Origin of the sequence: Aminipila luticellarii (assembly GCF_004103735.1) — a bacterium.
Lineage (GTDB): Bacteria > Bacillota > Clostridia > Peptostreptococcales > Anaerovoracaceae > Aminipila > Aminipila luticellarii.
The window spans coordinates 1,038,089-1,960,834 of record NZ_CP035281.1 but is presented as its reverse complement, the minus strand read 5'-3'; the positions used below and the strand labels follow the sequence as shown (position 1 = coordinate 1,960,834).

Genomic DNA, 922,746 nt, shown 5'->3' with positions numbered 1-922,746 from the left:
GCAGGAGACGGGCTTCAAGCGATGGATATTTTAAGTAAAACGGATATTGATTTAGCGGTATTAGATATCATGATGCCAAAGCTGAACGGATATGAGGTGACCAAAAAGATCCGGGCTGTAAGTCATATACCCATTCTCATCCTGTCCGCAAAAAACTTGGACAGCGATAAAATTATCGGATTGGATCTGGGTGCGGATGACTATATGACGAAGCCCTTTAATCCGCTGGAAATCATTGCAAGAGTCAAGGCCGCTTTAAGAAGGTATTATAAACTGAACGACAGGACCGGGCAGCCCTTCGTTCTGGGAACGAAAATGATCGTAGGCGAGCTGGAGCTGGATCCGGAGAAGCTGGAACTGACCAAATGCGGAAAAGAGATTTCTCTGACGCCTACGGAATATAAAATCATTCTATTGCTCATGAAAGCTCCCGGAAGGGTCTATACGAAAGCACAGATTTATGAAACCATAAGCGGCGAATATTTTGAGAGCGATGATAACACTATGATGGTGCATATTTCAAAGCTTCGTGAAAAAATTGAAAGAGATCCCAAAAATCCGGAATATATAAAAACAATCAGGGGGCTTGGATATAAAATTGAAAAAAGATAAACGCAAAAAAGGAAGCTTCTTTTCGCTTCTGATAAAAAATTATATTGCATTTACTGTGGTAAATGTTATTTTAGTCCTATCCATTTTTTCGCTGGGAACTTTAGCACTGGGGGCGCATTTAAAAATGGCAAAAGGGGATATAAGCTCATCGGTGAAATTGTTGGAAAAAGGCCAGTATGAACGGGTAAAACCCTATACACTGGTAGGCCCCAAGGGGTATTTTGAAATTCTGGACAAGAACAATAAGGTGGTCTATACCAGTGATCAAAAGAGAAGCAGAGGGGTCTATACCAAGGGCGAACTGGAATGCATCCAGGATTATACGGGAAATGTGTACAGATTTTGCTCTCGATATAAGGACCCGGATGACCAGCCGCTTGTGGTGGTACAATCAGAACACTATGAGGAAAATCACCGCAGATCCGATTATTTTCAGATTTTTGATCAGAATCGGGATGTGGTGATGGCCAGTACCAATGCACCGGAGAAAAGGCACTATACCAAAAGAGAATTTACCTATTTGACCAATGACCTGGATGATGATCTGGAAATCAGCAAATATACATTTGAGGGCAACGACGGCAAGGATTATAAGCTCATCATGAATATGACATTCTCCGATCAGAGAAGCCTTGCAGCGTACTCTCACGGACTGATTGTCATAGATATCGGCATTATCCTGTGTTATATTTTATCTATATTTGGCTTTGTCCTGTGGCTTTCGAGAAAGATAAAAAAGCCGCTGTATACTTTAAGCAATGCCATGCAGGCTTTTGCGGACGGGGACAGAAATCAGGAGGTAAAATACAAAGGTTCAGCCGAGTTCGTTCAAATTTGTGACAGTTTTAATAATATGTCCGAACAGCTTAGAGAAAGCGAACAGGCCAAAATAAAAATGGAGGAACAGAGGCAGAAGATGCTGGCGGATATATCTCACGATTTAAAAACGCCCATTACTACCATACAGGGTTATGCAAAGGCTTTAGCGGATGAAATGATCGCTCCGGAGAATCAAAAAAAGTATTTGAATAAAATTTATGGAAAGTCTGTTGAACTGACCGATCTGATCAATACCTTTTATGAATACAGCAAGCTGGAGCATCCGGATTTTTCCTTCAGCCTTCAGCCTATTGAAATATATGAATTTCTGAGGGAATACTTAGCAGGCAGATATGAGGAGATCAGTGACAAGGGCTTTGAATTGGAGCTGGACATACCTGAAAAGCATGCTCTTTGCAAAATTGACGCCCCTCAATTAAAGCGCGGGTTCGATAATATCGTAAACAACTCCATCAAACACAATCCCAAAGGAACTAAACTGTTTGTACACGTTTCCGAGGAGCATGATCAGACCGGAAAAGCAGCCGTTCAAATTATTTTCGCAGATAATGGCGTAGGCATCCCAGAAGACATTGCCCTGTCCATATTTGATCCCTTTGTAGTGGGGGATGATTCAAGAAACAGCGCGCAGGGCTCCGGATTAGGCTTGTCCATCAGCAAAAAAATTATCGAAGGACACGGAGGGCGTATCACCCTTGAGAGGAATCAGACCCGAGAACATAAAACCGTATTTAAAATATGGATTCCTCAGGAGGAATAAGAAAAAACTTTAATTCATCATATTTTCAACACAAAAGGGATTTAAAATGATAAAATGTATATGAAATTTTTATTATAACCATTTTATGGTAGAAACGGAGATTAATTTTTATGACGATCAAAAACAAAGAGGGTTACGGAAAATCAAAGAAATTTTCTATTTCAAAGCTATTATACGTGATTGCTGCAATTGTAGCACTTCTTGGAATCGCTATACTGGCAGATGATATTTTTCTATTTAGAACAACGGTCGCTCAATATGCAATGCAGGGCTATCCGGCTGCAGAAGTAATGAAGCAGCTGGTACCGGCACAGCTGCTGCCGGGTATTTTTGAAGCACTGGCTTTATATGGCGGTATGGCATTTGCTTTGGTAGGTATCGGTACAGCCAATAAAAAGCTTTCAGACCATATGGCGGCTGTGAATTTTGAATTTGAGGAAGGCGAAGAGATTTACTGGCCGGAAGAGGAAGAACTCATAGAAGCAGAATCCGAAAAGGAAGAGGAAGAAGCACAGGAAGAAAATCAGAACCTTAAAGAAGAAACCGAAGTAAAAGAGTTCTAAAGGGAATATAAGCGGGTATCGACCCGACATTATAGGACAATAGAAAAGAGAATCATTTTGGTTCCGGTATGTTCCGGAGCCTGAATGATTCTCTTTTTTGTTCAATAGGACATATCATTTTCTATTGAATATCAGACGAGGAAATCAGATTGATTTGACAAAAGAGCCTTCCTTCATGATTACGCTCATATTCTCTGCGGAAAGATCTCTTATTCTTACCAACGGATTTCCCTTTATAACGATCAAATCAGCAAACTTTCCTTTCTCCAACGTTCCGGTTATGTGTCCGACCTTCAGCATATCCGCTCCGGTTTTCGTGGCGGAAACAATGGCGTCCATGGGAGCAATACCAGCCTTTTCAACAAAGGAGTAGATTTCTCCGATAGCGGTTGTGCCGTACGGGGTTAATGCAGAGCAGAAGGAATCGGAGCCGATGGTCAGCCCAATCCCTTTTGAGCGGGCCTTCCGAAGATTTTCATATACTCGATTCAATTCTTTTTCTGCCACCGTCTCCCCCTCATACTGATCATGAATCTGATCATGAATCTCGGGAATGTATGTGGGAGCATAGGTCTTGAACCATTCGTGAAGAAACTGGATGGTCGGACAAAAATAAATGCCCTTTTCGGCCATCCGATCTAAACATTCCTCGTTCAAAGTCTGACCGTGAATAATCAGATGGACGCCTGCCCGGACAGAATCCAGAGCACCGCTGTATCCCTCCGCATGGGACCAGACCGGGATGCCCACCATGTCGCATTCTTCTACGACCGCTTTTATTTCCTCAAAGGTGTAATGCTGATCCAGCTTTTGATCCCAACGCCAGATTCCGCCTCCGGTACTCCATATTTTAATCGCATCCGGATTTTCACGAAGCCTTCTTCTTACCGCTTTCCGAAGCTCCCAAGGGCCATCCACCCGTTCCGCCCACGGATGGGACAGGTCATTATATCCGGATGGGAGCCTGTGGCTGTCTCCATGACCTCCGGTACGGCAAAATCCCAGGCCGGTGCCGACAATGCGGGGACCCTGCATAACGCCGGCTTCTACCATGTTTCGGATATGAAGGCCTGAACGGGAGATTTCGCCCACTGTTGTCAGCCCACGCTCTAAACACTCGTGAGCCTGCTGTACCGCCACCACTGTTTTTTGTATGGGATCTTCCAGAATCCAATCATTGTCGTTATCTGTGAGATTACCCGAAAAATGTAAATGCGTATCGATCAGGCCGGGCATGACGGTCTGACCCGTTATGTCAATTTGCTCATAATCTTCGCCAAAATTTTTTAAAATGCCGGCATATTCAATTTTTTTATCCGATACGAGTACTAACGAATTTTCAATGGGATTTTTACCGGTTCCGTTGATCAGCAGGCCGCCGGTAAACGCTATTTTACGCATGTTCATGACATCCTTCCTTCTGCATTGAAATTAAAGTTATAAAAATTATAACTTTAGTATAGCATATTTCACAAAAATATTTTACAATTATAGGAAGGAAACTCAAAGTAAGAAGGGGTGTATCATTGTGGCAATCAGACAATCTCCATACGACAGTTTAATGTCCAATATAAATAAGAATGAAGATTTCAGCGACGCATTCGGGATGATTATTAACAATCCCTATAGAATTCTGGGAGCTTCCACCTATTGCGATGAAGCAGAACTGAGGGCAATTTATGAACACTGGAAGAGTGCTCCTGAAAAATATAAATCCAAATTTGACAAGACAAAATTGGGAGCCCCTCATCGAACCTCTGAAAACATGGAATGGGCATTGGAAAATGCGGACAGCTACGTCTATAAGATTTTTTGGTTCTCCGATGCGGATATCGCCTCCCGGCTTGGAAACAAGGGGGATTTCCTGGAATTTTTCAGTAAGAAACGCAGTGTAAATACGACGGATTATAATTCGTTTCTGGTTCAGTATATTTTTCTGTGCGTATTCGACAGAAATTTCACGTTAACAGAACAGTGGAAAATCTTATTAAATTTGATCAATGAACTTTTAAATGTTTCCGTAGGAAGGTTTTGGGGGTTTTTCAGCGGAAACAAAATTGAGGCCATCGACAACAACAAAATGGCATTTTTATATAACGAATTTAAGGATAATATTTTAAACCCCATTAAGGAAATGATCAACCGGCAAAACGGGAAGGTCAATCCGGAAGAAGTCATTCACATACATAGGATATTAAGCAGTGTGGAAAAACCGCAGCTCCCGTTTTCTCGAATACAAAATATATTATACGAGAAATTGGAACGGTGGTTCGTTAAAGAAGCGGATTATGTAAACAATGTTCTTTTAGCTAAGGTGACTGGCGTCAATGCTACTTCCATGGAAGAAAAGCTGGCGATTACCAACGCATATAACTATATTCTGAGTGAAATCGCACCTCAGTTCAAGAACATCGTCACCAATATCATACCGCCGGAGCATTCCATGAATACCAGAATGCGGATGATGTTTTCGGGAAAGTTCATCGTGGTCTCTAAAATTCTCAGCAATGCAGGTCTTTACAATGAAAGCTTGAAGCTTTACCAGCTGTTCAACGAGCTGTTTGAGGAAGAGTATATTGCAGGGGAAATCACCAATCTAAGCAAGCTCATCAAACAGGACGAACAGACAAGAATGGCACCTCACGCCGCATCTACTTCCATAGCGAACCCTGCTTTGGATGAGAAGAGCGGGCTGGCTCCCCCGGCAGAGCTTGGAGAGCTGGAAGCCTTGGAAAAAGAGCGTAAAAAAGAATTTTTTAAAAGAAATGCGAGAACCGGAATCGACTATAAAGAAGTCATTCAGGGTGTGCTCAACAACGAGCTGCGTCTGGTAAAGGCCGAAGAAGAACAGGGTCCTCTGATCGATAAGGTATTGGAGGAGGCTGCTGCGGAGGCGGAAGCCGAAGCCTTAAAGATGAGAACGGCCATGGAGGAGATGCAGAGAAAGCATGAACAGGAATTAAAAGACAAAATCGATGAATTAAATCGCGAATATAAAGCTAGCATGAAAAAATGGATCGCTGCTATTTTTGTCATATTAGTATTGACCGTTTCTTCCGTAGGAATGATGATTTATGAGTTTTCTAGGCCGGATGTCCGAGGGGATCTAAAGAGCGCAGTTCCCGTTTCTTCGGAAGCCATGGATTTGGAGAAAACGCTTAAGAGCGAAAAAGGACAAATTGAGGAAATGGAATCCAGATTAAATGAAATCAATACATCTATCGGGGAAATAAGCCGTCTGTATGATGAAAGCGGCGAAGAACAGTATGCAGAACAGATGGCGGATAAGCAGGAAGAATACAATAAGCTTCGGACTCAATATACGGACAAGGTAACGGAATATAATCAGCATTTAAAGGATTATAAGGCCTTGACAGAGTAAAAACATGTAGGTTTGTCAAACATATGTTACACCGTGCTTCAAAAAATTAAATAGAGTTTCTCTTGGGGAAACCCAGCCCAAAGGGCGCATAGGAAAGTTATTGTACTTTGCATTATGCTTTTTTAGTTGTAATTTAAAATCATTGAATGAGTAGAACTTTGCTATCGCATAAAAATATTCATTATCCTTACGATGTGAGCGTTCCACTTTACCATTATGTCTTGGAGTATAAGGTCTTATCATTTTATGGATAATACCTTGTTCCTTAAGAGTTCGTTGGAATAGCGTTAACGTTGGATTTTTAGAAGTACCAAGACGTTTTGTAAATTCCTGCCCATTATCGGTCTGAACACATTCGATCTTAAATGGGAAAGCTTTAACAACTTGTTTAAGGAATTCAGAAGCAGAATAAGAGCTGTGTTCCTCAAAAGCAGCAAGATATCTAAAACGAGAGAATTCATCAATAGCAGTATATTGATAGAATTTCTTATCAGAAGCTTCGCCAACAAGGCAAGAGGATGGAACAAATTTAACATCAATTTGTACTCTTTGACCTGGATACTCCATTTGCTCATATTTTTTAGCAATATATTTAGGATTCTGAGGTTTCTTAGGGATCAAAGATTGCTTGATTAGTACTCTATAGAGCCCAGTAATGGATCTGGAATATCCCCGCTGTCGCAGTTTGACCCAAAAGACAACAAGACCTGCATTTGGATTCCTACGACGCATATCATGAATGAGTTTAAGCTCATTTGCAGTATGCTGATTTTTATGGGAATGAGGCTTACGAGAAAGTTCTCTCAGGGACTCAATAGAGCCATCATATCTACGCAACCAACGATAAATATATTGCCTGTTGTGATGATATCTGATAGCAGCTTTTGTAACGCCAAATCTTTGAGCATATTTAATTAAGGATAGACGATATTTCATATCTTGTGTTATACTTGCCATACGGGAGACCTCCAATTTGTGATGTTTTGGTTTGTGGTGAATTAAGCATAACATAATTTTAGCGTTTCCCGTATTTATTTTTTGTCTTAATGTAACACATGTATTGTAATCCTACATATAAGGCCTTGACAGAGTAAAAACATCTCTTGTTTTCTGCATGGATTTGTGATACTATTCTAGTGTATGTTTACAAGTTAGATAAGGAAAGAGTATGTATGAAAGAAAGAAGTGTTGCTTTTTATAAGCGTTTGATTGTTTTTACGGCTCTTTCAGCTATCATTGTCATCGCTTGTTTATTGACCTTTCTGATAGGCAATAAGCTGGATTTTTGGAGTGAAGAGCCTGCGGCGGAGAAAAACGTACCGGCTGCAAGCAAGACCATAGAGCATCAGATTGTTACATCTGCTGCGGGAGAGAAGGAAAACCCTGAAGAACCTGTTCCGGACAAGATAGCGGGAGAGGTTCAGAAGACGGTTTATTTGACCTTTGACGACGGCTCCTCTTCAAATACTCCCCAAATATTGGATATATTAGCGGAGAACCATATTCAGGCAACGTTTTTTTTTAATACCAGCGAAAGTCAGACCGCAGACAACATTATTCAGGAGGCCTATGACGGCGGACATGCTATAGGGGTACTGACCTCAACTGACGGCGGCTATCATGCCCTGTATTCCTCTGTAGGCAGTTATTTGCAGGATTTTGAGCAATCCTACGGAAGAATTCTCCGAATTACAGGAGAACCTCCGACGATACTTCGGTTTCCCGGAGGGAGTATTAACGGGTATGATAAGAACCGCTATCCGGATTTGATAAAAGCGGTAGCTCACAAGGGAATGGTATATTTTGATTGGAATGTCTGTGCTGATGACGGTTCAGGAAATATGTCAAAAGAAGCTATGATTGCAAATGCGACAAAACTTCCTGAAAAATCGGAGGAGTGCATCCTTCTGATGCACGACAACGGAAATGACGATACCTGTGAAGCTTTGCAGGAGATTATCCGGTTTTACAAGGAGCATGGATATGAATTTAAAAAGCTGACAGCAGATGTGAAACCAATTACCTTTTAAAGGGTAATGAAATATTACAGTGAATTAATTGGAGGCGCCAAAATGAGTAACAAAGGAAATTTTAGCCAGGCAATGAGAGAAATACTGGGGATCGATTCTTCACAGGATAAAGGGAAAGTGAATGAGGAGAACGTCTCAGCATCAGAAAACAACACAGGTTATACTGCTGAGAATCAAATTCCGATAGAGCCGGCTGGTAATGACCGATTAAATCAGGATTTTAGTCAGGCCTTTAAACAGAGCGCACAAAATACACAAAATACGGGAAACTATTCCGGTCCGAATCTGAACAATGATACATATAATCAGCAGCGGATGCATACAAATAATGAAGAACCAGCATTCTTCGACAAACCCGGATTTGGCCAGTCTTCACAAAATAATTTCTCAGGCAGTTTTGCTGCTGATTCGACAAAATTTAATAATGGTTTTGGCGGCGGCGGTGACTCGGGAAATAATGGCACGGGCTCCAATGAACCATACCACGACAGCGAGGGCGAAGTAGGCACAACGATTATCACTAGAAACACAATCGTTGAAGGAAATATAAAATCTTTCGAAAACATTGAATTAAATGGTAAGGTTAAGGGCAAAATTGATACTACAAAGAATGTAGGTGTGTCAGGGTTTGTTCAAGGCGATATTGAAGCTACTGATATTCTGCTGGAAGGGGCTCAGATTAAGGGAAATATTAATTCTAAGGGCGCTTTGCTGATGGATAAGGATACTTTACTCGTAGGAGATGTTGCAGCCCAGAATACCCGTGTGGATGGCAAGATAAAGGGCGAAGTAAATATTGGGGGCAACGGAGAATTCTTGTCGAATTCCGTTGTTGTCGGAAATATTACAGTCTCTAACTTTTATGTACAGTATGGTGCGAGAATGCAGGGCTACATCAATACCAATTTCTCTAAAAATGAAGAAGACAGCATTTTTGGGCAAATCGTAGGTAGCTGAGATGTATGTATTACATAAAACAAAGACTATTTGCGCTGCTCTTTAGTGAAATGACTTAAAGAGCAGTTTTAAATTGAAAGGAGAAATCAAGTGGGATTTTCATCAGAAGTTGGGATTGACCTTGGGACGGCCAATGTTTTAGTTTATATTAAAGGGAAAGGTGTCGTTTTAAATGAACCTTCCGTTGTAGCGATTAATCAAGATAATAATGAAATTTTAGCGGTAGGAGAGCAGGCCAGACAGATGCTGGGAAGGACTCCCGCCAATATTGTGGCGGTAAGACCGCTGCGGGACGGCGTCATTTCGGATTACGATGTGACGGAACGAATGCTGAAATATTTTATAAAGAAAACCTGTGGAAACAGCCGGTTTTTCAGACCCAGAATCATGGTATGTGTGCCCAGCGGCGTTACAGAGGTGGAAAAAAGAGCTGTAAGAGAGGCTGCCACTCAGGCGGGCGGAAAGGATGTCTACCTGATGGAAGAGCCGATTGCGGCTGCTATTGGCGCAGGTCTCGACATTTCAAAGCCGGATGGAGTACTGGTCATAGACATCGGCGGCGGAACTACCGATATAGCGGTTATTTCTCTCGGCGGTATTGTGGCAAGCTCTTCCGTAAAAATTGCCGGGGATAAATTTGATGAATATATCGTTAAATACATGCGTAAAGTGCACAAGCTATATATCGGTGAAAGAACAGCGGAAGAATTAAAGATGACCATTGGAACCGCCTATCAGCGAGAAGAACCTCTTTCCATGGAATGCAGAGGAAGAGACCTGGTCAGCGGGCTTCCTAAATCCATAGAGGTTTCCTCCGCAGAAATGATGGAGGCTCTTGAAGAACCTTTGCAGACCATTGCAGAAGCGGTTCATTCCGTACTGGAGAGAACACCTCCTGAACTGGCAGCAGATATCAGCAATTCAGGTATTGTTATTACAGGCGGCGGAGCTCTGTTATATGGAATCGACAAACGAATTCAGGACAGAACAGGCATCGAAGTACGGATCGCAGAAGATCCTAAATCCTGTGTGGCCATAGGAACTGGTGAGGCATTGGATTCCATTGAATTTATGGAGACCAATCAACTAAATAGAAAAAGATCAAATTTTTAAAGTGTAAGTACGGCAAAAAGCTCTCTCTGGAAGAGCTTTTTTGTTATCACCCCAGAAAAAAGAAAGTAGAGGAAAACATGAAGCTTGAACTAATTGCAACATCCACCTTTGGGCTTGAAGCGGTAGTCAAAAGAGAGATAGAAGGATTGGGATATAAAATTATCCGGTCTGAGGATGCCAAGATCACGTATATGGGCGATGAAAGAGCTATCGTACGGTCCAATCTTTGGCTGAGGTGTGCAGACCGTGTGCTGGTCAAAATGGCTGAATTCGAAGCCTTGGAATTTGAAGACCTGTTTCAGACCATGAAAGGCATTGCATGGGAAGAGTGGATTCCTGTGGACGGAAATTTTAAAGTAAACTGTTCATCGGTAAAATCCAAATTATTCAGTATACGAAGCTGTCAAAGTGTCTCCGAGAAAGCAATTGTTGAAAGGCTGAAGGAAACGTATGGGGTGGGACATTTTGAAAAAAGCGGGGCAGATTATATCGTAAAGGTCACGCTCTTGAAGGACCGGGTGACCGTTACTTTGGACACCACAGGCGTAGGACTGCATAAGAGAGGGTATCGGCAAAGTGCGGTGGCAGCACCTATAAAGGAAACCTTAGCTGCGGCCATGGTACAGCTTTCTTTCTGGAGGATGGGCAGGCTGCTGGTGGATCCCTGCTGCGGTTCGGGAACCATTCCTATTGAAGCGGCCATGATCGCAAAGAATATCGCACCGGGATTGAATCGGCATTTTGCTGCGGAGGAGTGGGGCATTATCCCGGAAAAACTGTGGAAGGAAGAACGAAAAAAAGCTTTCGGTGAGATACAGCATGATAAGGATATTCGAATCGAAGCCTATGATGTAAACCCGGAGGCGATTGAAGCATCCAAAGAGAATGCCGCAGAAGCCGGAGTGGAGGACTGCATTCACTTTAAAAGAATGAATGTATCCGACATGGAGGCCGGTGAAATGAGCGGCGTCATTATTACCAATCCGCCGTATGGAGAACGAATTGGTGAGAAAGAAGAAATCAAGAAAATTTACAATAAATTTAAAAACTTTTTAAAGCAAAATCCTTCTTGGTCGCTGTTCATGATCACGGCGGACAAGACCGTGGAAAAGCAGGTCTTTGGAAGGATGGCAGACCGCAGACGAAAACTGTATAACGGAAATATTGAAGTCTGTTATTATCAATTTCACGGGGTAAAAGTGAAAAGCTAATTTAACACCGATTTAACAGGTAATTAACATTTTTTAGATTGAAAGTCAGAATAGAATAAGACAGAATAAGCATACTAATATTTAACATATCAATAAAGGATGGAGTGCACAACATGTTCTATAAAATGAATGCAACAGAAGTACTTAATGCTTTGAATTCTTCAAAAAACGGATTGAGTGAAGAGCAGGTAAGAGAAAGTGAAAACCAGTATGGTAAAAATCAGCTGGCCGAAGAAAAAAAGCAGGGGGTATTAAAAGTATTTTTTTCCCAATTTAAGGATTTACTGGTCATCATCCTGATCATAGCGGCAGTTATTTCCATATTTACGGGAGATCCGGAGAGTACGCTTGTAATCTTGGTGGTCATCGTGCTGAATGCTGTGTTGGGAACGGTACAGCATTTTAAAGCAGAAAAATCTTTAAACAGCCTGAAAAAATTGGCCTCTCCGCTGGCAAAGGTCATACGGGACGGAAAAAGACGGGGCATAGAAGCGGCGAATATTGTTGTGGGCGATATATTGGTACTGGAGGCAGGGGATGTAGTTCCTGCGGACGGAAGAATTTTAGAGAGCTACTCTCTTCAGGTAAATGAAAGCTCTCTGACCGGAGAAACCGAGAGCATTAATAAGATTTCCGGAGAAATATCCGGAGACAAAACTCTGGCAGATCAGGATAATATGGTGTTTTCCGGTACTCAGGTGACCTACGGAAGAGGGCTGGCGGTGGTAACCAGCGTAGGTATGAATACCGAGCTTGGAAAAATCGCGCAGCTGATGAATGAAACGCAGGAAAGAAAAACACCGTTGCAGGTCAGTCTGGATGACTTTGGAAAAAAGCTGTCGCTGCTCATCATGGTTATTTGCGCTTGTATTTTGGGACTATGTGTCTACAGGGGAATGGATCTTTTAGACTCCCTGATGTTTGCGGTGGCTTTAGCCGTAGCGGCGATCCCAGAAGCGTTGTCTTCTATCGTTACCATATCTCTGGCGTTGGGCACCTCTAAAATGGCGAAAGAAAATGCCATCATGAAAAACCTGAAAGCTGTTGAAAGTCTGGGCTGTGTATCCATCATTTGCTCGGACAAGACTGGTACGCTGACCAAGAATAAAATGACAGTAAAGGATCTTTATCCGGCAGAAAACGGAGAAGCATCAAAAGAACGCCTGCTGCTGGGAGCGTTGCTGTGCAACGACAGCTCCGTAGCAGAAGGCAAGGTGCTGGGAGATCCGACGGAAACCGCTCTTATAGAGTATTACATGAACACGGAAAACGACTATGGGCAAGTGGTGGCAGACTATCCCAGATTGGCGGAGCTTCCTTTTGACTCAGACAGAAAGCTGATGAGCACATTACACAAGATAGACGGCTCTTATGCCATGCTGACAAAGGGAGCGGCAGACGTCCTGCTGTATCGAGCAACACAGATCTATAATAATGGGCAGGAAAGGGCTATTACAGAGGAAGACTTGAACCGGATCAAAGAACAGAATACGGCGTATTCAAAAAAAGGTCTTAGGGTGCTGGCTTTTTCTCAGAAAAAAATGGACAAAGAAAGTCTGGATTTTGCCGATGAAGATCAGTTTACCTTTATTGGATTGATCGCTATGCAGGATCCGCCGAGAGAGGAATCAAAGGGAGCTGTGGCACATTGCATGAGTGCGGGAATCAAGCCGGTCATGATAACAGGAGACCATAAGATAACCGCTTCGGCCATTGCAGAAGAAATCGGTATTTTAAGTCCCGGACAGCGGGCTATTACCGGTATGGAGCTGGACGAGCTTTCCGATGAAAAACTGGATCAGGAGATTTCGGAGATCTCTGTTTATGCCAGAGTTACGCCGGCTCATAAAATCCGAATTGTAGATGCCTGGCAGAAAAAGGGTAATATTGTGGCGATGACCGGAGATGGTGTCAACGATGCCCCTGCCCTTAAAAAAGCGGATATCGGCATTGCCATGGGCATAACCGGAACCGATGTATCCAAGGATGCGGCTTCTATGATTTTGACGGATGATAATTTTGCCACTATTGTTAAATCTGTGGCGAACGGAAGGAACATTTATACCAATATCAAAAACTCCATCAAGTTTTTGCTTTCGGGAAATACTTCCGGAATTTTGGCGGTAGTGTACACTTCTCTGATGGCGCTGCCGATTCCGTTTATGGCAGTGCATCTGCTGTTTATCAATTTAATAACAGATAGTCTCCCGGCTATTGCTATCAGCATGGAAAAGCCAAGGGCAGATTTGCTTAAGGAACCCCCGAGAAGGAGCGATGAACCAATACTGACGAAACCATATCTGATGGAAATCGGTATTCAAGGCCTGCTGATTGCCGCATTCACGCTGGCAGCATATTATCACGGGCTATTGGTGGGAGCTGCAACCGCTTCTACCATGGCCTTTGCGACCCTTTGCTTTGCCAGACTGTGGCACGGATTCAATTCAAGAGGAAAGCAATCCCTGTTTAAGCTGGGGCTATTCACCAATATGTACAGCTTGGGAGCATTTGCACTGGGAACCTTCCTGTTGTTTTCTGTGCTGATGATTGCTCCGCTCCAGAGGCTGTTCCAAGTGACGCCGTTATCCGGAGCAAATCTGATCTATATTATAGTCTGTGCCGTGGCACCGACTATATTGATACAGCTGGCAAGAGTTCTAAAAGAACTCCTGCATAAAAATTAAATAGAAGATTCGGAAAAAAGAAATTTGTCATGTTATATAGTGACAAATTTTTTTTATTGTGTTATGCTGTTGGGTTGGAAAATTAAAAAATAAAAATAATTATAAAGATAGGAGTTGCATAAAAATAAGTTTGAGCGTATAATTATTTGAAATGTCGAGCTAAGAAAAATCCGCCTTGTACGGATCAATCAGGAAAGGGAAGGTCACAACATGGAAGCGCTGCTATATTTAGAAGACGGAACGGTCATAACAGGCAAAGGTTTCGGATATAAGACGACTGGGGTAGGCGAACTGGTTTTTAATACCGGAATGACCGGTTATCAGAAAACGCTTACGGATCCTTCATATATGGGTCAGATCATTACGATGACGTATCCGCTTATAGGAAACTACGGAATCAGTAAGGAAGATAATGAATCAGATAAAATTTATGCCTTTGGACTGGTAGCCAAGGATATTTGTTTCACGCCGTCGAATTCGAATTGTGTGATGAACATGGATCAGTGGCTGAAGGACATGAAAGTTCCGGGTATCTGGAAGGTGGATACAAGAAAGATCACACGAAAGATCCGAAAGGAAGGCACCATCAAATGTGTCATCAGCAATGAGGGCATTACGGTATCGGAAGCCCAGGAGCTTTGCAAGGAAACGGATTTAAGAAGTGATTATATGAAAGACGCGGCAACGAAAGAAAAGAAAGTGATAGCCGCTCCGCCGGGCATGGCAGTAAAAAAGGTGGCTGTGCTGGATTTCGGCGTCAAAAAGAGCATTTTGAACGGGCTTCACCAACGGGGCTGCGAATTACATATTTTTCCCTATGGAACTGGTGCCGAAGAGATTATGAGTATCCATCCGGAGGGCATATTTTTAACAAACGGACCGGGAGACCCGGAAGCGGCTACGGAAGCCATTGCCGTTACAAAAGAGATCATGGGCGTGGTGCCCACCTTCGGAATCTGCATGGGTCATCAGATCTTAGCCCTGGCAGCCGGAGGAAAAACTTACAAATTAAAATACGGACACAGAGGCGCCAATCACGGCGTGTACGACAAGGACACCAATCGTTCTTATATCACCTCTCAAAATCACGGCTATGCCGTAGATTCTAACAGTATTATTCTAAAGGGTATGGAAGTGACCCACATCAACCTAAACGATGGAACGGTGGAGGGAATGAAGCACCGAAATCTGCCGATTTTCTCCGTACAATATCATCCCGAGGCTTCACCGGGACCCAACGACAATCAGTATTTATTTGACAAGTTTATGAATATGATGAAAGGCGGTGTTTTATAGTGCCCAAGAAGAATTACCTGAAAAAAGTGCTGATCATCGGATCAGGCCCCATTGTCATCGGACAGGCTGCCGAATTTGATTATGCGGGAACGCAGGCTTGTAAAGCCATTAAAGAAGAAGGAATCAAGACCATTCTTGTCAACAGCAACCCGGCAACGATCATGACCGACCAGGGCATTGCAGACACTGTATACATGGAACCCCTTACAGAAGAAGCGCTAGAGCAGATTTTAGAAAAAGAAAAACCAGACGGAATACTGGCAGGATTCGGCGGACAGACCGGATTGAATCTGGCTATGGCGTTGGAAGAAAAAGGCGTGTTGAAGGCCCTTGGAATTGAACTTCTGGGCGTAAATAAGGAGAGCATTCAAAAAGCAGAGGACAGGGAGGAATTCAGAGATTTAATGCTGGAAATCGGCGAACCCATTCCTAAAAGTATTATTGCCACTGATTTAGAGGAGTGCAAGGCCTTTGTGAAGGAAACGGGATATCCGGTCATTATTCGTCCCGCCTTTACGTTGGGAGGCACAGGAGGCGGTATTGCCAACACGGATGCAGAGCTGGCGCTCTATTGCCAGAGAGGACTTGAAAACAGCGCAATCGGACAGATCCTGCTGGAGAAATCCGTAGCCGGATGGAAGGAAATTGAGTACGAGGTCATGCGGGATGCGAAGGATAACTGCATCATCATTTGCAGTATGGAAAACTTGGATCCGGTGGGGGTACATACAGGAGACAGTATTGTGGTGGCTCCGACTCAGACCCTGAGAGACGAAGAATATCAGATGCTGAGAGACTCTTCGCTGAAAATCATTCGAAGTCTTAAGATAGAAGGAGGGTGCAATGTCCAGTTCGCACTGAACCCGGATAACGGAGAGTATATCGTAATCGAAGTGAATCCGAGGGTAAGCCGTTCCTCCGCCTTGGCTTCAAAGGCAGCCGGATATCCCATTGCGAAGATTGCGGCTAAAATTTCTCTGGGCTATTACTTAGATGAGCTGAAGAACTATGTGACAGAAAGCACCAGTGCCTGCTTTGAACCGACTCTCGACTACTGTGTGGTTAAATTTCCCAAATGGCCGTTCGACAAGTTCAGCAATGCGTCAAGAAAGCTGGGGACTCAGATGAAAGCCACCGGAGAGGTGATGTCCATATGCAGGACCTTTGAAAGTGCGTTGCTGAAAGCCGTAACGTCTTTGGAAGTAAAATGCAACGGACTTCGGGTGCCCTTTGTTGCGAAGCTGGAAAATGAGCGGCTGATCAAGAAACTGGAAGCCTGCGATGATGAACGAATTTTCTGTGTGGCAGAAGCCATGCGAAGAGGCTTTGGAATAGAAGAAATCTTTGAAAAGACTAAAATTGACCGATGGTTCTTAAATAAGATCAAAAATATTATCGATATGGAAACCACGCTGAAAGCTGAGGAGCTGAATGCAGACTTGCTGCTGGAAGCAGAGACCATGGGCTTTACCGATGCAGAAATTCTTGAACTGACCGGAACTGCCCGGGAGGTTCTGCAGGACATGCGGGTCTATAACGATATTTATCCGGTGTATAAGGTGGTAGATACCTGCGGCGGCGAGTTTGACGCGGTAACTCCATACTATTATTCCTGCTATGACGGAGAAGATGAAAGCAGGATTTCCGACCATAAGAAAATTTTGGTAATTGGTTCGGGACCAATCCGGATCGGTCAGGGGATCGAATTCGACTACTGCTGCGTTCAGGGTGTATGGGCCATTAAGGCTATGGGATATGAGGCCATCCTGATGAATAACAATCCGGAAACGGTGAGTACGGATTTTGATACCTCAGATAAGTTGTATTTTGAGTCCTTGCACGTGGACAATGTGATGAACGTCATTAAAAAGGAGCGGCCTTATGGTGTGGTTCTCCAGTTTGGAGGGCAGACTTCCTTAAATCTGGCAGAACAGCTGCATAAAAGGAGCATCAAGCTTTTGGGGACAAGCTTCAAATCCATTGATCTAGCGGAAGACAGGGAAAAGTTCATTGCGCTTTTGCAGGAGCTGGATATTCCTACACCAAAGGGCTGTGCCGTCACAGAGGAGCATAGCGCTTTTAAAGCAGTGGCGGAGTTAGGCTATCCGGTGGTGGTAAGACCTTCTTATGTCATCGGCGGCAGAGCTATGCAGGTCGTGTACAGTGACGAAGAGCTTCAAAAATATCTGAGAGAGGCTGTCTCCCTTACTTCCGAACATCCGGTGCTGATCGACAAGTACATTCAGGGAAAGGAAATGGAAGTGGATGCGATCTGCGACGGAGAAAACATTTTGGTTCCGGGGATCATGGAGCATATTGAAAGAACCGGGGTTCATTCCGGAGACAGTATGACCGTATATCCGCCCCACACCCTGCAGGAGGATACGATCCATACGATTCTGGATTATACGGAAAGAATTTCAAAAGCCTTGAAGGTGTTGGGATTGGTCAATATCCAATATGCTTTTGACGGGAAGCAGGTATACGTTATTGAGGTAAATCCGAGAGCCTCCAGGACGGTGCCTATTTTGAGCAAGGTTACCGGCGTTCCCATGATTCGGCTGGCCGTTTCAGTTATGCTGGGAAAGAAGCTGACGGAATTTGAATACGGAACAGGACTTTATAAGCGTGCGGAAAAATATGCTGTCAAAGTACCTGTATTTTCAGGAGCAAAGCTGACGGACGTGGATGTAACGCTGGGACCTGAAATGAAGTCTACGGGAGAGGTTCTGGGCATAGACCCCGATTTGCAAAAAGCAATTTATAAGGGCTTCTTGGCAGCCAATATAAAAATACCGGTTCAGGGAGGGGTGTATTTTGCTCTGCGGGATACGGAAAGGACTGCTCACACCCTTGAAGTGGTCAAAATGTACCGGGATCAGGGATACCAAATGTATTGCTCGGAGTGGACACAGGATTATTTTACCGAGAATGGTATTCCTGCGGTTCAGCTGAGCTTTGAAGAGGCAAAGAAGATGATCGGGGAAGAGATCGACATTTTCATTAATGTGCCGAGCATTGCAAACCGACCGGAGAGAGAGGATTTTATGCTGAGAAGAAAAGCCATAGAAAGAGGGCTGCCGGTTCTGACCTGTATGGATACGGCGGAAGCGTTCATGACTGCCATTAAACTGAAAAAAGCAGGAACAAAATTAGATTACTGTGCACTGGGAATTCAATAAAAGACCGAAATAAAGAGTATAAGAGGCGGCTGTCCATCAGTTGGACAGCCCGCCTGTGACGGTATAAAGAAGGCTCCATATCTGCACTGGAGCTTTCTTTGTTATATTAAACGGAATTATTCACCAGAACTTTTAAAATAAATACAGATGCTGATATATTCATCGTCTGTAAAAATCTTAAATTCACCTTTGTATTTTGCTACGATTTGCTTCACGTTGTAAAGTCCGTATCCGCGTACGGAGCCGGTTTTAGTTGTGAAACCCTTTTGAGCAAAACACTCTGTTTCAGAATCGGATACGTAGTAAGAGTTTTTTATTTTGATGAAAGCTTTGCCCTGTTTACACCCAATGTCCAAATAAATCTCCCTCACCTTATGTTCAGGCTGCTCTTTTAAGTACTCCAAAGCATTGTCGAGGAGATTGCCCAGAAGTTCAATCAATTCATAACTGAGGCAAGGAAAGGCGGGAGCTTTGCTCCAACCGGCAAGAGCCAGTTTTATATGATTGTCCTCTGCCTCTTTGACTTTCGCATAAATCAATCCGTTTATCAGTCCGTTTCCTGTATGAAAACAAGGGGGTGGAGTTGTTTCTTCTTCTTTGTCCTTTTCTATTTCCATAATATATGTCATAATTTCAGTTTTTGTTGTGTCCTCTGTTTCACACATCCTCAAAATGGTCTGCAGGTGTCTTTTATACTCGTGCTTATCAGAGTACAGGCAATCCAGAAGGTTTTCGGTGGCCCTTTCATATTGTCTGTATGCTGCGACCAGGGCCTTTTTTCGTTCATCTGCAATTAGTACTTTCAGCAAATAAAAATTCAGACCCAGCCACATCAGTGCGAATGAGCAAACAAGCCCCATATTCTCATATAGGCTGTACCGTGCCGTATCCCAAATAAAAAGTTCCAGAAAAAGCGCAATAAAAACGCTTATTGTTACAAAATAAAAGCTCTGACGGTACGTTTCGTAAAAGGCTTGGAATCTTGCGGCTGTGCGGGAAAAACGGGTACAGCCCATACAAATACTGAGCAGAATGCCAAGATGCACAAAGCTTTGCCAGACTTCAAGACGGCCGGGCCAAAAAAAGTTCTGCAGTGCGACCAGTAAAAATTCAATTCCTATGCCTATGCCCATGGCAAACAGAAATTCAAAAAAAGTATATTGTAACTTGCGGCGAAAAAGCATGGAGTAAAAAAACACGGTAAACCCATAATTTATAATAAACCTCGCCAGAACAGGTAGCTGCATATATTCTCCGAAAGTAACAACAAAAGCTGCAGCAGAAATAGCTGTGATGAATTTTCCTTTGGATTTGGTATATATCGGATTAAGAATGCTCATAAGAAACAAGGAAGCAGAATTTTCTATTAGAGTCCCAATACAAGATTGCCAGAGGGTCATCTTATTGATCCCCCCCTATGCTTGCAGCCAGCCTTTTCATAGCACTTTGTACAGCGCCATAATATTTGAGGCCGATGTCTGCGGTTTTTTCTGTGTGCTCGAACGAGGCCGCCCACAATCGATAGTTTATGGAATGAATAGATTGAATCCTGCGGATATTAAGAGCAAATGATTTGTGGCACCGAAGGACAAATTCATCATTAAAATCTTCCAGCACGCCTAAAAGACTTACTCCGGATATCTTAATTATTTTGTCAGACAAATAAAAAATAGCATTTCCGTTTTGTATTTCAACAAATAAAAATTTGTCTTTATTTAGATAAAAATCACCGTTCCGTGAAGAGATGCAAACCATTTCCTGCTTGGAATGTGTGGGTTCATTTTTTTGATAAGCAATAGACAGGATCAGCTCGGAAAGCTTGTCATATAACTCCTTCTGACGAAAGGGCTTTTCGATATAATCATAACAATGGTATTTTTTGAACGCCTCTAAGGGGCTTCTATCAGAGCCTGTGACAAATAAAATGGGGGTAAGCTGATATTCTATTTGGCTGCGAATTTGATTCGCCAAAGAAAAGCCGTCGGCACCGGGAAGCTGCACATCTAAAATGAACAGATCAAATTTCTCTGTTTGCAGTAATGCTAAAGCATCTTCGGCAGTACCGCACCAAGTCCCTTCCGTCTTTTGAACTTTAGCGACAATCTTTTCTATAGCTTCCCCTTCTTTTTTTTGGTCCTCTACAATTAAAGCTCTCATATTTCCCCCGTATTCCCTAATATTCCCCTTACTTTTATAAGTAGTATATCATGAGGGAAAGACGATTTCAATAAACCTAAAGATAACATTTTGGATTTACAGACCACATTTCAACCCCCAAAAACCACATTTCAGCGTACGGGCATTTACAATAGCAAAAAGATATGGTAGTTTGTAGGCGATGCTAGCAGAGAAAAATTATCAACAGGTGAAAGGTAAAAAGGAGTATTTTACCTTGGAGAAAGGAGAGAAAAGTGAAAAAACAAGTGATAGCTCTTTCGTCGGCTATGATAGTAGCCTTGGCGTCTTTTTCTACAGCATTTGCGATGGATGCTTATAAAATTAATAACGATGGCAGTACCGTTATTAATTATGCATATAATGATGCCCAGAGAGAAGGAATGCAATCGAGAGCATCCAAAGATGGTAAGCTGAAGGATTCCTACCGGGAAACTCGGACGAAGAAAGATCCTTCCGCCCCGACCGGAAAGCTATATTCCGGATATGGATGGACGAATGTAGTCAATTCCAAGGGAAAAGAAATAGTGCACACTACGACTACTAGGTTAGAGTTCAGAAGCGGTTCGGGTCAAGGTGAAGTTTATGCAGAGGCTTCCGAAAGCGGTGTAGGAAAAATAGCTGCTCAAACAGACTATATTGAAACACCGAGCACAGCCTACGTCTATTATAAGTTTTAAAGAAAAAGTATTTTGCCGCTGGTATCAGCGGCAGAATACCTTGAAGAGGTAGAAAGGAAATGAAATCAAGATATTGGAGAATATTCATATCATGCATACTGCTGATCGCATTATTCTGTGTTAGCACTGTCGGAGTAGCGGCATCTTTTTCCTATGAACGATATACGGAAAATGAGATTGTATCCTATAAACGTGATTTAATAGACGCACAATATGCAGAGGTTTTTGATTTGTATGGTGGGGATGGAACTTCCAAAGAATCAGAATTATTTAGGCAAAAAGACAGTTTAGAAAGATTGAAAGGGTTCAACCGAGATTTGAATACATACTTTAATTTTTATGAAGTGTATGATCAGTTCGTGGAGTATTGTTCCTATTATTACGGAGAAGCAAAATTTGTGTGCAGCTATGACCTTGGATATGCAGACCAGTTTATAAATCAAGAGCTACATAATGATAACAATGATTTATATTACGTAACGCCCCTTGAAGCCGTGCAGATCGGCTTAAACGCCATGGTTCATTTTCATCTGGCAGATAAAGTGGAGAGCGGGAGATGTTTTACATCCGAAGAATATGTGGTAACAAAGAAACTAAAAGAGATTCCCGTATTGTTGGGGTATGAATATGAGGAATACCATGATATAGGAGATCAATTAAAAGTACTGCACATGGGCTATCCGGTGAATCTCAAGGTTGTTGGTTTCCTGAAAAAAGGATCGTATTATCCTTATGGAAGTGATGTCATATCGTTAGATCGAATGATCGTTATGCCCTCATTCGATTTTAAAGATAAGCCTACGGGAGCATATGCTGAATTTCAAAAATATCATTACAGCGAAAAAAATTGGGGCAGGATTGGTTTTAATAAAGGTGACGAAGCTAAAATAGCGGAAACCTTTAACGCATTGTGTCAAAAGTACGATCTGATTTATCAGATTCAATTTCCTAAAGATTTTGGTAAGGCGATTAAAAAAAGTCAGCTTATGGTGATGAAGGAAACTAAACAAAAAGTAAAGATATTATCCACGCTGTTTTTTTCGATTGTTTCCCTGGCATTGGCAGGTCTTATCATAAAGAACATAGAGCTGAATAAAAAGCGGTATGCTGTTTTTATGATCTGCGGCTCCAGCCTGACCCGGCTGAAAATGAAAATATGTGGTGGGATAGCCGCCGTTTATGGATTGGGATACCTTTTATCGTTTATTTTGATTTGGCGATTAATGAGCAAGCTAATGATACAGCCGGAATTTTTAAAGAGCCTATTCCTGCCGATTGGCAGCATATATGCAGTTGGATTTCTGGTTCTAGTAGGAATTGTAAACTGGTATATCAGTAAAATAAACTTTTCAAATGCTTTACGGCAAGGATAGGAGCTGAGAAATGATACGTGCAAATAAAACAAAAGGATTTTTCATTGTCCTTTTTGCGGTTCTTTTAACAATCCATTTAATATCGCTTCAAATGGATAACTTACAATTTGAAAGCAGTCAGTTAGCTAATTTTTTAATTTCAAAGAACGCGATAAAATGTATAGAAGGGGATCGTGTTTCTCTAACGAAAGAAGAATTGGAAGACATCATGCGGGAGAATCCCCATGTGGTTATCCTGACACTTCAAAATAGAGCAAGTTTCCGCTGTCTGGGGTTTTACTCAAAAAATGTGAATTACTTTGACAAATATCTCGTTGAGGGGAGATTCTTTCGCCCGGAGGAAGTGAACGAAAAATCCAATAAAATAGTAGCAGGAAAAAACATTTTAAATTCTTCCGTGAACACTGTGAGCATAACGAAAAAGGGATCTAAGACATACGCGGAAATTGATGAAGTGGTCTATGAAATAATAGGGGTAATTGGGAGTGAAATTTCTTCCAGTTTAGATAATCTGGTGATCTTTAGCAGTCCAAACGGTCATTTCATGTATTACCTAGATAGTGAGAATCCAAGAGCCAACCAAAAGGCTTTCCAATATGTACAGGAGAAGTACGGTGCAGAAGAGCTGGAAGAACAAAGCAGCTTAATGGATAGTGTTATAAAGACGGACATTCAATTTGAAATTTTGGGCTGGATACAATTTGGTATCAAAATGCTTTTAATAATTGTGCTGGCATATTTATCGTATAAAATGAATCAATCCATGCTTCGCGCACAATATTTAATGGGTTTGCCTTTAAGCTTTGCTGTAAGTGAAGCTTCTAAAAATATTTTTGCGGCCAGCCTCGCAGCTTTAGCAGTCATTTTTATTGTAATGGGGGTACAGCAGGTCTCGATAAAAGAAGCACTGGATATAGTTTATAGATATGTGATGGTTACAGCATTCCTGTTGCTGATTCAGCTATTGAGCTGTGTAATAACTTATTGTGGATGGAATTTTAACCAAATATTATCAAAGGATAGAGGGGATAAAAATGATAATGCTTAAAGACATAAGGAAAGAATATAAAATAAACGCCAAGAATAAGAAAAAAGTTTTTGAGAACTTTAATTTAGAGATTAGCCGGGGGGATTTTGTTGCAGTGGTCGGAAAGAGCGGTGTAGGTAAATCCACATTATTAAATATTTTAAGCGGATTGGATACACCAACTTCAGGCGAGTACTATTTTGATGGGGAAAAGGTTCCCAAAACCAATCTGGCACTTGCGGAGTTCCGTCGAAAGAATATTGGGATGATTGTTCAAAATTTTGCCTTGATAGAGGAGTGGAATGTTTTTGAAAATATTGCACTGCCATTGAAATATCGGAAAGTCCCCAAAAGGGAAATAGAGAAGCAGGTGCAAGAGATCGCCGGGAAATTGGGAATACAGGAGCTTTTGCGTAAATATCCCCAAACCTTATCGGGAGGGGAGAATCAAAGAGTGGCTATTGCAAGAGCCGTCATCGTAAAACCCTCTATACTAATTGCTGACGAACCTACGGCTTCTCTGGATAGTGAGAATAAGATGAATGTATTTGAAATCTTAGAAAACTTGAATGAAGAGGGGATAAGCATTATCCTAGCGACTCATGACAAAGAAATTTATGAAAAATGTAAACGAACGATTCCGCTGGCAGAATTACAACATGCTTAGGCGGCAGTTTTCAAGAAAATTATCTAATAAAGGAGGCGGCCTAAAAAGGCCGCCGTTCATTTTGCAATAAAAAATATTTTACATGTACTGCTAGAAAGGCTGAATCGTTTTGTTATAAATCATCACGATAGAAAGAACAAAAGCGGATAAAAGGACAACCAGACTGACCTTATCGATCACAGCCGGCAATAAGGCTTTCCCTTGCTGTTTTCTAGTATAGATGTAGAGCAGTGTACCCGGCCCGTACAGCAAGGCAGAAAGCAGAATGTAGGTTCCGCCGCTGGCATAAAGCATCCAAGCTCCGTAAATAGAGCCGATGATCGCAAATGTCCATGCCTTTACTTTTTCACCTGCTCCGGCCTGTTCAAGTCCGTCCCCTCTAATTGTAATTTGCAGGCAGTATAAAGCTGAAAAAATATAAGGAAACATGATGGCGCTTGTAGATAACGTATAGCAGACCTGATAGGAGGACTCATTAAAATAGACGATGATCAAAAATGCCTGAACAATGAGAGTTGTAATAATGACAGAAACAGCGGGAGAATTATTCTTGTTTAATTTCGTAAATACCTTAGGAAAGCACTGCTGAGAGGCAGGACCGTACGCACTGTCGATGCTGAGTATGGAATAGGTGAACATCGCTCCGCCTAAAGAGACGATAACCGCAATGTTTACAAGCGCGGCACCCCAAGGACCAACAACAGCTCCGAGAACGCCCGCCATAGGAGGGTTGCCAAGAGCAGCCAGTTCTTCCTGAGAGAGTACGCCCATACTCAATAGAGAGATCATAAGGTATAAAATAAGAAGAGAAAAAAAGGATATGGCGGTTGCACGTCCGGCTATGGCAGTACTTTTAGCTCTTCCTGAGATAACCACAGCTCCTTCTATTCCGATGAAAATCCATACGGTAACATAAACAGTAGATTTGACTTGCTCCAGAAGGCTCATGCCGCCTTCGACCCCTTTGAAATTCTCCATAAAAATATGGATATCAAAGGCTCTTGCAAAAACGATGGCTACCACCATGACCACAATCGGTAAAATTTTCGCGCAGACTACGATCACGTTAACGGATACGGCCTCGTTCACGCCTTTTAAGATAAGTAATGCCAGCAGCCAAATGAAGACAGAGCCGCAGGCGATGGAGAGCAGATTGCTTCCTGAACCGAAAACAGGGAAAAAGTAACTCAGTGCGGAAAAGAACAGGGTCACAAAGGATATTTGTGCTAGAATCGCACTGATCCAGTATCCCCAGGCGGCATTAAACCCGATATATTCACCGAAGCCAGTTTTTGCATAGTTGTATATGCCGCTGGTCAGTTCAGGCTTTACGTAGCTGAGCCTAAAGAAACACATGCACAGGCCAAACATACCGACGCCGCAAATAAGCCATCCGATTAATACTGCCAGTGTGTGAGCACCCCCAGCAGCGAAGTCTCCGGATAAACTGAATATTCCACTCGCTAAAGTAGTGCCTATTGCAAACATTGTTAATTTCATGGTGCCGAGATTTCTAGTCTGATCTGAAGAATTATTGTTCATAGAATAATCTCCTTTCCTGAGTAGAAATAAACCATTAGGGGATGCTGTAAAAAACACCCCCGGATAATTATACTATTTAGACTTATTTAATTTGTACATAAAAAGGTTCTTTTGACTGATGCGGCTAGAATCGTAAGGATAAGCAGCTCAGTCCGCCGTCAAGCTTTCTGTATTCTGAAGTATCCACAAGAATGATGTCATAGCCGGCGTCTTTTACAGCCTTTTCAACAGCTGGATATCCTTCAGGAATGATAACGGTTCCGTTCATCCAGATGCAGTTTGCAGCATAAGCTTCTTCCTCCGGAATAACGATCTTGTTATATTTTGCAAACTCAGGCTTATCGATGAATTCACCGGAGACAAGCATGTTGTTGTTTTCGATATAGTTTATGCCTGTTTTTAGGTGAAGCACTTTTTCAAGAGGAACTTCCGATCCGGTCAAGCCATGCTTTTCAAGGATAGCAATAAATTGCTTGATGCCTTCCTCGTTTGTTCTGGCAGAACGGCCAACGTAAAAATGATCGCCTACCATCATAACATCTCCGCCTTCCAGTGTTCCCGGGGCTTTAATATATTCAATCTGGTCATCACGGAAGAACTTTTTAACAGCCGGTAAAATTTCTGCTTTTTCACCGTTTCTGGTTCCGGCACCGGGATTGGTGATAATAGCACACTTGCTCGTAATAACCGCAGGATCTTCTACGAAGCAGGAATCCGGATACTGTTCAAGAGCATCGAGTACTGTAACTTCAACGCCGCATTTCTTCAAGGCTTCAATATATGAATCATGCTGTTTCAGAGCTAATTCATAATCTGGTTTTCCTAATTCAGGAGCAGATGTAATACCTTCTACCATTGCTTTGCACGGTCTTCTTACGATACAATTTTTAAACATTTTTCTTTACCTCCATTACTTGATTGAATTTTTAAATATTTCTTACAAATATAATATATTGTATACATAAACTTGTCAAGCTAAATATGAATGTTATATATAATATATTATATATTGTATTATATATTATGATCTGTGCCGTTATTTCTTGATTTTGAATAGTGAGGATGATATGATAAACTTTGTGATAAATATTCTTTCAATATAAATTAAAAATCAATGTCCTTGAAGAAAGGTTTGCAGATGTATAAGTTTCAATCACTAAAAGATCACGTATATGATTATATCGCCGAGCAGATATCACAAGGTAACTTGCTGCCGGATGAAAAAATAAACGAAAACAAAATATGTCAGGAATTAAATATCAGCCGTACTCCGGTCAGAGAGGCGCTGATACAGCTTTCCAGTGAAAATGTCTTGGAAAATGTACCGAGAAAAGGGTTTGTAGTCAAAGATTTGAATCCCAAAGAGGCGGCTGAGATTTATGAGGTGGTCGGTGTTCTTGACGGATATGCCGCTACGCTGGCATGCGGCAGGCTCACCGCAAAGACGTTAAAGGACATGGAATTTTATATCAATAGTATGGATTTGGCGATTGATTCCGGCAATTATGAGATGTATTACAAGCAGCAGGAGATTTTTCATCAGCTTTATCTGGTGGAGTGCGGTAATGATACACTGGTAGACTCTCTTTTAAAGCTGAAAAAGAAGTTTGTGGCTAAGAAGTATGACTTGAACTGTATGGAAGATGTAAAAGCGATTTTATTTGAAACAAATAATGAGCATAAAGAAATGCTGAAACTGTTTAAGACGAATAAGACGGATGAGCTGGAGCATTATATCCGGCAGGTGCATTGGGATCCGTCAAAATCCGCAACAGAAGTGACAACTCCGTGAGGAGGCTCCGCGAGCTTTTATTTTGGCTGCGGAGCTTTTAACGAAGAGAAAACAAGGGTTAAAGGCCAACGCCTTTAACCCTGCTCGATTTTATCTGAGAATATTAACTTATCGGCAGATAACGCTATTTATTCTGTCTATTCCTTCTTTGATATCGGCTATTCCGTTTACCAGATCTTCTTCAATCTGGCATCCGCATTGTCGGCGAAGATCTTCCCATACATCACAAATATCCTGAATTCCATTGCGTATCTTGCATATGCCTTCACGGATAGTTCTTATTTCCTGACGATCTAAGTCGTCGTTCAGATTCCTCAACCCTCTTTCGCACTGGCACAGCCCTTTTTCGCTCTGGCAGATTCCTTTAAGTAGGCAGTTGTCTGCTTCGCATATTTTATAGCAGCGAAGAGCGTCCAAAGCATTACAGAGATACTTTACTCCCTGTTGGAGATTGCAGAGGCCCTCTTTGAGGTCTTTTATACCATTTAATCGGTTACAATCACAATTACAACTCATGTTTTATACCCTCATTCATTTAATATTACCCTCATATAGATAGGGATATTACATTATATGAAGAGAAAGATTTTATGTTAATATATAAGCCTCTAAATATGCATCAATCCATTATTTATTCTTTTGAATTTCTGGGAAAGGCTTGCTTTTCCATTTCTGCCGCCTGTTTCACTTCTTCTGCATGGACCCATTTCAAGATAAAGGTCTGAACGATACCGGCAAGAGGGACGGCGAGAATCATTCCGAGGATACCGCCGTAATACCCTGCTACGGACACGGCCAGCAGGACGAAAAGCGGATGCAGCCCTGTAGTAGAGCCGACAATTTTAGGATAGATCAAATTGCAGTCGATCTGCTGAACGATCAGCAGCACCACCACTGCGGTAATGCCCTGCGTAATACCATCGGTAAAGGTTCCCACGATAAAAGCAGGAATCATGCCGAGAACCGGGCCAAAATACGGTATAACATTGGATATACCGGCAAAACAGCCTATAAATACAGCAAAATCCAATCCCAGAATAGAAAGTCCTACAGAGGACAGAATGGCGATGATCAGAGCGTCTAGCATAGCCCCGCGTATAAATGCAGAGAGTACACCGTTGATATCGCTCAGAGTCTCCGTTAATACGGCATTGGCCTTTTGAGGCAATACCAGATGCAGGAATTTGCGCCAAAGGTGAGCAAAAAAGTCTTTGTCCATTAGGATATAGATACTTATAATAGCCCCGATCGCAAAATTCACAATGCTTCCGCTGATTCCGGTGATCCAGTTGATGGCAGAAGTAGCGTTAAAGTGGGAGGATAGCCAGAGCATTGCCCGATTTGCGAATTGGTGAACATATTCGGCAAGCCCCATTTCAGGCAGTCCAGCGACCCAGCTCTTTATGCTGGCTTCATATGTGGAGACATAAGCAACAACTGCGTTTACCATGCTGTCAATCCCTGAGAAAATGAACTGTCCCAATATGAGAACAGCAAAGGCATATATAATCACGACTATGAGGGCAATAATCAGGATATAGGTCAAAAGAACACTGATAAGCCTTTTGTTCTTTTCCAGCTTTTCCAATTTAGCCGGATCCTTGGTATGGGTAAAAATGATTTTACTCATTAATTTTTTATTGATGATATCTACCAGCGGACTGAGCAGATAGGTCAAAATCAACCCTATAAAAAGCGGCATCAATGCAGAGCAGATGCTTGAAAGCGCATTGAATGCGACCACTGTAATGGTATCAAAGTTTTTAATGATGAAAAACAGGGCGTATAGTATAGCCGCCGTACAGGCTATAAAGATGCTGTATTTCCACCAATGCTTCTCCGGAAAATATTCTTTAAACTTTATCATGCTTGCACCTTTCAATTTTAGATAGTATGATATAATTCAATACAGATTAAAAGAAATAACGGAAGAATGATAATCTTCATTAAAAATTATATCCATTATTATATAGTTTAACACAATGACAAACAAGGAGAAAATAATTAATTATGACAAGTGTAAGGGGAAAGCTTCATTCTTTCGAGACCTTTGGAGCAGTAGATGGGCCTGGCATTAGAACGGTAGTATTCCTGCAAGGATGCCCCGCCAGATGCTCTTACTGTCACAATCCTGACACATGGGATATTCATGGAGGAAGCGAAATTGAAACCAAACAGATCGTTGATCGGGCTAAGAGAGGAATGAGCTATTACGGAGAAGAAGGCGGAGTGACCTTTTCCGGCGGCGAACCTCTTTTTCAGGGAGAATTCCTCGTACAAACCATGCGGGCTCTTAAAAAAATAGGGATTCGTTCTATTATAGATACGAGCGGAACTTATATGGATGAATTTACGGAGCCGGCCGTTGAAGAATGTGAAATGGTCTTACTGGATGTCAAACATTCCGATCCCGAGAAATTTCGGAATATCACGGGAAGGAAGCAGGAGACGCTTCTAAAGCTGATAGAACTTATTAATAAGCATGAGAAACCTGTATGGGTACGTCAGGTAATCGTTCCGGGTATCAATGATACGGAAAAGAATATAGAGGACTTAAATGAATTTATAAGAAAGATTAATCGCATAGATAAGGTTGAATTGCTGGGTTATCATAGTCTGGGAACAGAAAAATATGAAAAGCTTGGAATCAAGTATAAATTGAAGGACATCAAACCGATGGATAGCAGGGTACTGAACCAATTAAGCTCGATGGTGAAAATACCTCAGAGTAACAGCCTTTAAAATTGCTTTGGGAGAAAAAATTTAGATTTTATGTGTCATGTGTTGAAATAAAAATGTAAAAAAACAGTGGAATGCTGTAATTTTAAAGAAAAATACGTATAATATGACGTAATTTAAAAAACTTAAAAAAAAGCATTGACAATTTATCTAAGTTTTGGTATTCTAATATAGCTGTCGCAAGTGAGCAACGAAAACTTGCAGAAGCACAGGCGATGAAAAGCTGCAAATTGTAAATTTGTGATTTTCTAGTCTGGCACCTACTAAGATTTACGCTGTAAATCAGTTAGGTGCGCATGAACCTTGAAAACTTCATAGTGTAAAAGAATTAGTCAAGAGAACATTAGCTTGTTCTCAAAACTAAGTACAACACACTTAAAGCTATAATTTGAATGTAAATTCGGTTAAGGCTTTAATTGGTAAGACGAATTCAAAGTTGAATGAGTCAACGTACAATTCTAAAAAACAACAATAATTCTAGGATTTATGCTTTGCATAAATTAAAGAATCAGCAAAACGCAAATGCGTTTAGCTTGAGTTAGAGACTCGATTTTATCTCGTTCAATTCTAAGTCGATCTGTAAAGGTGAGATGCAGAGGAAAGACGAGTAAGATACCATTTAATAAAGAGTTTGATCCTGGCTCAGGATGAACGCTGGCGGCGTGCCTAACACATGCAAGTCGAGCGAGAAATCTATAAGCGAATCTTCGGAAGAGCGAGTAGATGGAAAGCGGCGGACGGGTGAGTAACGCGTAGGCAACCTGCCTCATGCAGAGGGATAGCCTCGGGAAACCGGGATTAAGACCTCATGACGCTGGAGGAACACATGTTCTTCTGGTCAAAGATTTATCGGCATGAGATGGGCCTGCGTCTGATTAGCTAGTTGGTAGGGTAACGGCCTACCAAGGCAACGATCAGTAGCCGACCTGAGAGGGTAATCGGCCACATTGGAACTGAGACACGGTCCAAACTCCTACGGGAGGCAGCAGTGGGGAATATTGCACAATGGGCGAAAGCCTGATGCAGCAACGCCGCGTGAGCGAAGAAGGCCTTTGGGTCGTAAAGCTCTGTTGGAAGGGAAGAAAGAAATGACGGTACCTTCTGAGGAAGCCCCGGCTAACTACGTGCCAGCAGCCGCGGTAATACGTAGGGGGCGAGCGTTATCCGGAATTATTGGGCGTAAAGAGTGCGTAGGTGGCCAGGTAAGCGTGGGGTGAAAGGCAATAGCTTAACTATTGTAAGCCTTGCGAACTGTCTGGCTTGAGTGCAGGAGAGGAAAGCGGAATTCCTAGTGTAGCGGTGAAATGCGTAGATATTAGGAGGAACACCAGTGGCGAAGGCGGCTTTCTGGACTGTAACTGACACTGAGGCACGAAAGCGTGGGGAGCAAACAGGATTAGATACCCTGGTAGTCCACGCCGTAAACGATGAGCACTAGGTGTCGGGGCCGCAAGGCTTCGGTGCCGCAGTTAACGCATTAAGTGCTCCGCCTGGGGAGTACGCACGCAAGTGTGAAACTCAAAGGAATTGACGGGGACCCGCACAAGCAGCGGAGCATGTGGTTTAATTCGAAGCAACGCGAAGAACCTTACCAGGACTTGACATCCTACTGACAGGCCCGTAACGGGGTCCTTCTTCGGACAGTAGAGACAGGTGGTGCATGGTTGTCGTCAGCTCGTGTCGTGAGATGTTGGGTTAAGTCCCGCAACGAGCGCAACCCTTGTCAATAGTTGCCAGCAGTAAGATGGGCACTCTATTGAGACTGCCGTGGATAACACGGAGGAAGGTGGGGATGACGTCAAATCATCATGCCCCTTATGTTCTGGGCTACACACGTGCTACAATGGCTGGAACAGAGAGAAGCGAGACTGTGAAGTGGAGCAAATCTTAGAAAACCAGTCCCAGTTCGGATTGCAGGCTGCAACTCGCCTGCATGAAGTTGGAGTTGCTAGTAATCGCAGATCAGAATGCTGCGGTGAATGCGTTCCCGGGTCTTGTACACACCGCCCGTCACACCATGGAAGTTGGGGGTGCCCGAAGTCGGCTAGTAAATAGGCTGCCTAAGGCAAAACCAATGACTGGGGTGAAGTCGTAACAAGGTAGCCGTATCGGAAGGTGCGGCTGGATCACCTCCTTTCTAAGGAGACTAAAGTCTTTTGCACTATGAGTTTTATACATGGGGAATTAGCTCAGCTGGGAGAGCACCTGCCTTGCACGCAGGGGGTCAAGAGTTCGATCCTCTTATTCTCCACCACCAGAACTTTGAAAGAAGTTCGGGAATGTACTTTGAAAACTGGATAATATGCAATAAATATCAGAAATCAAAAGTATGTGATATGAAAATATCTTCATACAAATTGACAACGAAATCGAGGTTATCTATGAGAATAGATAGCAAACAGTTATATAAAAACAAGACAGAGTCTTTTCGAGCCGAGAGGCAAGGAAGAATGATGTCGGGTGTAAAATATGACTACGATTTCAACCGAGAAACCAGAAGAAATGCAAGCTTTTTTACTAAAGCGAAGTTTCTTAACAAATACAAATCCTGTTTAACGCTAAACAGGTAAAATGCTGGTCAAGCAATAAAGAGCATAAGGTGAATGCCTTGGCACTAGGAGCCGACGAAGGACGTGGCAAGCTGCGAAAAGCTGCGGTGAGGAGCAAACATCCGTGAACCCGCAGATGTCCGAATGGGGGAACCCACCTATGGTAATGCGTAGGTATCCTATGATGAATATATAGTCATAGAGAAGGTAACCCGGGGAACTGAAACATCTAAGTACCCGGAGGAAGAGAAAGAAACATCGATTTCCTAAGTAGCGGCGAGCGAAAGGGAAAGAGGCCAAACCATAGTTTACTATGGGGTTGAGGACACTCATCATGTATGGCGTGTATAGTCGAAGCTGTTTGGAAAGGCAGACCGAAGAGGGTAAAAGTCCCGTAGACGAAATGCACAAGATGCAGAGTGGATCCAGAGTACCACCGGACACGTGAAACCCGGTGGGAAGCCGGGGGGCCCACCCCCCAAGCCTAAATACTACCTAGTGACCGATAGAGAATAGTACCGTGAGGGAAAGGTGAAAAGAACCCCGGGAGGGGAGTGAAAGAGAACCTGAAACCTTATGCTTACAAGCAAAGGGAGCGCAAGTGACCTTGTACTTTTTGTAGAACGGGCCAACGAGTTATGGTGTGTAGCGAGGTTAAGGTGCTGGAGCACCGGAGCCGAAGCGAAAGCGAGTCTTAAAAGGGCGAGTTAGTTATATGCTGTAGACCCGAAACCGGGTGACCTATCCATGTGCAGGTTGAAGCGAGAGTAAAATCTCGTGGAGGACCGAACTCATGTCTGTTGAAAAAGGCTGGGATGACGTGTGGATAGCGGTGAAATTCCAATCGAACCCGGATATAGCTGGTTCTCCTCGAAATAGCTTTAGGGCTAGCCTCAAGGAATGTGATACTCGGAGGTAGAGCACTGAATGTTCTAGGGGCCTTCACCGGTTACCGAAAACTATCAAACTCCGAATGCCGAAGTATTAAACTTGGGAGTCAGACTATGTGAGATAAGTTTCATAGTCGAAAGGGAAACAGCCCAGACCAACAGCTAAGGTCCCAAAATGTAAGTTAAGTGGAAAAGGATGTGGAGCTGCATAAACAGCTAGGATGTTGGCTTAGAAGCAGCCACTCATTTAAAGAGTGCGTAATAGCTCACTAGTCGAGTGGCTCTGCGCCGAAGATAAACGGGGCTAAAACTTACTACCGAAGCTTTGGAATATCAGTAATGATGTTGGTAGAGGAGCATCGTATACGGGCAGAAGCAGAGATGGAAGTCTATGTGGACTGTATACGAGAGAGAATGTTGGCATGAGTAGCGTAAGGCAGGTGAGAATCCTGTCCACCGAAAATCTAAGGTTTCCTGAGGAAGGTTCGTCCACTCAGGGTTAGTCGGGGCCTAAGCCGAGAGCGAGAGCTGTAGGCGATGGACAACTGGTTGAGATTCCAGTACCACCGAAATTCGTTTGAGCGAAGTGGGGACACAGAAGGATAAGTTGAGCGCGCCGTTGGTAGAGCGCGTCTAAGCATTAAGGGAGATAGAGTAGGCAAATCCGCTGTATCAATTCTGAGATGTGATGGGGAGGGAAATAAAAGTACCGAAGCAACTGATTTCACACTGTCAAGAAAAGCCGCTAGTGAGAATGTAGGTGCCCGTACCGCAAACCGACACAGGTAGATGAGGAGAGAATCCTAAGGTGAGCGAGAGAACTATTGTTAAGGAACTCGGCAAAATAACCCCGTAACTTCGGGAGAAGGGGTGCCTGCGAAAGCAGGCCGCAGTGAAAAGGCCCAGGCGACTGTTTACCAAAAACACAGGTCTCTGCGAAAGCGAAAGCTGAAGTATAGGGGCTGACGCCTGCCCGGTGCTGGAAGGTTAAGGGGAAGTGTAAGGGCAACCGAAGCACAGAACTTAAGCCCCAGTAAACGGCGGCCGTAACTATAACGGTCCTAAGGTAGCGAAATTCCTTGTCGGGTAAGTTCCGACCCGCACGAAAGGCGTAACGATCTGGGCACTGTCTCAACAATAGACTCGGTGAAATTGTAGTACCGGTAAAGATGCCGGTTACCCGCAGCAGGACGGAAAGACCCCATGGAGCTTTACTGCAGCTTGATATTGGATTTCGGCGTTGCATGTACAGGATAGGTGGGAGGCAAAGAAGCTAGTACGCCAGTATTAGCGGAGCCACCGTTGGGATACCACTCTTGTAACGTTGAAGTTCTAACTTAGTACCGTAAACCGGTATGAGGACAGTGTCAGGCGGGCAGTTTGACTGGGGCGGTCGCCTCCTAAAGAGTAACGGAGGCGCCCAAAGGTTCCCTCAGCGCGGTCGGAAATCGCGCGAAGAGTGTAAAGGCAGAAGGGAGCTTGACTGCGAGACAGACAGGTCGAGCAGGGACGAAAGTCGGGCTTAGTGATCCGGTGGTACCGAGTGGAAGGGCCATCGCTCAACGGATAAAAGCTACCCTGGGGATAACAGGCTGATACCGCCCAAGAGTCCACATCGACGGCGGTGTTTGGCACCTCGATGTCGGCTCGTCTCATCCTGGGGCTGAAGTAGGTCCCAAGGGTTGGGCTGTTCGCCCATTAAAGAGGTACGCGAGCTGGGTTCAGAACGTCGTGAGACAGTTCGGTCCCTATCCGCTGTGGGCGTTGGAAATTTGAGTGGAGCTGTCCTTAGTACGAGAGGACCGGGATGGACATACCTCTGGTGCACCAGTTGTCTTGCCAAAGGCATAGCTGGGTAGCCACGTATGGAAGGGATAAGCGCTGAAAGCATCTAAGTGCGAAGCCCCCCACAAGAAGAGATTTCCTCCAGAAATGGTAAGACCCGTGAGAGACGATCACGTAGATAGGTCGGAGGTGGAAGTGCAGTAATGTATGGAGCTGACCGATACTAATAGGTCGAGCGCTTGACCAAGAGAAGGTTTCAAGGGAAGAGGACTGATAGGAAGGTATGTTATCCAGTTTTGAGAGTATGCTCTCAAGAGGAAACAAGTGAATAAGCAGATAGCGAGTAGGAATACAAGCTAAATCCGGTGACAATAGCGAGGAGGAACCACCTGTACCCATCTCGAACACAGAAGTTAAGCTCCTTAGCGCCGATGATACTTGGCGGGCAGCTGCCTGGGAAAGTAGGACGTTGCCGGTTTTTAAAAAAAAGTGATTATCCAAAAGGATAGTCACTTTTTTTATGTATACCGTTTTTTGAAGGAAGAGTAACAGAAGAGTAACAATAGTAAAATCTGCTTCTGGATGGAATTTCTAAGCAGGGATTTTCAAATAAGGCATAAAACTAAATTGTTTTGTAAAAGCCTTATAAAATATGCTATAATAGTACACGTGAATATCAAAAATATTTGATATAAAAAATAAAGAGTAAGGGGGAAGGTCCATGACATTTTTAAAAATTATTTTTATTGTATTACTGAGCTTTCCTATCCTTTACATATCTATTGTACTTGCATCTAAACTGATGTTGGAGATTACCAGAAAAAAATAATTTAGGAGTTTTGCATGATGAAAAGGGCACTGTTTATTTCAATCGAAGGACCGGATGGATCGGGAAAAACCACTCAGATTAGATTATTGAAAGAGTTTTTAGATAAGAATGGGGTAGAATCCATATTGACCAGAGAACCCGGAGGAACGGTCATCGGTGAAAAAATCAGACAGATTATTTTGGACAAGAAACACATTGAAATGAATCCTATGACAGAAGCTCTTTTATATGCAGCGGCTAGAGCACAGCATGTAGCCGAAGTCATTAAGCCGGCATTGGAAGCGGGAAAAACGGTTATCTGTGATCGGTTTGTTGATTCGAGCATAGCTTATCAAGGGTATGGAAGAAGGCTTGGAGAGTCTGTAAGGATCATAAATGAATATGCAGTTGCGGGATGCATGCCTGATCTTACCTTCTTATTGAAGGTGGATCCCTGTATAGGAAAAGAGCGTATTCGAGAGGAAGAACAGGATCGATTGGAAAAAGAAAAAATGGAATTTCATAATACAGTTTTTAAGGGATACTTAGATCTTGAAAAATTGCATAAAGATAGAATTATAGGCATAGATGCCGCAAAAACTATTGATGAGATCAGCAGTGAAATCCTGGTACATGTACAACCCTTTTTAGAAGGCTGAGAATTGAGGAAAAATGATTTTAGGAGAAATAGACAATAACGATAAGCTCATAGAGCGATTGCGATATTTATCCGCATCAGAAAATTTATTCCACGCCTATATCTTTGAAGGAGATTCTTGTGTAGATAAAGCTTTACTGGCGGATTGCTTCATAAAAGCGATTCTCTGTGAGAATGATAAGGGAGAGGGATGCGAGACCTGCATTTCCTGTAATAAGATAAATCATGGCAATCATGAGGATATCATATATGTAGAGACAGATGGGAAAAGTATTAAGGATGATGCGGTAGAAGAGCTTCAGAACAGGCTTAAGAAAAAACCGTTTTTTGGAGACCGAAATATTGCTGTTATCAAGCAGGCAGATACCATGACTGTCAGGGCGCAGAACCGTTTGCTTAAGACATTGGAAGAGCCGCCTCAGGGAACTATTATTATTTTGTTATCTGAAAATATTGAAAATCTCATCCCTACTATTTTATCAAGAGCTGTGGTGTTCAGGGTTAATCCTTTTCAAACCCCTGAATACGGCGAAATTAAAGAACATGCGCAGCAGTTGGTCAGAATGCTTTTAAACAAAGAACCCTTTTATCTGGTGAAAAGTAAACTGAACGACTGGATCGAAGATAAGGAGAATGCGATGAAATTGCTGGATGCTATGGAACTGATTTATAGAGATGTGTCCATTACAAGTACAAAGGAGAATAAAAATTACACAAAGGATTACATTTTTAGGGCAGTAGAACTGATTGAAGAAGCTAGAAGAGATTTACAGCGAGGGATCAATACAGGCTACGCCATGAAAAATTTAATCATAAAAATTGGAGGATAAATAATGGTAAAAGTGGCGGGAGTACGTTTTAAAAGAGCGGGTAAGGTATATTACTTTGACCCCGGCGATTTGGACGTCAAGCAGGATACAAATGTAATCGTTGAGACAGCTCGGGGAATGGAGTACGGAACGGTTACGTCTGATATAAAAAGTGTGGGCGAAAAGGAAATAGTGGCCCCCCTTAAAAAAATTATGCGAATTGCCAATGCGCAGGATACAGAACAGCACATAGAAAACCTGAAGAAAAAAGAAAAGGCTATGTTGCTTTGTCAGGAAAAGGTGGATAAGCACAAGCTGGATATGAAATTGATTGATGTAGAATACACCTTTGATAACAGTAAAATTATCTTTTATTTTACAGCAGACGGACGAGTTGACTTTAGAGAATTGGTAAAGGATTTGGCCGGCGTATTTAAAATGAGGATAGAACTGCGGCAGATTGGTGTAAGAGATGAGGCAAAGATGGTGGGCGGAATCGGAAGCTGCGGCAGAGGTCTTTGCTGTAATACCTGGCTGCCTGAATTTGAACCGGTGTCGATTAAAATGGCAAAGGTGCAGAATTTATCGTTGAATCCTACAAAAATTTCGGGTATATGCGGAAGATTAATGTGCTGCTTAAAATATGAAAATGATATTTATATGGAACTCAGAAAGGGAATGCCGGAAATCGGAGAACGGATTAAAACGGACGATGGCATTGGTGTTGTTTTCGATACCAACATATTGGAAAACAAGATTAAAGTACGTCTAGTCCTAGAGGAAAAAACAGAAGATAAGCCGGAGAAGCTCAGCGTTGACTTCTACACGTATAAGAAATCAGAAATAAAGAGACTGGAACATCACCGCAAGAAGGAAAGCAGTAAGGATATTTTAGAGGAGCTGGATGATGATCTATTAGATGAAATAAAGAACTTGCTGAAGGAGTAATGCTTATATGAAAGACAATTTCCTGATGCAGGGGGAGAGACTGGATGAAATTGGATTTGGTGAACTAAAGCTGATACAGAAACCGGAAGAATTTTGCTACGGAGTCGATGCGGTAATCCTCGCAGCTTTTGCATCAAAAGCCGTGTTGCAAAGCAGCAGAAAATTTACAAGAGCCATTGATTTGGGAACCGGGACCGGAATCATTCCGATTATTTTAAGCCATAAGACCTTGCTGAAGGAAATCGTTGCCGTGGAGATACAGCACGATTCCTTTGACAGAGCCTGCCGAAATGTGGAACTCAATATGCTGAAAGAAAGGATTTCCGTTATACATGAGGATGTTTCCAGGCTGGAGGCCACTTTGCCTGACTTAAAAGGTTCTTTTGATCTGGTTACTGCAAATCCACCGTATATGGCCGGAGGCGGCGGGATGATCAATGAAAATTCCGCTAAAAGAATTGCAAGGCATGAAACCACGGCTGATTTGCAAATGTTTATAAAAATCTCCGCTGCGTTGCTCAGAGAAAAAGGCGAATTGTTTATGGTTCACAGACCCAGCAGACTGGTGGACATTTGCGAAGCATGCCGTAAGTATAAGGTAGAGCCTAAAGAATTAAGATTTGTTTCACCGAATAAAAGCGCCAAGCCGAACATTTTATTAATCCGATGTGTAAAATCAGGAAACCCTGAATTGAAAATGCTCGATCCCTTGTATATATACGATGAGACTAGGCAAGACTATACAGATGAGTTAATGAAAATATATGAACGATAGTACCTGAAAATTCTGCCAGAAAAATGGCAGAATTTTTTTATTCAATCGGAAATATTGTTTCCTATTGAATAAAAAGAGCAGTGCAGAGGGCTGTCCTCGCAGGCAAAGGAGGGGGCTCAGGCGGCTTGCAGCCGCCGAAGGGAACCATGGGTTCCCCAGCGGAAGTGGCGAAGCCACTTTCTAATATATTGTATATAATTGAAGGCTACATAAGCCTGCATATATAAACAGAGGCCAATACGCTGACTATATATCCGATCAGACCCGCGGCGAAAGCATGGCGCATTTTTTTGACGGCTGTAACACCAAAATATAAAGCCAACACATAAAAAATAGTTTCACAGGTTCCCACCATAATGGCAGCACATTTTCCGATATAGGTATCGACTCCATTATCCGCCATGACCCGTTCCATAAGGACCAGTGAACCGCTGCCTGAAACTGGACGCAGAAGAATCAGGGAGATCAATTCCTTTGGTATGTGTAAAAGTGCGAATATGGGCGAAAAAAGGGACTCAAAAACGCCCATGGCTCCCGAAGAAACCAGCGCTTCAATTCCGACAAAAATCGCTATGATAAACGGCATGATTTCCACTGCGGATTTCAATCCATCTTTTGCCCCTTCGATAAAGCAGTCATAAATGGATACATGCTTATATAATCCGTAAAGAATGACTATACTGAGTATACCGGGGATAAAAAAATAGGAGACAGAGCTTAATAGCTGCGACATGTTAATCCCTCCCGTTTCTGAAATTTATGATTGCTTTTTTTCAAAATATTTACATGCTATAATAGATGCGGCCATTGAAATAAGACCAGCAATAATAGAGGGAACAATGATAGAAGCAGAATCGGTTGAACCTAATTGAGAGCGTATTTTTATTACCGTAATAGGGACAAGCTGAATCATGGACATGTTAAGAGCCAGAAACATACACATGGTATCGCTTGCCGTATCGCTGCGGTGGTTTTCAATATCAAGCCTTTCCATAGCCTTGAGAGAAAAAGCGGTGGCACTGTTGCCTGCACCGAATATGTTGGCCATAAAACTCATGAGCATCATGGCTATTGTATCGGGATCTTTTTCTTTCGGAAAAAGGAACCGAATGAGAGGCATGGTTTTACGGGCAGCTAAATCGATCAGGCCGGATTTTTCCGCAATTTTCATGATGCCGCACCAGACAGCCATGATTCCCGATAGACCGATGACAAATTCAACTGCTCTGCTGCAGCTGTTCAAAAGACCGTCTGTAAAAGCGGGAAGTGTATTGTTTATAATGGAAAAGACAATACCAATGCAGATCATCCCCGCCCATATATAGTTCATCAATGTTTATCACCCCAGTTATTATAATATTCATTAATTTAAAATAAATGTTGAAATTTTACAAATTTAGGTGGATAATATACATACTGGAATAGGAGGTGAAAGCTGTGGAGATAACGTTGACCTTGAAAGACTTAGGGTTGATTTTAATAGGTACCGGCATTATTGTACTGCTGATATACTGTATAGGCCTTGTGAAGAACTTAACAGTGACTATTAAGCATACGAATAAAATTTTAGAGGACACGCAGGTAATAACGGCTATAGCTGCTGAGCGTGCTCAGGATATCGATCACGCGGTAGAAGATGTTACCGAGACTGTAAGCAATATTTCAGAAGCCCTGAAGGGGAATCAAAGTACCATTGCTGCTCTATCCTCGATTGTCAATTCACTGATATCCCTGAAAAATATTTGTACAAGGAAAGAAAAACGGGCTGAATAATTATTGATTCTAACGTTGACATTGTATAACTTGAATGTTAAAATTAGGAAGTATAAAAGGAGATGCAAGGGCCAAATGCTTTGCATAGAGAGGAGGATTGGAAAATGAAAGCTACGGGTATTGTAAGAAAAGTCGATGAGTTGGGGCGTATCGTTCTGCCTATCGAGTTAAGAAGAACACTCAATATAGAAATTAAAGATCCAATTGAAATATTTGTTGAAGGGGAATACATTTTGCTTAAGAAGTATGAACCGGCTTGTGTTTTTTGCGGAAATGCAAAAAATGTTAGGCATATTAAGGACAAGAATATTTGTGAGGATTGCATCAAGAAAATTAAAGAATTGTAGTTAATAATTGAACCGATTAAATCGCATCTTATGATTAGAATATAGTTGTAAGATGCTTTTTTATTATGTAGGAAATATCGCTTGCGATATGATGGAATATCATAAAAAGCCATCATTAAAATGCGAGCGGATGCGGACTAAAAACGGCCTATTTACCACAAAATTGTAACATAATCCTATAAAACAAAAGCAAAATCTTACAGTTGTGTTACAAATTCCTTTTTTCTAACAAAGAGCGGATGGAATATGGTATGATCATAACAGTAAAGAATTAAATATATTTTGTGTTAAGTATTGCTAAAAAGAAGGGGATTAAAATGAAGACAACTAGAACAATTATGTGTGTTGGATTGGTTTTTGTTTTGACTTTTGCAACGCTTCTTACAGGATGCGGTAAGAAGAATCAGAGCGGCTCAACGGTTGACGAGCCTGAAATTACCGCCGAATATCTGGAAGGGGATTATGTAAAGCAATTGTTGCGTGACGGAGCTGAGCATGTGTTTGGGAGCATTGCGCTCTCTAATGGAGAAGATGGCTCAGTAATAGTAAATATTGAAGCAAAGGAATACGTAGAGGATGCCGAGCAGCCCAATGGCTTTTACATCGAAGATAAAAACTACGGCTTGTCCTCCGTGCTCGCGCCGGAAGCAAGATGCACATTTTTGACGGGAGGAGTTACGCTGCCTCAGATCATGACAACGGAGCAATTTGTAGAGGCATATAAAAAAGATGTGGCAGAATACAGTAAGAATAATCCCGATTATCAGAGCCATAAATTATACGACATATATATTATGGGGGATCAAATAGAGCTTATTCTTGAAAAATATATTCCATAGTATATAAGCGATAGCCGATATAGGCGCCTGAAATAAATTTTTATAGATAATTATGTAAAAAAGTGTGGCGGATGCTGCACTTTTTTGTATATAATATAGTATTAGTGGACAAAAGTACATTTACCGTTTTGTGAATTTCATGATTTACGATTACGTTTTCATACGGATGAATCAGAGGGAATAAGGAGGAAATGAAATGCCGATTCCAAATCCAATTGCATTTACAATTTTTAACATAGATATAAGGTGGTATGGCATTTTAATTGCTTTAGGTATCATCCTCGGAACATTACTGATCTATAAGAGGGCTCCCCGGCATGGGATAGACTCCGAACGTTCTCTGGATTTTATTTTAATTTGCGTTCCGATTGGGATAATCGGTGCAAGACTATATTATGTGCTGTTCAACTGGGGGTACTATGCGGGTGATTTTTTTAAGATTATTAATCTCAGAGCAGGAGGTTTGGCCATCCATGGGGGCTTGATATTTGGTTTGCTGACAGCAGTAATACTTAGTAAGATATGGAACTATAGGCCGCTGGATCTTCTGGACTTGGCTATGCCGGCGGTAGCATTAGCTCAAGCTATAGGACGATGGGGAAATTATTTCAATTCCGAAGCACATGGCGGACCTACGAATCTGCCTTGGGGGATTATTGTGGACGGGCAGAAAGTCCATCCGACCTTTTTGTATGAATCCATATGGTGCCTGATGCTGTTTGCCCTTTTGATGATTTTGGATAATCATAAAAAGTTTGCCGGTCAGATATTCTTAGTGTATGGAATACTATATTCTTTGGAACGTTTTTTTGTGGAATCTCTGAGAACGGATAGCTTAATGCTGTTTGGAATCGTCAAACAGGCGATGCTTTTTAGTGCGATTGTTTTCGTTGCGTGTATTACGGCATATATTTTTCTGAACAGGCATTCAAATCGAGCCGGAAAAATCTTTTACGGCAGACACAGTAAATATACAGGAAAGTTCAAACAATAGATTTTTTGGCATAGGGCCTGTCAGCAGAGTGGAATAGTGGACAGGAAGTTAAAGGAGAAAAAACATGAAATTAGGAATTGTCGGATTACCGAATGTAGGAAAAAGCACATTATTTAACGCAATAACCAAGGCTGGTGCTGAAGCAGCTAATTATCCTTTTTGTACAATAGAACCCAACGTAGGTGTGGTAGCCGTTCCAGATGAACGGCTGAGGGTTCTTACGGAAATGTATAAGGCTAAAAAGACTGTTCATACAACCATTGAATTCTACGATATAGCGGGTCTTGTAAAAGGCGCATCCAAAGGAGAAGGGCTGGGAAACAAGTTCCTGGGGCATATTCGTGAGGTGGCTGCAATCGTTCATGTAGTGCGTTGCTTTGATGATCCTAATGTGGTTCATGTAGATGGTAAAGTAAATCCCCTGTCGGATATTGAGACGATTAATATGGAACTGATCTTATCCGACATGGAAGTGGTGGAAAGACGGATTCAACGAACACAAAAGAATTTAAAGGGGGATAAATCCCTTCAAGGGGAGCTGGATATCCTGCATAAAGTGATGGAAACCTTAGAAAAGGGGTTGTCTGCGAGAACCATGGAAATGAATGATGAGGAAGAGGCTTATGTGAGATCCCTGGATCTGCTCTCCTATAAACCGATTATATATGCAGCCAATGTGTCAGAACAGGAAATTGCAAGCGGAAGTGAAAATGAATATGTGAAACAGGTGAAAGAGTTTGCGGAAACAGAAGGCTCCGAGGTCGTTGTAATCTGCGCTAAGGTGGAAGCAGAAATTTCAGAGCTGGAAGAGGATGAAAAGGCGATGTTCCTCGAGGAGCTTGGCATTAATGAATCCGGATTGGATAAGCTGATAAAATCTTCCTATCATTTATTGGATCTGATTTCCTACCTGACAGCGGGAGAGCCGGAAGTACGGGCGTGGACTATAAAAAGAGGAACGAAAGCTCCCGGAGCAGCAGGAAAAATTCATACCGATTTTGAAAAAGGTTTTATTCGAGCCGAAACCATTGCTTATGATAAGCTGATTGAATGCGGTGGAAATCTGGCTACGGCAAAGGAAAAGGGGCTGATCCGCTCAGAGGGAAAAGAATACGAAGTGAAGGATGGGGATGTGATCCACTTCCTGTTCAATGTGTAGGTTTAATGTATAAATAAAATAAAGATAAAAAAACGGGTTGAGAAAACCCGTTTTTGCTTGGAAAAGAAAATTATCAGACAAAAGTTGACACAAACTGACAATAATTGTATAATGTCCGTTATGTAAAGTTTAGGGAAAAAGACTGATATAAGAGGTGCAAAATGAAAAACTGGAAAATAAGTATAAAACTGGCGGTACTGGTAGGGAGCTTGATGCTGCTCATGGTTCTGCTGTCCTTTACCACCATACGGGCAATGAATTCAATAAACAATGACTTTCATGAATTTCTGGATCATTCCTATGAAGCGGATAAAGCAGTGAAGCTGTGCCGAATTGAAATGAATATAGCCGCCCGCACAATCGATGAAATGGTGTTGACTCAGGATCCAAGTACAACAGAAAAGTATAAAACGGCTATAACAGAAAATGAAAAGATGGTGGAAAAAAACCTCGACATACTGCAAAAATCTTATTCGGGGGATTCGTCTCTTACAACATCCTACACAGAGGCCGTGAACCAATGGATAGAAATAGGAAATCGTATCCTTGAAAAAATAGACGTACAGGATTATGAGGGAGCCAAGCAGATTTTACTTACCGAATGTACGCCTGCACTGGATAAGGTGTCAGATCAGGCAGCAGCTTTAGATAAGCAATTATCGGAGAACGTATCCGATTCCTCGGAAAAGAGCTTGAAAAATGTTAGGTATTCCACAATTGCCATCCTTGTAATAACACTTATTGCGGGTATATTTGGAATAGCTTTTGCTCTGAGAGCTATAAAAGCTATCGTGAAACCTTTAGAAGAGGTAGAAAAAACAGCCGTTGAAATAGCAAAAGGAAATCTAAAAACAACCATTCTTTATGAATCAAAGGATGAGGTGGGCAGAACAGCAGCCGCTCTAAGGAGTTCGATCAAAACCTTATCCGCATATATTTCCGATATTGACAGAGTGATGGGAGAGTTGGCAAAAGGGCATTTGAATGTACAGGTCAGACAAAAATTTATAGGGGATTTTGAAAATATTGAACATTCTATTATGCTCATGGCAAATAATATAAATGATTCCATGGGGGCCATTCATCAATCTTCCGGTCAAGTGGCTACCAGTGCGGAGCAAGTGGCATCTGCGGCGCAGATACTTGCTCAGGGGGCTACAGAGCAGTCCAGCTCCATTGAAGAATTGGCTTCGGCAATACATCAGATAGAGAATCAGCTGAAAGAAAATGCGAAGAACGCTAACGAGGCCAATCAGGCTTCGGCAGATGTGGAGGAGAAATTAAGCCTGAGCAATGAACGTATGCACGCGATGACAGAAGCGATGTCCGATATTGCATCAAAATCCGATGAAATCAGTAAGATCATTAAAACCATTGAAGACATAGCCTTTCAGACCAATATATTGGCGTTAAATGCAGCTGTTGAAGCCGCCAGAGCCGGAGAAGCCGGAAAAGGCTTTGCCGTTGTGGCGGATGAGGTCAGAAATTTAGCCGGAAGATCGGCAGAAGCAGTGAAAGATACGACGATTCTGATTGAAGGCACTGTAGGATCCGTAAAACGCGGTGCGGATATTGCGGAGGAAACGGCGCAGGCAATCGACACAGTGGTTCAGGGAACGGAAGCAATCATTCGTGCCGTGAATGAGATTGCGGGAGCTGCCATTGATGAAGCTCATAACTTAAACCAGATTACTGTCAGCCTGGATAATATTGCGGATGTAGTTCAGACTACAACGGCTACAGCGGAGGAAAGTGCTGCGGCCAGTGAAGAGCTGGCAGGACAGTCGGAGGTTCTGACAAAAGAAGTAAATAAGTTTACATTGTAGTATCCGGTTATTGTTTTATTCCTTAAGTTGTGTAATACTTATAATAGAATCGGTCGCAGTCGCAATCGATGATTTTATTTAATGCATGATATGAAGGAAAATCGGATAGGAAACCATAAGGAGGACAATATGGGAGATGTAAAAAATTTAAACAAATATTTTGACCATACACTTTTAAGACCGGAAGCAAGCTCAGCAGATATCAAACAGCTTTGTACGGAAGCAAAGGAATATGACTTTTATTCTGTTTGCGTGAACAGCTGCTATGTACCTTTGGCTGCATCAGAACTAAAGGGGACGGATGTGAAAGTGGCGGCAGTAGTAGGTTTTCCTTTAGGAGCAATGAGCACAGAAGCAAAGGCTTTCGAAACAGATTGGGCCTGTGAAGCCGGTGCGGATGAAGTGGACATGGTCATCAATGTAGGCGCATTAAAAGAAGGCAGATATGAATATGTGCGGGATGAGATCTGCACCGTAGAAGCCATGGCTTATGAGCATGACGCCATCGTCAAAGTGATTTTGGAAACCTGTCTGCTGACGGATGAAGAAATTGTTAAAGCCTGTGAATTAGCCGTAGAAGCCGGTGCGGAATTTGTGAAGACTTCTACTGGATTTTCAACTGGAGGCACCACGGAGCATCACGTAGCCCTGATGAAAAAAACGGTGGGCGAAGAGGCTAAGGTGAAAGCCTCCGGAGGTATTCGAGATCTGCAAAATACTTTGAAGATGATCGAAGCCGGAGCAGATCGGATAGGGGCGAGCGCTTCCGTAGCCATCATGCAGGATTATCAGAAAAAGTAAGAAAAGGAAAGATTAAAATATGTTAGATCAGTTTTCAAGAACTCAGCTGCTCTTGGGGCAGGAGGGAATGGATAAATTAAAGCAGGCCAGAGTGGCCGTATTCGGAATCGGAGGAGTAGGAGGATACGCAGTAGAAGCTTTGGTCAGGAGCGGAGTAGGTTCCTTTGACTTAATTGATGACGATAAAGTCTGTCTCACCAATTTGAACCGTCAGATCATTGCAACCCGAAAGACAGTAGGGCAGTACAAAGTGGATGTGATGAAGGAGAGAATATTGGATATTAATCCGGATGCAGAGGTCACTGTACGAAAATGCTTTTATTTGCCGGAGACCTCTGATGAATTTGATTTCTCGGAATATTCTTATGTGATCGACGCAATCGATACGGTTACCGCTAAAATTGACATTATTATGAAAGCGCAGGAAGCGGGCGTTCCGATCATCAGCTGCATGGGAGCGGGGAACAAGCTGGATCCCACCAAACTAAGGGTGGATGATATTCATAAGACTTCAATGTGTCCGCTTGCAAAGGTCATGCGGCAGGAACTAAAAAAACGCCGGGTAAAACATCTAAAGGTGGTATACTCTACCGAAAAACCCAAAAGACCAATGGAGGATATGGCAATCAGCTGCAGGCAACACTGCATATGTCCTCCCGGCGCTCAGCATAAATGTACAGAAAGAAGAGACATTCCGGGAAGTGTATCCTTTGTTCCGTCCGTAGCCGGGCTGATGCTTGCAGGAGAAGTAATAAAGGATTTGGCAGATATAGATAGAACGGAGGCGTAAGGCTCCAACGGGTGAAACTCCATCCGGTTATAGGCATAGCTTATAACCGGATGGAGTTTTTTGTCGTTATGGGTCTATTTTCTTTCTTTATAAAAATATAAAAGAGTATTGACAACTGTGCAGAGACGTACTATAATTCAATACATAGAAAACCTATCGGATAAGTAGGTAATAAGTATTAAACAAAAGGGCATGATTGTCCATGTATAGAGGTATTAAAACAGGAGGTAAATAAAATGTCGGAAATTAGAGAAAGTTCAGTAGAGCTAATAGGAAAAACACCTGTCCTTAAGTTGAACAGGTATAGTGAACATGTGGGAATAAAAGACGTAACGGTTCTTGCAAAATTGGAATATTTAAACCCTGCCGGATCGGTAAAAGACAGAATTGCTCTTGCAATGATTGAAGATGCGGAGGAAAAGGGACTTTTAAAAGAAGGAGCTACCATCATTGAACCAACCTCAGGGAACACGGGAATCGGCCTTGCTGCCGTGGCAGCGGCAAAAGGATATAAAGCAATCCTGACTCTTCCGGAGACTATGAGCGTAGAGAGAAGAAATCTTTTAAAAGCCTATGGCGCGGAACTGGTTCTGACAGACGGCGCAAAGGGTATGAAAGGTGCCATTGCAAAAGCAGAGGAATTAAAGGGAAGCATCCCGGATTCCGTTATTTTAGGTCAATTCAACAATCCGGCCAATCCGGAAGTTCATAAGGCGACTACCGGACCGGAAATCTGGGCTCAGACAGACGGAAAAGTAGATATCTTTATTGCAGGTGTAGGAACGGGCGGCACGATTACCGGAGTGGGAGAGTATCTCAGAGAAAAAAATCCGGATGTGAAGATTGTTGCCGTTGAACCGGCGGCCAGTCCCGTATTGTCGGGAGGAACACCGGGATCCCATAAAATTCAGGGTATCGGTGCCGGATTTGTTCCGGACGTATTAAATACGGCAATTTATGATGAAGTTCTTCCCATCGAAAATGAAGATTCTTTTGCGGAAGGAAAAGCATTTGCGGTCAGTGAAGGAATTCTGGTGGGCATTTCCTCCGGTGCTGCATTAAAGGCAGCGAGAATTTTGGCGGAAAGACCTGAGAACAAGGGAAAGACCATCGTTGTACTGCTGCCGGATTCCGGAGACAGGTATCTATCGACTCCATTGTTTGGCAATTAAAGCGGGGATGAGAAAAATAACTGCAAGTAAAAATAACTGCAAGTAAAAAATGCGGGCTATAGTCTTACAAGACTATAGCCCTTTCTTCATTTTTGCTGATTTACAAATCCGTATTTAGGCTGTAAATATTTTTTGTTTGTTTTTTATCGAATCGCTTGATTCTGGACTTAGAATCCTCTGAAACAGCTGGAACAGAATGAATTTGTTCCGCGGACTGCTGAATTGTTTCTGCACCCGCAGCCTGAATTATTGGTTGATTCACCGCCAACTGAATTTCCGGTGCCGCATTGGCACTCTTCATCGATATCTTCTTCTTCGCTTTCAACCTCGCTTTCCGTTCCTTCGCATGGGAACAGAGCTTCACAGCCATTCAGGCATAAAAGAGCCTGCTTCAGGACCTGAACGTCTACAGTAGGTTCTACTACAACGGACGTGTTCAATGTCAGAACTGTGGAGCCGTTTTCCGGATTGCATACTGCGGTAATAGTCGGATTGAGAAGATTCATATTTGCATCAAAGCTGAACATGATTCTAGGAGACATACCGCCGGAAGCACAAGGAATACTGATCTTATTGACAGCAATGTTGGTGACCGGAATGTTAGCACATATAGGTGAAGTGGAACATGTTTTAAAGGTCGCTCTGAAGCAGTACACATTACCGCTTATGGTAACCGTTCCTTCTACGATAAATTCTGCCTGATATACCCAAGGCCCTACACAGGAAATCAAGAAGAATGATTTAGTAGGAAGGCCTCTTTCGGTGCAAGGATCTTTGACGATCTCCGGCAGATTTGAATTCAATACAGCTTCATAGGAGCCGTCAAAATTGAATAGACTGTCAACCGGATACCCATCTACAGTAACCTGATGCGGGTTCAGACATGCCGGATTTTCCAGCTCAAAAGCTGTTACGTTCACTCGGCTTCTCAACACTTCAAAGTCTGAATTTTCATCCAGCTGACAGGTAGAGGTTCCCAGTACGGCATTGCAGTTACAGTTGCAATTGCAATTATAATTATTGTAATTATAACCGCCGACACGATTGTCACAACTATCTTGTACATCTCTTATATCTCTGTGATTGCAGCCGCAGTTCGCTCCTAAAATTTCCTCGCAAAGAGTGTCCGCTTCCATCGTAGATAGAGGGGACAGCAGCAACTGAGTCTGGAATGTAGCTGGTGAAGTTGTCAGATCGAAAACTAAAGGGCTCGCTGTGCCCTGACCTTTGGAATATACTTTATTGACATATAACAAATGGTTTCTGGACTGTGCAAAATCCAGATCCTCAAGATTTATAGAGGTGCCGCAAACACTTGCAAGACCATTTGTACATCCTGTATGACAAGAATGGTTTTTCATAATATATACCTCACTATTTTTTTTTGTTTATAGCAAAATTTATAATATTTTGCTATGTATATTTGGAACTGGTCACGATATAGACTGCCATATTCCACTATATGAGAAGGGTTTCGGAAAAGTTACATATAGCCTTGCATTGTTCATGCTTTTATTTTAGAAATGTCCATGGACAACATATGGCTTGTTTTAGTTATTGAAATACAAGATGTTGTTACATCATGAAAAATCCTGTCACAATGTTTTAATAATTTGTGAAGAAGTGGATGCATATAACCAATTTTTGTGACGATTTTGTTGCCAAGTGGAGCGTTGTGGAGTATAGTGGAAGAAACTATAAAATAGGTGGAAAAGATTTTTGGGGTGTCAGTCGCAGGTGTGCATATGTTGATGGGAAAATATCAAAACTCAATAGATGCGAAAAGCAGAATGATCGTTCCCTCTAAGTACAGAGAGGAGCTGGGCTATCGTTGTGTGCTCACAAGAGGGATTGATAAATGCTTATACATTTATCCGATGGCTCAGTGGGAAAAATTTATGGAGAAGCTGGCCGCACTGCCGACAACGGATCCCAATGCCAGAGCCTTTGTCCGCCACTTTTATGCAAATGCAGTAGAATGTGATATTGATAAACAGGGCAGAATGGGTATACCGCAGGAACTCAGAGCCTATGCAAACATAGAAAAAGAATTAGTAACGGTAGGATTATTAGACAAAATAGAAATATGGAGCAAGGAAGAATGGACAGAAGCTGAAACCATTGCAGAATTGACTCCTAATGATTTTGCAGCCAAGATGGCTGAATACGGTATTTAATGGAGGAGGACAGGTCATGGAATTTAAACATGTGTCTGTCCTGTACGATGAATGCATCCATGGTCTTAAAATCAAACCGGACGGGATTTATGCAGACGGAACCTTAGGCGGCGGCGGACATGCTGCCGGAATTTGCGGTCTGTTACAAGAAGAGGGTATGCTGATCGGAATTGACCGGGACCGGGATGCGCTGGCGGCAGCAGAAAACCGGCTGCGGGAATTCAGTTGCAAAAAACAGTTCGTACAGGACAATTATTCAAATATTGAAGAGGTGTTGGACAGGCTTGGCATTTCGGGAATAGACGGAGCTTTATTGGATTTGGGTGTTTCGTCTTTTCAGCTGGATAACTGGGAAAGAGGTTTCTCCTATATGCAGACAGCACCGTTGGATATGAGAATGAATGCGGAAGAGTCTCTCACGGCTGAAAAGGTAGTCAATACCTATTCCGGCGAGGAACTGACGGAGGTCATACGAAAATACGGAGAAGAGCGGTGGGCTTCCAGAATCAGTGAATTCATAGTCAAAGCCAGAAAAAATAAACCTATAAAAAATACCACAGAGCTGGTGGATATTATTAAAGCCGCCATACCGGCGTCCGCCCGAAGAGACGGTCCTCATCCGGCTAAAAGGACCTTTCAGGCCATAAGGATTGAGGTAAACGATGAATTGGGACATCTTGAAAGAGCGGTAGAAGCTTTTTGCAATGTTCTGAATCCCGGGGGAAGGCTTTGTATCATCACGTTCCATTCGCTTGAGGATCGGATTGTCAAAGAGTACTTCAACCGAAGATTAAATCCGTGTACATGTCCAAAGGAATTTCCGATCTGCACCTGCGGAAAGGTCACCGATATGGTCAAAGTAACGGGAAAACCGATTATTTCAACAAAAGAGGAACTGGAGGAAAATCCCAGAGCCAGAAGCGCAAAGCTTAGAATCATAGAGAAAAAGAGGTAAAGAAGTATGATGCCTGCTGAACAATGGTATGAATATCAGGATAATTATAAAAAATACGGTTTCGATATGAAACCCAAAAAGGTACATAAGGTAAAACAGAAAAAGAAATCAAACGTAACGCCTAAAGACCGGATTGCGATCATGTTCCTTACAATAGTTATCGGAGCTCTTTGCGTAGCTGTTATTATTACAACAGCGTACTCTGCCAGTATAAAATATCATATCAACAACGTGATCAGAGAAAATGAAGTCATTACCGGAGAAATTGAAAATTTGACCGTGCAGCTGAATAAGGCTAATAATATTCAGGCCATAGAATATAAAGCCACCACGGAGCTGGGTATGGTCTATCCTAATCCCAACGATTTTATCTATATTACACCGGAGGAAAAGCCGGTCAAAGATTTTGCATTACTTCTTAAAGAAGAAGCATATAATTAGCTTAAAATGGAATAATAATTTTTAATACGAAATATAATAAATGGAAGTCTTTTAACTGCATATTGAAAAGAACCGGACAATTAAATTAACAAAAATTTTTGAGTCCGGTTCAGTTTTTTATGAAAAGGATACGGAAGAAATAAATGAATAACCCAACACCAAACAGTGTGAAAAAAAGAATAATCATGGGATTTTTAATCATCTGTCTCGCTACCGCGGGCTTGTCTTTCAGAGTGGGCTGGGTTCAAATCGTGGATGGAGCAGAGCTTTCAAAGAAAGCTATCGAATCCCAGACAAGAGATGTGCCTATTCCGGCAAAAAGGGGGGCGATCTATGACAGAAACGGCAAGGAACTTGCAGTGAGTGCCGTTACTTTTTCTGTATGGGCCAGACCGGATAAAGTCAGATACGGCAATAAAAAACTTAAACCGGATGAGAATATAGATAAAACGGCTGATTTTCTAGCGAAACAGCTCAACATGGAACAAGGGGACGTAAAAAAGATTATCAGTGAAAACAAGGCATTGGTAAAGGTTGCCAAATATGTGGAGAAAAGCGTGGCGGATACCATTCGGCAGGAAGGAATGCCCGGTGTGGAAATTGCGGAAGACGTAAAAAGGTACTATCCTTTGGGTGCATTCGCATCACAGGTATTAGGAAGCGTAACGGATGACAATAACGGTCTTGCCGGTCTGGAACTGAAATACAATCAATATCTGAGCGGAGTTCCGGGCAGATGGATAAAAAACACGGATGTAAACGGAAACGGATTAGCCTATGGAATGGAAAAATACTATAAGGCGGAAGATGGTCTGAATCTGGTTTTAACTATAGATGAAGTCATACAGCATTATGTAGAAAAAGCATTGGATACCGTGCAGAAGAACACGGAAGCAGATCGCGTCATGTGTATTATGATGGATCCTAAAACAGGAGATATTCTGGCTATGGCCATGACACCTGACTATGATCCAAATAATCCAAGGGTGCCTACCGATCCGGCAAAAGCAGCTTACGTAGAGACCTTATCCGACAGCGAAAAGCTGGAATACTGGAACGCTATGTGGAGGAATCCCATGGTGAGTGACACTTACGAACCGGGTTCTACTTTCAAGCTGCTGACCACGTCTATGGCCTTGGAGGAACAGCTGACCACCCTGACAGAAACCTTTGTATGTCACGGAACGTACTCGGTTGCCGGTACGCCTTTAAAATGCTGGCGTTACTACAATCCTCACGGAGTAGAGACTCTTGTGGAGGCGGTAGGAAATTCATGCAATCCGGTGTTTGCCGGATTGGCAGGAAGATTGGGAATCGATAAATATTATCAATATTTGGAGTTGTTTGGAATCAAGGATAAAACCGGAATCGATTTTCCGGGAGAAGGCATGGCCATTTTGCAGAACAAGGATACCGCAGGACCGGTAGGACTTGCGACCATGGGATACGGGCAAGGAATTGCCGTGACGCCGATTCAGCTGATAACAGCCGTGTCCAGCTTTGGAAATGACGGCAAACTGATGCAGCCGAGATTTGTAAAAGAATTGACGGACAGTGACGGAAACGTGGTAGAGAAATTTGACACAAAAGTAGTAAGACAGGTCGTTTCCAAAAAAACAGCCGAAGAAATGCGCTTGATCATGGAAAGCGTCGTTTCAGAAGGGGGCGGAGGAACCGCTAAGGTTCCGGGCTACAGAGTAGGCGGAAAAACAGGTACCGCAAATAAAGCAAAGAATGGCGGATACAGCCAGGAAACCTATTCTTCCTTTATCGGAATGGCTCCGATGGATGATCCCAAGGTCGCCATCCTGCTGGTCGTCGACAATCCTAAAGGCGTTAAATTCGGAAGTCAGACGGCAGCCCCGGGTGTTAAATTAATTTTAGAAGATACGCTCAGATATTTAAATATACAGCCTTCTTATACGCAGGAGGAAGAAGCCCAGATGAACAGCGGAAAAACGATTGTACCGGATGTGACAGGCAAGAATTTTGATGAAGCCATCGGTATATTGGGAGGAGTGTCACTGACGTATACCATATCACCTGCTTTGAAGGAAGGCGATTCACTGGATGAAGTCGCTGTGGTAGACCAATATCCAAAGGCCGGTGAAAAGATAAGCGCAGGAGGAAAAGTATATTTATATAGGGAGTGATAATGGGTGACCATAGAAGTTTTCGGAATAACGGGAACGAACGGAAAAACCACAGTATCATACATGCTGAAAAGCATATTAGAGGAAGCCGGCAGAGAATGCGGGTTAATCGGAACTATAACTCATGTAATCGGGCAAAAACAGTATGATGCCCTAAATACCACACCATCCGGAGAGGTTTTGGAAAAATACTTTCATGAGATGGAACAGCAGCATATAGGAACTTGTATTATGGAAGTCTCTTCTCATGGCTTAGATCAGGGGAGAGTAGACAACATCGATATTCATTATTCCGGTTTTACAAATTTGACGCGGGATCATCTGGATTACCATGTGACCATGGATAACTATTTTAATGCAAAAGCAAAATTATTTTATAAAACAAAAAAAGGAATGTGCATCAATATCGATGACGTATATGGAAAAAGGCTTTATGATAAAATGAAGCAAGAACAGTCCGAAGGAGGATTGGATCCAGACGTAAAGGTAGAGTCTATTTCTTTTATGGAGAAGAATGCCGACTATTTCGGAAAGCTTCTGGAAAACTCCATACACGGAATTGTACTGGAGCCTTTTGAAGCCGGAGCCTCGTGGGGAACCATCAAAATTGAGCTGCCGGGCAGAACTACTGCGTACAATGGATTGCTGGCATTGAGCATGGCAAGGCAGGCGGGTATGGATAAGGAAGTCATCATAGAGGGACTGAGAAAATTAAAGGGTGTACCGGGAAGATTTCAGAAGGTCGAAAACAGCCGGGGAATCGATGCGGTCATTGACTTTGCCCATACACCGGATGCCCTTGAGAATCTGTTGAAAACAGCCGGAGAATTGCATGAGGGAAGGCTGATCTGCGTATTCGGCTGCGGAGGGAACCGCGACCGGGAAAAAAGGAGCATGATGGGGAAGATCGCAGGCAATAACAGTGATCTCTGTATCATAACCTCTGATAATCCGAGATTTGAAGAACCGGCGCTGATTACGGAGGAAATCGAAAAGGGCATAGTTGAAACAGCTTGTGAATATGTTATTGAAATTGACAGGCGTGAAGCGATCAGGAAAGCGGTCGCTAGGTATCAGCAAGGGGATTTAATTGTAATCGCCGGAAAGGGTCATGAAAAATATCAACTTGTTAATGGGAAAAAACTGCCATTTGATGACTATATGACAGTTCAGGAAATAATCAATATGAGAGAGTGATGAGATGAAAATACTAAGGATGAGAGAAATTTGCCAAGCTGTAAAAGGCGAGGTCATTTCGGGAAGTGAAGAAAGTTCTGTTGAAAGAATCTGTACGGATTCGAGAAAAGCTGAAGAGGGAGATTTATTCTTCCCTCTTATCGGTGAAATGCATGATGCGCATAAATTTATTCCCATGGCCATTGATCGGGGATGCAGGAATTTTATTGTCTCCAATCCGGAGGAAATTTTGAACCATCCGCTCAAGGCGCAGCTGCATGTCATTGAAGTGGAGGATACGACCCGGGCATTGCAAGCTCTTGCATCCTATTACCTTTCTGCTTTTCAGATGAAAAAAATTGGGGTCACGGGAAGTACAGGCAAAACGACAACAAAAGACATGCTGTATTATATATGCAGTGAAAAATATAAAACGGCGAGAAATGTGGGAAATTTTAATAACCATATTGGGTTGCCCCTTACGGTTTTAGGCTTTGAAGAAGGCACAGAGGTGGGCATTCTAGAAATGGGAATGAGTGAGCCCGGTGAAATTCATGTACTTGCGGATATTGTAAGACCGGATATTGGAATTATAACAAACATAGGAACCTCCCACATAGAAAATCTGGGAAGCAGAGAGGGTATCCTGAAAGCAAAGCTGGAGATAACCCACTTTTTTGATGAACACAATGTACTTGTGGTGAATGAAATAAACGATTTGCTTACAAAAGAAAATACAGAAGGTGTATACAAAAGATTATCAGTTGGCTATAATGGTAAAAGTGATTTTATTATATCAGACATCACGGATAGAGGCGAAGAAGGAATTGCCTTTACAGTAGAGCACAATTTGGATACGCAGAAATTTGAGCTGACTATTCCGGGCAGGCACAATGCGATTAACGGAACTCTTGCAGTGGCGGCAGCCGCAGAATTGGGAATCACCATGGAAGAAGCTGCAAGAGGACTGAAAAAAATGGAATTGACAGAAAAAAGGCTGAACATTAAAGGGAAAGACGGCGTAAAGGTCATCGATGATACGTATAACGCCAGTCCTGACTCCATGAAAGCGGGCATTGATGTTCTCATGAGCACCAAAGGTATGAGAAAAATAGCCATATTGGCAGATATGCTGGAAATGGGAAAGGAAAGCCCCAAATACCACAGAGAAGTTGGAAGATATGCAGCGGAACAAAAAGTGGATGTGCTGATCGCGGTAGGAGATCACGCAAAATATATAGCAGAAGAAGCTAAAAAAATTATGGGAGAAGAGAATGTCATTTATTACAGTGAAAAAGAAAAACTAATGAATGAAATAAAAACAATGGTACGGCTTGGAGATATTATTCTGGTAAAAGGTTCGAGGGGGATGGCTATGGATCAGGTAGTTAAAAAAATCATGGAATAGTTTTAGGAGTAGTTATGAGTTATTTACAAATTGGAATTTTAATCATAGTGGCATTTTTCATAAGTTTAGTACTGACCTATGTGGAAATACCTATTTTGCAGAATTTAAAAGCGGGACAGAATATCCGGGAGGAAGGGCCAAAAGCTCATCAGGCAAAAGCGGGAACTCCTTCTATGGGCGGTCTGGCAATCATTGCTGCCACCGTGATAACCTGCCTTACATCGGGGGGCATGTCCAGAGATATGGGTGTGATTCTCGCCGCTTTTGTCCTCTTTGGTCTGCTTGGATTTCTGGATGATTACCTGAAAGTGGCCAAAAAGCAGAATCTGGGATTGAGGGCGTGGCAAAAGCTGGTGCTTCAGATCATCATTGCAGCTGCGGTAGCGGCATACCAATCCAGCGTTTCTGTTTATGGGACCTCGGTGTACATACCAATCATCGACCAGCATTGGGATTTTGGTATTTGGTATATTCCTTTTGTAGCCTTTGTAGTGGTGGCCATGGTAAACAGCGTAAACCTGACGGACGGTCTGGACGGGCTTGCATCGGGAGTCACTACTCTGGTAGCTTTATTTTTTGCCATAGTAGCCGTAAATTTTGGCATCAATGCCGGCGGAATTTTCAACTCGGCTTTAGCCGGCGGATGCATGGGATTTTTAATGTTCAATAAGTATCCGGCAAAGGTCTTTATGGGGGATACCGGCTCTTTAGCCTTGGGAGGCGGCTTAGCTGCCGCGGCAATCATCATGAACATGGAGCTGATGCTCCCCATCGCGGGAATGCTGTTTGTAGTGGAAGCCCTTTCCGTAATGATACAGGTGGTCAGCTTTCAGACAACAGGAAAAAGAGTTTTTAAAATGGCGCCTTTACACCATCACTTTGAACTATGCGGTTTAAAGGAAACGCATGTGGTGGCGCTCTTTTGGGCATTTACACTGATTTGCTGTGTAATTGGGCTGCTCATTCTATAGAGGTAGAGGTGAAAGCATGAAAGATAATATGAAAGATAAAAAAGTATTGATTGTAGGAATGGGGAAATCAGGAATTGCAGCAGCGCAGGCTCTGTTATACCTTGGAGCAAAGGTCTATGTACAGGATTCAAAACCTGCTTTCGATATAGAACCTCAATTGGTGAACTTCTTAGCGGGCAGAGACGTAACCTGCTATTTCGGAGAAGTACCCGCCTGCCTGGATGAAATTGATATGATGGTATTAAGCCCCGGTGTTCCCCCTGAACTGAATTTTGTACAGGAGGCTGTGGCAAAGGGCGTTGAAGTGATAGGCGAACTGGAGATTGCGTACAGGGTGGGAAACGGAAATTATGTGGCCATTACAGGGACCAACGGAAAAACCACCACCACCACGCTTGTGGGAGAAATCTTTAAGAACGCCAAGCGAAAAACGTATGTGGTCGGAAATATTGGTGTTGCGGTTATATCCATGGCAGTCAATGCCGAACCGGATTCATGGCTCATAACGGAAACCAGCAGCTTTCAGCTGGAAACCACAAAATATTTTAAGCCTAAAATTTCTGCGATTTTAAACTTGACACCGGATCATTTAAACCGGCATCATACCATGGAAAACTACGGAGCTGCAAAAGCTAAGGTGTTTCAAAATCAAGATAAAGACGGTTATTACATCGCAAATTATGATGACCCCGGCAGCTTTGAACTGAGTAAACAGTGCAAAACCGCAAAGGTTGTTCCGTTCAGCATAAAGAAAAAGCTGTCGTATGGAGCTTTTGTAGAGGGTGGGCGCATCGTGATCCTTAATGATGACGGAAAGAAAATTACTCTATGCCGGGCAGATGAATTAAAGATTCCGGGGAACCACAATCTGGAGAATGCCCTGGCGGCAGCGGCCATTTCTTATTTTGCGGGAATTGAACCTGCTGTCATTTCAGATACGCTGAAAAGCTTCGGCGGAGTAGAGCACCGGCTGGAATACTGCGGTCAGGTGGACGGCGTTAAATTTGTGAACGACTCGAAAGGCACCAATCCGGATGCTTCTATGAAAGCCATTGATGCCATGAAAGAGAACATTATTTTAATTGCGGGGGGCTATGATAAGGGCTCTGATTTTACGGACTTTATAAAATCCTTCCACGGAAGGGTAAAACATATGGTGCTGCTGGGAAAAACGGCTCCTAAAATTAAAGAACAGGCTGAGGCGGCAGGCTTTACACACATAACCATGGCTAAAAACATGGAAGAGTGCGTGACGGCAGCCTTTAAACTGGCTGAACCGGGAGATACGGTCTTGCTTTCTCCGGCCTGTGCAAGCTGGGATATGTATACTTGTTTTGAACAGAGAGGTGAACATTTTAAACATTGTGTTCACGGTCTGGAAAAATAATTTTCTGAGGTTGGAAATGTAAATGGCAAAAAGAAAAAGAAGAATGAAATCCGGAGATTTTGTTCTGGTGCTGATCACATTGGCATTGGTCATCTTCGGAATAATAATGGTGTTTAGTGCCAGTTATTACACTTCAATAAACAAGAGCGGCAATCCATACTCTTATCTGGTCAAGGATACGATTTGGGCTGTTCTGGGGCTGGGTGCAATGCTGGTCACCGCATCGGTGGATTACAGGATTTATGGCAAGGTGGCAAAGCCCATCATGATTATAAGTATCGTACTTCTGGCCCTTCTTTTTACGCCGCTGGGGGTAGAACGAAACTATGCTACGAGGTGGCTTGGAGTGGGGGGAATTACCATCATGCCCGGAGAATTGGCAAAGCCTGCGGCGATCATATTTACGTCCTGGTTTTTAAGCAGAGATCCGAAAATTATAAAATCATTGACCAAGGGCGTGGTTCCGCTGTTCCTGCTCTGCGGTGTATATGCAGGGCTAATCGTTCTGCAGCCCAATCTGTCCACAGCCATTACGGTCTGCATCATTATCATAGGGATCATGTTTGCGGCGGGACTGAACTACATTTATTTGGGCGGACTGATCGGCGTAGGGGCTTTGGGCATATGTACACTGATTATTACCAATCCTGAAAGCCATTGGATGAAGCGTCTGACCAGCTTTATGGATCCCTTCGCAGATCCGCTGAACACCGGGTATCAGGTGGTTCAATCTTTGCTGGCTTTAGGCTCGGGAGGATTATTTGGATTAGGTCTAGGAAAGAGCATACAAAAAAATTTATATCTGCCTGAACCGCAGAATGATTTCATCTTTGCGATCATAGGGGAAGAGCTGGGATATGTGGGATGCCTGATTTTAATCGCAGCTTATATTATTCTAGTCTGGCGGGGCATTCATATCGCCATTAATGCGGCGGATTTATTTGGAACCTTGCTTGCATCGGGAATTTCCATCATGATAGGTATTCAGGTGATATTGAATATAGCGGTAGTGACTTCGTCCATGCCGCCTACAGGAGTTACGCTGCCTTTTGTCAGCTACGGGGGCAACGCCCTGATGATTTTTATGGCCTCAGTGGGAATACTCCTCAATATATCAAGGCATACGGTTGCAGTGGAATAAGGAAACAGATTCCTATATCATTTGAAGAAAGGTAGTACGTTATGAAAGTTATTATGACAGGCGGGGGAACCGGAGGACATATTTATCCTGCTATTGCCATAGCAGAAAAAATAAAAGAGAAGAGACCGGATGCCGATATTCTTTTCGTGGGAACCAAAAGAGGTTTGGAAAAGGATCTGGTACCTCAAAACGGATATCCCATTAAATTTGTGACGGTCAGCGGCTTTAACCGAAAACATATCATGAAGAATGTAAAGGTCGTAAAGGATCTTTTGAAAGGCAGCAGGGAAGCAAAAAAAATTCTGAAGGAATTCAAGCCGGATATTGTCATTGGGACAGGCGGCTATGTGTGCGGTCCGGTGGTAAGAGCAGCCCATAAGCTGGGTATAAGGACCTTTATACATGAGCAGAATGCGTTTCCGGGCATGACCAATAAAATGCTTGAAAAATATGTGGAAAATGTATTCATCAGCTTTGCAGACGCAGAGAAATATTTTAAGCATAAAGAGAAATTGATCTTATCCGGAAATCCGGTCAGACGTGCTTTTTTTGACGCAGTCAAGACGGATTCAAGGCGATTCATAAAAGAACAGGAAGAGAACTTTATGCTTCTATGCTTTGGAGGAAGTCAGGGCGCAGGAAAAATAAACGATGTCATGATAGAAGTAGCAGAAAATTTGAATGGCATTCAGAATATTTCACTGTACTTTGTAACAGGTAATGCATATTATGATAGTATATTAAAGACCATGGAAGACAGGGGCTTTGTTAATAAAGGCAACATACACATAAAAAAATATATAAGCAACATGCAGGATTACTTAAGCGCCGCAGACCTGGTCATAAGCCGATCGGGTGCATTGACGGTTTCGGAAATTACAGTTTGCGGCAAGGCGTCTGTTTTGATTCCTTCACCGAATGTAACCGGGAACCATCAGTACTATAATGCAAAAGCGGTGGCAGATAAAGGAGGAGCTGTTCTTATGGAAGAAAAGGAACTGAGTTCCGAAGCTCTTTTGAAAATTGTTTCACACTTTAAATTAAATCCACAGAAACTAAAGGACATGGAACGTGCCAGCCAAAAATCAGCTCCTTGCGAGGCAACAAAAATTATTTATGAGCATTTGGGAATATAAACAGTAACAAAAACCGGTACCTTTTCATATTATGTATTAATAATAGTGGAGGTGTATCTGTTTTGGAATCATATCATATACGGGGCGGCAACAGGATCAGCGGTGAGTATAACGTAAAGGGAGCTAAAAACGCTGCACTGCCGATTTTGGCGGCCACCATATTGAGTGGGGCTGAATGTCAACTTTCCAATATTCCGCAAATAACCGATGTTTGTAGCATGAAAAAAATATTGAATGAATTGGGATGTAAGACAGACACAAGCGACGAAACGATAATCGTGGATTCAAGGGAGCTGGTGGCTGATACCATTTCCTTGAAGCGGATGCGAGAGATGCGGTCATCCGTTTTTTTGTTGGGCGCATTGCTCGGCAGATGCGGAAGTGCGGTGATCAGTCAGCCCGGAGGTTGTAATATAGGCAGCAGACCAATTGATTTACACTTATATGCTTTAAGAAGATTGGGTGCTGAAATAATAGAAAAGGATGATGTGATTATCTGTAAAGCAAGTAAACTTCGAGGAGCGGTAATTGACTTTTCTTTTCCCAGCGTCGGAGCTACAGAAAACGCAATTATGGCAGCAACCACGGCTGAAGGGCATACGGTGTTGAATAATTGTGCCATGGAACCTGAAATCGGGGATTTGCAGGATTTCCTAAATGCCTGCGGAGCAGATATTAAGGGCGCCGGAACAAAAACCATATATATTAACGGATGCTCTGTCCTGCACGGCGGAAATCACCAAATTATACCGGACAGAATAGAGTGCGGCACGTATTTGGCTGCTGCGGCTGCCACAGGAGGAGAATTAATCCTGCACCACGCTCAAAGCCGGCATTTAAAAAGTATTTTAGAAAAGCTTATAGAAACAGGTTGCGAAGTAGGGGTAAAAAGAGATAAAATATATTTTAAAGCACCTGCCAAATTAAAGGCACCGAGCAAAATTATAACCGGCCCTTATCCTGAATTCCCCACAGACCTGCAATCTCCTTTCTTATCCATGTTGACCTTGGCGGAAGGAAGCAGTTATGTGGACGAAACGATTTTTGAGAATCGCTTCGCCTTTACCGAGGAACTGAAAAGGATGGGAGCAGATATTTCGGTTGAAGAGAACCACGCTTTTATAAACGGCGTGAAGGAACTGAAAGGATGTCGTTTATCGGCAACGGATCTAAGGGGAGGAGCTTCTCTGGTGATTGCCGGGCTTATGGCACAGGGAAAAACGGTTATTGAGGGTATAGAACACATAGAGAGAGGATATGCAGACTTTTCTCAGACATTGAGAAGTCTTGGAGCAGATATTAGGAAAACAAATGACTGATAAACTTAGAAAGAAGAAAAAACGAAAGAAAAAGAACTATCTCCTAAGGTTATTAGTAATAATAGCAGTAGGAGCTGGTTTATATTTTTTGATGACCTCTGAGTGGTTCGATATTGATTCAGTGAAAGTCGAAAACAACAATTATTACACAGTGGAGCAGGTAAAGGACAAGGCGGGAATACAAGTCGGCAAAAATATTTTCAGCTTGAAAAAGAGTGGGATAAAAGACAAGCTTTTAAAAGATCCTTATTTTAAAAACGTCAAGATTAAAAGAAAACTGCCATCCACCGTAGTCATTGATGTGACGGAACGATCAGAGAAGGCCGCCGTACTTTATAATGGTACATATATTATCATAGATTCGGACGGGCTGGTACTCAGAAAGGCAAAGACAGAGCCTAAAATCACTGTGATTGAAGGGCTGACTGTAAAGAAGGCAAAAGAAGGAAAACCTCTTGAGGCAGAAGAAAATTCCATACTGACAGATACGCTCAGCATGCTGGCATCTATGGAGGACTCGGATTTATTTTTTAAAAAAATCAATACCTCAAGTGTGATTATCAAGGCACATATTTACGATGAGCTGGTCTGTGAGGGCACCCCTGAGAACTTGAAGGAAAGCTTGAAGAACGGGAAGCTGGAGACGACGCTTTATGAAATGTACAGTAAAGGTATTAAAAGAGGCACGATAAAGATCGGATCGGATAATTATTGTTCTTTTGATCCAAATGTGGAGTAGGAGAGATGAGATGAAGAAGTACAGTGGGCTGATTGTTCTGGGAATACTGGCACTGTTTATAGGGCTGATTTTGTCCATTCAATTACGAATGACTGCCGGCGGGGATCAGGGCGGTCTGGTTCCTTTGGCAAAAGTAAGAGGCTATGAAGCACAGCTTAAGACGGTAAAGGATGAAAAGGAAATCGTGGTACAGCAGCTGATGGAACTGGAAGAGCGGATGAACTCCATAGAAGGAGATAAAGCCAAAGAGGATGATTTCATAAACGGTCTGGTGTCTGATCTGGAAAAATATAAAATGTCCTCCGGTGTTTTGGACGTGCAGGGCCCAGGGGTTCTGGTCACTATAAAAGACCCGGTGGTAACGGATGAATATGAGCAGGATTTCAGTACGATTATGTACAACTATGAGCTGCTTTTAAGCCTGGTAAACAAATTAAAGGAAGCCGGAGCGGAAGCGGTCTCTATCAATGAACAGAGAATTGTGGGAACAACGGAGATCAGCATGGCAGGCAGCAATGTAAACATCAACGGAACGCCTACGGCACCTCCGTACTATGTCAAGGCCATTGGAAACCCAGATACCATCCACGACGCAATTAATATAAGAAGCGGTATTATCGACACGATGAAGCTGAAATACAATCTGATCGTCACCACTGAAAAGAAGCAGAGCATGGTGATACCTAGATATACGGGAACCATCAACTTTAAATATGCGAAGCCTGTTGCCGAAGAAAAGTCCGAATAATGGGCAGAGGTGCAGGATGAAGAAAAACATGATTTGGATCACATTTGTGATATGCATGATAATTGGAATCGGTTTTGCCTGTCAGATGAAAATCAGCGATGGAGAACGGTTATATGTATCGCCTAAAACCATTGAGGATTATGAGACGACAATCTGCAGTGAGAAGGAAGAGATCGGGAAACTTCAGCTTATGATCGAAGAGACGAAAACAAAGCTTGCTGCTTATGAAAAGGCGGATCCCTCCGACGGGAAATCCGATGAGGACATGAAGCAGAATCTGGAACGGGATGTGGAAAAGTATAAAATGGCCAGCGGACAGCAAAAAGTGAAAGGAGCCGGTGTGGAGGTTCTGATCGACGACGGGACACGGGAACTTTTTGCCGGAGAAGATATCAATAATCTGTTGGTGCACGATTCGGACATTCTTATGATCATAAATGAACTCAACCGCTGCGGGGCAGAAGCTGTCTCGGTAAATGGACAACGGATCACAGCAAACACGGCAATCTATTGCTCCGGATATACGGTGAGAATAAACGGGGAGGTCTATGCAAGGCCTTTTAGGATTAAAGCTATCGGAGACGGCAAAAGAATGGCGGCCGCTCTTGTAGATCCGGATGGGTATGGTACATCACTGAAAAACTGGGGGGTGCAGTTTGAAGTCCGCTTAAAGGACGACATCACCATTGACGCAGTTTCAAGGGAATATAACTATAAATATATGAACAAGCTTCAAAAGGAGGGAACGAATTGATTTTTGCGATTATAATAGGTCTGGCACTCGGACTGGCATTAGGGTTTGGCCTGGATATTTCGTATCCGGCGGAATATTCCTTTTATATTACTATGGGGCTTCTGGCAGCAATGGACTCTATTGTGGGTGCGGCCCGTTCCATGATGGAGGAAAAGTATAACAGCCTGATTTTCATATCCGGTTTTGTTACCAATGCCTTGCTGGCAATGGTCCTAACTTATGTGGGAGATAAGCTGGGAGTACCTCTTTATTTTGCGGCTATCTTTGTTTTCGGAGGCAGATTATTTAACAATCTGGCGGTTTTAAGAAGGCTTGCTATAGACAAGTACTTTGAAAGAAAAAATCGAAAAAGCGAGTTAAAAAATGAACAAAATATTGAGGAATAATAGTGCAAACATACATTATTTATGGTATAATAAAGCATTAATATGTATTTTAATTTTGTGCTATAGTGACAGGAGGTTACTTGATAATGCTGCAGTTTGAAGTAAATGAACAAAATACTGCCCAAATAAAGGTAATAGGTGTTGGTGGCGGTGGCTGCAATGCTGTAAATCGAATGATTGAAAAAGGCCTGAAGGGCGTTACTTATATGGCTGTTAATACGGACAAGCAGGCATTAGCCGGAAGCTTGGCGGAAACAAAGATCCAGATTGGCGAAAAGCTTACGAAGGGACTTGGGGCAGGAGCGAATCCGGAGATAGGACAAAAGGCCGCGGAAGAAAATATTGAAGATATTTCTAAATTTATTCAAGGTTCCGATATGGTTTTCATTACCGCCGGAATGGGAGGCGGCACCGGTACCGGGGCGGCACCGGTCATTGCGAAGATTGCCAAGGACATGGACATCCTTACGGTGGGCGTTGTTACAAAACCGTTTACCTTTGAAGGAAAAAGGAGAAGGCAGCACGCTGAACTGGGTATCAGCTTATTAAAAAAATATGTGGATTCCCTCGTGGTGGTTCCCAACGACAGATTGCTTCAAGTGGCGGAAAAAAACACCTCGATGCTGCAGGCGTTCAGTATGGCAGATGAAGTTTTAAAACAGGGTGTTCAAGGCATTTCAGACTTGATAGCGGAAGCCGGTTTGATCAATCTGGACTTCGCGGATGTGAAGACCGTTATGAGCGATAGAGGCATTGCGCACATGGGTGTCGGCAGAGCCTCCGGCGACAGCAGAGTGGAAGAAGCTGTTAAGAATGCTATTGAAAGTCCGCTTCTGGAAACCTCCATTGATGGAGCGAAAGCCATTATCCTCAACATCATGGGCGGTTATGACATGGGTATGCTTGAAGTCAGTCAGGCGGCGGCTCAGATTGAAGATGCTGCTGGTGAAGATGCTATTGTTATCTTCGGTGCTTCCATTAAAGAAGATCTTCAAGATGAAATTTTGGTCACAGTTATCGCTACGGGTTTTGAAGCGAGACCCAGTGAAGCGGCTGCCGGCATATTTAAACCTGTTGGAAAGACAGAAGAACAGGTTCCGGCAGAAAAAGCTGCGGAAACAGAGAGCAGAGACGACGACCTGCTTTCAGGTGAAGATTCAGACTTTGTAATACCGTCTTTTTTGAATAGAGAAAGAAAGGGTTTTTAGAATATTTAACAAAAAAGCCGGTACCATAACCGGCTTTTTCTTTTAATATTCTGTCCGGCGCTGTAGCACGGCGGACAGAATAGGTTGACTGGTGATTTATGAAAAAAATTACTTCCCATGAAAATAAAATATATAAAATGTGCTTGCAGCTTGAAAGCCGAAAATACAGAGAAAAATGGGGGCGGTACATCATCGAAGGCCCTAACTTGATAGAAGAAGCCTTAAAAAATAACATCGTACCGGATTTTCTGATCCTGGATGAAACGGCAGGCAGGCGAGCCGAAATAACAGGACTTTGCGAGCGTTATGCGGCGGAGCTTGGAAAAGCAGGAGAGGAAAACATTCTGATTTTTGAGGAGCAGCTGTTTGCAAGCTGTGCAAAAACTGAAAATTCTCAAGGTGTCATGGGAATCGTTCAAAAAAATTCTGTGGCAGAGGACAGCTTCTTTGAGGCAGAGAGACAGGGGAACGGTAATATTTTGGTTTTAGACCGGCTGCAGGATCCGGGAAATGCAGGCACTATGATACGAACGGCTGATGCGGCAGGATATGCCGGCATTATCATTTTAAAGGGCACCGTGGATATTTTTTCCCCTAAAGTCGTGCGGGCTTGTACAGGTTCTCTTTTCAGAATGCCCCTACTGTTTTCGGATTCACCGGAGCAGACGATTCAGCTCTTAAAAAAGCATGGCAAGCGGGTGGTGAGCACAGGCTTTGAAACGGATAAATATTACTACGAAACAGACTTAAAGAACCATATAGGCCTTGTGATAGGAAATGAGGGAAACGGCATTTGTGAAGTGTTTAAGAAACATTCCGATGAGGTAGTCAAGATTCCTATGTCCGGATCTATCGAATCGTTAAATGCGTCGGTGGCAGCGGCTATACTCATGTATGAAGCAATGCGGCACGGATGAGAGAGACAGAGCGAATGATATAAATTTTAAGATATAGAGAGGATTATAAAATGCAGACTCAATTAAGTAGGATTTTGCAGGAAGCCAAAGATCAGATAAAAAAGGCTTCCTCACAAGTTGAAACAGAAGAAATCAGAGTGAAGATTCTTGGAAAGAAAGGTGAATTGACTGACATTCTTAAATCCATGGGAAAACTTGCCCCGGAAGAGAGAAAGAGCCTTGGAGCAGCAGCAAACAGCGTGAGAGCAGAGATAGAAGGACTGCTGGAGGAAAAATTTGCGATGGTCAAGGAAGCAGCAAAACAGGAAAAGTTCAAGCTGGAAACCATCGACGTAACGGAACCCGGTGTGAAATATGAGCTGGGAGTCAAACATCCGCTGACGATTACCATAGAAGAAATATCAAGAGTGTTCATGTCCATGGGATTTTCCATTGCGGAAGGCCCCGAGGTGGAAACGGTATTCAATAACTTTGATGCCCTCAATGCAGGACCGAATCACCCAGCCAGAGATTTTTCCGATACTTTCTATATTTCAGAAGATATATTGCTCCGAACCCAGACGTCGCCGGTACAGGCCAGAACGCTGATGAAGCAGAAACCCCCGATTAAGATTATTTCTCCGGGAAGATGTTTCCGCTGTGATACGCCGGATGCAACCCATTCGCCGATGTTCCATCAGGTAGAAGGCCTTGTAGTAGATGAGGGAATCACCATGGCGGACTTAAAAGGAACTCTGGACAGCTTTGCAAAACAGTTGTTTGGTTCGGACTCAAAGACAAAATTCAGACCGCACCATTTCCCGTTTACGGAGCCCAGTGCGGAAATGGATGTTTCCTGTTTCAAATGCGGCGGTAAAGGCTGCAATGTCTGCAAAGGAAGCGGCTGGATCGAAATTTTGGGATGTGGCATGGTACATCCAAATGTGCTGAAAGTCGGCAAGATTGATACGGAAAAGTATACCGGTTTTGCCTTTGGCATGGGTGTGGAAAGAATTGCAATGCTTAAATATGGAGTTGATGACATCCGAAATTTCTATGAAAATGATATGAGATTCATCAACCAGTTCAAATAGGAGGTACCGCCATGTTAGTTCCAGTAGAGTGGCTAAAAGATTATACAGATGTAAATGTAAGCGTAGATGAATTCTGCGATAAAATGATTATGTCAGGCTCAAACCTTGAGACTGTTGAATATTTCGGTGAAAACACCGACAAAGTTGTCGTGGGAAAGATCTTAAAGATCGAGAAACATCCCGACGCGGATAAGCTGGTTGTTTGTCAGGTGGATGCAGGACAGGAAGGCCCCGTTCAGATCGTTACCGGAGCGGCTAATGTATTTGAGGGAGCCTGTGTTCCGGTAGCTCTTCACGGGAGCACGATACCCGGACCGATTCACGGACAGCCGAAGCAGGAAGGCGGAGTAAAGATCACGAAGGGAAAGCTTCGAGGGGTTGAATCCTTTGGAATGCTTTGCTCGGCGGCAGAGCTTGGATTGGGAGATAAGGTGATTCCGGTGGCTCATAAAGAAGGAATCTGGATTCTTGGTGAAGAATATCCCATCGGGCAGGAGCTTACAGAAGCCTTGGGCCTGAAAATGGCTGTAGTGGACTTTGAAATTACGCCGAACCGCCCGGACTGCCTGTCCATGATTGGTATGGCCAGAGAAGCGGCGGCTACTTTTAAAGAAAAGCTGTGCTATCCGGATACGGTTTGTACCAACGAAAAGGGAAACGCCGAAGAACATATCCGTGTTGAGGTGAAAAGGCCGGAACTATGTAAGAGATATGTGGCAAGAATTGTAACAGATGTAAAAATAGAGCAGTCTCCCTGGTGGCTTCAAAAGAGATTGATTGCAGCCGGCATGAGGCCGATCAATAACATTGTTGATATTACAAACTTTGTTATGCTGGAGTACGGCCAGCCTTTACATGCTTTCGACATCCGAAGAGTGGAAGAGAACCGGATCGTAGTCGATACGGCGGAAGAAGGAGAACTTTTCACAACGCTGGACGGAACAGAACGAAAGCTTACGAGGGATATGCTGCTCATTAAGGATGGCAAAAAAGCAGTTGCTATTGCCGGTGTCATGGGAGGAATGAACTCCGAAATCGAACCGGATACTGCTACGATTATGATAGAATCTGCCAATTTTAGCGGCGACAGTGTTCGGGCAACTTCAAAAAAGCTGGGGCTTCGTACGGAAGCTTCCGCTCGATTTGAGAAGGGGATCGATCCGAATCTCTGTGAAGCGGCAGCGGACAGAGTGTGCAGGCTGATTGAACTTCTGGGAGCCGGAACGGTATGCAAGGGCAGCGTGGATGTGTATCCTGCGGTTGAAAGAGCTAAAACTTTAGATGTGAGAGTAGACCGCATCAATAAGGTGCTGGGCATAAAGCTTAGCCGGGAAGTCATGGAAGAATTTCTTGAAAGACTTGAGATGAAAGTGGCGGGAGAAGGAAACATTCTGACCGTTACCCCGCCGACAATTCGTCAGGACTTAGAAATTGAAGAGGATTACGTAGAAGAAATCGCGAGAATGTATGGTTATGATAAGCTTCCGACCACCCTGCCAAAGAGCGATACGGAAGCTTGCAAATCCAAAGCAAGAACATTAAAGGATCTGGCCAGAGACACCATGTGCGCACTGGGAGCCAATGAGGTTCAGACGTATTCCTTCTGCAGCCCGAAGAGCGTGGACAATGTGAGAATCGACGAGGACTCGTGGGAAAGAAGCTTTGTCAGACTGTTGAATCCTTTGGGAGAAGAAACCTCTGTTATGCGTACCATACTGACTCCAAATATGATGGAAGTACTGGGGACCAACTACAGAAGAAATATAGAAGCGGTAAGAGCCTTTGAATTGGGCAATACCTTTATGGCCAACTTGTCAGACCCGCATCAGCTTCCGGAAGAATCGGATTCCATGTGTATCGGGCTATACGGCCGGGATGAATCCTTCTATACGCTGAAAGGTATGGTCACAGAGCTTTTAAACGTACTTGGAATAACCGACGTGGCCTTTGAGCGGGAGAGCGAGTATGGTGTATACCATCCGGGCAGATGTGCAAGAATAGTACTGGAGGATATGGAACTGGGAATCATGGGCGAGGTTCATCCGGATGTTACAGAGAAATATGGCATTGCAGCCCGCTGCTATGTTTGTGAGCTATTCTTCGACAATGTACTGAGCAAATCGGATCGGGAAGTCGTTTATAAGCCGCTGCCAAAATATCCTTCTACATCAAGAGACATTGCTCTCCTTGTGGACGAAGCGGTTCCGGTAGGAAAAATCAGAGAAATCATCAAAGCTAACGGCGGAAAAATTTTGGAAAAGGTCGAACTGTTTGACGTATATAGAGGCAAACAAGTGGCGGAAGGAAAGAAGAGTGCCGCATTTAATCTGACCTACCGTTCGGAAGAAATGACTTTGACGGATGATGATGTGGCGAAGGTTCACAACAAGGTATTAGAAGCGCTGAAAAATGAACTGGATGCTGTACTGAGAGACATGTAGTTGTGGTTGCAAGGGGGAAAGAAAAATGGATAATAATAAAGTAACCGTAAAGATTTTTGGTCAGGAATATACGATTATGGGAAGTAAAGCCAGAGAGCACATTATAAAGGTTGCGGACTATGTCGACGTTAAGATGAAGGAAATCTCGCAGGCATTAAATTCCGGTCCATTATCCTCCATAGCGGTGCTTTCTGCGGTAAATATAGCGGATGACTATTTTAGTGCGCTGGAAAGATTTCAACACTTAGAAGTAACCAATGCTCAGGCTGAAAAAGATACGGAGCATTATGTTCAGCTCTGGGAAGAGGCGAAAAAGAGCCATATACAACAGCAGGAAGAAATCAAAGAGCTAAATAATCAAAAATCAGAATTAAAAGACAGCTTTGAAAATCAGCTGACAGATCTGCAGCAGCTTATGGAAGAAAAGGATGCGGAGATAAAGAAACTAAAAGAAGATTCCGCTAAAGCCGAAGTACAGCTCATGGAATCCTCCAGTGATATGGTGAATGAGCTGGAAGCGAAATACAAGGATTTGGAAAGCAGTTTCTTTGATATTCAGATGGAAAATATTCAGTTAAAGGGAGAACTTGATCGCTATAAAAAGAAGATGGAATAAAAACCGATGAATGAAAAAACATACAGAGTACTTGAATATAATAAAATAATTGAGAAGCTGAAAGCGGAGGCTGCCTCGGAAATGACGAAAAAAATTATTTCCGAGTTAAGGCCTTTAGTTGATGTGTGCTTAATTGAAGAACTATTAGCGGAAACCACGGAAGCGGTTTCCGTTATTGTGCGTAAAGGAGCATTGCCCTTGGGCAGCTTTTATGACATTGAAAACAGCCTTCATTTGGCGCGAAAAGGCGGTACGCTGACCATGAAGCAGCTGCTGGAGGTTCTTTATAATCTCCATGTGGCTCGAAATGTTGTAACCTTTTTAAAGACCGACTTGCCAAGGCTTCCCATTATTCATGAAATGTCCGACGTTCTTTCTGTTCAGAAGGGATTGGAAGAAAACATTGATCGGTGTATAATATCGGAAGATGAGATGTCGGATAATGCCAGTCCGGAGCTGAAACAAATACGAAGAAATATTATGAGGCAGAACGAAGCGGTGAAGGTAAAGCTGAATCATATACTGACCTCCGCTGATAACAAGGTGCTCCTGCAGGACGCCATTGTAACCATGAGGCAGGGCAGATATGTGATTCCGGTGAAGCAGGAGCATAAGAACCGGTTTCCGGGCATTGTTCACGATCAGTCCGCAACCGGCGCCACCTTATTCATAGAGCCTCAGGTAATCGTTACCCTGAACAACGAGCTTCGGGAACTGGAGCTGGCGGAAAAAAAGGAAATCCAGCGAATTCTGGCAGAGCTTTCGGCAAATGTGGCGGAACATTTCCATGAACTGCTGAATAACCAGAGCTTACTGGTAAAATTGGATTTTATCTTTGCTAAAGGCAGATTAAGTGTACAGTATCAGGGAACCGATGCTCAAGTCAGTCAGGAGGGTATTCTTGACATAAAGAAGGGAAGACATCCTCTGCTGAATGCGAAAAAGGTAGTACCCATCAACGTTTCTCTGGGAAAGGATTACGATACGCTGATCATCACAGGACCCAATACGGGAGGAAAGACGGTTACATTGAAAACCGTAGGTTTACTCGCGATGATGACTCAGAGCGGCCTGCATATTCCCGCCGGATCGGGCACCGTAATGCCCGTATTTGAAAAGATTTATGCGGATATAGGCGACGAACAGAGCATTGAACAAAGTTTGAGTACCTTTTCGTCCCATATGAATAATATTGTAGATATTGTTGCCGGTGCCGACCAGAATACCCTGGTACTGGTAGACGAACTGGGGGCTGGAACAGACCCTACGGAGGGAGCAGCCTTAGCCATTGCGGTACTGGACGATTTATATAAAAAGGGAGCGCATACCATCGCCACCACCCATTATACAGAGCTGAAAAAATACGCCATCGAAACGACCGGTGTACAGAATGCTTCCATGGAATTTAATGTGGAGACCTTGAGTCCTACTTACAAATTGACCATTGGCATACCAGGAAAGTCCAATGCTTTTGAGATATCGGAAAAACTGGGTCTTCCGGAAAGAATCATAGAAAAGGCGAGAACCTTACTGGATACAAAGGACATCCAGTTTGAAAATGTTATAAGTTCCATTGAAGAGGATAAGAAAAAAGCAGAGTCCGAAAGAGATGAAGCCATTTATATAAACCTGGAAATGAAGCGGCAGAAGGAAGAGCTGGATAAAAGACTTAAAAAATTAGAAGAACAAAAGGAAAAAATTCTTACGAAAGCAAGGGAAGAAGCAAGAGATATTCTGAAAGCTGCGAAAGAAGTGGCAGAAGAGACCCAGAAGCAGCTGAAAGATATCGACAAGATGGATTCCATGACCGAGCGGCATGCCCGGCTTTCTGAAAGCAAGCGGCGGATCAAGGAAGCGGACAGCCGATACCGGGAAACCATACAGGTTCCGGAAAATTACAATCCGGTTACCATTGATCAGTTAAAAATCGGGGACAGGGTCAAGATCCTGACTCTGGGGCAGAATGGAGAGATCCTTTCCCTGCCGGACGACAAGGGCGATTTGCTGGTGCAGATAGGCATGCTGAAAGCCAATGTCAACGTAAAGAATTTAATGCTGATTCATGACGGTGCGAAAAAGAAAAAGATTCCGATAGGAAAGACGAAATATGGAAGCCTGTATCAATCAAAAGCTCAGAATATTTCACTATCCATTAATGTCCGGGGGCGAAATCTGGAAGATGCCCTGATGGATGTGGATAAATATCTGGATGATGCTTATATGGCAGGACTGAAAGAAGTAACCGTCATACACGGCCGGGGAGAGGGCATTCTACGAGGGGGACTGCAGGATATGTTTAAAAAACATAAGCATGTGGAGTCCTTTAGAAAAGGAGCTTTCAATGAAGGCGGTGACGGAGTGACGGTAGTCACCCTAAAGTGACCATTATTTCAAGCAGTAAGAAGGAGCAAGGATATGTATATAATAAGTGGATGCTTACTGGGAGAGAATTGCAAATATAACGGCGGAAATAACTTGACAGACTGGGTCGTAGCATTTTCAAAGAGGCATCATTACATTTCAGTTTGTCCCGAGGTAGAAGGAGGCCTGGCGACTCCAAGGCCGCCGGTAGAGATTATAGACGGCAGAGCTGTGAACTGCAAAGGTCTGGACGTTACGGAAGCCTTTCGGCGAGGCTGCGAAGCAGTTTGGCAGGCCAGCTGCCTGAAAGCCCGGGAACTGGGCGAAGAAATAGAAGGCGCCATCCTAAAAGCCAAAAGCCCTTCCTGCGGAAATGGGAAGATTTATGACGGAACATTTTCACATCAGGTAACGGAGGGAGATGGATTTTTGGCGGCATATTTAAAAGAAAAAGGGCTAAAGGTCATAAGTGAATTAGAAATAAATCTGGAGGAGTAAAAAATGATAAATTATAAGAAAAAGATCGCAGAAATAATCTGTGAAGCGGTAGAGGGGCTTACCGTTGAAGAAATTATGTCCATGATAGAGATCCCTACGGATACGAAAATGGGGGATTATGCTTTCCCATGTTTTAAATTAGCAAAGACTCTTAGAAAGGCACCGCCTTTAATCGCAAAAGACATTGCAGGAAAGCTTGCGGGCGAAGAGGCATTTGAAAAAGTAGAACCGGTCAATGCGTATGTGAACCTGTTCCTTTCCCGAAAAGGCTTTATGGAGGACGTGGTAAAGGAAGCAGTAAAGGAAGGAGATAATTACGGCAGAAGCACTCTGGGAAAAGATAAGACGGTCATCGTAGAATTTTCCTCACCTAATATCGCCAAGCCGTTCCATATCGGACATATCCGAAGTACGGTTATCGGAAATTCCATTTATAAAATCTATGATTTCCTTGGATATGACACGGTTCGAATCAACCATTTAGGGGACTATGGAACGCAGTTCGGTAAAATGATTGTCGCCTATCGAAAATGGGGAAACAAAGAGGATGTTATACAATCGCCGATTAAAACCTTACTGGGGTATTACACAAAGTTCCATGAGGAAGTGGAGAACGATCCGAGCTTGGATGATGATGCCAGAGCTGCATTTGCCAAACTGGAGAACGGCTCACCGGAAGAGGTGGAATTATGGCAGTGGTTCAGAGACGAGAGCTTAAAAGAGTTTCACCGTGTTTACGATATGCTCGGCATATCCTTTGACTCTTATGCGGGAGAAAGTTTTTATTCCGATAAGATGGACAGAATTGTTGACTGGCTGAAAGAGAAGAACCTATTGATCGAATCTGAGGGAGCACAGATTGTAGACCTTGAAAAATATGGAATGTCACCGGCTCTCATCACAAAGAAAGACGGCTCGACATTATATATCACAAGAGATATTGCGGCTGCGGTATATCGAAAGGAACATTACAATTTCTACAAGAATTTATATATTGTGGCATCTCAGCAGAATCTCCATTTCCAGCAGTGGTTCAAGATCGTTGAACTGATGGGCTGTGAATGGGCGAAGGACTGCGTTCACATTCCATTTGGTCTGGTAAGTCTGGAAGAAGGAACCATGTCCACCAGACACGGAAGAGTCGTATTCCTTGAAGAAGTTTTGAACAGAGCGGTTGACCAGACCAAAGAAATCATTAAAGAAAAGAATGTAGCGACGGATAATATTGACGAGACGGCAAAGATGGTAGGCATTGGTGCAGTTATGTTCCAGGAGCTGTCCAACAACCGAATTAAGGACTATGTTTTCTCATGGGATAAGGTTCTAAATTTTGAGGGTGAGACCGGACCATACGTTCAGTATACCCATGCAAGAGCAGCAAGCGTCCTTAGAAAAGCAGGAGATGCGGTTGTTGAAAAGGCAAAGCAGGTGTCTGTACTGGATATGGCGTATGTCCTTTCAGACAGCGCCTACGATCTGGCAAAACTGATCTATCAGTTCCCGCAGGTCATTGCAGAGGCAGGAGATAAGTATGAACCTTCCGTTGTGACAAGACATATTGTGGATATTGCGCAGAGCTTTAACCGATTCTATCACGACGAGTATATCTTGGTAGATGACGAAGCAGAGAAATTAGCCAAGCTGGCTCTTGTCATCGCGGCGAAGAATACGCTTAAGAATGGACTGTATCTGCTTGGAATTCAGGCACCGGAAAAAATGTAATACGCTTTGAAACGAGGAGGTTTTTATGCGTTACGAAGGAAATATATTCAGGCCCCCTAGTGAAGCGTACAGCCTGATTGTTCAGGTCACAATCGGCTGCACGCACAATACATGTACATTTTGCAGCATGTTTAAGGATAAAGAGTTTAGGGTTCGGGATGTGCGGGAAGTTTTGGAAGATCTGGATATGGCCAGAACATATTACAAGCATGTCGAAAAGATCTTTCTGGCAGACGGAGATGCTCTCTGCCTGTCGAATAATAAATTGATGGTGATTCTGGAGCATATCCGAAAGATGTTTCCGGAATGTAAAAGAGTGGGAGCATACGGCACGCCGCAGGATGTCCTTGTAAAGACCCCCGATGAATTGGTACAGCTCCGCGAAAATGGACTGGGGATTATCTACATCGGTGCGGAATCAGGCAGTCAGAAGGTGCTGGATGCCGTCAACAAGGGCGTTACCAGAGAGCAGATCATTGAAGCGGTGAAAAAGATCCAAAAAGCTGGTATTAAAGCCTCCGTAACCTTTATTTCCGGGCTGGCAGGGCCGGATGATATGGAGGAGCATGCACTGGAAACAGCCAGTATGATTTCAGAAATGGAACCGTCCTACGTGGGATTGCTGACTTTAATGGTAGAACCGGCAGCCCCGATCTATAAAGATATTCGGGAGGGCCGCTTCAAGGTGCTGACTGCGGAAGAGGTGCTGGGGGAAACGGCATTGATGCTGAAAAACATTCACGTAACCAAAAAGTGTGTGTTCAGGAGCAATCACGCGTCCAATTACGTTTCCCTAAAGGGCGATTTACCTCAGGATAAGGAAAAGATGATGAATCAGCTGAAAAGGGCTATGGAAAACACGAATCTGATCAAAGATGAACGGTTCAGAGCGCTATAAAATAGATTATGATGAGTAGGGGAAACCTTGTATGAAAATATTACTGACAACATTAAATGCTAAATACATTCATTCAAATCTGGCTCTAAAGTATTTGTATATGTCTGCTGTTGAAAATAGACGATCCATGGATATAAGAGAATTTACCATCAACAACGATGACGATTATATATATACGGAGATGATCAGAGGAGATTATAGTGCAATATGTTTTTCCTGCTATATTTGGAATATTACAAGAACGGTACGTTTGGCTGAGAACATAAAAAAGGCCAGCCCGGATATAAAAATCTTAATGGGCGGCCCTGAGGTAAGTTATGATTCAATTGAATTTTTAAGAAAGCATAAATGTGTGGATTATATCATCGTTGGAGAGGGAGAGGAAGTCTTTAAAGAATTTGTTCAAGCCTTTCTTCGCAGGGATCATTCTTTTGACAGAATCAAAGGGTTGATATACAGGTCTGATGGGAAAATTTACGTGAATCCCCCGGCAGATTTACAGGACTTTGATCTTGTTCCATTTCCATACAGCTTTCTGCTTCCCAAGGACGACCGGATCGTGTACTACGAATCGGTTCGCGGATGTCCGTTCCGATGCAGCTATTGCCTGTCATCTATTGAAAAGCATGTGAGGCCGCTGCCTCTGGAGCGGGTGCAAAAAGAGCTGGGCTTTTTTCTGTTCAAGCATGTGAAACAGGTCAAATTTATCGACAGAACCTTTAACTACGACCGGGACAGATGCAATCAGATCGTAAAATATATTCTTGATAATGATAATGGTGTTACAAATTTCCATTTTGAAATCTGCGGTGATCTGATAGATGATGAATTCCTATATTTGCTTGGGAAGGCCAGAAAAGGACTGTTTCAAGTGGAAATAGGCATTCAGAGCTTGAATCCATTGACCTTAGAGGCGGTGAACAGAAACAAAAACACGGATTATCTGCTGACCAATATAAGAAAAATAATAGAGCTGGGCAATGTACATACCCATGTGGATCTAATTGCAGGGCTGCCTTTTGAAGACTATTTATCCTTTATGGATTCGTTTAACGGCGTATACCAACTGGGAGCAGATCAGTTTCAATTAGGCTTCTTAAAATTGCTGAAGGGTACGAAAATCCGAGAAGAAAAGAATGTATACGAGTATGTCTTTCGGGATACGGCTCCCTATGAGGTCATAGCCAATCAGTTTATTTCCGCAGAAGGGATAACGAGGCTGAAAATGGTGGAGAACCTCTTGGATTTGTATTACAACAGAGGCGGTTTTTTCAGGACTCTGGAATATGCCATAGCCAGATTTCAAATAACTGCGTTTGATTTTTATGAAGAACTGGCCTACTTCTTTTACTTAAAAGGATATCAAAATCGATCTCACAAAAAAGAAGATCTGTACCGTATTTTTTTTGAATATGCCTGCTGGAAAGACAGAAGCCTTCCGGGCTCCGCGGTGGAAATTCAGAAACTGCTCATGCAGGATATGAGCGATACTTTAAATCCGGAAGCGGTTAAAAAGTTTAATAAAAAAGGCTGGAGCATGATATAGGAGAAAGTGATGAGTAAAAAAATAGAGCAGGTGCAGGCTGTAAACAGAGGAGATACAGAACCGGATATCACGAAAAGATCTGACCGTGTAGAAAAATATTTAAAAAGCTATTTAAAGGATTTTGTGTTTGATGAACTGTCTGACGCTTTCCTGGATAAAGCGGGGGCAAAGGAGTTTATGGCCGGAGTACCTATTCCCCTTAGAAGATCCTGTATAGAACAGTTTCAAGATGGGGAAGGGCTTAAGACCACGGAAATTGCTGAAAACATGATATGGATCATAGGAATTAATCCAACGTTCAGATATGCGGAGCATTATATCACTTTTTTAGTAAGCTTGTACCATGCGGACGTATTGGAAGGACTTCTTTTAGAGGGCCGAGATGCAGCAGAAAAAGGAGAATTTGATAAAGCCTGTATTTATTTTAGAGCCTGCCTGCGTATGAAACCGGATTATTTAGATGGTATGTACAGTTATGCCAGAGTTTGCCGGGATATGTATTTAGAAGGCGGAGATGAAGACTATATAGGAAATTTAAAGGCAGAAGCCATTGACTATTTTGAGCTTGTTACAGAAAAGGAGCCGGAGTTCGCAGAGGCGTACTATTATTTAGGATATGCTTATGCCAATCTGGGGCTTTATATAAAGGCCGATATCACGTGGAAGCAGTTCCTGGATAAGACTATGGATCTAAAACAAAAAAGCGAAATAAAGGAAAGGATGCAGCAGTTGGAAGGGCCGGTAAAGATAGAAGCAGGCTGCAATGATATTTTGTCGGGCAGATATGAGGACGGCATTATTAAATTACAACATTACCGCGATAGTTCCTTTAAGACGTGGTGGCCGCTGTTTTATTATCTGGGCGTAGCTTATTCAAGAGTTGGGGACTTAAAGGAGGCTGAGCAGTGCTTCAAGACCGTACTTACTCTTCAGCCGAGCCATGTGGATACGATGGAAGAGCTGGCCGCGATTTATGAAATAACGGACGATCAGGAAAATAAAGAGAAATATCTCCAAAAGATAGAACTTATCCGGTCACAGATCACTCAGCATTGAGGTTGCTAGGTGCAGAATAATCTGCATCCAGTTCTTTGCGAATAGATAGTATCGGCATAAATAGGATTTTATAATCCTTGATAAGCAGAAAAAATTACGAAATTTCAACACATTTCCAATTCTTTGCCAACTCTTATGAAAAAGATAAAAAAAGATGTTGACAAACCCAGTCGATTTGGCTTATAATTAATCTTGTCGTCAGCGAGAACTGATAGAGAAAGAATGTTCCAAGGTAGCTCAATGGTGGAGCACTCGGCTGTTAACCGATAGGCTGTGGGTTCGAGCCCCACCCTTGGAGCCATTACATTTCTTCTGATGATTAAGGTGCGCCGGAGTGGCGGAATTGGCAGACGCACAGGACTTAAAATCCTGCGATCCTTACCGATCGTACCGGTTCGACCCCGGTCTCCGGCACCAACACAAAATTAAAAAAGAGTGTACAGTGAAAGCTTTACACATCTACACATCGCGGGATAGAGCAGTTGGTAGCTCGTCGGGCTCATAACCCGGAGGCCGTAGGTTCAAGTCCTACTCCCGCAACCATGTAAACTACTTGCAATTTCAACAGTTGCAAGTTTTTTTATTTTTTGGATTTTGGGGACAGAAATAGGAATTGGGAACAGTTTGGGGACAGTACAAGAATTGGCCTTTAGAATTAGTTGAAATTTGTTTTTAAGGACTGTAGACTAAGATAAAAAGAACTATTTAAAGTGGTAGTAATGTTTCTAGAATAAACGTAAAAGAGGGTGAGCATATGGAAGAAGAAAAGACTAATGAGGCTCTTAAAGATGTTCTAACTAACCAAGAGGATGGTGACCGGAAGCAAGATGATGCTAGTAATCAAGAACCAATTGAAGAGACTTTTTATAAGGACAATAAAAGAGAAGCAGACCCTAAATCTAACTCACTTGATGCATTTCAAGATCAAGGAAAGATTCAGCTCGCAGAAGATGAAAAAAGAATATATGAAGGGTTATTATAACTATATAAAAGAGTTATACTTAAAAGATTTTATAATTGCAAGCATTGTGACCAATTTATATGGGGGAGAGATAAGATATAACCATGAGGCAGATACGGGAGAGATAACGAAGGAAGCCGGTTAAAAGCCTTGTAAATAAAACCAAAGGCTTTATTTTACAACTGAATAAATAAATTTATATACCCTGTGAATATTGAAATATCGTCAGAAATGGCGATATTTTGTTTATAACTTTTTTCTTTGAACTTTTAAATGAAGAGGAGATAATAATGAATGTTGTCTACAAAACATGATCCCCTAATTTGCTTAGACAAATGCATAGTTTTGTTGTAGAAATAAAAATTTTATAATATGCATAGAACCATAGCAAATAAAAATATTTTGAGGCAGGGGTTTGAATCTAAGTGTGTTTATAGTATAATTTAAAAATAAGGAATTGTAATATACGAAAAGGGGGAGGATATATGTCTAAGGTGTTAAAGAACCAGATAAATTATATTGTGGCATGTGTAAATGAATTTGCACGAAAAAAGAGCATGCACCCCCGAGAAGCATTTTTGTATTTATATACACATAAGGGGATTTCGTTTTTACAGGAGAACTATGATATTGAACATACACTTTCATTAGATGATGCACTGGATGATTTAGAGATAATTTGCAGAAATAATGGGGGGGATTTGCATTGAAATTATATCATGGCTCAAATATGGAAATTATAGATATTGACTTTACAAAATGTAGGCCTTATAAAGATTTTGGACAGGGATTTTATCTTACAACTATAAAAGAGCAAGCTGCTAAAATGGCAGTCCGAGTGGCTCGTATTTATGGTGGAAGCCCCTGTATAATAGAATATGATTTTAATGATGCAGCTTTAACAAAATCTAATGTTAGGAGTAGGGTATTTGAAAAACCAAATAAAGAATGGGCCTTATTTGTAATGAATAATCGCAGTAGAGAATTTAAGGATATTACAAGCTCAGAATGCAACCATGATAAAAAATATGATTTGGTGGCAGGCCCTATTGCTGATGACGATTTGGCATTGCTATTTCGCCAGTTCTCTAATGATATGATTACAATAGATATTTTAGTAAAAGAAATGGAGTTTAAGCAATTAACCAATCAGTATTCTTTCCATACTAAAAAGGCAATTAAATACCTTAAGAAGGTAGGGATTCAATATGAATAAAAAAGAACAATTGATGGAATATATCACACAGGATATAGTTGCTTTTTTGATTGAAGATTATGATTTGAGCATGGATGAGGCTATGCATAAAGTTTACACCTCTGAGATATATGGAAAGCTTACAGATGAAGAAACGGGACTTTATTTGCAAGGATCAGCTTATATCTATGATATGTTTAAAGAAGAATTAAGTAATGGACAAATAGTACAAGCGGAATATTAATTGGGGACAGTTCGGGGGCAGTAGGACAAATTGAAATATAAATAAAAATATTTTTATTTAAGGTACGCTTATAGTATAATTTAAACATAAGAAATTGTAATATACGAAAAAGGGAGAATATATGTCTAAGGTGAGATGCAAATGAAGACTTTTCATACTAATTCCAAGTGTTAAGGGACCTTTGTAGGAGGGTATTTATGGTTTCAAAATTGAAAAGGCTATTCATCGTTTCTTTAATTGCAATCTTGTTAATAGTAATAGTTGCGGGAATTGCCAATGAATATACTCGTAATTACACTTTAGGAGGAATATATGTATGTAAACTAATGCCTTTTGACTTTATATCCTTTGACATTATGAATGGTTCTGACAAATTTACATACTATCAAGGAAATGAACAAGCAGCAGATTATGGGACTTTTTCCAAAGTGTCGGATGGTGTTTATATATTGAATAGTTCTATATTTAAAAATGAGAAGCTTTTATGTTACAAGAAGTTTCCAAGAGAGAGTGGCTTTTACGTAAAAATTAATGGGGTGGAGGTCAAATTTATTCAGAGCAGTAATATACCCGGTGAGATTGCAAAACCTGATCAATGAACATTTAAACCTTGGGTTATATATCGACCTGGCAAATATCTGCCATCTTTTATTGACACAGAACTTAGTTAAAACTAAGTTCGCAGATAATTTTATACAGTATATATATAAACAAAGAGGCAAGCCCGGCATTTATGGACTTGCCCTTCTTTTAGTTTAGATAAATTAAAGGGCTTTTTTAATGCTGCTAAGCGTGAATACACAAGGAAACAATGGCTACAATAATTAAATATTTTTTTGTTAAAGCAGGAGTGCTGTGGTCAAGCATTTTTGTAACATTACGACTGTTGTAGCCAAGTGTAACCTATGTATTGTAATCCTACAATATAAATATAAATAAAAATATTTTGTGAAAGTATATTTGAAGCTAGATGTGTTTATAGTATAATTTAAGGATAAGGAATTGCAATATACGGAAAGGGGAAACGGTATGTATTTGAATCCATATACTCCGGGAGCAGGATTAGTACCAGGATACCTAGCAGGTAGAGAAAGTACATTGAATGAAGCAAAAGAAATTTTAGCTTATTTATCAAAGGGAAAGCCAACTCGCTCTGTAATTTATTATGGACTCAGAGGAGTAGGAAAGACCGTATTATTGAATCGAATAGAATATTATGCAGACGAAAACGATGATATTCTTTATGAGCATATAGAGGTTTCCGAGAATGGGTCATTTAAAAGTGCTATATCCCTTCACTGTCAGAAGTTAATACGGCAGATGAGCAGCGTGGCTTCTGCCAAAGAACTGGCTAAAAAGGCACTATCTGTTTTGAAAGCATTTTCCATAACGTATTCTAATGACGGAACCGATATAACGCTTTCTCTGCATGATGACATTGAGGCCGCAGTAGGTATTTCCGATACAGGAAATTTCCAAAATGATTTGACTGAGCTTTTTATTTCAATGGGCATGCTTGCAAGCAAAAATGAACGTGCGATTTGTTTATTTTTAGACGAAATTCAATACATGAAAGACGATGAGTTTGAGGCTTTGATTGGAGCCATTCATAGGGTGAATCAAAAGGCTTTTCCTGTAATGCTCTTTGGAGCAGGGCTGCCCAAAGTAACAAAGCTCGCAGGAGATATAAAATCCTATGCAGAGCGTTTGTTCCAATTCGTTGAAATTGGTTCTTTGGGAAGAGAAGCAGCCAGAGCTGCCCTAATCGAGCCAGCCAAAGAAGAGGGCGTATCATTTGAGAGTAAAGCGGTAGCAGAAATTCTAAAGCAGACAGAAGGATATCCGTATTTTATACAAGAATATGGGAAACAAGTTTGGGAATATATTGAAAATGGTGTAATAACCTTAGCTTCCGTGAAAGCAGCTCAGACTGATTTTATATTTAGCTTGGACAAGAGCTTTTTTAAAGTTCGCTTTGATCGAGCAACCCCAAGAGAGAAAGAATTTATGGTTGCAATGGTTAGATGTGATGATTTGCCTTGTACGATAGCACAAATAGCTAAGATAATGGATACAAGCACAGCTAAAATCGGACCGATAAGAGGCCAGTTGATTCACAAAGGATTTATCTATTCTACCGGACATGCAGAGGTGGATTTTACGGTTCCACAATTTGACCAGTATTTAAAAAGGATTAACGAAATATAGATCTTGATTGATAAGGCAGGAATAATTTTTAAGATTATTACATTAGAACGGCTGATATAAATAAAAAATCAATGAGAATGGGGCTCAAAATTTGCATCCGATTCTGTTAGCTGCTTATGCCCATAAAAGGCTTGTAGACATACATCCCTTTACTGACGGGAATGGGAGAACAGCAAGATTGCTCATGAATTTAATTTTGATTAATAAAGGATATTGTGCAGTATCTATACCACCGGTTCTAAGGCATGAATATATTGAAGCTTTGCAGATAGCGCAAAGCAAAGTTAAGCCATCCGTAGAGCTGTTTAATCAACTTATCGCCGAATGTGAATTAGAAGCGCAGAAGGATTATCTGAGAATGTTTAGAATTTCATAGGGCATTGTAGCATATCACTCTACCCGAATTTGCACCATCGTAACGAATTCAGAGTCATCTCCGGAAAAATACTCGTCGATCAGACAAAATTCAATGGGATCGCCGACCACCTTCAGGTGGTTGTTTTCAGCGTACTCAAACATTTTCGGAAGAATGTTCGGCGTATTTGCAGTAGAATTCTGATAGGACAGGCAGAGGTATTTCCCTGCGGGAAGATAGTAGTTCGGAGGATATTCGGGTTCAGGCGAATAAAGAAAAATGTTTTTGGACTTATATGCTCCGTATTCATTTTTATCCCTTACGTCTACCGTGTAGCAGTCGCACAGATTAGCCAAATCCAGCTTTATATTCCTTTCTTGCATGTATTTAATGATGGTCGTATCAATGCTTAAATAGGATACGTCATGATCGCTGATCAGGAGGCAGGGCCTTTCTTCAAACTCTTCCACATATACCGCTTGAGATTTGCTGGCGTGAAGGGCATTGAGCGCCCCTGTCAGTTGAAGCGATATCTGATTTTTGACCTTATTCAAGCGGTCGATTTCCTTGTTCAGGGCATTCATTTCATCGTTTAAGAGTTTTAAGGTGCTAGCGACTGTACTTTGCTTAAAATATTGCTGGATTTGGGTCAATGAAAAGTTCAAATGCAGTAAGTCTCTTACAATGATAAGGTTATGTATGTCCCACAGGGAATATTTCCGGTATTGATTCGTTTCGTCCCGTTCGGGAACCACAATCCCCAGTTTTTCATAATAATAGAGCTTTTGTAGTGAAAAGCCCAGCAATTCAGATACTTCCGAGATTAAGTAATAGGATTTTTCCTTACTCATGGCGACCCTTCTTTCTGCAATTCTTAAAAAATATTAATCTAATTATAGTATATAAGTTCCAATTTACAAGGATGTTTTTCAAAAAATACAAAAAATTTAAAAAAAAGGTATTGACCCTATTATAATAATAGGGTTTATATTTTGGTTGAAAGAAATTTGCGCAACAATCTTTCCATAAGTAAATGTATTTTTTTATGTACTAGTTTTCATCGCTGATTATAACGAAAGGATTTAAGAAAAAATGGAAGAAAACTTAAATACAAACAAATTAGCTAGAAATTTTACTATTGGAAGCTTGTTCCTGTTTGGATTGCCTAGTATCGGGCTTCAGCTTTGGACAGGAATCTATACGATAATTGACAGCGTATTTGCAGCCCTGTATAACTCAACGGATGCGCTTTCCGCAATTAATATCTCCTATCCTATTTTATGCGTGGAGGAAGCTATCGGAGGAATGCTTGCCACAGGTGCGTCTGCTATAATCGCTAAGAAGCTCGGCGAAGGTAAGGCCGAAGAGGGTGGCAGGAATTTATCCATGATCTGCATTCTTGCCGCATTACTGGGACTTATATGGGGTGTAGTGGTATGCATCATTGGAGAACCTTTGTACCGGCTGCTTGGAGCGGATGATACCCTTCTTCCGCTTGTCACAAGATTTGTATCCGTGCATCGATTCTTTGCTCCGTTCTACACGCTGCAGATTGCCTTCCAGGCCTTGCTGTTCCTGGCGGGCAAACCGACAAAAGCCATGGTTATTACCGTTGGAGCCGGAATCATAAACATTGTTGGGGATGTATTCTTCATGGGATTCCTTCACATGGATATAGGCGGAGCGGCTTTAGGCGGCGGTTCCGGTATGGTATTTGCAGCGATTGCTTCGTTGATCTGCGTAGCAAATCATAACGATGAATTGCATTTACGCCGTCCTTCTGTGGATGCAGGACTTGCTGTCCGCAGCTGTGCCGGTGGTGCCGGCGACTTGATGTGGTCCATAGCCATGGCGACCATGACCGCTTTATTTAATATTAATACCATGAAGTATTTTGGACCGGATGGTTGTGCGGCAGGTGCAATCCTGTTATATGCTCAATTTTTATTTATTGCTCCATTTTACGGTTTCGGAAAAGGAACCTCTCCGATTATCGCATATCGCTATGGTACAGGCATAAAGGAGAAGCTGCATGATATTTTCAGTAAATATGCCAAGCTGTTTATAGGAGTCATCCTTGTAACGGGTATCGCTTCTTTCTTTCTTGCAACTCCGGTTCTGTCTCTTTATGCGAAACCAGAGGAACCAGTATTTCAAATCGCAAAATCAGCATGGTTCATTTTCTCCGCACAGTATATTTTTGCCGGTGTAAATTATATGACCCAGTACCTGTTCACTGCATTTGAAGATGGTAAACGTGCCGGATTCATTTCAGCGTTGCATGGCATTATTTTACCAAACGTCATGCTGCTGATTTTACCAAATGTATTACACGGAATCGGCGTATGGTTATCGATTCCGGTTGCAGAAATAATATCTGCACTTGTGGGCGTAATCATGATTATCAGCGGAAATAAAGTATACAATTACTATCCCGCCAAAAGGATAACGGAATAATAGTGGATTAAAAGAAAGGAATGAGTATAAAGTATGAACAATGTAACGATAGAAACAAAATATGCAAAGCTGGAAGGTTTCCTATCTGAGAACAAGGTCAATTCGTTTTTAGGAATTCCATATGCAAAACCGCCGGTAGGGGAAGGACGCTGGAGAGCACCTGAAAAACTGGATTATTCAGATAAGACAATTTCTGTAACGGAATACGGATTATCGGCAATGCAGCATTATGACCAGTGGGAACTGGCATCCGTACGTGAAAAAGGAGAAGACTGCCTGACTCTCAACGTATGGGTAAAGGATATGGAAAAAAGGAATCAGCCTGTCATGGTATATATTCATGGGGGCGGATATTATTCCGGCGGGTCTTCGGATCCTCTTTATGACGGTGAAAAGCTGGCTATGAATAATGATGTGGTAATCGTCTCTATAAATTACAGAATTAATTTTTACGGCTTTATGAATTTTGCTTCCATAGATCCAACCTATAAGGAATCTGGATATTGCGGGATTCTTGACCAGGTGGCGGCCTTAAAGTGGGTTCAGGAAAACATCGAATTATTTGGGGGCGATAAAAATAATGTTACACTTTTTGGAGAATCAGCCGGTTCGGGAAGTGTATGCCTGTTATCCGTAACGCCGGCAGCAAAAGGATTGTTCCATAAAGCTATTGCGGAAAGCGGCCCTATAAGCTTATACAGCACACCGGAGCATTCCGCCATGATAGCAAAAGATTTTATGGAAATGAACGGATGCAGCTCCATGGCAGAGATGGCGGCAAAGAGCGTTGAAGAACTGAATGTGGTGTACGAACAGCTGCGTGAAAAGTATTATTATGACATAGAATTAATGTTTGCCCCGACCTGTGACGGCGAATTTATGCCTGCTCAGCCATTTAAGGCTTTAAAGGACGGTGCGGCCAAAGATATCAAGTTTATGACAGGAACGACGAAAAATGAATATAATTACTGGTCCCTGTATTATGATGATCTGGCTAACGAAATGCCGGTTTTTCATAAATGCGTCATTCCGATTATGTTCGACGGAAAGCTTGATGTGGATCAATATGCAGAGGAATTTAAGCAAAAGAATCCGGATATGGATCCCGGCGAACGGTATCTGGAGTTTATGACACAGATGGATTTCCGTGTGGGCACCGAGTTAATGGCGGAGTATCAGTCTAAATATAATGATACGTACATGTATTTCTTTACCTATAAATCCACCATTCCAAAGTTGGATTCCTGCCATGCCATAGAGGTTCCGTTTGTAACGGGAAATCTGGATTCTGAAAGCGGACTCAGCTTCACAGGAGAGAATCCGCCGGAACACCTATCCGTTGAAGCACAGGCTGCGTGGGTAAATTTTGCGGCAACAGGAAATCCTAACGGCGGTAAGGTGCCGGCTGCTTGGGACAAGTTCACTCCGGAAGTACATGCTATCATGGAAATTAATGATAAGGAATGGAAAATGCACCATCATTTAAATGATGAGAATGTAAAAATGCTGCGACCGGCATTTGAAAACAGTCTTGTAAAATAGTTTCTCCTTCATTACCATCTGATACGAAAGGAGTAGTATCAGGTGGTATTTTTATCGGGAAAGGCGGTCTTTATAAATGAATAATAAAAAAGGCGATTTTGTATGGGGAGGGGTACTGCTCATTTGGATATTCATCTTAGCCGTACCGTTTTCACGTACTATTTTTTTATCCGGTACGGAGCTACATCCGTATGCCGGCGGGTTTTTGAAATTCAGCATACTTGCCACTATGGGAGACTTGCTTGGCGTAAGAATTTTGAAAGGCAGGTGGATTATACCCAAAGGTCTTGTTTTTAGAGCAATACTATGGGGAGTCATAGGTATGGCCATTGCCCTTTTATTTACTGTTTTTTCAGGCGGTACAGCGGCTGCACAGACAGCAGGAAAACTTCCGTTTGCCGGATCGAAAATAGCCCAGGCATTTTTCGCCAGTACAATCATGAATGTGACCTTCGGGCCCATGATGTATATTTATCATAAGTTCGGCGATTTAATCATCGACTTAAGATACGAAGAAAAGGGCGGACAACGCAGTCTTACAGACTTAGTAGATAAAGTGGATTGGCATACGATGGTTGGTTTTTCATGGCTTAAGACTTGCCCGTTCGTCTGGATCCCTTGTCACACCATTGTATTCTTGCTTCCGGAACAATACCGGGTACTGGCCTCAGCATTTTTATCCATAGTACTGGGGATTTTAGTAGCTGTCTCGAAAAAGGGCGGCCTTCGTTCCGAAGCTGAATGAAATGGAACAGCAGCCTATGCCATAACTCTCAGGGCTTGGGATTTTGCTTCACAAAATAGAAATAAAAAATTTGATAGCGTCGATCTTTTGCTAGGATTGACGCTATTTTTCTATCCTTTTATTTAGGAAAAGATTAAAGTTGTTATCTATATTTTTCTTATAATAAAAAAATTGATGTCATACAACAAATACAACTTGACAACGGGTATAACAAAAACTATAATAAAAGAAAATTAAGAATTCTCAGGCACTAGGATGGTAGACTGTATCTTTATCGTGATGAGGAGGTAATAATATGCGGCATGTAATTACAGTGGATTTTGGCAGTACCTTTACCAAAATTGTTGTAATAGATGTGGAAAAGAGGAAAATATTATTAAGCGGAAAAGTCCCTTCCAGCGTTGGGACGGATGCATCGATCGGGTTAGAACACTGCTTTGAGCTGGCGAAAACAGTCATCAGCGAGAAAGAGTTTGAAAATGCGTTAAAATTAGCGTCCTCCAGTGCGGCCGGAGGGCTACGAATGTCCGTTATCGGATTGACCAATTCCTTAAGCACCCTTGCCGGAGGGTCTGCTGCCCTTTCCGCCGGTGCAAAGATCATTGCCAATTACAGCGGCTTATTAACCGAAAAAGAGCTGACAGAATTAGAGAAAAGCGATACGGAAATTATACTTCTATGCGGAGGCTATGAACATGGCAACACGTCTCTGGTATGGGAGAACGCCAATATGCTTGCCCAGTCCAAGGTGAATGTCCCCATTATATATTCCGGTAATTCTGTTTTAGATAAAGAGATACGCAGAATAATGGAAACCCACAAAAAACAATGCTTCATTATAGAAAATATTATACCAAAGCTGGGAATGCTCAACGTGAAGCCCACTCAAAACGTCATAAGAAATTTATTTTTAGACCATATAACGGACATGAAGGGATTCAACGTGGTCAAGAAGGAATTTAACAATCCATTAGTTCCAACACCGGTTGCAGTATTGGCGGCAGGCGAGCTGTTAAACAGGGGCACTGGAAGTCAGGAAGGGCTTGGCCCTTTGTTAATCATAGATGTAGGCGGTGCAACAACAGACGTCTATTCCTTTAACGAAAACAAAAGCTACCAAGGGGCGAAAGTGATAGGCTGTGAAGAGCCTTTTGGAAAGCGTACAGTAGAAGGCGATTTAGGCATGCGGGAGTCTTCAAGCGGCGTCATGAAGGAAAGCTATTTAAGCGCAGCCGCAGAAGAGCTGCAAATAGCAGAAGACCTGCTAAGAAGCTCCATTAGAACCAGAACGCAGCATATCGATTATCTGCCCGACAGTGAAATGGAGGCAAGAATAGATGATAGGATTGCAAAAACAGCGGTTTATGTGGCAACAAGGCGACATGCGGGAACAATATCACCCTCATATAGTAAAAAATGTCAGAATATTCAATCGGGAAAAAACCTCACGGAGGTTTCTACGGTCATTGGAACCGGTGGGATATTGGTACATAATCAACACCCCATAGAAATTTTACAGTCGGCAGAAAAAAACAGCAGGGATGAGGATGCCTTACTGCCAGAGAAAGTTAATATATATTTAGATACGGAATATGTTCTGTTTTCAGCAGGGCTGCTGAAAGAAATCGATGAAGATATTGCTTTTGAAATCATGATGAAAAGCATCAGACGTTGTGAATAGTAGGAGGTTGTGATGGACTTAAAATTCAAGTGGAAATTTAACATTAAAGACTTGCCTGATATGGGAACTTTAAACCAGGACGTATATAACATAGCTAAGGATGTTACCATTGGTAAGACCTTGTTTATGGAGGAACATGGTGTTTCATCAGAAAAAGAATATAAAGAAAAGATGATGAAAGAAAAAAAGATCATGAAGCATTCTGCAATAGGTTGGAATTCCTGGCAGAAGCAGGAAGAGGGGATTCGGAGAATTTATGCTGAATTGAACGAATCCGGTTCCTACATTGACCGCTACGGTGCTTGCATGGATTGGGTAATGGGCGTACCCGAAGAATACAAGAGCAAGCTGCAGGCCGGTTCGGGCTTGATCCTGAAAAATGAAGAGGAATGGGCGCGCCTCGGTCAGGTGGAACCCATTCAGCCCCATTTAGGCGACCACATGATCGGTTCTTTGAACTCCTTAAATAATACCATCTTGGGTTTAAAAGCAGGGGTCACAACGATTGGAAATATATCTCATTATTATACATACGAATATCCGGGCCTGGATATGGAAGAGTACAGGACCATAGATATGGTCAAAGCAATCGGACTGATGGCAAAGCTGAGAGATAAAGGCACGATTATCCACTCCAATCTGGACGACGGTTTTGGCGCACAGTTCCATGACTTGGCGAACCTGGTGGGGTATGCAAAACTGGAACGATACATTTGTGAAGAGCTTTTGGGAGCCAGAATGTCTCACTGCTTTGGTAATTTATTTAACGACCCGATGGTGAGAATTGTCTTTAACAGCGCTATGGGAAAAATCAATACGTATCATACACCGGGCACGATGATCTATGGAAATACCATTGATTTCACCTACAATATGCCTAAAAACTATGCAGCCGTAACCTCTTATGCGATGGCAGATGCCATTGGCCAGATGATATGTCCGAGCGGGCACGCCATTACACCGATTCCTGTTACGGAAGCCATAAGAATTCCGGCAGTGGACGAAATCATTGATGCGCACCATACGGTAGATATGGCTATAGAGGCTGCCGCTTACTACAAGGATTATATAGATGTACAAAAAATAGAGGCAGAAGCAGATATTCTGGTGGCTTGCGGTAATATTTTCTTTGAAAGAGTCCTGAACGGATTAGACGATCAGAATATCGATATTACCCATCCGGGAGAAGTATTGGCAGCCCTTAAAGCTATCGGAGTAACGCAGCTGGAGACTTGCTTTGGCGTAGGGAAGAAGGATTCGGAGGCCATGAGAGGCAGAGTCCCTGTAAGACCTACCTCTATCGTGCAGGAAATTGCCAAGCAGCAGGCTAAAATTATGAGTGGTATTTCCGGCTTGAACAAAAAACCGTTAAGCGGAGTGAATGTCATTGTGGCTTCTACGGATGTTCATGAATTCGGTAAAGAAATCAGCAAAAATGTACTGGTAAAAGCCGGTGCGGAGGTTTTCGACCTCGGTGCAACGGTGGCGGTGGAAGAGCTTGCGGATACCATTATCGAAACAGAAAGCAAGGCGGTGCTGATCAGTACCTATAACGGGATTGCCTATAGCTTTGCCAGTGAAATGTCCAGGAAGTTTAAAGAACTGAATATAAATGTGCCTGTTGTAATGGGAGGCAGACTGAATGAGCCGATGGATGGAAGTGATTTGCCTGTTGACGTCGCAGACAAATTAGAAGCCATGGGAATAAATGTCGATAATGATATCGACAAAATTATAAGTTATTTGGTAGGGGTTCTAAAACTCTCATAAAGGAGAAAGGAGCAAACTATGTCAGGAATTACAATCGTCATGCTAGTAATATATGCAGTAGTATTTGGTGGCGGAAGTATTTATTTCGTTAACAAATCATTATCCAAGAAAGGACAGACTGAAGCAGCCGGACTGGAAGATAATCAAACGGAAGGCTTCGGATCAAGAATGGGATTCATTTTATCCACAATCGGCATGGCTGTCGGTGTTGGGGCAATGTGGCGCTTCCCAATGATGTGTGCTAAGTGGGGAGGCGGAGCATTCGTACTTGCCTTTATACTTATTTGTGTTTTCATTGTAATCCCAGCCGGATGGGCTGAAATCTCCTATGGAAGACATTTCAGAAAAGGGACTGTTGGATGCGGTACAGATGCTGCCGGTCTGCCGGGCAAGATCCTCGGCTGGGCGATGAGTCTTGTTTCCTTAGGTGTGTGGTCTTACTATCCTGCAATAATGGCACTTGTTATTTTATATTTCTTTAAAAGCTTTAAGGGACTGGACTATGCGGCAAATGCGGAGGCTGTGTTTGAAACGACCAATGATAGCAGAATCGTTATTTATTTGCTCGTATTAGCCGTTCTCCTTCTGGCAGCGGTCGTCGGTGTCCGAGGGATTCAAAATGGAATCGAAAAGGTCTGCAAATGGATGATTCCGTCCCTGTTTGTTATCTTGGTGATTCTTGTGGTTCGTGTATGTATGATCCCGGGAATCGCAGAGGGTATTGAATACTACGTAAAACCGGATTGGGCACAGCTTTTAAACCCTGAGATGTGGGCGCAAGCAGCGGGGATGGCTTTATTTGCAGTAGGTCTTGGGCCGGGATGCCTGTTGGTATATGGCAGATTTGTAGATAAAAATCAAGACATCACAATGGATTTCATCACAGTAAATGTGGTGCAGCTCTTCATCTGCTTACTGTCAGGCTTTGTTATTATTCCGGCAGTCGTGGCATTTGGATTGGATCCGTTAATGGGAAAAGGTATCATGTTCGTTGCCTTACCTAAAGTATTTGCCTCCATGCCTGGTGGAGCATTCTTCATGATTTTGTTCTTCATTGCCCTGTTCTTTGCCGGGATTTCATCCTCCTTTAATCAGGTTGAAATTGCAACAGCCGGCTTTATGGATAAGGAAGGCTTTGGTATGACGCGAAAAAAGGCGACCATTGTTTGCTTCATACTTGCTGCAATTATTGCGTTCCCGTGTGTTACCAATGACTCCTTCTTTGCCCTCTTTGATAATCTGATCGGTAACATTGGATATACCGCTACCGCCTTCTTCCTGGCTCTCATCTTAGCCTGGAAGGTCGGCGCAAAGAAAGTCAGAGAGGAATGGTATCTTCCTAGTTCAGAAATTAAGTGGGGACCGGCAGTGGACTACTTATACAAGTATGGTGTAGTAATCGCTTTAGGATACTTCACAGTTACTTCTATTTTAACCTTGTTCTAATGAGGTAATGATGGTAGAAGAATGAAAAGAGGAAGGTCTTGAAATACGCAATTCTATTGGATTTTGGAAGTACATATACAAAAGTCGTCTGTGTGAATTTAGTTCAGCAGCAGGTGGTCTTGTCCGATAAATTTCCATCTACGGTACATACAGATGCCGGTATAGGACTTTGCCGTTGTTTTGAAGCGGCAAAGCACGCAATCGGAGAAGAAAATTTTAAATCTGCCCTCAAGCTTTCCACAAGCAGTGCTGCAGGCGGTCTTAGAATGGCAGTATCGGGGCTTACACAATCACTGAGCATCGAAGCTGGCAGAAATGCCAGCTTTGGCGCAGGTGGTAAAATCGTATATACGACATCTGGTTTGATTTCTGAAGAAGATATGGAAAATATAAAGGAATCCGGGGCGGAAATTCTGCTCCTGTGCGGCGGATATGAAGAAGGAAATCGAAGACATATTCTTCGTAACGCAGAAGCTCTGAGCAGCGCTAAGCTGAACATTCCTGTTATATATGCAGGGAATTCTCATATTTCAGGAGAAGTGAGGAGGATGTTCAGCAGCAGGGGAATGGAATGCTTCACGGCTGAAAACATCATTCCCAATGTGGGGATTCTGAATATGGAGTCCACGATTAGTATTATTAGAAATTTGTTTATGAACCGGATAACCAACATGAAAGGTGTTGGTGTCGTGAGGGAAATGGTAGACGGGCCGATTATACCGACACCGGCATCCGTGCTGTCCGCCGGAGAGCTGCTCTGTAATGGAACGGAGCGTGAGGCCGGAATCGGGCCGTACATGATGGCAGATATTGGCGGAGCGACTACGGATATCTATTCCTTTGCGGAAAACAGAAGCTATGAGGGTGCCAAACAAATTGGCTCGCCTGAACCCTTTGCCAAAAGAACGGTAGAAGGGGATATGGGGATGCGGGAATCCTCCGTCTGTCTCCTGAAAGAGGTTGGAAAAGAACGATTTGCAATGAAATGCAAGGTGTCTCAAAAGGTGATGGAACAGGCCGTTCAAAAACGTATATCTTCAAGAGCGTATATTGCGGATACGGATTTTGAGAAGATTATTGATCATGAGCTTGCATGCAGTGTAGTACACATTTCTGCCAGACGGCATGCGGGTACTGTAAAAAAGGAATTTTATGACGGATACCGGCTGGTGCAGCGCGGTAAAAATCTCTTAGAAATAAAGACTGTAATCGGAACCGGTGGTATACTGGTAAACAGTCAACGAGAAGAGGCCGCCGATATATTGGAAAATGTGAAAATAGGTGCATCTGAGAAAGGAAACATATTGCTTCCGGAAGACGTTCATGTCATGATAGACAAGGACTACGTGTTCTTTGCGGCAGGACTTTTGAGGAGCTATGATGAAAATGCGGCGTTAGCGATCATGAAGAAGAGTCTCAGATTGAAATAAGAGGAGAGCACTTAGATGAATATTCAAATAAAAAGAAGATTTAACGAAAAAGAATTACCAGACATGAAAACGATTAAGTCCGATGCCAAAAAAATCGCATCGGGCATTACAATCGGTGAGACGCTGTTTATGAAGAAGCACGGCGTAAAATCTGAAATTGAATATAAAAGAAAGATGATGAAGTCCGGAAAAATCATGAAGCATTCGGTCATCGGATGGAATTCATGGTCTGTTACGGAAGAAGGAATAAAAAAGGTATATAATGGATTGAAAGAAGCAGGTTCCTCTATCGACCGTTTCGGCATCTGCTGCGATTGGATCATGGGTGTCCCTGAGCAATATAGACATAAATTTCAGGCCAGCGGAAGCTTGATTTTAAATACGATGGAAGAATGGAAGAAGATCGGGCAGGTGGTTCCTGTACATCCGCACTTGGGGGATCACATGATCGGTTCTTTGAATGGGGTTGAAAATGTAGTGAATGCCCTCAATGCAGGGGTTACCTCTATCGGCAACCTTGCCCAGTATTTCACTTATGAATATCCCGGACTTGAAATGGAAGCTTATCGTACGGAGGATTACATTAAAGCCATGGCGGTCATGGGGGAGTTTCAGGAACAGAACGTCTGCATACATTGCAATCTGGACGACGGGTATGGTGCGCAGTTCCATGATGTGGCAAACCTTTTGGGCTGGGCTAAGCTGGAGAGGTATGTTGCGGAAGAGCTGCTGGGGGGAAGGCTGGCTCATTGCTACGGTAATTTGTTCAGCGACTCTTTCCTGAGAATTGTGTTTAACAGAGCTTTAAGCATGATCGATAAGTATCATACACCGGGCACCTTTGTAAATGGCAATACCATCGATTACGGTTTCAGCATGCCGAGAAACTACGCGGCTCTTTGCTCCTATGCACTGCCTGATGTGGCATGCCAGCTGACCTATCCCACCGGATATGCCGTTGCTCCGGTACCTTTTACGGAGGCGATCCGGATTCCGGAACCAAAAGAAATCATAGAAGCACACCTTACCATGGATATGATCATTGAAAAGGCACCATACTATGCAAGATACATTGACTGGGATAAGGTAAATTCGGATGCGGAGGTTCTCGTCACCGGGGCAAATGTGTTCTTTGAACGAGTGGTCAATGCGCTGGATTCTCTTGGTGTTGATATTGAGCATGCAGGGGAAGTCGTATCGGTGCTTAAGGCAATCGGGCCGGAACAGCTTGAAATAGCTTTTGGTGCAGGCCGAAAGGAAAAGGATGCCATGAGAGGCAGAGTTCCTGTCAGACCGACAAGTATCGTTCAGACCATTGATAAGATTCAAGAGGATGCTCTGGCAAAACAGAACTTCGAAGGGGCGGAACCCCTTTCCGGAGTGAATGTGGTTCTGGGTTCCACAGATGTACATGAATTTGGAAAAGAAGTCATCCGAAACTATTTAAGAAAGGCAGGTGCCAACGTATTTGATTTGGGAACCTCTGTTTCAATCAGTGAAATTGCAGATACCCTTATCGAAACGGGAAGCAATATCGTATGCATGAGCACCTATAACGGGATGGCTTACAGCTTTGCAAAGGATCTTATACAGGATCTTGAAGTCTCCGGTCTTAAGGATACACACATTTTGATGGGAGGACGCTTGAACGAAGCAATGGATGGAAGTGACGTCCCGATTGATGTGACGGATAAACTGGTGAAGATGGGAGTAAATGCCGACAATAATATTGATACGATTATAGCTACGGTAGCAGCTTACAGCAGCAGGTAGAGGAGGAAAAATGAACAAGAAGATAGTATTCTGTGGTGGCGGAAACATGGCAGAAGGTATGATAAAAGGGCTGATTAAAGACGGCGTATCTGAAAAAAATATAACAGTAAGCGAGCTTTTGGCGGCACGCTGTGAGTATCTGACAAAGACTTATGGCATTACAGCCGTTACTGAGGCGGAGGATGCCATTCAAGCAGCCGATATGGTGATCATAGCGGTACTTCCGTTGCATGTATCCAGTGTGGCAAGCACCATTGCCCCTTTGATAAACCAGGATACCATCGTTATATCCATTGCGGCGGGAGTGACTATCAGTACCCTTGCAAACCAGATAGGAAGAGATAAAAAGATTGCGAGGGTCATGCCGAATACGCTCAGCTTATCCGGAAATGGATTCAGTGCGGTATGTCTGAATGATAAAGTCAGCCCGGAAGAAAAAGAACTTGTTACAAGTGTTGTGAATGCCTTGGGTAAAACCATGTACATAAATGAAGACATGTTTGATACCTTTACGGCTTTCAGCTGTTCCGGTCCCATGTGGCTCTACAAAATGGCGGATGCTTTTATTAATGCCGGGGTGTATGAAGGCTTCAGCCGCAGTGATGCACGCAATATGGTCCTTGAAAATATGCTGGGTGTTGCAAAGCTTTTACAGATGACCGGAGAGGATCCTTCGTCCAGAGTGAATGAAATGTGCTCTGCGGGAGGAGTCACGATTGAAGGCTTTAAATCGCTTCAAGAAGAAGGGTTTGATTCAGCAATCATGACGTCTGTAGACAAGGCGGTAAAAAAAGCAAAGGCATTATAAATTTAAAAACACCTTTAGAGAAAAGAAAGTTGATGCATGACATGAATAGACCTGATAATAAGAATATTTTTACACAGCCAGCCGCCATTGTGCTTCTGGCTTTATTGACTTGCTGCCTGTGGGGAAGTGCATTCCCCGCAATAAAGAAGGGGTTTATCCTTTTTCATATCGAAGATACGGGAAGCCAGATACTCTTTGCCGGATACCGTTTTTTTCTTGCCGGAATGCTGACGCTTTTTATCGTCAGCGTGCTTGAAAAAAAGCTTGTCACAATAAAAACCTCCTCCATTCCGTCCATATTCATGCAGGGAATACTTCAGACGACCATACAATATGTCTGCTTTTATATAGGACTTTCCAATACAACAGGGGCGAAGGGCTCGGTTATCAATGGATCCAATGCCTTTTTCTCCATCATTGCCGCTCATTTTATGACAAAAAACGAGAAGATGTCGTTAAAAGAAGTTCTTGGGTGCATGATAGGGTTTACCGGCGTAATCGTTGTAAATCTTAACGGGGAGGGTTTGGCAGACGGTTTCAGCTTTATGGGCGAGGGTCTGATATTGCTATGCTCTATTTCGTATGGAATCAGTTCCGTAACCCTCAAGAAGATTTCGGACAAAGAAACGCCAAATGCCATCACGGCGTACCAGCTCCTATTTGGAGGTGCGGTTCTGATCCTGATCGGAGGCATGACAGGGGGGCATGTGGGTGGATTTACTTTTGTTTCCTCTCTGCTGCTGCTATATTTGTCCTTGATTTCTACTATTACTTTCTGTCTGTGGGCCAATTTATTAAAATATAATCCCATAGGCAAAATCAGTATATTTGGATTCAGTATTCCTGTTTTTGGAGTCTTGATGTCAGCTATTTTTCTCGGTGAAAATGCCATTACGGCGACTACCGTTAGTGCTCTTTTCTTTGTAAGTATAGGAATCATCATTGTTAATAAGAATCAAAAGGCAGATATAGATTAGCTAAGACTGCGTACTGCAAAATGAATTCTTCGTGCTTTCCATTGATTATATATAGCTGTATGTTATATAATAGATGGGAATAAAAAGAGAGGTACGTATGGAAAAGGAAAAACTATTTGATAAATTAGTGATTAATGAAATTAAAACACAATCAGACTTTTTAGCGGATAAAATAAAGGAAATGATCGTCTCCAGAGAACTGGATGATGGATTCGTATTTCCCAATGAAAACGAGTTTTGCAAAAAATTGAATGTCAGCCGCAGTACCTTGAGAGAGGCGTATAAGATTCTTGATACCCAGGGCTTTATACGCCGGACAAAGCATGGGACTTATATAAAATGCAGAGAAGATATTGCAAAACAGGGAAATTTTATGGCGAGCTTAGAGCTGGCTGATAACCGTGAGCTGATAGAATTTGTCTGCGCTTTAGAACCCGAAGCGGTGTTCCTTGCGGCAAAGAATATTGATGAAGAAGGAATAACAAGGCTCGAAGCCTTAATGAACGAGTGTGAAGAGGTTGCGGACAACTGGAGAGAGCTTTTAGTAAAAAATTACGAATTCCATGCCTACATTAGAAGTCTGGCGAACAATAACCTGATTACAAGTGCTTTAACGGCTTATTATGATATTTTTAATCAGCAAATAATAGAAAACATTTATTCGCGGAGCACGGACACCAGTGCGTTCAGGAAAGAATCCCTGCAACAGCATAGGGAACTGTTTCATGCCATCAAAAATCATGAAGCAGAAAAGGCAAAAAATATCGCCTATGATCATTTAAGCTATGACATTTACGAATTACAGTTCAAAACCAGTAAGAACTAGAGAAAGCAGCCTGATTTCAAATGCAGACAGCCCTTTTAATTGGAATGGATTTTAGTTAGGAGGAAAAGCAGTTGGATCTTATAAAATATGAAATTTTTCTGAGTATAGCAGACCGCGGCAGTTACAGTAAGGTCTGTGAAGAATTTGGCTATACACAATCGGGCATCTCTAAGATGATGAACAGTATGGAAAATGAAATCGGATTTCCGCTTATTGTTCGGAATAATAAGGGAATCTCCCTGACAGCTGAGGGAAAAAGGATGCTTCCCCTTGTTCGGCAGCTGATCAAGGATAAAGGCACCCTAGAGGAGGAGTTTTCAAGCATACGCGGCGTTGAGACCGGGATGGTTCGCATCGGAAGCTTTCCTACAGCAGCCTATGTGTGGATGCCGGGTATTTTGCGAGCCTTCCACCAACGATTTCCGGGAATACAGGTGGAGGTCATAGAAGATAATAACATCAATTTATTGGAGCAATGGTTAAATCAGGGATTTATTGATCTGGGAATTTTCAGCAAGCAGGCTCCGTTTCATTTTGATTGGACCAGCATCAAACAAGATCCCTTTGTGGCATTGCTGCCGAAAAATCACCCGCTGGGTGAAAAGCAAATCATTCCTATCGATGAGCTGTTTGAAGAGAATGTTGTATTATTTCGGTCTCATGAGGGAGAAGATCCGGACACCTATTGTTGGATGAAGCATGTTCATGGAGAGATACATCCAGTCTTTACGACTAATTCAGATTTTACGACCATACGCGTTGTAGAACAAAATGGTTTTGTTACGATCCTTCCGGAGCTGATAGCAAAATATGCAGTGGATTCCTATGATGTGATTTATCGCCCGCTGGATATACAAGAAACGAGAGAGATCGGTATAGCGGTTCGCACCAAGGAACGAATTTCTCCGGCAGCAAAAAAATTTATTCAATATGCAAAAGACAATATGTTATAGGATACATGTTTACGGTATTTCCTTTCCGATTTGTCACAGCCGCCATGTTATTTAGTCGCTTTTCAAAGAGCTTCTTTCTATAGTATGATTCAGATATAAAATCGTACGAAAAAAGAAAGGAGCTATTTTTATGGACAGAAAAAGGTTAGATCGAATGAATCTGAGGATGAAGGAAACGAAACCGCAGTTGGACGCAGAACGGGCCCGATTAGTGACAGAGGCCTATGATATTTATTCCAATTATCCGCCGGTGCTCCGCAGGGCGTATGCTTTTGCTTATATATTGGATCACATGAAGCCCAATATGCAGCCCGAGGAACTCCTGGTAGGAAGTCTCACCCAGCGAGTTCGTGGCATTTCTGTTTTCCCGGAATTCGGCGCAAAATGGGTTCTTGATGAGATGGATTTGTTCCCGGTACGCGGCACGGATCCGATTGTTGTGGACCCGGAGGATAAAAAAGAATTAGTCGCAATCCTTGAAAAGTGGGGCGAAAATACCTTTGACGTTCAGTCCACCAGGGTTCTTGACGACTATGTATTAAAGGCGCAGGAGTGCGGCGTATTATCCGTCGGAGCGAGAACCACCGGTATGGGCCATATCTCTCCGGACTATCCAAGAATACTGCCGTTAGGGTTAAGAGGATTAATAGACCGGTCCAAAGAGATGATCAAAAATACAACCGTACATACACCGGAAGATATGAAAAAAGTAGATTTTTGGAATGCAAATATTATTTCCTGTGAAGCAGTCATTCGATTTGCCCATACATATGCAAGAAAGGCTGCAGAGCAGGCTGAGACAGAAACGGATAAAGCAAGAAAAGCAGAATTGTTAAAAATAGCAGATGTATGTTCCCATGTTCCGGAGAATGAACCAAGAGATTTCTGGGAAGCACTACAGTTCGTATGGTTTTTACAGATGACCATACAAATTGAGGATAACGGGCATTCCATTGCTATTGCACGTTTAGATCAGAATCTGTATAAGTATTATAAAAAATCGGTTCTTGAGGGAGATATGCCGGCGGAAGACGCAGAGGAACTGTTGGCCGCTCTGTATATTAAATGTACGGAAGTACTCAAAGTTAGGGACAGCTTTGACTCCCGTGCTTTCGCCGCATATCCTATGTGGCAGCAGATGGCAATCGGCGGATTGAAAAAGGATGGTACGGACGCGACCAATGAATTGACTTATGCAGTACTGCGCGCCTGGGATCTCGTAAAAACCGTTCAGCCGACGATGGCTTTACGTGTGAATAAAAATACGCCGGATGACCTGATGAAGCTGGCTCTTTCCTACGTTCAAGACGGATACTCTATACCGGCCTTCTATAATGATGATCTGGTTACCAGATTAATTCAAAATAAGGGCGCGACAGTGGAGGATTCCAGAGATTGGACTGTTCATGGCTGTGTAGAGCCTTATGTACAGGGAAAATCCGATGGACGTCCGAATGTAGGATATGTAAATGCAGCAAAGTGCATTGAACTGGTCATGAATAATGGATGGGACCCTGTTGCTAAATGCGAGATGGGATTAAAAACAGGAGATCCGAATACTTTCGTCGGTATTAAAGATTTTGAAAATGCACTTCACCAGCAAATTCAGCATTTTGTTAAAATCATGTGTGAAAGCTACACAAAGGTATGTGCCATGCATGCGATCTATGTGCCGAAAGGATATGCTTCCGCCCTTGTAACGGATTGCATCAGCAGAGGAAAATCTTTGGAAGAAGGCGGCGCATTATATAATTCTTCCGGCGTATTCTTAGTAGCCATGGCAAATGGAGCGGATTGTTTGGAGGCAATAGATTATGTGGTCTTTAAGGAGAAACTTTTAAATGCTAAAGCCTTTAATGAGGTGCTGCTTAACAACTATGAAGGCAATGAGCGATTGCGTCAGATTATTTTAAACAAAGTACCGAAATATGGAAACGATGTGGAAGAAGTGGACGCCTATGCCAACCGTATGATTCGCGCTTACAATCAGGAAATGGTCAAGTATCGCGACAGCCGGGGCGGAACGTATGAGAACTCGATTCTGTCTACCTCCTTCAACGTACTTCAAGGGAAATGTATCGGAGCCACTCCGGACGGCAGACTGGCCGGGGAGGCTGTTTCCGATAACGCATCTCCGATGGTCGGCAGGGATACCGTCAGTCCGACTGCAACCTTTAAATCGGTGGCATCCATTGACCAGACTGATATTAACAACGGCTCCCTGCTGAATATGAAATTTAGTCCAAGTGTGGTCAAAGGCGAAAAAGGCGAAGAGATTCTGAAAGACTGTATTACTTCCTACTTTGCCCTGGACGGAGAACATGTTCAGATCAATGTGGTCGATGCAGAGACCTTAAAGGACGCCCAGAGGAATCCGGAGGAGTACCGCAATCTGCTGGTAAGAGTTGCCGGATATTCGGCTTACTTTATCGAGTTGGACCGAGAAGTACAGAACAATATCATAGGAAGGACTGCACATACCAATGTAAGCTGCTGCGGATGAAAATATGGAGGGAATCGTATTTAATGTTCAAAAAATGTCGATTCATGACGGTCCGGGTATTCGCTCAACGGTATTCTTAAAAGGATGCCCGTTACGTTGTCTGTGGTGCTCTAATCCCGAAAGTCAACGTATGGAGCTGGAAATCGCCAGCTTTGCCAATCGATGCATGAAATGCGGATATTGTGCGGAGGTATGCCCGAAGCAAATCATAGAGAAAGGGAATACGTATTCTATTGTGGATCGTTCCCGATGCGATCAATGCCTGATATGCGTGAAGGAATGCTGTACCAATGCAAAACAATTAATCGGGCAGAGCTACAGTGCAGAAGAGCTGTATCAGGAGATTGTCAAGGATAAAACCTTTTATGATTCCTCAGGGGGCGGCGTGACCTTTTCCGGCGGAGAGCCGTTTATGCAGGCGGATTTTCTGATTGAAATGCTTAAACGATGCAAAAGCGGCGGAATCCATACGGCAATCGAGACAACGGGCATGGCCGACACCCGGAAGCTGTTGGAGGCTTTGGAATATTCGGATCTGATATTTTTTGATGTAAAGCACATGGACGATAGGGAGCATAAAAAGCTTACAGGTGTATCCAACCAAGCAATTTTGGATAATCTGGCTGCTCTTTCTAAGCGGCATTCCAATATCATCGTACGGATCCCGGTCATTCCGGGGCTGAATGACAGCGCTGAGAATATAAGAAAGACGGCGGATTACACAGCGGAGCTTTCCATATCCGCATTAGAATTGCTGCAATATCACAATCTTGGAGAAAGCAAGTATGCACAACTGGGGCGAGAGTATACCTTATCTGAAATGGAAGTGCCGACTCAGGAGCATATGGAGGCTCTCGCAGGGCAGGCAGCCGACATTATTGGTGACAGACCAACTCAGGTGCACATTATGCTTTCCTTGTAATACAAAAGGGAACAGCCTTAAAAGTTCTAGCTTTTGCATATAAAACAAAAAGCACCGGCCTATAAAAAGTCTGGTGCTTTTGTTGGATTTAACAGTATTTTTCGATCATTCGATAAAAGGTCTTTCGCGATACCCCAAGGAGATCCGCAGCCTGCTTTTTATTTCCTTTGGTGATTTCAAGCGCTTCATTTATGAGATTGGCATAGGAATGATCTACATCCATCCGCCGCTTATTTAATCTCACTTCCGGTGTTTCATTGCTTTCAGGTTTTAACCGGTAGCCCTTGGAATATATCGCTGCCTCAAGGATATCCTTGGACACCACATTTATTTTGGACAGCAGCGTGATTCGATGGATCACATTTCGAAGTTCCCGGACATTGCCCGGCCATTCATATTCCATCAAGCATTTTTGTGCATCGGAGTCTAAGACCTTTGGTTCGTCTCCATTGGCATCGGCGGCCTCTTTTAAAAAGGTTTCCGTTAGTAATAATAAATCTTCACGGCGTTTTCTCAAAGGAGGAATGTCAATGTTCAATACTTGCAAACGATAGTATAGATCCTGCCGGAACAGGCCTTCCGATATCATCTGTTCTAAATCCCGATTGGTTGCCGCGACGACCCGTACATTGACCGGAGTTTCATTGGAACTGCCGATTCTTGTGATCTTGCGGGTTTCGAGAACTCGGAGAAGCTTGGATTGAAAATGATAGGGCAGTTCACCAATTTCATCTAAGAACAGAGTACCTCCGTCGGCTAATTCAAATTTACCGATCTGTCCGGTCTTAGACGCGCCCGTAAACGCACCGCCCACATAACCAAATAATTCACTCTCTATGAGGTTTTCAGGAAAGCTGGCGCAGTTTAATGCCACAAAGGGTTCTTGTCTTCTTTCGCTGTAATTGTGAATAGACTGTGCGAACAGTTCCTTTCCCACACCGCTTTCCCCTACGATAAGTAAATTGTAGGGGCTGCTTGCATATTCCTTTGCCTGCTGAATTTTTTCTGTGATGGCAGGGCTGGAGCCGACGATGGAATCAAAGGTGTACTCCGCCGTTAACCCCATAATTTTCTTTGTTTTATTTAAGCTCAGCTGATGGGAGTAAGCGATTTCTACCATTCCCTCCACTTGGCCGCTTTTATTTTTGATAGGATACATATTGTTCGAAACGAACTGGGCTTTGTTGGTAAAGGTTTGGGATTCAATCATGACCTCCCAATCTAAGGTCTTTTTGCCGCTTTTTAATACATCCATCATTTTTAAACTGTCAGAGCCGTTTTTGGTAGCATGGATTTTTATTCCGGATTGCTTTGTTATATCCAAAATGTTCATGCCAATGGCGGCCTCTTTATCAAATATGTGAAGATTTTCACAGTGGGCCTTGTTCGCATAAAGTAAATTCGCATCCTTATCATAGATACAAATGGCGTTTTCTACAGCATCTAAACAATCTAACAAATATTGTTCCCGGCCTTTGTTGACATCGTATATTCCAAGCAGCATTTTCAGATTGCTCTGCAGTTGGTTGGCAAGCGGTGCAAACTCTTCCGGAAGGGACGAAATAAGAAGGAACTCTTCTAAGCTGTCGTTGAATATAAAATGCTCTTGCTGAGCGTAGAAAACATCAGGGGAAATGGTGTAACCGGAAAGATCACGATCCAGCTCCGGAGAAAAGCAATCGAGGAGCAGCCCCTTTTTCGTACATAAGACCAGCAGGTCATACTTTAGATTTGCCCGTTTAAAAACGAACTCAAACAAATCCTTTACCAGGGCGTTTTTTCCTGTGATTTTACGCCGGCTACTGCGAGAGGACACTTCCCTGATTTCATTTATAAATTGCTGTATGTCTGCCATTGAATACGCTCCTCACTTCCATTTATTCTGCAGGTTCCTGTTTTTCGGATATATTTGATTTTTATCATATCGTAAAAAAGAAAAATTTTCAATAGAAGAACGTCCTAAAGGAAGGCGGATAAAATACCTAGTCCAGCAAGAATCCTTCAGGAAAAGGATCTTTTGGATCCAGAATCCAAGTCGCAAAGCCCATGATACAGGCATTACCCGTTATCTTTGGATAAACAGCCCGGATTCTTCCCACCGTCGTTTCCTCCACCACTTCACACTTAAAAAGAGAGCCGATGATACTTTCATGAACAAAACTGTCTCCTGCCTTTAGCTTGCCTTCTTCAAAGAGCAGAGCCGCTTTAGCAGAGGTGCCGGTGCCGCAGGGAGAACGGTCTACCACCTTAGGCAGGGCGACCACACAGTTTTGAATGTCTGCCTCCGGATTTTTCGGCGGACCTGAGAACTCCACATGAGTCACGCAGTTCACAAAGGGAAGCTCCGGATGGCGGATGGTCACTTGACTGTTTATATCCCGTGCAATGGATTGCGCCGCTTCGACCAGCTTGCTGCTGTTATGGGGTTCAATGGTCAGGCCGATCCTGTCCGCAGGGAGAATGGCATACACATTGCCTCCCCAGGAAATATCCAGAGTCAGCTTTCCAAAATCCCTTGTATCCACTTCCACATTGCGGTTCAGAACCAGTGCCGGTGCATTTAGGAAAGAGACTTCTTCCACCGTACCGTTTTCTACTCGGGCTTCCACCGTAATCACCCCTGCAGCCGTATCCAATTTGATTGTGGTCATCGGTTCCTTTACATCTACCAGACCGGCTTCAATCAAAGCTACGGCAACGCCCATGGTATCGTGACCGCACATAGGCAGCCAGCAGCTTGCTTCAAAATATAAGACCCCTACATCGGTTCCCGGTGTGCACGGCTCTGTGATCAACGTGCAGGACATGATCTCGCTGCCACGAGGTTCATACGCCAGTACTTTGCGGAACCAATCCTCATTTTCCTTCATATAAGTAAATTTTTCAGCCATGGTTTTCCCGGGGATGTGGCGAAAACCGCTTACAACGTTGCGCGTAGGGTGCCCTAAGGTATGTGTTTCGATTGTTCTGAACATCTTTCTTGCTTTCATTTCGATCCTCCATTTTTTATTTCGTTCTGACAATTAAATAAGACGTGCTTTTAAGCAAGCACCTTTATATAACAATAAGACTACATAAATACTAATGCAAAAATTGAACCAATCTGAAATCTACGTATTTATAAGCCTTTTTATGAAAACTGTATAAAAAATAAATGAAACTGTAGCATTTTTGATACAAATTCTTTATTTTAATGTATCATTTTTGTCACATTTATTCTACCCTTTTTTCTTTTATTTTAATAATTATTGAAATTTGTGTATTTCCAAAGCGTTTGACCCCTAAAGGAATGCGGAGCATAGTATATGTGTATCAAATAAGACACATCTGCTGCGAAAATTCTTAATAAGTCTGCTTTTTCTCCCTATGTTTTGGAAATAAATGTAAAGTAAAAGAGCAAAATTCATTTGTTTTTTACATTTATATCCAGTTTCATCCTATATTTTATTTATTTTTTAGAAATAAAGTTGGCATGTGTTTTGCTTTTTATTGTTGCAAGATATTGCTACAGCTACAAATTTAAATACGATAGGTATTTAATCTTACCCAACCTTTGGAGGTATACGTAATGATTTTTAATATTCAGAAATGTTCGATTCACGATGGGCATGGATTAAGGACACTGGTATTTTTTAAGGGATGTCCATTGCGATGTCCATGGTGCGCCAATCCAGAATCTCAAGCATATGGACCTGAAATCATGGAGTCCCAGGGCAAGTGTATCGGATGCGGGGCTTGTGTCAAGGTCTGTCCTCAACATGCGATTGCCCCACAGGCAGATGGATTTCGAATAAACAGGGACCTTTGTACGAATTGCTTTAGGTGTACAGACCGCTGTTATGCAGCGTCAAAGTATCCCATTGGAAAAGATTATGAGATTGAGGAACTTTATAAAGAGATTGAAAAGGATCGTGTGTTTTATTCCATCAAGGGCGGCGGCGTTACGTTTTCTGGAGGAGAACCCTTGACCCATCCGGAATATCTGACGGAGATTGCAAAGGTCTGCCACGAGAGAGGAATTGATGTGGCAGTTGAAAGCTGCGGCTGGGGGTACTACGATCAGTTCAAAACTGCCTTACCGTATATAAACAGTATGTTCCTCGATATTAAACATATTGATTCTGATAAACATAAGGAGCTGACCGGCAGCGGAAATGAGTTGATTCTGGAAAATATCCGGCGGATTGCAAAGTTCGGCATTCCTGTCACCATTAGGACCCCTGTCGTACCGGGCTATAACAATTCCAAGGAAAACATTATCGGTATTGCAGAATTTTTGACAACCATACCTGAGATCAAGGACTATGAACTTCTGCCGTACCATGAGTTTGGAAAAAATAAGTACTATGCTTTGGGGCGGGAATATCCGCTGGAGGGTGTTGAACCTCCGGAAGACGAAGAGATGAGAGAATTGGTCAAGTGCGCGAACCATGTTTTTAAAGACTCTGATCAAACATGTTTTTACACAAAAGATAATCAAAAAATAATAGTGAAGTAAGAGCCTTTCCATATGCTCAGGCAGAAAGGAAGGAGCCGATACCCGTTCATCCGTATTTTTTAATGTATTAGATATTCATTTTTCAATATGAAAGAAAAAGAGAGGAGAAAATGAAATGATATCAAAAAGAATTGAAAGACTCAGCGACAAGGTGCGTAACACACAGCCTACGATTTGTATAGATCGTGCGAGATTGGCAACAGAGTTTTATAAAAAACCTTCTATTGAACCTTTTATCCTTAGGAGAGCAAAACTATTTAAGTACGTTCTGGAAAATAAAAAAATCTTCATTGATGCAGATTCAATTTTAGCAGGTCACATGGCCTCCCGTATGCATGCAGTTCCGGTGTTCCCTGAAATGTCCGCATGGCTCAGAGAGGATTTGGAAACGCTGGATACAAGAAAGTACGACAACTTTCAGTTCCTTCCCGGAGAAAAGGATGAACTGAGAAAAATGGTTGCCGAATGGGAGGGCGGAACCTTTGGCGACTTGACGAATGCACAAGTGACAGAAGAAGAGTGGACGCTGTTAAAGGTCGGCGTATTCACAAAGGGCATTTCTCAGCTTTCTACCATGAACCTGGCGCCGGATTATGACGAAATGGTTAAAAAAGGATACCGTTACTACATTAATCAGTGCAAGGAAAAACTGGCGGCATTAGAGGATATGGATCTTGAAACCATGGGAAAGAAGATCACGTGGGAAGCTATGATCATCACCATGGAAGCCATTATTGGATTTGCTCACCGTTATGCGGATCTGGCTGAAGAAATGGCTGCGGACTGTGATGACCCTGAAAGAAAGGAACAGCTGCTGACACTGGCAGGAGACTGCCGCGTGGTTCCTGAAAATCCGCCGCAGACCTTTAAGCAGGCAGCACAGCTCGTGTGGTTCACCCATCTTGCTTTCATGATGGAGAACAATGGATCCGACCATTCCCTGGGACGTTTCGATCAGTATATGTATGATTTTTATAAAAACGATCTGGCTCATGGGATAAGCGAAGAATACATTGCCGATGTGATCCATGAATTTAAATTGAAGTTCGAGGAAATGTGGTATCTGCGTAATGAGTTTGAATCAGAGGCTTATCCCGGCTGTGCCCTTTATATTCACATGATGCTGGGCGGCATGCTGGCAGATGGCTCGGACGGATGCAATGAACTGACCGATTTAATTCTGCATTGCATGGAAGACTTGCAGACAAAGGAACCTTGCGTATCCTTCCGTTACCATGACAACATCAGTGAGGATACTTTCCGTTTGGCTATGCAGGTAGCTTTAAAAGGCGGAAGCCATCCGGCATTCTTTAATGACAGCACCTGTATCTCCTATTTGACACGTTTGGGCTTTACGAAGGAAGAAGCAGTAAATTGGGCTGTATGCGGATGTACGGAAACAGTTTCACAGGGCAAATCAGACTTCCAGTCTCAGATGGGATACTACAATGCAATTAAAGTCTTTGAAATCACCCTTTATGACGGTATGGATCCGATCAGTAAAAAACAGGTCGGCCCGCATACGGGAGACATTAAGAACTTTACCTCTATCGAGCAGCTGAAAGAAGCGTACTTGAAGCAGCAGGAATTTTTCCTGAGAAAGTTCATTGTACTGTTCAACAAAATGGTTTCCTGTCATGCCTATGCCGTACCGACTATTACCGGCTCTTGCTTTACGGAAGGGTGCATTGAAAACGGCAGAGTGCTTCAGCAAAAGGGCTGCGATAACCGCTGGTCTGCGATTGCTGTTACTGGTCTTGCCAATATTGCAGACTCCTTCGCAGCGATTGAAGAATGCGTATTTAATAAGAACTATCTGACCATGACCGAGCTGGTCGATCTTCTGGAAACAGACTTTGAAGGCAAAGAGGATATGCGTCAGCTTCTGATTAACAGAGCGCCTAAATTCGGCAATGACCTTGAAGCGGTGGATAAATATGCACACTTTGTAGTGAAAACCCTGGACGATGAAGGCAAAAAGTATAAGGATGGCAGAGGCGGCGAGCTTACTACGGTTTGGGCGACCCAGTCTTATAATGTGGTACTCGGAAGAATGATCGGTGCGACCCCGGACGGACGACATGCCTTCACTGCAATGGCAGATAATGTTTCCCCGATGATCGGTATGGACGTAAACGGACCGACCGCTGTTGTAAATTCGGTCAATGCCGTGGACTCCACCATTCCTCAGAGCGGAATGCTGCTGAATCAGCGTTTTGACCCGGCTATTGTAAAAGGCGAAAAAGGAAAAGATATTTTAGAGGCTGTTCTGCGCGCTCACTTTAAAAAGAACGGAGACCACTTACAGTTGAACGTGGTAGATGATGAAACTCTTCGTGCCGCTCAGAAAGAACCGGAGAAATATCGCAATATGCTGGTTCGTGTAGCAGGCTATTCTGCTTTCTTCGTTGATCTGGATAAAAATATTCAGGAAAATATTATTCAAAGAACCGTACAGAGAACCGTTTAATGCTTGAATAAATAAAGAGGAACATCTATTTCCTTAGATGTTCCTTTAAAATTTACTGTTTATACAAGGAAAGGAGCGTACTTTATGAGTATGGCGAAAAAAGGAGACTGGGTGCAGATTGAAAACACCGTGCTTAAAGCCGGCAACAGAGCCCCGCAGGTTCCGGAAGATACGCAAAAATGCGATTTGAAGCTTTGGGTAAAGGGAATCGCCCAGCATGAGGGAAATTTGGGAGAGAACATGGACATTATCACCGTCACAGGAAGAAAGACCAGCGGAACTCTGGTAGATATCAATCCGAGATATATTCATGATTATGGGGATTTTCAGCCGGAACTGCTTCAAGTGGAGCTGCAGCTGAAAGAAATTATGGAAGGAGCTGAGAAATAGTGAAGAACGATAAAACCTATGAAGCCATCATGGCTCGCAAAAATGAAATCATTAAGAATGCCATGCAGATCGACTACACGAAATTTGAGCTCCCAGGTATCGGCTTTGACTATGAGGCCATGATGAGGGAAGTGGGCTATTCCCTTGAAGAAATGAGGGAAATTCAATTAGCTCACGGCGTTGGGAATACCCCGCTGATCGAACTGCGCAATCTTACTGCTTTGGCGAGAAAATATGCTCCAAAGGGAAAGGGCGCCAGAATAGTAGTGAAGGATGAAGCGGCCAATGCGTCAGGAAGTTTTAAAGCAAGGAGAGCGGCCGTTGCGGTATATCACGCAAAGAAGCTTGGATACAAAGGTGTTATAGCGGCCACCTCCGGCAATTACGGAGCAGCCGTCGCTTCTCAAGCGGCTATGCAGGGCCTGAAATGTATCGTCGTACAGGAGTGCTATGACAATAATAAGGTGGGACAGCCTGAGATACTTGAGAAACAGAGAGTTTGCGAAGCATACGGCGCAGAAGTGGTTCAGCTGTCGGTAGGCCCGGAATTGTTTTCGACTCATCTGAGTCTCCTTGAGGAAACGGGTTATTTTAACGCGTCCCTGTATACGCCTTTTGGTATTGCCGGGGTAGAGACTTTAGGGTATGAGCTGGCTGAACAGTGCAGAGAAAAATTCGGAAAGGATCCGGAGGCGGTCGTATGCACAAATGCTGGGGGCGGTAACCTGACAGGGACGGCCAGAGGCCTGATTAAAGCCGGGGCGGAAAATACAAGGGTCATCGGAGCCTGCATTGATTTAAAAGGACTCCACATGGCATCGGAACAGGATTTTAACCGAAAGTCCTGCACCACAGGACATACCGGATTCAGTTTGCCGTTCACCACATGGCCGGATCGGTCAGATTGTCCGAGAAATGCGGCGAGAGTTCTCAGATACATGGATGAAATGGTCACCATAAAACAGGGAGAGCTGTTTTATATGACACAGGCGCTTGCTATATTGGAGGGGTATGAAAGGGGACCTGCCGGGAATACCTCTTTAACGGCGGCGTTTGCTTTGGCCCAGCAGATGGATGAGGATGCCATACTGGTGGTTCAGGAAACGGAATATACAAGTGCGGGAAAGCATCCAATGCCGCAGCTGACCTTTGCAAAAAAGAATGGGGTTCAAGTGTTGTTCGGTGATCCGGAAGATGAAATACCGGGAAAAAATCTGGTATTTCCAAAAGATCCATCCTTCATTAAGGCAAGACAATATGATATGACTCACGCACGCAAGTCCTATATTAAGAATTGTGTAAAAAATTGCGGGATGACCTCTGCAACAGAGGAAGATGTAAGCTTTATTATGGATGAAATAAAATCAGATAAAGAATTTGTGCTTTCTGAATTGGAAGCAAAAGGAGTAAAAGTTCAGTAACGTTTATAAAGTTGAGTTGAGTTTATAAAAATGCTGGGGAAACGAAATATCATTTCCCCAGCATTTTCGGTTTATATTTATATTATGTAGAGTTGCTTAAAATTACTATTCTATGGAGTTTGCCTTATCGATACCGGCAATAACAGAATTCATTAAAGCCGAAGAAAAATTCCCTTGCTGTAATACTTTCAGCGCTTCTATGCTCACTCCACCGGGAGAAGTCATCTGATCTACTTTTACGGCCGGATGTTCGCCGGTCTCTTCCAGAACAACAGCGGTGCCCAGCATATTCTTAATCACCATATTGCGCGCATCTGTGCGGCTAAATCCTACATACACTCCAGCATCCGTTAATGCTTCCACCATTTTATAGAGCCAAAGGGGACCTACGTTGCTGAATCCTGAAAAACTATTGAACAGATCTTCCTTAAGATACATGATCTGCCCTAATGCGTCCAGAACGTGAGTAATAAGGGACTTGTCCTGATCATCACAGCACCCGTTCATACACACGGCACTATAACCGCTGCCCGCCTGAATGAGCGTATTGGGTACAACGCGTACTATTTTTCTGTCGCTGCCCAGCTGGTTTTCTAAGGTTTTAATGGGGATACCGGCGGCAATAGACAGTACGATGGTCTTTTCGTTGATAAGTGGGTTCAGTACTTTTGTAACAGGCGGAACCTGCAATGGATTTACGGCGATAATCACTAGGCCGGCTCTTTTGATTGCGTCATCTGCATTTGTAACTGCTGTTATACCATAAGTCTTGGACAGATATTCGCAACGGGCCGGAAGCAATTCGTTGACCGTAACATTTTCAGGCAGAACGACTTTTTTATAAAGCAGCCCTTTTATAATATTCTCTGCCATGTTTCCACCACCGCAGAAAACAATGTCTTTGCTCATTTCTCTTCCTCCTCTTTTAATTCCATTTTCTTCATTATAGCTTTTGTTATACCCGTTGTCAAGATGTGCTTGTTGTATGACAACAATTTTTTTACTGCACCACGGAATCAAAAAAGTAGTGCATAATCGAACCATTTCGTTTATTATAGATAAGGAACTTTTAAAAAGTCCAACGAATTTGTTTTAATGGCTCTATGATGTGTAAAGCAAACGGGGACAGGGCAGCCTAACGACAGATAAAATGAATGGAGGAAGCATACATGCCTAAAGAAAAACTTTTAAATCGACCCAGCCATATCAATCGTTTTTTTAAACTGGATGAATATGGTACAACTGTAAAGACTGAAATTATATCCGGTATTACTACATTTATTGCCTCGGTGTATCTTCTGGCGGTGGTTCCGGGGATGCTCAGCGATGCGGGGATGCCTCACAGCAGTGCTTTAGCTGCCGTCATTATAGCCACAGCCTTTTCGACCATATTGATGGGGCTATATGCAAACTTTCCGGTTGTTGTGGCTCCGGGATTGGGGTTGAGCGCTTTCTTTGCATACACCATCTGCGGACCTATGGGCTTGTCCTGGCAGACCGCCTTGGGAGCAGTTTTTGTTTCCGGTATTGTTTTTATGATTTTGACCGTAACGAGAGTAAGGCAGCTCATCATCGACAGCGTGCCGGAATGCCTGAAAATATCTATTGGTGTGGGAATCGGCCTTTTCATTGCCTTTATCGGTTTTAAAAATGCCGGAGTCATTGTATCCGACCCTTCGAATTTTGTGGGGTTGGGAAATTTAAAGAGTCCGGAGGTCGCCCTGTTTTTTATCGGACTGGTCTTATCCAGCCTGCTTTTTTCAAAGCAGATAAAAGGAGGACTCTTGATCAGCATATTGGTGACCACCGTAATAGGCATGTTCATGGGGATTACCAAGGTTCCTGCGGGATTAGGAGATATTGTTGGCCTAGTGCCGCCTATTCCGAAGGAAACCTTTGGACAGCTTGACATCAAGGGTGTTTTTGAATATGGCATTTTTGCGGTCATTTTTACAATAACGATTGTTGATATGTTCGATAATATCGGAACGCTGATCGGTGTTTCCAGAAAAGCCAAGCTGATTGGAGCAGATGGGAAGATCAAGAATCTGGATAAGGCTTTAATCTGTGATTCGATAGCTACTACGGTAGGGGCTGTTCTGGGTACATCTACTGCGACCACGTATATCGAGAGTGCCACAGGCGTGTCAGAAGGAGGTCGAACAGGGCTTAGTGCCGTAACTACAGGGCTTCTTTATTTGATTACGTTATTCTTTGCCCCATTCTTCTTAATGATACCGACTCAAGCTACAGCTCCGGTTTTAGTTATAGTTGGTATATTAATGCTGAGCGATGTGGCTATGATTAACTTTGCAGACTTTACAGAGGCGCTTCCGTCCTTTTTAACTATTCTGTTAATGCCGCTGACTTTCAGCATAGCACAGGGAATCGCTTTCGGCTTTATCAGCTATTCTGTTATAAAGGTTCTCACCGGAAAAGGAAAAGAGGTGCATCCTGTCATGTATCTTTTAACGGTTTGTTTCATTATCCATTTTCTGGTTTAGAAAAAGAATGAAAAAAGCAGAGCTTCCGGATTCAATTAAATAAATCCGGAAGTTCTGCCCTGAATAAAAGACCTTTATAAATTCATTTCTCGATTATTCTTATTCAAATGTACAATCTCTGCGGAACCGCCTAAATACTTGTCGGTCAGTTCTGCCAGTTTGGATACAGCTGCTTTCAAATCCTCACTTCTGCTTGGATCTACGGATTCGATAATCAGAAAGGCATTGACGGTATCGTTGGTAAGCATGGTTCGTTGTCCGTCACGCCAGTTCCAGCAACGGCATACGGCTCCCGCATCATCTTTATAAATAATTTCACCGGGAAGAGCATTGCTTGCTTCTTCGTCGCCGAGGGCAAGGAACGGTTCGTCTCCGTTTGCTTTTGTTAAAAGTAAATCCCCTTCAAATGTGTCAATATCTTCACCGCCGCAAGGAAGCCCATAAGTCAGAGAAACTGAATTATAGATATCGACCAGCGGGTTGATCGGAGAAACGCCGATTTCCTTGTCTATTCGCTTTAATAACGCTTCAATAGAGCATCGGACGCCCTTTTTTGTTTTGAACTGCTGATAAGCTTCCCGCCACACAGAAATTACTTTATTTTGGCTGAATACACCTGCGGACAGAAATTTCTCTGCTTCCTTGCTGCTCTGCTTTAGCAGTTCGTTGATTTCCTTTCTTACATCTGCAACCTGCGCTTCTGTGTTTTGGATTCCTTTTGCTACGACTATAGCGATTTCTGCTTCCGGAAAGAGTTCCCAGAATTCATTTGTAATGATAAATTTTGACATGTTCCATCTTCTCCTTTGTTTTATATTTATTAAGTTTGTCTAAAAATCTGGTTTTTATTTGCTCCTTCTTTTAGATAAAGCCGGAGCAGTAAAAATGTTTATAAAAATAATAAGCAATATATATGCCAACTGCCATGATATAAAAATAAATACAGAAAGGTATTGAAAATCTCCCACTTAGTAGATATTAAAAAGTATTTGAGGGACAGGATTCGAATTGATATTGAATCAATATTCGCTTAATTGATACGAAACCAATTCAAAAAGCGCAGCTTGCATGGTATAATGATTCTATTGATTGGAATCGGCGTTGCCGTAAGGAAGGAATCATTGAATCATGCGGCGACGCAGCTTGCATGATATAATAAAGAAGAAATCGTAGAATTGGGGGAGGATAAGAATGGAAATCATACAAGACACGTTCGGAGTCAGCCGGGTAATAGAGCCAAAGGGGACTGTTCCGGTTACCGCATGGAAGGTTGATAATAGCAGAGAACTATCCCCTTCCGAATGTAGGATATGTTTACAGCTGATCCATTTGGAGAGAGATTGCTTTCAACAGCTTTGCAGTGAATGCGGTTTTGATGAAGCAAAGATTATTGCAAAAATTTTAGATTTGATTCATCGCAGAGGAAAGCTGCACAACCCTTTTACCAATACGGCCGGACAATTTTACGGTACGATTGAGGCTATGGGGAGTGAGTTCGAGAAGAATTCTCCCTATCATATAGGAGATCCTATCTTTTGTTTGACCACCATGACCGCCCACCCGATTTATATTGATAAAATCCATAAAATCGACTATAACTATGGGGAGCTTACTGTATCCGGCTATGGCATTGCTTTTATCGGTTCCCCTTTAACAAAAATTCCGCCTGTCTTGCAGCTGAATTATACGATGGCTACCTTTGATGAAGCCGCCAGCCTGTACAGCATTTATCATGTATCCGACAAAGGAAAACGCTATCTTGTTATCGGAAAAGATTTGGTATCCAGTATCACTTACGTTTGGGCTATCCGAAAAGCTGTAGGGGAGGACTGTTATATTACAGTAATCCTTGATGAGGACGGAATAGGAACTCTTACCCCTGAGCAGGTCAAACAGGAACTGGCTCATTGGGTTCATTCCTCTTATATTCTCAATGTTGCTCAACCGATTCCCGCATCCGAGACGATTCTGGGACAAGAAAAGAAGCCTTACGATATGACGATTAACTGTGAAGATCTTTTGGGCTCAGAGGTTCTAAGCGTTATCCTTACACGGCAGAAGGGAAGACTATATTTTACGAGCCTTAAAAATGGTTATACTCAATCCATCCTGATTGCGGAGAGTATGAGCAAAGAAATTGAAGCGTATGTGCTGGGACAATTTATTATTGGATATGAGAAATTCACCTTTGATTTACTGATTTCTATTGCGGAAGACCTAAATCGAATTAATAAGCTTTATGAATCCCAGTCCATTGCTTTTCGTCAGGTGGCTAAAAAGGCGGTTGCGGCGTCTATAGAGAAAAGTGGAAAACTGGAGGATTTCATTTTCAGCAGTTCTGAAACAAAAGCTGTAGTAGATGAAGTTTTAAATATCGCCCAATATGATTGCAGTGTCATTCTCCAAGGAGAAACGGGCGTCGGTAAGGAAAAGATCCTCGACTTGATACACAAAAACAGTATCCGGAAGAATAAGCCGTGTGTAAAAATTAATTGTGCGACTATTCAGGAAAGTCTTGCCGAGAGTGAATTCTTTGGGTATGAGGCCGGTGCTTTTACCGGAGCACAGCCAGCGGGGAAAAAGGGATATTTTGAACTGGCCAATGGGGGAATCCTGTTTTTGGATGAAGTGGGAACGCTCCCGTTAAATTTGCAGTCAAAGCTTCTGCGGGTCCTTCAAGAAAGTGAATTTTATAAGGTGGGAGGAATTTCTCCCATCCGCATTAATGTGCGGGTGATCTGCGCCAGCAATATCCCTCTTCGGCAGCTTGTAGAACAGGGAAGGTTCAGAGAGGATTTGTATTATAGGCTGAATATCTGTACGATCACAGTCCCGCCGCTCCGGGAACGCCGGGATGATATTGCAGCGCTGGCAGATTCCTTTCTCCGAAACTATTGTAAGAAGTATGGTATCGATAAAGAGCTTGCGCCTACTGCCCTTATGGAGCTTGCAAAGTATAATTGGCCCGGAAATGTCCGGGAACTGGAAAATCTGATTCACCGGGCAGTAATCAGCGTAAAGGATCATGTGATAACGGGAGATGACGTGCAGGAAGTCTTACGTGAAAATGTATATGAAGACTTAGTCATGAATTTAAAACATCATATGAAATATTCCTCCTCCTTGGATTTTGAGAAAATTATGGAGCAGCAGGAAAAGCAGCTTATTGAATATGCTTTAAAGAAATTTGGCACTACCAGAAAAGCAGCAGAATTTCTACAGATGACTCAGCCTAAGCTGATGAGGAAAAAGCAGAAATATCATATTCTATCATAAGAAAATGAAGATAGAGATGCTCCCAACTGAGCAGACAAGTGACAAAGTGAAGCTTGCTACTCAGTTGGGAGCTTTTCATTTTTACCGATTAATCGAATTTAAGGCAGATATTTTTTAATAAGCTCGATGGTATCATCTGTACTGAGAACGTCGCAGTAAATGAGGTTCATGATCTTAAGCTCTGCGTCATGTAATTCCTGACTTCCGGCAGCACAGGCATCCTCTACACAGATTACTTTTAAGCCTTCATCTGCAAGACCTCTGATGGTGGAAGCCACGCACTGGTCTGTAACGATTCCTGTCACCACCACCGTCTCTATGCCCATAAATCTCAGGAGCTGAAGGTAATTGGTTCCGGTAGTAACACTATCCGTGGTTTTGTTGACAATGATTTCATTTGCCTTTGGTGTCAGGGGCTCCACCATTTGAGCGGCAAAGCTGTCCACATGAAGAAGCATGTTGTTCCAGCCTTCTGTTTTTTGTACAGGAGACCGATCTTCCCCATCCTCCCTCTGACAGGCAATTCTGCCGAAGCTGACTGTCATATTATTCGCACGGAAGAAATCCAACAGTCTCTTGTTATTGGGGATAACCATTTGATCTAATCTGTCATGAAAAGGAATCCACTTTTCCCACTCTCCCGCTTCTTTAAAAGCAAGAGCTTCTCCAAAATCTCTTAAAACAAATTCATTTTGAAGGTCTACGAGACAAAGTGCCGTTTTCTTAGGATCCAGTTTTATTTCCGGGAATTCTTCAGTGGTGTCATAATAAAAAGATACATATTTTCTATCGCGTTTCATGATAGAACCTCCTCACTGTTTTTACTTCATATATAACGAATGGCTTGACAACTGTAATAGCATAATCTGTGCCAATAAAAGCTACAGTTCTTTTAACGGCGAAAAAGGATGAACCATTAAATTCATTGAAATTTGGAGGTTACTTAAATTTATTTATTTTTTTTATGAAGAAAAGGTACTGCTTTAAGAATCAGGTGGGAGAGGATTGTTACTAAAAAGTAACAAAAGAACGATAAGGTAACAAAAGAAAGGACGGAACGGAGGGCATTTTGTTACGAAAAGGTAAAGCTATAAGGGGGAGAGGAACGTCTCACAACGAAAAAACACGACATTTTAGGAAAAATCAAATTGGTACATTATTTGCAGAATATTTAGATATCGGAATAAGTTCTAAAATAATGTAAAAGAAAGAGAGGAAACAAAAATGTCTCAGCAAAATGAAAGCACTGCTCATACTTTAGAGGATTTTGGGTATAAGCAGGAACTGAAAAGAAGTTTAAAACCTTGGCAAATGGCTATATTTGGTCTGGTATTCATGATTCCTATCGCTCCGTTCGGCATTTATGGATTTCTGGCAGAAGCCTCTGATAATATGGTACCTTTAGTGTATGCCATTGGGATGTTTGCCATGATTTTTACAGCATTTAGTTATGGCAGAATGGCGGAGGCCTTTCCAATCGCCGGTTCAGTATATGCCTATACCTCAAGGGGGATCAACAAACATCTGGGATTTATGACAGGGTGGGCTATTTTACTGGATTATATCCTAATGCCTACTTTGATTTATGTCGTATGCGGAGCGTCCATGAACGCTATTTTCCCAGAAGTACCGATCCTGATATGGGCTTTCCTTTTCCTTGTAGTGGTTACTTTTTTTAATATTAAAGGCATTGAAGCTTCTGCTAAACTAAGTGTTGTTGCACTGGCTTTTGAATTAGTTGTTTATGTCATTTTTGTTATTTTTGCTGTTATTGCGATTTTAAAGGGAACAAACGGCGTACATTTTACAGTAGATCCCATTTTCAATGCAAAAAACTTTAGCCTCGCTATGGTCATGAATGGGGTATCCATTGCTGTTTTAAGTTTTCTTGGATTTGATGCCATCAGCACTCTGGCAGAAGAAACAAAAGGCGGGGGAAAGGCTGTCGGAAGAGCCACCATATCCGCCCTTCTTATCTTAGGCGGCCTTTTTATCTTTCTGACTTGGGTGGCAGGCTGTTTGTGGCCGGATTACAGAGCATTTAATAATATAGACACTGCCTTTTATGAAATTGCCAATCTGGCCGGAGGGAGGACACTGCTGACCCTATGTTCAACGGCAACCGCCCTTTCCTGGGGATTTGCCGCTTTAACGGCACAGGTCGCCGTATCTCGTGTACTGTTCAGCATGTCCCGTGACGGAAATTTCCCAAAGGCTTTTTCCAAGGTACATGCAAAATATCAGACTCCATATGTGGCGACCTGGTTCATTGCAATCGTTTCATTGGTGATGTGTATCTTTTTCCAAAATAAAATTGATGAGCTTACCATATTAGTTAATTTTGGCGCACTGACCTCCTTCTTTATTCTTAATTTGTCTGTCATTTACTACTATAAGGTTAAAATCAAGGCGGAGGGAACCCTTAAATATGTTGTCGCTCCGCTGATTGGAGCTATTATTATCGGATTTGTTTGGTTCAGCTTGAGCAGCCAGGCGAAAGTACTCGGATTGATCTGGCTGGCCTGCGGATTGATTTATTATCTCATTTTAATCAAGGTTTTCAAGAAAAATGCAGATTTGGAGCTGTAAAAGATTTTCTACATAGAGCTGATGTGGCATTATCCATAAAATGTCACAGCAGCACTTTAACAGATTACTGGAATTCTTCCCTGAATAATGATAAAGTTATAATAAAAATGAAATAAGGGATTTTGGGATAGGTCAAGAAGGTTGCTGCTGGATAAATCATGCTGTGCCGTTTGCATGGTATAAGGAAGGCTTTACAGATGATTTGGATTAGGAAAATACTGGATAGAAAGTCCCTGGTATCGCAGATACTGCTTATATTTTTGTTGTTTAACATCGTCGTGGTCACAGTTTTTACCGCCTATATCACGGAGCAGGATCGAAAAGCCACAGTAAAAAATGTAAAGGATTCTATACAGACGATTGCTTCAGAAAAGGCAAATATTTTGTCCTTAGTGATTGGGCAAATCCAAAAAGAGACGGAAGGTCTGGCAGCTTTTGCCACCGATTATATGCTGGAGGAGACTAATACGGAACTGCCTGCTTCTTATCTTAAAGAAAAAGATAATACCCTTTACAGGGACTTGGGGAAAAGTGCAGCGTCTCAGCATTCCTCCATATTCTTCCCAGCTGTTGAGAGGTTAAGTCCGGACACGGTGAAGAACATTAATGCGACAGAGAAGCTGGATCGTTTGATGAAAAACATGATTGAGCGAAATCCCTATATTGAGTGGGCTTATATCGCTACGGAGGATGGATTTTTAAGATTGTTTCCTTCCTGTCCGATTGATATCTATGACCCGAATCATCTGCAAAAAAACGATCCTTTTTATTTGGCGGCGAATCCTCAAAACAATCCGGAAAGAAAAACGGTGTGGACCAATCCTTACGTGGATTATTTGGGAAAAGGGTGGGTCATTACCTGCTCGGTCCCGTTATATGAGGGGAACCGTTTTGTAGGAGTGGCTTGTGTGGATGTGTGCCTTGACACGCTGAACAATCAGTTTCTTAAAGACTTTCGCCTGGGAGAGGATGGAATTGTTTATTTGCTTCAAGATAACGGCAATGTCATCTACCATCCCGGTATTGTACCACCGGATGGCATCAGAGGGCAGACATTTTTGACTAATATCGTAACGGAAAAGAATTTACTGCCCCAGTATAAATACGCTCTGGAAAGAATACTGGGCGGAAACAGGGGAGTCATATCCTATCAGGATAAAGCTTCTAAAAATCATATGATCGCCCATGCGGAAGTAGTGGGGCAGCCGTGGGTCGTAGGCGTGGAAATTATCCAAAATCAGTATTTGCAGCTTAATAATCTGGAGAAAAATAATCTGTGGCATTTCACGCTCATCCTTTTGCTGGTCTATGTTATCATTGCCATATTTTTATATCGCCAATATTCCAGGCCGTTTGACAAGCTGGTAAACCGTGCGAAGATTATATCCGAAGGAAATTTTGATTATGAAGAGCCGATTTATAATTATACGGAGATTCAGATTCTTTCGGAAGCCTTCAATACCATGAGTGCCGAAATGAAAGAGTACACCGAAAGCTTGATTCAAAAAAACAGAGAAATACAAAGTGTGATCGACAGCATCGGAGGTATGCTGATGTTTCTAAGTCCAGCCTTGAATATAACCAATATGAATGAAAAGGGAATTGCGGCACTGGGTAAAGATCAAGAAAAAATGCGGGGGAAAAAGTGCTATGAAGCTTTGATGGGCGGCTGTGAAATATGTAAAGGGTGTGCTATACAGGAGGCTCTACGAACAAAATCAGCACAATTTTCCAGAATTGTACGGGGGGATGATATCCTGCAGAATATGTATTATCCCATTATCGATTCGAACGGGCAGATCAATGAAATAATTGTCCAGAGCCAAAAGATCACCAAGCAGGTCATGTTAGAAAAAGAGATGGCTCAAAAGGAAAAGATGTCGGAAATAGGAGGTCTTACAGCGGCAATTGCTCATGAGTTGAAGAACCCGCTGGCTGTTATTAAGGGCTCCTCGTATCTCCTAGCTGCCTATACGAAGCAATATCAAGACGAAGGCTTGCGTGAAAGCATTGATACCATCATGCAATCCACCCAGAACGCAGAGGATGTCATCTATAATTTGCTGGATTTTTCCAGCCCATCATTAAGAGAGGCTTCTCACGGCAATATCACAAAAATTGTGGAGCAGGTGATTTTGCTGACCAAAAGAAACAGCATTGCTAAAAATATTAAATTTGTAACGGAATTTAATCCGAATCCGCTTATTTATGAAGGGAATGCGGAGCCGTTCAAAAACATCACCATGAACCTTGTGTCCAACGCTATTCATGCCATCTCGGATGGCGGAACCATTACCATACGGGGATATTCTGATGAAGAGCAGATGATTTTATCGGTGAAAGACGATGGAAGAGGTGTCGAGGAACCCTTTCAGAAGAAGATCTTCGAACCGTTTGTGACGGCAGATCCGTCGGGGCTGGGAACGGGTATGGGGCTTTGGATCACCAAAACAATGGTTGAAAAAATGCACGGAACAATCCATTTAGACAGTAAAGCAGGAAAGGAAACGGAATTTACGATTTCAATCCCGTTAAAACAGGTGAAAGGAAGATGACAGATGGGAGAGTTCATGGATCAGCTGCTTGTTGTGGATGATGATAAGGATTTGCTGAAGGTTTATGAAAAAATATTTAAGCTGAATCATTTTGATGTCTTAACCGCATGGGATGGCCCGGATGCTTTAGAATTAATTAAAAGAAAGCGAATAGGCGTTGTCGTTGCGGACATTATCATGCCTAAGATGAACGGAATCGTTTTATTGGAGAGGATTAAGGAAATCAATTCGGCCATTCAGGTTATCATGCTGACGGCAGAAGGATCGGTTTCAGGTGCGGTGGATGCCGTAAAATCAGGAGCATTTACCTATATATTGAAGCCTGCTGACATTGATAATTTACTCTTAAACATCCAGAAAGCATTTGAAATTTATAGGCTGAGTGAACAGAACAGTGCCTTTAAGGATCAAATGCTTGAAAAGGCGGGAATGATGCAGCTAGTGGGGCAGAACTACCGGATAGAAGAAATACGTCAAAAAATTGATGTTTTTGCGGATTCAGACGCACCTGTTCTGATTACAGGAGAAAGCGGCACAGGAAAGGAGATTATTGCCAGCCAGATTCATTATAAAAGCAATCGAGCGGAGCAGGTTTTTATCAAGGTGAACTGTGCGGCCTTGTCGGAAAATTTATTGGAAAGTGAACTGTTCGGCCATGAGAAGGGGTCGTTTACCGGAGCGGATAAAATGCACCGGGGAAAATTTGAAGTGGCCAATCAGGGAACGATTTTGCTGGATGAGATCGGCGAATTATCTCTCGGCACGCAGGCGAAGCTTTTAAGAGTGCTGCAGGAGAGAGAATTTGAAAGGGTGGGCGGTAATGGAACCATTCGGACGAATTTCAGACTGATTACATCCACCAATAAAAACCTAAAGGAAGAGGTAGAGAAGGGGAGGTTTCGAAAGGATCTGTATTATCGAATCCATGTCCTGCCCATTCATCTGCCGCCGCTCCGTGAGAGAAAGGATGATATTCCAATCCTTGCAAACTACTTTACCCGGCAGATCTCTAAAGAAACGAGCAAGTGCATCTCGCCCTTATCGCCTGAAATCATACAAGCGTTAGAGCGGTACAGCTGGCCCGGAAATGTCCGGGAGCTTCGCAACATCATTGAAAGGCTGGTGGTCATGACAAGTGATTCGGAAATCAAATGGTCGAATCTGCCGGATGAATTGAAACAGGGAAGCGATTCGTGCGCCGTGAGAGACGATTCTCTGGGCGTAGACGTTCCGTTGCTGGATGCAAAAAAGGCATTTGAAAAGCAGTATATCATAAAGGCTCTTTCGTGCAATCAAGGGAATGTGGGCAAAACAGCCATGAAGCTGCAGCTGGCCAGAAAGAATTTGTATAAAAAGATAAAAGAATATGATATTCATTTGTAATGATGGCAGCTTTTTACGATACTCCGCCGTATCATAAGCAATATTTCCTTTGTAATAAAATAGCTGTTTCAAAATAGAGGCGGCACTTTTCGCACTGCGGTCAGTTTTGAAACAGCTGACTGATGAATGGTTACGGTTTATTTGCCTGATGGGAAATAAGGACGTAGTGAATCGGCAACAGAGTTTACAGGAAGAGTCTGGAGTATAATCTTACCCGGACCTTTTACAACTGTGTTGAAAATACCTTCTCCGCCGAATAGCATATTTTTTACTCCCGGCACGGTTACAATGTCCAGGGAACAGGTATCGCTCATTGCTGCCAGATATCCTGTATCGATTACCATGGATTCATTAGCTCCCAGATTGTATTCAACCGTATGTCCGTCTATCTCGATAAAGGCTTTTCCGTTCCCGGAAAGACGCTGCATGATAAAGCCTTCTCCGCCAAAAAAGCCTGCTCCGATTTTCTTCTGGAAAAAGACAGATAAATCTACGGTAGATTCAGCTGCCAGAAAACCAGATTTCTGTACAATGACAGAATTTTGCGGGGTAATATCAAATTCCATTATAGAGCCGGGAAAGCTGGAAGCAAATGCGATCAATCCCTTTCCGCTCTGAGCGGTATAACGGTTCTGGAACAGGGATTCTCCGGCAAACATTCTGCCCAGAGCGCGTCCCACTCCTCCATTGCTGCCGGTCTCCATTTTCATATTAGGTGACATCCAGCTCATAGAGCCTTTTTCAGTAATCATAGCTTCTCCCTGATCTAATGTACAGATGAGTACAGGAAGAGGCGTCCCTTCAATTTTATATTCCATAATCCCTCCATTTTTATTGTTTTTTGTTCTGTTAATGGTATAATGATTCTATTCATTGACATGAGGCATTGCCTCAAGGAAAGAATCAGTGAATCCTGCAGCGTTGCTGCTAATAGATATGTCAATCATATAAGGACGATTTTAGAAAGTCAAGGGCAGATCAAAAAATAAAAGTCCAGTAAACTTTACAGAAAGTTGCAGGCAGAGCCAACCAATATTTGAGCTTAAAGTGTTATAAATTATTGGAAAGTGGACATTCTATAGAAAGCAAAAAAAGAATAATAATATGTAAAAAAATGTGTTGACATAGCGAGTTGGAAATGGTAATATAATTAATGTTGACGGCGGAAAACGTTGAAAAAATCAACATGGCGGTGTAGCTTAGTTGGCTAGAGCGTCCGGTTCATACCCGGAAGGTCGGTGGTTCGACTCCACTCGCCGCTACCATTAAAAATGGGCGTTTAGCTCAGCTGGGAGAGCATCTGCCTTACAAGCAGAGGGTCATAGGTTCGAGCCCTATAACGCCCACCATTTTTAATAAGTTGGCCTGGTAGTTCAGTTGGTTAGAATGCCAGCCTGTCACGCTGGAGGTCGTCGGTTCGAGCCCGATCCAGGTCGCCATTTTTATTGAAAGTGAAATATAAAAAAGCCTATATGGTGGGTATCGTCAAGTGGTTAAGACCCAGGGTTGTGGCTCCTGTATACGTGGGTTCGACTCCCACTACCCACCCCATATAACATGTATTGTTGGGGTATCGCCAAGCGGTAAGGCAATGGATTCTGATTCCATCATGCGCAGGTTCGAATCCTGCTACCCTAGCCAATTTAATTGCTGGTCGTGAGACTGGCTTGCGGCGACATAGCCAAGTGGTAAGGCAGAGGTCTGCAAAACCTTTATCCCCAGTTCAAATCTGGGTGTCGCCTCCAAATCAAGAGCTTGTAATTTCAATAGTTACAAGCTTTTTTATTGTCTTCTGTGAGGTTCTATATTCGTAATCATATCGGCAGTTTTTGATGGGAAGTGTGGTCAAATCTCCGTCAGACTTTAGAAACAAAAATACCCTTGTATAAACATGGTGCTTTTTTTGTATGGTTGTGCTAAAATATAAAAGGTGCTACCCGAGACACGGTAGGCGGTTAGCCCTCTTCGGAGGGGGGTGATACGATGAATATAACATTAACGGAACTGATAGCCTTTACTGGCCTGATATTCGTTATTGTCGATATTACATATAAAATCACAAAAAAGAAATAATCGCCTCGGTCTTGGAAAACTAGGCGATTATTTTTTTAATCTAATTTTTTTCTAGGGCTAACCGTTTACCGGTAGCACCATTCTTTATAATTATAATAGCACTTAAAGATGATTATGTCAAATTCTTATATTTCACAGGGATGATGTTGTTAAGTTGAAACTCTAAACACATTGAATTTAATGGGCTTAGAGTTTTTTAGATAAAATTTTTTAGAAAAGAGGATAACAAAGATGATTCAAGTAGAAAAACTTTCCTACGGTTTTCCTGCAAAAGATTTATATAACGAGGTTTCATTTACATTGGAAATGGGGCAGCATTGCGCTTTTATCGGAAGCAATGGGGCTGGAAAATCAACCCTTGTTGATATGATGATTCATCCGGACAAGTATTTGTATGATGGAAAGATCATCAAAGATGAACGCTGCCGTATTGGTTATGCCAGCCAGTTTGTGGTGAGAGATAAGGAGCAGGAATGCACTGTTTTTGAATATTTAAGTGAACGATTCGTGGAAAATCAGCAAGCGACAGCTGCCGTATGTGAAGAGATGGCAGCCGCTGAGGATGCGGAGCCGTTATTTGAGAAATATCAGGCACTCTTAGATGCCTTTGAGGCCATGGATGGAGAGCATTATGAAAACAATATTCGGAAGCAGTTATATTCAGCCGGTATGCGTGAGTTAGAAGAAACAAGGGTCTCACAACTTAGCGGCGGTGAATATAAATTGCTTCAGATTATGAGAGAAATGTTACTATCTCCAAATCTTCTTGTGTTAGACGAGCCGGATGTATTTCTTGATTTTGAAAACTTGAATCGGCTTTGTCAGTTGATTAATGGGTATGATGGTACATTATTAGTGGTTACCCATAACCGATATTTATTGAATCACTGTTTTAACAAGATCTTACATTTGGAGAACGGGGATATTCAGGAATATGATGGAAGTTATACCGAATACCGTTCAGCCCAGTTAAAGGAAAAATTAAAATGTAAACGGCAGAGCATGGAAGATCAGGAAGAAATTGAGCGTACAGAGAAAATGGTTGATATTCTGCGCAAAAGAGCTACGATCCTTGTTAATCCGGTTATTGGAAGTGCTGTAAATGCAAAGCAGACACAACTGGATCGTTTACGTGCAAGACAAATTAAGGCACCTTTTGTTGAACTTTGTGAGCCGATGATTGAATTGCCGGCAGTAGAAGTGGAAACTGGGCAACCGATTTTAAGCATTACCGATTACCATGCTTCATTTGATGAAAATTTATTGGAACAGATCCATTTTGAGTTACTGGCCGGCGAAAAAGTAGCCATCGTTGGGGCAAATGGTACAGGAAAAACCACGTTAATGCGAGACATCTTAAAGAATAACCATCCTTCCATCCATATCCGTGAGAATACAAGCTATGGGTGCTTGTCTCAGCTTCAAGGCGAGAATATAGATGAAACAAAAACCGTATATCAGGTGATGGAAAACGTAGGGTTTGAGACAAGGGAAAGTATTCGTGCGTATCTCGGGAGCTATTGTTTGGAAGGGGATACCTTAAAGCAGAAAGTCAGTCAGTTATCTGGCGGAGAAAAGAACTTACTTCAAATTGCCATGATTGCACATACCAACGCAGAACTTCTTATACTGGATGAGCCCACCAGCCATTTGGATATTTATGCACAAATGGCTCTGGAAAGAGCCATTTCCGACTATAAAGGGGCGGTACTCATGGTCAGCCACGATTTCTATCTTGTGGCGAATTGTGCGGACTACGTTTTACTGATAGAAGACAATACCATTCGGCGTATGCGTACACGTTCTTTTCGTAAAATGGTATATGATAAATATTTCGATCAGAAGTATTTAGAAATAGACAAGAAAAAACAAGAGCTGGAAGCCAATATTACAGCGGCTTTTAAAAAGAATGAGCTGAATACGGTAGAAAAACTTTGCGACCGGTTAGAAGCACTTAGCGCAGAATAGTGCGTAGTATGGAGGAAAAAATGACGGAATTATTAGCGCCGGCAGGAAATATGGAAGCTTTAAAAGCTGCTATTTCCAATGGCTGTGATGCGATATACTTAGGAATGCAAAAATTTGGTGCTCGGGCATACTCCTCTAATTTTGATGTGGAATCGTTAAAAGAGGCGATTGGATATGCACACCTGAGGAATGTTAAAATCTATGTAACCATGAATACCATCGTTTTTCAAAACGAAGTGGAAGAGATGAAAGAGCAGATGAACGAATTAAATGAAATCGGCGTGGATGGAATTATCGTTCAGGATCTGGCGGCCTTCGATTACATGGTTAAAAACTTTCTTGATATGGAAGCCCATTGTTCCACTCAAATGGGAATAGACGATTTAGACGGAACATTATTATTGAAAGAACTTGGTGCGAAAAGAATTGTTCTGGCCCGTGAGACTCCCATTGAAAAAGTAAAAGAGATTAAAAGAATCGCAAAAATTCCTATAGAAATTTTTGCCCATGGTGCGTTATGTATCTCGTACTCCGGAAACTGTCTCATGTCCGGATTAATCGGCTATCGAAGCGGAAATCGAGGAAGGTGTGTAGGATCCTGCCGTAAAGAGTATGAACTGATCGATCAGACAACAGGTACTTCTTTAGGGAAAAACTACATGTTATCCACGAAGGATTTAAACACCATCGATTATATCCATGATTTAAAAGAAATTGATTCTTTAAAAATAGAAGGCCGAATGAAAGAGCCGGCGTATGTTGCAAATGTTGTATCAACCTATCGTAAGGCCTTAGATCATAAAATAACCGAAGAGGAAAAAGGAAATCTGAACAAAACCTTCAATAGGACCTTTACGAAAGGTTATTTATTTCACGAAGATCCGAAAGATATTACAAACATTTTAAGACCCAATAATTTTGGCTATGAAATTGGCAGAGTCAGCAAGATGGTTAAGGATATGGTTGAAATAACACTTACGAAGACTTTACATCAAAACGATATCATTCGAATAAGTCATAACAAGGAAGATGTTAATTTAACGGTTGTAAAACTGTACGACAAGGACGACAATTTAATCAACAAAGCAGAGGATGTCTGCTATATCAAAATCAAAGAAAAGCTGTCTAAGGGTGACATAGTATATATAACGAAGGATTATTCCTATTACAAAGAGTTAGAATCATCACTGGAGAAAGAATATAAGCGTTTTAACCTGGATATTAGCGTGTATGCCTATCCAGATTCAAAGCTTATCATAGATGGGTCGGGCCTGGGCTTTCACTATTTATATGAAAGCGAGGAAATACTTGGGGCCGCAATGAATAATCCAACCACAAAAGACCAGGTAATCAAGCAATTTTCCAGATTAAAGGATACCATATTTGAGCTGAATCAGGTGGATTTTGAGGAATGTAATGCTTTTATTCCGGCAAAATTGTTGAATGCAGCAAGAAGAGAACTTGTACAGGGCTTATATGACTTAAAGCTGAACAGCCAAAAGAAAAGAACCAAGGTGTTGAAAGCAAAAGAGAAAATAAGCTTTACCCCTGAAAAACCGTACCTTACAGCTTCTGTAACGACTAAGGAACAAGTTGATGCTTGCGTGAGCTGCGGAATAAAGGAAGTTTATTTTGAAAACGTGGTTCGGAGAAATCAGAACGATTATAGGGAAAAGAAAGGACTGCTGCTGATCGGAGGATATGGCGGAATTTATCATTACAGAAAAACCAATCCTTTTGTGACGGACTATTCTCTCAATGTGGTTAATTCCGCCAGCTGCTATGAATTATATCGATTAGGTGCGAAACGGGTAACCTTATCCTATGAATTGAACAAGAGACAAATGGAGGATTTAATGGATGCCTATTATGAAGAAAATGACGGCTATCCTGCGCTGGAAATGATTGTATATGGCAAGGCGCCTTTGATGTTTACAAAATATTGTCCGATGAAAAAAATGAATCAATGCGGTGTTTGCAAAACCAGGAGCTATGAGCTAAAAGATGAGCACGGAACCTTCCCTATCCTTTCTCATGGAGATTGTACAACGACGATCCTGAATGGGAAGACCTTGAATCTTTTAGACGAGCTGCCAACCATAAAAGGAATCGAGGCATTTCGGTTAAACTTTACGGTGGAATCAAAAGAGCAGGTGGTGAAAATCATTCATCAGGCTTTGAGCAAATTAAATGGTTCTATGGATAAGCCTGTCTTTAATCAGGAAACAGATACAAGAGGACATTTTAATAAAGAGATTTTGTAGGGAAATCCCAGATGAAATCTGGGTACGGCCTCCAGAAATTGAAGTTTCAATATCCTTAGAATGTTGGAGCTTCTTTTTTATTCAATAAGAAATATTTTCCTATTGAATAAAAGGGGGAGTGCAGAGGGGGTACCCCTCGCCGATAAAGGAGGGGGCTCAGGCCGCTTAACGAATTTCCGTTATAAGAAAATTTCGTGATAAAATTTGATTTTTTAAGCAAAAATAAAGCCTATATTGTAATTTTTGAGCAAATCCACTTTCCGAACCGATTTGAGTGCGGTATTTGTTGAAATTCCCCAGGGTTTATAGTAAAATTAGTGCTGATCCACAAAATGAGATAATGCCATCCGGTGAGTGCTGCCGGATAGGGAGAAATAAAAGATAACAGGCAAGGGGTAAAATAACAGGGATTTATAGAGTAATAGTAAAGATGTTTAGGAGGTATTTTATATGCCATACATATTACAGCAGGAGAAGGATCATCACACCTTTGAATGGGAGAGCTTGGGAGATATCCGCAAAGGCCGGGGAGAATTGGGAGAAGAGATGCCTGTAATGGTATACCGTTTGATGCAGTATACCATGCTGGATGTATTAAGCAAGGCTTGCGGGAATGAAAGAGCAAATGAATGTTTTCGTCAGGCAGGATATTTGGCCGGCACAGAATTTGCCCAAAATGTACTGGACTTAAAGGCTGAATGGAATGTATTTCTATCAGACCTTCAAAGGAAGTTAAAAGAATTGAAAATCGGTATTTTAAGGATGGAAGCTCTTAATGAAGTAACGGGAGAGTTGGTTCTCACGGTTGGAGAAGATCTGGACTGCAGCGGAATTCCCGTTACAAATGAAACCGTATGCTATTATGACGAAGGCTTTATTGCCGGAATCCTGGAAGCTTATACCGGTAAAAAATACAGCGTGAGAGAAATTGACTGCTGGGCAAACGGGGATCGGGTATGCCGGTTCCGCGGGACGATTAAAGAGGTGAACGATATATGAAATCTGTTGCAGAGCTTTTGCAGGGCTACCTTCATCATGTAATCTATGACCCTGAGCATGCTTTCTTGGATGTAGAGCAGCTTCCGAAGGAGTTTCAGGAGCTTGGGAGTGAGCTTGTCTATTTTTGCAAGTGTCTCATGGAAACGACGGCATTAGCCCAAAATATAGCAAAAGGAAATCTGGAGGTTGACCTGCCGCCGCCTGAAAATGAAATGGCTGGTCCGCTGAAGGCTCTGCATGCTTCTTTGAAACATTTGACCTGGCGGGCACAGCAGGTGGCAAAAGGAGACTATCAACAGCACCTTGATTTTATGGGTGAATTTGCCGAAGCGTTCAACGCGATGAAGGAACAGTTGGAGTATCAGAGAAGGAATCTTTTAAAGGAAATAGAGGATGGACACGAGAAAACACAAGCCTTGGAGCAGAGCAACAGTCTGCTTCAAATAATTACCAATCAGATTTCTCAATGGATTATTGTGATGGATGTTACAACCTCTGATTGGTTGTATGTAAATCAGCAGGCGGCTCAGATCTTGAAAGATCCGGATTATGAATCAAAATGGAAACGTTGGATGAAATGGCAGGCTGATGCTCTGGAAAAGAATGGACAACCTTATTTCACCGAAATGAAAATAAGCCAGGGCGATAAGGTCCAATACTTTTCAGTGGACATCCATCCGTTATCATGGTATGGCAACAAGGCGCTTGTTTTTATGTTTACAGATGTAAGCTATGAAAAAGAACAGCTCTATGATTTGCAAAATGCCGCGTATACGGATATAATGACCCAAGCCTTTAACCGCCGGTACGGCATGAAAATATTGCATGAATGGCTGGTTGGAAGCAGGTCTTTTGTTCTTTGTTTTATAGATATAGATCGGCTTAAATCTGTAAACGATACGTTCGGTCATTCGGAGGGCGATCGGTATATTTTAGAAGTCACAGGAATACTGCACAACTTTTCCCTGGAATCCGTTCTTTGCCGTATGGGCGGGGATGAATTCATGATCTTGGCTCAGGACTGGAATGCTGCTAAAGCTAAGGAACGGATGGAAGTACTGAGGAACAGGCTGATAAACGGTGATTTCGCACGTAATCATTCCTATGAACGCAGCATCAGTTACGGCGTGGTGGAGGTTCGTGCAGATAATCTTTTATCGGAAAGTGCTTTGCTAAGCATTGCCGATGAGAGGATGTATGAATATAAGAAAGCGTATAGAATGAAACATAAAAAAATCAATAGAATTTTATTTGAATAAACGGTATATCTCTATTGGCTCAAATAACTATTTTTCTTGCCTTCCTTTTTGGAAGGCTATTTTTTTCTGTCTTGCCGTTAAATTTGGACAGTTATTTTTTTCTGCCTTTCCTTCTAGCTTAAAATAAGCCAATCTTGAGGAGCAAATTAGTGATATAGAATGTTAAATCATTTTTATGAATTTTCATGCTAAATGTGCAGACAAATGCGCATTTTTCAATAGAAAGAGCAAGTAAAGATGTCCCTAAAAATGAAATTTAAACATAAACTGTTTCCTTAGGTATTGCATTTTCTTGATACAGTGCTATAATTTAATTGAATTTACAGAATACTTCGTAAAATCGATATATTTAAGGACATTTGTATTGCTTTTATGTTGTGATTTTGGATGCAGGATTCGGAGGTGGTAACGAAAGTTTATAAGAGAGGCTTTTAGAAATGGGTAAGTCAAGCCGGTGTGTAGGCTTGATAACAATGGTTGGTTGTGCAGCATGAGAATTCTTTTCTGCCGAGTCGGCGCTTGGGCAGGTGAAGAGGGATCTGTCTGCGTTTAAGCAGCGGCCATTTTGTAATTATTTTGCTTTTTTGAGGTAAGGAGGATTTATTATGGGTTCAGAAAAACATGGCGAAGATACTAAGCTAAGTCGTGGAATAAGATCTAGACAGCTTACTATGATAGCCATCGGCGGAGCTATTGGAACAGGACTATTTTTTGCAAGTGGAAGTGCAATCTCATCTTCCGGTCCGGGAGGTGCAATGGTTGCCTATGGATTAATGGGTCTTATAGTATTTTTTATGATGTCTTCACTCGGTGAAATGGCAACTCAGTTACCACTTGTCGGCTCCTTTGAGGCCTATGCCAACCGGTTTATCGATCCGGCTTTCGGTTTCGCAGTTGGTTGGAACTATTGGTTCTCTTGGGCCATTACTGTTGCGGCAGAATTCGTTGCAGCAGGTCTGATTGTTAAATTCTGGCTTCCGCAGGTACCCGGAACGTTGGTTGCGGTGCTGGCCTTTACATTATTAATGAGCTTAAATCTTATTTCCACAAAATCATATGCTGAGGCTGAGTACTGGTTTGCAGGAATTAAGGTTGTAGCTGTTATTATTTTCTTAATTACAGGAGTTCTTTGTATCTTTGGTATTATGGGATCTCATACCACAGGTTTCCAAAACTGGACACTAGATGCCGGTGATGCGGGAAAAGCACCGTTTGTAGGCGGATTTGCCGCTATGATGGGCGTGTTTGCCGTAGCAGGTTTCTCGTTCCAGGGAACAGAAATCGTTGGTCTTGCCGCTGCTGAAACAGCAGATCCTGAAAAGAATGTGCCAAAAGCAATTAAAACTGTATTTTGGCGAATTTTGCTTTTCTACATAGGAAGTATTTTCGTAATTGGTACATTGATTCCGTTCACAGAACCGGATCTATTAAATGGAAGTGCTGAAAACGTTGCAGCATCCCCGTTTGTTCTTGTATTTAAGAATGTAGGCTTCGCAGCCGCCGCGTCTCTTTTAAATGCGGTTATTCTGACGTCGGTATTGTCCTGTGGTAATTCAGGTCTGTACACATCTTCCAGAATGCTGCACGCAATGGCAGTAAGAGGAAATGCACCAAAGCTTTTCTCCAGAACGAATAAGCACGGTGTCCCTGTTTATGCAGTATGGGCAACAGGTTGTATTGCTGCTCTTTCCTTCTTTGCATCTCTGGTTGGCGAAGGTAAGATCTATACCATTTTCTACAATGCGTCAGCATTAAGCGGATTCTTCATTTGGCTTGGAATCTCTGTTTGTCATTTTAGATTCAGAAAAGCGTGGATCGCACAGGGTCATACTGTTTCCGAATTGAAATACAAAGCTTTCCTATATCCATTTGGACCGATCTTTGCCGGAGTTATGATTACTATAATCATATTCTTAGCAAATATGTGGGTATTTGAGCCGGGTGCATTCACATGGTTCGACTTTATTACAAACTATGCGTTGATTCCGGTATTCCCACTGTTGATCATAGGATATAAGCTTAAGAAGAAGTCAAAGGTGGTTCCTTTAACGGAATGTGACTTTACTATTCCGGATGAAACAAAAGAGGATCCGACTATAGCAAAAGCGGCCAACAATTAAAGAGCATGGAATTAAAATAAAAAAAGAATAACAAAAAAGCAGTGAGCAGTATCTGTTCGCTGCTTTTTTGCTCAATTTTTATATTTTTTTGCTAAAAATGATAATTTTTATTGGACTTATTTGGTAACGTGGTATAAAATATTTAGCGAGCCTTCCGTTTGATTCTACTGATTTTTTCCGAAAATTTAGATTTTAATAGAGAATAATATGAATTGATCCAAGAGGAAAAGGGTAGAATTGTTATGAATACGGTATAAGTATGCAATGCTAAATTAGTAATGAAAATTTTTCTTCATTATTAATGCGGCAAATTTTTAAATTTAAGGGGAGATACTAAAATGACTAATCTTATTGTGGCAGCATCTATTTTAGCATTAATATTTGCGGCCTACTTATCCAGATCAGTTCTTAAAGAAGATATGGGAACTGATAAAATGATTGAGATCTCAGAATCAATCCAACAGGGTGCAATGGCCTTTTTAAACAGGCAATATAAGACCTTGCTTCCAATCGCAATTATAATTTTTATTATTCTGGGACTTTTAACGGAGCACAAGTGGGCTTCTGCCGTAGCTTTCGGCGTAGGCGCACTGTTCTCTGCATGTGCAGGTTACTTAGGTATGTACATTGCAACCAGAGCAAATGCCAGAACAACACATGCCGCAAAGGGCAGCCTGAAAAAAGCGCTTGGTATTGCTTTTAAAGGCGGTTCCGTAATGGGTATGGGCGTAGTAGGACTTGGCTTGCTGGGTGTATCCTTGTTATACATCTTCGTTGCGAAACAAAATCCGGACTCCATTGCAGCAATCGACAGCTTTGCTTTCGGGGCTTCCTTGATCGCTCTTTTTGCACGTATCGGCGGCGGTATATTTACGAAGGCAGCTGACGTAGGAGCAGACCTAGTAGGTAAGGTAGAAGCCGGTATTCCGGAGGACGATCCTAGAAATCCTGCGGTTATTGCAGATAACGTAGGAGATAATGTGGGAGACGTTGCAGGTATGGGAGCAGACCTATTTGAATCCTATGCCGCTACATCTGTTGCAGCCATGTTATTAGGTACATGTATGCCGGGACAGATCGGCGTAATTCTTCCATTATTACTGGGTGCGGCAGGAATTGTGGCATCTATTATCGGAACACTCTTTATTTATACAGGAGATGACAGCAATCCGCAGTCCGGACTGAACAGAAGTCTTTATACTTCCTTTGTCCTGTCTGCAATAGCAGCATTTTTCTTAACAAGATACTTATTGCCCGATCATCAGATCCAATTTTTCATTGCAATCATGGGAGGCTTAATTGCAAATATTTTAATCGGATTAGTGACTGAATACTTTACAGCACAGGCGTATTCACCTGTTCAGAGCATTGCGAAGTCTTCTGAGACAGGCGCGGCTACAAACGTTATTTACGGTTTCTCCGTAGGCCTTGAAAGTACTGCTATTCCAATTATTATTATTATTGCAACGGTAGCAGTTGCTTATGTGGTTCCGGGCGGCGGCGTTTATGGCTTCTACGGCATCGCGTTAGCTGCAATGGGTATGCTTTCCATGGCCGGAACGATTGTAGCTATTGACGCTTATGGCCCAATCGCAGACAATGCCGGTGGTATTGCTGAAATGGCTGGTCTTGAACCGGAAGTTCGTCAGATTACGGACAAGCTGGACTCTGTTGGAAATACTACGGCAGCTGTTGCAAAGGGATTTGCAATCGGTTCTGCTGCAATCACTGCGATCGCTTTGTTCTCAGCCTTTGCTCAGAGAGCGGGTTTAGCATCACTGGATATTTTAAATCCAATGATCATGCTTGGATTACTGTTCGGAGCAATGATTCCGTTCCTGTTCTGTGCATATGCTATGAGAGCAGTTGGAACAGCGGCCTTTGAAATGATTGAAGAAGTGCGAAGACAGTTCAGAGAAATCCCGGGTCTGCTGGAAGGAAAAGCAAAGGCAGATTACAAGAAATGCGTAGATATTTCTACGAAAGCTGCTATCAAGAGAATGATTAAGCCGGGTCTGCTGGCTCCTTTAAGCATCATCGTTATAGGCTTTGGTATTGCCATATTCAATCCGGAGGTAGCTTTGAATGTTCTGGGAGGCATGCTGGTAGGCGGCACTGCAAGTGGTGTGCTTCTTGCACTTACTATGTCCAATGCAGGTGGTGCATGGGATAATGCAAAGAAATACATTGAAGCAGGCGCACTGGGCGGTAAAGGCTCAGAAGCTCATAAAGCAGCTGTTGTAGGAGATACAATCGGCGATCCGTTCAAGGATACAGCTGGACCTTCTTTGAACGCTGTAATCAAGGTTATGGGTACTATTTCACTGATCGTTGCTCCTATTATCGCAAACATGATGTAGGAGAGTAATCCATATACAATTTTACTATGAAAATGACCGGAGACTGTATCTGAAGCTTATTTGGATACAGTCTCTGTTGTTATAAACGCATATTCTGTGGTATAATAAACCTTGAAGAGCTTTTAAGTGATAGAATAAAAACTAAAGCTAAATAACAGCGTTGCTGTAAAATAAAAAGAAAGAGATGAAGAAGAACATGGATATAAGAGATTTATTACCGGAAGATTCCGAAGGGAGACTGAGAATCATACAGGAAAGTGTCCCGGGAAAGCAGATTTCGCTGGCACATATCATAGGCGGTCCAAGGCCTATTGTCTATAAAAAATTAGGTCTAAATCCGGATATCGATTTTGATAATTCAGCCATTGGCATTTTAAATGTAACTCCGCCGGAATCAGCAGTTATTGCAAGCGATTTAGCTATTAAAGCAGGGGATGTGTACCTGGGGTTCGTGGATCGATTCAGCGGAACCCTGATCATAACAGGCAGACTGTCAGAGGTGGAAACCGCCATACAGGAAATCGTTTCTTATTTTAAAAATGAGCTGGAATTTGCAGTGTGCAGGATAACAAGAAGGTAAATAATTATGAGGAAAATTATGCTTCTTGGACGCAGTGAGGCTGGAAAGACTACGCTGACTCAGGCTTTAAAGGGAGAAAAGATTACGTACCATAAAACCCAGTATGTCAATTATTATGATGTGATTATAGATACCCCTGGCGAATATGCGGAAACGGCTACATTAGGCGGTGCTTTGGCGATTTATTCCTATGAGGCGGATGTAATCGGTATGCTGCTCAGCGCCATTGAGCCATACTCCCTGTACCCGCCGTGTGTATGTGCCATTGCAACGAGAGAAGTAATCGGCATTGTCACCAAAATCGACCATAAAGATGCCAATGTGGAACAGGCTAAGGAATGGCTTAGGCTGGCAGGCTGCGAAAAAATATTTTGTATCAGCTCTTATACAGGAGAAGGTGTTTCTGATATTTTAGAATATTTAAAAGAAGACGGAGACGTTCTTCCATGGGAGGAAGCAAAAGCAAAAGACGACATTTTAATATAGCAAATTCCATACTTATATAGGTGAAATCACGATGAATTGATGTATATTTTGGTTACAAAAACAGATTTTAAATAATTCAACATATTTTTCCTAAAAACCATTGAACATATCCTTAAAAATGTATAAAATACTAATGCACTAGCTATAAAATTATGTAGAACTTTTAAGGAGAGAAAAAATGGAGGAAAAAAATGTAACGGAGCAGGGAACTCCGGCGAAGAAAAAACGCCAATTCCCATCGGCCTTTACGGTATTATTCATTATCTTGATTATCGCGGCTATTGGAACAAATTTTATGCCGACAGGGTCTTATTCAAAATTACTTTATAACGCAGACTCGAATAAGTTTGATATCACAGCACCGGACGGAAGTGTCACATCTATGGATGCGAACCAGAAGTCTCTGGATGAGCTGGATATTAAAGCGAAGCTGGACTTGTTCCTGGACGGAAGCCTTTACAAGCCAATCGGTATTCCGGGAAGTTATGAAGCAATCGATCCGAATCCGCAGGGCTTTACGGATTGCGTACTAGCTTTGGTAAACGGTGTGTACGAAACGATCGACATCAGTTTATTCATCTTCGTATTAGGTGGTATGCTTGCTTATTTAAATAAGTCGGGCGCCTTTGCTGCCGGTATGGGAGCACTGTCCAGAGTGACAAAGGGTAAGGAGTACATATTAATTGTTCTTATTACCATATTGATTGCTCTTGGAGGAACTACTTTTGGTATGTGCGAAGAAACCGTTGCACTATATGCCGTAGTCATTCCGATTTTCGTTATTGCAGGGTATGATGCGCTGGTAGGTATAGCAGCGGTTTATCTGGGCTCATCCATCGGTACGATGTGCTCTACTGTTAATCCGTTCTCCGTTGTAATCGCATCAAATGCTGCCGGTATCAACTTTATGGAAGGATTCGGAATCAGAATCACAGCACTTGTTGTAGGAACTTTTATTTGTATATTATATGTTATTAAATATGGCAGCATGGTTCGAAAGAATCCTGAAAAATCACTGATTCTGGAAAGCAAAGCGTACATTGACGAAAAATATTGCAGCGAAGCAGAAGTACCTGAACTGACTTTACGATTTAAAGTTATATTAATTCAATTTTTCCTGACTTTCGTCATCATGGTTTACGGTGTTGTTAAACTTGGATGGTGGTTCGGTGAAATGACCGGTCTATTCTTAGTTTCCGCTATCATCATGGGAATTATCCTACGCATGAGCGAAACTGAAATGGTCAGCGAATTTCTGGCCGGCGCAGGAGATATGATCGGGGTTGCTCTGATTTGCGGTGTTGCAAGGTCTATTAACGTGATTTTGGAAAACGGATTAGTATCGGATGCCCTTTTGAACACCATGTCCGGATGGGTAAACGGCATGAGTCCTTATGTATTTGCTATTGTGATGTATTTCATTTATATCATTTTAGGATTTTTCATCAACTCATCCTCCGGCCTTGCCGTACTTTCTATTCCAATTATGGCACCGCTGGCAGATGCTGTTGGACTTCCAAGAGAAGTTGTTATTACAGCATACATGTTCGGTCAGGGAACGATGGGATTCATCACGCCGACAGGCTTGGTACTTGTAGTTCTTCAGCTTGTTCATGTAAATTATGATAAATATATAAAATTTATCTTACCGCTTATGGGGATTTTAGCAATCTTCTCCATAACCTTCCTCTGCGCTGAGGTGGCAATGGTATAGGATTGCCGTAAAATGAAAACCGTCCTTTGCTCTAAGGAAAGATCGGTTTTACGAATATGGAAAAAGAAAAAGACTCTTTCAAGGCGAACCTTGAGGGAGTCTTTTGATGTCGTGCGCCCAGCATGGGTGCAATCTAACGGGTGAAAGTCCCAAACACGCCCTAGTAGTGGGAAGTGTATAGCTTAAGGCAAGGGTGTCCATCGTGAGATGGAATCTGAAGGAAGCCAGCGGCAAATCTCCGATCTGACGAACAGAAATCACATTAGGCAATAACTAAGGATAAGACTGCGATTCAAGTTGAAGTCCAATAACTACTCGGAATTAGATATTGTAAATATGGCAGATAGATGGAGAGAAAGATTGCAAACTTACCTGGGGAGGTCTCATGGACGTAATAAACATAATAAAATATTTGTAATTACGGTTGAAACAAGATTTATCGTGAGAAGTCAGCAGAGGTCATAGTACCAATACGGCTTAAGACGTATCGGGAAGGACTGAACTTTAGGAGATGTGAGTAAATGAATGTAACCAAAGATGGAAGCAAGGACAGACAACTTCATAATGAAGGCTATCTACAAAGGGTATCTGCGGAACAGAAAGAGTATGCGGAAGCGTTCGCCCATCAAAGGATTGCTGAAAACAACCACACCATCACAAACTTTCAGACGGACAATCTGATGGAGAAGATTTTACACAGGGACAATCTAAACGAGGCATATAGGAAAGTAAAATCCAATAAAGGAGCAGGAGGAATTGATGGGATGAGAGTAGATGAACTTCTACCGTATCTCAAAGAAAACCGAGAGCAACTAATCCAAAAGATAAAGGACGGGAAATACAAACCAAATCCAGTTCGCAGGGTAGAAATACCCAAAGAAGAAAGAGGAAAGGTCAGAAAACTAGGGATACCAACGGTAGTTGACAGGGTAATACAACAAGCGATTACCCAAGTACTTAACCCAATCTTTGAAGAACAGTTTTCTGATAACAGTTTTGGTTTCAGACCGAAAAGGGGAGCACACGATGCCCTAAAACAATGCCAAAAGAATGTAAATGATGGATATGTATACGTGGTAGATATGGACTTAGAAAAGTTCTTTGATACAGTATGTCAGAGTAAGCTAATAGAAATATTATCGCGAACCATCAAAGATGGCAGAGTAATCTCGTTGATACATAAATATCTAAATGCGGGAGTAGTTCGAAATGGGCTCTTTGAAAGAACAGAAGTGGGAGTACCTCAAGGAGGACCATTAAGTCCGCTTCTTAGTAACATCATGCTAAATGAATTAGATAAGGAACTAATGAGCAGAGGGCATAGGTTCGTCCGCTATGCGGACGATTGTATGATTTTCTGCAGAAGCAGAAAAAGTGCATATAGAACCTTAGAGAAAATCGTGCCGTTTATCGAAGGGAGACTTTTTCTAAAAGTAAACAAAGATAAGACGGAAGTAGCTCATATCAGCAAAGTGAAATACCTTGGATATAGCTTTTACAGGAACAATGGAAAGTGCAAACTCAGAGTGCATCCAAAATCCATAGAAAAGATGAAAAACCGATTAAGGGAAATAACATCAAGAAGCAACGGATGGGGCAACGAATATAGGGCAAAGAAACTTGCACAGTTCATAAAAGGTTGGGTAAATTACTTTGCATTATCAGATATGAAGCAGTTACTAAAAGAAACAGACGAGTGGCTTAGACGTAAAATCCGAGCAGTATACTGGAAACAGTGGAAGAGAATCAAAACTAGGTACAAAATGATAAAGAAATATAATGTGCCAGAATGGAAAGTACATGAATTAGCAAACTGCCGAAAAGGAATATGGCGGTCAGCCATAATGTTAAACAGTGTACTAACCAATAAAGAAATAGCCAGTCTCGGATATATATCCATGACTGGCTATTACCTGAAAGTTTGTGAAAACTAAGGAACCGCCGTGTACCGAACGGTACGCACGGTGGTGTGAGAGGTCGGCTAATCAACTAATGGTTAGCCTCCTACTCGATTGTCGCAATATGGGATAAATTTGGGAACGCAAGCCGTTGAATTGCATGGGACATGTACTTCATAATAATAAGTGGGCTTTTAATAACGGGCAGAGAAATAGTTAGGGGGTACGACTGTGACGAAGATATCTGAGAAAAAATCTCAAGGAATGTGCTTGGCTATGGCAGTGGTCATATGCATTCTTTTTACCGGTGCAGGACGAAGGTATGTGGTCTCGGAGGAAAGGTTTGACAAAGCTTTGAGTCCGGCTCTGCTCGCAGCGGTGAAGGAAATTCCATTAAAGGATTTGAGCTTTCAGGACTGGACGCTGAAAATGGATAGAGGTCTGAAAGAAAAGAACAGCAGAGACTTAAATCTCCTGATGGAATACAGGGGAGCGGCATACCGTTTGGCACTGACTGACAAGGAATAATCAAAGAATTCTTGACCAATAAATGTAAATGTGATATATTATAACGTAGTTAGCTATAGCTAACTACGTTATAATATATCATGCGCTTGGTGGGAGGTCTTTATGCCGTTATCGTTAGCAGAAATAGGTGTTCCATATATCATTGCCCGAATTGCAGGCGGGGAAAAGGAAAGACACTTTTTGGAAGGATTGGGACTTGTGCCGGATGCGGTTGTTGTGGTCGTGTCTAGGTTTAATTATTATATTCTGCTAAATGTAAAGGGCTCTCGAATTGGCATAGGAGAAGAATTTGGAAGAAAGATTATTTTAAAATAAAGGACTGAGTATGAGAAACAGATACACCGTTGTATTACCATATATCAACATAATAATTATAGCATTCATATGTATGGTTCAAATTTATATTTTATCGAAAGACTCTTTATCTTTCCATGCATTTATTCGAAAAGATAAGGTCTGCTATTATGGCCAAATTATCACCCTTTTTCTCGGGACCTCGGCGATGGCCGCAGCCTTTCTTAAAGAAAGCATGGATCATGCACAGAAGAGGAATGCTTATACGGATATCACGGGAATTATGAATAAACATGCTTGTGTGGAACAAATGAATAGCCTGGATTGCCGCGAGAGTACACTGGATATTGGGCTTGCTATGTTTGATCTGAACAATCTGAAAAAAGTCAATGATTTTTATGGGCACGAAGAGGGAGACAGACTTATTCAGGAGTTTGTTGTTTTACTTCGTCAAGCAGCCGAAAAGAAGTACTTTCTGGGCCGCTTCGGCGGAGATGAATTTATTGTGATCATACAGAGCTGTGAAGAGAAAGATATGTTGAAATTTTTCGAACGTCTCAGCAGAGAGACGGAAAAAAACAATAAAACCAGTATGATACGTATCAGCTATGCGTGTGGCTATGCAATCAGTACCAGAGAGCACTATTATTTAATGGACGAGCTTCTTAAAGAAGCAGATAAACGAATGTATGAAAATAAAAAAATGATTAAGTCCGGAGAGTTTATGGAAACAAAGCAAATCAGCAAAATACTGGACGCAAATCGAGTGAATGCCGCAGAAAAAAATGATTTGACCGGTACATTTGGTCATGATACCTTTGTTTCTACTGTCGAAAAGGTATTGCAGATCTACAATGGCAATTCGCATTTGGCTATTGTTTGCTCTGACGTTCATAATTTTCGTTACTTCAATGACTTGTACGGTCATAAGGAAGGGGACAATATTCTTCGCCAATTTGCGATTGAATTAAATCGGCAGCCATTTTGTTTATGCTCTTATCGGCTATATTCCGATAATTTTGCATTTTTGGCTGACTTTTCCCAGCTTTCAGAGGAAGAAGCTGTGAAGCTGATTCGCAGCTGGAATATGCGGTTTTCTTCCATGGTCGATAACACTTATCGGGGAAGCCGTTTTATCATAAAAAGCGGAATTTATTTTATTTCCGATTTGCATGAATCGGTGGAATCCATGTTGAACAATGCAGATTGTGCACGTAAAAATTCAAAATCGGCTTTTAATAATATGGTTGTTTATTCTGAGGAGCTGAATCAAGAGATGAAGCTGCACAGCGACATTGTCAATTCCTTTCAAAGGGCATTGGAAAATCAGGAATTTCAGATTTATGTCCAGCCTAAAATATCCTGCTGTAATAAACAAATTTGCGGAGCGGAGGCACTTGTCCGCTGGCAGAGGAGAGACGGGCTGTTTCTCTCCCCAGATACATTTGTGCCCATATTGGAACAATCAGGTGATGTCATCGGCATGGATTTCTACGTTTATGAGAAAGTGTTTGAATATCTCTATAACCGGCAACTAAATAAAAAAGCAGTTCTGCCAATTTCCATAAATGTGTCCCGGGTACATCTTCTGATGCAGGAGAATTTTATCGAACGGGTAAATCGTATACACGCTCGATATCCCATACCGACCTCTCTGGTTACCTTTGAGCTGACTGAAAGTGCATACATAAAAGAAATCTATTCTGCGGAGCGGTTCATTGACCGATTGCACGCGCAGGGATATCGAGTTTCTATGGATGATTTCGGCAGTGGATATTCTTCGTTAAAGGCACTTTACCCAATGAAGTTTGATGAAGTCAAGTTCGACCGGGCTTTTATGAAAAAAGATCCAGAGGAAGAGGAAGAGAACCTGCTGGTCGGTCTGATAAAGCTGGTGAAGGGTCTGCATACGACCATTGTTTGTGAAGGGGTTGAGACGGTAGAGAATGTTGATTTATTAGAAGCTTCAGGGTGTGATGTTTTTCAGGGATTCTATTATTACAGGCCGCTGCCGCTGGAAAGTCTAAACACCTTAGTTGATTGAATTAAGAACTAAAAAGGCCTCCCAGAGTCTTTTTTTTATGCAGAGAATGTGGTAAAATATATAAATTAAGGACAATTTAAAGAAGGAGAAAAAAATGGCATTTACACATCTTCATGTACATACGGAATACAGCCTGCTGGACGGAGCTGCGAGAATAAAAGATTTAATAGCAAGAGCAAAAGAACTCGGCATGGATTCCATAGCTATAACCGATCATGGGGTGATGTTTGGTGTTATTGATTTCTATAGAGAAGCTTTAAAGAACGGTATTAAACCAATTATTGGCTGTGAGGTCTATACGGCGGCGCGCACCATGCTGGATAAGGATGCGGACAAGGATAAATATCAAGGGCATCTGGTTCTTCTGGCTAAAAATCAGGAAGGGTATCAAAACCTTATAAAAATCGTTTCGGAGGGATTTACAAAGGGATACTACTACAAGCCCAGAATCGATAAAAATGTTCTTAGAAAGCACAATAAGGGCATTATAGCCTTATCTGCATGCCTGGCAGGAAATATTCAGAGGAAACTGCTTAATCGGGATTATAGCGGTGCGAAGGAAGAAGCCTTAGAGCTGTTAGATATTTTTGGAGAAGGAAATTTTTATTTGGAATTGCAGGATCAGGGCTTGGAAGAAGAGTATGCTATTCTGGACGATATGAAGAGAATTCATACTGAAACGGGGATTCCTTTGGTTGCCACCAATGATGTTCATTACGTAAGGCAGGAGGACGCGGTAGCTCATGATATTTTACTGTGCATACAGACAGCGACCAATGTGGATGATGAAAAGCGCATGCGTTTTCCCAACGATCAGTTTTATTTGAAGTCCGAACAGGAAATGCGGGTGATTTTTTCAGGAATTCCAGAAGCCATAGAAAACACGAAGATCATTGCGGACCAGTGCAATGTGGACTTTACCTTCGGAGAGCTTCACCTGCCTGAGTTCAAGGCTCCTGATGGCAAAGACAATACCCTATATCTCCGGGAACTTTGTGAGGAAGGTTTAAAGGATCGATACGGAGAAGGAACTCCTGAAATTCGAGAACGGTTTGAATATGAGCTCTCCGTCATTATATCGATGGGCTATGTGGAATACTTCCTCATTGTCTGGGATTTTATAAACTATGCGAAGAAAAATAAGATCATGGTGGGACCGGGAAGAGGTTCGGCAGCTGGGAGTATTGTAGCCTATGCCCTTAAAATTACGGATATAGATCCCATCAAATATTCTCTGATTTTTGAACGTTTTTTAAATCCGGAAAGAGTCAGTATGCCGGATATCGATATTGATTTCTGCTATGAAAGAAGGCAGGAGGTCATCAATTACGTTATAGAAAAATATGGAGAAGATAAGGTCGCTCAGATTATAACCTTTGGAACCATGAAGGCAAAGGCCGCCGTCCGGGATGTGGGGCGGGCTTTAAATATGAGTTATGCGGAGACCGACGCCATAGCCAAAGCGATTCCTTTTGATTTAAAGATGACCATTGGTAAGGCGCTGGAACTGAATCCCGAATTAAAAGCCGCCTATGACCGGGACAAACGGGTGGCGCAGGTCATTGATATGGCAAAAGCCCTGGAAGGCATGCCGAGACATGCCTCCACCCATGCGGCGGGGGTGGTGATTTCCAAGAAGAGCATCGACGAGTATGTTCCGCTCTATTTGGCAGATAAAGGTATTTCCACGCAGTTTACCATGACTACAATTGAGGAATTGGGGCTGTTGAAAATGGACTTTTTAGGGCTTCGAACGCTGACGGTCATCCGGGATGCCCTTGAAATGATTGAAGCAAATCACGGGGTTCAAATTGATTTTTCCAGAATGGCGTATGATGATCCAAAGCCGTATGACATGATATCCGGCGGAAACACGCAAGGTGTGTTCCAGCTTGAAAGCGGCGGAATGACCCAGTTTATGAAAAACCTGAGACCCGATTGCTTTGAAGATATTGTAGCGGGTATTTCCCTGTACAGACCGGGACCTATGGCTTCCATTCCCAATTATATAGCCAACAAGAAAAATCCGGAAGAAATCCTATATCTTCATGAAAGTCTGGAGCCCATTCTGTCGGTAACCTATGGCTGTCTGGTATATCAGGAACAGGTCATGCAAATCGTGCGGGATCTGGCGGGCTATACCTACGGCAGAAGTGACCTTGTCCGCCGTGCCATGAGTAAAAAGAAGATGGATGTCATGCTTCAAGAAAAGGAATATTTTATTCATGGAAAAGAGGATGAACAGGGAAATATTGAAATCATGGGGTGCGTGAGAAATGGTATTCCTGAAAATATTGCCGAGGAAATATTTAATCAGATGGTCAGCTTTGCGGAATATGCCTTTAACAAATCTCATGCGGCGGCATATGCTGTTGTAGCGTATGAAACCGCCTATTTAAAGGCGTATTACCCCGTGGAATTTATGGCTGCCCTCATGACCAGTGTTATCGGTGATGGTGTTCAGATTGCAAAGTATATACGGAACTGCAATGAAATGGGCATTGAGGTGTTACCGCCCAGCGTGCTGGAAAGCAGTAAAAAATTCACGGTGGTGGACAGCAAGATCCGTTTTGGACTGTTAGGTGTAAAAAATGTCGGTGCCGGAGTGATTGATGAGATTATAAAGTCCCGGGAAGAGAAAGGGATGCCGAAAGACATTTTTCAATTTATTTCCAATGCAAACATTCATGAAATCAATAAAAAAGCCATTGAAAGCCTTATAAAGGCCGGAGCCTTCGACTGTTTGAACGAGAACCGAGCGCAGCATCTTGCCGTGTACGAGGGACTGCTGGAATCCGCACAGAACAATTCAAAGAAAAACATTGAAGGGCAGTTGTCCTTATTCCAGCTGAACAGTGATGAAATGGAGCTGAAATCCATTTCAGGAAAGCTTCCGGATGTGGCAAATTTTCAACAGTCTCTTTTAATTACCATGGAAAAAGAAATGCTGGGTGTCTATCTGACCGGACATCCCCTGAAGGATTATGAAGAGCAGATCGAAAAGCTCGTTACGATAACGGCTGAAGATCTGGCGCATGCGGATACCAATGATCAGATAACCGATGGCATGAAGGCTACTATTGCGGGGATTGTCAGCGGAAAGAAGATATTGGTCACCAAGAACAACAAACAAATGGCTTTTCTGGATATAGAAGATTTATATGGGGAAATAGAAGTGGTGGTATTTCCTAATGTGTATGAAAAATATCTGCAATTCATTAAAGAAGAAAGCATCCTTGCTATAAAAGGCACCATTAATTTTAAAGAGGATGAAGCCCCTAAGATACTGGCAGATAAAATTATCAATCTCGAAGCTTCCAATAATGCTGAACAGGAAGGTCTGGTAAAAATAAAGGTTCCCAAGGAGTTGGAGGAAGAAAAGTGCTTCAATATTATCAAGGAACTTATTTTGGCCAACAAGGGGACGAAGCCTGTCCTGATTTTTCTGGAGAAGTCCGGAAAAAAATTTAAAACCAATCGAGATTTATGGGTGAATCCAAGCGAAGCTTTTATCCGCGCGGCAGAAGTACTGGTGGGAAAAGACAATGTAAAGCCGTGATCTATTAAAAAATAGGAAACAAATAAATGGCTATACTATATAGAGTTGGAGGAGATTGTTATGAAGAAAATCGGTGTATTGACAAGCGGCGGAGACTCTCCGGGCATGAATGCAGCTATTCGAGCGGCAGTCAGAGGAGCTATTTACTTAGGGATGGACGTATATGGAATTGAAAAGGGATATGAGGGCTTGATTGACGGAGATATTAAGCAAATGAATATTTCCTCTGTTTCAGATATTCTTCACAAAGGCGGTACAATTTTAAGAACGGCGAGAAGTGAACGGTTTATGACCAGTGAGGGTCAAAAAAGAGCGATCCAGATGCTGGACAGCTTTGGGATAGATGGACTTGTCATCATTGGGGGAGATGGATCTTTAAAAGGCGGATTGGATCTGTCCAAGCAGGGCATTACGGTTATGGGGCTTCCGGGCACGATTGATAATGATTTAGGCTATACCGATTATACCATAGGCTTTGATACCTCCGTGAATACGGTACTTTCTGCTATCAGTAATATTCGCGATACCTCCTCTTCTCATGAACGGACTACCGTGATCGAGGTCATGGGCCGGCATTGCGGAGATATTGCTCTTTATGCAGGCCTTACAGGCGGAGCCGAGACGATTTTAATTCCTGAGGTGGGGGTAGACATTAATGCCATATGCCGGAAGATGGTTCAAGGCAGAAATAGAGGAAAGCTGCACAACATTATCATAAAAGCTGAAGGAATTGATCTGTCCACACAGGACTTGGCAGACACACTGACGGAAAGAACCGGGATGGAAACCAAAATAGTTGTTCTGGGATATATCCAAAGGGGCGGTTCCCCTACCGCCCGGGATAGAATGCTGGCAAGCCGTACGGCATATAAAGCGGTGGAGCTGCTTCAAGAAGGCAGTGAAAGCAGAGCTATTGGTATCAATGGTAGTGAAATCGTGCATTACGAATTGGAGGATGCATTGAAAATGAAACGGGATTACGATAAGCAGGTCATGGAGCTTGCAGACATATTATCCATTTAGGAGATGCTTTTATGACAGAAAAAACGATCATTCCTGAGCTTCCACCCAATATGGTCTTTCGGCCCAGATTGCAGAAAATCTTTGAGGAGCCTTTTAAAAAGAGAAGGATTCTATATATTTCCGCATACATGGGATGGGGAAAAACGACGGCTGTGGCAGAGTGGTTGATACAGTATAAGCATAAGGCTGTATGGTTTTGTTTGGAAGAAAGAAAAAAACAGAAGCAGGATATCTTCCACAGTTTACTGAACGAAATGAATGAAAAATCCGGGGAAAAGCTTATTGTAATCGATCATTATGACTTACTGGATAAAGAAGAACTGGGCTATATGAACCTGATGCTCATGAAGTCTACTCGCCGGTTCGTGATTATTTCAAGGGCGGAGCTGCCAGAATCTTTATCCATTTATGTGGGCTTGTCCGTGCATTTGATCGGCATAGATCAGCTGAAATTTACGGAGTCCGAAACTGTGGAATACTTTGAAACTTGGAACATATCTCTGAGCGATCAAGAAGTTTCTCAGCTGACTGTCAGGCAAAGGGGCTGTGCATTAAGCTATCGATATACGGCGTGCCTCATGCAGGCATCGGGCGAGACGTATACAAAAAATATCCGTTTAAAGGTATTGGAATGTCTGTACCGGTACCTTGACGCAGAGCTGTTGGACAAGTTGGATCAGACGGAGAGAGAGGTCCTTTTAAAAATAGGCTGCTTTGATAGTGTGACAGCAGATCAGGCGGATTTATTTTTAGGCTCCTCCGGTAATTTTAAAATTTTAGACGATTTTAGAAGAAGGGGATTCTTTTTAACTTTTTTCCTTCCGGATGTTTACGTGTTGGATCCCTTTTTTAAAGAATATCTGACATATGTGAGAAAGAAGAGTATACCCACCGAAGAAAGCAATGCAATTTACAAGCTGGCAGGAAGTTATTTTGAAAAAAACAACGATATCTCGCAGGCTCTTGAGTGCTATGGGAATGCTAAAGACTATGAGAGCATCATGAGAATTCTGATCCGGCTTTCAACCTCCGAATCGGGACAGGCGGATTTGTGGAAAAACAGAAAATACTATTACGACTTGCCGGAGGAAAGGGTCAAAGAAGAGCCGGCTCTGTGCTGCGGTATGGCAATGCTGGGAATCTTGAGCTTTCATTTGGAAGAAGCGGACGCATGGCGGGAATATTTGGAAGACCGGTTGAAGGGCTTGCCGGAAGGGGATAAAAAAACAGAAATCGGGAATAAATTGGCCTATTTGGCTATGGCTATGTCAGGCAGCGGCAGCACGAATGATCTTTTAAATATCTTCCTATATGGAGATGTGGGAATTGGAGCAGCTGATGTAGCGGCGGCGGAGTGCTGTTATCAGCAGGATAAAATTCAAGAGGCATTCGTGCAGATTGCAGGAGCCATCTCTTTGATCGAACAAAAGGGAAGCATTCTTATTTTGTTTGCGGCTATGACTGTACAGATGAGGATTATGATGCTGCTGGGTGAAACGGCCACAGCAAAATCCATATTGAACCGCATGGGAGATAAAATTAGAGAAGCAAATGCTGATTTTTTATATCCCCATTTGGAAGCGGTATGCGTCTTTGCAGCCCTGTATCAAAACGATTATGAACGGATTGACTACTGGCTGAAAAACGAAGCACCGGACGAAAATGCCGCCTTCTGCGCTCTGGATATATTCGGATATAATGTAAAATTAAGGGCGTATATTTTACAGGAGAAATACTATCCGGCCATAGGGCTGGCGGAAAAACTCAGGCCCATCTATACCGCTTTCCATAAAAATATAGATTTGGCTCAATTAGATATGCTGTTAGCTATTGTTTATCATAGACTGGGTCAAAAAGAAAAAGCAGAAGATTATCTTTGTCAAGCTCTTGAAAAGGGGGAGAAGTACGGGTACATTCGCCTTTTCGCAGATCAGGGAGAATCCTTATATAAAATGCTCAAAAATATGGGTGAACGATGCAGCATTTCAAAAAATTATTTAAAGCGGGTAAAAGAAGCGGCTAAAAAGGTAGCCGTAATGTATCCTTCTTATATGATTCTTCCAAGCAAACAAGACCGATTATCCGCTTCCGAAACAGAGGTGCTGAATTTGATCGCACAGGGAAAGGCAAATCCTGAAATTGCCGACTATCTGAGTATTTCTTTAAATACAGTCAAGTTCCATGTAAAAAACATATACAGTAAACTGGGAGTCAATAATCGGTTTCAGGCAGTACATACAGCTAAGCTGAAAGGGTTGATACCGTAAAGGGGTGAGTGGGAGGAGCCGCTCACTCCGTCATTTTTTCCTGTTTAATTTTGTGATCGATCACATGGCGTGAAGCCAGCTCCTTCTGAATATCTTCCGGAGAAATGCCCATTTCGACCATGAGTACCAAAAGGTGGTAAGTCAGATCGGCAATTTCATAGACGGTTTCCTTTTTATCATCAGCTTTTGCTGCAATAATTACCTCTGTAGCTTCTTCTCCCACCTTTTTTAATATTTTATCAATTCCCTTTTCAAAGAGGTAAGTCGTATAGGAACCTTCTTTTTTCTCTGATTTCCTGTTTTCAAGGAGTAGGAAAAGCTGCCTTAAATGGAAAGGGGACGTCTCCTGTTGGTTTATATATACGGCATCGTTAAAACAAGAATCCGTTCCCAAGTGACAGGCAGGTCCGTCTTTCTTGACATAGACAGCAAGAGCATCTCTGTCACAATCCGTTTCAATGCGCATAATGTGCTGAAAATTTTTGGAGGTTTCTCCTTTTACCCAGAGCTTGTTTCTGGAACGGCTCCAAAAACAAGTTAGACCTCTTTCTATAGATATTTCCAAGCTGGCTCGATTCATATAGGCTACCGTCAGTATTTTTTTCGTTTCTTCCTCTATTACAACGGCAGGAATTAAACCTTTTTCATCAAATTTCAATTCATTTATGTTTATCATGAAAATTCTCCTTTATTATAGCAGCTGTAACTGCCAAACCTGTACTTATTAGCGGACGATAATGCCATTTTTATGAAGCTCTGACTTCAAACCGCTGATGGTCACGTCGCCAAAATGAAAAACAGAAGCGGCAAGACCGGCATCAACTTGAGGCAGCATTTTAAAAAGCCGGACGAAATCTTTCGTACTGCCCGCACCACCGGAAGCAACCACGGGTACGGAAACCACGCGGCAGACAGCGCTCAGCAGCTCCAGGTCAAAGCCGTTTTTTACGCCGTCCGTATCGATACTGTTCACCACGACTTCTCCCGCCCCTAAGCGGACGCCTTCTTGAATCCATTCTATAGCGTCCATTCCGGCGCTTTTGCGTCCTCCCTCTGAAAAGATGGTAAACTTTCCATTCACCCGTTTCACATCCGCAGAAAGGACAACGCACTGGTTTCCGTATTTAAGAGAAGCCTGACGGATCAGCTGCGGATTTCTTATAGCCCCGGTATTGACACTTACCTTATCGGCGCCGCATTTTAAAACCCGGTCAAAATCCTCTATAGCACTGATGCCGCCGCCTACAGTCAGCGGAATAAAAATGCATGCTGCCACTTGACAAAGAACTTCTGTAAAGAGCTTCCGATTTTCTGAAGAGGCCGTTATGTCATAAAAGACCAGTTCATCAGCACCGTTGTCAGAATAGTATTTGGCCAGTTCTATCGGAGAGGATACATCTGCCAGTCCGGTAAAGTTCATCCCCTTGACGACCCGGCCGTTTCGTACGTCAAGACAGGGAATAATTCGTTTGGTAATCATTTTAACAGCTCCTTTCCTTTGGCTGCTTCTATGGCTTCGGGCAGGTAAAGAGCTTCGGTATATAAGGCCTTTCCCAGGATGGCTCCGTGAAGCTGCATATCGGAAAGCGCCCGGATATCTTCCAGGGTCGATACCCCTCCGGACGCGATAATATCTATGGAACAGATATGGGAAAGCTGCCGGTACAGTTCCCGATTGGTTCCTCTCATGGCGCCGTCTTTTGAGACATCTGTGCAGATGATCGTTTGAACGCCCATAGCCTGCATTTGGCGGCAGAAGTCCTCGCAGCTGTACGGGGAAAGCTCTGTCCAGCCTTTTATGGCTACTTTTCTGTCTTTGATGTCTACGCCTACAGCAATTTGTGCTCCGTAATTTTTTACGGCTTCCTTCAAAAATCCTTTTTCTGTGATAGCAGCCGTGCCGAGAATCACGCGGTCAACGCCCATAGAGAGGTACGTTTCCGCAGTTTTCATGCAGCGGATTCCACCGCCCAGCTGTATAAAAAGGTTCGTCTTTTCAACAATTTCTTTTATGGTATCCAGATTGGCGGGTACCCCATTTTTTGCACCTTCTAAATCTACCAGGTGAAGAAAGGAACTGCCTTGGGATTGAAATTTTAGAGCAGTATGAAGGGGATTTTTATCGTAAAGCGTCATTTTATCGTAATTGCCTTTGAATAAACGTACGGCGGTGCCCTCATATAAATCAATAGCGGGATATATATTCATGTTCAATCTCCAATCTCACAAAATGCTTTTAAAATATTCAGACCTGTTAGACCGCTTTTTTCCGGGTGGAATTGACAGCCGTACACCTGATGATACCCCACAGCAGCGGTCAGCTCGCTTCCATATTCGGTAGTAGCTGTTACGGTTTCCTTGCAGCCGACAGCGTGATAGGAATGGACGAAATATACACAATCCTGTTCCTTTATATACTTAAAAATGGGGCTTTTTTCTTTATCTTCGGGGAAATGCAGGGCATTCCAGCCAATATGAGGAATTTTTAAATGAGCAGGGACAGTTTCGGCAATGGGCTTTATTTGTCCCTCGATCAGCCCTAAGCCGGTATGACAGCCGTGCTCTTCACTGCTTTCAAAGAGAAGCTGCATACCCAGACATATTCCCAGTAAGGGCTTCCCTTTGCTTACTTCTTCCTTAATGAGGCCATCTAAAGCCCTTTCTCTTAGTTTTAAAGCTGCATCGCCAAAGGCACCCACACCGGGCAGCAGAATCCGGTCGGCTCTTCGGATGATGTCCTTTTCTCCGCTTATGACGGCTTGTTCCCCGATGGAGGCAAAAGCACTCTTTAAGGAAAAGAGGTTGCCCAGACCATAATCTATAATTACAATCATATCAATACTCCTTTGGTAGAAGGAATGTCGTCTTTATGTTCCTCATCGATTCGGACAGCCTGCGCCAGAACCCGTGCGAAAGCTTTAAAGCTTCCTTCTATAATATGGTGGGAATTCTTTCCTGAAAGCTGTTTTATATGCAGAGTCACGTTGGCTGCCCGCACAAAAGCAAGAAAAAATTCCTCGGTCAATTCCGTATCAAATGTTCCCACTTTCTCTGAGGGAATTTGAAGCTCGCAAGAGAGAAAGCTTCTTCCGGATAAATCCGCCGCACAGAGGAGGAGCGCCTCATCCATAGGAAGGAGGATGTGACCGTATCTGCGGATACCGCACTTGTTTCCGAGAGCTTTTGAAAAAGCGGTTCCGAGACAGATGCCGATATCCTCCACGGTGTGGTGATCATCAACATATGTGTCACCCGCGCATGCTATGGCGACGTCAAAGTTCCCATGATGGGCAAATAGGGTGAGCATGTGATCTAAAAAACCGCATCCGGTTGAAATCGTACTTTCCCCGGATCCGTCCAGATTAATGGTAAGCCGGATGTCGGTTTCCGTTGTTTTTCGGTTACATTCGCTGATTCTCATGGCAGATTTCCTTTACTTTCTATTTATAATAATTCTTAATTGATTTAATAAGATATTCATTTCTTCCAGGGTACCAATGGTAATGCGGTTGTAATTCTCAATTCGCGGGGCTGTAAAGTGGCGGATCAGAATACCCCTTTTCTTCAATTCCTCGTAGATATAGGAACCTTTTATATCTTTCCGTTCAGCAAAGATAAAGTTGGCTTTGGAAGGAAGCACGGTAAAGCCCATACCTTTCAGTTCCTTTGAAGTATAGCTTCTGATTTCAGTAATTTTGCGGCATCGATCCCTATAATATTCGTCAGAATCCACGGAGGCTTCTCCGGCAAGGAGCGTCAAACGGTTCACATTATAGGGATTGGTGGAATATTTGATTTTATTCAGGTCGTCAATCAGCTCTTCGGAACCCAAAGCAAAGCCCAGACGTGCGCCCGCCATGGAGCGGGATTTGGAAAAGGTCTGCACGACTAAAAGATTCGGATACCGATTGATCAATGGATAACAGGACTCTGCTCCAAAATCCACATACGCTTCGTCAACAACTACTACATGAGCCGGATTGGTCTTGACGATCTCCTCTATTTCAGAAACGGATAAGGTCAGGCCGGTAGGGGCATTGGGATTCGCCAGAACAATTAATTTATGGAGATGGCAGTAATCCCGATAATCGATAGAGAAGTCCGCTTTTACAGGAATTTCAGTATATCGGATACCATGGAGAGCGGCAAAGACCTTGTAAAATCCATAGCTGATATCCGGAAAAGCGGCTTCAACGTCCTTTCCTCCAAAGGCCATAAAAGCAAAATTTAAGATTTCATCCGAGCCGTTGGAAACGTATAGCTGCTGCGGCAGAACCCCGTATAGCTCAGCAAGCCTATTGATCAGTGATGTACATGCAGGGTCTGAATACAATCGAAGCTTTTCTATTTCACGACGGCTTAGAATATCCAGTACCTTTGGAGCCGGAGGAAAAGGGGATTCATTGGTGTTCAGCTTGATATACGGAACATCCTGAGGCTGTTCGCCGGGGGTATAGACTTCAAGCCCCCGATATTTTTTATTCAGAAATCGGCTCATCCCATCCCATCCTTTCCGTCTTCCAGATCTTCCGCAAGCCGGACGGAAACGCTTCTTGCGTGAGCAGACAGACCTTCCTGCTCGGCGAAGTAAATAATATCGTCTGCTGCGGCGGAAAGAGCCGCTTTTGTGTAGTATGTGTATTGATATTTCTTCACAAAATCATCTACGGAAAGAGGGCTTGAAAATCTGGCAGTACCGCTTGTGGGAAGGGTATGGTTCGGGCCTGCCATATAATCCCCAAGAGCCTCAGGGCAATTTTTCCCTAAGAAAACAGAACCTGCGTGGCGGATACGGTCTAAATAGTCGAAGGGATTGTCTACACAAAGCTCCAAATGCTCCGGAGCGATTTCATTGGCAATGTCTATAGCCGTTTCAAGGTTCGGAGCGACGATAATTTTGCCGTTATTTTCAATAGAGGAACGAGCGATTTCCTCTCGAGGAAGAACTGAAAGCTGCCGTTCAAGCTCCGATCGGACCGATTCAGCCAGCCTTGGACTGTCGGTCACTAAAACAGCACTGGCCATTTTGTCATGCTCTGCCTGAGAAAGCATGTCGGCCGCCACCTGTCCGGCCTGACAGGATTGATCTGCTATAATCAAAATTTCACTGGGCCCGGCAATCATATCAATGTCCACGCTGCCAAATACTTGTTTTTTTGCTTCGGCTACAAAGGCATTGCCCGGACCCACTATTTTATCCACTTTAGGAATAGTCTCTGTGCCATAGGCTAAAGCTGCGACCGCCTGGGCGCCCCCTACTTTGAAGATGCGGTGGACACCGGCTATTTTAGCCGCAGATAGAATAGCCGGAGGAACCGTTCCGTTTTTACCGGGCGTTACCATAATAATTTCTTTTACGCCGGCTATTTTGGCAGGAATACAGTTCATGAGCACAGAGGAAGGATACGCAGCCGTACCGCCGGGTACGTAAAGTCCGACCCTGTCTAAAGGAACAATTTTCTGACCTACAACAATGCCGCTGCTTTTGTTCTGGATAAAGCTGTTCCGAATCTGACAGCTGTGGAAGGAAGTAATGTTGTCAGAAGCTTTTTTTAAGACTTTAATAAACTGGGGATCCGTCGATTCAAACGCTTGACGGATTTCTTCCTCGGAAACCTCCAGCCTTTCAGGAGCACCTCCGTCAAATTGTGTACAATAGTCCAGCAGGGCGGAATCCTTCTGTTCTTTCACCTGCTGAATGATGCGGGAAACGGTATCTTCCACGCCTGTAGGAACGGTGCTTCGCTGAAAAATATCTGCACGGTTCATCTCGTTGTATGATAAAATTCTAATCATATGTCCTTTCTCCTTCGCTTGATGCGGAACATTGCAGCTTCATATGGCTGCAAATATCTTCTATCCGGCTGCTTTTAAATTTAAAATTGGCTTTGTTTGCTATCAGTCTGGCGCTGATCGGGAGGATCGTTTCCACTACCTCCAAGTTATTTTCCCTTAAGGTGGTTCCTGTTTCCACAATATCAACGATCACATCTGAAAGATTTAAAATAGGAGCCAGTTCAATGGAACCGTTTAATTTGATGATGTCAATATCCCGGCAATGGCTTCGGTAATATTGCTGGGTAATATTTTTAAATTTTGTGGCGACCCGAAGGGTTTTATCTGTATTATCTCGAAATCCTTTTTTAGCCGCTACTGACAAACGGCATTTTCCGATATTTAAATCCAGAAGCTCGTAGACCTCCGGCGTATATTCCATCAAAATATCTTTTCCGGCAACTCCGATGTCGGCAGCGCCCCGTTCTACATAGATGGCTACATCAGAAGGCTTGACCCAGAAATACCGAATACCGGACTCCGGATTCTCAAAGATTAGCTTCCGGTTGGTATCGCTTATAGAAGGGCAGGGGTATCCCGCTGCCGCAAACATATCATAGACTTTCTTTCCAAGCCTGCCTTTGGGCAGTGCTATATTAATGATCTGATCCAAAGCTGGTAATCCTCCCGTCCTTTATTTGAATTAATTTTCTGTACCGGAGCTTTTCAGGAATTTGTTTTTGTACCTGAGCGCTCCGTCCGTTTTTGTTCAGCTCTTCTACTGTTTCTGTTACAGCTTGTATATCCTTGTCCGAGGAATAAAGCACCAGTACATCCACATCATAAGCCCTTTGTGTATCCGGTAAATATTCCAGACGATTCAGGTAAAGGGCAAAACCAATAGCACCTGCCTGTTTGTCCATTCTTTGCAAGAGCTTGTCATATCGGCCTCCGGAAAGGACCGCAGCTGGGATTCCGTCTATAAATCCTTGAAAAACGATTCCGTTGTAATAGTTCATCCCATTGATAACGGAAAAGTCCATTTGTACATGCTCACAGCCGTTTAATTTTAAGATTTCACCTATACTTTTTAACTCTTCTATAAAACAGTCCATTTTTTCATTGGTACTGATATGCTGTAGTTTCTTTAACACCGAATCTATGGAGCCGTAGGTTGAAATCAACGCCATCAGCTTTTTATAAATTTCCTGATTCATACCAGTCTGTTCGCACATTTTTTCTATACCATGTGCATTTTTTTCATTGATGAATTGAAAGATTATTTTTTCCTGCTCTCCGTTCAAATGCAATTCCTCCAGAAGTGAGGAGACGATGCCCATATGAGAAAGAGTAAGAATGGAGCGGCTGCTGATGAGCTCAAGGCTTTTATAGGCCAGCAGAAGCACTTCACACATGTGATAGAGATCAATGTCTCCTATACATTCAAGCCCGGTCTGCATAAACTCTTTATATGTATGGGTATCCTTGGAAACCCGGTAAACATTTTCACTGTAATATAATTTTTGTATGGAATCGCTTTTCTTCTTTGCATTTTTTATAATGGAAAGGGTTACATCCGGCTTCAATGCCATCAGCCGGCCGTTGGTATCGGTGAAGGTTATAATCTGATCACTGAGCAGGAAATCCTTGTTGCGGGCATACAGATCATATTCTTCAAATTTTGCCATCTTAAATGGGGCATAGCCATAATTTTTATAGAGCCTGCGCAGGTTTAGGATGGTTTTTTCTTCTTCTTTTAAAAAGCTTTCTTTTTGATTCATTCTAAAGTCTCCTGATGATTGAATTCCGTATCAATTTATGGGAAATACAGCTGTTTGATTTAACACGATAATAATATAACACGTTAATGTGATAAAGTAAAGAGAAAAAAGAAAAATTTGTGTAAAAACACAAAAAATCGATGCAACATTGTGAAATGTCCCATCGATTTCAACGTTTTGTATTTATAGAAGAGCAGATATATGCTTCATGGTTCGGATCAGCTGGCAGACATAGCTGCTTTCGTTGTCATACCAGGCAACGACTCGAACCTCGAATACGCCGGTTCCGCTGCGGGCAACAAGGGTTTGCGTAGCGTCGAAAAGGGAGCCGTATTCCATTCCGATAATGTCGCTGGAGACCAGTTGTTCTTCGGTATAGCCGAAGGAAGCAGAAGCCTCTTTTCTCATGGCCTCATGGATTCCTTCCAGCGTGACGGTTTCTGAAGAATCCTTCAAAACGGCATCCAGAATGGTAAGAGAGCCGCTTGCTACAGGAACTCGCTGGGCTGAACCGATCAGCTTGCCGTCAAGCTCCGGGATGACTAATCCGATGGCTTTTGCCGCACCGGTACTGTTTGGAACAATATTGATGGCGCCCGCTCTGGCACGGCGGAAGTCATTTTTCCGATGGGGGGCATCCAGAATCATTTGATCACCTGTATAAGCGTGAATGGTCGTCATAAATCCGGTTCGGATTTCCCTGTAATCGTTCAGAGCCTTTGCCATCGGAGCAAGGCAGTTGGTGGTGCAGGAAGCAGCTGAAATAATGTTGTCCTCTTTTTTCAGTGTATTCTCGTTTACGCCGTAAACAATGGTGGGTAGATCTTTTCCGGCAGGAGCGGAAATCAGGACTTTTTTTGCACCGGCCTTCACGTGTGCCTGAGCTTTTTCTCTGGACGTAAAGAATCCGGTACATTCCAGAACGATATCTACGTCCAGGGCCTTCCATGGAAGGTTGGCAGGATCGGACTCTTTATAGAGCCGGATTCTCTTTCCTCCTACGGTTATGGAGTCGTCATCACTTTCAATGGTATATTTGGTATATTGACCCTGTACGCTGTCGTGCTTGAGCAGATAGGCGAGCATATCCGGTTTTGCCAGATCATTAATAGCGACCACTTCAAAATCCGCTTCTTCAAAGATGTGTCTGAAGGTCAGTCTTCCGATTCTACCAAATCCATTAATTGCAATCTTTCTTTTCATATTGCAGGTTCCTCCTTTAAACATTCGCAGTATTATTTTGTCTGATTCAAATTGAAGCTATACATGTTTCAGTATTACTGTTTTGAACGGGACATGGATTTTTCCATGTGTATTCGCATGGCCAGGGTCCCCGCCTCAATATCCTTGTTCTTAAATGCTTCAAATATTGCCCGGTGTTCTTCTAAAACCTCTGCCAGATAATTCTCTGGGTACGAGGAAGGCTTTCGGCTGTGCTTGATATAGATCTGATAAGAAGAAAGCACATGCTGCAGCATTCTGTTGTGGGAAGCCGTATAAATCAGCTGATGAAAACCGGTATTAATGTTTAACATTTTATCAATGTCATTTTTTTGTGTGTAAAATTCCATGAATTCAAATGTTTCTTCCAAATCTTCCATTTCCTCATCCGTAATGCGTTCAATCGCCCATTTTACGGCTTGGACTTCATAAGCTTTACGAAGTTCGTACATATCAGCCATATCCTGAGCGGAAAAGCCTATGACAAAGGCTCCCCGATTGGGAATCGTTTCAATAAGACCTTCCATTTCCAACTGTCTCAAAGCTTCTCTTACCGGGGTTCTGCTGACCTTATACTTATCACAGATGCTCTGTTCGGTAAGCTTTTCCCCTGCACGCATTTTCCCTTGAAGAATATCTTTTTGCAGTTTAGAAAAAAGACTGTTGGAAATAGGGAGGTTCTGGGATTTCGCATGTTCGTTATGTTGATAAAGTACCATTTCTTAAGCCTCCAATTTGATATTAAAGCTGGGAGAGGACGCAGTGTGCAAAAGCAGCCGCCGTTTCTCCTGATGCGTCACCGGTCATATGTGTATGATCCTTGGCAAAGTTCAGTGCAGCGGAAAGCTCATCTGCTTTATCCGCATACCCGATATGACGGAGCATCATCTCGGAAGCTTTCAGGATGCTGGAAGGATTGGCATAATCAGCGATGCCTTCTGCGACCATTCTCGGAGCACTTCCGTGAATGGCTTCAAACATAGCGTATCGTGCGCCCACGTTGGCACTTCCTGCTGTACCCACGCCGCCTTGGATCTGAGCGGCTTCATCCGTTATAATATCTCCGTATAGGTTGGGTAATATAAATACATTGAAGCCGGAGCGGATTTGCTCGTTCACCAGATTTGCGGCCATAATATCCACATACCAATCATCTACTTTGATATCCGGATAATCCTTTGCTACTTGATAGCATAAATCTAAGAATTTGCCGTCTGTCTTTTTCATGATATTGGCTTTTGTGACAATAGAAACGTTCTTATTGCCGTTTGCTTTCGCATATTCAAAGGCAGCTTTGGCGATTCTTTCCGTTCCGCCTGTAGTAGTGACTTTAAAATCGATGGAAATGTCTTTGCTGATTTCTACCCCTCGACTGCCGAGAGCATATTCCCCTTCCGTATTTTCTCTGTAAAATACCCAGTCGATATTTTTCTCCGGAATAGAAACAGGACGTACATTAGCAAATAAATCCAGTTCACGTCTCAGTGTAACATTCGCACTTTCGATGTTAGGCAGATTATCTGCTTTGCTGGGGGTCGTGGTAGGACCTTTTAAAAGAATGTGGCATTTCTTTATTTCAGCCAGTACATCCTCCGGTACCGTAGCATTTTTTGCAATCCTGTTTTCGATGGTCAGGCCGTCAATCGTGCGTAATTCAATTTTACATGAAGCGAGCTCATCTTTCAATAATTCCTGTAAAACTCTTTTGGCTTCCGCTACAATGACCGGTCCGATTCCGTCCCCGTCAATAATGCCGATAATGATCTTATCTATGGCTTTAAAGTCCACGAATTCATTGGAAGCCTTCATCCTTTCCACTCTCGCGAGCTGCTCTTCAATAATTTTTTCGAACTCTTTTATATATTCCATGCCGATGCTCCTTTATTTTGCTCCATTTATTGAATTGATCTTTCCGCCGCATAAGATCATTTGGATCTCCAGCTCAGAAAAGTTCGTAAGGGTCTTATATTCTTTTCCGTTATCTAAATTGTTCACCACAACAACGCCTTCCTGAATCTGCTTTTTTGCCTGCCGGATAACAAGCTGCTGTCCGATAGCAAAATCATCATAATCTGCCGGGTTTTCAAACACAAGAGGCATGATACCGCTGTTGATCAGATTGGAACGATGAATTCTGGCAAAGGATTTTGCCAGAACAAATTTTACGCCCAGATAAAGGGGCACAAGTGCCGCATGCTCTCTGCTGCTGCCCTGACCGTAATTTTCACCGCCAATAATAGCACAGCTTCCCAATTCCTTACATCGGGCGGCAAACTGGCTGTCAATCTTTTCAAAGCAATAGTTTGAAAGGTGAGGAATATTGGAACGGTAAGGCAGGAGCCTTGAATCAGACGGCATGATGTCGTCCGTCGTAATGTTGTTGCCTGCATGAAGAGCTACGGCTGCCCGTACTTCATCAGTCAGAGCCGTATTCCTTGGGAAAGGCTTAATGTTCGGACCCATTTCCACTTCGGTATTCTGTTTATCTGCTCCTTCCGGATAAATGATAAAGTGATCGTTAAAGCTAAAGCTTACGGAAGGAATATCCGGAAGTTCTCTGCCGCAGCTCATGCCGTCCGTGAGAACACCGGTAATGGCGGAAATGGCCGCAGTCTCAGGACTTACAAGGTAAACATCCGCATCTAAGGTGCCGCTCCTTCCTTTAAAGTTTCGATTAAAGGTCCGGAGGGAAACCGCACCGGATTTCGGAGATTGTCCCATACCGATGCAAGGGCCGCAGGCATTTTCAATGATTCGTGCTCCCGCATTGATCATATCTGCCAAAGCTCCGTTCTCCGCAAGCTTGGATAATATTTTACTGGAGCCCGGCGAGATCACAAGACTGACGTCTTTATGAATTTTGTTGCCTTTTAAAATAGCGGCCACCTTCATTAAATCGGTATAAGAAGAATTCGTACAGCTGCCGATGGCTACCTGATCAATTTTTATAGAGCCTATATTTTTTACAGAATCTACATTATCCGGGCTGTGGGGCATCGCAGCTAAAGGCGTAAGCTCTGACAGATTTACTTTCAGTATTTCGTCATAGACAGCATCTGCATCCGCAGCTAATGGGGTGAAATCCTCCGGCCTGCCTTGCTCTGTCAAGTACTTTAATGTATTTTCATCACTGGGGAAGATGGAGGTGGTAGCGCCAAGCTCTGCCCCCATATTGGTAATGGTGGCTCGGTCTGTAACGGAAAGGGATTTTACTCCTTCGCCGGTGTATTCTACGATTTTACCTACGCCGCCCTTTACCGTGAGCTTTTGAAGTACATATAAAATGACGTCTTTAGCGGAGACCCAAGGCCTTAAGCTTCCGGTAAGCTCTACCTTGATAACCTTGGGAACGGTCAGGCTGTACGTACCTTTTGCCATGGCCATGGCTACGTCCAGTCCGCCTGCACCGATGGCGATCATACCCAATCCGCCGCCGGTAGGTGTGTGACTGTCCGAACCCAGCAAGGTCTTTCCCGGTTTCCCGTAATTTTCTAAATGTAATTGGTGGCAGATGCCGTTTCCGGGCTTAGAAAAAAGAACGCCGTGTCTTTGAGCCACGCTTTTGATAAAGGCGTGGTCGTCCGCATTTTCAAAACCTGTTTGAAGGGTATTGTGGTCTATATATGCAACAGAAAGCTCTGTTTGAATTTTATCCACATTCATGGCTTCGAGCTGGAGATAAACCATCGTTCCGGTTGAATCCTGAGTTAAAGTCTGATCCATTTTTATGGTGATTTCATTTCCGGGGGAAAGTGTGCCATCCAGAAGGTGGCTTTGTAAAATTTTGTAGGCTAAAGTATTTCCCATTTAAGTCCTCCTATGTTAAAACTAAAACATTGTATTTATGTATACAATTATACAAATGTAGAACAGTTTTGTCAAGAAGAGGATGGATATTCCTCCGATACTTTAGCATAGTTTGAAGACTAGGAGTGAAAGGCCTCACAGAATGCGGAAATTCCGCAGGTTTCACATTTCGGCTTTTTTGCGTCACAGCAGTATCTGCCGTGAAAAATCAGGCTATGGTGCGTTCTGGACCACCTTTCCTCGGGGATGGCCTTCATCAGAGCCAGCTCTGTTTTTAATACATCCTTTTCATGGACTAGGCCGATTCGATTAGAAACTCGAAATACATGCGTGTCTACCGCGATTCTCTGGTGACCAAAACCCACGGAAAGAACTACATTAGCGGTTTTTCTTCCGACACCGGGCAGTTCGACCAGTTTGTCATAGTCGTCCGGAACCTGTCCGTCATACTTTTCCGTTAAAGCTTTACATAGGGCGATAATGTTTTTCGATTTGGTCTTATACAGTCCGATCCTTTTTATAAGAGCCTGAACGTCTTCTTCACTGGCCTCCGCCAAAGAAGCGGCATCGGGATAGGCTGAAAATAAGTTTCCCGTGACCTGATTCACGCTTTTATCGGTGGTCTGCGCTGAAAGAACCACCGATATTAAAAGCTGAAATACAGACTGGTGATCCAGAGCGCAATCTGCTTCCGGATACATCTCTTCCAATTTATCTAAAAGTTCATTTATTTTTTGTTTAGTAAATCTCATCGTTTTATAACCTCCAATTTTTATTATTATATACCCTTTGAGCTGAGAATGTAACAAGGACTTACCACCGTACCGGGGGATAGGGAACAAAAAAAGCAGCTGGAAATCCAACCGCTTTTATAATAGCTTTTATTTATTTGCTCCGCAGCATTTCTTATATTTTTTGCCGCTGCCGCAAGGGCATGGATCATTTCTGCCGGGCTCTTTTTCTTTCACCACGGTTTTTGATTTTTTAAATTCTTTTACAATTTGTTCCCGTTTTTCAATAGGAAGGACTTTGTCCCAGGCAGGAATGGAATACAGATAATCTGCTTCCGCGCCAAGCATATTGAAGAATAGCTTTTCAAAGTCGATGTCCAGCTTGATATCCGAATTTTCATCGCATTTTTCGATGTCCAGTTCCTTCTTTAAGCTGCTGTTGATTCCGTCAAGAAACCCCATAAAGATCACAGGATCCGCATCATATTTGGCCTGCATTTCCTGAAAAGTACCGCTGAGGGTTTTTTCATGATTTTCCAGAATATCGGTATAAATCGCTGTCTCCGTATCACTGTATTTTTTCCAGAAATCAGGGAATGTTTCATCGGTCTGGTTATTGATTAAATCTTGCCACTGTTCATATAAACTCATGTGTTCACCTCTATTATTTATTATATAATTTTTTTGCTATTTCAAGAACGTCTCCCATAACGGCACTTCCGGTAGGAAGCGGGCCGGCGCCTTTGCCGTAGAACATTACCTCACCCACGGCATTTCCCGTTACATACACCGCATTAAACTCATTGCTGACAGATGCCAGCGGATGAGAATTTTTTAATACCATCGGCTTTACGCTATATTCCAAGTGGGAACCATTTTTATGGGCATAAGCGAGGAGCTTGATCTTGCTGTCTTCCGCTTTTGCTGCTTCGATATCCTGCTGTGTAATGCTGCTGATCCCTTTTGTGGGAATATTCTTTGGCGCAACGTACTTCTTAAACATAATGGAGATCAGAATAGAAAGCTTATTTGCTACATCGATGCCTTCCACATCAGCTGTGGGATCCGCTTCTGCAAAACCTAATTCCTGCGCCTTTTTAAGCACATCCTCATACTGCAGACCGAACTCGGTCATTTGCGTAAGAATATAATTGGTGGTTCCGTTTAAAATCCCCTGAATTTCCACAAATTCATTGGCTTGCAGAACCGTAGTAAGAGCATTTATAATAGGAATTCCGCCGCCGACGCTGGCCTCATATCGAAATTCCACCTGATTGGCCTTTGCGGTTTCAGTCAGCTTTTCAAAATTGGCGGCAACGGCAGCTTTGTTGGCTGTTACCACACTTTTTTTATGTTTCATGGCATCGAGCATGAAGGTCGTTGCAGGTTCTATTCCGCCTAGAAGCTCAATGACGATGTCTATCTCAGGATCTTTAAATATATCGTCGGGATCTTGTGTAAACTGTTCCTGACAAACAGCAATATCTCTTTTCTTCGTGGTATCCCGTTCGAGAATCTTGCTGATTTCAAAATTGAGACCGGTTGCCTCCACCATATGCACTTTATTCATTTCAAGAGTCTTGTAAGTGCCAGTTCCAATGTTACCTAAGCCCAGTAGTCCGATTTTGACTGTTTTCATTTCTATACCTCCTACTAGATAATTACAGATTATTATATACTATTTAAAGGGGTTTGTCTTTAACTTTTTAGAAAGAGCATTGTGCATGGTGTTTTTTTCGGCAGGATGTGATACTATAGAATAAGACTTATAATTTTTAGAATGGAAGGTGAACATATGGCAATTCACATCGTTTTTGTAGAACCGGAGATTCCGCCTAACACAGGGAACATTGCGAGAACCTGTGCGGCCACAGACAGTGTTCTTCATCTGGTAGAACCTCTGGGCTTTTCTATAGATGATAAAAGTGTTAAAAGAGCAGGTCTGGATTACTGGCCCTTTGTAAAGCTTGAAGTACATGAGAGTCTGGACGCTTTTATGAAAAAATATGGGAACAGGCAGCTGTATCTGGCAACCACCAAGGGAGGCCGAAAATATGCGGATGTAAAGTTTAAGGATGAAGATATGATTCTGTTTGGACGGGAGACGGCGGGACTTCCGAGGGATTTTATTGAAGCACATCAGGAGAAGGCGATCCGTATTCCTATGAGCAGGGATACGAGACTGAGATCCTTCAACTTGTCCAATTCTGCCAATATTATTCTTTTCGAGGCGTTGAGACAGTTAGGATTTCCCGGATTGGAGTAAAATTTCTAATTCTTGTTAGTTTGGGGTGGAAATATTACCGTTTTGTAGTATAATTATTTTGAGTAAGTTTGCTTATGCTGTAGTTTGAGGTAAAACATGAAACTTGGGTACGATCTGACAATTGAACAAACACAGAAACTTGTAATGACGCCTGAATTAATTCAGGCGATTCAAATATTGCAGTTCAATACACAGGAATTGGACAACTATGTACAGGAACAGCTTCTGGTCAATCCCGTACTGGAGCAGGCCAGTCCGTCTGACCCGGTCGAAGTGGGTGAAAATACAGAAATCAGTAAAGAATCAAGCGAAAGAACCAGGGAACTGGATAGTGATCGATTGGGCAGCAATGAACTTAGCAGTAATGAATGGGCGGAACATATAAAAGAAAGAGAATACGATGATATCAGCTATAAACAGGGAGAATATGTAAAAGATGGCAAAGAATATTCTTTTGAACAGTTTGTTACATCAGATGTGACCTTACCGGAACATCTGATGTTTCAGTTACAGTTTGCACCAATAAAGCCAAACTATAGAAACATTGGTAAATACATTATAGAATCCTTGGATGATAACGGTTATATGACACTGACCGTAGAAGAAATCGCACGGGCATTAAAGGTTTCTGAAAAAAAAGTCCATACCGTGCTTTGTGCGATTCACGGATTTGAACCGGCGGGCGTGGCTGCCCGTGATCTGAAAGAATGCTTGTTGATTCAGCTTGAGAATCGGGGCGAACTGACCGAGCTTGCAGAACGTGTCATTCAGGATTATCTGGAAGATATCGCGGCCAACCGACTGGCAGTCATTGCCAGAGAGCTTGGCATCACGGTGCAGGAAGCACAGGAAATCAGTGATCTGATACGAAGCCTGGAGCCGAAGCCCGGCAGACAGTTTGCATCGCAGGCAACGACCAGATACATTGTCCCGGATATTATTGTAGAAAAAGTGAACGAAGAATATATCGTTACGATAAATGAAAGCAGTGCGCCTAAACTGATGGTCAGTTCCTATTACGAAAAAGTGCTGCGAGAATCTCACAACGACACCAATCTGACAAAATTCCTGTCCGGCCGGCTCAATTCAGCCGTATGGCTTATCAGGAGCATCGAACAGCGGAAACAGACCATTTATAATGTAGTAAGCGCTGTGGTAAAATACCAGCAGGAATTTTTTGATAAGGGTCCGAAACATTTAAAAACGCTGACCTTGAAGCAGATTGCAGAGGAGGTAGGCATCCATGAGTCTACAGTAAGCCGGTCTATAAATGGGAAATACATGCAGAGCCCAAGAGGAGTGTTTGAAATCAAATATTTCTTTACCAGCGGCGTGGCAGGAAATCAGGGAGAAGGAATTTCTTCCGAAAGTATCAAAACGTTCATCAAGGAAATTGTGGCCGGAGAGAATCCGAAGGCTCCTTACAGCGATCAGGACATGGTAAAGCTCCTGAGCGACAAGGGAATCGAGATTTCCAGACGCACGGTCGCAAAATATCGGGATGAATTAAATATTCTTTCGTCATCAAAGCGAAAAAGGTATTGATTATTAATAACAGTTAATAATATAAAAGAATCGAATTGCAAGGTTAAGCAAAGGTTGAAAGTTTAAAAAAATGTTAAGAGCAGAGAATGCTAGGAGGAGAGAAAATGGCGATTAAAGTTGGCATTAGTGGGTTCGGTCGTATCGGACGAGTTGTAATACGTGCAGCGATGGACTTTGAGGACATCGAAATATGCGGAATCAATGTACGTAATGCAGATTTAGAGTATATGGTATATATGCTTAGGTACGATACTATTTTTGGAAGATTTCCAAAGAGCCTGGATGTATACGATAAGGGACTGATTATCGACGGTAAAAAAGTTCCTGTATACAGCGAAAGTGATGCCGAGAACATTCCTTGGGCGGAATGCGGAGCAGAATACATAGTAGAAGCTACGGGTGCGTATGTTACGACAGAAGCATCCATGAAGCATATCAAAGCGGGTGCGAAAAAAGTCATCATATCGGCACCGGCAAAAGATAAGGTCACGCCTACTTATGTAATGGGGGTGAACCATGAAGCTTACAACAAAGATATTCATGTGGTTTCCAATGCATCCTGTACAACAAACTGTCTGGCTCCGCTGGTAAAGGTACTGGAGGATAACTGGGGAATTGAACAGGGACTGATGTCTACCATTCATGCGGCTACGGCCAAGCAAAAGGTGGTTGACGCCCGTTCCATGAAAGACTGGAGAACCGGACGATCTTCTTTCGGCAATATTATTCCTTCCTCGACGGGAGCTGCTAAAGCTGTTGGCCTTGTCATTCCTTCCGTGCAGGGAAAGATGACCGGTATTTCATACAGAGTTCCGGTGGCGGATGTTTCTGTAATCGATTTGAATGTACAGCTGAAAAACCCTGCTTCCTACGAAGATATCTGCCGTAAGGTAAAAGAGGCTTCCGAAGGAGCTATGAAGGATGTCATCGAATATGTGGATGATGAGGTCGTGTCCAGTGATTTTATCGGGGATCCGCATACTTCCATCTTTGATGCCAGAGAAGGCATCATGCTGAATGAAAAATTTGTAAAGCTTATCGCCTTTTATGATAATGAGTACGGTTATTCCAGTAAGATTCTTATGCTGATTCAGCATATGTATAAGGTAGACAGAGCATAATAAAAAACTATGATTTGGGGAGATCAGAATATGAAAAAAACCGTAAGGGATATTGAAGTTTCGGGAAGAACGGTGATTGTCAGATGTGATTTTAATGTGCCCATGCAGGATGGCGCCATTACAGATGATATTCGAATTACTTCTGCCATGCCTACAATTAAATATTTGATTGAAAAGGGGGCGAAGGTAATCCTGATGTCTCATTTGGGGCGGCCTGAGGGAACAGCAGACATGAAATATACGCTGAATCCTGTTGCGGAAAGGCTTGGCCAGCTCTTGAACAAGGACATTTGCTTTATCAGTACGCCTGAGGTGGTAAATGAAGAGGTGAAAGAAAAAGCGGGCAGCCTGAAAGCCGGTGAAGTGATGCTTCTTGAAAATGTTCGCTTTAGAAAAGAAGAAACCAAAAATGGTACGGAATTTTCAAAGGAGCTGGCAGGACTGGCAGACATTTTTGTAAACGATGCCTTTGGAACGGCACACAGGGCTCATTCCTCCACGGCAGGCATAGCGGATTATCTTCCGGCTGTTTCAGGCTTTTTAATTGAAAAAGAAGTTCAGTTCCTGGGCAATGCTGTGGAGAATCCGGAAAGACCGTTCGTGGCTATTATGGGCGGTGCCAAGGTAGGAGATAAGATTCTGGTCATAGAGAATCTTTTGAAGAAGGTGGATACCCTCATTATCGGAGGAGGTATGGCCTATACCTTCTTTAAGGCCAAAGGCTACGAAATCGGAACCTCCATTCTGGATGCCGAGAATGTGGGACTGGCGGCAGAGCTTCTTAAAAAGGCAGACTCCATGGGTGTTAAGCTGCTTTTGCCAGTTGATATAAAAGTAGCAAAAGAATTTGCAAACGACTCTGTGGCCGCTTATTGCGACATGGATCAAATTCCGGCGGGGATGATGGGACTGGATATCGGTCCTAAAACCCAAAAGCTTTTTGCGGAGGAAGTCAGAAGTGCGAAGACGGTTGTATGGAATGGACCGGTAGGTGTATTTGAAATGCCTAATTTCGCGGAGGGCACCATTGCGGTGGCCAGAGCTCTTTCGGAATGCGGCGGCATCACCGTTATAGGCGGCGGGGATTCTGCGGCAGCGGTAGAGCAGTTTGGTCTGGCGGATAAAATGACTCATATTTCAACAGGCGGCGGGGCTTCTCTCGAATTTCTGGAGGGAAAAATCCTTCCGGGTATTGCCTGTTTGCAGGAGAAATAGAAATCAGATCCATTGAGATTTTTATTGATCATGCGGAAGCGAAAAAAGGAGGAGCTCATGATTAGAAAACCCCTGATAGCAGGAAATTGGAAAATGTTTAAAACGACTGAGGAAGCAAAAGCTTTTGCGGCGTCTTTTAAAAAAATATATGAAAGCTCAGATATTCAGGTTGCCATATGTGCGCCTTTTACTCAATTAGGAGCTTTAAAGGAAGCTTTTAAAGGAACGGATATTAAAGTGGGAGCTCAGAATATGCATTTTGCAGAGGAAGGAGCTTTTACAGGAGAAATATCGGCGGCTATGCTTCAAGAAATTGGCGTGGACTATTGCATTATCGGTCACTCTGAAAGAAGACAGCTTTTCGCCGAAACGGATGAAACCGTAAATAAGAAACTGCACAAGGCTTTTTTGGCAGGTATTACGCCGATTCTCTGTGTGGGAGAGAGTCTGGAGGAGAGAGATGCAGACCGAGCCTTTGATGTGGTGAAATCACAGCTGGTCAAAGGGTTGGAAGAAATCACAGCAGCTCAGGCAGAGGTTCTAGTAATCGCTTATGAGCCTATCTGGGCCATAGGAACCGGAAGGACTGCCTCACCAGAACAGGCCAATGAAATGTGCGGGTTTATCCGAGACGTCATAGACGGACTATATGGTGAGATTGTGGCAGATAAGACCATTATTCAATATGGGGGAAGTGTAAAACCTTCCAATGCTACAGAAATCATGAATATGGAAGAAATCGACGGAGCTTTGGTAGGCGGTGCCAGTCTGGTGCCGGAAGAGTTTATTCAAATTGTAAATTTTTAGATATATGGGAGGTAACTAGATGCCATTTATAGAAGATGTAATTGCACGTGAGGTGCTTGATTCCAGAGGAAATCCAACGGTGGAGGTAGAAATCTATCTTGAAGACGGAAGTATGGGACGCGCCATTGTGCCTTCCGGTGCTTCGACCGGCATACACGAAGCTGTAGAGCTTAGAGACGGCGACAAAGAACGGTATTTGGGAAAGGGAACCTTAAAGGCTGTTGAAAATGTTAATGATATTATTGCGGAGGAAATAATCGGATACAATGTTTTAGATCAGGTGGGACTGGATAAGCTGTTGATTGATCTGGACGGAACACCCAATAAAGGAAAGCTTGGAGCAAATGCTATTCTGGCCGTATCCATGGCTGCCGCCGATGCGGCAGCGGACAGCTTAGGTCTTCCGTTGTTTCAGTATCTTGGCGGTGTGAACGGAAAGACACTTCCTACGCCTATGATGAATATTTTGAACGGCGGTTCCCATGCGGACAACACGGTAGATATTCAGGAATTCATGATTATGCCGGTAGGGGCTCCTACTTTCAGAGAAGCCCTGCGAATGGGTGCGGAGGTATTTCATAATTTAAAGTCGGTTCTCAAAGGAAAGGGGCTCAATACATCCGTTGGGGATGAAGGCGGATTCGCGCCAAATCTTGCAACCAACGAAGAAGCCATTCAGGTTATTATTGAAGCAATCGAAAAAGCCGGATATGAACCGGGTAAGGATATTATGCTTGCATTGGACGCCGCCGCAAGTGAATTCTATGATGAAAAGACAAAGTCTTATAACTTAACAGGAGAAGGCGTGACCAGAACAGCGGAGGAAATGGTAGCTTATTATGAAATGCTTGTTTCCAAATATCCGATTATTTCTATTGAGGACGGTCTTGCCGAAGACGACTGGGATGGCTGGAAGCTGTTGACAGATAAACTCGGAAAAAAGATTCAGCTGGTGGGCGACGATCTGTTCGTAACAAATACGGAAAGGCTGGCGGATGGAATTAAGAAGGGCGTAGCAAACTCCATTCTGATTAAGGTAAACCAGATCGGTACGCTGACCGAAACCTTTGATGCCATTGAAATGGCTAAGAGAGCAGGGTATACGGCCGTAGTTTCCCATAGAAGCGGAGAAACAGAGGATGTGACCATCGCCGATATCGTAGTAGGTTTAAATGCGGGACAAATAAAAACAGGCTCCCTGTCAAGAACCGACCGAATCGCAAAATACAATCAGCTGCTTCGAATCGAAGAACTGCTGGATACCTCCGGTCAGTATGCCGGGATGTCCGCGTTCTACAATTTGCGAGGGTAGTCGAGCAAATTATTAAACAGGCTTTTTTCAGCTTGACTGGAAAAAGCCTTGATTTTTTAGGGGACTTGTGGTAGACTTTAGAAGTTAATCATGTATAGGAGGTGCAGAGATGAAAACATTTCTTATGATCGTGCTTGCAGTTGCCAGTATTGTTTTGATTGCAAGTATTTTGTTGCAATCCGGAAACAGTGCAGGACTGTCCGGTTCAATCGGAGGCGGTGCGGAGCAGCTGTTCGGCAAGAAGAAGAGTAAGGGATACGAAGCTATTTTGAACAAAATTACTACAGTGGCAGCCGTTTGTTTTATTGTTGTTTCGTTAGCATTAGTTACTATTGAATAATTGATCGTTAAGATCCTTATTATAGACTGAAAATTGAATATATTATTTTGCTTTAAGAGGTGTCTGGGACGCCTCTTAAATGTTGTTAAGGAGGGAGAACGTATTATGAGTATTTTTGCTCTGACGGCCATTGCTGCGGCAATTATTGCTCTGGTATTTGCTTATGCCCTTACAGCATGGATCAACAGAGTTCATGAAGGCAATGAACGAATGAAGAAGGTGTCCGGCTACATCAGAGAAGGAGCAATGACCTTTCTGAAGCGGGAATACAAGACGATGACTATCGTACTTGTAGTGCTCGCCTTGCTGATCGGAATTCTGATCAACTGGATTTCCGGCATCCTTTATGTAATTGGAGCTCTGCTTTCCCTGCTTGCCGGATACTGCGGCATGAACATTGTCACAAAGGGTAATGTGAGAACAGCCAACGCAGCACTGGAATCGGGAATGAGCAAAGCGCTTAAGGTTGCTTTCAGATCCGGTTCTGTGATGGGACTTTGTGTAACCGGATTGGGACTTCTTGGATTAAGTGCCATCTTTGTTACATTAGAGATGGCAACAGTAGTGCAGTGCATTACGGGGTTCGGCTTAGGTGCATCTACCATAGCGCTGTTCGGACGCGTAGGCGGAGGTATTTATACGAAGGCTGCAGACGTGGGTGCAGATCTGGTGGGCAAAGTAGAGGTCGGTATTCCGGAGAATGATTATAGAAATCCGGCGGTTATAGCCGATAATGTAGGAGATAATGTGGGGGATGTCATTGGTATGGGTTCGGATCTTTTCGAGTCCTATGTCAGCTCGATTATTGCAGCCATTATTCTGGCGGCAGTGGCAGCGGCCAATTCTCATGGAGCCTTTAATGAAACGGCAGCCGCTTTATTTCCGCTTGTTATGGGTGCTGTAGGCATCTTTGCTTCCCTCATTGGTATTATGGGCGTGAGAAGCAAGGAAAGAGGAAATCCTTCACAGGCTCTCAATATGGGAATATACCTTTCAAGTCTGGTAGTTTTTATTGCTTCCTTTCTCGTCTCAAGACTCATGTTGGGCAGCTGCAGGTATGCGGTTGCAATTGTTGCAGGACTGATTTGCGGGGTGATAATAGAGAAGATTACGGAAGTATATACCTCTGGTGATTACAGGTATGTGAAAAACATTGCAGAACAATCTAAAACCGGTGCGGCTACTACAATTATTTCAGGGTTAGGCGTCGGTATGATGTCTACCGTATGGCCGATTTTATTTATTGCAGCCGGAATTTATACGGCATTTCAATTTGCCGGGTTGTATGGAATTGCGCTCTTTGCCGTTGGTATGCTTTCCACGACCGCAATGGCTGTAGCAATGGCCGTGTACGGACCTGTATCGGATAATGCCGGGGGGATTGCAGAAATGAGCGAACTTCCTGAGGAAGTCAGAAAAATCACAGATAGGTTAGATGCCGCAGGAAATAAAGCAGCGGCTGTGGGAGAAGGATTTGCCAATGCATCTGCGGCACTTACTTCCCTTGCCTTGTTCATATCCTATGTAAAGGTTTCAGGGATTAAAGAACTCAGCTTGCTTGATCCAATGGTCATTATCGGAATCTTTATCGGTGCTATGCTTCCTTTCTTATTTACTTCTCTGACGATGAATTCTGTAGGAAAGGCGGCCAATCTGATTATTGAAGAAGTGCGAAGGCAGTTCAGTTCAGATAAGGGCATTATGGAGGGAATATCCAGTCCAGATTATGCGACCTGTGTGGATATTTCGGCTAAGGCTGCCCTAAAAGAAATGGTAGCACCGGGTTTACTGGCTATCATCGCTCCTCTGGCAGTGGGCATTATTTTTGGCTCGGAAGCCTTGGGAGGCATGCTTGTCGGAGTTCTTCCGGCAGGCGTCCTGCTTTCTATCATGATGGCCAACGCCGGAAGTGCATTGAACAATGCGAAAAAGTATATTGAGGAAGGTCATTTCGGCGGTAAGGGTTCGGATATCCATAAGGCGGCAGTTGTAGGGGATACGGTGGGAGACCCGTTAAAAGATACTGCCGGGCCGTCCATTAATATTTTGATTAAATTCATGACGATTGTAGCTATTGTCTTTTCCCCTTTATTTGCAGCGATAGGTGGATTGATTTAATCGGTTATAGGGTGATTAGGATACCGCTTCGAAAGAGGCGGTATTTTTAGTGCGGAACGACAGAAGAGTTCTGCCCGCAATGGCTGTAGATAACAAAAAAATGTTGAAAATATCTGAAAAATACTCACTTTTATTATGATATAAAACAATTATAATTGTAATTAAAAACAAATAATATAAAAATATATTGTTAAAAATAACAAAAAATTATTGACTATCCAACAAATAAGTATTATTATAGTAAAGAACAAAGCAAATCTAAACGATTTAAATATATAGCGACAAGAGAGGAAGGATAGTCATGAAATACAATTTTCCAGTAATAAAAACAACGCATCCGAAAGAGAAACCAGATCCGGATACCTTGCGTTTTGGACAGATTTTTACCGATCATATGTTTATGATGGAGTATAGTCCGGAGCAAGGCTGGCATAACGGAAGAATTCAACCCTATGCTCCGCTTCAGCTCGACCCTGCTGCTGCGGTTTTTCATTATGCTCAGGAGATGTTCGAAGGCTTGAAAGCATATAAATCAAAGGATGGAAGAGTTCTTTTATTCAGACCGGATATGAACGCGAGGAGAACGACAAACACCAATGAAAGAATGTGTATTCCCCACATAGACGAAGAATTATTTGTGGAAGCGATAAAAGCCGTTGTAGGCGTTGACAGAGAATGGATTCCAAGTAAGAAAGGCACTTCCCTATACGTGCGTCCGTTTATCATTGCTGATGAACCTTTTCTAGGGGTGAGACCGGCAGACCATTTCTTATTTATGATTATCTTAAGTCCGGTGGGACCTTATTATGAAGGGGGTCTGGCGCCGACAAAGATTTATGTAGAGAATGAATTTGTAAGAGCTACACCGGGGGGGACTGGTGCCGCTAAAATAGGCGGGAACTATGCCGCCAGCCTTAAGTCTCAGGAGAAAGCCCATGAAAGCGGGTATGAGCAGGTTCTGTGGCTGGACGGTGTGGAAAGAAAATATGTAGAAGAGATTGGGACCTCTAACGCTTTCTTTAAGATAGGAGACGAAGTTGTCACTGCACCGCTTACCGGAACTATTCTGCCGGGTATTACAAGAGATTCTGTTATAAATCTTTTAAAGCAGTGGGGAATGAAGGTTTCTGAAAGAAGAATGACCATTGATGAAGTTTTTGAAGCAGGAAAGTCCGGAAAGCTGGTTGAAATGTTTGCAACGGGTACAGCAGCGGTTATATCGCCTGTAGGAGAGCTTTCATGGAAGGGTGAAAAGGTTACGATAAATAATGGGGAGATTGGTGAATTATCCCAGAAACTTTACGATGAACTTTATGGACTTCAAATTGGCGAAGTGGAAGATAAACTGGGATGGACCGTTGAAGTGTAAAACCTCTTGGCGCATTTAATAAAAATATATACAGCATGGAAGCAAAGTCTTGTTATGGGGCTTTGCTTTTTTTAATGTAAAAAATTTTTTTAAAATTATTACATTAAAAAACAGGAATTAGCGAATTTAGTTTTGAATTTTATATTTTAGCAGGAGTAAAAAACTATATTTTGACCATACTAAGACTGAGAAAAAAGAGAGGAGTTTGAAGCAATGAAGAAAAGACGAATTTTTCTGGGACTTTTATTGGTTATCGCTCTAATGGTCTTTGCCGCATGCAGCAATAATGATGACGGAACAACGACAGATCCCAATACACCGAATACCGTAACAGATGATAATGGCACAACAAATGGCACAAACGACGACGCAAATAAAAATTTAAATGAAGCTGGTGACGATATTAAAGATGCTGCGGATAATGCCGGTGATGCGGCTAAAGATCTGGTAACAACAGACGGCGCTGTGGATAATAACAACAATAATAATCTATAATCAATAAAAGGATAAAGGGTGGCTGTTTGCCATCCTTTATATTTAAGAGATAATAAGGATTTTTTCTCTATACCGTTTTCAGTATTTCCTACATATAAAAAATGCTTTTTAAAATGAAATTGTGGTATACTGAACATATGAGTAAAATAATAATGGATAAAAAGAAAAAAGAAAAACAAAAATCCGGTGTACCGTTTATAAAGAGGCGCAGCAGTTCTCATAAAAAAGAAGAAACGGTGCAGGGAATCTTATTAAAGAATAAAAAAGGATTTGGCTTTGTCACGCCTGAACCCAGTGAGGAAAGTCCTGAAAGTGAAAAAGAAAAACAGGATATTTTTATTGCGGGAAAAAATTTAAATGGAGCGATGAACGGTGATCTGGTGTCTGTTGTCTTGTCTGCAAAAGAAAAGGACAACCGATCGAGAGAAGGTGTTATCGATAAAATCATTTCGCACGGGGTAAAAGAAATCGTAGGAACCTTCGAAAAAAATAAACGGTTTGGATTTGTAGTACCGGATGATAAGCATTTTACCAATGAGGACGTATTTGTTAAAAAAAGCGATTGGAAAAATGCGGAGACCGGTGATAAGGTAGTTGTGCAAATTACGAAATATCCGGAAGAAGGAAACAATGCAGAGGGAAAAATTACTGAAATAATCAGTCGGTTTGGAGAAACAGGAGGAGACATTAAAGCGCTGATCAGACAGTACAATTTATTCCAGACCTTTCCAAGCAGAGTAAATGCCGAGGCAAAGGCTGTTTCTAAGGTAAAGCAGCAAGGAGAAGAAGGCTTCGAGGCTATAAGGGAAGAAGAACGCAAGGGAAGAACAGATCTTAGACAAAAGAAAATTATTACCATAGACGGGGCAGACGCCAAAGATTTGGATGATGCCATTTCTATTGAAAAGTTAAGTAACGGCAACTATTTGTTAGGAGTACACATAGCCGATGTAAGCCACTATGTGGCAGAGGACGGACCTATGGATAAGGAGGCTCTGAAGCGGGGGACCAGTGTTTATCTGGTAGATCAGGTCATTCCTATGCTGCCAAAAGCTCTTTCCAATGGCATATGCAGTCTGAATGAAGGTGTGGACCGATTGACTCTTTCTATTTCCATGGAAATAGACTCTACGGGAGAAGTGGTACGCCACGATATTTTTAAGAGTATTATCCATTCGGCTCACCGCATGGTTTATGATGATGTTTCGGATATGCTTGAAAAAAATGCGGTAGATCTGATTTCCAAATACGACGATATCTATAAAGACATTTTGTCCATGAAAGAACTGGCAGATATTCTTCATAAGAGGAGAGATCTGAGAGGAAGTCTGGATTTTGATTTTGACGAAGCCTATATCACACTGGATGATGCCGGCATTCCGGTTACGGTGGAAACGGCGGAAAGGCGTATCGCAAATCAGATTATTGAAGAATTTATGTTGATTGCCAACGAGACGATCGCTGAGCATTTCTATTGGATGGAGGTTCCGTTTGTTTATCGTGTGCATGAAAAGCCTGCACCGGACCGAATGGATGAATTTAAAAATTTTGTCAGAGGTTTTGGTATCGCCATAAAGGGCAATACTGAAAATATTCATCCGAAAATTCTCAGTGACATACTGAAAGAAGTAAAGGGACAGTCTTATGAAAATGTAGTGAATACGGTTATGCTCCGGTCTATGAAAAAGGCATTCTATGATGTCTCCTGTGACGGCCATTTTGGACTGGGCGTTAAATATTATTGTCATTTTACTTCTCCTATCAGGCGTTATCCGGATTTAATCATACACCGGATCATAAAAGAAATCATTGATGGCGGTGTAAGTGAGAAAAGAAACAAGCAGCTTCGGAAAAAAGCAGATATGGCCTCAGATCTTTCCTCAAAGGCAGAACGGCATGCTCAAGAATTGGAACGGGAAGTGGAAAAGCTTAAAAAGACGGAGTATATGTCATACCATATCGGGGAGTGCTTTGAAGGTGTGATCAGCGGAATTACCACATATGGTTTTTATGTGGAGCTGCCCAATACCATAGAAGGTCTGGTCAGGATAGAAAGCTTGAAGGATGACTACTATGATTATGAGCAGGCTAAATATCGATTTATAGGCCAACGGACCAATAAAATTTTTACGTTGGGAGATAAGGTAAAGATACAGGTATTAAGAGCGAATGTAGAGGACAGAGAGATCGATTTTGCGATGGCAGAGGAAAAATAAGGAGGAAACTGAAAGTTTCTGGTAGATAAAGCTGTTGAATTTATGTATGAGATTTGCAAGCCACATTTATGATGGCTTGCAAATCTTCAAAACGGGGAGATCAACTCAGGCCGTTTGGTTTTGATATAGCGGAGAGAGCATCTCCTGCTTCATCCACTAAAATATTTTTTTGTGCGATATCACCTAAAGCGACAATGCCTACCAGTCTGTCGTTAGATACTACAGGTAATCGCCTGATCTGGTGATTAGAGAGCAGCAGAGCAGCGTCGTGAGCATTCATGCTCGGTGTGGCACAGGTAATATTTTGCGACATAACATCCTGAGCTTTCAGATTCTGATTTCCTTCAGCAACAGCCCGAAGGACGATGTCTCTGTCTGTAATAATTCCCAGGACACGGCCGGAATCATTGCAGACGGGAATAGAGCCGATGTTTTCCTGTTTCATTTGTTTTGCGACTTGTGAAATGGGACTGTCTGCCCGAACACAGCTGACACATGAGGTCATAATGTCTTTTACCAACATAAAAAAAACTCCTTTCGTAAACAGTAAATGGACTGGAAAGTATGCAAAAAGCAAACTACTTTAGTAGTTTGCTTTTTTTCTGTTTTTTTATGCCATGGGAAAGCACATTTCCATTAATAGTTTCTATACTTGTCGGGCCGCCAAAAGGATGGCATGAATAAGGTAATTACCGTGAACAGTTCCAATCTGCCGATAATCATGAGCAGACATAAAACCAGACGCAAGGGTTCACAGTAGATGCTGAAATTTCCCGTAGCCACATCGCCAAAGCCAATTCCTACATTGGAAATCATAGCTATGGCGGTGGAGAGCGTAGTCAGCAGATCCAGGTTTTGCAGGGACAAAAGAATACTTGCAAAAACGATTAAAATAAAATAGACCATAATAAACACGGTAGTATAGGATACTCTGAGGGCTGACACCGCATTACTGCCGACTTTTACGGCAACCACGGAGCGGGGATGAATCCTTCTGGTAAATCCTCTGGCAATCAATTTACACATGACAAGAAAACGGATGACCTTTATTCCGCTGGCTGTGGAAAAGGAACAGCCGCCGATTAGCATCAGAATAGTCAGTATGACCAAACTGAAAGACGGCCAATCAGCATAGCCCGTAATGGAAAAGCCGGCGGTGGTGGCCATGGAAATCACCTGAAATACGCCGTATCTGATGGATTCTGTAAAGTCGTAGGTCTTGGTCCAGTACAGGTTCAGCGTGACAAGAACAGCGCCTAAAACGATGAGAAACAGAAAGGTCCTCAGTTCGATGTTTGTCAGAACAGCTTTCCAGCTTCCGTGGATTATAAGAAAATACAGGGTAAAATTTAAAGATGCCAGTAAGGTAAAGGTTCCGATGACTACATCATTATAAAAGCTGCCGTAATGGGAGAAGGTCTGGTTTATATCGCCTAAGCTGCTGGTGCTTACGCTGCTCAGCGTGTTGACCAGTGCGTCAAAAATATTCATCGGTCCCATCCAAAGAAGAAGAAATTCTGCTGCTGTAAACGCAATATATATAATATAGAGGTATTTTGCTGAATCAGAGGTCCGATTGGTTATTTTGCCTAAAATCTGACCGGGAACCTCGGATTGAGCCAAGGTTTTCCCCTCCATACCAAAAGCCGGCAGGACAGAGACGCACAGAATCAGAAAGCCTATGCCGCCCAGCCAGTTGCAGACCATTTTCCATAGAAGAAGACTTTTGGGCAGGACGCCCAAGTCAAAAAGAGTCGCGCCGGTGGTAGTCAAAGAGGATATGGATTCAAAGAGGCAATCAATAACGGAGATCGTGTGATCGCAGGCCAGATACGGGAGCGCACCCAACAGGCAGGCAGTGAGTCCGCCTGTGAAAACGATCAGATATCCGTCCCGCATTCGTATAATTCCCCTTGCCGAACGCAAAAAATAAAAGACTGCATAAGCAATAAAAACCATTGTGACAGCCAATGCCATGAATACCTTAAATTCCTCCCACTCCCCGTAATATAAAGCGGTAACGGCAGGTACGAGCATAGAAAGCCCCATAATGATCGGTATAATGCTGATAAATTTTAAAATCATGCGATAGTTAAACGACATAATAAAACCTCTCTATTTGTTCTGCTGCCAGAATCTAGGCATAAAAAGTACAATAAAAGCATAAAGCTCAAGACGCCCGGCAAGCATCACAAAGGACAATAAGAATTTTACGGCATTTGAAAAAATGCTGAAATTCATGGAAGGCCCCACCAGATTAAATCCGGGGCCTATATTGCCGATACAGGTCAGAACGGCGCTGAAATTCGTTATGATATCGTATCCGTCCAAGCTTACTATGAGTGTGGAGACCGCCACCACTAATATATGAAGAAACATAAAATTGGCGATTTCAGACACCGTGTCAATGCTCAGTTTTTTATCGTTGATCTTTATGGAAATAATGGCGTTGGGATGCAATCTCACTTGAATGCTTCTGATGATCAGCTTGAAGATCACCAAAAACCGGACCACCTTGACTCCGCCTGCCGTTGAAGAGGAACAGCCTCCGATGAACATAAGGGTAAAAATCAGCATTTTGCTGAAAGTGGGCCAAAAATCATAATCAGCTGATACAGAGCCTGTCGTCGTCAATATGGATGCCGTTTGAAAGATGGAAAACCGAAAGGCTTGTCCCCAGCTTTGGTAAGTGTGGGAGAGCCACAGATTGACACTGATCAGAGCCGAAACTACAGCGATAATGATGATATACACCTTGAATTCTTCATCTGCAAGAAGATTGCGGATACCGCCCTGCCGTTTAAAGCTGTAAAAATACAGATTAAAATTTACACCGGATAAGATCATAAAAGCCGTTATGATCATTTCTATGGGAGCGCTGTTAAAATGTGCGATGCTGTTGTTATAGTTTGAGAAACCGCCGGTACCCACAGAACCAAAAGTGTGGGTGGCCGCGTCGAAAATATTCATACCCGCCAGCATCAGGAGTATGATTTCTGCCACCGTAAATATGGTATAAATAATGTACAGGTTTTTGGCGGAGTCCGAAATCTTTGGCTTGATTTTGTCCATAGTAGGACCCGGGGCTTCTGTAGCAGCGAGAATGTTGGCGTTGATTCCCAGAGAAGGAAGAACGGCAGCCGCAAAGACCAAAATGCCCATCCCCCCAAGCCAGTTGGTAAAAGCACGCCAGAAAAGGATGCCCTGGGGCAGGCTTTCTACATCGGATAACGCAGAGGCTCCGGTAGTGGTCAAGCTGGAAGAGCATTCAAAAAATGCATCAAAAATATTTGGAATAGCTCCGGATAACACAAAGGGTATCGCGCTTATAAGCGATGCCAGTATCCAGCAGACGGATACCGTAAGATAGCCGTCGCGAACGGTCATAGCGTTTTGGGCAGGAATCACTTTACGGTACAGGATCAATCCAATGGCAGATGTGGGGATAATGGTGCCTATAAAGGATAAAGCCGTGTGGGATTCATGATACATCACAGAAACAATAAGGGGCAATACCATGGTTGCCCCCATAATCATCATAAGAACTCCTAAGGCTCTGATAAATGCTTTCATATTTAAATTCATAAGAAATTATCTCCTGCTTAAAAATCCTATTCTGGTGCTGCTTAAAAACTTTTCCAAATCCGGGAGCTCCGATAAAAGGCAAAGAATGATGACTTTATCATCTTCCTGAATCCTCGTCTCCCCCGTAGGAATAACCACCTGAATTCCCCGGTGAATGGCAGCAATAATAACGCCCTCCGGAAGCTTTAAATTTTTTATCGGAATGCCGATAAGAGCCATCTGTTTGCTGGCAATAATTTCCATGATTTCTGCCTGCCCTTGAATGAGCTGAGAGGAAAGCACCCGTTTGGATCCCTGAATGAATCTCAAAATACTTGCCGACGTAATATTTAACGGATTTAGCGCCATATCAATACCCATCTTTTCAATGAGTCCGATGTAGCTTTCCCGGCTGACCTTTGCGATGACATCTTCGATATTGTGCTGCTTGGCTGTCAGTGCAAGCAGAAGGTTTTCTTCGTCAAAACCGGTAGCTGTAACCACAGCATCCATATCATTCAGATTTTCCTCTTCCAGAAGATTGATATCGGTCGCATCCCCGTGAAGGATCATGACATCGTCCAGATGGGTCGACAGGTAATGGCAGCGGGATTTATTCCGCTCAATAATTTTTACACTGATACCAAAATCCGAAAGCTTTTGAGCCAGATAAAGCCCAGTTTTACCGCCTCCGATAATCATGACTTTTTGCAGATTGGTATATTTGCCTTTTTCATGTACCTTGGACGCCAGCTTCTGGATAGGCTGCCTTTCTCCGATAATATACAGTCCGTCCCCTTTTTGAATGGCCGTGTTCCCATGGGGAATAATGACTTTTCCGCTTCTGGATATGGCGACCATGAGCATGCCCGGAAAAAGCTTTCCCATGTCGCTCATAGATGTTCCGATAATTTGAGGCATTTTTTTTACCGGAAATTCCAGCAGGGAAACTTTTCCGCTTGAAAAAATACCGTTGCTGAGAGTATATTTCTCTACGAGATACTTATAAATCTCCAGCGTAATGGCAAGATCCGGATTCACGATATAATCAATGCCCATGGTTTCCTTGATAAAATCCAGCTGGTTCATATGTTCCGGATCCCGGACTCTTGCGATCACCTTTGGACAGCCCAGTTTTTTTGCAAAACTGGCGATTACGATATTTTTCTCGTCCCGGTCTGTGGCAGCAAGAAAATAATCATATGTATCGATATTCAGCTCCTGTAAAATGCTGATCTGTTTTGCATTTGCAGTAACGGTCAATATATCCATATGGCTGTTTAATTTACGTGTTATTTCTTCATCCTTATCAATAATGGTGATGGAATGATTCCCTACCAGCAGGGATTCGGCAATTTTCAGACCCAATTTCCCTGCACCAGCTATAGCTATTTTCATTTGGTTTCCTCTTTTTTTATCTATTCTAACTTGAATAATCAAGCTGCTTATGGCATATAAAGTACTACTGCTTGCACAGTAGTAAGAACTATTGTATCACTTCTTTTTATTTTGGCAACATTTATTTGCAAGAACCATTAAAATAGTCTAAAATTAAAGGTGTTTTCAGTATTAGTATGCATAGAAAGAGGTATAAGTATGAAAATAAAAAGAATTGTCGGCGGGAATTTGGAAAGCAACGGATATATTCTCTTTCAAAGAGAAGGCGGAAGCTGCTTTGTAATAGACCCCGGCTATAATGCCGATCAATTTGTAAAACAGATTAAGGAACTTCATTTAAAAACAAAGGGAATCTTATTGACCCATCATCACTATGATCATACCGGGGCTGTAGAACGTTTGAGAGAGCTTGAAGGGTGCCCTGTATATATGCATTGGGGCGATTTGGATATGTATAAGGCTCATGTGGATACGGTTCTGGAGCATGGCATGAAGCTGGATCTGGACGGGGAAGAAATTATGGTCCTCCATACTCCGGGGCATACGGAGGGAGGCGTTTGTTTTTATTCGGAAAAGAGCCGGCTGGTCTTTACCGGCGATACGATATTTAACGTGGATCTGGGCAGAACGGATTTGAAAGATGGTTCGGAGCATAAAATGAAGGAATCTATAAAGAATGTTGTAAATAAATGGGAAAATGATATTCAGATTTATCCGGGACATGGAGATTCGTGCAATATGAAATTTGTAAGAAAATATAACCGGGAATTTTTAGATATAATAGGGTGATGTATGATGATTAAACTGATTGCACTGGATCTGGACGGAACTACTCTGAACAGTCAGGGAAAGCTGACCTCCACAACGGAAGAAACCCTGAATAAAGCGGCTGAAAGCGGGATTCATGTAGTCATCGCTACCGGGAGAGCCCGCTGCTCTCTGCCGGAGGAAGTGGTGAGCCTTCCGGGCATTGAATATGCCATTACTTCTAATGGGGCTGCTATCACGGATTTGAGAAGCGAGGAATTGATATATGAGGACTGTATTGATCCTCAAGTTCTTGAACAATTATATTTGCTGTTAAAGAAACAGGATTTCATGATAGAGGTTTTTATAAAGGGAAAGGCTTATGTAGAAAAATATTTCTTTGAAAATCTGGAGGCGGTGGGCATGTCGGAACACCATATGAATTATGTAAAAAGAACGAGACAGCCCTTTACCGATGTGTTGAATTTGATGATAAGCAATAAAGAACATATCGAAAACATCAATATTAATTTTTCCAATCAGCAGGATCGGAGAAGAATGGGAGAAAAATTGATCAGGTTCCCTAATATTACGGTGACCAGTTCCTCAGAGCATAACATTGAGATTGGAGGGGCAACCACCAATAAGGCTTCCGCCCTAAGGGAACTGTGCGGTAAATTGGGTGTTCATACAGAACATATTATGGCCTGCGGAGACAGCCCCAACGACGAAGAGATGATGAGAGTCGCGGGAATGCCGGTGGCTATGGGAAATGCCAAGGAATCCATTAAAAGAATGGCAAAATACATAACCTCTACAAATGATGAAGATGGTGTGGCAGCTGCCATAAAAAAGCTTGCACTGAAATAGCCTGATTTTCAGTTGAATCCGATACATAGCGTGTCGGATTTTTTTTGTCGTTTATGGCGTCGGATTTTTTGATTTCGTTCCTTCACTTTTTAAATTTAATTGACAAATTATTACAATAAATATAAAATATAGTAAAAATAACGTGAAAACAGGAGGAATAAGAAATGAGTTTGGGATTACAAGGAGAGGAAGTTGCCGCTAACTATTTGCAAAACAAAGGCTATCAGGTGCTGGAACGCAATTTTAGATGTAAAATGGGGGAAATCGATATTATCGCATGCATTGACCGAACTTTGGTTTTTGTAGAGGTCAAAACCAGAAGGAGCCTGAATTATGGGCTGCCCTGTGAAGCGGTTACTAAAACAAAAAAGCTTCATATCCGAAAAGTTGCCGCCTTTTATGTGATGAAAAACAAGATAGGAAATATCAACAGAAGGATTGACGTGGTGGAAATTTTGTATCAGGGTGAAAAAGCCTATATCCGTCATACGGAAAATGCATTTTAAGGGGGGATTGCCATGCTGTCAACAGTATATACGGGTACGCTCCACGGATTAGAATCTCAGTTGGTTTCAGTGGAGACGGATCTGGCTCCGGGTCTTCCGTTTCTTGCCATGGTAGGGTTGCCGGATATAACCGTGCGAGAAGCAAAAGAGCGGATTCGAAGTGCCATTATAAATTCGGGTTATATGTTCCCGGCTAAAAGAATTACAGTGAATTTATCCCCGGCCAATACTAAAAAAGAAGGAAGCCATTTTGATCTGCCTATTGCTGTAGGACTTTTGGTTTCCATAGGCGTCATCAAGGAATATGCCGTAAAAGACTATGCGTTTATAGGGGAGCTGTCTTTAACAGGCTGTATACATAGAGTAGACGGTGCCCTGCCATTAGTTATTGGTCTGAAAAAATGCGGAATCCATAAAATTATCCTGCCGGCAGATAATGCGGCGGAAGCCTCTCCGGTAAAAGGAGTGGAGCTATATCCCGCAGAAAATCTGAATATGTTGGTGGAACATTTTGACAGGACAAAAGAGATTTTCCTGTACAGGAAAAGGAATGAAATGGGATACAATAAAAAAGAAAGAAACCATGTCCTGGATTACTCGGATGTGGCAGGACAAGAACAAGTAAAACGGGCTGTTATGATCTGCTGTGCCGGTGGTCACGGCATGCTTTTAATGGGACCGCCGGGATCCGGAAAGTCCATGATCGCGAAGCGGATTCCCACAGTCATGCCGGAAATGACCTACGAGGAGTGTCTGGAGGTGACAAAAATATACAGTATCGGAGGCAGGCTGTCAAAAGCTTTGCCCATGATAACGGACCGGCCTTTTCGTGCCCCTCACCATACTGTGACAGGAGCAGCCCTGATAGGAGGCGGGAACAAGCCTATGCCGGGAGAATTGTCTTTGGCTCATCTGGGCGTTCTATTTTTGGATGAATTTCCTGAGTTCAATAAAAATGTTTTAGAAATGCTCCGACAGCCCTTAGAGGATAGTTGGGTGACGATAGCCAGATCAGGAGGAAATTTCAGTTTTCCGTGTCAGGTCATGCTGGTAGCAGCCAGTAATCCCTGCCCCTGCGGATATTTGGGAAGCCGGATGCATCCTTGCACCTGTTCACAGTCTCAGATTCATCGCTATAAAAGTAAAATTTCAGGGCCGTTATTGGATCGAATCGATTTACACGTTCCGGTACTTCCTGTAAACTATACGGATTTATCTCAAAAGGAAAAAGCCTCCTTTATCAGTTCTTCCGACATGCGAAGAGAAGTAGAGAAGGCTCGGGAAAGGCAGCTGGAGAGGTACAGAAAACATTCGATTTTATTCAATGCGCAGCTTACCTCTTCTTTAATGAAACAGTATTGTAAACTGGATGAGAAGAGTGAAGAACTGATGAAATCTGCTTTTAAAACATTATCTTTAAGTGCCAGAGCCTACAGCAGGGTCATTAAAATATCCCGCACCATTGCAGATTTGGAAAACAGTGAGAACATCCAGCCGGTTCACGTAGCAGAAGCATTGAGCTATCGCGTACCGGATCGGAATACAAAAGAATTTGGTGAATAAATATGGATATAACAAAGGATATTAAAACAGTCGAGAAGAATTCTGAAAAATACCCCATCCTGTTAAGAGAGATAAAGGATCCGCCGGAGCGGCTTTATTATATCGGAAATCTTGAACTTGCCTCCTGTTCATCGGTATCGGTGGTGGGATCAAGAAAGGCGTCTGCTTATGGAAAATGGGCGGCACATGAAATCGGAAAGCGCCTGGCTGACAATGACGTGGTCACCGTCAGCGGTATGGCGGCAGGGATTGATTCCATGAGCCATAAGGGAGCTCTTTCCGTAAACGGGAACACGATTGCGGTGCTGGGATGCGGAATCGACATTTGTTTTCCGGCTTTTAACCGGGCTTTACGGGATGAAATTGTGGAAAAAGGTCTTTTACTATCCGAATATCCTCCCGGATACCCCGGAAGCAAATTTACGTTTCCGCACAGAAACCGGATTATAAGCGGGTTATCCATGGCTACGGTAGTGGTAGAGGCAGGCGTTTCCAGCGGTTCGCTGATTACCGCAGAAAGAGCGGCGGAGCAGGGCAGGAATGTTTTTTCAGTTCCGGGAAATATAAACAGTTTTGGTTCGATAGGAACGAATAAGCTTATTCAAGACGGTGCTTATCCATTGGCATTAATTGATGATATCTTTGATATTTTAGGAATAAATAAAAAAAATACAGCAAATATTATAAGACAACTTGGAAGAGAAGAACAGACCCTGGTGAAAATTATTCAGCGGGAGGGTGAAGTGTCAGCAGATTACCTGTGCAGAGAGGTAAATATGAAGGTTTCTGATGTGAATGCGATCCTTACGATTTTAGAAATGAAGGGGGTCGTTTATTCGGCCCTCGGTAAAATTTTTATTGCAAACTGATGAAAATAGAAATATAATCAGTTTTTGTATAGAGATAATAAAATTCATTAGTAGAGAAGAGTTCCCTTAGGAGGATTAATATATGGCAAGCTCTAAAAATTTGGTGATTGTGGAATCTCCATCTAAAGCAAAAACAATAGGAAAATTTTTGGGAAGTAAATACAAGGTGATTGCTTCGGTTGGTCATGTCAGAGATCTGCCAAAGAGTAAATTGGGCATTGACTTAGAAAATAACTTTGAACCTCAGTACATAGCTATAAGGGGAAAAGGTGATGTAATCAAAGCTATGAGGCGGGAAGCCAAAAATGCCGACAAAATTTATCTGGCAACTGACCCGGACCGTGAAGGAGAAGCTATTTCCTGGCATATTGCTCATCTTTTGGGAATTGATCCTACAAAAGCCTGCAGAATCGTTTTTAATGAAATCACTAAAAATGCCATTCAGACTGCAGTAAAAAATCCGAGAAACATCGATACAAAATTAGTAGATGCCCAGCAGGCCAGACGAGTATTAGACAGGCTGGTGGGATATGAGATCAGTCCGCTTTTATGGAGAAAAATAAGGCGGGGACTGAGTGCGGGACGCGTACAATCGGCCGCTCTTAAATTGATCTGTGACAGAGAAAACCGGATTAAAGACTTTAAGCCGGAAGAGTACTGGAATATTGCGGCTATGTTGTCAGAGGGTTTAGAAGAAAAAGGAAAATCTGCTGAGAAAAAAAAGTTTATTGCCAGATTGATCGAATATATGGGCAAAAAAATTACGGTTGAAAATAAGGAAACTGCTGATATTGTTGTTGACGCATTAAAAAAACATGATTTTTTTGTTAAAAAAGTTGAAAAGAAAGAAAGAAAGAAGAGAGCGTATGCTCCTTTTACGACCAGCAGTCTGCAGCAGGATGCTGCAAATAAGCTGGGCTTTTCCACAAAAAAGACCATGATGGTTGCCCAGCAGTTATACGAGGGTGTAGAAGTCAAAGGGCATGGTACCATCGGTCTGGTAACTTACATCAGAACAGATTCCGTAAGAATTTCCGAAGAAGCAAAGACTGCGGCAAAGGAATTTATTCTGGAGAGATATGGAAACCCGTATCATGCCAATAATATTTTTTCAAATAAGAAAAAGGATGTGCAGGATGCACATGAAGCGATCCGTCCCAGCTATATGGATTTAGTTCCGGATGAAATCAAGGAATCCTTGACAAAGGATCAATACAACCTGTATAAATTGATCTGGTCCAGATTTATGGCAAGCCAGATGTCTGCGGCAGTGTATGACTCGATGGCTGTTGAAATAGAAAATGGGGATTATACGCTAAAAGCCAACGGCTCAAAGCTTAAATTTGACGGATATTTAAAGGTATATCAGGAGGCGGGTGAAGAAAAGGATGAAAAGATGCTGCCGGAGCTTCAAGTGGGACATAAACTGAATCTGCTTGATTTGCAATGCGATCAAAACTTTACGCAGCCCCCTGCAAGATATACGGAAGCAAGCTTGGTAAAAGATCTGGAAGAAAAAAATATCGGAAGACCGAGCACCTATTCACCGATCATAGCTACGCTTATGGACAGAAAATATGTGTCCAGAGAAAAGAAATCTCTGCTTCCGACCGATTTAGGTTTTATTGTCACCGAACTGATGGAAAAATATTTTAAAGAGATTGTCGATGTAGGTTTTACCGCAGAGCTGGAGGATCGTCTGGATGATATTGAGGTAAAAAATCTGAATTGGAAAAATATTGTCAGTGATTTTTATGAGGTTCTGAAAGTGGAACTGGATATTGCGGATAAAGAGATAGAAAAAGTCAAATTGGAAGATGAGCTGACGGGAGAATTATGCGAGCTATGTGGCAGGCCTATGGCTAAAAAAAGCGGAAGATTTGGTGATTTTATAGCTTGTACCGGGTATCCGGAGTGCAAGAATACAAAACCGATTGTTACAAAGATCGATGCCAAATGTCCAAAATGTGGCAAAGACATTGTAGCGAGAAGGGGAAAAAACGGCAGAATGTTTTATGGATGCAGCGGATATCCGGAGTGCAATCAAGTTTTTTGGAACAAGCCGACGAACAAAAAGTGTCCGGAATGCGGTTCCGTATTAGTGGAGAAAAAAACAAAAAACAGTTCTTTAGCGTGTTCAAACAGCGAATGTGGGTATAAAGAATAAATATGTGAAAGAGAGGTAATGTTAGATGATAGAATTTCATGCAACTACTATAGTAGCAGTAAGAAGAGGGGAAAACGACATTTGTATCGGGGGAGACGGACAAGTTACCATGGGTGAGACGGCCATCATGAAGCATAAAGCAAAAAAAGTTAAGAAAATTTATAAGAACTCAGTAGTAACAGGGTTTGCCGGTTCTGTTTCAGATGCCTTTTCGCTGACGGAAAAATTTGAGAAAAAATTGGAAGAACATTCAGGAAACTTGAAGAAAGCAGCAGTTGCTCTGGCGCAGATGTGGAGATCCGACAAAGGCATGAGAAATCTGGAGGCTTTAATGATTGCTGCCGATAAAGAAAATATGCTCTTGATTTCCGGAAACGGTGAAGTAATCGAACCCGACGAGGATTTTGTAGCAATCGGATCGGGTGGGAATTATGCGTATGCCGCGGCAAATGCGCTGTTTAACCACACAGAAATGGATGCCGAACAGATTGTCAGAGAATCCTTAAAAATAGCATCTTCTATTTGCGTTTATACGAACGATAACATTTCTGTTGAAAAACTGTAGGAGGTATTAAAAAATGGGAGAATTATACAATATGACGCCAAAACAGATCGTGGCGGAACTTGATAAATATATTATTGGACAAGATGAAGCAAAGAAGTCTGTGGCTATTGCTCTGAGAAACCGATACAGAAGAAATCTTCTGCCTGAAGAAATGAAGGAGGAGATCATCCCGAAAAATATTTTGATGATCGGACCTACCGGCTGCGGTAAGACTGAGATTGCCAGACGGCTGGCAAAGCTGATGGATGCGCCATTTGTGAAGGTAGAGGCTACAAAATTTACGGAAGTCGGTTACGTTGGAAGAGACGTAGATTCCATGGTAAGGGATTTAGTGGAAGCTTCCATTCGGATAACCAAGCAGAAACGGCTACAAGAAAAATATTCCATAGCCGAAGAAATCGCGGAAGAAAAGATTATTGAAGCAATCATTCCGGGGAAAAAGAAGACAGCAGCTTCCGGTGCAAGTAACTTGAAAACACCTTTTGACTTCATTTTGGGCGGCGGATATCAGCAGACGCAGAGACCGCAGCTTGAACAGGAGGATAAAGACGCAGACAATGCCGACAAAAGCGATGTTGAGCTTGCCAGAGAACAGGTGAGACAGCAGCTCCGGGATGGTATGCTGGAAGAACAATATATTGAAATTCAGGTGAATGAAACACCCAAAGGCAATACCTTGGATATGGGAAATGAAGGCATGAGCATTGCTATCGGGAATATTTTCGGTGATATGATGCCTCCGAAAAAGAAGAAGAAAAAAGTTCGAGTAAAGGACGCAAGAAAAATTTTGAGGGAACAGGAAGCCCAAAATTTAATTGATATGGATCAGGTAACAGAAGAAGCTTTGGAAATTGCGGAACAGAACGGGATTATCTTCATCGATGAAATTGATAAAATCGCATCCGGTTCCAGCTATCGATCCGGGGCTGATGTTTCCAGAGAAGGTGTTCAAAGAGATATCCTTCCAATCGTAGAAGGCAGCGTTGTGAATACGAAATACGGACCGGTGAAAACCGATCATGTACTGTTTATCGGAGCGGGAGCCTTCCATACGTCTAAGCCTACGGATCTGATTCCTGAATTGCAGGGAAGATTTCCAATCCGGGTTGAATTGGAGAATCTGACAAAGGATTCCTTTGTTAAGATTCTTACCATTCCGAAAAATGCTTTATTGAAACAGCACAAAATGCTGCTGGAAACAGAAGGCATAAAGATTACGTTTACAGAGGATTCCGTAGAAGAGATTGCCACCATGGCTTTTCTTATGAACGAACAGACTGAAAACATTGGAGCCAGAAGGCTTCACACGATTATGGAGAAGCTCCTTGAGGATATTTCTTTTAACATTCCTGAGATGGAGCAAGAGGAAATCATCATAGACCGGGCATACGTAAAAGAAAAATTTGTAGAAAAGATACACGAAGATGATATAGACAAGTTTATTCTTTAATCTTGACAAAAATGAGCAGATTGGTATATATTTGGTATTACCAATCTGTTTTTTCGTAAAAAGTGACAAATTTTAGCGTAATTGTTTGCAAAATAAAAAGTTTTTAGAAAAATCAAAATAATAGCTTGATTGTTTTTAAAAAAAGAGATAATATATATTAACGTGGGAAATAGGACAAATTAGTCTTGAATTATAAATAAAGGAGAAAAAGATAGTTATGGGAAAAGATCTTTTAAGTAAAATCAGAAAACTGAATTGGGTTCTGCAAGAGAGTGCGACAGGAGCCTTTTCTTTTGATGAGCTTTGTAATATATTGAGTGATATGATGGATGCGAATGTATATATTGCAAATCTGAGAGGTAAAGTAATCGGTGTACACTATAAAATTAAATCGGATAGTTCGACCATTACAGATCCTGAAACAGGCATTGAAAAGTTTCCGAACGAATACAATGAAGCCTTATTGAAGGTTACTTCTACGGAAGCTAATCTGAAAGCGGAGGATGCACTTGAGATTTTTAAATATGATTATGATACGTATGACAAGCTGCACACGATCATCCCTATTTTAGGAGGCGGACAGAGATGGGGCACCCTGATCTGCACAAGATACGAGCCCGAATTCAGCAATGAAGATTTAGTGCTGGGCGAATACGGCGCTACCGTAGTGGGTCTTGAGATACAGAGAAGAAAAACTTTAGAGTTTGAAGAAGAAGAAAGAATGCGGTCTATCGTTCAAATGGCTATCGGTACTTTATCGTATTCCGAAATAGAAGCCGTGCAGCAGATTTTTGCCGAACTGAACGGAAATGAAGGTCTGCTGGTCGCCAGTAAGATCGCGGACAGATCCGGCATCACCCGATCTGTTATTGTGAACGCCCTTCGCAAGTTAGAAAGTGCGGGTGTTATTGAGTCCCGTTCTCTTGGGATGAAAGGAACCCATATTAAAATTTTAAACCCTAAATTCTATGAGGAACTTGAAAAATTGGATATGTAGCCAATTAATTTGACACGGTCTGCCCCCGTTCAGCATATAATGATATATCTGTTCGGGGGTGTTTTTATGCTGGGGCTATGGACTACTAAACGGTTTAAAGCTTGTGAAACTAAAAAAAGCAGATGGATAAAAGTTCTGATTGCTATTATAATAATTACAATGCTGGCAAGCTTGATCGGATGGAAAATGGTGAAAGTGGTACGGCCTTCCATAGACTCTCTAGCCGCTATAAAAGCAAAGGAAATGGTCACATATGCCATCAATGAAGCCACCTGTAAACAATTCTTTAAGGAAGCTACGAAGCTGGAAGATTTGCTTATCATAAATACGGATAAGGAGGGAAGCATAGAGTTAGTACAGTCCAATACCGTGGCTATGAACATTTTGGCAGCAGAGCTTGGTAAAGAAATAAAACAGAGATATCGAGATATGAAGCCTACGGTAATAAAGGTACCTTTAGGAACGATTCTAGGCAGTCAATTGATGTCGCAGGCAGATATTAATGTCAATATGAAGGTTTTACCTATCAGTGTGGCAAATATAGAGTTCTTAAGTGAATTTGAGTCTCAGGGAATTAACCAGACAAAATATAAGGTGTATTTGTCTTTGACCAGTAAGGTCAGAATTATGTCCCCTTTTTCGTCTAATACGTTGGAAATACATAATGTGGTTCTGGTTTCCGAGGCTGTCATACTGGGGAAAGTACCGAACAGCTATGTCAATGTACCGAAAGAAGATCTGTTGGACGGCATGAATTCGGGGAATTAATGGGTAATGGAAGAAAAGGTGTGGTAAAATACAATTATGTTAAGATTTAGTGAAAATAATGATGTCATACAAAACGAAGAATATAAAGCCATCCTGGTCGGGCTTCAGCTCAAGGAGGATATCAGCTATTCTATGGAAGAGCTGGAGGGGCTGGCAGAGGCCGCGGAAGTAGAGGTGCTCGGGACGATGGTTCAAAGCTTGGAAAGACCCAACGGTGCCACCTTTATCGGAAAAGGAAAGGTAGAAGAACTGGCTGAACTGTGCAGAAACATGGAAGCCGATATGGTGATCTTTAACGATGAGCTTTCCGGAATGCAGCTTAGAAATTTGGAGGATACGGTTGGAATCCGGGTTATTGACAGAACCATATTAATTTTGGATATTTTTGCGGCAAGGGCTGTATCCCGGGAGGGAAAGCTGCAAGTTGAGTTGGCTCAGCTTCAATACAGGATGCCGCGACTGCTGGGCTTTGGAAAAAGCTTGTCAAGACTGGGAGGCGGAATTGGAACAAGAGGCCCGGGAGAAAAAAAGCTGGAAACGGACAGGAGACACGTTCAGCGAAGGATGGACGATATCAAAGCAGAGCTTGTTGAAATAAAGGGAAACCGAAATGTTCAGCGGGCAAAAAGAGTAAAGGCAGGCCTGCCTATCGTGGCTCTTGTAGGCTATACCAATGCAGGAAAGTCCGCTATTATGAACAGGCTTTTGGAGAGTGTATACAGAGAAGAAAAGGCGGTTTTAGAGAAGGACATGCTTTTTGCTACGCTGGATACGTCACAAAGGAACATTAAGCTGGATACCAACGATGAATTTATCTTAATTGATACGGTCGGCTTTGTCAGTAAACTGCCCCATTCTCTGGTCAATGCTTTTAAAGCCACTTTGGAAGAAGTGACCTATGCGGATCTACTTCTGCATGTGGTGGATGCTTCTTATGCGGCAAATGAGTTCCATATTGATGTGACAAATAAGGTCCTAAGGGAAATTGGAGCAGGGAATAAAGAGAGAGTGCTGGTGTATAATAAAATAGATTTACTGGAAAATGAAGCAATGCCTGTCACAGAGGAAGAATATATCTGTATTTCGGCAAAACGGGGGGACAATTTTGACCAGATTATAAATGTGATCAAAACGAAACTGTTTTCGGATCGAGTTACAGCGAAATTGCTTATTCCCTATGACAGGGGAGACATTTCTTCTTATCTTTGTGAAAATGCCAGAGTCCTGTCCACAGAATATGTCGAATCCGGCACCGCATTTGAGGTAGAATTGGCGCAGGCAGATTATAATAGGTTAAAAGAGTATGATACGATATAATACCGTGCAAAAATTGGAATATGCGGAGCAAACGATTGATAAGTCAAGATTTATAGCCTATGTTTGCCCCGTGGAAACGAGAGAAGAGGCAGAAGCCTTTATTTCTGAAATCAAGATAAAGCATAAGGATGCCACACATAACGTACCCGCCATGGTCATAGGAGACAAGTATCAGATTCAATGGGCAAGCGATGACGGAGAGCCTCAGGGGACCTCCGGTGCGCCTATTGTTCAGATGCTCGTACGGGAAGGGCTTACCAATCTGGCGGTGGTGGTCACTCGATATTTTGGTGGAATTAAATTGGGGACAGGCGGTCTGGTAAGAGCTTATACGAGTTCGGTGAAGCTGGCCTTACAGGAGGCAGGGATCTGTGCCGTAAAGGACATGTATGTGGCGGTGGTGAACTTAGAGTATACATACTTAAATAAATTACAGAATCTGTCTCAAGCCGGCGAATTTAGCATAAATCAAATAATTTATGAGGATTCAGTTCAAGTTATTTTGTCCGCGGAACCGGAAAAGAAAGAGAATTTGAAACAAATTATAGCAAACCTGACTAGTGGGACAGGAATTTTACGGGAAGAGCGGATGGAACAAATTCGGGTTCCAGTTTGCGATTTTTTCAAATAATTGAATTTGTAAGGATTTCCAGAAAAACGAATAAAAAATAAAAGAAATTGTAAAAAAGTGTTTGACATATTAAAGGTGCTATGCTAAGATAAATATCGTCGCTAATGCGTGTGGTCGCACGAGCAGAATTGTTCCAAGGTAGCTCAATGGTGGAGCACTCGGCTGTTAACCGATAGGCTGTGGGTTCGAGCCCCACCCTTGGAGCCATTTATAAAATGAAAAAGCGATTTTGTCGGTCAAATAAAAGTATTGACAAACAATGACAAATAGTGTAACATAAATAACTGTGTCAAGTAGATAAAACACTAGAACAGCAAGTGATTTGGGCGTTTAGCTCAGCTGGGAGAGCATCTGCCTTACAAGCAGAGGGTCATAGGTTCGAGCCCTATAACGCCCACCAAATTACAAATGGCCTGGTAGTTCAGTTGGTTAGAATGCCAGCCTGTCACGCTGGAGGTCGTCGGTTCGAGCCCGATCCAGGTCGCCAATTTTATTGAAGATACAAAGCGCGCTGGTGTGGCTCAACGGTAGAGCAGCTGATTTGTAATCAGCAGGTTGGGGGTTCGATTCCCTCCACCAGCTCCAAACTATAAGAATAAGAAGGGAATCGAACCCGAAAGGGCTCGAGCGTAAACGAGAAAGTCTAAATGACTTTTGAGTAGCGAGAGGTTCAAGCTGATTGAAAAGGAAGCGCAGAACGGCAGATGCGGAGCAACTGCAAATTCCCTCCACCAGCTCCAAACTATAAGAAATAAGAAGGGAATCGAACCCGAAAGGGCTCGAGCGTAAACGAGAAAGTCTAAATGACTTTTGAGTAGCGAGAGGTTCAAGCTGATTGAAAAGGAAGCGTAGAACGGCAGATGCGGAGCAACTGCAAATTCCCTCCACCAGCTCCAAACTATAAGAAATAAGAAGGGAATCGAACCCGAAAGGGCTCGTTGCCAATATAAAATTTTCGAGGGTTTCCCGAGTGGCCAAAGGGGGCGGACTGTAAATCCGTTAGCTGAGCTTTCGGTGGTTCGAATCCACCACCCTCGACCAATAAAATATGCGGAAGTGGCTCAGGGGTAGAGCATCGCCTTGCCAAGGCGAGGGTCGCGAGTTCGAATCTCGTCTTCCGCTCCAAATCATGCGGGTGTAGTTCAATGGTAGAACCTCAGCCTTCCAAGCTGATGGCGTGAGTTCGATTCTCATCACCCGCTCCATGTACTTTTGTGATGTGGGCTCATAGCTCAGCTGGATAGAGCAACGGCCTTCTAAGCCGTGTGTCCGGGGTTCGAATCCCTGTGGGCTCGCCATTTTTAATTGTATAGGATATATATGACCCATTAGCTCAGTCGGCAGAGCACTTGACTTTTAATCAAGGTGTCCGGGGTTCGAGTCTCCGATGGGTCACCAATTTATAAGATATATACATTCTGTAGGCAGTGTTTTGATACTGGGCGGAATGTTTATTTAAATAAAGTAGTAGAGCTCATAGATGGAGAGGTGTCCGAGTGGTTTAAGGAGCTGGTCTTGAAAACCAGTGATTCCGAAAGGGACCGTGGGTTCGAATCCCACCCTCTCCGCCATAAATTGTGTATATGGAGAAGTACTCAAGTAGGCTGAAGAGGACGGTTTGCTAAACCGTTAGGGTTCGTAAGGGCCGCATGGGTTCGAATCCCATCTTCTCCGCCATATATCTGTAGGGGTATAGCTCAGTTGGTAGAGCGATAGTCTCCAAAACTATGCGCCGTGGGTTCAAGTCCTACTACCCCTGCCAATTTAGTTGAATATTTTTCGGGGTGTAGCGCAGCTTGGTAGCGCAACTGGTTTGGGACCAGTGGGCCGCGGGTTCAAATCCTGCCACCCCGACCATTAAACGACAGGGGCCATTAGCTCAGTTGGTCAGAGCGTCCGGCTCATAACCGGCAGGTCCGGGGTTCAAGTCCCTGATGGCCCACCATCATTATAAACCTATAAAATTTGCCCAGATAGCTCAGTAGGTAGAGCAGAGGACTGAAAATCCTCGTGTCCTTGGTTCGATTCCGAGTCTGGGCACCATTGAAAAGTAGTTTCTTGCAGACTTTGTCCGAGGGGCTATTTTTTTTCTGAAAAGGTCGTGTTATTATAAGTTTTTGACTTTGATAGCATTAAAAATATATAAAAAGTATTGACAAACAATGACAAATAGTATAACATAAATAACTGTGTCAAGTAGATAAAACACTAGAACAGCAAGTGATTTGGGCGTTTAGCTCAGCTGGGAGAGCATCTGCCTTACAAGCAGAGGGTCATAGGTTCGAGCCCTATAACGCCCACCAAATTACAAATGGCCTGGTAGTTCAGTTGGTTAGAATGCCAGCCTGTCACGCTGGAGGTCGTCGGTTCGAGCCCGATCCAGGTCGCCAATTTTATTGAAGATACAAAGCGCGCTGGTGTGGCTCAACGGTAGAGCAGCTGATTTGTAATCAGCAGGTTGGGGGTTCGATTCCCTCCACCAGCTCCAAACTATAAGAAATAAGAAGGGAATCGAACCCGAAAGGGCTCGAGCGTAAACGAGAAAGTCTAAATGACTTTTGAGCAGCGAGAGGTTCAAGCTGACTGAAAAGGAAGCGCAGAACGGCAGATGCGGAGCAACTGCAAATTCCCTCCACCAGCTCCAAACTATAAGAAATAAGAAGGGGATCGAACCCGAAAGGGCTCGAGCGTAAACGAGAAAGTCTAAATGACTTTTGAGCAGCGAGAGGTTCAAGCTGACTGAAAAGGAAGCGCAGAACGGCAGATGCGGAGCAACTGCAAATTCCCTCCACCAGCTCCAAACTATAAGAAATAAGAAGGGAATCGAACCCGAAAGGGCTCGAGCGTAAACGAGAAAGTCTAAATGACTTTTGAGCAGCGAGAGGTTCAAGCTGACTGAAAAGGAAGCGCAGAACGGCAGATGCGGAGCAACTGCAAATTCCTTCCACCAGCTCCAAATTATAAGAAATAAGAAGGGAATCGAACCCGAAAGGGCTCGTTGCCAATATAAAATTTTCGAGGGTTTCCCGAGTGGCCAAAGGGGGCGGACTGTAAATCCGTTAGCTGAGCTTTCGGTGGTTCGAATCCACCACCCTCGACCAATAAAATATGCGGAAGTGGCTCAGGGGTAGAGCATCGCCTTGCCAAGGCGAGGGTCGCGAGTTCGAATCTCGTCTTCCGCTCCAAATCATGCGGGTGTAGTTCAATGGTAGAACCTCAGCCTTCCAAGCTGATGGCGTGAGTTCGATTCTCATCACCCGCTCCATGTACTTTTGTGATGTGGGCTCATAGCTCAGCTGGATAGAGCAACGGCCTTCTAAGCCGTGTGTCTAGGGTTCAAATCCCTATGGGCTCACCATTTTTTTTAAACTCTGCCGTGATTCAATAACAGATTGGGTTAGGGCCTTGTAAGATTGGGGTATAGCCAAGCGGTAAGGCAACGGACTTTGACTCCGTCATTCGTAGGTTCGAGTCCTGCTACCCCAGCCATATGACCCATTAGCTCAGTCGGCAGAGCACTTGACTTTTAATCAAGGTGTCCGGGGTTCGAGTCTCCGATGGGTCACCAATTTATAGAATATATACATTCTGCTGACGGTATTCCCATACCGCCCGGAATGGTTTTTTTAAATAAGGAACCGTGAGTTTGAAGCTCACCTTTTCTGCCATAAAATTGAACAGTTTGTTTTGTATCGGGGTGTAGCGCAGCTTGGTAGCGCAACTGGTTTGGGACCAGTGGGCCGCGGGTTCAAATCCTGCCACCCCGACCATTTTTTTCTAAAGAGGAAAAAAGAACTTTATAAACAACAGTATGCCCAGATAGCTCAGTAGGTAGAGCAGAGGACTGAAAATCCTCGTGTCCTTGGTTCGATTCCGAGTCTGGGCACCAAAAAAACGCTTCTTTTGAAGCGTTTTTTTATTACGTAGGGAATATCGCTTGCGATATTGACGGAGTATCATAAAAGCTACTGATAAAATGCGAGCGACTATGAGCTAAAAGCACCGCGCAGAGACGTTTAAATTTTTACATTAAAGGATATGTACACTATTAAAAAATAAAATGGTGATTAAATAGGACAGTCCGGAGATGATGCATGAAAACGTAATGATTTTAGATTTGTTCCGCGCTTCTTTTTCAAAAACGGCTATGGACGAAATAAAGGCTATGACCAGACCGACTAATGCAATAAGAGTCATAGTATTTATGAGCGTATTATAGCTCCTGAAAAAGTAACATAGGGCGGCGATGATGCATACTGCCAGAATATATTTAAAGGCTCCTCCGCTATTAAAAAATGTGGGAATGAAAAGCGCAGCCCATATGATTCCGATCAGAACACATTTCGCAATTAACCATAATAATACCATATCAAATTTTGATCCTTCCTCTAAAACAATTTGTTCTTTATAATTATATTTGATTTTAGATGGAATTTCAATTACAATGATAGAAGTATTCAAGTTATACATAAGATAATAGGAGGACGAAAAGTGGCACAGCTTTATTATAGATACAGTACGATGAATGCAGGAAAGTCTATTGAACTGATAAAAGTAGCATATAATTATGAAGAAAGAGGAAAGCGGGTCTTGACGCTGGTTCCAAGTGTGGATGACCGCTACGGAGCAGGCGTTATTACGTCAAGGATAGGAATACAGAGAGAGGCTATAATGGTGGCAGACGATACAAATATTCTGGAATTGTTTCTGTCTGAAAATACAAAGCAAAAAGTAGATTGTGTGCTGGTAGATGAATGTCAGTTTTTAAAGAAGCACCACGTTCAGGAATTGGTGGAGATTGTAGACAGCTGTGATGTCCCGGTGTTAGCTTATGGGCTAAAAAACGATTTTAGGAATGAATTATTTGAAGGCTCCTATTACATGCTGGTGTATGCGGATAAGATAGAAGAAATAAAAACCATATGCTGGTGCGGGCGAAAAGCTACCATGGTGGCCAGAATTGTGGATGGAAAATTTGTAAAGCAAGGGGAGCAGGTCGTTGTAGGCGGAAACGACATGTACGTCTCCCTCTGCCGGAAACATTATAACGACGGAAGATTAGAGCCTTAGAGCTGGCATTTTTTTCCCTGCCAGCTGTTTCTGTTTCTTAGTTCCTGATGTATGCCGTTGAGAATGGTGCGTTTTCGATAGCTCCATTCCGGGGAGATGAGAATGGGTCTTGGTGCGTCTGCGCTCATTCGGTGGATTGTAATATCCGGAGGGATGATTTCCAAGGCATCTACGACTAAATGGACGTATTCTTCGATACTGCCAAAGGAGACATAGCTTGGATATAGCTTTTCCATTTGTGAACCCTTAACCACGTTAAGCATATGCATTTTTAAGCCAAATATTTCATCGTTGCAGACATATCTTACGGAATCCAGCATATCTTGTTTTGACTCGCCCGGAAGTCCAAAAATGAGATGCACGACTGTCCTTATATTCAGTTCCCTAAGTCTTTTCACAGCTTGATCGTACACGCTCAGCGGATAACAGCGGTTAATCCGCTCCGATGTCTGTTCGTGAATGGTCTGTAGTCCTAATTCTACCCACAAAAATGTTTTTTGATTGATTTCCTCCAACAATTCATATACTTCGTCAGACAGACAGTCCGGCCGTGTGGCGATGGCGATACCGGAAATGCCCGGTTCATTCAAAACGGAAGTATATTTTTCGCGAAGCTCCCATACGGGCGCATAGGTATTGGTATGATTTTGAAAATAGGCTAAATGATTGCTGTCAGGCCATTTTTTAGATAAAAGCCGGATCTGATCAGGAATCGTACTTGCAAAATCGCCTGAGCCGTCAGCAGAACAAAATATGCAGCCCCCCCAGCCCTTGCTGCCGTCTCTGTTGGGGCAGGTGAACCCACCGTCTAAAGAAAGCTTGATTGTTTTTTTCCCAAAATATTTTTTTAAATATAAGCCAATGCTGTTTATTGGATTTTCGGCATCGCAAGTAATTGTTTTCATGGAAACTCCTTTTATTGTATTTGTTGTATTCTGTGATTAACGTTTATTATACCATAAATTCCATTTGAGATTTCTGCCCGTAAACCAGGTAAGGTGATTTATGGTGCAATAACCTGAGTCCGTTTTGAAAGCTCGTCAGGGGTTATTATACCATAAATTCCATTTGAGATTTCTGCCCGTAAACCAGGTAAGGTGATTTATGGTGCAATAACCTGAGTCCGTTTTGAAAGCTCGTCAGGGGTTATTATAACACACGAGCTGCGTCGAAGTATGATTGAAGGAATATAAAATTTTTATTACAAAATAATCTAATGAATTAATTTATGGTATAATGATTCCATTGATTGAAGTCGGCTTTGCCGCAGGGAAGAAATCATTGCATCATGCGGCGACATGCTTGCATGGTATAATGATTCCATTGAAGTGAACAAATATTATGATATATTTTGGAGGAAAGGATGAACGATAAAAAACAGAGCAGTCCCATAGGACAAATGGCAGAATCCTATTTTCGCGGGGATAAGATTATAATATTAGATGATATAAAGGATCGAATGAAAGAAAAACCGAAACTGTTGCTTCACAGCTGCTGCGGACCTTGCAGCACGTCTGTGATCGAAAGATTAGCGGGCAGTTACGATGTGACTATATTTTTCTATAACCCGAATATTACGGATCAAGAGGAATACGAAAAAAGAAGGACAACCCAGCTGGAATTTATTGAAGCGTATAATCAAAACGCCATGGAAGATGAGAAGGTGGATTTTATAGAAGGTGAGTTCTTTCCGGAGGAGTTTTTCCGCATGGTCAAGGGCTTGGAAGAAGAACCGGAGGGAGGAAAGCGCTGTACCCAATGCTTTAAGCTAAGGCTGGAAAGAACAGCCGCAGAAGCCAAATTAAAAGGCTTTGAGCTATTCGGAACCACGTTGACCGTAAGCCCTCATAAAAATTATCTGCTGATATCAAAAATCGGAAAAGACTTAGCGTTAAGCTACGGTCTTTCATTTCTCGATATGGATTTTAAAAAGAAGGCCGGATATCAGAGGAGTGTGGAGCTGTCTAAAGAATACGGACTGTATCGTCAGAATTACTGCGGCTGCTGCTTCTCTAAATGGGAGTAACCTCGAATTGGAGACTTATGAAATACGTAAATGTAGCTATTGATAACAACAACGATAATACGGATAATTTATATACCTATGGCTCCGATGCGGACAATATTGCGGTTGGAAACAAGGTCTTGGTACCGTTTGCCCGAGGAAACCGTTTCAAAACGGGATATGTTTTTGAGGTCATGGATTCTCTCGGGGAAGAAATAAAAGGGTTGAAATATATAGAAAGCGTGGATGAGGAAATCAGCCTTTCGGCAGAAATGATGGATACTTGCCGATGGATGAGAAAAAGATACCTGTGCAGATATATAGATGGAATTAACTGTTTCACACCGGTAGGAAATGCTTCTAAGCGGGGCAAAAAAAGGGTGCCCTATAAAAATATGGAGGGGGATAAAAGCCCCATAAAAGAATTGACCGCAGAACAGACTGCTGCTCTTGAGGTCATGGATCCATACATAAAAAAGCAGCAGCACGACATTTTCTTGATACATGGTGTGACCGGAAGCGGAAAGACCGAAATCTATATAAGGTTGATTGATTCCGTGCTGGAAAGCGGCAGAAATGCTATTGTAATGGTTCCTGAAATTTCTCTGACAACTCAGGTGATTGAGAGGTTTATCGGGCGGTTCGGTCAGGAAAAAATAGCGGTTCTTCATAGCAGACTTTCCCAAGGAGAGCGGTATGATGAATGGGTACGGATCCGAACGGGCCAGGTGAGAATTGTAATAGGTGCCAGGTCGGCGGTATTTGCACCGCTGGATCATATCGGTATTATTATCATGGATGAAGAACATGAATCTACTTATAAATCAGACATGTCACCCAAATACGATACCTTGGAAGTGGCCATTAAAAGAGCCAAAAATTTCAACGGACTGGTGGTACTGGGAAGTGCCACCCCTTCGGTGGTATCCACATACAGGGCAGAACAGGGAATCTATAAGAAGGTCGTGCTAAAGGAACGATACAATCAGGTCGCTCTTCCCCAGATAGAAATTGTGGATATGCGAGAGGAGCTGAAATCGGGGAATAAATCGATTTTCAGCAGGCTGCTGTATAACGAGATGCAGGCGTGCCTGAAAGAAAATCAACAGGTGATTTTATTCCTCAATAGGCGGGGCTATTCGACTTTTATTTCTTGCAGGGAATGCGGATATGTAATGAAATGTCCGGAATGCGGAATTTCTCTCACGTATCATAAGGCAGAAAATGCTGCGGTATGTCACTACTGCGGAAAAACGGAACCGCTTCCGGCTGTATGTCCGGAGTGCGGCAGCAAATATATACGGCATTTCGGAACGGGGACGGAAAAGGTGGAGGAGATCACCGCCGAGATGTTCCCGGATTACCCCATAGCAAGGCTGGATTTGGATACTATAAAGCGAAAAGGCAGTGTAGATAAAATCATAAATGATTTCAGAAGGGGTAAAACTAAGATTTTGATAGGAACTCAGCTTGTAGCGAAGGGACTGGATTTTAAAAACGTAGGTCTGGTGGGCATTATCTCGGCAGATGTCATGTTGAATATTCCGGATTACCGGGCAGCAGAGACAACCTTTCAACTGGTAACACAGGCTGCCGGAAGGGCAGGACGGGGAGATAAGAAAGGAAGGGTCGTGATCCAGACGTACAGCTCCGAGCATTATAGTATCCTGGCTGCCGCGGAACAGGATTATAAAGCCTTTTATGATACGGAGCTTTTATTGAGAAAGAGTATGCTGTATCCGCCTTTCAGCGACATTGTACAAGTTGTGGTGACGGCTAAGAAGGAACAGATCTGTATGGCAGGAGCCCAAGAAATATGGAACCGGGTAAAAGCGGGTTTAGGCGAAGAGTTCAAATATCATATCTTTGATCCGCAACCGCTGATGATTAATAATCAAAAAGAACATTACCGCTATCACATTTTGATTAAATGCCCGAAAGGCAGGCGGGGCAAGTGCTTATCGGCAATAAATAGGATAAAAAAACAGATTAATACGGGAAAAAAACAACAGTTCACTGTTTCGGTGGATATAAACCCTTATTAGGTTTTATGAAGGAATACAGAAAATATTGGTTAACCTGTTTATACAAAACGGTTTTTATGATATAATTTAATGCTATTGTATGAAATATTGGAGGTTTAAAATGGCTTTAAGAAATATTGTAGTAGAGGGCGATGAAATTTTAAGGAAAAAATGCCGGGAGGTTACGGAAATAGATGATCGCATCCGAATTATTTTAGATGATATGATTGATACGATGCGGGCATATAATGGGGTAGGTATCGCAGCACCTCAGGTAGGAATTATGAAAAGGATGTTTGTTATTGAAGTCGAAGAGGGCGATGTAATAGAATTGATAAATCCTGAGATAATAGAAACAAAGGGATCTGCCTGGGAAGATGAAGGCTGTCTGAGCATACCGGGGATGATCGGTACCGTTGAGCGACCCGAATATGTAAAGATAAAAGGACTGGATCGTTTCGGAAACGAAGTCGTTTATGAAGCGGAGGGGTATAAGGCTGTTGCTTTTTGTCATGAAAACGACCATTTAGATGGTATTTTATATATTGATAAAGCAAAGGATATAAGAGATGCAGAGGAAGAGTAAATTAAAAACGGTTTATATGGGAACCCCGGAATTTGCGGTGCCCGGCTTGGAAGCTCTCTATAACAGCGGGCATGAAATAGGCTATGCGGTGACTCAGCCGGACAAGGCCAGGGACAGAGGTAAAAAAATACAGTTTACACCTGTGAAGGAAAAAGCCCTGGAGTTTGGAATTCAGGTCCTGCAGCCGGAGAAGGTCAAGCAGAACAAGGAATTCTTCGAAATTTTGCAAAACTATGAACCAGATTTGATCGTGGTAGCCGCTTATGGGAAGATCCTACCTCCGGAAATCATTCATCTGCCAAGGCTTGGATGTATCAACATACATGCTTCCCTTCTTCCCAGATGGAGAGGGGCAGCCCCTATGCAGAGGGCTGTTATGGCAGGAGATGAATACACGGGTGTTACGCTCATGTACATGGAGGAAGGTCTGGATACCGGAGATATGATTGCTAAGAAATCAGTTCCGATTCTCCGAAAGACTGCTGCTGAGCTTCACGACGAGCTTTCAGAACTGGGAGGCGTGCTGCTTTCAGAGCAGCTCCCAAATCTGGAATCCGGTCACATTATCCGGGAGAAGCAAGAGGAAAGTCTGGCTACTTATGCGGCTATGATTTTTAAGAAGGATGGGAAAATTGACTTTTCCAAAAATCCGGAAGAAATAGAAAGACTGATTCGTGGATTGGACTCATGGCCCGGTGCATATAGCTTTTATAGAGGACAAATGATAAAGGTATGGGGAGCAGAGGCTCTGGAGAAACCCTGTGAAGCTGCGTACGGAACGATTGTAAACGTTTCAGACGGAGGAATAGAGGTTTCGGCAGGAGGAAAGACTCTGCTGATAACGGTTATTCAGGTACCGGGAAAAAAGAGAGTGAAGGTCTCTGATTATTTAAAGGGAAATAACGTGAACATTGGGGAATTATTTGAACAAGCAGATTAGAGGTGTATATTATGTGGTATTTTGATCCGACTGTCATGTTGCTTATACCGGCTATGATCTTTGCATTTTATGCCCAAGGCAGAGTAAGATCCGCCTATAGGAAATATGCAAGTGTCAGGAACAGAAGGGGTATAACAGGTGCACAAGCGGCACGAATGATTTTAGATAATAATGGGCTTCGGGATGTACGGATTGAGATGGTAAACGGAACTCTTTCAGATCATTATGATCCGAGAACGAGAGTGATGAGGCTGTCTCCCAGAGTATATAACGAGCCGTCCATTGCTTCGGTAAGCATCGCGGCTCATGAGTCCGGCCATGCGATTCAGCATGCGGAGCTTTACGTGCCCCTTAAGCTTCGAAACGGGATTGTCCCTATAGCGAATGTTGCTTCTATGCTGTCTTGGCCGCTTATGATTATCGGTATCTTGGTGGCTAATGCAGGTAATTATGCGAAGGGCAATCTTATAATGGATATAGGCATTTTGTTTTTTGCTTCCGTTGTTTTATTTCACGCTGTAACGCTGCCGGTTGAATTCAATGCCAGCAGCAGAGCTGTAAAACAATTGGAACATCTGGGCATTGTGTATGAAGAGGAAAGATCCGGTGCCAGAAGAGTATTGTCTGCTGCTGCGATGACTTACGTTGCCGCTCTTGCTACTGCAGTTGCAAACTTATTACGATTACTTGTGTTAAGAGAAAGGAATCAATAAGATGGATGCAAACAGAAAGACTGCTTATTATGCGCTGATGGATGTGGAGACTAAAAGCTCCTATTCAAACCTTGCGCTGAATCATCAGATTATCTTGGGAAAACCGAGTTCTCCTTCCTTTGTCAGGGGACTGGTCTATGGAGTGCTGGAAAATAAGATATTGCTGGATCATATTATTGAACATTTTATTACCAGCGATATAGATAAACTGAAAACCAGCGATTTGGTTATTCTTAGAATGGGTATATATCAGCTTGGTTATATGAATTCGGTTCCGGAATATGCGGCGGTCAACGAAAGCGTCGTGCTGGCAAAAAAATTCTGCAAGGGGAGAGAGGGCTTTATAAACGGTGTTTTGCGTTCTTATATCCGAAACAGGCATGCCGTACCGATGCCTGACCGCAGTGAGGATCAGATCAAATATTTATCCATTAAGTATTCTTGTCTGGAATGGATCGTTGAAATGTGGATCGATCAATACGGAGTGGAAACTACGGAGCAAATATTGAAATATTCTCAGGGCAATCCGGGATTGTGTATTCGAGTCAACACGTTGAAAACCGGAAAAGAAGACTTGATGCGCAGACTGACAGAAAAAGGATTTGAAGTAAAGGAAAGCCAGATTTGTGACAGCGCACTACTGGTCACAAAAGGAAACCGTCTTTTAGAAGATTCCCTGTATAAAAGCGGACTGTTTTCCGTTCAGGACGAGAGTTCGATGAAAACCGTAGAAATGATGGATCCGAAGCCCGGGGAAATGGTGGTGGACGTTTGTGCGGCACCGGGAGGAAAAACCTTGGCGGCAGCAGAACGAATGAGCAATCGGGGGCAGATTATTGCTACGGATATTTATTTGAGAAAACTGACCCTCATCAATAAAGAAGCCGATAGGCTGGGGGTTTCTATTGTAAAGACATGGCCATGGGATGCGACAAAGGTAGATTCCGAGCTGCTGGAAAAAGCAGACAGGGTTCTTGCAGATGTACCGTGTTCCGGACTTGGAGTCATCCGACGAAAGCCGGAAATAAAATATAAAAAGAGACTGAATGAATTTGACAGTTTACCGATAAAACAATTAGAAATTCTTAAAGTGGCTTCCAAGTATGTAAAAAGAGGGGGAATCCTTCAATACAGTACCTGCACCATTAATAAGCAGGAAAATGAAGAGGTCATCAAAGAATTTTTAAAGAAGAATAAGAGTTTCAGTATTGTTGAAGAGCGCCAGTTTATGCCGCATATAGACCGTACAGATGGATTTTATGTGTGTAAAATGGTCAGAAGTGACAGCTTAATTTAGCTTAATTGGAGAAATAATGGTTCAAGTAGGTTTTAAAAGTGACCGAGGCCTGAAAAGAAAAAATAACGAGGATTCCTGTTTTGTCATACCGGAGGATAAGATTTATATTGTTGCCGACGGTGTGGGCGGAAACAATTCAGGTGAAGTTGCAAGCCGCAGTGCGGTCAGTTTTGTAGCGGACTACATCAAAAAGAATCCCGTTAAATTGGCAAAGGGCCGGGAAGAAATTAAAAATTATTTTATAAAATGTATAGACGAGGCGAATTCCTTAATCTGCAGCCTGTCCCGTGACAATGCAGAAAATCAAGGAATGGCTACTACTTTAGTTTTGGCGTATGTGATCAGGAGAAAGGCTTATATTGTCAATATAGGCGACAGCAGAGCTTATTTAATGAGAAACGGTAATCTGATACAGATTACCGAGGATCATACATACGTTAATACTTTAATTAAGTCTGGAGCCCTTACGGAGGACGCAGCTAGGAATCATTCCAAAAGGCATATCATAACAAGAGCCCTTGGAGGAGAAGATGCAGTAGAACCAGATATTTTTGAAGTAAAACTTATGAAGGACGACATTTTGCTGTTGTGCACCGATGGACTGCACGGAGAGGTAGAGGATAGCAAGATCTGCGAAATCCTTGCTTCCGGGCAGCAAATGTCTGAATTATGCAATCAACTCATAACAAGAGCAAACCGCTCAGGCGGAAATGATAATATCACAGTAGTCTGTGTAAAGATGTAAGGGGGAAAATTCATATGAGCAGAGTATTAGCGGGCAGATATGAATTGCTGGAGCAGATCGGCGAAGGCGGTATGGCCGTTGTATATAAATCGAGAGATAAGCTTTTAAATAGATATGTAGCAATTAAAATTTTAAAACCGGAATTTACAAAGGATCTAAAGCTGGTCGACAGCTTTAAGAAAGAATCACAGGCAGCCGCCAGTCTGGTTCATCCGAATATAGTGGGAGTCTACGATGTAGGAAGAGAGGGCAATATCAACTATATCGTAATGGAACTGGTAGAAGGAAAAATTCTGAGCGATATTATCAAGGAAGAAGGTCCTCTGGATTATAAGAGGGCAATCAATATCGGGCAGCAGATTGCTGCCGGACTTTCCTGCGCCCATAAAAACCATATTATACATAAAGATGTGAAACCACACAATGTATTGGTAACAAACGACGGGGTAGCTAAGATCACGGATTTTGGAATCGCAAAGTTTGTGGACAATGCTACAATTGTAGGCAATGCCGATACGGTGATGGGTTCTGTGCACTATTTCTCACCGGAACAGGCGAGAGGCGGGTATGTGGACGAAAAATCCGACATCTATTCTCTGGGTATTGTCATGTACGAAATGGTTACCGGAAAAGTGCCTTTTGACGGAGATAATCCCGTGACGGTAGCACTGATGCACATGAACAACGAGATGGTTCCTCCTTCTCAAATTGTTAGCGGGATACCGCCTGTTTTAGAACAGATTATCATGAAAGCGACGGATAAGATTCAGGTAAACCGGTTCAAATCTGCCGATGAAATGATGGAAGCTTTAAAAAATGTAGACTTGATATCGAGCATAGTGGGAGATTCTGTTTATCTGCACCGGGGAAACGGCGGTAACAGCAGGCCGAATAATCCTTTGGAAAAGGTGGAGGATAGAGAGATTATTCCTGCAGAAGGGGAAATAGTAGACATGGGAAAAAAGAATAAAAACGGTAAGAAGAAGGTTCGCCTGAATAAGGTGAAGATCACAGCCATTGTGATTGCACTGATCTGTGCCATTCCTGTCAGCGGACTGATCTACCATTTGATTTCTTCCTCGGGAGGAGAGATTACGGTTCCGGATTTGTCGGGAAAAACGGTTACGGAAGCAACAGAAGAATTAGAAAAATTAGGACTGAATCTGGAAGAGGGCGATAAGGTATATGACAGCGAGTATGATGAAGGTCAAATCGTATCGCAGGATCCGGATGCGGATTCCAAGGTGAAAAAAGGAAAAGTGGTCACTGTCAGCATCAGCAAAGGCGCCAAGGAGGGAACGGTGCCGAATATCGTAGGAAAGAGCTATGATGATGCGGTATATCTGATTAAAAAGTATGGCTACGAAGTGGGTGATGTGACCATTGGTGAAAGTGATCTGCCAAAGGATACCGTAATCACTCAGACTCCGGAGGCAGGAGATGAAGTCAAGCCGGGTCGTTCTATCGATTTTGTTGTCAGCGCGGGAGAAGATGAAAGCAAGGTAACTATGCCTAAATTATTGGGACTCACCCTTGAAAAGGCAAAGGAAGAGCTGAAGGAGGCAGGGCTTACGGTAGGAGCAACAGATGAGGGTACCAGTGATGTATACAGTGCGGGACAAATCATGTGGCAGCAGATCGGTGCCGGAGAATCTGTGGAGAAAGGAGCCTCCGTCAATTTAAAAATCAGTTCGGGAACGGAAGCCTCTGGACCGAAAACGGTAGCCTTGAATATTGATTTCAGTGACGCGAAGAACCTGGTCTTTTTCTTAACCGTCACGGTTTCCGATGAATCGGGAACCCGAAATATATTTACAAGAGATCAGAGATTGAAAGAACAGGGCAGTGAAGAACTTTCTCTGACGGGAACCGGACAGGGAACGGTTACAGTTTTATTTGATAATGAGGTGGCCTTGAAGAAAAATGTGAACTTCAATACCGGAGAAATTTATTAATGGAAGGAATAATCATAAAAGGGATTGCCGGCTTTTACTATGTAAAGGCCGGAGATGCTGTTTATCAATGTAAGGGCAGAGGTCTGTTCAAAAAAGACGGCAGGAAGCTTGCTGTGGGAGATGTGGTTCAAATCCAGTTAAATGAGGGCAGTGATGCCCTCATTACTGAAATCAGAGAACGAAAGAATTCTTTCGTGCGGCCTCCTATCGTGAACGTGGATTGCTTTGCCGTTGTTTTTTCCGTCACGCAGCCAGAACCTAATTTTTCTATTATTGATCGGTTTTTAGTCATGGCGGAGAAGAGCAACATGGACATCATCCTGTGTGCGAATAAGGTAGATCTGGCAAAAGAAGCAGAACTCCATAAACTGGAATCCATCTATGGGAAAATTTATCCCATAGTATTTCTCAGCGGCAGAACGGGACAGGGCATTGAGGAACTAAAAACGCTTCTGACCGGTAAAAAATGTGCGCTGGCAGGACCTTCCGGTGTGGGAAAGTCCACTATTTTAAATGCACTGGAGCCTAGAGTTTCTGTGGAAACAGGAGAAATCAGCGAAAAAACAAAGAGAGGGAAGCATACCACTCGGCATGTGGAAATCTTTGATACAGCTTTTGGAGCGATGATTTTCGATACGCCGGGTTTTACTTCGTTTGAAGTTCTTGAAGCGGAGGAAGAAGAACTGGCGCAGCTGTATCCGGAGATGCAGGAATATTTGGGACAATGCAGATATGATAATTGCAGGCACCTCAAAGAACCGGACTGCCGAATAAGAGAAGCCGTAGCGGAAGGAAAAATAAGCCAAAGCAGATACAGCTCTTATGTGGAGCAGATAAAAGAAATAAGGGAGAAAAGTAAAAAATGGTAAGATTAGCCCCTTCAATATTATCCGCAGATTTTTCGAAGCTGGGAGAGCAGGTAAGCCTGATCGAAAAGGCAGGCGCTCAAGTAATTCATGTAGATGTCATGGACGGACATTTTGTTCCGAACATCAGCTATGGAGCAACCGTCATGAAAAGCCTCTGCGGGAAAACAAAGCTGCCTTTTGATGTTCATCTGATGATTGAACATCCGGATCAATATGCGGAGGATTTTGTCACAGATCAGACGGAGTTCATCGTGGTTCATCAGGAAGCCTGTCCGCATCTTCATCGAACCATTCAACATATAAGATCACTGGGCGTAAAAGCTGGTGTGGCCATTAATCCGGCAACCTCCTTGAGCACCTTGGATTTTATACTGGAGGAGGTGGATCTGGTTCTTGTCATGTCCGTAAATCCAGGATTTGGCGGACAAAAGTTCATTCCCTCGGCATTGGCTAAGGTGGAAGCATTGAAACAAATAAAAGAGATGCACGGCTTAGGCTATGAAATTGAAATAGATGGGGGGATCGGGCTGGATAATGTGGAAGAAGTGATTCAGGCCGGTGTGGAACTGGTGGTGGCCGGTTCAGCAGTATTTGGCGCGCCGAATATAGATGCTCGAGTTAAAGAGTTTTTGAATATTTTTAATAGGTCATGATGTATGGTAAAAAAAGAGAGATCAGACTGCTTGCAGTCTGATCTCTCTTTTTTTACCGCTCGTAGGTGCAGGAAAAGTTATCCATTATACGATTTTTAATGTCCAATCCTCCACATTCCATACGTCGGTCACCCAATCCTCATAAAACAGGGGCTCATGACAGACCAGAAGGATCGAGCCTTTATATTCCATTAAAGCCTTTTTCAGCTCCTCCTTGGCTTCCACATCTAAATGATTTGTCGGCTCATCCAAAATTAACCAGTTGGCTTCCTTTTGCATGAGTTCGCAGAGACGTACTTTGGCATTTTCTCCGCCGCTCAGGACTCGCATCTGACTAGTGATGTGCTCTGTGGTCAATCCGCATTTTGCCAGAGCAGCACGGACTTCTCCGTTTGTATAGGAAGGAAACTTGCTCCAGATATAGTCCAGAGCGGTGATTTCACTGTCTCTTCCCGCTTCCTGCTCAAAATAGCCGGGAGCAAGGTAATCACCCAGCTCAGCGGTTCCTCCCAATGCCTTGATCTTACCTAAAATCGTTTTCAAGAGCGTGGTCTTTCCAAGGCCGTTTGTTCCGGTAATAGCCAGCTTCATACCCCGTTCTATTTCAAAGTTCAGAGGCTTGGTAAGAGGCTCGCTGTAACCAAGGATAAGATCTTTTGTCTGAACCAGATATCTGCTGGGGGTTCTGGCTTCCCTGAACTGAAAAGACGGCTTCGGTTTTTCCCGGGGCTTTTCAATCACTTCGATTCGATCCAGCATTTTCTGACGGCTGTTTGCCATGCCTCTGGTGGCAACCCGAGCCTTGTTTCTGGCGATAAAATCCTCCATTCGTTCAATTTCAGCCTGTTGACGTTCGTATGCCCGCTCCTGCTGTTTTTGCTTGATCTCATGCATGTGAAGGAAATTATCGTAGTCACCGGTATATCGGGTCAATTCCCCGTTATTGACGTGATAAATCACATTTACCACAGAATTCAGGAATTCCACATCGTGAGAAATCAAAATAAAGGCATTTTCATATTCCTGAAGGTATCTTTTCAGCCATTCGATATGTTCAAAATCTAAATAGTTGGTGGGTTCGTCCAGCAGGAGAATAGAAGGGTCTTCTAATAAAAGCTTTGTTAGCAGAACCTTGGTCCTCTGCCCACCGGAGAGCTCGGAGACATCCTTGTCCAATCCGATGGAAGCCAGACCCAGGCCTCCGGCTATTTCGTTGATTTTAGCATCGATGGTGTAAAAACCGCTGTGGTCTAAAATTTGCTGTATTTCCCCTGCTTCTTCCATCAAGGCATCTACGTCGGCATTTTCATCCGCCATCTGATCGTACATGGAAAGCATCTTTTTCTCCAGCTCGAACATATTTTTGAAAGCCTCCCGAAGGACATCCCGGATCGTCATGCCTGATTTCAGCGAAGAGTGCTGATCCAGATAGCCCACTGTAACGTTTTTTGACCATTCCACTTTTCCTTCATCCGGCTGTATATTTCCAATGATAATGTTTAGAAAGGTGGACTTTCCCTCTCCGTTAGCTCCGATTAGACCGACGTGCTCTCCTTTCAGCAGGCGAAAAGAAGCATCTTCTAATATGGTTCTGCCGCCAAAGCCGTGGGATACATTTTCTACTATTAATAAACTCATAATGAACTCCATTCTTTTTAAGATTCAGCCATGAACAACATGGCGAACTCATATTATTTTATGGGCAAAACAGCTAAAAGTCAATGCTAATAATTCTATTTATGTGATATACTATAAATGAATATGAATTGAAGGAGGGGATAAGAAATGAAGTCGACCTTACAAGATCTAAAAACCAGAAGAAGCTGCAGAAAATACCGGGTAGAGCAGATAAAAGAGGAAGAACTGAATGAAATACTGGAGGCCGGTACGTATGCACCCAGTGGTATGGGCGCCCAGTCACCGGTCATAGTGGCAGTACAAAACCGGGAGATCATCCGGAAACTTTCTAAAATGAACGCACAAATTGCAGGTGTGGATATGGATCCTTTTTATGGAGCCCCTACGGTGATCATTGTCCTTGCAGACAGAAAAACGGTAACCTATGTGGAGGATGGAAGCCTTGTACTTGGAAATCTGATGAATGCCGCACATGCAATCGGTATCGGCTCCTGTTGGATACACCGTGCTAAAGAAGAATTTGAAAGCCCGGAGGGAAAAGAACTGCTAAAAGTCTGGGGACTAGGAGAAGACTATGTCGGCATAGGGCATTGTATCTTGGGGTATGAACAAGATACGGGTTCAGCAAAACCAAGAAAGAGCGATTTTGTTATAAGAGTGTAAAAAATAGAAATGACAGAATCATAAAGAACAATATTTCGGTATCAAAGGACCTAAAATGGAGTTACAAGTGCTTTTGTACAAAGGTAACTTTATTTTAGGTCTTTTTTTTAAGCAATAAATATAAAATATGTAATTTATGTAAAAAAATGGTTGACAAAAGCCGCTAAACATATATAATAAAGATAAATCGAATGTAAAAAAATGTAAATTATAAATCAGGAGGAGTCCATGAAGCGAAAGATTATTCGGCCCTTATTGGGAATTATGTTAATTATACTGTCTATACTGGCCATGATATGGTGGGAAAAGTCCGGAAGGGAGCAGATGGTCATGGACAGCGTAATGGTTGCAAAAGAAAGCATTGAAAGGGGAACCGTTATACGGGCAAAGGATTTTATGGAAATAAAAAACATTCCGGAGAGTACCGTTCCCGGAGCCATAACTCCACAGGATTTTTACAGAATAAAAGGATTGGTAGCCCATCAAGATATTCCAAAGCTGGCTCAGGTTATTCCGGATATGTTCATTAAAAGAAATAAGCTGTTATTGGAAGGAGCTTCAATTTTTTCCATTAAGGATAGTTGGATTGACAGCAGGAGCAGTTCTCTTAGAAAAGGCGACGTGATAGATATGTTTGATGACACCGGACGACTATACGTTGGAACCTTTCAGGTTGCTTATGTGAAGGATTCCAATGAACAGGAGGTCATTGGTACGGAAGAAAATATCAGTGATGAGATTTTACAGCGAAATTTCAGCAGCTCGGTCATATCCCACGTAGAAATTATTGCTTCTCTGAAAGACTATCAAAAGATCCGGGAACTGGCAGAAGGGCAGGGAATGAAATTTTTGATTATACAGAAAGGAGAAAATGTGATATGAAGAACCTGTTTGTTTTTCACGGTGCAGATCATAAATCAGGTGTGACAATGATAGCCCAGTCTACAGCACAGCTGATTGCTTCCCAAAACCGCGACATCAATGTTTTATTTATCGCCTTAAACGGAAGAAAAAGCAGTGAGTTTATAAAGGGAGAAGTTAAAACTATCGATGAGTTTAAACTACAGTTGGACAGCAAATTGCTTATGAGCAGAGATTTTGTGAGAGACTGCAAACATGAAAGAAATTTGCATATACTGGCAGGCCCTGTTCACGAGCAGGAAGAGCGGTACTACTTTCCGGACTCGGCAACGTATTTATTGGAATCGGTGGCGGACAGCTTTGAAATCATCATAGCAGATACGGGGAATGAACTGGATAACGGGCTGGCTTTGGGGGGAATGTCCGCTGCTGCGAAGCGGTATTTGATCCTGGATCAACTGGAATCCAATTTGAGCCGGTATGAAAAAATGAGCCCTTTGTTTGAGAAGGCCGGAATCAGGTTCGATGGGTTCATTATAAACAAGTTTTATGCAGATGATCCCTATACGCTCCCCTACATTTTAGAAAGGCTCCGTTTACAGAGAGAGAAGGCTTATACGGTTCAAGCAGCGTCCTCTGAGCGGCAGGCGGAACGGGAGCATAAAACGCTGATGGAATGTAAGACCCCATGCTATCAGGCGGATATTTCCGCTGTCGCGAACGATATATCTGAGGCGGTAGGGCTGCCCTCCATAAAAATACAAAGGAAACATAAGCGATGGAAAAATTTTATTTAGATCAGTTCCTAGTCCAAGAGGCAGAGAGGAAATTTAAGAGCCTGTTCCATTTTGATACCTTATGCAAGCTTATCAATTTAGAATTTCAGCAGGAATGGGAGGAGGATAACAAAGATATACAGCGGATGCTTTCCATACAGAAAAATGCCATTATAGGTTTTGAAAAAGAGGTGCTGTATTTCAAAAATAAAATAAAATATTATGTAAAGAAGCATCACGCGGAGGAAACGGAATATCCCCCATGGTACAAGAGCCTTGAAGAAGCCGTATATCATGAAAATTGGGGACTGGCAGGGATTGCCGAATGGTTTTCGGCAGAGTATGCCCAAAGCAGTTCCTGCAAGGTCATCGGGGAACGGATTTATTTTCAGGAAAGTGGGAAAATGATATTGAAGCCTCAGACCATTTCACAGGAACGGCGGGAACAGCTGATTAGAGCTTTTCTCCTTTTGACGCCCGAAGAGCGCCCAGATAAGGATTTTCACGAGCTGTATACGCTGGACGGAACCAGAATAACCGTATTCAGAGGAACCTCCGTAAAGGCAGGGCAGGATGTGATTATTTTCAGAAGATATATCATACCGGAGTATACCTTTGAAGAGCAGGCAAAGCGGGGAACCATTCCGTGGGACAGTATTCCGCTTTTTAAGGAGATTGTCCGGCTAGGCTATTCGGTAGCCGTTACGGGAGCTATGAAAAGCGGAAAAACATCTTTTCTGGCAACATTACAGAGTTATGAAGATGAAAGCCTGGAAGGGGTCATGCTGGAAACGGATCCGGAGATCAGTCTGCATCAATTAATTCCGAAGGCACCGATTGTTCAAATACTGGCAAAAGAGGATAAGCTAAAAACGGTCATAAAGCATCTGCTCCGAAGCGATGCCGATTATCTGATCATGGCGGAGGCCAGAGACGGGCTTGCACTGGATACGGTGCTCCGCATCGCCAGTAAGGGGACAAGACGGCTAAAAGTGACCTTTCACGAAAGAAACCCCATGAATTTTCCGTATGACGTAGCCGCTGAAATTGTGCTGAGCCTGGGAGGTGATATGAAGCTCATTGCAAAAAGAACAGCAGACAGCTTTGATTACATTTTCCACTTTGTTCAATTAAGAGATAAAAGCCAGAAACGGCTGAAAGGCATTTATGAAATAGCTTTGGATAAGGAGACGGATGAAATCACCATAACGCAGATTTGTGCCTATCATTACGCTACAGATAGTTGGAGCTGGCGGTATAAAATCGGAAAGGGCAAAGCCGCAGCGGGGGAAGAAGAAAATCTGGAAAGCTTTCAGCGCTTTTCACAGATTTTAGAAGGGCTGGCTCGCAAAAATCCTTGGGGGACAGGAGGGACGCATTGTGAAACAAATCATAAACAGTTTAATTGAGACCGGTATATCTCTTGTATTTGCGGCAGGGATTCTGGTTGCTTATAAAACAGATTTTCTGAATTTCATGGAAAAATTAAAGATGAGACACCGGCTCAGGGAAAGAAAAAGACAGCTAAAGGAGCCTTCCGCCCTGGAAAAGCACATAGACTGTATGGTAAAAACGACATTAAATATCAAGGGAATCTATCTGATGGTATTCATGGCTGTCCTTTATGTGACCGTAACCTGCGTAGCCAGCCGTAATCTCCCCATATTCAGTGCAATGGCTCTGGCCGCAGCTGTGGCATTGGCACCTTATTTGATCTTGCGGATACGATTTGAAGGAATCCGAAGAAAAAGCAGCTTTGAGGGGGAGATGCTCATCGGCAATTTTTTAAATCAATACCGGATTGCTAATTTTAATGTATATGAGGCTCTGGAAAAGCTTCTTCAGGAAAGTAAGAATACAAGATCCAGCAATTCTTTTGTATTAAAAATGCTGTTAGAGCTCAGAAATGCCGGAAATCAAAAAGAAATAAAACAGGCCAGTGATAAATTTGCCAAGGTCATCAACACGAATTGGAGCAGAATGTTTGCTTATAACATCCGTCTGGCGGCGGAAAAAGGTATAGATGTTTCTGTAGCCATAGAGGATATTTTGGTTCAGCTGCGGGATGCGAGAGTTCTTTTAGAAGAGAGGAAAAGATTGAACTCGGAAGCCATCCGAATTGTGGTCTATATGATTCCGCTCCTATATGTTTTTACAGTAGTTATATCTCTCAAATATATAGGAATCAGCATGAAAAATTATTTGCAGAATCAGCTGTTTACAAAAGAAGGCTTTCTATTCTTCACGCTGAGCAGCATGATGTTTCTGATGAATATTGCAATAATTGAGATAATCAGCAGACAAAAATTTGATTATTAGAGCAAAACCATGTGGAAAATGGAGGGAGTGAGTGATTCAATATGCATTTTACGCACTGATCATAGCTTTGTTCAGTGCAGGAGGTTATTTCATGTTATACCGGGAAAAAACTTATTTGAAAAGGGGAACAATAAGAGATCTGCGAAAATCGGTTCAGGAATGGAGCCTAAACGGGAACTGGAATCGCAGACTGGGAGCATGGAAGCGAAGAAGGAAGGAACAGCTTGCAGATAAGGAGATTTATGAGGCCATATCTTTTTTAAGAAATATTATTTCCATAGACAGGGGGAAACAGGTAGGTACGGATTTTATAATAGAGCAGCTTGCGGACAGAGATGGGGTTCTACAGGAAGTTTATATTAGGATGTTGAGTCTTTTAAGAGTGAATAAAAGAGAGGAAGCTCAGAAAATCATGGCAGATCATTTGGAAACTCCCGTAGGAAAAGAATTTGCGGGACTGTTACTGCGGTGGGACGAGGTGAATCCCCTTGAACTCTCTGAAATCCTGTTGTCGCATCAGAGAAGTATAAAGGAAATAAGAATGACGCAGCAGCGGAAAAAGGATGAAATCATCAGCGATATGTTATATTTTCCGGTAATCATCAATGTGGTTTTCATTTTTATTAACTTTATTTATGTGGGGTATTTTATTAATCAAAAAGAAGTGTTACAAATGCTTTTTTAAGGAGGATATTGAATGAAACAAATTATAGTTTTAGCCGCATTTATTGCGCTTGGAATTTTTATTGCGGGAATTGTTATGGGGTTTCAGGATGACGTAGAAGGAATCGGAGAAAAAACCAGTAAAGCCATTACCAACATATCAAACAACATGACCTCTGTCAGCAATGGACAAAGCAGACAACCATGAAACAGTATGTGGTTTTGATCAGCATGGTCATGCTGGGGATCTATATTTTTAACATGATAGCGGGAAATGGGCAGGAAAGTATTTATTCGGCGCTGCAAGAGGTTTGGGTACAGGGTGCGGAAATCAGAACCTATTCCCCTTAGAAAAAAGCGGGAAAATAGCGTATTGGGGAAAGTGATATACTATGAAACAATTTATCGTATTGATGGGTGTACTGCCCATATTGATCCTCTTTATGCTGCAAATGGGATTGGATCAAAAAAACAGTCAGGTCACATCCATTATTCAGGCCTCTGTCTATGCAGCAAAAGAGGAGGCCAAGCAGGAAGGATACTTCACCAAAGGAATCAAGGAAAAACTAAAAGAGGATATTACAAGGCTTACAGGAATTACTCCGGATAAAATACGTATTGAAACGGGGGATCAGGTAAAGTATCGGTACAGCAGCGGAGAAGGGCGGCTCATTTATTATAAGGTTACTGTAAAGATGGATGAATTGATGGCGGCGCATAAGGTGTATGGTATTTCCGATAAAGACAATAGCTATGACTATGTTATAGAAAGCTATACCGCCAGTGAAAAAGTTTAATAGAAGTTTTTTAGGTGGGTAAAATATGAAAGTGTTTATTGTGTTTCTGGGAATCTTGCTGGTGAGTGTTTCCGCCATTGTATTTCAGGGTGACTTGGGAGCCTATGGGCAGGAACAGCTGCTTCTAAAGGAAGCCGCCGAAGAATGTGCGGCGGGAGCGTCCTTGTTCTTGCAGGAAGAAGCCTATTCCAGGGGAACAGTTGTGTTCGATTATGAGCAGGCAGACGGATATATTAAAAGTTATCTGGCATACATAAAAAGAAATTCAAAAGCTTTGTCACAGGGAAGGGCCTTTTATACGGCGGTATTCGAAGATGATGAGATGGGATATTCCCCAGACAACACGGATAAAATACCGGCGGTCACAGTACAAATTCATGTGGATACGGCGGATTTATTCCGGGTACCTTTTATAGAGGTGATGAGCTTGGAAAGAAGAGCACGATATGAATTGCCAGAGGGAAAATAGAACGCACGCTTTTATGCGGACGGCAGTCGGTGCGATGGCCGTCCTTTTTATTTTTTGGAGTGCCGCTTGGGCAGTGGAGCGGCATCCTGTCTATAAACCGGATTATAAAAGAGTTACACTGGATGACATTTTTGAGGTCATAAGAACAACGGGAAAGTTTGGGGAAGAACAGGAAGAAAAGCCGGAATTGACTGAAACCGAGTATGAGGAAATTTTTAAACAGACAGGGCTGGGAAAGCCGGCGGTGGATTATCTGATTGAAAACAGTAAGGATTATGAAAGCGAAATTAAAGCTTATCAAAAAATATTTTTTGACGGTTATCCTTATACCTGTGCTAAAATAGGATTGTTGACATACAATGAGCGGATGCGGGATAAAAATGGGCATCTCCTAAAGGGACTTGAGCTTGTGGATTTAGAACCGGGAGATATTCTTATAAATTTCTCAGCCCATACGTTGGGATATCGGCATGGACACTGTGCCATTGTGGTGAGTAAGCCGGCGAAAGGCGAAGAAGCTGAAACTATAGAGGCTCTTTATCTGGGGGAACCGACAGAATATCAGACCACGGGTAAATGGCGTTCCTGCCCGACCCTTGTTCACTTGCGGATATCGAAGGAAGCTGCTGAATCAAAAGGGTATACTCAGGCAGAACTGGGCAGATTGATGTCTGAATATGCTGAAGGAAACTGTTTGAATATTGATTATGGACTCTTCCCATCCATGTCGAATATACAGGATAGAAAAATTCACAAGACCCACTGCTCGCATTTGATCTGGTATATATTTAAACAATTCGGCTATGATGTGGACAGCAATGGAGGTATTGTCGTAACTCCGGCGGATATTGCCGAAAGTGACGTCTTTGAAGTGGTACAGATATACGGAATTGATCCGGATCTTAAGGAGGAAAGCAGATGAAAACATTAGATGAAGTTTTAAAAGGAATAAAGGGAGCAGATCAGGAAGCTTTAGAAGAAGCACAGAAGCACATGGACGGTCTGATCAAGCCTTTGGGCAGTCTGGGGAAGCTGGAGACCATGGCTGTTAAAATGGCAGGAATCACAGGGAAGGTCAAGAATCAAGTAGAGAAAAAATGTTCCATTGTCATGGTAGCCGACAACGGGATATGTGAGGAAGGGGTGGCGGGTTCACCGCAGGATATCACGCTGATTCAGGGAATGAATATGACAAAGGGAATTTGCGGCATGGGCGTCTTATCCGCACATGCAGGCGCTGATATAAAAGTTGTGGATATAGGTATTATGTCTGATTACAATAACGACAAGGTCTACAATAGAAAAATCAAATATGGAACGGATAATTTCGCAAAAGGACCGGCGATGAGCCGTGAGGAAGCCATAAAAGCTATGGAGGTAGGAATTGAAATGGTGGAGTTGGCTGTTTCAGAAGGGTATCAGCTTATCGGAACAGGAGAAATGGGCATTGGGAACACCAGTTCTACCAGTGCCGTATTTATGGCTATGACAGGAGAATCTGCCGAGAATGCGGTGGGTAAGGGCGGCGGACTTACAGATGAAGCTCTTGTACATAAAAAACAGGTAATTTCCCATGCGCTCCAGTTAAATCATCCCAATTCGAAGGATCCGATTGATGTAGTGGCGAAGGTCGGCGGGCTGGATATTGCCGGCATGGCCGGGTGCTTTTTAGGCGCAGCATATTTCAGAGCTCCGATTGTTATCGACGGGGTCATATCGGCGTTGTCCGCCTATGTGGCAGCCCAGATGAATCCTCTGGTGAAGGACTTTATTTTTTCCAGTCATAAATCGCAGGAGCCGGTTTACGATTTGATTTTTAAAGAGCTTGGAATGGAACCCATCCTGGAAATGGACATGAGGCTGGGTGAAGGCACGGGATGTGCGCTGGCTTTTCATATTATATCGGCAGCCTGTGCGGTCATGAACAACATGGCCACCTTTGATGATATAAAATATGATGATTCCTATCGAATTGATATTAGAAAATAAATTTAATTTAGTGTAGGATTACAATACATGTGTTACATTAAGACAAAAAATAAATACGGGAAACGCTAAAATTGTGTTATGCTTAATTCCTCACAAACCAAAACATCACAAATTGGAGGTCTCCCGTATGGCAAGTATAACACAAGATATGAAATATCGTCTATCCTTAATTAAATATGCTCAAAGATTTGGCGTTACAAAAGCTGCTATCAGATATCATCACAACAGGCAATATATTTATCGTTGGTTGCGTAGATATGATGGTTCTATTGAGTCCCTGAGAGAACTTTCTCGTAAGCCTCATTCCCATAAAAATCAGCATACTGCAAATGAGCTTAAACTCATTCATGATATGCGTCGTAGGAATCCAAATGCAGGTCTTGTTGTCTTTTGGGTCAAACTGCGACAGCGTGGGTATTCCAGATCCATTACTGGGCTTTATCGAGTACTAATCAAGCAATCTTTGATCCCTAAGAAACCTCAGAATCCTAAATATATTGCTAAAAAATATGAGCAAATGGAGTATCCAGGTCAAAGAGTACAAATTGATGTTAAATTTGTTCCATCCTCTTGCCTTGTTGGCGAAGCTTCTGATAAGAAATTCTATCAATATACTGCTATTGATGAATTCTCTCGTTTTAGATATCTTGCTGCTTTTGAGGAACACAGCTCTTATTCTGCTTCTGAATTCCTTAAACAAGTTATTAAAGCTTTCCCATTTAAGATCGAATGTGTTCAGACCGATAATGGACAGGAATTTACAAAACGTCTTGGTACTTCTAAAAATCCAACGTTAACGCTATTCCAACGGACTCTTAAGGAACAAGGTATTATCCATAAAATGATAAGGCCTTATACTCCAAGACATAATGGTAAAGTGGAACGCTCACATCGTAAGGATAATGAATATTTTTATGCGATAGCAAAGTTCTACTCATTCAATGATTTTAAATTACAACTAAAAAAGCATAATGCAAACTACAATAACTTTCCTATGCGCCCTTTGGGCTGGGTTTCCCCAAGAGAAACTCTATTTAATTTTTTGAAGCACGGTGTAACATATGTTTGACAAACCTACAATATTAGAAAATAAATTTAATTTAGGGGTTGAAAAAAGGAAACGCAGTGATATAATGAAATATAATATAATATTTTAACACGTTGATGAGAAGAGTAAAGTAGGAAATATTTACAGAGAGAAGCCGTCTGCTGAAAGGCTTTAATAGGAACTATTTGAAAACTACCTCGGAGTGGCCCCAATCCGGTCCGGTGATTCCGTTATAATCAAGAAGAGTGGTTTTGTAAATCTTATGACATGTACTGGAGGCATTCGCCGTTAGAGATATGCATAAGAAATTACTTAGCAATTAGGGTGGAACCGCGAGAACAGATAACTCGTCCCTTTCTGCATTCATGCAGGAAGGGATTTTTTTATTGCCTGCTGGATGAAAAAATTGGAACAGGAGGAATTAGTTCAATGAAGATTACGTTAAAAGATGGCTCTGTAAAAGAGTACAATGAAGCAAAGGCTATTATTGACATAGCCGCAGATATTAGTGACGGGCTTGCCAGAATGGCTTGTGCAGGAGAGGTCAACGGTGAAGTAAAAGACTTACGAACCGTTATAGACAAAGACTGTGAATTAAACATTTTGACTGCTAATGATCCGAAAGGACTTGCTGCTTACAGACATACTTGTTCTCACGTACTGGCTGAAGCAGTAAAGAGATTATATCCCGAGGCAAAGCTTGCTATTGGGCCTTCTATTGACACCGGGTATTATTACGACTTTGAGCACGAACCTTTTTCAAGAGAAGACTTAGATAAAATAGAAGCAGAAATGAAGAAGATCATCAAAGAGGGGAAGCCTCTTGAAATGTTTACCCTGCCAAGGGAAGAAGCCATCAAGCTGATGGAGGAGAAGGGCGAGCCGTATAAGGTGGAGCTGATTCAGGATTTACCGGAGGATGCTGTGATTTCCTTCTATAAACAGGGAGAGTTCGTAGATTTATGTGCAGGACCTCATCTGATGACCACAAAACCAATTAAGGCGTTTAAGCTGACATCTTCTTCCGGTGCATACTGGAGAGGCAGTGAAAAGAACAAAATGCTTACCAGAATTTACGGCACGGCATTTACAAAGAAAGAAGAGCTCCAAGAATATTTAGTTTATCTGGAAAACATTAAAAAACGTGACCACAATAAGCTGGGCAGGGAAATGGAACTGTTTGCGACAGTAGATGTTATCGGACAGGGACTTCCTTTGTTATTGCCAAAGGGCGCAAAGATGATTCAGACATTACAGAGATGGATTGAAGACGAGGAAGAAAAAAGAGGATACCTCAGAACAAAGACCCCGCTAATGGCCAAGAGAGAATTATATATTATTTCAGACCATTGGGCACATTATAAAGAAGGTATGTTTGTCCTCGGGGATGATGAAGATGAAGATGCAGAAGTGTTTGCTCTTCGTCCGATGACTTGTCCGTTCCAGTATTATGTGTATAAACAGAGTCCGAAATCCTATAGGGATTTACCGCTTCGTTACGGTGAAACGTCAACCTTATTCCGAAATGAAGATTCCGGTGAAATGCACGGATTGACCCGTGTTCGTCAGTTCACCATTTCGGAGGGGCATCTGATAGTCAGGCCGGATCAGATTGAAGAAGAATTCAAAGGCTGTGTGGATTTGGCAAAATATTGTTTGACAACCTTGGGGCTGGAAAAGGATGTAACCTATCGTATGTCCAAATGGGATCCGAATAATCAGGAGAAATATCTTGGTAACGAGAAGATGTGGAATGAAGTGCAGGATATGATGAGAGATATTTTAAACCATATCGGCATCGAATTTACGGAAGAAGAAGGAGAGGCTGCCTTCTACGGACCTAAACTGGACATTCAGGCGAAGAATGTTTACGGTAAAGAAGATACGATGATTACCATTCAGATTGATATGTTCTTAGCGGAACGATTTGATATGACGTATGTGGATAAAGACGGCGAAAAGAAAAGACCATATATTATTCACAGAACTTCTTTAGGCTGCTATGAAAGAACTCTTGCATGGCTGATTGAGAAATATGCGGGTAAGTTCCCAACCTGGCTGTGCCCTGAGCAGGTTCGTATCCTTCCGATTTCTGAGAAATATCACGAATATGCTCAAAAGGTTCGAGATGAGCTTCAAAAGCATGGTGTTCTTGTAACCGTTGACGAGAGAAGTGAAAAGATTGGATATAAGATTCGTGAAACCAGACTGGCACGAGTTCCTTATATGCTGGTGGTAGGTCAGAAGGAAGAGGAAGAGGGCGTTGTTTCTGTGAGAAGCCGATTTGACGGAGATGAAGGACAGAAGCCGCTTCAGCAGTTCATAGATGAAATTTGTGAAGAAATCAGGACAAAGGAAATCAAACCCATTAACGTGGAGGAAGAGGAAAAATAATATCACAATCCTTATATGAAAAGGGAGGAGACACAGATGTTTAAAAAAAAGGAAAAGAAAGAATGGCGCAGCGGAGTCTATTTATGTACGGCAAAAGATAGTTTTGACGCAGATTTATTGGAATCCAAGCTCCGAAGTGAAGATATTCCCTGTGAAAGACGGTATCAGGGGGCAGGCAATTTTTTAGAGATTGCTCTGGGCGCAAACAGTACTTTTCCCATAGACATCTATGTACCGGAAGAGACTCTTGAGGATGCGAAAAATATTATCGTGGCTGTACCTCTGGAAGAGTCCGATATATAAGTGTGTAGGTTTGTCAAACATATGTTACACCGTGCTTCAAAAAATTAAATAGAGTTTCTCTTGGGGAAACCCAGCCCAAAGGGCGCATAGGAAAGTTATTGTAGTTTGCATTATGCTTTTTTAGTTGTAATTTAAAATCATTGAATGAGTAGAACTTTGCTATCGCATAAAAATATTCATTATCCTTACGATGTGAGCGTTCCACTTTACCATTATGTCTTGGAGTATAAGGCCTTATCATTTTATGGATAATACCTTGTTCCTTAAGAGTCCGTTGGAATAGCGTTAACGTTGGATTTTTAGAAGTACCAAGACGTTTTGTAAATTCCTGTCCATTATCGGTCTGAACACATTCGATCTTAAATGGGAAAGCTTTAATAACTTGTTTAAGGAATTCAGAAGCAGAATAAGAGCTGTGTTCCTCAAAAGCAGCAAGATATCTAAAACGAGAGAATTCATCAATAGCAGTATATTGATAGAATTTCTTATCAGAAGCTTCGCCAACAAGGCAAGAGGATGGAACAAATTTAACATCAATTTGTACTCTTTGACCTGGATACTCCATTTGCTCATATTTTTTAGCAATATATTTAGGATTCTGAGGTTTCTTAGGGATCAAAGATTGCTTGATTAGTACTCGATAAAGCCCAGTAATGGATCTGGAATACCCACGCTGTCGCAGTTTGACCCAAAAGACAACAAGACCTGCATTTGGATTCCTACGACGCATATCATGAATGAGTTTAAGCTCATTTGCAGTATGCTGATTTTTATGGGAATGAGGCTTACGAGAAAGTTCTCTCAGGGACTCAATAGAACCATCATATCTACGCAACCAACGATAAATATATTGCCTGTTGTGATGATATCTGATAGCAGCTTTTGTAACGCCAAATCTTTGAGCATATTTAATTAAGGATAGACGATATTTCATATCTTGTGTTATACTTGCCATACGGGAGACCTCCAATTTGTGATGTTTTGGTTTGTGAGGAATTAAGCATAACACAATTTTAGCGTTTCCCGTATTTATTTTTTGTCTTAATGTAACACATGTATTGTAATCCTACACTCTGGAAGAGTCCGATATATAAGTGAATGTTGATTTTAAATGAAAACCAGTATATGATATAAGCAGATAAATAAATTCGTATCATAGATGCAGAATTAGATTGGTGATGGAGCGGCTACATAAAAAGAATTTTTAATTCTCATATGCAGCCGCTTTTCAGTTAAGAGGGAGATCCATGAAAGCAATTATCCCTGAATTTGATGAAAATTCAGCAAGACCACTTTATTTACAGTTATATGATTATATAAAAAGGGAAATATTATCCGGTGAAATGGATCCGAATGAAAAGCTTCCGTCTCTCCGAAATCTGTCAGAAAAGCTAAAGCTTAGTATTACCACTATAAATCTTGCCTACAGTCAGCTGAATGTAGAAGGATATATATACAGCAGACCGCAGTCCGGATATTATGTGAGTAACATCCTGCACAGAGGAAAAGTGAAGGTAGAGGAGAAGAAGAAGGCCGGCTCTTTCCATGAAACAGAATACTCTTTATTTCCTGTAGACGTGGAGAAAACGGATGAATCTTCCATTTTTCAGTATGACTTGTCCTGCTTTGACTTTAATAAATGGAAAAAGTGTATGAACAAGGTCTTGACGGAATATCCGCAGCTGCTGATGTTTGAAAGCGATCCTCAGGGAGAGCTGGCGTTAAGGTATGAGATTTCTAAATATATTTACCGGGCCAGAGGCGTCATATGCAATCCGGAACAGATTGTTATCGGAGCAGGAACCCAGCAGATTACCAGCCATTTATGCCTGATTCTTTCCAAACTGGGCATTAACCATGTGGCGGTGGAAGAACCGGGATATCTGCCGGTAAAGAATATGTTCAGAGATCGAGGTTTTGTTATGACCCCTGTGGATGTGGATAAAGAAGGAATCAGAATCGGTAAGCTTCCCGCAAACATAAGGTCTGCGGTATATGTGAGCCCTTCCAATCAATTTCCCACGGGGGCGGTCATACCTATTTCTAAAAGGTATCAGCTGCTGGAATGGGCCAATCATAACAACAGTATTATTATTGAAGATGATTATGACAGTGAGCTCAGATATTTTGGAAAGCCGGTATCCGCATTACAGGGACTTGACCACAACCAAAGAGTGGTCTATTTGGGTTCTTTTTCGTCTACTCTGTTTTCTTCCATAAAGATCAGTTATATGGTGCTTCCCGCGGGGATGGCAGACCTCTTTAAAGAGATCGGTCATGGATACACGCAGACTTGTTCTAAAACGGAACAGCTGACATTGGCGTTGTTTATGGAGCAGGGCTTATATCAGACTCATATCAAAAAGCTGAGGCATCTGTATTCACAGAAGCTGCAAAAAGTCATAAGTTCGATCAACAAATATGGGAAAGGAATCATAAGTCCTACTAACACCTCTTCAGGAATCAACATGATCATGAATGTGCAAAGCAGGAAAAATGCAGAAAAGCTCTGCTGCGAAGCAAAAACGCTGGGGGTATCGGCCACGCCAGTCTCTATTTATGCGGATGATCCGGAGGGGCAGCAGTCTACGGCTCTGGTTTTCTATTATAATCAGATTCCTATTCAAAAAATAGAGGGTACGATCAAAGCATTAATAGAAAAGTGGACAGAAGATAAAGGAAAGGATTGTTTCAGTGAATGATAAAAATAAGTACGATGTAATCATCATAGGCGGAGGAGCTTCCGGCCTTTTTTGTGCCGCTTCCTATGGAAAACTTGTCAAAGGACTGATCTTAGAAAGGTCAGATTCCGCAGGCAAGAAGCTCCTTATGTCTGGAAACGGGCAGTGCAATGTGACGCATGGGGGCGATATAAAAGAATTTATAAAACATTATGGGGAGAACGGCAAGAAAATCCGCAGCGTTTTATATCCATTCAATAATCAGCGCACCGTGGATTTTTTTGAGGCAAGGGGCATCTCTCTTTTTGAGCGGCAAGACGGCAAGGTCTTTCCTACCTCCTTAGACGCTCAGGATATTTTAAGCATGCTTAAGGATTGCAGCAGCGGGAATGGATTTGAGGTAAGTTATGGCCGTTGTGTTTGTAAAATAGAATATTCCGGCGGAAAATACGAGGTTTTGTGCAGCGATTTGAAGCATGAGAGACTAATAAAATATAGTGCCGATAAGGTAGTGGTGGCGGCAGGCGGATGCTCCTATCCGTCTACAGGATCGGATGGCAGTATTTTTCAGGTTTTAGAGGAATTAGGATTGGAGATCATAAGCGTAAGGCCTTCACTGGTTCCTATTTTTGTGCAGGATTATCCTTATAGTTCTCTGTCGGGAACCTCTTTCTCTCCTGCCTCTGTTACAGTAAACGGAAGAGAGAATCGGGACGACCTGCTGATCACTCATACAAATTTTTCAGGTCCTGCTGTAATCAATATTTCCCGATACGTAAAAGCGGGGGACAAAATGCTGATCAATTATTTCCCGGGAAAAAGCTTTGAGGAAATACTTTCCGAATTCAAGAAAAATGTTCCAAAAAGTAGTAAACAGACAGCGGGTTTTCTGTTAGAATATTTAGGGACGGGAGTATCAAAGCGTTTTATTGAAAAAATTTGTGAGCGTGCTGAAATTGCAGAAAACCAAAAAGCTTCCGCTTTGACCGGCAGTCAGCTGAAAAAGCTGGCTGAGCTTCTGACACGAGATACCTTCTCTGTCAGCGGGACAGGCGGTTTCAATACGGCTATGGCAACAGCAGGCGGAGTAGCCTTAACAGAGGTGAACTTAAAAAACATGGAATGTAAAAAATATCCGGGGCTTTTCTTTATTGGGGAAGTGCTGGACGTGGACGGGGATACAGGCGGATACAATCTGCAGTTTGCCTGGTCCAGCGGATATTTAGCAGGAAATGTGAGCGGTTAAAACTTTTTATGAGATTTGGGGAGGAGAAAAAATGAAACCTATTCTACAACGATTTATTGAGTACGTAAAGATTGATACGGAATCTGCCGAAGATGCAGGTAAGGTACCAAGTACCGAGGGTCAGTTCGATCTGGCAAATAAGCTTGCTGAAGAGTTAAAATCCTTAGGCGCATCCAATATTAAAGTCGACGAGCATGCATGTGTTACCGCCAAAATACTGAGCAATATGGAAAATGCAAAGCAGGTACCGAGCATCGGATTTATTGCACATTTAGATACGGCACCAGATTGCTCCGGTAAAAATGTCAAACCGCAAATATTTGACCATTATGACGGCGGTAAAATTATTATTAACAAGGAAAAGAATGTGGTGCTAAGTCCTGACACCAATCCGGAGCTTCTGGATTATGTGGGAAATACCATTGTAACTTCAGACGGAACCACTCTTCTGGGAGCGGATAACAAGGCCGGGATTGCCATTATTATGGATTCCCTTGTATATATCAAGGAACATCCAGAGCTTAAACACGGTAATATATGCGTGGCATTCACGCCGGATGAAGAGGTGCATGGCGGTGCCGAGCTGTTCGATATTGAAGGCTTTGGAGCGGACTTTGCTTTTACTATAGATGGAGAAGGAATTGGGGAATTTAATTACGAAACCTTCAACGCAGCAGATGTGCAGGTGGAATTTAAAGGGGTGTGCATACATCCGGGATCCGCTAAGGGTAAAATGATTAATCCAATCGTTCTGGCAAATGAGTTCCTGTCTGCACTTCCGAGAACGGAAGCTCCGGAAACTACGGAAGGACGAGAAGGCTTTTATTACGTCTATGAAATCTCAGGGGATACCGACGTGGCAAAGATCGGGCTTCTTTTAAGGGATTTTGATAGAGACAGCATGGAAAGCCGAATGAAATTCCTCAGAGAAACCGTGGCTCAAATTAATAAGAAATGGGGAAAAGAGTACGGAAGCCTTGAGATAGAGATCGAATATTACAATATGAACGACTTCCTGAAAGGACAGGAGCATATTATTAATACGGCGTTAGAAGCGTATAAACAGTGTGGAATGGAGCCAAAGATCGTAGCGGTGAGAGGCGGTACGGACGGTTCGACCCTGTCCAGAAGAGGGCTTCCTACTCCGAACATGTTCGTAGGCGGACATAATTATCACAGCGTTTCCGAATTTGCTTCTATAGAGGCGATGGAAAAGGCCAGAGACGTGGTGATTAAAATAGCGGAGCTGTATGCCGCAAAAGCCTAAAAAGGAGCTTTGATAGGTAGCATGAATAATCAAAATGGAATAAATGGAATAACAAGCTTTTTGCTGAAGCATAGAGAAAGCCGCCCGGTTTCCTTTCATATGCCGGGGCATAAAGGAGCGGATATTTATAAAAGATTTGGCTATCATGCGTTTCTTGAACACATGATGGACTGCGATATTACAGAGCTGGAAGGGGCGGACAACTTATTTCAGGCAGAAGGCATTATAAAGAGCACCATGGAAAAGTATAAAGAGCTTTACGAAGTGAGGAAGTCTTATTTACTTGTAAATGGAACCAGCTGCGGTCTGATAGGGGCGATTCTGGCTTCTGTCAGACCGGAGGGCAGGCTGATCATGGCGAGGAATTGTCATAAGTCTGTTTTTAATGCACTGAATCTGGGAAATATTTCACCGGTCTATGCGCATCCAGTGCTGCTGGAAGAGTTCGGAATCAGCGGAGAAGTGCTGCCTGAGGAAATAGAGAACTTGCTGGAACAGCATCCGGATGCAGAGGCGGTAATCATACCCAGTCCGAATTATTATGGAATTTGCAGTGACATCAAAGCAATTTCTGAAATTGTGCACAGCGCAGGGAAAATACTGATTGTCGATCAGGCTCACGGTGCTCATTTAAAGTTTTTCAGCAGATTTATGAAGGACGGAGGGGATGGAAAAAGCGGTCGTCAAGCCTTGCCAAAGCCGGCAGAGGAATGCGGTGCAGATATTGTTGTAAACAGTATTCATAAAACACTGGCGTCTTTTACCCAGAGTGCGGTGATGAATGTGGTCACGGAACGAGTGGATCTGGACATACTGGAAGATAAATTACAGCTGATGGAAAGCACCAGCCCGTCTTATCTGCTGATGGGCTCCTTAGATACGAATGCCGATTTGATGAAAGCGAACGGCTCGGAGCTGATTAAAGAATGGTGGGGCAGCCTTACAAGGTTCTATAGAGAAGCAGAGCAGATTCAAGGGCTAAGGCTGATCAATACAGGAGCGAACATGGACTGGACAAAGATCAATCTGGATATGAGTTCATGCGGTATATCCGGACATGAACTGGAGCAGCTCCTAATCAAAGAACATATTTTTCCCGAACTGGTCACCGGAAACATCGTCATGTGCATGACCGGAATCGGAAATGTACGGGAAGATTTTGAACAGCTCCTTGGGGTACTAAGAGATATTAGCAATGCCAATTTTTACAGACCCAAGAAAGAACATGGGGCTTTGAAGGATGATCTGGCAGAGATGGCAAGAGCCATACCAACGCAAGACCGATTGTATCCACTGCCCAAGAAGAAACAGTATGTCAGTCTGGACGATGCAAAGGGAAAGATCTGCGCCAGCTCCATCATCCCATATCCGCCGGGGATCCCGCTTATCTGCCCGGGCGAAAGGATCAGCGGAGAAGCTATAGAATATGTAAAGGCTCTGAGAAAAGCAGGCGAAAAGGTGATAGGGGTCAATGAAGCACATCAGGTAGCAGTAGAAAAATAACAGCAAAAAAATGATAAGCAGTCTCATGGATGTTGGACTGCCCGATTGTATCAAAAAACCATGCTTAAAACGCATGGTTTTTTGATGTATAGCGTTAATGAAAGTAGCCTGATATAAAATCTGGAGCAGTATCTAAATCATAATAGATGTTATCGGAGTAGGTTGCGGTTGCTCCGTCTATCTGTTTGTAAACAATGTGACCTTGATAATAGGTATCAAAATTGTTTTGAGAGGTACAGTAGGTGCTCAGAATTTGCCGGATCTGATCTGGATCTGTAATAATAAGCTGTCTCTTATTTTCTTCCTCTGTCATATCTTTGGAAGCAATGGTCTGATCCTTACTTGTTATATCCTCTTGGGAATCTTGCTTGGTGAAAACTATTTTGCTGATTTTATCTGCACTGCATTCCAGATAGTTCGAATAACCATTATCTTTCAACCAATTTATCGTATGAGTATCCGTTAATAGAACATTTACATCTAACGTGTCTTTTTCAATTTTTCCGCGATTATTCAGATAGTCAAAATCAAGATATAAATTGCAGTACGGGTGTATGAGGCTTAAATAGTTCTCATATGTCCGAGCCTGAAAATCTTGCTCCATAGCAGCCAGCAGTTCGGTAATTTTGTTTTCCTCCGTTATGATAAGCCGGGAAGCTACGTTTTCATCATAATAATACAAGTTGTTTAGAGTAACGCGTGTCATTTTTTCACAATTTAAATGTTTAAAAGAAAAATGCCTTTTAAATTCCTGAGATTCATAGAGCTGCTTAAAGTATTTATTATGAAGCATTTCCTTATAGGTCAGTGTATAAGATCTTTGCAGGCCCAAAGGAGTGGAATTGTCATAATAAAGATCCACCGGATAGGTTTGTACGTTTAATTCCTGCTCTTTTTCGATCCGCTGTTTTTGGCTTACGATGTCTTGATGCAGTGCAATTAATGCCTTTATATTTTTAGGGTCTGAATAATAAAAATCACTGTTTTCTGACTCAAAATCTGACGGGTTAAAGAAATCGGCGTTATATCTTCCGTTGTTATCTGCATAATTAAAGGCTGTTGACAGAACACCGTGAACCTCGCCTGAATGAGGAACTCTTTTTTCAAACCCGGTCAGATCCAATGTGATGGAGCAGATAAAAAGTATGGCTATGAGAGCAAAGATACCAAAGCTTTTCAGTGTCTGCCTGTTAAAAATACGAGGTGTTTTCAGAACAATCATTCGTCCTAAAATAAAGGAAATGATTGCACCGGCAGCAAGCCCGGCATAAAAATAGATATCCTTAGTCTGCGCATCAAAATTATTGTTATTACTGCCAAGGGAGGTAAAGTAATAGGCCATCAGAGACATTCCAAAATAGGCGATTAAATAGCAAATGGCCGGAACCATAAATTTAAAAACAATGGAATCTCCCGACTTCTCCATTTGACGTTTCTGGTATAAAATGCTTGAAACGATCATGACTAAAATCGTTAATATTATGTAATAAATCTGCAATGGTACAGCAAAGCCTTTATCGCTGTTAAATGACTGTATGAAAGGGGATAAGCCCGTCAGTATTTTCATATGGATACCTTCTGAAGCAAACCCAAACAGATAACTGGAGCAATAGGTTATAAATGTCAGATATAAAGCCGGGGCAAGAAAGTTAAAACCAAGAGCCAGCGACAGATGCATAACGGTATTGCCCGTTACCATTCCGGCAAAGATCGAAATCGCATAGATAACCAGTACGATTAAAAGGGATTGCCAGAACCACTCCAGTACATTGCTTCTGGTGAAAATATCTACGGCATTGTCCATAAGGCCTATCATTTTCTTATAATCTTCGTACATATAATAATCGTAGGTGGGCTTTGCAATAAGCTGAAATATAAGCTCATTTCCCAAAAGCGGAAGCAGGATGAGAATGAGTCCGGAAAGCAGTCCGCTGTTAAAAAGCTGAGCTCTGGTGAACGGCATAGCGTGCATGGAAGTTACCGAGCTTGGACTTTGAAGGTACCTGTAAACGATTACAGCAGTGATGATAGGAAGCATTAAATGAATTGCCATAAAAAAAGGCTGTTTATTTGTCAGACACATTTCTATGTAGTAATACATATTATTTATATTGCTGTAGCTCATCAGTATGGGAAATACGCCGGACAGGAAGTATGCTAAAAAGCCGATAGCGGGTATAGCCCAGAACCTTCTGAGATTTTCTTTTATTAAAGGAATGGAAATACTAAAATATGATGCTCTGAATTTCATGGTCGGCACCTCCTAACTCGTAAATAAATATTTCTTCGAGGGAAAGCGGAAGCAGGTCGAACAACACCGGATTATTTTTCCATATGGTCTGTTCCACGAGCTCTTTTTTATCTTTCACAATAAGCAGATCTACAGTTCCGCGGGTTTCCAGATGAAGAACGTTCAAATTTTTATAAGGGTTTTCAGGTTTCTTTTTATACGCTACTTGGATTTTATGTACATCTGATTTTAATTCGTCCAGATCACGCTCCATAATCATATGCCCTTTCGCGATAATGCCGATTGAATCGCAGATTCCTTCCAGCTCCTTGAGGTTATGAGAGGATACCAGAACGGTCATTTCTCGTTCAGCTACATCTTCTACAATATATTTCCAGACAAGCTTCCTCACGATAGGATCCAGTCCGTCGATGGGCTCATCCAGAATGAGATAATCGGGCATAGATGACATGATCAGAACAAACGCAGCCTGTTTTTGCATACCCTTTGAAAATTTGGACAGCTTATTTCCTTCGTCCAGATCAAACTGCGTCACCATGTGAGCATACCTTTGCTGATTCCAGTTCGGGTATAAGGCCTTATAAAACTTAGACATTTCTTTCAGATTATAAGTCGAGAAAAAGAATAGATCGTCCGGAATGAAGCCCATTTTCTGCTTTACGTTTCTGTTATCAAAAACGTCTTCGCCGCCAATGGTTATCTGACCGGAGTCGGGACGTATGATCCCGGTAATATGCTTTATAATTGTAGTTTTACCGGCACCGTTGGTACCCACCAGACCGTAAATAGATCCTTTGTTTACATTAATATTTAAATCATCCAAGGCCTTGAACCGGTCAAAGTTCTTATTTACATGGTCAACTTTAATCATTTATTTTCACCTCTTTCCTCAACGAACGGAAGAATTATTTTTTTTATCTCTTCAACGTTCAGACCAAGAAAATATAATTCTTTGATATCGTTTTCTATTCTGGCAGTAATTTCTTCCAGTTGAATCGGATTAATTGCTGTTTCTCTCGGTTCTGCTACGAAAGTACCCAGACCAGTCACGGTATAGATATATCCTTGATATTCAAGCTCCCGATATGCTTTCTGAATTGTATTTGGATTTACAGTCAGAGTTTTGGATAATTCTCTGACTGAAGGTAATTTCTCTTCTGGCTGTAATACTTCGGCAATAATTAATTCTTTGAGGTTATCCACAACTTGTTCGTATATCGTTTTTCGGCTCTTTAAATCTAGCTGGAACATACAAAGCACCCCCCTTTTTCATAATATTACAAGTGTACTACGCAGAATAGTACAGTGTCAATGGAAAAACATATTAAAAATACATTTGATTGAAATTGGAAAAGGTATGTGGTATAGATAATTCAGATTCCCTATAACCTTAATTGCAGCGACTTTAAACGATGTATATCGTATGGAGCAAAAGTTGAACATTAACAAAAGTTGTATTTAAGTGTTGTTTAATTTTATGTCGGATTTTAAAATGGCATATAAACCAATTATTAGAAATTAGGTCGTGCGCACAATTTTTTCTTGCTTTTATCGTCGTAAAGTAATAAAATATAAAAATAAGTTTTTGGAGTCTAAAGCAAAACATGGCTGCAAAACAAAATACAATTAACGTCAAAGGAGGAGAGTTTATGTCAAAGCTAATAATTCCTGAGGGATACACCCCAGTTATTGATTACATGGAGAGTCAAAGAGCCATCAAGAAGATCAAGGATTTCTTTCAGCAGGAACTTGCTTACGGGCTTAGCCTGAGAAGAGTTTCCGCACCGCTTTTTGTTACCCCGGAAAGTGGGTTGAATGATAATTTGAACGGAGTGGAAAGAACAGTAGATTTTACGTTAATGGATATGGATGAAGCTGAGGTTCAAGTAGTTCAGTCCTTGGCTAAATGGAAGAGAATGGCTCTGGGAAAATACAATATTGCACCGGGTCATGGTATCTATACCGATATGAATGCCATAAGAAGGGATGAAGAGCTGGACAATCTTCACTCTATATACGTGGATCAATGGGATTGGGAAAAGGTCATCACAAAAGATCAGAGAACAGAGCAATACCTTGAAGAAACAGTGGTCATTATCTATAATGCACTTAAGAATTTAGGAGACTATGTAAATCGGTTGTACAGAGGTCTTCAAACGGAGCTTCCGAATGAAATAACATTTGTTACGACTCAAGAATTAGAGGATAGATGGCCGGATAAGACACCAAAGGAAAGAGAAAACCTGATTGCAGAAGAGCATAGAGCCGTTTTTATCAAAAAAATTGGTGGAGCTCTTAAGTCCGGAGAAAAGCATGACGGAAGAGCACCGGACTATGATGATTGGGAATTGAACGGAGATATTATTCTTTGGGACGAAGTTTTAAACATGGCTTTTGAAATTTCTTCCATGGGAATCCGAGTAGATGAGGAAGCCATGGAAAGACAGCTAAAGCTGGCCAATGCAGAAGACCGGAAGAAATTAGCTTTTCATAAGGCTATTTTAAACAAGGAAATACCGTATTCCATAGGAGGCGGTATTGGGCAGAGCCGATTGTGCATGTACTTTTTGAGAAAGGCTCATATCGGCGAGGTACAAGTATCGGTATGGCCTGAAGATATGATTGAAAAATGTAAAGAAAACAATATCTTCTTATTATAAAGGCAGTCTTGAAGGACCTAGAGCAACTGAGACGAACATCATAAAATCCAAAAGACAATACAGACAATATCATATAAAAATAACTTTTTACAACTGTGTTTTAGGACAGTATCTGTTCCTACGGCGCAGTTGTTTTTTTCTCAATAAGGAATATCGTTTCCTATTGGAAATATATTCAAGATGTATATTTTGTCAGAATATGCTACAATTAAGGAGATTATACAAAATAAAGAAAGGGCGAAAAAGATATGAAGATTAGGGGAAAAAGAACAGCGGCAGTGTGCACAGCAATCGTTTTAGGCATCAATATGATTCCATATGCCGCACACGCCACAGACGATATAAACGACATGAACGTGGTACAGGCGTCGGAGGATATGAATGGGGTAAATACAGCTGATATGGGCGAAAACACTGCTTCATCGGCGTATAAGAATCCGCAGGATATTATTATATCCCAGCCGAATAACGGATACACGACAACCAGCAGCCGGGTAAGCATATTAGGAGCAGCGGACTACAGATATCCGGTCTATATGAATGGAAATGAAATCGGCATAACGGAGCATGGCTTTTTTGCAGTATATGTCAATTTAAATATAGGAAATAATACGTTTACTTTTACGAATAATGGTAAGAGTAAAAGCATAACCATTACGAGAAAAAGTTCGGGAAGTAGTGGCAGCAGTTCGTCCGGTAACGGCATTACCTATTGGTCTAAAAGCCATGCACCCAAATATGCCGTGGTAAAAGGACAAAATATTTCAAGGATGAGTGTGCCCGGAGGAGACAGCAAAAGTTTGATGATGCCGCTGGCCACCGGAACTATGGCACAGATTATCGGTGAAACCGGGAGCTTGTATTGCCTGTCGGACTATTCTTTCGTGTACAAAAGTAATGTTACGGTGCATGATGGAGTTTTAGGCAGGGATGCGATTACCTCCATGGACTTGGTAGACGATAATGGGTATGATTGTACGGAACTCCAGCTCTCTATGGGGCAGAAGGCTCTGTACAATCTGGAAATGGGAGCACAAAGTGCAATCCTGACCATTTATAATACAGATCAGCTGGCGTGGAATATCATTCCGCAGAACCGCATTATAAAAGATATTCAAGTTCTTGAAAATAGAAATGAGGGATATGTGAAATATCAAATTACCTTTCAGAAGGATGCTCCCATCAATGGGTATTATGTGGAATTTGGGGAAGGGAAAATGCTCGTAGGCTTTAAAACGATACCGACCATCACAGATGACAGCCTGGAAGGAATCCGCATTCATATTGATGCCGGGCACGGCGGAACGGATACCGGTGCAAAGGGGCCGATGGACGTATATGGACCTTTGGAAAAAGATATTAATTTACAGATTGCCTTATATGCCAAGCAGTATTTAGAAAGTAAAGGAGCAACTGTCATTATGACCAGAACCGACGATTCGGATACAGCACTTGCTGACCGTGCAGCAAAGGTAGCCGCAGTTAAACCGGATTTTTCCTTATCTATTCACTGCAATTCCATGCCTGTGACGGCAGATTACAACAATGCCAAAGGATTTCTTACCTTTTATTCCTTTGATAATCATAGTGCGGCAGAATACATAAATTCTTATATTACAAGCAAAGTGGGAATAAATAAATCCAGTGCAAGATACAGCAATTTAGCGATGACCCGTATGACAGGATATCCGGCAGTTTTATTTGAAACATCCTTTATGTCCAATCCTTCAGATTATGAAAAGATGATTGACCCGGAGACGCAGAAGCAATTCGGAGAGGCCGCAGGAGAAGCGGTTGAAAGCTTCATAAAGCAGTTGGCTGAGAAAAACGTGAATTCCTATGCGTAAGCGAGGTTGAGTAATATTGGAATATATGATATACTAAACCGTATTTATTTATTGACAGAGTTTTCCAATACAAACTATGGATAAAGAATAAAAACCAGAAAGGGGAATGGAATGAATGGATGAAGAAAAGGTTGGAGCAAATGGGACGGTTTTTAGTGAACCGGATCAAGATGGTGTAAGATTTTATTCAATGGATACAAAAGTACCTAATAAAAAGGCAAGATTAAAAAAAGCATTGATCATTTTTGGAATTATTATAGCTGTAATAGTGGTTCTTGGTATCATGCTCAGTCGGTTTGATACGGATTCATCGAGTGCCAGCGGCGGAAACATCTATCCTGATGATCCATATATTGCAAAATTAAATGTAGAAGGAACGATTGGAGAGGGAAACAGTGATTATTTTGGAACGCCGGTAGGATATCAGCATCAGTGGACTTTGGACACGATAGATGACTTGATAAAGGATGATAACAATAAAGGGATCATTCTATTTATAAACAGTCCGGGGGGCGGCGTATATGAGAGCGACGAGCTTTATTTCAAGATAAAAGAGTATCAGAAGAAGACCGGAAGGCCAGTATATTCAGCTATGGGAACTATGGCAGCCTCCGGCGGATATTATATTTCAACTCCATGTGATAAAATTATTGCAAACAGGAATTGCTGGACTGGTTCCATCGGCGTTACGCTTGGAACGATTTATGACTTTTCAGGACTTTTGGAAAAATATGGTGTCAAAACCAATACGATAACCTCTGGCGCCAATAAAGCCATGGGAAATCCCGTGGATCCTATGACGGATGAACAGAAAAAGATTTTTCAATCTCTGGTAGATGAAGCGTATGACCAGTTTGTAAATCTGGTAGCGGAAGGCCGTCATATGGATGTTCAAAAAGTCAGAACTCTAGCCGACGGCAGGATTTATACAGCAAAGCAAGCCTTAGCGTTAGGTCTGATTGACAAGATCGGTACGTATGACGAAGCTGTGGCAGATATGAAGACGACTTATAAAATGGGAGACTGCCAGGTAGTAGAACTGGACGACGAACAGACATCTTTGCTTGGAATGTTATTTGGTAAGGTGAACCTTCCGGCTCTATCTTCTAAAAGCGACGTTGCTTCTATCGTGGAATTAATGAAAGACGAAACTGAATTTCCGATAAGCTATATGTGTGAGACCCTGAAAAAATAAAAGTAAAAATAAAGGGTGGTGTCAAGAAAATATACTTGACACCACTTTTTATTTGTGGTAAATTTATAGAGGTGTCAAGTCAAATTACTTGGCAGGATGGGAAGAAAGAGGAATGAATCATGTTTGATAAAATTGCAGAGGTGAGCTTATTATATGATTTTTATGGTGAGCTGCTCACACACAGGCAGAGGGATGCCATGCAGCTTTATCACGAAGAAAACCTTTCCCTTTCGGAAATTGCGCAGGAATTTTCTATCAGCAGGCAGGGCGTTCACGACGCGTTGAAAAATGCAGAAAAGGCACTGTACGAATATGAACAGAAGCTTGGATTGGTCAGCAAATTTGCAAAGACCCGTGATGCGGTATTGCAGATTGACAGCAAGCTGGACAGGCTCATAAAAGAAAATCATGAAGATAAAGATTTAATCAATAAATTAGAGGACATCAAAGGAATCATCGACGAGCTTGATGAATAATGGAAATCGGAGGTCCAAATGGCATTTGAAAGTTTATCGGATAAGCTGCAGGGTGTATTTAAAAAGTTAAAAGGAAAAGGGGTTCTTACGGAAGCAGATATCAATGAAGCGATGCGAGAAGTCAAGCTGGCGCTTTTAGAAGCAGACGTAAACTTTAAAGTCGTTAAGGATTTTGTTTCCTCCGTTAAGGAAAAATCACTGGGAAGTGATGTACTGGAAAGCTTGACCCCCGGACAACAGGTCATAAAAATAGTAAATGATGAATTAGTGACTCTCATGGGCGGAGCAAACAGTAAACTGACTTATTCCCCAAGAGGGTTTACCATATTTCTCATGGTAGGTCTGCAAGGTACCGGTAAGACAACAACCTGCGGTAAGCTTGCCAATTATCTTAAGAAGAACGGCAAGAAGCCTATGCTGTGTGCCTGTGATATATATAGGCCCGCTGCCATAGACCAGCTGGAGGTCGTAGGAAAAAGCGTAGATGTTCCGGTGTTCACGATGCGGGAATGCAGAGAACCGGAAATTATTGCTGAAAAGGCTGTAAAAGAAGCGGAAATGAAAGGGTATGATGTACTGATCGTCGATACCGCCGGAAGACTTCAAATAGATGAAGCCCTTATGGATGAGCTGGTTCGAGTGAAAAAGGCTATCAAGCCCCATGAAATACTTTTAGTAGTGGATGCCATGACCGGTCAAGATGCGGTAAATGCCGCAGCCGGTTTTGATGAAAAGCTGGGAATTGACGGAGTCATTATGACGAAGCTGGATGGCGATGCCCGAGGCGGTGCGGCATTGTCTGTTAAACAGGTGACAGGCAAGCCGATCAAATTCATCGGTCTCGGCGAAAAGTTCGATGCTCTTGAGCCTTTCCATCCGGAAAGAATGGCCAGCCGGATTTTAGGCATGGGGGACATGCTGAGCCTGATTGAAAAAGCACAGGAAAATTTTGATGAATCCAAAGCTGAAGAGCTGGAGAAAAAAATAAAGAAGAATGAATTTTCCCTGGATGATTTTCTGGAACAGATGGGTCAGATCAAGAAAATGGGCGGAATTGCCAAGATTCTGGATATGATTCCCGGAGTGAATTCTACGGCGATGAAAAATGTAGATTTAGATGAAAGCCAAAAAGAATTTGCTCAAATGGAAGCAATTATTCTGTCCATGACAAAGGCTGAGAGAAAGGATCCGTCCCTATTGAACGCCAGCCGAAGAAAAAGAATTGCAGCCGGCTCAGGACAGCCCGTGAGCAAGATCAATACGCTTATCAAGAGATATGACGAAGCAAGAAAAATGATGAAACAGTTTACGAATGCTTCGGGAGGCAAAAAGAAAAGAATGTTCAGAGGTTTTTAAATTCAGCAAATCGGCCTGAGTTTAGATATATATTTTAAAATGCATATTTTAGGAGGAATAATAAAAATGGTAAAAATCAGATTAAAGAGAATGGGCGCAAATAAAAAGCCTTTTTACAGAGTAGTAGTTGCAGATTCAAGAGCGCCGAGAGACGGTAAGTTCATTGAAGAAGTTGGAACATACAATCCACTGACAGATCCTGCTACAATTAATATTGACGGAGAAAAGGTAAAGACATGGTTAGGAAACGGAGCACAGCCTACAGAAACTGTAAGAGCTCTGTTAAAAAAATCAGGAATCATTGAATAAGAAAGCGGTGAACTTTAATGGTAAAACTCGTTGAAACAATTGCAAAGTCACTTGTAGACGACCCAGATGCCGTTGAGGTCAAAGAGGTTGAAGGCAAGCAGGCGGTTGTAATAGAACTGAGAGTTGCACCCAATGATATGGGAAAGGTGATTGGCAAACAGGGACGAATTGCAAAGGCTCTTCGTACAGTTGTCAAGGCTGCCGCAACAAAAGCAAATAAGAAAGTCGTTGTAGAAATTGTACAGTAAACATTCTGCGATAAGAAAAGTAAGAGGGTATTTCAACACGTGAAATTCCCTCTTCTTTGAATTTAAATGCGAATAAAATGAAATGATTTGAGGAATAGTCAAATATGGAAAAAATTAAAATAGGCCAGATTGTAAATGTGGTTGCCCTTAAAGGAGAGGTAAAACTCTATCATTATTCTGATTATAAAGAGCGGTTCGAGGAGCTCCAATATATTTACGTGGAAGATCAGAAGGTAAAGATCGAAAAGGTACGCTACATGAAGGAGATGGTCATCCTAAAACTGGAAGGTGTCAATGACAGAGATGCAGCGGAGGCTTTAAAAGGGAAAGAAGTATATATCGGAGAGAATCAGCTAAGGGAGCTTCCGGAAGGAACGTATTATATACGAGATTTAATCGGACTTGAAGTCCGGGATCAGGAAAATCATAAAATTGGAACCTTAAAAAATGTGATACAGAACAGTGCACAGGACTTGTATGAAATTGAACTTGAAAATAAAAAGACAACTCTGATCCCGGCAGTGGAAGAGTTTCTTTTGGATATAAATGTAGAAGAGAAGTATATAAAAGTTAAACTGATAGAAGGTATATTAGACTTATAGTTATAGGAAAAAGAATGAAGATAAACGTATTGACGCTTTTCCCGGAAATGTTCGAACCTGTTGTGGGGGGCAGCATTCTGGGAAGAGCCAAAAAAAAAGGAATATTGGACATCAATCTGATCAATATCAGGGATTTCAGTCAGGACAAGCATAAAAAAGCGGATGATTATCCTTTTGGCGGTGGAGTGGGTATGGTCATGCTGGCGGATCCGGTTTTTCGCGCTCTGGAATCCATCTCCGGGCAAGGGAAAAAGGCTTTATACATGTCTCCCCGGGGCGAGGTTCTCAATCACGAAAAAATACGGCAGATTTCCAAGGAAGAGGAGCTGATTATTCTCTGCGGGCATTACGAAGGCATTGACGAAAGAATTTTGGAATATTGGAACATGGAGGAAGTCTCCATAGGCGATTATGTCCTTACAGGCGGAGAGCTTCCGGCAATGGTTCTGATCGATTCCGTTGCCAGACTGATTCCGGAAGTTTTAGCCGGTGAAGAATCCGCAGAAGAAGAGTCCATTTATTCCGGATTGCTGGAGTATCCCCAATACACAAAGCCCAGAGAATACAGAGGTATGATGGTTCCCGAAGTCCTTTTTAATGGAAACCACAAGCTCATAGCTTTATGGAAATATGAGAAATCTCTGGAGCTGACGAGGGACAGGAGACCGGACTTGTTTCAACGATATTTAAAGGGACATGGAGAGTTATCTAAAGAACAACTTAAAATACTAAAGAAAGTTGAAAGTGCAGTGGAAAAGGTGTAAAATAACAAGGGTGAGTATTTTGACAAAAGGAAAAAAAAGAGGCCTGCTGTTTTATATGATAGCACTCATATCTCTGGGCATAATAACACAGTTAGTGCCTGAAGTGACAGGGGCACTTACGAAAACAGAGATTCTTCAATATGAGAATATGCAGATAACCGATGAAGTGACCTGTTATTTTGTTAGGAATGAGACGGTTCATCTGGCGGCAAATGCCGGAGCAATTAATTATTATATTGAAAATGGTGTCAAGGTAAGAAAGAATACAAAGATTCTGGATATCACTCCGCATTCTGCGGGCAGTGACACTTCTGAGTATGCGGATATGATTACCAGACTGGGCAAAACGGATGTTACCCTTACCCAGATGAACAGCGCACGAACCGGAATCGTCAGTTACTATGTGGACGGATATGAAGGATATTTTACTCCTGAGAAAATGAGCCGTTTAAAGTATAAAGACGTGGAAGGCGTGAAATATAAGCCGGTGAATCTTACGAGAAAGACAACCTTGGCAGGGGAGCCGCTGTTTAAAATATGTGAAAATAATTACTGGTACATGATTGCATGGGTCGATCCCAGCAATATTGCCAAGTACGAGGTGGGCAACACGGTTAAAGTGGATCTGCCCATGGGTCAGGTAAAGGCCAGCGTTGAGCAGATGGTCGATCAGGGTGAAAAGTGGCTCGTGATTATGAAAACGACCATGTATTACGAAGATTTTACAAAGATAAGAAGTGCAAAAGCCACAGTCATTACTCAAGATTATTCGGGAATTAAAGTCAGAAACTCCAGTATTACTACCGAGAAAGGCATTATAGGAGTGTACATAAAATCCAAAAATGGAGATTTTGTTTTTAAGCCTGTAAAAATTATCACAAGTGATGGGGATTATTCGCTGGTTTCTGTTTCCAGCTTTTATGATAAGGATGGGAAAGAAGTCAGCACGGTAGAAATTTATGATGAGATATTAAAAAATCCAAAACAGGATTATAAAGCAGATGGAAAAAATATAAAAGAATAACGGCCATAAAAAGAAAAAGAGGTGAATTCTCCATGTCTATTAAAGAAAATATTGATCAGATCAACAAAATAAAAAATGAGGCGGCTGTTAAAGCCGGAAGAAACGGAGAGGATATTCTTCTCGTTGCGGTAACAAAGACAAGGCCTCCGGAAGATCTGAACGCAGCCATAGATGCAGGAATTACAGATATTGGTGAAAATAAAGTGCAGGAAATCATGGACAAGTATGATTTTGTAAAACCTGTAAGATGGCATTTGATTGGACACCTGCAGACCAATAAGGTAAAATATATTATTGATAAGGTATCCATGATTCATTCCGTAGATTCCATAAAACTAGCCGATGAAATAAATAAACGAGCAGAACAGCATAACCTGACTATGGACATCCTGATTCAGGTAAATGCCGCACAGGAAGAGAGCAAATTTGGGATCACCACCGATGAGACAGAAGAGATGATCCATTATATTTTAGAAAATTGTCCCAATATAAGGCTGAGAGGCTTGATGTGTATAGCACCTTTTGAAGAGAACCCTGATGATGCAAGGGTATTCTTTGCTCAGGTAAAAGAGCAATATGACCGGTTCTCAAAAATACAGCACGAAAGATTGGATTTTAAGTATTTGTCAATGGGCATGTCACATGATTTTGAAGTTGCTATTGCAGAAGGTTCAAACCTTATCAGAGTAGGAACTGCGATCTTTGGGGCACGAAACTACAATAAAACCGTATAGGAGGTTAACATGGGACTTTTTGGAGTGTTTAAAGATTTGGTTGGTATAGAAGATGTAGAGGATGACATTCAGGAAGAAGAAACTCAGGCCGCTGAGCTTGAAAGAAAGTCTATCGAAACCAGAAACTCGTTCACGGCACCAAGACCGGAGATCAGGGAACCCAAGGTAGTAGCTATGCAAGGCAAACCGATGTCAGCAAATACCGTTCCGTTTAAAATGGTGGTCATAGAACCCAAGGGATTCGACGAATGCCCTAAACTGGTAGATAATTTAAAATCAAAAAAACCGATTATTATCAATCTTGAAAAGATTGAATCGGATACTGCAAGAAAAATCTTTGATTTTTTAAGCGGTGCTACATATGCTGTGAATGGAAATGTGCAGAAGATTGCAAATAATATTTTTGTGTTTGCACCTGAAAATGTAGATATTTTAGCTAATGTTGACCATAAGGGCATTGACTTTAATGGAAATGCAAAAAGCCCCTGGAGGTAACTAAAAATGAAGTTTTTATTAATTAATGCAATAAGTTGGTTTGCCGATATACTAATATTTTTGCTTTTAGCCAGAGCTGTTCTAAGCTGGTTCATTACAGGACAGTATAACAGCCTATATAAAATGTATGGAGTTATATGCAATCTGACGGAACCGATCGTCGCTCCATGCAGAAAACTTTCTATGAAATTAAATACAGGTATGTTGGATTTATCCGTATTCTTTGCATTTTTTCTCGTATCGATTGCCCGAAAGCTTATCATAACACTATTGCTAATCATTATGTAGGGAAGTACTAATATAAAATTTGGGAAGGACTTAAAATATGATTACTCCATTAGATATACAGAACAAAGAATTTTCTAAAGGCGTCAGGGGCTATAAAGAAGAAGAAGTAGATAGCTTCTTAGACATTTTGACGATTGATCTGGAAAAGATAATTGGTGAAAACGCTGTTTTGAAGGAAGAAGTAAAGCATTTAGGCAGTGAGCTTGAAAAATACCGAAGCTCCGAAACAGCTGTGGTGGAAACTCTGGAGGCAGCCAAAGCTCTCATGAGAGATATTGCTGTAAGCTCAGAGAAAAGAGCAGAAATCTTATTAAAAAATGCAGAGCTGGATGCGCAGCTGATTACCAGAGAAGCAAAAGAATCTGTAGAAAGATTGACGGAAGAAAGTGCAAATTTGAAAAATCGGTTTGTTACGTTTAAATCAAAATATAAAAATTTATTGGAATCAGAATTGGAACGGTTTGACGCGCTGAGCAATGAAATATTTACGGAATTTGGCGGCTTGGAATCCAAAAACAGCGATATGCTGCAGCAATCTGAGACTAAAAGGACAAAAAATAGTGACAGAGATCAAAAAACAAAAATTATTTCAGAAATTGAATCAGGAATGGATGATTTAAAAAAGACCATGATAAATTTGAGGGTAGGAGATGGAGCTCAAGAATAGCTCCATATATTTTATATGTACTATATCGTAATTATTGCCGCCGTAATGCTGGATCAGCTGGTCAAGTATGCCGTCCGGTCGAATATGGATTTATATGAGACGATTCCCGTCATTGACGGCATATTTCATATAACCTATATACAAAACACAGGAGCGGCATTCAGTATGTTCAGTGGGCATACAGGGGTGCTGGCGCTCATAACAGCCATCATTACCATAGGTATACTTGTATATCTGCATAAGCTGAAAAAAACCACACATTGGCTGATGCTGATGTCCTTGTCACTGATTGTGGCCGGCGGGGTAGGCAATATTGCAGACAGAATCTTTTTAAAATATGTTGTAGATTTTTTGGATCTAAGAATCTGGCCTATTTTTAATCTGGCTGATGTATATGTGTGCTGTGGGTGCGGGCTTTTAATCCTGTATATTTTTTTCGTAGAACCAAAACTAAAGGGGCAAAAGGACGTCTGACTATGTGTGAAAAAAATTCTTTTGAAATAATAATGGATGAAAAGTTGGAAGGGACCAGAATTGATTTGGCCCTTTCTTTAGCATATGAGGAAAAATCCAGAAGTTTTTTTCAAAAGCTTTTGGAGACAGGAAATATAAACATAAATGGGCAGCCGGCGGATTCTAAAAAATACAAGGTCAAATCAGGTGATGTGATTTGCGTGATGATGCCGGAACCTAAACTGCTCACTGTGGAGCCGGAAAATATACCGCTGGATATTTATTATGAAGATCAGGATGTTCTGGTGGTCAACAAGCCCAAAGGAATGGTGGTGCATCCGGCTAACGGCAATGAATCAGGGACGCTGGTCAATGCTGTCCTATATCACTGCGGAGACAGTTTGTCTTCCATAAATGGGGTGATCCGGCCCGGCATTGTGCACAGAATCGATAAGGATACCAGCGGTCTTTTGATGGTTGCTAAAAATGATAAGGCTCATAACTGTCTGGCGAAGCAGTTGGCGGAGCACAGCATTACAAGGGCTTATAGAGCTATTGTATACCATAACTTTTCAGAAGATCAAGGCATCGTGGACAAGCCGATCGGAAGGGATCCGCGAGATCGGATGAAGCAAGCGGTTACGGATATAAACAGTAAACAGGCGATAACACATTATCGGGTACTGGAACGTTTTGGCCGCTTTACACTGATTGAGGCGAGACTAGAGACCGGAAGGACCCATCAGATACGGGTTCATATGGCTTATATCAAGCATCCCCTTCTCGGTGATATGGTGTATGGTCCGAAGAAAAAAATATTAGGAGCGGATACTCAAATGCTGCATGCAAAAATTTTAGGCTTTAAGCATCCGGCTACCGGAGAATATATGGAGTTCGAAAGTCCTCTGCCCGATGAATTTGAGGCTGTATTACAAAAGTTGAGGAAGGAAAAAAATGGATAAAGTTTCATTTAAACCGGGAACCATGCTGAATCCGGTTCCGGTGGTCATGGTTTCCTGCGGGAACGAACCGTCACAATACAATATCATTACGATTGCATGGACAGGCATTATCAATTCAGAACCGCCCATGACGTATATATCCGTGCGAAAATCCAGACATTCTCATAAAATTATAGAGAAAAACAGAGAATTTGTTATTAATTTATGTAATGAAGAGCTGACTTTTTCCACCGATTATTGCGGAGTGAAATCCGGAAGAGATGTGGATAAATTTAAAGAACAGCATTTAACTCCAGTGAAAGGAGAAATGGTTGGCTGTCCGATGATTGGAGAATCCCCGGTGAATTTGGAGTGCAGGGTCACCCAGATTATCGAGCTTCCTACTCACGATATGTTTATGGCGGAAATCGTTAAGGTCCATGCGGATAAATCTATCATGGATGAGAAGGGCAAAATTCTTTTGGAAAATGCAGCTCTGATCTGCTATAATCACGGAGAGTATTTTGGAATAAAGCGAAAGCCCATCGGAAAGTTTGGGTATTCTGTTATGAAGCCCAAAACGAAGAAACGGATAAACAGAGAAAGTCTGGAACAACGAAAGAAACAAAATAAGAGTAAAGATAAAAAATACCGAGGGAAATAACTCGGTATTTTTATGTAAATAAAGCTTCAATCGTTTTCGAATATTGGGATTAAAAATAGTGGCACAATATTATATTAAAAATAATTTTATATGGTGTTAAATTCAAATCATATTTGCTGCTTTATACTTTAGGAGAATGGATGTACCCTATACATTCCTCACAAATATATCCCCCCATAAATGCAATATTATTGTAGTTCTTTCCGCAAATAGTACATTTGTTTTTGTTCATACTCTCTTTCCTCCTATAAATTTCCTTTTTGTTTAAACACACCTGAAATGACAATGTAATATAAATAATGAGCTTTATTTACAATGTCAGTGTACTAAATTGCATGAAAAATATCAAGAAAAAAATAGATAAGTGTAATAAATAATACTAAAAATGTAATATTTTGGACAAATACTGCTTTTTATCGTCTGAAAATATGTTTTGAGGCCAAGTATTTCCATATTGTTTTCTGTCATATCTTGATTTAATATGGAAATTTGTGTATGATTAATTCCTAGATAGATAATATCATGCTTGGATATAGGAGAGTAGGACGGATGAAACGTTTTTTAACAGGTTTATTAATAACGGCCTTGATTGGGTCTGCCGCATGTGTCTCTTATGCGGAAACGGAATACAGCCCGGCGGCGGCAAAAAATATTACCGACAGAATGGAGGAATATGTAGAACCATATTTGGGAACGGATACCCTGAATAATTATGATAACGGGAGAGCCCTGCAGTGCCATGCTTTTACCAATTACGTATGGCGAAATGTTTTTGGGTACGATGTGTACAGCAGCAAATGCCACAGAACCGAAGCCAGCAACGACTATGATAAGCTGGGCGAATACATAAACGAGTATGCAAGACCGGGAGATATGCTTCGGGTAGACGGCAAGCATTCCATGGTCATAACCAGCTTTGATGAGGATACGGTAAGCGGCTTTGACTGGCTGGTCAACAAGAAAGAACGGGCCTGTACCTATACTTGGGAAGGTGTGAAAGAATGGGGAGACGGTACGCAGAACTATTGGCTGTATCAGATTGACGACAGCGTATATGAACTCTTTGAAGACCCGGACTACAAGGTGGACAAGCTGTTTGGACCAAAGCCCGGTGAAAAGGCGGATTCCGATGTCAATTCCGATACCGATGAAGAAGAGGACACTGCCGGCAGCTCGCAGCCAGATCAAGAAGTTCAGACACCGAATCGCGGCGGAGCAGACCGAACCGCTTATGGAAAGATCGTGGTTCAAATCAACAATCCGGTCATGACGGCTAACGGCGCCTATCAAAATATAGATGCGGCGGGAACCGTGCCTGTGATCGTGAACGAACGAACCCTGTTGCCGGTCAGAGCCATTGTGGAGGCTATGGGCGGAACAGTAGGCTGGGACAATGATACAAGAACCATTCAATTGACCTATAAGAATACGAATTTGGAAATGACCGTTGACAGCACGATGATGAAGGTGAATGGAAAAGAAGTAAACATGGATGTAGCTCCGACGATTATTAACGACAGAACCATGCTTCCAATCCGATATATTACAGAAAATCTGGGCGGTCAGGTGGAATGGTATGACACCATTCAGGCAGTAGCTATTACATACGAAATGTAGAGAACATTTCGTTTTATAGGATAAAAATAAAGACCTGTCAGAGAAGAAGCCTTAGGGCTTGATTTCTGACAGGTCTTTATTAACATTTATACTTGCACCTGGGGCAGTTTTGGATTCACGTATACCGTTCGGTTATTTGTAAATATGACCATACCGGGTTTTGCCCCTGCCGGTTTTTTCACATATTTGACTTGCACATAATCCACGGGTACATTTTCTGAATCTCTTCCCTTGCTGTGATAAGCAGCGATTGCCGCACCTTCAAAAATCGCCGTTTCCGTGATGTCCTTTCCCTCTGTAAAAAGGATGACATGGGAGCCGGGGATGTCTTTTGTATGGAACCACATATCTTTAGAAGAGGCTAATTTAAAGGTGAGATGATCATTTTCTTTGTTATTCCTTCCAACCAGAACCCTAAAACCATCGCTGGTGGTATAAGGCTTTGGAGCAGGTTTGGTTTTAGCCGGTTTTCCATATACCTTGCGTTTCTTTAAGTAACCTGCTTCGATCAGCTCACTTCGGATTTCTTCTACTTCCTCAAGGCCGTCGGCGTTTTTGATGAAGACGGAAATCGATTCCAGATAGTTCAGATCTTCCGCTGTTTCTTCCAGCTGGATTGCCTTTTCTTTTATAGCCGTTTTAGATTTTCCGTATTTTTTAAAATAATGCTGTGCATTTTTAGAAGGAGAAATTTTTTTGTCCAGAGGAATCGTTAATTCCTTTCCGTCGTAATAGTTTATGACGGTCACCTGGCTGTCTCCCGCCTTGAATAAATGAAGATTGGCCGTGAGGAGTTCTCCGAATAACCGATAATCTTCCGAATTCTCTGCTTTTAGAAGTTCCTCTGAAAGACGCTGCTTCTTTAGATATAGCTTGTCCAGATGCGTTTTGACCGCTTTTTCCAAATCAGTACTTTTTTGCCGGATTCGATTGGAGGACGCCCTGTGAGAATAGAAAAATTCAATGGCGCCGGATACCTCTTCGAAAGGTCTGGTTTCATAAACACCCTCCAAAGCTTGAATGGGCATGACATGGAAGTCAACAGGATTCCCTTCCGTATTGAGATACACTCTGGGACATACATTCCCGATCTTCAGATTGCTCAATATTTTGCATAAATTAGTATAGACTATTTGTGCGGTCCTTTTTACTTCCTCCGGAGTATACGGAATTTCAGATGAAATTGAAAGTCCGTATGTCAGCTGTTCCGCCATGATGGGGCTGATGCCTTGGATTCCATTCAGCAGTGCCTTTGGAAGCTTGTTGGGTGTACAAAGGCAAAGTGTCTCTATTTCCTGTAACGTTACGGTATCAAAAGGAATTTTGTTCTGAACGGGCGGATATTCGTAGAGCTTACCGGGTAGAATCTGTCGGATTCGATTTACATCAATGGATATTCTCTTGATGCTGTCGATAATTTTATTGCTTTCCAGATCTACCAGAATAATATTGCTGTGTTTGCCCATGATTTCAATGATCAGTTTTTTGCTTACGCTGAAACCCAGTTCATTGACCGTCTCAAAGGGTATTTCCACGATTCGCTCGCATTCCTTTTGTGTAATCTCAGTAATGCGTCCTCCTTGAATATGTTTCCGCAAAAGCATGCAGAAGGTCATCGGAGCCGGCGGATTGGGAACGGATTCTGTGATCAGATTGATTCTGGCACTGCTGCTGTTACAGGAAAGGTACAGTTTAAAATTTCCCTCCTTGGAGTGGATATGAAAAATTAACTCGTCGTTTTCCGGTTGATATACTTTTTCCAGTTTTCCGCCGGAAAGTTTTTTATTTAATTCCTGCGTTACCGCACGGACTGCTATGCCGTCAAAAGCCATGATTTTTACCTCGTTTTCTTATTGGTACGGAAAATATTGTTTAGCAATATGACCGGTTTTATTGTATAATCGAATAGGAACCTGTTGCCTAAAAAGTAATGTGGTTCTCTCATGTAGTATAAAGTATGTAAACAGATAAATCAACTGAGGAGAAAAATACCTATGATAAAAAGTATGACAGGCTTCGGAAGAAGCGAATATAGTGATGGAAAAAGGAACATAATCGTAGAGATAAAATCTGTCAATCATAGATACGGGGATATTAATGTCAAGATGCCCAGACGTTATTCTTTTGCAGAGGATAAAATAAAGAATACCGTAAAGGACATTGCCCGACGCGGAAAAATCGATGTATCTATTATGGTTGAAAATGTTACGGAGGACGATACTACTGTTAAACTGAACAGCATGGTAGCCAGACAATACTATGACAATTTAAAAGAATTGCAATCCGAATTTAATGTGAGCGGCGACATCACGCTGCAGTTTCTGGCGACTCTTCCGGATGTAATGAAGTCTGTTCCCGATGTGGAGGATGAAGAAGAAATTTGTAAGAGCCTGTTGGTGCCGGTAAGGAACGCCGCACAGAAATTAGATGAAATGCGCATCGCGGAAGGAAACAAGCTGGCGGAAGATCTGATCATGCGAGGCGGTCTGATTCGGGAACTGGTGAGGAAAATTGAGGAACGTTCTCCGGAGGTCACAGCGGCTTATACAGAAAAACTGAGAGAAAGAATCAAGGAATTGATCGGAAGCAATGTGACCATTCCCGAAGACCGAATTTTAGTGGAGGCAGCTATCTTTGCGGATAAGTGCAATATTACGGAGGAAATGGTAAGGTTGGATAGTCATACGATTCAGCTTTCCAATATTATTGCCAACAGCAACCAGCCGGATGGAAAGAAGCTGGATTTCCTCGTGCAGGAAATGAACCGGGAAGCAAATACCATCGGCTCTAAAGCAAACGATATAGAGATCACCAATCTGATGCTGGAAATAAAGAGTGAGATTGAGAAAATCAGAGAACAAGTACAAAATATTGAATAATTCATGAATTTGTAGGTTTGTCAAACATATGTTACACCGTGCTTCAAAAAATTAAATAGAGTTTCTCTTGGGGAAACCCAGCCCAAAGGGCGCATAGGAAAGTTATTGTAGTTTGCATTATGCTTTTTTAGTTGTAATTTAAAATCATTGAATGAGTAGAACTTTGCTATCGCATAAAAATATTCATTATCCTTACGATGTGAGCGTTCCACTTTACCATTATGTCTTGGAGTATAAGGTCTTATCATTTTATGGATAATACCTTGTTCCTTAAGAGTTCGTTGGAATAGCGTTAACGTTGGATTTTTAGAAGTACCAAGACGTTTTGTAAATTCCTGCCCATTATCGGTCTGAACACATTCGATCTTAAATGGGAAAGCTTTAACAACTTGTTTAAGGAATTCAGAAGCAGAATAAGAGCTGTGTTCCTCAAAAGCAGCAAGATATCTAAAACGAGAGAATTCATCAATAGCAGTATATTGATAGAATTTCTTATCAGAAGCTTCGCCAACAAGGCAAGAGGATGGAACAAATTTAACATCAATTTGTACTCTTTGACCTGGATACTCCATTTGCTCATATTTTTTAGCAATATATTTAGGATTCTGAGGTTTCTTAGGGATCAAAGATTGCTTGATTAGTACTCTATAGAGCCCAGTAATGGATCTGGAATACCCACGCTGTCGCAGTTTGACCCAAAAGACAACAAGACCTGCATTTGGATTCCTACGACGCATATCATGAATGAGTTTAAGCTCATTTGCAGTATGCTGATTTTTATGGGAATGAGGCTTACGAGAAAGTTCTCTCAGGGACTCAATAGAACCATCATATCTACGCAACCAACGATAAATATATTGCCTGTTGTGATGATATCTGATAGCAGCTTTTGTAACGCCAAATCTTTGAGCATATTTAATTAAGGATAGACGATATTTCATATCTTGTGTTATACTTGCCATACGGGAGACCTCCAATTTGTGATGTTTTGGTTTGTGGTGAATTAAGCATAACATAATTTTAGCGTTTCCCGTATTTATTTTTTGTCTTAATGTAACACATGTATTGTAATCCTACACAAAATATTGAATAATTCATGAATTTATGTTGAAAGTATAGCCTGCTTATGGTAAAATATTTATTCCAATACAAATGATAAGGAAAGGAAGCTAAATGGATAAAGGACAATTATTTGTTGTTTCCGGGCCATCTGGAGCAGGAAAAGGTACGATATGCCAAAAGTTAGTGGAAGACACAAATATTGAACTGTCTGTGTCCATGACCACTAGAAAACCGAGACCGTTTGAAAAAGACGGTATAAATTATTATTTCGTCACTGAAGAAGAATTTAAGGAATATATGAATGAGGACGGACTGCTGGAGTATGCGGAGGTCTATGGCAACTATTACGGGACCCCGAAGGAAATGGTCATGCAAAAGCTCAACGAAGGCAAGGACGTTGTTCTGGAAATCGACATTCAGGGAGCCATGAAGATAAAGCAGGCCTATTCAAAGGGTATATTTATTTTTATATTGCCGCCGTCTATGGCGGAGCTTCGTAAAAGAATTACGGGAAGAGGCTCTGAAACAGAGGACGCGATCAATATGCGATTAGGGGAAACGTTAAAAGAAGTCTCCTACATAGATAAATATGATTACTGTGTTGTTAATGGAGAGCTTTCAGAGGCTGTAGAACGGGTCAGAGCAATTGTAAAGGCTGAACATTCCAGAGTTTCCGAAAGTATTTTTCAGTTGATAAAAATGTATGAGGAGGAGATATAAATGTTATATCCATCAATTAATGAAATCAGAAAGAAAGCGGACAGCAGATATACATTGGTTATTTTAGCGGCGAAGAGAGCCAGAGATATTATTGACGGAAAGCCGAAGCTTACGCAGAACCCGACAGAAAAACCGGTATCCATAGCGGCCAACGAAATAGCAGAGGATTTGATTACTTATACAAGAAATAATTAACAAATGAAAGCGAGTGTTAACTCGCTTTTTTTAACGATTAATTGCACCGTCTCTTCAAATTAAGATAGAGGAGGGTACATGAAAAAAGATTTTATTATTTTAAAATTTAAGGGCGAAGTCAGAAAAATACTTCCTCAGGATATTATTTTTGTCGAACAGGATCTGCGTAAGGTCCTGTTTCACTTAAATTCTGAGATTTACGGCACCTACGGAAAAATTGAAACTTATATGCAGCACTTACCGCAGGAGTTTTATCAATGTAATAAGAGCTTTGTTATTAATCTGGATAAAGTGATTAAAATGAGAGATCAAATCATATATTTTTCGGATGGAAAGGATATAAGAATAGGCAGACAGAGTTTTCACGGTGCAAAAAAAGCATTTTTAAAGTTCGCATCAGAATCTGAATGATAAAACACTAAAGATATATTTTAACTTGAAGAGCAGGCGGTGAATTAATATATCGCAACAAAAAACTTTACAACTGTTAAAGTTTTTTGTTGCAAAGACTATGGATTTATAGTATAATGTCTGATGGTTATCTGTGTGAGTTTGCTCTTATCCAAGATCAGGCTCGCCGATATGCCCATTATTATTTTGCACACCGGATGACTTGGAAGCAGGTGCCGTCATGGTCGTTTTCAAAGGGAAATCGCGGTGGAAGAAAAACCAAGGAGGAAAAAAATATGGCAGTAATTTCAATGAAACAATTACTAGAAGCAGGTGTACATTTCGGACACCAGACAAGAAGATGGAACCCTAAGATGGCTCCTTATATCTTTACAGAAAGAAATGGAATTTATATCATCGACCTTCAGAAGACTGTAAGAAAAATAGATGAAGCCTATGAATTCATGAAGGAAGTCGGAGCATCCGGAAAGCCGATTCTGTTCGTAGGAACCAAGAAACAGGCTCAGGCCGCCATCGCTGATGAAGCGAAGAGATGCGGTATGTATTTTGTAAATGAAAGATGGCTGGGCGGTATGCTTACAAACCATAAGACCATAGCCGGAAGAATCAAAAGATTATATGAAATCCAGGAGATGGAAGCAGACGGAACTTTTGAGAAGCTTTCCAAGAAGGAAGTCGGCAAGCTAAAGCTTGAATTAGAGAAGCTTGAAAAATTCTTAGGCGGCATTAAGGAAATGAAGGGAATGCCGGGGGCATTATTCATTGTGGATCCGAAGAAGGAAAGAATTGCTGTTAAGGAAGCAAGAATTCTTGGAATTCCTATTATCGGTATCGTAGATACAAACTGTGACCCGGACGATGTAGACTATATTATCCCTGCAAATGATGATGCAATCAGAGCTGTAAAATTGATCGCAGGAAGAATGGCAGATGCCATTATCGAAGCCAATCAGGGCGAAAGCTTTGACGAAGGCGTAACAGCGGCAGAAGAAGAAACAGCTCCGGCTTCTATTGAAGAAGTAGTCGCTGCAGAAGAAGCATAAGCTTACAGATAAATATAAATTGTGAATTAGATTCGTGCAGGTTTTTCCGCACGAATCTGTCATCCGTTTTGAGGAGGAAATATAGATGGCTGTAACAGCACAAATGGTAAAAGAACTGCGTGAAATGACAGGCGCAGGCATGATGGATTGTAAAAAGGTTTTAGTAGAAGCTGACGGGGATATGGACAAAGCCGTAGATCTTTTAAGAGAAAAGGGACTTGCTAAGGCTGCTAAAAAGGCTGGCAGAGTGGCCGCAGAAGGCCTTGTAAAATTTGCTTTCTCACAGGATGCCAGAAAAGCTGCTATCATCGAAGTCAATTCTGAAACAGATTTTGTTGCAAAGAATGAGGAGTTCGTGGATTTTGTGTCCAAGCTGGCTGGCATGGCTTTAACAGCCGGAGATGATTCTTTAGAAAACTTTATGGCACTTTCCTATGAAAACGAGGGAACGGTTCAGGACGCTTTGAACAGCAAGATCGCAAAGATTGGTGAGAACATGAACGTAAGAAGATTCCACAAGATGGAAGCTCCGGGATGCGTTTATGTAGGATACAGCCACGGCGGCGGTAAAATCGGCGTAGTGGTTGGTCTTGAAACAGAAGCTTCCGCAGAAGAAGTGGCGGTTGTCGGTAAAGACGTAGCTATGCAGGTCGCTTCTATGAACCCTCAGTTTGTCGATGAAACAGCGATCAGTGAAGAGCATTTGGAGCATGAAAAGAATATTTTAGTTCAGCAGGCTCTTGCAGAAGGCAAATCGGCAGACATCGTGGATAAGATGGTCGTTGGAAGATTGAAGAAAGAGCTGAAGGAAACTTGTCTGGTAGAACAGAAGTTTGTAAAGAATGGAGATCTTTCAGTAAAACAATATGTAGATGGAGTCGCTAAGGAAATCGGCAAATCCATCAAGGTGGTTTCTATGGTAAGATACGAAGTAGGCGAAGGCATCGAAAAGAAAGAAGAAGATTTTGCCGCAGAAGTTGCAGCACAGTTGGGAAACTAATTGAAATAAAAATATGGGAAATGACTATGGGCTGTCAGGTATTCTGGCAGCCTTTTATAGTGTGAGGCTTCCTTTTGTTTACAAATATTTTCCAAGGGGTATATAGTAAAAGACAGAAAGAGAAAGGAAAGAGAGCACAAATGAAGCTAAGTTTTAATGATATCTTATATGCTTTTTCTTATGCGTTAGATCGTGTAGAACATGAACTTATAGGGGTCACCACTCATCATGGAAAACGGGTGGCCTGGTTATGTATCTTAATGGGACGGTATTTAAAAATGCCGGAATCCCAATTAATGGATTTATCGGCCTGTGCCGTATTGCACGACAACGCACTGACAGAGTATATACAGTCTGAATACCGGAAGGGAATTGATATTTATAAGGAAAAGCAGCATTTGAATCTGGGTGTGCACTGCATCATGGGCGAAAAGAATATAAAAAAAATTTCCCTTTGCCCGGAAGCTGAAAATGCCATTTTATATCATCATGAAAATGCAGACGGAAGCGGATCCTTTGGAAAAACAGCAGAGGAGACTCCTCTATTCGCTCAGTTGATTCACATGGCGGATCAAATTGATGCAAACTGGGATTTAAGTGTGATCGATGAACAGAAATATGAACAGCTTCTGAAATTTATCGACGAAAATAAGGGAATCCTGTTCTCCGATCAATGTGTGGAAGTTTTTCACGGAGCCATTCATTATCAGGAATTGGTTTGCCTGAAAAGTGAAAACCTGGACGGTATCCTGGGATCCTGTCTTAAGGATACGGAGCGGGAGTATACCGGGGAGCAAATAATAGATTTTGCGGGAATGTTTGCCAATATTATCGATTATAAATCTCGATTTACAAGAAATCATTCTCTGGGGATTGCGGAAAAAGCAGCCCATATGGCCAGATATTACGGATATAAAGAAGAACTCGTGGCTGAAATGTTCTTGACCGGAGCAGTTCATGATATTGGTAAATTAGTTATTGATAAAGACATTCTGGAAAAACCGGACAAGCTTACAGACAGGGAATACAAACAAATTCAGAATCACGCCTACTATACTTATGAAATTTTAAGAAAAATTAAGGGATTTGAAGAGATCACAAAATGGGCCTCTCATCACCACGAAAAATTAAATGGGAAGGGGTATCCTTTTGGAAAAACAGCGGATGAGTTGGGCTTTAATGAGCGCCTTATGGCCTGCCTAGACATCTATCAGGCTTTAACAGAAAAACGTCCTTATAAAGAAGGATTTTCCCATGAACGCTCTATGAGCATTTTGAGAAAGCTTGTGAAAGATGGAAGCTTAGATGGCAGTATTGTGGAAGATATCGAAAAAGTTTATGGGAATTGACCTATAAAAAATTGTTAAAACAGGTGAACCATAAAATAGTTTATGGTATAATGTTGAAGATATCGTTAAGGTATCCTCAATTTTTATACAAGGAGAAAAATATGGAGCCTAAATATAAAAGAGTTCTTATAAAAGTAAGCGGTGAGGCTCTTGCAGGACCGGATAAATTTGGTATATCGGATGAGATGCTGCTGGGCGTTGCCGCACAAGTGAAAGAAATTTATGATCTGGGCGTACAGATTGCTGTTGTAGTAGGAGGCGGAAACTTCTGGAGAGGCAGAACCGGTCAGAGCATAGACCGGGCAACAGCCGATTATATGGGAATGCTTGCAACGACTATGAATGCTATGGCACTTCAGGACGCTTTTGAAAAGCAGGGATTGCCTGTCGTTTTACAGACAGCTATCGCCATGACACAAATAGCCGAGCCTTACAACCGAAAAAAAGCCATTAAATATTTAGAAGAAAACAATGTCGTTATTTTTGGAACAGGTACCGGCAGCCCATTTTTTTCCACGGATACCACATCTGCTCTGAGAGCTGCTGAAATCGACGCAGACGTCATTCTTTTGGCAAAGAGCGTGGATGCCGTATATTCTGCCGATCCGGAAAAAGATCCGAATGCAGTGAAATATGAACGATTGACCCATAAAGAGGTGATTGAAAAACAGCTTGGCGTTATGGACATTACAGCGGCGACCCTGTGCATGGAAAACAATATTGCAATTCATGTATTTGGTGTGGCAGAAAAGGGAAACATGTTAAAAGCCGTAAATGGTGAAAAAATAGGCACGATTGTAATGTAAAGTTTGAGAGAGTGTAGGAGGAGAATGAAATTATGAGTATGAATGTGCAGGAAATTCTTGAACAGAAAATGACCAAAACGATTTCTGTGTTAAAGGAAGAATTAAACACAGTGAGAGCAGGAAGAGCAAATCCGTCCTTATTGGATAAGGTCGCGGTGGATTATTACGGAAGCCCAACACCGCTTAAGAATTTAGCAAATATCTCTGCTCCGGAGCCAAGAACTTTATTGATTGCACCTTTTGATCCAAAATCCATTGCGGATATCGAAAAAGCTATTAATAATGCCAATCTGGGTATGGCACCCTCCAATGACGGAAAAGTAGTACGGCTGTCGATCCCGCAGCTGACAGAAGAAAGAAGAAAAGAGCTTTCCAAGTCGGTGAAGAAATATGGGGAAGAGGCGAAGGTCGCTGTGCGAAATGAGAGAAGAGATGCCAACGAAGAACTCAAGAAGCAGGAAAAGGCAGGCGAGATAACGGAAGACGATTTAAAGAAACAGCTGGATCAGATTCAGAAGAAAACAGATAAGGCGGTAAAGGACATTGATGATGTAATCGCTGCTAAGGAAAGAGAAATTTTAGAGGTATAATAGGATTTTGCGGCGGATGTGGCTGATATCAGCCATGTCCGTTTTTAAAGAAAAGGATTAATCGAATGTTAGATATGGATAGACTCCCAAAACATGTGGCTATCGTGATGGATGGGAATGGCCGGTGGGCTGAGAAGCATAGGGTACCCAGAATGGCCGGTCATAATGCGGGCATGAAAGCAATGAAGGAGATTGTAAAAAGATCCTCTGCTCTCGGTATAGAATATCTCACCGTTTATGCATTCTCTACGGAAAACTGGAAACGCTCCTTTGAAGAAGTAAACGGTATTTTTAAGCTGATTGTCATCTATGTGGATAAGGAGCTGAAAGAGCTTCATAAAAACAATGTAAAAGTGAAAATATTGGGAGAATATTTGAAATTACCCATGGACTCCGTGGAACAGTTAAATAAAGCTTTAATGACTACGGAAAACAATACGGGCCTGCGGTTCAATATTGCATTGAACTATGGCAGCCGGGATGAAATAACAAGGGCGGCTGTTTTAATAGGAGAGAAAATAAAGGCGGGAGAAATGGAGCCTCAGGACATTACAGAGGACACCATCAGCCGCTATTTATATACAGGGAAGTTTTTTAACGATATTCCTGATCCCGATTTAGTCATACGGACCAGCGGAGAAAAAAGACTGTCCAATTATTTGCTTTGGCAGAGTGCATACAGCGAATTTGTATATACGGATGTACTTTGGCCAGATTTTTCACCAGAAGTGTACGAAATGTGTATAGAAGAATACCAAAGCAGGCAAAGGCGCTTTGGCGGGAGGTAAATTGTGAAAACAAGAATCATATCGGGGCTGCTCATGCTGCCATTTGCTATCGTGGTATTTTGGGGCGGGAAGGTGCTTATGCTCGGGTGTTTTGCCATAGGTATCATGAGTGTCCGCGAGTTCTTTAACGGCTTTGGAGCCATGGGCATCAGACCGGCTTATAAGATTGCTTATGTCAGTACGTTAGCCCTATATGGAATAAATTTATTTACTACGGAACCCAGATGGTATATGCTGTGGTTTTTTGGAGTAGTTCTGGCAAGCCTTTTATATTTATTTAAAATGGAGGAAAGAAAGCTGGAAGACGGTATGGCCACCATTACCGGCATCTTCTATACAGTTTTTTTCTCATTTCACGTGACTTTAGTGGAGCAGACCGGAGAGTATGGCCTCTTGGTGTGGCTGATTTTCCTAACCGCCTTTGGAACAGACATCATGGCTTATTTTACAGGCTATTTCTTAGGAAAACACAAGCTATGTCCGACCATCAGCCCGAAGAAAACCATAGAAGGCTCGGTGGGAGGAATCTTGGGCAGCGTGATCCTATGCGGTCTATTCGGTTATTTTTTGATTCCAAGGCTTTTGATGCACTGTATCATTCTGGGAATCTTGGGAGGTGTGGTTTCGCAGTTCGGAGATTTGACCGCATCCATTTTTAAAAGAAAAATGGGCATTAAGGACTATGGCAATTTGATACCCGGACATGGCGGCATATTAGATCGGTTCGACAGTGTATTGTTCACAGCACCCATGGTATATTACTATATCGCGTTGGTTTTATAGAGGAAAAAATATGAAAAAAATTGCAATTTTGGGAAGTACTGGCTCTATTGGTGCGCAGGCACTGGATATTATCGATGGGCACAGCGATCAGCTGAAAGTGACCGTGCTGGCCTGTGCGAAAAATATTCGGAAGCTTTGCGGTCAGATTGAAAAATATAAGCCGGAGATCGTAGTGGTTCATCAGGAAAAGGATGCCCGGCAGTTATCTGAGAAATATCCAGGCGTGGAAGTTCTATATGGGACAGAAGGCCTTATTGCGGCTGCCGAATCTTCATACGATCTGCTGCTGAATTCTCTGGTAGGCATACTGGGGCTGATTCCCACATATCATGCGGTCTGCAAGGGAAGAGATATTGCGCTGGCCAATAAGGAAACGCTGGTGGCAGGCGGCCAGATCATCATGGATCAGGTGAAAAAAAATCAGGTGAAGATGCTGCCGGTGGACAGTGAGCACAGTGCGATTTTTCAGTCTCTTCAGGGAAATAAGCACCAACAGCTGGAAAGGATTTATCTGACTGCTTCGGGGGGACCTTTCAGAGGATATACGCCGGAGCAGCTTGAAGAGGTTACGGTAGAGCAGGCCTTAAGGCATCCAAACTGGCATATGGGAAGCAAGGTCACCATAGATTCTGCTAGTATGATGAATAAAGGGCTGGAGGTCATAGAGGCCAAATGGCTGTTCAACGTACCGGTGTCCAAAATACAAATAGCAGTGCATCCTCAGAGCGTGGTGCATTCCATGGTGGAATATATCGATCATTCCATCATAGCTCAGCTGGGTGCTCCGGATATGAGGGTTCCCATCAGCTATGCGTTTGGGTATCCGGACAGAATGGAAAATAATGCAGAAGCCTTGGATCTGTTTGGAGCAGGAGCTGAGCTGACCTTCGAAAGGCCGGATACGAATGTATTTAAAACCATAGCCATAGCTTATGAAGCAGCAGAAAAGGGCGGAACCTATCCGGCTGTGATGAATGGGGCGAACGAGGCTCTGGTTCAACTATTTTTAGAAAAAAAGATTAAATTTACAGATATTCAGAATACTATAGAAAGAATAATGAACGCCCATGTGCCGACATATAATTTGGGGTTGGAAGAAATTTTAGAAGCGGACAGAGCTTCGCGAAAAATGGTATATGAGCTGTTGAAATAAGGGGGTAAGTGATGACGATTATTTATGCATTGATTATGTTCTGCATATTAGTACTGGTACATGAAGGCGGACATTTTATCGCAGCCAAATCGGTAGGCGTTAAAGTAAACGAGTTTTCCATCGGGATGGGGCCGCTTCTGTTCAAAAAAGTCAAGGGAGATACGCAGTATTCCATTCGGCTCTTTCCTATAGGCGGATTTTGTGCCATGGAAGGAGAAGACGATGAATCCGATGACGAACACTCTTTTGGAAAACAGCCGACTTGGGCGAAGGCGATCGTTATGGCCGCCGGTTCTTTTATGAATGTAGTTCTGGCCATCGTCATACTGGCGTGTATCGTATTTTATATCGGTATACCCACCACGACCGTAGATGGATTCAGTGACGTCAGTCCAGCAAAGGAAGCCGGGCTTCTGGCAGGAGATCGGATCGTGAGCGTCCAGCAGCATGAAATAAAGGATTGGACAGATATAACCGATGTCATTTCGGCGGAGAAGGGCGAAAATGTAACCATTGGTGTAGAACGAGGAGGACAGGATGTAAGCTTTACCGTGGATTTGGTAAAGGAAGAAGGAACCGGCCGGAAAATTGTAGGAATCCTGCCGGAGGTTTCGAGAAATCCCTTTACGGCACTGGCCAAAGGGGCGGAATCCACTTGGGTGATGACCGTCAAAATGGTCGAGGTAATAGGGCAGCTGGTAACGGGGCAGGTCTCTACGAAAGAACTGACAGGCCCTATTGGTATCACGGTAGCCGTGAGCGATTCGGTTCGGTATGGGTTCATATATGTGGCCAATCTGGCAGCATTGATCAGCTTGAACCTGGCAATTGTAAATATGCTTCCGTTCCCGGCGCTGGATGGAGGACGTCTGGTATTTTTGATCATTCGTAAAGTAACGGGAAAGGCGATCACGGATGATGTGGAGGCAAAAGTTCATTTTGTAGGCATTATGCTGCTCTTTGCACTGATGATCTACGTAACTTGGCAGGACATCGGCCGGTTTATATTGAAGTAAGAGCAGAAAGTAAAAGGCAGAGAAACAATTCTCTGTCTTTTGAATAGGGGGAGGAACTATGAGGAAACGTGTAAGGTGCGGCGATGTGGTCATAGGCGGCGGTGCGCCCGTATCCATCCAGTCTATGACTAATGTGGATACCCGGGATGTAAAAAAAGTAACCGAACAGATCCGGAAGTTAGAAGAAGCCGGCTGTGAAATCGTCAGATTGGCTGTCCCCGACAGGCAAGCCGCAGAAGCCTTTTCGCAGATAAAAAAGAGCGTAAAAATTCCGCTGGTAGCCGATATACATTTTGACTACAGGCTTGCCATAGCGGCTATAGAAAACGGCGCGGATAAAGTGAGAATTAATCCAGGCAATATCGGAAGCATGGAACGAGTTCGAGCCGTAGCAGAAGCGGCAAAGGAACGAAGTATCCCTATCCGTGTAGGCGTCAATTCGGGTTCTTTGGAAAAGGATATTTTAGAGAGGAACGGCGGTGTTACAGCGGAAGGTTTGGCAGAAAGTGCTTTGCGCAATGTCAGGTTACTGGAGCAAATGGATTTTGATGACCTTGTTATTTCATTGAAGGCGTCGGACGTCCGCCTGAACTATGAAGCACATAAATTGATTGCTGAAAAGACAGATCATCCGATTCATATCGGCATAACCGAATCCGGAACCGTCAACGGCGGGAAATTAAAATCAGCCATCGGCATCGGAAGTCTTTTACTGGCAGGCATCGGAGACACCATGCGGGTTTCTCTGACCGGAGATCCGGTCAAGGAAGTTCTGTTTGCAAAGGAAATATTAAAATCCATCGGTATAAGGCCTTCCGGTATCAATCTGGTATCCTGTCCTACCTGCGGAAGAACCCAGGTGGATCTGGAGCACATTTCACTTCAAATAGAAGAGGCTGTTGCGAAAATAGAGCCAAGAAGAGAGGCGAAAGGTCTGCCGCCCATTACCGTAGCGGTGATGGGCTGTGCCGTCAATGGACCGGGAGAAGCCAAAGAAGCCGATTTCGGTGTAGCCGGCGGGGACGGAAAGGGACTGTTATTTGCAAAAGGTGAAATCCTTAAAACCGTTCCAGAAGATAAGATCGTGGAAGAACTGATTAAATTGATAGAGGTTTCCTGATCAGATGAATAGTGGCTGAGGAAAAAATAATCGGAGGAAGAGAAGATGAAAACATATAAAGCAATGCACATGGTTAAGATGGAAGATTTGAATCCTCATCAGACCTTATATGCCGGAAGGGCTATTGAATGGATGGTAGAGGCCTCTTTTACAGCGGCAGCCCTCGAATATGGGGATGGAAGCGGCGTTGTTTACAAAAATACGCACCAGTTCAATTTTGAGAAACCCGTTGAACTGGGAGAAATCATTGGATATTACAGCACCGTGGTACGAGCGGGAAGAACCAGTCTTACCGTAAGGACTGCACTCCTTTCAGAGGAGACGCAGGAGCTTCGGGCGGAAGGATATGTGACGTTTGTAACGGTAAAACCTCATACTCATGAAAAGACAGAGCATAACGTACAGTTAGATGAGACCAGGGAGACTTTCGAATTGGCCTGGAGAGCCAAGGCAGAGCTCTTTTTCCGCAGTCCCCAATAAGGCTCCGGCTCACGTTCCTAAAGAACCAAAACCGGGTGTACAAAGGTACGGATTGGGGTTATAATAGATAGAGTAAATTTACGGTTTTATACGGTATAGAATGAATTACGAACGAGGAAGACAGTACATAATGGAAAATTTGATAGAAGGGATCATAAACTGGAATAAGCTTGGAGATCATCCAAGAGACCAATATAAATTTTCGCTTGGAAGAGCTCAGATGTCACAGGAAAGTGCTGCACTTCTCCTGGATATCGAGCTCAATTTTGTTATGCCCTTTGAAGATACGGAAAAGATAAGAGCTATTATTTTAAATCAGATATCGGGGCTAAAGGACGTAAAGCTGCATTTTAAATATGCAGATATGGTTCAGACTCCGGAAGAAATTATAAGGCTCTGCATAGAGCATATGATTGATGAAGTGAATGGGGAATACGCCCGAAGCACCAAGACGATTTTTCCCGAAGAATCGGTTTTAGAAGGGAATATTCTTACCGTATATGCGCTGGGAGCATTTGTAGTCAAAGATTTAAACACCAGAGTAGCTGCGCTGTTTGAACGAATTTTAAAACGGGATTTTGATATGAACGTTCGAGTGATTTTTGAGAATCACAGGGACGAATATAAAAAAGTGGCTCATCAGAAAAAAGCTATGGAGGAGTTGGAGGAAAAACAGCTGCTGGAAGAGCAGAAAAGAGCGGCTCATTTGGCCGCTGCAAGGCCTGCACCCGCTGCAGCTTCCCATAACGGAAGCAGTTCCTACGGGGATAATAATGCCGGCGGAGGAAATAAATGGAGCAAGCGCCGAAAAGAAGAACCCGTGGAAGGAAACCGGATTCTTGGAAGTTCCATTAACACCATGTCTGTAAAGCTGTCCGGCGTAACACAGGACAGTGGCACGGTAACCGTAGAGGGAATTCTTTTCAGAAAAGATAACCGGACCATTAAAAATGAGAAAAAATTGGTCACACTGCTGATAACAGATAAAACCACCTCACTTTGTGTGAAGGCCTTTACCTCCGAAAACAAGTGGAATGAAATCGACGAGCATTTAAAAAACGGTGATTTCGTGAAAATTCGGGGAAACGCAGAGTGGGACACGTATGAAAATATTGTGGTGGTCATGGCACGGGACATTGAAAAGGGGCAGATTAAAAAGCGGGAAGATCACTGCCAGCGAAAGCGGGTCGAGCTTCACGCCCACTCTAAGATGAGCGCCATGGACGGACTCAATGAAATAAAGGATATGGTTCGGACTCATGAGGAATGGGGGCACAAAGCCATGGCTCTTACAGATCATGGTGTCGTTCAGGGCTTCCCTGAAGCGTCTCATTCCTTAAGTAAGGGCTCTCAAATGAAAATCATTTATGGGATGGAGGGGTATGTCTTTGACGACAGAGACTGCATCAATCCGGATGGGACGATTGATTACAAGAAAAAAGCCACCAATCATATTATTATTCTGGTAAGGACGCAGGAAGGCCTAAAAAATTTATATAAGTTAGTGTCCATTTCGCATTTGAACTATTTTTATAAGAGACCGAGAATTCCGAAGTCTGTTTTAACCGCCCATAGAGAGGGTCTGATTATCGGCTCGGCATGTGAAGCGGGAGAAGTTTTCCGAGCTGTTCTGGAAAAGAAAAGCGAGGAAGAAATCGAGTATTTGGTAAACTATTATGATTATCTTGAAATACAGCCTATCATCAACAATCAGTTCATGGTGGACAAGGGAATGGTCAAAGATAAAGAAGGGCTTCGGGATTTGAACAGGGAGATCGTTGCTCTGGGCAAAAAATATAATAAACCCGTTGTAGCGACCACAGACGCACACTATCCGGAACCGGAAGCCGCCTTATACCGAAATATTCTGATGGCGGGGCAGGGCTATAAGGACAGTGGGAGCCAAGGCCTGTATTTGAGGACGACTCAGGAAATGCTGGATGAATTTGAATACTTGGGAAAAGAAATGGCAGAACAGGTCGTGGTGGAAAATACCAACCTGATTGCGGATATGATCGACGTGATCAGCCCGGTCCCCAAAGAAAAGTATCCGCCGAAAATTGAACATGCAGAAGAGACCTTAAAGACGAAGTGCTATGAGAAAGCCTGGAGTATCTATGGGAAACCCCTTCCGCCGGAAATTCAGGAAAGGCTGGATGCGGAGCTGGTGCCGATTATCCGGGAGGGGTATGCGGTCATGTATATCGCCGCTGAAATGTTGGTGCAGAAATCCTTAAGCGACGGGTATCTGGTAGGCTCCCGAGGCTCCGTAGGTTCCTCCTTCGCCGCTACCATGGCAGGTATTACAGAAGTAAATCCGCTTCCGCCTCATTACATATGCCCCAACTGCAAGTATTTAGAGTGGGGGGACAATAAGGAATACGACTGCGGTGTGGACATGGAGGACAAGGATTGTCCGAAATGCGGAACGCCCTTAAAAAAAGATGGTTTTTCCATACCCTTTCAGACATTTTTGGGCTTTGAAGCCGATAAAGAACCGGATATTGACTTGAATTTCGCGGGAGAATATCAGCCGGTGGCCCATCGGTATGTGGATGAGATATTTGGAGCGAAAAATGTGTTCAAAGCGGGTACGATTGGTACAGTGGCCACAAAGACCGCTTACGGCTTTGTCATGAAGTATTTTGAAGAACGCCAGATACCGATTAATAAATACGAAGTGGAGCGGCTGTCTGAATGCTGTACCGGGGTACGAAGAACAACGGGCCAGCATCCGGGAGGAATTATTATCGTACCGGATGACCATGAAATCTATGAGTTCTGTCCGGTTCAACATCCGGCAAACGATGTGAATTCAGATTTTATTACTACGCATTTTGATTATCACTCCATCGATCAGAACCTGTTAAAGCTGGATATACTGGGGCACGATGTGCCGTCCATGATCCGTCATCTTCAGGATATGACTGGCCTGGACCCCTTGACTCAGGTTCCTTTATCCGATCCGAAGGTCAACAGTATATTTAATGGAATAGAGGGTCTTGACATCAAAGACCTGGATTATCGGTTCGTTCACGGGAGCTATGGAATCCCTGAATTCGGAACGAAATTTACCCGGCAGATGCTGGATGATACACATCCCACCCGATTTGCGGATTATGTGCGGATCTCCGGATTCTCACACGGCACAGATGTTTGGATCAATAATGCGCAGGAGTGGATCAAATCTGGACAGACTACCATTAAAGACGCCATTTCCACCCGTGACGACATCATGAACTATCTGATTTTAAAAGGACTGCCAAAGAAAAGTGCGTTTACCATTATGGAAAAGGTAAGAAAAGGAAAAGGTGTAACGGATGAGGATGTATCTTTAATGCAGGAGCACGATGTACCGGAATGGTATATCGAATCCTGCAGGCGTATCAAGTATATGTTCCCGAGGGCTCATGCAGTAGCCTATGTCATGATGTCTTACCGAATTGCGTATTTTAAGGTGTATTATCCGGTGGAATTTTATGCGACCTACTTTACCACAAAGGTCAGCGAATTTGACGCAGATACCATTTTAAAAGGTTCCTCCGCCGTTTTGGAAAAGATGGATGGTATTCTGGCTAAAGGCAAAAACGCCACGAAGAAGGAAGAGGATGAGGTCATTGTACTGGAGGTAGCCTATGAAATGTATGCGAGGGGGTACGAATTTATGCAGGCACAGCTTGGTCTGTCCCATGCCACAAAGTTCTATGCAAAGGACGGGAAAGTTCTGCTTCCATTCGTGGCACTAGGCGGAGTAGGAGAAAATGCGGCGAAAGCCATTGTAGAAGAGTACGAAAAGCAGCCGTTTGAAACCATAGACGAAATCAGAGAACGAGCGAAAGCGAATAAAACGGCCATAGAAGCCCTGCGTGATCACGGTGTATTGAAAGGACTTCCGGAATCCGATCAATTATGCTTATTTTAGTTTTAATAGGCAATCGTGCCGTGCTGGACTAAAATATTTTTGCAGATAAATTTGTTGACAGTAACAAAAAAATAATGTAAAATTAGTGAAACAAAATAAATTTATACAAAGGCAATGATAGGGTAAAGTAAATTGCGGCAACGCCGGCAGAGAGTCGGGGAAGCTGGAAACCGATGACGGTGCTGTAGTTGAAGTTCCCCCTTGAGCCGGCATGCAGAACAAGCTGATTTTTATAAAGTCAGACAGTAGGTGTGCCCGGGTTCTCCCGTAACAGAGATAAGGATGCTTGTCCTGAGTGGCCTTTTCAGGCAATAAGAGTGGTACCGCGGATCTTCCGTCTCTTAGGAGAAGGAAGGTCTTTTTTGTTACGTAGGAAATATGGCACGGCCTCTCCCCACATCAGGAAAAAACAAGGAAAGATAAAATATAGGATGAAAAAGGAGAATGAAAAAATGATTTGGAATGAAACTGCTGAATGTATGGATGCGGAACAGAGACGTGAGATGCAGAGCCGACGACTGCGAGATACGGTGGCCAGAGTGTATCAGAATGTAGAATTTTACCGAAAGAAAATGCAGGAATTGGGTATAGAACCCGGTGATGTAAAAACCATTGAAGACATTGTAAAACTGCCTTTTACGACCAAAAAAGATTTGAGAGAGAATTATCCTTTTGGGCTTTGTGCAGCACCGGAAAGTCAATTTGTAAGGATTCATGCGTCCTCTGGTACAACAGGAAAACCTACGGCAGTTCCCTATACGAGAAAAGACCTGGATAACTTTTCAGAATGCGTAGCCAGAGCGATCTGCTGTACGGGAGGAACCAACAAAGACGTGATCCAGATTGCCTATGGGTATGGCCTGTTCACCGGCGGCCTGGGTCTGCACGACGGAGCAACAAAGCTCGGTGCGGGAGTTATCCCCAGTTCCGGAGGAAATACCAGGAACCAGCTGACGCTGATGAAGGATTTTAAATCTACCATATTGGCATGTACACCTTCTTATGCTATGTTTTTAGCGGAATCCTTGCAGGAAGCCGGAATCAGAAAAGAAGAGCTGTCCCTTAAGATCGGCATATTTGGTGCGGAGCCGTGGAGCAATGAGATGCGGAAAAAAATCCAAGAAGGTCTGGGACTGACCGCGTATGACATATATGGATTAAGTGAAATCATGGGACCGGGGGTCGCTGCAAGCTGTGCAGTACAGGACGGACTTCATGTGGCAGAGGATCATTTCTATCCGGAGATTTTGAATCCGGACACCTTGGAGCCTGTTGCGGATGGAACAGTGGGAGAATTGGTTTTTACCCATTTGACAAAAGAAGCGATGCCTCTGCTGCGATACAGAACACGCGATCTGAGCAGCATTGAGCACGGAAGCTGTGCGTGCGGCAGAACTACTGCAAAGATGGGAAGGATTCTGGGCAGAAGCGATGATATGCTCATCATCAGAGGAGTCAATGTATTTCCTTCTCAGGTGGAGAGCGTCCTTCTGGAGGTTGCAGAGGTTTCACCGAATTATGTCATTATTGTTGACCGTCAGGGAACTATGGATACAATAGAGGTAAAGGTAGAATTGGATGAAAGGTACGTACCGGATGACCTGGGCGATCTGGAGCGGATCAAAGAGACGATAAAGCACAAATTGAACAGTGTGCTTCGTATTGGTGTAAGAGTCACTCTGGCTGAGCATAAAACGATTGAACGAAGTGAGGGAAAAGCGAAAAGGGTTGTTGACAGGCGTCATATATAAGAACAGAAGGGAGCATGAAAAATGAAAATTATAAAGCAAGTAACCGTTTTTTTACAGAATGAAGCGGGCAGATTGGAAGAATTGACGGAGATACTCGGAAAAAATGATATCAATATTTCTGCGATAAGTGTTGCGGAGGCAGCGGAGTTTGGAATTGCCCGAATGATTGTGGAAGACTATGAAAAGGCAGTTCGTGTCCTTAAGGAACGGGAGCTTTCCGTCAATTTGGTGGAGGTTCTTTGTGTGGAGACACCCGATACGTCGGGAGCATTATATGAGGTGCTGAAAAGGCTCTCTTCCGCAGGAATCAATGTATCCTACATGTACGGGTATTCTAATAACGGAACGGCACCGATGATTATGAAGGTGAATGATCCGCACAGAGCGCTTACTATTTTAAATATGTAGATTTCAGGGGTTTAAATGAAAATAAAGGGCTTGCTTTTGCAGGCCTTTTATGTTATCCTTAAATAAGTTGTTAATTTTAGACTTATTTTTAGAAGAGTGGGCATTGTCCACTCTTCTACTTTTGTAGAAATTAAATCGAAGACGAAAATAGAGAGAATGTGAAGGGAACGAGATGGCTAAGATAAAAATAAAAGACTTAGTTGAAGAAATATTAACCCCATTTTTAAAGGAAAATAGTTTGGAACTTTATAATGTGGAATTTGTAAAGGAAGCAAAAGATTGGTTTTTGAGAGTTTATATTGATAAAGCCGAAGGCACTGAGGAAGAATATATCAGTACAGATGATTGTGAGATGGTAAGCAGGTTCTTAAGCGAAAAACTGGATGCATCGGATCCGATTGAACAAAATTATTATCTGGAGATTTCATCTCCAGGAATGGATAGAGAGCTGCTTAAGGAAAAAGACTTTATAAGATATGCGGGAAAACAGGTGGATGTCAATTTGTATCAGGCGGTTGATGGAAAGAAAAAGATCACAGGAGAGCTTGTGGGAATTATAGAGGAGCATCTTGTTCTTATAGATGAAAATACGAAACGTGTAGAAATTCCTATGAGCAAAGTAGCTAAAACAAAATTAGCCGTAATATTTTAGAAGGAGGTTTTGCGGAAAAATGAACAGAGAATTTATAAAGGCCATCGAAGAACTTGAGAAAGAAAAAGAAATTTCTAAAGATGTCCTTATTGAAGCAATTGAATCTGCATTGGTATCAGCTTATAAAAAGAACTATGGAACTTCTCAGAATGTGAGAGTCAATATCGACAGAGAAACAGGCGACATCGATGTTTTTATGAAAAAGGATGTGGTAGAAGAGGTCTGGGAAGATCTCATAGAAATATCGCTGGAGGATGCACTGGAAATTGATCCGAGGTATAAAATCGGAGATGCCATCGAATATCAGGTGACCCCAAAGGATTTTGGAAGAATCGCCGCACAGACAGCGAAACAGGTAGTTGTTCAGAGAATCAGAGAAGCAGAGCGGGGAATGATTTTTGACGATTACATCAACAGACAGGGTGAAATCATTACAGGGCAGGTCCATAGGATAAGTAACGACACTATTTTTATAAATATGGGAAAAACCGAGGGCATTTTGGCCGCAACAGAGCAGGTGCCGGGAGAAACCTATGAAATTAACGGAAGAATCAAAGTGTACATCATGGATGTGAAAAAGACCACCAAGGGGCCTCAGGTATATCTTTCCAGGTCCCATCCGGGGCTTGTTAAGCGGTTATTCGAGCTGGAAGTGCCGGAAATACAGGATGGTGTTATTGAAATAAAAAGTATTTCCAGAGAAGCAGGCTCTAGGACAAAAATGGCCGTGTATGCTCTTGATGAAAACGTAGATGCGGTAGGAGCATGCGTGGGACCGAGAGGAAGCAGGGTTCAGGTGATCGTTGACGAGCTGTTTGGCGAAAAGATAGACATTATTAATTGGAGCGACGATCCGGAAAAACTTATCAGTAGTGCTTTAAGTCCGGCTAAAGTGGAAAAGGTCATTGTGAATGAAGAGGAAAAGACTGCGGTGGCAATTGTTCCGGATTATCAGCTGTCTCTTGCCATTGGCAAAGAAGGGCAGAATGTCCGGCTTGCGGCAAAGCTGTGCGGTTGGAAAATTGATATTAAGAGTCATTCTCAGTATTTTTCAGACCCTGTGGAAATCGTTGAATACGATGAACCGGAGGAAGCACTGGATGATTTCGAGGATGAAGAATAAGAATTGGGGTGAATGCCTTGAAAGCTAAAAAAATACCGATGAGGCGCTGTGTGGGATGCATGGAATCTAAACCGAAAAATCAGCTGATTCGAATCGCCGGATATGGAGGAGAGGTTTCTATTGATGTAACAGGAAAAGCAAAAGGAAGGGGCGTGTATTTGTGCCCGAATACCCAATGCTTTGAAAAAGCACAGAAAAGGAAGGCCATAGGTCGGAATCTGGAGATGGAACTCCATTCGGAACAGCTGGAAAAGTTGTTTGAGGAATTAAAAAAATATGAGAAAAAAGATTGATAGTTACTTGGGATTTGCTAAACGCTCAAGAAATTTGATTATGGGCTATAACACATGCCTGTTGGCTATGAATAAAAAAAAGTTAAAACTTTTAATTATAGCGGGTGATGTTTCTGAAAACACAGTGAAAAAGCTTATTCATTCTGCAAATGAAAGCAATATCGTGTATCGCATATACAGCACCTGTGATGAGCTGTCACAAGCTTGCGGAACTACGGGAAGGGGAGTATTTGGAATAACGGATCAAAATTTTGCAAACGTCATTTTAAAAGAGATTGATGAAGATCGGTCTATATAGAAGGAGGTGTTCTAATGACAATAAAAATCCATGAATTGGCAAAGGAATTGAATATGAACAGCAAAGAATTGCTGGAGAAAATCAATGCGATGGGGATTGAAGCAAAAAGTCATATGAGCGGACTATCTGATATTGATGCAATTTCAGTGAGAAATACAATAAATAAGAGCAGGTCCAGTGCGGAGACAAAGATTGTTAAAGCCGCACCGAAGAAAGTAGAGAAAGAAGAAATAGAGGAGGAACCGAGAATCGTAGTGAAGGCAGCAGCAAAATTGACAGTAAGTCCTGCATCTAAAACGGCAAAGGCGCAGCATCCAACAAAAAATCAGGGGAAAAGTGCACCGGTACAAAAACCGCCTGTGGGAAAACCGGTACCAAAGGATATGGAAACGGCAAAATCGAAACCTCCGGTGGGAAAACCAGTGGTGCCGAAAGAGTTTGAAGAGAAACAGGCACAGCATCCAGTAGAGAAAGCAAAGGTGTCCGAGATAAAAAAGGAAGAAGTCAAGGAGCAGAAAAAGCAGGAACCGGAAAAGCCTGAACCGATTCAGGAGGGACCTCAGAAACTGAAGATTCTTAAGAAGTTTGATCCTGAAGCGGAAAGAATCGAGAAGGAAAAGGCTGAAGCAAAGCGAAAGGCCGAAGCCCAGAGAAGAGAACAGGGAAAAACGGAAGAGAACAGACAGAACGGTTCCAGAAATGACTATCAGAGACGGGACGGAAGAAATGATAACCATAACGGACCAAGAAGAGACAATCGAAGCGATAACGGACCGAGAAGAGATAATCGGGACGGTAAAAATGATAATGGACCGAGAAGAGATTACCGAAACGACGGCAGGGGAAATTATCCGAGAAATAATGACAGCAGACCGCCGAGAGCAGCGGGAGACAGGCCTTATTATAATAAAGATAAGGATTCGGACTCAAGGGATCATAGAAACAATGATAAAAAGCCATTCCAGAGAAACGACCGGGCTCACGACAAGGGAAGCGATATTCCGGCACCTATTGTTTCAAAGCCTACTATAAAGAGAGACGAGAAAGAAAAGGATAAGGAAAGAGACAAATTTGCTAAATTAGAGAAGGGCGGAAAGCCAAAGCAGGGGACAAAAACAAGATCCCTTGAAAAGGCACCGAAGCCAAAAAGACACCAACAGAGACCAAAGGTAGTAGAGGAGCCAGAAGTAAGCATGGAAGAGCTTCCAGTAGGAACAAAGGTAATCAATGTGCCGATAACCGTAGCCGGTTTTTGTGAGCAGCTTGAAATATCTACTTCAACCGTAATCATGAAGCTGATGAAGCTGGGCATTATGGCAAATATAAACCAGAATATTGACGAAGATACGGTTCTGGTATTGGCTGATGAACTGGGTGTGAACATTGTAATCGGCAACGTGGAGGAAGAAACCATTGAAGAAGGCCTGGAGACCTTTGAAGATAAGCCGGAAGATCTAAAGCCGAGACCGCCGATTGTGACGGTTATGGGTCACGTAGACCACGGGAAGACTTCCCTGCTGGATGCCATCCGAAAGACCAATGTGACTGCCTCCGAATCCGGTGGAATTACTCAGCACATCGGTGCCTCAGAGGTTATGATAAACGGACAGAAAATTGTATTCTTAGATACACCGGGACATGAAGCCTTTACTGCCATGAGAGCCAGAGGGGCTCACGGTGCGGATATTGCCATTTTGGTCGTTGCGGCAGATGACAGTGTTAAACCGCAGACTATAGAGTCGATCAGCCATGCTAAGGCGGCAGGTGTTCCGATTATCGTAGCAATCAATAAAATTGATAAGCCGGGAGCAAATCCAGATAAGGTCATGCAGGATTTGACGGAGTACGGCATACTGGTTGAAGCTTGGGGCGGGGATACCATTGCGGTTCCTGTTTCCGCAAAATCAGGTGAAGGTATTGTAAATCTGCTGGAAATGGTACTGCTTCAAGCAGAAGTTATGGAACTTAAGGCAAATCCGAACAGACTTGCTATGGGTTCGGTTATCGAAGCGAGACTGGACAAATCAAAGGGTCCGGTTGCTACCCTGCTTGTAACCAACGGGACTCTTCAGTCCGGTATGAGCGTAGTTGCGGGAACCAGCAGCGGAAGAATCAGGCTGATGACCAACTTTAAGGGAGATACCATCAAAAAGGCCGGCCCGGCTACAGCTGTTGAGATTTTAGGTCTGACAGATGTTCCGGAAGCCGGAGATGTGTTCCATGCCGTTCAGGAAGATAAAGTGGCGAGAGAAATTGCCGAGTCCAGAAAGGTGAAACTGAGAGAAGAAGTTCTTGCCAGAAATTCCAGTACCACACTGGAGCAGTTATTCTCACAGATTCAGGAGGGTGAAATAAAAGAACTGAACCTGATCATCAAAGGGGATGTACAGGGCTCCGTGGGAGCATTGGAATCCTCCCTTGAAAAACTTAAAAACGAAAATGTTCGGGTTAAGATCATCCATTCCGGCGTAGGAACGATAACAGAGTCCGATGTAATGCTGGCGGGCACTTCCGGAGCGGTCATTATTGGATTTAATGTAAGGCCAAGTACGGCAGTTTCCACTATGGCAGAGCGGGAAGGCGTTGAAATCAGAACGTACAGAGTTATCTACAATGTGATAGATGATGTGGAAGCCGCTATGAAGGGTATGCTGGATCCTGAATTTAAAGAGGAGCTTTTGGGTAAAGTAGAAGTGAGAACCACCTTTAAAGTACCGGGAGTCGGTACGGTTGCCGGAGCGTATGTAACGGAAGGTAAGGTCGTAAGAAATGCGGATATCCGTTTGGTTCGTGATGGTATCGTTTACCACGAAGGCAAGATTTCATCTTTGAAGAGATTTAAGGATGATGCAAGAGAAGTACAGCATGGATTTGAATGCGGTATTGGTTTTGAAAATTACAATGACCTGAAGGAAGGGGACATTATCGAATGCTTCCAGATGGTAGAGGTAGAAAGAAAATAGGAAGGTAATTGGTAATGGGTAAAGGGTATAGACAAGGCCGTCTCGGTGAAGAAATTAAAAAATTGATTGGAGAATTACTTCTGCGAGAAATTAAAGACCCAAGATTATCAGGATTTGTTAGCATATCTGCTGTGGAGGTCACCTCTGACGGCAGTTATGCTACGGTATACGTTACCGTACTGAACAGCAGTAACGATGAAGAAAAGGCACAGAAGGAAAGAGAAGAGGTCCTTGCCGCTTTTAAAAGTGCAAAAGGTCTGATAAAAAGGGAAATTGGTAAGAGTATTAAATTAAGACATGTTCCTGAACTGATTTTTAAGATGGATACTTCCATGGAGTATGGAAGGCATATTTCAGAATTGATAAGCAGTCTGGGAATAGAGAATTATAAAGAAGAAGAACCGGATGAAGAAGATGAATAAAGCAAATAATACATTAAAAGAAATTGCAGAGATTTTGATGGCTTCAAGAAGTGTGTTGCTGTTTACCCATATCAATATGGACGGCGACACGCTGGGGTCTTCCGTGGCTCTGTGTATAGCACTCCGAAAACTTGGAAAGCAGGCGCATATCCTTATTGAAGATGATGTGGCGGCTTTTTTGCGGTTTTTGGACAAAGGCTATTGTACCTACGATAATCATATTATAGAGAATCCTGATATTTGTCTGTGCATTGACTGTGGTGATGTGGATCGGTTCAGGGAAAGAAAAGAAAAGTTTTTTGAAGGAAAGCAAAAGGGGTGTATTGATCATCATGTTACAACGGAACCTTTTGCTGATTTTAATTTTATAGACCCGACAGCTTCCGCCACAGGTGAAATCATATATGAATTGCTAAAGGAATTGCCTGTAGAGGTGGATAAAGACATTGCTTCGGCTATATTTGCCGCAATTACTACGGATACAGGTAATTTCCAGTACTCCAATACCACGAAAAGAACGCACCTGATTGCAGCCGAATTGTGGGATTATGGGGTCGATTATAATGAAATCAGTGTGGAGCTTTATCAAAACAACCGGCTGGAAAAACTGCTTCTTCAAACAAAAATATTAGAACAGATAACCGTATTTGCCGGCGGAGAAGCTGCTATTTGCGGTGTGACACAGGAAATGCTGGAGGAAACGGAAGGCAGGATGGAAGAAACAGAAGGCATGGTTGAAACCTTACGCGATATTTCAGGGATAGAACTCGCTATTTTTGTAAAAGAAGTGAGCCGGGAGAAGTGCAAGGTCAGCATGCGTTCCAAGAAATATATTAATGTAGCGGAAATAAGTCAGAAGCTGAATGGGGGCGGCCATGCCAGAGCGGCAGGCTGCACGGTGATGAAAAGCTATGAAGACACAAAGCAGGAAATGATGCGGTTAGCAGAAGAATATCTGAAAGGGTAGCAAATGATAGAACAGGGAATTATTAATATTAATAAGCCAAAGAATTACACTTCCCACGATTGTGTCAATATTGTAAGAAGTTTGACCGGGATAAAGCGTGTCGGTCATACAGGAACGCTGGATCCAATGGCTACGGGGGTTCTGCCTGTCTGCATAGGAAGTGCCGCAAGGATAACCGAATATCTCGATTTGGACTTGAAAAAATATACTTGTGAAATCCTTCTTGGAATAGAAACAGATACGCTTGATGTATGGGGAGAAACGGTCTCAGAAAATATAGCCGGGACCGAAGAATTGATCCAGAATGGAAATATCTCGGAGGAAACGGTAAAGCGTACGTTGGAAACCTTTAAGGGGTTGATAGAGCAGATACCGCCTAAATATTCCGCCCTGAAAGTAAACGGACGCAAGCTCTACGAATATGCCAGAGCAGGGGAAACAGTTGAAATCGTTTCAAGGCGGGTGTATATTAAAGATATAAGCTTAAAGGAACTCTCCCTGGATGAGAAAAAATTTACCTTTGAGGTCACATGCTCAAAGGGAACCTATATTCGTTCCATGTGCAGAGATATCGGTGCAGCCTTAAAATGCGGGGCATGCATGAGCGGCCTGATCAGAACGGCCAGCGGAGCCTTTACGGTGGAAAAATCGGTGGATCTGGAGAGCTTAAAAGCACTGAAACAGGGGCAGGATAAAAGAGATCCGGATACAGGCAGAATTGTAGAATATGCCAGAGCACTACCGGAAGAGCTGAACCGCTTTATTGTGCCTGTGGATTTTCCATTGACCCATTTTGGCAAAATCATAGTAGATGAAGATCGAGTAAAATGGTTTTGCGATGGGGGCTATGTCAATGAAAAACAGGTAACCGTCAAAAGCTATCCCCAATTCATGGAGGAAAAGCCCCCGATTGAAGTCAGAAATGAATTCAGGCAGGCGTATAACGCTTATATGGACATAAACGGCAGAGAAGCCTTTCTCGGAGTGGCTTTTTTTAATGAACATACGAAGAATTTTAAAGCAGATAAGGTATTTGGCAGAGGATAAAAAATGATCATTTTCAACAGGTTAGACGAAATTAAGAATATAGAAAATACTGTAGTTGCCCTAGGAAATTTTGATGGGGTGCATAAAGGGCATCAGGCTCTTATTGCAAGGACTGTAAAAACAGCAGAAGCAGCTAACTTAAAAAGTGCTGTTTTTACTTTTTCAAATCATCCCAAGAATGTGAACTGCGGTGAGCTTATTGTTAAAAATATTTTATATTTTGATGAAAAGGCAAAGATTATTGAAAATTTAGGAGTAGACTATTTATTTAATATTCCTTTTGATGAACAGATACGCCAGATGAAGCCCATTGATTTTATAGATCACGTTTTGATTGGAAAGTTCAATATGAAGCAGGCTTATTGCGGCTTTAATTACAAATTTGGGTACAAGGCAGAAGGCACACCGGAAGTTTTAATGCACGAGGGGATACAAAAGGGTTTTGGCATTCACGTATTGGAACCGTTTCAAATCGACGGCAATTTAGTGAGCAGCACCTTTATCAGGAATCTGATAGCAGAAGGAAGAGTAGATCAGTGCATGAAATATATGGGCAGGAATTATGCCATAGGTGGTGAGGTGGTGGTTGGCAATAAAATCGGACGAACCATCGGATTTCCCACCTCAAACCTGATTATTGACGAAAGTATGGTGACTCCTCCAAACGGTGTATATGTTACGTATTGCACCTATAACGGCAAGAGATATCCAAGCGTAACCAATGTAGGTGTGAAACCGACAATCGGGAACTATAAAAAAAATGTGGAAACTCATATCTTTAATTTTAATAAAGAGTTATACGGCAAGACGATTCGTGTCGAATTTCTGGAAAAGACCAGAGATGAAAGAAAGTTTGCAAGTGTAGAGGAATTATCTAAGCAGATTACAAGCGATTGTATTATGGCAAAAGATTATCATAGAAGAACTAGATAGCGGTGGGGTATATGATAAAAGATTGGAGCGGGCTGATCATCATTTTTTTAGCCATATTACTTCTGGTCATCGAGACAAGTAACAGAAAGCTCAAAGCTTTTTTGTACGTTGACAGCAATACAGGGAAGGCGTCCCCAGCCAGATTTCAAGTGGATGCCAGAGCTTTGCTGGATAATGCAAAACCGGATGAGTTTATGCTGGTGAGTATTGACGTAAATAATTTTAAATATATTAATGATATTTATGGATATGATGCAGGCAATAAGGTGCTCAAGCTTTTGGCAGAGCATATAGAAAGGCTTCTGCCGGGAGAAATCACGCTGAATGCCAGAAGAACAGCAGATAATTTTGTGTTTATCAGCAGAACCTGCAATAAAGAAAGAATATTTGAATCCCTGTCAGATGATCAGGAATTAAAGTGGTATGTGAAACAGCTTTTGGGGTCGGATTATGATTTGACCTTGAGCATTGGAGCTTACGTTATTCATCAGCCCACGAAAAATATATCGGTCATGCTGGATTATGCGAATATAGCAAAGAAAACGGTAAAGGGAAAAGTCGGAAACCCTATTGCGGAATATACGCCGGAAATGGATCGGAATATGGAACTGAAAAAGAAGATTACGATTGGGATGGAGGCAGGACTTCTGCACGGTGAATTTGTTCTTTGTATGCAGCCGAAATACTCCTTGTCGGACGAATCTATGAGCGGTGCTGAAGTTTTGGTAAGATGGCATCATCCGGAGATGGGACTGCTGTCCCCGATGATGTTCATTCCCTTGTTCGAAGAAAATGGGTTTATTGAAAAACTGGATATGTACATATTTGAAGCGACCTGTCAGGAGCTGCAAAAGTGGAAACGGGCCGGAATATTAAATATCCCCAGAATTTCTGTCAATATTTCAAGAGTGACTTTGGGCAGGAAAAATATCGTGAAAGAGCTGATCGCAATCGCCGAAAGATATAACCTTGAAACAGACAGCCTGGAGGTTGAAATAACGGAAGGAACATTGGAACGGAGCACAGAAAGGATTATAAAAATAATCAACGATCTAAAATCTGCGGGGTTCTATGTATCCATAGATGATTTTGGCAGCGGATACTCGTCGCTTAGTATTTTAAAGGATATGCCGGCTGACATTATAAAGATAGACAAAGAGTTCCTGTCTGAGACTTTTGACAGCCAGAAGGGCAAAAAGATCATCAACAGTGTGATTCAGATGTCCAAAGAATTAAATCTGGAAATCGTTGCAGAGGGAATCGAAACAAAGGAGCAGGCTGAATCCTTAAAATCTATGAATTGTGATGTGGCTCAGGGATATTATTTTGCCAAGCCTATGCCGCTGGAAGCTTTTAAGAAGCTGATAAAAATTACTAGACAATAACATCCGATCATGGTATGATTAATTGTCAACGTATAATTGCCTTTTGCTTAGTTTCTCGAAACTCCGACGAAGACCCGGCAAAGGTGAATGAAGAAAAGGAGAATAAAACATGATTGATCAGACAAAGAAAGCAGAAATTATTAAAGAATATCAGTTAAAAGAAGGAGACACCGGCTCCCCTGAAGTGCAGATTGCAGTTCTCACTTACAGAATTAACGATTTAAATGAGCATTTGAAGATTCATAAGAAAGACCATCACTCAAGAAGAGGTCTTTTAAAGATGGTTGGACAGAGAAGAAACCTTCTTAATTACCTAAAGGATAAGGATATTGAGAGATATAGAAGTCTTATTGCACGTTTAGGATTAAGAAAGTAATCAGAAATACAAGCGGGGCATATAGCTCCGCTTTTATTTTATATAACGAAGGACATATCCTTTACGATATGGACAGCATTTCATAAAGGGCTGCCATTGAGGTGACCGAATGGGAGCTAAAGCGCCTCACAGAGGCTTTTTTAATCATGCATAATACGATGCAGATTGGAAAAAATAGAGCAAGGATTAACAGGAGGTAGTTGTTAATATGGCGAGATTTGAAGATTACAGGACGTTTAGAACAGCGTTAGGCGGAAGATTGCTGCAAGTGGAGATCGGTAAGGTTTGTGAACAGGCCAATGGACAGGCTATGCTTAGATATGGTGATACAGTGGTAAATGTAACCTGCTGTACATCAAAAGAGCCAAGACCGGACATTGACTTTTTCCCGCTTAGTGTTGATTATGAAGAAAGAATGTATGCCGCCGGAAAGATTCCGGGCGGTTTTATAAAAAGAGAAGGAAGGCCAAGCGAAAAGGCTATTTTGAATTCCAGACTGATAGACCGGCCGATCAGGCCCCTTTTCCCGAAAGGATATTATAATGATGTAGTCGTTGTGGCTACCGTTATGTGTGTGGATCCGGACTGCTCACCGGAAATCGTAGGAATGCTGGGATCTTCTATTGCACTTTCTATTTCGGATATTCCGTGGGAAGGTCCGACAGCTTCCGTTCTTGTGGGAATGATCGATGGGGAATTCATCGTGAACCCTACCTTGGAGCAGCGGGAAAAATCCGAGATGCATTTAGTTGTTTCCGGTACGAAAGAGGCTATTATGATGGTGGAAGCCGGGGCAAAAGAAGTTCCGGAAGAAACCATGCTGGACGCCATCATGTTTGCGCATGAGGAAATTAAAAAATTAGTAGATTTTATTGAAGAAATTATTGCAGAGGTAGGCAAACCAAAGCTGGAAGTAGAGCTTTATAAAATTCCGGAGGAAATCGATCAGGCTGTAAGAGCCTTTGCCATTGACAAAATGAAAGCGGCTATTAAAACAGTGGATAAGCTTGAGAGACTGGACAATATGGATGCGGTCGAAGTAGAAACAAAGGAACATTTTGCAGAGGTTTATCCGGAAAACGGAAAAGATATTGCTGGTGTACTTTATAATATTACCAAGGAAAATGTTCGTTCCATGATTTTGGATGAAGGGATCCGACCGGATAACAGAAAGACTACGGAAATAAGACCGATCTGGTGTGAGACAGGCATCTTACCGAGAACGCATGGTACAGGCCTGTTCAAGAGAGGGCAGACTCAGGTCCTTTCTGTTTGCACGCTGGCACCGGCCTCGGAAGCTCAGGTCATTGACGGCATTACAGAGGATACAGAAAAGAGATATATGCATCATTACAATTTCCCGGCATATTCTGTAGGAGAAGCCAGAACCTCCAGAAGCCCGGGAAGAAGAGAAATCGGACATGGTGCATTAGCGGAAAGGGCATTAATTCCGGTACTGCCAAGCGTAGAAGAATTCCCGTATGCGATTCGTGTCGTATCGGAAGTACTGTCCTCAAACGGTTCGACTTCTATGGGCTCGACTTGTGGTTCATGCCTTGCGCTGATGGATGCGGGAGTTCCGATTAAGAGACCGGTCTCCGGTATCGCAATGGGTCTTATCGAAAGAGTGGAAGAGGATGGCAGCAGTAAGATTGCGATTCTTTCCGATATACAGGGTATGGAAGATTTCTTAGGCGATATGGACTTTAAGGTAACCGGTACGGAAGTGGGAGTTACAGCGATTCAAATGGATATCAAAGTGCATGGACTCTCCAGAGAGATTTTGCAGGATGCTTTAAAACAGGCAAAAGAAGGAAGAATGCACATCATGAAGGAAATGCTGGATGAAATCCCGGCTCCAAGAGAAGAAATGTCCGCTTATGCGCCGAGAGCTATTACCTTAAATATTGATCCGGACAAGACCAGAATCGTTATCGGTCCCGGAGGAAAGACCATTAACAGGATCATCGACGAAACAGGGGTCAAGATCGACATTTCGGATGACATTCCGGGGCTGATCAGCATCTACAGCCCGAATATGGAAGGAGCGGAAGCTGCTAAAAAGCAGATTGAGCTTCTTACTAAGGACGTAGAAGTAGGAGAAATCTATGAAGGTACGGTTACAAGAATTATGAACTTTGGTGCTTTCATTGAAATATTACCGGGCAAGGAAGGACTTCTTCACATTTCAAAGATGGCCAAGGAAAGAGTAGAAAAGGTGGAAGATGTGATGAATATCGGAGATACTGTAACGGTGAAGGTTACTGAAATCGACAGTCAGAACAGAATCAACCTTTCCCGAAAAGAATTGCTTTAAAATCAGTTGAAACGATTATGATAATAAAGGCAGAGAATCTTGTGATTCTCTGCCTTTTGACATATATTGCACGGTGAAGTATAATGATTCTATTATTTCAGGATAAAGAGGTAACTGAGCATGGAATTAAGCTTGGATATAATTTGGATAGTCATTTGTGGTTGTTTTGTTTTTTTTATGCAGGCGGGTTTAACCTGCTTAGAAGTAGGTTTTATCCAAAGTAAGAATGTCATCTTTGTATCCATTGAGAATCTGCTTACCTTTATGGTCACTACGATTTGTTTCTGCTTGGTGGGATTTCCGCTCATGTTTGGAAAAACCTTTCACGGAATGGTAGGCGTGAGTCTCTGGGGGTTGAAGCATATTACTTCACAGAATCCTCTGGGATTTGCTTTCGTTTTCATAGAATTAATGTTTGCAGGGGTCGCGGTAACTATTTTTGCGGGAGCCATGTCGGAACGAACAAAGATCATTCCCTTGCAGATCGCGGCCTTTGTAAGCAGCATACTGATCTATCCCGTATATGGACATTGGGTATGGGGCGGAAATTTTCTCGATCAAAATACATGGCTGCAGAAAATGGGCTATATCGATTGTGCAGGGGCTTCTGTCGTACATGTTACGGCCGGATTTATCGCCCTGGCAGGAATATCAGCAGTGGGAGGCCGTAAAAAAGCTACTTCGGGAAGGTCTAATATTCCAATTGCGACTTTAGGCGTCTTCATATTATGGTTCGGCTGGATGGGGTTTAACGGCGGCAGCACATTCCGGTTTTCGGAAGAAGTGGGGCTCGCGGTTTTAAATACCAATTTATCTGCTGCGTCGGGCATGGCGGGAGCTTTGATTTTGAATTTTATAATGAAAAGAAACGGAGGATATCTGGTTTCGTTATTTAACGGAGTTTTAGGAGGCCTTGTCGCGATTACAGCGGCAGCTTTTTACTGCACACCAATAGCTGCTGTAGAAATCGGTTTTATTACGGGAATCATCGTGGATACTTCAAGATATCTACTGGAAAGATGGAAATTGGATGATGCAGTAAATGCCATTCCGGCTCACCTGGTGGGAGGTATCGCGGGGTGCCTGCTGTTGCCCTTTTTTATTGAGGAACAATATCTGAATCTGCCGGACAGGATTTCACAGTTTGGCGTTCAGGTTATTGGAATTCTGGCAAATTTCGTATGGGTGTTCGGACTGTCTTATATCATGTTCCTGATATTGAATAAAACGATTGGTCTCAGAGTTACCCCGGAGGAAGAGGAAAAAGGACTGAACATCGTAGAATTTGAAGACTATTATTCGTGGGAAAAATATATAGAAATATCTGGATTTGAAGCAGAAATAAAAGAAAAGAATAACCTGCTGAGAAAGCAGGCAAGGCTCCTTGTGGTCACAGAGGAACAGGAGAGAAAAAAATTGGCAAGAGATCTGCACGATGGTGTGGGCCAGAGTCTGGCTGCTTTAAAATTAATGCTTGGATTAACCAAAAAACAAATAAAAGAAGAAGAAAATGAGCACCTTTCCTTAATTATGGGAAAAGCATTAAAGCTGGCAGAAACCTCTATAGAGGAAATGCGCGAGGTATTAAATAATTTAGGCCCTAAGATACTGGAAGAAAAAGGACTGACCGAAGCCGTCAGAGCGCTGGTTGAGAAAGTAAATGAATTAGATGGCATCACCTGCAGGCTAAAAATTGAAAATGAATTGCCTTCCCTTGATAATACCATAGCATTGAACATTTATCGGGTCCTGCAGGAGGCTTTGACAAATGTAATAAAACATTCAAAAGCCAGGAATGTTTCCATGACGATTTCTTTTCATGCTGAAAAAAACCTGTATGTGTTTAAAGTTACAGATGATGGAATAGGCTTTCAGGTTAATGAAAATGAACTGGGACTGGGCATTCTATCCATGGGAGACAGGGTGAAAATGTTAGGAGGCAATTTCCAGGTTTCAAGCAGAATTAAAGGCGGAACAACCGTAATGATGGAGGTGCCTGTTCATGACGGAAAATAAGATAAAAATATTTTTGGCGGATGACCATAAGATGTTGAGAGAATCTTTGGAGATCCTGTTATCTCAGGAAGATGACATTGAGGTAGTAGGAGAGGCAGATGACGGAATTGAAGCAGAGACACTTTGCTTACAGAGAAAAGCAGATGTCTTGCTTTTAGACATATCCATGCCAAGGAAAAGCGGACTGGATGTATGTAAAAATTTAAGCTATTCTTATCCGGAATTAAAAGTCATTTTTTTGACTATGCACAAAAACGAGGAAATGCTGGCAGAAGCTTTTAACAATGGAGCGAAAGGGTATGTTCTGAAAGAAAATGCCTTTGAAGAGCTGATCACGGCAGTACGGAAGGTCATGGACGGGGAGATATATGTTTCTTCTGTTCTTGCCCCTGTCATGCTGAATGGATTTCTTCAGAACGAAAAATCAAATAAAGAGTTATCGGGACGGGAGCGGGAAGTGCTCAAGCTTCTTGCGGAAGGATTCAGCAATAAAGAAATTGCGGACTTCCTGATGATATCGGTTAAAACGGTAGAAACTCACAGAGCGAATATTATGAGAAAACACAACTTTAAAAATATTACGGAGCTGGTGCTGTATGCAGCGCGAAACCATCTGATCGAGCTTTAAAGGTTTTTCCTGACGAGATTAAGGGTTTTATGGTATTTAAACTGTATCTCAATTTGTATACACTTTACTTGTTAGATTTATTATTTATTTTTATTGAAGGGAAGTGTAAGAATGATTAATTCAGGAGATACAGCATTTGTCATCGTGTGTGCTGCTCTGGTTTGTCTGATGACACCTGGGCTGGCGTTTTTTTATGGTGGTCTGGTATCGAGAAAAAATGTATTGACGATTATGATGCAGAGCTTTGTATCTATGGGAGTCGTTACGATTATTTGGTTCTTATTTGGTTTTTCACTGACATTTGGACCAGATGTTCATGGAATTATTGGAGGTCTTAAATATTTATGCCTAAATGGGGTAGGGATGACTCCAAATCCGCGCTACGGTGCTACGATTCCGTTTATAACCTTTTTCAGTTATCAGCAGATGTTCGCGATTATTACGCCTGCTCTGATTACAGGGGCTTTTGCGGACAGAGTGAATTTTAAAAGTTACTTGGTATTTTTAATTGCATGGAGCATTTTAATTTATATTCCGTTGGCTCACTGGGTATGGGGCGGAGGATTCCTGCAGCAGATGGGAGTTGTTGATTTCGCGGGAGGCATCGTTGTTCATGCCAGTGCAGGACTAGCTGCTCTAGCTTCGGTATTCTTTGTAGGAAAAAGAAAACTGATCAGCAAAGCCGATCTCGAGCCTCATAATATAACCCATGTGGCATTAGGTACAGCATTGCTGTGGTTTGGATGGTTCGGATTTAATGCAGGGGGAGGTCTTGCTGCTGATTCATTAGCTTCCATTGCATTTATTAATACAGATATAAGCGCTTCTGTTGCTATGGTTACATGGCTTGTTATCTCGTGGATCAAAGAAAAAAAACCAAGCTTTGTGGGAATTTTGACCGGTTCTGTAGCAGGGCTTGCAACGATCACTCCGGCGGCGGGGTTTGTAGAACCTTGGGCCGCAGCTTTAATCGGTCTCGCTGCTGGTGCCGTATGTTATTATGCGGTACAGTTCAGACAGAAAGTGGATTGGGATGATGCCTTGGATGTATGGGGGGTACACGGTGTCGGCGGTATCCTTGGAAGCATTTTGGTAGGTGTCTTTGCGGTTAAATCGGTAAACGGTGTAGATGGCCTGATTTACGGGGATTTCCATCAGTTTGGCATTCAATTATTTGCAACAATCTTCGCATCTGTCTATGCTTTTGTCGTAACTTATATGATATTGAAGGTGATCAACTGCTTCATGCCTGTTCGCGTAAGTGAAGAAGAGGAAAAGATGGGGCTTGATATTTCCATCCACAGAGAGGAAGCGTATCATATTTAATTGCCGTAAAATTTAACGAAATTATTAAAAACAGGTCGTTCTCAGCGGCCTGTTTTTTGTGTTCCTCTATTTTGTCATCGCACATGAAAAGTGCTTAAAAAGAGTCGCAGTTTAGTTGAAACTACGCCCTTTTTCATTATATATTGACACAGTAATAATTGTCAAATTAAAAAAAATAATGACAAAAATGGTATTTTTGGTATATTTATAAAGGTAATATACGGAAAATATGGAGTTTTTCTCTCCTATTATCATGTATTCGCCGTCAATTATAACGTCATTTGAAAGGAGAAAAAAGCTAATGGCACGCAGAGGAGAAAATGTTTATAAACGTAAGGATGGACGATGGGAAGGACGTATCTTGAAATCGGATGGAAAATATCACTCGATTTATGCGAAAACCTATAAAGAAATAAAGGAGAAGAAAAATAACTATCAAGAGAAGGGAGTATATCAGGAAGAGGTAAACCATTCTTCAAAAAATTCGGCAGAGTTATTTGAGGTGTGGCTTGAAACGGAGATTGCTGGAAGGGTAAAACCTTCTACTTACGGGAGCTACTATTTCGTCATGCAGAATTACGTCATTCCTTTTTTTAACCGGAATGGTCATGAACGCATTACAGAGCTTTCTGCTTCCCAATTTGTAAAATCTATTAAGGATAATCTTTCTTTAGCCGAATCCTATAAGCGAAAAATTATTTCCGTTTTTAAGCTGGCATTGAAAGAAATTTTAAAAGATTCAAAGGAGTATTCCCTTATAGAGCGAAATATTAAATTGCCCAAGAGCGAATGTGACGCGGTTCAGGTCTTTTCCATTATGGAGCAGCGAAAAATTGAAAGCACGATCCTCGATTGGGAGGATCAACGGGCTATGGGAATTTTGTTGTGTTTTTATACAGGCATAAGGCTTGGAGAGCTTTGTGGGCTCAGATGGGGGGATATGGATCTGGAAGCTGGAACCATGGTCATTATGAGAACCGTATCGCGTATAAAAAATTTTCAGCCTGGCGGGAAGAAGACCATGCTATTTATCGGCAGACCAAAGAGCCAAAAATCTATACGAAAAATTCCGCTTCCCGATTTTTTATTAAAATTAATTGCACCGTTTAAGATGCAGTCACTAAACGAAGAGGATTATGTTTTTTCTGGTACGGATATACCCATGGATCCCAGAACTTATCAGAAAATGTACAAAAGAATATTGTCTAAAGCAGGCGTGCAGGACCGTAAATTTCATGCGATTCGGCACACTTTTGCCACAAGAGCTTTGGAACTAGGCATTGATATTAAGACACTCAGTGAAATACTGGGGCATTCCAATGTTTCTATTACACTTAATATTTATGCCCATTCGCTCATGGAGCAAAAAAAATTAGCCATTGACCGTTTTAATGTAATGCATATGAAGCACATGCATTCACCGTCAATTACTCCGTCAGGCCGGTATGAAACCCAATCATTTAAATAACTCTTGGAAAAGTTTCGTAGTTTCAACTAAACTGCGAATGAGTGCGGTAAATTTCTGAGTATTAGATTCTCCCAAAGGATTGTTTTTTATTCATTATTTGTGATTTCACGGAAGCTGTGGTTTTATTTTACTAAGTTTAGGTAGGAAAGGATATAACAAGATGAAAAAGTGGTTTGAGAACATCAATATTGCAAGAAAGCTGAGGACAGGATTTCTGTTTATCACCTTTTTGAGTATAGTTATTGGTCTTATTGGCGTTGCGAACATTATTAATATCGGAGGTCATCAGCAGAAAACATATGATCAATGCACCTTGGGTATTAAATATTCTGCAAACGCAAATGTCTATTTTCTGAAAGCCAGAACAGCGGTAAGAGATTTATATATGAACTATGGCATGGATAATAAAACATATTCTGCGGACGTTTCAACTCAGTTGGATACGGCAGAGGAAAATCTAACCCTTTACAGTAAGACCATAAGCAGTGATGAAGATCAAAAAGCATTTGATCAGCTCAAAACGGTTTATGCAGAATATACGGAAAATGTCAATAAGGCACTGGAAGCCGCTGATTCAGGAAAAACAAAGGAGGAGCTGCTGCAGATCATCAACGAATCAAAAGAAACATCGCAACAGGCAGAGCAGGCCTTTAAAGAAATTCGAGAATATAATGACACGTTGGCTTTCAATCAAATAAAAGCGGATAGCCGTTCCTCAAAGATCGCTATAGCTGCCATGCTTGTTTCTATGGCCATTGCATTTATTCTGTCCATGCTTTTGAGCGGGTATATATCAAAGCTGATCAGCCAGCCCATGCAGACCTTTGCGGATTTTGCCGGGCTTCTTGCGGCCGGGGACATTGATGCAGGCAAGGTCATTGATGAGGAGGGGAAGGAAGCCCTTGGTTCGAGAAAGGATGAAGTGGGAAAACTGGCGCAGGCTTTTAACGAAGTCATTGCAAGCACCATGGAGCAGGCACAGCAGACAAAACGGGTATCAGAAGGAGATTTGACCGTCGTTGTTCCCATTCGATCCGAGGAGGATGTACTGGGGAAAGCTCTGTCAAGTCTGGTGGAAAAGTTCAATACCCTTGCCACTTCTATCGTTTCTTCCGCAAACCAGGTGGATTCCGGGGCAAGACTTGTATCGGATTCCAGTATTTCACTTTCTCAGGGAGCCACGGAGCAGGCCAGTTCTGTAGAAGAATTGACCGCATCCTTAGAAGAGCTGATGGCCCGAACGGAAGAAAATGCTAAAACAGCGAAGGATACGGATAATCTTGCAAAAGAAATTAAAACGGAAGCCGAATCCGGAAATGTCCAGATGCTGAACATGCTGCATGCAATGGAAGAAATCAATGCCTCATCAGACAATATCGGAAAAATCATAAAAGTAATTGAAGATATTGCTTTCCAGACCAATATTTTGGCACTCAATGCTGCGGTGGAAGCAGCTAGAGCCGGTCAGCACGGAAGAGGCTTTGCGGTTGTCGCGGATGAAGTCAGAAGCCTTGCCGGACAGTCGGCTAAGGCTGCGAAGGAAACGTCTGAACTGATCCGAAGCTCCATTAGTAAGGTGGAGGAAGGGACCAGGACAGCCGGTGAAACTGCAGAAGAACTGAATAAAATCGTAACCGGCATTACAAAAGTGACCGGACTTATCGATAATATTGCTTCTGCTTCAAATGAGCAGGCGGCTGCCATGGAACAGATCAATCAAGGGATTTTGCAGATTTCACAGGCGACGCAAAGTACGGCTGCCGCTTCGGAAGAAAGTGCCGCAGCCAGTGAGGAACTGTCAGGACAGGCCGATCTATTAAAAGAATGCGTCAGCGTGTTTAAACTAAAGAACAGCGGCATATAAAATTCAGAGCAGTAAAAATATGGTCAGAAATGGAAGAACAGAGTTTAAAAAAATATGCCCATGGTATAAATATACTGAATAGGGTGTGCGGGGATAAAGAAAAAATAAACAGAAAGGACACTATAAGATGATTTGGAAGGAAAAGTATAAAGTGGGTGTAGAACTGATTGATCAGCAGCACGAAGAACTTTTTAAACGGGTGACAGAATTTGTGGAAACCTTGCGTTCACCAGTGGAGTGGAATGAAAAGGTGGATCAGGTGAATCAGACCCTTGAATTTATGAAAAACTATGTGGTGACGCATTTTCGAGATGAGGAAGCTTATCAGAAGAAAATTGGATATGAGGAATTGGAAAATCACACTAAAATACATAATGACATGGTTCAATATGTGTCGGATGTGGCAGAGGAGTACGCAGTAAAGGGATTTGACGAACAGTTAATGCAGCAGTTTGCAGGGAAATTATTGGCGTGGCTGATCAATCATGTAACGGTGGAAGATCAAAAAATTGCCGATTACGCTGAAAAAAGGCAGGTGAAAGGCAATGAATGAAAAAATTATGACGGGCTTCACGGATGCGGCGCAGGATGTGTTAAAGGCCATGCTGGATCTGGAAGTGGAAGTAGAAGCTCCTGAAAAGCCGGAATCGTCTGCTGCAAAAAACAAGGTTATTGTTGCGGTCGGATTGATCGGAGATATATCCGGTGAGACGTGTTTTTGTTTTCCCGAAAAAACGGCCTTGGAAATTGTCAAAAATATGTGCGGAATGGAGATCGAAAAGGTAGATGATTTTGTAACGTCCGCATTGGGCGAAATATCGAATATTATTTGCGGGAACGCTGCAACAGGGCTTTCCCAGCAGCAGATTGCCTGTGATATCCTTCCCCCTAAAATATCCGTGAAGGACGGAAAGACTCCTTATGAAGACGAAGAAAGCTCACAAGTGATTAATTCTACCATTCACACCGAAGCAGGGAATATGGGTGTGGCTATAAAAATTGAGGAATAATAAATAAAATGATGGATCATACCGGTATGATCGGTGTAATATTTGGAGAGGCTGTCTCAAGATGAGAGGGCCTCTTTTTTTATTCCATAGGAAATGGCATAGCCGATTTTTGTGAGGGTTTGGTGAAAAAAAATACAGCGATTGAATGACAAGTAAATTTATGGTATAGTAATCAAGTCAGATTAATGAACTTGGAGATAAAAATGGATAAAATAAATAATTATATAGATAGAATAAAACAATTTGCAGCGGAATTTAGAAATCAATATGGCATAGTGGGATGTACAGCGGTATTTTTAGTAATAATGAAATTCATTATTTTTTATTCGTTGATGTCTGTAAAGTCCAATTTTATATGGATATGCATTATTTCCTGGGTAATAACCTATTGCCTGTTCAAGTCGTTCAAGAATAAATATATTCCGGCGGTCATTTATTTGTTGCTGTCCGTGCTGATGTTTGCAGATGTAACGTATTGCAGCTTCTTTAATAAATATCTTTCTGTGGCAATGCTGGGGTCGGCTGGGATGCTGGGGGATGTGACCGCCAGTATCAAACAGATCATGAGACCCATCAACTTCTTTATGCTTCTGGATGCGGCAGCTATTTTTGCAGCGGTGGTCTTGCATCAGTGCAGGGAAAACGGAAAAAAGTGCGGCAGCTTTTTAAACGGAAAAAAACCAGAAAACATATTAAGCGGGCAGCAGGAAAAGGAGAAACCTGTCCGAGATATTCTGGCTGAACTGGATGCCATGGCATTAGAAGAATCAGAAGGCATGAATTACGATGAAAATGAACTTTCGGAAGAAATGCCGGGATTGGATGTTCAAGCAGCGGGACTGACAGAAGTCAAGCCAAAAGATACCAGGGATGGAAAAGAACAGTATCTGGGAAGAGTCTACAGAAAAAGAGCGGAACGGAAAAGAAAAAGAGAAAGCACAAAACACTTTAAGGGACATAGAACTCAGATAATACCTATTGCTATCATTGTGGTTCTTATTATTACGAGCACTTTTTCGCCTTTTATGCAGTCCATGGCTAAACAAGAGTTTTACACCTATCATATAGGGGATATCACCGCCAATGTATTTGGGCTGTCCGGACAGAAACATATCATGGCGTTTGAGGACTCCTATGAAACTGAAAAAAATGGTCCGCTATTCGGTGCCGCAAAAGGAAAAAATTTAGTGGTCATACAGGTTGAATCCCTGCAGAACTTTGCTATAGGTATGGAATATAACGGGCAGGAAGTGACACCGTTTTTAAACAGCCTTATTAAGGATAAAACGGTTTATTTTGATAATTATTATCAGCAGGTAGGTACAGGAAATACCTCCGATGCAGAATTTGCCACCAATAATTCCATCATGGGCTCCATAGAAGCGTTTACATATCAGCTTTATGAGAAAAATTATTTCAGAGGGCTGCCGTGGCTGCTCAAGGATCAAGGCTACGAGACCGCAGTCCTTCATGCTCATGAAAACAGGGATTTCTGGAATAGGGATGATATCTATCCTCAGCTGGGTTTTGACCATTATTATGGGGGCTTAATCGGTGATACCGCTCGTCCGGGAGGCAATTTTAAGATGACCGAATGGATGGGATGGGGCTTGACGGATTCGGAGTTCTATCCTCAGGCCATGAACTATATAAAGGAGCTTCAGGAGCCGTTCTATAGCTTCATCATAACCCTTTCGAACCATCATCCTTTTGAAATGCTGGACAAATATAAATTTATCAAGCTTAAGCCGGAGGATCAGGGGACTTTGGTAGGGAATTATCTTAACAGTGTGGCCTATACGGATTATGCTCTTTCCGAGTTATTTCACGAATTTAAAAAGGCAGGTCTTTATAAGGACTCGATCTTTGCCATTTATGGAGATCACATGGGGCTTCCGGCCTCTGATGAAACGAATGAAGTAATGGGAAGATTACTGGGGCATGAATATGACTGGGATGACAGAATGAATATTCCTTTGATTATCCATATGCCGGATTCGGATGAAAACATTACGGAGACGATTCACAATACCGGCGGCCAGATTGATTTTCTTCCAACTATAGCCTATCTGTTGGGGCTGGATCATTTAGATACAATTTATCTGGGGCATAATCTGTTTACTTACGACAAGGGGGTTGTTGCAGAGCATGCGTATCTGCCTTACGGATCCTTTTTTATAAACGGTTATGGCTTTGAAATGGCTCGAGACGGCGTCTTTAAAGACAGCAGAGCATGGGATTTGAATACAAGAAAAGCTGTGGACATCAATCCACTCTATGATTATTATATCCGTTCTATGGAAATTTCAGATACCTCAGTTTATATTTTACAAAATGATATACTTCGAAAGGTGTATCAGGATGGGAAGAGCAGAGAAGAGGTTCTTAATTAATAAGTTTTGTTAAATTGTTATAAAATTGACATATCTGTGTCAATTTTATAACAATTTTTTTGTCCGGATTTAAATCACCCTAAATCTTTGGAACGAAGGATGAGGAGACACCCGTTTCCTACAGAGATTTCACATTGATCTGTCAGGAATTCATTGCTTATTCCCAGCGGGAAAGAATTGGTCAGATGAGCATTTATCAGCTTCCATTTGAGAGATTTGGCGGTAACATTCATACAGGCATCGGAATAGCTGATCAACGAAATTTTTTCACCGGGAGTGCCGGAAAGCTGGAGCGTATCATTTTTCAGCATCATTACTTCATTCTGACAATCCAACATTCTTATGGTCCTTCCCTTCATATGTCTGGAATGCCAAAACTCCGTCGCCCACGCCATACTTTGCAGATTGGATAGGGTGTGATCTAATCTGCCGCCCATACCTCCGATCAGGCATATTTCATGAATGCCCTTTTCTACCGCATATTTGATGCATAACATTGTATCCGTATCGTCTTTCTCTATGGGGTGCGTGATCGTATGCACATGGTCAGGAGGGCCTTCTGTAAAGGAGTCAAAGTCACCGATAAGGAGATCCGGTTCAATACCTTCCCGGATGGCAAATCGGTATCCGCCGTCGGCACAGATGATATAATCTTCTTTGGATATATGGGCAATATTTTTGATATTACCGTTGATAAAGCCTGTGATAATAAAGCACTTATTCATGTATTTACCTCTTTATTTTTTCTGCACTGTATTTTTAAAATAAGTATATCATATTCTGAAATAATTATCTTGAAAAGTGTGCTTTTAAAGTCTATACTATAAGGAAATTGAGAAATTTTTAACAGCTAGTTGAGATGAGCTGCCCGGTTTTCCGGTGCGGCTTTTTTAAAAAACGGCATTTCTTAGGGAGGGATCAACTATGAAGTGTGGAGTTCGATTTTGCGGCGGCTGTAACCCCAGATATGACAGAGGTAAAGCCCTGAAAGCTTTAGAGGAAAAGTGCAAAGGGAAAACAGACTTTGTTATAGCGGAGGAAGAGGTTTTATATGATTTGCTTCTCATAATTGGCGGCTGCTCAAGCTGCTGTGCCTCTTATGAACAATTTATAACAACAGGCGGCGTCATAAAAATGTGGGACGAAATCCATATAGCCGAGATTGCCGAAAGGATTAAAAAGATGTAAAAAATAAAAAAAGATGGAGGATTTGAACATGGATTGGAAAGAAATTTATGAAAGCAGAAAATGTACGGCAGAGGAAGCAGTGCAGCGGATTAAAAATGGAGACAGAGTTGTGCTTGCCCATTGTGCAGCAGAACCTATAGCACTGGTAGATGCAATGGTAGCAGGTGCAGAAAATTATAAAAATGTAACGGTATCTCAAATGGTCACGTTGGGGAAGTCTGAATATACGAAGCCTGAATACAAAGAACACTTCCGGTTTGAAGGCTGGTTCGTCAGTGCCAGTACCAGAAACTCATTGGCAGAGGGTCACGGACAGTTCGTGCCTGTGTATTTTCATGAAGTACCCAGCTATATACGAAAAGGTATTTTTCCTGTAGATGTGGCGATGATTATGGTATCCACTCCGGATCGCAATGGGTTTTGCTCTGTAGGCGTATCTTGTGATTTTACCATGCAGGCAGTGAAATCCGCTAAGGTCGTATTGGCGGAAATAAATGATCAGGTGCCGGTAGTTTATGGCGAGACTTTTGTACATATCAGCGAAATCGATGCGTTTGTGGAAACGTCACACCCGCTTCCCGAAATGAAGCTTCCCAATATTGGTGAGGCTGAAATCGCTATTGGAAAATATTGTGCCTCGTTGATTGAGGACGGCTCTACATTACAGCTGGGTATAGGGGCTATTCCGGATGCGGTATTATCCCAGCTTAAAGATAAAAAACACTTAGGCATACATTCCGAAATGATTTCCGACGGAGTAGTAGACCTTTATGAAGCAGGCGTAATAGACGGATCACAAAAATCCATCGATCCGGGTAAAATCATTGTTACCTTTCTAATGGGAACCAAGAAGCTCTATGACTTTGTGGCAAATAATCCAATCGTTGAAATGAAGCCGGTGGATTATGTAAACAATCCTGTTACTATAGCGCAATGTTCTAAGATGGTTTGCATCAATTCCTGCCTTCAGATCGATTTCATGGGGCAGGTGGTATCCGACACCATAGGGACAAAACAATTCTCCGGAGTAGGGGGACAAGTAGACTTTGTGAGGGGGGCAGCCATGTCTACCGATGGGAAAGGAAAATCCATCATGGCCATGCCTTCTGTTGTGATGAAAAAAGATGGAACACTGATTTCTAAGATCGTTCCCTTTATTGAACATGGATCAGCCGTTACCACAAACAGGCAGGATGTGGATTACGTGATAACCGAATACGGGATCGCGGAGATGAAAGGAAAGACCCTTCATGACAGAGCCAGAGCACTTATTAAAATTGCGCACCCAGAGTTTAGGGAAGGTCTGAAAGAAGAATTTGAAAAGAGATTTAATGCACAGTTCTGAGCGGAAGCAACAGGTCATGATTGTCCTAAATACGGAGCCCCTTTGGAAAACCCTTGAAATTTCCCCAATTAAAAGTTATAATAAAAAACTAAGGGTATAAAAGAGAACCAATAAAAAGGGAAGGAAAGAGAACATGAATCAAAATATTGTATTAGAAACTTGTAAAAATATCAGGGCTTTAGCACGTGTATCCCTGCAGGGGAAATGGAAACTGGCGGTTGCCGCCACCGCAGTGTATATGGTGGCGCTTATGCTGCCTGCTGCTATCTTGGAGATTATTTTCAGCGGGAAAGAAAACGCAGCTTTATTATCCGGTCTGTATACTTTTCTGGTTGCGGCACCGTTTACCATAGGATATGACATTTTTTGCTTAAACCTGTTCCGAAGAAAAGAATGTGAAATCGCACAGGTATTTTATGGATTTGAAAGATTTTTTAAAGCCGTGGGACTTTATTTCGTCATGGGTCTGTTTATATGCTTATGGTTTCTGGTATTCATCATTCCGGGGTTTATAGCTGCCTATAGGTACAGTCAGGCATTTTTAATCATGATAGACCACCCTGAGTATGGGATCCTGCAGTGCTTAGCGGAAAGTAAGCGGTTAATGACCGGCAACAAGATGAAGCTTTTCAGTTTAGAAGTCAGTTTTATCGGATGGGCAATTTTAGCCAGCATTCCGATGGCCGCCATATCTTCGTTCTTTACGTTCAATGCGGTAGCTTTGGCCAGCCTTGGATCTTTATTAGGGAGCATCGCCTATTTTTGGCTGTCACCTTACTTATGTGTGGCCAGCGTAGCGTTTTATGAGATCGCTAATGGAAATTTAAGGCCGGGAGTAATCGAAGCAGAGGCAACTGTTATGGGAGAAGAAAATTAATCTTGACACGTATATGAACCTGTGTTAGTATGAACGAGAAAATTGAATAGATTCTTCAGGGCAGGGTGTGATTCCCTACCGGTGGTAAAGCCCACGAGCCGCAAGGCAGATTCGGTGTGATTCCGAAGCCGACAGTATAGTCTGGATGAAAGAAGATGTGTGCAAAGCTTATATTGCATTTAGTTATTATGCTCTGAAATGATTTCATTTCAGAGTTTTTTATTGACGTAGGACATATGGCGCAAGCGATATGGACGGATACCGCCTTTTTATCTTAATAAAAATGGCAGTATAAATACGCAAGCCAATGGCAGCTGAAATCAAGGCACAAGTAAAATAATACTCTGGAGATCTATCCGGAGTATTTTTTTATTCAATAGGAAATAGGAAGGTGGCTGTAATGACGGATGAAGAATATATGCAGATAGCTGTAGAGCTGGCAAAAAATGCAGAGGGGTGGACTAATCCGAACCCTATGGTGGGTGCGATACTTGTAAAGGACGGTATCATTATCGGACAGGGATTTCATGCAAAATGGGGACAGCCCCATGCGGAGCGGAATGCGATTACAGCTTGCAGTGAAAATCCGGAGGGTGCTACTTTGTATGTTACATTAGAACCTTGCTGTCATTATGGGAAGACGCCCCCCTGTACGGACGCTATTCTTGAAAATAGAATAGCCCGCGTAGTAGTAGGGGTACAGGATCCGAATCCGCTTATATCGGGTATGGGAATTGATCTGTTAAGGAAGGCAGGGGTTCAAGTTACCGTTGGAATTTTAGAAAAAGAATGCAGAGAGTTGAATGCTGTTTTTTTTCATTATATAAAAGAGAAAAAACCGTACGTAGCAATGAAATACGCTATGACCATGGACGGAAAAATTGCAGCTTATACAGGAAATTCAATGTGGATCACGGGAGAAATTGCAAGAGAGCATGTACATCGGCTGCGGCATAAATACATGGGGATTATGGTCGGAGCAGGCACGGTACTAAAAGACGATCCCAGATTGGACTGCCGGCTGCCGGAAACTAAAAATCCCATAAGGATCATCTGTGATACCAACTTGAGAATTCCTATAGATTCCCAGATCGTAACCACCGCAAAGGAGATACAGACTTATATAGCAACAGCTTCCGCAGACAGGGAAGCAATCGAAAGGCTTAGAGAAAAAGGCTGTATGATAGTAAAGGTTCCTAAATTGGGCCGGCATATTGATTTAAATGGCCTTATGGAGTTGTTGGGCCAAAGAGGAATAGACAGTATCCTTCTTGAAGGAGGGGGTACATTGAACTGGGCAGCTTTGGAGCAGGGAATAGTAGAACATGTATATGCTTATATCGCACCTAAAATCTTTGGAGGGCGGAATGCAGTAACAGCTGTAGAGGGGCGGGGCATAGAGAGGCCCGAAGAAGCATTTTTGCTTAAAGAAAGAAAAGTTACACAGCTGGGAGAAGATCTGCTGGTTGAGTATAATGTGGTGAAAAATCCGTCACTAAAGAAACCCAATCCCTGAAAGGAGAAAAGACATGTTTACCGGAATTATAGAAGAAACAGGAAGGGTAAAGAATATCTCCCAAGGAGAAAATTCTTCTCGTCTAGTGATTGAGGGAAATAAGATCTTTCAGCAGATTCAGCTTGGAGACAGTGTGGCTGTAAACGGTGTTTGTCTGACGGTCTGCAATTTAAGCAACACTGTCTTTGAAGCAGATGTAATGAGAGAGACGCTTTCCCGAAGCTCTTTGGGAAACTTAAAACAGGGGAGCATCGTCAATTTGGAGCGGGCGATGGAAGCAGAGGGACAATTCGGCGGACATATCGTATCCGGACACATTGACGGAACAGGAACCATTGTGCGTATGCGTTCGGAGGGAATAGCTATGTGGATAAGGATATCAACGAGTCCCGGCATTATGAAATATATCGTAGAAAAAGGCTCTATAGCAATGGATGGGGTGAGCCTGACTGTAGCAAGGGTACAACCCGACAGCTTTGAGATTTCACTGATTCCGCATACATGGAAAGGAACTGCGCTGCGGACAAAAACAGTGGGGGATGTTGTAAATCTGGAAAATGATATCATTGGAAAATACGTTGAAAAATTGCTTCATCTAAAAGATACGGCACAGGAGAACAAAAACAGTATAAGTATGGAATTCCTTATACAAAACGGATTTTAAAGGATTGTAATTATGGAGGACTTGACAGATGTTTAAATATAATAGAATTGAAGAGGCGTTGGAAGCGTTGAGGCAGGGGAAAATAATTGTCGTAACGGATGCTGAGAACAGAGAAAATGAAGGAGACCTCATTTGTGCTGCTGAATTCGCCAATGCAGAAAATGTAAACTTTATGGCAACTTATGGGAAAGGTTTGATTTGTATGCCCATGAGCAGAAAACTGGCCGATCGATTAGGCTTGGGTCCAATGGTTCATAAGAATACAGATAATCATGAGACTGCGTTTACCGTATCCATTGATCATAAGGATACAACGACAGGAATTTCGGCAATCGAGAGGTCCATAACTGCTATGAAATCCGTGGAGGATAGTGTAAGCCCCGAAGATTTCAGAAAACCGGGACATATGTTTCCGCTGGCCGCCAAGGACTTTGGGGTACTGGAAAGAGAGGGGCATACGGAGGCAACAGTGGATTTGGTCAGACTGGCCGGGCTTAAGGAATGCGGGTTATGTTGTGAAATAATGCGGGCGGACGGAACGATGATGCGCACTTCCGAATTAAAAAGCTTCGCCCAGGAGCACGGACTGGTTTTTATAACAATTGAAGCGTTGAAAGAGTACAGAAAGCGTACAGAAAAATTGGTGGAACAGGTGGTAAGGACTAAGCTTCCTACTATTTATGGGGAATTTACAGCCTATGGGTATATCAATAAGATAAACGGAGAACACCACGTGGCACTGGTCAAAGGTAAGATAGAAAAGGAAAGTCCGACCCTTTGCAGAGTTCATTCCGAATGCCTGACAGGAGATGCTTTGGGTTCGGTCAAATGTGACTGCGGAGAACAGTATAAGGCAGCTATGAAGAAAATACAAAAGGAAAGCCGGGGAGTAATGCTTTATATGAGGCAGGAGGGCCGCGGAATCGGCCTTGTAAATAAGCTGAGGGCTTATGCCCTTCAAGATCAAGGTCTTGACACGGTGGAAGCAAATTTGGCTCTGGGATTTGAAGAGGATTTGAGAGAGTATTCCATAGCTGCTCAGATCCTGAAAGATTTAGGCGTGCAGGATGTGAGGCTGATGACCAATAATCCCGATAAGGTACAGCAGCTTTCAAGGTATGGAGTCCATATTTCCCAACGAGTTCCTCTTGAAGTGGAAGCAAATCCATATGACATGGTTTACTTAAAAACAAAACAAACTAAAATGGGGCATCTTCTAAGTTGTGATTAAAAGATTTGTTCCATGAGATTATATAAGTCCAGTGGTGTGATGTCAAGTGAGAAATGAAATAAAAATCATATATTCTTGACCAGTTTCTCAAAAAACAAAAAACGACCACCTAAGCCCTGTCGATCACTTTTAAAAAATGAGCAGGGCGTAGCTCATCAGCAGAGAGATTCCTCTATTCTGCTGAGCGATATAGGCGATTGTCTTTAAGCAGCGTAAAGACTAACCGCACAAATTTACGGGCAGTTAATGCGAGTGCACGTTTGTGTTGATATCTGTTCACCTCGTTGTACTTTTGGTGATAGAAAGCTTTGTACTCCTTGTCGCATCTTACAAGAGAGAATGCAGCTTCACACAGATAATACTTTAAAAATCGGTTGCCAGATCGGATGAGTCTTGTGTTTTGTGCTTCAAAATCACCAGACTGGTGCTGAGTCCAGGCAAGACCTGCATATTTCGCAAGCTGCGCCTGATTATTAAAACGATTGATATCTCCAAGCTCTGATAGAATACCAGCAGAATAAACAGGACCAATGCCTGGAATGGATATCAATACGTTAGGCAAGAGTTCCATTTGGGCTGAAATCGCTTTATCGAACTCTTTGATTTGAGCTTCCAATGCCTTCATTGAGGTTATGGATATAGAGAGCACCTGATTCACAGAGTCATTTACCGTCTTAGGTAAACGGTAAGAACTCCGGGCAGCTTTCTGAATGGCTTTGGCTACCGTATCTGGATCAGGAAAGCGGTTCTTTCCTTTCTCCATGATAAAAGCGGTTAGCTCTTGTAAGTCCATATATGCCAGTGCTTCTGCGGATTCAAATTCATCGTAGACAGCAAGAGCTGTAGTGCTGAAGGTATCGGAAAATACCTTCTCCTGTGTCATGGATGAATACTTCTTGAACAGCACATTCATAAAGCGTTGCTTTTCCTTGGTAAGATTGCAAACGGCGAAATAACGTGCTCGTGTGAGGTTTTGGAGAGCTTTGTAGTGATAGTCTCCGACATATACCTCTTTGTTGATTCTTCCAAAACGCAGGCAGTCAGCAATGACAAAAGAGTCCACATAATCATTTTTTGGCAGGTCATTATAAGCATCTTTGAACTTTTTAACCTGCTTTGGATTGAGGACATGAATCTTTCTGTGAAAGGATGCTAAAGATGCATCTTCCCTTAGAAAATACACGAGATTGTCACCATAGACAGATGTAGATTCGAGACCTATGAGTACGGTGTCAAGGGACCTGGAATTTAAAGCAGAACAGATTCTTTTTACCAACTGAATAGAACCATCATGTGAGTTAGCAACTGCGAAGTTACTGTGCTTGTTACCATTAGGAAGCATAAGATAAACGACATTGGATTTGCTACTTACATCAATTCCGACGTAAAGTGGGTTCATAAAATCACCTTCTTTCGTAGTTAGATTTGAGTATTCAATCGGCTTGGTAAAACCCATGAACATGGAGCATCGACACCCTCGCATATAAGAATCCAGCTTAAGATGGACAGATGCGAAACCACACTGCTAGATGGTCGTCCATAAACTTAAGCAAACAGCCAGCCGGTTTGAAGCTAACTTCCATGTCAGGGGAACAGACTTACTATGAAGCAACCATTACTGGTTCAACAGGAGAAAAAAGAACTATTACCTGATTGACACTAAGACAATTATATCATGGGCTTAACTAAGCCTATTGAACAAATATTAATTAAGTTATCAAGGTACATTTATGTATCTAAAAAGTATTATACGAGGAGAAGATTAATATGAAAGTATTTGAGGGAAAGCTGGTCGCAAAAGGAATAAGAGTTGGAATTGTGGCATCAAGATTTAATGAGTTGATTGTTTCTAAATTGCTTTTAGGTGCGGTTGATGGACTTACAAGACATGATGTGGAGGAAGAGCATATCGAGGTCGCATGGGTACCGGGAGCTTTTGAAATACCTCTTATGGCATCAAAAATGGCGAGGTCGGGTAAATACGACGCGGTGATCTGTCTGGGCGCAGTAATCAGAGGAAGTACGACTCATTACGACTACGTGTGCAATGAAGTTTCAAAGGGAATCGCCCATGTTGGAGCGGAGGCGGGAATACCGGTGATGTTTGGTGTGCTCACTACGGAAAACATTGAGCAGGCCATAGAACGTGCCGGTACAAAAGCGGGAAACAAGGGATATGACTGTGCATTGGGAGCGATTGAAATGGTCAACCTGCTGCGCCAATTCTAACAGTAGATATTCTTAAAATAAGGAACAACCAGAGCCCATACAATTTCGGAACGTTTAAACCGTTTCTTTCATATTATAGCGAGAGTAGTAATTTGAAAGGGGCGGTTTTTGTGGCTTTGGAGAGACATATTTATCCGGGCAATAATACGACAGAAGGTTTTTATTCTTACTATAATTACATATTGGGACAACGTGAGGCGAATCGAATCATCTGTATAAAGGGAGGACCGGGAGTCGGCAAATCGACATTTATGCGAAAAATAGGAGAGACTTATTTGGAAAGAGGAGAAGATGTGGATTTCATGCATTGCTCCTCCGATAATAATTCGTTGGATGGTGTGGTTTTAAAAAATAAACGGATTGCGCTGATAGACGCGACAAGTCCGCATGTGGTCGATCCCATAAACCCGGGAGCGGTGGATCAGATTATCCATTTAGGGGATTATTGGAATGAAAGAGGTATTCGGGAAAACAAGCTTGCTGTTATTGAAACCAATGAAAGGATCAAAAGTTTATTCCAATATGCCTATAACTATTTTGCCGCAGCCGGAAAGCTTTACGATAATATGGCGGCTATGTACGACACAGCCATAGAAAGAGCTGAAATTTATAAGCTTACGGCGGCAGTTGTAGGCAATGAGCTGGCACATAAGGAGCTTTGTTTGAATCCGGGAAGTGTGAAAAAGTATTTTGCCAGTGCTATTACTCCCATGGGGATTACAAATTACATAAAAAGTCTGATTAATGGATATAAAAAGGTATATATCATAAGCAATCCGGTAGGACTTTGTGCTACCAGTCTGCTCAATATATTCTCAGAAAGCGTTATATACAGGGGATTTGATATCGAATTATATTATTGCCCGATGAAACCTGAAAGCAAAATTGAACATTTGTTAGTTCCTGAACTGGGAATCGCCTTTATAAGCGTAAACAAATATCACGATCTGGAGCCGTGGGAGATTGCAACGGATGAAGAAGGAAAGCATAATCCGGAAATTGTTCATATTGATATGAACGATATGCTGGACAGAAGAAAGCTGGAAAAATTAGAGAACCTGATAGAAAGTAATTGTGACAGTATGGATAAACTGATCTGTGATGGCATCGGATATTTAAAACGGGCAAAACAGGAACATGATTATCTCGAAAGCTTTTATATACCAAATATGGATTTTAAAAAAATAGATGAATTGAGAGATGAAATTATTGCTAAAATTGGCTAATAAGAGGTATAATTTAAGATAACCTATTTTTCAGATATATGAACGACTAAGGAGAACAGAAGATGAAGAAGAACTTTATTCCATTGCTTTTTGCAGGGGATATTAATGTATATAGTGTAGCCAGAGCTTTTCATGAGGAATATGGAATAAAACCGGTCGTGTATGGGAAATATCCGACCGGACCATGCTATAAGAGTAAAATCATGGATTACAATGCAAATCCAAAAGCAGATGAACAGGATACTTTTCTGTCACTTGTTCTTGGGTTTGCAAATAAACATCACAGCACGACCATTCTTTTAATCGGCTGCGGGGACAGCTATGTACAGCTGATCAGTGCCAACAAGGACAGGCTGCCTGAAAATGTCATCGCACCTTATATTTCTGTAGACTTGATGAACGAATTGATCCATAAAGAAAAATTTTATGATATGTGTGAAAAGATCGGCGTAGATTATCCAAATACCTTTGTGCATAAGAAAGAGATGGCGCACAACTTTGATCTCCCATTTGAACCGCCTTTTATTTTAAAGCCTTCCAATGGAATTGAATACTGGCGGCATCCTTTTGCTGCTCAGAAAAAGGTATATAAGGCAGATTCAAGGGAAGAGCTGGATACCATATTAGACGATATTTATGGGGCGGGCTATGAAGATTCCCTGATTATTCAGGACTTTATTCCGGGTGACGATACCTTTATGCGAGTGCTTACAAACTATTCGGACAAGCATGGACAGGTAAAGATGATGTGTCTGGGTCATGTCCTTTTAGAGGAACATACACCTCACGGTATAGGAAATCATGCGGTGATCATAACAGAGCACAACGATACCGTAGAAGCGCAGTTCAAGCAGCTGTTAGAAAGCATGCACTATATTGGATTTTCCAATTTCGACATTAAATACGATACGAGAGACGGAAAATATAAGGTATTTGAAATAAATACGAGACAGGGAAGAAGTAATTTTTATGTGACCGGGGCAGGAGCCAATGTGGCAAAATGCTTAGTGGAGGACTATATTGAGGACAAGCCGCTGGAAGAAAAGTTTGTAAAGAATAAGAATTTGTGGCTGGTCGTTCCCAAAAGAGTAGCTTTTACGTACATTAAGCCTGCGGAGTACAAAAAAGAAATGCGAGAGCTGTTTGCGGCAGGAAAATGGGTAAATCCTTTGTTTTATGCACCGGATAATGGCTTAGGCAGAAAACTGAAATTGATTAAATCACAGCTTGGACATTATGTTAAATTTAGAAAATATCTTGGGAAATGAAGCAGATAGACACTTTAGGAGAACAGATATATGAGAGAAAAAGGACAGAAGGTATTAGGAATAATAGGCGGAATGGGACCTCGTGCAACACAGCTTTTTTATAAAATGATTGTGGATAAAACAGAAGCCCACAGCGATCAGGAGCATCTGAACATGATTGTTCTGAATCATGCAAGTATGCCGGACCGGACAGCGGCCATTAAAAGCGGGGATGTGGAAGAGCTGTATCATAAGCTTTTACACGACGCAAAATTCTTAGAAGTAGGCGGAGCGGATTATATAGCCATCCCCTGCAACACCTCTCATCTTTTGGTGGACAGGCTGCAAAAAAATTTGAAGATTCCTATCATCAATATGGTAAAAGAGGCGGCCATGTCTATATATTGCAGATATGGTGAAAATTTTAAGCTGGGAATTTTAGCTTCAGACGGGACGATTAAAACCAAGCTTTATCAAAATGAATGCAAGGCCTTGGGCATAAAGACAGTGGTACCTTCCGAAAAGAATCAGGCAAGAGTCATGAAAATAATCTATGAGGGCGTGAAGGCCGAGAAATCTGTGGATATGAGGGAATTGTATGAAATCGAAAAAGAAATGAAAGAAGCCGGGTGTAAATGTGTGCTCTTGGCAAGCGGCGAGCTCTCCTGTTTTAAAGAGATTAACCGGCTTTCTGATTTTTACATAGACGCCATGGAGGTCTTAGCGGAGAGAGCGATCGTGTTGTGCGAAAAAACTTTAAAATAAGATGAAAAATAGAGGTGGACAAGTGTCAAATAAAATACAAAGTTTAGGAGAATATGTAGGACTGCTGAAAGATAATGGACTGTTGGTGGAGACCAGTGCAGAAGGGTCAGAGCTGGAGGAACTGGTAAAATATATATCCTACAATTCTATGGATGTGAAATATGGAACCTTATTTATTTGTAAGGGGACTCATTTTACGGTGGAATATTTGAAGAGTGCCGTAAAAGAAGGAGCTTTTGCCTATATAAGTGAACAAAAGTATGATTTGTCTGAATTGAAAACGGAGCGGCACATCCCTTATATTATAGTGAACGATATGAGAAAGGCAATGGCATATATATCGGATCGATACTACAATCAGGTTTGGAAAAAACTGAATTTGATCGGGATAACCGGAACAAAGGGGAAATCTACAACGACTTATTTTATGAAGGCTGTTTTGGACGATTACTTAAAGGATATGAAGAAACCAAAAAGTGCCGTTCTTTCGGGAATCGATAATTATGACGGCGTCATCAATGAAGAGTCTCATTTGACCACGCCCGAAACGCTGGATCTGCACAGGCATTTTAATAATGCGGTAAAATCAGATATTGAATATCTCTCCATGGAGGTTTCAAGCCAGGCGTTAAAATACCATAGAACGCTGGGCGTTCATTATACGGTGGGATGTTTTTTGAACATTGGAGAAGATCATATCAGTGAAGCGGAGCATCGCGACTTTGAAGATTATTTTCAATCCAAACTGAAATTATTTGATCAGTGTGAAACAGCCTGTGTCAATCTGGACAGTGATCATGAGGAACGTATTCTCCAGGAAGCAAGTAAATGCAAGAGGGTCGTGACCTTTGGACTCCAAGAAAGAGCGGATATTTATGGCTATAATGTTGCAACCAGCGGAAACAGTATCACCTTTCAGGTGCGTTCGGACAGCTTTGATGAAGAATTTCGGATTAATATGCCCGGTTTATTTAATGTCTCCAATGCGCTGGCGGCCATTGCTATCTCGTACGCTTTGAATATTCCGCTGAAAAACATCCGTGCAGGCTTGAAAAAAGCTCAGGTAAGCGGAAGAATGGAAGTTTATACGAATCGCAGCAACGATTTGTACGTAATCGTGGATTACGCACACAATAAAATGAGCTTTGAATCTTTATTTACTTCTATGAAGAGAGAATTTCCCAATAAAAAAATCACGATAGTCTTTGGCTGTCCCGGGAAAAAGGCTCTTGCCAGAAGACGTGAACTGGGGGATATAGCAGGGAGATATTCAGACCATGTATTTATTACGGAGGAGGATGCCGGTGAAGAGCCGCTTATGAAAATTTGCGAGGAAATAGCAAAACACGTGGAGGAACACGCTTGTAAGTGTTCCATCATTCCGGATAGAAAAGAAGCGATCAGACAGGCTATTGCGGATGCGGATAGAGATACTGTGGTGCTGGTAACGGGAAAAGGACGAGAAACACGTCAAAAGAGAGGAACCAGATATATTGATACGCCTTCGGATGTGGAATATGTTCAGGAATTTTTAAAAGACAAGTAAAGGAAGCAAGTTCAATTTTTATCTCGGGCGGGCATCATGGTTACCCGCCCTTTGTCATAGGAATAATTACAGAGGGCAGATGTTCAATAGATAATTTAAACAGGAGGAAGGAATATGGACTATGGGCAATGGAAACCCGATGCCGTACAAGAAATTTTAGACAGCCAACGCGCCTATTTTGATACCGGTGTGACAAAGAGTCTTGATTTTCGAGTAAACCAGCTGAAAAATTTAAAGCGCGGAATAAAGAAATATGAGAAAGATATTATGCTGGCACTATATAAAGATTTAGGAAAGCACAAAAATGAGTCCTATATCACGGAGATCGGATTTATATATTCAAGCATCTCCTATATGATAAAAAATCTGGGGAAATGGGCAAAACCAGAGAAAAAGCATACGCCTGTTTATTTATGGCCGGCCAAAAGCTATGTGATGAGCGAGCCTTACGGAACCGTTCTGATTCTGGGCGCATACAATTATCCGGTTCAGCTGCTGCTGGAACCTCTGATCGGAGCTATCGCGGCCGGCAACACCGCCCTTGTAAAAACCTCAGAAATGGCGGTTCATACATCTTCTGCCATCAGAGCCATGCTGGAGGATACCTTTGAAAGCCGGTATATAAAATGTGTGGAAGGAAATGAAGAAACAGGGAATGTGCTGATCCATGCCAAAGTGGATTATATCTTCTTTACGGGAAGCCCTGCTGTAGGAAAGCTTGTTATGGAAGCCGCCGCCCAAAATTTGGTGCCGGTCACGCTGGAGTTGGGAGGGAAGAGTCCGGCTATAGTCGATAAAAGTGCGAACCTTAAAGAAGCTGCCCGCAGAATCATTTGGGGAAAGACCTTAAACGCCGGACAGACCTGTGTTGCTCCGGATTACGTGCTCGTTCAGGAGGAGGCTTTCGAGCAGCTGACTGTACAAATGAAAAAAGCAGTACAGAAATATTATGGCAAAGACATCGAAAAAAGTTCAGATTACGGCCGTATTATTCATGAAAAGCATTTTAACCGAATAAGGGCTTTAATAGAAGAAGACGGGGAAAATATCCTTTTCGGCGGGCATTATAATGCAGAAACCAGATATATAGAGCCGACTGTTTTAAGAGCCGATGATTGGGAGGATCCGGCCATGCAGGAAGAAATCTTTGGCCCGATTTTGCCCGTGATAAAATATAAGGATTTGGATACTGTCATAAGAACACTTAGAGGACGTCCGAAACCGTTGGCTCTATATTTATTTACTGGAAAGAGGAAGATAGAAAAAAGAGTGTTGAGAGAGCTTTCTTCCGGAAATGCCTGTATTAACGATACCATCATGCACATTGCCAATCACTGGCTGCCTTTCGGAGGGGTGGGAAATTCCGGCATGGGCAGCTATCACGGACAGCAGAGCTTTATCACCTTCTCCCACAAAAAAGGTGTGTTAAAAAAGTCTGCCCGCTTTAATAATACGCTCATATATCCGCCGTTCAGCAAAAATAAACTGCGGCTGATCAAAAAGTTCTTGAAATAAGGAATAAAGAGGATATCTATGAAAAAAATAAAGCGGGCCCTGCTGACGGCAGGCTGCGTGTCCATTGGATCTCAATTATATATTAATGTTTTTTCCGATGATTTTATTATTGCGCTGGCGGTGGTTATTTTTGGTGTATGTCTCCACTTTTTTCCGGAATTGAACCCGATCAAATTATCCTTTTTAACCGGAATATGCTCGCCCAATTTTCGTTTTTTAGTGCTGTGGACAGCCTCTGGTGAATGGAATAAATCGGCGGCTGCGGCCTTGCCGGACATGATTTTTTATTTTGTTTTCGGCATCCTTTATTTCCTGCTGTACTATAAGAACCCTAATAAAAATTATACGCTGTTTTGGACGACTTTAGTTCTTTGTGATGCACTGTCCAATACTGCAGAACTCTCTTTTATGAATGGGCTGTCTTATATGAATCCCACGGTAATCGGAACCCTCTTTACGATTGCCATGGTTCGGTCTACCATGATATTGACTGTTTGCTTGAGTGTGGATCACTATAAATCCTTATTAAAGAGAGAAGAGCATGAATTGCGGTATAAAAAGCTGATGGTCATGGCCGCTGTGTTCGACAGTGAAGTTTATTTCATGAAAAAGGGCATTGTTGAAATAGAAGATGTGATGAAGAAAGCATATTTGCTTCACCAAAAAATGAATAATGATTCTTTTCCGAAGGAGTTTCAGGTTTTAACATTAGATATTGCTAAAGACGTTCACGAGATTAAAAAAGGGTATATTCGTGTGATCAAAGGGCTTCAGGATAACTTTTTAACGGATATAGAAATTACAAGCTTAAACATACGTGATCTGGTCAATATATTGGCTACGGATATAGCTGAGTTGATAAAGCATCAAAATAAGCATGTCGAATTTATTACGAGGATTTACAGTAATTTTATAGTCAGGGAACATTATTTTCTGATGTCCATATTGAGAAATATTGTGGTTAATGCCGTAGATGCTATTTCCTACGAAAAAGAAGGGACTATTTCCTTAGAATTATTTAAATTGGAAGGAAAACTCTATGATTTCAGGATTACGGACAATGGAACAGGCATCAGAAAAGATGACATGGATATTATTTTTGCCTCCGGATATTCCACCAAATTTGATGGAGCGACGGGAGATATTAACAGGGGGTTGGGTCTTACCTTAGTAAAGGATCTGGTAGAAGAGCAATTTAAAGGCAGTATTACAGTTGAATCACAGGAGGGTATGTATACGAGATTTGATGTATTCATTCCTGTAGCTTGCTTTGAGGAGAATTAAATGAAGTATTATATTGTGGATGATTCTTTAAGCGTCGTTAAAATATTGAATCGAATCGTGGAAGAGCAGGGACTAGGAGAAGTAACCGGTATTTCTACTGATCCGGAAAAAGCCTTGAAGGAAATTATTTTGGAAGAACCGGATATCGTTCTGATCGATTATCTTATGCCGCAGATGGATGGTATTTCTCTGGTACGTCAAATTCGTGAAGTAAAGCCGAAAGTTAATTTTATCATGATCTCTCAGGTCTCAGATAAAGAAATGGTGGCGGAAGCTTATCAGGTGGGGGTTCATTTCTTTATTAATAAACCCATAAATCTGATCGAAGTAATCAGTGTGCTTCAACATATCAACGAAAAGGTAAATCTGGAAAACGCGCTGGGCGGGATACGGGAAATCATTCAGGTAAAGAATGTATCGGAGAAAAAAAGATCTGCCGATACCAATAAAAAAGGCAGCGGGAGCCGAGTAAAGGAAATCAAATATCTGCTTGGCATATTGGGTATGCTGGGAGAGTCGGGAACCGCCGATATTCTTGCCATATGTGAAGAGAGGCTTCAAAGCCATACAACAAATGTGAAAGAAGGAATCGCTCTGTACTGCGGTAAGAAGGCAGAAGATCCAAAGATGGTGAAGCAGAGGATACGGAGAGCTGTAAAAAGGGGGCTGACGAACATCGCCGCTATGGGTGTAGAAGATTATTATAATGAAATTTTTCAAAATTATCATTATGTTGTTTTTGATTTTGAAAGTATTCGTGCAGAAATGGATTACATAAGAGGCAAGCGAAAAGATGGAGGCAAAACGAACATTGATAAATTTATTGAAGGCCTGCTTGTTTTCAGTGAAGTGAAATAACCCGGTAAAAAGGTCCGCTTATAAGTTGAACGATGAACTTATGAGCGGACCATACTATTTATATTTTGTTAGTGCCTATAGTAACAGGATCGACAACATTGATTACGGCTGCAATTCTTATATAAAAAATATAGGGCGAGCCAGCAACAAGGATGACACATAACAGCACCCCCTTTTCTGGTAATTATATAGTATGCAGAAATTTAAAAAAAGGTGCATAATAATCCGTATAAAGAGAAAAGCTAAAATCTGCATTTGTACATTTCGACACAAGATGTAAAAAAATTTGTAATTTTTACAAAAATCAATATCTGGGAACAATTTCAAGTAAAGTATGCTATAATATACTTTGTATTTTTAAAGTTTAAAATTTATAAAAAGGAGGGACGAGTTTTAGTTTTTATCTAGTTAATTTTATCAAAAATATTTTCGAAGCATAGAAAAGGGAGGCCTTTAAATGAGTGAAGAAAAAGAAGAAGGTTTAAAAAGATCGTTAAAAGCCAGACATTTGAACATGATCGCAATCGGCGGTGCAATTGGTACTGGTTTATTTGTAGCTTCCGGAGCATCTATTAGTACAGCTGGTCCCGGCGGCGCACTTGTAGCTTACGGTTTAATCGGTATTATGGTTTATTTCCTTATGACAAGCTTGGGTGAAATGGCTACTTTCATGCCAGTTTCCGGTTCTTTTGAAACATATGCGACCAGATTTGTTGACCCGGCTCTTGGGTTTGCACTTGGTTGGAACTACTGGTACAACTGGGCTATTACAGTTGCCTGCGAATTAGTTGCAGGAGCAATTGTAATGAAGTTCTGGTTCCCGGATACACCGGGCATCATTTGGAGTGCATTATTCTTAGTAATATTGTTTACTCTTAATATGATTTCTGCTCGTATGTATGGCGAAGCTGAATTCTGGTTCGCTGGCATTAAGGTAGCTACCATCGGTATTTTCTTAGTTGTAGGTGTTCTGATGATCTTTGGTATCATGGGCGGAAAAGCTCCTGGATTCCACAACTGGACTGTTGGAAACGCACCATTCAACGGCGGATTCGGCGGAATCTTCGCCATCGCAATGGTAGCAGGATTCTCTTTCCAGGGAACAGAACTTGTTGGTGTAGCTGCCGGTGAATCAGAAGATCCTCAGAAAAATGTACCAAAGGCTATCAACACTGTATTCTGGAGAATTTTGATTTTCTATATTGGAGCATTGACTATCGTTGGATTTGTTCTTCCTTATACAGATCCAAACTTATTGAAAGCAGGAGAAGACAACGTAGCAATGAGTCCATTTACTTTAATCTTTGAAAGAGCTGGACTTGGAATGGCTGCCGCTGTTATGAACGCTGTAATTCTTACATCCGTACTTTCCTGTGGTAACTCAGGACTTTATGCATCCACTAGAATGCTGTATGCTATGGCTCAGGAAGGCAAAGCACCTAAGTTCCTGAAGAAGGTTAGTAAATCAGGTGTTCCAATCAACTGCTTATACTTTACTACAGCAGTATCCGTTATCGCATTTGTAGGATATCTGATTGGTGAAAACAGTATTTATCTGTGGCTTGTAAGTGCTTCCGGTATGGCTGGATTTATTGCATGGTTAGGAATTGCTATCAGCCATTACAGATTCAGAAAAGCATATGTCCTTCAGGGTAAAGATTTGAACGACTTGAAGTATAAGTCAAAGCTATTCCCGTTGGGACCAATTATTGCACTGGTTCTTTGTACAGTCGTTATCATCGGGCAGGATTTCGGTGCAATCATGTCAGGACACTTCCTTGCAGCACTCCCGACGTACATTGGTTTAATCTTATTCCTTGTACTGTATATCGGTTATAAGATTGTAAAGAAGACAAAGCTTGTAAATCTTGCTGAAGCAGATTTCTCAGGTGAATACAAAGAAGAAGCATAAAAAGAACTGCTTATGCAAATTTAATCGTACTGATTAGAATTTTTATAAAGCAATTTAAAAGGCTGGATTTGAATGAATAATCAAATCCAGCCTTTTTATTACGTAGGAAATATTACTTGCGATATTGACGGAATGTCATAAAAAGAAACGCGAGTGAATGCGGGCTAAAAGCACCTCGCGGAGGCTTTTTTTATACAAAAAAGGCACTCTATGCAAATTGTCATAGAATGCCTAATTCATTGTTGAACTAATGCAATTTTAAACTATTTCTTATATCCGCATTTAGGGCATACGCCATTTTTGTCTAAGGCAATACCACATAACGGACATCGTTCTACGGACTTTTGTGGCTCGTATTCTTCCGTAGCCCCATTTACCCCGCTTGTAAATGTGATTTTAACTATATTTAGTTTATCTTTTAATAAATCGTAAACGATTTTTATCATGCCTTCCACTGTCATGGTTTCTTTCGTAACTACTAAACGACATTCCGGATATGCTGTTGCAAGTTCCGTTTTGAAAGCCGGTCCTTTTTGCTTATTGGTCGGGGCACCGTTCTTAATGCCTTGTGCTTCATAAACATCAAGAATAGCCGGAAGCAATGGATCGTCTTCTCTTAAGATCAGAGCATGGTCAAAGTTTTGTAAAACTTCCCAGGCGGTTTTCTTAATTTCATTACAAGGGAATACCATATTGACTCCCATGTTGACCGTATCTTCCACTTCAAGTGTGAGTATTCCCGTATGTCCGTGTAAGTATTGTGCTTCACCCTTAAAACCGTAGAACCTGTGTGCATATTGCAGATCTAATGTAGTAAAACTTCTCATAATCATTCTCCTCATTTTATATATTTACGGGTGTATTTATGCTCCCGTATGCGCACATAAACGATGTCTTTTGTTTGTGTTGATGATATTAGTATTTGATGAACTTATCTCCTGGAACACCACAAATGCTGCATTTATCTGGGCGAACCTTTTCGATATTGCCGCAAACAGGGCATAGATAATAAAAAACTTCTTCTGTCTGTTCAAGATTCTCTAATGCTTCCTGATAAAGCTTGGCATGAACCTCTTCCGCCTTCATAGCAAAGGTAAAGGACATAAGCGCAGCCTTGTTGCCTGTGGCTTCGGCTTCCTTCACAAAGTCAGGATACATCTCCGTATACTCGTGGGTTTCACCCGCAACAGCATCTTTAAGATTGTCAGCTGTTGATCCGATTTTCCCTGCAACTTCAAAGTGCTTTAATGCATGAAGGGTTTCAGCATCAGATGCTGCTTTAAAAAGTTTAGCAGCATTAAGATTTCCATCTTTTTCAGCCTTCTTGGAATATGCTAAATACTTTCTGTTTGCTTGGGATTCTCCGGCAAATGCTTCCATCAGGTTATCAAGCGTTTTGTTTTCACTCATTTCTTTCTCCTCCTTTTTGTTTTATATTTGTAAGACATCTTTGACAGATACCTTTAAAATATACGTTTTTATCATTGATTTGAAAATGGCTCAAATCGTTACAGGTCAGCGAATCCATGTCCACATTAAAGTCGTATATCCTTCCACAGACTTCACATTTAAAATGTCCATGATTTTTGGTTATGATATCATATCTGGTTTCATTATCTTCAATGGCAACTACCTTGACTAAACCTGCTTCTACTAACATTTTCAACGTGTTATAGACTGTTGTTTTTGATAGGGTCGATATATCTTTTTGAAGATCTGTAAAAATCTGGTCTACAGTAGGATGATCTTGATTTTTAGTAAGGTATTCTAAAACTTTCAGCCTTTGATATGACAGAGTTATATTTTTTATCTTTAATTCTTGCTTTAAATCTTCAAATGAAGGTCCCATGAACTCACCACCGGTATCATATAATGTTGTAATGATTATAAAGTAATAACTATTACAACATTATTATAACACAATAAAATTGAAATGCAACAATGATTGAAGTTTATTTTTTAACATAATGTAGGATTACAATACATGTGTTACATTAAGACAAAAAATAAATACGGGAAACGCTAAAATTGTGTTATGCTTAATTCCTCACAAACCAAAACATCACAAATTGGAGGTCTCCCGTATGGCAAGTATAACACAAGATATGAAATATCGTCTATCCTTAATTAAATATGCTCAAAGATTTGGCGTTACAAAAGCTGCTATCAGATATCATCACAACAGGCAATATATTTATCGTTGGTTGCGTAGATATGATGGTTCTATTGAGTCCCTGAGAGAACTTTCTCGTAAGCCTCATTCCCATAAAAATCAGCATACTGCAAATGAGCTTAAACTCATTCATGATATGCGTCGTAGGAATCCAAATGCAGGTCTTGTTGTCTTTTGGGTCAAACTGCGACAGCGTGGGTATTCCAGATCCATTACTGGGCTTTATCGAGTACTAATCAAGCAATCTTTGATCCCTAAGAAACCTCAGAATCCTAAATATATTGCTAAAAAATATGAGCAAATGGAGTATCCAGGTCAAAGAGTACAAATTGATGTTAAATTTGTTCCATCCTCTTGCCTTGTTGGCGAAGCTTCTGATAAGAAATTCTATCAATATACTGCTATTGATGAATTCTCTCGTTTTAGATATCTTGCTGCTTTTGAGGAACACAGCTCTTATTCTGCTTCTGAATTCCTTAAACAAGTTATTAAAGCTTTCCCATTTAAGATCGAATGTGTTCAGACCGATAATGGACAGGAATTTACAAAACGTCTTGGTACTTCTAAAAATCCAACGTTAACGCTATTCCAACGGACTCTTAAGGAACAAGGTATTATCCATAAAATGATAAGGCCTTATACTCCAAGACATAATGGTAAAGTGGAACGCTCACATCGTAAGGATAATGAATATTTTTATGCGATAGCAAAGTTCTACTCATTCAATGATTTTAAATTACAACTAAAAAAGCATAATGCAAACTACAATAACTTTCCTATGCGCCCTTTGGGCTGGGTTTCCCCAAGAGAAACTCTATTTAATTTTTTGAAGCACGGTGTAACATATGTTTGACAAACCTACAGATTGAAGTTTATTTTTTAACATAATCACTTTTTAAACAGGATCTATCAGATTTATGGGGAAACCAAAGGTAACAAAATAACATTTCGGATAATATCTTATTACTATAGCAAGTTATCATATCAAGGCAAAGGAGGGCCAATTATTGAAAGCTGTCAAAGTACTCCAGGGTTCTTGTATTCCGGAAAGCACGATGAATTTAATATTTCAATCAAGAACAGCGTGGAGAGATATGGCTATTTGGCTTAATTTTTACATAAACAGTAAGCATGGAGAAATAGGAGATAAAGGAATCATAAGAGAAAAAATTGAGGGATTTTTAATACAAAATCCTAATGTTTTTTATCAAGTATTTGGAATCGCAAATATGGATGAATTTGTTAAGCTTTTGCTTTCATTCCTTGATTATGTGGATTTATTAATAGAGGCTCAGATCACAGGGGATGATGCCCAGGTGACAGACTATACGAGGAACGTACAGGGTAATGCGGATCAGATTGCTGTTTTTTTAGCATCCATCAATCCATATTGGCAGCAAGCGGAATGGGAGGAACTATTGGGTCAGTTCAATCAGCTAGTGATTCAGTTGTCAACAACACGCTTGGCCGAACAATATGAAGAGAACATAGAGATTTTGAATAAAATGCTGAATCTTACCATACGAATAGGGGACTATTATTCACAGGGAATATTGGATTATTTGGTATTCTCTAACCGGGCAACCATGAATCGTTGTCCAATATTTCAAGCATGTATTGAATAAAAAGGAGGCCGCTTAATGAGAAGGGCTAAAAGATGTCAAAATGTTTGTGTTCCAATAAGCCAGGTAAATCTTATCTTTGATTCGAGGACGGTGTGGAGGGATCTTACGATTTGGCTCAGATCCTATGTAAATATGAAGCATGGAGGATTAGGAGATGAGGAGGCGATTAAAGAAAAAATAAATAAGGTACTGAGGCAATCTATCCACATATTTAGCACAGTATTTGGAGAAGAATATGCAGATGAGTATGTAAATTTAATCAATGAGATTGTTCGTTATTTGGGTCTGTTGATTCAAGCGCAAATCATCAGAAATGCAAATATGGAGAAGGAATCCAAGGAGAAGCTCCAAGAGATCCCAGAGGAAACAGGAACACTTTTAGCACGTGTCAATCCGTATTGGGAAAAAGAACAGTGGATAGAACTGTTTTCCTTATATAATCAGAGGATCATTGAACAATCGACTGCCCTCTTAAATAGAGACGATAAAGAAGACATCTACGTATTCGACAGATTATTGAGCTTGTCTTCCAGAATCGGAGATTATTATTCTCGGGGAATTTTGGATTACTTGATGTATACAGGCAGAAGCATAGACGGTAAGTAGAATTAGAAACGGAAAAGATACAAGGGGAGTTTGGAGGGTATACCCCTCTTTTTTTGCGAATAAAAAGGAATGTGTTTACAAATAATGGAATATATATTATAGTATAGGAGCGATACCAGAGACACGGTAGGCGGTTAGCCACTATCCGTTATTACTGCATTAGGCTGAGAAATGCCAATAGCAGAATAAGGAGGTGGTATTTTATCAGTACATATGAGGAACTATCAATTATTGTTGCAGTGGCGACGCTAATTGCTTTAATAATAAATATGGAACGTAATAAAAAATAATCGCCTCAGTCCTGAGAAAACTGGCGATTATTTTTCGTTCATAGCCTTAGGCTAACCGTCTATCGGTAGCACTTTTTATGTCTTGATTATAACATACTCTAAATAAAAATCATATAGAATAATTAAAAAAGTAATATATAAATTAATATATAAAATAATGCGTAAAAATATTAAATAATTTACACCTAAAACAAGTGCATGTTTTTTTATATACTTTAAAATTTCCCCACAAAAGTTATTAAATGAGGTAAAAATATAACAAAAAGTGCAAAATGGTAAAAAATATAGAAAATATCAAACAATCTTATAAACGCTGATATTTCAAGGAAAATAGAAAGACCACTGCGTTTGCAGTGGTCTTTGGTGAGGCACGAGGGACTCGAACCCCCAACCGACAGATTCGAAGTCTGCGACTCTATCCATTGAGCTAGTGCCCCATATCTAATCAACAAAATGTATTATACACCATCATTTGGTTAAAATCAAATGTTTTTTTATTACGTAGGAAACATTGAGGCTTTTTTTATTAATCCTGTGTATTTTATAGAGTGCAAATTTATACATATAGATACTCCATATGGAAACGGGCTGGTAATTGTAATAATTAGCCAAATATGATACGATCCCTTATAGGGGTACGTAATCATATATTAAAAATGTTGGTTAAAGAAAGGAAAAGAGATTCGATGAATAGCATCAAGAAAAAAATTTTAGCAATAACCCTAGTATTGTTGTTACTATCCTTATCCGTAGTTTCAATAGTTTTTACTGCCATGAGTCTTAATGGAACGTTAAATACTATTCAGGCGATAATGGGTGAAACAGCGGTTACGGCCGCTAAAGCCGTAGACAATAAATTGATCTCCACAGAAAACGTCATCCAGGAATTAGGGACGCTTGCTCGGCTGTCCAATGCGGAAAGCACCCTTGAAAGTAAACAGGAAATATTGGACAGCAAGGTAAAAAAATATAATTTTGTGGATTTGACCGCTACTGATTTAGCCGGAGTATCCTTAGACCGGAATAATTATTCAGACAAGGAATACTATCGAAAAGCGTCAGAAGGAAAGGTTGTTGTGACCAGCCCTGAGATTGCCGCAGACGGTAATGTCACCATTCATATTGCAGCACCTTTATGGAAGGATGGCCTATATGATACCGAAATTGTGGGAACTATTATTGCAACGCTAGATGGGACTTACTTATCTGATATTACCAACAGCATAAAAGTTGGAAAGACAGGACAATGCTACCTGATAAATAAACAGGGAACTACCATTGCAGATCCTGATTTTGAAACAGTCAAAGCACAGGATAACAGCTCTCAAAACGCTAAAACAGATTCCACCTTAAAGGAACTGGCAGAGCTGGAGCAGCGGGGTATAAAGGGCGAAAATTGTTTCGGCAGCATGGAGTTCGGAGGAATTAAAAAGCTTGTCTTTTTAACACCGGTTCCGGATACGGACGGATGGGTGCTGGGTGTAACCGTTGAGAAAAGCGAATTTATGAAATCTATTTATGCAGCGGTTGCTCTGTGCATAGGAATTTCAGCAGCAGCATTGATTCTTGCGATTATTATTATGATTTCATTTGCAACAAAGCTGGTAAGGCCAATACAGGAAATGGAGCACGTGGTCTATGAAATATCAAAGGGAAATTTTGATGTGGATGTAAGCTATCAGTCCAGTGATGAAGTGGGAAAAATGGCGGATAGTATGCGAACAATGATTTCTTCCACAAAAAATATTATTATGGATACCTCCAAGGCACTTGGAGAAATGGCGCAGGGAAATTTCGACGTACATTCTGAGGTGGAGTATGTAGGAATCTATCAGAACATAAAGTCAGCTGTTCACAAAATTGTCAGTGAATTAAGTCAGACGCTTTATAATATAAAGGTATCTGCAGAGCAGGTCAATTTAGGAGCGGAACAAGTCTCTTCCGGGTCGCAGTCTTTGGCTCAAGGCTCGGTTGAACAGGCCAGTTCCATAGAAGAATTGCTGGCCGCTGTCAATTTAATTTCCAATGACATTAAAGAGAGTGCGCAGAATGCGGATCATGCAAACAGCCAGTCCTCCCGTGTGAAAAAGGAGCTGGAGCACAGCAAAGAACAAATGGATAAAATGACGGCTTCCATGGGAGAGATTTCAGAAAAGTCTACGGAAATAAGCAAGATCATTAAAACGATTGAGGACATAGCCTTTCAGACCAATATTTTAGCCTTGAACGCTGCTGTGGAAGCAGCCAGAGCCGGTACTGCGGGTAAAGGCTTCGCTGTTGTTGCAGATGAGGTACGAAACCTTGCAGGAAAGTCTGCGGAAGCAGCACAAAATACCACGGCTCTGATCGAAGATACCGTCAGGGCAGTGGAAGATGGAAACAGCATAGCTGCTGAAACAGCAGAAGTCATCCATACGGTTGTGGAGAATACCAAACAGGTGGTGGCCTCCGTTACCCAGATTGCCAAAGCTTCTGCAAAGCAGGCAGATTCTATTACGCAGATTACCATGGGATTGGATCAGATTTCCTCTGTAGTGCAGTCGAACTCTGCCACAGCAGAGCAAAGTGCGGCTGCCAGTGAAGAATTATCCGGTCAGGCCAGCCTGCTTCAAAGTGAGGTCAGCAAATTTACCTTGCAATAGGCAGGATGAATGTATTACAGTAGAAACGAAATCGTTATAGAAATTACATGGAATAAAAATCAAACAACGAGTAAAGATCAAAAAAATACGAAAAGATGGAGTTCAATCCATCTTTTCATTTTTTATAATAAGTTCTTATTGGCGGCTGTTTGACAAGTATCCTATCGCATAAAGCCCACACCTGTTATCAAAAGGTAGGTGTATAAATATCTTTGGATAATTCATCTATATATGTATTCCATAAATCTGGGCTGAAATCCAGCATTTTTATGTTTCCGTTTGTTATTTCATGTTCTAAGATCTGATTGATCTCGTCCGTTTCAAAATAGTGAATTTTTTCAGAGGAATACTCGCTGTCAATCAGATATATGATAGTCAGCCCCTGCAAACAGAGCAAGGCGACTTTAGGCAGCTCAGAATTTATAAGTTTCATTTTACTAGAATCTTTTTTGCCAATGAAGGAATTAAATCGCTGGAGATAGGGGATACGCTGATCCGGGCTCATATCAATGGCACCAAATAACGGCACAATGGCTTTACCTGTGGCACAAAAATTCATCATGGCATCAAGGGTAACAAAAAATGTAGTTTGTTTTGTCAGAATTTCATTAAACAGTTTCAATATGGCCTTTTTTATTGCTTCTTTGTTCTTTATTTCTTTCAATTCTTCTTTTTCAATCATATAACCGATGGATATAAAATTATATACCGCATTGATACGCCGGTTAATGAGGCTGTCAATGAATGACGGATCTGCCTCTAAAGCTGCAATGGCTTCACTTTTGTTATAACTTATTTTGACAGCCTCTTTTCTCATAAGGGCATTAAAGAACACATCCAGATGGCTTTTGAGCGTGATAAATGTCATAAGCGGGGTTCCGCTTATTTGTGTGCTAAAAATTAAAAGACATTGGCCCTTCAATAACAAGAAGGTAGAACCAATTGCTTCCTTTACCTTCCATAAATTTAAATCCACATGTTTCTGTAGATTCGAGATGGAAAAGAGAAGTCCCATATTGTATTCATGACAGGATGCCTCAAAAGAGGCCATATCAAAAAAATAATTTAATGAAACCCCTCCCATCTTGGGAGAAGAAAGCATTTTAGCTCGGCCTAAAATCCCGGAATTACGCCGGTTGAACAAAGGCAGTGTGCTGTAAACTTCCAAAAGAGCGTCCTTATTGCTTATGATGTAATCCGATACAATGATGCAGAACATGTTTAAAGTGGTCTTTTCCCCTAAAAAACTGGCCGCTTCTCTGGTGGGATAATCTAAATATTCGTCGTTTTCTTCCGCATGATCCTTTTCCAATGTATATTCGATAGCATAGGCTAAGAACATTTCCAGTTCATATTTTGAGTTGAAATCATACAAGATAGGAAATAGCTTTTCAAATTGCCGATAGCAATCGTGACGATATATGATCTCAGAAAAATAATTGGCAGCTTGTCTGCTGAACATTCTTTTTTCCCGCCAAAGCGGCAGTCTTTTTCCCGTCAGAATTTTGCTCAATCCACTTGGCGTCATACGCATACTAAGTGCAAAGTCTGTCTTAGGTGTTCGTGCTATGTTAATTAATTCTTCTAATAGTACACCGGTTCTCATTGTTTTCCCCCAATTCGCGTCTAATATTCTGTGGTCTATGCCCTAGCTGCTCCACAAGCTTGCAGTGAGTTCCTACGGATGCATATAAAGCCTAAAGTCTATATTTATCGTATGCTATATTATACCCCAGCTGTTTATGTCTACGCTTTCCTATTGAATCAATTTTTAATTAGATATTTTCATTTTTTGCCAAGTTGTTCCATGCTTCTTTGCAGAACTTTCAAGAAGACATTTGAAGAATCTTGTACAATAGGTGTAGTAACTATTTGCTTATATTTGCCTAATGAGAGCGGCAGGCTGTGCCGGTTGTATGGAGCTGCGGTCTTTCATATGGGAAGTAGAGGGGGTTACTATGTTCACGAGTTATGGTGTTCAAATCACCGCTGACAACCACATGAACAAAAATGTACAAAAGGAGGAAATAAAATGATGGCAAAAAATAAGAAACGGCGTGTGATAAGTTGGACGATGATGCTGATGCTACTGTTGAACGTTTTTACGTTCAGCCCAGTATACGCTGACTCAAGTGGCCACGATAATTTAACGAATGTTAATGCAAAAGTCATGCAAGGGGGAAAAGAGATCACCGACGGAAAGCTGACCAGCACAAAGGAGATTTCTGTGGAAGTCTCTTTTGACGTGCCGGTTGAAGGGGATGATCCTACTCCGGCCAATCCGGTTCGAAAAGGAGATACCGCTGTTTTCGAACTGAGTAATGCCTTTCACTTAGTGTCTGGCAGCAGTGCCGACTTATCCATGAAGGATGAGGAGGGAACAGTAATCAAGGTTGGCCGTGTTGAATTTACAACCAACTCTTCCAACAAGATGGTTATTGCGACAGTTACTTTTGATGGAGATGCTGCGGTTTTTGACGGAACATATGATTCAGTGGCTTGTAAATTTACGGCCAGTCTGAAATACGACGACAGCGGCGCTTCTGATGAAGGAGGCGAGGTGCAGGTTACGATTCTTGACAAAACCTTTACAGTCAACGTACCTCCCGCTGAAAAGGTTTATAAGGTGACCAAAGATGGAACAGCCAACTTAGCTGAGAAGACTGTCGAATGGACGGTTCAGGTGACCGGTACTCAGGGCAGTACAGCTCTTGACTTGAAGGGGTATCAGTTTGTTGACGATCTCGCTTCCGTCGGTGACTATAAAGAGGGTTCTTTTAAGGTGGGTTCAGTTTCCAAGGTTCCAAATTGGAGCGATACAACCAAAGAACTCAGCTACACCTTCTCCGAAGGAGATAAAAGTCCCCAGACCGTTACGTTTAAGACCATCATACCGGATGAAGAGTATTACGGCACAGGAGTACAGAGCCTGACCAACACGGCGAAGCTCATGGATCAGGATGTTGAACTGGGTAAGGCAGATAAAACAGTGACCTTTGCTGCGATATGGATTACCAAGGAAGGTAAGGCAGGAGGAGAAGGCAGCAGCGGAGTATATAATCCGAAAGATCGTACCATTACCTGGACGATTACGGCCAATCAGATGGGCACTTCTTTAGAGAATGTGGTCATCACGGATCTATTGCCGGCAGGATTGACTCTGAACTCTGCCACTTGGCAGAAATGGAACGGATCTGACTGGGTGGAGGAAAAAGGCATTACTCCTAATGAAAAAGGAGAGTATGAAATCGGAACTATTAATTCTAAGATCGTACTCACCGTCGTGACGAATGTGCCGGATACGGCAGATGGCACATTCGTTACAGGAGTAACAAACTACCAGAATACAGCAAAAATTAAATGGGACGGGTTGTCAGGTGACGGATATGGGGCAAGCTCTGGCTATGTAGGTATTGGTTATAATGCTATAGCTAAAACAGGTGTGGCAGATCCTAAAACCGGAAAGGTTGCGTGGACAGTAACGGTCGATACGAAAAAACAGAGTATTCCGGATTTGAAGGTGTATGACCTTTTGGTCTACGGAGATAAATCCAGCGGATTCGATATCAGTAAGGTGACCGGGCTTCCTATCGGAGTCGATACCAAGGATTTAACGCCCCAGTATAATCAAAAATATGCCGGAAATTTTGTAAATGTCAGCGGGCCAGCTTTCACTGTATCAGTCACTTCGATTGAAAGAGACGGCAAACGTGTGGCAGATCTGCTTACGATCACCGGACTTTCTGACAGCGAAATAAACAAGTTTACCTTTGATACACAGGTGTTGAATCCGGACATTTATGCCGGAAATAAGAATCAGCAGAACGTGTATAATACCGCCAGTCTTTTCAGTGCAACCAAAAATCTGAATGGGGCCACGGCCACGGTGAAGTATGACAGCCACATGATGGCAAAGGAGATGCTCAAGCGTGAAGCCATGGCAGATCCGGCTGCCGGTGTGAATACTCAGAAGACGACAGATGCCAAAGCCGGGTTCGATTATCAGGAAAAATCGGTTATTTTCCGATTGAGCGTTAATGCGGACGGACTGAATCTGACGAATATGCTCCAGGCGGACGGAACAACGAAGCTGGGAACGGCCACCCTGACGGATACGCTTCCGGAAGGCTGGGAGTTTATGCCGTTCGAGAACGGAAAGGATTATTTGATCTTTGACGGAAAGACCGGAGCCGGCACTTCCGTTACAGCAGCCAATACCACGCCGCTGAGCAGCGTGGCTGTACTTTCTCATGAAATTGGAACAACCGTCAACAGTTCGGGGAAAGAGGTTGCCGCCATATCCTTTACCTTTACAAAACTGGATCAACCATATGTGATTTTGGTAAAGGCAAAATTGACGGAGGAAGCGGCAGAAAAATATTTTGCTTCCAACAAGACGACCACGGCGACAAACAATCTTTCCTTAAAGACTGAAAATTGGACGCCGGGAATCAGTACCACACGAGATGTAATCATTGAAAGCAAGATACTGGATAAGACGCATGAGCTTCAATCTGCCGGCGGTGCGTTGAAATGGACGGTGGAATACAGGCCGTATGATTTGAATCAGCCCGGTGACAAGCTGAAAGATGTACTGCCTGTGGGACTTGACTTACGTACGGATGCCAGCGGAAAGCTGCTGCTGGACGGAAATATTACCGTCCGTGAGATGACGCTCAACGCAAACGGAACGTATACCGAAGGGAATTTGGTTCCGTTGGAACTGGATAAGAACGTACGTTATGATAACGCACTTAGAACCTTGACTTTTGCTATTCCGGATAGCCAGAAAGCGTATCAATTTACGTATATTACGGATATTACAGGGGAGCCGGGGAGTGTTTCCAATAAGGTCTCTCTGATGAGCAGCAATTCCACCACGGAAAATACCGAGAAAAGCTACACAGTTACTGCGGCAGACGGAGAAGCGACCATGAAGAAGGGCGGCTCGATTCTTATAACAAAGACAGACGGAACAGGTGCAGCTTTGGCGGGTGCTGCCTTTACCCTTTATGCGTCGGACGGCACGACCGTTATTCGGCAGGGAACCACCGGAAGTGACGGAACCGTCAAGTTAAAGGCTCTTCCGGACGGCGAATACCTCCTTCGTGAAACGGCTGCCCCGGCAGGGTATGTGAAGGAGATTAGAAGCCATACCATAACGGTTGCCACGATCAACTCTAAGGTGGTGGTCTCTGTTGACGGGAAAGATGGCTCCAATGCCATTACGATTAAAAATAACCAAGAGGGTACGGTCGGACAGCTGACCATCAGCAAAACAGTCGCAGGAAACGCAGCCGACAGTACAAAGGCCTTTGATTTTACTGTGACCTTTGAGGGAGCATCCGGAACGTACAGCTATATAGGAAACGGTGTGCCGAATGGAACCATCAAGAGCGGGGATACCATTTCTCTTGCTCACGGACAAAGCATTACCGTTACCGGACTGCCGAAGGACGCTTCCTATGCGGTGACGGAATCGGATTATTCAGGTTCCGGATACACGACGGCCAAAACCGGCGAAAAGGGTGTTATTGAAGCTGATAACACGATGACGGCAGCTTTCACTAATACGAAGAATCATTCCGGCGGCGGTGGCGGCGGTAATCCTAAGGATCCGGTCAAGGACAACAAAACCGGTGATCTGACTATCCGTAAAACGGTTGACGGAAACGGTGCCGATATTTACAAAAAATTTGACTTTACCGTAACCTTCAGCGGAGCCTCCGGTTCCTATTCCTACACAGGACAGGGCGTTTCCGGAGGGAAAATCAAGAGCGGTGACACCATTTCTCTTGCCCACGGGCAGAGCATTACCATCAGCGGACTGCCGGATGGCACGACCTACAACGTGACAGAAGCGGATTATACAAAGGATGGGTACGCGGTTTCCGGCAAGGGAGCTTCCGGCATTATCGCCGGGGATGCGATCAAGTCGGCTTCCTTTACGAACCATTACGGCGGTAATCCGGGGAACCCCGGTACGGATCCGAAAGATCCAACAAATGAAATCGGAGATGGAAAGGTTCCTCAGGGCGGTGCTGACGGCTCCGGTCACTCCGGAATGATTACGGATGAAATCGGGGACGGAAGAGTTCCTCAGGGCGGAATGGATGGATCTGTCAACGGAATGCCTAAGACGGGAGAGGATCAGGCGGAAAGTGTTGGAAAGCTTGGAATACTTTTTTCTTCCATAGCTTTCACAGCGTTGGCCGGTGTTGATTTTGTCCTTCGCAGAAAGCGTTCCGATGCAGGAATTCAAAAATAATCAACCAGTAGAATTTATGTGAGAAATTGGCAGCGGAAAGTTTTTTTCCGCTGCCAATTCTTTATCCAATGGCAGTAGAAAGGGAAGGAGCGAATGAAAAGTCTGAAAAGAACAGAGGTGCGGAAGATATTGCATATTTTGATGCTGTTTTGTGTAGCATGCACGGTGTGCTCCGCCTGTATTCTCCTATGGAATCAGTGGCAGTATCATCAGGGAGATGTCAGCTATCGGAAAATCAGTCAGGCGCACCAGTCGTCAAAAGCTGCCGGAACCGAGCCAAAAGAACAGAAGGAACCTATTGATTTTACCGCTCTGAGAAAAATAAATCCGGAGGTAGTGGGATGGATTGCCGCTCCCGGTACGGAGATCGATTATCCCGTGGTGCAGGGGAAGGACAATGCGTATTATCTCAGACGTTTATTCAGCGGAGAATGGAACAAATTGGGCTCGATTTTTATGGACTATCGTAATACCAGCAATTTTTCAGATAGAAATACCATTATTTACGGCCACAATATGAAAAACACGTCCATGTTTTCCTCTCTGTCAAGGTATAAAGAACAAGGCTTTTATGACAGCTATCCGTCTATGATGATTTATACGCCGGAGGGGGACTTCAAAGTGGAACTGTTTGCCGGTACGGTGGTGGACGGAAGCTATGAAGCTGTCCGGCGCAGTTTCAGGGATGACCGGGACTTTCAAGACTATATTGAATCCCTTGAGAAAAAATCTACATTTAAAGCCGCTGTGACAGTTGAGAAGGGAGAACGGATCGTGACCTTATGTACTTGCTCCTATGAATTCAGTAATGCCAGATATGCCCTGTTTGGAAAGTTGACGCCGATGCCCCATTTATAGATACCCATAGCAGATTTTTCAATTCTGTTACGTTTTTGTTTCTACTATTTTCAAACGCTGTGTAAGAGAGTATAATCAAAGATAATGTCGATTATTGACTGCGGATAAGAAAAAAGCGAGAAAAAGGGGAACAACATGAAAAGAATACTCATTACAGTAACCATGATCCTAATGCTCATGGCAATCATGTCCGGGATGGCGTACGCCGGAACCGGCATTACACAATCTGATATAAAGGAAGGACTGAAATTCTGTGAAGAATATCCGGTCGGTCTATCTTTGGACGGGCAGCGGATTGCTTTTTCTCAGAGCGACGTTCCTCCGGTCATTGTGAAAGAAAGAACGTTGATACCGGCAAGAGCATTATTTGAAAAAATGGGCGGAAAGGTTACCTGGCAGAACGATACACAAAAAGTGTATGTGACCTATGACGACACAGAAGTGGTCCTTACCATTGGATCCAATAAGGCCCTGGTCAATGGAAAAACACAAAATTTAGAGGTTCCTGCACTTATTATTGATAATGACGGGGATTATTATGGAAGCACCATGATTCCTGTCCGGTTTACCGCAGAAGCACTGGGGTGTGAAGTAGGCTGGCAGGATTCAACTCGAAGTGTCCTCATTTCCTCACCGGTAAAAGGGGAAGAACCGGTTGTTACCGAGCCAAATGAAAATAACAGTACAGGAAGTGATTCCAATACGGTCGGAAGCTGGCAGTTTGATCAGCTCCACGAAGCTGCAAAGGGAAAGATTGTTGCAATTGATATGGGGCATGGCGGAAAAGACAGCGGTTCTATAGGTCATAAGGGACAGGCGGATGAATTGCAGGAAAAGGATGTAAATCTTGCAGTGGGTCTGAAATTAAATGAATATCTTAAAAGTGCAGGGGTCAGTACCTGTATGATTCGGGATTCCGATGTGTATTACACCCTGTTAGAACGGGCTCAAAAAGCGAATAATATTGGTGCAACGATTTTCATTTCTGTCCACAACAATTCCAGCACCGCTGCCTCAGCTCACGGTACGGAGGTCTTATATAACAGTAAGGTCAATGGGGATGGTGAGAATGAACAACAGCTTTATGGGATCGACAGTAAGACGATTGCAACCAATATTGAAAATGAAATGGTCAGCATTTTGGGTACGACCAAAAGGGGCATAAAAAACAGTCCGGAAATGGCTGTGCTGAACAAGACCTCCATGCCGGCCATTATTGTGGAAGGAGCATTTCTTTCCAATGAAAATGATCTTCAGATGATGCAGAAAGAGGAGTTTGCAGATCATTATGCGTTGGCTGCCGCAAAGGGCATCGTTAAATCTCTAAATGACGCGTACAAATAATAAGAGAAAAAGATGGAATTAAAACAGGCTGTACGTACTCCCTGCAAATGCAGAGGCAGTATTACAGCCTATTTTTGTGCGGCGGAGGAAAAGATATTAGAACATAATTTCGGAACACATGTTTACAAAAAGACACGCCTATGTTATACTATACCAAGAATTGGTTAAAATCCCGCTACGGGCTTTTAAGAAATTGTGATGAGAGTCTATTGCAGAGTCTTTTAATAGATATAAATGGAGGCGGAAAATGGAAAAACTAAAAGAGCGAGAACAGCGCATACTGGATTATATGAAAAAAGAAATCAGCCAAAAAGGATATCCACCTACCGTAAGAGAAATCTGCACCGCTTTAAATATTAAATCTACATCTACCGTTCACAAGGACATTGAAAATCTGGAGTTGAAAGGTTTCATAAAAAAAGATCCTTCAAAGCCCCGTGCCTTGATGATCGTGGATCCCGAATCTCATGAGCGGGCTGCCGATCCGTCCCGAAACCTGAATGGAGATGCCTATTCCAATGCAGAGCGCATTGACGTGATCGATATCCCGGTAGTGGGAAGAATTGCGGCGGGAACGCCCATACTGGCGGAACAGAATATTGAAGAATCTTTTCCTATCCCGGCAAGGTTTGCAGGCAGGGGAACAAATTTCATGCTGACCGTGAAAGGGGAAAGCATGATTGAAGCCGGTATTTTCGATGGGGATTATATATTGGTAGAACAGCAGAACACGGCGAAGAACGGAGAAATCGTTGTCGCCATGATAGACGGCTTTGAAAGTGAAGCCACCGTCAAGACTTTTTATAAAGAAGCAGATCATATTCGGCTGCAGCCGGAGAATTCGACTATGAGCCCCATTATCGTCAAGGAAGTCAAGATATTGGGAAAGGTCAAAGGTGTATTTCGATATTTTTAGTATTTTAAAGATATTGCTTGACATGCTTTGATATAAATGGTATAGTGTCTGAGTGATAAAGAAGAAGTTATCCGCTTCTCACCTTATTGGCTTTGCTGGTAGGGTCAATAAAGCAATGATGGCACATATGTGTTTTGTGGAGCGGGTACTGAAGTATCCGCTTATTTTATTATTATTTGCAGGAGGTGCAAGAACATTAGCAAGGAAAATCTAATCAACGAAGAAATTCGTGACAAGGAATTGAGAGTTATTGACAATGATGGAACGCAGCTTGGAATCATGAGTCTTGAAGATGCATTAGCGCTGGCTAATGAAAAAAAGCTTGACTTAGTGAATATTTCGCCAAATGCTAACCCGCCAGTTTGTAAGATCCTTGATTACGGCAAGTACCGTTATGAACTTCAAAAAAGAGAAAAAGAAGCAAAGAAAAAGCAAAAAGTTACTTCAGTGAAGGAAATTCGTTTAAGTACATTTATTGAGGTGCATGACATTCAAGTGAAGGCTAATACTGCAATAAAGTTTTTAAAGGACGGAGACAGGGTCAAAGTTAGCTTGAGGTTTAAAGGAAGAGAAAAGGATTATGCGAATAAAGGGCTGGATGTCATGAAATTGTTTGCAGAATCAGTCGCTTCCGTAGGTACAATAGAAAAAAAGCCTGAATTTGAAGGCAGAAGTTTGATTATGATTGTTGCACCTAAGGCAGATAAATAGATAGTAGATAACAGAAACAAATTTACGTAGGAGGAACATTACCATGGCTAAGAATAAAATGAAGTCTCATAGAGGCGCAAGCAAGAGATTTAAATTAACAGGTACAGGAAAAGTAAAGAGAAACAAGGCATATAAGAGCCATATTCTTACTAAAAAGTGTGCAAAGAGAAAAAGAGGATTGAGAAAATCCACGATTCTTGGTAGTGCAGATCACAAGAGAATTAAAGCTGTATTAGATAAATAGTATTAGGAGGTTTGAATAATGGCAAGAGTAAAAAAGGGCGTTAACGCTCATAAAAGACATAAGAAGATTTTAAAGTTAGCAAAAGGTTTCTACGGACAGAAGAGCAAGGTGTTCAGAGCCGCTAATCCGGCAGTGATGCGTTCCCTTCGTTCCGCATATGTAGGAAGAAAAAATAAGAAGAGAGAATATAGAAGACTGTGGATCGCCAGAATTAATGCCGGCGCAAGAATGAATGATATTTCATACAGCAGACTAATGGACGGTCTAAGAAAGTCAGGTATTGAAATCAACAGAAAAATGCTTTCTGAAATGGCTATCTACGACACTGCTGCATTTGCACAGCTATGCGATACTGCAAAGAAGGCCGTAAAATAATTTAGATTAAATTTATTATTCGACATTTGAATATGACAATTTTTCCCCCTTGTGAGGTCTATAATCATCTTTATGATATAGCTTGTGAGGGGGTTTTTTATGTGGAGGTTTATGCGGAATACTTATTTCTTGAGAATTTTCTTATGGGAATTCTTATTTTATACCTGTCAGGTAAAATAGCCGGATTAACAACCAGTAAAAAGAGACTGATTCTGGGCGGAATCCTTTGCGGATTATTTTCCTTTATTATATTTGTCCGGAATATGGGCATGCTGCTGGGGGTTCTGGTCAAGATCGCCTTTTCTTTGCTGCTGGCTCATGTGGCCTTTGATAAGAAGATCCTGAAAGGGACCATACTGATTTATATCGTATCGGTCTTCATGGGCGGCATGACAATTTTGCTGCTTTACCTGATCAGAATCCGGGGACTTACCAATAATGCTGTTTTATATGTGGGAGATATAACCTATATGAATGTTGTTTTTGGAGCAGTAGTTTCCTATGTTACGATCATAGCATTTTCAAAGGTCATGGAAGCAAAGCAGCTGAAGGAGCGGGTCTTTACCACTATTACCATCGAGATAGAAGGACATACCGTAATCCACAGAGCTCTCATCGATTCAGGAAATTTTCTAAGAGATCCTCTATCGGGAAAAGCGGTCGCCATCATCAGCCAATCTGCCGCGGTGCAGTTCAAGAATATGGATCACGTTGATTTCAGCAGCAGATACTGCTTGATCCCGTACCATGCCATTGGAACTAAAAATGGCATGCTGGAGGGATATAGAGTGGATAATGCCTGGGTGAACGGCAGAGCCTTGGGGAGTATTATAGTGGCGGTATACGATACAGAATTTTGTAAGCTGGGAGAGGAAGAGGAATATCAGATTCTTTTGAGTAAAGACTTTTTAATGGGAGGGGTCGCATAATGAATTGGATGGTCAGACAATGGATGTTAAAGCAAATTTCACGGGTATTTAAATGGGTGAAACATACCGAGCCTAATGAAATTTTCTATATTGGAGGAAATGAAGTATTACCGCCGCCGCTCAACAGCGATGAGGAAAAGCATCTGCTGGAGGAGTTTGCGAAAGGGAGTGAAGCGGCTCGAGCCATATTGATTGAAAGAAATTTAAGATTAGTGGTCTACATTGCAAAGAAATTTGAGGGATCGAAAATAAACATTGAAGACCTGATTTCTATCGGGACAATCGGTCTGATAAAGGCTGTCAATACGTTTAATGCGGAAAAAAACATAAAATTGGCTACATATGCTTCCAGATGTATTGAAAATGAAATACTTATGTATATCAGAAGAAATAATAAAATTAAGAGCGAGGTCTCCTTTGACGAGCCTTTAAATGTAGACTGGGATGGAAATGAATTGCTTTTATCGGACATCTTAGGAACTGAAAACGATGTGGTCTATGGACATATAGAAGAAGAGGTGAATCGAAAGCTGCTGGTATATGCTTTAAAAAAGCTGAATAACCGGGAGAAACAAATTATGGAAATGCGTTTTGGGTTAATAAGCGGAAGGGAAATGACACAAAAAGAAGTGGCGGATAAAATGGGAATTTCTCAATCTTATATCTCCCGATTGGAGAAGAAGATCATTAACCGATTGAGAAGAGAAATAAAAAAGCTGGGGTAGAGGTGCAGATGCTTTGTGACAAACGCTTCCCGATTGGAGATTCATGCTGCTTGCAGCCGCCGAAGGGAACCCTATGGTTCCCTAGCGGAAGTGGCGAAGCCACTTTTTTTATCCAATGTCAGCGTTCATACATGGAAAGTATTTTTTCCGCAATTTTTTTCTTGGACATGCGCCGTTCCATGGATTGCTGCTCGATGTATTTGTGCGCCTGTTCCTCAGACATGTTCAGATATTGGATCAGAACCCATTTTGCTCGGTTTACCAGCTTGATCTGGGTAATTTTATCCTGTAATTTTAAATTTTCTTCATTTAAGGTGAGTACCCTGTTTTTCGAAAGCTCCGCAAATTTTATGGCCTGATTGAGCACGACTTTTAAAATCGGCTTATTGATGACAATGATTCCATATTTTTCAAGCCGTTCAGACAGGGCGTCGATCTCTTTGCTTTTTAAGAGGGCGATAACACCGGCAGATGTGTTCTGTGCGCAATAGATAGAGAAAGAAGCGTCCGTATTGGAATCCAGAGGATAATTTACTATAATTAAATCAAAGGACGTTTCAGACAGCTTTTGGGTTCCGGACTCTACACTGTCCGCCGTCTCCACCATTCGGTTCAAATCGTTTTTTAAATAGTTTAATAGAGCATCCTTACTTTTTGTATTTCTTGTCACAAGTAATATGGTCTGCAATACTGTCACCACCCCTCTAGTCGTAGTGTTTGAAAAAAATTATTTTAGCATACATGTCAGCCTATTGCAATTTAATTTTAAAAGTCAAAAGGAAAAAATCCATATGTTGACAGATTCTTTCCTTTTTCATCCGCTGTATTATTTATTTAAGTAAAGAGAAGGGAACCATATGTTGGCATAGGCCAGTACTTGGCCGCTGTGATGGTTTCCAGTTCATCTGCTATGGCACGCAATTCGTTCATGGCAGGAAGCACTTTACCGCAGAAATAATCAGCGGCATCCCGGATTTTTTCCAGGGCATTGACTTCAAGCAGGCACTGATCCAGAGCTGCGGCTTTTGCATATAAGATGTCACAAGCTGAGGACAGGCTGTGAATCAGGTTCTTTTCCATTTCGCACGGAATATTCTCCGAAATGGATTGTTTACTCAGTACCACATCGGATAAGTCTTTTACATAAGCGGATACGGAAGGAAGGATGTCCTTATGGATCATATCCAGCATAGTAAGTGCTTCGATATTAATTAGCTTACAATACTCTTCATACAGGATTTCCTGTCGGGCGGTCACCTCGATCTCATTAAATATGTGGTGCTTTTCAAATAAATCCAGATTCTTTTTATCTGTAAAGTGAGGGAAAGCTTCCACAGCAGATTTTAAATTCAGCAGGCCTCTTTTTTCTGCTTCCCTGACCCATTCCTCTGAATAATTGTTCCCATTGAAAACAATCCGTTTATGCTGGGTATAAATATCTTTTACAAGGCTGACCGCATCTGCTTTTATATCGGAAGAAGCTTCCAGACGGTCGGCTATTTCCATCAGAGAGTCGGCCACAATGGTGTTGATCATGTAGGTCGGACACGCAACGGAAGTGGTGGAGCCGGGCATACGGAACTCAAAACGGCTGCCGGTAAACGCAAAGGGAGAGGTCCTGTTTCGGTCTGTGGTGTCTTTTTTAAAGTCGGGAAGGATTTGAACGCCAATGCCCATCCGTCTGTTTCGAACAGGGACCTCGCATTTACCTTCCGTAATGGCATCCAGCACTTCTTGCAGGTCGTCTCCGAGAAATATGGAAATGATAGCCGGAGGGGCTTCGTTTCCGCCGAGACGGTGGTCGTTGCTTGGGCTGGCAACGGAAATTCGGAGCAAATCCTGATGTTCATCCACCGCCTTGATGACAGCGCTTAGGAACAGTAGGAACTGGATGTTCTGAATCGGATTTTTCCCCGGTTTCAGCAGGTTTTCTCCCGTGTCTGTGGCAAGGGACCAGTTAATATGCTTTCCGCTTCCGTTGATTCCGGCAAAGGGTTTTTCGTGTAACAAACAGACGAGTCCGTGTTTTCCCGCAATTTTTTTCATCATTTCCATGGTCAGCTGGTTATGGTCAGCGGCAACATTGGAGCTGGAGAAGATCGGAGCCAGTTCGTGCTGGGCAGGAGCCACTTCGTTATGCTCCGTGTTTGCCAAAACTCCAAGCTTCCAGAGCTCTTCATCCAGCTCTTCCATAAATTCGTTTACCTTTGGCTTAATGGCTCCAAAGTAATGGTCTTCCAGTTCCTGTCTCTTTGGAGGCTTTGCACCGAGCAATGTACGCCCGCAGTAAATCAAATCCTTCCGTTTTTCGTACAGCTCTTTGGAAATCAGGAAATATTCCTGCTCCGGGCCTACTGTGGTAAGCACCCTTTGCGACGATTTATTTCCAAGGAGTTTCAAAATTCTTAGTGCTTGCGTTTCAATGGCTTCCATGGAACGGAGCAAAGGGGTCTTTTTGTCTAAGGCTTCTCCGCCGTAGGAACAGAATGCAGTGGGTATGCAGAGTGTATTTTCTTTAATGAAGGCACAGGAGCTTGGATCCCAGTTGGTATAACCTCTTGCCTCAAAGGTCGCACGAATACCGCCGGACGGGAAACTGGAGGCGTCCGGTTCTCCTTTGATCAGTTCCTTTCCTGAAAAGTTCATCACAATACCGCCCCCTTCCGTAGGGGAAATAAAGCTGTCGTGTTTCTCAGCAGTTATACCGGTCATCGGCTGGAACCAGTGGGTAAAATGTGTTGCCCCGTGCTCCAGAGCCCAGTCTTTCATGGCACTGGCAATCACATTTGCTGTTTCTAAGGATAGAGGTGTCCCTTTATCGATATGGGATCGAAGTGCTTTATAGGTGTCCTTTGGTAATTTTTCTCTCATAACGGCATCGTTAAAGACCCTGCTTCCAAATAGTTCCGAAATCTTGTTCATAGGTATGTACCTCGGCCTTTCTTTTATCTGTATCCATCCATACTATTCTGTAGTATGTTTCTGTAAAAGCTTACGAAAAAAGGCACCACGAGTAAGAACTCATAGCGCCTTTGCTAATTAATGATGTGAGTATACTAAAAAAAAAGACAGGTGTCAACAACTTTTTTTGAAAAAATCATGGACAGAAAATTTTCCAGTACCGAAAAGCCCTTTCACGTGGTATAATTTAAAAATTGTTATGCAAAAACAAAAATACTTGACTAAATTGGTTATAGGGTATAAAATATCAAAGTGTTTTAAGAATTGTCTGAAAATTATATATATATTGTAATGAATATGCAATGTAAACAAAGAAAAGGATGCACGGCAGGGAGGACTTAAATAAAAATGAAACAGATACATCAATCACAAACGAAAATAACGGGAAGCTTATACGATAAAAATTTTGAGCATGATAACTGCGGGATTGGAGCGGTTGTAAACATAAAAGGGGTGAAATCTCATAAAACGGTGGAAGATGCGTTGACCATCGTTGAAAAACTGGAACATCGGGCCGGGAAGGATGCAGCGGGAGAAACCGGAGACGGAGTAGGCATATTGATGCAGATTCCCCACAATTTTTTTGTGAAGCATGTAAAAAATATTGAATTTCCATCCAATGGAGATTTTGCAGTGGGCATGTTTTTTCTGCCTCAGCAGGAATTGCTCCGAAACCAGACCAAAAAGCGGTTTGAAGTGATCGTCGAGAAGGAAGGACTGAATTTCCTCGGCTGGAGGGAAGTTCCCACTCGCAATGAGGTTCTGGGAAACAGAGCGCTGGAATGTAAGCCGGCCATTTATCAAGCCTTTGTGGGAAGACCAAGACATTTGAAACCGGGTATTGAATTTGACAGAAAATTATATGTGGCCAGAAGAATATTTGAGAACAGCAATGATAACGAATCAAACGATACGTATGTCTGTTCCCTGTCCAGCAGAACCGTTGTGTATAAGGGCATGTTTCTGGTAAATCAGCTGAGATTATTCTATTTGGATTTGCAGGAAAAGGATTTTATTTCGGCTATTGCCATCGTTCATTCCAGATTTTCTACGAATACCATGCCTTCGTGGGAAAAAGCCCATCCAAACCGCTATATGGTACATAACGGAGAAATCAATACCATACGGGGCAATGTAAATAAAATGCTGTCCAGAGAAGAAAATATGTATTCCGACGCATTGGGACAAGATTTTTACAGAGTCCTTCCGGTGGTTCCCAAATGGGGCTCCGATTCAGCTATGCTGGACAACACCTTAGAATTTTTATACATGTCCGGAATGGACTTTCCAAAGGCGGTCATGCTGTGCATTCCTGAGCCGTGGTGCAATGACAGGAATATGAGCCGGAAGAAGAAAGACTTTTATCTGTATCACGGAACGATGATGGAGCCTTGGGACGGTCCTGCTTCCATCGTGTTCAGCGATGGGGATATCGTCGGTGCTGTGCTGGACAGAAATGGGCTGCGGCCTTCCAGATACTATATAACCAAAGACGGCAATCTGATTTTATCTTCCGAAGTGGGTGTCTTGGATATACCGCCGGAAGAAATAGAGGTCAAAGAACGGCTGCGGCCCGGCCGGATGCTTCTGGTGGATACCAAATCGGGAAAATTGATCAACGATAAGGATTTAAAAGAGTACTATGCAGGCAGCCAGCCTTACGGAGAATGGCTGGAAAACAATTTAGTCCATTTAAAAGAATTGCAGATTCCAAATCAGAGAGTTCCGTTCTACAAGGATCAGGAGCTGACCAGAATGCAAAAAGCGTTTGGGTATTCCTATGAGGATGTAATCGATTATTTAAAGCCCATGGCATTGAACGGAAATGAACCGGTCATCGCCATGGGGGCAGATACACCGTTGGCGGCATTATCGGAAAAGCATCCGCCGCTTTTTAACTATTTCAAACAGCTTTTCGCACAGGTGACCAATCCGCCTATCGACGCCATACGGGAGGAGATCGTGACCTCGACTTACAGCTATTTGGGGAAGGATGGGAATTTGCTCAACGATGTGCCTGAAAACTGCCGGTTGCTTTCTGTCAGAAATCCGATCCTGACCAACACCGATTTCATGAAAATCAAGAATATGAAGGCAGATGGCTTTAAGGTCGCTACGGTGTCTATTAACTATTACAAAGGGACTTCTTTAGAGAAGGCCATTAACAATGTTTTCATACAAATTGACAGGGCTTTGAAGGATGGGGCGAATATCATTATTTTATCCGATCGGGATGTGGACGAGTACAGTGTGCCGATTCCGTCTCTTCTGGCTGTTTCCGCCGTTCAGCAGTATCTGGTAAGAAATCGGAAGCGCATGTCTCTGTCTCTGGTGCTGGAAAGCGGAGAGCCGAGAGAGGTTCACCACTTTGCAACGCTTCTTGGCTATGGAGCAAGTGCGGTGAACCCGTATTTAGCGCAGGATACGATTAAGCAGATGATTGAAGATACTATTTTGGAAAAGGACTATTACGCCGCAGTCAATGATTATACCGAGGGTATTTTGCACGGCATTGTAAAAATTGCTTCCAAGATGGGCATTTCTACGATTCAATCCTATCAGGGCTCACAGATTTTTGAAGCGGTCGGCATCAGTAAAGAGGTTGTTGATAAATATTTCACCAATACCGTGAGCAGAGTAGGAGGAATTACTCTAAAGGAAATAGAAGAGCAGGTCAATGAAAGACATTCCGGAGCCTTTGATCCGCTGGGACTGAATCAGGATTATGTTTTAGACAGTGTGGGGGGACATAAGGTTCGAAGCGGGGAAGAGGAGCATCTCTACAATCCAAAGACCATTCATCTTCTGCAAATGGCTACCAGAACAGGGGATTATAAGCTGTTCAAAAAATATACAGAAATGATCAATGAAGAGATGGGTGCCGCTCACTTGAGGAACTTAATGGACTTTGATATAAAAAATAAGCCAATTCCCATAGAGCAGGTGGAAAGCGTGGATTCCATTGTCAAACGGTTCAAAACAGGTGCCATGTCCTATGGATCGATTTCCAAAGAAGCCCATGAAACCATGGCTATTGCCATGAATAAGCTGCAAGGAAAATCTAACAGCGGAGAAGGCGGAGAGGATTCAGAACGGTTTAAGCCCGATGCGGATGGCGTAAGCAGGTGCAGTAAAATCAAACAGGTAGCATCGGGACGGTTTGGCGTGACATCGGAATATCTGGTGAGTGCCGAGGAAATCCAGATCAAGCTGGCACAGGGAGCGAAACCGGGGGAAGGAGGACAGCTGCCTGCGGATAAGGTATATCCGTGGATTGCCAGAACGAGGCACAGCACCACAGGCGTCGGGCTGATTTCACCTCCGCCGCACCATGACATTTATTCCATTGAAGATTTGGCTCAGCTGATTTATGACTGCAAATGTGCCAATTCAGACGCCAGAATTTCGGTCAAGCTGGTGTCGGAAGCAGGTGTGGGAACCATTGCGGCAGGAGTTGCAAAAGCGGGAGCACAGGTGATTCTGATCTCCGGATATGATGGAGGTACGGGAGCAGCCCCTAAAAATTCCGTATACAACGCGGGACTTCCATGGGAGCTGGGACTGGCAGAAGCCCATCAGACCCTGTTGATGAACGGTCTGCGAAGCAGAGTGATTCTGGAAACAGACGGAAAACTGATGACCGGCAGAGAAGTGGCCATTGCTGCCCTGCTGGGAGCAGAAGAATTCGGTTTTGCCACAGCTCCGCTGATTTCCATGGGCTGTGTGATGATGAGAGTCTGCAATCTGGATACGTGTCCGGTGGGAATTGCCACACAGAACCCCGAGCTGCGAAAGAGATTTTCGGGAAAACCGGAATATGTGATGAACTTTATGCGGTTCATTGCAGAGGAATTGAGAGAGTATATGGCCTTGCTGGGCTTTAAAACGGTAGATGAAATGGTGGGCAGAACGGATAAGCTGAAACCAAAGAATACAATCCGCACAGAAAAGGCCCGTCTGGATGTTCGATCGATTTTAAGCAGCGGGATTTCAAAGGACTTACTGAACAGCATTCACCAGAAAGGCAATGATTTTGATTTTAAATTGAGCGAAAGTAAAGATATGACTGTTTTATACAAGAATCTGAAGGCTTCTATAGAAAAAGGCGAAAGAAAGTCTATAGAAGTTCAGGTGGATAATCAGGCCAGGGCCTTTGGGACGGTGCTGGGTTCTATTTTGACCAGAAAATTGGGGAGCGAGCTGATGGAGGACACGTATCACATCAAATGTACCGGATACGGCGGTCAGAGCTTCGGTGCCTTTATACCGAAGGGACTGACCTTAGAGCTGGAAGGAGACAGCAATGATTATATCGGGAAAGGTCTATCCGGCGGTCAAATCATGGTTTATCCCAATAAAAAGTCCACCTTTAAGCATGATGAAAATATTATCATAGGAAATGTGGCTCTATATGGGGCTACCTCCGGAAAGGCGTTTTTCAGCGGCGTGGCAGGAGAACGGTTCTGTGTCAGAAACTCCGGTGCAGATGCTGTAGTGGAAGGAGTAGGAGATCACGGTCTGGAATATATGACAGGAGGCAGAGTGGTCATTCTGGGACCTACAGGAAACAATCTGGCTGCCGGGATGTCCGGTGGTGTGGCTTATGTCCTGGATGAGAGCGGAGATTTATATTCCAAATTAAACAAAGATGTTATTTCTCTGGAAACCGTCAGCAGAAGCGAGGATGTACTGGAATTAAACGACCTGATAAGGGAGCATGTCCAAGCGACCCATTCGGTCAAGGGAAAGGATATTTTAAAAAGGTTTACAGAATATCTGCCAATGTTCAAGAAAATCATGCCGTATGATTATAAGAATGTGCTTCATTTAATCCGAAAATATGAGGAAATGGGCGTAGATGAAAAAACGGCACAAATAAAAGCTTTCTATGAGATAAAAGGAGGGATGCAGTAATGGGAATGTCAACAGGCTTTTTAAAATATGAAAAGCGTACAAGTGAGGCACTGGAACCTTTAGAACGAATTAAAAACTTTAATGAATTTCATATCGCTTTATCCAAAGAGGAGCAGATGGAGCAGGGAGCACGCTGTATGGATTGCGGCGTTCCATTCTGTCAGTCCGGGATGGTGATCGGCAGCATGGTATCCGGCTGCCCGTTAAATAATTTAGTGCCGGAATGGAACGATCTGGTTTACCACGGAAACTATAAGGCTGCGCTGAAAAGGCTGTTAAAAAGAGATAACTTTCCCGAGTTCACGGCAAGGGTATGTCCTGCTCTCTGTGAAAAAGCATGTACCTGTTCTTTAAACGGCGACAGCGTATCCATCCGGGAAAATGAGCTGGCCATTATTGAAGAAGCTTTTGATAACCGGTTCATGCAGCCAAGAAAAATCGTAAACCGGTCCGGCAAGCGAATTGCGGTAGTCGGCTCCGGCCCGGCCGGGCTTGCTGCCGCTGACCAGCTGAACATCAGGGGACACCAGGTGGAGGTTTTTGAAAAAAATGACCGGGCCGGCGGACTTCTGATGTACGGGATACCGAATATGAAACTGGAAAAGCATATTATCAAAAGACGGATTGACTTAATGACAGCAGAAGGGGTTCAGTTCAAAATGAACAAAGGCATATCCGGGAAAAAACAGGCGGAGGAATTGATGCGGGATTACGATGCGGTGATTCTCGCCTGCGGAGCATCTCAACCCCGAGATATAAAAGTGCCGGGCCGGGAGGGAAAGGGCATCTATTTTGCAGTAGACTTTCTGACCTCCACGACAAAATCTCTTTTGGATCATTTTCTGGAAGAAGGCACTTATATATCGGCTAAGGATAAAAATGTTCTGGTGATCGGCGGCGGAGATACGGGAAATGATTGCGTAGGCACCGCTGTACGGCATGGGGCTAAATCAGTGATACAGCTTGAAATGATGCCGAAGCTGCCTGAGGAAAGGCTGGAAAACAATCCATGGCCGGAATGGCCTGTTATCCTGAAAACCGACTATGGTCAGGAGGAAGCTGCTGCTGTCTTTGGAAAGGATCCGAGGGAATATCAGACCACGGTAAAAGAATTTATCTGTGACAAGGAAGGTCATGTGAAACAGGCTGTATTGGTCAAGCTGGAGGCGAAGACCGATGAAAAGACCGGACGGACAAGGATGGAAGAGGTACCCGGTTCAGAGAAAACGATTGCGGCAGATCTGGTTCTTATCGCAGCCGGATTTTTAGGCTGTGAAACGGAACTTGCGAGATCTTTTGGGGTGGAGACGGATGAGCGGACTAATGTGAAGACCCACCGAACACCGGAGTATTTGTATAAGACCAGCCGGGATAAGGTGTTTGCGGCGGGAGATATGAGAAGAGGTCAGTCCTTGGTGGTATGGGCTATCCGGGAAGGCAGAGAAGCGGCGAGGGAAGTAGATCAGTATTTGATGGGTTATACGAATCTATAGAAGAAATCCGATTAAAAATAACATACGGATTTTTCAATTAAAACAAGTCGAGAGCTTTAAGCACAGACATGTGCAAAGAGGCTCTCGACTTTGTTTATTTCGTCATTCATTTCCGAGCTTGCTATGTATGGCAGCGGATTTTTATAGTGCGGAAACACTGCCCGTACTATTTATGCCTGTTTATAGCAGCTCTGCGCGAAGTTTTTCGATGGGTTGAAGGGATAAGTAAGCAGGCGGGATTTCCAAAACGGTTTTAGCACCATATAGGCCTTCCGAAAACAGTTTATAAACGGCTCGGGCATAACAGACTAAAATATTGGAAGTAAACTCCGGATTGGAATCAAGCGTCAGAGAAAATTCGTATATGTGATTATTTTCCTGTTTTGCGCCGGTCGTTCCGCTTCTTTGAACAAAGCCGCCATGAGGCATAGCACTGTGATTTTTCATAAATTCTTCATCGCTGATAAAATGAACAGAGGTATCGTAATCGGAAAAATAATTTGGCATATTTACGATTTCAGCATATACCTTATCCATGTCGGCACCCGGTTTTAGGGAGACGTAACATTCTCTGGTATGCATCTCTCTGGCGGTATATTGGGGGTGAGTCCCTTTTCGGACTTCCTTTACAGCAGATTCAATGGGAATGGTATATTGAATGGCATGGGAGACGCCTTCTATGCGCCTTAACGCATCGGAATGGCCCTGACTGACTCCTTTTCCCCAGAAGGTATAACTGTTTCCTAAGGGGAGTACGGACTCAGCATAAAGTCTGTTTACGGAAAATAATCCGGGATCCCATCCCGCAGATATGGCGGCGGTATGTTTACTTAGGAGAGCAGAGGTGTTGACTGATTTGAAATGCTGCGAAATTTTTGCGTGGGTATCGAAACTGTCCACAACATTGAAGTGTGAAGCAAAGGCGGGACTTTGACTGCTCAGATCGGTAGAGCTTCCTCCACATAGGATCATGACGTCAATTTCATCCTTGTGATTCAAGGCTTCTTTCACATTATACACCTTTGCATGATCTGTAAGGGGACGAAGAACAGAAGGGTCTCGTCGTGTAAATATGGCGGCCAGTTCAAGATCCGGATTCTGGGCGATGGACAATTCCACTCCCCGTCCCAAATTACCGTATCCTAAAATACCTATTCTTATTTTTTTCATTTTCTTTCTCCTATCAAATATAATTTAAATGATATACGCAGCAACATTTTCGAATCCTACATTATATTAAAATTGCCGTTGAGAATAGAACTGTATTTTGCCGGACAATCCAACAATTTTTTTTTAGAACCCGTATAAATTTAACCAGTTTTGCACATAAATAATGATAGGTCACAGAACGTCCTTTTGGGACAGTAAACCAAATTGCTAAAGGGGAGCAAGCAGGGATTCGGAGGACCTTATTTATGACGAACAAGGTTGAAATCTGTGGTGTGAACACAGCTAAGCTGCCTGTTTACAAGGATGCAGAAATGATGAAAATGATAGAGGCTGTCAAAGGGGGAGATAAAGAGGTTAGAGAAGAATTCATCAAGGGAAATCTCAGATTAGTGCTCAGCGTTATTCAGAGATTCAATAACCGGGGAGAGAACCCCGATGATTTATTTCAAGTGGGATGTATCGGATTAATTAAAGCATTGGAAAATTTCGATACCTCGCACGGCGTAAAATTTTCCACATATGCAGTGCCGATGATCATCGGTGAAATCAGGAGATATCTTAGAGATAATAATCCGATCCGAGTTTCAAGATCGCTGAGGGACACAGCGTACAAAGCATTGCAGGCCAGAGAAAAGCTTTCCAGAGAGCTGCAAAGAGAGCCTACCATGGCCGAAATTGCCAAGGAAACAGAAATGGAGAGAGAAGATGTGGTGCTGGCACTGGAATCTATTCAGGAGCCGATCTCATTGTTTGAGCCGGTATTTCACGACGACGGAGATGCCATCTATGTCATGGATCAGGTAAAGGACATGAAAAATACAGATGCAAGATGGATTGAAAACTTATCTCTTTCCGAAGCCATGAAAAAATTGACACCGAGAGAACGGCATATTTTGACCATGCGGTTCTTTGAGGGAAAGACACAAATGGAAGTGGCAGAAGAAATTTCTATCAGTCAGGCTCAGGTGAGCAGGCTGGAAAAAAACGCTCTGAAGTATATGCGGAAATATGTTTAAAGAGTTGAAATGCAGGTCCTATTTGAACAGTTAAAAATAGGAATTTTACCACAGCCCGGTGAATATACCGGGCTTTTGAATGAAAAGCCTTTTATTTTACTACATAATGTAATATAATGACTAAATACGGGCTGTGACAATATAGTCAAAATGAAAAAGAAGAAAGGCATGGATGAAATGATTAAAAAAAACAACGGTAAAACAAAATGGATGGCTTTACTGCTCATATCATGTTTAACTCTATCGCTGGCAGCATGCGGCGACAAATACGTTATGCCGTATTCGGACTACGATTTATCAGAATATGTAAAACTGGGGGATTACAAGGGTATTGAGGCGACAGAAACAAAAGTCAGTGTAACGGATGACGAAGTTCAGGCTGAGATTCAAAGCAGAGTGAAGGCTGCTGCTAAACAGGTGGAAAAGAAAGAAGGAACAGCAGTAAAGGGAGACAGTGTCAAAATTGCCTATAGCGGCAAGCTGAACGGAAAGGCCTTTGAAGGCGGGAGCACGGGAGCAGACGGAACGACCATAACCTTGGGAAGCAGCGGATATATTCCCGGTTTCGATGACGGTGTCATCGGTATGAAGGTAGGAGAAATGAAAACACTGAACCTGCAATTCCCGCAGGATTACGGAAAAGAGGAGCTCAACGGAAAGAATGTTGATTTTGATGTGACCCTAAGTGCAATCATGGTGACGGAAACGCCTAAATATGATGTTGATTTCGTAAAGGCGCACAGTAAGGAAACCACCATAGCCGGGTATGAAAAGAGCGTAAAAAAAGAATTATATGCGAAAAAGAAATCGGCAGCTGAGGAAGAAATGAGAAATCAAATCTGGGGAAAGATCATGGACAATGCTAAAATACTGAAATACCCGGAAAAGGAAATTGCGGCCTGCAAGGAAACCAATAAACAGTATTATGAATCCTATGCAAAGCAGTACGGTATGGAACTGAAGGATTTTGTAAAGCAATATGCAGGCATGGACGAAAAAGCATATCAGGAGTATTTACAGAAATATGCAGAAGCCATTGTATCACAAGAAATGGTCATGTACTCCATTGCCAAGGCTGAGAACATTACCATATCCGATGAAGAATATAAGCAGAAGATGGAAGATTTTAAGAAGGATCAGGGCGTTACAGATGAAAAAGCGTTTAAGCAGCAGTATGGCAAATCCTTCGAGGAATATGTGGGTAAGGATAATCTCATGAAGAGCTTTTTGCTTGAAGAAGTGATCCAGTTTGCTGTGGATCATGCCAAAATTGTACCGGCAGCGGATACCGCAGAAAAAAAGGCATAAGCCGGCACGTAATAAGAAAATATCATCAAAATGCTATGGAATAATTCCATAGCATTTTTCATATATTGTAAAAGTACAGGCTTAAGGATGAATTTACATGGTAGAAGGAGGAAATGAGAGTGACAAGTACGGAAGACATCAAAAATAAGGAAGTAATAAATATCTTCGATGGCAGAAGTATGGGTTATGTAAGCGATATAGAGATAAACCTTGAAGAGGGGACAATTGAAGGGATTGTCATTCCTTCGCCCAGAAACTTTTTTAATATTTTTGGCAGGAGCGAAGAGGATTATGTGATCCGGTGGGAAAATATTAAAACCATAGGAGATGATGTGATTCTGGTCAACATTGAAACCCTGATCGAATAAAACTTGTATGAAATCCCGGTTTAATACAATAATTTCTTTGCAAAGTACACAATATATAGTAAAATATAAGGCAGGGCTATGTTGATTTGGCAGCAGGAAGAATAAATGCATGAGTTTTTATATTGATGGGGGTGACATAATGAGATGTCCATTTTGTGAAAATCCAGATACGAAAGTTATTGACTCACGGCCTACAGAAGAAGGACATGCTATTCGAAGAAGAAGAGAGTGTGAAAATTGCAATAAAAGATTTACGACGTATGAAAAAGTGGAAGAAATGCTTCTTATGGTGGTTAAGAAGGATGGGAGACGAGAAGTATTTGACAGAAACAAGGTGCTGAACGGCATCATCAAGGCCTGTGAAAAGCGGCCTGTTCCCATGGTGGAAATTGAAAAGGTCGTCAGTGAAATCGAACGGGGACTGAATAATCTGATGGAAAAGGAAGTTCAAAGCGAATTTATCGGGGAACTCATCATGGAGCAGCTGAAAAAGCTGGACGAGGTAGCCTATGTACGATTCGCGTCTGTATACAGGCAGTTCACAGATGTCAAGACATTTGTTTCGGAGATAGAAAAATTACTGGAAAACGGGAAGAGGCATAAATAATACGAATGAAAGATATGAATAATACCAATGAAAAGTTTAACATTGCAATAGACGGTCCCAGCGGGGCAGGCAAAAGTACGATTGCAAAAGAAGTGGCAAAGATTTTATCGATTGATTATATAGACACAGGGGCTATGTACAGAGCTATCGGATATAAGCTGGGGCAGAATCAGGTGGATCTGACGGATAAAAACGCCCTTCGGCAGCTTCTGGAGGAAACAGAGGTTGATTTTGAAAAGGGGGATACCCTTTTAGACGGAGAGGTCGTTAATGATAAAATTCGCACACCGGAAGCTTCCAAAATGGCTTCCGTCTGTTCCGCACTGCCGGAAGTCCGAACGAAATTGGTTGCTCTTCAACGAAAAATGGCACAGAAAAAAAGCGTTGTGATGGATGGAAGGGATATTGGAACCAATGTTCTGCCGGAAGCTGAATTTAAGATTTTTTTGACGGCTTCATCGGAGGAAAGGGCCGAGCGAAGATTCAAAGAGCTTCAGGAAAAAGGTCAGCAGAGCACATTCCAGCAGGTATTAGAGGATATTGAACAAAGAGACTATCACGACACAACGAGGAAATTAAACCCTCTCAGAAAAGCAAAGGACGCTGTAGAATTGGATACGACGGGCATGAGCATTTCAGAGGTAACCAGGAAGATCATTGATTTGGTAAGGTGTGGAAGGTAATTTCACACTTTAATTATACAGAAAAGAGGAGGTAAAAAATCGTGGCAATTATTAAACCATTTAAAGCAATAAGACCAGATAAAAAATACGCAGATAAGGTCATATCCTTACCATATGATGTCATGAACAGAGAAGAAGCTGCCAGTATGGCGGATGGAAATCCATACAGCTTCCTGCATATATGCCGGTCAGAAATCGATATGCCGGAGCAGGAAAATCCCTATGACACTTGTGTGTATGAAAGAGCAAAGGCAAATATTGCACAGAATTTAGAGGATGGGATCTTCGTGCAAGAAGAAAAGCCCGTTTTATATTTATATAAACAGGTGATGGACGGAAGAGCCCAGGTGGGCATTGTTGGGTGCGTCGCTGTAGACGACTACATGAACAATGTGATTAAAAAGCACGAATTCACCAGAGTAGAAAAAGAATTGGACCGAATTCATCATTTTGATATATGCAACGCCAACACAGAACCGGTTTTCCTGACGTACAGAGACAATAAAAAGATCAGAAGCCTTGTGGAGGGATGGATATCCCGCCATGACCCCCTTTACGAGATTAAAACGGCGGATGGGATAGAGCATGTACTTTGGACAGTGAATGAGCAAAAGACGATTCAGGCTCTGACTGAAATCTTTGGAGAAATCCCTGCACTGTATATTGCAGACGGCCATCACAGGAGTGCATCGGCATGCAAGGTGGGGCTAAAGAGAAGAGAGGAAAATCCGGATTATACCGGCGAGGAAGAATTTAATTTCTTTATGGCGGTTCTGTTCCCAGATAACGATTTAAAGATTTTTGACTACAACAGAGTGGTAAAAGACTTAAACGGAAGCTCTGCGGAGCAGTTCCTGAAACAGGTGGAAAAAGCGGGCTTTGAAGTGGGAAAAATGGGACAGGCTGTATACAGGCCGGAGAAAAAACATATCTTTGGGATGTATTTGGAGGACACCTGGTACAAGGTTACGGCGAAACCGGAGATCATACCGGATCATGTGATTGATTCTCTGGATGTTTCTATTCTTCAAAACCATCTTCTTGGGCCGATCCTCGGAATTAAAGATCCCAGAACGGACAAGCGAATCGATTTCGTAGGAGGCATCAGAGGTCTGGAGGAATTGGAGAGAAGAGTTCGAACGGATATGACGGTGGCTTTTGCCGTGCATCCGGTAGATATTTCAGATCTGCTTGCCGTATCGGATAACGATATGGTCATGCCGCCTAAATCCACCTGGTTCGAGCCGAAGCTGGGAAGCGGTCTGTTTATGCACAGACTGTAGATTTTTATCGTTAGGAACAAAATAAGCGCTCCTCCCCAAGGAAAGAAGCTTTTGGAGGGGTGCTTTTATTTCAGGAGACAAGAAAACATGAATTATATAACGCATTCTTTGGGAGGGGTTGCTGCCGGCCTTGTTGTAATTGCTGCGGGTAATATAACGGAACCTGCTCAACAGGCTACGGTTATGGCAGGAGCGGTACTCGGCTCTCTGTTTCCGGATATTGACCACAGACAAAGCTGGATCGCGCATAAGGCTCCGGTGGCAGCAAATATTACTGCCGGATTGTTTAAACACAGAGGAGCCATACATACGCCTGTTTTTGTTTTGATCGCCGGCATTCTTTTAAGCCTGCTCAATCAGTTCTGGCTGCAGAATAGGGCATATCCTGCCGGGATTTTTATACAGGGATTTATACCGGGCATGATTTCCCATTTGATTTTAGATACCCTTAATGTTCAGGGAATTATGTGGCTATGGCCGCTTTCCCGCAAAAGATTCCATCTGCTCAGTATTCGGACGAACAGCGTGATGGAAACGGTCGTATGCATGGTATTGGGAGCATGCTTATATGGTCAATATACTAAGATATTTTGAAGGATTTTATGTAAAAATGAAAAATCATATTGACATCGTTTTTTTTATATGATAATATATCATATAATTTCAGTATGAAATATATGAAAAGGAGAAACGTCATGTACACCAGTGTTAAGCAGACAATAAATGAAATGATGATGTCTGGATGTGGTTGTTGTTGTATGAGCAACCATTATTTCCTGTGCATCTGATTTGTCTGATTTCTAGTCTGTGTGGCAGACGGCAATATGAAATGATAGAAGGCAAGTGCAGAAATGCACTTGCCTTTTTTAAGCTCAGGAGAATTAGAATATGGATTTTGAATTTATTGTAGAACATATACCGCTTTATGTGGAAGCGGCAGAACTTACCTTAAAGGTTGCATTTATCGGGATTGGCTTATCTATTCTGGTAGGGTTCCTATGCAGCTTGATTAAATATACGAGGATACCGATTTTGAGTCAAATCGTCAGTGCGTATATTGAATTATCCAGAAATACGCCTTTATTGATTCAGCTGTTTTTTCTGTACTTCGGCCTGCCCAAGCTGGGAATCGCCATCAGCTCTTTAGGTTGTGCGATCATTGGGCTGACCTTTCAGGGAGGAAGTTATATGGAAGAGGCATTCAGGGCTGGATTGGAAAGTGTGCCTAAGATTCAGACGGAGTCGGGAACCAGTTTGGGACTCACAGGATTTCAGGTATTTCGGTATGTGGTGCTGCCTCAGGCAATATCCACCTGTGTCCCGGCTTTTTGCGCCAACATCATCTTCCTTATAAAGGAAACCTCTGTATTTAGTGCGGTAGCATTGGCAGATTTAATGTTTGTGGCGAAGGACCTGATCGGTATTTATTATAAAACAGATGAAGCATTACTGATGCTGGTGGCGGCTTATTTGATCATATTGCTGCCGATATCCGTGCTGTGCTCCATTTTGGAAAGGAGGGTTCGATATGCAGGATTTGGGAATTAGTGTACTTTTTCAGGGAAATAATTTTTTACGGCTTTGCGCCGGTTTGTGGGTCACCTTGCGAATTGCTCTGATTTCAATGGGACTGTCGATCCCCCTCGGCCTTTTGTTCGGCATGCTGATGAATATGCACCAAAAAATAATTAAGGGGCTGTGCAGAATCTATCTGGAGTTTGTTCGAATCATGCCACAGCTGGTTCTGCTGTTCCTCGTATATTTTGGAGCAGCGAAAACTTTTGGAATCAACATGTCCGGTGAGATGGCGGCAGTGATCGTCTTTACATTCTGGGGAACAGCAGAAATAGGAGATCTGATCAGAAGTGCCTTGATCTCCATACCGAAGCACCAGTATGAAAGCGGCTACGGGCTTGGACTTACGAAGATGCAGGTATATTTTTATGTCATTATTCCGCAGATTGTACGCAGGCTGATTCCGCTGGCCATTAATTTGTTGACCAGAATGATCAAGACGACCTCCTTAGTGGTGCTGATTGGTGTTGTGGAAGTAGTAAAGGTGGGCAAGCAAATTATTGACGCTTCCCGATATACGACTCCGACGGCAGCGCTTTGGGTTTACGGTGTTATTTTTATCATGTATTTTGTTATCTGTTATTTCTTTTCATTCATGGCAGGTAAATTGGAGAAAAATTTAAAGTATTAAGGTAGGGCAATATGAAACAGGATATTTTATTGCAGACGGAGCATCTGCATAAATCTTTTGATAATCAGGAAGTTTTAAAGGATATTTCCTTTTCTCTGACAGGAGGGGAAGTGGTAGTCATAATCGGACCTTCCGGCTGCGGAAAAAGTACATTTCTTCGCTGTCTGAACGGACTGGAGGACATTGACGGGGGCAGGGTTATTTTTCACGGCGAAGAAATTTCGGCGCAGAAGAAAAAAATGCATTTAATCCGTCAGAAAATTGGAATGGTGTTTCAGAGCTATGATTTATTTCCGCATCTGACCATCATGGAAAACATTCTTCTGGCGCCAATGAAGGCTCAGGGCAGGCAGAAGCAGGAGATTGAAAAAGAAGCGGAAGAGCTTTTAAAACGAGTGGGACTTTTTGAAAAGAAGAACGCTTATCCCAGACAGTTGTCCGGAGGGCAGAAGCAGAGAGTGGCTATTGTCCGGTCGCTGATCATGCATCCGGATGTCATGCTGTTTGATGAAGTGACAGCTGCACTGGATCCGGAAATGGTTCGGGAGGTGCTGCAGGTCCTATTGGAATTGGCAAAATCCGGGATGACGATGCTGATCGTTACCCACGAAATGGAGTTTGCCAGAGCCGTGGCAGATCGAATTCTCTTTATGGATAAAGGGATCATCGTGGAAGAAAATACACCGCAGGAGTTCTTTGAGTCTCCGCAGACGGAAAGAGCAAAACAGTTTTTAAATATGTTTCATTACGAGGCATAGGTGAAATAGAATTTATAATCATGATAAGGAGTGAAAAAGATGAAAAAGAAAATAGGACTGATTTTATTGACCCTGATTTTGGCAGCTGGTCTGTTGGCAGGGTGCGGACAACAATCAACGGGAGATGAAGGAAATGCAGCGGATAACGGATCCGGAAAGGCTGCGGCAAGAAGCCTGGAGGACATTAAAAAAGATGGAAAAATCCGAATTGGTGTGTTCAGCGACAAGAATCCGTTTGGGTATGTGGATGCAAACGGAGAAGTACAGGGATATGATGTGTATTTTGCTAAACGAATTGCAAAGGATCTGCTTGGAAGTGAAGATGCGGTAGAGTTCGTATATGTGGAAGCTGCCAGTCGTGTGGAATATTTACAGTCCGGTAAAGTAGATATTACACTGGCAAACTTTACCGTTACCGATGAGAGAAAAGAGCAGGTAGATTTTGCTCTTCCGTATATGAAGGTCGCTTTGGGCGTTGTATCTCCTGAATCAAAATTGATTACAGATGTTTCACAGCTAAAAGGACGCACGCTGATCGTTGTAAAAGGCACGACAGCAGAAACGTATTTTTCAGAAAATCATCCGGAGATCAACCTATTGAAATTCGACGAATATCAGGAAGCGTATGACGCACTGCTGGACGGCAGAGGAGATGCCTTCTCCACGGATAATACAGAAGTGCTGGCATGGGCAATCAACAATAAGGGCTTTAAAGTAGGAATCGAATCCTTAGGGGCTACGGATGCCATAGCTCCGGCTGTTCAGAAAGGCAACACAGCGTTATTGAACTGGCTGAACGAAGAAATTAAGACCTTGGGGAAAGAGCAGTTCTTCCATGCGGACTATGAAAAGACGCTGAAACCGGTATATGGCAACAGTGCCGATCCGGAAAGCCTGGTGGTAGAAGGCGGAGAGATGTAATTACATTTAAAATAAAAAATGACTTCTTATTTTAGAAGTCATTTTTTATTTTAAAACGAATATGGAAATACTGTATGTAGGTGCTGGTCAGGGCTTTAGATAATCTCGGAGCTTACCCACCGCCTTTTTTTCGATACGGCTGACATAGGAACGGCTTATACCTAGTTCTTTGGCAAGCTCCCTCTGGGTAAGAGGCTCTTCACCTGATATACCATACCGCTTCATGACGATTAACCGTTCACGGTTTGTTAATATGTGCGAGATCGCACCATAGAGAGATTTAATCTGCAGCTTCAGATGGATATCGTTTAGAACGGCGTCCGGATCCGAGCCCAGTATATCATTAAAATTGATTTCATTTCCGTCTTTATCCGTACCGATCGGTTCGTTGAGCGAAATTTCCAGTTTACGTTTCTTTTCTGAACGGATGGACATCAGTATTTCATTTTCAATACATTTTGCCGCATACGTAGCCAGTCTGGTGGCCCGTTTGCTGCTGTATGTATTGATGGCCTTGATGAGTCCTATGGTACCAATGGAAATCAGATCATCCGGATTGGTATTTCCACCGGAATATTTTTTGACTATATGCGCAACTAAACGGAGGTTACGCACAATTAATGTATTTTTTGCTTCTAAATCGCCTTCTTCAAAACGTTTAAGGTAATATTCCTCTTCCTTGCATGTAAGTGGTTTTGGAAAGGAACTGCCCATTTATGTAACCCCCCTCTGTAGACTTTTACTATATGCAGAAAAGGGGCTTAAAGTGCATGACCTTATAAAATAGGCATGAACCTATTTCACTTCAAAGGATTTACAATCTGTACATTGATCCATGGTCGGATTGTTTTCGTGTGTTCCAACCATTATAGAATTAAGAGAGCAGTAGTTCTGGCTCTGTGCGTGATGTTTACACTGATCTACAGTACATTTGATGCATTCGTTGACAAAATTCATTTTTCTACCTCCTAAGTTTAAGATTCGATTTTAGTATGTCTAACTTCTTAAATTTTATTAATAAATTTTAGAGCTTTTTTCTCTTGTATAAGCTTCATTAAAATGCTAAAATATAAGATACGAATAATTGGGGGATTAGAAAATAGGGAGGCGAGATGCAGCACCTTTTTAGGTGCAGGGGGAAAAATACATGATAATAAGGGAGCTTCCAATAGATGAGAGACCTCGGGAAAAACTGATGATTTATGGCACTTCTGCTCTGTCAAATGCAGAGCTTCTGTCTGTTATTATCCGAACGGGTACAAACAACAAGTCAGCAGTAGCGCTTGCAAATGAGGTATTGACCTATAGAGAAAATGGTATTGCTTTTTTGATGGAATGTCTGCCGGAAGAATTAGCCGAAATACAAGGCATCGGACAGGCAAAGGCCTGCCAGATCGTAGCGGCTGTCGAACTGGGCAAAAGAATTGCCACCAAACCAAAAGAAATGAGAATCCATGTAAACAATCCGGAAGTAATCGCAGACCTTTTTATGGAAAAAATGAGATACTATAAAAAGGAATTTTTTAATGTTGTAATACTTAACACAAAGGGTGAAGTAATCGCTGTAGAAAATGTCGCAATTGGTGACTTGAACTGCACGATTATCCATCCGAGAGAAATATTTTGCAAAGCAGTTAGAAAAAGTGCATCAGCTGTCATCTTTGTACATAATCATCCCAGCGGTAATCCTGCTCCAAGCAGAGAGGATATTGATATTACGCAGAGACTTGTTAAAGCTGGCGAAATATTGGGAATCAAGGTTCTCGATCATATTATAATTGGTGACGGTACTTTTTTGAGCTTTAGAAATAAAAATCTAATGTAAATGTCCAAGCTTTTTCAAGGACAGTAGAACAATACGTAGTGGAGGATTCAGTATGTTTTTTAGAAATGATATGGGTATAGATTTAGGTACGGCTAATACTTTAATATATATGAAAGAAAAGGGAATAGTATTAAATGAGCCATCCGTAATCGCCATGGATAAGATTACCAATACTGTTATGGCAACAGGAACACAAGCAAAGAGAATGATCGGAAAGACACCGGCAACGATTGATGTGGTAAGACCTTTAAGAGAGGGCGTCATCTCGGATTTCGATATGACTGCCGAAATGATCAAAGTCTTTATAAGAAGGGCTTTGGGAAATAAAAATTCAAACAATTTACGTATTTCCATCGGTGTACCAAGTGGGGTCACGGAAGTGGAAAAAAGAGCAGTAGAGGAAATCGTTCGCCAGATGGGCGCTAAAGAGGTTTATATTTTAGAAGAGCCTATGGCTGCGGCCATCGGTTCCAATCTGGATATTGACGATGCGGAAGGATGCATGATCTGCGATATCGGCGGCGGTACGACGGATATTGCGATTATAGCTTTGGGCGGAATTGTAACGAGCATTTCGCTGAGATATGCGGGAGATAAGCTGAACGATGCGATTGTGGCTTATATGAGGAAAAACTTTAATCTGGCTATCGGAGATAAGACAGCGGAAGAATTGAAAATTAAGGTAGGCTGTGCTATGATGGAGACCGATGAACAGGGGAATGAAGTCATCATTACGGAACAGGCCAGAGGCCGAGATATCATATCCGGTCTGCCGACTACGGTCGAGGTAACCAATCGGGATATGCTGCTGGCTTTGGAGGAATCGGTAGAAATCATTATTGACGGGATTAAGTCCACTCTGGAAAAAGCACCTCCCGAAATTGCAGCAGACATTGTAAATAATGGATTGGTATTATCCGGCGGCGGCGGTATGCTGTCTCATCTGGATAAGTTAATTTCCATAAAAACGGGCATGAGTGTAACCGTTGAAGAGAATGCTTTTGAAGCCGTTGCTTTAGGAACGGGAAAAAGTCTGGACAATTTAGACAAATTAAAGAGATACGCTTGCACTTCGAGAAGATAGGAAAACATTTAAAATGAGGTTTATTAGAGAACACAAATTATTTAGTCTTTTAATAACGGTTGTGCTCATATTGAGCATCACAATGATTATTTCGTATAAAACGGGCGGAAGACATGGGTTCTTTGGTGATATGTTACAGACGGGAACCACCACGATTCAAAAACCCTTATCAAATGGCAGTACTTCCGTTAAAAATAACGTAAGAAGTATTTTTAAGTTTAAGCAGGTGGCAGCGGAAAATGAAGAATTAAAGAACGAAGTAAATGAATTACAGCAGCAGGTGATAAAGCTTACCTTGAAGAAAAATGAACTGCGTCAGTTACAGGAGCTGTCCAATGCTTTGAATTATGAGAGCGTTAATGACAGTCAGAATGTGGTTTCGGCAAATATCATCTCGTTGGACGGCTCGAACTGGTTTAACCTGTTTACGATTGACCGAGGCTCGGAAAGCGGTATCAAAAAAGACTGTATCGTAGTGAACGGAGACGGTCTGGTGGGTAAAATCACTGAGACCGGCAAGGGGTGGTCAAAGGTTGCTTCTATTATTGATGAATCAAACAGCGTGAGTTTTATGGTGCTCCGGGATATGAGCTTGATCGGCATCGTATCTGGAGACAGTCAGGGCTCCCTGTCGGGATTTATGCTGGACAATAAGGCAAGCGTCATGGAAGGAGATTCTTTAGTTACTTCTAATATGGGATTATATCCGGCAGGGATTAAGATCGGTAAAATTCGATCCGTAGAATATAACAGTGATACACAACTTAAAACGGTAAAGATTGAACCGAGTGTTTCCTTTAAAAGCTTACAGAAGGTGGCGGTTATCATATGAAAATGAGATTTGCTGCCATCATTTTTTTCATTGCTTTTTTATTACAGGGAACCGTGTTGAATCTGTTTTCAATCCATGGAGCTACTCCAAATTTAATTTTGTGTCTGGTGGTGATTTTTTCTTTTTTATATGAGGATTTCAACGGACTTATTTTGGGAGTAGTTTTTGGTCTGCTTATGGATTTATGTATGGCACAGTATGTGGGTGTAGCAGCATTTTCTTACTTAATAGTCAGCTTGATAGCGATCAACATGAGGGAAAATATTAACAAAGAAAATATTGCTTCGATTATAATTGTTTCGGTAGGGTCAACGTTGATATATAATTTTTTGTATTTCATAATAAGTGCAGGCTTTGGCAGCATTTATTCCCTGACTTATTGGCTGAAGCTGCAGCCGATATATATCCTCTACAATTCGGCAATTGTATTCATATTGTACTTAATTTTTATAAAGCGAGTAGTTAAATATAGAAATGACAGGTATTTAATATGGAAAAAGCGTTAAAATCAAGATACGGTCAGATCGTCTTGGTGATCATCATACTCATGATCGTCCTGTTTTGCCGATTGTTTATTTTGACAGTCATGCAGAATGAGGAATGGAAAGAGCAGGCAACCAGTATCAGTACCAAGAGTATTTATACAAAGGCACCGAGAGGCGAAATCCTTGACCGGTACGGGAGAGTCATCGCCGGAAATAAACAGGCTTTTACATTGCAGATCAACGCAGGGGAATCTACCGATAAGGAATTGAACCGGGTCTGCAGTGAGGTCGTTCGGATATTAGAAAAAAATAATGAACAATACTTTGATAACCTGCCCATTATCATCAATGGAAATAAATTTTCTTATACGTATGATAATGATATAAAGGAATGGTTGTCAGAGCAGGAAATGCCCACGAACTTTACGGCACGGAAGGCCTTTAATGAACTGCGAATTCGATATGAGGTGGATGAATCTTTAGATCGATACGAGGCGCAGACTGAATTGCAGAACGTATATAAAATTTATCCGCCTATTTCTGTAAAGAATATGGAATTTACCAAGGAGCAGGATAAACAGAGCTTTCTTGGAAGATATAAGCTGGACCAAAAGACCCTGACAGAAAAAAAGGCAAAGAAGACAGATCTTTCAGCAAAGGAAGCTTTTTACCAATTACGGACCTATTTTAATATTGATCCGATGCTTTCCAACGAACAGGCCAGGAAAATCATGGTCATCAGAAATGAGATCAAAGCTATGGGCTTTAGAAAGTATCTGCCGGCGGACATTGCAAAAGGTATTTCGGACAACACGATTGTTGAAGTGGAAGAGAGAAGCGCAGAGCTTCCGCAGGTAAAGGTCGTTTCGGAAACCATGAGGTACTATCCAAATGCCAATGCGGCATCCCATATCATTGGGTATCTGGGACAAATTTCGGAAAGCGATAAAGAATATTACGTAGATAAATTAGGCTATAACTCCAACGACCTGATAGGCAAAGAGGGAATAGAAAGTGCTTATGAAACCACCTTGAAAGGAAAAGATGGTTCTAAAAACGTTCAGGTAAATGCGGTGGGTGAACTGGTGCGGACCATCAGCGAGACAGAACCGGAAAAGGGAAAGGATGTTTATCTGACTGTTGATCTGGAATTGCAGAAAACTGCCGAGGACGCATTGAAACAAGCGTTGAAACAGATTCAAGTGGGAGGGACCTTCCAAAGTCAGTACGGCAATTATCATTATTCCAAAGCCTATAGAAACGCAAACGTAGGAGCGGTTGTTGCCATTGAAGTAGAGACCGGAGATGTACTGGCTATGGCCAGTGAACCGGATTTCGACCCGAATCTCTTTGCGGCGGGAATCAGCAAGGAAGACTGGAATGCGCTTCAGAGTCAGAATCCAAGAGATTATATGGCACCTGCCCCTTTATATAATGTAGCGACCATGACGCCGGTACAGCCGGGCTCCACTTTTAAAATGGTCACTGCTACAGCCGCTTTGGAAAGCGGCTTGGATCCTTATAGAAAACTTCATGACGGCGGCCGCATCATGGTGGGAAACAGACCGTATGCCTGCCTGATCTGGCATAAGAACGGAGGCTCTCACGGAAACATTAATCTGGCCGAAGCCTTGGAGGTATCCTGTAACTACTATTTTTATGACATCGCCACGGGGAAGGATTATTATAAGGGCGTCAGCCTGGGGTACCGCACACCTATAAGTATTGATGTGATTACTTCTTATGCGGAGCAGTATGGACTGGGGAAGCCCACCGGAATTGAGATCCCGGAGCGGGTGGTAGGCGTTCCGACTGCTGAAAAGAAAATGGAACAGATGAAAACCAGCCTGAAACTCGATTTGAAAAGCAAGGCTGAAAAATATTTCCGGGGAAATGTGGTAAAGGACGAAGACAAGCTGGCGAAAAGCATTGATACGATTGTCGGCTGGACAGAAGAAAATCCTACCAAGAATCAGATCGTCGACAGGCTTACCAAGATGAATCTGGGCGTAAAAGAGAATATGATCGATTCTCTGGCAGATTTATGTAAATATACCTATTTTAATTATGCGGATTGGACTTTGGGTGATGAATTCAACATCGCTATCGGCCAGGGTGAAAACTCTTATACACCGCTTCAAATGGCTAATTATGTGGCCACTATAGGAAATGAAGGGGTGCACAATAAGGTCAGCCTGATTAAAGCGATTGAAGGACAGAAGCCTATTGAAAAGGAGCCGGGAACGAAGGTCAAGCTGACGGATGACAGGCATTTAGATCAGATCATTGAGGGAATGAAGCTGGTGGCAAACGGGCCAAAGGGAAGCTTAAAGGGCATTTTTGGCAATTTCCCTGTTGAAGTGGCCGGAAAGTCCGGTACGGCGGAGCGCTCCGGCAAAATGCATCCACCGGATGAGGTGGCCTATATTAAACAGCATTTAAGGCAGATCAATCCGAAGCTGTCCTTTGATCAAGTAGAGAATGAAATGAACCGTTTGATGAAAAAAGAACCGGATACCTACAGAACGAAAGACGGAGCAATCAGACAGGCTGTGATCAATCTAAGCAATGGTACTGTGAATTATGAAAAAATAGATGCGTATAAGAGCAATTATGATAACTTTGCCTGGGTATTGACCATGGCACCTGCGGATCATCCTAAAATAGCCGTGGCGGTCATGATTGTTCAGGGCGGTACGGCAGGATATGCCGGCCCTGTGGCTCGTGAAGTAATAGGCAAATATTTGCAGTTAGATAAGACTTACGAGGATTTTGACTTAAATACAACAATACAATAAACTAGGAGGCAATAAAACATGGGCAAAGTTATTTTGATAGCATCAGGAAAGGGCGGTGTAGGAAAAACTGTTTTTACTACCAACGCCGGTGCCGCATTAGCGCAAAAGGGATATAAAGTCGTGCTCATTGATATGGACATGGGACTGCGCAATCTGGACTTGTGTCTGGGCCTTGAAAATAAAGTTGTCTATGATATAGCAGATGCCTTGACAGGATTATGCCGAATTAAACAGGCTCTTATACGGGATCGGCGGTTTGAAGAACTCTATTTAATTTCGGCAGCTCATCATAAGGACAAGGGGGATTTGACCCCTTTACATATGAAAATACTCTGTGAGAAGCTGAAAGAACGGTTTGACTATATCTTGGTGGATGCTCCTGCCGGTATCGGGGATGGTCTGAAGCTGGCCGCTGCCGGTGCGGATATGGGGCTCATCATTACCACGCCGGAGCATGTAGCGGTGCGAGATGCGGACACGCTTGACCGGGTGCTGCACGAGCTTGGAATACGGGAAAGAATGTATGTTGTAAACAAGGTAAAAGCAGATTTAATGACGCTGGGGGTCGTGCCGAATATCAGTGAAATCAACGACATATTAAAGCCGCCGATGGCTGGGATCATCCAGTATGACGATAATATCCACATTGCCGCCAATAATGGTATACCGGTCGTATTGAAAAAAGGAACTTACATAGAAGAAAACTTTAAACACATTGTGGAAAGGATCATCGGTTCCGAACAGTGTGAATAATAAAAATAAAAAGGTAAAAATGCAGAATAAAAAAATACAGGAGGTAAAGAACCGCCTGTATTTTTTTGCACATTAGCACATTATTTAAAAGTTAATAATTTTACTTCGGATCCCTACATTCAGAATCAGGCCCAGAGCAATCATATTTGCCAGCACCGAGGAACCGCCGTAGCTGATAAACGGAAGCGTGATGCCGGTAACCGGCATGAGCCCCATGGTCATGGCTATGTTCTCAAAGATCTGAAAACCAAACATCCCGATAAAACCTACCGCGATGAGCGCTCCCAAGTGATCTTTGGCATTATAGGCAATCTTTGCAATCCTGTATAAAAACAGCGTATACAGACCGATAATAACAGCACCTCCGATCATACCCAGCTCCTCAACAATTACGGAAAAAATAAAATCAGATTTTTGTACGGGTAAAAATTTCAGCTCCTTTTGAGTTCCCTGAAATAATCCCTTGCCGAAAAAACCGCCTGAACCAATGGCGACCTTGGACTGCCATACTTGATAATTTCCTCCCAGTTCCAGATTGGAAGGATGAAGAAAAGCATCAATTCTTTCCTTTTGATGAGACGCCATAAAACGGTATACGAGGGGAAGACAAAGGGTAAATATAACGGCGAACTTTCCCAGTATCCTGTAGTCGATTCCCGCATAAAAGACCATGGCAAGCCAAATAAAACAGAGTACGATGGCGCCGCCCAAATCTTCTTTTAAAACGATCAGGATAAACGGGGAGGCATAAAGCGCCGACATAATGACTCCCTTATAGCTCCATAACGTGTCGTGATTGCGGCAGAAATACAGCGCCAAAAGAATCACGAAGGTAATTTTGACAATTTCAGACGGCTGGAAATACATAATTCCAAGATTGATCCACGCCCGGGAACCGTATTGCTCCACGCCCAGTCCGGGAATATATACGGTGAGCAGAAGCAGCACGGATACGATATATAGAGGTTTTTCCCAATTCTCAAAAATCTTATAGTCGATAAGGAGGATAAACCCTACAGCGATAAATCCTAAAAAGTAGGCTACCAGCTGCATGGTCACATACTTGTCGAACACAAAATGCCCCTGCGATGCGGTACTGCTGATCATCATGATGCTGATCGCCGCAAAACACAAGGGTAAAAACACTAAAATTTTATCTATATTCTTAAATAAATTCCAAAAATACTTCATAGTTTGCCTTTCATTAATCTTGACATTGAGCCACTTTAAACATTATAATAGTATTGTGTAATTATATCAATAATTAATTAATAGTAATGCAAAGATTTATTTCGCTGTTGGCATTGCCGCAGCATAATTTTTTGTAAAATCCGAGTTATTTATTCGGATTGTGTTTTTACCCTAATATTGTGTAAATTTACAAAAATGGGGACAAGTTGAAGTTGTGTATGAAAAGACATAGGATAAAAGGAGGTGTTTTATATTACAGACATACTGATTTATGTATTAGTTGGGTTTATTGCCTTAGCCCTTGGGTTATTGGTTGGATATATAGTCAGAAAAACTGTTGGAGAGAAAGCCATAGGAAGTGCTGAACAGAAAGCAAGAAATCTGATTCTTGATGCCGAGAACAAATCGGAGACCATTAAGAAGGAAATCACTATAGAAGCCAAAGAAGAAGCTCACAAAATGAGAAATGAGATCGAACGTGAGGTTCGGGAACGAAGAGCAGAAATCCAGAGATCAGAAAAAAGACTGATCCAAAAGGAAGAAACTCTGGATAAGAAGATTGATAATCTGGAGAGAAAAGAAGAAGGTATTACCAAAAAAGAACAATCCTTAGTAGACAAACAGCAAGAGCTGGATGGATTTATTGAAAAACAGATGCAGGAGCTTGAAAGAATTTCCGGATATACTGCAGATGATGCCAAGCAGATATTGCTTGCCAATGTGGAAAAAGACATTCGGGTCGAAGCATCCGTGATGATTAAGGACATCGAGTCAAAAGCCAAAGAAGAAGCGGACAAGAAAGCAAAAGAAATCATTACCGGAGCCATTCAAAGATGTGCTGCCGACCATGTGGCCGAAAGTACGGTTTCCGTAGTTGCTCTGCCAAACGATGAAATGAAGGGAAGAATCATCGGCAGAGAGGGAAGAAATATCCGGGCTATTGAAACCTTGACCGGAATTGATCTAATTATTGATGATACACCAGAAGCAGTTATTTTGTCAGGTTTTGACCCGGTTAAGCGAGAAATTGCAAGAATTGCATTAGAAAAATTAATTGTAGATGGAAGAATACATCCGGCAAGGATTGAAGAAATGGTGGAGAAGGCTGAAAAAGAAGTCAATGCGACCATAAAGGAAGCGGGAGAACAGGCATGCTTTGAAGTCGGCATTCACAATTTCCATCCGGAGCTTATCAAACTGTTGGGCAGATTAAAATATAGGACCTCTTACGGTCAGAATGTTTTAAATCACTCCATTGAGGTGGCGCATTTAGCCGGATTGATGGCAAGTGAACTGGGGCTGGATCCTAAGCTTGCAAAGAGAGCCGGTTTGCTGCACGATATCGGCAAAGCTCTCGACCATGAAGTGGAAGGCACCCACGTTGACATCGGTATTGATGTCTTGAGAAAGTATAAGGAATCAGAAGCGGTTGTAAACGGCATGGCAGCTCACCACGGAGACTATGAAGCAAAAAGTCTGGAAGCTGTACTGATTGCAGCGGCAGATGCCCTTTCAGCAGCGAGACCCGGAGCAAGGAGAGAGACTCTTGAATCTTATATCAAGAGACTTCAGAAGCTTGAAGAAATTGCTACAACGACTCCTGGAGTGGATAAGGCTTATGCAATACAGGCAGGACGTGAAATCAGAATTGTAGCGAAACCAGATGAGATTAAGGATGAAGAAATCGTATTCTTAGCACGAGAAATATCAAAGAAGATTGAAAGTGAACTGGAATATCCCGGACAGATCAAAGTCAATGTTGTCCGAGAGACCAGAGCCATTGATTACGCAAAATAATGATTGATTACGACTTAAGACCCTGCAGATTTCCTGCGGGGTCTTTTGACATCAATAAAATGATAATGATAAGGTGATGGAGTGGATAAGAACTTTTTTTATAAAAAAATGTGGGTGATTGCAGTACCCGTTGTCATTCAGAATGTAATCAGTATCGGATTGAACTTAGTGGATATTTTAATGATCGGCAGGCTGGGCGAAAAGGAGTTGGCAGCGGTGGGCTCTGCGACCCAACTCTTTTTTATTTTTAGTATGGTCTGCTTTGGGTTATACAGTGGTGCGGCAGTGTATGTGGCACAATATTTTGGAGCAAAAAATGAGGCTGGAATAAAAAAGATCATCGGAATAGATCTGGCGGCAGGCATTACGCTGTCTTCTCTTGCTTTTGTTCTGGCCATGCTGATGGCACCTAAGCTGATATGGATCTTCTCGAGAGATGAGGAAGTCATAGCACTGGGAGCGCAATTCCTCAGAACCGTTTGCTTCTCCTATATTTTGACCAGTATTACCTTTGCAATCGTGTATAATTCCAGGGCGGTTCAACGGCTAAAAGCAGCGACCATTATCAACGGAAGTGCGATTATCATAAATACTGTTCTAAATTACTGTCTGATTTACGGGAAATGGGGAATGCCGGCTATGGGGGTAAGAGGCTCCGCTTTAGCTACGGTCATAGCAAGGACCATAGAACTGACCTGTTTTGTGATCTATATTTTTGTTAATAAACAGCATCCGTTTCATGGAACCTTTAAAGAGTTCTTTTCCTTTGACAGCGTTCTGTTTAAAAATGTCATGAAAACAGCAGTACCCGTTGTCTTTACAGAGGGCGGCTGGGCAACTGTGACCTCGTTGACCTTTGTGGCCTATGGTATGCTGGGGGCTTCGGCTTTGGCGGTCATACAGATAGCGGAAGTGGTGGCAGATTTATCTCAAGCCGTTTATTTTGGACTGGGCAATGCCACCGCAGTTATTATCGGTGAGTCCCTTGGACGGAAAGAAACGGAAGCCGCTTTTCAGTACGGCGGTATGGCCATGAAAATAACCTGGGGAATGAACCTTTTTGTAACCGTGCTGTTGATTCTTATCAGCAGACCGATAGCAGCCGTGTATCAATTTAACGGCGAGACCACCCATATGCTCGTATTGGTTCTGATTGCCTGGGCCTTTACTACGACGCCTAAAATGCTTGCTTATGTTTTGATATGCGGTATTTTAAGGGCCGGGGGCGACACACTTTACAGCTTGGCGGTGGATTTATCCTGTAATGTGGTAATCCAGCTTTCCATTGCATTTTTCAGTGTACTGGTTCTGCACCTGCCGATTTACTGTGTGGTCGTTTTGGTTTCCATAAGCGATATAACAAAAACGATCCTTTGTTATAAGAGATATTACAGTAAAAAGTGGATGAACATAGTAACCTGATGTGATATACTGATACGAATGCAAAATTTTAGATTTTTGAGAGGATTATAGAACATGTTTGTATATTTGGATAACAGCGCAACCACCAAGCAGTACGACGCTGTAACCGATAAAATGATAGAATATATGAGAGAGGATTTTGGAAATCCTTCTTCCCTGCACAAACTCGGTTTAACGGCCGAAAAGGCTGTGAGGGCTGCAAGAAAAAATGTGGCAGAGGCTCTAAATGCCCGTGAGGAGGAGATTATCTTCACGTCGGGGGGGACCGAATCGGATAACACCGCCCTGCTTGGAGCCGCATCTGCAAGGAAGAGACGCGGAAAAAAGATCATCACGACGGCGATTGAACATCCCGCCATTTTAGAAGCGGCCGGGAGGCTGGAGAACTTAGGCTTTACCATAGAATATATCGGGGTTGATGAGAAGGGCACTGTAGATATGGAGTCATTCCGACAATCCATAACAGAAGATACAATTCTGATTTCGGCTATGGGGGTTAACAATGAAGTCGGCACCATGGAGCCGATTCATGAAATGGTTCAGATTAAAAACGAATATAATAAAAAGCATGGTACGGAGGTCTTGTTTCACACAGATGCCGTGCAGGCATTCGGAAAATTGCCGGTTCAATCAAGCGGTATCGATATGATTTCCGTCAGCGGGCATAAAATACACGGACCGAAAGGAATCGGGGCATTATATATCCGGAAAGGACTGACCATAGAACCTTACTTAATCGGCGGGGGACAGGAAAAGCATATGAGATCCGGAACGGAAAATGTACCGGCTATAGCCGGGTTTGGTCAGGCAGCTCAGACAGCCGGCAGAAATTTGGAAAACCGGGTAAGAAAGATGTCTGCCGCAAGAGACTATCTGCTGGAAGGCATCCAAACAGAAATAAAGGATATCAAGATTAACAGTGCGGAAAAGGACAGCCCGATCTGGGAGCAGGGACTGTGCTGCCCGTCTGTGTTGAACATATCCTTTTTAGGCACTCGGGGAGAGGTGCTGCTTCATACGCTGGAACAGGCGGATATTTATGTTTCCACCGGGTCGGCATGCTCCTCCAATAAAAAGGGCCAGAGCCATGTACTAAAGGCCATGGGTCTGAAAGACAAAGAAATTGAAGGAGCCATTCGGTTCAGCTTCAGTGAATTTAATACCACCGAAGAAATGGACTATGTGTTAGAGCATCTAAAACAGGCCGTTACCAAATTCAGAAAGCTGGGCAGTTTCAGATAGCTCAAGCAAAAATTAGTTGCATAGAAAGGGATCATTATATGACGGATGATAGAAATATATTTATTGTAAGATGCGGTGAAGTAGCTCTGAAAGGAATGAACAAGCCTTATTTTGAAAGAATGCTTGTAGAACGAATCAAGAAAATGCTAAAGCGGTACGAAGGGGTGGAAGTAAAGAGGCATGAAGGACTAATCTTCGTTAGAGCAGATAAGCTTATTCCAAAGGAAGACATCATCAAGCAAATTTCCAAGGTTTTTGGCGTGGCTTCGATCAGCCCTGCCGTGGAAGTAGAAACTGACATGGATAAAATCAATGAAGCGGCCGTGCAGGTCATGCTCGAACTGATGCAGGAAAAGGAAATCCACACGTTTAAAGTAGAGGCAAAGCGGGCAGACAAGACCTTTCCGATCACCTCGCCAGAGGTGGGAAGAATTGTGGGCGCGAAAATCCTGATTGGCTGTAAAGTGCTGAAAGTAGATGTGCATCATCCGGATTGCTTATTATTTGTAGATGTCAGAAGAGAGAAGTCTTATATCTACGAACAGAAGATATCCGGGTTTGGCGGACTGCCGTTGGGGACAAACGGAAAAGGCTTGGTTCTGCTGTCGGGCGGAATCGATTCGCCGGTAGCGGCCTGGATGATGGCCAAGAGGGGGATGCTGATCGAAGCGGTTCATTTCCACTCTTATCCGTATACCAGTGAGAGAGCCCAGGAAAAGGTAGAACAGCTGGCAAGCATTGTAGCGACCTACTGCGGAAGATTTAAAATGCATGTGATCAACCTCTTGCCGATTCAGGAGGAAATCGTACAGCATTGCCCGGAGGAAGAGACCACAATTTTAGTACGGCGTTTTATGATGCGGATTGCGGAACGCGTGGCAGAGGAAACCGGCTGCATGATGCTCATAACCGGTGAAAATTTAGGGCAGGTGGCAAGCCAGACCGCAGAAGCTCTGGTCGTGACAGACGCTTCTGTGAAGCTGCCAGTCATGAGACCCCTGATTGCTATGGATAAAGTAGACATTATGGATAAGGCGCAGGAAATCGGCACCTTTGAAACCTCTATCCAGCCGTACGAGGATTGCTGCACCGTATTCCTGCCAAAGCACCCCACAACAAAGCCTAAGCTTGAAAAGATATTGGAATCAGAGAGCCGTCTGGATGCGGAAGCACTGATTGAGAAAGCTATAGCCTCAAAAGAAACTGTCCGCATCTTTCCTCAGGATTGATTTCGACAAAAATAGAATGAAACCCCCTTATTCTCTTAAGGACAAGCCCTTCCACAAGTACTATAATGAAATTGTTGGAAATGCTTGCAAGAGTATGAGGGGGTTTTGTAATGCAGACATATTTGGATTTTCAAATGAAAGATGATGTTCTAATAGTAAATATTGTGGGCGATCTGGATCATCACCAGGCAACACAGGCCAGAGAGGAAATAGACAGAACCATAGAGGCGTTTAAAAGTAAAAATCTTATTCTGGATTTTTCAAAGGTGGAATTCATGGACAGCTCCGGTATAGGAGTGGTCATGGGAAGATACAATAAGGTAAAAGAAAAGGGCGGAGAAATCTTGATAATCGGATGCTCTAAATATGTGAAATTAATATTAGAAATGGCAGGAATCTTTACTATTATAAGATATTGTGAAAGCTTAAATGAAGCGCTGGAAAAGTTTCAAGCAATGGAAGAACAGAGGGAGGTGTCAGGCAATGATAAATAAGATAAAAGTAGAGTTTTTGAGCCTGTCTGTAAATGAAAGTTTTGCAAGGACTGCGGTAGCGGGCTTCTTCTCAGAGCTGGATCCCACGATCGAGGAGATTGCAGAAATAAAGACCAGTGTATCAGAGGCAGTCAGCAATGCTATCATACACGGATATAAAAACCAGCCCACGGGAATCGTTACGGTGGAATGCAGCTACGATGAAAACAGAAAACTCGTCATATCGGTGGCAGACAACGGCGTAGGAATTGAGAATATAGAAAAGGCCAGAGAACCGCTGTTTACTACCGGAAGCTCTGAGGAGCGTGCGGGGATGGGGTTCACTGTGATGGAAAGCTTTACCGATCATGTGGAAGTGACATCAAAGCTTGGAGAAGGAACAAGGGTCTTGATGATCAAGAGGTTGGATGCAGGGTATGAGTTATAATTATACTGCAATAAAAAAAGAAGATACATATGCCTTGATAGAAAAGGCTAAATTGGGAGATGAAGAGGCGAGGGAACTTCTGGTCTCTCAAAATACCGGCCTGGTAAAAAGCCTGGCTTTAAAGTATGTCGGTACAGGCTATGAGCTGGAGGATCTGATTCAGATCGGATATATGGGATTGCTCAAATCCATTGAACGTTTTGATCCCAGCTATGGCGTCATGTTTTCTACGTATGCGGTGCCGATGATTTTGGGCGAAATCAAAAGATACATAAGAGATGATGGAAGAATCAAAATCAGCAGGCAGATGAAAATGGATATTAAAAGGCTGAAACAGGCCAGAGAAGAGCTTTATTACAGAAGCGGAAGCTCTCCCAAATTAAGTGAGCTGGCGGCAGAAATGGATCTGCCCGTGGAGCGGGTCTTAGAGATCATGGAAGCGGACGACGCCCTGTGCAATCTTCAAAGCATCGATGACCCGGAAAGTACCAGACAGTATAGTTCAGAAGGAAATAATCCTTTTGAGTCCGCAGAGGAAACGATGATAGACGTCATTTGTTTAAAAAATATCATAGGAAAGCTGGAGGACAAGGAACGAAAAATCATTGTACTTCGATATTTCAGGGATATGACGCAGCAGCAAATTGCCAACTTATTGGGAATATCTCAAGTGCAGGTATCCCGCATAGAAAAGCGGGTATTGGAAAACATTCGGATGGTTTGTGAAAAGTAAAGGATATAAGGCAGGGTAAAGATTTTTTACTCTGTTTTTTCTTTTAAGTTATCAGAACTTTTCGATTATTACCGGAAAACAAATGATTTTCTATAAATGCCGTGAAATGTACTAAAAAGTGCTTGCAAATATAGAAGAAGTGGTGTTAAATATATAGTATATGCTGTTATATATTTAACTAACATTAGCTTATGAAAATTAAAGGTTGAAACACAAATACATAAGCGAAAGAAAGGTCACTTTTTCATATTAAAGTGCGCCATTATTATAATTTAAGGAGGCATTTACACATGAACTTTCAACTAACGAAAGAACAAGAATTTGTAAGAAAAATGGTAAGAGAGTTTGCTGTTAATGAAGTTGAACCGTTAGCTGCTGAAATTGATCAGGAGCATAGATTCCCGGTTGAAACTGCTGAGAAAATGGCAAATTACGGTCTGCTTGGCATTCCGTTCCCTACTGAATACGGCGGAGCTGGCGGAGATCACATCTCATACGCTATTACAGTAGAAGAATTATCAAGAGTATGCGCATCAACAGGCGTTATCTGCTCTGCTCATACTTCATTATGCTGCTGGCCTATCTTTGCATGGGGCACAGAAGAGCAGAAGAAAAAGTATTTACCAGACCTGTTATCCGGAAAGAAATTAGGCGCATTCGGTCTGACTGAACCAAATGCAGGTACAGATGCTGCCGGTCAGCAGACAAGAGCCGTAAAAGACGGTGACGACTATATCTTGAATGGAGCTAAGGTATTTATTACAAACGGCGGTTATGCTGAAACATTTGTAATAATGGCTATGACAGATAAATCAAAAGGAACAAGAGGCATTTCTGCATTTATCGTAGAGAAAAGTGATGAAGGCTTCTCCATTGGTAAGACAGAAGACAAGATGGGTATCTGTGCATCTTCCACTACAGAGCTTATCTTCCAGAATTGCAGAATCCCTGCTGACAGAATGCTGGGCAATGTTGGCGAAGGCTTTAAAGTAGCCATGTCTACTCTGGACGGAGGCCGTATCGGTATTGCTTCTCAGGCTTTAGGTATTGCACAGGGAGCATTCGATGTAACAGTTGAATATATGAAAGCTAGAAAACAGTTCGGTAAGAAATTATCTCAGATGGAAGCTCTTCAGTTCGAAATTGCGGACATGAAGACTCGTATTGAAGCTTCCAGACTTCTGATTTACCAGGCAGCAGACATGAAGGACAAACATCTTGCTTATGGCCCTAAATCGGCTATGGCTAAATTATTTGCTGCGGAAACGGCTATGTACGTAACAACAAAGGCTGTTCAGTTACACGGCGGTTATGGTTACACGAAGGATTACCCGGTTGAAAGAATGATGAGAGACGCTAAGATCACTGAAATCTACGAAGGAACATCAGAAGTTCAGAAGATCGTAATCGCAGCATCAGTATTTGGTAAATAAGGAAGAGGGAGGAAATAGAAATGGCATTTAAGATTATCGTATGCGCAAAACAGGTTCCTGATACAAACGTTATTAAGATTAACCCTAAGACAGGAACTCTTATCAGAGACGGCGTGCCTAGCATTTTGAATCACGACGATGCTAACGCTTTAGAAGAGGCTTTAAAGATCAAGGATCAGTATCCTGACACACATATTACAGTTATCACTATGGGACCTCCGCAGGCTAAAGATCTTTTATTTGAATGTTTAGCTAAAGGAGCTGACGAAGGTATTTTAGTTTCCGACAGAGCTGTTGGCGGTTCCGATACTTGGGCAACTTCCAATACGCTTGAAGCTGCTGTGAAAAAGGTCGGTCCTTTCGACCTTATGTTCGCAGGACGTCAGGCTATCGACGGAGATACTGCTCAGGTTGGACCTCAGCTTGCTGAAAAACTGGGAATTCCTCAGGTAACTTACGTAGAAGAATTTAAAATGGACAAGAACATGAAGGACATCACTGTTAAGAGACAGTTAGAAGATGGTTATGAAATGATTAAGCTTCAGACTCCTTGCATGCTTACAACGATTAAGGAATTAAACAATCCTAGATACATGTCAATGAAGGGCATCTTCGGTGAAAAGGAAATAAAGGTTTGGAACGCAAGGGATATAGAAGTAGATTTAACTACGGTTGGTCTGGAAGCTTCTCCTACAAACGTATTCCGTTCATTTACTCCTGCTCCAAAGGGTAAGGGTATTACCATTGAAGGTGATACAGTAAATGATGTTGCAAAGAAGCTTTTAGTTAATCTAAAAGGTAAGCATGTAATCTAGAAAAGGAGGAGGAATTAAACAATGGCTATTCAAGTAATTAAAGATAAATGTAAAGGCTGTAAACTTTGTATCAAAGCATGTCCGTTCGATGCAATCGATATGGATGGAAAATTAGCTGTAATCAATGAAAAGTGTACGGCATGTAAAGTTTGTATATCAAAATGCCCGTTCGATGCTATTGAAAATACAGGCGGAGATGAAGTTGTTGACTTAAGCGCTTATAAAAATATCTGGGTATTTGCTGAACAGAGAGACGGAAAGTTAATGAACGTTGCTCTTGAATTGATCGGAGAAGGTTACAGACTTGCTAAAGAAATCAGCGACGATACGAAAGTATGCGCAGTTGTTGTTGGCGACGGTGTTGCACACCTAACTGAAGAATGCTATGCATATGGTGCAGATGAAGTAATTCTGATCGAAGATCCGCTTTTGAAGCAGTATACAACAGATGCTTATGCAAAGGCTATCACTGACGCTATTCAGGTATACAAGCCGGAAATCGTTCTTTACGGTGCTACTCACATCGGAAGAGACTTAGCTCCAAGAATTGCGGCCAGATGCAACACCGGTCTTACAGCGGACTGTACCAGACTGGATGTTAAAGTATCAAGCTACATCGAATATGCGAAGAAGAATACGACATTAGATACATCCACATTGGATCCTACGGATCCTTCCACAGGAATCAAGCAGACTCGTCCTGCTTTCGGCGGTAACTTAATGGCTACTATCATCTGCCCAAGAACCAGACCTCAGATGTCCACTGTAAGACCTGGCGTAATGCAGAAGAGAGATAAGGTTGAAGGAGCAAAGGGTACTTTAATTGTATTCAAGCCTGAGATTTCTAAGGATGATATCCATGTTCAGATCTTAGAAGTTGTTAAATCAGCCAAAGAAATGGTATCCTTGACAGATGCTGATATCATCTGTTCCGGCGGAAGAGGATTAGGAGACGCTTCCGGTTTTGAACTGATCAAGAAGTTCGCCGATAAGGTCGGCGGTGTTGTCGGTTCTTCCAGAGCAGCTGTTGATGCTGGATGGATTGATCATTCTCACCAGGTTGGACAGACTGGTACTACTGTAAAGCCTAAGATTTACTTCGCTTGCGGTATTTCCGGAGCAATTCAGCATTTAGCTGGTATGCAGACTTCAGACATCATTGTTGCTATCAACAAAGATCCAGACGCTCCTATGATGGAAATTGCTGACTATGCAATTTGCGGAGACCTGTATAAGGTCATTCCTGAAATCATTGCTGAGTGGGATAATGCAGAAGCTCTTTACGATGCATCAACCAAATAAAAACAGTTAAAAACCAAAATAAAATAATGACTCAAAACTGCTCTGTTTACAGGGCAGTTTTTTTGCTTCGTTATTTCCATTTTTTTATTACTTTTTATGAACCGATTCTAAATGAAAAGCCTCTTATATATGTGTACACGGAAAGGAGATCAGAATGGTAGACAATAGTGCAGAGCTTGTTACAAGACTGCAAAAAGGGGATACGTCTTCTTTTGAGGAATTATTTAATCTGTACAAAGATAGAGCAGTAAGAACGGCCTACTTAATTACAAACAACAGGTCATTGGCAGATGATATTGCACAAGAGGCTTTTATACAATGCTATTTTAAAATTATGACATTGAGGGATCCCGAAAGCTTTAAAACCTGGTTTTTCAGAACGTTGACAAGGCTTGCATGGAAAATGTCTGCGAAAGAAAAAACAGCTGTACCGGTCGAAAATATATTTGAGTTTGGGAAAACAGAACATACCAATTTAGTAGAAGGAGAGATTATGGATAAGGAAGAATCCAGACAGTTGATGGAAGCGGTAAAGCAGCTGGATATAAAGCAAAAGACCACCGTACTTCTCTATTACTATAATAATTTTTCCGTATCTGAAATTGCCAAAATCATGGGGTGTTTTGAAGGAACAGTAAAATCAAGACTCCATACAGCCAGAAAAAATCTAAAAAAGAGCATCGAGTTTAACGAAATCTATAAAATGGAGGGAAAACATCATGAAGTCATTGGAAAAGTTTGAGGATAGGCTGAGAATAGCGCTATATGCAGAGACGGATAAAATTGCTTCTTCAGAGGATATGTTTCTGCAGATTAGCAGAAAGATAAAAAGTAGAAAAATGGGGGTAAATAATATGAATATCAAAGCAACTAAAAGAACCAGAGGAATGTTGATCGCATGTCTGATATTAGTGTTGACGACAGCCACTTGTTTTGCGGCAGTAAAGATTACCAGCTATACCGGACACGGCACGAACAGTACCTTTACAACCTTTCCGACTGAGAATCAGGTAAAAAATAAAGCCGGATTTGTTCCAAAGTATGTAAGTGAACTGCCAGGCGGATATGTGTTTGAAAAGGGCGGAATCGGAGAAGTTACGGCAAACGGTGAAGACGGAAGTAAAGTAAAGACAGTGAAGAGCGTAAGTCTGTATTATAAAAATGAAGATTCAAGTATAAGCCTTTATGTAGAAAATGGTATATTGCCGGAATCCGAGGAAGGAAAGGAAGCTGGGAAAGCCGTAAAGATTACTTCAGCAGTAGAAGGAACATATTATAGTGATATGTATAAATTTGTTCCGGCCGATTATACTATGACGGAGCAGGATAAGGCTGACGAAGCCAGCGGGAAATACATCTTCACAACATATGGTTCGGATAAAGTGGAGATCAATCCCATGCAGCAGCTTGCATGGAGTGAAGATGGCATGTGCTACCGACTTCTCAGCTCCGATGGTATGGTAGATGAAACCATACTCGTTAAGATGGCTGCTGAAATTGTTCATAAATAATAGATTGTTTTTCCATCCGCAGGGTATATAATATAACATAATACATACGGAAAGGAAAAGATGGGTATGAACGAGACAGGTGGAAGATATGTTGCAAATATAGACGGAACAAAATGTATAGGCTGCGGCGGATGCAAACGAAATTGTAAATTCGGAGCCATATCCAGAGGAAAAGAATACTATATTGTGGATGGTGAAAAATGTACCGGATGCAGAGTATGCGTGGAAGTCTGTCCGGCCGAAGCCATTTCCTATGAACCAAGATAATTGAAAGAAAAAGTGACCCCTCGGCTAAGCTGATAGGTACCCCCTTTACTGGACAATAGCAGTAAAGGGGGTTTTTATGTTCTCTGTGCCTGCACGGCGAGATCAAAAGCTTTTGGAAAGCTTTATCCTAGAATACGGTCAAACTCAAGCTGTATCCGATCCCAAGGGAAACCGATCACATTGTTCAAGTCTCCTTCAATATGATCCACGTATTGGGCGAAGGCTCCCTGAATGGCATAAGCTCCCGCTTTATCATAGGGTTCCGGCGTATCTAAATACGCGTTTAATTCTTCTTCTGTAAAATCTTTGAAAAAAACCTTTGTAATTTCACAAAAACAGTGCCGGATGGTCGTTCCGGCTTGTAAAATACATACACCAGTGGCTACCTCATGCATTTTTCCTTTTAAACTCCACAGAATTTCAAAAGCATCCTGTCTGTCTTTTGGTTTGCCAATGATTCGGTCTTTATATACCACCGTATCCGCTGCGATAATTACTGAATTTTTATCTTGTTCCTTTTCTTCCGTTCGAATTTTTTCTTCTACAAACAGCGCTTTTTTTAAGGCGAGATACATCACCGCATCCTCCATATCCGCTCCTTCCGGAATGCTTTCATCCACGTTAGCAGGTATAATCACCGGATGAATGCCATGCTGATGCATGATATCAATACGCCGTGGGGAGGAAGATGCCAAAATTATGTGATTTTTGTTCATTTTTCAAGTTCTCCTTTATCGACTCCAATCTTTGGAATCATTATACCACAAAAGCTGAAAGTTTCGTTTATGTGTAAATTAAAAAATCCGGGAAATACTATAACAGAACAGTGAGAATGTGGAGGAAAAACAGATGGAAAACAAGGATCAGCAGAAAAAAAAGGCCACAGCAAAAGCATATGAAAAGTATGCGGATCAATTTACACCGAAACCAAAATATTTTGCAAATTGTGTAAAAGCTTTTTTTTCAGGGGGAGCGATTTGTGTTGTTGCCCTTCTTATAAATAATTCTTTTGAGGGAAGTGGTATGGATAAGCAGGCGGCAGGAAGCTTCGTGACGATTATACTGATCTGTACAGCGCAGCTTTTAACCGGAATAGGCATTTTTGATACCATCGCTAAATTTGCCGGAGCGGGCGTGATCGTGCCGATTACCGGATTTGCAAACTCCATGGTGGCACCGGCGATTGAATATAAAAAGGAAGGTCTGGTATTGGGCGTAGGCTCCAAGCTTTTCAGCTTGGCAGGACCTGTACTGGTATGCGGCATCAGTGCGGCAACTATCATTGGAATGATTTATTGGGCAGTCTATAGATTTTTTTAAGGAGATATAAAGGAATGACATGTAATAAAGCGAAGAATAAATTGGGGAAACAGACTTTAGCCTTTTTAAACAAGCCTGTTATTGCAAGCGGAGGTTCCATAGTAGGGGTAAAAGAAGGTCAAGGCCCTCTTGGAAAATGGTTCGACATGGTTTTAGAAGAGGATACCTTTGGAGAAAAAACGTGGGAAAAATCCGAAAGTAAGATGTTGAAAGAAGCCGTAAAAATGGCCATAAACAGAGGAGGGAAAAATCCGAAGGAAATCGACGCCATCTTGACCGGAGACCTGTTAAATCAATTAATGTCCTCCGCTTTTATGGCGCGTGACATGCAGATTCCTTTTATCGGCCTTTATGGAGCCTGCTCTACCATGGCAGAAAGTCTGTTAATGGGAAGCGTTCTAATTGACGGAGGGTATGCAAGCAATATTATCGCCGGAGCTTCCAGCCACTATTGCACCGCAGAGCGACAGTTCAGAATGCCTCTTGAGCATGGAAATCAAAGACCTCCTTCCGCCCAGTGGACAGCAACCGCAGCCGGATCTATTCTTCTTTCCGCCGATGAACAGCAAATAGAGGAGCAAAAACCGCTGATTATAGATAACAGAAACAGTGGTCCGGTTACGGAAAAGAAAATCTGCATCACCCATGGCACCTTGGGCAAAATCATTGATACGGGAATGAAGGATTCCAATCAAATGGGGGCGGCTATGGCACCTGCCTTTGTGGATACCGTGCTGAATCATTTGGAGGATACCAAAAGACAGCTTTCCGATTATGATATGATTTTAAGCGGGGATTTGGGGCATATCGGAAAACAAATTGCTGTGGATTTACTTTCGGATGCCGGAATACCGGCAAAGGATCTGGTGAATTGCTACGATGACTGCGGTGCCATGATTTACGAAAAGGAGCAGGATACCCATGCGGGCGGAAGCGGATGCGGCTGTTCGGCAAGTGTGTTTACCGGATATGTGTACAAGAGAATGAAAAAAGGAGAACTGAACCGAGTGCTTTTAATTTCTACAGGCGCATTGCTTTCTACTATCAGCCCGGGGCAAGGGGAGTCCATACCGGGAATTGCTCATGCTGTATGCATTGAAACCTGCAAGGAGGGAGAGTAGTATGGATTATTTTTATTGCTTTTTAATAGGCGGAATTATATGTGTGATCGGTCAGGTGTTGCTGGATACGACGAAGCTGACCGCTCCACGAGTATTAGTTATTTTTGTTGTTTCAGGAGCGGTACTTCAAGCATTGAATTTATATCAGCCTTTGGTCGATTTAGCGGGTAACGGTGCGACGGTGCCGCTGCCGGGATTCGGTTATGCTTTGGCTAAGGGAGCAATGGAGGGGGCAAAGGACGGATTTCTTGCGGCTGTAACGGGAGCGGTAAAGGATACGGCGGCCGGGGTTACTGTTGCCATTGTGTTCGGATATATCATAGCCGTTCTGTTTAATCCGAAGTCAATCCGGTAACGATACTTTTGCCTTTTCTGCCTTTGATAAAAAACTATGAGTCGTTGATTCATAGTTTTTTATGATACTGATTTTATTAAAATATAACGCCCTTAAAATTATTGTAGTTACAAAATTAACATATGGTGGTAAGATATAACTAAGTAAAAAGATTTTGAATTGAGGGAATAAAATGTTTGGATTTAAAGATGAGGAAGAAAGATTAAAAGCGGTTGAAGACATTATACAGAAGGAATGGGACATGTTTCAGAAGGTTCATAACATAGGCGGAAGAGCTGGCTGTCAGGATGATTGGAACACCTTTCATATTATGCGGTTCAGCCAGTATAGCGCATGGAACGATTTCATGATAAAAAGCTATGCAAACGATACGGAAGAAGCCATCAGCCATGGCAGAAATCTGGTTATGGAAAAGTATGCGTTCATGATGGAATTTACGGATCCCCTATATTACAAACGGGAGCTGGAATCCCATATGCCGGTACTGGATTTAGAGGCTATGAACATGGTGGAGGAAATTTCGTGGTATATGGTGGACTGTGAAAAGGAGCTGGCGGATCAATATCCAAAACTGGCCCGTGCAGGAAGGCCCATTGAAGCCGGAGGAGATGCATCCGGGTTTACCTCAGTGGAAACCTATGCCAAAGGGGAATTAAAGACCTATTCAAAAAACACCTTGAAGCTTTATTTGGATTATGTACGGGAAAATAGAGCGGCAGGAAAGAATCTGGCTCTGATGGTGCGGGACACCATGGTAAAAATGTACGGTTATCGTTCCATAGAGGATGCAGAAAACAAATTATAAGGTAAACACTCGGTTGATAAATAGATTGGATGAAGATATGGATTTAAATGTATTTTTTAAAGAATTGGATTTGATTTTTAAAAAGGGTAACATCAAAGAAGCGGAGGATTTTGTTCTGGAATGGATGCAGAAGGCTCAGGAAGAAGGTAATGTCCCGGCACTTTTGGCGATTGCCAATGAACTGGGAGGAATCTATCGGGTAACGAGCCGATTTGAGGAAGCCAAAAATGCCTATTCGATAGCCGCTCAGGCTGTTAAGCTGCTAAACCTGGAAAATACGGAGCAGTACGGAACCACGTTGCTAAATCTGGCCAGTGTATATGCCGCCTCAAAAAGTAACAGAGAAGCTTTAAAGCTCTATGAGCAAGCTGCTGAAATTTTTGAAAAATGCGGGTTGAGTAATGATTACAGGCTGGCTGCTTTATATAATAATATAAGCCATGTATACGATGAATTAAATGAACTGACTCAGGCAGAATTCAACGCAGAGAAGTCCTTAAGGATTATTGAGACACTGCCGGATTTTCCCATAGAGATGGCTACCAGCTGTACCTCTCTCGCTTGTATTTACTTGAAGCAGAAAAGGTATCACGAGGCGGAACGCAATCTCTTTACAGCAGAGAAGATCTTTAAAAATCAGGAGGGCAGGCTGAACCCACACTATGCCGCGACCCTAAGCGCTTTGGGGGAATTGTATTACCATACGGGTAATTACACGTTATCCATTCAATATTTTGAGCAGGCTTTGGATCTGGTCAGAGAACATTATGGAGAAAACATATCCTATGCGTCCATTTGCAGAAATTTGGCACAGGTATATGATAAGGCGGAGATCCCGTCTAAAAGAGACGAGTGCAATGCTATGGCGGATAAAGTGGAAGAAAGGATCAGTAAAATATGAGGATGACAGGATTGGAATTGTCAAAAGCATACTATGAAGCCTACGGAAGAAGTATGATACATAATCAGTTCCCCGAATATGAAAAATATGCGGCGGTCGGATTGGTAGGAGAGGGGTCGGAGTGCCTTGGCTTTGACGATGAGATTTCAGAGGATCACGATTTCGGACCGGGGTTCTGCATTTGGCTGCCGGAAGAAATTTATAGAGCGATCGGGTCTCAGATGCATCAGGCTTATGAGAACCTTCCTAAAACCTTTGAAGGAAAGCACCGCATGGAGACCTTCGAAGGACAGGGCAGGGTCGGTGTATTCAATCTCAACGAGTTTTATAAAAAATATATCGGATGCCCGGGTGTCCCGAAAACGAACGTGCAGTGGATGCTGATTCCCGAAAGCAGTTTATGTACGGCGCTCAATGGAAAGGTATTCGAAGATCCCCTGGGTGAATTTACAGAAATCAGAAATGAATTACTGAAATTTTATCCAAAGGATATTTTTTTAAAGAAGCTGGTCGCCAGAATGGCTGTGATGTCACAAGCCGGACAGTATAATTATGAGCGCTGCATGAAACGGGGAGAGTTTGCTGCCGCGTATATGGCCTGTGGTGAATTTGTACAGTCTGCTTCTTCAGCAGTATACCTGCTTAACCGAAAATACATGCCGTTTTATAAATGGATGTTCAGAGGTATGAACGAGCTGCCGCTCCTGGGACGCAGCGTAAAAGAAAGATTAGAGAGGCTGATACTGCTTTCCGACATTCCGGAAAATACGGCTCAAAAAGTAAATTTGATTGAGGATATATGCATTGAGATCAGGCAGGAATTAAATCGGCAGGAAATCGTCAGAGGTACGGATAATTTCCTGCAAAACCACTGCTATGAGGTGATGAATTCTATCTCGGATGTTCAGATCAGAAATCTGCCCATTATCTATGACTGCAAATAAAAATGCAGCTACAAAAGAGTATAAAAAAACCGGTTCGTAAGAGCCGGTTTTTTTATGTCATAATTTCTATATAGGAAAGGTTGAATGAAACCCATTTTAATGCGGAATCAGCCAGTCTGGCACCGTACTGTTTCCGTTTTGATCCGTATTGCCATTTCCGCTCCCATTCCCGTTATTGTTTCCGTTTCCGGAAGAGTTATTATTATTGGGAGACGTAGTCCCGTTTCCGGTTCCGTTTGAATTGCCGGTGCCCGTATTGTTATTGGACGGCATTTCACCGTTTGTTTCCGTGTCATCGCCCTGAGACGGAATGCCGGTAAAGTTTGATTTGCTGCCGGAACCTACCGGATACCTGCTCGGATCCGGATTGTGGATATTACAATAGCCGTGAGGTACTTCGTACCCAATATCACCCACAATCGGATTGACTGTATAAGGCCGCTTTACGCCTACTACCTTTCTGGTAGAAGGACAGGATGGTGTTGCCAAATATCCTGTTTCGGAGCAGACGGTCACGTAGGTGTGAACGTTATCTGTAGTCGTTGGTTCCGTTCCTTTGATGAAATACTCCGTGCGCAGCGTTCCTCTTGGATCCAGCGCGCTTAGAGAGGAAGGAAGTTTTCCGCTTTTCGTGTCAATAGTCAGGCTGATAACATTGCTCGGTTTGGCATGATACGTTGCAGTTGGGATTTTCGCACATACCTGACTCATAATATTGCTCCAGAGCCTTGCCGCGGCCGTACTGCCCTGGCTCAGTTCGATATTGACGTCGTTACCGATCCAAAGTGCGGCGGAATACTGCGGGGTAAATCCCACAAACCAGGCATCGTAGTTATCTGTAGTAGTACCGGTCTTACCGGCAACCGGCTGATTGGAAATGGCAGCCTTCGAGCCGATTCCGTGGGTGACGACGCTTCGGAGCAGATCCCTCATAATAAAGGCTACGCCCGGATCCATCACCTGCTTTGTCTGCGGAGAATTTTCTATCAGAAGCTCTCCCTTATTATTGGTTACCTTTGTAAAGGCCATTGGTTCGGAATATTTACCGTCATTGACAAAGGTGCTGTAAGCAGCGGACATTTCAAGAGGAGAAATTCCCTTTGTCATACCGCCCAAAGCAAGTGCGGCTATATTCATGTCATTGGCATTGCCCGATTCAATAATAGTGGAAACCCCAACCTCCTTCAAGAAGGACACACTCTTTGGTATGCCTAATTGCTGGAGTATTCTTACCGCATTGACATTGATGGACTGTTCAATCGATGTTCTTAAGGTACATAAGCCTTTATAACCGGAATACCAGTTCTTCGGCCATTGTTTTCCCTGAATCGTAAGAGGGGAGTCGTCGATCACACTGGCTGCCGTAAAATAATCGCCAAACAGTTTTGAAACACCCACGCTGTCGCTGAATTTCATGGTAGTTCCGCTGGCGGCCGCATCTGCGGAAGCCTGCAAAGCAGGGCCATAAACCGATATGGGTTTAATAGAGGAGCCCGGCTGTCTGGTGCTGGTCGCCCTGTTGAACAGAAGTCTTCCGATGGTATTTCTGCCGCCCACCATGGCCTTGATGGAGCCGTCTGACGGGTCGGAAATGACCATGGCAGATTGAGGCTGTACGACCTTCTGTCCAAGAGTGTTGTAGTCGCTGGATATGACTAAGCCTTTGGATGTAGACTTAAACACCTTTGGCATATCCGTAAAGAGTTCACTGGATAAGATCAAATTGCCGTCCGCATCTCTGGTCTTGTACTTCGCGGGGATGGAGACAAATCCGCCGTCTATACTGTAGAATATGCCGTCATCCACCGTATACATTTTTTTATAATCCAGATTGTAGTCTGTCTTTCCCTGAAACTCCACTTTGCTGATATTTAATCTTTTTCCTTTAAAGATTGTAAGGGAACCGTCCGAATTCTTTTCATATTCGTTGGAATTCAGAATGAAACTGCCGTCCGGTTCAAAATAATTAGCATAGTTGTACAGCAGGATACTGCCTGAGTCGCTGACAATGTTTCCGCTCTTATCCTTTTTTAGGTGAGCCACGCCGGGGAAATTCTTGTTCTTTGAGAATTCATTCTCGGCGATTCGCTGCATATCGGAATTCATCGTGGTATAAATCTGCAATCCGCCTGTATAAATCATCTGGTTCGCTTCCTCTTCGGATTTGCCGGATTCTTCAACCAGTGCGTTTACCACCTGCTGAACCACATAGTCTGCAAAGTAAGAGGATATCTCTGATCCCGAACTTGGATTTGGTTTCAAATGATCCTTCAGATTGTCTGCCAAAGCATCGGAAAGCTCTGAATCTGAAATAAAGCCTTGCTTGTTCATGAATTCCAGACAGGTCTCTCTTCGGTTTTCAGAGATATTATTGTATACATAATAGAAAACATCGCCTTTTAGCAGAATATTTTTATCGTTGGGATTCGCAATGTTTTCAGGATAAATCTTTTTAATCAGTGCATAAGAGTCCGGTGCCTGCGGAAGAGCTGCCAGCGATGCACATTCCAGCAGATCTAAGTCATTGACATCCTTTCCGAAATAGGCTTGAGAAGCCGCCTGAACTCCGTATGAATTGTAACCGAGGTAGATGGTGTTGAGGTATGCTTCTAAAATTTCTTCTTTGGTCAAATGTCTTTCCAATAATACGGTATAATAAGCCTCTTTAATTTTTCGCGTCAGAGTACGGTCTGATTTCGTTTCCGACAGGTATAAGTTTCGGGCGAGCTGCTGGGTAATCGTACTGGTTCCGCTTATTTTTCCGGTAGTAAAGCTGTCCTTTATCGCACCGATTATACGCACAAAATTAAAGCCGTGGTGATCCCAGAACGTTTTATCTTCCAGAGCCACAAAGCCATCCACCAGATTTTGCGGTAGGTCACTGTATTTTACATTGGTCCGGGTTCCCTCAGCAGAAAATGAGGTCAAATTATCGATCACATTTCCTTCATCATCGTATAAGGTTGAACTTTCACTCAGAAGCGAATAAATGTTGTTCGGATTAATTTTAGGTGCATCCGCAATAATGGTGATGGTTAAAATACCCATAACGATACCACCCAATACACATAGCCCGGCTAAAAACAAAAAAAACTTCTTTAGATTTAGCCTGTGCTTGTGTTTCTTCTTTGTACTGTCTGTAGTTTTTCCCATAATGTTTTCCTCGTTCGCAGAATCAGATGGGGCTTTGCGGCCGAACGAAAAGTCTTTTTTCTTTTTGGTTTTCTTTTCATTGAGCCTGTCCATACGAGTCTGCCGTCTGATCTCCATTTCAGCTTTATTTTCTTGTTCCTGCTTTTCTATTTCGTTAAATTTTGAAAGAAATTCTTCAATGTTTGAAGAAGAATTATCATTGGTCTTTTCTTCAAATTGATTGAAGAATTCATCTATTTTTCGTAATTTATCTTCATTTGTTTCATTCGTATCCTTGAACTTGTCTGACAAAATATCACCTGCCTCACCATACAAAAACTCTATTTTATTATAGCATAGATGGAATAAAAGGCAAAAGAATTTATAAAATTATGGATAATTTTAAGAAATAAGGTGGATTAAATGTAAAAATATGGTAAAATAAGTTTGGGATTATAAATAATGGCCTTTTAGGAGGTTTACGTTGAGGAGGCCGACAGCTTTTCTTTGCGGTTCCTATATATTGGGAATGGCCGCAGAATTTTTTTTAAAACCAAATCCTTTGATTCTCTGCACAGTGGCAGCCTGTATAGCAGGGGTGGGGATTGCGGCTCTATACGGGTACAAAAAGGGCAGGCTTAGATGGAGCAAGAAAAATTTCTGCCTGTATTTGATTGCAATCTTATTGAGTCTTCTTGGAGCAGCGCAGTACGGCTGGCAGGAGCAGAAAACGGGGACTTTAGAACAACATCAGGGAGAATTTGTGACGCTGTGCGGAAAGGTGGTTTCAGCCGCAGAAAAAAAGGAAGAAGACCACAAGCTGACCCTGGTCGTGCAGGAACTGGAAGGAGCAGGAACTCTAAAGAAGGAAGAACGGGTGCTGGTCAGTGTATATGGCCCCTGCCCGCAATATTATACATTTCAAGGTCAAAAGGTGCAGATTTCGGGCTTTATACAGCTTCCGGCTCCCAGAAGGAATCCCAAGACCTTTGATTACAGGATGTATCTAAAAACCAGAAACATTTCAGTCATCCTTGCCGTAAAGCCGGAAAACATTCAGGTATCAAATCAGGTATACCATTCCTATCTGTACGGCATATCCAAAATCAAGCACACCTTTAAGGCTAATTTACAAAGTCTGTTTGACGACGAAACTACAGGACTGTTAATGGGGTTAATATTTGGCGATAACGGGGGGATAGACGACGAGCTGTATGAGACCTTTCAGAAAAATGGCATTTGCCATGTATTATCGGTAAGCGGTCTGCATGTGGGCTGTCTTTATATGTGCATCCATGCCCTGTTTGGACGAAAACGAAATAGAAGGGTCTATGGGCTCATTATTTTCGTGCTGTTTTTTTATGCGTCTCTATCCAATTTTTCTCCTACGGTGATGAGAGCCTTCTTCATGATTCTTTTGAATATGCTTTCGAAATATATGTACTGCCGGTATGATATGCTCACCTCGGGAGCCGTTACCATGGCAGGGATGCTGTTTGTAAATCCTATGAACCTTTTAAATCTGGGTTTTCAGTTATCTTTTTTAGCTATTTTTTCACTGGCTGTTCTGACTCCCGCTGCCATGCGGATATGGAGTAAATCGGTTGCGGCTGTTCTGTCCATTCAGGCGGGAATGGTTCCTGTGTCGGCTTATGTATTCAATTATTTTTCCCTTAGTTCTTTTCTGGTCAATATACCGGTGGCCTTTCTATCCGGATGGTTGATTCCATTGGGTATGCTGCTGCTGCTTTTTTCCATGCTGGGCTCGCTGGTGCCGGATACCGGACTCCTTTTGGAGGCCTTGAATGCATTGTTTCAAATAACAGGGATTTTAACTGAATTCTTTTGTAAACTTCTGATTTTTATAAATAATATATTTTTTATAAATAAAATTTCGTATAGATACATGGTGAGCCCTCCCTTGTGGTCTGTCTTTTTATATTACGGCGTTCTATTTTTTATATCCTCTGAAATATACCGGATTTTGTGGCAAAGAAAAAAGTATAAATATATTGAAAGGCTTCTGGTGCTTGTCATTTGCACCGCACTTATTTTTGGAAATTCGTTAAAGGACGGATTTGAACGGGTACAGATGACTTTTGTGGATGTGGGGCAGGGAGATTGTCTGTTGATCAAAACCCCGGAAGGGAAAGCTGTACTGATCGACAGCGGAGGCAGCAGCCAATATGATGTGGGTAAAAAAACACTTCTGCCTTATCTTTTAAAAAACGGCGTGAAGAAAATTGATCTGGCTCTTATAACCCATTTCCACACCGATCACGCAGGCGGACTTTATACATTAGCCAGAGAAATTCCTGTAAAAAAGATAGGAATGTATGAAGGAAATCAACTCCTTGCGGATCAGATAGAACAAAGAACCGGCGTCTCGCCAGAGAATTTTATGTATCTGACAAAGGGTCAAACGTTTAAAGTAGGGAAAGAGCTGGAAATAGAGGTGCTGTATCCCCGTAAACAAACGAAAGAACAATATGTCGAACTGATGGGGGATGAAAAAGATGAAAATGCTTCCTGTCTGGTCATGAAAGTAACCTTGGAGGGGGTTTCGGTAATCATGACGGGTGATATGGATACCAATGGAGAAAGGCTTCTACTAGAAGACAGTTCGGAGAATGAATTGAAAGCAGACATCTTGAAGGTAGCTCACCACGGCAGCAGATACGGAAGCTCAGAAGAGTTTCTGGAAGCGGTCAGACCTGAGATTTCCGTGATACAGGTAGGCAAAAACACCTATGGACATCCTCATGAAACAACGGTGGAGCGATTGGAAAGCATGTGTAAAAAGGTCTATAGAAATGACCGGCAAGGTGCTGTCGGAATCGAGATCGAGAAGGGCTCCAATATTAAAATACATACTATGATTTAACACAAAAAAATGGTATAATGATTCCATTCACTAACAAAAACCAAATTGATTCCGGGAGTTCTAAAATGGCATATCCATATAAACAGACAGAAAAAGAACATGCATTTCAAACCATAGCGAAAGATTTAAAGTCGGACCAAGTGGGGCCTGTGGCCGCACTTTTTGGCAGGGAACAATATCTGGTACACTGGTCTTGTGAACAGATCGTTGATCAATATATTAATCCCGCCTGTAAGGAATTGGATCTGTCCGTTCTGGAGGATGAAAAAATCACGTTAGACGATATTAAAGAGGCCTGTGAGACCTTTACCATGATGTCGGAGAAAAGAGTCGTCATCGTGAGAGATTTTGCCTTGCTGGAAGGCTCTAAAATGAAAGGGTTCACGGAAGGAGGGGAAAATGACCTGGCCGAGTATGTAAAGCATCTGCCGGAAGGCTGTTTATTGATTTTTACGGCGAACGGTGCCGATAAGAGAAAGAAGCTTTTTAAGGCAATCCATGAACGGGGGCAGATCTATGATTTTACAGCGCTGAGTGAGCGGGCATTAAAATCCTTTGTAGAAAAACGATTTAGATCGGCGGGTAAAACAATAAAGCCTTCTATTGTAAGCCAATTCGTACAAAACAGCGGATATTTTCATAAAGAGGCGGATTATACCCTATACAATCTGGAGAACGATATTCGCAAAATCATTGCTTATAGTGAGGGATCGGAGATTTTACTGTCGGATGTGGCGGCGACCGTTTCAGGAAACCTTGAAACCAGTGTATTTGCTATGCTCGATGCGATCAGCATCGGAAGAAAGGATGAAGCGTATCTTCTGCTTCACTCTCTATTGGGTGCAGGAGAAAATCTGTATATGATCCTTTCTTTGATTGCCTCTCAGTTCGAGACGATTTTGGAGGTAAAGGAGATGCTGGAGGAAGGAAAGAACCAGAAGCAGATGCAGGGCATACTCAAAATTCATGAGTTCAGAATAAAAAAAGCCATGTCTTTTGCCGGAAAATATTCAGTAGGCCGCCTGAAAAAAATATTGACTAAGGTCTATGAGATCGATCGAAATATAAAGACGGGCATACTGGAACAAAATTTGGCTCTCGAACTTTTTATAGCACAGATTTAGGAGGAATGATGCAGATGTCCAAGCAGGTAAAAGCAGATTTAATGTTATTAATAGTAACCCTGTGCTGGGGTGTGTCTTATTTACTGATGGCGGTTTGTTTGAAGGAAATCGGTCCGCTTACGCTAAATGCGTACCGGTTCTTGATCGCATTTTTTGCGGCCATGCTTCTGGCTTTTCCAAAGCTGAGGCATGTAAATAAACCGACGCTTCAATACAGTGCGCTGATTGGCGCAACCTTGGTACTGGTATATATAGGGGCTACTTACGGCGTTATGTACACCAGCTTATCTAATGCGGGGTTCTTATGCGCCTTGACCGTAGTTATTACACCAATACTGACGTTTATCCTCAAGAAAGAGGCTCCGGGGAAAAAATTGATTCTTGTTCTGATTCTGTGTTTGATAGGTATCGGATTAATGACCTTGGATGGAAACTTTAAACCGGCTCTGGGAGATATCCTCTGCATTATGGGTGCTTTTGCCTATGCAGTGGATTTGATCCTGGCGGATAAAGCGGTGCATCATGAGGAAGTTCAGGCTTTTCAGTTGGGCGTGTATCAGTTGGGTTTCACAGGAGCCTATATGCTGGTCTTATCTGTTGTTCTGGAAACACCGGTTCTGCCAGGCAGTCCGGGGGTATGGGCCGCCATGCTTTTTCTGGCGATATTTTGTACAGGTGTTGCCTTTATTGTACAGGTGGTGGCACAGCAATACACCTCAGCGACCCATGTGGGCGTTATTTTTGCATTGGAACCGGTATTCGCAGCCATAGCAGCTTTCTTTTTTGCAGGAGAGCGGTTATTGCCGAGAGGTTATTGGGGTGCGGCGCTGATGCTTGTGGGTATTTTTATTATGGAAGTAGATTTCAAAAAGTTTTTTGCAGAAAAAGAATCTTCGGAAAAGTTTAGTCTGGAAGAAGATAAAAAGTGAATAGGTCTTGATATAAAGCCTGTTTTTAATTATAATTAGTGTATTTACAATGCAATAATAAATAGGAGGATTATTATGTGTGAAAATTGTGGCTTACACGAACCAAGCGGTACTGCCGACTTTAAGGAACTGGCACCGGTCTTGGAAAAGTATGGGAAAGTGCCGGGAAGCTTGATTACGATCTTGCAGAAGGCACAGGACATTTATGGATATTTATCCATAGACGCAATCAATTATATTTCACAGCAGACCGGAATAAAGCCGGCTAAAATTTATGGAGTTGCGACTTTCTATGCACAGTTCAGGCTGCAGCCGATCGGCAAGTATTTGATCATGCTGTGCAAGGGTACGGCCTGTCATGTAAACGGCGCAGATCTGATAGAAGAAGCAGTTTGTGAATATCTGAATATTCACGATGGAGAAACAACGGAAGACGGCCTTTTCACTTTAAACAATGTGGCATGTCTGGGTTGCTGCTCACTTGCACCTGTTATGATGATTCAGAGTGCCGAGGGGGATGAAACCTTTGGAAATCTGACAAAAGACAGCGTAAAGAAAGTTCTTGCGGACATTCAGGCAAGGGCATAGGAGGAAAATAAAGGATGAAGGTAATAGTAGGACAGGGAAGCTGTGGCGTAGCGACAGGAGCTAAAAAAACAGCGGATGAATTCGAAAGGCAGATTGCCGAGAAGAATTTGAATATTAAAGTAGGAATCACAGGATGTGTTGGTACTTGCTATTTAGAACCGATTGTTGACGTCTATGATGACGAGGGCGGTATGACCAGATATGTAAAGGTTCAACCAGAAATCGTAGCTGAGATTGTAGAAAAACACTTGCTCGGAGGAAAGCCTGCTGTAGAGTATGTAATTTCAGAGGTGGACAGTCAGTTCGTTGGAAAACAGAAAAGAGTTGTTTTAAGAAATTGCGGATTAATTGATCCCGAGAATATAGAAGAATATTTGGCAGTCGGCGGATATGAGGCAACGAAAAAGGTCGTTACATCTATGAAGCCGGAAGAAGTCATTGAAGAAATAAAAGTAGCAGGGCTGCGAGGAAGAGGCGGCGCAGGATTCCCCACATGGTTCAAATGGAATGCGGCTAAGGGTAATCCTGGAAAAAATAAATATATTGTATGCAATGCAGACGAGGGAGATCCGGGCGCATTTATGGACAGATCTGTTCTGGAGGGAGATCCGCATTCGCTGATTGAAGGGATGATTATTGGTGGATTCGCCATGGGTGCTACGGAAGGTATCATCTATTGTCGTGCAGAATATCCACTTGCTATACATAGATTGGAAATCGCTATGGCACAGGCCAGAGAAAAGGGATATCTGGGTAAGGATATCTTTGGAAGCGGTTTTGATTTTGATTTAAGAATTAAGGCTGGTGCCGGTGCTTTTGTATGCGGTGAAGAAACGGCGCTGATCGCTTCTCTGGAAGGTGAGAGAGGTATGCCGAGGCTGAAACCTCCTTTCCCTGCCGAAAAGGGATACTGGCAGCAGCCGACGAATATTAACAATGTAGAAACTTTTGCAAATGTTGCATGGATCATTGCAAACGGCGGAGCCGCTTTCGGAGCTATGGGAACACAACAGAGCAAGGGAACAAAAGTATTTGCTCTTGCGGGCAAAATTAAAAAGGGCGGACTGGTCGAAGTTCCGATGGGGCTTCCGCTTAAGGATGTTATCTATGGAATCGGAGACGGCATCAAAAAAGATAAAAAGTTTAAGGCGGTTCAAATGGGCGGACCATCCGGCGGATGTATTCCGGCAGAATTGATAGAGACGCCCGTAACCTATGAAGACATCAATAAAACAGGAGCTATTGTCGGATCCGGCGGTATGATCGTCATGGATGAAGAGACTTGTATGGTGGATATGGCCAGATATTTTCTCGACTTTACCAGAAAAGAATCCTGCGGGAAGTGCAACTACTGTCGTGTGGGCACCAAGCGGATGCTGGAGATCCTAGAAAGGATTACAAGAGGAGAAGGAGAAGACGGAGATATTGAGCTTCTGGAAGAGTTGGCCTATAAGATTAAAGACGGCTCTTTATGCGGTCTTGGGCAGACTGCCCCAAATCCGGTACTCACCACGATCCGATATTTCAGAAATGAGTACGAAGACCATATTTACAAGAAGAAATGTACAGCGAAATCCTGCAAGGCACTGCTGACTTTCACCATTACCGACGCTTGCAAGGGATGTACGCTGTGTGCCAAGAAATGTCCTGTAGGTGCTATTTCAGGGACAGTGAAAAAACAACACGTTATTGATCAGGATCTCTGCATTAAATGCGGAAAATGTCTGGAAACTTGCAACTTCGGCGCAATAGAGAAAAACTAAGAGAGGGGAAGAAGAATATGAAAAAGTTTAGGCTGAACATGGATGGAAAAGAAGTGTATGCAGTTCCCGGGCAGACAATTTTAGAGGTTGCCAGAGAAAATGATATTTTTATTCCAACTCTATGCTTTGATGAAAGAACGGAAATTTATGGCTCATGCGGACTATGCGTCTGCGAGGTAGAAGGAAACCCGAAGCTGGTAAAGGCTTGTGCAACGGAAATTGCTCCGAATATGGTGATAAAGACCCATACGGAAAGGGTAACAGAGTCGAGAAAAACGAATCTGGAGCTGCTTCTTTCAAATCATGTGGGAGATTGCAGACCGCCGTGTGTACTGGGCTGCCCTGCGGGAACAGACTGTCAGGGATATGTGGGACTGATCGCAAACGGGGAGTTTGAAGCAGCGATCGAGCTGATTAAAAATAAGATTCCGCTGCCGGGTGCTATCGGAAGAGTCTGTCCGCACCCTTGCGAAGATAAGTGCAGAAGAAAACTGATCGACGGACCGGACAACGCAATTTCCATTCAGTGGCTGAAACGGTTTGCCGCAGATCAGGATATGTTTTCAGAAGATCCGTTTATGCCGGAAATTGCTCCGGAAACAGGAAAGAGCGTAGCCGTTATCGGCGGCGGCCCTATGGGCTTATCCGCTGCTTACTTCCTCAGACAGCAGGGACATGAGGTGACTATTTATGAAGCCATGCCGAAATTAGGCGGGATGCTTCGTTATGGTATCCCGGAATACAGGCTTCCTAAGGAAATACTGGATGAAGAAATTTTCATGATCGAAAAGATGGGCGTGGAAATGATTCCGGACACAAAAGTCGGTGTAGACATTCCATTTGAAACCATCCGGGCCGATTATGATGCGGTGCTTCTCGGAATCGGCGCATGGATTTCAACAGGAGTCGGCTGTGACGGCGAAGATTTGCCGGGCGTGATCGGCGGTATTGACTTCTTAAGAAAAGTAGTCAGAAATGAAGAGATCAAGCTGGGAGACAAGGTGGCTATCGTAGGCGGAGGAAACACGGCTATGGATGCTTGCCGAACGGCTGTAAGACTGGGAGCAAAAAAGGTCTATAACATCTATAGAAGAACAAAGGATGAAATGCCTGCGGATCAGATCGAAATTATTGAGGGAGAAGAAGAAGGCGTCATCTTTAAGAACCTGACCAACCCGATTGAATTTATAGCCGGAGAGGACGGAAGAGTAAAACAGGTGGTTCTTCAGGTCATGGAGCTGGGCGAACCGGATGCTTCCGGACGAAGAGCACCAAAACCGGTGGAAGGTAAAACGGAAACCCTTGATATCGATACGGCTATTCTGGCAATCGGCCAGGCGGTAGATGCTGCTCCGTTCGAGGTGGATAAGACGAGAAAGAAAGCCATTGCTTACGATAAGGATACTTTCATGACCAGCATGGAGGGTGTTTTTGCAGGCGGTGACTGCGGTAATGATAAAATTTCTATCGCGGTAGAGGCCATTGCAGATGCAAGGAAGGCGGCGTCTGTAATCGATGCGTATCTGAACGGAGAAGACGTTCAGTATGTGAAGCCTTACGTTGTTGAAAGAAATGATATAGACGAAAAGACCTTTGAAGACAGAGAAAGAATGTGCAGACCGGTCATGGAACAGCTGGAAGCCGATGAAAGAAAAGACAATTTTACAGAGGTCGTTCTGGGATATGACGAAGAACAGGCGATTGCAGATGCTTCCAGATGCCTTGAATGCGGATGCCATGACTACTTTGAATGCAAGCTGATCGACTTTGCCAATCAGTATGATGTACATCCGGAACGATTTGCGGGAGAAAAGAATCAAATTGAGTTTGAAGATGACCATCCGTTTATTGTCAGAGATCCGAACAAGTGCATTCTTTGCGGTCTTTGTGTAAGAGCCTGTGATGAAGTGATGGGAATCGGCGCCCTTGGCCTGGTACACAGAGGGTTTGACACGGTGGTCAAACCGACCCTTGAAAAGCCGCTTGTGGAATCCGGCTGTGTATCCTGCGGTCAGTGTGTAAGCGTCTGCCCGACCGGAGCCTTACAGGAAAGAACAACTATAACGAAGGCCGTTCCTCTCGATACCGAATGCACGGAAACAACTTGTGCATACTGTTCCGTTGGATGTACTTTGGATCTGGAAACGTATGGCGACTTGCTGATCAAGGCCAATCCATCCAAAGAGGGCATCGTAAACGAAGGACTTGCCTGCGGTAAGGGTAAATGGGGCTTTGACTGCACCATGCTGGAAGATAAGCTTCTGGAACCGATGATCAGAGACGGCGAAGGTTTTGTTGAGACAGATTATCATGAGGCCATGGTTCTCATTGCGAAAAAAACACAGGCCATAGCGGCAAGGTATGGCAGTGATGCAGTGGCAGTAGCCATTTCCGATAGATATACCAATGAAGAAGCGTATACCATTAAAAAAATGGCGAAAGCGATAGGGGCTAAAACACTGTGCTTTAACAACAGAGCCAGCGGCATTGCGCCGGTGCTGGGACAGAATGCTTCTCCAAATACGATCAATGAACTGCTTTCTACGGAGGTTATCCTGGTGGTCGGCTTTGATACGGTGCTGAACCCTGTTATCCAGCTAAAGATCCGACAGGCTGCGAAGAACGGAGCAAAGGTGGTCTTGATTAATCCGGCAGAATATGAACAGCACGGTTTTGATTTTGCTGAAAAGGTTCTTTATACGGAAAATAATACGGATATTCTGAAAGAGATCGCAAAGGCGCTGCTGGATATGGGCAAGAATTCTAAGCTGGACGGATTTGATGCTTTTGCGGCAGATTTAAAGAATGTTAAGGTTTCGGAGGAAGCAGCTTCTATTGCCGCTCTGTATGGCAGTGCAAAGAAAGCGATGATTGTTTTCCAGCAGAATCTGGTAACCACAGAAGCTGCGGCATTAATAGCAGATCTGGCATTGCTTTCAGGCCATATCGGTACCCCTAGAGACGGCATTCTTCAAATTAAAGCGAAGAACAATTCACAGGGTCTGGTGGATCTTGGAATCAAAGCGGGAGCAGAAGCTCTGGAAGGAGTCAAAGCTTTACTGATCTTTGGAGAAGACCCGAAGGCTGATTTGAGCGGCATTGAATTCCTAATGGTCAGTGACATTTATATGACGCCTACTGCTGCAAAAGCAGATGTGATTATTCCGGGAACAGGATTTACCAGTGTAGACGGAACCTTCACCAATACGGAAAGAAGGATGATGCCGGTTGCCGCTACTGCTTTTGAAGGTGTAGAATTGACTAACTGGGAGATTGCTGCCGAAATTGCGCATATATATGAAGTGGAATTCGGCTTCGATGATACCGTTGATATTTCAACCGAGATGGAAGATGTTCTTCCAAAATACAAGTATGCGGAGGTTGGAGAAGTATTTGGCGGAGTACTGGAACCGGTTGATCCGAAGTTTGTGGTAGTTCAAGATGCGGCCTTTGCCGATCTGCTTCCTTGCACGGATGATTTGATGAATATCATCTCGGAAAGACTGCCAAAGCCAATATATTAAACAAAAATTTATCTTTATAGGAATAAAAAGTGGAAATAGGAATCTTTGATTCCTATTTCCACTTTTTTTGACATCTGACGACAACTTCACTTAAGGTTTTCAGGGAGGTAGAAAAATCTTCCGGTCTTGCATAGGCGTAAGACAGGCGCAAGGCGTTATTGTCGGAGAAATCATAAATATTTCCGGGATTTAATAAAATATTGTTTTCCAGAGCCATTTGAAACAGCTTATCCATGAGGACTGGCTTTTTAAATCGAAGCCAGATATAAAAGCCTCCTTCGGGAACATTCCAATCTGCTAAATCTTTAAAATATTTGCCGAGCAGGGAGAGAACCAGATCACGGCGGGCTTTTAATTCCTTTCTCAAAAAAATTAAATAATCATCATAGTATCCGCTGTCAAAAAATTCTGTCAGCGCCCATTGGGATACAGAGCTGGCTCCATAATCTACCTGCATTTTTACATCTCCGATTCGATAGACAACCGATTCCGGTCCCACCAGCCAGCCGATTCGCAGTCCGGGAGCCAGTGTTTTGGAGACGGTTCCCAAATACAGGATCATGCCGTTTTTATCCAGGGACTTAATGGGTTTTGGCGGCATTTTATCAAGCCATAAATCTCCATAAGCGTCATCTTCAATAACCGGCAGTCTGTTACCGCTGCAAAAATGAAACAGCTCTTTCCTGCGTTCCTCTGACATAATAAGGCCTGTCGGATTGTGATGGGTGGGAATGGTGTACAGCAGGGATTGACTGATTTCTTTATTGATCTGCCAATACAGGATCCCATTTTTATCCATGGGAATTCCCGACAAATGCATTCCGGCCGATTGAAAGACTTGAAGAGATTTCAAATACGTAGGAGCCTCTGTAAAGACAGTAGAACCGGGTTTTAACATGCATACCGAAAGCAACTGCAAGCCTTGCAGGGAGCCGGAGGTAATCACAATAGAAGAATCGGGTGCTTCTATTCCTTTTAAGGCCATGCGTTCCGTTAAGCTTCGGCGAAGCTCCGGCAGTCCTAGAGGTCCTAAATAATTCAAAGAGGGAATTTTGGAAGGCAGTTTTTTAAAGACCTTATTCATCAGTTCGTGAGGAAACAGATCCGGGCACAGCTCTCCCGTTCCCAAACGTATATATTTATCCTCAAATTCTAATTTATTAATGATCTGGATGGTCTGCATATTGGATTTAAACGGACCCGAATGGATATATTTATTCCAGTCGGGAGGTGTAGACAGAAAAAGAGACCAGGTGTTACTGGCGATTTTGGTGCCTCCCCCATGTTCACTTTCCAGCAGACCGTAAGCGGTCAACTCCTCCACCGCAGTGACAATTGTACTCCGGTTGACCTGAAAGATTTCGGAAAGCTGCCGCTGGGAGGGAAGCTTACTACCCACCAGCCAGTCGCCGCAGGAGACTTTCCCGCTTATATATTCTGAGATTTGTTTATAAAGAGGAACAGCAGATGTTTTATCCGGTTTCCAGTCGATATTTACATATTGTGACATGATCGTCTCCCTTCACAGCACGCAAAAAATCTTTTAGCGTACACATACATACTGTAAACTTGGTTGGGTAAAAAGTCAATAGTTGGATGGTTACAATTCAATAAAATCATGATATATTACTGTTACAAAACACAATTTGGTTGGGAATCCAGCCAAAATAAAGGAGTAATTATGATGTATTATTTACAAGGATTAACCATGGGGCTGGCCTATGTAGCACCCATCGGATTGCAAAATCTGTTTGTCATCAACACAGCACTGACCCAGAAAAAACAGCGCGTCTTTCTGACCGCTCTTATCGTCATATTTTTTGACGTCACATTAGCCTTAGCCTGTTTCTTTGGTATAGGAGCAGTTATGGAGCGGTCTAAAATATTGGAAATGGCTGTACTGCTGATAGGGAGCATCATTGTGATGCTGATTGGTTTTGGTCTGATTCGGTCTAAGGATACCATGGATCATAGTACAAATGTCAACATACCTATTTTAAAGGTCATATCCACAGCTTGTGTTGTAACTTGGTTTAATCCGCAGGCGCTAATCGATGGAAGTATGATGCTGGGGGCATTTAAAGCCACCCTGCCGGCAGGACAGGAGCTTCACTTTATTTTAGGAGTTGCATCCGCTTCCTTTAGCTGGTTTCTCGGAATATCCGCCGTTATATCTCTGTTCAGTGCTAAGCTGACAGACAAGGTTTTAAGAGTCATCAATATCGTATGCGGCGTGGTGGTCATGATATATGGTGTGAAGCTGGCCTATAGTTTTATAACCATGCTTTTATGACCCGTTTTTTTCTTGCGGTTTCTGTTTTATTTTTTACAAAAATGTGGTATGATATATTGTAAAATTTAAAAGAGGAGTATACGAGGCAAGAGCATGTTTGACGCAAATATTGACAGAAGTTATGTGACAACGTACTATAAGAGAAAATTTAATCCTACCAGAGCGGCGGAAAAAGATATTACCATTGGGGATGTGGCACATGCACTATCTTTGATATGCAGAGCCAATGGACATTTAAAAATATTCTTTTCTGTGGCGCAGCATTCTATAAATTGCGCATTGGAGGCCAGAGAAAGAGGGCTTTCCCAAAAGATTCAGCTGGACTGTCTGTTGCATGACGCATCAGAAGCCTATATAGGAGATGTGATCACACCGCTTAAAATTCAGCTGAGCGCATATAAGGATTATGAAAGGGAGCTGCAGGCTACCGTGCTGAATGCTTTGGATGTGGAACCGCCCAATGAGACGGAAGAAAAGGCAATCAAGGAAATTGACAGCTGCATGCTCTATCATGAGTTTAAGCTGCTGCATGGTGACCTGTTGTTTAAAACGGAACCGGAAATCCACATTTCCATATGTGAAAGCGAAGTGCCTCATGCTCAAGTGGAGGCGCAGTTCATTCAGCTCTATAGAGAATTAAAGACCTATTAAAGCTGTAAGGTATTCTGTAATAAATAAAGTATAATAATAAAAGAGGGGTTTAGGAAATGGTTAAAGAAAGAAATGTGGCATTAAGTGCAATTTTTACGGTGATTACATTTGGAATTTATGGAATTTACTGGTTTGTCTGCATGACAGATGAAGCACTGGGGCTTTCCGAGGAAAAGGGTGCCGGGGGTATTTTAGCGTTTATTTTCAATCTGATTACGTTTGGCTTATATGGATGGTATTGGGCTTATAAGATGGGCGACCGACTAGAAACAGCGAAACGAAAGAGAAATATAGAGGATGGTTCTGCCAATAATGGCGTTCTGTATTTAATTTTGAATATTATCGGATTGAGTTTAGTGACATACATACTGATACAGATTGAATTAAATAAGTTTTCTGCTAAAAGACTGACTCATTAATTTTTAATGAATTGAATAATAGATGATAAAAAGAATTACTTATAGTATAATAAAGATTTGTAAGTAATTTTTTTTATGGAAGCAAAGGGAAAAACAGAATGAATGTATATGATAAGTTTGGAAAGAAAGAAGCGGACCGAAACAGGCTTTCAGATCGAAATGCTTTAAGACTGATTGACTTATATTCTCATAGAAATCTGATAGATGCGGAGACTTCCGTGGATCAGAAAAACCCTGTCGACTTGATTCCAAAACTTACGATAGGAAGAAATCAAGTGGAATTGTCTCTTACCGTAGGAAGAAAAAGGCTGTACGTTGTTAAAAATATAAAGAATTTTTGTGAGAACATGCAGTGGGAAGAAACCGTATCGTATGGGAAAGAGCTCACCTTGACTCATCATCCGTCTATGTTCAGTGAAACTTCAAAAGGATTGGTTTCTTACGTCATGGATCGGTATAATGAAATAGAAAGCTATCGAAATGATAATTATTATGAGAATAATTACGGATACGACAATACGAAGCGATACATGAAGATCGGGCCTAAAAATTTAGACATCCTGATGAATATTTTCAAGGATCGGGAAATAAGCATAGTGGGCTATGAATATATGAGGGGCTGGTATGCTTACAGCGAAGAGAAGGACAGGTGGAAGAACAAACAGGAAGCCTCCTACCGGATTATGGAGCATACCCCTAAGATCCAGATTTTTGTAGAGCAGTCCTCTGTAGAGGAATATATCATACAAAGCGCGGAATTTGATTTTATTCTCGGAAAAGAGCACCTCTATATTGCCAGTGGCCGTGAGCTTTGGCAGACCAGTAAAGATTTTACGGAAAAAATGAAGGATTTTATAGAGATTCTCCATGCAAGCGACGGTAAAATCTGTTTGGCAGAAAAAGATATGAATGCCTTTTTTTCCAATGTCATGGCTCAGGTTCAGGAATATGTGGAGGTCTGTTCCGGAGCAGAAATCCTGAAAAAATTCATGCCGGACAAGGGGCGGATAAAAATTTATCTGGACTGTCCAAGCAATGATACCATCACCTCGAAGCTGCTGTGTGAATATGGTGAAGGAGTGGTCTTTGACGTCATGTCCAATGAACAGGTGTTTGAAGCCTGGACCGGCGGCCAGACGGAAAAAGCACTGGAGGGTGCCGGAACGGTTCGGGATCTGATCTTAGAAGAACGGGCTAAAATCCTGCTGAGTAAATATTTTGACGGGTATGAAAGGAATTCAGGAATTTTATATTTCGCCGGCAGTGATGAACGGATTTATGAATTTGTAAATGTGGTAGCCAGAGGCCTTACGAAGATAGGAAGTGTATTTACAACAGAAAAGTATCGGAGAATAGGAAATGCTGTCCTTCCAAAGGCTTCTGTAGGGGTCAAGCTTGAAAGTGATTTATTGAAATTGGACTTTGATCTGGATCAATTCCCGATAGCAGAGCTCATGAGCGCCTTGGAGCAATATCGGCATAAAAAAAAATATTACCGGATGAAGGACGGCGGCTTTATTGATCTTTCCAATCATGAGCTGGCAGAGCTGCTTTCCTTTGTCGATGACTTCGGACTATCCAAAAATGATCTGGAAAAGGGCAGCTTTGAAATACCCAAATACAAGTCCTTATTATTAAATAGTATGCTGAAGAATTCCCAAAGCATCAAGTTTGACCGAGACGGACATTTTAAAAGCCTGATACGGGGAATGAGTGCTATAGAAGACAGGGATCACACCATTCCGAGGGGACTGGATCCTGTTCTGCGGGACTATCAAAAGGAAGGGTTCCAGTGGCTTAAGACCATGACAGAGTATGGTTTTTGCGGAATATTAGCGGATGAAATGGGACTGGGCAAAACATTGCAGATTATTTCTCTTTTGGAGGATGCCCGTGAACTTCTCACCGAAGAGGAGAGCAGCGGTATTTCTGATGAGAAGGCTTCGAAAAAAAGCAGGAGCCTGGCTTTGATTATATCGCCGGCATCGCTGGTTTTGAACTGGGAAAAAGAAATTCAAAAATTTGCACCGGATATTTGTACCTTGCCGATCATAGGAACGGCCGGCGAACGAAAAAAGTTGATAAAAAAAGCAGAAAGAGAGACAGTAATATTGACCTCTTATGATTTGTTCAGAAGAGATTTGGAGCAGTATCAGGCCATAGAATTTGATTTTTGCATTATTGACGAAGCCCAATACATTAAAAATCCGTCTACGCAAAATGCGAAAGCGGTAAAGCTGGTAAAGAGCAAACAGCGGTTCGCACTGACCGGAACTCCTATTGAGAACCGATTGAGCGAATTATGGAGTATATTTGATTTTCTGATGCCTCAGTACTTGTTCTCTTACAACAAGTTTAAGGAAAAATACGAGACGGCCATCGTTCGGGATCATGACGAGGAAAAGACAGAATCCTTAAGAAGGCAGGTCGCTCCGTTTATGCTGAGACGTCTAAAGAAAAATGTATTAAAAGAACTGCCCGAAAAAATAGAAACCGTCATATATGCCAAGTTGGCAGGAGAACAACAAAAATTATATAAGGCGAACCTTGCAAAGGCTAAACTCGAAATTGGTAAGGAGATAAAAGAGGGCGGCTTTGAGTCGAATAAAATTGCCATTCTGGCACTGCTTACCAGATTAAGACAGCTTTGCTGCCATCCCTCTTTATGTTATGAGGATTATAAGCAGGGAAGCGGGAAGCTGGATGCCTGTATGGAGCTTATAGAAGAAGCGGTGTCCGGGGAGCATAAGGTATTAGTATTTTCTCAATTTACCTCCATGCTGGAAATCATTGAGAATGAATTAAAAAAGGCAGACATTCCGTATTATAAGCTGACCGGAAGCACACCAAAGGAAAAGCGTGCCCAGTTAGTGGAGGCTTTTAACGATGAATCCGGTGAAATGCAGGAAATAGGAGAGGATGCCCATGTATTTCTGATTTCTTTGAAAGCAGGCGGAACCGGATTAAATTTAACAGCGGCTGATGTAGTCATTCACTATGATCCGTGGTGGAACTTTGCCGCTCAGAATCAGGCCACCGATCGGGCGCACCGGATTGGGCAGAAAAAGAACCTTCAAGTATATAAAATTATTGCAGAGGGAACCATAGAAGAGAAAATCTTAAAGCTTCAGGAGAGCAAAAAGGATTTGGCAGAGGCGGTCATTACGGAGAATCAAGCGGGAATAAACCATTTATCCGGGAAATATCTGATGGAGTTATTGGAATAATCATGATATACTAAAAGAAAATGCTGTATCGAAAGGGGAGGATCTGCGTTATGGTTGAAGTGGCATTTATTGTGGGAAATTGGCCTGTCATATGGGTAATCGCAGCTGTAGTGTTTGGAATTATTGAAGCTTTGACGATGGGGCTTACGACGATTTGGTTTTGCGGCGGGGCTGTGGCGGCGGCACTTGTGGCCATGATCGGAGCTCCGCTGGGCGTACAGTTTGCGCTGTTCTTTATTATTTCAATCGTGCTCTTGTATTTTACAAGGCCCATTGTACAGAAGAAGCTGAAGGTTGGAGGAGAAAAGACCAATTCGGATGCTTTGATTGGGAAAATCGGATTTGTTACAAAACAAATAGAGGCCTTTTCCGCCGGGCAGGTAAAGCTGGAAGGAAAAGAATGGACCGCTATTGCAGAGAACAGAGAGCTGATCATTTATCAAGACACGCGGGTCATGGTGAGTCGGATTGAAGGCGTAAAGCTGGTAGTAAAGCCTGTAGAGCAGCATGAGGAAAGCCGTTAAAAATCTAATAAAGGGTAAAATTAGGGAGGAAAGTTATGTTTGGTTATATTGCAGGATTTTTATTAATCGTTATTCTCATCTTTTTATTGGTCACTAATATCCGGGTCGTACCTCAGGCAAAGGCCTATGTAGTGGAAAGGCTGGGAGCATACAGTGGTACTTGGCAGGTAGGACTTCACTTTAAAATACCTCTGATCGATAAGATCTCCAGAAAAATATCGCTCAAGGAGCATGTGATTGATTTCCCGCCTCAGCCGGTCATTACAAAGGACAATGTTACGATGGAAATCGATACGGTAATATATTTTCAGGTTACAGATCCGAAGCTTTATACCTACGGTGTTGAAAATCCAATGGCTGCTATTGAAAACCTTACGGCGACCACTCTCCGAAACATCATCGGTGAATTGGAGTTGGACGGAACGCTGACCAGCCGGGAGCATATCAACGGAAAAATCAGAGTGGTACTGGATGAAGCCACAGACGCATGGGGAATAAAAATTAACCGCGTAGAGGTAAAAAATATCACGCCGCCGAAAGATATTCAGGTAGCCATGGAAAAACAGATGAGAGCAGAAAGAGAAAGAAGAGAAGCCATTCTTCGTGCAGAGGGTGAAAAGAAGTCTGCCGTTCTTATTGCGGAAGGGCACAAGGAATCTGTTATTTTGGAGGCAGAAGCTCAAAAACGGGCGGTCATTCTGGATGCGGAAGCCAGAAAAGAAGCAGCAGTTCGGGAAGCAGAGGGTGAAGCAGAAGCAATCCGTATGGTTCAGCAGGCGACAGCGGATGGAATTAAAATGTTGGTAGAATCTGCTCCAAGTAAAGAGGTGCTGGCAATCAAGAGCATGGATGCCTTTGCGGCAGCGGCGGATGGAAAAGCAACGAAAATCATTATTCCTTCGGATATTCAGGGAGTCGCAGGACTGGCTACTTCTTTTGCGGAGTTAGTTAAAGAAGAAAAGAACAGCGGGCAGGATAAAAGGTCATAAAAGTATAAAAAAATAATCCTATAAAGGATAAAAGTTAAAGGATACAGAAAAAACCGGTAGATGAAAAAATCACCTACCGGTTCCTGATCCTATTTTTTTTGGAATTTAGTTTGTCTTTTTTCAAGAAAAGCGGTCATGCCTTCCGTTTTATCCTGCGATGCAAAAGGTGCCGTAAAGGCTTCGATTTCCATGACACTGGCCGTTTTCATATCCAGTCCGTAGCCGTTGTTGATGACCGTCTTTGCAGCGGCAACAGCAATCGGGGCTTTTGACATAATCGTTTTGGCGATTTTTTCTGCGGTAGCCAGCAATTCTTCCGGTGGAACCATTTTTTCAACCAGTCCGATTCGATAGGCTTCATCCGCTGTAATCATTTCTGCGGTCATGATCAAATACTTACCCATGCTTTTGCCGACCAGCCTTGGAAGTCTTTGCGTTCCGCCAAAGCCCGGAATAATACCAAGATTTACTTCCGGCTGACCGAACTTCGCTTTTTCTGATGCAATTCGGATATCGCAAGCCATGGCAAGCTCACATCCGCCTCCAAGAGCAAACCCATTTACTGCGGCAATAATTGGTTTTTCAATGGATTCCATGTAGTTCATAAGGCGGTGGCCTGTAATCATCATGTTTCTGCCTTCGATTGCATCAAATGAATTCATCTCAGCAATATCGGCTCCGGCCACGAAAGCTTTTCCTTCTCCTGTTAAAATAGCAGAACGAATCTCCTCATTTGTTTCCACTTCGGTGAATGCGGCGTATAACTCGTTTAAAACGTCCATATTTAATGCATTCATGGCTTGAGGGCGGCTGATGGTGATCAATGCAATTTTATTTTTTACTTCAAATTTCAAGTTTTCATACATAGTCAGAACTTCCTTTCATCCTAAGAAATATTTTATAAATATCATAACACTTTGCCTGCATTATGGCAATATTAACAAGATACATAATACTTTGCCAATCATTATGGAAAGAAGCAGGCATAAAATCCAAATAACCATAGCAATCCACTTGCGTTCATGTTTCCATAAAATGATCATGGAAGCAAGGCAGGGGACGAATAAAGTAAGCATGACCGTACAGATAAAAATCTGTGCTTCTGTAAAATTGCCGTTTGAAAAAAGAGCTAAAAGGCTGGCAGCTCCCAAATCCTTCTTTATGATACTCAAAATGAATATGGCAGCCGCATCTTCCGGCAGCTTCAAGAAATTGCAGAACAAGGGTGCAGTAAACATGCAGAGCTTATGTATCAGGCCGCAGTAGGAGAGAATGGAAACAATCACGTTACCCACAGCAAAAGGAACAGCAGTTTCCGCTAAAAAAGCCATGCTGCTGCCAACGGACCTACAAAGGAGAGGCCAAATCTTAGGAAACATAAAATGGTAGCGGCGCTTATAGGTCTGGATGGACCCCTTCGGAGGAGGAGAGCTGCCGGGAAAGCATCGGTTCAGCAGGTAGCCCGATATTAAAAAAAGGAAAGAAATCACGAGAATATAGGCCATGAGATACGATTTGCCGGTCTGAAAGATCAGTACGGTATTGATGACCAGTTGAGCCGAACAGGGAATGATCATACAAAGAAGAATCTGTGCAATTCTTCTTTCCCGTTTGTTTTCAGTCAGTTGCAAGGTGCCTAAGGCTACGGTAACACAGCCAAAACCCAAAAGAAGCGGTAACAGTGTATTAGAGGACAGGCCAAATTTGTTCAAGCCTTTGTCCAGCTTAAAGGATAAAATTTTCAATAAATCAGATTCTAACAGAAATAGCTGCAGCAGATAAAAAGATGTTATGATTGGAAACAGAATTTTGAATAAAAAGTAAGGGACAATGGTAAGCAGTCCAAAATCACCGTACAAGATGTATAAAATCAGAGTGTGCAGATTATTCGTCATATTCATTTTAGGTTTTTAAACCTCCCATTTTGTGGTATACTTATATAGAAAATATGCACGATTGGTTCATTGCAGAATAAGAAGGGCGGATATATTTATGAGTTCGATGATAATTTTCATGTGTGCGGCAGGAATGAGCTTATTGTTTGTAATAATAGGCCTCCTTCTATATATCCTTGTAAAAAGGCAGTTGGTACATATAAAAGAGACATCCGAAAAGGGCATCAATCAGGTCAGAATGGAGCTGATCCATGAAATAAAGACCTCCAGGCAGGAGACGCTGCAGTTTATTCAGGGAAGCTTTAAAGCCATGGGAGACATGGTGGCGGGAAACCAGAAGGAATCCGCTGAATCACAGGATATGCGGCTGGCACAGCTCAACAGGCAATTCAGCGACATGACTATGCTGAACGAGCATAAATTGGAAAATATTCGGAAAACCGTGGAAACAAGGCTGAGCGCTTTGCAGGAAGAAAACAGTAAACAGTTGGAACAGATGCGAAATACAGTGGATGAAAAGCTGCAAAAAACCCTGGAGGATAGGATAAGCCAATCCTTTAAACTGGTGAGCGAGCGGCTGGAACAGGTCTATAAAGGGTTAGGAGAAATGCAGACCTTGGCTGCCGGGGTCGGTGACTTAAAAAAGGTTCTGTCCAATGTTAAGACCAGAGGAATTCTCGGAGAAATACAGCTTGGAGCCATATTGGAACAGATTTTATCTAAGGAGCAGTATGAAGAAAATATTCGCACAAAGAGCAGCGGAACAGAGCGCGTAGAATTTGCCATAAAGCTGCCGGGAGATCAGGATGGGGTAGTCTATCTGCCCATTGATGCTAAATTTCCGGCAGATGCATATAATAAGCTTACGGAAGCCTACGATTCAGGAAACACCGCAGAAATAGATGAAGCAGGAAAGAATCTGGAAAGGACCATTAAGAAGGCAGCAAAGGATATTCACGAGAAATATGTGGAACCGCCTTCAACTACGGATTTTGCTATTATGTTCCTGCCTTTTGAAGGACTTTATGCGGAAGTGGTGCGAAGAGGACTGGTGGAAGTCCTTCAACGGGAATACAAAATTAATATCGCAGGGCCGACGACGATGGCGGCACTTCTGAACAGCCTGCAAATGGGTTTTAAGACCCTGGCTATACAAAAGCATTCCAGTCAGGTCTGGGACATTTTGGGAGCTGTTAAGACGGAGTTCGATAAGTTTGGTACGGTACTGGAAGCCACGCAGCAGCGGATTAACCAGGCCAATGCGGAACTGGACAAATTGATTGGCACAAGAACGAGAAGCATTCAGAGAAAGCTCAGAGGGATTACCGGATTGAGCGAATTGGAGAGCACTTCTATATTGGATTTGGAATCCGATCATGTAGTCGGATACCTAAAGGATGAAGAAGAGGAATAAGCGCAGATGAAGATTTTTGCTATTGCGGATTTGCATTTATCCTTTGACGAACGGGTGAAAAAGCCCATGGACATCTACGGAGGTCAGTGGGTGAATCACACCGGCAGGGTAAAGGAAAATTGGGAAGAAACAATTACAAAGGATGATATAGTATTGATACCGGGAGATATTTCCTGGGCGTTAAAAAAGGAAGAGGCCATGGCAGATTTGGAGTGGATTCATAAGCTGCCGGGGCGAAAGGTCATCACAAAGGGAAACCACGATCTTTGGTGGACCGGCATAGGAAAGCTCAATAAGCTTTATGAAGACATGACGTTCCTGCAAAATGATTTTTATAATGCCGGAGGAATTGCTGTCTGCGGGAGCCGAGGATGGATTTGTCCGGGAAGCGATGAATTTGGGCTTCACGATCGTAAGATTTACGAAAGAGAGCTGATGAGACTGGAGTTCTCCCTGTCAGCCGCCCAAAGGGCAGGCTTCAAAAGAATCATCGGAATGCTGCATTATCCGCCCACCAATGACAAAATGCAAAAATCCGGATTTACGGAATTGTTCTCAAGGTATGGTGCAGAAAAGGTCGTATATGGGCATCTGCACGGGCAAGAGGGTCATAAAAACGGATATAAGGGTGTGATGAATGGGGTGGAATATAGTCTGGTATCACTGGATTATCTGAAGTGCAGACCGCTTCAAATCGCATTAATAGAGGAGGAAAAGAAATGAAGAGAGTCACATTAATTGTTTTAGATAGCCTGGGAATAGGTGAGCTTGCCGATGCGGAGAGCTATGGGGATAAAGGCGCCGATACCCTGGGGCATATCGCGGATCATATGGAAAGCTTTCACATACCAAATTTAAAAAAACTCGGATTCGGAAACATTCAGGGGGCGGCAGGCGGCCGTTTCGCTGTAGAATCACCGGCAGGTGCTTTTGGAAAGCTGAAAGAAAAATCAAAGGGGAAGGATACGATTACCGGACATTGGGAAATTGCAGGACTTTATACAGAAATCCCTTTCAAGACCTATCCGGACGGTTTCCCGGCAAAATTTATGAAAGCGTATGAGCAGGCTATCGGGATGGAGACACTGGGAAATTATGCCGCATCCGGTACGGAGATCATTGAAGAATTAGGCCCTGAGCATGAGGCTACAGGAAAACCTATTGTATATACCTCTGCTGACAGTGTGTTTCAAATTGCCGCAAATACAGCGGTGATTCCGCTGGAAAAATTGTACGAGATCTGTGAGACCGCAAGAAAAATGCTGGTGGGCGATGTGGCTTGCGGAAGAGTCATCGCAAGGCCGTATATCATAGATGAAAACGGAAAGAGAGTCCGTACCTCAGAAAGAAGAGATTATGCGGTCTCCCCAAGCGGAAAGACGGTTTTGGACAAGGTAGAGGCAACGGGAAAAACCGTTTATGCTGTTGGAAAGATCAGTGACATCTTTAATGGAAAAGGCGTGACAGAGTCCGTTCATACGGAAAGTAACATGGACGGAGTGAACAAGACCATAGACGCATTAAATCAAAACTTCGAGGGCTTTATTTTTACGAATCTGGTAGACTTCGATTCAAAATTCGGTCACCGGAGAGATCCCATCGGCTACGGAAAAGCCATCGAAGAATTTGACGCAAGACTTCCGGAAATAATCTCCGCTATGGGAGAGGAAGATATATTAATGCTTTGTGCGGATCATGGGAATGATCCGGTTCATTCGGGATGGGATCACACCAGAGAACATATACCGGTTGTTATTTATGGAAAAGAGATTAAAGCGGGAGTAGATTTAGGCGTAAGAGAATCCTTTGCCGATATTGGAGCAACAATTTGTGACATGCTGGGAGCGGAAAAAACCGAAATTGGTGAGAGCTTCTTATCTTTAATCAAAGCATAAATAGCGGAATAAAGGGGGAACCTATCATGAATATGAACGATATAATCGGTAAAAAGAGAGACGGCGGAAAGCTCAGTCCGGAAGAAATAGAGTATGTGGTAAACGGCTATACGGAAGGCAGCATTCCAGACTATCAGATGTCGGCACTGCTGATGGCGATTTATCTGAAGCAGATGGATAAGGAAGAAACCTTTCATCTGACCCGTGCGATGAAATATTCCGGGGATGTCATTGATTTATCCCAAATAGAAGGCATCAAGGTGGACAAGCACAGTACCGGAGGGGTGGGAGATAAAACCACCTTAGTGGTGGCGCCGCTGGCGGCAGCCTGCGGAGTGCCCATTGCCAAAATGAGCGGAAGAGGTCTGGGCTTTACCGGAGGCACGGTTGACAAAATGGAATCCATTCCCGGTTTTCAAACCTCTATTCCGGCAGAAAGCTTTATGGAGCAGGTGAATCGGATTGGGCTTTCAGTCATTGGACAGACTGCTCACATCGCACCGGCCGATAAAAAAATTTACGCTTTAAGGGATGTTACGGCCACCGTGGGAAACATGAGCCTGATTGCTTCGAGTATTATGAGCAAAAAACTGGCATCCGGAAGCGACGCGATTGTTTTAGATGTGAAATGCGGAGACGGAGCTTTTATGGAAAGCTTTGAGGATGCATGCACGCTGGGAGAAATGATGGTAGAGATCGGAACGGCGGACCGCAAAAAAACCATTGCCATCATAACCGATATGAATCAGCCTTTGGGTCAGGCTGTAGGAAACAGTCTGGAGGTCATAGAAGCCATTGATACATTAAAAGGCAGAGGCCCCGGTGACATAACAGAGCTTTCCCTAATACTGGCAGGTATTATGATTTATGCGGGAGATAAAGCGGAAAGCAGGCAGCAGGGTTATGATATGGCCAAGGAAGCGCTGGAAAGCGGAGGGGCTTTGAATAAGCTGGCAGAGTTTATTCAAGGGCAGGGAGGCGACCCGGCGGTTATAAAGGATTACAGCTTGTTCCCGCAGCACACCTGCACCCAAGAAATTGTTTGTCATCGTTCAGGTTATGTCTATAAAATTGCCGCCAAATCCATCGGCTTGGCTTCTCAGCACTCCGGTGCAGGCAGAGCCACGAAAGAGGATTCCATCGATCTCTCTGCGGGGATCTATCTTCACAAAAAGGTGGGAGATACCGTTGCAGAAGGCGATGTTTTAGCTGTTATCTATGGAACGGACGCAGAGAAGGTGGCAAGAAGTGCTGAAGAAGCAGAAAAAGCTTTTGTATTTTCAAAAGAAAAACCAAAAAAAGAAGAATTGATCAAAAAAATCATTCTTTAATCTATAAAATTTATTAGTAGAGGAAGAAGGCTGATTATGAATACGATTTTTAATGACTTCCCGGACCATGATCGATTTAAATTTCCCGAAGGCTTATGGAGGGTAACCGCCGGAAAGGGCGGAGAAGCTATTCTGGTTTTTGGCAGTAAAAAGACCTTTTTAGTAGACTGCGGTATGGCCTATTGCGGTGACAGAGTTGTGAGGAATATTGAATTTGCACTGGCCATGCACGATCGAACTTCTCTGGACGGGATTCTCTTGTCTCACTCTCATTACGATCATATAGGCGCCTTGCCTTATATGAAAAAAAGATGGCCGGAGGCAGTAGTTTATGGAGCGGCTAAGGCGAAGAGCGTATTTGCAAGGCCCGGAGCCAGAGCTTTGATGAAAGAGCTGGGAACGGTTGCGAGAGATTTATATTCCGAATCGAAGAACGAAATTCTGGTGGATGGTCTTGCGGTAGATGTGGTCGTAAGCGAAGGGGATGAAATCTCCATCGGAGATGAGTACTTTAAGGTGCTTGAGACAAAAGGCCACACGGATTGTTCTTTAACGTACATTTTAGAACCGAGAAAAATCATGTTTGCCAGTGAAAGCACAGGGGTCTTGGAAAACCCGCAGTTCGTGCATACCTCCATTTTAAAAAGCTATAAAGACAGTATAGAGTCTGCATTAAAGTGTAAAGCGTATCAGCCTAAATACATCATATGTCCGCATTTTGGGATTTTACCCGAGTATTTCACCGATGAGTATTTTGACCTGTATATTAAAAGTGCGGAATATAAGAAGGATTTTCTGCTGGACTTGCATCGAAAGGGTCTGGATAAGGAGCAGATTTTAGCTGAATATGTAAAATATCACTGGTCAGAGCGAAGAGCTCAGGAACAGCCGAAGGAAGCGTTCACCATTAATGGGGGACACATGATTGATGTGATTCTGAAAGAATTCAGTTAGAGAATTCTTTCAGAATCTATAAGAGGGGTTGGGGAGTATTATCTCTATTTTACTCTATTATACGCCCATCTGTTGAGATGGTCACAACCTGCCAGGGAATCATTTTACCGCTGTTGATCAGGGCTTGCTTTACGGCGTTTTCAATACCGCCGCAGCAAGGAACTTCCATGCGTACCACCTTTACACTTTTAATATCGTTGTTTTTTATGATTTCTGTAAGCTTTTCACTATAATCGACAGAATCCAGTTTAGGGCATCCGACGATTGTTACGTGATTTCTGATAAATTCCTGATGAAAGTTGCCGTAGGCAAAGGCAGTACAGTCCGCAGCTACCAGCAGGTTTGCCCCGTCAAAGTAAGGAGCATGAACCGGCACCAGTTTGATCTGAATCGGCCACTGGGAGAGCTGGGAATCCATAGGTGTACTATTCTCTGCTATTGGTGCATGGTGTGATGCGCCGGGGGTTCTGCTGATAGACTTGGATCGCGTTCCGGGACAGCCGCAAGGAGCAGCCTGGTCTTCGGATTTTTTAGCCATTACAGCCTGTTCGTCATAGGCGGATGCTTCACGTTCTTCAAAACGAATGGCATTGGTAGGACATACTGGCAGACAGTCTCCCAGTCCGTCGCAATAATCGTCACGGATTAACTGAGCCTTTCCGTTGATCATAGCGATCGCCCCTTCGTGGCAGGCCTCTGCGCACAACCCACATCCATTACACTTTTCTGTATCAATCTTTATTATTTTTCTAATCATAATTTGATCCTCCTAATTTTTTATAAAACTCATTATATTGATGATTTAAGTTCTTCTCATTGACTTTATGTGAATATACTACTATACTACAAGAATAGAATCTGTTGTTTTTACAACAAAGAGGTGAAAAATGAAAAAATATTTGAGTATTTTAAAAAATAATCCCTTGTTTGCAAAAATTGACGAAAGAGATCTGGAAACAATGCTGGATTGCCTTTCTGCAAAAGTGAAGAGCTTTGATAAAAATGGAATCATTCTCATGGCGGGAGACCACATCGATAAGGTGGGCATTGTAGTGGATGGAAGCGTGCACATTGTGAAGGAAGACCTTTTAGGAAATCGTACGATTATTGCACAAATTGAACCGGGGCAGATTTTTGCAGAAGCTTTTTCCTGTGCTGCTATAGAAAAGCTTCCTGTAAGCGTGATTGCTAACGTGAACAGTACCGTTCTGTTCATTGATTACAATAAAATTGTGTATACCTGTGATAATTCTTGTACATTTCACCACAGACTGCTTGAAAATATGCTGGGAATATTGGCCAGAAAAAATATTCTCTTGAATAATAAAATTGAACATATATCCAAAAGAACGATTAAGGAGAAGGTGTTGTCTTACTTGTCTTCACAGGCACAGCAACAGGAAAAGAGAAGGTTTTCAATTCCTTTTAACAGACAGGAGCTGGCGGATTATCTTTGTGTGGACAGAAGTGCCTTATCCAACGAACTGGGTAAGCTTCGGGATGAAGGAATCATTGAATTTAACAAAAACGAGTTTAGGCTTTTGGCTGAGGACATGAATGAATTTTAGGAGAGATGAAATGGAACGAGCTAAAAACATAAAAAATATTTGCGTTTACCGTGTTTTGATCATCTTTATTATGATATTTGTGGCTTCCCTAATCGGATATGTATTTCAGTATGTAGGATTATCAGAACCCAATATTGTTCTTGTGTATATATTGGCTGTTCTTCTGATAACCTGGGCCGCATCGGGATATATTACCGGAATTGCAGCTTCTGTCATAGCGACCTTTACCTTCAACTATTTTTTTACTAAACCGTATTTTTCGTTTGTCGAACATAATCTCAGCTATATCATGACGTTTGTTATCATGATCATTACGGCATTTATAACGACCTCGCTGACGTCCAGAATGAAGAATAATGCTTTTGAAGCAAGGCAAAAGGAAGCGGAGGCTACAGCCTTGTACAGCCTCAACACCAGATTGACCGGTGCCAGCGATATCAATGACATGGCCCAGATTTCTGCCAGTGCTGTCAGCCTGAGCTTTGATTGTGAAGCGGAATGCCTGTGCTTCTACAAGTCGGATAAATATGAAAAAATCAGAAATAGAATAGAAAATTTAGAGACGATGTGTGATGAAGGAGATAAATTTTGGGATTGGCCCATCTATGGAAATGAAAGTCCGCTGGGCGTCATACGCATCCCATCAGATAAGGCCAGAGAGATGGACGAGGATCAAAAAAGCTTATTGCAGGTCATGATTGAAAGCATTGCTCTGGCCATGGACCGCTGGCAGGCTTCTCAAAAACAAATGGAGGCGGATGCGGAGATCGTGCAGGAAAGATATCGGACGAATCTGCTTCGATCCATATCCCACGATTTGAGAACCCCGTTATCCGGTATCATAGGAACGTCTGAAATGCTTTTGGATATGGTCGACGAATCCGATGAAAAGTATCCGATGATAAAAGGGATTTATAATGAAGCGGACTGGCTTCATGGGCTGATGGAAAATATATTGAGCCTGACCCAGTTAGACGACGGCCGGCTGACCATAGAAAAGGAACTGGAGGCTGCGGAAGAGATCGTAGGGGGAGCCGTATCCCATATAAGCAGAAGATTTCCCGAATATGAGATCAAAGTGAAGGTCCCGGAGGAACTGCTTCTGGTTCCGATGGATGCAAAGCTGATTCAGCAGGTGCTGATGAATTTGCTTGACAACGCTGTAAAACATACGCCTAAAGAAAAAGAAATCAGCGTTTCTGTTACAGAGGATCAAAAGAATAATCAGGCTGTTTTTGCAGTAAAAGACCAGGGTGATGGAATAAAAAACGAAGATGTATCCATTCTTTTTAAACCGTTTTATACGTCCAGAGAAATGTCGGCAGATGCTCACCGGGGAACCGGATTAGGACTGACCATCTGTGAGGCGATTGTTAAAGCACACGGCGGACAGATAGAAGCACGAAACAGTACGGATGGAAAGGGAGCGGAATTTACTTTTACACTGCCAATGGAGGTGAAAAAACGTGAAAAAAACAGATATAAATATTCTGATAGTGGAAGATGATGCACAGATCAGAAATTTTATCACGTATGCATTAAAGGGAGAAGGTTTTTCCTATCAGGCCGCAGACCATGGAACGTACGCTTTGGACTTATTGGAATCAGAAAAGTTTGATTTGCTTTTGCTGGATTTAGGGCTTCCTGATATGGACGGAACTCAGATTATAGAAAGGGTGAGGAATTGGTCAGATATGCCGATCATTGTGGTATCGGCTAGAGATCAGGATCGGGAAAAGGTTTCGGCTTTAGATCTGGGCGCGGATGATTACTTGACCAAACCTTTTTCTTCGGCAGAGCTTATGGCACGAATCCGAGTATCCCTTCGGCATGCCAGCAAGTGGAATAAGGAGAAAGAAAATGCGGTATTTCAGGTAGGAGAATTAAAGATAGATATGGACAAACGAATCGTAGAGCTGGAAGGCTCCCAGATACATATAACCCCTATGGAATACAGTCTGCTGGCTCTGTTTTTTAAAAATATCGGGAAGGTGCTTACCACCGGCTATATTTTAAAAGAAGTCTGGGGAGTGGATTATAGCAGCGATACGCAGGCTCTTCGCGCATTGATGGCAGCACTGCGGAGGAAAATTGAAAAAAATCCGGCAAAACCAAGGTATATTACGACGGAAGTAGGCGTAGGATACCGGCTTATGGATGAGTAGAAATATAAGAAAGATTAAAGGAGAGTAGAATATGGCTAAAAGACCAAAGATTATTTTGAGAATGATAGACAAAAAAGAAAATGGAGTGTGCCATTACGGACATAAAATCGGCGATACTTTTGATTTTGATAAAGACAGAAATCGTATGTGTCCTATGATGGTTCACACTGCTTTTCCGTACATCGACATCCTGAGATACGGGGGAAGCGTACCTGGCGGTGCAAACCCGGATACCTGTAAATTTTGCTGCCCGGATGCAGATGTCATTAATGTATTTGAGATTGAAAGGGTAAAAAGTTAATAGGTTATGAAACTATACCGGTAATAACCAAGAATTAATCTATTTTTCTGTCAGAATATAAGAATAATAATAAGTCATTAAAAATATCATAATAATAGTGTAACGGACTGGAACATATGAGCAGGGCAGGGAGGGAAATTATGAATATTTTTAATAGAAGTTCTGATAAAAGAAGAGTTGGAAAAAGGATCGACAGGTTAAAAAAGCGGGCGATCGTGGCCAAAACCATGCACAAAGTTACCGTAATAAGGGTTATGTCTATATTTATGATCGGTTTGCTTGTAATCGGCGGCGGAGCTGTCGGTATCAGCAGCATTATTCCGGATAATTTAAACAAAGCAGCTGATACAAAAGACAACGAAATGATGTCGGTGGACAAAGCTGTCAATACGAGTGCCAGTCAAAGTACTGTTACGGGCGGAGCCGCAACAGTGAACCCAAAATCAGGAGATTCAGGTGATGTGAACAGCGCAGGTCTGGTAGTGGATGCAAAAGCCGCTGTGCTGATGGATGTGGGAAGCGGCACGGTTCTGTTTTCACAAAATGGTGCAGACCGTCTCCCGCCGGCTTCTGTTACAAAGGTCATGACCATGCTGCTCGCCATGGAAGCAATAGACCGGGGACAGGTCAAGCTGACCGATATGGTAACCATTTCGGAAAAATCCGCCTCTATGGGAGGTTCGCAAATGTATATGGAGCCCGGAGAACAGCATCCTCTGGAGGATTTAATGAAAGGGATTTCTATGGTATCTGCCAACGACGCATGTGTGGCAGTTGCGGAATATTTATCGGGCAGTGTAGATATCTTTGTAGAGAATATGAATGCCAGAGCAAAAGAGCTGGGCATGGAAAATACGCATTTTGTCAATACAAATGGGCTTCCTGTAGCGGATCATTATACCAGTGCACATGATATTGCCATCATGTCCTGTGAACTGATTAAGCATAAAAAAACTCACGATTGGTTTACTAAATGGCAGGACACCATGCTTGTAGGACTGCCGGGGAAACAGACTGAATTTGGTTTGACGAATACCAATCGGCTAATCAAGCAATATACAGGTGCAAATGGAATAAAGACCGGGTTTACCCAGGAAGCCGGTTACTGTCTATCCGGTTCGGCAACTCGGGATGACATGACATTAATTGCCGTCGTACTCGGATGTCCCAGCTCAAAAGTTCGCTTTGCTGAGGCCGCAAAGCTTCTCGACTACGGCTTTGCCACTTATGATACAGTTAAACTGGCAGACAAGGGGGAACCTCATGGACTTATTGAAATTGAAAAGGGCGAACCTAATTATATAAATGCTGTAGCGGGGGAAGATATTTCGATTTTAGTTAAAAAAGGTGAAAAGGATGCCGTTACTTTTGAGGTAGAGCAGGATAAAAAAGTCAAGGCACCTGTTAAGAAGGGCGATAAAGTAGGCGATATCGTGGTTTATCAGAATAAAAAAGAGATCGGCAGGTATCCTTTAGTCGCAGAAGAAAATTCTAAAAAAGCAAGCCTGGTACAGTTGTATAAGCGACTGGTTAAGAATATGGTAGAGTAATAAATAAAAGATAAAAGAGCAGATAGAAACAGCGGTGGATTCAGATGATTTATAACAATATAAAACCGGCAACATTTATTTCAAGACCGAATCGATTTATAGCTAATATTGAGATTGGCGGAAAAAGAGAAATTTGTCATGTAAAGAATACCGGGCGGTGCAGAGAATTTTTAACAGAAGGTGCCCGTGTGTTTGTGCAGGAATCGGATAATATGGCCCGTAAGACCAAGTATGATCTGATCTCCGTTTATAAAGGAGACCGCTTGATCAATATGGATAGTCAGGTCACCAATAAGGTGGTACAGGAATGGCTCGAAGGGGGCCTGCTGTTTGAAGATATTGTGCTGATAAAGCCTGAAAGCAGATATAAAAATTCACGATTTGATTTTTATGTAGAGACAGAAAAACAAAAAATCTATATAGAGGTAAAAGGTGTAACTCTGGAGGAAAACGGCGTGGTCCTGTTTCCGGATGCTCCGACCGAAAGAGGAGTGAAGCACCTTCGGGAGCTGGCAGAATGTCTGAAAGAAGGATTCGAGGCTTATGTGATCTTTGTAGTACAAATGGCTGATGTAAAGGTATTTAAAGCCAATGCAAGAACCCATAAAGCATTTGATGAGACGCTCCGTCAGGCTTATGAGGAGGGCGTGAAGGTTATGGCCTATGAATGTTCGGTGACGCCGGGCAGCATAACTATGACGAAACCGGTACCCGTTCTCATCGGATGTGAAACAAACTTGGAAAAATAATTCGTCTAAAACGGTTTCAGGTATTATTGTACTTGGAACCGTTTTGTTATATAATAAAATATAATAAATAAAATCAGTATTTAATGAACGTTAGCTGAGAGGGAGGACAGAAAAATGAAAAAATTTTTAAGCGTTGCGGTTCTGTTACTATTGACGGTAACTGTTTTAGCAGGGTGCGGCTCAAAAAACGATGAAGAACAGGTCAAGACGAACCCAAAACCTTTGGTGGTGTCCATGGATCTTGCTCATCCTCCTTTTGAGATGAAGGATGAAAAGGAAAATCCTACGGGAGTTAGCGTTGATTTTATAAAAGCATTCGGTGAGTATGTGGGCAGAGAAGTGAAAATACAGCCGGTATCCGAGGATCAGCTGATCCCTTCTCTTCAACAGGAAAAAGCAGATCTGGTCATGTCATCTTTATTTGTTACAGAGGATGGAAAACAGCTCGTGGATTTTTCCGAGCCGTATGCTCAGATTGAGCTTGCTGTTTTAGTAAAGAAGAATGAGGGGTTTTCTTCTGCGGAAAGCTTGAATCAAAAAGAGAAAAAGGTTGCAGTCATTGCCGGTTCTGCCGGAGAGCTTTATGCCGGAAAAAATTTAAGCGATGCGGAGATTACAGTTCTTGCCGATGAAAATGCCTGCGTTTCCCAGGTCTTGCAGGGAAAGGCGGATGCCTTTATTTCAGATCAGCTGATGATATATAGTGACTGGAAAAATTATGCAGATCAAACCGATCTATTATCCGTCGGAAATCAGGAGGTCGGAAAATGGGCGATTGCAGTGCAGAAAGGAGACACAGCACTGCTTGCACAGGTGAATGAGTTTATTGAAACGTATCGAATCAACGGAGGTTTTAACAAATTAACCAGTAAATATTTAGTAGAAGAAAAAGAGGATTTTGATCGATTCGGGTTAAATTGGATCTTCAATATGGATGAATAATTGTGATTTCTGCTCTGATTTGATGTCTGAGCCAGGTATAATATAGGAATGAAAGATAAAGATAATATAATGTACAGAAAAAGCATCTGAAACGATGCTTTTTTGTTAAAAGTGAGTCCAGTGGTGTGATGTCAAGTGAGAAATGAAATAAAAATCATATATTCTTGACCAGTTTCTCAAAAAACAAAAAACGACCACCTAAGCCCTGTCGATCACTTTTAAAAAATGAGCAGGGCGTAGCTCATCAGCAGAGAGATTCCTCTATTCTGCTGAGCGATATAGGCGATTGTCTTTAAGCAGCGTAAAGACTAACCGCACAAATTTACGGGCAGTTAATGCGAGTGCACGTTTGTGTTGATATCTGTTCACCTCGTTGTACTTTTGGTGATAGAAAGCTTTGTACTCCTTGTCGCATCTTACAAGAGAGAATGCAGCTTCACACAGATAATACTTTAAAAATCGGTTGCCAGATCGGATGAGTCTTGTGTTTTGTGCTTCAAAATCACCAGACTGGTGCTGAGTCCAGGCAAGACCTGCATATTTCGCAAGCTGCGCCTGATTATTAAAACGATTGATATCTCCAAGCTCTGATAGAATACCAGCAGAATAAACAGGACCAATGCCTGGAATGGATATCAATACGTTAGGCAAGAGTTCCATTTGGGCTGAAATCGCTTTATCGAACTCTTTGATTTGAGCTTCCAATGCCTTCATTGAGGTTATGGATATAGAGAGCACCTGATTCACAGAGTCATTTACCGTCTTAGGTAAACGGTAAGAACTCCGGGCAGCTTTCTGAATGGCTTTGGCTACCGTATCTGGATCAGGAAAGCGGTTCTTTCCTTTCTCCATGATAAAAGCGGTTAGCTCTTGTAAGTCCATATATGCCAGTGCTTCTGCGGATTCAAATTCATCGTAGACAGCAAGAGCTGTAGTGCTGAAGGTATCGGAAAATACCTTCTCCTGTGTCATGGATGAATACTTCTTGAACAGCACATTCATAAAGCGTTGCTTTTCCTTGGTAAGATTGCAAACGGCGAAATAACGTGCTCGTGTGAGGTTTTGGAGAGCTTTGTAGTGATAGTCTCCGACATATACCTCTTTGTTGATTCTTCCAAAACGCAGGCAGTCAGCAATGACAAAAGAGTCCACATAATCATTTTTTGGCAGGTCATTATAAGCATCTTTGAACTTTTTAACCTGCTTTGGATTGAGGACATGAATCTTTCTGTGAAAGGATGCTAAAGATGCATCTTCCCTTAGAAAATACACGAGATTGTCACCATAGACAGATGTAGATTCGAGACCTATGAGTACGGTGTCAAGGGACCTGGAATTTAAAGCAGAACAGATTCTTTTTACCAACTGAATAGAACCATCATGTGAGTTAGCAACTGCGAAGTTACTGTGCTTGTTACCATTAGGAAGCATAAGATAAACGACATTGGATTTGCTACTTACATCAATTCCGACGTAAAGTGGGTTCATAAAATCACCTTCTTTCGTAGTTAGATTTGAGTATTCAATCGGCTTGGTAAAACCCATGAACATGGAGCATCGACACCCTCGCATATAAGAATCCAGCTTAAGATGGACAGATGCGAAACCACACTGCTAGATGGTCGTCCATAAACTTAAGCAAACAGCCAGCCGGTTTGAAGCTAACTTCCATGTCAGGGGAACAGACTTACTATGAAGCAACCATTACTGGTTCAACAGGAGAAAAAAGAACTATTACCTGATTGACACTAAGACAATTATATCATGGGCTTAACTAAGCCTATTGAACAAATATTAATTAAGTTATCAAGGTACATTTATGTATCTAAAAAGTATTATACGAGGAGAAACTGTTATGAAAAAAACAGTAATATTTTTAGGCGCCGGGGCTTCAAAAGCAGATGGCGCACCTTTACAGCGGGAGTTGTTCAAATCCTATTTTAAAGCGTGCGAGGATGAAAAACTAAACGAAAATTTCGATATAAAACACAGCAAGGTCAAGGAACTGGTGGATCGCTATTTTAAAAATTTTTTTGATTTCAGTGAAGATTTTGATTATAGAAAAGCTGTATTTCCAACCTTTGAAGAAGCCCTGGGTATTTTGGATCTGGCCATTGAACGCAATGAAAAATATCGAAGCGAATTGGGGAACCTCTATAAATACAGGACTGCATTAATTTTTTCCATGGCTCAGGCAATTCAATATAAGATCGAAGCCTCTCAAAGCGGAATACAGGGTGAAAGCCATACTAAGCTGATTCATAATCTGGAAGGAGATATTCAAAAGGGAAACATTTCCTTTATCTCCACGAACTATGATATTATTCTGGATAATGCATTGGGAAATAAGTTTGAGGTTGATTATGGATTTTATCCTTCCGGTGACTTGAATAATATAAAAAGCGGTGTAAAACTCCTAAAAATCCATGGCTCTTTAAATTGGAAGTACTGTCCGGTCTGCAAACATATAGACGCGAAACTGGAGCCGCAGGGAAGCTTATCCATCGTGGATAATCCGGGTTCTGTCAAATGTGACCACTGCCATGCAGACGCACAATATATCATTGTCCCGCCCACATATTATAAAGATATGAGCAATGTATATCTGGCCAATATATGGAATAATGCGGAGAAGCTCTTAAGGGAGGCAGAACACATTATATTTTCGGGATATTCCCTGCCCAGCGCAGACATGCATATTAAATATTTACTCAAAAGAGCCGAATTGAACAGAGATAAAGACAGCCGGTTCAAAGCTACGGTCATTAATTATTTTCCCAATAAGATAGTAGGAGCGATTGAAAAAGAACAGAATCGATACAGCCGTTTTTTCAAAAATACCAGCGATATAAATTATATAAAGGAGATGTCCTTTCAGGATTTTGCTGAAAATCCTTTTAAGGTCCTGGAATAATTCATTTTCAATAACCGAAAAGTGATGCTTCGCATATTATAGATATATACCATAAGTCTCATAAGATGGGAGGCATACAATATGAAAAAGGAGTATTTGCTTACTTTCTCATCATTTTATAAAGCAAAATACGCTCAAGAAAAGATAACAGAATTAGGAGTAAGATGCACAGTGAAAAGAGCACCCTCAGAGATTGTTACATCCTGTGGATATGCTATTTATTTAAAAACAGAAGATATAAACAGAGTGTTAAGTATATTTGACGGAGAAATACTGACTGTAAAAGGTGTATTTATGATAGATAGCTCTTCAGGCAGTACCCAATATAGAAAAATCTCTTTTTAGTTCTATAAAGATTTAAGAAAAAGGCTTATTTGAAGTCTTTTACATTTCAAATAAGCCTATTAATTGTTTATTTTCACAACTAATTTTAAAATTATTTGTGAAAAAATATAAAAACATCTTGACAATCTATATTTTTTATACTAAAATTCAACTATGCTTAATAAAGATAAAGCAGTCAATTAAATACGTTTAAAGACTAAGACGGAGAGAGTAAGAGTTCAAATGAAAGTCGGAGCGAGTCAAGGATGGTGAGAGCTTGATACAAGTAATAGAAAGTCTGAAAATCACTCCTGAGTTGCAGGCTGAAATTGGATAGAATCAAAAGTAAGCTTTGACGGTTTTCCCCCGTGACAGGGAACGCGTATGTTAGTATGTTGTATAAGGTGGTATAGCAAAATGCTTTAGGCTTTTGTCCTTTTACAAGGATAAAAGTCTTTTTTTTATTCAAATAGGAAACAGGATTTTCTATTTGTACATATGAGAAAATGAAGACATTGATGGAGGTATGAGAAGATGGAAAAAAATACTGTAGAAATTCGTTGGCACGGACGCGGCGGTCAGGGTGCAAAGACTGCTTGCTTATTACTTGCAGATGTTGCTTTCAGTTCAGGAAAACATGTACAGGGATTCCCGGAATACGGCCCGGAGAGAATGGGAGCACCCATTACCGCATACAATCGAATTACTGACAAACGATGCACGGTTCACTCCAACATTTATACCCCCGATTATGTAATCGTAGTAGATGAAACCCTGCTTGGAAGCGTAGATGTAACAAGCGGGCTGAAAGAGGATGGGGCTATCATTGTAAACAGTGAAAAAGAGCCGGCGGAACTGCGGCGCATGCTGGGAGGCTTTAAAGGAAAAGTCTGCTCTATAGATGCGAGAAGAATTTCGGAAGAAACTATAGGAAGGAATATGCCGAATACCCCTATGCTGGCAGCCGCCGTAAAAATCAGCAAGGTGGTGGAACAGGAACAGTTTATACGAGATATGGAAAGCTCCTTGAGGCATAAGTTCGCCGCGAAGCCTCAGGTAATATCCGGAAACATGGAGGCCCTCAAAAAGTCTATGGAGGAGGTCAAGGTAGGATAATGAAGAAAGCAGCAGAAATAAACGAACATACACCTTGGCAGGAACTGACGCCGGGGGCGGAGATCTATGAACCCGCTACCTCTAAACTGGTCAATACGGGAGACTGGCGAACGATGACCCCGGTCTTTTTAAAGGATAAGTGCAAACAATGTTTGCTTTGCGTACCATTTTGTCCGGACAGCTCTATACCGGTTCAGGATGGTAAAAGAGGTGAATTTGATTTTATGCACTGCAAGGGATGCGGTATATGCTATAAGGTATGTCCCTTTGGTGCAATTCAATTTAAAAGGGAGGAAAAGTAATGGCTATCAAAGACAGATTATCCGGGAATGAAGCAGTGGCAACAGCCATGAGGCAGATCAATCCCGATGTGATGGGAGCATTTCCGATTACTCCTTCCACAGAAATCCCTCAATATTTTTCCTCCTATGTGGCAAATGGACTGGTAGATACCGAGTTCGTAGCAGTAGAGTCGGAGCACAGTGCGATGTCTACCTGTATTGCGGCAGAGGCTGCGGGCGCCAGAGCGATTACAGCGACCTCTTCCTGTGGTATGGCATTGATGTGGGAGCTTTTATATGTGGCGTCTTCTTTCAGGCTTCCGGTGACTATGGCTCTTGTAAACAGAGCCTTGACCGGTCCTATAAACATTAACAATGATCATTCCGACTCCATGGGAGCACGAGATTCGGGGTGGATTCAGATTTATTCGGAAACAAATCAAGAGGCGTACGACAATTTTATTCAGGCCATGCCTATAGGCGAGAATAAGTCCGTGCGGCTGCCCGTCATGGTCTGTCAGGATGGCTTTATTACCAGTCATGCGGTAGAAAATATGGAATTGATCGAGGATGAAAAGGTCCAAGAGTTTGTAGGAGAATATGAACCTGAAAATTATCTGCTGAAAAAAGAAAATCCTTTGGCTGTAGGACCTTACGGAATCTCCGCATATTATATGGAGTTTAAGAAGCAGCAGGCAGAGGCTATGAAACAGGCAAAGAAAGTTATTTTGGAAGTAGCCGAAGATTTTGAAAAGCTAACGGGGCGAAAGTATGGATTCTTTGAAGAATTTATGATGGAAGATGCGGAAACAGCTGTGGTTATAATCGGTTCCAGCGCAGGGACCGGCAAGGCAGCAGTCGATCTGCTGAGACAGCAGGGGAAAAAGGCAGGGTTAATTAAAATCCGCGTTTTCAGACCTTTCCCCATGGAAGAACTGGCGGAAGCCTTAGCTCACGTTAAGGCAGTGGCCGTAATGGATAAAGCGGAAAGCTTTTCAGCGGCAGGAGGCCCGTTGTTTGCGGAAACCCGATCTGCCCTTTACGATCTGTCGGAACGGCCTAAAATGATAAATTATGTGTACGGGCTGGGAGGCAGAGACATTACAGTAGAGGATTTCGATTCCATATATGCGGAGCTGTCTCAGATAGCAGAATCCGGAGAAACCGGCGAAGTATACAGACACATCGGGCAAAGAGAAGCAGATGAAACCCAGAAGGCTGTAACGTATAAAACATATCAACTGGAGAACAATAACTGGAGGTGGCAGAGCAATGGCCTATAATTTTAAAAAGGAAATGGAAAAGCCTGAAAGGCTTGCGGGAGGCCACAGATTATGTGCGGGCTGCGGGGCTTCTGTCGCCGTCAGAGGTGTGCTGAGAGCCTTGGAACCGGAAGACAGAGCTGTAGTAACAAATGCCACCAGTTGTCTGGAGGTCTCGACCTATTTATATCCTTATACCGCATATGAAGACAGCTATATTCATAGTGCCTTTGAAAATGCGGCAGCAACCTGCGGAGGGGTGGAAACCGCTTACCGCGTATTAAAAAAACGGGGCAAGATCAACGAAAATTTTAAATTTATTACCTTTGGTGGGGATGGAGGAACCTATGACATAGGGCTGCAATCCTTGTCAGGTGCCATGGAACGCGGTCACGACATGGTCTATGTCTGTTATGACAATGAAGCCTATATGAATACCGGCATTCAGCGCTCATCTGCAACTCCGAGATTTGCAGATGCGACGACTACCCCGGTAGGAACACGTTCCTATGGTAAAGTTCAAAATAAAAAAAATCTTACGGAAATCGTTGCTGCTCACCATATTCCCTATGCCGCCCAGACTACTTTTATTGGAAACTTTAAGGATCTTCACGAGAAAGCCCACAAGGCTATTTATACGGAAGGCCCTTGCTTTCTTAACATTTTATCCCCATGTCCGAGAGGCTGGCGATATAATATGGAAGATTTGGCAGAAATCTGCAGGCTGGCAGTGGATACCTGCGTATGGCCCTTATATGAGATAGAAGAGGGCACGTGGAAGCTTACCTATGAACCAAAGAAAAAAATCCCGGTGGAAGAATTTTTAAAGAAGCAGGGACGATTTAAACATATGTTTGCCAAAGGCAATGAATGGATGATAGAAGAAGCACAGCAGTATGTGGATGACCAGTGGGAACAGCTGCTTGCAACATGTCAAAAATAAACCTTTAAATTCAGTAATTTTTAAAAGGACCCCAATAAGTTAGAAGTGAAATCTAATGTATTGGGGTCACTTTATTTTTGTTATTTTAGTGCGTCGGGATTTAAGCACTGAAGCTCAGGAAGAACAAACAAGCCGTCTTTTCGAATCAGCACATCATCAAAATAGATTTCTCCGCCGCCGTATTCAGGACGCTGAATCATGACAAGATCCCAGTGTACGGCAGAGCCGTTTCCGTTGGGAGCATCTTCATAAGACTGTCCCGGAGTCAGGTGGAAGGAACCGGCTATTTTTTCATCAAACAAAGTATCCTTCATCGGATTGAGAACGTATGGATTTACGCCGAGAGCAAATTCTCCGAAATATCTTGCTCCTTCATCCGTATCGAGTATTTCATTAATTTTTTTATCACTGTTTGAAGTAGCCTTGACAATCTTTCCGTCTTTTACTTCAAATACGATGTTTTCGTAGGTAAAGCCCATTTCTTCCGATGGGGTGTTGTACGAAATAATTCCATTCATAGAATCCTTTACAGGAGCAGTGTACACTTCACCGTCCGGTATATTTCTCTCCCCGGAGCACTTGATAGCAGGGATTCCCTTAATGGAAAAGGTCAGATCTGTTCCGGGACCGACAATATGAACCTTATCGGTTCGATTCATCAGTTCAACCAGCGGAGTCATTGCATCTGCCATTTTTTTATAGTCTAAGGTGCACACATCAAAATAGAAATCTTCAAAAGCTTCCAAGCTGGTGGTTGCTAATTGTGCCATGCTATGGTTTGGATAGCGGAGAACGACCCATTTGGTATGGTTCACCCTTTGTTCCAATACGGGATGAAGAATACGGTTGTACATATTCATTTTTTCAGAAGGTACATCGGATAGTTCCGAAGTGTTCAGTCCGGCCCGGACAGAAATATAAGCATCCATACCCTCCATCTGTTTCATCTGGTAGGCTTCCATGAACTTGATCTGCTCTTCTGTGCAGCCGAGCAGAATTTCTCGGTTTACTTCGGCATCTCTGATCTCAAAGTAAGGAAGTCCGCCTTTTGCATAAATATCTTTAATCAGTTGCTTTACTAAGGGTTTTGTGCATTCTCCCTCATAGTGTATGAAGACCTTTTCACCCGGCTTCACATCACAGGAATAATCTACTAAGACATTTGATAATTTTTTTACGCGTGGATCCATGTATTCAATCTCCTTTTCTTTTTAGGTGGTTATTTCCAATTCTTATTATACCCCAAATGATGAGATTATAAAAGCCGCTGAAATTTTATTGCATTAAATTCAGTTCTATGATATAATTTTTTTCGTTGTAAACTTATCAAAGAGAGCAATTTATAGAACAATCAGGAGATGTACCCAAGTGGTTGAAGGGTCCGCACTCGAAATGCGGTAGGTCGGGTAACCGGCGCGAGAGTTCGAATCTCTCCATCTCCGCCAAATTAAAAAACTGGAAAATCTTGGAACGTAGGTTTCTCAGTCATATGGTTAAATTGGAAACGCACATTCTCCGGAATGATTAACGAACAACACATATTTGTTGTTTCATTATCATGTAAAGGAGATTTTTTTATGCCTAAAACAAAGTTTCAAGGAATAGTTTTTACGATTATGATGGTGGCTGTTATGGTCTATACCATGATTTGCTACAATATTTCATTGAGTGCAGGAGGATTGACTAATCAAGTGTTTTTGACCGCTTTTCACGAATTAATTATTATGGGGCCTATTGCATTTATATTAGAAATATTTGTAGTAGGAAAAGTATCGCACTTTCTTGCGTTTCGGCTTGTAAAGCCCAATGACCGCCCTATTTTTATTCTGTTGGCCATATCCTCTATGACGGTATGTTTAATGTGTCCGGCCATGAGTTTCATTGCAACACTTTTGTTCAAAAATGCTGGTTCTGAATTGATTGCTGTATGGCTTCAAACTTCTGCAATGAACTTTCCAATGGCTCTTTTTTGGCAGTTATTTTTCGCAGGGCCAATAGTAAGACTGGTTTTCAGAACAATCTTTAAAAAGTCGCTTATAATAGCTGAAAGGGCTTAAATAAGAATCCTATCTGAACACACCTTCATTAGGAACTCTTTGAATAATTTCTTTTTCAATTTATCACGAGTATGGATTCAGGAAAATATACACACGAAACTGTATTATTTATTTTGTATTCAAGAGATAATTTTGATATATTAATTTTGTATATTATCCGTCGATAGGGAGAGTAAATTTATGGCTCTTGAAAACAAACTAGGTATTACAGATTCAGTAGAACTTGCCCGTGACCTAGGAGGATTTACAATGGCTGTCAGTTATAAAAAACTCTGGAAGCTGCTTATTGATAAGGATATGAAGAAGAAAGACCTACGAAAGGCTGCGATGAGAATCATATAAATAAAAAGATAGAGCTATCTCTCTTTTGCTACCTCTATTATATCATATTTACCGAATAAATATAAGGCTTGTTTGTATAGGATAATAGTGTTACTTTTATTAGATACTAGAATTATATTAAATAAATTCGGTTTATGATAAGTCATCAGGAGGGATTGTATGGAAACTTATGAAGTGGAGCTTGATTTGGAAACCAAACATCTAAATCAGGTCATTGCCATTGCAGAAGAGCAATGGCAGGATATACGGAAGAAGAACGGGGAGCAGCAGTCGGATTTTATGGAAGCCAAAAGGGAGCTGTGGGAGAACTCCAGTCATTCCATCTCTAATCTTTGGTCTAAGGATCGGTTTTATGAATTAGTCGCTTTAAATCAATACGGAAGCGCTGTGTCCAGCCAATTATCTGTGTTGGAGCAGGATGAAAACAAAATGCGGGCTCTGGAAAAAATGATGGATTCTCCTTACTTTGCCCGAATTGATTTCCAGTTTCAGGGGGAAACGGAAAGTGAGCCTATCTATATTGGAAGGGCTTCCCTTATCGATGAAAAAGATGTCACCATCTATGTGTACGATTGGCGGTCGCCGTTAGCCAGTGTTTTTTATCGCTTTGGGATTGGAGAAGCGTTCTATGATGCCCCCAAGGGCAGGATTTCAGGAAAAGTCCATCTGAAACGACAATTTGAAATTCATCGAGGGACATTGGACTATTTTTTTGATGCGGATGTACAGATCATGGATGAATTCCTAAGAAGGCTTCTCTCTCAAAATGCCTCCACTAAAATGAAAGCAATCGTTGAAACCATACAGAAAGATCAAGATCTTATCATTCGAGATATGGAAAATGATCTCATGATGGTGCAGGGGGTGGCCGGAAGCGGAAAAACTTCAGTGGCTCTCCACCGAGTAGCCTATCTCATGTACCAAGGGCTATCAGCTAAGCTATCTGCTCATAACATCATCATTATCTCTCCCAATTCCCTGTTTGAGCAATACATCTCCAATGTCCTGCCGGAACTGGGGGAGGATCACGTGGAATCGGTCAACTTTGATGATGTGCTCCAGACCATCCTGCCATCTTTGCTTATTCAAAAAAGGCATCAGCTATTAGAGGGCCTATTAACTTGCGATGATCCGGACAAGTTCAGATTGATGAAAAAAAGCGTGGCATTCAAGGCTTCCCCTGAATTCAAGGAAATTCTGGAGCGTTTCATAGAGGATATTCCAAGGAAATGGCTGGAGTTCAGTGATATTGATTACGATGGAACATGTATCGCAAGCCGAGACTTATTGAAGATGACAGTTTTACAGCAGAAAAAGGCAATGCCTTTGGGTCTGCGTTTGCAAAGACTGGAAGAATCCATATTTAAGGACATACAAAAAATGCGAAAAGCTCGCATGAAGAAGTTAAAGGAATTTGTGAGGACCTACCCACAACATGTCTATGAGGTGGAAGAATTCGCAAGGCTTTTATCCATCGATGAAAGCACGGAACTGGCTCACCGGATCCAGCAATTTACTAAGTTGGATGTCTATGCTTATTATAAAAAACTCTTTAGCAATTTGAATTATTTCTGCCGTTTAGCAGAGGGCATTTCCCTGCCGGAAGATATGGATCTTATTTTTAAGAACACTCAGGAGAACTTGAAAGGGGATCAAATTCCGCTTGAAGATGGGTTGGCGCTGGCATTTTTGCAGCTAAGGCTGTATGGCTTCCAGTATGGTAAATTTATTAAGCAAGTGGTGGTCGATGAAGCCCAGGATTATTATCCGCTCCACTTTGAACTGCTACAGATGCTTTTTCCCCAAGCGAGGTATACGATCTTAGGGGATATCTATCAGACCATAGAAAAACCGGAGGCAATGGATTTCTTTGATGAAATCAACAAAATTTTAGATAAGAAACGGTCTGTCTTGATAACTATGAATAAAAGCTTCCGGTGTACCAATGAAATTTTGGATTTCAGCAAGAGGTTTCTTCAAAAAGAATCAGAAATCCAAAGCTTCAGCCGGTCAGGAAGAGTACCGGAAATTTACGAGGCTCGAAATCAGGAAGGGCTGGATGAGCTGCTCATTAAAGAAATACAACTGTGCCGGGAGGAAAATTATCAATCCGTCGGGTTATTGTGTAAAACAGAAAGGGATGCGATGGCTGTATATCAACGATTAAAAGATCGGTTGGAAATTCGCTGTATCAACAGCGATGCTATTGCTGATATCCGAGGTGTTTGCATACTGCCGCTCTATATGGCAAAAGGGCTGGAGTTCGATGCGGTATTGCTTTGTGACACGGATGGAGAGCATTACACTACAGAAGCAGATCAACAGCTTTTGTATATTGGATGTACCAGAGCGCTTCATCGGCTCAACCTATTTTATACAGGGCAAAAAAGTCCTCTATTAGGGTAAAGGAGGGATTTCATTTGATTTTTGGTAAAGTGGCCAGAATACTGGCGGATATTTTAGATTTGGATTTCGAGCTGGAAGAGGAGCAGATTACTTTAGATATGGCATTGACGCCGGAGTTTGATATGGAGAAAATTCAGATGGTCAAGCTAGTCATGGAATGTGAGAAAAAATTTAAAATCTCCATACAAGATGAAAAGGTTCATACTTTTCATACCCTTGGGGAATTTGTGAAATATATCGAAAATGCCGTATCCGAAAATGAGGGAAATATCGCTGAAAGCTCGGAAGAGGAACGTATGTGGTGGCATTATTCCTGATGCAGACGCATGAAGTCTATAGTTACTGTTCGGCTTGACTTTGGAAAGCTTCGGATTTCCTTTAGAGAGTTTTCGGAGCTGTATCATACCGTTTTCCCTGACGCCGATTCGAGAATGATGTTTACTCAATACCGCAAAAGCTTTATGTACAGGTGGCTTATCTGCTGGCATCCGAGGAAACGATTCAGCGTGAATTTGGAGCATATGATACGATCAGGGATAATTTTCCCAAATATGTTGTGTCGTATGATGAATTTGATATGAGTAGAGACGGGCTAAAGCATGTGAATATCCGTGAGTTCTTGTTGTCTGAGCAATGGAATTGAGTTTCTGTTATTTCTTTTTAAAAAGAGCTGTTGATAAGAACTATCCCCGCGTCAAACGCGGGGTTTTTTATTACGTAGGAAATATTGCTTGAGATATAACGGAGTATTATAAAAAGCTACTATTAAAATACGAACTAAAAGTGCCTCGTAGAGGCTTTTTTATATCTAAATTTCGTATTGACACATTAATACTACTGATGTAGTATTAATGTGTCAGATAAATTAGTGAATGGTGAATTAAAATAGAAGGAGGATATGAAATGAAACATTTACCAGCAGCTCAGCTTGAAGTTATGCTTGCAGTTTGGGAGGCAGATGAGCCAATAACGAGAAATGAAATTCAAAGAAAACTGCCAGATAGTCAATGGAAGATAACCACACTTAACACGTTATTGAATAGGTTGACTCAAAATGGGTTTTTAAATTTTGGGCACAGGGGTAAGGAGTATGTATACAGTCCGCTGGTCACAAAGGACGAATACGTGGCTTTTGAGGGCAAAAGCATTTTAAAAAACTTATACGATAATTCCATAAAAAAATTTGTCGCATCAGTATGCAACAGTAGCGATCTGACGGAGCAAGAAATAAGCAGCTTGCAGACGCTCCTTTCGAAGTTGAAGGAAGGTGATACCTGTGATTGACACATTGTTTTACAATACCGTATTGACCGGCGGGATTATAGCTGTTCTGATTCTATTCGTATTTCTAATTTCACCAGCACTGAACAGACGCTACCACGCAGCATGGCGCTTTAATGTATGGAAAGTATTCGCACTGTTTTTGATTATACCGGTAGGGCTTATTCTGCGTTTGGTGGTCAGCAGTGAAAGAATTCAGTCTGGGGTCACGGTAATAAAGAATAATGCCGTGACTCCCGCAGTCCCAATTTCCACAGAGCCGGTCAGCTTTCAAATGATTGCAGAGAATCATCAGGTTTCGATTTGGTCAAAACTAATTGATGTAGGACCGCAGTGGATTCCAATAATATGGATTATGGGAGTTTGCATTGTAGCAGTTTATTTGTTAGGCGTCTATCTTCATTTTATCCATACTATAAAAAATAGCAGCAGATCTATCCAAAGTGAGAATACGGATCAAATTCAAGCTGAGATTTTATCAAGGAATAAAAGAAAGTCCCCTCTTTCAATGTATCAGTGTCCTAAGATTGTATCACCCATGATCGCTGGCATCATTAGACCGGCTATTTTTATTCCTGAAAGGGATTATAGTGAGGCAGACCTGAAAATCATTTTAACTCACGAACTGACTCATTATATGCGGAATGATCTGAAATTTAAAGGAATGTTTATATTTGCACTTATTCTACATTGGTATAACCCTGTTGTTTATATGATGACGAAAGCTGCGGACAAGGATATGGAACTGTGCTGTGATCAGGATGTGATTAAGGCAAAGAATCAGAAATTCAAGGCAGACTATAGTGAGGTAATCATGAGGGAAATTATAAGCCGTAGGCAGATAAAAGGTGCACTGTTTGCATGCATGGGCAGTGATAAAAAATCAATGGAAGAAAGGTTTAAAAATATTTTCAGTATAAACAAAAGAAAGGGGAAAATCTGCTTTTTATTGGCATTAATCCTTGTAACTACCGTCAGTGGCTTTGTATATGCGAGTGATAAAGATACTCCTGATTTTCATAGCCAGCAATATAAGAAATTGTTGGAAAAGATTGTTGCTGATAAAGAAGTTGACCGAAAGGCACACCTTGTAGAATCCAAATCTAAAAATGTTCCATACAAAGATATTGATAATTTTGAGGAACTAGCTGCCCGTGTTATGGATAAAGATGGAAACTATGATATCTACGAGGTCTATGCATTGGCAGGAATGGAACCGCCAGAGCAGGTTTTGCCAGATTTTGATTTGTCACAATTTGAATCTTACTTTGCCGAGGTAAACAGCTGCATCCAGCCACATATTCTTGGAAACGGTGAAAGGGCAATTTATTCGACCAACTCGGGAGAACCGTGGAAATTAAAAAAGGGCGACATCGTAAAGCTGCATATATTTGTGGATATAGATAGACTTGGGCCAGAGAGAAATATAGATGGAAAAAAATATGCGAATAGAGGAATTATGTTTTTCGGTTATATAAAGGATGATGAGAGGGTTGATATTCAGAATCTGGATTTTACGATAAACGAGGAAAAGCAGATAGAGCTGGAAATTCCCGAGGATGGAGAGTACAATTTTTATTTATTCTGTCCGGGATCATTAGATATTATCGTAAAATGGATTTCTATAGATATTAAATAAATATTACTTTTCTGTTGACAGATTAATACTACAAGTATAATATATATTACATAAGTAGTAAGTGCGTTGTTTTCAAAAGGAGGAAGGAAAGTAAATAAACAATAAGAAATTTTTAATGATTTTGCTTGCTTTAGTTTTGGTATTAACTTGTATGCCTATTTCAGCTATGGCCTCTGAGTCCCAAGGAAAAGTAATAGACTTTTTAAATGAGGGATATTACATCACTGACCCTGATGGCAATGTGGTTCCAACACCTTTTGGGTACGTCATTGATGAGGGCGTTGTATTGAAGCCTGGGTATTCGCTTAATGCAGCAAATAATATTTGGTACACTGGTAATATAATGATATTTAATGCAGCTGTAAGTAATGCTAAAGTTTCAAAACTTAAGTTGAGTGCACAGGTCGTAGGTAGTTCTGGTGGCTTTACCAGTCTTGGAAATTTTAAACCAACACCGTCTGGTGGAGATTGGTATGGTTACCTTCAATCTGACAAGATGCTAGGTTCATATTATTGTTACTATAGGCTGCAATTCACCAATACGGGGACTACAACAATGACTATTGATTCATTAACAGGAGAAGAGACTATGCCGTGATCGTGGTATAAAGCAATTGCGTAAACGTATTTATATGATGAAATGTAAGATTGAAATGAATGTGGATAAAACCGTAACTCAAAGACGTACTTACAGAATATAAAAGTAAAATACTGGCAGATAGGGGAAGGCCTTTATTTGCCAGTATTTTTATGGTCAATAAACAATGATTTTAAAATGTGAATTATAAATATCTCGCTATAGTTTGTACCAGCCGAACTGGAAGCAGAAGTAGTTCTGATTCTCATATAAGCTGATAACTAGAAGTTGGGAATCATTCAGCGTAAACTCTAGCTGATGTTTCTTGCAGTGCCTCCAGAAAATTTTCTATATAGGAACAAACGAAGCGATTGCATTATATTGCCCAAATCGGCACAATCAAATTCTGGCTGTCAAATGCGGATAATCTATCTGTGGTGAACCTGACAAAGTACTTATACAACAAGAGAGCGGGTATTGGAAAACTGCTCATATTCCTTGTTAATAGTCAATTCTTCCAGAATGTCTGCAAACCTATGAATATCTTCATAGGATACATATAGAGCTACAGGAGCCAGTCGGACTACATTCGGTTCTCTGAAATCTGGTATGACCCCGTGTTTCTTCAAGGCCTGGCATATCCTATATGCTTCATCATGCTCTAAGGATACATGGCCGCCGCGCTTCATATCTTCACGAGGATTCCCGATACGGTAGCCCAGCTTGACTAGGCGTTCATCTATCAAATACATCAGATAAGCGGTAAGCTTCAATGATTTTTCACGAATTTTATCCATGCCGACCTCCTCGTAGATATCCAATACGCCATCGATGGCAGCCATGGATAAAATAGGGGGAGTTCCCGTCAGCCAACCATCTGCATCGTTAGAATGTTCATACTGATGCTTTAGCTGGAACTGTGTGGCTTTTACATTTCCATGCCATCCTGCTAATCCCGGATTCTTGTCAAAATGCTTTTTATTGATATAAAGACCTGCGGTTGTTCCAGGGCCTCCGGAAATGTATTTGTAATTGCACCAGACGGCAAAGTCCGGATCAATTTTCTGGAAGTCATGGTAAACAGCCCCTATGGAATGGCAAAGATCCCAGCCTATTATAATATCTCTTTTATGAGCTTCAGCAGTTATTCTTTCCATATCAAGCAATTGGGCGCTTCGATAAAGCAGAGAAGGAAGCACAATCAGTGCCACATCCTTTGTCATTGCGTCAATAATGGCATCCTCTGAAAGCATTCTTCCGTCTTGGCTTTCTACCACTTTGACCGCATCTGCAGGTTCATATCCATGTAATCGGACCTGACTGTCTACAGCATATCGATCGGTTGGGAAATTTAGATTATCCACCAATATTTTATATCGGTCTTTTGTTGGTTTATAAAAGGTGGAAATCCCTTGATGAATATTGATGGTAACGCTGTTTGTTATAGTCACCTCATCTGGTTCGGCATGGATCAGGGAAGCCATACGTTTCCCAATGTAGGAAGGGTAAAGAAAGTACTTGCTGTCCTCCACATTCCATATACCGATGCCATGCTCTTTCCACACATCTAAAGCTTTTAAGACTGCTTTTTCTGCATCTTTTGAACAAAGACCAAGAGAGTTGCCATCCATATAGATTTCATTTTCCTTTACATAAAAACGGTGGCGGATTTCTCTCAACGGATCCTGTTTGTCTAATTCTTTTGCATAATCCATACCTGGATGAAATTGATATTCCATGATTTTTCTCCTTTTCTTTTAATATTTAAGATGCATCCTTTCGGATGTTAATTATCTTCATAGCTGATATCCATTTTTACTTTTCCGGTTTTATATCTTAAAAATGAATAGATAAAACCAGCGGCCAGTAAGGTAATATTAGCGATTAGCAGCCCCGGTGTCAAGGAAGAAGCGTTATAATACACCTGGATGATCAAAACGACAGTCGACAAGATACAACAGGCCCACAGTACACCCTTGCTGACGTGGAAAGGAGATTTTGCCCATTGCTCCGGAAATAATTCAGGAAGCCGAGTCGTTGCCAATGAGGTAATCATCATGAATACATACATGATGACCAGAACGCTATTCGTGATTAAGGCCATATCTATCTTTAGGATAATAGGGATGATTGTAACGAGATAGAAAATGCCAAGCAGTAATACGGGAGTTTTGTATTTTGGATGCAGATAAGCCAGCTTTTTAGGGAACCATCCATCTTCACAGGCTTGAATCAACGGTTTAGTGACCCAGGCAATCGTAGCGTTCAGGCTGGTGGCAAGCGCACCTAGTGCACCACCGACGATAAAGAACAGGTAAAGCGGTCTTGAAAGTATAGTTTGAGCTACCTTGGCAAGATTTTCATTGGCGACCTGATCAACAGGAAGGACGCCAGCGGCTACCGTGGCTACAAAGGCATATAAAACAGCTACAGTTAAAGTGGCAAGGATAAGAACAAAGGGAATATCTTTTTTAGGATTTTTACATTCACCGCTAAGCTGAAATATGGAATTGGCACCGAAGGTTGCAAATGTCAGAAAAGCAGATGCGGCGATAAGTCCAGTGAATCCATGGGTTATGAATCCGGGTTGCGAAAAGTATCCGGACTGTACTTTAGGCAGACCGAAAACGATAAAGGCAGATAAAGCGGCAATTAAAAAAATAACCATTATATTTTGAATTTTGGCCATAAATTTTGTAGGGAAAATATTAAGAGCAAAAAAGAACGTTGCAACAATTAAGGATACAATCATTCCATTTGCTCCGGAACCAGAGAAATAAAGTAGCTTGTAAAGCCTAAGGTATAAATCGTCATCTGCAAATTACGAAATATGTAGATAAAAATATACATACCGGCAAAACGATCACCGACAAGGACGGCAGCCTGAGTATATTCGCCGCCTCTCAAGCGTATGCAGCTGCTGATAAATATCCAGGGAATACTGAGCAGGACGACCCACACTGCGGATAATACAAATGCAAGACTGACAGAACGGCCTGTCATCTGAATGCCCATGCCTACAAGAACCATGATTCCGGCTCCGATTACTTGGCCTGTGGCAATGCCAAATAGTTCTTTACGTCCCAGATCTCTTCTCAAGTCTTTCGTTGACATAGCGTTTCCTCCTTTTAAATAAATAATATATCATATTAAATATAGGGAATTTTCTGACAAATGTAAACGCATATGCCCATATTCAAAAACAATTAAGAAATATGTGGAAAAATTGCTTTTCAAAGCTTATAATTTTAGATAAAATTAGGGTATCGCCTAATGATTTTAAGTAAATATTACACCGCACGGACAAGGAGGCCTAAAATGGATGAAATTGATGTTAGAATTCTGGAATTGCTACAGGAAAATAGCAGAAAACCCTTGTCCGAAATCAGCGCAGAAGTCCATCTGTCCATACCGGCAGTCAGTGAACGATTAAAAAAGCTTGAAAATTCCGGAGCCATCAAGTCATACACGGCTATATTAAATCCGGATAGCTTTGGGAAGGCACTTTTTGCATACTGCTTTACTGTTTTAAAAAATAAAGACCCGGAGAAAGAATTGAAATTTAAAAGATTTATTGAAAATGAACCAGATATTTTGGAATGTTATTGTCTGACAGGGGAATATGAATACCTGCTGAAAATTAGAACAGATTCAACCAGTTCTTTGGAAAGTCTACTTGTACGGATGAGAAAGGAAGCACCAATAATCAAAACCAGCACTTCTATAGTGCTGTCTACAAAAAAAGAGGAGCCCTCCATACCGCCCTGTATTACTAAATGTAAAAATCCGGCTCCGCAGAGGAGAACATAGAGAACCACGCAGTAGATTTGAAGTTGTAAGCTCAATGGAGACAGCTTCATCTACCGCGTGGTTGTTTTTTTGGCAAAATCATGTGGTAGCCTGACATTTTGTGCACAGAATCCCGCAGGAAGTATCTTCTTGCATCGCACCAATAGCCCATTCTCCCAGCTTCTCGAGAGCCGGTAAGACACTGATGCCTTTTTCAGTCAGTGTATATTCTACTCGCGGCGGCACTTCGTTGAACTGTTCTCTGTGGACAATACCTGCCGCTTCCAAGTCCTTAAGTGACTGTGACAGCATGACGTTTGTAATATCGCCTAATCTTCTTTTAATCGTGCTGTACCTTAAGGGGGTATCTCCCGAAAGCATACATACAATCGGTAATTTCCATTTACCGCTGAATATACTCATGATGTAACGAATAGGACAGAGCAAATCTTCATCCTGCCGTACGGCTTCCTGTTTCTTTTGGGTGGACATTTTGTTATTCCTCAATTCTGATAGTTAGTTTTTTATTACTTAATTAGTTTTTTCTGCGTACTTGAAACTATCTTATTTTATACTATAATCGTATCATAAGGCAAATCAAAACGCAAGATTTTTGATCAGCCTAATGAGATGAAAAAGGAATTAGGTGTTATGTTAGATTTAAATGAATTTATGAACAATGGAATAAAAAATATTTCAGATACTGCCAAACGGTTTTATCTCGGTAATTTCCGGGGTCAGGCCTTTACTCTGCGCACCGTATCCGCTTTGCACAAGAGTGCAAAAATTAGAGAGCGTCATGAGCGGAAGGGTATACATATCCCACCATTCCTGATTGCAAGCGTTGCGACTGAGTGCAATCTGAGATGTGCGGGTTGTTATGCACGGGCAAACGGAAGCTGCGGTGACGGCGAGGTGAGGGAACAACTCAGCGCCTCTGATTGGCGAAGGGTATTTGCGGAGGCATCAGACATCGGGGTATCTTTTATCCTTATTGCCGGAGGCGAGCCTCTTTTAAGGCGGGACGTGATTGATTCAGCGGCAGAGTTTGAAAATATTCTGTTTCCCGTTTTCACTAACGGAACCATGATAAACGAGGATTATATGAATCTGTTTGATGGGCACCGCAATTTGATTCCGGTACTCAGCATTGAGGGCGACGCCGAAAAAACGGATTCCCGCCGAGGGCGTGGGGTGTCTGAGAAGGTCGGTCAGGTGATTGAGGGGCTGAAAGACCGCGGTATACTGTTTGGTGCATCCATTACGGTAACCACAGAGAATCAAAAGGCGGTAACGGATCCCAACTTTGTTGATACCCTGCGCGAAAGTGGCTGCGGCCTTATTTTCTATGTAGAGTATGTTCCTGTGGAAAAAGGCACAGAGCATTTGGCTTTGAATGAAGAGGCTCTGCATGTCCTTACGGCACAGCTTGACAGTCTGAGGGAGAATCAGAAGAAAGGAATGATTATCCTGTCCTTTCCCGGTGACGAAGAGAAAATGGGCGGATGCCTTGCTGCCGGGCGAGGGTTCTTTCACATCAACGCTGCAGGCGGAGCCGAGCCTTGCCCTTTCTCTCCTTATTCGGAAATGAATTTGAAAGAACAATCCCTTTTAACCGTTTTGCAATCCTCCTTTTTTAAAAAAGTCCGTGTAATAAGTGCGGCAGAAGCAGGGAAGCATAAAGGTGGATGTACTTTGTTTCAATATGAACGGGAAGTCAATCAGGCATTGAGCTAAAAACAAGGATGTGTATATAAGTCAATTTTAAAAATGAGATAAAATTTTAAATTAAAATGAAGGAGTGTATGAATATGAAAACAACTGTACGTTATTATACCCGCAGCGGTAATACAAAAAAGCTGGCTGAAGCTATTGCGAAAGAGGCTGGTGCAGAAGCCAAAGAATGCTCCGCACCTCTCACTGAACCGGTTGATCTGCTATTTTTAGGAGGCTCTGTTTATTGGGGCGGAATAGATAAAAACTTAAGACAGTTTATTGCACAGCTTGATAAGGAAAAGGTAAAATGTGTTGCTGTGTTTGGCACATCAGCTCTTAAAAAAGAGCCGGATCTTGAGCTTGAAAAGCTGGTCCGGGAAAAAGGAATCCCTGTATCCAGGCACAGCTTTCATTGCTGGGGAGCGTTTGCTGCCATGCATAAAGGACATCCGGACAGCGATGATTTGAAACAAGCGGCGAATTTTGTACAGGCGGCATTAAATGAAGTAAAATAATCTTACGCAAAAGTATAAGAAGTTTGGAAATTAGATAAATTTGTGATAAAATTCACCTTAAAGGAATGAATTTATGAACCATTATGATAAAATAGAAGAACTACTAAACGCAAGCTGTTATGTGATTGATATATTGCCTCAACGAGTGAAAAAGGAAAGCGAGGGGCAATATTTTGCAATAGAGGAATTCTTTTTTCAACCGGCAGAACTGGACAGACTCAATCGAAGGTTCGCACATATTTTATTAAAGTTAAATTGCTATTATGATTTTCAAGTGAGCTATCATGATCAGTGGAATAAAAATCCGTCCCCTCAGGAACTGGTTGATTGGATTTTTCAATGTATGGAAGACAAAAAGAAGTGTATGAATATCCTTATAGAAAAAGAAAATACACTGATCATGGTAAATGGGGATGACCTTTACATGAGCCTGTATAATCCAAGCCATGAACTTCTGACTTTGATTGAAAAGCTCACCGGAGCAGAAGGACTTTTTATATGGCGGGCAAATTGACGGTCTTCATTCCTGTAATGAAATGGATGTTAGAATGCGGATACCTGCTTTAATCTGACTAAAACTTTGGAGGATACATATGATACGACTTGCAAAATACGAAGATTTAGATACCATTATGGATGTATATGAAATTGCCAGAAAATATATGGCAGACACCGGCAATGCCACCCAATGGGCAGATTCCTACCCTGAGCGTGAAATGCTGGAAAAGGATATTCGGCACGAACAGTTATTTGTATATATAGACAATGATAAAATACATGGAGTCTTTGCCTTTATAATCGGACCGGATGAAACCTATTCTTATATAGAAGATGGGTCATGGAAGAATGAAGAACTTTATGGGACGATACACCGCATTGCCAGTGATGGAACGGTAAAGGGGCTGTTCGGACGGTGCTTAGACTTCTGCACTCAAAAAATATCCAATTTACGGATCGATACGCATCACGATAATCATACGATGCAGCATTTGATAGAAACGAATGGATTTGAAAGATGCGGCATTATATATGTTCAGGATGGAAGCCCCCGGATTGCATACCAATATGTAAAATAATAAGCGGAAAGAAAAATTTAAGTCTTTCTTTCTGCGAAAAAAGTGGTATAATTATGAGCAGATGTCAAAATACATAAACAAGTAAATAAGGGGCATTAGCTCAGCTGGGAGAGCGCATGGTTCGCAATCATGAGGTCAGGGGTTCGATCCCCCTATGCTCCACCAAAAAATTCACAATACGAACCCTTTTGGGGTTCGTATTTTTAATGATTTACACTAAGCACGGCAGATTCAAGCAACCCTGCATCCCGAAATTCAGGAGAGCCCGGAGCGGTTGTTGTAGAGCTTCACAAATTCTGGGTAAATTGTCACAGCTTCGAAAAAGCCCGTATTTCCCAAGATCTCGATAACTAAAAGGTCAAAGGGTGATATCTGGGTGGACTCCTTAAAAATCGAAAGTACACTTTTTTTGGTAAATTGAATAGATCTGATTGGTAATATATGTTAAAATAAAAGAATATAAAAAAGGAAGTATTCCAGATGGAGATAAGATTTATTTCTGAGGCTGGCGATTACAGTTATTGATAGAAAAAGTATAAAATCCAGCAGAGATTTATTTATTCACCAAAGCGGGGCTCAGATTAAAAGAAAAGTCAAATTGGGAATAGGATAAATTGCGAACGCACGGGTTCGTAATTTAAAATTGAGCAGATTGCGAACGCATGCGTTCGCAATTGGAAGGGGTCACAATGGGCGAATTGCAAAACACAAAGTCTAGCTTTTTAACTGATATGAGAAATATTATCATTAGTGCTCAGAACGATGCTACGAGAAGCGTGGAATTTGCACGGATGACGAATTTTTCGCAGACTTGGTATTCTATAACCGGATTCTCCGATGTTTTGTGGTGATTGAAATTAAGACGCATAAACTCACACATGAGGACTTGGGGCAGTTACAAATGTATGTCAACTACTATGACCGATTTGAGAAGCTTTCCGATGAAAACTCAACAGTCGGTATATTGCTCTGTACAGCAAAAAACGATTTGCTGGCGAAAATCACTCTGCCAGAGAATAATACAAATATATTGACGAGCAAATATGAGCTTTATCTGCCGTCAGAACGTGAGTTGATTGAGGAAATCAAAGAGGTTATCAGCCTTTCGGATGACAAGGAGAAAGAGTAGGCAACGCAATATTTTATGACCTTTCAACAATACAATACCATATAACGAAATGGAGGAAAAACACATGCTCTACATAGCTTATGGAAGCAATATATCAAAGAATCGCATGAGGGAACGCTGCCCAGGCGCCAGATTTATCACTAAAGGTATAGTGGATAATTGCACTTTGCAATTTCATTACAAAGCAGATATCATACCAGTACACGATTACGAATTGCCGGTCGTGGTATGGGATATCCCGGAAAGCGAAGTACCCAATCTTGACCGAGCCGAAGGTTATCCGAAGCACTATAGCAAAGAGCAATTAGAAGTTTCTCCAGTTCCACCATTAAATTTTGAGCAGCTAGTTGAACTTGTTGGCGTCGAAAATGTCAGGAAAGCCGATGATTATGGAGTTGCTGAAATCATCGGTACAGCATATGCTATGACAGACTGGAAGAAGACAGAGTGGAAAGAACATAGCAAACAAACAACGATTGAATATGCGGAACATATCATAACTGGATATAAGGAACAAGGGTTTGATGGATGGCATTTGCATGATTTGTGGTATGCGTTGTGTCGGGGAGAAAAAAGCCCTGAGAGCAGGTCGTAGGAAATACGATAGGTGAATTATGAGCCTGCGTAGCACCTAACTCGGGAGAGCGCATGATTCGCAATCATGAGGTCAGGGGTTCGATCCCCCTATGCTCCACCCAAAAATTAGAGTTTTTAGAACTCTAATTTTTTTTGCAAAAAGGGATGGAACCCGAAAGGGCGCGACCGTCAGGAGAAAGTCCGGTGAACTTTCGAGCAGGGAGCGGTTCAAGCCGATCGAACGAAGAGGCGTAGTGCTTTTTACTGCCACAGAAATTTTTATATTGTAGCATTTAGTATATGCAAAAATGCAAGTATAAGCCAAAACTGTATTTGAATTTATGAATTCAGCTAAATATATCGCTCAGGTTGATTTATTCAACCATTATCAACTGCAAATCCATTGATTTTCTTCTGTTTGCCAACTACAATGGAATCAGAGGTGATTCATATGAAGGAAATCAATATTGCAAAAGTCCTTGTTAATAAGCGTAAGGAAAAGGGCATCACTCAGGTTGAGCTTGCCAATTACGTTGGAGTTTCAAAAGCATCGGTCTCCAAATGGGAGACGGGGCAAAGTTATCCCGATATTACCTTTCTTCCGCAGCTGGCCGCGTACTTTAACATCAGCGTGGACGAATTGATAAATTATAAGCCACAGATGACAAAAGAGGATATTCGAAAGCTGTACCAAAGCCTGTCGGATGATTTTACGTCAAAACCATTTGATTCTGTGATGGAAGGCTGCCGGGAGACCATTAAAAAGTACTATTCATGCTTTCCGTTGCTGCTGCAAATGGGAATACTGATGATCAATCATCTGGAATTGCTGAAGGATCCACAAAAATCGGCATCCTTGACGGAGGAGGCCAGGAATCTTTTTACCCGGATCAGAGAAGAATGCGGCGATGTATCCATTATCAGGCAGGCTCTGTATATGGAGGCTTTGTGCTGCCTCATTTCAGGTGATCCACATGCCGCGCTGGAGTTGCTGGACGGAACGGTGCTGCCGGTGCTGCCCCCAGAATCCATTTTGGCTTCTGCTTATCAAATGACTGGGCGTACCGATGAGGCCAAATCCGTTTTGCAGATTGGGATTTTTCAAAATATCGTCGCCCTGTTTAATTTCTTTCCCGCTTATCTCATGCTGTGTGTGAAGGATCCGGGTAAATTTGAAGAGGTGTTGCGGCGCTCACTTGTTGTAGCAGAAACGTTTGACATGAGCCACCTGCATCCCGGTGTCCTGATCGGCCTTTATATTTCAGCGGCACAGGGATATATTGCACAGGAAAATCATGATAAGGCTCTTGAAATGCTAGAAAAATATACTGAGATCGTAACAAGCGACATTTATCCATTGTGCTTGCATGGTGATGCCTTTTTTGACCTTTTGGACGGCTGGCTGGCAGAACTGGATCTGGGAACAGATCTTCCACGGGACGAAAAAACGATTCGAAAAAGCATGTGTGACGCGATTGTTAATCACCCGGCGTTTTTAGCTCTCTCAGGTGAACAGCGTTTTCAGAGCATCGCTGAACAGCTTCAAAACAATTGTAAATGATTTGATCAGGAAGGCGAGGTTAGTTGTCCTTGAAACTATAGAAGGCTGACGGAGATTACTATTTCAATGAGGAAAAGATTAGGGCATTGCCTTGGAAGCATTCGATTATAAAATATCGACTGCTTCCATTTTTTATAGTAGAATAGAGTTGTTTCTTTAGAAAAAATCCAGTATGATGGATACAAGTTTTAATATATGGTGCGGACAAATGAGAATGAAGGGGAACAGCAAAAATTATAAATATATTGTAACAGAAAGGTGGTGACGCTGTGGCATCTTACCCCCGACTAAATGATATTTTTATCACGGAACGATTAAAAGAGCGGCTTTCTGAAATTGGCAACCATCCGATTACCACTGTTATTGCCCCCATGGGCTTTGGAAAGACAACGGCGGTGAACTGGTGGGCGAAGCGGCTTGCGAAAAGCCGAGGGGAAGCGGTCGTTCTGCGCCAGATGATCGTTACGGACAGTGTGACTGATTTTTGGAGCGGATTTTGCCGTGCCTTTAAGGGATATCCCCAACTGCTTGAAGAGATGAAAGCACTGGGATATCCTAAGGACGTACCCGCCACGGCTTTGCTGTCGGAGCTGCTGCATGAGACTTTATCTGCCAGTTCCTCTCCGCTCTATTTTATCATGGATGACCTGCACCTTCTGGAAAAGAACACCGTTACCGCACTGCTCCTGCTGCTCTCCCGAAATCTGCCCGACTGCGTGCATCTTATTCTCTTATCTCGAAATCAGATTTTTAGTGAAGAAGAGCGGATGCGCCTTGGACATCTGCTCTGCGAAATCGGAGCAGACGATCTCCGGCTCAATGCTCGGGAATTAAAAGCATACGCCGATCGCTGCGGTCTTGCGGCTTCCCCGGAAGAACTGGACACTCTTGTACTGCAAAGTGAGGGATGGATTTCCATGATTTATCTGAACTTCAAATCCTATGCACAGAACGGCCACTGGCTGTCCAGCTCGTCGGATATTTTCGACCTCATCCATCAGGTATTGCTGGTGCCATTGGAATCACGGCAGAGGGAATTCCTTATTCTTATCGGCATGACAGACGAATTTACCGCAGGGCAGGCGGCATACTTGTGGCAGCACGGCGATGCACAAAGCCTTTTGGATTCTCTCACCAAAAACAACGCCTTTATTACAAGAAGCGAGCAGGGGATTTATCGCTATCACCACATGCTGAGACACTGCGTCCGGCTGATGTTTGCCGAAAAGCCGGAAGGCTACCGGCAAGAAAGCTATTCCAGGCTTGGGAAATGGCACTTAAAAGAACAAGAGTACATAGCCGCCTATTTTGCCTTTGCCGCCGCCTATGATTGGGTCGGTTTGCTGGCAACTCTGACGGAGGACAATGCGAAGAGCCTCAACAGCGAGCATAGCCGAGCTTTTGTTGAATGGAGCGAGAACTGCCCGAAAGAAATCTTGCTACAGAACCCTGCCGCTATTGTGGTCTTTATGCTCAAACTGTTTTCTTTCCATTGTATTTCTGAAATAAAGCAAATGAAGAAATTACTTCTCGTATCCTTAGAGCAGAATACCTCCCTGACAGAGGAGGAGCGCAACAATATTTTGGGGGATGCGGAGGTAGCAGAAAGTCTCCTTGCTTATAATGACATCTCCGCTATGAGCGTCTATCACCGCAGAGCCTGCCTGCTTCTTAGGCGAAGCACTGTAAGCGTAGACTCGAAGGGAACGTGGACCTTTTCCTCTCCGTCGATTTTCATGTCGTATCATCGCAGGGTGAGCTATGCGGACAGTGAAAGTGCCGAGATGAAGGAGTGCATGCCATATTACTATCAAGTGTCGAACGGTCATGGCAACGGTGCGGAGCACAGCTTTGCTGCGGATTTATTCTATGAGAGAGGCGAAGTGACCGACGCCGATATTTCGAATCGCATGGCTCGATCGGCGGCAAGACGGAAGAACCAGTACAGCGTTTTGATGTGCTGTGAGTTTCTTGACCTGCGCATGGCAATTTTTCAAGGCAATTATGATAGGGTAAAGCAGAAGAGCCATGAGCTGCGGGAATGGCTTTATAAGGAGCGGCAGTATGCCCTTTTAAATACCTTAGATATGTGCCTTGGCTTTCTTTATAGCTTATTAGGTTTTCCTGAATATGCACCGAAATGGTTCGCTGAGGGGAAACTGTCCGAAGCCTTGATTATGTTTCCCGCTACGCCGATGCTGCACACCTTCTATAATCAGCTCCTGCTGGCACAGGAGGAATGGACGGAAGTGATCGCAAGGCAGGAGGAGTGTAAGGCACTCTACGGCATTTATCACAATGTCCTCTGTGAAATCCGGCTTCATATTCAGCTTTCGGCTGCTCTTGAACAGCTGGGCAGACGCAAGGAAGCTCTGGATGAACTGAAACTGGCATTGGATTCGGCTCTTCCCGATGGTATTGTCATGCCTTTTGCCGAGAGCGGAGCATATCTTCTTGAGTTGTTGAAGGAGCTGAAAGGCAGGGAATTGTACACCGAGGAAATCGAAAAAATCTGCTCTTTGTCGGAACAATTTCATGCTTCAAGAGAACAAATCCGCCGGGAGCATTTTGGAGAAAATGAAAGCTATGGTCTATCGGAACGGGAACTTATAATAGCTCGGCTGGCCGCTCAGCGCAAGACCAATCGGGAGATTGCGGAAGAGCTTCATCTTGCCGAGGGGACGGTGAGAAATCAGCTGTCACGGATTTTCGATAAGTTGGGATTGGCAGGGGACGGTAAGAATAAACGTATCCTGCTTGAAAATTTACTGAAAAATAAAAAACAGTGACAAATGGTCACACTACAAAAAGAGAACGCTGCTGTACAATAAAGCTGTACGGTAGCGTTCTTTTGCTGTAAAGAGGAGGTGGAGCATGGAGGGTCGGCCTATTACCAAAGTAGAGCCTATGGAAAACGGCATGTTGCAAGTGACCTTTGATACCGGGAACTTTGTAACGGTGGATATGAAGCCCCGATTTACCGGGTTTCGGTTCGGTGCGTTGCAGCACTCGGATATTTGGAATTCAGCGGATACCGACGGCAGTTTTGTTCACTGGTACAAAAGCGGATGTCCTGCACCCGTGGCGGAGCTTGCCTATGATGAAATCATGAAAATGACCCTTGGAAAGTCCTATTAAAACAGGAAAGTGTCAAAAATAGTTTGTAAAAAATTTAGAAGGAGGAAATATTTATATGAAACAAACCTTAAAAAAACGGCTGGGCAGCCTGATAGTATCCCTGTGTATGGTACTCACCATGATGCCGGCGGTGGCCTTTGCAGAAGAGGGCAGTATTTGTTCCATCGGAGATCAGAACTTCACCTCTTTGAGCACCGCTCTGGATACGGTGAAGGATGGAGAGACCATCAAACTCTTGCAGCCGATCGATTATGATAAAAGCATTCAGATCCAAGGCATTCATGTAACCTTTGATTTGAACGGATTTAACCTGAATGTTACAGCACCTAATAGTGATCAAGGACAGGGTATAATCCCCGGATTATATGTTACCGGAAAACAAGGAAAACCCGGACAGGTCGAACTTACAGGTAATGGTGCATTTAACGTAAGCGGAGGCACTGGTGTGCAAGCTGATGATGGCAGTACAGCCACGGTTAACAATGCGAAAGGAATCATTTCTTCAATGGGAAATCAGGGTATTGGTGCTCTGGCTGCAGGAGACGGCAGTGTTGTTACGGTGCTTAACCGTGCCGAAGGGGAGCGCATAGGTGCAAGGAGTGATCGTGGAGGCACTGTTACTGTATATGGTGACGCCATTGGGGGATATTGCGGTGCTTATGCTACCGGTGAAAGGTCTTTAATTAAAATAAAAGGTGACGCAATGGCAACCGGAGACGATATTGATACAAGCTACTCCTATATCGTTATGGGCGTATACGCAGAAGACGGCGGCGAGGTGAGCGTTCAAGGAAACGCTGAAGCCAGTACAGTGAAGGAGGGCATATCTCCATATGGCGTACTTGCAAATTTCAACGGTACGGTTACGGTCAAGGGAAATGCAACTGCGGCGGGAAAATCGGGCAGCGGAGCATGTGCTCAAAATGGAATGGCTGCAGACGATCCAAATATCAGCAAGCCTGGCGGCAGTGTTACCGTAGGGAAAGATGCCATCGGCGAGAAACGCGGTGCAACTGCGGCAAATTCGGGAAGTTCTTTGCTTGTGAAGGGCGATGCGGTGGCTACTGGTACAGATGGAATCGGTGCACGTGCCAATTCCCAATCGAAGGTTACGGTCGAAGGGAATGCTACAGGCGTTCAATATGGAGTTCTGGCACTGAATAACGGTGAAGTCGTTATCAACGGAAATGTTGAAGCTGCGGAAACCGGCGCAGGCGCAGTGACCGACGATGACGGCTCCGGAACCGTTACAATAGACGGAAGGATTACCGTAACAGATCCTTCAAAGTATATTGCCGTTGGTGCTTCTGCCGCACCGGAATATAAGGCGATTACCGACATGTCTGCATCCACGACAAAACCGGATTACGATACCTATTCGTCCGGTTCCAACTATGTGTGGGTCAAAATTCCGGCAATACCGGCAGTAACTTATCTTATTACATTTAATATCAACGACGGTTCGGCTTCTCCGGATACTTCTATGCAAACGAACGGTGATGGAAAGCTGTCGGCTCTGCCTAATCCCAACCGAAACAATTACTATTTTGACGGCTGGTTCACGGAGAGGAGCAATGGCATAAAAGTTACTGAAAGTACTGTGTTCGATGCCGATACGACCCTCTATGCCCACTGGACACCTACCAACAACAATAACGGTGGCAATTCAGGCGGCGGTGGCGGTTCATCCGCAGTGACCGCCGGACTGACAGTGAAAGATCTAGCCGACGGAAAGAAATCTGATGTTGCGATAAAGAGTACTGCCGGTACTGTGACCCTTCCGTCCGATATGCTCAGCAATCTGAATGTGGCAAAGACCGCAAAGGCGGAGGTCAAGATGACCACTGTGAATCCAAGCAATCTAACCAAAGAAGTACAGACCATCCTTGCGGGACGTCCGATTGTTTCCCTTAGCCTGTTGATTGATGGCAAGGTTACGGAATGGAACAATTCCAAAGCACCGGTTACAGTAAGCATTCCGTATGTACCGACTGCTGAGGAACTTCAAAATCCGAGCGGCATCACCGCTTATTACATCGATAGCAAGGGAAATCTTACCGAGATGGCAGGGGCGAAATACGATCCGGCAACAAAATCGGTTGTGTTTAAAACCATCCATTTCAGTTACTATGCGGTAGGCTACAAAGCGGCAGCTGCTCCTAAAGTGCGTTTTAGCGATGTTCTGACAAATGCGTGGTATTATGAAGCAGTGAATTTCTGTGCTGAAAAGGGCATTACCAGCGGCACATCGGATACTACGTTCAGTCCAAATGCAGAATTGACAAGAGGCCAGTTCCTTACCATGCTGATGAAAGCCTATAGTATTGAGCCGGTTTCAAATCCAACCGACAACTTTGCGGATGCAGGAAATACCTACTACACCGGTTATCTTGCAGCAGCAAAAGCAAAAGGAATCTCCAATGGCATTGGAAATAACAGCTTTGCTCCAAACCAAGCTATCACTCGTCAGGAAATGTTTACTTTGCTTTACAACGCATTGAAGGGACTTGACAAACTTCCTGCGGCTGATAACGGTAAGAGCCTTGCAGATTTTAACGATAACAGAAAAGTTGCAAGCTGGGCGACAGATGCCATGGACCTGTTGGTGAAATCAGGAACAGTCTCCGGCAGCGGCGGCAAGCTGGATCCGACAGGCGGCACGACCCGTGCACAAATGGCACAGGTACTGCACAATCTGGTGAAGAAGTAGAACAGCATAACATAATAGTCATAAGTCAATAAGGTTCGAGTAAACAGCAAGCCCACAAGCTAAAATGCTTGTGGGCTTATTTTTTTAGCGTAACGCCGTCTTTTATTCCGAACAGATTGATTAATACATTAGTATCAGGATAGTAATATTGAAAATAAATCAAATGCATACTTTGGAACGAAAGAACAACAAAAGCAAGGCAAGAAGCGGGAATAAGGTTGAAATCAGCCGGATATTGACGTACAATAGAAAGAGCGAATAAGAAACCGGAAGGAGAACAGGATGAGTAAATTGATTGGCATAATAGGTGGTATGGGGCCTATGGCTTCCCAGCTGTTTTATAAAATGGTAACGGATATGACGGAAGCCGGTCGTGATCAGGAACATTTGAATATGATTATATATAGTGATGCGTCCATGCCGGACAGAACATCGGCCATATTAAAAGGGGACTATAAGCAGGTTCATGACCAGCTGCTGGCGGATGCCAGAGTTTTGGAACAAAGCGGGTGTGAGGCTATTGGAATTACCTGTAATACGGCACATTTCTTTGCAGATATGATCAAGGATGAAATTCATATTCCGATCATACATATGATTCAGGAAACGGCTGAAAAGGTAGCGGAGAAAGCAAAAGGGGAGAAGGTGGCTGTACTGGCTACGGACGGAACGATCAAAACAGAGCTGTATCAGAAGAGATTGGAGCAGGCAGGAGTAATTCCGTTTATTTTGCCGGAAGATATGCAGAAGCTTGTCATGTATGAAATTTATGACAGAGTGAAGAACGGGCAGCCCTGTGATGAAGAAAAGTGGAATGAAATTGATCAGTTCATAAGAAATGCCGGCTGTAAAAAGGCCATTTTAGCTTGTACGGAACTCTCTGTCATAAAAGAAGAAATTCATTTAGATGATTTTTATATCGATCCCATGAGCGTATTAGCGGCTAAGGTCATTGAATTCAGCGGCAAGAAATTAAAGTAAAATTAAAATAAATGAGAATATAAAGGGCCAGATGCAAATGTTGTATCTGGCTCTTTTGATAGGAAAGTTTGGTTAATCCTATTTTAACCAATTTAGTTGCATTATTTCTCGAATGCGGTACAATAAATCCATAGACTGATTATAGTGTGGATTGGTATAGTAAATGATTATTAGGGAGGTCTGATGGATGAAAAAGGTAGCGCTTCTCTTTAAAAATAAAGAGAATCAGGGAGTTATCACGTATTTGCGGGATACCTTATACCATATATTTGAAGGGTATATAGAAGTAAAGGATTATTTTATCAGTGAACTGCGAACCGATGAACAGATCGAAGCGGATGCGTATCTCATGGTCTATGAGGATATGATTTACCAGTTAAAAAATCACATATCGAATTTTTATAAGTTAATCCTGCTCGGGCGAAGCATACGAAAGGAATTTCTGCACGCCATGCTGGAGATTCCAAAGGACACGGAAGTGCTGATCGTAAATGATACGTATGAAACGGCTATCCAGACCACCTATACGTTTTATGAGCTTGGTATCAGCCATTTAAATCTGATTCCATACGATAAGGAGCTGGCAGCAGGCGGGGCATATGATCACATTGAATATGCCATTACGCCTAATGAAGAGGATTTAGTGCCTGAAACGATTGGGAAGATCGTCAATATCGGGTATCGTGAAATCAGCTTTGATACGCTGCTGAAATTGATGAGAAAGCTGGACTTGGACAATGATGTGGTCAACCGGAATTTAATCCGGCACTTGCACACCATCATAGAACCCAATCCGGATTATCACGATAACTATTATAACAGTTATTTAAAGGGAAAATTGCTGAATCGTGTGGTAGACAATTCCTTGGCGGCTATTATCATGCTGAACGACAATCTGGAGGTGGTCTATTTTAATGATAAGGCGGATTCCATCTTTGAGACAAATATGAATGCTCCGTTTACCTATATTGATGAGTCGCTTATCCGCGGGGAGGATTTAAAGAATTATCCGTTAGTCCTTGAGGATGAAAATTATATATTTGAAAAAACAACGATTAAGCTGATGGATGAAGCGATCGGTTATTTACTGAATTTACAGAGTGAAAAAATTTTACACGATATAGAAATTAATTTAAAAAATTATAATGCAAAGAAAGGGCTGGTGGCGAAGCATACTTTTCAGGATATTATTTATAGGTCGGATTCCATGGCAGAATGTATCGCTGTGGCAAAGCAGGTGGCAAAGACGGATTACACCATACTGATAAGGGGAGCGACCGGAACCGGAAAGGAACTGATGGCTCAGTCCATACATAATTATTCCAACAGAAGCCGTGCCCCTTTTGTAGCTGTAAATTGTGCGGCCATACCTGAGACCCTTCTTGAGAGTGAATTGTTCGGATATGAAGGGGGGGCGTTTACAGGGGCGCAAAAAAACGGAAAGCTCGGCTTTTTTGAAAAAGCACATACCGGGACTTTATTTTTAGATGAAATAGGGGATCTTTCCGTCAACCTTCAGACCAGACTGCTGCGTGCGATTCAGGAAAAGCAAATTATGCGTATCGGCAGTGATAAGGTCATTGATGTGGATATTCGGATTATTGCGGCTACGAATTCACAATTGGAGGAAGCAGTGGCAAAAGGGAAATTCCGTGCGGACTTATTTTATCGGTTAAATGTGGTTCCTGTATTTTTGAAACCGATCAGCCAAAGAAAGGATGATATTTTACCGCTGTTAAAGTTTTTTCTTGGGAGAGATTACAGCAAAGTGGCTGAGGATGAAAAAAGGCTGCTGGAGGAATACCAATGGCCGGGAAATATCAGACAGCTGCAAAGTGCCGGCTTGTACTATAAAACGTTGGGCAAATTTCCGGAATATCTGTATGAAAAAAATAGCAGAATGCCTGCCGATTCTTTAGAATCGACAGCTTCTGCTAAAGAGAGAAAAAATGCTGATGAAAGAATACCCATGGATATAAAAACTGTTTCCCAAAGGGTATTAAGAGAGATTTATGAGGCAACACAGGCGTACCATGGAATCGGACGCAGTGCTATGCTTGGAAATCTGACCATGCAAGGCATTAAAATCAGTGACGGCAAGCTGCGAACCATTCTGGCTGAGCTGGAAGCTCAAGGTCTGGTATCCATAAAGTGCGGACGCTGCGGTACGCAAATTACGGAAAAAGGTATTCAATTCATCAGACAGTTATGAGAGTTGGCTTTTTTAGCAAGGTGGAAGATATCTTCTATTTTTTAAGAAAGACGATGTCGTCCACCAATGGCTCAAAGCGAGCTTTTAAGCCGATACTTTTCTGATTTTCATCACAGATGAACGTCAGAGGAATAGACAGGGTCAATATATCTTCTTTTACGTTGTTTATCATAAAATTGCCGGACCAATACGGCTCCAGAGGCAGGGACATATCCCGATATTCCATGTACAACTGATCTTTTTGAGCGATGATGGTCAGCGGACCGTATCCGGCATTGAAATAGGTGCCTTCGTACGCGTGAGCTTTGTAGCCTTCCATAAGCTTCTTCGGCGGCATTGTATTTGGAATAGCATCCGGATAAACAGAATGGAATACATCGATGTGACAATCCTTGTAGTCCTCTGCCGTTGGTTTCTTATCATCTCTGAATTTCCAGGTCCAGTCTATAGCCGGAAGCTCTAACAGCGAGTCAATAATGCTGTACAGAACCGTGTGCATGATAGCAACGGTAGGGGAATGAAGGTTCATCATTACTGATATGCCAACACCGTCCTCCGGTAAAAATGCCTGAATGGTACTGTATCCCTCTATTTTGCCCGTGTGCCTGCGCATGGCCTTTCCTCTGTATTCACCAGTTTTCCAGCCCATCGCATATCCGTCTGTAGGATATAAGCTTTTATCCGGTCCTAAGCAATCATCATACTCCACTTGCTTGGTGATCATCGTTTCAAAAATATCTTCCGGGATCAAAGAAATCCCCTCCGCTGTTCGACCTTTGCGAATCAAGAAATTCAGCCATTTACACATATCGATCGCCGTACAGTTGACGGAGGCTGCCGGAGCCACTGAATCCACATCCCAAACAGGAAGCTTTGTGAGCACGCCGTCCAGCACTTGATAGGGATGGGCAAAGTTATCCGAATCGGTCATGCTCTTGGCTTGGCAATTCGTCTGAGTCATACCTAATGGATCAAATAAGTAATGGTGCATGAGCTCGGTCCAGGTTTGACCGGTTACCGCTTCCGCCGCATAACCGATTACAGCGTAGATAATGTTGCTGTACTGCGTCAGGCTTCTGAACGGAGCACTGGGCTGCAAATATGGAAATGCTTGAGCAAATTCCTTTAATGTCTTTGGCACAGGCCATATAGCATCGTGTCCGCCCAGACCGGTTCGATGGCACAGCATATCCCGAAGCGTGGTGTTCTTAGAAGCTTCTTCGTCCATCAGTGCAAAGTCGGGAATATAGGTCGTGACGGGAACATCGTAGTCCAGTTTCCCTTCTGCCACCAGCATGGCGATAACAGCAGAGGTCATCGCTTTGGAGCAGGAGGCTATGCCGAAAAGTGTAGTATCTGTTACTTTCTGCTGGTTTTCTTTATCTCTCCATCCAAAGGATTTTGTATAAGGCTCTTGACCTTCTTTTACAATACTTACAGACAATCCCGGTACATTCCAAAAATCCATTTCCCGTTGAATAAGCTGCTCGTCCACAGTGATCATTTTTTTCATGTCATTCGTCCCTCCTATATAATCATCATAATTATAGTATTGCAATTATTATACCAATAAAAAGGGAGAATATGAAAGGACTGGACATATATCCGACTGGATTTGGGATACTATGAATAAGTTTATCCCAATGAAAAAGGTTCCAAAAGACAGATTTATACGATTGGAATCCCTTTAAATTTCTGAAATAAAAGGGTATAAATGGGATTAAATAGGATTAATAGAGATGGATATTTTTGCGAAATCTTTAAAAACTCTTATTTTTCAATAATTATAAATTGGCACTATTTTTGCTTATTACTATTAATATAGTCATAGACTAAAATCAATTCATGGTCACAGACTAAATTCATTTTTAAGGAGGAATAATTATGAGTTCAAAAGGTAATTCAGGTGCGCCTGCTGAAGTTGGTTTCAAAAAAGAAATCGGTCTGTTCGGCGGTGTGAGCATCATTGGCGGAATCATGATTGGTTCAGGAATTTTTTATTTAGGTTCATATGTATTGGAACGAACTCACATGAGCATGGGCTTAGCGCTGTTATGCTGGATTGTTGGAGGTATCGTATCCTTACTTGGCGGACTGTGCTTTGCGGAATTAGGCGCATCCAGTCCGAAATCAGGTGGTATGGTTGTTTATTTGGATGAAGCGTATCATCCGGTCGTTGGGTATATGTTTGGTTTTACAAGCTGGCTGCTGAGCGGTGCAGGTTCTATTGCCGCATTGGCGATTGCACTGCCGACTGCCTTGAGAGGCTATCTGGATTTGTCCGATGCTTCCATCAAGATAATCGCGATTGCATTGATTATTCTGCTGACTTTGTATAATTCCATGGGAATTAAACGGGGAACCATCTTACAGAATGTATCTATGGTTGCAAAAATCATCCCAATTGTTATCATTATTTGCGGGGCACTTTTCTTAGGCCAGCAGCATCCAGATCTGACTTTGGCTCCTGCGGATGGCACAGAAGCAGGGTTTAGTGCCATCATCGGTATGATCGCATTTGCTACGGTAGCCACCTTATGGGCATATGAAGGCTGGACCAACTTGAATTCCCTTGCGGAAGAAATGAAAAATCCGGCTAAGAACCTGCCAAGAGCATTACTGCTTGGTATCGGTGCTATCACAATCATCTATACTTTATTCAACTTTGCGATCTATAAGGTTCTTCCGCATACGGAAATCGTAAACATGATCGGAGACGGAAATCTATATCTGGGAACAGAGGTAGCAAAACGTGTATTCGGCGGCATAGGCGGAGGTCTGGTACTGGCGACCATGCTGATTGCCATGTTCAGTTCCTTAAACGGAATGATCATTGCCTTCCCTCGTAACTACTATGCCATGGCAAAAGAAGGACATTTCTTCAAGAGCTATGGAAAGCTGCACCCGAAGTACAATGTTCCTACAACAGCTTTAATCGGTCAGGCGATCATCTCCAGCATATTGGTTCTTTTAAGAAATCTGGATCAGCTGACCTCTTTGGTCGTATTTGCGGGAATGCTGTTCAACGTACTTTGCGTAGTGGCTGTTATTGTTTACAGAAAGAGATATCCAAACTTGGCACGTCCGTACAAAGCTTGGGGCTATCCGGTCACAGTTATCATTTCCATTCTTCTGTTCTTTGGCTTAATGCTGAACACCCTGATGGAAGATACCGTTACCGCTTTAATTGGTTTAGTAGTACCGGTTGCAGGTGCTATCGTTTACTTTATATTCGATAAGAAAATAAAAGCAGAAAAAAATAAAGCATAAAAAAGCATAAGAAAGCATAAATACGAGGAGGCGTAAAATGGGTTTACCTAAAGACTGCGAAGTGAGCATTCGCTGCAAATTTAAAAAAGGTGAAAGAAATCTTATTACAGATGTACCCGGTGTAAAGGTAGGGCATGTCACTCTAATTGATCAGGAAAAAGATATTCATACGGGGGTTACGGCTATTCTGCCCCATACGGGAAATCTTTTTAAAAACAAGGTGCTGGCCGCTACTTCTGTTATAAACGGCTTCGGCAAAAGTACCGGTCTGGTGCAGATTGATGAACTGGGAAATATTGAGACGCCGATCATCATGACCAATACCTTTGGTGTAGGAACAGCCTTAAATGCCGTAACAAAATATATGATGAAGGAAAACGAAGATATCGGAACGACTACAGGCACTGTAAACTGTGTTGTTACAGAATGCAATGACGGAGAACTGAACGATATCAGAGGTATGCATGTTACGGAAGAAGATGTATTGCAGGCCATTGAAAATTGCGGTGATGTGTTTGAAGAAGGCGTTGCAGGTTCCGGAAGCGGCATGATCTGTATGGGCATTAAAGGCGGAATCGGGTCAGCTTCCCGAATCGTACCTTGTGACGGGAAGGATTATACGATTGGTGCGATTCTGATGTCGAACTTCGGTATGTCCGGAAATCTGATGATAGACGGCAGAAGAATTGACACGGAGAAGGTACCAAAGAGCAAAGCGGAAAAGGGATCGGTCATCATTATTATCGGAACGGATCTGCCGCTTAATGAAAGACAGCTCAGACGTGTGGCAAAAAGAGCGACTGTTGCTTTATGCAGAACCGGTTCATTCCTTGGAAATGGCAGCGGAGATATTGCGGTTGCGTTCTCTAATACAAATATTATGCCTCATTACAGCGAAAAAAATATTATCGAAACGAAGATGTTCCATGACGACGCTATAGACAAAATTTTTGAAGCAACGGCAGAAGTGGTGGAGGAAGCTGTTGTCAGCTCCATCTATCATGCGGAGAATGTAAAAGGTATTCGAGGAAAAGAAGTTTTTGCTTTAAAAGAATTCTTATAGGATGGATAGGGTATAAAAATGAAAGTATTTATCAGTGCCGATATTGAAGGCGTGACTGGGGTTACCAGTTGGGGTGAAACGAGATACGGCGGTCAAGGATATGAAGCTGCCTGTCGGCAAATGACCTTGGAGGTAGCGGCAGCGTGCAGAGCCGCCATGAAGCTGGGATATGAAGTCGTAGTAAAGGATGGACACGAGGATGCATTGAACATTGATATGACAGAACTGCCGAAAGGTGTTCAGTTGATCAGAGGCTGGATGTCCTCTCCGGCGTCTATGATGGGCGGTCTGGACGAGAGCTTTGACGCAGTGGTCTATATCGGGTATCATTCTCCGGAAGGAACGGATACCAGTTCGCTGGCTCATACGGGTGAGCATGAATGGTTCAACTATATAAAAATTAACGGAGAATTGGCCTCGGAATTTTTATATAATGCACTTTTGGCTACAGATTATAAAGTTCCTTCTGTTTTCCTTTCGGGAGACGAGGGAATGTGTCAGTTGGCGAAAAAAAGTCATCCGGAAATTATCACCGTGGCTACGAAAAAAGGAATTGGTAACGCTTCATGGAATATTCATCCGGAAGAAGCCATCGAAAATATTGAAGCGGGCGTTGAAAAAGCATTAAAAGCGAACGTTGGATTAAGGCCTGTTGAAAAAGAGTATCATATGGTTATTAATTTTAAGGAACATCAACATGCCAGGAGAGCATCGTGGTATCCGGGAGCCAAACAAACGGACAGCAATACAGTGGAATATACGGCAAAAACAATTTGGGAACTAACCGTTGCCCGTATGTTCCTGTCAGAATGATAAAAGCTTCCAGATAGAACTAAAGGTACATCCTGCTGCAAAAGCATCGGGATGTACTTTCTTAAGTTATAAAAAGAGGTGAAAAAGTTTGAAATATCCGAAAACATTAAAAAAAGGTGCGATGATCGGTCTGGTGGCACCGAGTTCTCCGGTCTCTCCGGAGCAGGTCGCACAGTGTCAGAAGGTCTTGCAGGACCTTGGTTATCGGGTAAAATCTGCTGATAACCTATCCGCTTCCAAAGGCGGATACATGGCAGGCGAGGAAGAAGTTCGGGGAAACTGGATCAATAGGATGTTTGCCGATGATGAAGTGGACGCTATATTCTGCATTCGCGGCGGCGATGGAGGAAATCGCATCATGGAATATGTAGATCCAGATATCGTAAAAGCCAACCCTAAAATTTTTGTCGGTTACAGCGATGTGACGAGCCTGCATTTGCTGTTCAATCAGCAATGCGGTCTGGTGACCTTTCACGGTCCTATGGTGAGATCCAATATGATCGAGCATTTTGATAAGGAAAGTGAAAAAGCCTTTTTTGATGCGCTGACGGCTGAAAAAGAATATGTGTATCAGCCGCCCAAGGACTTTGAGATCAAAACGGCTAAAGCAGGAAAAGCATGTGGAATTCTGACAGGCGGGAACCTGACGGTCATGTGCACATCCATCGGAACCCCCTATGAGATGGAGACAGAAGGTAAAATTCTGTTCGTAGAAGAGGTAGGAGAACACATTGGCAATATGGACAGAAATATCTATCAGCTTCGCAATGCAGGTAAGCTGAAAGGTGTTTCCGGCATTCTGCTGGGACAATTCTCAAACTGTGATACGGATCAGGAAAACTATACCATCGTTGACATCGTTAAAGATGCTGTAAAAGATCTGAATATCCCGGTAATGTACAATATTCAGTCCGGTCATGGCTTTCCCATGGTCACTCTCCCTATGGGAGCTGAATGTACCATGGATACAGACAATAAATCCATTGTTTTTTCAGTAGAACGATAAGAAGAGTATACATATCAGAGAAAGGACAACATGAAAAGAAATTATACGAATTTGGATCATTATATAGAAAAACTGTTTTACGAAAAAGCGTATCCGGGCATAGCCGTTTCTATTCGTGGGCCGGAAGGAATCTTATTTCAAAAGGGATACGGATACCGGGATGTTGAAAAAAAAATAGAAGTAGACGAGAACACGGTGTTTGGAATTGCTTCCATGAGCAAGTCCATGACAGCTCTCGCCTGCTGTATCTTGCAGACAGAAGGGAAATTGGATTTATCTGATCCGATTACGAAGTATTTTCCGTCTCTTCACCTGCCGGGTACACCGGATGAATGTGTCACCTTAAGAACCATTGCCATGCACCGGGCAGGCCTGCCGCCTCTTCCGCCGCTGGAATGGTCCATCGCCATGAACAGCAACGAAAGGGACAGCCCGTGGTATCGTCATATGCTCAAAACAGCACCGAATAAGATGGACAAGATCGAACAGGTCGTGGACTATTTGGCAGCAGGAAACTATAAGCTGCTGGGTGCTCCGGGAGAATATATGAGCTATTCTAATGATGGATATGCTCTGCTGTCCTATGTGGTGGATATGGCATCCGGAATCACGCTGGAGGATTTTTTGTCGGAACGAATATTTGCACCGCTGGGCATGACCCGATCGGTGCTGGATTTAGATGCTGAAAAGGCAAAAGCTATGGCTGGAGACAACATGACTAGCCTTTTTGAACGGACGGAGGACGGGAAACTGATACAGGATGATAATTGGTCCGTCCTGCCGCCGTTTCGGGGCTGTGCCTGTGTCAAGTCGACAGCCAGTGACCTGACCCGGTATTATAAGATGTTGTCGGATTTTGGTCTGTGGGAAGGAAAGCAGGTCGTGCCCAAGGAAGCCGTCGAGCTTCTGATCGGAAAGAGCTTTCCGTTAGGGAAACAGCCGTATTATTGCCTTGGCCTGACGAAAAGCTTAGTGGATGGGCAGATTATATGCGAACATACCGGCGGTCTGCACGGCGTTTCTTCCATAGGCGGATTTACGGACAGCGGATATTCCGCAACCGTATTGTGCAATGAAAGTGAAGTAGATGTAGAGGAATTCCAGTGGGTCTGCTACAATTATATTTTGGGCTTGCCCTTAGAGAAAAGCCATGAATGGGCAGTTCCCATCGAAAAAAGCTTTTCTATGCCGGAAATCCTGTGCGGGGACTTTCTAGCTGAGGAGGGGCTTCCCGTGCATGCGGTTGTTACACAAGATCACGGCATATTGAAAGCCGATTACGGCGGCACAAAGACCCTGCTGAAGTATTGCGGCGGTACAGTTTTCGCTGCCGTTTCCGAAAAAGATCCCAAAAAGCGAGTCAGCACATTGGAATTTTTTATCCGAGACGGAAAGGCCTGGGCTGTAAGGTGCTATAATAGAATGTATCAGCGAGTCTGTTAAAAAATGAAGCAGAATGTGCTTGATAGAAGGGAGATGTAATTATCAGAGATTATATTATAAAACGAATTGCTCTTGGAGTGCTTCTGGTTATATCTGTTTCGTTTCTGGTGTTCAGTTTGATGTATATGATGCCCGGAAATCCTGTAGATATGGTGGTTGACCGTAAGGTGTCAGCAGAAAAGAAAGCCGAAATTGCCCATGAGCTCGGTTATGACCAACCATTCCTAACACAATATAAAAACTGGGTGGGCAACGCGATTCATGGAGATTTTGGACAATCCACCCGATATAAAAGCGATGTATGGGAAATCATGAGGGAAAGAATACCCTACAGCCTCAAGCTGTGCACCTGGGCTCTTATTCTCGAAATTGTTATTGCGCTGCCCCTTGGGCTGCTTTGCGCCATGAAAAAGGACAGCTGGTTCGACCGATTCACAGTGAATTTTTCGCTGCTGATGACGGTGGTTCCGTCTTTTTGGCTGGGTGCATTGTTTATTCTTTTCTTTGGAGTTCAGCTGAGAATATTGCCGATCAGTGGGTATTCCACTCCGCAGAACTATATTTTACCGGTAGCCACCATTGTGCTGGCCGGCATGGGAGGTACCCTGCGTATTACAAAAACAGAGGTCTTGGAAGTATTAAATGAAAAATACGTAACGACCGCATATGCGAAGGGGCTTTCCAAAAAGACCGTTATGATTAAGCATGTGCTTCGCAATGCGTTAATATTGGTAACGACTCTTGTGTTCATGTCCATTCCGTGGTTGATTTCAGGAGCCGTTGTTATCGAAAAGGTATTTGCTCTTCCTGGTATGGGAAACTTACTGCTGAACTCTATCATCGTGCAGGATATGCCGGTGGTACAGGCAGTACTACTGTTGATTGCAATCCTTACTGTCATATGCAACCTGCTGAGTGACATCATCATAGGTATGCTGGATCCGAGAATCCGGGCATCTTTAAGCGGGGGGGAAAATTAACGTGAGCAAAAAAGGAAAAGATACACTTTATGAATGCTGGAAGAACAAAAATTTTATGATTGGTTTTGTGATTCTCCTCAGCGCAATTTTGGTAGCAATATTTGCAAACGTGATTGCTCCTTATGATTATACACAGCAGAACGTAGCCGATCGGCTTACCGCACCTTGTGCAAAGTACTGGTTCGGTACGGATGATCTGGGGCGGGATCTGTTTTCCAAGGTCATATACGGAACTCGTATCGCTCTGTGGGTGGCCTTTCTGGGCGGTATCCTGCAGCTGGTCATCGGTGTAGTAGTGGGACTGGTCTGCGGATTTTTCGGCAAATGGGTGGACAGAGTTCTATCCTTTATGACAGATCTGACTTGGTGCATTCCGGGAACGATTCTGGCTTTGGCAGTAGTAACGATGCTGGGAAAGGGACTGACCAATACGGTCATCGCCATATCTTTGGTCGCTTGGGCCAGCTATGCCCGGGCGGTGAGATCCAAGACGCTTTCCCTGCGAAATATGGCCTTTGTGGAAACAGGGAAGGCCTTCGGCGAAACCAATGCGGCGCTGATGATACGATACATCCTGCCCAATATCATACCATCCCTGATCGTCATGGTATCCTTGAATCTGCCTGCAACGATCCTGTCCACGACGACCCTGTCCTTTCTGGGGCTGGGTTCACAGCCGCCTTCACCGGATTGGGGACTTGCCATTTCCATGGGGCTGGATTACATTACTACGGCACCATGGCTCAGCTTATTCCCGGGCATTGCCCTTGTGTATATCACCTTTGGATTTAATCTGATGGGCGAAGGTCTCAGGGACCTCCTTGATCCGCATATGAAATCACAGTAGAAACGGAGGCAGTGATGAGTAAAGAACTATTAAAGCTGGAGCATCTATCCATAGACTATCGGGTAAAGGACGGTTATCTTTCTGCTGTCAATGATGTGAGCTGCACAATTAACAAAGGAGAGATTTTCGCTATTGTAGGTGAATCGGGCTGTGGTAAATCCACGGTAGCCCATAGCATTATGAATTTGCTTCCCGGTGGAAATGAAGAAATTACCGGAAAAATTATATTTAAGGGAAAAGATCTGCGTACGTGCAGTGAAAAACAGATGGAAGCGATACGAGGCAAGGAAATAGGCATGATATTTCAGAATCCACTGGACTCTCTTAATCCGGTCTATACGGTGGGCAGTCAGGTGTCTGAGGCGATTATGCTGGACAAGGTGGACAAGAGAGAAGCCTGGAACCGTGTGGTCAATCTGTTCCGGGATGTAAAGATGCCGGATGCGGATGAGCGGGTGAACAGCTTCCCCCATGAACTCTCCGGCGGTATGCGTCAGCGTGTTATGATCGCCATGATGCTGTCCCGCAATCCGGAACTGTTGATTGCAGATGAACCGACCACAGCGCTGGACGTGACCATTGAAGCACAGATTCTGGACATTATGAAAGGCTTAAAAGAAAAATATAACACAGCGATTATGTTGATTACCCACAATTTTGGTCTGGTAGCAGAAATCGCTGACCGAATCGGCGTCATGTATGCCGGTGAAATGGTGGAAAGCGGAGATGTATTTGAAATATTTGAAAATCCAGTACATCCTTATACAAGGCTTTTGATGCAGGCTCTGCCAAGAAAAACAAAGGCAGAAATACGGCTCCAAACCATAGATGGGTCTGTGCCGCGTATCACAGAGAAAAAACCGGGATGCAGATTTGCGAACCGGTGTCCGTATGCTTTGGAAAAATGCTTTCAGGAGGATCCTCCTGTAGTGAATATTCAAGGGGATCACTTCTGCCGTTGTTATCTTGCCGGAAAGGACGAAAAAAAGTAGTATGGAACAGAACGTAATGATTAAACTGGACGGCCTGAAAAAATACTTTCGTATTGAAAAAGGTCTTATAAAAAAACAGACCACCTATGTCAAGGCGGTAGATGATATTACACTGGATATCCATGAGGGAGAAATCGTCGGTCTGGTGGGAGAATCCGGCAGCGGCAAGACCACATTGGCCAGAGTGATTCTCAGCCTGTCCAAAATGACGGGAGGCAGTATCCTTGTGGACGGCATCAATCTATCCTCTGCCACCTCAAAGGACATGAGAAAGCTCCACAGTGAAGTCGCTGTCGTCTTTCAGGATCCTGCTTCTAATCTGAATCCGAGACAGACAGTAGAGAGCTCCATTATGCGGCCCATGATCATCCACGGCGTATCCAAAGCGGAAGCAAGAAAAAAAGCCAGGGATGTTTTAGATATGGTAAAGATGGATCAACGGTATTTGGACAGCTATCCCCACCAGCTTTCGGGAGGACAGCTTCAACGAATAGCCATTGCCAGAGCACTGGCATTAAATCCTAAAGTCATGATACTGGATGAACCTACCAGCGCTCTTGATGTATCCGTACAGGCACAGATCCTGAACCTGCTTCTGGACCTGCAGGAACAGCTGCACCTGACCTATCTGATCATTGCCCATGATTTGAATGTCATCAAGTATATAAGCGACCGAATTGCCGTGATGTATCTGGGAAAGCTGGTGGAGTGCGGCCCCACCAAAGAAATTGCCAAGCACCCTTATACAAAGGCTCTTCTGGATGCGTCGCCTATCCTGGACCCGAAACAGCGCAACAACAAGAAGGAGGTCATTAAGGGAGATCCGGGCAGTCTGATCAACCTTGGCGGGGGATGCAGATTCAGCGACAGATGCAAGTATGCCACCGAAGAATGCAAAAATGAAGAACCGGAAACGGTTCTGGTAAATAAGAACCATCAGATTGCATGTTTTCATCCATTGGATCTGTAATAACCGTTTTCACTAAAGTAATTTGCCTTTTGGCGAGGAGGGAAAAAATGAAGAAAAAGTTATTGGCATTAAGTTTGATTGCTGCCTTGGTAGTCAGCATGACTGCCTGCGGCGGCAACGGCAGCGGAAATGACAAAGCACAAAAGGACGGACTGTCTATTGTGGACAGCGAGTGGTATGGTCTGGATGTTTTCCAGCTTGACAGTACTGCCTCGGTTCAGAGTCTTGCTGCGGAAGCTCTTTTTCAGTGGGATGCTGAAACAAACACGGTGGTAGATAATGTCTGCACAGACTGGCAGGTAAGCGAGGACGGGAAAACAGCCACCTTCAACGTGCCGGAAGGCATGAAGTTCTCTACAGGAAAGCAGGTAGAGCCGGAAGACGTAGTGGCTTCTATTGAGCATGGTCTTAAGGTAAGTCCGTATGCAGAAGGGTATGATAACATCCAGTCCATGGATGTAAACGGCAGACAGGTAACGCTGCATTTGAGTTCATTTAAATCTGATATGCTGTATTATCTGTGTTCAGGATTTATTGTAGTTATACCAAAAGACGAGCTGGATTCCATGAACGACAAAAAGCTGATGTGGGGATGTCATCCTTATGGGCTGTATAGTCTGGCTGAAAACGGTTATATCTCAGGGTCCGAAGTAAAATTGGTAAGGAACGACGGCTATAAGTGTGCCAATCCGCTGGTAGAGAATAAAGGCCCTGCAAAATTCAAGACTGTTTCCGTTCATTTCAATGAGGAAAAATTCACGGCAACAGAAGAGTTAAAGAATGGTACGACGGACATCATCGCCTCATTAAGCACAGATGATCAGAGAAAAGATCTGGAAAAGAGCGATTCTGTTGTAATCAAAAAGACTTCTTATCCGAATATCGACTACTTCGAAATGAATACGGATTCTCCTGTGTTTTCGGACATCAATGTGCGTAAAGCATTGGCTCTGTCCCTTGACCGAGAGTCTCTGGCAAAAGCAATGAACGGCATCATCAGTCCGGCATACTCCATCATTTATGATTCCGTGCAGAACTTCTCACCGGATGCGAAGGACTGGTTCAAGACAAATCTTTCCAACGATCCTGAGAAGGCAAAGAAGCTGTTAGACGAAGCAGGCTGGAAAGATACCAATGGGGATGGAATCCGTGAAAAGAACGGAAAAGACCTGGCCTTTACCTGGTATGCTTGGACAAATTCCACCACTATTCCGGAAATCCTTGCGGAACAGCTGAAAACAGTAGGCTTTAAAATGAATATTGAAGCCATCGACTGGAACTATGTCAATCAGAAAATTGGAGATAATAAATATGACACAGGTATTGAATGGCTGTCTTGGGCTGAACCGATATTAGTGCTCAACAATTGCTATCGTGATCCGAATGCTCCGGGAAATACGGAAGCGTATAAGAGTATGGTAAAGGATATTGCATCCACTATTGATACCAATGAAAGAACGAAAAAAATTGGAGATGCGCAGATGCATATCTTTGAAAATGTAAACCTGATTCCTTTATATTCTGAAGAAAGCTTTACAGCATACAATAAAAACTTAAAGGGCATGAAGATATTAACCGACGGTGTTATGCTGCTCAATGACATAACGTACTAAAATCTTATAAAAAGAATTTGACAAGCAGGGCTTACTGAAATTTCAGCAGACCCTGCTTTGCTTTTCCATAGAAGGTCTTGGAATGGACTGTGTTTTTTATTCCGCAGAGCTGGACAGGGGGCTGTATTCTTTGCTGATTTTGATAAATTCCTCCATGGCTTTTGTCACATACCTGTTCTTCTTAGAATGAAAGAATACGTTTCGTTTCGTATCGGGATCGTCGATCTGGTAGAAGTATAATTGATCCTGCATGGCGGGGGAGCGCTTTATCAGAGTATCGCTGATAAAGGATATGCCAAGCCCTATGGAAATAAGATTGTATACGGTGGCTAATTGATTGAGCTCGAAAAGAATCTTGGGCTTGACAGCCTGTCTTAAGAAAATATTGTCTGCCCGGGTTCTGGTATCATTTCCCTCGTGCATCAGTACGAAAGGAAGATCCGCAAAGCAGGATAAAGGCGTGGGCAGAATCTGTTCATTATGGATATGCTTGTTATGCTGGATATCCTCATAGGTCAGTTGATACGGTTTCAGGCGGTCGTTTACTTCTAACTTTCTGGGAACAGCCAGCAGCAAAAATTCTGTTCCCAGAAAGAATTTTTCATACATGTCCGAGCTGAGCTCTTTGTTATCGATGATCAGATCCAGATCCCCCTCCAGCAGCTTTTTCTCCAGATCGTGGCTGTGTGAATCTATCAGGTTCAAGGTGATAAGCGGGTATCGGTTTACAAAGATCTGGATCAGCTTCGGAAGGACGTGAGCCATAAATAGATGATTGCTGCCCAGAGACAGGGAGCCTGTTTTAAGCTCGTGGGTATCGTTTAAATAGTTCAGAAACGCTTCTTCTGTTTTTTTGATATTTTCACAGCACGCCATATATTTTTTCCCTGTTTCGGTGAGCTGAATGGGATTGGTGCTGCGGTCGAAGATCGGTTCTCCGATTTTGGCTTCGACTTTTTTGACCATGGCGCTCAGGGAAGGCTGAGAAATATACAGAGCCTCGGCAGCTTTAGAAAAGCTTTTTTCTTTATAAATAGTATAGATTAAATCTTTTTTAGCAAACATAAGGAAAGACCTCCTCGTATTATAACTAAAAAGTTATAATACATATAATAATATAAGTATTTGAATATGTCATAATCGTATTGTAGAATACAAATAAAGATAAGTCAACCGGTTAAGAGGATAAATATCTTAACTCGTATAAATTTAAATATGCTATAATAAGCAATGTACAAGGAATGTGGGGGAAAAATTATGGACTATCGTTTTGAAACAGACTCAGTGGGTGAGAAGAAAGTGCCTGCGGAAGCATATTATGGTGTGCAGACCTTGCGCGCAAAGGAAAATTTCAATATTACAGGGAAGAAAACTCCTGAAGTACAGATTAGGACTTTAGCGGAAATAAAGAAAGCTTGTGCCATGGCCAACGAAAAGGCAGGAACCTTGGATAAAACTATTGCAGAAGCCATCATAAAGGCATGCGATGAAATTTTAAACGGCAAATTTCACGACCAGTTCATTTTAGATCAGATTCAGGGTGGAGCCGGAACTTCTACTAATATGAATGCCAATGAGGTCATTGCAAATATTGCCCTGGAAATTCTGGGAAAACAAAAAGGTGAATATCAGTATTGTCATCCAAATGACCATGTAAATGAATCTCAGTCTACAAATGACGTATATCCTACCTCTATAAAGATGTCTTTGTATAGAACAGGTCTGCTGCTTGCAGAGAAACTGGACGAATTATATCGTGGGCTGATAGATAAGAGCGAGGAATTTTATGATGTGGTAAAGATCGGAAGAACCCAGCTGATGGATGCTGTACCGATTACATTGGGTCAGGAATTCCATGCGTACGCATCGGCTGTTGAGAGAGACAAAATCCGTATTCAAGAAGCTATAAAAGAAATGCTTACCATCAATATGGGAGCAACCGCTATCGGAACCGGAATCAATACCACCGAATATTACGCAGAGCATATTGTACCGACCTTGAGTGAAGTAAGCGGACTGCCTCTTAAACGCTGTGAAGACATGGTGGACGGAACACAAAATATTGAGGGATTTTCCGTGGTATCTTCTTCTCTTAAGACCTGTGCAATCGGTCTGTCTAAGATGGCAAACGATATTCGGCTGATGAACTCAGGTCCGAGAGCAGGGCTGGGTGAAATCACCATTCCTGCAAAACAGAACGGATCCTCGATCATGCCGGGAAAAATCAACCCGGTTATTCCGGAAGTGCTCAACCAGTGTGCCTTTGGGGTGATGGGAAATGATTTTACAGTGACAATGGCTTGTGAAGCCGGACAATTAGAGCTGAACGCATTTGAACCGGTGGTATTTAACCGAATCTTTGATTCGATGACTCTGTTGATCAACGGAGTAGATACCTTTATTCATAACTGCCTGGAAGGAATCGCAGCGAATAAGGAAAGATGTGAGGATCTGCTGAATCATTCCACGGGATATGTCACGGCTCTCAGCCCGCTGATCGGTTATAAAAAGGCGGCTAAAATCGCGAAGGATTTTCTAAAGGACGGTACGCCGATCATGGAGAGCGCCTTAGCGTACGGTATTACCAAGAGTCAGCTGGAGCAGGTTCTGAATGTGAATCGGTTTACACCGAAGTTTGATAAGAAATAATAGATATAAAGGAGAAAGAGTATGGATAACAGGGAATATGCACTGAAAGCACACAAGGAATGGGGCGGAAAAATAGAGGTGATAGCCCGGTCGAAAATTAAAACGAAAGAAGATCTTGCTGTAGCCTATACACCTGGGGTCGCCGTACCGTGCCTGGAAATTGAAAAGGACGAAAATAAGGCCTATGATTACACGCGAAAATCGAATCTGGTCGCCGTTATAACAAACGGAACGGCCGTCCTTGGACTTGGGGATATCGGACCCAGTGCAGGAATGCCGGTCATGGAAGGAAAGTGCGTTCTCTTCAAGGAGTTTGGCGGCGTGGATGCTTTTCCTCTGTGCGTGGATACGAAGGACGTGGATGACCTTGTCAATGTCATTTACAAAATATCCAAGAGCTTTGGCGGTATTAATCTGGAGGATATAGGTGCTCCGGCATGCTTTGAGGTGGAAAGACGCTTGAAAGAAATGTGCGATATTCCCGTATTTCACGACGATCAGCACGGAACGGCCATTGTAGTTACTGCCGCCCTTATCAATGCGGCAAAATTAAAAGGTCAAAAGCCGGAAGAATTAAAGATTGTTATGAACGGAGCCGGAGCTGCCGGAATCTCCATAACCAAATTACTGCTGGACGCAGGTTTTAAAGACATTGTTGTTTGCGACAGCAAAGGAATTTTGTGTGAAGGAGTTACGACTGCCGAAGGGGCTAAAGGTGAAATCGCAAGGATGACCAACCGGGAGAAAAAAACAGGCAGCTTAGCGGATGCCATGAAGGGCTCGGACATCTTTGTGGGGGTTTCCAAGGGAAATCTGGTCAGTGAAGAAATGGTTCAATCCATGAACGAAAAACCGATTATTCTGGCGATGGCCAATCCTACGCCGGAAATCATGCCGGACAAGGCTCTTCATGCAGGTGCGTATATCGTAGGAACCGGAAGAAGTGATTTTCCGAATCAAATCAATAATGTGCTGGTATTCCCCGGCGTGTTTAAAGGTGCTCTTGCCGTGAGAGCCACAGAAATTACAGACAGTATGAAAATGGCAGCTGCTAAGGCTATAGCCAGTGTGGTTTCAGAGGGAGAGCTGAAACCGGAATATATTATTCCGGATCCATTCAACCCAAGAGTAGCACAGGTGGTGGCAGATGCGGTTGCAGCGGAAGCCAAAAGAATTGGCATCAATAGAATATAGGAGAAAGAACATGGAGTATCGTATAGAAAAAGACACCATGGGCGAGGTTCAAGTACCGGCAGACAGACTCTGGGCAGCGCAGACCCAAAGAAGCTTTGATAACTTTAAAATCGGTACGGAAAAAATGCCGAGGAGCATCATCAGAGCTTTTGCGGTCTTAAAAAAAAGTGCCGCCCGTGTAAATGCGGAGCTGGGTCTGTTGGAGCAGGAAGTGGCGGATGAAATCGCTAAAGCATGTGATGAAATTCTAAAGGGAACCATGTATGAGGAATTTCCGCTTGCCGTATGGCAGACCGGTTCCGGAACCCAGAGCAATATGAATGTAAATGAAGTGATTGCAGGGATCGTGAACCGGGAGGGAAGGGTTCGGAAAATCCATCCCAACGATGACGTCAACAAAGGTCAGAGCTCCAATGATACTTTTCCGACTGCTATGCATATGGCCGCTGTTATTGAAATAGAAGGGCGATTGTTACCTGCCCTGGAGGGGCTGCAGAAAACCTTTGAGAAGCTTTCTCATGAATATGGGAGCGTGATTAAGATCGGAAGAACCCATTTACAGGATGCAACGCCTTTGACCTTAGGACAGGAAATCAGCGGATGGGCTTATATGCTGGAAAACACCAGCGAAATGATCAAAGCCAGTGAAAAACATCTTTTCCAGCTGGCACTGGGCGGGACAGCGGTGGGAACCGGATTGAACACCCATCAGGACTTCCCTGTTATGGTGGCGAAAACAATAGCAGAGGAAACCGGTTATGCTTTTATGACCGCACCGAATAAATTCCATGCCTTGACCAGCAAGGACGCTTTGGTTCACGCCCATGGGGCTTTAAAAGCTTTGGGAGCAAATCTGATGAAAATAGCCAATGATGTACGAATGCTTTCAAGCGGACCCAGATGCGGGATCGGCGAATTGATTATTCCGGCAAATGAACCGGGATCTTCTATCATGCCGGGAAAAGTCAATCCGACTCAGTGTGAGGCGGTCACCATGGTTTCTGTACAGGTGATGGGAAACGACGCCTGCATCGGCTTTGCCGCATCTCAGGGAAATTTTGAACTGAATGTATTTATGCCGGTCATCATCTATAACTTTTTACAGTCCGTAAGGCTTTTATCAGATGTCATGGTAAGCTTTAATAAAAACTGTGCGTCGGGAATCAAACCAAATCCGGACAAGATAAAATATAACCTGGAAAATTCATTGATGCTGGTGACCAGTCTCAATCCGTATATCGGGTATGAAAATGCGGCTAAAATAGCAAAGAACGCCTATGAGAAAGGGCTGACCTTGAAAGAATCCGCTCTGGAATTAAAACTGCTGACAGAAAAAGAATTTGATGAATATGTGAAACCTGAAAAAATGATTTCGAACTTAAAATAATGAAATACCTGTTGAAAAACAATAAGCTTTTGCAGTCTTATGACCTGCGGAAGCTTATTGCTTTTTTGCTTTTTGTTGGCGAGAGCTCCCTGAACCCTTCGAATCTTAATAAATCTTAAGAATTATTAAAGAATATGTTAATAATGCTGCTTTAGAATAGAGACAAAGAAGGTCGATGGAGGAGCAGATATGAATATTTTAATTTTAACAGGACATTTTGGGCTGGGCCATTGTTCGGCAGCAGAAGCATTGAAGCAGGAAATCCTTTCAAAAGATCCTGAAGCACAAGTGGATGTGGTGGATATTCTGGCTTATATGCTGCCGAATTTCAGCCGCATTATTTACGGAACCTTTAACTTTATGGTAAGCAAATGTTCCAAGGTATACAATTTTCTTTATGAAGAATCTGCCAAATACAGCAAAGCTCCCTTTCAAAGAGCCTTTATTAAAAAAATAGATCGATTGCTGAATCAATATGAACCGGAGCTGATTCTTTCCACTCTGCCGATATGCTCTCAGTACATTTCCGCATACAAAAGCATGAAATACTGCAACATACCTCTTCACACGTATATCACCGATATAAAGGCTCATGAGGAATGGATCGCCCAAAATACGGATATGTATTTCGTAGGCAATAAAAGCACAAAGAATATGCTTGCTTCCAGAGGAATACCAGCTGAAAATATTGTGGTTTCAGGGATTCCGGTCAAGCTTGCCTTTAAGGGAAATAAGGGGCGTAAAAATACAGAACCTGTAAAAGAAGTGCTGATCATGGGCGGGGGACTTGGTTTGATTCCTTCTTCGGAAAGACTGTTGAAGAGACTCCACAACAATCCATCCATGCACATTACCGTGATTACTGGAAAAAATGAAAAGTTATATGCAAAGATGAAAAAAAGGTTTCCCTATATGAATATTATCGGATATACAGACCGGGTACATGAATATATGAGAAAAGCGGATATTATTATAACAAAATCCGGCGGAATTACCCTTTTTGAAGCGATCAACTGTGAAACACCCCTGTATGTCATAAAACCTTTTCTGTCACAAGAGCTGGGAAACGCGGAGTTTATTGAAAGCTTGAACATAGGGAGGGTCTTATGGTCTTCTGATACGGATGCTGCCGAGGATCTGTTGTCTTTAATAGAAAACGAGCCTCTTTTATGCCGGATGCAGGAGAATATGAAAAGGGTAAAGAAGCATTTGGACGGCCGCTCGCCTTTGGCTTTTTATTGCCTGAAAGGAGAGGAATCATGTTCCTGAAAAGTTTGACTATTTTTCTTTTCTGTATCCTCATAAGCTATAGTATTTTACCTACTTGTGTTTATAAAATAAAACAGAGAGCAGAAAGAATCCATACACAACATAAGAAGCTGTACCTTACTTTCGATGACGGACCGGATGAAAGATTTACAGAAAATCTTTTGGACTTATTAAAGCGGCACGAAATAAGGGCTACCTTTTTTTCTGTAGCGGAATTTGCTGAAAATAATCCGCATATCATGGAAAGAATGGAACGGGAGGGGCATCTGATCGGATTGCATTCCTCCCGACATCAGAATGGATTATGGCAGACTCCGGGGCACACGAGAGCAGACTTTGAACGAAGTGAAGAGATATTCAGAAGGCTGGGAATCAGAACGAAGCTTTTCAGACCTCCTTGGGGACATATCAATGCCCAGACGTTAGCCTGTGTGAAACAATACGGGTATAAGATCGTTCTGTGGGATATCATGGCAGAAGATTGGAGAGGCGGCACCACGTGGCAGCAGATCGCCGAAAAGCTGCTGCGAAGGACCCAAAACGGAGATATTATATGCCTGCATGACGGAAGAGGCAAAAAGGACGCACCCGGCAGGACCATCAAGGCTTTGGAGGAAGTATTGCCGGTCTGGATTTCTCAGGGGTATACCTTTGCCAGAATGGATGAAAAGTATGAGTAAGAAAAAAGGGTTGTGGAACCTCTTCAAAAATGGCGGATTCTTTATTTTACTGCTGCTCGTGACGTTCTATTTTATATTTCGCAGTCAGGATATGGGCTCCGTATTGCGTACGGTAACGGAAGTCAATCCGATTTATATAGGAATTGCAATAGGCTGTATGTGCCTGTTCATCTGCTGTGAGGCGATCAATATTGAACGTACGCTTACCCTGTACCGCTGTGATACTTCTTTCGCCAAATGCGTTAAATATGCCCTGACCGGCTTCTTTTTCAGTTCTATTACGCCGATGGCTTCAGGGGGACAGCCGGCGCAGATGTATTACATGTACCGGGATCATTTGGAAATTTCCTATTCGGCTCTTGCGATTATGATGGAGCTGGCAAGCTTTCAGTTTATTACGGTGATGATGGCAATTTTCGGTTATATGGTAAACTTTTCATTTTTCAATGAAATGGGTTATCATATCCAATACATCCTTCTGGCGGGGGTTTTGCTGAATACTGTGATTCTTGGATTGATCCTAATGGCTTTTTTCTCCAAAACGATTTTGGAGAAATGCATCAATGGGCTGTTTGCACTGTTGAAGCTGTTTCGTGTAAAGAAAATAGAAGAAATCAGAATAAAGGTTCAGTACCAGATCGATCTGTACCGCAGAGGTGCTGCCGCATTTCAGAAAAATAAGGGCACGGTCGCAAAGATTTTGCTGACAACTCTTGTACAGATCACAGCATTTCACAGCATTCCATTTTGGATATACAGAGCGTTTGGATATGAGGAGTATTCCTTTATGACCGTATTGCTCATACAGGCCGTGTTATATATTACAGTATCCGCTATTCCGCTGCCCGGCTCTGTGGGAGCTAGTGAAAGCGGATTTATATTGATTTTCCGTACTTTATTTCCGGCACAGGTGATTCAATCCGCCATGCTACTCAGCCGGGGAATCAGTTTTTATCTCTTCTTATGCATCAGCGGCATTTTCCTGCTGGTGATTCATGCCTTATATAGGGGTAAAACAAGAGAATGCACACAACCTATGAAGATACGCAAAATCCATTAAAAAACTGTTTGAGGCAGGAACATGAGCTGCTTCAAACAGTTTTTTAATAGCTCTCATTTTTTATGCTTATTTTACGCACATTTCCAGTGCAAGCTTCATCATATCTGTGAAGGAATGCTGTCTCTCCTGGCTGGTGGAATGCTCTCCGGTAATGAAGTGGTCGCTGATCGTCATCATGGCAAGAGCATTTACTCGGTTATAGGCGGCATTCATGTAAAGGGCGGCAGCTTCCATTTCTACGGCAAGAACGTCCATCCTGGCCCACTTTTTCCACCAGTCTCCGAATTCATAAAAAACGTCGCAGGAAACAATATTTCCAGCTTTTAGGGATACTCCCAGCTCCTTATTTGCTTCCTGTGCTTTTAACAGCAGCTCCCAGCTGGCAGTGGGAGAATAATTTCCCGGAACGTCAAAGGCGTGAATGTAATTGGAATCGGTGGAAGCGGAAATCCCGAGAACCACATCGCCTATTTTTACATCCTCGTGAAAGGAACCGGCCGTACCGATCCGAATCAGGTTCTGAACCCCATACTCCGTGATTAATTCCCAGGAATAAATCCCCATGGAAGGCATGCCCATACCGGTGCCCTGTACCGAAACCGGTACGCCCTTATAGGTCCCTGTATAGCCGTACATGCCCCGGATTTCGTTATAAAGCTTTGGACTTTCTAAAAAGTTTTCAGCGATAAATTTTGCCCGCAGAGGATCGCCCGGAAGTAAAATGGATTCGGCAATATCCCCTTTTTTGGCAGCATTAATGTGTGTACTCATAATAAAAATTTCCTTTCCTTTTTTTCTCAAAAACAGTATGATGTAATTTTGAAAATTATATCATGTAATGTTGAAATAAATATCGATTTTACGCCTTATCTGTGGTATACTGACATCGATGAGTTCATTATAACATACAAATTTAATCAAGAAAATAAACAATTGGAGGACCCGGAATGATATATGAAAATATATATAAAGACAGGCTTTATACGGTTAGAGAAATCGATACGCTGAAAGAGATGCTGACCAGCTGCAAAGAGCTATTTGGGAAAAAGCCGGCGTTTTTATATAAGGAAGAAAAGGGCGGAGATTATAAGGAAATAAATTTTATTACATTAAAAGACGATGTAGATGCACTGGGAACAAAATTAATCGATATGGGGCTGGAAGGCGAAAATATCGCCGTGATCGGAGAAAACTGCTATGCCTGGATGGTATCGTATTTTGCTATTGTAAACGGAGTCGGCAAGGTGGTTCCCTTGGATAAAGAATTGAGCAAAGGGGAAATCATCAATCTTCTGACTACCGCAGAGTGCAAGGCAGTATTTTACACCTCCTCTTATAAAAACATTTTTAGAGATATAGATATTCCGCACAAGTTTCAAATGGAGGTGTATTCCAAAAAAGTACAGCCGGAACAGGAGAATACTTGGGATCATCTACTGGAGGAAGGCAGGAAGATGCTGGGAAAGGGAGACAGGCGCTTTACCGATATGGCGCTTGACCCTATGGAGGTACGGATGCTGTTATTTACCTCCGGAACAACAGATGTGCCGAAAGCCGTGATGCTTTGCCATAAAAACATTGTGAGCAATGTTCAGGACATCAGCAGATTTGTCAGGCTGAAGGAAGATGACAGAGCCTTATCCATCCTGCCGATTCATCATACCTTTGAATCTTCAATAGGTATCATGGTGGTACTGTTTCAAGGGTGCTCGGTGGCTTTTTACGAGGGACTGAAATATGTGGTCAAAAATCTGGCGGAAGCACAGGCGACTTTGCTGGTAGGTGTGCCGCTGATCTTTGAGTCTATGTACAGTAAAATCTGGAAACAGGCCGAGAAGTCAGATATGACAAAAGCGCTGAAGATGGCCATTAAGCTTCACAAGACCTTGAAAAAATTTGGTATTGATGCCCGCAAAAAGATTTTCAAATCTGTTTATTCCAATTTCGGTGGGAAACTGAGAATGCTGGTTACAGGAGCTGCCGCCATAAATCCGAATGTGGTTCGGGGCTTTCAGGATCTTGGCATTGACATTGTAATGGGGTATGGACTGACAGAAGCTTCTCCGCTGGTTTCCGGAACCCCGGATTTTTCCGACCGATACGGAAAAGCCGGTTCGTCGGGGCAGGTAGTTCCCAGCGGCCAGCTTCAAATTATGGATCAAAATGAAGACGGTATCGGTGAGATTCTTTTTAAGGGACCTAATGTGATGCTGGGGTATTATAATATGCCTGAAAAGACCGCAGAGGTCATACAGGACGGCTGGTTTCATACGGGGGATCTGGGCTTTGTAGATGAGAATGGATGGCTGTATCTGACCGGAAGGAAAAAGAACGTGATCGTTACGAAAACCGGTAAAAACATTTATCCGGAAGAAATCGAAGAATATCTGAGCAAAATACCATATATTGAAGAATGCATGGTATATGGAACAGACAATGAAGAGACAGGTGAAACGACCGTAAGTGTTCAGATCCGTCCGGCGTATGAAACCATCAAAGGGGAATTTGGATATGCTGACGATCCGGAGCAGGTCTATAAGCTGTTAAAGGATAAAATTGCGGATATCAATCTGCAGCTGCCAAATTATAAACGGGTAAGACATATTGTTATAAGATCCACTGAATTTATAAAAACAACAACTCAGAAGATCAAACGACAGGAAAATATGATACAATAAAAGAAGGGTTCATTTTCAGGAAACCTCACTTCCTTGAAGTCCATATGGATTTTAAGGAACGGTTCCGAGAAAATGAACCTTTTTTAATAGTTATTTTTTATGGTATAGCTTATTCTCCGGGCCGCATAGACAAAAGGCGTATCGGAAACAGAAGTCACGATAAAAATGATATAGCTGGAGCCCATGATACTGAATAAGGTGTGCAAAGGGTAGGTTCCCCAGAATGCGCCGAGGGTGAACAGAACCGTATTTAAAAGCTGTGAAAGAAGGGTAGAGGCATTGTTTCGCAGCCACAAATATTTCTTTTTATCGTTGCACAGGTTATGGGTCCATGCCCAGACTTTGTTATAGAGAAATACGTCAAATCGCTGGACGATAGCATATACGCCCAGACTGACAAGCATCAGCCGGGGAGTATTGGAAAAAATGGCCCGGATACTGGGAAAGGCCCAATCGTTGGCGGACGGCGTATATAAAAGCCATACCTGACTGACTAAAATAAAAGTGATGGAAGTGAGAATACCCACATGAACCGCTTTTTTTGCCACTGGTTTTCCTTCGGTTTCACTAAGAATATCGGTTACCATAAAAGTGGTGGCAAACATCACATTGCCCAGGGTCTGCTCAACGCCGAAGGCATCCACTAAAATGAGCACCTCAATATTAGCGGAAATGGTGGCCAGTACAATCCAGCAGAAAAGGCCGGTTCGGCCGAAAAGCTTATACCATAAAAGCACCACGGAATATAAAACGACTAGAGTGGCTATTAATATAAATTCATTATTCATCTGTTCCTCCTACTCCAAAATCAGTATTGCTGACAAGAATATCTACTCTGGGATTTCCCTTATACCTTGGATAAAGGGTACTCATAAAAGAGGAAAGGACCTCTTTATCGGGGGTTATAGCGGTACTGTTCTTGGACATGAGATTGACGCAGACTCGTTTAAAATAAGTGAGACCGATTTCTAAATCCCTTTCCATAGAGTCTTGTGTCTGGCCTGTTATTCCAAATAAAAGACAAATCTGATCATAATACTCGGCGATCTCTTTGGGGTCATCCGTATCGATTCCTTTACAAAGAACCGACTCCCGGTATTTCCGGTCAAAAGTCTCTACGCCGCCTTTTATTTCGAGGCGGATGCCCAGCGCACCGAATGCTTCTCTGGCAGCGGCAATATGGAGCCTGTCCATCCAGTGGCATTCAAAATACAGAGTAGTAATGCCTTTGCCGATGCACAGCTTTTTTATCAAATTCATGGTATCCTGATCCAAATCGGAAAAACTGCCTGAATTGATTACCTCAAGGCGTTTGAACTGTCCGGTGACTTTGGCCAGCACTTTGGCATTCAGCTGATAATTCAGCTTGGGATTTAAGTTAAAATCCAGATGATAATCACAAAAACTGCAACGCCGCCATTTACAGCCATTTCCGCGAAGCAGTACGATTTCCCGGGGATTTTTTTCTGTGATCACAGAATATCTTATAAGATGATTTGTGTCTGACATAAGCTTTCCTTTCTGCAGAAAATCGCAAAGCTTTGCTTGGCAGATTTTCATCGTACATGATATATGGAAAGTCCGAACCAGTCACAATCAAAGAAGGACACAAAAAACAAAAGGGTGCCTATAGCACCACAAATAATCCTGCTTCAAACCGAGCAGGCGGGTCCTAGTTTTATTTAACGACAGGATGGTTACGAACTGTCCTATTCACTTTATCCATTTATTTTATTAAAAAAATGGGATTGCTTACAAAAGCAACCCCGTTATATTAGCATATGTTTGTCCGTTTGTCTAGGCTTTCTCTAAAACTTCCTTTACATAATTGGGAAGGGCAAAAGCTCCGGTGTGTATGTCCGTATTATAATATTTGGTTCTGAGTCCGAACTTTTCCCATTCCTCCGCCTTTAAATCCGTGATGGGATCATACTTTTTGGAAGCAAATCCAAAGTACCAGTATCCGGTGGAGTACGTGGGAATATTAAAACCATAGACCTTGGCGATAGGAAACACTTTTTTTATTTTGCTGTGAGCTTTTTGCATCTGTTCTGCATCAAGGGGGTGGAAGGCGCATTCGTGCTGGTTGATCAATATACCATCCTCTTTTAAAGCCCGGTAACAGTTTTCATAGAACTGAACTGTGAAAAGTCCTTCTCCCGGACCGGCAGGATCCGTAGAGTCCACTAAAATTAAATCATAACTGCCGTCTGCCGCTTCCTCCACAAATTTAAGGCCGTCTCCGATAATCAGGTTTAATCTAGGCTCCTTTGAGAAAACGCCGGCTGTAGAGGGCATATACTTTTTGCAGGCCTCTACGACAGCTCCGTCAATTTCTACCATATCGATGGTCTCAATATGCGGGTATCTGGCCACCTCTCTGGCCGTACCGCCGTCTCCGCCGCCAATGATCAATACTTTTTTTATGCTTGGATTGACCGCAAGAGCGGGGTGGCAAATCATATCGTGATATACGAATTCATCCTTTTCAGTAACCTGAATGAAGCCGTCTAAAGTCATAAATACGCCAAACGTGTCATTCCTGTACATTTCAAGCTTTTGGAAAGGCGTTTCTTCCGTATGAAGAATCTCTTTTATATTTAATCCTAATTTAACTGAATTTATAACGTGGTATTCGCTGAACCACAGGTCTGCCATTTCATGCATCATAATAAGGGTTCTCCTTTAAATTGTTCATTCATTAATACAGGGTAGGTAAGTTCCTTCCGTAAAATATTTCATCAATTTCATTTTTTAACCGGTTAGTTATTTTTTTCCGGTCTTTTTCATTTAAATTTTCTTCTTTTAAATTGAACAGGTAATCATCTAACTGAAAGTTTCTTACTTTACATTTTGTATGGAAAGTATTTTCCTGATATACATTTACATCGATCATTTGATACACATTTAACCACTCCGGTTCAATGTAATTCTGTATGGAGGTAATATCGTGATCGATGAACAGCTTATTGCCTTTGATATCACGGGTGAAGCCTCTCACCTTATAATCTATAGTCATAATGTCAGCATCAAAGCTGTCAATTAAGTAATTAAGCGCCATCAACGGAGAAATCTCGCCGCAGGTGGATACGTCAATGTCGGCTCTGAATGTGCATACCCCGTTATCCGGATGATATTCGGGATAGGTGTGAACTGTTATGTGGCTCTTGTCCAGATGACCTACCACAGAGGGATTTAAAGTGTATGGATGGTGAGAAGGCGGTGCGCTTTCTTCACAAATTAAAATAGTAACACTGGCACCCTGAGGATCGTAATCCTGTACGGCGATATTCAAAATATTTGCACCGATGATCTGCGTCACATTTTCAAGGATGCTGGTCAGCTTCGGTGCATTATATTCTTCATCAATATACTCAATATAAGCTTTTCTGTCACATACTGTTTTAGTATAGCTTACATCGTATAAATTGAAACTTAAAGTTTTTGTCAGATTATTGAATCCGTGTAATTTGATTTTTTCCAACTAAATTGTCACAACCCTTCTTTGTGTAATATATGAGGAAACTAAAAAACAGAAATGACGGAATCAAAGATTCCGCCATACCGCAAGCGATATTTCCTACATAATAAGATAACACAAACTAGAATAATTTCAATAGATTTTTGTATGTGAAAAAGAATTTCCAAACAATTTATTGTAAAATATTCGGTCCTTTTAAATGGCATAAATATAGATGGCACTATATTGGAATACTGTTCCTAAAATCACAAAAATATGAAATATTTCGTGAAAACCAAACAGGCTGCTGAAATTTGGTTTTTTCGCAATATAGAAACCGGCGCCGATGGAATACATGACACCGCCCAGCCCAATCAGAAAAAGAGCATTCATAGGAATCTGTTTCAGCGAGTCTAAATCAAAGATGATAGCCCAGCCCATTAGGAGATAAAGGGAGGTATAAAGCCATCTGGGCGCATTCAGCCAGCAGACCTTTATGAGGATTCCTACCAATGCGACCGTCCAGATTGCTGACATAAAAACAACTGCATGCTTTGGTTCCATAAAACCAATAACAATTGGCGTGTAGGTTCCCGCAATCAATACATAGATCATGGAGTGATCTAATTTTCTTATGCGTACAAGAATATTTGAAGGCACCTTTACAAAGTGATAAATGGAGCTGGTGCTGTAAAGAGCAATCATGGATAAGCCAAAAATAACGGCACTGGCAATGGTCAGACCGCTGGTCCCTTCCAGATACAGGCATTTTCCCACAAGCAGGAAGGTAGCCAGTATTGCCAGACACGCACCGATAAAATGCGTATAGCTGCTAAGCGGATCTCTTGCATTCATAAATTGTTTGTATATAAACATATTCTCTCTCCTTTATAATAATTAATACAATGTAATGTAATATCGAAAACTATATATTATAATTATTATAACAATTTTTAAAAATTATGCAACTAAAAATTTAACTTTATAAAATAAATTTTAAAAGAAGGCAGCAGGAACCGTTGGACAGGAATGTACGGACGAGCCGTTTGTGTGGTATACTATTTATAATATTAAATTTTATTAGGAGAAAATATGTCAATAGAAAAAATTTTTAAAGAGCAGAAGCTGGAACAAGATATTAAAAAAGTGATAGAAAAAACAAAAGAACAGCCTGGCAGAATGAATGACCTGATGAACGTCAAGCTTGTAGGGTGCAATGAAACGGAGCGAACCGCCTCCTTTGAGTTTCCCATATCAGAATGGCAAATGAATCCGCAGGACATGCTTCACGGCGGTATTACCGCAACCATGATGGATTTGGCATTGGGGTTGTTTGCAAACTGTATCTGCTTAAAGTTGGGTGGATTTTTTTCACCTACGGTAAACATGAGCATCAATTATTTACAGCCTGTTTATTTAAACGATAAGGTGACGATAACAGCACAGTTAGTATCCACCGGACGTTCCCTGCTGACCCTTTCCGGAGAGGCAAAAATAACAGAAAGAAATTGTATGGCAGCTACAGCCTCTGCGACGTATAAAGTGATACGAAAATGAAAAAATGTGATATACTAGGAGTATACCAATTTTAAAAAGATAAACTAATCCTATAAGGGAGGGAGATAATATGTTAGAACAGATTAAAAATGAAGCAAAAACGGCAGCAGAGCAGTTATGCGAAGGTGCTCATTTGCAGAAGGGCTCCATCGTAGTAATCGGTTGTTCTTCCAGCGAGGTGGAAGGCTGTAAAATTGGGAGCAATTCAAATCCGGAGGTAGCAAAGGCCATCTTTAATGGAATATATGAGGTGTTGCATTCAAAGGGAATTTACCTGGCAGCTCAATGCTGCGAGCACTTGAACAGAGCCATTATCGTGGAACGGGAGATTGCAGCTGACGATGCCATTGTAAATGTAATCCCTCAGCCGAAGGCCGGCGGTTCCTTTGCAACAGCGGCTTATAATGGGTTTAAGGATCCGGTAGCAGTGGAAGAGATAAAGGCCGATGCCGGACTGGATATAGGCGGTACCCTGATAGGAATGCATCTGAAAAAAGTAGCGGTACCTCTTCGAATCGAAACAAAGCATATTGGAGAAGCCATTGTGCTGGCAGCCAGAACAAGGCGGAAGTTTGTGGGCGGTCAAAGGGCCGTATATGACGAAAAGCTACTATAGGCTTGTAGAAGCAAAAAGATAAAGGCAGTAAAATAACTGCCTTTATTTTTGTATCATAAAAAACATTCTTTTATGCGATATAAATGGGGGACAGAAAAGAAAGCAAATTTTTAACTGGACCTGTGAAAAAGAACAAAACCGGCACTTCTAATGGAGACGGTTTTCTTATATAATATGTACAAAGATTTCTTATTGAAGGAAGAATGTAGGAGGAAAGAGTTCTATGGATACAAAATATGTCCTGATTATTCAGTGTGATATCGCACGGCAGAGATGCAGCGGATTTGCATGTACAAATACGTTTTACAACCGGGAGGATGCTTTCAAGGAGTATGGCGACGATGTAAAATATATTTCATTGACCTGCGGCGGATGCTGCGGAGCCAGTCTGGCGGTCAAACTGGAACATTTTTCGAAGAGACTGGAAAAGAAAACGGATCTAACGAGGAAGGATGTGGTGGTACACCTGTCTTCTTGTATGGTAACAGATAATTATCACCACGACCGATGTCCGCACATGGATTATATCAAAGCGCTGATTAAGAAGAAAGGGTATGAACGAATTGTAGAAGGTACATATATCAGTAAGGTCGCCCAGAAAAAAAGAGAAACGGGGGAATATCATTCATACCAGGAAGTAAAAGTTTGATTGTAATCGACGGCGAAAAGAAAGAACCGATCTATTTGTAGATTTATAGCTATTTTAAATCTCAAATTGTGACGGGAGCTCTGGCGGAGGGGAATTTTCTTCCTTCTACCAGAGGATTGGCACAGTCCTTGAAAGTCAGTAGAAATACTGTGGCATCTGCCTATTCGCAGCTCTGTGCAGAAGGGTATATTACCGGAAAGAACGGAAGCGGGTATGTGGTACTGCCATTCGATGTGAGCCTCTTCAAAGCAATATCCGGTGAAAAGACCGGGGAAACTCTTGAGCCGGGCAAACGGAAAAGCACAGAAAAAGACATAAAATTTGATTTTCAATACGACAAGCTGAATATGGGGGATTTTCCCATGGGAGCATGGAAAAAGTCGTTACATACGGCATTGAGTTCTTGCGAGGCGGAGTATTTGAGTTCTTATAACGACAAATTTGGCGAATGGGAGCTGAGAAAAGAAATCATGCAGTATCTGAACTTTTCCAGAGGAGTGGTCTGCCGTCCAGAACAAATTCTGCTGGCGGCAGGGATGGGGGCTTCCCTAAGCCTGATATGTCAGCTGCTTAGGAATGAATGTGATCAGGCGGCGGTGGAAGAACCGTGTTACGGAAACACCCGAGAGGTTCTTAAAAATCATGGCATGAAAGTGGTTCCGATTCCTCTGGAGGAGGATGGAATGGATCTCAACATTCTGGCTGGCTCCGGGGCAAAGCTTGTGTTTACCACCCCTTCCCACCAATTTCCCATGGGATGCATTATGGGAATCAATAAAAGACTCAACTTAATTAAATGGGCCGAGGAGAATCATGCCTATATCATCGAAGATGATTATGACAGCGAGCTGAGATATAACAGCAGACCGATTCCGTCCATGCAGTCTATGGACAGCAACGGCCGCATCATTTATTTCAATACATTTTCAAAGGCTTTTGCACCGGGAATCCGAATGAGCTTTATCGTTTTGCCCAATGCCTTAATGGAAAAGTACACACAGAACTTCTCCACGTACAACTGTCAGGTCGCCTGGACCGAACAGAAAGCCATGCAGCTTTTCATGCAGGAGGGCAGCTGGAACCGCCACATGCGAAAAATATGCACGGTAAATAAGAAAAAGCATGATACCCTGTTATCGGCTCTTCATCATTATATGAAGGACAGAGTAATCGTTTATGGAAATAATGCGGGGCTGCATATTGTGCTTGAAGTGAAAAACGGTATGGATGAAGGGGAGCTGATAAAAAGTGCGGAGCAGGTTGGGGTTCGTATCTACCCAGTCTCTGTTTATTGGGAAAATACAGAGAATTATAGGAATCCTATGGTACTGATCGGTTACAGCAGTCTGACGGAGCAAGAAATTGAAGAGGGCATTTGCTTGCTGCAGTCTGCTTGGTTTTGATTTCAGCCCTATGTAAAAAGCGGAAATGATGAAAATAAGAAAAAAGCTAATGTCTCTGATGGTTTAAGAGCATTAGCTTTTTTGTTATCTGTTTTAACTTTGCTTAAAAGAAGAACATTCCGTACCGGAATATCCATAATTAATAGCAACCGATTCTGCGGAGCATTTCTGATCTTTATTATAGACACATCTATGTGCATCGCAATCAACGCTTAGGGATTGATTTGGAGAATGGTATTGGACTCCGCTGATCATTTGGTTCTGTGTCTTCTCTGCGAAGGACTGACAAGCCGTATCTGTGCTGACGTGAGCTGTTTGTCCTTTGACTTGAATGGAAGGTCTGCAGCAGCACCCTTTCTCATTATAGGAACATGGAACAACTGTACATTGTAGTGCAGGCATAATCTTTACCACCTTTCTTTTTTCTTTATTGTATTCAAGGCTCGGCCAAATTATTCAGCAAAGAAAATAAATTCCTATAGAACTGATGTTCTCCAGGAAAAATATACTAAATATTTGTTGGAAAATGTAGTAAAATAGCGAATAATGTACTATAATTATATAAAAATTCAGAAAAATTAGAATTTAAAGCGGTAGGTACAAAGTATAAATTTACAAAGGATTTAGTCTGGGGGTAGATTTATGAGCTGGATGAAAAAAAGTATCATTAGAATAATAGGTGTGACTATTTCATTGTTTATATTTCTGCTGTTCTTTGTTTATCTTAATTTCTTAGATGTACAATTAAGGAATTATTTTGAGCAGCAGGCGAAGGAAGAGCTTGTAAAGGACTCTCAAAATATTTCCGCGCAGATTGAAATCTTTTTACAAAAGTATGTGGTCATAGCAGATCAGGCAAAAAATAATCCGGACTTTATCCGGTTTGCCAGAGAAGTTAAGACCCGGGAGACCAAGCGGAAAAATCCTTTATATGATCAGGTGACAAAGGAGCTGGAAGATATATCCGATATGGATAAAAATATTGATTTATCCTACATCGCCTTACCGGATACAAAAGGGCTGATCAGCAGTGCGTACGGCTATGACGCGCCCGCAGATGTTATTTTGTCCGAACGGGAATGGTATATAAAGACCATGGGAGAAAAAAAGACTACGGTGACCGCACCGTATCAGGATCTGTTTTCGGGGAAGCTGGCATTGACGGTGGCTGTACCTTTACAGGATAACGGAAACATTTTAGGTGCTTTCAGCTTAGATATTTTAATAGAAGACATTCATGAAATGATGCGGGATTACAGAATAGGAGAAAAGGGGTATGCGGTACTGATCTATGATACCGGACAGATCATAGATCACCCGGATATGGATACAACCAATTTATCTGAAAAGGTTTTTGTTCAGGATTGGCTGGGAGGCTTATCGCACAAAATACTTTCCGGTAAGAATGGGATCGCAAGCTATACCGATCAGGGGGAAAAACAGTTTATAGCGTATCTGCCGATTCCCAATACTCACATGACGGTACTGACGATCATACCGGAATCCGAAGTATTTTCCCGGTTAAACAGATTCTTGAATACGAATTTGTGTATTGTAATCGGATTAATTGTCATCATGATTTTTCTTTTACTGTTCTTTAAGCATTATATTTCAACACCTGTAGTCAGAATTTGCCGGGAAATTGAAAACTTCAGCAACCATAACAAGATTATATCTCTGCCTCCGGAATATTTGTTCCGGGAAGATGAGATCGGAATTTTATCAAATGGTCTGACGTTCATGCTAAAAAAAATCACGGATAATTTTTATGAGATCGAGCAGAAAAACAGGGAGCTTTCTGAGGCAAAAGAAAAAATAAGCAGGGAACGGTCTCTTTTCAAGACCACCCTGCAATCCTTGGGAGATGGCGTCATTTCCACGGACAAATACGGCCGGATCTCGCTCATGAATAGGGCAGCAGAAGAGCTTACCGGCTGGAGCGTAGAAGAAGCACGGGGAGAAATCTTTCAAAAAGTATTTCCTTTGGTTCATGAGCTGTCCGGAAAAGAATGTGACTGTCCTGCTGCTCAGGTGCTCCGGCTCGGAAGGGCGGTTGAACTGGAGGAATATACGCTCCTCATTCAGAAAACGGGGCATCGGCTTGCTATCGAAGACAGCGCAGCACCCGTAAAGGATGAACACGGCAATCTTATCGGGGCAGTCATTGTATTCAGGGACTTTACGGAAAAAAAGCAAAAACAGGAACAGATATTATATTTGAGTTATCACGACCAGTTGACCGGATTATACAACAGAAGATTCTTTGAAGAAGAATTGCAGCGTCTGGATAAGGACTCCAATATACCTTTTTCCATTGCTATGATTGACGTGAACGGATTAAAGCTGACCAACGATGCCTTTGGGCATACCATGGGAGATAAGCTTTTAAAAAGAGTTGCAAGAGTACTGAAAGAAGGATGCCGGGGAGAGGACGTGGTTGCACGAATCGGCGGAGATGAATTTATTATTTTACTTCCGCATACGGAACAGGAGGAAACCGAGGAACGCGTCAAGCAGATTTACAAGACGATAGAGCAGGAAAAACTGGGGGACATCATTATTTCTGTTTCCATCGGCTGTGCTGTGAAATCAAACGCAGACATGTCGCTTGACGAGGTCATCATCAAAGCAGAAGAACAGATGTATATGAAGAAGATTACAGAAAGCCAGAGCATGCGCCATAAGACCATACAGGCCATCGTTAATACGCTGAATGAAAAAAACGAAAGGGAAAGGATTCATTCTGAAAAAGTGAGCGAAATCAGCAAGGAAATCGGACAGAAGATGAACCTTGACGGGGAGACTGTCAAAGAATTGGAAACAGCCGGTTTGATGCACGACATCGGCAAAATTATTATTTCCGAAGAGATTTTAAACAAGCCCGGAAAGCTGACGGAATCGGAATATCAGGAGATGAAGAGGCACCCGGAATGCGGGTATCAGATTTTAAGATCGGTGAACGCATATTCTTCTCTGGCAGAGAATGTGCTTTATCATCATGAACGCTGGGATGGAAACGGATATCCGCGCGGACTGAAAGGGGAGGAAATCCCACTGCTTTCACGCATTATTGCCATAGCGGATTCCTTTGAAGCTATGACGGCAAAAAGACCTTATAAGGAAGCTATGACGGTAGAGGCCTCTGTTCATGAACTGATAAAGAATTCCGGAACGCAGTTCGATCCGCAGATCGTTCAGGTCTTTGTAGAAAAAGTACTGACCTATCCGGCAGATCTTAAATAAAATAGCTTAACAAAGAAGGAGAAAGCATGTAGAATAGATATATCAGAATTGTTGGAGGTAAATTTCATGGACACAATATCCTGTATCAAAGGAAGACGAAGCATAAGAAAATATGAAGATAAGAAAATTCCCCATGAATTAATGGAGGAAATTGTAGAGGCAGCTTCTTATGCACCGTCTTGGAAAAATACGCAAATTGTTCGATATATCATCGTTGAGGGGAAAGAAACCATTCAAGAGATTGCACAGAACTGCGTATTGGGGTTTGAGTATAACACAAAAACCATGACGAATGCAGCCGCATTAGTTCTTATTACAATAGTAGAAGGCCGAAGCGGGTTTGAAAGGGATGGATCTTTTTCTACTTCGAAGGGGGATCGGTGGGAGATGTTCGATGCCGGCATCGCTTCTCAGACTTTTTGCTTAGCCGCTCATGATAAAGGAGTCGGTTCTGTTATACTGGGTATCTTTGATGACAAGAAAACCGGCGAAGCGGTTTCCCTTCCGGAGGGTCAGAAGGTGGCGGCGATTATCGCTGTTGGATATCCGGAGATTGTTCCGGAAGCACCGAAGCGTAAAACACCGGCAGAATTGATTTCTTACAGATAAAAAGGAGAAAGAACATGATAATCAGAAGAGTTGAAAAGGAAGATCTAGACGAACTTGTCAGGGTGGAGAACCTTTGCTTTCCAAAAGAAGAGGCAGCTACAAGGGCGTCCTTTGAATATCGGATTGCTGCGTTCCCCGAGAGCTTTTATGTGGCGGTAGAAGGAGATGAAATCATTGGAATCGTAAACGGATGTGTTTCGGATAAGGAGGCTATCAGCGATGAGCTCTTTGAGCCGGAAGGCGGACACGACCCTAATGGCAAAAATCAGATGATTTTTGGATTGCTGGTAGATCCCCGGTATCAGAGAAAGGGGATTGCGGCTCAATTAATGAATCACTTTATGGAGGTCGCAAGACAGGCAGGCCGCAAAAAAATGGTTTTAACCTGTAAAGAGCGACTGATCCACTATTATGAGAAATTTGGCTATGTGAATCAGGGCGTTTCGAAATCCACTCACGGCGGTGCTGTTTGGTATGATATGGTGGCAGATCTATAACCCAGTTGAATATACAGCTTTTTGAAAATAATGTCATGAATAAAAAAATCCATCATAGTATAATCTTGAGGTGATTATATTGAATGGGAAAGTGATAGATGTTAAAAAGCTTGTGATTCAAAATGAGATGAAATATAACGGAGAGGTTGTGGTAACTTATAAAATAGAGTATCCGCAGTTCAGCTCCAGATATTATCAAAAATCCTTAAAAGCAATGAATAAATATTATTATAATAAAGCCATGGACTTTCAGAAATTCTATAGGAAAGAGCTTTATAAGCCGGCGGTTGAACAGTATATCTATTCTAAGAAAAATAATTTTCCGATCAGAGTGTATGAAGGACTGGCTACATACCGGGTGACTTATAATATGGCCTGTATAGCAAGCCTTTTCTATGACAATTACATTTACCTGGGCGGTGCGCACGGAAGCACTATAAGAACTTCCGAAACCTGGAATGTACAGAAAGCCAGAAGAATGGAGCTCTACGAAATGTATGAATGCGAATTGGACTTTAAGACCTATCTGCTGGAGCAGGTAAAGAGTGAAATTCTAAAGGATCCAAGCATATACTTTGAGGACTATGATGAACTCATCATAGAAAACTTTAACAGCCAAAATTACTATTGCACATCAAAAGGAGTGATCCTGTACTATCAGCAATACGATATAGCACCATATTCCAGCGGGATCAGAGAATTTTTGATACCGTATGGTGATTGCATAACGGAGCCTTATAAAAAGTGCTTTTTTGCGTGTGATTGATTTAAAAGTACCAGCCCAATTATATACCATATATGTATGAAGGGAGAAAAAAGTATGTTGGAAACAGGAGTAAAAGCACCGGATTTCAAATTGATGGACAAGGATAGCCGGGAAGTTTCCCTGTCGGACTTTAAGGGAAAGAAGGTTGTTCTGTATTTTTATTCTAAAGATAATACTGCAGGCTGTACAAAACAAGCCTGCGGGTTTGCTGAGCTGTATCCGCACTTTCGGGAAAAGGGAGCGGAGGTCATTGGAATCAGCAAAGATTCGGTAGCATCTCATATAAAATTCGCGGAAAAATATCAGCTTCCTTTTATCTTACTGGCGGATCCGGATTTAGAGGCGATAAAGGCCTATGATGTATGGCAGGAAAAGAATAATTATGGGAAAAAGACCATGGGCGTGGTCAGAACCACCTATCTTATTGATGAAGAAGGGATCATAGAAAAAGCTTTTACGAGGGTAAGGGCGGCAGAAAATCCGGCAAAGATGCTGGAAGCCTTATAGTCGATCGTAATCCGTATTAACCTTCTTGATATGGGAGAGCCCCTGCTTTGTTACTAAAATGTAACCTGATTTTAAAGTGGCAAGCCTTGCATATTATGGTATAATTATGTTTGGAAAGACAAAGCTATTGTGACATAATATGGGGGAAAATTGAATGATGAATGAGAAAGGACTTTATTTCAGTCGATGGAAAGGGGAAAAACTACCGATAGCAGCTTTTCTTCTAATGGTGGTTTTAGCTATTTTTATTTTAGGCATGTCCGCAGAACCCGCCTATGCGGATTCTGATGTGGGTGTGACGATTGATGATAAAACTGTCGTGTTTGATGGAAATCTGGGCGCACCATTTATTGATGCGAACAGCAGGACATTGGTTCCTTTCCGGGGTGTCTTAGAACAGTTCGGAGGTACCGTGTCATGGGATAATGACGCTCGAATAGCCAGTGTGGTCAAAAATGGCGTGATGGTTCAGGTACCCATTGACCAGCCCTATATTCTGGTGGACGGACAGAAAAAAGAAAACGATACAGCGGCTGTAATAAAGGATGAACGTACCTATTTGCCGATCAGAGCCGTATTGGAAGCGTTCGGAGCAGGAGTTGCATGGGATAACACGAACCGGATCGTGGTCATTCATACGGATGGCACGGTTCCGCAGTTCAATGATTCCACCAATCAGAGCGTTCCGGCAGACGGAGAATTAAACGCCATGTGGATTTCCTATCTGGAATATATGAGCATGCCGAAAAATGAAGCCGGCTTTAAAGCTGCTGTGGATAAGATGTTTGACCGATGCAAGGATCTGGGTATGAATGCGGTGATCGTACATGTCCGCTCTCATTGTGATGCCATGTATCCTTCCAAATATTATCCGTGGTCTATTTTTGCCAGCGGAACGCAGGGCGTTGATCCGGGATATGATCCGTTAGAATATATGGTTGAGGCGGCGCACAGCAGAGGCCTTCAATTCCACGCATGGCTGAATCCATATCGGGTAACCGGTTACGGGACGTACTGGAATCAGGTGGCGGCAAATAATCCGGTGAAAATATGGCAGTCAGACGGAGACCCGGCCAATGACCGATGGGCGCTTCTGCATAAGGGAGAATATTATTTAAATCCGGCTGTACCTGAAATACGGGATATGGTCATAAACGGTGTGAAGGAAATTGTTGAAAACTATGATGTGGACGGCATTCATTTTGATGACTATTTTTATCCGTCTGTTAATGACAGCGATCCTTCTCTGTGGTTCGACAAACCAGAATACGATAAATCCGGAAGCACTTTAAGCATTGCCGACTGGCGCAGAAATAATGTGAATATGCTGGTAAAGGGCGTATATGAGGCCATTAAATCAGAGAAACCAAAGGTTGTATTCGGAATCAGTCCTGCCGGAAATTTGGCAAATTTACGAAGCAACAGCGCATATTTTGTTGATATAAACAGATGGCTTTCAGAGGACGGTTACATGGATTATATCATGCCGCAGCTCTATTGGGGCTTTGAAACAAAAGATTCCTCCGGAAATCTTGCTTCTTATGCTTATACGAACAATTTAAATGCATGGATAAACCTTGCTTCAAAGGGTTCTGTCAATTTATATGTGGGTCTGGATATGGCCAATGCCGGAAGCAATGTGCCGGATAAAAATGCTACGTCTGAATGGCTCCGGTATAATGACATCATAGCCAGACAGGTGATGACGGGAAGAACCACCGGAAAGGTTGGAGGATATGCATATTTCAGATATGAATTCTTCAATAAAACGGTTACTCAAGACGAGGTAAACAATTTAACGAAAGTACTGAAACAGTAAACAACATGTTAAACCCACACCAAACAAGTGTGGGTTTTGTGATAGTATATAAATGACACAATAAAGTCTAAATTTATTTTCGAAAGGCAGCAGAGAAATTTATGAAGTTGATTCATCTTTCAGACCTGCACATAGGAAAGCGGGTAAATGAATTTTCCATGTTGGAAGATCAGGCATATATCCTGACGGAAATCATGAAACAGATCGATGAGGAAAGACCGGATGCGGTCATCATTGCAGGCGATGTTTATGATAAATCCGTACCGCCGGCGGAAGCCGTGCAGTTATTTGACGATTTTCTGGTACAGCTTTCAGAAAGAAAACCATACATATTTATCATAAGCGGAAATCACGATTCGGCAGAGCGCATGGCTTTTGGCGGCAGGCTGATGAAGAACAGCAGGGTTTACATATCCCCTGTGTTTAACGGAAGTGTGGAATCCATAGCGCTTCAGGATTCCTTTGGAACGGTGTCCGTTTATATGATGCCGTTTTTAAAGCCGGCCTATGTGAGAAAGTATTATCCGGATGCTGAGATCAGCTCGTATAACGATGCAGTGAAAACCGTTATGAACCGTGTAAAGGTGGATACGAGCCATCGAAATATTTTGATCTGTCACCAATTTGTGACGGGGGCAGTGTGCTGTGACTCTGAGGAATTATCTGTGGGCGGTCTGGATAATGTGGACGCAGGCCTGTTTGATGCTTTTGATTATGTAGCCTTGGGACATCTTCACGGACCCCAGAAGATCATCAAGGAGACGGTCCGATATGCCGGAACTCCTTTAAAATATTCTTTTTCAGAGGTTCATCATAAAAAGTCCATGACTGTGGTGGAGCTGACGGAAAAAGGCAGGGTAGGAGTTCGCACAAGAGAGCTGATTCCCAGGCGGGATATGCGGGAGATCAAGGGCAGCTATATGGAAATCACGGCAAGAGAGTATTATAAGGATATGAACCGGGAGGATTACATGCATATCACCCTTACGGATGAGGAGGACATTCCAGATGCGGTGGGTAAGCTGCGCAGTATCTATCCTAACATCATGAAGCTGGACTATGACAATGTGCGTACCCGAAGCACCTTTTCTATAGATAGAGCAGAGAGCGCGGAGAGAAAATCTCCTCTGGAGATTTTTGAAGAGCTGTATAAAAAACAGAATAACCAGCCTATGTCTGGGGAGCAGAGAGCATTCAGTGCACAACTGATTGAAAAAATTTGGGAGGAAGAGCTATGAAGCCGGTGAATTTAATTATATCCGCATTTGGGCCTTATGCGGACAAGCTAGAGCTCCCTTTATCCAAGCTGGGGGCCAGCGGCTTATATTTAATAACAGGGGATACCGGTGCCGGAAAAACAACCATCTTTGATGCTATCACCTTTGCTTTGTATGGGGAGGCCAGCGGAAATAATCGGGAAGCCAGTATGTTTCGCAGTAAATACGCCGAAGAAAATACTCCTACATTTGTAGAAATGGTTTTCTTGTATGGTGACAAGGAATATAAAATCAGGCGTAATCCCGAATATCTGCGCCCTGTAAAGCGGGGAGAAGGGGTCACTGCGGAAAAGGCGGAAGCAGAGCTGACTTATCCGGACGGAAAAGTACTAACAAATGCTAAAAGGGTTACAGAGGCCGTGGAACAACTGATTGGTCTGGATCGGGAACAGTTTAAACAGATTGCAATGATTGCTCAGGGAGATTTTTTGCGGTTGCTTTTAGCTTCGACAAAAGAACGAAGTGAGATTTTTCGGGATATTTTCAGCACGAAATGTTATCAGGTCTTGCAGGATCGTTTAAAGAGCGAAGCCAGTACCCTAAAGAACGAACAGGATCGTTTGAAGCAGAGCATCCTGCAGTATATAGACGGAGTTCTATGCGATCCCGGCAGTGAATTAAATGGGGAGCTGTCTAAAATAAAAACAGCAGAAAGCGTGGCTGCTCCCGAAGAAACCAATCAAGTCATCAAGGCTATTATAGCCGAAGATGAACTGGAAGAGGCTTCTTGTCGGAAAAGACTTTTCGAACTGGAAAAAAATCTGGAAGAAGTAAACAGAACACTGGAAAAGGCGGAAAAGGATCGTAAAGCGTTTAAGGATCTGTCGCTGGAGAAAGAAAAAAAAGGTCAAAAGTTACGATTAATGACACAGAACCAACAAACTGTAGAGGCGGAGAGCGAAAGACAGCCGGAAATGGAGAAACTGGTAGGCAGGATTCAGACAGCCACAGATCAATTGCCCCAATATGATGAGCTGCAGAGCGTAAACAAGGCGGTTTTGAAAAGAGAAGAACTATTAAGTAAACATAAAAATGATTTAGTAAACATTACTGAACAGATTGAAAAATCAACGGTTTTATTAAATGATCTGCAAAAGGAATGGGAGTTGATAAAGGATACCGGACTCTATAGGGAAAAGCTTAAGAGTCAGGAAAAGGATATGCTGGAAAAGCAAAAGAGAGTGCAGATACTCCTGGAAGCTCTCTCAGATTTTGAACAATTGAGCGAAAAGCTTGTAACAGTTCAGAAAAAATATCAAGAGTATTCTCAACGTTCAGAAACGGTAAAAAAACGATGGAATGCGATGGAAAAAGCATTTCTGGATGAACAGGCCGGTCTGTTAGCATCTAGACTGGAGGAAGGAAAAAGATGTCCGGTCTGCGGCTCCCTTGAGCATCCGCTAAAGGCTGAGCTTTCCCGGAAGGCTCCTACCGAGTCCGAATTGCAGAAAGCGAAAGAGGAAAGTGAAAAGCTTCAATCTGAAGCTGCAACATACAGTGCGGAAGCAGGCAACTTAATGGGAAAAGCAGAAGCTTTCAGGGCAGAGATTTTAAGGCAGAGCTCCGACCTATTAATACTTTGTGCCTTTGAGGATATAAAGGGACAAGTGCAGCGAGAGGAAATCGAAAGGAGAAAAGCCCTTTCAGAAATGGCGGAAAGGATTCGATACGAAGAAAACAAAATTAAGAGAAAAGAACAGCTGGAACGAGATATACCGCTGATGGAGAAAACTCTTAAAGACTGTGACAGTACGGCATCCGGTTTGAATCGAGAGATTGCATCCCTTGATTCGGAGAGAAAAGCCCTTGTGGAATCAAAGCAAAAGATCGCATCGGTTTTAGAATTCAGTACAAAGGATGAAGCCGAGAAGAATATAAAGACGTTGGTAGACAGAAAGGTTAAAATGCAGGAAGCCTTTGAAAAAGCAAAGAAGGATTTTGAAAAATGCAAGATAGAGATCGCTGAATGTTCCGCCAGAATAAAAACGTTGAATGAACAGCTGAAAGATGCGGAACCAGTTGATTTAGATAAAGTATATACTCAAAAAAATGCACTGGTGCAGGAAAAATCAGAATTGGACAGCAAGCGGATGCAGATTGCCTCCCGATTGGACAGAAATCAGGCGGCATGGAGCAGCATCCAGACAAAGAACGAATCTTTATCTGAAATCGAAAAACGCTGGATGTGGGTAAAAGCTCTTTCTGATACAGCAAATGGGAGCATGGCCGGAAAAGAGAAGATCATGCTGGAAACATACATTCAGATGAACTATTTTGATCAGATCATTGCTCGAGCCAATACAAGACTGATGGTCATGACAGGAGGTCAGTATGAACTAAAGCGAAGAACGGATATGGGAAACAAGCAGAGCCAGAGCGGTCTGGAACTGGATGTGATAGATCACTATAACGGATCAGAGAGAAGTGTAAAAACCCTTTCAGGCGGAGAATCCTTTAAAGCATCCTTATGTTTAGCTTTGGGTCTATCAGACGAAATTCAGTCGTCGGCGGGAGGAATCCGGCTGGATGCCATGTTTGTGGATGAAGGTTTCGGTTCTCTGGATGAGGAATCTCTGAATCAGGCAATCAGAGCTTTGGCAGAGCTGACAGAGGGAAACAGGCTGGTAGGAATTATTTCTCATGTGACGGAGCTAAAAGAGAAAATTGACAAGCAGATCGTTATTACTAAAGAAAAAGCAGGGGGCAGCAGAGCAACCATTTACTGCTAATGATGGAGCGTGATTCGATTGAACAAAAATAATTTTTTATTATGGTTATTTTCAGCAGCTTTTATATCCAGTTCTCTTTTACCGATTCAGGCAGATTCGGTTTTCGCCGGAACAGACAAGCTTCTGACACCTCAATGTGTTTATTATGCGGCGGCAGACAAGAAATCGTCGGTACTGACAAATGATAAGATGAGTTCGGAGCAATGGGCTTTATATAATAACGGCAGTTTTAAGATTGAGGAAGAAAGAAATCCGTTTCCGGTATATGAGCATACGTTTAAACAACCAATGAATCCCGGAAAATGGCATAAAAATGCCATACACAGAAATCATTCGGAGAAAGCATCCGCTGTCTCTGCTGAAGCCGGGATTGATATAAATATATCAGAAGCCTGGGATCTATATAAAAGCCGAAGAAATGTAATTATAGCAATGATTGATACCGGCATTGACTATAATCATGAGGACTTATCTGATGTCATGTGGATAAATCCGGATGAAATACCGGGCAACGGCGTGGATGACGATGGAAACGGCTATATTGACGATATCTATGGGTGGAATTTTTATAATGGCACCAATGTGATATATACAGGAGAAGAGGACGATCACGGAACGCATGGAGCGGGAACGATTACGGCCACTAAGAATAATTCCGTAGGAATTTCCGGAATTGCAGATGAGGATGCGGTATCCCTTATGAGCTTGAAGGTTCTGGGCGGGGAAGAAGGCAGCGGTACAACAGATTCCATCATAAGAGCGATTCAATACGCAGAAGAGAATGGGGCATCCATTTGTAATTTAAGCCTTGGTACAACCACGTATGACCGAAAATTGTATGATGTGATGGCCGATTCCAATATGCTGTTTGTTGTAGCAGCAGGAAACGGAGATTCTGATGCCGGAGCAGACCTTGATTACACCCCCACATATCCGGCAGCTTTTGATTTGAATAATATTATTTCCGTAGCTAATATTTCCTATGACGGCAAACTGGCTGACAACTCCAATTATGGAGGAAGCTCTGTGGACATTGCCGCACCCGGAAGCTATATATTAAGCCTGACTGGGGATAACGGGTATGCTTATATGTCGGGAACCTCCATGGCAGCACCCATGGTAACGGCTGCCGCCGCATTAGTATATACGGCGAATGAAGATTTAAGTCTTACAGATGTTAAAAACGTGATTTTAGCCAACGTCACTTCGTTGGACAGTCTGTCCGGAAAAGTAAGCTCAGGCGGCATGCTGAATGTTGGCTCAGCCCTGCGGTACAGTATGAAAAAAGTGTAAATAACGGAATAACAAAGAAATAATAAAAAAATAAAGGATTTAGCTGCTTGAAAACAGTCTAAATCCTTTATTTTAATCAGCTTACCATTTTGACGATATGAATCTCAGGTGTCACGGATAAATCTAAAAATTCTCCTCCGTCCATTTTTACAAGCGGTCTGGATTTTATGTTTTTGTTTATCATAATTACGGTTGCTTCTTTGCCATTGCTTAAAAGCACTTTTGTATGCAGATAAGAATTCACCATTTTGTTGATGAATTTTAATACATACTTTGTTTCAAATTTATGTAATCCTTCTTTTTCAAAATAATCAACAACGGTAAAAGGGCATATGGGACCTCGATAAGGCCTTTCAGCGGTCATCGCTTCGTATACATCGGCAATCGCTATAATCTTGGAATACTTGTCCAGTTCATCTCCCATAAAATGCATGGGATACCCGCTTCCGTCACACCTTTCATGGTGCAGAAGAGCTACCCGCTTTACTCTGTAATCAATGTCATCGAACTGATCTAAAAGCTCAAATCCTTTTGTTGTATGGGAATACATGATTTTATATTCTTCCGGTGTGAGGGGGGCTGATTTTTCTAAAATTTCTTTTGGGATAAGGAGCTTGCCAATATCGTGAAAGAGCCCGCAGGTGACCAGAAGCTTTATATCATCGTCTGGCAGACCCAGCCAATGTCCTAAATGACTGGCGATCATACCTACATTTACAGAGTGGGTATAGATAGCATCTGAATATTCGTGCATGTTATAGACCATGTCGATAAGGTTCAGGTTGCTTTTATTGTTTTCATATAATAAAGTACTTAAATTATTGATCATATCGATGTGAACCGTGTCGGGACTTTTATGTGAAATACTGTCCAGTGAGGAGGTCAGGCTTTCCGCCGCTTCCGAGGTTTCGCTCTGAAAAGATTTAAAGCCCGGCGTATTCCTTATATCAAAGATATCGGGAATATCTTCCACATGGTCTGTAGTGTTCGGATTGTCATCCGGAGCGGCAGGGCTCATTTCAATCCACTTTATTTTAAATTTTTTCAGCTTTGCCAGCAGCTCTGGCGTAACGAAGGTATTGTTTGGCGTGATAAGCTGCCCGCTTTCCGTGTACAGATCCTGCCCTACGCACATGCCGATTTTGATGTTTTCTAATGACATTTTCATTTGTGTTTACACCTCTGTCTTAAAATTAAAAAAACATGGAATTTTCTATTTATTTACTACTCATTCATTATACCATACTTTTCGTATTTGACAATTTATTTCAGCAGATGCATTAAAATTCTGGCTGACTCTATAAAGCCGTAAACCTGTGGATAACTTTCTATTGACAAATATTAAATAGAATCAATAGCTTGAAAATAGTAAAGTACAGAGATTAAGGTTGTCCACAGCCCATGAGGGATAAAATTGTATACAATTTTAAGGAAAGGTGTGGAAAAGTGTATTGATGGCTAAAAATACGTCAATGGAGGGGTGTGGAAAAGAACCTACACAAAATGTTTTAGTTGACATAATGTTGGCAGATATAAGAGGCCATTAAAGTTTTAATTTTCTGATAAATACTATAAATGCCGCACTTTGGTGCGGCATTTTCTGCGATTTCTTTCTATTTTAAAGTGCTGTTTACGTGGAGGGCTTCAATCAACTCAATATCCTTATATCTTTCAACAAAGTAATTTAATGTAAACTGATTGGCAAAGAGAACAAGCGGGCGTTCAAAGTGGTCGAATACCAGCATACATCTGGAATCCAAACAACTTTTCACATAATTGAGATCCGTTGTATTCAGCCAGCGGACTACATTGAAATCCAAACTTTCCATTAGAATATCCGAATTATATTCATTCTTCAAACGATACTCAAAGACTTCAAATTGTAAGGCACCTACCGCCCCGATAATGATTTCATTATACTGGTTGTGATACACCTGAATGGCTCCCTCCTGCGCAAGTTGTTCCACTCCTTTTTGAAAATGCTTGGCTTTCAAGGAATTCGTAGGCGTCACACGGGCAAACAGTTCGGGAGGAAAGGTAGGAAGCGGTTCAAAGAACAAAGGCTCCTTTTTGGTTGTCAGGGTATCGCCGATCTGATAGGTTCCTGTGTCATATATACCGATCACATCACCGGCGTAAGCCGTATCAATGGTTTCTCTTTCATTGGCCATAAGCTGCGTAGACTGACTTAACTTAATCGGCTTTCCGGTTCTGGAGAGGGTGACGGTCATTCCGCGTTCAAAAGTGCCCGAGCAAATTCGTAGAAAGGCAATACGGTCTCTGTGAGCCGGATTCATATTTGCCTGAATTTTAAATATAAATCCGCTGAAATCCTCTTCTGCCGGATCAATGATCCCATCTGTTGTTTTTCGTGGACCCGGAGCAGGTGACATGTCCAAGAAATGATCGAGAAATGGAGTAACACCAAAGTCTGCCAGAGCAGAACCGAAAAAGACCGGGGAAAGTTTCCCGTTTTTTATTTCCTGTAAGTTAAATTCGTTGCCGGCTCCTTCAATTAATTCAATTTCAGCACGAAGATTGGTGAGATTGTTCTGGGTCAGACAATCCTCCAGTTCGGGACCAAATACGCCGGATTTACCAAGCTCTATGGTTTTTCCTATCTTGTAAAGATAAACCACATTTTTCAATCTGTCGTAAATACCTTGAAAGTTCAGACCGCATCCGATGGGCCAGGTGACTGCCACGGAAGGCATTCCAAGAACTTCTTCCAGTTCCTCCATAGATTCCAGCGGATCCATGGCTTCCCGGTCCATTTTGTTTATAAATGTAAAAATGGGGATTCCCCGCATACTGCATACTTTGAAAAGTTTTTTCGTCTGCGCTTCGATTCCTTTGGCTCCATCGATAACCATGACTGCACTGTCTACGGAAGTTAAAATACGGTAGGTGTCTTCACCAAAGTCGTTATGACCCGGTGTATCCATAATAGAAATAACCTTTCCGCTGTATTCAAACTGCATGACCGATGAGGTCACGGAAATACCCCTCTGTTTTTCAATTTCCATCCAGTCCGAGGTAGAGAATTTAGCATTATGACGTCCTTTAACAGCTCCGGCTTCCCGGATCGCTCCGCCGTGCAGCAAAAGTTTTTCCGTCAACGTGGTCTTTCCCGCATCCGGGTGAGAAATAATACCGAAAATACGGCGCTTTTGGATTTCTTCAGTTAATTGCTTATTCGCCATGAAATAGCATCCTTTCTGTATGTTTATATATCTTTAAAAGAAAATTCGTGTATAAAAATTGTGCTATAATTGTACTATATTTAATGAAGCACAAAAACATTAATTATCATAACACATTTTAAGCAAAATTAACAGATTTTTAAAAATATGCCGGAATAAATTTTAACAGTCTTACTTTGCAGGTCCGTATATCGCAATTTGCTCGAAAAGTATCGATCAGCGGTCTATAACTGAAATCTGCTGAGTGTTGAGCTACAAAAATGTCCTCCATGGAATTTGCTATATTCTGTTTTGTGTTGGATACGACTAAGGCCGAGTGCGCATATCTTTGGACATCGTCGTGATAAAATTGAAGAACATCTCCCTGTTCCACATCGATGTCTAATTCACTCCAGTGCTTTCCATTATTATAACCGAGAGCTCTCGGACCGATGCTGTCGTTGTTAATGACATAATTCCAGAATGCTTCAACCCGAATGAAAGAAAGAGAACCGAATTCTTGAGACGACCGGAAGGGAAGTCCATACCAAAGGGAGGTCAGCCGATATTTGTTCTCCACTCTGCTTTTCAGCACACGAATATCTTCCGGCTGGGATAAGGAATAACCATCGGTGCCGCCATATCCGGCCCAGACACATTGACAAATAAAATTTGTGCAGTCGTCCGTCATTCGTTTAAAAATTCGATTTTCGAATTTATCCCCGAATTGAACTCCATACCGGGCTGCACTCAGTTTGTTATATTCTATCATAGTTATGTACCCCCATCATCTTGGAAAGAATCTGGTATATATATATTCGGATGGCCGGCGATATGTGAGAGCTTGCGGCAGATCAGGTTTTTATTAAGAGGGACATACGGTAGTGCACGGCGGATAAATATGGTACAATATAGGAGATATAAAAGTTTTTAGGATTACAGGAGCAGCAACATATGAATACATTTAAGATCGAATTTTTCAGGCTGTACGATCGGAAGATCGCATCCGGCGAATTGAAGTTCAGTGACTTGGGCATATCAAAGGAGGAGTTTACGAGGCTGTGTACGGAGCAGCAGTTTTTGTTTACAGAAGAAAAGGTGATGGATTTATGTAAAAAAATGAATCTAACAAAAGAGGAAACTAAAAAATTAACAGAAGCTTGTAAAAAATGACAGGGTTGGGAGGAAATAAAAGGATGGAAGAAAGAATTAAAAAAAGAAGTAAAAAGGCTGTTGTGGATTTTAAAAGGTATGGCATCCATGCATTGCTTTTGACGAAGGAAGCAGATATTCAGTATATGACAGGCATTCCGGGGGAGGATTGCATGGTCCTGCTCACAGAAAATAAACGCTATATTATCACGGATTTTCGTTATGTAGAAGCCGTATCCGTGTTACAACCTGAATTTGAAGTGGTGGTTACAAAAAAAGGATATGAATGGATTGATTTTCTCCGGGATATGAGCCTTGAAAATATAGGGGTTCAGGACGAACATCTCACCTTGAGTTCCTATAACGAATTATGTATGGTACTGCCAAAAGAAAAAATTATTTCGGCAACGGGATTAGTAGAATCGATTCGATTGATCAAGGATGAAGTTGAAATCGGATGGATCAGGCAGGCGGAAGAGATTGGAGATCTGGCATTTAAGCATATCTTAGAATTTTTAAGACCGGGAATTTCCGAAAAGAGAGTCGCTCTTGAAATTGAGCATGAAATGAAGTTAAACGGGGCGGATGGTTTTTCTTTCAGCACAATTTGTGTTTCCGGAATCAATTCCTCTCGGCCCCATGGCATTCCAAGCGATAAGCTTTTGGAAGACGGTGATTTTTTAACAATGGATTACGGCTGTATTTATAATGGCTATTGCAGTGATATGACCCGAACGGTTGCCATAGGTCATGCAAATGATGAAATGGTTCAGATTTATAATACTGTTTTAAAAGCGCAGCTGTATGCCTGTGAACACTTAAAAGCCGGTATGCATGTAAAAGAAGGAGATGCTCTCGCCAGAAGGATTATTGAGGAGGCTGGATTCGGAGAATATTTCGGACATGGATTAGGGCATGGTGTCGGGTTGGAAATCCATGAAGAGCCGTTTCTGAGCTTCCGAGGTCAGCATGTTCTTGAAGAGAATATGACCGTTACTATTGAACCGGGGATCTATCTGCCGGGAAGGTTTGGTGTACGAATTGAAGATTTGGCCGTCATCACTTCTTCCGGCATAGAAAATCTTACCCATTCCGGTAAAGAATTGATGATTATTAAATAAACCTCTATCTTTCGGCATATGGTATATGGAATCACAAAAATAGTACCGTATATCATATGGAATGGAAGAGGGGATGGAGCGGTTGAATCATAATAAATCGACAAAGCAGTGGATTTTTGCCATTACGAGCATGGCCAATCTAAGTGCCACCTTTGCCATGAATAGTGTAAACCTGGCTCTCCCTGTTATTGCGAAGGAATTCGGAGCATCCCAGGGAGATGTCAGCTGGCTTACTTTGATCTATTCCTTGATTCCCTGTTGCATGCTTTTAATATGCGGTAAAATTGGGGATTTATATGGGTATAAAAGACAATATAAAATCGGGTTCAGCTTTTTCGCTTTATCTTCTGCGCTGGCACCGATTTTTTCCCATACGCTTCCGACCTTATTTTTTTTCAGAGCATTACAGGGCTTGGGATACAGCTTGCTGATTTCAATTACTCAGGCAACTATTTCACAAACCTTCGACGATACGGAACGGGGAAAAGCACTTGGAATTAATTCTGTTTTCGTTTCAGTGGGATTTGCTTCCGGGCCGACCATAGGAGGACTCCTGCTCCTTCACTTTTCATGGCACTCTATTTTTTATTTTTCCATACCATTTTGTGCAGCCGGATTAATCGCAACGATTTTTATCATGCCGGAGGAGGAAGAAATCAGACAGAAGCATGAGGTGAACCTAGATTGGCAGGGCGGTGTTTTATTTGCCGTCTCTGTGGGAACGCTGGCAGTAGGATTGAATTTCAGCGATGATTGGGGGATAGGGTCGGCTCCTTTTCTTTCTTGCTTGGCCGTATTCGCCCTGATGATGGGCTTTTTTATATGGAGGGAAAAATCTGTCGAAGAACCCCTGATCCCGTTAAAACTATTTAGAAATAAGACCTTTTCACTGGCAAATGTCACATGTGCGCTATCCTATATGACACAACAGCTTACCGCATATCTTTTTCCTTTTTTCCTTATCAATGTTTTGCTGCTGGAGCCAGACAAGGCGGGGCTTGTATTGCTGGCTTCTCCGATTGCCATGATGGCGGCATCTCCGGTAGGAGGAGCACTTTCAGATAAATACGGAACTCGAAGACCCGCTGCTGCGGGGCTTGTATTAATCGCATTGAACTGCATTCTGGTGGGCTTTTTTAAAGAAAAGATGAGCGTTTTTATTGTCCTGCTGGTGTTGATGATGGTGGGAGCGGGAAATGGGTTGAGCGTATCGGCTATCAATTCGGCCATTCTGGGCTCTGTTCCCAAATCCTATGCAGGTGTGGCGTCGGGAACGCTGGCAACTATGAGGAATATAGGAAATACCTTTGGCACAGCGATCGGAAGTGTTCTGTTGATTACCAGACAGGCTCATTATAGTGCTTTGGAGCCTGAGCTGAGCAGCAGGACCTTATATCTTTATGCTCAGAGAGACACGTTTCTTGCAGGTTTGGGCATGATCCTTCTGGCTATTGTGCTTGTGGTGAATCTGCCGCATAAGAATTCAGATCTGGAGTAGGGGAGCAGGAATCACCATAGCATTTATTGTGCAATTCTGACAGCACCGCAGTAGTGAAGGCTACTGGAAGAAAAACTGCTGATTTTAACCCGGTCACCGGCTTGCGGAGAGTGGATGAATTGACCGCCGCCTGCATAAATTCCCACATGGCTGATTCGGGAGGAATTGGAAAAGAAAACCAGATCACCGGGCTGAAGCTGTGATTTAGATACAGCCATTCCGTATCCATACTGGCTGGCAGAGGAATGCGGCAATGACGCTCCAAACTTTTCATACACATACCGGGTAAATCCGGAGCAGTCAAAGCCATTGGGGCTTGAACCGCCGGAGGTATAGGGAACCCCAAGGAATTTCTTAGCATATGCGAGAATGTCACTTCCGCCCGCAGAAACAGAAAGGGATCTGTTTTGACCACGGCTTGCCACATACGGCGAGCCGGATTTGGTGCCCTTTAATGCAACTTGAGATTGAGGTTCTACTGTGGTGACGGATTTTATTACTTGTAAAGCGGTAACTGTACCGTTTTCTTTTGTTACTTCTGAAGTGACCTGTTTCGAACCGCATACACCGGCTGTTTTTATTTTGAATTCACCTTTGTAAAGGGTATTGGTGTCCTCGTATACGGTGTCAAAATCAATTTTTTCTGTGGAGGAAACCAATTCTTTTGTTTCGACTGTCAAATAAGGCTTTATGGTAAAAAGCTGGAGCTTTTGACCGATCTTTATCTGATTTGGATCAAATCCGGGGTTGGCATTGGCAAGCTCTGCTGCTGTCATTCCATTTGAAGCGGCAATATTCCACAGTGTATCTCCGTCTTTGACCGTATAAATCTCAGGGTCTTTGCCTCCTGAAATAATCGTATGGACAGCTTCCTCAGGCTTTACCAGCTCTGACAGTCTGACTGCAGCCTGTGTGACAAGAACCTCTTCTTTGAAATCTGTGCCGATTACCGTACTGTCTTTATCCAAATACTGATTTTTTATATCGGAAAGAATTTGATTGGCGGCTTTTTTAGATGAAACTGCGGCAATATTTTTCCCGTCGGCACGGATAATCCAGCCTTTTAACGTACAAAGGTCTGAATCGGCTATTTTTTTCTCCAGCTCTTTCACTGTCAAAGGGGTTATCTCATCTTTCTGCAGATCAAGCCGTTTGCAGACGATGGCATCTTCATCCAGGGCAATGTGAATATTCTTTTTTTCATAGTGTGCTTTGACCTTTTTAACCGCTTGATGAAGCGTGGATTTATTTGTGATATATCCGGTCTTTTGTCCGGCAAGAGAAATTTGATATACGCCGTTTTCAGAAAGGGTGATAAAAACCGCAGAAAAAATGATGCATAAAAGAATACCTGTAAGAATACCGTTTTTTGTACGCCGATCCAGCAGGGCTGTTTTGCGTATCACACAGGATTTATAGTTGCTTATCACTTGTTTTATATTCATAAAAAAACCTCATTCATTTAATAGCTTTAATGATAATACTATATTGTTATGGAAAAATCAATATATTATTAAAAAAGTTTACCAAAACGATAAGGCAAACAAGTGTAAACACATTGAAAATCCAATGAAAATGAATATATATTTAAAAAATTTAATAACAAGCTGATTTTTAAAATTATAATTAATTTGCTGTTTATAAAACAAAAAAACAATTTTATAAGTTTTATAAGTAAATGAGCAGAAGTTTTTAAGATGGAATGTGGGAAAAGATTCTTTGACAAATTCGTTGTAATCTTTTAAACTGTATTAGTCATAAATAGGACACAAGAGATATGAGACCCGCAGATTTTGAGCGAGGCTTTAACAGAATATAGGCCGACTGGGAGAATGGAATGAAAAAAAAGCAAAAAAAGAACAAGTTTATGATATTTTTAGTAATTATTTTTATATTATTTGCCGCGAAAGGAATTGTTTATGACCTTTCCTATCCAATCCTGTACAAGGACTATGTAGTAAAATATTCTAAAGAATATAATGTGGATCCATACTTTTTGCTGGCAGTAATTAAAACAGAAAGCAGGTTCGATAAGAACGCCAAGTCGCATAAGGGAGCGGTAGGTCTGATGCAGCTGACTGAATCAACTGCTGAATGGATAGCGGAATCCATAGGTATGGAAAATTTTACTGCCGATGACCTGTACAATCCCGAAATCAATATTAAAATGGGCTCTTGGTATATTGACAACCTGAGAAAAGAATTTGGCACCACGGAATTAATCCTTGCCGCATACAATGCCGGCAGGGGAAATGTAAAAAAGTGGACAGAAAATTCACTTATAGCAGAGAATGGAGAAGACTTTCACAATATGCCCTACGATGAAACGGTAAAATATATAAAAAAGGTGAAATTTAATGAAAAAATGTACCGAATTTTGTACCGGATAGATGGATAAACCAGAATTTTGAGGAAGGAGGCCGACAGTATGCAAAGCAGACCCTATCATTTACAAAAACAAAAATTAACAGCGCTTTTAATTGCTGTATGCCTGCTTGCCGTTCTTTGTCTGTCTGTTGCATTTCTTGTTAAATATACAGATCATGCTTGCAGCGGTGAAGGCTGTACCGTATGTACGGAGCTTCAGGCCTGTACTCAGTTCCTGCTTCATACAGGTATTCCCGCCCTTGCTGTGATCTGTGTCTCTTCTGCGTTTTTTGTTTTGGCAAAAAACTCCATACAAACTTATTTTATTATTCTTTTTGATACCCCTATTACACGCAAGGTACGTATGAACGATTAAAGTGCCTCCGCTTATTTATGAACTTTTTTGTAAAAAATCCATTATTTGCTAGATTTTTACAAACTCAAAATAATTTCGGAGGTTTATTTATGAAAAAATTGAATAAGGTATTTTTAATTGTGCTCATTATTGCTTTGGCAGCGGGGCTTATGTCTTCATGCTCTTTTTTAAAATCCAATGATTCTTCGCAAAATTCTGCAGATGCTAAAAAACTGAATGTGGTTGCAACGATTTTTCCTGAATACGATTTTCTGCGTCAGATCGGCGGGGATTACCTGAATCTGACTATGCTGTTGTCCCCGGGAGCGGAAAGCCACAGTTTTGAGCCCACTCCTCAGGATATCAAAGATATACAGAAATCGGACATGTTCGTTTATGTAGGCGGGGATTCGGATGAATGGGTGGCGAATATAATGGATTCAGTGGACAGCAGCAAAACGAAGATCGTAACCCTTATGGATTGTGTAGATTTAGCAGAGGAAGAGGTAGTTGAGGGAATGACGCCGGAAGAGGAGGAAGAACCTCAGGTCGGTGAAGCAGAACCGGAATATGATGAACATGTATGGACTTCTCCGAAGAATACCATGAAAATAGTACAAAAGCTCTGCGACAATTTATGTGAATTGGATCCGGAACATGCAGAGGCCTATAAACAGAATACAAAACAGTATCTTTCAGAATTAGAGCAGCTGGACGGTGAGTTTCAGGACGTAGTAGATCAGGCAAAGCGTAAAGAAATTATTGTTGCTGATCGTTTCCCATTCCGTTATTTTGCGGATGAATACGGTCTTACTTATTATGCTGCTTTCCCGGGATGCTCTACGGATACGGAGGCAAATGCTGCAACGATCGCTTTTCTGACGAATAAAGTGAAACAGGATAAGATTCCGGTAGTTTTCCACATAGAGCTGTCCAATGAAAAAATATGTGATTCTATTTGTGAAACTACAGGAGCAAAAAGTGAGCTGCTGAATGCGGTTCATAATGTCAGCAGGGATGATTTTGAATCGGGAGTGACTTATATCGATCTGATGAAGCACAATGTAGAGGCATTGAAGGAGGCATTGAATTAAATGAGTCTATTAACCTGCCAGAATGTTTCTTTTGCCTATGAAGGAAATGTAATTTTGTCTGATATTGATTTTTCAGTGAACCAGGGAGATTATCTCTGTATTGTGGGAGAAAATGGAGCCGGAAAAAGCACCTTGATAAAAGGAATATTGAATCTTAAAAAAACTTTCTCCGGCAATATCATAACCGGAGAGGGACTTGCTCAGAATGAGATCGGATACCTTCCACAGCAGACTCCGGTACAGAAAGATTTCCCGGCAAGCGTGTATGAAGTGGTTTTGTCTGGAAGACTGAACAGCTGCGGGAAAAAGCTGTTTTACAGCAAGAAGGACAAGGAAGCTGCCATAGAGAATATGAAAAAATTAGAGCTTCTTTCTTTAAAAAACCAGTGCTACCGAGAACTTTCAGGCGGACAGCAGCAGAGAGTTCTGCTGGCAAGGGCGTTATGTGCCGCCAAAAAGTTGATTTTATTGGATGAACCGATTACCGGTCTGGACCCTATCATGTCTATGGAATTTTACAATATGGTAAAAGAGTTGAATGTAAAAGAGAAGATGACGGTTATTATGGTTTCCCATGACGTAAAAGGTGCGGTGGATTTTGCCAGCCACATTTTGCATTTGGGAAAGAAGCAGCTTTTCTTCGGGACAAAGGAGGAATATTGCAGGAGTGTTATTGGTATACGATTTTTAGGAGGGACTGCTTTATGATACAGATTATCACAGAGATGTTTTCTTATCCGTTTATGCTGAGGGCAGTGATCGTAGGCGTGTTGGTCTCCCTGTGCGCAGCACTTCTTGGAACCAGTCTGGTTTTGAAGCGCTATTCCATGATTGGAGATGGATTATCCCATGTAGGCTTTGCCGCATTGGCTGTGGCTTATGTAACGAATCTGGCACCGCTTACCGTAGCTATTCCAATCTGTGTATTCTCTGCTTTCCTCCTGCTGAGAATGAATGAAAACAGTAAGATCAAAGGAGATGCGGCAACCGCATTAATGTGCAGCGGAGCCCTGGCAGTGGGTGTTATGACTGTGTCTGTTACGACAGGTATGAATACGGATGTATGTAACTATATGTTTGGAAGTATTCTTGCTATGAGCCCTGCAGATGTAAAAATATCCGTTATATTATCAGCTGCTGTAATCATTTTGTTTGTCGCCTTTTATCCGAGAATATTTGCGGTGACCTTTGATGAAAATTTTGCAAAGGCAACCGGCACGAACAGCAATCTGTATAATATGATCATCGCTCTGTTGACCGCCGTGACAGTTGTTTTGGGCATGCGGATGATGGGAACCTTACTGATTTCCAGCTTAATTGTTTTCCCTTCCTTGAGCTCCATGAGAATATGCAAAAAATTTAAGACGGTTATCATCAGTTCGGTATTCGTTTCCATTGTTTGTTTTTTAACGGGAATTTTTATTTCTTATGAATATTCCACCCCCACAGGAGCCAGTATTGTGATTATCAATATTATTGTATTCCTTGTCTTTTCACTAATAGAAAGGGGGCGGGAGCATGTTCAAAATGAAAAATAAAAGGAAGCTTATGCTCTTTGTATCGCTGGTGCTAAGCATCGGGCTTTTTACCGGATGCACAAACAGCCAGAGTGCAGCTTCAAATAAAAAAATAAACAGCCCTGACATTACTTCGTCACAGGCAATATCAAAAAAGACAGCGGAAAACAATAAGGCTGTCGTAAAAGAAAATTCTACATACGATTGTGATATTGAAGCGGATAAAAAAGCTTTTGACAAAAAAATAGATATTATGGTTGGGGACAATTATTATGCCACACAGATAAATGACTGGTATATGAATTTCGGACAATATAAAGACAAGACTGTGGAAATAGAAGGCTTTTATATCGGAGACTACCAGCCATACGATTTAATAGGACGGTTTGGGCCTTCGTGCCCTTATTGCAGCGGGGGTTATGTTTCCTTCGAAATTTTGTCAGATGAAGATATGACCCAGTATAAGTCCGGAAAGGACTGGATTCGGGTCCGGGGAATTCTGCGAGCAGGGGACGACAGTGTAGACGGCCCGTTTTACTATATTGAAGCTTTAGAAATTCAAAAAATGGATACCGCCGGAAAAACTACTGTAACCAATTAAACGATATTATTTTTGCAGTTATTGACAACTCCTATTAGTTAGTATATGCTAACTAATAGGAGTTGGACGAAGGGATAAAGGAAGCGGAGAATAGCGGGAGGTGATTTCTGTGAAGCCGACCTTGGAGGAAAAATCCTTGTACGGAGAAGGTGTTCAGGTTTTAAACAGAAGAGCCGATCGGTCCGTCTATCAGATCACAGATGAAACGGGAAACGCCAAGATGATCAGCTATGAAGTGTTTGAGGGAATTACTGTCGTATATAATGAGGTACACATGCAGGAATTCTCTGTTGATATCAACCCATCGGAGGAAGTTTTCGAGATCAATCACTGCAGAGAAGGAAGGATTGAATGCGAGTTTCAGAATGGAGATTATCTCTATATGGCAGACGGAGATTTTTCTGTGAACCGAAAAGAAGGGACGCGTCACCATTCGTATTTCCCCATATCCCATTATCACGGGGTGTCTATTACGGTTGTTCCGAAATTGGCACAAAGGGAGCTGGATCATCATTTTGGGACAGGTCAGATTAACCTAGAACAGATTTGCAGAGCTTTATGCGGCAGAAGAGGATTCTTCCTCATCCGTGAACCGGAATGGGCCGAGCACATCTTTTTTGAGCTCTATTGCCTGCCGGAGCAGATCAGAAAGGATTATTTTAAGTTGAAGGTACTGGAGGTACTTTTATTTTTAAGCACCATAGGAGGGGAAACCAATCAACCAAGCGTTTATTTTCCCAGAGGTCAGGTAGAAAAGATTAAGATAATACAAAAACAGATTACAGAGCATATGGATAAAAAATATACGCTGGAGCAGCTGGCGGCGGAGCATGAGATGGCTCTTACCGCCATGAAAAGCTGCTTTAAAGGGGTGTTCGGCAGCGGGATTTATTCATACATAAAAAGGTACCGTATGAGTGCGGCGGCTAAAATGCTTCTTGAAACAGAACATACGATTTTGCATATAGCAAACTGCGTCGGTTATGAGAATGGAAGCAAATTTGCGGCGGCGTTCAAAGATGTTATGGGGATGACCCCCAGAGAGTTCAGACAGAACAGGGAAGGCAAGCAATATTTCCTGCACGATAAAATGTCCGAATGGAGCTAAAACTACTTTTTTGGAGTAGATAATGCGTCTTTATACGAATAAAATAGAGAACAGATAAGAAAACAAGCACCTGATTAGGTGCTTTTAAAAAGGTTGATGGTTAGCTATAGCTAACCGATGGAGGTAATATAGTGAAAGAAAAAAAAAAAGGAATACTGGACTTTGCGGGAATGCATAAATATCTGACTTATCTTGGCTGTATATTGTCAGGTATCAGTTCCATACTGGTGTTGGTGCCGTTTCTGTGCATATGGAAGGTTGCATATGAAATTCTTAAGGTGCTGCCGAATGCTGCAGCAGCAAGAAACTTGGAGCAGTATGGATGGATTGCTGTGGGGTTCTCTGTTGTGGGAATCGTGGTATACTTCGCTGCTTTGATGTGTACGCATATTGCCGCATTTCGTACGGCAAGAAATATGAGAAGTGAGGCCCTGCATCACATTCTCAGACTTCCTCTCGGATATTTTGATGCCAATGGAACGGGTAAGCTGAGAAGGATTATTGATGAAAGCTCCGGGCAGACGGAAACGTTTCTGGCTCATATGCTTCCGGATCTTACCGGTGCTTTGGTGACCCCTGTCGCCATGCTGGTTCTGCTGATGGTATTTGACTTTAGAATGGGGCTGATCAGTCTGATTCCTATTGTAATCGGCGCATTCTTTTTGAACGCCATGATGGGAGCTAACATGGTGGAATCCATGAGAGAGTATCAAAATGCTTTAGAAGATATGAATAATGAAGCGGTAGAATACATAAGGGGAATACCGGTGGTCAAAACCTTTGGACAGACTGTTTTTTCATTTAAAAATTTTCATGAGGCCATCCTTCGGTATAAAAAATGGGCGGTCAATTATACGATCAGCTTGCGCATCCCCATGTGCAACTTTACAGTGGCCATTAATAGTGTTTTTGCACTGCTGATTCCTGCGGGCATACTGCTGATAGCCTCAGCGGCAAATCCGCAGAAATTTCTTTCAGATTTTATTTTTTATTGTATCTTTACGCCGATTATTACCGTGGTCATGAATAAAATCATGTTTACAAGTGAAAATCTTATGCTCGCCAGAGATGCGGCGGCTAGGATCAACAGCATTTTAGAAGAACAGATTTTAGAACAGCCTGTAGGGAATGCCGGAAGGTTTTGTACAGGTTCGGATATAGAATTTCACGATGTGACCTTTTCGTATCCGGGGACAGAGCGGATCGCAGTGGAACACGTATCTCTCCGTATAAAAGAAGGGAGCACGGCAGCATTGGTAGGTCCGTCGGGTGGAGGAAAAACTACGGCGGCTTCTCTCATCCCGCGTTTTTTTGATATAGATCAAGGAAGCATTACCATAGGAGGAATCGATGTGAGAACCATTCCAACGGAAGAGCTGATGAATAAAATATCCTTTGTATTTCAAAATACAAAGCTTTTTAAAATGAGTCTGTTTGAAAATATTCGTTTTTCCAGACCGGAGGCCACGAGAGAGCAGGTCATGAAAGCTGCAAAAGCGGCTCAGTGTGAGGAGATTTTTGAAAAAATGCCCGATGGCATCGATACGGTGGTGGGGAGTAAGGGAACTTATTTGTCCGGAGGCGAGGCGCAGCGAATCGCTTTGGCCAGGGCTATCTTAAAGGACGCGCCGATTGTTTTACTGGACGAAGCTACAGCTTTTGCAGACCCTGAAAACGAATACAAGATTCAGCAGGCTTTTGAAGTCCTTACCAAGGATAAAACCGTACTGATGATTGCGCACAGACTTTCCACGATTCAGCATGCAGATCAGATTCTGGTGATGGAAAATGGTAAAATTCAGGAAAAAGGCACCCATGCAGAGCTGCTGGAAAAGGCCGGGCTGTATCACAGAATGTGGAACGAGTATCAGATGTCTGTTGCTTGGAAGGTAAAAGAAGGGAAAGGGAAGGTAAAATGATTCAATTTTTTAGAAATAAATTTGCATTGAGTGAAAAGGGGGCAAAGGATTTGATGAAGGCCGCTGTGGCATGCACCTTGACCGACCTCAGTTTCATGCTTCCGGTAGGCCTTTTATATCTGGTCTTGAAAGCATTGACCGTAAAATATACGGGCGGCTCTGATGAGGTTCTGCCGGTTTATGTTTATGTTGCTGTTTCCGTTCTGCTCCTTGCTATTATTTGGATATTTCAACGAATACAGTATAATGCCACATTTCTTGCTTCTTACGAAGAAAGTGCAGACCAGCGAATTTCTATAGCGGAAAAATTGCGAAAAATTCCGCTTTCCTTTTTTGGAAAAAAGGATTTATCCGATCTGACTACAACGATTATGGCAGATTGTGCCGGGATGGAGACAGCCTTTTCCCATTTTATACCGGAACTGCTTGGGGCGGTATTCTCATTGATTTTTATAAGCATCGGGCTCTTTTTGTGCGGATGGGAGCTGGCGTTATCCTTGCTGTGGGTCATTCCGGTAGCTTTTGCCGTTACGATGGCAGGGAAAAAACAACAGGATAAGATGAATAAACTATATGAGGAATCTAAATTGGAGCGTGCGGACAGTATTCAGGAGTGTCTGGAAATGGTGCGGGAAATCAAGGCAAATAATCAATCAGAATCTTATCTGGTCAAGATGGATGTCCTGTTACAGGAATCGGAAAAGATCAACATTAAAACGGAACTGGTCACTGCGATTTTTGTAGTGTCTTCTCAGATGCTGCTCCGGGTAGGCGTGGCGACGCTGGTTCTGGTGGGAGCAAAGCAAATCGCTTCCGGTAAAGTGGATTTTCTGACCTTTCTTCTTTTCCTGATCGGGGCATCGCGGGTCTTTGATCCGCTGGCCATCGCATTACAAAATCTGGCAGCTATTTTTTCTACGGAAGTAAAGATTGACCGAATGAAAGAAATTAATAACCAAAAAATACAGAAAGGCGAAGATCCGGCTGATTTTAAATCGTATGATATTCAGTTTGAACAGGTGTGCTTTTCTTATGATGCTCAGGAGAAAGACAGAAAAAATAAGGTTTTGGAGGGCATTAGCTTTATTGCCAGGCAAGGGGAAGTGACGGCACTGGTGGGACCGTCCGGAGGAGGAAAAAGCACGGTATCCAAACTGGCGGCTCGCTTCTGGGATATACAATCCGGACGGATTACTGTTGGCGGAAACGATATAGCCCAGATAGAGCCGGAGGAACTGCTGAAAAATTATGCCATTGTATTTCAGGATGTAGTTTTATTCAATAATACGGTTCTGGAAAATATCCGTCTGGGAAGGAGAGGAGCAACGGATCAGGAAGTCATGCAAGCCGCTAAGCTGGCCATGTGTGACGAGTTTGTCGGAAAAATGCCGCAGGGATATCATACAATTATCGGAGAGAACGGATCCACGCTTTCCGGAGGGGAAAGACAGCGAATTTCCATCGCCAGAGCACTCCTCAAGAATGCACCTATTATTCTTTTGGATGAAGCGACGGCCTCTCTTGACGTGGAAAATGAATCAAAAGTCCAACAGGCCATATCCAGACTGGTCCAGAATAAGACCGTACTGGTCATTGCACATAGGATGAGAACCATAGCGGGAGCAGATCATATTGTGGTGCTTTCCGAAGGAAAAATAGCGGAAGAAGGAACCCATGAGGAACTGCTGAACCAAGGCGGATTATATCAGAGGCTGTGGAGCTTACAGACCAAGTCGGCGGAGTGGACTGTATAGCTGCATAGTTGAATAAAAAAGGAATACCGCTCTGTTTATTCTTGAGCAGTATTCCTTTTATAATTGAATTCCTGTTTACTTAATAAGGCTTTATCCGATCCATGAGAAATACGCAAGGACCGCAATTCCCAGTAGGATTCGATACCAGCCGAACACTTTAAAATCATGCTTTTTAATATAGCCCATCAGGAATTTGATGGCCAGTATAGACACGAAGAAGGCCACGATCGTACCGGTTGCAAGAACCGTTATCTCCATACTGGTAAAAGTAAAACCAAACTTCAGCATTTTCAGCAGACTGGCTCCGAACATAACGGGAATGGCCAGATAAAACGTAAATTCAGCAGCAACTGTTCTGGAGGTTCCAATTAGGATCGCACCAAGAATGGTGGCTCCGGAACGGGAGGTGCCGGGTATCAGTGAAAGCAGCTGAAATATTCCGATAATCAATGCTGTTTTGTATGTAATTTGTGAAATCTCATTGACTTGCGGAAATCTGTTGTGATTTCTTGATTCGATAACAATAAATAAAATACCATAGACAATCAATGTAACAGCAACGGTTTTATAATTAAAGAACAGCTCTTCGATCAGATCGTCGTATAAAAATCCAATAATTGCCGCCGGAACACAGGCAACCAAAATTTTCATCCAAATCGATACCACATCCCATCGAACCGTTAGTCTGCTGTACTTTTTAGTGATAGGCCAGAGCTTTCTCCAGTACAAGACCACGACAGCCATGATGGCTCCAAGCTGTATCACGACCAAAAACATTTCCTTAAAGGCCGGTGACATATTCAGCTTTAAAAATTCGTCCACCAGAATCATGTGTCCGGTACTGCTGATCGGAAGCCATTCTGTGATGCCTTCTACAATCCCTAAAATAATCGCTTTTAATATTTCAATAAATTCCATGTTTTTTCTTTCCTCCTAATTCCAATTTATTGCTAAAATTATTTGATTGCTGTATAGAACCCCTTCTAAAACATGCTTTTTCATTTTACCATATAATCCTGTATAATCAAAGAATATATTGGAATAAAATTTTAAGCGGCATTGCTGTGGACGCTAAAAAATAGGACAGTTTGTTTTATTGAAATATGATGTCCAATATTATATACTTTAAACAATATAGGATGAAGAGGAGGAGAGAAATGAAATATAATTTTGATGAAATTATAGACAGAAGAAATACCAATTCACAGAATGTTGAAGGGTTTAGATCATACCTTTTCAATGAATATCCGGACATAGAGTTTCCCTTTGCTGATGACGAATTTATTCGTATGTGGGTAGCGGATATGGAGTTTGCCACCCCGCCGGAAATTTGTGATGCAATCAAAAAAAGAGTAGATCAAAGAATTTTTGGGTATACCAAGATTTATGATCCGGGCTACTACAATGCTTTAAACGACTGGTGCAAAAGACTTTATGACTGGAGCTTCCCCAAGGAAGAATTGGTTTTCTCTCCGGGAATCATTCCGGCTCTATATGGGTTGGTGAAGGAAACCGTGGCGGCGGATGAAAAAATGCTGATTACGACTCCCGCTTATGGCTTTTTTAAACATGCTGCCGACTTCAACAACAGAGAACTGGTATGCTCTGATTTAAAATATGAAAAGGGATACTTTACCGTTGACTTTGATGATTTTGAAAAAAAGGCGGCTGATCCAAAGGTAAAAATGGTTCTGTGGTGCAATCCGCACAATCCTACAGGAAGAATGTGGACAGAAGAAGAATTGGGCAAAGTGGCAGCTATTATCGAAACGTATGATCTCTGGGTCATTTCAGATGAAATACACTGTGATCTGATAAGGCAGGGGAAGAAGCATATACCGCTGGGCAAAGTCATGCCGGAATATAAGAAATTAGTGACCTGCATGGCTGCAAGTAAGACCTTTAATATGGCAGGGATGAATTTTTCCAATATCATTATAAGAGATTCGGCACTAAGAAGAGCCTTTCGCCGTAACAGCAGTGCCGGCGGAGATATTAATCCTCTTTCCCTGACAGCTAACCAGACGGCGTATGAGAAAGGGGCAGACTGGCTGGAACAGCTGAAAGATTATCTGGACGGAAATTTCAACTACTGTGCGGAATTTTTTAAACAGAATGTTCCGGAAGCCGTTTGCTGTGTTCCGGAAGCTACTTATCTGGCTTGGGTGGATCTGAATGCTTGTCTGCCGGATATTGAAAATCTGCCCTTGTTTTTTGCACAGAAAGCGGGTGTGCTGCTGGAAGGGGGAGATGCGCTGTTCGTGAATAACGCCAAGGGTTTTGTAAGGCTGAATCTGGCCATGCCCCGCGCTCTTCTTAAGGAAGGGCTTAAACGAATAGCCCATGCTATTCATGAACAAAATCAAAATAAGTAAACAGAATGGAGGCGGATAAAACATGAAAAAGAAATATGTATTTTTGCTGATGGGAAGCCATTACGATCCGGAGGAGCATAAAGCCTGCTTTGAAACAGAAAAACAGATCACCTATATTTTGACAGTTCGGAGCTTTGAGGAAGCGTGCGATAAAGTTTCTATATTAGAAAAAGAAGGCGTCGGTGCCATTGAATTGTGCGGAGCCTTTGGAAAAGAAAAGGCGCAGCAGCTGATAGAAAGAACGCACAATAAAATTGCGATTGGTTATGTAACGAATGAAGCTTCTCAGAATGACTTATTTGCCAAATTCTTTTCAAATTTTGGATGAGATCAACAGTGTCAAATTTAACCTCCGGATAATATGCTATAAGAAGTAGAAGGAGAGGAGTGCATTCAATGAAATCGCCCAAAAGACTTGAAGGTTCTTATATTCCGGAAAACCAGATGAACCTGATCTTTGAATCCAGAATGGTCTGGAGAGATTTGGCTACTTGGATCCATGCTTATTTAATAAGTGTTTATTCCAATTTTGACAATAAATCAGCGGTAGAAGAGAAAATAGATGCTATGGTATCAAAAAACGGGTATATTATCGGATTAATATTCGGACAACAAAATGAGGAGCAGTACGTTCAACTGTTGTCGGAGTACGTCAGCCTTTTTAAAGAATTGGTGGACGCACAGATCAACGGGGAGGATGTAGACGAATATATAGAACGTTTATATGAAAACGGAAATCAGGGAGCTGCTTTTTTCTCACGAGTCAATCCTTTTTGGCTGGAGAGTGAATGGAAGACCTTAATCCATCAGTTTATTCAAATGAATATAGATGAATCAACTGCTTTTTTAAACAAAGACTACGTAAAAAATATTGAGATCTATGATAGAAATTTGAAACAGGCTTTAAAAATGGGAGATTGTTATTCTAAAGGGTTAATAGAATATTTGACGTATGCAAGAAAATAAAAATTATAGCTATGAGTTGAGAAGATGTTAGGGAGGATTATTTTATGAAAAAACAAATTGAATTATTTGATTATGCGAATGAAATTATGAAGGCTGTTCAGACAGGCGTTCTACTGACTACGAAAGCAGGGGAAAAGGTAAATTCCATGACTATTTCATGGGGAACTTTAGGCATTGAGTGGGGAAAGCCGATTTTTACTGTTTTTGTACGAGAAAATCGTTTTACCAAAGCTCAGCTGGAAAAAAATCCTGAATTTACAATAAATATACCATATGGTGCTTACAATAAAAATATATTGGGACTTTGCGGTACAAAGTCTGGCAGAGACATCGATAAAATTAAAGAGCTTGGTTTGACTCTGGAAACACCGGAGCAAATTTCCGTTCCGGCGATTCGGGAGCTCCCCTTAACGCTGGAATGCAAAGTGGTATATAAACAAAAACAAGAGGAAGAGGCAATAACCGAAGAAAATAGGAGAGAATTTTATCCCCCGGATGTTGACAGCTCCTTCCATGGGTCTAATAAAGACTTCCATACAGCTTATTACGGAGAAATCGTGAGTGCGTATATTATTGAGTAAGATAAAATTATAAGACGTTTGTTTTTATGAGACAAATGTGGGTATAATAAATAAAGACTGTTCCGGATAAGGACAAGATCCTATTTATACGATAGGGGATAACGCAACTATTAAAATTATGGAGGTTATGATGATGACAATAACAAAAGATATGACAATTGGAGAAGTCGTAAGAAATCATGCAAAATCCGTTCAGATATTGGGCGAATTTGGTATGGGCTGTTTGGGCTGCCCTTCTGCGCAGGCAGAAACGCTGGAGGAAGCTGCAATGGTTCATGGAATTGATGTGGATAAGCTTTTGGAGAACTTGAATAAAGAAGCTTAGGTCTTCTTAAATTTTAAAAGGCACCGATCGGTGCCTTTTTGTTGATTCTATTCCTGTTTTCAATATATCCATTAAAGAAAAAACAATGTCGAATTATAAAGTTTTTTCTGGTTTGAGAAAAAACTTTGACTCCTATACGTTGAAATGATATACTTTGATAAAAGCGAGGTGTTATGAATGATTCAAAGAAAAGAATATTTGCAACAACTAATTATTAATCGAGAAAAACAAATTATCAAAGTGGTTACAGGAGTCAGACGATGTGGTAAGTCCACTCTTTTTTCATTATATATCAACTATTTAAAATCTGTAGGTGTATCTGATGAGCAAATTATATCAATCAACTTAGAGGACATCGATTATGAGGAACTTTTGAACTATAAGAGTCTTTATCAATATATAAAAGAAAAGCTTTGTAAAGATAAATACAGCTATGTGTTCATTGATGAGGTACAAAATTGTCAGCAGTTTGAAAAAGCTGTGGACAGCCTATTTATTAAGGAGAATGTTGATGTCTATATTACGGGCTCTAATGCGTATATGCTGTCGGGAGAACTTGCAACTCTTTTGTCTGGCAGGTATATTACCATTGATATGCTTCCGTTTTCTTTCTATGAATACTGTGAAGCAGACCCAAGGGCAACTCTGACGGTAAGAGAAAAATTCAATCAATATCTTAGATATGGTTCTTTTCCATATGTTGCAAGTATGCAACAAAGCGATGCGACCGTACGTGCCTACATTGACGGTATTTATAACACAATTTTGATAAAAGATGTGGCAAAGAGGGAGGGGATTACTGATATTGCATTGTTGGAAAATATAGTAAAGTCCATAGCAAGCAGTATAGGCAGTCCTATTTCAATTAAAAAAATAAGCGATACCATAAATTCAGCCGGAAGAAAGATATCAGTCAATACTGTTGATCATTATGTTCGCGCACTTACCGACAGCTATATTTTTTATAAAGCGGATCGATATGATATCAGGGGAAGACAATATTTAAAAACTTTGAGTAAATATTATTTGGTAGACACGGGGATTCGCAATATATTGCTGTCATCTGCTGCTTCGGATATAGGTCACTTGATTGAAAATATCGTATATTTGGAATTGATTCATCGTGGGTACAAGGTGAACATTGGAAAGCTTGCGGAAAAAGAAGTGGATTTTGTTGCAAGCAATATGGATGGTATCACATATTATCAAGTCTCTGCCACGGTATTAGATGAAAAAACATTGGCACGAGAATTAGAGCCATTACGCAGGATACCCGACCATTACCCTAAAATACTGCTGACTTTAGATGAAATAGGTGCAGGTGTAAATTATGAAGGAATTCGGCAAATCAACTTAATTGAATGGCTTTTAAATAAATAATCAAAGGAAATTTTAAAAGGCACCGATCGGTGCCTTTTTTTGCTGATTTTATTCCTATAGATCTTATAAAATAGAGGTTATCTTCTATTCTGACTGCGGTTTGACCTATTTGGTCTGCATTGATTGTTACTAAAATCATTACAGCCATCGTCATCATCATCATAATAGTTATTGCAGCTGTTGTTATAGTTCCTATTCGAGTTGCTATTCCTGGATCCATAAGGATTGCAAGGATCACAAGTTTCTTCTTCCCCGCTGACTTCTTCACAGTTCTCCTCTGTATCACTTTCCTTGATCTGATTCGGGAAAAGGGAAGGGAAGGTAGAGCATACTGCATTTACCTGAGGGCTGATCTGTGCAAAACCAGTTGAAAGAACACAGAGCTGAACTGGAACGATTATCTTCTTTTCACAGGTTATACAGATTGCTATGATAAGGTTCGCAGAGACCTCTCCATTTTGACCGATTGCTAAATCTCTTCCGCAGTTATTTGTGGCGAGTCTCGTTTCACATGCGGCATTGCAAAATTCGGTAAATCTTGGGAGAAATGCTGTATCGATCGTAGATGGCATACAGATTTCGAAGAAGTTTGTAAGTACTAATGGTTGGGCGCTGGTAGCTATGTTTACATCTGCGCAAACTGTAAAGACTACTTCGTTGTTATTTCTATCACATAACAGTAAGTCAATGAATACCTGGACATTTCCAGTTACATCAATCGTCTGTGTGCCGAAAACCGGTGTTCCCATACACTGTTCGTCACATTCGCTTGTATCTGCATATAATATTTTTTCTGAGAAAGTTCCGTCAGGTCCTACTACCTCAATAGGGTTGCCCTGACCATTGTGTAAAAAAGTAGCACCGGAAATAGTGGTATTTAGATTTAAGCTTAGATTTTTTGAATCGTCTATGTTACCTGGGTTAAAGAACCTCTTACAGCGTATGTCTAAAACTCTTTTAACTCTGTGGCCTCTTGGTAAGTTTGGTGAAAAATTCTGATTCTGAACAGTTTTCATTCCTTGAAGATTAAATAATACGGCATCGTATACTTTTTGAACATACAATGGTTCCGTTACTACATCTTCCATATTACCGCTAAACTCACAGAGAGTATTTGCGTTGCAGCAATTCTGATAGAGGTCCGGCGATACTTTGTTGCCGAAACAACTCATATATTTCCCTCCTTCATGTGGCATGATAGTCTTTATGAGTTAGTATATGAAAGTTAGAAATAGTGTGTTACTGCAATTTGCATTTTCAGCTTCTTTCATATATAATTATAGATTATGAATTAGGAGAGAAAATCATGGCAGTAGGTGTACGAAAGACTACTTTCGACGAATTCTTTGACAATAGAAAGGCGTTGATCTATAAATATCAGAAAGGGGATTTGACCAAAAAGGAGTTTATAGAAGAACATTATTACTTCATTACAAGGCTGAATTTAAAACCTTTCCAGCGAATAGACTCCTTTGAAAAGGGCATTTACAATTATCAATATTATAATGCGGTGGCCAAATATAATACCTTACGGGTTCGGGATAAAAAACTGATAGAAAAACATCCGGATCTGGTCCGGGAGATAGAAAATAAAATAAAATATCATTATCATAAAAAAGATGAATCGATTATAAAGCTTTTAAGATATTTGAATTATGAGGATATAGAGGCTTATTATATTAAGTCAAAATCAGAATATCTGAACAACAAATTAATTGAAATAGTACTTTTGGATTACGACGATGTGATTTTGCACACGATCAATACCGGGATTGTGGATGAACTGAAGCGTGAAGGTGTATTCAAAGACGTACGAAAACGATCTAAGATAGACAATTATGTCAACAAAAAATATTAGAAAATTACGGAGATATAACATATGCTGTTTTCATCAATCATTTTTATAAGCTGTTTCTTGCCCATAGTATTATTTCTATACTATACCATATTCCGATTCAGCCGGAGCGTGCAGAATATATTTTTATTGATTATAAGCTTGGGATTTTATGCCTGGGGAGCACCTAAATTTGTCTTTTTATTGATCCTTTCTGTTTTGGCAAATTGGATGTTCGGACTTATTTTATCCAAGGTCAGAGCGGACAAAATCAAATCAAGAATAATCATTATCCTCATGCTTATTTATAATTTAAGCATTATTTTCGTGTTCAAATATCTGATGTTTACGATGAAAAACATTCAGTATATTACCGGTCTGGATTTCACCATTCCTAAGATCGCATTGCCCATAGGCATTTCCTTTTTTACATTTAAAGCCATCTCTTATGTCATAGATGTATATAAAGAAAAGGGACCGGCTCAGAAAAATCCTCTTCATGTAGGGCTCTATATTACATTTTTCCCTCAGCTTCTGGCAGGGCCTATCGAAAGATACGAGAACTTTGCAGACCAAATTGAAAACAGAAAAGAAAGCTTTGACGATGTGTCGGCAGGGGTCTGCAGATTTTTAGTAGGACTGTCCAAAAAAGTTCTTCTGGCTAACAATTTGGCTCTGGTAGCGGACAAGGCCTTTAAACTCCTTGGGACAGATGATTTATCTCTGGCAATGGCATGGCTGGGGGCTATATGCTATACTTTACAGATTTACTATGATTTTTCAGGCTATTCGGATATGGCTATAGGACTTGGAAGAATGTTTGGTTTCCATACGAAGGAGAACTTTAACTATCCGTACATATCAAAATCTACCACAGAATTCTGGAGAAGGTGGCATATTTCTTTAGGCTCCTGGTTCAGAGACTATGTTTATATCCCATTAGGAGGTAACCGGGTAAAAACCAAGCAGCAGTTATTTTTCAATGTATTTGCGGTATGGGCGTTGACCGGCCTGTGGCATGGAGCGAACTGGACTTTTATTTGCTGGGGATTGCTGTATTTCGTATCTATTTCCGCAGAAAAGGCGGTGGGATTGGACAAAATGGAGTCTCATTCCGTACTTCGGCATATTTATACGATGCTTCTGGTCATGTTCGGCTGGGTCCTTTTCAGAGCAGACAATATCGTAGATGCCCTTGTTTATCTGAAGACCATGTTCGTGCCGGGGGGCGGCGGATTTATTGATGCGGACGCCATCGTATGCACCAAAGAATACATCGTATTCCTGTTCTTTGGTATATTATTTTCCAGACCCTTTGCAAAGAAACTGGCCAAGACGAAACCGGCTCAGTCAAAGCCGGCTCAGATCCTATATGTTATCGCTTTAATGGTATTATTTTTTGCATGTATTTCTTATATGTTAAAGAGTGCTTATAATCCATTCATCTACTTTAACTTTTAAGGAGGGAACGCTGTGAAGATTAAAAAAGAGTATGTTGCGGCCGTCCTTTTCTTTGGCATTATTACAGGGATGCTCATAGGACTGCTGACATATAAAGATAACGACCCTGTAAACGACTTTCTCACCGAGTATAGAACAGAGGTACGGCCGGGAACTCCCATACTGGATCGAGTAACAAAGGCAATTCATATTGCAGAAGACACCGTATATAACGAGACTTGCTTTGAAGAACAGTACAATTCTTATTATGGATTGATACAGAGAGTTCTGGGAAAGCACATTGTAAGTGATGCGGGATATGGAGAAATCTACAAAACAAAATATAATCAAATTATTTTCAAAGTGGATAAGAAAAATTTCAGAGTCATGCGTTCTTTGGATGCCGTAGAAGAATTAAAGTCTAAATTGGACGAAGCCGGCATACCATTTTTATATGTACAGGCACCTTTTAAGTTATCGGATGACGAACAACAGCTCCCGATCAACAAAAAGGATTATGCGGATTACAATGTGAACTTATTTTTAAAGGGGTTGGATGAAAGAGGCATTGCGTATCTGGATTTGAGACCACTTTTAAGAGATGGAGAAAAAACGCAGAACCAATTATTTTTTGACACCGACCACCACTGGCGGATCGAAACGGCATTTGAAGCCACAGGCCACATTATGGACGAACTGAATAAGGATTACGGGTTTACCATTGACAGCAAATACAAGGATTTAAAGAACTATAAAGTAACCACTCTAAAAAAATGCTATCTGGGTTCTATGGGCAGGCGTACGGGAAGATTTTATTCCGGTCTGGACGACTTTACGCTGATAACTCCTGCCTTCAAAACAAACTATACGTTGTATGAACACGATTACGGGGCGGAAAAAATTTATACAGGTTCCTTTTATAACGCCATATTGGATAAAAAATATTTAGTAAAGGAAGCGCCAGTTGACCTTAATAGATATGCTGTATACCATGGTGATAATGAGGAACTGATTTTTGAAAATAACTTAGTAAATACTGGAAAGGTTATGATGATAAAGGATTCTTTTGGCGTACCTGTTTATTCCTTCCTTTCTTTGGGCGTACATGAAGTAAGAGCCTTGGATTTGCGGCTCTTTAATGATTCGGTTGCAAAATATGCCAAGGAGAACAGACCGGATGTGGTGATTCTTTTATATAATGGGGACACCTTTAATGAGGAAATGTTTGACTTTTCGTAATGTAACCGTAACTTGAAGTTTCAAGACCGCATGTTACAATAAGAATGTCGGACTTAGTGGAAAAAATAAGTTTTATGGCATAATTGTTACATAAAGGGGGAAAAAATGAAAAAAAGTACGAAATTTTTAGCTGTTTTTTTGGCCATTTCAGTAATAATCGCAAGCTTTTCAGGTTTTACATATTATGATGGCTTAGGCAATGTTTACTTGGATTCGGAAAAGAAGATTTTTGACGGCGTTACGTATCATGAACAAATCGGAATAAATAGTTCAAACGGACTGGAGCACGCCTTTTTTGTCGAGGCGGATACCGCTTCGGGAACAGTCAAGCCGATGATTTTCAATGGTGAGGTCCGAAGCATGGCAACGGTCGGCACCATGGCAAATTATGCGGAACAGCAGGGGTACAAAGTTCTGGCAGCCGTCAACGGAGATCTCTTTGACACGGCAACGGGCACCCCAAAAGGGCTTGTTATACATAACGGAAATATCGTGACCTCGGGATATGCGCCGGACAGGGTCATTGCCTTTGACAGCACGGGCAGAGCTTCTCTGCAATATGTGAACGTAAGCTATGGGCTAAAAGGGACACTGGCTTACGATGATGCGTCCACCGGCACCGTACAAAAAGTACAGGCACCTTTTTCCGCACAGATAAACTATTATAATGTTCCTCATGGGGCAGCCAAGGGCTTGCATCTGTTCAACAGGCATTATGCTTCCAGCACCAAGACCGCCGGAAGCTGTATCGAAGTGGTTGTAGACTGCGGAAGTCAGGATAATATGCAGCTTCAGATCGGGAAAACCATAAAGGGCACGGTAAAATCTGTAAATGTGGATACACATAACACCCCAATCGGAGAAAATGAAGTGGTCTTATCTACGGTTTCCGGTTCGGCGACTGCTTCTCAGCTGTATTGCATGGTGGTAGGAAGCGAAGTAGAAATCAGCGTGGCGGATAATGCAAACACCGGTCTTGCCAATGCCACGGAAGCCATGGGAATTTACTATTCCCTGGTAGAAAACGGAAATGTCGTGACTTCCGGTACCGGCTTGAATCCGAGAACTGCGGTGGGCATCAAAAGTGACGGAACGGTGATTCTCTACGTAGTGGACGGAAGACAGACCAATTCAAAGGGCCTGAATCTGGTTCAACTGGCAAACCACATGAAATCATTGGGCTGCACCTATGCCTTTAACATGGATGGCGGCGGATCCACGGCTCTGTATTCCAGAATGCCCGGTCTGGAAAATACGGCAGGCCGAAAAAATACGCCGTCAGACGGAGCAGAGAGAAAGGTATCCAATGCACTGCTCTTCGTATATCAGGCAGGCAGCAGTGACAATACCGCTCGAAATCTGAATCTTTATCCTTCGCTGACATTGGCCATGCCGGGAGCTGACGTACAAATAAACAGCTATGCTTCCAACGGTCTGTTTGAAAAAGTATCCCTTCCGGGTGCGGTCAGCTATGAAGTGGAAGGCGGTAATGGCAGTATCACCGGCAATGGATTATATACAGCAGGAGATACGGAAGGAAAGGTAAATATTATCGGAACTGCCGGAGACATATCCGGCACGACTCAGGTGGAAGTAGTAAAAAACAATCTGACGATTCTGCCTTCTGTTTCCGCGTTATATTTGGATGCCGGTCAGAGCTCGGATATTAATCTGTCTGTTAAAAGCGGGCCGATTTCTGTGGTCTCCAGTGATAAGACCTTTACTTGGACCTGTGACCAGAACATCGGTACGATTGATGAAAACGGGCTGTTCAAAGCAGGAAGTAAAAATGCGGAAACCGGAAACATATATGCGGTATATGACGGCTATAAGATTACCATACCGGTTCAGGTAGGAGCTTTGACCGTAGACTTCAAGGATACGGCTAATCACTGGGCTAAAACCTATATCGGTTCTCTTGCGGCAAGAGGTATCGCAAACGGTATGGGCAACAATTTATATCTGCCGGACGCACAGCTGACAAGGGCACAATTCCTTGCATTGCTGGCTAAAACAGTGGATAATGTGGACGTAAGCAAATCAAATCCGGCAGGGTTTACCGATGTGCCGGCCAATGAATGGTATTATGGCTATGTAAATTGGGGATATGAAAACGGTATTGTAAGCGGTATGACAGATACCACCTTCGAACCAAATGCTAATATTACCAGAGAACAGATGGCTATTATGCTCTGCAAATTTGCAACGAGTCAAAATCTGACTTTACCTCAAACCTCAGCCGGCATAAAATTTACGGATCAGTCCGCTATCAGTCCATGGGCGTCTGATTATGTAAGTACGGTTGTTGGTGCAGGAATTATTAACGGTCAGCCGGAAGGTGATTTCCAGCCGCAGGGCTTGGCAACAAGGGCACAGGCAGCTAAAGTGATGTACGTTTATTTGAACGTACGGGATGGCGTGAACAAGTAGTTCCGCAAAATAAAAGTATAAAACAAACACTCCCACGCATAGGTTTAGTGGGGGTGTTTTTTTATGAAAAATAAAAACTGGAGCGTGCTTGGAATCGCCCTGTTCGCTGTTTTGGCAGCAGCTTTTCAGGGGTTTAGCAATTTGGATAAGATTCTGGCAGATCAAACGGCTCAAACCTGGAATACGATTTATGAAAAACAGGAAGGAAACAATGCGGTAGCAACGGCAGCAGACCCAAAAGAATATGAAAGCAGGATCATAAGAAACGGGGCGCAAGGAAACAATCTATGCACCTTTGCCTGCAATGTGGACTGGGGAGAGGATGTCATCCCCGATATGTTAAAGGTATTTAAGGAAAAAGATATTCAGGTGACTTTTTTTGTAACAGGAAGATGGGCAGAAAATCATAAGGATTTATTAAAACAGATGCACGATGCAGGCCATGAAATTCAGAGCCATGGCTACAGTCATGCATTATGCAGCGACATTTCCTCTGAAAAGGTAGAGGAAGAAATCGAAAAGACGGAAACCGCTATTATTGACGCAGTTTGTATAAAGCCGAACTATTTTGCTCCTGCTGCCGGAGATTATGATGCCAGAACGGTGGAAATAGCAGAAAAGCTGGGATATAAAGTCGTTCTCTGGAGTTCGGACACCATTGACTGGCGGGAAGGCTCTTCGGCTCCGGTCATTATACAGAGAATCCTGTCTAAACCTCTTGACGGAGCCATCATATTAATGCATCCAAAGCCGGAAACTTTAAAAGCATTGCCGGAATTAATAGAACAAATCAATGCACAAGGGTATAGAATTGTCCCACTTTACAGAATGCCCGTATAATTGTATAATAAATGAATATGACTATTAACAAATTGAATTATAGAAAGAAAAGCGGTGAGGGTATGATTGAAACAAGAAAATTAGATTGCGGCACGCGCATTGTTATGGAACAAATCCCTTATGTTCAATCTGTTGCAATCGGTATTTGGGTAAAAACCGGTGCGGTTGATGAAATAAAGAATATTTCCGGTATTTCCCACTTTATTGAGCACATGATGTTTAAAGGAACCGAAAAGCGGAGTGCAAAGAAAATAGCGGAGGATGTGGATCGCATAGGCGGACAGATCAACGCATTTACAGGAAGAGAAGCCACCTGTTATTATATGAAAACGTTGAACTCAAATGCAGAACAGGCAGCTGAAATTCTTCTGGATATGTTTTTAAATTCCACCTTTGACAAAACGGAAATGTCCAGAGAAAAACAGGTGATCTACGAAGAAATGAAAATGATTGAGGATACTCCGGACGATTATGCTCATGAAGAAATAAGCGACTTGATTTTTAAAGGGTGTCCCTATGAAAAATCCATCATCGGAACACAATCCTCGTTAAAAAGCATTTCTCAGGCGACCTTAAAGAAGTATATTGAGGATGAATATACCAGAGACAGCCTTGTTATCTCCATAGTCGGAAATGTGGATATGGATTCGCTGTGCAGAATTTTTGACGGAAAGTTAAGCCAGTTAAAAGCTGAAAAGCTGGCTAAAAAGTTTTATAATGAAGAGTATGAACCTCATTTTAAAGTAAAGGTGAAGGATATAGAGCAATCTCATCTTTGCATGGGAACAAGAGGAATTTCACTGGAAGATGACCGATATTATGCGCTGTCTCTTTTAAATAATATTATGGGCGGCAGCATGAGCTCCAGACTTTTTCAAAATATAAGAGAACAAAAAGGACTGGCTTATTCCGTATATTCTCATGCCAGCTCCTTCGCAAATGCGGGATATTACAATATTTATGCGGGGGTAAGCCACGATAAGATTTCCGATGCTATTCACGGCATTAAGGAAGAACTGGAGTCTCTGAAAAAAGACGGCATTACAGAGGATGAACTGCATGTGGCAAAAGAGCAGCTAAAGGCAAGCTATATCTTTGGACAGGAAAATGTAAACGGCAGAATGTTCTCTAATGGGAAAAATACGATTTTATTAAACAGGATTTATACGCCGGAAGAGGTCATCGGTGAAATTGATGCCGTTACTATGGAGGACATCCGAAAAGCTTCCGCACTGATTGACGATATTGAACAATATTCGGCAGTGATCGTTACCAATAAAAAGTGTGATCTGAAAAAAATAGTACGGTCTTAAACAAGAGGAAGAGGTAGGATTTATGCCGGAGAAATCAATAGTAATTAATATGTGAAATGAAGAGAAGTCCAGAAATAAATTCAGGGCTTCTTGTTTTAATTGAAAAGCTATTTACAGAATAATGGATTAAAACAATTTGGGAGAGATAAGATGATTATTAATATTAAAAAATTGACCGATACAGCGACTATACCAACAAGGGGCAGTTCCTATGCGGCGGGATATGATTTATATGCTGATTTACAAGAATCTGTAGAATTAAATGCTCATGAAACAAAAGTCATTCCGACCGGTATTGCAGTTGAAATACCAGCTGGCTATTTTGGCGGGGTATTTGCCAGAAGCGGTTTGTCTTTAAAAGAAATGCTTAGGCCAGGAAATTGTACAGGAGTAATTGATGAGGATTATACAGGAGAAATTGGCTGTATCATGCATAATGACAGCGAGGAAAAACGCATCATTACACCACAGGAAAGAATTGCACAATTGGTTATTATTCCATATCTGTCAGTTGAATTTAATGAAGTAGACGAACTCAATCAGACAGAACGAGGCACAGATGGATTTGGTTCGACCGATGCTTGCCGATAGTTACGATAGGACTTTTCAATAGAGCAATAAACTATTTAAGTATTGTGAGCATTATGTTATAATTTGAAGTATCGTAAATGAATTCATTTTATTGCAGTAGTACGGGTGGATTCGAAAGCAGCGATTAGTAGGAGGACTTATGAGGATTGCATTGATTTCTTTTACGTTAAAGGGCGGCAATACCTGTAAATCTATAGCGGATAAGCTGTCTCTCCGGGGAGAGATGTGTCTGGCGTATGGAATGAAAGATACCGCTTCGGATATTGGCTTGATTCCCATGGAAAAAAGCCTTAGCAAGTGGACAAAAGAAGCGTTTGACAACAATGACGCGATTGTCTTTATAGGGGCTACGGGAATAGCTGTCCGAGCCGTCGCACCGTATCTGAAAAGCAAGGATCAGGATCCTGCCATTGTAGCCGTTGATGAAAGGGGACAGTATGTCATATCTCTTTTATCCGGACATCTTGGAGGAGCCAATAAATTGGCTTCCCGTATAGCAGAGGACATAGATGGTATACCGGTCATAACCACGGCAACCGACATCAACAAACGGTTTGCGGTGGACGTGTGGGCAAAGAGCCAGAATCTGAGTATTGTCAACTTAAAAGCGGCAAAACAGATTTCCGCAGACATTTTAAAGGGAAAAACCGTTTATTTATATTATGGCGGCCGGATAGAAGGAGAAGTTCCTGAAGGAATTCAGCCGGTGGATGCAGTGACCTTAAAAGAGAAAATTCACGAAGGAAACGCCTGCATTATCATCACAGAGAAGGTCTTAAATTCTTTGAAGGGCGGGGATAAGACCGTACTCCAGTTGGTACCTAAAAACATTTCTGTGGGAATGGGCTGTAAAAAGGATATTTCATATAAATCGGTTCTTGAACTGTTTGAAAAAGCAGTTTCAGAAGCACATATAAGAACCGAAGCGATTCAGGGTATCGCCTCGATCGATTTGAAAAAATCAGAAAAGGCGTTGCTTAAGCTTGGAGAAAAATTTGACATTCCGTTTAGAACCTTTACAGGGGAGGAATTGATGAATATAGAGGGAGATTTTACGCCCTCCGCTTTTGTAAGGAGCATCACAGGACTGGAAAATGTTTGCGAGAGGGCGGCTGTCGCTTCAAATGAAGGCAGTACTCTATTTTTAAGAAAACAATCGCTGAATGGTGTAACCATCGCCATGGCGAAGAGTGATACAGCATTAAGCTTTGCGGAGAAGGATGAATGAGAAAGATTTATATAGTAGGAATAGGTATGGGCAATCCCGATACGCTTACGGTGAAAGGGAGAAATGTCATTGCCGCCAGTCCGGTCTTAATCGGAGCCAGAAGAATGGTGGACAGCTTAAAAGGTGCAGATCAGCAAACGGTATATGCCATCACACCGCAGGATATTCTGAGCTGGCTGGAGGAGCATGAGAACATTCAGCAAGCTTCTGTTTTAATGTCCGGAGACTTGGGTTTTTTCAGCGGAGCAAGGAAGCTTCGGGATTTAATCCGGGACAAATATGCTTCCATATTTGGAAATGAACGGATAAGATTTGAATATGTACCGGGAATCAGCTCCCTTTCTTATTTTTCCTGTGCCATAGGAATAGCTTGGGAGGATGCAGAGATCGTCAGCCTGCACGGCCGAAAGGACAAGGATGTGCCGGCTGTTTTAAACCATGGGAAAACCTTTTTCCTGACGGACGGAGCTGACAATACCGTAAAAAAGATCTGCGGCAGGCTGGTGGAAGCCGGACTGGGAGCGGTTTCTGTGTTCGTAGGGGAAAAGCTCTCCTATGAAGATGAAAGAATTACTGCGGGGACGGCGTCGGAGCTTTATGAGAAAGATTTTGAACCTTTAAGTGTCATGATGATTTTGAACGATCCGCTTCCATATCGGGAGAAGGACACGCTGGGAATTCCGGATGAAGCGTTTATCCGGGGAAGTGTTCCTATGACCAAGGAAGAAGTGCGCACTGTCACGGTTTCGAAATTAAGCCTAAAAAAAGGGGATGTGGTGTATGACATCGGTGCGGGAACGGGTTCCGTATCTGTAGAAATGGCCTTAGCCTGCCCTTATGGAGAGGTCTATGCGGTTGAAATAAACTCAGAGGGCATTGATTTGATCCAGAAAAATAAAGAGCGATTCGGCGTAAAAAATTTACATATAATTGAGGGCATGGCACCGGAAATTCTGGAAAGTCTGCCCATACCGGATAAAGCCTTTATAGGCGGTTCAAAAGGAAACTTGCAGGAAATTGTTCAAAAACTTCTTACCAAAAATCCGGACATTCGAATGGTAATGAATGCCGTATCTCTTGAAGCATTAGGAGAAATTACTTCTTGCATGAAAAGGTATGGATTCCGAGAAACGGACGTGACCCAGCTCAACGTTTCCAAAGCGAAGGCTTTGGGAGACTATCATCTGATGATGGGTCAAAATCCGATATATATTATAACTGTACAGGGAACGTCACAGGTGGTTTAAATGGAAACAAAAAATTTACCGAGAATCTTAATCGGAGCACCGAGCAGCGGCAGCGGTAAAACTACGGTGGTCTGCGCTATTCTTCAGGCGCTTATCAACAGGGGCTGTCCGATTGCGTCCTTTAAATGCGGTCCGGATTATATTGATCCCATGTTTCATAAAGAGGCATTAGGCCTGGCATCCAGAAATTTGGACTTATTTTTTAATGATGCGGATACGATTCAATACCTTCTCGCCAAAAATTCTCGACATGCGGACATAGCTATTATAGAGGGTGTCATGGGATATTATGACGGTATAACGGGAAAGTCTTATGAAGCCAGTTCCTATGATCTGGCCAGAAAAACAAAGACCCCCTCTGTTTTAATCATAGACTGCAAGGCAAAGGCTGTCTCCATATTGGCTGAAATTAAAGGCTTTAAAGAATTGGAGAGCGACAGCAACATAAAAGGTGTGATTTTAAATCGAATTTCGCCCCAGATTTATGAGGAAATCAAACCCCTTATTGAAGAAAAGTTAGGGATAACTGTTTTAGGATATATGCCCTTCTTGAAAGAATGCTCGCTGGAAAGCAGGCATTTAGGACTGGTGACAGCTCAGGAAGTAGGCAACTTGAAGAAAATTTTGGATAGATTAGCAGCTCAGGCGGCTGAGTCCATCGATCTGGATAAACTGGTAAAGCTGGCACAGACCGCACCGGAAATAGGTTTTACGAAGCCGGAAATCGTCTGCGGCAAAAAAGTACGAATTGGTGTGGCAAAGGATAAGGCATTTTGCTTCTATTATCAGGATAATTTGGATCTTCTTACGGAACTTGGAGCAGATCTCTGCTATTTTAGTCCCTTAGAGGATCAAAAGCTGCCGGAGGACTTGCAGGGCTTGTATTTTGGAGGCGGTTATCCCGAACTGTATCTGAAAGAACTGGAAGCAAACCGCTCCATGAGACAGAGCATTAAAAAAGCTTTAGAAGAGAATGTACCATGCCTGGCAGAATGCGGCGGATTTATGTATCTTCACGAAACGGTGCAGGACAAGCTGGGGCATTCTTATAAAATGGTAGGTGCTGTCCGGGGAGAATGTACGTATGCAGGTAAACTGGTACGGTTCGGATATATTGATATGCGGGCGGAGAAGGCAAATCTTCTCTGCACAGAAGGCATGCATATCAAGGGCCATGAATTTCATTACTGGGACAGTAATAATTCAGGAGAATGCTTTCATGCCCAAAAACCCTACCGGTCAAAAAGTTGGAAATGCGTGATTGGAAATGAACAGTTGTATGCGGGGTATCCTCATATACATTTCTATTCAAACATCAAAGCGGCGGAAAGGTTTGTAAATATATGCGGTCAGAAAAAAACAGGGAATTGAACCCAAGGGAAGGCCAGCTGCGCAGAGGCTACACTACCGGAACCTGTGCGGCAGCGGCGGCAAAGGCTGCTGCCATGCTTGCCTTGGGAGAAGAAATAAAAGAAATAGTCGTAGACACTCCAAAGGGGATTCCTTTGGTTTTAGATCTGCTGGATTGCCGGACAAGCCCCAAAAGGGCTTCCTGTGCCGTTCAAAAAGACAGCGGGGATGACCCGGACATTACAAATGGGATTCTCGTTTATGCGGAAGTGGAGCTGATGGAGAGCGAATGTGCTGAAATCCTGCTGGAGGGCGGGAAAGGAGTCGGCAGAGTGACTCTGCCCGGACTGGCGTGTCCGGTGGGTCAGGCAGCAATTAATCCGGTTCCCCAAAAAATGATACGACAGATGGTGTCGCAGGCTTTTGCAAAGCTTGGATATGAGGGCGGTGCCAGGGTAACAATTTCCATACCGGAAGGAGAGAACTTGGCAAAGCGGACGTATAATCCCAGACTGGGCATAGAGGGCGGACTGTCGGTGCTTGGAACCAGCGGAATCGTGGAACCCATGAGCGAGCAGGCTCTGATCGATACCATTAAAGTAGAGATGGATGTCAGAAAAGCTCTGGGGGCAGAATATCTGGTCCTTACTCCGGGAAACTACGGAGAAACCTTTTTAAAAGAACATTTTGCGGATAAAGATTTTTATTCTGTGAAATGCAGTAATTTTATCGGAGAAAGCTTAGATTATGCGGAAGGGCAGGACTTTAAAGGAATCTTATTTGTCGGACACATCGGAAAGCTGGTCAAGGTAGCCGGCGGAATCATGAATACCCATTCCAAGTATGCGGATGCCCGAATGGAGATTTTATCCGCCCATGCAGCTAGATTCGGAGCAGAACCGGAGCTGATAGAAGCCCTTTTAAATTCGGTAACGACGGATAATGCGTATGAAGTGCTGGAGACTTACAGTACGGAATTAAAGGAGCAGGTGATAAAATCTCTGATGGATAAAATAGAATTCCATTTAAAGAGCAGAACACATCAACACATGGAAATCGGAGCAATCATGTTTTCCAATAAGCATGGGTATCTTGGAAAAACTTCGGAAGTCGATCATATCCTGGAGAAACTTTAAAAGATACAGGTCAGATTAATAAATATAGAAAGGTATTGTTTGAAATGATTAATTTTGTTGGAGCAGGTCCGGGAGCACCTGATTTGATTACGGTTAGAGGACAGAAATTGCTGCAGGAGGCAGATGTCATTATTTATGCAGGCTCGCTGGTCAATCCGGAGCTGCTGAAGCTTGCCAGACCGGAATGCGATATTTATAACAGTGCAGGCATGACGCTGGAAGAAGTGATTGCCGTGATGGAAAAAGCAGAGGCTGACGGAAAGATGACCGTCCGGTTACATACGGGAGATCCGAGCTTGTATGGCGCTATTCGAGAGCAGATGGATTTGTTGGAACCAAAGAATATTTCCTTTCAGGTGACGCCGGGCGTGAGTTCTTTCTGCGGTGTTGCAGCTGCGTTAAATGCAGAATACACTTTGCCGAATGTATCCCAGTCTGTGATCATTACGAGAATGGAGGGCCGTACTCCGGTTCCGGAAAAAGAAGAAATGTCTCTGATGGCTTCTCACGGAGCCACCATGGCCATATTTTTATCCACCGGACTGTTAGAACCTTTAAAAGAAAAGCTGCTGGCCGGAGGCTATACGGAGGAAACCCCTGCCGCTATCGTCTATAAGGCGACCTGGCCGGAAGAACGGGTATTTCGATGTACCGTAGGAACCCTGCCGGAGACAGCAAGAGAGAACAACATTACCAAGACTGCTATGATTGTGGTCGGCGGATTCCTTGGAAACAGCTATGAACGTTCAAAGCTTTATGATCCGGGCTTTACACATGAATTCAGGGAGGCGTCTAAGTAATGAAAAAAATATTTGTGGTAGGATTAGGACCGGGCAATCTCAGCCAGATGACGAACCGGGCTCTCGAAGCGTTGGAAAAAAGTGATGTAATTGCAGGATATACGGTTTATATTGACTTAATAAAAGACCGTTTCAAGGGAACTCAAATGATTTCCACCGCTATGAAAAAAGAAGCAGATCGATGCAATCTGGCGGTGGATGAGGCAGTGAAAGGAAAAACAGTGTCCATGGTGTGCAGCGGAGATGCCGGAGTCTATGGCATGGCGGGACTTATGTACGAGATTGTTCATGCTAGAGGGCTGGATGAAGACGTGGAAATAGAAGTCATACCGGGTATTACAGCGGCATGCAGCGGAGCTGCCGTTTTGGGAGCACCCTTAATTCATGACTTTACGGTTATCAGTTTAAGCGATCTGCTTACCCCTTGGGAGCTGATTGAGAAAAGACTGGAATGTGCGGCTGTAGGTGATTTTTCCATCTGCCTGTATAACCCGTCCAGTATAAAACGGTATGATTATTTACAAAAAGCCTGTGATATTCTTTTAAAGCACAGAGAACCTGAAAATGTGGCAGGCTATGTTCAGAATATCGGAAGAGAAGGAGAAACGGGGATTATAACCGATCTGAAAACCTTGAGGGATACAAAGGTAGACATGTTTACTACCGTATTTATCGGAAATTCCAAGACGAAAAACATAAATGGGAAAATGGTCACTCCCAGAGGATATAAGGAAGTTGAGGGCAGTAAATGAATCCTATTTTAATTGCTGTTCTGCCTTTATTTCTTGGATTTATTTTAGACCTGTTGATAGGCGATCCGCATAACTGGCCCCATCCAATCCGGCTTATAGGAAATACTATTGATAAATTTGAACAATTTTTCAGGCACTTTTCATCTAAAACCAGGGGCGGAGAGTTCCGTGCAGGAATGCTGATGGCGTTCTGTATTCTGGTGCTGTCCTTTTTTGTTCCGGCTGTTCTTTTAGGTATAGCCTACAAGATTCATTGGATAGCGGGTGTTGTGATCGAAACGGTCATGTGCTATCAGATTTTAGCGGTCAAGGCTCTTAAAACGGAAAGCATGAACGTGTATAAAGAGCTGGAGAAGAATGACCTGGAAGGAGCGAGACAGAAGGTATCCATGATTGTTGGAAGAGATACAGAAAATCTGACAGAGGAAGGCATTATTAAAGCCGCCGTAGAAACCGTGGCGGAAAATACGTCTGACGGAACGGTGGCACCGATGATCTTTATGGCGATCGGGGGAGCGCCGCTGGGATTTTTGTATAAGGCTGTTAATACGATGGATTCCATGATCGGGTATAAAAATGATAAATATCTGTATTTTGGCAGATTTGCCGCCAAGCTGGATGATGTACTGAACTTTATACCGGCCAGATTATCCGGTATGTTTATGATCATAGCAGCTTTGTTCTGCGGTCTGGATTTTAAAAATGCTGCCAGAATTTACAGAAGGGACAGATTGAATCATGCAAGCCCTAACAGTGCCCATACGGAGGCTGTGTGCGCGGGGGCGTTACGGATTCAGCTGGCGGGAAACGCGTATTATTTCGGTAAGCTTTATGAAAAAAAGACGATAGGAGATGATACGAGACCTGTCAACAAAGAAGATATTATTCTCTCAAACAGGCTGCTTTACGGAACAGCTTGGATTGCATTGATAGTTTGTATGTTAGGAATGGTAGTGGTTCGATGGTTAATTTAGTTCACGGTGGAGATATATACAGTGTAAAAGAAAAAGGAATGGAAGACATTTTGGACTTCTCGGCGAACATTAATCCGAAGGGTCTTCCGGAGAAGGTAAAAAAGGCGATTATAGACGGTCTGGATTCCTGTGTACATTATCCGGATCCGCTTTGCAGACGGCTGATTGCCGCCATTTCAGAATTTGAAGGGGTGGATAAGGAATGTATTTTATGCGGAAATGGTGCGGCGGATATTGTTTTCCGGCTTGCACTGGCTCTAAAGCCTAAAAAGGCTTTGGTGCTGGCACCTACTTTTGCAGAATATGAAACTGCGCTAAACACGGTGGACTGTCACACGAAGCATTATGAGCTGTCTGCAGAACAAGATTTTGCATTGAATGAGGACTATTTAAATGCACTGGATTCGTCTTATGATGTTGTTTTTTTATGTAATCCCAATAATCCAACAGGACAACTGATGACGAAAGAGCTTTTGGAAAAAATACTTCTTAAATGTACGGAACACCATATTATGATGGTTCTCGACGAATGCTTTATTGAATTTGTGGAGGCGTATGAAAAATACACCATGAAATCCCATGTGGAGTCTTGTGAAAACTTATTTATTCTAAAAGCGTTTACCAAAAGCTATGCGATGCCGGGACTGAGGTTGGGATATGGATTATCCGGCAATAAAGAGCTGCTAAAGAAGATCACCGATATGGGGCAGCCCTGGTCCGTTTCTGTGCCGGCACAGCTCGCCGGAGTTCAGGCATTAAAAGAAACAGAATATCTGGAAGAATCCATGAGGGAAATCCGGGAAGAAAAGACTTATTTAGTATCAGAACTTGATAAGTTAGGAATAAAATTTTATAACCCTTCTGCAAATTATATTTTTTTAAAGATTGAGAACAACGGCCGGTATGACCCATCCGATTTCAAGGAAAAGCTTTTAGAAAAGGGAATTATTATAAGAGATTGCAGTAATTACGTGGGATTGGAAAAAGGATATTACCGGATTGCGGTCAAATCACACCGTGCAAATGAGCGGCTGATAAATGTGTTAAAATCAATATAGGGAAGATGGAGGTTTTTATGGCAAAGGCAATAATGGTTCAGGGAACCATGTCAAATGCGGGCAAGAGTTTACTTGTTGCAGGATTATGTAGACTATTTAAGCAGGATGGATATTCAGTAGCCCCTTTTAAATCTCAGAATATGGCGCTCAATTCCTTTATTACGAAGGAAGGGCTGGAAATGGGCAGGGCTCAGGTGGTGCAGGCTGAAGCAGCAGGGATAGAACCATCTGTGCTGATGAATCCCATTCTTTTAAAGCCCACCAACGACATGGCTTCTCAGGTAATTGTAAACGGTGAAGTGTACAGCAACATGGATGCAAAGGAATATTACAGCCATAAGCGTGATATGGTGCCGGAAATAAAAAAGGCATACGATAAGCTGGCCTCCCAATATGACATTATTGTTCTGGAGGGAGCCGGAAGTCCTGCGGAAATCAATCTTCAGGAAAACGATATCGTCAATATGTATATGGCGAAGATGGCGAAGGCTCCCGTGCTTTTGGCGGGAGATATAGACCGGGGAGGCGTTTTTGCTTCTTTGGTAGGAACGATGGCTCTTTTCAATGAAGAAGACAGAGCTATGGTAAAGGGGACGATTATCAACAAGTTCAGAGGAGATAAGACGATTCTTCAGCCGGGGCTTTCCATGCTGGAAAAAATCATCCATGTACCTACGGTGGGTGTAGTTCCTTATCTTCACGTGGATATTGATGACGAAGACAGCCTGACCGAAAAATTCAGCCGAAAGGGAAAGGTGGCACTGATTGATATTGCGGTGATCCGGCTTCCCCGAATTTCGAATTTCACAGACTTTAACGTATTTGAATACTCCGATGCTGTAGGGCTTCGATATGTGGATTCGGTGGGACAGCTCGGCAATCCGGATCTGATTATTATTCCGGGTACGAAGAACACCATGGAAGACTTATTGTGGATGAGACAGTGCGGTCTGGAAGCGGCTATTATAAAATATGCGGCAGCCGGAAAGCCTTTGATCGGTATTTGCGGCGGGTTTCAAATGCTGGGAAGAGAGCTGAAAGATTCGGATCATGTGGAACATGGCGGCAATATGAAAGGAATGGGACTGTTACCGTGTACCACGGTATTTGAAAAGAAAAAAACTAGAACGCAGGTAAAGGGTCATTTCATTACGGAGGGGAACGGATATTTTTCGGCACTTCACGGAATAGAGATTGAAGGCTATGAAATACATATGGGACAGTCTACAGTAGAAGAATCCGAGGAGAGCAGCGTGAATTTCCTGACTCAAATCACAGAAATTTCTTCAAAAAAAACAGACCAGTCGGCCGGACTTTTCAAAGATAACATTTACGGCTCCTATATTCATGGGATATTTGATAAAGAGGATGTGGTAAAAACCATCGTTTCTGTTCTGCTGAAAAAGAAGGGACTGGATGAGTCTGCCGTCTCCGGGCTGGATGTAAAAGCCTATAAGGAAGAGCAGTATAATTTGCTTGCGAAAGGGCTTCGGGAAAACATGGACATGGAAGCTGTTTATAGAATATTGAACGAAGGAGTGTAAGATGAAGATCGATTTACAAAAAGTATTACCGGCTGATATTGAAAAAAGAAGCTTTGAAATTATTACAGAAGAACTTGGGGAACGAAATATACCGGAAGAATTGGCTCCGATCGTAAAAAGAGTCATTCATACTTCTGCAGATTTTGATTACTATGATAATATGAAATTCTCGGAAGGCGTGGTGCATAAAATCTCAAAAGCCCTGAGAAATGGTGCTTGCATTGTGACCGATACACAAATGGCGAAATCCGGAATTAATAAAAGATTTTTAGAAACCTTGGGAGGAGAAGTGTTCTGTTTTATATCGGATGAGGATGTGGCTAAGGCGGCAAAGGAAAATGGAACCACCAGAGCGACTGCCGCTATGGATAAGGCGGCTCGATTAGACAGGCCGGTGATTTTTGCCATTGGCAATGCGCCCACCGCTTTAGTGCGTATTTACGAACTGTTCAGTGAGGGAAAGCTGAAACCAGAAGCGGTCATCGGTGTTCCCGTTGGCTTTGTCAATGTGGTGGAATCCAAGAACTTGATTTTGTCGTCAGATATGCCCCACATTGTGGCAGCCGGAAGAAAAGGCGGAAGCAATGTAGCGGCAGCGATCTGCAATGCGATTCTCTACATGATGCGCGACGGCAAGCTGTAATTTGTTTCGCAAATCGGGATAGGTCATAATCAACAAATATAATCTGCTGCATATACTATTACATAATGGGGTGGTATTGTGACAGATTTTCTTTTATTCAATAAACTGGCTGAACTGAACAGAGAAATGACGCCAGAACGATTATTTCACGAGAAGGGTGTAGGTGCTTACGGTGAATTTTATCTTTACATGCCGTTTTCTGATTACACCAAAGCAGATTTTTTAAATAATCCGGAAGAATCCACGGAAGTTTTTGTTCGGTTCTCCAGAGCACTGGGACGAAGGGGTTCGGCAGAAACGGCCAGAGATGTCAGAGGCATGTGCACGAAATTTTTTACCGCAGGCGGCGACTATGACCTGATGTGTCAGAATATGCCTGTGTTTTTTATAAAGGAAGCTAAAAAATTTCCGGATTTATATGATGCCCTGCGTCCTCAGAATGGGCTGTCCTTTGACCGGGAAAAATTTTGGAAGTTTATGTCTGATAATCCGGAAGCTTTTCATTTGATTCTGTGGTTATTTTCCAACAAGGGAACCATAAAGAGTTATCGTCATATGGAGTCATTCAGTGTGAATACGTATATATGGCGAAATCAAAAAAATAAAATTTTCTATGTTCGGTATCAATGGATGCCTTTAGCCGGCATCCAAAATATTCCGTCACAGGAAGCTGAATTTCTGGCGGGATATGATCCGGATGCCTTGACAAACGATTTATATAACGCTATAGAGGATGGTATATATCCAGAATATGAGCTGTCAGTGCAAATTATTCCTGAAAATGCCGCTAAAGAGTTTCCTTTTGATATTTTTGATAAGACTTTGACCTGGCCTGAACGTGCCTGTCCGCACATTAAGGTGGGCAAACTGATTTTGAACCGGCTGCCGTCCAGTTTTCATGATGAGGTAGAGCTGTGCTATTTCAGTCCGTCCCATGTTGTGCCGGGAATTGAAATACCGGAGGACGAAATGTTAGCGCTGATGTGTTTTTCTCACGATGAGGAATGGCGAAACAGGAGGAGGTAGAAACATGGAACTGGTGTATCAGCAGGCCAACGACAGCCTGAAAGCTTTTAGTACGGCGGACAAGGAAGCCTTGGTGTATAATCTGGTGGAAAGTCTAATGTTTATCAGTGATGAAGTGCAGGAAAAGGTTGTAGAGTGTTTAAAATTTGTCAATGAAGAACTTGGAGATACTATTCAGAGACAGTTGTAAAAAGACGTTTTCTTGAAATATTCTGTAAATAGGGTCTGATTAGGCCTAATTTACATGCATTTTACAGTTATTTAACATTTTCTTAACAGAAACGACACTTTTTAGCGTATAATTAATATAGAGTGCAATGTTAATATATTGGCAACAAATTTTAATGAATGAGAATGAAAGAGAGGACGCCATGCTTAGCGCAAAAAAGAAAGAAGACATTTTTTATAGTTTATTTATAGAATATGCTGATAAAATTGTAAAAGCTGGAGAAGCTTTTGTGGATCTGGTAAAAAATTATGAGGAAGTTGAGGACAAGGTTGCTGCAATCAAAGTTTTAGAAACAGAATGTGATATGGAAGCTCATAAAATCCTGAAAGCTTTAAATGGTTCATTTGTTACTCCTTTTGACCGAGAGGATATTTATTCCGTTACGAGAGAAATGGATGACATCGTAGATTCATTGGAGGAGGTTGCCAATCGATTTTTAGTTTTTAATGTACATGCCGTGAAGCCGGAAGCCGTATCCATGGCAGATTTGATTATGCAGAGCATTCGGGAGCTGCATGTTCTATTCAAACATCTTTCTGAAATGAAGAAAAACCAAATTGTAAGAGATCAGATCATTGAAGTCAACCGAATAGAAAACGAAGGGGATGTCATTTATAGAAAAGCGTTGTCCAAGCTGTTCAGAGAAGAAAAGGATCCCATTGAACTGATCAAGTGGAAGCATCTGTTTGAAGAGCTGGAGGCCAGTCTGGACTCCTGCGAAAATGTAGCAAATATTCTGGAAGGCGTGGTAATGAAATATGTTTAGTACGATACTGATATTAGTAATCGTCGTCTCCCTGTTGTTTGAATTTATAAATGGATTTCATGATACGGCGAATGCGATTGCAACTTCTGTATATACAAGAGCTCTGACGGCCAAACAGGCGATCCTGCTGGCAGCAATTATGAATTTCTGCGGTGCATTGGTCAGTGAAAAGGTCGCCATGACCATATCTACGGGATTAGTGGACATTCAGCTGAAGCAGTATGTTATTCTGTCTGCTTTAATAGCAGCTATTATCTGGAATCTCATTACCTGGTGGAAGGGAATCCCCAGCAGTTCCTCCCATGCATTGATCGGCGGATTGATTGGGGCAACGATTGTTTATACATGGTCCTTTGAACATATTGTCTGGTCCGGTGTTTTGGAAAAAGTAGTGATTCCCCTGTTCACTTCACCGATTATCGGTTTTATCTGCGGCTTCTTTTTTATGAAGCTGATTTTTATCGCTTTTGCGGGCTGGTCTCAGGGAAAAGTCAATAAATTATTTTTAAAGCTGCAAATTTTCTCTGCCGCGCTTATTGCGTATTCCCACGGAAATAACGATGCGCAGAAGACTATGGGCATCATGACCCTCGCTTTGATAACGGGAGGCGTTTTAGAGAGCGGCAGCGGTATTCCGCTGTGGATCAAAGTAGCGTGTGCAGTCACTATGGCAACCGGTACCTCCATCGGTGGATGGAAAATCATGAAGACCATGGGAGGCGGCGTTACAAAGCTGCAGCCGGCCAGCGGATTTGCCGCACAGACAGGGGCTGCTTTAGTAATTGAGTCCATGTCGTTCTTCGGCGCTCCTGTGAGCACTACGCATGTTATTACGACTGCGATTATGGGAGCAGGCAGTGTGAAAAGACTTTCCGCAGTGAAGTGGGCTATCGCCGAAAGCATTGTGACAGCGTGGGTCATCACGTTGCCTATAACAATGTGCTTAGGCGGAATAGCGGCTTTTATCATAGGCAGATTGATTATGTTTTTGTAAGGAAATAATGAAGCGTTGTTTAAATGAGAAGGTGTAAACATGGTTACAAGAGAAGATTTAGAAAAAAAGGAATATGTGAACTTATCCTCCTTTGCTGCGAAGTCAGCAGAATCGAAGGGCAGGGCAATGCCGGAAGAAAAATGTCAGGTACGGACGGAATTTCAGCGGGATAGAGATCGAATCATTCATTCTAAGTCTTTCAGAAGGCTGATGCATAAAACGCAGGTCTTTCTGGCTCCTGAGGGAGATCATTTCAGAACCAGGCTGACGCATACCATAGAGGTTTCTCAAATTGCCAGAACCATTGCCAGAGGATTATCTTTAAATGAAGATTTGACCGAAGCCATCGCGCTGGGCCATGATCTGGGACATACTCCTTTCGGGCATAGCGGAGAGACCATCTTAAACAACATACATCCGGGCGGTTTTAAGCATAATGTTCAGAGCCTGAGAGTGGTGGAAGTCCTTGAAGGCAGTAAGGGGAAGTTTGGAATGAACCTGACGGCAGAGGTAAAGGACGGCATTGTCAATCATACAGGTCCGGTCAGACCGTTTACTCTGGAAGGTCAAATTGTGAAATTCAGTGACCGGATTGCTTATATTAATCACGATATTGATGACGCCCTAAGAAGCGGCGTCATTCAGCTTGGTGACTTGCCAGGGGATTGTCTGGATGCTTTGGGAAATACCCACAGTGAGCGAATCAACACCCTGGTCATGGACTTGATCGTTCATAGCGATGAGCAGGATCAGATTACTATGAGCAGCAGATGTCAAAAATATATGGATAAGCTGAGAGAATATATGTTCGAGAATGTATATCACAACGAGAAAGTCAAACGGCATGAAGATCTGCACCGGGTGGAAATCATCATCAATTCTTTATATGACTATTATCTGGATCATCCTGAATATCTTCCAAAGGAAAGACAGGAGCTTATTGAAGAATATGGAATTGCAGAGATCGTGAAGGACCATATCGCGGGGATGACCGACCGATATGCATTGAATCTGTACAATGAAATCTTCATTCCCAAGGGATGGAAATAAAGGATAAATCAAAAAAATAGCAAGAAAATTAAAAAATAAAAAAGGATTTGCTTAAATATGTCGTATATAAGAATGTATACTATTTAAAATCTCGCTCATAGCTTTACGTGGCTGTGGGGGACAGTTCATACGGAAATTTTCAGTTCAATAAGCGGTGATAAATTTGAGTGGATCTTTTAATGATAATGTAACAGAAGAAATAAAAAGTAGGTGTAACATCGTTGATGTCATCGGACAAGTTGTCTCTCTGAAACGAATGGGAAGCAATTTTAAAGGAATTTGTCCGTTTCACAATGAAAAGACGCCTTCTTTTGTTGTTTCTGAAACAAAACAGATTTTTACCTGCTTTGGATGCGGTGCTACCGGGGATGTTTTTGAATTTGTAAAAAAATATTACAATTTGGATTTTCCCGGTGCAGTGGAAAAGCTTGCCAAAGAGTATGGGGTGGAGTATACAAATAATCACAGGGAGGACAGCAGAAAAGAGCTTTATTACCAGATAAACAGGGAGGCTGCGACCTATTACCTGAAATCCTTCTGCCAGAAAGCAAATCCCGGGCTGACTTATATGCTGAAAAGAGGAATTCAGCCTGTCACGCTGAAAAAGTTTGGCATAGGGTATGCAGACGGGGAATGGGACAGCCTGTATCGATATTTTATGTCAAAGAATGTCGATGTTAAAGTGTTGAAAGAACTCGGATTGATTTCGGAATCAAAGGGCAGGTTCTATGATAAATTTAGAAACAGGGTGATGTTTCCCATCATTAATACCAGAGGGAAGGTGATCGGATTTGGTGGAAGAGCTATAGACGATTCCATGCCAAAGTATCTAAATTCACCGGAAAGTCCCGTATTCATGAAAAAAAATAATTTATATGGTTTAAATCTCAGCAGACAGGATATAAGTAAAGAGAACTGTGCGATTTTAGTGGAAGGTTATATGGATGTTATCTCCTTATACCAAAGCGGAATTCGAAATGTGGGAGCCTCTCTGGGGACTGCTTTGACAGAAAATCAAGCCAAAGTTCTCAGGCGGTATACAAAAAATATTGTCTTATCCTACGATTCGGATAGCGCCGGTCAGGCAGCAGCTCTCAGAGGGATAGATATCCTGTTCAAAGAGGATTGCAGACCAAGAGTATTACATGTATCAGACGGCAAGGATCCGGATGAATTTGTAAAAAAGCACGGACGAGACGCGTTTAAAAAGCTTGTGGATAATTCTCTGAATTTTGTAGATTATAAAATTTCCGTACTTCGGAGAAAATATAATTTGGATTCCTATGAAGAGAGCATCGACTTTTTAAAGGAAGCGGCAGTGATTTTTAGGAATTTAAGCCCGATAGAAGCAGATGTTTACATAAAAAAGCTGGCGAATGAAATTAAAATATCAGAAAATGCAATAAGACTAGAAATTAATGGCAATAATACACAGGAAGAGTTTGTAACGCATCATTATGAAGACGAGAAGCAGGATAAATCGATTTCTTCTCCCATGTTATTGGTGGAGAAGAATCTTATTAAGCTGATGATTACCGATTATGAATACTTTAAAATGATTTCACAATATGAAGATGCTTTTAAATCGAGCTATGGAGAAAAGATTTTCTCCGCAGCTGCTTTACTTTACAAAGAGGGAAAAGAACTTGATATTATGAAGCTGCAGGATGCTTTGGAACCGGAAGAAGTGCATATACTGACGGATATTATGGATAACGTACAGTTTGCAGATAAGGAAGAACAGGTGCTGCAGGAATGTTTAAATAAAATTGAAGTAGAAAATTTAAAGGAAAAAGAAAACTCATTATTGATGAGACTTTCTATGGCAGATGAAGAAGAAAATCGAGAGACTATAAAAATATTAACAGAAGAACTAATGGATTTGCAGAGAAAGAAAATGGAAAGGGGTAAATAAATGAGCTTTGAGGAAGGAAACGCTATGGAAAAAAGGGACTATGTTCAGGATCTCGCGGAGAAAGCAAAAGCTAAAGGATCCATATCCTTTAGAGAAGTAGCTGATTATTTGGAAGGTGTAGACTTAAATAAGGATCAGATGGATGAAATTTATGATTCACTGACCGCTATGGGAATAGAAATTGTATCGGAGGTGGATCCGGATGACTTTGAACTTCTTTCTATAGAACAGGATGAAAATGATGATGTGGATGTGGATATCATTTCAACGTCTGATGATTCCAATGAAATCGATTTAGAAGCGACGCTGCCCAAGGGCATTGCGGTAGATGACCCCGTAAGAATGTACCTGAAAGAAATCGGAAAAGTACCTCTGCTTTCAGCGGATGAAGAAATAGAGCTTGCCAAGAGAATGGAAATGGGCGATGAGGAAGCCAAGAAAAGGCTCTGCGAAGCAAATCTAAGGCTTGTTGTAAGCATCGCAAAACGTTACGTGGGAAGGGGTATGCTGTTTCTGGATCTGATTCAGGAGGGAAATCTGGGTCTGATCAAAGCAGTAGATAAATTTGACTGGAGAAAAGGATATAAATTCAGTACCTATGCCACATGGTGGATCAGACAGGCCATTACCAGATCCATTGCCGATCAGGCAAGGACAATCCGTATACCGGTTCACATGGTGGAGACAATCAATAAGTTGATCCGTATATCCAGGCAGCTGCTTCAGGAATATGGCAGAGAGCCTTCTCCGGAGGAAATCGCCAAAGAAATGGATATTTCCGAGGAAAAGGTTCGGGAGATCTTGAAGATCGCTCAGGAGCCGGTTTCCCTTGAAACGCCTATTGGAGAGGAAGAGGACAGTCATCTGGGAGATTTCATTCCGGACGAAGATGTTCCTGCGCCTGCTGAGGCTGCGGCTTTTTCCATGCTGAAAGAACAACTGGTGGAAGTACTGGATACCTTGACCGAAAGAGAGCAGAAGGTCTTAAAGCTGCGATTCGGGCTGGAGGATGGCAGAGCAAGGACCCTTGAGGAAGTAGGAAAACGATTTGATGTAACAAGAGAACGAATCAGACAAATTGAAGCAAAAGCGCTGAGAAAGCTCAGACACCCTTCCAGGAGTAAAAAGCTTAAGGATTATTTAGAATAAAATTAAATCAAAGAAAAGGCAAATAGAGGTAACAGATGATGAAACTATCAGACAGATTACAGATGATTGCCGACCTTATAGAAAATGGACAAACCGTGGCTGATATTGGTACCGACCACGGTTTTTTGCCTATTTATCTATGGGAAAGCAAAAAAAGCCCGAAACTGATTCTGGCGGATATAAGCTCCGGATCTCTCCAAAAAGCAATTGATAATGTGGAAAAGCAAGGGTATGGCAAGGAAATTCTCAGAGAACATTTTGATTTCAGGCTCGGAAACGGCATAGAGGTTCTAGCAGACGGAGAAGCGGACACCGTTGTTATCGCCGGTATGGGCGGCATATTGATGACAGAAATATTGGGAAAAGACCTAAAAAAAACGGGCAGTATGAAACGATTTATTTTGCAGCCCAGAACCGGACAGGGAAAGCTCCGATGGTGGCTGGAGCATAACGGATTTATTATAAAAAAGGAGAAAATTGTCAGAGAGGGGAAGTTCCTCTGTGAAATTATATTGACCGAAGCTAGGATTGCGGATTCTTCGCTTATAGAGGTATCACAGGAAGAAGAGGAAGAGCAGAATCCGTCAGAAGACATAAAATATGAAGTTCCGGAATCAATACTTATAGGTAATGGAGCTATTGCTTTCGAATTTGTGGAACAAAAGTTGAAAAATGAACAGAAGATACTTGAAAATAAAAAGAAAGCGGTCTGTTTGGATGAGGAAGAAATTCACCACACAGAGTCCCGAATTGGATATTTACAACAGCTTTTAAAAAATAGAACGGAAAGAGGTGAATAATATGGCTATTTCAAAATTGGAACTGATCCATGCACTGAAAAAAATAGCACCGGCAGAATTGGCGGAGCCCTGGGATAACTCCGGGATGCAGATCGATCTTGCTCAAGATGAGGTGAAGAAAATCCTCGTATCCCTTGAAATTACTAAGGAGGTCGTACAAGAGGCGGTTACTCTTGGCGCAGATCTGATCGTTACACATCATCCCCTTTATTTTTCTCCCTTAAAGAGAATTGACTATAAAAATATTATCGGAAACTATACGGTAGAGCTTATAAAAAATGGAATTTCTGTTTATTCTGCCCATACGAATTTTGATAAGGCTGACCGGGGTAACAATTTTTATCTGGCAAAGCTGCTGGGTTTGGAGAACTTAAACTCCTTTGAACCGTTCGGTAAAGAATTTATTGGATTGTTCGGGGATGTTTCAGAGAAAAAGCCTTTGAAGGAGCTGGTAAAGGAAGTGGAATGCCGGTTGAATTTAAGCCCAAAGGAGCTTCAGGTCGTCGGCGAGCCGGATCAAGAAATCAGCAGGATCGGACTTTGTACCGGTGCCGGAGCCGAGATGCTGGATATCGCGTCGCGAACCGGATGCGAGCTCTTTATAACAGGGGATGTGAAATACCATGACGCGATGAGAGCAAAAGAGACCGGAATGAACGTGATAGATGCGGGGCATTACGGAACCGAAAAAATATTTGTAAGGAATATGGCGGAACAGCTGAAAGAGCTGTTAAAGGGTCAGGCTGAAATTTTTGAATCTCAAGTCAATATAAATCCGTTTGACTTTTTATAAACATATGGTATAATACTAGAGCATGTTTTGGGTAAGTCAGACAGTCGCGTGCAGCTGCACGAGGAAAGTCCGGGCTCCGCAGGGCAAGGGTGCCAGATAACGTCTGGCGTAGGTAACTATAGGGAAAGTGCAACAGAAACATTCCGCCGAAACAGTTTGGCTGTGGTAAGGTTGAAATGGTGAGGTAAGAGCTCACCGGCGCTGTGGAGACACAGCGGCCGTGTAAACCCCACCCGGAGCAAGACCAAATAGGGCATAAAAAGCGGCGGCCCGTCGCTGCCCGGTAGGTAGGTCGCTTGAGCGCATTAGCAATGATGCGCCTAGATAGATGATTGTCTAATACAGAACCCGGCTTACAGACTTGCCCAAAATATATTTTATAGACTCTATGAAAAAGGGTCTTTTTTATTGGCATAGAACGTATAAAAATCCGATGACGATTTTTAGAAAAACTTGACAAAAATTCGGTGTATGAGATAAGATAGAATAACTAAGCTGATAAAAATAGGGAACGATATATCGTTCCCTATCGTTCATATTGCACTGAAAATAATTTTGACTACAAAAAAAGAAAAGGATGAGGGGTAGATTTATGACAGAAGAAAATAAAATGGGCACGATGCCAATTGGAAAGCTGATGATGGGTATGGCATGGCCCGCCATGTTTTCCATGATGATTCAGGCATTATATAATGTAATAGACAGTATTTTTGTGTCCAGAATAAGCGAGGAATCTCTGACAGCCGTTACACTGGTATATCCCATACAGATGCTGCTTATTTCCGTAGCGGTAGGTACCGGGGTAGGGGTGAATTCTCTGATTGCGAGAAGATTGGGTGCAAAACGGTTTGAAGAAGCGGATCAGGCCGCCAGTCATGGTTTTCGGATTGCCTTTATAAACTGGGCGGTCTTCGCCGTATTGGGACTGCTTTTGGCAAGAAAATATGTATCGGCTTATTCGGATTCTGCGTATATCGTAGAAAATGGTTCGATATTTCTGATGATTACCATGGCGTTTTCCCTGTTTGTATTTGTAGAGGTAAACACAGAAAAGGTATTGCAGGCGACGGGAAGTATGCTGCTGCCTATGCTATGCAGTCTGTCCGGAGCCATCATCAATATCGCACTGGATCCATTTCTGATATTGGGAGCCTGTGGGTTCCCCAGAATGGGCGTAGTCGGTGCGGCGATTGCGACTACTATCGGACAATTTATATCCATGTGTCTGGGATTGACGCTGTTATTTGGCCGTAAGCACCAGGTTACCGTTAAGCTAAAAGGCTTTAAATTCGATTGGAGTACCGTTAAGGACATATATAATGTAGGCTTTCCGGCCATGCTCATGCAGTCCATCGGTTCTGTGATGCTTTTCTTCATCAACGGGCTTTTAGCCTTTTCCGGAACCGCTGTTGCTGTACTCGGAACCTATTTCAGATTGCAGTCCTTCATTTTTATGCCGGTCTTTGGATTGAACCAGGGGGCTCTGCCCATCATGGGGTACAATTATGGAGCGCGCAACAAGGAAAGGCTTATGCAGGCCTACAAATTCGGTATTGCGGTTGCAGCTATCATCATGACGTTGGGAACTATTCTATTTTTGACGTTCCCGAAGCAGCTTTTAGGGATGTTTGACGCATCGGAGAATATGTTAGAAATAGGTGTACCGGCACTTCGCACCATTTGTTTATGTTTTATACCGGCCGCCTTTGGCATTTTGACCTCCACCATATTTCAGGCTACAGGGCATGGAATGCTGAGCATGTGGCAGGCTTTGATCCGGCAGTTGATTGGAATTGTGCCGCTTGCATGGCTGCTATTGAAAATGGGAGGTCTGACTCTGGTTTGGTGGGCATGGCCATTGGCAGAGATATTAGGACTGCTATATTCTGTAATATTTGTTAAAAAATTATACAAAAATGAAATTGCCTTCTTAGGGCGTGAAGATGAAAAGTAGAATGGGGATGGGAGGTAACTTACCAGATTTCAGTATAATTTTATAAAATTTGTTTGTGTTTATGGAATGGAATGTGTGGTATATTTACTATAAAGAATAAACAAATACCTGAGGAGGGGATTGCTTATATGAAATTAGGTATTGATGTTGGCTCAACTACAGTGAAGGTTGTGCTCATGAATAAAAACAATGATATATTATTTAAAAGATACGAGCGGCACATGTCTAATATCTTCGAAAAAGTTACACATTTGATGGAAGAATTGTACGATCAATTTGGAAATGAACAGGTACATATGACCATTACAGGCTCGGGAGGGTTAGCCTTATCCCAGCTTTTAGATATTCCGTTCGAACAGGAAGTGGTGGCTTGCAGTAAAGCCGTGGAGACTATCGTTCCTGAAACCGATGTAGCGATTGAACTGGGCGGCGAAGACGCCAAGATCACGTTCTATGGTGCTACTGTTGAACAGCGGATGAATGGAAGCTGTGCAGGCGGAACCGGTGCGTTCATCGATCAGATGGCCGTCCTGCTCAACACGGACGCAGGGGGTCTGAATGAAGCGGCTAAAAGTCATAAGCTGATTTATCCGATTGCCGCCAGGTGCGGTGTTTTTGCCAAAACAGATATACAGCCGCTTATCAACGAGGGTGCCAGCATTTCAGATTTAGCAGCGTCTATCTTTCAGGCAGTGGTGAATCAGACGATCAGCGGACTGGCGTGCGGAAGACCGATCAAAGGTCATGTGGCGTTTTTAGGAGGCCCGCTTTTCTTCTTGTCGGAGCTGCGAACCCGATTTATAGAAACGTTGAAGCTGGAACCTGAAAATATTATTTTCCCTGAGGATTCACAATACTTTGTGGCCATAGGGGCAGCACTGACCTCTCAAAAATATGAAGCAAAAAATATAAATGACATTTTTCAAGCATTAAAAAATGCTGATTCTTCTGCACTGTCTGAGACAAAGCATACCAATCCTCTTTTCAAAGATTTCAATGAATACAGTGAATTTAAGCAGAGACACGACAAAAACAAAATCAAGCGTAAGGACATCAGAAAGGCCAAGGGGAAAGTCTTTTTAGGAATTGATGCCGGATCTACCACGACCAAGGCGGCTCTGATAGACTCCGAAAACAATCTATTGTATTCCTTTTACAGAAATAATGAAGGAAAACCTTTGGAAGCAACCATGGCCATGCTGAAAGAGCTGTACAGCCAGCTTCCGGAAAATGTGCAGATTTCCAATGCTACCGCTACCGGTTACGGCGAAGGACTGATCCGTTCCGCCTTTAAAGTAGATCTGGGTGAAATTGAAACCATTGCCCATTATAAAGCGGCGGATTCCTTTTTACCGGGGGTGGAATTTATTTTGGACATCGGCGGACAGGATATGAAATGCATGAAGGTAAGAGACGGCGCCATTTATAATATCATGCTCAATGAAGCGTGCTCTTCCGGCTGCGGTTCGTTTATCGAAACCTATGCAAAATCTGTGAATATGGATGTACAAAACTTTGCAAGGGAGGCTCTTTTTGCAAAAGCACCGGTAGATTTAGGAACCAGATGTACTGTTTTTATGAATTCCAAGGTAAAGCAGTCTCAGAAGGAAGGAGCGACCATCGGAGATATTTCTGCAGGCCTTTCTTTCTCCGTGATTAAAAATGCTCTGTATAAAGTAATTAAGCTTAGGAACACAGATGAAGCCGGGGAGAAGATCGTCGTGCAGGGCGGAACCTTCCTGAATGACGCAATCCTTCGAAGTATAGAGCTTATTTTGGGAAAACATGTCGTAAGGCCGGATATCTCCGGGATCATGGGTGCGTATGGAGCCGCATTGATTGCGAAGGAACGTTATGTGGAAGGAACGGAATCCTCTATTTTAAAACCGGAGGATATGGAACTGTTTACGGTAATGAATTCTCATGCAAGATGTAAAAAATGCGAAAACCAGTGCTTACTGACGATTAATAAATTTAACACCGGCGAAAAGTTCGTAACCGGTAACAGGTGTGATAAGGGGGCAGGGAAGGAAAAGGACCAGGATGAGCTTCCAAATATGTATGAATATAAGTATAAAAGGCTTTTCTCCTATGAACCGACTGCGGAAGTATATGCAAAACGCGGCGTGGTGGGTATACCGAGAGTGCTTAACATGTATGAAAATTATCCATTCTGGTTTGCTTTTTTCACAAGTTTGGGCTTTAGAGTGATCCTTTCTCCGCCGTCTTCAAAGGCTTTGTATGAGCAGGGAATGGAGACCATTTCTTCTGATACGGCCTGCTATCCGGCAAAGATGGTTCACGGTCACATCAAGTGGTTAGTGGAGCAGGGAATCAAATGGATTTTTTATCCGAGCATCAATTATGAGGTGAATGAGGATGAAGGTGCACCGAATCACTATAATTGTCCGATCGTTGCCACCTATCCGGAGGTCATAGGCAATAATATGGATGAACTCTTTGAAGAAGAGAGTGTTACGTTTACGCATCCATTTTTACCTTATGACAATGACCTCAGCTTAGTTAATGAACTTTACAGCGTTCTCAAAGGTTTAGGAATTTCCTATGCCGAAGTGGCAAAAGCTGTTAAAAAGGGCCGAATAGAAAACAAGCGGTTCAAGGATGATGTAAAAAAACAGGGAGCAAATGCAATCCGGTATGCAAAGAAAAACAACAAGAAATGCATTATATTATCCGGCAGACCATACCACTTAGATCCGGAAGTAAACCATGGAATAGACAAATTGATCAATTCTTTTGATATGGTGGTATTAACAGAGGACTCTGTGACACATTTGGCAAAGCTGAATCGGCCTATCCGCGTGCTGGATCAGTGGGTATACCACTCAAGGCTGTATAAGGCTGCAGTAGTGGCCAGCAAGGATGATGATATGGAACTGATCCAATTAAATTCTTTCGGATGCGGACTGGATGCTGTGACGACGGATCAGGTAGAAGAGATCATGAAAAGCAGCAATAAAATGTATACGGTTTTGAAAATTGATGAAGGCTCTAATTTAGGAGCGGCTAAAATACGAATCCGCTCGCTGAAAGCAGCCATCGAAGAACGGGATAAAAATAATGTCAAACATACCGACGGGGACAGTAAGTTCGTGCGAAAATTCTTTACAAAGGAAATGAGGAAGGATTATACCATTTTGGTTCCTCAAATGTCGCCAATCCATTTCCAATTTATTGCACCGGCCATGGAAAAGTGCGGATATCAGGTTCGACTGCTTCCTTCGGTGGATAAGCATGCGGTGGATGAAGGACTGAGATATATTAATAATGATGCCTGCTATCCGACGATTGTAACGCTGGGTCAGATTATCTCCGAATTGAAATCCGGTAAGTATGATTTAAATAAAACAGCGGTGTTCATGTCCCAGACAGGCGGAGGCTGCCGTGCCAGCAACTATGTATCCTTGCTGCGTAAAGCTTTAATTGATTTAAAAATGGAGCAAGTTCCAGTGATCTCCTTTAATCTGGTAGGACTGGAGAAAAATAGCGGCTTTAAGCTTACTGTACCGATGATAAAAAGGATTCTCATAGGAGCTGTGTATGGAGACACGTTAATGCGTGTACTGTATGCAACCAGACCGTATGAAAAGGTGCCCGGATCAGCAGATCAGCTTTATGAAAAATGGTCTCGGATCATCTGCAAAAATATGAAAAACGGCAGTGTTGTGCAGTATAAGCATCTGATCAAACAAATGGTTCACGAGTTTGATAATCTACCGCTCAACGACATTGAAAAGCCTAAAATAGGTGTAGTGGGAGAAATTTTGGTTAAATATCACCCAACCGCAAATAATGATATTGTAAAAATCATTGAAGATGAAGGCGGAGAAGCAGTGGTCTTGGATCTGATGGATTTCTTCCTATATGGAATGTATAGCAAGGAGTTTAATTTTAAACATTTAGCAGGGCGATACAGCACGATGGTGATGAATAAGGTGGCTATCAAATTCATCGAATGGGTCAGACAGCCTGCAAGGCAGGCTCTCGATGAAAGTAAACGGTTCACCAGCCCGCACTTTATCGAGGATACCGCAAAGAAGGCCCAGCAGTTGATTTCTTTAGGAAATCAGTGCGGAGAAGGATGGCTTCTTACCGGTGAAATGCTGGAGCTTATCGACAGCGGTGTGAATAATATTGCTTGTCTGCAGCCCTTCGGATGCCTTCCGAACCATGTGACCGGAAAAGGAATGATGAAAGCGCTGAGAAAGTATAATGCCTATGCAAATATTGTTGCTATCGATTATGATCCGGGAGCCAGCGATGTGAACCAGCTTAACAGAATTAAATTGATGATGGCTACTGCTTATAAAAACATGGAAAAGTCAGATTGCAATCAAGAAGAAAAAGTAGTATAATATTTAAGTTGAAATTTAAAGAAGTTAGGAGGTGTCTCCATGGGAAGACACGGTACAATCGCAGGACGTAAAGCAGCACAGGATTCAAAAAGAGCTGCAGTATTTACAAAATACTCTAGAGCTATCACGGTAGCTGCTAAGAACGGTGGAGATCCGGAATACAATGCGTCACTTAAGGTGGCAATCGAAAAAGCTAAGAGCATTAATTTGCCAAACGATAATATTAACAGAGCCATAAAAAAGGGAACCGGCGAACTGGAAGGCGAGACATATGAAGAATTGAACTTTGAAGGCTACGGCGTAGGCGGAGTTGCCGTTATTGTGGAAGCTCTGACGGACAATAAGAACCGAACTACGGCGGCGGTACGATCGACTTTTGACAAGTTCGGCGGAAACCTTGGAGCACCGGGATGCGTATCCTATATGTTTGCCAGAAAGGGTGTTCTGATTATTGAAAAAACGGATCGTGTAGATGAAGATGTCCTGATGGAAGCAGCCCTTGAAGCGGGAGCGGAAGATATGATCGTTCATGAAGATTCTTTTGAAATACAAACAGAACCTGCCGTCTACACCGATGTACACAGTGCATTGACCGCAGCCGGATATGAACTGCTCGAATCGGATATTGAATATGTTCCGTCCATGGAGTCTGCACCGTCCGACGAACACGATATCAAGAAGCTGAAGAAGATGATCGATATACTGGAAGATAACGATGATGTTCAGAAGGTTCACCATAACTGTTCATTGGATCTGGAAGAGTTTGAATAAATCTTTTTCCAGAACATACTATGCTGTTCCTATTGCAAAATCTGAATGAAATAGTATAATAGTCATATAATATAAATGCAAGAAATCCTGAAGTGTTCGTTAAGGTAGTATAATTCAACCTACACTGTGACCTTGGGAATCCGAGTCTTTGCAGCCTATGTCAAGCCTCCTTTGCAGTGGAAGGCAGAAGCGGAAGCAGGGTACCCCCCTATCTACTGATAGGGTGTGAATTATCACCTGACGGCATGTCGGGATTTTTGTTAGAAAAAAACTTTGTATACAGTATATTACATAACATAAGACAATTCTTACTCTGGGTATTGAATTGTCTTTTTATTTGTGTTATATTGACTAACGTGGACAGTATAAAGCTTTTAACTGTACCACCTTCGTTATTTCTTATTTAATTTATATCAAAGAAGCCTATATCCTAAGGAATGGGACTGACATACCAAGAAAAATGCAAAAAATCTTTTATTTTTTGTGTTTTCAGTTTCAGAAATATGGGCAGCTTATTTAATGAGGCTGCTTTTTTAGTTCACTCAAGTGAGAAAGAACTTTTACAAGGAGAGGCGGACATTTCTTATTACAAGGAGGAAAAAATGTCTTCACAAAACACGAAAGTAAAGTACGCGAGTTCTTTTAGAGAACAATTAACCCCAAGAAGCTTGATTATCGGCAGCCTTGGGGCCGTTATTCTGACCATGAGCTCTATGTTTGTAGCGTTAAAGCTGAGCTCTTTACCATGGCCGATTATGTTTGTTGCCCTTGTCTCCATGTTTGCACTCAAAGCGTGCGGTCATACCAACATAAATGAAATCAATGTGACCCATACTGCCATGTCGGCAGGCGCAATGGTAGCAGGCGGTCTGGCTTTTACTCTGCCGGGAATTTGGATGTTGAACAAGCAGGCAGAAATCAACCCGATGACCCTTATTGTAATAACCGTGGGCGGTGTATTGCTGGGATTGATTTTTACTGCCATGATTCGAAAATATTTTGTTGTGACCAAGGCCTTGCCTTATCCTATGGGACAGGCAGCAGCAGAGGCCCTGCTCGTCGGGGATGCTGGCGGAAAAAAAGCGGTCGTACTGTTTTCATCGATGGGTCTTGCAGCTGTTTTTACGTTGTTAAGAGATGTTTTTCATAAAATTCCGGCAACCTTTATGAACTCTAAAATGCTTTCCTATGGCTCCGGAGGAGGAATCTGGCTTTCTCCGATGCTTATTTCGGTGGGCTACATAATCGGCCCGGTCTTTATCGGCATTTGGTTTCTGGGTGCTGTAATAGGAGATTTCGGTATATTGATAGGCGGACAGCATTTTGGCATATGGGATGCAGCCACGGCTTCTTCCATAAAAGCATCTTTGGGAATCGGTTTAATGGTGGGAACTGGTTTGGGAATTATCCTAAAGGGAATATTACCTCAATCCAAAGAAATATTTGGTGCCATGTTTAAAAAAGACAGCATAGGGGACAGTATCATACCTCTTCGATGGGCTCCGATCGTTATGGTCCTGTTAGCTTTTCTTTTCACTGTATGGGCTCATATGGGCGTGGCAGCTTCTATCGTGACCATACTGGGCGTGTGGGTAGCCACAGCTATGTCAGCACAATGTGTTGGGCAGTCCGGTATTAACCCTATGGAGATTTTTGGAATCATTGTATTGATTGCCGCCAAAGCGGTTTCCTCTATCGGGCAGACGGAGGCATTTTTCGTAGCGGCAGCGGTAGCCGTAGCCTGCGGCCTTGTAGGGGACATCATGAACGACTTTAAGGCGGGCTATATATTAAAGACCGATCCGAAAGCCCAGTGGATCGCAGAGGCTGTTGGCTCCATTATAGGTGCGGTGGTGTCCGTAGCCGTATTGCTTGTTATAGTAGATGCATACGGGGCGGATGTGTTCGGTACGGAAGTATTTCCGGCAGCTCAGGCCAGTGCAGTGGCAGCTATGGTAGGGGGGATATCAAATGTTCCGGCCTTTGTGATCGGACTTGTTGCCGCCACCATATTATACTGCGTCAATTTCCCGGTCATGACCTTGGGATTAGGCGTTTACCTGCCTTTTTATCTGTCTGCTACCGCATTCATAGGTGGGATGCTCCGATTCTTTGCAGATAAAGCCTTTCCTGACTTTGAAAAAAAGGGTACGGGTTCCATTATTGCGTCAGGTCTGCTTGGCGGGGAAGCAATCGTGGGTGTCATACAGGCATTAGTTCTTGCCATTCGAATTATAGCGTAATAGAATAAAGTTAAAAGGAAAAATCAGGAGGATTATTTCTATGAAGGAGATCAATATAAATGAAATAAAAGGGATCCGGGTGGGGCATGCGCAGTCTGCCGAAGGAGGCACGGGCTGTACAGCCATTATATGTGAAAAGGGAGCATGGGCAGGTGCTGATGTTCGGGGAGGAGGCCCCGCTACCAGAGAAACCGATCTTTTAAAATCTGAAAATATGGTTCAGCAGATCCATTGTGTCATGCTGAGCGGGGGCAGTGCCTACGGTTTGGATGCCTGTTCCGGAGCTATGGCGTATCTGGAGGAGAAGAATATCGGATTTGATGTGGGGGTAGGAGTCGTACCTATTGTATGCGGAGCATCCCTATTTGATTTGGTCGTGGGGAACCGAACCTGCAGACCGGATAAAGAGATGGGGTATGCAGCCTGTGCGGCTTCGGAAAAAAATATGCCGGAGCAGGGCAATGTGGGAGCCGGCACCGGAGCTACTGTCGGAAAATATCTGGGAATCGAACGGCTGATGAAGAGCGGTCTTGGCATCTATGCCGTACAGGCAGGAGACGTGCAGTGTGCGGCTGTAGTAGCTGTAAATGCATTGGGAGATGTTCTGGACGTAGATACCGGTAAAAGGCTTGCGGGAATTTTAAGTGAGGATAAAACGGAAATTGTAAGTACAGAGGAAATCATGTTCTCTGAAATATCCGCATCCAGAAATGTATTCAGCGGAAATACCACTATCGGATGTATCATCACCAATGCGAAGCTGACGAAGCCTCAGGCCAATAAGCTGGCTTCTATTTCTCATAATGGATATGCCAGAGCCATTCGACCCGTTCATACTTCCGCCGACGGAGACTCCATCTTTGTGATGGCTACCGGGGAAGTAGAAGTGGCACCGGATTCTTTGGGAGCTTTGGCGGCCAACGTGATGGCCAAAGCCATCAACAACGCAGTCCTCCATGCCAAACCGGCGTATGGCTTAAAAGCGGCCTCCGATTTTTATCGACTTTAAAAAAATGGAAACAGGAACAACTCTTATACAAAAAATCCGCCGGATTTTATTTCGGCGGATTGCGGATTATGGGAGTTGTTTTTTTATCCATATTTGTTTGATTCTTCTCTGATCACAGCTCAATATGGTAAATTCATAATTTTGATACAGTATTTTATCATTGGGCTGCGGAGCGGAGCTTAGCTGTGAATAAATCCAGCCTCCGATGGTATCAATATTTTCTTCTTCAATATCCATCTCCAGCCGTTCACTGATTTCCTCCAGATGAACCTTTCCGTCTACGATATAGCTCCCGTCTTCATTTGTAATGATATCGGGTGTTTCCGCATTGAATTCATCCTGAAGTTCGCCGACGATTTCTTCTAAAATATCTTCCACGGTCACTAATCCGCTTGTCCCGCCATATTCGTCAATAATGACAGCAAGCTGGGTCTTTTCCTTCTTGAATATTTTGAGCAGTTCGCTGATGGACATGGACTCCGGAACAAAATTCACTTCTCGGATAATAGGTTCTATTTTTTGATCTGAACCAATGATCTTCTGTTTGTACAAATCTTTGATGTGGATGAACCCCAGTACGTGATCTTTATCCTTTTGGCAGACCGGGTATCTGGTCAACTGTTTTTCCATGGCAAAGGCTAAAACCTCATCAAAAGAATTCTCGGTGAAGATACATTCCATATCGGTTCGGGGTATCATCACATCGGTTACCGTTTTCTCAGAAAAATCAAAGATATTATCGATGAGAGACAATTCGGTCTTGTCTACCAGTCCATGCTTATAGCTTTCTTCGACCAACAGCTTGATTTCTTCATCTGTATGTGCTTCCTCATGCTCGTTTGCCTGTGAAAGTCCGAACAGCTTTAAAACAAAACTTGTGGTATGGTTAAAGGCCCACATAATAGGGTAGGTGGCCTTATAGAACAGAATTAAAGGAAGAGCGGTATATAGCGCAATTCTTTCTGTGTTGACGATGGCTAAAGATTTCGGAACCAGCTCTCCAAGCACGATATGAAAGGCTGTTATCAAGGAGAATCCCACGATAAAGGAAATGGAATGAACTAAACTGTCCGATAGGTGAAACAATGAAAACAACGGCTCCATCATTTTTGCCACAGCCGGTTCTCCCACCCAGCCCAGTCCTAAAGACGCTAAGGTGATTCCCAGCTGACATGCAGACAAATAAGAATTTAAGCCGTTCACAATGGTCAGCGTATGTCTGGCGCTGCTATTCCCATCATTGACTAAAGTTTCTATTCGAGATTTTCTTACCTTTACCATGGCAAATTCCGTAGCAACAAAAAAGGCATTAAAAAAGACAAGAATCAGCACAATAATAATATTTATCAAATAAGTCATAAATTCGTTATTCTCCTTATTTATAGGTCGTTATAAACCTCTCTTAAGCTTGAATACTGTATATCATACCAAATATTTCAAATTTTAATCTCAGATACGGACAAAATGAACCTCTCTATTCTCAAAAGTTGAAATATAATGAAATCCAATGGATTTAAGGAGCTCCATGACCTCATTATAATGATCGGCAATACAGGCGGGATCATGTGAATCCGATCCAAAAGTGATAATTTCTCCGCCCAGCTTCCTGTATAGAGACAGGATTTCCAAAGTAGGGGTGGTTCGTCCATTTTTAAGATATCTGTAACAGGAAGAATTAAATTCAATTCCTTTTCCATTTTCGATAAGCCTTTTTAAAATATCATGGATCATATCCATATACGGTTTATATTTTGGAATTTGATCAAAAGGAACATATCGGTCGACTACGTTGATGTGTCCCATTACATCAAAATCAGTATAACTTTTTAAACATTCATACGCGTATTCATAATAGCGTTCAAAGGCCTTGGGAATATCCACTCCTTCCGTAAAATATCCTGTATACAGGTCTTTGTGATCCGTACAGTGGAAAGAGCCGATGAGAAAGTCATAGGGAAACGCTTTTGCGGCCGTCTTACATTTTTCTAAAGTCTCACCGTGCTGAATGCCTATTTCCAGTCCTTTAATAATCTTAATTTGATTTTTATATGTTTTTTCTACTTTCAATAAAGTGTCATGATATTTGTTAAAATCGATAACGAAAGGGTACTGGGGGTCCGGATAGTCCGGGTCGTAATGATCTGTTATGGCTAACTCCTTTACTCCTTTTTGTATGGCGGCCTGAATCATATCTTCGGCGGGTATGACGCAGTCATCCGAGAAAGAAGAATGGGTATGATAATCGTACATATTGATAATCTCCTTGTGTTATATACATGAATTTTGTTATAATAAAATATATTTGTCTTTAACAGGTTGTTTAAATACGAACTGTTTAAAGAACAAATAGTATATTAACTTTGTATTTTATCATAAAACGCACAGATTGAAAAGAGCATGACACCATGATTTCGGAAGAAGAACGAGCATTAATCAAACGGGCGAAAGAAGGAGACGAGGGTAGCTTTGAGACCCTCCTTTTGTCGTGCAAAGGAAAGGCTTATAATATCGCATTGCGGTATGTCAAGGATGAGAATGATGCCATGGATGTATTACAGGAAAGCTTCATAAAAATATTCCGGCATTTAAAAAACTTTAATGAAGAAAGCAAGTTTGAGACCTGGGTATATCGGATTGTTGTCAATGCCTGTTATGACTTCTTAAGGAAAAAGAAAAAGAAATACAGGGAAGTATCCATGGAATCGGAAGATCATCCGGCAGGAGCAGAGCTGGATATTCCGGATGGCGCACCTCCGCCGGAGGAAATGATGCTGAACAGGGAAGAGAGTGCATATATCCTAACGTGTCTTGACAAAATACCGGAAGAACACAAAAAAATAATTATTTTAAGGGATATAACGGGACTTTCCTATGAACAAATTTCAGAGATACTGGAATGCTCCATAGGAACGGTCAAGTCTCGTATATCGAGAGCCAGAAAAAACTTAAAAGAAATCTATTTGAACAATCTGAAAATCCGGGATTCGTGATTTTGAAGGAGAATATTACATAAGGTAAAAGGATGCATGGAACAAAAATCATTTCGATGGTGTCTAAAATAAAGAAAATAATTTTAAGGGAAGGAGATATCATATGACTTGTCCGGAAGCAGAAGACTTATTATCTGCATTTATAGATCACGAACTAGATGAGGAAAAAATGGAAGAAATGCGGGAGCATATAGAAAAATGTCCGCATTGTAAACAAACCGCAGAAGAATTGCAGCATATGATGGCTGATTTATCAAGTCTAAAGGATGTCCCTGTCCCTGAACGGTTCAACCAAAGACTTCACGAAGCACTGGCTGCTGAGGGGAGGCAGATCAGAGCTTCTAAAATGCCTCATGCGGATGGCAGGAAAAAAATACATTGGAAAAGAATCTATTCTCTGGCAGCAGTTTTTCTGGTTGGTTTATTCTCGGTTATATTGTATAATAATAATTTAGATGACTTTAATAAACAAGATGTATCCTATAGCAATCAAGCGGAGAAGGATGTCCAGCAGAAGGGGGAGTCCAAAGATACTGCTGAGGTTTCGGATAAAAAGGCACAAAACGCCAGTGATTCGTTAAATAAGGCGTACATCCCCTCTGAAAAGGCTACAGGCAATCACGACTCAGCAGTTGAAAAGAAAGCAGTAGCAGCTTCTCAAACAGAACAGGCAGCTAAAGCGGACCGGACGGACTTGAATACTGAGAAAGCAGGAGAGGCTCAAAAAGAGAATGTTCCTGTACAAAGGGATCCAATAGAAAGCCAGGCGGATGAAGGCCAAAATACGGCAGAAAATCCTCAACTGTTTAAATCGATAACCTTACAGGCAGAGGATAAAGAACTGAACGGTTATTTAGAGCAGCTTCATCAAGTTTTGGCTGAAAGCCGCTACGAAGTGAATTCTTGTACTCAGAATGAAGAAGGAAGCATGTGGATCATTGAGATCACCATTATCACGACGAATTCGGATGGACAAGAAATAAAAGAAAACGCCGTATATTGCGGCCAGGATGGTAGGTTATGGAAAAAAGAATCATAATTATAGATGGGAACAGTTTAATAAATAGGGCATATTATGCCATGCAGAGGCCTATGATGACGAAAGACGGACTGTATACTCAAGGAGTGTACGGTTTTCTTAATATGCTCACAAAAATAGAAAACGATTACGAACCGGCTTATATGGTCGTGACCTTTGATAAAAAGGCGCCTACTTTCAGACATCTGGAGTATGAGGACTATAAAGCAGGAAGAAAAAAAATGCCCCCTGAGCTGGCCATGCAGCTCCCGCTTTTAAAGGAAGTACTGAGTGCCATGAACATTAAAATGGTCGAACTGGAAGGCTATGAAGCGGACGATTTGATTGGAACGATTGCGAGAACGGCAGAAGAGGAAGATCTGGAGCCTTTGATCATCACCGGCGATAAGGATGCGCTGCAGCTTGCTACGGACAGGACAAATGTTTTAATCACCCGAAAGGGCATATCAGAGTTTGAACTCTATGACCAGAACGCTTTTATGGATAAATACGGCTTTACTCCCACACAATTTATTGATTGTAAAGGTTTGATGGGCGATCAGTCGGACAATATTCCGGGAATCCCCGGTGTGGGTGAAAAAACGGCTCAAAAACTGATTTTGGAATATGGTTCTGTAGAGAATCTTCTGAACCAGGTGGAAAAGATGCCGAAAGGGAAGCTTAAAGAAAGAATTGAAGAAAATGCACAGCTGGCTGTTATGAGCAAGAGGCTGGCAACGATCAATACCCATGTACCCATCGATATGGATTTCTCAGAGTATCGGATGGAAGAACCGGATTATGAAAAGCTGGTGGAGCTGTATGTGAAACTGGAGTTCAACAGTTTCTTAAAGCGATTAAAAGCAACCGACCTTAAAGCAGCCAACGAAAAACTGGCTGAATTGAATGGAGAGGATAAGAAATTTGAGAGGAAAGAGAGAAAACAGGTCAAAATTTCTTCCTTGCAGGAATTAGAACAGTTTTTTGCAGAATTAAAGTCTCAGGAAGAGGTTGCCCTAAAAGTATATTCGGATAAAAACCATAAATCTGCGCCAACTGTTTACGGAATTGGAATTATGTCAACAGAAAAGACTGCTTTTATAAAATGTGATGAAAATAATAAAATACTCCAGTCTTTTGCCGCTCAAGCAGTAGAAAAAAGATTAAAAATATATGGGTATTATTTAATAAACGACTACTATGTGCTCTTAACAGCCCTGATTCATGAAAATCTTATAAAAAATGTGGCTGAGCAGGGATATTTCTTTAACACTATTTTCGATTGTGCCATAGCACAATATGTTTTGGATCCATCCAAAAGCAATTATGAATTAAAGACCGTAGCTTTTGAATTGCTTCATACAGAGATTGAAAATGAAGAAGAATTTATGGCGGCCAACGGCCAATTAAATCTTTTCACAGATGCAAGCCAAAGCTATTTGGAATATACTGCAAAATGGGCTGAAACTCTTGAAGAAATGCGGTTTATTCAGGAAGCCATGCTGAAGCGGGAAGAGTTAGAGAACGTATACTACAAGGTAGAGCTTCCATTGATTGAACCGATGGCTTCTATGGAATGTTATGGATTTAAGCTGGATAAGGAAGAACTGATAACAGCTGGAAAATCTATCTCAGAGCAGCTGGAGGTGCTTACCCATAAAATTTATGAATATGCCGGAGAAGAATTCAATATTAATTCGCCGGTACAGCTTGGAACGATTTTATTTGAAAAAATGGGGCTGCCTGCGGGAAAGAAAACCAAACGGGGTTATTCGACCAGTGCAGAAATTTTGGAGAAAATAAAAGACGAACACGATATTATTCCATGTATCCTGGAATACAGGACTCTGTCCAAGCTAAAGGGAACGTACATTGACGGTCTGCTTCCTTTGGTTCATGAGGATGGAAGAATTCATGCCCATTTCCAACAGACAGTAACAGCTACAGGAAGAATAAGCTGTACCGAACCAAACCTTCAAAATATTCCGATTAAACAGGAGCTTGGAAGAAAGCTCAGAAAAGCATTTATATCAGAAGATCATTTTACCTTAGTCGGTGCGGATTATTCTCAAATCGAGCTTAGGGTTCTGGCTCATATGTCGGAAGAGCAGCATTTGATCGACGCCTTTAATCACGGAGACGATATTCACAGAATTACCGCCGCCAGAGTTTTTAAAGTACCGGAGGAGGATGTCACGGCACTCCAGCGAAGCAATGCCAAGGCGGTAAACTTTGGCGTTATATATGGCATGAGCGGCTTTGGACTTTCAGAAGAGCTGCACATTACGCGAAAAGAAGCTGAAAGATATATTGACGAATACTTTAAGACCAATACAAATGTAAAGCTCTTTATGGACGAACAGATTCAATTTTGCCGAGAAAAAGGCTATGCGACGACTATTATGGGCAGAAAAAGAACCATTCATGAAATCAACGCGAGTAATTATATGGTTCGGCAATTAGGGGAAAGGCTGGCTATGAATACGCCTATTCAGGGAAGTGCTGCGGATATTATCAAGCTGGCAATGATACATGTGTATCGGGAGCTGAATAAACGAAAGGTAAAATCCAGATTAATTTTACAGGTGCATGACGAATTGATTCTTGAAACGGCAGAGGAAGAACAGGAGGAAATCAAAGTTCTCTTGAGAGACTGCATGGAGCAGGCCATGGATCTGAAAATAAAGCTGGCCGTGGAATTGAATCAGGGGCATAACTGGTATAATCTAAAATAGAAAAGGTGTACGGTGATGAAAATAATAGGGCTAACGGGCGGTATTGGAAGCGGAAAATCCACTGTTTCAAGATATTTATCACAAAAGGGCTATTCGATTATTGATGCGGATGAAATAGCAAGGCAGATTGTAAAACCGGATTCAACAGTGCTAAAAAAGTTGGTGGGAAGTTTTGGCAGCAGCATTTTGAACGGTGACGGCAGTTTAAACCGAAGCAGATTAGCAGAGCTCGCGTTTACCCATAAAGAAGAAAAAGCCAAGCTGGATCAAATCATGCTGCAAGAAATTGTCCGGGTGATTCTGGAAAAAATCCAAACCTATGAAAAGAGCGGCAAAGAAATAATTTTTATTGATGCACCCCTGCTTTTTGAAGCCGGATTAGATAAAGAATCCAATGAAATTTGGGTGGTGGATGCAGCGGATGAAGTCAGGGTAGAGCGGGTGATAAAAAGGGATGATTCGACGAGAGAGGCTGTACTGGCACGGATAGAAAATCAAATGAACAGGCAGGAGCAGTATCAGAGAGCCAATCATATTTTAAACAACTCTACCACACAGAAGGCTTTATATGAGCAAATTGATAAATTATTGAAAAATTAAACGGGGAAAATAAAAAAATGATCAAAAAAGTGTTAATTATAGGGTTGACGTGCGTTCTTTTAATCGGAATAATCGTCTATAGCCAGCATGGTCAGGTATATCACTTATTAAATAAATCAAATGAAGAAAAGGTGGTCTACACGGAATCTCAGACGGTTAAGCTGCCTATGGAAAAGGTCAGGACCTTAAATCCGGTCACTTCAAAAGATTCTGATACGTATCAGATCAGCAAGCTGCTTTTTGAGAGCCTGTTTTCTTTGGATGATCACTTATCTCTGACCAATCAACTGGCGGAAAGCTATGAATATGCGTCCGATAAAGAGTCTGTAACCATTCGTATAAGACCCGACTCGTATTTCAGCAACGGAACGAATGTAACGGGTGAGGATGTAAAATACTCCATCGACAATTATATAGCGGCGGCAGCTTCTAACAATACCATTTACGGCAGCTATGTTTCTAATATTAAATCGGTCTCCGCAGGAAAATCGGATCGGTATTCCGTGGTCGTGTACTTTAAAAATAAAAGTGATGTTTCCATGGAAAACTTTGTGTTTCCTATTGTCTCCGAAAAAAACTTCGGAAAATATCAGGCTTCCAAAGTGGTTTCGACCGATTTTGTGCCAATAGGTTCCGGACCCTATGCGGTTAAAAGCTATAACGACATTTCCCAGCTGGATTTGATTCCAAACGAGTATTATGATGGTACCGAACCGAAGAATACTTTATCCTTTACTGTCTTGCCGGAAAAGGATGACGTGCTTCCTCTGCTAGAGGTCAGCAATCTTTCCATGGGCTGTCTGCAGGAGCTTTCCAGAGATACGCTGATTGCAGATAAAAAGGTTTCTTGTCAAAACTTTGTTTCAAATGAAGCGGAGGTCATTGGGTTTAATTTTTCAAGAGAATCCATGGCCGACAAGAAGGTCAGAAAGGCCATCGCCTATGCGGTGGATATAAAGGCCTTAAACGAAAGCGCTTATTATAAAAATGGCGTTGCCTGTGACACGATATATTTCCCGGGGTATTTGGGCATTAAAAATACCGGTGATCCGTATAAGTATGACTTAAAGAAGGCGGCAAAGCTGCTGGCCGAGGCAAAGTATGCGGATCGGGATGAAAACGGATATCTGGAAGATGAAAATGAAAAGGAGCTTACGGTAAATATTTTGGTGAACGGCGGGGATTTAAGCAGAAAAACAGTGGCAGAAGCTATTAAGACCTCGATGGATAAATTATCTGTTTCAAGCCGGATCATTTATGCCGCGGATCAAGAGGATTTTAATAATAAACTGCATGCAAAGGATTATGATTTATTTGTAGGCGGAATGAAAATCAATGAGACCTATGATTTGAGAACTCTTTTACATTCCAATTACAATAACCTCATCGGATATTCCAATAAAAAAGCAGACAGACTTCTGGATAAAATGAAATCCGGAATAACACCGGAACAGAAAATAGAAGATATGAAGTCTCTGAAAGCCATCTTAATAGATGAAGTGCCATATTACTGTATCGTGTATAAAACCTACGGAGCATTGACGGCACAAAGCTTGAGCGGAAATAGCAACCGATATATGTTCAATAATTTCTATGAAGATTGTGAAAATTGGTATTGCAGATATCCTGTGACAGAAACACCTAAAGTCGTAGATTCAGCAGAGAATAATAATTCTGAAAATCAATAACATTCTCTTTACTTTCTTTCGTAACTATGCTATTATAATCTTCGTGATTTGTGGTTTGCGCCCGTGGCGGAATGGCAGACGCGCACGTTTGAGGGGCGTGTGAGCAATCGTACCAGTTCGAGTCTGGTCGGGCGCACCATTTAATAGTATAAATAAATATATTTGTACTTGAAATCAGACAAAGATTATGATATATTAATAATAATGCGCCGGCGTGATGGAATTGGCAGACGTGCGGGACTCAAAATCCCGTGGTGGCAACACCGTATGGGTTCGACCCCCATCGCCGGCACCATTTTTATGGAACAAGTCAAATCGATTTTTGATTCGAGATATTACCAAGGAGGATGTACGAAATGGGATCTTTATACCAAAATTTATTGCCGTTGGTTCTTTTAATTGTAATCATGTACTTTTTACTAATCCGACCGCAAAAGAAGAAAGAAAAAGCCATTAACGAGATGAGAAACGGTATCAAAGCAGGTGATGAGATTATCACGATCGGCGGCCTTTGCGGAAAAGTGGTTAAAGTCAAAGAGGAGACCATTGTTATCCAAGTCGGAGCCGAAAAGCTTAAATTTGAAATGATGAAATGGTCCGTTTCCAAAGTCATAAGCAGTAATAGTGATTCAAAAGCTTCTTCAAAGAAGGCAAAGCCTGTTGAGGAAAGTCAGGAGGCTTCTAAAAAGTCACTGCCGAAGAAATTGAAGAAGACGGTTGCTGAAGAAGAAAAACCAGTTCCTGTTGAGGAAGAAAAAGTGATTACAGAAAATGTACCGGCTGAACAAGAAGCTGAAGAAAAATAAAAAAGTTTACTTACCCTGCAAATCTTGCAGGGTTTTTTTTTATACAATCAGAAATATCTTTTTAATTGCATAAAAGGTTTAGTTCTGATTCTCCTTAAAAATCAATATACTTATATAAATCTCTGCGTAAATTTGTATATAGTAGGAGGGAAGAATATGAACTATATTTATAAATTATTGAAGGGCTACTTAATCGCCTTTATTATATTTTTTGTTTTAACGATTCTTGTCACATGTTTGATTAAATTTACATCCGTGCCTGAACAGTTTTCCATGCAGTATCTGATGGCAGCCATGTGTGCTGCGACCTTGTTTCTGGGTATATTCTCGGGAAGGCTCATCGGAAAAAGAGGACTTTTATCCGCGGTAGGGCTGTCGGCTGTGTTTGTGTTTCTAATTGTATTCGGCATAAACTGCACGTACTTTCAGGATTTATCTCTGAACAGTTTTCATGCACCGTATTTATTTCCGGTAGCCCTTGGAGGTATCGGCGGTATAATTGGTGTAAATGCGAAAAAATAGCGACTTTCAAGTAGGATTATGCTTGTAGAAATACACAAAAAGTAGTAAAATGGTATGAAGTACTTTTCATGCGGCCGTGCAGCCTGTACGGTACAAATTTACAAAATAGAGGGGAAAATTAAAATGAGTGCACAAATGAAAAAAGCTTTAGCAGTCTTTACAATTATTATTATTGTGCTGGGATGGGCAATAACTATATGGGGTGCCGGACCTGTTCCGGCCATTAAAGATAAAATAAAGCTGGGACTTGACATCGAGGGCGGTGTTTATGTAGTAATGGAAGCAAAGACAGACGCCACCGGTGATAACTTGAGAAAATTAATGGAACAAACGCAGGCAGTTATTGAGCAGCGAGTAAACCAGATGGGGCTGTCTGAACCGATTGTAACCATTGAAGGTCAGAAGAGAATTCGAGTTGAACTGCCGGGAGCGGATGATGCCGATGAAGCGATTAAGCAGATCGGCAGAACGGCTCAGCTGCAATTCTTTTTAGCAGACGGAACCAAAGTGCTTGACGGAAGCATGGTCAAGGATGCCGGTATCACAACGGACAAGGAAAACGGCGGATACGCTGTTTCTTTAGAATTTAATAAGGCCGGTACGGAAGCCTTTGCACAGGCCACACAGAAAGCCATGTCCGGAGCGGTACAACCTCAGATGGAAGGCGTGAACGCAAGAGCTATTGCCATCGTTTTGGACAATCAGATCATTTCTGCCCCGGTTGTAAACTCGGTCATTCAGAACGGACAGGCTATCATTACGGGAGGAACCGGCGGTTTCCCTCAGGACGAAGCAACAAACCTTTCCGCATTGATCAGAGGAGGATCTCTTCCGGTGGCATTGGAAGAGGTGAACACGTCCACACAATCTGCAACGATCGGTTATAACGCTTTTGAAGAAAGTGTTATCGCAGGTATTATTGCTATTTTCTTGATTTTATTTATTATGCTTGCATTTTATGGAATTATGGGTGTTGCAGCAGATATCGCTTTACTTTTATATGTAATCCTTGTTCTTTGGGCAATGGGTCTGATGGGTACGGTTCTGACCCTGCCGGGTATCGGAGGTTTCATTATTTCAGTCGGTATGGCGGTTGATGCAAACGTTATTATTTTCACCAGAATCCGAGAAGAAATTGCAACCGGAAAAACTGTAAGAGTAGCGGTACATTCCGGATTCAGACGAGCCTTAAATACGATTATCGATTCGCACTGTACGACGATCATTGCGTCTATCGTGCTGTACCAGCTTGGTACAGGTCCGGTTAAAGGCTTTGCCATTACCCTGCTTCTTGGTATCATTGCCAGCTTGTTCACAGCTACTCTCGTAACGCAGCTGTTCTTAACACTGACCAGTGAATCAAAACGTTGGAGTGCTAAAAAGTACTATGGCATGAATGAAGATAATACACCAAAGCACTATATCAAAAAACAATTTCACTTTATTAAACACAGAAAAATATACTATATTGTTGCTGCATGTATTATCCTATCCGGTCTTATTGTAGGCGGCATCCGAGGATATAACTACGGTATTGACTTCACAGGCGGTACCATGATGCAATTCAATATGGAAAAACAGGTCGACCTTTCTAAGGTGGAGAGTTCTCTAAAGACTGTTGGAATTGACGCATCTGAGCTGATTTATTCCGGTGCGAACAATTCGGAGATCATCATCAAGACAACAGCTTCACTGGACAATGCCGACCGAAATAAAGTAATCACACAGTTCAATAAGGACTTTGGCATTACAGAAAAGAATGTGGTATCCGTGGAACAGTTCGGGCCTTCTGTGGGCAAGGATCTTCGCGCTAATGCAGTGAAAGCAGTGGTTATTTCCTGTATCGCCATGTTGATTTATATTAATTTCAGATTTGAATGGAAATTTGGTGTTGCCGCTATCGCAGGTGTACTGCACGATGTCCTTACGGTTATTGCCTTATACGGCATGTTCCACGTGACCATAAACAATCCGTTCATCGCGGGTGTTCTGACGGTCTTAGGATATTCCACCAATGATACGATTGTAATATTTGATAGAATCCGGGAAAATTTGGGTATAATGAAGAAAAAACAGTTGGAAGAACTGATCGACTACAGTATTAATGAGACGCTGGGACGTTCTATTATGACATCGTCTACTGTATTGATCGTTTTGATTCCAATGTTCATTCTGGCTTCAAATTCCATCAGAGAATTCATGCTGCCGCTGTTCATAGGTGTTATAGTGGGAACACTTTCCTCTATTTTCATGTGCAGTCCAATTTACTATGAATTAGCTAAGGGTTCGGACGGCAGTAAATATAAGGGAAAGAAATCAAAAAAATCATATTAATAGGAAGGTTATATGTTAAGTATGGAACAATTTTTAAACGACCTTTTAGCTATTAACCCTCATTACGATGTAGAGTTGATAAGCAAGGCTTATAAAAAAGCAGAAGAAATGCATGAAGGGCAACTAAGAAAATCTGGAGAACCGTATTTGATTCATCCGGTTGCAGTCGCAAAAATATTGGCTGAGCTTGGTATGGATGAAAATACGATTGTTGCAGGTCTGCTTCATGATGTCGTTGAGGATACTCCATACACAAAAGAAGAACTAAAAGAAGAGTTTGGTGAAGAAGTCCTGCTGTTGGTAGACGGAGTAACCAAACTGAGTTCTATTGTTTTTGAAAGCAAGGAAGAAAGACAGGCTGAAAACCTCAGAAAGATGTTTCTGGCCATGTCTAAAGATATCCGGGTTCTGATTATCAAATTAGCGGACAGACTTCATAATCTCCGAACCATTAACTATATGAACGAGAGTAAAATCATCGATAAATGCAAGGAAACTTTAGAGATCTATGCGCCGCTGGCCAGCAGGCTCGGTATCTATGCCATGAAATTTGAGCTGGAAGACATTGCACTTAAATGTCTTGACAAGGATGCCTATTATGAACTGGTGGATGCCGTAAAAGCGAAAAAAGAAGAACGAGAAGAGGTCATCAATCAGGTCATTGAGGAAATCAGAAAAAGCCTGGACGATCTTAAAATCCACTATGATATTACCGGAAGGTCGAAACATTTCTACAGCATTTATAAAAAAATGAAATATCAGCACAAACAAATCGATGAGATATTTGATTTGACCGCTGTTCGAATTATAGTGGATACCATAAAGGATTGTTATGCCGTCCTCGGTGTGGTCCATACCATGTGGAAACCCATACCGGGACGGTTCAAGGACTATATTGCCATGCCCAAGCCAAACATGTATCAATCCCTGCATACGACGGTGATAGGCGATAATGGCGATCCCTTTGAAATCCAAATACGGACCTATGATATGCACCGGGTGGCAGAGCTGGGTATTGCAGCTCATTGGAAATATAAAGAAGGAATTTCTTCCAAGCAGATGAACGGGGAAGAAGTAAAACTGGCCTGGCTGCGGCAGACCCTGGAATGGCAGAAAGAAATGAACGATCCGAAAGAGTTCATGGAGACCTTGAAGGTAGACTTATTTGCCAGTCAGGTATTTGTATTTACTCCTGCAGGCGACGTAATCGAATTGCCGGCAGGCTCCACACCACTGGATTTTGCTTTCAAAATCCATTCTGCCGTAGGGTATAAATGCGTTGGTGCTAAGGTAAACGGCAAGATGGTTCCCATCGATCACCGGCTTGAGAACGGTAATATTGTTGAAATCGTTACGTCTTCAAACTCCAAAGGGCCAAGTGCAGACTGGCTTAAAATTGCAAAGAGCAGCCACGCAAGAAATAAAATCCGAAGCTTTTTAAAGAAAGAAAATAAATCGGACAGCATAGAAAAAGGCAAAGAGCTTTTAGAAAGATATTTGAAGAAAAAAGGATATGATCCGGTTCAGGTCATGAAAAATTCTTATATCAACCGGCTGATAAAGAGCTTTAATCTTACCTCCCACGATGATCTGTTCACACAGCTCAGCTACGGCGGTGCCTTTTTGGGAAGAGCAGCCATCAATCTGATCGGCTATTTCCATGAGGAAAAACAGGAAGAGCTGAAAAAAAATGAAAATGACATTAGCAATATTACGGTAAATGAAAAGAAGAAAAAAACGCATAAAGAAAAGAACCAGACCGGCGTTTCCGTAAAAGGCGTCGATAATCTCCTGATCCGTTTTTCAAAATGCTGCAATCCTGTACCGGGAGATGAAATTGTCGGCTTTATCACAAAAGGCCGCGGGATTTCGGTACATAGGAGGGACTGCGTTAATGTGTTGAAGATGCCGGAAATGGAGCGAAACAGACTGATTGAAGTGGAATGGGATGCCAATGAGGCCAGCCAGTCCTACAATGCAGATATCTGTATTCTTTCCGAGGATCGAAAAGGGCTCTTTTCAGATTTATCGAGAGTCTGTGAGGACATGGATGTTCACATTACAGGTGTAAATGCCAAGAGTGCAAAGGATCAGATCATTAATATCACCATGACTCTTTCTATTTCAAATACAAATCAAATGGAAAAGGTCTTACGTTCCTTACGGAGCGTACCGGGTGTGGCGGATGTATACAGAGCAGTTACCTAATTTTGTTTACTATAAAAATATTATATAAACTATTGCGTTGGGAGGCGGCATGAGAGCAGTTGTGCAAAGAGTAACGGATGCTGATGTAACGGTGGACGGAGAGATCACAGGTTCTATAAAAAAAGGATTTGTGGTATTGTTAGGCGTGGAGGAAGCAGATGACATCGCCGATGTTCGCTATATTGCAGACAAGGTTTCCGGTTTACGTATTTTTGAGGATGAACATGAAAAAATGAACCTTTCTCTAATGGATGTGGGAGGTCAGGTGCTTGCGGTTTCTCAGTTTACTTTGCTGGGGGATGCCAGAAAAGGGAAACGACCCAGCTTTATAAAAGCCGCAAGACCGGAAAAAGCAAAAGAACTTTATGACGAATTTGTTCGCCAGATAAAAGAAAAAGGAATTTTTACAGGAGAGGGAGTCTTTCAGGCAGACATGCTTGTGAGAATCAACAACGACGGGCCTGTAACCATATTACTGGATAGTAAAAAGTTATTTTAAAAGGTGGAGAGTATATGCAGATTAATTGTATTCCCAGTGGTGCATTAGGAGCAAACACATATTATGTACGGGATGAAAACACAAATAAAGGATTTATCGTAGACCCCGGCGGATTTAGTCCGAGGATGGCAGACCTGATAAAAAAGGATGGCTGTGACGTTCAATACGTCATCCTGACTCACGGACATGGTGATCATATTGGGGGAGTAAAAGAATACCTGTCTTTATTTCCGGGTGCAGAGCTGGTGGCGTGTATTCACGAAAAAGATCTTCTTGCAGATTCTGCATTTAATATGTCGGAGGATTGCTGCGGGAGAAAAATCGAGTTAAAAGCAGATTTATGGGTAGAGGATAAGGATACGCTGGAAATTGGCGGCATGACCCTTACCTTTCTTCACACACCGGGGCATACTCCCGGAGGTATGTGCATTTTAGTGGGCAATGTACTGTTCAGCGGAGACACGTTATTTCAGCAGTCTATCGGCCGAACAGATTTTCCGGGGGGCTCTTTCCCTCAACTGAAGAATTCCATTCATACGAAATTGTTCACTCTTCCCGATGACACGGTTGTTTATCCGGGTCATATGGGATCCACCAATATCGGACTGGAAAAGAGGAGCAATCCATTTGTATAAAATAATATTAAACGGGATAACAAATAAATACGAATATGATGAACTGATTAAAGTTTTTCTCAGGCCGGAAGATTATATTTTGCTTTGTGATTCTGACAAGAAAGATGTTGCAGATGAAAGCGAAAAAGCAGAACGACTGCTGGAATTTGATGAAACAGAAAAAAATGCACTGAAACAAGCCTTGTACCGAACCTTATCCGAGCTGACCGGAAAGAGCCCCGAATGGGGGATACACACCGGGGTAAGGCCGGTAAAGCTTGTGGGTGAACTGTTGAATAAGCTGGGTTCTATGGATAAGGTCCTAGACACTCTTAAAAATTTTTACCTTTTTAATGATGAAAAGATTTCCTTGATATGCAATACATACCGCATTCAACGGGAAATTTTGGACACACCAGTGCCCAATGAGGTCGGACTTTATATAGGCATTCCTTTCTGCCCGACCAGATGCTTATATTGCTCGTTCACGTCAAACCAGTCAAAGCCTGATAAAATTCAAGAATATCTGGATGCCTTACACAAAGAAATCCGGTATACCGGCGAAAAAATGAAAAGAACTGGCATGTATCCGGAATCAGTATACATAGGAGGGGGTACTCCTACAACTCTTACGGCGGAGCAGCTTAATGCCTTATTAGGCGAGATAAGAAAAGCTTATGACTGGACGAGGGTCAAAGAATTTACCGTAGAAGCAGGCCGGCCGGATACAATCACTCCGGAAAAGCTTCACGTGTTAAAAGAAAATGGAGTAGGCCGTATCAGCATCAATCCTCAGACAATGAAAGATAAAACCTTAGAGCTGATCGGACGTTCCCACAGCAGCAGTGACTTTATAAACGCTTTTGAAATGGCAAGAAATGCGGGAATTCCCATTATTAATACGGATATTATCGCCGGACTTCCGGAAGAAACACTTCAGGACTTTGAAAATACGGTGGATACTATGATTGGACTGGGAGCAGAAAATATTACAGTACATACCTTAGCTGTAAAAAGAGCTTCCAGATTAATAGATTTGGATAAAGAGTTTCATTATAAGCAGGCTCTTAATGTGAAGGACATGCTTGCCCTGTCCAAGGACAAGCTCTATAAACAGAATTACAAGCCGTATTATCTTTACAGACAGAAACATATGGCCGGCAGTCTGGAGAATGTGGGTTATGCCAGACCGGGCTGCGAAGGCATTTATAATATACGAATCATGGAAGAACATCAGACCATCGTTGCACTGGGTGCCGGCGGAATATCAAAAGTATATTATCCGACGGAAAACCGGTTGGAACGGGTTCCGAATGTATCAAATTTTGAAATATACATATCGAGATTAGAGGAAATGCTTCGGAGAAAAGATGACAATTTATTTAGGAGGTAATTTGAATGTTGACCAATGCGCCAAAGGGCACAAAAGATATTTTGCCGAATCAGGTGTACAAATGGCATTTTGTTGAAAAAGCCTTTGCCGATATATGTCAGAGATATGGATTTAAAGAAATAAGAACTCCTATTTTTGAGCATACTGAATTATTTAAAAGAGGTGTTGGGGATACTACGGATATCGTAGAAAAACAGATGTATAGCTTTGAAGATTATGCAAAGAGAAGCATTACGCTAAAGCCTGAGGGTACATCCCCTGTTGTAAGAGCTTTTGTGGAACACAAACTCTTTGCTGAGGTTCAGCCGACTAAAATGTATTATGACATTCCCTGTTTTAGATATGAAAAGCCACAATCCGGAAGGCTTAGAGAATTCCACCAGTTAGGTATTGAAGTTTTCGGAACAGACAACATGATGGCAGATGCAGAAGTCATTTGTCTTGCTTCTGATTTTTTAAGTTCCCTTGGAATCAGGGATTTGGAACTGCGAATTAACAGTATCGGCTGCCCAAAATGCAGAGAAAAGCACAGGACGGCTTTAAGAGAATTTCTAAAACCTAAATATGATCAGCTTTGCGATACCTGTAAGGGACGTTATGACAGAAATCCTATGAGAATACTGGATTGCAAGTCAGAAACCTGTCAGGAGCTTGTAAAGGGAGCGCCTGTCATGCTGGATTATTTATGTGATGATTGCAAGGAAGCTTTTAAGACGCTGCAAAAGGATCTGACGGCTATGGGCATTGACTTCATCGTGGATCCCGGCATCGTCAGGGGACTTGATTACTATACGAAGACTGCTTTTGAGTTCGTATCCAATAAAATCGGAGCACAGGGAACTGTGTGCGGCGGAGGCCGTTACGATCATCTAATCGAGCAGCTGGGCGGACCAGCGACACCCGGTGTCGGTTTCGGTCTTGGCATCGAAAGGCTGCTCCTTACCATGGAAGCCAATGAAATCATGATTCCGGAGCCGGAATCTGTCGATGTATTTATTGCCGTAATGGGGGAACCCGCTAAAGAATACGGCCTTTCCCTTCTTCGAAAAATCAGGCAGGAGGGAATTAAAGCTGAAATGGATCTGCTGGCTCGAAATTTTAAGGGACAATTTAAATATGCGGATAGAATTCATGCCAAATATACGGTCGTAATCGGGGATAATGAGCTTCAAGAGGGAATGCTGTCCATTAAGACCATGGCTACGTCGGAGCAGCGGGTCGTTGCGATCGATAAGATTATTGAGGAATTAAAAAAATAAGATAGGAGATATAAAATGAGCAATGTTTTTAAAAGGACACATATGTGCGGCGTTTTGAATTCAGGCAATATTCATGAAAATGTTGTATTAAATGGATGGATTCAGAAAAGAAGAAATCTGGGAGGCCTTATTTTCTGTGATTTAAGAGACAAAACTGGAATTGTTCAGGTTGTCTTTGATGACAAGATTCCTCAGGATATTTTTGAAAAAGCGGACAGCCTTAGAAGTGAATATGTTGTAGGCATAAAGGGTATGGTAAAAGAAAGACAGTCCAAAAATCCGGAGATTTCTACCGGAGATATCGAAGTCTTTGCCAATGATCTGGTGATTTATTCCGAAGCAGATACTCCGCCGATTTATATTAAAGATGATGATAATGTAGATGAGAATTTGAGGCTAAAGTATCGATATTTGGATTTAAGAAAAGTAAAGATGCAGAAGAATTTAACTTTCAGACATAATATTACGAAGCTTGCCAGAGATTATTTTGACAGTCAGGGCTTTACGGAAATCGAAACGCCGATTCTCAACAAGCCGACCCCGGAAGGCGCAAGAGACTATCTGGTACCAAGCCGGGTAAATCCGGGGAAATTTTATGCCCTGCCCCAATCCCCGCAGCTGTTTAAACAGCTTTTAATGGTAGGCGGCTCCGATCGATATATGCAGATCGCCAGGTGTTTCAGAGATGAAGACCTGAGAGCAGACAGACAGCCTGAATTTACACAGATCGATCTGGAGATGTCCTTTGTGGATGTGGATGACGTCATTGAAATTCAGGAAGGTTTTTTGAAAAAGCTGATGAAGGAGATCATGCATGTGGACATTCAGACTCCATTTCTGAGACTTCCTTACGATGAAGCTATGGAGAGATACGGAAGTGATAAACCGGATACCAGATTTGGATTTGAGCTGAAAAAGCTGAATGAGGTGGTAGCTGGCACTGAATTTAAGGTATTTGCTGATGCACTGGAGAAGAAAGGCGACGTAAGAGGAATCAATATCAACGGCGGTTCGGAGCATTTCAGCAGAAAGGATCTGGATAAGCTGACAGACGCTTCCAAGCATTATGGTGCCAAGGGTCTGGTATGGATGAGAATAGGGGACGGAGAAATCAATTCTTCTGTTAATAAATTTTTTACACAGGAACAGCTTTCAGAAATTGCCGCTGTATTTGATGCCAAACCGGGTGACTTAATTCTTATTGCCGCAGATAAGCCTAAAATCGTATTTGACACCCTTGGCTTCCTCAGAAGAGAGATTGCGGGAAGACTGGGACTTCTGAACGATAAGCAGTTCAACTTCCTCTGGGTCGTGGATTTCCCTCTGTTTGAATACGATGATGAAACCGATTCTTATTCGGCTATGCACCACCCGTTTACCTGTCCTAAGCCGGAGGATGTTCCCATGCTGGATTCTCAGCCGGGAAAGGTCAAGGCACTGGCTTATGACATCGTTTTAAACGGTGTGGAACTGGGAGGCGGCAGTATCCGAATCCACGATAAAAAGCTTCAATCTAAAATGTTTGAAGTGCTGGGATTGAGTAAAGAGGTCTGTGAAACCAAGTTCGGTTTCTTACTGGAGGCCTTTAAATACGGTACTCCTCCTCACGGCGGCCTGGCTTATGGGCTGGACAGACTGGTGATGCTCCTATCCGGCGAACACAGCATCAGAGAAGTGATGGCGTTCCCTAAGAATCAGGCGGCACAATGCATGGTCAGTGACGCTCCTACCGGCGTGCCGGAGGATCAACTGGAAGAACTTAGTATCAATATCAGGGAATAGATTTCATCCCTGTATAAACGGAGAGGTTATGAGAAAAATAGGAATCTTTGGGGGAAGCTTTGATCCGGTTCATTTCGGACATATGGGGCTGGCTTTACAGGCAAAAAAGGAATTAAATCTGGACAAAGTGATCTTTATTCCTGCAAAATACCAGCCTTTTAAATTGAACAGAAAGGTTACCTCCGAAAAGCACAGAGTAAAGATGCTGGAACTGGCGCTGCGCGGGATGAATGATGTTGAAATTTCCTATGCGGAGCTGGAAAGTGATGAAATTTCATACACGGCCAACACCTTAAATCAGGTCAAAGCCCTCTATGATAACACAGAAGTTTTTTTCATTTTAGGCACAGACTCTTTTTTAAGCATTGAGCTCTGGCATAAAGCGGAAGAATTACTGACAGAATCCAGTTTTGCTGTTGGCAGCAGGCCGGGTTATAAAGAAGAAGAATTAAAATGCTGTATAGACAGGATAAGAGCAGTCTATAATACTAATGTTGTATTATTGAACAATAAAGAATTGCCGATCTCTTCAACGGAGATCAAGAGTGCTGTAAAAGCAGGCAAAAGTATTAAAAATCTTGTTCCGGAGTCTGTAGAAAGGTATATCCATGAAAACGGACTATATAAGTGATTACATTGAAAAAAATTTATCAGAAAAAAGAAAACGCCACATTTACGCTGTAAAAGAAACCGCTTTAAAATTAGCATTACGATATGGGGCAGATCTTGAAAAAACGGAACTGGCCGCTTTGTTTCACGATATGTTCCGGGAATTATCCGAACAGGATATGAACCGCTATGTGGAGCAGTTTCATTTAGATCCCAGATATTTAAATAACAGAAATCTGGCTCACGGCAAAGTGACTGCTGCGATCATGGAAAAAGAGTATGGTATCAAGGATAAAGATATTTTAAATGCTGTCCGTTACCATACGACCGGAAGAGCCCGTATGTCGCAGCTTGAAAAAATCATCTATTTGGCGGATGCCATAGAACCCAACCGGGACTATCCCGGAGTAGAAGAGTTGAGAAAAGCAGCATTTGAGAACTTAGATGAAGCTTGTATGTTATCGCTGACCAGAACAATTGATTATGTCCGGTCACAGCATTCCTATTTAGATGAAGATACTATAAAAGCAAGAGATTATTTGAAAGAATTAAAAATTTAAAGGAGATTTTAGATGAACGGTAAAGAAATTGCATTACTGGCAGCTAAGGTTTTAGACCAGAAAAAAGCACAGGATATCGCATGTATTGATATTAGCGTCAAATCCTCATTTGCTGACTTTTTCGTGTTGGCCTCCGGAAGCAGCGAAAGACAGATAAAGTCCCTAAGTGATGATATTGACGATGAATTTGCAAAAAACGGCATTATTGCAAAGAATATAGAAGGACAGCCCAGTTCGGGATGGATTCTCATGGACTATGGGGATGTCATTGTAAATGTTTTAACCACTGAAATGCGCCAGAGATACAATATTGAAAAGGTCTGGGGTGATTGCGAATTTTTAGAACTTGATTTGGAGGATTAATGGATGTTAGAAAAGTACAACTTCAGAGAAATTGAAAAAAAATGGCAGAAGTACTGGGAAGAAAATAAAGTTTTTGCTACTTCTGAAGATGAAAGCAAAGAAAAATATTATGTGCTGGAAATGTTTCCGTATCCGTCCGGAAAATTACATATGGGACATGTGAGAAACTACTCCATAGGTGACGTTATTGCCAGATATAAGACCATGGCCGGATTTAATGTCCTGCATCCCATGGGATATGATTCCTTTGGCCTGCCTGCGGAAAATGCTGCCATTAAGCACGGAATTGCTCCTGCAAAATGGACGACAGACAACATTGCGGAGATGACACAGCAGTTAAAGGCACTGGGCTTTTCTTATGATTGGGATAGAGAAGTGGCTACTTGCCGCCCCGAATATTATAAGTGGATGCAGTGGATATTTATCCAATTTTATAACAAAGGCTTGGCTTATAAAAAAGAAAATCCGGTAAACTGGTGTCCAAGCTGCCAGACAGTACTGGCAAATGAGCAGGTAGTCAATGGCTGCTGTGAACGCTGCGGTACCGTGGTAGGCAAAAAAGAACTATCCCAATGGTATTTGAAAATTACAGACTATGCAGATCGGCTTCTCAATAATCTGGATAAGATGGAGGGCTGGCCCAGCAAAGTCAAGATCATGCAGAAAAACTGGATTGGAAAGAGTGTCGGTGCTGAAGTCGATTTTCATATTGACGGATTTGATGAAAAACTCACCATTTTTACCACCAGACCGGATACGCTGTATGGAGTGACCTACATGGTACTTGCACCGGAACACCCATATGTAAAGAAGCTTGCAGAGGGTAGCGGAAAAGAGGCGGAGGTTGAAAAATATCTGGATGAAATCCAGCATAAGTCTGATATTGAAAGAACCTCCACTACCAATGAAAAAACGGGTGTATTTATCGGCAGATATGCCATCAATCCGTTAAACGGAAAGAAGGTTCCGATCTTTATTTCTGATTATGTTCTGATGGACTACGGAACAGGGGCTATTATGGCCGTACCTGCTCACGATCAGAGAGACTTTGAATTTGCCAAGAAATTTGACTGTGAAATCATTCCGGTAGTAGAATCCGAGGATCCTTCTATAGACATTCATCACCTGACCGAAGCCTTTGTAGCGGAAGGTAAAATGATTAATTCAGAGATGTTCACCGGTATGAACAATAAAGAAGCCATTTCCAAGGTCGTTGATTATCTGGAAGAAAAGGGAATCGGCAAGAAGTCCATTAATTACAGACTTCGAGATTGGCTGATTTCAAGACAGAGATATTGGGGTGCTCCTATTCCTATGATTTATTGCGACGACTGCGGATGGGTTCCGGAAAAAGAAGAGAACCTGCCTGTCTTACTGCCCACGGATGTGGAGTTTACGGGAAAAGGAGAATCTCCTCTTACAACAAGTAAAACCTTTGCAAAGGCCGTATGCCCTAAATGTGGAAAACCTGCCAGAAGAGAAATGGACACCATGGATACTTTCTTGGATTCTTCCTGGTATTTTTTAAGATACACAGACGCAAAAAATGATAAAGAAGCTTTTTCAAAGGAAAAGCAAAAATACTGGATGAATGTGGATCAATATATTGGCGGAGTAGAGCATGCGATCCTGCACTTAATGTATGCAAGATTCTTCCAAATGGCTCTTTATGATTTGGGATACACGACCAATGAAGAACCTTTTGAGAACTTACTGACTCAGGGCATGGTCATCAAGGATGGTAAAAAAATGTCAAAATCCATCGGAAATGTGGTAAGCCCTGCAGAAATTATTGAAAAATACGGAGCAGATACAGCAAGACTCTTTATTTTATTTGCTGCACCGCCTGAAAGAGAGCTGGATTGGTCCGATGCTGGTGTAGAAGGAAGCTACAGGTTCCTGAACAGAGTATACAGATTGGTTTATGAACTGACGGATGTTATAAAACATGCCCCGAATTCATATATTTTAGAAACAGAAGAAGATAAATCTTTAGCTTTTGAAATGAATACAACTATAAAAAAGGTTTCAGAAGATGTTGGCGGCCGATTTAGCTTTAATACGGCAATCAGTTCCATTATGGAAATGGTAAATGAAATGTATCGATACAAGGAAAACGAAAATATCAACTTGGGGCTTCTAAAAGCTGCGGTTGAAAACTTGGTGTTGATCTTATCTCCATTTACCCCTCATGTCTGCGAAGAAATGTGGCAGAGCTTGGGACATAATGAATCGGTTCACAAAATCAGCTGGCCAAAGTATGATGAAGCGGCCATGATAAAAGATACTGTAGAAATCGTTATCCAAATAAATGGAAAAGTTAAAGAAAAGATGAACGTTACAAATAACTTGGATAAGTCAGCTTTTGAAAAGGCTGCGATGGAGAACGAAAAAGTTAAAGCTTTAATAGAAGGAAAAAACATTGTTAAAGTTGTTGCAGTACCAAATAAGCTACTAAATATCGTTGTAAAGTAAATTTCATAGCAAAGTAGAACGGAGAAAGAATGAGAAAAAGAACTAACAGAAAGAACGGCAGTCCACTTCGCGTTATTCCAATTGGCGGATTAAATGAGATCGGAAAAAACATGACCGTATTGGAGTACAAGGATGATATTATTATTATTGACTGTGGAATGTCCTTTCCGGAAGACGAAATGTACGGAATTGATATCGTAATCCCTGATTTTGCCTATGTTGTAAAAAACAAGGAAAAGGTCAGAGGTGTGATATTGACACATGGTCATGAAGACCACATCGGAGCGATTCCTTATCTGCTTAAGCAGATCAATGTTCCTATTTATGGAACCAGACTCACTTTAGGATTGGTAGAAAATAAACTGAAGGAGCACGGAATTAAAGGGAATCTCAACACGGTGGCTCACGGCGACAAGGTTCAGCTGGGTGTTTTTAACGCGGAAGCCATTCGAAGCACCCATTCGGTAGCGGATGCTATCTGCTGGTGCATCGAAACGCCGGTGGGAAGGGTTTTCCATACCGGTGACTTTAAAATTGACTACACCCCTATAGGCGGAGCACCCATGGATTTCGCCAGACTGGCAGAGCTGGGATCTAAGGGAGTTCAGCTCATGCTTTGTGACAGCACGAATGCCACAAGACCCGGTTACTCCATGTCGGAACAGACCGTAGGTATTACCCTTGAAAATATTTTCAGAAATTCTGAAGCGAGAATTATTATTGCGACCTTCTCTTCCAATGTGCACAGGGTGCAGAGAATTATTGACAATGCCGTTAAGGTGGGCCGTAAGGTGGCCATATCGGGCAGAAGCATGGTAAACGTCGTTAATATCGCCATGGAGCTGGGATATCTCAATGTACCTGCAAATGTACTAGTGGATATTAATAAAACAAAAAATATTCCGGACAAGGAGCTGGTAATCATCACCACCGGAAGTCAGGGCGAGCCTATGTCTGCACTTGCAAGAATGGCATCCAATGACCATAAGGCAGTGACCATAAAAAAAGGAGACATGGTGATTTTATCCTCCAGTCCGGTACCGGGAAATGAAAAAACCGTTTCCAATGTGGTCAATAAGCTCTTTGAAAAAGGGGCGGAAGTAATCTATTCGGATATAGCGGATATCCACGTTTCGGGACACGCCTGCGAAGAAGAATTGAAATTAATGCATTCGTTGATCAAGCCAAAGTTCTTCATGCCTGTACACGGGGAATACCGTCATCTGAAGCGTCACGCACAAATTGCTGAAAGCCTGGGAGAAGATCCGGATAATATCTTTATATTAGAAAATGGCAATGTGCTTAACGTAACAGCCAATAAAGCCGAAATCCTTAAAGAAGAGGTTCCTTCACAGGCGGTATATGTGGACGGCCTTGGTGTAGGAGATGTGGGAAATATCGTACTCCGCGACAGAAAGCTTCTTTCAGAATCCGGGCTCATCATCGTAGTTGCTGCGATTGACAGGTCATCCGGTACCATATGCTCCGGTCCTGACATTATTTCCAGAGGCTTTGTATATGTGAGAGAAAATGAAAACCTGATCGAACAGGCCAGAAATCTGGTGGCCAATACGCTGAATAAATGCTGTGACGAAAACATTAAGGATTGGAATGCTCTTAAATCAGCAGTAAGGGATGATCTCAGAAGCTTTATCTATAAGCAGACAAAGAGAAGCCCTGTCATACTGCCTATATTCTTGGAGGTATAATGAATGAACGTATATGATGCGGCCAGAGCACTGGCTACAGAAATTAAGAATTCAGAAGAGTTAAAACAGTATGAGGCCATCAAGGCCACGGTTTCCCAAAACAGTGAAATAACTGAAATGATCAATGACTTTCAGGCAAAGCAGATGGAAATGCAGACAAAACAAATATTGGGCCAAGAAATAGACGAAGAATTTACGGGTCAGGTACAGCAGCTCTATGGGATCATGATGAGTGATCCCCTTGCCGCACAATATCTGCAGGCGGAGCTTCGATTTTCCCTAATGATGAATGATATCTATAAGATCCTGGGAGAAGTAATCAATCTGGGAAATAATCAGTAGGAGAGGTAGCCCCCTGAACTCTTCTTATGAAATATTGAGGACTTGGCAATTGTTACAACTTTTGGTATAATAAATACCGTAAAATCTATAAAAAGACTTAAAATTCTCTAAAAACCATGGTTTTTAGTTAGTTGACACGAAATTATAAAGGAGTAAAATATGTTATACGCAAGTGATTTTAGAAAAGGTATTACTTTTGAATTAAATGGTGAGCCGCATGTTGTTTTAGACTTTCAGCATGTAAAGCCGGGTAAAGGTGCTGCCTTTGTAAGAACAAAATATAAAAATATTCTTACGGGTGCTACCAGAGAAGAGGCTTTTAACCCGAATGATAAATTCCCTAAGGCTCATATTGAGACAAAACAGATGCAATACTTATATAATGACGGTGAACTTTATTACTTCATGGATCAGGAAACATTTGAACAGGTTCCGCTAATGCAAGAACAGGTCGAGGATGCCATTAAATATTTAAGAGAAAACGATGACGCCACCATCAAATTCTACAAGGGTGCCGCATTTATGGTGGAAGCTCCTAACTTTGTAAACTTGAAGGTTATTGAAACAGAACCGGGCGTAAAAGGGGATACGGCTACGAACGTAACAAAAGCAGCTACGGTTGAAACCGGTGCAGTTGTTCAAGTTCCAATTTTTATCGAAGAAGGCGAAGTTATTCAGATAGACACGAGAACAGGCGAATATTTAGGAAGAGCTAAATAAAGCACAAACTGAATAAATGAAAAAGGAGGGGCGTTCTTACACGCTCCTTTCTAGTAAAGAGGAAGTATTTATGGGAAAAAGAAATCCAAGCAGAACCACAGGCAAGACGTATATAGCTGTCATTTTAGTATTCATCCTCCTTTTCATTGGGAGCTTTGTGCATTATATGCAGAATCTGGGAAAACCTTTTGATAAAAATAATACCAAAGCCATAGCAGTAAATATACCTCAAGGATCTGGAACCAGTACAATCGGACAAATACTGGAAGAGAAAAAAGTCATTTCCAGTACAAATAAATTTAAATTGCTGTCAAAAATAGATGGGAACGATGGAAAATATAAAGCGGGAGAATATTCCCTGTCTCCCTCCATGCCGCTGGAACAGATCATGGAAATCATCATATCGGGGGATTCCAACACCAGCAGATTTACGATTCCGGAGGGTCTTACCATAAAAGAGACCGCAGACAGGCTTGCTGCCAAAAACTTGATCAACAAGGATGCCTTCCTGTCAGAAGTAAAATCCGGTACGTTTGATTATAGGTTTATATCCCTTTTACCAAATACTGAAAATCGGCTGGAAGGGTTTCTATACCCTGAAACCTATGATATTTATACAACGGCCAGCGAACACGAGATTATTGGTAAAATGCTGGATCAATTTGATAAGCTTGTACCGGAGGAATATTATACCAGAGCATCTGAAATGGGCTATGATATGTACAAAATCATAACGATCGCTTCTTTGATCGAAAAAGAAACGCTTGTTTCCTCCGAAAAACCGGTAGTGGCCAGTGTAATCTATAACAGACTAGCCGTTAATATGCCCCTGCAGATTGATGCAACGGTGCAGTATGCACTGCCTGAACATAAGGAACGGTTGAACTATAAGGATCTGGAAGTGGATTCTCCCTACAACACCTATCAGAATACCGGGCTGCCTCAAGGGCCGATCTGTTCTCCGGGAATTGATTCCATCAAAGCCGCTCTATATCCTGCGAATACCAACTACTATTACTATGTATTAAGTGCTGAAAAGAACGGTTCACATAAGTTTTCCAATACGTATGAAGAATTCTTAAAAAATAAGAACGCATATGTTCATTCACTTTAACGGAGAAGGATATGAATATTACAAATAATAAAGTAACCCAATATATTGATGAATTGTACAAGCCTTTAAATATTTCTCTGGGGCTGCTGCGCAAACAGGCAGAGGCGGCCAGAGTCCCCATTATCCTCAGAGATACGGAAACCTTGATCCTGAACCTGATTCGTATGAAGCAGCCTCAAAGAATCCTGGAAATCGGCACGGCGGTAGGATACTCGTCTTCCTGCTTTGCGGCCGCTTACGAGGAAACAAAAATCGTAACAATCGAATATAATGAAGAAACCTGCCAAACAGCACGTGATAATATAGAACTTCTCGGATTATCTGATCGAATAACAGTTTATCTCGGAGATGGGGAAAAGGTCATAGAGCAGCTCTACGAAAAGGGCATTGAGCCCTTTGATATGGTTTTTATCGATGCATCCAAAAGCCACTATAAGCGATTTTGGGATGCCGCCATCAGATTGGTTCAGAAGGATGCAGTGATCCTGTCAGATAATGTCCTGATGAAAGCCATGACTGTCTCTGATGAATACGATGTAAATGGACGACATAAAACCAATATCCGTAAAATGAGGGAATATGTGCAGTATATCAATGCATTGGATTATTGCCACACTTCTGTTGTTCCGGTGGGAGATGGATTAGCAATCAGTATGTTACACCTATAAATTTACAGTAAATATATTATGTATATAGAGGAAGAAATGAAAAAAATAGAACTTTTAGCCCCGGCCGGGGATTTGGAAAAATTGAAAATAGCAATCGATTACGGTGCGGATGCCGTATACTTTGGCGGTGAAATGTTCAGCCTAAGGGCAGGAGCCGGCAATCTGACAGCAGAAGAAATCAGGGAAGGAGTGGAATATGCCCATGAGAGAGGGAAAAAGGCCTACCTGACCATCAACATCTATGCCCATAACGAGGATATTAAACCCTTGGAAGAATATCTGAACCGAATAAAAGGTCTGAACCTCGATGCTTTTTTAGTTTCAGATCCCGGCATCTTGCTTTTACTCAAGGAAGCCATACCCAATGCAGAGATTCACTTGAGCACTCAGGCAAACATGACGAATTTTAAAGCGGCAGAGTTCTGGCACCAGCAGGGAATAAAACGTATTGTACTGGCCAGGGAATTGACCTTTAAAGAAATTCGGGAGCTTCGCAGCAACATACCCGATGAAATGGAAATCGAAGCCTTTGTTCAGGGTGCTATGTGCATTTCCTATTCGGGGCGATGTCTTTTAAGCAACTTCATGATCGAACGGGATGCCAACCGGGGGCAGTGCGCTCATCCTTGCAGATGGAAATACAGTCTCATGGAAGAACAAAGACCCAATGAATATTTTCCCATTGAAGAAGATGAACGGGGAACCTATATTTTAAATTCCAGAGATTTATGTATGATCGATCACATTCCTGAGTTGATTGATGCAGGAATCGCATCGGCGAAAATAGAAGGGCGTATGAAAAGCATTTTCTACGTGGCAACTGTAGTGAGCGTTTATAGAAAGGCTATTGATGCGTATTATGCAGATCCGGAAAACTACAGCTTTAAAGAGGAATGGTTGACCGAATTGAAAAAGGTCAGTCATCGGCAGTTTACTACGGGATTCTATTTTGACAGGCCCACCAATAAAGATCAGGACTATCAGACCAGTGCTTATACCAGAGATTATTCCTTTATCGGTCTGGTGAAGGATTATGACCCGAAAACCGGCTTAGCTCTGGTGGAGCAACGAAATAAGATGAGCATCGGCGAAGAAATCGAGATCTTTGGACCGAATACAAAGTTCTTTACGCAGATTCTTGAAGTCATGCTGGATGAAAGCGGAAAACCGGTAGAATCTGCGCCGCATCCGCAGCAGCTTTTACAGATTCAGGTGAAGCAGCCTGTAGCCGCCGGATTTATGTTGCGTAAAAGAAAATAAGATGATATAATTCATCACATATATGAACTTGTCCGATTCGTAAAGCGAATTGCGGACAAAAATTTTTCAATTAAATGTTTAAAAAGGAGAGAAAAAGAATGTCTTCGGACCCCAGTATGCCAGTAATGGCACAAATAATATTTCTAGCATTTTTGATCTTTATCAATGCTTTTTTTGCAGCGGCAGAAATGTCGATCGTATCGGTCAACAAGAATCGGATTAAAATTCTTGCTCAGGATGGAAATAAGAAAGCTGCAATGGTACGCGATTTATTAGACAATCCCAATATATTTTTATCCACGATTCAGGTGGCCATTACGTTGGCAGGGTTTCTTGCCAGTGCATCGGCAGCGGTAGGGATGTCGGATCACTTAAGTAAAGTATTTACAAACATAGGGATACCATACGGTCACTATATATCTGTTCTGGTCGTCACCATCATTTTATCTTATGTTACACTTGTTTTGGGAGAGCTTTACCCGAAAAGAATAGCGCTTCAACATGCGGAAGGTATGGCGATGCTAGTCGTACGGCCGATAGTCGCCCTGTCTAAGGTGGCAAAGCCGTTTGTGTGGATCTTATCTTTTTCAGTCAATATCATTTTAAAGCTGACAAGGCAGAAAACCAACACCAACGATGAAGAATTCTCGGAAGATGAGGTCATGTCCATGCTGGAGGTCGGTCAGGAGACTGGTGTTCTTAAAGAAAACGGCAAAAAAATGATCAACAGCATCTTTGCCTTTGATGATAAGCTGGCTTACGAAGTCATGACCCCGCGAACGGATGTTTTTTATATCGATATAAATGATCCGACAGAGGAATATATTGATGAACTGATGGAACTCCGGTATTCCAGAATTCCGGTATATGAAGATGACAGTGATAACATTATCGGTATCCTGCATATCAAAGATTATTTGATCAAGGCCAGAGAAGACGGCTTTGAAAATGTGGATATCCGATCCATTTTAAGAAAACCTTATTTCGTACCTGAAACGAAAAATATTGATTCCTTGTTTTTTGATCTGCAAAGCTCGAAACAGCATATTGCCATACTCATCGACGAATACGGCGGATTCTCTGGTATTGTGACCATGGAGGACATCATCGAAGAAGTCATGGGAAACATTGACGATGAATATGATGAGGAAGAGCTTCCTATCGAAAAAATTGACGAAAGTACGTATATAGTAGACGGCTTTATTAATTTAAATGATTTGGATGAACAGCTTCATTTAAATCTTCAATCGGAAAACAGCGAAACGCTGGGAGGTCTTCTGATCGATCTTCTCGGAGAGATACCGGATGAAGATGAGCAGGGAAAACGGGTGATTGAATATGAAAACTGTGTATTCAAAATAGAATCTGTAAAAGAACGCAGAATTGAAAAAGTAAAATTGTATATTGTTCCGGATCCCAGCAAGGAGGACGATCAGAAAAAGGAAGAATAATGAAATATCAACACATTCTCATATGAGAATGTGTCTTTTTTTTGACTCCTCTAAAATTTTTATCATAATTTTTTGTCCAAGCAATATCTTTAAGATATGGAGGTGTTACATATGGAAAAAAATATTGAGAGTATACTGATAAAGATGCCACAGGATCTGGAAAAAACTTTTCGGGCTTTACCCGATGCCATTATTAATAATGCAGAAGAATTCCGCTTTAGAATCGGACAGCCCATTTCTATCCTTTCGAAAAATGAAGAATATCATATATCCTATGCCGTGGATTATGAAATGCTCAATAATCTGATAAACCGAATGCTGAATTATTCCTTTTATGCTTACGAAACCGAATTGGCAAATGGTTATATAACCATTGAAGGCGGTCATCGAGCCGGAGTATGCGGAAAGGTCGTTCTTGAAAAGGGTACGGTAAAACTTATTAAAGACATATCTTCTTTGAATATAAGGTGCAGCAGAGAAATCATAGGTGCTTCGGATGAATGCATCAAAAGCATTCTGAAACCGGATGGGAGCGTTCATAATACCCTGATTGTTTCACCGCCTAAATGCGGAAAAACAACACTGCTCAGAGATTTAATAAGGAATCTGAGCTGTAAGGGATATCGAGTTGGCGTATGTGATGAGCGGTCGGAAATAGCGGGCAGTTATAGGGGCAATACTAGTTATGATTTGGGCCCGCGTACGGACATATTGGACGGCTGTCCAAAAGAGCAGGGAATCATCATGCTGATACGAGCCATGTCCCCCAATATTATTGCCACAGACGAAATCGGTAAAAGTGCCGACATTTATGCCATAGAAACAGCCATGTGTGCAGGAGTTAATTTAATTACTACCATACACGGAAACTCCTATGAAGATGTTTTAAATTCAGCTATAGGGAGTCTCGTGAAAAGAGGAATCTTCTCCTGTATCATTTTCTTGTCCAATATACCTACAACCGGCTCCATCCGGGAAATCATTTATTCCAGTCCGCATAAAAGCGGAAATGAAAACGATAACGATTTTATGTAAATTTCCAGAAAGGAAGAGCTGCTTTGATTAATATCATTTTAAACACGCTGGTTTTTATAATCTGCAGTGCCATCGGATATGTTAAGGCACGGGATTATCAGTGCAGAGTCACCAATCTGCAAAGCTTTCTGGACGGACTGAAAAATTTGGAGGATGAAATCTTATACCGCAAGACGCCTCTTCCGGAAGCTTTGGAAATCGTTTCGGATGAAAAGGCCAACCACGCCGCCAAAGATTTATTTTCTAAAGTATCGGCAGATTTAAAAGGGAAAAACAATTGCAGCTTTCTTGAAAGCTGGATAAGGTATTCCAAAGAGCTGGGAGATACATGTTCTTTTACGGAAGAAGACATACACACCATCGTTGAGCTTGGAAAGGGGCTGGGCGGTACGGATGTCTATGGACAGAGCGCGGTAATACAACGGTCTTATAAACGAATTGAAAATCAGCTGAAAGAAGCTTCGGAAGAAAATAATAAAAAGGGTAAAATGTACAAAAGTCTTGGAATTGCTATCGGTTTAACACTTGTTATTATCCTAATATAAGAAGGTGGAGGACACAAAAGATGATGGATGTTGACATCATATTTAAAATAGCCGGAATAGGTATTGCAATCGCAGTAATCAATCAAATACTTGCAAAGGCTGGGCGGGAGGATTATGCTCTCATGACTACTTTAGCCGGAATTGTGGTGGTACTTTTCTTTATTATCCGTATGATCAGCGAATTCTTCGAAACGGTAAAAACCTTATTTCAATTATAGGCGGTGTACCTATGGATATCATAAAAATTGCGCTCATAGCCCTTGTAGGAGTCATCTGTTCTCAGATCGTGAAGGGTTTCAAGCCGGAATTTGCCATTTATGTGGTGCTCACAACGGTTATCATCATATTTACACTGGCATTGCAGAAACTCATGTCCGTATTTACCTTTCTGCAAAGTATATACGGAAATATTACATACGGAAAAACCTTTTTCCCGATTATCATTAAAGTGCTTGTCGTAGCTTATATTGCGGATTTTACTTCTCAGTTGTGCAAGGATTCGGGGGAGGGTGCTATCGCAGGAAAGGTAGAATTGGCAGGGAAAATCATTATATTTTATCTGGCGATTCCTATTTTGATTGCCATACTGCAACTAATCAATTCCGTATTAAAATGAAAAGGTATTGCAGGCATATGGCTTCGCCATATGCCGTTATTTGTCCTATAGGAAATATCACTGAAAACCATATATCCAATCTACTTTTCATTCTTAAAACAAAAGGATAGCCCGCACAGGGCAGACCGGCGCACAATAACCGCAGGTCAGGCAGATTGAATGATCGACTTCCGCTATCCCTCTAGGATTCAAGAAAATGGCACGGTTGGGACAACGTTCAATACAACTGCCGCAGCCTTCGCAGTCTCCTTCATCAATGTGAATTTTTTTCTTTGTCATGTCGGGAATATACGTTCTGTCTATAGTTCCTCCCACATATTCAAGCATTCGGTCTATTTCCCGCTTCTGTCCAAAACCCACCATCATGGAGGATACCCCCGGAAGGGTGCTGACGTAATCAAGTGCCTCCAGATAATGTCCGGTCAAATTTCCTCCGCCAAAGACCTTCATGGTAAACACGCCTTTTTCTTGAGCAGCATTTTTCTCAATAGCGGCCGCCATTTCCTCCTTAGTTCCGAATTCGTTTCCTTTTCTGATACCAAGACTTCTAAAGTTGATCAGCGGGAAGAGCACATCCAGTTCAGGAACCTCCGCAGCCTGTTCCGCCACATCTACATGGTGTGTAGAAATCCCGATCGCCTTTATAAGCCCTTTGGACTTAGCCTCTTGAAGATATTCCCATGCTCCGGATCGATTTTTCCAATCTGCACCGCTCCTGACCTCATGGAGCAGAAATATGTCGATGACATCTCTGCTCATTTCCATTCTGGCCTGCTCCACGGCATATTTCATCTGACTGTAAGACGGATCCAGACATTTTGATGTGATGATCGGCTCATAATTGGTGCCTTTTAACGCCCGCTTAATGTAGTGATACGTATCGTAATACTGTGCCGTATCTAAAAAGTTTATACCGCATTCCAGTGCGTATCTCAATACCGCTGCTCCCTCTGATTCCGGCATATTTAATTGTGTTTTTCCGATAGTCAGTACGCCAAATCCCACCGGAGTAACTTCTAATCCCGTGCTTCCGAGAAGATTTTTCCGCATAGTCCCTCCAATTCCTGTTTAAATTCTGTATACTTTAGTGTTTTATTCATTATTTTCTTTAATTGTAACACAAAACATGGTATAATAATTGGGTTATACGATAAAAATCATTAAAATGAATTTCATGATACTGTTTCACGGGAGGAATAAATATATATGGAAAAACTGGGATTAAATCAAATCAGAGAGACATTTCAAAACTTTTATGTCAGCAAAGATCACTATAAGAGAAAAAGCTTTTCGCTTGTTCCTGAAAAGGACAAGAGTCTGCTCATCATAAATTCCGGTATGGCACCGTTAAAGCCTTATTTTGCAGGATTGGAGACTCCGCCAAGCAAAAGGATGACCACTTGCCAGAAATGTATTCGAACCGGCGATATCGATAATGTGGGCATGACAGCAAGACATGGTACGTTCTTTGAAATGCTGGGAAGCTTCTCTTTCGGGGATTATTTTAAGACAGAGTCTCTGACTTGGGGATGGGAATTCATCACTCAAGTCTTAAAATTGCCTGAAGATAAAATTTGGGCCACCATTTATGAAGATGATGAAGAAGCCTTCGGAATCTGGAAAAATGTGATCGGAATGCCTGAGGAAAGAATCGTAAGACTTGGAAAAGAAGATAATTTCTGGGAAATAGGGACAGGTCCATGCGGCCCTTGTTCGGAAATTTACTTTGACAGAGGGGAAGAATACGGCTGCGGCAGTCCCGACTGTAAACCGGGATGCGATTGCGACCGATATGTTGAATTCTGGAATCATGTATTTACCCAATTCTCCAGAGATGAGGAAGGCAACTATACCAATCTGGCACATCCGAATATTGATACCGGTATGGGTCTGGAGCGTCTTGCCTGCATTATGCAGGGGGTAGACTCCATATTTGATGTGGATACCATCAAATATATTCTGGATGCCGTTGTGGAAAAATCCGGCGTGACATACGGCAATGGCAAATATAAGACGGATGTATCCATCCGAATCATTACGGATCATATACGTTCCGTAACCTTCATGATTGCCGATGGAATCATACCGAGCAATGAAGGCAGGGGATATGTTCTTAGACGGCTCCTGCGAAGGGCGGCAAGGCATGGAAAGCTTCTGAACATTAAGGGAGCCTTCTTAGCTGAATTGTCCAAGAAGGTAATTGAAGTATCCGGCGGGGCTTATCCGGAGCTGGAGGAAAAACGAGAATATATTTATAAGATCATTACCATAGAGGAAGAGAAGTTCAGTTCAACCATCGATCAGGGTACGGCTATTATCGCCGAATATGTGGAAGCATTGAAAAAAGAAGGCAAGACAGAGCTTTCCGGTGAAAATGTATTTAAACTTTATGATACGTATGGGTTCCCGCTGGAATTAACACAGGAAATTTTATCTGAAAATGGATGTACCGCCGATATTGACGGATTCAATGCCAACATGCTCCATCAGAAGGAAACGGCAAGAGCAGCCAGAAAATCCGTTGATGATGACGGCTGGGCCGAAGAAAATTTAGATTTTGGCTCAGGCAGTAAAACGGAATTTACCGGATATGAAAAAACAGAAGATGAAGGAACTGTAATCGGCATTTTCTGCAATAAAACTATCTCTCAAACGGCTAAAGTCGGAGAAGATGCAAGGATCCTTCTGGACAGAACACCTTTTTATGCGGAGAGCGGCGGTCAGATTTACGATCACGGCATAGTCTGCAACGAGCATTTTACTGCAGAAGTGATAGAAGTGACTAAATCTCAAGGAAATTTTGCTCACAAGCTGAACATTGTAAACGGCGAATTGAAAGTAGGGGATAAGCTGAAGTTATTTGTCGATGTTCCTGTCAGAAATCATATTTCAAGGAATCATACGGCGACGCATTTACTCCAGCAGGCTCTTAGAGAGGTTGTGGGCAGCCACGTACATCAGGCCGGTTCCAGTGTGAACGCAGAAGGACTGCGCTTTGATTTCAACCATTACGAGGCTGTGACGAAAGAACAGCTTATCGCGGTAGAAAAGATCGTTAATGACAAAATCATGCACTTCCTGCCGGTTACCACAGAAGAAATGTCCATGCAGGATGCCGTTCAATCCGGTGCGACTGCCTTATTTGGCGAAAAATATGGTGATAAGGTACGAGTGGTATCCGTAGGAGATTTCAGTAAAGAGCTTTGCGGCGGTACCCATGTGGCTAATTCCGGATTAATTGGTGCATTTAAAATTGTAAGTGAATCCGGAGTTGCCGCAGGTGTCAGAAGAATTGAAGCAATTACAGGACTGGCAATTGTAAATAAGCTGAAGGAAGCAGAAGAGGTTATAGACCAGGCGGCTGATGTTTTAAAAACCAATGCCAGCGGTTTGCTTGCAAAGATTTCAAGTTTATCCGAGGAAGCCAGGGTCTTAAGGAAAGAGCTGGAGGAAATCAAGAAGAATGCTATCAGCTCTTCACTGGATTCCATCCTGAATGAAGCCAAAACAATCGGAGATGTCAAGCTGTTGACAAAAGAATTTATCGATTATGATATTAATGACCTCCGTCAGATTTCCGACGATATAAAGAAATCCAACAAGGGTTATATACTGGTCTTTGCTGCACAAAACGGCGGAAAGGTAACGTTTATGGTGTCCATTACAGATGATCTTCTGGAAAAGGGGTACCATGCAGGCAATATGATCAAGCAGATTGCGGCGGCAGCCGGTGGCGGCGGCGGCGGAAAAGCTGATATGGCGCAGGCAGGTGCAAAGGATCCTTCTAAAATTCAGGAGGCATTTAAGGTTGCGGAATCCTTAATTCAATAAATTTTAGTAAATTTTAATATTTTTTATTATTTTTATAAATTTTCATAATAATTTTGTGTAAATATTACAACAATATTAAATATAAAATTTAGGGTTGTTTTGGTTATGGAAATATGTGTATAATAAGAAGCAAGGAAAGAGGGTGAGTAGGATTGGATAGGAACACGATTATGTTTAACAGTTCAGAAAAAAGTGACCAAAAAACAACAGAAGATATTTTAAAAACCGTTTATGATGCTTTAGAAGAAAAAGGGTATAATGCAATCGACCAAATGGTAGGTTATATTCTTTCAGGAGATCCTTCCTACATAACTGGGCATAACAACGCTAGAAATATCATTAGACACATTGAGAGAGATGACTTGGTCGAAGAATTGCTGCGGGCATTTCTGAAAAAATAACACACAATCTAAGAAAAGGGCGGACACATGTCCGTCTTATTTTTTTATAGTGAATATTACAAGAAAGAAAGGAATGAATATATGAGAAAAATTGCTCTGGATGTGGGCGATAAGACCATAGGAGTCGCAGTTAGTGACGAATTATTGCTTACGGCCAACGGGATTACTACCATAAGCCGGGTGGGTATCCGAAAAGATGCCGGGAAAATCATGGATTATATAAAGGAGTATAACTGCGATACAGTAGTGATCGGCCTTCCTAAAAAATTAGACGGCACAGACAGCATTCAGACTGAAAAGGTCTATGAATTTAAAACCATGCTTGAAAACAAGCTAAGAAGCTCCGGTATGGCGGATATCGCTGTGGTCTTTCAGGATGAGCGCCTGACTACGGTCATGGCCGAAAGAATATTGATCGAAGCTGACTTAAGCCGGAAAAAAAGGAAAGATGTTATTGATAAGCAGGCTGCTGTTCTGATTCTCCAAGGCTACCTGGATAAGCTTGCTTTTGAAAGAAAACAGCAAAATTAATGTTAAATCTTTTATGATACCATAAATTTTAAAAAAATCAACAACTTTTACTTACTTTTTGTAGTATTTTTGTGATAAAATGAATATAGAGATATATTTTCAAAAAGGTATACCATGAGCATTTTATTTCATATATTAAAAAAGGAGGTATTTATGTATAAAATTGGAGACTTTATTATTTATGGGAACCAAGGTGTCTGCAGGGTTGATGAAATTGGCATTCCTGATGTCGGCGGCATCCTGGAAGATAAATTATATTATACGCTATCTCCTGTATACAGTGACGGCAAAATATTTATTCCGGTAGACACCTCAATCTATATGCGACCAATTGTTTCTGAATCTGAAGCAAAGGAAATCATCCGACAAATTCCCAACATTGAAGCCAATATTATTGAAAGCCAAAATTATAAGACTACGGAAGACTACTATAAAAGATTGTTGTCTTCACATAAATGTACCGATTTAATCCATATCATGAAATCCGTGTATGCCAAACGTCAAGCTGTTAAACTCCAAGGCAAAAACCTGGGGCATACGGATGAAAAGTTTAAAAAAATTGCAGAAGAATTGTTGAACAGCGAATTCTCAATGGCACTGGATATTCCCAGAGAGGAAGTACACCAATATATAGAAGAGTCCATAAAGAAATTGAAAAGAGAAGATGATCGCAGCTAGTTTAGGGTATCCGTAACTATTCCTAAAATATTCATTTTCGGAATAGTTATCACTTGGAACAGCCATGCTGCTATAATTGTGTTATATATTTCTAATTTTATTTCGTTTAAATGCCTATTTTTATGAAATACTAACTGTAGTCTCCTGTATATCTAATTTCACTTAATACTATACGGATGACAAAGAAAATTTTAAATAAATGAAAATAAAGGAGAAATGAAATGAAAAAATTAGCTTCACTGTTACTGGTCAGTATGCTTGCTCTATCCGTGTTTACCGGATGTTCTCAAACAAATTCAATGGATTTGGATAAAAATAAAGATGACGACACTACTCTGGGGGCTCAGGACACTATACAGCCTGTTGCTTCAAAGACAGCTGCTGTCGGCGATTTTAAAGCACAGGACTTAAAAGGAAATCAGGTAACAAAAGATATTTTCAGCAATTACGATCTGACTCTCGTAAATCTCTTCACAACCTGGTGCTCCCCTTGTATTCAGGAAATCCCTGAATTAAATGATGTTTATAAGGAAATGGCTGATAAAAAAGTCAATGTTATCGGAATTGTACTGGATGTCAACGAAAACGGAAAAATCGATAAAGATAAAATGGACAAATTAAATCAGATCATAGATTCCACAAAAGCGCAATATACCGTTTTATTACCGGATGAAGTGCTGCGATCCGGTCCGTTAAAGGGTGTGAATGCCGTTCCCGAAACCTTTTTTGTAGATAAAAACGGCAATATTGTGGGAAAAACGTATTCGGGATCACACACAAAAAGCGAATGGATTGACATTATTCAAGACGAACTGGCAAACCTTAACAAATAAACAGATAAAAGAAAGGATTCTATATCATGCCAAGAATAAAGCACGTAAAATTATTTCCGCTGCTGCTTATTTTGATTGGAATTTGTTCCATGGCTTTTGGGGTTTTCCGGGGTGAAACGCCGGTCATGTTTGAAAAAGCCGTTAATATATGTCTGGAGTGTATCGGAATTGGATAAAAAAATAAGATATAAGGATCGCTTTAGATTGAAGGTTCAATTGCTGTGGGCTTTTATAACAAACTGTTATATTATAGGCTTTATTCAGGGCAAGATCTATCAGGGCAAAATAAAAAATGTCTGTGTCCCCGGGCTAAATTGTTATTCCTGCCCCGGAGCCATTGGTTCCTGCCCTATTGGCTCCCTGCAAGCAGTCATGGGAAGCTATGAATTTAAATTTTCTTTTTATGTGGCAGGCTTTCTAATTTTCATAGGAGCCTTAATGGGACGTTTCGCATGTGGCTGGTTGTGCCCTTTTGGACTGCTGCAAGAATTATTATATAAAATTCCTTTTTTTAGAAAAATAAGAACCTTTAGAGGAGATCGGGCTTTGCGATACCTTAAATATGTGATTCTCGTGGTGTTCGTTATCCTAATGCCTTTGTTTATAGTAGATATTATTGGTCAGGGTGCTCCATACTTTTGCAAGCTGATCTGCCCTGCCGGTACATTAGAGGGCGGAATTCCTCTGGTACTCATGAATAAAAGCCTGCAAGAAACTGTGGGCTGGCTTTATGCGTGGAAAAACTTTCTGCTGATTCTTACGATCATCGCTTGTTTAGCTATTTATCGGCCTTTTTGTAAGTATATCTGCCCTTTGGGTGCAATCTATTCTTTATTTAATCCGATTTCTATTTTCGGATATCAGATAAATGAAGAAAAATGTACAAATTGCAATGCTTGCCAAAAGGTTTGTAAAATGAATGTGGATCCCGTTAAAGGCGTTCGTGATATCGAGTGCATACGATGCGGAAAATGTAAGAACATATGCCCTTCCGAAGCCCTTGAACACAAACATTTCAAAAAGAAATAAATCATGGATAAAGTTCTTGTTATTTTGAAGGAAAAACTCAATAATGCTTGAATTTTACCGGAACTAGTATAGACTAGAGGTATAGGATTATTTTTTATTATGTTGTTGACGATCACCTATTTCTCAGGAACGGACCTTATAAAATTTATCATGTTTATTTTTATGAGGTAATGTAAAGGAGGCCAATAAATATGAAAGATGCAGCAATAATAAAAATTGAAAAAAGAGATCAATGTGGCAGCAATGCAAACAGACGTTTGCGTAAGACAGGGTATCTGCCGGGTAATATTTTTAGTAAAGGAACAGAATCTATTGCCATTCAAGTTAATAAGAGCGAGCTTAGAAAAAAAATAAGTGAATTGGGGAGAAACGCAGTTTTTACACTTGATATGTCTGGGGAAAAGAACAACCTTTCCGCAATTATTAAAGAAATTCAAATATCACCACGAGGAGAGGTCTTGCATGTAGATTTTCAGCAAGTATCCCTTTCTCAGGAAATTAAAACAGATGTTATCGTTAAAATTGTGGGAGAAGAAGCTTTAGAAGCTCAAAAGCTCATTTTAACGCATCAAATGGATTCCGTTTCCGTAAAAGGATTACCACAGGACATTCCTGAATCTATCGATATTGATGTTTCAAAATTACACGCCGGTTCAGTTATCACTGTTGGAGACATAACGCTACCAAAGGGAATTATCTCTGAAAACAGTCCGGAGCATATTATTCTAACCATTAATCAGTCGAAGATAAGAACAACGGATGATGAAGGCGATGAAGATATTGCTTAAAATCAGAAATGAATTTAAAAAATAATCCTAAAAAATAAAAGGCGATCTAGCAAAATATATTTTAGCCGGCTGAATAGCCGGCTTTTTTATGCAATAAATACAATAAAACTGTGACCGCTCCTCTACCCTATGCAGAAATTACTTAGCGTAATCCGGAATAAGTATTCGCTGCCCCGGATAGAGGCTGTCCGCAGTAATTTCATTGAGACTGCAAATTTCATCCACCGTTTTTCTGATATCTGTATGCTCAGGTCCATATTTACCTGCTATATTCCACAAAGAGTCACCGGATTCGATTTGAATCTCTATCGGCTCCGATTTTGTCAAACTGCTGACATTGTCCATTCCCAGAAGATTATTCGCCATGAATACCAGAAGAATAAGAGCCAGTGTAATAGATGTTGTAAATCTAAACTTTGATTTAATCCGATAAGATTTCTTTCTATTTTTCATGATTTATTCCTCCTGTTTTCCTTCGAACTTATGTTTATATTTTTATAATAACTGAATGTATGTTCTTTGTCAATTACTTTTTTAAAACATTTGTTCTTTTATTTTGTCACATATCAAAAAAGTGGCTTCTCCACTTTCGCTAGAAAAAAAGAACCTTAATCCATAATGGATCAAAGTTCTTACAAGAATTTAAAATATTTTATTGCTTTTATTACATATGAATTAGCTTATTATACCATTTATCTATCAGTACAGTAAGCTTTTCATGCTTCTTGGCACCCCATATAAATAAAATGACCATAATGACCGTCAGTATAACAATGCCCGCATAGCTTCCTTTATTAAACATGCTGCCGATCATAATAGAAGCCATCATAGCCGGACTTCTTGCAATCAGGCTGATGATCAAAAATGGCTTTAACTTCATTTCTGAAACTCCTGCCGCATAGGTAAACAAATCCTTCGGAAGGCCCGGAATTAAAAATATAACGAGCACGATGATAAACGCACGTTTACTGTTCAATTTTTTTATAAATTTTGCGACCTGCTTTTCATCAAAAATAAGATGAATGGCATCCTTTCCCAGCAACCTGGCAAGATAAAAGGTTATGACCGTGCCGATGGCCGCCCCTATGATGGAATATAAATAGCCGAACCAAAAGGTATATACATAGCCTGCAGCGAACTGCATGGCCTGGCCGGGAATGATACATATAATAATCTGCATGATCTGAATGCCTACATAAGCCAGCACACTGGCGGCTTCATATTTGTGCAGATAGGCATTAACGGCTTCTAAACTATTAAACTGACTGATAAATTCTCTCTGATAAAATACTATATATAAAGGCAATCCGACCACGACAAAAAGCAATAGAAGCAGCTTCACGATCGTAATGATCTTTTTTATCCGAACCTTCGCTTTATTCTTTTTCTCTGTCATACTACTTTTCATAGCTTTATTCCCCTGCTACCAACCTTCCATAGAAAATTATAATCCTTTGCTTATATCATGTATAGAATGCCGTCGTATTATTTATTTTTCAGTAAATTTTTATCGTGAAGGGATTGAAGTGCTTTAATGACTCCAAATTTTGAATGTTCATAAGTCAAACCTCCCTGAAAATAAATGATATAAGGATCCCTAAGAGGTCCGTCTGCGCTGAGTTCAATGGAAGAGCCTTGAACAAATGCTCCGGCCGCCATAATCACCGGACTGTCATAGCCCGGCATAGCCCATGGAACCGGATTTACGTGGGAATCGACAGGAGCAGCAGCCTGAATTCCTTCGGCAAAAGCGCACATGGCTTCTGGGGTGTATAATTTCACCGCCTCAATAATATCGCTTCTTTTTTCAAAGGGCTTCGGACAAACCTCATATCCCAGGCTCTCAAATGCCTGAGCACAAAGAATAGCGCCTTTCACCGCTGCATTGACAGCCTTTGGTGCCAGAAACAACCCTTGCATCATAGTTCTTGTCTGTCCGAACATCAGTCCGCATTCCCCGCCGATCCCGGGAGACGTCATTCTATATGCAATTTTTTCAACCAAATCCGCTTTACCCGTAATATATCCTCCGGAAAGGGCTAATCCGCCCCCCGGATTTTTAATGAGTGAACCTGCTATAATATCTGCTCCTACTTCTGTAGGCTCTTTTGTATCTAAAAATTCACCGTAACAATTATCTACCATACACACAATATGGGGATTGATATGATGCACAAAGTCTGCCCATTTGGCAATCTCAGCAATACTGATCGCCTTTCGCCACCCGTAGCCGGTAGCTCTCTGAACCGTCACCATTTTTGTGTTCTTATTTATGGCTTTTTTCAAAGCCCCCAAATCTATATTTCCTTCAGGAGTCAATTCTACTTGATTATAGCTGACCCCAAATTCCTTTAAAGATCCTTTTCCCTCTCCTCTTAAACCGATGACCTCTTCCAGCGTATCATATGGAGCACCTGTACAATAAATCAGTTCATCTCCGGGCCTTAAAATCCCCGTTAAGGTCAGAGTAAGAGCATGGGTTCCATTGACAATGATCGGTCTGACGAGTGCTGCCTCTGTTTTAAAAATATCACAATAAACCTTTTCAATGGCCTCTCTTCCCGGATCGTCATATCCATAACCGGTGTTCCAGCTAAAATGCATGTCACTGATTTTATTTTTTTGAAAAGCCTCCAGCACCTTATATTGATTGAAAGCCATGATATCATCCAACTCTTCGAATAAATCTGATACCTTATTCTCAGCTCTGTCAATGATCTTCATGATTTCGGGAGAAATACCCATTCTGTTTGTTAATAATTCGTATGTATTCTTTTGCATTTAAAACTTTAAACCCTTTCTTCTTTTATTCACATAATATTTTTACGGTACACTAAGTACTTATTTTCACTTTTTATATATGTAGGAAATATCGCTTGCTTTATTTTTTTGATTGATTGGTGCGTTCCAATTCCCATTCCATATTATTTACCAAATCCCGTTTAACATTCTCTTTATGTTTGGCATAGAGCTGAGTGGTCGTTACATTTTCATGGTCCAGTAAAATTTGAACGTCGTAGATATCTTCCCCTCTTCCTATTAAGCTGGTAGCAGCGGTAGCTCGGAGCTTATGGGGACTATATCCGCTTTTTTGAGAGGTTTTCAGTGCATAGGCCGTATATTTTTTCACCAATTCACGAATTTGTCTTTCTGTCATTCGCCTTCCCTGCAAGGAAAGAAATAATGCTCCCTTATTCTCTTCGTCCAGCGTATCATCCGAAGCCCGTTCCTGCTCTAAATATTCTTTAATAACCAGTTCACAGGATCGATTGATAGGCATAATGGATTCTTTTCCGCGTTTTCTGTAAATTTTAAACTCTCCCCTGTCAAAATTGAAGGAATCTACATTGAGCTGCTGCAGTTCAGAGAGTCTTAACCCATAAGTTATGAATAAAACCAGCACGGCCTTATCTCGTTTTTTCGTTTTCTGCCAAAATTCAAGCTGCTTTTTTGTCATACCATCTCCGTCCGAAACGGTTTTCAGCATGAGTCTGACCTCGTCATCGGTCAGCGCCTTTATTTCTCGTTCACCCGGTTTAGGAACCCGGATGGGATCTAATCCATCTGTAATATTTTTAGACAGTACTTCATCCCGGAACAAATATTTAAAAAGAACGGATAAGGAGGATTTTTTTCTGGCAAGAGACCGGTTGTCATTCTCATAAATATAAATACTGTTTTCCCTTTCTCTTTGATATCTTCTGGCAAAGTCTAAAAATGTGTTAATATCCTTAGCCCGTATCGTTTCAAAATCTGCCGGAGTAAGTTCGCTGACCTCATCTGCTTTAAACATAGCCGATTCAATCAAATAATGGCAAAAGAACTTAATATCGTTCAAGTATGCCAGTCTGGTCATGGGAAGTACGCTTCCCCTTAAATATGCAAAAAAACCGTTCATAAAAGCAGGGAGCTCTTGTTCGATCGCTTTGCATTGATCATAAATGTCCTGCTCCTTTTTTAATATATTTTCCGGTTTTCCGGTCTTACTTTGAATTTTTACCTGTTTTTTTTCAGCCATGAGATAATCTCCTTTACCGCCTCATCATCATTCCCATATTCTGAAAGATTGAACCATTTTATGTCTTCATACCGCTTAAACCATGTCATCTGCCTTTTAGCATAATGTCTGGTATTGCGCTTCACCAAATAGACCGCTTGCTCCAGATCGTATTCTCCGTTAAGATAGCCTATTATTTCTTTATATCCAATGCCCTTCATCGAAATATTATCTATAGTCAGCCCCATATGGAGAAGATTCTTTATTTCCTCCACCAGCCCCATATGGAGAAGCATGTCCACTCTCTGATTGATGCGTTCATAGAGTTCTTCCCTATCCCGGCTGAGACCGATTAATGTATAAGAATAATCCGTCGTCTTGACAAAAGACTGTTCAAATGGCTTTATCCCTGTCTCTGAGTTTTCGGCTACCTCCAGCGCACGAATGACCTTTTTCAAATTGTTTGGGTGAATACGTGCCGCCGCCTCCGGATCCTTTTCCTGGAGCAATTTGTGAATGTATTCCCGGCCTTGTTCGGAAGCCAGCTCCTCAAGCTTTATTCTATAGTCACTGCCTGAAGGCGGAGCTGAAAAATCCATATCATAAATCAGAGAATTCACATAAAGCCCTGTTCCTCCGGAAACAACAGGTGTTTTTCCGCTTAAAAAAATATGCTCCATAGCATTTTTCGCCCGTTTTTGATACGCCGCTACAGAAAAAGGCTCTCTCGGATCAATTTCGTTCACCAGATAATGCTTTACCTGCGCCTGTTCTTCCGGGGTAGGCTTCGCGCTTCCGATGTCCATGAATTGATAGAGCTGCATGGAATCTGAGGAAACAATTTCTCCGTTAAAAGCTTTGGCTATTTCAATAGCATATTTTGTTTTTCCTACCGCAGTTGGACCTGCAACAATTATTATTTCTCTATTCATTCTTCATTCCATTTATTAAATATTAAAAAATAATGATTTAAACTCGTTTAAACATTTTTTCTATTTCATACTTTGTCATTTTTATAAAAGTAGGCCTGCCATGGGGACACGAATACGGATTTTCACATTGAGCCAAATCCTCTATTAATTGTCTGCATTCCGCCATGGAAAGAACATCGTTAGCCTTTACAGCCGACTTACAGGACCGGGTTATAATTTTGCTTACCTTGGCTTCATTTTCTATATCCACATCTTCCCCGATATTTTCAAGGAAATAATTCACCATATTTTGAGCTTCAGATAACTCCATAAACATGGGAATTTCTTTGATAATATAGGTCTTGATACCAAACGGTTCGATTTCAAACCCCATATTTCTGAGGATTTGTACCCAAGACTTCTCTGCCGATTTAATCGCATAAGGTACTTCTGCCATAATGGGCGTCAAAATGATCTGGTGAAGCTTTTCCTCAGTCTTATATTGCTTCATCAGCTTTTCATAAAAGGTTCGTTCATGAGCCGCATGTTGATCAATTAAATAAAAGCAGTTATCCAATACAGCTGTAATATATGTGTTAAAAATGGTTCCTGTCACTTGAAGCTCTCTGAAAAAAGAATCTGCCGGAGCCGGTTGTTCCAATTCATTCTTTTGAATTGGGTCTGAGTTATAATCCAATTTTTCCTGCTCTTTGACCAGGGTTGACAATATATTTTTTATATCAACCTGCTCCTGAGTCTTTTCACTTTCTTTTATCTCCTGTTTCTTCTCATTTAATACACGGACAACCTGCTCATTTACTTCTGCTTCCTGCACTGTTTGTCGGAAATTCGTGTCCTTTTCTTTTGAATCAGATGAAACGAATGGTTCTAAGATCCCTTTGGAATTCAAGGAATTTGAAGTCATATTTCCCGTATTTTTGATGTGGCTGCTTGTGACCGGCGGTATGGCCTGCTGAGAAAGCAGTCCTGTTTTGATGGTCTGCGCAATAAAATTTTTCACTTCCATGTCCTGATGAAAACGAACTTCTTTCTTATTGGGATGAATATTTACATCTACCAGCTCCGGTTTAATCTTAAAAAACAAGTAGGCTACCGGATATCTTCCCTCAAACAGCCGTTCTGTATATCCTTCTTGAACCGCCATATCCATGATGCGATTTGAGACAGAACGTCCGTTGACAAAGAAAATCTGTTGTTTTCTGTTGGTTTTGCTGAAATCAGGTCTTGAAATATAACCCTCCAGGCTCATGTTTTCACGTTCACCGGTAATATGGATAAGGCCTTCTCCCACCGTTTTACTGTATACGGTAATGATATTGCTGTATTTATCTCCCTTGCCGTTGGTGGAAAACAAAATAGTTCCGTTATTGATCAGTCTGATTTTAATTTGCTCATAAGCCAAAGCAATTTTTGAAATAAATTCAATAATCAACGTGCTTTCCGTAGAATCCGTCTTCATGAACTTTAGTCTGGCCGGTGTATTGTAAAACAGGTCGGACACAATAATAGTCGTTCCGTCCGGGCAGCCGGTAGCGGATTTTTCAAAGAATTCTCCTCCGTGGATCTTTAAAGAAACACCGGTTTTGGCCTCCGCTGTTTTCGTAATGAGTTCCACCCGTGAAACAGCGGCTATACTGGATAAAGCTTCTCCTCTGAACCCAAGGGTACATATTTTGTTTAAATCTTCGTCCGTAGCAATTTTACTGGTGGCATGGCGTAAAAAGGCAAGCTCCGTCTCTTCTTCCGGAATACCGCAGCCATTATCCGTCACCCGAATATAAGTCTTACCGCCATTGCGTATTTCCACGGTAATATTGGCAGCTCCTGCATCAATGGCATTTTCCACTAATTCTTTTACGATAGAAAGCGGTCTGTCCACCACTTCTCCGGCAGCGATTTTATCCGCCACATTTTTGCTAAGAATTTTAATCATTGGCAGCCTCCTGCAATTCTCCCAGTATTTTCAGTGCTTCCCAAGGGGCAAGCTTCATTAGATCAATACTTTTTAACCGTTCAATCACTGGATTCGGCGCAAAGCTGAACAGAGATAATTGTTCTCCTTGGGATGCATCCTCTTTTTTAATGTGCTTGCTGCTTTCCGCAAAGTCCTGTGTATCTCCAGATTCCTCAGTCAATCCATTCCTTCCGAAATCCAAGACGCCTTCCTGCTCAAATTGACCAGATTCAAGACCTGCCAGCTTGTTTTCTGCAGCCTCCAGTACCTTTTTCGGAACACCGGCAATTTTTGCCACATGAATTCCGTAACTTTTGCTGGCACTGCCGGCTACGATCTTATGAAGGAAAACAATATTTCCATTTTCCTCTGCCACATCTACGTTTAAATTTCGAACGCCCGGAACCAGTTCTTCTAATGCCGTAAGCTCGTGATAATGTGTGGCAAATAAGGTACGGATCTTATTCTTTTCGTTGCAAAGATATTCTACAACAGCCCATGCAATAGAAAGACCGTCATAGGTGCTGGTTCCTCTTCCGATTTCATCAAGGATGATCAGGCTTTTGGAGGTGGCTGTATTTAAGATGTAGGCCAGCTCGCTCATTTCCACGAAAAATGTGCTCTGACCTTGAGCCAGATTATCCGAAGCACCAATTCTTGTATAAATTCTGTCCACCACACCAATAGAAGCGCTCTCGCAAGGCACAAAACAGCCGGCCTGAGCCATTAAAACGATTAAGGCGGTCTGTCTCATGTATGTAGACTTACCGGCCATGTTTGGGCCTGTTATGAGCAGCATACTGGAATCCTTATCATTTACATAAACATCATTGGATACAAAAATTCCGTCCTTGATGGTCTGTTCAATCACCGGATGGCGTCCTTTTGTGATGACAAGATTTCCGCTCTCATTTACCTCCGGCTTGACATATCCCAAGCTGGAAGATACGTGAGCGAAAGAAGTCAGGACATCAATGGAAGCAATCGCCGAAGAAGCTTTCTGTATGATTCCTATGTATTCTTGAATTTTATTTCTGGTATCTGAAAAAATCTCATATTCCATCTGGTTGATCTTTGATTCCGCATTGAGTACCAGGCTTTCCATTTCTTTCAGCTCCGGGGTGATAAACCGCTCACAGTTGACAAGAGTCTGCTTTCGGATATAATTTTCCGGTGCCATATCTAAATTAGATTTGGTTATCTCGATATAATATCCAAAGACTTTATTAAATCGAACCTTCAGGTTTTTAATTCCGGTTCGCTCCCGTTCCTTTCCTTCTAATTCAGCAATCCAGGCTTGTCCGTCTTTAATGGAGAATCTTAAATCGTCCAACTCTTTAGAAAATCCCGATTTAATCAGACCGCCCTCCTTGACCGTAAAAGGGGGTTCTTCCATAATGGCCTGTTCTATCAAGTCGTGAACCTCCATTAACGAACCGTCTATTTCATCATTTAAACGGCTGAACAGTGCGTTCTCTACGGAGTATAGCTCGGCCTTGAGCTCCGGAAGAATAAACAGGGAATTCCTTAGTGCGATCAGGTCTTTGCCGTTAGCATTTCCGCAGGCGATTCGTCCGGCCAGTCTCTCTAAATCATAGACTTTTTTCAAGCACTCTTTTATGTTGTTTCTTATAATGATTTCATCGCTGAGAACTTCCACCGCATCCAGCCTTTCATTGATCTGACTGCTGTGATTAAGCGGTTCTCTGAGCCACTGCTTCATCTTTCTGGACCCCATAGCCGTATGAGTTTTATCCAGCACGCCCAGCAGAGAGCCTTGAACCCGTTTTTCATATAAGGTCTCCGTTATTTCAAGATTACGCAAGGTTGCCTTATCCAAGGACATATGGGAGCCGATATCATAGACTGTGACCTGTGTAATGTGGCTTAAATTATGCTTTCTCGTTTCAAATAAATAGCTTAACAGGGCTCCAAGCGAAAGACGCGCAGCTTCAGAGTTTTCCAGACCTAATCCGGTAAGGGATTTTGTCTGAAACTGTTTTAATATGACATCATTTGCTGTAATTATATTATGGTAACTCTCTGAGAGCGGAGTAAAATAAGCATCCGTATTTTTTTTCATTTCCTCTATGGAAACAATACTTTCTGCCGATTCATTAATCAGCACTTCTCTTGCTTTTATTTTAACCAGCTCATTCAATAAGATTTCTATCCGGCCGGCACCGTCAATATTCGTTGTATACAGTTCACCGGTAGAAATATCGCAATATGAAATTCCTGCTCCATCTTCATTGAGATAAATAGATGCAAGATAATTATTTTCTTTTTCATTCAGCATGGTCTGATTAACAATAGTTCCCGGCGTGATAATCTGTATTACCTCACGCTTCACTATACCCTTTGCAGTGGCAGGGTCCTCTACTTGTTCGCAAATCGCAACCTTATAGCCTTTTTCCACTAACTTTGCAATATAAGTGTCTGCGGAATGAAAAGGGACTCCGCACATGGGAGCCCTTTCCTCTTGACCGCAGTTTTTTCCCGTCAAGGTTATTTCCATTTCTCTGGAAGCCGTAATGGCATCCTCAAAAAACATCTCATAAAAATCGCCGAGCCTAAAGAACAAAATACAGTCCTGATGATTTTGTTTAATTTCCATATACTGTTGCATCATAGGTGTTAATTGCATATATTCTTTATACTCCTTTTACTTCAATTTATTTATATCCCAATTCTTTATACTTTTCAAGGCCCAATCGCATCAATTCAACACCGCGAACCAAATCCTCTTTTTTAAGTACATAGGCAATTCTCAGTTCATCCCTGCCTAGTCCCTCTGTACCGTAGAAGCCTTGAATCGGAGCATACATAACCGTTTCGCCTCCGTCATCAAATTCTGTCAGAAGCCATACCAGAAAGTCTTCTGAGCTTTCTACCGGAAGCTTGACCATTATGTAAAATGCCCCGCCGGGTTTTTGGCACACGACTCCAGGGATTTTCATAATCTCTTCATAAACTGCATCTCTCCTGGCTTCATATTCCGTTCTTACCTCGTTAAAATAAGAAGGATCCAATTCATATAATGCCGTAGCACCTATCATATCAAGAGTCGGGCAGCATAAGCGTCCCTGAGCCAGCTTCATGGCGTTAGACATCAATTCCTGGTTTTTGGATACGATACAGCCGATTCTTGCACCGCAGGCTGAGAATCTCTTTGAAACAGAGTCCACAATAATAACCCGTTCCTTGATATCTTCCAGTTGTCCGAAGGAAGTCATTTCTCTTCCGTCATAAGCAAATTCCCGGTACACTTCATCCGCAATAATCCAAAGATCATGTTTTTTAGCCACATCCGCAATGACTCGCATCTCATCCCTTGTCAGAATAGTACCGGTGGGATTGCCCGGATTTACTAAAGAGATCGCTCTGGTCTTATCCGTTATGACCTTTTCGATTCGATCCGCATACGCATAACGATATCCCTCTTCTGCTTTTGTAGTTACAGGAACCACCTTGCCGCCTGCGGCAGAGATAAAGGTCTGATAGTTTGTATAAAACGGTTCAGGAATAAGGACTTCATCCCCATAATCCAGCAGGCAGGTATAAATCATGCTTAAAGCTTCAGAACCGCCGTTTGTGATCAGCACATCTTTCCGTTCTATGTCCATGCCGAAACGCTTAAAATAGTTTGCAATGGCATCCTGCAGTTGTACCAGTCCGCCCGATTCCGCATACGCAAGGACATGGGAGTCAAAGTTCTTTACAGCTTCCATAAATGCTTTTGGAGTTTTGATATCCGGCTGTCCGATATTCAGGTGATAAACTTTTTTGCCCTTTTCCTTTGCTTCAATGGCGTATACATTGAATTTCCTGATCGGCGAAAATTGCATGGCCTGTACTTTTTGTGATAATTTCATTTTAAATTCTCCTTTTTACTTTTAAATAAAATGGTCTTAAAAATTATTTGAAAAAATTTGAAAACTAATCTAAAGTTTCGTGAGATATATCGGCGATCTGTTCAATCATTTCATCGCTGAAAATTTGACTTTCCTGTTTCTTTAAATGCAGCAGATACTCAATATTCCCTTTGGCACCGGTGACCGGCGAAAAAGTAAGCCCCTGCGGATACAACCCGCAGCTTTTAGCATAGCCTATCACGTTTCGCAGGACTTCCTTATGAACCTTTATATCTCTTACAATTCCCTTTTTCCCTACCTGTTCTTTTCCGGCTTCAAATTGAGGTTTGACGAGACATACAATACTTCCCGTATCCCCCAGCAATTTACCGGCTACCGGGAATACCAGTTTTAGTGAAATAAAAGAGACATCTATACTGATAAAATCTATGTCTTTATCTACCCTATCAAAGTCCAAATACCGAATATTTGTTTTTTCCATATTGACGACTCTGGGATCATTTCTGAGCTTCCAATCCAACTGTCCGTATCCTACATCTATAGCAAATACTTTCGACGCTCCATTTTTAAGCATGCAGTCCGTAAACCCGCCGGTAGATGCTCCGATATCCGTGCAAACTGCGTGCTCCAGATGAAAGTCAAATATTTCTAATGCTTTTTCCAGTTTCAGCCCTCCGCGGCTGACATAAGGGCAAAGATCTTCCTTTACAAAAAATTCAGAGGCATCATTTACTGGGGTTCCTGCTTTATCAACCCTTTGACCATCCACATAAACGATTCCTGCCATAATGGCACTTTTAGCTTTTTCTCTCGATGGAAAAAATCCCTTGTCAACCAGTATTACATCCAGCCTATCTTTCAATAAAGTCACGCACCCTTTCCGCTATCCCCTTTGCATCCAATTTGTATTTTATAAAAAGCTCTTCATCATTTCCATGTTCAACAAAACAATCTGGCCATCCGATATTTCTGCATGGGATGTTGATATCCTTATTGACGAGCAGAGCTATGACCTGCTGTCCAAAGCCGCCGGTTATTACATTATCTTCCAGCGTCATGATTTTCTTTGCTTTTTTAGCTGTACTGACGATGGATTCTTCGTCCAGAGGGTGAATACTTCTGGCGTTTATCAAGCCTATGTCCACACCCTTTTCACGCAGATCAAGACATACCTCATATGCAATGGATACCATTTTTCCTACGGCAAAGATAACGAGCTCTTCTCCGTCAAAAATACTTTTATTTTTTTCTATAGATCCATAATCGCCGCGATATACTGATCCAAAATCCGGAGCCTCCCCTCGGGGATACCTTATCGCACACGGTCCGTTAAGTGTCAGAGCGAATTCAAGCATTTCTGCCAGTTCTCTTCCGTCTGCCGGAGCCAGTACCGTCATGTTCGGCATATGACTTAAATAGGATAAATCAAATACTCCGTGATGAGTCTCACCGTCTTCGCCCACATTTCCCGCTCTGTCAATGGCAAAAATAACCGGCAGCTTCTGCATACAGACATCAATCATCATCTGGTCATACGATCTTTGTAAAAAGGTGGAATAAATAGCTACAATGGGCCGGTATCCCGCCACGGCAAATCCCGCCGCAAAGGAAACCGCATGACCTTCCGCAATTCCTACGTCAAATACTCTATCCGGATATCGAACTGCAAACTTATCTAATCCGGTTCCATGGATCATGGCAGCACAAATTGCTACCACTTTTTTATTCCTGCCCGCCAGCTGAATCATCTTATTTCCGAAAATCTGAGAATAAGAGAACCCATCCACTGCTTTCAGGGGTAACCCCGTTGTCGGATTAAACGGTGCAACTCCATGAAATTTATCCGGACTGTTTTCTGAATTTCTATAGCCTTTTCCTTTTTTGGTAAGGACGTGCAGTACCACCGGTCCTTCTACGTTTTGGGCCAGTATAAGGGCTGTTGTCAGATCCTCTATATTGTGTCCGTCGAAGGGACCCATATACTTAAAGCCCAGTTCTTCAAACAATGCACCTTCCACCACCGCATATTTAATGGAATCCCTAAGGTGCTCAATGCCAGCATAGAGACTTTCCCCAACTCTGGGGATACCCTTCAAGGTTTTTTTGACCTGCTTTTTAAAATCCAAATAAGCGGAGGACATCCTTAAATTACTCAAATACTGGGATAACCCCCCAATATTTTTAGATATGGACATTCCGTTATCATTTATAATAATGATCATTTTGGACTTGGATGCTCCGGCATTGTTTAACGCTTCAAAGGCCAGACCTCCGGTCAGCGCTCCGTCTCCGATTACCGCAATGACTGCAAAGTCCTCACCGTTTAAATCTCGGGCGGCAGCTATACCGGCAGCTGCTGAAATGGAGTTACTGCTGTGTCCCGTATCAAAACAATCATGGGGGCTTTCTTCTCTTTTAGGGAATCCGCTCATTCCGCCGTATTGCCGGAGAGAACAAAATTTTTCTGCTCTTCCTGTCAATATTTTATGTACATAGGATTGATGCCCCACGTCCCAGATAATTTTATCTCTGGGACTGTTAAAAACGGTGTGCAATGCAATAGTAAGCTCTACAACACCCAGATTGGAAGCCAGATGACCTCCCGTTTTCGATACATTTTCAATTAAAAAATCTCTTATTTCATACGTAAGCAGATCCAATTCATCATTGGACATATATTTTAAATCTTCGGGGAAATTTCCCGTCAAAAGGTCTATTTTACTTTTCTCTCCCATTATACCTTTCTCAAAAGTGAGCTCCTTTACAAATTAAAATCTTTCCCGCATCTGTAATGTGAACTGCAGGGTTCATACCAATTATTTACCACGTGCAACCATTTCTTCAGCAAAAGTATTAAAGAACTCAGCTTCATCATAATAGCATTCCAAAAAGGACATGGCCGTTTCAGTCAGATCTTTTAAGTACGCTTTACACTCTTCCAATGAATATAGGCAAGGATACGTTGCTTTGTGTTTTTTTTCATCATTTCCGGCTTTTTTGCCCATTTCCTGCTCATCGCCGCAAACATCCAGTATATCATCTGCGATTTGAAAGGCTAATCCCAAATTTTCCGCATAACCGGTCAAATCCCGGAGCTGTTTTTCGGTTGCTCCGCCCAAATACGCTCCCGCTCTTACGGAAGCAGCAATCAAGGCCGCGGTTTTGTTAAAATGAATATAGTCCAGCATTTCTTTGGAGCACTGTTTGTTCTCCGCTTCCATATCCGCTACCTGCCCGGCGACCATTCCCCGGCAGCCGGCTCCTTTAGATATTTCATAAATGGCTCGGATTCTTCGTTTCAGCTTAACGGAATCGTCCAAATATAAAAGCATATCCTTATTCATCGCTTCAAAAGCGGAAGTGAGCAGTCCGTCTCCTGCCAGAATTGCCATCGCTTCGCCGTATACCATATGGTTCGTCGGCAGGCCTCTTCTCAGTTCATCATCGTCCATCGCCGGCAGATCGTCATGTATCAGCGAATAGGTATGAATATATTCCATGGCGCAGGCATAGGGAATAGCCGTCCCAATGTCGCCGCCTACGAATTCACAGGAAGCCAGCAGCAGAATAGGTCTTAATCTTTTCCCGCCGGCAGTTAAGCTGTATTTCATGGCATCGTATAACGTAATGCTTTTATGGTCAATTTCAGGCAAAAAGTCTAAAATATGTTCATCTATTAAATTTTTGTATGTCTTATATGAAATATCGTCCATAGCACATTCCTCCTTATTGCTTGGAATAGACCTCAATTTTCTGCTTTGCAGTGTTTAATATCGTATTGCATTTATTATAATACTCTATACCCTGTTCAAAGCTTTTTAAAGCATCCTCAAGAGATACCTTTTCACTTTTCAATGATTCGGCTGAAAGCTCTAATTTTTCGAGAGCTTCCTCAAATGACAGTTCTTTTTTCGCAGCCATGCTCATTCATCCTTCCTTATCTTTGTTACAGTTCCTTCAAAGCTTCCGTCTTTCAATACAGCTGTAAAGGCAGCTTCAATCTTCAAGGTCTCTACGGAACGAATCAGCCTTCCGCTGCTGTCCGTGATCGCACTATAGCCTCTGTCCATAATACTTCGTGGATTTAAAGCCTCAAGCTGAGCTTTGGCTGAATCCATCCTGATTTTATTATTATATATCAAATTGTTTACAAGAGTAACCAATTCTTTGCGCTGGTTATCAACATGATTCTTTTGAAGATCGATTCTATTTTCCAATTTTGAAGTCAACGCCTCAAGATTACAACGCTGAAGCTGAAGTTCCTTACTTTTCACCAGAGAAGAAAGGTGATGCTGCAGATTGTTCTTGAGCTGCAAGACCGTATTCTTGAGCTCAAGAATATCTGGAACAGCCATTTGCGCTGCTGCCGTTGGTGTTTCGGCTCTTTTATCCGCCACAAAATCTGCAATGGTAAAATCAATTTCATGCCCAACAGCTGAAATAATCGGTATCTTGGATTCAAATATACTCCTTGCAACCATTTCCTCATTAAAGGCCCAAAGTTCTTCCATGGAACCGCCGCCGCGGCCCGCAATAATGGTATCCGTTTCAGGGAAAAGCAGGTTTACCTGCCGGATGGCTTCTGCGATCTCCGGTGCGGCATTCGGCCCCTGAACCAATACCGGATACACCAATACGTCTACTATATTATTCCTCTGTTTTATGATTTTTATAATATCCCGGACAGCAGCTCCGGTTTCGGAAGTAATAACCGCAATTTTATTCGGAAAAAAAGGAATTGGCTTTTTATATTTTTCATCAAAAAGGCCTTGCTTGGCAAGCTTTTCTTTCAACTGTTCAAATGCCACTCTTAAATTACCTAATCCTGCTACCTGAATATCCCGTATATTTAAGGAATATGTGCCGCCTTTTTCATATAAATAAATATATCCTTCGGCAGTGATTTCCATGCCGTCCGCCAGTTCAAAACGTAAAAAGCGGAAATTCTCCGCAGATAAAAAGCAGTTTATTTTACTGTTTTGATCTTTTAGCGTAAAATATACATGTCCTGTTCCGTGAAACTTTAAATTAGAAATTTCACCGATTACAGAAACGCTTCCTAAAAGCGGGTCGGACTGCAATACTCTTTTTATATATGCATTTAACTGTGAAACTCTGATCGGCTTTATGGCCATAAGCTTTTCCTCCCCAGCAGGGCTATCCCTACAGCATTGTCTCCGGACAGCTCCGACCTGCCAAATTCTGCCTGAATGGCATTACCCTCTGCGCTGTTTTTTATTTTATCACGGATAAATCGGCTGGAGGATACTCCTCCGGCAAAAAGTATATGCTTTATACCGAATTGTTCCGCTGCTCTTAATGAAACATTTAGAATTGTTTCCGCAATCCGGTCAAACAGCTCCCGGATTAAAAAATTTTCATTCAGTTCGTGATTCTTCTGCTCACTACTCTGTAAAAGTCTGCTGCATTGCGTTTCTATACCGGACAAATTAAAGGTCAATCCGTCCAGCCTGATTGGGCTGAGCAGTTTTCTGCCCGGATCGGCAGAAAGTTTCCCTTGCAAAGCCCGCTGATCCATTTCTTCTCCTGCGGGAAAGTTCATACCCAAAAGGACGCCCACCCGATCTATGACTTGTCCGAAAGAAATATCCTTACTGCCTCCCACGATTTCGATTTCTCTGTCTTGTACGCGAAGCAGCTCACAGGTTCCTCCGGATAGATGCCAGACTAACAGGGAATCCTCTTGGTCCATGCTGCTAAAGTGCTTGACAGCTTCCACATGCCCCTCTTGATGGGAAAATACAAAAAAAGGCACATGAAATGTGTTTGCAATAGCCTTTCCGAATCCGTACCCTGCTTTAAAACAAGGCATATAAGAACCTTCTATTGGCCTGGGTTTATTGGATGCAGCCACTGCTGAAAGCTGAAACGTTTCGCCTGCCAGCACTTCAAATAGCTCCGGAAGGTTTTCAACATGCTGAAAAAGGGCTTCAGATTGTCTTAAACCCCTTTCCCCTTTCTTCACCTTTAACAGCGTTCTTTGATCGATTACAATGCTTCCGTCTGTATCGACCACTGCAATGGAGGTTCTGTAATTACTTGTATCCAAGCCTAAAATATAACCCCTATTATCCATTTTATTGCGTTTCTGCCCCATTTTGAGCGATATGACCTAAAATACCATTTATAAATTTACCGGAATCCTCCGTGCCAAATTTTTTAGCCAGAAGGATCGCCTCATTGATGGATACGGAAGTGGGAATATCCTCCATATAAAGCAGCTCCGCAACAGACAGCCTTAATATGGCCAGATCTACCTTGTTGATTCTGTTAATTTTCCAATTTGCACTGGATTCTTCTATTTTATGGTCAATTTCTTCTTTGTGCTGTAGGATGTTATCGAACACTTGATCTACATACTTTCGTTGAACCTTTAAATCTTCTATGTCTTTAAAAAACTTTTCTTTCATCTGTATATTGTATTCATTTTGTACTTCTACTTGAAATAAAAGCTGCATCATCAATTCTCTCGCTTCACTGCGATTCATATTTTATTCCTCCTGCTTTTCCTGTTCTGCAAAGTGCACACCCTGAACATGTATGTTTATTGCCTTTATAGGAATGTCAACCATATTTTCTACTTCTTTTTTTACATTTTTTTGAATATTCCATGCAACTTCCGGTATTTTTACACCATAATGAACGATCACATAAATATCTATATTGATTTCATCATCCTCTTTGGATATTTTGATACCTTTTTTCAGAGGTTCTTTACCAAGTATATTTTTAGAAATCGTGTCCGTCAGTCCTCCGCTTAATCCGGCCACCCCTTTTGTGGCTAATGCCGAATTGATGACACAAATTGCGATCACATCTTCGGATATTTTAACGGCTCCCAGCTTTTCTTCCTGTTCAATACTCATCATCCATCACCTCAGCAAGTTTATCTCTGCCTATTATAGCAGAGATTTCGAGTTAAAACAAGACCCTCAAGGCGTCTCTGCATAAGTCAAATCCTATGCTTTTGACAGGTTGAGGGTCTTGAAGAATATTACACTTTACTCTGGATGATGATTTGATTTGCCGGACGGCCCGTTTCCCGAATCACAATATCGAAAACTTTTGCTACATCCGCCTGTTCCAGCTGATCTTTGTTTACCGTTACATTAACGGCATTGTCTGTCAGAAGAACCAGACATTCCGGAAGTCCTTTTGCAGAAATCAGGCCTTCTATGGTTTTTTCCTTTTCCATATAGCCTATTATTTTAAGCTTTTGCTGCGTTGCATTTTCTTTTTCCACGGCATTGTCGGTTTCTGCTGCCACGTCGGTCAGCATGGATATTACTTGATTCCTATCCGAATCAATGGTGTTTCTTATTTCCCCAAAATATGTATCCGTATTTTCCAGTTCAGCCACATCATCCGAGGTTACCACCTTTGAGGCGATACCGCTTTTGCTGGTGTTATTCACCGCGGCTTTGCTGGTCGCTTCATTTCCGGATACTGCTTTAATATTTAAACTATCAACTAATACATCCCCGTCATGTTCCAGCATTTCCTGTTTTTCATAATCCGTATATTCCGCTGAAGTTTTTAAAGTCTGCTCTTGATTTAGTGATTGATTTACAACAGCCAAACATAATACTACCGCTAGTAAACCAAATAGAGCTAATTTTTTCTTTTTAGAAACCTTATTCATTGTACAGATCCCCCATTCTCCTCATCCTCGGATAAAATAATCGGCATGCTCACTTCAACTCCGCCGTCTTCATCTACAATCTGCCTTCTTCCATCTTTGTTGTTCGTAACAACCTTAAATGTTAAAAACATCAAGCAGAGGACGATTATGACGGTTATAAGCCTGTATATTATTCTCTTGGCAGAAATATTTCCTTTTCTTTTTTTCACAAGAAAATCCTCCACAGTAATATATATTTCATATTTTGGTTCTTATTCCAGAAAAATTAACAGCGGTGATAAAATTGTAGCCATAATAATCAAAGAAAAAATAAACTTGATATAGTTCTGCATTTCACTTGATGGCAATAAAGTTTCAATAAAAGATAAAGCTACCACTATAACAAATATATTCCGAACCCACTCTTTTATAATCTCCATTTTTTATTTTCCCCTCTATCTAAGCAGGCTTCCTCCTCCGATTCCAATAATAATAGTTAAAAATACCAGAAACATTAATGCCGCAAGAAACAGAACCACTGCCATCGTTATAACCGAATTTCCCATCTCGTTCATACAGCCTGAAACCTGTTTATTTCCGATAGGCTCAATAATAATAGCTGTTACTTTATAGATGATCGCAATAGCCATAAGTTTAATCAATGGGATGGCTAACAGAAATATGACAAGAATCACGCCAAAAATGCTGATACCGTTTTTTATGACACCAATACAAGACAAGACCATATCAATAGAATCTGCGGCAAAGCCTCCCACTATGGGTACAAAGTTATTGACGGAATAGCGGGCCGTATTGATCAATACGCCGTCAGCCGTTTCAGAAACAAACCCCTGTATTGCCGTCAGCCCCGCAAAGAAAGTAACGCATAGGCCCGTGGCAAATGTAGCCGCTCCCCTCAGGAAAACCCCCAGTTTATTGACATAATCTCTCTCTGTCAGACTGTTCACCAAAATAAATATGGAAGAGATAAAAATAGCCGGCAGAATAAAGGTCTGAAGTATCGTATTAAACATGGTGATGGCACCCACAATAATAGGGTTCAATATACTTCCGCTGGTTATTCCTCCTAAGCTGACAAGCAGGGGAATCAATATAGGCAGCAGGATCTGCATGGTTCTGGTCATCGTGTTAAGCGTATCCGAGCACATATTAAAGGTCTGTGAAAAATTATTCAAACAGAGCCCTATAACAAAACAACTGCACACAATAATACCTAATCTGGATACCGCCTTATTTCCAAAAGAATTTGAAAGATTTGTCAAAAGGCCTATTACAATGCATATGGTGACCAGTTGAACCCCTAAGATTAAACTGCTTTTTATTTCATACAAAAATAAGTCTATAAAATTGTGAATGATCACCTGTGAATCAAATATAGGCTGGCCGTTGATGGCTCTGTCTATGATCTCCTGAATGCTTAAATCAGGAACCCGCCCACCGCTTTGAAGTGCCGTATCATCCATGATTTGTTCCAGTTCATTGAGATTTAAATTAGCCAGCTGCTCCTGTATAATGCTTTTGTAATCCATATGTACCTACCTCACCTTTGTCCATATTTCATGTATATGGACATCCTATAAATTTATGCACATTTTTTGGAGTATAAAAGCATCACAAAAATACCCGTTAAAGAATCCATCTTTAACGGGTATTACACTTTTTGTCTATTTTGTTTTTATTCTACACCGCAGCTTTCATGGTCATCTTCATCTGCATTTGGATCGAACCCTTCAAGCCCTTTATAAGTCTTGCCGTTTTTCTGCGCATAATCATAAATAGCAGATTTAATCGCGTGATCCGCAAGAACGGAGCAGTGGATCTTAACAGCAGGAAGTCCGCCTAATTCATTAATGATCTGCTTATTCGTTACTGCCAGTGCCTCGTCAATTGTCAACCCGATAATCATATCGGTAGCAACACTGGAAGAAGCTATTGCAGAGCCGCAGCCGAAGGTTTTGAATTTGGCATCCTTGATGACATCATCTTTTACCTTGATGTCTATTTTCATCATATCACCGCAGACAGGGCTTCCATATGTACCGGAACCATCTGCATTTTCAATTTCTCCAACATTGTGAGGATTCATAAAGTGATCCATTACCTTGTCATTATACATTGCCATAATATATTACCACCCTTTCGCTTGAGAAACGGAAGAAATGCTTCTCAATTTATTTACTACTTCTATTAACTCTTCTACAACATAATCCAGATCTTCTTTCGTCGTCGGATCTCCAATCGTAAATCTTAAGGAACCGTGTATTCTTTCCACCGGAATACCTAGTGCAGAAAGAACGTGAGACGGTACAAGCGATGCCGAAGAGCACGCAGATCCGGTAGATACTGCAATTCCTCTCATATCCAGATAAAGGAGCATCGCTTCCCCTTCGATATATTCAAAGGTAAGGTTTGCATTGCCCGGATGTCTGAATTCTTTGCTTCCGTTCAGCGTAACATTTTCTATCTTAGACATGACCTGATCCACGAAATAGTCTCTCAGCTCACTGATCTTCTTGATATGTGCATCCAGATTTTCGTAAGCCAGCTCTGCCGCCTTACCAAATCCTACAATACCCGGAAGATTTTCAGTCCCTGCTCTCCTTTTACTCTCCTGAGCTCCCCCGTGCATAAAGTTTGAAAGCTGTACGCCCTTTCGGATATACAATGCTCCCACACCCTTTGGTCCGTAAATCTTATGGGACGATACAGACATCAGATCCACCCCTAAGTCTTTCACATCAATGGGAACGTTTCCAAGAGCCTGTACTGCATCTGTGTGAAAAACAATTCCGTGCTCCTTCGCGATAGCCGCCAATTCTTTTATCGGTTGAATCGTCCCCACTTCGTTGTTTACAAACATAATGCTTATCAAAATTGTTTTATCTGTAATAGCTGCTTTCAACGTTTCCGGGTTTACCCGTCCATCCGGCTCCACGTCCAGATACGTCACGTCATATCCATGCTTTTCTAAAAAGTCACAGGTGTGAAGCAGGGCATGGTGCTCAATTTTCGTTGTAATAATGTGATTTCCCTTGTTCTTTAATGCGTCCACAATGCCAAAGACGGCCCAGTTGTCCGCTTCGGTACCTGTCGATGTAAAAAAGATTTCTTTTTCCTGTGCATGAATCAGCTTGGCAACCTGTCCTCTTGCTTTTTCGATGGCTTCTCTGGAAGCTGCACCAATTGTATATAAACTGGATGGATTTCCAAACTTTTCTGTGAAATACGGAATCATTTCTTTCAATACGTCTTCCTTAACAGGAGTCGTAGCTGAATAATCTAGATATACCTGTCGCATAATTTGCTCCTTTTGTTTATATTTATTATTTCTACTTAGATTTATTTTCTATACAATATTATACCAACATTTTCAAAAATATAAACACTTTTTTTAAATTTCCTACTAAATAAATATGATTTATAGTCAATAAAGGGATTCCACAAAAAACAACTCCTTATATCCTTGCAATTTCGTAAATATCGTCAGATTGGATTAAAGCAGGACAGCTTATACTGATTGTTCACTTTCTTAAAAACGACATGATAACTGCCTTCCATAAAGTAATCCTCACTGAGTCCGCTCATTTCCCATATGATATCTACCCTGTATGTCATATATTCTAACAAATTTTTTTCCGGATCCACATGAGTAATACTCATTTTTTTTACGGTATCTATATCTGTGTTATCCCATTGTCTCAACTGTTTGATGTCTTCGGTAATAATAGGATAGGTTTCAATCCTTTCCAGCCCAGCCTCGGCTTTTTCCTTTGTTATCTGATTATAAAAAGCCTTCTGCATGATGCTTGTCCTCTGTTCCAGCATATCTTTGACAATATCTTCTTCCACAGGGTTGCTGAATCCTGAAAAAATGCTGATGATAATAATAATAACTGCACCAAAGGTCAATAAGTGATAGTATTTCTTCATAACGCATATACCTCCAGAAATACTATATAAAGAATACAGCGAGAAATTTGTTACTTCCCGCTGTATTCTAAAAAAATTTTAATTCACTTTTACTTCAATTTCGACTTCTTCTTCAACATCTTCAACAAATTCTATGTTTTCCAGCTGTTTCCGGAAATTCTCTCTGAATTGAACCAAGTACTCTTTTCTAAGCGTTTGCTGTTCTTCCCTTTCCGGTTCAGTCAATCCGACACTTTTTGATTTTTTCGCCAATTCATTGATTCTGTCGATCTTTTCTTTTGAAAGCATTCTCTTTATTCCTCTCTTGTTAAACTTCTATACTATGATTATACACGGCTCTGACAGAACCCTATGCTCTTTTAGCCCGTATCAAAGTGCTTTTACTGATGCCCGTTTTTTCTTCTACTGTTTTATAGCTATTATTTTTTAAAAGGGTAAGAGCCTCGTCTATTTCATCCTTCGTAAACTTTTTAGGTCTTCCCTCTTTAAAGCCTTCTTTTGTCTTTGCAATAGCTTTTCCGACCTGTGTTCTTTCTACAATCATAGCTTTATCAAATTCAGCCAAAGCATTCATGATATTTAAGACCATTCGACCCGAATGGGTTCCGTCAATCATACCAAGATTTATTATATTAATTCGGATGTTTTTGCTTAACGCATCTTCAATGAAGGAAATCCCTTCTTTTATTGTACCGCAAAGCCTGTCCAATTTTGAAACGACTAAAGTATCACCCCCGTACATATTTGCGATACATTCCTGCAACACGGGTCTTTCTTTTAGATCGTCGTATTTTTCTATAATCATTTCCGCACTGGGATATCTTTGCTTGATCAGCTTCGTTTGTTCCTCTATGGAATTTGCTTCAAACGGACCCCTAACAGAAACACTTGCATATCCATATATCATCTATATCAACCTTTCCCATTTTTGAACATAAGTTTTGACACATACTTATCCCCTAAATTATATAATGGGATGCTAGGGATGTCAACCGCTTTCTAAATTTTACCAAATTATTTATGTTTTGGATTCATTTAGCAGATTTTAAGAAAATGTGTCTGGCCATTTACGGATTTTAAGAGTAAAAATAAAATAATTGAAGAACCTTTATTGGTTTAAAACCATATAATGATAATTTGTAGACATAAAAAGATTACCGCTTCGACAATGGTGGCTAATCCGAACAACGTCATAAGCCATCTAAATTGCTTTAGGCGGCTTCGCTATTTTTTGAAACGGTAATCCTTTTCTATTATAACTTCGAACAATATTTACTTGTTAAGAAATTTTTCGTTCCAGTCGTAACTTATCTGCTATAATTGCGATGAATTCCGAATTCGTAGGTTTCCCTTTATCATTATGTACGGTATATCCAAATAAGTTATTAATTGTTTCAATTTTACCCCGGTTCCATGCTACCTCTATCGCATGGCGGATTGCTCTTTCCACCCTGCTCGGCGTCGTATTGTTGAGCTTAGCTATAGCCGGATAAAGCTCTTTCGTAACCGCACCCAATAAATCCATATCTTCCACCACCATAGTAATGGCATCTCTCAAGTACTGATATCCTTTGATATGAGCCGGTACATCCACTTCGTGAATGATATTTGTAATATCGACCTCCAAATCATTATTTGTTTTTTCCGTATTATTATTTACTACGGTTCTGATACTGGTAAGCTTCCCGGCGCTTTCTTGCATTTCTTCGCCAAAGAGCTGATTGATCCTTTTGGACAAAACTCCCAAATTAAATGGTTTGACCAAATAGTACTCTGCACCCAGTTTCGTTGCTTTTTGAGTAATCGATTCCTGTCCTACTGCAGAAAGCATGATGGTTTTCGGATATTTTGGCAGATCCATATTATTGATATTCTCCAAAACGCCAAGGCCGTCCAGATGCGGCATAATCATGTCCAGGATCAGAACATCCGGTAAAAACTTTTTCACACAATCTACAGTCTGTATTCCGTCATTTGCTACAAAGGTAATGTCAATATTTTCCTGCTCGGTAAAATAATCACTTAGAATTTCACAAAAATCCTTGTTATCATCTGCAATTCCGATACTAATTTTTGTCATTACATGTCCCCCTTAAATTCATAATAATCTGCATAGATTATTATATTTTTTAGCAATACTCCAGCATCTATTAATTTATACTTTTTCCATGGCTTATGCAACATAAATTATCAGAAAATATACATAAGTTTTGTCATGATTCGACACTATTCGACATTTGCTCTTGAAGCATCCACTCTATAAATATGCCATATCCCTTTTGAGGATTATTGACAAACACGTGAGTTACAGCACCTATAAGCCTTCCGTTCTGGATAATAGGACTTCCGCTCATGCCCTGTACAATACCGCCGCTTTTCTTCAAAAGTCTTTCATCTGTCACTTTTATTGTCATACTTTTTGTATCTGGCTTATTCTGTTTATTTACTTTTTCTATCTCTATTTCGTAGCATTCTACTTTATTATTATCCAAGGTAGTCAGAATATATGCCGGTCCCTCTACGACAGAATCTTGATACCCGATCGGTAATGGTTTACTATAATACGGATTCGTTATTTCCCCGTACAGCTTACCAAAAATTCCAAATTCCGTATTCTTATTCAAGCTGCCCAGAGGGTCGTCTGCTTCATAGAATATACCTCGGATTTCCCCGGGGTTCCCGGCCTTTCCCTGTTTGACAGATTCCACCTTCGAATGAACCAGTTCTCCTTCTGCTACCGGAAGAATGGCAGAAGTTTCAGGATCTGTTATCGCGTGGCCCAGTGCTCCATAAAAATTACTCTGCGGATCGTAATACGTCAATGTTCCGATTCCTGCGGTCTTATCCTTCACCCAGATACCTAATTTGTACATATTGTCCGACTTAGCAATCACCGGTGTCAGGGTAATCTCTATGATATCATCCTTTCGTTGAAGCTTTAAAAGCACTTCTCCCCTTATTTTATTTACAATCGATTGTACTTCTGCCGCACGATACACTTTTTGTCCGTTTATCTCCAGTATGGTATCACCAATCTGCAATCCGGATAATAAGCCGGGGTTGACAACTTCTCCGGTGACGGTTTCGATTTCTTGAAGTCCTACGATCAGAACCCCCTTTACGTCCATTTTGACCCCTATGGACTGTCCTCCCGGCATCAGCGTTTTTTCCGTCACCACATTCATAGCTGCCGGTGCAGGCTGTTCCACCTGTTTGATGGCAAATGAAATCCCTGTAACAGCAGCCACTAATAAAACAAATACACATAAACCTTTCGCAATTCCATGTACTCTCTTTTTTTCCATAAAGCAAATAACTCCTAGCTTTCAAAATCTTGTAATAATTCTAACAATTCATCATCTGTCTGTACGACGACTCCTTTGGAGAATAATTCCTGATCTTCCTCGCTGAGAAGCGAGAAAAGAATATCTGTTTTTTTCAGTAAACTTTCTTCTCCGTTTTCGTCATACCGATATACTTTGATCACTCCGTCCGATTCCTTCACTAAATAATATTCGCCGGATTGATTTTCTTGAACACTATTATCAGAATTTATATCACTATTTTCTGAAACCTCATCGGAATTCATATCTCTGTTCTCGGATATGTTGTCTGCTTTATCCTGATTCTGCTTGACCGTCTGACTGACCTTGGCACTAACATTGTCCTTTTGATCCGTATCCTCCGGAGACAGAAAAAGGTTCCCCATTAAATATCCAACGCCCAATATAGCCACTAAAGCGATGTAAAACTCTTTTCGCTCTACTAATCTCTTTTTTCTTGTAAACATAAAACCACCTCTTACTAGGATAGTTTTAACAAAATTGCCTATTTTAAACCGTAATTTTGCTTTTTAGTTTATCAAAAGTTTTTTGACCGATACCGCTGACGTTCATCAGGTCTTCTATTTTTTTAAAAGAACCGTGCTCTTGCCGATAAGAAATAATTTTTTCTGCTGTAGAAGGACCGATTCCCGTAATGGTCTGTAATGCATCGGAACCGGCTGTGTTGATGTTGATCAGCCCCTGTGAAGAGTCCGTATCGAACTGTCTTGAGGTATTTCCACCGGCTATCTGAGAGACTTTATTATTTTTTATGGAATCTTCCATGCTTCCCTCTTCCATCTGTTTTTTTGTGTAAATCATGATCTTGTCTTCATCCTTTAGCACCTGTGCCAAATTCAGGCTGCTCACATCGGCCTCCGCCGTTAATCCTCCTGCCAGTTCTATGGCCTCATATACTCTGGCACCTTCCTGCATTTCATATACATACGGCTTATGAACAGCTCCGCCGATATCAATGTAAATTTTACTTTTTACAGCCGTCGCTTTTTCCTCTGTCTGGGAATCCGAAGCTTCTTCCGCTCCCGCCGAATCCGCTTTCTGCTGTTGTACTTCCGAACCGTTCATTAAATGAAATTCTTTAGTCGGTCCCTCATGATCCCGAATACAAAAAACAAAAAAAGCAGCCGCAAATAATAGGATTCCTGCCGCCACTTTTATAATCGTCTTTTTGTGATACCGGATAAAATTTTCTACATAATCCCTGTTTAAAAAACATTTCATAAAATACCCCCTCAATAGATACATATCATGTATTATTTTCCTTTATTTTACATTGGTAATTTATGGATGTCAATACCGTTTTAAATTATATAGAAAAATGATTACTAAATAAAAGTTTCTTTCGCATGACCTCTATATCATATCTGGAAACCTCCGCTCTTAAAAAGAGCAGAACCGCATGGATCAAAAGTTCAGGACTTAAATTGGACTCACTTCCGGCATCTAAGGTTGTAACTAAAATCAGCTGGTCATCCCCATGAGAAAAATTCAATGCCATAATTTTAGGCTTTATATCCAGATCTATGAATTCTTTTGATTTTTTTTGCTTCTTTTTTACAAAAATATGCTCTTGAGAAAGGAACTGATCCCGTAGTTCTTCGCAGCTTTTTCCGCCTAAGGCTTCTCTTGCAAGAGGAATTCCTATTACATATTCCGCAGCTTCGGTAAGAGCCGCCAAGGATTTTCCTTCCTGTTTATATTCCGCACAGTCCAATATAGCCAAACCTTCAGGCATTAAGGGCTTTAATTTATCCTTGATCTCATCTGTTAAAATCTCTTGAATTGTTTCAAATTCCAGCAATTCGTAGATACTGGAATATCCCAGCGAAAGAGGTTGGGCAAATCCCATTTTGGGGTGAGGATTGAACCCGTGGGAATAATCTAACTTGATGCCCGCCCGCTTGAAGCTTCTTTTAAAAAATCTCAGCAGGTCTAAATGGGATGTATATTTAAAATACCCTTCCTTGGAGAATTTTAATACATATTTAGCCATTTATGCCCTCCATTCTGCATGTTACATGTTGATTCATGCCACAGCCAACACAACCCTTTCTACAGTCTTGTGTCGTTTCCTCTTTTTTCGCTTTTTCATTTTCTTTCTTTAAAAATTCTTTGGTTACACCGCAGTCAATAATATCCCAAGGCAGAATTTCATCATAGTTTCTTTCCCTTGTGGTATAAAACCCTTTATCTACGCCGGTTTCTTCAAAAGCCTGCATCCAGGCATCATATTTAAAGTGCTCCGTCCAGCCGTCAAATTTACATCCCAGTTCAAATGCCTTTATAAGCACCTTTGACACCCTCCGGTCTCCCCGTGCAAATACCGCCTCCAGAATGCTTGTCTCCGTTCCATGGTAATTAAAAGTCACGCCCTTTATCGGTCGTAATTTATCTTTCAAATAATAGTGCTTCTCGCTGAACTGTTCTGCCGAATCCTGAGCCATCCACTGAAAAGGCGTATGAGCCTTCGGAACAAAATTAGAAACACTGACAGTTACATTAAATCTGCCTTTTCCATTAATTTTTTTATTTAAATCTACAATATTGGAAGCAATTTCATAAATACCGTCCAGATCCTCAAAGGTTTCCGTAGGCAGGCCATTCATAAAATACAGCTTGATGTTCTTCCATCCCAATTCGAGAGCCTGTTCTACTGAACTGTAAATGTTTTCCTCCGTAATGCCTTTATTGATCACATCCCGAAGCCGCTGTGAACCCGCTTCAGGAGCAAAGGTCAGCCCGGACTTTTTATATCCCTGTATTTCCTCAAGCACCTTAAATGAAAAAGAATCCAACCGAAGGGAAGGCAGGGATAAGGAAATATTATTCTTTTTGCACATATTCATCAAATTGGTTGCTAATTCCTCAAATTGAGAATAATCACTAGTCGATAAAGATAGCAGCGAAAGTTCCTCATGACCTGTGTTTTCAAGCTGTTTTTTAGCCAATTCTTCTATTAGATCTGTCCGTCTTTCTCTGACTGGTCTGTAAATAATCCCTGCCTGGCAGAATCGGCAGCCCCTGGTACAGCCTCTGAACGTTTCCACAACGGCTCTGTCGTGTACTGTCTCAATAAAGGGTACGATGGGATTCACCGGGAAATCAACGGAATCCAAATCTGAAATAATAGCTCTTAAAACGCTGTCCGGAGCCTCCTCATACAGCTTGTCCACACGCTCTATCAACCCATTTTCGCCATATACGGGATTGTAGAACTTGGGGACATATACGCCTTGCAATTTCACAGCTCTCTTGTAAAAGTCTTCTCTGCTTTCTCCTGCATGTCTGGACTTCTGATATTCATGGAACAGCTGAATTAAATTTTCTTCCCCATCTCCAATTAAAAATATATCCACGATGTCTGCCAAAGGCTCCGGATTGTAGGCACACGGTCCTCCCCCAATAATAATGGGACAGCTTTCATCTCTCTCCTCCCGCTTCAACGGGATTCCACTAAGATCTAAGATGTTGAGAATATTTGTGAAGGAAAGTTCGTATTGAAGGGTAAAACCGACAAAGTCCATATCGCAAATAGGAGTTTTCGTCTCCAGTGTAAAAAGCGGGATTTCTTCGTCTCGCAAAATCTGCTCCATATCCAGTCCCGGAGAAAATACTCGCTCGCAAAAAATATCTTCTTCTTTATTTAAAATATGATATAAGATCTGCATACCCAGATAAGACATCCCGATTTCATAGGTATCCGGAAATGCAAAACAAAATCGAGTCATTCCTTCAGTCATTTCTTTTTTAGCAGAATTCAATTCACCTCCAATGTATCTGGCCGGTTTTTCTACTCTTTTAAGTATGTTATCTATATTTAAGCTCATTCAAAATTTACCTTTCCTTATCCATTAATTCATCCATGGTCCGCCCCAATCTACTTTCTATTTTTAATAGCAGAGCTTCTGTTTCCACCTGTTTTCTTTTAATTCGTTCTACGGCGTCAGGGTAATCTTTCACCTTATCTAAAATGTAGGCCATCCGTTCCGATAAGCCTACATATTGATCTTCTTTTACCATTCTGTCACCCAGGCATACCATATCAATCTCGGTAAGCTCCTCCACCTCTTTTTTCAGTTCATATGTCATATGAGCATGAATAATTTCAGCTTCATCCTCATACCCCAGTGACTGGGCAATCTGTGCTCCCTTTTCTTCGTGATGCTCCTGTGTTCTGGCTATATCATGAATTAAGGCCGCTCCTCTGATCAATTCAATATCTAAATGACCTCCCTTTTCATTCAGTGCCGAGGCCAATCTCACTGCTGTGTCTGCCACAGCTTGACAGTGCCGGATAACATGCGGGGGAGTGTTATATTTTTTCAGTAATTCAAAGCATTCTTCGACCGTTAGATGTTTATGTGACATAAAATAACCGAACCTTTCTTATGATGCAATAGCCTGAGCCCGTTTGAAAGCTCGTGAATAGACTTATTATACCACATTTTTTCTATAGTCAGACATAGTTTCCTCTGTATATTCAATAGCATTTTTCGTTTTGTCCTTTAATTCTCTGGCTCCTTCAATCGTATTCAAGCAGGTTCTTTTCATATCCGAAATCGTATAATCCTTGCAGATGATCGTTTCCATTTTATCCCCTATACGAGAAAAATATTTATTGTCGGAAGCTTGACATGACATAAAAACAAAACCGATCAGAATACAGATAACCACTTGCTTTATTATTTGCATACTTTCTGTCCTCCTTTATATTTATTAATACGTTGAGAACCTGCAAATAATGCCAATAGCAATCATTTTGTCCGAACTGCATATTAAATTAACAGGCAGTCCCCACGGAACTGCCTGTTAATCCCCTAATATTCTTCAAAATATTCAAATTCATAATCAAAGATCCGAACAGTATCCCCTTCTTCGAGACCCATTTCCTTTAATTGCTCCAAAGCACCTTTCTTTTCCAGATATTTATATAGATATCTTAAAGAACCGCTGTCATTGAAATTCGTGGAATCAAAGATTTTTCTCAGCTGTTTTCCGGTAACCTCATACGCCCCATCATCGGCAACTGATGTATACACCTCTTTAAAATCCTCTTCCACATCGTCTTTTTCAAAGTCAAAGAATTCGTATTCTTCTTCTTCCGGCTGTTCCAAAGCCAACTTGTCCAGCATAGCAGCCGCTTCCGCTAACAGCTCATGGATTCCCACATGGATCGGTGCGGAAACCGGGAAAACCTTGATGCCCTTAGATTCCACATATTCCTTAAAGGCAAGATATCCGGGATCCTCCTCATCTACCATATCCATTTTGTTTGCCGCAACAATTTGCGGTTTTAAAGCCAGTTTTTCATCATAGAGTCTGAGTTCATTGTTGATCTTATCAAAGTCTTCGATGGGGTCTCTTCCCTCAGAACCGGATACATCTACCACATGAATCAGAACCTTTGTTCTTTCAATGTGTTTTAGAAATTCATGCCCTAAGCCGGCTCCCTCATGCGCACCTTCAATAATCCCGGCAATATCTGCCATAACAAATCCGTCTCCAAAAATGGAAACCACCCCTAAATTGGGAGTAATCGTTGTAAAATGATAGTTTGCAATCTTCGGATTTGAATTGGTGGATACGGATAATATCGTGGACTTACCTACATTTGGAAATCCGATCAATCCCACATCTGCAATTAGTTTTAATTCTAAAATGACATTTCGTTCCTTGGAAAATCCGCCGGCTTCCGCAAAATTAGGAGCCTGACGCACGGAATTTTTAAAGTTCACATTTCCTTTTCCGCCCTTTCCTCCTCTTGTGGCTACAAAATGATCTCCTGATTTTACAAGATCTTTCATGACCAATCCGGTTTCTTCATCTATTACTACAGTTCCCGGCGGTACTTTAATGATCAGGTCTTCCCCTTTTTTTCCGAACCTTTTCTTTTTCATACCGTCCTGTCCATTTTCAGCTTCATATTTTCTTTTGTATCTAAAATCCATAAGAGTTCTAAGGCTTGCATCGGCCATAAAGATCACGTCTCCGCCTTTACCGCCGTCACCACCATCTGGGCCGCCTTCCGGAACGAATGGTTCTCTTCTGAACGTTACCGCACCATTCCCACCTTTACCTGATTTAATTGTTATTTTGGCTCTATCAACAAACATATTTGAGCCTCTCCTTCCTTCTTACAGAAATTTCTTCACCCATTATTTTAAAAAAGCCCCTATAAAAAATAGGGGCTTTACAATCAAATTAAGCTTCTTTAGGATAAACGCTTACTTGCTTTCTTGTTTTGTCATATCGTTCGAACTTTACAGCTCCGTCAATCTTAGCAAATAAAGTATCGTCTCCGCCAATGCCTACGTTATTGCCAGGATGAAACTTTGTTCCTCTCTGTCTAACCAGGATACTGCCAGCACTTACATACTGACCGTCGCCTCTTTTAACGCCTAAACGTTTCGATTCACTGTCACGACCGTTCTTGGAGCTACCTACTCCCTTCTTACTTGCCATAAGACTACACCTCCTTTTTTCCTGTGCTGTCTTGCTAATTTCTTAGCTATTATGATAAGCGAACTTACCAATGATTATAAAGACCACTATTCAGCTGCTTCTTCAGCTTCAACTGCCGCTTTAGTCTTTCTTGCTTTTCTAGCAGAAACCTTTTCGATCTTAATCATTGTGTAAGGCTGTCTGTGTCCCTGCTTCTTTCTGTAGTCTTTTTTGGACTTATACTTGAAGATGATGACCTTCTGTCCTTTACCGTGTTCCACTACAGTTCCGGCTACATTGCAGCTTTCTACGTAAGGAGCTCCAACTTTAATGGTTTCTCCGTCACTTAATAAAAGTACTTTATCAAATGTAATCTTTTCTCCAGCTTCAACATCTAGCTTTTCAACTGTGATTACATCGCCTTCCTGCACTCTATACTGCTTTCCGCCTGTTTCAATTACTGCGTACATATTGTTTCTTACCTCCTCTATCCAGTCTCGCCATCTAAGGGTAGCAACCTAAAATGCTGCTTTTATAAAAACCCATTCTGAGCGGCTTACAATAAAGTATAATACCATATCGGACATACCGTGTCAAATGTTTTTTATGTAAACATCCGATTTATTTGGACAGATCTTATTCAATTACGACACCGTCTTCATCCACCTGCATCCCGTCGTCTGCCGCTTCCTGAGGACTTTGAGGCTTCAAATTTTCTTTCAGCAGGGCTTCTATCTTGTTCAGGATCTCTGGGTTTTCCAGCAGATATTTCTTTACGTTTTCTCTTCCCTGACCGATACGGTTTCCGTCAAAGCTATACCAGGAGCCCGCCTTTTCTACGATTTTCGCTTCCACAGCACAATCCAGTACATCGCCCTCTCTGGAAATGCCGGTTCCGTACATAATATCAAATTCGGCCTGCTTAAACGGCGGTGCCACCTTGTTCTTGACAATCTTTACTCTGGTTCGGTTCCCCAGAACCGCATCCCCCACCTTTATGCTTTCAATCTTTCTTACATCAAAACGCATGGTCGAATAAAACTTAAGAGCTCGTCCTCCTGTAGTGGTTTCAGGATTTCCAAACATGACTCCGACCTTCTCACGAAGTTGATTTATAAAAACCACGGCGGTATTAGACCGGTTGATACTTCCGGTAAGCTTTCTAAGCGCCTGAGACATCAGTCTTGCCTGCAGACCTACGTGGCTGTCTCCCATCTCCCCCTGAATCTCCGCTCTGGGGACCAGGGCTGCCACCGAGTCTACTACTACCACATCCAAAGCGCCGCTTCGAACCAGCATTTCACATATTTCCAAAGCCTGTTCACCGGTGTCAGGCTGAGATACCAACAGTTCATCGACGTCGACTCCCAGATTTTTCGCATATTCGGGATCGAGGGCGTGCTCTGCGTCAATAAATGCAGCCTTGCCTCCGGCCTTCTGCGCTTCTGCAATGACATGAAGGGTAAGCGTTGTTTTACCAGAAGATTCAGGACCGTAAATTTCAATAATCCTTCCCCGTGGAATACCGCCTATACCGGTAGCAATGTCAAGGCTTGCTGACCCTGTAGAAATCGATTCAATATTCATTCTTGCCGAATCATCTCCCAGTTTCATGATAGCTCCCTGTCCAAACTGTTTTTGAATATGAGCCATAGCCTCTTTTAAAGCTTTTTCTTTTTCACTGTCATTTGTACATCTATTAACTTCTTTAGTATTAGCATTATTAGCTGCCATTGATTTTCCTCCTAACCGTAGTGAACATTTGTTCTTTATTAATGATACCCCACCCTTGTCATTTGGTCAATACTTTTTTTGATTTCATTATAGAATAAAAAATCAAATAATGAAATATTATCAATTGTAAAATATTGGATGTTTATATATTAATATACATTTTTGTTTGAGTCAACCTTTTTTCGGATACTTTTCAGGTATCGGTCCGAAGTTTATTCAAAACGGCTTCGCCACTTCCGCTTATACTGGCAAGTTCATTGGATCAGCTCTCCGATCATGTCGAACATGTTCAGCATGGATTCATTTCTATTGGCGCTTCTATCTCCATGCAGCCTTAATTCCCTGCACATTTTCTGCCCGTCGAACACGGCACAGACGTATACCAGACCTACCGGCTTTTCTGCTGTTCCGCCGCCGGGGCCCGCCACACCGGTGACCGATACGCCGATTCTGGTTGCCGCCTTTTTCTGTATTCCCACCGCCATTTCCACCGCCGTCTGTTCACTGACCGCACCATATTTCTCCAAGGTTTCCTTTTGCACTCCCAATTCTTCCATTTTCGCCTGATTGCTGTACGTAACAATCCCTCTGTCAAAAACGGCAGAAATGCCGGGAATATCTGTTAAGGTCTGAGAAAACATTCCGCCGGTACAAGATTCTGCACAGGAAATGGAAAGGTTCTGTTCTATCAGCCTTTTCCCTACAAGCATCGGTAAATTTTTATTCAAAACAGCGGTATTCTTTTCGGTCTTTTTACTCATTGTCAAACCCTTCTTTTGTATTACATGGAAAATACGGATTTATTTTTAAGGATGTATTCTGTTCCGGAATACACCGTCATAATTAGAGATGCCCATAAAAACCCATTGGCAAGCATAGCAATCACAGACATTACGGAATAGGACATCGGAACATCTACAAGAAGCAGAAGAGGTACTGCGATCATCTGCAATACGGTTTTGATCTTCCCGCTCATTCCGGCGGCTATAACCAGTCCTTCGGAAGCAACTACCGTTCTCATACCCGCTATGGCAAATTCTCTTGCCAATATGATGATCAGCATCCAGCCCGGTACCAGCCCCTTGTCTACCATCAGGCAAAAAGCGGAGTAGACTAAGATCTTGTCGGCGAGAGGATCCATGATTTTTCCAAAGTTTGTAACCAGATTATGCTTTCTTGCAATCTTCCCATCCAGCATATCTGTCAATGACGCTGCAATAAAGAGAATAAAAGCGATCAGATTATACCCCATCATATATAACACAACAAAAAATGGAACCGCAATGATTCTTCCCACGGTTAATTTATTAGGTAAATTCATCTCTATACCTCCACTCCTACTAAATCATAATCAAATGCATCTGTTATCTGAACCTGCACCATGTCTCCGGGTTTTAAAACTTTATCGGAATTGAATATCACTGAGTTGTCAATTTCGGGAGCATCATACTGAGATCGTCCAATGTAAGCGCCTTCCTCATCCTGCTCTTCTACAAGTACCTGCAGAACCTGTCCAATTTTTTTCTGATTGGAAGCCAGAGAAATCTCCAGTTGAAGTCTCATGACGGCATCCTTGCGTTTCTCCTTCACATCGGAACGGACCTGACCTTTCATATCCGCTGCCGGTGTACCCTCTTCTTTGGAATAGGCAAATACACCAAGCCGTTCAAATTTTGTGGTTTCTACAAATTCATACAGTTCATCGAACTCTGTTTGAGTTTCCCCCGGAAATCCGGTGATCAACGTGGTTCGTATGTGAATATCCGGCATGGCATTTCTGAGCTTTTGAATTTTATTTACAATGCTTTCATGGGTAGACCGTCTGTTCATCAGCTGAAGAATTTTATCGCTGCTGTGCTGAATAGGTATGTCAATGTAATGACAGACCTTCTCCTCCGTTGCCATGACCTGAATCAGCTCATCGGTAATCCGGTCTTCATAGCAATACATCAGCCTGATCCATTGCAATCCGTCGATTCTGCACAGCTTTTTAACCAGAGCGGCCAATCTGAACTCCCCATACAGATCAATTCCGTAAGCAGTTACATCCTGAGCGATCAGTATCAGTTCCCTGCATCCCTTTTGTGCCAGCATTTCGGCTTCCCGCAGGATGTCTTCTTCCTTTCGGCTCCTGTAACGTCCCCGAATATGAGGAATGATGCAGTATGCGCATACATTATCGCAGCCCTCGGCAATTTTTATTGTCGCCGTATAGGGATTTTCCGCCAGCTTTCTGTTCTGTACCTCCTGAAATTTCTGATTGGAGTCATAAATGTACAGTTCTCGTTCCGCCTGATGCTTTTCCAAAATATCAGGCAGCTCCTGATATTCGTTGACCCCTATAAAAATATCGACCTCCGGCATTTCTTTAAACAGCTCGTCTCCATATCGCTTGGACAGACAGCCGGATACAATGAGCAGACGCTTTCTGCTTTCTTCTTCTTTCAAGTCTGCCATTTCCAAGATCTTATTAATGGATTCTTTTTTCGCATCATTGATAAATCCGCATGTGTTGACTATAATAGCATCACTGTCAATCGGATTATCTACGATGCAATGTCCTCTTTCTTCCAGTATTCCTGCTGCCATTTCAGAATCATTGACATTTTTAGGGCAACCTAATGTTTCAAAATAAATATTCATTCACTCTTTTCCTTTTATCTCTTATTTTTGCAGTCTGCGGTTTATAAAATTTCCTCCGCCGCTCCTTCGGCCTCCAGCACAGCTTCTCCTTCCGACTTCATACTCGTCAGTTCATCTAACGTCATCAGTACCTGCCTTGGTCTGCTGCCGTCAGCAGGCCCGATGATACCTCTGGCTTCCATCATGTCTACAATTCGTGCCGCCCTGTTATAACCGATACGAAATCTTCTTTGAAGCATGGATACCGAAGCCTGCTCTGCACGGACTACCGTTTCAATAGCCTCCGCCAGCAGTTCATCGCCATCGTCTGACACCTCCGACGTATTGGACTTTTCAATGCTGGATATCACATCATTGGCATACTCCGTTTCGATGCACTGGCTCTTTAAATGCTCTATCACGTTATGTACTTCGGAGTCTGAAATAAAGTTTCCCTGTACTCGAACCGGCTTTCCGGCTCCCAGTGGGTTGAACAGCATATCGCCCTTCCCCACCAGCTTCTCGGCACCTGCCATATCCAAAATCGTTCGGGAATCGAATTGAGAGGATACAGCAAAAGCGATTCTGGACGGAATATTTGCTTTGATGACTCCTGTAATAATGTCCACAGACGGTCTTTGAGTGGCAACGATCAGATGCATCCCTGCTGCTCTGGCCATCTGAGCCAGCCGGCAGATCGATTCTTCCACCTGAGAGGGTGCCGCCATCATTAAATCTGCCAATTCGTCGATAATAATGACGATCTGAGGCATGACCCTGTCGGTTTCGCCTTTTTCTTTCACCTGGTCATTGAAACCCGCTAAATCCCGGACACCTTCCTCTGCGAATTTTTTATAACGATCCGTCATCTCTGCCACGGCCCAGTTCAGAGCCGCAGCCGCCTTGCTCGGTTCCGTCACTACCGGAATCAGCATATGCGGTATGCCGTTATAGTTTCCAAGCTCCACCACTTTTGGGTCGATCAGCACAAATTTTACTTCATCCGGTTTTGCTTTATATAAAATGCTTACGATAATACTGTTGATGCACACACTTTTTCCGGAACCGGTAGAACCGGCTATGAGCAAATGCGGCATAGTCTTTAAATCTGCCACAATGGCCTTTCCCGCTATGTCCTTTCCTACCGCAAAAGTAATCTTCGAAGCAGATTCACTGAACTCTTTGGAATCAATAATTTCACGAACCGTAACCATATTGATCTTCTCATTTTCTACTTCGATTCCTACAGCGGCTTTTCCGGGAATAGGTGCTTCTATTCGTATGCTCTTCGCTTCTAAATTAAGTGCAATATCATCTGCCAGCCGTACAATGCTGCTGACCTTGACGCCGGTATTGGGATGAATTTCATATCGGGTGACGGCCGGTCCCTGAGTAACCTGTACCACCTTTGCATCCACTTTAAAATCCTGTAATGTTTTTTCAAGCTTTGCCGCTTTTGCCTTTAAATTGCTGGTCAACGCTGCATCATTTTTGTTTTGCGTATTTTTCTTTAAAAGTTCGATAGGCGGGAATTGGTAATGAGCCATTGCTTCGTTTGGCTTATTTAAATTTAGCTCAGATGGATCCAGCTTTGCACTGGCAGCTTCCTGTTTGCTCAGCTTCATCTGCATCTGCTGTCCGCTTTCCGCTTCCGTCTTGTTTAAGGGTTCTGACGAAAAATGTGTCTGATCTTTTTCCGGTTCCGCGGCATTTTCCTGATGTCTTTCTGCTGTCGGCTGATTGTATTCCTTAATAGGCAGCCTTGATGTATCTGAAGTTTTTTTCGGCAAATCAGCTGCCGGAGCAGCTGCGGAAAAGCCGATCTCGTCAGAAAGTCCGAATCCGGCCGGTACAGAAACAGATTCTTCCAATCCATAACTGATTTTGACCTCTGGCTCTGCCGGGACAGGACTCTCTGCTGAGGCTTCCTGTTCCTTATTTTTCTTAAACAGTTTATCGTCTTTCATATAATCCAAAATATTTTTTTTCTTTTCACTGGACTTTGCCTGATTCACCACGGATGGAACTTCTGTCTGAGCTGCCGGCACATAGTTTTTCTTTAAATCAAGCTCAAGCTGTTTCTGCCGCTCCGCCATGGCTTCGGCTTCTTCCGAAGCCGCCTGCTCTGCCATCTCCCTTTTGATCTGTTTCTTGAGCTTATAGTCATCAATGAACTGAGAAATCGGTGTATTGATAATCAGCATCATACAAACAAGAATCACAAGGGTGGCAAAAATATAAAGACCGGTGGTACCTACGGCAACCACAACGATAGAAGCCAAAAGCATTCCTACCGCACCGCCGTTTGTCATCTGTACCCCTGCCTTAAACCAGCCTAACAAATCAATATAACCGAAAGAAAGCTTTGCTGTTCCTACATATCTTCCGCTGAAAATAAGCGAAAACATCAAGAAAGTAATCAGCAATAAAATCACGGATCGTTTATTGATATGTCTTGTCTTCTTAAAAAGAAGCAAAAGGCCGTATAAAATCAGATAATATGGTAAAATAACCGCAATCTCGCCGAAGCAGCCCAGAAAAAATTTTCGTATGACCGCACCGAACTCGCCCGCTGCTTTTGTTTGAATAGATATTGCAAAAAAAACACCTATAGCAATAATTATTATAGCCCAAATCTCGTCCTTCACTCTGCTACCTGTTATATTTTTGGTCTGTTCCTCTTTTTTAGGTGTACTCTTCTTCGTACTTTTTTTCGTCCCAGACGTTTTATTTTTAGACCCGGGAGGTCTTCCAGGCTTTCTTTTCTCTTCTGCCATCCTATTATAATACCTCGCTAACGTAATATTTTTCGTTTTATATCCTTTAACTCATAAAAATTCAATTTATATTGTACCATAATAAAAGAGGATTTTCAAAGAAAACCCTCTCAGAATATGCCAATTCCTTTACTATTTACCTGCGATATATCCCTTTGCAGCCAGGCTTTCCGCACAGAGAACCGCACCTCCTGCGGCTCCGCGAACGGTATTGTGGGACAGACCCACAAATTTAAAGTCATATAGACTGTCTTCACGGATACGCCCGATGGAAATTCCCATACCTTTTTCATAATCTACATCTGCTTTGACTTGAGGCCTGTTATCCTCCTCCATATACTGGATAAATTGTTTGGGAGCACTCGGAAGCTTCAGCTCCTGAGGAAGGCCCTTGAAAGCTTTCAGCTTTTCGATCAGCTGCTCTTTGGTCGGTTTCTTTCTAAACTTGACAAAGACTGCTGCCGTATGCCCATTCAACACAGGAACTCGGATGCACTGACAGGTAATGACCGGTTCCGCTGCCTTTTCAATCACGCCGTCCTTTACTCTTCCCCAAACTCGAAGAGGTTCCTGTTCACTCTTTTCTTCCTCTCCTCCGATATAAGGAATAATATTTTCTACCATTTCAGGCCAATCCTTAAACGTTTTTCCCGCTCCGGAAATTGCCTGATAAGTAGTGACCACTACCTCATACGGCTCAAATTCCATCCAGGCGGTAAGTGCCGGAACGTAACTCTGAATAGAGCAATTCGGTTTTACCGCAATAAATCCCCTTGTGGTTCCCAGCCGTTTTTTCTGATGTTCGATCACATCAAAATGCTCCGGATTAATTTCCGGAATGACCATAGGAACATCCGGCGTCCAGCGGTGGGCGCTGTTATTGGAAACCACCGGTGTCTCCGTTTTCGCATACGCTTCTTCGATCGCCTTGATTTCTTCTTTAGTCATATCCACAGCGCTGAAAACAAAATCTACCGTAGCTGCCACCCTCTCCACTTCATTGACATTCATCACCACCAGTTTTTTTACTGCCTCCGGAATCGGTGTCGTCATCTTCCATCTGCCGCTTACCGCACTTTCATAGGTTTGACCCGCACTTCTTTCACTGGCAGCTATAGTCACTACCTCAAACCACGGATGATTTTCCAGCAGAGAAATAAAACGCTGTCCCACCATCCCTGTTCCGCCAAGAATGCCTACTTTTAATTTCTTTTCCATTTTTACTCTCCTATATCTTCTACACCCATTATTTTTTATTGTAATATCACTATTTTTTGTTGTTAATTTATTATTTTACCACAAATTTTCTTGCATTCAATATATTTTAGATATTATCTTTATTTTTTATTCTATTTAAAAACTTTTAGATTGCCATTGAATATATTAAAGAAGTAAGAGTATATTTTATAAAGGTTAAATGAAAGGATGATTCGTATATGGCACTTTTCACAGGTGCTGCCGTAGCACTTGTAACCCCTTTTAAAGAAGGAAACATAGCCTTTGACACATTGGAAAAGCTGATCGACTGGCAGATCGCTGAGGGAATCGACGGAATTGTCAGCTGCGGAACGACTGGAGAAGCTTCCACCTTAAGCGACGAAGAGCATATTGAAATGGTTCGTTTTACAGTGGAGCATACTCATGGCAGAGTACCTGTCCTTGGAGGCGCAGGAAGCAATGACACCAAGCATGCCATTTGGATGTCGCAGCAGCTTGAAAAAGCCGGTGCGGATGGATTATTACTGGTGACACCTTATTATAATAAATGCACACAAAAAGGGTTGGTCAGCCATTATAAAGCCATCGCCGATTCCGTCAACATTCCGTGTATCCTCTATTCTGTGGCCAGCCGTACCGGAGTTAATATAAGTCCCGCCGCAGTTTCGGAGCTTTGCACCCATCCCAACATCGCCGGAATCAAAGAAGCCAGCGGAGACATTTCGCAGGTGGTGGAAATAGCCCGATATGTTTCTCCGGACTTTGCACTTTATTCCGGAAACGATGACATGGTTGTTCCGGTCCTCTCCATGGGCGGTTCAGGAACCATATCCACCGTTGCCAACGTCATTCCTAAGGATACCCATGAAATGGTCACAGCCTATTTGCAAGGTCATTTCAATAAAGCAAAGGAAATGCAGATCCGAATGAAATCCCTTATTGATTCGCTGTTCCTAGAGGTGAACCCTATCCCGGTAAAGGCTGCTTTGAACATGATGGGCCTGATCGAAAAAGAATATCGAATGCCTCTGTGTGATCCGGACAACAAAACATTGTACAAAATAGCAAACGAACTGAAAAATTATGGACTGATCAATAATACAATTTAATACACCTTTTATTACGTCCTGTCACAAGCAATATTTTCTGCGTAATAACAAATAACACCGGATAGCTATCCGGTGTTAAGGTTTTGTTTTAATTATTTACTTTCCTACGCTTCAGAAGCAACAACTTCCTTACCGTCGTAATAATTGCAATTCGGGCAAACTCTATGTGGAAGTTTTGGCTCGTGGCACTGAGGACAAATTGAAAGTCCAGGTAATGCCTTCTTCATGTTTGGTGATCTTCTCTTGTCTCTTCTTGCTTTAGATGTTTTCCTCTTTGGAACTGCCATTCTCTACACCTCCTTTTGCTCGTGTCTCTTTGTATTTATCTCATCACAAACAACTTTGTGATAAATGCAACTTCTAAAGTATACCTTTATCGGACACATCTGTCAATAATTATTTTAAATTCTTTGTAATATCATATGTGTCTCTGGCAATCATCAGTTCTTCGTTCGTAGGGATCAGAATAATTTTTACTCTGGAATCATCTCTGCTGATGATGGTTTCTTTTCCTCTTACCTTATTCTTAACAAGGTCAAGCTTGATGCCTAAATTTCCAAGATCGTTACAGATGATGTCTCTCATCTCGATGTCATTTTCACCAACGCCGGCAGTAAATACAATGGCATCCACGCCGTTCATTTCCGCAATATAAGCACCGATATAGAATCGTACCTTATGAGCAAATACCTTTAATGCAAGCTGTGCTCTTTCATTTCCTTCCGCAGCCGCTTCTTCAATATCCCTAAAGTCGCTGGATATACCGGAAATTCCAAGAACACCGGATTTCTTATTTAAGATGTCATTAGCAACACCGGCCTCTAAATTTTCTTTGTCTCGGATATACGTAACGATAGCAGGGTCGATGTCTCCCGAACGAGTACCCATAACCAGACCCTCCAGCGGAGTGAAGCCCATGGAAGTATCGATACACTTGCCTCTCTTAATAGCGGAAACAGATGCGCCGTTTCCTAAATGGCAGGTAATGATCTTCAAATCATCCAGTGCACAGTTCATGATATCAGCTGCTCTTTCGGCTACATATTTATGGCTTGTTCCGTGGAAACCATATCTTCTGATTCCATGCTTCTGATAATATTCATAAGGAATCGCATAAATGTATGATTCAGGAGGCATGGTCTGATGAAAGGCTGTATCGAATACGGCTACCATCGGCGTCTTTGGCATTAATGCCTGACACGCTGCAATACCTGCCAGATTAGGCGGATTGTGAAGAGGAGCCAATTCCACGCATTCTTCCAGGGCTTTTAGAACCTCTTCTGTGATCAGTACTGAGTGAGCATATTTTTCACCTGCGTGTACGACTCTGTGTCCAACAGCTCCGATTTCATCCATGGACTTCACAACACCATGATTTTCATCCTGTACAGCTTCCAATACATGTCCAATCGCTTCTTTATGGTCCTTCATAGGAACTACGAGCTTAAACTTGTCCATACCGATTTTCTCGTGTGTGATGACTGCACCTTCCATGCCGATTCTTTCTACAAGACCTTTGCATAAAAGAACTTCATTTGTCATATCAAGAACCTGATATTTTAATGATGAACTTCCACAGTTGATTACTAATACTTTCATCTTACTTCCTCCGTAATATATATAATTTTAAAATTATTAACTGAAAAATTTCGGGCAGGTAAAACTGCTGAAATTTCTGCAGCGCTTCAAAAGCACTCATAATATTATACTTCATTTCCATGTTTTTTCAAGTATGTTCAACAGTTTTTGCAATATATATACATAATACTACAATAGGCTTTTATTATAGTATTGCCTAAAATGAACTTTCTCAAATGAAATTTATTTATAATTACACGCAGATGTGATAGGATATCATTATGAAAGTTTTAGGAATCATAGCAGAATACAATCCATTTCATAACGGCCATCTATATCAGCTGAACCAATCGGCTGCTATGACGGAGGCCGATTTTGTCGTTGCCATAATCAGCGGCAATTTTACACAGCGGGGCGAAGCCGCTGTTCTTTCCAAATGGGCCAGAGCGGAAATGGCCGTTCGGTGCGGGATTGACCTGGTCATTGAGCTACCCTTTGCTTTTGCCTGCAACAATGCGGAATATTTTGCAAAAGGTGCCATTGAAATATTAAACAGGCTCCGCTGCGTCACCCACCTTTCCTTTGGCAGTGAATCCGGCGATCTGGAACGTTTAAAAGAAGTGGCCTGCTTTCTTTCCCATGAAACCGAAGAATTTAAAGATCAGCTCAAGTCCAATTTATCCAAAGGTTTCTCCTATCCCAAGGCTCGATCCGAAGCAGTCAAAGAATGTCTTGGTGAAGAAGCCTCTGAAAATATGCTTCAGCCAAACAACATTCTGGCGATCGAATACTTAAAGCAGCTTTATTTGACACATAGTGACATAATTCCCGTTACAGTAAAACGATATGCTTCCAATTATCACGACCAGGAACTTCGGGGAAACATCGCGTCTGCCTCGGCCATACGAAAAGCCCTGCATTCCAATGATTGGAATACTCAGCTTCTGGAAAGCGCTGTGCCTGCGGAAGTCTTGGCCATACTTCAAAAAGAGTTGCCGAAAGCCCCTTCCTCGGATTCAGAAGAGCTTTATTTCAAGCTGGCAGCATCTAAAATATTAACGGAAAAAAATTCCTGTCTGAAAGAAATTTTTTCTGTGACGGAAGGTCTTGAAAATAAACTGAAAGCATCTATACGAATTTCAGACACGCTGGGTGACCTGAAAAATTCCCTAAAATCCAAACGTTATACCTCCACCAGAATCAGCCGATTACTGACCCACATTCTAATAGGCCTGACAAAATCCGATTTTAACACGATCGTGGAAACGCAGCAATACTACGCCCATATTTTAGGTTTCAATAAAAAAGGAGCCCATTTGCTTAAGCTCCTAAAACAGGAGGAAAAAGCTACACTCCCATTGATTACCAATATAAATAAACAGGCCGACGCTCTGAATCATTGCCAATTATTACTAAGTTATGATTTGATTGCCTCTGATTTTTACAATCTTTTATCCAATCAGAATATTTATGAACATTCTGATCGACTCTATAAGCCTTATATGCAGCTATAAACATCCGTTTATAATAAAAGCTCCGTCAATATCAGTGCAAGAATCCCTGCAAAAATGCTGTGGAAGATCTTCACCAGCAGTAAGTAGGAAAAGCTGACCTTTGTTCCCTGCAGCATGCTCATGGACTGTCCTATGATGGACAGTCCCCCAAAAGAGATCAGAATACTGCATCCAATGGTTTTATAGGCCAGAGGAATGGCCATCGTACCGCTGATGGAGGAACACCCTACAGTCATTTCAAAAATCCCCTTAATCATTCCCACATAGTATACATGGGTTATTCCCTTCAAAAGCCCCAATAATTGAATCATATCCGTTATCATCATGAACATGACGATATAAGCCAAAATAATTCCCAAAGATTTAAGAGACGTAATAATAGAATTGGTAAAGGCCTCCAGATAATTATTGTTGAAATCTGTCTTCACCACAGTCTGCCTTTTTTTAGATTTCTTTGATTTATAGGTTCTATAGTCCTTGCTGAACACATCTGCCAGCATGGAAAATAAAAGCCCGTTCAGCAGGGCTCCGCCAAAATGAGCGATGGCGATGATACTCCCGCTGGTATTGCTTCCAATCATAGAAGCCCCCACTGCACCCACTATAAAAGCAGGGCCGGAAGTACTGCAAAAGCTGATCAGCCTGCGGCACTCCACACTTGGTATATACCCGCTCCTTCCCATATCTCCGATGATCTTCGCACCCATGGGATAACCTGATAAAACGCTCAGCGAAAAGGCAAAGCAAGAGGGATTCAAATATCGGGTCACACCGATCCCGTTCATGAAATTAGCACAAATAAAAAACGGCAGCATGGCAGGTAAAATATTGTTCGCCCATATGGCGATTCCCTTTTGTGCCGAAAGTAAAGTGACTTCAGGGAAAATGACCATGACCAGACACGCAGCCCCAGCTGAAAATACAGCTATGATATATCTGAATTTTAATTTTAATGCTTTTACAGCCCAATTAATAATATCCATGATAAATAATATGAATTTACCATGGATATTATACGCTCATATAATCGTTTTACTCTTCCTTATCCAGCTGAGTTTTATAGGCCAAATCCTTTATTTCATTTCGGTTGGAGGCAAGAGTTGCATTGACATTTTGGAAGGTGGTTTCCATTTGATTGAACATGTCCGCAAAATGAGTTGCGTTCAACTGCTCCATTTTGTCCTGAAAATTAAATAAAATACTGTCTATGTAATCAAAGGTATTCAATTTAAGCTGTTTGCAGTTTTCTTCGGCAATGCGCATGATCTCATCCGCTCTCATCTTGGATTTTACTACAATATCATCATTTTCCGTGAGAACCTCTGCCTGTCTTTTGGCATCATTAATAACGGTCTCATATTCTTTTTTGGCTTCTTCAAGAATTCTCTGGCGTTCATCCTTGATCCACTGCGCCTGTTGAATTTCATCAGGAAGTTCTACTCGAATTTCTTTCACGATTTCTAAAATTTCTTCCGCATCCACCATGATTTTCCCCGTTAATGGAAAGCTTGTGCTCGTATCAACAATCTCTTCTATCTCATCTAATAATTCCAATACTTTCATTGAAATATCCTCCTGTGTGTTTTTCTCTTGTAAAGTACATTATTTATACTTTTCTATCATGTAGCTCAATACTACATCAGGAACTAAACCTTCAATTTCTCCGTGAAGCATAAAGACTTCCTTGACCATACTTGAACTTAAAAAGGAAAATTCCGGACTGGTCATCAGAAAAACTGTTTCCACATTCTCATTATACAGTCTTGCATTCATTTGAGCCATCTGTATCTCCGATTCAAAATCTGAGGCTGCCCGAAGTCCTCTTACCACTACATCAAACTGCTGTTCATTTACATAGGAAGCAAGCAGTCCTGTAAAATCATCTATCTCCACATTCTTAAGGTGTGAAGTCGCTTCTCGGATGAGCATCTTCCGTTCCTCCGCACTGAACAGCGGATTCTTAGAAGGATTGGCTATAACTCCCACTACCAAACTATCATAAAGCTTTGACGCTCTGTTTATTAAATCTAAATGTCCATTTGTAATCGGATCAAAAGATCCTGCATATAATGCCTTTTGTTTCATCCATGTGCCCCTAACATTTTTGTTACCAAACATTGTAGCATATTTATCCATAAATTGAAACTGCTATTTTGCCATACCTTTTTTCCTTTATCCTCTGATATGAGCCAATGTTCTCCGGTAATTTTTCTAAAAAGCTATGTTCCGCAACGATGTAACCGCCTTCTGCCAGAAGGTCCAAATCCCGTATTAATTCCATGCAGGAAATCATCAGTCCATCCCTATACGGCGGATCTAAAAAAATAACTTGTGCCTTCTGAGGAACACGCTTGAGTACCAGTTCATAATCACCCGCGATAATGGTGGATTTATCCTGAACTCCGCAGGCATTCACATTTTCTCTGATCAAAGCCAAGCTCTCCTTCGACTTATCTCCAAAATAGCAATGTCTGGCACCACGGCTGATCGCTTCGATTCCCAGATTTCCCGTACCTGCAAATAAATCGATCACTGTTTTGTCATAACAGGAATCGAAAATCATACTGAAAACTGCTTCCTTTACTTTATCTGATGTGGGCCTTACTCTTTCATCTTTTGGGCTTGCCAGCCTTCTGCCCTTTAAATCACCTGCTATTATCCGCAAACATCTATCCTCGCTCGTTTTAAAATTCTTCCTGTAGGTTCTTTGATTTCTACCTACAACTCATTATTTTATCATCAAAAACAGAAAATATCTACTGTATATTCAGTAGATATTTTCCGTTTCTAACAAAATGTTATTAAATGAAATGTTGTTTTACAGTTATTTTCCTGATAACTGCTGTTCAGCCATGTCAACCAGCTTCTTTGTCATATATCCGCCTACATAGCCGTTCTGTCTTGCTGTAAGGTTACCCTTATCCATGCTGTCATAGTTAGCCATTCCCAGTTCAGAAGCAACTTCTGTCTTCATGTTCTTTAATGCTGGCTTATAACTCTTATTCATCTTGTCCTGTAATGTCATTTTTTTACCTCCATCTCGGCTTTGTGAATGTTTCACCTTGCCGTTTGAAAATTTACAGCCAGATGTCTTTCTTGAAAAACCTTTTCAATGATCCATCTGCTGTTTACGTTATTAATTTAACCCGAGGAGGTTTTTATATTCGATGTAATAATTTCATATCATGGTTGCATTTGGATTAAATACTTAAAACTGCATTTTCGCCGAACAGCTCTATAGTTTTTTGCTTAATTCCCGCCATTTCAACAGATAAAAGCTTGGGATCTCTCTCTAAAATTTTTTTTGCTTCTTCCTTTGTCTGATTCAGAATACCCATATGACGGCCCAGATCTGCCAGCTTTAAGTCGGGAAGTCCATGCTGTCTGAGTCCGAAAAATTCACCGGGGCCGCGGAGCTTCAAATCCTTTTCTGCAATCACGAACCCATCCGATGTGGAAACCATGATCTCTATTCGTTCTTTCGATACGGAAGATTCGCTTCCCGAGATCAAAAGACAATAAGACTGATCTTTTCCTCTTCCCACTCGTCCTCGGAGCTGATGCAGCTGAGCCAATCCAAACCGTTCTGCATTTTCTATCACCATGATCGTCGCATTGGGAACATTAATGCCCACTTCAATCACAACCGTTGAAACCAGCATCTCGATTTCCCCGGTATAAAATTTTTCCATAACGGCATCCTTCTCCGCCTGTTTCATTTCTCCATGAAGAAGAGCCGTCCTCACCTCCGGAAAACTTTTTCTTAACTGCCTGTAAAGCTCTTCTGCAGATATGACATTTTCAAGGGTCTCCGATTCCTCAATCAACGGTGCTACTACATACGCCTGCCTTCCCTGCCGGATCTGCTGTCTTACAAAGGAATAAGCCTGCTCCCGTTTTTCCTTCTTAAATGCGTTCGTAATAATTTTTTGCCTTCCCGGAGGAAGCTCATCTATGACAGATATATCTAAATCCCCGTAAAGAATAACGGCCAGTGTTCGCGGTATGGGAGTGGCTGTCATCACTAATACATCTGGATTTTTCCCCTTTTCCGTCAATAAATTTCGCTGATTTACGCCAAATCGATGCTGTTCGTCCGTTATGACAAGACCTAAATTTTTAAACAGGACAGAGGGCTGAATGAGTGCGTGCGTCCCCACCAGGACCTGAATATTTCCATTCGCCAGCCGTTCCAGCGTTTCTTTCTTATTTTTAGCAGACATACTCCCCGAAAGGAATCCCACCTCTATGCCATAGCCGCCAAATTCCTCTCTAAGGCTTTCAAAATGTTGTCTGGCAAGTAATTCCGTCGGTGCCATTAAAACTCCCTGAAATCCACTTTTTACCGCCTTATACAGGGCGGCTTCTGCGACCACCGTTTTTCCGGATCCCACATCACCCTGCACCAGCCGATTCATGACCTTATCAGATTCCATATCCCCGTTGATTTCAGCAAGAACTTTTTTCTGCGCCCCGGTCAGTGAATAGGATAACCCTGTGACAAACTCTTCCATCTTTACATCCGAATGAAAAGCAGTTCCTTTTTCTTTTGCAGTTATCCTATTTTTAACAGATTGCAGCCCGATTTGTAAAAAAAGCAATTCATCAAACACCAATCTATATTTTGCTGCCTTTAGATGGTTTTTATCCGGTGGAAAATGAATATTGTCCAGCGCATACTGTAAATCGCACAATTTATTTCGCTGAACGATATCTTCTGTCAAATATTCCTGTAAATCGCTCAGCAGACCATTGGCTAGGTTTTGCCATTTATACATATCAGACTGAGAGACGCCGGCAGTCAATGGATAGATGGGGATAATTCCACGCCCATCCTTTTCATCCTTTTTTAAAAATTCCGGATGAATCATTTTCGTTTTTCCGTATTCTATAGCTACTCTGCCATAAAAAGTAAATTCCTCTTCGATCTCAAATTTATGAATCAGGAACCGAGCATTAAAAAATACAATCTCCGCACTGCCGCTGTCATCGGACACCAGCAGCTTCAAGGTCTGTTTTTTCCCATACCCACCCTTGACTTTTAATTTGATTTTTCCCTGAATTAAAGCAAGAGAGCCGTTTTCCAGCTCTCCGATTTTCGTGATCTGCCTTCTGTCTTGATACCCTCTGGGATAGAAATACAAAAAGTCTTGGATTGTATGGATGCCCATTCGATTTAAAGCTTCTGCTTTTTTAGGCCCGATGCCTTTAACAGAAGAAACATGATCCTTTACATTCATCCTTCATTCCCTCTCCTGACTTCAATATTTCTCTTGGCAATATTTTTTGAAATCATACCAGTCACCACAACGGCCACACTGTTGGGCTCTATGGACGTATATTCATACACCTTATCATGAATATCATTGATCAGCCGATTCGTCACCAAACCGATACTTGTCCCAAATTTAACTACAATATACAGCTTTATATCCAGTCCTTTTTCTCCCATGGTGATATCCATATTGTTGATATCTTCCGTTACGCCAATCTTCGCCGCAAAAGTTACCGCCTTGTTTTTGTAATTGGAAATCAGCACCTTCCCATGAAATTGAGAGACTGTTTCCGCCACGATTTTGGCGATCACAGCCTTTCCTATGGTAATGCTTCCGTTTTCAGTTTCCTCTTTATACAGCAAATCTCATTCCCCCTGTAAATTTTTACTGATATTTTATCACATTACTATATCAATGAAAACAAATAACCGAGATATTTTCTTGACACGGTTTTCTTTTTTCCTGCATATACTATATGGGGTGTAACAGAATGGGAAACAAGCAATATGGCTGCAATAGGCCTGCAAAACCGAATAAATGTAAGCGGAACGATTTTAAGAATCTGGCTTTTATTATGATCGTTTTTGGTCTTGTATCCGTCTGTGCTTTTTTTCTTCCGATAAAAGCCTGGATATTGCTTCTTGGCGGGCTCTTGATCTATTGCGGTTATCAGCTGAGATAATGCGATAAAAAAAGACCTGCACAAGCAGGTCTAATTTATATCGCATGATTAGATGGCACGGTTTATTTTGTTTGATCGGATGCATCTTGTGCATACGTTAGCTCTTCTGACAGTTCCGTTGTCATTAATTCTTACTGTCTGAATGTTAGCATTCCACTTTCTTCTTGAATGTCTGTTAGAATGGGATACCTTGTTTCCAGAAACCTGACCCTTACCACAAACTTCACACTTTCTTGACATCTTGCCGCACCTCCTTTAAATATCTTAAGCAATTAAGCATTTTTTCAATACTTCGAGCAAACTCGAACAAACGCTATTATAGCACACGTTACCTGTTCTGTACAATACTTTTTTACAAATTTCGTAAATTATTTTATTGGGCTGACACGATATGCCCCGCCTCTCTGGTCAAATTCATATCGATATATCTTTGATTGCCGCTTCCCCTGAACTGCAGAGTCAGATCTCTTTCCTCCCGTACGAATCTGCCGTCGATCAGATAGTCCGTAAACAGAAGCAGTTCCCCTATAGATGGATTTTCATCCGCCATAGACTGCAATTCCTCTAAAGTATAGCCGGTGAATATAACGATATTCAGCTCTCTTTTTTTAATCTCCCGAGCCAGCGTTAAAAAGGCTTCCGGCTGGCACATGGGTTCTCCGCCGCTGAAAGTAACTCCTGAAAGCAGTGGATCTTTGTCGATTTCATGCAGAAGTTTTTCAATAGAGCAATCATATCCCCCCTTAAAGTCGTGGGTCTCCGGGTTATGACAGCCTTTGCAGCCATGGGGACAGCCCTGACAAAATACGGTAAACCGGATGCCGGGTCCATCCACAATGGACTCTCTGACGATCCCTGCAATCCGAATACTAGACTGCTTCCATTTTTCCGTCTGACACATCGTGCTTCACTCTTTCTTTTTCCTCCGCTCTCTTAGCGTTATTAAAGCGGTCTACCGTTCCTACCAGATAGCCTGTAATTCTTCGTATTCTTTCAAATCCCGTATCTCCGTCCTCTTCTTTTCGGTGGCACAGAGGGCATTCGTTGTCAATAATGCCCGTATACCCGCACACCGGATCCCGGTCTACCGGATGATTGATGGAACCGTACCCAATGCCGCTCTCTTTCATATACCGTACCACTTTTTCAAACGCGTCTAAATTCTTACATGGATCCCCGTCCAATTCCACATAGGAGATATGTCCTCCGTTGGTCAGTGCGTGATAAGGAGCCTCCAGCTTAATCTTGTCAAAAGCGGAAATAGGATAATACACCGGAATGTGGAAGGAATTTGTGTAATATTCCCGGTCTGTTACGCCTTCAATAATACCGTAGCGTTCTTTATCCATCCTTACAAAGCGTCCGGACAGACCTTCCGCCGGCGTTGCAATGAGAGAATAGTTAAATCCCGTTTTCTTCGTTTCTTCATCCATTCTCTTTCTCATATAGCCAATGATATTTAAGCCTAAATTCTGCGCCTCTGTTGTCTCTCCGTGGTGACTTCCGATCAGTGCCTTCAAGCATTCTGCCAGTCCGATGAATCCGACAGTTAACGTTCCGTGTTTCAAAACTTCTCCCACACTGTCATTCGGTTTCAGCTTTTCGGAATCCAGCCAGATGCCCTGTCCCATTAAGAACGGATAATTCTTTACCTTCTTGGACGCCTGAATATAATATCTTTCCATCAGCTGATCGATGACCAGCTGCAGCTTTCTTTCCAGATCTTCAAAGAAAAGATCCACATCTCCATTGGCTTTTATAGCCAGTCTCGGCAGATTAATGGAGGTAAAGCTTAAGTTTCCCCGGCCGCCTACGACCTCTCTGGTCGGATCATAAGCATTTCCGATTACCCTTGTACGGCATCCCATATAGGCTACCTCTGTGTCCGGATCACCCGGCTTATAGTATTGCAAATTAAACGGTGCGTCAATAAAGGAAAAATTCGGGAACAGTCTTTTCGCGGAAACTCTGCATGCCAGCTTAAATAAATCATAATTGGGTTCTCCCGGATTATAGTTGATGCCCTCTTTCACCTTAAATATGTGAATCGGGAAAATGGCAGTCTCTCCGTTTCCCAGTCCTGCTTCCGTAGAGAGCAAAATATTTTCAATGACCAAACGGCCTTCCGGAGTTGTATCCGTTCCGTAGTTGATTGAGCTGAACGGAATCTGCGCTCCCGCACGGGAATGCATGGTATTTAAATTGTGTACAAAAGCCTCCATAGCCTGATAAGTAGCCCGCTTTATTTCTTGATCCGCATACTTTTTTGCCCGTTCCTGAAGTTTTGGCACGTCCTCTGCATTTATTTTTTCTGCCAGCAACACGGCCTCTTTTTCCTTGTATGAATTGTCATCTGCCATAGTCGGACATACATGATCTTTTTCTTCGATTTCCTGTCCGATACGTTTGGCCAGTTCAACACCTTCGTCAATATCGTAAAGGATATTCATAAGCTTGCCCAGATTACTCCAGTATAACTTCTTATAGGTTTTTCGCACGCCGTCGGCCATTCCATAATCAAAGTTCGGAATACTCTGTCCGCCGTGCTGGTCATTTTGATTGGACTGAATAGCGATACAGGCCAATGCCGCATAGCTCTGAATATCGTTTGGCTCCCTTAAGAAACCATGTCCCGTGGAGAATCCGCCTTTGAAAAGACGTATTAAATCAATCTGGCAGCAGGTAGTCGTTAAGGTCAGAAAATCTAAATCGTGGATGTGTATATCGCCTTCTATATGAGCTTTGGAATGAACCGGATTCAACACATACATCTCATAAAACTGCTTGGCTCCTTCGGAACCGTATTTCAGCATGGTTCCCATAGCTGTATCACCGTCAATATTGGCATTTTCCCGCTTAATATCATTTTCTTTAGCTTCTTTAAAGGTCAGATCCTCGTAGATCTTCATCAGCCTTGTATTCATTTCCCTTATTCTGGTTCTTTCTGCACGATAAAGGATATATTCCTTTGCTGTTCTGGCATGTCCGTTTTCTATTAGGATCTTTTCTACAGCATCTTGTATTTCTTCCACAGTCGGAGCTTCGGTATGTTTGATTTCAATCAGGTACAATTCTGCCTGTTTTGCCAGGTATCTTGCCATCTCATAATCATTCCCGCCTAAAACCTGTGCGGCCTTATAAATTGCGTCAGCAATTTTGTCTATGTCAAATTCGACTGTACGACCGTCACGTTTTTTAATAAATTGTATTACATCCATTTTCGTCTCCTTCTGTTATCTTTTCAAAAGCAATAAAATCTAAGGTTTACAAGATTTATTGCATATTTATGTATAATTAGTTCAGACTGTACCATATCTAGTACCGTCACAATAAAATTATACCTATTGAGTTTTTAAAGTCAATAAGAAAAAGCATCAAAAATCTCAAATATTTTGTCGATTTTTCTGCAAGCCTTTATATGACTGATTTTAAGCGGCTAAAAAATTTTACCATAAAAATAACACAGAGCAGATTCCGTCTTTTTAGAAAACGAACTTGTTATTTGCTCTGTGTACCCTTTATTTTTATTTGAACTGGAAAATGCCGGTTCACCCGTCATGTCTTTTTCCGTAATACTCTGAACGAAGCAGCGATAGTAAGTATAGATTGTAATACTTCCCGTTCTTTTTGCATGCGTTGCGGGCAATTCCTTCCTGTTTAAAGCCCAGCTTCTCATACAGGGAGGCTGCTATGCGGTTGCCCTCAAAATGATCCAGCGTCACTCTTTCCATATGTAAATTCATAAAGCAGTACTCTAAGATCAGCCTCAGAGCCTCTTCTCCATACCCTTTTCCTCTGTTTTCCCGATCCCCTATATAAATTCGGGTGATGTCGAGCGAATCGCTCTCCTCCTCTATTCTGCTGATGTAGATGCGGCCAATAGGGACTTCATCCTCCGTACATATAGTGTACTGTAATTTTGTTCTGTCAAGCTCTCTGGCAACAAACTCCCGTACAATGTCTTCATAAGTTCGATCGGCATTCATACTGAAAAACTCGGTAACAGATGGGTCTGTCTCCCATCCCGCAAACAGCTCACAATCGCTGAAAATGGTTGGTCGTATTAATATATTCCTAGATTTCATCCGTATCTCCTCCTAAGCTCTTCCAACTTCGCATTAATTATGAAGATTTTATTAAATGACTGTAATTTCATTTAACATTGTGATATTATATTGAAGCATATTATTATTATACTGTAAAATACATAAAATAGAAAGAGTTTAATGCAATATAGGAGTAGTTTATGAAAAAAATAATATCATTATTTCTTGTGATTCTATTCGTTTCATTATCTTTTACAGGATGTTTCTTTAATAAAAATGAAACGGAATTTGAAGAACAGATGGCATCTCAGTTAGATGTTATTTATAAAGACCTATCGAAAAAACTTCCGGATACATCCGATACGGAAGCACAAAAAGAATATCTGATCCAGTGGGCAGGAACCCACAAGGTGCCGGTTTCTTACGACAAACAAAATAATATTATTATGTCAAAGAAGGCAACAGCAGGCTATGAAAATGCTCAAGCGACGACCCTTCAATGTGCCATCGGTACAGGGGAGCCTGCCGAGCAGTATCAGGCCATGGCAACCGCCTTATACTTAATGGATAAAGTAGAAAAGCATGGGTTCATAAGAGTTTTATTTACCGCTGCAGGCGGCAATGAGCTCTCTGGTGCGCAGAAAATCAGTGCAAATTATCTGAAAGGAAACAATTTGATCAATCTGACCTGGGCAGAAAAAACCACTTTCACCATAGGAAGTGCCGGAACTGCCGAATATGATTTTTCAAAACCATTGCAATGGATTACACCTACGTATCCCAACGCCTACGAAATTTCCATCAAGAATTTAAACGGCGGGAGCTCAGGGATTACCTCCGGCAGCCATCCAAATCCAATAAAAATAATCGGAGACTTTCTGGCTTCTGCTAAGAGCAAAGGAGTCCTCATTGAGCTTGCCTCCTTTAACGGCGGCGAAGATGCGGCGAAATACCCTTCCGGAGCTACGGCTGTTGTACTGATCAACGATAACGATGTGGCCCGATTTGAAAAGTGGTTTGAAAATGAAGCTTCAAAATTTGAAGATAACTATGGGGATATAGAAGAAAATTATACGTATACGATGACACCTGTATCCGCTCCTTCCTACGTGATTTCCAAGGATGACAGTACAAAGGTCTTCAGCTTGCTTTATACGATGATCAATGGGATTTATTTAAAATCCGATGAAGGAAATATTGTTGCAACTTCCAATATCGGAACCATTCGGACGAGTACCGGCAATCTTGATGTGACCATTTGTGCAAGAAGCTTAAATGAAGATACCCTGAGGGAAATTTCATCCACCTTCGAGGTCATCTGCGGATTAAATGATGTATCCTACAAGGTGACCGACCAGTTCCCTATTTGGGATGAAAATCAGGATAGTCCGCTTCTGCTCCGGTTAACAGATGTATTCAAAACGGATTTTGATAAAAAAATAAAAAACAAATCCATCATGCAAAATACGGAATGCGCTCTGTTTAAAACCCGAAATCCGGACTTAGATATTCTTTCCATGAGTGTTAATTTTGAAAATGGAATTACTGAAGTGGAAGCACTTCAACACTTCCTTGAATCATTAAATGTGGCTTGGGAGCCTGCGTCAGAGGATTCGGAAGAAGAATAAGAAATTAAACAATCACAAAAAAACAGAGAGCTTGAAACTCAACCATGGATTTTCAGGCTTTCTGTTTTTTTATCCTCTGCTATTTTCGTCCCTGTGCTGTTCTGAGATTGAAATATAACCGTCCGATAAAGTCATCGGGTTCATCCTCTCTCTCTAGGGCTGCCGTACCATATTCAAAGCTTATATGTACTGTGCCTTCCTGTATTTCTAATGGATTTTCTCTGATTTCTTCCTGTACCTTTTTACAGAGTTCTTCCATTTCCGCCGGTGTTCTGTTGATAGAAAATATCCCCATCTCATCCGGCCCTAAACGCCCTGCCAGACCGCCTATAGAAGCGGCATACTTTTCTAAAATTCCGGCCACGTACTGCAAGACTTCATTTCCCACAGCATAACCGTATTGGGCATTGATCTGACTGTACTGATCAATATCTATTGCCGCACCTGTCAGCCTATTAAACACAATTTCCTTTTGCAGGAAGTTATCCAGATAATTTTTTATGTAATCCAAATTATAGAGGCCGGTCAAAATATCTCTGACGGCTAATTCATTGAACTGTGAAACAATATGCTCCACATTCTTATGCTCCGCACGGTAATAATTCAACCCCACCATACTGAAGGTTATATCCTTTATCAGTTCCAAAGCCAGCATCCTGTCCTGTATTTTAACCGGCTTTGAAATGATCAGAAGAATTTTTCCATGCACAAATTCCAGTTTCACATACTGTCTTTGCTTCACATAGGAATGCCTTGCAATGCAGTTGAAGCAAGCTTCTTTTTTGCCCCAGTATTCATAGCAATATTCTTTCTGTGCTTTTAAATGATTGTCCTGATCATATTCAAATACTTCATGGGTCTTGGGATTAACGATCCTGTAAAAATCAAAGATGCTCTCTCCCGTACAATACGATTTAAGGGATTCATTCATCTGTTTAAATTCAAACATGGCAATCTCCTTTTTCATCTTCTATCCAATACCTAATCCTAAATAGATTCTATCATATCCGCCAAACAAATTCCTAAAAAGTTTGAAAAATTTTGAATAATTTGCAGTAATAATCTGTAAATATACTGTTTTTTCTCCATATAAACGTCATATCGTGCTGAATATTTAAATCCTTCAAATGAACTTTCCGAAGGGTTTTAGCTTTCAATTCATCTTTGACCGCCGCCTCATATAAGAAGGTTATGCCGCAGTCCTCCTTTGTCAGAAACTTTATAACATTCATATTGCTGACTTCTACTTTATTTTTAAAATCGCTTAACGCATAGTTTTTTCCTTCCAATGCTCTTTCCAAAATTTCTCTCGTGCCGGAGCCATCCTCTCGAAGGATGATTGTTTCAGAAAATAAGTCTTCCATTTGTTCCGGCTCTTTTTTAAAAAAATGGTTCGCCGCGCAGACGGCAATATAATCTTCTCTGCTGTATAATCTGTGATCATACTGGCTTTTGGTAAAATATCCTTCCACTACCGCAAAATCAATCTCGCCCTTGTCCAGCTTCTCCAGCAGTTCACTGGTATTGGCCACCAGCATTTTCAAGGAGACCTGAGGATTTGTTTTCAGATACTGGCAAATCTGCCGGGGAATTAAAAATTCACCTATGGTCAGGGTCGCCCCAAAATGAATGGTTTTACTTTCACGGAACCCTTCTTTTATCTGTTCCTTTAAGTGAATTTCATCATGCTTCATCGTGATAAAGGTATTTAACAAAAGCTTCCCTGAATCCGTCAGCTTCATTTTTTTCCCCGTAAATTCGAACAGCTTCGTCCCATACACGTCCTCCATATAACGTATATGCTGAGAAACAGCCGGTTGTGTAATATTCAACCTTTCCGCAGCCTTTGTAAAATTCATATATTCACATACCGTTATAAAGGTTTCCACCCTAAAATCCAGCATATTGTTCCCTCTCACTTCTATTTTTCTTTCCTCTATTTTATCACGGAGCCTGTATTTATAACAATAAATTATGCAAATATAATTTATTATAATTTTACATTATGGTATATCTCTGTTAGACTCAAAACATCAAATTTTATCTAGCGAGGTGACTTATGAACTTTATTCGTACAAATTTTAAGGGAATCGCATTGTGTATAGCAATCGCTATTCCTTCCTGGCTCCTTGGAAAAGAATTTCCCATCATCGGCGGCCCGGTATTCGGAATTCTTGCAGGCATGCTTCTGACTGTATTTTTTAAAACAAAAGGCAGCTTTCAATCCGGTATCGCATTTACTTCCAAAAAAATATTGCAATATGCCGTTATCCTATTGGGATTTGGTTTAAATCTATCCGTTATTTGGGAAACAGGAAAACAGTCGCTGCCGATTATTGTCTCTACGATTTCTACTTCCCTGATTATTGCTTTTCTCCTTCACAAGAGCATGCATATCCCCTCTAAGATTTCTACGCTGATCGGTGTAGGTTCCTCTATCTGCGGGGGGTCTGCCATCGCAGCGACCGCCCCGGTCATAGATGCCAGTGATGAAGAGGTGGCGCAATCCATTTCGGTCATCTTTTTATTCAATGTAATCGCTGCTTTAATATTTCCTACGTTGGGCGGAATTCTTGGCATGTCCTCCGAAGGCTTCGGCTTATTCGCCGGCACAGCTATTAACGACACCTCCTCCGTAACGGCGGCAGCAGCGGCCTGGGATGAACTTCATCCCGGAGACCATGCACTGGAAATAGCGACAATTGTCAAATTGACAAGAACGCTGGCTATTATTCCTATCACATTGACCTTGGCTTTTCTTAGAACAAAAAGAGAAAAAGCCCAGCAAGTGAACGTAAGCATAAAAAAGATTTTTCCTTTTTTTATCTTATATTTTTTGCTGGCTTCGCTCATTACAACTCTCTTTGATCTTCCGGCTGTCATAACTGACCCAATTAAGGCGTGCAGCAAATTCTTTATCATTATGGCCATGTCAGCTATCGGCTTGAACACAGACATCGTTAAACTGATAAAAAGCGGCGGCAAGCCAATTTTTATGGGCATATGCTGCTGGTCTGGGATTGCTCTGGTAAGTCTGCTCATGCAGCTGATACTGGGGATCATGTAATCAGATCATTTTAAGTTCTGGCACATAAAGGTCACAATGCGGTCTGTCATTTCGGGGGTTACCTGGTGTTTCGTTCCTGCGATCATCACCAGCCGTACCCTTGGATTGATCGGGGTCAATGCTGTATTTAACTTATGGACTCCGTCACTGTTTACATAACGGTCCAGTTCACCGTTCTGCATGAGAACAGCCACATCCTTTAAATTTTTATAGTCTTTATAGGGAGAATGAGAAAGAATATACTGGTCGATATACTGAATTGCAGCTGCATCCTGAGCCACTGAAAGCCCCTCCCGTGAACTGTAAATGCTGCGGCTGAGCCTGCTCCCGATCAGCTGCTCAAAATAAGGGGTCGAAATAGTGGGTGCGATAGCTTCCGGATGATGTTTACCATAAATTGCATAATGGAAAGTAATACACCCTCCCATGGAGAACCCGGCAATTCCCAACTTGTGAATATTAACCCTATCATCTTTTTTATAAGCGTCTATTAGTCCATCATACTCTTCCGACGTATGCACAATGATTTCTGTTAAACTCAAAGGAGCCTCGGTTCTGTCTCCATGAGCGTAAGCATCCGGTGACACGACAAAAAATCCCTTCTCAGCCAGTTTATCCGCTAAGCCTATCGTGGATTCCTTTCGATTTTTAAATCCATGCTGGACAATAATCATAGGTTTTTGTTTCCCGTCATCTATATACGTTTCGATAACAGGAATATTTTCCACCTGCACATTTATAGTGGTTACTTTTAATGCTTCCCGCTTAGAATGGCTCACATCTGCTATCACCGCAAAAACGATTACTGCGATAAACATGCCTATTACAGCGATTTTTCTTTTGTTCATTTCGTTCACCCAAAATATCTTATCTAAAAAGTGGCCATGCCACAAAAAAACAGGCTTACACTGTGATCATATCACGGTGCAAGCCTGCCGTCTACATGTTATATAACAGAAATACGACCTCCGATTTTACTCCGGCAAATCGCTCGCTGCACTCTATCGAACCTGGAATCTGGCAATTTGATCTTTCAATAGCTGTGCCTGTGCCGACAATTCCTGACTGGTAGCTGCACTCTCTTCGGCAGTCGCCGCATTGGTCTGAACAACGTTTGAAATTTGTTCAATTCCCGCGGTAACCTCTTCCAAGGACAAGGATTGAACTTCCGTCTTCTCGGAAATTTCCGCGATGGCTGAAAGGATTTCTTTCGTACCCATTACGACAGTTTCCAAAGAGGTAGCGGTGATTTCCGCAAAGCGTCCGCCTTCTTGTACGGAATGAAGTGAGCTTTCAATAAGAACTGTGGTATTTTTTGCAGCTTCCGCACTTTTTGACGCCAAATTTCTTACTTCATCTGCAACCACTGCAAAGCCTTTTCCTGCCGCACCGGCTCTGGCCGCCTCAACGGCTGCATTTAAGGCCAATATATTGGTCTGGAATGCAATATCTTCAATCGTTTTAATGATGTTTCCAATCTGATTGGAGGAGGTTGTAATATCATCCATCGCTTTTAGCAGTTCATGCATCTGTTTGTTACTGTTTTCCAGCTCTGTACCGACCTCTTCTGCCTTATCGTTGGCCTTGCTGGCATGCATGGCATTTTCTTTCACCTGTCCGCTTATTTCCAGGATCTTGGCGGACAACTGTTCTACAGAGCTTGCCTGTTCAATGGCTCCCTGACTCATCGACTGAGAACCGTCCGAAAACTGCTCCGCACCAGTAGCCACTTGTTCCGCAGCGGTTCTCATCTCACTGAACGTCACATTTAAGGAATTTAAAATACCGGTCAAAGCTAACTTGATCTCATTAAAATCTCCTACAAACTCTCTTTTAATCGCTACGTCCAAATTTCCGGAAGCTACATTTTCCAGAACGTGTGAAATTTCTTGAATATATCCGCTTAATACCTCAGAGGTTTCCATAAAGATCCTAGACAATAAACCCAGCTCATCCGTTCCGTAGGATTTTTCTCCATCTTCAAAAGAGAAATCCCCTTTTTCCATTTTTTCCGCCATACCGATTACGTCATCTACCGGTTTCAAACTCCTTTTAATCGTTTTGATACTGACAGCAATCAAAACGATCAGTCCGACCACGCCAATACCTGCCAAGGCCAGAACCATTTTAGAAACGCTGCTCATGGCCTCGCTCTTGTTGATGACGAAGGCACTGGACCATTTTACATCAGTTCCGTCTAATGTAACCGGCTTATGTATAACGTATGCCGTTTTTTCATTGGAATACGGATTCTTAATTTCGTCCGTTACCGACTTTCCATTCTTTACTGCAGATTGGATCTTGCTGTATTCGGAAATATTTTTCGGTATACTGCCTACTGCTTTTTGATCTAATGTATGAGCCATACAGGTCCCAAGGCTGGTGACAATATAGCTGTAAGAAGATTTATATCCTCCGTTGGCAAAATGAAGATCAGATATGCTGGACATATCAATATCACAGTTGGCAACGCCTAAAAATTCACCCTTTTCGTTGATAATGGGAGAACTCAGTGTAATCAGCCACACCTTTTCCCCCGTAGTCAGCTCATATTCATAAGGTTCCGTAACATGAGTGGATAAGTTCTCCTTTGTAGGCAAATAGTAGTCGTCTTTTCCGTATGTATCAAAGTTGTTTAAAATATCAAGTCTTGTACTGTCCCCATCGCGGTATACATAATAAGACAGGCCATCTGGTGTATCGGCCATATATTTGTTGGGTTCAAACGCATAGTATGCTGAAAATATTTTATCGTTATTTTTTAATACGCCCTGCAAAGATTCGATAAGCAGCTTATTGGCACTTTCCTTATCTAAGCTTTGGAATCGTTGCACCTCTAAGGATAATTCCTGAGAAAAAATCTTCATACTGTCCAGATAGGATAATACTTCTTTGGCATTCTCGTCGGCGATATAGTTCAGTTCTTTTTCCATCATGTTGCTCACGGTATTGCTTGTTAAGAAGCTTAAACAAGAACACATGGCTACAATGACGATTAATATGACAAGAGCTATCATCATCGGTATTTTTACCGATAATCTGTTCTTCCATAAAATTTTTCCTTCATCCATCTTAAATTCTCCTCTTTCAATTTATTAAATAAATGCTCTTCATCTTATTCCATTCGTTCCAAATCTGTAGAGTCCTGAAGAAATTAAAGAAAAAACTCTTTATTAGTGAATATTGGCAATAAGATTAAGTCAATCTTAGCATTTTTTGGCAGTAAAAGCAATAAATTGGACAAAAAAAGGCAAAACTTAGCGGTATTTGCGCTAAGTTTTGCCTTTTATAAAGATGAAATTGTTAAGGAATCTATGTTTTTGATTGAAAGCCTATATATTTTCATGGCGTAATTTAAAATTTTCTATGTATCCTTTCAGTATCTGCGCCTGTCTGGACAGTTCTTCGCTGGCCGCCGCACTTTCTTCTGCGGTGGCCGCATTATTTTGTACCACCATTGAAATTTGTTCCACACCTAAATTAATTTGTGCAATGGAATCCGCCTGTTCCTTGGAAGCATTGGCAATCTTATCGATTAAGCCGACCGCTTCACTGGTTACCCTGGAGCTTTCTTCCATAGACAGGGCTGTTCTGGTTGAAATCGCAGAACCGTTTTGAACAGCTTCCAGAGTTTCTTCAATCAAAGCCGTGGTATTTTTTGCAGCCTCTGCTGATTTTCCCGCAAGATTTCTTACTTCATCTGCCACTACGGCGAATCCTTTTCCTGCACTTCCGGCTCTGGCCGCTTCCACGGCAGCGTTTAACGCAAGAATATTGGTTTGAAATGCAATATCCTCTATAATCCGAATAATCTTAGAAATCTCAGAGGATTTTAAGGTAATCTGGTTCATCGCCTCTACCATATTTCTCATCTGCTCATTGCTGCTTTCCAGTTCCTGTCCTGCCTTACCGGCTTTCTCATGAGCGGCCTTGGCATTTTCCGCACTCTTTTCAATATGACCGCTGATCTCACTCAAGGTCGCGGACAGTTCTTCCACTGAACTGGCCTGCTCCGTAGCGCCCTGAGAAAGGGCTTGAGCTCCATCCGCTATTTGTTCCGAACCATTTGCCACTTCGTCCGCCAGTTTATTGATCTGCCCTAAGGTCATGCTAAGGTTTTCTAAAAGAGACTGCATATTAATCTTTAATTTTTCAAACTGCCCCAGATATTCCTTTTGAAGCTGAACAGTCAGATCTCCCTTGGAAATGTTCAGTAACGAATCCGAAACTTCATCAATATATCCCTGATAATTCACTAACCGGTCTATGGTCAAATTGAAAGACTTGGCAAGCTGCCCGACTTCATCCTTTGAATGCACGGACAAGCTGACATCAAAGTTGCCGTCAGCGATCTGCTGCGCTCCTCTTGTGATTTTCTGAATGGGTTTCACAATAGAAGAAGCCACGAAATAAATCACAGTCGCTGCAGCCAGCAGAATCAAAAGAATCGAAACGGCCACAGATCTGATCGTAGCCTGAATACCCTGATCTAAAATCAGATTGATGGATTCCATCGGTACTCCGACAAAATAAATACCAATGACTTTTTTACTGCTGTCATAAATAGGCGTGTATCCCGTCATATACGACTTATTCAGGATTTCTGCCTGCCCAAAGTAGGAATTACCCTCAGATAGAGCTTTATAAGCCTCTCCTTTTGCATCCAGTGCCGTTCCTACGACCCGGCCGCCCTTTTCATCTGTAATCGTGGTGAGGACACGCTTATACTCATCTCCGTCTTTCACAAAGATCGTGGCTACCACGTTCATATTTTCAGCCAGTTTGTCAATATACTCATATCGCCCATCCACCGGCTTCCCCTCCCGATCCACTAACTTGCCGCTACTGGAAAGATGAACTGAACCAAATTGTTCTTCCATATACAGCTTAAGCATGTTGTTATCACCGGTCAGTTGATGCTCGATCTGCGTTTGAATAATATCCTCTGTAACCTTGAAGCTCCGCAGCAGACCGATGGATACGGTAAGCAATGAGGCTCCGATCACTAAGATCAGAACGAATAAAATCAATTTACCTTTTAAACTTTTCATTAAAATATACTCCCTACTACTATTGATTTACTGCTAAAATTACAAAAACGAATCCGGAACAAAAATAAAATTTCTCATTTCAGAATATATTTTATAAAATCCTTAAAAGCAGTCGGGATAGAGTATTGGTGCTGTATTTCCTCCTTCGTAACCCATACAAAATTCGAACTGCTTTTATCTGTATTGGCCGCGGTGACAAAAAAGCCTTTCATATGCCATTCTATATGGCTGAAAATGTGCTTGGACGGCTTTAATTCAAGCATTTCTTCAACAAGGATCCCCCAATCCTCCAAAACGGATCTGCTCTGTTCTTCCGTCAAATAGCCGGAGGTATTGGGAAACTCCCAAAGGTTCGGCAGCAGCCCCCCTGCTTTTCTTTTTTGCAGGGCAAACTTTTCCCCCGATGAAAGGACGAAAACAGTCTTTTCTTCAATGCCCCGTCTTTTTTTGGATACCTTTATGGGAATTTGTGATGTCAGCTTCAACTCAAAGGCTCTGCAATGCTTTCTGACCGGACACTTCTCACATTTTGGTTCCCCATTCGGAAGGCAGATAGTTGCACCTAAATCCATCATGGCCTGATTAAAAGCACCCGGGTCGTTTAAAGGTACTACTTCAAGCATAAATTCCTGCATCTGTTTTTTTATTTTTACCTGATTCATATCCTCACGGCTTGCCAGTATCCGTGCCATGATCCGTAAAACATTCCCGTCTACTGCCGGGACAGCTTTTTCAAAAGCAATGGAAGCAATAGCTCCTGCTGAATAGGGTCCGATACCGGGAAGCTCCATCAGAGTCTTCACATCCGACGGAAGCTGTCCCTGATATTTTTCCACAAGAATTTTTGCTGTTTTCTTTAAATTGAGTGCTCTGTTATAATATCCAAGCCCTTGCCACAGCTTCAACAGCTTATCTTCTTCTACGCCGGCAAGAGCCGGTATGTCTGGCAATTCATTCATAAATCTCGTAAAATAGGGAATGACGGTATCCACTCTGGTCTGCTGAAGCATCATCTCCGAGATCCAGACTCTATATGGTGTCGGATTACTTCTCCACGGCAGTACTCTGGCATTTTTATGATACCATTTTAACAGGTCGGACTGAAACAGTACAATATTTTTTATTTTAGGATTAAATTCTGTTTTTATATTCAAATCAAACTCCTTTAAAGCAAGAAGCTCCGCCTGTTATTCTTTATTCTGGGGAAACACTACAACTAACATCATTTTAAAGTTCTCCTGGGCATACACGGCATGGGGCTTTTTTGCCGGCATGATCAATGTTTCATTGGGTTTGAGCAAATATTCCACACCATCTACCGTAAACCTTCCAGTTCCCTCCAAAACCGTGACCATAGCATCTCCCGCAGAATCATGGGTACTGATTTCTTCCCCTTTATCAAAAGCAAATAAAGTAATGCTGACTGCCGAATTCTGTGCCAAGGTTTTGCTTACTACCTGACCGCTCATGATGTCAACCTGATCGGCTAAAGAAATAACCTCTTCATGTTTAATATTTTTAATGAATACGTTTTGCATTTTATTTCCTCCTCATTATTATAAAACTTCCTTACATTACATTATAGATGCTAACCTTTTATACATCTCATATCGTTTTTGTGCTGCTTCTTCTGCCTGTGAAAATAGCTCCTCTGCCTCATTGGGATAGGTCTTTATCAGCGAGCTATAGCGAACCTGCTCCATCAGAAAATCCCGGAAGCTTTCTGCGGGTTCTTTTGAATCCAGAATAAAAGGATTTTTTCCTTCCTTTTTTAACTCCGGATTATAACGATAAAGGTGCCAGTATCCGGCCATTACAGCTTGCTTAATTGTCTCCATGCTCTTTCCCATACCTTTTTTCATACCATGGCTGATGCAGGGCGCATAAGCGATAATAATCGAAGGTCCCCTATATTTTTCCGCTTCCGTAACAGCCTTGAGCAACTGAGTATTGTCCGCATGAATCCCAACCTGTGCCACATAAATATTGCCATACGTCATCATCATCAGACCGAGGTCTTTTTTCCCGGACTTTTTCCCCGAAAACGCAAATTTTGCCACAGCGGCAGCCGGAGTAGCTTTAGAAGCCTGTCCTCCTGTATTGGAATACACCTCTGTATCAAATACGAGCACATTGATATCTTCCCCGGACGCCATCACCTGATCCAGCCCGCCAAAACCGATATCGTAAGCCCATCCGTCTCCGCCGATGATCCATTGAGAACGTTTGGTCAGATAGTCTTTTTTTTGCTGTATAAGCTTGACCAAACGCATGATTCCCCCGTCAGGATTTTCATACCCATCCAGCAGACCAATCAGCTTGTCACCTGTTTCTTTGCTTATATTTCCGTCTTCCTTGCCCGCTATCCATTCACGGATAAGACATCTGATATTTTCATCAATAGGGGATTGCAGCAATGTCTTCATGTTTTCTTCCAGACTTTTTCTCATCTGCTTCACGGCTAAGTGCATACCAAATCCAAATTCTGCATTATCTTCAAAGAGAGAACTGGCCCACGCGGGACCCTTTCCTTCCCGATTGATCGAATAGCAGATACTTGGTGCGGATGCTCCCCATATAGATGAGCACCCTGTGGCGTTAGCAATCATCATACGATCTCCAAACAGCTGTGTGATAAGTTTAATATACGGCGGCTCTCCACAGCCGGCGCAAGCCCCTGAAAATTCCATGAAGGGTTCTTTAAATTGACTGTCTTTAAAGGATTCCCCTATTTTGATGTTAGTTTTATACCCTATTTTGGAAATAGCAAACTTCCAATTTTCTATTTCTTCCTCCTGGGCAGCGATAGCTTTCATCACGAGAGCCTTTTCTTTTGCCGGACAAATATCTGCACAATTCCCGCAGCCGGTGCAATCCATTGGGCTGATCTGAATTCTGAAATGCAATCCTTCCAGAGCCTTTCCCGCAGCCTCTATGGTCTTAAAAGAAGCGGGGGCTGTCTTTATCTCCTCGTCATTCAGCAGAAATGGCCTGATGACTGCATGAGGGCAGATATAAGAGCATTGGTTGCACTGGATACAGTTCTTTTCTATCCATTTTGGAACGTGAACGGCAATTCCCCGCTTCTCATAAGCCGTAGTTCCGGGTGGGAAGGTTCCGTCCGCTCTTCCCTTGAAAGCACTGACCGGCAGATCATTTCCTTTTCGTGCCTGCATAGGCCTCATAATTTTCCGGATAAACTCAGGCTCTCCCTTTATATCTGCCGCTGTTTTGCTTTCTTCAAGCTCTTTCCAAGCTTCCGGTACTTTTACGGAATGAAGACCCTCCATTCCTCTGACGATGGCCTCCTGATTCATCCGAACGACCTGATCTCCCTTTTTATTATAGGAATAGGTCACGGCTTTTTTCAGTTCTTTAACATATTCCTCCTCCGGAAGAATCCGGATCAATTTAAAAAAAGCACCCTGCATGATCATATTGATTCGATTGCCCAAACCGATTTCCTCAGCAATTTTAACTGCATCGACCGTATAGAAATTTATATTTTTTTCAGCAATAATTTTTTTGTAGGAATCGGGCAGCTGCTCCTCTAATTGCTCCTCTGTCCACGAGCAATTAAGAACAAACGTTCCACTCCTTTTTATGTCTGCCAGAATGTCATACTTATTCACGTAAGACTGATTATGGCAGGCCACATAGTCTGCATTTTTAACAGAATACTCCGATTTGATAGGAGATTTGCCAAAACGCAGATGAGAAATGGTCACCCCTCCGGATTTTTTTGAATCGTATTCAAAATATGCCTGTACATGATTGTCCGTTTTATTTCCGATAATCATAATCGCCTGTTTATTTGAGCCTACCGTTCCATCGGACCCAAGCCCCCAGATTTTACACGCCGTACGGCCGGCCGGCTCCGCGTCCGGAAGATCCATTCTGATGAGAGAAGTGTTTGTTACATCATCCACGATTCCAACGGTAAAATGCGTCTTTGGATACCTCTGTTTTAAATTTTCATACACCGCTGTAATATCGCCGGAGCAGATGTCTTTGGAGCCCAATCCGTATCTTCCCCCGATGATCATCGGTGCTTCTTCCCTTCCGCTGTAGCAGCTGCATATGTCAAGGTATAAAGGTTCCCCGATGGCTCCCGGTTCTTTGGTACGGTCTAATACCGCAATCCTCTTTACCGTTTTCGGAACGCAGTTTAAAAAATGCTTCACAGAAAAGGGACGAAACAAATGCACGTTCACTGCACCGTATTTTTCACCTTTTGCGTTGTGATAGTCAACGGTCTCTTCAATGGTGCCCGTTACGGAACCCATGGCTATGATCACGTATTCCGCATCCGGCGCCCCATAATAATCAAACAGCCCATGGGGTCTTCCCGTTTTCTCACCCATTTTGTTCAGATAATCTTCCACAATCGATACCAGATCATAATAAAAAGGATTTCCTGCTTCCCTCTCTTGAAAATAAATATCCGGATTTTGTGCCGTTCCCCTGACTACAGGATGATTGGGCGATAAGGCTCTGTCCCGAAATGCCTGAATCTCCTGATGATCCACCAGCTGGGCATAATCTGAATATTCAAGAGCCTCTACTTTTTGAATTTCATGGGATGTCCGAAATCCGTCAAAAAAATGTATAAAAGGCATTCTTCCCTTGATTGCGGCCAAATGTGCAACCGGTGCAAAATCCATAATTTCCTGTACCGATCCACTGACTAACATGGCACAGCCTGTTTGCCGTACTGCCATCACATCCTGATGATCTCCAAATATGCTCAACGCATGGGTAGAAAGTGCTCTGGCACTGACGTGCAGTACTCCGGGAAGCAACTCACCCGCCACCTTATATAAATTAGGAATCATCAAAAGCAATCCTTGAGATGCCGTAAAAGTAGTTGCCAGTGCACCCGCTTGTAAGGCACCGTGGAAGGCACCCGCCGCTCCCGCTTCCGACTGCATTTCCACTAAACTCACTTCCTGATCAAATATATTTTTTCTGCCCTTGGCTGACCATTCATCTGTTATCTCAGCCATGCCTGACGACGGCGTTATGGGATAAATCGCAGCCACATCTGTGAATGCATAGGCTGCATAAGCTGCCGCCGTATTACCGTCTAAAGTCATCTGTATCTTTGACATAACCGTTCTCCTGTTCTGCTATTCCTTACATTTATTCTATTGGTCATATTTGCTTTAGCCATCCTGTTTATCATAATTGGCTGCCATTATCCACCCAGTTTTTTGCTTTTTCTATACTGTATTCTGATGGAATATTTACGTCTGTCTGTTCGGCAGCCTGTTCCGCATTGCTCCATGCCGCCGTGTTTTCATTGTTGACAGCATTGGAGTCGTCCAATCTCATATTGTTCATGCCGTTTAACCTATTTTTCGTATTGTCATCCATTTTTAAAATCCTCCTAACTGGAAACTTAAGTCATAATTTTAAAATTTCCAAAAAACAAGTTATTATGCTCCTTTTAACCTATTTTTCTTAAAACCCTGATTCCCCTTCAAACCAATCTCAGACAAGTCTAAATGAACCTACAAAAAAAGAGCTGCGCAAACAAGATTATTTCATCTCTGTCTGAACAGCTCTTCTTTATATTTCAAGCATTTTCGGAAGCAGGCGCTCCCTTTTCATCGGCATATTTCTGATAATACTTCACGAAGCTCCCCATGGTAAACTCCTGAAGCTCAGACGTATCGTCGTGGACTAAGTGAAAGAAACAGCTTGGGATCTCCCCTTCGCTTAAGTTTTTTTGTATACATGGATCGCATCCCATGTTGTGATTGCGGGGATTGAATTTGCACTCCTTATCTCCGCAGGTGCAAAAGTGTTCATGTTCCGACATTTTACTTTTCCCTCCTTTAAAACATTGCTTTGCTTTGTTATAAGCACATTATATACCTGTATTATATTTTTTGTATCGAATGTACGAAAAAACAATCGGTATTATGGTTATTATTATAACAACAGCCAGAAATGCAATAAATCTCCAGAATGCCGGCAAAAGTACGGTCAATATGGACAAGAAGCCGCCTATCATCCAGACTTTTCCCCCAAATCGGTGAGTCTCTTTCCATACCTGTTCGTTCGCCAGGGTCCATGAAGTTTTAATTCCTGCCATAAAATTATGTTCAAATTTAGGCATCATATTTCCTATAAATATAAATAATATTCCCAGCATAACCGGCATTATCGTATCTACATGAGGATTCCTGCCAAAGGCTGCAGCAATGGTCACTCCCTGCATTACCAGCATGATCAGCCCTATGCCAAAGAACAGCTGATAATAGTACTTCTTAAATTTATCATAATTTTCCTTCTTGGGATCTATCGCTCGGCAGACTTCCGCAAGCACCTGACAGATCAAAATGGTTACCGGTGCTAAAAAAATCATATATCTGCTGCCGTACCCGTCCACTTCTCCGGACATGTTAAAATGAGTCGGTATGATTTCCGGCAGATCAGGCAGTACGATGCAGGCCGCTATGGCAGATAGAATAAATAAAATCCATGTTTTTAAATTATATCGATTAAATAAATATTTCATCACCAAAAGCCCCCTCTGCCCTTTCAGCATACTCAACACCTTCTCCGGCGGTGTTAAAAAGCTAAGACAGATGAAGTCCTTTGCAGACATTTCCTACAAAATCCTGTACATTGGTCACGATGCCTCTGGCTCCCAGACTTCCTCGGTCACCCAGCTTGTTTACGGCAAACTCCGCCGTATCCACCGTATAAAAATACACTTCCCTTATGGTTCCGTCCGGAAGGACTCTGTACGTTGGGGTCATGTTACCCGATGCAATCGTATGCAACGTCGTAGCCATTCCAATAACTGTAGTGGCCTTTCTAAGATGTGATCTCATGGCGTCCTGCCCATCATAAGTATGCTCGTATACATCCGGCAATGGTCCGTCATCTCGAATGGATCCGTTCAGTACAAAAGGTACTTTATTTTTTACAAGACTGTACATGATTCCGTTGTCAATGTGTTCTTTCTCAATAAAATTTGCAATAGATCCGTGAAGGTTTACTTTGTTTATCGTATCAATATGGTTGTAATGTCCGTTAAAATGAGGTCTCTGGGAATAAAGATCCTGTCCGAGGGCTGTTCCCAGAAGTCCCGCTTCCAAATCGTGAGTAGCTAAGGCATTTCCTGCCAGAAGTGCATGAACGTATCCGTTTTCTATCAATTTGGAAAAGCATTTTCTTGCTTCAAAGTCGAAGGTACAGGCAGGCCCCAGAACCCAAACCACATATCCGTTTTCTTTTTCATGCTGCAAAAGGCCGTTGATAAAGTCATAATCACAGGAAAATCCAGTTTCCCGGCTTCTCCCCTGTCTGAAAGCAAAGGCTTCGTCTTTTTTCTGTTCTGCAGACCGGAAACAATCGCTGTGAACATAGATTCCGTCTTCGCAGTCTTCAGTACGACCCATTACAATGGTATCCCCACAACAGATATTTCGGAACTCCCTGACAAAGATCTTTCCATTCTCATATACAGCAACACAATCCATTCTGGTATCTTCTGCTAAAAGCCATTCTCCGTTTATTTTATAGTATTCCGGGAAAATAGAAGTTGCATGAAAGCCCAGAGGAGCTACCATATCCTTTGGTGCACGTTCTAAAACAGCATTGGGTGAATTTATAAATTTATCCAATGAAAAATCCGGTGTACAATATTCATTTAATTTAAAAAGCATAACGTTGTCCTTCTTCATTCCTTTAAAATTTTTAAAATAAGTATATCACAAAATTTATATTTATCCAAGTGACATATCTTTTTTTAATCTCCTCTGATGTAGGATTACAATACATGTGTTACATTAAGACAAAAAATAAATACGGGAAACGCTAAAATTGTGTTATGCTTAATTCCTCACAAACCAAAACATCACAAATTGGAGGTCTCCCGTATGGCAAGTATAACACAAGATATGAAATATCGTCTATCCTTAATTAAATATGCTCAAAGATTTGGCGTTACAAAAGCTGCTATCAGATATCATCACAACAGGCAATATATTTATCGTTGGTTGCGTAGATATGATGGCTCTATTGAGTCCCTGAGAGAACTTTCTCGTAAGCCTCATTCCCATAAAAATCAGCATACTGCAAATGAGCTTAAACTCATTCATGATATGCGTCGTAGGAATCCAAATGCAGGTCTTGTTGTCTTTTGGGTCAAACTGCGACAGCGTGGGTATTCCAGATCCATTACTGGGCTTTATCGAGTACTAATCAAGCAATCTTTGATCCCTAAGAAACCTCAGAATCCTAAATATATTGCTAAAAAATATGAGCAAATGGAGTATCCAGGTCAAAGAGTACAAATTGATGTTAAATTTGTTCCATCCTCTTGCCTTGTTGGCGAAGCTTCTGATAAGAAATTCTATCAATATACTGCTATTGATGAATTCTCTCGTTTTAGATATCTTGCTGCTTTTGAGGAACACAGCTCTTATTCTGCTTCTGAATTCCTTAAACAAGTTGTTAAAGCTTTCCCATTTAAGATCGAATGTGTTCAGACCGATAATGGACAGGAATTTACAAAACGTCTTGGTACTTCTAAAAATCCAACGTTAACGCTATTCCAACGGACTCTTAAGGAACAAGGTATTATCCATAAAATGATAAGGCCTTATACTCCAAGACATAATGGTAAAGTGGAACGCTCACATCGTAAGGATAATGAATATTTTTATGCGATAGCAAAGTTCTACTCATTCAATGATTTTAAATTACAACTAAAAAAGCATAATGCAAACTACAATAACTTTCCTATGCGCCCTTTGGGCTGGGTTTCCCCAAGAGAAACTCTATTTAATTTTTTGAAGCACGGTGTAACATATGTTTGACAAACCTACACATATCTTTTTTTAATCTCCTCTGACTATTTATGCTTGATAAAAGTCCCCTGCTCCAGCTCCTCAAAAGCATCCATTAATTCTGAATCCGTATTCATCACGATAGGTCCTCCCCACGCAATCGGCTCATGAAGAGGTTTTCCGGAAAAGAAAATAAATCGTAAATCGGCGTCCGCCGGAGCTTCTACCTTGATGCTTGCTCCATTATCAAAAAGAACAGCTGTCTTGCTTAAAATTCGCCTTTCTTCAATCAAAGCGTCTCCTTCCATCAAAAATAGAAAAACGTTTTCCTCCGGATTTACCGGTATTTCAATCTGCCCTCCTGCGGAAAGGAGAATATCATAAATGGAGGCCTGAATATATTTTGGCGTGACGCCCTTTACGCCTTCAAAGCTTCCGGATAAAACCCGAATTTCTACATCTCCCGCCTGCTTCACAGGAATCTGTTCTTTTTCGATATTTAAATACTGCGGTTCCGCCATTTTTTCCATGCTCGGCAGATTCAGCCATAATTGAAATCCCAGCATCCGTTCAGATTCCTGCGGCATTTCCTGATGTAATATACCGCTTCCTGCCGTCATCCACTGAGCCTCACCCGGACCAATCTTTCCCTTATTTCCCAGACTATCCTGATGATCGATCTCTCCTGAAATCAGATACGTAATCGTCTCAATACCCCGGTGAGGATGCATAGGAAATCCGGCAATATAGTCCCTATAATCCTTTGAATCAAACGAATCCAGCATCAGGAAGGGATCAAAATCCTTTGTATCACTTCTGCCCAGTACTCTGACGAGATGAACTCCTGCTCCATCTACGGCATTCTTTCCTCTTATTTCTTTCATCACTTTGCATTCTCTCATATGGATAAACACCCTTTCTAATATATTCTTTAGAAGAACTATACCCTCATATGACCTATTTAAACAAAGAACGAATTCTGCTTATCCTTCCAATTTCTCAAAGACCCAAGCGGTCAACTCATTGAGAGAAGGATGAATCACCATGGAATTGCTGATTGGTTCATACGTGCCCATTTGAGGACACAATTTCCTCAAGCCTTCGATTCCTTTCTTCCCTGTACAATCTGCCGCATTTTTCCCGCACTGGTATCCTTGGTTCATTAAATAGACGAAAGGCTGTAATAAAATCGCAGCTTGAGGTCCTACGATATGAACACCCAGAATTTTTTTGTCCTGCCCTACAATTATTTTAATAAAACCATTGTCTTCATCCCGTTTTCTGTATCCCATGGCAATGCCGCCCACCACTTCTGAATAATAGTTTTTCGCGGTCTTATACAGAATACCTTTTTCCTTCACCTCTTTTTCAGTCATGCCCACATGGGCGACCTGAGGATGCGTAAAAATAGTCCAAGGAACCACGTCATAGCTGACTTCCTTTTTCGTATCTTTAAATAAATTATGACTTAAAATCAGTGCTTCATAATTGGCTTTATGGCGGAATTGATACTTTCCGTTGATGTCTCCCAGTGCCCATATGTTTTTCTGAGAGGTCTCCAAATAAGAATTGGTGCGGATCCAGCCTTTCTCATCTACCTCCACCTCTGTGTTTTCCAAAGAAAGTGTATCCCCGTTGGATTGAACACCGGAAGCGACAAAAATTTCCTCACAGGCTACCGTTACTTTTTCTTTCGTCAATCGGTTTTCTACGGTTACAAACTTTTTGTTCCAATCCTTAGAAACTGCCAGAACAGTGCTGTCTGTCAGCACCTGAATCCCGCTGCCCGTAAATTGTTTTGTAACAAATTGGGAGATTTCCTCTTCCTCCTTATTTAAAAGGCGGCCGGATCTGGCTATAATGGTTACTTTGGTTCCAAAGGCGGAGAAAATATGTGCAAATTCCATGCTGATAGCTCCTCCTCCGATAATAACCAAACTGTTCCACGGTTTGGGTGGAAATTTTTCTCCAAAGAAGGTTTCGGAAGTGACGTATCCCGTTTCTTCTAAGCCGGGAAAAAACGGCGTTAAGCTTCTGGCTCCTGCGGCAATAATAAATTTATCTCCGCAAATCCTATCCTCCGGCCGATTATCTTCGTATCGAATAACCAGCTCATCCAATCCGGAGAAAGCCGCCGCCCCCTTATACAACGTGAGATTGGGCATGTCCAGTAAATTGCTTTCAATTTTTTTATGGAAATTAATTTGTTCCCACATATTTTTTGATATAGTATCCCAATCTATTTCCGGACGGCGTGTGTTAATACCAAATCGTTTAGATCTTTCCATTTCCCGTATAAAATCTGCGGGATACACAAGCATTTTTGATGGTATGCACCCCTTTGTCAAACAGGTACCGCCGACTTTTTCTTTTTCAACCAGCGCACATTTCATTCCCCGATTCAGAGCTTCTTCTAAAACCATTAGGCCTGCTCCGCTTCCTATTACGACTATATCATATCGTTTCAAATGAACACCTCCTATTCTCTAAATCAACCTTAAAAACTGAAAATTCTTTAAATGTATCATATCATACAATTCTTGATAAAAAAAGACAGGTATCTGTGCAAAGATACCTATCCTGTATTTTCTTAGCTGAAATCTCTTTAAAATTTATGCTGCCGACTCAAACTGGCTGTTGTAGAGTTCCGCATAGAAGCCTTTTTGAGCGAGCAATTCATCGTGGTTACCGCTTTCGATGACGTCTCCGTCCTTCATGACAAGGATCAAATCCGCATTTTTAATGGTAGAAAGTCTGTGTGCAATAACAAAGGAGGTTCTGCCCACCGTCAGCTGATCCATAGCGGATTGCACGATACGCTCTGTACGGGTATCCACTGAACTGGTTGCCTCGTCTAAAATAAGAAGGGGAGCGTTTTGAATCATGGCACGGGCAATGGTAATCAGCTGTTTTTGTCCTTCCGACAAGCTGGCTTTATCATTTAAGATGGTATCATACCCTTTTGGCAAGGTTTTGATAAAATGATGCAAGCCTACTTTTTTACAGGCATCCACTACCTGTTCCTCTGTTATTCCCTGTTTGCTGTAAATAATATTTTCCTTAATCGTACCTTCAAAGAGCCATGAATCCTGTAACACCATGCCGAATTGCTCGTGAACATTTTCTCGCGGTACCTGATGAATCGGCGTTCCGTCCAATAGGATTTCACCGCCGTCCAAGTCGTAGAATCTCATAAGCAGGTTGACAATCGTAGTCTTGCCTGCACCGGTAGGACCGACTATGGCTACCTTCTGCCCCGGGTCTATTGTGGTTGAAAAATCACGTATGACAGTCTTTTCAGGCACATAACCGAACTTAACATGTCTAAACTCTACTTTTCCTTTTACATTTTCCAAGGCTTTCGGTTTCTGACTTTCATCCTCCAGCTCTTTTTCCTCCAAAAATTCAAATACTCGTTCTCCGGCGGCGGCAGTTCTCTGTAAATTATTTGCCGCCTGTGCCATCTGAGTCAGCGGCTGCGTAAACAGACGGATATACATCATAAACGCCACAATGACTCCAAAAGAAATTTTGCCGTTCATAGCCAATGATGCTCCCACTACGCAGACAGCCACATATCCGAAGTTTCCGATAAATTGCATAAGCGGCATCATCAGACCGGATAAGAATTGTGATTTCCATGCACTGTTGTATAAGTTTTTATTGATTTCTTCAAAAGTCTTTTTTGCTGAGTTTCCCCCATTATATACCTTCACAATGTTGTGCCCGGAATAAATCTCCTCGATATGCCCGTTCACATTGCCGAGTCCGCTCTGCTGTGCCATAAAATATTTCTGGGATTTTTTCATAAGGATACCCATCAGGGCAAATCCCAAGATACTGGCGCCAACCGCTGTCAGAGCCATGATCCAATTTGTATAAAGCATCATGAGCAATGAGCCGACAAACATAGTCACCGCTGTGACCAGTGTGCCAATGCTCTGATTCATAGTCTGGCCGATGGCATCCACATCATTGGTAACCCGGCTCAGTACATCCCCATAGCTTGTTTTATCAAAATATTTTAATGGCAGCCGGTTTATTTTCCGAGAAATGTCCGTACGCATGGTCTTGGATATTTTTTGTGTAACCGTTGCCATGGTAAAACTCTGCGCAAAATTCAGTACCGCAGAGCCGGCATAAAAGCATGCGAGCAGTACCGCAATACAGACAACGTGATCCATATTTATAGCGCCCACGACCATCTGACCGTTTATCAATGCCGGAAGTCCTTTTGTAATCTCATTAGTCATATCCTTCAGCTTATCCGGTCCGATAATTTGAAGTACCGTACCGGCCGCTGCCGCCAGCATGGCAAAAATAATCACCGGAAGATACGCTTTACAATATCGGATCAGTTTGATCCATGTTCCTTTAAAATCCTGCGATTTTTCGACGGCTCTTCCCATTCCCCGAGGTCCGCCCATTACTCCCGGCCTTTTCCTTATATTTTCACTCATGACGCAAGTTCCTCCTCACTAAGCTGTGATGTCGCAATTTCTTTATAGATCCGGCAGGTTTCGAGCAGCTCTTTGTGCGTACCCTTTCCTACCATTTTTCCTTCATCCAGTACCACGATCTGATCGGCATCCATAATGGTTCCGATGCGTTGTGCAACAATCATACTGGTGACTCCTGCCGTTTCTTTCTTTAAAGCATTTCGCAGCACCCGATCGGTTTTGTAATCTAAGGCGGAAAAGCTGTCATCAAAAATGTAGATTTCCGGATTTCGACAGACCGCACGGGCAATGGCAAGCCGCTGCTTCTGACCGCCCGATACGTTGGTACCGCCTTGAGAAATTTCTGCATAATATCCGTCTTCCATGGCTTCTACGAACTCTGTGCCTTGAGCAATAGCAACTGCTTTTTCGATCTGCTCTGCCGGAGCAGGCTCTTTTCCGTTTTCGCCATAAGCAACATTAGAGCTGACGCTTCCCCGGAATAAGACCGATTTTTGCGGAACATAACCGATTTTATTATATAAAGCTTCCCCTTTATAGTTCTTTACATTGACACCGTCAATCAGCACTTCTCCTTCCGTAGCATCAAAGAAACGGGGAACCAGATTGATCAGGGTACTCTTGCCGCTGCCGGTGGAACCGATAAATGCTATGGTTTCCCCGTGCTTTACAGAAAAGCTCACATCTTGCAGCACATATTCCTCCGCATCCGGATATTTAAAGCTGACATGTTTAAATTCAACCTCGCCCACAAGTCCGGGCTGCCCTTCAGTCAGCGAACCATCTGTAATAGTTGGCTCAGTATCCAGCACCTCATTGATACGCTTAGCTGATACAGATGCTCTCGGCATCAGGATAAACATCATGACTAGCATCATAAAGGACATAATGACCTGCACGGCATAAGAAGAAAATACCACCATATTTGAGAAAATAGTCAGCTTGTCCAGTGCCTGAGCACCATCGATTAAGTACGCGCCAATCCAATAAATTGCCAGAGACAGCCCGCTCATGACCATGCTCATCACCGGCATCATGGCAGACATACTTCGGCTGGTAAAAAGCTGTGTTCCAGTCAATTCCTCATTAGCCTGCTCAAATTTTTCTTCTTGATAAGATTCCGCATTATACGCACGAACCACCCGAAGCCCTGTTAAGTTTTCTCTTGTCACCTGATTCAAATTGTCTGTCAATGTCTGCATTTTTTTGAATTTTGGAATAACAAAGGCCATGATACATGCAATCATAACGATCAAAATCAACACTGCGGCCCCGGTAGCCATAGACCATTCAAAACCCTTTCCTGCAATTTTCATGATGGCCCAAACAGCCATAATAGGTGCCTTAACAATTAATTGCAGCCCCATGGTGACCAAAATCTGAAGCTGCGTAATGTCATTTGTAGACCGCGTAATTAAACTTGAAGTAGAAAACCGGTTGATTTCCTCCATTGAAAAGGAATCCACCTTAGCAAACAACATGCTGCGGAGGCGTTGTGCGAAAGATGCAGCAATACGAGCCGCAAAAAATCCAACGATGACCGCTGAAACTACACTGCCTAGGGCGCACAGGAGCATATATCCCCCCTGCTCCCAAATATCGCTCATGGCGCTGCCGGGCGTCTGCACCAGCCTTGTAATATCCGCCATATAATCCGGCAGTTTTAAATCCAGCCAGACCTGCGTGACAATGAACACCAGACTGACAGCTGCCTGTATCCATTCGTTTGATCTAAAATATTTAAAAATTTTAAGCATATAAACCCCCTGGTCAAAATTTACATTATTTAGTATTATTCGTTACTAACAATATTAGTAATTTTTGTAATTTTTTGCGGCCACACTGGTGACCGCTGGTTTTGCATTTCTTTATTCTTTTTCCTTTTCCTTGATAGCTGGCATTAAATCTATAATCTTTGATATAATGCGTATGAACTCCTTTGCATCTGTCTCGCCAAGCAGTTCCATGGTATGGGTAGCGGCCACCAGTGCCATTTGCTTGTGTTCTATCGCCAGACTTTTTCCATCCGCTGTCAGATCCACTAATATTTTTCTTCGGTCACTTACATCAATCTGACGTGTAATAAGCCCTTTCTTTTCAAGACTGTTAAGCGCCGTTGCGATTCGGGCAGAGCTGATGTTCATTTCTCTGCTGATTTCGCTTGGCAAAACCTTTCCGCCGCTCTCTGAAATATATATGATAACAAAAGCCTCACCCCTCATGATTCCGTCAATTTTCTTGTGATGGGTATAAGTTTGAAGCTGATGGGATTTTTGAAGAAACTGTTCGGCAAGTTCCACATAATTCATATTCTTACTCCTCTCTTCTATCAGATACTAACACTGTTAATATACTAACTTTGTTAATATATTTTGTCAAGAGGAAATTGTAACCTTTTTTCTTTTTTAACTTTTATGTCGCCATCCCGCCTTTTTCTTCCGCTTTGTGGTATTTTGGAAGAATATCGCTTTGACCCATACAGGCTGGGATCCATCCGGCAATATCCTCCACTTCAAACCCATAGTCCAGCGGCTTTCCGTAAATCATTTCATAAGCTGCCTTTTTCTGACGGTAATCCTGTTCACACATGATCAAACTGTTTTCTCGAACGCTTTTCACAGGCTCCGGAAAAATCGCCGGTAAAATATGCAGGATATATCGTACCTTATGGAATTCGGCTGTATCCATCTTCTCTAAATCTTGAATTTCTATAAAACAGGAAATAACGGGCACATTAAACTTCGCCGCATAATAGTAGGCGCCGCGTTTCAGCGGGCGGGGCTTCCGGTAATTAAACCACATTTCCTGCTCCGGGTAAAACAGGACATATTTTTTTCTTTTTAACAGCTTCATCAGAATATCTTCAAATTGATTTACCATATAACGTTGACTGCTGCCGACAGGAACCGTATCTGCATAGTTCATCAAATACCCGATCCAGCCGGACATGGCAAAATTTTCTTCATTACTCACGATATAAAGACCTTCTTTGCCCATTTTCATGGAAAACAGGCGCAGAACTGTATTGTCAAGTGGATTAAAATGGTTACTGGTCAGAATAGCTCCTCCAGTCAATTCCTTCACATGTTCAAGCCCAATGATTTCCGTATTCCTATTGATAAGTTTACTTGCTGTATTGGCAGCATACCGCGCCATCCTATTGTTTGCCCGAAATCCCCAAGTTGTTCTTTTTTGAAGATAGTTTCGGATCAAAACCTGTCTCTGCTCTTCATTCAAAACAGGATCATCCACCTCTACTTTGCTGTGAAAAGCACCAACTCCTGCCGCTTGCTGAATATTTTCGATGACCTGTTCTCGTTTGCTTCCTATTATCATAAGCGTTTCTCTCTTCCTGAATTGAACACAGATTTAAAATTCAGCTCTGCAGCTGCAATCGCTTTGGCTCTTTCCAGCATCAGTTCCAGACACTCTCGATCAGATTGCCGCTCTTTTTCTCCGTACAGCTCCTTACAATTCATAATTTCTTTCATATATCCCGAATGTCTGGCATATTTCCAAAAGTACGACTCATATTGCACATGATCATAACACCACGGCTTGGCGAATAAATTATAATGAATAAGCTTTGGATTCTCAATCGGCTCGGCAGCCTCTGCGGGCATGGCATCCCAAAAAGGGGGAAGATAAACAATTCTGTCATTGCACAGGACGTTTAAATAGTCCTGATCCGGTGCGATGCAGTCGAAATGATAGGTGTCCATCAGTTCCAAAACTCGATGCTCCAGTCTTGATTCCCTCATTTTTTTCAAATTCATCAGGAGCACACCGGAATTGATATATTGATCTTTTTTAACACCGACTCCATTTTCTATATAGTCCACAAAAGGCGGTACGCCTGCCACGGAATGATCCGCTGCGGCGGCCAGCAAATGATCTCCCAGCTCTGTTCGATATAATTCTGAAATATCACCCGGCACAACAACATCGCTGTCCAGATAAATAGCCTTGTCATATTCCGGAAACATAACGGGAATGAACAGGCGGAAAAAAATAGTCAGCGTAAAAAAATCTGCCCTTAGCCGATTGCCTATCCGGTCTGTGATTCCCTCCAGCCGGTTTTCCATGGGAACAAACTGTATTTCAACGTGTTCTGCCCCAAGAGCAGCAAGCCTTTCCTGATTCGTCTTGCTTAAGTTCTGATGGAGCACCGTTATTTTATACATATACTCCCTGGATGCGTTTTGGATAATGGAAGCCAGAGCTACACTTAAAAACGGTGCATACCCATCATCAATGGCAAAGAAAATGGGTATCCTTTCATGCTTCTCGTTCATTCTAAATTTCTCCTCCTTTTGGTCTCAGACCGAAACCTCCTATATTCACCGTACAGATCATCATACTCATGAAGCTTTAGAAGACGGTGTACTTTTTCCATTTCCCACGGTTTGACAGTCATCGTATGAACCCATGGGAAAAATCGAAAGCTTGTGGTAAAGTGCTGTAACACTGTATTTTTGCGGAGCTTACGCTGTTCATTAAATCGGCGCGGAAGTGTTTTTTTATAACGTGCAAACTTATTTAGTGCGGATTGATCCGGCATAAACATTCTCTTTTTCTTGCAAAGCTTCCTGCATTTACAAAATAAACCGGTATCACGGATTTTTTTCAAATTGAATAACAAGACCCCGGAATTCTGATAATCGAAATGCAAGAGATTCCTGCGGAAGAACCATCGGCCGTAATGATCCAGCACTCCGGCAAATTCGTACTCTGAAATATCCTGATGATAAAGCTCCCTGCAGTTTTTCCGGCATAAAACATCGTTGTCCAGATATAAGATTTTTTCCGGCAGCTCCGGTACTTCATCCGCAAACAGCCGAAGCATACAATACGGCGTAAAACGGGTACTAAGATTCTTAACCGGCAGCTCTCGATAAAAAGATTCCGTTACGTCGATCAAGGATACAAAGTTAGCGGAATTTGTCTGTTTTACCAGTTCATCCATATCGGAAGCAAATGCTTGTGATATGGGAAAATAAATCGTTTTTCCCAGGTTCAACGACATGGTCAGTACATAAATTTGTAACGGCTCCTCCGTATTTTTCAAAAAAGACAGGATAGAAAGGAGCAGGCCGTTTTCGGTTTTATCATTTCCACAGTACAGTAGATTCATTTCAAGGCGCCTCCCTCTCATAGCGGATATATGAATATGTGCTGTTCAGGCTGCGTTTCTCCATGCAACGAAAGATTTCATCGTGCAGCTTTTCCTTCTGCTTCAGCTTTGAAATAGACTTGTCCGGATAAAACGGCCCGTCTACATACACCGTAATACCGGGCTTTTTCCCATATTTTCTTTTCTGATAGGTCGTCGTTATGCAAAAGGACGGAGCATCACATTCTACCGGAAAATTAAAAGAAGTGTCCGGAAAGGGGCGTATTTTTGTATGCCATGGCCAGACATGCGCTTCCGGATACAACACCACGCAACTCTGATTTCTTATATGCAGACGAATCGCCTTATAGAGCTTCTTCAATCCGCTGACAGAGCTTGGCAGCGGCAATGCTCCAAGCAAGGGCAAAATCGGACCAATGACCGGAATGCCCAGATTAGCCGGGCTCGCCACCACATATACGCGTTTTCGGGCAAGCATCCATACGGGCAGCAATACGTCTCCCAAAGGCTGTGTGTGATTTCCGTAAAGAAAACATCCGGTATGGTGAGCATGCTTTAACACCGAGCGGTTTTTAATTTTTGCATGCAGGATCAACCGGCAATATGGAAAACAAAAAAGTGCTATAATGCGGTAAAGGCATTGGGAAATCACGCGGTAAGGCAGGTTGTCATGCGTCCAAGAATAATGTTCCGGCAATTCAAAGGATTGCCTTTTACTTTCCACGAAATCGTCTGTATAAGATTTAAAATATCTTATTTCTGCATTTTTATGCCGCTTCATTGCAACCTTTCACCAGTCTCTATCCCATACGGATAACCATTGATACGCTGTTCGTCCTTTACTTTTGTCTGTCCTCAGAATCGCATTCTGTTCATATTATTGGCAGTTCCTGTAACCTTTATACGTTCCGACGATAAACTTCCCTTCTCAATCTGAAATGCAAGAATTAACGCCTAACAAAAAAGTGGCTTCGCTACTTCCTCTAGGGAACCCCTGTTTCCTGGCGAATAAAAAAAGCCACGCAGCAAATAAAGCTGTCTGCTTCGTGCAGACCACTTCATTTAAAGCGTGACTTCTTTCATTATAATCGATTTTTTGCTCTTATGTCAGAAAATTAATCCAATACCAGTGAAGGTGCGGCATATACTCTTGCCTTCATCTCATTATCCAGCATATAGAGGCTCTTTGGATCCCCGCCGAATAAATCAAATTTCTTAATGTTATCATCGGCGTTCTTTTCTTCTTCGCCCTGCTCCTTTACAAACCAGTCAAGGAACTGCATCGTTCGAAAATCTCTTTCTTTATAAGCTGCTTCATATATAGTATTAATAGAAGCTGTTACATATTGTTCATGTTCCAAAGCCTTTGTTAATGGATCCTTAAAGTCCTTGTAGCTTCCCTCAGGAGCTGCAATTTCCGTTAAGGTAACTTGTTCTCCATTATTTAATAAGTATTGACGGAATAACATGGCATGATCTCTTTCTTCCTGTGTCTGAACATCAAACCAATGTTCAAATCCGTTCAGATTCTGATCTGAATAGTAATTTGCCATGTCCATATAAAGGTATGCGGAATAAAATTCTTTATTCACCTGTTCATTTAATAACTTTGCTACTTCTGGTTTTAACATATCGCTTTCATCCTCCTTATTATTATTTAAGTGAATTCCTTACAAACTAAACATTCACCATAGTGTATACATTCATTATACCACAATCTGGGAGATATGAAACAAGTGAATTCAGATTAGGAATCATGTTCTGGAATAAACTAATTTTCCGCCCACAAAAGTTTTTTCAACCACTGCGTCTAAAATTTCTTCCGGACTGCAAGTAAATAAGTTTCTGTCCATAATAATAAAGTCTGCATATTTGCCTTCTGTCAGTGTCCCGATCTTATCCTGATAATTTGCAACTAAGGCAGATCCATAGGTATATCCCTGCAAGGCCTGTCCAAGGGATATTTTCTGCTTCGGTACAAATCCCCCATCCGGATAACCTGACGGGGACTGACGGGTAATTGCTGCATGAATACCTTCCATTGGATTTAATCCGACCACAGGATAGTCCGTCCCTAAACAATACGTTGCTCCTGCATCAATCAGCGTTTTTATCGGCCACATGTACGGAATCCACTTTTCACCCAGCAGCTTTGGATATCCGTCCACATTCAGAATGGCGTGTACCGGCTGCATGGAGGCCATAATTCCCATTTTGGAAATTCTATCAATATCTTCCGGTTTACAGCTTTCAATGTGCTCCAGCGCGTGGTGCAATCCTTTATTTCCATTGGCAGCCATGACCTTTTCAAAGCAGTTTAAGGCATTGTTAACCGCACCGTTCCCAATCGTATGTAATCGGACGCTATAGCCTTCCGCATCGGCATGGAGCAGCAATTTCGTCAATCTTTCTGCTCCAATCTGCAATTCGCCGCAGGTGGACGGATTGTCCGCGTAGGGCTCAGAAAGATAACCGGTATAGGATTCGCAAACTCCGTCTGTAATTAATTTTAGACCTGAAACATGAAACATATCCGAGTCACAACGCTTTTCCGTTTTTTTAACTTCGGTCAGATCTTCTTTAAGTTCCATAAAAAGGTGGATACGAAGGGTTAATAAATGATCCTCTTCCATTTGTTTAAATAAATCAACGGTTTCTTCCTCGGACAAGCTTCCATAAGGATGGACAACACCAAGAGACGTTATCCCATAAGCATTCGCCGTCTTAATGGCCTTTGCAACCGTCTTGGGTAAGTCGGGGCACTGCAGGGCTGCGTTATTTACCGGATTCAAATATCCCGGTTCTCTAATCAGGCCTGTCAATTCGCCGTCTTCATACCGGCCCAGGGTGCTGTCCTCCAAATCCGGAGTGGATCGATCCCACCCCATCCGTTCCAAAGCCTTTTTATTTACCAAGCCGGAATGCAGATCCCAAGATGCCAGATATACCGGACGATCCGGTATGGCTTCATCTAGTAATTCTCTGCTGGGCAGTTCTCCTCCGACCCAGGACACCTCATTCCAACCCTTTCCATAGACCCATTGATTCTCCGGGTGCATATCAGCAAATTTCTTTGCCCTCTCTACGCATTGAGCAAGACTGGTACAGTCACTTAAATCGAAACCTAAATCCTCATCGTTTTGCATCGCTCCATAAACAAAATGGACATGGGAATCATGAAAGCCCGGCAGGATCAATTTGTCCTGACACGGAATGATTTTTGTATCGGCGTCCGTATATTCTGCCATATCTTCAAAAGAACCTACGGCCAAAATATGCTTGCCGCTGACCGCCAATGCTCCGCTGATAGGTTTCAATGAATTTCCCGTAAAAATCGCATCACTTATATAAATCGTATCCGCATGTTGTCTCATATATTACCTCCCGATAAGCTTTCAGAAGCCGCTTTTTTTGCTTTACGTTCACCGTTATAGTGCAGTAAAATGCCGATCAGAGTAATTACTGCAAATCCGCCCCAGCTTTTGAGCAGCTGCATTCCCGGATTTGCTACGCCCTCAGCCGGCAGGGAAAGACCCACGATGGCAAAAATAACACTGATGGTCGGAAGCAGACCGCAAACCCACACACCGATGTTTCCTCCCGGAACCTTATACGGACGTTCCCGATCCGGATCGATTTTTCTCAGTCGAATCAAAGACGGATACATAAATACATACGGTGTCATAAACAGCATACTGGAGAAACAAAAAATAAAATCATAAATTGCATTAATACTATCGCCTCCGGCAAAGCTTAAAACAGTATAGGCCGTTCCAAATATACCCATGATCAAATAAGCGTAGTCCGGCGTTCCATATTTTTTGTTTTTATGACCGAGAATCGCAGACTTTTCTCCAAGCCCCGCAGAAGAAATAACGGCAGAAGTACCAAAAGCCCAAGCAATTCCAGAGGCAGCAAGGCCATAAACAATAGCAATAACAATCAACGAAGTCAACACCTTACCTAAGGCTTCCCCGCCGATAGAAACAGCTGCTATTTGTACCGCATCAACGATACCATTCACACTGTCCACCTGAGATTCAGGAATAATAGCCATAATGGCAACCGTTGCCATTACATAAGCCAACCCCACAATAATACCCGTTATCGTAGTAAATTTAGGAACATTCTTTTGTGGGTTATCGCACTGGCTGGCAACAGAACTGATCAATTCGAAACCGAGTAAGTTAAAAACTACCACCGGGGCAAAATCTACAAACATCGACCAGGACGGAATGATACCGGATAAGGTAAAATGCGTTGCTGTTCCGCCGTTCTTAATGCAGAAAATAACTGCCAGCGCAACGATGACAGCAAGGATACCCGCTACCACGTTTCCGCCGAAAGCACATATTTTTTGCGTCAGGCCAGAATTGCAAATGCCGACAATTACAGTAAACCAAATAAGTCCGATGGTACCTGCCATTTGAGCCAGCGATGATAAGTTCGGGAAAAAGAAGGCCTGCAGGTTTCCCATAATGGTGATAAATACCAGCGGTAAACCAAACACATAGTTTACCCAATAAAACCAACCGACAACGGAACCGGGTACAGGTCCGAAAGCTTTTGTTACCCAAAGGGAAATCCCTCCGTCTTCAACGTAAGTTGAACCAAGTTCAGAAACGGTCAAACAATTTGGAATCAAGAAAGCGAATGCCATAATAATCCATACGCCAAGGCCATGAGTCCCTCTTGCCGCAGATGCGGACCAGGTATATAAAACCACAAGGCTGCAGATACCAAACATAATCATTGATAACAAGGAAATCTTTTTACTTTCCATAAAACAATAACTCCTTTCAAAATTTTAAAGATGCTGCAACATATCTTAATACATAAAGTATAGCAACCGGAGCTTAATCCTTTCTATAGACCTACCGGCTAAAATAAGTTCATGAAAGGGGGAATATGGATTAAAAAGGATAAAAAAAGGCATAAAAAATGCCACCTGATACTACTCCTTTCGTACCAGATGGCAGCCTTTTTATTATTTTACGCTTTTTTTATTTCATATTTACAGATGCTTTTTCTTCATCACTAAATCAATTAACTGTAAGCGATTTTTTACCTTGCACTTATGAAAAACATTACTCAGATGTTTTTTCACCGTGCTCTCACTTAAATCAAAAGAGTCGGCAATTTCTATGTTTCTTTTTCCTTGAAGAACCAGATTCAAAATCTGCATTTCCCTGTAAGTCAGATTGTATTCGTTTTGAAGGGCATCATTATTTAACGGATTGTTGTTTTTATTGGCAAGTTTCATTAAATACAGGCGATTGGTGATATGCGGCTCAAGAATTTTCATTATGAACAATTCCCGTTCTTTAAAAGGCCCCAGCTCTTTTTTTCTGCTCAGAGCAACCTCGCCCAGTATCCCGCTGAGATTCGCAAAATAGGTATCCAGTGTATAGTCAATCCCTTTCAGATACTGATTATAATACTCTGAGAACTTTCTTTGTTCGTCAGAAGCAATATCTTCCTGTCTCAATATAATCGAGGACACAAGCGGGTAAAACCGGCTTGCATAACCCATTTTATAGTAATATTGTTCATACTCTTCAAATTTTCCATCCGGAATATCAATACCCACCGGATGAACAAGAGGCGACGTGGAACTGGCTGCATCGCCCAAGTAAAAAGAAGCTCCCGTATAAGGGATAAGCGTTCTTAAATCCCTGAGGAAATCAAGACGTTTCATTCTTTCATCCGTCTCCAGATTTAGTTTATATATCATATTGCTGATATATACCCATTCTTCTTCTTTCAAATATGACATTGGTTTCCTTTCATTTCAATCATCCTTATTATTGTTAGACATTATACAATAAAAACGAGAAAAAAACAAGTAATCCCCTTTTCTATGCGGCTTTCAGCAGATTCTTCATTTTTATATCATGATTTTATGCAAAAATATCGTGTGTTTTGCCGCAACTTACGGTAAAATACATATAGAAGTTTATAAAAGGAGTATACAATATGCACACAACAACAAAATGGATTATAATTTTAGTAATCTTAGTCTTAGCTATTATCGGTCTTGTATTCTATTTACGTTACAGAAGGAAGCAATTGTACAAAATGTTTGAACAGGTTGCAGAATCTTCCAAACAAGTGCCAAAACAGAAAAGGCGCAGTTTCATCCTTCTTATGTTTAAAGAAAGTATGATATCAGCCAAAAATAAGAAATCCAATCCTCAAAGCCGAATGAATAATCCAAAATTTTTAGAAGCACAGCTCATACAAATGGGAAGTATTTTAAAAGATCCGTCCAAAGTAACGGATAAAAAAATGAAACAGGTCCTTCGGATGTATGACACATACATTCAGTGGGAAAAATCCAAGCTTAACTAATAAAATATCTCACAATAGGCGACAGCCCCGGTTAAATCGGGGCTGTTTTTAGCTTTAAATACAAAGAGCATCATTCCCGGCATATATCAAAAAATGCCTTGGATTTCTCCAAGACATTTTATTTTTTCTAGCTATTTTTAGGGACTAAGATCATCGTCATAGTTCTGCCCTCAAGAGCAGCACTCTTTTCGATAGAACCCACATCCTTTACTAAATCAGCAAATTTTGAAAAGACCTCTAACCCGTCGGTTGCGTATTTTTGCTGCCTTCCTTTAAAGCGGATGCTTACTTTTATCTTATTCCCCTGTGATAAAAATTTATAAGCATTTTTACTTTTTACCTCTAAATCGTGTTCTTCTATATTGGCGGATAACCGGACTTCCTTAATGGTTACGACCTTTTGGTTCTTCTTTGCTTCCTTCTCTTTTTTTGCTTTTTCATACATGGTTTTATTGTAGTCAATAATTTTGCATACGGGGGGAACCGCATTCGGAGAAATTTCCACTAAATCCAAATTCTTGTCAAATGCCAATTTTAATGCCTCGGAAGTAGATACGATTCCCAGCATCGTGCCGTCTGTGTCAACAAGCCTAATTTCATTATCATTGATTTCATCATTAATACGTGCGTCTTTTTTATTATTAATATTAAATACCTCCTATTAATCCTTCATATAAAAAAAGTGGCTTCGTTAATATCGCAAGCGATATTTCCTACGTAATAAATAAAAGTGGATTATTAAATCCACTTTTATTGCTTAAAATAAACATTACTATTAATATCTATTACCGTTACTTCTATTATTTCTTTGTTGTTTTCTTGCTCTTCTACATTCAGGACATCTTTGTGGTTCGTTTTCAAATCCTTTTTCTTTGTAGAACGCCTGCTCGCTTTCAGTAAAAGTGAATTCTGCTCCGCAGTCTTTGCATACAATTGTTTTATCAGCCATAATACTAATCTCCTTTGTTTTACTTAGGATTTCAAAATCAGAGACATCTCTCTAAATAAATCAAAGAAGTATTGTCACAAATAAATGAACCCTTAATCTATAATATTTTTATCTATTTCATTATAATATAATATTTTCCATTATACAATACTATTTTTAATATTTAAAAATTTTTTAATTTTACCTTTTCTAAATCATTTTATTCAAAAATTTCATTACATGTTTATCAAGGTATAACAACCCATACTGTATCTTTGATATCATGTGTACCTACACGACGATGCTCACTGCTGTCCCAAGGTTCTTCTTTGGGCTTCACCTTAAAATGCATGCCAAAAGCTAGGTATTCCGGTGCAAGCAGCTGCCCTTCAACTATACATACCGGATTAAACAGCTCAAATTTCTCACCATTTCTCAAAAGAATACTGCTTCCGTCCTTAAGAATATATATTTCATCATGGTAGTTGATTTGCGCCGAACGAGTCTTTTCATTCCATTGATATTTTGCCCCTAATTTACTGCAAAGTACTTCAACAGGTATCCAAGCTGTTTCATCTTTTATTACCGGTTTCAACTCAAAAGGACGCAATGCTTCATCAATATGAATCGTTTTAGTTTTAGTGGGATCCTTAATATCATACTCTATATTACCAACAATGATACTTTTAAAATCCGATGGTTCTGTTATTTCATAAAAAAGTCCTGTGCTGCCATAACGCCAAAGCTTAAGCTGTTCATCAAATACGTCATAGGAATTCATCCTTCCTCCAGGCAATACATCGGCTAAGTCGTTGCAGGTTTTGATTTTGCCGTTTTTCATACGAAAATACAATTCCGTATCCAGGTCATTTTGTGTTTTATAATTTCTCTCAAAATAAATCCCAAGAGGACTATATCTTAAAATTGCATTGCCATAAGGCTGGCCTTCCAAAATAAATTCCTTTGATTCCACATTGCATTTCATGGGAACGGTTATCTGCTTCCCTTCCTCCATACAGGCAAGCCTCAGAATGAAATCCACTTCATCCTCATTGAGAAAGCTGCTGCTGTATAATTGGAATGTCCGGGAGGTTTTGGTTTTCAAGTTTATTATTTCATTCTGGGTAAGATTCGAAATGGTCGCACGGTCCCGATATTTCGGTTCAAAGGAGATATCTGTTAACCCTATTCCAAAATAATCCTCCTTCATGAGCTTTGCAATCGCCTCATCGGTTAGGCCCTCCACCTTATAAACCACAAATACCTGATATTTAGAAACCAATTTCTGTTCCAACGTTAGTCGATATTGCCCATCCGTCACACTCTGCTCTTTCGTATCCACAAAATTGGTAAAGGGAGCCGTATCTCCCGCAAAATTCAACTTCAAAACATCTGCCTTAACTGCTGCAAATACGGTTGTCGTTGCCAACACCAGGAGTGCGGTAATAATAACTGCTGTTTTTATTACTTTCTGTCTCCTGTAAAGTTTTCTTTCCTTCACGTCTGTATTCAATGTGCCGTTTACTCTGTCAATTATGTCTTTTACGTTGACTTTTTCTTCTGTGTCTATGCTGTCTATCTCCAGCTCACAGCACAATTTGGAAAGTCGTTTATTCATCATAGTCTCCTCCCCTCATGATCCAGCATCTCCTTAAGTTTCTTTCTCCCACGTGCTAACCTTGTTTTAATAGTGGAAGCATTCATTCCTGTAAGCTTTGCAATTTTAGAAATTTTTTCATCATAATAATAATACCGCATAAAAAGCTCACTATCCGTCTCGCCCAGTGTAGAAATCAGATGAATCAATTGTTTTTGCTTCTCCCTCTGTTCAAGATATGCAACAGGCTCAGGATTTTCAGCAGTCATCCGTTCATCTAGTTCTTGGTGAACGGAAACTTGACGCAACTTGTTTTTTGCACAGTTTCGTGCTGCTGCTCCCAAATAAGCTTTGACCGTCCCCTTTTCGCTATCAAGGGAATCAGTATGCTTCCAAAGTCCCACAAATACGTCTGCCGTCGCTTCCTCCACATCTTCCTTTGTCATAATATTTCCAATGATATTATAAATAATCACGCTGACATAGGGTGTATACTCTTTCATTACTTTATCTAATGCATCACGCTTTCTCTTTTTCAAATTAAGCAAAAGCTTTTCATCCTCTTTCAAATCAGCCTTCCCCCCCTCTGGTTGTAATCATTATAACCTTTTTATAACCTGCTAAAGACATATACACAAAAAATAGGAGAAGGTTTCGACATTCTTAAGTTTTCCTGATTACTGCTAACAGGATGCTAAGACCAATGAAGATCCGAACTTTTTCAAACTCATATCCAAATCCTTTTTACTATGTGCCGGTTCATTTCGCAATCCGGTAACAATAGGCACTTCACTTACCTCAAATTCCAACACCTCAAACATTTGTTTCGTATAATCAGTATATACCTTGAACAGATTGGCATCCGGATTTCCCTGATTAAAGGAAAGAATCAGCCTCTGCTTCACCGCATGGTCATTAAAAAAAGGTGAAAAACGAGGAGAAAAGCGTGCAAACAGCCTATCGGTAAATATTTTCCCCTGAGCACTCATTTGCCCCATGTAAATCGGTACGCCTAGAACAATAGCATCCGCACGCTCAATCGCATCATAAATTTTCTGCATATCATCTTCGATTACACAACCCTGCTGACTCCTATGGCAGCTCCAGCATCCGCAGCACGGTTCGATATGAAGGTTACCGAAACTGAATGCACTGGTTTCGGCACCTTGCTCTTTTGCACCTCCCAATATTTTGTTTACAATAAAAGCAGTATTGCCTTCCTTACGCGGACTTGCGATAATACCAATAATGTTCATCCTTTCTTCCTCCCTTTTCACGTTAAATTTATCTATATTTTGTGGTTTCATCTATAAATCTCCTCTAAATATTTTTGAGTCACCAGACACAAAATACTATACTGTATTTTTGAGTCTTTGTCAACAATATGATTGCCACAAAAAAACAGCCCTCTCCAATAGATTGGGCTGCTGGAGCCATGTGCAATTAAGTATGCTTTAAAATCCAAATACAACACTTCCACTTTCGACTTTTTATTTTTGCATCCAAATACCTGCCATAAACCCAGATGTAATATCCACACCTAGTTTCTTTATTTCTGCATCCAAATGCTCCGTATACCTTTCTGTAAAAAGGAGCATCATATCCAATTGTTCCTCGGTTATTTGCTCAAATACAGCTTTGTCGCGCTGTTGAAATTCTTTATGTAATTCTTCATGAACTTTATTAAGTTCTTTTCCTTCTTCAGTAAGCTTAAAGTAAATTTCTTTCTTATTATCCGGCTTCCGGTAGCTTTCGATCAATCCTTTTTCTAGGAGCCTTTTCGTTAATTTACTTATAGCACTTCTTGTCATATAAAAGTACTCTGCAAGTTTGGTCACATTCGGATCTATATTTTGTCCAATATATTCAATACAATGGATTTCAGAAGGATTATAATTTCTAAGACTGATTTTCATATTAAAGCTATCCAGCCACATCATCTTGTTAAATAAATCTCTGAAATCCTTCATAAACTGTTGTTCTTTGTTCATGGTCTATCACCTCATCGTCAGTATATCGGCAATACAATATACTGTCAAGAAGCAAAGGAAATTCGTCAGAAGAAGGTAAAAATTTTCTGTCATATATACCCTTCATGCCGGCTTTACTCTACCATCCGAAAAGATTAAGCGTTAATGTACTGATTATAATTAGTATCAGAGCAAATACTCCCCATTTAGTCAGCTTCTGTTTATAGATAAAATATCCAACTATAGGTGTTACTATGGTGCCAACTGCCCCCCAGGTTGCATATCCTACACCCAGATCAATATCACTTAGACACATCCCAAAGAGGTAATAACTGAATGCATAACCAACAATGCAGATAATTGTTGGTTTTAGAACAGTCCAGCCTTTTGATTGTACTACAACAGAAGCAGCAACCATTTCACAAGTAATTGACAATGCCAGAAGTAAATAAGCCGTTAACATTTTTCTGCCTCCTCTCCAGTTGGCGTCTCCTCCGGTGGAGTTCCGAACAGGTTAAGAATGAAAACTCCCAGTCCCATTGCAAATATTGAAATCCACCCAACAATAGTCAGTGGCTGGTCAAAAATCATTACACCCATTAGTGAAGTTGCTATTGCACCTACACCAGTCCAGGTAGCATATCCTACCGCAAGATTTATTAGGTGTAGAATTTTTGAAAACAGTCCAAATGATACAAGATAACATAAAATTAAAATTACAGTAAGTTTCTTATCTGCAAACTGGCCGCAGGCTTCAAGACATGCCGAGCCGCACAATTCCAATACGATTGAAACTCCTAGAATAAGGTATGCCACAGGTTTTGATACATTTAACATTTGTTTAGCCCCTCCTCGTTTTTCTTTTGCCCTTCTATTTTAAATCTTGTCATTATGTCAAGGTCAATGCCTTAAAATAAGAAATGATGAGCAAATAAAGTTGGTCTTATATCAATTTACTTTATGTCATGGCATCTGCAACGCAAAATAAAGTCAAAAAAACGCAATGAAAAGCTAAAGCTTGACACTGCGTTAAAGTTCATTTAGTTCTATTCAGTTACTTCCAACTTTCAGCCAGTTCAACAAATGTGGTGTCTTCTTCAAGAGGCAGAATAATTTCAGTTACATAATCAGCTGTCTGGCAGCTTACCATTGGTTCACTTAAATATCCCAATACATCTGTGGCATCACTTTGCTGTTCTGGAATTATTTTTTTGCAATTTTGTCGATGCTATTTTGTGGATGCATAGTCCCTTGGAAATATGTCATAGTTCGATGGGCTTGTACTCCTCAGCTATCCAGCGGCGCGCATACTCGTAAAACCTTGATGCTGCGCCAGACAGAAGGTTATGGCTGCGGCAAGCGATTCCAAGGTCTCGGTAGCCCTGTGGGTCCAGAGGAATCGCCACAATTCGTCGGTCAAAACCCTGTATCATCATTACAGACATAAGACTAATGCCCAGCCCTTTCTCTACCATAGCGATTACGGCGTGATCGTCGCTTTCTACGAAACGTGCATCTAGGATAATCCTATTTTTGTCCAGAATAGCTGTAATCTCATCCTCCACCCCCTCGTTGAGCGCAATGTACGGCAGATTTGGCAGCTCGGAAATGTTGAGTTTTTCCATTCTGGCATAGGGATCATCTTCAGAAAAAATGCCTACGATGGGGTCACGGTACAGGAATTCGGACTCAAGTTCCGGTAAAGTTGGGTATGCAACAAAACCCACATCCACTCGTCCATCAGCTATCCAGCTGACAATCTGAGTATCTGTTCCGTGCAGCAGCTCGAATCTGATTCTAGGGTAATCCTGTTGAAATCTCTTTATCATCCCAGGGAGCCACTGTGCAGAGACACTGTTAAATGTTCCAATTCTAATAAGGCCTTCACGAAGGTCATTGATCTCTCCGATTCGCTCAGAAAGTCTACGTTGGTCATGAAGGACCGTTCTTATATATGGCAATAGCTGTTGCCCTTCTGTAGTAAGTTGTACACCGTTTCGTCCTCTAGTTAATAGTTTTAGATTCCATTGCTCCTCTAATGTATTTAATGCTCTAGTAAGCCCTGATTGCGTGTAGCCAAGCTCCTCCGCTGCCTGAGTCATTGTTCCAGTCTCGACAGCTTTGATAAATGCCTCGTATTGTGAGAGACTCATTTTTCACCTCCTTGATCGTTATATGATTAATACTCATGGAAACCATGATATACTTGTTGTTTACGAATCCCTGTTTGTATTATATACTTAGAGCATAGAAAAAATCAATTTAATCTTACGGAGGTATAAATATGTTTACAAAAGCCATTACCAAGAAACCTTGCAAAGCATTAATCGACGGAATATCCACAGCTCAGTTCGTAGAAGCAGGCGAAAAGCCAGAATACGAATTGTCCGCCAGACAGCATGATAAATACGTTGAGATTCTTGAATCCCTTGGATTAGAAGTTTTAGATTTAGAAGCCGATGAGCGTTACCCGGACTCCTGTTTTACAGAAGACCCAGCCGTTGTTATGGAGCGTTGTGCAGTGATCACAAACCCTGCAAAGGACTCCCGTAATGGCGAAAAGGAAGAAATCCTTCCGGCTATTCGTAAGTTCTATTCAGATGACCAGATTTTTCACATCGAAGCTCCAGGAACAATGGAAGGCGGTGATGTCATGCGTGTAGGAGATCACTTCTATGTTGGTCAGAGCGATAGAACAAACGCAGAAGGCGCCCGCCAGTTCAACGAAATAGTTACAAAGTTCGGCTACACTTCATCCACAGTACCTGTAACAGAAGGCCTTCATCTAAAGGATTTCGCAATCTACCTTGAAAACAACAATATGCTTGTTACAGAAACCGTTAACAAGCTAGAAGCTTTCAAAGACTTTAACCGCTTCGTTGTATCCCCTGACGAACTTTATGCAATCAACAGTCTGTACATTAATGGTACAGTTCTTGTTCCGGAAGGATATCCTAAGACTCTTAAAATCATCGAAGACCTAGGCTACCCTGTAAAGTTAGTTGATACAAGCGAGTTCAAGAAAATCGACGGCAGCCTCACTTGCTTGTCACTAAGATTCTGATACTAATTCATATTTTTAACGCAGCTTCGGCTGCGTTATTTTTACGAGCAGGGAAAAAGACTTTAAGCAAAAGCAGAACCACGGCTACTACTCTGTTTTCGGAGCAGCAACCGTGGCTATTGTTTAGTCTAAAGCTGCAAATTCCGTTACAGTTTTCAAATACGTCTCTGGATTTCCGTTCAAAATTTGGTCTGCGTAAGCAGCGGGTCATTATAAATCAAATAATCCAGCGCTGACCACTGATAGATGTATTGCCAACTTCCTCCTATGCTACAGTGGATCTCCTATCATTCCAAAAAACTTCAATGCTTCCGTGATTGCCCGTTCCTTTTCAGGTGGGCCTTTCGGCTGTTTGGTATTTTCAGACTTCGGTTTATTGTAATTCACTCGCTCAATAATCCCGTTTTTCTGCTTAATCTGGGCAATAAAGAGGGAATACACTTTCAACCCGGTCTATTCCAACACACGTTCTACATTTTCTTTCTTTTTTGCGTAAACGGTAAACCATTTGTCTAAAAGATAAAAATAATACCGCATGCTCATACTCAGCGAGTTTGAATCATGCGGCATTTTTCATTTGCTTGTACCTAGTTTCCCCTATCTTTTACTATTTCACAATGGTTTCAATAAACCGATCCATTACCGCTGCTACTTCGGCTCTTGTAGCGTTTCCCTGCGGAATAAAGCGATTTCCTTCTCTTCCTGTTATCACATTTGTCCCTTGGCAGTATTTAGCACCGTCCATGGCCCAAGATGAAATGCTTTCGCTATCTGCGTATACAAGGGAACCGTCTGTAACATCTGCCTTTTTTAAGAACTTCGCAAAGTTGAACATAATGGCTGCCATTTGCTCACGAGTTACCTTTTCGTTAGGTGCAAACAGGTTTTCTCTAACGCCTTTGACTAGCCCATTTTCATTGGCCCAAGTCACATACTTGGCATAGTAGTCGCTTGTATTGACATCATAGAAACTGCTTATTGCTGAAACGCTTCCATTTCCAGAAATGCTTCCATAAGAACGCTCATACAGCCTGCCGATTGCTGTTACAAACATGGCTCTTGTCATGCTTTCATTTGATCCAAACTGATCTTGAGTTTTCCCAAGGAAAATTTCACGCTCCGTTACAAAATCAATGCTTGGTTTAGCCCATACTATGGTATTGTCCGTAAAAGTCTTTGGATTTTCTTTGAATTCTACGGTGACGCTGGCAGGTGCAACATATTTATAGAGATTTCCTACAATCGCAGAAAAACCAATGTAAACCTTCTGGTTATCTTGATTGTAATACGCAAGTGCGCTTTTCTTTACAAAAATAGCACAAATTTTGTGCGTATTCCTGTCTTTAAAGGTATAATTTTCTGTTGCTCCTATGCTTTTTCCGTCAACTACTACATCTGCTATTACATAACCGTCATCTGGGATAAGAGTTGCAGTTTTTTTGTCTGTATTAATGGTGATTTTACCGCCCTCACTTTGCTCGGCGGTGATTATTGATAATACGACACTACTGTCTCCTGAACTACCACCTGTATTATGGGTTGGTGTTGTTGGCGTGGTATAGGCAATGGCATAGGTGGAGAATTTTTTTATAGTAAGCTTGATGGTTGCACCGTTATCAACAAGCTCAATTTTTTCGCCTGTTGGATTTGCCTCGGTGGTAATGGTATTTACCTCGGTTCCATGGTAACGATATACAACATAGTTTGCTCTGCCTTGAAGCGAGGTAGGAAGCGGAATAAGCACCTCTATTAAGCTTGGAAGTTCGGTAAGCGTAACGGACTGGGAAGAAATTTCGTTCCCACTACTATCCTTTACTGTCTTTAGTACAGATAAGTCAACGAAAATGCCTACTGTTTTTCCGTCTGATGTTGCAGTAGCTGAAATATCACTTGCGTTTGTTGCCGTGTTATCCTTTTTCTCTGCAATAAGCTTAATTTCAACGGAACCACCGTTTGTTACCACATCATTATCCATTAAAGTTACCCCTTTATCATACTCTGTGGCAGTTTCCTGAAATTGTTTATCAAGTCCACCTACGACGATTGCCGGTGTGTAAGGTTTTACCTCAACAACACTATTGGTCTTTCCGCTAGGAAGTATGATGGCACTTTCAAGGGTATTATTTGCACTATTCACTGCAACAAGCATAGTAACGGTAATTCCATTTTTACTCACCACCAGATTATAGGTGCCGTTTGTTACATTCTCAATGGTAAAGTTACCATCTGCATCGGTTTGAACCGATAGACCAACCTGGTTTTGTCCATACATAAGTTTAACGGTGGCATCCTGAACATTACTACTATTTCCATCCTGTACGATTCCTATAATTTTATAAGTTGGTATTTCCGCATAAGGTGTTGCCGCAATAGTAATCGTCTTTTGGGAAGTAAATAGTGTTTGCAGTCCCTTTGAAACCTGTATTTTGAATACATAGCTCCCTGTCGTTCCCGCCGGATCTGCACTTGTTCCGGCAATAGGCGCCGTGTAGCTTTGTTTGGTTACCGTTACGTTAACGGTATTGTTATTCACTGCACTTTCCGCTATAGCTTTGAGAACATCTTGAATAACAGCTTCATCGGTAGCGACTACTTGAGTCATATCTACATAATTTGCATTTTCTGCTGCATTTTTGGCATTGTTAGCCGCTGCAATGTCAGGGTCGGCGTCCTCTGTGATTGTCATTGTAATGCTTGTTGAGTCCTCAACGCTTCCTTTTGAAATCACAACAGCATATTTACCAGTTTCGCTGTTAAACGTAACAGTAGCGGTTACACCTGTAGCATCCCCTGTCAGCAAGCCATCCACATAACTTTGCACAGCCGCCGTTTTCGCTGTTTGATCTCCACCAAAGGCTACAGTTACTGTGCTGTCTTTAATGGCAGCTTTAGCTGCAGCAATCGCATCCACATCACTTACACCTGTAAAAGCTGTTGCCTTAATTGTAATTTTCTTTTTTTCTGTTATTTGTATTTGATCGCCCTTGCTTACGGTTACGGTGAACTCATAGCTGCCATTTGTGCCGGCAGGATCTGCGCTCGTTCCGGCAACTGGAGCAGTGTAGCTTTCTTTGTTAATTGTAACGGCTACATCATTATCGTTTATCGCTGTTATTGCGGTTGATTTAAGTGTGTCTTTGATTACATCTTCACTCATTGCCGCTGCCTGGTCCATATCTGCATAGGTTGCACTTTCTGCCGCATTTTTGGCATTGTTGACCGTTGCAATGTCAGGGTCGGCATCCTCTGTGATTGTCATTGTAATGGTTGTTGCGTCCTCAACGCTTCCTTTTTCAATCGCAACAGCATAGTTACCAGTTTCGCTGTTAAATGTAACGGTAGCGGTTACGCCTGTAGCATCCCCTGTCAGCAAGCCATCCACATAACTTTGCACAGCCGCCGTTTTCGCTGTTTGATCTCCACCAAAGGCTACAGTTACTGTGCTGTCTTTAATGGCAGCTTTAGCTGCAGCAATCGCATCCACATCACTTACACCTGTAAAAGCTGTTGCCTTAATTGTAATTGTCTTTTTTTCTGTTATTTGTATTTGACTGCCCTTGCTCACGGTTACGGTGAACTCATAGCTACCATTTGTGCCGGCAGGATCTGCGCTCGTTCCGGCAACTGGAGCAGTGTAGCTTTCTTTGTTAATTGTAACGGCTACATCATTATCGTTTATCGCTGTTATTGCAGTTGATTTAAGTGTGTCTTTGATTATATCTTCACTCATTTCCGCTGCTTGGTCCATATCTGCATAGGTTGCACTTTCTGCCGCATTTTTGGCATTGTTGACCGTTGCAATGTCAGGATCGGCCGCTACTGTTACTGTTACTGTATACTCTTTTTTTGTTCCGTCTTCGGCCGTTACTGTATAAATAACAGGGTCTGTAAAGTCTTTTCCTATACCGCTTATAGGGGAAATGGTTGATTTTGCTGAAACAGCAATGGTGGGAACAAGGTTTGTAACAGTGGTGCCATATGGAACGATAACAGCAATATTTGTTCCTGTTATTGTCCCTGTTACAGTAGGGCTTGCAAAGCTAAACCCCGTAATATCGCAAGCATTACTTGCTGTTACCGGCCAAGTTACTGTTATTGTAAGTGTTTTATTAGCGTCAGAAAGTACGACAGCAGCTGTGCCACCATTTGTAACAGTTATATCTCCTGCCGCAATTGTGCTGTCAAACTCATACCCTGTGCTGGCAGTATACACATATTTTGTTTTGTATTCTGCGCTTGCCGCAAAGCTGCCGCTTGCAGTAGCATAGGCTATACCGTCCTCAGACCAAGTGATTTCTGGAGCCATTGCACCTGTTGGCACTGTGTTTGTACCATCTGCAACGACTGCTGCTGTAACAGGGGCAGTTGTACCAATTGTAATTGGCTTGGCGATTATTGTTGGAGGAACAAAAAATGTTGGATAACCTCCAGAAACCGATACCCAAGTGCTGGCTCCTGAAATACTGGAACCATTATTGTTTAACGTTGTAACAAAAGCTGCGTCCTTCATGTCGGCTGATGTCATTTTTGTTGTACTGTCAGTACCACTTCCAACGCCTAATTTGTTTGCATCAGTTCTAGCGCCACTCACGTTCTGCTCTGCATTACTATTCCAGTATGATTTTGTAATCGTCATGCTTTGTCCCAATCCGATCAATGCACCGACATTGGTTGAATATGAGCTACTGAAAGTGCCAATGACAACGCCGGTAGCATAGCAGTTTGTGATTGGGGTGTTTTGTCCCCACCCAATCAATCCACCCACATTTGAAGGCCTCCCGCCAAAAACATCGCCTGTGGCATAGCAGTTTGCAATTGTATCGCCATAATTCCCTCCAATCAGGCCGCCAACAGAAGCACTGCCTCCACCGTTAATACTACTGGTAGAATAACAATTTATGGTTGTTGTACTTTCACTATATCCAAGCAAGCCACCTACATTAGCATAAGCACCGCCCGTAACGGAACCTGTAGCATAGCAGTTTGTGATTTTAGCGTTATAATTTCTACCAACCAAGCCCCCAACAGAAGCAATGTAATAATTTGAATTAATTGCTATATCAACCCCAAGATTTTTAATTGTCCCACCCTCAACATTTCCAAACAAGCCTACATACTGTAGATTGCTTTCAGGAGTAGTAGTTGAGCCTATTTTAACTTGTGTAATTTTTTTGCTGTTGCCGTCAAACGTGCCCTTAAATGAATAATTTGTCCCTCCAATTGGCGTCCACGCAGTATTAAGAGCAATATCATTCTGAAGCACAAAGGTTGTGTATTGATATGTAGTCCCACTGTTTACCTTCGTTGCTAAAGCACGGAGCTGTATCTCGTCACTGATGGTATAGGTCACAGGTACTGAGCTTGTACCTGCCGGAGCTCCTGACGAGTATGCTGTTTCACTTGCAGCGAACACAGGCATTGTCATTTGTGGCAATAACCCGATTGTCATGGCAACTGTTAAGATTAAAGACAAAAATATCTTTCCTTTGATTTTGGTTGTTTTCATATATTTTCCTCCTTGTATTTACATGCACCGTTTTCAGTAGGATGTTCGGTATAAATACCAAAATCCCCGTATTTGCAATACCAGCACTCCACATGAGAATAATCGTCCTGCGTCCTGTTCAAAGGCATCACAGGAGTCGTTTCGTCCTGTCAAACCATCCAGCATAACTTTATTTGCATTTGTATTACTTCATTGTTTCTGCGTAGCAATTCTGCACCGTACCTTTATTGAATCCGACTAAGGTACCCACTCTGGCGGCCTGAAAATTAAAAAAGTTTATATTACAAGAAATGAGTCCTAGGTTTTTGATTACGTTAATTGAAACATAGCATAAAAAGGAGCGCAAAAACCATTTTTGGGGCAATTGCTATCATTTTGGGGATAATTGCCTGATTATATCAAAATAGCTGCTGTCAGTGGCTGACAGCAGCTATTGGGAAAGTTCCTAATTGTCTTTTCTTATTGAACATTTCAAAGCTCATTGAGGACGATTTGAGCAATAAACTTACCATTATTTACTGAAAATCCTGATGTGCCTTCATACCGCTCTGCGGTGTAGATCAGACTTCTTATGCCTGTTCCACCGCTTCGCTTCTGGGTTTTTGGCAGTTCACCTTCAAAGTCAATATCCTCACGGCAAGTGTTCTCAACTTGTATACGCAGTCTTCCATCCGTATATCTTACGGTCACAGTAATTTCCCGTATATTCCCATCCGGCAGCCGCAAACAGCCCTCAACGGCATTTTCAAGTATATTGCCAAAGATACAAGTCAAATCAACATTATCAATCCCTATTTGTTCAGGTACAACTAGTTGAAAAGTAATCTTAATTTGTGCCTGCTTCGCTTTTTTCGCATAAGCATTGCAAACACTGTTGATAATTGGATTCTTGCAATAGACCGTGCTTTGGCTCATGTCCAGAGCCGCATCAAAACTTTGCATATATCCTTCCAGTTCGCTCCATTTACCGGCCTTAAGCATTTCCATAATAACTGCATTGTGGTGATGCATATCATGCAACTGCTGGGATGCCAACGCTACTGCCGCCTTTTGCCGTGCAAGCTCCGATTCCCACAGCTTGTCTTGTTGTACCATGAGTAAGTTTCGGTTTTCCAAAGCATATTTCTCTACAATATCACTTGCCTGAATATACAGGAGATAGTATACCGCTAAGAACAACAGATAGACGATGACGATAACAATTTGATTCCAGTTTTTGCTCTCCCAAAAAAAATATGGAACCGGATAGTACAAGAGAACGATTTGAAGAACTAAAAACATCAGAGGAACCAATGTGGCTGCACGCCATTCTTTGTCCAAAGAATCCACCAATCTACGAAAGTGCGGGCGAACAAATTTAAACAGCAACGGGATAATCGCCCCATAGATGAGTGTACGGGCGATGTTGTACTCCGTCACATACGCAACACCACCTCCGCGTATACTCAACATTGAACTCATGTAACTGATGGCGATATATATGTTAATGCATGTCAGAAAATTAAAGACCGACACGAAAAAGGGGTCGGCAGAGCAGATTAAAAACCATGCAAGTATCAGTACCAGAACGATAACAATGGCAACACTATCCGCCGCATGAATACCCCGGGTAAAAAGCACTCCGCAAAGAATGCTGATTCCCAAAAGCATTACAAACAATCCTGCTGTGATGCGTTTTTTGACAGGTTCTCGAAAGTCCATGGTAGAGGCCGATGTGAAAGTTGCCCCAATAACTGATTCAACAAATGAAAAAAATAATAAAATTTCGTACATTACCGTCCCCTCCTTCTCTCTTTATTTTATCTCAAAATAAGCATAAAAACTGTTTCTGGGGTAATTGCTATTATTTTAGGGAGAATTGGCATAGTTTCAGTCCTCGGTGAACATTTGGAACCGCAAAAATTCCTTCTTTAAGTTTTGGTAGGCACGGTAGGGGTAAGGAAGACGTTCACCAGTATCAAACAGGATGGCATCCTTTGAAATCTGGCGTATGTATTTAAGGTTTAGGTTCAGAGAAGCACCGCATCGGACGAAATATTTATTCTGTGCAAGCAGCTCAAAAAGTTCTGAGGCTGTCATGCGAACCTCCAGCTTCTTTCCCTGGGTCGTATGAATAATCTGATAGTTATTTCGCCCCGTTTCTGTAAAAACCACATCTCGTGGTGTAAGGCGAGTGATACCCTCTGACGTCTTGAGGGTGATAATATTTTGCTGATCCGCATTCATTCGTGATATGATTTTATCCAAAGCAGCAAAGAGCCCATCTTCTGTATAGGGCTTAACCAGATATTGTGCAGCATCCACTTCAAAGGCATCAAGAGCATGTTCCCGTGACGTGGTGAGGAATATGATTTCAGCCCCATCCCCAAGATGACGAAGTTCTCTTGCCGCATCCGTCCCCAGCATCCCGGCCATATAAACATCCAGCAGTAATATGTCAAAGCCTCCCTGCTCAGCCACATGCGATAACAGCTCTAAGGGTGCAATGAATGAGCAGGTTTTAATATCATATTGTGGGCGCTCATGAGCATACTTTATAAGTAATTCTTTGGCGTTTGTAAGCTGTTGAGGCTCATCATCACAGATTGCAATATGGATCATTGGTCTATTCCCCTTTCTCTACTGTCTTAATGTTATTATTATAATTGTATTTCTTCAAAAGATAAGATTCAACATAAATCTCTCTTTTTTCCCCGCTAATTACTAAATTCATTTAATCAAAGTTTCCAGGGGTAAATGTTGCGTAAGCGTCAAACCATAGACCTTAATTAAAATAATAGCAGGCATCGTTAGCAAATAAGCTGTCAGCGCCTGCTGTTTTTGTTATATAAGTTAGTGCTAATTAGCACCAACGAAATTCCAATCATCTACGTTAGTGTTAATCAATATCAACGTCTTGTGTTAACTCGCTAAGATTTCTGCAATGCTGTGGGATACTTTCAGACCAAGGCAAAAGCTTTGATATTTTATTTCTATCATCCGTATCAATGTTTGGAAGCTGCTCAAGCAGATATTCTAAGTAAGGGAAAGGATTTAAGTTGTTTGCCTTTGCTGTTTCCACAATACTATAGATTACGGCACTAGCATCTGCTCCTTTTGGCGTATTAAAGAAGAGAAAATTCTTTCTTCCGATTACAAATGGTTTAATGGCTCTTTCAGCTCTATTGTTTGAAAGTTCACATCTGCCATCTTTGAGGTAGTTTACAAGATATTTCTCTTGGTTTAAGCTATATCTTACAGCAGCTCCTAGTAAACTTTTCGGTGCAACCATATTTTCTACAGATTTTAACCATGCAAAGTAAGCCTCTATCACAGGCTTTGCTTCTATATTTCTTCTTTCATAGCGTTCTTCCGCCGAAAGGTCTTTTAAATCTTGTTCCAGCCTGAATAATGTGTTGCAATATTCCAGGCCGATTTGGATATTCGTTGCATCCAAGCCTTCTTTGTCTGAAATGCCTTTGATTGCCTCATCCCATTTTCGCCTGGCATGAGCCCAGCAGCCACACTGGATCACCTCTGCCTCCATGCCATCTTTCGGTGTAGAAAGTTTATGATAACCGGCATATCCATCGGTATGAAGATATCCTTTAAACCCTTTGAGAAAACTTGCAGCATAATCTCCACTTCGTCCCGGTTTGTAATCATAAAGAACAATAGGAACCGAGTCGCTGCCTGAAAGGTACACTCACATATAGCTGTCAACAGTTGCTTCTCGTCCCGGTTCATGTAGCACTTCTGTTACCGTTTCATCTGCAAAAAGAAATTCTCTTTGAACCAGATCCTCATGCATCCGCTTGTAAATCTTTGAAAGATGTTGCTGGGACGCTTTTATCATCCAGTTAGCCAGAGTTTGTCTAGAAAGTTTTAGCCCATATTTCTTAAATTGCTGTTCCTGTCTGTATAGAGGGGTAGCATCCACATATTTTCGACTCATTATGTAGGCGAGCATAGAAGGAGAAGCTAGACTGTTTCGAAGTACCGGGTTTGGCATTTCGGCACGAATGATATTGGAATCAACGCCTTCTTTATCACAAGCTCTGCAAACATAGACATGCCTTACGTGCTCTACAATCTGAACCTGTGCAGGAATCAATTTAAATTCTTTTCGAATTTCCTTTTTCATTTCAGATAAATGTCCGCCGCATTTATCACAAATCAGTTCATCCCCTGTAAGGGTGTACTCAACTATTGTAGTAGGTAATGCTTTCGTAATCTTATCTTTATGTCCTTTTTTCTTCTTGTTTTGGATTTTTACCTCTGACAAAGTGGGCTCATTCATGACAATGCCGGAGGCTTCATATTCGCACTCGTTAAAGAAGGTTAGCTGATCAAAAGGAGTATGCTCACTGGAAGGTCCGAAACGTCTTGCTCTTCCTAGTTTGTATTGCTCCTCAAGCCATGAAACTTTAGCTGAAAGTTCTTCATTCTCAGAAGCGACACGCATTGCAAATGCTTCAAGTTCTGCTCTACTCATTTTGGATAAATCTATTGTTTTTGGCGACTTTCTATTCACGCTAAACCTCCTAAACTGATAATTTATTATACCACAAATTACCCTCAAAAACAAGCTGAACCCTTAAAATTACAAGGGTTTAAGTCAAATCATTGTATAGTTTTTATGAGGCGAAAACTGCTCCATGACAAGGCCATCAAGAAGCCTGTTTAAATCGTTTTTACTTATGTTGATTGTTCCTTCCACCTCTTTGAACACCGGCCAGCAAAACCTGCCTCTTTCACGCCGTTTGTGATACAGCGTAAATCCATCCATATCCCATTTTAGCACTTTGATGACATTCTTATGCTTATTGCAAAACACAAACAATTCTCCGTCAAAAGGATTCTTTCCGAAACTACCTTGGACAATGGCTGCAAGCCCGTTGATGTTTTTTCGGAAGTCTACTGGTTCATAGCAAAGATAGACTGCTTTCGCTTTTGTAAGTCTTTGTATCATAAAGCTTTTAACACCTTTAGAAGTTCAAATATTTGCTGGCTGCTGCAACCTAATGGCAGATCTATAGCTAAATTATCTTTTTTAAGAGTGAGGATAGGACTGATCTGGGGCATGAATTCTCCATCAGAAGAAGGCAAATCTGGAGATAAGCAATCAGAGCTAACTTTCAGCCAACGACTCTGGTTTACAGATGAATCCTCCTTACGAATTTTTCTGCTCCAGTACCCCAAAGTACTGATGGGGATATTATATTTATCGCACCACCGCTTTTGTGATAGCCCACTTTCCTCATAATCTTTAACCTTAAACCGCCATAGTTGTTTTTGTTCTTCCGTTGCTTTTGCCATATGAAAACGCTCCCTTCAAATTACTTTTCCGGAAGCATTATCTCATATCTTATTTATTTTGTGAATGCGCCTATAGTTTGACGCTTACATTTAATCAAAGTTTACAGGGGTAAATGTTGCAGTTATTTTTGGTTTTATATGAAAACAGAGGCACCAAGATTTATCATCGATGTACCTCTGAATTTTCTTTATTTTAATTTTAAAATGTTAGGGATGCCTGCCGTTACTGTTAAAACAACCTTTTTCCGTCTGAAATATTTATACATCGTTTTGCAGGGGTTCCATAAAAATAACAATATGTGCAACCATCACTAATTTTATAGCAGCCCTGTCCATGGTTCCCGGTTCATAGTGCCCTACCCTATTTAGTCAATTTTGTCCATTCTTCTCCAACAAACAAACACACTCCACATGGCACGATACCTCGGTTATGATGTCAGGTTATCAGGTTAGTCGTTGCCTGTTCGTGGAAACTTATCCAAGACCGCATTTTTGCGCTTGATATGTAGCTTATTTGCCATCACTGACAGACTATCACATTTTCAAAAAAGTGCCTTTTTACCTATTATATCAGGCTCGTTAATCCATAAATCCTTGTGCTTTTTACTCTCTCAAAATTCTCGATAGGGAACACGTCCACTCCCACCGTATCGACACCCGAATTTCACTGTCTCAACTTGAACTATCCGGAAATTCCGGATAGTTCATAATAGATTATTTTTTGCCCTTCTGTTCCAGTTGCTTAATACTATCCAAATAATCCTGCTCAACACTACTCAATGTTTTCGCTTTGTATTTTTTATACTCCGTCCGTGCCTTGTCCATTGCCTGATTATGGCTGATAGCTCCATTTCCAATCAGGAGATTTTCTCCTGTGGAGGTCAAAATGCCATCGAGATGTTTGACCCAATCCTCCATAGTCATTGGAATCTCACGCTCTGCCTGTCTCTCTGCAAAATCAAGATATCCAGAAACAAGTTGGCCCATCGCACGAAGCTCTTTTTCATCCAGGTAGTTCTTTGCAATCTTCGCTTCACGGAGCGTAGGCTGGTCTCCTGAAAAAGTCATCAACCCCATAAAATCCTTTTCTGCATCAGCACGATGATAGATAACCTCTGCTGCAGTTTCACCGGAAACAGCATAATGAATCTTGTTCTGTACTCGCTTGAAAAATTGTATAGAGACTGCTGCGTTAGGATTGTAATCAACACTGGTCGCATAGATTTCCAATACCTGACGATAGAACACTTTTTCAGAAGCTCGGATGTCACGGATTCTTTCAAGTAACTCCTTAAAGTATCCGCCACCGCCCAGTTCTTTTAAGCGGTCATCATCCATTGCAAAACCTTTTTTGATGTATTCCTTTAATATGTTCGTTGCCCATATACGGAATTGAACACCACGTTGGGATTTCACTCGATAGCCAACGGAGATAATAACATCAAGATTGTAGTAATCCACTTGATACGTTTTTCCATCCGTAGCAGTTGTTGCAAAATTTGCAACAACTGAATTTCTGACTAATTCTCCATCCTCAAAGATGTTTTTGATATGCTTGGATATGGTAGACTTATCTCGTTGAAACAAATCAGCCATCTGTTCCAGTGACAGCCACACCGTTTCGTCCTGCATACTGACATCTATCTTCGTTAGACCATCTTCGGTCTGGTAGATTATTATTTCTCCACGGTCATCCATACTGTCGTCCTCCTGTTCTAATTCTTTTCACAGCATTTCCATCGCCGAACTATAAATGGCATTTTTTTATTCACTACCGCAGTTTGTCTTCCTCATTCAATGCATAATTTGCGAATCTAAGTTCTGAAGCCTCTCTAACCATCTCTGAATGCTACCATCTTTGAAAAATCCTAATAATGCACCATCGCAGAAACGTTCTGCTCTTACAACTCCCATTATCATTGCCATTACACATTGAGCATCAAGATGGGAAACATCAGCTTCGTTCATCGATTTGCTTCCCCATTCGATGTTATGTTCATTGAGTATTTCTCCGTATCTGGTCAACTTCATTTCAGGGTGTTCCTTTTCAAACTTGTAAACATCCTGGACAAATGAGTCCACTATTTCAGAATAATTAACAAACGGCCATTGAATCGGATGCTCTGTAGTGCCGTCGTTCTCACGGTCAATTACCCATTCTCCGTACTTATCTTTCCCTAAACAAGGAATATACTTTTTCATCATATTAAATTCATTCATCGGTATCCTCCTCATCGTCAGGCTCAACTCCAAGCAGATCCTGTAAAGCCGCAAAGTTGTATGGGTACGCATTGCTGCCGCCAGTCTTAAAAGGCTTGTTCCCATCGGAAAACTCAATCGTGAGCTCCCACTGTGTACCGTCGACAACGCAGGGATTAGGGATTCATATAGCTGTCCGCCATTCACCGATATGAAGCTCACGAACCCCATCAAGGAACTCCTTTTTATCACATGGATAGTCCAGTCCGTCAGGGAGATTTGATGGTTTCAGGATAAGAGAATGCTCTACGTCAAAATGGATGTGTTCTTCATCCACTGTAATGGTGCGTGTTTCATAACCGCCAAAGAAGCCACCGATACTGAAAATAACTTTGCTAATGGCCGGAATGCTGGCGTCGAACAGTTCTGCTTTCTGCTCCGCTTTTGATGGAGCATAGACACCGCCAACATCACTCAACGCCTGCTTTGCTCTTTCGAGGTACATGCGAGCACACCAGAGCCTGGTGCTTTCACTCGGCATGATGATTGCCTCACTGCCGTAGTCCGGGCTTTCCATTGTATTTTTCAGTCGGCCCATTTCCTGCTTCAGGCCACGAATAGCTGTCATAATCTGCTTTTCATTTTTTCCTTTGAGGTATTCCTCATAGTAGCCTTCCGGGCTAATCATCATAAACCTTCACCTCGATTCATAAATATATTTCAATTATGTACTGCTAAATTGTAATCTCAATTCTTGAATGTATCTCAGGCTTTTGATTTTTTATTTGTATTGACAAAGCACTGCACAGCATTCCTTTGTCAACGCACTCCCTAAAAGCCCGATAGAAATCATCTACTTTTCGGTTTATCGCTATCTTCTTTACCTGAGGATTCAAAGAAACCAATATATAGCAGACTCGGTAGCCTTCATCAAGTGACTTTGATATTTCCTTAAGTTGTTTTACTGCTCTTTCTGAATAAACTGTTGGAAAACAGGCACTTTCACCAAATGCCAAGGTGCTTTTTATTTCTACTATAGTCCTGCTATCGTGGATAAAAAGGTCAGCCTTATAATTTCCAATCATATACTCATGTGTGATAGATTTGCGTTTACCAAGAAAATGAAAAAGTCTTCTATGAATCTGGGATTCTATAACTCGATTGCTCTCCGCTAGATTAAGTAAGATGTATCCGCGTCTATATTTCACAGCATAAACTGCATATGGAGTCCTAGCGTTTGGCGTAATTACTGGCTTCAGAAGCACGCTTCTTCCATTCATATCGATGAAATTGCTAAGACGACACGAGGATGGAATATAGCAAGTAACATCCTCATCATTTATTCTCACAATGCATAAAAATCTATTCTTAATTTCTGACTGAAATACACCATACACAAAGCTTAATTCATTTGATTCTGTCACTTGCTATTCACCACCTTTACCCAAATTCTTTCATGGATAACATCGTCAACAATTTTGTCCAATTCATCAATCTCAATTAAATATCCTTGGGCTCGCTCAACAACATCACCATTTCTAAAAATCATATCACCGTGTTTCTGAAGATACTGCGCATCTGGTTCCTCAATTATCATTCTGGAGGAAATGCCGTCATTTACTCTTAATGCTACTCGGCCGTTCAATTGCGCCTTCGTGGTCGATGGCACTAATTTTGCTTCTGGCCGTTGTGTACAAATAACCAGGTGTATACCACGGCTTCTTCCTGCCTGTGCAATACGTTGAACAGGCTTATAGAAAGCGTCCTTTTCCTTTTTGCTATCTAATTGGTCGGCCAAATCAGCAAACTCATCAATAACTACTACAATTGGAGCCAGCTTTTCTGTTACCTTTTTATTGTACTCGACAATGTTTGCAACTCTAGCTTCAGCCAAAAGACGCCCTCTGCGTTCGGACTCCTCAAAAATCACTTCCTTAATTACCTTTGTAGCTTCTGCCGCATCAGAGATTATTTTCCCTGAGTATAGATGAGGAAGCCCTTCAAAGTGAATAAAATCTTCAAGCTTCGAGGATGACAGTATCAGTTGCATATCTTCCTTCTTCGGATGGGTCATGAGCATTGATGCTAACATGGTAAAAAGAAATACAGATTTTCCGGAGCCCGTACTTCCTCCTACAAGCATGTGAGGCATCTGACTCAAGTCTTCAATAAGGTCTTTTCCATTCGGCGTTCTTCCCAATGGGAAATAAAGCTGCTCAGGTGATGTGACTGACGGAATGGAGGCTACAACATCCTTGAAAAGCACTTTTTCTCTTTGGAGCCTTGGAACATCCAGAAGAAGTTCATCGGAGTTCGGCATCTGTTGAATAATAATGCCTGTCCTTTTCATTTCTCTGCCAATGTCTTCAAGATGACTGGACAACCCCTGAAGTGCCTGTCCACGACCAAGCTTGAATTTCAGTCTAATTACACTTGGCCCAACTACTGCACTATTTTCTTCACACTCTCTAAGGTTGACATGATAGTCGCCACAAGAACGTTTAAAATCACGAACTAATTGTGCTATTTCTTCTTTAGAGATTTCCTTTGTATCGTTCTTTACTTCAGATGATGTGCTACCATAAGTTCCCGTTGGTGTTTCCGCAACCATCGAAGCCTGAGAAGGCATTATAGCATGAACAACATTAGATATATCTAGCCTCGTTATATCGGCAATCGCTACCTCGGTCTGCGAATCTGTATCAATAATGGCATCATCTCCATCGCTAGGCGTGTCAGTACCATCATCATCAAAATCTGGAGTCCACACTTCTTTGAGGATGGCGCCATCACCAAATATTTCTTGCTGTATCTCTTTGGCAGTCAATAATCTATACTCAATTGGGCAGTCGTCAAAATCCGGATTTACGCATTGAATCACCTTGCCACCTGCGACCTCATTAAGCTTGATGTGCATAAGTAGACCAACTACCTCAATGTTTATATTCCCACTGCTTCCATTGCCAAAGGTTTTCTTTAAGATATCGCACCATTTTTTCTGCCATTCAGAATCATGTACATTTCTGAAGCATTCCGATACTATCTGATATTTCAGAACCTCTCTTCTTGCCGAAGTAAACATATCCGACGAATTTTCATCGACTGAGAATATTTCTTTAAGCATGCCTACAATTGCTGCTATTTGTCCAGCAGCATGCCCTGTAATCATTTGACGACCATCATCAGATTTTGTTATTACTGCATCTGGGGACTCATCTCTTGTCTTTACCTCTATTGGCTGAATCAAAAGCGTATTTGTTCTCTCAATATATTTGAGTCCAACAAGGTCTGCTCTTTCATTTCCAAAACGGCTATCCTGCAACCATAAGCGAGCCTTATCATCATCCAACGATGCAACTAGTGAATCTGCATTGTTTCTTGTATACCACGAAGCAGCAAATAGAGTTCCAATCAATCCCTTCTTTTTATTATCGATTGCCTGCGCATCTGCTCCAAACTTTGGAATGCTTATCAGTCCGTTTGACGCGATATGCCCAAAGCTTTTAAGGATATCAATGAGGGTTTCTGATTTAGGATAGAGATTATACGCACGTAGCATCGTGAGATACTGAGTAATAATTCTCGAATCGCTTGACGCCCACACATTCACCATTCGTCTATCAAATTGCATTTCACCGATTGGTATTGCGCCAGTAGGGTCATAATTATTTGTATCTCTATCTGCAGCAACCAACCACTGTACCATCCCATCCTGGATAGTAGAGACAACCGCAGTCATATCTGTATTACCATTATAGGTGGTACGAGGATTCATATTGTTGCTAATGACATCAGCTGATTTCATTAGCTTATGATAATCCCCAATTAAACCAGAGTCCATTTCTGAGGAAGGGAAAATACTTCCTCTATGCTGAATTTCGTCAAAATCATAATCGTAGGTTACAACGAGAGGGTTAATATATAGGTTCTTGCTGTTAGGGCCAAACTCTATCGCATATGCTGACTGGTCAAAATAGAAGGCAACATGAACCGGCTTTTCCGTCAATGCAGACTTAACCTCATTAGCTGATTCAACATTCTTAATACTAATCGCGATTTTGTTTTTTCGAATAAACTCTCCTATTTCATAATCCTTCCCGGAATAATCGAGTTTGGATAACTCGGTGTTGCCATTTTGTTTTCTGGTTAGATAAACATCATAAACGACTTTTTCACAACCATTCTTATCCATAAATGACCTAATTGCTCGAAGATTGGCAATCAAGTCTGGTGCATCTACAGAACAAATTCTGATTTCATTCTTTGAATATGGCGCAAAGCCAATCCACCGTGTAAGAATCTCACCAATTGACTGAGTTCCATCATCACCAAGGTAACGGTTGGTTTTGTTCTCAAAGGTTGGAAGCATTTCAATGTTGCCTGAGCAAGGAAGTACCTTATCATCTGAAATGCCAGTAATAACACTATTAGCAATTACAAAGCTAAGAATTTGAGGCAAACGATTTAAGACCTCTGTAAGCGCGTTTGCATCATCCTCAGACAGTTCTGCCTTCTTTGATGGTAAGTTCTTGAAAATTTCGTAGTATCTCCACAGGAATATAGGGTGCACCGGCAATAGAATTGCTTTCCACTCCTTTGTTGTTTTCACATACAAAATATCCAACAAGAGCAATGCTCTTGCAATGAAGCTCGTACTGCTTGGACTCATTTCACGCATGGTTGGCTCGTTAACTCTAAAGGCATAATATAACTCAGCCCATGCTTCAATATACCCAATCAACGACTGGCGCGCATCCTCATCAATACCGAAACTCAAAACAGGATAATACATAATCATATCAAGATTATCCAGCAATTCTCCTCTGCGTGTTAGCAATTCTTCAATAATTGGAATAAAATACTCTGCTGTTTCAATTTCCTTTGCTTTGAATTGAGCATCAAACTGCGTGATAAAGTCAAATAAAGGCTGACTCCCGTCAATTCCGCCGTGAAACGACACCATTGAATCCTTTCCTATAGGATTAAAAGGCTGAAAGCTTTTAATATCTGCAGAGATTGCATCCTTCAGAACACTTTCCTCGGTTTCCATTAAGCCGCCCCAAGCGTTTTCATTGCAGGCCATACCTACGAGTTTTCTCAGGTCTGATTGATGATTTTCAATTATAATTGCTCTATCATCAAAAACACCACCAATAGAAGGAATGCTATCATTGTTGTCTTCAGTTTCTGGGTCAAAATGCTTTTTTAGTTCTCTAAGCAGTGCCTTAATGGCCACAATATCATCATCGTCTCCGTTAATGATTGTATCCGAAATCATCTGACCCAGTTCTTTCGGACGAATAGGCATCGCGACTGTTGTAACATCCGCAGTGCCATCATCATTTTCGTCTTGGACTTTAGGTGTAGTCTTCTTTTTCCTTGCTTCATTTGCTTTTGATGCAGAAAAAAGTTCTTGAACCGTGCCAAAGTCCAGTTTTTGAAGCATCTCTCTTTTCCCATATTTGTAAATATTTTGAAGTGCATTGTATGCAGATTGCAATCTATTTCGATCAGCACCCTTGGTTCTCGCTAAGGAACGGCTCAGCTTTTTTCTAGAGTCCTCGCTTAACTGTCCTATCGCAAAAATCAACTCGCGATTGCGTGTCAATCTTTCCTCAGGCTTAAATTTCGTACTCAGAATTTCTGTATCACAAAGAAGATTTAATCTCCACATATTGCTAGGAATTGCCTCTGCCGCATTACTTGAAGTTGTAACAGTCTGAACGAACTCTAGAATTGCGTCGAAAGCGTAGTAATCCGAGGTCTGCTGTAATGCTCTCCAAAAATTCTGCGTTGGTGTATTGCTTTCGCTTGCAATCTGAAGTTCAAGAATATACTTCGATACGTCCCTCAAAGACAAACTGTCAAATTCAGCTAATGAATGGAGTTTATCCGTATCTGCCTTTACAGACACAACAATACTTCCAGCATATTCAGGAATACTCCTCCATAAGACAGCCTTTTCAACAGATGGTGTTAAGGTATACTGTGACTCCTCAATATTGCCAGCAAGACCATAACCTACTGCCGCCATATAAATATGCGTATTTCTTTTATTTGCAAGCTCTTCAGCAATTTCTTGCGGCGATATTCCGCTTATTCCTTTAACAAGAATACCAACCTTTGTATCAGCAAGCTTTTCTAACAATAGCCCTATAATAAGTTCTTGCTTTTCAAGCATTAATCCGCACCTCCTAACCGTATCTGAAGGATTCCATCGGCCATAACTTCTGCAAAGTCCATAGACTCCAGTAATGTTGCAAAGTCTGTGAAATTGCGTTCTAGCGAATCTTCATCAATTTGCAATAGCATACCACTGTTTTGGAGTCGCTCAAGTTCGAATGTACTTCCGCCAACGATAATACCAAAACGCTCCCAAAGGCGGGTTGTCATCTCGCTACCACTAAGTATTTCATCTGGACTGACTGTGCTTCGTAGTATCATCTCCAAAATATCCTGTGACAAAACAAACCTCTTATTGGGGTGCATCTTATCAGGTGGATACAGAATACCGGCTGCTGTACCAAGAATTTTGAGGCAATTAACTGGATGTGATGATGCCTCTAATGCAAGCATATCGTACATAGTCTCACCAAACACAAGTCTTGCTTCGTCATCTGTCGCGCAGACTTTAGCCCTTTCCTTTGCCATTTCCCATAGAGTATCAAGTTCTACGGAAGCTTTTTTATTTTCTTCATATATTGGTGTTTCAGAAGCCAAAAGCTCAGCTTTACTATAGTCCTTTTCTTTCAGCTCTTGCGCATACCCCCATGCATAGAATCGATTAATTGATTTGTGCATCTGTGTATAGGACATTTCAGACGCACGTGCAACGCTGCTTTGGCTTGGAGCAATCCCCGAAAAATCTAAAAGTATCGGCCTAATATTCTCTTCGCAATAGAAAGCCTCTAGCATTGCCATATAACGAATAAGCTGAAATATACAGTAAAAATTGAACAGGCGCAGCTGTGTTAATGGATTAGGATGCTGCTTAAGATTTTCCATCAAGCATTCTCCACTTTCCTTAATCCCGTTCACATACCACTTAACAGAATTATTCATGTTCTTAAAGACCGGTATATCCTCATGTCTGCTTTTCTCAAACACCTGCATTGAGCTCTCGTGTACCGGCTCAAATAAAAGAGAAATCGGGTCATCTGCCTTTTCTAGTACTTCCTTAATATAATTTGCCAGGTCAGGGCAATAGGAACGAATGATACCACCAATGAATTCTCCTGTATCCTCATAGATTGAGGTTCTTGTCAAAAAGTATTTTGAGCCTGCTGTAAAGGAAATCATATCGTCCTTTAATCCCTTGACAACATAAACCCCCTTATCTGCAGATAGAAGTCTTTGCATTACATTTCTCATCGACTCAACAGAGCCCTCAACAATGCCATCCTCAATGGTTTCTTCCGCAGCAAGCGTTGCATATATCGTCTCTATTTCGCTGCCTACAGGTACATTACCCTTAGCATCAGAAACCAGCGCAAGTCGCTTTATGTTCATGGTCGTATTATAGCCACCATATATGCATCTCTGAACGCCACTTGCAACATGAACTGGTTTAATTGACCCACCGTTTGGCGTGAAGCCAACGTAGGTACTATCAACCGCCTTTCTAAAGGAGTGGAGATAAATTTGGTCAGCCATGTTAAACCTCCTTTGCTCTCTCGCCATCGATAGAAGAATATTTATGTTCCTCTCTATCAATTGCAACAGAAATTTTCTTCTTGTTTTGTACATCTAATAACGAAACTGTCACGGTATCATCCTCATCAATATCGTTGAAGGATTGAAGCTGCTCAACAAACCTCCAGACCTTTTTTACTAGGTCTGATTCCATAAATAAAACCGGAACACCTCGCTCCGCCTCTGTAAGAAGCATATACATATTGAAATCAATTTTGAGGAATATGTGTTCTGCATCCTTTTTTTCCAATCGAATATAGCTTGATGTCATATCAATTCCATCCTGCATACACTTAAGGAGTGCGGGGCGTCCAATTTTTAGGCTACTTTTCTTGATTGTACCCATTGAAATCAAGACCTTTCTGGGCTCGTTATCATAACGATGTCCTGTCCAAATCTGGAATTCAGAATTAGATGCCTTTGCGGAGCCAAAGAAAGTGTTCAACTTGCGAATCAAATCCTTTATAAGCTTTCCACTATCTTGATTCAAAAACTCTTGAAAGTGTGTAACATCATCATCCATAAGCTTAAGCAGTTCGTCACCGTAGCGATTGAAAAAGAAAAATTGTCTTTTTCTGAGCTTAAACAATTCATAGTTGTCATAAGCGATTGCCTCTGCTGGCACCTCATATCCATCAACCCAACTATCTGCCGGAATATCATTAAGAAGGATTTTCTCATCCCAAGTAGGGTGTGAAATGTCAACTGGGTCAATTGCATTTCTTATAACATCAAAAAATGCCCCCTTGCCTGAATACACAAGATTAACCAAATTGTACTGGTTGCTACCTGTTGTTCGACTAATGATTTTACAACTACGATTGCCAAAAATCAGGTAAGCGATAAAGCTTTGTAGCTCACGCACCGTAGCATGATAGCCCTGTAGTGAAGCTCTTTGAAGAATAACAAACAGTCTATCTTGGAACAATCCATTCTTCAGTAATGCGCAATTCTTATGTACAGCACAGCTTTCATTAAGCGGGCACGTTGCACATTCCTTATAATGATTTGCATCCGTAAGCTTATCAATAGCCTTATGCAATATTTCGGCAGTTAAAACCTCTCGTTTGCTTAGGTCATACACCACCAGATTTTCACAATTCAAGTCCTCATCATGAAATACCACAGAGTGACTCATTTGATAATATGCATCCTTAATTGGCTCAAACTCGGGATATTTTTGATACACTGAAAATAGAACTGCTGCATTAATTGCAATAACAAATGGCGTTTTACTCTCTCTTGCAGCCTTCCATTTTGCATAAATAGCTTCGTTGGATAGCGTACTGGCATCCAATTCTATATGAATCGGTTTTTCTAACCCCTCCAGCTTATTCTTCAACAATCGGATAATATGAGTTTTTCCATCACCCGGATTTCCTGTTAACACGATATCCTTGCCATCTAGCGCCGCCTGTATAATAGCCTCATCCAGTTTTGTCTCCAAATGAATTGCAGACAGAAGATCAGGTGAAATATGGTCTGCATATGCGCTTGACCCTCTATAGAAATCCCGAACAAATTGAAGACCTGTTTTAGCTTCATCATTAGTCGGCATATGCTGCACCTCCTTGAGCTTAGAAAAGCTCCATTCTTCATCAGCGTCTACTTGATTACTCACAAGAAATTCCTGCTTATTGAAATCACGGATTCTTTGATATATAGGTTCATAATTCAATCGGCTCTTTAGCCAACGATTTCTCCAATAATCAATTACCTTTTGCGTACCCACGCCGTAGTTATTCATGTCAGTATAATACTTCGGAGCAGAAGCCCTTCCCATTAGGTAGTCAAATGTGTTCTCAGCCAAGCATGCACCATAAACAATTCTAGACATTGCATGCTTCGAAAAGTCTTTCGAAGCCTCATTTGTTGATTCTAATAGCTCTCGAATCGACATTGTGAGTAAGCGCATTTTTGGACTCGCTCCCTCACCAAAAACATGATTAATTCGATTAAAGCCATCGCTTGTTGCTTCCGTTAGACTCATGGTTGTTGCCTTGCTTATATGCATCGTTCCAAAGCCTATAGTCATTCCAAGCTTCTTCCAAACTATATCAAAATCCGAAGCAAATATTTTTCCAGGTATTTTTAATCTATTGTATTGGCTTGAGCCGACATAATATAATGATGTCGTACCAACATATACAAGGTCTGCAGGTCTGCAAACTGGTTGTCCCTTCAAACGACTTGCAATCTCACTTGCTTTATCAGCATACCTTTCCTTATAATCATGAACAACCTGGGGCGAAGTTGCCAAAAGAGCAACAAGCTTTCCACCCAGTATCTCATTGTATGGTGGTATAGCTCCACAAACATTAAGCTCCATAAGGCTTGAACCAATATGCTTTGTTTTTTGCGCCACCAACGCACTTCTGATAGCAGAACCACCATTTTCACTTTTACAAAAGTCCTGCCACTTTTCCGTGAAATCACTGTCTTCGCACAAATCTCGGATTATTTTTTTTGCACTAAGAAGACGCGCTAGTTGTTCAGCTCGTTTTCTACGGTAAAGTGCTTTTTCTGCATCCATAGAAATACTACCAAGCTCACTTTTTTCAGCATCGTCTGTAGTGCTATCCATATCATCCTTCAAAAGCTGCTGACGAATCTGCTCAGCATTAGTGGCTTCATCGAAAAGCAACTGTACATCCGAAACAGTCGGGTCTTTTACAACTGCATCAGTACAAAGGTCAACATAGTCAATTCCTGCAATACCATCCTCTAAATATATAAGAAGTTGCTTTAATTCATTTACTGCATCAGAATCACTTAACTTTAGAATTCTTTCAACAAAAGCCTTTTGATTCCACCCAATATAATCATCTCTACAGGTTATTTGAACAGCACAGTTCTCTAGGGAAGCAATACCCATAACAGCGTGTTGCTGATGTGCTGCATCCCGGATTAAATATTGCATGGTTCTTCCTGGCGTTGTTTCAGCAGGTGTAGACCAGGTTAACCGAAAATATCTCCAAATCTCTGAAATTTTCAGACCGGTAAATTCATCCCTATCATTTTCTCTTACGAGTTGAAGATAAGGCTTTACAGCATCCTCAATTCCAATTTCTCCGTTATGTGCCCTTCCAATACGCGTTGCAAGTTCTTCACCATCCGCAATCAGAGTTGAAATGCTCAGTTTGTTTGCACCCGGGTTTTCCATTCTTTTGATAAAATCGGTATATCCAACAAGTCGTTCATGCCGACTCTCACTCATCCAACTACGTAAAAGAGCTTTCACCTCTGGTGATGTTGTATCATGCATATCTGCACCATTCAAGCTTGGCAAGCTCATGTACAATACGCCTTCTCTATAGCACGCCTTCCACGATGCACGAATCAGGTCTCTGAAAAGAAACCATACCGCACGATACTTTTTTCGCTGCTCAAGATTATATGGGCAATCATTTTCGACCCATCTTATCTCACGTTCAGCAATTGCGGCAATAGTTAAGGTAGCAGTAGCTTCGGTTATTTCAGACGCAGCATTATAAAATCTAACTCTAAATTCGCCTTCAAGCTTTGGCCTGAAAGGTATTTCTCTATTAATCATTACCGCCACCTCCTTGTCAATTTAATATCTAATACCAGCATTTTACATGCTATTTTATCCGTTTTTTCACAGGAAGAACTAGTGACTTTTCCACCTTCACCATTTACGTTCTCCTTGAACAAGTTATGCTTCATTCCATGCTCTCTCTCATTTAACTTCTGACATTATTATCTTAAACTTATATTACTTGATTCAGGACTTTGTCTTCGAGGAACTCCGTCTTCTGTATGTGCTTACACACTTTATCCAATATCGCCCATACTCATTCTACCTCTTGAGCGTCCCTTTTTCTGTACTTTCATCGATTGGTGGCACAAATTCCATAATATCTGAGACGTCGCATTTCAAAGCATTGCAAATTCTCACGAGAACTTCTGTGGTCACATTTTCATCTTTTCCGAGCTTCGCCAATGAAGAGGAACTTATCCCTGCAAGCGTTCTCAAATCAGATTTTTTCAGTTGCTTGTCAATTAATAGTTTCCAAAGTTTATTGTAACTCATCTTCATTTTGTTCGTCTCCCTCCTTATTCCAGGACTGACCATACAATTCACAGTTGTTATCAGATAGCTGGAGCACTCTGTTTTTCAATAGAATGTCCTGTGTTTCTTGAGGATAAGCAGCCTGCTTATCAAAAGCAATAAATATCTGCTTGGTGCTTTTCGCATAAATCCTCATAATGCCATTAATCGCCTTGTCGCTAATATTTTTAAGAATTAAGGAATCATGCGCTATTGCAGGCAGCGCTGTGCAGTTAAGTACAGCCAAGTCATATATAACCATTCCTTTATAGTTTGAGCCTGTTCCAGTATCATCCGGAGTTTCAAAAACATAACTGTTATACTCTCGGAATCTCAAGTTTGGTGCCTTTCGTGAGTCATCAAACAAAGAATCGTTATAGCTCTTCATTTTTTCATTCAATTCTGTTTGTATTTCAACCAGAATACTTTCAATACTCCTTTTCAGCAAATCGTCCGCACGTTTTTTTGCTTCCTGCAATTCCGTAAGTGTCAAAAAAGCAAAGTTTTGCTGTCTAAGCGCATCAATGTTTCCTTTAATTTGTGAATGCTTATCAAGGAACTCCTTCGATACATTTCCAACATAGCCAAGCTCAAAAATTTGAGAATTAATTTGGCTAATCTGAGATTGAATACTGTCAATTTCCTCTTGGACGCTGTCCCTCTCAATCACGAACTGGTCATCCAATATTGCTGCCAGCTTTTTATGGTATCGCTCAACCTCATACAATTTCCGAATATTGACACCCGGAAAATATTCCTGAAGGCCAGACATATCCGCCTCGGTGGGATAGAGCCCGTATTCCAAGCTCATTTCCAGCAGCTTTAATTTCCTTTGATTTGATTGGATTTCGGTTTCCAACTGTAGCTTGTGCGCAGATAGCATAGCCTTCGCCTTGCTCTTTTTAACCTCTTCCTCAGTATGTCCCTTTTCCGACTCTTCTGTAAGAGCAGCCAACTGAAGCTCCAGACATCTTATTTCCTCAAGGTTTTCCTCATACTTGGTTTTGCCACCTACGAGGTCTGAAACAAAATGGTATTTTCTTGCTTCTCTATAGGTAGCAAGTTTTTTCTTTTCCTCCACCAATCTTTGATTATATATTTCAACATCCTTGTATCTATCAAACAATGCGACCAGCATAGAAATAGAATCTTGCATTCCTTGGCCCGGAATACCTCGCAGTGGCTTTCTTTCATCTGTGTTTTCTTTTCCATATATTCTGACGAAACTGCTTAAAGTCACTCTGAACGAAAAACCCGGAAAATCAAGGCTGTACTTCTCTTTTAGCCAATTGGAATATTTTTCTTTTGTCCAAACATCTCCGGTCAAATCATATTCACTTGTGCAAACATAAATTTTGTCCGAATCAGAAGTATTTCGTGCAAAATAAAAATCTACCCCATCAAACCTAAAGGCAAAAAAGATTGTATGATTTCCTATATGCTTGACGCCATCACTTTCAATGTAGGTATTTCCACCAAATACAAAGTCTATAGCAAGCATTGCGGAGGATTTTCCTATGGAATTTTCGCCATCCTCTTTTCCCAGAATTACGTTTAATCCTTCCTTAAATATGATAGGCGGTCTCTCAACACCTTGTTCCTTGAACACCGGTGACCTCATTTCAACAAGCACAAAAACACCTCCTCATCGTCATTAATATCAATAGCTCGCAGCGCATACAGGCAGTCCATAACGGAGATAAAATCTGTCGCATCCTTTAAGGACATTCGCACTCTATCAAACAACTCTATTACCGGCATCGGCCCATCCTGCAACTCATCAAGTACAATAGGGAGCAACGCTAATGTACTGTTTTTATATGAATATAACTTATTAGGTAATTGCATCGAACACCTCGCAACTCTGAATGAAGTACGAAACGACAATTTGACAGTAGATTTCTTCCTGCAGACTTACCTTATGAATCTTTGCAGCTATCTCATTGAATATTTCGATGTTTGTTCTTTTAGCTTTCTTTAGTCTTTTGTAAATAGCATGTATTTGGTCTTGGATTTCGTCATAATCAATTTCTCCACGCTTATCCAAGTTAATCATTATTTCACGGAGCCTTACATAGTAGGTATTAACATAGGTTTTTACTGTCATGTATAATGCAAAATTATCATCGGGGCTCAATTTTTGCTTGATTTCTTTCGGGTCAAGTGATGCATCAGCCAATTCTTTTTCTTTTAGATTTTTCACTTTTAATATGATACCAATAACTCCTTTCTCAATTGGCAAATCGTCAAGTAGTGTTACACTTCTTTGATGCCCCATTAAAATTTGCTTTACACCCGTAAGTTCCTTACAAATTTTTTTATTATCATCTATCGAATATGTAGCATAGCACCTCGGACAAAGCGCCAGAAGATTTTCTATCTTCGGCGCTTTTTTCTTATCTATCAGCGCCACTTCATAGGCATAGGCCGTTTTTCCATTTGCTGAAATACTTAACTCTCAACCACATCCAGGAAACGCACAAGTATATTCTGCTTCGCTCAATAAATAAGCTCCATAATTGTTTTTCCACTCCAACGCCAACTGCTGCCGTTTTTGTTGTTCAAGCACGCCTTGTTCAACAAGTCCAACCGCAGTACGAATTATTTCTACAAAACAATCAGCGAGTTTTTTCGCAATATTGCTTTTATCAGCAGATGCATCATAGCACTTATAATCCTCAGCCAAAAGACGCAGCACCGTATCTGGACGTTCTTCAAGCGTGCTGACAAAGACTTCAGGTGTAAGTCGATAAACAATGCTTTGCGCAAATTTCTGGGATAAATTCCGCTTAGCGTATGACCGAATTGTGCTTTCCTTTGATAGTTTTGTTGACGGGTCTTTTGGTGTAGCCCATTCATCTTCCGCAACATCCGTAATCATCGCAATTAAATCTCTGAAGAAATATGGGACATCCGCACCATCTGATATTCGGTTTTTTAGCATTGAAAAATACTTTGAATTCCACGCACATTTCTCCTTCTCGTTAATTTGTACCACGATGTACCACGGTGCTCCAAACCATCCCCAAATCGATAAGGGTCATTTTCTATAATAAAAACAGAACAAATGGCACTGAGCAGTTGAGCACAAATACACTTAAAAATATTATACGGCTTCTCTGTCCATTTGTCAAATTTCCGGTTTGCAAAAAGGACATTATATTTTCTTTGAGAATTTTTCACACGAGAAAAGGACATGGTCTGCAATCCAAAACTTAAATGTAGAACGAGATGCCATCTTTGTAACTGACAACTGAATATTTGTAAACGAGATGCTACTTTTGTAATCGAAATGCATGTATTGTAAACGAAAAGCAACTTTTGTAACCAAAATGCAGTTTGATTTTTAGATTTTATTACAGTATGATAATAAAAACGGGCATGTCAAAGGGAGGTCGACTTCCTCTCGATTTCTTTGTAATCGGAGAATCTACCCCTTAATCTTTAAACAGTTTAATGGTTAGCGCATGCATATTTATTATTTTTTGAGAAGCTTAGGTTTTAACATGATGTCACTGGCTGCAACCGGTGCACATCCAAGTTTATGTAAAACTTCTTCTCCATGATAAAAGCTGAATGTTTCGTAGGGACTACGATTATTTAGCTTTTTTCTTTTGTAAGAATTGATATGATTCATCATTAAATTGATATCTTCCTGCGATAGGTTGTTGAAGCTTGTACCTTTGGGTAAAACTCTTCGTATTAATTCATGGTTTACTTCGATTGCTCCTTTTTGATAAGGACTGCCTGCATCGCAGTAGAACACGCTAGTTCGCTGATATGGTATCGTTTGTCGATATTCAATCGCCTTCGGGTTGGAAAATTCACTTCCATTATCCGTAAGAATAACAGGAAATAGTCTGTTAAATACCGTTTCCTCCAGGACCTTATCAAGTTGATTGAAGACATTGATAACAGACTTAGAGGTATTAGCATCCCTCAAGAAAGCGAGCATAAGACTACATTCTACAAAGTGAATAGTCAGAAGACATTTGCCTCCTTTAGAACCAATAACAGAATCCATCTGAACAACGGCAGTATCCAGATTTTTATCCATAAAAGCTCTAAATGCTTCATAATTACGTCCAATTCGGCAGCCTTTATCCACTTTAAAATCAGGCTTTTTATATCGCTGTCGAAACTTTACTTTCCTTGGGAGATCAATGTTTCTGACATCAAACAAACATGCATCAATGTAATTGTAAATGGTTTTTTCGCTACACATCAGCTCGTCCTGATGATTGATATAGATTTGATTGACAGATTGACCTTTTTGAACCAGAGGAGAAATAATCTTATTGAGTCTACTTATTTCATCCTCAGATACACACAAGCCACTTCGTGACTGTGAAATAAGCTCATGTGATTTTATATGGGCGTGTTCCGCATCATAAATATTTTTTAAAAGTGTACATTTACCAATTGTCTCACATCCATTACAAGTATAGGGAACCCTGAATCTGGCGGTACAGACTTCCTCCACAAACTCTGGGCAGTTACTATTACATGAGGAACAAAGTTTGCAATAGATATCAGATTTTCTGGAACATTCCCTACCGCAAACCTTTTTCATTCGACAGTTAAAACGGTTCTTACAAGCATTAAAGGGAAAGCCCGGATATCCTGTGGCAATTTGAGAGCTATACTTTCGGACTTCCCTTGAGATTGTCGTTGGGTTCTTATCTAATCTGCGGCTAATTTCTTTAAAGGAAAGACACTCTTTCAGAAATTTTTGTAGATCAAGTCTTTCTTCATAGGTAAAAAATTTAGTCATATATCCTCCGTTCTGCCGCCAACTCTTTTAGAATATATGAGATTTAAACTTACGAAAACAAAAAGACTGGAATCAACCAATCTTTTTGTAAGCCAAGGTGCAACCACTTGGCATAGACTTTATATTTAGGAATTATATCATTGCCTTAAGATATTCATAGACATTTTTTATATCAATATTCTTTTTGTCAAAGCGATATTCTAAACTATATGATGTCGGATACCGAAAATTATCTCCATTTTTATCCAAACCGCTTATTTCTCCAATTAATCTTTCAACGATAGCTATAACCTCTGTATCATTACCAGAATCATTTGCATATTTCATGATGACCGGTTTTATATTTTTCCACAAATCTTTTTTTATAAAATGACTCCTCCTTTTTGCGCGAAATATTTCCAAAGGTACACCATCATCAACAGAACTGTAAGATAATCTTTTTAGGCACAGCTCTATCGTATTTCTAAACATGAACATAAGCGGATAAAGCTTTGTCTCTTTTGAAATATTTGAATTCTTATAAATAAAATCAATGACTTCACTGTAACCGGTAACTTTCACATGAAATCCTTCATCCGATAACCTCTGCCATAAATAGCAATTACCAATTCCATGCGACGCAAAGATAAAGAATTCTGGTTGAAGAGTATTATCAAACTTGTTTTCATCAAGAGCTATCCCTTCCTGAATACATTTTTTGACCAAAGCAAATGCCTGTAATAAATTATTAGCAACATCTACGTTATCCAGAAATTTATCTCGATATTTTGAAAGGAATTCATCTTCAAAAGGAAATCTAAACATATCTGATTTGCTATCAACCTCTTCCAGTGAGTCTAAGTACTTTGTCATCCATTCTTTTTCTTCATTAGTTAAATAATTTTCATTTCCAACATCATTATATCTTTGAAATAACATTGATAAATCATGGCAGCATTCAATAAATGCCTTCTGAATATCATTGTTCTTATTATAGACTCTACACAAAAGAGACTTCAACCCCAGCTCTATACTCTGACGAACTAAAAAAATTTCAGTTAAAAACCACATATCTGATTTAATGTTATCATAACCACTGCATATAACTTCATCAAATATACTAAAACCACAATCGTAAAAATTATATGCTAATTGCTTATAATCTTCAAAATAGTTTCGACTCCATTTTATAGATACCTTGTTTTGGTCATTTCCTATTTTCCAAAAATCCATATTATCTGATGGCCATAGCTAAGCTGAACTCTCCATGTGTTTTCTCCTTCCCATTGAACATCCAATCCACTGCCTAAACTCTCTCTGACATCTAAATCACTGCTTCAATGCCCAACATCTAAATCGGCGTCTAAACTATACACACTTTTTCTGTTCTCTGCATATCGCATTGTTTCCGCAGAGCGTTAGGTTTAGACCTCGGATTGAATGTTTTCCTATTCCTGATAGCAAAAAAGACCTGAAATCAAGCCTTTTTCACACCTTATCATTTCGTCTTAGACATCAGAACTACTGTCTCAACGGTATTACCAAAGACCCACAAAGCTCCAGACAGCTATATCAACGTATCTGTGGACTTTGGAAACAGCGTTGGTATGATACCACTTAATAGTATAGTTGAAAAAGCAGAGGCATACAAGCCAAAACAGAGAATTACTTACAAGCTGATAAAGGAATATATCCTTGAAAAATACAGCTTTAAAGTACACACAGCATACATTGCTGAGGTCAAGCGAGATTTGGGTTTACCCATGTACGATGCCCCTAATGCAGTAGAGGAATTGAAACAGCCGAGAAAACACCCCACTTCTATTCAAGTGGATGCTATTAAAGATGCTCTTACTTATTTTCAAGTAATATAGAAAACTAAATACAAATATGAAATTGCTCTTTACATTTTGTAAGGGGCATTTTGGATTGTCAACACTTTTTTAGACAACTTTTTTAAGGTTAGTAAGCCGATATTCTCTCGGGGTCATATAACCCAGTGATGAGTGGATTCTGTGGTTGTTAAACCAGTTTACATAATCCGATAATTCGTATTGTAATTGCTCCAGTGTTTCATATTGCTGTCCTTTCACAAACTCGGTCTTGATGATTTTAAACGTGGCCTCTGCCACCGCATTGTCGTAGGGACAGCCTTTCATGCTCAGGGAACGGCGAATGTGGAATGCCTCAAGCGTTTCATCCAGAGTTCTGTTTTTGAATTCATTTCCACGATCTGTGTGGAAAATCTGTATTTTATTCAGATTAACATTGACTCTGGAAAAGGCTTTGCTTACCAATGCCGCATCTTTGTTCCTGCCTGCACTGTAACCGATGATTTCTCTGTTGAACAGGTCAACAAGCACACAAATGTAATTCCAGCTGTTACCTACCCGTACATAGGTCAAATCGCTGACTACAACGTTATATTGGGACTGGTCAGAAAATTCCCGGTTCACTATATTCTCAACCTTTGATTCATTGTATTTATCAATATGGGGCTTATATTGTGCCACTGTATAAGCGGATACAAGGCCTTCCTGTTTCATGATTCGTCCAATGCGCCTGCGGGATACGGTGAATCCTTTTTTGTGAAGCTCCACTTTGATTTTCCGGGTACCATAATTATTCCGGCTCTGACGGAATATCTCCCGGATTTCAGCAGCCAGATGGTTCTCCTTTGGTTTTTGTTTTGCTTCATAATAATAAGAACTTCTTGAAATGTTTAGGACTTTACACATTGCTGATACAGAGTATTTGTGGGCATTTGCCTTTATTACATTTACTTTCGCCCCAAAATCAGCGCTGCTTGTTTTAAAATGTCATTCTCCATCTCCAATTGTTTATTGCGTTTACGCAGTTCAATTAATTCCTGCTGCTCTGTGGAACGGTTATCTTTCTCATGGAAAGAACCGGAGGTGGCAGACTGCTCGAGCCATTTATCCAGCAATGAAGTGGCGATGTCATACTCTCGGCAGATATCACATTTCCTTTTTCCATTATGATACAGTTGAACTAACTGCTGTTTAAATTCATCCGCATAGGAACGGGGTTTTCTTCTTTCGGTCATGGTAATTACTCCTTCTCTGCCTTCTATTTTACATGACCTTAAAATATCTGTCCAATTTATTGTAGCCTATCCAAACAGAAACTTGATAAGGCGATGAGGTGAGTAAGGTTGCATAACAAACCAAAGCCCAAAGGGTAAACGTATAACCGAAATTGTAAATCAAGAGGTTGTGGAACGAAAGATTAGTGTCTTACCTTGGGAGACCCTACCCACATATCTGAAGGAGAAGCTCCGATAGATATGGTCGAAAATGGTTTAGGGAGTCGTGACATCTTCCTCGGATCCTTCAAGGTCGCAAACCGCTTCTGCTTCATTAAAGAAGGCGATCTTTCCGTCTACCTCCATGAAGTAGAGTTGTCCATAGTCCCCCATCTTTTCTGAGGACCGACCAAAGCGTTCCTGCTTGGAGAGAACCAGCTGTTCCATGATCCGTTGGAGCTTTTTATCCATTTCTTCAAGCTTTCGGCTCTGCTTTTCAGATTCTTCCTGCATGGCAAGAAAAAGCTGCACGAGAATCGACGGATCGATGCTGTTTAATTGTTCTTCTGTGTATTTCATTGCCATGATCTTTACTCCTTTTACGGAATATTTTAGCAGAAAACGTAAGATTTTTCCACCTGGTATGAAATAGTACTTCGTCATTATGACGGTGGATAACAATGAAAACGGCCTTTTTTTGCATGGTGATAACGGATATATTTTCTACCTTTTGCACAACACTTACATGGCTTTCGGTGGATTCTCAAGTTCCACGATGGGGCGCCTGGCAATGATCTCAAAGCCATGCATAAGCAGGTTGTATTGTTCCCCGGCGATTTCTACCGCTTCATTTAACAAACGAGGCCACTTAAAGGTGCCAATGTTGATCCTTTTGTAAAGAAGCAGGAATCCATCTCCCTCCCAGATGAGTCCTTTTATTCTGTCCGGCTTTTTGCCGCAAAACAAACATAAGGTGTTCTTATCGTATGGATCCAGATTGAATTGAAATTTCACAATGGCAGCCAGTCCGTCAATGCCTTTTCTTAAATCCGTAGTTCCGACTGCCAGATATATTTTTTTAAATCCGGTGGCATCGTTAAGCATGATCAAGTGCTCCGATCAGGTTTTTCATAAACTCTGCGGAGGCACACTGCCTGATTTCGATGGAAATACCACTGGATGTACGCAAAACTGCTGAGGTAGAAGAATTATCATTGGCAGTTGCTTGAACCGGTGCTAATGGTATAGCGTACGGAACCGGTGTCGGTAATTCAACAAAGTTTCCGGCAGGAGTTTCCACCTGTTCCCAGAATGCCTGGCGAACCCGTTTGAGCCGCCAGTAATAATTCGCCCTTTTCATGTTGTGTTGCTCACACCATTCGGCAACTGTCATATTTTTAGGACGATTGAGGCAATCTTTAACTTCCAGTGCCCATTGATTCAGACGTACTTGTGTAGCGACCTGACTTTCCTTTGATTCCATAAATCCCCCTCCATTTACCGTGTGGTCTAAAAAGTTAAGTCAACTTTTCAGACTAAACTATTTAGACTTTTTCGATGTTGGGTTTATTATCTCAAAGAATGGTAGTTATTAAAAGGTACGCACTATTGGGCGTTTACTTTATCTCAGTGCATTTATAGTTTTTATTTTAAGTAATTATTCATGGTTGCAAATTGGAACTTGTTAATATATTACACTTTCCGCACAGGTCTGATATACTTCCAAAACCGTGTGCAATCATGATAGAAATAAAACACTCTGCCAGGAGTGGTATCGAGACAATAACCAGTAGCGGTATAATCAAATTCTTTCATTGCCTTTTCGATTTTTTCCTCCACACTGCTATTTTCTGTCTCAAAATCGAACGGTCCATGTTCAAAAACAATATATTCCGTTTCTGGAACATCAATCATATGCATTTGTGATGGCGCTTCACCATCATAATCAATCGATAGACGTACACCATAACATTCCGCAAGTGGAATTCCCCAACTACAGATTCTACCAGTAGGTTCATTTATAAATGCCATAATTTGACCGCTACCGCTATTCGCTTCACTTCCACCTACATCATCTAATTTTCCCTTGATACTATCCAGTAACCCACAAATTGTTTCACAATCCTGTCCTGAAACGAGACTCTGCTTTTGCCAAAAGTCCCAATACCCAATACTCTCATAGTTCTTAATATGCAAAAACTTATGTGTGGGAATTGTAATAAAATAAGTCTTTACATCCTCTGCTGATTTTAACATACCAGTTCCTCCAATTCCTAAAAAATAGCAGTCAAAGGGCCTTATTATTGTACGAAGCACGACTGGTATAGGATTTTGACGGTATTCACTTGGAGTAATACCATATGTTGCCTTGAACGCACGAGTAAAAGCTTCATGTGAAGAAAATCCATAATTCAAAGCAATGTCTAAAATACCATATTCGGTGTCCCGAACTTGTTTCAATGCAAAAGCCAGTCTTCGATAACGCAGATAATCTCTAAATTGCATACCCGAAATTTCTTTAAACTTTCTCGAAATGTAGAATTCCGAATAGCCCAACTTATGTGCAAGATACTTTAGGGTCAATGCTTCATCCTTTTGCTTTTTAATGCAACCGTCTATCTCATCAACAATTTTTTGAACATTCTTGTACCACTCATACATCGTTGCACCTCCTTTCAACTGCCTTGTAATAATTATAAAGAACTGGAAAATAGGTTGCTTGATTTCACTTGCGAAAGATAACCAAATTCCTATTTGTCTAATTGCTTATAAATAATTCATGTTTCACTACTCTACTTTTCTACAATATATAATATAATTCATCCACCAATTTATTAACTCTAATTTTCCATTCTTCTCCTGTCATCATTTAAATTACCCTATGTCATCTATATTTTACCCTATTTTTAAGGGTCAAAAACGGTGTTTTTTTGCTCTAAAATCGTCCTCAAACCACTACATATTGTGTTCAGCTTACGTTATTTCTTATCAGAACCACATTTCGTCATCAAAACCACACACTCCGTATGTTTCGTCATCGGAAAATTATCATACGCTTTCACTGTTTTCACTTCATACCCATAAAGCTGCATAAACTGCAAATTTTCTGCCAATGTTTTAGGATTACAAGAGATATAAACAATTTGCTTCACGCCATAATCTACTATTTTGCTTAAGGCCTTGTTCTGAATTCCCATTCTGGGAGGATCCACCACGATGACATCCGGCTTTTCTTCTATATTGTCCAGCACATTAAAGACATCTCCTGCAAGGAATTTGCAATTTGCAAGACCGTTTAATGCTGCATTCACTTTAGCAGCTTCTACGGCTTCCTCCACCAGCTCCACGCCTATGGCCTTTTTGGCCTTTAAAGCCAGTGCCTGTGTAATGGTTCCGGTTCCGCAGAACAAATCATAAACTGTTTTTCCTTCCAGGTCATCAATTAATTCTAAAGCCTCTGTATATAAACGCTCTACTGCTTCAATATTTGTCTGAAAAAAGGAAAATGCACTGACCTTAAACTCCAGCCCCATAATTTTTTCCATATAATAATCCCGTCCCCAAAGGACTTTCAATTCATCGCAGTTGACTGCATCTGCGATACCGTCATTGATGGTTCGAAGCACGCCGACCAGATTATTATGCAGCGGAAGCTGCCTGATATATTCTGTAAAAGCAGCTTCGTCAAACTCGGTCTGAGAAGATGTGACCACATTTACGAGAATTTCTCCGGTTCGCTCCCCTTTTCGGATGATCAGGTTTCTCATGAGTCCTTCATGTGTCTTTTTATGATAGAATCGATACCCATTCCGATTACAAAAATCCAAAACAGCCCGAAGAATCCGGTTAAAATCCGGGTCTACCAACTGGCATTCATCCACGGTGATAATGGACATGAACCTCCCCTTTTGATGCATGCCCAGCGTCATATCACCGTCCTTGACTTGATCTCCAAAGGTATACTCCATCTTATTCCGGTAGGCATACTGTTTGGGACTGCCTTCAATGCCCAAAAACTTTTCATATTTTATGCCTTTATCCTCCAGCAGGCGAAGGACTTCCCTTCCCTTCATCTCTACCTGCTTTTCATACGGTATGCCCTGATGAATACATCCCCCGCAAAATTGATCATGTTTACATATTTCCATATACTTTTTCTCCTCTTTAGGCACAATATGACAGGTCTTTAAAACCTGCCATATTTCGTGTAAAACTCATTTTTGTATTCAAGGAATCGGTCTTCTTCAATAGCCTTTCTGATGTTTCCCATCATATTCACAAGGAAATGCAGATTATGATTGGATAAAAGCATTGCCGACAACATTTCATCACATTTATATAAATGTCTCAAATACGCTTTGGAATAATTTCTGCAAGTATAGCAGTCACATTCCGGATCAAGAGCTTCAAAATCTCGTTCGTATTTCGCATTTTTTATATTGACCCTTCCGTAAGAAGTCATTGCCATACCATGTCTGGCAATTCTGGTGGGAAGGACGCAGTCGAACATATCCACTCCCCGTTCCACTCCTTCAAACAAATAATCCGGGCTTCCTACACCCATTAAATATCTGGCTTTTTCTTCGGGCAGATAGTCCACGCAGTCATCCAATATATCCAGCATTAATTCCTTGGGCTCTCCTACACTTAATCCGCCAATGGCATACCCCGGCAAATCCAGATCTACCACCTGCATGGCACTTTCGTATCTTAAATCTTTATACATGCCTCCCTGCATGATACCAAATAAAGACTGTCTTTCAGTATCTTTATGATATTCTTTGCACCGCTTCAACCATCTGGTGGTTCTTTCCAGTGAATTTTTTACATAGTCTCTGTCTGACGGATACGGCGCACATTCGTCAAATGCCATCATGATGTCCGAACCTAATGCGTTCTGAATTTCCATGGACTTTTCTGGTGAAAGCATATGTTTGGAGCCGTCAATATGAGATCTGAACTGAACCCCTTCTTCTGTGATTTTTCTCAGTGCTCCCAGACTGAATACCTGAAATCCGCCGCTATCTGTTAAAATAGCTCTGTCCCAGTTCATAAATTTATGCAGACCGCCCGCTTCCCGGACGATTTCATGTCCCGGTCTCAAATATAAATGGTACGTATTTGACAAGATGATCTGTGCTCCCATTTCTTTAACCTGTTCAGGCCGCATAGCTTTTACGGTAGCCGCCGTTCCAACGGGCATGAACACAGGCGTTTCAATCGTACCATGGGGAGTATGTACCCTCCCTCTTCTCGCCTTCGTGCGGCTGTCTTTCTTTAACAGTTCATAAGTAACTGCATGTTTCATGTACCTTATTCTCCTTTAATATTCTGTCCAATGCTTTAGCATGGTTCTCTACAAAATCAGCATGGCATCACCGTATGAAAAGAATCTATATTTTTCTTCTACGGCAGTCTTATACACTTCCAGGATCTTCTCTCTGTCATAAAGTGCGGAAATAAGCATCAACAGGGTTGATTTAGGCAGATGGAAGTTCGTGATCAAACAATCGATGATCTTGAATTCATAGCCCGGATATATAAAGATTCCGGTGTTTCCGTGTCCCGGCTTTACCTGATAGGCTGAGCTTTGTCCGTCTTCATTCAGTGTAGCTGCACTTTCAACAGTTCGGCAGGAAGTGGTTCCCACGGAAAAAATTCTTCCGCCGTTTTCCTTTGTTTCATTGATAATTCTGGCACTTTCCTCGCTTACCTCATATTCTTCAAAGTGCATTTTATGCTCTTCTATAATATCGCATTTGACCGGTCTAAAGGTACCAATGCCCACATGAAGCGTCACATAGGCCAACCGGATACCTTTTTCCTGTGCCTGCCCCAGCAGCTCCTCTGTAAAGTGAAGACCTGCTGTGGGAGCGGCTACGGAGCCTTCTTCCTTGCAATATACGGTCTGGTATCTATCCTTATCCTGCTCTTCACTTTCCCTTTCAATATAAGGAGGAAGAGGCATACTTCCAAGCTCCTCCAAGCGTTCAAGGAAAATACCTTCATACTCAAATTTTACATGTCTGGTTCCTTCTTCTCCATAATCCACCACCGTAGCCTGAAATTTTGCAGTAGCTCCCTCTCTGGAAAAGTCTACTACATCCCCGGGTTTAAGCCGTTTACCCGGTCTTACCATGGTTTCCCACAGATCACCGTCCAGCCTTTTTATGAGAAGAAATTCTACTTTTGCTCCGGTTTCTGCTTTGATTCCGAAAAGACGGGCAGGCAGCACCTTAGAATTGTTTAACACCAAACAATCCCCGGGTTCTAAATACTCTAAAATATTGTAAAAATGTTTATGCTCAACGGCTCCGGTATCTCTGTGCACCACCATGAGCCTTGAATTATCTCTCTTATCTGCTGGTTTCTGTGCAATCAGCTCAGAAGGCAGGTCGTAATCAAAATCATTAATATGCATGAATCCTTTATAATCCCATTTCCTTTCCTAATGTATCGAAATATCCGTATAATAATACTTCAATATATCCTCATATGTAAAGCCTTTTTTAGCCATTTCCACCGCACTGTCCTGAGGCATGCCTACTCCATGGCCGTATCCCAATCCCGTAAAGGTCACATTTCCTCCACTGACGCTTTCTAAGGTATTTGATATTTGACTTCCTCCCGAAGCCTGTTGCTGCAATTTCGTTGTTTTGCCGTTATGAACATATACGTCCTTTACAGCAATGGGACTGGCCGCCCCATTTTTATTGACTGCATATATGGTTTCCGGAAGTTCTGCCGCACGGTTTATACCTTTTGAAAAGCCATAAGCTGTTGACGTCTTATCCTCGCTGGGCTGAACGGTTTCAGCCTCTCCCATAGAAAACATCGTCGATTTGATAAGGGAAGAGCCCAATACGCTTCTTATTTTGTCCTTTTGAAGCACAGCGGTTCCACCGGTTCCTGTAAATTGAAGGGTTTCTACCGCTCCGGACTGATTTCTCTTTGTTATGGAAACCGTAGTAACGTTGCCCACATTGTAGCCTGCGGAAGCCAATTTACTGGACAATTCCGCAAAGGTAAAGGATTGACTCCACGAATACGCAGGAGAATACTCATCCTTGACCGCTTTCAGGTATCCCACATTTCCTCCCCACACGTCTTGGGAATCTTGCGTATAACCGCCGCTGTTCTTATAGAAAAAGGCGTTTACAGTCTCGCCATTATATTGAATGGTTTCTCCTCTGGTAGCATCTACCGCATGAACTGTCTCCGGGTATTCATCCGTATATCCCTTGTAGACTTGGCAATGCGTAGTGGCACAAAGATCAAAACCATATGACTTATGATTCCCAAGATTGCAGACAGCATAGCTTCTCGCCGCCACGGCTTGAGCTTTTAACGCCTCTTCCGGATAAGATTTACTTAATTCTGCATTGATGACACCATATAAATATTCTTCTACCGGCAGTAAATTAATAATAGTCAATTTTCCTGAGGTGCTATTGAATAAAATCCCTCCCCGGTATTGACTGCTTCCAAAGCCTACAAGACCATCGTTGTCATACGGCATCAGACAATTTGCATTGGTCTGACCCTCATTCAGGATAACCGTTTCTCCTGAGTTCTTCGTTCCTATGAGCTGTATGTTTCCTGACTCAAGGCGGATCAACACCCTGTTCACATCCGGAAAGGCTGTGAGTTCGGTAAAGCCTTCATTGCTTCCCATACCAAGCCGCACACCGCCGTCAAAGGTCATTTCATACTCACCGGCACTTGAACTTCCATATTTTAAACCAATCCTGATATACTCCGGCATGGTGGAAGCATCCGCACAGCTGACGCTAAAAGCCGCATATGCGGTTATGATTACTATACATGCTATAGCTATTGACAAAAATCTTTTTACTGTAAACTCCATATCCATTCCTCATATTCTTACTCTGGCATTTTGATTCCTAAGTGCTTATAGGCCTGTTCTGAAACCATTCTTCCCTTTTGCGTTCTGTGCAAAAATCCCGCTTGAATCAGATAAGGTTCGTAGACATCTTCAATCGTGACCCGATCTTCACCGATGGAGGCGGCAATGGTATCTATGCCCACAGGTCCGCCCTTGAAACGCTCAATAATCAGCTTTAGGATTTCTCTGTCCAGTGCTTCCAGCCCGTATTCATCTACTCCAAGAGATTTCAGGGTTTCATTGGTTATATCCAGATCAATGACTCCTCTGCCCTTCACCTGACTAAAGTCTCTTACCCGTTTAAGTATCCTGTTGGCAACCCTTGGGGTTCCTCTTGACCGCTTAGCCATAGCTTCCAGGGACGCATCATCCACTTCGATGTTTAAAAGCCCCGCAGATCTCAGAATAATTTTTTTCAATTCCTCTATGGTGTACAGTTCAAATTTGCTGACCACACCGAACCGATCTCGGAGAGGGGCAGACAGACTTCCTGCTCTGGTAGTGGCTCCTATTAAAGTAAATTTCGCCAAATCCAGACGAATCGATCTGGCCGACGGGCCTTTTCCTATGATAATATCCAGCGCATAATCCTCCATGGCAGAATACAGCACTTCTTCTACCGATCGGTTCAATCTGTGTATTTCGTCGATGAAGAGCACATCGTTTTCATTTAGATTCGTGAGTATTGCTGCCAAGTCCCCGGCTCTTTCTATAGCCGGTCCCGATGTGATTCGCAGATCCACCCCAAGCTCATTGGCTATAATTCCGGCCAGCGTAGTTTTCCCTAAGCCCGGCGGACCGTAAAAAAGCACATGATCCAGCGGTTCATTTCGCATCTGCGCCGCTTCAATAAACACCTTTAAGTTTTCCGTAGCGGTTTTCTGACCGATGTAGTCCTCTAATTTTTTAGGCCGCAGCGTAAGCTCTACGCCTTCTTCCTCCTTATTTTGATTCGCAGAAGTGATCCGCTCATCATATTCCATAAAATCCATTGTACATGCTCCTGTTTATATCAGCATAATCTCTTTAATGCCTTCTTTATATACTCCTCTACTGTCAAATCGTTTTCCTCTATCCCCGCAAGAGCCTCTACCGCCTCACCCTTGCTGTATCCGAGAGCGATCAAGGCACGAACGGCTTCTCCTTTTTCATTCAGGCTGGCACCGGCAATATCGGAGGCCGGTATGCCGCCGACTATAGCTTCCGTCGCATCCAGCTTATCCTTTAACTCCAGTACAATCCTCTGAGCAATTTTTTTGCCGATTCCGTTTGCTTTCGTCAAAGCCGCGGCATCCTCAAAGACAATAGCTTTTTGGAGTTCCGTGATTGGCAGGGCGGATAAAATAGCCAAAGCGGCTTTTGCCCCGACGCCGTTGACCGTCATAAGCTTCCGAAACAGCTGCAAACTTTCCCGATCAGCAAACCCATACAGGCTTATGTCGTCCTCTCTTACTATCATAGCCGTATAAACCATGACCTGCTGACCTTCTTTTGAAAGATACACAGCCGAATTGTCCGGAACGGAAACCTCATAGCCCAATCCGCCCGTTTCTATCACAACACCGCCGGGAAAATTTCCGGCTAATGTTCCTTTTATAAAATGAAGCATTTTTCCTCCTTCACCCTTTGTACTCTACATCTATTTATCCGGGTTATCCTTATTATTTCAGCTTTGCTATTTTTGAAAGGCGCTTATTGGCATTAGATGAATGCCCGTGACATATGGCTGCTGCCAAGGCATCTGCGGTATCGTCGGGTTTTGGGATTTCTTTCAGATTTAAAATCGTCTTTACCATACTTTGTACCTGTTTTTTTTCCGCCCTTCCGTATCCTACAAGAGCCTGCTTGATCTGCAGCGGCGTATACTCGGCTATATCCATGCCTGAATTGGCACAGGCAAGAATAGCTACGCCTCTGGCCTGTCCCACCATAATAGCGGTTTTCGTGTTGGTGTTAAAAAACAGTTCTTCAATGGAAGCCACTTCCGGTTCATACTCTGCAATGATTTCTGTCAGGGAACTATACAAACATTTAAGCCTGTCCGTCATGCTCATGGAAGCCTCCGTTGTAACGGCTCCATATCCGCAGACGTCAAAATGATTTCCCTTCATTTCAATGATGCCATACCCTAAGATCGCATATCCCGGATCTATTCCTAATATTCTCATACATTCTCCATAACTATAATAGTATACCATATATTTGTTTGATTCCAAATCGTATTATCTTTTCCATTTTATCACACAAACACATGTTTGTCTACCCATGTATATACAACCCACAAACAGCCAGTAATCTATTCTATATACGATTTCTGCTGTTTCCGGCTAAGCTTGATTTGTAATGGGATTCGGTTCCTATCGATAAAGAATAATTAGTATTGAATACTTCTGTATAATTATGTTATAGTATACACGTAATGTATTTTTATAAAAAAAGAGCTGCGCGGAGGTAATAGTATGCGTTATTCAAGGCAAAACAAAATTCTTGAAATTATAAGCACTTATGAAGTGGAAACACAGGAAAAACTCGCTTCACTATTAAAGGAAAGCGGCTATGATGTTACTCAGGCCACCATCTCAAGAGATATTAAGGAACTGCAGTTGATCAAAGTCCTATCCAACACCGGAAAATACAAATATGCTCTGGGAAATTCCATAGAAACGCCTATTTCTGATCGGTTTATAAAAATTTTCAAAGAGACGATTCGGAGTGTAGCCCCATCTTATAACCTTATTATAGTAAAAACCTTATCCGGTTGCGGTCCTGCGGCAGGTGAAGCGATTGACTCACTGAACTTCCCGCACATTGTCGGTTCTGTTGCAGGTGATAATACCCTGATGATCATCGTAGATGACTTGGAAAATGTCCCTGCTCTGGTACAAAAGTTTAATGATTTACTACAATAATTTACGCTGGGAGGTTCATCATTATGATTTCTCATTTACATGTAAAGGATTTCGCTATTATTGACGAAATGGATGTGGATTTCCATACCGGCTTAAATATCATCACTGGCGAAACGGGTGCGGGCAAATCTATTATTATAGAAGCAGTAAGCCTTGCTTTAGGGAGCCGGGCGGATACTGCTTTTGTTCGTTCCGGGAAAGATAAAGCGGTAATCGAACTGATTGTGGAAGACTGCTCCCCTCAAGCCGCAGAGCTGTTGGCAGAAAACGATATTGCCGCCGAGGATGATCAGGTCATTATCCGGCGTGAAATTTCCGCTGCGGGCAAGAGCATATGCAGGGTCAACAATCAAATTGTATCGGTATCCTTCTTAAATGCTCTTTGTAAAAAATTGGCAGATATTCACGGCCAATATGATCATCAGTCCTTGCTGGATCCTGAGCTGCACATTACCTTTTTAGATTTATACAACAGTGCGGAAATACTGCCGGTCAAGGCTTTGACTGAAAAGTTCTATCTGGAGTATAAAAAGCTTACGCTGGAATTAAATCGATTGGTATCCAATGCGGCTGACAATCAGCGCAAACAGGATTTCATGACCTTTGAATTAAACGAAATCGACAGTGCAAGGCTTTCTCCCGGCGAAGATACCGCCTTGGAAGAGGACATCCTTTCTCTGCAAAACAGCGAAAAAATATATGGAAATCTGTCCAATGCTTACGATGCCATTTATGGGGATTCGCCTTCTGTTCTGCAAGCCTTATCCAGAGTACAAAATCAGCTGCAGGAGATCGCTTCTTATTCCAGGCCGGTCAATGACCTACTCTCTGATTTTGATGATGCCTATTACAAGCTGGAAGATATCAGTCAGGAAATCCGAAATATTCGGGAGCACATAACCTTTTCACCGGAGCAGCTGGACTCGGCTATCTCAAGAATGAATCAAATCGATAAACTGAAACTGAAATATGGCGGATCCATTGAAAAAATAGTATCCTACCGGGCACAGCTGGAAAAAGATCTGGCTCAGATCGAAAACATAGATGAAGCAAAAGAAAGGCTCTCTCACGATTTATCTGTGTGCGAAGAACAGCTGAAATTAGCTTCTGAACGGCTTTCGGCTCTCAGAAAGACCTCTGCCGCAGAACTTCAAACTAAAATTAAAGAACAGCTCCACGAGTTGAGCTTTAATAACTCAGAATTTGAAATCGGCATGACCGAAAATCCAGCCGGTTATACTGCAAACGGTACAGATCTGGCAGAATTTCTGATCAGTACAAATCGGGGAGAACCGTTAAAGCCTTTATCCAAAATTGCTTCCGGCGGAGAAATGTCCAGAATCATGCTGGCCTTTAAAAAGGTCATTGGAGATTATGATGATATTCCTACCATGATTTTTGATGAAATAGACACGGGTATCAGCGGAATAGCTGCCAGCGTCGTCGGAAAGAAGCTGAAAGAAATCGCACGAAATCATCAGATCATCTGCATTACCCACCTTCCGCAGATAACGGCTTGCGGAAGCCATAATTATAAAATAGTAAAGCATTCGGATGAACGTGCTACCTACACCACAGTCGTACCTCTTTCCCGGGAGGAAAAGATTCAAGAGGTCGCTCGTCTTTTAGGCGGGCTCAACATCACCGAATCTACTTTAAAAAGTGCGGAAGAGCTTATCGAAGCTTCTGCCTTTGAATAATACATAAAAGGTGGTTACGCCGAAGGGAGCCCATGGTTTCCTTCGGCGGCTGCAAACAGCCTGAGTCTCCCCCCTTATCGGCGAGGGGTACTCACTCTGCCACTCCCTTTTGAATTTATATTCGTTGGTTTTCTTTAGCAAGGCTGTTCTATGGATTCTATGATTTTTTCAATGGTCTGTTCCACAGTCAGCCCGTCCGCATCCACCACCAGATCTGCGTTTGCTTCATATAACGGGGCTCTCTGATCATATAAATCTTTCAACGTCTGTCCGGGAGCCATTGTCACACCTCGGGTCGTGATATTATCCAGTCTGCTTTCAATCGTTTCAAAAGGAACCTTAATATATACTATAATTCCGTTTTTCTTAAAATGATGGATGGCTTCCGGATAGTATACGGCACTTCCGCCTGTTGATACAACGGCATTCTCAATATTTACACTGCGAAGCACATATTCCTCGACCTTTTTAAAATAATCATTTCCTTTCGTATTGATCAGTTCCTGTAATAAGGCTCCTTCTCTTTCCTGAATAAGCAGATCCGTATCGAGGAACTTCATCCCCACCGTTTTCGCCAAAATTACTCCCACTGTACTTTTGCCGCAGGCTGGCATTCCTATTAAAATCAAATTCTTCACGTGTACCACCTCACTCTGTATAAGACCCGCTCTTTCGCATCACGAGATGCAAGCAGAGCTTCACGTACAAAAATAGCAGGGCGATATATACGCCCCGCTATCTTGAACTTTTTTAGAATGCAAAATTATTCAGCATCTTCTTCCGGTGCTTCTTCTGCTTCGTCAGCAACAGGAGCTTCCAGCGTTTCTTTGATGCTTAAGCTGATTCTCTTTCTGTCCTTGTCGATTTCAAGAATCTTTGCCGATACTTCTTGTCCAACTGAAATTTCATCAGAAATGTTGGTCACACGCTTGTGTGCAATTTCAGAAATATGTACAAGACCATCAAGACCTGGTTCTAATTCTACGAATGCACCATATTCTTTAATCTGTACGATTTTTCCTGTAATAACCTGTCCAACCTGATATTTTTCATCGATAATAGACCATGGTTCCGGCTTTGTCTGCTTCAATCCAAGAGAAATCTTTCCTTTTTCATTGTTCATGGATAGGATCTTAACAGCTATCTTCTGTCCAATAGAAAGGACTTCCTGCGGGTGCTTTAATTTGCCCCATGAAATCTCTGAAATGTGCAGCAGGCCGTCAATACCGCCGATATCTACGAATGCACCGTAATCAGTGAATCTCATGACAGTACCTTCAACGATATCGCCTTCGCTTAGGCTGCCCCAGACTTCATCGATTTTCTTCTGTCTTTCTTCTGCTAAATAAGCCTTATGGGAGAATACTGCTTTACCTTTTTTCTGATCAACACGAGTAACTCTTACCGGAAGAGTTTTACCGATAAATTCTTCTGCCTTATCCACAAACTTGTCCGATAATTGTGAAAGAGGAATAAATCCGTAAACTTCTTTATACGCAGCAATAACGCCGCCTTTCACTTCTTTAATAACTTTAGCGTTAACAAATGATTTATCTTCAAGAGCACTATTAATTTCATCCCAATGCTCATTTACTTCTAACTTTTTCTTAGAAAGTAGAATGTTTCCGTCGCCGTCGTCAGTCTTTAGTACTTTAGCCTGGATTTCATCGCCTTCTTTAAATAAATCTGTAAGCTTTTGTTCTCCTTCCAGTGTTAATTCGTCCTTTGGTATAATACCGTCCTTCTTGCAGCCAAGATTAACAACAACTTCTCTGTCAGTTACCTGAATTACAGTACCATCTACGATCTCTCCGCCTCTAGGCAATCTTAATGACTTCTCAATTTCATCCATTAAGTCGTGCATTAAATTTTCTTCATTGTTTTCAGTGATAAATTCACTCATGTTAGCAATAACCTCCTTAATTAAGCGTTCAGGTGTCGATGCACCCGCCGCAACTCCTATTTTATTACATAATTCAATATCTTTCAATGGTAAATCTTCTATATTTTCAATAAAATATGCTTTTTCGCAATATTTTTTTGATAGATCATACAATTTTTGGGAATTTGAGCTTTCTTTATCTCCTATTACCAGCATAAGGTCTACCTCTCGTGCCAGGCTTTTACAGCTTTCCTGTCTGGATTTCGTCGCGTTGCAAATGGTATTGCTGATCTGTAATCTGCACTTTTTTTCTTGAAGCTTAGAAATAATTTCCTCGAAGTGGCTTTGCTGAATGGTAGTCTGGGCCACCACAAAATAATCTGCCGGCTCCAGCTTGTCTGCTTCACCTACGGAGTTTATAATACAGGCACTGTTTTGACACCACCCATTTATTCCCCGAACCTCAGGATGCAGACGATCCCCCACAATAATGATTTTCTCTCCGGCATCGTAGGCTTCTCTTACTAAGTTATGGATCTTTGCTACAAAGGGACAAGTCGCATCGACCAGTTGGAAGCCTATTTCTTCCGCCCTTTCATAAAAGCTCCTGCCCTCGCCGTGGGAACGGATAATCACCACATCTTCCTTGCCCGCTTCTTCTTCCTTTCGGAGAATTTGTACGCCCTTTTGCTCAAGCTCCTCCGTAACCAGTCTGTTATGAATCAAAGGACCGCAGGTAAATACTGGTCTGCTCCCTCTATACTTTTCGGCCGTTGCTTCTGTGATCTCTATGGCTCTTCTAACTCCAAAACAAAATCCTGAGTTTTCTGCCAGTTTAATCTCTGCCATTTATTTTTCTTACTCCTTCTAAAAACTTTTTAAAAGCCGCTTCGCTTCCATTTTCCGTAGGTTCATAGTATCGGACTCCCGCTTTATACAGGTTGTCCGGCAAATATTGCTGTTTTACATATCCTCCGTATGCATGAGGGTATTTATAGTCCAATCCGATACCTCTACTCTGTGCTCCCGCATAATGGGAGTCTTTTAGATGAAGCGGTATGTCATCAATCTGTTTCGTTTCAATATCGTTCATTGCTTTGTCCAGTGCCATATAAGAGGCGTTGGATTTAGGGGATGAAGCCAATAATACCACGGCCTCCGCCAAATTGATCTGAGCTTCAGGATATCCCACCATCAAGGCCGCCTGAACACATGAGTTGACAATGGTTATAGCCGTCGGATAGGCCATGCCGATGTCTTCGCTGGCCATGACCAGAAGTCTTCTGCCGATCATCTGAATATCTGCGCCTCCATGGATCAGTCTGGCCAGATAATGAACTGCTGCATCGGGATCACTGCCCCGTATGGATTTCTGCAAAGCTGATAAAAGATTATACCGATCCTCTCCCCTGTCATAGAATGACGTTTTTCGCTGCATGGCTTCCCCTACAAGCTTCGTGGTAATCTGCATGTCCTGATTTAGATTATCCGCTATAAACCCAAGGGTATCCAGCGCTACTCGGGCATCGCCGGAGCTTAATTCCGCCAGCACTCTGAGCGCTTCTTCATCGTATCCAATGGAAAGATTGCCCAGCCCCCTCTCCGTATCCTGCAATGTATATTTCAAAATATTCATCAGATCTTGAACCGTATGAGCTTTGAACTCATAAATATTTCGAACCCGGCTTATAATGGCATTGTTAATGGAAAAATAAGGGTTTTCTGTGGTACTTCCAATAAAGTGTATAACGCCCTCTTCGATTGCCTTTAACAGTGTATCCTGCTGCAGCTTATTCCACCTGTGCACCTCGTCCACATATACATATGTGGACTGTTTCTGTATTCCAAAGAATTTTAACTGTGCTTTTTCAATAATCTCTTTTAATTCCTTAATGCCTGTAGAAGCTGCGTTGAGTTCATAAAATTCCCCATCCATTTCCCGGGCAATAATTCTTGCCAGTGTGGTTTTCCCAGTACCGGAGGGTCCGAAAAAAATGGCCGAATCAAATGTTTTATTTTTTATGGAATTGTAAAACAGCGAACCCTTGTACATAAAATGGTTCTGTCCTATGAAGTGATCTATGCTGTCCGGACGCATCCTTGTTGAAAGAGGAATCATATTGTTTACCTTTCTGTATTTTCTCTGTTTTTTCTGTTTTATCTCGGTGTAATAAAAGCATCGAAATACTTCGTTCCCGCTAAGGTATTCATGGTGGCAACCGCTTGCTCCTTCTGCTCAAATAATTGGCTGACAACCTTATAGGCGCCGTCCTTTTCAATGATTTCAGCGTTAATACCGCTTGTTTTGAGTTCAGAAACAAGGCTTTCAGCACTTAACTTAGTCGTGAAGCTTCCAAATTGTATACAATATCCGTTTTGGGTAGCTGGCGCTGCTGTTTGTTCCGTCGGCGCAACATTCAATTTATCCTCCACAATCCCTGAACCAGAAGTATTCTGCTGAATTCCCTGATCGGTGGTGTTCGGGCTGTCCTTTCCTTTGGTATCCTCCGGATTGTCCTCATTCAAAAAAAAGCTTAAAAACTTTTCGATTTTAAAGCCCTCACGATTCGCCCCATCTGAATTCGTATCGCCCGAATTAAACACCGGATAGATAATAAATCTTGCTGTTCCGTATCCAAGTAATACCGCAATACTTATTATAACAATAATTGCAGTAAAATTCACCTTTGTTTTTTGACGAAAAGCATTTCTCCTTCGCCTTCTTCTGACTAGTCTCATCATTTATTTATCCTCCCTACTCCTTATCAGGAATACCATGCTAATTCATTGTATGATTTTAAATAAAAAAAATGCCCAACTCCTTTAACAGAATTGAGCATTTGCTTTCGGGCTTTACTGCCTGCCTATAGGCCGAAGGAAACCATGGGTTCCCTGACGGAAGAGGCGTAGCCACTTTTTTATGACTTGGCTTTACAGGACTTTCCCTGAGCACAGTCGTTCTTACCTATTCTTTTAATAATAAAATAAGTCAGGGTCATATCAATGGCATAAAGGACTGCATAGATCGCTGTGACCCATTTTGCGTGTTTCTTATAATTCCAATCTGAAAAAATTTTCTTCATAACTCCCGCCTTTCTTTTCACATTCTGCCCGGTGCTTTTAGCACTGCCACCAGAATTACGGCTAATCGCCCGTCCTCATAACAAAATTATATTCGATAGTATAGATACTTTATACTTTATATTTTACCCTTTACTTTTCAAAAATTCAACTTATTTGCATAGTATTATTTCTTCTGCAACTATTTCCTTTTACATAAAATCCAGTGTAGAAAAATATCGAATTTTTATTCTTTTAATTAATTTGTTGTATTTTTAAATTTGATAGGAAATAGTTGTAGACATTTAAGCTCATTCACTATATAATGAAGGTATTAAATATTTAAAATAACTTTGGCTCGATCTGACCATGGAAAGTTCTCTACCCGGAAACTAATGTCCCTAGCATCTGAACGGAAAAACTTCTCAATCTGAATCGTCTCCCATTTCGATATTTTAAATATTTAGAAACTTTTTTTTAAAAACATGGAGGAATTAAGATTATGGAAGACAAGACACTTATTTGTCAGGATTGTGGGAATGAATTTGTATTTACTGTTGGAGAGCAGGAATTTTACAAAGAAAAAGGTTTTGACAATGAACCAAAGAGATGTAAGGAATGCAGGGACAAGAAAAAGCAGGAAAGACGTAGAGATAGATAATTATTCAAACGACTTACATTATAAAGACCGAGAAATATTCTCGGTCTTTTTAGTTGAAATCCTACCCACATCTACGATGTGAGCAGGACGCATACTGAAATTTCAGTTCAATTTTATTTCTTTAATCCTAAGATCTGCCGTGCATCATCAGGACTTGCCACCTCATTAGCCGCTTCCTTGATAATATTGGCTGCACGAGTGACCAACTGAGCATTCGTGGCCAGCACACCGCTTTTATAATACAAGTTATCTTCCAGCCCGACTCGAACATGGCCTCCTAGAGCCACAGCCGCAAGAAGTATTGAAATATTATTTTTCCCAATGCCCAGTGCAGACCAAGTGGAACCTTCCGGAATCAAATTCTTTAAATACACCAGATTTTCTACCGTCGCCGCAGTACCTCCGGCAGCTCCCAGTACAAATTGGTAATGCAGAGGCGCTTTTAGTACATTTTTTTTCAGATAATACAACGAATTGTAGATCATACCCGCATCGAAGATCTCAATTTCAGGCTTCACACCGTATTGCTGCATGGTGTGCCCCAGTTCCTCCAAAAATTTCGGAGAATTTAAAAACAGACTGTTATTCATCCAATTCATTGATCCGCAATCGTAAGAAGCCATTTCAGGTTGAACGGATTTCAAATGAGCCTGTCGGGTTTCATCCGTTGCATTCAGATCTCCCGATGTCGTGCAATTGATCACGATATCGCACTTTTCTCTTATTAGCTGAACGGTTTCTTCAAATTTACTCTTTTCCATAGTTCCGTTGCCTTCATCGTCCCTCATGTGAAGATGGGCTATAGCAGCTCCTGCTTTATAGCATTCATAGACCTCTTCCGCGATTTCGTGAGGAGTCATGGGAATATGGGGATTCTGTTCTTTTTTAGGCCATGCTCCTGTAGGAGCAATGGTTATTATAGTCTTATTCATGGAAATACACCTCCCTGTGCCAAATCCTGCTTATACTGTCTTTTCTGAATCGTCCTGCTCTTCTACAAAAGCAACCGCCCGAATCCAGCCGGCGCTGGCTTTTTTTATTTTAATTGGGAAGCAGAAAAAATGGCTTCCCGTAACAGGAAGAGATTCTAAATTTGTAAGCTTTTCAATATGAGAATACGCCTTAACGGCTCCTGCTCTATGTCCCTCCCAAATCAATTCCTTATCATGAGTTTTATCAAAGTCTTTTGCTTCAATAGGAAGCGGTCTATCCCAGCTCCATGCATCGGTTCCTGTCACGTGAACCCCTTGATTCACAAGCCAAAGAGTCGCCGCCCTGGACATTCCACAGCCGGAAGACAGATATTCTGCTGTTCCCCACTTTTTGCTTGCTCCCGTATTTACCAGAACAATGTCACCGGGCTTTAACGTATAATGAATTTTTTTAAAGTACTCTTCAAAATCTTTCGGCTCCACCTTATACCCATCCGGCTTATCTCGGAAGTCTACTACCACTGCCGGGCCGTGAAACCAGTCCAGAGGGATTTCGTCAATGGTCCACGCTCTTTCCCCTCCGTTCATAGTGGGATAATAATGATAGGGCGCATCTATATGCGTGCCTCCGTGAGTCGATATTTTTAAAAATTCAACAGCCCAGCCATTTCCCTCCGGCAAATCTTCTACGGTAGCATCTCCAAAATATTCCAACATATCTTTTGCCGTTTTTTTATGATCCTGATAATCAATATATGGTCTGTAATCCGGCGGATCGCTCGGCAATCCGCTTTCGATTGCAATACTTAAGTCTACAATTTTCATTTCAATTCCTCCTATCGCCATTTCATAAAAAGTTATTATTTATCCTCTTACTATGCGTTCTGCTGTCCTCTTCCCGGCAGGAAAATCATCCCTACAAAAGATAAGAAAAAAAACACAGAACAAATCCCAAGACCTATAGTCAAGCTGTATTTTGCAGCGACCACACTGAGTATAAACGGTGCAATAGCGGATAATCCCCGGCCAAAATTAAAACAGAACCCGGCTCCTGTTGCCCGGACTTCTGTCGGATACATTTCCGGAAAGTATGAACCAAATATGGTTGTAAAGGATACAAAGAATGCATACACCGGTCCGAGGAAAAGCAGCATATTCGGAGCTGTTGCAGACAAATAAATCGGCAGTGTAACTGTCAGCCCAATAAAGGTGATCATCAGAGCCTTCTTTTTCCCCAGTTTGTCGGCTATAACTCCAAAGACATTCATACCTATAAACATTCCGACGTTGAGGATTACCATAAATTTAGCCATGGTAGCCGTATCCAGTCCCTTTTCCGTTACCAATAGTGTCGGCAGCCATGTAGATGCTCCCCAATAGCCGCTGAAAGCAAATGCCGAGACAATTGTGGCTATAATAGTATTTTTTCTGAATGGGGCGGAGAAAATTTCGCTTATAGATGCTTTCTGTTCCAACTTCACTGCCTGTTGTTTATTGGCCTTTTTGCTTTCTTCCCATTCTTTTGATTCAGGTACGGCAAAATACATATATAATGCGGGGATAATGGCTAACGCCCCTGTTAAGAAGAGAACTCTCCATCCATACGCAGGGATCAAGATTCCCGCAAGAAACGATGCAAACCCGGAACCTACCGGAAAGGAACTAAGAGTGAAGGAAGCTGCTCTGCCTCGAAGGTGCGGAGCCCATGTTTCATTAATGTAGGTAGACAGAACTGCCCAAAGGCCGCCTAATCCAAAACCTGCAAGGAATCTGAGAATCATAATAGCCGCCCAGCTCTGAGCCACATAAATTAACGCAGTTAAAATTCCAAATGAAGTCAAGCTGAATAACAGGGTTTTTCTTCTGCCGTAATTGTCTGCCATCCATCCGATAAAGAACGAACTAAGACCGATTCCAAGCAGAGTGATAGTGCTAAGCAAACCTCCCTTTTCAATAGAAATGTGTAAATCTTTAATAATCATTGCCAAAGACATGGCCAAAAGTGATAAGTCAAAAGAGTCAAAGGTGTAACAAGCAAATCCGCCAAATAAGACCTTCCATCTTTGGGGATTCTTTTCTAAGGTTTCATTCATGATATTCCCTCCTTTTTAAAACAGTCATTTTGTGACAACTTACCATATGGATTTTTCTGATCGGGTGTAACGTGCACATTACACCTTTTATAAAAGCAAATTTCATGCCAAATCAAAATTTGTTTTGTTTGCCATTATGAAATTGCAGAATTTACACATTTGAAGCGAAAATAAGCTTACAGGCTGAAAGATGCCCAAAGAAAAAAAGTGTAAACATCAGTTTACACTTTTAGTCTTATCTATTAAATTTATTCAAAATCCAAGCTCTTTACAAAGTGTAAACTTTATTTTACGTAAGTATAAGTTTACACTTTAAGATCGTACTCTTTTATCTTTTTATATAATAGGGTTCTGGAGATTCCCAGCTCTTTAGCACATCGGGTCTTATTGCTTCCATACTTTTCAAGACTTTCAAGAAGAATCTCTTTTTCCAGATTCTTTTTAGCTTGCTTGATCAGAAGATCTCCGTTCTTTTTATGCCTCTCAACATGTCTTAAGGATTTGTTTTCAAAGTAGGCTTCAAAATGTTTCCACTCCATCACGCCAGTCAACGCCATATTCATGCCGCGTTCCACCACATTTTGAAGTTCTCTGATATTTCCGGGCCATTCATACTCCCTAAATTTTTCTATAACATTGCTATGGATTCCCTGAACGCTTAATCCCAGCTGAAAGTTAAATTTTTTTATCATATGATCCACCAGTAAAGGAATATCTTCCTTTCTCTCCCTTAGAGCCGGTACTTTTATGTTTAATACATTTAGCCTATAGAACAGATCACTTCGGAAAGTGTTATCGCTTATCATCTTTTCAAGGGAGGTATTCGATGCTGCAATCAGCCTGATATTAATGGGAATGCTCTCCTTTCCACCGATTTTTTCGACTTCGTTTTCCTGCAATACCCTTAGGAGCTTTGGCTGCATCACCAAGGGCATCTGATTAATCTCGTCCAAGAACAAGCTGCCTCCGCTGGCCATTTCAAATTTTCCTTTTTTCCCCTTTTTATCTGCTCCGGTAAAAGCCCCGTATTCATATCCAAAGAGTTCGGATTCAAAAAGCTCAGAAGGAATCGCTGCACAGTTTATCTTAATGAGCGGCTTCGATGCCCGTTCGCTTAAATGGTGAATAGAATGGGCAACCAGTTCTTTACCGCAGCCTGTTTCCCCTTCAATCAGCACGGTCGAAGAGGATTTTGCCGCCCGCTGTATTTGTTCTTTTAAATCGAGCACTAAATCGCTTTTTCCAATAATATCATCCATGCTATACTTGCTTTTTCTCAGTTGTTTGACCTCTTGCTTATAATAATTTAACTCATCCATCATGGCATTTAATCTTTTGGAAAAGTCCAATGCAGATTTTTCACTGTGAAAAATGACGTGTATAAATCCGGCAGCCACCTCTCCATCCTTAATGATTGGAATATAGCTGCAAAATCCCTGTTCCTGTTTTTCATTTACAAGAGGGGCGGGAATCCCAATAAGAGATTGCTTTGTTTCAAGAGCTTCATGAATTCTGGAGGTGGGAAAGACGTCTCGGACATACTTGCCTTTTATGTCTTCCAGCTTTATTCCATAGTACTCCTCCCAGGATTTTGTAACATAAACGTATCTTCCGTTCTTGTCTGTGATAACGGCTACATCCAGCTGCTCAACAATTAATTTATAAATATCTTCATCAAATACAAATTTTGTCACCTTGCTTGCCTCCTTTCTGAACAAATGCTTTTCTCGTTTCTCCGGTTGTTTGATGCAAGCTCTCAAATACATTGTAGCGTATGTCACTTTTTCATGCAATCCGGAAAATCTCCCCACCCGCATAAATAAATTTCTCTTTTTAATTCACCTAAATAGTTTATCAGTGCTTCCATAGATAAATTAAAATCTTCCAATTTCTCTACGACCATGCGGATATATTCGCAGGTTCTCGAATCTTCAAAGTACAACCCCCTTAGAAAACAACTCATCTTTTGTGCGAAGCTCCGGCTGCCATGCTCTTCTCCGGAAGCTACGAACTTGATCTTCACTGCCGACATCTCTAAGTTTAAGTAAATAGAACTCGCTTTCAAGGAATAGCTTGTATGCCGTATCAAATGATTTTGAGCATCTTTTATGCAAAGAACCATTTTTTCTATCACATCCAGAATGGTATACGGATTTTTCAGCAAATTGATCTGCAGCCCCTGATATCCTTCCGCATGATAGACCGCTTTTATTTTTCCGTCTATTCTTATAAAGGACATGGGAATAAAGCTTTCACACCTTCCGGAAGCCAGTATTTTCATTTCAAAATCACGAAGCTCCGTCTTTTCGTAAACCGTTTCCACCATCAACCTCCTCCACATTTCATGCAAGGGGTGTACCCTCTTCTGATCGCTTCACTTTTTTCGATTTCCGTCACATAGCGTTCTACAGTGGAACAGTCCGGTCTGTGATAAGATTCTCCGCTATGATAAAAACAATATATGATGCTCCCCTTGGTCAAGCCTCCGGAATGACAAATACTACAGGATTTATATCTTTTCTTTATGTTTCCGGTGAGAATAGTCTGGGAGGCTGCTACTTTTATATAGGAACAATCCGCTCTGTGGTATTTTTTGCCGGCTACGGGAAAAATCCATACCCGTTCAGATTCTTCTTCCTCTTCCATTTTAGAAAATCCCCTCAAGCAGTCATACCGGTCACTTCCCACAAATGCTCTTGTCAGGATTCGATCTTTTTCCCAGATGGGGCCATAAAAGGATATGGGGAACTTCCCATCCATTTTATAGTCTATATCAAAGGATATCAACTGATCCATATACCCATTAGAATGAAGATATTTAAAATGATCGACCTCAACAATGGGGCAATTTGTTTCTTCCTGAAGCCTATGTTCAAGTTCTGAAGAAAAAGCCAGCGCGGATAGTCTGCCCGCAGGAGTATATGCTTCTATGCCCAGCCTCCTTGCTTCATCGGAAGCTACGCTCATCACCGTTTCACTCATACAATTTATCTTGATTAAATAGGCAACGGTTAAAATTCCCAAAATGACTAAAGGCAGAATAATGGCTGTTTCCACGCTGATACTTCCTCTTTTAGTACTGTTGAACATAGCCGTACTCCTGATCCTCTATCTTGGCCTTATATTGAAGCCCCACATAACAATCCTTTATATAAAAATTCTCATCAAAACCGCCTTGGATATTAATCTGAATCAGATCCATCATTCTCCTCAATTTTAGTTCACGATTTTCGGCATATAAAAATATCTTCAGATACTCTTTATAAGTCATTCCTTCCCCGTTCTCAGGCCTTATACAGCTCCCATTTTTGGTGCCTTTTACTGCAGATTCTAAATCCAATGCCCAATTCTGTCTGTTTTTATACAGGGCTACCCTCTCCCCCATCAAAACCAGTTTGGCATCATTGGCCGTCTCCGCATAAGCCCATGCTTCTGTCAGCGCTATGGCTGTAACAGCTGCCTGCGGTCCGGGCGTCATCAGTTCAGCCATTTCAAGCACTTGATTTCTTTTTTCCAAATCAGCATATAGGTGCGCGGAATTTAAAATCATTCTCGCCACTTTAAACTCCTTTATAAACTGCTCCTGATTTTCAGCATCACTGAATTTTCCATACAATACGTATTCCAGCTCGTTTTTAAAAAAGGTTTCCGTAAGACTCTCCCATCCCAGCCTATAATTAAAATGGCTCAAAGCATACTCATCTGCTACAAGATTTTCTGTAGACTGAGAGGTAAGCTCCTTCCACGAAGGAAGGCCCTTTGAAAAAACAGTTCCTATATCAACGGTTCTCCCCTCCACACCCTTGGAAGGCAGACTATTTATAACCTGTTGATTGATCAGCCTTCCCTGGCCGGAATAGGTTTTTTCTGCCTTTTCCCGCTGTTTCAGTCTGGGATGTTTCATATAATCCACAATATCTTTCTCAAAATTAGTCGTATCCATCAAGGCGTATGAATTCAACTCACAGCTTATACGGTTTAGCTTTGGCTTTATTAAGGTCAGATTTCCTTTTTCTCTTTTTTTGTCAAAGCTTCCATTTGCATAGAACTTTAATTTATCCTGAACCTCCTGATTGCAGCTCTTAAATGCCATGATTCCATACTGCTCTTTCAAAGCTTTATGGTATTCAGACAAAACAGATCTTCCGGCAAGCTGCAATACACAATCGCAGTAGGAATAACCGGATGCCTTTGCGGCAGAAGTCACCAGAACAATTACAACCATCATGAGACAAGCAAACATCATGGAAAGCATAACTGAAACACTTCCTCTTTTATTCGTTTTTACACGGAAAAATTCTGTTTTCACTGTACTATCATATCCGCCTTTCGTATATATTCTCTTTCGTCTATCATATAAACGGTTCCCTGATGCTGTCTTGCCAGATTCTTAGGCATCATGCTGTTCCCCCTGTAGGAATGAAACGCATGTGCAGATAAACATTTCATGTGCACGTGAAATTCTTCCGTAAAGGAAATTTTTTCAAGAAAAGCTTTCTTTCCGTATTTATCCTGCGGGTTAAAGCTGTGCTTAACTGTCATCCTTTCTCCGATACTGGTTATTTCCATTGCCTTATTTCTCAGCTCCGCATCCAAGTTGGCTTTTATTGCCGCTCCGGTATACATACATATCATGATGTAAATTACCGCCATGACTGCTCCAATGATCAGTGGATATAAAATAGATGCTTCGACCATTGCGGAACCTTTTTTATTGTTCATTTAAAACCCACTGTTCATTAAATTAGAAAAGGTTCCGTTTATAAATTCTGTGATCTGGCTCTTAAATATTAGGCCGATACCGATAGCAATGGCAATTAAAATACCGACCTGAACCATTTCCATGCCCTTCCTGTTATTCTTTATACATCTCATTCTCTTTTCCTCCTTTTTCTTTTTCCTTTCATTCACATCTTTTCTTGTTCATCTGAACTACTTCTTTTTACCTTAGCCTACATTTCAAGCATAGCTGGTGCCAGAGTAATTCCTATTACAACCAGAAGCTGTAAAGCTAATGGCATAGTAAGCTTTGTTTCAGCAATGCGCCCCCTTTCTTCAGCAGACTTTTTTCGTTGAAACCAGAGAAGGTTATTTTCATCCTGAAGAATCTTGACCAATTCTGTCCCCTTATGGATATTATCGGACAAGATACTGGTGATTCTCATAAATTCTCTGTTTCTGCTTCTTTCCGCAAATTTTTTAAGTTCCATAATCATGGAGGCATTTGTTCCGGTGACTTTATCCCTGATCTCCGCCAGCTGATTATAGAAATACGATGTTTTCTTATAGTTCTGAGCATGATAATCCTCCACTATTTTTTCAAAAGCTGCTGTTAGAACCAATCCAGCGTTCATCAAGAGCACCATTTTCGTTAGAAAATCCGGCAATTCCTGCTCTATGGACTCATTGCAATTCTTCTTAAGTTTCTTTATTGCATCATATCTTTGCACATAAATGGATAAAAGCAGGATCCCTTCTATAAAAATGATCCATGCACCAGGGTTCTTTCTGTCAGTACTCCACGACACCTTTTCCATTCCCTGAATATCTTCCGGAAGATACACCGCTTTAGAAGCATCACTTTTATTGATGGCATAAATCAATGAATCCAGCTTACCCATGACATCTTCTTTCAAGTTTTCCGGCTTTTCCTTTATATTTTCTCGAAGCCTGTCTGCTCCTTCCGGCTTTATGTTCAGAATTACTGATTTTTTTATTTTCCTTTTTTCCACTTCTCCGGATATGAGCAGCTTTGCACGGATATTTCCCTGATCATAAGTAGGTCTTTCTATATACTTTCGTCCTTCCGAATCTATGGAAAAAGCACTCCTCTCATGAAGAATTCCATAAAAAAGCACAAATCCAAGCACTGCCGTAAAGGCACCAATGAGAAAAATATATTTTTTCAGAATATGAAGCTTCATGAAATAAACATCCTGATCATGCTGCCGGGTTCCGTAAACCATATACAATTCTTTTTCATATTCTTTGGTTTTCCCTGTAATCCCATCGGGAAGCTTCTTTGAAAGAGCATCCAGCCATTTACCCATATTCTTACTGCTTTTCATATTCTGACCTCCAGTATTTTGTTCATAATATAATAAGATATGAATATAGTTCCCAAGGCTGCCGTCATGATTAGACGGCCCGCCAAGGTATGATACAGGCTGTCCAAATAGCCGGGGGATGCAAGGTTTAAAAATACAAGGATAAAGACCGGCATAGAACTGATAATTTTTGCTTCTGCCTTCTTCTGAGCTGTAATAGCTTTGATCTCTCGGTCTATGGTCATCTTATCCATAATCACTTCCGCTGCTTTGGCTATCATTTCATTGACATTGGCACCGGTGGTCCGGCAGGTGGAATACACATCTGCAAAATGAATAATCTCTTCCAGTCCGCTGCGATAAGCAAAATCCTTTAAAATCATTTCATCGGTCACTCGGCTTTCTTCCATGCTTCTTGTCATATATTTCAGTTCTATCATAATGGGTTCTTTCTCTTCATAAATGTAGGATAAATTTTTGCTTCCTTCCATAAGAGCTTCCGCCATTTGTCTTCCCGCAGCAATAGATGAGGCAAGAGAATAGAGTAAATCCCGGAACTGCTGTCGTAACCGTTCCTTTCGTTTCTTGATCTGAAACTGAATATAAGTTTTTCTAAGCGGAATGGCTAACAGGGCGGTACAGGCTGCAACAAGAATATTAAAATAGAAAATATATCCTACGAAAAACAGACTCATCCCGGCAGCCATAAAATAATTTCGGGCATCCTTTCCCTGCAGTCTATAGTCATCATAATTATATATATCGTCAACCTGATTACTTTTCATAGATATACCCCTCTTAATAACAGTTTTTCTCTGTTTATCAGTTGATTCTCCGTTTTTTTTAATCCGTCCTTTACGTCATATTTAAATAAACCATTAAGAATATATTGATTTTTTTCATATCCGCATATTTCTGAAATTTCAAGAACTCTTCTGGAACGATCTGGCAGTCTCCCTAAATGAACCATAATGTCTATTCCCTCGGAAATTTGACTCCGTATGGCATCAATGGGGAAATCGGCAGCTTGCAGTACCATAGTTTCCAAACGTCTCAGCATTCCTAAGATGGAATTCCCGTGCCCTGTGGAAAGTGACCCGTCATGTCCCGTGTTGAAGGCCTGAAGCATATCCAAAACCTCTTTTCCTCTCACTTCCCCCACAATAATCCGATTGGGCCTCATTCGAAGGCTGGTCTTGATCAATTGCTGCATATCTACAAGACCTTTCCCCTGGACATTTGCATTTCTGCATTCAAGCCTCACGATATTTTCAATTTCGTGCAGCTGGAGTTCCGCAGAATCTTCTATAACAACGATTCTTTCTTCCTTGGGAATATCGTTTGATAAAACATTCAACAAACTGGTTTTTCCGCTCCCCGTTCCACCGCTTATGAAAATATTCTGCCCTGCCGTCACCATTTTGCTCAAAAACTCTGCCGCCTCCTCCGTTATAGTTTCCAAACCTATTAAATCCTTCATGGAAAAAGCTTTTTCCGGAAACTTTCGGATGGTTAAGCTGGGTCCGTTCAATGCGACATTTTTATAGACGGCGTTCACTCTGGAACCATCCGGCAGTCTGGCATCTACAATGGGATTCAGCTCATTTATTTCCCGATGGACTCTGCTTACAATCCTTCGGATCAATTCCTCCAATTCTTCTGTGCTGGTAAATCGCTGGTCGGTCTTTTCTATCACGCCAAAGCGCTCGATAAAGATGTTGTCTTTCCCATTTACCATGATTTCCGTCACGTTCTTATCCTCGCTGAAAGGATGCAGGATCCCCAAATCCTTCCGTATGGAATAATAAATCTGACGAACCAAGGCAGCCTTTGCTTTAAAGCTGTGGAATGCCAGTCTGTCATCAGATATAACCTGTTTTTCAATCCACTGAAACATTGCCTGCTCGTCATCTCCGCAGCTGATACTGCTTATGCTTTTTCTTATGTCTTCTGTAATCTGAATAATTAAATTTGTTTTTATATCCATTTTAATACTTTTCTTCCTTTTTATTCCTCTCAATAACATAATAAAACAGTTGTAAATATTTTACAACTGTTTTATATCGACATTTTTCGACTGTCTAATTTAATATACCTTCTTTTAAGAATTTATCTACTGTGGTTTCAACGCCCAGTACCCATAGCACATCACCCTCTATGATCTGCGTATTTTTATTCGGACCGACCATGGAAAGAGCTCCCCGGTCTATACCGATAACAAATCCATGATACTTCTCCTTGATTTTAGACATTTGGATAGTCTTGTTGCAAAACTCACATTGATTTGTCACATTCACCGCCATACAAAGCAGATGGTTTTCTTTATCTGTAGACGTAAAAATCTGTCTGTAAGTATAATCTCTTAAAGTAAACTGTTCTTCTACTCTGGTTACAACTGCCGTATTGTTCAAAATCATTTCATAGGAATCCAGATTATTCTTTTTCCCCATGACCACTATAATGTCTCCTTCTCTGACACCTGCTTTCATATCTGGAAGATTGATATGATGATCCTTACGGATCACCTTTATAATCTGTATCCCAAGCTTGCGCCTGGCATAAATACTCTTTTCCGGCTCGTCGATCAATATTTTTTGAATTTCGAACTGTTCAATAAGCAAGGTCTCATCCAGCCATCTATAGTTTTTAACGATACCCCGTTCTTTTTTCTTTTTTTCTAAAATACGTTCATTAAAATTTGCAATAAATCGTGTTTCGATTTTTATGGAGTTACTGGCCATAAAATCAGATTTAACACTGAAAAAAACAATGATTAAGGCAAGAATCCACAAAATCCAAACCGGAATATCCATCATCGTATTAATTGTCATCAGCACAAAGAAAAGGGAGACCAGTATGCGAAAGCTCCTAAAGACCAGCAGCGGCAATCGGTTGGTTTTATTTTTTAACCACAGCTTTGTATAAATGATATTTCTTCGATAGGACATCATATTGATTACAGGAGTCATCAGGACTACGGTCAATGCTCCGCCAATCCATTTGGAATATTTCAGATTCATCCCATAGTTGCATAAAGCCGGAACGAATACCTGTGTTCCCGCCATATATATACAGAGTAAAATGATGGTTGTAATTACTGTTCTGGGTATATATTTGCTCAGATATTCCTTCCAGTCCAGATCCTTTTCATTTTCAGTTTGTTTGTCTGAAGTATACTGCTTAATGGTTTTTAAAGTTGTTTTTGGTAAAACTTTGTTTAGAAATGCATAGACAGCATCCGATTTTTTGATGAACATCGGAGTTGTAAAGGTTGTAATGACGGATACCGATACGACAATCGGATATAAGAATTCACTGGTGACCCCCAGAGAAGTTCCCAGAGACGCTATGATAAAAGAAAATTCACCGATCTGCACCATGCTCATGCCTGCTCCCACAGCAGTACGCAAGGTCTGCCCCGACAGCAGTACACCAATAAAAGAAAAGGTCATCTGGCCCACAATGGTCACAATGGTAAGCAACAGGATCGGCCCTGCATACTTAACGATTAAACTCGGATCTACCAGCATTCCTACGGATATAAAAAACACAGCGCCGAAGAAATCCTTAATGGGATTGACTAATTCCTCAATTTTTTCAGCCTTCACCGTGCCCGCCAGAATAGAACCGGCTAAAAATGCACCTAAGGCGGAAGAGAAGCCCATATAATTGGCAATGACCACCATTCCCAGACATAGTCCGAGAGAGACAATAAGAAGAGTCTCATCATTTAAATATTTAGTGGCTCTTTTGAGCAGGGTAGGAATCAAATAAATACCAAGAAGCAGCCAGATAATCAAGTACAGCAGCATCTTTCCTATTTGTCCACCCAGTTCAAGCCCCGATACATCTTTGCTGACCGATATAGTAGAGAGCACGATCATCATAAAAATGGCAACTACGTCTTCTATGATCAGCGTTCCCAGGACTAATTGAGCATATTTTTTGTGTTTCAGTTTTAATTCATCATACGCCTTCAATATAATCATAGTGGATGACATGGAAAGCATACCGCCTAAGAAGATACTGTCCATCCGGCTCCAGCCCAGCAGCATTCCGGTACCGTATCCGATAAAGACCATGGCGGTTATAACGGTTGAGGCGGTTACAATAGCACTTCCGCCAATATTGGCAATCTTATGGAAACTGAATTCCAGCCCTAAGGCAAACATAATAAAGATAACGCCCAGTTCTCCCCAAAGATGTATATTCTCAGCATCTACAATACTGGGGAGTATAGAGAAATTCGCACTGGTCAGGAATCCTGCTAAAAGATACCCTAAAACCAGAGGTTGTTTTATTTTTTTAAAAATAACAGTAGTAATACCTGCTACTACAAGTACGAGAGCTAAATCACGGATTAAAAAATCGAGATGTTCCATCTATTCCTCCTTCCGGTTAAAAATAACGGTAAATGTAGTTCCCTCACCCAATTTGCTTTTTATAGTCACTTCTGCGTTCAATAAGAACGCAATGTGCTTCACGATTGAAAGCCCTAGTCCTGTGCCACCACCCTTCTTTGTTCTGGATTTATCTACTCGGTAAAATCTTTCAAAAAGTCTTCCGAAATGTTCTTCTGCTATTCCTATTCCATTATCACTTACTTCAATGTATACTTTATCTTTATCTGGGTACGAGGACACCAGAACTTTTCCCTCTTGATCCTCTTTTGAATATTTTATGGCATTTTCAATTAAATTCATCATCATTTGAATAAATCGGTCGACATTGCCTTCAATGAAACATTGATCTGCCAGCTTAGTCTCTATGGTAATATTTTTTCCATTTGCAATGGGCTCTATGGTAGAAATCAGATTCAGCAGGCTTTCCTTCGTATCTATAGGGACGATATCCAAGGGAGCCTTTTTGTTTTCAATCTCCGACAAGACCAGTACATCTTCAATCAGCCGTTCCAATCTGGCGGTTTCAATGGCTATGATATCGATGAACTTATTTCTTATCTCCGGGTTTTCAGCAGCTCCATCCTGCAAGGTTTCAATAAATCCGGCTATGGAGGTAAGGGGCGTTTTTAATTCATGCGTTACATTGGCCACAAATTCACTCCGGATCTTTTCTGCTTTTCTGTTTTCTTCTGTCGTCTTTACCATCTGCTCTTGCAGTCTTTTCACTGGTTTCATGATTTGATTATAAATAAGTAAAGAAAATATTCCGGAACATACGACACATATCGCCATCGTAATACCAAAATACCTGTTATGGAGCATAAATGAAAAAGCGCTCCCATGATTATTGGATTCTATAGAGATAAAATAGGACATTATAAATAAGAGTAAAAGAACATTACAAACGGTCATACCTACGGATGCGAGTAAAAATCTCTTTTTCATTTCATTTTGTAACCCTTTCCACGTATGGTCTGGATATATTTGTCTTCATTGTCATCTTGACCTAATTTTTTTCTTAAGTATCGTATATGGACATCCACCGTTCTGGTCTCACCCACATAGTCAATTCCCCAAACCTTATCCAAAAGCTGATTTCTCGAAAAAACATGGCCTCTGTTTTCAGTCAGAAAGCAAAGCAGTTCAAACTCTTTCAACGTAAGCTCCACTAATTTGCCCGCAACCGTGACTTCGTGTCTGTCCGTATTAATCTCAATATCATCGATACGGATAATGTAATCATTTGTTTTTTCGGGAGAATTGTTTTCTTCATACCTTCTTAAAACCGCTTTTATTCTGGCCATAAGCTCCCTTACACTAAATGGCTTGGTGATATAATCATCTGCTCCAAATTCAAGCCCCAAGATCTTATCCACCTCATCACTTTTAGCAGTGAGCATGATAATCGGCGTTTTATTGCCGTCTTCCCTCAATTCTCTGCAGATCTCATGCCCGTTTTTCCCGGGCAGCATCAAATCCAAAAGTATGAGATCCGGTTTTTCCTTATGCACTAGCGTAATGCCCATGATGCCATCCTCTGCGCTTATGTAGTTATAGCCGTTTGTTTTTAAATTATAACCTACCAATTCTATGATATTGGGTTCATCCTCAATAATTAATATTTTTTTCATGGTTTCCCTTCAGCCTTAACCGGCGGTTTTGTGATGGAATCTAGTCTACCTATTAATTTTAACACAACTACCCGCTATATCGCATCCTTAAATTCTTTATTTGCCATATTATTTTCTTTGAACTGAATATCAGAAATCACTGCTTCCGCGATTTTTTTACAGGAATCACCAATTCTTTCAATATTATGAATTACATCCGTATACATCACCGTAAATTCCGGAGAACAGCTTTTATCGTACAGTCTACGAATATGCTGCTTCTTCAAGCGCTCTTCCATTCTGTTCATTTCTTTTTTCTGAGCAAGAAGCTCCTTAGCCAAATGTATATCCCTTTCTTCCAGCACCCTCATCATGGTCCTTGCCATCCTTGTGGCCTGATCAAAGCATTCATAAATCTCAGCACACGCCGCATCGGAAAACTCATATCCATTTTTCATTTTTTCTTCTGCAAATGCAGCAATGTTTACACAGTTATCTCCCATGTGTTCAATATCCGAAGAAATGTGGATGAGACCCGAGACAATATTTCCCTGATGTTCCGTCAGCGTATCCGTAGCAAAAATAGAAGCCAGATATTTAACCGCTTCCTCTTGAAGCCTGTTGACGATCTCTTCTTCCCTAGCTACATTCCTTACGGCTTCTGCGTCTCCTGCAATAAAACCTTTTTTGGCATTCTTAATCATCTGAAACGCAAACTCTGCCATTCTCAAAAGCTCCTTAGTGGCAAGATGAATGGCAAAAACCGGTTGGTCAATAATATTATAATCCAAATATTGAGGCTGCCAAGGCAGTCTATCTGCATCTTTATCGGGGATGATTTTTATGACAAGTTTCACTAAAACTCCGATAAACGGCAGGAAGATAAGCGTATTAATCACATTAAAAAATGTATGAGCATTAGCGATCTGCCTTGCTATGACTTGGTATTCTAGACCTGAAGGTGAAATATACCGGATGAACCAGCAATAGGCAGGAATAAAAAACATAAACAAAAAAGTACCGACCACATTAAAAAGAATATGAGCAGCTGCCGTTCTTTTCGCGTCGGACGGTGCTCCCACAGATGCGGCAACGGCCGTAATAGTCGTGCCAATATTGGTGCCAAAAATAATAGGCAATGCGGCTTCCAGCCCTATCACACTGGAGAACCCATTGGAGTCTATCTGCTCGGCCAGATTCTGGAGCACTGCCATGGAAGCGGTACTGCTCTGAAGCACAAGGCTCATTGCGGTGCCGAGAAAAACTCCAATAACAGGCCATTCTTTAACGGTTAAAAACAGTTGTGTGGTTTCAGGCAATAGGGCTATACGCTTCATGGATTCGCTCATGATGTAAATACTCAAAAAAAGCAGCCCAAAAGCAAATATAGTCTGACCTATATGAACCCAGTTCTCTTTTTTCATAAAGATATGCATCGTGAAGCCAATCAAAATAAAAATCCAAAAATAATCTCCAACTTGAAAAGCGATCAGCTGCGCTGTTATGGTCGTTCCTATATTTGCCCCCAATATAATACTGACAGCTTGGGGTAAATTCATAAGCCCGGCACTGACAAATCCAATGACCATGACCGTTGTTGCACTGCTGCTCTGCAGAACCGCTGCTGTCAAGATTCCCGCCAGAACACCAGTTAATGGGTTTCTGGTCAAAAGAGACAAAAATTTTCTCATTTTATCTCCGGCTGCTTTTTGCAGCCCGTCACTCATCAGGTTCATTCCATAAATGAATACGGCTAAACTACCCAATAAGGTCATTATGACCTGAAATCCGTTCCTGTCCATTTTATTCCCTTTCCATTGAATATGCTTATACCACTATAGTCCATACCTATTATAATATATTCTTGAGCAGATCATAAAAAGAGCATAAATGTTAAACTATTGTAAAATTAATGTTAATTTTGTTGACAATTCCTTTATCCCCATGCCAAAATCCCGGCCAATATCAAGCCTTGTAACAAATGAACCGCCTTCTTCCTGAATGAAAAAACTGCTTTCGTCATAATCTATATATATTTTTTGGGGATCTTTTTCTGGTTCTGTTTCCTCTTTCCCTTTAAAACCGTTGATTACTTCAATTCGTTTATCCAAAATCGACGTTCCCAAACAATGTTCTACATACTGATCGTAATATTCTTGTTTTTCATCCTGTTCACCATTTACTGTACAAAAGTTATCACAAATAGAAATCAGCCAAAGCGTTTCTTCCTTTAGAGAATTATCGCCGTCGATAAGGATATAATCGAAGCTTGCTTCTTTTTGGATCCACTCTAAAAATTTGGCAAGCTCCTGTACATTTAATAATTTTAATGGATTTCTTCCCTTAGAAGCAGAGAATGCTCTGATACCGTATTCATTGGACACCGTAAAGGCTTCCGTCCATTTATTAAATTCGTTCCCGACCTCTGCGTAGTACAAATACGCAGATAAGGTCTTTTCCTCTTGGACTTTAAAATACTGATTGGTGGACTCCAATTCCTCATAATTGATATAAAGTACACGCTTTCCATGAAACCGGGCTAAATCCTGTGCCAGCCCCAGGGTGACGGAAGTCTTGCCCGTTCCTCCTGAAGCACTGCAAAAGAAAATAATCGTGCCGGAGCCTTTCATAGGCCGGATAAATGTATTTCCTGTTTTTAAACAATATAAAAAAGCGAGCCGGTTTGAAAGATTTTCTGCCGTATCATATCGGTATAAATCTTTCTGAGAATAAGAGCTTTCCACTTCCGCCTCCTTCTTCACCTCGGTCAGCCTTACAAAATCACCCCTCTGTTCCGAAATCATAAAGTCCAGCACAATTAAATGAAATTGTTCCAGTTTCCTGTACTCTTTAAATGCTTTCTCTGACAGAACCGTCAGGAGTATGGATCTGTTCTCTGCCGTTATACAGTCACAAAAAGCTTCTGCGTAATCCAAATCATTTGTTACAAAAAGAATCGTTATAACCTCCATATATTTCTCCTTATCCCCTTTAATACTATATTATAGGCATATATGGAAATATTTGTCAACTCTGTTTATCTTTTTCTTCATCGATCATTTCATACAATTTGTTTAATGCCTGACTTAAGCCGCCGATTTCTTCGATCAGCCCCACCTTTACGGCATCATGGCTGAACAAAACGGTCCCTACGTCATTGGACATATTATCCGTACAGTTCATCAATTTTACAATATGCTCCCTGTTCGCATGGGATGTCCTTACAATGAAATCTATAATTCGATCCTGCATCTTTCTGAAATAATCAAAAGTAGGCTCTGCTCCAATAATCATTCCGCTCATTCGAATCGGATGAAGAGTCATGGTCGCACTCTCTGCAATAAAGGAGTATTTTGCGGCTGTGGCAAGCGGTATTCCGATACTATGCCCGCCGCCCAAGACCAATGAAACCGTCGGCTTGGAAAGGGTAGCAATCAGTTCTGCAATAGCTAAGCCTGCCTCCACATCTCCCCCTACCGTGTTCAAAATAGTTAGAAGCCCTTTGATCTGATCATTTTGTTCTATGGCGGTAAGCTGCGGTATGATATGCTCATACTTCGTCGTCTTGTCTGTAGGAGCTGCAAAAGTATGTCCTTCGATACTGCCTATGATAGGCAGGCATAATATATCGCTTTTAAAATCCTCCACGGTGTTTGTAATACCTAATTCTTTTATATTTTCTTTTGTTTCGGTGCAGTCCGATTCCTTTTTTCCGGAATTATTGTTTCTTTCTTCTTCCTTATTCTCAAAATTGTTCATAAAACACTCCTTCAATAAATAATATTAATAAATAAACGTATCCGTTATTTATTTCCAATAGATTTCAGGTATTTACCTGACAAGGCTATATAAAACCATACGTTTCATCTTGTTTATTATTTACTGAATGGAGGTTCATTATGCGACTAAGTGAAATAGGAGATAAAGAAATCGTGGATTTGCGAAATGGCAGCAGACATGGTCAGCTTTGGGACGCTGAAATGCTGTTTGAGAAAGAGACCGGTAAAATAAAATCCATTCTTGTTCCCGATTTTCAATCCAAAATAGGATTTTTGGCCGGACACGATTATATGCAGCTTCCCTGGAGCTCTATCATAAAAATAGGAGATGACATCATTATTTTTGAAAGCCAATAAGATTAAAAAAACAACAGGGCGCCGCTCCAAGTATGGAACAACACCCTGATTCATTACAGTTTATTTTCTTGATTCTCTTTCATTTCCTTCACGACTGCCTGTGCGGCTGCCAGCCGTGCAAGGGAGATTCTGTATGGTGGACAGGATATATAATTTAAACCCGCTCGATGACAGAATTCAACTGTTTGCGGATCACTGCTCTGTTCTCCGCAAATTCCCATCTTCATATTCGGTCTTACAGATTTTCCTAAGTCCACTGCCATATGAACCAGCTTTCCCACACCATTTTTATCGATGGTCTCAAATGGATCATTCTCTAAAATTCTCTTTTCCTGATATTCCCTGATAATCTTGGAAGAATCCGACCTGGAAAGCCCAAAGACCATCTGGGTCAAATCATTCGTGCCAAAAGAAAAAAATTCTGCTTCCTTTGCAATTTCATCTGCGGTCAGAGCCGCTCTCGGCACTTCTATCATGGTGCCTATGGAATAATTTAAGGTTATATTTTCTTTTTTAAAGCATCTGTCAATGGTTTCTACAACAATTTTTTTGATAAAAGCCAGCTCATTAGCTGATGCAATCATTGGAATCATAATCTCCGGAGAAACTTCCATATTCTTTTCTCTTTTTAATTCAATCGCTGCCAGAATGATCGCTTCTGCCTGCATAGCGGCAATATCCGGATAAATGACCGCCAATCTACAGCCCCTATAGCCCAGCGTTGGATTTAACTCGTGAAGCTCTTTGATTCTTTCTGACAGGCGTTCATAAGACACACTCATCTGCTCCGATAAGCGAAGAAGCTCTTCCCTCGTTTTCGGCAGGAATTCATGAAGGGACAAATCTAACAGCCTGATAGTGACCGGTCTGTCCTGCATGACTTCATAAATGGCCTTAAATTCTTTTTTCTGGAAAGGCAGAAGCTGCAGCAAGGCTTCTCTTATTTTATCCTCGTTGTCTGTCAGAAGCATTCTACGGATAATATAAATCCTATTTTCTTTCAGGAACATTTGTTCTGTCCTGCAAAGACCAATCCCCTCCGCTCCAAAATGAAGGGCAATTTTCGCCTCTTGGGAGTTGTCTGCATTGGCTCTTATTTTTAAATCGCGTATCTCATCCGCCCATTTCATAATGGTTTCAAAGTTTCCGGACAGTTCAGGGGTTACTGTGTTCACAACACCCTTATAAACAATTCCCGTCGTTCCGTCTAAAGAAAGCGCATCTTCCTCGGTCAAAACAATATTTCCGATTGTAACTGTTTTCCGGATTTCGTCGACCTTCATCTCGGAACAGCCGACAATACAGCATCGACCCATGCTCCTGGCAACCACCGCCGCATGTGAGGTTATTCCGCCTCTGGCGGTCAAGATGCCTTCTGCGGCTACCATTCCGGCCAAATCTTCCGGAGAAGTCTCCGTTCTCGTCAAAATTACCTTTTCCCCTTTTTCAGCAGCCTTTTCTGCCGCCTGTGCGGTAAAGCAGATTCTTCCCGTAACGGCACCGGGGGAAGCCGGCAATCCTTTGGTCAATTTCACCGTGTTTTTCAAATCCTCTGCTTCGAATCTGGGATGAAGCAGCTGACTGATCTGCCCCGGCTCCAACATGGTCACTGCTGTCTTTTTATCGATCAGATCTTCTGCTTCCATATCCACAGCAATTTTGACTGCTGCCTCTGCCGTTCTCTTGGCATTACGGGACTGAAGCAAGAATAATTTATTTTTTTCCACTGTAAATTCGATATTTTGCATATCGGTAAAATGCTCTTCCAGAAGCTTGGATATTCTTAAAAATTCTTTATATACATCCGGAAAAAGCTCTGCCATTTCAGAAATAGGCTGCGGAGTCCGAATCCCGGATACCACATCCTCGCCCTGCGCATTCGTCAAAAACTCGCCAAATATACCGGTTTCTCCGGTTATGGGACTTCTGGTAAAAGCTACGCCTGTGCCGGAGTCATTTCCCCTGTTTCCAAAAACCATCGCCTGTACATTTACAGCAGTCCCCAAGCCTGAAGAAATACCGTTTAACTGCCTGTACAGCACAGCTCTTTCATTATTCCAGGAACGGAACACAGCCATGATGGCTTCCATCAGCTGTTCCTTCGGTTCCTGAGTAAAATCCTTCCCGATTTCCTTTTTAATCATTTTTTTATAGGATGCGATGATTTCTTTTAACTCTTTTGTTTCTAACTCTAAATCACTTTTATATTTTTTATCCTTCTTTTTTTTGTTCAGAATGTCTTCAAATTTGGATTTGGGAATCTCTAAAACAACATTTCCAAACATCTGTATAAACCTTCTGTAGCTGTCATAGGCAAAGCTTTCATTTTCAGTCTGCTCGGCCAGGGCCGCCGTTGTTTCGTCATTCAGTCCCAAATTTAAGATCGTGTCCATCATCCCCGGCATGGAAAACACAGAACCGGAACGAACAGACACTAAAAGAGGATTTGAAACATCCCCAAAAATTTTATCGGTAACATTTTCAAGTTCAAAAAGCTTTTCAAAAATCTGTTCAACAACATCTTCGGCAATCTGGCAGTCTTCATTGTAATATCTGTTACACGCTTCGGTGGTGACCGTAAATCCAAAAGGCACCGGCAGACCGATCTTCGTCATTTCTGCCAGATTCGCGCCCTTCCCACCTAAAAGCGTCCTCATTTCCTTTGAGCCTTCGTTAAATGAATAAACAAACTTTCCCATTTCACCCTTCTCTCTTTGTTCAAAAGACTAAAAAACTAATCTTTCTTCAATGTACTCCCGAACCTGTGCTACAGGAATCCTTACCTGATCCATGGTATCCCGGTCTCTGATGGTCACACATCCGTCGTTTTCCGTATCAAAATCCACGCAGATACTGAACGGAGTACCAATTTCGTCTTCTCTTCTATATCTTTTGCCTATGGAGCCTGCTTCATCATAGTCCACCATGAAGTGCTTTGAAAGCTCCTCATAAATAGGCTGCGCTACCGGAGCAAGCTTCTTTGCCAGAGGAAGCACAGCGGCCTTGAACGGAGCCAGTGCCGGATGGAATCGTAAAACTACCCGAATATCTTCCTTGCCGTTGGCATCGGTCAATACTTCTTCATCATAAGCTTCACATAAAAATGCTAATGTAACCCTGTCCGCACCTAAGGAAGGTTCAATGCAATACGGAATGTATTTTTCATTGGTTTCAGGATCCGTATAATTCATTTCCTGCCCGGAATATTCACTGTGCTGCCTTAAGTCGAAATCCGTTCTGTCCGCAATTCCCCAAAGTTCACCCCAGCCAAATGGGAACAGATATTCAATATCCGTAGTTGCATTGCTGTAATGAGACAGTTCTTCCTTCTCATGATCTCTCAGTCTGAAATTTTCTCTGTTCATATTCAGCGATTTTAAGAAAGCTTCGCAGTAATCCTTCCAATAGTGAAACCATTCCAGATCTGTGCCCGGCTTACAGAAAAATTCCAGTTCCATCTGTTCGAACTCCCTGGTTCTGAAAGTAAAGTTGCCCGGAGTGATTTCATTTCTAAAAGATTTCCCAATTTGCGCGATTCCGAACGGGATTTTTTTTCGGGAAGTTCTCTGCACGTTTTTGAAGTTTACGAAAATACCTTGTGCGGTTTCCGGCCGAAGAAATATCTCCGATTTGGAATCCTCCGTAACACCCTGAAAGGTTTTAAACATCAGATTAAATTGTCTGATACTGGTAAAATCACTTTTGCCGCACTCGGGACATGTGATTCCTTTTTCCTGAATATAAGCTTCCAATTTCTCGTTGGACCATCCGTCCACAGTTATGTCTGTTATATTTTGTTCTTTTAAGTAATCCTCAATCAATTTATCAGCTCTAAATCTTGCTTTACAGCTTTTACAGTCAATCAGAGGGTCTGCAAATCCACCTACATGGCCTGAAGCGACCCAGGTCTTTGGATTCATCAAAATGGCGGCATCTAAACCCACATTGTATTTTGATTCCTGTACGAACTTTTTCCACCAAGCTTTCTTCACATTGTTTTTCAGCTCCACACCGATAGGACCGTAATCCCATGTATTTGCCAACCCGCCGTAAATCTCAGAGCCAGAATACACAAATCCCCTGTTTTTAGCTAAAGCTGTAATTTTTTCCATTGTAACTTCCTTACTCATATCTACCTACCATTCTTAGTTTTATATTACTATCAAAAAACGAGCTAAGCTCGTCTTTCGAAATTTTAACTATTCAGTTCCTAACAGATTTTTATTTTTCTTCCTCTGATTTTTCTGTAGCGCATCCGCAGCCACATTCTTCCTTCTCTGAATCCTCTCCGCAGCAGCAGTCCTCTTCGCACTCAAACTCATCATAGGAGCAGCCATCTTCCGGTTCTTTCTTTACTTTATTCAAGGCATCAGAAGTCTTATTTTTCACATTGTTATAAACATCACTGCCCTTGACCTTGACTTCATCTGCTATAACGGCACCTTTTTCTACGATATCTTCAATCGTATCATTAGCCATTTCACTGATGTCAATAATAGCGCCATCGTCCTTGACCAGCTCGATCACGCATTTTGTACCAAAAGCAGCGATCAGCCCGGCAATCATAGCCCACGGGGCAAGGAAAGTTCCCACAATGCCGATATTGACAGGCAGATTCAGCATGACCTCGTCATCTTTTTTGACAATGATCTTAGAAACATTACCCTTTTTTATAGTCTCTTTAATCTTCTCAATGATCTGTGAGCTGCCTTCTCCAATTTTTGATCTTCCCTTTTCATCTATAGACTCTTCAATAGCAATAATTGCATCCACAACACTTCCGTCAGCAGCTTCCAGCGCTTCTTTTGCTTCTTTGTAGCTGACACCTGTTCTATCCTTTACTAACTCTATCTTCTCCAATGTAATCTCCATAATCTTACCTCCTTAAATTATTCCATTAGAAAGCTTTCGCTTTTTAGGTCTTTAATATCTAAATGATAAGCTATATACTGGTGCATGATCTTTTTTAACTTTTCCTGTGTTTTGTCATTTAAAGCCAGATTTTCCAAGTTCTTCAACGGATTTGACAAAATATAATTTATTACCTCAATAATACCAAAATTTACGTCATAAATCAATGTTTCATTAACATTACTTTTCAGTTTATTTAGGCACTCTCCGCAAACCGTACCACCCTCACTTATTACGAACCAATTCAGATCGTTGCTGTTTCCGCAGCACACGCACTTCTTGATTTCGGGAGCACATCCCGACAGCAGAAGTGCCTTGATCTGATAGGCCAGTGCCAAGGTCGCATACTTCTTGCTTCTCTTTTCCAGAGCAGCCAGATAATCAATCAGCAGATTAAATAACTGGGGTGCTCTCTCATTTTCAGAAATAATTTTATCCGTAAACTCAAGAATATAAGATGCGTACATATATTTATCCACATCTTCACCGATTTTGTAAAAGCTCTTGATGACTTCCGCACTGTTTATATTATAATAATCCCGGTTTTTATAAAGCTCAAATCTGCTGTAAGTAAAAGGTCTCAAAGCCAGTGTGGATTTACTGCGGCCTTTCTCATTGATATTGGTTGCTGCACTTATCTTTCCATATTTTAAAGAAAATAATACCAGCATTTTTCTGCCGCCGGACATCTTGATATTTTTTAAAACGATCCCTTCCGTATCCGTGTACATAGCTATTCCCTGCTGTCATAACCAAAGTTAGATAAGGCAAAATCACTGTCTCTCCAATTTTCTTTGACTTTTACCCATAATTCCAAAAATACTTTTGTTCCCAAAAGAGCTTCGATCCCCAATCTGGAGCTTTTGCCTATGCCCTTTAGTTTTTTGCCTTCTTTTCCTATAATGATCCCCTTATGGGATTTCTTCTCACAATAGATCACGGCACCAATTTTCGTAATATTCTTTTCTTCCTTATAGTTTTCAATTTCAACCGCTATTCCGTGAGGAACTTCCTTTTCCAGGTACAAAAGTGCCTTTTCCCGGATGATTTCACTTACGATGAACCGCTCCGGATGATCGGTGACCATGTCTGCCGGAAAATACATCGGTCCTTCTTGCAGCAAGCTTTCAATTTCTTTCAGGATAACATCTACATTTTTTCCCTCAATCGCTGCTGCTCCATAAATTGTATGAAAAATACCCATCGCATTGTACTCTTCATAAATTCTGCGATATTTTTCAGGCTCCAGCTTATCTATTTTATTTATGACTAAGATCTTTGGTGTATCAATGTCCTTCAGCAGATCCAAGATATACTTGTCTCCGGTTCCGGCGGACAGCTCATCATCCACAATAAAAATAATCACCTCTACCTCTTTAAAGGTATTGATGGCCATGCCGGTCATGTAGCTTCCGAGTTTGTTCTTTGGCTTATGGATGCCCGGTGTATCGATAAAGACCATTTGTACATCCTCTTCCTCCGGTGTCTCCGCCATACGGGTATAAATCCCCCGAATACTGTTTCGAGTCGTCTGAGGCTTATCCGTGGTGATCGATATTTTCTCTCCCAAGATGGCATTTAATAAGGTTGATTTTCCCACATTTGGTCTTCCAATTATTCCTATAAATCCTGATTTCAATCTGTTGTTTCTCCTTTTTGTAATTTAAATCCATGGGGCAGAAGCTCCTTTAGGGTCATCTGCACCATATGCTCCTCATCCGTTCCTGTTATGACCAGCAGCTCCGGTGCGAATTCATACATAAATTGCCTGCATATACCGCAGGGCCAGGCTTCCCCTCCGTTACCCGTTATGGCAATGGCTTCAAACTCTCTTTCTCCGTCAGAAATGGCTTTGGTAAAAGCCGTTCTCTCCGCACAGATCGTTGCACCGAAAGAAGAATTTTCCACATTTACTCCCGTATATACCGCACCATTTTTTGTTAAAAGCGCGGCGCCTACATGAAAGTCCGAGAACGGTGCATACGCCTTTTGAGCGGCCTCCCGAGACTTTAAAAACAGTTCTTTATATTCCATGCTGTTCTACCTCTCCACTCCTATTTTGCTCATGATCAGTTCTTCCTTTTCTCTCATCTCCGCTTTATCCTCGTCTTCCATGTGATCATAGCCGAGCAGATGGAACATACTGTGAACAAATAAATAGACCAGCTCTCTTTCCGGAGAATGTCCAAAATCATCTGCCTGCAATAAGGCCTGTTCCGGGCAGATCACCACATCACCGATGCAGACCTCTCCTTCCTCCGGTATATTGTCCAGATCGTCAAACTGAGGGAAAGAGAGAACATCTGTAATTCGGTCAACACCTCTATACTGTTTGTTCAATTCATGAATTTCTTCTTCATCTACAAATGTTACACTGACTACTATGGGATCCGGATTCAGACCCTCCTCTAAAATACATAGTCTTCCAGCTTCCATCATTTTGTCTACAACAGCTTGTCCCGGCATTCTTTCTTCACTAAAAATAATGTTCATATCTGTCACCTCATAATCCGCATAGAGCAATAACTTTTATTTCAATTCATCTTTTTCCTCCGGCTCCGGATGATTTTTATAATATCTTTCATATGCATTGATGATTTTTTTAACCAGTTCATGTCTGACCACATCCACATCCTTTAAGTAGCAAAAATCAATGTCTTTAACCGGTTCCAACACATGAATGGCATCCACCAGCCCGGATTTTTTTCCCCGGGGCAGGTCGATTTGAGTTATATCCCCCGTGACCACCGCCTTGGAACCAAATCCCAGTCTCGTTAAAAACATCTTCATCTGTTCTTTGGTCGTGTTCTGAGCTTCGTCTAAAATAATAAAGGAGTTGTCTAAAGTCCTTCCCCTCATGTATGCTAACGGAACGACTTCAATCACTTCTTTTTCTTTTAATCTTAAGGCGCCCTCTCTACCTAGTATATCATACAAAGCGTCATATAGGGGTCTCAAATACGGATCTACCTTTTCTTGCAGGTCTCCGGGGAGAAAGCCCAGTCTTTCCCCTGCTTCTACCGCAGGTCTGGCTAATATAATTTTCTGTATCTCTTTATTTTTAAATGCGCTGATGGCCATGGCAACCGCAATATACGTCTTGCCTGTGCCGGCAGGACCGACACCAAATACAATGTCCTTTTTACGGATACTGTTTACATATTCCTTTTGTCCTATTGTCTTGGGCTTTAAAGGCTTTCCCTTATACGTAAAACAAATGATGTCCTTATTGATCTTGCTCTCTTTATAAGACATGCCATTCTCGCATAACGCAATGACATAATTAATTTTTTGTGTATCCAGCTTTTCCCCCGCAGAAATAATCGACATCATTTCTGCAAGAACCTTGTGTGCTTCTATCCCTTTTTCGCCCTTTAATATGAGTTCATTATCTCTCTGGATAATGGTAATTCCAAAATATTCCTCAATAATTTTTAAATTTGAATCCAAGCTTCCAAAGAGCTCACCTCTGTCTATGGCTTCGCTTACTTCAATCTTCAGCTCCTCATTCTGCATTCTTTCCAACAACAATCTCCTGTTCCATTCCAATTTCTTGTAATGATTCAATCATTACAGCTACCTCTATTATATTTTTTTTATTGGTAAAATACAAACTTTTATTTAAAATTTGTGTATTTTTAGGTAACTTTTCTTTTATTTCCTGCCTGACCAGCTTATTTACTTCTTTTTCTATCTCTTTTTGACTCCTCTTTCGCGACTGAAGCTCCATTTCATTTACCTTAGAAACAGAAAAAGAGAAAGGAAATGGTCTGATACCTTGGAAATTTTTTATATTTTCCACCGTTGAAACCTCAAAAGGATTATATAAATCAGCCGTACAGAACGTTTTTTCTCCCAGCTTGACATCAAAGGAATAAAAAGATTTTCCCGTAGGCTTTTTAAGGATCTCACAGGCATTCTGATTATAAACGAACCGATAAGGAATTCGAGCCGTTACGGTTCCCTCCGCATGAACATATCTTTCAGTCTCACTGCTTTCCGGCTGTCCATAAGCTGTGGAATGAATGGGAATGATCCCTGCGATGATAATATCCCCTTTTTTTACATAATCTCCGGTATCCAGTGCCCGAATGCCTTCGATAGGCGTTATCTTATCAATATATCCTTCTTTGTCGGCCACAATATCGCATGGAGCGGATTTATCCACTTTCTTTAAGTTGATGGTCCCTTCTACGATTTTTACTTCTGCCAGACATCCTTTTACATTAATACCCACAAAAGCAACATGATCCAACTTATCGTACAAAAAAAGTTTTAATTTTTCTATATCCATGGATTTTTTACATCCCTCAAACATGCCGCCCTCTTTTAAGCATTCCCTTATTTGCCGTTCCGTAAACATTTCATAGCCGTCTATCCTTATTTCTGAAATAAACAAGGTCTGAAAATATACAATAAAAATAAACAGCAGGACTCCGCATATTCTTGCTTTATTGTTTAAAACAACCGACAATAGCGGAAGATATCCGCCTTCCGAAAGGATGCTCATCCGATACCTATTTTTCCCCAATTTCTTAAGCGACTCAAAATCATCCCTCTTAATCTTTAAGGTCATCTCAATATTATTTTTAATCTTTACATTTCTTAAGGGGATGTTTTTCTTCATGCACTCCGAAATAAGATCCTGCTGTTTAAATCCTTCAATCTTTATCAGCAGGTAATGCTCCATAAAACTCGATGGATTTGATTTCACCAGTTACCAACACCCTTTCATCCTCAATTTGGGTTATTGTTAAATTCTGACCATTTAATGCTGTAAACCGTTTGCCATTGTCGATCACAATACTGTTTTCTGACACAAACACAATTTTTTTCACATTATCAATGATTCCTGTTCGTCCGCTTACAAGAACTCTTGGCATATTCAGATTAAAATCGTAAAGCAGTTCATTTTTTATATCCATACAGTATCTCACCTCATCATAATAATGTATTACAAATGCAAAAAAAAATGACCGGATAACGGTCATTTTTATAAAGACAATTTATAGGTATGGTTCTAATCAATAAAGTTTGGAGTAGACAGATATCGCTCTCCGGTGTCAGGCAGCAGTACCACGATCCGCTTTCCTTTGTTCTCCGTCCTTTTGGCCAATTGGGTAGCCGCCCACAGAGCTGCTCCCGAAGAAATTCCCACCAGCAGGCCTTCTTCTTTAGCGGAGGCCTTAGCCGTATTAAAGGCATCTTCATTTGACACCTGAATGATTTCATCATAAATATCCGTGTTGAGCACCTTCGGTACAAACCCTGCGCCGATACCCTGAATTTTGTGGGGTCCGGGATTTCCTCCGGACAAAACAGGGGAATCTGCAGGCTCGACCGCAACAATTTTAATGCTCGGATTCTGTCCCTTCAAATATTCGCCTACACCGGTCAGCGTTCCTCCCGTGCCTACGGCAGCAACAAAGAGATCCACCTTTCCTTCCGTATCCTTCCAGATTTCTGCACCTGTGGTCTTTCGATGCACTTCCGGATTGGCCGGATTGTCAAACTGACCCGGAATAAATCCGCCTGGTATTTCCCTGACCAGTTCTTCGGCTCTTTCAATAGCACCTTTCATTCCTTTGGCACCTTCTGTCAGAACAATTTCTGCGCCAAAAGCTTTCAGCAGATTTCTGCGTTCTATGCTCATGGTATCCGGCATGGTCAAAAGAGCCCGGTATCCTCTGGCAGAAGCTACGGCGGCCAGTCCTATACCTGTATTTCCGCTGGTAGGCTCTATGATCACACTGCCGGGTTTCAGCAGTCCCTTTTGTTCTGCATCATTTATCATATTTAGAGCCACCCGATCCTTTACACTGCCGGCCGGATTAAAATATTCCAGCTTTGCAATAATTTCAGCTTTCAGCCCTCTGTTTCGGTTATAGTTGTTCAACGCCAAAAGCGGCGTATTTCCGATTAATTCTGTTAAACTGTTATATATTCCGGACATCACATAAACCTCCTATAAGTTTTATATACTATAGTCCCACATTCCTTTCTGACGGTGCTGCTCTACTATATCCTCCAACGTATAAGAATCAATATATTTGTTTATCACATCATACAGCCCTTCCCAAAATGAAATCGTAGCACATTCCTCATACATTTCACACTGGTTCTTTTCATCCAAAAGGCAGGTAGTCGGCGCAAATTTTCCTTCTGTGACCCTCAAAATATCACCGATTGTATAGTCCTTTGCCGCTCTTGCAAGCTTATATCCGCCCTGTGGTCCTCTGACACTGTTTAAATAGCCGGCTTTACCAAGCTGGCTGACAATTTGTTCAAGATATTTTGTCGATATGCCTTGTCTCTGGGATATGTCTTTAAGTGAGATATATTCACCCGTATTGTGTTCTGCCAAATCGATCATCAATCTTAAAGCATATCTTCCTTTTGTTGATACTTTCATTTTTCTACCCACTTTCACAAGATATACTACTATTTTACCATGGGTTTAGTAGGGATTCAATCTAAAAATTTTTTTATAGGCGGTGCAGAGCCATATCACAGATATGGCACACAATCCTTCAAGAAAAAACACCCCAATCATACAATCGGGGTGTTACATGTTTTATTCTGATAGAAATTCTTCTACTGCTTTTTTCACTGCTCCGCCGTCAGCTAATCCTTTAACCTTTGGCATAACAGCTCCCATCAGCTTTCCCATATTTTGTTTTCCGCTTTCGATACCCATGCCGGCAGCCGTTTCTTTAACAACTTCCGCAATCTTCTCAGGGGACATCTGTTCCGGTAAATAGGACATCAGGATTTCTATTTCCTTGTTGTAGGAATCTAAAAGATCTGTTCTTCCAGCTTTCTCAAAATCAGCGAGGGCGTCTTTTCTCATTTTGACTTGTTTTGTTAAAATTGCCAAAACACCTTCATCGTCCAGCTCGGCTCTATTATCCACTTCATATTGTTTAATAGCAGCACGAACAAAATTTACTGTATTCTTTCTGACTTCATCCCTTGCTTTCATCGCTTCTTTGAAGTCATTTGTCAATCTTTCCTTTAAGGTCAATTAAAACACCTCTAATCTACTTCTACAAAAACAGTGGACTAAAACTTCTTAGCCTTTTTTCTTGCAGCTTCAGACTTTTTCTTTCTCTTTACGCTTGGCTTTTCATAATGTTCTCTTTTTCTTAATTCTGACATTACGCCGTCTCTTGCGCAAGAACGCTTAAATCTTTTAAGAGCGCTTTCTAAACTTTCGTTTTCTCTTACAACTACTTGTGCCATGTATCCAATTCACCTCCTGACCTCTCATGAACTAACGAATGCTGGTCCAACGGTTTTATCTACAACGTATGTATTATACTATCATTTGTCCCATAAGGCAAGCAAATTTTTCATCAACCTGGAGGCCAGGTCATTTTTCTTTTCCCCAAGAGATGAAAATGTAAGTGCTTTACAGTCTGAAAACCATCTTCACCGCAATTATTTACAAGCCTGTACCCATTTTCAAGTCCAAGCTCTTTTGCAATATCCTTCACTTTTAACATAATATGTCCAAGTAATTCCTGATCTTCACCGGTTATATCATCCAGAGACGAAATGTGCTTCTTGGGAATAATCAGAACATGAACAGGTGCCTGAGGTTCTAAATCGTGAAAGCAAATGATTTGATCATCTTCATATACTATCTTGGATGGTATTTCTTTATTTGCGATCATACAAAAGATACATTCTGCCATATGTTCAACTCCTTTTTCAGCTTCATGATTCTATTATTATACTCCATTTTATGTTAATTTTCAAGGAATACTCTCATTTACCGCCGTTAAATTTTAATCGTTTTTGTCAAGGATTTAACCGGCACAGGACTCCATCCTTATAAAGCTCTGTCAGCTTCACAGGTACAAAGGTATTGAGCAGTTTTTCGAAAGACAGGCTCTCACAGTTGATATAGGCTTTTATATAATTTTCCGTATAGCCGGTCAGACAGTTGATTTCTTCTATATATTCTTCAATCAAAACAGTTCGCTCCGTATTGAGCTGATCTTGAAAAAAGCCTTGGGACACCCGATTGCCCACTGCAATCATTTCCTCACTTCTTCTGTTCTTGACCTCGAAAGACACATGGCCTTTCATTAAAGCCGCCCTTGTTCCTTCCCTTTTGGAATATTTGAACACGTGCACCTTGCAGAATTCAGCCTTTTCAATCACATCTAAGCTTTCTTTAAAATCCTCTTCCGTCTCCTCCGGAAAGCCTACAATGATATCCGTAGTAAGGCCATATCCCCCATCAAAATTCCTTAAGACCCGTACGATATCCAGATAGTCCTCCCGGCCATACCGCCTGTTCATAGCCTTCAGTATTTTATTGCTTCCGCTTTGAACGGATAAGTGCAGGTGGGGACAAAGTTTCTTATATTTTAAAAGCCCTTCCACATACTCCGCATTAATAACAGTCGGTTCCAGAGAACTCAACCGAACTCTGAAATCTCCCGCCAGCCGTTCCAATTCATCGAGGATTATTTCGATGCCTTGAAGCCCTTCCTTTATAGGATTCTTTTCTTTAAATCCCTCTTCTGTGCCATATAGAGCTGTGTTGATACCCGTCAGGGTGATTTCCTTAAACCCCTGCGCTATAAGGCTTTCAGCTTCCCGAATAATGTCGCTCACCGCCCGGCTCCGAACCTTTCCCCGGGCATAAGGAATCACACAATACGAGCAGAACCGATTACACCCTTCCTGTATTTTAATATAGGCTCTTGTTCTGGATTCCATCGAAGTGATGATCCCGGTTTCTTCATATTCGCAAAGCTGTTCATATTCCTCTACCACGTTCTCTGTTTCGCTAGAAGAAGTCTTTTTATAATTTTCAACCAGCTCCACCAGCTTACTTTTTTGATTCGTTCCGGTGACAATATCCACCGCCTCTATGGCTGCCACCTCCTTCGGACTTACCTGAGCGTAGCATCCCGTTACGGCAACAATGCTGTCCGGATTGATTTTTTTCATTCTTCTGATATACTGTCTGGATTTTCTGTCTGCCAGACTGGTCACGGTGCATGTATTAATAATATAAACATCCGCAAACTCATTCTCGTTTACGATTTCATGATGATTCTTTTTAAAATTTTCCTTTATTGCTTCGCTTTCATATTGGTTTACCTTACATCCCAGCGTTTTTATTCCAACCCGCATTTTCTACGTCCTCCACATTGTATTCAATCTATCATATCCTATCCGAGTCTTTTTTTCAACTCAGTAAAATCATATTTTATCCCCTCTGTTCATATAGTTTATATATTAACATATGGGAGGTTAACATGCGATTTCATAAATTTATCTGGCCTGCAATATGGTCTTCCCTGACAATATGTATCGTGATACTGTCGGTTTCCATTCTTTGTAAGCTGTACGTATCTCCGCCCTCAGTGGGGAACAGCACATCCATTTCAGTAAAAGAGAAAGCATCGGACTCAGATAAAATAGACCTGCCTATTATAATGTATCACGGATTAGTGAAAGACAAAAAACTCCAAAATCAATATTTTATTTCTCCGGATTTATTTGAAAATGATTTAAAATATTTAAAGGAGAACGGGTATAGCACCATTACCATGAGCGAATTGATCGACTATGTATATAACGGTGCGCCCTTGCCTGAGAAACCTGTAATATTGACCTTTGACGATGGTTTTTACAACAATTATCTCTATGCCTTTCCTTTGCTTAAGGAATACAATGAAAAGGCCGTTATTTCCATTCTGGGCTGCGAAACAGACCGATACAGCCTGATCAAAGTCAATAATGCCTATTACTCTTATTTAACATGGAATCAGATCAATGAAATGATCCTGTCCGGTCATGTGGAAATACAAAATCATACCTACGACATGCATACGTATGATCACGGAAGGAAAGGATGCAGTGAAAAATCTGGGGAAGCTCTTGAAATCTATAAAGAAAATTTTGAAGACGACATCGGACGCCTTCAGCAGGAAATCATCGACTATACCGGCACCACGCCCAATACCATTGTCTATCCTTTCGGCTATTACACAGAAAAGTCAGAGTCCCTCATCAAGGAAATGGGCTTTAAGGCTTCTCTGACCTGTAGTCAAAAAGTAAATAAAATTTCCCGGGATCCGCAATGCTTGTACCAACTGGGAAGATTTCTTCGCCCTCCCGGAAAAAGCAGTTCGAACTTCTTCAAAAATATTTTAGAAAATTGAATGAAGGGCGGCACTTGCTCTGCCGTCCTTCCCTTATCCTCTATCTGCTTTACAGCATAGCATGAAGCCTTTTAAAGCATGCCATAGTGTAATAAAATTCCGTTGTAGAGTCCTCTTGCAAAGCTTTGCGGATCACTGGTCATAAGATACGCATCGTTGACATTGGTTATATATCCCATTTCCACAAGAACAGACGGCATATCCGTCGCTCTGAGTACATATAAGGACGGCCGTACAAATACGCCTCTGTTTTCCAGCCCCGTCATATAATGAAGTCCCTCCAGTAATCGAATCGCCATATCATAAGCCGGACTGTCATTCCTATAGACAAAAGCCTCGCTTCCGCTGGCCTCCGTTATCTCGCTGGAATTACAGTGCAGGCTTATAAAGAAATCTGCGCCCCAGGAATTGGCGGCATAGACTCTGGCCTGAAGGCTGGTGGCATTGCTTGTTCCAAGTACCTCCGTAGGGGAATTTCTCGAAAGCTCCGCTTCAAAATTGGGGTTGCTGTTTAAAAGAGCTGCCAGTCTGACGCCCACTTCATACGTAATGTCCTGTTCCCTTACTCCGTTTGCTTCCGCACCGGCGTTTGGGTTTTGCGGGTTATGTCCCTGATCAATAAAAATTTTAATTGCCATATAAACCTCTCTCCATTTCTGTTAAACCAATATATATACCATTATATGAGAGAGCGTTCCAAATGATATCAAAAAACCACCCCGGCGTTAAACGTCAGGTTTTACGTGTACAAAAAGAGCTGATACACATGTATCAGCTCCTGTTTTATGATCTTACTATTTTACTTCTGCTTTCCAAAGTCCGTGTAAGTTGCAATATTCGTAAACTTCCAGCGGCTTTTCATCCATAGCCATATGGAATTCCACTTCCGGTTTTTCTCCGGGTGCCAGATGCTTTCTTTGCACACCCTTTGAAGTCTTTAAATAGATCCATTGAATGAAGTGTTCTTCAACCATCGGATGCTCAACGGAACCGACCTTAGCATGTACAACATTGCCCTCTACAGTTACCACAGGTATATGTTTTTCAACACTTGCTTCTACTGTATTGGCTACAAGCTCTGTCATTGGATCTCCGCAACAGACCATTGGTGCGCCGGAGCTATGAACCATTTCAACTAAGTTACCGCAATGTTTGCATACAAAAAAATTTTTTTCACTCATACCTTTTACCTCCCAAACATAAAAAACATAACCAATACTTTTTCTACATTATACCTTCTTTACCAGTCAATATCCAGTAAAGATTTTATTTTATATGAAATATATACCTTGTCAAGGGTCTGTTTAAACACGCTGGTTTTAAATTTTTTAAAGCTCCAGCTCGTACATAACCATGGCCAAAGCTGCCATTCCCGCAGTTTCTGTTCGGAGTGTGGTTTTCCCTAAGGTAACGCATTGGGAACGGATTTGTTTCAGCTGCTCTGCTTCCTTATCCGAAAATCCGCCCTCCGGCCCGATGATGATAGCGGCCGTTTCCGGCTGATGTTCCAGCTCTCTCAATGCATCCTTTATGGTCCTTCTCTCCTCATTTTCATAGGGAAAGAGTACCAGATCAAAGCCTTCCAGCAACCCAAGCATCTGCCGAAAAGCCAGGGGCTGACAAATAGCAGGGATAATTCCTCTCTTGCACTGTTTGACCCCTTCATCGGAAACCTTTTGCCAGCGCTCAATCTTTTTGGAAAAATTTCCGTTATCCGTCACAATCGTTCGGTCTGTAAAGACTGGTACGATTTCATAAATCCCCAGTTCCACTGTTTTTTGTATAATGAATTCCATCTTCCCCTGTTTTGGAATGCCCTGAAACAGGGTTACCTTAAGAAAGGGTTCGTTGGTAAATTTCTGCTTATCCAGTATAATTGCCTCAACCACCTCTTTGTTCATAGATAGGATTTCAGTTTCATATTCCCATTTCACCGAATCGGATATATCGATCCGATCCCCTTCTCGCAGTCGGAGCACCTTCATCATATGCTGGATGTCCTGTTTATCTGTTATTTTTATGGTCTTATCCCCAATATTATCGTCCGTAGTAAAAAATCTGCTCATTTATTTTAACCTCGCTGCTATGGCGCACCAATCACCTTGCTCTGCTATTTCTATTACTTCAAATCCATTTTTCCGAATAGCTTCCGAAACCTGCCCTTCCTTCTCGATCAAAATACCGGAAGAGATAAAAATTCCGCCGTCTTTTAGATGCTTCGCCACATCACAGGACAGCATCATGACCAGATCTGCCATTAAATTGGCCACCACCACATCCGCTCTATAATCGATGCCTTTTGTCAAATCACCATATTGAATAGTCACGCGGTCGGCAAACCCGTTTAATGCAACATTTTCTTTAGAAACCTCAACGGCTATCGGGTCGATGTCCACGCCAAGAATATTCCTTATGCCCATTAAAGCTGCTGCAATAGATAAAATACCGGATCCGCATCCCACATCCAGCACAGCATCTCCCTCCCGGCCGTACTTTTCCATCAGCCTGATGCAGAGGGTTGTCGTCTCATGAGTTCCCGTACCAAAGGCCATACCCGGATCGATTTCAATGATCTGCTCTTCTTCTGACTGCTTTTCATAGGTCTCCCAAGTAGGCTTTACGACGATTCTGTCCGTTATTTTTGCGGGCTTAAAGAATTCTTTCCATTTATCCTTCCATTCTTCATCCCGAACCCTTTTAGTTTCCACTTCCATCCTTCCAAAAGAAAGCGGTTGGCCGAATGCTCCCATATCCATACGTTTTTTTAGTTCGGCGACTGCCTGTTTTACCGATTGTACCCCTTTTTCTCCGTCCGGGGAATCCTCCATATACAAAATGACAGCCGGTTCTTCATGAATCTGCTCCATCACACGGGCATCCACGTAGTCCCAATCGTACGAATGTTTCTTATCCATCAGCTCTTCTATATCCGAAGGATCTTCTATCACCGCATCCTCTATGCCCATTTCGGACAGCACATTGAGAATGTGTTCTATTCCAGTTCTGCTCGTATAAATCTTTGTCTCAATATAGTTCATTTCCAACCTCGTTTAAAAATCTTTAAATATTCTGCCTTATTCCCCTATTTAATCAAAGAATCAGGCTTCTATATTTTCCCAAATAGGTTATAATATAAAAATACCTTGTCCATACATTATACTAAAGCAGTACGGTTTAGGCAATCCGGAATACGAAAACCACCGCAGAATAAAAAAGGAGAACAGACAATGGAATTAATGAAACAGAATTATTTTACTACGGGAGAACTGGCAAGACTGTTTCACATAAAAAAACAGACTTTATTTCACTACGATGAAATTGGACTTTTTTCACCTGAAATCATCGGAGAAAATGGTTATCGATATTACTCCCATCAACAGATTGAGGTTTTTGAGATTATTTCCATGTTAAAGGAGCTCGATATGCCTTTAAAGGAAATTAAAAATTATCTGGACACCAGAACGCCCCAAAGCCTTATTCAGCTTCTTCACGAAAAGCAAAGAGAGGTTGAAAACAAAATAAAGGAACTTCAGTGGATCAGCAGTTATATTCAGACAAAAACCGATATTACAGAGGAGGGGCTGAAAGCAGAGACCGAAAAAGTCACCTATATAGAAATGCCGGAGGAATATCTCATTACGACGGATTATAACGGCAAGCCGGATGACAGATCCATGGCGGCCGCAATCACCATGCATTACAATTATTGTCACGACATAGGCCTTTATATGATCCTCTCCACCGGGAGCACCATCCGAACCTGTGACATGCCCACCGGCGGCCTTTACTATTCCTATGCGCACATATATACTAAGGTTTCGGATAAAAGCTACCCGGATCTTCACGTAAAACCAACGGGCGTATATGGAGTCATATACCATAGAAATGGATTTGATACGGCCTTTAAAAGCTATCAGACCCTTTTGGATGATCTGCTCCAAAAAGGCTATACACCGGGAGAATATTTTTATGAGGATACTATGCTGGATGAACTTTCTATGTGCGGCTACGATAATTATATGATAAAAATATCCGTTCACTGCAAAAAATAATTCACCATAAACCGAATGGTGAATTATTACAAGCTTACATTAAAATCTTTTTAAACTTTTCCAATTCTATTTCTTCTCCCTGCCTCTGTTTTTCCACCGCTGCAAGGACCTTATTGAACACTTTTCTTGTTATGGGATATTTATAGATCATGTAGACCGATAAAAACATAAAAACAGCAGGTATCAGGGTGAAGGCATTTTCTACCCACAGCAGCGCCTCCTTTGGCTGTACAGATGCATTTCCGTCAAAGCCTGCCCATTGAAGCATGTTCCCCAAAAGTATCAGTCCGACTGCTTCCGATATGGATTCCGACATGGCTTGAAGGGATACAATAGTTCCCTGCCGCTGTTTCCCGTTAATCAATTCATCTACCTCACAGACATCATAAATCATAGCGGGCATAAGCTGCCAGTAGCAAATCGCCCCTAATCCGAAAGCGACCAGCATGAAAGCAGCCTCGGCAAAATTAGTGGTTCCTATGACCCGGAGAATCAGCAGACTCATGCCGCAGATGGTCATTCCTATCATATATTGGCTGCGCTTATCCAATTTTTTGCCTGTCGTTATTAAAATCGGTACAAATACCATCCCCGCAAAAGGTTCTATTGCCATTAAAGCCGTTATACTTAAAGGATCCAGGCCCATGTTATAGGTATAAAAATATAACCTGTCTGCCACAAAGATCGTGTTGGCCGCTAAATATAATATACTGGCGTATATGACAAACCGAAGGCTTTTTAATTTCAAAATTTCCGTAAAGCCTTTGACCAGATCCCTAGACATCTGCCAAAAGGTGTTGAGAGTTATTTTCTCATTTTCAGATTGGCCGTTTACATTCCCCGGTTCTTTTATGATCCAGGCGCCTATGACTAAGGATAAGAAAACACAACCCGCAATCATAGCTGCGGTTCCATGCCAGGCCTGCGCCTGTGTTCTTCCCATATTCATCAAATAATCCACGAAAATGGTAGGAATCACCGCACCGACTGCCATACCTAAAGTATTCCCCACATAAGCAAAGGATCTGAGCCGTGTTCGTTCATTGTAATCCTCTGTAAGTTCTGCTCCCCAGGCTAAAAAAGGAATAAAAAAGGAAGCGTACCCGGTCCAGAACAATAAAGTCATACAGGTATAATAAATAATTTTCATGGTCATGGTCGCTTGAATAGCTGTGAACAACAGGGTAGTAACAATCGCTACCGGTATGGATGCACATAGAATAAACATTCTCCGTTTTCCAAATCTCGAATGAGTATGATCCGAAATGAATCCGATAATTGCAGAACTTAAAGCATCCCATATGGCTCCAAGAGCGGCAATGGCTCCTGCAATACCGGGATGCAATCCGACTACGGTTGTCGTAAAAAATAAGAAAAAGGTTCCATAAAGAAAATACAGACATTGGTCAGCGATGGCTATTATTCCATACGCTGTTTTGATCTTGAGTGAAAGTTTCACATTATCCCCTCCCACTCATATTCTAAAGTATACAGTTACCATATAGTCAATAGTTTTTTATAAAATTATTTATTTTTTACCTGTTCTGTTCTATCTCGAGGTCAATCCCATATTAAACATAGTATAGACATCTGCCAGCAGCAAATCTCTTTCTACCAGCTCCGGAAAAATTTGACTCATTTTTTGCAAAAATGCATCACAAATGCAGAAGGTATCCCCGTCTAATTCCAGATATGCACCGGAGGCTAAGATGACAGAAGCCAATCCGCAGTAATAAAAAGAAGCAAATACACTTTTTTCTTCTGTGCACCGGTCTCGGAGCGCTCTTTCATAAAAAACAATGGAATTCCGAATTTCAGGCTTCAAGCTCTGATAGGCCCCGTCAACATCTGTAATCTGCATGATGAGTTCTTTCACGTCTTCTGCCAGATTTCTTCGCTTCTTCATGTATTTCATATACCAGGAGAGCAGCACGTCCAGATAACGTCTGCCGCAGAAAGCTATGCCCTCGCTTTGTTTTTCCTCAAAATGGATTTCAGGAGAATGATAGGTTCCCGACATGCTCCAATCCACCATCGTGTTGAACTCTTCATGATTTCCTGTAATTTTAGGAGTGGGCAGGAACCGATAATCGGCTTTAACCTTATCCCCATGGAAAAGTGCTTCATAACAGGCAATCCATTCGGACTTTGTAGTGGGATTCTCCTTAAAATGCAGCATTTCTCTCATGGCAGGAAGCCCAATGAGCCGCAGCAGTCTCATTCCCAGGGATTCATCTGTTTTATTTTTTATCAAAGCCCGCATAGCAGTTATGTCTTGTGTTTCAGACAGACGCTCCATCAATGGAGAACATTCTTTCTCCTTTTTTTCAAAAATGGCAGTTTGAAGTTTCAGAACATCAAAGCATATGTGCAGCTGTTCCTCTGATACATTTTTCTTCCATAAGTTTTGCAGAATCATGGCTCTTTGCCTTGCATCCAGCATATGTGTGCTGATATAATACAGAATTTCTCTAATATATTTGACACATTTTTTATGTTCTTCACCAAGACGCAGTTCTGCTTCCCTTTCATTATACGTTCCGCAAAAACTGCAAATTAACAGAAGCAATACGGCGCACCCTCTTTCATCCAGATAAGGGTCTCTCTTTTCTCCGGTTTTTTCTACAATGGTCTTTATTTTTTGCAGCATTTTCACAGAATCATAATTCATACCTGTTGTGATCAGTATATCGTTCAGACTTCCTATGCGATCCTTATAGTCCTCTCCCTTATACTTCAAAAGATTTGTATTCTCAAAATGTAAAAGCCCATAGGCCTCCTCCTTCGGCATAGGAACCTCTGCTTGCGGCTGTATACTGTATATTCCGCTTTTCAGTTTATGCTCCAGATATATAAAATGTTTTTCTCCCGAAGCCGCTTTTAGTTTTCCGTACCTGGCTGGATCTATCCTAAGGGAAGACATATCCTCATCGAGCCGCCTTACCAGAAGAGGAATATTATTTGAACAGCAAGCCTGTATATCCCAATAGAGAATGGGACTGTTCTGCTTTCCAAAGCTTTCTTTGTATCGGATATTTTTCAGTAGCAACGGTGCTGAGGCACTGGGCTCTGAGGGAAACATCTCCGGAGAAAATACCTCTTGAACCGGTCTGCCTTTTAAATCAAAAATGGCCGCTCCATACCCAAAAGGGCCTGTGATTCTTTTTTCCAATACAGAATTGCTTTCATCTGTATCCTCATACCAGTGAAGAATGTAAGATCTGGCTGCTTTTACAGGCACCCTCTGCTCTTTGGTATACCTTCTCGATCCATCACTGAAAATCCTGCTTCTGCCATGATACCGGTTATAATCATTATCTATTATCATGCAGTTCACAGAATCCGCATATTCATTTTTGACCGAGTAGGGAGGCAGAACCATATGAAATTGGTTCTGATTAGAATCATATATTAAATAAGGAGATGGATTTTCTGAGCTCCTGGGAGGTTTCCTTCCTCTGTACTTTTCTTTTTCAAGCCATTGAGAAAATTTATGCCATATCCTTTCGTCCAATTTGAGACTGCTCGCTTTCGCCTGATCTGTATGAATCAGTTCATTGACACGGCAAAGGAATTGTGCTGCTTTCTCCGGATGCCATTTTATATAGGCTCTCGTGGCGGCTCCAACCGCATAGCTCCTGCATTCCATCCATTGTTCCATCAACACCTGCGGCTGAAATTCTTCCTGTGTATCCCGGTACTTGACCGCATCAAACAGATCTTCCAACTCGCTGTTCGGTATGCCGATCTGAGATAAAAGCGGCAATTCTTCTGCGCAGCTTATCTCCGGGCTCTTTTTCACCAGGCCTAATTGTTCCAGTATTAATTCCCAGTTTTTTGCCAGCACGGTTTTTTCGTTTTGGCTCAGGTCTGCACCCAATTTATCTCCGTAAACCTTCCAAAAGTCTTCTTCCTCTTGATATTCTTCGTATAGGATTACATATACTGCATGGGTCATATGTACCAGCGGATATCTTTTCTGCATCTGACCGATATCCGGCTTTATGCGCATGGCTTCCTGTATTTTCTGATTCAATATGTCATATTCTTCAAAAGAGACATTCAAATCACTCCACATACTGCAATCCTTAATTAGATTGGATAGGTTTTCTTCTATTGCTCCTAACGTAAAATTTTTGTATACTGCCTTCATCTGCTTCCTCTCTTGCTGCCTTATTTCCTATGTATATCTTTCAGGGCTTCATTAAAAGACACAGGACCCTATTGGTATAGAGTCCTGTGCAATTATTCACAAAAAATTATTATATATGAATTGTCCTGTTTGTGCAATTAAAATTTGCTAACAGATTCGCGGTAATCCTTCTCCATAAAGGATGTCCACCATTCGGTTTCCGCCCAGCACTGTGGTCATGCTGACCCCTGTGCCTTTCGTAATGCGTCCTATAATCGCCGCATTGGCTCCGTAATGATTGTTTCTCATGATTTCAAGAGCCTTTTCAGCCTGCTCCGGCGGAACCACTGCAATCATTTTTCCTTCATTGGCCATATAAAGCGGATCCAGTCCCAGAATATTACAAAAGCCCTTGACCTCATCACTGACCGGAAGAGAAGGCTCTTCGATTTCTACTCTGCATTTTGAGCTTTCTGAAACCTCATTTAAGACCGTTGCCAGCCCTCCTCTGGTCACGTCTCTCATACACCTTATATTGATTTTATTTTCCAAAAGATCTGAAACAATCGAGAAAAGCGGGGCGCAATCACTTGCGATATTGTTTTCAATTCCCATTCTCTCGGACATGATGGCCGCGTGATGCTCCCCTAAATTTCCGGACAGCAAAATCACATCCTGCTCCCTGCAATTTTGGATACTGATTCCTTCCTTAAGGATTTCTCCCACTCCGGACGTATTGATATAGACGTTGCCATTTCCTTCTATGACCTTGGTATCCCCGGCGACGATTTTTACACCGGCTTCCTCTGCCGCTATCTTCATGGTATGAGCGATCTGTTCGATTACCTCACTGTCCGCTCCGGCTTCAATGATAAATCCGGCAGTCAGATACCGTGGTTCCGCCCCCATCATGGAGAGATCATTTACCGTTCCGCAGATGGCTAATTTACCAATGTTTCCGCCTTTAAAAAACATGGGGGTGACAACAAAAGAATCCGTCGTATAGGCAATCCTGCCTTTTATATCGAGTACGGCAGCATCCTCCAGCCTATTCAGTACCTCATTGTCAAAATTCTTTAAAAATATATCATTGATCAGATTACTGGTCTGTTTTCCGCCGCTTCCATAGGATATATCTATTTTCATTTTTTCTCCACTTCTTCCTTCTTATTCTCTTCCTCTGTTTTTATACCATATGCCGCATGCTCCCTCAGCGGATACCATACATGGTCCCACCGCGCTCAGCGGAGTGCATTGCTTTGCAAATAAAGGACATTCTGCCGGACTGATTCTGCCCAGGATCACTTCTTTACATTTGCATCCTTTTGGCGGACTCTCCTTATATTCATCAAAATCACTTCCGGCATCATACTGAAAGTATTCCGGCTTTAACCTCAGAGAGGATTTTTCTATCACGCCAATACCGCGCCAGAAGTCGTCCTTTGGTTCAAAATACTGGTTGATAACAGAAAGAGCCTGCATATTTCCTTTATCCGAAACCGCACTGATATACATGTTTTTCATGCAGGCTTTGTTTTCTTTGAGCTGGAGAAAAATTTCATAAACAGCCGCCAAAATATGTTCGCCTTCAAAACCTGCCACCACAAAAGGCTTATGATATTTCTCGGCCAGTTCTTTATAAGCATCACAGCCGATGATGACGCTCACATGACCCGGTGCTATAAATGCATCGATATTTTTTTCGTTTTCACAGATATAGGTGAGTGCCGGTGTTATGGTCTTAAGAGAAGTCAAAATCTTTAAATTTGAAATCTGCTTTTTAATAATCTCGTCAATCAATATGCCATAAATCGGCGTGGTCGTTTCAAATCCAACAGCAGCAAACACATACTGCGTATTGGCATCTTCCGTAGCGATCTTTACGGCATCCAGCGGAGAATACACGACTTTTACCTTCCCTCCGATGGCAGCCGCCTCTGTCAGAGAATGTTCATTTCCTTTTACTTTCATCATATCTCCAAAGGTCAGAACGCAGTGATTCTCTTTTAAAGAAATATCCACCAGCTTGTCCACATATACGGAGGGCGTCACACAGACCGGGCATCCCGGCCCGGATATGAGCTTTATCTTTGGCGAGATCAAGCTTCGTATACCATTTTTAAAAATGCTGGAAGTATGAGTTCCGCACACCTCCATAATTTTAATTTCTCTTCCGTCGTATTCTTTTAATTCCCTAGTGATCTGCTGAAGAGTTATCATGCACTTCCTCCTCCAGTTCTTTGAACATCCAGAGTATTTCCTCCGCTGAATCTTTGCTTAACACATCAATGGCACAGCCGGCATGAATCAACACATAATCACCGATTTTAGCCTGAACCAGCTTGATATTCACATCACACGTATTGTTCATCACATCTACTTTAGCTGTACTGCCATTTATTTCTACTATTTTTCCCGGTACTGCAACACACATAATTTCACCTACTTTACCCTAGAAAATCACGAATGCTTCATCCGTGGATTTCTGTCCTACATGTTCAAACTTTCATTCTGCTCTGCCTTCATTATACCCACATACGTCTGTCCTAAACTGATAGACCCATCATTGGGAGGCACGGCTATATTATAATAGACCATAAATCCATCCTGCCGCAGCTGTTTGATTAGACGGTTTGTCAGAACAGAATTCTGAAAAACGCCGCCGCTGAAAGCAACCGTGCTCACTTGATGCTGCTCTCTTAACAGACGGCATACGTTCCGTATGGCCTCTGCAAGCGCATAATGAAAGCCCAGCGCCAGAGACTGGCGCCTTGAAAGGAAAGAAGCTCCCGTATGGTCTGTTTCTTCCCGGAATCTGCACAGCACTTCCAAAACAGGTGCCGGATCTATTTCTATCATATCATCTTTTCTTAGAATCTTAAAGGACATGGGCTCCGGAAAGATTTTGCTCTTTTCAGCCAAAAGGGCTTCTTTTTCCAGATAGGCCGCACATTCCCCTTCGTAATGGTTCTCATCCAGAATCCCAAGAATGCTGGAAACTGCATCAAAAAGTCTGCCCATACTAGAGGTCAGAACTGTATTGATGTGATTTCTCAGGGCGGCTTGAATCAAATCACTTCTATCGTCATGGATATATTGTTCCAGCCCTGCTTCCACTAAAAAGCAATCTGCCGTTTTCTTGGCGTCCTTCATGGACTGGTCTCCTCCCAGCATAGGAGCATACTTTAAATGAGCTGCCCTCTGAAACTCCGCTCCCTGGCAGATCAGGAATTCGCTTCCCCAAATATTCCCATCCGTACCGTATCCGGTTCCGTCAAAAGCGATTCCGATGACTTTTCCCTTTAAATTATGCTCTGCCATAACGGATGCAATGTGTGCATGATGATGCTGAACATAAAGAATTGGTTTATTTAAAGACTCGGTAAATCTGGTGGAAAAGTAATTGGGATGCAGGTCGCAGACCGCCATATCCGGCTCCATCTTTAACAGCTTGGATAAATCGTCCACAGATTTTTTATATTCTTCCAAGATGGAACGTTCTTCCAAGTCCCCAAAATATTGGGATACTACAGCACTCCCCCTGTTGTACAAACAGAAAGAGGCCTTTAAATCCCCGCCGGCTGCAAATATTTTTAAATTGTTCCTGCTTTCCTGCAAAAAAACAGGGTACGGCACATAGCCTCTGCTTCTGCGAACCAGCTGTGCTTTGCCATCCACAATTTTTGCAACAGAATCATCAACAGACCGAATGATCCGCCTTTTGTTGTATAAAACCCCATCCAACAACGGACTTCTTAAGGACAGCATCTCTCTGTCCTCCCGAATGATGGGCTGATCGGAAATATTTCCGCTGGTCATGATCAACGGCCCGCATTCCCGCAGCAGCATGGTCTGAAGCGGCGTATAAGGCAGGAACGCACCGCAGTAAATGCTTCCTTTATACGTAGACGGCGCCATTTTTTCGTTATGTGAATAAAGCAGTACGATGGGTCTTGCTTTAGATTCCAGAAGCTTTTTTTCTGGAACAGACACATCACAGTATTCTCGAATCGCCTCCACGGATTCAAACATCACTGCAAAGGGTTTTTCCTCACGCCCCTTCAGCTTTCTTAAATTTTGTACCGTGTGCTCCATAAACGGCGAGCATACGAAATGATACCCTCCAATTCCTTTTACGGCAAGGATTCCGCCATTTTTTAGAACCTCGACCGCACGCTGAAATCTTATTTTATTTTTATATATATTTACTTTATGCGGATCACATTGAACCGCTTTTTTTCTATATAATTTATCCCGTTTTACATTCTTTCTATCACGGTCATATTCTTTAAAAATCAAATACGGACCGCAATCGTAACAGGATATAGTCTGTGCATGAAAGCGTCTGCTTTCAGGAGAAATATACTCCGCATTGCATTCGCCGCACATAGGGAAATCCTCCATGGTCGTATTATCTCGGTCATAAGGAAGAACCTCCATAATCGTATATCTGGGGCCGCAGGACATACAGCTGATGAACGGATTCTGGTATCTTCTGTTATCCTTTTTGTACAGTTCCTCCAAACAGGTGTCGCAGGTAGCCAGATCCGGCGGAATAATGGACACCACCTCATTGGATGTGCTTTCAATAATTTTAAATTGATCAAAGCTTTCGGTGGTTTCCGATGTGATATCGGTGATCTCTATATTGATGATTTCACAGCCTTCGCACTCTGCATGCTGCAAATCATACAAAAAATTTTCAAAGTCCTCGTCAGAAGATTGGGCAATAATTTCCACCATTCCTCCAATATTCTGAACAGTTCCTTTTATATTGTTTTTTTTCGCAACGCGAAAAGTAAGGGGTCGAAAACCAACCCCTTGTACAATTCCTGATACTATTATTTTATTTGTCATTACTTTACATTTTGTTTTATCCATGAAACGACTTCCTCAACGCCTTCTCCTGTTTTACTGGAAATCTTAAAAACAGGAGCTGTTTTATTTAAGGCTCTTACGCCCTTCATAAAATATTCTTCATCAAAATCTACATAGGGCAGAAGGTCGCACTTATTTATAATAATACTGTTTGCCTTTTCAAAAGCAAGCGGATATTTATACGGCTTATCGCTTCCTTCTGTTACCGTTGATATAAGCATTTTAACATGCTCACCGATCTGAAATTCTGCCGGACAAACTAAATTGCCGATATTTTCAATAAACAGAACGCCGTTCTCAATATTAAGAGTCTCTACCGCCTCACCAATCAGCGGAGAATCCAAATGGCATGCACCGTTGGTATTGATTTGAATGGTCTTCACGCCTAAAGCCTGCAAAGTCTTCGTATCAATATCCGCTTCAATATCGCCTTCAATAACATACGGCGTAATATCCTTTAGTCTTTCAATAATCTTAATAAGAGTTGATGTCTTGCCGGCACCGGGTGCTCCCATTACATTAATTGCAAATATTCCCTTTTCTGTCAATGATGTATTGATTTTTGCCGCTATTTCATCATTTTTATCATATACAGATTGCATTACTTCAATTTCATTGTTTTCTGACATAAGTATCTCCTATCATACCTCTATGGATTTAATGTAAAATTCCTGCCCAATCTCTGTAGGTCGGCCTTCCCCTCGGCAATACGGACATTCAAATGAAAATGGTTTTCTTTCAAATAATTTGCCGCAGCTGTCACATTTCAGTTTGGGTTTCACCCGTTCAATATGAAGCGACGCATTTTTGCATATGCTGTCCTCCGCAATGATCTCGAAATAAAGCTCGATGGAACTGGCAACGTATCCCGAATACTCTCCGACGACCAGGTTAATTTGTTTCACTTCCTGCGCATGATTTTCTTTTGCAAATTTTTCGGAAATCTCAATTATTCTCTTCGTTATCGGGTACTCGTGCATCTACATATTCATCCTTTACTTTTTTTAGTTCAGGAGTAGTATATTCATTTTTCATCTTGAGACATTTTTTAGGGCATACCTCTACACAATAGCCGCATTGAACGCAGTTCATTCTTTCAATGCTCCAAGATTTATCATTTCTTACCGTTGTAATAGCTCCTGTCGGACAACGTTTTGAACAGATTCCGCAAAAAACGCAGTTTTCAATATCAATTCCTATACTTCCCCTTGTACGTTCAAAATTTTCTCTTGGTTTAACCGGATAAAGATCTGTATAGGGTCCGTGAGCGATACTCTTAAAAAGTGTCTTTGTCATACTTAATAGAGACATATTAATTTTCCATGCCTTTCCATGCTTGAAATTCAGCCTTAAAGGTTTCATAAAGGTTGAATTTCAAGTCATAATATTTTTAACTGAAAAATTTCGGGCAGTAACTGCTGCCACTGAAATTTCTATACAAATTTGCCATTATCTCTCTGTACAACTGATGCAAGGATCGATTGTAAGAATTAAAATCGGTACATCTGCAAGATCGCAATTCTTTAGCGTTTCAAGAAGTGCAGGAAGGTTCGCAAAGGTCGGTGTGCGGACTCTGACACGGTCTAAGAAGCTGGTTCCGTTTCCCTTAACATAGTAAATAACCTCTCCACGGGGCTGCTCCAGACGAGTAAAGTATTCTCCATCCGGATTTCCTTTGAATTTAGTTATTACGTCTCCCTCAGGAATCAATTCCACGCACTGTTTGATTAAGTCGATTGCCTGGAAAATTTCTTCGATTCTTACCACCATTCTGCCATAGCTATCACCTTCTGTTGTAACGATTGGTTCAAACTTCAGATGCTTGTAAGCAGCATATCCCTGCGTTCGCATATCCATTTTAATTCCACTGGCTCTTGCCATTGGTCCTACGGCGCCCAATTCCTGTGCCTTTTCCTTAGAAAGGACACCAACACCTACCGTACGACTTTTTACTGTTGAATCGTTTAAAAATACCTGTGTAAGCTCACGGATCTCTTTATCCATTCCGGTCAGTATATCCACGATTTTTTTCAGTGTTTCAGCATCAATATCTTTTCGGACACCGCCCACATCACATACAGAAAAAATAACCCGGCCGCCGGTTGTTTCTTCAAAAATATCCAATACCTTTTCTCTCAGTCTCCAGCAATGCATAAATAAGCTTTCAAAACCAAAGGCATCCGCAGTCAGTCCAAGCCAGAGCAAATGGCTGTGAATACGGGATAGTTCTGCCCAAATCGTTCTTAAGAACTTCCCTCTCTCCGGCACTTCGATGCCCATGATGCTTTCTACGGACATACAGTACCCCATGCCGTGCATAAAGGAACAGATTCCGCAAATTCTTTCTGCAATATAAGTGTATTGTTTAAAATCTCTTTTTTCTACTAATTTTTCAAGTCCTCTGTGAACATAACCGATTTGAGGAATTGCTTCTACAACTTTTTCATCCTCAAGTACCAAGTCTAAGTGAATTGGCTCCGGAAGCACTGGATGGTGGGGTCCAAAAGGAATTACTGTTCTCTCTCCCATTACTCCTCCTCCTTCTTCATATTAAATGGAGTCTCTACCGATAACCTGTACAGTTTATCCTTGAAATCCACTGCAATATTCTTTATTTTTGCTCCAAAGAGCTCTGCGATTTCATTTTCATATAAAAAAGCATAATGATAAATACAGCTTATACTTTCAATTTCAGTATCATAGTCCATATTTATTCTCAGATTAATAAAATCATAGTCCTTATCAAATGAATAACTTAATTCTAAACCATCTTTATTGGTGCACGAAATCGCTACCAGACGATACCCTGCACTTTTAAGATTTATAGTCTCAGCTAAAATTTCATCTGAAGAAATTTTTCTAATGTTTTGTTCTCCCATATATAAATCTCCATTCCGTCAAATCGCTGTTTCCGATCAGACATTACTTCTTCATTGCATTCTGTTTTTCGTCTAATACGGCAATCGCTTTTACCACACCGTCTATAATAGCCTGCGGTCTTGCTGCGCACCCCGGCACATAAACATCTACCGGTATGACCTTATCTACGCCGCCCACTACGTTATAGCAGTCTGCGAATACGCCTCCAGAAGTTGCACAAATTCCTACGGCCACAACTACTTTCGGATCGGCCATCTGCTCATAAAGCTGTTTAACAACTGGAATATTTTGATCGTTCACACTGCCTGTAATCAGTAAAATATCCGCATGTCTTGGGTTTCCCGTATTAATTACGCCAAAACGCTCTACATCGTACAGCGGTGTAAGACATGCCAAAACTTCTATATCACATCCATTGCAGCTTGTGCCATCATAATGTAATATCCATGGTGATTTTGTATTAAAATTCATATTTCCTACTTTCCGAATAAACATATATTCCGCTTATTTTAAAAATATAAAAAGTTTTATTCTTTCTCTTAAATCCCATTAAAATTTAAGAAATGATAAGATCATAAGGTTTATTATGCTCACAACTCCGGTAACAATCCAAGCGGATTTAAAGGCCAGCTGCCATTTTACACGCACGGTCGAGTTATCCAGTATGATTTCAAACAGATATACGACCAGACAGGCAATAACAGCCCATACGTGACTTACCGGATTGCTTGTAGCAAAGAATACGTAAACGAAAGCCAGTGAAATAATGGATTCATACCAATGGGTCACTTCAATAACGGCTAATTCTTTTCCCGAATATTCGGTAGATATTCCCTGAACAAGCTCCTGATGAGCATGATGTCCTAAGCTTAAATCAAACGGTGATTTTCTTAACTTAAACGTTAATATATATACAAATCCGACAAATACTGCAGGTAAGTAAACGATTGCCGGAACATCCTGTGAGATAATTCCTGAAATGAAAAATGTTTTGCTTACCATATACAAACCTGCCGCAGTAATCAATACCATAGGTTCATATGCCATCATCTGCAGCAGCTCTCTCTCAGCCCCGATGATACTGTACGGAGACTGGGAGGCATACCCGCCGAATGCAAAGAAAATAGCACCCAGAGTCAATACAAATATGGCTAATAAAATATCTCCGCCCATCAGCATGATTACAGCAGTTAAAATGATAAAAATCAACGAAACATATACGTAAAATTTATAGGTCTTATTGACCTGTATGTTTTCCTTTTTTATCAGCTTCAATACATCATAAAAAGGCTGTAATAAAGGTGGTCCCTTTCTTCCCTGCACTCTTGCTGAGATAATTCGGTCGAATCCTGCAAGCAGTCCGCCAACCAACGGGGTCAGAACAATGATTAAAATAATACGAATTGCTAACAACATTATAAAGCCCACCTCCAAATAAGTAGTAACACGCCTATGCATAAGATTGCAATAGATGTCATATTACTCCAGAATGTAAAATTTTTACCGCCAAAGTATCCTTCCAGATACCAGTTGCTCAAATCACTCTTACGCTTTACGCCAGTTGCAGCAATGAAGTTTTCATTGTCTCCAGCATTTTCACCGGCCATATAAATCGGTGTAATTCTGGCTTTTTCCTTTTTGCTTATTGGAATATAGCCTAAAGGTAATAAAATAAGTATGCTCATCATGATGACCATGATAATTTGATTGCCTGTTCCGATCGGAGCCATAGCTGCTCCCCCAAATGTTTCAGATAAATATGGAACAATCGCGAACTTCGATATAATCGGAAATGCAAGACATGATACGACAACAATGGCTGCCTGAAGGAAGATTGGAATTTCTTCATCCAGAGAGAACTTGCTGTGATGTTCATGATCCTTTGCGCTGCCGTTAGAAACAAGTGTTCCAATCCATTTACCCCAATAGAATAAGGTTGCGGCACTGCCGTAAGCAAGCATGATTACTATAATGATATTGTTTGAATCAATAAAGGATTTCATGGCAACCCACTTTGAAATCAGCATTCCGAATGGTGCCAAGAACATACCGGCTATACCGATCATCAGATAAACTCCAAGCTTTCTGGATACGTTCATTAAAATGTTCATGTTTTCGATATTTCTGTTTCCCAGCTGATTCTCTATAGCACCAACGGATAGGAACAGAAGGGATTTGGAAACGGCATGGAATATTACCAGCAGCATAGCTGCCCAAATGGCTTCCTGCGTACCGATACTTCCGCACATAACAATCAAGCCTAAATTCGCAATGGTCGAATAAGCCAGAACCTTCTTTGCATCTCTCTGGGAAATGGCCATCAGAGAACATGCCAGGAATGTAACGGCACCGACCAAAGTAATGATACGGCCTACGGATGTGGTTCCCAGTAACGGTGCCAATCGAATAATCAGATATACACCTGCTTTTACCATTGTGGCGGAATGCAGCAATGCAGAAGACGGTGTAGGTGCTACCATTGCACCCAACAGCCATGCTGAAAACGGAAGCTGCGCAGACTTTGTAAGAGCAGCAACACAAAGCAGAAATACCGGAATCAGTACCAAAGCTTCAGGTTTCATGGAAATCAATGTTGAAAGCTCCAGCGTATCGAAGTTCATACCGATCATTACGATCGCACATGCAAAGGCCACGCCGCCGCCCACATTGATCGTCAAAGCAAGTAAGGAATTGTTCCTTGCTTCCGGGGTTTTGGTATAACCAATCAGTAAGTAAGAGCAGAATGTTGTAATCTCCCAACAGAAATAAATCCACATCAGGTTGTTGCACAAAACCAATCCGAACATAGCGGACAGGAAAAGGAACAATACTGACAAAAAGAAGGATTTTCTTTCCGGCACGTCCGTATGGTGATTATGATAGGCTTTCATATAACCAACCGCATACAGACAAATCAAGCTTCCGATGATTCCTACTACCAGAATCATAATGCCGGACAGCTTGTCAAATACGATGCCTGTTTCCACTTCAATTCCTTCTTTTTGGGTCAATTCGAACCAAAGAATTAAACCGGTCTGGAAGAGTGAGAACAAAGAAAGCAAATACTTCTTTGTTTTTATACCAGTGGAAATAATATACACAGCCAAACCGATTTCAACAACCATCATCCCCAAATCAATCGGTTCTGTATCCCCGAATGACAGGAGCAGTCCGTCGTTGAAATACTGCAGAGCCGTGTAGATGGTCAGTACTGCTGTACCGACTGCACCAACTCTTAAAATCGCACTCCTGATGCTCTCCTTTCTGACCAAGAATGTCACAATAGACACTACTAATGGAAATAGTATTAATACCGTAATTAAACTCATAAGCCACCTCTTGTCCTATTATATAAGTAATTATTATTGCGGGTCGCAAATAAATGCTCCCAAATATTCAGTTCATTTTGCACCGTTATTTTTTTTAAAGATAACAATCGCATATTACTGAATATCCATTAGCGATTATATCACTTTGGTAAATTATTATCAATATCCTTTGTGATAAATTTGGATAATATTTTTTATATTAGCAAGTGGTTTCCGGATGAGGTTTAATTATTTTTTAAGAGTTCTGCAAATGGGTAAGGGATACTTTCCTGCTGCAGATTTTATCCATCAGAAAGGAGTCGTGGCTGATCACAAGAATACCTATGTGGCGGAGCTTTGCATATTCAAGCACTGCTTGCCAGATTTGTGCCTGCGTAATGGCATCCAGCATGGCGGTCATTTCATCCGCAATAATGAACTGTGTCCTTTCGGACAATGCTCTTATCACGCAGAATCTTTGCAGTTCCCCGCCAGACAGTTCGCCGGGCCATCGGTTCAGCCATTCCTTCTGAATTCCCAGGGCGACCATCAACTGCTCAGAGGGCATTCCTGCTTCCTCAAGGATCTTCCGCATTTTCCATTTTGGATTTACCGCTTTTTCCGGATGCTGAAAAATGAGTTGTACGGGGCAAAAGCCTCCCTGATCGATTGCCTTTCCATCGATCAGCACTGTACCCCTTTCCGGCTTCTGATATCCGGCAAGAATTTTTCCCAGTGTCGTTTTTCCGGCTCCGCTGGAACCGGTCAGTCCCACTACTTCACCGCTGTCCATATGGAAATGGATATTCTTTAAAATGGTTCGTTCCTTTGTATATCTAAAACGGATATTTTCCGCACTAAGTCGCATGAATACATCTCACCTTTCCGCCTCGGACTTCTCTGAGCTCCGGCATCTGTTTCCGGCATTCCCCGGTTTTGATTTCACATCTATCCGAAAAAGGACAACCTTCGGGAAGCTGGTTCGGATAGAGCTGACTTCCTTCAATGGGGGCAAACCGGACAGTAGGCCTGGCTCGATTCAGCGCTCTGGTATACGGATGCCGTAACAAATCTCCGCTGTCGTTAAAATCTTCGGTATTGGCCACCTCAAGTGTTGTACCGGCATAAAAAACAGCAATTTTATCCGCTATTTTAAGAGCGGCCTCCATATCATGAGTAATCATCAGAACAGCACGTCCTTCGTCTGCCAATCCTCTGAAATCTTTTAATACTTCCTTTAAAGAAGCCTCATCCAGTCCCGGTGTCGGTTCATCTGCAATCAGAACCTTTGAATCAGACACCAAGGCTGTAGCCAGCAGCACCTTTCTGGCCATTCCCCCGGAGAGTTGAAAGGGATAATAATTCACCACATCCTCCTGAAGCCCATATCTTTGAACCAGTTCCTTTATGGTTTCATGTCTTCCGTTTTTATTTTTTATGGATATGGCGATCTGCTTCCCTACTTTTTGAAGGGGATCTAAGTAATTAACAGACTGGGGAATCAAAACAATCTCACGGCCTCTGATCCGCTCCTTTTCCTTTTGATCCAGGCGCTGACCTCTATAGTACATATCTCCTGTCAGCTTTGCATTGCCCGGAAGGATGCCCAGTATTGCACTGGCCAGCAGGCTCTTCCCCGAGCCGCTGGAACCCACCACAGCCAGTATTTCCCCCTCAACCAATTCAATATCCAGTTGGTTGATTACATTTAAAGGCGTTCTGCGCAGACCCTTCGTATACTGTGAAAAAGTAATTCCCAGATGATGTATCCTTAAAATTGGTTCTTTCATTCTATTGCACCCCTCCTTATTCATTTGCAGACTTGGGATTTATCAATTTTTCAATATTCCTTCCGATGGAATTGACCATCATGGAAACCATCACCAGACTTATCCCCGGAAAAAATGCCAGCCACCATTTTCCACTTGTCAAATATTTCATGGACTCTGAAAGAATGACTCCGATAGCCGGTTCGTGAGCGGGCAGTCCAAATCCCAAAAATGTAACGGAAGCTTCGTGCAGAATGGCATGAGGAAAAATTAAAACCGTTCCCACCACCAGCTGCGGAATAATATGCGGCAGCACATGTTCTTTTGCAATGAACCAGTTTCCCTTGCCGAATCTCCTGGAAATCTTGGTGTATTCCGCTTCCTTAATCTGCAGCACCTCTGCCCGGATTATTCGGGTCAAGGACGTCCAATGAGTTGCGGTAACTCCGATAACAATTCCCTTCAACCCGCCTCCGCAGGCGACAGAAATCAGGATAATAACAAGAGTATGAGGAACGGATAAAAGCAAATCCACCAGCCACGAAACAAAAGCATCCGCCTTTCCTCCGAGAAGCGGAGCCACAATTCCCAAAAGCATAGCAATCAAACTGCTGGTGGCAGAGCACAGCAATCCGATCTTCATACTTAAACTAAGCCCCTTCACGGTTCGGAGCAGCATATCACGTCCCACCCAATCCGTTCCGAAAGGGTGATTTCCGTCAGGCGGAATAAAGATATTCGTAAGATCCACATACAAAGAATTCGTATGAATCAGGCTGCCTGCAACCAATATGGCAATAAAAAAAACGGAAAGAATCACAATGGATGTAATTGTTTTTTCTCGGATTCCAAAGCGTTCTTTTACCGGTTCGGCCTTTTCTGTTTTTTTGATGACTGCATGATTTTCCATTATATATTCCAATCCTCCCCGATCCTCGGATCAATCACCCGGTACAGCACATCCGCTATCAGATTCCCCGCATAAACAAAAATAAGACTGATAATGACGATTCCCATCAGCAGAGGGAGATCTCCCCGTAAGCCGGATTCTACGACCGCACGTCCCAAGCCGGGATAGGAAAATACCTGTTCCACAAAGACGGTTCCTCCGAACAACTCGCTGAAGGAAAGGAACTGAAGCGTAATGGCCGGTAAAGAAACATTTTTTATCACATGATTCCGTACAATACGCCCGGAGCTTTCACCGCGAGCCTTAGCAAAAAGGATAAAATCTGTTTTCATAATATCGGATACTTTTTCTCTGGTGTGCAGGCAGATATTCGCAGTTCCCAGCACGCTCAAAGTTAGAGCAGGCAAAATAATGTGGGAGATCTTATCCAACAGGCTGACATCCTCCGCCAGCACCCCGATGGGAACACTCATAGCCACCGGAAACCAGCCGAGCGTATCTGCAAAAATCAGAATAAACAGCATACCGATCCAAAAAGTCGGTGTAGAGATCAGAATATGGCAATAAGCACAAATGAGCCTGTCCGCCAATTTTCCTTCCTTTATTCCCGCAAGGATTCCTAAAATAAATCCAATGAGTCCCGACAAAATCCAGGCAATGCTCATAAGTGCCAGAGAAGAAAGAAATTTCTGTCCGATTACTTCTAAAACTGGCCGCCTGTAAATCATGGACATTCCCCAATCTCCCCGGATAATAGAGGTAAACCAACGCACGAACCGTTCCATCGGCGGCTGATTCAATCCCCAATGCTCCGCAATCAAGGCTCTCTGCTCTGCTCCAACCTTAGTACTTGCACCCACATAGGCCGTGACCGGATCAATGGGAGATAATTCCATCAAAACAAATGTAATGACGCATACGGCTATCAGCAGTGTAACTAATTTTATAAACTTTTTGGCAAGGAAGGTTCCCGTAATCCTTTTCATTTCCGCTCCATTTTCTACTCTATTATCCTATCCCTATATCCTGCTAATTTCCCCAGGACCATTCTGTAACATTATCAAAGATTCTTCCTCCATGAGGCTGAACCACCGGTTCTCCGAAGCTGAATCCGTCTGCAATTAAATATACGTGATTTGCATTGGCAAGCCAGCAATAAGGGGCGTCCCCTTTTGCCGAGGTGTATTTCTGCAATTCCTTCCAATACGGGATGGCTTCTGCTTCATCCGTTGCGTTTAAGGCTTTGTCGATGCATGCATTGACAGCCGGATTATTGTAAACGCCTGAATTATCCCATGCAACCGGTCCTCCCGCACAACCGCCGTAATACAGGTTGAACAGCTCCGATGGATCTCCGGAACCAAAACCATAAAATACAGCTTCTTTATGAATATCCGGTAAAATGGTATCCCACGTTCTCTTTTCCAGCTGGACTTTAATGCCGATCTCACTGGCTACCTTTATAAATTCCAGAGCCATTTCCTGGCGATAGACGCCTTCTGTATATAGCAGCTTAAATTCAGCCTTCTGTCCATTTTTCTCTACAATGCCATCCTTGTCCGTATCCGACCATCCGCCCTCTGCTAGTATCTGTTTGGCAGCTTCCACGTTCCCGTACTCCGCCGGATCAAGCACTGCGTCCGGATTTAACCAAGGCATTTTTTCAAGGCCTGTAGTCGATACACTTCCATAACCATTCAGTACGCCGGATACGATTTTTTCTCGATCTACGGCTGTATTCAAAGCCTTTCTGATGGATAGATCGCTGGTTACGTTATTGCCCATCACCGTTCCATCCTGTGCCAGTTTTCCCTCATTAGCAATCATCGGAAAACACACACCGTAGCATTCGATGCTTGGAATATCTGCAACTTTCGCCCCTTTGACTGCCTGTCCGGCTAGGCTTCCGTTGATCTGAGCCACGTCAATCGTGCCGTCTTTAACAGCTTCAAAAGCCGTATCCGTATCTAAAAATACCATAGTCAGCTTTTTAATGTTGGGCTTCGTTCCATAATAGTCATCGTTTGCGACCGCAATGACCTGCTGTCCCTTATCCCATTGAACAAACTTATACGGACCTGAGCCGATGGGGTGATCCTTAAAGGTATCGTCGTGAGCATGCTTGGGAACAATTCCCAAATAGGCCAGCCGCTCAATAAACGGAGAATACGGTCTTGTCAGTTTAAATTCCACGGTCGTATCATTGACCGCCTTTATGCTGTCTATCATTGTTAAATCGATATCTGAGCCGGAATCCTTTGCCGTCTGATAGGTGTACGCCACATCCTCCGCTTTTACGGGTGTACCATCCGTGAAAAGTGCGTCGCCGCGAATCGTGACCGTCCATGTCAATTTATCTGGGGACACCTGATAGCCCTCTGCCAGATCATTGATCCAACCAAGCTCCTTATCGCGCTGAAAGAGGGTTGAAAAAAATACTTTTGTAATAGAACCGTGGCTTCCTGTAGTGGAATCAAAACCCGTCTCCGGTTCCTCACCTATGGCAACAATCAATTCGTCCTTGGCTTTTCGTTCTTCTCTGGCTGTTTCTCCCGAGGCTTTTCCGCAGCCTGCAAAGCAGGAGACTGCCAACGCAAAAATCAGCAGAAATGCTGTTATTTTTCTTTTCTTCATTCCATTTCTCTCTTTCTTTCACTTGATTCCTTCACTTTGTCTGATACAGCTTTTACGCTGTCTTGTTTTTACTTGGACTATTATAATGCAAGTGAAATATTGTACAAGCCGCTATGGGGGATATAATCTGATTATTTTTTAACAGGACGGAAACATGTATTTTATGCGGTTTTAGTCCCATGAAACACTCGATTATTTTTTTCTTCTTTTCTCATTCTATGCCCTGGATAGGGATATCCAACCTGTGAATAAAAAAAGAGCCTGCTGATTTTTCCATCAGTAAGCTCTCCGTTCCAGCTCATTTGAATTATTTAATAAAGCGGTCAATAGCCTTGTTCAGATTGTCGATTGCCGCCTTATCGCCCGATTCGACAGCATCTACAATACAATTTGTAATGTGATCTGATAAAATGACTTTCCCCGTATTATTCAGGGCTGCAATAACAGCCGATAATTGAATCAGAACCTCACTGCAGTCCTTTCCGTCTTCCACCATGCGCTTCACTGCCTCCAGATGACCGCTTGCCCGGGACAGACGGTTCAATACCGCCTTCGTATTCTGGTGGCTGTGCTTGTGTTGGCACTCTTCCGGATGACTATGAGCTTCCGGTTTCCCTTCGGAATTTATATGTGTATGTATCTGGGTTTTCATCTTTTCCTTCATAACCAATACTTTCTCTCTCAAATTTACGACGATTATTCGACAATTATTTATTATATAGGATGCCTCACGCCTTGTCAATGCGCTGTCCTGCGGGATAGCCAGAATCCTGCGGCAAGTACGCTTTAAGCTCCGTACGCTTTAATTTTTCGATAACCGGCCAATTTGCTTCCATCCAATCCAGCTTATCCAGTTCCTGTTTTTCAACCCACCTTATGGCAGTATGCTCTTTGGAATGAAGCTGTTTACTTTCTACAGGACAAATAAAAAAACGGATCCGTACTTTAAAATCAGGATATTCGTGCTTCGCATCATAAAAAAGCTTCATATGACCGATATCCACAGCAAGCTCCATTTCTTCCATCAATTCCCTCTGCAAGGCTTTCTCCCACGTTTCTCCTGTTTCTGCCTTTCCGCCCGGAAATTCGTATTTATAAGAGATGTATTCCTGTTTTCCTCCTGCCCTCTGAGCGCACAGAATTTTATTTTCATAAATCAATATAGCCGCTGCTACGTTTAACGTTTCCATTATCAATATCCTTCCTGTTCTTCTCTCCACTTTTATTATTATTTTATCAGATATGGAACACAAGTGCCATGTTATCTTACAGTTTTCGATAATTATGTATTTTTACAATAAAATGTGTTTTGATATAAATACAATATACTTTTATATATGGATATGATATAATCAAATGGACTGGGATTTGCAAAATTTATTATTGAAAAGTAGTGACTATTTTGAAAGAGAGGTTATTATGAGTGTTAAAAATTTATTTATTATAGGTGCGGGTTTTATGGGCATGGGTATTGCCCAGACTGCCATCACCAGAGGTGTTAGAGTTACTGTCAATGATATTTCTGATGCAAGCCTGGCTAAAGGACGTCAAACCGTAGAAACTATGCTTCAAAAAAACGTCAAAAAAGGCAAGATGACGGAAGAGGCTATGAAGGAAGCATTATCCCTTCTATCCTTTACCACTTCTATTTCTGATTGCAGCAATGCTGATTTTATTATTGAGGCTGCTCCGGAAAATGAAGGCCTTAAAGTTTCTATCATGGAAGAAGTGGATAAACATGCAAAAGCTGATGCTGTTATAGCAAGTAACACATCCTCTATTTCTATTACAACATTAGCAAGCCATTTAAAGAACCCTTCACGGTTCGTTGGCATGCACTTTTTCAGTCCCGTTCCTTTGATCAATCTGCTGGAAGTAGTAAAAGGCCTGCAGACGGGTCAGCAGACAATGGATCTGACTACTGCCCTCGGTGAACAGCTTGGAAAGGTTTGTATCGTTTCCAAGGACGAGCCGGGCTTTATCGTAAACCGTATGCTGATTCCAATGCTGAATGAAGCCTTTATCCTGATTGAACGCGGAATCGGAACAATTGAAGAAATTGATCTGGGTATGCGTCTGGGATTAAATCATCCGATGGGACCACTGGAACTGGTTGACATGATTGGTATTGACGTTGAGCTTGCTGTTATGGAAGTTCTTTACAGTGAAATCGGAGATCCTAAATATCGTCCGGCTGTTCTTCTTCGAAGAATGGTAGCCGCAGGTAATTTAGGCCGTAAAACAGGCAAAGGCTTCTACGTATATCACGAAGACGGTACTCGTACACCAAACACGGATTTAATATAAAAGCTTATATTAAAAACAACCATAATGAACTAAGACCATTTTCAATTAAAAATTTTTGCAAAAAATAAAGTAGAGGCATATGGTTTCACACTCCTATATGCCTCTATTTTTTTCTTTCGCTGAACCCTTTCAGTATCCGTTTATGAAGGATTTATGCGGCGTTATATCGCATTATACTTTTTCAATAAATCTTCTATGACCGTACCGGATATTTTTTGCAGCAGCTTTTTCTTTACCATATTTGCCGGGAATGGCAGCTTCATATCCATCATCTTTCCGCCGTCCATCATTTTTGATGTGGCAGAAAGAAGAACACGGATATCATAACAAGAACCGAACACTTCCGGTACTCCGCGGTCTACGTTTAAGAGCGTATAAACAGCCTCCATAGCTGTTCTCACCGAATATTCTGTCGTAAACACGGTATCTCTTACCGTATCTGCAAATTGTCCGATAAATGCAACGTTCACACAGCCCTCCGGAACGACCTTTGGCCTGTCCCCTTTGGTTCTAGGCATGAAGAATGCTGTAACATACGGCATCATACATGGGATGCACCGAGCCGATTTGGTGGCCATTTCATGAATTTCAGCCTCCGGCACGCCCATATGGTAAAGCCATTCTTCCGTAATTTCAATACCTGTACACTCTCGCATTGGTTTTTTAATATAGTTTCCGGGAACATCGGTAAACAATCCATATATCCATACGACCAGCTGATCCTTCGGCTGTTCTTTAAAGTGCGGCTGGCGGTTTAAGGTATAGCTCATCATCCAGTTTGAATCCTTTACGGTAATAATGCCTCCCGTGACCACTCGCCCGCTGAAAGGATCTCTCTTACATATTTTTTGAATATATGGAGGAATCTTATCATCTAAAGTAGTTACTGTGGCTGATTCCCAATTTGTAGCTGCCGTATTGGTGCAGAATTTCTCCGGATGTCCAAAAGATGCATCCTGTTTGGCGATATTTCGCCACAAATCCCAGCATCCCCCATTTGTAATAACAAAATCCGGAGCATGATTATCATCTCCAAAAGAGGCATTTTCCACGCAGCTTCCGTTGGTGACAAACACCAGATCCTCTTCTGTAAGCTCAATAAAAGCATCCGACCCATTTCGTTCGCAGATGATTTTTTTTGCTTCTTTTCTGCTTCCCTTCATATCAAAAATAACATTGGTCACTTTTACATTGTATTGAAAATCCACATGATGGGCTTCCAGATACTTTACCATCGGTAAGATCAAGGATTCATATTGGTTATATTTTGTAAACTTGAGGGCTGAAAAATCAGGTAATCCTCCTATATGATGGATAAATCTCTGAATGTAAAGCTTCATTTCCAAAGCACTGTGCCAATCTTCAAACGCAAACATGGTTCTCCAATACAGCCAAAAATTTGACTCAAAGAATTCGCCGGAAAACATGTCCGCAATTTTCTTATCGTACAAATCTTCATCCCGTGTAAAGAAGAGCTTCATAATTTCCATAGCTGCTTTTTCCGTAAGAGCGAATTTTCCATCCGTGTGAGCATCCTCTCCTCGATTTACCGTGGCTCGCATCAAGGAATAGTTCGGGTCCTTTTTATTTAACCAATAAAATTCGTCCAAAACAGAGGCTCCCTCTGTTTCAAGAGAAGGAATGGAACGGAACAAATCCCATAAGCATTCAAAATGATTCTCCATTTCACGGCCGCCTCGAATAATAAATCCCTTGTCCTGATCCTTTATACCGTCGCAAGCCCCTCCGGGCAGCTCCCGCGACTCCAAAATATGAATTTTTTCGCCCTTCATCTGTCCGTCACGAATCAAAAAACAAGCTGCTGCCAGAGACGCTAATCCGGAGCCTACAAGATAAGCCGATTTCAATTCTACACCTGCCGGCTTTTCCGGTCTTGCAAATGCTTCATAGTTCCCATTGCTATAATACATATAACTACCTCCAAATTATTAAACAACCCATAATATAGATTTATTTATTACATAATATCATATCACATATTACATTATTATTCCAATTTTTTTACAATATTATTCAAAATTTTGTCTGAGTAATCGGAAACAATATTTCCGGTTGGATAAAAAAAACCGACTGCCCATCCATTAGATTTTAGTCTAACTTTTGGGTGTCGGTTTGTTCTATGTTTATTTTTGATGGAACCTTTTAACGCTTCATTTAAAAAGCTCTTTCATCTTATCTGAAAAACTTTTTTTATTTCCATGGTTATCATTATTCAACATTTCGCCAAGCTCTTTGATTTTCTTTTTCTGCTCTGCATTTAATTTCGTCGGGATCTCCAGAACAACCTTTACATAAAGATCGCCCATCCTTGATGTCCTAAGGCCTTTGATTCCCTTCCCCTTTAATCGGAATACCGTGCCCGGCTGAGTTCCCGCAGGAATGCTATAGGATACCTTTTCACTTAAGGTCGGTACGATTATATCATCGCCTAACGCCGCCTGCGCATAAGAAATCGGCATCTCAAGCCATAAATCCTGACCGTCCCGTTTAAACAGCGCATGCGGTTTGACTCGGATTACAACATACAGATCTCCGTTAGGCCCGCCGTTGGTTCCCGGTTCTCCCTGACCTCTTATGGATATCACAGACTCGTTATCCACGCCTGCCGGAATATCTACTGAAATAGTAACAGTCTTTCGAACCTTTCCTGTTCCGCTGCATTCCGGACAAGGCTTCTCAACCACCTGACCGGTTCCTCCGCAGGTCTGACATGTAGAAACGCTCTGGAACTGTCCAAAAGGCGTTCTCTGAGTCGTACGCACTTCACCGGTGCCGTCGCAAGTCGGACAAGTTTTCTTGGATGTTCCCTCTGCCGCGCCTGTTCCGTGACACTTGTCGCACTCAACATATTTAGTAAGACGCATTTGCTTCTTTGTGCCGAAAGCTGCTTCCTGGAAAGAGATAACAACCTCCTGCTGCAGATCCCGGCCTTTCGCCGGTCCGTTACGCCTTCTGGAACCTCCTCCGCCGCCGCCAAAGCCGCCGCCGAACATTCCTCCAAACATGTCAAATATATCTTCAAACCCGCCAAAGCCGGCACCGCCGCCTCCAAAACCTGCACTTGGATCCACGCCGGCATGACCGAATCTATCATATTTACTCTTCTTGTCAGGGTCGGAAAGAACACTGTACGCTTCATTTATCTCTTTAAATTTTTCTTCGGCTTCCTTGTTCCCAGGGTTCTTATCAGGATGATACTTCATGGCCATCTTTCGGAAAGCACTTTTTATCTCACTCTCACTGGCGCCCTTCTGAATTCCAAGGACTTCATAATAATCTCTCTTATCTGCCATTTCTTTCTCTCCACTCTGCATTAAATTAATATCAACTTCTTTACGAAGCCCGCACACTACATTGTAACGGATTATAAGCACTCCCTGCCTGAAGGAGTGCTTATCTTTTCATATGTTATTGAAAGCCTGCACACCCCATCACAGAGGTAGCAGAGCTTCAAACCGTATCAATATTACCCCATGCAGGTTCATATGTCAACTATTTATCTTCATCTACTACTTCATAATCAGCATCTACAACATTATCATGCTTTGGTGCATCCCCTTCCGGAGCCGCATTGCCCGTACCGCCTGCCATATTCGGATCAAATCCGGCCGCACCGCCTTGCTGAGCTGCCTGTGCCTGCTGATACATTTTAGCTGAAATCGTATGGAATTGTTCTGTCAGCTTATCGGTCTTATCCTTGATCTCATCTAAGTTATTGCCTTCAAGAGCTTTTGAAAGTTCATCCTTAGCTGCTAAAATACTTGCTTTTTCCTCTTCGGACAGGCTTGCATCCAGATCCTTCAGATTCTTTTCTGTTTCATAAACAAGAGTTTCCGCTCTGTTTCTGATTTCTATTTCTTCTTTCTTCTGCTTATCTTCTTCTGCGAACTTTTCAGCTTCCTTGACCTTAGCCTGAATTTCTTCATCCGAAAGCTTGCTTGAAGACGTAATCGTGATTCTTTGTTCTTTACCTGTACCCATATCCTTAGCGCTTACATTCACGATACCGTTTGCATCGATATCAAATGTAACCTCGATCTGAGGGATTCCACGAGGTGCAGGCGGAATTCCGGAAAGCTGGAAACGTCCCAGCGTAGTATTTCCTGCTGCCATTTCTCTTTCACCCTGCATTACGTGAATATCTACAGCTGTCTGATTGTCAGCAGCAGTGGAGAATACCTGACTCTTCTTTGTAGGAATCGTCGTATTTCTTTCGATAAGTTTTGTAGCTACTCCGCCTAATGTTTCAATAGAAAGGGAAAGCGGCGTTACATCCAGAAGCAATACGTCATTTACTTCACCTGTCAATACGCCAGCCTGAATAGCTGCACCAACAGCTACACATTCATCCGGGTTAATACCTTTAAACGGATCTTTGCCTGTTACTCGTTTTACAGCATCCTGTACTGCCGGAATTCTTGTGGAACCGCCGACTAAGATTACCTTCGCAATGTCGGCATTGGTTACGCCGGCATCCTTCATAGCCTTCTGCATAGGTTCAATCGTTCTGTTTACAAGATCAGAAGTCAGCTGATCGAACTTCGCTCTTGTGATATCCATATCCATATGCAGCGGACCTTCAGCGCTCACTGTAATGAATGGAAGATTGATGTTTGCTGTCTGAGAACTTGAAAGCTCCTTCTTTGCTTTTTCTGCCGCTTCCTTCAATCTCTGATGAGCCATTTTATCTGCTCTTAAATCTATGCCATGTTCCTTGGCAAAGGTATCGGCCATGTAGTCGATCAATACTTTATCGAAGTTATCTCCGCCCAGCTTCGTATCGCCGTTTGTTGCTAATACTTCAAATACACCGTCACCCAGCTCCAGAATAGATACATCGAAGGTACCGCCTCCCAAGTCATATACTAAAATTTTGTGATGTCCGTTATCCTTATCCAGTCCATAAGCCAGAGATGCAGCGGTAGGCTCGTTAATAATTCTTTTTACATCAAGACCCGCGATCTTACCGGCATCCTTTGTTGCCTGTTTCTGAGCGTCTGTGAAGTAAGCCGGTACTGTAATAACCGCTTCTGTTACCTTTCCTCCCAGATAGCTTTCAGCGTCTGCCTTTAGTTTGCTTAAAATCATCGCTGAAATATCCTGCGGTGTATACGGCTTTCCATCAATTTCAACCTTGTAATCAGAACCCATATGTGTTTTGATGGATGAAATTGTTCTGTCCGGATTGGTGATTGCTTGTCTCTTTGCCGTTTCGCCGACCAGTCGTTCCCCGTTCTTTGTAAAGCCAACTACTGACGGAGTCGTTCTATTTCCTTCCGCATTGGCGATTACTACAGGTTCACCGCCCTCCAGGACAGCTACGCAGGAATTGGTAGTTCCTAAGTCTATACCTATTACTTTTCCCATGATATGTTACCTCCTAATTTGCGACCTTTACCATACTTGGTCGTATTACTTTACCGTTTAATTTATATCCTTTTTGTAAAACCTGAGTAATATGTCCGCTTTCATATTCGCTGCTTTCCTCAGTCATCACCGCGTTATGAAAGTTCGGATCGAACTCGATTCCCATTGCTTCTATTTCTTCTAACCCGCTTTTTTCCAATACCCCCTTGAAAATCTTAAATATATTGTTCATTCCCTGAACAAAGCCTTCGTCACCCTCACCGTGTGCAAGAGCTCTTTCGAAGTTATCTATTACATCAAGCAATTCTGAAACGAGTTTCTCGTTTGCATATGCATAAATGTCACTTTTGTCTTTCTCTGTTCTTCTCTTATAATTCTGAAAATCCGCCATAAGCCTCAGATACTTTTGATTGGCTTCTTCCTCTGTCACAGCCTCTGGTGACTTTTCTTCCCCGGCATTCTCAGGCTGTGCCTCTTGCCCTTCTGTTTTTGCCCCTTCTTCTGTAGACTCCGCCGCTTCCGTACCCTCAGTTTCCTTGGTTTCCAGATCATCTGCTGCGATCTCTTTTTCCACAGCCTTCTGCTCTTTACTCATCGTCCTCGTTACCTCCTATCAGTTTAAAAGTATTGTTCAAATTTTCAGTTACATACTCGATAACGGAAGTTACCTCGTCGTATTTCATTCTCGTCGGTCCGATTACACCTATCTTGCCCACAAGCTTCCCATCTATGTGATAAGTCGCTGTAATCAAACTGCAATTCTGCATCATGTCATCTGCGTTTTCATTCCCTATAGTAATAATCACACCATTTTCTCTTTTTATGAGCTTCTTGGTAAAATCCTCTTTTTTATCTAATAGTTCCAGAAACATCTTAGCCCTATCTATATCATTGTATTCCGGTATGGAAAAGATATTGGTCAATCCATCCATGTACAAATTTACGTTCAACATCTTCTCTAAAGTCTTCATGAAGTTCGGCATAATATTCTGTGCCAGCATCCCCATCGCCTCTAAATCCGTTTCAAAGGACTTTATAATATCCACCGTCAGTGCCTCGCTGATGGTCTTGCCTTTGAAGTTGTACGTCATAGATTTGGACAGCAGTTCAATATTCTCTCTCGTGTACGGCACCTTAAGCTTCAATGCTGTATTGGAAACCTTACCGCTTTCTGCTACAATCATCAGCACTACAGTACTTTGATCGACCGGAAGAATATTAATGAATCTGAGCAGATCTTCATCTGCTTCGGGTGTCATAGCAAAAGAAGTTAAATTGGTGATTTCAGATAGTAGGCTGGCTGCGTGCTGAATGGTTTTTTCAAACTCCGATATATCGCTGTGCAGCTTTTCCGATATTACCTGTTTTTCCTCTATCGTCAGTTCCTTTTTTCTCATCAGTTCATTGACATACAGTCTGTAGGCTTTGTCTGAAGGAACTCTGCCTGCCGAAGTATGAGGATGTGTTAAAAATCCCATATCCTCCAAATCCGACATTTCATTACGAATCGTAGCCGGACTTACGCCTAACGCATACTTTTTAGAAAGAGTTCTGGATCCAACCGGCTCACCTGTTCTGATAAAATCACCGATGAGGGCTTGCAGTATTCTCAATTTCCTTTCGTTTAAATCCATTTTTCTCACCCTTTCTTGTTAGCACTCGCATCACCTGAGTGCTAAATCTAGTTTTAATTTAACACTCTTAGGTATTAATGTCAACACTTCTTGCAAAAAAACATATAATTTTTTGCATCCGGACAAAATAGTTGACAAAAATGGGCAATATAAAAGCCGGACCTGCCAAATAAGGTGTTTGACAGGCCGGCTTTTACATTTCGTAATTCGTCGTTTTCTTTTACTTATTTTTTTTACCTAAGTATGCTTCCTGTATGGTCGAATCCGCCAAAAGCTCTTTTGCACTTCCGGAAGCTGTGATGACTCCCTGCTCCAGCACATAAGCTTTGTCCGCTACAGAAAGCGCTTTAAACGCATTTTGTTCCACAAGCAGAAGTGTTTTCCCCATTTGTTTGATTTCTACTATAATCTCAAATATGGTATTGATTAAAAGCGGGGCTAACCCTAAAGAGGGTTCATCCAGCATGATTAAATTGGGATTGGACATAAGCCCTCTGCCCATGGCAAGCATCTGCTGCTCTCCTCCCGACAGCGTACCGGCAATCTGCTTTTCTCTTTCCTTTAATCTGGGAAAAAGATTATACACCTTTTCAAAATCTTCGTTGATGCCTTTGGTGTCATTTCTAAGATATGCGCCCATTTTTAAATTTTCATGTACCGTAAGGTTCGCAAATATGATACGTCCTTCAGGTACTTGACAAACTCCCGATTTAACAACCTTATGAGCTTGCTTCGGAAGCGGCCGCTCTTCATAGAGCACATCTCCCTGATATTTCACCATACCGCTTATAGCATTTAATAAGGAGGATTTGCCTGCGCCATTTGAACCAATAATGGTAACGATTTCTCCCTGCTGTACATCGATGGATACCCCTCGGAGGGCATGAATACCGCCATAGTGTACATTAAGATTGTTTACCTTCAACATGGATATCTTCCTCCTTCCCCAGATAAGCTTCGATTACCCGTTTATCGTCCTGTATCTCATCGGGAGTACCTTCCGCCAATGCTTTCCCAAAATTCAATACAAAAATTTTATCACAAAGTCCCATGATCAAATCCATGTGATGCTCTATAATAAGAACGGTCAGATTAAAATCATCGCGAATCTGCCTGATCAACTCCATCAGCTGAATCGTTTCTTCCGGGTTCATACCGGCCGCCGGTTCATCCAGCAGTAAAAGCTTGGGATCTAAAGCTAACGCTCTGGCTATTTCCAGCTTTCTTTGCATGCCATAGGGCAGATTTGCCGCCACCATATCCCGCACTTCCCAAAGTCCCATCAGTTTAAGCAGCTCGGACGTCTTTTGATTCAATATGTCCTCTTGTTTGCAAAAGGAGCCTGCCCAAGGCAGTATGATCTTCGTAAAGGGTATTCTCCTTGGAAGAATGGATTGAAAAAGACCGTAGCTTCCTGAACGGTGACAGGCAGTCAGTACATTTTCAAAAACACTGAGCTTCTTAAAAAGCCGAATGTTTTGAAAGGTTCTGGTAATACCTCTCTCTGCAATTTCATAAGGTTTCAGGGGCTTCCAGCTAAAGCGTCTTTTTACCCCATTTGCAAAGCCTTTTCCATAGGGATCGGCTCCTGCGATCGGATCCCCGTAAAATAAAATTTCTCCCTCACTCAAGGTATATACCGCTGTAATCAAATTAAAAATGGTGGTTTTTCCCGCTCCATTCGGTCCGATCAGACCAAAGATTTCACCTTCCTTTATGGCAAAACTGACATCTCCTACTGCCGTCAGGCCTCCAAACCGCTTTGTTACATTTTTCATAGTCAAAACGTCTGTCATCCCTCTGCACCTCCCTTTTCTGCTGCATTGACCGTCCCTTCTTCCTTTTTATGACCAAGTCTGCCAAAGAAGCGAGCAATGCCCTTGAGGCTGAATTCTATACCGCCAAGCATCCCCTGCGGTCTGGTGATCATAATGATGATAACCGCAGCTCCATATACGACCAGTCTCCATTGAGCGAACTCTCTGAGAAGTTCCGGCAGGAATGTCAGAATAAATGCGCCTACTACACTTCCGGTGATGCTTCCTAAGCCCCCGAAAATGACCATAATGGTCATCTCTGTGGATTTAGTCAGCTGGAACATAAGAGGCTGTATAAAGCCCAGATAATGTGCCCATAGTGCCCCTCCGATTCCTGCATAAAGTGCAGAAATAGCCAGAGAAGTCATCTTATAGCTGAACACATTGATTCCGATCGCCTGAGAAGCCAATTCCTCTTCTCTTACAGCAATCATATTTCTTCCGTGTCTTGATTTAATGAAAAAGGCCATAGCGGATATGCCTATAATATTAATTACAATTACATTGGTCAAAGTAGTGTCTAAAGGAATTCCCGGCAAACCTCTGGCGCCGCCTACATATTGCAGGTTATCAAATATTAAACGTACAGCTTCCCCAAACCCGAGCGTTGCAATACAAAAATAATCCCCCTTTAAGTTCAGCGTAAAATACCCGATAAAAAGAGAAGCGAGCATTGCCGCAATGCCGCCGATCAGTATGGCGGCGTAAAAGGGAATACCAAAATTCATCGTGCAAATAGCTGAAACATATGCCCCTATAGCCATAAATCCCGCATGTCCAAACGAAAACAAGCCGGTGAAGCCTGTAAGCAGAGACAAGCCCAAAACGACCATCAAATTGATACCTACCAGAATCAGGATACCTTCGATGTAAAACCAACTGAACATAGAAAGTACCTCCTTTACGCCTTATCTTCAGTAATCTTTCCCATGATACCGCTAGGTCGGATTACCAATACAACAATAAGTAATGTAAATGCAATTAAATCCCTATATTGAGATGCGATGTAGGCAGAGCTCAAGGTTTCAATCAACCCCAAAAGCAAGCTTCCCACTACAGCTCCGGGCAGACTTCCCAATCCGCCGAATACCGCAGCGATAAAGGACTTGTTGGTAATGACACCTATTTGCGGATATACCGTATACTTCATCCCGAACAACATCCCTGCTACACCGGCCAGCATACCTCCCAGCAAGAAAATGACAAAGATGATTCGGTTTACATTTACCCCCATTAAATTACTTCCTCTTGAACTATAAGAACAAGCTCGGATGGCCAGACCCACCTTTGTTTTTTCAATAATAAATACTAAAATGGCCAGGCTGATTGCTGCGATGACAAACATCAAAACATCAATTCGACTGACCGAAATACTGCCAAAGGTAAACGGCACAGGATTGAAAATTTCGGGATAGGTCTTAAAGGTTGGTCCTATAGTAGCTATCACTAAATTTTCCAAGAATATAGAGGCTCCCATAGCTGAAATGATAAAATACAGGGATGGTGCATTTCTTTTTCGCAGGGGGCTGTAAGCCACCTTTTCCAGAACTACAGCTATCAGCCCTGCTCCTAAGGCGGCTATGATCAGTGCTCCTAAAAAAGACATAGGTAATAAGTGCAATGCATATAACCCAATATATGCTCCTAACATAATAACTCCGCCGTGAGCAAAATTGGAAAAATTTAAAATACTATATACTAATGAATATCCTACTGCCATCAGTGCATAAATGCTTCCGATAGACAGACCGTTTATCAACTGTTGTAAAAATACACTCAACTGCAAACCCTCCTAACATGTTTATTAAAATAAGGCAGTTTCAGGAACTGCCTTATTTGGTTGAAGTCCTACGACAAAATACTAATTTGCACCATACTTCTGCATAAATGCATACTCATACTCACCTGTCTCAGGGTTCAGCTGGATCTTCTGAATAGCAGCTTCTTTTCCTTCTGGGTTATGGGTTTTTTCGCCAAGCTTTATAGTTCCCGTAACACCCTTGACCTGTACCTGAGTAAGTGCATCGGTTATAGCCTGAGGGTCTGCACTTCCTGCCTTTTCTATAGCTGCTAATAATACCTTATATGCGTCGTGTACCATGTAGCAATTTATTTCCGGAGTCGTGCCGTATTTGGCTATGTAGGCTTCTGTAAGAGGTTTTACTTCCGGGTCATTATAGTCAAAATGGTTTACAACATAGCTTCCCTCCAACGATTTTCCTGCCATCTCAAATAATGTATCTGACGGCCATCCGTCTCCGCCCATCAAGGTGGCGGTTATACCCAGATCTCTTGCCTGATTTGCACTTAATGCTACTTCTTTATAATAATAAGGCATCAGAATAACATCCGGATTTGCTTTTTTTATCTTCGTTAACTGCGGTCTGAAATCTGTATCGCCTGCCTTAAAGGCTTCTTTCGCAACGATCGTTCCGCCCTTTGCCTCGAACGTTTCAATGAAATACTGCATAAAGCCCTGAGAGTAATCGCTCGCTACGTCATACAGAATAGCTGCATTCTTATATTTTAAAACATCTGCTGCGTATCCGGCAGCCACAGAACCTTGATAGGGATCGGTAAAGCATACACGGAAATTGTATTTATTTACAGATCCGTCATCCTTCACGGTAATCTTAGGATTTGTAGCAACTGTTGCAATATCGGATACTCCCGCAGACTCCAGTACACCGGTAATTGCCAGTGCCTGTGCGGAAGCATTTGGTCCTAAGATAGCACAGACCTTATCCTGAGATACCAATCGTTTTACTGCATTCACTGCTTCATTGGCATCCCCCTTCGTATCGAGAGCGACTAATTCCAGCTGACGGCCTAATACTCCGCCGTTTGCATTGGTTTCATCGATCAGCATCTGAACCGTCTGGCTTTCACACTTTCCCCAAGGGGCCTGATCTCCTGTCAGGGAACCAATCCAACCAATCTTAATGGGATCCTTTGTTGCGTCACCGCTGGCTCCGTTGGTGCTTCCGCAACCGGTAGCCGCAAGCAGGAGCACCATGAGGATGCTCACAAATAGAGTCCATTTTCTCTTCATTCTTTTTACCTCCTAAACACACAATATAAATACAAATTGACCGAATAAAAGCTTATTTTATAAACCATTTTCGTTCTTGATTTGTGATAATTATATGAAATTGATTCAAAATGCTTCAAGAAGCTTCAAAAAAATATTATAAATTTTTAGAATTAACTGAATTTTTTGTCTCATCTTCAACTTTGTCTTATTTATTTCCCCTTAATGAGCAAATTTGTTAAAAAAATATATGTACACATTAAAAGTATATGGTTGTCACATTCATTATAGACAACAAAAAAGTGGCTTCACCACTTCCTCCAATATAAACAACTAAAAAAAGAAACTGTTTCAAAAAAATCAGTCTCTTTTAAAAGTTCCCCTTATCTATTCCGGTCTTATTTCATTTATTCGGCCTCTTCATACACCATTTTTTTCTTAAGGATAAGCCATCCGTCATACAGCTTATCCAATACCGCATCATAAGCCTTAGCAATAGGCGGACTGGAGAAGATGATAACGCATAAAGAAGCTGCACCAAATATCCACAAATAATAGGCTGTCCAGTTTATGAACGGGAATCCATTTTCTTTTACAATATATCTTACAAACAAATGGAACATATATATAGGCATAGTATTCATCCCAACATACGCTAGATAATTCTTTTTGTTCGGCATCAAATTTAATAGCAAAATAGTCCATAGAACTGCAAGCAGGAGTACGACCGCCCGCATGATTATATCTGTGTACCAGGCAATACCAATATCCGCCGCTGTAGTTTTTAATAAATAAAAAGCAACCGGCACTTTAACATAGTAAGCAAGTCCATAAGATATGCCAAGCAGCACTGCCAGCAGTGGAATGCACTGCCATTTTTTCAGGCATTGTACTTTTTTTAACCGCTCGCTTGTACAGTAATATCCCATTAGAAAAAATGGAAAATAGGAAATGGTCCTGCCTAGTGCAAAATAATCCGTATCTACAGGCAAAAGCCCTGTAATTAAATAGATTCCAATGCTTATGGCAAGCAAATGCTTGATCTTTACCAGATCTTTTAAATAAAATCGATAAAAAAATACGGCAAATAAAAACCATAAAGCAAAAGGAGGCTTTAAGAAGTCTAAATTGGCATGACCAAAATAAAAATATCGAAATATGTAAAAAACTAACGTAAATAACAAATAGGGCAGCATAAACGTCTTAAAAGCTGTTTCCCTCGCCCGATCCACCTTTTTTGAAAAAAAGCCGGATAAAAACATAAACAGCTGCATAACAAATACATTAATCGTTATATAAACAATGCCGCCCAGAGAACCGTGTACAAACTCACCGCCTACTCTGGTAAAATGCGAAATCGGTATGCACCAAATGGCCAAACCCCTGAGATTATCAAATATAAAGCTTCTCTGCTTGGGTGTTAATACTTTGGGAGCTTCCTTTGATATATTATTTTCCATAAAAATTCCTTCCTCTATTATTTTGTCTCTTGATATGATATGTAGTGTTCATTATACCATTTATTTTATAATAATGCCTAGTATTTTCGCTAACTCTGCTGCTTGAAGCAATTCCACTACGGCTCCCTTTAGCTCTTTTGCTTCCGCAGACAAGAGGAGCCCGTCTATTTGGCAAGTCCTTAAGTCTAACCCCTTTAATGCTGTTTTATAAAAGTTTGCTCTTATTAAATTAACATCAGCTAAAACCAGCTTTTTTATTTTGCAATCGTCCAGGTAAGCCTCCGTCATATCGCTTTCTTCTATATCACAGTCATCCAAAAGAGAGGAAGTGAATACCGCATAACGGAACAGGCATTCCTTTATTTCTGTATTTTTAAATACACTTTCTGAAAAATCAGTTCCTACGCCTTTTACATTTTGGAACCTGCAATGATGGAAAGTACTGCTGTTAAAATCACAATTTGAGAAATCGCAGTTTTTAAAAAGACAATTTTTAAAGTATGATTTTTGAAATACCGCTCTGGTGAATACGCAGTTTTCAAAAATAAGCTCTGATCCGGACACAGCAGACAAATCCGTATTTTCTTCCGTTAAGGCTGTGATATACCTTTCTTCTATATCTCCGCCTTCATTTTTTAAATCGTCCATTAAGACCATAAAATCCCTTATATTATCTATGACTACGAAATCTCCGATGTTGTTCTCTATCTCCAATTTTTTCATGTATACTATACTCCCTACTCCCTTGTTTTTACTCCTCGGCCCAAGACAATGCACACTTTACAGCCTTCTCCCAGCCTTTCAGCATCCGCTGTCGTTTCTCCGGAGATAAATCCGGTTGAAATGTTCTGTCAATCTGCCAATTTTCAATAACATCTTCTTTATCCTTCCAGTAGCCTGTAGCCAATCCGGCTAAATATGCCGCCCCTAAAGAAGTGGTTTCAATACATTTGGGTCTTTGAACCGCAGTATTCAATAAACCCGCCTGAATCTGCATCAGAAAATTATTGGCACTGGCACCTCCATCCACCTTTAGCACAGCCAGCTTGATGCCCGAATCTTCCTCCATAGCATGGAGCAGATCAGTCGTTTGATACGCCAAAGATTCCAAGGTTGCCCGAACCAGATGATTTTTATTGGCACCGCGGGTCAGACCAAAAATCGTACCTCGGGCATACGGATTCCAATATGGAGCCCCCATCCCCACAAAAGCCGGTACTACATAGACTCCATTGGAGTCTTCTACAGACAGAGCCATCTCCTCGGAATCCGGAGAGGAATGGAGAATCTCCAATTCATCTCTAAGCCATTGAACAGCAGCTCCTGCCACAAATATAGAACCTTCCAGTGCGTAAGTGATTTTTCCGTCAAGTCCCCAGGCAATAGTCGTAAGCAGTCCATTTTGAGATTGAACCGGCTTTTCTCCCGTATTCATGAGCAAAAAACAACCCGTTCCGTAAGTGTTCTTCACTTCTCCTTCTTGGAAGCAGGTCTGCCCAAACAGAGCCGCCTGCTGATCCCCCGCTGCTCCCGCTATTTTGACGGGACCTCCGAAAATCACAGGGTCTGTCGTACCGTAAACGCCGCTGGAGGGCCTTGGCTCAGGCAGCATACTTTTAGGAATATTCAGCTCCTTCAAAATTTCCTCATCCCACTTTAGCGTATGAATATTGAAAAGCATTGTTCTGGAGGCGTTGGAATAATCTGTCACATGAATTCTTCCCATAGAAAGCTTCCAGATTAGCCACGTTTCAATGGTCCCAAACAGCAGCTCACCTTTTTCTGCTTTTTCTCTGGCTCCTTTTACATTCTCCAAAATCCAGCGGATTTTTGTTCCTGAAAAATAAGCGTCTATCAGCAATCCTGTCTTTTCTTTGAATTGTTCTGAAAGTCCTCTTTTTTTCAACTGATCGCAATATTCGGCGGTACGCCTGCACTGCCATACGATGGCATTATAAATAGGCAGTCCGGTATGTTTATCCCACACCACCGTAGTTTCCCTTTGGTTGGTGATACCAATCGCCTCAATATTTTCATAGGTGGCATCGATCTTATATAATGCCTCCTGTGCAACTCCAATCTGGGTGGACCAGATTTCCATCGGATCGTGTTCCACCCATCCGGCCTTTGGATAAATCTGTTTAAATTCTTTTTGAGCCAGACTTACCATTTCACCTTTCTTATTATATAAAATACATCTTGAACTGGTGGTTCCTTGATCAAGCGCCATTATATATTTGTTCATACTCTACCTCTACCTCACAAAATTTACATCTACTAACGCTATTCTACCATTTCTTTTAGTCCGATAGAAAGTGTGTGCGCCAACTGTTTCATTTCCGGATGCGTCTGCTTCACCAATCTGAGCACAATCGTAAGCCGTTCTTTTACTGTACGGTTTTCCGCTTCTATCCAAAAAGTGTTCTTCAACTATAACATATTCCGTTTTTCCATCCAACTGCAGCCGTTGATCTTTCTTGGTCAAATCTACGTTTACTATTTTAATCAATCCGTGATCGTTATCCATCTCTCTGATCACGGCACTTTTTAACTCATTTACTTGTTCTATAGAGATGGAAAAACGGCTGGTTTTCTTTTTCTCTTTACTTGACAGGCCTGTACCCGTCAAATTTGCAGCATAGCTTTCCGAAACGGACATGGTCTGTACACCGCCGCCGGAATCAGGATTTACTATAAGGACATTGGAAGCGGGAATCTTCGTATAAACGCTGCCGTCAGCTCTTTCATACACATTATTGATTGCTAATTCCCCCTCTTTCTTGGAACTGATTCCAATGGTCCCCTGTAAAGAATGAATTTCTTCTCCTATACGGTCATCTCCTTCAGATCCCTTTGCCTCTGAATCGATATGGGTATCATATATTCCATCAGAAAAGTGACTATCCATACCGGAATAATTTTCTCCGTCCTCTTCAAAATTTCTTTCTGTATACCCCATGTAATACCCATCTATATTATCAAAGGTATAACAGTCATTCTCCTGCCTTTTTCCCTCCACAATAAAACCATTGTTAAATCCCTGTATTTCTTCATCTGTAAGTTTTTCAACACTTTTGTCTGCCCTCACAAGCTTTTTCTCCTGATAATATAAGGTGTCTCCGTTCTGCATTTCGTAGTCTTTTAAATCCTCTTCAAACGCAACAAATATTCCTATCAATTTATCTCCGTTTTTCAAATCCTGTAATGCGGGGTTCGCCAGACCACAGCCGCTTAAGCCTATCAACGTTACAAACGAGATAAAAGCAAATAATCCCCACTTTCTATATGCCCTGCTCATTTTCTTCTTCCCCCAATTCTCCATCAAATTTTAATAAATCTCCCACATCACACTGCAAATAAAAGCAGATTTTGTTGATCGTATTGAACCGTACCCCTTTCGCTTTGCCACTTCTTAACACAGAAAGATTTGCTTCCGTTATGGATACTAATCCGCAAAGTTCCTTGGAGGTCATATTCTTTTTTTTCAGTATCTCATCTAAATGAACCTCTATCGCCATTTTCTCCTCCGCTCTTATCCATTTTTATATTTATATAATCATCTGATTATCATCATAAAGAGATGAACTTTCCTTCATATATTCGGCCAGTAACAGCCCTGCAAAAGCCAAAATCAAAGGCAGGAACGGTATATTCAGTAAAATATTCACATGGTTCGTTCCCCGCCATAAGATAAACTGAGTCACATTCTGAGCAATATTGCATAGAACGGATACGACAACGGTCTTTCGGCTTCTGGATGCCATGAGCATGGCTATTTCAGCGGCTCCCCGTTCATATTTATTTTCTTTCAGCGAATGGATCAACAGAACTCCGGATTGCATGATTCCTACCAGACAGGCTGTAGGTAAAAGTTTTAAAAAGAATTGAAAGAGAACGGCTGCTTGGCCTCCGGCTGAAGAGACATTTTCATATTCCTGAAACAAGTTTAAAGGCAGGATGAAACAAGTCATCGCCACATATAGGATCGTACAAAAAATCAAAAGATGTTCGGTCTTTCTCCATATATCTATACTCTGAAAGTCTGCGGCAAATTTCAGGACAGCATAACCGATTCCCAGGGAATACGCCATATTAGCTAAAATAATTTTAAGAATCGGTAAGGCATCTATCCACTCCGTACCAATCCCATCGGGTATAAAAACAGATAGAATGCCGGGGTTGATAAAACAATACAGCATGAAAAATAAATAAGCAGACAGCATCAGAAGGATATAGTCTGTCCGTTCTGTTTTACTTTTTTTATTATCTGGCGTACACTGACCTTTTCTCAATCTTTTTACAATTACAAAGCCTGCGGGAATCAGACATATTCCTGCATATAGCAGCCAGGCAGCCATATTGCCTGCTGCTGAACGAAAGGAAAGCCATCTGACCAAATTAGACACGGCCTCCGCAGGCATATAAAGGAAGCTGTATACGGCTGATATTTTTCCTCCCAAATACAACCCTACCGACAATAAAGCAGAACCAAAAGCTGCAAAACATACGAATAAATCAAATTTCTTTGTCTCCATACCCACTACCCCTTTATTTTTATAATTATTGTTTTGCGATAATTTCTCTTTTATCATATGCTATAAATTATCGTTTGTCAATAATTTAATCTCACACAAACTCTGCCAGTATGGTATTGGACACATCCACTCCTTTTATGGTAAAACGCATTCGGTTCTCATCCAAAAGGAGCATTCCTTTTTCAACATATTCCCTTATCAACCCTTCCTGCTCCGGATAGACTTCAAACAGTTTCTTTCCAAACCTTCTCTCAAATTCCCTTAAGCCTATCCCTTCCTCTCTTCTCATTCCCGTTATGATAAAGTCTACTATATCGTCCCATTCCGCGTTGATATGCCGCCATTCAACCCATTTTGGCCTAGCCTTTTCCTCCTTCGCCGGTATAGTCACGTCTCCCGATCCAAGTATTCCGATATACTTGGCTAAATCACGGACATTGCTGAACCGCTCTCCGTTCACATAAGAGTGAGCTCCAAGACCAATCCCCAGATAGTCGGCCATCGACCAATATTTCAGATTATGCCTGCATTCAAAGCCGGGTTTTGCACAATTTGAAATTTCATAATGGTGATATCCAGACTTTTTTAAGAATTTTGATGCGAAGTGATACATTTCTCTGTCTACATCATCTGATACCAGTTCCAGCTCACCCTTTTCAAACATCTCAAAATACTTGGTTTTTTCTTCGAGCTGCAGGCTGTAAAATGAAATATGTTCCGGATTTAAACAGACCGCCTGTTTTAAAGTCTCCTGCCATACGGCACAAGTATGGCTTGGTATGGCAAACATTAAGTCCATATTTATATTGTCAAACCCGGCTTGTCTTGCTAAGGCATATGTTTCTTTGGCATCTTCCGACCGATGCACCCTCCCCAGAGAGATAAGTTCCATATCATTTAAAGTTTGTACACCAATACTGATCCGGTTGATTCCGGCCTCCTTGTAAATTCTCAGCTTTTCTGCATCAATAGTCTTTGGATTGCATTCGATGGTTATTTCGGCTTTTTTGTCCACCTGATACTTTTGTTTTATCCATAAAAGTATTTCTTTCATCAAACGGGCATCTATTAAGGAAGGTGTTCCTCCGCCAAAGAATATCGAATCTACTATAAATTTGTTATCGTAAATATTGCTGTAAAAGTCCAGTTCTCTCATGACAGCATTCACATATTCTCTGTGCAGACCACCTGCTGTATTTTCAAAAGATAGAAAATCACAGTATAAACATTTTTTTATACAAAAGGGTATGTGTATATATATTCCCAGATTTTTCATAATGCCTCCACAAATTTTACATTTATGTCTTTAACTTTATCATAAGAACAGAGGAATGAAAACTATTATCCTAAAAACCTTCTTTCATATCAGCCCTTAAAGAATACCTTCACAAGATTTGGTTAGGCTAAGGTGAGGAGGTGATACTATGAAGGATCAAGTAGATCTGGGCAATTTAACATCAAAAGAAATCGGTAATTTAATGACAAAGCCGCTGGTGGATCGAGGCAAAGAGCTTGCCAAAATACAAAACGGAAATCAGGAAGTCGACTATGGAGATTTACCCTCCAGAGCGCTGACTTCTCTGGGAAAGCAAGCTGTCAATGATCAGATCGATCAACATCAGGAATAAGATGTAAAAGCACTGAAAAAGTAAGACCTTAGAAACTAATTCTAAGGTCTTGGTTTTCAATGGTTCTTTATTTATTGTCATCATATTTGAGCACTGCTGTAAACGCTTCCTGTGGGACTTCCACCGTGCCGAACTGTCTCATCCTCTTCTTTCCCTCTTTCTGCTTTTCAAGCAGCTTTTTCTTACGGGAAATATCTCCGCCGTAGCACTTTGCAATGACGTCCTTACGATAAGCCCGCACCGTCTCTCTGGCAATGATCTTCTGCCCGATAGCCGCTTGAATAGGAACTTCAAACTGATGCATAGGAATAATTTCTTTCAGCTTTTCACAAACAAACTTTCCTCTTGCATAAGCTTTGGATTCGTGTACAATCATAGAAAAAGCATCTACCAGATCTTTGTTTAACAGCACGTCCAGCTTGACCACCTGAGAGCGTTCATACCGGATAAATTCGTAATCCAAAGAGCCGTATCCTCTGGTCTTGGATTTTAAGGCGTCAAAAAAATCATAAATGACTTCATTGAGCGGCATTTCATAGTGAAGCTGCACTCGGGTCTCTGTAATGTATTCCATGTGGATCATTTTTCCCCGCCTGTCCTGACAGAGCTCCATGATAGCGCCCACATACTCTTTCGGAATCATAATATCTGCCTTGACAATAGGTTCTTCGATATAAGATATCTCCGTAAGCTTTGGCAGATTGGACGGATTCTGAATCATCTGAATCTCACCATTATTTAAGACCACCCTGTAAATTACGCTTGGTGACGTAGTGATAACGGCCAGATTAAATTCTCTTTCCAGCCTTTCCACAATAATCTCCATATGGAGAAGTCCCAGAAATCCGCATCGAAAACCGAATCCCAAAGCCTGCGAAGTTTCTGCTTCAAAATTGAATGCGGCATCGTTTACCTGAAGTTTCTCCAGTGCATCCTTGACATTTTCATATTTTTCACCCTCCGCCGGGTATATGCCGCAGTAGACCATGGACTGAACCTTTTTATATCCGGGCAGCGATTCCTCCGTAGGATCCGCATCAAGGGTAATGGTGTCTCCCACCCTGGCATCAGCCACCTGTTTAATGCTGGCACAAATATATCCTACCTCGCCGGCTCTGAGCTCCTTGCAGGCCACCGGCCCCGGAGAGCATACGCCGACCTCCGTGACCTCATACTTTTTCTTTGTATTCATCATGCGGATCATATCGCCTTTTTTCACTCTGCCGTCAAATACCCGGGTGTAAATAACAACGCCCTTGTAGTTGTCATAATACGAGTCAAAAATCAACGCCTTGAGCTTTCCTTCTATGCTGCCGGAAGGAGCGGGAACCTGAGCCACAATAGCTTCAAGCAAGTCTTCAATCCCGATTCCCTCTTTTGCGGAGACAAGCGGTGCATTTTCTGCATCTATACCGATGATGTCCTCGATTTCCAATTTTACTTCATCCGGTCTTGCACTGGCCAAATCAATCTTATTCAAAGTAGGAATGATCTCCAGATTTTCATCCAGAGCCAAATAAACATTTGCCAGCGTCTGAGCTTCCACTCCTTGGGTTGCATCTACGATCAGCACGGCTCCTTCGCAGGCAGCCAAACTCCTTGAAACCTCATAAGTAAAGTCCACATGACCCGGAGTATCGATTAAATTAAAGATATATTCCTCACCATTCTTGGCCTTATAAACAAGCCGGGTGGTCTGTAGCTTAATCGTAATTCCTCTTTCACGCTCTAAATCCATGTTGTCCAAAAACTGTTCCTTCATGTCTCTATGCGCCACTAATCCAGTATTCTCAATAATTCTGTCGGCTAAAGTGGATTTACCGTGATCTATATGTGCAATAATGCTAAAATTTCTTATATGTTTCTGGTATGAGTCCATACTTCCTCCTCAATCATAATAAGTCTCTCTATATCCTTACTATTATAATTGATGTTGCCATGAATTTCAATTATTAATCCAATTTAAAAGCCGCTCATTATTCACTCTCACAGTAAGCTCATAGCCCAGTGCAAGGCTGTCACCGGGCTCTTCTACATTTACTTCACTTAAAGTCATATCTATAGCCGGAGCATACCCTGCCATATGACCGCTTCTCATATCTACTGTCAACACACCGGCAACTCCCCCAACAACAAGAAGGAAGATCAAGGCTCCTCTGAAAAATGTTCTCATCTTTTGTAACCCCTGTCTCATAGGGTCTATTTACTGCATGATAAATGCTCCTGCTAATTGCTGTGTTCTTTAATAACGGCGGCAATCACATCTGCAAAATACTTGGCACATGCATCCGATTCTCTGATGTTATTTTCATTGTTTCCAATTTCAAGCAGCAGCTGATAATCCGAAACATATTGATTGAATTTATATGCCTTCTCGATGATTCTTCCGCCATATCCGGGATACAGTTCCTCGGCTTTCTTGTTTACTGTATTTGCAAATATTTTCAGCTTTTCGGCATTTGGATTTCCATTGCCGACCACCAGATTATATTTTGCAACAGTTTCTCCGTTAACGATAGTTGTTTTTCCTGCTCCTCCTGAATATCCTGCAGCATCCCTATGTAAATCTATGACCACTGCCGCATTCGGATACTTGGCCAGCAGATTCTTAATGGTTTCCAAAGATCTGCTGTAAGATTGATTATAAGAAGGATTATCGTGAATCGTTTTGTCATGAACGACCTGAATTCCCTGCTTTTCCAGTGCCTTCGTCAATACGTTTCCCACCTCTCTTACCGTTCCTTCTTCCGGAAGGACGTGGAAATTGCCGTCCGAAGCCGGTTGATAAGATTCCGTCGCATGTGTGTGATAAATAATGACAAGCGGTTTACTGTTGTCAATATTTATGGTCTGCGGTGATGGATTTACAGGGTCTTGAGTATCGACTACTGCCGGAGCATCAGCCGCCGGTACCTCCTGTGCGGCTGTACTGTCTGCAGCCCCGCTGTCTTCCTGTACGTTTTCTGTTTCATTTTTCTGCTGTTCCTCAGGAGTATCCTGCCTTTCCGCTCCTCTGCTTCCTACCATCAATGCTCCTGATAAGCACATCTTACCCACGTCTGCCTCTGTCAATTGAAAGTCTCCGTCGTTGCCTTTTTCCATGCTTCGTACAGTTACCACAGTCGTCATCACAAATACTGCTATACCCAATGTGAGCAATCGTTTTCCCTTCATTTTTATCCCCCATTCAAGGCGCAGCTCTGGCTTTTATTAAGCTCGCCCTTATGAATATATGCCGGGATGAAGCGTAATATTAATTCCATTTGCAATTATGTCCGAAAAATCCTTTATGACCTGGTCAATATCGGTGGAGGTTACAATCATATCCTGTCCGTTTTGTTCGATATAGTTTTCCACCTCTACCGGATTTTTAATATAACCTTCCAGGGCATCAATGATCAGTGTACTGGAATCTATGACAGTGGGAACTCCCACGGATATAACCCGGTGACCCAGAGTCTGCTCATTCAGCATAGTTCGGTGATTTCCCATGCCGGCTCCCGGAGAAATACCCGTATCATTGATCTGTATGGTCGTACTGATACGTCCTATATTTCTTGCCGCCAGAGAGTCCACCACTAAAACGATTTCCGGATTGACCAGATCAGCTGCCTTTTTTATCAGATCAGCCGTTTCCATCCCGGTGGAGCCCATTACTCCCGGTATAAAACCGCTGACACAAGCCTGCTCCTCATCCCCTTCTGATTCATAAATAATAAACCAGTGTCTGGTCACTCTGACCTTGGAGACGGTATAAGGGCCTAAAGAATCCGGCGTTACCTTATCATTGCCCAGACCAATGACCAGAACCTTTAAATAGTAATGAAAGTGTATCAGCTGTTTAAGCTCTTCTGCCAAAGCCTTGGAAGCACGAGCCTTTAACTCTTCTTCCCCGTCTATTAGCCCGTCCACCTCTATGGTAATATAATTTCCGGCGGGTTTTTGCAAGATGGCTTCGCCTCTGGCATCCAATACTTTAATACGGGTCGCTTTTATGGCTTCATCATATTCAACTTTTTCCATTTGAACACCATCAATGTCACCGGTCTGTCCTCTTTCTTCATCGTACATCTCAACATTTTCTATTGCTAAGTCCGTTCTATACTTCACCGTTTTCACCACTTTCCTCAATTTTCTAAGTTTTTCTATCTATATTGATTTTTCCCTTGCAATTTATATTTTATTCATATATACTGGTGGTTGCGAAATATTTGCAATTTCTTACGCATAAGGCATAAGAAAGCGAACAAATTAAGTATAAAGTGGGGTGAATTAACATGGCAAATATTAAATCCGCAAAGAAAAGAATCTTAGTAATTAACAAGAAATCTGCAAGAAACAGACGTATCAAATCACATTTAAAGGCAATCTTAAAGAATTTTGACGCTGCTATCGCTTCCGGCGATATGGATACAGCAAAAGAAAAGCTTACTTTAGCAGAAAAGAAGCTGATGCAAGCTGCAGCGAAGCATACTATTCATAAGAACGCTGCATCAAGAAAGGTTTCCAGATTAACGAAGAGATTCAATAAGGCTCAGTAAGTCTCACCCGTCCCCACCATGGGTAAGTTAAACCCATAGATTGAGAATTTAAAAACAATCAAAAAACCGCTGGATGTGTCTCCCAGCGGTTTTTATTTTCTTATCGCATCATTTGTGCTTTTTTATTATCTTTTTTATTATAATTATAAATCTTTTTATTATTCCAGTTTATTCTACTTTAGTCCTGCATGCTCACATTATTCCTAAACTCACTGGGCGTCATATGCCTCAGCTGAACAAAGTTTCTTCTAAAGGTTTTTACCGTATTATAGCCTACTCCAATGGCAATATCGGTAATTTCCATATCCGTCTCAATAAGAAATTCACATGCTTTGTTGATTCTTGTCAAATTTAAAAAATCATAAAAGTTTTTTTCTACCTGCAAAAGCAAGGCTTTGTTTAGTTCAATCAGCGATATATTAAACGTATCCGCAACAGAATGTGCGGTTAAATCCTCGGAAAAATTTCTTAAAATGTATTCAACAATTTTATAGTCCTGCTTTGTTTCCCTTATCTTTCCTACATGCAGTACTTTTCCGTAGGTTTTCCTATAGTTTCCGATCTTATCATCCATTCTGGCAGAAAATACCTTTGATATATGCGCAGCATCTACATACCCTACGATAGAAGCCAGCTCTTCCAGCGTAAAGTCTGTATACAGCAAATAATTTATGGTCTTCGTCACTCTCATTTCATTGAGCAGCTCATTAAACGATAATCCTGTTTTTTCCAATATGTATTTACTGATGGAGGACTTGCTCATATAAAACTGCTTTGATAATTTATCCAACGTCATCTTATCACTTAAGTGCATATAAATATATCTTAAAATTAATGCTCTTGGATCTCCGGGCTCTGCCAGTACCTTTGGCACCATCCGATTGGCATCTGTCTCTCTGCAAAAAATGGTGATAATCTGTGCGACCAAGGTGCAGACCAAGATCTCATGATAGCTTTCATGCTCCATTTTTTCCATAACGGATTCAATTCCGACCTCTTCTTTAATTTTAGAAAAAATGATTTCAATTTCGTTTCTGGCATGATCATTTAACGTGATCACCGGCGTCACTTCCAATTTTTTCAATATGGGCATTTCGCCTGTATTTTCAACAACAATGGAGTGGAGCATATTGGCTACCACCTCATAATTGTACTTGATGATTTCATATTGCAGCGGTTCTTCTACTTCAATGACTTCCGTGCAATCCCAAGGGAGAATGGATAATAAACAGTTTTTGCCAACCTCATACAATTCCGTATCCACCATAAATTTTGCCTTGCCCTTTCTCACATAAAGAAACCGGGGACTCTGGTGATATAAAGCATGGGTCTTTTCATCAATTAACTCATAATCAAAGGAGCAGATCCTCTTTATATCGAGATTTGAACAATATTGTGATTGAAATTCCGCAATTTCCTGCATCATCATCTTCCTTTCTGCAAAACACTGAAAATATCCCGCTCAGCGGTTTCGCCAGAACGGGATACTTTACAATAAATATATTTGTAACCAATTTTTTATGCAAAAGTAAGAACTGTTCCGGTTTTTCCTTCCAGTGCTTCTAAAGATTTGTCAAGAGACGTAATAATAGCCTTCTTTGATGGATTTGCTCTGACAAACTTCATGGCAGCTTGAACCTTTGGAAGCATGCTTCCAGGGGCAAATTGTCCTTCCTCCACAAGCCTTGAAGCTTCCTCCAATGTCATGTGGCTCAGATTCTCCTGATTTGGCTTATTAAAGTTGATAGCAACCTTTTCAACCTCTGTCAGGATCATCAGACAATCCGCTTCCACCTGTTCTGCAAGAAGCTCTGCTGCAAAATCCTTATCGATTACGGCAGCAACCCCTTCCAAAATACCGGTATCTTTTTCTACGACAGGAACTCCGCCGCCGCCGCAGGTAATCACGATCGTGGAATCCCACAGCTTTTTGACTGCATCAATTTCTACTATCCTTTTAGGAAGAGGAGAAGCAACTACTCGTCTGAAGCCTCTGCCCGCATCTTCCTTCATCACATACCCTTTTTCCTGCTCCTGTTTCTTTGCTTCCTGTTCGTTATAGAACTGGCCAATCGGCTTCGTTGGATTCTGAAAGGCAGGATCTGCTCCGTCTACGATCATCTGTGTTGCCAGAGCAACTACCGGAATATTCTTGTTTCTTAAGTTCAGTGCATATTTTAAGCACTGCTGGATGTGATACCCGATATATCCCTGTGACATAGCCCCGCACACATCAAACGGCATAACAGGAGTAACCTCCTTGGCTGTTTCATAGGCTTGAAGAATTCTTCCTACCTGCGGTCCATTTCCATGAACAATAGCTATTTCATATCCTCTGCAGCTTATTTCTGCAATATGCTCGCAGGTTTTCTTTACTACCTCAAGCTGTGCTTCTGCTGTTGCCGGACCATTGCCTGACTGTAGGGCATTTCCGCCTAAAGCTATGACTAATTTCCCCAAACTTTTTTCCATATATTTCTCCTTCATGCACTTATATTAGTTCTGTCTGCCGATTGTAGCAACCATAACAGCCTTGATCGTATGCATACGATTTTCAGCTTCATCAAATACCTTAGAATATTTGCTTCTGAACACCTCGTCGGTTACTTCTCTGATGTCATATCCTGCATCCTTCTGAGTTTTTGCCATTTTTGTCTCAAAGTCGTGGAAGGACGGTAAGCAGTGCAAGAAGATCACGTCTTCATTTCCTGTTTCTTTTATCATTTCTTCTGTTACTTTATACGGAGTCAACATTTTAACCTTTTCCGGAATCTGTGCTTCTTCTCCCATAGAAGCCCATACGTCTGTATACAGCACGTCTGCTCCCTTTAAGCATTCAGGTGTGCTGCAAAGTTCAATTTTAGCACCTGTTGCTGCCGCCACTTCATGAACCCTTGCCAGGATGTCCTTGTCAATTTCATCAAGCAGAACCTGTGGACCGTACGCTACATAATGCATGCCCATTTTGGCGCATCCGTACATCCACGCATAGCTCATATTGTTTCTTACATCGCCGCAGAAAACAACTTTCACTTTGTTTAACGGTTTTGCCACATGTTCCTCAATGGTCAAAAGGTCAGCCAGAATCTGAGTTGGATGATCTACGTCCGTTAATCCATTCCATACCGGAATTCCTGCATATTTAGCCAAATCCTCTACTAATGCCTGATCGTACCCTCTGTATTCAATCCCATCAAAGAATCTGCCAAATACTTTTGCAGAATCTTCTACGGATTCTTTCTTACCAAACTGTGAACTGTTTGAATCTAAGAACGTAACATGACCGCCCTCATCTAAACAAGCCACTTCAAATGCACATCTTGTTCTCGTAGAAGTCTTCTCAAAAAGAAGTACAATATTTTTTCCTTTTAAAGCATCCCCTTGAATGCCTGCACGTTTCTTAGCCTTCAAGTCGTGGGACAGGTCTAGCATGTATCTGATTTCTTCCGGGGTAAAATCCATTAGTGTTAAAAAACTTCTTCCTTTAAGATTCACTGCCATATTTTTTTCTCCTTTTTTTCTTTTTATTTTCTTAATATAGATTGACTATTCTCTGACAAGTGGCATGCTCATGCAGCGCGGGCCGCCTCTGCCTCTTGATAATTCAGCACTTGGAACTTCCAGCACATTCACATTGTACTCTCTCAGCAATTTATTGGTTACCGTATTTCTCTGGTATGTCACAATTTTACCAGGAGCAATGCAAAGGGTGTTGGATCCGTCATTCCACTGCTCTCTTTGAGCAGCAATCAAATCTTCTCCGCCGCACTTTATAAGAGTTATTTTATCAATTCCCAGATATTTTTCAAGAATTGTCTCTAATTTTTCTTCTATTTTCTTTACGGCCAGTTCATCACTGCCTTCGCCGCGCTTAATTTCATAAACCACCAATGGTCCTAAAATGCCCGGATGTACCGTAAATTTATCCACATCGATCTGTGTGAAGACCGTATCCAAATGCATGAATGCTCTGGATACAGGAATGTCGAAAGCAAGAATGGTATCTATAACCGCATTCTTATTTGAAAAAATATTTTTAGCGAGCACTTCAACTGCCGCTGGTTCTGTTCTCTGTGAAACACCGACAGCCAAGACTTTATCATTCAAGTTTAAAATATCTCCGCCTTCCACATGATACTGCTCATAACGGTTGTAGAGCATGTCAACTTTATCTTTATAATCAGGATGGTATTTAAATATATATTCTCCGTAAATCGTCTCTCGGTTCCTAGTCTGGGAATACATTCGGTTCACGCTTACACCGTTTCCTATGCAGGCAAACGGATCTCTTGTAAAATAAAGGTTTGGCATCGGATCGATAATCAGCTTATCCGGTGTGTTCATCAGATCCACTAAAGAATCCGTTGAGGCATTTGCCGGCTTCCATCCCAGCTCTCTCAATACGATTCCTTCCATAGATTTCAGCACCATTTCTTTTTTATTGTCATTATGCCGGAGCATGAACTGATAGATCTTTTCCGTTTGCTTCCTTGTGCTGACACCAGCCTCTTTGATCCATTGATATAGGAATTGATCTCTGATTTCATCGCTTAAATTCAGTACATCTGCCATCAAATCTTCCAAATATACTACTTCAACACCGTTGTCTCTTAATATCTGGGCAAAGGCATCATGCTCTGCCTGAGCAACCTCCAGAAAAGGTATATCATCAAACAATAATCGATCCAGCGTATCCGGAGTCAGATTTTCTAACTCTTTACCGGGACGATGCAGCAATACCTTCTTTAATGGTCGAATTTCACTTTTAACATTAATTACCATTAAGCAGCCTCCTAAATCCTTTTAACCACCTTTCAACGATAACAGAATGTATCATTAAAAAGCTTCCAATTATAATACCATCATGCGCATGTATTTTCTATCACAATCTCATCATACCTAAAATTCATTTCAGATGTGTGAATATAAAACTCAAATATTTTGTATTTTTCCTTTCTATTTTATTCCATGGCCATTTATATTTATATTTTTAATGATAATTGGGAATTTTGATAAACTGTTACTTATACTTATATTAATTTTATTTGATGATTAAATAACCAAATGCATAATATTAAAATATACATAATGTTTTTAATTTTTTGTCCCTTTAGAATCTTTTTCTTAATTTTCTAAATCTTATAATCAAATTATACAAATAATCCTGACCCATTGCAATACTTTAGTTATATACTTGTCTAAAAAAAATATTCCTCTTATTTTCACTTTTTTTATAACGCCCTCTTACATGGCGATCTGCCCCGTCACCAGCAAATATATCGAGAATATTGCACCCAGAATAATAAGTCCTGCCACAATAAGATCTTTTTTGCTGAATACTCGCTCACAGCCGTTTTCTTTTCTTGCCTTGGCGTAAAAATACATTCCGAGAATGTATACCGTAAAGCACAGCAGGAAATATTCCAGACCGGAAGCATAAATTGCCCATGCAAAGAAAATACAACCTAAAACCCCAATAAGAAGCTGAACATTTTCATGTCTCTGATACGAAAATTTTACCTGATACATCGTTACCATAATCCACGTTACAAAGATGGCCGCCGTGCAAAGAGAATAAGCAAAGTTATATGCCTTTTCTGTAAACAACAGGGTAAAAACAAATAGCTGAGTCAGTATGGTCATAAATACCAGGGAAAAGGTCGGAGAATTTGCACAGTTGACTTCTCCGAATTTTTTGGGAAGAAGATTTTGCTTGGCCATGAGCAATGTTGTCTCTGCCGGGAGCATAGTCCATGACAGCCAACATCCAAATATGGAAATAATCAGACCAATGTTGATCATGGCGGCTCCCCAAGGACCTACGAGCTCTTTTAAAATGTATCCCATGGACGGCTGACCGAATTGAACGATGGTTTGTCGATCCATTAACCCATAGGGCAGCAACGATATTAAAATATAAATAATAAGTAATCCAATCAAGCCCAAAACGGTAGATTTTGCTGCCACCGCTTTTGTTTCGGCTCGGTCTGCCATCATGGCAGCCCCTTCAATACCGACGAACACCCACATCAAAACCATCATACTGTTTTGAATCTGGCTGAAAACACTTTTCACTTCAAAATTTCCGGACAGCGTTCCCCAGAAATTTGCTGTAAAAATATCGGCTTTAAAAGAGATAATAGCAATAATTGTAAAAATAAGCAAAGGAACGATTTTGCATACAGTAACTATAATATTGATAACCGCAGCGCTTTCAATCCCTTTATTCACAAGGAAACACATGAACCATAAAATGATGCTTGCCACGATAATGGATAAAAGATTCTGTCCGCCAGAAAAGACAGGGATAAAATATCCCACCGCACTCATCATCATGGTCGCAAAAGCAACGTTTCCAAGCCAAGCGGAAAGCCAATATCCCCATCCGCTGATAAATCCGCCAAAGGGACCAAAACCAGCTTCGGCATAGCTGAACACACCGCTTAACTCCGGTCTCTTTGCAATCAGATTGGTAAGCGAAAGGCACAGCATGAGAACGCCCAAGCCTACAATAAGCCACGCGATAATGGCGGCTCCGGGACTGGCGCTTCCCGCCATATCCGAAGAAATACCGAAAATTCCGCTTCCTATAGAGGAACTGATGACCATAGCAACCAAGGCTACGACCCCTAATTTTTTTGAATGATCTGACATAAAACAATACCACCTTTCTTTTTTGCTTAAGCTTACCGAAGTTTTACTTAAGCTTCTCTCAATAGTTTGATAATTACCCTGCTATTATATTGAATACGGAATTTTTTCGGCTTCCTATTCAGAAAAAATTTTTTGTATTTAATCTTTTTCTTTTTTTCCGTAAAATATACCAAAAAAGGTTAAAAAAAGGCCTTCTCCATATGGAGAAGGCCTTTCCTATAGCGCAAATTTGAGTTTATTTATACAAGATTTCTAACAATTCTGAGCACATCGCTGAATACGCCATAGCCTGTTTGCAGCAATTCCGGATCGTGTTCAATGATCGTAAGCTTCCCCATTAAATCCGTCGTGATCTGCAAAACGGAAGAGGTTCCGGAGATCACAGACAGGAGACTTCCTTTTTCTACTAAGGTAGGCTTAACCGACGCTTTTACTTTTCCGTCTGTTCGTGTACCCGTACACAGGAGCTTGATCACCTTTCCCTGGCTTTCCGCTTTTTGGATGTCTTTTAATGTAATGTTTTCAATCCCGGTCCTGTCTACCTCTTTCGGCGTTATATCAGCCTCCATCAGTACATTCAGCAGTGCCGTCACCTTTGCCGCAGCATCCCACCCTTCGATATCCATGGAGGGATCCGCCTCTACAAAGCCGATTCGCTTTCCCTCTTCTATAACGTCGTCATAGGCCTTGCCCGTTGCAAGCTCCTCCAGAACATAATTGGTCGTGGTATTTAAAATGCCGTTCACTTCAGTAACCTTGCAGAATTTTAGTGTCTCGTCCTTTAAGTTAAAAATCGGTGTTCCGTCCATAACCGTGGTCTCATAATAGAACTGAACCTTCATTTTTTCCGCCAGTTCTTTTAAATCTTTATAATGCCAAGCGATAGGGCCTTTGTTGGCCGACACCGCATGTTTTCCTCTTTCCATGGCTCTTCTCAAGTGATCCGTCGCCGGCTGCCCCGTAAAGATATCCAGCGGAGTCATTTCAACAATCACGTCATATTCCCCTTTTTCTACGAACTCCAGGGAGGTCATTTCACAGTAATTTTTCCCGTCTTTATCAAAATGACCTGCCTTTTCCAGCTCTGACCACGCCTTTTTCAGATCAATGCCTTCCGGATTGTATAGGCTTCCCCGGGAACCGGTAGTAATTCCGGTAACGATAATATCGCATTCCATACTCCCCTGTATCTCCTGCTTTTTTTCTTCTAAAATTTTGGCAAAGGCTCTTCCCGCATTGCCAAACCCTAAAAGTCCTAATCTTAATGTTTTCATTTTATCCCTCTCTTTCTATTTTTTCCTGTTCATCGGATTCAACCGTTGATCGGTTCTTTTCTTTTTTTATCACATCAAAAAAATTGATAATAACCATTGCAATGATAGCAAATCCCATAAACCCTTCTATCGGAAACATAAAAGAGACCACATTGGTAAACCCTATAAGACCGCAGAAGAACCCTGCCCATGCGATTAAAATAATTTTTAAGGTTCTATGCTTTTGAGATTTCATTTTCGTCGTAAACCCATAATAATTGCTGGTGGCAGAAGCATAAATAGCAAACAGCAGCACACAAGTATACACCAGGTTTACGCCCTTTGAAACTTTAGCCGAGTAACCAAGCATGGGCATATCCATTGCCTGAGAAAATCCCATATCCGTAAACATGGCAGTTCCCAACACAAAGGCCAGCAATCCCAAAAATATAGCTCCAAGAGCAGTTCCGGCAAAAGCATGCCGGTCATTTTTGGCATTTACAGAAGCCGTAGCCACGATGGGAACCAATGCCAACACGTTATAAGAGATGTACTGCATGGCCGATACGAACCAGTTCGGCGTCAGAGGACTGACCGTGATTTCGGCTTGCTGGGGAGCTTCCGGCAGATCCATAAAAATCACCATCAGACATACGGATACGACCACGACTACCAAAACCGGCATAATAAATCGAAATACCCTTGATACCCTCTCAAACCCACCGATTACCGTCAGAATCACCAGGAAGATGATAACGGCTCCTCCCAGAATTCTGCTCTGCCCGAACTGCTGATAAAATAAAGCGCCTCCGGCAGCAGACATGGTGATAAGAACAGTAAAAAGCATGACAGCCATAAAATAGCCCACAGCATCCACCATCTTAGGATGATCTCCGGGTACAATAATCTTCCCCATATCGTTGGTAGCAAGCGTTCTTGCGATTTTACTGGTCATCATGCCGATCATCATGAACATCACGCCGATTACAAGAATTCCGATATATCCTTTCTCTCCAAAAACACAAAAAAACTGCCAGATTTCTCTCCCTGATGCAAATCCGGCACCCATAATTGTTCCTACATACATGAAAGCAACGCTTAAAAACCCTAGCTTACGATTTTCGTCCATTTTTTGTACATCCTTTAATTCCCTTGTGAATACAATATTTATGATAAACCTATTCTATCATTTAAAAATAGATTTTACAATTACACTTTACAGAACGAGAAAGGAGAGTATGCGTATTTATTATAAATACGTCATAAAATGATTATGAATCAAGATTATAACGTAATGAAAATTCCTGTTGCCGGCTATCTGGAAACAGATTTTTACCGCATTTTAGAAATACTTTACGATGATTTTACTATTATAAGCAACACCGGTGTTATAGAAAGTGTCCTTCCAAAATTTGAAGCAGTTTATGGGATACCCATTGATAAAGCCATCGGTTCCACCATTATGGAAATGGAAGAAGCAAAAATCTTTAATCCCTGTGTCTCTATGGTGGTTCTTCGTACCTTGGAGCCGGTTACCATGCTGCAGCGCACCATAAACGGAACCTTTCTTATGTGTACCTCTATTCCGATTTTAAATGAAGATGGAACCCTGTATAAAATAGTAAGCTATACCCGTGATTCCGAAAAATACGAACATCTAACGGAAGAATATGAGAATTTGCAGCGCACGCTAAAAGCCTATGATATTGAACTGTCCAAGCTTAGAAAACGGTTTAAGCGGGAATATCCCATCATCGGCTCCAGCCCGCAGATCCAAAACAGCATTTATCTGGCAGAAAAATACGCCGGTTTTGATGCGAATCTCCTGATTACCGGAGAATCGGGCGTCGGTAAAAATTTATTTACCAATCTGATCCACCAAAACAGTAAGCGAAAAAGTAAGCCCTTGGTCTCTATCAACTGTGGAGCTATTCCGGAGAATTTACTGGAATCCGAATTCTTTGGTTACGAAGCCGGTGCCTTTACCGGAGCCAGCAGCAGCGGAAAAGAAGGCTTGATACAGCTCTCCCATGGCGGAACTCTCTTTCTGGATGAAATAGGCGAATTGCCTCTGCGCATGCAAGTCAAGCTTTTAAAGGTCATTCAGGAAAAAAAGGTTATGCCTGTAGGCGGGACAAAAGAAATTTCTGTTGACTTTCGATTGATTACGGCTACGAACAAGGATTTAAAGCAGATGATTCGTGAAGGAAAATTCAGAGAAGACCTGTTCTATCGTTTAAATGTTTTGACGCTCCACATTCCCTCTCTTAGAGAAAGAAAAAGCGATATTTTTTCATTAGTAGATTATTTCTGTAAAAAGTTTAAGGAACAATATCATGTGACCCGTTCCTTCTCCAGCAAGGCCATGGAATACTTGGAAAGTTATTCTTGGCCCGGCAATATACGCGAACTGGAAAACACCATAGAGCGGGCCGTTCTTACATCAGATAATATGGTCATAACAGAACAGGATCTTCCCGTTATCTTTCAGCCCGACGAAATCAGCCTTTCCGCCCTGTCTCAGGAAAAAACTCTGAAAGAAATCCTTCAGACAGTAGAAAAAACAGTGCTTCTGAATACATACAAAAAATATAGGACGACCACCGGAGTAGCTAAAGCCCTTGGGATCAGTCAGCCTTCAGCCTCACTAAAATTGGAAAAATATTTGGACAGAAATACTAAAATCAGTTCTTCTTTTTAAAATTCTATATGATCTGAGGCTTACAATAGGCTCAGCCTCTTAGCGGCATAAAAGAAAAAGGCGAAGTGGAAAAATCCACTCCGCTTTTTACAGGTATACGTTAAAGCGGTGTCTGGGTTAAACACCCTTTAACTTATCTTCTGATCGGACTTATCTGCGTATTCTTCTCCAAACAGCAGCAATTCCCTCTCCTGTGCGGTCACGTCTTTATATTTTCCGCTTGCATATATTGCACAGATCATGCCCGCAATGAACCATACGATTACGAGAGTCCACTCTATTCCTACCAGAGGGCTTGGGCCTAACGGCGTATACAGCCAGAAGAAGAACAAAGCAACAAATATTCCCATAGCGCCAATAAGCTTTGGATAGGCCACCTTATACGGTCTTACCATATTCGGGGCATTCTTTCTCAAGAAAATGAATGCCAGCACCACCATTCCATACATGATAACTACTCCAAAGGAACTGGCATTTACAAACCAGGATAAGGCTTGCTTTCCCAGCAGGCAGGAAAAGGTGGATAAGATTCCGCAAAGGAGAACAGCATTAGTAGGAGTTCCGTATTTTGGATGAATCTTCCCTAAAAAGGACGGGAGCATTTTGGCATGAGCCAGTGAATAAATTACTCGTGCTCCGCCGTAAAGGAATCCGTTCCAACTGGTTAAAATCCCGCAAATAGCACCTACTATGCAGATTTTGCCCCAGAAGGCACTGCCATAAGCATAAGCCATGGAATCTGCTACGGGGATGGAGCCGAACAGACGAATTTCTGTTGGGGCGGACATACAGGTCGCAAAAATCATCAGCATATACCAGAGAGCCGCCGCACAGATCGATAAAATCAACAGCTTTGGAATTTTCTTCAGCGGCACATTCATTTCACCTGCCGACTGCGGTATGACATCAAACCCCACAAACATGGCCGGAACCATGAGAAGAACAGAAGCGAATCCTTCCATATTTGTAAAAAACGGTTTTGTATATTCAGGATTTCCTTTTGTTATGCCGCCCAGTACAAATAGAGCCCCCACTAGAATCAGCCCCAGAGTTGCCACGGTCTGGAAAACGGCTACCTGCTTTGCCCCCCTGTAATTAGCATAGGTAATAAGGATCGAAGCGATTACAGCGACTGCTGCCCACGATACATACACATCATAGCCCTGAATCGTCCACAAATATCCAATCTTTTTAATTGGTGCAACATAATCTATAGCGGTTGCAAAAGCAGGGCCTTCCCAAGCCGCCACACCAATATAGGCAAAAGCGGTTGCTAATCCTGCAATAACAGACGGCCAATAGCCCATGGCCTTATAGCTGAATACGACGCTTCCTCCTGTACACGGGATCGCAGGCGTCAGTTCCGCATAGGCCATTCCAACAAAAATACAGAGCACCGCGCCGATTACATACGCCGTAATTGCACCCAGCATGCCTGCACTTGCCGCCCACTGCCCGGACAGCATGATCCATCCCCAGCCAATCATTGTTCCAAATGCCAATGCTAAAACGTCTTTTGTGGAGAATGCTTTTACTAATTTTTGACTTTCATTATCCATACACATTCTATCCTTTCTTTACTGCGCATTCGGCTTGATTCCGGCAATCGTTTTAGCCAGTTCTTTTTTAGCATTGATATTTCCCTGACGGGATATCATGATTCGCTGAGCCTGCGGCGATCCTGCTCCGTGCATGGATTCTGTCCGGTATCCTACTGCGGAAGAGCCCAGACAAATATTCTCTAAAAATCTTAAAATCCGCATTCTCTCTTCCGTTGTACAAGTCGGAGCTGCCGCAAAGTATTTGTTGCATACATCGCCTATCGTCTCCCCATTCTTTCCGACTACCGTATCCGATTTAAAATCTTTCTCGGACGGCATGGTTACCATCAGGCCGCCGGCTATGTCTTCCGCCAGTCGGACAATTTCATACGGAAATCTGGTTACGTTTTGTTTGCACACATTTGCCAGCAGCAAATCAATCTGATAATTTCCCGCAGCAGTTTTACAGCCTTCCGATGAACAGGCGATTCCGCAGCTATATAAGGTTTCGTTCAGATGGGTCATTTCTATCAGCTTATCCTTGATATGGGAAGCTTTGGCCGCTCCGTTGTAATCGGCTGCAAGTGCTGCGGCTCCGATGACTACATCGCCCACCCCCACCTTACATCCGCCATAGGACTGTCTGTGGTAGCCGGCAAACCGCTCTACCATCATACCGGCAAAATCGTATTCTCCGCATAAGAAGATCCTGTCATTTGGAATAAATACATCATCAAAGACCACTAAGGCTTCCTGTCCCCCAAACTGTTTGTTTCCCAGATCTACATCCGCTCCTTCTTCCAGTTTCCGGGTATCGCAGGACTGTCTTCCATAGATCATGAACAGACCCTCTGCATCGGAAGGACAGGCAAAGGATACCGCATAATCTTTATCCACCTCAGACAGGGCTATCGTTGGCATGATTAAATGCTCATGGGAGTTGATGGATCCTGTCTGGTGGCACTTTGCCCCTCTTACCACGATTCCGTCTTTTTTTCTTTCCACAATTCTTAAATATAGATCCGCATCCTTCTGAGCAGACGGAGAAAGTGCTCTGTCCCCTTTCGGGTCGGTCATCGCACCGTCTACGATCAGATCATTTTCCTGTATATATTTTAGATACTCCACAAAGTTTTTATGGTAGCCGGTTCCGTATTTTTGGTCGATTTCATATGTAGTGGAAAATACCGCATTGAACGCATCCATTCCTACACACCGCTGGAAACAGGAAGCTGTTTTTTGTCCGCACAATCTTTGCATTTTTACCTTTTTTTTCAAATCATCTGTACTCTGGTGCAGATGGGCAAATCGGTTAATGGTCTTTCCCGTCAGATTCGATTTTGCCGTCATCAGGTCTGCATACTGAGGATCCTTAGCCAGATCATAGGTCATGGCCACACAGTTGATAGAAGGCCTGATCATAGGATGATCTACCCAGTTATCAATCTTTTCGCCAAACATATACACTCTTGTTTTCAGCTTTCTTAAGCTCTCTATATATTCCTTTCCGGTCATAAGTGCCATTCTATTTTCCTCCTATCCCACTAATAAAGGTTCTTAAAGATTTCACGAATTTCAGCCTGCGACAGCGGTACATAATTATTGGCTAAAAGTCTCTGCTGGTTCTCTATGGTGCTTTCTGTGAATTCACCAATTTGTTCCTGTGTCATTCCGTATTCCTTCAGCGGTCTTTTACCAATTAATTGACCTAAGAACTTATCAAGCTCTTCATAAACATCCTTCACATCGCACCCCAGAATATCCGCGAAAATTTGGTTGGCCTTTACAATCTTTCCATTCGGACTTTTTCGCACATACATCTTAAATACTTCGGTAAAGAACTGATAGTTTGCTTCTCCATGGGGTACATGGAAGGCTCCGCCAATGCTGTAGGACAAAGCATGAACGGCTGCACAGCCCGCATTTCCAAATGCAATCCCCGCATAATTTGAGGCAATGGCAAAATTCTTTAAATACGGCAGTCTGTTTTCTTTTGTATTCCCCTTTTCCAATATCTTTTTATATCCGTCCATAATCATTTCTATCGCTTTTAAGGAGTACATTTCCGTAAATACAGAAGCTTTTGGGGATAGATAGGATTCAATGGCATGAATTAGTGCATCAATGGAACTGGTAGCAAAAACATAATCCGGAAGTCCGCCCAGAGACTCCGGAATTAAAACGGCGGCATCCGCATACGTTTCTTCCACGGCCAAGCCTTTCTTCGTATGCAGAGACTTTAATTCCGCAATAGCCACATTGGTCACTTCACTGCCTGTTCCACAGGTGGTCGGGACAACGACTAATTTTTTGATTTTTTTAGGTGCTGCTGCTCCTGTAAATAAATCTACGGATTTTTCCGGTACTTCTAATGCTAAGATCTTACAAATATCCACGATCGTTCCGCCGCCAAATGCAACAATCCGGTCAAAATCATATTCTTTGATTTTTTTTGCCATGGCGTCAATCATTTCATCAGAAGGCTCGCCCGATCCGAACTTTTCCTGAAAAATGACATTTATATCAATATCTAACGGTTTGACATACGGTGTATACATCCACTCATTGGTTACCAAAACATCTCTTTTTCCCAGATGAAATTCTTCATTAAATGCTTTAAATGTATCAAAATAGAATATTTTCGGTACTATTCTTAATGCTAACATCCCTTTTCCTCCTTTAATATAAGCAAATTCCGTCTTTATTCGCTTATTTTCTCATTGAAAACGGTTTTTCATGAAATCTTCGTTCAAATTCATATCTTAATTCTTCTTTAACACTTTCGTGTGCAATCTGAATCAGGTTTTTTGCCCTTTCGCGAAGAGTCTTGCCTTTCATTTCAGCAACGCCATTCTCCGTAATAATATAATCAATATCATTTCTGGAGGTGGTCACCGCTGCCCCTTCATCTATGAACGGTACGATTTTGGATAAGATTCGTCCATCCCTCTTTTGCGTAAAGGACGGCATGGCAATAATAGATTTTCCATCCTCTGCCATTGCGGCGCCCCGAACAAAATCCACCTGACCGCCCACTCCGGAAAATTGGCGCTTGCCTATGGTATCTGCTACGATCTGCCCCATCAAATCTGTTTGAATAGCGGAATTAATGGCTACCATACGATGCTGTCTCATTACAACTGCCGGATGATTCACATAATCCACCGGCCGCACTTCTACCTCCGGATTGTTATGAGCAAAATCATATAATTTTTTTGTTCCCATTAAAAAGGTAACCGTCATTTTCCACTTATTTTCCGTCTTATATCTGCCGGTAATGACCCCTTTTTCATACAACTGAATGGTTCCGTCCGCAATCATTTCCGAGTGAATGCCCAGATCCTTTCTGTCACCCAGCATTTGTACAACAGCGTCCGGAATGCCGCCAATGCCCAGCTGCAAAGTGGATTGATCTTCAATCAAGGAAACACAATGCTTGCCAATCGCCATTTCTGTCTCTCCAATCACAGCAGGCTTTGATTCATAAAGAGGTACAGATGCTTCCACTATGTAATCCAATTCTGAAATGTGCACCTTTTCCCCAAAGGTCCTCGGTAATTGGTCATTCATCTGTACAATTACCGTTCCAGCCGATTTCAACGCTTGAAAAGTATAGTCTACAGAAGTTCCCAAGCTGCAATATCCGTTTTGATCCGGCGGCGTTACCTGTGTCATCAGCACATCACACTTCAATTTGCCCTTTCTGATCATAATGGGCACTTCATGAAAAAACATCGGGATAAAATCGGCCATTCCCTCTTCAATCGCTGCTCTTACATTGGCGCTGGCAAAGATGGGACTTGCCGTAAAATGCTCCTTGAGATCAGGCGCTGCATAAGCTCCCGAGCCTAAGCTGACCATATGTTTTATGATGACTCCGTGATAGCTTTCTGCATTGGCAACCATCGCATCCACTAAAACCTTTGGCTCTCCCACAGCATGCCCTAGGAAAACCACATCCCCGTCCTTAATGTGGGATACGGCTTCTTCAGGCGTACAAATACACGTTCGATATTGTTCCTGCCATCCCATTTCAAAGTCCCCCCTTACAGGCTCGCTTTTATAGCATTCTCATAAATCTCCAGCCCTTTATCTACCTGCTCTTCGGTAATGACAAGGGGAGCAAGGAAGCGGATAACATTTCCGTAGGTTCCCGCACTTTCTAACAGAAGTCCATGCTTTACAGCCTCTTGAACGATATTATTGACCAGTTCAACATGTGGTTCCTTTGTTTCTTTATCTTTAACAAATTCGATGCCCATCATACAGCCGATGCCTCTAACATCTCCTATCACGTCGTATTTTTCCTGCCACTGTTTCCAAACGCCCATGACCTTTTCGGATATTCTTAAGGCTTTCCCCGGAAAATCCTCCTTTTCCATAATGTCAATGACCGCTAAAGCCGCAGCACAGGCTAGTGCATTTCCGCAATAGGTTCCGCCTATGGTGCCGGCAGGCACTTTATCCATAATCTCGGCACGAGTGGTCACCGCACTTAAAGGAACACCCCCTGCAATGGATTTAGCTGAGGTAAGGATGTCGGGAGCACAGTCACTTTCAGCCCAATACTCGCTTGCAAACATTTTTCCTGAACGTGCAAACCCGGTTTGAACTTCATCGGCTATTAACAAAATCCCTTTCTCATCACAGATTTTTCTCACAGCCTTTACCCATTCCATCGGAGCCGGAACAAAACCTCCCTCGCCCTGAATCGGTTCTAAAACAACAGCTGCTATGTATTCTGCCGGCGAGCATTCTATAAAGGCCTCCTCCACCTTTTTTACAAAATACTGGATGGCTTCTTCTTCGGTCAAGCCTTTAGGTGCTCGATATAAGTATGGATATTCCACCCGATACACTCCATCCGGGAAAGGCCCCATTCCAATTGCATACGCTTTCTTTCCGGTCATGGCCATGGTCATAAGAGTCCTGCCGTGGAAAGCTCCGCTGAATACGAGAATATTGGGTCTGCCCGTATAAGCTTTAGCAATTTTTACAGCATTTTCATCAGCTTCCGCACCACTGTTTAAAAACATGGTTTTTTTATGACTTCCTCTTACGGGAACTATTTCATTCATTTTCTCTGCCAGCTTAATATAGCCTTCGTGCGTGGTAATGTTCATCATACTATGAAAATACTTTTCTGCCTGGTTCTGCACCGCTTTTATAACGGCCGGTTGACTGTATCCCACATTGGTAACACCTACACCGCCTACCCAATCTAAGAAAAGATTTCCGTCCACATCTTCAAACATGGCGCCTTCAGCCCTTGCCATAACACAGGGATATACACATTTGATTGCATTTGGAATAGAACCTTGTCTTCTCTCAATCACTCTCCTCGCCTTTTCACCGGGAAGCTCTGATGTAATAATTTTAGGTAATGCATTTTTCAGTTCCATTTTTTCTCCTCCATTATTAATGATCACCATACAAAACGGTTGCTAAACCGTTACCGTTTATATTCTATCCAGTGTTTCAGCACGGTGATAGAATGTATGTCTTATAGAAGAGCAAAAAATATGCCAGTATTAAAATCCGGTTTATTATTTTTATAATTTTTAAAATTAGAATTCTTTAGGCCTTCTAAATTCAACAAATATGTTTTCAGCAAAATTTTTTAAAGAATACAGCGCAAAAAAAAACGGAGCCAATCAGCTCCGCATTTTATTAATTTATTAATAAGGGTATTAATAAATTAATACATGACTATCTTATGATCTTTTTTTAAAACAATCCGCCGAATAGCCCTCCGCCCCTGCAATTGTTATTATTGCAGAACAGCAAGTAAAGAACAATTAGAATCAGAATGATATGTCCTGAACCCACGCCGCCGCAGTCATTATTGCAGCTACATTCGTCAAAGCATTTATCTTCTTTACAGTTGCAGTCTCTGAAACAATCCTTTTCACAAAAATTACCGTCGCCCATAGTGCACCTCCATATGTAAGATAATATTATTAATCATACTATGCAAATACCCTGAAATGTGTGCTAAAAGTCGTACTCGTCTTCCTCCAGTCCGCTCCTGTACTCGGATTCATGATTTTCCTCCAGCTCCTCTTCTATATACCCTTCTTCCTCTTCCTCTGCACGAAGAGCATCACTAAAGGAAACCGCATATTCATCCAGCTGATAGTCCAATCCATCATCAAATCCATAGAAATATTCTTCTCCGTTTAATTTTTCCATTCTGGACAGAACCAATGCCTCGAAGAAGGTTACTTTTTGGGCAGTTCCATCCTTTTTAAGGGTACACTCGATCGTACTGTCCGCCACATACCAGTTTCTAAACTTCTCCAACTCTTCCACAAAGCCCACCAGTTCTCTGGTCTCTTCTTCTTCATCTGCCGGTATTAGTCTCAGCATCCCTCTTAATGCCATGCTGACATTTTTTAAAAACGTAAAGGCTTCTGTTCCGTCATCGGGCAGCCCTTCCGAAATTTCATCAAAATAGTTTTCAATCAATTCCGCCAGTATCTTTTTATCCATTTGTGATGCCAGTTCAAAAAGAGCCTCATAAGAAACAGGTGCAGCACACTCCATCAAATCGGCAAAATGCTCAAAATACTGAAATTCCTCTGGACTGTCAATATCCAATAATTTTAATAATTCTTCATAATTCATGTTCACGATCCCTCACTTTAATATTTTAAAAATACATTTAACCCAATATTTGTGGTATAATAATTTCATTAATTAGTATGCGGTCTTGCTACTAAAATTTTTGCTATATTCCATTATAAAATGGGGCATGTAATACATATTATATTAAACAATTATAAATGATATGTAAATAGAAACTAATATTACTTTTACATGGAGGTTTAAAATGAGCGATAAAAAAACAAAAACCAGAGATCAAATTGATCAAAAGTACAAGTGGAATATTGAAAGTATGTATCCAAATGAAGCGGATTGGGATAAGGATTACAATGCAGTCATGCAGATGTCTGACGAATACGTTAAATACTCCGGCAGGCTGGGAGAAAGTGCGGAACTGCTGCTGGAAGCTTTTCAAGAAAAGGATAAAATTTGGCAGGTAGCTGAAAAGGTTTACGTATATGCACGGATGAAACTGGATGAGGATAACAGAGTTACAAAGTATCAGGCCTTTTCAGACAAATGCCATACTTTACTGGCTAAAGCTTCCGCCTCCATGTCTTTCTTTACTCCGGAGCTTTTGGAGATTCCCGAAGAGAAGCTGCTGGGTTTCATCAAGGAAGAGCCTGGACTAAAGCTCTACGAATACCTGATTCTGGACATTTTACGAGAAAAGGCTCATGTTCTGTCAAAAGCCGAAGAAAATATTTTGGCTCAAATGAGCGAGGTCACTTCTGCTACAAAAGATATTTTTTCCATGCTGAACAATGCGGATATTAAATTCGGAACCATCATAGATGAAGATGGAGATGTGGTCGAAATCACCCACGGCAAATATATCAACTTCATGGAATCTTACGACAGAAGAATCCGAAAAGATGCGTTCGAACGCATGTACGAAGCATATAAAAAGCAGATCAATACCATTGCGACCACCTATAACTACAACACCAAAACCGATGCTGTCAGTGCAAGGATTCGTAAATATGATTCCTCTTTAGCGGCAACCCTGTCCAGCGACAACATTGAAAAAGAAGTGTATCATAATCTGGTGGATGTGGTAAATAAGAATCTTCCTACCCTTCACCGATATATGAAGCTTCGTAAAAAGATCTTAGGTGTGGAGGAATTGACCATGTACGACGTATATGTTCCTCTGATTGAAATACCGGATAAAACCGTTTCTTATGAAGAAGCACTTGACATCATGCGAGCGGGTCTCGCTCCTTTAGGCGAAGAGTATCTGTCTAAAATGAATAAAGGGATTGAAGCGGGCTGGATCGATGTTTATGAAAATGAAGGAAAAACCAGCGGTGCTTATAGCTTCGGAAGCTATGACAGCATGCCTTTTATTCTTCTGAATTATTCCGAAAAACTAAAGGATGTCTTTACCATCGTTCACGAAATGGGTCATTCCATGAATTCAGATTACACCAGAGAAGCACAGCCTTTTGTATATGGCGGACACTCCATCTTTACTGCAGAGGTCGCTTCCACTGTAAATGAATCCTTGCTGATGCAGTATCTTCTGAAGAACGAAACCGATGTAAACATGAAAAAATATCTTTTAAATTTATATATAGAAGAATTCAGAACAACCTTGTTTCGTCAGACTATGTTCGCTGAATTTGAACTTCTTACCCACGAAGCGGTTGAACGCGGTGATGTGCTTACCGCCGAATGGATGTGCAATGAATACGAAAAACTGAACAAAAAATATTTTGGTGAGGTTATAAGTGAGGATGAATATATTCGATATGAATGGGCCAGAATTCCTCATTTCTATAATTCGTTTTATGTGTATAAATATGCTACCGGTTATTCCGCTGCAACAGCCATTTCAAATAAGATTTTGAAGGAAGGAAAAACCGCCGTACACAACTATATTGAATTCCTTAAATCCGGTGAATCGAACTACCCTATCGAATTGTTAAAGATTGCCGGTGTGGATATGAGCAGTCCGAAGCCGATTGAACAGGCTATGGAAACCTTTGAAAAACTCGTGGATGAATTTGAAAGATTGGTATAAAAAATGAAAAACCGAGTCATTACCATACACACAAATGATACTCCGGTATCTCTGAAAACAAAAAAGCTTTTGGCAAAAAAGCTGGAAGGCAGTGGTTTTATAGTTTCTGAGTCCCTTGATACGGACTCAGAACTCATTGTTTGTATTGGTGGGGACGGTGCATTTCTCGAGGGAATACATAAATTTCAGTTTCCTGAGATTCCATTTATTGGAATTAATACTGGTCATTTAGGCTTTTTTCAGGAAATTAGCCCAAATCAGCTGGCAGATTTTATTTTCCACTATAAAACCGGAAAATATCACCTTCAGACCTTCTCAACGGTAAAAGCTACCGTTTTCACTGAAAATAATCAGTCTTTTGAACATGTGGGATTAAATGAAATCGTTATCAGAGGAGAATTGTCCCGATCGGTTCATTTAAATATTTCCATCGGAGGAAGCTTTATCGAACGGTTCAGCGGCGACGGAATATTGGTGTCCACACCGGCCGGCAGTACGGCGTACAACTATTCTCTGGGGGGCTGTATCGTGGATCCAAGGCTCAAATTGATGCAGGTCACTCCCATCGCACCTATGAACACCACCGCATACCGTTCTTTTACATCGAGCATATTATTGCCTTCGGATTTATCCCTCGGCATTATACCCGATTATGAGACAAGACGCGGCATAAAAATCACTACAGATCATCTGGAGTATACGTATAACAATATCGATAACATCAATATTGAATTCTCTGATAAAGTCGTAAATCTGCTGCGTTTTGAAAACTATGATTTTTGGACGAAAGTAAAAAGCAAATTTTTGTAGAGGTAACATGAACAGTACAAATAAATTTCAATACATCGTAAAGGATGAAGATGCCGGCATTTCCTACAAGGATTTAGTTCGGAATCATTTCACCTTTTCCGGTCGGTTAATGACCAAATTAAAACAGAATAATTTGGTTTTTATAAACGGAAAAACAATCAAAATGTATCTTCCCGCTCATGTGGGTGATATCATAACCGTTGAGCTTCCTGATGAAAAAAGTAATTTTATACCTGAACCGATTGACGTATATCCTGTTTTTGAAGACAGTGATTTACTCATTATCAATAAACAGCCGGGGTATGTGGTGCACCCTACCAAGGGTCACCCGCTCCATACCATGGCTAACGGTATTATGAAATATATGATCGACACAAATCAGAACTTTAAAATCCGTTTTATTAACAGGCTTGATATGAATACCTCCGGGCTTCTGGTGGTCGCAAAAAATTCTCACAGTCAGGACGAATTTACAAAACAGATGAAAGAGAATAAGGTGGCAAAGCGATATGTGGCAATCGTTAAAGGCTTGATAGAAGAAGATCAGGGAACGGTCAATGCGCCCCTGGGCCGGCCTGATCCGGAACGGGTGGAGCGCGGAGTCGTGGAAGGCGGGCACCCATCCATAACCCACTATAAGGTCTTAGAAAGGTATCCTGCAGGCTACACTCTTGTAGAGCTGCTTCTGGAGACAGGCCGTACCCATCAGATCAGAGTGCATATGTCTTATATCGGTCATCCGGTTCTGGGCGATCATTTATATGGCGGGGAAAATCCTTGGCTGATAGAGAGACAGGCTCTTCATGCCAGATTTCTGTCCTTTTACCATCCGGTAACCGGAAATTTTATGGAGGTGGAAGCCCCCCTTCCGGAGGATATGCTGAAAACCATAGAAAAACTTAGAGAATCAGCATCACCCATTTAATAAAATGCGGCAAAGCTTTAAGAAAACAGCAGGGAACATTGATAAAATGTTCCCTGCTGTTTTTTTGTTCATAATTTGTATTTATCTTGTAGAGTTTGTGAATAGGTATTAATTTACGCTGTAGCTGTTACTGGTGGTTATTTGAATCGTATCGGTAGCGGAGTTATAGGTAAGCCCGAAATTCAGCAATAAGGCCACGTCTCTGAGCATTACATAATTATTACCGTCTATATTGTAAGCAGCCATTACGGTGGACTGATTATCCAGCGTAAGCGACTGTATGGATATCATGATATCCTTCGATGCCTTTAATGACTGGTTTTCCTGCCCATTAGCTGTATAATATCCTCCCGATAACAGAGCGATTGCATTTGTCGCTTCATTATAACCTACTGAAAATTGTTTGTTCGTTCCGGATAGTATACTTGCTATATCTCTCAGCTTTACAAAATTGCTTCCGCTGATGTTATAAGCGTTCAACTGCTTAGGCGTTCCATTTACGTTTAAATTCTGGACACTGACTAGGGACTCTAACTTTTTAGCATGTTTATAGATACTTACATTATAAGTTTTAATGTCATAGGAATCACCCGTCAAATATACTGTAATGGCAAAATTGTTCGGTCCCTCTTTCAACGTATAATTTTGACTCCAGGCAGCATTGTTCAGTTCCGTATTATTCAGATACATTTTCATATTGGTGCCCGTTGTCGTATAAAAATTTACACTCTGAACCGTATTTCCTACATTAGCCGTATAATTTTTCTTCCCCGAATTGAAAGCAGGACTCAGTGAAACTGTATTGCCATCATTGTCTTTCACGCTTAAAGATGAGATAACTGCTTCCGTTTTTTCATCGTCTTCCGTATCGCTGCTGTCATAAGTTACGGTAAGGGTATATTTTTTAGTGTCATCACAGTTTTCCGCTATCACATCGATATCAAATTCATTTTTACCCGTTGACACCTTGCAATCCAAATAATCATCGTCCATCAGTTCGCCGTTTATAAGCACGTGGGCTCCTGAATCCTTCGCTTCGGCATAAATTCGGATCGTATCATAATCATTTTCTTTCACGGTAGCCTTGTAATCCTTTACATCCTCGTCAAAATCCTTATTTAAGGAAACTTTAGAGTAGGAATCCTTGCCTTCTTTCGTCTTTACAGATAAGGAATCCAACGCGGCTTCATCGTCATCATCTTCATCGCCGCAGAAGAAGGTAATCGTATAGGTATCCAGCTTTTTATCATCTTCGTCTTTTACCACAATTTCTATTTCGTCGCCGTCCTTAATCTTCTTAATAGAGGCATAATAGTCATCGTCATCATCCACTTCTTCTCCATCGCAATAGACCTTATAATCTTTGTCATCCGGTTTCATATAAATATATGCACTGTTTGTATCGTCCGGCAGAAAGACATTATAATCTGCGACTTTCGGATCGAACTTCGGAAATAAATCATAAGTCTTACTTGAGCTGGTGCTCTTACTCTTGCTTACCGAAAGCTTGTCCAATGATTTATCCGCAGAGCTTGCCGCAAAGGATATGCCGCTGCTGGCCAATATAAGTGATATAACAAGTAAAATAGCAAAAAATCTTTTCATAACATCCTCCCCATTGTTTATGCTATAACAGAATTTATAATCTTATAATCCTCTTCCTTCTATTATGCACTATCTTTACATAGTTTTTCCAGTCATAATTCAATATTTATATAAAATTTTTCCAGTCATAATTCGATATCTATATAAATCTATTCTGTCTTTATTCGATGTTTACATACAGTTACCGCATATTTTTTGCCGCACTCAGCAAAATATCTCTTTTATTTTCGATCCGATCTTCCATCACCTGATCTAAAAGGCTTTCTAAAATCTGTCCGATTTTTCTTCCGTCATCAACACCCAATTTAATCAGATCTTTTCCGCTGATCTTCAATTCTTTCAGGCTAAAGCACTGCTTCTCCTCCAGAACTTGATTCATAATACGGTTCAACGCCTCCAGCTTTTTCAGCTTATGCTCTCGGAGATAATCGGACTGCCCCATAACATCTGCATATTTTACCTGCAACAGTCTTTTAAGCTGCACCTCACCTATTTTATGCAGCCATTTTTTTATAAATTCATTGCTTTCATGGATATCTGCATCATGATATTTTATCAGCTGGCACACCGCGCTTACAGTCCGGTTATCAAATTTGAGATCCTTTAAGATCTCTTCCGCCATTCTGGCTCCAAATTCGCCGTGGCCGTAGAAATGTCCGACTCCGTCCTTTCCGTCTGTATAGCATCCGGGCTTGCCTACATCGTGCAAAAGTACTGCGGTTCTCGTAATCAGATCTTCCTCGCAATGCTCTAACGCAGTCAACGTATGCTGCCACACATCATAACGGTGGTGTGGATTGTTTTGTTCAAATCCAATCATGGGAATAAGCTCCGGTATGATCACCGCCATAATATCGCTGTACGTTTGAAGCACCTCTTTTATGCTCCGGCCGCAGAGAAGCTTACATAATTCCTCATGAATCCTTTCCTTGGAAATATGGTTCAGAAGCTTTTTATTTTTATTGAGGCCTTTAGCCGTCTCTGTTTCAATCGAAAAATCCAAAACCGAAGCAAATCGAAGTGCCCGAATGATACGCAGTGCATCCTCTGCCAGCCTTTTGTCCGCATTTCCCACACACCGAATGATACCGTTTCTCAAATCCTCGCAGCCGTGATAACAATCGATCAATCCCACAGCCGAATTATATGCCATGGCATTTATCGTAAAATCTCTTCGTGCCAAATCCTCTTGCAGGGAAGTCACGAACTGCACCGATTCAGGCCGTCTGCTATCCAGATATTCTCCGTCTTTCCGGTACGTGGTCACTTCATAGGACTGATCATTCATCCGAAGGATTACGGTTCCATGCTTCATTCCGATTTCAAGGATCGGATATCCTTCAAAGCAGGCTCTGACTTGCTCCGGACGTGCAGATGTGCATATATCCCAGTCACTTGGAACCTTTCCCATCAGGCTGTCGCGAACACATCCCCCTACGGCATACGCTTCAAATCCGTTTTTTTCTAATCTGCTTATTATTTTTTCCACATCAACTGGTATATTAATAATCACATTTCCTCCCCAAATCGTTTTCATTATAACTTTCTATTGCTGAAATATATAAAGCGGTCGATAGCATCCAAGATGTCCTGAAAATTTTCTCTCGGTGCGGCGTCAATATATTTCTTTAAAATCTCATTTTCCTTTTCCTCTTTATATCTGCCATAAAAAATATCAAATAGATTATGACCTCTTCCGTAAATCTTTATGAATTCCATATGCTCCTTTATATCCTGCTTGCTTTTAATGACCAAACCGGTCTTTTCATACAGATTTTTAAAGCTTGTGAGCCGATACAAATATTCCTGATACTTTTCAAAGAGAATATCATAGAACTCCTCTTCATTGGACAGAACTCCGATCTGAGTCATCACAGCCGGATCCAAAAAATAATTTTCAAAAGAATAATATTTTAGCACCAGTACATTTCTTGGTAAAACCTTAGGCAAATTTCCGGTTTCTTCTGCTCCCCTCAATTTATAATAGTTGCAAAGCTGCTCCTGAAGTTCTTTTTTATCTTTGCCGTCTCCGTCTCGTATCATGATAAACTGATCCTTCAAATACAACTGATTGATATACTTTAGATTTGCATAGGTCTTGATATTCGTGCAGCTGTTCGTTGTAATAATAGAAATCCTGTGCAGCCTTCCGGCCTCGTCATAAACCTCCGAATAATACTTATTGAGCAGCAAGGGCAGCCGATTCCTATCCTGTTTTCCTTCTACTATAAATACAAAGCTTACATTCATCAGGTCATTTGCGCTATAGCCCAGATCATCCAGTATTCTGCTTATATCATTTTGCTCCCGTAAAACGGTATATCCCTCTTTATCCAGCTTCACCTGCTTTATTTGACGCGTATTAAAATTAAAAATCATATTAGGCGAATAGGTAGAAAAAATAACTTGATTTTTAAGAGACAGCTTATATAAAATTTCACTGGCCACTTTTTGCAGCTGCGGATGCAAAAACATTTCCGGATCCTCTATTAATATAATGCAGGGCAGCTTTTCTTCCGTTTCCAAATAAGCTTGAAGCAATGAAAAGATATAAATGCTTTTCATGCCTTCGCTCATATTCTGAACCCACTCGATTTCATCGCTCTGCTTCTGATACATCATGACATTCATTTTAAACAGAGTATCTACATCAAAGTTAAATTGATAAAACAGTGAATACGGCAGCCCGCTGTTTTTATGAAAATAGTAATTTAACCGTTCCATAAAATTATCTACATTCAGATTCATCAGTTTATACTCTAAAAGCTTCTCGGTTTCAAATACGCTCAACTGAGCCGGCTGCTTTTTTTCAATAATTCCAATGCACTGAAAACACTCATTGCAATTTTTTGTACTGTCAAAAATACACTTATTGGCCCGCAGCTCGCTTAAGGCTGCTTCATGACTTCGGGTCATTAAAATGTCCGCCTGAATTTCTTCAAGCTTTCTGGTATGATCAATATAGTATAATTTAGGCAAAATTTGCGGTATATATTTATTATCCTTCCTAAACCCATCAAAATACCTATAGGTTCCCTGTTTATTCGCAATAAAAGAAAAGGTCAGGCAACCATCCTTAAAGGATGGAAATTTATTATTAAAATCTGCCAGCCAAAGTTCCCATCTCTTGTATTGGTTTACCTTCCCCCGCTTATGAAGCAAATGCAGATCTTCTTCTTCAATGGAAAGCTTCACATCAATCTCGATATTATTTTCCTGTTTATTAAAATGCTGCAAACGGATTTCATACATCTGACAGACAGCCAAAATAGCATCCAAAATCACAGTTTTTCCGGTACTGTTCTTGCCGATCAGAATACTGGCATTTTCCATTTTCTCAATATGCAGTTCCCTGACCGATTTAAAGTTTCGGATAGCAATCGCTTCAAATTTCATCATCCAATCCCTTTCCCATTATTTAGATTCTATATAAACCGTACTGCTTGCATCCTTCCACGACAAACTGTAACCGAAGGCTTCCAGTACCGCTCTTGCCGGCAAATACGTCCTGCCATCCTTGATCACAGTCTCTGTGTCCAGATTGACACGATTGCCGTTAACAGTTATAAAATTGTCACCGATTGCAGCCTTTACTGTCACATTTTTTCCTGCCGGATACTCATTCGTAGCAGGAAAGGTTTTGACTGCGGTTACCGATCGTGCCGCATTATCCCAGATTATTTCGGCGCCTATAGTTTCCAGCAGCTTTCTCATAGGGACCATTGTTCTATGGTTTTCGTCTAAAAACGGCGTCCCCAGTCCCACAGCTTTGCTGAAATCCATGACCTGATTATCCAAGACCACGGTCACATAATTCTGCATTTCTGCCCTGCTAAAGCCCTGAGCACTTTTTACGGTTCTATAGACTTCAGAGACTGCACTGTATTTTCCCAGTTTAGCATCCCGCCAATCCACATCTTCATTCACATCAAAAAACATGACGCCCCCTGCCTTTTTCAATGCAATAGAGGTTTTTTCCCGTAAGGTCGAAAGCCCATTGTAATAAGAGACATTCGGACTCGTAGCCGCATAATCTTTATACGCATTTGCCTCGTCCTGCTCAACCAAACTTCTGTACTGCATCCAGCTGGGCCTTGCATAAAGAGGCATTCCCAACACGATATGATCTGCCGGGACACCTCTGTTGAGCCAGTAATTGATCGAAGTATTTCCAAACCACAATGGGCTGTGCTCCTCATTGTTCATATCATATCCCATAACATTAATGAATTCAAAAGCGTTTAAACAGGTATCCGTCATCAGCTTCGATACTTCTGGGCCTGCCGTAGTAGACCAGGCTCCATTGACTGCTGCGGTCAGACTTTTTCCCTTAGCTTTTAATGCTTTTGATAATTCTACTACCAGCTTTTCATAGCTTCCGATGGTGCCGGCATTGGGATGTTCCCAATCTATTTCCACACCGTCCAGATTATTGTCCAGCGTAAATTGAACAACACTGTCTGTCAGTTTTGACCGCAGTGTATTATCCGCAGCCACCTTTTCAAAAGTAGCCGCCAGCGGCACCCCTTCATAGGACCATCCGCCCAAGGCAATATATACTTTACAACCGTCTCCATGTGCTTTTGATACCACTTCCGCAAGCTGAGCCGGTTTGTTCAGCGGCTTCACTGTTCCGTCTTCATTTGGTATAAGAAAGGCATACATGATATGCGTCAGCTTGTCTGTTTGCAGCTTTTCCACCGGCTCATTGAACAGGTCTCCCGAATAATAACCAATTATTTTAAAATCTCTGCCCGTCTCTTTTTCTCCGGCAAATCCCAGAACCGGAACGCTGAAAGACAATATTACTGCTAGAACCAATGCTACTATTTTGTTTTTTAAAGAAATAACCATCTCCCCTATAACCTCTCATTCATAATAAATTTGGGTTCCCCCGTTTGATCAAAATAAAAAATAATCTGATTGATCAGGCCTGCTCCGTTGTTCAGTTTATGAACAGCCTCCGGATATTGAAATACAAAATACTGCTCAATCGTCTCTTTCGGATACCCCATCCGGTACAAAGCAGCCTCTTCTGACATCCTTGCACCGCAAGTGGTATCATAGTAATAAGAATGAACCATTTTTTTACTTTCTGTTCCTAAAGCAGAAGAGTATGTGGTAAAAATATTCAGTACCGCAACCTTTTCCAAAGTACTGATACTATAGTTGATACGAATCCATGGATAGGTCATTCCGCTCTCAGTAAAGGGTTCGTTCCGGCCGTTCTGCACACAGTCTATTATATCCTGAAAATCCAGTTGGATCAAAGCATTCAAGCTTTCACTCCCCTGAACCGAATCCTTGACTCTTGGTATTACTACATCATATTTCATCACACCGGGTTCATCCATATGATCGTTTATATAGGGTTCCACCTCTAAGGGATAGGACATTTCCGTCTTTTGGAAAGGCTTATAGTCAAATCCTGTTCCCATTTCTACAGCACATACCTTTCCCTCACGCATATAAAATGCAATGTAGTCTATCGTGTCGTCCTTTCCGGTGAATCCATAGCAGGTCCACTCTTCATTTTCTTGGAGCAGGCCTTGTTCTTCCGCAAAACTGCTGAACATCTGCCCTCCGAAAGATTTACTGGAGAAAACCAACTGATCCGCACCATACGCATCAAATAATTGTTCCGCTGTGTTTCCTACCCCTATGCCTCTGTTCGTTTTCACCTTCGGACTTGTCGTTGCCATTCTGAGAACAGGTTCATAATGTCTTTCAAAATAACAATACGTTTCCGCACAAATCTCCTTTGTCTTCCAAATTTCCCGATACCTTGTAAAACTGCGCATCAGATCTCCCGGATCTTCCTTGGTTATTTTCGCCTTCGTCAGCGGCAGACGGCCTTTATCATTTTGTCCGATGCTGATTTTAATATCATCCCATTTTAAAGTATATTCATCTACCACCTTTTCAGCAGAAAGCTGTTCATAGCGATATTCTGTAAAAGCTTTGAAGTCTGGCTTTCCTTTCTCATCTTTCGGCAGATCCCCTTCTCTGATCCATAGGAATTCATACAGTTCTTTCCCATCATTATAAGCAGAAATATATAAATTACCGATTCCTGAATTTTTTATAATCCATCCGGCTTCATCACAAGTAATTTTTATCTGATCTCTTTTTTCCACTTGTTTTATCTGTTCTGAATTTTCAGGTTCCAATCTAACAGCAATTTTATAATAGTCAAAGCTTCCCCCCTGACTATATGGTACCTGCTCCGCCAATTTCAAACTGGAAACTTCATATTTTTTAATATCAATTCCCATTTCCTCATAGGAAGCTATTAGTTTTTCTTTTATCAGCTTATCGGCCTGAGCAGCAAGAGCCTTTTCGGTCCCGCTTCTTTCGTTTTCTTGCTTATCACCACTGCCACAGGCACCGAGCAGGACAAGCATAGCTAATAGCAAAAAAATCCCCCATACTCTCTTATTCATAAAATTCCCCCGCATAACATGCACTTTCGTCCCTACGTACTCTTTTCATTTTATAATTATAAATGGGGATTATCAACACATTTTCCAAAATGTAATATATACGACAAAAAGCAGGCATACGCCTGCTTTACGTTAAAAGCTATAGTATCATACGAACAAATTCAATAGACTCGATAAAATGGGCAGTTCAAAAGGAACGAAAAAAGTCAGTATGACACCGGTTATCAAGGCCACCAGCCCCAGCTCCGGTCCTACAAATTTGGTTACCGGCACCAGCATGGTATCCATATTTCCCGCAGCTCCCCCCGCAATGGGACTTCCCTTGCTTATCTTAATCAAAAGCGGAAGAAATATCACCGTAAAAAATTCCCGCATTACATTGACCATAAATCCATAGGTTCCTGTCTCTATCCCATAGACCTGCGTCATATAGGCTCCTGTTATGCTGTAATAACTCATTCCGCCTGCGGAAATCATGCTGACATGCAGCGGCAATCCCAACAGAATGCCTGCCAGCATTCCGCCTGTTAAGCTTCCTGCAAATATGGCCACGGCTATGTAAATCACCTTAAATCCAAGAACTTTTATATATTCAAAGACTTTTCTGTTTGTTCCAAGGCTGATTCCTACTCCGGTGTAAAGACAGATCAGGGAGCCGTACAAGCTATAGTTCAGATAGGTTGAAAAGCTTTGCGGTAAAAAAGCATATCCTATAACAGCACCGGCTATGATGCCCACGGGCATGATCCAAACCAACGGAGAGGTTTTCTTTTCTTCCTCCTGACTTATATCCATTTCCTGACTTACATCCATCTTTTCTTCGTGCAGCTTTTCCTGCAAGGCGGAAAGGGGCAGCAGTGTTTTTTCTACCAGTACTACCAGTAAAACACTGCCTATAATGGCACTTAAAGATATCACGACACAATTTAATCCGATAACGGGCAGATTCAGCATGACGGAATCGTTGATTCCTATATTCATGCCGATTGTAATCATCAATACGATTAGTGCAATATTGATGATCCAATCCACCCCCTTCAATACTTTTTCAGGCAGCGGCCTGATGCTGACCAGTAGTCCTGCTGCCAAGCAAATAAATGGCATTAACGTCATAAATATTTCTCCTTCTTGATTCTTTGGTATAATTTTACAAATAGACTTGATTTAATGAGCAGCTATATATAGCCCTGGATTTCCCGAATAAGGCTTTTCATCGACTGAATTCGGATTCCCTGACCGCAGCCGCAGACATCTGTCTGAAAATCACGGATCGCTTTGTTTAAGAGAATCAGTTTGTTTTTAAGAGCCATTTCATCCTCATCTCCTTCCATATCTCCATAAAAGACCTGCAGAAAGGATTGATTTTCCATCGCCTTCTGAAAAAGATCATTGCTTTTATATTTTATGTCTGCAATTTCGTCCATTTTTTCCTCCGCTTTTATTCTCTCTGGATTCCTCTTCATTGCCTCTGCAATATATTGCCTTTTTTTCAATATTAGTATATGATTAATATATCAATAAGTAAAACGAATCTTTTTAATAAATAAAATAAGCTTTTCTAATGTGAGGTTTACGAAATGGGTTATACAAAATATAAAGCTTTCCTGAAGGTCGTGGAACTTTCCAGCTTTACAAAGGCAGGAAAATGTCTGGGATATACCCAGTCTGCCATAAGCCAGATGATAAACAGCCTGGAAGAAGAACTGCATACCACGCTTTTGTCCAGAAATAAATCGGGGATTAAAATAACAAATGAGGGAATGGAGCTGCTGCCCTTTATAAAAGATGTATGCGACAGCTATGATACTTTACAGGAAAGAGCCATATCCATGAACAACATCGATAAGGGAATCATAAAGATCGGACTGATTCATTCTGTTGCATACACTTGGCTCTCTGATGTCATGGCGGAATTTAAATTGAAATATCCGAATGTACAGTATGAATGGGTGACCGGAAGCAGTAAGGAAATTCAAGCTATGGTTAAAAATCAGAATATTGATTTTGGGTTTTCTTATTGTCCGGTGAATTCGGAATTGATTGGAGTCAAACTGGCAAAGGAAAGCCTTTGCCTGCTCACAGCTAAAAATACTCCTGTTCCTCCCAAAATGTCTCTTGATGAATTGGCAGCGGCTGATTTTATCTGGTTCCAAGGAAATGAAGAATTTAATCTGCTGGAAGAAATAGCCGCAAAAAAAGGAATACGCCTGAAAAAAGGCCTGGAAGCTCCGGATCTGTTATCCTCGGTCTCCATGGCAGAAAGAAATTTAGGTCTGGCCGTTTCGAGTCAGGCACTGGCAGAAAAGTTCAAGGACAATTTAACAATTATCCAGCCAGATTTTGATATAAAAACTGAAATAGCAGTTGTTCTCAATGATCTGAACCGGATTTCGAGGACAGGAAAGTGCTTTTTAGATTTATTGGTAGAAAAATACTGCGAGTGAAAAAACATATCAAGCTTGAAAATAAATAAAAGCCCATAAGGAAAAAATCTGCTTTCATGATAACAGCTTCTTCCCTATGAACTTTTTTCGTTTACAGCTTTCTTATAGTCAGCTGCCATTTCCACAAATTCACACAATGCTGTTCCGGATCCTCACCGAAAGAGCCTGCGGCCGACTTCATGGAAAATTTTCTGTCCCGGAAAATTGAATTGTTTCTATAGGCGGAAAGAATCAGTCCCATCAGCCCCATATTCACAACAAAACTGCTGTTTCCCGGAGAAATAAACGGAAGGGGACAGGAAGACCAATTGCAGATACCTAAATTATTCAGTAAAAAGATCACACTTTGCCATATGACGGTTATAGTCACGCCCAGAGAGATCATATATCCCAGCTGGCTGCTCTGTTTATTGACGATCTTAAACAATCGGACCATTAAGAACACTACCAGAATAAGAACGATTACTGCCGCAACCCAGCCCAATTTATAAATCATATAAGTCAAACTATAGTCGCTCTTCCAAGATGGCAGCAGGCTTTCTATGATGTTCCCCTCTTCAAGGCCCATATTGCTCTGAAACATATAGGAGGGCAGCTTTCCCTGTCCAAATAGCTTCGCATTGGACAGAATCTCTCTCACCATATTCAGGACATAGCTCTGCCCATATTCCGCTCCCTCTGTGATAAACATATACTTAAATCTTCTGAAATACAGAAGAAACGGCATCATGATAATAAAAGCTACGGGAACCCAAACCAAAGCCAAAGCATATTTCTTTTGTACCCTAAACCAGTCTCTTTTTATGGCAGCGGTCAGAAGAACAGCTCCATTCAAGGCGAACATCCAAGTAACAGATACCCTTAATCCAAATACAAGACAACTGATTACGCCTACCGCTCCGCAGAATACCACGCCAGAATAGCTCTTTCCCCGTTGACTGTACACGATTCCCCCGTAAAGGCACGTCAAAATCAAGGCGTAGTAAAATACATGGATATGTACGTAATTGATCTGAGGTGAAAAACCATATCCCAGCAGACAACACGCCAGAACAATTCCGTAAAGGCTCTTGGGATATTTACCTACAATGCTGTAGTCCATAAAATATATGCCAATCATGACCGCAATTCCCAATGGGAGAGCCGCCAGATAAGGATAAAAATATCCCACTGCCGGTTGTGAGCCGCCCCCCGCGTTTAAAGAAAGGAAATACCGCAGTACAATGCTTACTACTATACACACGCCTACAATCAAGAGAGTCCCCCAATCGGGTCTGGGGCGGTGAGTTCTGTCAAGCTGCTGCCCCACAGTAACTGCATCTCCCATTTCCAGTACAGCATTTTTTTCGGCCTCTTCTTCCTGCTGTCCCTTTTGCAGAAAAGCTGCTTTCTGGTCTTCCATATGATTTAACAGCTCCTCAGAAATCACTCGATGCGCCTTTCCCCACCGAACCTGTTCACAGACCTTTTTAACGTACTGTCCAGCTCCTTCAAAAGCAGGTTTCTCATTAAACGGTGACATAAGAAACACCTCCCAGCACATCCTTTACAGCTTTAGCATAAGTTCTCCATTCCTCTTTCTTCTCCAAAAAAAGTCTCCGCCCTTTTTCCGTGATTTTATAATACTTTCTGATCCGCCCTTCTTCAGACAGGCTTTCATAGGCGGTAATCATTCCCTGCTGCTCCAACGAATGTAAAATTGGATATAAAGTCCCGGCTTTTAATGTAAACACATTATTGGACTTGTTCTCCAGCTCCTCTATCATCTGATACCCGTACATATCTTGATTTTCCAGAAGCTTTAGAATGAGCATGGTGGTACTTCCACTGGTCAGGCTTTTATCTACCTTCATTTATATCATCCCCTTTTCATTATATATCTGACCCCTATATATATCGGTAATCTATATAATATTATACATAGATTACCGATATATGTCAACTGTTATCTTTACTTGATCTTACAGCTGCATACGTTCTGCGTAGTAATGTTATAGAAGTATAAGGTATTTCCTTCTATAGTCACATTGTTTCCGCAATCAGAAGTTTTAAACACAACCTTTCCTAACCGGTCAAGCACCATAGTCCTATACTTAGCCTGAACTGCTTCTTTAAAGGTACATGCTAAATACTCTTTGTTATCTCCCGTTATCTTCATGGAAATCAGTTCTGCATTTGGGTTTAACGAGCTATCCGTCCCCAGGGTATACAGTTGATTGTCTTTTTTTACAAAGTACGTTTTTCCTCCTAATACCTTAAAAGGAATATCATAATAAGACTCGCTCCGCTCTCCTGTTTTACCAAGCAAATTTTCTGTTCCCCCCTTGAGAGGTACTTTATAAATGCTTTCCTTGCTTAAATAGTACAGATCATCTCCTTCAATTTGAGCTGTATTGATATCTTCCTTAGAATAGGTTACCGGGAGTACCTCATTCGTATCAATATTGACCTTATATACCTGTCTTGTATCCAGCTTAAAAGCACCTTCACTGGTCTTTCCCAGAACCTTAGAGGCTCTTACAAACAATTGATTCCCAATAAGAGAAAAGTCAGGAACTCCACTGAAGCTGTCTGCATGCAGCGTATCATACCAGTAATCCGAGCTCCCAAGAGGAGTTTCTGTCTGCCCCTTTTTCTGCATGCTTAGCCCCCCGGGTCCCGGCATAGGTCCTATCCAAGTCATAAAAAGGTTATCTCCAATGGCCGTTGTTTGATCATAGCTCTCCTGAATCTCTCGAATGCTTCCGTCAGCGTTCAGTTCAACCCTATGATCTGCTCCCATAACAGCCCCTCCTGAATGGAAGTATAACATCGCTTTGCTATTTTCTTCATAAAAGCTATGCTCGTTGTACTGTTGCGTATAAAAATTGTTTTCCAGTTGATATATTTTCTTTGCTTTTGATAGGTTAGCAAGCGGAGCTTGCATAATACCACCCGTTTTATTATCAAAATACACGTATCCATTTTTTACCAGAACGCAGGTACTTTTCTTTCCTGCATAATCACTATATTCATTTTCTACTGCCCGATTGTTCGGAAGCGCGACCTGCTGAAGTTTTATATTTTTTGATTGAATGGTAAGACCATTTTTTCCGTCAAAACTATAGTCCCACCCAAACTGTTCCACCGCATACTTCCATGTCATGGGGAAATAGGTAATATCACGGAAAGATAAAAGCGGATATTGCTCCTTGCTGTTATCAACCGATTTCCCATTTACCTGAATTGGAAAGGATGGAATCCTTGCGGTATAGCTTTTTCCATTTCTGGAGGAAGATTTATATGGATTGTAGGCGGCCGTTATTCCTGTAGTATCCACCATCAGTCCGTCTTGATTTCCCTTCCATGTGGCTTCAATCCCCAGATACCTGCAATCACTGTAGGTCATAGGAAAATAAGTAATATTCTTATACACGATTAAGGGGAATTTGCTATAATCATTGTTTACAATTTCACCATTCATCATCACTCTAAATTGAGGCAATGTAATGTTTACAGAATCGTTCTGCCCCCCATACGCAAACGTTATCATCCCCATGCTCATACTAAAAAGTAAACTGACCGCAAGAAATACACTACACACTTTTCTCTTCATACTACACCTTCTTTCATTGACATTTATTAAATTTTCAAGTAGGAAACAATATTTCCTATTGAGCAAAAAAAATCGGCATTTTAATCAATACCGATTCCAACTGCCACTATTTCACCACAGAAAGGAATGGCTTCCGCTAAACTGTGGACCGGTTTCGTTCGGTGAAAAGCAATTGTATAGTCGGCGATCACCGTGTCTTTATCCGGTTCTCCCATATCTCCGTTCAGCCCAGTAGGTATATCCAGCGCAAAGACCAGCTTTTTTATATTGGATGCACTGTGGCATGTTTCATTGATCATTTTTGAGCAGGATCTTACAGTCTCCGGCAGTTCTCCATGAAATCCTGTTCCGTAAACAGCATCTACTATGACGTCTGCCGCTTCCACGATTTCAGGAACATCATGAAAATATGCCCTGGCATCTATAACAGGTATTCCTCTCCTGAGAACGATATTGGCATTCTTTATGGAATCCTCTGTCTTAGGATTGCCGTCTGCCATGACAACCGTTACATTCATTCCTTTAGTTGCCAATTCTCTTGCCACTACGTATCCGTCCCCGCCATTATTCCCCTTGCCGCAGAATATCACAATATCTCCCATAGAACTGGAAGCTTCCCATTTCAGCATTTTGCGGGATTTATCCAAGATGACCTGAACGGCTGATTTTCCCGCATTTTCCATCATTTTATAATAAGTCAGACCGGATTCATTGGCCTGCTGTTCAATTTTCTTCATTTCGGCACAAGTAACTGTATCGTAATACTTACTGGATGAAGCTTCTTTCGTTTGATTATATTTCACCATAAAACACTCCTGCTATTTTCACCTTTTTCATTTCTTCTATCTGAGTCCTAATAAAAAAGCCATGTATAGAATTTTCTTATTGGCTCCATACATGGCACTCTTCCCTTGGATTTACTCCAAGCTGTTCATCACACTGTATCCGCTGTAATCTGGAATCAGCCCCAATCTCCAAAAGGAGACGCCATTGATTCCGAACATTCTGGCTAGAGCAGCCTTTTCAAATACGCTCTGCTCATTTTCATACCATAAGAATACATTTTTACCTTCAGGCGTCGTGTATTTTAAATACGGATTTCTATAAACAGCTGAAAAGCCTTTTTCTGTTCCGGCAGCAGTCATCCATTTATATACAGCGTCCGTGTTTGCATGAAGAGGCGAAGCAGAAATCAATTTTCCGTCATCTGACAACTCCCATCCCACCGTTGCGAAGCTGACCGCAAGCACGATCTTATTTTTATCTGCTACACCTGTATTGCTGTCTGTGATAGCTTTCAAAGAATAATATACGCTTCCTATAGGCGTAAGAGCCGTGTTCTTATACCATTCTGTTCCCGTATAGCCCTCCAAGGAGGTTGGGTTGTAATCATGAGCCATCAGAATGACTTTATCTGCCAGTTCTCCGATCGTTTTATAATCAAATCCGTCAAAATATGTACCATTGGAAAGTGCCGGCTGTACTGTAACGTAAAGTGTCTTATTCTCAGCCTTAAGCCTTGCGGAAAGCTCTGTTAAGAACGCATTGAACCCCTGTTTTACATCCGAGCCTTTCAATCCTTCAAAATCTATGGTTACGCCGCTGTAAGGATTTTTCCCGACAGCTTCATAGGTCTTGTCCAGCTCCGCCATGATCGCATCCACTGCGGTCATACGCTTATCTGCGCTCAGAAGCAGATCCTTTACTCCATCCGACGTATCCATGTATACGCCCAGATGGGCTTTTGTTTTATTGCTTTCAACGTAAGAAATGATATCTTCATATCCCGACGGAATCTTGAACTCATTGGCATTTTCACTTCCCGTATTCAACCAGACACCTTTGGCATCATTTGTCATTGTGCTCCAGCCAAAAGTGACCGCGTCCATCCGGTTCGTCAAATCTTTCTGAGAATAGGAAGAAATGGCGTAAAACCCGTGCAGGAAATCAGTCTTTCCATAATATTTGGCATAAACTCTCGACAGCATAGCCGCTGCCTCTTCACGCTTGGCCGTGCTGGCCGGTGCAAAGGCATTCTGGGATATTCCATTGATCATTCCTATATCATAAGCCACACCGATATATCCTTTATCAGTAGTGACATCCGTAAACTGCGCTGCTGAGGTTTCAGCCACTTTTACAGCATCCGAAAGGCCCAGAGCCTTTACAAACATGACAGCCATTTCCTCTCTCGTGATCGGTGTGTCCGGTAAAAAGCTGTCTGCCTTATCTATAGCACTGTTCGCCAATGCAGTCTCAATATAGGAATAATACCATTTATCCTGCATGACATCCGTAAAAGACGGCTGTGCCGGATTTACGGCCTGCCACTTCATCATATTGCACAAAATCGTTGCAAATTCTGCCTTTGTAACAGTCTTTCCATAGCCGAAGCTGCCTTCTGCCTGTCCTTTCATCAATCCATATCTTCCCGCATCTGCTATGGATTGAACGGCCCAGCTGTCTGCCGGCACATCGCTGTATGTAGTATCCGCAAATACTGGTATTGCAGGAATAGCCATCCCCGTTATCAGAAAGCACATCAAAGCAATACTCGTAACTTTTTTTAAAAAACGTATCATAATCTTATTTTCCCCCTTGCTTCGTTATATTTTTTATTATGCTCTTAAATGGCTGCTTTTTCAATCCTATTTCTTCTTTTTTTAGAGAATCCCAAACCATATAAGACTCACTGTATCAATTGAAAAATTAGCAGACACATGCTCCTATTTTCCTTCTGCCGGCTCTCTTATAACAGACCATCGACGGATCAACTTCTCTAAAGAATAGGCGGCATTGGCGGGACTTGTAGAAGGCAGAGCGATGATCTGGCGTCCAGTTTCGGTCCTGCTGAATTTATTGTACAGTTTTTCGGCCGTTTTCCCATTTGCAAATAATTCCTCAATCGGGCATTGATTTAAAATCATGCGCAAGTCTGCTGTCTTCACATCTCGAATGCTGCTGTCACTGGATCCCTTTATTTCGCAGCTCTCAATGACATCCCATAAGGCGATTTTGCATTGATGCAGCAGTTCTTTTTTCTCTTCGATATTTACCGGAGCAGTTGACCCGTAAATATCTGCAATAACCTTCCAAAATCTGTTTTGGGGATGCCCATAATAAAACCCGTTCTCCCTGGATTTGACAGAAGGCAGACTTCCCAAAATCAATATTCTGGAATCCTTATCATAAACCGGTTCAAAGGGCTGTTTTATTTTTTCATATTCTGCCATTGCTGCACCTTTCCTTTACTGTGCTGTCTTAAATCTTTTCTACTCCCAGCTTTCTAATCCGCTGCCGCTGATGGGGATAATATCTCCCAAATAAGATGGCGCCGGCTTTATCATCACTTTAAAAAAGTCTTTGTTTCGAGCGAGAATCTCCCGAATATTTCTTATGGTCTGACCCATGTAGACCTCTTGATCTGAACAGACGCCGTAGGCCTTGTATCCCAGCTTTTCAGCCAGATATAAAGCTCTGTACTGATGGTATCTCTGAGTGACTACGATTACAGAATTTACCTGAAAAACAGCTTTTGCTCTATACATGGAATCATAGGTAGAAAACCCCGCAAGATCTAAAAAGATATCCTCCTTTGGCACACCACGCTCCAGCATATACCCCTTCATGGCGTTTACCTCATCATATTCATTCCTGCCGTGATCCCCGGACAGGAGCAGCTTAGGAGCGGCACCCGACTTATATAAAGCGAATGCCGTTTCCAGCCTGTCCTCCAGCATATGATTCGGAGTTCCGTCCGGCTTCAATCCCGCACCCAGAACCAGAATACATTCCGCTTTCAAGCCTGAAAATGCAGATTGCTGCTCCTTCACAAAGCTGACCTCTCTATCCTCTTTCATTTCTGCAATAATAGCCGTTCCCGCAGTTTTTATCATGTATTGATTGATTATCAAGGGAAGGGCTGTCAGGACCACTAAAACAAAAATACCCGTTAACCAAAATTTTCTGTTGTTTCTAAGCGTACTGTTCATATCCTTTTCCTAACTTCTTTACAGGTATCTGACATAAAAGTTCATGGATTCTGATGTATATCCCAGCTTACTATAGAATTTATGTGCTTCAGGATTTGTAAATTCAGACTGAAACTGCAGTCTTTTGAACCCATGCTCCCTACCATATTCTTCAATATACTTCATGACCCTGCGTCCCACTCCATTTCCCCGGTATTCTTTTTTTATATATAAGTCATCCAGGCACAGTGCCTTGCCATGGCTCCATACACTAAATAGAGTCATCACATTTGCAAATCCAATAGCACCATCCTCTTTTTCAATCATCAAAAGCGTGATCAGCTCCGGATGATGGAACGCCTCTTTAAAGGTCTGAGCAAAGTTTTCATCGGAATTTGAAGCGGTATTATTCCAAAATTCCGCATCCTGAATTTCATATGCCATAAATTCACGGTTTAAAGAAATCCATTGTTCCTTATCCTGTTCTTCACAGACTCTTATATTCAACTGATTGATCTTCATTTCAAGATTCCCCCTGTAATTTTAACTCTCATGACTTGTTTTTTTTTATATTATGGACTATATTATACCATACAAGCATGCCGCAGCATAATGCAATGAACGCTTCCTTGCGGCAGCACCGACTTTAAGCACTGCGTTCATTATATATTATAAAGGATACTTTTAACAGAATATTTCTGCAGTAACTTAGAATAATAGTAATATAGAGGTGTTATTATATGTCAGTTGAAAAAGAATTATTTGCTGCAATAGATCATCACTTATTGCAGGATAAACGTCCATCAGCCTATTTAAAGGAAGTATCTGATTTACCGGAATTTAAGAACTATCCATTTAATATGCTTTTGGATCTAAAAGAGACCGAACAGGAACCGGCACATCATCCCGAGGGAAATGTATGGAATCATACGATGTTGGTCATAGATGAGGCGGCTGAACGAAAAGATCGGAGCAACAATCCAAAAGCCTTCATGTGGGCAGCCTTGCTTCACGATATAGGGAAGCCCGCAGCTACCGAACTTCGAAATGGAAAGTTAACAGCTTATAATCACGATAAAATCGGTGAAAAATTATCTAAAAAATTCTTATTATCCGTTGATGCTCCTGAAACCTTTGCCGAGCAGGTTTCCACTCTGGTCAGATTTCATATGCATATTTTATATGTGGTAAAGGACATGCCTTTTGGAGATATCAAAGGCTTAAAAAATCATACGGATATACATGAAATAGCACTTCTAGGACTATGTGACCGCCTCGGAAGAACAGATGCAGATCTGAAAAAAGAGGAGGAGAATATAGCCTTATTTCTATCAAAACTTGCGAATAAAGAAAGGATATCATGATGGCGAAAGCAGGAATGAGAAGACCCGACCCCAAAGACCCTCATGGAACAGAAAGCAATCATAAGACGCATATTCCCAAAAATGATGCGGAGCCTGTTCCGGAAATACAGGGGAAAGCCAAAAGCGGGAAAAAAAGAGCAGATTCAGTATAACATGACAAAGTCTATGCAAAAAGGAAGGGTGCATCCCTTCCTTTTTTATCTCTTATACATACTGTAAAGTTTAGCATATATGCCGTCTTTAGCCACCAGTTCTTCATGACTGCCCTGTTCTTCAATGCCGTTATCTGTAAGGACCATAATTTTATCTGCATTTCGAATCGTAGTCAACCTATGGGCAATGGTCAGCGTAGTTCTGCCTTTTGCCAGTTTTGAAAGGGATTCCTGAACAATCATTTCACTTTCATTGTCCAGTGCAGATGTAGCTTCATCTAAAATGAGAATAGGCGGATTCTTTAAAAATACCCGGGCAATACTAATTCTCTGTTTTTGCCCGCCGGACAATTTGACACCGTGCTCACCCACAAAGGTTTCATAGCCTTCCGTCATCTGACTGATAAATTCATGTGCTCCCGCCATTTTTGCCGCCGCTTCAATCTCTTTCTTTGACGCGCCCGGTCTGCCGTATTCAATATTATCATAAACCGTTCCGGAAAAGAGATATACATCCTGCTGCACCATTCCAATCTGCGATCGAAGGGACTTGACCGTCACCTTTCGGATATCAAATCCATCTACTAAAATCTTTCCGGACGTCACATCATAAAATCTCGGAATCAGGTTGCATAAAGTCGTCTTACCGGCTCCCGACGGCCCTACAAAAGCAATATTTTCTCCAGGTCTTATATGAATGTTGATATGCTCTAAAATGCTGTCACTGTCAGAATATTTAAAGCTGACATCTTTAAAGACGATATCTCCTCTTACCTCCGGTAACTCCACAGCATCCTCCGCATCATCAATTTCAACCGGTTCATCCATAACCTCAATAAACCGTTCAATACCGGTCATACCTCTTTGGAACTGCTCTGTAAATTCCACAATTCTTCGAACCGAATTGAGAAGCATGACCACATAAAGCAGATATGCCACTAAATCCGATGCATTAATTTTTCCGTGAATCATAAAGATCGATCCGATTACCACAACCGCTATATACATGATGCCGTCGAACAATCTTACCGTCCCTTGAAATCCGGCCATATATTTATAGGCTTCCTTTTTGACGCCTAAGAACTTTCCATTTCCCTCTTCAAATTTTGCCTTTTCAATTTCCTCATTGGCAAAGGATTTAGCCACCCGGATTCCTAAAAGGCTGTCTTCCACCTGTGCATTAATTTCACCGATCTGGTTTCGCTGTTTCTTGAAGGCTTGTTTCATTTTTCCGTTAAACTGCATGGAGCAGAAAATCATAACCGGGAGAATAGCAAAGATGATCACGGTGAGCCACACATCCACAGAGCAAAGGATGATAAAAGATACGACGATTTTAAGCGCCGCAATAAAATATTCCTCCGGGCAATGGTGAGCGAATTCGGTGATATCGAACAAATCACTGGTAATTCTGGCCATCAGCTGCCCGATCTTCGTATTGCTGTAATAAGAATACGAAAGCTCCTGCATGTGGGCAAAAAGATCTTCCCGCATATCCGTCTCAATTCGTGCCCCCATTACGTGGCCTACATTCGCCATATAGTAATTTGCCACTACATCAATCAACCTGAGGATCAAATATAAAGCCCCCAGACTTAAAATCATCTTTAGGGTCAGAGATTCTACATTGTTCATCCCCTTATCCGTAATAAATCGCACGATTAGAGGAAGCACCAGGTCGCAAAGAGTTGTCAGGGTCGCACAAAACAAATCCAGCATTAAGACCCCTTTATATTTTTTAAAATAAGGTATAAATCGCTTCATCAAATAAGATGTTTTCTTTGTAATTACATTTTCTGTCATTTTTAAATCCTCTTGTTTATTCTTTATCTATATCGTTAAAGCCATGCCCGTTTCCCCACACGGAATCCACATGGATACTGGTCACGAGTGCCCTTGGATCGGCCTTTGCCACATGCTGCCGGATCAGAATTCCTTCCCGCGGCGAACACAGAACTAAAAGCTTCTCCTTTTCTTTCCCCGAATAGGCTCCTATAATCGTTTCTATGGAAACCCCTCTATCCATATCGTTCATAATATAATCGGCAATTTCCCTTGTTTTTTCAGTAATAATCTCCATTTGGACAATTTTCGTGGCCAGGCCGAACAGGATCAAGTCAATGGTCTTTGATATAATTACCGTCGTAATCATGGCATATAAAGCGATATTTCTGCCAAAAACAAATCCCGAAATAACAATAACAGAAACATCAATGCCCATTAACAATTTGCTCAGGCTGACATGGGGAAGCAGCCGTTTCTGCACGATCTTCGCTACCGTGTCCGATCCTCCCGAAGAATATCCTCTTGAAAATGCAATCCCATTGCAAATTCCCAGGAAGACTCCGCAATAAATCGCCGCCAGAAAAATGTCCTTTTCCTCCAGAAGTCTAAAATTCATCCTCTCAAAAACCACCATGACCGTCGGGTACATAAGAGACATCACTAAAATCTTTTTAGCCTCTTTCAGGCCTAAGGTTATAGCACAAACCGCCAGAATAATAACAGCTCCTATATAATACATGGTTGAAAATCCCAAGGGTAAAAAACACTGAAGGATTCGTACAATACCTGTCAGACCTCCGCTGGTAAGCCCGTTGGGAAGCATTATGGAAACCGTAGCAAAGGCTCCAAACGAACAAGCGATCAAAATTAAAATAAAATCTACAATGGCGTTCTCCACTGTGTGTTTATCCGGTTTTTTCATCATCGTCCTCCCTTATTCCATAGCATATTTAAAAGTTTTATAAAGAACATTTCCGAATACATCCGTACTACAGGCCTGAATCATTCCCGTAGCGGATATTCCTTCTGTATACTTCTCTAAGCTCTCCTTTTCCCTTATCATAACACACTGCGGTTTATGGATCTTCCCATCAAAATTGAAATCGATGCTCCAATAATCTATCAGGCTTAAGGAGTCTGTATGAATCAGCTTATGAATGAGTTCCCGTTCTTTTTCTCCAAATGTGTTGATATATTCTTCCTTTAAATGATAACTTTTGAGTTCCGCACTATATTTTTCATCCTGTTTTTTTATCTGAACCTGTACATCACTCATGCTTTCTGCATTAAAGCTTTCCCGAAGTACGATAAAGGATGCTTTTTTTTGAAGAACTCTCTTCTTTATACCAGCTGCTGCGCTCTTTCCTATATCGCAGGTAATCCAGTTCCTTCCCATTTTATCCGCAGTTGCTGCCAACGTTCCTGAGCCGCCAAAAAAATCAGCACATAAATCGCCCGCCTTCGTGCAGCTTTTTAAAATTCTTTCCAGTAAAAGCTCCGGCTTTTGGGTGGCATATCCTGTCCTTTCAGATGAGGTCCTTCCTACCATATCCATCTGCCATACATCCTTCATATTGACAAGGGTATACCAGCCTGTTTCATCCTGAAATTCCTCCACACCTTTAAAGCGATACGGCTTAAAGCCTCTGTTGTACGACTTTTCCTTTTGTGCCTGAAAATAATACTGACTGCTTTTTCCATAAAATAGCAGAGTATCGTGCTTTCTTGCAAAGTGCCGGCTGCTGGTGCCTCCGGATTTATAATTCCAGACAATTTCATTGACGAAATTGTCCATGCCGAAGATTTCATCCATCAGAATCTTTACATAATGCACCACATGCCAGTCCAGATGCATAAAAATACATCCATCCTCTGTCAGCAGATCACGCATCACCAATAGTCTTATGCAGATCATTCTCAGATATGCCTCTATTCCTTCATTCCACGTATCCGTATATACTGTCTGTTTTACTTTGACCGTTCCCTCCGCTCCTTTTGAGTGGATTTTCACCTGCATTTTATAATCTGCCTTTGAAAAAAAGGGAGGATCCGCATAAATTAGTTTTACTTTTCCATAAACTTGATTTTCAAAACAGAGATATTTCATCCATTCAAGATTATCGCCCCAGGCTAAGATATTCTTTTCAGCCAAAGAAGATTCCCCGTAGACCTCTTCTATTTTAAATGTACGAATATACCCTTCTGCTATTTCCTCTTTAAGCTGTTGGTATTCTGTCCTGCAATCATCTATTATTTCCGTAAGCTTATAAATCAAGCTCATATATTAGCTCCTTCTTTTATTGCTCTTCTTTAAAGGCTGTCCGCCCCTATTGCCTGAACTCCGGGTCTTTTCTTTTTGATTTCTCAAAGGAGGCTCCTTTTTGTACGGATTCTGGGTTCTTCCGGAACCTCTGAGCAGTTTTCCAAATAAGTCCTCCCGCCCGGTCTTGACCAGTGCCGCCCTTACTAGTTCCCTGTTCTCCGGTTTATTAAAATGAATCAGTGCTCTCTGCATCTTTTTTTCTTCCATCGTTTTAGCGACGTAAACCCTTTCCATCGTAAGGGGATCCAGCTCCGTATAATACATGCAGGTGGCTAATGTTCCGGGCGTCGGGTAAAAATCCTGCACCTGATCCGGCACAAATCCGTTATCACTTAAAAATTCAGCCAGTTCAACGGCATCCTTTAACGTACTCCCGGGATGGGAAGAAATCAGATACGGAATCAGATACTGTTTTAATCCCAACTGTTCATTGATCTTTTTATATTTGCTGCTGAATTCTTCAAATACTCTTTTATTCGGCTTGTGCATATAGGAAAGAACACGGTCCGAGATATGCTCGGGAGCCACTTTCAGTGTGCCGCTCACATGATATTTACAAAGCTCTCTCAGGAACTCATCACTTTTATCGGCCATGACATAATCAAAGCGTACACCTGAACGAATAAATACCTTTTTGACCCCTTCTATGCTGCGAAGTGCCCGGAGTATTTCCAGATACTCTTTATGGTCTACTTCAAGCTGGCTGCAAGGTGCCGGATACAGGCAGTCCTTATGGGTGCAGCCCCCCCTGGTCAGCTGTTTTTTGCAGGCAGGTCCCCTAAAGTTTGCCGTCGGACCTCCCACATCATGTATATATCCTTTAAATCCCGGTAATGCAGCTAATCTTCTTCCTTCTTTTACAATAGATTCTTTGCTTCGTCCCCGTACCTGTCTGCCCTGATGATAAGTCAAGGCACAGAAAGCACAGCCCCCAAAGCATCCCCTGCTGCTGATAATACTGAATTCTACTTCTTTAATCGCCGGGATTCCGCCTGCTTCTTCGTAGGACGGATGATAGGTTCCTTCGTAAGGCAAGCCGTATACATCGTCCAGTTCCAGGGTTTCAAGGGGCGGCTGCGGGGGATTCTGCACTACATACAGACCTTCCGCATACTGCTCCACCAACCGTTTGGCTGTAATAAAATCATTATTTTTATATTGAAGGGCGAAACTTTCTGCATAGGCTTTCTTTGAAGCAACAATACTCTCGAAGCTCGGCAGCAGTACCGTATCTTCATCCATATAAATTTCCCTTGCTTTCACGCAGGTTCCCCGAATCCATCCGATATCCTTCGCCTCAATGCCTGAATCCAAAGCTTCGGCGATTTCCACAACAGCTCGCTCTCCCATGCCGTATACGAGAATATCTGCTTTTGCATCCAGCAATACAGACCGTCTCACCTTATCATCCCAATAGTCGTAATGTCCAAGCCGCCGAAGGCTTGCTTCAAGGCCGCCGATTATAATAGGGACATCTTTATATGCTTCTCTTGCCCGGTTGCTGTAAACGATGACGGCACGGTTGGGTCGTTTTCCCGCTTCTCCTCCCGGAGAATAGGCATCCGTTCTCCTTTTATGCTTAAAAACGGAATAATGGTTCACCATGGAGTCCACGTTCCCCGCATTGACAAGGAATCCCAGTCTCGGTCTTCCGAAACGCATAAAATCTTTTTTGCTGTTCCAATCCGGCTGTGCCAAAACAGCCACCTTATATCCGCGATTTTCCAGCAGTCTGCTGATGATGGCTGTGCCAAAAGAAGGATGGTCTATATAGCCATCCCCTGTAATCAGAACAAAATCCGGCTGTGACCAGCCTCTTGCCTCACATTCTTCTTTTGTAATAGGTAAAAATCCCATTTAAACCTCTTTCCTGTTCCTTTCGTTTTCGTATGTTTATTGTCTATCGGCTGCCCTTATCGTAAGGAACCGCTACCGCTCTTGGTGCCTGTGATGACTTTGAACTGAATGCCAGCACGATCAGCGTGGCAATAAACGGAACCATTTTATAAACGTCACTTGAAATGTTCGATCCGGCCAAAAACGGAATAACCGAATAAGCCGAAGCAATGGTTTTCATCAATCCGAAGAAAAAGGCCGCAAACAAAATTCTCAGAGGTTTCCACTGTCCAAAAATCATAACTGCCAGCGCAAGGAATCCGTATCCGGCTACCGTAGCGTTAAAATTGGTGGATGTAGGTATGACAAACACCAGCCCGCCTAATCCTGCCAGTCCGCCTGAAATCATAACACCCGCATATCTCATTCGATACACGTTGATACCCACGGAGTCCGCCGCATGAGGATGTTCCCCGCAGGCACGCAGCCTGAGGCCGAATCGCGTCTTGTATAAAACGATAACGGACAGAATCAATATAGCAAAACCAATATAGGTCGTAATGTATGCATTTTTAAAGAGCAGACTCCCTAAAACAGGAATATCCCCCAAAACCGGTACGGAATCGATTCGGAACGTATTTCGAAAGGCGATTTGCTGAACACCGTTGTCTTGAATCATTCGAGCCACATAAATGGCAAAAGCCGGTGCAAACATATTCAGTGCCGTACCGCCTATGATCTGATCGGCTTTCATGTTGACAGCCGAATAGGCAAGGAGCAGAGAGAAAACAGCCCCCACCGCTATAGCAATCAGTATGGCAAGAATCAATAAAAGCTGGCCGCTCATATAGTCCTGCATCCGGTTGATAAAATAGATGCTGGCAAAAGCCCCCATGATCATGGTTCCGTCTAAAGCAATGTTGGTAACACCGCCCCGTTCTGTAAACATACCCCCAAGAGCCGTAATTAAAAGCGGGATGGAAAAGAACATGGTCTGTTGAACGACTAAATATAAAATATCCATTATTTTTCTCCCCCTTTCTTGTTCTCCGCCCTGCGTTTGAGAATGCCCGGTATAATCTTTCTTAAAATCAATGCGAATGCACTGAAATAAATAATGCAGGCAATGATCATCTGAATGATTTCCGGTGCATAATTTAAGCTTTGCAGGTAATTTCCGCCCTCCGTGATATAAGAAATAAAGATACCAGAGAAAATAATACCGATGGGATTGGAAAGGCCAAGCAAGGCTACCGGAATACCATTAAAGCCTTCACTTGCCAGAACGTCCACTACCTTTATATGTCTTCCGCCGGCACCGGACAGATATAAGAGCCCGCCTCCAAGTCCGGATAAAGCTCCAGCAATGACCATGGAAAGCACCACATTTCTCTTCTCATTAATACCGGCATATCTGCTGGCATCCGCATTATATCCGCAGGCTTTCAGCTCATATCCGAAAGTCGTTTTATTTAAAAGAATATATATAACAATAGCAATAATTACAGCAATATAAATACCGCAGTTTACAGTGGACAAATCCTTGCCGCCTCCCAGGCTGTTGTAAAAAACATGATCCAGTCCCATCTTAGGCAGTACGCAGGTACTTGCTACATCCAGCGATTGAGCCCTCAGGCGGTCGTAAACCGTAAGCTTGACCAAATAATTGGCCATATACATGCCGATATAATTCATCATGATCGTTGAAATAACTTCATTTACGTTCAAATATGCTTTCATTAGTCCGGGTATCAATGCCCACAACCCGCCAACAACTGCTGCGGCTAAAAGAGCTGCTATCCAGTGAAGGGGCGCCGGCAGGAAAGTCCAATGAACCCCTACATAAATAGCCGCAAAAGCGCCCATGATAAACTGTCCCGCGGCACCGATATTGAACAGCCCCGTCTTAAAAGCAAAGCCGACAGACAGCCCTGTCAGAATCAGCGGAGTGGCAAAATAGAGAACCTGTCCCATTCCTTTTCCTTCTGCACTGAATCCGCCTTTTAAAATAATGCCCAAACCTTCTACAGCCTGAGAAGGATTACTGATCAACAAAATAATAAATCCAAACAATAATCCGATTAAAATTGCGAAAATGGATGACATGGCGTTGTTAAATCCATCGCTGACCAAAATTCTTTTTATCCGCTCCATCCTTATGCTGTCACCTCATTTCTTTTTGATCCTGCCATATATAGCCCCAATTCATTCATGGTTATTTCCTTTGGATCCACATCCGCAACGAGCTCACCCTCATAAATCACCAGAATCCGGTCGCTCACATTCATGACTTCATCCAGTTCCAAAGACACAAGGAGAACGGCTTTTCCTTCGTCCCGCTTTTCAATCAGCTGTTTATGAATATATTCGATAGCACCTACGTCCAGCCCCCTAGTAGGCTGTACGGCAATCAGTATTTCCGGATCCAAATCCAGCTCCCTGGCAATAATCGCTTTTTGTTGATTTCCTCCGGACATGCTTCGAACCATAGTTTTAGTCCCTTGTCCGCTTCGTATATCAAATTGCTGGATCAGCTTTTCCGCATACTCTCTTGATTTCTTAAAATTAATAAAGCTGCCCTTCTGAAATCCCGGCTTAAAATAATTCTTTAGTATGAGATTTTCAGTCAGATTGTAATCTAATATCAGCCCATCCTTATGCCTGTCTTCGGGGATATGGCTCAAACCGTCCAGATTTCTCTTGCGAATACTCTCCTTGGTAATGTTCTGCCCATTGATAAAGATCTCACCCGATTCTACCTGCAACAGTCCGGTCAATCCGTAGACCAGTTCCGATTGTCCGTTTCCGTCTATTCCTGCAATACAGACAATCTCTCCCTTTCGAACTTGAAACGAAACATTATTCACGGCATTTTTGCTGTGGTGCTTGGATTTTACAGTCATATTCTTTACTTCAAGTACCACATTACCCGGCTCAATCGGCTTTTTCTGAACGGTCAGATCTACTTTTCGCCCCACCATCATTTCCGACATTTCCTCTTTAGAGGTAGACGCTACGTCTATGGTTCCGATATACTTTCCCTTTCGAAGCACCGTGCATCTGTCGGCAACTGCTTTTATTTCATTCAGCTTATGCGTAATAAAGAGGATGGATTTTCCCTCTGCGGCAAGCCCCTTCATAATTTTCATCAATTCTTCTATCTCCTGGGGCGTTAATACGGCCGTAGGCTCATCAAAAATAAGGATTTCGTTATCCCTATAAAGCATTTTTAAAATTTCCACTCTCTGCTGCATGCCTACCGTGATGTCCTCGACCTTTGCCTCAGGGTCTACCATCAATCCATACTTTTCGGACAAGGCTATGATCTTTTCCCTTGCCTCGCCCATTTTTAATATTCCGTTTTTGGTGGTTTCCACACCTAAAATGATATTTTGAAGCACTGTAAAGTTGTGTACCAGCTTAAAATGCTGGTGTACCATACCGATTCCCAGTGCGTTGGCATCATTTGGATCATTGATTTTTACTTCCTGTCCGTTCTTTTTGATGACACCCTTTTCAGGCTGATACATACCGAACAGAACGCTCATCAGCGTAGACTTTCCGGCTCCGTTCTCACCAAGCAGCGCATGAATCTCTCCTTTTTTGAGCTGTAATGTAATATCATCATTGGCTACAATGCCCGGAAACTCCTTCGTGATGTTCAACATCTCTATTATATATTCCATAATAGTTGTCCTCTCTTCAATATAATATAGATATTATACCTAAATTTAACAGAAAAAACAACACACCAAAAGGTGTGTTGTTCTTTATTTAAATAATCATCTTATCAACCGTGTCTTTACGTTTTATTTACTTAATAACCTGTACCTTGACGTAGCTTAAACCTAATTGATCTGCACTTTTTACATCATCCTTCTGTAGTTTAATCTCGCCGCTTGCCAACTGTTTGTAAACCGCATCATAATCGTCCTTAGTAAATGTGTTAAACTTGGAAGTGTCCATAGGAAGCTGTACACCATCTTCCGCAGCACCAAGAGTCAAGCTCTGTGCGCCAGGGAATTTATCTCCATAGTAGTCTGAAAGCATAGACTGTACGGAAGCCGCAAGTCCCTTCATCGCAGAAGTAATAACCGTATCGGATTCACTGCTCTGGTCTACGTCAACACCGATGACTTTTCCTTTTGCGGATTCAGCAGCAGCCATTACGGCGTTTCCTACCTTACCGCCGCAGCCGAAGATTACTTCTGTTCCGTCAGAATACCAGGAAGAAGCCAGTGTCTGCACTTCCGGAGTTGCGTCGAATCCGCCGGTGTAGTTGTATTTCAGCTCAATACTGCCCGCAGCAAGACCCAGCTCTTTAGCGGCTGCATCAGCGCCCTGTGCGAATCCATATCCGTATCGCACTACAGCGGGAACAGCCATTCCGCCCATGAATCCAAGCTTAGTATATCCGTCTATAACGGCCGCATAACCTGCCAGATATCCGGACTGCTCTTCGGCAAACTTAATTCCAACAGAATTCTTTGCCGGTGCCGCTGTCGTATTACCGTTTGCATCTTTTGTGCCGTCGTTCGGATAACCGTCAATCAAAACAAAGTGAACCTCCGGATACATTTCCTGAGCCCGATAAATCGGTACTTCAAATAAATATCCCGGTGTTACAACAATCTTTGCTCCCCCTTTAACAGCCAGCTGAATAGCCGCTAAATAAGCATCCTCCGTCTGTTCGGTCGGTTTATAATACTTGTGAGAAATATTGTTTTTCTCAGCGTAAGCTTTGATGCCTTCCCAAGTCCCCTGATTAAAGGATTTGTCGTCAATTTCGCCGACATCCGTAATCATTGCAATTTCATAGGTTTCCTTTGTGTTGTCCTTTGCCGCTTCTTTCTTGTCCCCACAGGCAACTAAACCAAGTACAAGCACAAGAGCCAGTACAATTGCCAAAAATTTCTTCATAAGATTTCTCCCTTCTGGAATACGGTTGATTATTTTCCATGTTTTATATTATAAATGTTATGAAGAAATTTTTCAACATAGTTATTGTACGCCTATTCGCCAAAAGCTTTAAGGTGATTATTTAATGAATTCCTGCACCCAGTATGTCGTTCCGTTGCTGTCTGTTACATAGCCTACGCCGATCTGCTGGTAATTGCTGTTCATAATGTTTGCCCGGTGTCCGGAAGAATTCATCCAAGCAGTCATAACGTCCTGAGGAGTCTTCTGTCCTTTTGCAATATTTTCACCTGCCGCAGTATACGTGATGCCGAACTGCTTCATCATGTCAAACGGTGAACCGTAAGTTGGGGATGTATGGGAGAAATAATTCTGATCTCTCATATCCTCTGCCTTCTTCTCCGCAACCTGAGACAATTTAGCGTTGATAGTCAGCGGTGCAAGTCCGGACTTAGCTCTTTCCTGGTTCACAATATCTACGACCTGCTGCTCGTAAGAACCGAACGTACCTGTATTATTTGTGGTCGTGTCTTTACCAGTGTTGGGGTTGGTAGTTGTGTCCTTGCCGGTGTTAGTGTTAGTTGTCGTGTCCTTACCAGTGTTTGTATTTGTGGTCGTGTCTTTACCAGTGTTGGTGTTGGTAGTTGTGTCCTTGCCGGTGTTGGTGTTAGTGGTCGTGTCCTTACCAGTGTTTGTATTTGTGGTTGTGTCCTTACCAGTGTTGGTGTTGGTTGTCGTACCGTTGCTGATAGGCTTTAACACGTTGCAGTCTTTTGATTTCTGATTTTGAACCGTTTGACTTTGACTGCAATTATTATCAGAAACAAGCTGAAGCTTGCCATCTACAAATTTAACATAGCATTTCGAGTCTGTGCAATTTAGATTTTTAAAACAATTCTGTACTCCTGCACTTGTGAAACAGCTATTCAAATTCTTAACCACAGATTGGTTCAATGGAACTGAAACATTGGCGTTACAGTTTGTTCCTGCAAAAGCCGCAGTTGGTGCGGCTGCCATAAGCAGTAATGATAGTGATAACGTTGTTTTGACAAATTTGGTTTTCATGATTTTGTCCTCCCTTTCCACTTTATCCAAAACTAGGAGACGTTGGTTATTTCTTGTTTGCCTCCTTGAAAGAGTATAGACCCCATTTTATGCAAAAATCATTATATAAAAATTACCAATAAAAAAACAGGAGAAATTTATTCCCTGTTTTCCAGCTTTATGATATTTACAAAATTATGTGTAATTCTAGCGGTTAAGCCCCATATGCTTTTGTCCTCATACGTATAAATTGGCACCTCCGATTTACCCTTTCTCCAATTATATCCATTGTTAAGTTTTAACAAATCATAGGGAAAATCTGTCCCTATGTTTGGCAATACATCCACATTATAGATAAATGGAGCCTGATCCATCATATAATTCAGCGGCACCAGGAAGAATTCTTGCACTTCATCTTCATTTATTTTTTTCTGGCTCAGTGCTTCATAAGAAATCTTTCCCAAAAAACAATACATGGTAAAATTGCTGTACGTATACAAGGTGTCCAGCTCTGAAATAATGCGTATATCCTTCTTCTCCACACCCAGCTCTTCACAGGTCTCCCGAATCGCACACTGTCTTTTTGTCTCGTTTTTTTCAACAGCTCCTCCCGGAAAGCATATTTCCCCCGGCTGAGTTTTCAGAGACTTTGCACGTATCTCATACAGTAAATAAAGCTCCCCATCTTTCTCAATTAAAGGAACCAGGACGGAAAAATAATGATACTCGCCTATAGCAGCAGGCTTTCTGTTCTTAAAGATATTTTCAATTTCACTTAAATTCAATTTGTTCTTGTTCAATGTTTCTATCCTCTGTTTTCTTATTATATATATTTAGATAAGAAGCGATTAAAATAAGCGCAATTCCTAAGTACGTATTCCACAGCAGCTTATCTCCCAGTATGATAACAGCTATGACCGGTGCAATGGCCGGCTTAATGAAAAAGGCTATGGATCCTGTAGTCGCATCCGACAGCTTAATGGCGGCAAAATAAAAATAGTATCCCAGGCCTGTGACAAAAATGCCGATGTAGAGAACCAATACAAGGTTATCTGCAACACCTCGAAAAACAGGCTTATGAAGAAAGAGCATGATAACAAGCAGAACTCCGGAGCCTAAAATAAAGCTTATGCTGGTCTGTGCCATAATTCCCATCTTTTTTATACTGTTCTTGCCCGCTACGGTATAAAGGCCAAAGGTGGCCGCCGCAATCAGCATAAAAAGCATTCCTATGGGTGTATTTCCCTCTTGGATATTCCAGGGCCTCACCATGAAAAAAAGCCCCGCTATCCCCCATATCATTACAATCATTTTCTTTTTACTAAATTTTTCGTCAGACATGAAATGGGCAAAAATCATGGTAAAAAGCGGGTTAATACACATGATGACCGAGGCAGTGGACGCATTGGAACGCATAACACCCAGCTGAAAGAACAGCATGCTGATTGGAATACACAGGATACCTACTATTAGTAAATACCCAAAATCCTTTAATTCTAATCTCGTTTGATTTATTCTGATTTCATTAAAAGCAAACGGCATCAATAAAATGCCCCCAATAAAAAAACGCCAAAATGTCAGCTGGAAGGAATCCATCCCATTACCGGCAAGTTTTAAGGCCACCTCCATCGTTCCAAATAAGAACGCTGTCAGAAAAATATATATTCCTACTCTTTTCATTACTTTTTTCCTCTGCTTCTCGTCATTTCATTTTCTAGCTTTACCCAAAAAGGGCGGTGAATGTTCACCGCCGCTTTCTCAAGCAATCCTCTTGCTATATATTCTTATTAATTTAAAATCTCAAATTGGCTGAGATCAATGGTCTTTAGCCTTTCTTTCTCCACACTGAGGCTTACAACAAACTCAATATCATATCGGTTTGAAATCTTTTTGAGTCTGTCAAGGAATTCCGGAATATTGTCCTCATGAATATCGGCATGTTTTAAGATGCTGTCAATAAAAACAGTTTCAATATCATGATCTGAGCTGATGATGCCATAAATAAACCCTATGTACTCATCGCTGTTGGTGATATGCTTAAAGTCTTCCATACACACCACCCTGATTTTGTGCTTTAAATCACACATCAGTCTCTGGTTTTTATTAATAAATATAACACTGCCCTTACTGTCTTCAACCATTTCATTGGCCAGAGCCAGCATTGTTTTGGTTTTACCCGAACCCTTCTTACCGATTAATAACTTAACCATTGTAATCGCCTCCTCTTGAGCTATGCAATATTTGCATCCGAAAACTTGCTAAAGTACCTTGTGTAACCACATTATACACTATTGATTATGGCTTATCAAGATAAATCACGCAAACCCCATCTAATTTTCCAAATTTTCATAATTCTTTAATCGGAGCTGCCCGCATGCCGCATCAATATCGCTTCCCAACTCTCTTCTGACCGTAGCCTGAATACCTAACTTCTCTAATTGAGCCTGAAATTGGGAAGCCTGTACTCTGGAAGCTCCGGAAAAGCTACTTTCCGTTACATTGTTCAAAGGGATCAAATTGACGTGACAAAGCATTCCCTTCAATCTTTTTGCTAATTCTTCTGCGTGAACAGCCTGATCATTTACGCCGGATACCAGCGCATATTCAAAAGTGATCCGCCTGCCCGTTTCTTCTACATAGTCCCTGCATGCTTTTAAAAGCTGTTCCATATTGTATTTCTTATTGATCGGCATGGTCAGATCTCGGATCTGATCGTTGGGAGCATGCAGCGATATGGCCAGATTCACCTGAGGAAACTCCTTTGCAAACACTTCGATTTTAGGCAGGATGCCGCAAGTAGACACAGTAATGCTCCGCATGCCGATATTCAATCCAGCCTTATGGTGTACTAAATATATAAATTTAGAAAGGTTTTCATAATTATCAAATGGCTCACCGGTTCCCATTATCACAATGTTGCTGATCTTCTCTCCGGTATTCTTTTCCACGGAAATAATCTGATCCGCCATTTCTCCCGCTGTCAGATTCCTGCAAAGACCTCCTATGGTAGACGCACAAAATTTACATCCCATACGGCATCCTGCCTGAGAAGAGATGCAGATGGAATTGCCATATTTATATTTCATAAAAACACTTTCTACGCTGTTACCGTCTGCCAGCCCAAAGAGATATTTTCTGGTGCCGTCTTCCTGGGATGCCTGCACCTGCAACAGCCTTAAGCTGCCTACTTCCGCCGTTTCCGTCAGCTTCTGCCGAAGCTCCTTGGACAGATCCGTCATTTCCTCAAAACTGCATACGCCCCGGTACAGCCATTGATATACTTGTTTCGCCCTAAATTTCTTTTCACCAAGACTCTCGAAGAAGTTTGCCATTTCTTCGAGAGTCATATCTTTTAAATGAACTTTATCTGGCATTACACTCTTTCAACCTCTATGCCTGTCTTATGGCCATTTAAGTCATACTCGTCCATGCCGGATTTGTCAAGAATCTCTATTGCAAGAGTTTCTTTCATAATATATGCATTATAAGTCTGCAAAGCTTTTGCAACTGCTTCATCTGCATTCACATAAATTTTGATGTTATCCATCATTTCAAAATCATTTTGCTTTCTTAGCTGCTGGACCTTTGAAACAAGTTCTCTGGCAAGGCCTTCTTCAATCAGCTCTTCATTTAAAGTGGTATCTAAAATCGTGAAGATATTGTCCTCCATCGCCACAGAGAAGCCTTCCTTGGCACTGATCTTTATTTCTACCAGTTCTTTATTGATCGTAAAATCTTCGCCGCCAACCGGAATGACCGCTTCGCCGTCCGACTCCAGCTTTGCTACAAGTTCTGCCGGGTCTGCCTGAGCAAGTGCTCCGCCAAAGGCCTTGATCTTGGCTCCCAGAACCGGACCTGCCACCTTGAAATTCGGTTTCAGACTGTAATTCAAAAATTGATCCAGCTTTGTCTCAAATACTACTTTTTTCACGTTCAATTCTTCCATAATCAGCGGAGTAAGGTCGCTGATAAGTGCCTCATATTTTCCGTCCACCAGAATTTCAGAAAGCGGTTGTCTGACCTTAATTCTTTCCTTTTCTCTCGTTCCTCTTCCGAGACCCACCATGGTTCGGATCAAATCCATTCTCTCTTCCACATTCTTATCGATCAGCTCTGTTTTTGCTTCAGGGAAGAAGGAAATATGAACAGACTCGTTTCCGGTCAGCTTGGTATAGATCTCATCTGCTATAAATGGAGCAAACGGAGCGATCAGCTGCGAAATTCCCACAAGGACCTCATAGGTCGTCGCATATACGCTCTTTTTGTCCTCTGTCATCTCTTCTCCCCAGAATCTTCTTCTGGCGCGTCTGATATACCAGTTGGAGAGATCTTCTGTCACAAAGTCCTGAATCTTTCTGACTGTTTTCATGTGATCGTATCGGTTCATTTCTTCCATAACGTCTGAAATCAGTTGATTATACTTTGAAAGAACCCATCTGTCCAGCTCCGGTCTTTTCTCATACGGCACGTTCAGCTCGGCAGGGTTCATATCATCCTGATTGGAATACAGCACAAAGAAATTATATACATTTTTCAGCGTGCCAAAGAATTTGCTGACAATTTCAATCAATCCGTCTTCATCAAACTTGGTCGGGGACCATGCCGGAGATACATACAGCAAATACCATCTGGTGGCATCTGCGCCGTATTTATCAAACAGAACAAACGGATCCACGGTATTGCCCTTGGATTTGCTCATCTTCTTGCCGTCCTTGTCCAGAATCAGATCATTTACCAGAACATTCTTGTACGGAGCCCTTCCTTTTACAAACGTAGAAATAGCAATCAGGGAATAGAACCATCCTCTGGTCTGGTCAATGCCCTCACAAATAAAGTCTGCCGGGAATAATTCTTCATCAAATTTTTCTTTATTTTCGAACGGGTAATGATGCTGTGCAAATGGCATGGAACCGGAGTCGAACCAGCAGTCCATGACTTCCGGAATTCTGCTCATAGGCTTACCGCAATGCGGGCACTTCAAATGAACATCATCCACATATGGTCTGTGCAGTTCAATATCCTCCGTAATATTTTCAACAGATTTTTCAACCAATTCCGCTCTGCTTCCAATGCATTCCAGATGACCGCAGTCACATCTCCAGATTGGAATTGGGGTGCCCCAGTATCGGTTTCGGGAAATAGCCCAGTCATTCACGTTTTCGAGCCAGTTTCCAAATCTTTTCTCTCCTACGAAATCCGGGAACCAGTTCACCGCTTTATTATTGGCTACCAGCTGATCCTTCAGTTTAGTCATTTCAATATACCAGCTTGGCTTTGCATAATAAATGAGCGGTGTTCCGCATCTCCAGCAATGCGGGTAGTTGTGCTCCATCTTTTCCTTTGCAAATATTTTATCTTCCGCTGCCAGCCATTTAATGATCTCTACATCAAGACCGTCTTCCATGACAAAATGTCCTGCCCAAGGCGTATCTGTATATTTTCCCTGTTCGTCTACCGGATTTAATACAGGCAGATTATACCTTCTGCCCGTCTGATAGTCATCTTCACCAAAGGCAGGAGCTGTATGAACGATTCCCGTACCGTCTTCAATGGTGACATAGTCTGCACACGTCACGAAAAATGCTTTTTTATCCGGAGTCAGGAACGGCATGAGCTGTTCATATTCGGCATACTCCAGCTCTTTGCCCTTCATTTCAGCGATTATATCGTACTTTTCGGCACCCAGTACCTTGTCTGCCAGATTCTTTGCAAGATAGAATACCTTTCCGGCCTCAGCTTCTATATCTTCATGCATTTTGACCTTCACATAATCGATATCAGCGCCCACCGTCAGAGCCACATTAGATGCCAGGGTCCAAGGCGTAGTCGTCCATGCCAAAAAATATTCTTCCGCATCTTTTCGTTTAAATTTAGCTGTAATGGTCTGCGTCTTTACCTCCTTATATCCTTGAGCTACTTCGTGAGAAGCCAGTCCGGTTCCGCAGCGCGGACAGTAAGGAAGAATCTTGTGTCCTTCATAAATCAATCCGGCCTTAAAGAATTCCTTTAATATCCACCAACCTGTCTCTATAAAGTTGTTGTCCAGAGTAATATATGGGTTGTCCAAATCGATCAGATAGCCCATTCTTTCCGTCATTTCTCTCCACATACCCTCATAGGTAAAGACGGATTCTCTGCACTTCTCATTAAATTCTTTGATGCCATACTTTTCGATATCCTGTTTGCCCGACATGTTCAGCTGTTTTTCCACTTCAATCTCTACGGGCAGTCCGTGAGTATCCCATCCGGCTTTCCTCTTTACCGCAAAGCCCTTCATGGTTTTGTAACGGCATACGGAGTCCTTTAGGGTTCTTGCTATGACATGATGAATACCGGGCCTGCCATTGGCAGTCGGAGGTCCTTCATAGAAAATAAAGGATGGCATCCCTTCTCTGGTCGTTACACACTTTTCCAACAGATTTTCTTCTTTCCAAGCCTTCGCTTGTTCTTTTTGCAATTCTGCAATTGGTTTTTCTGATAAATTTCGAAACATGATGTTTACATTCTTCCTTTCTACAAAAACGTAGCACGGCTACGTCTTATTTTTTACGATGAAATGATTTGGCTAAGGGGGACAGGGAAACACAAAAAACAAAAAAGCCCCCATCCACACTTGTGAATTAGGGACGATCTTCTTGAACCGCGGTACCACCCTATTTGCAAGACGCCTCTGTCTGCGGCAAGCCCTCATCAGGCTGGTTTCATAAACATCTTACCTCTCATATTCAATCAGGCTCCGGAGTGATATTCGACTGCTGCTTCACCGACGTGCTCTCAGCTCATGCACATCTCTCTGTAAGGTTATTACACAGGTCTACTGGTTCCATCAAGGCCCTGAGCTATTCAATTGACTAGGTGTAGGGAAAAAACATAGAATTCGCCGTACACACCGCTTTATTATACTCGTAGAGCCGTTAGCTGTCAAGGAGTTTACCCAATTAGTCTCTACGTTTCCAATGGAAATTAAATGTATACCCCCGGCATGTCTCCGTCTGATGGCGCAGAGCAGCATAAGCTTTACTCTCCAGAAAAAAGCTCTCCCAGTACGTAGAAGATCTCATCCATGGAATAGCCCTGGCTTTCCAGCCTTCTGGCCACCTTTGCCTTTACCTTCTGCAGTTCTTTATACCGCTGCCTCTTGTCTTCATAATCCGCTGGTTCTCCATCCGGTTCTGTCCAGCCCAGACTAGCCAGAAGCTTCTGCCCCTGTTCTAAAGCCCTGCCCCTCTCTGCAGGTTTGTCCAATTCCTCAAAGCGATCTCCAAGCTCTTCCAAAAGCAGCTTGGAGATACCCTTCTGCCGCAGCTCATGGCGGATCCTGGCCGCTCCTTTTCCTTTGGAGATGCCGTATTCCACATATCGCTCCACATAAGCCTCATCGTCCAGGTAATGCCTCTCCAGCAGATCGATCATGGCTTGCTGAATGTCCTCCTGATCGTACGCCTTTTCTTCCAGATACCGGAGCATTTCCTCACAAGTCCGATCCCGATAGGCCAAATGCTTTAAGGCCGCTTCCAAGGGGTCGGGCTTCTTTTTTTCTCCTTTCTCTCTGGCGTATGGCTGTCTGCCGCCCTTGCTCCGCCTTCTCCATGCTCCGCTCTATTCACTGGTTCGCCTCCTGTTTCTTGTCCAAAATCCTACCATTTCTTTATCTGCACGCCTTCGAGCTGCTGTCCGCACACCGCTCCCAAGATTTTCTCTCCCGGAAGGAGGGAAAAGCCTTCTGTGCTCTGGACTTGTTCCACCTCTATGGCTTTCACAAAATCATTCCCTATGCGGGAAGCCAGCCGCCATTCTCCGGAACCGTCCTTTCTCCTTTCCACCACCGAAAAGGTGGAAAATCCCTGTCCGGAAAATCCAAGCCCGGTGTACTTCACGTAAGCTTCTTTCCTGGTCCATACCTGAAAAAAGGCCTCCGCCCCTTTCTGCTGAACATAAGCCGCCTCTTCTTCCGTAAAAAAGCGCTTTGCCAGCTTCTCATAGGGAAGCTCCTTACATAGCTGAATATCCACCCCCACAGGAAATACCGCTACCAGACAGACCCAAAGGCTTCCCGAATGGCTGACCGAAAAGTTGACGGGTACATTTTCAAAATAGGGCTTTCCCTGTTTCCCCCGCCGTATTACAGCGTCCTTATATACGTCTCCGGAATAATCCTTCAACGCTCTTTTTATCAGCTCTTCCCCGTTTTTCCCCTTATGCTCTTTTCCGTTATACACATACAATATCATTCCTGTTTTCTCCTGCACAAAAGAGGCACCATATATAGCTTATTGTATACATGGTGCCCTATTTACTATTTCCGCATTACATTGAAATAGAATTTATTTCTGGTTATTCAGTCTGTCCAGAACACGCTGGTACCCTTCCGAGCCGTAAACCAGACATTTATTGATCCTGCTGATCGTTGCAGTACTCGCCTTGGTAGCTTCCTCAATCTCGCTATAGGTTTTCTTTTCAGACAGCAGCTTCGCCACCTGCAACCTTTGCGCAATCGCATGGATTTCATTGATGGTACAAATATCCTCAAAGAATCTGTAGCAATCCTCTTCATCCTGCAAGGTCAGGATCGCCTTGAACAATTCATCAATATCCTCGCGTTTAAATTTTGATTCATATGCCATAATACTGCTCCTTTCGAACACTTTAACACGTTACAGGACGATTATAGCACTTTCGTTTGTGAAACGTCAATGGTAAATTTATTTATCATTGGTCAGCAATTCAACGGCTTTATTTAGCTGCGTATCCACCTTACTGTTTTCAGGCAGTTCTACCACATAATCCGGTTCCACTCCAATCCCCTGAATGACCTTTCCTTTAGGTGAAAAATATTGAGCAATCGTAATCTTAACGGCATCCCCTTCTTTTAGAGGAGCTAAGGATTGAATCACGCCCTTTCCAAAAGATTTCGTTCCGACGATTTTTCCGCCCTTATTGTCTTTAATACCGGCTGCTACAATTTCAGAGGTACTGGCCGTTCCTCCATTGATTAAGAGCACATACGGCAAAGAGGTTTTCCCTGCGGTGGTCTTCATATACGTTCGCTCCTGCGACTTCCCTTCCGTATAAGCCAAAACACCTTCATCTAATAAAAGATCTGCCACTTCTATTCCGCTTTCAACGACTCCACCGCCATTATTTCTTAAGTCGATTATAACACCGTCTACACCCTTTACCTCAAATCCGTGCAATTCCTTTTTAAACTCCGCTGCCGTATCCGTTTCAAAATTGCTGATATAGATATAGCCGATATTGTGATCCAAGGTTTCCGCAAAAACAGAATCCAGCTTGATGCTGGCTCTTGTTAAATTGGCTTCCACACTCTTCCCATCCCGTAAATACGTTACCTTGACCTTGGAACCGACCTTGCCTCTCATATTTGCCACAGCCGTATCCAGCTGGGAGCCTTTATAAGACACATCGTTCACCGCAAGGATCAAATCACCCGATTTAATTCCCGCCTTCTCGGCCGGGCTGTCCTTGACTGTGGAAACCACCACGATATATCCGTCGCTGCTGGCTCCTACGGTCACACCTATGCCCTCCAGCTTTCCCGTGGTTTTGACCATGAGATTATCGTATTCTCCTTTGGACATATAATTCGTGTAAGGGTCACCGGTTCCTTCAAAGAGTCCATAACACATTCCCTGAATTAATTTGTCCTGATCCAGATCTTTATAATAATACTTGTTGAGCGTTTCATAAAGAGCTTCCACCTTTGCATATCTGCTCATGATGGTCTTATATGCACTGTAATCGTCTTTGCTTATCCTCACACTTTGTCCGGGTATAAAGTTCATTCCCGCAAAGGTAACAACGCTTCCAAAAAGTGCAGCAACAACAATAACGATAACCAGATTCCGTTTTTTTATTTGCATTCTTTCCTGCCTCCGCCATTTATTTTCATATACACTACATTTTAGCACATCTACAGGGTATCGTTAAGCAGGAAATTATGTTTTTTACTGTACGGCTTTAAAAGCTTCCTCCAAATCCTCAAGAATATCATCAATATTTTCTGTTCCTATGGAAAGACGAATAGTATTACGCTTAATTCCTGATCCAAGAAGCTCTTCCTCTGTCATCTGAGAATGAGTGGTGGAAGCCGGATGAATCACCAGAGATTTTACATCTGCTACATTGGCAAGCAGAGAGAACAGTTCAAGCTGGTCGATAAAATCTTTTGCCTTCTGATCGTCACCTTTAATCTCAAAGGTAAAAATAGAACCCCCACCGTTTGGAAAATATTTTGCATATAAAGCTTTCTGTTCCGGATCCTCTGATACAGCCGGATGGTTCACCTTCTCCACCTGTGGATGGTTGTTCAGATATTCCACCACCTTCAAGGCATTTTCAACGTGCCTTTCCACTCTTAACGACAGCGTTTCAAGCCCTTGAAGGAAGAAAAAGGCATGAAATGGGGAAAGGGTTGCACCGGTATCTCTTAAAAGAATGGCACGAATCTTTGTCACATAGGCAGCAGCCCCTACTGCTTTCGTAAAGCTGATTCCGTGATAGCTTGGATTCGGCTCTGTCAGCGAGGCGAACTTTCCGCTTGCTTCCCAATCGAACTTACCGCTGTCCACAATGACGCCGCCAATTGTCGTACCGTGTCCGCCGATGAATTTTGTTGCAGAATGAACCACAATATCGGCACCGTATTCAATAGGTCTGACCAGATACGGCGTTGCAAAAGTGTTATCAACAAGAAGCGGAATCTGATGGGCATGGGCGATATAGGCGATCTTCTCAATGTCTACTACATCTGAATTGGGATTTCCAAGGGTTTCAATAAGAACTAATTTTGTGTTTTCTTGGATGGCTTTATCCACTTCTTCATAATCAAACGGATCGACAAAAGTTGTTTCTATTCCATACTGTTTGATTGTATGCTCCAGAAAATTAAAGGTACCGCCGTATATATTCTTGGCAGCTACCACATGATCGCCGTTCTGGGCGATATTTTCAATGGCATATGTAATGGCTGCCGCTCCCGAGGCTACTGCCAGCGCGGCAACTCCCCCTTCCAGCTTGGCGATTCTCTGTTCAAAGATGTCCTCCGTAGGATTGGTCAATCTTCCATAAATGTTTCCCGCATCCTGCAATCCAAATCTTGCGGCAGCGTGTTCACTGTTATGAAAAACATAGGAAGAGGTCTGATAGATCGGAACGGCTCTTGCGTCTGTTACCGGATCTGCATTTTCCTGTCCGACATGCAGCTGTAATGTTTCAAATTTAAAATTTCTATTTTCTCTTGTTTTCTTGCTCATAATGATTACCTCTCTTTTTTACTCTTTATATAAAATATGGATTACGATTTACTGTCCTTTTGTATAGTTATCATTATACCCCGGAGAATTCCGGGGTGTTAATACTTATAACATACAGCCTGTTATAAGCTGAGGTTATAACAAAATGGAATTTGCACATGCTTCTGACCTGTGATAAACTATGTTCATTCACACCTTTTATTTCAACATAAAAGAAGAGGAGAACAGCATCCATGAAAGAAAATAACAAAGAAATACTTTCCGTATCCGGTCTTGTGGTTTGCGCTTTACTGTGGGGTTTTGGTTTCCCTGCCTTGAAAGCGGTAGAAACCTTACCGACCTTCTACATCATATCCATACGGTTTGCCGTAGCAGCAGTAGTATTAGGCATTCTGTTCTATAAACAGCTGAAATTTATTAGCAGAGAACTGATAAAAAATGCTTTCATCCTCTCTCTGCTAAATTTTTCCCTATACATCTTTACCACAGTGGGCATAAAATATACCACCTCTGCCAAGGCCTCCTTTTTCAGCTGCTTAGGTTTTCTTATCATTCCGATTCTCAATTTAATCCTATATAAGCAAAAATTCACCAGGACTACCGCAATCAGTGTTTTTATCTGCCTTGCTGGCATCGTTCTGCTATCCTATTCTCCCGGCATGGGCTTTGGTCTGGCACTGGGCGATATCATTTGCATGGGCAGTTCCTTAACAGGTTCTTTTTCTATCATTTACCTTGACCGAATCAGCCAAAAAGGAGAAAATACCAATCCCGTACTCCTTTCCATACTGATGATGTGCTTTACCGCTGTATGGGGCTTCTGTACGGCATTGGTACTTGGTGATTTTACGGCGTCTCCTACTAAAATGGATTGGGGTATTCTGTTGTTCATCGGCTTATTTTGCACCTGCGCCGCATTTCTTCTGCAAACTGTCTGTCAGAAATATGTGCCTTCTAACCGGGTCGGTGTTATATTTGCCATAGAACCGACTTCGGGTGCCTTTTTATCGGTGCTCCTTCTCCACGAGAGAATGGGGCTCGTCGCCATACTCGGCGGAATACTCGTTATTTGTAGCTTACTGTATCAGGAAATCCTCAGCAGCAAAGCTGCTGCTTCCGATTAATTCCCTTTAGCCGCCTTTACATATATGGAGGATAGATTTTGAAGAGCAAGCTGCAAGGTTTCGTCTTTTTTGGCAAAATGCAATCGAATCAAATGATTCACCTCTTCCTTGAAAAAGGCAGAGCCGGGTACGGCACCGACTTTTACTTCCTTAGCAAGCCATTCACAGAATTCCAGATCATTTTGGTATCCAAATTCCCGGATATCCACCAGGACATAATACGCCCCTTGGGGTTCGATATATTTCAGCCCAATATCATCCAGGCCCTTTAAAAACAGGTTTTTCATATGTGCATAGTGCTTCTGCACCTCCTTGTAATATTCCTCCCCAAAGCGAAGCCCTACAACAGCGGCTTCCATCAAGGGGGCTGCCGCTCCTACCGTGAGGAAATCATGTACCTTTTTAATACGGTCTATGATTCTTTCCGGCGCGATCACATAGCCCAGCCGCCATCCTGTAATGGCATAAGTTTTGGACAAGGAACTGCACGTTATGGTGCGTTCCTTCATACCGGGCAGTGCGGCCATATAAACGTGTTCATAAGGAGCATATATAATGTGTTCATACACCTCATCTGTAATAATATAAGCATCATACTTGATTGCCATGTCTGCAATCAGCTGCAATTCTTCCCGCGTAAATACTTTTCCGGTAGGATTGGACGGATTGCATAAGATCAACGCTTTGGGATTCTGCTTGAAAGCCTCCTCTAGTACATTGGCATCGAACTTAAATTCAGGTGGTATCAAGGGTACATAAATGGGCTCTGCTCCGCTTAAAATGGTATCTGCTCCATAATTCTCATAAAATGGTGAAAAAATAATCACCTTATCTCCGGGGTTTGTAACGGACAACATAGCAGCCATCATGGCTTCTGTGCTCCCGCAGGTAACTACGATCTCTGTGTTTGGATCTATTTTCATTCCGGAAAAATGATTCTGCTTGAAAGCTAATGCTTCCCTAAAATTTTTTGCCCCCCATGTGGTCGCATACTGATGGGGGCCTTCCATGGCCGCTTCGACTAATCTTGACAATATTTCCTTGGGCGGTTCAAAATCCGGCATTCCTTGGGAAAGATTTACGGCACCATACTGATCTGAAATCCTTGTCATTCTCCTAATGACCGAATCTGTAAATTCTGCTGTTCTGTTGCTCAATTCTTTCATATTGTACATTATTCCTTCCACGCTGCGATATAAGACCCTTTAAAGGTTGTGGCATATACTTCCTTTACGGCTTCTGATTGATAGGCCTTCACTATTTTTTTATACGTTTCATTCTCTTTATCTGCAGTTCTGGCAGCGATTAAATTAATATAGCTCTTTCCTGTATAGTAGCTTGGATTGTCCTGAAAGATGGAATCCTTCGCCGGGTTCAGTCCATTATCCAAAGCATAGTTGCAGTTAATAACAGCAGCTGCAACATCCGGCAGTAAAGAATATACATTGGCTGCATCTGCCTCTACTAATTCCAAATTTAGCGGATTTTCTGTTATATCGGATACCTCGGGACTGTCTCCGGCAGCCTTATTTAATTTTATCAATCCGGCAGCCTCCAAAATTTTTAAAGCCCTTCCTTCGTTGGTTGCATCGTTAGGTACTGCAATTTTGGAGTCTTTTTGAATTTCTTTCACATCTGAAACCTTATCCGAATAGATGTTCATACTGGAAATAAAGGTGTCTCCGATGGCCGTTATTTTGTACCCTTTATTTTTAATTTCCTCATTTAGATAAGCATAATGCTGGAATGCATTTAAATCAATCTCTCCATTGTCCAGTGCTTGATTTGGCGTTCCATAATCCGTAAAGCTTATCAGCTCCACCTGAATTCCTTCCTTTCCCAGTTCCTTTATGACCGGATCCCACATTTCATTTGATTCGCCTACTACGCCGACCTTAACAACCTTTTCACCATTCCCGGTATTCTTTTCTTTTTTATCTCCGCAGGCCGATAAGGCAACGGTCAACACAATGACTAAAATAAGTCCCAAAACTGTCTTTTTCTTCATATTCATACCCTCCTTTAAATTTAATTTCTTATTGTATGGAAATGACCGAAATCAAAGCTTCCTATAGCTTGCATGCCATTTCATAATTTTCTCGCATAGTTTGGCAAGACCAATCAAATTTTGCCTTTTCTTCTTCGGTTAGATTCAATTCTATGATTTCTTCCACTCCATGTATTCCAAGGACTGCCGGAACAGAAGCATAAACCCCCCGCTGGCCATATTCCCCCTCTAACAGAACGGAGACAGGGAGAACTCTTTTTTCATCTGCAAAAACAGCCCGCGTTACCTCCGCTATAGCCGCTCCGATTCCAAATTCGGTTGAACCTTTTCCACCGAGAATATGCCACCCTCCGGCTTTTCCTTCTTCCGCTATGGCTTCTAAATCCAGCTGCCCATATTTATCCGGTTTTTCCTTCATCAACTCTAAAACAGGTTTCCCGGCAATGGTCACAGTGGACCAAGCGACCATCTGACTTTCCCCGTGCTCCCCCAGTGCATAAGCATATATGGATTTCTGATCTATTCCGATTTTCTCTGAAAGAACCCTTCTAAGTCTTGCCGAATCCAAGACCGTGCTGGTAGAAATAATTTTTTCTTTTGGATACCCCAACCGGTGCTGTACATAGTGGGCAACAACATCTGCCGGATTGGAAACACTGATTATGATTCCATGAAAGCCTGATTGTTTGATTCCATCCAGAATGCCTTGCAGAATTTCAATCGTCTGAGCCAGAGTATCCATTCGAGACTGGCCTTTACCCATATCGGGAAGCGGTCCTGCGGCTATAATCAGCAAATCCGCATCAGCAGCCTCTGTGTAGTCCCCTGCTGTAACCAATACACGATGGGGAAGATAAGCCATTGCATCAAATAAATCTAATGCCTGCGCTCCAGCCTTCTCTTCATCTGTATCAATATAGACAATCTTCTCTGCCAGTCCCTGGGAGGCTAAGGCATATCCCGCATGAGATCCTACATGCCCCGCTCCGATAATAATTATTTTTCTGGTTCTTAGTGTCATAAACTTTCTCCTTTCGTTGTAATTCCGGCATCTATAGTGCCGAAAGCTTGTTCGTTAATGGGTGCTTTTTTTCGCAATGAGATTTCCGCCCAGCTGTATCAGGCTGACTAAAAGAACCAATACCAAAACCGAAGCATACGTTACATCCACCTGATTTCTTTGATAGCCGAACCGGATTGCAAAATCTCCCAGTCCCCCGGCCCCAACGGCGCCCGCCATGGCTGTCAGCCCAATTAAACTAATCGTTGTAATCGTCGTAGCCCGAACAATTCCCGGAATGCTCTCTCTTAAATAAACGCTGATAATAATTCTGATCGGCCCGTCTCCCATCGCTTTTGCAGCTTCCAATAATCCCGGATTCAGTTCCGCCAGCACCGATTCAATTTGTCTTGCAAAGAATGGAACCGTTCCAAAGATCAGCGGAACAATGGCGCCCTCCACACCTATGGCTGTCCCCGCTATCATTCTTGTGAAAGGGAGCAGACCTGCCAGCAAAATAATGAATGGTATGGACCGGAAAAAATTGACGACCTTATCCAGAATCTGAAAAACAATTTGATTTTCAAGGATCCCGCCTTTTTTAGTAACCGTCAGTAAAATGCCCAGCACCAATCCGATCATAAAAGAAATCCAGCCTGACCTCACAACCATTTGCAGAGTCTCAGCTATGCTTTCATAAAAGTCGGGAAGCTTCGTCATCAGATTCGGGCAATACGTATTAAGAAGCTCGTGCATCCAGAATCACCTCCACTCCCACATTCTTTGACTTTAGATAATCCATGGCCGCCTCAATATCTTCCTTACTCCCTTTCACAACTGAAACCAGACCGCCAATGGGATTTTCTCCAATCAGCTCAATATTTCCGAAAATAATATTTACATCCAGATTGAATCTTCTTGAAATCTGCGATACCAGAGCTTCAGATGTATTTTTTTCCAAATATTTGAACCTTAAAATGCATTCTCCTTTATTTAATTTCGTAACGGAAACAGAAGACTCCATCAGCTCATATATTTTAGATAAATTAGAAGTACTGTCTACAAAATTTTTTGTAATGTCTTTCTTTGGATTGGAAAAAACCTGAAAGACTTCCCCTTCCTCTACAATTTCACCGTTTTCCATGACCACGACCTTATCACAGATTTCTTTTACGACTTGCATCTCATGGGTGATCACCACTATGGTGATTCCAAGCGTTTCATTTAACTGCTTTAACAGCTTTAATATGGATCTTGTGGTCTGCGGATCCAGTGCACTGGTAGCTTCATCACTGAGCAGAATTTCCGGCTGGTGCGCCAATGCTCTTGCGATGGCCACTCGCTGTTTCTGCCCCCCGGATAGCTGGGAAGGATACATCTTTGCTTTATCTTCTAAGCCCACCAAATGCAGCAGCTCCTCCACCCTTTCATCCACCTTCTTTTTGGTCATTCCCTGATGCTTTAGAGGATAGGCTACATTCTGCTGCACGGTTCTGGACGAAAACAAATTAAATTGTTGAAATATCATACCGATTTTCTTTCGTTCCCTGCGAAGCTGTCTTTCTGACAGTCCGGTCAGCTCCGTACTTCCTAAAAAAACTTTTCCTTCCGTGGGTCTTTCCAGCAAATTGATACACCTTACCAGAGTGGACTTACCCGCTCCCGAAAATCCGATAATGCCATATATTTTTCCTGCATCAATGTTCAGGTTTATTCTTTTGATCGCTTCCACCGTTTTACCGCCAGACTCAAAGGTCTTACTGATATTTTCAAATTTGATCACGCGCTCACTTTCCTCCTTTTTTTTTATCGGTTTCTAAATTAATGTTATCATATATGAAAAGTAGGTGTTAATACTTGAAAACAATATCCTGTTATAAGTTCAACCTACAACAAAACTCTGTACACAAAAAAACCGCTCTCAATTTATGAAAGCGGAGCTTAAATTCTCTGTAATATTTTATTTACAATACCAATTCCCTATACTTCAATAATTCGTCCAGATACTTTTTGCCTTCCAGACTCAATGGAATCCTCTTATGTTTGATATACCCAATATGCATCACTTCATCCGAATCCAGCTTTATCGCCTGATAATCCTTTCCGTTTAATTCTTCACAGATAATTCCGGAGCACAAGGTATATCCGTTGAGCCCTACCATGAGATTCAGCATGGTAGCCCGATCATTGGCTTTGATGATTCGTTTATATTCGTAGGTGCTTAAAACCTCTTCAGCAAAATAAAAAGAATTGTTTTTCCCCTGTTCAAAGGATAGACATGGATAGTTCTCCAGCTCTTCCATAGTGATCATGCTGTTCTTTGCCAAAGGATGTCCCTTCCATAGATACACATAGGTATCGCATGAAAAAAGCTCGATAAATTCCAAAGAATTTTCATTTAAAATCTTTCGTAATACCTTTTCGTTAAAATCATCCAGATAAAGAATACCTACATCACTCTTAAAGTTCTTAACGTCGTCAATGACTTCGTAGGTTTTCGTTTCATGCACTGCAAACTCATATTCATCCATATCAAATTGCTTGACCATTTCCACAAAGGCCTTTACGGCAAAAGAATAGTGCTGAGTAGACACACTAAAATATTTTTTTCGGACCTTCTTTTCTATATACTGTTCTTCCATCAAGTTGTACTGTTCCACTACCTGCCTTGCGTATCCCAAAAATTCACTTCCCTCTGAAGTGATGGTAATCCCTCGATTGGTACGGATAAAAATTTCTATGCCGATTTCATCCTCCAGCTCTTTTATGGTTCCCGATAGGCTGGGCTGGGAAATAAACAGAGACTTCGCTGCAAGATTGATCGAACCCTTGTCTGCGATTTCTATCGCATATTTCATTTGCTGAAGTGTCATCTCAACCTGCCTTTCTCAATTTGTAATATATCATATTATTTACATAGGTTTTATATGATATTACTCTTTTCTCCCTTGCCTGTCAAGATTATTTATTCCTTCTACCGATAATGGCTGATAATGAACTGAACAGAAGACACTCCATTGTATACATTGATCTGAGGGTAATAGGTAATCGTCATTTCTATTTTGTTTTTTTGGTTTCTAAAGGCCTTGTCCACTTCTTGCCTGCCATATTTTTCTGTAAAATAAGCAACAAACTGCTCTGCCTCTCCAAAGAAGAGAGCCGTTCTTTCCACCGGGCTTTTATTACAAATAGTAAGGCGCAAATACTGATTATTCTGCCCGATATACCGAAGCCTCATTACCTTGATCTGTTTTTCACCAAACACCGGCTTCGTATTGCCCTTTCCAAAAGGCTCCAGCACTTCCAATCCGCATACTACATCCTCCGTAAAATAGGAAAGATCTACCTGCGCGTCAATACGAACCGTAGGAACCAGATCCTCTTCCCTCAATCCGCTTTCCCCGTTCAGGCCTTCTCTCAGCTTATCAACATTGGCTTCCTCCATAGAAAGGCCGCAGGCCATAGGGTGTCCGCCAAACCGTTTCAGCAGCCCCTTGAACTGATTTACCTTCTCGAAGATGTCATACTGCTCCACCGAACGTCCGGAACCCTTTAATCCGTCTTTTACGTTGGTCAGTACGATGACCGGCCGATTGTATGTTTCCTTGACCCTTCCTGCGATGATTCCGACAATGCTTTCATGAACCTCAGACAATTTCACTAAAAGAACAGAATCGTTATACAGCTTGTTTTCCTCTATCACCGCTTTGGCTTGCTGTATCCCCTTCTCCGTCAGTTCCTTTCTTTCCTGATTCAATAGCTTTAACTGCGCGGCAAGTTCCTTTGCCTCGTCCACATTCTGCGTATCCAGAAGCTTTAGCGCAAGATCTGCTGTTTTTAAACGTCCGCTGGAATTCAAGCAAGGTCCGAGAACGAATCCGATACTATAGGACGTGACTTGCTCCAGACCGTTTGCTCGGATCAGCTCCCTCAGACCGATATGATTCGTCTGGTTGATGGCCGAAAGCCCGTTCTTCACTATGATTCGGTTTTCGTCTCTTAAATCCATTACATCGGCCACGGTGGCAATAGCGGCAAAGGGCAAAAATTCTTCTGCCTTTTCCATACCGAAGCCCATATTCATATATATAGCCTGTATCAGCTTCCATGCCACCACTGCACCGCAAATGCCGTCATAAGGATACGGACAGTCCTGCCTTTTCGGATCCACCACCGCATCTGCATCCGGCAGCTGGTATACCCTTTTATTCTTTTCTACCGTGTAGGGAACTTCGTGATGGTCGGTCACCACCACCTTTATTCCATAGGATTTTGCTTCTTCAATGATTTCTTTTGCCGCAATTCCATTATCCCCCGTTATAATGAGTTTTACACCCTGATCCGCTGCGTCCTGTACGATACGGCTATTTATTCCATATCCGTCGCGAATCCTTTCCGGAATCTCCACGCAGACGTCTGCTCCCAGCTTTTCAAGGCCGTGCTTCAAAATATAGCCGGTACAGATTCCATCACAATCAAAATCTGTCACTGCCATGATCTTCTGCTTTTTTTCAATGGCCGTTTTTACGATTTCCACCGCTTTTTTCATATCCTTCAGTAAAAACGGATCGTATAGCTCCTTCAAGCTTGGATAAAGATAAGCCTGAATGTCCCGATCCTCTATGATATCCCGATTTCGCATTAATTTTGCCACTAATGGATCGATATGAAAGGTTTCCGCGATTCGTTTTAAGTCAGCACGCCTGTTTACTAATATCCATTTTTCCATAAAATTACTTCTCTCAAGTTTCCTCATATAATATGAAATCCATTCCCGTTTCTATATGTCGAAACAGGAATGGATCTGATGTTTATTTATATCCAACCGCTCAGCGGATCCACATAGTTTCCGTTTACACGAACCTCAAAGTGAAGATGAGGACCTGTAGACTGTCCTGTAGATCCCGATTTTGAAATAGCTTGTCCTCTGGCCACCACATCTCCGGTTTTCACCAACAAACTGGAATTGTGTGCATACAAGGTTACGATACCGCCGCCATGGTCGATCATGATCATGTTGCCATAGCTGTTATTCCAGCCTGCCTTGATGACCGTCCCTGCATTGGCAGCCACGATTGTAGTTCCGGAAGGTGCACCGATATCCACACCGGTATGAAGCTTTTTCACCTTAAGAATCGGATGAATTCTGTATCCAAAGGGGGAAGTTATTTTCGTAACTCCGGGAGCAGGCCATGCCATACTGCCGCCCTTATATGTAGTACCTGTGCTTTGGGAAGCTAAAATTTCCGCTTTCAGCCGGTTGGCTTCTGCCAGGAAGGATTGCTCCATTTCCTCCAAGGCCTTATTGTCGCTTGCGACCTCTGCCTTCTTATCTGCAACTACAGACTTATCCTCGCTCAGTGCAGACTTTTTTTCAGCTTCTTCCTGTTTAGTTGCCACAAGCTGGGATTGAAGATTCAGCAGGTTCTTTTTCTGCGCATCGATCATATTGTGCTCCTGCTGGAGCTGTTCCATCAGCTGTTTATCACTGTCATAAATCCGCTGGACTCTGTCCAGATTGGTCATAAGGTCTGTAACACTGGTGGAGCCCAGCAGCACATCTACAAATCCTGCCGAACCGTTTTTATACATAGTTCTCAATCTGCTGTTCAGATTGGTATTCTGTACGTCCATATCCTTTTCCAGCTGATCTAACTGGGCTAATGCTTCCGTGATCTTATTCTGAGTAGCCGTGATATTTCCGTTCAAGGCATCGATCTCTTTTTGTGAAGCATTGATTTTACCTTCCAGATCCTGTATTTCCTTATTTAAAGAATTTTCCAGCTTTTTTCCTTCCTTCAGCTGGCTCTTTACATTGCTTAACTGACCGTTTACGTCGTTCAGCTGATTCTGTGTGGAGCTTCCGGCATATGTAAGACCTACGGCTCCAAAAGAAAATACCAACACAAATACTAAAGTATAGGATATTACTTTTCTCATATGTATTCCTCTATCCCCTTTCTACGCGTCCAAAAATCTTCTCATGGAAACGATACTTCCGCAAGCCCCAATGCTTACGCCGATTGCTAAAAAGATATAAATCAGATGAGCCGTCAAGAATCCCTGGGAGACCATCGGCGTGGATAATATAAGGAATAAATCCCGCCCGATCAGGTTCACCACTTTACCATATACAAAGGCTACGACTCCGGCTGAAATTCCGGCTGAAATAATTCCGATTATAATCCCCTCCAGCAGAAATGGCCCTCTGATAAACCAGTTGGTCGCTCCTACGTACTTCATGATCCTTATTTCTCTTGATCTGGCCAGAACGGTCAGCTTGATGGTATTGGAAACGACCACCACAGAAACGACCACGAGAAAGACCATAATAACGAATGCCGCTATTTGTATAGCGTTCGTAATCTTCACTAATTTCTCCACCGTTTCTTTGTAATACTTTACATCCTCCACTCCATCATACTGTTTTAGCGCACTCACCACGCTGTCCGATGCCTCCAGCGTATCCACCTTGACTATAATGGAGTTGGGAAGAGGATTCCCGTTCAGCGAATCCAACAGATAGGCCTGTTCCCCCCAGTCGGATTTCCAATCTGCCAAAGCATCTTCTTTGGAAAGATATGTGGCATCCGCCACACCGCGGACTCCTTTCACCTCTGAAATCATAGCCTCCGCCTGGTCATATGTGGTGGCATCCAATAAGTATACCTGAACGGTATCGTATTCCTGCTTTGCCGCTTCCGCGGCCATATTGATGTTTACGATTAAAACGAAGAACAGACCCAGTATCAACATCATAGCTGTGATTGAAAAAACAGAAGCAAAACTCATGGTTCTGTTTCGAAAGACCTGGATACATGCCTGCTTTAGTGTATATTTTATACTGTTAAACATGGCTGCCAAATACACCTCCCATATACATACCCGTATGTTTATGTTTCGGGGCATCTTCTCCTGTTAGATAGGCTCCTACGTCGTCCCTGACGACTTTACCTTTCTCTATTACAATAACTCTCTTTCCCATTTTGTCTACAATATCCTTCGCATGAGTCACCATCACGATGGTTGTTCCCCTCAGATTGATTTGTTCCAACAGTCTCATAATTTCCCATGCTGTGTCGGGATCCAGATTTCCTGTAGGCTCGTCCGCTATAAGCACGGTGGGATTATTGACAATCGCTCTGGCTATAGCCACTCTCTGCTGTTCACCGGCAGAAAGTTCATCCGGATATTTGTTGGCCTTGTTACTGATCCCTACAAGGCTAAGCACTTGAGGTACCTGCCTTCGGATGGCTCTGGAGCTCATATGGATGATTTCCATGGCAAACGCTACATTTTCATAAACGGTCATTTTCGGCAGCAGCCTGAAATCCTGAAACACGATTCCCATACTTCTCCTGAGCTTGGGAATCTTCCGGTTAGGCAAATCTGTTATTTCGGTTCCGTTTACTTTAATGCTGCCCGAATCCGCATCAATTTCTTTCAGAATAAGCTTGATAAAAGTGGATTTTCCCGCTCCGCTGGGTCCCACCAGAAAGACAAAATCACCTTTATCTATCTTAACACTAACATTATCCAAGCCTACATTGGTTCTATAGGCCTTGGTAACGTTTTCAAAAACTATCATATAGGGTAACCTCCCTGTTATCGTCAAAATTATTTCTTGTTCTACATAAAATTACATATAGCACTAGTTTTTATTATAACGCACAACGGTTGTTTTTTAAATAGGAACCTTTATTACAAAAGTATTACATTTAAATGGGGCATCGGTCGAGTATCTGTCTGATCGGTTGATTTAGCACCGCATTTACGGATTTCAGGCTATATGGAATCCGGCAGTTATACTCGGCCAGGTACATTTCTTCCGGCAGAATGAAAGGAACCTTTATAAATTGCTTCACCCGGACAAAGTCGTAGAACTCTCTTTTGTTGACTCCGCCATTGTATTTATTTACCACCCAAATGATCTTCTGTCCGGAAAGCTGACATCTTTTCATAAAGCAGAGATTTTCGTATTCTTTGATCAGCTTGGATGGCATGGGATCCATAACAAATATAAGCACATCCATTTCCTTTAAAATCTGCTCCAATCCGTTGCACCACGTAATATCGCACAGGATGTGATCCCCTGTAATGTTGTTTATCATCCTGCACAGTTCAATAGGTTCCAGACTTTTTTTGGGAATTGCGGCTTTCTGGTCCGGTACGCAAAGAGCCCAGTTAATTCGTTCATCCAAATTTACCATTCCTGCGATGCTTTTTCCCTTGGTCGTTTCATCATAAAAATCAACAAAAGTCCGCCCTGCGAACCGCTTGTCCATGCCCAGACTGTCGTAGAGGAAGGTTTTGTTTTCATTTCTGTTGATTTCAAGGTACGTGACATACCTTTTCCTTTCTTTGGCTAACTCTTTTGCCATGGCCGTGGCCAAAAAACTGGTGCCTACCCCATTTCCCATGCCCATCACTCCGATTTTACAACGGCTTTTAACCGTCCGGTACTCTTCCTCCTCCTGCTCTCTCACAAAAATCCTGTTCAACTGCAATCCTCCTTTTCCTCTGATTCTTAAAGTTGTCCCTTTCTCTTAGTATTATTTAAACATATTTTACATTTTATGTAAATCATTATTTAAAAAACATATAGAGTACTTCTATGTATTGCGATAACATATTTTAGGGGCAAACATATAATAAATATAGAAAAAGCAATGAACCTTCTGACAGTCCGGCGTCTAAGCGCCGGTCAGAAGATTCATGTAAAGATTCTAAATAGAAAGGTTGTTTAACATATGACTTTACCGGAAACAGTTAAAATGTACATCGATGAGGGCGTATCGGACAGTCAATATTACAAGCAGCTGGCTGATATGGCTCCGGATCAGGTAAGCCAGCAGCTCTTAAATGAGATGTCCGACAGCGAAATGCAGCACGCAAAAGAATTTGGTGCCATCTATCAAGGGATGACAGGAGAGGCGTATACCCCCCGTGTCTCCAGTTCTCTGCAAAGAAGACCATACCGTGAAGCTCTCCGTGACAAGGCTCTGTCCGAAGGCTATCGCTACCGCAGATACATGTCCAACTATAACAGAGGGTTAGGAGACGCCCTGCTGCTAGGTTCCCTGTTTGGTGCCGCCGTAGACAAAAACTTGAATTCCATTGCACTGCTTTACCTCTTAAGCAGACTTTAACTTTTATCTCATCTGAACAAAGAACCTGAGAAATCCATTGATTCTCAGGTTCTGATTTTTCTTTCTTTATTTATATTGCACTCTGAGTTCTATCTGGTCAGGCAGTTGGGTCAGTTCAGTTTCTGCGACCTTGAGAGGATAAGTCAGAATCTGAGTAAGCGCCACACCCGGTTCCGGGTCCGCAAAATTTGCATACACAGCCAGATTCGTCACGCCGTCCTTCTCTTCTATCGCCATCCGATCAATATTTAGATCAAAGCCTGATGTAGGTTTTTCACCCCGAGAAACGAGTACATATACTTTGTCATCTACCATACACGCAAGAGCTCTTTCCAAGTCCCTATATTCCGGTATGACCTGACCCACGATATCCTGAGGGATCTCTTGCTCTCCAAGGACTTTAAATTTTACAGCCTCCGACCCGCCAAAATGATTCATGGCAAATACGGCCGCTAAAAGAACTACCACTACAACTAAAATTATTATAAGGACTTTTTTCCACGGCCCACCCAACTTTTTCAAAAACTTATTCTCGCTCACAATAAAAACTCCCTTCGCCTGTAAATCTTCATAATCTTCCGATATACAAAAATCTATTCACGAAGGGAGACAAATATTCGTCTATTTTTATTTTTGATTTTCTATTGTAAAGATTTTACCGCAGCTACGATATTCGCTGCTGTCATTCCATACTTTTCTTTTAATTCCTCCGGCTTTCCCGATTCGCCAAACGTATCCTGCTGCCCGACAAAAGCCATCTGTATAGGCGCATGCTGACACACCACTTCTGCTACGGCAGCACCCAGTCCTCCGATGACTGAATGCTCCTCAGCCGTAACGATACCTTTCGTTTCTGCCGCTGCTTTCAGTATGATATCTTTATCGATCGGCTTAATGGTGTGCATGTCGATCACTCTTACGTCCAATCCTTCTTTTGCAAGCTGGTCTGCCGCCATTAATGCTTCGTTCACCATGATACCTGTCGCTATAATCGTATAGTCCTTTCCTTTTCGGATGCAGTTTCCCTTTCCGATTTCAATGACTGATTTTTCATTATAAATCATAGGAACTGCCGCTCGTCCAAGCCGAATATAAGCCGGACCCTCAAAGGCTACGGCCTGCCTGATCAATTCTTTTGCTGAAAAGCCGTCGCCGGGGTTGATGACCGTCATTCCGGGAATAGTTCTCATCAATGCCATATCTTCAAAGGTCTGGTGGCTGGCACCGTCTTCTCCTACTGTGATTCCTGAATGGGTCGCACAAATTTTCACATTGGCATGAGGGTATCCGATAGAATTCCGGATGATTTCAAAGGCTCTTCCTGCCGCAAACATAGCAAACGTACTGGCGCACACAATTTTTCCGGACAAGGCCAGACCCGCTGCCGCGCCGTACAGATTCTGTTCCGCAATCCCCATATTTAAGAACCGTTCCGGAAAATGTTTCCCAAAATCAGCGGTCATCGTTGATTTGGAAAGGTCTGCATCCATTACCACCAAATTATCATATTTATCTCCAAGCTCTACAAGAACCTGCCCATAAGCTTGTCTCGTCGCCATTTTTTCTGCCATTACCATTCACCTCCCAGTTCTTCTACTGCCCGTTTTGCTTCTTCATCATTCGGTGCTTTTCCATGCCATCCCGCATTATCCTCCATAAAGGAAACACCTTTACCCTTTATAGTCTTTGCAATAATGACAGTCGGTTTTCCCTCGGTATGTCTTGCCGTATTCAAGGCTTCAACGATCTCATCAAAATTATGGCCATCTATATAAAGCACATTCCATCCAAAGCTTCTGAACTTTTCATCTACCGGAGCCACGGTCATAACCTCTTCGTTTCTGCCGTCAATCTGAAGACCATTCCAATCTAAAATGGCCGTCATGTTATCCAGTCCGTAATGAGCGGCAGCCATAGCTGCTTCCCATACGATTCCTTCCTGCATTTCTCCGTCTCCCAGAAGGACATAAATTCTTCCTTCATTGTCATCCATTCTGTTTGCCAGAGCCATTCCTACAGAAGCAGAAAATCCTTGCCCCAAGGAGCCTGTGGACATTTCAACGCCCGGCACCTTCTTCATGTCCGGGTGGCCTTGAAGCTTAGAACCAATTTTACGCAACGTAAGTAATTCCTCTACCGGGAAAAATCCTTTTTCAGCCAGAGCCGAATACAAGACCGGATTGGCGTGTCCTTTTGAAAGAATAAACTTATCTCTGGTCAGCATCTTTGGATTTTTCGGATCGATGTTCATTTCACGAAAATATAATGCTGTAACGATATCCGCAGCTGAAAGGGAGCCGCCCGGATGCCCTGAACCGGCTGCATGCACGGCTCTGATTATATCAATTCTGATTCTTTGAGCAATTTCTTTTAATTCTGGGTATTTCATATTACTCGCCTCCTTCTTGCGACTATTGCTTGCCTTTTGCTAAGACTTTAACCATAAATAACGGCAATTGTGCCATTCTCTTATATCTGCTAGGTTCCTGTATCAACCTGTAAAGCCATTCCAATCCATGCTCCTGATAAAATTTCGGTGCCCTCTTTACGGTTCCCGCCCATACATCGAGACTTCCGCCGACACCTATTCCGGCACGGATATTTATTAATTCATTTCTATGCTCATAAATAAATTTTTCCTGCTTAGGAGCACCCAGCGCCGTGCATAAAAACTCTGCCCCCGACGCGTTGATTTCTTTGACCAAATCCGCTTCTTCCTGCTTTTTAAAGTATCCGTCATGGGTCCCCGCAATTTTCAGCCTTGGATGCTTGATTCGCATATTTTCTCCCGCCAGTTCCGCCACCGATGCTCTTTCCTCATTAGCCGGCTTGCTGCCCAGAAGATATACGGATTTCCCGTTCTGCTCTAAATATTCCAATATACTGTTCAGAAAATCTACCCCTGTCACTCTTTCGTTTAAGGGCTGACCGATTATTTTAGAAGCATATACCAAACCGATTCCATCAGGAATAATGAGTCCAGCCTCTTCTATCAGCATTTTTAGCTCCGGATCTCTGGTCGCATTCATTATTATTTCAGAATTGGGCGTTACGATTAAATCGCAGCCCGGTCTTTCCATAAGCCCTTTAAAAATTTCCATTGCCTGCTGATTGTTGACCATATCCACAGGTACGTCCAAAATTTTTATTCGTTTACTGTTTTCCATTATTTCTCCATTATCTTTTTAATCATTTCTTCGTTCGTATCCAATGCCTTGGTCAAATGCACAAGCTTTTCCTGCACTCTGTTTTTGATGACCTCCCGATGCTGTATGGTTTTATTGAACTCCTCCATGAAATCCTGATTATTGAAGTCATATATGGAGCACATGGCCTTCATACCAATAGACTTCATGAAAGAGTTGATTTTCGGATCATAAGAAATACCGATCATGGGAACATTCATAATGGCAGAGTGAATCAAGGCATGGAGCCGAACCCCCACCAGCAAATCCATATTTCCTATGATACTGAGCATTTCATTGGTTAAGTATTTATGTTTGATGGAACAGACCTTATCGCCCAGCCGCTTTTCCAGTTCCTCAATTACTCCTACATCTTCTGAATAGTGAAAAGGGATTAGAACGATCTGCGCTTTTTGCTCCGTTACCAACCTGTCTATGGCGATACAAAGCTCGTCCACAAATTCACTGTCCGTTTTGCGCTCCCTTATGGCGAATCCTACGGTAAGCCGGTCCCGATCGATTTGGATACCCTCTTTCCGCAGAATTTCTTGGCCTATGATCAGGGGAACGGGCTTGATTCTCAGTACCGGATCTGCAGTGACCTCTACTCTTTGAGGATCTACTCCAATTTCCGCAAGAAATTCTTTAGAAGCCTCATCCCGGACAACAATTCCGCTGACCTTTGATAAAGTCCTGGCAGTCAGTCTTCTGTTTAAATTAGAATTGATTGGTCCGATTCCCTGGCTGTAGATAAAAATCTTCTTCCTGAAAAGCTGAGCCAGCCACATGATGATCAAATAGTATAAGATGCTTTTCTTACTGGTGACATCCTGCAAAAGGCTTCCGCCTCCGCTGACCAGCAAATCACACCTTTTTACAGCTTTCACAATGCTCTTCATCGATTTTCTGCTTGCGGATTTTACGCCGTACTTTTCAGCTGTAGAGACAGGATCTTGCGACAACACAGTAATTTCAATATCCTCAAGCCTGTCCTGCAGATTGTCCACCACTGCGCGCAAAATGGATTCATCCCCAATATTGTTGAACCCATAGTACCCTGAAATCAATATCTTATACATGAATTACCTGCCCTCTTCCTGATTTGTACAGCCCGCCTGAAACGGCACGATCCATTTTGTATATATCTTATAAATCATTTCAAAGACAAAAATTCCAATAATACCTGCAATAACGCCAAATAGTAAGGAGTATCCTGTTCTGAAAAAGCCCAGGTACAGCGGCGTCCTGATATGCATAAAGGTATTGTTCACCGAGGTCATACCGATGACTCCGCAAAGTCCAAACAGAACAGGCCACAATTTAAATCTTCTTACAGA

General features: G+C 41.9%; 828 protein-coding genes, 42 tRNA genes, 3 rRNA genes, 2 other RNA genes, 5 pseudogenes, 1 riboswitch and 3 other annotated features (2 of these 884 only partly in view). Of the genes and pseudogenes, 517 read left to right on the top strand and 363 right to left on the bottom strand.

Annotation, left to right across the window (positions count from 1 at the left end; translation table 11 throughout):
• The 3 genes from EQM06_RS09070 to EQM06_RS12995 all read left to right on the top strand — a co-directional run.
• A protein-coding gene (locus EQM06_RS09070) for a response regulator transcription factor (protein WP_128746083.1) crosses the window boundary here: on the top strand, window positions 1–612 show its 3' portion. 93 nt of this gene lie to the left of the window's left edge; 612 of the gene's 705 nt are visible here — the last part of the coding sequence; its start codon lies off the left edge, out of view; it ends in the stop codon at window positions 610–612.
• A complete protein-coding gene (locus EQM06_RS09065; RefSeq protein WP_128746081.1) occupies window positions 599–2,212 on the top strand; it encodes a HAMP domain-containing sensor histidine kinase in 1,614 nt (537 codons plus the stop codon). Before EQM06_RS09070 ends, EQM06_RS09065 begins: the two co-directional genes overlap by 14 nt.
• A 110-nt stretch (window positions 2,213–2,322) precedes the next feature.
• On the top strand, window positions 2,323–2,775 hold the full coding sequence (locus EQM06_RS12995; RefSeq protein WP_205666539.1) for a hypothetical protein: 453 nt from the start codon (window positions 2,323–2,325) through the stop codon (window positions 2,773–2,775).
• Between the two features lie 144 nt (window positions 2,776–2,919).
• Here EQM06_RS12995 and EQM06_RS09055 read toward each other — a convergent pair whose 3' ends face one another.
• On the bottom strand, window positions 2,920–4,182 hold the full coding sequence (locus tag EQM06_RS09055) for a metal-dependent hydrolase family protein (RefSeq protein ID WP_330548319.1): 1,263 nt from the start codon (window positions 4,180–4,182) through the stop codon (window positions 2,920–2,922).
• A 121-nt stretch (window positions 4,183–4,303) separates the two neighbouring features.
• Between EQM06_RS09055 and EQM06_RS09050 the strand changes: the two genes are divergently transcribed.
• A complete protein-coding gene (locus EQM06_RS09050; protein ID WP_128746079.1) occupies window positions 4,304–6,157 on the top strand; it encodes a hypothetical protein in 1,854 nt (617 codons plus the stop codon).
• Between the two features lie 15 nt (window positions 6,158–6,172).
• Here EQM06_RS09050 and EQM06_RS09045 read toward each other — a convergent pair whose 3' ends face one another.
• Window positions 6,173–7,114 (bottom strand): DDE-type integrase/transposase/recombinase, encoded by a 942-nt coding sequence (locus tag EQM06_RS09045; protein ID WP_128746077.1) that lies wholly within the window; start codon window positions 7,112–7,114, stop codon window positions 6,173–6,175.
• A gap of 215 nt (window positions 7,115–7,329) precedes the next feature.
• On the opposite strand from EQM06_RS09045, the gene EQM06_RS09040 reads away from it, so the two are divergent.
• From EQM06_RS09040 to carB, 7 genes are all read left to right on the top strand, one after another.
• Complete coding sequence (locus EQM06_RS09040) at window positions 7,330–8,187, top strand: polysaccharide deacetylase family protein (protein ID WP_128746075.1); 858 nt, start codon at window positions 7,330–7,332, stop codon at window positions 8,185–8,187.
• 42 nt (window positions 8,188–8,229) lie between these two features.
• Window positions 8,230–9,144 carry a bactofilin family protein gene (locus tag EQM06_RS09035; RefSeq protein ID WP_164914410.1) on the top strand — a complete coding sequence of 305 codons (915 nt, stop codon included), beginning with the start codon at window positions 8,230–8,232 and terminating at the stop codon, window positions 9,142–9,144.
• A gap of 90 nt (window positions 9,145–9,234) precedes the next feature.
• Complete coding sequence (gene mreB / locus EQM06_RS09030) at window positions 9,235–10,257, top strand: rod shape-determining protein (protein WP_128746072.1); 1,023 nt, start codon at window positions 9,235–9,237, stop codon at window positions 10,255–10,257.
• Between the two features lie 77 nt (window positions 10,258–10,334).
• The gene (locus EQM06_RS09025) at window positions 10,335–11,468 is read left to right on the top strand and encodes a THUMP domain-containing class I SAM-dependent RNA methyltransferase (RefSeq protein ID WP_128746070.1); all 1,134 of its coding nucleotides are present in this window, start codon (window positions 10,335–10,337) and stop codon (window positions 11,466–11,468) included.
• 113 nt (window positions 11,469–11,581) lie between these two features.
• Window positions 11,582–14,152, top strand: coding sequence for a calcium-translocating P-type ATPase, PMCA-type (locus tag EQM06_RS09020; RefSeq protein ID WP_128746068.1), 2,571 nt, complete (start codon window positions 11,582–11,584; stop codon window positions 14,150–14,152).
• A 210-nt stretch (window positions 14,153–14,362) separates the two neighbouring features.
• Entirely contained in the window at window positions 14,363–15,448 is a 1,086-nt protein-coding gene (carA, locus tag EQM06_RS09015; RefSeq protein ID WP_128746067.1) for a glutamine-hydrolyzing carbamoyl-phosphate synthase small subunit, read from the top strand.
• A complete protein-coding gene (gene carB, locus EQM06_RS09010; protein ID WP_128746065.1) occupies window positions 15,448–18,630 on the top strand; it encodes a carbamoyl-phosphate synthase (glutamine-hydrolyzing) large subunit in 3,183 nt (1,060 codons plus the stop codon). The genes carA and carB overlap by 1 nt, the downstream gene beginning before the upstream one ends.
• A gap of 116 nt (window positions 18,631–18,746) precedes the next feature.
• Here the strand turns inward: carB and EQM06_RS09005 are convergent, their stop codons facing one another.
• Entirely contained in the window at window positions 18,747–20,030 is a 1,284-nt protein-coding gene (locus EQM06_RS09005; protein WP_128746063.1) for a sensor histidine kinase, read from the bottom strand.
• Between the two features lies 1 nt (window position 20,031).
• Entirely contained in the window at window positions 20,032–20,787 is a 756-nt protein-coding gene (locus EQM06_RS09000) for a LytR/AlgR family response regulator transcription factor (RefSeq protein ID WP_128746061.1), read from the bottom strand.
• Between the two features lie 254 nt (window positions 20,788–21,041).
• On the opposite strand from EQM06_RS09000, the gene EQM06_RS08995 reads away from it, so the two are divergent.
• From EQM06_RS08995 to EQM06_RS08980, 4 genes are read left to right on the top strand one after another with little or no spacing between them, the layout of a single operon-like run.
• Window positions 21,042–21,485, top strand: coding sequence for a hypothetical protein (locus EQM06_RS08995; protein ID WP_128746059.1), 444 nt, complete (start codon window positions 21,042–21,044; stop codon window positions 21,483–21,485).
• Between the two features lie 59 nt (window positions 21,486–21,544).
• Window positions 21,545–22,858 carry a hypothetical protein gene (locus EQM06_RS08990; protein ID WP_128746057.1) on the top strand — a complete coding sequence of 438 codons (1,314 nt, stop codon included), beginning with the start codon at window positions 21,545–21,547 and terminating at the stop codon, window positions 22,856–22,858.
• A gap of 10 nt (window positions 22,859–22,868) precedes the next feature.
• Window positions 22,869–23,906, top strand: a complete 1,038-nt coding sequence (locus EQM06_RS08985) for an ABC transporter permease (RefSeq protein WP_128746056.1) — start codon at window positions 22,869–22,871, stop codon at window positions 23,904–23,906.
• The gene (locus tag EQM06_RS08980; protein WP_128746054.1) at window positions 23,893–24,552 is read left to right on the top strand and encodes an ABC transporter ATP-binding protein; all 660 of its coding nucleotides are present in this window, start codon (window positions 23,893–23,895) and stop codon (window positions 24,550–24,552) included. Before EQM06_RS08985 ends, EQM06_RS08980 begins: the two co-directional genes overlap by 14 nt.
• Window positions 24,553–24,642: 90 nt before the next feature.
• Here EQM06_RS08980 and EQM06_RS08975 read toward each other — a convergent pair whose 3' ends face one another.
• Together EQM06_RS08975 and EQM06_RS08970 are read right to left on the bottom strand one after the other, a co-directional pair.
• Window positions 24,643–26,094 carry a basic amino acid/polyamine antiporter gene (locus EQM06_RS08975; protein ID WP_128746052.1) on the bottom strand — a complete coding sequence of 484 codons (1,452 nt, stop codon included), beginning with the start codon at window positions 26,092–26,094 and terminating at the stop codon, window positions 24,643–24,645.
• Between the two features lie 124 nt (window positions 26,095–26,218).
• Window positions 26,219–26,989 (bottom strand): dimethylarginine dimethylaminohydrolase family protein, encoded by a 771-nt coding sequence (locus EQM06_RS08970; RefSeq protein WP_128746050.1) that lies wholly within the window; start codon window positions 26,987–26,989, stop codon window positions 26,219–26,221.
• A 243-nt stretch (window positions 26,990–27,232) separates the two neighbouring features.
• Here EQM06_RS08970 and EQM06_RS08965 point away from each other — a divergent pair, with 243 nt between their 5' ends.
• Window positions 27,233–27,886 (top strand): GntR family transcriptional regulator, encoded by a 654-nt coding sequence (locus EQM06_RS08965; RefSeq protein ID WP_164914408.1) that lies wholly within the window; start codon window positions 27,233–27,235, stop codon window positions 27,884–27,886.
• A 108-nt stretch (window positions 27,887–27,994) separates the two neighbouring features.
• Here the strand turns inward: EQM06_RS08965 and EQM06_RS08960 are convergent, their stop codons facing one another.
• Together EQM06_RS08960 and EQM06_RS08955 are read right to left on the bottom strand one after the other, a co-directional pair.
• Complete coding sequence (locus EQM06_RS08960; RefSeq protein ID WP_128746047.1) at window positions 27,995–28,402, bottom strand: hypothetical protein; 408 nt, start codon at window positions 28,400–28,402, stop codon at window positions 27,995–27,997.
• A gap of 115 nt (window positions 28,403–28,517) precedes the next feature.
• On the bottom strand, window positions 28,518–29,753 hold the full coding sequence (locus EQM06_RS08955; protein ID WP_128746045.1) for an AI-2E family transporter: 1,236 nt from the start codon (window positions 29,751–29,753) through the stop codon (window positions 28,518–28,520).
• Window positions 29,754–29,896: 143 nt separating this feature from the next.
• On the opposite strand from EQM06_RS08955, the gene pflA reads away from it, so the two are divergent.
• From pflA to EQM06_RS08910, 9 genes are all read left to right on the top strand, one after another.
• Window positions 29,897–30,628: a pyruvate formate-lyase-activating protein gene (gene pflA / locus EQM06_RS08950; protein ID WP_128746043.1), complete on the top strand. Its 732-nt coding sequence runs from the start codon at window positions 29,897–29,899 to the stop codon at window positions 30,626–30,628.
• A gap of 616 nt (window positions 30,629–31,244) precedes the next feature.
• Window positions 31,245–32,762, top strand: a 16S ribosomal RNA gene (locus EQM06_RS08945).
• A 41-nt stretch (window positions 32,763–32,803) separates the two neighbouring features.
• Window positions 32,804–32,879, top strand: a tRNA-Ala gene (locus EQM06_RS08940).
• Window positions 32,880–33,201: 322 nt separating this feature from the next.
• Window positions 33,202–36,096 (top strand): 23S ribosomal RNA (locus EQM06_RS08935).
• 114 nt (window positions 36,097–36,210) lie between these two features.
• Window positions 36,211–36,327, top strand: a 5S ribosomal RNA gene (rrf, locus tag EQM06_RS08930).
• Together the 16S, 23S and 5S rRNA genes with 1 tRNA gene alongside form the textbook arrangement of a ribosomal RNA operon.
• Window positions 36,328–36,692: 365 nt before the next feature.
• Window positions 36,693–37,316: a dTMP kinase gene (gene tmk, locus EQM06_RS08925; protein ID WP_330548318.1), complete on the top strand. Its 624-nt coding sequence runs from the start codon at window positions 36,693–36,695 to the stop codon at window positions 37,314–37,316.
• 13 nt (window positions 37,317–37,329) lie between these two features.
• The gene (locus EQM06_RS08920; protein ID WP_128746041.1) at window positions 37,330–38,145 is read left to right on the top strand and encodes a hypothetical protein; all 816 of its coding nucleotides are present in this window, start codon (window positions 37,330–37,332) and stop codon (window positions 38,143–38,145) included.
• Window positions 38,146–38,148: 3 nt separating this feature from the next.
• A complete protein-coding gene (locus EQM06_RS08915) occupies window positions 38,149–39,072 on the top strand; it encodes a PSP1 domain-containing protein (protein ID WP_128746039.1) in 924 nt (307 codons plus the stop codon).
• Between the two features lie 7 nt (window positions 39,073–39,079).
• Window positions 39,080–39,847 carry a tRNA1(Val) (adenine(37)-N6)-methyltransferase gene (locus EQM06_RS08910; protein ID WP_128746037.1) on the top strand — a complete coding sequence of 256 codons (768 nt, stop codon included), beginning with the start codon at window positions 39,080–39,082 and terminating at the stop codon, window positions 39,845–39,847.
• A 205-nt stretch (window positions 39,848–40,052) separates the two neighbouring features.
• Here the strand turns inward: EQM06_RS08910 and EQM06_RS08905 are convergent, their stop codons facing one another.
• Both EQM06_RS08905 and EQM06_RS08900 read right to left on the bottom strand, forming a co-directional pair.
• Window positions 40,053–40,580 carry a spore maturation protein gene (locus tag EQM06_RS08905; protein WP_128746036.1) on the bottom strand — a complete coding sequence of 176 codons (528 nt, stop codon included), beginning with the start codon at window positions 40,578–40,580 and terminating at the stop codon, window positions 40,053–40,055.
• A 24-nt stretch (window positions 40,581–40,604) separates the two neighbouring features.
• Window positions 40,605–41,177: a nucleoside recognition domain-containing protein gene (locus EQM06_RS08900; protein ID WP_128746034.1), complete on the bottom strand. Its 573-nt coding sequence runs from the start codon at window positions 41,175–41,177 to the stop codon at window positions 40,605–40,607.
• 107 nt (window positions 41,178–41,284) lie between these two features.
• Between EQM06_RS08900 and EQM06_RS08895 the strand changes: the two genes are divergently transcribed.
• The 9 genes from EQM06_RS08895 (at window position 41,285) to cysK (EQM06_RS08855) (ending at window position 49,548) form a co-directional block, all read left to right on the top strand.
• Window positions 41,285–41,620, top strand: a complete 336-nt coding sequence (locus tag EQM06_RS08895) for a hypothetical protein (protein ID WP_128746032.1) — start codon at window positions 41,285–41,287, stop codon at window positions 41,618–41,620.
• A gap of 104 nt (window positions 41,621–41,724) precedes the next feature.
• Complete coding sequence (locus EQM06_RS08890; RefSeq protein WP_128746030.1) at window positions 41,725–41,967, top strand: AbrB/MazE/SpoVT family DNA-binding domain-containing protein; 243 nt, start codon at window positions 41,725–41,727, stop codon at window positions 41,965–41,967.
• 317 nt (window positions 41,968–42,284) lie between these two features.
• Window positions 42,285–42,806 (top strand): hypothetical protein, encoded by a 522-nt coding sequence (locus EQM06_RS08885; protein ID WP_128746028.1) that lies wholly within the window; start codon window positions 42,285–42,287, stop codon window positions 42,804–42,806.
• Between the two features lie 196 nt (window positions 42,807–43,002).
• Window positions 43,003–43,800 (top strand): prolipoprotein diacylglyceryl transferase, encoded by a 798-nt coding sequence (lgt, locus tag EQM06_RS08880; RefSeq protein ID WP_128746027.1) that lies wholly within the window; start codon window positions 43,003–43,005, stop codon window positions 43,798–43,800.
• A 64-nt stretch (window positions 43,801–43,864) separates the two neighbouring features.
• Complete coding sequence (ychF, locus tag EQM06_RS08875; RefSeq protein ID WP_128746025.1) at window positions 43,865–44,959, top strand: redox-regulated ATPase YchF; 1,095 nt, start codon at window positions 43,865–43,867, stop codon at window positions 44,957–44,959.
• Between the two features lie 161 nt (window positions 44,960–45,120).
• Complete coding sequence (locus EQM06_RS08870; RefSeq protein WP_128746023.1) at window positions 45,121–46,785, top strand: HAMP domain-containing methyl-accepting chemotaxis protein; 1,665 nt, start codon at window positions 45,121–45,123, stop codon at window positions 46,783–46,785.
• Between the two features lie 129 nt (window positions 46,786–46,914).
• Window positions 46,915–47,586: a deoxyribose-phosphate aldolase gene (gene deoC / locus EQM06_RS08865; protein ID WP_128746021.1), complete on the top strand. Its 672-nt coding sequence runs from the start codon at window positions 46,915–46,917 to the stop codon at window positions 47,584–47,586.
• Between the two features lie 19 nt (window positions 47,587–47,605).
• Window positions 47,606–48,376, top strand: coding sequence for a tRNA threonylcarbamoyladenosine dehydratase (locus EQM06_RS08860; protein WP_128746020.1), 771 nt, complete (start codon window positions 47,606–47,608; stop codon window positions 48,374–48,376).
• 236 nt (window positions 48,377–48,612) lie between these two features.
• Complete coding sequence (gene cysK, locus EQM06_RS08855; RefSeq protein ID WP_128746018.1) at window positions 48,613–49,548, top strand: cysteine synthase A; 936 nt, start codon at window positions 48,613–48,615, stop codon at window positions 49,546–49,548.
• 167 nt (window positions 49,549–49,715) lie between these two features.
• On the opposite strand, the gene EQM06_RS08850 is transcribed toward cysK (EQM06_RS08855), so the two are convergent.
• A complete protein-coding gene (locus EQM06_RS08850; protein WP_128746016.1) occupies window positions 49,716–50,909 on the bottom strand; it encodes a hypothetical protein in 1,194 nt (397 codons plus the stop codon).
• A gap of 384 nt (window positions 50,910–51,293) precedes the next feature.
• Here EQM06_RS08850 and mraZ point away from each other — a divergent pair, with 384 nt between their 5' ends.
• The 36 genes from mraZ to EQM06_RS13255 all read left to right on the top strand — a co-directional run bounded on the left by mraZ (window position 51,294) and on the right by EQM06_RS13255 (window position 85,759).
• Complete coding sequence (mraZ, locus tag EQM06_RS08845) at window positions 51,294–51,725, top strand: division/cell wall cluster transcriptional repressor MraZ (RefSeq protein ID WP_128746014.1); 432 nt, start codon at window positions 51,294–51,296, stop codon at window positions 51,723–51,725.
• A gap of 16 nt (window positions 51,726–51,741) precedes the next feature.
• Window positions 51,742–52,680 (top strand): 16S rRNA (cytosine(1402)-N(4))-methyltransferase RsmH, encoded by a 939-nt coding sequence (gene rsmH, locus EQM06_RS08840; protein ID WP_128746013.1) that lies wholly within the window; start codon window positions 51,742–51,744, stop codon window positions 52,678–52,680.
• Window positions 52,681–52,686: 6 nt separating this feature from the next.
• Window positions 52,687–53,121, top strand: a complete 435-nt coding sequence (locus EQM06_RS08835) for a cell division protein FtsL (RefSeq protein ID WP_128746011.1) — start codon at window positions 52,687–52,689, stop codon at window positions 53,119–53,121.
• Window positions 53,122–53,264: 143 nt separating this feature from the next.
• The gene (locus tag EQM06_RS08830) at window positions 53,265–55,274 is read left to right on the top strand and encodes a penicillin-binding transpeptidase domain-containing protein (protein WP_128746010.1); all 2,010 of its coding nucleotides are present in this window, start codon (window positions 53,265–53,267) and stop codon (window positions 55,272–55,274) included.
• A gap of 6 nt (window positions 55,275–55,280) precedes the next feature.
• Entirely contained in the window at window positions 55,281–56,471 is a 1,191-nt protein-coding gene (locus EQM06_RS08825; RefSeq protein ID WP_128746008.1) for a UDP-N-acetylmuramoyl-L-alanyl-D-glutamate--2,6-diaminopimelate ligase, read from the top strand.
• A gap of 4 nt (window positions 56,472–56,475) precedes the next feature.
• Window positions 56,476–57,858: a UDP-N-acetylmuramoyl-tripeptide--D-alanyl-D-alanine ligase gene (locus EQM06_RS08820; protein WP_128746006.1), complete on the top strand. Its 1,383-nt coding sequence runs from the start codon at window positions 56,476–56,478 to the stop codon at window positions 57,856–57,858.
• Between the two features lie 14 nt (window positions 57,859–57,872).
• Entirely contained in the window at window positions 57,873–58,829 is a 957-nt protein-coding gene (gene mraY, locus EQM06_RS08815; protein ID WP_128746005.1) for a phospho-N-acetylmuramoyl-pentapeptide-transferase, read from the top strand.
• A gap of 16 nt (window positions 58,830–58,845) precedes the next feature.
• Entirely contained in the window at window positions 58,846–60,216 is a 1,371-nt protein-coding gene (murD, locus tag EQM06_RS08810; RefSeq protein WP_205666538.1) for a UDP-N-acetylmuramoyl-L-alanine--D-glutamate ligase, read from the top strand.
• 22 nt (window positions 60,217–60,238) lie between these two features.
• Complete coding sequence (ftsW, locus tag EQM06_RS08805) at window positions 60,239–61,357, top strand: putative lipid II flippase FtsW (protein ID WP_128746003.1); 1,119 nt, start codon at window positions 60,239–60,241, stop codon at window positions 61,355–61,357.
• Between the two features lie 41 nt (window positions 61,358–61,398).
• Entirely contained in the window at window positions 61,399–62,493 is a 1,095-nt protein-coding gene (gene murG, locus EQM06_RS08800; protein WP_128746001.1) for an undecaprenyldiphospho-muramoylpentapeptide beta-N-acetylglucosaminyltransferase, read from the top strand.
• Between the two features lie 62 nt (window positions 62,494–62,555).
• A complete protein-coding gene (gene murA / locus EQM06_RS08795; RefSeq protein WP_128746000.1) occupies window positions 62,556–63,812 on the top strand; it encodes a UDP-N-acetylglucosamine 1-carboxyvinyltransferase in 1,257 nt (418 codons plus the stop codon).
• The gene (locus EQM06_RS08790) at window positions 63,805–64,551 is read left to right on the top strand and encodes a cell division protein FtsQ/DivIB (RefSeq protein ID WP_128745998.1); all 747 of its coding nucleotides are present in this window, start codon (window positions 63,805–63,807) and stop codon (window positions 64,549–64,551) included. The genes murA and EQM06_RS08790 overlap by 8 nt, the downstream gene beginning before the upstream one ends.
• A 10-nt stretch (window positions 64,552–64,561) precedes the next feature.
• Window positions 64,562–65,299 carry a DUF881 domain-containing protein gene (locus EQM06_RS08785; RefSeq protein ID WP_164914407.1) on the top strand — a complete coding sequence of 246 codons (738 nt, stop codon included), beginning with the start codon at window positions 64,562–64,564 and terminating at the stop codon, window positions 65,297–65,299.
• Window positions 65,300–65,315: 16 nt separating this feature from the next.
• Window positions 65,316–66,053: a DUF881 domain-containing protein gene (locus EQM06_RS08780; protein WP_205666537.1), complete on the top strand. Its 738-nt coding sequence runs from the start codon at window positions 65,316–65,318 to the stop codon at window positions 66,051–66,053.
• On the top strand, window positions 66,050–66,439 hold the full coding sequence (locus EQM06_RS08775) for a small basic family protein (RefSeq protein WP_128745992.1): 390 nt from the start codon (window positions 66,050–66,052) through the stop codon (window positions 66,437–66,439). The genes EQM06_RS08780 and EQM06_RS08775 overlap by 4 nt, the downstream gene beginning before the upstream one ends.
• An 86-nt stretch (window positions 66,440–66,525) precedes the next feature.
• Window positions 66,526–67,647, top strand: a complete 1,122-nt coding sequence (ftsZ, locus tag EQM06_RS08770) for a cell division protein FtsZ (protein ID WP_128745990.1) — start codon at window positions 66,526–66,528, stop codon at window positions 67,645–67,647.
• A gap of 98 nt (window positions 67,648–67,745) precedes the next feature.
• The gene (locus tag EQM06_RS08765; RefSeq protein WP_128745988.1) at window positions 67,746–68,564 is read left to right on the top strand and encodes a TrmH family RNA methyltransferase; all 819 of its coding nucleotides are present in this window, start codon (window positions 67,746–67,748) and stop codon (window positions 68,562–68,564) included.
• A gap of 50 nt (window positions 68,565–68,614) precedes the next feature.
• Complete coding sequence (pheS, locus tag EQM06_RS08760) at window positions 68,615–69,637, top strand: phenylalanine--tRNA ligase subunit alpha (RefSeq protein WP_128745986.1); 1,023 nt, start codon at window positions 68,615–68,617, stop codon at window positions 69,635–69,637.
• An 11-nt stretch (window positions 69,638–69,648) separates the two neighbouring features.
• Window positions 69,649–72,078 carry a phenylalanine--tRNA ligase subunit beta gene (gene pheT, locus EQM06_RS08755; RefSeq protein WP_128745984.1) on the top strand — a complete coding sequence of 810 codons (2,430 nt, stop codon included), beginning with the start codon at window positions 69,649–69,651 and terminating at the stop codon, window positions 72,076–72,078.
• Between the two features lie 25 nt (window positions 72,079–72,103).
• Window positions 72,104–72,694, top strand: coding sequence for a cell division protein ZapA (gene zapA / locus EQM06_RS08750; protein WP_128745983.1), 591 nt, complete (start codon window positions 72,104–72,106; stop codon window positions 72,692–72,694).
• Between the two features lie 6 nt (window positions 72,695–72,700).
• Window positions 72,701–75,076, top strand: a complete 2,376-nt coding sequence (locus EQM06_RS08745) for an endonuclease MutS2 (protein ID WP_128745981.1) — start codon at window positions 72,701–72,703, stop codon at window positions 75,074–75,076.
• A gap of 33 nt (window positions 75,077–75,109) precedes the next feature.
• On the top strand, window positions 75,110–75,553 hold the full coding sequence (locus EQM06_RS08740; protein ID WP_128745979.1) for a DUF523 domain-containing protein: 444 nt from the start codon (window positions 75,110–75,112) through the stop codon (window positions 75,551–75,553).
• Window positions 75,554–75,556: 3 nt separating this feature from the next.
• Window positions 75,557–77,275 carry an arginine--tRNA ligase gene (gene argS, locus EQM06_RS08735; RefSeq protein ID WP_128745977.1) on the top strand — a complete coding sequence of 573 codons (1,719 nt, stop codon included), beginning with the start codon at window positions 75,557–75,559 and terminating at the stop codon, window positions 77,273–77,275.
• A gap of 25 nt (window positions 77,276–77,300) precedes the next feature.
• Window positions 77,301–78,173 carry a radical SAM protein gene (locus EQM06_RS08730; protein ID WP_128745975.1) on the top strand — a complete coding sequence of 291 codons (873 nt, stop codon included), beginning with the start codon at window positions 77,301–77,303 and terminating at the stop codon, window positions 78,171–78,173.
• Window positions 78,174–78,204: 31 nt separating this feature from the next.
• Complete coding sequence (locus EQM06_RS08725; protein WP_128745973.1) at window positions 78,205–79,719, top strand: B12-binding domain-containing radical SAM protein; 1,515 nt, start codon at window positions 78,205–78,207, stop codon at window positions 79,717–79,719.
• A gap of 9 nt (window positions 79,720–79,728) precedes the next feature.
• Complete coding sequence (locus EQM06_RS08720) at window positions 79,729–80,775, top strand: tetratricopeptide repeat protein (RefSeq protein WP_128745971.1); 1,047 nt, start codon at window positions 79,729–79,731, stop codon at window positions 80,773–80,775.
• A 226-nt stretch (window positions 80,776–81,001) separates the two neighbouring features.
• Window positions 81,002–81,076 (top strand) — tRNA-Asn (locus EQM06_RS08715).
• 27 nt (window positions 81,077–81,103) lie between these two features.
• Window positions 81,104–81,192, top strand: a tRNA-Leu gene (locus EQM06_RS08710).
• A gap of 50 nt (window positions 81,193–81,242) precedes the next feature.
• A tRNA-Met gene (locus tag EQM06_RS08705) sits at window positions 81,243–81,318 on the top strand.
• A gap of 211 nt (window positions 81,319–81,529) precedes the next feature.
• On the top strand, window positions 81,530–81,757 hold the full coding sequence (locus tag EQM06_RS08700; protein WP_128745969.1) for a hypothetical protein: 228 nt from the start codon (window positions 81,530–81,532) through the stop codon (window positions 81,755–81,757).
• Window positions 81,758–82,221: 464 nt separating this feature from the next.
• The gene (locus EQM06_RS08695) at window positions 82,222–82,446 is read left to right on the top strand and encodes a DUF3791 domain-containing protein (RefSeq protein ID WP_128745968.1); all 225 of its coding nucleotides are present in this window, start codon (window positions 82,222–82,224) and stop codon (window positions 82,444–82,446) included.
• Window positions 82,443–82,952, top strand: a complete 510-nt coding sequence (locus EQM06_RS08690) for a DUF3990 domain-containing protein (RefSeq protein WP_128745966.1) — start codon at window positions 82,443–82,445, stop codon at window positions 82,950–82,952. The genes EQM06_RS08695 and EQM06_RS08690 overlap by 4 nt, the downstream gene beginning before the upstream one ends.
• Window positions 82,945–83,175: a hypothetical protein gene (locus EQM06_RS08685; protein WP_128745964.1), complete on the top strand. Its 231-nt coding sequence runs from the start codon at window positions 82,945–82,947 to the stop codon at window positions 83,173–83,175. Before EQM06_RS08690 ends, EQM06_RS08685 begins: the two co-directional genes overlap by 8 nt.
• Window positions 83,176–83,372: 197 nt before the next feature.
• Window positions 83,373–83,774, top strand: a complete 402-nt coding sequence (locus tag EQM06_RS08680; RefSeq protein ID WP_128745963.1) for a hypothetical protein — start codon at window positions 83,373–83,375, stop codon at window positions 83,772–83,774.
• A 430-nt stretch (window positions 83,775–84,204) separates the two neighbouring features.
• Entirely contained in the window at window positions 84,205–85,383 is a 1,179-nt protein-coding gene (locus tag EQM06_RS08675) for an ATP-binding protein (RefSeq protein ID WP_128745961.1), read from the top strand.
• Window positions 85,384–85,474: 91 nt separating this feature from the next.
• Window positions 85,475–85,759, top strand: coding sequence for a Fic family protein (locus EQM06_RS13255; protein ID WP_269140029.1), 285 nt, complete (start codon window positions 85,475–85,477; stop codon window positions 85,757–85,759).
• A 14-nt stretch (window positions 85,760–85,773) separates the two neighbouring features.
• On the opposite strand, the gene EQM06_RS08665 is transcribed toward EQM06_RS13255, so the two are convergent.
• Entirely contained in the window at window positions 85,774–86,589 is an 816-nt protein-coding gene (locus tag EQM06_RS08665; protein WP_128745959.1) for a MerR family transcriptional regulator, read from the bottom strand.
• Between the two features lie 241 nt (window positions 86,590–86,830).
• On the opposite strand from EQM06_RS08665, the gene EQM06_RS08660 reads away from it, so the two are divergent.
• The 14 genes from EQM06_RS08660 (at window position 86,831) to EQM06_RS08595 (ending at window position 105,571) form a co-directional block, all read left to right on the top strand.
• Window positions 86,831–88,195: an MATE family efflux transporter gene (locus EQM06_RS08660; RefSeq protein WP_128745957.1), complete on the top strand. Its 1,365-nt coding sequence runs from the start codon at window positions 86,831–86,833 to the stop codon at window positions 88,193–88,195.
• A gap of 33 nt (window positions 88,196–88,228) precedes the next feature.
• The gene (locus tag EQM06_RS08655) at window positions 88,229–89,737 is read left to right on the top strand and encodes a carboxylesterase/lipase family protein (RefSeq protein ID WP_128745955.1); all 1,509 of its coding nucleotides are present in this window, start codon (window positions 88,229–88,231) and stop codon (window positions 89,735–89,737) included.
• Between the two features lie 76 nt (window positions 89,738–89,813).
• Entirely contained in the window at window positions 89,814–90,482 is a 669-nt protein-coding gene (locus EQM06_RS08650; RefSeq protein ID WP_128745953.1) for a hypothetical protein, read from the top strand.
• Window positions 90,483–90,777: 295 nt separating this feature from the next.
• A complete protein-coding gene (locus tag EQM06_RS08645; protein ID WP_128745952.1) occupies window positions 90,778–92,163 on the top strand; it encodes a glutamate mutase L in 1,386 nt (461 codons plus the stop codon).
• A 12-nt stretch (window positions 92,164–92,175) separates the two neighbouring features.
• Window positions 92,176–93,933, top strand: coding sequence for a cobalamin B12-binding domain-containing protein (locus EQM06_RS08640; RefSeq protein WP_128745950.1), 1,758 nt, complete (start codon window positions 92,176–92,178; stop codon window positions 93,931–93,933).
• 18 nt (window positions 93,934–93,951) lie between these two features.
• Window positions 93,952–95,379, top strand: a complete 1,428-nt coding sequence (locus EQM06_RS08635; protein ID WP_128745948.1) for a sodium-dependent transporter — start codon at window positions 93,952–93,954, stop codon at window positions 95,377–95,379.
• Window positions 95,380–95,417: 38 nt separating this feature from the next.
• Window positions 95,418–96,809, top strand: coding sequence for a glutamate mutase L (locus EQM06_RS08630; protein WP_128745946.1), 1,392 nt, complete (start codon window positions 95,418–95,420; stop codon window positions 96,807–96,809).
• 15 nt (window positions 96,810–96,824) lie between these two features.
• Window positions 96,825–98,582: a cobalamin B12-binding domain-containing protein gene (locus EQM06_RS08625; RefSeq protein ID WP_128745944.1), complete on the top strand. Its 1,758-nt coding sequence runs from the start codon at window positions 96,825–96,827 to the stop codon at window positions 98,580–98,582.
• A gap of 10 nt (window positions 98,583–98,592) precedes the next feature.
• Window positions 98,593–99,390: a pyrroline-5-carboxylate reductase gene (gene proC / locus EQM06_RS08620; protein ID WP_128745942.1), complete on the top strand. Its 798-nt coding sequence runs from the start codon at window positions 98,593–98,595 to the stop codon at window positions 99,388–99,390.
• Between the two features lie 41 nt (window positions 99,391–99,431).
• A complete protein-coding gene (locus EQM06_RS08615) occupies window positions 99,432–100,367 on the top strand; it encodes a DMT family transporter (RefSeq protein WP_128745940.1) in 936 nt (311 codons plus the stop codon).
• Window positions 100,368–100,464: 97 nt separating this feature from the next.
• Window positions 100,465–101,193: a FadR/GntR family transcriptional regulator gene (locus tag EQM06_RS08610; protein ID WP_164914405.1), complete on the top strand. Its 729-nt coding sequence runs from the start codon at window positions 100,465–100,467 to the stop codon at window positions 101,191–101,193.
• A 71-nt stretch (window positions 101,194–101,264) separates the two neighbouring features.
• On the top strand, window positions 101,265–102,146 hold the full coding sequence (locus EQM06_RS08605; RefSeq protein WP_128745936.1) for a LysR family transcriptional regulator: 882 nt from the start codon (window positions 101,265–101,267) through the stop codon (window positions 102,144–102,146).
• A gap of 130 nt (window positions 102,147–102,276) precedes the next feature.
• Window positions 102,277–104,649 carry a glycyl radical protein gene (locus EQM06_RS08600; protein WP_128745934.1) on the top strand — a complete coding sequence of 791 codons (2,373 nt, stop codon included), beginning with the start codon at window positions 102,277–102,279 and terminating at the stop codon, window positions 104,647–104,649.
• Window positions 104,650–104,653: 4 nt separating this feature from the next.
• A complete protein-coding gene (locus EQM06_RS08595) occupies window positions 104,654–105,571 on the top strand; it encodes a glycyl-radical enzyme activating protein (protein ID WP_128745932.1) in 918 nt (305 codons plus the stop codon).
• Window positions 105,572–105,659: 88 nt separating this feature from the next.
• On the opposite strand, the gene EQM06_RS08590 is transcribed toward EQM06_RS08595, so the two are convergent.
• Window positions 105,660–107,426 carry a sigma-54 interaction domain-containing protein gene (locus EQM06_RS08590; protein ID WP_128745930.1) on the bottom strand — a complete coding sequence of 589 codons (1,767 nt, stop codon included), beginning with the start codon at window positions 107,424–107,426 and terminating at the stop codon, window positions 105,660–105,662.
• Between the two features lie 127 nt (window positions 107,427–107,553).
• Window positions 107,554–108,561 carry a proline racemase family protein gene (locus tag EQM06_RS08585; RefSeq protein ID WP_128745928.1) on the bottom strand — a complete coding sequence of 336 codons (1,008 nt, stop codon included), beginning with the start codon at window positions 108,559–108,561 and terminating at the stop codon, window positions 107,554–107,556.
• A 578-nt stretch (window positions 108,562–109,139) separates the two neighbouring features.
• Here EQM06_RS08585 and EQM06_RS08580 point away from each other — a divergent pair.
• The 4 genes from EQM06_RS08580 (at window position 109,140) to ortB (ending at window position 114,350) form a co-directional block, all read left to right on the top strand.
• Window positions 109,140–110,069 (top strand): glycyl-radical enzyme activating protein, encoded by a 930-nt coding sequence (locus tag EQM06_RS08580; protein WP_128745926.1) that lies wholly within the window; start codon window positions 109,140–109,142, stop codon window positions 110,067–110,069.
• Window positions 110,070–110,184: 115 nt separating this feature from the next.
• Window positions 110,185–112,539, top strand: coding sequence for a glycyl radical protein (locus EQM06_RS08575; RefSeq protein ID WP_128745924.1), 2,355 nt, complete (start codon window positions 110,185–110,187; stop codon window positions 112,537–112,539).
• A gap of 84 nt (window positions 112,540–112,623) precedes the next feature.
• Window positions 112,624–112,929 carry a 2-amino-4-oxopentanoate thiolase subunit OrtA gene (gene ortA, locus EQM06_RS08570; RefSeq protein WP_128745922.1) on the top strand — a complete coding sequence of 102 codons (306 nt, stop codon included), beginning with the start codon at window positions 112,624–112,626 and terminating at the stop codon, window positions 112,927–112,929.
• Complete coding sequence (ortB, locus tag EQM06_RS08565; RefSeq protein ID WP_128745920.1) at window positions 112,929–114,350, top strand: 2-amino-4-oxopentanoate thiolase subunit OrtB; 1,422 nt, start codon at window positions 112,929–112,931, stop codon at window positions 114,348–114,350. The genes ortA and ortB overlap by 1 nt, the downstream gene beginning before the upstream one ends.
• A 105-nt stretch (window positions 114,351–114,455) precedes the next feature.
• Here ortB and proC (EQM06_RS08560) read toward each other — a convergent pair whose 3' ends face one another.
• Entirely contained in the window at window positions 114,456–115,259 is an 804-nt protein-coding gene (proC, locus tag EQM06_RS08560) for a pyrroline-5-carboxylate reductase (RefSeq protein WP_164914404.1), read from the bottom strand.
• A gap of 260 nt (window positions 115,260–115,519) precedes the next feature.
• Between proC (EQM06_RS08560) and EQM06_RS08555 the strand changes: the two genes are divergently transcribed.
• Window positions 115,520–116,854 (top strand): NCS2 family permease, encoded by a 1,335-nt coding sequence (locus tag EQM06_RS08555; protein ID WP_128745916.1) that lies wholly within the window; start codon window positions 115,520–115,522, stop codon window positions 116,852–116,854.
• A gap of 74 nt (window positions 116,855–116,928) precedes the next feature.
• Here the strand turns inward: EQM06_RS08555 and EQM06_RS08550 are convergent, their stop codons facing one another.
• Entirely contained in the window at window positions 116,929–117,645 is a 717-nt protein-coding gene (locus EQM06_RS08550) for a B3/B4 domain-containing protein (protein WP_128745915.1), read from the bottom strand.
• A 400-nt stretch (window positions 117,646–118,045) separates the two neighbouring features.
• On the opposite strand from EQM06_RS08550, the gene EQM06_RS08545 reads away from it, so the two are divergent.
• Window positions 118,046–120,130 carry a sigma-54 interaction domain-containing protein gene (locus tag EQM06_RS08545; protein WP_128745913.1) on the top strand — a complete coding sequence of 695 codons (2,085 nt, stop codon included), beginning with the start codon at window positions 118,046–118,048 and terminating at the stop codon, window positions 120,128–120,130.
• Window positions 120,131–120,228: 98 nt separating this feature from the next.
• Here the strand turns inward: EQM06_RS08545 and EQM06_RS08540 are convergent, their stop codons facing one another.
• Window positions 120,229–120,930 (bottom strand): cysteine hydrolase family protein, encoded by a 702-nt coding sequence (locus EQM06_RS08540; RefSeq protein WP_128745911.1) that lies wholly within the window; start codon window positions 120,928–120,930, stop codon window positions 120,229–120,231.
• Window positions 120,931–121,354: 424 nt separating this feature from the next.
• On the opposite strand from EQM06_RS08540, the gene EQM06_RS08535 reads away from it, so the two are divergent.
• From EQM06_RS08535 to EQM06_RS08525, 3 genes are all read left to right on the top strand, one after another.
• Complete coding sequence (locus tag EQM06_RS08535; protein ID WP_128745909.1) at window positions 121,355–122,719, top strand: APC family permease; 1,365 nt, start codon at window positions 121,355–121,357, stop codon at window positions 122,717–122,719.
• Between the two features lie 197 nt (window positions 122,720–122,916).
• Window positions 122,917–125,274, top strand: coding sequence for an ATP-binding protein (locus tag EQM06_RS08530; RefSeq protein ID WP_164914403.1), 2,358 nt, complete (start codon window positions 122,917–122,919; stop codon window positions 125,272–125,274).
• A gap of 3 nt (window positions 125,275–125,277) precedes the next feature.
• Window positions 125,278–126,657, top strand: a complete 1,380-nt coding sequence (locus EQM06_RS08525) for a sigma-54-dependent transcriptional regulator (RefSeq protein WP_128745905.1) — start codon at window positions 125,278–125,280, stop codon at window positions 126,655–126,657.
• A gap of 137 nt (window positions 126,658–126,794) precedes the next feature.
• Here EQM06_RS08525 and EQM06_RS08520 read toward each other — a convergent pair whose 3' ends face one another.
• The gene (locus EQM06_RS08520) at window positions 126,795–127,475 is read right to left on the bottom strand and encodes a TIGR00266 family protein (RefSeq protein WP_128745903.1); all 681 of its coding nucleotides are present in this window, start codon (window positions 127,473–127,475) and stop codon (window positions 126,795–126,797) included.
• A gap of 370 nt (window positions 127,476–127,845) precedes the next feature.
• On the opposite strand from EQM06_RS08520, the gene EQM06_RS08515 reads away from it, so the two are divergent.
• The 22 genes from EQM06_RS08515 (at window position 127,846) to EQM06_RS08405 (ending at window position 154,093) form a co-directional block, all read left to right on the top strand.
• Window positions 127,846–127,922 (top strand) — tRNA-Met (locus EQM06_RS08515).
• 8 nt (window positions 127,923–127,930) lie between these two features.
• Window positions 127,931–128,006: transfer RNA gene (locus EQM06_RS08510), tRNA-Val, on the top strand.
• Between the two features lie 13 nt (window positions 128,007–128,019).
• A tRNA-Asp gene (locus EQM06_RS08505) sits at window positions 128,020–128,096 on the top strand.
• A 36-nt stretch (window positions 128,097–128,132) separates the two neighbouring features.
• Window positions 128,133–128,208, top strand: a tRNA-His gene (locus EQM06_RS08500).
• A 15-nt stretch (window positions 128,209–128,223) separates the two neighbouring features.
• A tRNA-Gln gene (locus tag EQM06_RS08495) sits at window positions 128,224–128,298 on the top strand.
• 30 nt (window positions 128,299–128,328) lie between these two features.
• Window positions 128,329–128,402 (top strand) — tRNA-Cys (locus EQM06_RS08490).
• A gap of 559 nt (window positions 128,403–128,961) precedes the next feature.
• Window positions 128,962–130,698 (top strand): ABC-F family ATP-binding cassette domain-containing protein, encoded by a 1,737-nt coding sequence (locus EQM06_RS08485; protein WP_128745902.1) that lies wholly within the window; start codon window positions 128,962–128,964, stop codon window positions 130,696–130,698.
• A 20-nt stretch (window positions 130,699–130,718) separates the two neighbouring features.
• Entirely contained in the window at window positions 130,719–132,962 is a 2,244-nt protein-coding gene (locus tag EQM06_RS08480; RefSeq protein WP_128745900.1) for a U32 family peptidase, read from the top strand.
• Between the two features lie 450 nt (window positions 132,963–133,412).
• Window positions 133,413–133,961, top strand: coding sequence for a V4R domain-containing protein (locus EQM06_RS08475; RefSeq protein WP_128745899.1), 549 nt, complete (start codon window positions 133,413–133,415; stop codon window positions 133,959–133,961).
• Window positions 133,958–135,220: a sensor domain-containing diguanylate cyclase gene (locus EQM06_RS08470; RefSeq protein WP_128745898.1), complete on the top strand. Its 1,263-nt coding sequence runs from the start codon at window positions 133,958–133,960 to the stop codon at window positions 135,218–135,220. The genes EQM06_RS08475 and EQM06_RS08470 overlap by 4 nt, the downstream gene beginning before the upstream one ends.
• A gap of 605 nt (window positions 135,221–135,825) precedes the next feature.
• Window positions 135,826–137,340, top strand: a complete 1,515-nt coding sequence (locus tag EQM06_RS08465; protein ID WP_128745897.1) for an amino acid permease — start codon at window positions 135,826–135,828, stop codon at window positions 137,338–137,340.
• Between the two features lie 338 nt (window positions 137,341–137,678).
• Window positions 137,679–139,700, top strand: coding sequence for a sodium-translocating pyrophosphatase (locus EQM06_RS08460; RefSeq protein WP_128745896.1), 2,022 nt, complete (start codon window positions 137,679–137,681; stop codon window positions 139,698–139,700).
• 184 nt (window positions 139,701–139,884) lie between these two features.
• On the top strand, window positions 139,885–140,280 hold the full coding sequence (locus EQM06_RS08455) for a BMC domain-containing protein (RefSeq protein WP_230974947.1): 396 nt from the start codon (window positions 139,885–139,887) through the stop codon (window positions 140,278–140,280).
• 6 nt (window positions 140,281–140,286) lie between these two features.
• Window positions 140,287–140,766 (top strand): EutP/PduV family microcompartment system protein, encoded by a 480-nt coding sequence (locus EQM06_RS08450; protein ID WP_128745895.1) that lies wholly within the window; start codon window positions 140,287–140,289, stop codon window positions 140,764–140,766.
• A gap of 178 nt (window positions 140,767–140,944) precedes the next feature.
• The gene (locus EQM06_RS08445) at window positions 140,945–142,480 is read left to right on the top strand and encodes a YfcC family protein (RefSeq protein ID WP_128745894.1); all 1,536 of its coding nucleotides are present in this window, start codon (window positions 140,945–140,947) and stop codon (window positions 142,478–142,480) included.
• 521 nt (window positions 142,481–143,001) lie between these two features.
• The gene (ltrA, locus tag EQM06_RS08435; protein ID WP_128745892.1) at window positions 143,002–144,414 is read left to right on the top strand and encodes a group II intron reverse transcriptase/maturase; all 1,413 of its coding nucleotides are present in this window, start codon (window positions 143,002–143,004) and stop codon (window positions 144,412–144,414) included.
• 195 nt (window positions 144,415–144,609) lie between these two features.
• Window positions 144,610–144,906 carry a hypothetical protein gene (locus EQM06_RS08430; RefSeq protein ID WP_128745891.1) on the top strand — a complete coding sequence of 99 codons (297 nt, stop codon included), beginning with the start codon at window positions 144,610–144,612 and terminating at the stop codon, window positions 144,904–144,906.
• Between the two features lie 102 nt (window positions 144,907–145,008).
• Complete coding sequence (locus EQM06_RS08425; protein WP_128745890.1) at window positions 145,009–145,221, top strand: FeoA family protein; 213 nt, start codon at window positions 145,009–145,011, stop codon at window positions 145,219–145,221.
• 187 nt (window positions 145,222–145,408) lie between these two features.
• On the top strand, window positions 145,409–147,244 hold the full coding sequence (locus EQM06_RS08420; protein ID WP_205666535.1) for a bifunctional diguanylate cyclase/phosphodiesterase: 1,836 nt from the start codon (window positions 145,409–145,411) through the stop codon (window positions 147,242–147,244).
• A gap of 94 nt (window positions 147,245–147,338) precedes the next feature.
• Window positions 147,339–150,803 (top strand): DNA polymerase III subunit alpha, encoded by a 3,465-nt coding sequence (locus EQM06_RS08415; protein ID WP_128745888.1) that lies wholly within the window; start codon window positions 147,339–147,341, stop codon window positions 150,801–150,803.
• A gap of 60 nt (window positions 150,804–150,863) precedes the next feature.
• Complete coding sequence (pfkA, locus tag EQM06_RS08410) at window positions 150,864–151,826, top strand: 6-phosphofructokinase (RefSeq protein ID WP_128745887.1); 963 nt, start codon at window positions 150,864–150,866, stop codon at window positions 151,824–151,826.
• An 11-nt stretch (window positions 151,827–151,837) separates the two neighbouring features.
• A complete protein-coding gene (locus tag EQM06_RS08405) occupies window positions 151,838–154,093 on the top strand; it encodes a LuxR C-terminal-related transcriptional regulator (RefSeq protein ID WP_128745886.1) in 2,256 nt (751 codons plus the stop codon).
• A 22-nt stretch (window positions 154,094–154,115) separates the two neighbouring features.
• Here EQM06_RS08405 and hisIE read toward each other — a convergent pair whose 3' ends face one another.
• From hisIE to EQM06_RS08325, 16 genes are all read right to left on the bottom strand, one after another.
• Complete coding sequence (gene hisIE, locus EQM06_RS08400) at window positions 154,116–154,769, bottom strand: bifunctional phosphoribosyl-AMP cyclohydrolase/phosphoribosyl-ATP diphosphatase HisIE (protein ID WP_128745885.1); 654 nt, start codon at window positions 154,767–154,769, stop codon at window positions 154,116–154,118.
• Between the two features lie 48 nt (window positions 154,770–154,817).
• Complete coding sequence (gene hisF / locus EQM06_RS08395; protein WP_128745884.1) at window positions 154,818–155,573, bottom strand: imidazole glycerol phosphate synthase subunit HisF; 756 nt, start codon at window positions 155,571–155,573, stop codon at window positions 154,818–154,820.
• Window positions 155,570–156,301 carry a 1-(5-phosphoribosyl)-5-[(5-phosphoribosylamino)methylideneamino]imidazole-4-carboxamide isomerase gene (gene hisA / locus EQM06_RS08390; RefSeq protein ID WP_128745883.1) on the bottom strand — a complete coding sequence of 244 codons (732 nt, stop codon included), beginning with the start codon at window positions 156,299–156,301 and terminating at the stop codon, window positions 155,570–155,572. The genes hisF and hisA overlap by 4 nt, the downstream gene beginning before the upstream one ends.
• A 2-nt stretch (window positions 156,302–156,303) precedes the next feature.
• The gene (hisH, locus tag EQM06_RS08385) at window positions 156,304–156,927 is read right to left on the bottom strand and encodes an imidazole glycerol phosphate synthase subunit HisH (protein ID WP_128745882.1); all 624 of its coding nucleotides are present in this window, start codon (window positions 156,925–156,927) and stop codon (window positions 156,304–156,306) included.
• Window positions 156,924–157,514: an imidazoleglycerol-phosphate dehydratase HisB gene (gene hisB, locus EQM06_RS08380; RefSeq protein ID WP_128745881.1), complete on the bottom strand. Its 591-nt coding sequence runs from the start codon at window positions 157,512–157,514 to the stop codon at window positions 156,924–156,926. The genes hisH and hisB overlap by 4 nt, the downstream gene beginning before the upstream one ends.
• A 12-nt stretch (window positions 157,515–157,526) precedes the next feature.
• Window positions 157,527–158,591, bottom strand: coding sequence for a histidinol-phosphate transaminase (gene hisC, locus EQM06_RS08375; RefSeq protein ID WP_128745880.1), 1,065 nt, complete (start codon window positions 158,589–158,591; stop codon window positions 157,527–157,529).
• Window positions 158,588–159,889: a histidinol dehydrogenase gene (hisD, locus tag EQM06_RS08370; RefSeq protein ID WP_128745879.1), complete on the bottom strand. Its 1,302-nt coding sequence runs from the start codon at window positions 159,887–159,889 to the stop codon at window positions 158,588–158,590. Before hisD ends, hisC begins: the two co-directional genes overlap by 4 nt.
• Entirely contained in the window at window positions 159,882–160,541 is a 660-nt protein-coding gene (hisG, locus tag EQM06_RS08365) for an ATP phosphoribosyltransferase (RefSeq protein WP_230974946.1), read from the bottom strand. The genes hisD and hisG overlap by 8 nt, the downstream gene beginning before the upstream one ends.
• Window positions 160,525–161,649: an ATP phosphoribosyltransferase regulatory subunit gene (locus tag EQM06_RS08360; RefSeq protein ID WP_128745878.1), complete on the bottom strand. Its 1,125-nt coding sequence runs from the start codon at window positions 161,647–161,649 to the stop codon at window positions 160,525–160,527. The genes hisG and EQM06_RS08360 overlap by 17 nt, the downstream gene beginning before the upstream one ends.
• Before the next feature lie 183 nt (window positions 161,650–161,832).
• Complete coding sequence (gene gap, locus EQM06_RS08355; protein ID WP_128745877.1) at window positions 161,833–162,852, bottom strand: type I glyceraldehyde-3-phosphate dehydrogenase; 1,020 nt, start codon at window positions 162,850–162,852, stop codon at window positions 161,833–161,835.
• 74 nt (window positions 162,853–162,926) lie between these two features.
• Complete coding sequence (locus EQM06_RS08350) at window positions 162,927–163,589, bottom strand: GntR family transcriptional regulator (RefSeq protein WP_128745876.1); 663 nt, start codon at window positions 163,587–163,589, stop codon at window positions 162,927–162,929.
• 22 nt (window positions 163,590–163,611) lie between these two features.
• Window positions 163,612–164,739, bottom strand: coding sequence for an isocitrate/isopropylmalate family dehydrogenase (locus EQM06_RS08345; protein WP_128745875.1), 1,128 nt, complete (start codon window positions 164,737–164,739; stop codon window positions 163,612–163,614).
• Between the two features lie 12 nt (window positions 164,740–164,751).
• Window positions 164,752–166,677, bottom strand: coding sequence for an aconitate hydratase (locus EQM06_RS08340; RefSeq protein ID WP_128745874.1), 1,926 nt, complete (start codon window positions 166,675–166,677; stop codon window positions 164,752–164,754).
• 119 nt (window positions 166,678–166,796) lie between these two features.
• Window positions 166,797–167,429 carry an endonuclease III gene (gene nth, locus EQM06_RS08335; RefSeq protein ID WP_128745873.1) on the bottom strand — a complete coding sequence of 211 codons (633 nt, stop codon included), beginning with the start codon at window positions 167,427–167,429 and terminating at the stop codon, window positions 166,797–166,799.
• A 129-nt stretch (window positions 167,430–167,558) separates the two neighbouring features.
• The gene (locus tag EQM06_RS08330) at window positions 167,559–168,059 is read right to left on the bottom strand and encodes an SEC-C metal-binding domain-containing protein (protein WP_128745872.1); all 501 of its coding nucleotides are present in this window, start codon (window positions 168,057–168,059) and stop codon (window positions 167,559–167,561) included.
• A 13-nt stretch (window positions 168,060–168,072) separates the two neighbouring features.
• Complete coding sequence (locus tag EQM06_RS08325) at window positions 168,073–169,047, bottom strand: homoserine dehydrogenase (protein ID WP_128745871.1); 975 nt, start codon at window positions 169,045–169,047, stop codon at window positions 168,073–168,075.
• 156 nt (window positions 169,048–169,203) lie between these two features.
• Here EQM06_RS08325 and trmL point away from each other — a divergent pair, with 156 nt between their 5' ends.
• From trmL to rnr, 11 genes are all read left to right on the top strand, one after another.
• A complete protein-coding gene (gene trmL, locus EQM06_RS08320) occupies window positions 169,204–169,674 on the top strand; it encodes a tRNA (uridine(34)/cytosine(34)/5-carboxymethylaminomethyluridine(34)-2'-O)-methyltransferase TrmL (protein WP_128745870.1) in 471 nt (156 codons plus the stop codon).
• A gap of 96 nt (window positions 169,675–169,770) precedes the next feature.
• Window positions 169,771–171,219 carry an RNA polymerase factor sigma-54 gene (gene rpoN / locus EQM06_RS08315; protein WP_128745869.1) on the top strand — a complete coding sequence of 483 codons (1,449 nt, stop codon included), beginning with the start codon at window positions 169,771–169,773 and terminating at the stop codon, window positions 171,217–171,219.
• A gap of 104 nt (window positions 171,220–171,323) precedes the next feature.
• Entirely contained in the window at window positions 171,324–172,340 is a 1,017-nt protein-coding gene (gene gap, locus EQM06_RS08310) for a type I glyceraldehyde-3-phosphate dehydrogenase (RefSeq protein ID WP_128745868.1), read from the top strand.
• 30 nt (window positions 172,341–172,370) lie between these two features.
• On the top strand, window positions 172,371–173,555 hold the full coding sequence (locus EQM06_RS08305) for a phosphoglycerate kinase (RefSeq protein WP_128745867.1): 1,185 nt from the start codon (window positions 172,371–172,373) through the stop codon (window positions 173,553–173,555).
• 60 nt (window positions 173,556–173,615) lie between these two features.
• Entirely contained in the window at window positions 173,616–174,362 is a 747-nt protein-coding gene (gene tpiA, locus EQM06_RS08300; RefSeq protein WP_128746830.1) for a triose-phosphate isomerase, read from the top strand.
• Between the two features lie 19 nt (window positions 174,363–174,381).
• Window positions 174,382–175,674: a phosphopyruvate hydratase gene (gene eno, locus EQM06_RS08295; protein WP_128745866.1), complete on the top strand. Its 1,293-nt coding sequence runs from the start codon at window positions 174,382–174,384 to the stop codon at window positions 175,672–175,674.
• Between the two features lie 109 nt (window positions 175,675–175,783).
• Complete coding sequence (secG, locus tag EQM06_RS08290) at window positions 175,784–176,014, top strand: preprotein translocase subunit SecG (protein WP_128745865.1); 231 nt, start codon at window positions 175,784–175,786, stop codon at window positions 176,012–176,014.
• A 105-nt stretch (window positions 176,015–176,119) separates the two neighbouring features.
• Window positions 176,120–178,132 carry a sodium-translocating pyrophosphatase gene (locus tag EQM06_RS08285; protein ID WP_128745864.1) on the top strand — a complete coding sequence of 671 codons (2,013 nt, stop codon included), beginning with the start codon at window positions 176,120–176,122 and terminating at the stop codon, window positions 178,130–178,132.
• Window positions 178,133–178,433: 301 nt separating this feature from the next.
• Complete coding sequence (locus tag EQM06_RS08280; RefSeq protein WP_128745863.1) at window positions 178,434–179,501, top strand: branched-chain amino acid aminotransferase; 1,068 nt, start codon at window positions 178,434–178,436, stop codon at window positions 179,499–179,501.
• Between the two features lie 213 nt (window positions 179,502–179,714).
• Window positions 179,715–179,996: a hypothetical protein gene (locus EQM06_RS08275; RefSeq protein WP_128745862.1), complete on the top strand. Its 282-nt coding sequence runs from the start codon at window positions 179,715–179,717 to the stop codon at window positions 179,994–179,996.
• A 152-nt stretch (window positions 179,997–180,148) separates the two neighbouring features.
• On the top strand, window positions 180,149–182,212 hold the full coding sequence (gene rnr, locus EQM06_RS08270; RefSeq protein ID WP_205666534.1) for a ribonuclease R: 2,064 nt from the start codon (window positions 180,149–180,151) through the stop codon (window positions 182,210–182,212).
• 100 nt (window positions 182,213–182,312) lie between these two features.
• On the opposite strand, the gene EQM06_RS08265 is transcribed toward rnr, so the two are convergent.
• The 4 genes from EQM06_RS08265 to trkA all read right to left on the bottom strand — a co-directional run bounded on the left by EQM06_RS08265 (window position 182,313) and on the right by trkA (window position 187,174).
• Window positions 182,313–182,735, bottom strand: a complete 423-nt coding sequence (locus tag EQM06_RS08265) for a CBS domain-containing protein (RefSeq protein WP_128745860.1) — start codon at window positions 182,733–182,735, stop codon at window positions 182,313–182,315.
• Between the two features lie 113 nt (window positions 182,736–182,848).
• A complete protein-coding gene (locus EQM06_RS08260; RefSeq protein WP_128745859.1) occupies window positions 182,849–184,315 on the bottom strand; it encodes a TrkH family potassium uptake protein in 1,467 nt (488 codons plus the stop codon).
• A 12-nt stretch (window positions 184,316–184,327) separates the two neighbouring features.
• Window positions 184,328–185,797, bottom strand: coding sequence for a TrkH family potassium uptake protein (locus EQM06_RS08255; protein ID WP_128745858.1), 1,470 nt, complete (start codon window positions 185,795–185,797; stop codon window positions 184,328–184,330).
• A 6-nt stretch (window positions 185,798–185,803) separates the two neighbouring features.
• Window positions 185,804–187,174, bottom strand: a complete 1,371-nt coding sequence (trkA, locus tag EQM06_RS08250) for a Trk system potassium transporter TrkA (protein ID WP_128745857.1) — start codon at window positions 187,172–187,174, stop codon at window positions 185,804–185,806.
• A 198-nt stretch (window positions 187,175–187,372) separates the two neighbouring features.
• Here trkA and EQM06_RS08245 point away from each other — a divergent pair, with 198 nt between their 5' ends.
• The 38 genes from EQM06_RS08245 to EQM06_RS08060 all read left to right on the top strand — a co-directional run bounded on the left by EQM06_RS08245 (window position 187,373) and on the right by EQM06_RS08060 (window position 203,513).
• Window positions 187,373–187,963, top strand: a complete 591-nt coding sequence (locus EQM06_RS08245) for an MBL fold metallo-hydrolase (protein WP_128745856.1) — start codon at window positions 187,373–187,375, stop codon at window positions 187,961–187,963.
• Between the two features lie 3 nt (window positions 187,964–187,966).
• Window positions 187,967–188,791 (top strand): Cof-type HAD-IIB family hydrolase, encoded by an 825-nt coding sequence (locus tag EQM06_RS08240; protein WP_128745855.1) that lies wholly within the window; start codon window positions 187,967–187,969, stop codon window positions 188,789–188,791.
• 164 nt (window positions 188,792–188,955) lie between these two features.
• Window positions 188,956–189,297 (top strand): YraN family protein, encoded by a 342-nt coding sequence (locus tag EQM06_RS08235; RefSeq protein ID WP_128745854.1) that lies wholly within the window; start codon window positions 188,956–188,958, stop codon window positions 189,295–189,297.
• A gap of 12 nt (window positions 189,298–189,309) precedes the next feature.
• On the top strand, window positions 189,310–190,860 hold the full coding sequence (locus tag EQM06_RS08230; RefSeq protein ID WP_128745853.1) for a YifB family Mg chelatase-like AAA ATPase: 1,551 nt from the start codon (window positions 189,310–189,312) through the stop codon (window positions 190,858–190,860).
• Between the two features lie 2 nt (window positions 190,861–190,862).
• Window positions 190,863–191,729: a DNA-processing protein DprA gene (dprA, locus tag EQM06_RS08225; RefSeq protein ID WP_128745852.1), complete on the top strand. Its 867-nt coding sequence runs from the start codon at window positions 190,863–190,865 to the stop codon at window positions 191,727–191,729.
• Between the two features lie 82 nt (window positions 191,730–191,811).
• On the top strand, window positions 191,812–193,896 hold the full coding sequence (topA, locus tag EQM06_RS08220; protein ID WP_128745851.1) for a type I DNA topoisomerase: 2,085 nt from the start codon (window positions 191,812–191,814) through the stop codon (window positions 193,894–193,896).
• 25 nt (window positions 193,897–193,921) lie between these two features.
• The gene (gene hslV / locus EQM06_RS08215) at window positions 193,922–194,461 is read left to right on the top strand and encodes an ATP-dependent protease subunit HslV (RefSeq protein WP_128745850.1); all 540 of its coding nucleotides are present in this window, start codon (window positions 193,922–193,924) and stop codon (window positions 194,459–194,461) included.
• A gap of 13 nt (window positions 194,462–194,474) precedes the next feature.
• Entirely contained in the window at window positions 194,475–195,911 is a 1,437-nt protein-coding gene (gene hslU / locus EQM06_RS08210; RefSeq protein WP_128745849.1) for an ATP-dependent protease ATPase subunit HslU, read from the top strand.
• A 217-nt stretch (window positions 195,912–196,128) separates the two neighbouring features.
• Window positions 196,129–196,908: a GTP-sensing pleiotropic transcriptional regulator CodY gene (gene codY / locus EQM06_RS08205; RefSeq protein ID WP_128745848.1), complete on the top strand. Its 780-nt coding sequence runs from the start codon at window positions 196,129–196,131 to the stop codon at window positions 196,906–196,908.
• A gap of 66 nt (window positions 196,909–196,974) precedes the next feature.
• Window positions 196,975–197,676 carry a sporulation protein YunB gene (gene yunB, locus EQM06_RS08200; RefSeq protein ID WP_164914400.1) on the top strand — a complete coding sequence of 234 codons (702 nt, stop codon included), beginning with the start codon at window positions 196,975–196,977 and terminating at the stop codon, window positions 197,674–197,676.
• Between the two features lie 36 nt (window positions 197,677–197,712).
• The gene (hflX, locus tag EQM06_RS08195; protein WP_128745846.1) at window positions 197,713–198,993 is read left to right on the top strand and encodes a GTPase HflX; all 1,281 of its coding nucleotides are present in this window, start codon (window positions 197,713–197,715) and stop codon (window positions 198,991–198,993) included.
• Window positions 198,980–199,624 (top strand): YigZ family protein, encoded by a 645-nt coding sequence (locus tag EQM06_RS08190; protein ID WP_128745845.1) that lies wholly within the window; start codon window positions 198,980–198,982, stop codon window positions 199,622–199,624. The genes hflX and EQM06_RS08190 overlap by 14 nt, the downstream gene beginning before the upstream one ends.
• A gap of 132 nt (window positions 199,625–199,756) precedes the next feature.
• A tRNA-Asn gene (locus tag EQM06_RS08185) sits at window positions 199,757–199,831 on the top strand.
• A gap of 117 nt (window positions 199,832–199,948) precedes the next feature.
• A tRNA-Val gene (locus EQM06_RS08180) sits at window positions 199,949–200,024 on the top strand.
• Window positions 200,025–200,034: 10 nt separating this feature from the next.
• Window positions 200,035–200,111, top strand: a tRNA-Asp gene (locus EQM06_RS08175).
• Between the two features lie 23 nt (window positions 200,112–200,134).
• Window positions 200,135–200,209 (top strand) — tRNA-Thr (locus tag EQM06_RS08170).
• Window positions 200,210–200,580: 371 nt separating this feature from the next.
• Window positions 200,581–200,665, top strand: a tRNA-Tyr gene (locus tag EQM06_RS08165).
• Window positions 200,666–200,674: 9 nt separating this feature from the next.
• Window positions 200,675–200,749, top strand: a tRNA-Gly gene (locus EQM06_RS08160).
• A 6-nt stretch (window positions 200,750–200,755) separates the two neighbouring features.
• Window positions 200,756–200,829 (top strand) — tRNA-Gly (locus tag EQM06_RS08155).
• Between the two features lie 16 nt (window positions 200,830–200,845).
• A tRNA-Arg gene (locus EQM06_RS08150) sits at window positions 200,846–200,922 on the top strand.
• Window positions 200,923–200,946: 24 nt separating this feature from the next.
• Window positions 200,947–201,022: transfer RNA gene (locus EQM06_RS08145), tRNA-Lys, on the top strand.
• Window positions 201,023–201,106: 84 nt separating this feature from the next.
• Window positions 201,107–201,195: transfer RNA gene (locus EQM06_RS08140), tRNA-Ser, on the top strand.
• A gap of 14 nt (window positions 201,196–201,209) precedes the next feature.
• Window positions 201,210–201,301 (top strand) — tRNA-Ser (locus tag EQM06_RS08135).
• A gap of 9 nt (window positions 201,302–201,310) precedes the next feature.
• Window positions 201,311–201,386: transfer RNA gene (locus tag EQM06_RS08130), tRNA-Trp, on the top strand.
• Window positions 201,387–201,404: 18 nt separating this feature from the next.
• Window positions 201,405–201,481 (top strand) — tRNA-Pro (locus EQM06_RS08125).
• Window positions 201,482–201,492: 11 nt separating this feature from the next.
• Window positions 201,493–201,569, top strand: a tRNA-Ile gene (locus EQM06_RS08120).
• A gap of 22 nt (window positions 201,570–201,591) precedes the next feature.
• Window positions 201,592–201,667, top strand: a tRNA-Phe gene (locus EQM06_RS08115).
• Window positions 201,668–201,851: 184 nt separating this feature from the next.
• A tRNA-Val gene (locus EQM06_RS08110) sits at window positions 201,852–201,927 on the top strand.
• A gap of 10 nt (window positions 201,928–201,937) precedes the next feature.
• Window positions 201,938–202,014, top strand: a tRNA-Asp gene (locus EQM06_RS08105).
• 23 nt (window positions 202,015–202,037) lie between these two features.
• Window positions 202,038–202,112: transfer RNA gene (locus EQM06_RS08100), tRNA-Thr, on the top strand.
• A gap of 528 nt (window positions 202,113–202,640) precedes the next feature.
• Window positions 202,641–202,725: transfer RNA gene (locus EQM06_RS08095), tRNA-Tyr, on the top strand.
• A 9-nt stretch (window positions 202,726–202,734) separates the two neighbouring features.
• Window positions 202,735–202,809, top strand: a tRNA-Gly gene (locus tag EQM06_RS08090).
• Between the two features lie 6 nt (window positions 202,810–202,815).
• Window positions 202,816–202,889, top strand: a tRNA-Gly gene (locus tag EQM06_RS08085).
• 16 nt (window positions 202,890–202,905) lie between these two features.
• Window positions 202,906–202,982: transfer RNA gene (locus tag EQM06_RS08080), tRNA-Arg, on the top strand.
• 56 nt (window positions 202,983–203,038) lie between these two features.
• Window positions 203,039–203,113 (top strand) — tRNA-Gln (locus EQM06_RS08075).
• 3 nt (window positions 203,114–203,116) lie between these two features.
• Window positions 203,117–203,192 (top strand) — tRNA-Lys (locus EQM06_RS08070).
• A 125-nt stretch (window positions 203,193–203,317) separates the two neighbouring features.
• A tRNA-Pro gene (locus tag EQM06_RS08065) sits at window positions 203,318–203,394 on the top strand.
• A 43-nt stretch (window positions 203,395–203,437) separates the two neighbouring features.
• Window positions 203,438–203,513 (top strand) — tRNA-Phe (locus EQM06_RS08060).
• A 140-nt stretch (window positions 203,514–203,653) separates the two neighbouring features.
• Here EQM06_RS08060 and EQM06_RS08055 read toward each other — a convergent pair.
• Window positions 203,654–203,992, bottom strand: a complete 339-nt coding sequence (locus EQM06_RS08055) for a hypothetical protein (protein ID WP_205666533.1) — start codon at window positions 203,990–203,992, stop codon at window positions 203,654–203,656.
• Window positions 203,993–204,115: 123 nt separating this feature from the next.
• On the opposite strand from EQM06_RS08055, the gene EQM06_RS08050 reads away from it, so the two are divergent.
• On the top strand, window positions 204,116–204,694 hold the full coding sequence (locus EQM06_RS08050; protein WP_128745843.1) for a thymidine kinase: 579 nt from the start codon (window positions 204,116–204,118) through the stop codon (window positions 204,692–204,694).
• Here the strand turns inward: EQM06_RS08050 and EQM06_RS08045 are convergent.
• Complete coding sequence (locus tag EQM06_RS08045; RefSeq protein ID WP_128745842.1) at window positions 204,691–205,599, bottom strand: TIGR01212 family radical SAM protein; 909 nt, start codon at window positions 205,597–205,599, stop codon at window positions 204,691–204,693. The two genes, EQM06_RS08050 and EQM06_RS08045, sit on opposite strands and share 4 nt — an antisense overlap.
• Window positions 205,600–206,057: 458 nt before the next feature.
• Here EQM06_RS08045 and EQM06_RS08040 point away from each other — a divergent pair, with 458 nt between their 5' ends.
• The 10 genes from EQM06_RS08040 to rpe all read left to right on the top strand — a co-directional run bounded on the left by EQM06_RS08040 (window position 206,058) and on the right by rpe (window position 216,481).
• Complete coding sequence (locus EQM06_RS08040; protein ID WP_230974945.1) at window positions 206,058–206,720, top strand: epoxyqueuosine reductase QueH; 663 nt, start codon at window positions 206,058–206,060, stop codon at window positions 206,718–206,720.
• Window positions 206,721–206,737: 17 nt separating this feature from the next.
• Window positions 206,738–208,744 carry a replication restart helicase PriA gene (gene priA / locus EQM06_RS08035; protein ID WP_128745841.1) on the top strand — a complete coding sequence of 669 codons (2,007 nt, stop codon included), beginning with the start codon at window positions 206,738–206,740 and terminating at the stop codon, window positions 208,742–208,744.
• A gap of 100 nt (window positions 208,745–208,844) precedes the next feature.
• Window positions 208,845–209,309, top strand: coding sequence for a peptide deformylase (def, locus tag EQM06_RS08030; protein ID WP_128745840.1), 465 nt, complete (start codon window positions 208,845–208,847; stop codon window positions 209,307–209,309).
• Window positions 209,293–210,249, top strand: coding sequence for a methionyl-tRNA formyltransferase (fmt, locus tag EQM06_RS08025; RefSeq protein ID WP_128745839.1), 957 nt, complete (start codon window positions 209,293–209,295; stop codon window positions 210,247–210,249). The genes def and fmt overlap by 17 nt, the downstream gene beginning before the upstream one ends.
• Window positions 210,250–210,260: 11 nt before the next feature.
• Window positions 210,261–210,962: a zinc metallopeptidase gene (locus EQM06_RS08020; RefSeq protein ID WP_128745838.1), complete on the top strand. Its 702-nt coding sequence runs from the start codon at window positions 210,261–210,263 to the stop codon at window positions 210,960–210,962.
• Between the two features lies 1 nt (window position 210,963).
• Window positions 210,964–212,259 carry a 16S rRNA (cytosine(967)-C(5))-methyltransferase RsmB gene (gene rsmB, locus EQM06_RS08015; RefSeq protein ID WP_128745837.1) on the top strand — a complete coding sequence of 432 codons (1,296 nt, stop codon included), beginning with the start codon at window positions 210,964–210,966 and terminating at the stop codon, window positions 212,257–212,259.
• 16 nt (window positions 212,260–212,275) lie between these two features.
• Window positions 212,276–213,004 carry a Stp1/IreP family PP2C-type Ser/Thr phosphatase gene (locus tag EQM06_RS08010; protein WP_128745836.1) on the top strand — a complete coding sequence of 243 codons (729 nt, stop codon included), beginning with the start codon at window positions 212,276–212,278 and terminating at the stop codon, window positions 213,002–213,004.
• A gap of 14 nt (window positions 213,005–213,018) precedes the next feature.
• A complete protein-coding gene (gene pknB / locus EQM06_RS08005) occupies window positions 213,019–214,959 on the top strand; it encodes a Stk1 family PASTA domain-containing Ser/Thr kinase (RefSeq protein WP_128745835.1) in 1,941 nt (646 codons plus the stop codon).
• Window positions 214,959–215,828, top strand: a complete 870-nt coding sequence (gene rsgA / locus EQM06_RS08000; protein ID WP_128745834.1) for a ribosome small subunit-dependent GTPase A — start codon at window positions 214,959–214,961, stop codon at window positions 215,826–215,828. The genes pknB and rsgA overlap by 1 nt, the downstream gene beginning before the upstream one ends.
• Window positions 215,822–216,481, top strand: coding sequence for a ribulose-phosphate 3-epimerase (gene rpe / locus EQM06_RS07995; protein WP_128745833.1), 660 nt, complete (start codon window positions 215,822–215,824; stop codon window positions 216,479–216,481). Before rsgA ends, rpe begins: the two co-directional genes overlap by 7 nt.
• A gap of 84 nt (window positions 216,482–216,565) precedes the next feature.
• Here rpe and EQM06_RS07990 read toward each other — a convergent pair whose 3' ends face one another.
• Window positions 216,566–218,119 carry an ABC-F family ATP-binding cassette domain-containing protein gene (locus EQM06_RS07990; RefSeq protein WP_128745832.1) on the bottom strand — a complete coding sequence of 518 codons (1,554 nt, stop codon included), beginning with the start codon at window positions 218,117–218,119 and terminating at the stop codon, window positions 216,566–216,568.
• A gap of 147 nt (window positions 218,120–218,266) precedes the next feature.
• Between EQM06_RS07990 and EQM06_RS07985 the strand changes: the two genes are divergently transcribed.
• The 15 genes from EQM06_RS07985 (at window position 218,267) to EQM06_RS07925 (ending at window position 230,401) form a co-directional block, all read left to right on the top strand.
• Window positions 218,267–218,782: a nitroreductase gene (locus tag EQM06_RS07985; RefSeq protein ID WP_128745831.1), complete on the top strand. Its 516-nt coding sequence runs from the start codon at window positions 218,267–218,269 to the stop codon at window positions 218,780–218,782.
• Window positions 218,783–219,010: 228 nt separating this feature from the next.
• Entirely contained in the window at window positions 219,011–219,664 is a 654-nt protein-coding gene (locus EQM06_RS07980; RefSeq protein ID WP_128745830.1) for a CpaB family protein, read from the top strand.
• Window positions 219,661–220,440: a hypothetical protein gene (locus EQM06_RS07975; protein WP_128745829.1), complete on the top strand. Its 780-nt coding sequence runs from the start codon at window positions 219,661–219,663 to the stop codon at window positions 220,438–220,440. The genes EQM06_RS07980 and EQM06_RS07975 overlap by 4 nt, the downstream gene beginning before the upstream one ends.
• Entirely contained in the window at window positions 220,422–221,828 is a 1,407-nt protein-coding gene (locus tag EQM06_RS07970; RefSeq protein WP_128745828.1) for a P-loop NTPase family protein, read from the top strand. Before EQM06_RS07975 ends, EQM06_RS07970 begins: the two co-directional genes overlap by 19 nt.
• Window positions 221,800–222,738 (top strand): hypothetical protein, encoded by a 939-nt coding sequence (locus tag EQM06_RS07965; RefSeq protein WP_128745827.1) that lies wholly within the window; start codon window positions 221,800–221,802, stop codon window positions 222,736–222,738. The genes EQM06_RS07970 and EQM06_RS07965 overlap by 29 nt, the downstream gene beginning before the upstream one ends.
• Window positions 222,739–222,829: 91 nt before the next feature.
• Complete coding sequence (locus EQM06_RS07960) at window positions 222,830–223,423, top strand: hypothetical protein (protein ID WP_128745826.1); 594 nt, start codon at window positions 222,830–222,832, stop codon at window positions 223,421–223,423.
• Between the two features lie 12 nt (window positions 223,424–223,435).
• Window positions 223,436–223,609 (top strand): hypothetical protein, encoded by a 174-nt coding sequence (locus EQM06_RS12885; protein WP_164914399.1) that lies wholly within the window; start codon window positions 223,436–223,438, stop codon window positions 223,607–223,609.
• Entirely contained in the window at window positions 223,606–223,752 is a 147-nt protein-coding gene (locus EQM06_RS12880; protein ID WP_164914398.1) for a hypothetical protein, read from the top strand. Before EQM06_RS12885 ends, EQM06_RS12880 begins: the two co-directional genes overlap by 4 nt.
• Before the next feature lie 41 nt (window positions 223,753–223,793).
• Window positions 223,794–224,198, top strand: a complete 405-nt coding sequence (locus EQM06_RS07955; protein ID WP_128745825.1) for a hypothetical protein — start codon at window positions 223,794–223,796, stop codon at window positions 224,196–224,198.
• A 25-nt stretch (window positions 224,199–224,223) separates the two neighbouring features.
• Window positions 224,224–224,667, top strand: a complete 444-nt coding sequence (locus tag EQM06_RS07950) for a hypothetical protein (protein ID WP_128745824.1) — start codon at window positions 224,224–224,226, stop codon at window positions 224,665–224,667.
• Window positions 224,645–225,589, top strand: a complete 945-nt coding sequence (locus EQM06_RS07945; RefSeq protein ID WP_205666532.1) for a hypothetical protein — start codon at window positions 224,645–224,647, stop codon at window positions 225,587–225,589. Before EQM06_RS07950 ends, EQM06_RS07945 begins: the two co-directional genes overlap by 23 nt.
• Window positions 225,586–226,656: a nicotinate-nucleotide--dimethylbenzimidazole phosphoribosyltransferase gene (gene cobT / locus EQM06_RS07940; RefSeq protein ID WP_128745822.1), complete on the top strand. Its 1,071-nt coding sequence runs from the start codon at window positions 225,586–225,588 to the stop codon at window positions 226,654–226,656. The genes EQM06_RS07945 and cobT overlap by 4 nt, the downstream gene beginning before the upstream one ends.
• A gap of 127 nt (window positions 226,657–226,783) precedes the next feature.
• Window positions 226,784–227,725, top strand: a complete 942-nt coding sequence (locus EQM06_RS07935) for a DDE-type integrase/transposase/recombinase (RefSeq protein ID WP_128745740.1) — start codon at window positions 226,784–226,786, stop codon at window positions 227,723–227,725.
• Window positions 227,726–227,808: 83 nt separating this feature from the next.
• Window positions 227,809–228,062: a binding site (T-box leader), on the top strand.
• A gap of 71 nt (window positions 228,063–228,133) precedes the next feature.
• On the top strand, window positions 228,134–230,098 hold the full coding sequence (thrS, locus tag EQM06_RS07930) for a threonine--tRNA ligase (RefSeq protein WP_128745821.1): 1,965 nt from the start codon (window positions 228,134–228,136) through the stop codon (window positions 230,096–230,098).
• A gap of 36 nt (window positions 230,099–230,134) precedes the next feature.
• On the top strand, window positions 230,135–230,401 hold the full coding sequence (locus EQM06_RS07925; RefSeq protein WP_164914397.1) for a putative signal transducing protein: 267 nt from the start codon (window positions 230,135–230,137) through the stop codon (window positions 230,399–230,401).
• Between the two features lie 13 nt (window positions 230,402–230,414).
• Here EQM06_RS07925 and EQM06_RS07920 read toward each other — a convergent pair whose 3' ends face one another.
• Window positions 230,415–231,356, bottom strand: a complete 942-nt coding sequence (locus tag EQM06_RS07920; protein ID WP_128745740.1) for a DDE-type integrase/transposase/recombinase — start codon at window positions 231,354–231,356, stop codon at window positions 230,415–230,417.
• A 292-nt stretch (window positions 231,357–231,648) separates the two neighbouring features.
• Between EQM06_RS07920 and pdxR (EQM06_RS07915) the strand changes: the two genes are divergently transcribed.
• Genes pdxR (EQM06_RS07915) through EQM06_RS07900 form a run of 4 tightly spaced genes read left to right on the top strand, consistent with a single transcriptional unit; the run spans window position 231,649 to window position 237,098 of the window.
• On the top strand, window positions 231,649–233,103 hold the full coding sequence (pdxR, locus tag EQM06_RS07915) for a MocR-like pyridoxine biosynthesis transcription factor PdxR (protein WP_128745819.1): 1,455 nt from the start codon (window positions 231,649–231,651) through the stop codon (window positions 233,101–233,103).
• Window positions 233,096–234,328 carry a BaiN/RdsA family NAD(P)/FAD-dependent oxidoreductase gene (locus EQM06_RS07910; protein WP_164914396.1) on the top strand — a complete coding sequence of 411 codons (1,233 nt, stop codon included), beginning with the start codon at window positions 233,096–233,098 and terminating at the stop codon, window positions 234,326–234,328. Before pdxR (EQM06_RS07915) ends, EQM06_RS07910 begins: the two co-directional genes overlap by 8 nt.
• Window positions 234,329–234,359: 31 nt before the next feature.
• A complete protein-coding gene (gene pepT / locus EQM06_RS07905; RefSeq protein WP_128745817.1) occupies window positions 234,360–235,595 on the top strand; it encodes a peptidase T in 1,236 nt (411 codons plus the stop codon).
• A gap of 21 nt (window positions 235,596–235,616) precedes the next feature.
• Window positions 235,617–237,098, top strand: a complete 1,482-nt coding sequence (locus tag EQM06_RS07900) for an aminotransferase class I/II-fold pyridoxal phosphate-dependent enzyme (RefSeq protein WP_128745816.1) — start codon at window positions 235,617–235,619, stop codon at window positions 237,096–237,098.
• A gap of 94 nt (window positions 237,099–237,192) precedes the next feature.
• Here the strand turns inward: EQM06_RS07900 and EQM06_RS07895 are convergent, their stop codons facing one another.
• The 3 genes from EQM06_RS07895 to EQM06_RS07885 are packed head-to-tail and all read right to left on the bottom strand — an operon-like array spanning window position 237,193 to window position 240,600.
• Window positions 237,193–239,349 carry a hypothetical protein gene (locus tag EQM06_RS07895; protein ID WP_128745815.1) on the bottom strand — a complete coding sequence of 719 codons (2,157 nt, stop codon included), beginning with the start codon at window positions 239,347–239,349 and terminating at the stop codon, window positions 237,193–237,195.
• A complete protein-coding gene (locus EQM06_RS07890; RefSeq protein WP_128745814.1) occupies window positions 239,324–240,220 on the bottom strand; it encodes an ABC transporter ATP-binding protein in 897 nt (298 codons plus the stop codon). Before EQM06_RS07890 ends, EQM06_RS07895 begins: the two co-directional genes overlap by 26 nt.
• Complete coding sequence (locus EQM06_RS07885) at window positions 240,217–240,600, bottom strand: GntR family transcriptional regulator (RefSeq protein ID WP_128745813.1); 384 nt, start codon at window positions 240,598–240,600, stop codon at window positions 240,217–240,219. Before EQM06_RS07885 ends, EQM06_RS07890 begins: the two co-directional genes overlap by 4 nt.
• Before the next feature lie 398 nt (window positions 240,601–240,998).
• On the opposite strand from EQM06_RS07885, the gene asnA reads away from it, so the two are divergent.
• From asnA to EQM06_RS07795, 18 genes are all read left to right on the top strand, one after another.
• Window positions 240,999–242,009 (top strand): aspartate--ammonia ligase, encoded by a 1,011-nt coding sequence (asnA, locus tag EQM06_RS07880; protein ID WP_128745812.1) that lies wholly within the window; start codon window positions 240,999–241,001, stop codon window positions 242,007–242,009.
• Window positions 242,010–242,257: 248 nt separating this feature from the next.
• Entirely contained in the window at window positions 242,258–243,856 is a 1,599-nt protein-coding gene (locus EQM06_RS07875) for an N-acetylmuramoyl-L-alanine amidase (protein WP_128745811.1), read from the top strand.
• Window positions 243,857–243,971: 115 nt separating this feature from the next.
• Complete coding sequence (sppA, locus tag EQM06_RS07870; RefSeq protein WP_230974944.1) at window positions 243,972–245,051, top strand: signal peptide peptidase SppA; 1,080 nt, start codon at window positions 243,972–243,974, stop codon at window positions 245,049–245,051.
• Between the two features lie 119 nt (window positions 245,052–245,170).
• Window positions 245,171–245,527: a YlxM family DNA-binding protein gene (gene ylxM, locus EQM06_RS07865; RefSeq protein ID WP_128745810.1), complete on the top strand. Its 357-nt coding sequence runs from the start codon at window positions 245,171–245,173 to the stop codon at window positions 245,525–245,527.
• Between the two features lie 18 nt (window positions 245,528–245,545).
• Complete coding sequence (gene ffh, locus EQM06_RS07860) at window positions 245,546–246,883, top strand: signal recognition particle protein (protein WP_128745809.1); 1,338 nt, start codon at window positions 245,546–245,548, stop codon at window positions 246,881–246,883.
• Window positions 246,884–246,949: 66 nt separating this feature from the next.
• On the top strand, window positions 246,950–247,192 hold the full coding sequence (gene rpsP, locus EQM06_RS07855; protein WP_128745808.1) for a 30S ribosomal protein S16: 243 nt from the start codon (window positions 246,950–246,952) through the stop codon (window positions 247,190–247,192).
• Between the two features lie 17 nt (window positions 247,193–247,209).
• Window positions 247,210–247,440, top strand: a complete 231-nt coding sequence (locus tag EQM06_RS07850; protein ID WP_128745807.1) for a KH domain-containing protein — start codon at window positions 247,210–247,212, stop codon at window positions 247,438–247,440.
• Window positions 247,441–247,544: 104 nt separating this feature from the next.
• A complete protein-coding gene (gene rimM, locus EQM06_RS07845) occupies window positions 247,545–248,042 on the top strand; it encodes a ribosome maturation factor RimM (RefSeq protein WP_128745806.1) in 498 nt (165 codons plus the stop codon).
• A gap of 14 nt (window positions 248,043–248,056) precedes the next feature.
• The gene (gene trmD / locus EQM06_RS07840; protein WP_128745805.1) at window positions 248,057–248,806 is read left to right on the top strand and encodes a tRNA (guanosine(37)-N1)-methyltransferase TrmD; all 750 of its coding nucleotides are present in this window, start codon (window positions 248,057–248,059) and stop codon (window positions 248,804–248,806) included.
• Entirely contained in the window at window positions 248,787–249,830 is a 1,044-nt protein-coding gene (locus tag EQM06_RS07835; protein ID WP_330548317.1) for an HlyD family efflux transporter periplasmic adaptor subunit, read from the top strand. Before trmD ends, EQM06_RS07835 begins: the two co-directional genes overlap by 20 nt.
• A gap of 32 nt (window positions 249,831–249,862) precedes the next feature.
• Window positions 249,863–250,564: a YggS family pyridoxal phosphate-dependent enzyme gene (locus EQM06_RS07830; protein ID WP_128745803.1), complete on the top strand. Its 702-nt coding sequence runs from the start codon at window positions 249,863–249,865 to the stop codon at window positions 250,562–250,564.
• A gap of 9 nt (window positions 250,565–250,573) precedes the next feature.
• The gene (locus EQM06_RS07825) at window positions 250,574–251,059 is read left to right on the top strand and encodes a cell division protein SepF (protein WP_128745802.1); all 486 of its coding nucleotides are present in this window, start codon (window positions 250,574–250,576) and stop codon (window positions 251,057–251,059) included.
• A 6-nt stretch (window positions 251,060–251,065) separates the two neighbouring features.
• Window positions 251,066–251,347, top strand: a complete 282-nt coding sequence (locus EQM06_RS07820) for a YggT family protein (protein WP_128745801.1) — start codon at window positions 251,066–251,068, stop codon at window positions 251,345–251,347.
• A 37-nt stretch (window positions 251,348–251,384) separates the two neighbouring features.
• Window positions 251,385–252,014: a DivIVA domain-containing protein gene (locus EQM06_RS07815; RefSeq protein ID WP_128745800.1), complete on the top strand. Its 630-nt coding sequence runs from the start codon at window positions 251,385–251,387 to the stop codon at window positions 252,012–252,014.
• Between the two features lie 15 nt (window positions 252,015–252,029).
• Window positions 252,030–252,488, top strand: coding sequence for a signal peptidase II (gene lspA, locus EQM06_RS07810; RefSeq protein WP_128745799.1), 459 nt, complete (start codon window positions 252,030–252,032; stop codon window positions 252,486–252,488).
• Window positions 252,489–252,490: 2 nt separating this feature from the next.
• Complete coding sequence (locus EQM06_RS07805; protein WP_128745798.1) at window positions 252,491–253,429, top strand: RluA family pseudouridine synthase; 939 nt, start codon at window positions 252,491–252,493, stop codon at window positions 253,427–253,429.
• A complete protein-coding gene (locus EQM06_RS07800) occupies window positions 253,422–254,072 on the top strand; it encodes a flavin reductase family protein (RefSeq protein WP_128745797.1) in 651 nt (216 codons plus the stop codon). The genes EQM06_RS07805 and EQM06_RS07800 overlap by 8 nt, the downstream gene beginning before the upstream one ends.
• 549 nt (window positions 254,073–254,621) lie before the next feature.
• Entirely contained in the window at window positions 254,622–255,689 is a 1,068-nt protein-coding gene (locus EQM06_RS07795; protein WP_164914395.1) for a copper amine oxidase N-terminal domain-containing protein, read from the top strand.
• A gap of 86 nt (window positions 255,690–255,775) precedes the next feature.
• On the opposite strand, the gene EQM06_RS07790 is transcribed toward EQM06_RS07795, so the two are convergent.
• Window positions 255,776–257,521, bottom strand: a complete 1,746-nt coding sequence (locus EQM06_RS07790; RefSeq protein WP_128745795.1) for an Rqc2 family fibronectin-binding protein — start codon at window positions 257,519–257,521, stop codon at window positions 255,776–255,778.
• Between the two features lie 162 nt (window positions 257,522–257,683).
• Between EQM06_RS07790 and EQM06_RS07785 the strand changes: the two genes are divergently transcribed.
• Window positions 257,684–258,568: a YicC/YloC family endoribonuclease gene (locus tag EQM06_RS07785; RefSeq protein ID WP_128745794.1), complete on the top strand. Its 885-nt coding sequence runs from the start codon at window positions 257,684–257,686 to the stop codon at window positions 258,566–258,568.
• A gap of 20 nt (window positions 258,569–258,588) precedes the next feature.
• Here EQM06_RS07785 and EQM06_RS07780 read toward each other — a convergent pair whose 3' ends face one another.
• Complete coding sequence (locus EQM06_RS07780) at window positions 258,589–259,530, bottom strand: DDE-type integrase/transposase/recombinase (RefSeq protein ID WP_128745435.1); 942 nt, start codon at window positions 259,528–259,530, stop codon at window positions 258,589–258,591.
• Window positions 259,531–259,741: 211 nt separating this feature from the next.
• Between EQM06_RS07780 and gmk the strand changes: the two genes are divergently transcribed.
• From gmk to EQM06_RS07600, 38 genes and pseudogenes are all read left to right on the top strand, one after another.
• The gene (gene gmk / locus EQM06_RS07775) at window positions 259,742–260,350 is read left to right on the top strand and encodes a guanylate kinase (RefSeq protein ID WP_205666531.1); all 609 of its coding nucleotides are present in this window, start codon (window positions 259,742–259,744) and stop codon (window positions 260,348–260,350) included.
• Window positions 260,351–260,545: a DNA-directed RNA polymerase subunit omega gene (gene rpoZ, locus EQM06_RS12990; RefSeq protein ID WP_205666530.1), complete on the top strand. Its 195-nt coding sequence runs from the start codon at window positions 260,351–260,353 to the stop codon at window positions 260,543–260,545.
• Window positions 260,546–260,623: 78 nt separating this feature from the next.
• Window positions 260,624–260,956 carry a LytTR family DNA-binding domain-containing protein gene (locus EQM06_RS07770; RefSeq protein ID WP_128745793.1) on the top strand — a complete coding sequence of 111 codons (333 nt, stop codon included), beginning with the start codon at window positions 260,624–260,626 and terminating at the stop codon, window positions 260,954–260,956.
• 275 nt (window positions 260,957–261,231) lie between these two features.
• Window positions 261,232–261,999, top strand: a complete 768-nt coding sequence (gene rpsB / locus EQM06_RS07765) for a 30S ribosomal protein S2 (protein ID WP_128745792.1) — start codon at window positions 261,232–261,234, stop codon at window positions 261,997–261,999.
• 85 nt (window positions 262,000–262,084) lie between these two features.
• Complete coding sequence (gene tsf / locus EQM06_RS07760; protein WP_128745791.1) at window positions 262,085–262,999, top strand: translation elongation factor Ts; 915 nt, start codon at window positions 262,085–262,087, stop codon at window positions 262,997–262,999.
• Window positions 263,000–263,139: 140 nt separating this feature from the next.
• Window positions 263,140–264,348 (top strand): HD-GYP domain-containing protein, encoded by a 1,209-nt coding sequence (locus EQM06_RS07755; RefSeq protein ID WP_128745790.1) that lies wholly within the window; start codon window positions 263,140–263,142, stop codon window positions 264,346–264,348.
• Between the two features lie 101 nt (window positions 264,349–264,449).
• Window positions 264,450–265,154, top strand: coding sequence for a UMP kinase (gene pyrH / locus EQM06_RS07750; protein WP_128745789.1), 705 nt, complete (start codon window positions 264,450–264,452; stop codon window positions 265,152–265,154).
• A 32-nt stretch (window positions 265,155–265,186) separates the two neighbouring features.
• Window positions 265,187–265,744 carry a ribosome recycling factor gene (gene frr / locus EQM06_RS07745; RefSeq protein WP_128745788.1) on the top strand — a complete coding sequence of 186 codons (558 nt, stop codon included), beginning with the start codon at window positions 265,187–265,189 and terminating at the stop codon, window positions 265,742–265,744.
• A gap of 65 nt (window positions 265,745–265,809) precedes the next feature.
• Window positions 265,810–266,532 carry an isoprenyl transferase gene (locus EQM06_RS07740; RefSeq protein ID WP_128745787.1) on the top strand — a complete coding sequence of 241 codons (723 nt, stop codon included), beginning with the start codon at window positions 265,810–265,812 and terminating at the stop codon, window positions 266,530–266,532.
• A 3-nt stretch (window positions 266,533–266,535) separates the two neighbouring features.
• The gene (locus EQM06_RS07735; protein ID WP_128745786.1) at window positions 266,536–267,315 is read left to right on the top strand and encodes a phosphatidate cytidylyltransferase; all 780 of its coding nucleotides are present in this window, start codon (window positions 266,536–266,538) and stop codon (window positions 267,313–267,315) included.
• 10 nt (window positions 267,316–267,325) lie between these two features.
• Window positions 267,326–268,468, top strand: coding sequence for a 1-deoxy-D-xylulose-5-phosphate reductoisomerase (locus tag EQM06_RS07730; protein ID WP_128745785.1), 1,143 nt, complete (start codon window positions 267,326–267,328; stop codon window positions 268,466–268,468).
• An 11-nt stretch (window positions 268,469–268,479) separates the two neighbouring features.
• On the top strand, window positions 268,480–269,484 hold the full coding sequence (gene rseP / locus EQM06_RS07725) for an RIP metalloprotease RseP (RefSeq protein WP_128745784.1): 1,005 nt from the start codon (window positions 268,480–268,482) through the stop codon (window positions 269,482–269,484).
• Between the two features lie 58 nt (window positions 269,485–269,542).
• Window positions 269,543–270,604: a flavodoxin-dependent (E)-4-hydroxy-3-methylbut-2-enyl-diphosphate synthase gene (gene ispG, locus EQM06_RS07720; protein WP_128745783.1), complete on the top strand. Its 1,062-nt coding sequence runs from the start codon at window positions 269,543–269,545 to the stop codon at window positions 270,602–270,604.
• A gap of 45 nt (window positions 270,605–270,649) precedes the next feature.
• Window positions 270,650–271,084: an acyl-CoA thioesterase gene (locus EQM06_RS07715; protein WP_128745782.1), complete on the top strand. Its 435-nt coding sequence runs from the start codon at window positions 270,650–270,652 to the stop codon at window positions 271,082–271,084.
• A gap of 130 nt (window positions 271,085–271,214) precedes the next feature.
• Entirely contained in the window at window positions 271,215–275,006 is a 3,792-nt protein-coding gene (locus EQM06_RS07710; RefSeq protein WP_230974943.1) for a PolC-type DNA polymerase III, read from the top strand.
• Window positions 275,007–275,111: 105 nt separating this feature from the next.
• Window positions 275,112–275,351 (top strand) — a binding site (T-box leader).
• A gap of 107 nt (window positions 275,352–275,458) precedes the next feature.
• Complete coding sequence (locus EQM06_RS07705; RefSeq protein WP_128745781.1) at window positions 275,459–276,757, top strand: phenylacetate--CoA ligase family protein; 1,299 nt, start codon at window positions 275,459–275,461, stop codon at window positions 276,755–276,757.
• Between the two features lie 21 nt (window positions 276,758–276,778).
• A complete protein-coding gene (locus EQM06_RS07700) occupies window positions 276,779–277,165 on the top strand; it encodes an acetolactate synthase (RefSeq protein ID WP_128745780.1) in 387 nt (128 codons plus the stop codon).
• 172 nt (window positions 277,166–277,337) lie between these two features.
• Entirely contained in the window at window positions 277,338–277,817 is a 480-nt protein-coding gene (locus EQM06_RS07695; protein ID WP_128745779.1) for a ribosome maturation factor RimP, read from the top strand.
• A gap of 19 nt (window positions 277,818–277,836) precedes the next feature.
• Entirely contained in the window at window positions 277,837–278,940 is a 1,104-nt protein-coding gene (gene nusA, locus EQM06_RS07690) for a transcription termination factor NusA (protein WP_128745778.1), read from the top strand.
• Between the two features lie 17 nt (window positions 278,941–278,957).
• Window positions 278,958–279,233 carry an RNase P modulator RnpM gene (gene rnpM, locus EQM06_RS07685; RefSeq protein ID WP_128745777.1) on the top strand — a complete coding sequence of 92 codons (276 nt, stop codon included), beginning with the start codon at window positions 278,958–278,960 and terminating at the stop codon, window positions 279,231–279,233.
• Complete coding sequence (locus EQM06_RS07680; protein WP_128745776.1) at window positions 279,217–279,531, top strand: L7Ae/L30e/S12e/Gadd45 family ribosomal protein; 315 nt, start codon at window positions 279,217–279,219, stop codon at window positions 279,529–279,531. The genes rnpM and EQM06_RS07680 overlap by 17 nt, the downstream gene beginning before the upstream one ends.
• 14 nt (window positions 279,532–279,545) lie before the next feature.
• Window positions 279,546–279,614: pseudogene (locus EQM06_RS13555) on the top strand (translation initiation factor IF-2 N-terminal domain-containing protein); the annotation flags it as partial.
• A 915-nt stretch (window positions 279,615–280,529) separates the two neighbouring features.
• Window positions 280,530–282,494 (top strand): translation initiation factor IF-2, encoded by a 1,965-nt coding sequence (gene infB / locus EQM06_RS13360; protein ID WP_408608680.1) that lies wholly within the window; start codon window positions 280,530–280,532, stop codon window positions 282,492–282,494.
• Between the two features lie 14 nt (window positions 282,495–282,508).
• Window positions 282,509–282,916 (top strand): 30S ribosome-binding factor RbfA, encoded by a 408-nt coding sequence (gene rbfA / locus EQM06_RS07670; protein WP_128745774.1) that lies wholly within the window; start codon window positions 282,509–282,511, stop codon window positions 282,914–282,916.
• Entirely contained in the window at window positions 282,900–283,883 is a 984-nt protein-coding gene (locus EQM06_RS07665; protein WP_128745773.1) for a DHH family phosphoesterase, read from the top strand. Before rbfA ends, EQM06_RS07665 begins: the two co-directional genes overlap by 17 nt.
• A 3-nt stretch (window positions 283,884–283,886) precedes the next feature.
• Complete coding sequence (gene truB / locus EQM06_RS07660; protein WP_128745772.1) at window positions 283,887–284,930, top strand: tRNA pseudouridine(55) synthase TruB; 1,044 nt, start codon at window positions 283,887–283,889, stop codon at window positions 284,928–284,930.
• A gap of 3 nt (window positions 284,931–284,933) precedes the next feature.
• A complete protein-coding gene (locus EQM06_RS07655; protein WP_128745771.1) occupies window positions 284,934–285,863 on the top strand; it encodes a bifunctional riboflavin kinase/FAD synthetase in 930 nt (309 codons plus the stop codon).
• Between the two features lie 11 nt (window positions 285,864–285,874).
• Window positions 285,875–287,248 carry a putative bifunctional diguanylate cyclase/phosphodiesterase gene (locus EQM06_RS07650; protein ID WP_128745770.1) on the top strand — a complete coding sequence of 458 codons (1,374 nt, stop codon included), beginning with the start codon at window positions 285,875–285,877 and terminating at the stop codon, window positions 287,246–287,248.
• A gap of 109 nt (window positions 287,249–287,357) precedes the next feature.
• On the top strand, window positions 287,358–287,624 hold the full coding sequence (gene rpsO / locus EQM06_RS07645) for a 30S ribosomal protein S15 (RefSeq protein WP_128745769.1): 267 nt from the start codon (window positions 287,358–287,360) through the stop codon (window positions 287,622–287,624).
• Between the two features lie 208 nt (window positions 287,625–287,832).
• Window positions 287,833–289,941, top strand: coding sequence for a polyribonucleotide nucleotidyltransferase (locus EQM06_RS07640; protein WP_128745768.1), 2,109 nt, complete (start codon window positions 287,833–287,835; stop codon window positions 289,939–289,941).
• A gap of 120 nt (window positions 289,942–290,061) precedes the next feature.
• Complete coding sequence (locus tag EQM06_RS07635; protein ID WP_128745767.1) at window positions 290,062–291,957, top strand: histidine kinase; 1,896 nt, start codon at window positions 290,062–290,064, stop codon at window positions 291,955–291,957.
• Window positions 291,944–292,585 (top strand): response regulator, encoded by a 642-nt coding sequence (locus EQM06_RS07630; protein WP_128745766.1) that lies wholly within the window; start codon window positions 291,944–291,946, stop codon window positions 292,583–292,585. The genes EQM06_RS07635 and EQM06_RS07630 overlap by 14 nt, the downstream gene beginning before the upstream one ends.
• Window positions 292,586–292,696: 111 nt before the next feature.
• On the top strand, window positions 292,697–293,911 hold the full coding sequence (locus EQM06_RS07625) for an ammonium transporter (RefSeq protein WP_128745765.1): 1,215 nt from the start codon (window positions 292,697–292,699) through the stop codon (window positions 293,909–293,911).
• Between the two features lie 301 nt (window positions 293,912–294,212).
• A complete protein-coding gene (locus tag EQM06_RS07620) occupies window positions 294,213–295,379 on the top strand; it encodes a site-specific integrase (RefSeq protein ID WP_128745764.1) in 1,167 nt (388 codons plus the stop codon).
• Window positions 295,380–295,539: 160 nt separating this feature from the next.
• Window positions 295,540–297,243 (top strand): methyl-accepting chemotaxis protein, encoded by a 1,704-nt coding sequence (locus EQM06_RS07615; RefSeq protein ID WP_128745763.1) that lies wholly within the window; start codon window positions 295,540–295,542, stop codon window positions 297,241–297,243.
• A 127-nt stretch (window positions 297,244–297,370) separates the two neighbouring features.
• Window positions 297,371–297,796, top strand: coding sequence for a bacteriohemerythrin (locus EQM06_RS07610; RefSeq protein ID WP_128745762.1), 426 nt, complete (start codon window positions 297,371–297,373; stop codon window positions 297,794–297,796).
• Window positions 297,789–298,253: a chemotaxis protein CheX gene (locus tag EQM06_RS07605; RefSeq protein ID WP_128745761.1), complete on the top strand. Its 465-nt coding sequence runs from the start codon at window positions 297,789–297,791 to the stop codon at window positions 298,251–298,253. The genes EQM06_RS07610 and EQM06_RS07605 overlap by 8 nt, the downstream gene beginning before the upstream one ends.
• A gap of 203 nt (window positions 298,254–298,456) precedes the next feature.
• Entirely contained in the window at window positions 298,457–300,646 is a 2,190-nt protein-coding gene (locus EQM06_RS07600) for an LTA synthase family protein (RefSeq protein ID WP_164914394.1), read from the top strand.
• Between the two features lie 74 nt (window positions 300,647–300,720).
• Here the strand turns inward: EQM06_RS07600 and EQM06_RS07595 are convergent, their stop codons facing one another.
• Window positions 300,721–301,371, bottom strand: coding sequence for a thiamine diphosphokinase (locus EQM06_RS07595; RefSeq protein WP_128745759.1), 651 nt, complete (start codon window positions 301,369–301,371; stop codon window positions 300,721–300,723).
• Between the two features lie 199 nt (window positions 301,372–301,570).
• Here EQM06_RS07595 and EQM06_RS07590 point away from each other — a divergent pair, with 199 nt between their 5' ends.
• The 6 genes from EQM06_RS07590 to EQM06_RS07565 all read left to right on the top strand — a co-directional run bounded on the left by EQM06_RS07590 (window position 301,571) and on the right by EQM06_RS07565 (window position 307,467).
• Window positions 301,571–301,834, top strand: a complete 264-nt coding sequence (locus EQM06_RS07590; protein ID WP_128745758.1) for a hypothetical protein — start codon at window positions 301,571–301,573, stop codon at window positions 301,832–301,834.
• 28 nt (window positions 301,835–301,862) lie between these two features.
• Entirely contained in the window at window positions 301,863–303,179 is a 1,317-nt protein-coding gene (locus EQM06_RS07585) for an acetyl-CoA hydrolase/transferase family protein (protein WP_128745757.1), read from the top strand.
• Window positions 303,180–303,312: 133 nt separating this feature from the next.
• The gene (locus EQM06_RS07580) at window positions 303,313–304,056 is read left to right on the top strand and encodes a DUF975 family protein (protein ID WP_128745756.1); all 744 of its coding nucleotides are present in this window, start codon (window positions 303,313–303,315) and stop codon (window positions 304,054–304,056) included.
• Window positions 304,057–304,103: 47 nt separating this feature from the next.
• Window positions 304,104–304,217, top strand: a riboswitch (FMN riboswitch).
• Window positions 304,218–304,456: 239 nt separating this feature from the next.
• Complete coding sequence (ribD, locus tag EQM06_RS07575) at window positions 304,457–305,572, top strand: bifunctional diaminohydroxyphosphoribosylaminopyrimidine deaminase/5-amino-6-(5-phosphoribosylamino)uracil reductase RibD (protein WP_128745755.1); 1,116 nt, start codon at window positions 304,457–304,459, stop codon at window positions 305,570–305,572.
• 13 nt (window positions 305,573–305,585) lie between these two features.
• On the top strand, window positions 305,586–306,236 hold the full coding sequence (locus tag EQM06_RS07570) for a riboflavin synthase (RefSeq protein ID WP_128745754.1): 651 nt from the start codon (window positions 305,586–305,588) through the stop codon (window positions 306,234–306,236).
• A 28-nt stretch (window positions 306,237–306,264) separates the two neighbouring features.
• Window positions 306,265–307,467, top strand: coding sequence for a bifunctional 3,4-dihydroxy-2-butanone-4-phosphate synthase/GTP cyclohydrolase II (locus EQM06_RS07565; protein WP_128745753.1), 1,203 nt, complete (start codon window positions 306,265–306,267; stop codon window positions 307,465–307,467).
• Window positions 307,468–307,639: 172 nt separating this feature from the next.
• Here EQM06_RS07565 and EQM06_RS07560 read toward each other — a convergent pair whose 3' ends face one another.
• Window positions 307,640–308,929 carry an IS110 family RNA-guided transposase gene (locus tag EQM06_RS07560; RefSeq protein ID WP_230974938.1) on the bottom strand — a complete coding sequence of 430 codons (1,290 nt, stop codon included), beginning with the start codon at window positions 308,927–308,929 and terminating at the stop codon, window positions 307,640–307,642.
• Window positions 308,930–309,234: 305 nt separating this feature from the next.
• Between EQM06_RS07560 and ribH the strand changes: the two genes are divergently transcribed.
• The 9 genes from ribH to EQM06_RS07515 all read left to right on the top strand — a co-directional run bounded on the left by ribH (window position 309,235) and on the right by EQM06_RS07515 (window position 320,049).
• Window positions 309,235–309,696 (top strand): 6,7-dimethyl-8-ribityllumazine synthase, encoded by a 462-nt coding sequence (ribH, locus tag EQM06_RS07555; RefSeq protein WP_128745752.1) that lies wholly within the window; start codon window positions 309,235–309,237, stop codon window positions 309,694–309,696.
• A gap of 110 nt (window positions 309,697–309,806) precedes the next feature.
• The gene (locus EQM06_RS07550) at window positions 309,807–310,922 is read left to right on the top strand and encodes an ATPase (protein WP_205666529.1); all 1,116 of its coding nucleotides are present in this window, start codon (window positions 309,807–309,809) and stop codon (window positions 310,920–310,922) included.
• Between the two features lie 62 nt (window positions 310,923–310,984).
• Window positions 310,985–312,190, top strand: a complete 1,206-nt coding sequence (locus tag EQM06_RS07545; RefSeq protein ID WP_128745750.1) for a carboxylate--amine ligase — start codon at window positions 310,985–310,987, stop codon at window positions 312,188–312,190.
• Between the two features lie 30 nt (window positions 312,191–312,220).
• The gene (locus EQM06_RS07540) at window positions 312,221–312,934 is read left to right on the top strand and encodes an aspartate/glutamate racemase family protein (RefSeq protein WP_128745749.1); all 714 of its coding nucleotides are present in this window, start codon (window positions 312,221–312,223) and stop codon (window positions 312,932–312,934) included.
• A 22-nt stretch (window positions 312,935–312,956) separates the two neighbouring features.
• Window positions 312,957–314,480: a Mur ligase family protein gene (locus EQM06_RS07535; protein WP_230974942.1), complete on the top strand. Its 1,524-nt coding sequence runs from the start codon at window positions 312,957–312,959 to the stop codon at window positions 314,478–314,480.
• 114 nt (window positions 314,481–314,594) lie between these two features.
• The gene (locus tag EQM06_RS07530; RefSeq protein WP_128745747.1) at window positions 314,595–315,995 is read left to right on the top strand and encodes an aldehyde dehydrogenase; all 1,401 of its coding nucleotides are present in this window, start codon (window positions 314,595–314,597) and stop codon (window positions 315,993–315,995) included.
• 18 nt (window positions 315,996–316,013) lie between these two features.
• Window positions 316,014–317,279 (top strand): ATP-binding protein, encoded by a 1,266-nt coding sequence (locus EQM06_RS07525; protein ID WP_128745746.1) that lies wholly within the window; start codon window positions 316,014–316,016, stop codon window positions 317,277–317,279.
• The gene (locus EQM06_RS07520; RefSeq protein WP_128745745.1) at window positions 317,280–318,137 is read left to right on the top strand and encodes a DNA-binding domain-containing protein; all 858 of its coding nucleotides are present in this window, start codon (window positions 317,280–317,282) and stop codon (window positions 318,135–318,137) included.
• Window positions 318,138–318,594: 457 nt separating this feature from the next.
• The gene (locus EQM06_RS07515; protein WP_128745744.1) at window positions 318,595–320,049 is read left to right on the top strand and encodes an amino acid permease; all 1,455 of its coding nucleotides are present in this window, start codon (window positions 318,595–318,597) and stop codon (window positions 320,047–320,049) included.
• 263 nt (window positions 320,050–320,312) lie between these two features.
• Here the strand turns inward: EQM06_RS07515 and EQM06_RS07510 are convergent, their stop codons facing one another.
• The 3 genes from EQM06_RS07510 to EQM06_RS07500 all read right to left on the bottom strand — a co-directional run bounded on the left by EQM06_RS07510 (window position 320,313) and on the right by EQM06_RS07500 (window position 321,898).
• Window positions 320,313–320,876 carry a 6-pyruvoyl trahydropterin synthase family protein gene (locus EQM06_RS07510; protein ID WP_128745743.1) on the bottom strand — a complete coding sequence of 188 codons (564 nt, stop codon included), beginning with the start codon at window positions 320,874–320,876 and terminating at the stop codon, window positions 320,313–320,315.
• An 88-nt stretch (window positions 320,877–320,964) separates the two neighbouring features.
• Complete coding sequence (locus tag EQM06_RS07505) at window positions 320,965–321,459, bottom strand: rubrerythrin family protein (RefSeq protein WP_128745742.1); 495 nt, start codon at window positions 321,457–321,459, stop codon at window positions 320,965–320,967.
• A complete protein-coding gene (locus tag EQM06_RS07500) occupies window positions 321,452–321,898 on the bottom strand; it encodes a Fur family transcriptional regulator (protein WP_128745741.1) in 447 nt (148 codons plus the stop codon). The genes EQM06_RS07505 and EQM06_RS07500 overlap by 8 nt, the downstream gene beginning before the upstream one ends.
• A gap of 235 nt (window positions 321,899–322,133) precedes the next feature.
• Between EQM06_RS07500 and EQM06_RS07495 the strand changes: the two genes are divergently transcribed.
• From EQM06_RS07495 to EQM06_RS07485, 3 genes are all read left to right on the top strand, one after another.
• Window positions 322,134–323,075 (top strand): DDE-type integrase/transposase/recombinase, encoded by a 942-nt coding sequence (locus tag EQM06_RS07495; RefSeq protein WP_128745740.1) that lies wholly within the window; start codon window positions 322,134–322,136, stop codon window positions 323,073–323,075.
• 154 nt (window positions 323,076–323,229) lie between these two features.
• Window positions 323,230–323,847 carry a hypothetical protein gene (locus EQM06_RS07490; RefSeq protein WP_128745739.1) on the top strand — a complete coding sequence of 206 codons (618 nt, stop codon included), beginning with the start codon at window positions 323,230–323,232 and terminating at the stop codon, window positions 323,845–323,847.
• A 15-nt stretch (window positions 323,848–323,862) separates the two neighbouring features.
• Window positions 323,863–324,453 (top strand): hypothetical protein, encoded by a 591-nt coding sequence (locus EQM06_RS07485; protein ID WP_128745738.1) that lies wholly within the window; start codon window positions 323,863–323,865, stop codon window positions 324,451–324,453.
• A 651-nt stretch (window positions 324,454–325,104) separates the two neighbouring features.
• Here the strand turns inward: EQM06_RS07485 and EQM06_RS07480 are convergent.
• A tRNA-Arg gene (locus EQM06_RS07480) sits at window positions 325,105–325,180 on the bottom strand.
• A gap of 177 nt (window positions 325,181–325,357) precedes the next feature.
• Between EQM06_RS07480 and EQM06_RS07475 the strand changes: the two genes are divergently transcribed.
• Window positions 325,358–327,385, top strand: a complete 2,028-nt coding sequence (locus EQM06_RS07475; RefSeq protein WP_128745737.1) for a methyl-accepting chemotaxis protein — start codon at window positions 325,358–325,360, stop codon at window positions 327,383–327,385.
• Window positions 327,386–327,572: 187 nt separating this feature from the next.
• Here the strand turns inward: EQM06_RS07475 and EQM06_RS07470 are convergent, their stop codons facing one another.
• Window positions 327,573–328,991 carry a hypothetical protein gene (locus EQM06_RS07470; RefSeq protein WP_128745736.1) on the bottom strand — a complete coding sequence of 473 codons (1,419 nt, stop codon included), beginning with the start codon at window positions 328,989–328,991 and terminating at the stop codon, window positions 327,573–327,575.
• 426 nt (window positions 328,992–329,417) lie between these two features.
• Between EQM06_RS07470 and EQM06_RS07465 the strand changes: the two genes are divergently transcribed.
• The 9 genes from EQM06_RS07465 (at window position 329,418) to sigE (ending at window position 339,755) form a co-directional block, all read left to right on the top strand.
• Window positions 329,418–333,653, top strand: a complete 4,236-nt coding sequence (locus EQM06_RS07465; RefSeq protein ID WP_128745735.1) for a DUF7601 domain-containing protein — start codon at window positions 329,418–329,420, stop codon at window positions 333,651–333,653.
• A gap of 93 nt (window positions 333,654–333,746) precedes the next feature.
• Window positions 333,747–334,511: a class B sortase gene (gene srtB / locus EQM06_RS07460; RefSeq protein ID WP_128745734.1), complete on the top strand. Its 765-nt coding sequence runs from the start codon at window positions 333,747–333,749 to the stop codon at window positions 334,509–334,511.
• A 135-nt stretch (window positions 334,512–334,646) separates the two neighbouring features.
• On the top strand, window positions 334,647–335,855 hold the full coding sequence (locus EQM06_RS07455) for an N-acetylmuramoyl-L-alanine amidase (RefSeq protein WP_128745733.1): 1,209 nt from the start codon (window positions 334,647–334,649) through the stop codon (window positions 335,853–335,855).
• Window positions 335,856–336,102: 247 nt separating this feature from the next.
• Window positions 336,103–336,771, top strand: coding sequence for a transcriptional repressor LexA (gene lexA / locus EQM06_RS07450; protein ID WP_128745732.1), 669 nt, complete (start codon window positions 336,103–336,105; stop codon window positions 336,769–336,771).
• A 52-nt stretch (window positions 336,772–336,823) separates the two neighbouring features.
• Window positions 336,824–336,946, top strand: a sequence feature (ribosomal protein L20 leader region).
• A complete protein-coding gene (infC, locus tag EQM06_RS07445) occupies window positions 336,901–337,482 on the top strand; it encodes a translation initiation factor IF-3 (protein WP_456297961.1) in 582 nt (193 codons plus the stop codon). It overlaps the preceding feature by 46 nt.
• Window positions 337,483–337,525: 43 nt before the next feature.
• Entirely contained in the window at window positions 337,526–337,726 is a 201-nt protein-coding gene (rpmI, locus tag EQM06_RS07440) for a 50S ribosomal protein L35 (protein WP_128745731.1), read from the top strand.
• A gap of 18 nt (window positions 337,727–337,744) precedes the next feature.
• Window positions 337,745–338,101, top strand: coding sequence for a 50S ribosomal protein L20 (gene rplT / locus EQM06_RS07435; protein WP_128745730.1), 357 nt, complete (start codon window positions 337,745–337,747; stop codon window positions 338,099–338,101).
• Between the two features lie 101 nt (window positions 338,102–338,202).
• On the top strand, window positions 338,203–339,030 hold the full coding sequence (locus tag EQM06_RS07430; protein ID WP_164914391.1) for a sigma-E processing peptidase SpoIIGA: 828 nt from the start codon (window positions 338,203–338,205) through the stop codon (window positions 339,028–339,030).
• An 8-nt stretch (window positions 339,031–339,038) separates the two neighbouring features.
• Entirely contained in the window at window positions 339,039–339,755 is a 717-nt protein-coding gene (gene sigE / locus EQM06_RS07425; RefSeq protein WP_128746825.1) for an RNA polymerase sporulation sigma factor SigE, read from the top strand.
• Between the two features lie 118 nt (window positions 339,756–339,873).
• On the opposite strand, the gene EQM06_RS07420 is transcribed toward sigE, so the two are convergent.
• A complete protein-coding gene (locus tag EQM06_RS07420) occupies window positions 339,874–340,452 on the bottom strand; it encodes an ANTAR domain-containing response regulator (protein ID WP_205666526.1) in 579 nt (192 codons plus the stop codon).
• A gap of 137 nt (window positions 340,453–340,589) precedes the next feature.
• Window positions 340,590–342,677 (bottom strand): glutamine synthetase III family protein, encoded by a 2,088-nt coding sequence (locus EQM06_RS07415; RefSeq protein WP_128745727.1) that lies wholly within the window; start codon window positions 342,675–342,677, stop codon window positions 340,590–340,592.
• 387 nt (window positions 342,678–343,064) lie between these two features.
• Here EQM06_RS07415 and gltB point away from each other — a divergent pair, with 387 nt between their 5' ends.
• Together gltB and EQM06_RS07405 are read left to right on the top strand one after the other, a co-directional pair.
• Entirely contained in the window at window positions 343,065–347,630 is a 4,566-nt protein-coding gene (gltB, locus tag EQM06_RS07410; protein WP_128745726.1) for a glutamate synthase large subunit, read from the top strand.
• A complete protein-coding gene (locus EQM06_RS07405) occupies window positions 347,630–349,123 on the top strand; it encodes a glutamate synthase subunit beta (protein WP_128745725.1) in 1,494 nt (497 codons plus the stop codon). Before gltB ends, EQM06_RS07405 begins: the two co-directional genes overlap by 1 nt.
• 180 nt (window positions 349,124–349,303) lie before the next feature.
• Here the strand turns inward: EQM06_RS07405 and EQM06_RS07400 are convergent, their stop codons facing one another.
• A complete protein-coding gene (locus EQM06_RS07400; RefSeq protein WP_128745724.1) occupies window positions 349,304–350,293 on the bottom strand; it encodes a diaminopimelate dehydrogenase in 990 nt (329 codons plus the stop codon).
• Between the two features lie 245 nt (window positions 350,294–350,538).
• Here EQM06_RS07400 and sigG point away from each other — a divergent pair, with 245 nt between their 5' ends.
• The 11 genes from sigG to EQM06_RS07345 all read left to right on the top strand — a co-directional run bounded on the left by sigG (window position 350,539) and on the right by EQM06_RS07345 (window position 359,443).
• A complete protein-coding gene (gene sigG, locus EQM06_RS07395) occupies window positions 350,539–351,309 on the top strand; it encodes an RNA polymerase sporulation sigma factor SigG (RefSeq protein WP_128745723.1) in 771 nt (256 codons plus the stop codon).
• Between the two features lie 168 nt (window positions 351,310–351,477).
• Entirely contained in the window at window positions 351,478–352,617 is a 1,140-nt protein-coding gene (tig, locus tag EQM06_RS07390) for a trigger factor (RefSeq protein WP_205666525.1), read from the top strand.
• Window positions 352,618–352,736: 119 nt separating this feature from the next.
• Window positions 352,737–352,985 carry a PRC-barrel domain-containing protein gene (locus tag EQM06_RS07385; RefSeq protein WP_330548316.1) on the top strand — a complete coding sequence of 83 codons (249 nt, stop codon included), beginning with the start codon at window positions 352,737–352,739 and terminating at the stop codon, window positions 352,983–352,985.
• Window positions 352,986–353,124: 139 nt separating this feature from the next.
• Window positions 353,125–353,592: a transcriptional regulator NrdR gene (gene nrdR / locus EQM06_RS07380; protein WP_128745720.1), complete on the top strand. Its 468-nt coding sequence runs from the start codon at window positions 353,125–353,127 to the stop codon at window positions 353,590–353,592.
• 5 nt (window positions 353,593–353,597) lie between these two features.
• Window positions 353,598–354,275: a (d)CMP kinase gene (gene cmk, locus EQM06_RS07375; protein ID WP_230974941.1), complete on the top strand. Its 678-nt coding sequence runs from the start codon at window positions 353,598–353,600 to the stop codon at window positions 354,273–354,275.
• 41 nt (window positions 354,276–354,316) lie between these two features.
• Window positions 354,317–355,558 carry a DUF1015 domain-containing protein gene (locus EQM06_RS07370; RefSeq protein WP_128745719.1) on the top strand — a complete coding sequence of 414 codons (1,242 nt, stop codon included), beginning with the start codon at window positions 354,317–354,319 and terminating at the stop codon, window positions 355,556–355,558.
• An 87-nt stretch (window positions 355,559–355,645) separates the two neighbouring features.
• Entirely contained in the window at window positions 355,646–356,152 is a 507-nt protein-coding gene (locus EQM06_RS07365; RefSeq protein WP_128745718.1) for a metal-dependent hydrolase, read from the top strand.
• 294 nt (window positions 356,153–356,446) lie between these two features.
• Complete coding sequence (locus tag EQM06_RS07360; RefSeq protein ID WP_128745717.1) at window positions 356,447–357,106, top strand: amino acid ABC transporter permease; 660 nt, start codon at window positions 356,447–356,449, stop codon at window positions 357,104–357,106.
• Window positions 357,087–357,764: an amino acid ABC transporter permease gene (locus EQM06_RS07355; protein ID WP_128745716.1), complete on the top strand. Its 678-nt coding sequence runs from the start codon at window positions 357,087–357,089 to the stop codon at window positions 357,762–357,764. Before EQM06_RS07360 ends, EQM06_RS07355 begins: the two co-directional genes overlap by 20 nt.
• Before the next feature lie 11 nt (window positions 357,765–357,775).
• Window positions 357,776–358,522: an amino acid ABC transporter ATP-binding protein gene (locus tag EQM06_RS07350; RefSeq protein ID WP_128745715.1), complete on the top strand. Its 747-nt coding sequence runs from the start codon at window positions 357,776–357,778 to the stop codon at window positions 358,520–358,522.
• Between the two features lie 39 nt (window positions 358,523–358,561).
• Window positions 358,562–359,443 (top strand): cysteine ABC transporter substrate-binding protein, encoded by an 882-nt coding sequence (locus EQM06_RS07345; protein WP_128745714.1) that lies wholly within the window; start codon window positions 358,562–358,564, stop codon window positions 359,441–359,443.
• Between the two features lie 87 nt (window positions 359,444–359,530).
• Here EQM06_RS07345 and sigK read toward each other — a convergent pair whose 3' ends face one another.
• Entirely contained in the window at window positions 359,531–360,157 is a 627-nt protein-coding gene (gene sigK / locus EQM06_RS07340) for an RNA polymerase sporulation sigma factor SigK (protein ID WP_128745713.1), read from the bottom strand.
• A gap of 81 nt (window positions 360,158–360,238) precedes the next feature.
• Window positions 360,239–360,400, bottom strand: coding sequence for a DUF1540 domain-containing protein (locus EQM06_RS07335; protein ID WP_128745712.1), 162 nt, complete (start codon window positions 360,398–360,400; stop codon window positions 360,239–360,241).
• 190 nt (window positions 360,401–360,590) lie between these two features.
• Between EQM06_RS07335 and radC the strand changes: the two genes are divergently transcribed.
• From radC to minD, 6 genes are read left to right on the top strand one after another with little or no spacing between them, the layout of a single operon-like run.
• Window positions 360,591–361,268 carry a RadC family protein gene (gene radC, locus EQM06_RS07330; protein WP_128745711.1) on the top strand — a complete coding sequence of 226 codons (678 nt, stop codon included), beginning with the start codon at window positions 360,591–360,593 and terminating at the stop codon, window positions 361,266–361,268.
• Window positions 361,269–361,320: 52 nt separating this feature from the next.
• Window positions 361,321–362,352, top strand: coding sequence for a rod shape-determining protein (gene mreB / locus EQM06_RS07325; RefSeq protein WP_128745710.1), 1,032 nt, complete (start codon window positions 361,321–361,323; stop codon window positions 362,350–362,352).
• 13 nt (window positions 362,353–362,365) lie between these two features.
• On the top strand, window positions 362,366–363,184 hold the full coding sequence (gene mreC, locus EQM06_RS07320; protein WP_128745709.1) for a rod shape-determining protein MreC: 819 nt from the start codon (window positions 362,366–362,368) through the stop codon (window positions 363,182–363,184).
• Window positions 363,181–363,690, top strand: coding sequence for a rod shape-determining protein MreD (mreD, locus tag EQM06_RS07315; RefSeq protein ID WP_128745708.1), 510 nt, complete (start codon window positions 363,181–363,183; stop codon window positions 363,688–363,690). The genes mreC and mreD overlap by 4 nt, the downstream gene beginning before the upstream one ends.
• Window positions 363,675–366,467, top strand: a complete 2,793-nt coding sequence (locus tag EQM06_RS07310) for a penicillin-binding transpeptidase domain-containing protein (protein WP_128745707.1) — start codon at window positions 363,675–363,677, stop codon at window positions 366,465–366,467. The genes mreD and EQM06_RS07310 overlap by 16 nt, the downstream gene beginning before the upstream one ends.
• A gap of 18 nt (window positions 366,468–366,485) precedes the next feature.
• Window positions 366,486–367,220, top strand: a complete 735-nt coding sequence (minD, locus tag EQM06_RS07305) for a septum site-determining protein MinD (protein ID WP_128745706.1) — start codon at window positions 366,486–366,488, stop codon at window positions 367,218–367,220.
• Window positions 367,221–367,304: 84 nt separating this feature from the next.
• Here the strand turns inward: minD and rodA are convergent, their stop codons facing one another.
• The gene (gene rodA, locus EQM06_RS07300; protein ID WP_128745705.1) at window positions 367,305–368,411 is read right to left on the bottom strand and encodes a rod shape-determining protein RodA; all 1,107 of its coding nucleotides are present in this window, start codon (window positions 368,409–368,411) and stop codon (window positions 367,305–367,307) included.
• A gap of 252 nt (window positions 368,412–368,663) precedes the next feature.
• On the opposite strand from rodA, the gene rny reads away from it, so the two are divergent.
• The 13 genes from rny to EQM06_RS07235 all read left to right on the top strand — a co-directional run bounded on the left by rny (window position 368,664) and on the right by EQM06_RS07235 (window position 381,083).
• A complete protein-coding gene (gene rny / locus EQM06_RS07295; protein ID WP_128746823.1) occupies window positions 368,664–370,208 on the top strand; it encodes a ribonuclease Y in 1,545 nt (514 codons plus the stop codon).
• Window positions 370,209–370,289: 81 nt separating this feature from the next.
• Window positions 370,290–371,630 carry an MATE family efflux transporter gene (locus EQM06_RS07290; protein WP_205666524.1) on the top strand — a complete coding sequence of 447 codons (1,341 nt, stop codon included), beginning with the start codon at window positions 370,290–370,292 and terminating at the stop codon, window positions 371,628–371,630.
• A 54-nt stretch (window positions 371,631–371,684) separates the two neighbouring features.
• Window positions 371,685–372,872 carry a cysteine desulfurase family protein gene (locus EQM06_RS07285; RefSeq protein WP_128745703.1) on the top strand — a complete coding sequence of 396 codons (1,188 nt, stop codon included), beginning with the start codon at window positions 371,685–371,687 and terminating at the stop codon, window positions 372,870–372,872.
• A 38-nt stretch (window positions 372,873–372,910) separates the two neighbouring features.
• Complete coding sequence (thiI, locus tag EQM06_RS07280; protein WP_128745702.1) at window positions 372,911–374,101, top strand: tRNA uracil 4-sulfurtransferase ThiI; 1,191 nt, start codon at window positions 372,911–372,913, stop codon at window positions 374,099–374,101.
• Between the two features lie 110 nt (window positions 374,102–374,211).
• Window positions 374,212–374,595, top strand: coding sequence for an anti-sigma F factor antagonist (gene spoIIAA, locus EQM06_RS07275; RefSeq protein ID WP_128745701.1), 384 nt, complete (start codon window positions 374,212–374,214; stop codon window positions 374,593–374,595).
• Entirely contained in the window at window positions 374,585–375,022 is a 438-nt protein-coding gene (gene spoIIAB / locus EQM06_RS07270; RefSeq protein ID WP_128745700.1) for an anti-sigma F factor, read from the top strand. The genes spoIIAA and spoIIAB overlap by 11 nt, the downstream gene beginning before the upstream one ends.
• Window positions 375,012–375,755, top strand: coding sequence for a sigma-70 family RNA polymerase sigma factor (locus tag EQM06_RS07265; protein ID WP_230974940.1), 744 nt, complete (start codon window positions 375,012–375,014; stop codon window positions 375,753–375,755). The genes spoIIAB and EQM06_RS07265 overlap by 11 nt, the downstream gene beginning before the upstream one ends.
• A 290-nt stretch (window positions 375,756–376,045) precedes the next feature.
• Window positions 376,046–377,188: an acyl-CoA dehydrogenase gene (locus EQM06_RS07260; protein WP_128745698.1), complete on the top strand. Its 1,143-nt coding sequence runs from the start codon at window positions 376,046–376,048 to the stop codon at window positions 377,186–377,188.
• A 20-nt stretch (window positions 377,189–377,208) separates the two neighbouring features.
• Entirely contained in the window at window positions 377,209–378,003 is a 795-nt protein-coding gene (locus EQM06_RS07255; RefSeq protein WP_128745697.1) for an electron transfer flavoprotein subunit beta/FixA family protein, read from the top strand.
• Window positions 378,004–378,024: 21 nt separating this feature from the next.
• On the top strand, window positions 378,025–379,305 hold the full coding sequence (locus EQM06_RS07250) for an electron transfer flavoprotein subunit alpha/FixB family protein (protein WP_128745696.1): 1,281 nt from the start codon (window positions 378,025–378,027) through the stop codon (window positions 379,303–379,305).
• Between the two features lie 154 nt (window positions 379,306–379,459).
• Entirely contained in the window at window positions 379,460–380,047 is a 588-nt protein-coding gene (locus EQM06_RS07245; RefSeq protein ID WP_128745695.1) for an RNA polymerase sigma factor, read from the top strand.
• Entirely contained in the window at window positions 380,025–380,816 is a 792-nt protein-coding gene (locus tag EQM06_RS07240) for a hypothetical protein (RefSeq protein WP_128745694.1), read from the top strand. Before EQM06_RS07245 ends, EQM06_RS07240 begins: the two co-directional genes overlap by 23 nt.
• A 66-nt stretch (window positions 380,817–380,882) precedes the next feature.
• On the top strand, window positions 380,883–381,083 hold the full coding sequence (locus EQM06_RS07235) for an ATP-binding protein (protein ID WP_164914390.1): 201 nt from the start codon (window positions 380,883–380,885) through the stop codon (window positions 381,081–381,083).
• 122 nt (window positions 381,084–381,205) lie between these two features.
• Here EQM06_RS07235 and EQM06_RS07230 read toward each other — a convergent pair whose 3' ends face one another.
• Window positions 381,206–381,799 (bottom strand): Maf family protein, encoded by a 594-nt coding sequence (locus tag EQM06_RS07230; RefSeq protein ID WP_128745692.1) that lies wholly within the window; start codon window positions 381,797–381,799, stop codon window positions 381,206–381,208.
• A 133-nt stretch (window positions 381,800–381,932) separates the two neighbouring features.
• Between EQM06_RS07230 and spoVAC the strand changes: the two genes are divergently transcribed.
• The 6 genes from spoVAC (at window position 381,933) to EQM06_RS07200 (ending at window position 386,529) form a co-directional block, all read left to right on the top strand.
• Window positions 381,933–382,403 (top strand): stage V sporulation protein AC, encoded by a 471-nt coding sequence (spoVAC, locus tag EQM06_RS07225; protein ID WP_128745691.1) that lies wholly within the window; start codon window positions 381,933–381,935, stop codon window positions 382,401–382,403.
• Window positions 382,404–382,417: 14 nt separating this feature from the next.
• Window positions 382,418–383,524, top strand: coding sequence for a stage V sporulation protein AD (locus EQM06_RS07220; RefSeq protein ID WP_128745690.1), 1,107 nt, complete (start codon window positions 382,418–382,420; stop codon window positions 383,522–383,524).
• 1 nt (window position 383,525) lies between these two features.
• Window positions 383,526–383,879 (top strand): stage V sporulation protein AE, encoded by a 354-nt coding sequence (spoVAE, locus tag EQM06_RS07215; RefSeq protein WP_128745689.1) that lies wholly within the window; start codon window positions 383,526–383,528, stop codon window positions 383,877–383,879.
• 172 nt (window positions 383,880–384,051) lie between these two features.
• Window positions 384,052–384,684 (top strand): DUF4125 family protein, encoded by a 633-nt coding sequence (locus EQM06_RS07210; protein ID WP_128745688.1) that lies wholly within the window; start codon window positions 384,052–384,054, stop codon window positions 384,682–384,684.
• 37 nt (window positions 384,685–384,721) lie between these two features.
• Complete coding sequence (locus tag EQM06_RS07205; RefSeq protein ID WP_205666523.1) at window positions 384,722–385,585, top strand: tetratricopeptide repeat protein; 864 nt, start codon at window positions 384,722–384,724, stop codon at window positions 385,583–385,585.
• The gene (locus EQM06_RS07200; RefSeq protein WP_230974939.1) at window positions 385,582–386,529 is read left to right on the top strand and encodes a DUF4037 domain-containing protein; all 948 of its coding nucleotides are present in this window, start codon (window positions 385,582–385,584) and stop codon (window positions 386,527–386,529) included. The genes EQM06_RS07205 and EQM06_RS07200 overlap by 4 nt, the downstream gene beginning before the upstream one ends.
• 96 nt (window positions 386,530–386,625) lie before the next feature.
• On the opposite strand, the gene EQM06_RS07195 is transcribed toward EQM06_RS07200, so the two are convergent.
• Window positions 386,626–389,973: a transglycosylase domain-containing protein gene (locus tag EQM06_RS07195; protein WP_128745686.1), complete on the bottom strand. Its 3,348-nt coding sequence runs from the start codon at window positions 389,971–389,973 to the stop codon at window positions 386,626–386,628.
• 172 nt (window positions 389,974–390,145) lie between these two features.
• Here EQM06_RS07195 and EQM06_RS07190 point away from each other — a divergent pair, with 172 nt between their 5' ends.
• From EQM06_RS07190 to EQM06_RS07165, 6 genes are all read left to right on the top strand, one after another.
• A complete protein-coding gene (locus EQM06_RS07190) occupies window positions 390,146–392,545 on the top strand; it encodes a DNA internalization-related competence protein ComEC/Rec2 (protein WP_128745685.1) in 2,400 nt (799 codons plus the stop codon).
• 65 nt (window positions 392,546–392,610) lie between these two features.
• A complete protein-coding gene (gene holA / locus EQM06_RS07185; protein ID WP_164914388.1) occupies window positions 392,611–393,669 on the top strand; it encodes a DNA polymerase III subunit delta in 1,059 nt (352 codons plus the stop codon).
• A 14-nt stretch (window positions 393,670–393,683) separates the two neighbouring features.
• A complete protein-coding gene (locus EQM06_RS07180) occupies window positions 393,684–394,598 on the top strand; it encodes a DMT family transporter (RefSeq protein WP_128745683.1) in 915 nt (304 codons plus the stop codon).
• A gap of 75 nt (window positions 394,599–394,673) precedes the next feature.
• The gene (gene nuoE / locus EQM06_RS07175) at window positions 394,674–395,186 is read left to right on the top strand and encodes an NADH-quinone oxidoreductase subunit NuoE (RefSeq protein WP_128745682.1); all 513 of its coding nucleotides are present in this window, start codon (window positions 394,674–394,676) and stop codon (window positions 395,184–395,186) included.
• 14 nt (window positions 395,187–395,200) lie between these two features.
• Complete coding sequence (locus EQM06_RS07170) at window positions 395,201–396,949, top strand: NADH-quinone oxidoreductase subunit NuoF (RefSeq protein WP_128745681.1); 1,749 nt, start codon at window positions 395,201–395,203, stop codon at window positions 396,947–396,949.
• A 17-nt stretch (window positions 396,950–396,966) separates the two neighbouring features.
• Window positions 396,967–400,473, top strand: coding sequence for an FAD-dependent oxidoreductase (locus EQM06_RS07165; protein ID WP_128745680.1), 3,507 nt, complete (start codon window positions 396,967–396,969; stop codon window positions 400,471–400,473).
• A 52-nt stretch (window positions 400,474–400,525) separates the two neighbouring features.
• Here EQM06_RS07165 and EQM06_RS07160 read toward each other — a convergent pair whose 3' ends face one another.
• Window positions 400,526–401,983, bottom strand: coding sequence for an aminotransferase-like domain-containing protein (locus EQM06_RS07160; protein ID WP_128745679.1), 1,458 nt, complete (start codon window positions 401,981–401,983; stop codon window positions 400,526–400,528).
• A gap of 171 nt (window positions 401,984–402,154) precedes the next feature.
• Between EQM06_RS07160 and EQM06_RS07155 the strand changes: the two genes are divergently transcribed.
• The 6 genes from EQM06_RS07155 (at window position 402,155) to EQM06_RS07130 (ending at window position 408,576) form a co-directional block, all read left to right on the top strand.
• A complete protein-coding gene (locus EQM06_RS07155) occupies window positions 402,155–402,766 on the top strand; it encodes a LysE/ArgO family amino acid transporter (protein ID WP_128745678.1) in 612 nt (203 codons plus the stop codon).
• Window positions 402,767–402,859: 93 nt separating this feature from the next.
• Complete coding sequence (locus EQM06_RS07150; protein ID WP_128745677.1) at window positions 402,860–403,417, top strand: HD domain-containing protein; 558 nt, start codon at window positions 402,860–402,862, stop codon at window positions 403,415–403,417.
• 56 nt (window positions 403,418–403,473) lie between these two features.
• Window positions 403,474–403,836, top strand: coding sequence for a DUF4234 domain-containing protein (locus tag EQM06_RS07145; protein WP_128745676.1), 363 nt, complete (start codon window positions 403,474–403,476; stop codon window positions 403,834–403,836).
• A 98-nt stretch (window positions 403,837–403,934) separates the two neighbouring features.
• Entirely contained in the window at window positions 403,935–407,063 is a 3,129-nt protein-coding gene (locus tag EQM06_RS07140; RefSeq protein ID WP_128745675.1) for a DEAD/DEAH box helicase, read from the top strand.
• 50 nt (window positions 407,064–407,113) lie between these two features.
• On the top strand, window positions 407,114–407,587 hold the full coding sequence (locus EQM06_RS07135; protein WP_164914387.1) for an NfeD family protein: 474 nt from the start codon (window positions 407,114–407,116) through the stop codon (window positions 407,585–407,587).
• A gap of 35 nt (window positions 407,588–407,622) precedes the next feature.
• Window positions 407,623–408,576: an SPFH domain-containing protein gene (locus tag EQM06_RS07130; protein ID WP_128745673.1), complete on the top strand. Its 954-nt coding sequence runs from the start codon at window positions 407,623–407,625 to the stop codon at window positions 408,574–408,576.
• Between the two features lie 89 nt (window positions 408,577–408,665).
• On the opposite strand, the gene EQM06_RS07125 is transcribed toward EQM06_RS07130, so the two are convergent.
• Together EQM06_RS07125 and EQM06_RS07120 are read right to left on the bottom strand one after the other, a co-directional pair.
• Window positions 408,666–409,442, bottom strand: coding sequence for an enoyl-CoA hydratase-related protein (locus tag EQM06_RS07125; RefSeq protein WP_128745672.1), 777 nt, complete (start codon window positions 409,440–409,442; stop codon window positions 408,666–408,668).
• Between the two features lie 60 nt (window positions 409,443–409,502).
• Window positions 409,503–410,477: a nucleoside recognition domain-containing protein gene (locus tag EQM06_RS07120; protein ID WP_128745671.1), complete on the bottom strand. Its 975-nt coding sequence runs from the start codon at window positions 410,475–410,477 to the stop codon at window positions 409,503–409,505.
• A gap of 91 nt (window positions 410,478–410,568) precedes the next feature.
• Between EQM06_RS07120 and EQM06_RS07115 the strand changes: the two genes are divergently transcribed.
• The 5 genes from EQM06_RS07115 to EQM06_RS07095 are packed head-to-tail and all read left to right on the top strand — an operon-like array spanning window position 410,569 to window position 416,065.
• On the top strand, window positions 410,569–411,885 hold the full coding sequence (locus tag EQM06_RS07115) for a DNA recombination protein RmuC (protein ID WP_128745670.1): 1,317 nt from the start codon (window positions 410,569–410,571) through the stop codon (window positions 411,883–411,885).
• A 6-nt stretch (window positions 411,886–411,891) separates the two neighbouring features.
• Complete coding sequence (locus EQM06_RS07110) at window positions 411,892–412,608, top strand: metallophosphoesterase (RefSeq protein WP_128745669.1); 717 nt, start codon at window positions 411,892–411,894, stop codon at window positions 412,606–412,608.
• Window positions 412,605–413,780 (top strand): phosphopentomutase, encoded by a 1,176-nt coding sequence (locus tag EQM06_RS07105; RefSeq protein WP_128745668.1) that lies wholly within the window; start codon window positions 412,605–412,607, stop codon window positions 413,778–413,780. Before EQM06_RS07110 ends, EQM06_RS07105 begins: the two co-directional genes overlap by 4 nt.
• 26 nt (window positions 413,781–413,806) lie before the next feature.
• Window positions 413,807–415,111, top strand: coding sequence for a pyrimidine-nucleoside phosphorylase (locus tag EQM06_RS07100; RefSeq protein WP_128745667.1), 1,305 nt, complete (start codon window positions 413,807–413,809; stop codon window positions 415,109–415,111).
• Window positions 415,112–415,147: 36 nt separating this feature from the next.
• Window positions 415,148–416,065, top strand: coding sequence for an MBL fold metallo-hydrolase (locus tag EQM06_RS07095; RefSeq protein ID WP_128745666.1), 918 nt, complete (start codon window positions 415,148–415,150; stop codon window positions 416,063–416,065).
• A 49-nt stretch (window positions 416,066–416,114) separates the two neighbouring features.
• On the opposite strand, the gene EQM06_RS07090 is transcribed toward EQM06_RS07095, so the two are convergent.
• Window positions 416,115–416,822, bottom strand: coding sequence for an ATP-binding protein (locus tag EQM06_RS07090; RefSeq protein ID WP_128745665.1), 708 nt, complete (start codon window positions 416,820–416,822; stop codon window positions 416,115–416,117).
• 130 nt (window positions 416,823–416,952) lie between these two features.
• Here EQM06_RS07090 and EQM06_RS07085 point away from each other — a divergent pair, with 130 nt between their 5' ends.
• From EQM06_RS07085 to EQM06_RS07055, 7 genes are all read left to right on the top strand, one after another.
• Complete coding sequence (locus tag EQM06_RS07085) at window positions 416,953–417,633, top strand: Crp/Fnr family transcriptional regulator (RefSeq protein WP_128745664.1); 681 nt, start codon at window positions 416,953–416,955, stop codon at window positions 417,631–417,633.
• Between the two features lie 10 nt (window positions 417,634–417,643).
• On the top strand, window positions 417,644–419,140 hold the full coding sequence (locus EQM06_RS07080) for a sensor histidine kinase (RefSeq protein ID WP_205666522.1): 1,497 nt from the start codon (window positions 417,644–417,646) through the stop codon (window positions 419,138–419,140).
• Window positions 419,100–419,798 (top strand): response regulator, encoded by a 699-nt coding sequence (locus EQM06_RS07075; RefSeq protein ID WP_128745663.1) that lies wholly within the window; start codon window positions 419,100–419,102, stop codon window positions 419,796–419,798. Before EQM06_RS07080 ends, EQM06_RS07075 begins: the two co-directional genes overlap by 41 nt.
• A gap of 31 nt (window positions 419,799–419,829) precedes the next feature.
• Entirely contained in the window at window positions 419,830–420,099 is a 270-nt protein-coding gene (locus EQM06_RS07070; RefSeq protein ID WP_128745662.1) for a TIGR04076 family protein, read from the top strand.
• Window positions 420,100–420,239: 140 nt separating this feature from the next.
• On the top strand, window positions 420,240–421,649 hold the full coding sequence (locus tag EQM06_RS07065) for a D-alanyl-D-alanine carboxypeptidase family protein (RefSeq protein ID WP_164914386.1): 1,410 nt from the start codon (window positions 420,240–420,242) through the stop codon (window positions 421,647–421,649).
• Between the two features lie 44 nt (window positions 421,650–421,693).
• Window positions 421,694–422,398 carry a DNA/RNA nuclease SfsA gene (sfsA, locus tag EQM06_RS07060; protein ID WP_128745660.1) on the top strand — a complete coding sequence of 235 codons (705 nt, stop codon included), beginning with the start codon at window positions 421,694–421,696 and terminating at the stop codon, window positions 422,396–422,398.
• A 114-nt stretch (window positions 422,399–422,512) separates the two neighbouring features.
• Window positions 422,513–423,340, top strand: coding sequence for a transporter substrate-binding domain-containing protein (locus EQM06_RS07055; RefSeq protein ID WP_128745659.1), 828 nt, complete (start codon window positions 422,513–422,515; stop codon window positions 423,338–423,340).
• 261 nt (window positions 423,341–423,601) lie between these two features.
• Here EQM06_RS07055 and EQM06_RS07050 read toward each other — a convergent pair whose 3' ends face one another.
• Window positions 423,602–424,891, bottom strand: coding sequence for an IS110 family RNA-guided transposase (locus EQM06_RS07050; RefSeq protein ID WP_230974938.1), 1,290 nt, complete (start codon window positions 424,889–424,891; stop codon window positions 423,602–423,604).
• Window positions 424,892–425,195: 304 nt separating this feature from the next.
• Between EQM06_RS07050 and EQM06_RS07045 the strand changes: the two genes are divergently transcribed.
• The 6 genes from EQM06_RS07045 to EQM06_RS07020 all read left to right on the top strand — a co-directional run bounded on the left by EQM06_RS07045 (window position 425,196) and on the right by EQM06_RS07020 (window position 430,180).
• Complete coding sequence (locus EQM06_RS07045) at window positions 425,196–426,254, top strand: SIR2 family protein (RefSeq protein WP_164914385.1); 1,059 nt, start codon at window positions 425,196–425,198, stop codon at window positions 426,252–426,254.
• 81 nt (window positions 426,255–426,335) lie between these two features.
• Window positions 426,336–426,599, top strand: coding sequence for a DUF3343 domain-containing protein (locus EQM06_RS07040; RefSeq protein ID WP_128745657.1), 264 nt, complete (start codon window positions 426,336–426,338; stop codon window positions 426,597–426,599).
• Window positions 426,600–427,112: 513 nt separating this feature from the next.
• Window positions 427,113–427,694, top strand: a complete 582-nt coding sequence (locus tag EQM06_RS07035) for a 2-oxoacid:acceptor oxidoreductase family protein (protein WP_128745656.1) — start codon at window positions 427,113–427,115, stop codon at window positions 427,692–427,694.
• A complete protein-coding gene (locus EQM06_RS07030; protein WP_128745655.1) occupies window positions 427,694–427,996 on the top strand; it encodes a 4Fe-4S binding protein in 303 nt (100 codons plus the stop codon). The genes EQM06_RS07035 and EQM06_RS07030 overlap by 1 nt, the downstream gene beginning before the upstream one ends.
• Window positions 427,996–429,258: a pyruvate ferredoxin oxidoreductase gene (locus EQM06_RS07025; RefSeq protein ID WP_128745654.1), complete on the top strand. Its 1,263-nt coding sequence runs from the start codon at window positions 427,996–427,998 to the stop codon at window positions 429,256–429,258. Before EQM06_RS07030 ends, EQM06_RS07025 begins: the two co-directional genes overlap by 1 nt.
• Window positions 429,248–430,180 carry a thiamine pyrophosphate-dependent enzyme gene (locus EQM06_RS07020; protein WP_128745653.1) on the top strand — a complete coding sequence of 311 codons (933 nt, stop codon included), beginning with the start codon at window positions 429,248–429,250 and terminating at the stop codon, window positions 430,178–430,180. The genes EQM06_RS07025 and EQM06_RS07020 overlap by 11 nt, the downstream gene beginning before the upstream one ends.
• A gap of 80 nt (window positions 430,181–430,260) precedes the next feature.
• Here EQM06_RS07020 and EQM06_RS07015 read toward each other — a convergent pair whose 3' ends face one another.
• Entirely contained in the window at window positions 430,261–431,370 is a 1,110-nt protein-coding gene (locus EQM06_RS07015) for an aminopeptidase (protein WP_128745652.1), read from the bottom strand.
• A gap of 164 nt (window positions 431,371–431,534) precedes the next feature.
• Here EQM06_RS07015 and EQM06_RS07010 point away from each other — a divergent pair.
• The 8 genes from EQM06_RS07010 to EQM06_RS06970 all read left to right on the top strand — a co-directional run bounded on the left by EQM06_RS07010 (window position 431,535) and on the right by EQM06_RS06970 (window position 438,503).
• Window positions 431,535–431,625 (top strand) — tRNA-Ser (locus tag EQM06_RS07010).
• 132 nt (window positions 431,626–431,757) lie between these two features.
• Window positions 431,758–432,237 (top strand): DUF2798 domain-containing protein, encoded by a 480-nt coding sequence (locus EQM06_RS07005; RefSeq protein ID WP_128745651.1) that lies wholly within the window; start codon window positions 431,758–431,760, stop codon window positions 432,235–432,237.
• 180 nt (window positions 432,238–432,417) lie between these two features.
• Window positions 432,418–432,579: a hypothetical protein gene (locus EQM06_RS13550; protein ID WP_456297960.1), complete on the top strand. Its 162-nt coding sequence runs from the start codon at window positions 432,418–432,420 to the stop codon at window positions 432,577–432,579.
• A gap of 159 nt (window positions 432,580–432,738) precedes the next feature.
• Window positions 432,739–434,985, top strand: coding sequence for a HelD family protein (locus EQM06_RS06995; protein WP_128745650.1), 2,247 nt, complete (start codon window positions 432,739–432,741; stop codon window positions 434,983–434,985).
• Window positions 434,986–434,999: 14 nt separating this feature from the next.
• Window positions 435,000–435,302 (top strand): phosphopantetheine-binding protein, encoded by a 303-nt coding sequence (locus tag EQM06_RS06990; RefSeq protein WP_164914384.1) that lies wholly within the window; start codon window positions 435,000–435,002, stop codon window positions 435,300–435,302.
• 586 nt (window positions 435,303–435,888) lie between these two features.
• Window positions 435,889–436,269 (top strand): BlaI/MecI/CopY family transcriptional regulator, encoded by a 381-nt coding sequence (locus EQM06_RS06980; protein WP_128745648.1) that lies wholly within the window; start codon window positions 435,889–435,891, stop codon window positions 436,267–436,269.
• Window positions 436,253–437,905, top strand: a complete 1,653-nt coding sequence (locus EQM06_RS06975; RefSeq protein ID WP_128745647.1) for a M56 family metallopeptidase — start codon at window positions 436,253–436,255, stop codon at window positions 437,903–437,905. Before EQM06_RS06980 ends, EQM06_RS06975 begins: the two co-directional genes overlap by 17 nt.
• Before the next feature lie 115 nt (window positions 437,906–438,020).
• Complete coding sequence (locus tag EQM06_RS06970; protein WP_128745646.1) at window positions 438,021–438,503, top strand: hypothetical protein; 483 nt, start codon at window positions 438,021–438,023, stop codon at window positions 438,501–438,503.
• A 434-nt stretch (window positions 438,504–438,937) separates the two neighbouring features.
• Here EQM06_RS06970 and kynU read toward each other — a convergent pair whose 3' ends face one another.
• The 3 genes from kynU to EQM06_RS06955 are packed head-to-tail and all read right to left on the bottom strand — an operon-like array spanning window position 438,938 to window position 441,596.
• Complete coding sequence (gene kynU / locus EQM06_RS06965; RefSeq protein WP_128745645.1) at window positions 438,938–440,221, bottom strand: kynureninase; 1,284 nt, start codon at window positions 440,219–440,221, stop codon at window positions 438,938–438,940.
• 47 nt (window positions 440,222–440,268) lie between these two features.
• Window positions 440,269–441,234 carry an APC family permease gene (locus EQM06_RS06960; protein WP_128745644.1) on the bottom strand — a complete coding sequence of 322 codons (966 nt, stop codon included), beginning with the start codon at window positions 441,232–441,234 and terminating at the stop codon, window positions 440,269–440,271.
• A complete protein-coding gene (locus tag EQM06_RS06955; RefSeq protein ID WP_128745643.1) occupies window positions 441,231–441,596 on the bottom strand; it encodes an APC family permease in 366 nt (121 codons plus the stop codon). The genes EQM06_RS06960 and EQM06_RS06955 overlap by 4 nt, the downstream gene beginning before the upstream one ends.
• A gap of 204 nt (window positions 441,597–441,800) precedes the next feature.
• Here EQM06_RS06955 and EQM06_RS06950 point away from each other — a divergent pair, with 204 nt between their 5' ends.
• Window positions 441,801–442,292 carry an Lrp/AsnC family transcriptional regulator gene (locus tag EQM06_RS06950; RefSeq protein WP_164914382.1) on the top strand — a complete coding sequence of 164 codons (492 nt, stop codon included), beginning with the start codon at window positions 441,801–441,803 and terminating at the stop codon, window positions 442,290–442,292.
• A gap of 78 nt (window positions 442,293–442,370) precedes the next feature.
• On the opposite strand, the gene EQM06_RS06945 is transcribed toward EQM06_RS06950, so the two are convergent.
• Complete coding sequence (locus EQM06_RS06945) at window positions 442,371–442,763, bottom strand: winged helix-turn-helix transcriptional regulator (protein WP_128745641.1); 393 nt, start codon at window positions 442,761–442,763, stop codon at window positions 442,371–442,373.
• A gap of 159 nt (window positions 442,764–442,922) precedes the next feature.
• Between EQM06_RS06945 and EQM06_RS06940 the strand changes: the two genes are divergently transcribed.
• From EQM06_RS06940 to EQM06_RS06875, 14 genes are all read left to right on the top strand, one after another.
• Entirely contained in the window at window positions 442,923–444,008 is a 1,086-nt protein-coding gene (locus EQM06_RS06940) for a radical SAM protein (protein ID WP_128746819.1), read from the top strand.
• 74 nt (window positions 444,009–444,082) lie between these two features.
• Window positions 444,083–444,502 carry a flavodoxin family protein gene (locus EQM06_RS06935; protein ID WP_128745640.1) on the top strand — a complete coding sequence of 140 codons (420 nt, stop codon included), beginning with the start codon at window positions 444,083–444,085 and terminating at the stop codon, window positions 444,500–444,502.
• A 73-nt stretch (window positions 444,503–444,575) separates the two neighbouring features.
• Window positions 444,576–445,016 (top strand): hypothetical protein, encoded by a 441-nt coding sequence (locus EQM06_RS06930; RefSeq protein WP_128745639.1) that lies wholly within the window; start codon window positions 444,576–444,578, stop codon window positions 445,014–445,016.
• Window positions 445,017–445,095: 79 nt separating this feature from the next.
• Window positions 445,096–445,578, top strand: coding sequence for an N-acetyltransferase (locus EQM06_RS06925; protein ID WP_128745638.1), 483 nt, complete (start codon window positions 445,096–445,098; stop codon window positions 445,576–445,578).
• 89 nt (window positions 445,579–445,667) lie between these two features.
• A tRNA-Ala gene (locus EQM06_RS06920) sits at window positions 445,668–445,743 on the top strand.
• 616 nt (window positions 445,744–446,359) lie between these two features.
• Window positions 446,360–446,707 (top strand): PDDEXK nuclease domain-containing protein, encoded by a 348-nt coding sequence (locus EQM06_RS06915; protein WP_128745637.1) that lies wholly within the window; start codon window positions 446,360–446,362, stop codon window positions 446,705–446,707.
• A 64-nt stretch (window positions 446,708–446,771) separates the two neighbouring features.
• A complete protein-coding gene (locus EQM06_RS06910; protein ID WP_128745636.1) occupies window positions 446,772–447,302 on the top strand; it encodes a gamma-glutamylcyclotransferase family protein in 531 nt (176 codons plus the stop codon).
• 27 nt (window positions 447,303–447,329) lie between these two features.
• Window positions 447,330–447,401, top strand: a tRNA-Ala gene (locus tag EQM06_RS06905).
• 333 nt (window positions 447,402–447,734) lie between these two features.
• Window positions 447,735–448,844, top strand: a complete 1,110-nt coding sequence (locus tag EQM06_RS06900; protein ID WP_128745635.1) for a helix-turn-helix domain-containing protein — start codon at window positions 447,735–447,737, stop codon at window positions 448,842–448,844.
• A gap of 269 nt (window positions 448,845–449,113) precedes the next feature.
• A complete protein-coding gene (locus EQM06_RS06895; RefSeq protein WP_128745634.1) occupies window positions 449,114–451,633 on the top strand; it encodes a helix-turn-helix transcriptional regulator in 2,520 nt (839 codons plus the stop codon).
• 85 nt (window positions 451,634–451,718) lie between these two features.
• Entirely contained in the window at window positions 451,719–451,982 is a 264-nt protein-coding gene (locus tag EQM06_RS06890) for a hypothetical protein (protein ID WP_128745633.1), read from the top strand.
• Between the two features lie 55 nt (window positions 451,983–452,037).
• Entirely contained in the window at window positions 452,038–454,692 is a 2,655-nt protein-coding gene (locus EQM06_RS06885) for an S-layer homology domain-containing protein (protein ID WP_128745632.1), read from the top strand.
• A gap of 282 nt (window positions 454,693–454,974) precedes the next feature.
• Complete coding sequence (gene cuyB, locus EQM06_RS06880) at window positions 454,975–455,673, top strand: cysteate racemase (protein WP_128745631.1); 699 nt, start codon at window positions 454,975–454,977, stop codon at window positions 455,671–455,673.
• A gap of 187 nt (window positions 455,674–455,860) precedes the next feature.
• Window positions 455,861–457,885: a sigma-54 interaction domain-containing protein gene (locus EQM06_RS06875; protein ID WP_128745630.1), complete on the top strand. Its 2,025-nt coding sequence runs from the start codon at window positions 455,861–455,863 to the stop codon at window positions 457,883–457,885.
• 34 nt (window positions 457,886–457,919) lie between these two features.
• Here EQM06_RS06875 and EQM06_RS06870 read toward each other — a convergent pair whose 3' ends face one another.
• Entirely contained in the window at window positions 457,920–459,398 is a 1,479-nt protein-coding gene (locus EQM06_RS06870; protein ID WP_128745629.1) for a serine hydrolase, read from the bottom strand.
• 371 nt (window positions 459,399–459,769) lie between these two features.
• Between EQM06_RS06870 and EQM06_RS06865 the strand changes: the two genes are divergently transcribed.
• From EQM06_RS06865 to EQM06_RS06820, 10 genes are all read left to right on the top strand, one after another.
• Window positions 459,770–461,155: an APC family permease gene (locus EQM06_RS06865; RefSeq protein ID WP_128745628.1), complete on the top strand. Its 1,386-nt coding sequence runs from the start codon at window positions 459,770–459,772 to the stop codon at window positions 461,153–461,155.
• Window positions 461,156–461,192: 37 nt separating this feature from the next.
• Window positions 461,193–462,218, top strand: a complete 1,026-nt coding sequence (locus tag EQM06_RS06860; RefSeq protein ID WP_128745627.1) for a P1 family peptidase — start codon at window positions 461,193–461,195, stop codon at window positions 462,216–462,218.
• Between the two features lie 18 nt (window positions 462,219–462,236).
• Window positions 462,237–463,031, top strand: a complete 795-nt coding sequence (locus EQM06_RS06855) for a M55 family metallopeptidase (protein WP_128745626.1) — start codon at window positions 462,237–462,239, stop codon at window positions 463,029–463,031.
• Window positions 463,032–463,119: 88 nt separating this feature from the next.
• Window positions 463,120–464,037, top strand: a complete 918-nt coding sequence (locus EQM06_RS06850; RefSeq protein WP_128745625.1) for a S66 peptidase family protein — start codon at window positions 463,120–463,122, stop codon at window positions 464,035–464,037.
• Window positions 464,038–464,067: 30 nt separating this feature from the next.
• Window positions 464,068–465,480 carry a serine hydrolase domain-containing protein gene (locus EQM06_RS06845; protein WP_128745624.1) on the top strand — a complete coding sequence of 471 codons (1,413 nt, stop codon included), beginning with the start codon at window positions 464,068–464,070 and terminating at the stop codon, window positions 465,478–465,480.
• 38 nt (window positions 465,481–465,518) lie between these two features.
• Window positions 465,519–466,460, top strand: coding sequence for an ABC transporter permease (locus EQM06_RS06840; protein WP_330548381.1), 942 nt, complete (start codon window positions 465,519–465,521; stop codon window positions 466,458–466,460).
• Window position 466,461: 1 nt separating this feature from the next.
• Window positions 466,462–467,307 (top strand): ABC transporter permease, encoded by an 846-nt coding sequence (locus tag EQM06_RS06835; RefSeq protein WP_230974935.1) that lies wholly within the window; start codon window positions 466,462–466,464, stop codon window positions 467,305–467,307.
• Window positions 467,308–467,321: 14 nt separating this feature from the next.
• Window positions 467,322–468,299: an ABC transporter ATP-binding protein gene (locus EQM06_RS06830; RefSeq protein WP_128745621.1), complete on the top strand. Its 978-nt coding sequence runs from the start codon at window positions 467,322–467,324 to the stop codon at window positions 468,297–468,299.
• Window position 468,300: 1 nt separating this feature from the next.
• The gene (locus EQM06_RS06825; protein ID WP_128745620.1) at window positions 468,301–469,269 is read left to right on the top strand and encodes an ABC transporter ATP-binding protein; all 969 of its coding nucleotides are present in this window, start codon (window positions 468,301–468,303) and stop codon (window positions 469,267–469,269) included.
• A 47-nt stretch (window positions 469,270–469,316) separates the two neighbouring features.
• Window positions 469,317–470,882 (top strand): ABC transporter substrate-binding protein, encoded by a 1,566-nt coding sequence (locus EQM06_RS06820; RefSeq protein ID WP_164914380.1) that lies wholly within the window; start codon window positions 469,317–469,319, stop codon window positions 470,880–470,882.
• A 96-nt stretch (window positions 470,883–470,978) separates the two neighbouring features.
• On the opposite strand, the gene EQM06_RS06815 is transcribed toward EQM06_RS06820, so the two are convergent.
• Window positions 470,979–471,947 (bottom strand): LysR family transcriptional regulator, encoded by a 969-nt coding sequence (locus EQM06_RS06815; protein ID WP_128745618.1) that lies wholly within the window; start codon window positions 471,945–471,947, stop codon window positions 470,979–470,981.
• Between the two features lie 192 nt (window positions 471,948–472,139).
• Between EQM06_RS06815 and EQM06_RS06810 the strand changes: the two genes are divergently transcribed.
• The 6 genes from EQM06_RS06810 to EQM06_RS06785 all read left to right on the top strand — a co-directional run bounded on the left by EQM06_RS06810 (window position 472,140) and on the right by EQM06_RS06785 (window position 479,121).
• Window positions 472,140–473,531 (top strand): aspartate ammonia-lyase, encoded by a 1,392-nt coding sequence (locus EQM06_RS06810; protein WP_128745617.1) that lies wholly within the window; start codon window positions 472,140–472,142, stop codon window positions 473,529–473,531.
• A 21-nt stretch (window positions 473,532–473,552) separates the two neighbouring features.
• A complete protein-coding gene (locus EQM06_RS06805) occupies window positions 473,553–474,725 on the top strand; it encodes an NAD(P)-dependent malic enzyme (RefSeq protein ID WP_128745616.1) in 1,173 nt (390 codons plus the stop codon).
• A gap of 10 nt (window positions 474,726–474,735) precedes the next feature.
• Entirely contained in the window at window positions 474,736–476,112 is a 1,377-nt protein-coding gene (gene fumC / locus EQM06_RS06800; protein WP_128745615.1) for a class II fumarate hydratase, read from the top strand.
• A 189-nt stretch (window positions 476,113–476,301) separates the two neighbouring features.
• On the top strand, window positions 476,302–477,381 hold the full coding sequence (locus tag EQM06_RS06795; protein ID WP_128745614.1) for an MGDG synthase family glycosyltransferase: 1,080 nt from the start codon (window positions 476,302–476,304) through the stop codon (window positions 477,379–477,381).
• A complete protein-coding gene (locus tag EQM06_RS06790) occupies window positions 477,372–478,061 on the top strand; it encodes a polysaccharide deacetylase family protein (protein ID WP_128745613.1) in 690 nt (229 codons plus the stop codon). The genes EQM06_RS06795 and EQM06_RS06790 overlap by 10 nt, the downstream gene beginning before the upstream one ends.
• A complete protein-coding gene (locus EQM06_RS06785; RefSeq protein WP_164914379.1) occupies window positions 478,054–479,121 on the top strand; it encodes a lysylphosphatidylglycerol synthase transmembrane domain-containing protein in 1,068 nt (355 codons plus the stop codon). The genes EQM06_RS06790 and EQM06_RS06785 overlap by 8 nt, the downstream gene beginning before the upstream one ends.
• 66 nt (window positions 479,122–479,187) lie before the next feature.
• On the opposite strand, the gene deoD is transcribed toward EQM06_RS06785, so the two are convergent.
• On the bottom strand, window positions 479,188–479,892 hold the full coding sequence (gene deoD, locus EQM06_RS06780; RefSeq protein WP_128745611.1) for a purine-nucleoside phosphorylase: 705 nt from the start codon (window positions 479,890–479,892) through the stop codon (window positions 479,188–479,190).
• Window positions 479,893–480,068: 176 nt separating this feature from the next.
• Here deoD and EQM06_RS06775 point away from each other — a divergent pair, with 176 nt between their 5' ends.
• On the top strand, window positions 480,069–481,799 hold the full coding sequence (locus EQM06_RS06775; protein WP_128745610.1) for an AMP-dependent synthetase/ligase: 1,731 nt from the start codon (window positions 480,069–480,071) through the stop codon (window positions 481,797–481,799).
• Window positions 481,800–481,882: 83 nt separating this feature from the next.
• Here EQM06_RS06775 and EQM06_RS06770 read toward each other — a convergent pair whose 3' ends face one another.
• The 5 genes from EQM06_RS06770 to trhA all read right to left on the bottom strand — a co-directional run bounded on the left by EQM06_RS06770 (window position 481,883) and on the right by trhA (window position 486,135).
• Window positions 481,883–482,587, bottom strand: coding sequence for a queuosine precursor transporter (locus EQM06_RS06770; RefSeq protein WP_128745609.1), 705 nt, complete (start codon window positions 482,585–482,587; stop codon window positions 481,883–481,885).
• Complete coding sequence (locus EQM06_RS06765; RefSeq protein WP_128746818.1) at window positions 482,580–483,308, bottom strand: radical SAM protein; 729 nt, start codon at window positions 483,306–483,308, stop codon at window positions 482,580–482,582. Before EQM06_RS06765 ends, EQM06_RS06770 begins: the two co-directional genes overlap by 8 nt.
• A gap of 288 nt (window positions 483,309–483,596) precedes the next feature.
• The gene (gene speE, locus EQM06_RS06760; RefSeq protein ID WP_330548314.1) at window positions 483,597–484,469 is read right to left on the bottom strand and encodes a polyamine aminopropyltransferase; all 873 of its coding nucleotides are present in this window, start codon (window positions 484,467–484,469) and stop codon (window positions 483,597–483,599) included.
• Window positions 484,470–484,500: 31 nt separating this feature from the next.
• Window positions 484,501–485,283 (bottom strand): adenosylmethionine decarboxylase, encoded by a 783-nt coding sequence (speD, locus tag EQM06_RS06755; protein ID WP_128745608.1) that lies wholly within the window; start codon window positions 485,281–485,283, stop codon window positions 484,501–484,503.
• 192 nt (window positions 485,284–485,475) lie between these two features.
• A complete protein-coding gene (gene trhA / locus EQM06_RS06750; protein ID WP_230974934.1) occupies window positions 485,476–486,135 on the bottom strand; it encodes a PAQR family membrane homeostasis protein TrhA in 660 nt (219 codons plus the stop codon).
• Window positions 486,136–486,351: 216 nt separating this feature from the next.
• On the opposite strand from trhA, the gene EQM06_RS06745 reads away from it, so the two are divergent.
• From EQM06_RS06745 to pdxR (EQM06_RS06730), 4 genes are all read left to right on the top strand, one after another.
• Window positions 486,352–486,816 (top strand): PaaI family thioesterase, encoded by a 465-nt coding sequence (locus tag EQM06_RS06745; protein WP_128745607.1) that lies wholly within the window; start codon window positions 486,352–486,354, stop codon window positions 486,814–486,816.
• A gap of 70 nt (window positions 486,817–486,886) precedes the next feature.
• A complete protein-coding gene (locus EQM06_RS06740) occupies window positions 486,887–487,432 on the top strand; it encodes a TIGR01440 family protein (RefSeq protein WP_128745606.1) in 546 nt (181 codons plus the stop codon).
• 223 nt (window positions 487,433–487,655) lie between these two features.
• Window positions 487,656–488,081 carry a CGGC domain-containing protein gene (locus tag EQM06_RS06735; protein ID WP_128745605.1) on the top strand — a complete coding sequence of 142 codons (426 nt, stop codon included), beginning with the start codon at window positions 487,656–487,658 and terminating at the stop codon, window positions 488,079–488,081.
• A 41-nt stretch (window positions 488,082–488,122) separates the two neighbouring features.
• A complete protein-coding gene (pdxR, locus tag EQM06_RS06730; RefSeq protein WP_330548380.1) occupies window positions 488,123–489,484 on the top strand; it encodes a MocR-like pyridoxine biosynthesis transcription factor PdxR in 1,362 nt (453 codons plus the stop codon).
• Between the two features lie 93 nt (window positions 489,485–489,577).
• Here pdxR (EQM06_RS06730) and EQM06_RS06725 read toward each other — a convergent pair whose 3' ends face one another.
• The gene (locus EQM06_RS06725; protein WP_128745603.1) at window positions 489,578–489,886 is read right to left on the bottom strand and encodes a DUF1540 domain-containing protein; all 309 of its coding nucleotides are present in this window, start codon (window positions 489,884–489,886) and stop codon (window positions 489,578–489,580) included.
• A gap of 240 nt (window positions 489,887–490,126) precedes the next feature.
• Here EQM06_RS06725 and EQM06_RS06720 point away from each other — a divergent pair, with 240 nt between their 5' ends.
• The 9 genes from EQM06_RS06720 (at window position 490,127) to EQM06_RS06680 (ending at window position 502,224) form a co-directional block, all read left to right on the top strand.
• On the top strand, window positions 490,127–492,727 hold the full coding sequence (locus EQM06_RS06720; RefSeq protein WP_128745602.1) for an HD domain-containing phosphohydrolase: 2,601 nt from the start codon (window positions 490,127–490,129) through the stop codon (window positions 492,725–492,727).
• 66 nt (window positions 492,728–492,793) lie between these two features.
• Window positions 492,794–493,336 carry a nitroreductase family protein gene (locus EQM06_RS06715; protein ID WP_128745601.1) on the top strand — a complete coding sequence of 181 codons (543 nt, stop codon included), beginning with the start codon at window positions 492,794–492,796 and terminating at the stop codon, window positions 493,334–493,336.
• Between the two features lie 14 nt (window positions 493,337–493,350).
• Entirely contained in the window at window positions 493,351–493,833 is a 483-nt protein-coding gene (locus EQM06_RS06710; RefSeq protein ID WP_128745600.1) for a GNAT family N-acetyltransferase, read from the top strand.
• 79 nt (window positions 493,834–493,912) lie between these two features.
• Window positions 493,913–494,599, top strand: coding sequence for a DUF3298 and DUF4163 domain-containing protein (locus EQM06_RS06705; RefSeq protein ID WP_128745599.1), 687 nt, complete (start codon window positions 493,913–493,915; stop codon window positions 494,597–494,599).
• A 54-nt stretch (window positions 494,600–494,653) separates the two neighbouring features.
• On the top strand, window positions 494,654–495,106 hold the full coding sequence (locus EQM06_RS06700) for a peroxiredoxin (protein ID WP_128745598.1): 453 nt from the start codon (window positions 494,654–494,656) through the stop codon (window positions 495,104–495,106).
• 154 nt (window positions 495,107–495,260) lie between these two features.
• Window positions 495,261–496,925 (top strand): family 10 glycosylhydrolase, encoded by a 1,665-nt coding sequence (locus tag EQM06_RS06695; protein WP_128745597.1) that lies wholly within the window; start codon window positions 495,261–495,263, stop codon window positions 496,923–496,925.
• Window positions 496,926–497,026: 101 nt separating this feature from the next.
• Window positions 497,027–498,163: an exonuclease SbcCD subunit D gene (locus EQM06_RS06690; RefSeq protein WP_128745596.1), complete on the top strand. Its 1,137-nt coding sequence runs from the start codon at window positions 497,027–497,029 to the stop codon at window positions 498,161–498,163.
• The gene (locus EQM06_RS06685) at window positions 498,160–500,931 is read left to right on the top strand and encodes an AAA family ATPase (protein ID WP_128745595.1); all 2,772 of its coding nucleotides are present in this window, start codon (window positions 498,160–498,162) and stop codon (window positions 500,929–500,931) included. Before EQM06_RS06690 ends, EQM06_RS06685 begins: the two co-directional genes overlap by 4 nt.
• An 18-nt stretch (window positions 500,932–500,949) precedes the next feature.
• Window positions 500,950–502,224 carry a S8 family peptidase gene (locus EQM06_RS06680; RefSeq protein WP_128745594.1) on the top strand — a complete coding sequence of 425 codons (1,275 nt, stop codon included), beginning with the start codon at window positions 500,950–500,952 and terminating at the stop codon, window positions 502,222–502,224.
• 76 nt (window positions 502,225–502,300) lie between these two features.
• Here the strand turns inward: EQM06_RS06680 and EQM06_RS06675 are convergent, their stop codons facing one another.
• The 3 genes from EQM06_RS06675 to EQM06_RS06665 form a co-directional block, all read right to left on the bottom strand.
• Window positions 502,301–503,392 carry an HD-GYP domain-containing protein gene (locus EQM06_RS06675; protein WP_128745593.1) on the bottom strand — a complete coding sequence of 364 codons (1,092 nt, stop codon included), beginning with the start codon at window positions 503,390–503,392 and terminating at the stop codon, window positions 502,301–502,303.
• A gap of 445 nt (window positions 503,393–503,837) precedes the next feature.
• Entirely contained in the window at window positions 503,838–505,427 is a 1,590-nt protein-coding gene (locus tag EQM06_RS06670; RefSeq protein ID WP_128745592.1) for a peptide chain release factor 3, read from the bottom strand.
• A 139-nt stretch (window positions 505,428–505,566) separates the two neighbouring features.
• Entirely contained in the window at window positions 505,567–506,178 is a 612-nt protein-coding gene (locus tag EQM06_RS06665; protein WP_128745591.1) for an amidase domain-containing protein, read from the bottom strand.
• Window positions 506,179–506,360: 182 nt separating this feature from the next.
• On the opposite strand from EQM06_RS06665, the gene EQM06_RS06660 reads away from it, so the two are divergent.
• The 3 genes from EQM06_RS06660 (at window position 506,361) to EQM06_RS06650 (ending at window position 509,177) form a co-directional block, all read left to right on the top strand.
• Window positions 506,361–506,579 (top strand): hypothetical protein, encoded by a 219-nt coding sequence (locus EQM06_RS06660; RefSeq protein WP_128745590.1) that lies wholly within the window; start codon window positions 506,361–506,363, stop codon window positions 506,577–506,579.
• Window positions 506,580–506,602: 23 nt separating this feature from the next.
• Entirely contained in the window at window positions 506,603–507,679 is a 1,077-nt protein-coding gene (locus tag EQM06_RS06655; protein WP_164914377.1) for a M24 family metallopeptidase, read from the top strand.
• 82 nt (window positions 507,680–507,761) lie between these two features.
• Entirely contained in the window at window positions 507,762–509,177 is a 1,416-nt protein-coding gene (locus EQM06_RS06650; protein ID WP_230974933.1) for an MFS transporter, read from the top strand.
• Window positions 509,178–509,200: 23 nt separating this feature from the next.
• Here the strand turns inward: EQM06_RS06650 and EQM06_RS06645 are convergent, their stop codons facing one another.
• Window positions 509,201–510,622 carry an NlpC/P60 family protein gene (locus tag EQM06_RS06645; protein WP_128745588.1) on the bottom strand — a complete coding sequence of 474 codons (1,422 nt, stop codon included), beginning with the start codon at window positions 510,620–510,622 and terminating at the stop codon, window positions 509,201–509,203.
• A gap of 392 nt (window positions 510,623–511,014) precedes the next feature.
• Between EQM06_RS06645 and EQM06_RS06640 the strand changes: the two genes are divergently transcribed.
• The 9 genes from EQM06_RS06640 (at window position 511,015) to EQM06_RS06600 (ending at window position 519,892) form a co-directional block, all read left to right on the top strand.
• Complete coding sequence (locus tag EQM06_RS06640; RefSeq protein WP_128745587.1) at window positions 511,015–511,575, top strand: lytic transglycosylase domain-containing protein; 561 nt, start codon at window positions 511,015–511,017, stop codon at window positions 511,573–511,575.
• A gap of 30 nt (window positions 511,576–511,605) precedes the next feature.
• Entirely contained in the window at window positions 511,606–511,920 is a 315-nt protein-coding gene (locus EQM06_RS06635) for a hypothetical protein (RefSeq protein ID WP_128745586.1), read from the top strand.
• Between the two features lie 89 nt (window positions 511,921–512,009).
• The gene (locus EQM06_RS06630) at window positions 512,010–512,993 is read left to right on the top strand and encodes a metal ABC transporter substrate-binding protein (protein WP_128745585.1); all 984 of its coding nucleotides are present in this window, start codon (window positions 512,010–512,012) and stop codon (window positions 512,991–512,993) included.
• Entirely contained in the window at window positions 512,994–513,701 is a 708-nt protein-coding gene (locus EQM06_RS06625; protein WP_128745584.1) for a metal ABC transporter ATP-binding protein, read from the top strand.
• Window positions 513,698–514,531 carry a metal ABC transporter permease gene (locus tag EQM06_RS06620; protein WP_128745583.1) on the top strand — a complete coding sequence of 278 codons (834 nt, stop codon included), beginning with the start codon at window positions 513,698–513,700 and terminating at the stop codon, window positions 514,529–514,531. Before EQM06_RS06625 ends, EQM06_RS06620 begins: the two co-directional genes overlap by 4 nt.
• Entirely contained in the window at window positions 514,512–515,111 is a 600-nt protein-coding gene (locus EQM06_RS06615) for a TIGR03943 family putative permease subunit (RefSeq protein ID WP_128745582.1), read from the top strand. The genes EQM06_RS06620 and EQM06_RS06615 overlap by 20 nt, the downstream gene beginning before the upstream one ends.
• Before the next feature lie 109 nt (window positions 515,112–515,220).
• Complete coding sequence (locus EQM06_RS06610; protein WP_128745581.1) at window positions 515,221–516,219, top strand: helix-turn-helix domain-containing protein; 999 nt, start codon at window positions 515,221–515,223, stop codon at window positions 516,217–516,219.
• 131 nt (window positions 516,220–516,350) lie between these two features.
• Window positions 516,351–518,138, top strand: coding sequence for an ABC transporter ATP-binding protein (locus EQM06_RS06605; protein ID WP_330548313.1), 1,788 nt, complete (start codon window positions 516,351–516,353; stop codon window positions 518,136–518,138).
• The gene (locus EQM06_RS06600; RefSeq protein WP_128745580.1) at window positions 518,135–519,892 is read left to right on the top strand and encodes an ABC transporter ATP-binding protein; all 1,758 of its coding nucleotides are present in this window, start codon (window positions 518,135–518,137) and stop codon (window positions 519,890–519,892) included. Before EQM06_RS06605 ends, EQM06_RS06600 begins: the two co-directional genes overlap by 4 nt.
• Before the next feature lie 90 nt (window positions 519,893–519,982).
• Here the strand turns inward: EQM06_RS06600 and EQM06_RS06595 are convergent, their stop codons facing one another.
• The gene (locus EQM06_RS06595; protein ID WP_128745579.1) at window positions 519,983–520,810 is read right to left on the bottom strand and encodes an undecaprenyl-diphosphate phosphatase; all 828 of its coding nucleotides are present in this window, start codon (window positions 520,808–520,810) and stop codon (window positions 519,983–519,985) included.
• Window positions 520,811–521,049: 239 nt separating this feature from the next.
• On the opposite strand from EQM06_RS06595, the gene EQM06_RS06590 reads away from it, so the two are divergent.
• The 6 genes from EQM06_RS06590 (at window position 521,050) to EQM06_RS06565 (ending at window position 525,519) form a co-directional block, all read left to right on the top strand.
• Window positions 521,050–522,267, top strand: a complete 1,218-nt coding sequence (locus EQM06_RS06590) for a MalY/PatB family protein (RefSeq protein WP_128745578.1) — start codon at window positions 521,050–521,052, stop codon at window positions 522,265–522,267.
• Between the two features lie 22 nt (window positions 522,268–522,289).
• Window positions 522,290–522,595 (top strand): DUF6506 family protein, encoded by a 306-nt coding sequence (locus EQM06_RS06585; RefSeq protein ID WP_128745577.1) that lies wholly within the window; start codon window positions 522,290–522,292, stop codon window positions 522,593–522,595.
• A 68-nt stretch (window positions 522,596–522,663) separates the two neighbouring features.
• Window positions 522,664–523,233 (top strand): hypothetical protein, encoded by a 570-nt coding sequence (locus EQM06_RS06580; protein ID WP_128745576.1) that lies wholly within the window; start codon window positions 522,664–522,666, stop codon window positions 523,231–523,233.
• Window positions 523,234–523,277: 44 nt separating this feature from the next.
• The gene (locus EQM06_RS06575; protein WP_128745575.1) at window positions 523,278–523,814 is read left to right on the top strand and encodes a flavin reductase family protein; all 537 of its coding nucleotides are present in this window, start codon (window positions 523,278–523,280) and stop codon (window positions 523,812–523,814) included.
• A gap of 133 nt (window positions 523,815–523,947) precedes the next feature.
• A complete protein-coding gene (locus tag EQM06_RS06570; protein ID WP_128746813.1) occupies window positions 523,948–524,139 on the top strand; it encodes a DUF1858 domain-containing protein in 192 nt (63 codons plus the stop codon).
• 177 nt (window positions 524,140–524,316) lie between these two features.
• Window positions 524,317–525,519 (top strand): ATP-binding protein, encoded by a 1,203-nt coding sequence (locus EQM06_RS06565; RefSeq protein WP_128745574.1) that lies wholly within the window; start codon window positions 524,317–524,319, stop codon window positions 525,517–525,519.
• 77 nt (window positions 525,520–525,596) lie between these two features.
• Here the strand turns inward: EQM06_RS06565 and EQM06_RS06560 are convergent, their stop codons facing one another.
• On the bottom strand, window positions 525,597–526,607 hold the full coding sequence (locus EQM06_RS06560; RefSeq protein WP_128745573.1) for a hypothetical protein: 1,011 nt from the start codon (window positions 526,605–526,607) through the stop codon (window positions 525,597–525,599).
• Window positions 526,608–526,825: 218 nt separating this feature from the next.
• Between EQM06_RS06560 and EQM06_RS06555 the strand changes: the two genes are divergently transcribed.
• From EQM06_RS06555 to EQM06_RS06395, 33 genes are all read left to right on the top strand, one after another.
• Window positions 526,826–527,377 carry a DUF6648 family protein gene (locus tag EQM06_RS06555; RefSeq protein WP_128745572.1) on the top strand — a complete coding sequence of 184 codons (552 nt, stop codon included), beginning with the start codon at window positions 526,826–526,828 and terminating at the stop codon, window positions 527,375–527,377.
• Window positions 527,378–527,398: 21 nt separating this feature from the next.
• Entirely contained in the window at window positions 527,399–528,814 is a 1,416-nt protein-coding gene (locus EQM06_RS06550; RefSeq protein WP_128745571.1) for an MBOAT family O-acyltransferase, read from the top strand.
• Window positions 528,815–528,826: 12 nt separating this feature from the next.
• The gene (locus EQM06_RS06545) at window positions 528,827–530,032 is read left to right on the top strand and encodes an alginate O-acetyltransferase AlgX-related protein (protein ID WP_128745570.1); all 1,206 of its coding nucleotides are present in this window, start codon (window positions 528,827–528,829) and stop codon (window positions 530,030–530,032) included.
• A 105-nt stretch (window positions 530,033–530,137) separates the two neighbouring features.
• On the top strand, window positions 530,138–532,462 hold the full coding sequence (locus EQM06_RS06540; RefSeq protein ID WP_128745569.1) for an S-layer homology domain-containing protein: 2,325 nt from the start codon (window positions 530,138–530,140) through the stop codon (window positions 532,460–532,462).
• 63 nt (window positions 532,463–532,525) lie between these two features.
• A complete protein-coding gene (locus tag EQM06_RS06535; RefSeq protein WP_128745568.1) occupies window positions 532,526–533,302 on the top strand; it encodes a polysaccharide deacetylase family protein in 777 nt (258 codons plus the stop codon).
• A 62-nt stretch (window positions 533,303–533,364) separates the two neighbouring features.
• Window positions 533,365–534,615 carry a M16 family metallopeptidase gene (locus EQM06_RS06530; RefSeq protein ID WP_164914375.1) on the top strand — a complete coding sequence of 417 codons (1,251 nt, stop codon included), beginning with the start codon at window positions 533,365–533,367 and terminating at the stop codon, window positions 534,613–534,615.
• A 150-nt stretch (window positions 534,616–534,765) separates the two neighbouring features.
• A complete protein-coding gene (gene dut, locus EQM06_RS06525; protein WP_128745566.1) occupies window positions 534,766–535,206 on the top strand; it encodes a dUTP diphosphatase in 441 nt (146 codons plus the stop codon).
• A 139-nt stretch (window positions 535,207–535,345) separates the two neighbouring features.
• Window positions 535,346–536,434 (top strand): cobalt-precorrin 5A hydrolase, encoded by a 1,089-nt coding sequence (locus EQM06_RS06520; RefSeq protein ID WP_128745565.1) that lies wholly within the window; start codon window positions 535,346–535,348, stop codon window positions 536,432–536,434.
• Window positions 536,431–537,681, top strand: coding sequence for a precorrin-6y C5,15-methyltransferase (decarboxylating) subunit CbiE (gene cbiE, locus EQM06_RS06515; RefSeq protein ID WP_128745564.1), 1,251 nt, complete (start codon window positions 536,431–536,433; stop codon window positions 537,679–537,681). Before EQM06_RS06520 ends, cbiE begins: the two co-directional genes overlap by 4 nt.
• On the top strand, window positions 537,682–539,052 hold the full coding sequence (locus EQM06_RS06510) for a cobyrinate a,c-diamide synthase (RefSeq protein WP_128745563.1): 1,371 nt from the start codon (window positions 537,682–537,684) through the stop codon (window positions 539,050–539,052).
• On the top strand, window positions 539,025–540,167 hold the full coding sequence (gene cbiD, locus EQM06_RS06505; RefSeq protein WP_128745562.1) for a cobalt-precorrin-5B (C(1))-methyltransferase CbiD: 1,143 nt from the start codon (window positions 539,025–539,027) through the stop codon (window positions 540,165–540,167). The genes EQM06_RS06510 and cbiD overlap by 28 nt, the downstream gene beginning before the upstream one ends.
• Window positions 540,168–540,211: 44 nt before the next feature.
• Complete coding sequence (gene cobM, locus EQM06_RS06500) at window positions 540,212–540,967, top strand: precorrin-4 C(11)-methyltransferase (protein ID WP_128745561.1); 756 nt, start codon at window positions 540,212–540,214, stop codon at window positions 540,965–540,967.
• Window positions 540,967–541,719 carry a precorrin-3B C(17)-methyltransferase gene (gene cobJ, locus EQM06_RS06495; protein ID WP_128745560.1) on the top strand — a complete coding sequence of 251 codons (753 nt, stop codon included), beginning with the start codon at window positions 540,967–540,969 and terminating at the stop codon, window positions 541,717–541,719. Before cobM ends, cobJ begins: the two co-directional genes overlap by 1 nt.
• Window positions 541,716–542,693: an adenosylcobinamide-phosphate synthase CbiB gene (gene cbiB / locus EQM06_RS06490; RefSeq protein WP_128745559.1), complete on the top strand. Its 978-nt coding sequence runs from the start codon at window positions 541,716–541,718 to the stop codon at window positions 542,691–542,693. The genes cobJ and cbiB overlap by 4 nt, the downstream gene beginning before the upstream one ends.
• Window positions 542,681–543,751: a threonine-phosphate decarboxylase CobD gene (gene cobD, locus EQM06_RS06485; protein ID WP_128745558.1), complete on the top strand. Its 1,071-nt coding sequence runs from the start codon at window positions 542,681–542,683 to the stop codon at window positions 543,749–543,751. The genes cbiB and cobD overlap by 13 nt, the downstream gene beginning before the upstream one ends.
• A 17-nt stretch (window positions 543,752–543,768) precedes the next feature.
• Entirely contained in the window at window positions 543,769–545,295 is a 1,527-nt protein-coding gene (locus tag EQM06_RS06480; RefSeq protein WP_128745557.1) for a cobyric acid synthase, read from the top strand.
• Between the two features lies 1 nt (window position 545,296).
• Window positions 545,297–545,938 (top strand): precorrin-8X methylmutase, encoded by a 642-nt coding sequence (locus tag EQM06_RS06475; RefSeq protein WP_128745556.1) that lies wholly within the window; start codon window positions 545,297–545,299, stop codon window positions 545,936–545,938.
• 78 nt (window positions 545,939–546,016) lie between these two features.
• On the top strand, window positions 546,017–546,964 hold the full coding sequence (locus EQM06_RS06470) for a catalase (protein WP_164914374.1): 948 nt from the start codon (window positions 546,017–546,019) through the stop codon (window positions 546,962–546,964).
• A 4-nt stretch (window positions 546,965–546,968) separates the two neighbouring features.
• The gene (locus tag EQM06_RS06465) at window positions 546,969–547,154 is read left to right on the top strand and encodes a catalase-related domain-containing protein (RefSeq protein WP_164914373.1); all 186 of its coding nucleotides are present in this window, start codon (window positions 546,969–546,971) and stop codon (window positions 547,152–547,154) included.
• Window positions 547,155–547,335: 181 nt separating this feature from the next.
• Complete coding sequence (locus EQM06_RS06460) at window positions 547,336–547,959, top strand: DUF47 domain-containing protein (protein WP_205666521.1); 624 nt, start codon at window positions 547,336–547,338, stop codon at window positions 547,957–547,959.
• Window positions 547,952–548,953 (top strand): inorganic phosphate transporter, encoded by a 1,002-nt coding sequence (locus EQM06_RS06455; protein WP_128745552.1) that lies wholly within the window; start codon window positions 547,952–547,954, stop codon window positions 548,951–548,953. Before EQM06_RS06460 ends, EQM06_RS06455 begins: the two co-directional genes overlap by 8 nt.
• Before the next feature lie 39 nt (window positions 548,954–548,992).
• Window positions 548,993–550,003: a deoxyguanosinetriphosphate triphosphohydrolase gene (locus EQM06_RS06450; RefSeq protein WP_128745551.1), complete on the top strand. Its 1,011-nt coding sequence runs from the start codon at window positions 548,993–548,995 to the stop codon at window positions 550,001–550,003.
• Between the two features lie 163 nt (window positions 550,004–550,166).
• Complete coding sequence (gene dnaG / locus EQM06_RS06445) at window positions 550,167–551,918, top strand: DNA primase (RefSeq protein WP_205666520.1); 1,752 nt, start codon at window positions 550,167–550,169, stop codon at window positions 551,916–551,918.
• Window positions 551,919–553,067, top strand: a complete 1,149-nt coding sequence (rpoD, locus tag EQM06_RS06440) for an RNA polymerase sigma factor RpoD (protein WP_128745549.1) — start codon at window positions 551,919–551,921, stop codon at window positions 553,065–553,067.
• A 35-nt stretch (window positions 553,068–553,102) separates the two neighbouring features.
• On the top strand, window positions 553,103–553,867 hold the full coding sequence (locus EQM06_RS06435) for a tRNA (adenine(22)-N(1))-methyltransferase (protein WP_128745548.1): 765 nt from the start codon (window positions 553,103–553,105) through the stop codon (window positions 553,865–553,867).
• Between the two features lies 1 nt (window position 553,868).
• Window positions 553,869–554,660, top strand: coding sequence for a Nif3-like dinuclear metal center hexameric protein (locus tag EQM06_RS06430; protein WP_128745547.1), 792 nt, complete (start codon window positions 553,869–553,871; stop codon window positions 554,658–554,660).
• Window positions 554,661–554,688: 28 nt separating this feature from the next.
• An RNA gene (gene rnpB, locus EQM06_RS06425) (RNase P RNA component class A) lies at window positions 554,689–555,032 on the top strand.
• 220 nt (window positions 555,033–555,252) lie between these two features.
• Window positions 555,253–556,614 carry an MATE family efflux transporter gene (locus tag EQM06_RS06420; RefSeq protein ID WP_230974932.1) on the top strand — a complete coding sequence of 454 codons (1,362 nt, stop codon included), beginning with the start codon at window positions 555,253–555,255 and terminating at the stop codon, window positions 556,612–556,614.
• A gap of 128 nt (window positions 556,615–556,742) precedes the next feature.
• On the top strand, window positions 556,743–560,990 hold the full coding sequence (locus EQM06_RS06415) for a 2-hydroxyacyl-CoA dehydratase (RefSeq protein ID WP_205666519.1): 4,248 nt from the start codon (window positions 556,743–556,745) through the stop codon (window positions 560,988–560,990).
• A gap of 39 nt (window positions 560,991–561,029) precedes the next feature.
• Entirely contained in the window at window positions 561,030–561,761 is a 732-nt protein-coding gene (locus EQM06_RS06410) for a YebC/PmpR family DNA-binding transcriptional regulator (RefSeq protein ID WP_128745545.1), read from the top strand.
• Window positions 561,762–561,842: 81 nt separating this feature from the next.
• A non-coding RNA gene (gene ssrS, locus EQM06_RS06405) (6S RNA) lies at window positions 561,843–562,020 on the top strand.
• A gap of 343 nt (window positions 562,021–562,363) precedes the next feature.
• Window positions 562,364–564,004, top strand: coding sequence for an OPT/YSL family transporter (locus EQM06_RS06400; protein ID WP_128745544.1), 1,641 nt, complete (start codon window positions 562,364–562,366; stop codon window positions 564,002–564,004).
• 40 nt (window positions 564,005–564,044) lie between these two features.
• A complete protein-coding gene (locus EQM06_RS06395; protein ID WP_128745543.1) occupies window positions 564,045–565,013 on the top strand; it encodes a P1 family peptidase in 969 nt (322 codons plus the stop codon).
• A 66-nt stretch (window positions 565,014–565,079) separates the two neighbouring features.
• Here EQM06_RS06395 and EQM06_RS06390 read toward each other — a convergent pair whose 3' ends face one another.
• On the bottom strand, window positions 565,080–566,372 hold the full coding sequence (locus EQM06_RS06390; protein ID WP_128745542.1) for a hemolysin family protein: 1,293 nt from the start codon (window positions 566,370–566,372) through the stop codon (window positions 565,080–565,082).
• A 90-nt stretch (window positions 566,373–566,462) separates the two neighbouring features.
• Window positions 566,463–567,263, bottom strand: coding sequence for a histidinol-phosphatase HisJ family protein (locus EQM06_RS06385; protein ID WP_128745541.1), 801 nt, complete (start codon window positions 567,261–567,263; stop codon window positions 566,463–566,465).
• A gap of 155 nt (window positions 567,264–567,418) precedes the next feature.
• Between EQM06_RS06385 and EQM06_RS06380 the strand changes: the two genes are divergently transcribed.
• The 31 genes from EQM06_RS06380 (at window position 567,419) to EQM06_RS06230 (ending at window position 598,928) form a co-directional block, all read left to right on the top strand.
• A complete protein-coding gene (locus EQM06_RS06380; RefSeq protein WP_128745540.1) occupies window positions 567,419–568,003 on the top strand; it encodes an RNA polymerase sigma factor in 585 nt (194 codons plus the stop codon).
• Window positions 568,004–568,106: 103 nt separating this feature from the next.
• The gene (locus tag EQM06_RS06375; protein WP_128745539.1) at window positions 568,107–569,042 is read left to right on the top strand and encodes an anti-sigma factor family protein; all 936 of its coding nucleotides are present in this window, start codon (window positions 568,107–568,109) and stop codon (window positions 569,040–569,042) included.
• Window positions 569,024–571,756 (top strand): DNA polymerase I, encoded by a 2,733-nt coding sequence (polA, locus tag EQM06_RS06370; RefSeq protein ID WP_128745538.1) that lies wholly within the window; start codon window positions 569,024–569,026, stop codon window positions 571,754–571,756. The genes EQM06_RS06375 and polA overlap by 19 nt, the downstream gene beginning before the upstream one ends.
• A gap of 15 nt (window positions 571,757–571,771) precedes the next feature.
• Window positions 571,772–572,356: a dephospho-CoA kinase gene (coaE, locus tag EQM06_RS06365; RefSeq protein ID WP_230975045.1), complete on the top strand. Its 585-nt coding sequence runs from the start codon at window positions 571,772–571,774 to the stop codon at window positions 572,354–572,356.
• A 17-nt stretch (window positions 572,357–572,373) separates the two neighbouring features.
• A complete protein-coding gene (locus EQM06_RS06360) occupies window positions 572,374–574,044 on the top strand; it encodes an ABC transporter substrate-binding protein (RefSeq protein ID WP_128745536.1) in 1,671 nt (556 codons plus the stop codon).
• A gap of 57 nt (window positions 574,045–574,101) precedes the next feature.
• A tRNA-Leu gene (locus EQM06_RS06355) sits at window positions 574,102–574,183 on the top strand.
• Window positions 574,184–574,252: 69 nt separating this feature from the next.
• Window positions 574,253–574,339: transfer RNA gene (locus tag EQM06_RS06350), tRNA-Leu, on the top strand.
• A 61-nt stretch (window positions 574,340–574,400) separates the two neighbouring features.
• Complete coding sequence (gene yajC / locus EQM06_RS06345) at window positions 574,401–574,850, top strand: preprotein translocase subunit YajC (protein ID WP_128745535.1); 450 nt, start codon at window positions 574,401–574,403, stop codon at window positions 574,848–574,850.
• A gap of 156 nt (window positions 574,851–575,006) precedes the next feature.
• Window positions 575,007–575,372, top strand: a complete 366-nt coding sequence (locus tag EQM06_RS06340) for a TIGR04086 family membrane protein (protein WP_128745534.1) — start codon at window positions 575,007–575,009, stop codon at window positions 575,370–575,372.
• Between the two features lie 123 nt (window positions 575,373–575,495).
• A complete protein-coding gene (gene secD, locus EQM06_RS06335; protein ID WP_128745533.1) occupies window positions 575,496–577,706 on the top strand; it encodes a protein translocase subunit SecD in 2,211 nt (736 codons plus the stop codon).
• A gap of 12 nt (window positions 577,707–577,718) precedes the next feature.
• Entirely contained in the window at window positions 577,719–579,914 is a 2,196-nt protein-coding gene (locus EQM06_RS06330) for a RelA/SpoT family protein (protein ID WP_128745532.1), read from the top strand.
• 49 nt (window positions 579,915–579,963) lie between these two features.
• On the top strand, window positions 579,964–580,413 hold the full coding sequence (gene dtd, locus EQM06_RS06325; RefSeq protein ID WP_128745531.1) for a D-aminoacyl-tRNA deacylase: 450 nt from the start codon (window positions 579,964–579,966) through the stop codon (window positions 580,411–580,413).
• Window positions 580,414–580,427: 14 nt separating this feature from the next.
• Window positions 580,428–581,048 (top strand): MBL fold metallo-hydrolase, encoded by a 621-nt coding sequence (locus tag EQM06_RS06320; RefSeq protein ID WP_128745530.1) that lies wholly within the window; start codon window positions 580,428–580,430, stop codon window positions 581,046–581,048.
• Entirely contained in the window at window positions 581,041–582,420 is a 1,380-nt protein-coding gene (gene hemZ, locus EQM06_RS06315; protein WP_164914371.1) for a coproporphyrinogen dehydrogenase HemZ, read from the top strand. Before EQM06_RS06320 ends, hemZ begins: the two co-directional genes overlap by 8 nt.
• Before the next feature lie 5 nt (window positions 582,421–582,425).
• Window positions 582,426–583,679, top strand: coding sequence for a histidine--tRNA ligase (hisS, locus tag EQM06_RS06310; protein WP_128745528.1), 1,254 nt, complete (start codon window positions 582,426–582,428; stop codon window positions 583,677–583,679).
• A gap of 15 nt (window positions 583,680–583,694) precedes the next feature.
• Window positions 583,695–585,461, top strand: coding sequence for an aspartate--tRNA ligase (gene aspS, locus EQM06_RS06305; RefSeq protein WP_128745527.1), 1,767 nt, complete (start codon window positions 583,695–583,697; stop codon window positions 585,459–585,461).
• A gap of 28 nt (window positions 585,462–585,489) precedes the next feature.
• The gene (nadD, locus tag EQM06_RS06300) at window positions 585,490–586,092 is read left to right on the top strand and encodes a nicotinate-nucleotide adenylyltransferase (RefSeq protein ID WP_128745526.1); all 603 of its coding nucleotides are present in this window, start codon (window positions 585,490–585,492) and stop codon (window positions 586,090–586,092) included.
• Window positions 586,070–586,630, top strand: coding sequence for a bis(5'-nucleosyl)-tetraphosphatase (symmetrical) YqeK (gene yqeK, locus EQM06_RS06295; protein ID WP_128745525.1), 561 nt, complete (start codon window positions 586,070–586,072; stop codon window positions 586,628–586,630). Before nadD ends, yqeK begins: the two co-directional genes overlap by 23 nt.
• 12 nt (window positions 586,631–586,642) lie before the next feature.
• Window positions 586,643–586,993 (top strand): ribosome silencing factor, encoded by a 351-nt coding sequence (gene rsfS / locus EQM06_RS06290; RefSeq protein WP_128745524.1) that lies wholly within the window; start codon window positions 586,643–586,645, stop codon window positions 586,991–586,993.
• A gap of 3 nt (window positions 586,994–586,996) precedes the next feature.
• Window positions 586,997–589,468: a leucine--tRNA ligase gene (gene leuS, locus EQM06_RS06285; RefSeq protein ID WP_128745523.1), complete on the top strand. Its 2,472-nt coding sequence runs from the start codon at window positions 586,997–586,999 to the stop codon at window positions 589,466–589,468.
• Between the two features lie 29 nt (window positions 589,469–589,497).
• A complete protein-coding gene (locus EQM06_RS06280; protein ID WP_128745522.1) occupies window positions 589,498–591,177 on the top strand; it encodes a ribonuclease J in 1,680 nt (559 codons plus the stop codon).
• 3 nt (window positions 591,178–591,180) lie between these two features.
• Window positions 591,181–591,519: a YlbF family regulator gene (locus EQM06_RS06275; protein WP_128745521.1), complete on the top strand. Its 339-nt coding sequence runs from the start codon at window positions 591,181–591,183 to the stop codon at window positions 591,517–591,519.
• A gap of 159 nt (window positions 591,520–591,678) precedes the next feature.
• The gene (gene efp, locus EQM06_RS06270; protein ID WP_128745520.1) at window positions 591,679–592,239 is read left to right on the top strand and encodes an elongation factor P; all 561 of its coding nucleotides are present in this window, start codon (window positions 591,679–591,681) and stop codon (window positions 592,237–592,239) included.
• A gap of 70 nt (window positions 592,240–592,309) precedes the next feature.
• Window positions 592,310–593,353 carry an endolytic transglycosylase MltG gene (gene mltG / locus EQM06_RS06265; protein ID WP_164914370.1) on the top strand — a complete coding sequence of 348 codons (1,044 nt, stop codon included), beginning with the start codon at window positions 592,310–592,312 and terminating at the stop codon, window positions 593,351–593,353.
• Window positions 593,354–593,364: 11 nt separating this feature from the next.
• The gene (locus EQM06_RS06260) at window positions 593,365–594,021 is read left to right on the top strand and encodes an O-methyltransferase (RefSeq protein WP_128745518.1); all 657 of its coding nucleotides are present in this window, start codon (window positions 593,365–593,367) and stop codon (window positions 594,019–594,021) included.
• A 36-nt stretch (window positions 594,022–594,057) separates the two neighbouring features.
• A complete protein-coding gene (locus tag EQM06_RS06255; protein WP_128745517.1) occupies window positions 594,058–595,281 on the top strand; it encodes a peptidase U32 family protein in 1,224 nt (407 codons plus the stop codon).
• A 98-nt stretch (window positions 595,282–595,379) separates the two neighbouring features.
• Window positions 595,380–596,732, top strand: coding sequence for a hemolysin family protein (locus EQM06_RS06250; protein ID WP_128745516.1), 1,353 nt, complete (start codon window positions 595,380–595,382; stop codon window positions 596,730–596,732).
• Between the two features lie 111 nt (window positions 596,733–596,843).
• Window positions 596,844–597,767, top strand: coding sequence for a stage III sporulation protein AA (gene spoIIIAA, locus EQM06_RS06245; RefSeq protein WP_164914369.1), 924 nt, complete (start codon window positions 596,844–596,846; stop codon window positions 597,765–597,767).
• A 23-nt stretch (window positions 597,768–597,790) separates the two neighbouring features.
• Window positions 597,791–598,312, top strand: coding sequence for a stage III sporulation protein AB (locus tag EQM06_RS06240; protein WP_128745514.1), 522 nt, complete (start codon window positions 597,791–597,793; stop codon window positions 598,310–598,312).
• Window positions 598,313–598,332: 20 nt separating this feature from the next.
• The gene (spoIIIAC, locus tag EQM06_RS06235) at window positions 598,333–598,530 is read left to right on the top strand and encodes a stage III sporulation protein AC (protein WP_330548376.1); all 198 of its coding nucleotides are present in this window, start codon (window positions 598,333–598,335) and stop codon (window positions 598,528–598,530) included.
• Window positions 598,531–598,541: 11 nt separating this feature from the next.
• Window positions 598,542–598,928 (top strand): SpoIIIAC/SpoIIIAD family protein, encoded by a 387-nt coding sequence (locus EQM06_RS06230; protein WP_128745513.1) that lies wholly within the window; start codon window positions 598,542–598,544, stop codon window positions 598,926–598,928.
• Window positions 598,929–599,021: 93 nt separating this feature from the next.
• On the opposite strand, the gene EQM06_RS06225 is transcribed toward EQM06_RS06230, so the two are convergent.
• Window positions 599,022–599,978, bottom strand: a complete 957-nt coding sequence (locus EQM06_RS06225) for an aldo/keto reductase (protein WP_128745512.1) — start codon at window positions 599,976–599,978, stop codon at window positions 599,022–599,024.
• Window positions 599,979–600,134: 156 nt separating this feature from the next.
• On the opposite strand from EQM06_RS06225, the gene alaS reads away from it, so the two are divergent.
• The 8 genes from alaS to EQM06_RS06185 all read left to right on the top strand — a co-directional run bounded on the left by alaS (window position 600,135) and on the right by EQM06_RS06185 (window position 607,019).
• Window positions 600,135–602,759 (top strand): alanine--tRNA ligase, encoded by a 2,625-nt coding sequence (gene alaS / locus EQM06_RS06220; protein ID WP_128745511.1) that lies wholly within the window; start codon window positions 600,135–600,137, stop codon window positions 602,757–602,759.
• 170 nt (window positions 602,760–602,929) lie between these two features.
• Window positions 602,930–603,160 carry an IreB family regulatory phosphoprotein gene (locus EQM06_RS06215; protein WP_128745510.1) on the top strand — a complete coding sequence of 77 codons (231 nt, stop codon included), beginning with the start codon at window positions 602,930–602,932 and terminating at the stop codon, window positions 603,158–603,160.
• Between the two features lie 81 nt (window positions 603,161–603,241).
• Window positions 603,242–603,691: a Holliday junction resolvase RuvX gene (ruvX, locus tag EQM06_RS06210; RefSeq protein ID WP_128745509.1), complete on the top strand. Its 450-nt coding sequence runs from the start codon at window positions 603,242–603,244 to the stop codon at window positions 603,689–603,691.
• Window positions 603,692–603,844: 153 nt separating this feature from the next.
• The gene (locus EQM06_RS06205) at window positions 603,845–604,369 is read left to right on the top strand and encodes a CarD family transcriptional regulator (RefSeq protein ID WP_164914368.1); all 525 of its coding nucleotides are present in this window, start codon (window positions 603,845–603,847) and stop codon (window positions 604,367–604,369) included.
• Between the two features lie 221 nt (window positions 604,370–604,590).
• Window positions 604,591–605,202 (top strand): TlpA family protein disulfide reductase, encoded by a 612-nt coding sequence (locus EQM06_RS06200; RefSeq protein WP_128745507.1) that lies wholly within the window; start codon window positions 604,591–604,593, stop codon window positions 605,200–605,202.
• A gap of 26 nt (window positions 605,203–605,228) precedes the next feature.
• Window positions 605,229–605,378 (top strand): CD1871A family CXXC motif-containing protein, encoded by a 150-nt coding sequence (locus EQM06_RS06195; RefSeq protein ID WP_128745506.1) that lies wholly within the window; start codon window positions 605,229–605,231, stop codon window positions 605,376–605,378.
• The gene (locus tag EQM06_RS06190; RefSeq protein WP_230975036.1) at window positions 605,371–606,231 is read left to right on the top strand and encodes a 4Fe-4S binding protein; all 861 of its coding nucleotides are present in this window, start codon (window positions 605,371–605,373) and stop codon (window positions 606,229–606,231) included. Before EQM06_RS06195 ends, EQM06_RS06190 begins: the two co-directional genes overlap by 8 nt.
• A 191-nt stretch (window positions 606,232–606,422) precedes the next feature.
• Window positions 606,423–607,019: a 50S ribosomal protein L25 gene (locus EQM06_RS06185; RefSeq protein ID WP_128745505.1), complete on the top strand. Its 597-nt coding sequence runs from the start codon at window positions 606,423–606,425 to the stop codon at window positions 607,017–607,019.
• Window positions 607,020–607,157: 138 nt separating this feature from the next.
• On the opposite strand, the gene EQM06_RS06180 is transcribed toward EQM06_RS06185, so the two are convergent.
• The 42 genes from EQM06_RS06180 to asd form a co-directional block, all read right to left on the bottom strand.
• Window positions 607,158–607,472: a LysM peptidoglycan-binding domain-containing protein gene (locus EQM06_RS06180; RefSeq protein WP_128745504.1), complete on the bottom strand. Its 315-nt coding sequence runs from the start codon at window positions 607,470–607,472 to the stop codon at window positions 607,158–607,160.
• A 211-nt stretch (window positions 607,473–607,683) separates the two neighbouring features.
• Window positions 607,684–608,427 (bottom strand): TVP38/TMEM64 family protein, encoded by a 744-nt coding sequence (locus tag EQM06_RS06175; RefSeq protein WP_128745503.1) that lies wholly within the window; start codon window positions 608,425–608,427, stop codon window positions 607,684–607,686.
• A gap of 77 nt (window positions 608,428–608,504) precedes the next feature.
• Window positions 608,505–609,800, bottom strand: coding sequence for a methionine gamma-lyase family protein (locus EQM06_RS06170; protein ID WP_128745502.1), 1,296 nt, complete (start codon window positions 609,798–609,800; stop codon window positions 608,505–608,507).
• 100 nt (window positions 609,801–609,900) lie between these two features.
• On the bottom strand, window positions 609,901–611,037 hold the full coding sequence (locus EQM06_RS06165) for a tyrosine-type recombinase/integrase (RefSeq protein ID WP_128745501.1): 1,137 nt from the start codon (window positions 611,035–611,037) through the stop codon (window positions 609,901–609,903).
• A complete protein-coding gene (miaA, locus tag EQM06_RS06160) occupies window positions 611,016–611,948 on the bottom strand; it encodes a tRNA (adenosine(37)-N6)-dimethylallyltransferase MiaA (RefSeq protein WP_128745500.1) in 933 nt (310 codons plus the stop codon). The genes EQM06_RS06165 and miaA overlap by 22 nt, the downstream gene beginning before the upstream one ends.
• Window positions 611,949–611,985: 37 nt before the next feature.
• Window positions 611,986–613,881, bottom strand: a complete 1,896-nt coding sequence (gene mutL / locus EQM06_RS06155; protein ID WP_128745499.1) for a DNA mismatch repair endonuclease MutL — start codon at window positions 613,879–613,881, stop codon at window positions 611,986–611,988.
• Window positions 613,874–616,531, bottom strand: a complete 2,658-nt coding sequence (gene mutS / locus EQM06_RS06150) for a DNA mismatch repair protein MutS (RefSeq protein WP_330548379.1) — start codon at window positions 616,529–616,531, stop codon at window positions 613,874–613,876. The genes mutL and mutS overlap by 8 nt, the downstream gene beginning before the upstream one ends.
• Before the next feature lie 46 nt (window positions 616,532–616,577).
• Window positions 616,578–617,777, bottom strand: coding sequence for a pyridoxal phosphate-dependent aminotransferase (locus EQM06_RS06145; RefSeq protein WP_128745497.1), 1,200 nt, complete (start codon window positions 617,775–617,777; stop codon window positions 616,578–616,580).
• 64 nt (window positions 617,778–617,841) lie between these two features.
• On the bottom strand, window positions 617,842–618,639 hold the full coding sequence (locus EQM06_RS06140; protein WP_128746809.1) for a TlyA family RNA methyltransferase: 798 nt from the start codon (window positions 618,637–618,639) through the stop codon (window positions 617,842–617,844).
• The gene (dxs, locus tag EQM06_RS06135; RefSeq protein ID WP_128745496.1) at window positions 618,629–620,512 is read right to left on the bottom strand and encodes a 1-deoxy-D-xylulose-5-phosphate synthase; all 1,884 of its coding nucleotides are present in this window, start codon (window positions 620,510–620,512) and stop codon (window positions 618,629–618,631) included. Before dxs ends, EQM06_RS06140 begins: the two co-directional genes overlap by 11 nt.
• An 81-nt stretch (window positions 620,513–620,593) precedes the next feature.
• The gene (locus EQM06_RS06130) at window positions 620,594–621,490 is read right to left on the bottom strand and encodes a polyprenyl synthetase family protein (RefSeq protein WP_128745495.1); all 897 of its coding nucleotides are present in this window, start codon (window positions 621,488–621,490) and stop codon (window positions 620,594–620,596) included.
• Between the two features lie 13 nt (window positions 621,491–621,503).
• Window positions 621,504–621,698 carry an exodeoxyribonuclease VII small subunit gene (gene xseB / locus EQM06_RS06125; RefSeq protein ID WP_128745494.1) on the bottom strand — a complete coding sequence of 65 codons (195 nt, stop codon included), beginning with the start codon at window positions 621,696–621,698 and terminating at the stop codon, window positions 621,504–621,506.
• Window positions 621,699–621,700: 2 nt separating this feature from the next.
• The gene (gene xseA, locus EQM06_RS06120) at window positions 621,701–622,912 is read right to left on the bottom strand and encodes an exodeoxyribonuclease VII large subunit (RefSeq protein WP_128745493.1); all 1,212 of its coding nucleotides are present in this window, start codon (window positions 622,910–622,912) and stop codon (window positions 621,701–621,703) included.
• Complete coding sequence (locus tag EQM06_RS06115) at window positions 622,903–623,874, bottom strand: tRNA (adenosine(37)-N6)-threonylcarbamoyltransferase complex transferase subunit TsaD (RefSeq protein WP_164914367.1); 972 nt, start codon at window positions 623,872–623,874, stop codon at window positions 622,903–622,905. Before EQM06_RS06115 ends, xseA begins: the two co-directional genes overlap by 10 nt.
• Before the next feature lies 1 nt (window position 623,875).
• Window positions 623,876–624,286 carry a transcription antitermination factor NusB gene (gene nusB, locus EQM06_RS06110; protein WP_128745491.1) on the bottom strand — a complete coding sequence of 137 codons (411 nt, stop codon included), beginning with the start codon at window positions 624,284–624,286 and terminating at the stop codon, window positions 623,876–623,878.
• A 3-nt stretch (window positions 624,287–624,289) separates the two neighbouring features.
• Window positions 624,290–624,667: an Asp23/Gls24 family envelope stress response protein gene (locus tag EQM06_RS06105; RefSeq protein WP_128745490.1), complete on the bottom strand. Its 378-nt coding sequence runs from the start codon at window positions 624,665–624,667 to the stop codon at window positions 624,290–624,292.
• A gap of 125 nt (window positions 624,668–624,792) precedes the next feature.
• Window positions 624,793–625,440: a SpoIIIAH-like family protein gene (locus EQM06_RS06100; RefSeq protein ID WP_128745489.1), complete on the bottom strand. Its 648-nt coding sequence runs from the start codon at window positions 625,438–625,440 to the stop codon at window positions 624,793–624,795.
• Entirely contained in the window at window positions 625,437–625,649 is a 213-nt protein-coding gene (locus EQM06_RS06095) for a hypothetical protein (protein WP_128745488.1), read from the bottom strand. Before EQM06_RS06095 ends, EQM06_RS06100 begins: the two co-directional genes overlap by 4 nt.
• A gap of 42 nt (window positions 625,650–625,691) precedes the next feature.
• Complete coding sequence (locus EQM06_RS13500; protein WP_128745487.1) at window positions 625,692–625,859, bottom strand: stage III sporulation protein AF; 168 nt, start codon at window positions 625,857–625,859, stop codon at window positions 625,692–625,694.
• 15 nt (window positions 625,860–625,874) lie between these two features.
• The gene (gene spoIIIAE, locus EQM06_RS06085; protein ID WP_128745486.1) at window positions 625,875–626,969 is read right to left on the bottom strand and encodes a stage III sporulation protein AE; all 1,095 of its coding nucleotides are present in this window, start codon (window positions 626,967–626,969) and stop codon (window positions 625,875–625,877) included.
• 146 nt (window positions 626,970–627,115) lie between these two features.
• Window positions 627,116–627,562, bottom strand: a complete 447-nt coding sequence (gene nifU, locus EQM06_RS06080) for a Fe-S cluster assembly scaffold protein NifU (protein WP_128745485.1) — start codon at window positions 627,560–627,562, stop codon at window positions 627,116–627,118.
• Between the two features lie 6 nt (window positions 627,563–627,568).
• Window positions 627,569–628,738, bottom strand: a complete 1,170-nt coding sequence (nifS, locus tag EQM06_RS06075) for a cysteine desulfurase NifS (RefSeq protein WP_128745484.1) — start codon at window positions 628,736–628,738, stop codon at window positions 627,569–627,571.
• A 185-nt stretch (window positions 628,739–628,923) separates the two neighbouring features.
• Window positions 628,924–629,370, bottom strand: a complete 447-nt coding sequence (locus EQM06_RS06070) for a hypothetical protein (RefSeq protein WP_128745483.1) — start codon at window positions 629,368–629,370, stop codon at window positions 628,924–628,926.
• 78 nt (window positions 629,371–629,448) lie between these two features.
• The gene (locus EQM06_RS06065; protein WP_128745482.1) at window positions 629,449–629,658 is read right to left on the bottom strand and encodes a DUF896 domain-containing protein; all 210 of its coding nucleotides are present in this window, start codon (window positions 629,656–629,658) and stop codon (window positions 629,449–629,451) included.
• Window positions 629,659–629,719: 61 nt separating this feature from the next.
• The gene (locus EQM06_RS06060) at window positions 629,720–630,277 is read right to left on the bottom strand and encodes a recombinase family protein (RefSeq protein ID WP_128745481.1); all 558 of its coding nucleotides are present in this window, start codon (window positions 630,275–630,277) and stop codon (window positions 629,720–629,722) included.
• A 372-nt stretch (window positions 630,278–630,649) separates the two neighbouring features.
• Complete coding sequence (spo0A, locus tag EQM06_RS06055) at window positions 630,650–631,450, bottom strand: sporulation transcription factor Spo0A (RefSeq protein ID WP_128745480.1); 801 nt, start codon at window positions 631,448–631,450, stop codon at window positions 630,650–630,652.
• 133 nt (window positions 631,451–631,583) lie between these two features.
• Window positions 631,584–632,675 carry a SpoIVB peptidase gene (gene spoIVB, locus EQM06_RS06050; RefSeq protein WP_128745479.1) on the bottom strand — a complete coding sequence of 364 codons (1,092 nt, stop codon included), beginning with the start codon at window positions 632,673–632,675 and terminating at the stop codon, window positions 631,584–631,586.
• 14 nt (window positions 632,676–632,689) lie between these two features.
• Entirely contained in the window at window positions 632,690–633,160 is a 471-nt protein-coding gene (locus EQM06_RS06045) for a hypothetical protein (protein WP_128745478.1), read from the bottom strand.
• A gap of 43 nt (window positions 633,161–633,203) precedes the next feature.
• A complete protein-coding gene (locus EQM06_RS06040; RefSeq protein ID WP_164914366.1) occupies window positions 633,204–633,935 on the bottom strand; it encodes a helix-hairpin-helix domain-containing protein in 732 nt (243 codons plus the stop codon).
• 85 nt (window positions 633,936–634,020) lie between these two features.
• Complete coding sequence (locus tag EQM06_RS06035; RefSeq protein WP_128745476.1) at window positions 634,021–634,707, bottom strand: TIGR03936 family radical SAM-associated protein; 687 nt, start codon at window positions 634,705–634,707, stop codon at window positions 634,021–634,023.
• The gene (locus EQM06_RS06030; protein ID WP_128745475.1) at window positions 634,700–636,541 is read right to left on the bottom strand and encodes a TIGR03960 family B12-binding radical SAM protein; all 1,842 of its coding nucleotides are present in this window, start codon (window positions 636,539–636,541) and stop codon (window positions 634,700–634,702) included. The genes EQM06_RS06035 and EQM06_RS06030 overlap by 8 nt, the downstream gene beginning before the upstream one ends.
• A gap of 7 nt (window positions 636,542–636,548) precedes the next feature.
• Window positions 636,549–637,082, bottom strand: a complete 534-nt coding sequence (locus tag EQM06_RS06025; RefSeq protein WP_128745474.1) for an HDIG domain-containing metalloprotein — start codon at window positions 637,080–637,082, stop codon at window positions 636,549–636,551.
• 66 nt (window positions 637,083–637,148) lie between these two features.
• The gene (locus tag EQM06_RS06020) at window positions 637,149–637,406 is read right to left on the bottom strand and encodes a hypothetical protein (protein WP_128745473.1); all 258 of its coding nucleotides are present in this window, start codon (window positions 637,404–637,406) and stop codon (window positions 637,149–637,151) included.
• A 125-nt stretch (window positions 637,407–637,531) separates the two neighbouring features.
• The gene (gene obgE / locus EQM06_RS06015; RefSeq protein ID WP_128745472.1) at window positions 637,532–638,827 is read right to left on the bottom strand and encodes a GTPase ObgE; all 1,296 of its coding nucleotides are present in this window, start codon (window positions 638,825–638,827) and stop codon (window positions 637,532–637,534) included.
• Window positions 638,828–638,915: 88 nt separating this feature from the next.
• The gene (rpmA, locus tag EQM06_RS06010) at window positions 638,916–639,176 is read right to left on the bottom strand and encodes a 50S ribosomal protein L27 (RefSeq protein WP_128745471.1); all 261 of its coding nucleotides are present in this window, start codon (window positions 639,174–639,176) and stop codon (window positions 638,916–638,918) included.
• A gap of 86 nt (window positions 639,177–639,262) precedes the next feature.
• Window positions 639,263–639,625: a 50S ribosomal protein L21 gene (gene rplU / locus EQM06_RS06005; protein WP_128745470.1), complete on the bottom strand. Its 363-nt coding sequence runs from the start codon at window positions 639,623–639,625 to the stop codon at window positions 639,263–639,265.
• 166 nt (window positions 639,626–639,791) lie between these two features.
• Window positions 639,792–640,889 carry a recombinase RecA gene (gene recA, locus EQM06_RS06000; RefSeq protein ID WP_128745469.1) on the bottom strand — a complete coding sequence of 366 codons (1,098 nt, stop codon included), beginning with the start codon at window positions 640,887–640,889 and terminating at the stop codon, window positions 639,792–639,794.
• A gap of 254 nt (window positions 640,890–641,143) precedes the next feature.
• Complete coding sequence (locus tag EQM06_RS05995) at window positions 641,144–641,650, bottom strand: CinA family protein (protein ID WP_128745468.1); 507 nt, start codon at window positions 641,648–641,650, stop codon at window positions 641,144–641,146.
• 20 nt (window positions 641,651–641,670) lie between these two features.
• Window positions 641,671–642,210 (bottom strand): CDP-diacylglycerol--glycerol-3-phosphate 3-phosphatidyltransferase, encoded by a 540-nt coding sequence (pgsA, locus tag EQM06_RS05990; RefSeq protein WP_128745467.1) that lies wholly within the window; start codon window positions 642,208–642,210, stop codon window positions 641,671–641,673.
• A 2-nt stretch (window positions 642,211–642,212) separates the two neighbouring features.
• Window positions 642,213–643,532, bottom strand: coding sequence for a 30S ribosomal protein S12 methylthiotransferase RimO (gene rimO, locus EQM06_RS05985; RefSeq protein ID WP_128745466.1), 1,320 nt, complete (start codon window positions 643,530–643,532; stop codon window positions 642,213–642,215).
• Window positions 643,533–643,573: 41 nt separating this feature from the next.
• Window positions 643,574–646,288 (bottom strand): DNA translocase FtsK, encoded by a 2,715-nt coding sequence (locus tag EQM06_RS13355; RefSeq protein ID WP_330548374.1) that lies wholly within the window; start codon window positions 646,286–646,288, stop codon window positions 643,574–643,576.
• 132 nt (window positions 646,289–646,420) lie between these two features.
• Window positions 646,421–647,506: an aspartate-semialdehyde dehydrogenase gene (asd, locus tag EQM06_RS05975; protein WP_128745465.1), complete on the bottom strand. Its 1,086-nt coding sequence runs from the start codon at window positions 647,504–647,506 to the stop codon at window positions 646,421–646,423.
• A 218-nt stretch (window positions 647,507–647,724) separates the two neighbouring features.
• Here asd and dapA point away from each other — a divergent pair, with 218 nt between their 5' ends.
• Window positions 647,725–648,615: a 4-hydroxy-tetrahydrodipicolinate synthase gene (dapA, locus tag EQM06_RS05970; protein ID WP_128745464.1), complete on the top strand. Its 891-nt coding sequence runs from the start codon at window positions 647,725–647,727 to the stop codon at window positions 648,613–648,615.
• Window positions 648,616–648,719: 104 nt separating this feature from the next.
• Here the strand turns inward: dapA and rpmF are convergent, their stop codons facing one another.
• Together rpmF and EQM06_RS05960 are read right to left on the bottom strand one after the other, a co-directional pair.
• Window positions 648,720–648,902, bottom strand: coding sequence for a 50S ribosomal protein L32 (gene rpmF, locus EQM06_RS05965; protein ID WP_128745463.1), 183 nt, complete (start codon window positions 648,900–648,902; stop codon window positions 648,720–648,722).
• 109 nt (window positions 648,903–649,011) lie between these two features.
• Entirely contained in the window at window positions 649,012–650,214 is a 1,203-nt protein-coding gene (locus tag EQM06_RS05960; protein WP_128745462.1) for an acetate/propionate family kinase, read from the bottom strand.
• A gap of 260 nt (window positions 650,215–650,474) precedes the next feature.
• Here EQM06_RS05960 and EQM06_RS05955 point away from each other — a divergent pair, with 260 nt between their 5' ends.
• Window positions 650,475–651,707, top strand: coding sequence for a nucleotidyltransferase (locus EQM06_RS05955; protein ID WP_128745461.1), 1,233 nt, complete (start codon window positions 650,475–650,477; stop codon window positions 651,705–651,707).
• 8 nt (window positions 651,708–651,715) lie between these two features.
• On the opposite strand, the gene EQM06_RS05950 is transcribed toward EQM06_RS05955, so the two are convergent.
• The 7 genes from EQM06_RS05950 to EQM06_RS05920 form a co-directional block, all read right to left on the bottom strand.
• Window positions 651,716–652,690 carry a hypothetical protein gene (locus tag EQM06_RS05950; protein ID WP_128745460.1) on the bottom strand — a complete coding sequence of 325 codons (975 nt, stop codon included), beginning with the start codon at window positions 652,688–652,690 and terminating at the stop codon, window positions 651,716–651,718.
• Window positions 652,691–652,739: 49 nt separating this feature from the next.
• Window positions 652,740–653,270 (bottom strand): ATPase, encoded by a 531-nt coding sequence (locus EQM06_RS05945; protein ID WP_128745459.1) that lies wholly within the window; start codon window positions 653,268–653,270, stop codon window positions 652,740–652,742.
• A gap of 39 nt (window positions 653,271–653,309) precedes the next feature.
• Complete coding sequence (gene coaD, locus EQM06_RS05940) at window positions 653,310–653,792, bottom strand: pantetheine-phosphate adenylyltransferase (protein WP_128745458.1); 483 nt, start codon at window positions 653,790–653,792, stop codon at window positions 653,310–653,312.
• 43 nt (window positions 653,793–653,835) lie between these two features.
• A complete protein-coding gene (rsmD, locus tag EQM06_RS05935; RefSeq protein ID WP_128745457.1) occupies window positions 653,836–654,372 on the bottom strand; it encodes a 16S rRNA (guanine(966)-N(2))-methyltransferase RsmD in 537 nt (178 codons plus the stop codon).
• Window positions 654,373–654,531: 159 nt separating this feature from the next.
• Window positions 654,532–654,732, bottom strand: a complete 201-nt coding sequence (locus tag EQM06_RS05930) for an alpha/beta-type small acid-soluble spore protein (protein ID WP_128745456.1) — start codon at window positions 654,730–654,732, stop codon at window positions 654,532–654,534.
• Window positions 654,733–654,907: 175 nt separating this feature from the next.
• Complete coding sequence (recG, locus tag EQM06_RS05925; protein WP_128745455.1) at window positions 654,908–656,947, bottom strand: ATP-dependent DNA helicase RecG; 2,040 nt, start codon at window positions 656,945–656,947, stop codon at window positions 654,908–654,910.
• Complete coding sequence (locus tag EQM06_RS05920) at window positions 656,944–657,345, bottom strand: Asp23/Gls24 family envelope stress response protein (RefSeq protein ID WP_128745454.1); 402 nt, start codon at window positions 657,343–657,345, stop codon at window positions 656,944–656,946. The genes recG and EQM06_RS05920 overlap by 4 nt, the downstream gene beginning before the upstream one ends.
• 128 nt (window positions 657,346–657,473) lie before the next feature.
• Between EQM06_RS05920 and EQM06_RS05915 the strand changes: the two genes are divergently transcribed.
• A complete protein-coding gene (locus tag EQM06_RS05915; RefSeq protein WP_128745453.1) occupies window positions 657,474–657,665 on the top strand; it encodes a hypothetical protein in 192 nt (63 codons plus the stop codon).
• 48 nt (window positions 657,666–657,713) lie between these two features.
• On the opposite strand, the gene rpmB is transcribed toward EQM06_RS05915, so the two are convergent.
• The 4 genes from rpmB to EQM06_RS05895 form a co-directional block, all read right to left on the bottom strand.
• Window positions 657,714–657,905 (bottom strand): 50S ribosomal protein L28, encoded by a 192-nt coding sequence (rpmB, locus tag EQM06_RS05910; protein ID WP_128745452.1) that lies wholly within the window; start codon window positions 657,903–657,905, stop codon window positions 657,714–657,716.
• Window positions 657,906–658,038: 133 nt separating this feature from the next.
• Window positions 658,039–658,566 carry an anaerobic ribonucleoside-triphosphate reductase activating protein gene (gene nrdG, locus EQM06_RS05905; RefSeq protein WP_128745451.1) on the bottom strand — a complete coding sequence of 176 codons (528 nt, stop codon included), beginning with the start codon at window positions 658,564–658,566 and terminating at the stop codon, window positions 658,039–658,041.
• Window positions 658,535–660,883, bottom strand: coding sequence for an anaerobic ribonucleoside triphosphate reductase (locus EQM06_RS05900; RefSeq protein WP_128745450.1), 2,349 nt, complete (start codon window positions 660,881–660,883; stop codon window positions 658,535–658,537). Before EQM06_RS05900 ends, nrdG begins: the two co-directional genes overlap by 32 nt.
• Before the next feature lie 330 nt (window positions 660,884–661,213).
• Window positions 661,214–661,750, bottom strand: coding sequence for a GNAT family N-acetyltransferase (locus tag EQM06_RS05895; protein ID WP_128745449.1), 537 nt, complete (start codon window positions 661,748–661,750; stop codon window positions 661,214–661,216).
• Window positions 661,751–661,911: 161 nt separating this feature from the next.
• On the opposite strand from EQM06_RS05895, the gene EQM06_RS05890 reads away from it, so the two are divergent.
• Window positions 661,912–663,339, top strand: coding sequence for a zinc-binding metallopeptidase family protein (locus tag EQM06_RS05890; RefSeq protein ID WP_128745448.1), 1,428 nt, complete (start codon window positions 661,912–661,914; stop codon window positions 663,337–663,339).
• Window positions 663,340–663,418: 79 nt separating this feature from the next.
• On the opposite strand, the gene EQM06_RS05885 is transcribed toward EQM06_RS05890, so the two are convergent.
• Together EQM06_RS05885 and EQM06_RS05880 are read right to left on the bottom strand one after the other, a co-directional pair.
• The gene (locus EQM06_RS05885; RefSeq protein ID WP_164914365.1) at window positions 663,419–664,288 is read right to left on the bottom strand and encodes a GGDEF domain-containing protein; all 870 of its coding nucleotides are present in this window, start codon (window positions 664,286–664,288) and stop codon (window positions 663,419–663,421) included.
• 73 nt (window positions 664,289–664,361) lie between these two features.
• On the bottom strand, window positions 664,362–665,243 hold the full coding sequence (locus EQM06_RS05880; protein ID WP_128745446.1) for a LysR family transcriptional regulator: 882 nt from the start codon (window positions 665,241–665,243) through the stop codon (window positions 664,362–664,364).
• 155 nt (window positions 665,244–665,398) lie between these two features.
• Here EQM06_RS05880 and EQM06_RS05875 point away from each other — a divergent pair, with 155 nt between their 5' ends.
• Complete coding sequence (locus tag EQM06_RS05875; RefSeq protein WP_128745445.1) at window positions 665,399–666,406, top strand: YeiH family protein; 1,008 nt, start codon at window positions 665,399–665,401, stop codon at window positions 666,404–666,406.
• Between the two features lie 5 nt (window positions 666,407–666,411).
• Here the strand turns inward: EQM06_RS05875 and EQM06_RS05870 are convergent, their stop codons facing one another.
• From EQM06_RS05870 to EQM06_RS05825, 10 genes are all read right to left on the bottom strand, one after another.
• Window positions 666,412–667,254 (bottom strand): alpha/beta hydrolase family protein, encoded by an 843-nt coding sequence (locus EQM06_RS05870; RefSeq protein ID WP_128745444.1) that lies wholly within the window; start codon window positions 667,252–667,254, stop codon window positions 666,412–666,414.
• A gap of 153 nt (window positions 667,255–667,407) precedes the next feature.
• Window positions 667,408–669,477, bottom strand: coding sequence for a methyl-accepting chemotaxis protein (locus EQM06_RS05865; RefSeq protein WP_128745443.1), 2,070 nt, complete (start codon window positions 669,475–669,477; stop codon window positions 667,408–667,410).
• Between the two features lie 261 nt (window positions 669,478–669,738).
• Window positions 669,739–671,457, bottom strand: a complete 1,719-nt coding sequence (locus EQM06_RS05860) for a methyl-accepting chemotaxis protein (protein ID WP_128745442.1) — start codon at window positions 671,455–671,457, stop codon at window positions 669,739–669,741.
• Window positions 671,458–671,531: 74 nt separating this feature from the next.
• Window positions 671,532–672,611 carry an A/G-specific adenine glycosylase gene (mutY, locus tag EQM06_RS05855; RefSeq protein WP_230975034.1) on the bottom strand — a complete coding sequence of 360 codons (1,080 nt, stop codon included), beginning with the start codon at window positions 672,609–672,611 and terminating at the stop codon, window positions 671,532–671,534.
• A gap of 33 nt (window positions 672,612–672,644) precedes the next feature.
• Window positions 672,645–672,995, bottom strand: a complete 351-nt coding sequence (locus tag EQM06_RS05850) for a cupin domain-containing protein (RefSeq protein ID WP_128745441.1) — start codon at window positions 672,993–672,995, stop codon at window positions 672,645–672,647.
• Between the two features lie 36 nt (window positions 672,996–673,031).
• Entirely contained in the window at window positions 673,032–676,568 is a 3,537-nt protein-coding gene (gene nifJ, locus EQM06_RS05845; RefSeq protein WP_128745440.1) for a pyruvate:ferredoxin (flavodoxin) oxidoreductase, read from the bottom strand.
• A 70-nt stretch (window positions 676,569–676,638) separates the two neighbouring features.
• Window positions 676,639–676,833, bottom strand: coding sequence for a CDIF630_02480 family spore surface protein (locus EQM06_RS05840; protein ID WP_128745439.1), 195 nt, complete (start codon window positions 676,831–676,833; stop codon window positions 676,639–676,641).
• Between the two features lie 202 nt (window positions 676,834–677,035).
• A complete protein-coding gene (locus EQM06_RS05835; RefSeq protein ID WP_128745438.1) occupies window positions 677,036–677,281 on the bottom strand; it encodes a DUF6485 family protein in 246 nt (81 codons plus the stop codon).
• A 48-nt stretch (window positions 677,282–677,329) separates the two neighbouring features.
• Window positions 677,330–677,983, bottom strand: a complete 654-nt coding sequence (locus tag EQM06_RS05830; RefSeq protein WP_164914364.1) for an SdpI family protein — start codon at window positions 677,981–677,983, stop codon at window positions 677,330–677,332.
• A gap of 61 nt (window positions 677,984–678,044) precedes the next feature.
• A complete protein-coding gene (locus tag EQM06_RS05825) occupies window positions 678,045–679,139 on the bottom strand; it encodes a putative NPN-dependent ornithine cyclodeaminase (RefSeq protein ID WP_128745436.1) in 1,095 nt (364 codons plus the stop codon).
• Between the two features lie 213 nt (window positions 679,140–679,352).
• Here EQM06_RS05825 and EQM06_RS05820 point away from each other — a divergent pair, with 213 nt between their 5' ends.
• Entirely contained in the window at window positions 679,353–680,294 is a 942-nt protein-coding gene (locus tag EQM06_RS05820; RefSeq protein ID WP_128745435.1) for a DDE-type integrase/transposase/recombinase, read from the top strand.
• 35 nt (window positions 680,295–680,329) lie between these two features.
• Here the strand turns inward: EQM06_RS05820 and EQM06_RS05815 are convergent, their stop codons facing one another.
• The 13 genes from EQM06_RS05815 to EQM06_RS13350 form a co-directional block, all read right to left on the bottom strand.
• Window positions 680,330–681,148 (bottom strand): pirin family protein, encoded by an 819-nt coding sequence (locus EQM06_RS05815; protein ID WP_330548373.1) that lies wholly within the window; start codon window positions 681,146–681,148, stop codon window positions 680,330–680,332.
• A 99-nt stretch (window positions 681,149–681,247) separates the two neighbouring features.
• Window positions 681,248–682,732: a dihydrolipoyl dehydrogenase family protein gene (locus EQM06_RS05810; protein ID WP_128745433.1), complete on the bottom strand. Its 1,485-nt coding sequence runs from the start codon at window positions 682,730–682,732 to the stop codon at window positions 681,248–681,250.
• 144 nt (window positions 682,733–682,876) lie between these two features.
• On the bottom strand, window positions 682,877–684,724 hold the full coding sequence (locus tag EQM06_RS05805) for an ABC transporter ATP-binding protein (protein ID WP_128745432.1): 1,848 nt from the start codon (window positions 684,722–684,724) through the stop codon (window positions 682,877–682,879).
• The gene (locus tag EQM06_RS05800) at window positions 684,721–686,481 is read right to left on the bottom strand and encodes an ABC transporter ATP-binding protein (RefSeq protein WP_128745431.1); all 1,761 of its coding nucleotides are present in this window, start codon (window positions 686,479–686,481) and stop codon (window positions 684,721–684,723) included. Before EQM06_RS05800 ends, EQM06_RS05805 begins: the two co-directional genes overlap by 4 nt.
• A gap of 111 nt (window positions 686,482–686,592) precedes the next feature.
• Entirely contained in the window at window positions 686,593–687,033 is a 441-nt protein-coding gene (locus EQM06_RS05795; RefSeq protein WP_128745430.1) for a MarR family winged helix-turn-helix transcriptional regulator, read from the bottom strand.
• Window positions 687,034–687,136: 103 nt separating this feature from the next.
• A complete protein-coding gene (locus tag EQM06_RS05790; RefSeq protein WP_128745429.1) occupies window positions 687,137–688,060 on the bottom strand; it encodes a lysophospholipid acyltransferase family protein in 924 nt (307 codons plus the stop codon).
• Complete coding sequence (locus tag EQM06_RS05785) at window positions 688,057–689,019, bottom strand: glycosyltransferase family 8 protein (RefSeq protein WP_128745428.1); 963 nt, start codon at window positions 689,017–689,019, stop codon at window positions 688,057–688,059. Before EQM06_RS05785 ends, EQM06_RS05790 begins: the two co-directional genes overlap by 4 nt.
• Entirely contained in the window at window positions 689,016–689,858 is an 843-nt protein-coding gene (locus EQM06_RS05780; protein ID WP_128745427.1) for a glycosyltransferase, read from the bottom strand. Before EQM06_RS05780 ends, EQM06_RS05785 begins: the two co-directional genes overlap by 4 nt.
• Before the next feature lies 1 nt (window position 689,859).
• Window positions 689,860–690,639: a 1-acyl-sn-glycerol-3-phosphate acyltransferase gene (locus EQM06_RS05775; RefSeq protein WP_128745426.1), complete on the bottom strand. Its 780-nt coding sequence runs from the start codon at window positions 690,637–690,639 to the stop codon at window positions 689,860–689,862.
• Window positions 690,640–690,973: 334 nt separating this feature from the next.
• A complete protein-coding gene (locus tag EQM06_RS05770; protein ID WP_128745425.1) occupies window positions 690,974–691,489 on the bottom strand; it encodes a ferritin in 516 nt (171 codons plus the stop codon).
• 123 nt (window positions 691,490–691,612) lie between these two features.
• On the bottom strand, window positions 691,613–693,232 hold the full coding sequence (locus tag EQM06_RS05765) for an amidohydrolase (RefSeq protein WP_128745424.1): 1,620 nt from the start codon (window positions 693,230–693,232) through the stop codon (window positions 691,613–691,615).
• Window positions 693,229–694,641, bottom strand: a complete 1,413-nt coding sequence (locus EQM06_RS05760; protein WP_128745423.1) for an APC family permease — start codon at window positions 694,639–694,641, stop codon at window positions 693,229–693,231. Before EQM06_RS05760 ends, EQM06_RS05765 begins: the two co-directional genes overlap by 4 nt.
• A 231-nt stretch (window positions 694,642–694,872) precedes the next feature.
• Window positions 694,873–695,634, bottom strand: a complete 762-nt coding sequence (locus EQM06_RS13350) for a response regulator transcription factor (RefSeq protein ID WP_128745422.1) — start codon at window positions 695,632–695,634, stop codon at window positions 694,873–694,875.
• Between the two features lie 293 nt (window positions 695,635–695,927).
• On the opposite strand from EQM06_RS13350, the gene EQM06_RS05750 reads away from it, so the two are divergent.
• Window positions 695,928–696,209 carry a hypothetical protein gene (locus EQM06_RS05750; protein ID WP_205666604.1) on the top strand — a complete coding sequence of 94 codons (282 nt, stop codon included), beginning with the start codon at window positions 695,928–695,930 and terminating at the stop codon, window positions 696,207–696,209.
• A gap of 127 nt (window positions 696,210–696,336) precedes the next feature.
• Here EQM06_RS05750 and infC (EQM06_RS05745) read toward each other — a convergent pair whose 3' ends face one another.
• From infC (EQM06_RS05745) to EQM06_RS05705, 9 genes are all read right to left on the bottom strand, one after another.
• Window positions 696,337–696,855, bottom strand: coding sequence for a translation initiation factor IF-3 (gene infC, locus EQM06_RS05745; protein ID WP_128745420.1), 519 nt, complete (start codon window positions 696,853–696,855; stop codon window positions 696,337–696,339).
• A gap of 129 nt (window positions 696,856–696,984) precedes the next feature.
• Window positions 696,985–697,158, bottom strand: a complete 174-nt coding sequence (locus EQM06_RS05740) for a zinc-ribbon domain-containing protein (protein WP_128745419.1) — start codon at window positions 697,156–697,158, stop codon at window positions 696,985–696,987.
• Between the two features lie 226 nt (window positions 697,159–697,384).
• Complete coding sequence (locus EQM06_RS05735; RefSeq protein ID WP_128745418.1) at window positions 697,385–698,758, bottom strand: stalk domain-containing protein; 1,374 nt, start codon at window positions 698,756–698,758, stop codon at window positions 697,385–697,387.
• Window positions 698,755–699,303 (bottom strand): RNA polymerase sigma factor, encoded by a 549-nt coding sequence (locus EQM06_RS05730; RefSeq protein ID WP_128745417.1) that lies wholly within the window; start codon window positions 699,301–699,303, stop codon window positions 698,755–698,757. The genes EQM06_RS05735 and EQM06_RS05730 overlap by 4 nt, the downstream gene beginning before the upstream one ends.
• Window positions 699,304–699,417: 114 nt before the next feature.
• The gene (locus tag EQM06_RS05725; RefSeq protein ID WP_330548372.1) at window positions 699,418–700,041 is read right to left on the bottom strand and encodes a flavodoxin family protein; all 624 of its coding nucleotides are present in this window, start codon (window positions 700,039–700,041) and stop codon (window positions 699,418–699,420) included.
• A gap of 183 nt (window positions 700,042–700,224) precedes the next feature.
• Window positions 700,225–700,725 (bottom strand): MarR family transcriptional regulator, encoded by a 501-nt coding sequence (locus EQM06_RS05720; RefSeq protein ID WP_128745416.1) that lies wholly within the window; start codon window positions 700,723–700,725, stop codon window positions 700,225–700,227.
• Between the two features lie 118 nt (window positions 700,726–700,843).
• Window positions 700,844–701,167 carry a DMT family transporter gene (locus EQM06_RS05715; RefSeq protein ID WP_128745415.1) on the bottom strand — a complete coding sequence of 108 codons (324 nt, stop codon included), beginning with the start codon at window positions 701,165–701,167 and terminating at the stop codon, window positions 700,844–700,846.
• Entirely contained in the window at window positions 701,161–701,541 is a 381-nt protein-coding gene (locus EQM06_RS05710) for a DMT family transporter (RefSeq protein WP_128745414.1), read from the bottom strand. Before EQM06_RS05710 ends, EQM06_RS05715 begins: the two co-directional genes overlap by 7 nt.
• A 425-nt stretch (window positions 701,542–701,966) precedes the next feature.
• Window positions 701,967–702,857, bottom strand: a complete 891-nt coding sequence (locus EQM06_RS05705) for a LysR family transcriptional regulator (protein WP_128745413.1) — start codon at window positions 702,855–702,857, stop codon at window positions 701,967–701,969.
• Window positions 702,858–702,988: 131 nt separating this feature from the next.
• Here EQM06_RS05705 and EQM06_RS05700 point away from each other — a divergent pair, with 131 nt between their 5' ends.
• Window positions 702,989–703,768 (top strand): dimethylarginine dimethylaminohydrolase family protein, encoded by a 780-nt coding sequence (locus EQM06_RS05700; protein ID WP_205666603.1) that lies wholly within the window; start codon window positions 702,989–702,991, stop codon window positions 703,766–703,768.
• A gap of 123 nt (window positions 703,769–703,891) precedes the next feature.
• Here the strand turns inward: EQM06_RS05700 and EQM06_RS13495 are convergent.
• From EQM06_RS13495 to EQM06_RS05600, 22 genes and pseudogenes are all read right to left on the bottom strand, one after another.
• Window positions 703,892–703,963, bottom strand: a pseudogene (locus EQM06_RS13495) (hypothetical protein); the annotation flags it as partial.
• 412 nt (window positions 703,964–704,375) lie between these two features.
• Window positions 704,376–709,274, bottom strand: coding sequence for an S-layer homology domain-containing protein (locus EQM06_RS05690; protein WP_128745410.1), 4,899 nt, complete (start codon window positions 709,272–709,274; stop codon window positions 704,376–704,378).
• A gap of 471 nt (window positions 709,275–709,745) precedes the next feature.
• A complete protein-coding gene (locus tag EQM06_RS05685; RefSeq protein WP_128745409.1) occupies window positions 709,746–711,047 on the bottom strand; it encodes a GHKL domain-containing protein in 1,302 nt (433 codons plus the stop codon).
• A gap of 96 nt (window positions 711,048–711,143) precedes the next feature.
• Window positions 711,144–711,875, bottom strand: coding sequence for a LytR/AlgR family response regulator transcription factor (locus EQM06_RS05680; RefSeq protein ID WP_128745408.1), 732 nt, complete (start codon window positions 711,873–711,875; stop codon window positions 711,144–711,146).
• Between the two features lie 277 nt (window positions 711,876–712,152).
• Window positions 712,153–713,265, bottom strand: a pseudogene (gene tnpC, locus EQM06_RS13120) (IS66 family transposase).
• Between the two features lie 48 nt (window positions 713,266–713,313).
• Window positions 713,314–713,718, bottom strand: a pseudogene (locus EQM06_RS13490) (IS66 family transposase zinc-finger binding domain-containing protein); the annotation flags it as partial.
• Window positions 713,719–713,871: 153 nt separating this feature from the next.
• Window positions 713,872–714,225 (bottom strand): IS66 family insertion sequence element accessory protein TnpB, encoded by a 354-nt coding sequence (gene tnpB / locus EQM06_RS05670; protein WP_128745407.1) that lies wholly within the window; start codon window positions 714,223–714,225, stop codon window positions 713,872–713,874.
• Window positions 714,222–714,572, bottom strand: coding sequence for an IS66 family insertion sequence element accessory protein TnpA (tnpA, locus tag EQM06_RS05665; protein ID WP_128745406.1), 351 nt, complete (start codon window positions 714,570–714,572; stop codon window positions 714,222–714,224). Before tnpA ends, tnpB (EQM06_RS05670) begins: the two co-directional genes overlap by 4 nt.
• Before the next feature lie 714 nt (window positions 714,573–715,286).
• On the bottom strand, window positions 715,287–716,270 hold the full coding sequence (locus tag EQM06_RS05660; RefSeq protein ID WP_128745405.1) for a virulence RhuM family protein: 984 nt from the start codon (window positions 716,268–716,270) through the stop codon (window positions 715,287–715,289).
• Between the two features lie 96 nt (window positions 716,271–716,366).
• A complete protein-coding gene (locus EQM06_RS05655; RefSeq protein WP_128745404.1) occupies window positions 716,367–716,792 on the bottom strand; it encodes a DUF6508 domain-containing protein in 426 nt (141 codons plus the stop codon).
• A gap of 163 nt (window positions 716,793–716,955) precedes the next feature.
• Window positions 716,956–717,462 (bottom strand): hypothetical protein, encoded by a 507-nt coding sequence (locus EQM06_RS05650; protein WP_230975033.1) that lies wholly within the window; start codon window positions 717,460–717,462, stop codon window positions 716,956–716,958.
• A gap of 43 nt (window positions 717,463–717,505) precedes the next feature.
• A complete protein-coding gene (locus EQM06_RS05645; RefSeq protein ID WP_128745403.1) occupies window positions 717,506–718,195 on the bottom strand; it encodes a DNA/RNA nuclease SfsA in 690 nt (229 codons plus the stop codon).
• Complete coding sequence (locus tag EQM06_RS05640; protein ID WP_128745402.1) at window positions 718,192–722,952, bottom strand: FtsK/SpoIIIE domain-containing protein; 4,761 nt, start codon at window positions 722,950–722,952, stop codon at window positions 718,192–718,194. The genes EQM06_RS05645 and EQM06_RS05640 overlap by 4 nt, the downstream gene beginning before the upstream one ends.
• A complete protein-coding gene (locus EQM06_RS05635) occupies window positions 722,952–724,424 on the bottom strand; it encodes a hypothetical protein (protein WP_128745401.1) in 1,473 nt (490 codons plus the stop codon). Before EQM06_RS05635 ends, EQM06_RS05640 begins: the two co-directional genes overlap by 1 nt.
• Before the next feature lies 1 nt (window position 724,425).
• Window positions 724,426–728,016 (bottom strand): Druantia anti-phage system protein DruA, encoded by a 3,591-nt coding sequence (locus EQM06_RS05630; protein ID WP_128745400.1) that lies wholly within the window; start codon window positions 728,014–728,016, stop codon window positions 724,426–724,428.
• Between the two features lie 267 nt (window positions 728,017–728,283).
• Entirely contained in the window at window positions 728,284–728,523 is a 240-nt protein-coding gene (locus EQM06_RS05625) for a helix-turn-helix domain-containing protein (RefSeq protein ID WP_128745399.1), read from the bottom strand.
• The gene (locus EQM06_RS05620; RefSeq protein WP_128745398.1) at window positions 728,504–730,168 is read right to left on the bottom strand and encodes a DUF2326 domain-containing protein; all 1,665 of its coding nucleotides are present in this window, start codon (window positions 730,166–730,168) and stop codon (window positions 728,504–728,506) included. The genes EQM06_RS05625 and EQM06_RS05620 overlap by 20 nt, the downstream gene beginning before the upstream one ends.
• Window positions 730,153–730,383 (bottom strand): ABC-three component system middle component 7, encoded by a 231-nt coding sequence (locus tag EQM06_RS13340; protein ID WP_128745397.1) that lies wholly within the window; start codon window positions 730,381–730,383, stop codon window positions 730,153–730,155. Before EQM06_RS13340 ends, EQM06_RS05620 begins: the two co-directional genes overlap by 16 nt.
• A complete protein-coding gene (locus EQM06_RS13110; RefSeq protein ID WP_230975031.1) occupies window positions 730,370–730,948 on the bottom strand; it encodes an ABC-three component system protein in 579 nt (192 codons plus the stop codon). Before EQM06_RS13110 ends, EQM06_RS13340 begins: the two co-directional genes overlap by 14 nt.
• Before the next feature lie 45 nt (window positions 730,949–730,993).
• Complete coding sequence (locus EQM06_RS13105; RefSeq protein WP_230975030.1) at window positions 730,994–731,533, bottom strand: hypothetical protein; 540 nt, start codon at window positions 731,531–731,533, stop codon at window positions 730,994–730,996.
• 480 nt (window positions 731,534–732,013) lie between these two features.
• Window positions 732,014–733,309 carry an IS30 family transposase gene (locus EQM06_RS05605; RefSeq protein WP_128745396.1) on the bottom strand — a complete coding sequence of 432 codons (1,296 nt, stop codon included), beginning with the start codon at window positions 733,307–733,309 and terminating at the stop codon, window positions 732,014–732,016.
• Between the two features lie 132 nt (window positions 733,310–733,441).
• Window positions 733,442–734,521 carry a hypothetical protein gene (locus tag EQM06_RS05600; protein WP_128745395.1) on the bottom strand — a complete coding sequence of 360 codons (1,080 nt, stop codon included), beginning with the start codon at window positions 734,519–734,521 and terminating at the stop codon, window positions 733,442–733,444.
• A gap of 374 nt (window positions 734,522–734,895) precedes the next feature.
• Here EQM06_RS05600 and EQM06_RS05595 point away from each other — a divergent pair, with 374 nt between their 5' ends.
• On the top strand, window positions 734,896–735,162 hold the full coding sequence (locus tag EQM06_RS05595; RefSeq protein ID WP_330548371.1) for a hypothetical protein: 267 nt from the start codon (window positions 734,896–734,898) through the stop codon (window positions 735,160–735,162).
• Between the two features lie 69 nt (window positions 735,163–735,231).
• Here EQM06_RS05595 and EQM06_RS05590 read toward each other — a convergent pair.
• From EQM06_RS05590 to ruvC, 12 genes are all read right to left on the bottom strand, one after another.
• A protein-coding gene (locus EQM06_RS05590; RefSeq protein WP_128745393.1) for an IS3 family transposase occupies window positions 735,232–736,355 on the bottom strand; the annotation gives its coding sequence in 2 pieces (ribosomal slippage) (window positions 735,232–736,097 and window positions 736,097–736,355; 1,125 coding nt in all).
• Between the two features lie 255 nt (window positions 736,356–736,610).
• Window positions 736,611–736,919 (bottom strand): IS66 family transposase, encoded by a 309-nt coding sequence (locus EQM06_RS05585; protein ID WP_128745392.1) that lies wholly within the window; start codon window positions 736,917–736,919, stop codon window positions 736,611–736,613.
• Window positions 736,920–737,075: 156 nt separating this feature from the next.
• The gene (gene tnpB / locus EQM06_RS05580) at window positions 737,076–737,438 is read right to left on the bottom strand and encodes an IS66 family insertion sequence element accessory protein TnpB (RefSeq protein ID WP_128745391.1); all 363 of its coding nucleotides are present in this window, start codon (window positions 737,436–737,438) and stop codon (window positions 737,076–737,078) included.
• A complete protein-coding gene (locus EQM06_RS05575; protein ID WP_128745390.1) occupies window positions 737,431–737,817 on the bottom strand; it encodes a hypothetical protein in 387 nt (128 codons plus the stop codon). The genes tnpB (EQM06_RS05580) and EQM06_RS05575 overlap by 8 nt, the downstream gene beginning before the upstream one ends.
• A gap of 209 nt (window positions 737,818–738,026) precedes the next feature.
• A complete protein-coding gene (locus EQM06_RS05570) occupies window positions 738,027–738,995 on the bottom strand; it encodes a helix-turn-helix transcriptional regulator (protein WP_128745389.1) in 969 nt (322 codons plus the stop codon).
• 317 nt (window positions 738,996–739,312) lie between these two features.
• Complete coding sequence (gene rlmD / locus EQM06_RS05565) at window positions 739,313–740,482, bottom strand: 23S rRNA (uracil(1939)-C(5))-methyltransferase RlmD (RefSeq protein WP_128745388.1); 1,170 nt, start codon at window positions 740,480–740,482, stop codon at window positions 739,313–739,315.
• Between the two features lie 38 nt (window positions 740,483–740,520).
• Window positions 740,521–741,642, bottom strand: a complete 1,122-nt coding sequence (gene tgt / locus EQM06_RS05560; protein WP_128745387.1) for a tRNA guanosine(34) transglycosylase Tgt — start codon at window positions 741,640–741,642, stop codon at window positions 740,521–740,523.
• Window positions 741,643–741,690: 48 nt separating this feature from the next.
• On the bottom strand, window positions 741,691–742,755 hold the full coding sequence (gene queA, locus EQM06_RS05555; RefSeq protein ID WP_128745386.1) for a tRNA preQ1(34) S-adenosylmethionine ribosyltransferase-isomerase QueA: 1,065 nt from the start codon (window positions 742,753–742,755) through the stop codon (window positions 741,691–741,693).
• A 27-nt stretch (window positions 742,756–742,782) separates the two neighbouring features.
• Window positions 742,783–744,201 carry a SpoIID/LytB domain-containing protein gene (locus EQM06_RS05550; RefSeq protein WP_164914362.1) on the bottom strand — a complete coding sequence of 473 codons (1,419 nt, stop codon included), beginning with the start codon at window positions 744,199–744,201 and terminating at the stop codon, window positions 742,783–742,785.
• Between the two features lie 17 nt (window positions 744,202–744,218).
• Window positions 744,219–745,232 (bottom strand): Holliday junction branch migration DNA helicase RuvB, encoded by a 1,014-nt coding sequence (gene ruvB, locus EQM06_RS05545; protein WP_128745384.1) that lies wholly within the window; start codon window positions 745,230–745,232, stop codon window positions 744,219–744,221.
• Window positions 745,233–745,252: 20 nt separating this feature from the next.
• Window positions 745,253–745,849 carry a Holliday junction branch migration protein RuvA gene (gene ruvA, locus EQM06_RS05540; protein WP_128745383.1) on the bottom strand — a complete coding sequence of 199 codons (597 nt, stop codon included), beginning with the start codon at window positions 745,847–745,849 and terminating at the stop codon, window positions 745,253–745,255.
• A gap of 52 nt (window positions 745,850–745,901) precedes the next feature.
• Window positions 745,902–746,408 (bottom strand): crossover junction endodeoxyribonuclease RuvC, encoded by a 507-nt coding sequence (gene ruvC / locus EQM06_RS05535; protein WP_128745382.1) that lies wholly within the window; start codon window positions 746,406–746,408, stop codon window positions 745,902–745,904.
• A gap of 291 nt (window positions 746,409–746,699) precedes the next feature.
• Here ruvC and EQM06_RS05530 point away from each other — a divergent pair, with 291 nt between their 5' ends.
• Window positions 746,700–747,149, top strand: coding sequence for an arginine repressor (locus EQM06_RS05530; RefSeq protein ID WP_128745381.1), 450 nt, complete (start codon window positions 746,700–746,702; stop codon window positions 747,147–747,149).
• Window positions 747,150–747,172: 23 nt separating this feature from the next.
• Window positions 747,173–748,849, top strand: coding sequence for a DNA repair protein RecN (gene recN / locus EQM06_RS05525; protein ID WP_128745380.1), 1,677 nt, complete (start codon window positions 747,173–747,175; stop codon window positions 748,847–748,849).
• Window positions 748,850–748,983: 134 nt separating this feature from the next.
• Here the strand turns inward: recN and EQM06_RS05520 are convergent, their stop codons facing one another.
• From EQM06_RS05520 to EQM06_RS12875, 5 genes are all read right to left on the bottom strand, one after another.
• On the bottom strand, window positions 748,984–749,487 hold the full coding sequence (locus EQM06_RS05520) for a shikimate kinase (RefSeq protein ID WP_230975029.1): 504 nt from the start codon (window positions 749,485–749,487) through the stop codon (window positions 748,984–748,986).
• Window positions 749,488–749,612: 125 nt separating this feature from the next.
• Entirely contained in the window at window positions 749,613–751,580 is a 1,968-nt protein-coding gene (locus EQM06_RS05515) for a bifunctional 4-hydroxy-3-methylbut-2-enyl diphosphate reductase/30S ribosomal protein S1 (RefSeq protein WP_128745379.1), read from the bottom strand.
• Window positions 751,567–752,850 carry a replication-associated recombination protein A gene (locus EQM06_RS05510; protein ID WP_128745378.1) on the bottom strand — a complete coding sequence of 428 codons (1,284 nt, stop codon included), beginning with the start codon at window positions 752,848–752,850 and terminating at the stop codon, window positions 751,567–751,569. The genes EQM06_RS05515 and EQM06_RS05510 overlap by 14 nt, the downstream gene beginning before the upstream one ends.
• Before the next feature lie 38 nt (window positions 752,851–752,888).
• Complete coding sequence (locus EQM06_RS05505) at window positions 752,889–753,473, bottom strand: SPOR domain-containing protein (protein WP_128745377.1); 585 nt, start codon at window positions 753,471–753,473, stop codon at window positions 752,889–752,891.
• 176 nt (window positions 753,474–753,649) lie between these two features.
• A complete protein-coding gene (locus EQM06_RS12875; RefSeq protein WP_164914361.1) occupies window positions 753,650–753,814 on the bottom strand; it encodes a hypothetical protein in 165 nt (54 codons plus the stop codon).
• 479 nt (window positions 753,815–754,293) lie between these two features.
• Between EQM06_RS12875 and EQM06_RS05500 the strand changes: the two genes are divergently transcribed.
• On the top strand, window positions 754,294–754,452 hold the full coding sequence (locus tag EQM06_RS05500; protein ID WP_128745376.1) for a zinc-ribbon domain-containing protein: 159 nt from the start codon (window positions 754,294–754,296) through the stop codon (window positions 754,450–754,452).
• A gap of 113 nt (window positions 754,453–754,565) precedes the next feature.
• Here the strand turns inward: EQM06_RS05500 and EQM06_RS05495 are convergent, their stop codons facing one another.
• The 18 genes from EQM06_RS05495 to EQM06_RS05410 form a co-directional block, all read right to left on the bottom strand.
• Window positions 754,566–755,384 carry a BKACE family enzyme gene (locus EQM06_RS05495; RefSeq protein ID WP_128745375.1) on the bottom strand — a complete coding sequence of 273 codons (819 nt, stop codon included), beginning with the start codon at window positions 755,382–755,384 and terminating at the stop codon, window positions 754,566–754,568.
• A gap of 30 nt (window positions 755,385–755,414) precedes the next feature.
• On the bottom strand, window positions 755,415–756,209 hold the full coding sequence (locus EQM06_RS05490) for a cyclase family protein (protein ID WP_128745374.1): 795 nt from the start codon (window positions 756,207–756,209) through the stop codon (window positions 755,415–755,417).
• A 50-nt stretch (window positions 756,210–756,259) separates the two neighbouring features.
• On the bottom strand, window positions 756,260–757,477 hold the full coding sequence (locus EQM06_RS05485) for an MFS transporter (protein WP_128745373.1): 1,218 nt from the start codon (window positions 757,475–757,477) through the stop codon (window positions 756,260–756,262).
• Window positions 757,478–757,782: 305 nt separating this feature from the next.
• On the bottom strand, window positions 757,783–759,171 hold the full coding sequence (locus EQM06_RS05480; protein WP_205666600.1) for a sigma-54 interaction domain-containing protein: 1,389 nt from the start codon (window positions 759,169–759,171) through the stop codon (window positions 757,783–757,785).
• Between the two features lie 83 nt (window positions 759,172–759,254).
• The gene (locus EQM06_RS05475) at window positions 759,255–759,803 is read right to left on the bottom strand and encodes a DUF6382 domain-containing protein (protein ID WP_128745372.1); all 549 of its coding nucleotides are present in this window, start codon (window positions 759,801–759,803) and stop codon (window positions 759,255–759,257) included.
• Entirely contained in the window at window positions 759,803–760,567 is a 765-nt protein-coding gene (locus EQM06_RS05470; RefSeq protein WP_128745371.1) for a TadE/TadG family type IV pilus assembly protein, read from the bottom strand. Before EQM06_RS05470 ends, EQM06_RS05475 begins: the two co-directional genes overlap by 1 nt.
• Window positions 760,551–761,786 carry a DUF5702 domain-containing protein gene (locus tag EQM06_RS05465; RefSeq protein WP_128745370.1) on the bottom strand — a complete coding sequence of 412 codons (1,236 nt, stop codon included), beginning with the start codon at window positions 761,784–761,786 and terminating at the stop codon, window positions 760,551–760,553. The genes EQM06_RS05470 and EQM06_RS05465 overlap by 17 nt, the downstream gene beginning before the upstream one ends.
• Window positions 761,783–762,199, bottom strand: a complete 417-nt coding sequence (locus EQM06_RS05460; RefSeq protein ID WP_128745369.1) for a hypothetical protein — start codon at window positions 762,197–762,199, stop codon at window positions 761,783–761,785. The genes EQM06_RS05465 and EQM06_RS05460 overlap by 4 nt, the downstream gene beginning before the upstream one ends.
• The gene (locus EQM06_RS05455) at window positions 762,200–762,352 is read right to left on the bottom strand and encodes a Flp1 family type IVb pilin (protein WP_230975028.1); all 153 of its coding nucleotides are present in this window, start codon (window positions 762,350–762,352) and stop codon (window positions 762,200–762,202) included.
• A gap of 77 nt (window positions 762,353–762,429) precedes the next feature.
• Window positions 762,430–763,545 carry a hypothetical protein gene (locus tag EQM06_RS05450; RefSeq protein ID WP_128745368.1) on the bottom strand — a complete coding sequence of 372 codons (1,116 nt, stop codon included), beginning with the start codon at window positions 763,543–763,545 and terminating at the stop codon, window positions 762,430–762,432.
• Entirely contained in the window at window positions 763,542–764,309 is a 768-nt protein-coding gene (locus EQM06_RS05445; protein ID WP_128745367.1) for a type II secretion system F family protein, read from the bottom strand. The genes EQM06_RS05450 and EQM06_RS05445 overlap by 4 nt, the downstream gene beginning before the upstream one ends.
• A complete protein-coding gene (locus EQM06_RS05440) occupies window positions 764,306–765,511 on the bottom strand; it encodes a CpaF family protein (RefSeq protein WP_128745366.1) in 1,206 nt (401 codons plus the stop codon). Before EQM06_RS05440 ends, EQM06_RS05445 begins: the two co-directional genes overlap by 4 nt.
• Window positions 765,512–765,605: 94 nt before the next feature.
• Entirely contained in the window at window positions 765,606–767,906 is a 2,301-nt protein-coding gene (locus EQM06_RS05435; RefSeq protein WP_128745365.1) for a cation:proton antiporter, read from the bottom strand.
• Window positions 767,907–768,749: a sensor histidine kinase gene (locus EQM06_RS05430; protein ID WP_205666599.1), complete on the bottom strand. Its 843-nt coding sequence runs from the start codon at window positions 768,747–768,749 to the stop codon at window positions 767,907–767,909.
• 119 nt (window positions 768,750–768,868) lie between these two features.
• On the bottom strand, window positions 768,869–769,558 hold the full coding sequence (locus EQM06_RS05425) for a winged helix-turn-helix domain-containing protein (RefSeq protein WP_128745363.1): 690 nt from the start codon (window positions 769,556–769,558) through the stop codon (window positions 768,869–768,871).
• A 74-nt stretch (window positions 769,559–769,632) separates the two neighbouring features.
• Complete coding sequence (locus tag EQM06_RS05420; protein WP_128745362.1) at window positions 769,633–771,339, bottom strand: Na/Pi cotransporter family protein; 1,707 nt, start codon at window positions 771,337–771,339, stop codon at window positions 769,633–769,635.
• 96 nt (window positions 771,340–771,435) lie between these two features.
• Window positions 771,436–772,509 carry a nucleotide-binding protein gene (locus tag EQM06_RS05415; RefSeq protein WP_205666598.1) on the bottom strand — a complete coding sequence of 358 codons (1,074 nt, stop codon included), beginning with the start codon at window positions 772,507–772,509 and terminating at the stop codon, window positions 771,436–771,438.
• A 55-nt stretch (window positions 772,510–772,564) separates the two neighbouring features.
• Window positions 772,565–773,296 (bottom strand): ClpP family protease, encoded by a 732-nt coding sequence (locus EQM06_RS05410; RefSeq protein WP_128745361.1) that lies wholly within the window; start codon window positions 773,294–773,296, stop codon window positions 772,565–772,567.
• A gap of 140 nt (window positions 773,297–773,436) precedes the next feature.
• Between EQM06_RS05410 and EQM06_RS05405 the strand changes: the two genes are divergently transcribed.
• Window positions 773,437–773,673: a YlmC/YmxH family sporulation protein gene (locus tag EQM06_RS05405; RefSeq protein ID WP_128745360.1), complete on the top strand. Its 237-nt coding sequence runs from the start codon at window positions 773,437–773,439 to the stop codon at window positions 773,671–773,673.
• A gap of 53 nt (window positions 773,674–773,726) precedes the next feature.
• On the opposite strand, the gene ppdK is transcribed toward EQM06_RS05405, so the two are convergent.
• The 16 genes from ppdK to mtaB form a co-directional block, all read right to left on the bottom strand.
• Window positions 773,727–776,372, bottom strand: coding sequence for a pyruvate, phosphate dikinase (ppdK, locus tag EQM06_RS05400; protein ID WP_128745359.1), 2,646 nt, complete (start codon window positions 776,370–776,372; stop codon window positions 773,727–773,729).
• A 27-nt stretch (window positions 776,373–776,399) separates the two neighbouring features.
• Window positions 776,400–777,785 (bottom strand): glycine--tRNA ligase, encoded by a 1,386-nt coding sequence (locus EQM06_RS05395; RefSeq protein WP_330548370.1) that lies wholly within the window; start codon window positions 777,783–777,785, stop codon window positions 776,400–776,402.
• A 109-nt stretch (window positions 777,786–777,894) separates the two neighbouring features.
• Window positions 777,895–778,545 (bottom strand): DUF4342 domain-containing protein, encoded by a 651-nt coding sequence (locus tag EQM06_RS05390; protein WP_128745357.1) that lies wholly within the window; start codon window positions 778,543–778,545, stop codon window positions 777,895–777,897.
• A gap of 17 nt (window positions 778,546–778,562) precedes the next feature.
• Window positions 778,563–779,315: a DNA repair protein RecO gene (gene recO, locus EQM06_RS05385; protein WP_128745356.1), complete on the bottom strand. Its 753-nt coding sequence runs from the start codon at window positions 779,313–779,315 to the stop codon at window positions 778,563–778,565.
• Window positions 779,316–779,317: 2 nt separating this feature from the next.
• Complete coding sequence (gene era, locus EQM06_RS05380) at window positions 779,318–780,223, bottom strand: GTPase Era (RefSeq protein WP_128745355.1); 906 nt, start codon at window positions 780,221–780,223, stop codon at window positions 779,318–779,320.
• Entirely contained in the window at window positions 780,220–780,618 is a 399-nt protein-coding gene (gene cdd, locus EQM06_RS05375) for a cytidine deaminase (protein ID WP_128745354.1), read from the bottom strand. The genes era and cdd overlap by 4 nt, the downstream gene beginning before the upstream one ends.
• 6 nt (window positions 780,619–780,624) lie before the next feature.
• Window positions 780,625–781,077 carry an rRNA maturation RNase YbeY gene (gene ybeY, locus EQM06_RS05370; protein ID WP_128745353.1) on the bottom strand — a complete coding sequence of 151 codons (453 nt, stop codon included), beginning with the start codon at window positions 781,075–781,077 and terminating at the stop codon, window positions 780,625–780,627.
• Between the two features lie 36 nt (window positions 781,078–781,113).
• A complete protein-coding gene (locus EQM06_RS05365) occupies window positions 781,114–782,100 on the bottom strand; it encodes a PhoH family protein (protein ID WP_128746801.1) in 987 nt (328 codons plus the stop codon).
• Window positions 782,090–783,274: a sporulation protein YqfD gene (locus EQM06_RS05360; RefSeq protein ID WP_128745352.1), complete on the bottom strand. Its 1,185-nt coding sequence runs from the start codon at window positions 783,272–783,274 to the stop codon at window positions 782,090–782,092. The genes EQM06_RS05365 and EQM06_RS05360 overlap by 11 nt, the downstream gene beginning before the upstream one ends.
• Window positions 783,246–783,509 carry a YabP/YqfC family sporulation protein gene (locus tag EQM06_RS05355; RefSeq protein WP_164914358.1) on the bottom strand — a complete coding sequence of 88 codons (264 nt, stop codon included), beginning with the start codon at window positions 783,507–783,509 and terminating at the stop codon, window positions 783,246–783,248. The genes EQM06_RS05360 and EQM06_RS05355 overlap by 29 nt, the downstream gene beginning before the upstream one ends.
• 95 nt (window positions 783,510–783,604) lie before the next feature.
• On the bottom strand, window positions 783,605–784,537 hold the full coding sequence (gene cysK, locus EQM06_RS05350) for a cysteine synthase A (RefSeq protein ID WP_128745350.1): 933 nt from the start codon (window positions 784,535–784,537) through the stop codon (window positions 783,605–783,607).
• A gap of 21 nt (window positions 784,538–784,558) precedes the next feature.
• Window positions 784,559–784,996, bottom strand: a complete 438-nt coding sequence (locus EQM06_RS05345; RefSeq protein ID WP_128745349.1) for an RrF2 family transcriptional regulator — start codon at window positions 784,994–784,996, stop codon at window positions 784,559–784,561.
• Window positions 784,997–785,158: 162 nt separating this feature from the next.
• Complete coding sequence (locus EQM06_RS05340; protein ID WP_128745348.1) at window positions 785,159–785,608, bottom strand: GatB/YqeY domain-containing protein; 450 nt, start codon at window positions 785,606–785,608, stop codon at window positions 785,159–785,161.
• A gap of 38 nt (window positions 785,609–785,646) precedes the next feature.
• A complete protein-coding gene (gene rpsU, locus EQM06_RS05335) occupies window positions 785,647–785,826 on the bottom strand; it encodes a 30S ribosomal protein S21 (RefSeq protein WP_027399339.1) in 180 nt (59 codons plus the stop codon).
• A 113-nt stretch (window positions 785,827–785,939) separates the two neighbouring features.
• Window positions 785,940–786,281, bottom strand: coding sequence for a histidine triad nucleotide-binding protein (locus tag EQM06_RS05330; RefSeq protein ID WP_128745347.1), 342 nt, complete (start codon window positions 786,279–786,281; stop codon window positions 785,940–785,942).
• 106 nt (window positions 786,282–786,387) lie between these two features.
• On the bottom strand, window positions 786,388–787,737 hold the full coding sequence (gene mtaB / locus EQM06_RS05325) for a tRNA (N(6)-L-threonylcarbamoyladenosine(37)-C(2))-methylthiotransferase MtaB (protein WP_128745346.1): 1,350 nt from the start codon (window positions 787,735–787,737) through the stop codon (window positions 786,388–786,390).
• Between the two features lie 125 nt (window positions 787,738–787,862).
• Between mtaB and EQM06_RS05320 the strand changes: the two genes are divergently transcribed.
• Window positions 787,863–788,771, top strand: coding sequence for a polysaccharide deacetylase family protein (locus tag EQM06_RS05320; protein ID WP_128745345.1), 909 nt, complete (start codon window positions 787,863–787,865; stop codon window positions 788,769–788,771).
• A gap of 71 nt (window positions 788,772–788,842) precedes the next feature.
• Here EQM06_RS05320 and EQM06_RS05315 read toward each other — a convergent pair whose 3' ends face one another.
• The 4 genes from EQM06_RS05315 to prmA form a co-directional block, all read right to left on the bottom strand.
• On the bottom strand, window positions 788,843–789,409 hold the full coding sequence (locus EQM06_RS05315; protein WP_128745344.1) for an N-acetylmuramoyl-L-alanine amidase family protein: 567 nt from the start codon (window positions 789,407–789,409) through the stop codon (window positions 788,843–788,845).
• Between the two features lie 156 nt (window positions 789,410–789,565).
• Entirely contained in the window at window positions 789,566–789,952 is a 387-nt protein-coding gene (locus tag EQM06_RS05310; protein ID WP_128745343.1) for a desulfoferrodoxin family protein, read from the bottom strand.
• A gap of 147 nt (window positions 789,953–790,099) precedes the next feature.
• Window positions 790,100–790,837, bottom strand: coding sequence for an RsmE family RNA methyltransferase (locus tag EQM06_RS05305; protein ID WP_128745342.1), 738 nt, complete (start codon window positions 790,835–790,837; stop codon window positions 790,100–790,102).
• Window positions 790,838–791,809: a 50S ribosomal protein L11 methyltransferase gene (gene prmA / locus EQM06_RS05300; protein ID WP_128745341.1), complete on the bottom strand. Its 972-nt coding sequence runs from the start codon at window positions 791,807–791,809 to the stop codon at window positions 790,838–790,840.
• 189 nt (window positions 791,810–791,998) lie between these two features.
• On the opposite strand from prmA, the gene EQM06_RS05295 reads away from it, so the two are divergent.
• Complete coding sequence (locus tag EQM06_RS05295) at window positions 791,999–792,823, top strand: MerR family transcriptional regulator (protein WP_128745340.1); 825 nt, start codon at window positions 791,999–792,001, stop codon at window positions 792,821–792,823.
• A gap of 34 nt (window positions 792,824–792,857) precedes the next feature.
• Here EQM06_RS05295 and EQM06_RS05290 read toward each other — a convergent pair whose 3' ends face one another.
• The 21 genes from EQM06_RS05290 to EQM06_RS05190 form a co-directional block, all read right to left on the bottom strand.
• Window positions 792,858–794,282, bottom strand: a complete 1,425-nt coding sequence (locus EQM06_RS05290) for an MFS transporter (protein ID WP_164914357.1) — start codon at window positions 794,280–794,282, stop codon at window positions 792,858–792,860.
• A 90-nt stretch (window positions 794,283–794,372) separates the two neighbouring features.
• Window positions 794,373–796,976 carry a hypothetical protein gene (locus tag EQM06_RS05285; RefSeq protein WP_128745338.1) on the bottom strand — a complete coding sequence of 868 codons (2,604 nt, stop codon included), beginning with the start codon at window positions 796,974–796,976 and terminating at the stop codon, window positions 794,373–794,375.
• Window positions 796,977–797,123: 147 nt separating this feature from the next.
• Entirely contained in the window at window positions 797,124–798,101 is a 978-nt protein-coding gene (gene hypE / locus EQM06_RS05280) for a hydrogenase expression/formation protein HypE (RefSeq protein WP_128745337.1), read from the bottom strand.
• Between the two features lie 21 nt (window positions 798,102–798,122).
• Window positions 798,123–799,175 (bottom strand): hydrogenase formation protein HypD, encoded by a 1,053-nt coding sequence (gene hypD / locus EQM06_RS05275; protein WP_128745336.1) that lies wholly within the window; start codon window positions 799,173–799,175, stop codon window positions 798,123–798,125.
• Entirely contained in the window at window positions 799,150–799,389 is a 240-nt protein-coding gene (locus EQM06_RS05270; RefSeq protein ID WP_128745335.1) for a HypC/HybG/HupF family hydrogenase formation chaperone, read from the bottom strand. Before EQM06_RS05270 ends, hypD begins: the two co-directional genes overlap by 26 nt.
• A 56-nt stretch (window positions 799,390–799,445) precedes the next feature.
• The gene (hypF, locus tag EQM06_RS05265) at window positions 799,446–801,836 is read right to left on the bottom strand and encodes a carbamoyltransferase HypF (protein ID WP_128745334.1); all 2,391 of its coding nucleotides are present in this window, start codon (window positions 801,834–801,836) and stop codon (window positions 799,446–799,448) included.
• Window positions 801,812–802,462, bottom strand: a complete 651-nt coding sequence (gene hypB, locus EQM06_RS05260) for a hydrogenase nickel incorporation protein HypB (RefSeq protein WP_128745333.1) — start codon at window positions 802,460–802,462, stop codon at window positions 801,812–801,814. The genes hypF and hypB overlap by 25 nt, the downstream gene beginning before the upstream one ends.
• A 12-nt stretch (window positions 802,463–802,474) precedes the next feature.
• The gene (gene hypA, locus EQM06_RS05255; RefSeq protein ID WP_128745332.1) at window positions 802,475–802,813 is read right to left on the bottom strand and encodes a hydrogenase maturation nickel metallochaperone HypA; all 339 of its coding nucleotides are present in this window, start codon (window positions 802,811–802,813) and stop codon (window positions 802,475–802,477) included.
• The gene (locus tag EQM06_RS05250; protein ID WP_128745331.1) at window positions 802,779–803,144 is read right to left on the bottom strand and encodes a 4Fe-4S binding protein; all 366 of its coding nucleotides are present in this window, start codon (window positions 803,142–803,144) and stop codon (window positions 802,779–802,781) included. Before EQM06_RS05250 ends, hypA begins: the two co-directional genes overlap by 35 nt.
• A gap of 138 nt (window positions 803,145–803,282) precedes the next feature.
• Window positions 803,283–804,362: a hydrogenase large subunit gene (locus tag EQM06_RS05245; RefSeq protein ID WP_128745330.1), complete on the bottom strand. Its 1,080-nt coding sequence runs from the start codon at window positions 804,360–804,362 to the stop codon at window positions 803,283–803,285.
• Window positions 804,362–804,712 carry an NADH-quinone oxidoreductase subunit C gene (locus EQM06_RS05240; protein ID WP_128745329.1) on the bottom strand — a complete coding sequence of 117 codons (351 nt, stop codon included), beginning with the start codon at window positions 804,710–804,712 and terminating at the stop codon, window positions 804,362–804,364. Before EQM06_RS05240 ends, EQM06_RS05245 begins: the two co-directional genes overlap by 1 nt.
• Window positions 804,713–804,755: 43 nt before the next feature.
• Entirely contained in the window at window positions 804,756–805,184 is a 429-nt protein-coding gene (locus EQM06_RS05235; protein ID WP_128745328.1) for an NADH-quinone oxidoreductase subunit B family protein, read from the bottom strand.
• A gap of 78 nt (window positions 805,185–805,262) precedes the next feature.
• Entirely contained in the window at window positions 805,263–806,129 is an 867-nt protein-coding gene (locus EQM06_RS05230) for a respiratory chain complex I subunit 1 family protein (protein ID WP_205666596.1), read from the bottom strand.
• Window positions 806,129–808,042, bottom strand: a complete 1,914-nt coding sequence (locus EQM06_RS05225) for an NADH-quinone oxidoreductase subunit 5 family protein (RefSeq protein ID WP_128745326.1) — start codon at window positions 808,040–808,042, stop codon at window positions 806,129–806,131. Before EQM06_RS05225 ends, EQM06_RS05230 begins: the two co-directional genes overlap by 1 nt.
• 235 nt (window positions 808,043–808,277) lie before the next feature.
• The gene (locus tag EQM06_RS05220; protein ID WP_128745325.1) at window positions 808,278–808,889 is read right to left on the bottom strand and encodes an ABC transporter ATP-binding protein; all 612 of its coding nucleotides are present in this window, start codon (window positions 808,887–808,889) and stop codon (window positions 808,278–808,280) included.
• Complete coding sequence (locus tag EQM06_RS05215; protein WP_128745324.1) at window positions 808,879–809,811, bottom strand: ABC transporter ATP-binding protein; 933 nt, start codon at window positions 809,809–809,811, stop codon at window positions 808,879–808,881. The genes EQM06_RS05220 and EQM06_RS05215 overlap by 11 nt, the downstream gene beginning before the upstream one ends.
• A gap of 16 nt (window positions 809,812–809,827) precedes the next feature.
• Window positions 809,828–810,700 carry an ABC transporter permease gene (locus EQM06_RS05210; protein WP_128745323.1) on the bottom strand — a complete coding sequence of 291 codons (873 nt, stop codon included), beginning with the start codon at window positions 810,698–810,700 and terminating at the stop codon, window positions 809,828–809,830.
• Window positions 810,700–811,686 carry an ABC transporter permease gene (locus EQM06_RS05205; protein ID WP_128745322.1) on the bottom strand — a complete coding sequence of 329 codons (987 nt, stop codon included), beginning with the start codon at window positions 811,684–811,686 and terminating at the stop codon, window positions 810,700–810,702. The genes EQM06_RS05210 and EQM06_RS05205 overlap by 1 nt, the downstream gene beginning before the upstream one ends.
• Before the next feature lie 43 nt (window positions 811,687–811,729).
• Window positions 811,730–813,334: an ABC transporter substrate-binding protein gene (locus EQM06_RS05200; protein ID WP_128745321.1), complete on the bottom strand. Its 1,605-nt coding sequence runs from the start codon at window positions 813,332–813,334 to the stop codon at window positions 811,730–811,732.
• 307 nt (window positions 813,335–813,641) lie between these two features.
• Window positions 813,642–813,986, bottom strand: coding sequence for a metal-sensing transcriptional repressor (locus tag EQM06_RS05195; protein ID WP_330548369.1), 345 nt, complete (start codon window positions 813,984–813,986; stop codon window positions 813,642–813,644).
• Window positions 813,987–814,062: 76 nt separating this feature from the next.
• On the bottom strand, window positions 814,063–814,524 hold the full coding sequence (locus tag EQM06_RS05190; RefSeq protein ID WP_128745319.1) for a (deoxy)nucleoside triphosphate pyrophosphohydrolase: 462 nt from the start codon (window positions 814,522–814,524) through the stop codon (window positions 814,063–814,065).
• A 229-nt stretch (window positions 814,525–814,753) separates the two neighbouring features.
• Here EQM06_RS05190 and EQM06_RS05185 point away from each other — a divergent pair, with 229 nt between their 5' ends.
• A complete protein-coding gene (locus EQM06_RS05185) occupies window positions 814,754–815,641 on the top strand; it encodes a 3-hydroxyacyl-CoA dehydrogenase family protein (RefSeq protein WP_128745318.1) in 888 nt (295 codons plus the stop codon).
• Window positions 815,642–815,802: 161 nt separating this feature from the next.
• On the opposite strand, the gene EQM06_RS05180 is transcribed toward EQM06_RS05185, so the two are convergent.
• From EQM06_RS05180 to hemW, 17 genes are all read right to left on the bottom strand, one after another.
• A complete protein-coding gene (locus tag EQM06_RS05180) occupies window positions 815,803–817,572 on the bottom strand; it encodes an oleate hydratase (protein WP_128745317.1) in 1,770 nt (589 codons plus the stop codon).
• 240 nt (window positions 817,573–817,812) lie between these two features.
• Window positions 817,813–818,955, bottom strand: coding sequence for a molecular chaperone DnaJ (dnaJ, locus tag EQM06_RS05175; RefSeq protein WP_128745316.1), 1,143 nt, complete (start codon window positions 818,953–818,955; stop codon window positions 817,813–817,815).
• A 199-nt stretch (window positions 818,956–819,154) separates the two neighbouring features.
• Window positions 819,155–821,029: a molecular chaperone DnaK gene (gene dnaK / locus EQM06_RS05170; protein WP_128745315.1), complete on the bottom strand. Its 1,875-nt coding sequence runs from the start codon at window positions 821,027–821,029 to the stop codon at window positions 819,155–819,157.
• 13 nt (window positions 821,030–821,042) lie between these two features.
• Window positions 821,043–821,624 carry a nucleotide exchange factor GrpE gene (grpE, locus tag EQM06_RS05165; RefSeq protein WP_128745314.1) on the bottom strand — a complete coding sequence of 194 codons (582 nt, stop codon included), beginning with the start codon at window positions 821,622–821,624 and terminating at the stop codon, window positions 821,043–821,045.
• A complete protein-coding gene (hrcA, locus tag EQM06_RS05160) occupies window positions 821,617–822,663 on the bottom strand; it encodes a heat-inducible transcriptional repressor HrcA (RefSeq protein ID WP_128745313.1) in 1,047 nt (348 codons plus the stop codon). Before hrcA ends, grpE begins: the two co-directional genes overlap by 8 nt.
• Window positions 822,664–822,883: 220 nt before the next feature.
• Window positions 822,884–823,591, bottom strand: coding sequence for an ABC transporter ATP-binding protein (locus tag EQM06_RS05155; protein WP_128745312.1), 708 nt, complete (start codon window positions 823,589–823,591; stop codon window positions 822,884–822,886).
• The gene (locus EQM06_RS05150) at window positions 823,569–824,459 is read right to left on the bottom strand and encodes an ABC transporter ATP-binding protein (protein WP_128745311.1); all 891 of its coding nucleotides are present in this window, start codon (window positions 824,457–824,459) and stop codon (window positions 823,569–823,571) included. The genes EQM06_RS05155 and EQM06_RS05150 overlap by 23 nt, the downstream gene beginning before the upstream one ends.
• A complete protein-coding gene (locus EQM06_RS05145) occupies window positions 824,456–825,367 on the bottom strand; it encodes a branched-chain amino acid ABC transporter permease (RefSeq protein ID WP_128745310.1) in 912 nt (303 codons plus the stop codon). The genes EQM06_RS05150 and EQM06_RS05145 overlap by 4 nt, the downstream gene beginning before the upstream one ends.
• Before the next feature lie 14 nt (window positions 825,368–825,381).
• A complete protein-coding gene (locus EQM06_RS05140) occupies window positions 825,382–826,260 on the bottom strand; it encodes a branched-chain amino acid ABC transporter permease (RefSeq protein ID WP_128745309.1) in 879 nt (292 codons plus the stop codon).
• 81 nt (window positions 826,261–826,341) lie between these two features.
• Window positions 826,342–827,532 (bottom strand): ABC transporter substrate-binding protein, encoded by a 1,191-nt coding sequence (locus EQM06_RS05135; protein ID WP_128745308.1) that lies wholly within the window; start codon window positions 827,530–827,532, stop codon window positions 826,342–826,344.
• Window positions 827,533–827,918: 386 nt separating this feature from the next.
• Window positions 827,919–828,971, bottom strand: coding sequence for an acyltransferase family protein (locus EQM06_RS05130; RefSeq protein WP_128745307.1), 1,053 nt, complete (start codon window positions 828,969–828,971; stop codon window positions 827,919–827,921).
• A gap of 60 nt (window positions 828,972–829,031) precedes the next feature.
• Complete coding sequence (locus EQM06_RS05125; RefSeq protein ID WP_128745306.1) at window positions 829,032–829,694, bottom strand: pentapeptide repeat-containing protein; 663 nt, start codon at window positions 829,692–829,694, stop codon at window positions 829,032–829,034.
• 28 nt (window positions 829,695–829,722) lie between these two features.
• Entirely contained in the window at window positions 829,723–831,216 is a 1,494-nt protein-coding gene (gene glpK / locus EQM06_RS05120) for a glycerol kinase GlpK (protein WP_128745305.1), read from the bottom strand.
• A 9-nt stretch (window positions 831,217–831,225) separates the two neighbouring features.
• On the bottom strand, window positions 831,226–832,269 hold the full coding sequence (locus tag EQM06_RS05115; protein ID WP_128745304.1) for a hypothetical protein: 1,044 nt from the start codon (window positions 832,267–832,269) through the stop codon (window positions 831,226–831,228).
• The gene (locus EQM06_RS05110) at window positions 832,253–832,489 is read right to left on the bottom strand and encodes a helix-turn-helix domain-containing protein (RefSeq protein WP_128745303.1); all 237 of its coding nucleotides are present in this window, start codon (window positions 832,487–832,489) and stop codon (window positions 832,253–832,255) included. Before EQM06_RS05110 ends, EQM06_RS05115 begins: the two co-directional genes overlap by 17 nt.
• Window positions 832,490–832,519: 30 nt before the next feature.
• Window positions 832,520–833,506: a hypothetical protein gene (locus EQM06_RS05105; protein WP_128745302.1), complete on the bottom strand. Its 987-nt coding sequence runs from the start codon at window positions 833,504–833,506 to the stop codon at window positions 832,520–832,522.
• A gap of 91 nt (window positions 833,507–833,597) precedes the next feature.
• Window positions 833,598–834,782: a radical SAM family heme chaperone HemW gene (gene hemW / locus EQM06_RS05100; protein WP_128745301.1), complete on the bottom strand. Its 1,185-nt coding sequence runs from the start codon at window positions 834,780–834,782 to the stop codon at window positions 833,598–833,600.
• A gap of 148 nt (window positions 834,783–834,930) precedes the next feature.
• On the opposite strand from hemW, the gene EQM06_RS05095 reads away from it, so the two are divergent.
• Window positions 834,931–835,134: a hypothetical protein gene (locus EQM06_RS05095; protein WP_128745300.1), complete on the top strand. Its 204-nt coding sequence runs from the start codon at window positions 834,931–834,933 to the stop codon at window positions 835,132–835,134.
• Window positions 835,135–835,201: 67 nt separating this feature from the next.
• On the opposite strand, the gene lepA is transcribed toward EQM06_RS05095, so the two are convergent.
• The 4 genes from lepA to gpr form a co-directional block, all read right to left on the bottom strand.
• Window positions 835,202–837,013, bottom strand: coding sequence for a translation elongation factor 4 (lepA, locus tag EQM06_RS05090; protein WP_128745299.1), 1,812 nt, complete (start codon window positions 837,011–837,013; stop codon window positions 835,202–835,204).
• 66 nt (window positions 837,014–837,079) lie between these two features.
• Window positions 837,080–837,307 carry a hypothetical protein gene (locus EQM06_RS05085; protein WP_164914356.1) on the bottom strand — a complete coding sequence of 76 codons (228 nt, stop codon included), beginning with the start codon at window positions 837,305–837,307 and terminating at the stop codon, window positions 837,080–837,082.
• Window positions 837,308–837,360: 53 nt separating this feature from the next.
• Window positions 837,361–838,308, bottom strand: a complete 948-nt coding sequence (spoIIP, locus tag EQM06_RS05080; protein WP_128745297.1) for a stage II sporulation protein P — start codon at window positions 838,306–838,308, stop codon at window positions 837,361–837,363.
• 48 nt (window positions 838,309–838,356) lie between these two features.
• Complete coding sequence (gpr, locus tag EQM06_RS05075) at window positions 838,357–839,244, bottom strand: GPR endopeptidase (RefSeq protein ID WP_128745296.1); 888 nt, start codon at window positions 839,242–839,244, stop codon at window positions 838,357–838,359.
• Between the two features lie 167 nt (window positions 839,245–839,411).
• Between gpr and rpsT the strand changes: the two genes are divergently transcribed.
• Complete coding sequence (gene rpsT / locus EQM06_RS05070) at window positions 839,412–839,675, top strand: 30S ribosomal protein S20 (RefSeq protein ID WP_128745295.1); 264 nt, start codon at window positions 839,412–839,414, stop codon at window positions 839,673–839,675.
• Between the two features lie 178 nt (window positions 839,676–839,853).
• On the opposite strand, the gene EQM06_RS05065 is transcribed toward rpsT, so the two are convergent.
• The 7 genes from EQM06_RS05065 to EQM06_RS05035 all read right to left on the bottom strand — a co-directional run bounded on the left by EQM06_RS05065 (window position 839,854) and on the right by EQM06_RS05035 (window position 848,711).
• Window positions 839,854–841,104: an AraC family transcriptional regulator gene (locus EQM06_RS05065; RefSeq protein WP_128745294.1), complete on the bottom strand. Its 1,251-nt coding sequence runs from the start codon at window positions 841,102–841,104 to the stop codon at window positions 839,854–839,856.
• 89 nt (window positions 841,105–841,193) lie between these two features.
• Complete coding sequence (gene arcC / locus EQM06_RS05060) at window positions 841,194–842,147, bottom strand: carbamate kinase (RefSeq protein WP_230975027.1); 954 nt, start codon at window positions 842,145–842,147, stop codon at window positions 841,194–841,196.
• A gap of 24 nt (window positions 842,148–842,171) precedes the next feature.
• Window positions 842,172–843,176, bottom strand: a complete 1,005-nt coding sequence (argF, locus tag EQM06_RS05055) for an ornithine carbamoyltransferase (protein WP_128745293.1) — start codon at window positions 843,174–843,176, stop codon at window positions 842,172–842,174.
• 45 nt (window positions 843,177–843,221) lie between these two features.
• Window positions 843,222–844,457 carry an arginine deiminase gene (gene arcA, locus EQM06_RS05050; protein ID WP_128745292.1) on the bottom strand — a complete coding sequence of 412 codons (1,236 nt, stop codon included), beginning with the start codon at window positions 844,455–844,457 and terminating at the stop codon, window positions 843,222–843,224.
• A gap of 462 nt (window positions 844,458–844,919) precedes the next feature.
• Complete coding sequence (gene arcD, locus EQM06_RS05045) at window positions 844,920–846,329, bottom strand: arginine-ornithine antiporter (RefSeq protein WP_128745291.1); 1,410 nt, start codon at window positions 846,327–846,329, stop codon at window positions 844,920–844,922.
• Between the two features lie 239 nt (window positions 846,330–846,568).
• Window positions 846,569–847,603 carry a homoserine dehydrogenase gene (locus EQM06_RS05040; protein ID WP_128745290.1) on the bottom strand — a complete coding sequence of 345 codons (1,035 nt, stop codon included), beginning with the start codon at window positions 847,601–847,603 and terminating at the stop codon, window positions 846,569–846,571.
• 1 nt (window position 847,604) lies between these two features.
• The gene (locus EQM06_RS05035) at window positions 847,605–848,711 is read right to left on the bottom strand and encodes a YkvI family membrane protein (protein ID WP_128745289.1); all 1,107 of its coding nucleotides are present in this window, start codon (window positions 848,709–848,711) and stop codon (window positions 847,605–847,607) included.
• A gap of 138 nt (window positions 848,712–848,849) precedes the next feature.
• Here EQM06_RS05035 and EQM06_RS05030 point away from each other — a divergent pair, with 138 nt between their 5' ends.
• Window positions 848,850–850,283, top strand: coding sequence for a sigma-54 interaction domain-containing protein (locus EQM06_RS05030; RefSeq protein ID WP_128745288.1), 1,434 nt, complete (start codon window positions 848,850–848,852; stop codon window positions 850,281–850,283).
• Between the two features lie 128 nt (window positions 850,284–850,411).
• Here EQM06_RS05030 and EQM06_RS05025 read toward each other — a convergent pair whose 3' ends face one another.
• From EQM06_RS05025 to EQM06_RS04995, 7 genes are all read right to left on the bottom strand, one after another.
• Complete coding sequence (locus EQM06_RS05025) at window positions 850,412–851,842, bottom strand: APC family permease (protein ID WP_164914355.1); 1,431 nt, start codon at window positions 851,840–851,842, stop codon at window positions 850,412–850,414.
• 18 nt (window positions 851,843–851,860) lie between these two features.
• Window positions 851,861–853,348 (bottom strand): 4-hydroxyphenylacetate 3-hydroxylase family protein, encoded by a 1,488-nt coding sequence (locus EQM06_RS05020; RefSeq protein ID WP_128745286.1) that lies wholly within the window; start codon window positions 853,346–853,348, stop codon window positions 851,861–851,863.
• 20 nt (window positions 853,349–853,368) lie between these two features.
• The gene (locus EQM06_RS05015) at window positions 853,369–854,490 is read right to left on the bottom strand and encodes a 4-hydroxybutyrate dehydrogenase (RefSeq protein WP_128745285.1); all 1,122 of its coding nucleotides are present in this window, start codon (window positions 854,488–854,490) and stop codon (window positions 853,369–853,371) included.
• Between the two features lie 43 nt (window positions 854,491–854,533).
• Window positions 854,534–855,856, bottom strand: coding sequence for an acetyl-CoA hydrolase/transferase family protein (locus EQM06_RS05010; protein WP_128745284.1), 1,323 nt, complete (start codon window positions 855,854–855,856; stop codon window positions 854,534–854,536).
• 14 nt (window positions 855,857–855,870) lie between these two features.
• Window positions 855,871–857,226 (bottom strand): aspartate aminotransferase family protein, encoded by a 1,356-nt coding sequence (locus EQM06_RS05005; RefSeq protein ID WP_128745283.1) that lies wholly within the window; start codon window positions 857,224–857,226, stop codon window positions 855,871–855,873.
• A gap of 325 nt (window positions 857,227–857,551) precedes the next feature.
• Window positions 857,552–857,755, bottom strand: a complete 204-nt coding sequence (locus EQM06_RS05000) for a hypothetical protein (RefSeq protein WP_128745282.1) — start codon at window positions 857,753–857,755, stop codon at window positions 857,552–857,554.
• A gap of 63 nt (window positions 857,756–857,818) precedes the next feature.
• Window positions 857,819–858,451: a hypothetical protein gene (locus EQM06_RS04995; RefSeq protein WP_128745281.1), complete on the bottom strand. Its 633-nt coding sequence runs from the start codon at window positions 858,449–858,451 to the stop codon at window positions 857,819–857,821.
• Between the two features lie 205 nt (window positions 858,452–858,656).
• Between EQM06_RS04995 and pepF the strand changes: the two genes are divergently transcribed.
• Genes pepF through EQM06_RS04980 form a run of 3 tightly spaced genes read left to right on the top strand, consistent with a single transcriptional unit; the run spans window position 858,657 to window position 862,191 of the window.
• Complete coding sequence (gene pepF / locus EQM06_RS04990) at window positions 858,657–860,456, top strand: oligoendopeptidase F (RefSeq protein ID WP_128745280.1); 1,800 nt, start codon at window positions 858,657–858,659, stop codon at window positions 860,454–860,456.
• A gap of 3 nt (window positions 860,457–860,459) precedes the next feature.
• Entirely contained in the window at window positions 860,460–861,266 is an 807-nt protein-coding gene (locus tag EQM06_RS04985) for an NAD(+)/NADH kinase (protein ID WP_128745279.1), read from the top strand.
• A gap of 7 nt (window positions 861,267–861,273) precedes the next feature.
• On the top strand, window positions 861,274–862,191 hold the full coding sequence (locus tag EQM06_RS04980) for an RluA family pseudouridine synthase (protein WP_128745278.1): 918 nt from the start codon (window positions 861,274–861,276) through the stop codon (window positions 862,189–862,191).
• 108 nt (window positions 862,192–862,299) lie between these two features.
• On the opposite strand, the gene EQM06_RS04975 is transcribed toward EQM06_RS04980, so the two are convergent.
• The 7 genes from EQM06_RS04975 to EQM06_RS04945 all read right to left on the bottom strand — a co-directional run bounded on the left by EQM06_RS04975 (window position 862,300) and on the right by EQM06_RS04945 (window position 871,663).
• A complete protein-coding gene (locus EQM06_RS04975) occupies window positions 862,300–863,796 on the bottom strand; it encodes a cadherin-like beta sandwich domain-containing protein (protein ID WP_128745277.1) in 1,497 nt (498 codons plus the stop codon).
• Window positions 863,797–863,977: 181 nt separating this feature from the next.
• Window positions 863,978–865,333: a CCA tRNA nucleotidyltransferase gene (locus EQM06_RS04970; protein ID WP_128745276.1), complete on the bottom strand. Its 1,356-nt coding sequence runs from the start codon at window positions 865,331–865,333 to the stop codon at window positions 863,978–863,980.
• Window positions 865,333–867,195: an ATP-dependent nuclease gene (locus EQM06_RS04965; protein WP_330548368.1), complete on the bottom strand. Its 1,863-nt coding sequence runs from the start codon at window positions 867,193–867,195 to the stop codon at window positions 865,333–865,335. The genes EQM06_RS04970 and EQM06_RS04965 overlap by 1 nt, the downstream gene beginning before the upstream one ends.
• A 15-nt stretch (window positions 867,196–867,210) precedes the next feature.
• A complete protein-coding gene (locus EQM06_RS04960) occupies window positions 867,211–868,650 on the bottom strand; it encodes a glycosyl hydrolase family 18 protein (protein WP_128745275.1) in 1,440 nt (479 codons plus the stop codon).
• Window positions 868,651–868,655: 5 nt separating this feature from the next.
• Complete coding sequence (locus EQM06_RS04955) at window positions 868,656–870,239, bottom strand: hypothetical protein (protein ID WP_128745274.1); 1,584 nt, start codon at window positions 870,237–870,239, stop codon at window positions 868,656–868,658.
• A 147-nt stretch (window positions 870,240–870,386) separates the two neighbouring features.
• Window positions 870,387–871,352: a lysine exporter LysO family protein gene (locus tag EQM06_RS04950; protein ID WP_128745273.1), complete on the bottom strand. Its 966-nt coding sequence runs from the start codon at window positions 871,350–871,352 to the stop codon at window positions 870,387–870,389.
• A 62-nt stretch (window positions 871,353–871,414) separates the two neighbouring features.
• The gene (locus EQM06_RS04945) at window positions 871,415–871,663 is read right to left on the bottom strand and encodes a hypothetical protein (RefSeq protein WP_128745272.1); all 249 of its coding nucleotides are present in this window, start codon (window positions 871,661–871,663) and stop codon (window positions 871,415–871,417) included.
• A gap of 153 nt (window positions 871,664–871,816) precedes the next feature.
• Here EQM06_RS04945 and EQM06_RS04940 point away from each other — a divergent pair, with 153 nt between their 5' ends.
• A complete protein-coding gene (locus EQM06_RS04940) occupies window positions 871,817–872,683 on the top strand; it encodes a LysR family transcriptional regulator (RefSeq protein WP_128745271.1) in 867 nt (288 codons plus the stop codon).
• A gap of 91 nt (window positions 872,684–872,774) precedes the next feature.
• On the opposite strand, the gene EQM06_RS04935 is transcribed toward EQM06_RS04940, so the two are convergent.
• From EQM06_RS04935 to EQM06_RS04900, 8 genes are all read right to left on the bottom strand, one after another.
• Entirely contained in the window at window positions 872,775–874,205 is a 1,431-nt protein-coding gene (locus tag EQM06_RS04935) for an FtsW/RodA/SpoVE family cell cycle protein (protein WP_164914354.1), read from the bottom strand.
• Entirely contained in the window at window positions 874,192–874,536 is a 345-nt protein-coding gene (locus EQM06_RS04930) for a PadR family transcriptional regulator (RefSeq protein ID WP_128745269.1), read from the bottom strand. Before EQM06_RS04930 ends, EQM06_RS04935 begins: the two co-directional genes overlap by 14 nt.
• 98 nt (window positions 874,537–874,634) lie before the next feature.
• Entirely contained in the window at window positions 874,635–876,278 is a 1,644-nt protein-coding gene (locus EQM06_RS04925; protein WP_128745268.1) for a hypothetical protein, read from the bottom strand.
• Window positions 876,279–876,358: 80 nt separating this feature from the next.
• On the bottom strand, window positions 876,359–877,084 hold the full coding sequence (locus EQM06_RS04920; protein WP_128745267.1) for an NAD(P)H-hydrate epimerase: 726 nt from the start codon (window positions 877,082–877,084) through the stop codon (window positions 876,359–876,361).
• Window positions 877,085–877,195: 111 nt separating this feature from the next.
• The gene (locus EQM06_RS04915) at window positions 877,196–878,860 is read right to left on the bottom strand and encodes a glycosyl hydrolase family 18 protein (protein WP_128745266.1); all 1,665 of its coding nucleotides are present in this window, start codon (window positions 878,858–878,860) and stop codon (window positions 877,196–877,198) included.
• Window positions 878,861–879,004: 144 nt separating this feature from the next.
• Complete coding sequence (locus EQM06_RS04910) at window positions 879,005–879,511, bottom strand: DNA-deoxyinosine glycosylase (RefSeq protein WP_128745265.1); 507 nt, start codon at window positions 879,509–879,511, stop codon at window positions 879,005–879,007.
• Between the two features lie 39 nt (window positions 879,512–879,550).
• The gene (locus EQM06_RS04905; RefSeq protein ID WP_128745264.1) at window positions 879,551–880,270 is read right to left on the bottom strand and encodes a SanA/YdcF family protein; all 720 of its coding nucleotides are present in this window, start codon (window positions 880,268–880,270) and stop codon (window positions 879,551–879,553) included.
• 18 nt (window positions 880,271–880,288) lie between these two features.
• Window positions 880,289–880,771 (bottom strand): GNAT family N-acetyltransferase, encoded by a 483-nt coding sequence (locus EQM06_RS04900; RefSeq protein WP_128745263.1) that lies wholly within the window; start codon window positions 880,769–880,771, stop codon window positions 880,289–880,291.
• Window positions 880,772–880,989: 218 nt separating this feature from the next.
• Here EQM06_RS04900 and EQM06_RS04895 point away from each other — a divergent pair, with 218 nt between their 5' ends.
• On the top strand, window positions 880,990–881,613 hold the full coding sequence (locus EQM06_RS04895; protein ID WP_128745262.1) for an HDIG domain-containing metalloprotein: 624 nt from the start codon (window positions 880,990–880,992) through the stop codon (window positions 881,611–881,613).
• On the top strand, window positions 881,610–881,765 hold the full coding sequence (locus EQM06_RS12870; protein WP_164914279.1) for a hypothetical protein: 156 nt from the start codon (window positions 881,610–881,612) through the stop codon (window positions 881,763–881,765). The genes EQM06_RS04895 and EQM06_RS12870 overlap by 4 nt, the downstream gene beginning before the upstream one ends.
• A 45-nt stretch (window positions 881,766–881,810) precedes the next feature.
• Here the strand turns inward: EQM06_RS12870 and EQM06_RS04890 are convergent, their stop codons facing one another.
• The 19 genes from EQM06_RS04890 to EQM06_RS04800 all read right to left on the bottom strand — a co-directional run bounded on the left by EQM06_RS04890 (window position 881,811) and on the right by EQM06_RS04800 (window position 904,943).
• The gene (locus tag EQM06_RS04890) at window positions 881,811–883,568 is read right to left on the bottom strand and encodes an ABC transporter ATP-binding protein (RefSeq protein WP_128745261.1); all 1,758 of its coding nucleotides are present in this window, start codon (window positions 883,566–883,568) and stop codon (window positions 881,811–881,813) included.
• Window positions 883,569–883,584: 16 nt separating this feature from the next.
• The gene (locus EQM06_RS04885) at window positions 883,585–884,472 is read right to left on the bottom strand and encodes a YitT family protein (protein WP_164914353.1); all 888 of its coding nucleotides are present in this window, start codon (window positions 884,470–884,472) and stop codon (window positions 883,585–883,587) included.
• 12 nt (window positions 884,473–884,484) lie between these two features.
• Window positions 884,485–885,831: a DNA methyltransferase gene (locus EQM06_RS04880; RefSeq protein ID WP_128745259.1), complete on the bottom strand. Its 1,347-nt coding sequence runs from the start codon at window positions 885,829–885,831 to the stop codon at window positions 884,485–884,487.
• A 3-nt stretch (window positions 885,832–885,834) separates the two neighbouring features.
• Window positions 885,835–887,730, bottom strand: coding sequence for a YgiQ family radical SAM protein (locus EQM06_RS04875; protein WP_128745258.1), 1,896 nt, complete (start codon window positions 887,728–887,730; stop codon window positions 885,835–885,837).
• Between the two features lie 43 nt (window positions 887,731–887,773).
• Complete coding sequence (locus tag EQM06_RS04870) at window positions 887,774–888,733, bottom strand: ABC transporter permease (RefSeq protein ID WP_128745257.1); 960 nt, start codon at window positions 888,731–888,733, stop codon at window positions 887,774–887,776.
• Window positions 888,733–889,863 carry an ABC transporter permease gene (locus tag EQM06_RS04865; protein ID WP_128745256.1) on the bottom strand — a complete coding sequence of 377 codons (1,131 nt, stop codon included), beginning with the start codon at window positions 889,861–889,863 and terminating at the stop codon, window positions 888,733–888,735. The genes EQM06_RS04870 and EQM06_RS04865 overlap by 1 nt, the downstream gene beginning before the upstream one ends.
• Before the next feature lie 2 nt (window positions 889,864–889,865).
• Window positions 889,866–891,395 carry an ABC transporter ATP-binding protein gene (locus EQM06_RS04860; RefSeq protein WP_128745255.1) on the bottom strand — a complete coding sequence of 510 codons (1,530 nt, stop codon included), beginning with the start codon at window positions 891,393–891,395 and terminating at the stop codon, window positions 889,866–889,868.
• A 127-nt stretch (window positions 891,396–891,522) separates the two neighbouring features.
• A complete protein-coding gene (locus tag EQM06_RS04855; protein ID WP_128745254.1) occupies window positions 891,523–892,629 on the bottom strand; it encodes a BMP family lipoprotein in 1,107 nt (368 codons plus the stop codon).
• A 117-nt stretch (window positions 892,630–892,746) separates the two neighbouring features.
• Window positions 892,747–893,691 (bottom strand): CAP domain-containing protein, encoded by a 945-nt coding sequence (locus EQM06_RS04850; protein ID WP_230975026.1) that lies wholly within the window; start codon window positions 893,689–893,691, stop codon window positions 892,747–892,749.
• Window positions 893,692–893,828: 137 nt separating this feature from the next.
• Window positions 893,829–894,470 carry an NUDIX hydrolase gene (locus EQM06_RS04845; RefSeq protein WP_164914352.1) on the bottom strand — a complete coding sequence of 214 codons (642 nt, stop codon included), beginning with the start codon at window positions 894,468–894,470 and terminating at the stop codon, window positions 893,829–893,831.
• On the bottom strand, window positions 894,442–895,350 hold the full coding sequence (locus EQM06_RS04840) for a DMT family transporter (protein WP_128745252.1): 909 nt from the start codon (window positions 895,348–895,350) through the stop codon (window positions 894,442–894,444). The genes EQM06_RS04845 and EQM06_RS04840 overlap by 29 nt, the downstream gene beginning before the upstream one ends.
• A gap of 107 nt (window positions 895,351–895,457) precedes the next feature.
• Window positions 895,458–895,880: a hypothetical protein gene (locus tag EQM06_RS04835; RefSeq protein WP_128745251.1), complete on the bottom strand. Its 423-nt coding sequence runs from the start codon at window positions 895,878–895,880 to the stop codon at window positions 895,458–895,460.
• Between the two features lie 120 nt (window positions 895,881–896,000).
• Window positions 896,001–897,044, bottom strand: a complete 1,044-nt coding sequence (gene rlmN, locus EQM06_RS04830) for a 23S rRNA (adenine(2503)-C(2))-methyltransferase RlmN (RefSeq protein WP_128745250.1) — start codon at window positions 897,042–897,044, stop codon at window positions 896,001–896,003.
• Window positions 897,044–900,163: an isoleucine--tRNA ligase gene (gene ileS / locus EQM06_RS04825; protein ID WP_128745249.1), complete on the bottom strand. Its 3,120-nt coding sequence runs from the start codon at window positions 900,161–900,163 to the stop codon at window positions 897,044–897,046. The genes rlmN and ileS overlap by 1 nt, the downstream gene beginning before the upstream one ends.
• 524 nt (window positions 900,164–900,687) lie before the next feature.
• Window positions 900,688–901,188 (bottom strand): regulatory protein RecX, encoded by a 501-nt coding sequence (locus EQM06_RS04820; RefSeq protein WP_128745248.1) that lies wholly within the window; start codon window positions 901,186–901,188, stop codon window positions 900,688–900,690.
• Window positions 901,189–901,307: 119 nt separating this feature from the next.
• Complete coding sequence (locus EQM06_RS04815) at window positions 901,308–901,901, bottom strand: 4'-phosphopantetheinyl transferase family protein (RefSeq protein ID WP_128745247.1); 594 nt, start codon at window positions 901,899–901,901, stop codon at window positions 901,308–901,310.
• 93 nt (window positions 901,902–901,994) lie between these two features.
• On the bottom strand, window positions 901,995–902,294 hold the full coding sequence (locus EQM06_RS04810) for a YerC/YecD family TrpR-related protein (RefSeq protein WP_128745246.1): 300 nt from the start codon (window positions 902,292–902,294) through the stop codon (window positions 901,995–901,997).
• Window positions 902,295–902,372: 78 nt separating this feature from the next.
• Window positions 902,373–903,551 carry a S41 family peptidase gene (locus EQM06_RS04805; protein ID WP_128745245.1) on the bottom strand — a complete coding sequence of 393 codons (1,179 nt, stop codon included), beginning with the start codon at window positions 903,549–903,551 and terminating at the stop codon, window positions 902,373–902,375.
• Between the two features lie 84 nt (window positions 903,552–903,635).
• Complete coding sequence (locus EQM06_RS04800) at window positions 903,636–904,943, bottom strand: O-acetylhomoserine aminocarboxypropyltransferase/cysteine synthase family protein (protein WP_128745244.1); 1,308 nt, start codon at window positions 904,941–904,943, stop codon at window positions 903,636–903,638.
• A gap of 233 nt (window positions 904,944–905,176) precedes the next feature.
• Here EQM06_RS04800 and EQM06_RS04795 point away from each other — a divergent pair, with 233 nt between their 5' ends.
• The gene (locus EQM06_RS04795; RefSeq protein ID WP_128745243.1) at window positions 905,177–906,067 is read left to right on the top strand and encodes a DMT family transporter; all 891 of its coding nucleotides are present in this window, start codon (window positions 905,177–905,179) and stop codon (window positions 906,065–906,067) included.
• On the opposite strand, the gene EQM06_RS04790 is transcribed toward EQM06_RS04795, so the two are convergent.
• The 11 genes from EQM06_RS04790 to EQM06_RS04740 form a co-directional block, all read right to left on the bottom strand.
• On the bottom strand, window positions 906,064–907,242 hold the full coding sequence (locus EQM06_RS04790) for a pyridoxal phosphate-dependent aminotransferase (protein WP_330548367.1): 1,179 nt from the start codon (window positions 907,240–907,242) through the stop codon (window positions 906,064–906,066). The two genes, EQM06_RS04795 and EQM06_RS04790, sit on opposite strands and share 4 nt — an antisense overlap.
• On the bottom strand, window positions 907,242–908,075 hold the full coding sequence (locus EQM06_RS04785; RefSeq protein ID WP_128745242.1) for a MetQ/NlpA family ABC transporter substrate-binding protein: 834 nt from the start codon (window positions 908,073–908,075) through the stop codon (window positions 907,242–907,244). Before EQM06_RS04785 ends, EQM06_RS04790 begins: the two co-directional genes overlap by 1 nt.
• A 61-nt stretch (window positions 908,076–908,136) precedes the next feature.
• The gene (locus EQM06_RS04780; protein ID WP_128745241.1) at window positions 908,137–909,096 is read right to left on the bottom strand and encodes an L-lactate dehydrogenase; all 960 of its coding nucleotides are present in this window, start codon (window positions 909,094–909,096) and stop codon (window positions 908,137–908,139) included.
• A 54-nt stretch (window positions 909,097–909,150) separates the two neighbouring features.
• Entirely contained in the window at window positions 909,151–909,831 is a 681-nt protein-coding gene (locus EQM06_RS04775; protein WP_128745240.1) for a methionine ABC transporter permease, read from the bottom strand.
• On the bottom strand, window positions 909,815–910,858 hold the full coding sequence (locus EQM06_RS04770; protein WP_128745239.1) for a methionine ABC transporter ATP-binding protein: 1,044 nt from the start codon (window positions 910,856–910,858) through the stop codon (window positions 909,815–909,817). The genes EQM06_RS04775 and EQM06_RS04770 overlap by 17 nt, the downstream gene beginning before the upstream one ends.
• Before the next feature lie 181 nt (window positions 910,859–911,039).
• Window positions 911,040–911,948: a LysR family transcriptional regulator gene (locus EQM06_RS04765; RefSeq protein WP_128745238.1), complete on the bottom strand. Its 909-nt coding sequence runs from the start codon at window positions 911,946–911,948 to the stop codon at window positions 911,040–911,042.
• 101 nt (window positions 911,949–912,049) lie between these two features.
• Entirely contained in the window at window positions 912,050–913,804 is a 1,755-nt protein-coding gene (gene recJ, locus EQM06_RS04760) for a single-stranded-DNA-specific exonuclease RecJ (protein ID WP_164914351.1), read from the bottom strand.
• 86 nt (window positions 913,805–913,890) lie between these two features.
• The gene (locus EQM06_RS04755; protein ID WP_128745236.1) at window positions 913,891–915,015 is read right to left on the bottom strand and encodes a murein hydrolase activator EnvC family protein; all 1,125 of its coding nucleotides are present in this window, start codon (window positions 915,013–915,015) and stop codon (window positions 913,891–913,893) included.
• A gap of 21 nt (window positions 915,016–915,036) precedes the next feature.
• Window positions 915,037–915,930, bottom strand: coding sequence for a permease-like cell division protein FtsX (gene ftsX / locus EQM06_RS04750; RefSeq protein WP_128745235.1), 894 nt, complete (start codon window positions 915,928–915,930; stop codon window positions 915,037–915,039).
• Window positions 915,923–916,663 carry a cell division ATP-binding protein FtsE gene (ftsE, locus tag EQM06_RS04745; RefSeq protein WP_128745234.1) on the bottom strand — a complete coding sequence of 247 codons (741 nt, stop codon included), beginning with the start codon at window positions 916,661–916,663 and terminating at the stop codon, window positions 915,923–915,925. Before ftsE ends, ftsX begins: the two co-directional genes overlap by 8 nt.
• A gap of 130 nt (window positions 916,664–916,793) precedes the next feature.
• Entirely contained in the window at window positions 916,794–917,576 is a 783-nt protein-coding gene (locus EQM06_RS04740; protein WP_128745233.1) for a hypothetical protein, read from the bottom strand.
• A gap of 249 nt (window positions 917,577–917,825) precedes the next feature.
• Between EQM06_RS04740 and EQM06_RS04735 the strand changes: the two genes are divergently transcribed.
• Window positions 917,826–918,224, top strand: coding sequence for a ferritin family protein (locus tag EQM06_RS04735; RefSeq protein WP_128745232.1), 399 nt, complete (start codon window positions 917,826–917,828; stop codon window positions 918,222–918,224).
• Between the two features lie 66 nt (window positions 918,225–918,290).
• On the opposite strand, the gene EQM06_RS04730 is transcribed toward EQM06_RS04735, so the two are convergent.
• The 6 genes and pseudogenes from EQM06_RS04730 to EQM06_RS04705 all read right to left on the bottom strand — a co-directional run.
• On the bottom strand, window positions 918,291–918,764 hold the full coding sequence (locus EQM06_RS04730) for a protease complex subunit PrcB family protein (RefSeq protein ID WP_205666594.1): 474 nt from the start codon (window positions 918,762–918,764) through the stop codon (window positions 918,291–918,293).
• A gap of 101 nt (window positions 918,765–918,865) precedes the next feature.
• Window positions 918,866–919,795 (bottom strand): transketolase family protein, encoded by a 930-nt coding sequence (locus EQM06_RS04725; protein WP_128745230.1) that lies wholly within the window; start codon window positions 919,793–919,795, stop codon window positions 918,866–918,868.
• Window positions 919,795–920,619: pseudogene (locus EQM06_RS04720) on the bottom strand (transketolase); the annotation flags it as partial. The pseudogene EQM06_RS04720 and the gene EQM06_RS04725, both read right to left, overlap by 1 nt.
• Before the next feature lie 16 nt (window positions 920,620–920,635).
• A complete protein-coding gene (locus tag EQM06_RS04715) occupies window positions 920,636–921,391 on the bottom strand; it encodes a WecB/TagA/CpsF family glycosyltransferase (RefSeq protein WP_128745228.1) in 756 nt (251 codons plus the stop codon).
• Window positions 921,391–922,488, bottom strand: a complete 1,098-nt coding sequence (csaB, locus tag EQM06_RS04710; protein WP_128745227.1) for a polysaccharide pyruvyl transferase CsaB — start codon at window positions 922,486–922,488, stop codon at window positions 921,391–921,393. Before csaB ends, EQM06_RS04715 begins: the two co-directional genes overlap by 1 nt.
• Window positions 922,489–922,491: 3 nt before the next feature.
• Window positions 922,492–922,746 carry the 3' portion of a DUF5693 family protein gene (locus EQM06_RS04705; protein ID WP_128745226.1) on the bottom strand. 1,947 nt of this gene lie beyond the right edge of the window, so the window shows 255 of its 2,202 coding nt (coding positions 1,948–2,202); its start codon lies off the right edge, out of view; it ends in the stop codon at window positions 922,492–922,494.

Excerpts from the sequence above, each read along its gene's own strand:
- EQM06_RS04800 (WP_128745244.1), bottom strand. The coding sequence starts at position 904,943 with ATGAGCAAGAAAACAAGAGAAAATAGAAATTTTAAATTTGAAACATTA.
- hrcA (WP_128745313.1), bottom strand. The coding sequence starts at position 822,663 with ATGGATTTAAACGAAAGGAAATTGAGAATACTGCAAGCCCTCATCGGT.
- eno (WP_128745866.1), top strand. The coding sequence starts at position 174,382 with ATGCCATTTATAGAAGATGTAATTGCACGTGAGGTGCTTGATTCCAGA.
- EQM06_RS07945 (WP_205666532.1), top strand. The coding sequence starts at position 224,645 with ATGAATTGCCAGAGGGAAAATAGAACGCACGCTTTTATGCGGACGGCA.
- mtaB (WP_128745346.1), bottom strand. The coding sequence starts at position 787,737 with ATGCGGGTTGGAATAAAAACGCTGGGATGTAAGGTAAACCAATATGAA.
- EQM06_RS05115 (WP_128745304.1), bottom strand. The coding sequence starts at position 832,269 with ATGAGCAGGGCATATAGAAAGTGGGGATTATTTGCTTTTATCTCGTTT.
- EQM06_RS05655 (WP_128745404.1), bottom strand. The coding sequence starts at position 716,792 with ATGAATGAATTTAATATGATGAAAAAGTATATTCCTTGTTTAGGGAAA.
- EQM06_RS07080 (WP_205666522.1), top strand. The coding sequence starts at position 417,644 with ATGGAACGAGCTAAAAACATAAAAAATATTTGCGTTTACCGTGTTTTG.
- EQM06_RS05345 (WP_128745349.1), bottom strand. The coding sequence starts at position 784,996 with ATGAAAGTATCAACAAAAGGAAGATATGCTTTAAGATTGATGATCGAT.
- EQM06_RS07695 (WP_128745779.1), top strand. The coding sequence starts at position 277,338 with ATGGCTAAGATAAAAATAAAAGACTTAGTTGAAGAAATATTAACCCCA.
- spoIIP (WP_128745297.1), bottom strand. The coding sequence starts at position 838,308 with ATGAAGGGAAAACGATTGCTCACATTGGGTATAGCAGTATTTGTGATG.
- EQM06_RS06585 (WP_128745577.1), top strand. The coding sequence starts at position 522,290 with ATGAAAAAGAAATATGTATTTTTGCTGATGGGAAGCCATTACGATCCG.
- EQM06_RS08240 (WP_128745855.1), top strand. The coding sequence starts at position 187,967 with ATGATGATTAAACTGATTGCACTGGATCTGGACGGAACTACTCTGAAC.
- mltG (WP_164914370.1), top strand. The coding sequence starts at position 592,310 with ATGGGAAAAAGAAATCCAAGCAGAACCACAGGCAAGACGTATATAGCT.
- EQM06_RS07485 (WP_128745738.1), top strand. The coding sequence starts at position 323,863 with ATGAGAAGGGCTAAAAGATGTCAAAATGTTTGTGTTCCAATAAGCCAG.
- EQM06_RS05470 (WP_128745371.1), bottom strand. The coding sequence starts at position 760,567 with ATGTTCAACAGTACTAAAAGAGGAAGTATCAGCGTGGAAACAGCCATT.
- EQM06_RS05230 (WP_205666596.1), bottom strand. The coding sequence starts at position 806,129 with ATGTTGTTAGCAATTCGTATTATTTTAATCATTGTTCTGACCCCGTTG.
- ffh (WP_128745809.1), top strand. The coding sequence starts at position 245,546 with ATGGCATTTGAAAGTTTATCGGATAAGCTGCAGGGTGTATTTAAAAAG.
- EQM06_RS06255 (WP_128745517.1), top strand. The coding sequence starts at position 594,058 with ATGAAAAAAATAGAACTTTTAGCCCCGGCCGGGGATTTGGAAAAATTG.
- EQM06_RS05865 (WP_128745443.1), bottom strand. The coding sequence starts at position 669,477 with ATGGATGAAGGAAAAATTTTATGGAAGAACAGATTATCGGTAAAAATA.
- EQM06_RS05460 (WP_128745369.1), bottom strand. The coding sequence starts at position 762,199 with ATGAACAATAAAAAAGGTTCCGCAATGGTCGAAGCATCTATTTTATAT.
- EQM06_RS08305 (WP_128745867.1), top strand. The coding sequence starts at position 172,371 with ATGAAAAAAACCGTAAGGGATATTGAAGTTTCGGGAAGAACGGTGATT.
- yunB (WP_164914400.1), top strand. The coding sequence starts at position 196,975 with ATGCTGGGGCTATGGACTACTAAACGGTTTAAAGCTTGTGAAACTAAA.
- EQM06_RS05015 (WP_128745285.1), bottom strand. The coding sequence starts at position 854,490 with ATGTTAGCATTAAGAATAGTACCGAAAATATTCTATTTTGATACATTT.
- EQM06_RS06620 (WP_128745583.1), top strand. The coding sequence starts at position 513,698 with ATGATACAGATTATCACAGAGATGTTTTCTTATCCGTTTATGCTGAGG.
- EQM06_RS06810 (WP_128745617.1), top strand. The coding sequence starts at position 472,140 with ATGGACTATCGTTTTGAAACAGACTCAGTGGGTGAGAAGAAAGTGCCT.
- rpmI (WP_128745731.1), top strand. The coding sequence starts at position 337,526 with ATGGCTAAGAATAAAATGAAGTCTCATAGAGGCGCAAGCAAGAGATTT.
- EQM06_RS06185 (WP_128745505.1), top strand. The coding sequence starts at position 606,423 with ATGAAAGATGCAGCAATAATAAAAATTGAAAAAAGAGATCAATGTGGC.
- EQM06_RS05955 (WP_128745461.1), top strand. The coding sequence starts at position 650,475 with ATGAAAGTTTTAGGAATCATAGCAGAATACAATCCATTTCATAACGGC.
- EQM06_RS07920 (WP_128745740.1), bottom strand. The coding sequence starts at position 231,356 with ATGGCAAGTATAACACAAGATATGAAATATCGTCTATCCTTAATTAAA.
- EQM06_RS05240 (WP_128745329.1), bottom strand. The coding sequence starts at position 804,712 with ATGGGAGAACAAAACATTAGAAAAATTTCTTCAGATGAAATTTTAGCT.
- priA (WP_128745841.1), top strand. The coding sequence starts at position 206,738 with ATGAAATACGTAAATGTAGCTATTGATAACAACAACGATAATACGGAT.
- frr (WP_128745788.1), top strand. The coding sequence starts at position 265,187 with ATGAGTATGAATGTGCAGGAAATTCTTGAACAGAAAATGACCAAAACG.
- murD (WP_205666538.1), top strand. The coding sequence starts at position 58,846 with ATGAAAGATAATATGAAAGATAAAAAAGTATTGATTGTAGGAATGGGG.
- rsgA (WP_128745834.1), top strand. The coding sequence starts at position 214,959 with ATGGAAGGAATAATCATAAAAGGGATTGCCGGCTTTTACTATGTAAAG.
- EQM06_RS06195 (WP_128745506.1), top strand. The coding sequence starts at position 605,229 with ATGCCAAGAATAAAGCACGTAAAATTATTTCCGCTGCTGCTTATTTTG.
- EQM06_RS08745 (WP_128745981.1), top strand. The coding sequence starts at position 72,701 with ATGAATGAAAAAACATACAGAGTACTTGAATATAATAAAATAATTGAG.
- mutS (WP_330548379.1), bottom strand. The coding sequence starts at position 616,531 with ATGCAACAGTATATGGAAATTAAACAAAATCATCAGGACTGTATTTTG.
- EQM06_RS05995 (WP_128745468.1), bottom strand. The coding sequence starts at position 641,650 with ATGAGTAAAAAGACCGAAAAGAATACCGCTGTTTTGAATAAAAATTTA.
- EQM06_RS08975 (WP_128746052.1), bottom strand. The coding sequence starts at position 26,094 with ATGAACAATAATTCTTCAGATCAGACTAGAAATCTCGGCACCATGAAA.
- rsmB (WP_128745837.1), top strand. The coding sequence starts at position 210,964 with ATGGATGCAAACAGAAAGACTGCTTATTATGCGCTGATGGATGTGGAG.
- recN (WP_128745380.1), top strand. The coding sequence starts at position 747,173 with ATGATTTCTCATTTACATGTAAAGGATTTCGCTATTATTGACGAAATG.
- EQM06_RS05365 (WP_128746801.1), bottom strand. The coding sequence starts at position 782,100 with ATGCAGAATGAGGAGCTGAAGATTGAAGTAAGCGAAGCCATAGACAGA.
- yqeK (WP_128745525.1), top strand. The coding sequence starts at position 586,070 with ATGAAAACGGACTATATAAGTGATTACATTGAAAAAAATTTATCAGAA.
- EQM06_RS06175 (WP_128745503.1), bottom strand. The coding sequence starts at position 608,427 with ATGAAAAGTAGTATGACAGAGAAAAAGAATAAAGCGAAGGTTCGGATA.
- codY (WP_128745848.1), top strand. The coding sequence starts at position 196,129 with ATGGGAAAAGATCTTTTAAGTAAAATCAGAAAACTGAATTGGGTTCTG.
- EQM06_RS06540 (WP_128745569.1), top strand. The coding sequence starts at position 530,138 with ATGAAAAAAAGTACGAAATTTTTAGCTGTTTTTTTGGCCATTTCAGTA.
- EQM06_RS05605 (WP_128745396.1), bottom strand. The coding sequence starts at position 733,309 with ATGACTAAATTTTTTACCTATGAAGAAAGACTTGATCTACAAAAATTT.
- EQM06_RS06645 (WP_128745588.1), bottom strand. The coding sequence starts at position 510,622 with ATGAATATAAAACAAGTGATAAGCAACTATAAATCCTGTGTGATACGC.
- EQM06_RS06070 (WP_128745483.1), bottom strand. The coding sequence starts at position 629,370 with ATGAAGAAATACTATCACTTATTGACCTTTGGTGCAGTTATTATTATT.
- EQM06_RS05450 (WP_128745368.1), bottom strand. The coding sequence starts at position 763,545 with ATGAAAAGCAGTAAGAATATGGGTAAATGGCTGGATGCTCTTTCAAAG.
- gap (WP_128745877.1), bottom strand. The coding sequence starts at position 162,852 with ATGAAAAGAAAGATTGCAATTAATGGATTTGGTAGAATCGGAAGACTG.
- EQM06_RS07515 (WP_128745744.1), top strand. The coding sequence starts at position 318,595 with ATGAGTGAAGAAAAAGAAGAAGGTTTAAAAAGATCGTTAAAAGCCAGA.
- EQM06_RS05825 (WP_128745436.1), bottom strand. The coding sequence starts at position 679,139 with ATGCTTTTTAAATTAAATGAATATTGTACACCGGATTTTTCATTGGAT.
- EQM06_RS08340 (WP_128745874.1), bottom strand. The coding sequence starts at position 166,677 with ATGGGAAATACTTTAGCCTACAAAATTTTACAAAGCCACCTTCTGGAT.
- dapA (WP_128745464.1), top strand. The coding sequence starts at position 647,725 with ATGGCACTTTTCACAGGTGCTGCCGTAGCACTTGTAACCCCTTTTAAA.
- EQM06_RS05530 (WP_128745381.1), top strand. The coding sequence starts at position 746,700 with ATGCGTTATTCAAGGCAAAACAAAATTCTTGAAATTATAAGCACTTAT.
- EQM06_RS06860 (WP_128745627.1), top strand. The coding sequence starts at position 461,193 with ATGGGTTTACCTAAAGACTGCGAAGTGAGCATTCGCTGCAAATTTAAA.
- cobT (WP_128745822.1), top strand. The coding sequence starts at position 225,586 with ATGAAAACATTAGATGAAGTTTTAAAAGGAATAAAGGGAGCAGATCAG.
- EQM06_RS06570 (WP_128746813.1), top strand. The coding sequence starts at position 523,948 with ATGACAATAACAAAAGATATGACAATTGGAGAAGTCGTAAGAAATCAT.
- dxs (WP_128745496.1), bottom strand. The coding sequence starts at position 620,512 with ATGGGAGAGAAAAGTAAAATAGACCTTTTGACGGGAAATTTCCCCGAA.
- cobJ (WP_128745560.1), top strand. The coding sequence starts at position 540,967 with ATGAAAAAAATATTTGTGGTAGGATTAGGACCGGGCAATCTCAGCCAG.
- rnr (WP_205666534.1), top strand. The coding sequence starts at position 180,149 with ATGGATAAAAAGAAAAAAGAAAAACAAAAATCCGGTGTACCGTTTATA.
- EQM06_RS07065 (WP_164914386.1), top strand. The coding sequence starts at position 420,240 with ATGAATATTTTTAATAGAAGTTCTGATAAAAGAAGAGTTGGAAAAAGG.
- tnpB (WP_128745391.1), bottom strand. The coding sequence starts at position 737,438 with ATGCTTAACGATGCCACCGGATTTAAAAAAATATATCTGGCAGTCGGA.
- EQM06_RS13550 (WP_456297960.1), top strand. The coding sequence starts at position 432,418 with ATGGCTCTTGAAAACAAACTAGGTATTACAGATTCAGTAGAACTTGCC.
- EQM06_RS05950 (WP_128745460.1), bottom strand. The coding sequence starts at position 652,690 with ATGGATATTATTAATTGGGCTGTAAAAGCATTAAAATTAAAATTCAGA.
- EQM06_RS08055 (WP_205666533.1), bottom strand. The coding sequence starts at position 203,992 with ATGGTATTATTATGGTTAATTGCGAAATGTGTTCTGATCGGAATCATA.
- EQM06_RS05025 (WP_164914355.1), bottom strand. The coding sequence starts at position 851,842 with ATGGATAATGAAAGTCAAAAATTAGTAAAAGCATTCTCCACAAAAGAC.
- EQM06_RS07820 (WP_128745801.1), top strand. The coding sequence starts at position 251,066 with ATGAAGTTTTTATTAATTAATGCAATAAGTTGGTTTGCCGATATACTA.
- EQM06_RS05735 (WP_128745418.1), bottom strand. The coding sequence starts at position 698,758 with ATGATGAATAAACGACTTTCCAAATTGTGCTGTGAGCTGGAGATAGAC.
- EQM06_RS07850 (WP_128745807.1), top strand. The coding sequence starts at position 247,210 with ATGGTAAAACTCGTTGAAACAATTGCAAAGTCACTTGTAGACGACCCA.
- EQM06_RS07525 (WP_128745746.1), top strand. The coding sequence starts at position 316,014 with ATGAAAAAAATAAAGCGGGCCCTGCTGACGGCAGGCTGCGTGTCCATT.
- EQM06_RS07030 (WP_128745655.1), top strand. The coding sequence starts at position 427,694 with ATGAAGAAAGCAGCAGAAATAAACGAACATACACCTTGGCAGGAACTG.
- EQM06_RS07170 (WP_128745681.1), top strand. The coding sequence starts at position 395,201 with ATGAAGGTAATAGTAGGACAGGGAAGCTGTGGCGTAGCGACAGGAGCT.
- EQM06_RS07585 (WP_128745757.1), top strand. The coding sequence starts at position 301,863 with ATGGATTGGAAAGAAATTTATGAAAGCAGAAAATGTACGGCAGAGGAA.
- EQM06_RS07770 (WP_128745793.1), top strand. The coding sequence starts at position 260,624 with ATGAAAAAAGATTTTATTATTTTAAAATTTAAGGGCGAAGTCAGAAAA.
- EQM06_RS08725 (WP_128745973.1), top strand. The coding sequence starts at position 78,205 with ATGAAAATATTACTGACAACATTAAATGCTAAATACATTCATTCAAAT.
- gap (WP_128745868.1), top strand. The coding sequence starts at position 171,324 with ATGGCGATTAAAGTTGGCATTAGTGGGTTCGGTCGTATCGGACGAGTT.
- EQM06_RS09000 (WP_128746061.1), bottom strand. The coding sequence starts at position 20,787 with ATGAGAGCTTTAATTGTAGAGGACCAAAAAAAAGAAGGGGAAGCTATA.
- arcA (WP_128745292.1), bottom strand. The coding sequence starts at position 844,457 with ATGGTAATTAATGTTAAAAGTGAAATTCGACCATTAAAGAAGGTATTG.
- EQM06_RS07665 (WP_128745773.1), top strand. The coding sequence starts at position 282,900 with ATGAAGAAGATGAATAAAGCAAATAATACATTAAAAGAAATTGCAGAG.
- EQM06_RS07505 (WP_128745742.1), bottom strand. The coding sequence starts at position 321,459 with ATGAGTGAAAACAAAACGCTTGATAACCTGATGGAAGCATTTGCCGGA.
- EQM06_RS05960 (WP_128745462.1), bottom strand. The coding sequence starts at position 650,214 with ATGAAAGTATTAGTAATCAACTGTGGAAGTTCATCATTAAAATATCAG.
- EQM06_RS07630 (WP_128745766.1), top strand. The coding sequence starts at position 291,944 with ATGACGGAAAATAAGATAAAAATATTTTTGGCGGATGACCATAAGATG.
- ribH (WP_128745752.1), top strand. The coding sequence starts at position 309,235 with ATGAAAGTATTTGAGGGAAAGCTGGTCGCAAAAGGAATAAGAGTTGGA.
- EQM06_RS04925 (WP_128745268.1), bottom strand. The coding sequence starts at position 876,278 with ATGAAGAGAAAAGTGTGTAGTGTATTTCTTGCGGTCAGTTTACTTTTT.
- mreB (WP_128745710.1), top strand. The coding sequence starts at position 361,321 with ATGTTTTTTAGAAATGATATGGGTATAGATTTAGGTACGGCTAATACT.
- EQM06_RS06430 (WP_128745547.1), top strand. The coding sequence starts at position 553,869 with ATGGCTATTTCAAAATTGGAACTGATCCATGCACTGAAAAAAATAGCA.
- EQM06_RS05065 (WP_128745294.1), bottom strand. The coding sequence starts at position 841,104 with ATGATGATGCAGGAAATTGCGGAATTTCAATCACAATATTGTTCAAAT.
- rpsT (WP_128745295.1), top strand. The coding sequence starts at position 839,412 with ATGGCAAATATTAAATCCGCAAAGAAAAGAATCTTAGTAATTAACAAG.
- EQM06_RS04885 (WP_164914353.1), bottom strand. The coding sequence starts at position 884,472 with ATGAAAAAACCGGATAAACACACAGTGGAGAACGCCATTGTAGATTTT.
- EQM06_RS05190 (WP_128745319.1), bottom strand. The coding sequence starts at position 814,524 with ATGGAAACGTTAAACGTAGCAGCGGCTATATTGATTTATGAAAATAAA.
- EQM06_RS05705 (WP_128745413.1), bottom strand. The coding sequence starts at position 702,857 with ATGAGTCTCTCACAATACGAGGCATTTATCAAAGCTGTCGAGACTGGA.
- EQM06_RS05510 (WP_128745378.1), bottom strand. The coding sequence starts at position 752,850 with ATGATTCCTCTTTCAACAAGGATGCGTCCGGACAGCATAGATCACTTC.
- EQM06_RS05030 (WP_128745288.1), top strand. The coding sequence starts at position 848,850 with ATGATTATGAATCAAGATTATAACGTAATGAAAATTCCTGTTGCCGGC.
- radC (WP_128745711.1), top strand. The coding sequence starts at position 360,591 with ATGATAATAAGGGAGCTTCCAATAGATGAGAGACCTCGGGAAAAACTG.
- hisF (WP_128745884.1), bottom strand. The coding sequence starts at position 155,573 with ATGATTACCAAACGAATTATTCCCTGTCTTGACGTACGAAACGGCCGG.
- EQM06_RS08020 (WP_128745838.1), top strand. The coding sequence starts at position 210,261 with ATGTGGTATTTTGATCCGACTGTCATGTTGCTTATACCGGCTATGATC.
- EQM06_RS04790 (WP_330548367.1), bottom strand. The coding sequence starts at position 907,242 with ATGTACAATATGAAAGAATTGAGCAACAGAACAGCAGAATTTACAGAT.
- EQM06_RS08485 (WP_128745902.1), top strand. The coding sequence starts at position 128,962 with ATGATTCAAGTAGAAAAACTTTCCTACGGTTTTCCTGCAAAAGATTTA.
- EQM06_RS08660 (WP_128745957.1), top strand. The coding sequence starts at position 86,831 with ATGGAAGAAAACTTAAATACAAACAAATTAGCTAGAAATTTTACTATT.
- EQM06_RS08555 (WP_128745916.1), top strand. The coding sequence starts at position 115,520 with ATGCCTAAAGAAAAACTTTTAAATCGACCCAGCCATATCAATCGTTTT.
- ruvA (WP_128745383.1), bottom strand. The coding sequence starts at position 745,849 with ATGCTTCATTTTATAAAAGGAACATTAGCCGGAAATTTTCCCGGCGGT.
- EQM06_RS05455 (WP_230975028.1), bottom strand. The coding sequence starts at position 762,352 with ATGAGATGTATAAAGAATAACAGGAAGGGCATGGAAATGGTTCAGGTC.
- EQM06_RS05765 (WP_128745424.1), bottom strand. The coding sequence starts at position 693,232 with ATGAGACAACATGCGGATACGATTTATATAAGTGATGCGATTTTTACG.
- EQM06_RS07595 (WP_128745759.1), bottom strand. The coding sequence starts at position 301,371 with ATGAATAAGTGCTTTATTATCACAGGCTTTATCAACGGTAATATCAAA.
- EQM06_RS06795 (WP_128745614.1), top strand. The coding sequence starts at position 476,302 with ATGAATATTTTAATTTTAACAGGACATTTTGGGCTGGGCCATTGTTCG.
- EQM06_RS06170 (WP_128745502.1), bottom strand. The coding sequence starts at position 609,800 with ATGCAAAAGAATACATACGAATTATTAACAAACAGAATGGGTATTTCT.
- EQM06_RS08655 (WP_128745955.1), top strand. The coding sequence starts at position 88,229 with ATGAACAATGTAACGATAGAAACAAAATATGCAAAGCTGGAAGGTTTC.
- EQM06_RS08040 (WP_230974945.1), top strand. The coding sequence starts at position 206,058 with ATGAACGATAAAAAACAGAGCAGTCCCATAGGACAAATGGCAGAATCC.
- EQM06_RS06465 (WP_164914373.1), top strand. The coding sequence starts at position 546,969 with ATGGAACTGGTGTATCAGCAGGCCAACGACAGCCTGAAAGCTTTTAGT.
- EQM06_RS07510 (WP_128745743.1), bottom strand. The coding sequence starts at position 320,876 with ATGAGAAGTTTTACTACATTAGATCTGCAATATGCACACAGGTTCTAC.
- EQM06_RS05660 (WP_128745405.1), bottom strand. The coding sequence starts at position 716,270 with ATGGATGACCGTGGAGAAATAATAATCTACCAGACCGAAGATGGTCTA.
- asd (WP_128745465.1), bottom strand. The coding sequence starts at position 647,506 with ATGGAAAAGAAATTAAAAGTAGGCATTCTTGGCGGAACAGGGATGGTG.
- EQM06_RS06415 (WP_205666519.1), top strand. The coding sequence starts at position 556,743 with ATGAAATTAGGTATTGATGTTGGCTCAACTACAGTGAAGGTTGTGCTC.
- EQM06_RS07935 (WP_128745740.1), top strand. The coding sequence starts at position 226,784 with ATGGCAAGTATAACACAAGATATGAAATATCGTCTATCCTTAATTAAA.
- EQM06_RS04900 (WP_128745263.1), bottom strand. The coding sequence starts at position 880,771 with ATGAAGATCAATCAGTTGAATATAAGAGTCTGTGAAGAACAGGATAAG.
- mutL (WP_128745499.1), bottom strand. The coding sequence starts at position 613,881 with ATGATTAAAATTCTTAGCAAAAATGTGGCGGATAAAATCGCTGCCGGA.
- EQM06_RS07710 (WP_230974943.1), top strand. The coding sequence starts at position 271,215 with ATGGAAAATTTGATAGAAGGGATCATAAACTGGAATAAGCTTGGAGAT.
- recG (WP_128745455.1), bottom strand. The coding sequence starts at position 656,947 with ATGAATGTAAAGGATCATGTTTCTTCTGTTAAAGGCATCGGGCCTAAA.
- EQM06_RS05205 (WP_128745322.1), bottom strand. The coding sequence starts at position 811,686 with ATGAAAAGGATTACGGGAACCTTCCTTGCCAAAAAGTTTATAAAATTA.
- rpsU (WP_027399339.1), bottom strand. The coding sequence starts at position 785,826 with ATGGCACAAGTAGTTGTAAGAGAAAACGAAAGTTTAGAAAGCGCTCTT.
- EQM06_RS05355 (WP_164914358.1), bottom strand. The coding sequence starts at position 783,509 with ATGGATATAAAAAATGAACTGCTTTACGATTTTAATCTGAATATGCCA.
- EQM06_RS08280 (WP_128745863.1), top strand. The coding sequence starts at position 178,434 with ATGAAATACAATTTTCCAGTAATAAAAACAACGCATCCGAAAGAGAAA.
- EQM06_RS07005 (WP_128745651.1), top strand. The coding sequence starts at position 431,758 with ATGCCTAAAACAAAGTTTCAAGGAATAGTTTTTACGATTATGATGGTG.
- EQM06_RS07465 (WP_128745735.1), top strand. The coding sequence starts at position 329,418 with ATGATGGCAAAAAATAAGAAACGGCGTGTGATAAGTTGGACGATGATG.
- EQM06_RS07090 (WP_128745665.1), bottom strand. The coding sequence starts at position 416,822 with ATGATTAGAAAAATAATAAAGATTGATACAGAAAAGTGTAATGGATGT.
- hisD (WP_128745879.1), bottom strand. The coding sequence starts at position 159,889 with ATGATTAGAATTTTATCATACAACGAGATGAACCGTGCAGATATTTTT.
- EQM06_RS06970 (WP_128745646.1), top strand. The coding sequence starts at position 438,021 with ATGATTTTGCTTGCTTTAGTTTTGGTATTAACTTGTATGCCTATTTCA.
- EQM06_RS06710 (WP_128745600.1), top strand. The coding sequence starts at position 493,351 with ATGATAATCAGAAGAGTTGAAAAGGAAGATCTAGACGAACTTGTCAGG.
- EQM06_RS06420 (WP_230974932.1), top strand. The coding sequence starts at position 555,253 with ATGACAGAAGAAAATAAAATGGGCACGATGCCAATTGGAAAGCTGATG.
- EQM06_RS06180 (WP_128745504.1), bottom strand. The coding sequence starts at position 607,472 with ATGAAAAATAGAAAGAAATCTTATCGGATTAAATCAAAGTTTAGATTT.
- EQM06_RS05860 (WP_128745442.1), bottom strand. The coding sequence starts at position 671,457 with ATGAAAAGTTTAAAAGGTAAATTGATTTTATTCGTTCTGATCTTAGTG.
- EQM06_RS05760 (WP_128745423.1), bottom strand. The coding sequence starts at position 694,641 with ATGGAAAGTAAAAAGATTTCCTTGTTATCAATGATTATGTTTGGTATC.
- thiI (WP_128745702.1), top strand. The coding sequence starts at position 372,911 with ATGACGGATGATAGAAATATATTTATTGTAAGATGCGGTGAAGTAGCT.
- EQM06_RS05195 (WP_330548369.1), bottom strand. The coding sequence starts at position 813,986 with ATGAAAACCCAGATACATACACATATAAATTCCGAAGGGAAACCGGAA.
- EQM06_RS05095 (WP_128745300.1), top strand. The coding sequence starts at position 834,931 with ATGAAGGATCAAGTAGATCTGGGCAATTTAACATCAAAAGAAATCGGT.
- EQM06_RS05815 (WP_330548373.1), bottom strand. The coding sequence starts at position 681,148 with ATGAAAGAAATAAGAGGAAAGAATGCCGTAGATGGAGCAGGAGTTCAT.
- EQM06_RS12870 (WP_164914279.1), top strand. The coding sequence starts at position 881,610 with ATGATGGCGAAAGCAGGAATGAGAAGACCCGACCCCAAAGACCCTCAT.
- aspS (WP_128745527.1), top strand. The coding sequence starts at position 583,695 with ATGAGCAATGTTTTTAAAAGGACACATATGTGCGGCGTTTTGAATTCA.
- EQM06_RS06660 (WP_128745590.1), top strand. The coding sequence starts at position 506,361 with ATGAATACATTTAAGATCGAATTTTTCAGGCTGTACGATCGGAAGATC.
- EQM06_RS08445 (WP_128745894.1), top strand. The coding sequence starts at position 140,945 with ATGGAGGAAAAAAATGTAACGGAGCAGGGAACTCCGGCGAAGAAAAAA.
- EQM06_RS07560 (WP_230974938.1), bottom strand. The coding sequence starts at position 308,929 with ATGTTCATGGGTTTTACCAAGCCGATTGAATACTCAAATCTAACTACG.
- EQM06_RS06205 (WP_164914368.1), top strand. The coding sequence starts at position 603,845 with ATGTATAAAATTGGAGACTTTATTATTTATGGGAACCAAGGTGTCTGC.
- EQM06_RS06230 (WP_128745513.1), top strand. The coding sequence starts at position 598,542 with ATGGATATCATAAAAATTGCGCTCATAGCCCTTGTAGGAGTCATCTGT.
- EQM06_RS08765 (WP_128745988.1), top strand. The coding sequence starts at position 67,746 with ATGAAAAAAATTACTTCCCATGAAAATAAAATATATAAAATGTGCTTG.
- EQM06_RS05515 (WP_128745379.1), bottom strand. The coding sequence starts at position 751,580 with ATGGCAGAGATTAAACTGGCAGAAAACTCAGGATTTTGTTTTGGAGTT.
- EQM06_RS05690 (WP_128745410.1), bottom strand. The coding sequence starts at position 709,274 with ATGAAAACAACCAAAATCAAAGGAAAGATATTTTTGTCTTTAATCTTA.
- EQM06_RS07635 (WP_128745767.1), top strand. The coding sequence starts at position 290,062 with ATGGAATTAAGCTTGGATATAATTTGGATAGTCATTTGTGGTTGTTTT.
- EQM06_RS06145 (WP_128745497.1), bottom strand. The coding sequence starts at position 617,777 with ATGAAATTATCACAAAAAGTACAGGCCATGCAATTTTCGCCGATCAGG.
- EQM06_RS07115 (WP_128745670.1), top strand. The coding sequence starts at position 410,569 with ATGAGTTCGATGATAATTTTCATGTGTGCGGCAGGAATGAGCTTATTG.
- EQM06_RS08350 (WP_128745876.1), bottom strand. The coding sequence starts at position 163,589 with ATGGTACTTTATCAACATAACGAACATGCGAAATCCCAGAACCTCCCT.
- EQM06_RS05005 (WP_128745283.1), bottom strand. The coding sequence starts at position 857,226 with ATGGAACTGAAAAATGCATTACCTAAAATTATTACATCAGAGCTTCCC.
- EQM06_RS05405 (WP_128745360.1), top strand. The coding sequence starts at position 773,437 with ATGCGACTAAGTGAAATAGGAGATAAAGAAATCGTGGATTTGCGAAAT.
- EQM06_RS05105 (WP_128745302.1), bottom strand. The coding sequence starts at position 833,506 with ATGGAGACAAAGAAATTTGATTTATTCGTATGTTTTGCAGCTTTTGGT.
- sigK (WP_128745713.1), bottom strand. The coding sequence starts at position 360,157 with ATGGGCAGTTCCTTTCCAAAACCACTTACATGCAAGGAAGAGGAATAT.
- rlmD (WP_128745388.1), bottom strand. The coding sequence starts at position 740,482 with ATGGAAATATGTAAACATGATCAATTTTGCGGGGGATGTATTCATCAG.
- EQM06_RS07990 (WP_128745832.1), bottom strand. The coding sequence starts at position 218,119 with ATGAGTTTATTAATAGTAGAAAATGTATCCCACGGCTTTGGCGGCAGA.
- EQM06_RS08685 (WP_128745964.1), top strand. The coding sequence starts at position 82,945 with ATGAATAAAAAAGAACAATTGATGGAATATATCACACAGGATATAGTT.
- EQM06_RS05155 (WP_128745312.1), bottom strand. The coding sequence starts at position 823,591 with ATGTTGAAGGTAAACAATCTTAATGTACACTATGGCGGTATTCATGCC.
- pepF (WP_128745280.1), top strand. The coding sequence starts at position 858,657 with ATGAGCGATAAAAAAACAAAAACCAGAGATCAAATTGATCAAAAGTAC.
- recA (WP_128745469.1), bottom strand. The coding sequence starts at position 640,889 with ATGGCAGCTAATAATGCTAATACTAAAGAAGTTAATAGATGTACAAAT.
- cobM (WP_128745561.1), top strand. The coding sequence starts at position 540,212 with ATGATTAATTTTGTTGGAGCAGGTCCGGGAGCACCTGATTTGATTACG.
- EQM06_RS04940 (WP_128745271.1), top strand. The coding sequence starts at position 871,817 with ATGGGTTATACAAAATATAAAGCTTTCCTGAAGGTCGTGGAACTTTCC.
- EQM06_RS04985 (WP_128745279.1), top strand. The coding sequence starts at position 860,460 with ATGAAAAACCGAGTCATTACCATACACACAAATGATACTCCGGTATCT.
- murG (WP_128746001.1), top strand. The coding sequence starts at position 61,399 with ATGAAAGTTATTATGACAGGCGGGGGAACCGGAGGACATATTTATCCT.
- trmD (WP_128745805.1), top strand. The coding sequence starts at position 248,057 with ATGAAGATAAACGTATTGACGCTTTTCCCGGAAATGTTCGAACCTGTT.
- EQM06_RS06830 (WP_128745621.1), top strand. The coding sequence starts at position 467,322 with ATGAGTAAAGAACTATTAAAGCTGGAGCATCTATCCATAGACTATCGG.
- rpsB (WP_128745792.1), top strand. The coding sequence starts at position 261,232 with ATGGCAGTAATTTCAATGAAACAATTACTAGAAGCAGGTGTACATTTC.
- deoD (WP_128745611.1), bottom strand. The coding sequence starts at position 479,892 with ATGAGTACACACATTAATGCTGCCAAAAAAGGGGATATTGCCGAATCC.
- EQM06_RS08915 (WP_128746039.1), top strand. The coding sequence starts at position 38,149 with ATGGTAAAAGTGGCGGGAGTACGTTTTAAAAGAGCGGGTAAGGTATAT.
- EQM06_RS08990 (WP_128746057.1), top strand. The coding sequence starts at position 21,545 with ATGAAATCAAGATATTGGAGAATATTCATATCATGCATACTGCTGATC.
- EQM06_RS06375 (WP_128745539.1), top strand. The coding sequence starts at position 568,107 with ATGACTTGTCCGGAAGCAGAAGACTTATTATCTGCATTTATAGATCAC.
- EQM06_RS07600 (WP_164914394.1), top strand. The coding sequence starts at position 298,457 with ATGGATAAAATAAATAATTATATAGATAGAATAAAACAATTTGCAGCG.
- EQM06_RS05900 (WP_128745450.1), bottom strand. The coding sequence starts at position 660,883 with ATGGATGTAATACAATTTATTAAAAAACGTGACGGTCGTACAGTCGAA.
- rpmF (WP_128745463.1), bottom strand. The coding sequence starts at position 648,902 with ATGGCAGTTCCAAAGAGGAAAACATCTAAAGCAAGAAGAGACAAGAGA.
- EQM06_RS06815 (WP_128745618.1), bottom strand. The coding sequence starts at position 471,947 with ATGTTTGCTAAAAAAGATTTAATCTATACTATTTATAAAGAAAAAAGC.
- EQM06_RS07240 (WP_128745694.1), top strand. The coding sequence starts at position 380,025 with ATGAAGTCATTGGAAAAGTTTGAGGATAGGCTGAGAATAGCGCTATAT.
- rsfS (WP_128745524.1), top strand. The coding sequence starts at position 586,643 with ATGAACGGTAAAGAAATTGCATTACTGGCAGCTAAGGTTTTAGACCAG.
- pdxR (WP_128745819.1), top strand. The coding sequence starts at position 231,649 with ATGAAAGCAATTATCCCTGAATTTGATGAAAATTCAGCAAGACCACTT.
- EQM06_RS07045 (WP_164914385.1), top strand. The coding sequence starts at position 425,196 with ATGAAAAAAACAGTAATATTTTTAGGCGCCGGGGCTTCAAAAGCAGAT.
- EQM06_RS06790 (WP_128745613.1), top strand. The coding sequence starts at position 477,372 with ATGTTCCTGAAAAGTTTGACTATTTTTCTTTTCTGTATCCTCATAAGC.
- EQM06_RS09040 (WP_128746075.1), top strand. The coding sequence starts at position 7,330 with ATGAAAGAAAGAAGTGTTGCTTTTTATAAGCGTTTGATTGTTTTTACG.
- ftsZ (WP_128745990.1), top strand. The coding sequence starts at position 66,526 with ATGCTGCAGTTTGAAGTAAATGAACAAAATACTGCCCAAATAAAGGTA.
- EQM06_RS12880 (WP_164914398.1), top strand. The coding sequence starts at position 223,606 with ATGAAACAGTATGTGGTTTTGATCAGCATGGTCATGCTGGGGATCTAT.
- EQM06_RS05505 (WP_128745377.1), bottom strand. The coding sequence starts at position 753,473 with ATGATGAGACTAGTCAGAAGAAGGCGAAGGAGAAATGCTTTTCGTCAA.
- EQM06_RS08360 (WP_128745878.1), bottom strand. The coding sequence starts at position 161,649 with ATGAATCAAAAAGAAAGCTTTTTAAAAGAAGAAGAAAAAACCATCCTA.
- EQM06_RS06805 (WP_128745616.1), top strand. The coding sequence starts at position 473,553 with ATGGATAACAGGGAATATGCACTGAAAGCACACAAGGAATGGGGCGGA.
- EQM06_RS04995 (WP_128745281.1), bottom strand. The coding sequence starts at position 858,451 with ATGAATTATGAAGAATTATTAAAATTATTGGATATTGACAGTCCAGAG.
- rpsO (WP_128745769.1), top strand. The coding sequence starts at position 287,358 with ATGATTGATCAGACAAAGAAAGCAGAAATTATTAAAGAATATCAGTTA.
- EQM06_RS07530 (WP_128745747.1), top strand. The coding sequence starts at position 314,595 with ATGGACTATGGGCAATGGAAACCCGATGCCGTACAAGAAATTTTAGAC.
- EQM06_RS08255 (WP_128745858.1), bottom strand. The coding sequence starts at position 185,797 with ATGAATTTAAATATGAAAGCATTTATCAGAGCCTTAGGAGTTCTTATG.
- EQM06_RS08910 (WP_128746037.1), top strand. The coding sequence starts at position 39,080 with ATGAAAGACAATTTCCTGATGCAGGGGGAGAGACTGGATGAAATTGGA.
- ribD (WP_128745755.1), top strand. The coding sequence starts at position 304,457 with ATGACGGATGAAGAATATATGCAGATAGCTGTAGAGCTGGCAAAAAAT.
- EQM06_RS04815 (WP_128745247.1), bottom strand. The coding sequence starts at position 901,901 with ATGATATTGTATGTGTATAACGGAAAAGAGCATAAGGGGAAAAACGGG.
- EQM06_RS05130 (WP_128745307.1), bottom strand. The coding sequence starts at position 828,971 with ATGGAAAATAATATATCAAAGGAAGCTCCCAAAGTATTAACACCCAAG.
- EQM06_RS04865 (WP_128745256.1), bottom strand. The coding sequence starts at position 889,863 with ATGGAGCGGATAAAAAGAATTTTGGTCAGCGATGGATTTAACAACGCC.
- EQM06_RS06450 (WP_128745551.1), top strand. The coding sequence starts at position 548,993 with ATGGTTACAAGAGAAGATTTAGAAAAAAAGGAATATGTGAACTTATCC.
- EQM06_RS05915 (WP_128745453.1), top strand. The coding sequence starts at position 657,474 with ATGGGAAACAAGCAATATGGCTGCAATAGGCCTGCAAAACCGAATAAA.
- thrS (WP_128745821.1), top strand. The coding sequence starts at position 228,134 with ATGAAGATTACGTTAAAAGATGGCTCTGTAAAAGAGTACAATGAAGCA.
- EQM06_RS04780 (WP_128745241.1), bottom strand. The coding sequence starts at position 909,096 with ATGACACTAAGAACCAGAAAAATAATTATTATCGGAGCGGGGCATGTA.
- EQM06_RS05800 (WP_128745431.1), bottom strand. The coding sequence starts at position 686,481 with ATGCTTAAAATTTTTAAATATTTTAGATCAAACGAATGGATACAGGCA.
- EQM06_RS08285 (WP_128745864.1), top strand. The coding sequence starts at position 176,120 with ATGAGTATTTTTGCTCTGACGGCCATTGCTGCGGCAATTATTGCTCTG.
- EQM06_RS04975 (WP_128745277.1), bottom strand. The coding sequence starts at position 863,796 with ATGAAAAGATTTTTTGCTATTTTACTTGTTATATCACTTATATTGGCC.
- EQM06_RS06555 (WP_128745572.1), top strand. The coding sequence starts at position 526,826 with ATGGCAGTAGGTGTACGAAAGACTACTTTCGACGAATTCTTTGACAAT.
- EQM06_RS06320 (WP_128745530.1), top strand. The coding sequence starts at position 580,428 with ATGCAGATTAATTGTATTCCCAGTGGTGCATTAGGAGCAAACACATAT.
- EQM06_RS09035 (WP_164914410.1), top strand. The coding sequence starts at position 8,230 with ATGAGTAACAAAGGAAATTTTAGCCAGGCAATGAGAGAAATACTGGGG.
- EQM06_RS05250 (WP_128745331.1), bottom strand. The coding sequence starts at position 803,144 with ATGTCTCTATTAAGTATGACAAAGACACTTTTTAAGAGTATCGCTCAC.
- EQM06_RS07455 (WP_128745733.1), top strand. The coding sequence starts at position 334,647 with ATGAAAAGAATACTCATTACAGTAACCATGATCCTAATGCTCATGGCA.
- ileS (WP_128745249.1), bottom strand. The coding sequence starts at position 900,163 with ATGTTTCGAAATTTATCAGAAAAACCAATTGCAGAATTGCAAAAAGAA.
- EQM06_RS06685 (WP_128745595.1), top strand. The coding sequence starts at position 498,160 with ATGAAGCCGGTGAATTTAATTATATCCGCATTTGGGCCTTATGCGGAC.
- EQM06_RS08785 (WP_164914407.1), top strand. The coding sequence starts at position 64,562 with ATGAAGAAGTACAGTGGGCTGATTGTTCTGGGAATACTGGCACTGTTT.
- EQM06_RS08860 (WP_128746020.1), top strand. The coding sequence starts at position 47,606 with ATGTTAGATCAGTTTTCAAGAACTCAGCTGCTCTTGGGGCAGGAGGGA.
- EQM06_RS08585 (WP_128745928.1), bottom strand. The coding sequence starts at position 108,561 with ATGAAAGCAAGAAAGATGTTCAGAACAATCGAAACACATACCTTAGGG.
- pepT (WP_128745817.1), top strand. The coding sequence starts at position 234,360 with ATGAAACCTATTCTACAACGATTTATTGAGTACGTAAAGATTGATACG.
- EQM06_RS05150 (WP_128745311.1), bottom strand. The coding sequence starts at position 824,459 with ATGACAGACGTTTTGACTATGAAAAATGTAACAAAGCGGTTTGGAGGC.
- EQM06_RS05445 (WP_128745367.1), bottom strand. The coding sequence starts at position 764,309 with ATGAAAAGTAATCAGGTTGACGATATATATAATTATGATGACTATAGA.
- EQM06_RS05220 (WP_128745325.1), bottom strand. The coding sequence starts at position 808,889 with ATGCGACTTAGTGCGGAAAATATCCGTTTTAGATATACAAAGGAACGA.
- rpe (WP_128745833.1), top strand. The coding sequence starts at position 215,822 with ATGGTAAGATTAGCCCCTTCAATATTATCCGCAGATTTTTCGAAGCTG.
- mreC (WP_128745709.1), top strand. The coding sequence starts at position 362,366 with ATGAGGTTTATTAGAGAACACAAATTATTTAGTCTTTTAATAACGGTT.
- EQM06_RS08790 (WP_128745998.1), top strand. The coding sequence starts at position 63,805 with ATGACTGATAAACTTAGAAAGAAGAAAAAACGAAAGAAAAAGAACTAT.
- EQM06_RS04980 (WP_128745278.1), top strand. The coding sequence starts at position 861,274 with ATGAACAGTACAAATAAATTTCAATACATCGTAAAGGATGAAGATGCC.
- EQM06_RS07900 (WP_128745816.1), top strand. The coding sequence starts at position 235,617 with ATGAATAATCAAAATGGAATAAATGGAATAACAAGCTTTTTGCTGAAG.
- EQM06_RS08530 (WP_164914403.1), top strand. The coding sequence starts at position 122,917 with ATGATTTGGATTAGGAAAATACTGGATAGAAAGTCCCTGGTATCGCAG.
- EQM06_RS07730 (WP_128745785.1), top strand. The coding sequence starts at position 267,326 with ATGAAAAAAATTGCAATTTTGGGAAGTACTGGCTCTATTGGTGCGCAG.
- EQM06_RS07285 (WP_128745703.1), top strand. The coding sequence starts at position 371,685 with ATGTTTGTATATTTGGATAACAGCGCAACCACCAAGCAGTACGACGCT.
- alaS (WP_128745511.1), top strand. The coding sequence starts at position 600,135 with ATGGAAAAACTGGGATTAAATCAAATCAGAGAGACATTTCAAAACTTT.
- EQM06_RS08330 (WP_128745872.1), bottom strand. The coding sequence starts at position 168,059 with ATGAGTTTATATGAACAGTGGCAAGATTTAATCAATAACCAGACCGAT.
- EQM06_RS07100 (WP_128745667.1), top strand. The coding sequence starts at position 413,807 with ATGAATATGAACGATATAATCGGTAAAAAGAGAGACGGCGGAAAGCTC.
- EQM06_RS06720 (WP_128745602.1), top strand. The coding sequence starts at position 490,127 with ATGAGCTGGATGAAAAAAAGTATCATTAGAATAATAGGTGTGACTATT.
- EQM06_RS06950 (WP_164914382.1), top strand. The coding sequence starts at position 441,801 with ATGGATGAAATTGATGTTAGAATTCTGGAATTGCTACAGGAAAATAGC.
- spoIVB (WP_128745479.1), bottom strand. The coding sequence starts at position 632,675 with ATGGAAAAAAAGAGAGTACATGGAATTGCGAAAGGTTTATGTGTATTT.
- EQM06_RS08985 (WP_128746056.1), top strand. The coding sequence starts at position 22,869 with ATGATACGTGCAAATAAAACAAAAGGATTTTTCATTGTCCTTTTTGCG.
- EQM06_RS05245 (WP_128745330.1), bottom strand. The coding sequence starts at position 804,362 with ATGGGAGAGAGAACAGTAATTCCTTTTGGACCCCACCATCCAGTGCTT.
- EQM06_RS04860 (WP_128745255.1), bottom strand. The coding sequence starts at position 891,395 with ATGGAATATATAATAGAGATGTTGAACATCACGAAGGAGTTTCCGGGC.
- EQM06_RS04915 (WP_128745266.1), bottom strand. The coding sequence starts at position 878,860 with ATGATACGTTTTTTAAAAAAAGTTACGAGTATTGCTTTGATGTGCTTT.
- EQM06_RS08700 (WP_128745969.1), top strand. The coding sequence starts at position 81,530 with ATGGAAGAAGAAAAGACTAATGAGGCTCTTAAAGATGTTCTAACTAAC.
- tig (WP_205666525.1), top strand. The coding sequence starts at position 351,478 with ATGGATGAAATGATTAAAAAAAACAACGGTAAAACAAAATGGATGGCT.
- EQM06_RS07400 (WP_128745724.1), bottom strand. The coding sequence starts at position 350,293 with ATGAAAAAAATAAGAATAGGTATTTTAGGATACGGTAATTTGGGACGG.
- hslU (WP_128745849.1), top strand. The coding sequence starts at position 194,475 with ATGGGAGAATTATACAATATGACGCCAAAACAGATCGTGGCGGAACTT.
- EQM06_RS07055 (WP_128745659.1), top strand. The coding sequence starts at position 422,513 with ATGAAAAAATTTTTAAGCGTTGCGGTTCTGTTACTATTGACGGTAACT.
- EQM06_RS07640 (WP_128745768.1), top strand. The coding sequence starts at position 287,833 with ATGGCGAGATTTGAAGATTACAGGACGTTTAGAACAGCGTTAGGCGGA.
- EQM06_RS07715 (WP_128745782.1), top strand. The coding sequence starts at position 270,650 with ATGAAAACATATAAAGCAATGCACATGGTTAAGATGGAAGATTTGAAT.
- EQM06_RS04935 (WP_164914354.1), bottom strand. The coding sequence starts at position 874,205 with ATGTCACCGTTTAATGAGAAACCTGCTTTTGAAGGAGCTGGACAGTAC.
- gltB (WP_128745726.1), top strand. The coding sequence starts at position 343,065 with ATGAAACAGATACATCAATCACAAACGAAAATAACGGGAAGCTTATAC.
- EQM06_RS13340 (WP_128745397.1), bottom strand. The coding sequence starts at position 730,383 with ATGCAATTACCTAATAAGTTATATTCATATAAAAACAGTACATTAGCG.
- mraY (WP_128746005.1), top strand. The coding sequence starts at position 57,873 with ATGAGTTATTTACAAATTGGAATTTTAATCATAGTGGCATTTTTCATA.
- EQM06_RS04755 (WP_128745236.1), bottom strand. The coding sequence starts at position 915,015 with ATGAGAAAAGTAATATCCTATACTTTAGTATTTGTGTTGGTATTTTCT.
- EQM06_RS06530 (WP_164914375.1), top strand. The coding sequence starts at position 533,365 with ATGATTGAAACAAGAAAATTAGATTGCGGCACGCGCATTGTTATGGAA.
- EQM06_RS06910 (WP_128745636.1), top strand. The coding sequence starts at position 446,772 with ATGCTCTACATAGCTTATGGAAGCAATATATCAAAGAATCGCATGAGG.
- EQM06_RS05310 (WP_128745343.1), bottom strand. The coding sequence starts at position 789,952 with ATGAGTGAAAAAAATTTTTTTGTATGCAAACATTGCGGTAACTTAGTT.
- EQM06_RS05010 (WP_128745284.1), bottom strand. The coding sequence starts at position 855,856 with ATGGGATGGCAGGAACAATATCGAACGTGTATTTGTACGCCTGAAGAA.
- EQM06_RS06105 (WP_128745490.1), bottom strand. The coding sequence starts at position 624,667 with ATGATGAGTATTGAACAGGAAGAAAAGCTGGGAGCCGTTAAAATATCC.
- EQM06_RS07165 (WP_128745680.1), top strand. The coding sequence starts at position 396,967 with ATGAAAAAGTTTAGGCTGAACATGGATGGAAAAGAAGTGTATGCAGTT.
- EQM06_RS06715 (WP_128745601.1), top strand. The coding sequence starts at position 492,794 with ATGGACACAATATCCTGTATCAAAGGAAGACGAAGCATAAGAAAATAT.
- EQM06_RS04895 (WP_128745262.1), top strand. The coding sequence starts at position 880,990 with ATGTCAGTTGAAAAAGAATTATTTGCTGCAATAGATCATCACTTATTG.
- EQM06_RS06200 (WP_128745507.1), top strand. The coding sequence starts at position 604,591 with ATGAAAAAATTAGCTTCACTGTTACTGGTCAGTATGCTTGCTCTATCC.
- EQM06_RS07110 (WP_128745669.1), top strand. The coding sequence starts at position 411,892 with ATGAAGATTTTTGCTATTGCGGATTTGCATTTATCCTTTGACGAACGG.
- EQM06_RS07540 (WP_128745749.1), top strand. The coding sequence starts at position 312,221 with ATGAGAGAAAAAGGACAGAAGGTATTAGGAATAATAGGCGGAATGGGA.
- dut (WP_128745566.1), top strand. The coding sequence starts at position 534,766 with ATGATTATTAATATTAAAAAATTGACCGATACAGCGACTATACCAACA.
- yajC (WP_128745535.1), top strand. The coding sequence starts at position 574,401 with ATGGGATCTTTATACCAAAATTTATTGCCGTTGGTTCTTTTAATTGTA.
- def (WP_128745840.1), top strand. The coding sequence starts at position 208,845 with ATGGCTTTAAGAAATATTGTAGTAGAGGGCGATGAAATTTTAAGGAAA.
- ylxM (WP_128745810.1), top strand. The coding sequence starts at position 245,171 with ATGTTTGATAAAATTGCAGAGGTGAGCTTATTATATGATTTTTATGGT.
- EQM06_RS07035 (WP_128745656.1), top strand. The coding sequence starts at position 427,113 with ATGGAAAAAAATACTGTAGAAATTCGTTGGCACGGACGCGGCGGTCAG.
- EQM06_RS08415 (WP_128745888.1), top strand. The coding sequence starts at position 147,339 with ATGGCATTTACACATCTTCATGTACATACGGAATACAGCCTGCTGGAC.
- EQM06_RS07545 (WP_128745750.1), top strand. The coding sequence starts at position 310,985 with ATGAAGAAGAACTTTATTCCATTGCTTTTTGCAGGGGATATTAATGTA.
- rplT (WP_128745730.1), top strand. The coding sequence starts at position 337,745 with ATGGCAAGAGTAAAAAAGGGCGTTAACGCTCATAAAAGACATAAGAAG.
- spo0A (WP_128745480.1), bottom strand. The coding sequence starts at position 631,450 with ATGACAAAAATTAGTATCGGAATTGCAGATGATAACAAGGATTTTTGT.
- spoIIAB (WP_128745700.1), top strand. The coding sequence starts at position 374,585 with ATGATAAATAAGATAAAAGTAGAGTTTTTGAGCCTGTCTGTAAATGAA.
- rpmB (WP_128745452.1), bottom strand. The coding sequence starts at position 657,905 with ATGTCAAGAAAGTGTGAAGTTTGTGGTAAGGGTCAGGTTTCTGGAAAC.
- sigG (WP_128745723.1), top strand. The coding sequence starts at position 350,539 with ATGACGAACAAGGTTGAAATCTGTGGTGTGAACACAGCTAAGCTGCCT.
- EQM06_RS12875 (WP_164914361.1), bottom strand. The coding sequence starts at position 753,814 with ATGAAGAAAATTTTTTCAGATTGGAATTATAAGAAACACGCAAAATGG.
- rbfA (WP_128745774.1), top strand. The coding sequence starts at position 282,509 with ATGGGTAAAGGGTATAGACAAGGCCGTCTCGGTGAAGAAATTAAAAAA.
- EQM06_RS06855 (WP_128745626.1), top strand. The coding sequence starts at position 462,237 with ATGAAAGTATTTATCAGTGCCGATATTGAAGGCGTGACTGGGGTTACC.
- EQM06_RS07125 (WP_128745672.1), bottom strand. The coding sequence starts at position 409,442 with ATGTATGAAAACTTGAAATTTGAAGTAAAAAATAAAATTGCATTGATC.
- EQM06_RS08850 (WP_128746016.1), bottom strand. The coding sequence starts at position 50,909 with ATGAAAAACCATTCTTGTCATACAGGATGTACAAATGGTCTTGCAAGT.
- EQM06_RS05485 (WP_128745373.1), bottom strand. The coding sequence starts at position 757,477 with ATGAATGAAACCTTAGAAAAGAATCCCCAAAGATGGAAGGTCTTATTT.
- hisB (WP_128745881.1), bottom strand. The coding sequence starts at position 157,514 with ATGAGAATCAGCGAATGTAACCGAAAAACAACGGAAACCGACATCCGG.
- EQM06_RS05305 (WP_128745342.1), bottom strand. The coding sequence starts at position 790,837 with ATGAGCAGATTTTTTACTACGGACGATAATATTGGGGATAAGACCATA.
- EQM06_RS07040 (WP_128745657.1), top strand. The coding sequence starts at position 426,336 with ATGAAAAAGGAGTATTTGCTTACTTTCTCATCATTTTATAAAGCAAAA.
- EQM06_RS13500 (WP_128745487.1), bottom strand. The coding sequence starts at position 625,859 with ATGGAGATTATAAAAGAGTGGGTTCGGAATATATTTGTTATAGTGGTA.
- EQM06_RS07890 (WP_128745814.1), bottom strand. The coding sequence starts at position 240,220 with ATGATTAAAGTTGACCATGTAAATAAGAACTTTGACCGGTTCAAGGCC.
- EQM06_RS05770 (WP_128745425.1), bottom strand. The coding sequence starts at position 691,489 with ATGTTAAAACCAGAAGTAGCAAAGTTATTAAATGAACAGGTGAATAAA.
- EQM06_RS07160 (WP_128745679.1), bottom strand. The coding sequence starts at position 401,983 with ATGTCACAATATGTAAATATCGACTGGAAACCGGATAAAACATCTGCT.
- rimM (WP_128745806.1), top strand. The coding sequence starts at position 247,545 with ATGGAAAAAATTAAAATAGGCCAGATTGTAAATGTGGTTGCCCTTAAA.
- EQM06_RS08695 (WP_128745968.1), top strand. The coding sequence starts at position 82,222 with ATGTCTAAGGTGTTAAAGAACCAGATAAATTATATTGTGGCATGTGTA.
- EQM06_RS05225 (WP_128745326.1), bottom strand. The coding sequence starts at position 808,042 with ATGAGTTTAATTACGGTATTAATACTATTTCCATTAGTAGTGTCTATT.
- EQM06_RS08265 (WP_128745860.1), bottom strand. The coding sequence starts at position 182,735 with ATGTTGGTAAAAGACATTATGACCTCATGTGTCAGCTGTGTTCGGGCA.
- minD (WP_128745706.1), top strand. The coding sequence starts at position 366,486 with ATGGGCAAAGTTATTTTGATAGCATCAGGAAAGGGCGGTGTAGGAAAA.
- EQM06_RS09045 (WP_128746077.1), bottom strand. The coding sequence starts at position 7,114 with ATGGCAAGTATAACACAAGATATGAAATATCGTCTATCCTTAATTAAA.
- EQM06_RS06890 (WP_128745633.1), top strand. The coding sequence starts at position 451,719 with ATGGAGGGTCGGCCTATTACCAAAGTAGAGCCTATGGAAAACGGCATG.
- EQM06_RS07250 (WP_128745696.1), top strand. The coding sequence starts at position 378,025 with ATGGCTATTCAAGTAATTAAAGATAAATGTAAAGGCTGTAAACTTTGT.
- EQM06_RS06260 (WP_128745518.1), top strand. The coding sequence starts at position 593,365 with ATGAATATTACAAATAATAAAGTAACCCAATATATTGATGAATTGTAC.
- EQM06_RS04805 (WP_128745245.1), bottom strand. The coding sequence starts at position 903,551 with ATGCAAATAAAAAAACGGAATCTGGTTATCGTTATTGTTGTTGCTGCA.
- EQM06_RS05315 (WP_128745344.1), bottom strand. The coding sequence starts at position 789,409 with ATGGCAATTAAAATTTTTATTGATCAGGGACATAACCCGCAAAACCCA.
- proC (WP_128745942.1), top strand. The coding sequence starts at position 98,593 with ATGAACAAGAAGATAGTATTCTGTGGTGGCGGAAACATGGCAGAAGGT.
- EQM06_RS06670 (WP_128745592.1), bottom strand. The coding sequence starts at position 505,427 with ATGGCGAATAAGCAATTAACTGAAGAAATCCAAAAGCGCCGTATTTTC.
- tnpB (WP_128745407.1), bottom strand. The coding sequence starts at position 714,225 with ATGATACAAAGACTTACAAAAGCGAAAGCAGTCTATCTTTGCTATGAA.
- EQM06_RS08610 (WP_164914405.1), top strand. The coding sequence starts at position 100,465 with ATGGAAAAGGAAAAACTATTTGATAAATTAGTGATTAATGAAATTAAA.
- EQM06_RS08465 (WP_128745897.1), top strand. The coding sequence starts at position 135,826 with ATGGGTTCAGAAAAACATGGCGAAGATACTAAGCTAAGTCGTGGAATA.
- EQM06_RS07180 (WP_128745683.1), top strand. The coding sequence starts at position 393,684 with ATGTCCAAGCAGGTAAAAGCAGATTTAATGTTATTAATAGTAACCCTG.
- trhA (WP_230974934.1), bottom strand. The coding sequence starts at position 486,135 with ATGTTTATATACAAACAATTTATGAATGCAAGAGATCCGCTTAGCAGC.
- EQM06_RS08470 (WP_128745898.1), top strand. The coding sequence starts at position 133,958 with ATGAAATCTGTTGCAGAGCTTTTGCAGGGCTACCTTCATCATGTAATC.
- EQM06_RS07355 (WP_128745716.1), top strand. The coding sequence starts at position 357,087 with ATGCAGGATTTGGGAATTAGTGTACTTTTTCAGGGAAATAATTTTTTA.
- hypE (WP_128745337.1), bottom strand. The coding sequence starts at position 798,101 with ATGAAAATAGATATATCCTATGGAAGCGGCGGAAAACAGACCAGTAAT.
- EQM06_RS12995 (WP_205666539.1), top strand. The coding sequence starts at position 2,323 with ATGACGATCAAAAACAAAGAGGGTTACGGAAAATCAAAGAAATTTTCT.
- EQM06_RS09055 (WP_330548319.1), bottom strand. The coding sequence starts at position 4,182 with ATGAACATGCGTAAAATAGCGTTTACCGGCGGCCTGCTGATCAACGGA.
- EQM06_RS06560 (WP_128745573.1), bottom strand. The coding sequence starts at position 526,607 with ATGGAAGATGTAGTAACGGAACCATTGTATGTTCAAAAAGTATACGAT.
- spoIIIAE (WP_128745486.1), bottom strand. The coding sequence starts at position 626,969 with ATGGATTACAAAAGCATTATACAGGAGCAGCTGGCTAATTTAAATCTC.
- ftsX (WP_128745235.1), bottom strand. The coding sequence starts at position 915,930 with ATGTTTAACAGTATAAAATATACACTAAAGCAGGCATGTATCCAGGTC.
- EQM06_RS08920 (WP_128746041.1), top strand. The coding sequence starts at position 37,330 with ATGATTTTAGGAGAAATAGACAATAACGATAAGCTCATAGAGCGATTG.
- pgsA (WP_128745467.1), bottom strand. The coding sequence starts at position 642,210 with ATGAATTTACCTAATAAATTAACCGTGGGAAGAATCATTGCGGTTCCA.
- hisC (WP_128745880.1), bottom strand. The coding sequence starts at position 158,591 with ATGAGCCGATTTCTGAATAAAAAATATCGGGGGCTTGAAGTCTATACC.
- kynU (WP_128745645.1), bottom strand. The coding sequence starts at position 440,221 with ATGGAATATCAATTTCATCCAGGTATGGATTATGCAAAAGAATTAGAC.
- EQM06_RS06745 (WP_128745607.1), top strand. The coding sequence starts at position 486,352 with ATGTCAATAGAAAAAATTTTTAAAGAGCAGAAGCTGGAACAAGATATT.
- EQM06_RS07015 (WP_128745652.1), bottom strand. The coding sequence starts at position 431,370 with ATGGATCCACGCGTAAAAAAATTATCAAATGTCTTAGTAGATTATTCC.
- EQM06_RS06675 (WP_128745593.1), bottom strand. The coding sequence starts at position 503,392 with ATGAAAATGTCATTAGAAAACATCAAAATCGGCATGTGCGTAGGGCAG.
- EQM06_RS06740 (WP_128745606.1), top strand. The coding sequence starts at position 486,887 with ATGTTAGAACAGATTAAAAATGAAGCAAAAACGGCAGCAGAGCAGTTA.
- EQM06_RS06400 (WP_128745544.1), top strand. The coding sequence starts at position 562,364 with ATGTCTTCACAAAACACGAAAGTAAAGTACGCGAGTTCTTTTAGAGAA.
- EQM06_RS07500 (WP_128745741.1), bottom strand. The coding sequence starts at position 321,898 with ATGGGACCTTCATTTGAAGATTTAAAGCAAGAATTAAAGATAAAAAAT.
- EQM06_RS04965 (WP_330548368.1), bottom strand. The coding sequence starts at position 867,195 with ATGATGAAATTTGAAGCGATTGCTATCCGAAACTTTAAATCGGTCAGG.
- EQM06_RS07070 (WP_128745662.1), top strand. The coding sequence starts at position 419,830 with ATGGCTAAAAGACCAAAGATTATTTTGAGAATGATAGACAAAAAAGAA.
- EQM06_RS07795 (WP_164914395.1), top strand. The coding sequence starts at position 254,622 with ATGAAACGTTTTTTAACAGGTTTATTAATAACGGCCTTGATTGGGTCT.
- mraZ (WP_128746014.1), top strand. The coding sequence starts at position 51,294 with ATGTTGATGGGAAAATATCAAAACTCAATAGATGCGAAAAGCAGAATG.
- fumC (WP_128745615.1), top strand. The coding sequence starts at position 474,736 with ATGGAGTATCGTATAGAAAAAGACACCATGGGCGAGGTTCAAGTACCG.
- EQM06_RS04950 (WP_128745273.1), bottom strand. The coding sequence starts at position 871,352 with ATGACGTTAATGCCATTTATTTGCTTGGCAGCAGGACTACTGGTCAGC.
- EQM06_RS05330 (WP_128745347.1), bottom strand. The coding sequence starts at position 786,281 with ATGGCAGAATGTATCTTTTGTATGATCGCAAATAAAGAAATACCATCC.
- EQM06_RS05790 (WP_128745429.1), bottom strand. The coding sequence starts at position 688,060 with ATGATAATAGGAAGCAAACGAGAACAGGTCATCGAAAATATTCAGCAA.
- EQM06_RS07830 (WP_128745803.1), top strand. The coding sequence starts at position 249,863 with ATGTCTATTAAAGAAAATATTGATCAGATCAACAAAATAAAAAATGAG.
- EQM06_RS07145 (WP_128745676.1), top strand. The coding sequence starts at position 403,474 with ATGGTTAAAGAAAGAAATGTGGCATTAAGTGCAATTTTTACGGTGATT.
- EQM06_RS06940 (WP_128746819.1), top strand. The coding sequence starts at position 442,923 with ATGTTAGATTTAAATGAATTTATGAACAATGGAATAAAAAATATTTCA.
- EQM06_RS05700 (WP_205666603.1), top strand. The coding sequence starts at position 702,989 with ATGTTTACAAAAGCCATTACCAAGAAACCTTGCAAAGCATTAATCGAC.
- ruvC (WP_128745382.1), bottom strand. The coding sequence starts at position 746,408 with ATGAGAATATTAGGAATAGATCCGGGATATGCGATCTTAGGGTATGGC.
- EQM06_RS07260 (WP_128745698.1), top strand. The coding sequence starts at position 376,046 with ATGAACTTTCAACTAACGAAAGAACAAGAATTTGTAAGAAAAATGGTA.
- EQM06_RS07975 (WP_128745829.1), top strand. The coding sequence starts at position 219,661 with ATGAAGAACCTGTTTGTTTTTCACGGTGCAGATCATAAATCAGGTGTG.
- EQM06_RS07210 (WP_128745688.1), top strand. The coding sequence starts at position 384,052 with ATGTTTGGATTTAAAGATGAGGAAGAAAGATTAAAAGCGGTTGAAGAC.
- EQM06_RS05395 (WP_330548370.1), bottom strand. The coding sequence starts at position 777,785 with ATGGAAAAAATTACAGCTTTAGCTAAAAACAGGGGATTTGTGTATTCT.
- EQM06_RS07800 (WP_128745797.1), top strand. The coding sequence starts at position 253,422 with ATGGATAAAGTTTCATTTAAACCGGGAACCATGCTGAATCCGGTTCCG.
- EQM06_RS08580 (WP_128745926.1), top strand. The coding sequence starts at position 109,140 with ATGATTTTTAATATTCAGAAATGTTCGATTCACGATGGGCATGGATTA.
- EQM06_RS08615 (WP_128745940.1), top strand. The coding sequence starts at position 99,432 with ATGAATAGACCTGATAATAAGAATATTTTTACACAGCCAGCCGCCATT.
- EQM06_RS05835 (WP_128745438.1), bottom strand. The coding sequence starts at position 677,281 with ATGTCGGAACATGAACACTTTTGCACCTGCGGAGATAAGGAGTGCAAA.
- EQM06_RS04920 (WP_128745267.1), bottom strand. The coding sequence starts at position 877,084 with ATGGTGAAATATAATCAAACGAAAGAAGCTTCATCCAGTAAGTATTAC.
- EQM06_RS05145 (WP_128745310.1), bottom strand. The coding sequence starts at position 825,367 with ATGTTCAGTTGGTTTTACATCGAAGGTATCCTGATTCTGGTAGGTATC.
- EQM06_RS05360 (WP_128745352.1), bottom strand. The coding sequence starts at position 783,274 with ATGGAGCATTACCTGCTGATAAAGATTGAAGGATTTAAACAGCAGGAT.
- EQM06_RS07495 (WP_128745740.1), top strand. The coding sequence starts at position 322,134 with ATGGCAAGTATAACACAAGATATGAAATATCGTCTATCCTTAATTAAA.
- EQM06_RS07245 (WP_128745695.1), top strand. The coding sequence starts at position 379,460 with ATGGTAGACAATAGTGCAGAGCTTGTTACAAGACTGCAAAAAGGGGAT.
- EQM06_RS06595 (WP_128745579.1), bottom strand. The coding sequence starts at position 520,810 with ATGGAATTTATTGAAATATTAAAAGCGATTATTTTAGGGATTGTAGAA.
- dnaJ (WP_128745316.1), bottom strand. The coding sequence starts at position 818,955 with ATGGCAGATAAGAGAGATTATTATGAAGTCCTTGGAATTCAGAAGGGC.
- EQM06_RS05040 (WP_128745290.1), bottom strand. The coding sequence starts at position 847,603 with ATGAAAACATTAAGATTAGGACTTTTAGGGTTTGGCAATGCGGGAAGA.
- EQM06_RS06435 (WP_128745548.1), top strand. The coding sequence starts at position 553,103 with ATGATGAAACTATCAGACAGATTACAGATGATTGCCGACCTTATAGAA.
- pknB (WP_128745835.1), top strand. The coding sequence starts at position 213,019 with ATGAGCAGAGTATTAGCGGGCAGATATGAATTGCTGGAGCAGATCGGC.
- prmA (WP_128745341.1), bottom strand. The coding sequence starts at position 791,809 with ATGAACTATATTGAGACAAAGATTTATACGAGCAGAACTGGAATAGAA.
- coaE (WP_230975045.1), top strand. The coding sequence starts at position 571,772 with ATGAAAATAATAGGGCTAACGGGCGGTATTGGAAGCGGAAAATCCACT.
- EQM06_RS06480 (WP_128745557.1), top strand. The coding sequence starts at position 543,769 with ATGGCAAAGGCAATAATGGTTCAGGGAACCATGTCAAATGCGGGCAAG.
- EQM06_RS07680 (WP_128745776.1), top strand. The coding sequence starts at position 279,217 with ATGAGAAAAAAGATTGATAGTTACTTGGGATTTGCTAAACGCTCAAGA.
- EQM06_RS08740 (WP_128745979.1), top strand. The coding sequence starts at position 75,110 with ATGTATATAATAAGTGGATGCTTACTGGGAGAGAATTGCAAATATAAC.
- EQM06_RS06955 (WP_128745643.1), bottom strand. The coding sequence starts at position 441,596 with ATGTCAACGAAAGACTTGAGAAGAGATCTGGGACGTAAAGAACTATTT.
- pyrH (WP_128745789.1), top strand. The coding sequence starts at position 264,450 with ATGGAGCCTAAATATAAAAGAGTTCTTATAAAAGTAAGCGGTGAGGCT.
- EQM06_RS07135 (WP_164914387.1), top strand. The coding sequence starts at position 407,114 with ATGGTTGAAGTGGCATTTATTGTGGGAAATTGGCCTGTCATATGGGTA.
- rpoN (WP_128745869.1), top strand. The coding sequence starts at position 169,771 with ATGAAACTTGGGTACGATCTGACAATTGAACAAACACAGAAACTTGTA.
- EQM06_RS07785 (WP_128745794.1), top strand. The coding sequence starts at position 257,684 with ATGATAAAAAGTATGACAGGCTTCGGAAGAAGCGAATATAGTGATGGA.
- EQM06_RS07615 (WP_128745763.1), top strand. The coding sequence starts at position 295,540 with ATGAAAAAGTGGTTTGAGAACATCAATATTGCAAGAAAGCTGAGGACA.
- EQM06_RS06380 (WP_128745540.1), top strand. The coding sequence starts at position 567,419 with ATGATTTCGGAAGAAGAACGAGCATTAATCAAACGGGCGAAAGAAGGA.
- dnaK (WP_128745315.1), bottom strand. The coding sequence starts at position 821,029 with ATGGGAAAAGTAATAGGTATAGACTTAGGAACTACCAATTCCTGCGTA.
- truB (WP_128745772.1), top strand. The coding sequence starts at position 283,887 with ATGATAGAACAGGGAATTATTAATATTAATAAGCCAAAGAATTACACT.
- EQM06_RS04880 (WP_128745259.1), bottom strand. The coding sequence starts at position 885,831 with ATGAGCTTGATTTATAAGCTTACGGAAATAATAGATGATTGCAGGACA.
- EQM06_RS04725 (WP_128745230.1), bottom strand. The coding sequence starts at position 919,795 with ATGGCAGAAAAAATGGCGACGAGACAAGCTTATGGGCAGGTTCTTGTA.
- EQM06_RS04945 (WP_128745272.1), bottom strand. The coding sequence starts at position 871,663 with ATGGACGAAATTGCAGACATAAAATATAAAAGCAATGATCTTTTTCAG.
- dtd (WP_128745531.1), top strand. The coding sequence starts at position 579,964 with ATGAGAGCAGTTGTGCAAAGAGTAACGGATGCTGATGTAACGGTGGAC.
- nadD (WP_128745526.1), top strand. The coding sequence starts at position 585,490 with ATGAGAAAAATAGGAATCTTTGGGGGAAGCTTTGATCCGGTTCATTTC.
- EQM06_RS12885 (WP_164914399.1), top strand. The coding sequence starts at position 223,436 with ATGAAACAAATTATAGTTTTAGCCGCATTTATTGCGCTTGGAATTTTT.
- EQM06_RS05285 (WP_128745338.1), bottom strand. The coding sequence starts at position 796,976 with ATGAAGGCAGTATACAAAAATTTTACGTTAGGAGCAATAGAAGAAAAC.
- EQM06_RS07625 (WP_128745765.1), top strand. The coding sequence starts at position 292,697 with ATGATTAATTCAGGAGATACAGCATTTGTCATCGTGTGTGCTGCTCTG.
- EQM06_RS06630 (WP_128745585.1), top strand. The coding sequence starts at position 512,010 with ATGAAAAAATTGAATAAGGTATTTTTAATTGTGCTCATTATTGCTTTG.
- tsf (WP_128745791.1), top strand. The coding sequence starts at position 262,085 with ATGGCTGTAACAGCACAAATGGTAAAAGAACTGCGTGAAATGACAGGC.
- EQM06_RS05830 (WP_164914364.1), bottom strand. The coding sequence starts at position 677,983 with ATGAAATATTTATTTAATCGATATAATTTAAAAACATGGATTTTATTT.
- EQM06_RS07150 (WP_128745677.1), top strand. The coding sequence starts at position 402,860 with ATGTTTGACGCAAATATTGACAGAAGTTATGTGACAACGTACTATAAG.
- recJ (WP_164914351.1), bottom strand. The coding sequence starts at position 913,804 with ATGGAAAAATGGATATTAGTAAACAGGCGTGCTGACTTAAAACGAATC.
- EQM06_RS07740 (WP_128745787.1), top strand. The coding sequence starts at position 265,810 with ATGTTAGATATGGATAGACTCCCAAAACATGTGGCTATCGTGATGGAT.
- ychF (WP_128746025.1), top strand. The coding sequence starts at position 43,865 with ATGAAATTAGGAATTGTCGGATTACCGAATGTAGGAAAAAGCACATTA.
- EQM06_RS07470 (WP_128745736.1), bottom strand. The coding sequence starts at position 328,991 with ATGAGAACCGGTGTACTATTAGAAGAATTAATTAACATAGCACGAACA.
- EQM06_RS08540 (WP_128745911.1), bottom strand. The coding sequence starts at position 120,930 with ATGAAACGCGATAGAAAATATGTATCTTTTTATTATGACACCACTGAA.
- EQM06_RS06725 (WP_128745603.1), bottom strand. The coding sequence starts at position 489,886 with ATGCCTGCACTACAATGTACAGTTGTTCCATGTTCCTATAATGAGAAA.
- EQM06_RS04875 (WP_128745258.1), bottom strand. The coding sequence starts at position 887,730 with ATGGGATTTTTACCTATTACAAAAGAAGAATGTGAGGCAAGAGGCTGG.
- EQM06_RS08550 (WP_128745915.1), bottom strand. The coding sequence starts at position 117,645 with ATGTCAAAATTTATCATTACAAATGAATTCTGGGAACTCTTTCCGGAA.
- grpE (WP_128745314.1), bottom strand. The coding sequence starts at position 821,624 with ATGAGTAAAGAGCAGAAGGCTGTGGAAAAAGAGATCGCAGCAGATGAT.
- rlmN (WP_128745250.1), bottom strand. The coding sequence starts at position 897,044 with ATGCCAGATAAAGTTCATTTAAAAGATATGACTCTCGAAGAAATGGCA.
- trkA (WP_128745857.1), bottom strand. The coding sequence starts at position 187,174 with ATGAAAATAGCTATAGCTGGTGCAGGGAAATTGGGTCTGAAAATTGCC.
- EQM06_RS07130 (WP_128745673.1), top strand. The coding sequence starts at position 407,623 with ATGTTTGGTTATATTGCAGGATTTTTATTAATCGTTATTCTCATCTTT.
- EQM06_RS05640 (WP_128745402.1), bottom strand. The coding sequence starts at position 722,952 with ATGCTTGAAAAGCAAGAACTTATTATAGGGCTATTGTTAGAAAAGCTT.
- EQM06_RS08955 (WP_128746045.1), bottom strand. The coding sequence starts at position 29,753 with ATGATAAAGTTTAAAGAATATTTTCCGGAGAAGCATTGGTGGAAATAC.
- EQM06_RS07960 (WP_128745826.1), top strand. The coding sequence starts at position 222,830 with ATGTTATACCGGGAAAAAACTTATTTGAAAAGGGGAACAATAAGAGAT.
- EQM06_RS05085 (WP_164914356.1), bottom strand. The coding sequence starts at position 837,307 with ATGAGAACATTTTTCAGAGGAGCCTTGATCTTCCTTCTTGTTGTTGGG.
- holA (WP_164914388.1), top strand. The coding sequence starts at position 392,611 with ATGGCATATCCATATAAACAGACAGAAAAAGAACATGCATTTCAAACC.
- EQM06_RS08455 (WP_230974947.1), top strand. The coding sequence starts at position 139,885 with ATGAAGAAGAACATGGATATAAGAGATTTATTACCGGAAGATTCCGAA.
- EQM06_RS09020 (WP_128746068.1), top strand. The coding sequence starts at position 11,582 with ATGTTCTATAAAATGAATGCAACAGAAGTACTTAATGCTTTGAATTCT.
- EQM06_RS07655 (WP_128745771.1), top strand. The coding sequence starts at position 284,934 with ATGATCATTTTCAACAGGTTAGACGAAATTAAGAATATAGAAAATACT.
- EQM06_RS05125 (WP_128745306.1), bottom strand. The coding sequence starts at position 829,694 with ATGAAAAAATTGGAGATAGAGAACAACATCGGAGATTTCGTAGTCATA.
- EQM06_RS08345 (WP_128745875.1), bottom strand. The coding sequence starts at position 164,739 with ATGGAATATATAAAAGAGTTCGAAAAAATTATTGAAGAGCAGCTCGCG.
- EQM06_RS07610 (WP_128745762.1), top strand. The coding sequence starts at position 297,371 with ATGATTTGGAAGGAAAAGTATAAAGTGGGTGTAGAACTGATTGATCAG.
- EQM06_RS06980 (WP_128745648.1), top strand. The coding sequence starts at position 435,889 with ATGAAACATTTACCAGCAGCTCAGCTTGAAGTTATGCTTGCAGTTTGG.
- EQM06_RS08730 (WP_128745975.1), top strand. The coding sequence starts at position 77,301 with ATGCGTTACGAAGGAAATATATTCAGGCCCCCTAGTGAAGCGTACAGC.
- EQM06_RS08645 (WP_128745952.1), top strand. The coding sequence starts at position 90,778 with ATGCGGCATGTAATTACAGTGGATTTTGGCAGTACCTTTACCAAAATT.
- EQM06_RS04955 (WP_128745274.1), bottom strand. The coding sequence starts at position 870,239 with ATGAATAAGAGAGTATGGGGGATTTTTTTGCTATTAGCTATGCTTGTC.
- EQM06_RS08675 (WP_128745961.1), top strand. The coding sequence starts at position 84,205 with ATGTATTTGAATCCATATACTCCGGGAGCAGGATTAGTACCAGGATAC.
- EQM06_RS06330 (WP_128745532.1), top strand. The coding sequence starts at position 577,719 with ATGTTAAGTATGGAACAATTTTTAAACGACCTTTTAGCTATTAACCCT.
- deoC (WP_128746021.1), top strand. The coding sequence starts at position 46,915 with ATGGGAGATGTAAAAAATTTAAACAAATATTTTGACCATACACTTTTA.
- EQM06_RS05500 (WP_128745376.1), top strand. The coding sequence starts at position 754,294 with ATGGAAGACAAGACACTTATTTGTCAGGATTGTGGGAATGAATTTGTA.
- EQM06_RS05415 (WP_205666598.1), bottom strand. The coding sequence starts at position 772,509 with ATGGAGGTTATAACGATTCTTTTTGTAACAAATGATTTGGATTACGCA.
- EQM06_RS06580 (WP_128745576.1), top strand. The coding sequence starts at position 522,664 with ATGAAATCGCCCAAAAGACTTGAAGGTTCTTATATTCCGGAAAACCAG.
- ltrA (WP_128745892.1), top strand. The coding sequence starts at position 143,002 with ATGAATGTAACCAAAGATGGAAGCAAGGACAGACAACTTCATAATGAA.
- EQM06_RS09025 (WP_128746070.1), top strand. The coding sequence starts at position 10,335 with ATGAAGCTTGAACTAATTGCAACATCCACCTTTGGGCTTGAAGCGGTA.
- EQM06_RS05820 (WP_128745435.1), top strand. The coding sequence starts at position 679,353 with ATGGCAAGTATAACACAAGATATGAAATATCGTCTATCCTTAATTAAA.
- EQM06_RS08420 (WP_205666535.1), top strand. The coding sequence starts at position 145,409 with ATGGCCGCAGCCTTTCTTAAAGAAAGCATGGATCATGCACAGAAGAGG.
- EQM06_RS06275 (WP_128745521.1), top strand. The coding sequence starts at position 591,181 with ATGAACGTATATGATGCGGCCAGAGCACTGGCTACAGAAATTAAGAAT.
- EQM06_RS05490 (WP_128745374.1), bottom strand. The coding sequence starts at position 756,209 with ATGAAAATTGTAGACTTAAGTATTGCAATCGAAAGCGGATTGCCGAGC.
- EQM06_RS07230 (WP_128745692.1), bottom strand. The coding sequence starts at position 381,799 with ATGAACAAAAATCACATAATTTTGGCATCTTCCTCCCCACGGCGTATT.
- EQM06_RS07520 (WP_128745745.1), top strand. The coding sequence starts at position 317,280 with ATGAAGTATTATATTGTGGATGATTCTTTAAGCGTCGTTAAAATATTG.
- hisS (WP_128745528.1), top strand. The coding sequence starts at position 582,426 with ATGTTGACCAATGCGCCAAAGGGCACAAAAGATATTTTGCCGAATCAG.
- secG (WP_128745865.1), top strand. The coding sequence starts at position 175,784 with ATGAAAACATTTCTTATGATCGTGCTTGCAGTTGCCAGTATTGTTTTG.
- EQM06_RS05200 (WP_128745321.1), bottom strand. The coding sequence starts at position 813,334 with ATGAAGAAAAGAAAAATAACAGCATTTCTGCTGATTTTTGCGTTGGCA.
- EQM06_RS05685 (WP_128745409.1), bottom strand. The coding sequence starts at position 711,047 with ATGTACGAAATTTTATTATTTTTTTCATTTGTTGAATCAGTTATTGGG.
- EQM06_RS08835 (WP_128746011.1), top strand. The coding sequence starts at position 52,687 with ATGATGCCTGCTGAACAATGGTATGAATATCAGGATAATTATAAAAAA.
- EQM06_RS06360 (WP_128745536.1), top strand. The coding sequence starts at position 572,374 with ATGATCAAAAAAGTGTTAATTATAGGGTTGACGTGCGTTCTTTTAATC.
- nifU (WP_128745485.1), bottom strand. The coding sequence starts at position 627,562 with ATGGCAATGTATAATGACAAGGTAATGGATCACTTTATGAATCCTCAC.
- EQM06_RS05575 (WP_128745390.1), bottom strand. The coding sequence starts at position 737,817 with ATGGAATCAAAGGAAAGTCAGGTCGCTACACAAGTACGTCTGAATCAA.
- cbiD (WP_128745562.1), top strand. The coding sequence starts at position 539,025 with ATGCGGTCAGAAAAAAACAGGGAATTGAACCCAAGGGAAGGCCAGCTG.
- EQM06_RS06575 (WP_128745575.1), top strand. The coding sequence starts at position 523,278 with ATGAAAAAACAAATTGAATTATTTGATTATGCGAATGAAATTATGAAG.
- rplU (WP_128745470.1), bottom strand. The coding sequence starts at position 639,625 with ATGTACGCAGTAATTGAAACAGGCGGAAAGCAGTATAGAGTGCAGGAA.
- EQM06_RS06690 (WP_128745596.1), top strand. The coding sequence starts at position 497,027 with ATGAAGTTGATTCATCTTTCAGACCTGCACATAGGAAAGCGGGTAAAT.
- pflA (WP_128746043.1), top strand. The coding sequence starts at position 29,897 with ATGACAAGTGTAAGGGGAAAGCTTCATTCTTTCGAGACCTTTGGAGCA.
- tnpA (WP_128745406.1), bottom strand. The coding sequence starts at position 714,572 with ATGGCAAAAGCAACGGAAGAACAAAAACAACTATGGCGGTTTAAGGTT.
- EQM06_RS05430 (WP_205666599.1), bottom strand. The coding sequence starts at position 768,749 with ATGCTCCATAACAGGTATTTTGGTATTACGATGGCGATATGTGTCGTA.
- zapA (WP_128745983.1), top strand. The coding sequence starts at position 72,104 with ATGGATAATAATAAAGTAACCGTAAAGATTTTTGGTCAGGAATATACG.
- cysK (WP_128746018.1), top strand. The coding sequence starts at position 48,613 with ATGTCGGAAATTAGAGAAAGTTCAGTAGAGCTAATAGGAAAAACACCT.
- EQM06_RS05740 (WP_128745419.1), bottom strand. The coding sequence starts at position 697,158 with ATGGCTGATAAAACAATTGTATGCAAAGACTGCGGAGCAGAATTCACT.
- fmt (WP_128745839.1), top strand. The coding sequence starts at position 209,293 with ATGCAGAGGAAGAGTAAATTAAAAACGGTTTATATGGGAACCCCGGAA.
- EQM06_RS07265 (WP_230974940.1), top strand. The coding sequence starts at position 375,012 with ATGAGTTATAATTATACTGCAATAAAAAAAGAAGATACATATGCCTTG.
- nrdR (WP_128745720.1), top strand. The coding sequence starts at position 353,125 with ATGAGATGTCCATTTTGTGAAAATCCAGATACGAAAGTTATTGACTCA.
- EQM06_RS06520 (WP_128745565.1), top strand. The coding sequence starts at position 535,346 with ATGAGGATTGCATTGATTTCTTTTACGTTAAAGGGCGGCAATACCTGT.
- EQM06_RS07700 (WP_128745780.1), top strand. The coding sequence starts at position 276,779 with ATGAAAATTATAAAGCAAGTAACCGTTTTTTTACAGAATGAAGCGGGC.
- leuS (WP_128745523.1), top strand. The coding sequence starts at position 586,997 with ATGTTAGAAAAGTACAACTTCAGAGAAATTGAAAAAAAATGGCAGAAG.
- arcD (WP_128745291.1), bottom strand. The coding sequence starts at position 846,329 with ATGTCAGATCATTCAAAAAAATTAGGGGTCGTAGCCTTGGTTGCTATG.
- EQM06_RS08535 (WP_128745909.1), top strand. The coding sequence starts at position 121,355 with ATGTCTCAGCAAAATGAAAGCACTGCTCATACTTTAGAGGATTTTGGG.
- EQM06_RS08190 (WP_128745845.1), top strand. The coding sequence starts at position 198,980 with ATGATACGATATAATACCGTGCAAAAATTGGAATATGCGGAGCAAACG.
- EQM06_RS06875 (WP_128745630.1), top strand. The coding sequence starts at position 455,861 with ATGAAAAAGGTAGCGCTTCTCTTTAAAAATAAAGAGAATCAGGGAGTT.
- tmk (WP_330548318.1), top strand. The coding sequence starts at position 36,693 with ATGATGAAAAGGGCACTGTTTATTTCAATCGAAGGACCGGATGGATCG.
- EQM06_RS07140 (WP_128745675.1), top strand. The coding sequence starts at position 403,935 with ATGAATGTATATGATAAGTTTGGAAAGAAAGAAGCGGACCGAAACAGG.
- EQM06_RS06510 (WP_128745563.1), top strand. The coding sequence starts at position 537,682 with ATGGAAACAAAAAATTTACCGAGAATCTTAATCGGAGCACCGAGCAGC.
- EQM06_RS05840 (WP_128745439.1), bottom strand. The coding sequence starts at position 676,833 with ATGGATGACAATACGAAAAATAGGTTAAACGGCATGAACAATATGAGA.
- EQM06_RS05475 (WP_128745372.1), bottom strand. The coding sequence starts at position 759,803 with ATGGTGGAAACGGTTTACGAAAAGACGGAGCTTCGTGATTTTGAAATG.
- EQM06_RS06565 (WP_128745574.1), top strand. The coding sequence starts at position 524,317 with ATGATTCAAAGAAAAGAATATTTGCAACAACTAATTATTAATCGAGAA.
- EQM06_RS05630 (WP_128745400.1), bottom strand. The coding sequence starts at position 728,016 with ATGATTAATAGAGAAATACCTTTCAGGCCAAAGCTTGAAGGCGAATTT.
- sppA (WP_230974944.1), top strand. The coding sequence starts at position 243,972 with ATGGATGAAGAAAAGGTTGGAGCAAATGGGACGGTTTTTAGTGAACCG.
- EQM06_RS05235 (WP_128745328.1), bottom strand. The coding sequence starts at position 805,184 with ATGAATTTTAATACAAAATCACCATGGATATTACATTATGATGGCACA.
- EQM06_RS05625 (WP_128745399.1), bottom strand. The coding sequence starts at position 728,523 with ATGAAGATGAGTTACAATAAACTTTGGAAACTATTAATTGACAAGCAA.
- EQM06_RS06250 (WP_128745516.1), top strand. The coding sequence starts at position 595,380 with ATGTCTTCGGACCCCAGTATGCCAGTAATGGCACAAATAATATTTCTA.
- EQM06_RS04765 (WP_128745238.1), bottom strand. The coding sequence starts at position 911,948 with ATGACACTTCAGCAAATGAAATATGCGATAGAAATCGCAGACAAGGGT.
- argF (WP_128745293.1), bottom strand. The coding sequence starts at position 843,176 with ATGGCAGTGAATCTTAAAGGAAGAAGTTTTTTAACACTAATGGATTTT.
- EQM06_RS04835 (WP_128745251.1), bottom strand. The coding sequence starts at position 895,880 with ATGGTTAAGTTATTAATCGGTAAGAAGGGTTCGGGTAAAACCAAAACA.
- EQM06_RS06455 (WP_128745552.1), top strand. The coding sequence starts at position 547,952 with ATGTTTAGTACGATACTGATATTAGTAATCGTCGTCTCCCTGTTGTTT.
- EQM06_RS06615 (WP_128745582.1), top strand. The coding sequence starts at position 514,512 with ATGTTCAAAATGAAAAATAAAAGGAAGCTTATGCTCTTTGTATCGCTG.
- EQM06_RS08665 (WP_128745959.1), bottom strand. The coding sequence starts at position 86,589 with ATGAGTAAGGAAAAATCCTATTACTTAATCTCGGAAGTATCTGAATTG.
- EQM06_RS05020 (WP_128745286.1), bottom strand. The coding sequence starts at position 853,348 with ATGGCACTTATGACCGGAAAGGAATATATAGAGAGCTTAAGAAAGCTG.
- EQM06_RS05595 (WP_330548371.1), top strand. The coding sequence starts at position 734,896 with ATGATACCACTTAATAGTATAGTTGAAAAAGCAGAGGCATACAAGCCA.
- EQM06_RS06960 (WP_128745644.1), bottom strand. The coding sequence starts at position 441,234 with ATGATTGTATCCTTAATTGTTGCAACGTTCTTTTTTGCTCTTAATATT.
- EQM06_RS07415 (WP_128745727.1), bottom strand. The coding sequence starts at position 342,677 with ATGAACAAGATTTCGGAACTATTTGGAAGCAGGGTCTTTAACGATGCC.
- EQM06_RS05785 (WP_128745428.1), bottom strand. The coding sequence starts at position 689,019 with ATGAACGAGAAGCATGAAAGGATACCCATTTTCTTTGCCATTGATGAT.
- EQM06_RS04715 (WP_128745228.1), bottom strand. The coding sequence starts at position 921,391 with ATGGAAAACAGTAAACGAATAAAAATTTTGGACGTACCTGTGGATATG.
- EQM06_RS06340 (WP_128745534.1), top strand. The coding sequence starts at position 575,007 with ATGAACTATATTTATAAATTATTGAAGGGCTACTTAATCGCCTTTATT.
- EQM06_RS05720 (WP_128745416.1), bottom strand. The coding sequence starts at position 700,725 with ATGAACAAAGAACAACAGTTTATGAAGGATTTCAGAGATTTATTTAAC.
- EQM06_RS05550 (WP_164914362.1), bottom strand. The coding sequence starts at position 744,201 with ATGGAGTTTACAGTAAAAAGATTTTTGTCAATAGCTATAGCATGTATA.
- rpmA (WP_128745471.1), bottom strand. The coding sequence starts at position 639,176 with ATGGCAAGTAAGAAGGGAGTAGGTAGCTCCAAGAACGGTCGTGACAGT.
- EQM06_RS07755 (WP_128745790.1), top strand. The coding sequence starts at position 263,140 with ATGAAGCTAAGTTTTAATGATATCTTATATGCTTTTTCTTATGCGTTA.
- EQM06_RS05135 (WP_128745308.1), bottom strand. The coding sequence starts at position 827,532 with ATGAAGAGAAAATGGACTCTATTTGTGAGCATCCTCATGGTGCTCCTG.
- EQM06_RS08520 (WP_128745903.1), bottom strand. The coding sequence starts at position 127,475 with ATGGAATATAAAATTGAAGGGACGCCTCTTCCTGTACTCATCTGTACA.
- EQM06_RS08965 (WP_164914408.1), top strand. The coding sequence starts at position 27,233 with ATGTATAAGTTTCAATCACTAAAAGATCACGTATATGATTATATCGCC.
- lgt (WP_128746027.1), top strand. The coding sequence starts at position 43,003 with ATGCCGATTCCAAATCCAATTGCATTTACAATTTTTAACATAGATATA.
- EQM06_RS07950 (WP_128745824.1), top strand. The coding sequence starts at position 224,224 with ATGAAAGTGTTTATTGTGTTTCTGGGAATCTTGCTGGTGAGTGTTTCC.
- EQM06_RS08885 (WP_128746028.1), top strand. The coding sequence starts at position 42,285 with ATGAAGACAACTAGAACAATTATGTGTGTTGGATTGGTTTTTGTTTTG.
- EQM06_RS06410 (WP_128745545.1), top strand. The coding sequence starts at position 561,030 with ATGGGAAGACACGGTACAATCGCAGGACGTAAAGCAGCACAGGATTCA.
- queA (WP_128745386.1), bottom strand. The coding sequence starts at position 742,755 with ATGCATATTAATGATTTTGATTACGACCTGCCTTCTGAGCTGATTGCA.
- EQM06_RS08325 (WP_128745871.1), bottom strand. The coding sequence starts at position 169,047 with ATGAAAACAGTCAAAATCGGACTACTGGGCTTAGGTAACATTGGAACT.
- hisH (WP_128745882.1), bottom strand. The coding sequence starts at position 156,927 with ATGATTGTAATTATAGATTATGGTCTGGGCAACCTCTTTTCCTTAAAG.
- EQM06_RS05110 (WP_128745303.1), bottom strand. The coding sequence starts at position 832,489 with ATGGCGATAGAGGTTCATTTAGATGAGATACTGAAAAAAAAGAATATG.
- EQM06_RS07120 (WP_128745671.1), bottom strand. The coding sequence starts at position 410,477 with ATGAATATGACGAATAATCTGCACACTCTGATTTTATACATCTTGTAC.
- EQM06_RS06025 (WP_128745474.1), bottom strand. The coding sequence starts at position 637,082 with ATGTCACATAAACATCTAACGGTCGAAGAATGCTTTGAATTACTGAAA.
- EQM06_RS08480 (WP_128745900.1), top strand. The coding sequence starts at position 130,719 with ATGACGGAATTATTAGCGCCGGCAGGAAATATGGAAGCTTTAAAAGCT.
- EQM06_RS08820 (WP_128746006.1), top strand. The coding sequence starts at position 56,476 with ATGAAAATACTAAGGATGAGAGAAATTTGCCAAGCTGTAAAAGGCGAG.
- trmL (WP_128745870.1), top strand. The coding sequence starts at position 169,204 with ATGGCAATTCACATCGTTTTTGTAGAACCGGAGATTCCGCCTAACACA.
- nusB (WP_128745491.1), bottom strand. The coding sequence starts at position 624,286 with ATGAATCGCAGTGAAGCGAGAGAATTGATGATGCAGCTTTTATTTCAA.
- EQM06_RS07790 (WP_128745795.1), bottom strand. The coding sequence starts at position 257,521 with ATGGCTTTTGACGGCATAGCAGTCCGTGCGGTAACGCAGGAATTAAAT.
- EQM06_RS06900 (WP_128745635.1), top strand. The coding sequence starts at position 447,735 with ATGAAGGAAATCAATATTGCAAAAGTCCTTGTTAATAAGCGTAAGGAA.
- EQM06_RS06735 (WP_128745605.1), top strand. The coding sequence starts at position 487,656 with ATGGATACAAAATATGTCCTGATTATTCAGTGTGATATCGCACGGCAG.
- EQM06_RS06655 (WP_164914377.1), top strand. The coding sequence starts at position 506,603 with ATGGAAGAAAGAATTAAAAAAAGAAGTAAAAAGGCTGTTGTGGATTTT.
- EQM06_RS06045 (WP_128745478.1), bottom strand. The coding sequence starts at position 633,160 with ATGTTTACAAGAAAAAAGAGATTAGTAGAGCGAAAAGAGTTTTACATC.
- ruvX (WP_128745509.1), top strand. The coding sequence starts at position 603,242 with ATGAGAAAAATTGCTCTGGATGTGGGCGATAAGACCATAGGAGTCGCA.
- mreD (WP_128745708.1), top strand. The coding sequence starts at position 363,181 with ATGAAAATGAGATTTGCTGCCATCATTTTTTTCATTGCTTTTTTATTA.
- EQM06_RS06280 (WP_128745522.1), top strand. The coding sequence starts at position 589,498 with ATGAGAAAAAGAACTAACAGAAAGAACGGCAGTCCACTTCGCGTTATT.
- EQM06_RS06845 (WP_128745624.1), top strand. The coding sequence starts at position 464,068 with ATGAAAAGAAATTATACGAATTTGGATCATTATATAGAAAAACTGTTT.
- EQM06_RS05000 (WP_128745282.1), bottom strand. The coding sequence starts at position 857,755 with ATGGGCGACGGTAATTTTTGTGAAAAGGATTGTTTCAGAGACTGCAAC.
- obgE (WP_128745472.1), bottom strand. The coding sequence starts at position 638,827 with ATGTTTGTTGATAGAGCCAAAATAACAATTAAATCAGGTAAAGGTGGG.
- EQM06_RS08275 (WP_128745862.1), top strand. The coding sequence starts at position 179,715 with ATGAAGAAAAGACGAATTTTTCTGGGACTTTTATTGGTTATCGCTCTA.
- EQM06_RS06775 (WP_128745610.1), top strand. The coding sequence starts at position 480,069 with ATGATATATGAAAATATATATAAAGACAGGCTTTATACGGTTAGAGAA.
- nusA (WP_128745778.1), top strand. The coding sequence starts at position 277,837 with ATGAACAGAGAATTTATAAAGGCCATCGAAGAACTTGAGAAAGAAAAA.
- EQM06_RS07825 (WP_128745802.1), top strand. The coding sequence starts at position 250,574 with ATGGGACTTTTTGGAGTGTTTAAAGATTTGGTTGGTATAGAAGATGTA.
- rodA (WP_128745705.1), bottom strand. The coding sequence starts at position 368,411 with ATGAAGTATTTTTGGAATTTATTTAAGAATATAGATAAAATTTTAGTG.
- EQM06_RS08260 (WP_128745859.1), bottom strand. The coding sequence starts at position 184,315 with ATGTCGTTTAACTATCGCATGATTTTAAAATTTATCAGCATTATACCG.
- EQM06_RS06600 (WP_128745580.1), top strand. The coding sequence starts at position 518,135 with ATGATTCAATTTTTTAGAAATAAATTTGCATTGAGTGAAAAGGGGGCA.
- EQM06_RS06635 (WP_128745586.1), top strand. The coding sequence starts at position 511,606 with ATGCAAAGCAGACCCTATCATTTACAAAAACAAAAATTAACAGCGCTT.
- EQM06_RS08720 (WP_128745971.1), top strand. The coding sequence starts at position 79,729 with ATGAGTAAAAAAATAGAGCAGGTGCAGGCTGTAAACAGAGGAGATACA.
- polA (WP_128745538.1), top strand. The coding sequence starts at position 569,024 with ATGGAAAAAAGAATCATAATTATAGATGGGAACAGTTTAATAAATAGG.
- EQM06_RS06825 (WP_128745620.1), top strand. The coding sequence starts at position 468,301 with ATGGAACAGAACGTAATGATTAAACTGGACGGCCTGAAAAAATACTTT.
- EQM06_RS06060 (WP_128745481.1), bottom strand. The coding sequence starts at position 630,277 with ATGATATATGGATATGCAAGTGTTTCTGTTAGGGGTCCGTTTGAAGCA.
- EQM06_RS07205 (WP_205666523.1), top strand. The coding sequence starts at position 384,722 with ATGGATTTAAATGTATTTTTTAAAGAATTGGATTTGATTTTTAAAAAG.
- EQM06_RS07105 (WP_128745668.1), top strand. The coding sequence starts at position 412,605 with ATGAAGAGAGTCACATTAATTGTTTTAGATAGCCTGGGAATAGGTGAG.
- rpoZ (WP_205666530.1), top strand. The coding sequence starts at position 260,351 with ATGTTATATCCATCAATTAATGAAATCAGAAAGAAAGCGGACAGCAGA.
- EQM06_RS05570 (WP_128745389.1), bottom strand. The coding sequence starts at position 738,995 with ATGTATGAGTGGTACAAGAATGTTCAAAAAATTGTTGATGAGATAGAC.
- EQM06_RS05600 (WP_128745395.1), bottom strand. The coding sequence starts at position 734,521 with ATGGATTTTTGGAAAATAGGAAATGACCAAAACAAGGTATCTATAAAA.
- hisIE (WP_128745885.1), bottom strand. The coding sequence starts at position 154,769 with ATGATAAACATAAATGAATTGAAATTTGATGAAAAAGGTTTAATTCCT.
- EQM06_RS07020 (WP_128745653.1), top strand. The coding sequence starts at position 429,248 with ATGGCCTATAATTTTAAAAAGGAAATGGAAAAGCCTGAAAGGCTTGCG.
- rseP (WP_128745784.1), top strand. The coding sequence starts at position 268,480 with ATGACGATTATTTATGCATTGATTATGTTCTGCATATTAGTACTGGTA.
- EQM06_RS06590 (WP_128745578.1), top strand. The coding sequence starts at position 521,050 with ATGAAATATAATTTTGATGAAATTATAGACAGAAGAAATACCAATTCA.
- EQM06_RS06625 (WP_128745584.1), top strand. The coding sequence starts at position 512,994 with ATGAGTCTATTAACCTGCCAGAATGTTTCTTTTGCCTATGAAGGAAAT.
- EQM06_RS08010 (WP_128745836.1), top strand. The coding sequence starts at position 212,276 with ATGGTTCAAGTAGGTTTTAAAAGTGACCGAGGCCTGAAAAGAAAAAAT.
- EQM06_RS07875 (WP_128745811.1), top strand. The coding sequence starts at position 242,258 with ATGAAGATTAGGGGAAAAAGAACAGCGGCAGTGTGCACAGCAATCGTT.
- EQM06_RS05895 (WP_128745449.1), bottom strand. The coding sequence starts at position 661,750 with ATGAAATCTAGGAATATATTAATACGACCAACCATTTTCAGCGATTGT.
- cbiB (WP_128745559.1), top strand. The coding sequence starts at position 541,716 with ATGAATCCTATTTTAATTGCTGTTCTGCCTTTATTTCTTGGATTTATT.
- EQM06_RS06865 (WP_128745628.1), top strand. The coding sequence starts at position 459,770 with ATGAGTTCAAAAGGTAATTCAGGTGCGCCTGCTGAAGTTGGTTTCAAA.
- EQM06_RS06215 (WP_128745510.1), top strand. The coding sequence starts at position 602,930 with ATGTTTAACAGTTCAGAAAAAAGTGACCAAAAAACAACAGAAGATATT.
- gmk (WP_205666531.1), top strand. The coding sequence starts at position 259,742 with ATGGATAAAGGACAATTATTTGTTGTTTCCGGGCCATCTGGAGCAGGA.
- EQM06_RS05215 (WP_128745324.1), bottom strand. The coding sequence starts at position 809,811 with ATGAAAGAACCAATTTTAAGGATACATCATCTGGGAATTACTTTTTCA.
- EQM06_RS04795 (WP_128745243.1), top strand. The coding sequence starts at position 905,177 with ATGAAAGAAAATAACAAAGAAATACTTTCCGTATCCGGTCTTGTGGTT.
- EQM06_RS05805 (WP_128745432.1), bottom strand. The coding sequence starts at position 684,724 with ATGAGTGAAAATATAAGGAAAAGGCCGGGAGTAATGGGCGGACCTCGG.
- EQM06_RS07235 (WP_164914390.1), top strand. The coding sequence starts at position 380,883 with ATGAACGAGACAGGTGGAAGATATGTTGCAAATATAGACGGAACAAAA.
- EQM06_RS08245 (WP_128745856.1), top strand. The coding sequence starts at position 187,373 with ATGAAAATAAAAAGAATTGTCGGCGGGAATTTGGAAAGCAACGGATAT.
- EQM06_RS07360 (WP_128745717.1), top strand. The coding sequence starts at position 356,447 with ATGGATTTTGAATTTATTGTAGAACATATACCGCTTTATGTGGAAGCG.
- sfsA (WP_128745660.1), top strand. The coding sequence starts at position 421,694 with ATGATTTATAACAATATAAAACCGGCAACATTTATTTCAAGACCGAAT.
- EQM06_RS08575 (WP_128745924.1), top strand. The coding sequence starts at position 110,185 with ATGATATCAAAAAGAATTGAAAGACTCAGCGACAAGGTGCGTAACACA.
- EQM06_RS06130 (WP_128745495.1), bottom strand. The coding sequence starts at position 621,490 with ATGGACGATATTTCATATAAGACATACAAAAATTTAATAGATGAACAT.
- EQM06_RS05850 (WP_128745441.1), bottom strand. The coding sequence starts at position 672,995 with ATGCAAAACGTATTCATTAAAAATATTAAACATGAAGAGGTTATTTCT.
- ftsW (WP_128746003.1), top strand. The coding sequence starts at position 60,239 with ATGGCAAAAAGAAAAAGAAGAATGAAATCCGGAGATTTTGTTCTGGTG.
- EQM06_RS05320 (WP_128745345.1), top strand. The coding sequence starts at position 787,863 with ATGCGATTTCATAAATTTATCTGGCCTGCAATATGGTCTTCCCTGACA.
- EQM06_RS08870 (WP_128746023.1), top strand. The coding sequence starts at position 45,121 with ATGAAAAACTGGAAAATAAGTATAAAACTGGCGGTACTGGTAGGGAGC.
- EQM06_RS07475 (WP_128745737.1), top strand. The coding sequence starts at position 325,358 with ATGATACGATCCCTTATAGGGGTACGTAATCATATATTAAAAATGTTG.
- EQM06_RS06935 (WP_128745640.1), top strand. The coding sequence starts at position 444,083 with ATGAAAACAACTGTACGTTATTATACCCGCAGCGGTAATACAAAAAAG.
- hslV (WP_128745850.1), top strand. The coding sequence starts at position 193,922 with ATGATAGAATTTCATGCAACTACTATAGTAGCAGTAAGAAGAGGGGAA.
- EQM06_RS06870 (WP_128745629.1), bottom strand. The coding sequence starts at position 459,398 with ATGAAAAAAATGATCACTGTGGACGAGCAGCTTATTCAACGGGAAATG.
- EQM06_RS08525 (WP_128745905.1), top strand. The coding sequence starts at position 125,278 with ATGGGAGAGTTCATGGATCAGCTGCTTGTTGTGGATGATGATAAGGAT.
- EQM06_RS08045 (WP_128745842.1), bottom strand. The coding sequence starts at position 205,599 with ATGAAAACAATTACTTGCGATGCCGAAAATCCAATAAACAGCATTGGC.
- cuyB (WP_128745631.1), top strand. The coding sequence starts at position 454,975 with ATGAGTAAATTGATTGGCATAATAGGTGGTATGGGGCCTATGGCTTCC.
- EQM06_RS08450 (WP_128745895.1), top strand. The coding sequence starts at position 140,287 with ATGAGGAAAATTATGCTTCTTGGACGCAGTGAGGCTGGAAAGACTACG.
- ispG (WP_128745783.1), top strand. The coding sequence starts at position 269,543 with ATGAGGAAACGTGTAAGGTGCGGCGATGTGGTCATAGGCGGCGGTGCG.
- nifJ (WP_128745440.1), bottom strand. The coding sequence starts at position 676,568 with ATGTCAAAGATACAGATGACTTTAGACGGTAATACGGCGGCAGCTTAT.
- EQM06_RS08830 (WP_128746010.1), top strand. The coding sequence starts at position 53,265 with ATGAATAACCCAACACCAAACAGTGTGAAAAAAAGAATAATCATGGGA.
- spoIIIAC (WP_330548376.1), top strand. The coding sequence starts at position 598,333 with ATGATGGATGTTGACATCATATTTAAAATAGCCGGAATAGGTATTGCA.
- EQM06_RS07895 (WP_128745815.1), bottom strand. The coding sequence starts at position 239,349 with ATGAAATTCAGAGCATCATATTTTAGTATTTCCATTCCTTTAATAAAA.
- EQM06_RS04960 (WP_128745275.1), bottom strand. The coding sequence starts at position 868,650 with ATGGTTATTTCTTTAAAAAACAAAATAGTAGCATTGGTTCTAGCAGTA.
- cdd (WP_128745354.1), bottom strand. The coding sequence starts at position 780,618 with ATGGAATATAAAGAACTGTTTTTAAAGTCTCGGGAGGCCGCTCAAAAG.
- EQM06_RS13355 (WP_330548374.1), bottom strand. The coding sequence starts at position 646,288 with ATGGCAGAAGAGAAAAGAAAGCCTGGAAGACCTCCCGGGTCTAAAAAT.
- EQM06_RS06395 (WP_128745543.1), top strand. The coding sequence starts at position 564,045 with ATGAAGGAGATCAATATAAATGAAATAAAAGGGATCCGGGTGGGGCAT.
- EQM06_RS06390 (WP_128745542.1), bottom strand. The coding sequence starts at position 566,372 with ATGACTTATTTGATAAATATTATTATTGTGCTGATTCTTGTCTTTTTT.
- argS (WP_128745977.1), top strand. The coding sequence starts at position 75,557 with ATGATAAATTATAAGAAAAAGATCGCAGAAATAATCTGTGAAGCGGTA.
- xseA (WP_128745493.1), bottom strand. The coding sequence starts at position 622,912 with ATGGCCATAAAGCCGATCAGAGTTTCACAGTTAAATGCATATATAAAA.
- EQM06_RS07620 (WP_128745764.1), top strand. The coding sequence starts at position 294,213 with ATGGCACGCAGAGGAGAAAATGTTTATAAACGTAAGGATGGACGATGG.
- EQM06_RS06020 (WP_128745473.1), bottom strand. The coding sequence starts at position 637,406 with ATGCAAATAATAAAGCAAGTGGTTATCTGTATTCTGATCGGTTTTGTT.
- EQM06_RS08905 (WP_128746036.1), bottom strand. The coding sequence starts at position 40,580 with ATGTCGCAGCTATTAAGCTCTGTCTCCTATTTTTTTATCCCCGGTATA.
- hypF (WP_128745334.1), bottom strand. The coding sequence starts at position 801,836 with ATGGATAAAACAAAATGTAAAGTAATGACAAATAAAATAATAGTATCA.
- pheS (WP_128745986.1), top strand. The coding sequence starts at position 68,615 with ATGCAGACTCAATTAAGTAGGATTTTGCAGGAAGCCAAAGATCAGATA.
- miaA (WP_128745500.1), bottom strand. The coding sequence starts at position 611,948 with ATGAATAGAGAAATAATAATTGTTGCAGGTCCAACTGCGGTAGGAAAA.
- EQM06_RS07200 (WP_230974939.1), top strand. The coding sequence starts at position 385,582 with ATGAGGATGACAGGATTGGAATTGTCAAAAGCATACTATGAAGCCTAC.
- EQM06_RS07095 (WP_128745666.1), top strand. The coding sequence starts at position 415,148 with ATGAATACGATTTTTAATGACTTCCCGGACCATGATCGATTTAAATTT.
- EQM06_RS07255 (WP_128745697.1), top strand. The coding sequence starts at position 377,209 with ATGGCATTTAAGATTATCGTATGCGCAAAACAGGTTCCTGATACAAAC.
- ortA (WP_128745922.1), top strand. The coding sequence starts at position 112,624 with ATGAGTATGGCGAAAAAAGGAGACTGGGTGCAGATTGAAAACACCGTG.
- EQM06_RS07815 (WP_128745800.1), top strand. The coding sequence starts at position 251,385 with ATGATTACTCCATTAGATATACAGAACAAAGAATTTTCTAAAGGCGTC.
- EQM06_RS08625 (WP_128745944.1), top strand. The coding sequence starts at position 96,825 with ATGAATATTCAAATAAAAAGAAGATTTAACGAAAAAGAATTACCAGAC.
- hflX (WP_128745846.1), top strand. The coding sequence starts at position 197,713 with ATGTTAAGATTTAGTGAAAATAATGATGTCATACAAAACGAAGAATAT.
- EQM06_RS06640 (WP_128745587.1), top strand. The coding sequence starts at position 511,015 with ATGAAAAAAAAGCAAAAAAAGAACAAGTTTATGATATTTTTAGTAATT.
- nrdG (WP_128745451.1), bottom strand. The coding sequence starts at position 658,566 with ATGTGTCAGACGGAAAAATGGAAGCAGTCTAGTATTCGGATTGCAGGG.
- EQM06_RS08590 (WP_128745930.1), bottom strand. The coding sequence starts at position 107,426 with ATGGCAGACATACAGCAATTTATAAATGAAATCAGGGAAGTGTCCTCT.
- EQM06_RS05930 (WP_128745456.1), bottom strand. The coding sequence starts at position 654,732 with ATGACATTACAGGACAAGATGAATAAGAGTTATAAGCCAGCATTAAAG.
- nifS (WP_128745484.1), bottom strand. The coding sequence starts at position 628,738 with ATGCGACAGGTATATCTAGATTATTCAGCTACGACTCCTGTTAAGGAA.
- EQM06_RS07885 (WP_128745813.1), bottom strand. The coding sequence starts at position 240,600 with ATGTTCCAGCTAGATTTAAAGAGCCGAAAAACGATATACGAACAAGTT.
- hypB (WP_128745333.1), bottom strand. The coding sequence starts at position 802,462 with ATGTCAGAAAACAATGAAATTGAAGTAATGCAATCTGTATATGATAAA.
- EQM06_RS04735 (WP_128745232.1), top strand. The coding sequence starts at position 917,826 with ATGACTTTACCGGAAACAGTTAAAATGTACATCGATGAGGGCGTATCG.
- EQM06_RS07580 (WP_128745756.1), top strand. The coding sequence starts at position 303,313 with ATGAATCAAAATATTGTATTAGAAACTTGTAAAAATATCAGGGCTTTA.
- ybeY (WP_128745353.1), bottom strand. The coding sequence starts at position 781,077 with ATGAACATTATTTTTAGTGAAGAAAGAATGCCGGGACAAGCTGTTGTA.
- EQM06_RS07590 (WP_128745758.1), top strand. The coding sequence starts at position 301,571 with ATGAAGTGTGGAGTTCGATTTTGCGGCGGCTGTAACCCCAGATATGAC.
- nth (WP_128745873.1), bottom strand. The coding sequence starts at position 167,429 with ATGAGATTTACTAAACAAAAAATAAATGAACTTTTAGATAAATTGGAA.
- EQM06_RS04810 (WP_128745246.1), bottom strand. The coding sequence starts at position 902,294 with ATGGCATATGAATCAAAATTTAAACGCGAGGATATTGATGAATTGTTC.
- EQM06_RS07155 (WP_128745678.1), top strand. The coding sequence starts at position 402,155 with ATGATGTATTATTTACAAGGATTAACCATGGGGCTGGCCTATGTAGCA.
- EQM06_RS05870 (WP_128745444.1), bottom strand. The coding sequence starts at position 667,254 with ATGAACAAAAGAAAAATCGCTGTAATAGGCATGTTTATCGCAGTAATC.
- dprA (WP_128745852.1), top strand. The coding sequence starts at position 190,863 with ATGGATATAACAAAGGATATTAAAACAGTCGAGAAGAATTCTGAAAAA.
- EQM06_RS06225 (WP_128745512.1), bottom strand. The coding sequence starts at position 599,978 with ATGCGGAAAAATCTTCTCGGAAGCACGGGATTAGAAGTTACTCCGGTG.
- EQM06_RS04785 (WP_128745242.1), bottom strand. The coding sequence starts at position 908,075 with ATGAAGAAAAAGACAGTTTTGGGACTTATTTTAGTCATTGTGTTGACC.
- EQM06_RS07350 (WP_128745715.1), top strand. The coding sequence starts at position 357,776 with ATGAAACAGGATATTTTATTGCAGACGGAGCATCTGCATAAATCTTTT.
- EQM06_RS08890 (WP_128746030.1), top strand. The coding sequence starts at position 41,725 with ATGAAAGCTACGGGTATTGTAAGAAAAGTCGATGAGTTGGGGCGTATC.
- EQM06_RS07980 (WP_128745830.1), top strand. The coding sequence starts at position 219,011 with ATGAAGCGAAAGATTATTCGGCCCTTATTGGGAATTATGTTAATTATA.
- EQM06_RS06165 (WP_128745501.1), bottom strand. The coding sequence starts at position 611,037 with ATGGCTGAAAAAAAACAGGTAAAAATTCAAAGTAAGACCGGAAAACCG.
- EQM06_RS08600 (WP_128745934.1), top strand. The coding sequence starts at position 102,277 with ATGGACAGAAAAAGGTTAGATCGAATGAATCTGAGGATGAAGGAAACG.
- EQM06_RS08405 (WP_128745886.1), top strand. The coding sequence starts at position 151,838 with ATGACAGAAAAAACGATCATTCCTGAGCTTCCACCCAATATGGTCTTT.
- EQM06_RS05440 (WP_128745366.1), bottom strand. The coding sequence starts at position 765,511 with ATGGATATAAAAACAAATTTAATTATTCAGATTACAGAAGACATAAGA.
- hypD (WP_128745336.1), bottom strand. The coding sequence starts at position 799,175 with ATGATAACTCTTCAGCAGATCACTAGGGAATTAAAAGAATACGACGGA.
- hypA (WP_128745332.1), bottom strand. The coding sequence starts at position 802,813 with ATGCACGAGTACCCGATAACGAAGAGAATAATTGAGATTTCCGAAAAA.
- srtB (WP_128745734.1), top strand. The coding sequence starts at position 333,747 with ATGAAAAGTCTGAAAAGAACAGAGGTGCGGAAGATATTGCATATTTTG.
- EQM06_RS07220 (WP_128745690.1), top strand. The coding sequence starts at position 382,418 with ATGACATGTAATAAAGCGAAGAATAAATTGGGGAAACAGACTTTAGCC.
- rsmH (WP_128746013.1), top strand. The coding sequence starts at position 51,742 with ATGGAATTTAAACATGTGTCTGTCCTGTACGATGAATGCATCCATGGT.
- EQM06_RS06385 (WP_128745541.1), bottom strand. The coding sequence starts at position 567,263 with ATGTACGATTATCATACCCATTCTTCTTTCTCGGATGACTGCGTCATA.
- EQM06_RS05425 (WP_128745363.1), bottom strand. The coding sequence starts at position 769,558 with ATGAAAAAAATATTAATTATTGAGGATGAACCCAATATCATAGAATTG.
- spoIIIAA (WP_164914369.1), top strand. The coding sequence starts at position 596,844 with ATGGAAAAAAATATTGAGAGTATACTGATAAAGATGCCACAGGATCTG.
- asnA (WP_128745812.1), top strand. The coding sequence starts at position 240,999 with ATGTCAAAGCTAATAATTCCTGAGGGATACACCCCAGTTATTGATTAC.
- EQM06_RS04840 (WP_128745252.1), bottom strand. The coding sequence starts at position 895,350 with ATGAAAAGAGTAGGAATATATATTTTTCTGACAGCGTTCTTATTTGGA.
- EQM06_RS05945 (WP_128745459.1), bottom strand. The coding sequence starts at position 653,270 with ATGAAAGTATTGGAATTATTAGATGAGATAGAAGAGATTGTTGATACG.
- EQM06_RS06820 (WP_164914380.1), top strand. The coding sequence starts at position 469,317 with ATGAAGAAAAAGTTATTGGCATTAAGTTTGATTGCTGCCTTGGTAGTC.
- EQM06_RS05435 (WP_128745365.1), bottom strand. The coding sequence starts at position 767,906 with ATGGAACATCTCGATTTTTTAATCCGTGATTTAGCTCTCGTACTTGTA.
- EQM06_RS05795 (WP_128745430.1), bottom strand. The coding sequence starts at position 687,033 with ATGAATTATGTGGAACTTGCCGAACAGTTTCTTCAAAAATCCCATCAG.
- EQM06_RS05420 (WP_128745362.1), bottom strand. The coding sequence starts at position 771,339 with ATGGACAGGAACGGATTTCAGGTCATAATGACCTTATTGGGTAGTTTA.
- EQM06_RS06665 (WP_128745591.1), bottom strand. The coding sequence starts at position 506,178 with ATGATAGAATATAACAAACTGAGTGCAGCCCGGTATGGAGTTCAATTC.
- pheT (WP_128745984.1), top strand. The coding sequence starts at position 69,649 with ATGTTAGTTCCAGTAGAGTGGCTAAAAGATTATACAGATGTAAATGTA.
- EQM06_RS06695 (WP_128745597.1), top strand. The coding sequence starts at position 495,261 with ATGATGAATGAGAAAGGACTTTATTTCAGTCGATGGAAAGGGGAAAAA.
- EQM06_RS07345 (WP_128745714.1), top strand. The coding sequence starts at position 358,562 with ATGAAAAAGAAAATAGGACTGATTTTATTGACCCTGATTTTGGCAGCT.
- EQM06_RS07780 (WP_128745435.1), bottom strand. The coding sequence starts at position 259,530 with ATGGCAAGTATAACACAAGATATGAAATATCGTCTATCCTTAATTAAA.
- topA (WP_128745851.1), top strand. The coding sequence starts at position 191,812 with ATGGCAAGCTCTAAAAATTTGGTGATTGTGGAATCTCCATCTAAAGCA.
- cobD (WP_128745558.1), top strand. The coding sequence starts at position 542,681 with ATGGTTAATTTAGTTCACGGTGGAGATATATACAGTGTAAAAGAAAAA.
- ppdK (WP_128745359.1), bottom strand. The coding sequence starts at position 776,372 with ATGGGAAAGTTTGTTTATTCATTTAACGAAGGCTCAAAGGAAATGAGG.
- EQM06_RS08595 (WP_128745932.1), top strand. The coding sequence starts at position 104,654 with ATGGAGGGAATCGTATTTAATGTTCAAAAAATGTCGATTCATGACGGT.
- cbiE (WP_128745564.1), top strand. The coding sequence starts at position 536,431 with ATGAGAAAGATTTATATAGTAGGAATAGGTATGGGCAATCCCGATACG.
- EQM06_RS08780 (WP_205666537.1), top strand. The coding sequence starts at position 65,316 with ATGAAGAAAAACATGATTTGGATCACATTTGTGATATGCATGATAATT.
- EQM06_RS05390 (WP_128745357.1), bottom strand. The coding sequence starts at position 778,545 with ATGGAGATTACATTGGAGAAGATAGAGTTAGTAAAGGATAGAACAGGT.
- nuoE (WP_128745682.1), top strand. The coding sequence starts at position 394,674 with ATGTGTGAAAATTGTGGCTTACACGAACCAAGCGGTACTGCCGACTTT.
- spoVAE (WP_128745689.1), top strand. The coding sequence starts at position 383,526 with ATGGATTATTTTTATTGCTTTTTAATAGGCGGAATTATATGTGTGATC.
- EQM06_RS04775 (WP_128745240.1), bottom strand. The coding sequence starts at position 909,831 with ATGCACGAGCTTCTTAATACGTATTGCCCGAATCTGATGACGAAGCTT.
- EQM06_RS06945 (WP_128745641.1), bottom strand. The coding sequence starts at position 442,763 with ATGTCCACCCAAAAGAAACAGGAAGCCGTACGGCAGGATGAAGATTTG.
- EQM06_RS04855 (WP_128745254.1), bottom strand. The coding sequence starts at position 892,629 with ATGAAGAAATTTTTGGCAATTGTACTGGCTCTTGTGCTTGTACTTGGT.
- EQM06_RS08635 (WP_128745948.1), top strand. The coding sequence starts at position 93,952 with ATGTCAGGAATTACAATCGTCATGCTAGTAATATATGCAGTAGTATTT.
- EQM06_RS08960 (WP_128746047.1), bottom strand. The coding sequence starts at position 28,402 with ATGAGTTGTAATTGTGATTGTAACCGATTAAATGGTATAAAAGACCTC.
- glpK (WP_128745305.1), bottom strand. The coding sequence starts at position 831,216 with ATGAACAAATATATAATGGCGCTTGATCAAGGAACCACCAGTTCAAGA.
- EQM06_RS05185 (WP_128745318.1), top strand. The coding sequence starts at position 814,754 with ATGAGTGTTAAAAATTTATTTATTATAGGTGCGGGTTTTATGGGCATG.
- EQM06_RS07085 (WP_128745664.1), top strand. The coding sequence starts at position 416,953 with ATGAAAAAATATTTGAGTATTTTAAAAAATAATCCCTTGTTTGCAAAA.
- EQM06_RS04910 (WP_128745265.1), bottom strand. The coding sequence starts at position 879,511 with ATGGCAGAATATGAAAAAATAAAACAGCCCTTTGAACCGGTTTATGAT.
- lspA (WP_128745799.1), top strand. The coding sequence starts at position 252,030 with ATGTACTATATCGTAATTATTGCCGCCGTAATGCTGGATCAGCTGGTC.
- EQM06_RS04890 (WP_128745261.1), bottom strand. The coding sequence starts at position 883,568 with ATGACAGAAAATGTAATTACAAAGAAAACATCTTATTTGATGAAGCGA.
- secD (WP_128745533.1), top strand. The coding sequence starts at position 575,496 with ATGAGTGCACAAATGAAAAAAGCTTTAGCAGTCTTTACAATTATTATT.
- EQM06_RS06700 (WP_128745598.1), top strand. The coding sequence starts at position 494,654 with ATGTTGGAAACAGGAGTAAAAGCACCGGATTTCAAATTGATGGACAAG.
- EQM06_RS07405 (WP_128745725.1), top strand. The coding sequence starts at position 347,630 with ATGGGAATGTCAACAGGCTTTTTAAAATATGAAAAGCGTACAAGTGAG.
- EQM06_RS06765 (WP_128746818.1), bottom strand. The coding sequence starts at position 483,308 with ATGTCAGACACAAATCATCTTATAAGATATTCTGTGATCACAGAAAAA.
- EQM06_RS08680 (WP_128745963.1), top strand. The coding sequence starts at position 83,373 with ATGGTTTCAAAATTGAAAAGGCTATTCATCGTTTCTTTAATTGCAATC.
- EQM06_RS07365 (WP_128745718.1), top strand. The coding sequence starts at position 355,646 with ATGAATTATATAACGCATTCTTTGGGAGGGGTTGCTGCCGGCCTTGTT.
- rimO (WP_128745466.1), bottom strand. The coding sequence starts at position 643,532 with ATGAATATTTATTTTGAAACATTAGGTTGCCCTAAAAATGTCAATGAT.
- EQM06_RS06995 (WP_128745650.1), top strand. The coding sequence starts at position 432,739 with ATGGAAACTTATGAAGTGGAGCTTGATTTGGAAACCAAACATCTAAAT.
- EQM06_RS05495 (WP_128745375.1), bottom strand. The coding sequence starts at position 755,384 with ATGAATAAGACTATAATAACCATTGCTCCTACAGGAGCATGGCCTAAA.
- EQM06_RS06475 (WP_128745556.1), top strand. The coding sequence starts at position 545,297 with ATGAAGATCGATTTACAAAAAGTATTACCGGCTGATATTGAAAAAAGA.
- EQM06_RS07925 (WP_164914397.1), top strand. The coding sequence starts at position 230,135 with ATGTTTAAAAAAAAGGAAAAGAAAGAATGGCGCAGCGGAGTCTATTTA.
- EQM06_RS08900 (WP_128746034.1), bottom strand. The coding sequence starts at position 41,177 with ATGAACTATATATGGGCGGGGATGATCTGCATTGGTATTGTCTTTTCC.
- EQM06_RS05180 (WP_128745317.1), bottom strand. The coding sequence starts at position 817,572 with ATGTATTATAGCAATGGGAACTATGAAGCATTTGCAAGACCGGAAAAG.
- EQM06_RS05295 (WP_128745340.1), top strand. The coding sequence starts at position 791,999 with ATGGAATTAATGAAACAGAATTATTTTACTACGGGAGAACTGGCAAGA.
- EQM06_RS07310 (WP_128745707.1), top strand. The coding sequence starts at position 363,675 with ATGGAAAAAGCGTTAAAATCAAGATACGGTCAGATCGTCTTGGTGATC.
- coaD (WP_128745458.1), bottom strand. The coding sequence starts at position 653,792 with ATGAAACAAAAGGCATTATATGCAGGATCTTTTGATCCGATTACAAAT.
- speE (WP_330548314.1), bottom strand. The coding sequence starts at position 484,469 with ATGATGCATGAAATGGCAGACCTGTGGTTCAGCGAATACCACGTTATA.
- EQM06_RS05775 (WP_128745426.1), bottom strand. The coding sequence starts at position 690,639 with ATGAAGCGGCATAAAAATGCAGAAATAAGATATTTTAAATCTTATACA.
- EQM06_RS05270 (WP_128745335.1), bottom strand. The coding sequence starts at position 799,389 with ATGTGTGTTGCAGTACCGGGAAAAATAGTAGAAATAAATGGCAGTACA.
- EQM06_RS07565 (WP_128745753.1), top strand. The coding sequence starts at position 306,265 with ATGTTTAAATATAATAGAATTGAAGAGGCGTTGGAAGCGTTGAGGCAG.
- cysK (WP_128745350.1), bottom strand. The coding sequence starts at position 784,537 with ATGTCCGGAATATATAACAGTTTAACAGAATTAATCGGAAATACGCCG.
- EQM06_RS06100 (WP_128745489.1), bottom strand. The coding sequence starts at position 625,440 with ATGAATAAGGTTTCTAAAAAGAAAAAATTAGCTCTATTTGGTTTACTA.
- efp (WP_128745520.1), top strand. The coding sequence starts at position 591,679 with ATGTTATACGCAAGTGATTTTAGAAAAGGTATTACTTTTGAATTAAAT.
- EQM06_RS07335 (WP_128745712.1), bottom strand. The coding sequence starts at position 360,400 with ATGAATTTTGTCAACGAATGCATCAAATGTACTGTAGATCAGTGTAAA.
- EQM06_RS04850 (WP_230975026.1), bottom strand. The coding sequence starts at position 893,691 with ATGAAAACCAAATTTGTCAAAACAACGTTATCACTATCATTACTGCTT.
- xseB (WP_128745494.1), bottom strand. The coding sequence starts at position 621,698 with ATGGCTGCGAAAAAAGAACTGTCATTTGAGGAAGCTCTCGAAAAATTA.
- EQM06_RS05210 (WP_128745323.1), bottom strand. The coding sequence starts at position 810,700 with ATGGAAAATCATGCAGTCATCAAAAAAACAGAAAAGGCCGAACCGGTA.
- pfkA (WP_128745887.1), top strand. The coding sequence starts at position 150,864 with ATGAAGAAAATCGGTGTATTGACAAGCGGCGGAGACTCTCCGGGCATG.
- EQM06_RS05410 (WP_128745361.1), bottom strand. The coding sequence starts at position 773,296 with ATGAACAATTTTGAGAATAAGGAAGAAGAAAGAAACAATAATTCCGGA.
- EQM06_RS06885 (WP_128745632.1), top strand. The coding sequence starts at position 452,038 with ATGAAACAAACCTTAAAAAAACGGCTGGGCAGCCTGATAGTATCCCTG.
- EQM06_RS07050 (WP_230974938.1), bottom strand. The coding sequence starts at position 424,891 with ATGTTCATGGGTTTTACCAAGCCGATTGAATACTCAAATCTAACTACG.
- EQM06_RS05680 (WP_128745408.1), bottom strand. The coding sequence starts at position 711,875 with ATGATCCATATTGCAATCTGTGATGATGAGCCTCAACAGCTTACAAAC.
- EQM06_RS05715 (WP_128745415.1), bottom strand. The coding sequence starts at position 701,167 with ATGTTAACGGCTTATTTACTTCTGGCATTGTCAATTACTTGTGAAATG.
- EQM06_RS06770 (WP_128745609.1), bottom strand. The coding sequence starts at position 482,587 with ATGAATAATGAATTTATATTAATAGCCACTCTAGTCGTTTTATATTCC.
- EQM06_RS06930 (WP_128745639.1), top strand. The coding sequence starts at position 444,576 with ATGAACCATTATGATAAAATAGAAGAACTACTAAACGCAAGCTGTTAT.
- EQM06_RS06065 (WP_128745482.1), bottom strand. The coding sequence starts at position 629,658 with ATGCTTTCAAAAGAAAAGATCGACAGAATCAATGAATTGGCGAAAAAA.
- EQM06_RS07985 (WP_128745831.1), top strand. The coding sequence starts at position 218,267 with ATGAAGTCGACCTTACAAGATCTAAAAACCAGAAGAAGCTGCAGAAAA.
- EQM06_RS08475 (WP_128745899.1), top strand. The coding sequence starts at position 133,413 with ATGCCATACATATTACAGCAGGAGAAGGATCATCACACCTTTGAATGG.
- EQM06_RS07605 (WP_128745761.1), top strand. The coding sequence starts at position 297,789 with ATGAATGAAAAAATTATGACGGGCTTCACGGATGCGGCGCAGGATGTG.
- EQM06_RS07025 (WP_128745654.1), top strand. The coding sequence starts at position 427,996 with ATGGCTATCAAAGACAGATTATCCGGGAATGAAGCAGTGGCAACAGCC.
- lepA (WP_128745299.1), bottom strand. The coding sequence starts at position 837,013 with ATGGACTCATACCAGAAACATATAAGAAATTTTAGCATTATTGCACAT.
- EQM06_RS05635 (WP_128745401.1), bottom strand. The coding sequence starts at position 724,424 with ATGGCTGACCAAATTTATCTCCACTCCTTTAGAAAGGCGGTTGATAGT.
- EQM06_RS06550 (WP_128745571.1), top strand. The coding sequence starts at position 527,399 with ATGCTGTTTTCATCAATCATTTTTATAAGCTGTTTCTTGCCCATAGTA.
- proC (WP_164914404.1), bottom strand. The coding sequence starts at position 115,259 with ATGAGCAAAGACATTGTTTTCTGCGGTGGTGGAAACATGGCAGAGAAT.
- EQM06_RS06460 (WP_205666521.1), top strand. The coding sequence starts at position 547,336 with ATGCTTAGCGCAAAAAAGAAAGAAGACATTTTTTATAGTTTATTTATA.
- lexA (WP_128745732.1), top strand. The coding sequence starts at position 336,103 with ATGGAAAAACTAAAAGAGCGAGAACAGCGCATACTGGATTATATGAAA.
- EQM06_RS04970 (WP_128745276.1), bottom strand. The coding sequence starts at position 865,333 with ATGAAAACGATTTGGGGAGGAAATGTGATTATTAATATACCAGTTGAT.
- EQM06_RS08425 (WP_128745890.1), top strand. The coding sequence starts at position 145,009 with ATGCCGTTATCGTTAGCAGAAATAGGTGTTCCATATATCATTGCCCGA.
- EQM06_RS08230 (WP_128745853.1), top strand. The coding sequence starts at position 189,310 with ATGCTGTCAACAGTATATACGGGTACGCTCCACGGATTAGAATCTCAG.
- ftsE (WP_128745234.1), bottom strand. The coding sequence starts at position 916,663 with ATGATAGTTTTTGAAAACGTTACCAAGGCCTATAGAACCAATGTAGGC.
- EQM06_RS07650 (WP_128745770.1), top strand. The coding sequence starts at position 285,875 with ATGATAAAAGATTGGAGCGGGCTGATCATCATTTTTTTAGCCATATTA.
- hemW (WP_128745301.1), bottom strand. The coding sequence starts at position 834,782 with ATGAAAAATCTGGGAATATATATACACATACCCTTTTGTATAAAAAAA.
- EQM06_RS05035 (WP_128745289.1), bottom strand. The coding sequence starts at position 848,711 with ATGGACGAAAATCGTAAGCTAGGGTTTTTAAGCGTTGCTTTCATGTAT.
- EQM06_RS08640 (WP_128745950.1), top strand. The coding sequence starts at position 92,176 with ATGGACTTAAAATTCAAGTGGAAATTTAACATTAAAGACTTGCCTGAT.
- EQM06_RS05585 (WP_128745392.1), bottom strand. The coding sequence starts at position 736,919 with ATGGCAATGAAATACACAGAAGAACAATTAAACAGCATCGATCCGTCG.
- tgt (WP_128745387.1), bottom strand. The coding sequence starts at position 741,642 with ATGAAACATGCAGTTACTTATGAACTGTTAAAGAAAGACAGCCGCACG.
- hisA (WP_128745883.1), bottom strand. The coding sequence starts at position 156,301 with ATGAATATATATCCCGCTATTGATTTATATGAGGGCACCGCCGTACGT.
- EQM06_RS08460 (WP_128745896.1), top strand. The coding sequence starts at position 137,679 with ATGACTAATCTTATTGTGGCAGCATCTATTTTAGCATTAATATTTGCG.
- EQM06_RS05725 (WP_330548372.1), bottom strand. The coding sequence starts at position 700,041 with ATGAAACCACAAAATATAGATAAATTTAACGTGAAAAGGGAGGAAGAA.
- EQM06_RS09005 (WP_128746063.1), bottom strand. The coding sequence starts at position 20,030 with ATGACCCTCTGGCAATCTTGTATTGGGACTCTAATAGAAAATTCTGCT.
- EQM06_RS05880 (WP_128745446.1), bottom strand. The coding sequence starts at position 665,243 with ATGCTGGATTTTAGGGTGGAAACCTTTATAACGGTATGTGAATATATG.
- EQM06_RS05885 (WP_164914365.1), bottom strand. The coding sequence starts at position 664,288 with ATGTTTGAATTTAAACAGATGAATGAATCCCTTAAATCGTATTGTACG.
- csaB (WP_128745227.1), bottom strand. The coding sequence starts at position 922,488 with ATGTATAAGATATTGATTTCAGGGTACTATGGGTTCAACAATATTGGG.
- EQM06_RS04905 (WP_128745264.1), bottom strand. The coding sequence starts at position 880,270 with ATGAACAGTACGCTTAGAAACAACAGAAAATTTTGGTTAACGGGTATT.
- EQM06_RS06535 (WP_128745568.1), top strand. The coding sequence starts at position 532,526 with ATGAAAAATAAAAACTGGAGCGTGCTTGGAATCGCCCTGTTCGCTGTT.
- EQM06_RS06115 (WP_164914367.1), bottom strand. The coding sequence starts at position 623,874 with ATGGATAATAGGGGTTATATTTTAGGCTTGGATACAAGTAATTACAGA.
- EQM06_RS08235 (WP_128745854.1), top strand. The coding sequence starts at position 188,956 with ATGAGTTTGGGATTACAAGGAGAGGAAGTTGCCGCTAACTATTTGCAA.
- recO (WP_128745356.1), bottom strand. The coding sequence starts at position 779,315 with ATGTACACGGATACGGAAGGGATCGTTTTAAAAAATATCAAGATGTCC.
- EQM06_RS07570 (WP_128745754.1), top strand. The coding sequence starts at position 305,586 with ATGTTTACCGGAATTATAGAAGAAACAGGAAGGGTAAAGAATATCTCC.
- EQM06_RS05650 (WP_230975033.1), bottom strand. The coding sequence starts at position 717,462 with ATGATGATTAGCCCGGAAGGCTACTATGAGGAATACCTCAAAGGAAAA.
- spoVAC (WP_128745691.1), top strand. The coding sequence starts at position 381,933 with ATGGAAAACAAGGATCAGCAGAAAAAAAAGGCCACAGCAAAAGCATAT.
- EQM06_RS08980 (WP_128746054.1), top strand. The coding sequence starts at position 23,893 with ATGATAATGCTTAAAGACATAAGGAAAGAATATAAAATAAACGCCAAG.
- EQM06_RS07805 (WP_128745798.1), top strand. The coding sequence starts at position 252,491 with ATGTGTGAAAAAAATTCTTTTGAAATAATAATGGATGAAAAGTTGGAA.
- ruvB (WP_128745384.1), bottom strand. The coding sequence starts at position 745,232 with ATGGATTTTATGGAATATGATGAGCGGATCACTTCTGCGAATCAAAAT.
- EQM06_RS04870 (WP_128745257.1), bottom strand. The coding sequence starts at position 888,733 with ATGGATATTTTATATTTAGTCGTTCAACAGACCATGTTCTTTTCCATC.
- EQM06_RS06925 (WP_128745638.1), top strand. The coding sequence starts at position 445,096 with ATGATACGACTTGCAAAATACGAAGATTTAGATACCATTATGGATGTA.
- arcC (WP_230975027.1), bottom strand. The coding sequence starts at position 842,147 with ATGGAAAAAAGTTTGGGGAAATTAGTCATAGCTTTAGGCGGAAATGCC.
- EQM06_RS13350 (WP_128745422.1), bottom strand. The coding sequence starts at position 695,634 with ATGTCATATTTGAAAGAAGAAGAATGGGTATATATCAGCAATATGATA.
- EQM06_RS07955 (WP_128745825.1), top strand. The coding sequence starts at position 223,794 with ATGAAACAATTTATCGTATTGATGGGTGTACTGCCCATATTGATCCTC.
- EQM06_RS05875 (WP_128745445.1), top strand. The coding sequence starts at position 665,399 with ATGAACTTTATTCGTACAAATTTTAAGGGAATCGCATTGTGTATAGCA.
- EQM06_RS04930 (WP_128745269.1), bottom strand. The coding sequence starts at position 874,536 with ATGAAGGTAGATAAAAGCCTGACCAGTGGAAGTACCACCATGCTCATT.
- EQM06_RS08970 (WP_128746050.1), bottom strand. The coding sequence starts at position 26,989 with ATGTTTAAAAATTGTATCGTAAGAAGACCGTGCAAAGCAATGGTAGAA.
- EQM06_RS06035 (WP_128745476.1), bottom strand. The coding sequence starts at position 634,707 with ATGGCTAAATATGTATTAAAATTCTCCAAGGAAGGGTATTTTAAATAT.
- EQM06_RS05710 (WP_128745414.1), bottom strand. The coding sequence starts at position 701,541 with ATGTTAAATGTATCAAAACCTGTGGCATACCTTATTCTAGGAGTTTCA.
- EQM06_RS07970 (WP_128745828.1), top strand. The coding sequence starts at position 220,422 with ATGGAAAAATTTTATTTAGATCAGTTCCTAGTCCAAGAGGCAGAGAGG.
- rpoD (WP_128745549.1), top strand. The coding sequence starts at position 551,919 with ATGAGCTTTGAGGAAGGAAACGCTATGGAAAAAAGGGACTATGTTCAG.
- EQM06_RS08650 (WP_128745953.1), top strand. The coding sequence starts at position 89,814 with ATGAATAATAAAAAAGGCGATTTTGTATGGGGAGGGGTACTGCTCATT.
- EQM06_RS06785 (WP_164914379.1), top strand. The coding sequence starts at position 478,054 with ATGAGTAAGAAAAAAGGGTTGTGGAACCTCTTCAAAAATGGCGGATTC.
- EQM06_RS06030 (WP_128745475.1), bottom strand. The coding sequence starts at position 636,541 with ATGAGCTTAAATATAGATAACATACTTAAAAGAGTAGAAAAACCGGCC.
- cmk (WP_230974941.1), top strand. The coding sequence starts at position 353,598 with ATGAAAGATATGAATAATACCAATGAAAAGTTTAACATTGCAATAGAC.
- carA (WP_128746067.1), top strand. The coding sequence starts at position 14,363 with ATGGAAGCGCTGCTATATTTAGAAGACGGAACGGTCATAACAGGCAAA.
- EQM06_RS05890 (WP_128745448.1), top strand. The coding sequence starts at position 661,912 with ATGAAAAAAATAATATCATTATTTCTTGTGATTCTATTCGTTTCATTA.
- EQM06_RS07705 (WP_128745781.1), top strand. The coding sequence starts at position 275,459 with ATGATTTGGAATGAAACTGCTGAATGTATGGATGCGGAACAGAGACGT.
- rpsP (WP_128745808.1), top strand. The coding sequence starts at position 246,950 with ATGGTAAAAATCAGATTAAAGAGAATGGGCGCAAATAAAAAGCCTTTT.
- EQM06_RS08545 (WP_128745913.1), top strand. The coding sequence starts at position 118,046 with ATGGAAATCATACAAGACACGTTCGGAGTCAGCCGGGTAATAGAGCCA.
- spoIIAA (WP_128745701.1), top strand. The coding sequence starts at position 374,212 with ATGCAGACATATTTGGATTTTCAAATGAAAGATGATGTTCTAATAGTA.
- sigE (WP_128746825.1), top strand. The coding sequence starts at position 339,039 with ATGGTCAGACAATGGATGTTAAAGCAAATTTCACGGGTATTTAAATGG.
- EQM06_RS06040 (WP_164914366.1), bottom strand. The coding sequence starts at position 633,935 with ATGAAATGTTTTTTAAACAGGGATTATGTAGAAAATTTTATCCGGTAT.
- EQM06_RS05780 (WP_128745427.1), bottom strand. The coding sequence starts at position 689,858 with ATGAATCTACTGTACTGTGGAAATGATAAAACCGAAAACGGCCTGCTC.